This window comes from Providencia sp. PROV109, from assembly GCF_033681625.1.
Taxonomy (GTDB): domain Bacteria; phylum Pseudomonadota; class Gammaproteobacteria; order Enterobacterales; family Enterobacteriaceae; genus Providencia; species Providencia hangzhouensis.
The window spans coordinates 2,133,026-3,055,771 of sequence record NZ_CP096320.1 but is presented as its reverse complement, the minus strand read 5'-3'; the positions used below and the strand labels follow the sequence as shown (position 1 = coordinate 3,055,771).

The following is a 922,746-nucleotide window of genomic DNA, read 5'->3' as shown; positions in this document are numbered from 1 at the left end:
TTTGGGGCGGTTTTATTTTCCCTAATTTTAAGTGGATGTGTAGTAAAAAATGGTCAGTCACCACTCGAAACTCTGGCGCAAGTTGTTGTGCCTGAAGTTAAAGTCACAGACTACCGTTATACATCATGTGAATCTATTTGGAACAATGACCAGCCAACTGCACGGGAAAATGCATTATTTTGGTTACGAATGATGGACTGCGCAGATCGCACGGAAACCAGTCAAGCACGTGAAGATGCAGGTAAAATAGACGTAACAAATTGGTCGAGTGCATTTCAACAAAATATTTTGTTGAATTCTGCTGACCCGTCTATTGCAGAGCGCCGTAAAATGCTTGATAGCATAAATACGTACAGTTTGAATTTTCCTACTGGGGTACGTCCATTATTACAATTATGGCGTGAGCAACAAGTACAAATTATCAATCTGTCAGACGCGGGGGCTCGTTATAAACGCCTACAGCAAGAAATGGATTCAAAACTCGACCGTCTAAAGGAAGATAATGCTAAATTGGCTTTTGAACTGAATACAACCTCCCGTAAGCTTGAAAATTTAACGGACATTGAACGCCAGCTTTCTTCTCGTAAGAAAAGCACCAACGAAACCGAAAAAGATGTAGAGAATGGGGTTGAAGGAGATAAGCCTATTTCCTCAGAAGAGCCAAAGCCTGATAGCAGCGCATCTTCTCCAGTAGAGCAAAATTCATCGGAGAATGAACAAAAATGACGAATCGTAAGTCAGCAAATTTATTGCTAGTTGACGATGACCCGAGCCTTCTTAAACTGTTAGGTATGCGCTTGAGTAGTGAAGGTTTTAAAGTCACTACAGCAGAAAGCGGCCCTGAAGCACTAAAAATCTTACAAAAAGAAAAATTAGATTTAGTGATCAGCGATTTACGCATGGATGAAATGGATGGTATGGCGCTTTTCGATGAGATACAAAAAGCCCATCCAAACATGCCAGTTATCATACTCACTGCTCATGGTTCTATCCCTGATGCCGTCGCGGCAACACAACGAGGCGTATTTAGTTTTTTAACTAAGCCAGTAGATAAAGACGCATTATATAAAGCAATCGATGAAGCTCTCGCGCTCTCTTCGACACCGATTAGCGATGAGGAGTGGAGCGCTGGTATAGTCACGCGTAGCCCCTTAATGATTCGGCTATTAGAACAAGCGCATATGGTGGCACAATCTGATGTTAGCGTGCTAATTAATGGGCAAAGTGGTACAGGTAAAGAAGTTTTAGCTCAGGCTATTCATAAAGCTAGCCCTAGGGCACGTAAGCCGTTTATTGCCATTAACTGCGGTGCATTACCTGAACAATTATTAGAGTCTGAATTATTTGGTCATGCTAAAGGGGCTTTTACCGGCGCAGTAAGTAACCGCGAAGGGTTATTCTTTGCAGCCAGCGGTGGTACGTTATTTTTAGATGAGATTGGCGATATGCCAATGCCATTGCAGGTTAAATTATTGCGAGTATTGCAAGAACGCAAAGTTCGCCCTTTAGGTAGTAACCGCGATTTAGATATTGACGTGCGAATTCTCTCCGCAACTCACCGGAATTTGCCTAAAGCGATGGAAAAAAATGAGTTTCGTGAGGACCTCTACTATCGCTTAAATGTGGTTAATCTGCGTATTCCTGCGTTAAATGAACGTTCTGAAGATATTCCATTATTAGCAAATCATCTATTGCGTGAATCTGCATCACGGCATAAACCTTTCGTGCGTAGTTTTTCCAGTGACGCCATGAAGTGCTTAATAACAGCGAGTTGGCCGGGCAATGTTCGTCAATTAGTTAATGTTATTGAACAATGTGTTGCATTAACAACGTCTCCTGTTATCAGTGAAGCACTCGTCAGCCAAGCACTTCAAGGTGAAAATACGGCCTTGCCGACATTTGTTGAAGCTCGTAATCAATTTGAATTGAATTATTTACGTAAGTTATTACAAATGACAAAAGGGAATGTCACCCAAGCTGCCCGAATGGCAGGGCGAAACCGCACAGAATTTTACAAATTACTTGGTCGACACGATTTAGAAGCCAATGATTTTAAAGAATAAATAAGAATTATTTACCACATAGTTGTTATTGATTACATTATGTGGAATAAGGCAATTCATATTCACGCTCCGGGAGAAAAAACACCTTATGAGCCGTAAGCTTAATATTTCACTAGCACAACTTAATTGGTTAGTCGGTGACATCGAAGGCAACTGCGATCGCATGTTGCAAGTTGTGAGTGAACAAGCACCAAACACAGATATTGTCATGTTTTCAGAGCTGTCTTTGACAGGGTACCCACCAGAGGATTTAATTTTCCGAGCTGATTTTGAGGACCGCTGTTTAGTACAACTCGACCGTTTGCAAAAAGCCAGCCAAGAAACGGCAATTATTGTTGGTCATCCATGGTATGAAGGGGATGATATCTATAATGCATTGTCTTTTTTCTATCAAGGTAAATTGCATGCACGTTATTTTAAACAAGAATTACCAAATTACGGCGTGTTTGATGAGCCTCGTTATTTCACCGCAGATGAAAAAACCTGTGTTGTTGAATTTAAAGGTTACCAGCTCGGCTTATTGATTTGCGAAGATATTTGGTATGACGAACCGGTTGATGCAGTAAAAGGGGCTGGCGCTGAAATATTACTGACAATCAATGCATCTCCTTATGATATTAATAAAGAACATATTCGAACTGATTTATTAGTCGATCATTGTAAACGCACTCATATGCCAATTGTGTATCTCAATCAAGTTGGCGGGCAAGACGAATTGGTGTTTGATGGTGGCTCAAAAATCATTGCAAACAAAGGCAAGCAAACCTTTAAATTGGAAGAATTTAAAGAGCAGGTTATCACAGTGCAATTTGATGAACTTGCATTGGTGAGCGAAGGTAGCGTATTTATTGAGAATGACCCTGTGGCGCAGGTATACCAAGCTTTAGTCATGTCTACTCGCGATTACATCAATAAAAATGGTTTTAATGGGGCTATTTTAGGGCTATCAGGCGGGATTGATTCAGGGTTAACAGTGGCTATTGCCGTTGATGCAATAGGGAAAGAGCACGTGCAAGCGGTCATGATGCCATTCCGCTATACTTCTGAGATGAGTATCCACGACGCTAAAGAACAAGCTGATTTGCTTGGTGTTGAATTCGATATCGTATCTATCGAACCGATGTTTGATGCTTTTATGGCACAGTTAACGCCTATGTTTGAAGGAACCGCGGTTGATACAACTGAGGAAAACTTACAAGCGCGTTGCCGAGCCGTTATTTTAATGGCGATGTCGAATAAACGTCGTCGCTTAGTTTTGACTACCAGTAATAAAAGTGAGTCAGCGGTTGGCTACTCGACATTGTATGGTGATATGGCGGGTGGTTTTGACGTGTTAAAAGATGTGCCTAAAACCCTTGTCTTTGAGTTGGCTAAATACCGTAATACTATCTCTCCAGCAATCCCACAACGCGTGATTGATAGGCCGCCATCAGCAGAACTTGCGCCAGGGCAATTAGATCAAGACAGTTTGCCACCTTATGATGTGTTAGATGCATTATTAGAAGGCTATGTGGAAAAAGACTTGTCAGTTAATGACCTAATCAAACTTGGTTTTGATAAAGACGTGGTGCGCAAAGTTGTGCGCCTTGTTGATATTAATGAATATAAACGTCGTCAGGCCCCTGTTGGGCCACGTATTACGATGCGCAATTTTGGCAAAGACCGTCGTTATCCGATCACCTCAGGTTTTGGCCGTAAAAACTGGTCATAACAGGAATTATTTATGAAAAAAATTGATGCAATTATAAAGCCATTCAAACTTGATGATGTTCGTGAAGCGCTGGCAGAAGTGGGTATTACTGGAATGACAGTGACTGAAGTGAAAGGTTTTGGACGTCAAAAAGGGCATACTGAACTTTACCGTGGCGCAGAGTATATGGTTGATTTTTTACCTAAGGTAAAAATTGAAATTGTAGTACCTGATGACATCGTTGAAAACTGCGTCGAAACCATTATGCAAACTGCACAAACTGGCAAAATTGGTGATGGAAAGATCTTTGTTTATGATGTCGCTCGAGTGATCCGTATTCGAACCGGTGAGCAAGACGAAGAAGCAATTTAATAAATTAAGTTTGTATGAAAATGCGGTAACGGAAAATACACAGGAATGGGATTAGAATTGTGTATTTATTATGCGAGCCCGTTACCGCTAAATTAGAAAACTACGAATATTTAACTAGTTAACCCATTTTCTTCAGTTAATATGTTTCATAGAATGCTCTTCTAAACAGAAGAGCATTTTTTGTGAATTAATTGAGGGGTAATACCTTGTGTGGTCCAAAACATTCATAGTGAATAGCACTGGTATCGACACCCATTGCAATTAGCTGCTTACCTACGTGCTGCATAAACCCAACAGGGCCACAGAAATAGAATTGCATATTCGGTTGCTCAATCCATTCACGTACCAATTCTAAATTCATTAAACCTTCATATTGGTAATCAAACCCGAGACGATCTTCCTCTCTTGGTTGATTAAACCAAATCGCGGATTGGCTGGTTTGCTGTTTTGCTAATAGTTGTTGAATTTCGTGCCTAAAGGCATGAACGGCACCATTTTCAGCGGCATGGAACCAATTAACTTGTGCGTTGTGACCTTGTTCTGTTAGATGATTTAACATGCTCAGCATTGGAGTTAAACCAACGCCAGCAGAGATCAAGGTAACAGGTGTCTGACCATCAACATCAATAAAGAAATCACCACATGGAGGTGCGAGCAGTACACTATCACCTTCATTTAATTGTTGATGTAAGAAATTAGAAACGGAGCCTTGTTCTTCACGTTTTACCGCAATGCGGTAGCTACGGCCATTAGGTGCAGTGGTCAGAGAGTATTGGCGGATTTCTTGGTTTTCAAATCCCTGGTTGTTGACATAAATAGTGATATATTGGCCTGGGCGGTAATCAGCGACAGGTTGCCCATCGACAGGAACAAATTCAAAACTTGTAATCACATCACTTTGTGGTTGTTTTTGCGCTAATTTAAACTCACGTAAGCCTTCCCAACCCCCATTTTTATCCGCATTTTCTTGGTAAATTGCAGCTTCTCTACCAATAAAAATATCGGCTAAAACACCGTAAGCTCTTCCCCATGCATCAAGAACCTCTTGGCCTGGGTTGAGGAGTTCATCAATAGCCGCGAGTAAGTTTTCCCCGACGATTGGATAGTGCTCAGGTTTAATATTTAAGCTTACATGTTTTTGGGCGATTTTTTCGACAGCTGAAATAAGAGCCTCAGGAGTTTCAATATGCACAGCATATGCGCAGATAGCGTTGAAAAGGGCTTCTCGTTGGTCCCCATTCACTTGGTGAGTCATGTTAAAAATATCTTTTAATTCAGGATGCTGTTTAAACATCCGATCATAAAAATGCGCGGTCAGTTTTGGCCCTGTTTCAGCAATGGCAGGAATGGTTGATTTAACAATGGCAATGGTTTGGCTATCTAGCATACAGGTGCTCCTGAATTATTTTCATGTTCTCATTATAGTTATGGCAAAAGGCAAATTTTTGCGATCTAAAAATATTCCTTTGTAGATTAGTTAGATAAATTTATTTCATCTCAGCTAATCCCTATTTTTTGCGAACGATGAAGGTGATTTATAAAGATGTATTTTAAATACAACTTATAATATTTACGTGTTTATGTAAAGACTCAAATCGGAAAAATAGGGTGGATTTAGGCACATAATGAGAAGGGAATAGCAAATCTGGATGTTTGTCCGTTAAAAATTAAAATTTGAGCTATTTTATAATGAAGCCTTCAGAAGCAAATGAAGTGAAAAAAATTAATGCAATCGTTTGCGTATATTTTTTCTTTAGGGCTATCTCAAGAGAGAAAAAGAGTTTACACTGTGTGTCATTGCGATGAATCGATTTTCAACCTATTGAATTGCTGAGGCAGGAGAAGCGAATGTTAAAGCGTGAAATGAATATTGCTGACTACGATCCGAAATTATGGGAAGCAATGGAGCAAGAAGTACAACGTCAAGAAGAACACATTGAATTAATTGCTTCTGAAAACTATACCAGTCCACGAGTCATGCAGGCTCAAGGTTCTCAGCTAACCAATAAATATGCAGAAGGCTACCCAGGCAAACGCTACTATGGCGGTTGTGAGTATGTTGACGTGGTAGAGCAATTAGCGATTGACCGTGCGAAAGAACTATTTGGTGCTGACTATGCGAACGTGCAGCCGCACTCAGGTTCACAAGCTAACGCTGCAGTTTACATGGCGTTACTACAGCCAGGTGATACCGTTCTGGGAATGAACCTAGCACATGGTGGTCACTTAACTCACGGTTCACCGGTTAACTTCTCAGGTAAACTGTACAACATCGTGCCTTACGGTATTGATGAAAGCGGTAAAATTGACTACGACGATATCAAAGCGCAAGCGGAAAAACACAAACCAAAAATGATTATCGGGGGTTTCTCTGCGTACTCAGGTGTCGTTGATTGGGCAAAAATGCGTGAAATCGCAGATGGTATTGGCGCTTACCTGTTTGTTGATATGGCTCACGTTGCAGGTTTGATTGCTGCGGGTGTTTATCCAAACCCAGTTCCTCATGCACACGTTGTGACAACAACAACGCATAAAACTTTAGCGGGTCCACGTGGTGGGTTAATTTTAGCTAAGGGTGGTGATGAAGAGTTGTACAAAAAAATCAACTCAGCGGTATTCCCTGGATCTCAAGGTGGCCCTTTAATGCATGTTATTGCAGGTAAAGCGGTTGCTCTGAAAGAAGCGATGGAACCTGAATTCAAAGTTTATCAACAGCAAGTTGCTAAGAATGCGAAGGCAATGGTCGATGTTTTCCAAAAACGTGGCTACAAAGTGGTATCTGGCGGAACTGAAAACCACTTATTCTTAGTTGATTTGGTTGATAAAGACATTACAGGTAAAGATGCAGATGCTGCACTTGGCCGTGCAAATATCACTGTTAACAAAAACAGTGTACCGAACGACCCTAAGAGCCCATTTGTAACGTCTGGTGTACGTATTGGTTCTCCTGCGATTACGCGTCGTGGCTTCAAAGAAGCAGAAGCGGGTGAGCTAGCTGGCTGGATGTGTGATATTCTAGACAACCTCAATGACGAAGCGACCATTGAGAGCGTGAAGCAAAAAGTATTAGCAATTTGCAAAAAATACCCAGTTTACGCATAACATAACGTATTATTAATTACTGAAACCCGCTTCTACATGTATGTATGAGCGGGTTTTTTGCATTGAAAAAACGGAGGAGTGATGGTCATTCCATCAACGCGTTGGCTAGCTATTGATTATTTTACCTACTTTTTTGCCTACAGTATTTTCTTGCCATTTTGGTCAGTTTGGTTACAAGGTGAGGGAATTGATGCAGAAATGATTGGTGTTTTGTTAGGGGTAGGGCTAGCAGCCCGTTTCCTTGGTGCGATGTTTATTACTCCTTTAGTTAAAGAGCCCTCGAAACTTATTACTGCTCTACGCTTACTCGCAGGGCTTTCACTTATTTTTTCTGTCGGTTTTGCTCTGGGTTCTCACTGGGCATGGCTGTTGTTTGTAATGATTGGGTTTAACTTATTTTTTGCACCAATGGTTCCACTGGGTGATTCACTGGCGGGGACATGGCAAAAACAATTTACCTTTGACTACGGCAAAATTCGCGTTTGGGGTTCGATAGCTTTTATTATTGGTTCCTCACTGATGGGGTATTTAGCCGGTGTTTGGGGAAATAAAGCCATCATGGTGGCCTTGATAGTAAGCTGTTTAGCATTATTACTAGGCGCAATGCTGAAACCAGCAATTATGCCAATGGGGGCAGCGAAAGCGGATGGTGGTAATAAGGTTACGTTTAAACAATTGATTGCGGATAAAAACGTCGTTAGGTTTCTTATCTGTGTTACGTTACTGCAAGGGGCTCATGCGGCTTATTATGGTTTTGCTTCCCTATTTTGGAAAGAAGCCGGCTATTCAGATTTAGTTATCGGTAATTTATGGTCGCTCGGTGTGGTTGCTGAAGTCATTGTATTTATGTTAAGCCACCGTTTATTTAGGCGTTGGAGCGCTCGAAATTTACTGTTGTTATCTGCCTTCTGTGGAATTATTCGTTGGGGCTTGATGGGAGCGTTTACTGCATTACCGGTATTAATCGTGGTACAAATTCTTCACAGTGGTACTTTTACGATTTGCCACCTAGCCGCAATGCGCTTTATTAGTGCAAGAAAAGAAAATGAAATTATCCCATTACAAGGTGTTTACTCCGCACTCGCAACTGGCGGTGGGTTAGCCGTACTGACTATTATTGTCGGATACATTTATGAGCGAGTGCCTGCTCATCATGGTGTGGTGTTTTACTTAATGGCTCTTCTCGCTGTCCCTGCCGTGTTTATCCGCCCTAAAGTGGTGGCTCAATCTTAATATTCACCTGCCAAGTTATAGAAGCGGTTAAGCCTATTTTATAGCTTGGTTTGGTATTGAATTTGTTTTCCAGTATCGTCAATATAAATCATTGTTATATTTTCTCCGTGATTAATATCAGCGGTTGAAAAGTAAGTTTGTGATGAAAATGGCTCTACCATCGAGCTTTTTGCAATAGAACGACTTTTATTATTAGCTAGATAGATATTGGCAATATTTAAAAAATAAGGGGTCGGGTTGTTGACGACAATACCGTCTTTAGCTAAATGAAATTGGATGTTTTTGATGACATTGTTTGGCTTTTCTGTGAGGTTTGTAGGGCGATAAAAAACTTTAATTCGTGTTTGAATGGCAAACTGTAGCATATTGGCACTATTTATTTGCTTTGGCTTTGGCGCAATATCTAATACATTTAAATAAAATACAGACTCTTTATTCGTAGGGAGTTTGTCACCAATAAAACGTATTTGTAATTGAACTCCGTCATTTGCTGCGATTTTAGTGACGGGGGGCGTTACAATAAATGGTGCGTTCGTCGTTTCTGGTGTCGAGTCCGGATTACCTTCATCCACCCAGCTTTGAGTTAATGTGGCTTGTTCACTGTAATTAGTAAGTTGAATTCTGACGGATTTTTTATCACTAGGGAAAATAATTCGTGTTCCTTGCAAAACAAGACTTGCACTTGTTTGGAAGCTAAAAAATAGTAATGTAGCGAACCCTGTAATTTTAATGAATTCCACCATGGTATTTTCCTTGTTAATTATATGACATCACTACTGTTGCCGTACTTGAGACTTGCCCTTGAGTGACACTATTGGTGTTGTATGCATAGTAATAAGCACCTAAATTTACTGAAAAAGAAGGGGAGATTGGATTTCCCTTGAGGACAGTAAAAATATTTGTCGCTCCATTTTTAGCTGCCACGCTATCTGAAAGCACTAACGGTGTATTGAGATTACTTGCACTAACTAATCGGAAGCCAACGCCTTTAGCGCCTTGGCTAATGGTATTATTCAATGTTGCTTTATCATTTGAGAGCAAATTGCTACTAGATAAAAAAATAGATACATCACGAGAAGCATTACCGCCTGCTAAAAAGTCTTGGCAAGTAAAATTAAGTGTGAATGGCGTATAGCCCGCTCTGGTTGCAGTTTTCACTGCATTGATGCTTACTGGGGGGAGCGAAACGACTAAACCTTGGTTAACAAAATTACAGGTAGTGAGGATTGGATTATAAGTTAAGGTAATTGGTTGTAAGTAGATATCATCAGCACTGGTTGGCCATTGTAGCGTTAACAGAAAAGTGACTAATTTAGATACAATATCTAATAGCCACTGTAAAATTCCCAAGCTGGATGCATCAGAGGCGAGTACGATAGGGGTAACTGTGGCGGTGCTTCCTGATACTTCGACATAGTTGGTTCCGGGTTTAGTCGCAAGCAAATTAAATTGAACGGTAAAATTTGTATCGAGTTCACTACCTTGATGTACACCTTCCGTAAGGCCGATAACCCTATCTTTTTCTAATGCAGTGACTGTAATTGAGACAAACTGCTTTCCACCATTAAAACCAATAGTGGCGGTTCTGCCTTGGAAAGGAGATGCGATACCAATAGAGTTAGGAAAAAGTATCCCTCTTGCAGTACAGGTAAAAGTCCCAGGGTAGATGGTTCTACTATTTTTACTAACTTGAGTCGATGTACTGGTGAGCTCTGTCGATAAATCAAAAGCAAGAGCGGGAGCCGTCACGGTAGAAGTTTGTCTACAATGTGCTGAGGAAAACTGGCTGTAAGCCAATATACTGGAAAACATCAGTGCTAAAGTGATTTTTTTCATCATATTTTCCTTTATCGACAGAGGTTTTTGTTCTTATCCATCGTGTTGAGTAGTGGCTCAATAACACATGTCTGTTTCCCTTTAAGCTTTATGTGCAATGCCATCGGTAATTGCTCACTTTTGATATACATCACGCCAGATTGGCCGACATAACCAATACTCTGTTGTTTAGCATCTGTGATTTCTGTTCCAAAAGGTAAGCTATTGCCATTAGCAAGAGCGCCACGGATGATATAAGTTTGTCGAGTATCGGTCTCGAGTTTGATGTAATTTACCGCCCCTTGATATGGACTTACATTTGCCATATTACCGAGCACCTCAGCGCCTGCGGTTTTCTCTGTATCTGTCAAGGTATAGGTATTGGTTCTATAGGGTGTGGAGTTAGCGACTAAAACAACACCTTGTTGATTAGTTAAAGTGGTTTTATCGGCATTGACCATCATGTCACTAGCCATTGGAGCATCAATGATGGTGTAGGTCTGTCCTGTTTCCCCTGAAAAAACAATATGTCCAGGAATAGCAACCAGAGTTCCTTTGGCGCCTAAACCCGTTTGGCGGTAATTATTGGCCTCTGTGTAAGATCCTGAAAGCGTGCTAGAGGGAAGCTGATAGCTGACGTTCCCACCAACTAAGTTATTACCACCGCTTTGGTTCGTTGCAGTTAGCGTATAATTGACTTGGTCATTTTTACCTGCAATACCACTGACACTCAGCGTAGTTTGTTGATAACGAGAGTCGGTGAAATAGCTTCCCATACTAATATTGGCGCGTTTTTCAAATAAAGAAAAAGGAACACTAAAGTTGGCATAAATACGAGTTTCTTCTTCGCTGTCGTAATTGCGAACACGTGAAACAGACACACTATAGGAAATATCGTTATAATTGTTTGCATAACCGGCTTGATATTCACGGCTATTACCGTTTGCATTCCAATAATCACGGTGTGTACCCGATATGAATACCGAACCATAACCATCAGCTAATTGTTGGTTTAAATTCAACGTAAATGTGTTTTTAGCACGTGAACCACGTAAAGCGTCATAATTAGTGAGTGAAAGCTCAGGTGGAATATTATTGCCGAGTTTTTCTGATAACTGGTCTTGATAAGCTTTCCAAGCGCGATAATTATCTTGGGAATAAATGGCATCAATAAAGCTATAGTAACCACTAGTGGAATAACGATATGACGCCAAGGTTAAATTGGTCGATGTTGAATTAATATATTTGTTATAAGTCAGGCGGTAGCTTTGCCCACTGTGATTTCCTGAATCCAATTTAGTATTTGCTTGCGTAATGTCAGCTGAAATGGCCCCAAAACTAAAATTCCAACCACTCCCTATAACGCCAGAATAGTATTTTTCGCTAAATAGCATTCCTGCATAAAGCGTCACTAAATTATTTAATCCATAGTGAAACTCACCTTGAGTAAATTTGGGTTGATAATGGGTATTGTCAATTTTAGTTTGCCCAGCAATTAGGCTGTAATTATAAACGCCCTGTTTGAGCATGTCAGGTACAGCAGAATAGGGCACAGTAAAGGTTTCTTGCCTTCCATCAGCTTCTTGGACAACGACGAATAAGTCACCTCCACCAGCACTAGGCTGAAGGTCATTAAATGCAAACTCACCAGGGGGAACGCTTTCTTGATAAACCAGATTATTATTTTGGTACACGCTGACTAAGGCATTTGTTTGAGCGACACCGCGTATAATAGGTACAAAATTTTGACTTGAATTTGGCAACATACTAGCTTCTGTTGCCAATGCAATCCCTCGAACTCGAATACTATTAAATAGGGCTGCGGGTGTATAAAAATCACCTAATTTCAACCCGGATTTGATTGCACTAAGAGGACGATAAATATAACGGGTATTGTTTTTCCATTTTTGGCTACTATGAGAGCTATGTCGATAGCTGGATTCATCTCTAAATTGCCAAGCGCCTAAATTAACGCCTGAATTTAAGGTAGCAAAAAAATTGTCACTGCTAGTTTTAGAGTTTTTTTTCTCTTTGTAACTATAATAATTTGTATTATAAGAAAAAATAATTGCAGGTTCGCCATAATTCCAGAGACTGGGGTCAACATAGTTAGCTTCGAGTTGTTTCAGAGCGATTTGAGGGACGGTAATATCGAGTCGTAGGTCGTTGATATTGAATTTATATTTTATATTGGCCACTAAATCATCAATAGGAATAAATGACTGTTGTTTGGTTTGTTCAATCACCTCAGAAGATAAATTCAGGTTTAATTTCTGCACATCATCAGCAGCAAGGCTAATCAGTTTACCATCATTATTGATATCAATTTCAAATTGGCCTTTCCAACTATTATTTACATAAAGGTCGGCTAATTGTTTACCTGATGGAATTTTATTGTCGGTATAGAATCGTGAAATATCTCCTTGTGCAGATTTGCCTACCAATAGGGAAGTCTCAAACTCGTCCGCTATTGAGTTCTTTTGATGACTTTGTAGTCCTATTAAGATTAGGAGGTAGAGATAGTTTTCTTTTTTCACGATGATTTCTTCTATTAAAGTTTAATGTTTTTAGATTTGAAAACACCATAGTCATCCACATACATTAAAATAAGATCGTGGCTTTTCATTGTTCCTTTAATAGGTAATTCTTTTTCAGACATAGGGGCAATCATCGCAGAATCAATTAATGAATTATTTTTATCGTCCGATGGTGTGATAGCTGCAATAGTTAAATGGTATTGCGAGTTATTTTTAACTAATATGTTATTATTTTTAATCTGGTAGCTCGCATGATTAATGACTTCATCGGAGGATTCGGTTAGACCAATAGGACGATAAAAAATTTTAATTCGTGAGCGTGTGGCTAGCTGAATTGCATTTTTGCCTTTAGCAGATTCTGGCGTTTTAGGAATATCTAAAACATTTAAGAAAAATACACTTTCAACATTGTCAGAAAGTTTTCCGGGTATTTTTTTTATTTTTAATTGCTGACCTTGTAAACCTTCAATTTTAACAATAGGAGGGGACAAATAAAAAGGCGCTTCAGAATTCTCAGGTGTGGAATTTTCATCACCGTTATCAATCCATGACTGAACAAGAGACGATGTTTTGCTATTATTGGTTAATTGTACAGTAATACTATCAGCGTCAGCAGGATATATAATTCGAGTGCCTGTAATAATAACATTAGAAAATGTTGAGCTCGAAAATAAAATAGTGAGTAATAAAACTAGAGTTTTCATAATAGTATCCATTTAAAGCCAGGCTAATAAAAGTCTGGCTAAGTCATAATTATAAATAGGAAACTGTATATATTACATTTGATTGCAAAAGACCGACTTTGGCAGCAGTTGCATTAGTTTTATAATAACTGGCTATTAAATTGAGTGTAGCTCCTGTCGCGCCACCAGTGTCAGCCCCTGTAAGGTTAGTATCAAAGGCCACATTGAGTGGAATTGCGGTTGTTGGAGTGCTGGTTTTAGATAAACTAAATCCAACATTTTTAGCAACGGAAGCATCATTTTCATTGACGGAAGTATTCACTAAATACAAACCGGAAGGGGAAATATTACTTGATGAATAAAAGTGTAATTTCAGATTACTTACAGGAGTGCTCGCAGGTGCGCAATCAGAGAAAGTTAAAGAAAATTGTTTTTGATTTTTAGAAATAACCGTCGCGGCAGTGGTCCCTGCATCTGTTACGGTTATTGGGTCAAGAACAACAGTCATATCGGCACTATTTCCGCCATTAATTGTACAAGTTGTATCGCTTATTGCTCCAGAAATTGAAATAATTCCTCCAGCACTGTTAGTTATTGCAAGTGCTGAACCTGATATAACAGATAACGAAAGTAAAGACAGAGGTAGTATATATCTAGACATAATTAACCCCATAAGGTCAAAGTAAAATAAAGTGATATAACTTTGATTAACAGCTGAATGTAAATTAGCTGTGTTATTTTATGCTAGATATAAAGTATATTTTTTTCAAATTAAAAATTAAAAAAATATTTAATGAGATTAATGTCTTTTTTATATGTATGAATTTAATATGATATTGTTTTTCTAATTATGTCAGTGTGACTCGTAATAAGTGTAATTTTTTGATGATCAGTAGTTTATCTTTTTGAGTATTTCTTGTTGTGCATGTTATTGTGACAAGGATAAAGGTCAATTAACTTAACAATAAACAAAAGTAATATTAATTTGTGAAATTAAATAAAATTTAATTTATAAAAAATTAATTGATAATAAAATGGCAAGTCATAGTTAATGACTTGCCATTGATATATAATTTTATCTTATAAGCTAGGTAGGAAAGTCGTAAATACAGGCATAAAAGTGACTAAGAGTAATACGATAATTAATGCAAAGAACAGTGGCATGACCTCACGAATAAAGTCTGAAATACGTACACCAGTAATCGATGTGGCAACAAACATTACCGTTCCCATAGGGGGTGTTAAACATCCGATAGCTAAATTAAGGATCATGACAATGCCAAAATGGATAGGGTCAATTCCTAAAAGTTTTACTGTAGGCATTAATAATGGAACAAGGACAATAATTGCTGCATTACCTTCAATAAACATACCTAGAATTAAAAGCACCGCATTGACAATCATTAAGAAGACATATGGATTATCAGAGAAACTGGTCATCATTTTGGCAACATCTTGTGCCACTTGCTCGTTCGTCAATACCCATGCTAACGCAGAACAAGTCATAATAATGAGCATGATGCTTGCTGTTGAACGAGCTGTTTCTAAAAATGAGGCCGCAATGTCTTTTAACTTCATTTCACGATAAAAGAAGGTACCAATTACAATAACGTAAAGTACAGCAATAGCACCAGCTTCTGTCGGTGTAAAAATACCAAAGCGAATTCCGCCAATAATAACGAGGACTAAGAGGAAAGCTGACATTGCTCCTTTACCTGTTTGGTAAACTTCAGCAAATGTAGGCGCTTTGTCTCTAGCAGGTTTGTATCCACGTTTTTTGGCAATAAGATAAATTGTAACCATTAAAGCAACGCAGCACATTAAACCAGGAATGATCGCAGCCATAAACATCTTACCAATAGAGACATCGGCAACAAATCCATAGATGATTAATGCAATACCCGGTGGAATTATAGGTGTTATTAATGATCCTGCAGCAGTGACAGCGGCAGAGAAGCTTTTCCCATAACCTAATTTGGTCATTTCGGGTACTAACATTTTAGATAACATGGCACAGTCAGCAAGGTTAGATGCAGAGAGCCCGCCCATCATTGTACTTAATAATACGTTAGATTGGGCAAGTCCCCCTGGGTAGTGCCCAGACAGTGTGCCAGTAAATTTTAACATTCGGCTAGTGATACCCGTGTAATTCAAAAGGTTACCTAACAGAATGAAAAAAGGAATAGCAAGTAACGTGACATTTTCTCCTGCACCAATAATGCGCTGAACTGCAATAAGAGGAGATATATCACCAGCAGAAAAGAAATAAGTGAGTAATGCAATTAGCACACTTAAAAAAATGGGAACATTAATTAAAAAGCAGAATATTAATACAATACAGGCGATAATTACTGACATGGTTTATCTCCTTTTATTAATTTACTCATGTCTTCCAGTAAATGTTGGATAGAAAATAACACCATGATGGATGCGCCAATGGGAACAGAAAGGTCGATATAGTAATAAGAAATACCAATAATTGGTGTTATTTTATCTTCTGCGATAATCGAGAGTTCATATCCAAGATACCCAAAAATTGATAAAGCAATAATGGCCATAATATGCGTAATGACCGCGATAGCTAATTGTACTTTTTCAGGAAATAAAGAGGTAATAGCATCAATACTGACGTGCATTCTTTTACCCGCAGCGGATGCTGCTCCAATCATAACCAACCATATGTAGCAAATAATTAAAACTTCCTCACTCCACATTAAAGGGTCATTAAGAAGCCAACGCATGAATACAGCAAGAATGGTAATAATGACGATAGCGGCAACGGCAAGCGATGCCACTATATCACTTAATTTCCCCAGAAATTTAAACATAAAAGATCCTTGCGAGAATAATAGTCAACCATTTGTATTGTAAAAATATTGGCGGTGTTAACCGCCAAGTAATAGGGTTAATTATTAATAATATCTTGAGTTTGTTGATATAAATTCGCAGACCATTCAGGGAATTCATTATAGAAAGGCTTAGATTTTTCTTTGAAGAGCGCTCTGTCTACTTCAACAACAGTAACACCTTCACTTTTCATTTTCTCAATGATCTCTTTCTCTTGCTGTAAGACTAAATCTGTTAAGAATTGCCCAGCTTCATTTCCTGATTCAACTAAAGCCTGCTGAATATTTTCAGGTAATTTAGCGTAGGTTTTGCTGCCCATGACTAAGTTGGTTACGTTTTCTACATGGCCAGTTAGAATTAAGAATTTGGCAGCTTCATGGTGTTTTTGCCCATATAGCACTGGAATTGGGTTTTCTGCACCATCAATAATTTTAAGATTAAGTGCAGTATAAACTTCAGCTAAAGGTAATGGTGTTGGTGTGGCTCCCATTGCCTCTAAACCTTTAATTTGAATTTTATTGTTGGGGACGCGAATTTTTAAACCTTTTAGGTCATCTGGGGTTTGGATCATTTTATTGGCTAAGATATGACGTGAACCATATAGCCAATCTTTAGAAACCACATGAAGGCCTTTTTTATCTAACTGTTGTTCTAAGGAACCATACCAAGGTGAGGCATTTAATTTAAAAATATCTTTATAAGATAGCCCTAAGTACGGCCCAAACATAATACCGTAATCAGGTACATAATCAGAAAAGAAGGCACCATCTGCTAAGGTAATTAATGGACTACCTAACTTCATTTGTTCGATGACATCTTTTTTAGAACCTAATTGTGAGCTTGGGTAAGGAATTAACTCACCTTCACCATTAGTTTTTTCATTGAATTTCTTTGCCCATTCGTGGATAGCTAAGTCAAAAGGCTCTCCGGGGTTATTTTCATAAGCGACTTTTAGCTTATATTTAGCATCGGCGAATGCGGCACCTGTCATGCTGCCCATTAATAGCATTGTGCTGAGTGTTAAGCTAAGAAATGTTTTTCCGTTTAATGTGCTCAGTTTCATAAAGGTATCTCCTGTAGGGGGATTTATTGTTTTAAGTATTTAGTTTTTTTCTAACCAATGTATTTTTTGCGTAGCATTATTTCTGTGCCACTATTCAGAATATCTGTGATTTTTTGGCTCACATCATCTTGTAATTGTGGTATTTCGTTGAGGTTTAATCCCCATAAATCAGACATTGCTAGCACATTTTCAGTCAGTTGTTTTACATTTGAGTCATAGAGCTCATTCCAAGCTTTAAAGCGTTCGAGTAAATAATCATCATCATTTAAAGGAATGAGTTGTTCACCCTGTTTTCCTCGATAGAAAACAATAAGTGCAGCAAGTGAAAATGAAATGCAATAAGGAATTTTATTGTATTGCTTAACATAAGAGATTAATTGAGGTAATAAACGAGTTTTAAATTTAGTTAGCGAGTTTAGAGAAATTGAAAGTAACTCATGCTCTATATATGGGTTATTAAAACGGTCAATTACTGCGGAGGCAAAAGCCATGAGCTCCGAAGGGCTTTGAGATAAAACAGGAATAACCTCATTATCAATTAAATCTTTGATGAAAGATAAAAAGATTGGGTTGGTAGTGACATCACGAACAGTTCGAATCCCTGCTAAATAAGCAACGGGAACCATCGCAGTGTGTGCACCATTTAAGATTGCAACTTTACGTTCTTTGTAGGGTTTTATGTCATCTACTACTTTGATATTTAATGGCAATTCATTTAACTTTAGCTTCTGCTCTAGTATTTTTGGCCCTTGAATAACAAATAAATAGAAATATTCAGCAGTGACGAGAAAATCGTCTTTATAGCCTAATTCTTTTTCCAGTTTTTCAATTTCATTTTTCGGGTAGCCAGTAACAATTCTATCGACTAACGTAGAACAAAACGTATTACTGCTATTTAGCCAAGCGATAAAATCCGTGGGAAGTTGCCAGTCTTGTGCATGTTGATTTACAAACTCTTGTAATTTATCGCCATTATAGTCAATTAGCTCACAGGGGATGATGAACAACCCTTTGCTACTATCGCCATTAAAATGTTGAAAGCGGTGAAATAAAAATTGAGTAAGCTTTGCAGGGAAACTACTTGCTGGTGTATCTTCTAAGCGTACGTCGTGCTTATATACGATCCCTGCTTCCGTAGTATTAGAGAAGATCCATTGTAATTCGGGATTTTCTGCACACTTTAAAAATTTATCGTATTCAGAATAAATAAGTATTTCACGGTTAACCGAATTAATAATCCTTATATTAGAAACGCTTTGTTTTTGTTCATTAATTCCCCTGGTGATGGCAGTATAAAGTCCATTTTGTTGATTAATTGAGGGATGAGATGAGTCAATTGGCCTGACAAGCGTAATGCCACTATTGAAATCTGTCTTTTCATTCAGTTGGTCAACCATCCAGTCGATAAAAGCACGTAAAAAATTACCTTCTCCGAATTGTAAAATTCTCTCTGGGTATTGCTTATTAGCCATTGACTGTCTATTTAAGTAATCCATGACCATTCCTCTAGTTATTATGTGTATTAATCATCTGGTGTTGATTCAGACTAGAAGTATTTTTTTCTATGGACTATTAATTGCATCAATTTTGTGGAATGAATGGCTTTTTGATGTTTTTAATGTGTTTTTTATCAGTTAAAAACAGATGAATTATTGATAGATTAAATCTGTTCAATAAATATGTCTTTTAATCAATTGAAATATAGTGATAATTTTATTTTCTATAATTTTTGATAATAATAATTTTATAATTAAGCTGTTTTTTTACTGAAAAATTCAGGTTTTGTTTGATGTGTACCATTATCGACCCAAAGAAATAATTCGTCATTGGCCATCCATTGACCTTGTAAACTAATGTTATTTATTCATAAGTTTGCTGTATGGAGTTGATCATAGTTCGTTTAGCGGTATCTAAATGATGTCTAAGTTCATTCATCGCGACAATATCATTACGGCTAATTAACGCACTTAAAATGGTCATGTGTTCTTCAATTGCCAGTACATTTCTTTCTTTTAAATCTGATTCATCCCATTGATATTGAAAATGAAATATCACAGTGATGATTTCAAGAGATTGATTAAAAAATGGGTTGTTGGCACCCGATAAAATAAGGCTATGTAGTTCATAATCTAGTTGAGAAAAGTCGCGGTAATTGATAGTAACGGTTTCACGCAGTGTTCTATGCTTGAGTAATAGCTCTTTCGCTAAAATCCAACGATGGTCATCTGGTGGTAAATTTAAAAAATGAGTCAATGCATTGGTTTCTAGTAACTCCCTAAACTCAAAAAGTTTTTCTGCGTATTCACGTGAAAACTTCATCATATGCCAATTTCCTCGGTGGGTGTTTTTAATTAACCCATAACGGGAAAACTCCACTAAGAACTCCCGAACAACACTAGAACTTACATGACTTTTTTTTGCTAATTGTAATTCAGTAAAAGTATCTCCGGGCATCAATTCTTTGCGTTTAATCATTTGATAAAACGCTTTTTCGAATAAGACGATTTGTTGATCAGGGAGACTTGATTCAACAGGAAAGAAATCAGTTTTATTGGGATAGCGAATGACATGATATTCATTCCCTTGTTTTTCAATGATTTTCTTTTCTAATAAATATTCGAGGGTATGTCTCACGGTGGTTCGACTGATATTAAACATCTCTGCTAAAGAAGATTGTGAGGGGAAGGGGGATGTTAATAAATTTTTATGTATGGCATCTAAGAATTCATTAATTGACCCATAGCGTATATTTTTACTCCTCACCATTTAAATACTCCTTGAATCTGATTTTTATTCTTTAAAGACCGATTTAAAACCGATTTAAAAACATTTAATCACAAAATTCGGTTGTTAATTATCTAGTCTATGTTTTTTAAATTAAAAAAGACAGATAAATTGATGGAGGGAAATATGAAACAATTGATTTGCCAAGAACCTAAACAATTAGTCTATCAACAAGTTGTTGAACCTACAGTTCAAACTGGGCACGTAAAAATAAAAATTCATGCGGTTGGTATATGTGGAACTGATATTCATGCATGGGGAGGAAACCAGCCATTTTTTCAATATCCACGAGTATTAGGACATGAAATTTCTGGAACTATTTGTGAGGTTGCATCAGATATCACGCAGTGGAAAGTCGGGCAACGTGTTGCGGTGATGCCTTATGTCGCATGTTACGAATGTGGTGCATGCAAGGAAGGAAAAACAAATTGTTGCGAAAAAATATCAGTTATTGGCGTTCACGAAGACGGGGGTTTTTGTGAATATTTAAATGTTCCAGAGAAAAATGTATTAGCGATTGAAGACACTGTCACAGATATTGATGGCGCCTTGATCGAACCATTTTCAATCAGTGCTCATGCCGTCAGGCGTGCGCAGGTTAAAGCGCAAGATACTGTTTTAGTCGTAGGGGCTGGGCCGATAGGGCTTGGCGTTGCTGCAATTGCCAAAGCGGATGGTGCTAACGTATTAGTGGCTGATACCAGTGAGGCACGTCGCCAACATGTTGAAAAGGTCTTAGGCTTAAAAACGTGTGACCCAGCGGCTGAAAATTACTTATCAAGCATTGAAGGCCATTTTTCAGGCATGCTTGCTGAGAAAGTCATTGATGCTACGGGGAATCAACACGCAATGAACACCGCGGTGAATTTAATTCGTCATGGTGGTTTAATTGTATTTGTTGGCCTATTTAAAGGTAATTTATCGTTTCCAGACCCCGATTTCCATAAAAAAGAGACAACAATGATGGGGAGTCGTAATGCAACGCCTGAAGACTTCAATAAAGTTGCAAGATTAATGGCTGAAGGTAAGTTATCTAGTGGGATGATGCTAACACACCAATTTGACTTTGATACCATTGGTGATGTTTATGAAAGTGATGTCATTAATAATCGTGAATTAATTAAAGGTGTTATTTTGTTTTAAATAGCAATTTATTTTAAACAAACATTTATTTTAAATAACAACAAAAACCCACAATAAGAGTGGGTTTTTGTTTGGCGCTAATTTATTTCTAGTCTGAATGAATTAGCGTTTTAATGCTTCCGATAACTCATCTTTCATGACGGACAGTATGTCTCTAACAACACGTGGGCTACCAGCGACTAAGTTACCAGATGCGATATAATTATGGCCGCCAATAAAGTCAGTCATGATACCGCCAGCTTCACGCATGATTAGCTCGCCGCCTAAGAAATCCCATGGTTTTAAGCCGATTTCAAAGAATGCATCAACACGACCAGAAGCAACATAACACAGGTCTAACGCCGCAGAACCCGTACGACGGAAATCAGCGCATTTGTCGAACATTGCGGTCATGATATTCATATATACCGCAGCGTGCTGTTTTTGTTTGAAAGGGAAACCTGTCGCAACGATAGCGCCATCAAGGTCACGCTTTTCATCAATGCGAATACGATAACCGTTAAGCTGAGCGCCTTGTCCACGTACTGCGCTAAATAATTCATTACGCATTGGGTCGTAGACAACAGCAACTTCTGTACGGCCTTTAACGCGTACAGCGATAGAAACAGAAAAATGAGGGAGGCGTTTTGTGAAGTTGGTGGTGCCATCCAGTGGATCGATTACCCATTGAATATCATCATCTTTACCAATTAATTCACCGCTTTCTTCAGTGATAATAGTGTGGTCTGGATATGACTTGCGGATGATTTCAATTATTAGTTGCTCAGATTCTTGGTCAACGTTAGTAACGAAATCGTTAGTGCCTTTCTGAGTGACTTTAATATTGCTAGGCATTTCATAGTTTTTAGCTATGTGATTACCGGCCTTACGTGCTGCACGTATGGCGATGTTAAGCATCGGATGCATGGGCTTTTTCCACTGGAATGTTAAAGAACGAAAAACTTGAGTGCCGAAGTATATAGATGTTCGTCACAATAAGCAATTTTGTGTTAAGCTATTGCGATAATTTTTTTATGAAACGTATAAACCATGTTAGATAATATCCGTATTGTTCTTGTTGAGACCTCACACACTGGTAATATGGGCTCAACGGCCCGCGCAATGAAAACCATGGGGCTTTCTAATCTCTATCTTGTTAACCCTCTTGTTGAACCAGACTCACACTCTATTGCGCTTTCTGCAGGAGCAAGTGATGTTATTGGTAATGCGACAATCGTTAAAACTCTCGATGAAGCTTTAGAAGGCTGTAAACTAGTGATCGGCACTAGTGCGCGTTCTCGTACTTTATCTTGGCCGATGGTTGAGCCACGTGAATGTGGCGTTAAATCTGTTGAGCAATCCAAAGAATCGCCAGTTGCGATTGTTTTTGGTCGTGAGCGAGTAGGATTGACCAACGAAGAATTACAAAAATGTCAGTATCATTTATATATCCCAACGAATCCTGAATACGGTTCTTTGAATTTAGCGATGGCGGTTCAGTTGGTGAGTTATGAGATACGTATGGCGTATCTTTCAATGAATGAAAAAAATACGGTAATTTCCGCAGATGATGAGGTAGAATACCCGCCGTCAGAAGATGTTGAGCGGTTTTATGTCCATCTTGAAAGCGTATTGAATGAATCCGGTTTTATACGTAAAGCCCACCCTGGCTTAATTATGAATAAATTACGCCGTTTATTCACTCGAGCGCATATCGAAACCCAAGAGTTACATATCCTGCGGGGTATTTTAACGTCAATGGAAAAATGGGCGAAAAAGTGAGGCGAAATCCGTGGTAAAATCAGGTGAATAATACTTGAGTAAATTAGTCAGGTAAATAGTTGACTAAATTACTCAGGAATGTCACAATCTGACCATAATTTACCACGGAGTAATATGTTATGAGACTCACTTCCAAAGGGCGTTACGCAGTAACTGCGATGTTAGATGTCGCATTACACTCTCAGTCAGGTCCAGTGCCTTTAGCTGACATTTCTGAACGTCAGGGAATTTCCCTCTCTTATCTTGAGCAACTTTTCTCTCGTTTACGCAAAAACGAGTTGGTTTCGAGTGTGCGCGGTCCAGGCGGCGGTTATTTGCTTGGTAGAGACGCAGACCAAATCTTTGTTGCTGAAGTAATCGCTGCGGTAGATGAATCTGTTGACGCCACCCGTTGCCAGGGTAATAAAGAAGGTTGCCAAAATGGCGATCGCTGCTTAACTCACGCATTATGGCGCGATTTAAGCGATAGAATTACAAGTTTCCTTAGCAGCATTAGCCTTGATGAGCTGGTTAAAAACCAAGAAGTCATGGTTGTTGCTGATAGACAAGATAATGAACAGCGTAAAACTATGCCAAATGGGATTACACCTGAATCAATTATCAATGTACGTGCTTAAAAATATTAAAAAAATTGCAGTCGGTACATCTTGGTGAGTTGTTAGACGAAGAGCTAATTTCCGCTATTTGTATCTTTAAAAATTAAAGGCAAGTTACCTTGTCCTTTGGAGTAAGTGAGCAATGAAATTACCAATTTATCTTGATTATTCAGCAACAACACCGGTTGACCCGCGTGTGGCTGAAAAAATGATGCAATGTTTAACAATGGATGGGAACTTTGGTAACCCAGCGTCCCGTTCTCATCGTTTCGGCTGGCAAGCGGAAGAAGCGGTAGATATTGCTCGCAATCAAATCGCCGAATTAGTGGGCGCTGACCCGCGTGAAATCGTGTTTACTTCAGGCGCAACTGAGTCTGATAACTTAGCGATTAAAGGCGCTGCTAATTTCTATAAAAAGAAAGGCAACCACATTATTACCTGTAAAACGGAACACAAAGCCGTTTTAGATACCTGCCGCCAATTAGAGCGTGAAGGTTTTGAAGTGACTTACCTGTCACCGCAGAGCAATGGTTTAATTGCTATGCAAGACCTACAAGACGCTATCCGTGAAGACACTATTTTAATTTCTATTATGCATGTTAATAATGAAATTGGTGTCGTGCAGGATATCGAAGCTATTGGTGAATTATGCCGTAGCAAAGGGATTATTTTCCACGTCGATGCAACTCAAAGCGTGGGTAAATTACCTATCAATCTGAATGCGTTAAAAGTTGATTTAATGTCGTTTTCTGCGCACAAACTCTATGGCCCAATGGGCATTGGTGCACTGTATGTCCGCCGTAAACCTCGTGTTCGCCTTGAAGCGCAACAGCACGGTGGTGGCCATGAGCGCGGTATGCGTTCTGGGACATTACCTGTACACCAAATCGTTGGTATGGGCGAAGCTTACCGTATTGCCAAAGAAGAAATGGCTGCGGAATCTGAGCGTTTACGCGGTTTACGGTTACGTTTGTGGAACGGTATTAAAGATATCGAAGAAGTTTACCTCAATGGTGATTTAGAACACGGTGCGCCGCACATTCTGAACGTCAGCTTCAACTATGTTGAAGGTGAATCACTGATGATGTCATTAAAAGATTTGGCTGTATCTTCAGGTTCTGCATGTACTTCTGCAAGCCTAGAACCTTCTTATGTACTGCGCGCTTTAGGGATGAATGATGAGCTGGCACATAGCTCAATCCGTTTCTCTTTAGGTCGTTTCACGACAGAAGAAGAAATTGACTATGCAATCAAAATGATTCATGGCGCAATTGGCCACTTACGCGAGCTGTCTCCTTTATGGGAAATGTTTAAAGACGGCGTAGATCTTAACAGCATCGAATGGTCTCACCATTAATCAGACGGTTTCAGGAGTTTAAAAATGGCTTACAGTGAAAAAGTTATCGATCATTATGAAAACCCACGCAACGTTGGTTCGTTTGACAACAGCGACCCAAGCGTCGGTAGCGGTATGGTAGGCGCACCTGCCTGTGGTGACGTCATGAAATTACAGATTAAAGTAAATGATGACGGCATTATTGAAGATGCACGTTTTAAAACTTATGGTTGCGGTTCAGCAATTGCTTCAAGTTCACTCGTGACTGAGTGGATGAAAGGCAAAAGTTTGGACGAAGCAGAGTCAATCAAAAATACAGCCATTGCAGAAGAGTTAGAATTACCACCAGTGAAAATTCACTGTTCAATTCTAGCGGAAGACGCAATCAAAGCTGCTATTGCTGATTACAAAAGCAAACGCCAAAGCAAATAAGTTTTTAATCAGTCTATAGGGCAAGCCATATTAATAAATAACAACAAGTTATCGTCCTATAACTGGAACAATACTCATGCCTTCTAGGCTAAATATCGCTGAGTTTCTTAGCTTAGAAATAGGGTGGGTATAAAATAATTTGAAGGCGGATGCGACTCATGAGTAGCATCTGCCTTGTTTGTTTCTAAAGTGAGGTTTGCAATGTCTATTTCTCTTACAGAAAGTGCTGCGCAGCGTATTCAATCCTTTCTGCAAAATCGTGGAAAAGGCGAGGGCTTGCGTTTAGGTGTAAGAACTTCAGGTTGTTCAGGGATGGCTTATGTTCTTGAATTCGCTGATATAATTAATGAAGAAGACACAGTTTTTGAAGATAAAGGCGTAAAGGTCATCGTCGATGGCAAGAGCATTGTTTATCTTGATGGTACTGAGCTGGATTTCGTTAAAGAAGGCTTAAACGAAGGGTTTAAATTTAATAACCCTAACGTCAATAGTGAATGCGGATGCGGTGAAAGTTTTCACGTATAATGCGTTCAATTAAGCCTAATTTTCGGCCAATCTCACTAATATTAACTTGTTAGTGGTATTGGTAACCGGTTCGAGAAACTGAGCACTTATGGATTACTTTACTCTTTTTGGGTTGACCCCAACTTATGCCATCGATAGCGAACAACTGACGTTACGTTTTCAAGACTTACAGCGTCAATACCATCCTGACCGGTTTGCAACCTGTTCTGAACAGGAAAAAATGCAAGCACTGCAAAAAGCAGCAACCATTAACGCTGCCTATCAAGCCCTTCGTCACCCGCTAAAACGCGCGGAATATATGCTTTCATTACATGGTTTTGATATTAATAACGAACAACATACCATGCATGATACGGCATTTTTAATGGAGCAGCTTGAGCTACGTGAAGAGTTAGACAATATTGAAAACAGTGATGATGCACTTGATTTATTAGCTAAATTTATGCAAAACGTCAAACAAATGCAGCAAGCACGAAGCGCACTGATGGTGACAGAGTTAGATGCCATGCAGTGGGAAAAAGCCGCTGATACCGTACGTAAACTACGTTTTCTCGATAAGCTTCAGCAGCAAGCTGAGCAACTCGAAGAACGGTTACTAGATGAATTTTAAGAGAAAACGATTATGGCGTTACTACAAATCAGCGAACCCGGTATGACAGCAGCTCCGCATCAACGCAAATTGGCTGCTGGCATTGATTTAGGTACCACCCACTCTTTGATTGCGACAGTGCGCAGTGGTGAAGCTGCGGCTTTGCCTGACAATCAAGGGCGTTTTTTATTACCATCGATTGTTAATTATCAGCCTGAAAGCAAACTAGTGGGATGGGATGCGAAGCAACTTGCCGAGCAAGACCCAGTCAATACCATTATTTCAGTGAAACGCATGATGGGGCGTTCATTGGTCGATATTCAAAAACGCTACCCTGACTTACCTTATCAACTAAGTGCCAGTGAAAATGGTTTGCCATTTATTCAAACTGCGGCTGGCCAAGTCGACCCAATCCAAGTGTCTTCTGACATTCTAAGAACATTAGCAAAACGTGCAGAAGAAACCTTAGGTGGTGAAATGGATGGCGTAGTGATTACGGTGCCGGCTTATTTTGATGATGCACAACGCCAAGGTACAAAAGATGCGGCGCGCCTTGCAGGCTTACATGTATTACGTTTACTGAATGAACCGACTGCCGCTGCGATTGCTTACGGGTTGGACTCTGGGCAAGAAGGTGTGATTGCTGTTTATGACCTTGGTGGTGGTACTTTTGATGTTTCTATTTTGCGTTTAAGCCGCGGTGTATTCGAGGTGTTGGCAACGGGCGGCGATACTGCACTTGGGGGCGATGATTTCGACCAAGTACTGGCACAGTGGATTGCTGAGCAAGCAGGCGTTTCATTACAAGGCGATCATCATTTAAATCGTCAACTATTAAATGTGGCAACAGAAACGAAAGTTGCGCTCAGTGACGCAGATGCCGTGGCTATTCAGCTTGCCAATTGGCAAGGGGAAATTCGTCGTGAGCAGTTTGAAACGTTAATTGAAACTTACGTGAAACGTACACTGATGGCTTGTCGTCGTGCATTGAAAGATGCAGGTGTTGAGGCAGAAGAGGTGCTGAACGTTGTTATGGTTGGTGGTTCGACTCGCGTACCCTTAGTACGTCAAAAAGTTGGGGAGTTTTTTGGTAAATCACCACTGACATCCATCGACCCAGATAAAGTGGTGGCAATTGGCGCCGCAATTCAAGCCGATATTTTAGTAGGGAACAAGCCTGACAGCGAAATGTTGTTATTGGACGTGATCCCGTTATCCCTTGGTCTAGAGACCATGGGGGGATTGGTTGAAAAAGTGATCCCGCGCAATACGACGATTCCAGTTGCTCGAGCTCAAGAATTTACCACATTTAAAGACGGCCAAACGGCAATGAGTGTGCATGTGGTGCAAGGTGAACGTGAAATGGTGGCAGATTGCCGCTCGTTAGCGCGCTTTACCTTACGTGATATTCCAGCAATGGCAGCCGGTGGAGCTCATATTCGTGTGACTTTTCAAGTCGATGCCGATGGGCTGTTGAGTGTCAGTGCTATGGAAAAATCCACTGGTGTAGAAGCCTCGATTCAAGTTAAGCCATCGTATGGGTTAACGGATAACGAAATTTCAAACATGATTAAAGATTCAATGACTAACGCGCAAGATGACTTAAATGCGCGCCGCTTAGCGGAGCAAAAAGTTGAAGCTGCAAGAGTGCTTGAAAGTTTAACGAACGCATTAGCCCAAGATGGCAATTTACTGACGCCAAAAGAAGAGTCAGAAATTGATAATGCGGTCAATGAGTTAATTAAAGCGGTTGAGGGTACAGACCCAATCGTAATTGAAAATGCCATTAAACAACTGGATAAGCAATCGCAGGAGTTTGCAGCGCGTCGTATGGATACGTCCATTCGCCAAGCGTTGTCAGGCCATTCTGTGGATGAGATATAATTATGCCTAAAATAGTTTTTTTACCTCATAGTGATTTATGTCCAGACGGTGCTGTCGTTGAAGCACAAGAAGGCGAGTCTATTTTAAATGTTGCATTACGCAGCGGTATTGAGCTTGAGCACGCCTGTGAAAAATCCTGTGCTTGTACAACCTGTCATTGCATCGTTCGCGAAGGTTTTGACTCACTAGAAGAAAGTAGTGAACTCGAAGATGACATGTTAGACAAAGCATGGGGGTTAGAACCAGAAAGTCGTTTAAGTTGCCAGGCGTTGGTGGCGGATGAGGATTTAGTGGTGGAGATACCACGTTATACTATCAATCACGCCCGCGAACACTAATGCTCGTTATATTTCGCGTTGTAGGGGTGTTGGCTTCTTTCGAGTACTTGGGTCACATACTTTTGTATGCTCCCCAAGATACTCTCAATTGCCGCCTACCTACAACACGAACTATTTAGAGCATTGAATAGTTTGTTATATTTCGCGTTGTAGGGGTGTTGGCTTCTCTCGAGTACTTGGGTCACATACTTTTGTATGCTCCCCAAGATACTCTCAATTGCCGCCTAGCTACAACGTGAATTATTTAAAAAATCAAAATACATGTCATGCTTCACACTGTAGCGTTGTTAGCTTCTTTCGCTAACCCTAGTCACATACTTTTGTATGCTCTCCAAAATACTCTCATTTGCCGCCTAGCTACAACGTGAATTATTTAAAAAATCAAAATACATGTTATGCTTCACGCTGTAGCATTGTTGGCTTCTTTCGCTAACCCTAGTCACATACTGGTGTATGCTCCTAGGGATTAGCTCATTTGCCGTCTAGCTACAATGTGAATTATTTAAAAAATAACAGAAAATCGTCCTTAATATCTATTTATGTATGTAATAAGGGCGATTTTTTGTTGTATTTTAATATTTTACTTATTATTGATTTTTGTTTTTTTGAAAGTGAAATTCAACTCTTAATATTTTATTTAATTTTAATAAATTAATTATTTATATATTATGAAATTTTTTTTGTTTTATTTATTTGCTGATTTAAAGTTAGTAATTAAATTATCACTTTGTGCGCTTTGTTTTTTATGTTATAGATAATGTCGATATTGAGTAGTTACCTTTGGATTAAAATACAATGATTCAATGTTTATATAAATGCTAATTAAATAAAGTTGGAGATAAAAAGGAATTTTATCATGAAATGGAAATATCGATTTGGCGCAGTGGCTGGTAATACACTTGAATATTATGATATTGCTGTTTTTGCGGCAATATCGAGTTATCTCAGCGCAGAATTAGAGCGGCTAGGCTATAACCAAGCGACAGAGATGGTATGGGGTATATTTGCTTTGCGTTTTATTATTCGGCCTGTTGGCGCTTATATTATAGGGAGGTATGCCGACAGTGTTGGTAAAAAGTCCGCATTGGTTTTAACAAGTTTTATAACAGGGACAGCTACACTATGCATGGCATTATTACCTATTAATTTATTAGGGAATTACACTCCTATTGCCATTTTAATTTTGCAAATGGCACTATCATTTAGTTTTGCAGGAGAATATCCATCATTAATTACTTACCTTTTTAATAACTCTAAGAATAATGAAAACTCAAGGTTATCAGCCATAATCAATGGCAGTACAGCATTCGGTATTATTATTTCACTTACAGTTGTATTTGCTTTGGAATTTTTTTTAGAACCAGAGATGATGCAAAGTATTGGATGGCGAGTTCCCCTGTTTTTAGGAGTGCTTAATATTGCTATTAGCTTTTGGTTTAGAATGAAATTGCCTAATAATTCAAGTGAAAAAATAAAATCAGTACCTATTAGTTATATGGATATGTTTTTTGTTTTTTTATTAACCATACCTGGAAATGTGCTCTTCTTTGTGCAGCATGTTTCAACAGCTATGTTTCTTGAAAAAATGCAAATGATAGAAGATAGGACTGTATGGGCACTGTTATTGTCAATTTTACTTCTATCTTTTATGTTAATTTGTGGCTGGCTTACCGACAAATATAATATTTTGGAAAAGGTATATAACCTCGGTGTGATAGGAATGGTGTTTTTATCAATTCCTATATTTTTATTAATTAGCAGTCAATCTATAATATTAACTATTATTTCTCAATTAATTATCAATATATATGCAGCAATGATTCTAGCAACGACCCCCTTTATGTTGTTTAAAGCGGCAAAAGGAAAGGTTGTTACACTTGCGTTAGGTTTTAACTTTACAGCAATGCTTTTTGGTGGTGTCTCACCTTTGATTACAACTTATCTTGCTAATATTAATATAGCCTATGTGGGCTTATTTCTAACATTGTGTGGTGCACTTCGATTTTTAATTTATAAAAAACCATCTAAAGATTTTGAAATAGAGACAAAAACGGGAAGTTAAACTTTATTAAGGAATTGATATGAATGCTGAAAGCCAAGTTTTTGAAGATATATGTAGTAATTTTAAAAATGAATTTATAAATATTTTTGATTGGCATGATGTTGATGTTACCTATTTCTGTGTTGATTTAAAAAATAAAACAATGCATATAGCATCTAATAATTATGAATGGCAATTAATAAGTTTAAACAGTGGGTTGGATCTTTTGGTGGAAGAAAGATTAAAATCGAGCATCCAATATTGGAATAATTACCCGGAAGTTTTCATGAAGATTCTAGCTAAATCGAAAAAAAGTAAATTTAAAGTTGATTTTTGTAATAGATATGGGAGTACATTTGAAATTACTACTGTAAATTCAAATAAGCAGCTCACATTATCTGAAATGTTATCTATTTATAAGCATCGTCCCATGATTTCTGAGTATGCCCACCAGCTTTGGAAAAAAAATCCTGACGTTACTTTACCGATGAGAGCGAATATTCCTATAAAGGCGCAATTATTAGGGCAAACAAAGAATGTTGCACCGGAACTATTAAATCCTCAAAAATATATGCGTTTTGGCCATATTCGTTTTACACGAAAAGAGATGATAACCATACGCCTACTGCTTTCGCACTGTAAGGTAAAAGAAATCAGTTATATTCAAGGTTGTTCAGAAGCCAGTGAAAATAGACGAATTCAAAAGATCAAAGAAAAGTTGGGGTTCCCTTATGTTTCATCAAGCGGCTTGTTTACAGCATTAAAAGAGCAAGGTATTACACTAGCTTGTTTGGAAACTCTTATCGATTTACCTCTCACAAACAGTATAATGAAGAATAACTGAAAAAGATCCGTTGGTATGATTCAAAGGGCTATAATTCGAAAAATAGTTGTTCATATAATGAGAGAAAATGATGAGTTTAAAATGGTCAAATAGCCGTGAAATCGGTGAAGCACTGTATGACGCATTTCCAGATGTTGATCCAAAAACGGTGCGCTTTACCGATATGCACCAGTGGATTTGCGATTTAGAAGAATTTGATGATGATCCGCAAAAATCGAACGAGAAAATCCTAGAAGCGATTTTGTTAGTTTGGCTGGATGAATTCGAATAAGTAGGGTTTCCCCTAAAAACCGAGTGACTGCCAGAAATAGTGCTCGGTTTTTTATTTTATATCAGCACTATAATGATATCCCTATTGGTATTTATCAGTTAAGGTAATGCCATCTGCCGACAGAATAAATGGGCTTTTACTGTCTGCAAAAATAGACAAAGTGAGAAAAACGATGACAAAACAAATTATGCCAGTAATGATTTCTTGTGAGCCTGCTGCACCTTGTTGGGGCGAAGGCGCATTGTTAAGCTCTAGCGATAAAGGGATGACAATCCACCTGAAACATGCAGGTAAATTATGTGCAGTACAAAGCGCTGGCCGTAAATTAGATGGCCAAGGGATCCGCAATGTAGCTTTGGCTGGCGAAGGCTGGGATTTAGAAAAAAGCTGGGCATTTTGGCAAGGTTTTCGTGCGCCAAAAGGGGCTAGAACGATTGAATGGCCAGTACTGCCAGAAGCGGATCGCAAAGAGTTAGAAAACCGTATTCGTACCATTGATTGGGTACGTGATGTGATTAACGCACCGGCAGAAGAGTTAGGCCCAGAACAACTCGCACAACGCGCCATCGATTTACTCTGCACTGTCGGCGCACAAGACATTAGCTACCGTATTATTAAAGGTGATGATTTATTAGAACAAGGTTATACCGGTATTCATACGGTTGGTCGTGGTTCAAGTCGTCCACCTGTATTTTTGGCGTTGGATTACAACCCAGGAGCCAACCCAAATGCCCCTGTATTTGCTGCGTTAGTGGGTAAAGGAATTACTTTCGATTCAGGCGGCTATAGCATCAAACCATCATCCTCAATGAATTCAATGAAAGCCGATATGGGCGGTGCAGCAACATTGGCAGGTTCATTGGCATTGGCGATTTCACGTGGCTTACAAAAACGTGTGAAAATGTTCCTGTGCATTGCTGACAATATGGTTAGCGGCAATGCATTCAAATTGGGTGATATTATTCGTTACCGCAATGGTAAATCCGTTGAAATAATGAATACAGATGCTGAGGGTCGTTTAGTCCTAGCCGATGGCCTGATTGATGCGAGCAAAGAAAAACCAACGTTAATTATTGATGCAGCAACCTTGACGGGCGCAGCGAAAACTGCCGTGGGTAATGACTACCATTCTGTATTGAGTTTCGATGACAAGTTAGTTGCTGATTTAATGAACGCTTCAGACGCTGAGTTTGAACTGTTCTGGCGTTTACCACTGGCAGAGTTCCATCGCCAGCAATTACCGTCTAGTTTTGCGGATTTGAACAATATTGCGGCACCATCGCACACAGCAGGCGCAAGCACCGCTGCGGCATTTTTATCGCATTTTGTCGAAAATTATCGTCAAAATTGGGTGCATATTGACTGCTCAGCGACTTACCGTAAATCTGCAGTTAGCTTATGGGCAGAAGGCGCAACGGGTACAGGTGTAAGAACATTAGCTAACTTATTAATCAGTAAATCAAAGTAGCGAATGTTTGATTGATAACAGGCACGGGAAGGTGACTTTTCGTGCCTATTTTTTTACCTTGACGTATTTGCGAGTATAATAAGCGATTATTTTTAATAGCAGGGGATTGGCAATGTCGCAGCAATCGAATAATAACAGTTCCAACCAAGAAACTGAGATCCAATTTACTGAATTAACAGTGCCGAAAGGTTCATCACTTAAATTAAGTGTGTTAGAAGATCAGCCACAAGCCATTGTTGACGCGCTTACTGAATTTTTTAAACAACACAAAGTGGTCAGACGCGGTTTCATGGTCTCCGCAACAGAGAGCGATTCTGCTAAAGAAGCGCCTATCTTAATGATAGCGTTGGAGTTTACCACAGGAGCAGAAAATATTGATTCAATTATCCATGGGGCTGGGACGCTTGCTTGTGAGTTTTTAGCTGATGACGAGTCTATTGATTTTTGTGTGGTGAATGAAAATGAACAAGGTGTTAGCCATTTTATTACTCAACACGTTCAGCCTTTTTACCAGCGTCGTCTTGGTAGCTTCTTGCGGGACACAATCCCAGTAAAAAACACCTAATAATTCCATGTATAGAGTGAGGGAAATATTTTTTCTCACTCATAAAATGCATATTGCTCATTTATTAAATATATATTCTGCTTACTATTTAAAAAATATTATTTCATTTCTCTGTTTTTCTCTCCCATCATTTTTTCCGTTTTGTCTGATAGGTGTTCTAATCACATTCTGTTAAATTGTTTCGATAATTGAAATAATATCAGCAGTATTTATCTGTGTGTGTTTTTAAACATTTCTAAGTATGTAGAGGGTTTTAATCTCCTGTTAAAACCTTAAAAAACAGAATCAATTTTAACTAATTAAAGGGCGGGCGGTAATGAAACAACAATCAAGTTGGGCTTCATTGGCGGGTCTCAAAACCAAAAAGCGTTATTTAGCACTTGCGTTGGCATCGGTAGTGGCATTGGCTGGTTGTGATAATACAGATGAAACAACCAAAAATGAGCCAAATGTTTCAACCACAGCGCCAGAAAATCAAACCAAAACAGCGCCAGTTGCAGAGCAGAAAAAAGCAGCACCGAAACTTTCCACTGAAGAAATGATAAAAAAATACGCAGGGAAAGATTTAACTATTTTGGATGCATCTGAATTACAGCTTGATGGTGCGAGTGCCATGGTGGTGACATTCTCGGTTCCACTACAAGCAAACCAAGACTTTGGCCAGTACATTAACCTCATTGATGTTAAAGCGGGTAAGTTAGATGGCGCTTGGGAACTGTCTGATAACCAAATGGAACTCCGTTTTCGCCATCTTCCGCCATCTAAAGAGTTAAACTTAACCATTAACCCGGGTATTAAAGCGGTTAATGAGCGTACGACGACCGAAAATTTTGAGAAAAAATTGACCACTGCACAAATCATCCCAACCGTTGGTTTTGCAAGTAAAGGCTCTTTATTGCCTAGCAAGGTTGCTCAAGGCTTACCTGTGATTGCCTTGAACGTTGATAAGGTCGACGTCAATTTCTTCCGTGTGGATGAAAAGCAATTACCACAATTTTTAGCACAGTGGCAGTATCGTAGTAATTATGAGTATTGGTATTCCGAAGAGTTTCTTGACAAAGTGGAGTTGGCTTATACCGGCCGCTTTGACTTAAATCCAGATAAAAATACCCGCCAAACCATTTTACTGCCGTTGAAAGATATCAAAGAGTTACAGCAAGATGGCGTGTATTTGGCCATCATGCAAAAAGCAGGCAGCTATAGTTATCAATTCCCTGCAACTGTCTTCACATTGAGTGATATTGGTGTATCACTACACAGTTACCAAGACCGTGTCGATGTTTTCACTCAATCCTTAGCGAAAGGCTCTGCAATTAAAGGCGTTGAGCTGCGTATTTTGGATGAAAAAGGCCAGTTAGTAACAAAAGGTACGACAGATGGCGATGGTCATGCTCAGCTAGATAAATTAGCGGGTGGAAAATTATTGCTGGCAACCCATGAAGGGCAAACCAGTATGATTGACCTCACTCAGCCAGCACTTGATTTATCTGAATTCGATATTTCAGGGCCAGAAGGCTACGCAAAACAATTTTTCACCTTCGGTCCTCGAGATTTATATCGCCCAGGTGAATTATTGCTGGTAAACGGCCTATTGCGTGATGGCGATGGTAACCCAGTCAAAACTCAGCCAGTTAAAGTTGATGTATTAAAAACTGATGGGCAAGTGGTTCGCAGTTTTGTTTGGCAACCAGAAGAAAACCAAAATGGCTTGTATCAATATCAATTTGAAATTCCTAAAAATGCAGAAACAGGCGGTTGGTCGCTTCGCTTTGATTTAGGTGATGGTTCACCACTGCGTTATTACAAATTTAATGTTGAAGATTTCATGCCAGAACGTATGGCACTGGAAATTGAGGGGAGTGATGTCCCTCGTTTAACAAGTCAATCTGTCGATTTTGATATTCAAGGTCGTTATTTATACGGTGCGCCAGCGGCTGATAACCAGCTACAAGGGCAAATTGTCTTAAAAGCAGCTCGGGAAGCGGTCGCAAAATTACCTGGTTTTGAATTTGGTGCTGTCAATGAAGAAGGTTTACCACGTAAGTTGGACGAGTTTGACTTGACGCTGGACAGCAACGGTGAAACCGTGATTTCAATTCCAAATAGCAATTGGAGTTCAACACGTTCACCTATTTCGGCTGTGTTACAGGCAAGTTTGCTTGAGGCTGGCGGACGTCCTGTGACGCGCCGTGCCGAGCAAGCCATTTGGCCTGCGGAAAAACTGGTCGGTATTCGCCCATTATTTGCGAAAAAAGAAATTTATGATTACCGCACTGACCGTTATGTAAAACGTCACAATGTGGATGAAAATTCACTCGCAGAATTTGAATTAGTCATGGCTGATGCCGCAGGTAACAAACTGGCAGCAGAAAACTTAACCGTGCGTTTAGTGTATGAGCGTCGTGATTATTACTGGAGTTGGTCTGAAAGTGGTGGTTGGTCTTCAAATTATGACCAAAAAGACCTCGTTATGGCGAATGAAAATATTGCTATTGCTAAAGACGGAACAGCGAAAGTGTCTTTCCCTGTGGATTGGGGGGCATTCCGCCTAGAAGTTGTTAACCCTGAAAATCAGCTAGTGTCGAGCGTCCAGTTTTGGGCAGGGTATTCATGGCAAGATAACACAGGGGGAAGTGGCTCTGTTCGTCCTGACCAAGTGAAACTCAGCTTGAATAAGCCTGCGTACTTACCGGGTGAAAAAGCTAAAGTTCGCATTGAATCTCCTAAAGCCGGTAAAGGGTATATATTGCTCGAATCGAGCAACGGTCCATTGTGGTGGGAAGAAATTGATGTGCCAGAAAAAGGCTTAGACGTTGAAATCCCAGTCAATAAAGAGTGGGCTCGTCATGACCTGTACGTCTCAGCAGTTGTGGTGCGCCCAGGAGACGATTCTAAAGAAGCAACGGTAAAACGCGCGGTGGGTGTGTTGCATTTACCAATCGCAGATGAAAACCGTAAGATTGCTTTAGCACTCTCCGCGCCAGATAAAATGCGTCCAAACCAAGACTTAACGGTAAAAATTAAAGCGACAGCACAAGATGGCAAACCGTTACCTGAAAAAGTGAATGTGTTGTTATCTGCGGTTGACACTGGCGTATTGAATATCACAGATTTCAAAACCCCAGACCCGTATGATGCCTTTTTTGGCCGTAAGCGCTATGGCGTTGACCAATATGACGTTTATGGTCATTTAATTGAAGGACAAGGTAAGGTTGCTAACTTGCGCTTTGGTGGTGACAGCGAGGATGCTGCATTAGAGCGTGGTGGTATGAAGCCACTCACTGAAGTGCAAATTATTGCGGAGCAAGCCAAGCCTGTCACATTAAATAAAGACGGCGAAGGTGAAATTAGCCTCGCTATCCCTGATTTTAACGGGGAACTACGTGTGATGGCCCAAGCATGGAATGAAAAAGAGTTCGGCCATGCGGATAGCAAAGTGATTGTCGCGGCACCATTAGTGACACAAATGTCGATGCCACGTTTTATGGCTGGTGGTGATAAGTCTTACTTTGCGCTTGATTTGACCAATATGACGGATAATACACAAAATGTGACCGTCAATTTCAAAGCATCAGGAATGGTGAAACTTGATGGTGTCAGCAGCCGTGAGGTGGAGTTACCAAAAGGCAAACGTACCACGATTAATCTACCTGTCAGAGCAGACTACGGCTTCGGTGAAGGCGAAGTGTCAATGACCATTAATGGTGTGAAAATTCAAGGCGAAGCCAATAAAGATTACAGTAATAGTTGGAAAGTCGGGGTTCGTCCGGCACAACCAGCAGAAACTGTTTCTTTTGCAACTGCTATTGAGCCAGGCACCTCATGGGCGTTGCCAACTAACCAAATTGCCGGGTTACAACCCGATACCCTAGAAGGGCAAGTACTATTAACCAGCCGCCCACCGTTAGATGTTTCTCGTTATATTAGAGAGCTATTTGCTTACCCATACGGCTGTTTAGAGCAAACTATCAGTGGGTTATATCCATCATTATTCTCAACTCAAGCTGAGCTGAATAAGATAGGGATTAAAACGCAAACAGATGCGGATCGCCATAAAGCGATTGAAATTGGTATTCCGCATTTGTTAAGTATGCAACGTAATGATGGCGGCTTCTCGTTATGGGATAGAAACGGTCGCGAAGAGTATTGGTTAACCGCATATGCGGCGGATTTCTTGAATAAAGCGAATCAGCGTGGGTTTACGGTTCCGCAAGACGCTATCAGTAACGCAAACACGCGCTTATTGAGCTATTTACAAGATGGTAGCCAAATCAATTATCCTTATACGGAAAATCAGGCAGGTGCGCGTTTCGCAACTCAAGCTTATGCAGGCTTAGTGTTGGCGTCACAGCAAAAAGCACCTTTAGGCGCATTACGTCAACTTTATAACCAAAGAGATCATGCAGCGAGTGGTTTACCGCTCGTTCAGCTTGGTGTTGCGTTGAACTTGATGGGGGATAAATCACGTGGTGAGAGCGCGGTGATTGACGGACTGAAAAAACAACGTAACCGCTACAGCTATGTAGGGGATTACGGTTCGGTGATCCGTGATGACGCGATGATTGTTGCGCTATTAAATGAATATAATTTAATGCCAAAATCCCGTGACCAAAAACTACAAACTTTGTCTAATAACTTGACTTCTCAACGTTATTTCTCGACACAAGAGAGCAATGCGTTGTACTTAGCGGGCCGTTTCTACTTAAATGAAAGTGAAGCTCCATGGAAAGCAACGATTAATGGCCAAGAACCTCCGATGGTTTCAGATAAACCCGTGAGTGAGTTCTTGAGTAAAGCACAATTAGAAACAGGTTATAGCATCGAAAACACGGGAACCAATACGCTATACACACGCCTAAACGTGGTGGGTTATCCACAACATTCGCCGAAGCCAAGTTCGAATGTGCTGGGTATCACTCGTAGTTACTATGATATGAAAGGTAACCGCATTTCGTTAGATAGGCTAAGAAGCGGTGAAATGGTGGTGGTTAAATTGGAAGTTCAAGCATCCCAAAGCGTACCAGATGCGCTAGTGGTTGACTTACTACCAGCGGGCTTAGAACTGGAAAACCAAAATTTAGCGAACAGTAGCGCTAATTTGAGTGAGTCTGCGCCGAACCTGCAAGAACTGATTGATGATATGCAGCAATCACAAATTCGCCATATGGAATACCGTGATGACCGTTTTGTGGCTGCCGTTGAAGTTCAGCAGTATCGCCCAACGACATTAGTCTACTTAGCACGTGCAGTGACACCGGGTGTATATAGCATTCCAGTACCACAAGTTGAATCAATGTATGTCCCTGATTGGCGCGCGACGGGCTATTCTGATGGCCAATTAGAAATCGTTCGTTAATCACCGCTAAACTGAGCCCTTATATATTGATATATAAAGTATAAGGGCTCTTTTAATTTATTTTCGGTACTCCCATCAATGAAAAAATGGTTACGCCGCACAGGCATTGCACTGGTTCTGTTGGTCATTATTTTGCCACTGGCTTTTCTAGCGGCTGATAAAATATGGCCGTTGCCGATTAAGCAAATTGAAATGGCTCGAACTGTGGTTGCTGCGGATGGCACACCATTGTGGCGCTTTGCAGACAAAGAAGGTATTTGGCGCTTTCCGGTTACACTCGATGAGGTTTCTCCTGATTTTATTGAAGCGTTATTAACGTATGAAGACCGCCATTTTTATCGCCATCCGGGGGTAAACCCGTTTTCGCTAGTTAGGGCCGCGGGGCAGTTTGTGAGTTCAGGGCGTATTGTGTCGGGCGGTAGTACCATTTCGATGCAAGTTGCACGGTTAATTGATCCCCATGAAAGAACATTGGGCGGTAAGCTGAAACAGCTTTGGCGTACGGCTCAGCTTGAGTATCATTACTCAAAAGATGAAATTTTAGAAATGTATTTAAACCGCGCTCCGTATGGTGGAACCATTGAAGGTATTGGAGCCGCTAGCTGGGTATATTTGAATAAGTCACCAGCAAAATTGACGGCGAGTGAAGCGGCTCTCTTTGCTGTTCTACCTCAAGCTCCTAGCCGTTTAAGGCCAGACCGTTATCCACAAAGGGCACAAGCCGCTCGTGATAAGGTGTTAGACAGGTTAGAGGAATACCAAGTTTGGAGCCCTGAAAAAGTTGCCGATATTAAACAAGAACAAATTTGGCTAGCACCGCGGAAGAATCCGCATTCTGCTCCTTTGCTTGCAAGGCGTGTGACTAAAAATACGCAAGACCCCATCATTGAAACCACTATCGACGCCAGTTTGCAAAGGCAACTGGAAGACATGGCAATGAATTGGAAAAACCAACTACCAAAACAAACTTCACTGGGGATTTTGGTGGTTGATCATACGGATATGGCAGTAAAAGCTTATATTGGCTCAATTGATTTCCAAGATGATAGCCGTTTTGGTCATGTGGACATGATTAGCGCTTGGCGCTCTCCAGGCTCAACGTTAAAACCTTTTTTATATGCATTAGCGATGGATGACGGGCTCATCCATGCGGAGTCGTTATTACAAGATGTACCGAGGCGCTTTAATGATTACCGTCCGGGGAACTTTGACAGTGGTTTTAATGGGCCAGTGAGTGTTAGTGATGCACTCGTTCGTTCATTAAATTTACCCGTAGTTCAGTTATTAGATGTGTATGGTAGTAAACGATTTACGGCTCAACTGCGTAATGTTGGGACTGAGCTGCGCTTTCCGTTAGGGAGTGAACCAAACTTGTCGCTGATTTTAGGCGGCACAGCCACACGGATGGAAGATTTGGTTTCCGCTTACAGCGCATTTGCGAGAAAAGGTTATGTGTCGCCGCTACGTTTTAAACCAACCGATGAAATTCGCGATAGAGCGCTGATGTCACCGGGAGCCGCGTGGATAGTGCGCCGTATTATGGGCGGGGAAGCACGCCCTGTTCCTGAGGCTAATTTATCAGGGCAACTTAATTTAGCATGGAAAACGGGAACCAGTTATGGTTATCGAGATGCGTGGGCGATTGGTGTTAATCCGCGTTATACCATCGGTGTTTGGGTCGGACGACCGGATGCAACGCCTGTTGCAGGGCAGCTAGGCTTTGCCACTGCTATCCCGATTATGAATCAAATCAATGGAATGTTACTGAGCAAAATTTACCTATCTCATGAACCGTTGCCGAAAGATGTGAAGCCTGCCAGTGTTAGCCAAGCAGTGATTTGCTGGCCGGGAGGAACGGCATTACTGAAAGATGATAATAATTGCCGCCAAAGGCGCCTAAGTTGGATCTTGGATAATACGATCCCACCCACTTTAATGGCACGAGACCAAGAGTCACTCTTAGGGTTAAGACAAAAAATCTGGGTAAATAACAAAGGGCTACAAGTGGCGGCAGATTGCCCGAATGCACAGGAAAAAGAGGTACATTTATGGCCGATCACGGTGGAGTCATGGTTACCGAGTAGTGAAAAACGGGAAAATCGATTACCTAAAGCAGATTTAGCTTGCCCTCCATTGAAGTTAGAAACGCCGCCATTATTGATTTCCGGTATACGTGATGGTGAAGTATTACAGCGCTTGCCAGGAAAAACCAGTTTAGATTTGCGTTTAGTCACACAGGGTGGGCAGGGGCAGAAATGGTGGTTCTTAAATGGAGAACAGGTGAACACAACAGAGCAAAATGGTTCTATTTTGCTGACACTCGATAAAAGTGGAAACTACCAAATTTCAGTATTGGATTTAAGCGGCCAAGTGACGGCAATGAGTTTTAGAGTGAAGTAATAGATGAAAAACGTGACTTACCCGAAAAAATAGTGTTTTTTGCTATAAAAAGTTTAACAAAATGTTGTTGTGACTGTAGGAAATTGTAATCAGAGCCCCTATAATCATCGCCTTATTTTTCTTTTTCCTAGACATGGTTGCTTTTGAAGTTTAAAAGCCTAACAATAGAATTAGAAATAATATAAAAAACTACAACATGCCTATTTTAAGTTCTTGCATCCTAAGTTACAGGGAAGAATAAAGAATAAAGGCCTAATGAATCGCTAAGAGGTTATTTATGACTGTTCAACGTACATTTTCTATTATTAAACCAAACGCTGTGAAGAAAAACGTTATTGGTGCAATTTACAACCGTTTTGAAAGCGCGGGTTTCACAATCATCGCTGCTAAAATGATGCATTTAACTCGTGAGCAAGCTGAAGGCTTCTACGCTGAACACAAAGGCCGTCCTTTCTTTGAAGGTCTGGTTGAATTCATGACTTCAGGCCCTATCATGCTGCAAGTGTTAGAAGGTGAAAATGCAATCCAACGTCATCGTGACCTGATGGGCGCAACTAACCCAGATAACGCGTTAGCAGGTACTTTACGCGCAGACTACGCAGACAGCTTCACTGAAAACGCAACTCACGGTTCAGACTCTGAGGAATCTGCTGCTCGTGAAATCGCGTATTTCTTCACTGCGGATGAAATCTGCCCACGCTAAGACTTCTTTAACTAATGCATTAGCATTATTGTTATAAAGTTTGTACAATGCGACGCCCTGCTATGATTAGCGGGGCGATTATATTTTTAAGACTGCAAAAATTACGTCGTGCTATACTCATTACTAGCACTGCCGAAAGTGTAACAACGAGGCAATACACCATGTCTGATATGACGACAGATGCACAATGTGCAACTTCTTCTGCTATTTCTGTCACGCCAGATAAAACGAATCAAAAAACCAATTTACTTGATTTAAACCGCAAGCAAATGCGTGAGTTCTTTGCCCAAATGGGTGAAAAACCGTTCCGCGCGGATCAGGTCATGAAATGGATCTATCATTATTGCTATGATGATTTTGACCAAATGACCGATATTAATAAAGTTCTTAGAGCAAAACTAAAAGAAGTCGCGGAAATCCGTGCACCGGAAGTCGTTGACGAACAGCGCTCATCAGATGGTACCATTAAGTGGGCTATCAAAGTGGGTGACCAACTGGTTGAAACTGTATATATCCCAGAAGCAGATCGTGCAACATTGTGTGTCTCTTCACAGGTTGGTTGTGCGCTGGAGTGTAAATTCTGTTCCACGGCGCAACAAGGCTTCAACCGTAACTTACGTGTTTCGGAAATCATTGGTCAGGTTTGGCGAGCTGCAAAAATTATTGGTTCACTGAAATCCAGTGGACGCCGTCCAATTACCAACGTTGTAATGATGGGAATGGGCGAACCATTACTGAATTTGAATAATGTCGTCCCTGCGATGGAAATTATGTTAGATGACTTCGGTTTTGGTTTATCTAAGCGCCGTGTCACGATTTCCACTTCCGGTGTTGTACCTGCACTGGACAAATTAGGGGATATGATTGATGTCGCGTTAGCGATTTCATTGCATGCGCCAACAGATGATATCCGCGATGATATCGTTCCAATTAATAAAAAATACAATATTGAAACCTTCCTCAACAGTGTGAATCGTTATTTAACGAAATCGAATGCCAATGCAGGACGAGTAACCGTTGAGTATGTGATGTTAGATCACGTGAACGATAGTGTTGAACAAGCTCATCAATTAGCGGAATGTTTAAAAAATACACCGAGCAAAATCAACTTAATTCCATGGAACCCGTTCCCTGGAGCGCCATACGGTAGAAGTTCGAATAGTCGTATTGACCGCTTTTGTAAAGTATTGATGGGATATGGTTTTACTACGATAGTACGCAAAACACGCGGTGATGATATAGATGCAGCTTGTGGGCAACTTGCTGGCGATGTGATCGACAGAACAAAACGAACGTTGAAAAAACGCTTAGCAGGGGAACCTATCAAGGTAAAAACAGTCTGATTTATAAATATGTTTGAATCAGTGAATTAAGTTATGGTTTAGGGCGTTTTAGAGTTAGGCAAAACGCCTTTGTTCACCTACAATAGTAGAAGCAATAAGAAAAATTTAATTGTTGTTTCAACATGATGATAAATTATTGACGAGTAAAGCTGCTCAATGCTTGCTTTATATATTTTTAACTTGGAAATAGTGTTGCCAGCAAATGACTATCGAAAATAATACCGAACAGACTACGACGACAGTAGGACAATTATTGACGCAAGCACGTGAGCGCATGGGGCTAACCCAAGATGTTGTTGCAGAACGATTATGCCTTAAAATCAGTACGGTAAAAGAGATAGAACAAGATATTGCTCCCGCTGGTGTAGAACCGACGTTTTTACGTGGTTATATTCGCCTTTATGCACGCATGGTAGGTATACCAGAAAGCGAATTAAAAACGTATATGAAAACGGAAGAGCCCGTCACATTAGCCAAAGTTTCTCCTATGCAAAGCTATTCTTTAGGGAAAAAGCGTAAAAAGCGCGAAGGTTGGTTAATGAAACTGACTTGGTTGATTGTGATCGTCCTCATTGCAATGGTTGGTGTATGGTGGTGGCAAGATCATAACGCACAAAAAGATGAATTAGTTTCAATGGCAAATCAAAATGATTTGATTTTGTCTCAGCAAGATAACAGCACAACCCCCGTTGAATTGCCGGCTTCAACAGAGATAGTCTCAACGGATACAGCGCCTGTTACACAGGAAAATACACTTGAATTACAAGGCCAAGAGCCCGTATTAACGGCTGACTCTGTTACAGAGCCAGTTAGAACAATTCCATTACCGAATGCACCACAATCTTCAGTTGCATTAGACAGAACACAAAATACAGAAACGACTGAACCTGTTGCAGTGAGTAGCCAAGCTCTGGTCTTGAATTTTACTGGGCAGTGTTGGTTAGAAATTCGTGATGCGAATAATAAAATTTTATTCAGTGGTACCAAAAATAATGGGGATAAGCTGGAACTTGATGGTCCGCAACCTTATCGTCTGAACATTGGTGCGCCGGCGAATGTGACGGTACAGTTCCAAGGTAACGCTGTTGATTTAAGCCGTTTTATTAAAGCGAAACGTCCAGCAAAATTGAAGTTACCTGAAGCCTAAAAACAAATAGGCAAAAAGAAGCAAACTATATCCGAAAACATCTTTTTTGATAGGCTATGGTTTGCTTTCTTGTGTATAGTTGAGCGTATAAAAATAATCGTTAAAACTATACCACGGTAACAAAGAGTACTATAGGCACAAAAAGTACCACGGTAACAAAGAGCACATGGACGTTCGGAGAATTAAACCAAAATGCATAATGAATCACCGATAAAAAGACGTAAATCCACCCGTATTAATGTAGGTAGCGTACCCGTAGGCGATGGTGCTCCTATCGCTGTCCAGTCAATGACCAATACCCGTACAACTGATGTCGAAGCCACAGTTCGCCAAATAAAATCCCTTGAGCGCGTGGGTGTTGATATCGTGCGTGTTTCTGTTCCTACCATGGATGCTGCTGAAGCATTTAAATTGATTAAACAGCAAGTTAGCGTTCCACTGGTGGCTGATATCCATTTTGACTATCGTATTGCATTAAAAGTCGCAGAGTACGGTGTTGATTGCTTGCGTATTAACCCAGGTAATATTGGTAGTGAAGAAAGAATTCGCCAAGTTGTTGATTGTGCACGCCATTACAATATTCCTATTCGTATTGGGGTCAATGGCGGTTCCCTTGAAAAAGACATTCAAGAGAAGTACGGAGAACCAACACCTGAAGCCTTAGTTGAGTCGGCAATGCGCCATGTGGACATCTTAGATAGGCTGAATTTCGACCAATTCAAAGTCAGTGTAAAAGCTTCTGATGTATTTTTAGCTGTCGGCTCTTACCGTTTATTAGCAAATAAAATTGATCAACCTCTGCATTTAGGTATTACAGAGGCGGGTGGCGCACGTGCAGGCTCCGTAAAATCGGCGATTGGCTTAGGAATGTTACTGTCTGAAGGTATCGGTGATACTCTGCGTATTTCTTTGGCTGCAGACCCTGTTGAAGAAGTTAAAGTCGGTTTTGATATTTTAAAATCACTGCGTATTCGTTCGCGTGGCATTAATTTTATTGCTTGTCCAACCTGCTCACGGCAAGAATTTGATGTGATAGGCACGGTGAATGAGTTAGAACAGCGCTTAGAAGATATCATTACGCCAATGGATGTGTCGATTATTGGTTGTGTGGTCAATGGCCCCGGTGAAGCGGAAGTTTCTACGCTAGGTGTTGCAGGCGCAAAAACCAAGAGTGGTTTCTATGAAGACGGTAAACGTCAAAAAGAGCGCTTTGATAATGACAACATCATCGACCAATTAGAGGCTAAAATTCGAGCAAAAGCAGCGATGATGGATGAAAGCAAGCGGATTGAAGTCAACTTAAAAGATTAATTTTGTGTATTCTAATGCCAAGCGACTCATAGAGTCGTTTGGCGTATTTAGAACAAACGCTATATCAATTATCCGCATTTTTTTCTAAAATCGGTCGCTCACCGTACAAATTAACAGATAAATCCCGATTAGTATCAGTAATTGGTGTTTGTTGATTGAACCAGATGATATTTCGCTCTTATAATCAAACTAATGTAATTCTGAAAATAGAGAAATAAAGTGGGAAAAAATATCCAAGCCATTCGCGGCATGAATGATTACTTGCCAGCTGACACGCGTGTATGGCAGAAAATCGAGGCAACATTAAAAAATATTTTACAGGGTTATGGTTTTAGTGAAATTCGTACCCCGATTGTAGAGCAGACCCCGCTATTTCGCAGAGCGATAGGTGAAGTGACGGATGTCGTTGAAAAAGAAATGTACACTTTCAATGACCGTAACGATGAAAGTCTGACATTACGCCCTGAAAATACCGCAGGTTGTGTACGTGCAGGTATTGAGCATGGTTTGCTGTACAATCAGGAACAGCGTTTGTGGTATTTAGGCCCAATGTTCCGTTATGAGCGCCCACAAAAAGGTCGTTATCGTCAATTTCACCAGTTAGGGGCTGAAGTTTTTGGTCTTGCAGGCCCTGATATCGATGCTGAAGTTATTTTAATGACAGCGCGCTGGTGGAAAGCGTTAGGAATTAGTGAGCATGTAACATTAGAGCTGAACTCGATTGGTTCATTAGAAGCGCGAGCTAATTACCGTGAGGCTTTAGTTGCTTTCTTAGAACAGCATAAAGATAAGCTGGATGAAGACTGCAAACGCCGGATGTACACAAATCCTTTACGTGTTTTGGACTCAAAAAATCAAGAAATTCAGGCTTTATTGAATGATGCACCTGAACTGTTTGATTACCTTGATGTCGAATCACGTGAGCACTTTGATGGCTTATGCAAGTTGTTAGAAGCTGCTGGGGTTCAATACCGCGTAAATCAACGTTTAGTTCGTGGTCTTGACTACTATAACCGCACTGTTTTTGAGTGGGTAACCACGGCGCTGGGTTCACAAGGCACTGTTTGTGCGGGTGGCCGTTATGATGGCCTAGTTGAACAATTAGGCGGTCGTGCAACACCTGCGGTTGGTTTTGCCATGGGTATGGAACGCATGGTGTTATTAGTCCAAGAAGTGAACCCTGAATTTACTGCGGATGCTTCAGTCGCTGACGTTTATCTCGCTTCTTTTGGCGAAAATAGCCAACAAGCAGCGATATTAGTGGCTGAAAAAGTCCGTGATGCACTACCAACACTACGGTTAATGACTAACCACGGTGGTGGTAACTTCAAGAAACAGTTAGCAAGAGCGGACAAACAAGGCGCTAAAATTGCACTGATCTTGGGGGAAGATGAAATTAAAAATAACCAAGTCACAGTGAAAGACTTACGTACTGGCGTACAAGAAACTATTTCGCAGCAACTTATGGCGTCACGCATCGCCGAATTATTAGGTTAAGGAGAGACAAGTGGAAGTCTATACAAACGAAAATGATCAAGTCGATGCGATTAAGCGCTTTTTTGCGAATAATGGCGTGGCATTAGTTATTGGTCTCGTCATTGGCGTTGGCGGTGTATTTGGTTGGAACTACTGGCAGTCCCATAAAACCAATGTACTGCAAGAAAGTGCACAAAAATTTGAAACAGTAAACGCCCAATTACGTTCGGGTTCAGATCAGGCTATTGCTGCGGCGCAAAAATTTGCGGCTGAAACTGACGATGTATACAGTGCGATGATGGGTTTAGAGCTTGCGCAAATTGCAGTGGATAAAGGTGATTTAGCTAACGCACAAACTGCATTGACCAATGCATTAGCCAAAGCAAAAACTGTGGATATGCAAGATTTAATTAACTTGCGTTTAGCACGAGTACAATTGGCTCAAGGTAATGCTGATGGTGCGATAGCGTCAGTGGCAAATATTAAAAGTAAGTCATGGCAAGCAACGGCACAGGATGTCCGTGGCGATGCATTACTCCACAAGGGTGATAAAGCAGGCGCAAAAGCCGCTTACACTCAGGGGTTAGAAAGTGAAGGCTCTCAATCTATTAGAGGTATTTTGACTCTGAAGTTGAACAACGTATCTAATTCATAAGAAGAAAGGAAACGACAAACATGCAGTTGCGCAAAACACTTTTAGTTGGCCTAGTCGCTTCAGCTTTACTTGCCGGTTGTTCCAGCGAAACTGATTCTATTATTATGGCGCCACTTCCACAGGTTGAAAATCAATTCACCCCATCAATTGTTTGGGATAAATCTGTTGGAAATGGTGTTGAACAATTTTATTCTGAATTATCACCGGTTTGGGATGGCTCAGCCGTTTATGCAGCAGACCGCAAAGGTTTAGTTAAAGCCTTTGAACTCGACAGTGGTAAAGAACTATGGTCGGTAGATTTATCTAAACGAACGGGTTTTCTTTCTGCTAATTTATCTGCATTATTATCCGGTGGTTTAACCGTTGATGGCGACAAAATCTTTGTGGGTACTGAGCGTGGAACAGTTATCGCTCTTAACAAAGAAGATGGTCAAGTCGCTTGGGATGTCGAAGTTGCAGGTGAAGCCCTTTCTAAACCTGTAGTGAGTAATGACCTTGTTGTTATTCATACCAGTAATGGTCAACTGCAAGCTTTAGACGTCAATAGCGGGGAAATCAAGTGGACTGTTAACATGGATACCCCATCGTTGTCATTACGTGGTGAATCTGCTCCAGCAGTTGCCTTTGGTGCTGCGATTGTGGGGGGGGATAACGGTCGTGTCAGTGCAGTGTTATTGTCTCAAGGCCAATTAATTTGGCAGCAACGCATTTCGCAAGTGACCAGTTCGACAGAAATCGGCCGCTTAAACGATGTCGATATGACACCAATTATTGATGACGGCAAAGTGTATGCGATTGCTTATAATGGCACATTGGCAGCACTGGATATGCGTTCAGGTCAAATCCTATGGAAACGTGAACTGGGCTCAATCAATGATATGGTAATGTCAGGTGAAAACCTGTACCTCGTTGACCAAAGTGACCGCGTATTGTCTGTTCGTAAAAGCGATGGTGTGACACTGTGGACACAGGAAGACTTACTAAACCGCGGGTTATCTGCACCAGAAATGTATAATGGCTATCTTGTTGTCGGTGACAAAGAGGGTTATCTGCATTGGTTAGACATGAGTACGGGTGGGTTTGTTGCACAAAACAAACTAAACAGCTCTGGTATTCACAGTCGCCCAGTGGTTGCAAGTGATAAACTAATGGTTCAGACAAAAAACGGAACAGTTTACCTGTTAACACGTTAATTTTCTGACAAACCGCCAATTTATCGATAAAATCAACGGTTCCTGAACACAGGAGCCGTTTCGTTTTTTGTTTTCTGAGTTAAAGCCTCAGAATTCCTTTAGTTAATAAAAGTTGTGAGGCATCTAAGAATGATACCCGTCGTAGCGCTGGTAGGGCGTCCAAACGTAGGAAAATCCACGTTATTTAACCGTTTAACCCGTACCCGTGACGCATTAGTAGCGGACTTTCCCGGTCTGACTCGTGATCGCAAATATGGTCGTGCAGAAGTTGAAGGTCACGAATTCATTATTATCGACACGGGTGGTATCGATGGGACTGAGGAAGGCGTAGAAACGCACATGGCCGCACAGTCCTTGCAAGCAATTGAAGAGGCAGATATTGTTCTGTTTATGGTCGATGCAAGAGCAGGGCTAATGCCTGCGGATGAAGGCATTGCTAAACATCTTCGTAGCCGCAAGAAAAAAACTTATTTAGTGGCAAACAAAACAGATGGTATTGATGTCACAACAGCAATCGGGGATTTTTACTCTCTTGGTTTAGGGGAAATTCATCCGATCGCTGCATCACATGGCCGCGGTGTCACTCAGTTAATAGAACAATCGTTAAAACCTTTTGTTGCTGAAGATGAAGAAGAAGTCGAACTGACCGAAGAAGAAGAAAATGCGGCATATTGGGCAGAGTTAGAAGCTCAAGGTGAGCTTGATGAAGACGAAGAAGATGACTTCGATCCAACAACATTACCGATTAAATTAGCCATCGTTGGCCGTCCGAATGTCGGTAAATCGACATTAACCAACCGTATATTGGGTGAAGAAAGGGTTGTTGTGTTTGATATGCCAGGCACAACCCGTGACAGCATTTACATTCCAATGGAACGCGATGAGCGTGAATATATTCTAATTGACACGGCTGGTGTGCGTAAACGTGGTAAAGTTACTGAAACAGTCGAAAAATTCTCTGTAATTAAAACATTACAAGCGATTGAAGATGCGAACGTCGTATTATTAGTTATCGATGCACGCGAAGGTATCTCAGACCAAGATTTATCTTTACTTGGTTTTATCCTCAATGCAGGTCGTTCATTAGTTATTGCGGTTAATAAATGGGATGGTATGAAGCCCGAGGACCGCGAGCACGTGAAGGATATGCTTGAACTGCGTCTTGGTTTTGTTGATTTCGCACGAATTCACTTTATTTCTGCATTGCATGGCAGTGGCGTGGGTAACCTATTTGAATCAGTGCAAGAAGCTTATGAATCTGCAACTCGTCGAGTGGGAACGGCATTATTAACGCGCATCATGAAGATGGCAGAAGATGAGCACCAACCGCCGCTTATTCGTGGTCGCCGTGTTAAAATGAAATATGCCCATGCTGGGGGGCATAACCCACCGATTGTTGTGATCCATGGTAACCAAGTCTCTGATTTACCAGACAGCTACAAACGTTATTTGATGAATTACTTCCGTCGTTCATTACAAGTGATGGGAACGCCAATTCGAATTCTGTTTAAAGAGGGTGAAAACCCATATGCAGATAAGAAAAATAAGCTAACGCCAACTCAGTTACGTAAGCGTAAGCGTTTAATGCAGCATTTGAAAAAACGTTAGTTAATAAGGCACTAATGTAGGTTTAGTTGACCGTATTAAATGCATAAAGCCGTAACAAAACCATTATGTTACGGCTTTTTAATATTATTTAGATTGATACTTTAAGAATAAATATCGCCCTTACGTTATCAAAATATATCATGACGGACAGGGGGAAGAATTAAAGATTGAGGGAAATTATGGACACTCGTTCTTCTACACGTTTAAACAAATATATTAGTGAAAGTGGTATTTGCTCAAGACGTGAAGCTGACCGTTATATTGAGCAAGGTAATGTATTTATTAATGGTAAGCGTGCAGGAATAGGCGACCAAGTTTTTTCTGGTGACGTGGTAAAAGTTAATGGGCAATTAATTGAGCCGCGTAATGAAGAAGATTTAGTGTTAATCGCTCTGAATAAGCCAGTCGGTATTGTCAGTACGACAGAGAGTGGTGAAAAAGATAATATTGTTGATTATGTTAATCACAGTACCCGAATTTTCCCAATTGGCCGTTTAGATAAAGACTCTCAAGGGTTGATTTTCCTCACAAACCATGGGGATTTGGTGAATAAAATTTTACGGGCAGGAAATTCCCATGAAAAAGAATATTTAGTTACTGTCAATAAACCCGTTACAGATGAATTTATCCGTGGAATGGGTGCTGGAGTACCGATTCTTGGCACAATGACTAAAAAATGTAAGGTTAAGAAAGAAGCCCCATTTGTTTTTAGAATTACTCTTGTGCAAGGGTTAAACCGTCAAATTCGTCGCATGTGTGAACACTTTGGTTTTGAAGTCACTAAACTTGAACGCGTTCGCATCATGAATGTTAGGTTGACTGGTATTCCTGTCGGGGAGTGGCGAGACTTAACAGATGATGAATTAATTGAATTATTTGATATGATGGAAAAATCTGAGTCAGATATTAAACCGAAAAAAACACAGAAATCAGTTTCTGCTAATAAAGGTAATACAAAGCAAGCATCGCCAAGTAAACCCAAAGTAAAAACAGAAAACCCGACACGTAAAAAGTTTACACAACCAGGTAGAAAAAAGAAAAAACGTTAACGTGCAGGTTTAATGAATAAGGCTGAATAAAAGAGTTGATTAATGCTCTTTATTATCGGCCTTTGTATTTTACAGAAAAATTAATTTCAAATGGTTTAATGCTATCTAGCAATATATTTTTTTACAGGTTTACTATCAGCCCAACATCTAACCAACTCTGTTGTGTTTTTTGCGCAATATTATTATCAAACAGTTTCTTAGCCGCACGGATCGTAGCATCAGCAAATTCGATAAATGTCGCTTTCTTTGTCACTCTATTGTCAGACACTGCTTCCAGCCAAATTTTACCGGCGATATCCCACGTATAGCCACCAAGGCTCTTAGCTAATAAGTAAAAGGCTCTATTTGGAATGCCTGAATTAATATGTACGCCGCCATTATCAACAAAAATAGGTAAATCTTGATATTGAGACATATGGCCAACTTGTGGATCTCTGACCTCATCAGAAAGATAATAAGCGTCGCCTGGATTTATCATCGAACGTAGGGCAGGTGCATTTATTTGGTCAATAAATAAATTTTCTCCAAGTAGCCAATTAGAGGTATTGGCTGTTTCATTATTTAAATATTGTTTGACCATAATCCCAAGTACATCTGCGACAGACTCATTAAGAGCACCAGACTGGAAAGAATATCTAAAATTAGCTTTTGAACTAATAAAACCATGAGCAAGTTCGTGAGCAATTATATCAATGTCGTTATAGAATGGGCCAAAAACGATTCCATCCCCGTCACCAAAGAAAATAGCTTGAGAATTCCAAAATGCGTTAGCGTAGTTTGTTCCATAATGAATAACCGCATTAATATCAGCAGAACAGCCAAAAATTTGGTCAATATTTAATTTTTCCTTGAAAAAGGTACGAATAACACCAATTGAATTAAATACTTGCCCAGCGGGTTTTGATGGTGCTTGAGTGTCTTCTTCGCACATAATTACCGCATAGTCATCATGTGGCATATGACTATCTGGAGAAAGCCCTGAACGCTCACAAATTGGCAGGTCAGAATGCCAGTGATGTTTATGTGGAATAGGGCGCTGAGCATCACGAATAAAACGGTTATAGCGCTTTCCTGTCGTATCTATAGGGCAAGATGAAAGATTATTGCGATGAAATAATGCATCTTCATGTGAATAGGTTCGGCTCATAATATCATTGATATGAGTGAGCGTTGATTTTAAGTCAGTATGACCTGCTTTAGTCACTAAATTGGCTAATAAGCAAGGTGAGAGTAAAGAACGGCCTAAAATTTGATTCATATTATAACTCCATTCAGTTGGGTGAAATGGAATCATAATCTGTTGTGATAATTTTGTAACTAGTTGATATATAAGCTTTAAAATCAATTGCTGTTATTTTATATTAGAAAGGTAGAACGGTTATCTTTCTACCTTAATTTATAAACTAATGTTATTAATTATGGCGAAACCCACTCTTTATTTAGGATTAAAAATTCAGTATAGAGAGCAGCTTCTTGGCTATTAGGTTCAGGATGATAGTCGTATTCCCAGCGGACAAGTGGTGGCATTGACATTAAAATTGATTCTGTTCGGCCTCCACTTTGTAAGCCAAATAATGTACCTCTGTCCCATACCAAATTGAACTCCACATAACGGCCACGACGATATAATTGGAATTGACGCTCTCGTTCACCCCATGAATGATCTTTGCGTTTTTCAACAATCGGCACATAGGCATCTAAAAAGCCATTACCAACGGCTTGAGTGAAGTTAAAACAGGATTCAAAACCCCCTTGGTTAAGGTCATCATAAAATAGCCCACCGACACCACGAGGTTCATTTCTATGCTTCAGGAAAAAGTATTCATCACACCAATTTTTATATTTAGGATAAACATCAGTACCATAAGGGCGGCATAAATCACGAGCAACAGTGTGCCAGTGGATGACATCTTCATGAAAGCCATAAAAAGGGGTTAAATCAAAACCGCCACCAAACCACCAAACAGGCTCGCAACCTTCTTTTTCAGCAATAAAGAAACGGACATTAGCATGGGTTGTCGGAATGTAAGGATTCAGAGGGTGAATGACGAGAGAGACGCCCATTGCTTGATAGCTACGACCAGCAAGTTCAGGGCGATGGGCTGAAGCAGATGCAGGTAATTTTTCTCCTTTAATATGAGAGAAATTAACCCCAGCTTGTTCAAATAATGCCCCTTTGGTTAATACTCGGCTACGACCCCCACCACCTTCAGAGCGTTCCCATGTTTGTTCTAGAAAAGTTTCCTTACCATCTAGCTCAGTGATTTTTTGACAAATAGCCTCTTGCAAGCTTTGCAAATAGGTTTTTATACGTTCAATATCTGGGTAATTCATTGTTTTATAATAGAACCATAGGTAAAAAATAATGGTTAAAGTATACCCTTTTGCTCGAAGAAAGGCATATTGAATATTGATTGTGTGGCAAAAGCAGAGATAATGGCAGAAAGATTAGTTTAAGCAGGCAAATGAGATGGAAATACGAGTCTTTCGACAAAGTGATTATGAAGACGTCCTGACATTATGGGAGCGTTGTTCTCTTAATGAATTTTCAGGGGATCCTGAACTCGATATTGAACGCAAATTACAGTGTGGAGCAGACTTATTTCTAGTGGCTGAAGTTGCCGGGGAAGTCGTTGGCACTATTATGGGGGGGGATGATGGCATTCGTGGTACTGCTGTTTACCTTGCCGTTCACCCTGAATACCGTGGCCGTGGTATTGCGAATGCATTAGTGAGTAGACTAGAAAAAAAACTGATCGCCAGAGGCTGCGGAAGAATCGAGCTGTTAGTGAGTGAAGAATCTGATGCTGCTATCTGTATGTTTGAAAAAATGTTGTATGAAGAAGAACAGCCTGAACGTTTAATTTATTCGAAAAAATTAACGCACGAAATGGATTTTTAAGTTAATTGACTATTTATTTAACTATTCATGGGAATGTTTTGATAAATAGATTGTCACAATATGCATTATGCGACTCATAAAAGAGGATGATATGTCCCAACATGCAAAGTTGAATAGAAATAATGGATTATCGCCGTTGTTGAAGGCTTCTCTACTCTGTGGAACAGTTCTGTTATCAGGGTGTGCGGGTGTGAAATTCTTTTCGCCATCGACTTGGTTTAGCGGCCCACTGGTGGTTTCTAGCTCAGGACTTGGTCAAGTGACTAGTTTTACACCAATGCAAGCGGATATCATTAAGAAACAACTTGATGACCGCTATACATTACGCAGCGGTATGCAAATGGAAAATGGGGATGTGGTCACAATTTTCCAAGGAATGGATGATAATGAAGTAAAATTAGAAATAGTTGGCCCAGAGCACGGCTATGTATCACGAATTATAGTGAGTGACCCCGATATTGCAACTGAATGGGGGCCAACAGTGGGTACTGAATTTAGTGAAATTTATCAAAAAGCATTCGGTATTTGCGGTCTAGGCGAGCGAGTCAATGACGTTCCAACCATTGAATGTAATTCACCGCAATCAAGTAAAGTGGTTTACCGTTTTACAGGTAAATGGCAAGGGCCAGAAGATTTAATGCCTTCAGATGATGACCTGAAAACATGGAAAATCTCGCAAATTATTTGGCATAAATAATCTCATTTCGTTAATAATATCGCCAGAACTATCTATACTGGCGATATCTTTCCATTAGTGTTTCTTTTTCCTTGTTTTCAAAGAAATTTACCCTTTCTTAAATTTTCTTTCTTATAATAGACCGGAAACCTATATTCCCTTGCGTTAAAACAAGGTGAACATCATAGCGATAAGATAAGATGTTAAAATCGCTTATATAAAAAATAGGTTATATAACATATTCATTTTACGAGGTTTACCGTATGTCTCATTCTCAAAGTGGTATTTTGAAAGAACATAGCCGTTTTGGTATTTTTATTGAAGCGCAAGTGCAAGAGGGATCTCTGGATGAAGTTAAGTCTGGATGTAAAAGCTTTGTCGAGGCTTTAACCAAATTACAAGCGCAATACCCAGATGATCGCCTTGGTGCAGTTATCGCGTTTGGCTCTGATATCTGGAAACAGCTCGGTAAGGCAAATACTGCTCCTGAATTGAAACCATTTCGCACTCTGGGTAAAGGGCTTGCTCCCGCCACTCAACGGGATATGTTTATTCATATTCAATCACTGCGCCACGATATTAATTTTTCTTTAGCACAAGCTGCTTTAAAAGCATTTGGTAAATCTATCTCTGTGGTTGAAGAAATTCATGGATTTCGTTGGGTAGATGACAGAGATTTAAGTGGTTTTATTGATGGAACAGAGAACCCGCAAGGGGAAGAAATTGCAGAGGTCACATTAATCGAAGACGGTGAAGATAAAGGCGGAAGCTATGTTTTAGTCCAACGCTATGAACACGATTTACGAAAATGGGATCGTTTTTCGGAACATGAACAAGAAAAAATGATTGGCCGTACGAAAAAAGATAGCGTTGAATTAGATGAAGATGCGCGCAATGTCACCTCTCATGTCTCACGCGTGGTGATAGAAGAAGAGGGTGAAGAGCTTTCAGTCATGCGTCACAGCTTGCCATATGGTACAGCAAGCGGCAAACATGGCTTATTCTTTATCGCTTATTGTGCAAGGTTACACAATATTGAACAGCAGTTACTCAGCATGTTTGGTGAAAAAGATGGCAAATACGATGATTTGCTGCGTATGACGAAAGCCGTTTCGGGGAGTTATTACTATGCTCCGTCGATTGAGACATTGACGTCTCTTTGATCAATAAGTTGCCGCAAGGATGCGGCGATTGATAATTATTTATGTAATCTATTATTTTCAATGTATTAATCGGTTTTTTTTAATTCTTTACGAGCTGCAACAGCAATAAAACCACTACGGCTACCATATTCAGGATTAACCTTCACTAAAGCATCAATACGATGTAATAAACGATGCGGCAAGGTGATATTAATACGCTCAGTACGGCCATCGTATTTATCCATATCGACATCCACAAATAACCATATCCCATGCGCATATTCAGGTTGTATTGGGTTCAATAGCGCTTGCTGAGATTTCGATAATGGGATCTCAAAGCCTTTTTCACTCAATAATTCAAAATGAGCATCAATTGCTGATTTTGCTTCTGCGTAAGCCTCTTCTATATTGCTGCCCGCGAATGTACATCCTTCAATATCAGGAAACCAGCCACTTGCGCTGCCATCATCATCAATTTCAATAAAGGCGGTATAAAGCATTAGGTTATCTCCATTAAAGATAGCGCTCATGCGTGAACGCTTTTCTTATTTAATGTTTTAGTTTCGCAGCCTTCAAAATGTGATTTAGTGTGCCTATCTTTAAATCTTTTTGTGGATGCGGAACAGTAATTACAATTGAAAAATGTGGGTGGGAAAACTGATGGTGACTTCCTTTTATTCTTTCAAGTTTCCAACCGTTTTTTTGCAGTATGTTTATCAGTTCCGAACTTTGCACGATCCCTCCATTTCGTTAACTGATATACACATAATACACACTCTGAAGAGCGCTTACAATATTTAAAGTTTGTGTTATGTGTATAAAAAAGAGAGAGGGGGAAAATGTTTAAGGTGTCTTTGCTTCGCTAAACTTAAAAATGAAACGCATTCATATCACTAACTAATTAAAAAATCAGTTAATTTTCCTGCTTATGACGTTCATTTCTTTGTTATTCTAATTTGATATATAAAAAGGTGATTGATAGCTACACAGTTATAACCAAAACATATACAGTGGTTCCAATGTCAGCCATTTGGGTTTAGTTACGAATAGGTGTGGAATGAAAAAATCATTTTTGAAAAAAACAGCACTAGCGAGTTTGGCAACGGTATCATTACTCGGAAGCTCACCATTAGTTGCAGCTGAACTGCTTAATAGCTCTTATGATATTGCCCGTGAATTATTTGTGGCGTTGAACCCTTCATTTGAAAAACAATGGAATGAAGCCCACCCTGACGACAAACTCACAATTAAACAATCACACGCCGGCTCATCAAAGCAAGCTCTGGCTATTTTACAAGGGCTGAAAGCGGATGTGGTGACCTATAACCAAGTCACGGACGTGCAAATTTTGCATGACAAAGGGAATTTGATCCCTGCAGACTGGCAAGCTCGCTTACCAAATAATAGCTCGCCTTATTATTCAACAATGGCGTTTTTAGTTCGTAAAGGAAACCCTAAAGGGATTAAAACGTGGGATGATTTAGTCCGTGAAGATGTTAAATTAATCTTCCCGAACCCAAAAACTTCAGGAAATGGCCGTTATACCTACCTTGCGGCATGGGGCGCTTTTAATCAAGAAAATAAAGATGATAAAGCAAAAACCCGTGAGCAAATGAAACAGTTTCTGAAAAATGTAGAAGTATTTGATACCGGTGGGCGTGGCGCGACGACGTCATTTATTGAACGGGGGCTCGGTGACGTCCTTATTAGTTTTGAATCAGAAGTGAATAATATTCGCTCTCAGTATGGTGAATCAGACTACGAAGTTATTGTACCGCCGGTGGATATCTTAGCGGAATTTCCCGTCGCTTGGGTCGATAAAAATGTACAAAAAAATGGTACTGAAGATGTCGCTAAAGCTTACTTAAATTATCTCTATAGCCCACAGGCCCAAGAAATCATCACTCAGTACAATTATCGAGTGAATGACAAAGCGGTGATGAGTGCGAATAAGGATAAATTCCCAGAAACTCAGTTGTTTACGGTTGAATCACAATTTGAGAGCTGGCCAAAAGTAATGGACGTTCATTTTGCCACCGGTGGGGAATTTGACCAATTAATGGCTGAAGGGCGCCGTTAATGAATCGTTCAGGAAAGCGTTTTTTGCCAGGCTTTGGGCTAACGCTAGGTAGCAGCCTTTTTTATACCTGCTTGATTTTGCTATTACCCATGAGCGCTTTGGTGATCCAATTATCGGAAATGACATGGCAGCAATATTGGGCTGTCATTAGTTACCCGCAAGTGGTTGCCGCGTACAAAGTGACGTTACTGTCTGCATTAGTCGCAAGTTTGTTTAATGCGGTGTTTGGCATGTTATTAGCGTGGATTTTAACGCGTTATCGCTTTCCTGGGCGTTTGTTTTTAGATGGTTTAGTAGATTTACCCTTTGCATTACCTACTGCGGTAGCGGGGCTGACATTGGCAACCCTGTTTGCAACCTCGGGCTGGTATGGGCAATATCTGCACCAGTTTGATATTAAAGTCGTCAATACTTGGCTGGGAATTGCGGTTGCGATGGCTTTTACCAGTATTCCGTTTGTTGTGCGTACGGTTCAACCTGTGTTGGAAGAGCTAGGCCCTGAATACGAAGAAGCTGCTCAAACCCTAGGTGCGAGCCGTTGGCAAACTTTTCGTCGAGTGATACTGCCAGAGCTTTCACCGGCCTTATTAGCCGGAACGGTTTTGTCCTTTACACGGAGTTTAGGCGAGTTTGGTGCCATTATATTTATTGCGGGTAATATTGCGTGGCAAACCGAAGTTGTCTCATTAATGATTTTTAGTCAGCTACAGCAATTTGATTACCCGGCAGCCAGTGCTGTGGCCTCAGTTATTTTAGCGGTTTCATTGTTACTTCTATTTAGTGTTAATTTAGTACAAAGCCGCTTTGGTAAACGGTTGGGGGGCAAGTAATGGCGCAAATTACACCAATTCACACTACTAGCCGTACCCAAATTAACTGGGGGAAATGGCTACTAATTGCGATAGGTTTATTGTTTTCGTTTTTACTATTAGTGATTCCAATTGTTTGGATATTTATTACTGCATTTCAAAAAGGGTTAGATGCCGTTTTACTGAATTTGGCAGACCCAGATATGCTACACGCTATTGGTTTAACAGTATTAATTGCTTTAATTACCGTTCCTGTAAATTTAGTTTTTGGCACCATGATGGCGTGGTTAGTGACACGATTTCAATTTCCTGGTCGCCAATTATTACTCACCTTGGTAGATATCCCGTTTGCGGTTTCACCTGTTGTTGCGGGTTTGCTGTACTTACTTTTTTATGGCTCGAACAGCTGGTTTGGTGGGTGGCTTGAAGGTTTTGATATCCAGCTAATGTTTTCATGGCCAGGTATGGCGTTAGTGACCATTTTTGTAACGTGTCCATTTGTCGTACGTGAGTTAGTGCCCTTGATGTTAAGCCAAGGTAGCCAAGAGGATGAAGCCGCGGTGTTACTGGGAGCGTCAGGATGGAAGATGTTTTGGCGTGTGACATTGCCCAATATCCGCTGGGCATTATTGTATGGCGTGGTTTTAACTAACGCCCGTGCAATCGGTGAATTTGGTGCGGTTTCGGTGGTTTCAGGAGCTATTCGTGGTGAAACATACACCTTGCCATTGCAAGTTGAACTATTACATCAGGATTATAATACAGTAGGGGCGTTTACGGCCGCAGGGATCTTAGCACTGCTGGCAATTATCACCTTAATACTTAAAAGTGCATTGCAGTGGCATTTAAGTCGCCAGCAATCTGAATCAGGAGTCCATTAATCATGAGTATTGAAATTGAAAAAATCGGTAAGTTATTTGGTAAAACCCAAGTACTCAGCGATATTTCACTGGATATTGCATCGGGTGAAATGGTTGCCTTATTAGGGCCTTCCGGTTCAGGAAAAACAACCTTATTGCGGATTATTGCTGGGCTTGAACAACAAAGTCAGGGGTTATTGCGCTTTCATGGTCACGATGTTAGTAAAATCCATGCGAAAGATAGGCATGTTGGCTTTGTATTTCAACACTATGCACTATTTCGCCACATGACAGTGTTTGATAATGTGGCATTTGGTTTAACGGTTTTACCCAGAAAGCAGCGCCCATCAGCTCAGTCTATTAAAGATAAAGTAACAAAATTGCTGGAAATGGTTCAACTCGCCCATCTGGCTTCACGTTACCCCGCGCAACTTTCAGGGGGGCAAAAACAGCGAGTGGCACTGGCAAGGGCTTTAGCCGTTGATCCACAAATTTTATTATTAGATGAACCTTTTGGTGCGCTTGACGCACAAGTGCGTATTGAATTACGCCGTTGGTTACGTCAATTACATGATGAATTAAAATTTACCAGTGTTTTTGTGACTCATGACCAAGAAGAAGCCATGGAAGTTGCAGACAGAGTGGTGGTGATGAGCCAAGGTCATATTGAGCAAGTTGGCACACCGAGCGATATTTGGCAGCGCCCAGAAACCCGTTTTGTGCTTGAATTTATGGGGGAAGTGAACCAAATTTCTGCCCACATCAAAGGTTCAACATTAAATATAGATGGCTATGAATTCCCCCTTAACCATACCAGTGTTCAACAAGGTGAAGTCGACGTATTTTTACGTCCCTGGGATATCTCATTACAAGCTGAAGTGGATGAACAGCACCGTTTACCTGTTAGAATTACGGAATCGGGGCCAAGAGGGCATTTTTGGCAATTAACCGTTCAACCATTAGGTTGGGGGAAAGAGCCTTTGTCAGTGATTTGGCAGTCCGAAAAAACGATACCAACGCGAGGTGAACGTTACTTTTTAGGTAGCCAGCAGGCAAAGATCTATCAAGGAGATCAGGCGTTAATTTTCCCACAACTTGCTGAAAGTGCATGAATATAAAACTCAATAACTTATAACACTAATAAATATATTATTGGTGTTATCTTTTCTATTACTTTCTAGGTATATGACCGATGATTAGACTTTATATTAAAAATATTTAGTCTATTTCCCCTTATGATCAAATCCACCATAACCAATTGATATAAAAGATTTATTTATCATATTTTTATATGAAATATAACTGGTAATTCTATAAACTTATTGTAATATAATATATCAATTAGCTATATCAGAAATAGTAATTAAGATAATCTATTTTTCTAATATTAATGTGAAGAGATTTCAATTTTCACATATCAATATTGGGGTAATATCTTATCTCTATTATTTCTTATTTATATATAAAAATTATAAGGATGGTAAAGTGTCGGCTCTGGAACAATTTATCGGTAATACCCCATTAGTAAAGCTTCAGCGTTTAACACAAGGGATTGAAGCTGAAATTTGGGTGAAGCTTGAAGGTAATAACCCCGCAGGTTCAGTGAAAGATCGCGCGGCATTTTCAATGATTAATGAAGCGCAATTACGGGGTGAAATTAAGCCAGGTGATACGCTAATTGAAGCAACTAGTGGAAATACAGGTATCGCGCTCGCGATGATAGCCGCAGTAAAAGGCTACAAACTGAAATTACTCATGCCAGATAACATGAGCAAAGAGCGGCAAGCTTCAATGCAAGCCTATGGTGCAGAACTCATTTTAGTGAGTACGGCTGTTGGTATGGAAGGTGCCCGTGATTTGGCTAAGGAAATGGAACAAAGAGGTGAGGGGAAAGTTTTAGACCAATTTAACAACCCTGATAACCCATTAGCTCATTTTAAAACAACAGGCCCTGAAATATGGCAGCAAACCAATGGTCGTATTACCCATTTTGTATCGAGTATGGGAACCACGGGGACCATTACCGGGGTAAGCCGCTATTTAAAATCCCAGTCAGATGATGTCCATATTGTTGGGTTACAACCTGCGGAAAAAAGCCAAATTCCGGGTATTAGGCGTTGGTCACCAGGTTACTTACCCGGTATTTTTGATGACTCATTAGTTGATAGTGTACTGGATATAAACCAGCAAGAAGCTGAAGAGACTATGAGAGCTTTAGCTAAAGTTGAAGGCATCTTTTGTGGAGTGAGCTCGGGTGGAGCGGTTGCCGGTGCGTTAAAAGTGGCGAAAGCTAACCCAGGAGCGGTTATTGTGGCAGTAATTTGTGACCGAGGAGACCGTTATTTATCAACAGGTGTATTTAATGAGTGAGATAATTTAATGGCAAGTTTGTGCTCAATAAAAAATCCCCACAAATGAAAAACCATCAGGCAAGGCCTGATGGTTTTAACTAAATATTGGCAGTTAAGTTATTTCTTAATACGCATGATGACAGTTTCACCGACTGTCACTGAGCCTGTCAGTTTGTTTAGTTCTTTGATTTCGTCCATATTAGAAATGACAACTGGCGTTAGAACAGATTTTGCTTTCTCTTCTAACAGCGCTAAATCAAACTCGATGATTAAGTCGCCTTTCTTCACAGTTTGGCCTTCTTCAGCGATGCGTTTAAAGCCTTCACCTTTAAGTTCAACGGTATCAATACCGAAGTGAACAAATAGTTCTATACCATCATCTGATTCAATAGAAAACGCATGGTTAGTTTCAAATATTTTACCAATTGTACCGTCTACAGGGGCAACGATTTTGTTACCTGCGGGTTTAATCGCAATACCATCACCAACAATTTTTTCTGCGAACACAACGTCTGGAACATCTTCAATATTGACAATCTCACCCGATAAAGGTGCGATAATTTCAATACTGCCACTGCTACTTTTGTCTTCCGAAACGAGTGATTTCAGTTTGTCAAACAGACCCATGGACCTTCTCCTAATCGTTTTATATGGGACCGAACTAATGTGCTGTTCTTAGCATAACGTTTTTTCTTGGATAAAGGTATCTACAAGTTTCATCAATTCATCCGCTGTGGGTTGAGCAAGTGCTTGTTCAGCCAAAGCTTGGGTATCAGTAAAGCTCGCATTGCGAATTAACTTTTTGATACGCGGAATTGAAATCGCGCTCATACTAAATTCATCCAGCCCCATGCCAAGTAGCAATAAGGTTGCACGCTCATCTCCAGCTAACTCCCCACACATCCCAGTCCATTTACCTTCAGCGTGTGATGCATCGATCACTTGCTTAATTAAGTTTAGGACAGCAGGTGACATCGGGTTGTAAAGATGAGAAATCAGTTCATTACCACGGTCGACCGCTAAAGTGTATTGAGTGAGATCGTTCGTCCCAATACTAAAGAAATCAACTTCTTTTGCCAAGTGGCGAGCAATAACAGCTGCGGCTGGTGTTTCAACCATCACACCGACTTCAATTGACTCGTCAAAAGCTTTACCTTCTTCACGTAACTGAGCTTTAAGCATTTCTAGCTCTGCTTTTAGTTCACGAACTTCTTCAACGGAAATAACCATTGGGAACATAATACGCAGTTTACCAAATTTAGAGGCTCTTAAAATAGCTCTTAATTGTGAGTGTAAGATTTCTTTGCGATCAAGACAAATACGAATTGCACGCCAGCCGAGAAATGGGTTCTCTTCTTTTGGTAAATTCATATATGGCAGGTCTTTATCACCGCCGATATCCATTGTACGGACAATAACGGCTTGGCTGCCCATTGCTTCTGCAACGGCTTTATAAGCTTGAAACTGTTCTTCTTCGGTAGGAAGAGAGTCTCTATCCATGAATAAAAACTCAGTACGATAGAGCCCAACACCTTCTGCGCCATTGCGCTCTGCACCAGCGACATCACGTACAGTACCGATATTCGCACAAACTTCAACTTGATGACCATCAAGGGTGATGGCAGGCAAATCTTTTAATTTTGCGAGCTCTTCTTTTTCTTGTAGATATTCATCACGGAAAGCTTTCAGTTTGTCGATTTCGGCTTCAGATGGGTTCAAGTGGATGGTGTTGTTGACACCATCTAATACAATGAAATCGCCATTTTTAATTTTGCTGGTGGCATCACTAGTTCCAACAATGGCAGGTAACTCAAGAGAACGCGCCATAATTGAGGTATGTGATGTACGGCCACCTAAATCAGTAATAAACCCTAATACTTTATCTAAATTTAGCTGTGCGGTTTCTGAAGGGGTTAAATCCGCAGCCACTAAAATAACTTCTTCGCTGATTGCACTTAAATCAACGATAGGAATATTTAAGATGTTTTTTAATAGACGTTTGCCAATATCACGCACGTCAGCGGCGCGTTCTTTAAGATATTCATCATCAAGGGATTCAAGCGCTTGAGCTTGATCTTCAATAACGGAATACGCAGCGGCATCTGCCGTTTTTTTATCGCCTTTGATTAAAGAGACAATTTCTTGTTCCAGCTCTTCATCTTCTAGCAGCATGATATGACCTTCAAAAATCTCAGCTTTTTCGGCTCCAAGATTTTTTTCGGCTTTCTCTTTAATCAAATTGAGTTGTTCGGCTGATTTGTTACGACCCTCAATAAAGCGAGCAATTTCTTTATCAACCTGATCGTCAGCAATTTTTTTTGTGCTAACAACGATAGGATCTTCTTTGAGGATTAAAGCCTGACCAAAAGCAAAACCCGGGGATACTAAAATTCCTGAAATCATAATATTACCTTACTGCTGCTAGTGCTGGGAGTTCTGATGTTGCAGAGACGACAATGAATATAGCCGATTATACAAATGTCCCCGAATGACATCACTCAGGGACATTGAATGAAATCAGTAAATGCTATTTTCGTGCGAAATTATTCTAATTCGCCCATCAGTTTAACTAAATGTTCAACGGCTTCTTTTTCGTCTTCGCCTTCAGCAGAAATTGTCACAACTGTGCCTTGCGTTAGGCCTAAGGTTTGTAATTTAAACAAACTTTTTGCGCTAGCGGATTTGCCGCCAGAAATTAAAGAAATGTCGGAAGAGAATGCTTTTGCTTCTTTTACGAATTGAGCTGCAGGACGAGTATGTAGACCATTTGGTGCCGTAATAGTAACTTCTTGCTGAAACATAGTATTTCCTCAATAACTTTCGTTTTTTTAATTACCCAGCCAATTGTAGATGAAATAGACTAGGTTTGCGTATAAGTTAGATTATTAACTTGAAAAAAGGTTTCCTACTTTGTGCGGTATCAACCCTTTTTCTGTTTTTCTTGCGAACTCGATACTTTTTTCTCATTGGCAAATTATTTTACTCGCCCTAGAGGTTGGCTAAAAAGTGATTAATTTCGAGGTGCAAAATAATTACTATGTTTAATACTAAACCCCGAATTATAAATCATCTCCATCCGTGCTAAAGTTTGATCTATGCCACAAAAAAAGCACCATTTAGGTGCTTTTTTAACGATATTGTAACGAAGTTATGCTACTCAGCCGAGATGTCAGCAAACAGGGCTGTAGACAAATAACGCTCACCTGAAGAAGGTAAAATAACGACGATATTTTTACCTTTATAGGCAGGGTCTGCGGCAATTTTAGTGGCAGCAGCAATAGCAGCGCCTGATGAGATACCCGCAAGAATACCTTCTTTTTCCATCAGCTCACGAGCCGTTTTGATGGCTTCGTCATCGCTGATTTGAATGACCTTATCGAGTAATTTTAAATCTAAGTTACCCGGAATAAAACCAGCGCCGATCCCTTGTATTTTGTGAGGGCCCGGTTTAATTTCTTCGCCCGCTAAAGCTTGGGTAATAACAGGGGATGTTTCTGGTTCAACAGCCACGATAGTCACATCTTTGCCTTTGGTGTTTTTCAGGTATTTTGCAATCCCTGTAATCGTCCCGCCCGTACCAACACCTGCGACTACAACATCGACATTGCCGTCAGTATCTTCCCAAATTTCAGGTCCAGTGGTTTTTTCATGGATTTCAGGGTTTGCTGGGTTATTAAACTGTTGAAGTAATAAGTATTTTTTAGGGTTGCTATTCACTATTTCTTCAGCTTTAGCTATTGCACCTTTCATGCCTTTTGCCCCCTCAGTTAAAACGAGGTTGGCACCTAATGCTTTGAGTAGTTTACGGCGCTCAATACTCATGGTTTCAGGCATGGTTAACGTCAATTTATAACCTCTCGCCGCAGCGACATAGGCTAAAGCGATACCCGTATTTCCACTAGTTGGTTCAACTAATTCTTTGTCTTTGTTTAGGATACCTTTTTTCTCTGCATCCCAAATCATGTTAGCACCAATACGGCACTTAACACTGAAGCTTGGGTTGCGAGATTCCACTTTTGCTAAAATATTGCCATTACCAAAATGTTTTAGGCGAACAAGAGGGGTGTGGCCAATGGTCAACGAGTTATCATCATAAATTTTGCTCATGGGATATCCTTAAAAATCGGTTAGCCAGTAATGTAATCGGTATTAATTAAAAATAATGAGATGGATTCAACATACGTTAAGAACAAATTAATGCAAATATGATTTGAGTATAAGCTTATAACGAAATGTTATTTTAGATCTAATAGTTCTAAGGAATAATTATAGTGTAACAATAATAAGTAAATAAAAGAGCGCAGGCGATAAACCTGCGCAATGATTTAATAGATTAGTAGCGTGCGTAACGCTCACGATATCTGTCAACCCACATCAATGTTGCACCACAAACTGCAACAGGCATGATCACTAAGTTGACAAAAGGCACCATCATTAACAAGCTAATGACGCCACCAAATTGAACGTTTCTCATCCGCTCTTTGGCAAGCGCCTGCTTCATTTCGTTAAAGCCAACACGGTGGTTATCAAACGGGTAATCGCAATATTGGATCGACATCATCCAAGCACCAAATAAAAACCACAGTACGGGGGCGACTGTTTGGCCAATACCGGGTATGAAAAATAGGATTAATAACCCAATAGCGCGAGGTAAGTAGTAACCGATTCGGACAAACTCGCGCTTTATCATACGAGGAACATCTTTTAATAACTCAGCAACACCGGTATCTGGTGATGGTTTACCCGTTAACTCGGCTTCGAGTTTTTCTGATAACCAACCGTTAAAAGGTGCAGCGATAATATTAGCAACCGTACTAAAAAAATAGGTAAACACGAGCAAAATAGAGATAACAGCGATTGGCCAAATAACATAATCGAGCCATTGTAGCCAGTCAGGAACGTAACTCATCACTTGGGCTATCCAGCCGCTAAGCTTTGTATATAACCACCAAAATGCGCCGCCTAAGAATAAAATATTGGCTAATAGGGGCAAAATAACAAAACGTTTAATACCGGGCCGAGTGATTAATCTCCAGCCTTGTGTAAAATAATAAAAACCAGAATGGTCTTTTTGTGTCGAAAATGTCGATTGGGTCATACTTCTTGTTCTCTCCTTTTCGGTTGACCATGTATCATATAGATATGAAATTAGGCTGACTAGCCATTATTCGCTTAAAAAAGCAGCAAATGAAAGCGGAATATTCTCTTTCTTGTAAGAAAATCGTTCTGGGGGTTGCACTTAGAGCAATTGAGAAATAATCTTAAGGAAGTTTCCGCCGTGTTGGCATTATCATTCATCAACTAGAGATAGCAGCGATGCAGGATTTGCGTCTGATATTAGTGGTCGTAGGTGCGATAGCGATTGTCGCTTTATTACTGCATGGTTTATGGACCAGCCGTAAAGAGCGCTCAAAGTTATTTCGCGACAGACCCGTAAAACGTAGAAAAAACGATATGCAGGAGAATTCATCAGAATATGATGATTCTGCATTATTTACTGAAAATCAACCGACTCAGCAGGCGCCTGTTCATCCCGCTGCGACTGAGCCTGTATATCCGGTAAAAAATGAGTCTCCAGTTGAGCCTAATATACAGCCACAAGCATCGGTTGAACCTGACATTATTATGAACAAGGAGCCTGAGGCTAAATCGCCAGTTCATAATGAGCCTACGATGCATCAACGTACTGAACCCGTTCATGTACCCGAACAACTCACCATTAATATGAGTGAGGAAGTGACTGTTGAGCCAGCCACTGAAACTGTCGCTGAACCACATATTGATTCAACCAAATTGAGAGAAGAGCCTCAGCCGAGCACCTATGAACAAGAGACGCAGCATATTGAGAAGAAAGCTGAGCCGCAGGAAAATTCTGCTACAACAAGTAGCAAGGAGACAGTCCTGGTACTTCACGTAGCCGCTTTGCAAGGGCAGGAACTTCAAGGTGAATTATTACTGCAAAGTATTTTACAAGCCGGTTTCCAATTCGGGGAAATGAAAATATTCCATCGCCATGTGAACCCGTCTGGTACGGGGCCTGTTTTGTTTAGCTTAGCCAACATGGTGAAACCGGGCTCATTCGACCCAGAGACAATGGCTGATTTTACCACCCCAGGGGTTTCCATGTTTATGATGGTCCCGTCTTACGGTGATGCAGGGCAAAACTTCAAATTGATGTTGCAAGCTGCTCAACGTATCGCATCAGATGCGGGAGGGGTTGTTCTTGATGACGAACGCAAAATGCTGACACCTCAAAAAATAGAGGTGTATCATGCTCGAATTAGAAACACATTAAGTTAAATAAACGTTGAACAAAACCCCCATTAATTGGGGGTTTTTTATCTGTATGAGTGAATCATGACTACCAAACAAGAAATAGACGAATTAAAAAAACTGTTACGTCATCATGAATATCAATACCATGTATTAGATGCCCCCGAAATTCCAGACGTAGAATATGACAAGTTAATGCAACGTCTAAAAGAGATAGAGGCACAGCATCCTGAACTTGTCACAAGTGATTCACCGACTCAACGTGTTGGTGCCGCACCATTGGCTGCGTTTGATACCGTACGCCATGAAATACCTATGTTATCCCTAGATAATGTTTTTGATGAAGAAAGTTACCTTGCGTTTGATAAGCGGGTAAGAGATCGTTTGAAAAATCATCAAGAACTGACTTTCTGTTGTGAGCTCAAGCTCGATGGGTTAGCGGTAAGTTTGTTGTATGAAAATGGTGAATTAGTACAAGCGGCGACTCGTGGTGATGGGACCGTAGGTGAGAATATTACCGCGAATGTACGAACCATCCGCGCTATCCCATTGCGTTTAAGGGGAAGCAATATTCCTGATCGCGTTGAGATCCGTGGCGAAGTCTTCATGCCCCAAAAAGGTTTTGAAGCACTAAATGAGCAGGCACGTAAAACGGATGGCAAAGTCTTTGCAAACCCGCGTAATGCGGCTGCGGGTTCGTTACGTCAATTAGACCCACGTATTACCGCCAAAAGGCCACTCACTTTTTATTGTTATGGTGTTGGGCTTGTGGAAGGTGGCTCGTTACCGGACACACATTATGACCGTTTGATGCAATTTAAAGCATGGGGTTTACCGGTTAGTGATTATGTTCAATTACGTGTTGGTCATCAGGCCGTATTAGATTTTTACCATGAAATTGAGCAAGTTCGACCTGATCTTGGCTTTGATATCGATGGGGTAGTCATTAAAGTTAACTCAATTGCTATTCAAGAAGAGTTAGGTTTTGTTTCTCGGGCACCTCGCTGGGCGACAGCGTTTAAATTCCCAGCTCAAGAACAAGTCACATTATTAAAAGATGTTGAATTTCAAGTTGGGCGTACAGGTGCTATCACGCCTGTGGCGCGTTTAGAGCCCGTGCAAGTCGCAGGTGTGGTGGTCAGTAATGCGACGTTACACAATGCAGATGAAATTGAACGCCTTGGCGTGCATATCGGTGATACGGTCATTATTCGTCGAGCAGGGGATGTTATTCCACAAATCGTCAGTGTTGTGGTTGACAAGCGACCAACAGATAGCCGTGAAATTGTCTTCCCGACCCATTGCCCTGTATGCGGTTCTGATATCGAACGAGTTGAAGGTGAAGCGGTGGCACGCTGTACTGGTGGGCTTATTTGTGGGGCACAACGCAAAGAAGCACTGAAACATTTTGTCTCACGCCGAGCAATGGATGTGGATGGCATGGGCGATAAAATTATCGACCAGTTAGTCGAAAAAGAGTATGTCAAAACGCCGGCAGATTTATATCAATTAAGTGCGGGTATCTTAACAGGCTTGGATAGAATGGGGCCGAAGTCGGCACAGAATCTGGTTGATGCACTCAATAAGTCTAAGCAAACAACATTGGCTCGCTTTATTTATGCCCTTGGAATTCGTGAGGTTGGCGAAGCAACGGCGGCAAACTTAGCAGCGCATTACACCACACTTGAGGCTGTGATGGCGGCGGATGAAGAGTCACTAAAAACCGTTCAAGATATTGGTCATGTAGTTGCGAAACATGTGGTCAATTTTTTCCGTGAACCTCATAACCAAGCGGTGATTGAAGATTTACTGACGAAGGCAAGTATTCATTGGCCTGAAGTAAAAGTCGTTAATAGTGCAGAAATCGATAGCCCATTTGCAGGTAAAACAGTGGTGCTAACAGGGTCAATGAGCGTATTGACGCGTGATGAAGCCAAAGACAAGTTAGTGGCTTTAGGTGCAAAAGTCTCAGGAAGCGTCTCGAAGAAAACAGATTTGGTCATTGCAGGTGAGGCCGCTGGTTCTAAATTAGCCAAAGCAAATGAACTTGGCATACGCGTTATTGATGAAAATGAATTGGTTCGTTTGCTGAATATTTAATAGTGAACTATATTCAATTTGACTTAGTTGCCTACGATCTCTGTAGGCAACAATTTTATACGCAGGTTGTTGTAAGTCTTAACTTAAATTCTCAGTAAAATTTCTGTGCAAAAAAAGCGAATGCTAGGAATTGTTATAGTTGAAACGTGATCCCCTTCTTCTTTTTGCAAAATACACCTAGTAAGCTTTCATATTAATGTGACCTCCGTCTCATTTAAATGTTGTCTATTACATAGAATATGCACATAGACTGATTCTTAAATTTGTTGGAGTCGCATATGACCTCGATCCTGCATTTCGTTTTATCTTTAGTAGTAATTGCCGCTCTTGCCATTTTAGCCAGTAGTAACCGTAGAGGGATCCGTCCTCGCTATGTTGTTCAACTACTGGTTATTCAAATTGCATTAGCTTATTTGTTCTTAAAATCGAATATTGGCGAATCTTTTGTTCTTGGTGTGGCAGGGGTATTTACTCACTTGCTAGGCTATGCAGCAGAAGGGACTAAATTTATTTTTGGTGGCATGATTGAAGGGAACTTAGCATTCTTCTTCTTACAAGTGTTATGCCCAATCATCTTTATTTCTGCGTTGATCGGGATCTTACAGCACGTCAAAATTCTCCCTATCGTGATCCGTATCATCGGTACCGTGTTATCGAAAGTGAATGGTATGGGTAAGTTAGAGTCTTTTAACGCAGTCAGTTCATTGTTACTGGGTCAGTCAGAAAACTTTATTGCGTATAAAGACCAATTGAACCGGATGTCAGACCGCAGAATGTACACCATGGCGGCCAACTGCCATGTCAACGGTATCTATGTCTATCGTTGGGGCATACATGACCATGTTAGAGCCGCGTTTTGTGGTCGCTGCATTGGTTCTAAATATGTTTGGTACTTTCGTCGTACTATCACTGATTAACCCGTATCCACCTGAAGGTGAAGAAGATATTCAAATGAGCAACCTGCACGAAGGGCAAAGCTTCTTTGAAATGTTAGGTGAATATATTCTTGCAGGGTTTAAAGTAGCGATTATCGTTTCAGCGATGTTGATTGGTTTTATTGCCCTCATTGCGATGATTAACGGTATTTTCTCAGCTGTATTCGGTATCGACTTCCAAACCATGTTAGGTTACGTATTCTATCCATTTGCATGGATGCTCGGCATTCCTGCCGATGAAGCCTTACAGGTTGGTGGAATTATGGCAGTGAAAATGGTAACGAATGAATTCGTTGCGATGGATGGCTTACAAGCGATTGCTGGTGGGTTATCTGAGCGTTCTGTTGGTATCTTGTCCGTATTCTTAGTTTCTTTCGCTAACTTCTCATCCATCGGTATTATTGCAGGTGCGATTAAAGGTTTAGATGAGAAACAAGGTAATACCGTGGCTCGCTTCGGTTTAAAATTACTGTACGGTTCAACCTTAGTTAGTTTCTTATCCGCAGCGGTTGTTGGGTTAGTTTTGTAATCCACTAAAACATGTTAGATTAAGAAACGGCGTTCAAATGAGCGCCGTTTTTTATGCTTTGATACGAAAGAGAAATAATAATGGAAAAACAAGATCTCATTGATATGGCCAATACGTATATGCCATTTGGTAAATATAAAGGCTGTGTCTTAATTGATTTACCCGAAGAATATTTATTATGGTTCTATAAGAAAGGAGAGTTCCCTGCTGGACGTTTAGGGCAGTTAATGGAGATGACCCTAGGAATAAAAATAGAAGGCTTAGAAGGGCTGGTAAAGCCACTAAAGTGCAAGTAATACAGGGTTAAGTAGATAGCTTTATATAGTTGGTGAAAAAGTAGAATAATAAATAAATGTGAGATAAATATGATTGGTGGAGCTAAGCGGGATCGAACCGCTGACCTCTTGCATGCCATGCAAGCGCTCTCCCAGCTGAGCTATAGCCCCAATCGAAATGTTTTGTATTGTGCCACCTAACAGGGAATTAGATGGTGGAGCTAAGCGGGATCGAACCGCTGACCTCTTGCATGCCATGCAAGCGCTCTCCCAGCTGAGCTATAGCCCCAAACAAAATCTTTTGGACGGGATGCATCATATTCAAGCTAAGTTAGAGTGTCAATAAAATAATAGGGTTTTAGGTTTAATTGCTGAAATATAGAACATTTTGCAATCAGTTGAGTGGAGAAGGGAGGATGAGTCAGAGAATTGGCCCCCAATAAATTGAGGGCCAATAATATTAAATTATTGAGCAGAAGCTTCACGTTCAGCGATAAACGCTAAGGCTTTCTCAATACGAGCGATAGAGCGAGCTTGACCGATAGCGTGAACGGTCACATCAAGGCCTGGAGACTGGCCAGCACCTGTCACAGCAACACGTAAAGGCATACCCACTTTACCCATACCCACTTCTAATTCAGCGGCAGTTGCTTCGATGGCTTGGTGAACATTTTCAGCCGTCCAATCAGTTATCGCAGCTAATTTATCTTTTACGACTTCTAAAGGCTGACGAGCAACTGGTCGCAAGTGTTTTTTCGCCGCATCAGCGTCAAATTCTTCGAAATCTTGGTAGAAATAGTGGCAAGATTCCGCCATTTCTTTTAATGTTTTACAACGTTCACCAAGTAATTTGATTAGATCAACTAATTGAGGCCCTGTGCTGGTATCAATGTTTTGCTGTTCAATATGCCATGCAAGATAGGTTGCAACTTCTTCTGCTGGTAATGAATTAATATAGTGGTGGTTTAACCATTGCAGTTTTTCAGTATTAAACGCGCTTGCTGATTTACTGATAGCGTCAAGGCTGAAATACTCTTTCATTTCTTCAACAGTGAAAATCTCTTGGTCGCCATGAGACCAACCTAAACGCACAAGGTAGTTAAGAAGTGCTTGCGGCAAATAACCGTCATCACGATATTGCATAACACTAACCGCACCATGACGTTTTGATAGTTTTTTACCGTCATCACCTAGGATCATCGAAACGTGAGCATACACAGGTACTGGTGCCCCTAATGCTTTTAGAATGTTGATTTGGCGAGGCGTGTTGTTGATATGGTCTTCACCACGGATAACGTGGGTAATTTCCATATCCCAGTCATCAATAACCACACAGAAGTTGTAAGTTGGTGAACCATCAGTACGACGAATAATTAAATCGTCCAGCTCTTGGTTACTAAATTCAATTGGCCCACGAATTTTGTCGTCAAAAATAACGGAACCTTCTTGTGGGTTACGGAAACGAACAACGTGCGGCTCATCAGGTGTATGGTTGTGTGCATGGTCACGGCAGCAGCCATCATAACGAGGCTTTTCATTATTTGCCATTTGCTCTTCACGTAACGCTTCTAAGCGCTCTTTCGAACAATAACAACGATAAGCGGTACCCGCATCTAACATTTGGTCAATGACATCATTATAACGGTCAAAGCGTTTAGTTTGATAGTAAGGGCCTTCATCCCAATTTAAATTCAACCAGTTCATACCGTCCATAATGGCGTCGATAGCTTCCTGAGTTGAGCGTTCTAAGTCAGTATCTTCAATACGCAGGACAAATTCGCCCTGATTGTGGCGACTAAATAACCAGGAATACAGAGCGGTACGTGCACCACCAACGTGTAAATAGCCAGTTGGGCTTGGTGCAAAACGGGTTTTGATTTTACTCATCGAGATTGCCTTAATTGCAAAACATGTTTTTGAAGCGCTTATCTGTTTACTGTTTAGAAGACTAAAAACAGGCACAATTAACTTAATGGCGAGTTTGATGTTCTAAGCAGTGAAATGTCTAAGCATTGCTAAAATGTATATCTATTCTATCATCCTACAATGATTCCTCAATCAAGTTATCAGGATAGAAGACAAGAAATTAGTTTGTTTCGCCAAATTTGACATAAATAAATACACTTTAAAAATAGTTTCTGTTTTTTTCTTAAAAGAATAAAGAGAAAATGATAGGTAATTGATTAAAAAGGCAGCTTTTCTGGTGAATATTGAAACATCTTGATTATTTTTGCAACGAACGAAAAAAATCTATTGAAAAAGCGTTGACTCAGAACTCAGTATCCCTATAATGCACCTCCATCGACGACGGGGCGATTAGCTCAGTTGGTAGAGCACCTCCCTTACAAGGAGGGGGTCAGTGGTTCGAGCCCGCTATCGCCCACCACCGTTGACGATGAAAAATAAATAATTGGGCGATTAGCTCAGTTGGTAGAGCACCTCCCTTACAAGGAGGGGGTCAGTGGTTCGAGCCCGCTATCGCCCACCAATTATTTATTATAATGTAGTATAAGTCATGAAGTGGGCGATTAGCTCAGCTGGTAGAGCACCTCCCTTACAAGGAGGGGGTCAGTGGTTCGAGCCCGCTATCGCCCACCACTTCATCAGTTACTTGCATTGAAACACAATTTAGATGGGTCGTTAGCTCAGTCGGTAGAGCAGTTGACTTTTAATCAATTGGTCGCAGGTTCGAATCCTGCACGACCCACCATCTAAGCAGTAAAAAATCAGATCTTTCAAGATGGGTCGTTAGCTCAGTCGGTAGAGCAGTTGACTTTTAATCAATTGGTCGCAGGTTCGAATCCTGCACGACCCACCATCTCAAGCAAATAATTCAATTTAACAACCACCTAAGTAAACACTCAGTCGTTAATCCATACCTCGACAAGCTGGTTGCAGGTTCAGCCCGTAGGGTAAATCCGAAGGATTTCAATCCTGCACGACCCACCATCTCAAGCAAATAATTCAATTTAACAACCACCTAAGTAAACACTCAGTCGTTAAGCCGTACCTCGACAAGCTGGTTGCAGGTTCAGCCCGTAGGGTAAATCCGAAGGATTTCAATCCTGCACGACCCACCATCTCAAGCCATTCCCAAGCAAGTAATCCAATTTAACCGTCACCTAAGTAAACATTCAGTCGTTAAGCCAGACCTCGACAAGCTGGTTGCAGGTTCAGCCCGTAGGGTAAATCCGAAGGATTTCAATCCTGCACGACCCACCATCTCAAGCCATTATCAAGCAAGTAATCCAAACTAATACTTAGCTAAGTAAACACTTAATCACTAAATAATACACATATTTTGTAAGTTACATTTTCTAAGTAACATGATAAGAACTTGGAGAATTATCGGCTACACAGCCCGCCTAATATGTGAAATAATTCAAGATGTACATTGAAAAGCCACTTAGTTTTTATGTCTATATTCCAATATGGCATTAGCAGGATATATTTTAAAATATAATGACGTCATTTAAGCATAAATGAATGGCTAATTACTCTTCAATAGAATGGACGAGTAATTATCATTTTTTATAAATAGCTTTCATTATATCGTAAATATAAAAATCTGTAATTTAGCTATAAATGCTTAAATTGTGTTTATTTTTAAAATTTTGTATTACCCTTCATCCTAAAAAAAACAGAAACAAGTGGAATCAAAAACAGACCGTCGATGAAAGTTATTTTTCATAATTTTGTGATATTCATCTAGTAAAATGAATAATAAGCTTTCTTAACGTTATGGTTTTGTTATGTTTGGTACTTGTAGATAATAAATCCATTTCTTGCTACTTTAAAAATTTAGTAATTTACTAATTGTAACAGTTTAACTGGCTTTTTAACGTACTGATATTTTGTCGAATTAGAGAGTTTTAGAGATAAAATTGACTGTTTTTACCATTTTTTACATAAAAGTATCATTTATACTGGGTTTATCACTTTTCATCGAGTTTAATTGTATCAATAACATTAATATTGTTACAGTGTTAAATAATTCTATTTATTTCCTTTATTTTTAGGTTATACATCGGCTATATAAGTCTTTTTTAGATGAATATTCCAAGGGTTTAGGCATATCCTCTGGAATATTACTATGCAGTGATACACACGTTGCGTGTAACTTTGTGATATTAAAGTATTATTTTGATTTTAATACGGAAATGTATAGCGTGAAATACTTTGTTACATAGTTGCAATGTCAATTTAGGACTAGTTGAAACTAATTATAAGGGTAGTATATCATTCTGTTAGATATATGCTGAATCGTCTGTAGCATTATCAATGTTATACACATAAATATAAAAAATAAAATATGTAGATAATTATCTGCTAATTTTTATTTCCTTAAATATAAATTGAAGCGAGAATGTTTATGAACACGAAATATCCTGTCGCTTGTGCAGTTGGACAAAAAATAAAAGCCCTTAGAAGAGCTCAAGGCTTTACTGTTTTTCAGTTAGCTAAAGAGATAGATATAAGTGAACAGCAGCTATTTCGTTACGAGCGTGGTGTGAATCGTATCGATATAGATTGTCTAGTTCGAGTATTAAAAGTTTTAGACGTTAACATGGGTGAGTTTTTTAGTGAAGTCCTGCAAGAGGATACTCAAGTAGATGAGAGCACGGGTAATAAGGGGTTTGAAAGCTCTGCATATACTCTGGTGTAACTAAATATCTATATTGTTTTAGAATGAAACGTAATTCGCTTTAATTCTTAATTGTTTCAATTAGGAACATAAATTAAATATACCTGCTATTTATAGCTTAAAATGACAATAGCTGTTTTTATCTTATGTTTCATTAAAGAACAAATAAAAGCCCGAAAGGGCTTTTATTTTTGTATCCTTAAAATAATTATTACTTAAGATTTTACTCAATATCTAAGAAAAATATTGGGTAAGATATTTATGCTCTGTTAACCTTCCTGCTCTTTGATTGGCTCTAATATTACGGTTACGATACGTGTGCCTATCATCTCTCCAATTCTTAATTGCAGTTGATCTAATTTTATGATGGTATCTTGCAAAGGTTCCGATATAGAAGCGTAAATAAATTGGTTAAGAGTCCTTTCATCACTATTATCAATTTGGATACCATAAGATGAGTAGATCTCATTTAATCGAGTCGTTCCTTTTAGACTTAGCCCTGTATCGGGAAGTTCAATAGGAGTGTGTTCAGAGATGTTTTTTTCTGAAAAAAGGCGTTCAAGAAAAATACGATTTTCAGGTTTAAGAACAACGAATAAATGGTCTTCAGCATGAAAGGTAGTTGAACCCCTTGGAGGTAAAACACTTTTTTCACGCGTAATCATTGCAATGACAGTTTGGTCAGGTAATGCAAGTTGCGATAATCGGCGACCCACTGCAGAGCAATCCTCTCCTAATGTATATTCCACTAAATCTGCGTCTATTTGTTCTACTGCGGTAATATCTAAAGTGGCCGCAGGGATCAATGGAGGTGGCTGCATTAAATTTAATTTACGTGCAACGTAAGGCAAGGTTGAGCCTTGTAAGGTTGCTGAAATTAATACCACAAAGAAAACCACGTCAAAAATTAAATGGGCATTAGGTAGCCCGTAGATAAACGGGAAAATAGCAAGAATAATAGGAACAGAGCCACGTAACCCTACCCAAGAAATTAATGTTATTTCAGGTTTAGGGAAACCAAATAATTTTAGAACAGGAATTACAGCCAATGGCCTCGCGATAAACGTTAAGACCAGAGCAATAATTAAGCCTTCAAGCCAGACTTCAATAAGAGAACTTGGGTTGACAAGTAACCCTAGCATAACGAACATGATAATTTGGCTTAGCCATGCTAATCCATCATGGAACAAAAATGTATTGCGTTGAAAAACAAACCGATGATTACCAATCACAACACCAGTGACAAAAATAGATAAAAACCCACTGCCTTCTAAATTACTGGCGAGACCGAAAGATAGTAGTCCACATGCAGCGACAAGCACAGGATACAAACCAGTAGCTAATAGCTTAATCTTATTGATAATTTTGACTGAAACCCAGCCAACGCTCAAGCCAACAACAGTACCTATTCCCATTTGGCTAAAAAACAGCAGAATTAATTCACTACCTGAAGCTTGTGGGTTCATTAAAAGTTGTAATAAACCAACAGTTAAAAATATGGCCGTAGGGTCATTTGTTGCACTTTCTATTTCTAAAGTGGATTGCAGTCGTTCATTTAAATAGATCCCCGCGTTGCGCAGTAAGGAAAAAACGGCTGCGGCATCGGTAGAACCTACGATAGCGCCTAGTAATAGCCCTTCAAGCAGAGGAACGCCGAGAATATAGGCAGCAGCGAGACCTGTCACACCTGCGGTGACAAGAACGCCTAATGTTGCTAGTGTAAAAGATGGTTTCCAAACTAGACGAATTGATTTTACTGATGTTTGTAGACCCCCATCAAATAAAATTAAAGCAAGGGCGAGAGAACCAACGGCATAGGAAACATTCACGTTATCAAATGTAATCTTACCTATCCCGTCTTCGCCTGCTAACATGCCAATAAACAAAAACATGACTAGCATAGGTAAACCGAGCCTAGCAGACAATTTGCTAGAGAAAATTCCCAAAAGAATGAGTATAGAAATCAATAAAATGAGTTGTTCAATAGTTGGCATAATCAGTTTAATCTGTAAGTGAATAAAACGCTGACGATGCATCGTAAAGCGCGCGTAGAAAGCAAAAAATGAAAAAATAGCAAGACGACTAAATATACATAGAGAATAGATTATTTTAGCGAAAAGCTGATAATATCCATTAAAAAGTATATCTACATGATTATAATATAAATAAATTTAAATAATTTGATTATTTATCGCATTTTTTATTATTAAAGTGAGTTAAATCACGTAAAAAAACGATAAATTTGAATAAGTAAGCACCGCAGTTCACTTTATTTTTAATTTTTTAACTAAAGATAATTTTGAAATGAGGGACATAAGCATTGAGGGGGAAAATAGGCACTTATAAAGTAAGGTAAAAGATAGAAGGCCGAATATTCTTTCGACCTTCACCATCTAATTAATGGTAGCGCGCTTTTTTCGCTAAATAGTCACCAATAAATTGCATGCCTTGTACTATAATTACCAGTGTAACAACGGTGATAGCCATTGCGACATTATCAAAACGTTGGTAGCCGTAGTTTAGAGCTAAGTCACCAACGCCACCACCACCAACGGCTCCTGCCATCGCGGTTGCACCGACTAAAGTAATACTTGCAGCGGTTAAACTTAAAATTAATGATGACTTTGCTTCTGGTAAAATAAAATGCCAAACAATTTGCCAATTAGTCGCTCCCATAGAATCAGCCGCTTCAATAATACCTGAATGTACACTGAGTAATGAGTTTTCAACTAAACGTGCAGTATAGGGGGCAATAAAAATCACTAATGGCACAATTGCTGCAGTTGTTCCTATTGAGGTTCCTACCATAAATCGTGTAAGGGGGATCATCGCAACTAATAAGATGATAAAAGGCAATGAACGAATAATATTAATTATCGGGTTCACAATGCGATAAATACATTTATTTTCCCAAATACCCTCTGGCCTCGTTACAACAAGTACGATACCTAATAGGATCCCAAATATAGAACCTAATACGAGCGCAATGCTGACCATCGTAAAGGTTTCTGACATCGCTAATAAAAACTGTTTCGTCGTTAAAGAGGTTTCGAATAATTGTGTCATAGTGCCCCCTTATTAACTGCAACTCCACGTTGGCGAAGAAAAGAAACGGCATCTTCAATTTTTTCTTTATCACCAATAAATTGGACAAACATACTGCCTAGCACGACACCACTAATTTCTTTCATATTGGCAAACAAAATATTTATTTTGACAATTTCTTTCAGTATTAACTCATTAACGACAGGTTGTTGTGCGGAAGCCCCTAAAAATTCAAGACGATAAACATCTTGTTGATGTTCTAAGCTATGCAGAACGCGTTCTGGAATTTCTTCGTTTAATACGGTTCCTACAAATTTCTTGGTTGTGTCATGGCGTGGGTTGGCAAAAATATCAAGTACAGTTCCTTCTTCGACAATTTTGCCAGACCCCATAACAGCAACACGGTTACAAATTTGTTCAATAACTTCCATTTCGTGAGTAACTAGCAAAATAGTAATATGCTGCTCTTGGTTGATCTTTTTTAGTAATTGCAAAATTGAGCGAGTTGTTTGCGGGTCAAGGGCTGAAGTGGCTTCATCACATAACAAAATTTGTGGGTTATTGATCAAAGCACGAGCAATACCAACACGCTGCTTTTGCCCACCAGATAACTGCCCAGGGTATTGGTGTTTTTTATCACTAAGCTCGACATATTCAAGAATGCTATCAACTCGCTGATTGATTTCTTGTTTATTGACACCTGAGAGTAATAAGGGCATCGCAATATTTTGAGCAACAGTTTTCGTTTCTAGCAAATTGAAATGCTGAAAAATCATACCGATGCTTTTTTTATGTGAGCGCGTTTCTGCTGGGGTATGCTCAGCAATATTTTGGCCATTGATAATAACGGCACCACTGGTTGGCTTTTCTAATTGATTAACCAAACGGATAAGTGAACTTTTACCAGCCCCGCTATAACCAATAAACCCAAAGATATCACCTTTATTGATATGCAAATTAATGTCTTGCAATGCAACTAAAGACTGCCCATCTTTTTCATAGACTTTTTGAATATTTTGAAAGGTAATCATGATTTACTCTACATTATCAGTTAATTGCATGCGTTCTGAAGGCGGTACAGCGGGTTGCCACTCATCCCCCAATAATTCAGCTTCTTGGCTAGTTTTAACTTGCTCAAGGTGTTGCTCTTGGTAGCTTAGGTACAATTGAGCTGCAATATGGTCAGCCAATCGTTCTGCCCCAATATTCGTTCCAGAGATTAACCCTATGACCGGGCCCATACTGAGCGATGCACTTAAGTTAAAACAATATAACTGATTGATTTTTAATGTATCTGACTTGTTTTTAGCTTGAAATTCAAAATGATTACCTAAATAAGGGTGTGAAGCTAACTCTGCATTTTCTTCATGAATGGATGGCGTGTATGCATCCCCCCATGTTTTAACTAGCGGAGATAATTGATGAAAAGCGCTGTGTTTAGCCCAATTAATCCGATAGCCAGTTGCTAAGATTAAATAATCTAATACGAATTTGTCTGTCGTTGTTGTGACATGCAATTTTTTATTTTTCAATTCAATAAATTTAACTTGGGTATTGAAATTGAAATAAGCATTTTTATGGCGAGAAACTCTCAACGTGCTGCCATGGGGAGCTGGCGTTTTAGCTTTGGCAACATAATCGGTGTAATGCCATTTCTGAACATCTGTAAAATAGGCATACGCATTGGTAAATCCTGCACTTCCAGCAACTTTTCCTCGGTTTACACGAGGCATATCGCTAGCACGAATTAAAATTTCAACCGAATTAGCGCCATTTTCTAATGCCGTTGCTGAACTATCCATCGCACCGGCACTATAACCAACAACACCAATGTCTAAGCCTTTAAAACGACGATAGTCAGTACCTGCATATGAATGTTCCCAATAGGTCGTTGGGATATCATTCATAAAACTAGGGATATTGGCTTCACTAAAAGACTCCATACCAGTCGCTAAAATTACATGTTGCGCTTGATAATTGACCGTTCCTTCTGGGGTATCAAAAATTAATTCACGATAGTTATCGTTTAATTGTACATCTACTAACCGATACTGATTAAGCACATCGGGTTCTGTCATGGTTTTATACCATTGCAAGTATTCTCCCCACTGCACACGTGGGATTTTATCGAGTTCATCCCATTTTTGAATGCCAAACTGGGCTTTAAACCAAGCCTGAAAAGTTAAAGAGGGGGATGCAAGCGCAGGGCCAACCACATGTTTTGGGGAACGTAGTGTTTCCATTAGTGCAGGGGCTTGCCATGGGCCTTCTTTGCCAGCAGAGGCTTGATCGAAAACAATCGCGTTGATACCGCGTAATTTCAGGGCGAATGCTGCTGTAATACCTGACATACCCGCACCAATGATAGCGACATCAACAACTTGGTTTTCAGGGTTATTTTTTGATAATGACCAAGACGTTATTGGTAAATTTAGATACTGCAAATCTTGTTTTATTTGCGCTTCTAATGCCTCTAAACCCATAATCAGTTCCATTGAATTACTCCTTACCTTCTACTATTTCAAAGGGTTCACCCAGAGATAATATCAAGCGGTTTGCCCATGAGAAGAAGGCCGTCGATTGAACTAAATCGAGTAATTCAAGTTCAGATAAACCCAAAGCTTGTAGTGTTTTTATTTGTGGTGCTGTGGCTTGGATAGGGGTTGCAGACAAGGATGCGACTAAGTCTGTGATGGCTAACAATCTGTCATCAAAGCCTTCAGCAAGAATTGAACCGGTCGCAGTGGCTAATAGCTTATCGACATCAGTGCGTCGTTCTTTTGCATACTGACTGGCTTTTCTTGCATGAACAGAAGCGCAATAAATGCAGCCATTAACTTTACTCGTTACCGCCGCAGCGAATTCCCGCTCCCAACGAGGTAGCCCTTCAGTGGTGTAAAATACCCCACGGTCAACTAAGGTTCGTAATTCTAAAATTTTGCTTTGATGTGCGAGTAGTAAAAAATATTCAGAGTTTAATTGGCCAAATTTTTTCATAACCTGAGCTTCTTCAACAGACAATGTCTTCGCATCCCTTGCTGAAATCCAAGCTTCCCATCCTAAGTTATCTTGTGTAAAAGCGGTTGGAGAAGAGTTCCCTTTTCGGGTTAATAGTTGATGGTTCCATTTACCAGCCACAACTTTGGACGAATTACTTGTAAGGCTGCTATTATCTGTCAGTAAAAGGATCCCTTCGATTAGCCGAGCTTGATAGGTGACATAAGTTATTAATTGGGCAAGTAAAATAATGTCACTCTCTTGCCAACCTTGTTCAGTTAATGCAGCAATTAATTGGTAATGGGTGTCTTTAGGTGATTGCGTTAAAACTTGCAGATATTCTTTTGCTGTGGAAAGTGGTTGGGTAAGAGGTTCATCAGGAATTGAGTCTATTAATTGCAAATAAAACTCAGCGAGACGGGGACTTCCCGTTATTTTTGCGACTTCATGAGCAAAATAATATTTCACATCATTTGTGAGAAGTGTCGATGGCGTAGAAAAAATAGCTTCAAATACGGCTTGAGTATTTTCAGTCGCGACTGAGCGTTCATGGCGAATTTTAGCTAAGTTGGAATCTGGCGTTAAATTAGTTAAATAATTAATTACATCATTATAGGAAATAGTCATAAAGCAACTCACTTTTTTTAAACGTTTTTATCTCCTTCATTACATATCAATCACATCACTAATCGAACGATCTATTTGTTATATATTTATAACCAAAAAGAATTACGGGTGACTCTTATATTACTTTTGTATTAAGTTATAACGATATAGTCTAAGTTGTGCTCTTTAATTATGATTATACTGCCCAAAATATCTTTACAGGGTTGTTACATATGTTAAAACAAAAAATAATAGGTTTATCTTTAATTACTACTGCTTTAGTTGTGTTGGCAGGGTGTGGCGATAATAGTGAAAAAGATAATCCTAATAAAAAACAAATTACAATAGGCTTTGGTGTTGGCAATTATATTGACCAAGTGGATAAAGGTATTGTACCGATTTTAGAAAAAAAAGGTTATACCGTTAATTTGCGCCAATTTTCACAGAATAGGCAAATAAACCCTGCTTTTGAAGAAGGCTCTATTGATGCTTCTGTAAATCAAAGCCGTGCCTATATGGAGGCTTATAACAAAAAAAATAATATTAATATGGTGGCATTAACAGACTCACCGAGTGCGCCTCAAAGCCTGCGGTCAAATAAACATAAAACGCTGGATGATGTGAAAGATGGTATGATTGTTGCGTTATCTAATGACCCCGTTAATGCAGAGCGTGGCGCTAGGATCCTGGAAAAGTTAGGTTGGATTACAATTAAGCCAGATGTGAGTACATTAAGTTTTAGTGTTAATGATATCTCCCCAAATGAATATAACTTAGATATTCGAGAAACCGATGCGGCTCAAGGGTTGCGATTATTAGATGATGTTGATTTTGTTGTTGTGAATGGTAACTATGTGGCAAGTGCTGGCCAACGTATTGCTGATGGTTTAGTTGTAGAAAACTCACCGCTAGAGCATCGCGTTATTGTGACTGTCATGCAAAAAGACCTAGATGCTCAGTGGGCAAAAGATTTGAAAGAAGCTTTTGAATCTAAAGAGTATGCAGATTATATTCGTTCTCAGCGTATTTATGATGGTTTTATTGAACCTGACAGCTGGAACAAATACCCTAAATAAAATCCTAGTCTATTTTTTTGTTATTAATATTATGTTAACCACTAATTTTTATTAATTAGTGGTTTTTTGCTATAAAAGATAAATATCTTACTGATTTAATATGAAAAAGATTCGTGTTGAATTTGTAGACAACAGGATGTTTTTTCGTTATTTAATGGGTTAGGAAAGGCATTATAAAAATAGTCTGTAGATAATTTTATTTAGAAAATAGAACTGACAGGGGAAAATATGAGCAATGAATTAATTGATGCATTTAATGTAATAAAATCTAAAAAATGGGTTGATTTGACACATAGCTTCGATAAAGACTCACCGCATTTTTTTATGTTTGACTCTGCTGAGTTTAAAACATTATTTGGCTATCCAGAAGGTTTCTTTGCACAGCAATTTACATTTCCAGGACAATATGGCACCCATATTGATGCTCCCTGTCATTTCGTTGAAGGGAAACGTTATTTACATGAGCTTGAATTAAAAGAACTTGTTCTGCCATTGATTGTTATTGACCAGTCTGAAAGGGCAAAAGAAGATCCTAATTTTGCATTTTCTCTTGATGATGTCCTTAATTTTGAAGCGAAATATGGCCGAATTGAATCAGGGAGTTTTGTTGCATTACGTACTGACTGGAGTAAACGTTGGCCATCACAAGAGCTGATGGATAATAAAGATGACGAGGGCAATAACCAAATACCGGGTTGGGGAATGGATGCACTTAAATTTTTATTTGAAGAACGCGGAATAAAAGCGATTGGCCATGAAACATTTGATACTGATGCAGCAAAAGATTTTCGAAAAAATAATGCGTTACTTGGTGAGTATTATGTATTAGAACAGGATACATACCAAGTTGAATTACTGGCTAATTTGGACCAAGTCCCCACTCGTGGTGCTGTAATTTTTAATATTGTTGCTAAACCAAACAATGCTAGTGGTTTTCCTGTTCGTTCTTTTGCAATACTGCCATAGGAAATATAATGATAACCAATCTGCCAGTGTGATAGCAGATTGGTTAAAACGATTATAACGCAAGTAAAATCCAAGCAGCGGCTAATAGCATACACAATAGCGCGACAATTCCACCTGATTTAGAGAACTCACCGAAAGAAATTTTCACGCCATATGCCGCTGATTGCTCAACGACGATAATGCCAGCAAGACTACCGAAAACCAGTAAGTTGCTTGAAAAACCAGAACCCAATACGAGAGCAGCGCCTAACGAATCGGCATTGCCTTCAGGTGTTAAGAAGGGGACGAGTAGCATGACTGAAGGGTTGTTTCCAACGATAGTACTTAGGACACCGGTCACTAAAAATAGGGCTAATGGGTTATTGAGTTCCACACCGTAGTTTCGCAAATCAGTTAATAATTGCTGAGGTAGTCCTGTGGCGGCAAAAGCGGCATTGACAACAAATAGCCCCATGATGAGTAATAAAAGATTACCATCAACGAGTTTAAGCATATCACTCGAGGCAATAGATCGATTTAATAATAAAAATCCAGCAGCCGTTAATGCAATAAGTTCTTTAGGAATATCAGTCACAATAAAGGTAATGATGACTGCGAAAGTAATGACACCCGCTTTTGCTGTCTCCCAGACATCTAATGTTTCTTGGGTTGATTTAGGGGGAGTTGAGAGCGTATTTTCTTTAGTCAAATACCAACGATGACGATATAACCAAACGAGTACTAACCATGTTAATGGTAAGGAAAGCAGGGCTGGTATTGCTGATGCCTGTAATAAGCCAACAAACGAGATATCAAGCCCTTGTGCTGCGATCATATTTTGTGGGCTACCAATTAATGAACCTGCGGCCCCGTTATTAGCCGCGAAACAAAAGCCAAGTAAAAAAGGAATTGGGTTTAAACCGCGAGATAAACTAATTGATACTAATAATGGAGTCATCGCGACAACAACAACATCATTAGTGAGCAATGCGGAAAGAAAGCCACCAACAAGAATTAAAACAGCGAGTAATATAGGGGGAGAAACTTTTAGCATTGCGACTTTATTTGCGGTCCAGCTATAAAAACCGGACACAACAAAAGAAGCAGAAACGACCATAAGCCCGAATAACATCCCAATCGTTCGGTAATCGATAGCATTCCATGCATGGGGAGGGGTAATACTACCAATAGCCATCATAGCTAGGGCACCAATAACTGCAGCGCCAGTTCTATCAACTTTGAAGCCGGGTAGCTTACCAAAGCCCATCGCAATATAAACCAAAAGAAAAACAATAACGGTTGACGTCATGATATTCACATTTTAATTAAGAAAATTAGAGGTAATTTATCGGTGAAGACCAGACGAAGCAAGGTTAAATAATGTATTGATAATAATGCGTTGCTGTTGATTCTATTTAAGACTATCTCAAAAAGACAGTGGCTATAATGAAATAGAAAATACGTTTAGTAATTTTATTACAAAATTGAGAAATGATCTGTGCGGATGAAAAAATGTTGGCAGTTCACTGGGTAGAAAAAGATAAATAGAAAATAAATTGTGATGATTGTCACCAATTGAAGATAAATTGTGATTTTTTCTTTGTGATTAAAATCACGAAAAATGTTTTTTTAGTGCAAAAAAAGAGCAATGTAATTTAGTAACACGATTTTTTTGTGATCTTTGTCAATATAAAGATGGGGTAAGTAGGGGGTGGATAGTGATGATGGTCACAAAAAGGCCCGCGTGGTGCGAATCTGATCAAGCTCATGCTAGAGTGAAAGTGTTGAAAAAATCACAGACGTTATTTGGCGATAACGTTACAACTTTATCATTTTCGTACCACGGGGTTCTGTCATGGTAACATCAAATATCAAATTAAAGGTACAGAATTTTGGGCGTTTCCTCAGTAATATGGTTATGCCTAATATCGGTGCCTTTATCGCTTGGGGATTAATAACGGCGTTATTCATCCCAACTGGCTGGTGGCCTAATGAGACATTAGCTCAACTTGTTGGCCCTATGATCACTTATTTATTACCACTATTAATCGGTTATACTGGTGGCCGTTTAGTTGGTGGAGAGCGGGGCGGAATAGTCGGCGCAATAACAACAATGGGGGTAATTGTTGGTGCTGACATGCCAATGTTTATGGGGGCAATGATTGCTGGCCCATTAGGCGGATATGCAATAAAACGTTTTGATTTGTGGATAGAAGGCAAAGTTAAAACAGGTTTTGAAATGTTGGTGAATAATTTTTCCTCCGGCATTATCGGCATGTTATTAGCCATTTTGGCTTATTTAGCTATTGGGCCTCTTGTTGCGGGGCTATCCAAAATATTGGCAGCAGGCGTGAATGTGATGGTGGAGAATAATTTACTTCCACTCACGTCTATTTTTGTTGAGCCCGCCAAGATATTATTTCTAAATAACGCGATTAACCACGGTATTTTCTCACCCTTAGGTATTCAACAAGCGACTGAAACTGGCGCATCTATTTTCTTTCTTATTGAAGCCAACCCTGGACCGGGTTTAGGTGTTTTACTTGCTTACATGTTTTTTGGTAAAGGAAATGCGAAGCAATCTGCACCAGGAGCCGCAATTATTCACTTTTTTGGTGGGATACATGAGATTTATTTCCCCTATGTCTTAATGAACCCTCGGTTAATTCTTGCAGTTATTCTGGGTGGGATGACAGGAGTGTTTGTTATGAACCTTTTTCATGCTGGGTTAGTCTCTCCTGCATCACCGGGTTCAATATTTGCAGTTCTGCTGATGACGCCTAAGTCATCATTGGTCGGTGTGATTTTATCAGTCACCAGTGCGACGTTAGTTTCCTTTATTGTTTCCGCGATTTTATTAAAGAAAACTCGCATAGGTGATGATGATGAGCTCGAAAATGCTACGAAAAAAATGCGTAATATGAAATCGCAATCAAAATCATCGGCAGCAGTAGAAATCAATCAAAATACCTCTGTTAATTTAGCAGAAGTACGCAACATTATTGTAGCTTGTGATGCAGGAATGGGTTCTAGTGCCATGGGAGCAGGGGTATTAGCTAAAAAGGTGCGTGATGCGGGCTTATTAGGAATTTCTGTTACGAACATGGCAATTAACGACCTGCCGGATAACGTTGATATTGTGATAACGCATAAAGATTTAACACAAAGAGCGAAAACATTTGCACCAAATGCAATGCATATATCGTTGACTAATTTCCTAGATAGCCAAACGTATAATGATCTTGTAACAAACTTAATAGCTAAAAAAAATCCTAAAGCAGCAAATGATGGACGACTGATTAAACAAACGATTATTGCAGCAAATGATGAATCCTATGAAATGGAAGATCATGATGATGCGATATTTACATTGAGTGCAAAGCATATTCATTTAAACCTATCTGCACAGAATAAAATGCAAGCCATTCAATTTGCGGGGCAAAAATTAGTTGAGGGTGGCTATGTTGAGCCTGACTATATTGAGGCGATGTTAGCTCGCGAAAAACTGACTTCAACCTATCTAGGTGAATCTATTGCTGTTCCTCATGGCACCATAGAAGCAAAAGATCGAGTATTAAAAACTGGCATTGTTATTTGCCAATATCCTGAAGGCGTACAATTTGGTGAAGAACCTGATGAAATTGCCCGCTTAGTTATTGGTATTGCAGCACAAAATAATGAGCACATTGAAGTTATCACACGAATTACTTCCGCTTTAGATGAAGATGGGGTTATTGAGCGTTTATGTGAAACCCAAGATGTTCAGGAAGTACTCGAAATTTTAGCGTCTCAAAGTGCAGCATGAGGAGAATAATAATGAAAGTCATTCATTTTGGTGCAGGAAATATAGGCCGCGGTTTTATTGGTAAATTATTAGCAGACGCAAATTCACAAGTAACTTTTACTGATGTCAATCAGCCATTAATTGACCAATTAGCACATCAACAATCTTATAATGTTCATGTTGTTGGTCAGGAAAATCGTATTGAGAAAGTCCAACACATTCACGCTATTAATAGTAATGACCCTAAAACGATAGAGTTTATTGCAACAGCAGATATGCTTACAACAGCAGTCGGGCCACCGGTGCTGGAAAAAATTGCCTCAACGATAGCTAAAGGCATTATTCATAGAAAATCGTTGGGAAATAACCAGCCGCTCAATATTATTGCATGTGAAAATATGGTAAGAGGAACTAGCCAACTAAAGCAACATGTATTGGCTCAATTGCCTGAAGAGTTGCATCAATGGGTTGAGCAGCATATTGGCTTTGTAGACTCCGCAGTTGACCGTATTGTTCCTCCGATGGATGCAGCGAATGATGACCCGCTTGACGTTACTGTCGAATCCTTTAGTGAGTGGATTGTTGACCAGACACAATTTGTTGGTGATATTCCTATTATCAATGGAATGGAATTAACGGATAACCTAATGGCATTTGTTGAACGCAAACTATTTACGTTAAATACAGGCCATGCGATGACAGCGTATTTGGGACAATTATATGGATACCAAACAATTAGTGAGTCAATTGGGGATTTGAGGATCCATACTGTTGTTAAATCGGCTATGCAAGAAAGTGGACAAGTTTTAATTCAACGTTATGGCTTTGATTCACAAATACATAATCAATACATAGATAAAATACTAAGTCGCTTTGCAAACCCATATTTAAAAGATGATGTTAGTCGAGTAGGGCGACAGCCTATGAGAAAGTTAAGTTCTAATGATCGCTTAATTAAGCCGTTGTTAGGCACATTTGAATACCAATTACCAAATGAAAATCTGATCATAGGAATTGCTGCCGCATTGCATTTCAGATGTGAAGCTGATCCTCAAGCAAATGAAATGGCAAAGTTAATTGCTGACAAAGGTATATATCAAGCGGTTGTTGAGCTTTGTGGGTTAGAGCAATATCCCGAGGTTGTTGATAGAATCTGTTCCCAATACCAGTTATTGATATTGAGTAACAAGTGATATTACGGATAATAGATTGATTAATTGAGGTTCAGTCACTTTATGGCTATCTACAGTATGATAGTAAGTAGTATAGCTATAAAGTGATAAAAGAAGCTAATATGGAAAATAAACAAAACATTGAAAATCAGATTCTTGAGCGGTTAAATCAACGGCCGGAAGTAAATTTATTTGTTCAAGAGGTCGTTCTTTTAATTTCACAAGCTATTGATAAATTAATGTTAAAAGTTTTTAGAAAGGATGATTATGCGGTAAAATATGCAGTTGAACCACTTTTAACTGGAAATGGGCCATTAGGAGAGTTATCGGTTCGTTTGAAACTTCTATTTGCATTAGGGGCGATTTCTCGTGAAACCTATGAAGATATAGAATTATTTCTTGCTTTGAATGAATCGTTATCAGCAGAAAATTTAAATATAAATTTTACAGATGATGAAATTTTAGGCAGTATTAAAATGCTTCATTGTATGGAACCTTTACCAGAAATGATGAGATTCAATCAACCAGAGGATCTTGTCGATAACCAATTAATTGAATTGCAAAAACACCGTTTTCAACAAATGATAAAATCATCGTTAGTATTATCTGTAACTGCTTTAATTACCCAAATTATAGAAACCGATGTATTTTAAAATTGTAAACTCAATTCTCTGATATTTTATTGTTTACTTATCAAAGTAAATATGTATGAAATAATGCTTTATTATCCGACTATCAATAGAATATAGAATGAATATTATTGTTGCACATGAAATCACCACTGAAGATAAAGAAGAACTACTTGCAGGGTTACGTAGTTTTAATATCCAATATTTGAATGCAGAACGTTTTAGTGAGTTAGGCGTTTATTTTAAAAATGACTCTGGTGTTATGCTTGGTGGATTACTGGCTTCTGTAAAGGCAAATTGGCTTTGTATCGATTTTTTATGGGTAAGTGAGGACGCCAGAAAAACGGGATTAGGCAGTAAATTGATGTATACCGCTGAACGAGAAGCAATAAAATTAGGGTGTATTCATAGTTTAGTAGATACATTCAGTTTTCAAGCCTTACCCTTTTATGAAAAATTAGGATATGTAAAACAAATGTCCTTGCCTGATTTCCCAGAGACAGGCATGGAAAGGCATTATCTCACTAAAACTGAATTATCATAATCATATTTACTGCATTTAATCTGCTGTAAGTTGACATTGTTGTTATCATTTAAATTTATTTTGTGCGGCTAGCATTTGATACACGAAGAGAAGATATGAAAGTTTGTATTATAGGAACATCTGGAGCAGGGAAGACGACGTTATCTGCCAAGTTATCTGATGAATTTAACACGCCCGTGTATGGTTATGATGAGATTTATTGGGATAAAACTCAGCAGGAATATATCAAAAATCCTCAACCTATTATTAACGCCTTAGTTTCAGCGATAACGTCTAAAACGGAATGGATAGTTGAAGGTGCTTACGATAGGCGTTTAATACCATTTTTTAACGATTGTACGCTGATTATTCGCTTAATTATACCTTATCGTATTTGTGTCTTTAGAATTGTAAAACGATACCTTTCATCGAAATTTACAACAATGGGGCCTAAAGAAACGCTTTTTAATATGATTGAACTGCTACGCTTTGCAAAGCAATTTGATAAGAGACTTGATGATTTCTTTGCTAAAAATCCTTTATTTGCATCTAAAGTCATCATCATAGATAACTCCGAACAATGTATTGATACGATAAAAAAACATTTAGAGCAAATAAAATAAATAGAGTTGGTTTACTACCAAGCACCTGCCTTTATAACTAATCTTTGCGATAATTTTATTTAAGATGATTAAGTTTGGGTTACTACCAACCGAGGCTTATGCGAACACAGCGTTTGTGTCTATGGTACTTCTTATTTTCTTAATGTTTAGATATTGTTTGATTGCTGATCTGAACTTACAAACTTATATAGGTCTAAAACTTAATATAAGTGTAAATATGAGGTATGACATGAGGCTGTTTATAATAGTTTTTGCAGTAATGCTTTCCGCTTGTGCATCTTCTGGGCGTGAGTTAAGTAAAGAAAATCCTAAAGATGACCCTTACGTTGATAGCACATTAAACAGTATTAAAGCTGGTCAGAATATTCAAATAGAGCGGAAAATGCGACGAGGATATTAATCTAGCAATAGAATAATTAATAATAAACTAAGAAGTCTGCCTATGAAGTGCCTTCTACTAATCGTTGGGCAACTAATTACTGGGGGGCATTTCATCGTTATAAATTTTTCTTTTTGGCGATTTAGTATTTTAAAAGCCAAGACATAGGGCCGTTGTTGACATATGAAGATACAAACCTTAGGTATCGGTTAATTCGTATGCTTTTTTTGTGTCTTGCTGTTTCGATTTGGCTTGTATTTCGCTTTATAGGGGGGATTGAGTATGAGTAGTAGACATGACTAGCTTGATGAGGTTTTTGTTTAGGTGGGAATAGCTGGGTTTAGCTTGCTGTGGTGTCCCCTGCAGGAATCGAACCTGCAACTAGCCCTTAGGAGGGGCTCGTTATATCCATTTAACTAAGGGGACTTTTGGAGTCATAATTATGACAGCGAAGGCATTTTACTGTTCAGGTCTAATTGAATCAAGTTGTTACGGGCAAATAATCTAATTTATCTTCCATAAATGTTTTTTTGACTATTTTTTACTCTAAAATAGGGTGATTATCATTTCCATAATTAAGGGAAGCGAGCATTTCTGCTTTGTACTAATTGTTCAATTTTCTTATAATAAGAATATGATTAAATGGCGTATAATTAATCCTTAAGGTAATTAAATAACTCAAAAGGATTAACATAATTCTTTTTTTAGCCTTACTATAAGCAAAACAGTTATTACAGTGGAAAGTACCGTAGTGGAACGGTGCAGGGAATGGAGAAATGTTATGAAGTTTCGCATGACGGGCGTTTTTCTGGCAGGGGTGCTAATTGCAGGTTGTGCAAGTAGCATTGATCCAGAAACACATGAGCGTTCAGACCCCTTAGAAGGGTTCAACCGAGCAATGTTTAATTTCAACTATAACGTCCTCGACCCTTATGTGTTAAGGCCAGTCGCTGTTGCTTGGAATGATTATGTCCCGATGCCTGCCCGTAATGGATTAACCAATTTTTTTGTTAACCTTGAAGAACCTGCAAGTATGTTGAATAGCTTTTTGCGGGGTGAAGTCACTCAAGGTTTCAAACATTTTAACCGCTTTTTCCTTAATACCGTCTTTGGTATGGGGGGACTCATTGATGTTGCATCAATGGCTAATCCTCAGCTAGTTAAAGAAGAACCTAAACGCTTTGGTAATACATTGGGTTATTACGATGTGGGCTATGGCCCCTATGTGGTACTGCCAGGATATGGTAGCGCAACACCGAGGGAACAAGGGGGGGACTTAGTTGATGATTTATATCCAATGCTAAGCTATCTCACATTCTGGATGTCAGCGGGTAAATGGGCACTGGAAGGAATTGAAACTCGAGCAAGGTTATTAGATTCAGATGGATTACTGAAAAACTCTTCAGACCCGTACTTAATGATGCGAGAAGCCTATTTCCAACGTAATGACTTTTTATCAAGTGGTGGTGCGTTAAAAGCAACAGAAAACCCAAATGCAGCAGCGATTGAAGACCAACTTGATTCGATAGATTAGTATATTGAATTGTTTTGGAAGGTTTATCACTCTCTTGTATACGAATGATACTAGAGAGTGATAAATAAAAAGCTAATCATTGTCTCGCTTTCCTCGTTGAGAGACGGTGTCAATTAAGGCTATTACCCCTAATACACCAATAAAACCGACAGTAAACAGTGTTCCCATAAAGCCTCCTAAGTTTTAGTCATTGTAGCCTCTTTTACATGCCTTTCGGCTTTAGCCAATAATAGAATATAGCGTGATTAATACAGTTTGATGAAAAAGCCATACATATTAGTGGATATCATCAGTATAAAATATGCTATTAGGTTGTACTTGCAAATAAGAACATTCAGAGAATGAATGGTAATCTAATGAAATATAAAGCGATTTATCTTAAAAATGCGATAGTGTGTATTTTATAAAGAAATGATGAGGTGAACTCATGTGCTTAACATTTAATTTACATATGATGCGGATTAGGGTCAAGAAAATTTATGTTAAGTTTTGAAAATTAGTGAGATGAGATAGTTGAAGTTTACGCCGTATAACCAAGCAGAACCTTCAGATTTGAAGCGAGTTGTTGTGCTTGGGTCACCTTCTTTTAACATTTCATTGATATTAACCTTCTTGCCATGCATATAAGCAATACCCACATCAACAGAAGTGTTTTCATTGAATGCGTAAGTTGAGCCCGCACTTAACCAGTAGCGATCTTGGTCAGGTATAGAAATTGAACGGTATTCTGCACGAACAGGCGTTTGGTCGTAGGCGATACCGGTACGGAATGTCCAGTTGTCGTCATAGAAATAAGTGGTACCCAAAGCTAAACGCCAAGCATCTTTGAAATGCTCAGGTTTATGGAATAGCTCTTTGCCATTACTTTTTTGATAAGCGGTTAACTCTTTAAATTCACTCCAGCCAGTATAGGCAACACTGTAGTGTAGAGCCCACTTAGGTGCAACTTTATGGTACCCGGAAAATTCCCAGATATCAGGTAAATTAAGGTCAAGTTTACCTTTAACACTGCCACCATTTAACCCACCAACCATGGCAGGAAGGTCGTTTGAAAATTTACCATCTTCAAATTTAACTTTAACTTTTGAGCGATACGTTAAGCTTAAACGGTTGTCTTGATTAAACTCATACAATATACCTGTATTCCAACCATAGCCCCAGTCATCACCTTTGAGTTTAGCGGCTGTTGTACTTGATGTGACGCCAAGCGCAGGAGGAAGTTGAGATGCCCCTATTCCCATATGACGTGTGATTTCGGCATCAGCATAGACTGCATTAACGCCTAAACCAAAGCTAAAATTGTCATTTAAACGATAGGCGCCGCTTAGATTTAAGTTAACCGTTTTTAAATCTGTTTTCCCACCAACAGGTCCACCTGCATAATCTTTAGGAAAATCGGTAGCTAAACCAAAGTTGGTGGTCATTGAGGTACCAACAGCCCACTTGTCATTAATTGGGAAAATGAAATGGGCATTGGGCACAACGGCACTTGGTGCTATATCATTGGCAGTAAAAGCACTGCTATCACGCCCTTTAATATCAACACTTGGGTCAATATAAACAGCACCAATAGAAAGAGAAGGGCGATCAAACAACATCATGGCAGCAGGGTTTCGGCTTCCCTCACTTGCGTTGTCGCCCATCGCACCAGCCCCCGAAAACGCGCGTCCCAGTGCGGATGTAGAATATTCATTAAGCAAAAAACCAGCCGCGCCTGCGTTGGATGATACAATTGCCACTGCTATTGCTAAAGCTGATCTAGAGAACAGGTTTTTCTGGTTCATGACCAAAACCCTCTTATGTTTTATTTTGAATAAAGCGACTTCTATCGCAAGAAGCGCAGAATTGTAGGGTCCCTTGCCGCTATGACAAATCAGACCAGTTACTAGAGTATAGGTCTGACCACCTGATATGTTGCAAGCTTGTTTTGCAGTTATTGTGACATTGTTTTCAAAAATGCGACATATTTAACAAAATGGCAACATAAAATGACGGATTGGGAGCAATAAGTATACGAATACGGGGTAAGATCAAACTTATGTTTAATTATTAGCGATATATTTTGATGCACACTAGTTTTTAGCACTTTTTCAGCGTTATGATAGCAGCTTAACAGTTTGTTTATTTGGAGAGTAAGATGACTGATGCGATTAACCGTTGTAGCGCGGATGAAACCGCAGCCTGCTGCTGTGTAGATGTGGGAACAGTATTGGATAATAAAGACTGTACTGCTTCGTATCAGCATGTTTTTGCTACACAAGGTGAAGCAGAAAACATGTTGAAAACACTCACAGAGAAAGCAAAATCTGTTGAGTCAGACCCTTGTGTAATAACCCATTCTATCAAGTCTGTAGAGGGTGGAGTTGAGCTGACGGCTGAGTTTAGTTTTAGCTGTGAAGCTGAAAGCCTGATTTTTCAATTAGGCCTTCGTTAATCAAACGATTGAATTTACTCTAATTTGCCTTTTATCACTAAAACGATGGTGTGATTAACGTTCAGTGGTAAAAGGCTTCCTTTATCTTTTCACTTTCTTCTATTGCAAATCGCTGTGTTTTTACTCTAAGTTGCGTACCTGCTCGCATTTTTTATTAATACCCATTGATAATTGTGAATTTTATGTTAACAATCATTACAGGTCAGACCTCTTTGTCCGCTTAGTGAGTTAGTTAACTATAATTTTCATTTTTGCTTTTAGCAGGAGCGACCATGAATCAATATCTCCACCATGGTGAAAATACAGATAAAACAAAAGAAAGGATCGCCATTGTCAGTGGTCTACGCTTGCCTTTTGCAAAACAATCTACGGCATATGCAGGAATTCCAGCCGTCGATTTAGGTAAAGCAGTCGTTGCTGAATTATTAGCCCGCAGTGATTTAGACAAAAACCTTATTGAGCAACTGGTATTTGGGCAAGTAGTACAAATGCCTGAAGCGCCGAATATTGCGCGGGAAATTGTTCTTGGAACAGGTATGAGTGTCTCAACAGATGCCTATAGTGTATCAAGAGCCTGTGCGACAAGTTTTCAAGCAATTGTTAACGTTGCTCAAAGTATGATGGTAGGTGATATTTCTATCGGTATTGCTGGCGGGGCCGATTCATCTTCTGTGCTTCCTATTGGCGTATCAAAAAAATTGGCCGAGACATTATTAGCATTAAGTAAAGCGAAGTCTGTTGGGCAAAAATTATCCCTGTTAACGAAATTACGCCTGAAGGATTTAGCGCCAGTCGCACCAGGCGTTGCGGAATATTCTACAGGGCTGCGTATGGGCGATACCGCAGAGCAAATGGCGAAAAGTTATCAAATTAGCCGAGCCCAGCAAGATGAACTCGCCCATCGTTCGCATATATTAGCGACAAAAGCGTGGGAAAATGGTGCTTTAAATAAAGAAGTTATGACTGCGTATATGCCTCCCTTTAAGCAAGCCTTTTCCCAAGATAACAATGTGCGTACAAACTCAGTATTATCATCTTATGCGAAATTAAAACCTGCCTTTGATCGTAAACACGGTAGTGTTACCGCCGCAAACAGTACTCCGCTGACCGATGGCGCCGCAGCAGTGTTGATGATGACAGAATCTCGTGCGAAATCGTTGGGTTATACACCGTTAGGCTACATTCGAAGCTATGCGTTTTCAGCGATAGACGTATGGGAAGATATGCTATTAGGACCTTCTTATGCCACACCACTCGCATTAAAACGTGCAGGGTTATCGTTGCAAGACTTATCCTTGATTGATATGCATGAGGCCTTTGCTGCGCAAACGCTCGCTAATTTACACATGTTTGGTAGCCGTAAATTCGCTCAGGAGAAACTGGGAATGGATAACGCAATTGGCGAAGTGGATATGGCTAAATTTAACGTCTTAGGTGGTTCTATCGCGTATGGGCACCCGTTTGCGGCTACAGGCGCACGAATGGTGACTCAAACCCTAAATGAATTGCGCAGACGGGGTGGTGGTTTTGGTTTAACAACAGCTTGTGCTGCGGGTGGTTTAGGTGCAGCAATGATCTTAGAGGTGGAATAATGGCTCAAAATTCTGCTACAGAAGTTGCGAGAGAAACAACACAACAAGCTTTTAGCTTAGAAATTTATGGTGAAAACGTGGGGGTGATCTTCATTGATGTTCCCAATGAAAAAGTCAATACATTAAAAGCTGAGTTTGCGGAGCAATTCCTTGCGATTTTACAGCAAGCGCAGTCTACCTCTGGCCTGAAAGGGTTAGTTATTACCTCAGGGAAAAAAGATAATTTTATTGCTGGTGCGGACATTAGCATGATCGCTGGCTGTGAAAATAAAGCCCAAGCCAGTGAGTTGTCAAAAGCAGGCCATGTATTATTTGATAAAATCGATAATTACCCCTTGCCTATTATTGCTGCGATACATGGTGCGTGTTTAGGGGGCGGGCTAGAGCTTGCTTTAGCATGTCATGCACGAGTTTGTTCAAATGATAATAAAACGAAATTAGGTTTACCCGAAGTACAATTGGGGTTGTTACCCGGTTCCGGAGGAACGCAGCGTTTACCTAGGTTGATCGGCATTCCACATGCATTGGATTTAATGCTGACAGGTCGTCAGTTAAAAGCCAAACAGGCGCTGAAATTAGGGTTGGTTGATGATGTGGTTCCTGAGTCTATTTTACTCGACGTTGCAGTTAAAATGGTGAAAAAAGGGGGCGTTCAGCGTCCTGCTATTCATTGGCAACAGCGCTTATTAAGTAGCAAATTACTTCGCAATAAAGTGTTCGATAGCGCCAAACAAAAAGCACTCAGCAAAACCAAAGGCCATTACCCCGCCCCTGAAAAAATTATTCATGTTGTGAAAACAGGAATGAATAAAGGGTTGCAAGCCGGTTATGCAGAAGAAGCGAAAGCCTTTGGTGAGCTTGTGATGACACCAGAGTCTGCTGCATTACGTAATTTATTTTTTGCGGTTACTGCGTTAAAAAATGAAACGGCTCACAAGCAACACCCTTGAAGATTAATCAAGTTGGTGTGCTTGGTGGCGGGTTGATGGGGGGCGGAATTGCTTATGTCACGGCTTTTCAAGGTAAATTACCCGTTCGTATTAAAGATATTTCAGACAAAGGTGTTACCCAAGCCTTGCGCTATAGCTGGGATCTGCTGACTCAGCGAGTTATCAAGCGGCGGTTATTAGCTCGAGAGCGTGCAGCCGTTATGGCTAGAGTATCAGGCACATTAAGTTATCAAGGTATTGAAAACGCTAATGTTATTATTGAGGCGGTATTTGAAGATTTAGCACTAAAACAAAAAATGGTTGCTGAAGTTGAAAAGATGTCGAAACAACAAGCCATTTTTGCCTCTAATACATCATCTTTACCTATTCACCAAATTGCACAGAATGCGACCCATCCTGAAAAAGTTATTGGCTTACACTATTTTAGTCCAGTGGATAAAATGCCGTTGGTTGAAGTCATCCCTCATCAACACACCGATGAAACAACGATTGCAACTGTTGTTGCTTTGGCAAAACGCCAAGGCAAAACAGCGATTGTTGTAGGGGATGATGCAGGTTTCTATGTAAATCGTATTTTAGCGCCATTCTTATGTGAAGCCGCCCAATGCCTTGTTGAAGGTGAATCAATAGAGCATATTGACCGTGCTTTAGTTGAATTTGGCTTCCCTGTCGGGCCTTTTAATCTATTAGACGAAGTCGGTATTGATGTAGGGACTAAAATTTTACCGATTTTAGTTGAGCGTTTTGGTGAGCGTTTTAAAGCCCCTGATTTACTCGATAAAGTCGTTAAAGATGACCGAAAAGGGAAGAAAAACGGCAAAGGTTTTTATGAATATGGTCATCACACAAATAAGTTGTGGTTTTGGAAAAAAGCCAATAAACGTCAAGTTGATAAAACCATTTATTCACTGATTGGCGTAGTTCCCAACAATACACTAACTAAAGCGGATATTGCACAGCGGTGCGTTATGATGATGCTTAATGAAGCTGCCCGTTGTCTTGATGAAAATATCATTAAAAGTGCGCGTGATGGGGATGTGGGGGCGGTATTTGGTATCGGTTTCCCGCCTTTCTTTGGTGGCCCATTCAGGTATATGGATAGCTTGGGGATTGCAAAAACCGTGGAAACCCTGAATAACCTCGCTGTGAGATATGGTGATAAATTCGAGCCTTGTGAATTGCTATGTAACATGGCAGAAAATAATCAAACCTTTTTTTCTGCAAATGCAGAAGATGAGGTTAACGCAACAAAACTAAGTAACGAACAATAATGGCATAGCAGGGTAGACTATTAGCCGATGGTTGTTTGATTCAATAAAACTAGTCAAGGCCTGATGCCAAATATATTCTTGGTTATCAGGCTTTTTTAAGTAAAGTTCGCATGATTAGAATAAATAATTATATTATCTTTAACTGATTGATAATAAATAGCAAACTTTAGCCCACAACATAGCCAGCTAAAGAAACATACATAAAAATCTACCCAAATCATTTTCTTTGTTGGTCATTTCATGCAGAATCACATTTCACCCCAACTGATGGTTACTTTTACAACAATTATCTTAACAACAAAAGAATAACCACCTTAATAAGGTCGGTTACTCAGATGGTGGATTATGCAAGTTTACATTATGCGTCACGGTGATGCAGCGATACAAGCGCCTAGCGATGCTGAGCGCCCATTGACTCAAAAGGGAAAAGACGACTCAGTATTAATGGCTCAATGGTTACAGAACCAAGGTATTAAGATTGATTCGGTGTTAGTAAGCCCTTATTTAAGAGCCGAACAAACTAGGCAGGTTGTGAGTCAATACCTTGATTTGCCAGCAAAGTCGGAAATTTTAGGGCAATTAACACCTGGAGGGAATGCCGCATTTGTGGCTGATCATATTCGAGATCTTGCTGTACTAGGTGCAAATGCAATATTAGTTGTATCTCATTTACCGCTGGTTGGTTATTTAGTATCGGAGCTGTGTCCACATAAAGAACCTCCGATGTTCACCACATCAACAGTTGCATGTGTTGATATTGATGTGGCTCATCAGAAAAGTCATTTCGAATGGATGTTGAGCCCATCACAATTGCTGTTTGCTAAATAATACAGAACAGTATGAGCGCTCAACGGCGAGCGCTCTCTGCAGTTTCAATAAGTAGTAATAAGGCAGCATTACCACCCCATTCTTTAGGTGCTTGGTGAAAAGCAATAATATCAGGATGTTGGGCAAGCCATAGTGGTGTTTGCTGCTTTAAAACATGCTTGCCATGGCCGTGCATAATGCAGGCACAATAGACATTTTCACGCTTACAGGCCGCAATAAGCGCGCCAATTTCTTGTTTTGCTTCCATTTGTGTTAAGCCATGTAAATCTAAAAATAGCTCGGGAACGTAGTCACCCCGACGAAGTTTCTTTAATTCATAAGGGTTGGCTTCTGGCCTTAAATAACGTGTAGGCCCTTCATTTTCAAGTTGAGGCTGGAATTCATCTGAAAAATAAAAAGAGGCGTCAACCTGTTCTTGCATGACTTTTTTATTTGATGCTTGTGTCACTTTGGCACGTACAGGTGCATGCAGGACTTGGTCCTGACGGATTTTTTTTGCTCCATTAATGGCTTCTTTGAAAAGACGAATATCTTCATCTTCTAGACCAAATTTTTTTTTCATAATTTTAGTAATGTATTTTTGTGATTAATTTTTCTGGTTGCTAGTGTAACTCATTTTTAATGAATGGTGATAATCGTAGATTGTTCGCGTGAAGTAACATATTTATAACCTTTTTGCAGGTAAGCATTGACAAAAGGGGACTTGCTAGTCTAATTGTATATACATATCTATACTATTTATTAATACAATGATTAAAACTGAATTCAATAACAATAGGAAAAACGATGGTATTCAAAACACACTCACAAGATATCGTTTGGCGTAATGGCCGTATTGCCACTATGGACCCAGAACTATCGGTCCCTTATGGACTTGTTGAACACCATGATTTAGTTGTCCGTGATAATAAAATAGTTGCAATTGTTCCTTCTCGGGAAGTTGAATTAAATGACTGCCAGGTTATTGATGTCAAAGGTAAATTAATAACGCCCGGATTAATTGATTGCCATACACATTTAGTTTTTGGCGGTGACCGTGCTTCTGAATGGGAACAGAGAATGAATGGGGTTTCTTATGAAACCATTAGTTCTCAAGGTGGTGGAATTAATTCTACTGTGCGTGAAACTCGCAAGATGAGCGAGAACGAATTGTTTGAACGAGCTAAACCAAGGCTCGAAGCATTAATTCGAGAAGGCGTGACAAGTATTGAAATGAAATCAGGTTATGGGCTTGACTATGAAAATGAAGAAAAACAATTACAAGTCGCGAAACAGTTATCTGCACAATATCCTATTTCAGTCAGTTCAACCCTGCTTTCCGCTCACACTGTCCCCGTTGAATATAAAGATAGACCTGATGAATACATTGATTTGATTTGCCAAAAAATCATGCCTGAATTATGGGAAAAAGGCCTGTTTGAGGCGGTAGATGTTTTCTGTGAAAGTGTAGGGTTTTCCCTTTCTCAAAGTGAAAAATTATTTTCAGCGGCTCAGAAATTAGGGATCCCAGTGAAAGGGCATGTGGAGCAGTTATCAAACTTAGGTGGGAGCGAGTTGGTTGCTCGTTACAAAGGTTTGTCAGTTGACCATATTGAATATCTAGACCTAGAAGGGATTAAAGCACTTAAAGCGAGTGGAACGGTTGCAGTTTTATTACCGGGAGCATTTTATTTTTTACGGGAAACCAAGTTACCGCCAATTGAGCTGTTGCGGGAACACAATGTTCCTATGGCAGTTTCAACGGATTTTAACCCGGGCACCAGTCCTTTTGCCTCATTACGTATTATTATGAATATGGCGGCCGTCCTATTTAAGCTGACACCGGAGGAGATATGGGCAGGCGTGACACGTAACGCTGCAAAGGCGTTAGGCCGTGAAAATAGCCATGGGCAATTGAAAACGGGCTTTGTTGCTGATTTTGTTGTGTGGAATGCGCAAGAGCCTGTCGAAATGATTTATGAACAAGGGAGTAATCCATTGTTCATTAGAGTGCATGAAGGCAAAATTACCCATCGAAACGGGTGATATATGTGACCCGCAGTTCTAGCTACGAAAATAACAATAATTAATAGTGGTAAATGATGTTGTTTGCCGCAATTTACCCTAAATATTTTCTGTTTTTTGTTTGTTTTTATTAAAATTACATCGTTTAATTATGTGAATGCTTAATAATTAAGCATGATGTTTTTATTCGCGACTGTCAGGATAAAAAATGTCCGATAGCACTAAGGTCGTGTTGTATGCTATCCAATGAATAGCATATTAATACTTAAGATTTTAATCATTAAATTGGAAATGACTGTGACAGCCGATAAAAAGGATAAACAGGGGGCACCGCTCCCACTCTATTTGCAAGTAAAACAATCGATAATTGAAAAGATCCATACGGCAGAGTGGAAGGCAAATGACCGTATTCCATCTGAGTCTGAGCTCGTGACACAGTTTCAATGTAGCCGGATGACCGCTAACCGAGCACTACGTGAATTAACGGCTGAAGGGTTATTGGTTCGCTTGCAAGGTGTGGGAACGTTTGTGGCTGAGCCAAAGGGGCAATCCGCACTATTTGAAATACACAGTATTGAAGCCGAAATACTGGCAAGAAACCATAAATACAGTTGCAGGATCATTAAGCTCGAAGAAATACAAGCGTCTCCAGCGCTCGCAAATGAATTAAATATCAGCCCAGATAGCGCCGTGTTTCATTCTATTATTGTACATTTAGAAAATGATGTCCCTGTACAAATTGAAGACAGATATGTCAATGCTTTAGCAGCACCTGACTATTTAAAGCAAAATTTTTCATCGATTACACCGCATGATTATTTGTCTCAAGTCGCTCCTTTAACACAAGGGGAGCATATTGTTGAGGCCGTAGAGGCAGATGAGCGCTCAGCGAGGTTATTGCAAATTACCACAGGCGCATCTTGTTTGTTAATTACAAGGCGTACTTGGTCCCAGTCTTTCACGGTGACAAGTACCAAACTATTGTTTCCTGGTCACCGCTATAAGCTTAAAGGTAGTTTCACGTCATAAGTTATTTCTCCACGTAAAAGTATGGGCGGAATGATATACAACATATTTTCCGCTTATCGTATCGAGTGATTTCCTTTCATACCCATTTCGTGTGAATTTATTGTGAATTAAATGTGATCCAACAAGCATATTTAGAATAAAAAACACACACAAAAATATCAGGTTCATTTTATATCCAATTGTTTTATTTGAATAAAAATATTTTTATATCATATTTTTTTAATCTTTATGTTAAAAGATTGATTGATCGTACATGTATATACAACTATATCTATAAGAACAATAAAAGGTAGCTAATGGACAGATAAAAGAGGGTATACAAGTGACAGCACTGAATAATAAATATCGAAATATCGAAATTAGGGCGCCGCGGGGAAACACATTAAATGCCAAAAGTTGGCTGACAGAAGCCCCATTACGCATGTTAATGAATAACCTTGATCCTGATGTTGCAGAAAATCCTCATGAATTAGTGGTCTATGGCGGTATCGGGCGTGCAGCACGTAATTGGCAATGCTATGACCAAATTGTTGAGTCCTTAAAACAACTCGAGAGTGATGAAACACTGCTGGTTCAGTCAGGTAAGCCCGTCGGTGTTTTCAAAACCCATGCAAATGCTCCACGTGTTTTAATTGCTAACTCAAATATAGTGCCACATTGGGCAAACTGGGAGCATTTCAATGAGTTGGATGCGAAAGGCCTCGCCATGTACGGGCAAATGACGGCAGGTAGCTGGATTTATATCGGTAGCCAAGGCATTGTTCAAGGAACGTATGAAACCTTTGTGGAAGCCGCTCGTCAGCACTTTAATGGTGATTTAACCGGGCGTTGGGTATTGACTGCAGGTTTGGGTGGAATGGGGGGAGCGCAACCTCTTGCTGCAACATTGGCTGGTGCATGCTCATTGAATATTGAGTGCCAGCAAAGCCGTATTGATTTCCGTTTAAGAACTCACTATGTGGATGAACAAGCGGTCGACCTTGATGATGCATTAGCGCGTCTTAAAAAATACACATCGGAAGGAAAAGCCATTTCTATTGCACTGTGTGCCAATGCCGCTGAAATTCTGCCTGAGCTTGTCAAACGTGGTGTAAAACCGGATATGGTGACCGATCAGACAAGTGCTCATGACCCGCTAAATGGTTATTTGCCAATTGGGATGAGCTGGGAAGAGTACCGTGAGCGCAGTGTCCAAGAGCCCCAAGCCACCGCGTTGGCAGCGAAAAAATCCATGGCTGAACATGTTAAAGCCATGTTAGCGTTCAAACAACAAGGCATTCCTACGTTTGATTATGGGAACAATATTCGCCAAATGGCGTTGGAAATGGGCGTAGAGAATGCGTTTGATTTCCCAGGTTTTGTGCCTGCTTATATTCGCCCGCTATTTTGCCGCGGTGTTGGCCCATTCCGCTGGGTCGCGTTATCAGGGGATCCTGAAGATATCTATAAAACCGATGCGAAAGTGAAAGAGCTGCTACCGGATGATAAGCATTTACATCGCTGGTTGGATATGGCTCGTGAACGTATTAGCTTCCAAGGCTTGCCAGCACGTATTTGTTGGGTAGGGCTTGGGGATCGCGCTAAATTAGGTTTAGCATTCAATGAGATGGTAAGAAGCGGTGAGGTTTCGGCCCCGATTGTTATTGGTCGTGACCACCTAGATTCAGGTTCAGTGGCCAGCCCAAACCGTGAAACAGAATCCATGAAAGATGGCTCTGATGCCGTTTCAGACTGGCCATTACTCAATGCGTTATTAAATACAGCCAGCGGTGCGACGTGGGTGTCTTTACATCACGGTGGTGGCGTAGGCATGGGCTTTTCTCAGCACTCGGGGGTAGTGATCGTGTGTGATGGAACGGATGAAGCAGCAGAACGCATTGCCCGAGTGTTGCACAATGACCCGGCAACTGGTGTCATGCGCCATGCTGATGCTGGTTATGACATTGCTATCGCATGTGCGCAGGAAAAAAATCTTAATTTACCAATGATTAAAACACGTTAAGGAGTGCCATGATGACTAAGTTAACCATTCACCCAGGAAAAATGACACTCGAAGACCTCCGCATTGTTTTCCAACAAGCAGTAACAGTGGTACTGGATAAACGCGCTCACGCGGCTATTGAAAAAAGCGTTGCAACGGTCAATAAAATTATTGAAGAAGATAGAACCGCTTATGGTATCAATACAGGTTTTGGTTTGCTTGCCAATACCCGCATTGCGACTAAAGATTTGCAATCATTACAACGCTCTATCGTGATGTCTCACGCTGCGGGTGTTGGCGAGCCGTTAGATGACGACCTCGTACGTTTAATCATGGTGCTTAAAATTAATAGTTTAGCTCGTGGTTTCTCGGGTATTCGTCTTGAAGTCATTAATGCCTTGATTGCATTAGTGAATGCGCAAGTTTATCCATTTATTCCTGCGAAGGGCTCTGTGGGGGCTTCTGGCGACTTAGCGCCATTAGCACATATGAGTCTAATTCTGTTAGGGGAAGGGAAAGCACGCTATGAAGGCAAATGGATTTCAGCGAAAAAAGCGTTAGAAAAAGCAGGGTTAGCGCCACTAAAATTGGAAGCTAAAGAAGGTTTAGCCCTATTAAACGGCACGCAAACCTCCACGGCTTTTGCGTTGAAAGGGTTATTTGAAGCAGAAAAATTGCTGTTATCTGGCATTGTTTGTGGTGCGCTTAGTGTTGAAGCCACACTGGGCTCTCGTAAACCGTTCGATGCACGCGTGCAAGAGGTTCGAGGGCAAAAAGGGCAAATTGATGTTGCGGCGATGTTCCGTGATGTTTTATCACCGACCAGTGAGTTGGCGAAGTCCCATGAGAACTGCGTGAAAGTGCAAGACCCTTATTCACTACGTTGTCAGCCACAAGTGATGGGGGCTTGTTTAACCCAAATTCGCCAAGCCGCTGAAGTGATTTTAATTGAATCAAATGCAGTGTCGGATAACCCGCTAGTCTTTACCGATAATGGCGATATTATTTCAGGTGGTAACTTCCATGCAGAGCCTGTTGCTATGGCAGCCGATAATATTGCGCTTGCGTTAGCGGAAATCGGTGCGTTATCTGAACGCCGTATTGCATTATTGATGGATACCCACATGTCACAGTTGCCTCCTTTCTTAGTGAATAATGGGGGGGTTAACTCAGGTTTTATGATAGCTCAAGTCACCGCGGCTGCATTAGCCAGTGAAAACAAAGCATTAGCCCATCCTTCGAGTGTTGATAGCCTGCCGACATCAGCCAACCAAGAAGACCATGTCTCGATGGCGCCTGCCGCGGGTCGTCGTTTATGGGAAATGGCAAAGAATGTCACGGGTATTTTAGCCATTGAATGGCTTTCAGCGTGTCAGGGAATGGATTTCCGCGAAGGTTTGAAATCGAGTGAAACCTTGGAGAAAGCACGTAAAACATTACGTGACCAAGTGGCTTACTATGATAAAGACCGTTATTTTGCCCCTGATATTGAAGCGGCAATTAATTTAATTAACCAATATAAACTGTCCGCGCTTTTTAAGGACGGCACTGTTTTCCCTAACTAGTCTATCAAGCAAATAAAAGGTGGCCGGCAATGTACTGGCCGCCTGAAGTATTTATCTGCACGACAATAAAATAATACGAAGGATAAATCATGCAAAGCACATCACAACTTGCGCGAGGGCTTTCTGCGCGCCACATTCGATTTATGGCTTTAGGTTCTGCGATTGGTACAGGTTTGTTTTATGGTTCAGCGAAAGCAATAGAAACCGCTGGTCCCGCGGTATTACTCGCCTATATTATCGGCGGTGCCGCAGTGTTTATGGTTATGAGAGCGTTGGGTGAAATGGCGGTCCATCGGCCACTTGCGGGATCGTTCTCACAGTACGCCAGCCATTATTTAGGGCCGAGAGCCGGTTTTTTTGCGGGTTGGACCTATGTTTTTGAAATGCTTATTGTTTGCTTGGCGGACGTGACAGCATTTGGTGTTTATATGAAACTGTGGTTTCCGGAGGTTGCGCAGTGGATCTGGGTGTTGAGCATTATTTTCTTTATTGGTGCAATAAACCTATGCCACGTGAAAACTTTCGGCGAAATGGAGTTTTGGCTTTCAATCATTAAAGTTATTGCGATTATTGCAATGATTGTTGGTGGTGCAGCCATTATGATGTTTGGCTTTGGCCAAGCGGCAGACCATGCGGTTGGGGTATCAAACTTATTTATTCACGATGGGTTTATGCCAAATGGTATTGGTGGGGTGATTGCTTCCTTTGCCGTGGTGATGTTTGCGTTTGGGGGAATTGAAGTTATTGGTATTACCGCGAGTGAAGCGAAAAACCCGGAAACCACTATCCCAAGAGCGATTAATGCCGTGCCAATTCGCATCTTACTGTTTTATGTCCTGACCTTATTTGTCTTAATGTGCATTTACCCGTGGAACCAAATTGGGCAGCAAGGTAGCCCATTTGTGCAAATTTTCGATAGCTTAGGTATTCAATCTGCAGCGAATATCTTAAATATTGTGGTGATCACGGCGGCAATTTCGGCGATTAACAGTGATATATTTGGTGCTGGGCGTATGATGTATGGCATGGCACATGAAGGACAAGCGCCAAAAGCCTTTACCAAGCTGACAAAAAATGGTGTGCCTTGGATGACGGTATTAGTCATGGTTGCGGTGCTGTTAGTCGGAGTGGTATTGAATTATGTCATTCCTGATGATGTGTTTGTAGTGATTGCGTCAATTGCAACATTTGCCACCATTTGGGTATGGTTGATGATTTTGCTGTCACAGTTTGCAATGCGTAAAAAAATGTCACCAGAAGAAATTAGCCAACTAAAATTCCCTGTGCCTATGTGGCCTGTCGCACCTATTCTAGCCATCGCATTTATGGTATTTGTTTTTGGTGTACTGGGGTATTTTGAATCAACACGAATTGCACTCTATGTCGGAATTGTTTGGTTAGTATTACTGGCTATCGCCTATGCACTTTGGGTCAAAAAACCTACGAAAGAGGCGGAAGTCGTGCTGCAAAACGAAAGCTAATATTGTTACTTTCTTACTGAGCTTGTTATTTTTCTCACGCCCTTTAGCTAAAATAAAGGGCGTTTTTACATCACCGCATTCATTAATAAGCGCGATAACCAGACTTTTTGGGCAAATTTTATTATATTAATCTGCTGATTTGTCTTTCACTTCGTGGCAAACTTTAACTATTCATATATTCCCTTTCAAAATACAGGCTGGAGAACCCCTTCTTGGAAAAGATTTTCGTTGATGAAGCCGTTGCAGAACTTCATACCATTCAAGATATTTTGCGTTGGACGATGAGCCGCTTTAATGCGGCTAATGTGTACTATGGCCACGGTACAGATAACCCATGGGATGAGGCGCTACAACTGGTGTTACCAACACTTTACTTGCCTCTAGACCTGCCCGATGAGCTGTTAACATCCCGCTTAACGCCAACAGAGCGTCACCGTATTATTGAGCGTGTTTTACGCCGTATCAATGAGCGTATTCCAGTTGCATACCTGACAAATCGTTCATGGTTCTGTGGTCATGAATTTTATGTCGATGAACGTGTGCTTATCCCTCGCTCGCCAATTGGTGAATTAATCAATAACCACTTCGTTGGCTTAGTGGCAGATGAACCGCAAACCATTCTTGATTTATGTACCGGAAGTGGTTGTATTGCGATTGCTTGTGCTTATGAGTTCCCTGATGCAGAAGTTGATGCGGTTGATATTTCAAGTGATGTGCTGGCGGTGGCTGAACAAAATATTGCCAATCATGGTTTAGAACACCGTGTGATACCGATTCGTTCTGACTTATTCCGTGATATGCCAGAGGTTAAATATGACCTGATCGTGACGAACCCACCGTATGTTGATGCGGAAGATATGGACGATTTACCCGAAGAGTTTCGTGTCGAGCCTGAATTAGCACTGGCTGCTGGAAGTGATGGTTTGAAACTGGTACGCCGTATTTTAGCGAATGCCCCGCGTTTTCTGACGGAAGAAGGGGTGTTAGTGTGCGAAGTGGGTAACAGTATGGTTCATTTAATTGAACAATACCCTGAAATTCCATTTATTTGGCTGGACTTCGAATACGGCGGTGATGGTGTGTTTATGTTAACACGTGAACAACTTGTTGAGCACCACGCACATTTTGAGCTTTATATCGATTAATCAACAGTTGCGTGATGTTCCAAGATCATGTAATCAATAATAACGACACAACGATATAATAACTAACAACCAAAATTCTTGGTAAAACAAGAATGGCTTAGAATAGGAAACTCCGATGGCAGGAAATTCAATTGGGCAGCTGTTTCGTGTGACCACATTTGGGGAATCACACGGGGTTGCATTAGGTTGCATCGTCGATGGGGTTCCCCCAGGCTTAGCACTAACAGAAGCAGATTTACAAAAAGATTTAGACCGTCGCCGTCCAGGAACATCACGTTATACGACTGCGCGTCGTGAACCTGACCAAGTAAAGATTTTATCGGGTGTATTTAATGGGGTAACAACCGGAACCAGTATCGGTTTATTGATTGAAAATACTGACCAGCGTTCGCAAGATTATGGTGCAATCAAAGACGTGTTTAGGCCGGGCCATGCGGATTACACTTACGAACAAAAATACGGCCAGCGTGATTACCGTGGTGGTGGCCGCTCATCAGCACGTGAAACGGCAATGCGTGTTGCGGCAGGCGCGATTGCGAAAAAATATTTACAAGAAAAGCTCGGTGTGCAAATTCATGGCTGCTTAACGCAAATGGGCTCCGTCGCTTGTGAAATTAAAGACTGGTCAATTGTCGAAGAGAACCCATTTTTCTGTCCAGATCCAAGCAAATTAGAGGCTCTTGACGAACTATTGCGTGGTTTAAAGAAAGAGGGGGATTCGATTGGCGCGAAAATTACTGTCATTGCAGAGCATGTGCCTGCAGGCTTAGGTGAACCCGTATTTGACCGCTTAGATGCCGATCTCGCTCATGCATTAATGAGTATTAATGCAGTGAAAGGGGTGGAAATTGGTGATGGCTTCGGTGTTATTGCACTTAAAGGCAGCGAAAACCGTGATGAAATTACACGAAATGGTTTCACATCAAACCATGCAGGCGGTATTTTAGGCGGTATTAGCAGCAGTCAGCCTATCATTGCACATATTGCGTTAAAGCCGACATCCAGTATTACCGTTTCAGGTAAAACATTAAACCGTGATGGCGAGGAAGTGGAAATGATCACCAAAGGGCGTCATGACCCTTGTGTAGGCATTCGCGCGGTACCGATTGCGGAAGCAATGATGGCGATTGTTCTAATGGACCACTATTTACGTCATCGTGGCCAGTGTGCGGATGTAACGCCAGCAATGGAACCTTTTGAGTAATCGGTTTTACTGTGTTTTATGTAGTGACAACAGAGCGGCCTATAAGGTCGCTTTGTTGATGATGAAGGTTCGGATGAAGCCTCCTAAAAATACCTCATCTAGGTTGTGATATCACCAAACCTGACTGGCGATATATTCACATCAACATCATGATATTTCTTCTCTTTGGATAGTAAAATGGATTGGCTAACTGCCGTTGCACCTGAAGTTTATGCTTTACTCTTCTTTGTTGCGCTGTTTGCAGGGTTTATTGACTCCATCGCGGGTGGTGGTGGGTTATTAACGATCCCAGCCCTGTTATCTGTGGGGATAACACCTGTTGAAGCTTTAGCAACCAATAAGTTGCAAGCGGTTGGCGGTTCGTTTTCTTCAACGCTCTATTTTGTTAGGCGCAAAGCCATAGATTTACGAGCACAACTGTTTCCGTTCATTATGACCATGATTGGTGCCATGCTGGGTGCGATTGTCATTCAAATGATTGATACCGCGTTCTTAAAACAGCTATTACCCATCTTGGTGATTTGTGTCGGCTTATACTTTTTATTGACGCCATCAATTGGTGTACAAGACCGCCAACAGCGTATCAGTATGCCTTTCTTCGGGGTGGCAATTGGGATGACGCTGGGTTTTTATGATGGTGCCTTTGGTCCCGGAACCGGTTCATTTTTGGCATTGGGTTATGTTTTGTTGCTTGGTTATAATCTTGCCAAAGCTACCGCGCATGCGAAGTTACTTAATTTTGCCTCTAATTTTGGCTCTTTAGTGTTCTTTATTATCGGGGGTCATGTTCTTTGGGCCTTAGGTTTTGTTATGCTAATCGGCCAAATGGTTGGCGCTCGTTTAGGTGCGCGTTTGGTCTTAACTAAAGGACAAAAACTGATCAGGCCGATGATCGTGGTGATTTCGTTACTGATGAGTATTAAATTACTCCATGATAGCCATGGTGACGTGATTAAAGCTTGGTTTCTCTCATTATTTTAAGATGATTTAAATTATTCATGAGTACACATAATTATCAGGATCTAATCAATATCTTTGATGAATGTTTTGGTGTGACATATAACACCAAGCTGGTAAAAGGGGATGATGAACCCATTTATTTACCCGCAGATGAGGCAGTACCTTATCACCGGATCGTCTTTGCACACGGCTTTTTCACCAGTGCGCTGCATGAAATCTCACATTGGTGTATTGCTGGGGAGGCAAGACGTCAGCAAGTCGATTACGGTTATTGGTATTGCCCAGATGGGCGAGATGAAAAAACACAGTGTGAGTTTGAAGTGGTGGAAATCAAGCCCCAAGCGTTGGACTGGCTGTTTTGTGTTGCCGTTGGCATTCCATTTAATGTCAGTTGTGACAACTTAGAGGGGGATTTTGAGCCTGATCGTATTGCGTTTATGCGCAAAGTTCATGCACAAGTCATGCTTTATTTAGAAAATGGCATCCCTGAACGGCCATTACGCTTTATTAATGCGTTACAATTGTTTTACAATACGCCACCTCTTTGTGCAGAAGCTTTTCCTTATCCGGAAGATATTTTTGCCTAATGAACACACATTTAAGTAAGGATTAAGCATGCTTGCGGATTTAGAAACACGCATACTAACGAAAATTGATGATATGGTTGAACACGCGAGCGATGATGAACTCTTCGCTGGCGGCTATTTGCGTGGTCACTTAACCCTTGCTGTGGCTGAACTGGAAGAAGAAAACGAAACCAGTTCTGAAGCATTATATCAACGTGTCGAAGTCAGTATTCAAAATGCCATCAAAGCTGGCGAATTGACACCACCAGACCAAGTACTGGTTTTAGATATGTGGAAAAACTTATTAAATAACGCCATTTAATTTGTTGAGTTCTGCATGAAAAGCGGGGAAACCCGCTTTTTTGTTAGCTAAATTTTGTTGCGAGTAAAAATTATGGCGAATATTCGTTTAGCAACCCCCCTTGATGCCAAATATCTTCCTCCGGTGGAAGCCTCCGCAGGCCAGGCATTTACGAGTATCGAAAAATATAAATGGCTTGCTGAAGGTGATGGGCAAACGGAGCAAGACCACCTCGATTTTATTTCTGAGCAATTAGAGTGGGTAGCAGTGAATGATTGTGATGAACCAATTGGTTTTATCAATGCTGAAGATCATCATACTAGCCTGCATATTTGTGAGGTTTCTGTTTGCCAGCAATGGCAAGGACGCGGGCTGGGTAAAAAGCTGATTAAGCAGGTTCTTGATGCTGCTTTGGCACGGAATATCACGGTAGTGACATTGACCACTTGCCGCGATGTGCCTTGGAATGCACCTTATTACCAACGCTTGGGTTTTAAAATTCTTGAAGATAATGAGCTAACCACCGAACTACAGGCTATTTTACAGTCTGAGGTCGATGCAGGGTTTACTGCTGAAGACCGTTGTGCAATGGCTATCTCATTAACTTAATGCATTAATAAGGGAGTTTAATAGGGCGACCTAATAATAATTTCCTTACCCAAAAACGGTTTGGGTTGAGTTCTGCAAGAGTTTCATCGTCTAGGGGGAGTACTTCCCCAAAAATTTGCGCCGCAAGCAATTCTGCGCAAAGTGGTGCGGTTGATAACCCTCTTGACCCTAATGCACCAAAAATAAATAAATTTGGGTGCACTGGAGCGAGTGCAATAGGCTGTTCTTTGGCAATTTGAGTGGGCAAATTGTGATAGAGTGCCACATGTTGTTCGAAATCAGGCACATTGCCTAATAACGGAAAATGGTCGCGAATAACACAACGAATACCTTGGCGTGAACGTTGTTGAGAAATATCGATATCCTTAGGCCAAGTTACATCGGGTAGGTTATCAACCAGCTTTTGGCGGTTCCCTTGCTGTTCCTCTTCACTATAATCGAAATCAAGTCGTTCACGTTGGTAGCTAGCACCTAAGCAATGTTGTGTACCCGTGGCATCGGCAGGGGTTAAATAGCCTTCAAAGCACAGAACATTTTTCAGTTGTTGTAGGGTGTGATTGGTTGGAATATGGCTGACTTGCCCTCGCACAGGCGAAATAGGTAAATTAACGGTTTGAGCAAATTGGCGCAGCTTGTGCCCATTAGCAATAATGACAGTTGAGTGAACACGTGTTAGCTGTTTGTGTTGTGCGGTTTCAATTAATAACTGCCAATCTTGTTCTGTTTGTTTTAATTCAACGACATTATGTTCAAAACAGAAGGTAATACCCTGCTGTTGTAAATATTGTTGTAAACTTTCACAAAGCTGGGCAGGGCACAGCCATCCTCCAGACGCATAATGAATGCCATCATGGTTGACATCAACGCCGCAAATACCACTCAGTTGCTGACGACTTTTACCAATAGCAAAATCAGCTGGCCATTCGGTTCCTAGCATTCCTGCTATCTTGCGAGCCACTTTGTCGTTATAGGCTAATTGGCTCACGCCACACCATTGCCCTTCAAACGAGAGTCCTTGCTTCGCTAATTGATGGTAAAAACGAGAAGCAAAAGGGAAAGCGCTGACAAAAAAACGTTCGAGTGGGTCGTTATTGCCGGTGAGTAAGGGGTAAATAGCCCCTTGGCGATTGCCCGAAGCATTCTGTGCAACTTGTGCATCTTGGCAGTATAAGGTGACTTTAGCACCGCGGTTATGAAGGGCGTAGGCCGCTGTTAAACTGGCAAGCCCACCACCAATGATAGCGACATCAGTTGGGTTATCTGCGCTTTTTCTGGCAAACCAAGGCGTTGGGATATCAATTTCTTTTTCAGCTAAGACCCCAGTTAACATTTCTCGTTTGTTACCAAAGCCTTTGACTTTTTTAAGGGTAAAGCCAGCTTGTTGAAGGCCTCGTTTAACGGAACCTGCCACGGTAAATGTTGCAAAAGTTCCATTGATGCGGGCGAATTTTGCCATATTAGTGAACAGTTGTTCACTCCACATTTCGGGATTTTTTGAGGGAGCGAAACCATCTAAAAACCAAGCATCTATCTTATTGTTTAAATTGTTTTTTAGTAAAGATATTTGCTCATTTACATCACCAAACCATAAATCTAATATCACGCTACCATTTTCTAACATGATCCGCTGGTTACCCGGTAAGGTTTGTGGCCAATTTTCACAAAGGGATTGTGAGAAGCTGCTCAGTTCAGGCCAACATTGGTGGGCTGTCATTAAGTCAGATTGTGTTAATGGGTATTTTTCAAAACTAATAAAATGTAATTGTTGCAATTTTGCGTTTGGATTTTCGGCTTTAAATTGTTTAAAAGATTGCCATAATGCTAAAAAATTCAACCCAGTACCAAACCCGGTTTCGGCAATTACACAGGTTGTGAAAGGGTGCGTCGCGAAGCGCTCAGGAAAATGATTTCCTTGCAAAAACACATGGCGAGCTTCTTCTAAGCCATCTTGGTTAGAAAAATAGATATCTGCAAACTGTTCAGACATGGGGGTGCCTTCGTCATTCCAGCTCAGGCGTGCGGTTTGTACAGCGTTCTTTTTCACGATAAGCCTACATTCTTTATTTAATTCCTAAATTTTACCGCTGATATGGGTGTAAGGCTACCGTCATAAAAAAGTCTTATTGGCGTCATAAAGAAAAAAATACAAATATTTACCCTGATCGGACTTGTTCAGCGTACAAGTGTAAGCTAAAGTGACAACCTGTAATCCCGCAATCATATAATTATAGACATGAGGTAACGAATGAAGCGTGCAGTCATCACTGGTCTAGGTATTGTTTCCAGCCTTGGTAATAACCAGGAAGAAGTACTGGCTTCTCTGAAGGAAGGTCGTTCCGGGATCACTTTCTCAGAAGAATTCAAAGAGGCAGGGCTGCGTAGCCATGTCTGGGGTAATGTTAAAAATTTAGACCCAAAAGATTTAATCGACCGTAAAATTTTCCGTTTTATGAGTGATTGCTCCGCCTATGCTTATTTATCGATGGAACAAGCGATTGCGGATTCAGGTTTAACAGAAGAACAAGTTTCAAATTTACGTACAGGTATCGTTGTTGGCTCTGGTGGTGGTTCTCCACGTAACCAAGTTGCTGGTTCTGACGGTATGCGTGCTAAAGGTTTACGTGGTGTGGGCCCATACATGGTGACTCGTGCAATGGCATCAGGTATTTCTGCTTGTTTAGCAACGCCATTTAAAATCAAAGGTGTGAACTATTCCATCAGTTCTGCTTGTTCAACATCAGCGCACTGTATTGGCCATGCGGTTGAGTTAATTCAATTAGGCAAGCAAGATGTTGTTTTTGCTGGTGGCGGTGAAGAACTGAGCTGGGAAATGACCTGTGAGTTTGACGCGATGGGCGCATTGTCGACTAAATACAATGAGACGCCAGACAAAGCATCAAGAACTTACGATAAAGACCGTGATGGTTTCGTTATCGCAGGTGGTGGTGGTATCGTTGTTGTCGAGGAATTAGAACATGCGTTAGCGCGTGGTGCACATATCTACGCTGAAATTGTCGGCTATGGTGCGACCTCTGACGGTGCAGACATGGTTGCTCCATCAGGTGAAGGTGCGGTTCGCTGTATGCAAATGGCGATGCAAGGTGTTGATAAAATTGATTACATCAATACACATGGTACCTCAACGCCAGTGGGTGACACGAAAGAGTTAGAAGCGATTCAAGAAGTGTTTGGTAGCAACTCTCCAGCAATTTCAGCAACGAAAGCAATGAGTGGTCACTCATTAGGTGCTGCGGGTGTTCACGAAGCAATTTATAGCTTACTGATGTTAGAACACGGCTTTATTGCGCCAAGCATTAACGTCGAAAACCTAGATGAGAAAGCTGCTGGCTTGAATATCGTGACTAAACCAACCGAACAAGCGCTGGAAACAGTCATGTCTAACAGTTTCGGTTTCGGTGGAACTAATGCCACATTAGTGATGAGCAAATACAAAGCATAATTTGTATTAGGCTAACGTATTAAATAAGCGAGAACTTCGGTTCTCGTTTTTTTTAATCACTACTTCCGCCGTCCCCGCCTCCTGAATCGGACGATGAGCAATCTGAACTTGAATTATCATTAGAACAATAATGGTTGCTTGAGCGGTGATTATTATCACTGGATGAGCTGTCATAATAAGGGGGCGTGTAGCTTGAACTCGAATTATTTGAATTCACTCGATATGCAGTTTCTTTCACATTTTTACGCACTTCAAATATTTGGCTTTTATCTTTCGACCAGCCAATAGTCACCAGTGTGGTATTTTTCTTTACGCTGATAAGCAACATTTCCCCACAAAAAATATGCATTTTACCCAATGCTTTTATTTGGATATAACCACTGTCTTTTTCCGTGATAGTGACAGGTTTCTGACTATGGATTGTGTAACAGTCACTATGGACATCAATAGTGCGAGTATATGCTAACGGTTTTGGCTGGATATTAAAAAGGACAAAAAGTAATCTATCGAACATTGTGTTTTATGTTTTAATAAATGAGATGGCTAAGATAATTGATTGAGGTTATTCAATACATCGTCATTATCTGAATCCGTGGTTTATTAATGATTGAATGAGTATTAGTCATTTTATTAAATTTTTCTGCCCAAAATAGTGACATGCTATTGACTCAATGTTTAGCTGATTAGAGGAAATCATATGAGTGTAACAAGGTTTCATGCGGCTATTTGGAAACAGGACTTCAAAATTTTAGGTGCGGCATTATCTCGTTGTATCCGCAGTAAATTTAGTAAAATGATTAGTAAAATACATAATATTGAAAATCCATTTCCACTACATAGAAATGCCCCAAAGCGGCCAAGTACTACCACTAGTTCACCATCAAAGAATGTCTATTATGGCGAAGGAGCTCATGATAACAGTGTGGTTTTACTTGGTTATATCAAATTTTATACTGACTAATAAAAAAATGCCCCAAATACACTGGGGCAAAGTTCTACAGAGATTGTATGAACACGTAATTACGATGAGACAGCGGATTGTTTACGTTTACGAATACGCTTTATAATTGGTGGCAAAATTAGCACTAATACCGCTAGAATTAATAAGCTTTGAGAAATCGTACTGCTCCAAAGAATATCGAAACTACCGTTACTGATAGATAATGAACGGCGTAAGTTTTGCTCTAACATTTCACCCAGTACAAACCCTAAAATTAATGGTGAAAGTGGGAAGTTCATTTTACGTAATATAAACCCAAATACGCCTAACCCCATCATGAGTAATAAATCAAATGTCGTACTATGAACGGCATATACCCCGACAGCAGAAATGCAAGCAATAGCAGGGACTAAAAACCATAACGGAACCGTTAACATGCGAGTGAATAAGCCAATTAATGGAATATTCATGATGAGCAAAACCACGTTAGCAATCAACAGAGCGGCAATTAACCCCCAAACAATATCCGGCTGCTCTGTAAACATACCTGGGCCTGGGGTGATATTATAGAGCGTTAGTGCGCCCATCATTACTGCTGTTGTCCCCGAACCTGGAACGCCAAGGGTTAACATAGGGATAAATGAGCCACACGCAGAGGCATTATTGGCCGCTTCTGGTGCGGCAACACCACGCACATCACCATTACCAAAGTCGCCTTTTTCACCACTGATTTTCTTTTCAGTCATGTAGGTGATAGCACTGGCGATGGTGGCTCCCGCTCCCGGCAAAACGCCAACAAAGAAACCGATGAATGAAGAGCGTAAAGCAGGGCCAGCACATGCTTTGGCTTCTTTGCGATTGAATAGCATTCTGCCCGTTTTACGGATCAGCCCTTGGCCTGTGGCAGTGCCTTCGAGCATCAATAAAATTTCACTAACAGAAAATAAACCAATAACCACGACGATAAACTGCACGCCATCCGATAAATGTACGCTATCAAACGTAAAACGATATTCCCCAGAGTTGGCATCCACTCCCACAGTGGCGAGTGATAAACCAATTAATGCAGCCAATAGTGATTTGATTGGGTTTTGGCTCATCATGCTACCTAAACAGGCGATAGCAAAAACCATTAATGCGAAATATTCGGCAGGCCCAAAGGCGAGTGACCATTGGGCAAGCAAAGGAGCGAATAGTATTATCCCTACAATTGCAATCGTTGAACCAATAAATGAACTGACCGCGGAAATAGAGAGCGCAACGCCACCTTTTCCCTGTTTTGCCATAGGATAACCATCTAGGGTGGTCATGATGGCTGCGGCATCGCCGGGGACATTAAGTAAGATTGATGATATGCGTCCGCCATATTCACAGCCTAAATAAACCGTGGCGAGTAAGATTAATGCGGACTCGGCGGGTAATTTCAGGGCAAAGGCCAATGGTAGCAAAATAGCGACACCATTAATTGGGCCAAGGCCGGGAAGCATACCCACGATTGTACCGATAAAACAGCCAATTAAGGCGATCAAGATATTTTGAGGAACCAGTGCGACCTCAAAACCTTGCGATAGATACATCCAAGTTTCCATGATTTCGCTCCTTAACTTAGCAGGCTGCCAATAGGCAAGGTTACATCTAGCCATTTATCAAAGGCATAGAACAAAAAGATACCTAAGACCGGGCCCGAAATAATCGCGGCGATAGGTGTCGCACCAAATAGCAGGGCGATACTGATGGTGAGTAAGCTGGTTGCAATCGGGAACCCTAACCATTCAAAAGCCCATGCATAAATAACAAGTGCAACAACTAATAAAACTAAACGACGTAATACATAGGGTTTTGGCCACTCAACGGCTTCTTGCTTGCCAAATAATAAGGCAAGGGCACAAAGCGCCATTAAGGAGAGTATGACAACCGGAAAAGGGCGGGGGCCCAGTGGTTCATAACTGAACTCACTTTGGATCCCCCAACCAATATAAATTCCGATAGCACACAGTATTAGCCAAACTATGGCAAATATGCGTTGGCTCATCGTTCACTCCGTTATTTAGCTAAACCGAAGGCACGGGCTTGTTCTCGATATTGCTCGATTTCTTTTTTGACATAGCTATCGAGTTCTTGCCCGGTTAAGTTGTATTCAAATAAACCACGCAGTTCACGTTGTTTTTTGAATTCGTCGGTTTGTTGCAGTTTTTGGAAGGCTTCGACCCATTGGTTATAGTCAGCATCGGAGACTTTCGGCCCCATATAGAAACCACGAATGATTGGCCATACAATGTCATACCCTTGTTCTTTTGCTGTTGGAATATCTGATAAACCATCACCAAGGCGCTTGTCTGAGTAAACAGCAAGGATACGAATTTTACCTTCATTGATATATGGCGTCATTTCACTGATATCCCCTGAAAGGACTTGAATATGGTTGCCCAGTAATGCAGTTAAGGTTTCACCGCCGCCTTCAAAGGCCACATAACGCATTTTTCGTGGGTCGATATCAATGGCTTTGGCTAATAAGGCCGTTTTCATCCAATCTTGGCTGCCAATAGACCCTCCCGCACCAAATACGATGCTGTTAGGATCTTTTTTGAAGGTATCCATTAAATCTTTAAGTGTTTTATAAGGTGAGTCTGCACGTACGGCTATCATACCGTAGTCACTCCCCACACTGGCGAGCCAGCGCACGTCATTTTCGTTATAGCGGCCAAATTTACCTTGCGCGAGATTGAGTAAGGAACCTCCTGAGAAAGCAACAATGGTGCCGGGTTCCGCAGGGCGTTGTGCGACAATAGCGTTATAAGCAACGGCACCAATACCGCCTGGCATATAGGTCACTCGCATTGGTTTTTCAATTTCTTTAGTTTCAAGAAGAGACACTTGTACTAATTTACAGGTTAAATCAAAACCGCCTCCAGGTTTGGCGGGGGCAATACATTCTGTACGTTCTGGTAGGGCGTTTGCTTGATTGATGCCAACTAAAAATATTGCTGTTGCTAAGGCCGTCTGGGTGAATTTTTTCATTATTTTTCCTTACTAAGACAATAATTAGAGGTATATATTATTACTGCTTGTTGTGCTGGTATGGCATCATCGCCCGATGAAGCTTTCATTTACCTTTCATTAACAAATATTATTATTTTTATGTGATATATATCAGATTGTTTTGTATTTTTACTTTTTTGTTATGTTAACTTAATGTTAAATTAATCACGTTAATAGTGTTTGTTAGCAATAGTTGTGATGGACACAGTAAAAATGTGCACATTTGCTTTCCATTCATTCAATGGAATGCCAACGTATACTGATAAATAATTATAATGAGTATGCGGAATGAGAATTTTATTGGTTGAAGATCATGACGAGTTGTCATTATGGTTACAGAAGGCCTTATCGTCATCTGGGTTTGCGGTTGACCTTGCTAGTGATGGTGCGATAGCAGACCAGCTATTACAAACTGAACGCTATGAATTAGTCGTGTTAGATGTATCACTTCCGAGAATGAGTGGGCTTGAGGTATTGGCGCAAATGCGCAAACGGCATCAAGAAACCCCCGTATTGTTACTAACAGCGAATTCCGACGTAGCCGACCGTGTACAAGGGCTAAATGCAGGGGCTGATGACTACCTGACTAAACCTTTCGATATTGCGGAATTAGAAGCGCGTCTTCGTGCTTTATTGCGGCGTAGTCAAGGGCAAGTTAATGAGTCACAACAGTTTGGTTTACTTAGTTACCATGAGGACGGTTATTTTTTATTAGGCGAAGAGCCGCTAGGCTTAACACCAAGGGAATATGCGGTGTTAAACACCCTATTTCATCGACGAGGTCGGCCTGTTTCTAAAATGCAATTATTTGAACAGGTATTTTCGCTGTCAGATGAAGCCAATTTACAAAGTATTGAGTTATATGTTCACCGTGTAAGAAAAAAACTTGCCGGTTCGGATGTTAACATCAATACCTTACGCGGATTGGGATACCGATTAGAGCAGTGTAGTGTATGAAATTAGTCGCTCATCCACGCTCTCTCTTTCATCAGTTACTGCTCTTTTTCGGTATCCCCCTCATTTTGTTGGGGGGATTTTCGGTTTATACCCACTATTACAGTGCAAAAAATGCTGCAAATTTAGCCTATGATCGAACGTTATTAGCGTCAGCTCGAACAGTTGCAGAACGCTTGCAAGTGGTTGATGGGCACCTCTCGGTGAATGTGCCTTATGTGGTGCTCGATAGTTTCGAATTAAATAATAATGACCGAATTTTTTATCAAGTTATCTCCCCTGACGGTGAAACTATCTCCGGTTATGACGACTTACCGCCAATTCCCCCTTATTGGATGCGTTCACAACATTATACTGCGCTAGTTTATTTTTATGATGCGCAGTACAAGGGCTTACCTATTCGTATTGCTGCGTTTTATCAACCGATTAATGAAGGTGGCATCACTGGGATGGTTGAAATTCGTGTTGCGGAAACGGTCTATTCGCGGCAAGATCTCGCTAATCAATTACTAATTTCTGCCTTGATGAGTCAAGGTACTGTGGTACTTTTAACCATGGTGCTTGCCTATATTCTACTTAGTAAGCTGCTGGCACCGTTGAAAAGATTATCTCACTTAATGTTAGGCCGTTCTGCTAATGATTTAACACCCTTGCCAGACTTACTGCCATGGTCGGATTTATCGCCATTAATTGATGCATTAAACCGTTATATTTCCCGCTTAAAGCGGATGGTTAGACGACAAGAGCGGTTTAGTGCCGATGCATCTCATCAGCTTAAAACACCCCTAACCGTTCTTAAAACTCAGGTTTCTGTCGCGATTAATAGTACGGATGAAACTCAACGGCAGCAGAGTTTACAAGCCATCAATAAAACCCTCGATAATACGATCATTTTGACTGATAGGCTTTTGCAGCTATCGCGGTTGAAAGCCCATGAAAAAGAAGCCATTACACAGTATCGTGCTATAAACTTAGTGGATATTGTTCACCAAGCGTGTTTTACTCGGTTATCTCAAGCTGAAAGCCAAAATATTGACTTAGGTTATGAAGGTGCGGAAACGGCATGGATTAAAGGCGAGCCTATCTTATTAGCTGAGATGTGTGCAAATTTAATTGATAATGCGATTAAATACACACCTGCAAATGGGGTGGTCACTGTTCGTGTGGTCAGCAGTGATGACCATCTTCATTGGGTCTTAGAGGTTGAAGACTCTGGGCCTGGGATCCCAGATGCGAAAGTAAACCGTTCGATGGAAGCGTTTACTCGTTTAAATAATGCGTTAGGTAAGGAAGGAGCAGGGCTTGGACTGGCGCTTGTGAAAGATATTGCTAGTTATCATGGCTCTGAACCTCAATTATTAAAAAGTAAATTACTTAATGGACTATTGGTTAGAATCGCTTTTAAAGCCAGCCAAGCACCATGGTAAGAAAAACGCCCTTACTAAGGCGTTTCTCTGGTGACAAAGTCTAAACGCAGTAAAAGCTAGATACGTTTAGTTTCGCATTGATATTAATATCTGTGGTAGCGTGTTATTTGAAAGTTCGTGTTTAAAATCACAGGTTATTGTGTTTTGTTCGAGGCTTGCTATTGAGGATGATAATAATGATTCTGAATCTAATTTATTGTCTTCATTAAGAAATATATTAGCTATAGCTAGCGCTGTGTCATTTTTTACTTCATTAATAAATGTCTCGATTGATTCTATTTTTAAATCTGTGTTGTATATTTCATCAAGCAAAGCCGATATATCTTGGGAAATCAAATTTGAATCTTTATTTTCTGAGTGGTCTTGAATGTATGTCACTAGGTCATTTTTTGTACTAGCAAGCTTTTCTTCTTGTAAATATGTAGTATCAACATATTCTAATTTTAATTTTTGTATTTTGTTTAATTGTAAGCGTTGATTAGTGATATCTAACAATGCATCTTTAATCGTTTGACAATAGGTTTCCTCGCTGACATTAGATGTGACAGATTTTAATGGAATATAATTATGAACGTTAGAAATAAAGTCATCTCTTACTGCGGTTAGATATTCTTTCTCACGTAAAACCTCAGATATATTGATATTGTTTTCACTTTGTTGTAACTCTTGGTTCGTATTTAGGGTTAAATTTGAAATCATAGTAAACACTCCATGTTAATAATTTTTGAATATTTCATTACTGTGGTCGTAGTTAATTAATATAACCTACTTAAAATGAGGTGACTAATTTTTATTTGATATGGAAGTATTGTTGATATCATTTGAAATATTTTTTGGTATTCAAAGATGATTTTTAAAATCTAACTATATATTTAAAATTGGAACGGTTTTATTTGATGGGTTTTTTATTTCAATAATATTCAGATAGAGCCATGGCTGTATAAGGAAAATTATAATTTGGAATGTTAATTTCCCCTAAAATTGACCGTTCTATGGAAGCGTTTATACGTTTAAATAATATGTTAGGGAAGGGCAGGGTTTGGACTGGCGCTTGTGAAAGATATTGCTAGCTATCATGGTTCTGAACCTCAATTATTAAAAAGTAAATTACTTAATGGATTATTGGTTAGAATCGTATTTAAAGCCAGCCAACCGCCATGATAACAGAAACCACCTAATTCAGTAGGTGGTTTCAATAATAGTAAAATACAAATCTAGTGAAAATAAAAATACGTGTTAATCCAGTAATGGGATAAATACAGGCATTGATTTGTTATGCAATGGTTGGTCGTATACATCGCTAATTATTGTGTCTTGTGGAAATTCAGCCATGATAGATGATAATAAGGATTCAAAGTCTTTATTATTTCCATTACCATCAGTGAAATTGACTTTATCAGCTCCTTCGTTAATGCGAGTTTCAATTGACATTATTTTTGATTTTTTATTCATGATTTCAATAATTAATGGTGTTATTTCTGAGGAAATTGATTTTTTGTCTTTATTTTCTGAATGAGTATAAATATATTGAGAAATCTCTTTTTCTGTCTGAATAATTTGTTTTTCTAAAGAATGCATATCATTGATATATTCTAGTATTTCTGAGTGTTCTTTTGAACTGTACATTTTAGTTAAACTCCCTAACTGTTCAGTTAAGTCTAATAATTTATACATTTTGTCTTTAACTGTTTGATAATAAGCACCTTCACCAATAGCAGACGAAGTTGATTTTAAAGGGATCTTTATATGAATGTTAGAAATTAAATTATTTAATTCATTTTTTAATAGTTTTTTCTCTAATACTAGCATATATATGTTATTTTTTTTATCACCAAAGTTATTAGTATAAGAGACTATTTTACTTGGAGGATTAAATTGGTGAAGGTGGTTGTTTAATTCTAAATTAACAAACTTTTGGAGTGTTTTTGCTCTAAGGAGTTCATCATGAAACTGAGTTGTTAATTCTTCAATGCTATCATGAGTTTTTTTCTCTTGAGCTAACGTACTATTTTCAATAATATAATTTGCTAAATTTTCTTTTACACTCAATATGTCTTTTTCTAGCTGGGATCTATTAATTAAATATGTAGACTGGTCGTAATATAAACCTGTTTCTTTTTTTATTTCTATGTTGATACGTGACTCAATTTGGTTGAATAGTTTCTCTAACTTTTCGTTAATATTTTTTGAGTGTTTTGTTTCTCTTTTAGGGTTAAGTGTAAATATTTCATTAATTGGTTCTATATGACTATACAATTTTATTTTAGCATTAAATTTTATTTTTTTTAAGTTACTAATTGACTGGTTTAACTCAGTTAGTAATTTAAACTCTTTATTGTTTTGGTAGTCACTCTCCTGATAATTAATTTGAGTGTCGTTATATTGTTTAAATATATCATGAATGTCATCTAAGTATTCAGAACTTTTGATTTGGTCAAAAACATTATGCAAATCTTTAATTTTTGTATATTTAGTATTTAACTCTGTCGTATTTTTCATTAACTCATCGACTGTATTATTGCTGTTGAAATTCATTAAGCTATTGCTGTTAAGTTCTCTTAGTAGATGTTCTATGTTATTTTGATTTTTCTTAGCAGTTATGTATAAATCGGTTATATTTACATCTAACTCTAATGTTCTTTGCATATGATTAGATCTAATATCCATATTCTCGACCGTTTCATATAGATATTTTTGGGATAAATCATAACTATTCTTAAGGCCTTCATTAATTTGATTAAGATCGACACCTATAGTGTTTAGAATAATAGGATTTTTTTGATATGAAATTACATCAGGTGAAGCAAAATGGCCTTTCTGACTATATCGTAAATCATACAGCAAACTGAATAAATCAGCATTATATCTACTAATTAAATTGGATTTATTGAAAAGAATAGATTCTGAATTTTCATGGATCGTATAATATCCTTGCTTATTTGTATGTGTAGCATGTAATTCCTGTAATATTCTGAAGTTATTTTCTTGATTTCTGTCTTGTTCGTTAAGCATAGATTCTATATCTTTTAAATCAGACAATTCATCAGATTCGTTTATCTTAAATTTATGCTTTAATTTGTCAATTTTAACAAGTAAATAAAAAATGGCTGGGCTATTTTTATCTAGATTATCGCTAACACTTTGATATAACTTTTCTAAGTAAATGGTATTTTTCGTTGGTTTTTTACTAATTGATAAGATTGTTGAATAGTCTATTTCCTTAAATATATTTTTACTATCTATATTTGCCAGCGATATCTGATTTTTATTAAATGTAGAACTCATAGTAAACACTCCGTGTTAATGGTTATTGAAATTTGCATATATACAGATGCCAATAAAATATAATCTAACAATAAGAAGTAGACTAATTTTTATTTTATATAAAAATGCGATTAGTATAATTTAAATTATTAGCAATGAAATTTTTAGTAATCTCATAAGTGGAGGGAATGATATTGTTTTATTTAGATATAAAAATGATAATTGTAGATAGGTTAAGGCGCTAAAGGAAGTTAGCGCCTTTATAAGTCAATTATTGGTTAATTAGACTAAAATCCCACTCTTTTAGTGCTTTAATTGAGTCCTTGTCTTGGTATTTTGCGCCAAGCTCAAGATAATCATGGGCTTTTTGGATATCTTCTTTACTTTTGGTACCGACCCAGCCGTTGTAATACATATAAGCAAGTTTGTATTTTGCCATCGTATGGTGAGTACCTTGTTCGAGGTCTGTCATATCGTAATATTTTGCTGCGCGGACATAATCTTTTGGCACACCTTGGCCAAAATAGAGCATATCCCCGGCTAAATGAGCGGTGTTACTGTCATTTTGTTGTGCGCCTAAATCAAAATAATAAAGTGCTTTCGGGAAGTCTTTTTCTATGCCGCGCTCATTATCTTTACGATAAAGATTACCTAAAATATTATAAGCGCGAGGATAGCCATTTTTCCCTGCTAATTCATAATAATAGATCATCTTTTGGGTATCTTCAGGCACTCGTTCACCACGTGCATAAGCGATACCTAATGAGAAGGCTGACATTTTGTCGCCTGCCTCAGCTTCGACGCGCTGCTTTTCAATTTGCTCGGCGAAACGACCATATTTCTCATAGGCTTTTTCATCAGCAACTTGTTTTTCAATCGCTTGTTTATCTTGGGCTGAAAGTGTATCCATTAGCTCAATAGAACTTGGTTTTTTATCAAGTAGTAATGCATAGTAATAGGCTTGCTTGGCATCGCCTTTTTCTACATAAGCCTGATAAATTGCATCAAGTGCGTGAGTTGGGTGGTAATTTAACGAAATTTGATACCATTCGATGGCTTTGTTAATATTTTTATCAATATCACAATCGCCTTTTAAATAGAGGGTTCCCATCTCTTTGGAAAGACTTTCTGGATAATGAATATAGTGTTTGTCGGTATTTTTCTGGAAATTGCTTTTTTCAATCCATTCCTTCAAATACCGGCTTGCTTTATCCATATCCACATTATCGCTGTTTCCACAATATTGGCCAGGATAGTAGATTTGATAGAGTTTCTCCGTTGCGGCTAAATCACCTTTATCGTAAGCTTGTTGTAAATAAGTTAAGGCTTTAGCGTTATCACTATTTACGTAATAGTAATACAGATTAATTAAAGCTTTGGTACGAGTGTTTTCTTCACTTAGCAGCAGCGCTAAATATTTTTGTTCGTCTTTAGGGCGATTAAGCTCTCTTTTTTTATCTTTAATTCCATCTCGATACAAATCCACCAATGCATCGAAGGCATTATTAGAAACCTTATCATCAGCTGATTTCATACCCTCTTGTAGATATTGAATGGCTAAATCATATTCAGGAGAGCCAGAGAGAATTTTGTTATCATATAAATACGTTCTGGCTAGTTGAACTTTAGAGAACAAATCACCTTTTGCTGCACCTTCAACGTAATTCTGGCGTTTTTCTTGGTTATCCTTAGTAACCGAATCAAGCGGTTGATAAGCGGCTAAATTGCCAGCCTTGATACTTTTCTTATACCAATCTTGCGCCGCGAGATCTCTACCGCGCGAACTATACCAATCCCCGAGTTTAATATAAGCAGAGGTATCGCCTTTTTTGGCAGGAACAACGAGAGTTTCATAGACTTCAATATAATCATCAACCCGTTTTGGATTAGAATGTTTGCGTAAATAAATGATGGCTTCATCCCAATCAGGTGCCATTAACCAAGCGTTTTTTTCTTCATTTAGCACGCCCATATATCGCATCTCACTATAGAGAGCGATTGCTTGGTCATTGCCTTCATCACTCGCTTGTTTCAGGTATTCAACCGCTTTCAGGCGATCTTCTTTGACACCTTGGCCATAGAAATAAGCTCGACCCACTTTGTATTTTGCTGAAGGACTTTCATTGAGCATTTTCATGCCAATGTCATAATCATCCATATATTTGATGAATTCATTGCCCCAGCTTCCTGCTTTAAGGTAATACTCACGTGCTTTTTGTCGATTAGGCTCAACAAGCTGGCTGCCATTTAAATACTGATGTGCCAGTTTACGGGTATAGTCTTTACTGCCAATCGCTGCTAATTGGTCGTAATAACCTAGGATTTTTGCTTTATTTGCATTGAGATATTGATCCTGTTGGTAATAATCAATGAGTTCTTCAAGTGCACTTTCTTGATTGAATTTTGCACTTTTCTCTAAATATTCAAGCCACTTTTTCTGGTCGACTTTTTGCCCATAATTACCATATTTGTAAGCATTGGCGAGCATACGTAACGCATCAGGGTCATTCTGTTTCGCTTTTAGTTGAATATTGGCAAATGAAGCTTTGGCTTTTTCAATTTCTCTTTTACGTGATTTTAAAAAGCTAAAATCAGGGTCAGAAATCTGATTGTAATAGAAAAGGGCGGTATCATAATTGGCATCTTCGCCGTAGTTACCTTCTTGATATATTTCCCCTAATTCATATAAGCAGCGGTTATTTTTGAGTGCCGCACATTTTTTATATTGAGGAACTAAATCTTTTGCGGTAAGCCCAGTAATTTGCTGGAAGCGAGATTTGTAATACGCCTTATCATTGTGATAAGTAACGCCATCAAGGTTTTGCGCAATATATAAATAAGCAGATGCACTACCCAATTCTGCAGCTTTTAAAATATAATCGTACAATGGTTTTATTTCAGCATCACTTAAGGTATCAACATTAGTTAATTGAGTGAGCTTGTTTATCCCATATAAATAGGTGATATCAGCATCTTTATTAATCAGTGGTTCAATTAATTTCTGAGCCTCAGTATGGTTTTCATATAAAGCCATTTTGACTAATAACGCTTTTGTGTCAGCGCGATTTAAACCTGTTTTTAATAAAATATCTTTAGCGATTTGTAACTGACTTGGAAGTAATTCGGCTTGTGCTTGAGGTGAATGGAGCACATTGACTATCAGGTTAGCTATTTTATTGGTTTCTGTTGGCCGGTATTTTAATAATGCAGCAGCATAATAAACCTGGCTATTATAATTTTGTTTGATTGATTTTTCATATAAATCAAAGGCCTGATCACTATTTTTCTCTGCATCTTCTTTTAGTAAATAGTCAGCATACAAATAAGCTAAGGCGTAATTTTCGCGTTTAATGACATCGTTTTTGAGGATATCGACAATCGTTTTCTCATCGATAAGTGCTTTAATATCATAGCGATAATATACTTGAACTAATAAGCGATCGGCCGTTGATGGGTAACCGTTTTCATTAAGGTTGTCTATGAGTAATTTAGCGGCTTTCTGCACATCCTGCTTAGTACCAAAAGCATTAATATAATAACGCGCTAATTGCATCTGAGCATCATAAGTGGGGTCTATGCGATTTGCTTTTTCTAAAGCAGCGAAGGCTTTTTCTGGCGAAAATAATGGGCTACCTTTAGCACTATAAACTTCACTTGCTACCACTAAAGCATCTGCGGAGTTCGGGTATTTTTCCATTAAAATAGGAGTGTATTTGGCGACAATACCACTCAGTTTTTTGTTTGGAAAATCGTAACTGGAGATTGCTCTCTCGTTGATGGTAACAAGTGCGTTTAAGTCGCCAAGATCTGCGGCAGCGGTGAGATATTTTTCAGCTAAAGCGTCATTTCGCTTAACATCGCTAAATGTACGGCCAGAATACACGTTATAGGCTTGATACATCGCGGGAGGGTATTGGCCATCAGCGGCATCAGTTAAATCCTGAATGCGGTCGGTGTCAGCTTTGTAATTTAAATATAATGCCTTAGGGTGTTTAGCTTCCACAAGCGGTCGCAGGTAAACCATCGCACGGTTTTTATTTCTCCGCACGCCATCGCCGGTCATATATTTTTGGTACAAAGCATAGATGGCGTTCTCATCACCACGGCTCGCACGTTCTTCTAAATTAGTGATGACTTTTTGTTTTTCTTCTTCTGTTTGTGAACCATACAATGATAAAGCCCCTGGCTCTAATTCACTCGCGTCAGAAATGTATTCTAATGCAGAGGAAAAAGAGAGGCGTTCATATTTTTTGGCTAACAGCGGATTTGGTGGTACGCCGTTACCACCTTCTTCATATATCGACGCGAGTAACATCGCGGGTAAGGGAAAGTCGTTGCTGACAAGCGGTGTTAATATTTCAACGGCTTTCTTACTGTCATTTTCAAAGTCATGAGCGATATAGCCCAAAGCAAATTTTGCCAGTTTTGAACCTTGTTCAGAAGCCAACGTAAAATATTGGCGAGAAAGTTCGATATTTTGTGGAACTTGTTCGTATTTATCAGCTAAATAAATACCCCCAACCATTTCTTGTGCTTCTTTAACACCGAGGTCAGCCGCTTTAGTTAAAGAAGTTAAACCGTTTTCATCAGTAGAAGTGTCTTCTATTAGGTGTTTATAACGGAAAAAGCCAAGGTTATATAACGCATTTTTATTGTTAGCTTCCGCCGCTTTAATTAGCCAGTTTTGGGCTGCCACATCATCAGTTTTTGTGCCAATACCCTCTTTATACATCATGGCTAAGGCAAAAGCGGATTGTGAGTCTTTATCTGCGTTTTTTTGGAATTGTTCAAATGCAGCTTGAGATTCACCTTGTTGATATAAGTCGTAGCCTAATTGTGAGGGAGAGGATGAGTTGGTGGTATTGACGAAATAAATGCCAATGGCTACAGCAATTATTATCAATATGAACAACCCAACTTTGAACGGCTTAGTCATTGTCATTCCTTATTATGGTGGTTACTTGCCACGATCCATTTAGGTTTATCGCATTATCACGGCTTATTGAGTGGAGTTAATACTCCTAAAGGGGTATTTGATTTTGCTTAAGTCTAATTGGAATTCCAGAAGATTCAATCGGATTATCCTCTATCTGAAAAACGGTAATTCGATAAATCATATCAATGGTGGGCGAATTAAAGGTGATTTGAGAGGGATTTAAAATGTCACAAAGTATTAATGGTAAGGAATATGAAGGGGAAATAAACAAAGGAATGGCGAGGATTTCAAACATAGCCCCACAAAGTGGGGCATATGAGTGACGACATTGCATTTATTGCTTTTGTAATTCTATTCTACTGGCAAGAATCTTCTTGAACCACCTTTTTTTCACGGCGGAATAATTCTGTCAGTGGTGTACGTAATTGTTGCGCTAACATTACCCCGAGTAATACCACACCACCACCGATTAAATGGTAGCTTTTAAGTTCTTCACCCAAGGCGAAAATAGCGATAATGGCAGTGAAAACGGGAGCTAGGTTCATAAAAATAGAGGTTGTATTCGCACCAAGGCGCATAACACCTTGGATCCACAATGCCGGAGCAACAATGGAGGCGGCAATCCCCGCAAATACCACTAAACCGATATTTTGGCTGTTCAGAGAGACATCTTCAGCTAGCAAGAAATTAGGGAGTAGCATGATAACGCCAAAGAAAACCTGAACGTACAGCGAGTCCCAGCTAGATAATTGGATTGACCAACGCTTAGTCAGTACACCGTACAGGGCGTATGCAGCGGACGCAACCAACATCATGGCTTCCCCTTGGCCTAAGCCTTGAGAAAATAACGCACTTGGGCTTCCTTGGCTCACTAACCAGACTAATCCACATAATGAAAGAATTGAGCCTAATACAATCCCCACAGTAGGAATAACGCGCAGCACAAAGATACTAATAATTACTGTTAGTAATGGGATCATTGAATTCATGATTCCCATAAAGGTCGCACTTACACTGTGAGCCGCATAATAAGCTAAACTTTGGTATAGCATCATCCCTAACGCGCCTAAAATGGCGAGTTGCCACCAATGTTTCATAACCGTTTTAAAGTTTCGGAGCACCGAACGTAATACGAAAGGGGTCATGACTAGAAATGCCAACGCCCAACGGTAAAATGAGATTGCCGCAGGGTCAATGGCAGTGGATGCCGCTTTGTTAACAATGGCATTAATTGACCATAATAAAACCGCAATCAGCGGAAAAAGAAGATTCTTCATTAAAACATTCTCCCATATTGAATGGGCGCTAGTATACATCTGTCCGATTTTTTATATATACTGATAACCAGACAACCGATAACGCTTTTCAGACAGGAACCATGGAAAACTTAAAATCAGACATTTGGCAAATCAGTGAATGTAATATCGTAGAGCCTGAATTGGTGGCTTTTCGGCACGAGCAAACCGCGGCCCTCACTGAGTATAAATCCCATTCACACCCTTTTGGGCAAATGCTGTATGTGGTCTGTGGCATTATGGAAATGGAGGTGGCTGGTCAACATTATCTAGCGCCGCCAGAGTTTTGCATTTGGATCCCAGCGAACATTCCCCATGCTAGCTTTAATAAAGAAAGTGTCAAATTTCGGATCATCGATTTTTCTCATGAATATAACCAAGTGCTTGCCCAGCGGCCTTGTGTGATTAAGCTTAGCCCTATATTTCAGTCAATTATGACGGATATGTACCAACGCGGTATTGTTCAGCCTGAAACAGAGCAAGACTTACGTTTGGCTCATGTGCTGATTGACCAATTTCCATTGTCCCCTTGCCAAGATACTTATTTGCCTATTTCAAAAGACAAATTTCTTGCCCCAATCTTATTAGAGTTACAAAGCGACCCAGCCGATAACACGACGTTAGCACAATGGGCAAAACACTATTATACATCGGAACGCACGTTATCAAGACGCTGCCAGCAAGAATTAGGTATGTCGTTTAGTGAATGGCGTCAACGCTTGCGATACTTACATGCCGTTGCCGGGTTAGAAAAGGGGAAAAGTGTCCATGAAGTCGCATTGGATGTTGGGTATAGCTCGGCATCCGCCTTTATTGCGATGTTCCAGCAGATATCAGGTGTCACACCAGACCGTTTTCGAGCGAAAGAATTTGACGTAGAAGGCAACCTCTCATAGGCATCTGGCTTAAACCGTGGCAAAATATTGTTCCACTTATCTATATAACGACACAATACAAAAAAGTTATTGATTGGGACAACAGCGTGAAAATTTTAGTCGATGAGAATATGCCATATGCTCAAACTTTATTTAGCGAGCTTGGTGAAGTGAAAGCAGTACCGGGACGTCCTATACCAGAACAAGAATTAATTGATGCAGATGCATTAATGGTGCGTTCTATCACTAAGGTTAATGAATCACTGCTTGGTAATACGCCAGTTAAATTCGTTGGAACCGCGACAGCCGGTTTTGACCATATTGATACCGAGTGGTTATCGGCGGCAAATATTGGTTTTTCATCAGCGCCGGGTTGTAATGCGATAGCGGTTATTGAATATGTTATTTCTTCACTATTATTACTAGCGGAACGTGATAACTTTGATTTGCGTGATAAAACAGTAGGGATCATAGGTGTCGGTAATGTCGGAGGGCGTTTAGCTGCAAGGTTATCGGCTTGGGGAGTCAAAACATTACTCTGCGATCCGCCACGTGCAGCCAAGGGGGATGACGAGTCATTCGTTTCTTTTGATGATATCCTTGAGCACGCTGATGTCATTACCTTTCATACTCCGCTGAATATGTCAGGGGAATATAAAACTTTCCATTTAATGGATGAAACGCATTTAGAAAAATTGCGCGATGGTACCATTTTAATTAACGCAAGTCGGGGTGAGGTAGTTGATAATAAAGCCCTATTATCCGTGCTTAACCGCGGAAAAAAACTGAGCGTTATCTTAGATGTGTGGGAGCCAGAGCCTGATTTAGATACGGCACTTTTAGCATTAGTGGATATTGGCACGCCGCATATTGCAGGCTATACGCTAGAAGGTAAAGCCCGAGGAACGACACAAGTTTATGAAGCTTACTGCCAGTTTCTCGGCAAATCGTCACAAGTTTCTCTTTCATCATTACTGCCTAAGCCAGATATCAATCAATTGACTTTCAATGGTAAATTAACGCAAAACCAGCTCAAAAGGTTAGTACATCTCGTGTATGATGTGCGCCGAGATGATGCAGTGTTAAGAGCCGTTGCAGGGGTAAAAGGTGAATTTGATAAGCTGCGCAAAAATTATCAAGAGCGTCGTGAATGGTCATCCCTTGAAATTATTTGTGATGATGAACAAACGGCATCAAAACTCAATGAGCTTGGTTTTACAGCAAGTTTAGTTTGCACAAAATAGATTAGTTAAAATGAACACCTGATTAAATAACACCAATTGGTGTTATTTAATTTTTTATTTTTTAGAGGAATAGCCATGACTGAAGGTTGGAATATTGCAGTATTAGGCGCAACCGGTGCTGTAGGTGAAGCTATTATTTCACTGTTACAAGAAAGAGAATTCCCAGTCGGCGAATTATATTTACTTGCCAGTGAGCGTAGTGCAGGGGAGAGCGTACGCTTTAATGGTAAAAGTATTCAAGTTGAAAATGTGACCGACTTTGATTGGTCACAGGCACAAATTGCCTTTTTTGCAGCCAATGAAGGTGTCAGCCTACAATATGCCGAATTAGCGGCACAAGAAGGGTGCATTGTCATCGATACGAGTGGCGTATTTGCTCAAGAACCGGATGTGCCACTGGTTGTCCCGAATGTGAATCCGCAAGTCTTAGCCGATTACCGCAACCGTAATATTATTTCATTGGCGGACAGCTCTGTGAGTCAATTATTAACGGCAATTAAACCGCTGGTGGATGCGGCAGGGGTGGGGCGTATTACTTTAACAAATATGTTGTCGGTTTCTAGTTATGGTAAAGCCGCCGTAGACGAGCTGGCAGGGCAAAGTGCGCGTTTATTGAATGGTATTCCTGCAGAAGAAGGCCGTTTTAGTAAGCAATTAGCGTTCAATATGTTGCCATTACTGGCGGATATGGAAGGCAGTGTCGTTCATGAACGTCGTTTGGTTGAGCAAGTGCGTAAGGTGCTGCAAGATGATGGCTTGCCAGTGGCGGTGAGTTTTATTCAATCTCCTGTTTTTTATGGGAATGCGCAAGTCGTTCATTTAGAAACTTTGCGCCCAATGAGTGCAGAAGAAGCGAACGAAGAACTTGAACGTTTTGAAGATATTCAGGTCTCAGAAGAGGGTGATTATCCTACACAGGTGACTGAAGCGTCAGGTAATGACCAATTAAGCATTGGTTGTGTACGTAATGACTATGGCATACCTGAAATTTTACAATTTTGGTCAGTGGCTGATAACGTGCGTTTCGGTGGGGCACTGATGGCGGTAGAAACAGCAGAAAAACTGGCTCAGGAGCTGTTTTACTAATGTCTGAGCCTACACAGTTGTATCGAATCGCATTAGGTATTGAATACAACGGCAGTCGTTATTTTGGTTGGCAGCGTCAGCAAGAAGTGAAAAGTGTTCAAGGTTGTTTAGAAGAAGCCTTGTCAAAAATTGCAGCGGAGCCAATTAGCGTGTTTTGCGCAGGGCGCACAGATGCAGGCGTTCATGCTACAGGGCAAGTGGTGCATTTCGAAACCTCTGCCATCCGCAAAGAAGCGGCTTGGACTATGGGGGCGAATACGCATTTGCCCTCTGATATTGCTGTCCGCTGGTGTAAACCGGTGGCCGAGGAGTTTCATGCACGCTTTAGTGCAACAGCGCGTCGATATCGCTACGTGATTTTTAATCACCGTTATCGGCCAGCAATTTTATCGAGTGGCGTAACGCACTTTCATTATCCACTCGATGAAAAAAGAATGCATGAAGCGGCACAGGCGCTATTGGGTGAGCGTGATTTTACCTCATTCAGAGCAGTCCAGTGTCAGTCGAAGTCGCCATGGCGTAATGTGATGCATGTGAATGTCAGTCGCCACGGTCATTATGTGGTGGTAGATATCAAAGCCAATGCGTTTGTTCACCATATGGTGAGAAATATTGTCGGAAGTCTGTTGGAGATTGGTTGTGGCAATCAAAACATTGATTGGATGGCGCATCTTCTTGAGTTAAAAGACCGTACCAAGGCAGCTGCAACCGCAAAAGCGGAAGGGTTGTATTTAGTGAGTGTCGATTACCCAGAGAAATTTGAGTTACCTCAGAATGTGATGGGGCCGCTTTTTCTGGCAGATGAACTGATGTAAAGCGAATTTTTATTTATCTCATAATTTTTGTAAATAGCATGGATGCTATTATCAATGAGGATTTTATGGAATTTATCACTTTTATTATCGACTTTATTTTACACATCGATGTCCATCTTGCTGAACTGGTCAGAGATTATGGTACATGGGTCTATGGTATCCTATTTCTGATCCTATTTTGTGAAACAGGGTTAGTGGTCACACCAATTTTTACCTGGAGATTCGTTATTATTCGTTGCGGGTGCGATTTCGTCATTAGACAGTAATGACCTGAATGTCCATTTAATGGTCGCTTTAATGATTACGGCAGCGATTATTGGTGATGCTGTAAACTACGCAATTGGGCGTATTTTTGGTGAGAAATTATTCAGAAATCCAGACTCGAAGATTTTTCGTCGTGTTTATTTAGATAAAACTCATGCTTTTTATGAAAAACATGGCGGTAAAGCGATTATACTGGCACGCTTTGTGCCGATAGTCAGAACTTTTGCACCATTCGTTGCAGGAATGGGGAAAATGTCTTATCGTCACTTTGCTTTTTATAATGTGACGGGCGCGTTTATTTGGGTATTATTATTCACTTATGCGGGTTATTTCTTTGGTGAATTACCGTTCGTACAAAAGAATTTGAAATTACTGATAGTCGCGATTATCTTTGTTTCAATTCTTCCGGGTGTTGTTGAAATTATTCGTCATCGTCGAATAGCTGCGAAAGAAAAGCGTGCGGCAGCGCAAAAAATCGATAACCACTAAGCGGTTTAGTAAGGTGGTTTAACAAGTTTTTATCTACAGTGAGATATCATTGTGGTTTAATGGCAAAAAATTACATACTGGTGATAACCAGAGTGAATCAGACAAAAAGGTCCATTAATGAGCTGGATTGAAAAAATTTTAAAGAAAGGTAACTTGACCCAATCACACAAAGCCAATATCCCTGAAGGGGTTTGGACCAAATGCGATAGCTGCGGGCAAGTATTATATGGTGCTGAATTAGAGCGTAATTTATCCGTGTGTCCAAAATGTGACCACCATATGCGAATTCACGCACGTCAGCGCTTAGAAACCTTCCTTGATGAAAACTCAACAACGGAATTAGGCAGTGAACTTGAGCCAAAAGATATTCTTAAGTTCAAAGATTCAAAAAAATATAAAGACCGTATTGCTGCTGCGCAAAAAGAAACAGGTGAAAAAGACGCGATCATCGTGATGAAAGGCACGTTGAAAGGTATGCCTGTGGTGGCTGCGGCGTTTGAGTTCGCTTTTATGGGCGGTTCAATGGCCTCTGTTGTTGGCGCGCGTTTCGTGCGTGCAGTGGAGCAAGCTCTGGAAGATAACTGCCCGTTGGTTTGTTTCTCTTCAAGTGGCGGTGCGCGTATGCAAGAAGCACTGTTATCATTGATGCAGATGGCAAAAACCAGTGCAGCTTTGGCAAAATTGCAAGAACGTGGTTTACCTTACATCTCTGTATTGACCGACCCAACCATGGGTGGGGTGTCTGCAAGTTTAGCGATGTTAGGGGATATTAATGTGGCAGAGCCGAAAGCATTAATTGGTTTCGCAGGGCCACGTGTTATCGAACAAACTGTTCGCGAAAAGTTACCGCAAGGTTTCCAACGCAGTGAATTCTTACTTGAGAAAGGCGCGATTGATATGATAGTTCGCCGCCCTGAGATGCGTGATCGCTTAGCTGAAGTGTTAGCGATGTTAACCAATAAACCAAGCTTTAATGACACGCCTATCATCGTAGCGGAAACGGTTGAAATCGACATTAACGCCGTTGATGAACTTGATGCCCAAGAGCCAAAAAAGGATTCTGAAAAGCATAAAAAAGATGATGAGTAATCTAATCATTCCTAATGCCAAGTCTCCATTGGAGGCTTGGCTTTCTTATCTCACCGACTTACATAGTCAAAATATTGATATGGGGTTGGAGCGAGTCGGTCAAGTTGCTAGGAAAATGAACCTAACGCAACCTGCATCTAAAGTTATCACTGTCACTGGGACCAACGGAAAAGGGACAACTTGCCATACGCTAGAGTCTATTTTTATGGCATCTGGGTTAAAAGTTGGGGTTTACAGTTCACCGCACCTTATTCGTTATACCGAACGCGTTCGTATTCAAGGCCAAGAGCTCACTGAGTCTGATTTCTGTGAAGCATTTGCCACAATTGAAGCACAACGTGCAGATATTTCTCTCACCTATTTTGAATACGGCACCTTGGCGGCGTTACAATTATTTAAGCAAGCTAAACTCGATATTGTGATTTTAGAAGTCGGTTTAGGCGGTCGGTTAGATGCGACCAATGTCGTTGATGCGGATATTGCGGCGATCACCAGTATTGCCTTAGACCATACAGATTGGTTAGGTGCAGACCGTGAACATATTGGTTATGAAAAAGCCGGTATTTTCCGCAAAAATCACTATGGAGTGGTCGGTGAACCGGACATGCCAGCTTCAATTGCCCAAGTGGCTGAGCAGCTAGGTACACAGCTATTTCGCCGTGGTACGGATTGGCAATACAGTGAGCAAGCAAATAGCTGGTCATGGAAAAGTTCACAGCGTGAATGGCATGATTTACCGTTACCCAATGTACCTTTAGCGAACGCAGCAACAGCGCTGGGTGTGGTGAGTTGCCTATTGGAAATTGATGCTGATATTGCCCAAAAAGTGACTGAGTCCGCTATTCATCAAGGTTTGAAATCTGCTCAATTACCGGGGCGCTTCCAAATTATTGGTGAAAAACCGTTAATGATATTGGATGTAGCGCATAACCCCCATGCCGCAGGGTACTTAGTCAGTAAATTAGCGGCCTTACCGGAAACTAAAAACCGTCGCATTCTCGCGGTGGTAGGGATGCTAGGCGATAAAGATATCAAAGGGACGCTTGAGTGCTTATCACAACAAGTCACCGACTGGTACCTTGCGCCATTAACTGAGTTTAGGGGAGCAGATGTGGCCCAACTTAGTCAATATTTACCCACAGCTAACCAGTTTGAAAGCGTAGAAAAAGCGTGGCAGCAAGCTTGCGTCGATGCTAATGAGCAAGATGTGATTGTGGTGTGCGGGTCATTTCATACCGTCGCTCACGTTATGATGTTATTGGATAATCAAGAAGGATAGTGCCGGTGGCTAGTAAATTTCAGAATCGACTTGCTGGCGCCATTGTGCTTGTTGCAGTGGGGGTCATTGTGCTTCCTGCTCTGCTTGATGGCGATAAGAAATACAATGAAAATGAATTTGCGGCCATTCCTATTATCCCTAAACCAGGTGATGAAGAAGACATTGAGGCAATAGCGCCTATTGTAAGTACGACAACAACAGCTTCTTCAGAAGGGGCTTCTGAAGCCATGTTATCAGAAGCGATTACGCAGCAGCAAAACGAACAGGTTGAAACACGGCCATCGACGACAACTCCCGCACCAAGCGTAGTTGAACCCACAAAGCCAGAACCGAAGCCTGAGCCTAAAGTTGAGCCGAAGCCACAACCGAAACCTGAACCTAAGCCCGAGCCGAAATCTCAGCCACAAGGCAAAGCATTTGTGGTGCAAGTCATCGCATTGAACAATGCGAGTAAAGTTGAGGAGATAGTCGCACAGCTCAGGTTGTCTGGTTACCAAGTTTATACTGTTCCTGCAAAACCAGTGAATAATAAACTCACGCGGATTTACGTAGGGCCTGAGGCCTCAAGGCAAAGGCTAGAAGCGGCTTTACCAGAACTGAATAGGATTACGGGAACAAAAGGGATAATTCAAAGCTATAAACCTTAAAATAGAATTTAAATAATCCCTAAAAGGTAAGGGGATTTAGTAACTTACTGCGGCGATTATGATTTTTTCTTTTCGCCGCTATTTTTTTTAATTTGATAGAAAAATGGTTACGCAAACGTTTTCGTTTTCTGTTAGAATGCACTTCGCTGATGTCGCGAGTGCGAATTTTGGAATGGAATATGGTCTGGATAGATTACACAATTATCGCCATTATTGGCTTCTCGGCATTAGTTAGCTTGATCCGTGGGTTTGTACGAGAGGCGCTCTCACTGGTTACATGGGGCTGTGCTTTTTTTGTTGCAAGTACGTTTTATCCTTATTTAGCTGACTATTTTACTCGCTTTGAGGATGTGCTGGTTAGAAATGGCATTGCTATCGCCGCACTGTTTATTGCCACTTTGATTGTTGGCGCAGTCGTAAACTATGTGATTAGCTCATTAGTACAAAAAACGGGGTTGTCAGGCACAGATCGTGTTCTGGGGATCTGCTTCGGTGCGTTGCGTGGTGTATTGATTGTTTCGGCATTGCTGTTTTTTCTCGATACCTTTACACCATTACCTCAAAGTGAGGACTGGCAGCGTTCGGAACTTATTCCGCAGTTCAGTCATATAATCAGGTGGTTTTTTGACTACCTGCAAAATGCGTCAAGTTTCCTACCGGAGAACATTTCTCCGTCTGGCTGATGAGGAAAGACTAAATGTGCGGTATTGTCGGTATCGCCGGTGTTACACCGGTAAACCAATCAATTTATGATGCTCTCACGGTGCTTCAGCATCGTGGGCAAGATGCAGCAGGTATTGCCACTATTGATGGCAAAAACAACATTCGTTTACGCAAAGCAAATGGCCTTGTTAAAGATGTGTTTGAAACACGTCATATGCTGAGATTACAGGGCTGCATGGGGTTAGGGCACGTCCGTTACCCAACGGCAGGTAGCTCAAGTGCTTCCGAGGCGCAACCTTTCTACGTAAACTCACCTTTTGGTATTACACTTGCGCATAATGGTAATCTGACAAACGCTCATGAACTCACTCGGAGTTTATTTGAAACAGCGCGCCGCCATGTTAACACCACTTCTGATTCTGAAATATTACTGAACGTATTAGCCCATGAGCTGGATAGGTTTGATCATTTCCCTCTCGAGCCAGACAATGTTTTCAGTGCTGTGTCCGCGATGCACAAAAAATTACGCGGTGCGTATGCTTGTGTGGCATTAATTATTGGCCATGGCATGTTAGCCTTCCGTGATCCTCACGGTATTCGTCCGTTAGTATTAGGGCGCCGCATTACTGAAAGTGGTGAACATGAATATATGGTCGCTTCTGAAAGTGTTGCGCTTGATACTTTAGGTTTCGAGTTTTTACGCGATGTGGCGCCTGGCGAAGCGGTATATGTGACAGAAAAAGGCCAATTATTTACACGCCAATGTTCTGATAACCCACAATTAACCCCATGTATTTTTGAGTATGTCTATTTTGCTCGCCAAGACTCTTTTATTGATAAAGTGTCTGTGTATAACGCAAGGTTACGTATGGGGCAAAAACTGGGCGCTAAAATTGCTCGCGAATGGGAAGACTTAAACATCGATGTGGTAATTCCTATTCCAGAAACATCGTGTGATATCGCCTTAGAAATCGCGCATATTCTTGATAAACCGTACCGCCAAGGTTTCGTGAAAAACCGCTATGTAGGCCGTACATTTATCATGCCGGGTCAGCAAGAACGTCGTAAATCGGTGCGCCGTAAGCTTAATGCGAACCGTGCGGAGTTTCGTGATAAAAACGTCTTACTTATTGACGACTCCATTGTACGCGGAACAACATCGGAGCAAATTGTTGAGCTTGCGCGTGAAGCCGGAGCAAAAAATGTTTACTTTGCCTCAGCGGCACCCGAAGTGCGTTTCCCAAACGTATATGGCATTGATATGCCAAATGCAAATGAATTGATTGCACACGGGCGCGAAGTGGATGAAATTCGCAAGCTTATCGGCGCAGATGGGCTAATTTTCCAAGATTTAACGGATTTAGTCGACGCGGTGCGTGAAGAAAACCCTGAAATTACAGAATTTGAGTGTTCCGTGTTTGATGGCATTTATGTGACCAAAGATATCGACCAAAGTTATTTAGACTACCTAGAAAACTTACGAAAAGACGATGAGTTAAAGTTGAAGGATCAGAGTGAGGTTGAAGACCTAGAGATTTATAACGAAGGCTAAATTTTCGTCAATTTTCGTCATAGTTTGGGCTACAGCGTTGTTGGCTTCACAAATTCGCCCTAGTCACGTAGTTTTCTACGCTCCTAGGGTCTCTTTGCTAGCCGCCTAGCTGTAACCCTAACTATATAGAAAATCCACAGTGATTCTGATTTTTCCCATCTTTAATCTGTAGCCTAAAATATCAAGAAAACTATGACGTCAAATGAAGGCCTAAGTTACAGTTATATCTGATTTAAAATACGTAAAAATCGAGTAAGCTAGAGGGACATTAACTGCCTATTTGGAGCGATATATGGCTGATTTCAACTCCCTCCCTGATGTGATTAAACCTTTCGCAGATAAAATCAAAGCCACTAAAAAACCGCTTGTTGAAATGACGTTAACCCCTATTGAAGACTATGTTTTATGGGATAGTCGTGTTGGGGGAATGCCGTATTTGCCACTAAATGAAAAATACCCGACGAATAGCGAAGGGATGCCACTCAAGTTGCTTGCTCAAATTAATTTTGCACAAGTGCCTAAATTAGAAAATTACCCTGAAAAGGGGATTTTACAGTTTTTTATTGGTGGTGATGATTTATATGGGGCTGATTTTGAGCAGCGACAAAAACAAGAAGATTTCCGTATTATTTATTGGGAAGAGGTTATTGAAGATACTCAGCAATTAACCCAAGATTTTTCTGCGGTGATTGCTGCCCATTCTGATGACTACTATACCCCCATAGACCATCAATACAGTATTGAATATACGCCTGCGGAGCAGTACATCAGCATCGATGATTTCCAATTTGGCCAGAAAATATTAGGGGTCGACAACCTCTATGATTATGAAGAGCAATTTGAAGGGGAAGATTTTTACGATGAATGGGTTGAGCCCTACAGTGATACGTTTGAATCAGGGGCACACTGCATCGGCGGCTATCCGTTTTTCACTCAAACCGACCCAAGAGAATACGAAGAAGATATTCAACAATATGAATTGCTTCTACAAATAAATACCGATTATGAAATAGGGATCATGTGGGGAGATATGGGAGTCGGTAATTTCTTTATTCACCCAGATGACCTGAAAAAACGTGATTTTAGTCGTGTGGTGTATAATTGGGATTGCGGCTGACCCAGAAATCCTTTTTGCCTTTTAACCTGTAGCGTTGTTGGCTACAGGCTAAAATAATGAGTGAGTTATTAGTCGCCTATTTAATTAATTTTAATGCTTTCTTTGCATCTGCAACCGTGGCGTATTTCGTATATAATGCTCAATTATCGTTTGCTAGGGTGGTTAGGTAGGGAAATGAAGAAACTTATCATTGGGTTAACAGGGGCGAGTGGGGCTATTTATGGTGTCCGCTTGCTTGAAGTGTTGAAACCGCTCAAAGGTGTAGAAACCCATTTGGTGATGAGTGCGGCCGCCCGTCAAACATTAGCACTTGAAACAACTTACACGGTGAAAGACGTTCAACAGTTAGCCGATCATAACTATGACAGTCGTGATATTGCTGCAGCGATTTCTTCCGGTTCGTTCCGTACCGCTGGAATGGTGATCATGCCCTGCACCATGAAAACGTTATCAGGTATTGTTCACAGTTATACTGATACGTTGGTCACTAGGGCGGCGGACGTAGTGCTTAAAGAAGGTAAAAAATTGGTGTTAGGTGTACGCGAAACGCCATTGCACGTCGGCCATTTACGTTTGATGGTGCAAGCGGCGGAGATGGGAGCCGTGATTATGCCTCCCATGCCTGCGTTTTATCACCAGCCTGAAACTATTCAAGATATTATTGACCAAACAGTTAATCGTATCCTTGATCAGTTTGATATCGAACTGGAACAAGACCTATTTCATCGTTGGCAGGGGGCGAAATAATATTTAAAGATAATCATATTGTTAGGTTACTAACTTTTATGTATTTTAAATCTATTTTTTACTGAGGGTAGCTTTGAACTGAAAAATGTTAAAATTGATTGAATTTTAACACTAAGTGGTAAGGCGGTTGTTAGTTTTTCATGCTGAACGGTCGCGATATCATCTTGAATCAATGATGCTGATATAGTCGGTGAGCCAAACATTTCGGCGATATTCGATTGTTGAGTAAAATCGTTCATAGAATGGTTATCTCGCAATTGATAAATATTGCCTGCTTGACCTATAAATATAGAGCTGTTCAAGTTTACGATTTCATGGTATTTGTTTTTAATATGTTTGTGTAGCTGTTCAGAATCTAATTGATTAGAGTAAATATAGTAGTTATGCATGGTACCTTGCTTATCAGTATAATACGTGTTTTCTAATGTTATTAGACCGTTTTTTTTATTAAAGTGTGAATGAAATATTCGATCAGATCTAAAAATATCATGGTTTATTCTTACGACATTAAATTCATCTAATGCTAAAACTTCGTTTTGAACTAATAATTTTAATTTTCTTTCTTTTTCGCTAATGATAGATGACTCATTTGGGAGTCCATTCACTTTTGTATATTTGATTAAAAAATCGGAATTACTGCTATTCTTTTTAAATTTATAGGGTTCTGCGTGAGTATTTACAAATAATGTTAAATTTTCTTTAAATTGTTTAAATGAGCCAAACTCATATAGCCCTTTGTTTGGGTCAAATAAAGTATAAATTTCTTTGCCATTTTGATTGTTCTTTATACCAACTGCACATGCATGATTAGTACTGTAGAAAATATATGACTGTATTTTTTCATCATTGTTTTTTATGAGAGATAGAAAATGACTAAGTTCTACTTGAATCTTTCTATCATTAGAATAATGAATATTCTCTCCTGCATCAACATGATTTTTCTTGTTCACTTTTTGCCATCCTAATGTTTGGCATGAGAAAGTATAATCAATGACAGAATTTATAAATAGATTGATATCTTTTTCTAAAAATAACTCTTTGGGTAAGTCAATTTTTCTTATTAGGCAATCCATGTGATTATTGAAGTTATCATCAAGAGTTTTATTATTAGCTAAATTTGAAAAGAATTTATCCATATTTGTTTTTATAGTGGCATATTCCACTGTAGGTTTGTAATTTATGTAGTATTCATTGGAAGAAATTGTATCTGAATAGGTTTTCTCTAGTGCTTCGTAGACTAATTGCTTGAACTCCTCTACTGAATATTTATTTTTTCCACTAGATTGTGAAGTTTTTAAATAATTAGAATTTAAATTAAGTATAAAATTAGATTTACAGTGAAAATCTTGTATTTTCATTGCCTGTTTTAGCAATTTTTTAGTCTGTACTTTGGCCATTTCCTCTTTTATTGTTGATAAATATTGATTAATATTCGTACGGTATCCGCTGTGCTCAGGGAAATGTAGTAAAATTGTATTGTTAGAGAAAGAAGATGTATTATGAGAGAAATTAACACAGTTATCCATAAATGTTTTTATGCTATTATTATTGTGGCTATGCAAAAATTTCATTGATAGTCCCAAACAATAACCGGCATAGGCTTGGTTGGTATTTGAGACTCCGAATAATTGCTCTTGAAATGAATGGCGTTTAGCTTCATTAACCAAACATTTTTGAGAAAATGGAATAAATTTGTTGTAGGTTATTTGCTTAGGCACGTTATACTCCGATAACTAATTTAGTTTAATCACAGTATGTTTTTCATGATTTTATTTCTTTCAAATATCAATTATTGATATGTAGTTTTAAAATTGCATATCGAAAAATTGAGTGTGCGGTCTTGTAATTAGCCTAATTTAAAATGTTATGTACTATTTTTCGGTGTTATTGTTATTTTGAAGTAAATCTTCTAACGCTTTTTTTAACTCGATATGTTCAAATTGAAAGCCTGCCTCTTCTAACCGTTTGGGGATCGCCTGTTGGCCACCCAATACCAGCGCTGCGGATTCCCCCATGATGGCTTTAATCACAAAAGCGGGCGTTCGTACAAATGAAGGACGATTAATAACTTCACCTAACGTGGCGGAAAATAGGTCATTATGGACTGGATAAGGTGAGGTCATATTAAAGGGGCCAGAAAGCGTTGGGTTATCTAATAGAAAACAAATTGCACGAACCATATCGTTGATATGTATCCACGGCATGTATTGTTTCCCGTCACCAATTGGCCCACCTGCACCCATTTTAAAAATGGGGAGAATTTTGGCAAGTAAACCGCCATTCGCTGATAACACAAGGCCAGTGCGTAATAAACAAACGCGAGTTTTTTCTGACTGAGCATTAGCGGCTAAAGCTTCCCAATGCTGTGTGAGTTGGTGAGTAAATTCATCATGGGGGTGTTCGTCTTCGGTAACGACCGATTGGCCCTGATTGCCATAATAGCCGACAGCAGAGCCCGATAAAAATACCCGGGGAGGGGTTTCACTGGCTGTGATTAACTCACTAAGCTGCTGAGTTAACTTCCAACGGCTATCACACAGTAACTTTTTTTGTTCCTCTGTCCAGCGCTTATCAGCAATAGGTTCGCCTGCTAGGTTAATGACAGCATCGAAGTCATTTAAGTGGGTTTTACCATTGAGAGACGTCCAGCACTCAACAGCCTTGCAAAACTGGCTATAAACTTTTTGTGGAGAGCGGCTTAATACAGTAACCTGATGCTCAAGAGAAATCAGTTTTTGGATTAGTGGTGTTCCGATTAGCCCGGTGCCGCCTGTTATGAGTATCTTCATCGCCATCCCCGTCATATTTCAAACTGCAGCGTTGTTGCTTACGTTTTGTCACCTTAGTCACATACTTGTGTATGCTCCTAAGGCTGCCATCTCTTGGCGCCTAGCTGCAATTTGAACTATTTAGGGGATATCCCTGAGATCAGTAACAAACTACAGCGTTATGATTTAACTATAGCATTTGTGAACACAATTTGTATGATTTGCTTAGCCTGCCTTTAAAAAATTCGGTTTCATTATCACTGTAATAAGAAGTGCTTTTTATGATGGCAACCAATCACAAATTCAGCTAGGATCATTTTCATAGGTGCGGATCAATGCAGATTGGTATTGTCAGGCATACAATAAGAATCAGTCTAATGATATAAGCAGTTTTAGCTTAAAAATAAAAGGTTTACAGGATGGAACAACAAACCGAAGTTGTTGAATGGGTCGATATTGTTGATGAAGACAATACTGTGATTGCTCAGGCAACACGTAGCCAAATGCGAGCAGAAAACCTACGTCATCGTGCAACTTACATTGTTGTTCATGATGGAATGGGCAAAATATTGGTTCAACGACGCACAGACATTAAAGATTTTCACCCCGGTTTCCTCGATGCAACAGCTGGAGGAGTGGTTACGCAAGGTGAAAACATTCTTGATTCTGCAAAGCGTGAAGCTGAAGAAGAGCTAGGTATTGCTGGCGTTCCTTTTGCTGAACATGGCCATTTTTACTTTGAAGATGCGCATTGTCGTGTATGGGGTGGTTTGTTTAGCTGTGTGAGCCATGGTCCATTTGCTTTACAAGAATCTGAAGTTGTTGAGGTCAGTTGGTTGACCCCTAAAGAGATCAGCGCACGCTGTGACGAATTTACGCCGGATTCACTTAAAGCGCTTTCTTTATGGTTGACTCGGAATAATGAGTTAGAAAAAACCATCACTTGTGCTGAAAACTCATAGTTGATCAGATTAAAATTGTTAAAGGGCTATTTTATTTAGTCCTTTACTTTATTTCTCCCAAAATCAAATCTCTAGCAAAGTTAATTTCAAGCTAATATATAACGATTAGTTATAACAAACTTGCAAGCTAAACGATGTATTCATTTCTACACTAGATATAATGTGACAGATCTTAACATTTATCGTTTGCGATATGATGCACTGCTTGGTGTATACATGACGCTTCGAGAGAATAAAAATGACAATTGATAAACAAGATGCTTTTTTGAAACAACAACACCTTGATAACGTAACCAATAAAGCCCGTGAGATTATGGAGCGTGAAGGAATTGAAGCGTTAATCGCAACCGTGGGTGATAACTTTTATCACTTAACCGGTTTTGCGAGCTTCTTTATGTACACTTTCAGGCAAACAGGTTCGGCGATTGCGGTTATTTTTCGTGATCCTTCTATTCAATCATTGGTTATTATGAATGAATTTGAAGCGGCAAATTTGTCACTTCAAATGCCTAACGCAAGGATTAAAACATTTCCAATTTGGGTGGATGTTGATGACCCTTACAACCCGGAAAATGGCAAAGTGGTGAAGGCAAGGCCAATTAATAGCCCAATAGAAACCATTTTCAATTTACTCAAAGAGGCGTTGTCAGAAGCGGGAGTTTATTGTAAACCGGTTGCAATTGAATTAAACCAAATTACACATACAGGTAAAGTATGGTTGGATAAGGTTATTCCTGAATTAAATTTGGTTGATTCTTCGCCGCTATTTAATGAATTACGCATGATTAAAAGCCCGTGGGAAATTGCTCATCTCAGAAAATCAGCACAAATTACAGAGGCTGGTATTGCTGCTGCGAGTAAATTGATCAAAGTCGGCTGTACTTCAGCGGAATTAACCGCCGCTTTTAAAGCGAAAGTGATGGAATACCCAGAGACAAATTATAGCCGCTTCAATTTAATTTCAGTGGGCAGTGATTTTTCACCGAAAATGATCCCTGATGACCAACCTGCAAAAGAAGGGGATTTAATTAAATTTGACTGTGGCGTTGATGTGGCAGGTTATGGTGCTGATATTGCACGGACATTTGTGGTTGGTAAACCGAATGAAAAAGTCGCTGCTATTTATCAAACTATCTTAAAAGGCCATCAATATATGTTAAGTCGAGTTGCGCCCGGCGTGGCATTAAGTGATGTTTTCAATGAAACAATGGCACTCATTCGTTCTTCGGGTTTGCCCCATTATAACCGTGGGCACTTAGGCCATGGGGACGGGGTGTTCGTTGGGCTGGAAGAAGCCCCTTTTGTGAGCGCTGCGACCACAGAAATATTTCGAGCTGGGATGGTAATGAGCTTAGAAACACCTTATTACGGGATTGGTGTTGGCGGTATTATGATTGAAGATATGCTGCTGATTACTGAAGACGGTGTGGAAATGTTAAGTCATTTGCCTCGTGAATTGATTTCTTTCGGGCAAGTGGAATAAGGGGCGGAATATGAAGTGGTATCATTATTTAGTTATTTTCCCAATCCTAGCGTTAACCGTGGGTATCTATTATGCCAACCAAGTAGAGCCTTTTGTTATGGGCTTGCCATTTTTAATGTTCTGGATTGTCTCATGGGTGATTGTTACAGCCTTAGTTATGTTACTAATCAATATATTAGATAATAAAAATACTAAGGAAACATCATGAGCTCCGCGCTAATTATTATTACTGTTTTCTTCCTGTTTAGTATTTATCTTGCTATTCGTGCGAAGAAAGGAAAAACGATGGACCATGAAGGGTGGTCTGTCGGTGGTCGTAGTTATGGCGCACTGTTAGTTTTCTTGCTGAGTGCGGGGGAAATATATACCACGTTTACCTTCCTTGGCGGGAGTGGCTGGGCTTATGGTAAAGGCCCTGCAATTCTATATACCTTGGCAGTCAATGCTTTTATGGGGATCTTTTTATACTGGGTGCACCCAAGGGTATGGCGATTTGCAAAAGATAATGATGTCAGAACGATTTCTGAGTTATTTACCAAAAAGTATCAAAGCCCGGGGTTAGGGTTATTAATTAGCTTAATATCTATTGCTGCAATGGTGCCTTTATTTGTTTTACAGCTTAAAGGATTAGGCATTATTGTTTCTCAAGCGTCTTATGGCGCAATTCCAGCAGATATTGCCATTTGGATTGGAATTATCGCAGTGACGTTATTTGTGATGATTTCAGGTATTCATGGCTCAGCTTGGACATCAGCACTAAAAGATTTAATGATTTTAATTGTGGTGGTTTTTATCGGTATTTATATTCCACTTCATTATTACGGTAGTTTTGGGGACATGTTTAAAGCGATAGATACGGCGATGCCAAGCTTTCTAACATTCTCCGAAACGGGGCTAAATATCCCTTGGTATATTTCCACAATATTCTTATCTGTGGTTGCCTATTTCTGTTGGCCGCATTATATGGCCGCAGTGTTTACCGCAAAAGATGAAAAATCACTGAAACGTAATAGTATTCTGATCCCAGCGTACAGTTTGATTATGCTATTCGCATTTTTCGTTGGTTATGCATCCATATTGCAAATTCCACATCTTGAAGGGGCGGCAGTGGATTTATCGCTGTTTGAGATATCTAAGAGCACCTTCTCACCGATTGTGGTTGGTTTTATTGGTGCGGCAGGGATGTTAACCGCATTAGTACCTGGTTCGATGTTGTTGCTAACTACTTCTAATATGTTAGCGGGAGTTGTGCAAAAAGCGATGGGAGTAAGTGAAGAAAAACGCCAGTCTGGTGTGTATGCTCGCTTTATGGTACCTGTCGTTGCGTTGGTCAGCTTGTATTTTATTTTCCACAGTAATGATACCTTAGTGGCTATTATGTTACTCGGGGTCAATATTGTCGCGCAGTTTTTCCCTGCTTTACTGATGAGCTTTAAACAGCAAAACCCAATGACACCAGCGGGTGCTATTTGTGGAATTTCTGCGGGGGTTTTATTCCTTGCGGTAACCTATATAGAGAAAATTTCTTTAGCACAATTGTTCCCTTGGTTAGGAGAAAGTTTGAGCTTTATGAATATCGGTATTGCTGCATTTATTCTGAATATTATTGTTGCGGTAGTGGTTTCATTATTTACGCGTAAAAGATAGTTAAAAATAATCAGGCAATAAAAAAGCGCTCAGTTGAGCGCTTTTTAGCAGAAAGAGATGAATTAAGCGTTTTCGTTTTGTACTGCTTGGATAGCAGTTAACGCAACGGTATACACGATGTCATCAACTAATGCACCGCGTGACAAGTCATTGACTGGTTTACGCATACCTTGCAGCATTGGACCAATAGAGACTAAGTCAGCAGAACGTTGTACGGCTTTATACGTGGTATTACCGGTATTTAAGTCAGGGAAGATAAATACGGTCGCTTTACCTGCAACTGGTGAATTAGGTGCTTTGGACTTAGCAACATCCGCCATAACAGCCGCGTCATATTGTAATGGACCATCGATAATTAAATCAGGGCGTTTTTCTTGTGCTAAACGCGTTGCTTCACGCACTTTCTCAACATCACTACCCGCACCTGAATCGCCTGTAGAGTAAGAAATCATCGCAACACGTGGGTCGATACCGAACGCTTTAGCAGAATCCGCAGATTGGATAGCGATTTCAGATAATTGCTCTGCAGTTGGGTCTGGGTTGATAGCGCAGTCACCGTACACAAATACTTGTTCTGGTAATAACATAAAGAACACAGAAGAAACTAATGAGCTACCCGGTGCTGTTTTAATTAATTGCAACGGTGGACGGATAGTATTTGCCGTCGTATGAACAGCACCAGAAACTAGGCCATCCACTTCGCCTTTCTCTAGCATTAATGTGCCTAATACAACGTTATCTTCTAATTGCTCATGAGCAACAACCTCAGTCATTCCTTTGCTCTTACGTAATTCAACGAGGCGAGCAACGTATTCTTCACGTACTTTAACTGGGTCAACAATTTCAATACCAGTACCGAGTTCAATACCTTGTGCAGCAGCAACACGACGAATATCTTCTGGGTTACCTAATAGAACACAAGTTGCAATGCCGCGCTCTGCACAGATAGATGCAGCTTTAACTGTACGCGGTTCGTCGCCTTCAGGAAGAACGATTCGTTTGCCAGCTTTACGTGCTAATTCAGTTAACTGATAACGGAATGCTGGTGGTGATAGGCGGTTAGGGCGTTCTGAGTCAGCAACCAGTGATTCAATCCAATCGCTACTAATATGACGAGCCACATAGTTTTGAATTTTTTCAATACGTTCATGGTCATCAGCTGGGACTTCTAAGCTAAAGCTTTGTAGATTCAGCGATGTTTGCCATGTATTGCTTTTCACCATGAAAACAGGCAGGCCGGTTTCGAAAGCTTGCTCACACAGCTGGCGAATAGGCGCATCGATGTTGTAACCACCCGTTAGTAGAACTGCACCGATTTCAACCCCGTTCATTGCCGCTAGTGAGGCAGAAACTAATACATCAGGGCGATCCGCTGAGGTCACTAATAATGATCCTGGGCGGAAGTGTTCAAGCATGTGCGGAATGCTACGAGCGCAGAAAGTCACTGATTTAACACGACGAGTTTTGATTTCGCCTTCGTTAACAATCTCTGCACCTAAGTGTTTTGCCATGTCAATTGCACGGGTGGCAATTAAATCAAAGTTCCATGGAATGGATGCCAGCACAGGCAGATTCAGCGCAGAAAGTTGCTTAGTATCGAGGTTAGCCACAGTCGCTTTGGTTGAATCATCAAAGATTTCAGATAGGTCAGGGCGAGTACGACCTTGTTCATCAACAGGTGCATTCACCTTATTGATAATAACGCCGATGATATTTTTATTACGTTGGCCGCCAAATTCGTTACGTACTAACTCTAAACGCTCTTGCATTTGTGTGATTGAACTGTTGCCTGGTGCAGTGACGAAAACAATCTCTGCGCCTAATGTTTTGGCAATTTCATAATTTAATGATTGAGCAAATGAATGTTTACGCGTTGGCACTAAACCTTCAATTAAAATCACTTCCGCATTTTTTGTGTGGTCATGATAGCGAGCGACGATTTCTTCCATTAATACATCTTTTTTGGAAGAGGTCAGTAGCGATTCTACGTATTCCATTGTTAGTGGTTCAACAATGGTGGTAATACTTGAATGAGAGCGCAGGACTTCAGTGGTTTGGTCTTTATTGCCAGAGACGCGTGGCTGTGCGATAGGTTTGAAAACGCTTAATTGAACACCTTTTTGTTCCATTGAGCGAACGACACCTAGGCTAACGCTAGTTAAGCCAACGCTGGTGCCAGTAGGTATTAACATAATTGTACGGGACACGGGAACCTCTTTATTTCGGTTACTCTAATGACAAAACGATACCGCCAGCAGGTTGCTGGCGGTAGAAGTTGCTTATGCGGTTAAACGCGCAGTATCTTGGGCGATAACCAACTCTTCATTGGTTGCGATAACCAGTGCTGGGCGGCTGTTATCGGTAGTGATTAAACCTTCTTTACCGAAGCGCGCCGCTAAGTTACGTTCGTGGTCATATTCGAAACCAAGGATAGCCAGTTTCTTCAAGGTAATTTCACGAACTTGCGCTGAGTTTTCACCAATACCACCCGTGAAGATGATAGCATCAAGGCGGCCTTCCATCAGAGCACTATATGCACCAACGTATTTCGCCAAACGATGGCAGAAAACATCCATTGCGCGAGTTGCGTCTTCTTTAGTGCCGTAGTTATCTTCAACATAGCGGCAGTCACTTGTTACGCCAGTTAAACCTAATAAACCAGACTCTTTGGTCAGCATTTTGTTGATTTGTTCAACGCTCATACCTAAAGAATCATGTAAATGGAAAATAATTGCAGGGTCGATATCACCACTACGTGTTCCCATTACCAGACCTTCTAATGGCGTTAAACCCATTGAAGTGTCAACGCATTTACCGTTAACAATAGCAGTAACAGAACCACCATTGCCTAGGTGGCAAGTGATAACATTTAGCTCATCAACAGGTTTGTTGAGTTTTTTCGCAGCTTCACGGGAAACATAGTAATGGCTTGTACCGTGCGCACCATAACGGCGAATACTATGCTCTGAATATAATTCGTATGGCAATGCATACAGATAAGCTTCCTGCGGCATGGTCTGATGGAATGCGGTATCAAAGACAGCGACATTTTTGTTGACCAGATGCGGGAAGGATTTTCTTGCTTCTTCAATACCGATGAGATGAGCAGGGTTATGCAATGGCGCGAATGGAATAGCCGCTTCGATGCCTTCAATCACTTCATCTGTGATTAATACAGAAGAGGTAAATTTCTCACCACCATGAACAATACGGTGACCGATGGAGGTGATTTGCTCTGATAGCTCAGGTTTTTCAGCAAGAATAGTGTTAACAATGAAATCCAATGCTTCGCTATGCGCTGCACCAGCACCTAAAGGCGCTTCTTTCTTAGCACCATCCATTTTCCACTTAATACGGGCTTCCGGGAGGTTAAAGCACTCAGCTAATCCAGATAAAAATTCATCGCCATTAGTTGGGTCGATGATGGCGAATTTCAGTGAGGAGCTACCGCAGTTTAGAACCAGTACCAGCTTACTTGACATGGAAATACCTATCGTTAATTGTTGTTGTGAAGCCTTTTAAAAACATGAAAAGACTCAGATATAAAAATATACCGCTAGAGCCTAGCGTATTTATGACCTGAAACATCATGATTGATATCATGTTAAAGGCGAAAAAAGTTAAAGATCGTGAGATCTTCAGGGGTTGATAACTCAGGCGCTATTCTTTTCTACAGAAGGTTATAAAAGTAAACCTCTGCACCTAGTGTTGAAATAACGATCAACAACCCCAATATATAACTGTTGTCTATCTTCAGTATCGAAGATGGATAAAGCTAAAAAATAACAAATGCAACAGCAATTCTAAATGTGGCAGATTCTACTAAAATTATTTTATATTTTATACGTTTTTTTTAAAAATAGGGACTTTGATTGATTAAAATCATAAGTGACGTATAAAGTAGTGTTATAGCACAGGGTTACGTTGCTATTAGAATAGCTGATATTTAGTAAATTGACTTAACTTAAGGTAAATGTAATGAAATAATTTCGTTACCTTAAATGTGCTATCATTTTACCATGCGTAATTTATAAATTATTGCCTCAGTTTTTAAGAAGTCGATAGGAAACGTTTCATGAGTACATTGCAAAGTACACCGCCCGGTTTTTTTAAGCGCTTTAGATTAGGTAACCGCTATCTGAAGGCTTTTCCTATGGAGAAAAAACTGTCGCCGATATTCCCCGAAATTCGTATTAACAAGGCGGTACGCTTTGGTATTCGCTTTATGCCGCCCATTGCAATTTTTACATTAGCATGGCAAATCGCGTTAGGTGGGCAATTGGGACCTGCCATTGCCACGGCACTTTTTGCCTGTAGTTTGCCAATGCAAGGTTTATGGTGGTTAGGAAAACGTGCGGCGACACCTTTGCCATCCAGCTTGCTAAGCTGGTTTTATGAGATCCGTGATAAATTTACCGAAGCGGGAATTGCGATGGCACCAGTTGAACACCAACCCGATTATATGGCGTTGGCTGACTTGCTAAAACGTGCATTTAACCAGCTAGATCGTTCCTTTATGGAAGATATCTAAGGGATAATTTCTATTAAAAGGTAGATTTAACAATAAGTAATGCAAAAATAGTGTTTAGATCAATAAAAGCGATGTTTTCACTGTCTATGATTGATGTTGAATGCGAAGATAAGCCATACTTTTTAGTGGGAGAACCCTGATGGAAATGACTAACGCACAACGCTTGATCTTATCTAATCAATATAAAATGATGACCATGCTTGACCCCGATAATGCAGAACGTTATCGCCGACAACAAACCATTATTGAACGTGGTTTCGGTTTACAAATGCGTGAGTTAGACAGAGACTTTGGTCATTTAAGTGAAGATACCTGCCGTACTGTTATTGATATCATGGAAATGTACCATGCGCTGCAAGTCTCTTATAGCAACATGGCTAATAAGGAAGACATTGATGGCCGCCGTGTGCAATTTTTGGGCTTTGATGCGGCAACAGAAGCACGTTATCTGAGCTATGTCCGTTTTATGGTCAACACAGAAGGGCGTTATACCCACTTTGACAGCGGGACGCATGGGTTTAACTCACAAACACCAATGTGGGAAAAATATAATCGTATGTTAGCGATTTGGCATGCATGTCCAAGGCAGTATCATTTATCAGCAGTGGAGATCTCCCAAATTTTAAATGCCTAATGCTCGTCATTCTTCGCGCTGTAGCTTTGTTGACTGCGTTCGGTGACTCGGGTCACATACATTTGTATGCTCTCCGAGATATCTTCTCTAGTCGCCTAGCTACAGCGTGAATATTTAGAGCATGTTTGCTTGTCATTAGTAAAGCAGCAACACGTGACACTGATATGCGAGCTATATGAGCAAGTTAAAACACATTAACACTTAGCCTACAGCAACAAGCACACAGCCCCCAGAACATCCACAAGCGACTTTGTGACCTTCTAGCGCAACAGGGATACCATTAATCTTCATTAAGCTATCGCCTTCAATGATAGTGCCGGTTTTTTTACATGAAGGACAATAAACCGAGTTGCCTACGCAAGCGACCCCTTGGGTTTGTTTGGCGAGAGAAGAAGCCGTTAGAACTGTGCCGCCTGTATTGGTAGTATCATTTTTTAAAATGAGTTTTCTGCCGTTCACAAGACTACGCATTGCGTTTTTTCTCCTGATCAAGCTTTGCTAAAAGCTGTTCGACCTTTTACTAAAAAATCAACGAAAAATATTTGTTATCAAATGATAAAATATTTTACGAGATTGATAAACTACAGAAGAACCATATCTGAGTTAGTCATTTATAAAATTAAAATTCTATGGCTCTAGTTTATTTTTATATATCCTAATGATCATTTCCAAATACATCATTTAAAAAAGATTCAAAATTACTATATTCCTTTTGGAATAAACCATCATAAGAATGAAAGTAAACTTCGCCATAACTATCCTTCTTAAGGGATAAAAGCAAGGTATTTCCCCCATTATCATAACCAAAGGGTATAAAACTTCCCTGCTCATAGTGTACTGATTTATTATTCAGTATTACATCCAAATCCCCGATGTCCTCAATAAGCTTTTCAATAGGTAATTTTCCATATTTTATAGGATTAAACCCTCCAAAATAAGAATTTACATTGGAGTTTTCACCAATAAAGCCACCATTAATGGTAAGATAGTGTTGCTTAAATGCTTCTGGCAATTTAGCTATAAACAACAATTCAAATTGATTTAACTCATCATTAGATAAGCTTTTTTCAGGAAACACTAATTCTATTGTCATATAATTGGCTCCTTATTTATTTGGTAATCTAAATGGATATTCACTAACATTATTTGTGTCCTTGAATTGACTCACTCCACCTTTATGCTGAATCCCATTATGTGAATCCGAAACAACTAGCTGCATAGTACCTTCGTTAGTAATTGGATCATAATCATCTAGGTGGTGCCAAAGATAACGTTCCCCATCTAACATAGGTGTTGATTTTTGTCCAAATCCAGCCATATTTGCAGCTTCAAAATCATCAGGATAATTCCCTGTATACTTAATTTTAACTATAGGCTCAACTGGTGTACCATCTGGCTTCAATCTATCAGGGTTATGATATAATGCCTTGCTTTTAGAATAGTCTAACCCGCCATTCTCATTAATAATAACATCATCATATCCACGAGCCTTGAGTTTTTCTTCAACTGATTTACCGCGTAAGCTTACATACGTAGGTTTAACATCCTTCCTGTCTACCGTCAGAATATAATCTCGAAAATCCACCGGTTCAACATCGTGCCCCGTATGGCGCCAAATAATCCCATCATCCGCAATCGGCAGTGTTTCAGGCCGAGTATCAGACTCATGGATGGCAAAACCTTCCGGTTTCTCTACTCTTTGAGGCTGAGGCGAGGGGCCCGCATGAATGATGGGTTCATTTGGAATATCATCAATCCGCGCAGAGATATTAATTATCTCCCCCGATGCCGCCACGCCCATGTAAAGGGTTGTTCCATCTGCATCAAAACGGTAAATTTCGGCTTGGTTATTAGCACTCGGCAATCCATTTGGGGATTGATATATCGGTAAGCTCAACACTTCTCGCGCTTCAGCTTCGGAAGCCAATTCACCCTTAATCACTGGCACTTGGTCAAACCCACTGTCTCGCTCGGTATGGTATGCAATCAGTTGAGATGCACTTGCCATCGCTGCCGCTGTGGTTCCCGTTGAGGCAAATCCCACTCGCATACGCGTCGGTGCAGAGCCTCCCATCTCAGCAATTTCCAGCAAATCAGGCTGCGTTAAGCTGTCCCCTTCATAGTAATTCGCTACCATGGCAAACAGAATATTTGCACTTAAAACCAACGGTGACGGTTTTCGCAGTTCATACTCAAGATGTCGAGCAATACGGTGATTTGCACTTTCTTGTGAGTTATCCCATCCAAACGACGTCTCTTGCTGCCCCACGGCACCACCGACAACACCACCACTTGCCATAGCGCCACTGCCCATGGCTCCCCCAATTGGAAAAGCCTGTGCGGTGCCAACCGGATTTAATGCGCTAAAGAATGAAGATACCCAGCTTGATTGAGGAACTGTTTGTGTCGAGTTTGACACTGTGTTGCAAGTATAGTTACTGTAATCACACACCCCAAAGTTAGCCAAGGCCTCTACGTCAAGTCCCTCATCCGTATTGCCTAGCCTTCTTAGGGTCGATTTAGCAAATACCGGCTCGGCTATCCGCTTAATCGCAATCACACGGCGATGGTCATACGGGAACAATAGGGGATAGCCCTTATCCCGTTGTTGATAGTGGGTAGAACGGCTTATTTGCCCCGCTGTCATGCGGTGAACCGTGGTGGGTACATTCGGGTTAAACGCCCCTGCGCGGTTATTTTCACTCAGGAGATACCCTTGCTCACGGCAATAATCACTCAGTGACTTATCGTTGCCTTGAATCGCTGCCGGAGGCGACAGCGTTGTCAGGGCATCGGCTAAGGATTGCGGTTCAAGGCTCAGTGTATACGGACGAGCCGTTAAGCCTTCCGCTTTAATCAAGCCCTGTGGGTCGCTGCTGCCTTGCAACGTACGGCCTGTGCCTCGCTCGGCGAGCGTATACGGCACGTTGGCTAAGGGTTGTCCTTTATCATCAACCAATTGCAGCTCTAACCAAAATCGATAGTTTTCACAGATAATGCACGATTCGACTTTCTGACTCATGACGGCTCCGTTGTCGTGGTTAGCCAGCCTTGTTGCTGGGCATAGTCCGTAAACTGTGTGGCGGTACGGGTATGGATATCCCCCGCGAGTGAGGGATGCAGGTGTAACCAATCCACTAAACGTCGGTGAAGTTGGCCTTCCGGTGTGTCGAGGGATAGAGCGACCTCTGCGTGGTTTTCCCACAGTTCACACGCCAGGTTTTCCGCTAACAGCTCGATAAATTGAGCAGAGTTTTCCCACGCAGCCTGCAAGTGTTCCCCCATGATGAACGGACGGGCTTGCAGTTCAGGAATGGGTAAAGGGTTATGCCGGGTAGGCGATTCAAAAAAAGCAGGGTCACTGGGTGTCTCCAACATCACCTCATGAACAGGGGTCATCAACACAGACCAATCTACCTCACGCATTTTGGGAATAAGCACATTCGCAATACGTGTGTCCATTAAACGCAGCACCACGAGCTCTTCATTCAGCTCCACCAATTGGCGGTTTTGCCAATGACGTAACTGGTATTGCCAATCCAGCGAGCTGCGATACGCCCAGCCCCATGTGTTATCACTTAAGCCTTTACGGTCAAGCAGTTGCCCCAATGGGGCATACGCACTCGGTTTTAATTGCACAAGCCACGGGCTCTGACCGATTAAATGGGCCAGTGCAGTGCCATTGTAAATAGGAAATGCCTGTTCAACCCAATCGTTGGCAAACAATAAGTCTGTCGGGTTGGGTGTGGCTAACGTATTGAGCAGTAAATAGATAGGGTCGGTATTCGATGCCGTTAACCATGTTGTCCAAGGGGTGAGTCTCATTGATTTCCCCCATTAGGCTTAATCACCCAACTGCCCGTCGCTTGGGCTTGCATCGCACAATAGGGTTTAATGGGGTAAGGCGGTGCCGCAAACGGGTCAACGCCATCCGGCAATTGAATATTCACTGCTTGCCCTGAGCCCCCAGCACTGTCACCAATCGCCACATTGCCGGAGGTAAACACATTGCCCGGTGTCACCCGCACAAAACTGCCGCCCACTTTTAAGGTAATTTCCGTCGCCGCATCAATCACCACTTTCCCTTGGCTGGTGATGTGGGTCTCTTGACCACTTTCGCTCACCAGCGCACCGTTAATTTGCTGATGATAACTGCCGAGCACCTGTTCAGCGATATCACCTTCTATTTGGGCCTTGTGCGTCCCTTTAATGTGAAGGTGGTCATCCCCTTGAATGTCAGTAAAACGGTGTCGGTCAATACGCTGTTTGACATCGTGTTGGACATGGGTGTAGCTATCATGTTGAATATGCACATTCATGTCACGCTGGGCATGAATATATACTTCTTCTTGTCCTGCTTGGTCTTCGAAACGTAATTCGTTAAAACCTTCCCCTTTATGAGTGCACGTTTTAAAGGTGGTGCGTGTTTTTTGGGTCGGTAAATCTAACGGAGGGGCATTGCGACCGTTGTACATGCATCCCGTAATGACGGGGCGGTCAATGTCGCCATTCAGATAACTGATTAAAACCTGCTGCCCAATATGGGGAATACTCATAAACCCATAGCCATTTCCGCTCCAGCCATGCATTACAGGTACCCAGCAAGACGCACTGTGGTCAGGAATACCACGCCTGTCCCAATGAAAATAGACGGTCACTTCCCCTTTGCTGTTCGTGTAAATTTCTTCCCCTTTTGGGCCTACGACTGTCGCAACTTCATCCCCATCGGCAAGCGGCTTATATCGGTAAGGCGGTCGCCACTCTTGAGTGCTAGGCACAAAGGACAGCTGGTTACTCAGTTGGGTGCCTTCACCACCACTGTTATCCGCTAATGGCTGCACACCGTGATGGGAGACACTCACCACCTGCCATGTCGTATTCATTCGAGGGCTAGGATGGTTAGATAAGATAAAAATACGTCCCGGTGCTAACTCAATGCAGTTAGTGGTGGCTGAACCCACTTGCCGCTGGTTTTGTGATTGCTCGTAGCGGATTTGGTTGAAGGGCTGCCCCTCGGCATCTTCTTGAAAGCGACCATAGCTTTCAAACACCTCATGTTGTTGATGGACTTCGCCCGTGACTTGGTGGCTCAGTGGGTAAGAGGGGCGAAGTTGGTTGTAATCTTTATCCACACGAATATCGCTGCACAACTGCTCAGCATAGCGCCATGTGGTGGCCGTACTGTCAGTAATGTCGGTCTCTGATTGCGGATTATAGGTGAGCGAAATACCCGCTTTCATGCCTAAATGACGGTCACTGTAAAACAGTTGCGGGCCTTCTTCGAACCAGTAATTAATCCCTTCTTCAGCAGCAAGGCGACACCAGAACTCATACATCGTTTCGCGCTTTTGGGTGATATAGGAGCGTTCAAGATGCTCTTCCGAATGGTAGAATTGCATATCGTGTTTCACACGCGCTTCATCCAGTAACACCTTAAGAACTTGGGGCACCGTCATATTTTGGAAAATGCGGCTGTCCTGTTTAAGCGTCATCACCCACATTTCAGGGCGTATCACAAAGTGATACCAAGTTTTAACCCCATCGGTGTTGCCTTGCTCTGCCCCGGCTAAAATGCCTTGTACCGTGCGAAGAATTTTTCCATCTCGCTTTACAGTCAACGAAGAGGCCACACCCAGTACCGTTTGAAAATCAATCTCGGGTAGCGGGCTGACCGCCTGAATCGACAGTGAAAAGAGCTGGGAAAGCCCTTCTTGCAAATTAAACTGGGTCACTTGAAAGGTGTTTTCAGGGAGTCCACCAATGGTACAGGTGAATACCAATCCCGTCCCCATTTCGCCATTCATAATACGCTCTAGTAGTTGACCATGGGCTTCTTGCAAGGCTTGGTCCTGTGCATAGGTTCTGCCACCTGTGTATCCGCCACCGTGAATAAGCGGGTTATTTTCGGGGCTGCCAAGTCGTCTATTTTTCTTTGGGTCAGTCCAAGACATGGGAGTTTCCTCTACGGGAGAAAAAGCTAAAAACGCAAACGAGCCTCGAAAGGCTCGCTAAATTCGAACTTACGCTTCGAGCGGCGCGCGCCAGTCATCGGCACCGGATGTGCCTGCAACCGTGTGTTCCCAGTCGATTTTACGGTAAGACAGAGACACTTCGATTAACTGGGTGAAATCCGCTTTTGCGGGGTCTTGGCAGTGCGGCATTTGGCAATCGATATTAACAATCGTCGCATCGGTTAATGTAGTGGTGAAGAAATGCTCTTGCTTGCCTTCAACGGATGTGCGGTACCATTTCAGTTCCACTTTCGGCAACATTTCACCGGAGGCTAAGGCGTTATACAGCAGCGGAACCGCTTTATTTAACGCCACGGTAAAACGGAAGGGCTTGTGCGCACGTTGGCCTGAAGGCTGGCCGGATTGTGGGTCGGTCGGCACAGTCACGACGTGAGAAAACTCTTGCACCAGCATTTGGTCTTCCTTGCACGTAGATGTTACCCACTGAATCGGCAGTAAATGCACCGGCAGTGATGTTTCCTTGGGTTTTTCCTTCAATGGAAATATAGCATGGAGTTGGCATAGCGATATCCTTTATCAAGAATGACAAATTGGGTTAAGTCGACATAATTATCGATTAATTTCCGTCATCTCAGCCAGTGCGCACGGTAAGATTTGAGTTAAGGATAATAAAAGCTTATGAATGGACTGTAAACCTGATGACCTTTTTGTATCTCTCTAGGATAAGTGACTTAGCGTAAACGGGTTGAAATATCGCTATATAACTCCAGAAAAACACCAAAAACGAATCATAGCCGAATAATAATCGAACAAAAAATAGACAAAACTGCGATAAACCCAGTAAGTTCTAATGTACATAGAAATAAACTATGTAACCAAATGTTTCAGCTTAAGAAGTTATCGCAACCACATGATTTAAAATAAATAAAATAGAGAATTTAAGCTACCCTCTACTAGCAGTGAAATTATCGGTCTAATTTTATAGTGTATTTAACTATTTATTATGAAATTACTAGTGATTAATATTGATAAATATGCTAACCAACTGTAAGTTTTACGTTTTTCCTGTGTGGTACAGGAGCAATATAATGATTTCGTAAAAAAGCAAATACAACAGAAATCACCATGTCGTTCAAAAAACACAAAGATCAACAGCCCTAGCGCATTCAAATTTATGTCTTAGGCTCAATTCTTAACTATTTTTAATATTGAGGTTGCGTATGAGCGCCTATTTAGCGTTAACTAGTGGGCTAGAATCGATTCAACTTTTTATGTTATGTGAATTGCAAAATTAAAGGGGTAGATGTGAAATTAAAGGCAAAAGGGTTTCTATTTGATTTAGACGGTACGTTAGCGGATTCACTCGCAGTCGTTGAACGTTGCTGGTGCAAATTTGGTGAGCGTATTGGTAAAAGTGCGGACGAAGTTATTAGCTATATTCATGGTAAACCCGCAATGACCAGTTTGCGCCATTTTTTACCCGAGGCGAGTGATGAAGAAATTATGGAATACTTCCATTGGCTAGAAAAAATGGAAAGCGAAGATGTGGAGGGCGTTGTTGCTCTACCCGGCGCTATTGCTTTGCTGACGCGTTTAAATGAAATTGGTGCACCGTGGGCAATTGTCACCTCTGGTACTGTACCAATTGCTCATGGGCGTCAACAAGCGGCAGGGTTACCAGAGCCTAAACATTGGGTAACATTTGAAAAAGTGTCCAAAGGTAAGCCTGACCCAGAGCCGTTTTTACTTGGTGCCCAAGCACTTTCTTTTCCTGCAAAATCCTGTATTGCCTTTGAAGATGCACAAGCAGGCATCCATTCAGCATTAACAGCTGGTTGCCAAGTGGTGGCAGTCCATGCACCAGAAGGGATGCCTCGTCGTGATGAAATTCAAGTAATTGTGAGTTCATTGGAACAAATTTCCGTTATGGGACCTGACAATAATGGTGATTATGAACTTTTCGTGTCTAATTTGACTTAATGGTGATTTAATCAAAGAAATTCTCCGTAAAACATGCTTAACTAAATAAAATTCTTAGCAATGTTTTTTTTCGTCGAAAGGGGATATTTTGAACGGAGAATTGCTGTGGGTCTTAACCCTTCTATTGATTGCGATAGTTCTATTTACCACAAATAAAATTCGCATGGATGTGGTCGCGTTACTTGTCATTGTCGCGTTTGTGCTGAGCGATACCTTAACGCTAGAACAAGCTACCGCAGGTTTTGCTGACCCCAACGTCCTGCTAATTGCAGCATTGTTTGTTATTGGTGATGGCCTTGTTCGCACAGGGATAGCCTATCAAATGGGAGACTGGCTTGTTCGCGTTGCAGGAAGCAGCGAAAGCAAAATGCTGGTTTTCTTAATGCTCACTGTCGCTGGGTTAGGGGCTTTTATGAGTTCCACAGGAGTGGTGGCTATCTTTATCCCCGTCGTATTAAGCGTTGCATCACGCATGAAAACGTCCCCTAGCCGGTTGATGATGCCATTAGGCTTCGCAGGGCTTATCAGTGGAATGATGACACTGGTGGCCACGCCACCGAATATGGTAGTGAATAGTGAGTTAGTACGAGAGGGGATCAAAGGCTTTCAATTTTTCTCTATTACCCCTATAGGCATTCTAATTTTATTAGCCGGTATTGCCTACATGTGGCTAACAAGGCGTTGGCTAGGCAGTAATGAACCCGACAAACTCCCTGAGCGTTATCGACGTACTTTCCGTGATTTAATTCGTGATTACAAATTGACGGGTAGAGCTCGCCGCCTTGCTATCCGAAAAGGTTCGCCACTCATAGGCCATACGCTTGATGAACTGCATCTTCGCTCCCGTTATGAAGCTAACGTGGTTGGGATAGAGCGTTGGCGTAAATTCCGTCGCGTGATGGTGAGTGCAACGGGGGGAACCGAGCTACGCGAGCGGGATGTTTTATTAGTCGATATATCCGTGAGTGATGACGATTTGCGCCAATTTTGTAGCGAGCAACTTCTTGAACCGATGATTTTACGGGGAGATTATTTTTCAGACCAATCACGTGATGTGGGAATGGCTGAAGTGTCGATGAACCCTGATTCCGAACTATTGGGGAAATCGTTGAGGGACATTAAATTTCGTACTCGTTATGGTTTGAACGTTGTTGGTATTCGTCGAGATGGCAAGGCACTGGATGGAAAGCTAGTTGATGAACCGCTTAGGTTAGGTGATATTTTATTAGTTATTGGTGATTGGAAATTGATCCGAATTTTATCGACTAAGCCGCGTAATTTTATTGTATTGAACCTAGCTGCTGAAGTCGAGGCTGTTGCACCCGCTGCGTCTCAGGCTCCTCATGCCTTGTTTTGTTTGGCGCTAATGGTCGCGATGATGGTGACCAATGAAATTCCTAATTTTATTGCAGCACTTATTGCCTGTTTGTTAATGGGGAAATTTCGCTGTATCGATATGGAAAGCGCTTATAAGTCAATTCACTGGCCTAGTATTATCTTAATTGTTGGGATGATGCCTTTTGCGCTAGCATTGCAAGAAACAGGGGGAATTGCGCTTGCTGTCGATGCGTTGATGAAAGTCGCCGGTGGGTTAGGGCCACACGTGATGTTATTGTGCCTGTTTATTTTGTGCGCCACTATTGGCTTATTTATTTCCAATACTGCAACTGCGGTGTTAATGGCGCCGATTGCCATTGCGGCGGCGCGTCAAATGGAGGTTTCACCACTTCCTTTTGCCATGATTGTTGGGATAGCCGCATCCGCTGCCTTTATGACCCCAGTTTCATCACCAGTGAATACCTTAGTTTTAGGGCCTGGTGGGTATAAATTTGCTGATTTCCTAAAAATTGGTGTGCCGTTTACTATTATCGTAATGCTAATTAGTATTTTGGTTGTACCGGTATTATTTCCCTTTAATTAATCTTTGTTATTTATAATTTCAAAATTACCATCAATAACGAATGAAAAGCAAATCGTTATTGATGGTTTTCTATTAAAAAAACGTAAGCGTTAATATTTATTCGTTTTTTCATTTGATAAATGAAATGCTAGCTTATTTCTGACAAATCAATGTGAGGAATATATAATATGAATAAAGAAACTGCTACACCGGAAAGGTATTATTTGGGCTTGGCAACATTTGAAAACTTTTGGGGGGAAGACTTAAGTTCTGTTGTCATTGAGCACTATGTTAATAACCTTAGTAATAGCAGAACGAAAAAATATCCCAGTTCACAAACTTTGTCTAATATTGCCAATAAAGCAGTTATGAAAGATATTTTTGCATTTAAATATGAGATCGGTATTAATGATTCATATGATTACTGGGTAGTTGAAATAACAACTAAAAGTGGCAAAAAATATCGTACAAAATCGAGCTTTTATTGTTCTATTACCTTTGAAGATAAAGGAAAAGTGGTTTTGGGGGTTAATGGGGACTTTAAGCGGCTGTATGTGCATTTCCCGTCATCGTCTGACTGTTCTACGGCATTTAACGAAGTATAATTAATAACTGCTTATGCAGAGTAGGAATATTTATTATTCCTACTAAAAAAATTAATTACTGATTTCATCAAGGGAAAGTTTAAAACCTGGGACAAATTTTTCCATAAAATAATCCATTTCAGGGCTTTTTCTTTCTTCTAATATTTTCTCTAGGCGTTTTTTTGCAAGTTTAAATTCACTATTACCCGCGGAAAGCTCTTCTAAACATTTTAAATAAGCGCACAATGAGTCAGCTTGTTTAACCAATGAATGTTCTTCATCAGTTTGTAAATCTTCAATAATTAGTTCACGGAAGTCATCTTGCAGTTCTTCTGGTAGCATTTCGAGTAATTTTTGTTGGGCGAACTTCTCTATTTTTTTGTATTCATGAGCAATTTGCTGATTATGATATTTAATCGGAGTTGGTAAATCTCCAGTGATAACTTCGCTCGCATCATGGTACATGGCTAACATGGCTATTCGTTCTGCATTAACCTGACCGCCGAATCGACGATTTTTGATGATAGCAAGAGCATGGGCAACCATAGCCACTTGTAAGCTATGTTCCGAAACGTTTTCAGTTCGTACATTGCGCATTAAAGGCCAGCGGTGAATGAGTTTCATTCTAGCAAGGTGGGCGAAAAAGTAGCTCATAAGTCCTCTTCTGTGGTGTCTGCAAACAACTAAAATTATAACGGAAATAATGTGGTAGTGATATATTTTTATTGTTTTTTAATAAGTTACTAGTTCGTAATTATTTATTAATATTTATTTTCATATTAAGATGATCATAATAATATAATCAGGATCTGACTTTAATTTAACTGTTATTTTAATTGTGTTGAATTATAGAATCAAAAAAATATAATGAATGTTCAATTCGGAAATAAAGAGGCAATATGAAATATTTTCCATTTATATTATTGGGCTTTTTCCTAGTGGCAATTTATTTTATTTCTATTATTTGATTATCAGAATAATACAGTCTATTAATGATGACTCGATTTAGAATAAAAAAGCCTCCGGAGTAGGAGGCTTTCACTTTATGTTTGATAAAATTTTTATTGGCGATAACCTTCAAGGAAACGGCCAAATTTATTAATCGCCATTTCAAGGTCATCTGCATAAGGTAATGTGACAATTCTAAAGTGATCGGGTTCAGGCCAGTTAAATGCGGTACCTTGAACTAATAACACTTTCTCTTGTAACAATAGGTCTAAAATCATTTTCTGGTCGTCATAGATATTAAATCGTTTAATATCGATTTTTGGGAACATATACAGAGCACCTTGTGGTTTGACACATGAAACGCCCGGTATTTGGTTGATCAACTCCCATGCACGATTACGTTGCTCATATAAACGACCACCTGGTTGAATAAATTCACTGATACTTTGGTAGCCCCCGAGTGCAGTTTGAATAGCATGCTGCATTGGAACGTTAGCGCACAGGCGCATCGAGGCCAGCATTTCTAAACCTTCAATATAGCTTTTTGCATGTTTTTTCGGGCCGTTTAATACCATCCAACCTTGGCGAAAACCAGCGACGCGATAAGTTTTAGATAAACCATTAAATGTGATGGTTAATAAATCAGGGGCGAGGGCAGCAATAGAGTGATGTACAGCATCATCATAAAGAATTTTATCGTAGATCTCATCAGCATAAATAATAAGATTGTGCTGGCGAGCCAATTCGACAATTTCCATTAACAGATCTTTACTGTAGACCGCACCGGTTGGGTTATTTGGGTTTATGGCCACAATACCACGCGTTCTTGGGGTGATTTTTTTGCGAATGTCTTCAATATCAGGCATCCAACCTTGTTGCTCATCACACATATAATGAACGGCTTTCCCACCTGAAAGGGAAACCGCAGCGGTCCATAATGGGTAATCAGGCGCAGGCACTAACATTTCATCACCATTATTAAGCAGCGCTTGCATGGCTTGTACGATTAATTCAGAAACGCCATTACCAATGTAGACATCTTCCACGGTCATTTCATGAATACCGCGAGCTTGGTAATGCTGCACAATCGCTTTACGGGCAGAATATAAGCCTTTTGAATCACAATAACCCTGAGAACTAGGCAGATTACGCAAGACATCAACTAGGATTTCATCTGGGGCTTCAAAACCAAATGGGGCCGGGTTACCAATATTGAGCTTGAGGACTTTGTTGCCTTCTTCTTCTAGGCGTTTAGCTTCTTTTAAGACGGGCCCACGAATGTCATAGCAAACATTATCGAGCTTACTGGATTTAGTTAGATTATTCATAGTTTTCTCATTACCCTGAGGGTTACATTGGTGGAGCCGGCGTTATTCCTTTACTCTACTCCTCCCTCAGAAGCTTTTGAAGATGCAAGGTTATTTTTGGTGTAAAAGGTTGGTTTACGCTTAAATGTAATGTTTGGTATCTTATTATATAGTTTAAGTTAGTTGTATATTCCTAAAATATAGTATTGTCTGGATTATAATTTTAACATTTATTGATGTTTTGGAGTATAAAAAGTAAAAAAGCAGAAAAACAGAGGAAAAAGGAAAATTTGTATCAAAATGTAATATTAAGCATTGAATCATTAAAATAGACATGATTTTTTTGCTGTAATAGCCTTTTTTTATAATAATTAGTGTGATTTTGTTAGTAATATTGATTGTTTCGAGTCATTTTTATTAACAAAAAGTGTTGCTTAAAATTGTAACTATTTGATATTCATAACTATAGGTAAATAGTGAAACGAATTTTATAATGTGCTTACATTAAAATAATTGTGATTACATTAAATATGTTACTATTTAAGCGTGTTCTAGAAAGCGCTTTGTTAGTTTGTTTTTTAGGAAAACATCCCCTTTTTATTAAAATTATTTGATTTTTGGAAGTATGCTATTTGCACACGTGCTCTATCAATTATAAATGATGAGCAGGGTGGAAAAGTAAAATAATTAGAAGTTATTGCAGATCTATGGATTAGAAATGCACTCGCTTAGTAGTCGCTATAAACTCGCTGATTCTCATGGAGGAGAGCAGAAACACCAGGTAACATAAAATTATATAAGAGAATGAACGATGATAAATTCCAATCGTCCCATCATGAACCTAGATCTTGATTTGCTACGTACTTTCGTTGCTGTCGCAGATCTTAATACATTTGCAGCTGCAGCTGCAGCCGTTTGTCGAACACAATCTGCTGTGAGCCAGCAAATGCAACGTTTAGAACAATTAGTCGGTCGTGAGCTTTTTGCTCGTCATGGACGAAATAAACTGCTTACCGCACATGGATTGCAATTACTTGGCTACGCAAGGCAAATATTGCGCGCCAATGACGATGCAACGGCATCATTAACTTATAATGACGCTGATGGTGAATTGCGCATCGGTGCATCTGATGACACCGTCGATATCCTATTACCTTTCTTGCTTAATCGTATCGCGTCTGTCTATCCAAGAATTGCAATTGAAGTACGCATTAAACGAGCTCAGTTTATTGAGTCAATGCTTGATAACCATGAGATAGATCTTGCATTAACAACGGCAAGAATTAGCCACCATCCTAAAACGGCTTTAAGAACCGTGCCTGTTTTGTGGCATAGCGCACCCGATTTTCAATTGCGTCCGAATGAGCCGATCCCATTAGTTGTTATGGATGAAACTAACCCATATCGTAAACTTTGTACTAGTGCCCTTGATGATGCAGGTTTGTCATGGCATGTTGCTTATGAAGCAGCTTCTCTGCCTGCTGTTCGTGCAGCAGTTAATGCGGAAGTAGGGGTAACTGCAAGGCCAATGGAAATGCAAAATGCAGATTTACGTATTTTGAATGAAGCTGATGGGTTACCACGTTTACCTGATATTCAGTATTGGTTATATAAGAACGCAGACGAACAAAAAGATTTTGTTCTGACGGTATTCGGTGCGATCGAAAACAAAAAAATCCCTTATGTGGCAGCCTCAGCAAGTGAGTTGATGGATAGCAACGAGGAAAGTAATTAAGTTAATCGATTCATCTAGTTGCTTTAATCGCAATATCTAATCGATTTATTGTACTGGCGGTAATTCCAATTATTTTGGGATTGCCGTTTTTTTATATCATTTTTGTTGGTTTATTACTGAATCACTTGTTTGTGATCAATGTGTTATTGGCTGTGTACAAATAAAATCAATGTGTTAATCGCAATCTAAAGAAGGCTCGTGTGGCGACTGAGATAGCTATTTTTGGTTAAATGGTTAACACACGGGTAGGTTAAGCTGTTAGATAACAGTTTAACGGATTCGTTGGTAATAACTGAAACGATTATTTCATGCAGTGGAACTCAATTTTCAATATTGGGAAATGGTATCGAGAAATTTGTTTTTATGCATGTTTAAATAATGTCCAGTGATATCCTTAATAGGATATCGAGTTCAAATTTATCGATTTTTTATTAATTTCCGCTCATAAAAAAAGCAAATAACCACTTAATAAGTATGGTTAAATAAGAAAGACCATGAAATAATTGTGATGTAGCTGGCATAACCTGAATTTCATTGTTTGGTTAACAATTTGTTATGTTATTAACAATGTTTTTTTATTGAATAGATAAAATAGCGCTGTAATGTCAGTTAGTTACTTGAAGTAATGCGTTAAAAAGAGTTACAAAGACTTAAAGTTAAATTGAATGCTATGTAAACAAATTGAGTACTTTTTCAATAAAAGTGTGCGTTAGATCAAATAAAAAGAGCAATTTTTCATCTGTTAAGACAGGTTTTTCCTGAGATAATGGTGTAGTAAAAACGAATAATCAGTTAAACTAGTTTGCGTGTTTACTTGAGTATCATTACACTGACACGTTTTAGCAGATTATGAGCGTTTTTTGTTGTTCTGTTGTTTTCAAAGTGTGAAGTTTTTGTAATAAATACGGGTTATTTTACTTAGTTTAAGTGAAATAAATTGTAATGAGAGAGGACAAACCAAACGCAGTCAACAGGCTGATTTAAGTTTGGTGATATTTTAGTTTGTGATCAATTTTGGTCTTTCTTCTCGATTAACTGGGCAATTGTGGTGCAATACTGCCGTGATGTAAAAAAGAGCAGCTAACACACCATAAGTAATGAGTAAGCAACGAGTATGTCTACATCAATCCTAGCGTTAGCCCATAACTGGGCGTTTGCGATATTCCTTATCGGCACTATCGGTCTTTGTGCTTTCATGTTGGTCGCAGGTCACTTTTTAGGTAGCCGCGCCAAAGCCAGAACAAAACATGTTCCTTATGAGTCAGGTATCGACTCGGTCGGTAGTGCACGTCTCCGCATGTCTGCTAAGTTTTACTTAGTTGCCATGTTTTTCGTTATCTTCGATGTTGAAGCCATGTTCTTATTTGCATGGTCAGTCGCCATCCGCGAAGCCGGTTGGGTAGGTTTCATCGAAGCCGCGATCTTTATTTTGGTATTGTTGGCGGGACTGTTTTACCTCGTCCGCGTTGGGGCATTGGATTGGACTCCAGTCCGTTCCCGCGGAAAAGTAAAGCATCCTAGTGAAGTTATTAAAATCAGCAATCGTCATCCGCAGTAAAAAGCGAGGCATTATACAATGGATTATACGCTCACCCGCATAGATCCGAACGGTGAGAACGACCGTTACCCACTGCAAACTCAGGAAATCGTTACCGATCCACTGGAGCAGCAAGTTGAAAACAGTGTTTACATGGGAAAACTTTCTCATGCACTTCACGATGTGGTTAATTGGGGGCGCAAAAACTCTCTATGGCCATATAACTTTGGTCTTTCATGTTGCTATGTAGAAATGGTGACTTCGTTCACGGCTGTTCATGACGTTGCCCGCTTTGGTGCAGAAGTACTGCGTGCTTCACCTCGTCAAGCCGATTTCATGGTAGTAGCAGGTACTTGTTTCACAAAAATGGCACCTGTTATTCAACGTCTGTATGACCAAATGCTTGAACCAAAATGGGTAATTTCCATGGGTTCATGTGCCAACTCTGGTGGCATGTATGACATTTACTCTGTTGTACAAGGCGTCGATAAATTTATTCCTGTGGATGTGTATATCCCAGGTTGCCCACCGCGTCCAGAAGCCTATATGCAGGCTCTGCTTCTGTTGCAAGAATCTATCGGTAAAGAGCGTCGACCGCTGTCTTGGGTTGTTGGAGACCAAGGGGTTTACCGTGCCAATATGCAATCAGAAAGAGAAAGAAAGCACGGTGAACGTATTGCAGTGACAAACCTGCGTACACCAGACGAAATTTAAGGCTTAAAGCCATACAGCGTAACAGAGCAATGTTGTTGCGAAATAATAAACCTGATCAAGCGTTATGGTGAAGAATGATGACAGATCAGATAGCGCAAGCGAGTAGTAACCAGCCAGGATGGCAGACACAGGATCACTTAAACGACCCTGTGCTTCTGGAACTGCGCAATCAATTTGGGCCGGATGCCTTTTCTGTTCAAGCAACTCGCACTGGTATGCCAGTGCTTTGGGTGCGTCGTGAACAGTTACTGGAAGTGGTCGATTTCCTAAAGAAATTACCAAAACCGTATGTCATGTTATTTGACTTACATGGGGTAGATGAACGTCAACGAATTCACCGTCAAGGTCTGCCAGAAGCAGACTTTAGTGTTTTCTACCACCTCATCTCTATCGATCGTAACCGCGATATCATGTTAAAAGTCGCTCTTAATGAGAAAGACTTAAATGTGCCTTCTATTGTTTCCCTGTTCCCGAATGCGAATTGGCATGAGCGTGAAGTGTGGGATATGTTCGGCATAACGTTCCAAGGTCACCCAAATTTACGCCGCCTTTTAATGTCACCAAGCTGGGAAGGTCACCCACTGCGTAAGGATTATCCTGCGCGTGCGACTGAGTTTGACCCTTTTGTTCTGACTAAGCAGAAACAAGATCTGGAAATGGAAGCCTTGACTTTCAAACCAGAAGAGTGGGGCATGGCACGTGGAAATGAAAACGAAGATTTCATGTTCCTGAACTTGGGGCCAAACCACCCATCCTCACACGGTGCGTTTCGTATCGTATTACAACTGGATGGTGAAGAAATTATTGACTGCGTACCTGACATTGGCTACCACCACCGTGGTGCTGAAAAAATGGGTGAACGTCAGTCATGGCACAGCTACATTCCTTACACTGACCGAATTGAGTACCTCGGTGGCTGTGTGAATGAAATGCCATATGTGTTAGCCGTTGAAAAACTGGCTGGCATTGAAGTGCCGGATCGCGTGAAAACGATTCGTGTCATGCTGTCTGAGTTATTTCGGATTAACAGCCACTTACTGTACATCAGTACCTATATCCAAGACGTTGGTGCGATGACCCCGGTCTTCTTTGCGTTTACCGACCGTCAAAAAGTCTACAACGTGATTGAAGCAATTACTGGTTTCCGTATGCACCCCGCATGGTTCCGTATCGGTGGTGTTGCGCACGACTTACCGCGTGGCTGGGAAAAACTGCTGCGCGAATTATTAGATTGGTTGCCAAAGCGTTTAGAGTCCTATGTGACTTCTGCACTGAAAAACTCCATCTTAAAAGGTCGCTCTATTGGGACAGCCATGTACTCAAAAGAAGAGGCGCTGGCATGGGGTGTAACAGGGGCTGGATTACGTGCAACAGGCGTTGATTTTGACGTGCGTAAATGGCGTCCATATTCAGGTTATGAAAACTTTGAGTTCGATATTCCTATCGCTCACAACGGTGACTGTTATGACCGTGTGATGATCAAAGTAGAAGAGATGCGCCAGAGTATTCGTATTCTTGAGCAATGCTATAAGAATATGCCAGAAGGTCCTTTCAAAGCTGACCATCCATTGACAACTCCGCCACCAAAAGAGCGCACGTTGCAGCATATCGAAACCCTGATCAACCACTTCTTACAAGTGTCTTGGGGGCCGGTGATGCCAGCAAATGAGTCATTCCAGATGGTTGAAGCGACGAAAGGTATCAACAGCTACTACTTAACCAGTGATGGCAGCACAATGAGCTACCGTACGCGTATTCGTACGCCAAGCTACGCTCACTTGCAGCAAATTCCTGCCGTGATCAGAGGTAGTTTAGTTTCAGACTTAATCGTCTATCTGGGTAGTATCGATTTTGTAATGTCGGATGTGGATCGCTAACCATGCATAATGAACATAACGAAAATGAGAAGCACAACGAGCTCAATGTCGTGAATGTGTTTGAACCGCAAGTCAATCATGGCTTTGTCTTAACAGAGAAAGAGCGTGAAGAGATTGAAGGTGAGAAACACCATTACGAAGACGCACGTGCTGCCTCAATTGAAGCACTGAAAATTGTGCAAAAAAACCGCGGTTGGGTTGAAGATGGTGCGATCCATGCTATCGCTGACGTCTTAGGTATCCCAGCCAGTGATGTTGAAGGGGTGGCGACATTCTATAGCCAAATCTTCCGCCAACCAGTGGGTCGCCACATTATTCGCTATTGCGACAGTGTTGTTTGCCATATTACAGGTTATCAGGGCTTAGAAGCTGAAATCATTAAACAGCTTAATATTCGCCCTGGTCAAACAACAGCTGATGGCCGCTTTACATTGCTGCCGACCTGTTGCCTAGGTAACTGTGACAAGGGTCCAACGATGATGATCGATGATGACACTCACAGCTACGTGCAGCCTGAAAATATTCAAAAATTACTGGAGCAGTATCCATGACAAATTCTGTTAATCCAGTGATCCGTACTGCTGAAACTCATCCTCTAACATGGCGTTTGCGTGATGACAATCAGCCTGTTTGGTTAGATGAGTATCGCAGTAAAAACGGATACAAAGGTCTTGAGCGCGCGCTCAAAGGCATGGCACCCGATGAAGTTGTGAACCTCGTAAAAGACGCTGGCCTGAAAGGGCGAGGCGGTGCGGGCTTCTCAACAGGTCTGAAATGGAGCCTGATGCCAAAAGACGAAAACATGAAACTGCGTTACTTTTTATGTAATGCGGATGAAATGGAACCGGGCACCTATAAAGACCGTTTATTGATGGAGCAACTCCCTCACTTGTTAGTTGAAGGGATGATCACGGGCGCTTATGCACTTAAGGCCTACCGTGGTTATATCTTCTTACGGGGTGAGTATGTTGAAGCCGCGCAAAACCTACGCCGTGCCATCGAAGAAGCGAAAGCGGCGGGTTTATTAGGAAAAAATATCCTCGGTTCTGGTTTCGATTTTGAACTGTTTGTCCACACCGGCGCTGGGCGTTATATCTGCGGTGAAGAAACCGCACTGATTAACTCTTTAGAAGGCCGCCGTGCTAACCCACGTTCTAAACCACCATTTCCTGCAACATCAGGTGCTTGGGGTAAGCCAACTTGCGTTAATAACGTCGAAACCATTTGTAACGTGCCTGCTATTTTAGAGCACGGAGACCAATGGTATATCGATTTAAGCGCCGGTAAGAGTAAAGACGCGGGTACTAAATTAATGGGCTTCTCTGGCCGTGTGAAAAACCCGGGTCTGTGGGAATTGCCATTTGGTACAACGGCACGTGAAGTGTTGGAAGATTACGCAGGTGGTATGCGTGATGGACTGAAATTAAAAGCATGGCAGCCGGGTGGGGCAGGGACAGACTTCCTAACCAACGACCACCTCGACTTACCAATGGATTTCGAAAATATTGCCAAAGCAGGAAGCCGTCTTGGTACTGCATTGGCGATGGCGGTTGATCATGAAATCAACATGGTTTCTTTAGTGCGTAACTTAGAAACCTTCTTTGCTCGTGAATCCTGTGGTTGGTGTACGCCGTGCCGTGATGGTCTGCCATGGAGTGTGAAAATTTTACAAGCGCTGGAAAAAGGAGAAGGGCAGCCGGGGGATATTGAAACCCTAGAGCAGCTGTGCCGTTTCTTAGGACCGGGTAAAACTTTCTGCGCTCACGCACCGGGTGCGGTCGAACCGCTACAAAGTGCCATCAAATATTTCCGTGATGAATTCGAAGCGGGTATTTCGCAAAAAGATCTGCGTAACATCGTGCAGATTGCAGGTATCCAACCCAACTTGCTTAAGCAGCGTTGGTAATTATTTAGCGATTGAGCAACCGCTAAAGAGATTTTTCACGAAGAACGTATTTTTGATTAACGCCTGCTTTATGCGGGCCTTTGGGAAGCATGCTGACTATGGCTACAATATATGTAGACGGCAAAGAATATGACGTAAACGGGTCTGAAAACCTGTTACAAGCCTGTCTTTCTCTCGGGCTAGATATTCCTTATTTTTGCTGGCATCCGGCGCTGGGAAGCGTTGGCGCTTGCCGCCAGTGTGCGGTTAAGCAGTATCAGAACGCAGATGACACACGCGGTCGCCTAGTAATGTCTTGTATGACACCCGCAACGGAAGGTACCTACATCTCAATTGATGATGAAGAAGCCAAACAATTCCGTGAAAGTGTCGTGGAATGGCTGATGACCAACCACCCTCATGACTGCCCAGTCTGTGAGGAAGGGGGGAACTGTCACCTACAAGATATGACGGTAATGACCGGTCATAACATGCGTAAATATCGTTTTACGAAACGGACTCACATTAACCAAGACCTCGGTCCATTTATTAGTCATGAAATGAACCGTTGTATTGCGTGTTATCGCTGTGTTCGTTACTACAAAGATTATGCAGATGGCACGGATTTAGGGGTTTATGGGGCACATAACTATGTGTATTTCGGTCGTACTGAAGACGGTACACTGGAAAGTGAGTTCTCCGGTAACTTAGTTGAAGTTTGTCCTACCGGGGTATTCACCGATAAAACCCACTCTGAGCGCTATAACCGTAAATGGGATATGCAGTTTGCCCCCGGTATCTGCCAGCAGTGCAGTATCGGTTGTAATACTAGCCCCGGTGAGCGTTATGGTGAAATCCGCCGCATCGAAAACCGTTATAACGGCTCGGTAAACCACTATTTCCTGTGTGACCGTGGTCGCTTTGGTTATGGTTACGTCAACCGTAAAGACCGTCCTCGCCAAGCTGTACTCAATAAAAATGGCGTTAAGCAGGTCATCTCGGCTATCGAAGCGATGCAAAGTGGTGCGCAAATTATCAATCAAGCGAAAAAAGTGATTGGTATCGGCTCGCCGCGTGCTAGCGTTGAAAGCAACTATGCATTACGCGCATTAGTTGGAGCAGAAAACTTCTATTCCGGTATTTCTGCGGGAGAGCAGCGTCGTTTAGCATTAATGCAAAATATTCTGCAAAACGGCGGTATCTATACGCCAACACTGCGTGAAGTGGAAGGCTATGATGCGGTACTGGTACTGGGTGAAGATTTAACTCAGACAGGTGCACGCATGGCGTTATCTGTACGCCAAGCGGTGAAAGGTAAAGCTCGTGAGATGGCGGCAGCACAAAAAGTGGCTGACTGGCAAATCGCGGCAATCATGAATATTGGTCAACACGCAAAATATCCGCTGTTTATCACCAATGTTGATGACACGCGTTTAGACGATGTGGCTGCCTTCAATTACCGTGCTCCAGTGGTTGACCAAGCGCGCTTCGGTTTTGCTATCGCCAATATGATTAATGGCGAAGCCCCTGCGGTGAATAATTTACCCGCGGACTTAAAAGCCAAAGTTGAAACCATTGCTCAAGCATTAGCCAGTGCGAAAAAACCATTAATTATCAGTGGTAGCCATAGTGCAAGCGAGGCAATGATCCAAGCGGCCGCTAACGTGGCATTCGCATTGAAAGCGAAAGGCGCGAACGTTGGGTTATCTTACTTAGCGTCTCATGCAAATAGTTTCGGTCTGGCAATGATGAATGCACAGCCATTAGACAGCGCTTTAGCTCGCATAGAAGCGAACGAAGCGGATGTGGCTATTGTTATCGAAAACGACCTGTACCGTCACAGCAGCGTGGATGCAGTCAATAGCGCATTAGCGAAATTGAGCCACTTGATTGTAGCGGATCATCAGCAAACCGACATCATGGATAAAGCAACATTAGTTCTGCCAGCAGCAAGTTTTGCTGAAGCAGACGGTACGTTGATTAACCAAGAAGGTCGTGCACAGCGTTTCTTCCAAGTCTTCGACCCAACGTATTACGATAAAGCTATCGTGATGAACGAAAGCTGGCGCTGGATGCATTCACTGCAAACTGAAGCGCAAGAGCGTGATGCGGATTGGTCTCAACTTGATCACGTTATCGCTGATTGTGTTGCCGCAATGCCACAATTCTCAGGTATGGTTGATGCCGCACCAAAAGCGTCTTTCCGTATTCGTGGTCAAAAACTGGCGCGTGAACCACATCGTTACAGTGGCCGTACAGCGATGCTAGCAAATCAATCTGTCCATGAACCTCGTCAACCGCAAGATATTGACTCTCCATTTGCTTTCTCAATGGAAGGGAACAACAGCCCAACCGCACCGCGCCAGCAAATTCCATTTGCATGGGCACCAGGTTGGAACTCACCGCAAGCATGGAATAAATTCCAAGCCGAAGTGGGTGGTCATCTGTTATTTGGTGACCCGGGTATCCGTTTGTTCAATTCAACAGAGAGCAAATTGGCTTACTTCACTGAAATTCCAGCGGCTTATCAAGCTAGCGAAGCGCAGTGGGTCGTCGCACCTTATTACCACCTGTTTGGCAGTGATGAAATGTCACAGCGTTCAGAGGTGATCCAAGAGCGTATGCCTGAGCCTTATATCATGCTGAACACGCAAGATGCTGCGGCACTGGGGCTGTCAGCGGGTGCTAAAGCTGAGTTTAGCCATGCAGGTCAAGCGTTTAACTTGACTGTTCGCCTCAGTAATCACCTGTCTACCGGTCAAATTGGCTTACCGCTAGGAATGCCAGGTATCGCACCGTCAATGGCTGGCGTGTCAGTCAATAATCTGCGGAGGGGAGCATGATGGATTGGATTTCTCCTGAAGTGATGGAAGTATTAATTTCCATCCTTAAATCTGTCGTCATTTTATTGGTTGTTGTGACTTGTGGGGCATACATGAGTCTGGGAGAGCGCCGTATTCTCGGTCTGTTCCAGAACCGTTATGGCCCTAACCGTGTGGGGCCGTTTGGGATGGGCCAGTTAATCGCGGATATGTTCAAAATGCTGTTTAAAGAAGACTGGATCCCACAGTTTGCAGACAAGAAAATCTTTACCCTTGCGCCAGTGATTGCTTTTTGTTCACTGTTCTTAGCATTTGCTATCGTCCCTGTTAGCCCAACATGGCACGTTGCAGACCTGAATATTGGGATTTTATTCTTCCTAATGATGGCGGGTCTGGCGGTCTACGCGGTGTTATTCGCAGGTTGGTCAAGTAACAACAAATACTCATTATTAGGTGCGATGCGTGCGTCAGCACAAACCGTGAGTTACGAAGTATTCTTAGGCCTTTCTTTAATGGGTGTGGTTGCACAAGCAGGTTCATTCAACCTGATTGATATTGTGAACTCCCAAGAAGGCATGTGGAATATTATTCCTCAATTCTTTGGTTTTGTGACTTTTGCGATAGCGGGCGTTGCGGTATGTCACCGTCATCCGTTTGACCAACCAGAAGCAGAACAAGAGATTGCGGATGGTTACCACGTTGAATACTCAGGGATGAAGTTCGGTCTGTTCTTCGTTGGTGAGTATATCGGTATCGTAACGGTTTCTGCACTGATTGTGACGCTGTTCTTTGGTGGCTGGCATGGTCCATTCCTGCCGTCATTCTTGTGGTTTGCTATCAAAACTGGCTTTTTCATGATGATGTTTATCTTGATCCGTGCCTCTTTACCGCGTCCACGTTATGACCAAGTGATGTCTTTCGGTTGGAAAATTTGCCTGCCGCTGACACTGCTTAATCTGCTGGGTACTGCAGCAGTGATTTTATACAACGCTCAGTAAGGGGTGATTGAACCATGACATTGAAAGAGTTATTGGTCGGTTTCGCCACCCAAGTACGTAGTATTTGGATGGTCGGCCTACATGCGTTCGATAAACGCGAAACGCAAATGTATCCAGAAGAGCCGGTTTATCTGCCACCCCGTTACCGTGGTCGTATCGTGTTGACGCGCGATCCAGACGGTGAAGAGCGTTGTGTTGCATGTAACTTGTGTGCGGTAGCTTGCCCTGTGGGTTGTATCTCACTGCAAAAAGCTGAACACGAAGATGGCCGCTGGTACCCTGAATTTTTCCGCGTTAACTTTTCGCGCTGTATTTTCTGTGGTCTGTGTGAAGAGGCTTGCCCTACCACGGCAATCCAATTAACACCTGATTTTGAAATGGCCGATTGGAGACGTCAGGATCTGGTTTACGAGAAAAATGACCTGTTGATTTCAGGTCCGGGTAAATATCCTGATTATAACTTTTACCGTAAATCAGGTATGGCGATTGCAGGTAAAGACAAAGGTGAAGCGGATAACGAAGCGAAACCTATCAACGTCAAAGACCTGTTGCCATAAGGAGCGATATTCATGGAATTTACATTTTATATCGCCGGTCTAGTTGCCATTTTAGCAACTTTAAGGGTGATAACGAATACAAATCCGGTGCATGCACTGTTGTATCTGGTTGTTTCTCTGCTGGCTCTGTCAATGGTGTTTTTCTCCCTCGGTGCGTATTTTGCTGGAGCGTTGGAAATCATCGTTTATGCAGGTGCCATCATGGTCCTGTTCGTGTTCGTCGTGATGATGCTCAACCTAGGACGTTCTGTTCAAGAACAAGAGCGCGCTTGGTTGACGCCGAAAAACTGGATTGGTCCTGCTGTGTTATCCGCAGTTTTATTGGCTATCTTAGTTTACGGTATCACCTCATTGTCATATCAAGAAGGCATTGAGGGCACCATCATTGGGGCGAAAGAAGTGGGTATTAGCTTGTTCGGGCCTTACGTTCTGGCTGTCGAATTGGCGTCACTGTTACTACTAGCTGGTTTAGTTGTCGCATTCCACGTTGGACGTGACCGTAAAGAAAACGGTGCTGATCTTGTCAGTATCGCGAAGGCGGAGGAGCAAAAATGATACCTCTAGAACATGGTCTGATTTTAGCGGCGATTTTATTTGTGATGGGGCTTAGCTGCCTTGTTATTCGCCGCAATCTGCTTTTCATGCTGATCGGACTGGAAATCATGATTAACTCAACTGCACTGGCATTTGTGGTTGCAGGGAGTTTTTGGGGGCAGCCAGACGGCCAAATTATGTATATATTGGCAATTACATTGGCTGCAGCGGAGGCGAGTATTGGATTGGCGTTGTTACTGCAACTCCATCGTCATCGTCAGAACCTGAATATTGATAAAGTCAGTGAGATGCGCGGATGAACCTACTCTATTTAACTATTCTGTTGCCTTTACTGGGGTCGGTGTTGTTAGCCTTCTCCCGTGGACGCTGGTCAGAAAACGTTTCGGCCATTATTGGTGCGGGGTCGGTCGGCTTAGCGGCCATCGTCGCATTCTATGCTGGCAATGAATTTTTAGCTCAAGACGCTGGTAGCGTGTTCATCCAACCTCTGTGGACTTGGATGTCTGTCGGTACCTTTAATATCCCATTCACCCTAATGTTAGATGGTCTATCTCTGACCATGTTAGGTGTGGTAACGGGTGTGGGCTTCCTTATTCATGTATACGCTTCTTGGTATATGCGTGGTGAGGAAGGTTACTCACGTTTCTTCGCTTACACTAACCTGTTTATCGCGAGTATGGTGGTCTTAGTCCTCGCTGATAACATGATGCTGATGTATCTCGGTTGGGAAGGGGTAGGGCTGTGCAGTTACCTGTTGATTGGTTTCTATTATACCAATCCAGAAAACGGTAAAGCCGCAATGAAAGCGTTCTTTGTCACGCGTATCGGTGACGTATTCCTCGCAATTGGTATGTTTATCCTGTGGAATGAGCTCGGCACATTGAATTTCAGCGAAATGGCGGTGTTAGCACCTCAGAAATTTGCTGAAGGTTCGAGTGCGATCAATTGGGCAACCTTGATGTTATTAGGTGGAGCAGTCGGTAAATCAGCACAGTTACCATTGCAAACGTGGTTGGCAGATGCGATGGCGGGTCCTACGCCAGTTTCAGCATTGATCCACGCCGCAACCATGGTAACGGCCGGTGTGTACTTAGTGGCTCGTACCCACGTTCTGTTCTTATTAGCGCCAGAAGTTTTACATCTAGTTGGCGTTGTGGGCGCAGTGACATTAGTACTGGCAGGGTTTGCTGCACTGGTTCAAACCGATATCAAGCGTGTGCTTGCTTATTCCACGATGAGCCAAATCGGTTATATGTTTTTGGCTCTCGGTGTGCAAGCTTGGGATGCTGCGATTTTCCACCTGATGACGCACGCTTTCTTTAAAGCACTGTTGTTCCTGTCAGCAGGTTCTGTCATTTTGGCATGCCACCACGAGCAAAATATCTTCAAAATGGGCGGATTGCGTAAGCAAATTCCATTTATCTACGCTGTGATGTTGATTGGCGGAAGCGCACTGGCAGCATTGCCATTGTTTACTGCTGGTTTCTACAGTAAAGATGCCATTTTGTGGGGTGCGCAGCTTGATGGACAAACTGTATTGTTGTGGGCAGGTATCCTCGGTGCATTAATGACCGCAATTTATACCTTCCGTATGATTTTCATCGTGTTCCACGGTGAAGCAAAAATCAAAGCGCATAAGGTTAAAGGCATCACTCACACATTACCACTGGGCATTTTGGCTATCCTTGCAACGTTTGTTGGTGCATTAATCCATCAACCACTCGAAGGGGTATTCCCTGCAGAAGCGGCTGGCAGTGAAGACGGTAAAGTCTTACTCGAAGCGATTTCTGGCGGGTTTGCTATCGCTGGTCTATTAATTGCGGTATTCCTCTACCTGTTTAGACGTTCAATAGTCGATGCTATCGCGAAAACTGCGGTGGGTCGTTTCTTCAGCGCATGGTGGTACCAAGCGTGGGGCTTCGACTGGCTGTATGACGTAGTCTTTGTAAAACCGTTTAAAGGTATTGCATGGCTACTGGAAAGCGATCCGATTAACTCTCTGATGAATATCCCTGCACATCTTTCACGTTGGGCAAATAAAGGGCTTGCAGTGAGTGAAAACGGCCAAATCCGTTGGTATGTTGCCTCGTTGGGGCTGGGTGCAGTGCTGATTCTTGCTCTGCTGCTTTTGGTTTAATTAAGGGACACATTGCGCCATGCTATTACCCTGGCTAATACTCATTCCCTTCATCGGAGGCCTGCTAAGCTGGCAGGCTGACCGGTTCAGTCATCGCGCACCGCGCTGGATTGCACTGGCGACGATGGGAATAACATTAATACTCTCCGTGCAATTGTGGTTAGAAGGGAATTACTCTCTTGTTAATCCACAAGGGATTCCACAATGGCAATCTGTTTTCTTTATGCCGTGGATCCCGTCACTGGGAATTGACTTTCATTTAGCTATTGACGGTTTATCACTGCTGATGGTCGTATTAACGGCTATCATGGGGGCTTTCTCGATTCTGAGCTCTTGGAGTGAAAACCAGAAGAACCAAGGTGCGTATCACTTTAACCTGCTGTGGATTATCACAGGTGTGATGGGGATTTTCACCGCGGTTGACTTGTTCTTATTCTTCTTCTTCTGGGAGATGATGCTGATCCCAATGTACTTCCTGATTGCCAATTGGGGGCACAAAGGGTCAGAAAACAGACAACATATCAAAGCTGCGACTAAGTTCTTTATCTATACGCAAGCAAGTGGCTTGATCATGTTGGTTTCCATCATTGGATTGGCACTAGCGAATTACAATACTTCAGGCGTATTAACATTCGATTATAACCAACTGTTAGGCGCAGAGCTGTCTAGTAACGTTGCGTTTATGTTGATGTTAGGTTTCTTTATCGCCTTTGCCGTTAAAATGCCACTGGTTCCTTTCCATGGTTGGATGGCAGATACCCAAGAACAATCGCCAACAGCGGGTTCCGTGGATATCTCCGGTATCATGCTAAAAACCGCAGCATACGGCCTGTTACGCTTTACTTTGCCTCTGTTCCCTGAAGCCTCTATCCAGTTCACGCCAGTGGCGATGACGCTGGGTGTGATTAGTATCTTCTACGGCGCATGGTTGGCGTTCAAACAAACGGATATCAAACGTCTTGCAGCGTACAGTAGCTTATCCCATATGGGCTTTGTGACAGTCGCTATTTACGCGGGTTCAACCTTGGCCTACCAAGGTGCTGTAGTTCAAATGATTACCAACGGTTTGTCTGGTGCGGCACTGATTATCATTAGTGGCCAACTGTATGAACGTACGCAAACTCGTGATATGCGCATGATGGGTGGATTGTGGAAACGCATTAAATGGTTACCAGGAATGTCCCTGTTCTTTGCTGCGGCAACGCTAGGAATGCCAGGTACAGGTAACTTCATTGGTGAATTTATGATCCTGTTTGGCAGCTTCAGCCAATTCACGTTAGTGACTTGTATTATGGTCTTTGGTGTGGTGTTTGCGTCTATCTACTCACTGTGGATGATGCAACAGACCTACTACGGTACACCTAAGTCTGAAAAAGAAATGAAAGGGTTAACGGCGCGTGAGTTTGGTGTGCTGCTGGCTCTGGCTGCTTTACTGGTTATTATCGGTTTCTACCCACAACCAATTTTAGATACATCAATTGGTTCGATGGAAACATTGCATAACCTGTATTCTGCTTCACTTACAACATTAGGGCTGTAATTCGCCATGACAATAACTCCTCAAGAACTGATCGCAATACTACCACTGATGATCGTCGGGTTGACGGCGGTGGTTGTGATGCTGTCCATTGCGTGGCGACGCGATCACCTTACCAGTGCCGCGCTGACAGTATCTGGCTTTGTTATTGCGTTGCTTTCACTGATTTGGGTAGCCGACGGCTACCTAATGGATGTGACTTCGCTTATCCGTGTTGATGGCTTTGCGCTGTTCTATAGTGCATTAGTCCTGATTGCAGGTATCGGTACCAGCATCTTTGCCTACCACTGGCTGGAAGGTTTTGGCGACAATAGAGATGAATTCCACTTGTTAGTTGCTATCGCGGTGGCAGGTGGTGTGCTGTTATCTATGTCAAACCATATGGCGTCGATGTTTATCGGTATTGAGCTGATTTCATTGCCACTGTTTGGCTTAGTTGCCTATACCTTTGAGCGCAGTCGTACATTAGAAGCTGGGATCAAGTACATGCTGTTATCTGCAGCAGCGTCTTCATTCCTGTTATTCGGAATTGCGTTACTGTATGCGGAATCGGGTAGCTTAAGCTTCGCAGCTGTTGGTCAAAGTCTTTCTGATAACCAAATTCACGCCCCATTAGTGATGATTGGTTTCGGTATGCTCATTGTTGGTTTTGGCTTTAAACTGTCACTGTTTCCATTCCAACTGTGGACACCAGACGTTTATCAAGGTGCGCCTGCACCTGTATCAGCTTTCTTAGCAACGGGTAGTAAAATCGCTATCTTTGCCGTATTAGTGCGTATCTTTTTGGAAGCACCAATTGCCAACAGCAATACGTTAGCGATTGTGATTTCAGTGATTGCCATAGCATCTATCTTGTTTGGTAACTTACTGGCTATCACACAAAAAAGCGCAAAACGCTTGCTGGGTTACTCATCTATCTCGCATATGGGTTATTTACTCGTTGCCCTTGTTGCGTTACGTATCGACCCAGTAGCGTCACAAGTGACTATCGCAATCTACTTAGTGGGTTACTTGTTTGCAAGCTTAGGCGCATTTGGTGTTGTGAGTATCGTTTCCAGTCCTTATCGTGGTGATGACCAGGATGATTTCAGTGCATTCCGTGGGCTGTTCTGGCATAAACCCGTTCTAGCAACGGTAATGACTGTGATGATGCTGTCGCTGGCGGGTATTCCAATTACATTAGGATTTATTGGTAAATTCTATGTGATTGCATCTGCGGTGAATGCAGAGTTATGGTGGTTAACAGGAGCTGTAGTGGTTGGTAGTGCAATTGGCTTATATTACTACCTAAGCTTTATGGCTAGCCTATATAGCCGCGATGCAGAACATGCAGAACGTTATACAGGCCCTGAAAAAGCAACGTTAGGGACCGTTGTTGCTGTTATTTGCGCCATTGCGGTTATTGTCTTTGGTGTATGGCCACAACCTCTTATTGATATGACATCAACAGCACTTGCTGTGATTAACTAATAGGCCAAAATTTCCTATAGTTGATAAACCGGCTACTTTTGAGTAGCCGGTTTTTTTTAATCAGGTAACTGACGCTGATATTGGTATTCCATATCATCTAAAAAAGACATTAGTACTTGGCTTGCGGTATTGATCTTTTGAATATTCACTGTTTTTTCAGACGATTTTTCATTAATAAAATGGCACCATTCCCACCAATAATTCTTAATGAGGCCTATCTGAGTAATAATTGATAATTTATGTGAATCTATAGCGGTGATTTGTTCTGATAAGAGCATGAGTTGAGAAAGCTTAAATATTGTTTTATCAATGTGATTAACTTCTTCCTTTAATTCTAAAATTTGGTTTCCTAAATCTAGCCTGACCTCTACAAGTTGCGCAAATTCTAAACCATCATCAATGACTGATAATAAATTTTTAATAAAAGCAATGGCTGACTTTAATATTTGCTTTTTATTTGTTGGCATATCAATTGAGTCAATTAACTCATCATTTAACAAATGTTTTTTTAAGAAATCAGTGATTTTAGATTTTAAGATGATATCTTCTGCTGCGGTAATAACGGAGTGTTGCTGATTGATTTCGTTTATTTTTAGCATTTTACTATTTTTGGATGTGACTAGGAGTTCTTTTTGTTCTGCGTATTGCTGTAGTTTATGTTGGTTGCTTTCTTCCACATGAATGAGTGATAGAGAGTCGGTGGTGTAACTGAATTAGGTAATTATTCTTTCTAGCTCTAATTTAAAATCAATTAAATCTTCAATAAAGCTTGTGACTAAAATTCCGTCAGGTATATTTGTATTTTCACTATTTAATTCACTTTTTAAAATATAATTTAATTTTATTTTTAGCTTCGGTATCGAGTTTCTGATTGTTTCATTTATATTGAAAGTCTTACTTGCAATTTTTTGTATCTTTCCGTGTATGATAAAGTCATAATGTATTATATTTTTATTAAATGCGGAAATTTCATTTGACATATGCCTTAACTGATAAATATCAATGGAGGGCAATATCGGTAAATCAAGCTTATCTTGCATATGAGTACCTTTTATTGAGGGGGGGTGCTATTTGGTTGAATTTGGTCAAATAACGTTATTAAATGTGTAGAGTATTCTTGAATGGTATACCAGGATGTAACAATTCGTTTGAAATGAGTAATGAATTTAATAAGTTTATCAGCGTTATTGATTTTTTTGAAAACCTCGATTGATTGGGTTATTTCAGTTAGGAGGACAAGCCACATATAATCTAAATGGTCAACGGCTAACCGTGCATCTTTAAAGAAACCATCGATTTTATGGAGGTTAATTTGAATATCAAAGATAACTTTTTTGATGAGTTCTTCTTTGTTAATTTGATCGTTAATTGATTTTATTTCTGCTAATGTTTCATTTTTTCTTGCTCGAATTTTTTCAGCTTTCGAGCCAAAAATACTACCAGTAATAATGAGACCGATGACACCACCTGCTAAGCCGGTGAAGCTGAGTTTTACAAAATGTGAATACTCTTGTTCTAATTGCTGTAGTTCCTGTTTTTTCGTTTTAAGTAATTCTTGTAAGTAGGTATCTGTAATTTCATTATCAGTAGTTTCAAGTTGATTATATAGCCCTTTAATATTAAACAATAATGATTCAACGTGTTGATAATTAGATAGATACCCACCTGTAATATGTACTCTAAAATCTGAAATGATATTTTTAATATTACTTGTCTTAATGGATTGCTCCTTAATATCATCTTTAATTAATTGTAAGATATTAGTTAGTTCAGTCGCTATTTGTTGGTCATCGCTTTGATAAAATATTTCATCTAACTCACTTTCATTAATATCATTCAAACTGTCTGATACTCTTTTCAATATAGGCATATGGTTTATATATTCAATAATCTGCCCTCCTGTATGTATAATGTTTCGGCTAGCTAGAGATAGGTTGACAGATTGCTCTTTAACATGTTGCTCGACATTATCCCAGGTATTGGCATGATCTCGAATATTGATAATGGTATTAATTAATTCGTCTGTATCTATTGGTAAAGTGGTTGATGAGGTAATACCAAACCATTTTAGAATATCATTTTTTTTCCAAGGCAAAGAAAGAGAGAAGTAAACATGGCGATGTATGCTAATTAAATCGTCTAATGTAAAAATACCGACTTCGCGGGTTGAAAGAGCATCTTGATTCGTTAATAAAGCTAAGGTTGTATGGCCTATATGCTCTTTTTCAATAATTCTGTCGTAATTTTCTTTTGTATTCATTTTAAAATCCATGTTGATTAAGTTAAGGATTGAACACTAATTTGTATTAGCACTATTGTATGGTTGAGTTACCTATTTATTGTAAATGAAAATATAAATTTCATATTTGTTAACCTACTAGAAATTGGCTGAAAGTTTTATACTAAAAAATGAAAAACAGAGCTAAAAAATAGCACTTTGAACAAGTCAATACATGTTTAAAATATTATTTTGTATTATATATATTTAGAAATCATCTATAGTGATACTAAATTAAATAACGCATAACAATATGATGATAATTAAAATTTACGGTGGTTTTACTTTTTAGGGCTAAATAGAATTGTAATGGAATATAGGTTTGCAGATTAAATATAACTATGTTTCAAAATGGAATTCTTATTGGATAAAAATGAAGCAATTTCGAGAGGAAGGAAAGAAGAAAGGGGATAAAATCACATTTTCAATTAATTAAATGAATGGAATGACGTGTAATATATATAATAAGCTATACTATCAACAACCTGAACCTCTATTCGTGTAACAAGGTTGGTTTTGATGTGATTTCTCTTGGCTATCGTCATTTGGGGCATAAGCGATAATTATAGTGATGTACTAAAAACAATTTGTTTATTGCAGATAATCTGTTTTTAGTGCTGAACCGGTGACATAGCATTTACTGTTAGTCATCAATGTATTAAAAAATGGTTTTGCGCTATATAATAACGCGTAGTGAATTTGTGTGATGTAGCAGTGGGAATCTAAAGTGAACTATAAAAAAATTGATCAACTGATAACTGAAATTTTGGATCATTTGTCTACATTGACACTAAAAAACCAAGAGTTTATTCGTTTTGTTTGGCAATTGGATGCGCAGACCGCTTTCCCTGGTCTTTCATGGCTATCAGTGCAAGAAAGCTACCCTCAATTTTACTGGTATCAACGGACGGGAGCTGAAGAATGTAGTGCTCTTGGCATGGTGAAATCTTTTGATTCGATAGATAAGGCTCAAGCTTTTTTATCGCAATACCCTGATATACCAGAAATGCGCCTATGGGGGCTTAATGGGTGGAATGCCGTCGGGGATGGGATCCTTGACGAGATAAAACGTCAAGCAACATTTTGTTTTTTACCTCGTATTGAAATTCATCGACTACGTTCAACGATTAACGTTAGTATCAATATAGAAGGTGAAGAAGATCGCTTAAATGCCATTCATCTTTTACAGCAATTAAAACCCGCTTCTCAAGTGACATTGGCACTGAATGCGGATATTACTGCGCAAGAACATATTCCTACTCATGATGAATGGTGCCGTTTATTAAATTGCGCTATTGATGATATGAAGTCAGGGAAAATGGAAAAAGTGGTTATGGCAAGGGAAACAAAACTCACCCTGTCTAAGCCTATTGCGGTTGCTCAGTTTTTAGCACAAAGCCAGCAAGTGAATCATCATTGCTACCATTTTATGATGGCCTTCAACGCGCATTCTGGTTTTATTTCTTCAACCCCCGAGCGTTTATATTTACGTCAAGATGGCCAATTAAATTCTGAGGCCTTAGCGGGAACCGTCGCTAATGACCCTGATGATGCAGTCGCAGCAGAGTACGCTAAATGGTTGATGGAAGATAAAAAAAACCAACATGAAAACTTAGTGGTTGTTGATGATATTTGTCAACAATTGCAAGGGGCGGTGACTGGGGTAGATGTGTCTTCAGCAAAAGTTATTCGTTTAAGAAAAATTCAACACCTTTATCGTTCAATTGTTGCGACGCTAATCACCCCTTCTGATAGCGATTGTTTACAACGCCTCCAACCTACCGCAGCCGTGTGTGGTTTGCCACGAAAAGTCGCTCGGCAATTTTTAGCCAAAAATGAACCTTTTTCTCGCGGCTGGTATGCAGGAACGGGTGGTTTTATGAGCTTAAATAAAAGTGAATTCGCGGTATCTCTACGTTGTGCGCAAATAGAGGGTGCACAGGTCTCATTATATTCAGGCGCTGGTATTGTCAGTGGCTCAGACCCAGAGCAAGAGTGGATAGAAATTGAAAATAAAGCGGCTGGGCTAAAGTCTTTATTTGAAAATAACGAAAAACCATAAAATAAAAATGGTTATTTTCTTTTTTATTTCAATTAGTTCATCAAAAATTGTCCTGAGATCAAGAAATTTATTTCAGCCAGTCTAAACTAATTGATAACTAATAATTTGCTGAGCATATTATGTCGAATTCTGCTTTTAACCTCCGTTGGGCTGAAGTGATTATCGAAGCACTGTCTCGCCACGGAATGAAACACATCTGTATTGCGCCTGGTTCGCGCTCAACACCCTTGACCCTTGCGGCGATTAACCATGGTAAATTGCATTGCCATACGCATTTCGATGAGCGTGGTTTAGGGCACCTAGCCCTAGGTTTAGCAAAAGCCAGCCATGAGCCTGTAGGGGTTATCGTTACCTCTGGTACAGCTGTTGCAAACCTTTACCCTTCATTAATTGAAGCCGGTTTAACAGGGGAAAAGGTGATTTTTCTTACCGCTGACAGACCGCCAGAATTGATTGATTGCGGTGCTAATCAAGCTATTCGGCAAACACATATTTTTGCATCTCACCCCTCTCAATCATTAATGTTGCCAAGGCCGACGCAAGATATTTCAGCGAAATGGTTGGTCACCGCGATTGATAATGGCATGAACCAGTTACACCATGGTGCCTTTCATATTAATTGTCCATTTGCAGAGCCTCTATATGGTGAAATGGATGGGGAATATGAGTGGCAGCAAACACTTGGAGAATGGTGGAATTCTTCTCACCCGTGGTTAACGGAGCCATTAACCCATTCCGTCGCATTGGTTGCGGATTGGTATTTTTGGCGTCAGAAAAAAGGCGTTGTGATTGCAGGGCGAATGACAGCGAGTGAAGGGGAGTTAGTTGCAAAATGGGCACAGGAACTTGGATGGCCAGTACTCGGTGATGTGCTGTCTCAAACCGGACAACCTTTTCCATGTGCCGACTTATGGCTACAACATCCAGAAACTCAGTCTATTTTAAAAGATGCGGAATTAGTCGTTCAGTTTGGTTCAAGCTTAACGGGAAAACGGCTCTTACAATGGCAAGCCAATTGTGAGCCGCAAGAGTATTGGATTATCGACTCAATACCTCAGCGGTTAGACCCAGCCAATCATAAGGGAAGAAAATTAACCTGTTCAATCAAGGGTTGGCTAGATAACCATCCTGCACAGCCGAGAAGCTTGTGGTGTGAGTCGCTGCCCAATTTAGTGCAAAAAACTCAACACCATGTGCGCCACCGCTTACAAGCGCAGTTTTCAGAAGCCGCAGTTGCACACCAATTACCTGAACTGCTACCTCCACGAGGCCAACTATTTGTTGGCAACAGCTTAATTGTCCGTTTGGTAGATGCACTAGCACAACTTCCATTGGGCTATCCTGTTTATAGTAACCGGGGCGCGAGTGGTATTGATGGTTTGATTTCTACCATGGCAGGTGTTCAACGGGCAACAGCACGGCCAACATTGGCTATTGTTGGGGATATTTCTGCACTATATGACTTGAATAGTTTGGCTTTGTTGCGTGAGCCTTCAGCACCTACCGTTCTGATCGTGGTGAATAACAATGGTGGGCAAATTTTTTCTATGTTACCTACACCAGACGAAGCAAGACAAAACTATTACTGTATGCCGCAAAATGTCAGTTTCGAGCCCGCGGCGAAAATGTTTGGCTTACAATACTGTGCGCCGACAGACTGGACAACACTAAAAAATACCGTTCAACAATTTTGGCGCCGTCAACAGGGCACATTGCTGGTGGAATTGCAGGTGGCAAGTGATGAAGGCGCCCGTACGTTAAAACAACTATTGAATGAAGTTGTGGAACTGTAATGTTATCTGCCCATAGACATAATTCAGTCTCATCTGCTCCTTGGGTCATCTGGCTGCATGGCTTGTTAGGTAGTGCCGATGACTGGCTACCAGTGATTGAACAAACACGTGCTTTTCCATCGTTAGCGGTGGATTTACCAGGGCATGGCGGTTCTCACTCAGAGCCATGCCAAGGTTTTTCACATTTTGATCAACAACTCAGCGCTCTTTTACAGTATCATCAAATTAATGAATACTACTTGGTTGGCTATTCACTCGGTGCTCGGTTAGCGATGCATTTTGCCTGTCACTATCAGCCTAACGGATTATTAGGTTTAGTGATTGAGGGGGGCAATGTGGGATTAGTCAATGAACAAGAACGAGTTGCTCGGGCGGCTAATGATAAGGCATGGGCACAACGTTTTCGTTCAGAACCCATCGAAGAAGTGTTAGATGATTGGTATCAACAAGCTGTATTTGCTGATTTGTCGACCACTCAGCGCCAACATTTAATTCAGTTACGTCGGCAAAATAACCCGCACAGTATTGCTGCTATGCTAGAAAATACATCATTAGCAAAGCAACCTTTCTTGGCGGACAAATTGCATCAATTGACCTGTCCTTATCGTTATTTTTGTGGCGAAAAGGATAAAAAGTTTCGAAGCGTTTCGCAACAATATGAATTGCCGTTAACGCTAATTGAAAATGCAGGGCATAATGCGCATTGGGAAAACCCAATGGGCTTTGCAGCTGCACTACACCATTTTTTATCACACTGTGGTTAAAGGAATCTGATAATGATTTATCCAAGCGAAGAAAAATTATACGCACCAATTGAATGGCAAGATTGCTCTACAGGGTTTGAAGATATTCGCTATCATAAATCTCCTGAAGGGATTGCAAAAATTACGATTAATCGCCCAGAAGTGCGTAATGCTTTTCGTCCACAAACCGTGAAAGAAATGATCCAAGCTCTATCTGATGCACGCTATGATGACCAAGTTGGAACTATCATTTTAACGGGTGAAGGTGAAAAAGCATTTTGTGCCGGTGGTGACCAAAAAATTCGTGGCGACTACGGCGGGTATCGTGACGAAAGTGGTACTCATCACTTAAATGTATTAGATTTCCAACGTCAAATTCGTACTTGTCCAAAACCTGTGGTGGCAATGGTCGCCGGTTTCTCTATCGGTGGTGGTCATGTGTTACATATGATGTGTGACCTGACTATTGCTGCAGATAACGCAATCTTTGGCCAAACCGGTCCAAAAGTTGGCTCATTTGATGGTGGCTGGGGTGCGTCTTATATGGCACGTATCGTAGGGCAAAAGAAAGCACGCGAAATTTGGTTCCTATGCCGCCAATATAATGCACAAGAAGCGTTGGATATGGGGCTGGTTAATACTGTCGTTCCTTATGCTGACTTAGAAAAAGAGACTGTGCGTTGGTGCCGTGAAATGTTAGAAAACAGCCCAATGGCATTACGTTGTTTGAAAGCCGCCTTGAATGCAGATTGTGATGGTCAGGCTGGCCTGCAAGAGCTCGCAGGTAATGCCACTATGTTGTTCTATATGACAGATGAAGGGCAAGAAGGCCGTAACGCCTTTAATGAAAAACGTGCTCCAGACTTCTCTAAATATAAGCGTAATCCATAATGCGTAAAGCCCGTATTTATTCGTTCAGCCTGCCGATGGAGGCAGGCGTTATCCTTCGTTATCAGCGACTAAAAACGCGTGATGGGCTTTTAGTCTGTTTACAAGATGGGGATAATGAAGGTTGGGGAGAAATTTCGCCTCTACCTGAATTCAGTCGTGAAACATTAGAAGAAGCAACCGCAGAAACTATTAAGCGACTGAATGAATGGGTGAAAGAAGGCAAAATTTCTAATAGTTTATTACCCTCTGTGGCTTTTGGTTGCAGCTGCGCTCTAGCGGAGCTGGCAGGGGAGCTTCCTGAACAAGCGGATTACCGCAAAGCGCCTTTATGTAGTGGTGATCCTGACGATTTAATCTTAAGCCTTGATGCAATGGAAGGTGAGAAAGTCGCTAAGGTTAAAGTCGGTCTATATGAAGCGGTACGTGATGGTATGGTGGTTAACCTGTTACTAGAGGCAGTTCCAGAACTGAAACTGCGTTTGGATGCGAATCGCAGTTGGACCCGAACAAAAGCCGACGGTTTTGCTAAATATGTTAATCCAGACTACCGTAGTCGTATTGCGTTTTTAGAGGAGCCGTGTAAGACCCGTGAAGAGTCACTGCAATTTGCAGCAGATACTGGCATTAGTATTGCTTGGGATGAAAGTGTACGTGAGGAAGGCTTTATGGTAGAAGCGCAGGAAGGGGTTTCTGCGATAGTAATTAAACCGACCCTGACAGGCAGCTTGTCATATTGCCGCTATTTAGTGGAAGAATCACATCGCTTAGGGTTACAAGCTGTGATTAGCTCATCCATTGAAAGTAGTTTTGGTTTAACACAACTTGCTCGTGTAGCGCATTGGCTAACGCCAAATACCATTCCAGGCTTAGACACGGTATCACTTATTCAATCTCAATTGGTACGGCCTTGGCCACAATGTGATATTCCGCTTCAGCAGTTAGATGATTTAACGCTTGTATGGCAGAGTTAGCACAATTTAAAGATTGGCCTTGGCAACACTGGGCCAATCTTCGTCCGAACTCAATCGCTCTAGTCACAGAGTCCCAAAGTATGACTTGGGAAAGTGTAAGCCAACAAATTACTGACCTTAGAACTTACTTTTTAATGCAAGGCGTAGAGCAGGGGCAGTGTATTGTTTTACATGGAAAAAATTCAGTTGAATTATTACTGAGTCAGCTGGCACTTATTGCTTGTGGGGCTCGTGTTTTACCATTAAATCCCCGCCTCCCAGAACGGTTGTTAGCAGAATTATTACCTCATCTTAATGTTAGCTCAGTTATTGATTTTACTGATGAATCAAATCTGTTAGCAAATTATCGTAATTTAGATTATCAACTTTATTACCATTTTATTAGTGATGAAGAGGTTGCTCCGGTTATTTTTCAAGAGGTTATTCAGCAGCCCGCTACGTTGATTTTAACATCGGGATCGACAGGCCTACCTAAAGCCGCTGTTCACAGTGTCGCTGCGCACTTAAATAGTGCAGCAGGTGTTGTTAATCTGATGAATTACCAGCAAGGAGATTGTTGGTTACTATCGCTGCCGTTATTCCATGTATCTGGTCAGGGGATTGTTTGGCGCTGGCTTCTTAAAGGTGGCTCACTTGCGGTCAAAAATCTTCCTTTGGCTCAAGCATTGCATGAGGTCACTCATGCCTCTTTAGTTCCGACCCAGTTATGGCGTTTATTAAATGATAAATTAGTGACTAATATCGCATTGAAAGCCGTTTTATTGGGAGGAGCGAGTATTCCTTCAACCTTGACGGATCTGGCTCAACAGCATGGTATTGCTTGTTGGAGCGGCTATGGGATGACAGAAATGGCATCTACGGTTTGTGCGAAACGGGCAGACGGTAAAAAAGGTGTCGGTTTACCCTTAAAAGGCAAGCAAGTTCGTCTTGTGGATGATGAAATTCAAATTCAATCAGATAGTCAGGCTCTGGGTTATTGGTTTGATGGGCAACTTCACCCATTAAATTGCCTAGATAACTGGTTTAAAACTAACGATAAAGGGACTTTTATCGATGGGGAATATCAGATTATTGGTCGTCTAGACAACTTATTTATCAGTGGTGGGGAGTGCGTTCAACCCGAAGATATCGAATCAGTCATAAATTCACATCCTGATGTCAGCCAAAGTTTTATTATACCTATTGATGATGTGCAATTTGGGCAACGTCCTGTCGCGGTTATTGAAGCAAATGAGTCAGTGGATTTAAATCAGCTGGCGGATTGGTTAAAAGATAAACTGGCTCCATACCAATATCCTATGGCATTTTATTATTTAGACCCTGAATTGAAAGCAGGGGGAATAAAAGTGTCTAGGCAACAAGTGAAGAAGTGGTTGTTAGCGAGAATAAAAGAATAGGGCGAAATAGTGGCGGGGTTATCCCCACCACTTAATGACTTACACTATTTTAGTGCTTTTAACGCTTTTTCGACACCCGCACCGTATTCAGGGTGAACTTGTTTAAATAACTCGATTTGGCGCACTTGTGTGGCTTCAGTCGCGTCAATCAGTTCACTGGCAATACGTTTAAACATACGTTGGTGCTCGGCATCATCTAACAACTCATATAATGCACGTGGCTGGCTGAAATAATCTTGGTCTTCGCGGTGATCCCAATGGTCAGCAGCACCTTCAATAGATAATGGCGGTTCGCTAAAGTCCGGTTGTTCTTGGAATAATCCGGCTTCATTTGGCTCATAGGTCACATGGTTGCCGCTATTACCGTCAACACGCATTGCCCCATCACGGTGGTAATTATGGAACGGGCAACGTGGGGCGTTTACTGGGATTTGGTGATGGTTGACACCAAGACGATAACGATGAGCATCGCCATAAGAGAACAGGCGGCCTTGTAACATTCTATCTGGCGAGAAACCAATACCCGGAACCACGTTAGCAGGGCTAAAAGCGGCTTGTTCTACGTCAGCAAAATAGTTGTCTGGATTACGATTAAGTTCAAAATAACCGACATCAATTAATGGATAATCTTTGTGTGGCCATACTTTGGTTAAGTCAAATGGATTATAAGGAACTTGAGAAGCTTCTTTTTCTGGCATAATTTGCACTTGCAAATTCCAGCGTGGGAAATCCCCTTTCTCGATGGATTCAAACAGATCTCGCTGTGAACTTTCTCTATCTTTACCCACTAACTGCTCAGCTTGTTCATCAGACAGATTTTGAATACCTTGTTGGCAACGGAAATGGAATTTGACCCAGAAACGTTCATTGTTACTGTTGATGAAACTATATGTATGGCTACCAAAACCATGCATATGACGGTAACTTTGTGGGATACCACGGTCACTAGCATCAATGGTTAACTGGTGTAAAGATTCAGGTAATTGGGAGAAAAAGGCCCATTTATGTTCCATTGTACGCAGGTTAGAGCGAGGGTCACGTTTAACTACGTGGTTTAAATCAGGGAATTTTAATGGGTCACGGAAATAGAATACAGGGGTGTTGTTACCCACCATATCCCAGTTACCTTCTTCAGTATAAAACTTTAATGCGAAGCCACGAATATCACGTTCTGCGTCGGCAGCTCCACGTTCGCCTGCAACGGTAGAGAACCGAGCGAACATTTCTGTTTTTTTCCCTACTTCAGAGAAAATTTTTGCACGAGTATAGCGGCTAATATCATGGGTTACGGTAAAGGTACCGAAAGCACCAGAACCTTTTGCGTGCATACGTCTTTCAGGGATTACTTCACGGTCAAAATGGGCAAGTTTTTCTAAAAACCAAACATCCTGTAATAACATTGGGCCACGTTTACCCGCTGTCATGACATTATTATTATTGGCGACTGGGGCGCCTGAGGCGGTAGTAAGGCCTTTCTTTTTCATCACAATGCTCCTTTGTTTGGATTAAATGACTACACAAACCTAACTAATAAGTTAATATTTTGTAAAAAATAAAAAACACGACTACAATAAACTTGTAATTCAGTATAGTTATTATGGAATTGATTATCTAATTAATATAACCAATTACTGTGATTACAAGTAAAAAAATACGTATTTATCGCACTTTTTTGCACTAAAATTTTTGATGCGTGAAATTTTGTAATGAATAACGAGGGCTTTTATCGAGGCTATAGCGTAAATCTAGGTAAGAATGGCTGAAAATAGGGTGAGATTCGCGTAATATCCATAGGTAATAATATCAAGAGGATAAAATAATGCGCAAATTATTATTATTGGCAGCAGCGATGTCACCATTATTCGTAGGTACTGCACATGCAGTTTCAGTTAGTGCACAAGCAGGTGAACATTTTACTGAGCTGTCTGCAGGGTTAGGTAACCAAAATGCAGGATTGGCATTTAACGGCTCTTGGGCTCGTAGTGACCATGATGGGCAAATGGGTAGTATTGGTGCGACATTTGGCTTACCTATTGGGCCTTTTTCTGCATTTGTAGGGGGTAAAGGGCTATATCTATCACCTGATCACAATAGTAATGGTGCTGCATTAGCTGTTGGTGGTGGGTTAAATTGGCAGGCTTTGCCTTCACTCAATATTTACGGTGAAGCTTATGGTGCTCCAGAGCAACTGACTTCAGGCAGCAAATCGTACGTCGAAGCTAAAGCCGGTGCACGTTATACGGTATTTAAGCCTTTATCTATTGATGCGGGATATCGCTTAATTGAAATGAAAGGGACACATGGTCATAGTAGCGATAAAGTTGCTGATGGCTGGTATGTAGGGGCTGGCCTTTCATTCTAACAGGGTTATCTTGTTCATAATGCCCCTAGGCGTACATTATGTGTACGCCTAGGGCGAATTTGATGATGTAAACTTAGTTGAGTATTTTTTAAAATAATTGGTTAAACTTTTAGCTGCTTATCCATAGCTATTTACTTCAGTTTTTATTGCATTACTTTAATGACGTCAGCTCATCACGGCTCAATCCGGTGCTTTTCATAATAATTTCAGGGCTAACACCGTTTATCAATAAGTTGCGAGCTAAGGTGGTTTTAGTTTTTTGAACGCCTTCTTGAAGCCCTTCCTGTTTGCCTTTTTGCAGCCCCTCGAGAAGGCCCTCTTGATGACCCTTATTATGTAAGCGTTGTGCGATATTCATAATCGTCTCCTTGTGCTTTTCTGTTTGCGCTTCTAATGTGTAGATAAATTTTTCAAAATCAGTTGAGTCTAAAGCAGAAAATAGGTAATTGATGATAGTGACCACATCATTGTCGCTATTATAGTGTTGATTGAGTGCTTGCGCCAATAAAGGAAGCACATGGTGAAACTCATCTCGCAAACGTTTATGTTTCATCGCTAATTCCATAACAGCAATTTTGCGATGATTTACTAATTCATTATCGTCTATTACAGTGATATCAACCAACGGGAATGATTGTGTATATAACGTATTTGCCAGCTTGGGCTGAGGAAAACAATCTGTCCATAACTGAGTGTAAGGGTAAGGTGAACGAGTACCGTGGTAGAAAAGAATAGGAATAACTAGAGGTAATACAGTGCTTCCTTGCTGCATATGCTGATTCATTGCTAAAAACGCATAATGCATTAAGCGCCACGCCATCAGTTTATCTGGGGTTGACTGGTGCTCGACTAATAAATAAATATAGCCTGTTCCATGTGAGGTCTGTACTGAATACAGAACATCAGATAGCCGAGAGCGAAGCTGTTTATCAATAAATGATGAGTTAGTCAGCTTTAGCGTAGTGAAATCACATAATGATTTTATGTGTTTTGGTAAGTGAATTTCAAAAAAGTCACGTGCGCTGTCTATGTTTGACATAAACCTCTTAAATGCTGCATCGTGGACAGCAGAAATATTTTTCCTTTTCATTCAACCTAATTCCTTATTTACCTCTCAATAACTGTAAAGCAAGAGGGGTAGGGTTGTCTTTTCGGAATTATTTTCTGCCAAATGACGTAATTAAAGAAATATATATTAAATTATATGCAAATAATATATATGTGGAGATAGAGTAGGAATGCTAGGGGATCATTGATTGATTGCGGATATCAAACGATGGCCACCTTGATTGGGAGTGAGGATAGTTAATTTCAGATAAACAAAAGCCGTAATTTGAAGTTATCCGAATTACGGCTTAATTTATCAATTTGTTAGCCGACGTTTGGTAAAAACCCGGCAACAATCGAAAATTGGATAGCGATTACTGCCACACCACATGCCAACACTAAGGCTAAAATAGGTGTACCACCTTTAACTTGATACCCACCTTGAGATTCTAATTTACGTACACGTAATGTTAGCAATGCAGGAATAATCAGCGCTAAGACCGAGAGTGCAACAGCTGCATAAGTTAATGCTTGTACGAAACTACTAAAGAATAGGGCTGCCAATAATGGCGGAACAAAGGTGAGTAAGCCTGTTTGCACTCGACCGATAAAATGATTACTCCGTTTGAATAAGTCGGCGAGGTAATCAAATAAGCCTAATGCGACACCTAAGAAAGATGTGGCCAACGCTAAATCCATAAACAAGCTGACGGCGATATTAACGCGAGGTGTAGCGACAACATCGCGGATCGCGGTGAGTAACCCATTTAGACCTGATTCCTGCGCTAGTATTCCGAGAAAAGTATGTGATGGAATAGACCCTAACGTCGCAATCTGCCATAGAATATAAGCAACTAAAGGAATTGCGCTTCCGGTAATGAAAATCATACGTAATTTACGTACATCCCCATTCATATAGTTAACTAAACTTGGGACGCTGCCATGGAAACCAAAAGAGGTAAAAATAACGGGTACTGCGGCAAGGATAAGGCCTTTTTCAATTGGCATGGTGCTTAAGTTTACGGCTTCCGCGTGTGGCATCATTACAACTAACATGATGACTAAAAAAATCGTTTTTGCTGTGAATAAAATTCGGTTAATAAAATCGACGGAATGCGTACCAATACAGACAACTGCACCACCAATAATAGTAAATGCAATAATGGCAGTGTCAGTTGAAATTTTAAAGCCCCACCATGAAGACAGACTATCTGAAATTAATACGCCAGCTCCACCGATATAAGCGGTTGTTAATGCGTACATTAATAGCAGCATACTTAGCCCAGTCACTATCTGGCCAATTGGGCCTAGATATTTTTTAGCAACGGAGCCTAAGCCCATATTTGCAGGGTTATGCTGATACACTTCAACTAACAGTAATGAGGTATAACTCATTAACATCCATAATCCAACAAGCAAACAAACGATGCCTGTGAAACCGACTCCTGCAGCGGCAAGTGGCATTGCCAACATCCCTGCACCTATTGTTGTCCCTGCAACGATTAACACACTGCCAAGCGTACGATTCTTCACAAGTTCCTCTAATTGAATTTGAATAATTAATAAGTGATGCAGATTATGCGATTGCAAGTTCTCTGTCAAATGTAAATTACAGTGAGTGTAATGTTAAGTTTACACTAATAATCAAGTAGATAGAGAGACTCAAGACAATGAGCAGAGTTAATAAAGTAAAGAAAAAATGATGATTTAAAGTGACTAAAGGTAAATTTAAATGGAGTGAGTTGTTAAAATTGGTGTGGTAGTTGATTGATTTTTATCAAAATGGTAGGTAACTGAATAGTATGTCAGTTACTTAATTAAAATTATGTGATGAGGTCAAAATAAAAGCATAAAAAATAAAACTAAATTGATTTTGAAGTTATCATAAATCAAATTAATGCTTGAAAATCATCCCGATAATATATGTAAACATATATATAAAGGATGGAACTATGGACTTTATGATTCAACTCGCCATTATCCTTGTTTGCTTATTCTATGGAGCAAAAAAAGGGGGAATGGCACTCGGGCTATTAGGTGGTGTTGGTCTAGTTATCTTAGTTTTTGGCTTTGGTTTACCGCCTGGAAAACCGCCTGTTGATGTAATGCTTGTTATCATTGCTGTTGTTGCCGCATCAGCAACGTTACAAGCATCAGGCGGTTTGGATGTCATGCTACAAATTGCAGAACGACTACTGCGGAAAAACCCTAAGTACATTTCTATTGTGGCACCTTTTGTGACATGTATCTTAACCATTTTGTGTGGTACAGGGCATGTGGTGTATACAATTTTACCTATCATTTACGATGCGGCGATTAAAAATAATATTCGCCCTGAAAGGCCAATGGCTGCGAGTAGTATTGGCGCGCAAATGGGGATTATCGCTAGCCCAGTTTCAGTTGCCGTTGTTTCATTAGTCGCAATGCTAAATGGTGTGACAATCAATGGTAAGTCACTCGAATTTTTGGATTTATTAGCAATTACTATTCCATCAACATTAATTGGTATTTTAGCTATTGGTATTTTCAGTTGGTTTAGAGGTAAAGATCTCGATAAAGACCCTGTATTCCAAGAGTTTATCTCAGTCCCTGAAAACCATGATTATGTCTATGGTGACAGTGTGACACTGCTAAATACCAAATTACCGAAAATTAATTGGGTCGCGATGTGGATTTTTTTAGCTTCCATCGCAGTTGTGGCATTACTTGGCGCATTTTCTGAACTTAGACCGCTAGTTAACGGTAAGCCACTATCCATGGTTTTAGTCATCCAGATGTTTATGTTATTAGCAGGTGCGCTAATTATCATTATTTGTAAGACTAATCCAGGACAAATTTCAAAGAATGAAGTATTCCGTTCAGGGATGATTGCGATTGTTGCAGTATATGGTATCGCATGGATGGCAGAAACCATGTTCGGTGCTCATATGGATGAAATTAAAGGAACTTTAGGTTCTTTAGTGAAAGATTTCCCTTGGGCTTATGCAGTTATCTTATTATTAGTCTCTAAGTTTGTTAACTCACAAGCAGCTGCTCTGGCCGCTGTAGTACCAATTGCACTAGGGATTGGTGTTGACCCGGCTTATATTATCGCTTCTGCACCTGCGTGTTATGGGTATTACATTTTACCAACTTACCCTAGTGACCTTGCGGCAATTCAATTTGACCGTTCTGGAACAACGCGTATTGGTAAATTTGTTATCAACCACAGCTTCATTCTACCGGGGTTAATTGGGGTGGGTGTTTCTTGTGTATTTGGTTGGATATTTGCGGGATTATATGGTTATTTATAATCAATAAAGCAAGTGAATAAAAAGTGATTGCACAGGTAACTGATAGACAGCTGTGCAATCACCTATTTTAGATTAACCAATTTCAATATCTGAAAGTGGATGACAGCAACAAGGCAGAATTTCTCCATCTTGCACAAATGCAATAGGTTTTTGCTTATAGCCCACTTTCCCATGTAATAACGTCACTCGGCATGAACCGCAGTAGCCTTCACGGCATTGATATTCTACAGGAATACGGCTGTCTTCTAAGGCTTCCAACAAACACGAATGGACTTCAGTATGGAAGGGGACTTGAACACCCTGCGTTAACCGCAGGGTGATTTTATGGCTTGCCATGCTTATAGTTCGAAGTCGCTCAAATCGTCGGTATCGACTTGAGAGTCAATTTGGCCGACTAAATAAGAACTGACTTCAACCTCTTGAGGCGCAACTTGTACGTTGTCAGACACCAACCATGCGTTGATCCATGGAATTGGGTTTGAACGCGTTTCAAATGGCAATTTCAGACCGACAGCTTGCATGCGAATATTAGTAATATATTCAACATATTGGCATAAAATATCTTTATTTAAACCAATCATAGAGCCTTCGCTGAATAGGTAGTCAGCCCACTCTTTCTCTTGCTCTGCCGCTTGAACGAATAAGTCATAACATTCTTGCTCGCACTCTGCCGCGATTTCTGCCATTTCTGGGTCATCTTGCCCCGAACGTAACAGGTTCAACATGTGTTGTGTACCAGTTAAGTGCAGTGCTTCATCACGTGCGATCAGTTTGATGATTTTAGCATTTCCTTCCATTAGCTCGCGTTCAGCAAACGCAAATGAACAGGCGAAGCTAACATAGAAACGAATTGCTTCGAGCGCATTAACGCTCATTAGGCACAGGTACAGCTGCTTCTTCAACTGACGCAGAGAAACAGTAACTTGCTTACCGTTGCAAGTATGCGTGCCTTCACCAAACATATGATAGTAATTGGTCATTTCGATCAGGTCATCGTAAAAACCAGAAATATCTTTAGCACGTTTTAAAATTTCTTCATTTTCAACGATATCGTCAAAAATAATGGCAGGGTCATTCACAATATTACGAATAATATGTGTATACGAACGTGAGTGGATAGTTTCAGAAAACGCCCACGTTTCAACCCAAGTTTCCAGTTCAGGAATCGAAATCAGTGGCAATAATGCCACATTAGGGCTGCGGCCCTGAATAGAGTCCAGCAGCGTTTGGTATTTCAGATTACTGATAAAGATATGCTTTTCGTGATCTGGCAGCGCATTATAGTCAATACGGTCGCGAGAGACATCAACCTCTTCAGGGCGCCAGAAAAACGACAGTTGTTTTTCAATCAGCTTTTCAAAAATAGGGTACTTTTGCTGATCATAACGCGCCACGTTAACGGGTTGGCCGAAAAACATCGGCTCCAGCATTTGGTCATTTTTTTTCTGTGAAAACGTTGTATATGTGTGTGACATAACAATTCCTATTAAATTTTACACGCGCCGCCTTCGCAATCGGAATCCGCTGACTCAACAACTTCTTCCAGATCGCCCTGAACATCTTCCGCCCCATCGCGAGTGTTATGGTAGTAAAGTGTTTTCACACCAAACTTATAGGCGAGCAATAAATCTTTTAGCAATTGGTTCATTGGCACTTTACCGCTCTCAAAACGAGTTGGGTCATAGTTTGTGTTAGCAGAAATCGACTGGTCGATAAATTTCTGCATGATACCAACGAGTTGTAAGTAGCCACTATTTGAAGGCATTTGCCACAGTAGCTCATAAGCACCTTTCAGATTTTCGTAATCAGGCACCACTTGGCGCAAGATACCATCTTTAGAGGCTTTAATACTGATATAACCACGCGGTGGTTCAATACCATTGGTTGCGTTAGAAATCTGTGATGATGTCTCTGAAGGCATCAATGCAGACAGTGTCGAGTTACGCAGACCATGTTGTTTAATTTCTTGGCGTAACGCTTCCCAATCGTAATGCAAAGGTTCATTAGTTAACTTATCGAGCTCTTTTTTATAGGTATCGATAGGTAAAACGCCTTGTGCATAAGTTGTTTCATTGAACCATGGGCAAGCACCTTGCTCTTTTGCTAACTCATTCGAGGCTTTTAATAGATAATACTGAATGGCTTCGAATGTTTTATGCGTTAAGTTGTTTGCACTGCCATCAGAATAACGAACGCCGTGCTTCGCGAGATAATAAGCGTAGTTAATCACGCCAATACCTAATGTACGACGGCCCATTGAGCCTTGTTTAGCCGCAATGATTGGGTAATCTTGGTAATCAAGTAGCGCATCGAGTGCACGAACAGCTAATATTGCTAGCTCTTCTAATTCATCTAGGCTATCAATAGCCCCTAAGTTAAATGCCGATAATGTACACAGCGCAATTTCACCATTTTCGTCATTTATATTATTTAATGGCTTAGTTGGCAGCGCAATTTCTAAACATAAGTTCGATTGACGAACAGGCGCAATCTGCGGGTCAAATGGGCTATGTGTATTACAGTGGTCAACGTTTTGAATATAAATACGGCCAGTAGACGCACGCTCTTGCATCATTAATGAAAATAGCTCAACCGCTTTAACGCTCGATTTACGAATATTTTCATCTTGCTCATATTTCACATATAGACGTTCAAATTCGTCTTGATCTGCGAAAAAGGCGTCATAAAGACCCGGAACGTCCGATGGGCTGAATAATGTAATGTCTTGGTTTTTAATCAGACGCTCATACATTAACTTGTTTAATTGCACACCGTAATCCATATGGCGAACACGGTTACCTTCAACCCCACGGTTATTCTTTAGAACCAGTAAGCTTTCTACTTCAAGGTGCCAAATAGGGTAGAACAAGGTTGCAGCGCCACCGCGAACACCACCTTGCGAACATGATTTAACCGCAGTTTGGAAGTGTTTATAGAATGGAATACAACCCGTATGGAAAGCTTCTCCACCACGAATTGGGCTGCCTAATGCACGGATACGGCCTGCATTTACCCCAATCCCTGCACGTTGTGAGACATATTTCACAATTGCGCTTGAGGTTGCATTGATAGAATCTAAGCTGTCACCACACTCAATCAGTACGCAAGAGCTGAATTGACGTGTAGGCGTACGTACCCCCGCCATAATCGGCGTAGGTAATGAAATTTTGAATGTTGAAACGGCATCATAGAAACGACGGATATAATCAAGGCGTGTTTCTTTTGGATAATGTGAAAATAGGCAAGCTGCAACTAAAATATATAAAAACTGTGCGCTTTCATAGATTTCACCCGTTACACGGTTTTGAACTAAATATTTCCCTTCAAGCTGTTTTACCGCAGCATAGGAAAAATTCATATCACGCCAATGATCAATAAAGCTATCCATTTGCTCGAACTCTGCTTCAGAGTAGTCTTCCAGCAAATGCTTGTCATATTTCCCCATTTCAACGAGGTGTTTAACATGCTTATATAATGCAGGCGGTTCAAACTGGCCATAGGCTTTCTTGCGTAAGTTAAAAATAGCAAGACGCGCAGCTAGGTATTGGTAATCAGGGGTATCACCCGTAATTAAATCTGCTGCTGCTTTGATCATCGTTTCGTGAATATCAGAAGTTCTGATCCCATCATAAAACTGAATCTGTGAACGTAACTCCACTTGAGAAACGGATACGTTACTTAGGCCTTCAGCAGCCCAGGTGATTACCTTGTGGATTTTATCAAGATCAATGCGTTCTTTATGTCCATCACGCTTTGTGACTAACAGACTCTGGTTCATGAGCAAGTACACCTTGGTTGAACTACAAATAGTTTAAAATAAACATAAAAAAGCTCATGGTGTAATGCCATGAGACTAGTTGTATTATGTTTTGTTGTACCACTATATGTAGTAGTTTGTTTAGAATACCATAACAAGATAATGTTAATATGTGATTTTATCAAGTGAACAAATTAGAGGGATCTTGTGGATAACTGGTTGGATAAGAAAAGTGATCATGTCGGTAAGCTGCATGGTAAAAGGCATTAATAAAAAAAATGCTTCCGACATGAGGACTAAAATAAATTTTGTAAAATGCGATCGTTTGCTGCTTTCTTAAACGTAGTGCTTGTGATTTATTCTTTTCACGACTAAATGACTATTCGTTTACCGTATGCAGCATATAGTTTACATCAACATTTGGCCCAAGCCAGAACTTGTCTGTTAATGGATTATAATGCAACCCTATGATATGTTTGTCTTTTAATGGTGTGCCGTCAATCCAATTAATTAACTCAGAAGGGCGAATAAACTTGTTTGCGTCATGAGTGCCTTTTGGGACGATTTTCATTATATATTCAGCAGCAACAACAGCCATTAGCCATGCTTTTTTATTACGGTTGATGGTTGAAAAAATTACGTGTCCACCCGGTTTGACTAATTTTGCGCAAGCCCTAACGACAGACTGAGGGTCCGGAACATGTTCAAGCATCTCCATACACGTGACAACATCATAGGCTTGAGGGTGCTTGTCTGCATGTTGTTCAACGGTTTCTTGTACATATTCAACTGGAATGCCGGACTCAAGAGAATGTAAGCGAGCAACCATTAAAGGCTCGGCACCCATATCAAGACCGGTGACTTCTGCACCTTCACGCGCCATACTTTCCGATAAAATGCCACCGCCGCAGCCAACATCAAGAATTTTTTTACCGAAAATACCGTCTACACGCTGCATAATATAACCTAAGCGTAATGGATTGATGCGGTGTAGTGGGGCAAATTCCCCTTCTAAGTCCCACCAACGTGAGGCAATGGACTCGAATTTTTCGATTTCTTGCTTATCGACGTTAAGGTAGGTTGGGGTTTGGGTGTCATTCATACAAAGAAGCTCCTATTTTTAACCTATTACCCGAAAGCCTATTAACGATAGTTATATTTAAACTATGTTTAATAGGGGGAATAGTAGCCCGACAAGCATTGATGGCTAAAATATAAACAACAATGTAATTATTGCAGTTATTAATTGATAAACCTTCAAGTTTCGGACACATAAACTTAATTTTCCGCTATTATACATAGCTTGGAAGACAAATACCCGTCTCTTATTTTTATTAAATTGGCGAATTGTGGTATAGTTCTACTCTTTGAATCCGAAGTTATGAGGGACAGTGGTTCCATGAGCGAGATTGCCAGAGAAATCACACCAGTTAATATCGAAGAAGAGCTTAAAAGTTCGTATTTGGATTATGCAATGTCCGTTATTGTCGGCCGTGCGCTTCCAGATGTTCGAGATGGACTGAAGCCAGTACACCGCAGAGTACTGTATGCGATGAATGTATTGGGAAATGATTGGAATAAACCCTATAAAAAATCTGCCCGTATTGTTGGGGACGTCATCGGTAAATACCATCCACATGGTGATATCGCTGTTTACGAGACAATTGTTCGTCTTGCACAGCCTTTCTCAATGCGTTACATGCTGGTTGATGGTCAGGGAAACTTCGGTTCAGTTGACGGAGACTCCGCTGCGGCAATGCGTTATACGGAAATCCGTATGGCGAAAATTGCCCATGAGCTACTTGCTGACCTTGAAAAAGAAACCGTTGATTTCGTTCCAAACTATGACGGAACAGAGCAAATTCCTGAAGTCATGCCAACGAAAATTCCAAACCTTTTGGTTAATGGGTCGTCTGGTATTGCGGTTGGGATGGCAACCAATATTCCTCCTCACAATTTAGGGGAAGTGATTAATGGTTGTCTTGCTTATATAGAAGATGAAGACATCAGTATTGAAGGTTTAATGGAACATATTCCAGGGCCTGATTTCCCAACAGCGGCTATTATCAACGGCCGTCGTGGGATTATTGATGCATATCGTACAGGACGTGGCAAGGTCTATATCCGTGCAAGCGCTGAAGTGGAAGTCGATGAGAAAAATGGTCGCGAAACCATTATTGTCAGCGAAATCCCTTATCAAGTGAATAAAGCTCGCTTGATTGAAAAAATTGCAGAGTTAGTTAAAGACAAACGTGTTGAAGGAATCAGTGCACTGCGTGACGAGTCGGATAAAGACGGTATGCGCATTGTTATTGAAGTTAAGCGCGATGCAGTGGGTGAAGTTGTCCTGAACAACTTATATTCCTTGACTCAATTGCAAGTTTCTTTTGGTATCAATATGGTGGCTCTACATCAAGGGCAACCGAAAATACTGAATTTAAAAGATATCATTGCTGCTTTTGTGCGTCACCGTCGTGAAGTTGTCACTCGTCGTACGATTTTCGAATTGCGTAAAGCGCGTGACCGTGCTCATATCCTTGAAGCACTGGCAATCGCACTTGCTAATATTGACCCAATTATTGAATTGATCCGTAAAGCACCAACGCCAGCTGAAGCTAAAGCAGGGTTGATTGCACGTTCTTGGGATCTGGGTAATGTAGCGGCAATGCTAGAGCGTGCAGGTGATGACGCAGCTCGTCCTGAGTGGTTAGAACCACAGTTCGGTGTTCATGAGGGGCAATATTTCCTGACTGAGCAACAAGCCCAAGCTATTTTGGATTTACGTCTCCAAAAATTAACCGGTCTTGAGCACGAAAAACTACTGGAAGAGTACCGTGATCTTCTAGTACAAATTGAAGCTTTACTGTTTATTTTACGTAGTCCTGAACGTTTGATGGAAGTGATTCGCGAAGAGTTAGAAATTATTCGTGATACTTATAATGATCCTCGTCGTACAGAAATTACAGAAAATACCGCAGACATCAATATTGAAGATTTGATCAATCAAGAAGATGTGGTAGTGACATTATCTCACCAAGGTTATGTGAAATATCAGCCTCTGTCTGATTACGAAGCACAGCGCCGTGGTGGTAAAGGTAAATCTGCTGCACGAACAAAAGACGAAGACTTCATTGAACGCTTATTGGTCGCCAATACGCACGACACCATCTTGTGTTTCTCAAGTCGTGGGCGTTTGTATTGGATGAAAGTTTATCAGTTGCCAGAAGCGAGTCGTGGTGCTCGTGGTCGTCCAATTGTTAACTTATTGCCACTTGAGCAAGATGAACGCATTACTGCTATCTTACCTGTACGTGAATATGAAGAGGGTTATAACGTCTTCATGGCAACGGCGAGTGGTACTGTGAAGAAAACACCTTTACAAGAGTTTAGCCGCCCAAGAAGTGCCGGTATTATTGCAGTGAACTTGAATGAAGGTGATGAACTGATTGGGGTTGATTTAACCGATGGTTCAAATGAAGTCATGCTGTTCTCTGCACAAGGTAAAGTTGTGCGCTTCGCTGAAGATGCTGTTCGCCCAATGGGACGTACTGCAACGGGTGTTCGTGGAATTAAATTAATGGATAACGATAAAGTCGTATCCTTGATCATTCCACGTGGTGAAGGCCATATCTTAACTGTCACAGAAAATGGTTATGGTAAACGTACTGAAGAAGCAGAATACCCAACTAAATCGCGTGCAACTCAAGGGGTTATCTCTATCAAAGTGAGTGAGCGAAACGGTAATGTTGTTGGAGCTATTCAAGTTGATGAAACTGACCAAATCATGATGATTACGGATGCCGGCACATTAGTTCGTACCCGTGTATCTGAAGTGAGCGTCGTTGGCCGTAATACGCAAGGTGTGACCTTGATTAGAACAGCTGAAGATGAAAAAGTGGTTGGTTTACAACGTGTTGCTGAAACAGATGATGATGAAAATAATGATGATGAGAATGCGATTGAAAACACTGAAGAAAACGGTGTTGATGATGCAAATATCGACGATCAAGAGTAATTATCGCGTTTAATTTAATGAACGGGTAGCATATTAGCTGCCCGTTTTAGTTTCTAGTCTAAATTTCTTAGTTTTATTACTTTTCATGTCTGTCGCTTTTTTATTATGTAATCGAGTATAATTAGCGATCATCGTATCGAATATACAGGAAAACGCTTGAGATACTTACCCTCGTTTAAAACATCACTTAGACTTTCTCGGGATTTATTTCGTATCCTCGGCTTGATGTTGTGGGGCATGGGTGCTTTTATCACTTTATTTTTCCTTTATTCGCAATTTAATGAATACAAATCTGATCTTCGCCAGCAGTTCTATTCTGGGTATGAAAACCTACAAGTCTATATACAGCAAACGGCGGCGACACTGAATTCTATTCAGTCGATGACTGATCTGTACCAAATAAAGCTGCAAGAATCGACAGAGGAAAATACTTTTACGAGTAAATTTATGGAATTGCCAAATGCCTCTAATTACTCGTTCTATAAATTAACTCCGAATACGGATTGTGATCATTTTAGGGATAAAGCTGAAAACTATTTGCAGGCTTTTGAACAACTGAATTATTTTTGGAAAGAGAGTATTGCAGCGCCTCAAGCTTTAAACCATGTCTTTTTAGTGGGTTCGAAAAGTTATTGTCTGGTGGATTATCCTATTCGTTCTACAATATCGGATATAGAAATACTAAAAAAAGTTAGCTACGAAAGTGTGCGAACTTATCAAGGTTTAAGGCTACAAGGTAAAGAGCGTAAGCTATTTACCATTACGCATGGTGCTCAGCCGGATTATGGGCAGGTTTACTTAATTCAAGCAATCAAGCACGATAATCTGCTCCCCGCATTTATTGGGTTAGAACGTTCAATTAATTTAAATCAGTTTAATATACGGCGAAATAAGGCTATCGAAATATTGATAATTAACGACTATAACCAGCCTGTTTTATATTCACCTACAGATATCAATCCTAAGAGCTCTGCATTGCTCAATATTTCTGAGCCTTCATTTTTCGGTTTTAACTCAGATTACTCAAAATTAATCTTCAAAAAAAGGTTAGCACCTTCTCAAATTACGGTCATTTTCTCAATTGCGACGTCGGAAATATTAGCGAGTTTAGAAAACACCATTTTTTACGGTATCCTCCTAAATATTTTTACGGGTGGGCTGATTTTCTTTTTAATTTGGTTACTTGAAAGGAAAATGCTAGAACCCGCAGAGAACACTGCGATACGGCTTGAGGAACATGAACAATTCAACCACAAAATTGTAGCATCAGCACCGGTCGGTATCATCATTTTAAGATTAACAGATGGTGGTAATATTCTCAGTAATGAATTAGCCCATGACTATTTTCGGCTGTTAAATGATGATGATAAACAGCGAATATTGACAATTATTCGCCAAAAATCGAGCAATTATATAGATGTGGTGACAACCAACGGCACACACTTACAAATTAGCTTTGTAAACTCTCGATACCAAAATGAAGATGTCGCTATTTGTGTATTAGTTGACATTAGCATTCGTGTTCAAATGGAAAAATCGCTACAAGATGTAGCCGATGCGGCGGAACAAGCAAACCATGCTAAGTCAATGTTTTTAGCGACAGTTAGTCATGAATTAAGAACGCCGTTATATGGAATTATTGGTAATATAGAATTACTACAACGTTATGAATTACCTGAGAAAGCAACACGCTTAGTCTCAACTATGGATAATTCATCTTCACTTTTATTGCAGATTATTAGTGATATTTTAGACTTTTCGAAAATTGAATCTAAGCAATTGAAAATAGAAAGCAAATTGTTTAATTGTCGAGAGGTTTTTGCGTTTGTATTAGCAAATTACCTGCCATTAGTCACGAAGAAAAAAATATCTTTATATTCTTTTATTGAGCCTAATATACCTGATCTCATTTTGAATGACCCTGTTCGTTTACAACAAGTGATTTCTAACATTGTTAATAATAGTATTAAGTTTACAGAATCAGGTTTTGTATTGCTTTATGTATGGAAAGATGAGAATTATTTAAAGATTGAAATACGTGATTCAGGGATTGGAATGACACATGCGGTGGTCATGAAGTTGTTTGATCCATTCTTTCAAGTTTATGACCAAAATAATATGGGCCATAAAGGAACTGGTTTAGGTCTAGCTATTTGCGAAAAACTGGTTAACCTCATGGATGGTGACATTGAGGTCAGTTCCCAAATTGGACTTGGTAGTTCATTTACTATTCGAATTCCTTTATATGGTCAAGAATATCTTAAGAAAAATATTCCAGAATACCGGGCTCATTATCGGATTGCAGTTTCGTGTCGAAATGAATTTTTAATGAACTTTCTTTTGCGTTTATTAAGCCAAGAACAATTTTCTGTTGTCCGCCATAATGCAACGGATAAGACACAACATTATGATCTCTTAATAACTGATTATGAGCAGGCTGAAAGGGGCATTTGTGAACATCATATCCAATTATCAAGTATTTATGCCGGTGAACTCCATCAAATAAAACAAAACCAGTGGATTTATAATACATATCAATTAGATAAATTACCTATCTTAATTGATAAAGCCATCATGAAAACGGCCGAACAATCGCTGAAAAATAGTACAGTAAATCCATCATTGGTTGCTGACCATTCGTTAAGTGAACATCATGTATTAATTGTCGATGACCATCCAATTAATAGAGCATTATTGAGTGAACAATTAGCGACTATCGGTTTTACTACAGGCACAGCGATAGATGGGCTAGATGCATTAAAATATTTAGATAATCATCATGTTGATATTGTTTTAACGGATGTAAATATGCCAAATATGGATGGCTACCAGTTGGCAAAGGAACTGCGTCGTTTAGAGTTCAATTTACCCGTTATCGCATTAACTGCTAATGCAATGGCAGAAGAAAAGCAACGCTGTATTAACGCAGGAATGAATGATTGTTTATCAAAACCGACAACAATTGCAATTTTACGTGAGACTTTGACGCGCTATTGTTGAATGTGAGTAAAAAAGGACGCAAAAATAAAAACCCATAACTGGGTTTTTATTGGCGTAGTCTTATAGTTAAAATGAAATTTACTCTGAAGGCGAGTTATCAATACTGACAGAAGAAAGGTAATTCAGTAGCGCTATATCATTTTCAACACCTAATTTCAGCATAGCTGATTTTTTCTGGCTACTGATTGTTTTTATACTGCGGTTAAGTTTCTTTGCAATTTCAGTGACCAAAAAACCTTCAGCAAACAAACGTAGCACTTCACTTTCTTTTGGTGATAAACGTTTATCGCCATAGCCGCTTGCATTGACTTTTTCTAACAGTTTGCTCACGCTTTCTGGTGTAAATTTTTTGCCTTTCTGTAAAGCCGCTAAAGCTTTAGGTAAATCAGCTGGCGCACCTTGTTTTAACACAATTCCTTCAATATCCAGCTCTAAAATAGCGCTAAGAATGGCAGGGTTATTGTTCATAGTGAGAACAATAATTGACAGGTCAGGATAATGCCGCTTGATGTATTTGATCAAAGTAATACCATCGCCATATTTGTCACCTGGCATAGATAAATCAGTAACTAGTACGTCTGCGTTTAAACGTGCTAAGTTATTAATCAAAGAGGTTGAGTCCTCAAATTCCCCTACGATATTCACCCATTCAATTTGTTCAAGTGATTTTCTGATGCCGAAAAGAACGATAGGGTGATCATCGGCAACAATGACATTTAGGTTATTCATATTATTGGTTACCTTCTGGCATTAGTTTTTTGACTGAATTATCCAGCACGCTAATGCAATTTTTTATTTCCAATCCGTTTTCATCTGCTATGTAACGCTCCAAATCTTCACAAAGTTCATGAAGATAAGTAAATTCGAGCATAGCAAAAACTCCTTTTAAACGATGTGCAGTGTTTTTCAATTCGGTCAAATCCTCAACACTTTCACTATTATACAGTTTATTAATATCTATCGGTACTGTTGTGATAAACAAATCTCGATATCCGCTATTTGCCAGTGCTAATTGATAACTTGTAATTGCATTTTCAATTGATTCATTCGAGTTCTGTGAAAGCGCTTGAGTACTAACATGGTCTGGAGGCAAAATATCAGCATGCTCATGCTCTGCGTTTTCGATCAATAATGAGATAGCATCAATTAATTCATCAGCAAAATTGTAGTTAGTTTCGATATAATGAGGTTGTAATTGATTAATCCCTAAAAGAGTACCATTTACTTTAACAATATTTTCAAAACATTCCTCATTATTATCAGTTATCAAAAGATCCCAGTCGGTGTGAGGGGAGCTTTCACTTAAGTCCAAATATTCTGCTCCATAATTTGTTAATATGTTCCTAACAATCCGTGAGATATCTGCATTATGTATATTTAAGCGTATACAAACATCTTCCAATAAAGCTGGGAAGTCTTTGACGAGCATTTCTTTAGCTGCAGGAAGCGTAATTTCATAATGAGTGCCTATTGCATCACTAGAACGAATAGAAAAAGTACCATTCATTTTTTTAACCAGTAACTTACATAAATAAAATGTTATGCCTGAACGCGTAAAGTTAGAAGCATTCAAAATTTGCCCAGTAAAAGGACTGTGTAAATTACTAAGCTCAAGATTACTGACCCCAGTTCCACTGTCTTTAATACTCAATAAAATTACATTTTTATTGGCATCATAAGATAACGCGAATGAAATTTTTCCAAAAGAGGTTGTCGCAATAGAATAATCCCAAATTAGTTGTATTAACTGTTTTAAATAATCAGGGTTTGCCATGATCAGTGAATCTGGATTGAGATTATTATGAAAATAAAGTGCTAACCCCTTGTTATTGCATTGGGATAAATTTTGTTTCAAAAACTCGCTAACAAGATTACTGATAGAAACGTTTTCAGTTTTTACTGAGCTAGCTTGAGACTCAAGCTGATTTAATAAGTTAATGTTTTTAAACCAGCGATTGATATAAAAAAGCTGACTTTCAATTTCTAAAATAAATGCGCGGTTATTTACGCTGACTATTTCGGATAATTTAGTTAATTGTTCATCCACCTTAATTAGTGAGGGTAATATCTCAGTACACATATTCTCAAATACAATCTTACGCATGTGAATATTTTTTTTGTACTCACGATTCGCTAATTCTTGACGTTTTTGGGTCAAGGCTTCTTTGTCTTTGTCGATAATAATAAAGAGAACGGTATTGGGTTTTGTCATGCTATTGACAAGAATAACTTCATAGATAATATTCTCGATAGAAACTTGGATAACATCATGGTTTTCTATCGCCATTTCTTTAATGTGAATAAGATCCATAGAAGGTAATAACTGGTTAGCAATATCATTGCTCAGAATCTTTTTGTTAGTATTAAAGTCATAAACCAAAATACCGTATGAAATATGGCTGATAATATCGCTTGTCAATGATTCATTAAAACTCAGCTCTTGCAACATATTTGTATTGGGCGAAATAAGGCGCTTACGAATGAATAGCATGATCAGTAAAGCGAAGAAGATCATAATAAGCATGCCTGTCATTAGCCATAAGTTATAGCCAATAACATTAAAGATAATGCTTTTTAATGAGACATGGTAATAAAGTTGATAGCTGGTGCCATCAATAGGGTGGGAGAAAATGAGGTTAGTTCCGACCCAAGTTGTATGAGGTTCATTGCTTCCTGTGCTTGCAGGGCGTGTATTAATCGTAAAAAAATCCCCATTTAAATTTGGAGGGATCAGTGAATTGATAGAAATATCAAAGGATATGACACTCGTTAGCTGCCCTGGAGAATTAAACATTAGCCGGTAAGTATAGTAAAAAAGGTTATCGGGGGAGTACTTTTGAATATTTGAAATTATTTCCCGTCGGTCTAATAATGTTGATTGAGTCAACATATCAGCACGTTTTTCTTCAGCAGTTAATGTGAGATAACTTTCTTTAAAGCGTAGCTCAGGTTTAAGAATTGAATGAGTGGTCACTAAGACTAGGGTATTGTCTAAGCCATTGAGATAATACATTGAGTTATATTCATTACGGGCTCCCCAGACAATCTCCATATAATTTGCAAGTTTAGATGCTAAAACATTACTACTTTGCTTATTATTGCCAAATACAATAGCATCGATGGATTGGTTGGCACTACTTAGCCAAAAAATATCATGGCGTATTCCTGTCACGGCAAGCTGATCAGCGGATGGGGTAGAGGATTTATTATTGGCAATTTTGTAGATATGGCTTGCTTGATAACGATAATCTTCGATTTGATACGCTAACCGACTAGCCATACTGTTCAAACTAGCCTGACGGCTTTGAACCAATGCTTGATAGTAGTTAAATAGTGATAAACAAAGCATCACTATCAGCAGTAAAATAAATGCTGCGAAAATACGAAAAAGAGTGTTTGGCTTTAATAATGATTGTTTGTACATACTGTAGCAAGTCGTCCCATCGGCAAAAGTATTATTAGGTTAAAAATCATACGCCTAGAGAAAGGATAGACACCGATTTTGCACAGATGTTACCATTTTTCTTGGAAAAGAGAGAGCAATTGAGTGAAGATTAGCCAAACGAAGTAAAAAAATCAATTTTTTTACTTTCAGGGGTAGACAAGTTGCTGGGATTCCTCCATAATCGCGCCCCATGGAGAGATGGCCGAGCGGTCGAAGGCAGCGGTCTTGAAAACCGCCGATGGGAAACCATCCTAGAGTTCGAATCTCTATCTCTCCGCCATATTCGCCGGCTTAGCTCAGTTGGTAGAGCAACTGACTTGTAATCAGTAGGTCACCAGTTCGACTCCGGTAGCCGGCACCAAATAAGAACCCGTTACATTTAATAGATGTAACGGGTTTTTGTGCATAGAAAACCCCCAGCTAGGCTGGGGGTTCCGTAAAGCTTTCAGCTTTGAATAAGATATTAAAACCCCTTTTGATTTGTTAAAACACCTTGCGGTCTGGCAACTGCAAGAGTCAAACAAAAAATCAAAAGGGGGTCCCAATGGGGGACGAAAAGAGCTTAGCGCATACACGATGGAATTGTAAATATCACATTGTTTTCGCCCCAAAGTATAGAAGGCAAGTTTTCTACGGTGAAAAACGTAGGGCGATAGGTAGTATTTTAAGGAAATTGTGTGAGTGGAAAAATGTCAGGATAGTGGAGGCAGAATGTTGTGTTGACCATATACACATGCTTCTAGAAATCCCACCCAAGATGAGTGTTTCGAGCTTTATGGGGTATTTAAAAGGAAAAAGTAGCCTAATGCTTTATGAGCAATTTGGGGATTTAAAGTTTAAATATCGAAATAGAGAGTTTTGGTGCAGAGGGTACTATGTTGATACGGTAGGAAAGAATACGAAACGAATACAAGAATATATAAAACATCAGTTAGAACAGGATAAATTGGGAGAGCAATTGTCGATCCCCTATCCGGGCAGCCCGTTTACGGGCCGTAAGTAATCCATAGATGCAAATGTCAGGGCCGTTATGCGCCTGTTAGGGCGCGGCTGGTAACAAAGCCTTATAGGCGCATATTAAAAACCTCCGGCTATGCCGGAGGATATTTATTTCTTGCTTGTAATCCATATTATTTAACTACCTTTAGTCGCTGATGTGACAAACTTCTGGCTCCATCACCAAAAGAACATCAATTTTTCTTTCCATCGCTGATTGTGGTGGCTTCTTGAAAGCACCAATAAAAAGTAACGATTAAATTGACAAAAATCAGCAAAAAAATTCGCAAAATGACAAAAGTGCATATTAATAGTGAGATTAATTAAGCCATATATGTGATAATTTTATCTGTTCCTTGCAGTTTAAGTGATTATGTTGTTGGCCTAACCGATGCATAGTTTTGATGAATAGAAAACGAACTTCACAGAGCTATTTATTAATTAGCCATATTAAAAATCAAATATTGCTTAATGGCTTGGAAAGATTATTCGGCTGTTATCTACTCGAAAGGGAGATGAACTGCAAGGTATTCAGATAGTTATGGGTGAAAACCCATCTTGTTGTAGTAATCATGTTGAATTTAAAAGACTAAATATTGTCTAAAATAGCGTGCATTCTGCAAAGGCGAAGTATTGGGAGATATAATGTACGCCAAAAACCCATTTTCACTGAAATTGGTCCACCCGAAGTATGTAGTAACTTGGGTGGGAGTTTTTATCTTATTTTTATTAGTTCAATTGCCGTATAAATGGCAAATGTGGCTTGGTGCTTTTTTAGGCAGTAATTCACGGTATTTTATTAAAAGAAGAGTATCAATCATTAAGCGAAATTTAGAATTGTGTTTCCCAAATAAAAACAAAAATGAAATAGATACTTTGGTGAATGATAACTTAAAATCTTTAGGTATCGCATTATTTGAAACTGGGATAGCCTGGTTTTGGAGTGATAAAAAAGTTAAAAAATTATTTCAAGTAAAAGGAATGTCCAATTACTTAGATGCTATTGCTAAAAATAAAGGTGTGATTATTGTTGGGGTCCATTTTATGTCACTTGAACTCGGTGGCCGGATTATGGGGCTTTGTTTTCCTGTTAATGCAATGTATCGTCCTCATAACAATAAAGCGATGGAATATATTCAGACAAAAGGACGGTGTCGTTCTGGTAAAGGAATGATTGATCGTAAAAATTTAAAATTTATGGTTCAAGAGTTAAAAAGTGGTAAATCCATATGGTTTGCACCGGACCAAGATTTTGGAAGAAAAGGCACGATATTTGCGCCGTTTTTTTCTGTCAAAAATAGTTCCACGTCAAAAGGAACCTCAATACTTGCTCAATTATCTAAATCTCCAACACTCACGGTAACATTATTGAGAAATAAGAGCGGTGCTAATTATGATTTGGTACTGGGAAAAGAAATACTAGAATACCCAAGCTCTGATGCATTACAGGATGCAACAATAATTAACTCTATCTTAGAGGTTGAAATAATGAAAGCGCCCGAGCAGTACCTTTGGGCTCATCGACGGTTTAAAACCCGGCCTGAAGGGGAAGTGTCGCTTTATAGCTAGTTTTATATTTATCTTATGGCACTTTAAAGTTCATAATAAAAAACGAGATAAACACATGTTTTATCTCGTCTATTAATAATTTATAGCCTTGTTTAGCACAAGGTTATCGTTATAACCAGCTGTGTAGCATAAAGTATGATAATGAAAATATAAAAATTACCATTAGGTGTTGGAGCACCTTTAAAAACAAAAGAAATCTTCTTACTTGATTCATTGTTTCCTGCTTTGGCGAATATAATAAACGGCTAATTAAAACTCTTTTTTAGTGTAGTTCCACTAATAATAAAATACCAATTTCCATTTAAAAAATTAAAAAAATGTGAAATAAATTACACTTAATAAGTAAAAATAACTAAGTTAATGAGTAATTAATAAATAATAAAATATCTGGTCATTTATTACGTAAAATACGTAAAAATCGAATAGCCTTCAATAACGATGTTAATCGAAGACTATTCTAATATAGAGTTACTTTAGAATAAACTAAAAACTTTCTTCATATTCACGAGCTTTTTTATCGTCATAGTTATGTTCCCATTTGGCAATAACAAGTGCGGCTAGCGCGTTGCCTACAACGTTAAGTGCAGTACGTGCCATATCAAGAATTCTGTCAACACCCGCAATGAATGCTAACCCTTCTAGTGGGATACCGACACTTCCTAATGTGGCAAGCAGAACAACAAATGAAACTCCAGGGACACCCGCAATGCCTTTAGATGTGATCATAAGGGTAAATACTAAGATTAGTTCTTGCCCAATGGAGAGTTCGATACCATAGAGTTGGGCAATAAAAATAGCAGCAATACTTTGGTATAATGTAGAGCCATCTAAGTTAAATGAATAGCCAATTGGAATAACAAAGCTTGTTACGGATTTAGGAGCGCCATATTTTTCCATTTTATCCATAATACGAGGAAGTACGGTTTCAGAACTGGCTGTTGAGTAAGCGAGCAATAACTCATCTTTTAATATTTTCATTAAAGTGAAAATATTTATTCGACAATAACGAGCGACTAATCCTAGTACAACTACAGCAAAAAATATAATTGCACAATGGACGAGGATAACAAGTTTTAATAAAGGAACTAATGATGAAAAGCCGAAGTTAGCGACGGTAACGGATATTAATGCGAAAACCCCGATTGGGGCATACATCATAATCATATTTGTTACACGGAACATTGTTTCAGAGAAAGTCTGTAATACATTGAGTAACGGTTGTTTCTTCTCTGATGGTAAAGAAGAGAGCCCCAAGCCAAATAATACAGCAAAAAAGATGACTGGTAGCATATCACCACTTGCCATCGCTGCGAAAATGTTACTCGGAACTAAAGTTAAGATCGTATTAATGATCCCCGAAGGGTGGCTTTCGACTTCTTGAGTGGTTTTTTCATATTGAGAAATATCGACTTGCGTTAATTGCGACATATCGATACCAACACCAGGTTGGAATATATTGGCAAAAGAGATACCGACGATAATGGCAATTGTAGTGATAATTTCGAAATAAAGGATAGTTTTAAAGCCGAGAGAACCTAATTGCTTAGTATTACCAACCCCGGCTATTCCAACAATTAGAGTCGATATAACAATAGGAACAACAATCATTTTGATTAACTGAATAAATATTTTACCTGCCGGGGAAAGAATATTTAGAATCAACCAATCTTTGTACTCTGTATTATCATGTAAAAGTGCACCAGCAATAACACCTAAAATAAGAGCAACCAGTATTTGCCATCCTAGGCCAAATTTAAACAGTTTCTTTTTAGTCACTTGGTTTAATGTCATAATGAAATCTCATTTTATATTAATAATTTTTATGTATGTGTTGTTATTATCATAAATTTTATATCGAATATTCGAGAAAACTACAACTATTAACTCGATAAATTTGAGTAATTTCAATATGTAATTTATATCAATATGTTTATTATGTTAAATTTAAATAGTAAAATAGCGATGCGTGTTAAATATTATGGATTTTTGTTAATTATTAGTGGATTTTAAGGTGAAGTTGTCATTTTAATTAAATGTAAGCAATTGTTTTAGATTGTTAATGATATTGCTTTTTTGTTACTTATTTTTTCGCGAATAAAACTAGATAGAGTGAAAAACAACCTCTAAAAATAATCTTTTTATTGAAAAGTCAGCAGAATATAATTTTCTGTATAACTCATTCAATTTAATAAGTTAATAAAAAAAGAATTTAATTTGAGCTAATCATTATTAGAAGAATAGGAATTATTAAAATATCAAGGTATGACTATAAATGACCACCTACTAAAGTTTATGTAATGAAATTAGTAAGGGATGAGCGAGTTAAATAAGAAAACTATTAATATTAAAGCAACTCAAAGTGCAGATTGTTTCCGTTTAAATGCAGCGAGTAATGTGCGTTCAGAAAGGTCTAAGTAATCACGTAACATATTAGAGGCATCTAAATTTTGGCCAGACTCTAATAATCTAAGAATAGAATGGTTTTTATCAATATAGGGAGCATATAAAATTTTAGGGTCATTAAGATGACCAAAGGCCAGCCGTAATTCAGCGGACACATTACGGTATAATTTAATTAAGCGTTCGCTGTCAGATAGCTCAACAATGGCAGTATGAAATTTCATATTTGCAGTTCCTACACCCACCCAATTTTCTGTCTTTTCATGTTCACGAGCTTCTTGAACAGCATCTTTCATTTTTTGAACTGATGGATGCAAGGCATATGCATGAGTTAATGCATCACATTCAATGAGTCGGCGAACTTGATAAATATCGATAATGGCAGCCATATCAGGCACTGAGACAAATACGCCCTTATTTGGGGCATAAGTTAATAAACCTTCCTGTGTGAGTACGCGAAAAACTTCTCGCAATGTATTTCGAGAAATATCGAGCTCCTCACTTAATGCTGCTTCAGATAAGCGTTGACCTGGTGTGATCTCCCCAACTGTTATCTTATGGCGTATAACTTCTGCAATAGTGACAGATAAAGTTTGTGCAACAGGTTGTTTTTTCATAATAAAGGCTAATTTTAGTCTCAGGGGTGATAAGGCGTTATATTCACATATTCAAGTTATAGCAGCAAGTTTCCTTTCTCTTTTACTTATTCCATTCCATGTATTTGCACAAGAATAGTGAAATTTAAATTTATTGCATCAATTTGGTGCAATTTACTCGATAAACATTATGGTTTGTCAGCCAAAATTGTTAAAAAAGTGATCTCGTCTTGATTTTTAAACCAGCAATTACGATTTTTATTGATTGTTTATTCATCATTCAATACTAATTGTTCAACAATCCATTAAAAATGAATTAACAATATAGCTAACAAGTAGAACAATGGCACGATAATTGCCTTAGTGATTGTGACATCAACAACTACATCAATAATTAAAACAATAACTATTAGAGGAGTATTCATATGGCAGCTCAAGAAAGTGCACCAAGTACTGCTGAATATGTGAAAAGCCGCCGTTCATCACTGATAAGCGCAATTTTTTTAATGGCAACCTCAGCCATTGGGCCTGGGTTTATCACACAAACTGCGACTTTTACCGTGACATTAGGAGCCGCTTTTGCCTTCGGGATATTAGCGTCTATTGTGATTGACTTCATTGTGCAGCAAAACATATGGCGGGTTGTTACCCTGACTAAAATGCACTCATCCGAAATTGCGAATGCCACAATTCCTGGGAGTGGCTATTTATTAGCGATATTAGTTATTTTTGGCGGGCTAATATTTAATGTTGGCAATATAGCTGGTGCAGGTTTAGGGCTTAATGCGTTAGTCGGATTAGACCCGAAATGGGGCGGTTTGATTAGTGCATTATTGGCAATTTATATTTTTTCTTCTCGTAAGGCCAGTACCTTTATCGACAGGTTAATCATTGGGTTAGGTGTAGTGATGATTGGCTTAACTTTATTTGTCGCTATCGCATCAAACCCACCTGTTGGAGAAGCATTACGTCAAAGCGTATTACCTGACACAGTTGATTTTGCCATGATAACCACTATTGTTGGGGGCACTGTTGGGGGATATATCTGTTATGCAGGCGCTCATCGCTTATTGGATAAAGGCGCAGTAGGTATTGAAAACATTAAAGTTGTTTCTAGCGCAGCCACAAAAGGCATCTTAGTTGTTGGGTTGATGCGTTACATTTTGTTCTTGGCTATCTTAGGTGTGGTAGCCAGTGGTGTGACTATTGATATTTCAGGGCAGGCTGCAAACCCTGCATCTCAAGCATTTCAGGCTGCCGCTGGTAATTTTGGTTTACGTATTTTTGGTTTAATTCTATGGGCTGCTGCACTCACCAGTGTGATTGGTGCAGCGTATACCTCAATGAGCTTCTTAACGGCATTTAAGTCCTCTATTACAGAAAGGCAGCGTAATGTTGCAACTATTATATTCATCGCAGTTTCTCTGATTGTTTATTTATCCATGGGAACAGCCCCCGCTGCATTATTAGTTTTTGCTGGTGGTTTCAATGGGTTAATTTTACCTATTGGTTTAACTTTATTTGTTTATATCGGCTGGAAGCGCTCAGATTTAATGTCGGGTTACCATTATCCACGTTGGTTATTATGGTCAGGTGTCGTGACATGTGCGCTAACTTGGTATATGGGCGCGATGTCTGTCGGTGCAATCTTTAATTATCTGAAATAACTCAAGGAGTAGCCATGAAAAAGCAAATTGATTTAAATAGCGACCTTGGGGAGAGTTTTGGACAATGGGAAATGGGCAATGATACCGCCATTCTTCCCGTTGTTAGTAGTGCGAACATTGCCTGCGGTTTTCATGCAGGCTCACCTGAAGGGATATTAAAAACCCTTAACGCGGCGAAGGAAAATGGTGTTGCTGTTGGTGCTCATGTTGGTTATCCCGACTTAGTGGGATTTGGTCGACGTAATATGGATATTGCATCGAGTGAATTAACTGCAGACGTGATTTATCAAATTGGTGCATTACAAGGGTTAGCAACCGCAGCAGGGGCACAAGTTTTATATGTTAAGCCTCATGGTGCACTGTATAACACGATTGCTCATGATAAACGCCAAGCAATGGCCGTTATTGATGCGATATTAGCCATTGATAAGCAATTGATATTAGTGGCATTAGCAGGGTCACCATTAATTGAGTGGGCAAGAGAATGTGGCTTAAATGTGGTCGCAGAAGCTTTTGCTGATAGAGCTTATAACAGTGATGGCACATTAGTATCTCGAAAATTAGCTGGTTCAGTATTACATGACCCACAGATAGTTGCAGACCGCATGTTGCAGCTGGTCATGGAAGGCGGTGTGATGTCAATTGATGGAAAATTTACACCTGTTGATGCGGGGTCAATTTGTGTTCATGGCGATAGCCCTGGTGCTCTTGAAATGGCAAAACAGGTGCGTGCCGTACTAGAAAAACAAGGTATTGAAATTTATGGTTTTGCTCACAAAGGAGACCACGAATGACACAGCTAATGAAGGCATCACTGCAGGCCATTGAAGCCGCTCGCCATGCACGCCAAGCCATCCGTGAGGGATATGACAAACCAACAGCAGGCCTTGCCCCGGGCATGACCCAAGCCAATATGATTGCATTGCCACGTGACTGGGCATTTGACTTCTTATTATACGCTCAGCGTAACCCAAAGAGCTGCCCTGTTCTTGATGTATGTGAGGCAGGGAGCTGGCAAACGGTTTTAGCTGAAGGTGCTGATTTACGTACTGATATTCCACGTTACCGTGTGTGGGAGAAAGGACAGCTAGTAGATGAAATTACGGATGCGACAGAAATTTATCAGCAACATCCTGATTTAGTAACTTTTTTAATTGGTTGTAGCTTTACATTCGAAACGCCAATGATTGAAGCGGGTATTGATGTACGGCATATCACGGATAAATCCAATGTTCCTATGTATAAAACCAATCGCTTATGTCGTCCAGCAGGGCGTTTACAAGGTGAATTAGTGGTTTCAATGCGACCAATACCCGCACATCGCGTTGCTGATGCAGTAAGTATCACTGGCCGGTTTCCCGCAGTGCATGGCACTCCTGTTCATATTGGTGCGCCAGAACAATTAGGTATTGCTGACATTATGCAGCCTGACTTCGGTGATGCGGTTCGTATTGAAGAGGGCGAAATTCCCGTTTTTTGGGCTTGCGGTGTAACGCCTCAAGCGGCAGTAATGAAATCTGGGGTTCCATTCGCATTAAGCCATGCACCCGGTTACATGTTTATTACGGATGTACCTGATGCCGCATATCACATATAGAGGTGCCAATTGAGATTTTTACCCGTCAATTTAAGTGCTTTTATGGTGGAGTTGGAAAGTCTTGAACAAACAATGGCATTGACTGATTCTTTAACAGAAATGCCCATTTATGGGATTGATGAAATAACACCAGCAGCAAGGACGATTTTAATTCGTTACAACCCGTTCAGGATTGATGTAAATGAGTTGGTTGAAAAGATATCGGTTAGGGATGTGTCGAGAAGAGTTGGTAAGGCCAGTAAATTGGTCACTATCCCTGTTCATTACAATGGAGAGGATCTTTCGGATGTTGCAGCGCATTTAGGGATATCCACTGCAGAAGTGATACGTCGTCACACAGAAAATGAATTTCAGGTTGCATTTAGCGGTTTTGCTCCGGGTTTTGGTTACATGGTGTCGAAAGGCGCTAATCTGAATGTTCCAAGGCGTCAATCACCAAGAGTGCGTATCCCTGCGGGATCTGTTGCCTTAGCCGGGGAGTTTAGCAGTGTTTATCCACAAGCTAGCCCAGGGGGATGGCAGTTAATCGGTGTGACTGAGCTATTAATGTGGGATATCAATCGACCAGAACCCGCACTCGTTCAGGCAGGCATGCGGGTAAACTTTGTTGATGCAACAAAAAGCCAGATTAGCTATAGCTTGCCAACTAAAGTAAGTATTGAAAAAAATGCTGAGAATGTCAGTGCTGATTTAACCGTTTTAGCGACAGGATTACAGGTTTTATTCCAAGATTTAGGGCGTATTGGCCAATCAGCATTAGGTATTTCAGAATCTGGCAGTATGGATAAATCGGCATTGCGTAGTGCAAATCGTATTGTGGGGAATAAATCAGACTCCGCCGTTTTAGAGATAACGCAAGGTGGGTTTAAGGCTCAAGCGCACAAAGACCTTATTGTTGCAGTGACTGGTGCACCTTGTACTATTGAGGTTCTTACGGAAGAAAACCAACAATATCAAGTTAATACTTATCAACCAATTCATTTAGCAAAAGGCGATACCATTAAATTAAGCCGCCCTAACAAAGGGGTACGTAGTTATTTCGCTGTGCGGGGTGGTTTTAACATTGAACCTATTTTATCAAGTTGCTCGTTTGATACGCTGGCACAAGTTGGCCCTGCCCCAATCAAGGTAGGTCAAACATTAACGGTTAATACTAATTCGTCTCCATTAGCCGTTTCATTAAATGAGACACCTGCTTTTGATTACCCAGCAGAAAATGATGTTGTGGTTTTGGATGTGATATTGGGACCTCGAACGGATTGGTTTACAAAACAAGCCGTTGGCCAACTAACAAGGCAATTATGGCAAGTCACTGCGTCATCAAACCGAATAGGCCTGCGCTTATCTAGTGAAAAACCGTTAGAGCGCGAACAACTACAGGAGTTACCAAGTGAAGGGACTTGCATTGGGGCTATTCAAGTGCCAGCAAATGGCCAGCCCGTTTTGTTTCTCAATGACCACCCTTTAACCGGCGGTTATCCCGTCATTGGCGCGGTATGTGAATACCATTTGGATTTAGCAGGGCAAATCCCTGTGAATGCCAAAATACGTTTTAATCCACTTGGTGAATTTAAAGTATTACAAGGGAGCCATTGTGCTTATGAAAATGAATAACAACAAAAAACATAAAGTATTGATTGCTAATCGAGGCGAAATTGCAGTTCGTATTATCCGTGCATGTCGTGATTATGGTTTCCAGTCTGTTGCGGTTTATGCGGACAGTGATATTGAAGCTCTTCACGTCAAAATGGCTGATGAAGCCTACGGGCTTGGGGGAAACTCGCCAGCAGAAAGTTATTTAAATATTGAAAAGTTGATTAGTATCGCTCAGCAGTCTGGTTCAACTATGGTGCATCCGGGGTATGGTTTTTTATCTGAACGCGCTGAATTTGCGCGTGCAGTTGAAGCCGCAGGGTTAATCTGGATTGGGCCTAGCGCAAACAGCATTGATATACTAGGGGATAAGGTTCAAGCTCGCCATATTGCAATGCAAGTCGGTGCACCGCTAGTGGTTGGTACAAAAGACCCTGTGAATAGTGCACAAGAAGTACTAGAATTTGCTCATCAATATGGTTTACCTATTGCCATTAAAGCGGCATTTGGTGGTGGTGGCCGAGGGCTAAAAGTAGCTTGGCAACTCCATGAAGTTGAAGAACTTTATCATTCAGCTGTGCGTGAAGCGACCGCGGCATTTGGCCGAGGTGAATGTTTTATTGAACAATTTTTGCATAACCCACGGCACATTGAAGCTCAAGTCATTGCAGATACGCATGGCAACGTGCTGGTGGTGGGAACACGTGATTGTTCACTACAACGGCGTAATCAAAAACTGGTTGAAGAGTCGCCAGCCCCTTTTTTATCGGAGAAGCAACAACAGCAAATTATCCAAGCCTCAACGGATATTTGCCGCAAAGCGGGCTATGTGGGAGCAGGAACCGTTGAGTTTTTGCTAAGCCAAGATGGAACGCTGTCATTTTTAGAAGTGAATACGCGCTTACAAGTTGAGCACCCAGTCACAGAGGAAACCGCAGGGATTGACTTAGTGATTGAGCAGTTACGTATTGCGGAAGGTTTACCTTTAAGTATTAATGAGATGCCGACTCCTCGAGGGCATGCGTTTGAATTTCGTATTAATGCCGAAGATGCTGGGAATGGTTTTTTACCGACCCCCGGCACTATTACTGTTTTTGATGCACCAATGGGGCCGGGAGTCCGTGTTGATAGTGGCGTAACGGCAGGGACTACAATACCGGGTACCTTTGATTCATTAATGGCTAAATTAATTGTCGTGGGGAGTACTCGTGACCAAGCCATTTTGCGTGCACGTCGAGCACTGGCAGAATTTAATATTGAAGGTGTTGCATCCGTATTACCATTCCATCGTGCAGTAATAGAACAAGCTGATTTTTGTGATAATTTTAGTGTACATACGCGTTGGATAGAGACTGAATTTAATGTGGAAATTCCACCAGCAAAACGGCAAATTCCATTATCGGATCCTGCGATGACTCGTACTTTTATTGAAATTGATGGGAAGCGTTGTGAGTTAGGTTTGCCCACTCAACTTTTTTCTGGTTTCTCAGTCAATAATTCAGCGGCATCCCATTCAGCTCCTCAATTAGTTGATAATCCTGATGCGGTCAACGCACCTATTTCCGGGATATTATTTAACTGGCTGATCCCTCAAGGAAATAATGTTTCTGAAGGGGATGTCATTGGTGTAATGGAAGCCATGAAAATGGAAGTGCAAATTGTTGCACACAGAACAGGAACGTTGAAGTATTGCGCTACTAAAGGGGATTTTGTTGAAGCAGAAAGCCCAATAGCTGAAATTATTTAGTTTGATGCCAATTAAGTTTGAGCTAAAGGAGTTAGCTCAAACTAACGGGAAATTCGCTCTGGCAGCGTTCTTAGAGGAAGATGAGGCGCAGGAATAGCATGTTTTTCTTCAGCGGTCATTTCATTGCTATCGCGGTAAACCTCACCACAGAGAAAGTAGAGATTCGGTCGTTTTGATTCTAGGTATTTTTTTCGGCTCATGCATTGTTCTTGTGTAAAAATAGTTTCAGTCACCGGTAATGCATCGCATGAATCCGTACCACAAGGGCTAACCCATAACGCCCAACCAATGAGTACCATATGTCCTGCCATTTACATTGCCTTCCTTAATAAGAACCAATATGAACCGCTGAAAGTGATGACTGCAAGTAACTATCTAATTCACATACGCATTATAGGTTAAATTCTAACATTGAGTTAACCAAATGTATGTATTTAGGCATGATGAATTGTTTCATTCACACTAAAAAGCAAATCGTTATAAATTAAAAAGTTGAGAATTATCATAAGTGGAAAATAAATGATTTGATAATAAATAAAGTAGTATATTGTTAAAATTACACTATCAATATTGCATGTTTTTTTGGTGTCAGATCGCAAAAAAACAAAATAATTATCTACAAACAGCCGATATTAGAGCTCAAGCCTGTCAATTAAGGCTATTTTTAACTAGGATTATGACAACCTCTAATAAGAAAATAGATAGGAATAAATCATGAATGCCATGGAAGAAGTGCTTTCATTTTGGTTTGAGGAATCGACACCAAGACAATGGTTTGAAAAAAGCGCTAAGTTTGATTTGACGATAGCACAACGGTTTGCTCATATCTGTGAACGCGCAGCTAAGGGAGAATTAGCTTATTGGCGGGCATCTATTCGTGGACGTTTAGCGGAAATTATTGTTCTAGACCAGTTTTCACGTAACTTATGGCGTGATACACCACGGTTTTTTGCTCAAGATGGGATGGCTTTAGCATTAGCGCAAGAGGCGATTAAGCAACATGATTATAACCTTCTGACGTTGTCACAGCGCAAGTTTGTTTTAATGCCATTTATGCACTCTGAATCCAGTTTTATACATTTACAGGCGGTTGAGCTATTTCGCATGCTGGGTGATGACGGTACATTAGATTTTGAAATGAGACATAAAGCGATTATTGATAAATTTGGCCGTTATCCTCACCGTAATGAAATTTTAGGTCGGCCATCAACACAAGAAGAAATTGCATTTTTACAAGAGCCAAACTCTTCTTTTTAGACTAAAACCAAATGAGCCCATATTTTGTTTAACTAGCTCATTTGGTTTAGTTTTTATTTAGCGAAATAATTCAGCCCTGACTGGCGATAATTCTAATTTCAATTGTAGTGATTTGAGGTAAATTTCAGTGATCTGTGCAAGGCTAGGGTAAAAAGTGGACTCTGTTTTGCTTTGCTGCACTAGCTCTAAATAGCGATACGCCCAAGGTAACAAATGTTGCTCAAATAGAGCAATAACAGCGCTGTCGTCCTCTTGCTCTGCTAACGCAGAAACTGCCATCATCATTAAGCCAAATTGGTCTTCAGGTTCACGGATTCCAGTATCAGTGACTAAACCTTTCGTTTGCAAAAAGTCGCGATAAGCCGCAGTTGACTCACCCATAATAGTATTATCATGCTCTAAGTACACAGAGCCCCAAGGCGGAGCAGGCATACTGCCTTGTCCTTCGAATAAGATGGAATAATCATAAGAGATATCATCAGGTTGTGTTTGTGACAACGAAGTACAAATAGCCTGAATTTTCTCTGGGTTATCCCATGTACATAACTGTGGTAGTTCACCCAAGACAGAGTAAACGTTACGTAAAGTGTCCGATTGCGGAGGGTAGTAGAAAAACGCACCAAGGATGCGGATCATTGTCGTGTCAATCATATTATTTTATCCGTCTTATTTCGCGCTAAAGCATGACATCATTATTTAATTTCCTGCTACTGTATCAATGCAGGTGGTGTTGAAGATATCTAAACAAAGAACCCCAAATGAGGTTCTTTTATGAAACACTATAACATAGTAATAACAATGCCTTACATGGTTATTTGCCACAAATTATAGAATGCAATGCGGCCAGCCAGTTCAGCTAATAATACTGCGGCGGCACAAGTTGCTAATGTCGCTTTTGGTGCGCGGTGCTTTAACGCCATACCAACGAAAGCAGCTAAAGCAATAGCTAAAACAACAACTTGGAAGCCCCAGAAGCCTGTTTGTTCACCGCTAAGAGCGGGACCTGTTTCTGCTAAAAAGGCTTGATAACCCGCACGGCTTGCAAAAATAGCAAAAGTACCAATTAAGAACGAAGCAATACCTAAGCCACGAGCACCGATTGCAATGGCGAGCGCACCGCCACCGACTAACATCGTCATCCACATTTGCAGTGTGGTATAACCGGTGTCCCAGTTAGCAATAGTGGCGATGTTGTACACTTGAGGTATTGACCAAACAAATGCAAGTCCAGAAACTACCGCGGCAATATTAGCCAGCTCACGTAATAACGTATGTTTGAAAAACAAAGTAAAAAATAACGTTGCAGCAGCGCACCCAACAAATACGCCACTTAAGAACGCTTCATTACTCATTGGCGAACGGCCTACACCCAGTAGCATATTAAAGAAGCGTAGTGGCTGGCCAACGTGTAACCCACCGATACCTAAACCTATTATCATAATAATAAAGGCCACGATATTGGCAATTTTTAGCTGATTATCGTCAATAGAACCCATTCTACGGCTAATATAAGCGAGTAAGAAAAGCCCTGCAGCGGACTGTCCTAAGACGGTGAAAAAAACGAGTGGTAATTCATGCATCTTACACCTCCGCAGGGTTTTTTAATTCGCCACTTTTATCGCCAAATGGCTTCGCATCTTTATGTGGCTTGATGACAATATTCGGGTTCGTCAGGCTTGGGTCTGGCATTGGAGCAATGCCACACTCTGTGCCGTGTAACTCACGAAGAACATTAATGTCATCAAAATCTAAAGCACGCTGCGGGCAAGATTCAACACAAACAGGTTTCATCCCTTTTGCGACGCGCTCATAGCAGCCGTCGCATTTACTCATTAGTTTCTTCTTCTCATCAAATTGTGGGGCGCCATACGGGCAGCGCAACTCACAATAACGGCAACCAAGACAAATAGATTGGTCAACCACGACTAAACCATCTTCTTCTCGTTTATGCATTGCACCGGTTGGGCAACCCGCGACACATGTCGGGTTTGAACAATGGTTACATGAAATAGAAAGATAGTAACTAAAGACATTTTGCTGCCAAATACCATCTTGTTTTTGCCAACTACCGCCACCGAACTCGTAGACACGACGGAATTTTGGGCCTAAATCTAAATCTTTTTCATCCTTACAACTGACTTGGCATGTTTTACAGCCAGTGCATTTTGTGGAGTCAAAGTAAAAGCCATATTGTTTCATCATTCAACTCCTTAAGCGCGTTTAACTTCAACAAGGTTAGTATGTTGTGGGGTACCTTTAGCCAATGGCGAAGGAACATGCGAAGTCAGTGTATTGATACAACCACCGATATCTAGCCCATCATTATTAAGAGTACGCCATGCACCTTGTGGAACGGCGATAACACCGGGTAATACACGCTCTGTCACTTTCACTTTAATTTGAATACGACCACGATCATTAAATATTTCAGCCATATCACCATTATTCAAGCCGCGTTGCTGGGCATCGACTGGGTTGAGCCAAAACTGATGTGGAATGGCTTCACGTAGCATAGCAACATTGTAATATGATGAATGCACATGGCCTTTATCATGAAAGCCGGTCATTAATAGCGGATGCTTTTGTTGGCTTGCTTGGGCTTCAACACCTTCTTTATTGACGCAATACTCAGGAATGGCAGGAATACGTTGGCCTTCTGGTAATTCCCAGTTTTTAACACGTTCAGCTAGTTGTTCTGAATAGATTTCCACTTTACCTGACGGCGTTTTCAATGGGTTATTGATTGGGTCATCACGGAATTTCTTCAATGCAATATTTTCTGAGCTGTTCAGGAACTTACGGTCGATAATGCCCGCACCGTCGGTTTCGCTGAATTCAGGTAAATGAGGCATTTTTTCACGTGTTTTGTTATAACAGAACTCAATCCATTCAGCGTAGGTACGGCCTTCGGTGAATTGTTCTTTTACACCCATTTTTTCAGCAATTTCTGCTAACACATCGTAATTAGGGCGGTTTTCCCACAGTGGCTCAATGGCATTTTGTAGGCGAACTAAATAATGATACGCACCACTTGCATAGGAGTTATTGATTAAATCGTTGGTTTCTACAGTTGTGACATCCGGTAACAATAAGTCTGCATATTTTGCGGATGGGGTATCATGGTTATCCCATACTAGAATGAATTCACATTTGGATTCATCTGCAAGTATTTCATGGGTTTTATTTAAATCGCCATGTTGGTTACCAATGACATTACTGGAGTAGCACCACATAAACTTGATGTCGTTGTTTAGTTTATCAACACCTTTAATGCCACCATTCTCTGCGGTCAATTCTTTCCCGCGAACAATTGCTTCTGACCACATATAAGTCGGAATCAAGGCTTTTACTGGGTTAGGTAAAGCAAAACCTGCAACAGGATAAGCATAGCTGTTACCCCACAGCCCAGTGTTAGTTCCTGCACGACCAATGTTCCCAGACATCAACGGTAACATCATAATAGAACGACAAGCTTGCTCGCCATTCTCTGTGCGCTGTAAACCCCAGCCTTGTGAGATCCATGCTCTATTTGCATTACCGATTTCACGTGCAAGTTGTTTAATACGTGCGACTGAGATACCCGTTAATTTGCTCGCCCACTCAGGGGTTTTTGCGATGCCATCGGGGCCATTACCTAAAATATAATCTTTATATGATGCATTGCGTGGTGCAGAAGCAGGTAAGGTAGACTCATCCCAACCAACACAATAGTTGTTTAGGAATTCTTCGTCAGTCAGGCCTTCTTCGATCATGACATAACCGAGAGCAGCAACTAATGCAGCGTCAGTACCTGGGTAAATAGGTATCCATTCTGCGCCAAGCGTTGTGACGCTATCAGTGCGACGCGGGTCAATAATGATAACTTTTGCTTTGCTTTTATCTAACGCATTGAGGGTTTCGTAAAATTGACCGCCCCCAGACATACGCGTTTCAGCAAGGTTGTGACCAAACATGACGACTAAATCTGAGTTTTGGATTTCAGATAAATATGATTCTTCAATACTGCCATATACGTAAGGCGTGATTTCCATTAATTGCGCATATGAATATGTGCCATAATCGCCCAAGAAACCACCGGTTAAGCTTAATAAACGTTTACAAGCAGCACGACCGTGTAAGTTTGCGCCTGTTGAACCCGAGCCATATTGATAGTAAATGGCATCACTTCCATATTTATCAATAGTATACTGCAGTTTTTCGGCGATAATGGTTGTTGCCTCATCCCATGAGATCTTTTTAAATTTACCTTCACCGCGTTTACCAACTCGTACCATTGGGTATTTTAAACGGTCTGGGTTATAGGTTTTCCAGCGCACTGAACGGCCACGCAAACATGGGCGTATTTGGTGTTCACCTAACGTTGAGTCGTCATACATTGTTTCATTGGAAATGCGGCTGATAACACCGTCTTTCACATGAACTTTTAATGGACAGCGGCTACCACAGTTTACTAAGCATGCGCTATAGCTGATTTTTTCGCTGACTTCGTCAGGCATGATCGCTGGTGTTTTTGCTTGAGCAGCAAAAGGAAGAGTGATTGAGCCAGCAACAGCAGCGACACCCGCAACGGTTGCAGAGGTTTGTATAAACTCCCTCCTGCTCAGTTCTCCAAATTGAGTATTTATTTTATTTTTATGCATTGACATTGCCTATATGTAAATAACAACATTACTTTCTTGTTTTATATGTTAAAAAAAGTTTCTGTTGAGTTACATGACTTACATCAATGTTATCCCTGATAAGATAAATGTATTTATTTAATTTATAAGGATTTTTTGTTCGCTATAACATAGATTAGTTCTATTTCTATTAACTATCGAAGTATTAATTATTATATAACGATTGGGTCAAAAGTAAGGAAAAAGAGGGATATCTCCCTCTTTGAAATACTACTTTAGGTGTAGATGGATAAGAAAATTTAACTAATCACTTAGTATTAATTATTTTTCTGGGGAATAGCCTATCATCCTAACATCATTTCCGGTAGGTGATTGATGTACCATCAGATTAAATTGCGGAAGGATGGAAAAGATATGGTCAAAAATGTCTGACTGTATTCTTTCATACTCCACCCATACGGTTGTATTCGTAAACGCATATATTTCGATTGGGATACCATTTGAGTCAGATTCTAGCTGTCTGACCATAATCGTCATATTTTTGTGAATATTAGGGTGTGATTTTAAATAAGCTTCAATGTAAGCCCGGAAAGTCCCTATATTTGTCAGACGACGTTGATTTAAAGGGATTGCTTTATCATCAGGTAGGCTAGAATTAAAGACTTGAATCTCAGATATTTTTTGCTCGATATAGGGCTCAAGTAAATTTGCTTTAATACAGTACGCTATTTCTTCAGATGTTAAAAAATGCACACTGCTAGCATCTAAGCGGACACTACGCTTAATTCGGCGCCCACCAGACTCTGTCATTCCTTTCCAGTTTTTGAATGAATCAGAAATAAGTGCATAGGTAGGAATAGTGGTTACTGTGTTGTCCCAATTACGGACTTTTACCGTAGTTAAACCAATATCAACCACAGCGCCATCAGCACCGTATTTAGGCATTTCTAACCAATCGCCAATGTTAACCATGTTGTTGGCTGAAAGTTGTATCCCAGCAACTAACCCCATAATAGGGTCTTTGAACACTAGCATCATAACAGCGGTCATTGCACCAAGACCGCTGAGAATAATCAGAGGCGATTTGCCTATTAATAGCGCAATGATCATGATGCCAATTAGAATTGTGGCAATCAGTTTAAGGCTTTGAAATATTCCTCTAAGAGGTAAATGCGCGGTTTTGGCAGCACGTTGGAGTACACCAAGTATGATATCAAGAACAGAGTAAAGGGTTAGTAAGCCAAATAATAGGCACCAAGCCTGTGAGCCGACCTTTAGAACGGCTTGTGCAGTCGAGCCTGAATGTAACCATAGCGTAGCTTGGATATTGACAACAACACCTTGTATAACAAATGCAAAGCGATTAAAAAGATTATGTTGAGTTATTAAATGAATCCAAGTTCCTGCACTTTTTTGCCCGTGCTTTTCGAGTTGAGGAAGTAATATTTTATGCAGAATTAAGTGTAATACGCAGGCGACGATTAGAATTAAACCGAGCACCATAAGTAAAGAGGCGAGGTTAGCGTAATCTTGGTTGAACTGACGTACCCAGTCTAGCAGTTGCTGCTGCATGGTTTCTCCTTCTTGAGGGTGTTAGGAACAATGGTTTATAAAAATATTCGGTTTATAAAAATATTCGATAGTTTAAAGACCTTATCATATTCACAATGAAAATTCATGGCGAACAATATTAAACTCCGTCTTAATTCTTATTGTTAGTTCTAAGTATTGTGCAGTATATGAATGCAATATTAATGACAATAAAGTCATTATAAAGGAGCGGGTTCGTTAATTTGATTAGTTATGTAACATTTACATAACATTACATGTGATAAGGATTTTCTGATTGTGAGTCTTCATAACTAAGCATAATGTTCTACAAACTTCCTAATGTTATATTAACTTTGCAGGAATTTATTATGAGCGTATTTAAAAAGCCGAATTGTTCTGTTTTTTTGCAGTATATCTTATTACCCGTTATTGCCTGCACTCCATTTCTCGCTAATTCATCTCCTAATGGCAATCAAGGCCAAGGGAATGGTAAAGGAAATCAACAAATTCATGGAAACAAAGGAAATCAGAATAAAGATAAATCGAATAAAGGGGATGGTAATCAACAGCTAAAATATGCCAAAGCAAGCGAATATTACGATAAGAAACGAGGTTCTAATATTAGTTTTAATGTGAGTTTTGGTAATGTAAGGCCTTTGGCCATTGAATATGGTTTGACGGGTTATCAAGGGTTGCCGCCAGGCATTGCAAAGCAAGTTGGTCGGGGTAAACCGCTTCCTCCAGGTATTGCCAAAAAAGCGTTACCTTCAGCTTTTTTAGCTCAATTACCCGTTTATGTTGGGTATGAATGGAAAATCAGTGGCCAAGATCTTGTCTTGGTTGCGATAGGAACAGCGATAGTCGCAGAAATTATTGAAAATGTTTTCGAATAAAAAAAACGACCTTGATTTCAAGGTCGTTGTGCAAAATAAATGCAATTAACGCTAATGATTAGGTAACTAAAAGGTCTGATTGACTAAAAAATGATTAACTCGCTTACATAAAACGTTTAGACAGTAATTCAACAACTTCTTGCACACTGCTGATAAATTCTTTGATGCTGTTCATCGATAACTCCAAATTAAAATGTGATCCAGATCACGTGATAGCATTTTAGCTATTAGCATGTTAATGTCAAGTTAATATTAAAAATAATTTTAAATATTAAATTATTTTTTAAAAGAATGTCTGGCACTTGTTTTTGACTGCAAGTTGTTACCACAAGACATGCAAAGATCCATAAATGGGCACAAAAAGTGTGAAGAATTGAAAGGTAATTTTTATAATATGGTGTATGGTTAATCAGAGGTTAGGTAATGATTTGATTGATAAAGGAATATAACTCATGATTGCTTATGTGAACGGCCAGTTTTTACCTGAAGAAGACGCATCAGTATCTGTTTTTGACCGTGGGTTTCTATTTGCGGATGCAGTATATGAAGTGACAGCAATAATTAACGGTAAGCTCGTTGACTTTGATCGTCATATGGCTCGTTTACAGCGTTCTTGTGCTGAATTACAGCTATCACTACCTTATGATTTAGCAGAATTAAAACAAATTCATCTTCAATTAGTTCAGAAAAATAATATCGAAGAAGGGCTTGTATATCTTCAGTTGACCCGTGGTAATGCACACCAACGTAGTTTTTTATATCCGGATAAACAGACGAAGCCAACATTAGTCTTATTTGCACAAAAGACACAGATTGTTGAAAATGAAAAATCAAAATATGGAATAAAAGTTGTCACTGTAGATGATATTCGTTGGCAGCGTTGTGATATTAAAACAGTTGCTTTATTAGCAGCTTCGATGGCAAAAGAATACGCTAAACAGCAAGGTGCAGACGACGCTATATTTGTTAAAAACGGCTATATTACTGAAGGAAGTTCCAGTAATTGTTTTATTATTAATCAACAAAACCAAATACAAACACGGGGGTTAAATAATGAAATATTGTCAGGTATTACTCGCCAAGCGATATTACAACTTGCTAGAGAACAAAAAATAGACATTGTTGAAAAGCCATTTAGTATTGATGAAATGTTAGAAGCCAAGGAAGTCTTTATTACCTCGGCGACAACATTAGTTTGGCCAGTTATTATGGCGAATAACCAATTCATTGGGGAAGGTAAGCCGGGGAAACTAGCTATCCGGCTACGAGAGATATACTTGCAAAAATTAAAATAATCACATGAGATATCTAAATGTTATTTTAATTGCATAAATTCTTTAACTGAAGAAATGGTTACCATGCCATCCAATGCCTGAATACTTTGCTGGTGGAGTTCTGGCGTTGGAGCGGCACATAAATCCTCAAGTACTGTAACAAAATACCCTAAATCATGAGCCTGTCTAGCAGTGCTTTGAATGGCCTTTACGGTACTAACTCCGCCAATAAACAACTCGGTAATATCATTATCGGTAAGCCATTTATGGAAATGATTTCCTGCAAATGCAGAAACCCCTTTTTTAATCATTACTGGGTCACGAAATGCCACTTCAAGGTCATGAGCCCAATGACACCCAGTGCCACTTAATTTTAAGGCTCCAAGTTTTTTAGCTTGCTGAAACATAGGGGAGCCAGCAGGAACATCGTGATAATTGTCTGAAAACCCAACCTTAACCCAAATCACGGGAATATGATGGTTTCTTGCATATTGTGCCGCTTGATTAGCTTTTTCAACGATTTTTCGCGAGCAAGTTTGCTGGTAACTTGAATTAGATAAGCCATTTTTACCAATTATCTCTTCAATGAGATCAATAATTACTAATGCCTTGGACATTATTGCCTCTTTTAGGTGTAAGTATATTAACGTATAACGGCGTATACTATCTGGAAAAAAGCGTGAATGCTGTTAACTCAATAACATTATTCGATTTAGGGTAAGTCAATAATAAAACCAATACCTTGATTGTCTAATCCATCAGTAACTCTAATTACAGCACCGATTTTATGGGCTAAATTCTGGGCAATTGATAAACCTAAACCGCTTCCGGTTTCCATTGTTCCAGGTACTCGATAAAAGCGAGAAAATATAAGCTGGCGACTGTCTTCTGGAATTCCTCGGCCGTTATCTTGAACAGAAATAGTCCCACCAAATGGGGTAAGGTCTTTCAAAATGACCTTGATTTTCCCTTTTTCAGGGCAATATTTAATCGCATTTTCAAGCAGATTAGTAAAAATATTACTTAATGCGAGTTTATCTGTGAGGATATAAAAAGATTTTGGGCTTTGGAGTTCGACATCAATATCTTTGTTAATGGCGTAAGGTATGTGTGAAGATATTAAATGGCTGATTAATGCAGGCAGGTCAACTTGTTCTTTATTTAGCAAGAAATCTTCAGTTTCTAAACGAGCTAAGTCAATTAATTGATGTGATAGAGAGGCCGCACGATTTAAAGTTTCTTGCATATCATTAATAATTTCGCCTTTTTCTTTTGGATTGTCAATTTGCATTAACAAATGCAATTGAGCAATAACAGCCGCAATCGGCGTCCGTAATTCATGTGCGGCGTCTGCCATGAAGCGCTTTTCACGTTGATTCGCAGCATCAACACGAGACATAAGGTTATTTATTGCAGCAATAATAGGCCGAATTTCTTTATATTGCTCTTTTGTTTCTATAGGAGTTAAATTACCCGGCTGACGGCTGGAAATGAGTTTTGCTGATTGTCTTAAAGGCCGCAAACTAAAATAAGCGGTAATTAAAATTGCTAGCAACATAATACCTAAAATGAAAGCGAGGGGAATGGCTGTTCCTTCGGCTGGATTACCTAATAAGGATTTACGATCACTATAAGATTCAGCAATGACAACCTCAAAGGTTTTTTGATCATTCCATGCAGAAGTAAAGTGCCAGTCTTTATGTAATGCCGCGAGCTCAGAAACGGATTTAAGGGAGGGAACATGTAATTTGTCACTGTTCCGGTAATAGACATTCCCTTGTTTATCTCTGACAACCATAAAAGGCCGATAACTAATATTATCGCCACTTTCCATTGCGCTAGAATAAAGTTCTTGTAGGTTATCGGCTATTTTATTGAAATATTCAGGTTTATCAGCAACCACATCAAGTGTTTTAGCAAACCCTTGAGTGACGATATTCTGTTGTGCATTTAACTCATCATGAATTGATGGCCAATAAAAAAACTGGAGCCAGCCAACTAATAATAACCAAAGAAAAATAACAGAACTGATTTGTAGCCCGAATGTATAAATAAAAAATGATTTAACTTTCACTTAGTGGCACTTCTTTTTTTAATAGATAACCAATGCCACGGATAGTAATTATACGGTCTTTACCTATCTTTCGGCGTAAATTATGAATATGAACCTCTAAAGAGTTACTTTCTACATCATCCAATCCGAATAGACGCTGCTCTAAATCCGTTTTTCTGACAACATTATCTGCATTTTTTATTAATTCATAGAGTAATAGGTATTCTTTCCCGGATAGCAGTAGCAATTGCTCATTAAGGGTTACTTGATGATTAAGTGGATTTAATTGCAGGTTACCCAATTGCCATATTTCAGATGAAAACCCAGCCATACGGCGACTAACGGCTTTCACTCGGGAAATAAGTTCAGGCATAGCAAATGGTTTTGTTAAAAAGTCATCAGCACCTGAATCTAAACTAGAAACTAAGTTATCCATTTGGTTTCTTGCCGTGAGAATGATTATTGGAATAGTTTCGCCCATATTACGCCAAGCTATGAGCTCGTCATGACCATCGCCATCAGGTAAGCCCAAATCTAAGAGCATTAGGTCAAAATTGCGAGATGCGAGTTGTAACTTTGCATCAGCAAGTAGCCTTACCCAACAAGGATTAAAACCTGCAAGCTCCAGCCCACGACATAGTGCTTTTCCCAATTGAAGATCATCTTCGACTAATAGGATATTCATATTATCACCTCTACTAGCCAGTATAAGCAGGCAGTGAGCGTCAGACAATATGAACAGTTCAAGTTTGAAGCGTATTTAAGCATACCTTAAGGTTGGTTTAACCCATCTTTAAGGTACAAAAAAATAGACTGTTTATTATCGTTTTATCATTCAAGCAATAAGAGCATTGATAATGAAACACGCATTTTATGAGGTGCCATTGTTTATAGTCGCAATCGCGCTTGCTTTAATCTTTATTGGAAAAGATTTTAATAATACGTCCACAGTTAGTTTATCACCCCTAAAACTAAATGAAATTTCTACTTGTGCAAATATTACTAACTGTATTTCGCAGGTTAGAACAACTAATGAAGAGAATGAAAAGTTGAATCCAGTGAAACAAATTAAAACCTTTCTTAGGCATAAAATCTATTAATTAAAAATGAGTGAAATTTAGATATAAGAAATTTAAAACAACTAGCTGCTTTAATAATCAGTGTGTTACCTTGCAGTTGTTCTCTGGCTGATGAAAGTACTTTTGTTGTTGGAGGGGGGAGTCAATATTGGCCAGTTTATGAAGGTGTAAAAAGCCTCACGTATTAGTAAAAAAGGAATGTCATAGGGTAAAACATTCCTTTTAAGTATTTGGTTAATCCTCTGTTGTTTCTTCTGGGACCCAACCATCATCCATCCATATTTCTTCCAGTATTTCTTCAATACGAGTTTTATCCTCCGCTATTTTTGTTCCTGAAATATTAACGCGTTGTTGTGAGCTAAACCCAACCCGAGTTACCATATCAGGATATTGGTTCTGAAGTTTGCGTAAAATCTCAGTTTCAAGAGCTTGTAAAACCACTGAACTGGGTTTTTGTGGAGCGTTTTTATCAAATAATACTTCGATACGTAACATGATAGCCTCTAGTAAAGACTGTATTAATATACAGTATTTTTAGAACTATTAGGCAAAAAAGTCAATATAGAGCTGCAAATATTTTATCAGTAAATTAAGTGAAAAAATAATATCAATATAAAACAAAAAGTTAATCTTATGAGCGCTTGATAAAATAATTGTCAGAAAATTAAAAATAGGTATTCTATAAAATATATTTGATGAAGGTGAGTTTCGATTAAATGTTACATGCTTTAAGAATTAAAAGTGAAGATAGCCAAGCGATAGCAATGATTAACCAGTTATATGACACCGCTTTTCCGTTATATGAACAAAGAAGCTATCAGGGAAGAAAGGCAATATTGAATCATAGCGATTATTATTTGCTCAATTTCAAAGAAAATGACATTTTCATAGGCTTTATTGGTTGTTGGAAAATCGAAGGTTATTATTATATTGAACATTTTGCTATTTCCCCCGTATTAAGAGGGCAAGGTTATGGGCAAAAGGTACTAAAACAGTTTTGTCATGATGTAGGCAAAGTGATTCTAGAAATAGATCCTATTATTGATGAAATCAGCCAAAAACGTTGGTCTTTTTATCAGCATTGTGGTTTTCAACAAAATGAATACGTCCATGCTCACCCAAGTTATTACCCAGAAAATAAGCCGCATGAGCTTAGGGTGCTAAGTTATCCAGAAGAGATTACTCAAGAAACGTATCAGCAATTTAATCACATCTTACAAACGGTTGTGATGGATAAAACGCTATTATAGTGCTTCATATCGATGGTGTTAATCAGGTATATAGCAATAGATAAGTTCGGGATCATTATCATCTAAATTTTCAATGTAGCCACTAGGAACAAAGCCAGCTTTTATTAAAAGCTGTTGAGTGGCTGTATTTGATTGATTTGTAGAAGTAAAAATCTTTTGGGGTTTACTCTGCATTTTTAGTTTATTAATTAAAATGAGGCCAAGGCCTTGTCGACGATGGTTTTTATTTACCATTAATAGCTCTATAAAGGCATGGGAATAGAAATGATAATGTAGAACGCCATAAGCCAATATTTCGTTGTTGGATTCCAGTACATAACATATTCCTTGCTCGCTCCATTGGATAATGTCTTTATAGCGTTCTGCGGTCGCAATGGTATCTATGGAAAATATAGCATTTATATCAATTGGTGTTGCTACTCTAAAGTTAGTTTTCATTATTAATCAGTTACTTGTCAATGCTAAATGTATTAATTCAAAAATACTATAGTATAGGATGGTTTAAATAAAAGGTTAATATGAAAACTGAAAATAAGTTCATTACAATTATTGGTTTTTTAACCCATTGAATTAAAATAATTTTAATCTTATGGGCAGTTAACTAAAAATCTACCATAAAGCTCGCTCTTTGCTATCATTGAGTCGTTGTTAATCTATACAGTGGTAATTCTTATCAAATTTAAGAAATATAGAATATGATTAGCCTAATTTTCTTATTATTGGGGAATAAACCATGTCTCAAAATATTTATGATGACCCTGATTTTTTTGCAGGATATGCAACATTGCCTCGCTCAGTCGAAGGGCTAAGTGGTGCACCAGAGTGGGATGCAATACAACGGTTATTACCAGATTTAAATGGGAAATCTATTATAGATTTAGGTTGTGGTTATGGCTGGTTTTGTCGGTGGGCAAGTGCTCAAGGGGCAACACAGGTAACAGGCGTTGACCTCTCAGAAAAAATGTTAACAAAGGCGATTTCAATGACAGATGATTCCGCTATAACATACTTACGTGCTGATTTGGAAAAGTTGAGCTTACCTACTGAACAGTATGATTTGATCTATAGCTCGCTGGCTCTACATTATGTGGTCGATATTTATTCTCTATTAACTAAGTTATATCAAGCTCTAAATCAAGGTGGGAGGGTGATTTTTTCTGCAGAACATCCAATATACACCGCACCACTTATTCAAGAATGGTGTATAGATAAGTATGGTAATAAAGCCTGGCCGGTTAATCAGTACCAGCAAGAAGGCAATAGAATTAGCCATTGGTTTGCTGATGGTGTCGTAAAGCAACACAGAAAATTATCCACTTGGATTAACTTATTAATTTCTGCTGGGTTTGAAATAATTGAACTGGATGAGTGGGGGCCATCGTGCGAGCAAATTATAAAAAATCCAACATTAGATGAGGAAAAAGAGAGACCAATGATATTTATTATTAGTGCTCAAAAGCCATAATTAAAACCTTATGTTTTGGTAAAGTTTAATACACATCACAAGGCGATTTATTATGGTTCAATGAATCGTTAAAGACTGTTGTTGGCATAATGCACACAATGGCTTATGACTAGTTACTATGAGAAATATAGTCATGGGTAGTAATTGACAGGTATGTGTAATGATTGTTTGTTAGTAAGAGTAGTAATAGCGGATATAAAATGAAAATAGAAATGTTGTCACCTGCCTACACGACAAATTTTGATGAATTAGCAGTGGTTAAAGTTAGAAAATAGGTTGGATTTTTACCCGACTTTTGCCCACCTAAAATTTCATGCACAAAAAAACCAACCGTAACAGGTTGGTTTTTCTATAAAAAGTTGGTCGGCATGATAGGATTTGAACCTACGACCCCCGACACCCCATGACGGTGCGCTACCAAGCTGCGCTACATGCCGAACTTTGATTAATACTACTCAATTTGCTTCTAAAAGCAATAGACTTATGATGCGACTGGTTGATATTTAAGCACTAATTTTCATTAAAACGCTTTAATTCAGTAAAGATTTTCAACAACTCAGCCAAATCAGGCTTTTCATTTCGCTCTATGGCACCTTGTTTATCATAGATATTAAACTGGCCATTTTGATCCATGTAGAGAGTGGCATTATCTGTGGTAATGACAACATCGTCGTTGTCACCCGTGATCACCCATGGGTAAGTACGTTTAACACTAAATAAATCTTCACCTTGGCTGTAATCATCAGGTGGATTACTGACATGTAATAAACGCTGCATCAGTGTTGTCATCACATCTTGATGGCTTGTTAGCTTATCTATCTGCTGTGCAGGTGTGTTTGGCCAATAAATAAACAGTGGTACCTGCATATTATCACGGTTGAAGCGTTTACCATCTAACCATTCGTTTTCTGCTTTTCCTTGGTTATTATAATTTGCCGTCACAATAACAATGGTATTTTGCAAGCGATTATCACGCTGTAATGCAGCCATTACGCGATTGATTTGTTCATTCGTTTTTGCACTTCCTGGTGTCCCTTTAATATTCAGGAAAGAGAACCAAGGCGAGCCGTTCTTAAGGTTATCTAGCCAGTTATTCCACTGTGTAACGGTTAAGTTGTCATTATCTGCAGTTTTTGCAGGTAATGAGTAATCAGCTAAAATAGCTTGTCTGAATAATGGAGAATTAAAGCCATCTGTTGAGAATAAACCAAACTGATACCCTTGATGTTGTAAGGCTTCAATTAGCGCTGATGGATGGCGGCCATTGAGAATATTATCGAAATAAGTCGATGAAATACCATAGAATAGGCCAAATAGCGCAGTATCGTTACGTAGCCCAGCCGTGTAGTGATTCGTAAACTGCGTACTGATTTCTTTAAATTCGTTTAACGCCCCCATAGAATCTTGTTGAGATTTATCCCCTAGATCATCAATGACCAACAATAATAAGTTGTAATCAGCGCCTTGGTCATAATAACTTAAAGGTTTCAATGGGTAGTTTAATTTAAGTGCCGTTGGGCTACCTTGTTGGAATACACGATTTTGATGTTCGGTTAAGTCTAATAGGCCATACCTATCAAGGAGCTTGCGAGCTGTCATGGGTTGCGACAATGGATAATTGTAGCGTTGCATGGTGATAGGGCGATAAAAATTAGCGTCGGCCCATGCATACATCAGATGTGACATAATAAAAGTCACAATAAAAATAGCCGCCAGAGGTTTGCCGAATGTTTGGCGGTTTAAACTACGTAGTTTTTGCCAACTCCAAGTCGCAAATAACATTTCAACAAGAAAGATAATGGGAATACTGATAAACATCAGTTGCCACTCACGAGCCATTTCCCCCTTAGTTGGGTTGATGACCAAGTCCCAAACTTGCGGTGTTAAATGCAAACCGAATTGACTAAAAACACGGATATCAAAGATTAATAGTGTTATTCCTGCCGTTGCAAGGGCAACACAAAGTAGCCTCAGCAACCGCTGAGACATAACAATAAAGGTCAGTGGAAAAATAATTAGCAAGTAAGTCGCAAAGACCACAAAACTAAAGTGACCTAACCAACTGACGAAAGCATAAATTCGGCCAGTTAAGGTATCTGGCCAATCAAAAATAAACAGATAGCTGCTACTTAACACGAGGCTAAGCAGTATATTGAATAGTGCAAACCAGTGCCCCCAACCAATCATGTTAGAGACTTTGTCACGGTAGCGCAGGTGGGTGACCATACTGTTTATTTCATTAATCAATTAGTGTGATTGATCTTCTTTAACAGAAGAAAGTAATGCATTTGCGAATGATTCTGCAATCATTTTACGTTGCGCAGGCGCAACCGACGTATTCAGCAGATTCGTTACCATATTACCTAACACCATGAGGGAAAGGTCAACAGGGGTGTGATTTTTTTCTAACACACTCACGAGGTCAGAAAGTAAACCTTCAACTTTTTCATCACTATAGCGAGATGATTGTGGCATAAATTGAGACATCCTAAATTAATGAAAGCTACATATCATAGCGTATCACAGTTGGTTTTTCTTCTTTCTTCGCAACAAATTTTTGTTTAAATGGGAATAATGTTAATTCAGATTCGTAAAGTGCGTATTAGTTCAGCGTAATCAGGCTAAAAATAGAACAAATGATGGTTTCTGTTGCAGATGAATAATATCAATGTTTGAATACGCGCAACATTATTTTCGCTATAACGAAGGAGCCAACAATGAGTCTGGAAATTAACCAGATAGCTTTACACCAGCTAATTAAAAGAGATGAGCAGACCCTAGAGGTGATGTTGCGGGATTCTCTATTGACAGCAGATGGTGTCGTACAAGACATGATGGCAGAATTGCACCGCGTCTATAGTGCTAAAAGTAAAGCATTTGGTGAATTTAACGAAGAAAGTGAACTTGCTGATGCGTTAAAGTTATTGCGTAAGGGCGAAGAAGAATTTTTAGGTTTCAGCCGTGCGATGACGGTTCGCTTGAAAGATGAATTAGCCAAATATCCTTTTGCGGAAGGGGGCGTGGTTCTCTTTTGTCAATACCGTTACCTCGCGGTCGAATACTTATTAATTGCGGTGCTCAATAGTTGTGACAGCATGTTTGTCACAGAATCATTGGACTTAGGCACGACACATTATTTAGATATTCCTCATGCAGATATTGTCGCACGTATTGATTTAACCGAATGGGAGACCAATCCTGAGTCAAAACGCTATTTAACTTTCTTAAAAGGTAGAGTAGGGCGGAAAGTTTCTGATTTCTTTATGGATTTTCTGGCTGCATCTGAAGGGTTAAACGCAAAAGTTCAGAATAAAGGCTTGGTTCAGGCACTTGATGATTTTTGTGACAATGCACAAATGGACAAAAATACGCGCCAAGCTTATCGCCAGCAAGTACATAGTTATTGCACAGAACAATTACAGTCTGGAGAGGAAATTGAGCTGCAGGCGTTGGCAAAAGAGCTGCCAATGGTTGAAGAACAAAGCTTTGACGATTTCGCTCGCCAAAATGATTATCAACTCGAAGAAAGTTTCCCTGCCGATAGAGGAACGTTAAAGCAATTAACGAAGTTTTCGGGGAGTGGTGGAGGGATCACAATTAGCTTTGATGCGATGCTCATGGGGGAGCGTATCTTTTGGGACCCTGTCACTGATACGTTAACCATTCGTGGCACACCACCTAATTTGCGTGATCAATTACAACGCCGTGGTACTAAATAGGTTGTGGTGTTGAAGAGGTAGAAATAAATAACGCCGCAATTGCGGCGTTATTTACTCGGCGTCCCGAAAATTTCTAAAGCTCGGCTGTGGGCTTTAATTAAGCGCGCAGGAAGTCAATGTGCGTCACTTTTGGCTTAAATGGGTGACGTTGAACAGCCTGAACTTTTACTTTTGTTTCTTTACCATCGATAACCAGATTCAGAACTTCGTAAAATTCTGCTTTGCTTTCTTGGTTGATGATTTCATCGTGGTTAAGAGTTACAGAGATAGCTTCTTGGTTGCCACCGTAAACGATAGCTGGAAGCTGGTTATCTCTGCGCAGGCGGCGGCTCGCACCCTTACCCTGCTCTTTACGTTCAATTGCATTGATAGTTAACATTACTATTTCTCTATAAAAAGAAAATATAAATTCCTGCTACAGGCGACCCAGCAGCAGGTTCGAGATTTGGCCTAGGATAATCCATTCAGAGAACAAGATATCGGAAGGCGGGCGGCATTTTAACGAAAAATCGGCCATCCAGCAATCATTATGATCATTTTCGCGTTATGACAGGGGAGCAGCAACGCGAAAACGCCCTTGATAATCGAAGATTTTCTCTCGAATTTCCCAAAAGCGTTCTTTTTTGCGCGCGACAATAAATTGGGGATATCGTAATAAAGATTGTTGCACTAATATATCATTTGCATTATTCCACTTAAACGGAACACCTGGGGCACGCTGATGCTCACGTAAAAAACGATATTCGAACACGCGTTTTTGTGCGGGTGTGGCTAGGCGAAAACGTTCTGAAACACAGGTTCCATCTTCATCATAATAATTGATTTTAATCCATTCACCTTTGTTATCACTCCCTGTAATGAATTGCATACCACCACAACGAATAATTAACGCATCTTTGAGTTTTAAGGCGGCTTTTAGCATATCGTCAGGGTCGGTAAGCACTTCTTGGCATTTTTGACAGCGACGAGCTGCTATATCATTTTCTGCACCACAGTGTGGACATTGTTTAAAGCGAAAACGAAATTCACATTGTTTTTTCTGCTTATTTTCATCTTCTTCCCAGCCTTGGCAGCGCCGGCCGTAATGTTCAATAATTTGCCCATCAGAGGTACATTTTCCCCAAAAAATATTCGCAAATTGGCATAATGGGCAAAAAACTTGCACAGGCACACTGGTTGAATTTGGTTGACTTGACCCCACTTCAGGCCGAAATAAATCGTGTGGATTACCTGCGTAATCTAAGATTAAACAGCGTGTTTTTCCCTCATAAAGGCGTAATCCTCGGCCAACAATTTGTTGGTATAAGCTCACTGACTCTGTTGGGCGCAAAATAGCAATCACATCGACATGAGGTGCATCAAACCCTGTTGTTAATACTGAAACGTTAACGAGATAATGTAATTCTTTATTTTTAAATTGTTTAATAATTGCTTGCCTATCAATTGCTGGGGTTTCAGCCGTCACTAATGCCGCACTATTCTTCGGTAGATAACTCAGAATTTCGTTGGCATGTTCGACCGTCGCAGCAAAGATCATGCAGCCTTGTAACGGTGCTGCATATTCAATAACTTGCTCAATAATTTTAGGCGTAATGCGTTGTTGTTTTTTTAATGACAAATTAAGTTCTTGTTCGTTAAAAATACCCGATGATGTCAGTGAAACTTGGCTAAAATCATATTGTAAAACAGGCATATCTAAGCGTTCAGGTGGAACTAAGAATTTGTTTTTAATCATATAGTGTAGAGGTAGTTCATAAATACACTCTCGAAAAAAACAATTTTCATCACCACGTACCATGCCATGGTAATGGTATTGGTAAATCCAGCCACTGTTGAGGCGGTAAGGGGTGGCTGTTAATCCTAAAATACGTAATGAAGGGTTATTAGCTTGTAAAACTTGAATAATTTGTTGGTATTGGCTCTTATCATTCAAACTTATACGGTGACACTCATCAATAATTACTAGGGAAAAATGTGCGTCAAATGCCTTAAGATTGCGAGCAACAGATTGCACACTACCGAAAACCACTTTGCTTTGAGATTCTTTGCGGTTCAGGCCAGCGGCAAATATATCGGCTTGTAGGCCATATGCGAGGTACTTAGCATGGTTCTGCTCAACTAATTCTTTCACATGGGCTAATACCAACACTCGCCCGCGAGCAAGCCGAGCCAATTCGGCAATCACTAAGCTTTTACCTGCTCCTGTTGGTAAGACAATCACGGCAGGGGCAGTCTGCTTGCGGAAATAATCAACCGTCGCATTGACAGCTTCTTGTTGGTAAGGGCGTAATACAAAAGGCATATTATTCAGTATTATGTAATTAAATCAGGTGAATGACGTTAAATTTAATTTAAAACGATGACTCTGTCTAAAGATGTAAGTTGCTGCGGTGAAACTATCACTTCACAGGGGTTATTGTTATAATGAATTATGTGATAGCAATCACAACAACCTTTCACTCTATATTCTGACAGTTGAGCGTTATTGTACGCTTCGCTGGCATTCCATCAAGTTAAGAGAATCTATGCGACTGGATAAATTTTTGTCCCAGCAATTAGGGATAAGCCGAAGTTTGGTAGCGCGAGAATTGCGCGCAGGGCTCGTAACGGTTGATGATGAAATCGTTAAGTCAGGGGCCTTTCAAGTTACGATTGATCATGAAGTCGCTTATGATGGTAATGTCCTCGTGCAAGTTACTGGGCCGCGTTATTTTATGTTACATAAGCCTCAAGGCTATATTTGCTCAACAGATGACCCAACACATCCAACAATTCTTTTTTTTATTGATGAGCCTCTCGCACAAAAACTGCATTCAGCAGGGCGTTTAGATATCGATACAACGGGGCTTGTCTTATTAACTGATGATGGTCAGTGGTCACATCGCATTACTTCACCGAAGCATCATTGTGAAAAAACATACCGAGTTCAATTGAGTGACGATATCGCCAATGATGTTGCCGAGCAGTTTGCTCAGGGCGTTATGCTTAACGGGGAAAAACACCTAACTAAACCAGCAAAACTGGAAATTATCAGCCCTAGAGATGTCAGGTTGACGATTAGTGAAGGGCGTTATCATCAAGTGAAACGCATGTTTGCTGCGGTGGGGAACCATGTTTGTGGGTTACATCGTGAACGCGTTGGTGAAATTTGGCTCGATGAGACTCTTGAGCCCGGAGAATACCGTCCACTGACGGAAGAAGAGATCAACAGTATTAACGTACCACGTAAATAAATAGCAGGAGTTTAAAGAGTGCAACAGCAGCGTTCATCCTATTTGGGGCTGATACTAATTCTAGGTTTATTATCGATGTTAATGCCGTTGGCCATCGACATGTACCTGCCAAGCTTTCCGACGATGATGCATTATTTTAATGTAGATGAAGGGCGCATTCAAATGACGCTCAATAGCTACATTTTTGGTTTTGCTATAGGGCAATTATTTTATGGGCCGATGGCAGATAGCATTGGTCGTAAACCTGTTATCTTGGGTGGAGTCGTTGTTTTTGCAATTGCTTCAGCGGCTTGTGCTATCACTGAATCGATTGACTCACTGATTTGGTTGCGTTTTTTACATGGTTTTGCCGCGGCAGCTGCAAGTGTTGTGATTAATGCACTTATGCGGGATATGTTTACCCGTGATGAATTCTCAAGAAGTATGTCTTTTGTTGTCTTAGTGATGACAATCGCACCGTTATTAGCCCCTATTTTAGGGGGAGAGCTAATGCGCTGGTTCTCATGGCATGCAATTTTTTGGAGCATCGCTATTGCTGCGGTTATCGCTGTTATTTTAGTGAGCTGTTTTGTGCGGGAAACACTCCCCGTTGCCAAAAGGCAAAAATTTCATGTTGGAACAACATTAAGGCAATTTGCGACTTTATTTAGAGCAAAACAAGTATTGTTCTATATATTAGCGAGCTCATTTTCCTTTGCAGGGATGTTTTCGTTCTTAAATGCAGGCGCTTTTGTGTATATCGATTTAAATGGGGTATCTCCACAGAATTTCGGCTACTATTTTGGTATCAATATCATCTTCCTGTTTATTATGACGACCATTAATAGCCGTTATGTAAGGCATTTCGGCGCGGAGAAAATGCTTTACTTTGGTATTATTATCCAATTTGTGATGGGCGTGTGGTTGCTTGTTACAACGGCATTTGCATTAGATTTTTGGACATTGGTTATCGGTGTTGCAATCTATGTTAGTGGAATAGCGATGATCACTTCTAACGCAATGGCAGTGATCTTGGATAATTATCCACATATTGCAGGAACCGTTTCTTCATTGGCAGGAACAATAAGGTTTTCAATTGGCGCACTCGTTGGAACTTTGTTATCACTAATACCTGCTCAGAGCGCATGGCCAATGGTCGGCTCTATGGTTGCTTGCGTGGCGCTCTCGATGTTATTTGTTTTACTAGCCAAAAAAACAAAATAAATCATATGTTTTCAAGTTTCATGGATGAAACTGAGAACACTCAATTCTCTTCTTCATTATTTATAACGGACTAATCAAAGTTTGTTCTAGTTACTTTCCCATATAATTCATTTATCTATTAGAGATAAAAGTGATTGCTCGATAAAATCGAGTGATAACGCAGTAGTATTAATAATCTTTAGTGAAAAATGATCTAAATCAATTATCATTACAGCTGAATTTGTTAAATTTATGTTTTGTGATTTGATATGCATTGCAACATTATTCATTAATAAAAATTTGGATTTACTTCAAAAATAAACTGTTTTTTACTATTTTCTTTTCACAAATGTAAAAAAAAGTTAAGTGTTTTATGCAAGATGTTAGGATGTAGCGATCAAAATTAGTTTATATTTTAATATATTTGCTATTAAAATGAATATGCAATGATTTATGTCACAAAAATTTAACGACATTTTGTTTTTTTAATGTTATATTTAAGATTCGATATTTAACATTCATGTTACTTTTTGGATAACTTAAAGTTCGGTTTGAACGATGAATGAGTGGCTTAAGCCTATGTTAGGTCAAGTAAGAAATTAAATATCAATACTTGGCAAAATACTAAAATGTATCAATAGGATATCTTTGTGGAAAAATTAGGTCTTTCGGTGGTGCACAGGCTACCGCAAAGCTACCGCTGGTTATCAGGCAAAATAGGTACGGATGTTGAAGTTGTACCTATGAATGATGCCGATAGCGATAAGCTTGTGGGGCTGAAATTACTTAGCCATGACTGTGCGACAGATTGTATTGCAATGCAACAATTGTCTGAATCATTATCAGATATGCAGATTGCCAACGCGATCTTGGAGTGGCAAAAAGAAATTTGCCTATTTATTCATGCTAATGATGAGTTGGCAGCTATGTGCCGTTTAAAAGCCTCTGGCGTTGCTATTGCAGAACTTTCTTCTGGTTTTTATAGTGCTTAGTTTTGAGTATATTTAATATTTTATTAGTTGTTATAGTGGCTTGATTATTTATTATTATTTTAGTTACAGGTTTTATTCGGTTACGTGTTTAAAGCTTGTTTTTGAATGAGTATTATCGCGAGGTGGGCTTGGTGTTTTAGTTGTTTTTTATCTAAAAATCAAATAGCTATCACTAAGTTTAGTCAAAAAATTCCCAATAAAAAAGCTTCCATCAAATGGAAGCTTTTTTATTGGGAAGGGATATAGGATATTATAAAAACTTATGAGCCATTAATAATGCGCCTGCTGGCATAATATCTTTTGCTCCAGTATGAGTTAGTCATTTCAGAAACGATAACACCACTACTGGTTGATGCATGGACAAATTTTTGGTCACCAATATAAATGCCAACATGCTTCATAGTACGGCCTGTTCTAAATAAAACAATATCACCGACTTTTAGATTATTACGTTTTACGCTTTTGCCGGAGGATTCTTGTTCAGAGGTCGTACGAGGGAGTTCAACACCAAATTGTTCAAGAAATGTTCTCTGTACGAAACTTGAGCAATCAACACCTTTCTTTGTTGTGCCACCAAGACGATAAGCTACGCCTTTCCAGCTTGCGTATTGATCCATTATTTTAGATTTGGTATCAACACTTTGTACTAACTCTTCGAATTCATCTTGAGATGCCATCGTCAGCGAGTCACCCGCAGAACCATTTAGCATACGAGTATCTGATTTAGCAGTATATTGTGTGTTTTTAGCTGACTTTGGGTTGGTACATGCTGTGAGCGTTACGGCGATTGCAATTGCCGGAACAATGCGCCAAGCATAGCGCTTAAGTTTTTCAGAGGTTAGCATTCTTATATATATCCCTTACCATTTTTCTTTTTAGTACTTTATTGTGTAAAAAGACACAAAAAAACTAAACTTATCCCTGTGAAAAACGCATTATAGATGGCAAAACTGTGTTTTTCGCAGAAAGTGTTTATCGTAGTACCACTAAACTTCGAGTGTACTAGTCATATTTAGTGACTTATTGAGTATAGGAGATATATCAATATTTACTAAATTTACTAAGACATTCTTTACATTTTTTTGTTTAGAAGATTCAGCATCGTAGTAGTACCAAATCAAACCTTTAAGAGCATACATAAACAAAAGCAAAATGGCGAGTTAATAGGGGTGAAATTTACAAAACATTAGATAAAAGTGCCTATTTGCCATTGGTTTATGTGACAATTGTCTACAATGAAGGATATTACTTATAAAGATGGTATTTTTAACTAGTAAAATATGAACTAAATCACACTTTTCTATGTGTTATTTCAGTGAATTTGCATAATTAAGGAGTTTTCAAACTAGAAGTGTAAAGAAGTTTAAGTTTTTATTTAGAGGGAGTGTGTTTGTACTCAAATAAACAGCTTAATTTTTGTTAAGAAAGTCCATTAGAATAAAAAACGCTCAGAAAATAATTTAAAAAATAAAAGCACTGTATGTATATCAGTATTTTTTGGTTGTATTTATTAGCAATTCTCCACAATATTAATATCGACTAGTGAGTAGCATTCTACCATAACCATTCATAACCAATGTATTGTTAGAGCAACTCTAATAATACGTCAATATAACTAGATATTTAATGGTGACAGCAAAATAGGGGGCGAGGAATGTGTCTATATCTTAAGATTATAGTCACGATAAAGTCGTTGTTCGAAATCAGCAAACCGGCGATTTAGGGTGGAACGAGCAATTCTAGTTGAGAAATAATCAATGGGGATTAGGTTAGATGAGCCAAGGTTATCTATAATAATAAATTGACCATAAGGTTTATAGCCTAGTTGATAAACGATGTTATAAGTTTTGAGCGCCATCGTGGTAATAGCCTCTTTGTATATGTTCTTTTTAAATTGCTCATAAGCAATTTTCATGTTTCTTTTATGTTTCAAAAAAACTTGTTTATTTTTTAGATAATAATCTAAAGTATTTGAAACATTTCCTGTCTTATCTTTGATTAATTGGAATACGTACCCTAGCCCCCGATCAGTTTGCTGGGTGCCATAGTAATGAGAAATCGTTTTTACGGTAAGATTCCTTTTATACAAGCGTTTATAATAGCGAACCTCTCTTAATGTTTCTTTATCATCTCGCCCACTTAAATGAACTTTTACGCATAGGTGATTATACTCAGGATGCTGATAACAAGCACGTTGCCTGCCTGATGCGATCAAGTTTTCAGAAGGTAATAAAATTTTTTTATCTAAGTTCATATTCATGATAATAAACACTTTTTTTAACAAGTTTAAGGTGTTTGATATATAGATATACCTAAAATGGCATAGCGACGATTTTTATAAATTAATTGACCAATGCTAATAGATTATATTTATAAAGTGTTGCATTTTGTGTGGTTAATTAAGTGTGAGGCAAGTCATATATTTTGTTTTGATAAATAATAAAACAAAAAATAAAAAACTACGGCTATAAATGAAATTATTAATATCCCTTTGGAATTAGTATGTCGTCCTCAGGCAATTCAGCCAAATAAATACTTTAACTGTAAATAAATTACAGGAAGTGACGATAACATAATTTTAAACGGGAATTTCGTTATGAATAGCTCAGTAAAAAAAATGGTAATGGCTTTTTTAGCAGTAACAGCATTGAACTCAAGCTTTTCAGTATTTGCATCTGAAAACAGTGAGGTAAAACGCAGCAATACAGGCGTTATTCGATTTACTGGAGCTATTGTAGCAGCGCCTTGTATTGTCGAAGCCAATGCGAATAAAGTAGAAACCAAATGCTGGAATGATAGTGGTAAATTGGAAACCGCATCTGCAGATATTCGTAAACTAAAGAATCAAGAAATGTTGCTTCCGAATCAAAAAGGTACTCAACAATTCAACTGGATTAATAAAGATAAAACCCTAGGTATTTACACAATAAAATACGATTAATTTTGAGACGAACACAAATTGAATATAGCAAACTAAGATGAGAAGGTATGCAATGTTTAATTTTAATGACATATGCCTATGAACAATAAATTCATAGGCATATAAAGGCTTATTTCTTTCAAATCAAAAGCAGAAATTAATCACAACGGCCCATATAACGACGCTCAGCGATATGAATACGAATTTTTTCACCGGTTGTTAAATATTCAGGAACTTGAACTGTTAACCCTGTAGCCATCGTTGCAGGCTTAGTTCGTGCGCTAGCCGAAGCCCCTTTAATTGCTGGGGTTGTCTCAATAATGACCATATCAACCGTTTGCGGTAACTCTAAAGCAAGAACTTGCCCATCCATTGTTAACACTTGCATTCCTGGTAACCCTTCTTCAGGAATGAAAAGTAATTCTTCTTCAATATCGGCTTTTTTGAAAAGGTAGGGAGTATAGTCTTCATTGTCCATAAAGACATATTCATCACCATCAATATAAGAAAAGCTCACTCCACGACGGGTTAGGGAAATTGTTTCTAAAATATCATCGCCTTTGAAACGCTCTTCAACTTTCTGGCCCGTTTTGATATCAGTAAAGCGCATTTTATATAATGTACTCGCTCCACGAGCACTAGGTGCTTGAATATCAATGTCTTTTACAAGTAATAATTTGCCATTGTAGTTAATTGCTAAACCACGTTTGATTTCGTTGGCCTTGGCCATAAATAACCTTCTTTAGGGTTGTCAAAAAGAGTGCGACAAAATTACTCGCAGATAAAGAATTAGGCAAGATGCTGAAGTCAATTTTCAGTGAAAAATTTTTAGGTGACATATCAGTGTGGATATAACCAGAGGGCGATATCCACACTGAAAGGGTTAATAAATAGGTAGTAAGCCAGATAGTGACAATAAATGAGCAACCGCATTAATTAATCCAAAGAGGATCACAAAGCCAATAATAAAGCTCCCACCTGGTGCTTTGTAGCTGTTGTTAGGGTAACGTTTACGACTTGCTTTCGCCATCAGCGCAGGGACAATGACTGCCCAAATAGTAGCTGCCAACCCTGCAAAACCAATCGCATAAATAAACCCATTAGGAAAAATCAGTGCGAGTATTGTTGGTGGTAAAAAAGTGACTAAGACAGATTTAAGGCGCCCAAATTTGCTATCTGCAAATTTGAAAAAATCAGCAATAAAATCAAATAACCCTAAAGACACGCCTAAGAAAGAACTCGCTAGAGCCATATAAGAAAACAGGTTCAAAAATTGAGATATAAAGCTGCTCTGGGTAGAAATATTCATTTGAGCCAGTAATGCATCAATATTGTTGCCATTTTCTCTGATTTCAATAAATGACGTTCTTGGAATATTTCCTTGGATCGCATACTGCCACAAAATATAGATAACAACGGTAATGGTAGCCCCATAAACTAGGCTCTTAACAACACTACGGCTATCTTTATTATAATATTTAACTAATCCAGGAACATTACCGTGATAACCAAATGAGGTTAATAAATAGGGTAATGCGGCTAAGGCATAAGGAAGATATTGGCTTTCACCATGCTCAGTTTGGTTGAATAGGATAGCTGGTGATGCGGTTGAAATCATTCCACCGATTGACATAATAAAGGTGATGACCATCCCGCCAATTAAAATGGTACTTAACCTATCGACAGCACGAGTAGAAAGCCACACAAAAAAAGCCACAATAAATGCAAAAATAAAGCCTGCACCCGCTTGTGGTATTTGTATTTTTTCTGACAAATTCGCGGTGATGATAGAGCTTCCTGCAGAAATATAGGCATAAGTAAGAATATAAAGCACAAAAGTAACGGATAAACTGTTAATAGAATTCCATGTCGTGCCTAATAAGTCTTTGACCATAGTATGGAAACTGGCGCCAGCTGGGTAATTCATATTGGCTTCTAAAATCATTAACCCAGAAAGTAACATGCAAATAAAGGTATAAATTAACAGTATGACAGAGCCTGTGAACCATACGCCGGAGGTCACCATAGGAATTGAAAACATACCCGCACCCACCGCAGTACCGGCAATGATCATCGCACCTCCTAATATAGAAGGATTTTTTTGTTGTGTTGTTCCATCAATAGCCATGGTGGCTCCTAAATATATCGTTTCACTGTACTAGCTAAATGATACGGTAAGAGTGCAGTATTGTAAATATCGTAAATGGAATAAAATAGGGAAAAATGAGTAATTAGAAAGGGATGGATGATAAACGTACAAAAAGAGGATGTTGTACGTTTACACTTGATTAGGCTTTGTGGTGATAGAAACGTTGTGTAAGCCAGAGGTCAACAGCATTGCGGCTAGCTTCAAAATGAGGCTCTGGGAGCTTATCAGGTGAAACCCACATTAAGTTTTCACATTTATCTGCTTCCATAATTCGAGGCTCAACCTCACCGTTATATTCAACATGCATACAAATAGAAACGGTATGTTTACCTTCTTGTTGATAAGTCTGTAAATTATTGCTGATACCAAAAACAGTCGGAGCTTGGATATCAATACCAATTTCTTCTTTTATTTCGCGAATGGCACAATCTTCAAAGGACTCACCAGGGTCCACATGTCCCCCGAAAATGGACCAATAGGGCGCATGTTTACTACTGCGTTTGCCCATCAAAATTTGCCCCTGTTTATTAGTGATTAGAACACCAACACCAGCGACGACGTGAGTATGCTGAGACATATATTCTCCTTATTATTTTATTTTTCAGCGCGCTGATCCTGACATAATCTTGTAGAAAAACAAGCAGGAAAAAGTACAAATATCACTGAAAACAATATGCTTTAATGTTATAACTATAATTAAATTTAAAGACACGATAATCATGATAAGGGAGATTAGTGGTTATGACTCGCCGGGTTGCTACAATTACATTAAATCCTGCTTACGACCTTGTGGGCTTATGCTCTACTATCGAAGTTGGTGAAGTCAATTTAGTCAAAACCGCTAGCCTCAACGCGGGTGGTAAAGGTGTCAATGTCGCAAAAGTGCTCCGTGACTTAGGTATTGATATCACTGTTAGTGGTTTTATGGGAAAGGATAACCAAGAAGAGTTTCAACATTTTTTCAGTGAAAATGGCATGGCGAACCGTTTTAGTATGGTGCCAGGGCGTACACGGATTAACGTGAAACTCACGGAAAATAATGGGGAGTCAACGGATTTTAACTTTTCAGGCTTTGAGGTCAGTAAAGAAGATTGGAACCGTTTCTCTACCGAATCACTTAATTGGTTAGGCCATTTCGATATGGTCGTTGTCAGCGGAAGTTTACCAAGTGGTATTGACCCAGAAGAATTCACTCGTTGGATGACTCGCCTTCGCCAATTATGCCCATGTATTATTTTCGATAGTAGCCGAGAAGCCTTAAAGGCAGGTTTGAAAGCGTCACCATGGCTAGTAAAACCTAATCGTCATGAATTAGAAAGTTGGGTTGGCCGAAAACTGCCAGATTTACAAGATGTTGTAGCCGCAGCGCATGAGTTAAGAGACAAAGGAATTTCTCATGTTGTTATTTCATTAGGAGAAGAAGGGGCTCTGTGGGTTAATGCTTCGGGTTCTTGGCTGGCGAAACCGCCACATTGTGAAGTGATAAGCACGGTTGGGGCTGGTGACTCGATGGTAGCAGGGCTAGCTTATGGGTTACTCAATGGTGAGTCCAGCGAGCATACGTTACGTATGGCGACCGCAATTTCTGCACTATCCGTTTCTCAGCCAGATGTCGGTTTAAAAAATAGAAACAAATTAGCGGATATGATGGCAAAAATTGAAATGAAATCGTTATAGTTAATGAATTTCAAACAACCCCCACATGATAATGCGGGGGTTGTTATATTAGAAAGCCAATAATTAGCTACTTTGCTGTGCTTTCAACCATGCAATTTCTTGCGGCCAAATATCGGGATTAATGGTTTCTAAAATCAAGGGGATACCATCGAAACGGCTATCTTGCATAATATACGTGAATGGAACAAAACCAATATTCCCTTCACCTAAACTATGGTGGCGGTCAACACGACTGGCAAATTCACTTTTAGCATCATTAAGGTGCATTCCCTTTAGAAACTCAAAACCAACAATATCTGCAAATTGGCTAAATGTGTTGTCACAATCTTCGGCTGTGCGTAAGTCATAACCTGCGGCAAATGCGTGGCAAGTATCAATACAAACGCCTACACGGCTTTTATCTTTCACCCGTTCAATAATTTTTGCAAGATGCGTAAAGTCAAAGCCTAAGTTAGTGCCTTGTCCCGCCGTGTTTTCAATTACAGCGGTCACGCCTTCGGTCTCAGCAAGCGCAATATTAATAGATTCAGCAATGCGAGCTAAACAATCGTCAATCTCAATTTTCTTTAAATGACTACCGGGGTGAAAGTTAAGTAAATCAATACCTAATTGTTCACAACGCTGCATTTCATCGATAAAAGCGACACGAGATTTCTCTAGAGCCTCAAATTCGGGGTGACCTAAATTGATCAAATAGCTGTCATGAGGAAGGATTTGGTGTTTACCGTACCCATATTTTTTGCAGTTATCTTTAAATTTCTTAATTACGTCTTCGCTTAGTGGCGCAGCTTTCCATTGGCGCTGATTTTTTGTGAACAACGCAAAAGCGGTTGCATTGATTTCATGTGCGCGAATAACAGCTTGGTCAACCCCACCAGAGGCGCTGACATGTGCTCCAATATATTTCATTTTTGACTCCTTTTTGTTGGAGTATGCCATTAATAAGCAAATAAATGAAATCAACAAAAAAGCCACCCATTGAGGTGGCTAAAAGTGAGGAGAATATATGCTAAAAAATGCTTTGAATCAGTATGTTAATTAAGAGCCCACCGACAATCAACCAAACAAACAGGATAAGTGCCATCAGTAATGGCTTAATACCCGCTTGGCGAATAGCACTAACATGGGTAGTTAACCCTAAAGCAACCATTGCCATAGCCAGTAAAATCGTATCCAAGGCTATGATTTGTTGTACGAATACATGGGGCAGTAAATTGAGTGAATTGAAACCTGCGACAACAATAAAAAATACGGCGAACCAAGGAATCGTAATTTTACTTTTCTGAGTGTTTGTTGTTTGGTTTGCGGCTGTTTTACGGCTTAAGAAAGCCGATAAAATAATCAAAAAAGGCGCAAGCATCATTACACGGATCATTTTGGCGATGACAGAGGCATTTTCTGCGTCAGTACCAATAGTGTGGCCTGCTGCAACAACCTGTGCAACTTCATGTACTGTTGAACCGATATAAATCCCAAAAGTTTCTTCTGTTGCAGGAAACCAGCCAAAGTGCGCATTTAACTGGTAAATCCAAGGATAAACAAAAATACAAATAGTCCCAAAGATAACAACCGTTGATACGGCAACTGCAACTTTACTTGCAGAAGCTTTCACCACGGGTTCAGTAGCCATGACTGCGGCTGCGCCACAAATGCTACTACCTGCACCAATCAATAACGTGGTTTCTTCATCAAGACCGAACACTTTTTTACCTAGCCAATATGCTAATAAAAAAGTTGAGGTTAATGTTAAGGCATCAATGATAACCCCTGTAGCACCTACATCCGTAATTTGTTGGAAAGTAAGGCGAAAACCATACAAAATTATACCCGCACGGAGAAAATAGTGCTTAGCAAATTTAATGCCGACATCACAAGATTGACTGGCTACGGGGTAAAAAGTATTCCCTACAATAATTCCTAATAAGATTGCGAGGGTTAATGCACCTAAGCCGATATCCATAAACCAAGGTTGGTCACCTAGGTAAATTGCAATAGCAGTCAGAATACCAGCTAAAATAATACCGGGTATCAGTTTTAATATAGGATTTAGGTTATTCCGCTCAAGGGTGCTGGTGTCACTTTTATTCATGATAATGCTCTTTATTACCGCTTATAAGATTTAGTAATAAGGATATAACAAAATCAATAATAATTTAAATTGATTGTCTTCATATAATCTACCACTAAAATAGATTAGAAAGTTTCTTCTGGAATATTGCAAATAAATCGTTAATATTAACATTATTATTACAAATACTAAAAATCACGTTGGGGCTTACCTTTATGCGAATTACACTTAGGCAACTTGAGGTTTTTACGGAAGTATTAAAGAGTGGCTCCACGACGCAAGCATCTCAGTTATTAGCGCTTTCACAATCTGCAGTCAGTGCGTCGCTAACGGATTTAGAAGGTCAATTAGGCGTTCAATTATTTGACCGTGTGGGTAAACGACTTGTTACTAATGAGCACGGAAGACTTTTATATCCAAAAGCGTTAGCGTTATTAGAGCAAGGGTTAGAAGTTGAGCAACTCTTTAAAAAAGAGATGGGCGCCGTGCGTCTTGCTGCCAGTACAACGATTGGTAATTATATTTTACCCGAAGTCTTAGCGGGGTATCGTCATGACCACCCTGATATTCCTTTAGAGCTTTTTATTAGTAATACAGAAGAAATTATTAAGGCAGTCATGGAATTTAGGGCGGATGTTGGGTTAATTGAAGGTGTTTGTCATAGCCCTGAATTAATTTCTAAAGCATGGTTAAAAGATGAGCTCGTTATTTTTGTTTCCCCCCAAAACCCATTAGCGAATAAAAAAGTCTCTTTAAAAGATTTGCGTGACGCGCCTTGGATTTTGCGTGAAAGGGGGTCAGGTACACGGGATGTCCTTGACCAACTATTATTTGCACATCTTCCGGGCTTTCATATTTTGATGGAGCTAGGAAATTCAGAAGCTATCAAGCATGCAGTTCGTTACGGGATAGGTATAAGCTGTTTATCACGTCGAGTGATCGAAGAACAATTAGAAAATGGCTCTCTAGTCGAATTAAAAATAGACGACCTTCATTTAGAAAGAACGCTATATTTGATTTATCACCGTCAAAAGCATATTTCGAGTGCGATTACTAATCTTCTGTCTTACTGTAATTAAAAATCCTCGTCATCTTTTAACCTGTCGCGTTGTTGGCTGCAATCGACGACCCAAGTCACATACTAATGTATGCTCCTTGGATAGTCTCAATTGCCGCCTAGCGACACGCTAAAAGCTATAGAGGATTGCAGTGAATGTGTTGCACTTGTGACAGGCTATCGCGTTGTTGGCTGCAATCGACGACCCAAGTCACATACTAATGTATGCTCCTTGGATAGTCTCAATTGCCGCCTAGCGACACGCTAAAAGCTATAGAGGATTGCAGTGAATGTGTTGCACTTGTGACAGGCTATCGTGTTGTTGGCTGCACTTTTTATGTGCCTTGAACAGTCACATTTGCCGCTACTGACACGATAAAGAGAATAAGACGTCGTCCTCTTATTAAGAGGGTATACTGAATTTTTTGAGATAACGCGTTTTACTTATAATTTTGTATGAATTATGAAGGTATCTTATAACAGTGAAGAGTTGCTTAGTTCTCACAGTCTATTTTGCTAGAATCCATGCGATATTAGCTGAATAATAAAATACAGGGAACAAATGTCAGAACAACATACCAATACTATCTCGCAGGGCGGCCCACAAAGACTACGCCGTGAGTTAAAGGCGCGCCATCTTGCGATGATTGCTATCGGTGGATCTATCGGTACCGGTTTATTCGTTGCATCTGGTGCAACGGTTGCACAAGCAGGCCCCGGTGGAGCACTCCTTTCTTATGCTATCATTGGCTTAATGGTCTATTTTTTAATGACCAGTTTAGGTGAATTAGCCGCTTATATGCCTGTCTCAGGCTCATTTGCAACCTATGGTGCAAAATATGTCGATGAAGGTTTTGGTTTCGCACTAGGGTGGAACTACTGGTACAACTGGGCTGTAACAATTGCAGTTGACTTAGTTGCTGCTCAATTGGTGATGACCTATTGGTTCCCAGATACCCCAGGTTGGATTTGGAGCGCTATTTTCCTTGCGATTATTTTCTTACTGAATTTCATCTCTGTGAAAGGGTTTGGTGAGGCGGAATACTGGTTCTCATTAATAAAAGTCACCACAGTCGTTATTTTTATTGTTGTTGGCGTATTAATGATTTTTGGCATCATGAGCGGTGCGGAAAATGCCGGGTGGCATAACTGGGAAATTGGTGATGCACCTTTTGCGGGTGGTTTTTCAGCAATGATTGGCGTGGCAATGATAGTTGGGTTCTCATTCCAAGGAACTGAATTAATCGGTATTGCTGCGGGGGAATCGAAAGATCCTGCCAAAAATATTCCCAAAGCAGTACGCAAAGTATTTTGGCGGATATTGTTATTCTATATCTTTGCAATCTTAATTATTAGTTTGATCATTCCTTATACTGATCCAAGCTTACTGCGTAATGATGTAAAAGATATTAGTGTGAGTCCATTCACTTTAGTATTTGAAAATGCAGGTTTATTATCTGCTGCTGCGGTGATGAATGCGGTTATCTTAACGGCAGTATTATCGGCAGGTAACTCGGGTATGTACGCATCAACGCGTATGTTGTATACCTTAGCGCGTGAAGGTAAAGCACCACGTATTTTCGCTCGTTTATCTAAAGGTGGCGTACCTCGTTATGCGTTGTTAGCAACGACGGTTATTGCGGGCTTATGTTTCTTGAGTTCCATGTTTGGAAACCAGACGGTGTACTTGTGGCTATTAAATACATCGGGGATGACAGGGTTTATTGCTTGGTTAGGTATTGCAATTAGCCATTATCGTTTCCGTAGAGGCTATATTGCACAAGGGAAAGATCTTAATGACTTACCTTATCGTTCAGGTTTCTTCCCAATTGGTCCTATTTTTGCCTTTATTTTGTGTTTAACAATTACATTAGGCCAAAACTACCAAGCCTTTTTAGAAGATAAAATTGATTGGGTAGGGGTTACGGCAACTTATATTGGAATTCCGCTGTTTTTAGCAATTTGGTTTGGTTATAAGATAGTGAAGAAAACAACGTTTATTCGCTATAAAGATATGAGCTTTCCAAGTTACCGAGAAAATTTAGATAAATAATATTCTTAGAATATCTATCATAAAAAACAGCACTCTTTATAGGGTGCTGTTTTTTTATATATAGCGCAACAAACCTGCATTTTGGCGGTAAAATAGGCTGAATGTTTGGCTTTACGATAATGGTCACAGAATTCCATTGATGAAAGTCATGATTAAACTAATAATCGTATTGATAAGTATTCTTATTTGCTTTATTGTTACCGCATAAAAAAAAGGTAAGTCAATGAGGTTAATAGTGGAGCTTAATACTATGTCGTCGGTAGCCAAGAAGTCTGTAGCTAGGTCGGTAGTAAAAGGAATAGGTTTAGCGTTATTAGCAAGTGCCAGTATGAGCGCTTGGGCTGCAACAGTGACTGATATTGCAGGCCGTACTGTTGAGGTTCCTGATAATGTTAATCGCATTTTATTAGGTGAAGGGCGCCTGTTTAGTGCAATAGCTCTGCTGGAAGGTGATAAACCTATTGACCGAATTGTCGGTTGGCAAGGTGACCTTCGAAAACTAGACCCTCAAACCTACGCTGTTTATAAAGCTAAATTCCCTGAAATTGACAATATTCCACTGATTGGTAATACCAGCGCAGATAGCGTCAGTTCAGAAAAAGTATTAACCCTAAACCCTGATATTGCGATTTTTGGTTTGTCAGGCCATGGGCCGGGTAAAAACAGTGAATTAGTTAACCAGCTTGAGAAAGCCGGCGTGCCTGTTGTATTTGTGGATTTCCGTGATAAACCACTGGAAAACACATTACCAAGTATGCGTTTACTTGGTAAAGCGTTAAACCGCGAACAGGCAGCAAATAAATATGTCGATTTTTATGAAAGAAACCAAAAATTAGTCACTGATATTACTTCTAAAATACCAGAAGATAAAAAACCAAGTGTTTTTATTGAGTTACGTGCAGGAGCATTTGAAGATTGCTGTGGTACCGCTGGCGATGGAAATATGGGGAACTTTATTGATTTAGCGGGTGGTAAAAATATTGCTAAAGGCGTTTTGCCGGGCGCGCTTGGTACGATGAACTTAGAGAAAATCATTGCTGCGGACCCAAATATTTACATTGCATCTGGAGCAAAAGCACCGGGAAGTAAAGATGCAGGCGTTCAATTAGGGGCGCAAAGTTCATTAGCTGATGCGAAAGAAAGCCTGAAAAAAATAACTGAACGTAAAGGGATTAGCTCGTTATCAGCCATAAAAGATAAGCAAGATTATGCTATCTGGCACAATTACTATAACTCTCCATACAATGTGATTGCGACGCAAGTTTTCGCCAAATGGTTTTACCCAGAACGATTTACCGATCTTGAACCGCAAAAAACACTGGATGAATTACATAGAGAGTTTCTCGCTATCGAACCAACAGGTGTATATTGGGTCAGCGAAAAGTAATGAAAATGGGTAAGAATTGATGAGTATCACGAGCGAGCCAATAGTTGCGGCTGAAAAAGCAGCGATTCAGGCTGACAACAATGTAAAACAACATTATCAAAATATGTTGCGTCGTCGATTGACATGGATAGCTGTTATCGTCGCTGCGATTTTATTATCACTGGTTATTGATTTCACCTTAGGTCCTTCAGGGTTATCCCTTGAACGCTTATGGCAAACCTTAATGACCCCAGAAGCAGTTGATGCAGGAACTCGAGTCATTGTTTGGGATATCCGTCTGCCATATGCATTGATGGCCGTGGTGATTGGTATGTCATTAGGACTTGCTGGTGCTGAGATGCAAACGATCCTTAATAACCCGTTAGCGAGCCCATTTACACTAGGGGTATCTAATGCGGCGGCTTTTGGTGCCGCATTGGCGATTGTTTCAGGGATTGCAATTCCAGGCGTGCCTGACCAATGGGTAATATCAGCCAATGCCTTTATTTTTGCATTATTAGCAGCCTTGATGTTAGACGCGGTAACTCGCTGGACGCGTGTAGCAACCTCAGGTGTCGTATTGTTCGGTATTGCACTTGTGTTTACCTTTAATGCATTGGTTTCTATGATGCAATTCATCGCAACAGAAGATACCTTGCAGGGTTTAGTCTTTTGGACGATGGGCAGTTTATCAAAAGCAACATGGGTAAAACTTGGTGTGATGGCATTGGTTTTCGCGCTTGTTTTCCCGGTTGCCATGATGAGTTCATGGAAATTAACGGCTTTAAGGTTGGGTGAAGATAGGGCGATCAGTTTCGGTATTGATGTGCGCCGTTTAAGGCTAACAACATTATTACGTATTAGTATTTTATCGGCTTTAGCGGTGGCGTTTGTGGGGCCTATCGCCTTTATTGGTTTAGTCGCACCGCATATTGCAAGGTTGATTTTTGGTGAAGATCACCGTTTTTATCTGCCAGCAAGTGCATTAATTGGGGCGTTAATCTTATCAATGGCCTCAATAGCGTCGAAGAATATTATTCCGGGTGTGATTATTCCTGTTGGGATTGTGACATCGTTAGTGGGTGTGCCGTTCTTCTTAAGCATTATTTTACGTCATAGAGGGAACGTATCATGAGTGGCCTGATTATTAACCAATTTAATGCAGGTTACCCAAAGCGCCCCGTAATTGAGAACCTATCGACGGATATCTTACCTCGCGGCAAGATAACAGTATTACTTGGCCCCAATGGTAGTGGCAAATCCACATTGTTGCGTTCCTTGGCGGGGCTAAATAAAGCCACAGGGCAGCTGCTACTGGATGGCCAGGACTTAACTCAACAGAGTTTTGCCCAGCGAGCACAAAATGTGGTGTATTTACCGCAAACGTTACCTGCTGGTGTGCACTTGTATGTTCTCGAGTCTGTTATTGTTGCTCAACGTGCTTCAGGTGGTTTAAGCAATGAGAATAGTAAAGACGAAGTGATGGGGTTATTACGTCAATTGGGTATTGAACATTTGGCGTTAAGTTATTTAGACCAACTTTCAGGTGGTCAAAAACAATTAGTGGGTTTGGCACAATCTTTAATTCGTCAACCCAACTTATTGTTATTAGATGAACCTTTAAGTGCACTGGATTTAAATTACCAATATCATGTGATGGATTTAGTCGCGAAAGAAACGAAGCGTCGAAATATAATCACGGTTGTGGTGGTTCATGATATTAATATTGCACTCAAACACGCAGAACATGTATTAATGCTGAAGCAAGGTAATTTAATTGCTCAAGGTGAACCTGCTGAGGTAATTACCCCTGAAAGCCTTGCTGAGGTCTATGGTGTACGCGGTCGTATCGAACGTTGTTCGCAAGGTGTTCCGCAAGTCCTAATAGATGGGCTGGTTGATAAATTAGCAAGTTAATATCGTAATAGAATAATGTGCTTGCAGCACTCGGCAAGCACATTAAATAAAATGAGAGGATGCAATATTAAAGAAATAAACAAATTAAATATTATTTAATAGTAATTACCCACAGGAAATTTAATTGAATTATATAATGGTTTTTTACCATGAATTTCCTATGGGTATTTAAATGCCCCAATAATAAAAAATATTTTTTGATTCAATGAAATCAATGTGAGCAAATCAATTCATATATAAAACAAAATATCTCTTGGAGAGTTGGGAATGGTTGTTTTTAATAAAAGAAAAGTGGCAATTAGCATAATTGCGGCTATTGCTGCGGCACCTGCATTTGCTGATGACAGTAAAGATAAAATCTATGTAACAACAGCATCAGGTTATCAACAGAAAATTGAAGATGCCCCTGCGTCTATTTCTGTAGTAACTCGCGAACAACTCGAAACTAAAGCTTATCGTGATGTGACTGACGCATTAAAAGATGTACCGGGTGTTTTAGTCACTGGAGGCGGCAGTAGCTCAGACATCAGCATCCGTGGTATGGATGCTAAATACACCATGATTTTAATCGACGGTAAACGCGTTGATACACGCAGCACTCGTCCAAATAGTGATGGTTCTGGTATTGAACAAGGTTGGTTACCACCATTACCCGCCATTGAGCGTATTGAAGTAGTACGTGGCCCAATGTCATCGCTGTACGGTTCAGATGCGATGGGAGGGGTTATCAATATTATCACTCGTCGTGTTCAACAAGAGTGGACGACCAGTTTACGTGCAGACGCAACAATTACGGAACGTAAAAATTCAGGTAATACAGGGCAAGGCAGCTTTTACACCTCAGGTCCATTAATTGATGGTCTACTGGGTGTGAAACTACAAGGACAATATTCACATCGTGGTGAAGATAAAATCATTAATGGTTTTAACCGTCAAATCATGGCGAGTGGTGGAGCAACGGTATCGTTGACTCCAGATGACAAAAATACCTTCGACGCAGAATTTAAACGTGATAACCAACATCGTGATGACCGTGAGGGTTATACCAGCAAAAGAGGCGACGGTAGCGGTTTTAGCAAATATGAGTTGACTCATATGGCATTAACCCATACGGGTATTTATGATATTGCATCAACAGATACCTATATTCAATACGATGAGACAAAAAACCCAGGCCGTAAAATGACGGCAGAAGACCTTGTTTTCCGTAATCAAAGTGTCTTTTTATTGGGGGATCATAGTTTAAGCCTTGGTGGTCAATATCGTAAAGAGAAGTTGAAAGATGAAGGTAATAAATTTAAACAGTATAATCAGCTTGAACGATATAGCTGGGCGTTATTTGCAGAAGATGAATGGTTAATGACCAATGATTTTGCGTTAACCGGTGGTATTCGTATGGATAAAGACGAAAACTACGGTTCACACTGGACTCCACGTTTATATGGTGTGTGGCATGCTGATGAACAGTGGACAATTAAAGGTGGGGTAACTACAGGTTATAAAGCACCAAGCTTGCGTGAATCGTCCGCAAACTGGGGACAAGCAACAGGCGGTAGTGCAGGAAATGCCGTTATTTATGGTAATCCTGATTTAAAACCAGAGAAAAGTATTACTGAAGAAATTGGTGTTATTTGGAACAATCAGGATAATATTACTGCTGGGATAACTATCTATAACACTGACTTTAAAGATAAAATTACTGAAGTTAGGCGTTGTGAAGAAAATAGTAGCACAGTAAGAGCATGTACAGTAGCTCAAGATGGTGAAGGTGACAAGCCTAACAAACCGTATCGTTTCATCAGCGATAAAGCGAACGTTGATAAAGCAAGAATGCGAGGTGTTGAACTAACGTTCAACTGGCGTATTGTGGATGACTTAAGCTTTGCAGCTAACTACACCTATACTGATACTGAACAAAAAAGTGGTGTAAATAAAGGTAAGCCATTAAATAAACAGCCTAAACATATGGCTAACTCCACTCTGACATGGCAAACTACTGAAGATTTAGAAACATGGACGCGTATGAATTTCCGTGGTAAAACCTCTGAATACCAAGGTCGTGGACAAAAAATGTCAAGTGGTACAGCATCTTATGCTTTATTTGATTTAGGTGCGAGTTATCAGCTTAACAAGAACGCGAACATTGTTGGTGGTGTCTATAACGTCTTAGATCGCCGAATCGATAATGCGACTTACGGTGCCGAATTAGAAGGCCGTCGCTACAATATCGGTATCAACTACAACTTCTAATCGAATAATTAATCTCGATTAATCCAAACCCTTTGGCTTCCACCAAAGGGTTTTTTGCTGATTAAAACGCGATAAAAACGCTCAGAAAAAAAAGATATAAGCAGATAGGGGAAAAAGTCAGAAATAATCAAAATTTCTCATGGAAAATAGGGTGATTTGTTAACAATTTAACTTGCTATTTGTGGTTATGGCGTGCAAAATGCGCGAACTAAAAAATAACTGATGCTTAATCAAATGAAGCATCGGTTTTTTTGTTTTTAGGAACGTTCATTCTAGCGGGGCCGGACATAGAGCCGGAGAGATAATTTTAATATTTACGTGTAGCAAACATTTTACGCTACCGATTTGAGGAATGCTTTTATGGCTTACTTTTTCGCATTCGCAGCAGGGCCAGGCGCTGGCGGCTGCCGTATCGATGACTACGGGGCTCTCGGTGGCTTCGCTCACACGCCTTTCTCCCTCTCTTCGTTTTTCTCTGCCTATAGGCAGATGCAAAGTCTTCCCAGTAACTGTCGATTAAGCCGAAGTAGTATGCAATCGAAAGTTATGGGAGGGCTTAGACGTGCAAAATAACACACCAATTCCATTAGACATCGGTCACAATCAAACGGGTGCGAATAACCGCGTACAACTTGCAAAAACCTTAACATTGGTGCAAGTGGTCATGATCGGTATTGCGTATATCCAGCCAATGACGATATTTGATACCTTCGGAATGGTGTCAGATAAAACTGGTGGACATGTTCCAACTTCATACATTATTGCACTTGCTGCGATACTGTTTACTGCTCTGAGCTATGGTAAATTGGTGAAACGTTTCCCATCAGCCGGTTCAGCGTACACTTATGCCCAAAAATCAATGAGCCCACATATTGGCTTCTTGGTGGGTTGGACATCCTTGTTGTCCTATATTTTTATGCCAATGATCAACATCTTATTGGCTAAAATTTATTTACAAGATATCTTCCCTAATGTTGAGCCAGCGATTTTTGTTGTGGGATTAGTCATATTAATGACAGCAGCAAACTTACGCGGTATCAACGTGATAGCGAATTTAAGTACTGTGATTGCGATTATCCAAATTGGGGTAATGGCGGTCTTTACGGGCTTAGTGATTCACGGCGTTTCAAATGGTGAAGGTTCAGGTGAGATTTGGACATTTAACCCATTTGCTAATGAAAAAACCGAAGTGATCCCGCTTATTGCTGGGGCAACAATCCTTTGTTTCTCATTCTTAGGTTTCGACGGATTAAGCTCACTGTCAGAAGAAACACCTAATGCAGGCAAAGTGATCCCACGTGCTATTTTCTTAACCGCGTTAATCGGTGGAATTATTTTTATTACTGTTTCTTTCTTCTTACAGCAGTATTTCCCTGATGTTTCACGTTTTAAGAATATTAATGAAACACAGCCAGATATTATGCGTTTTGTTGCTGGTGCATTCTTCCAGTCAATCATTCTGGTTTTCTCATGTGTTACGGTATTAGCGTCAGGTATGGCGGCTCACGCAGGTAGCGCACGTTTAATGTACGTTATGGGGCGTGATGGGGTATTCCCAGAAAAAGTGTTTGGTTATGTAAGCCCAACATGGCGTACTCCGGCATACAACGTATTAATGGTTGGTTTCTTGGCATTAGGTGCTATCTGGTTTGAAATGGATTTTGCAACCGCGTTAATTAACTTTGGTGCGTTAATCGCGTTTACCTTTGTTAATATTTCGGTTATCAGCCAATTCTTTATTCGTGAACGCCGCATGACAGGGTTCAAAAATATCCTGAATTACTTGATTTTGCCTGTTATTGGTACACTGACAGTGTGTGTGTTATGGCTGAATATCGAAGAAGACTCAATGGTTTACGGGTTGGTTTGGACGGCAGTTGGTTTGGTCTATATGGCTGTACTGACACGTATGTTTAAGCGGCCTATGCCGCAAATGAGCGACGTTTAACAATATTCTTCATATTTCGCGCTGTAGCTGCGTTGCGTTCTCAAAACGATCATGGGTCACATACTTATGTATGCTCCCCATGATCGTTTTGCTCGGTGCCTTGCTACAACACGAACTATTTTGAATATGTCCAGAATTAGATTCAAAAATAGCGCCTTGAGGCGCTATTTTTTTACCCGTTAAGAATTATTTAAGATAAAGCGTGTAGCTTATTAACATCATAATATTATGTGATATTGTTGTTACAACACATAATGCAGAACTATGATAATCACGAATTCGATTAATAAGGCACACAAATGAATGATGCAAAGAAACCTGAGAATCAACGGTTATTACTGACGCTTAGGAATATTGTTGGCAAAAAAAATATTTTAACAGAGCCACATAAAACAGAACGTTATCGTAAAGGCTTCCGCTCTGGTATGGGGGATGCAATCGCGGTTGTATTTCCAACAACATTGCTCGAACAGTGGTATGTTTTCAAGGCGTGTGTTGAAGCAGACAAAATTGTCCTGATGCAAGCGGCGAATACAGGGTTAACCGAAGGGTCGACACCGAGTGGCTATGACTATGATCGCGATATCGTCATTATTAGTACGTTGAAATTAAACCAAATTCAAGTTTTACCGGAATTCAACCAAGTCGTTGCGATGCCGGGGAGTACTTTGTACGACTTGGAGAAAATCTTAAAACCATTAGGGCGTGAACCGCACTCTTTGATTGGCTCTTCTTGTATTGGAGCTTCAGTTGTGGGTGGTATTTGTAATAGTTCTGGCGGTTCATTAGTGCGTAGAGGCCCCGCCTATACTGAGCTTGCTCTTTATGGCCGAGTCAGTGACGATGGAAAAGTGGAGCTTGTCAATCACCTAGGTATTGATTTAGGTAACACACCAGAAGAAATCCTGACGAATTTACAAAATCGTGGCTATAGTAGTGAAGACGTACAAGTTAGCGATAAACTCGCTTCTGACCATGAGTATGCAGAACGCGTTCGTGATGTCGATGCAGATACACCATCACGCTTTAACGCGGATGAACGTCGTCTATTTGAAGCATCAGGGTGCGCAGGAAAATTAGCCGTGTTTGCGGTTCGTTTAGATACCTTCCCTGCCGATAAAAAAACACAGGTATTTTATATCGGTTCAAATAACCCTGACGTTTTGGAAGATATACGCCGTTATATTTTAAGTGAATTTAAAAACCTGCCAGTTGCAGGTGAATATATGCACCGTGGTTGCTTCGATATAGCAGAAGTTTATGGTAAAGATACCTTTTTAATGATTGATAAATTTGGTACTGACAAAATGCCAATGTTTTTCACTATTAAAGGGCGTATTGATGCAGTATTAAATAAAGTCCCATTCCTGCCATCAAATCTGATCGACCGTACTATGCAGGTTCTCAGTAAATTATGGCCTTCCCATTTACCACCACGTATGAAAGAGTTTCGTGATCGTTATGAACACCATTTAATGTTAAAAATGGCCGGAGATGGCATTGATGAGGCTAAAGTTTGGCTGAAATCTTATTTTGCAAGCGCCGATGGCGGCTATTTTGAATGTACACCAGAAGAGGGGGCAAAAGCATTTTTACACCGCTTTGCCGCTGCTGGCTCCGCTGTTCGTTATCACGCTGTTCATAATAAAGATGTGGAAGATGTATTACCCCTCGACATTGCTTTACGTCGCAATGATAGAAATTGGTTTGAAACATTACCACCAGAAATTGAAAAGCTATTAGTTCATAAATTATACTGCGGTCATTTTATGTGCCATGTTATGCACCAAGACTATGTTTTGAAAAAAGGCGTTGACCCGAAAGAACTAAAAGAAAAAATGTTAGCTTTATTAGATGAAAGGGGGGCTCAATATCCTGCGGAACATAACGTAGGGCATTTATATAAAGCCCCAGAACAATTAAAATCATTTTATAAACAATCTGACCCAACAAATACAATGAACCCCGGTTTAGGTAAAACAACTAAACGCAAAAATTGGGAAGGGGATTGTGGCTGCGCTCATACTCATGATCATTAATGAACGCGTCATATAAATAACAAAAGGCAGGTATTGGGAAACGTTTCAATATCTGCCTTTTTTATTACTAAATTAACTGGCGAGATCTCTCGCATAGCTAATCAATGCTTTTAATTGTTGGCAACGCTTTTCATCATGTTGATGCTCTACAAGTAATAGCTGTATTTGTTGCATATATTCTGTTAAACGCTCTTCACTAAAGTAGTCTCTACGGTGCTGTAACCAGCGTTGCTGCTCATCATAAGACAAGGTGGCAGGGTAGTTACGTGCTTTATAGCGAAAGAAGAGCTCTTTCATGCGCTTATCTTCAAAACTGAGTTCCAATGCAGGCAAGTTCTGTGGCGATGTTTCACGAATAATATCCATGGTTGAGCGGTCAGAAGGACTAAAGAATCCATTATAAATTTGTGTATCGACATCATCCGACTCTGTAAATACTTGTGGTTCGCTAAATAACTCAATTAATTTATTACGAATTTCAGGGTTCTTGCGTAAAGTTTCCAGATTGCGCATACACAAGTCACGGTCAACACCGGTTCGTTCCGCATCTTCAGGGCGCAGTGTTTTTTCTGGTGCTAAAATAGGGCACTTATTAATGTGAACGAGTTTTACAGGAACGGGAGAAGCGCCTGCCAATTCAGCTTTAGGTGTATATAATCGGGTACGCAATTGTTGAACATCTAACTCAACTAATGGTGAGATATCAGCAGATAAATCACACATAATAACGGCATTTTTGTTGTCAGGGTGCCAAGCAAGAGGAGCGACTAAGCTGACATAAGAACGTAATGCACCAAACATACCAGACACATGAACTAGTGGTGTTATTTCTACAATATCAATAAGTTGACTTATTTTGTTTTTATTTCTTAATTGATAAAAATAATCAAACATTCTGGGTTGAGCGGCTTTCAACAGTTTGGCCATGTTAATGGTGGCTAAAACGTCAGACATTGCATCGTGAGCATTTTCATGAGCAACACCATTCGCTTTAGTTAAATGTTCTAAACGCATACTCGGCAGGCCATCTTCATTCTCTGGCCATTGAAGACCTTCAGGGCGAAGCGCAAAACAGGCACGCAAAGTGTCGAGTAAATCCCAACGTGAATTTCCTTGCTGCCAACTATAGGCATACGGGTCATAAAAATTTCGATAAAAAATATTACGGGTAACTTCATCATCGAAACGAATATTGTTGTAACCCATAATGCAGGTATTGGGGACACTAAAAGCCGCATGAATTCGTTTAGCAAACTCGGCTTCATTAACGCCTTGAGATAATGCGACCTGTGGGGTGATCCCAGTGATCATGACGGCTTCAGGTTGCGGCAAATAGTCATCAGCTGGAGCGCAATAAAAAACCTCTGGCTCTTCAATGATATTAAAATCAAGGTCGGTGCGGACGCCTGCAAATTGCGCTGGCCGATCAAGAGCAGGGCGCTTACCAAAAGTTTCATAGTCATGAATAAAAAAAGTAGGTTGTTTTTTATTATCTTGCAACGTTTTCACCATTTCGATGGTTATATAGTAGATTGATAGTGGTTAATTTATTGGTATTCACTATACATTGTTGATTAATGATACCTTATCTACTGTGAAAGCTAAACCAAGGCTATCTGATATTGAACTGGCGCGATTGATAGTAGTTTAATTTGATAACTCGATAGAATATTTTACCCAGCAGGAGGTCGTTATCTTAAGTTATAAGTATTGTGATAAGCGTCACATATATTAATTGTTAACGTTAACATTGGTGATTAACATCACAATTAATAGGTGATTTTGTGGTTTGTAATTAATGTTAACCTTAACATTTCATCAGGATAATTTTTGTTAGGTGATGAAATATGAATCGTGGTTCAAGAAAGTATTATGCCTCTTTGAGTGCATTATTGTTTTTTTTCTTTTTCACCTGGTCATCAACATTTTCTGTCGTTGCAATCTGGCTGCGTAAATATGTTGGTTTAGATGGCGCAGATACTGGGGTTATTTTCTCTTGTATTTCGATTGTGGCGCTTTGCGCGCAACCACTTTATGGATTCATGCAGGATAAATTAGGGTTACGAAAAAATTTACTATTATTTATTGCAGTATTACTGATTGCATCAGGGCCATTTTTTATGGTTTTTGGGACGTTGCTAAAATGGAATGTATTTTTAGGCAGTGCAATTGGTGGCTTATTTATTGGTATGACCTTTCACGCAGGGATTGGGGTGCTTGAGTCTTATACAGAGAGGGTCAGCCGATTACGTAATTTTGAATATGGTAAAGCGAGGATGTGGGGCTCATTGGGTTGGGCGACAGCTACCTTTTTTGCCGGGCGTAACATTAACGTGAACCCTGATTACAATTTTATTATGGCAACTGTTTCAGGCCTATTATTTTTAGTTATTCTATTGAAATTAAAAACGGCAAATACGGATGCTTATAATAGCCTTGAACATGGTAAACCTTCTACGATAACCGTGAAAGACGCTCTACAATTGTTTGTACAACCTCAATTTTGGGCTTTAATATTATTTGTATTAGGAACCTGTATATACAGTGTATATGACCAGCAATTTATGGTGTATTTTGCTCATCAATTTCAGAATGAACAATTAGGTAATGAGATGTACGGTTATCTAAACTCATTGCAGGTTTTCTTGGAAGCAGGGGGGATGTTTTTAGCACCATTTATCGTCAATCGGATAGGTGCTAAAAATGGGTTATTATTTGCGAGCTCAGTGATGGCGTTACGCATTATTGGTTCAGGCTTAGTTGATGGTGCAATTATGATATCGATAATGAAATTACTGCATGCCGTTGAACTCCCGATTCTTTTAGTCGCGATTTTTAAATATAACAGCCTTCATTTTGATAAACGTTTGTCATCGACACTTTATTTGGTTGGCTTTAGCTGCATGAGCTCTGTAGTTGCAAGTATTTTATCGCCATTAGCTGGCTGGGGATACGATCAAATTGGTTTTGCTCATACTTATCTCGTCATGGGGGGATTTGTGATTATTACGACAATATTATCTGCATTTTGTCTCAGAGGTGACGGGACAGGTAATCAAGAAATCGGAAGTAAAGATCAGAGAAATAAGTTTGATAAAGATCACTCTGATAATTTGGTCGTTAAAGTATAAAGTGAAATCAAGTTTCAGCGGAATAATTTGATAAATATGCGAAACGGGCTTGTAACACGATAGGATTAGAATGTATTGTGTTAATAGATAATGCGTTTTGAATATTGACTAGAGGGTTTAAACATGGACAACGCTAACAAGCCGTCTTTCCAAAATGTTCTGGAATTTGTGCGTATGTTTCGTCGCAAAAATAAAATTCGTCGTGAAATCACCGACAATGAGAAAAAAATTCGTGATAACCAGAAGCGTGTTTTGCTACTGGATAACTTGAGTGAATATATAAAACCAGGCATGTCGATTGAGGATATTCAGGCAATTATTGCGAACATGCGTAGCGATTATGATGATCGTGTTGATGATTATATTATCAAGAACGCTGAGCTTTCCAAAGAGCGCCGTGAAATATCTAAAAAACTCAAAGAAATGGGTGAATTGCCTCGCATCGATGTAAAATAATCAACTTATAAAGCCGAGATAATCTCGGCTTTATTGTTTTTGAGTTATTATCATGAAGGTTTGTTGTTATAAATTTAGTTTATTAACTTGTTTGATTAATGCAGTTGCTAATCTTTCCATTTCATTTTCTGCAATAAATCCCATCGTCACTGCGGCAGCAACAAGCTGACCTTCGCCATTAAATACAGGACAAGCAATAGATTGCGCTCCGGGAATACCTTCTGTTGGTTGGTAACGGATAGCATAACCTTGTTGGGTCACTTTATTAATTTCGTCTTGTGAATAGGAATTAGAGCCAAATTGGCCATCAAATGCTGAATAAACCAGCCCTGCCGCACTTTTTACGACAGGCAATGGCGTGTTAGGTAAAAAGTCAATTTCAATATTTTTAAAGCTACGATTATATTTAACCAAAGAAAGTGCTTTCCCTAAGCGGGTGGCAACACCTGTTGAGACATTTTGTTCATCACGAAATTGAATCAAAGCATTATTAATAGTGTCGATATAAGAGTCTTCAGGTTTAACAAAATTGGCTAAGAAGGTTAAATTTCGGCCTAAGCCATAACGGCTAGTTTGAATGTCTTGATACAGCATTTGTGTACGGCATAGTGAAACAAGATATTTATGTAGCCGACTTTTTGATATCTCACAGCCTTTTGAAATATCCGCTGCGCGCGCAATACCTCCATTCTGAGCAATATAATTTAAAATGCTTACGGCTATATCAACAGAATTAACACCTTGCAGAGTAGACATACATAAACCACCTAAATTTAACAAGTTTGGGTATTTTACCATGAGTTGCCTTGTGCTGCTAACGACCCGACGTGACAAACAAATAATCCGAAAGCGGTAGTACGTTATTACCTATAAATAGATAGAATTATTGATGCTACTCAAGTTCACTTTTAGTTAATGGAGTATATATATAGTGAACTTTAAAAAGCAATGTCGAGGTTTACTATAATGAAAACTATAAATTCACTACGTTTGAAACGCCGAACTCTGCTCAAAGGGCTTGGTGTTGTGGGGTTGGCGAGTATTGCTCCCTGTTCTTATACACAAGAAAACAGCAACCAACCCTTACCTAAAGTGCGACTAAAATTGTCGGACTACAAAACATTTCGGTCAACTTGTGCAATGGAGTGTTTACATTGCAACCTAACTGCATATACCTATCAAGGTAAGCTGATGAAAATACAGGCGACTGAAGGGTTTAATGTCAAATGTTGCTTGCGAGGTATGAGCCGGACTAAATGGGTCTATCATGAGCAACGCATCAAAACCCCATTACTGCGAGTCGGCGAAAAAGGTAAAGCGGAATTCAAACCGATAAGCTGGGATGAAGCGCTGGATCTTATCGAAAAAAATATCAGAGAAACCATTGATAAATATGGTAATGAAGGGTTATTTATTTCCACGCATGCAGGGAATATGGACTCTATCAAGAATGATATGGGAAAAGCCTTTTTTGATTATTTAGGCGGAGCAACGAAACAGGCGGGTTCATTGTGTTGTTCAGCGGTAACAGCAGCGATGATCCCAATGCTAGGTTTAAGGTATGCAGATACCCGAGATACGATAGCCGACAGCCGCTATATCTTGTGTTGGGGAAATAACCCTGCTGTTACCATGCAAGCCTATTTTAAAAATTATAACCAAGCGAGAAGAAATGGTGCTCGACTAGTGGTTATTGACCCGCGCTATAGTGAAACCGCGGCAAAAGCAGACGAGTGGGTCCCGATTATTCCAGGGACGGATACGGCTTTGGCATTGGGAATGATCAAAATCATTATTGAAGAAAACCGAATAGACGAAAACTTCCTTAGAACACATACAGGCGCTGTTTATTTAGTTGACACCAATCAGAAACAAGTTAGGCAAAATAATGACGATAAGGACAGTTATTTAGTTTTCGACATATTAAGCAAACAATTAGTTCGTCATGATTCATCGGGTATTAAACCGGCACTATTCCAACATGAACTTCCTGAAGATTTGGGGTATACCACGGTTTTTGAGCAAATTTATCAACAAGCTAAACCATGGGATATTGCTCGAGTCAGTGAAGAAACGGATGTTCCAGCGGAAACTATCGTACGTCTTGCTCGGGATTACTCATCAATAACACCTTCAATGATTGTGCAAAATATGTCAGGAGCGCAGCGAACTGAGCACGGTGCTTATGTTGCAGGAAGTCAATTCTACCTTGCATTACTCACTGGTAATATCGGTAAACGAGGGGCGGGGGTTTGTGATGCCGGTGGAGCTCGGCAAATGGCTAACTTTAGTCCAATCGTTCCTCCTGCTCCGAATGTGAAAAATATTCCACCTATTCCGGTGGCGAAAGTTGGCGATTTTATCGTCAATGAAAAGCCGCATCCGATTAATTTTTGGTGGATTATGACAATGGGGGTTATGACCCAATTACCGAATACTAACAAGGTTCGGGAGGCTCTGAAGAAAGTTCCATTTGTGGTAGTGGCTGATAATCTCATGAGCTCAACAGCGTTATATGCAGATTTAGTCCTACCTGTTACAACGATTTTTGAAGATACAAGTTTGATGGCGGGGGTACGTAGCCAATATGTTCAATTAATGGAACAAGCCGTCGAACCTGTTGGTGAAGCAAAACCCGATTATTGGATTTTCGCCCGGCTAGCAGAGCGTTTTGGCTTTGGAGATGTATTCAATAAGCCAATAGAACACTACATTGATGCCTGTTTAGTCGGTTCAGGCATCACTCGTCAAATGTTAGAAAAAGGCCCAGTACGTCCCGTAGAAGGAGACTGGATTCCTTTCAAAGACGGTATTTTTAGAACATCGACTAAAAAAGCGAACTTGTTTGTTGAAGATTGGCAAAAGAAAAACTTTTCGCCTGTCGTCGCTTACTATCAAGTGACTGAATCTGTTAAAGGTTCACCTGAATTAGCCAAAAAGTATCCATTAATGGCGGTTCAGCGCAAGTTAGCGCGAAGTGTGCATTCAAGTCATGGAATGAATGAATGGATTCTGGAAGTACAACGAAACCAACCGAATGTTTTAATTCATCCCGAAGATGCTAAATCTAGAGGCATTAAAAATGGGGAATGGGCAATCACCTTTAATGACCGAGGAGAACACAGAGCCATTGCTGTTGTGACAACGCATATTAAAAAAGGCGTGATTTCACTGGATAACGGCTGGTGGGAGCAGCAGGGGGGAAGCAGCAGTCATGTCACGAATGACCAAGTTGAACATTTGGGAACAGGGCACTGCTGTAATAGTACGTTAGTTGATGTCAGAAGGGAGGCGTAATCATGGTTAAGCAATATGGTTTTTTGATAAATACAAAAGATTGCTATGGTTGCCGTACTTGTTCAATGGCCTGTAAATCCGAAAATGTCACCCCACCAGGGGTTTTGTGGCGTCGAGTTCGCGAATTTAATGATGACTCACCGAATGCCCAAGCATTTATTACGATGTCTTGTAATCATTGTGATGATCCTCAATGTTTGAAAGTCTGCCCTGCTGACACCTATACCAAACGGGCGGATGGCATAGTCGTTCAAGACCATGAAAAATGTATCGGTTGCCAGATGTGTATCATGGCTTGCCCATATCATGCTCCTGTTTTTGATCCTGCTGAAGGGAAAACGAGCAAGTGTAATATGTGCGCAGAACGGTTAGATGAAGGGCTACTACCAAGGTGTGTGGAGTCTTGCCCGACGGGCGCTATTGAGTTTGGTGATATTACCGAGCTACGTAAAAAGCACACGACAAATTGGGCGGTACTGGAGCAGCGTTATAATATGCCCGATCACACAATTAGTAATCCAAATATTGTGATTATTGGGATGGAGGACTAATCATGGATATTAAACATATGGAACTCCCTCTGGTATTTTTTACAGTGATGAGCCAGTGGGGGATCGGGGCAGTTCTCGCATTAACTATTTACCAAATGAAAGCCAGTCAAGAGTCCCTATTATCAGGGCCTGTATTGCGTCGAGCAGTGCTATTGATATGGTTGATTGAAGTTATTGGCTCATCGATGTCAATGGGGCATTTAGGTGTGCCTCTTGAAGCATACCGTTCCGTTTTGGGGTTAAGCCATTCATGGTTAAGCCGCGAGGCCGTGACATTTGTATTATTAAATGGCGTTGTCACGTTATGGGCTCTATCTTGCTGGTTGCAGCCCACAGTAAACATGCGCAACACGATATTAGGCTGGGTAAGTGGGATTGGTGGATTAGCCGCTATACTTGTCACAGCACAAGTTTATTATCAAATGGCTGCTCACCCATTATGGCATACTCCTGCAACACAAATCGCATTTATAGGCAGTGCAATTGTCCTTGGTTTTAGTCTAGTGGCCTTATTTGTTATTGGGCAAGGAAAGCCATTACCATCGTCAATTAAAGTCGGTGTGCTTATAGGCGTTGCATTGGTATTAATCGCGCAAATCATTCGCCTACAATTACCTGCAAGCCAAGGTGGAAGCTATTTGCTGTGGTGGCAAGTTGTGATGAGTATGCTATTGCCTTGCATTGTGGCGATGAAAGGATATAAGAAACCGCCAACGGCGATTTTAATTGCCTTAGTGATATTAGCCATATTTAGCGGTGAATTAGCGGGTCGTGCCTTGTTTTATGGAGCGGTTATGATCCAAGCTCCTTGGTTCTAAAAATCCTCGTCATATTTCGGCCTGTCGCGTTGTTGGCGTCGCACACTCGCCCTAGTCACATACTTATGTATGCTCCTAGGGCCTCGTTTAGCTTGCCGCCTAGCGACAGACCGAACTATTTAGAGGATTATGTAGGTTTTTTTGTCGATATCAGAATTCGGCCTGTAGTGTTGTGTATGGGTTCTAGTTATATGCTTGGGGGTACGTTTAGCTAATGTGCTTATTCAAAAGCACCATTCATCAGTTTGATAATAGGGTCCGAACGCTTATAGCTGTTGATTAGAGGAACTAGGCGTTTGAAATGTTCGCTGGCACAGTGAATATCGAGCGCTTCTTGATTCGGCCACTCCTCGATAAAAATAAAGTGCCCAGGATCTTTTTGGTCAACGTAAAGGTCATAACTGATACACAATGGTTCTTGTTTAGTTGCAGCGACCAATTCACGGTATAGCGGCATAACAATCTCAATCGCTTCGCTTTGAATAAAATCTTCCGCAATGACTTTTAACATATATTTCCCTTTTCTTTATAAAATAACTGTGTATAAACACAGCAATACAAACACAAATTCGTTGAGAGCTCAATGTAAAAAACTGGCGAGATGATGAGTTTTTTTTAATTAAAAAATTTATTATTCATGAAATGTATTGTAATAAAAAAGCCCTGATAGTTTCCTATCAAGGCTTCTGTGTTTTAAAACTATTTAGTTTTAGTGACTAGATGGTTTTGCCATTGCAGAGGTTGCTACGTTTGAAGCAACATGACCACCTGCGCCGCCTTTACCTTCAAAGGTTGAGGCTTCACGCTGATACTCAGTGATCTCAAATGGTGCAGCAGCACTTGCAGGTGCGGGCGCTTTTGTCATTGGAGAATAAGCATGACGTTTATGTAAGCTGACCGCTGGGCTGCTTACTACCGTTGCTGGTTCAGCTACGGCAACAGGTTCGATAACTTCCTCGACACTGACTACCTCGGCTGATGCGGTGACAGAAACTTGAGGAAGTTGTATTTCTTCAACGACTTCATTGACAATAACAGGCGTTGTTTGTTCGCCCGCAATAGAAACGCTTTCAACCACTTCTGTTTGAGCTATTTCAACCTGTGGCTCAATAACTTCAGCCACTATTTCTACAGTCTCTTTTACAGCTTCGACGGTTTCAATTTCTTGCGAAACATCAGTTTTCTCTTCGACAACAACTGGAGTTGGTTCGACAATGCGTTCAACAACTGTTGCTTCGTTAACTAATGGGGTTTCTTCTACATTAACCATTTCTGTAGTGGTGTCTTGTACCTCGTGTTTAACCTCTTCAGCCACGACTGGAGAGACAATTACGTGGCTTTGTGACGCGGTAACATTTGAGGTTTCAGCTACAGAAGCGTCATTAACACTTTGTTGTTCAAGCATTTCTTCATTGGTGATGATTGCCATGCTTTCTTGTTGAGGCTGAGCAATCGGGTAATGAATAAATACTTTGCCAGACGCAAGCTCTGGTGAGGCAACGGCAGCGATTAATGGCATTGGTGATTTAGTTAAATGGCGCTCATCACGGTAGCGACGACGACGTTGACCACTGACACGCAAGTGACGAGGTGAACGACGAGAACGACGTGGAATGATGGTGTCTTGTTTTTCTTCACCATCAACTTGAGCCACGGCTTCTTGACGCTCTTCAGTTTGTACTTCACCTTCAGTTTGGTTCACAGATACCGTTGGTGCAGGTAATGCTGCAACTGGCTCAGTGGTTACTTCAGGTGCCGTTTTAACAGGAGTAATGATTTGTTCGCTATCAGTAACACGGATTTTTTGTGCTAATTGGCGACGTTGACGACGTGGGGCAACCGGACGTTGTTCTTCTTCCTTTTCCACCGCATCTTCGACATGACTTTGCTGAGCATCTTGTTGAGTTTTGGCCACTTGCTGTTGACGTTTTTCGTCTTGGCGACGACGACGCTCAGCACGTTGTTCGCGACGTTGCTGCTGGTTGTCACGATTGTTAGACTCAGTTGCTTGCTCATCTTGCTGGCTCGTATTTTTATTATTACGGCCTTTATTACGAGTGTTCGCATCATCCGATGACGTATTACGGTTATTGCGATTATCACGGTTGTCACGATTATCGCGTGTTTCATTTTCATCGCGATCACGACGATTATTATTACGGCGATTATTATTGCGACGATCATTGTTACGGCGGCGGTCATTATTATTGCGGTTTTTCGGCGCTGGTTTCTCAATCACTTTTTCTTCTTCACCAAATAGGTTCTTGAAGAAAGCCGCAATTTTACTGAACAAACCTGGGGATGCAGGTTCAGTTGCCACTGATTTTACTGGTGCTTTTGTTGCAGTTTCTTTTGGCTTCACTGTAGACATGTCTACAGGCTCTTGCAGTGCAAAAGCTGAAATTGCAGGTTGCTCAGGGATTTTGCGCTCAGCGGTAGTCTCGTCACTTTGTGTCAAAGTGACGGTTTCGTGATATTGAGCTAAGTTATAGCTTAAAGTATTTACCTCTTCACCTTTACGAATGCGGATCACATGGAAGTGAGGCGTTTGCATTTGGTCATTAGGGACAATCACAACGCGAACATGGCTTTGGCGTTGTTCGATATCACTAACGGCTTTACGCTTTTCATTCAATAGGTAAGATGCAATTTGTACAGGAACAATGGCATGCACTTCGTGAGTATTTTCTTTCAGTGCCTCTTCTTCGATAAGGCGAAGAACAGACAGGGAAAGTGATTCGTTATCACGAATGGTTCCTGTTCCTGAACAGCGAGGGCACACGTGATGGCTGGATTCACCTAACGATGGGCTCAAGCGCTGACGTGACATTTCTAATAAACCAAAACGAGAGATGCGTGCAATTTGAATGCGAGCACGGTCTTGGCGTACAGCTTCACGTAAGCGGTTTTCTACTTCACGTTGATGCCTAACTGGCGTCATATCGATAAAATCGATAACAATCAAACCACCTAGGTCACGTAGACGTAATTGACGTGCAATTTCATCAGCCGCTTCTAAGTTAGTATTGAACGCAGTTTCTTCGATATCGCCACCACGTGTTGAACGTGAGGAGTTGATATCGATAGCGGTCAGAGCTTCAGTGGTATCAATAACTAATGCACCACCTGATGGCAAACGAACTTCGCGTTGGAACGCAGATTCGATTTGTGATTCAATTTGGTAGTGGCTAAAAAGTGGAACATCGCCACTGTAGTGTTTGATTTTGCTTGCAAAATCACCACGGCCGATAGCTTCGATATGGTTGCGTGCCATTTCGACAACTTTCGGGTTATCTATTAGGATCTCACCGATATCTGGGCGTAGATAATCGCGGAATGCACGAACAATAACGTTACTTTCTTGGTGGATCAAGAAAGGTGCAGGGCGGTTTTCAGCGGCTTTTTGAATCGCTTCCCAGTGACGTAAACGGTAGAGCAAATCTTGTTGCAGTGATTCTGCAGATTTACCCACACCCGCGGTGCGAACGATTAAGCCCATGCCGTCTGGAATTTGTAAAGAGGACAGCGCTTCTTTTAGCTCAGTGCGGTCTTCGCCTTCGATACGACGTGAAATGCCCCCCGCACGTGGGTTATTTGGCATTAAAACGAGGTAACTTCCTGCCAAGCTAATGAAGGTGGTTAATGCGGCACCTTTATTGCCACGCTCTTCTTTATCCACTTGAACGATAACTTCTTGGCCTTCTTTTAACACATCTTTAATGTTAGGACGGCCTTGGGAGTGATAGTTGCTTGGGAAGTATTCACGAGCGATTTCTTTGATAGGAAGGAAACCGTGTCTTTCAGCGCCATAGTCAACAAAAGCAGCTTCAAGACTAGGTTCGATACGAGTGATTTTACCTTTGTAAATATTGGCCTTTTTTTGCTCATGACCGGGACTTTCAATATCCAAATCATAGAGGCGTTGCCCGTCAACAAGGGCAACACGCAACTCTTCCTGTTGAGTTGCGTTTATTAGCATTCTTTTCATGTTATTACTTACTCATTATTTTCTTTTAAATAAAGAGCAGCGAAAGAAAGAGCTACTGTAAACCGATGGCCTCGTGATTTTTACAAAACCGTCTGCCTCGCGGCAGTCGTTCGTATAGAGACGCGCAGTATTCGGTGAACCTGATTTTTAGATTAAAAATTCAGCGTTCTTAATCAGGATGCCGTAAGTTATTAAAGAAAACGGAAGTTCCTAACCCAATAAGCCAAAATTCGTTGCTCGCTAATTTATTTGATGTTGCTAAATGTCTTACGCCATTGCTGCACTGTTACGCCATCAAATAAGAAATCCTATAAAACGTTAACTTTCGTTTTTTAAACATCTTAGCAACTTCATATTATTCCATTGCCATAGGCATTATAGCAAGTCGATACGGAAGTTATATGGAAATTTTATTTAGAAATAGGACAAATCATGCAGAAAATAACCAAATTAAAAAAAAAAGATAAAAAATTTTGTGGAGTCGGTATGATAGGGAAAGCGAATAAGAGCATATTTTAATCAATTAGAGTTAACGCATTCCCGAATGAATACACAAAATCAAGTTCAATTTATTGACATCAGCGATGACGAAGCTGGGCAACGTATCGATAACTTTTTGCTCACTAAACTTAAAGGTGTACCAAAAAGTATGATTTATCGCATTATCCGCAAAGGGGAAGTGCGTGTTAACAAGGGGCGGATAAAGCCTGAGTATAAATTAGTCGAAGGGGACCAAGTCCGCGTTCCTCCCGTTAGGGTTGCTGAACGGGAAACTACACCGGTTTCGGCTAAACTGGATAAGGTCGCTGCATTAGCGAATTGCATTTTATTTGAAGATGACGTTCTCTTAGTGCTGAATAAACCATCTGGTACTGCTGTTCATGGTGGAAGTGGTTTAAGCTTTGGCGTTATCGAAGGCTTGAGGGCTTTGCGACCCGAAGCGCGTTTCCTTGAATTAGTCCATCGCTTGGATAGAGACACTTCTGGGATTTTGTTAGTGGCGAAAAAACGTTCTGCACTTCGCGCACTACATGAACAATTGCGTTTAAAACAAATGCAAAAAGATTATTTAGCACTCGTAAGAGGTAATTGGCAGTCCCACATGAAAGTTGTTCAAGCTCCTTTACTGAAAAATATTCTACAAAGTGGTGAACGTGTCGTGAAAGTGAGCAGCGAAGGGAAGCCATCAGAGACACGCTTTAAAGTGGAAGAGCGTTTTGATAATGCAACTTTAATAAAAGCGAGCCCTGTCACAGGGCGTACGCATCAGATTCGTGTGCATACTCTCTATGCAGGGCATCCTATTGCATTTGATGACCGTTATGGTGATAAGCAATTTGATAGCCAACTGGCCGGAACAGGTTTAAACCGCTTATTTTTGCATGCGAGCGCACTGAAATTTACACACCCTAAAACGGGTGAAGAGATGCGTTTGCAAGCTCCATTAGATAACCAATTGAATCACTGCCTAAAAATATTACGTAGTCGTAAAGCAGAAAAGTAGGTCATTTAATTAACTGGCAGGTATTTCCTGCCAGTTAACTGATTAATTATCAAACAATGGGCTAACTTGGTGTTGTCGTAACATTTCAAGTAATAGAATAAGTGGAAGCCCCACTAACGTATTGGGGTCACGCCCTTCCAAACGTTCAAATAAGCTAATCCCTAATCCCTCTGATTTAAAACTTCCAGCACATTGATAAGGCTCATCTTTAAGTAAGTAATTAGTTATTTCGGCGTCAGATAGTGATCTAAAATGAACGTGAAACAATTCACACTCGACATTAAACTTACCTGTTTCAGTATCGAGTAAACATAGGCCAGTATAAAAAGTGACCTTATTGCCTGACGCAGATTTAAGCTGTTGAAAGGCATTATCAAAATTATGCGGTTTGCCCATAATTTTATTTCCAATTACACAGACTTGGTCAGAACCAATAATCAGGTGCTGAGGGTATTTAGCAAAGAGTGCGTTGGCCTTTTCATGAGATAAACGCATGACTAAAGCCTGAGCGGACTCATTCAATATGGGCGATTCATCAATATTGGGAGCCACTGCTAAAAAAGGCAATCCCAGTTTTTTTAGTAGGGCTTGCCGGTATGGTGAAGTTGACGCCAAAATAATCGATTTCATGATTTTTCTCGAAACTCGTAGCCAAAAGGGTTAACTCATTTTAAACTATAAAACGTAAAACCTACGGTTTTTTGGTGAAAAGGCGAGTTTACCCCGCCTTTTTCTTTGACTATAGCTCATTACAAAGTTAATATGCGCGCCTTATGCAAAAGGTAAAATTACCCCTGACTATCGATGCGCAGCGTGCAGCTCAGAAAAACCTCGACTATGTTGGGAGTTATACATCTGAGCAAGTTACACGAATTGCCGAATCAGTAGTCAGTGTAGATAGTGATGTAGAAACCGAATTATCATTTAAAATTGATAATCAGCGTTTGACTGTCATCGAGGGGAAATCCCAAGTGGATGTCACCTTACAATGCCAACGTTGCAGAACTGATTTCAAACATCATGTCTACGTATCGTATTGTTTTAGTCCTGTCGTCAATGACGAAAAGGCCGAAGCATTACCGGAGCTCTATGAACCGATTCAAATTGATGAATTTGGTGAAATAGATTTGCTGGGAATGATAGAAGATGAAATAATTCTATCCTTACCAGTGGTTCCGGTTCATGATTCTGAACACTGTGAAGTGTCCGAAGCGGACATGGTGTATGGTGAACTGCCTCCTGAGGCAGAAAAACCAAACCCATTTGCCGTATTAGCCAGTTTAAAGAAAAGTACTTAAGGAGTAAGGTCAATGGCCGTACAACAGAATAAACCAACTCGTTCAAAACGCGGTATGCGTCGTTCACATGATGCACTGACTGCTACCCTAGTTTCTGTAGATAAAACTTCCGGTGAAACTCACCTGCGTCACCATGTGACTGCAGATGGTTACTACCGTGGCCGTAAGGTTATCAACAAGTAATTTGTTGTTACCTTGGCTAATCTAACCATCGCGTTAGATGCTATGGGCGGGGATGTTGGTCCCCGCGTCACGGTGCCTGCTGCATTGCAGGCACTGGCATCTAATCCAGCACTCAAATTACTGCTTGTCGGTCAACCCGAAGCCATTCAACCTTTGCTTGCACAACAAAGTGCTGAGCTAATTTCGCGCGTCGAAATTATTCCTGCTGACGGCATTATCGCAAACGATGCAAAACCATCAAACGCGATAAGACAAAGCAAAGGAACGTCGATGCGAGTGGCCTTAGAGTTAGTGAAGACAGGGCAGGCACAAGCGTGCGTGAGTGCGGGAAATACGGGTGCGCTGATGGGCTTAGCGAAATTAATGCTAAAGTCTATAGAGGGGATTGAGCGCCCAGCGCTAATGACAATCCTACCTAATCAGCAAAAAAGTCAAACAGTAGTGCTAGATTTAGGCGCTAATGTTAACTGTAGTAGTGATATGCTAGTCCAATTTGCCGTAATGGGTTCCGTGATGGCTGAAGAAGTGGTTAACATTTCTAAACCGAGAGTTGCGTTACTGAATATTGGCGAAGAAGAGAGTAAAGGGTTGGATAATATCCGCGAAGCCGCCTCAATATTAAAAGAAACGACATCAATTAACTACATTGGTTATGTAGAAGGTAACGAGTTACTGACAGGTAAAACCGATGTGTTAGTGTGTGACGGCTTCGCAGGTAATGTCTCATTGAAGACGATGGAAGGTGTAATACGCGTCATCCTTTCATTGATAAAATCGACCGGCGATCAACATAAAAAAAGCAGTTGGTTTATGCAACTGGCGAAAAAATGGTTAAAAAAACGTTTAATGAAACGTTTTGGGGACATGAACCCCGACCAGTATAACGGTGCGACTCTGTTAGGATTAAAAGGTATTGTCATCAAGAGTCACGGTGCAGCGAATGAAGGCGCTTTTAAAGCGGCTATTGACCGCGCAGTACAAGCTGTTGAAAAACAAGTCCCAGAAAGAATAACAGCGCGACTAAATATTGTTTTACCCAGGAGTGATCAATAACCTATGGCTATGTACAGTAAAATCTTAGGAACAGGCAGCTACTTACCAGCACAAGTACGTACCAATGCTGATCTGGAAAAAATGGTTGATACTTCTGATGAGTGGATTGTGACACGCACTGGCATACATGAAAGAAGAATTGCTAACGAAGAAGAAAGTGTTTCAGTGATGGGTTTTCATGCGGCCAAAAATGCGTTGGACATGGCACAAGTCGATGCAACAGACATTGGTTTGATTATCGTCGCAACCACATCAGCAACTCACGCTTTCCCTAGTGCAGCTTGCCAAATCCAACAAATGCTTGGTATTCAAGATTGTGCGGCATTTGATGTCGCAGCTGCATGTGCAGGTTTTACTTATGCGATTAGTATTGCTGATCAATTCGTTAAAACGGGCATGACTAAAAAAGCATTAGTTATTGGTGCAGATGCATTATCTAAAACATTAGATCCCGAAGACCGTGGCACAATTATTTTATTTGGCGATGCGGCAGGGGCTGTGGTTATTGGCGAATCTGAAGAGCCGGGTATCATTTCGACGCATTTACATGCAGATGGCCGTTATGGTGATTTACTCACATTACCTAATCGTAGCCGTTGCTCTGAAGACCCTGCCTATTTGACCATGACAGGTAATGAAGTCTTTAAAGTTGCAGTGCGTGAATTAGCGCATATTGTTGATGAAACATTAGCACAGAGCGGTATTGCCAAAGAAGAACTTGATTGGCTAGTCCCACATCAAGCAAATTTAAGAATTATTTCTGCGACGGCGAAAAAATTAGATATGACAATGGATAAAGTCGTTGTCACATTAGACCGTCACGGTAATACTTCTGCTGCATCAGTTCCTACAGCGTTGGATGAAGCGGTGCGTGATGACCGTATTCAGCGTGGTCAACTTGTGCTTTTAGAAGCCTTTGGTGGTGGTTTCACTTGGGGCTCTGCATTGGTTCGTTTTTAATTAACTGAGAAAATAGACATGACACAATTTGCTATGGTATTTCCCGGACAGGGTTCTCAGTCTTTAGGAATGTTAGCGGCACTAGCTGAAGAAAATCAGCTGGTTGAGCAAACATTCGCTGAAGCATCGGAAGCATTGGGTTACGATCTCTGGGCGTTAGTACAAAATGGGCCAGAAGAAGAATTAAACAAAACATGGCAAACACAGCCTGCGTTATTGGCAGCTTCTGTGGCTATTTTCCGTGTTTGGAAAGACAAAAATGGCGCAATGCCAACGATGATGGCGGGTCACAGCCTTGGTGAGTATTCTGCTTTAGTTTGTGCGGGTGTTATCGACTTCAAACAAGCGATTAAACTGGTTGAATTACGCGGAAAACTCATGCAAGAAGCCGTTCCTGAAGGGACTGGTGCGATGTATGCCATTATTGGTTTAGATAACGAATCAATTGAAAAAGCTTGCCAAGAAGCTGCTCAAGGCCAAGTGGTTTCACCAGTTAATTTTAATTCGCCAGGCCAAGTCGTCATTGCGGGTGAAAAAGCGGCAGTCGAACGTGCGGGTATCGCATGTAAAGAAGCGGGGGCAAAACGCGCATTACCATTATCTGTTAGCGTCCCTTCTCATTGTGCATTAATGAAGCCAGCTGCTGATAAATTAGCCGAAGCGTTAGAAAAAATTGATTTTTGTGAGCCAGACTATCCAGTTATTAACAATGTTGATGTTAAAATTGAGAAATCGGCACAAAATATTCGTGATGCTTTAGTCCGTCAACTGTATAATCCAGTACGCTGGACGGAAACAGTAGAATTAATGGCAGATCAAGGTGTTGAACATCTTATTGAAGTAGGTCCAGGGAAAGTATTGACTGGTCTTACCAAGCGAATTGTCTCTAATTTAACTGCCGTCGCAGTCAATGATCCTGTATCATTAAGCACTGCTTTAGAAAATAGCTGAGGACGACATGAGCTTTGAAGGAAAAATTGCACTGGTAACAGGCGCGAGTCGTGGAATTGGTAAAGCGATTGCTTTAACATTAATTGCTCGTGGTGCTACTGTTATCGGGACAGCAACCAGCGAAAAAGGCGCAGAAGCCATTACCGCTTATCTTGATGGCAAAGGTAAAGGTTTAGCATTAAACGTGACTGATGCAGCATCAATCGAAGAAACTTTGACCAAAATCCGCGAAGAATTTGGTGAAATTGATATTTTGATTAATAATGCAGGTATCACTCGTGATAACCTATTGATGCGTATGAAAGAAGATGAATGGCAAGATATTATTGACACCAATCTTTCATCCGTTTACCGTTTGTCTAAATCCGTTTTGCGTGCCATGATGAAAAAACGTTGTGGACGTATTATTTCAATTGCATCCGTTGTTGGTGTGATGGGAAATGCGGGGCAAACTAACTATGCAGCAGCGAAAGCAGGGTTAATTGGTTTTAGCAAATCATTGGCTCGTGAAGTCGCTTCTCGTGGTATTACTGTCAACGTCGTTGCACCTGGTTTTATCGAAACTGATATGACTAAAGCATTGACAGATGAACAGCGTGCAGGCATTTTATCTCAGGTTCCTGCGGATAGACTGGGTGATGCACAAGAAATTGCCAGTGCTGTAGCGTTTTTAGCTTCTGATGAAGCTGCTTACATCACAGGTGAAACATTGCATGTCAATGGTGGCATGTACATGATCTAAAGAAATGATGGAACTATTTGCATTTTTAATGTTATCTAACGCTAAATAATGCAAAATAATAGTTCCAACAGCCGGGATTGGGTTGTATCTTTTCCTGTATTTCATAAACTACGAAAACCATCGCGAAAGCGAGTTTTGATAGGAATTTTAATAGTATGAGCACTATCGAAGAACGCGTTAAGAAAATCATCGTTGAACAACTGGGTGTTAAAGAGGAAGAAGTTGTAAATACAGCTTCATTTGTTGATGACTTGGGCGCTGATTCTCTTGACACAGTTGAGCTAGTTATGGCTCTGGAAGAAGAGTTCGATTGCGAAATCCCTGACGAAGAAGCTGAAAAGATCACAACAGTACAGGCTGCGATTGACTACGTCGAGAACGCATCTAAATAATTGTACGAAAACTTATCTAGGCGATCACTCGATCGCCTATGTTCCTTTTGTAACTTTTCCCTCCTTGGAGGAAATACGTGTCTAAGCGTCGTGTAGTCGTAACCGGACTGGGCATGTTATCTCCTGTCGGCAACACAGTTGAGTCATCATGGAAAGCTGTTTGTGACGGACAGAGTGGTATCAGCCTAATCGATCATTTTGATACTACTAACCACGCAACTAAATTTGCTGGCTTAGTAAAAGATTTCAATTACGAAGAATTTGGCATCTCTCGTAAAGATGCAAAGAAAATGGATCCATTCATCCAATATGGTATCGCTGCTGGCTTTCAAGCCTTTAAAGATGCTGGATTGGAAGTAACAGAAGCCAATGCTACTCGAATTGGTGCAGCGATTGGTTCTGGTATTGGTGGGTTAGGCTTAATTCAGGACAACTGTGAGTCATTACTGCACGGTGGGCCTCGTAAGGTAAGTCCATTCTTCGTACCATCGACCATCATTAATATGGTGGCTGGTCATTTAAGCATTATGTACGGTTTCCGTGGTCCAAGTATTTCAATTGCAACTGCCTGTACATCAGGTGTGCATAATATTGGTCATGCAGCTCGTATGATTGCTTACGGTGACGCGGATGTAATGGTTGCAGGCGGCGCTGAAAAAGCAACGACACCACTTGGTGTGGCTGGTTTCGGTGCAGCGCGTGCATTATCGACTCGCAACGATGACCCGCAAGCGGCAAGTCGCCCATGGGATAAAGACCGTGATGGTTTTGTTCTGGGAGATGGCGCAGGTATCATTATTCTTGAAGAATATGAACATGCGAAAGCACGCGGTGCAAAAATTTATGCTGAAATTGCAGGTTTTGGGATGAGCAGTGATGCTTACCATATGACATCACCACCTGAAAATGGTGCGGGTGCAGCACTTGCAATGGAAAATGCACTAAATGACGCAGGAATCAAAGCGAGTGACGTGGGGTATATCAATGCTCACGGTACTTCAACTCCTGCAGGCGATTTAGCAGAAGCGCAAGCAGTCGTTAATGTATTTGGTGAGGGCACAGATGTATTAGTCAGCTCAACTAAATCAATGACTGGGCACTTACTTGGTGCTGCAGGTGCTATTGAGTCAATCTTCACTATTTTGGCATTGTGCGATCAAATTGTTCCACCAACCATTAATCTGGATAACCCAGATGAAGCGTGCAAACTGGATTTTGTTCCAGGTGAAGCACGTAAAGTGGATAACATGGAGTATGCTCTGTGTAACTCGTTTGGTTTTGGTGGCACCAACGGTTCATTAATTTTCCGTCGTTATCACGGCGAATAATTAATCTATTACCGTTAGTCATTAGCCCTAGTCACGTATTGTGGCTGGGGCTTTATTTTGCCCAGTTCTTTGCACAGTTCTTCGCTTTAGTTTATGATAATCCCACTTGATTACTGTCTGATTTATCAGCTTTTATTATAAGTATTATCAATGTCATATTGGGTTAATGGGCAGCTTTGCCAGCAAATAAGTGTTACTGATCGCGCAGTCTCTTTTGGGGACGGCTGCTTTACGACCATACATGGCGTTAATCAGCAAGCTAAAATGTTAAATGAGCATATTGTTCGGTTAAAGCACGATAGCCAAAGATTGAAAATTGCTCAGCCAGATTGGGAAAGGTTGGCAGAGCATCTAAAGCAGGTTTGTGCAGAACAGACTCAAGACGAATTTGTGGTCAAAGTGATTATTAGTCGCGGTGCTGGTGGTAGAGGATATAGCTCTAAAGGTTTTACCTCGCCGTCGGTGATAGTCAGCGTTTCTCCCTTCCCGAATAATTATGTCCAATTACAGTGCAAAGGGGCTAACCTCGTTCTCAGCCAAACTCCATTGGCTCGTAACCCATTGCTAGCAGGGATGAAACACCTCAACCGCTTAGAACAAGTCCTTATTAAGCAAGAGGTTGATGAACTTAATGCAGATGAAGCTATTGTGCTAGACACCGACGGTATTATTGTTGAATGCTGTAGTGCTAATGTTTTCTGGCGAATTGGTCAAACAGTGTATACCCCAGTTTTATCTCATAGTGGTGTGAATGGATTAATGAGACAAAAGATAATATCACTGTTACAAGATAGCCAGTACCATCTTCAACAGGTGGAACGCTTTGCTAACGTCTTAACTCATTGTGATGAAGTGGTTATTTGTAATGCGCTGATGCCAGTTTTACCGGTACAAAGTATTCAAATGGATAAACAACTTCCACCATTACAATTTGCGTCTCGTGAGCTGTTTGAGTATCTATTTTTGCGTTGCAAAATTTAGTTTTTATAAATGAATTAATTATTACCAATACACGCATTGAAATGGTCAATAAATGAAATTAGCCAAAAAAATCATTCTAATCGCCGTTACCCTGGCTGCTATTGTCGCAGCCGCGGTCTATTGGCAATATCGTCAAGTATTGGACTATGCCAAAACGCCAATTAACATCACACAAGAAAAAATTTTTACGGTACCAGCAGGAACTGGGCGTGTCGCATTTGAAGGGTTACTTATAGAAGATAACATTCTTGAAAAAGGGAATGAATTTCAATGGTTACTCAAACTACGGCCTGAACTGGCTCAGCTAAAAGCAGGAACTTACCGCCTGCAACCGGGTCTGAATGTGGAACAACTACTACAATTAATTGTAAGTGGTAAAGAAGCACAATTTTCGATCCGTTTTATTGAAGGTAACCGTTTAAGTGATTGGGGTAATATTTTACGTGATGCTCCTTACTTAGAGCATAAAACTACCAACTTAACCCCGACAGAACTGCATGCCTTGATTGGGTTTAACGGAGAAGGGACTTTAGAAGGGTGGCTATATCCTGATACCTATTTATACACAGCGGGGACAACAGACGCTGAAATTTTAAAACGTGCTTATAAACGTATGCAAAACAGCCTTGATGAAGAGTGGAAAGGGCGTGATAGGGATTTACCCTATAAGAATGCCTATGAAATGCTTATTATGGCTTCGATTATTGAAAAAGAAACTGGTATTGATAGTGAAAGAGCCCAGGTTGCATCCGTATTTGTTAACCGCTTAAAGAAAAATATGCGTCTACAAACCGACCCAACCGTCATCTATGGGTTAGGTGAAAAGTATCGTGGTAAAATTTATCGTAGTGATTTAGATAATTACACACCATACAATACTTATAAGATTGATGGTTTGCCACCAACACCGATTGCAATGCCGAGCCTTGCATCGTTAAAGGCTGCCGCACATCCGGCTAAAACGGATTACATATTTTTTGTCGCAGATGGTAAAGGTGGGCATACTTTTAGTCGTAATCTAAACGACCACAATCGTGCCGTTAAAGTTTACCGCCAATTTGAACAGCAAAACTGATAAAAATGAAAAACCAATTTATTGTTATTGAAGGGCTCGAAGGAGCTGGTAAAACAACTGCAATCAATACGGTTGTGGAAACGTTGAACCAAGCAGGGGTCACAGATATTGTTTTTACTCGAGAGCCTGGTGGAACGCCATTGGCAGAGAAACTCCGTGAGCTGATAAAGCAAGGTATTGCAGGTGATAAAGTCACGGATAAGGCTGAATTGCTGATGTTATATGCAGCCCGTGTACAACTGGTTGATACAGTGATCCAACCTGCATTAGCGGCTGGCAAATGGGTGGTCGGTGACCGTCATGATTTATCTTCCCAAGCGTATCAGGGGGGTGGACGTGAAATTGATCGTCATTTGATGCAATCATTACGTGACTTAGTGTTGGGCGATTTCAAACCTTCATTAACCTTATACCTTGATTTACCTCCTGAATTAGGTTTACAACGTGCAAGGTCACGGGGTGAGTTAGATAGAATTGAAAAAGAATCGTTAGCCTTTTTCGAAAGAACACGCAGCCGTTATCTTGAGCTGGCCGCGGGTGATGAAACGATACTCACTATTGATGCAAGCCAAAATATTGAGCAAGTACAGCAAGATATTCGCCAAACGCTGACACAGTGGTTAGCGCGTGCTTGATAAACCACATAAGGTATTAATCCCATGAATTGGTATCCTTGGTTAAATGAACCTTACCGACAAATCATTACTGCGTACCAAAGCGGTCGAGGCCACCACGCGTTACTGCTTCACTCAATACCGGGAAATGGGGCACAAGCACTATGCTATGGAATTAGTCGTTGGCTTATTTGCCAAGAAAGAGACGGGCTAAAAAGCTGTGGGCAATGCCATAGCTGTCGTTTGATGCTCGCTGGTAATCATCCTGACTATCATATTATTGAAGTAGAAAAAGGGAAGTCTACTGTTAGTGTTGATGCGGTTAGAAAATTGATTGAAACCTTGAGTCGCCATGCTCAACAAGGCGGCAACAAAGTGGTGTATATTCCACAGGTTGAAGCATTGACAGATGCAGCAGCCAATGCGTTATTGAAAACATTGGAAGAGCCGGCAAAGGACACTTACTTTTTACTTGGAAGTGATAAACAAGAGAATTTGCTTGCGACCATTCGCAGCCGTTGCCTGAGTCATTTCTTACCTGCTCCCGATCCACAAATAGCACTCTACTGGCTGCAAAAGCAAAAGCCGGATATTGCTGTTGAAAATGCGATAACGGCATTAAAAATATGCCAAGGTGCGCCACTTTCTGCGCTAGCCTTATTGGATGAACAACGCTGGCAAAAACGTAATGCACTATGCCATAGTTTAGGTCATGCATTGCAAACGGGGGATATGTTGAGTTTGCTGCCTAGTTTGAATATTGATGAAGCGCCTGATGCCTTAAATTGGCTACTTAGCTTATTGGCGGATGCTATTAAAATTCAACAAGGGGCTGGGGTTTTTTGCATCAACCAAGATCAGCAATCTCAAGTTCTGCAATTAGCTGGTGCTATGAATCGAACACAGTTAATAAATATGTATGATAAGTGGTTATATTGCCGCCATCAATTACTGACAGTTCCTGCACTGAATCAGGAACTGATTCTGACAAATCAATTATTACAATGGGAAGCTTCGTTGTCTCTCCCTACATTTTAAAAAGAGTTAAATATGTTTGTTGTTGATTCACACTGTCATCTCGACTGTTTAGATTATGAAAAATTACATACGAATGTCGACGATGTTATCGCAAAGGCTTCGGCCCGTGATGTCCGCTTCATGTTAGCTGTTGCTACAACGTTGCACGGTTTTGAAAGCATGAAAAAAATGATTGGTATGCGTGACAATATTGCTTTTTCATGTGGTATTCATCCTCTCAATTTAGACGAAGGATATGATTTCGCACGACTAGCACAATTAGCAGCAGGAAATGAGGTTGTTGCGCTAGGAGAAACTGGGCTGGATTACTATTATCAGCAAGAAAATGCCGCGTTGCAGCAAGAGTCTTTTCGTCAGCACATTCGCATAGGTCGTGAAGTCAATAAACCCGTTATTGTGCATACTCGTGCGGCACGAGAAGACACCTTATCTATTCTACGCGAAGAGAACGTGATGGACTGTGGCGGGGTATTACACTGCTTTACTGAAGATAAAGATACGGCTGTTGAACTACTCGATTTAGGTATGTATATCTCATTTTCAGGGATCGTCACATTTCGTAACGCAGAGCAAATTAGAGAAGCCGCCCGTGTTGTTCCTTTAGACCGAATTTTAGTCGAAACTGACTCGCCATATTTGGCTCCTGTTCCTCATCGTGGCAGGGAAAACCAACCCGCGTACGTCCGGGATGTTATTGAGTATATGGCGGTGCTAAAGGGGGTTAGTGTTGAGCAACTCGCTGAAATTACGACACAAAACTTCAATCGTTTGTTTCATTTAAATGTTGGCACAAATAACGTATAAATTAGTTCACTAGAACGATTAAATGACTAAGGAAATTGAAATGGCAGAAGAAACGATTTTCAGTAAAATTATCCGTCGCGAGATCCCAGCAGACGTGGTTTACCAAGATGAACTTGTCACTGCATTTCGTGACATTTCGCCACAAGCACCTTCTCATATTCTTATTATTCCTAATAAATTAATTCCGACTGTTAATGATGTTACTGTGGATGACGAACTTGCTTTAGGCCGTTTGTTTACTGTTGCAGCGAAAATAGCCAAAGAAGAAGGTATTGCAGAGAATGGCTACCGTTTAATCATGAACTGTAATGAACATTCAGGGCAAGAAGTGTTTCATATCCACATGCATCTAGTGGGTGGTCGCCCATTAGGGCCGCTATTGGCGAAATAATAAGGGATCGGCAATGAACCGTATTGCATTACTTGCTTTGGTAACTGTGTTGCTAAGTGGTTGCATATTTAAGAAAACACAAGGGCTGGTTTTTAATGAGCAACAGCGCATCATTATGGAGCCCGCAGTACTTGCACAAGGGGTCATTGTCGAAAACCCAGTGATAGGTAGTGAAAATCATCAAACTATCGCTACTATTAACATGAGTAATTCACAGTCTAAAGTGGTGAATATTGCTTATCGTTTATACTGGTATGATAAGCAAGGGTTAAATGTAGAAACAACAAATACCTTGTATCAGCAAATCGCAGCAAATTCCGATGTGGAAGTTCGTGCCGTGACTGCTTCTCCACGTGCAACAAATGTACGTGTTCATGTATTTTTATCGCCAAAGGCCGGAGAATAATAATGAAACGCATCTTAATGGTTGCTGCCGCGACATTAATTTTGGCTGGGTGCCCTTCATATCCACCTCAACAACCAGGTACACAACCCCCTATTGTGCCAGTAGAGCCGGAGAAACAACCCGAAGTAACTCCGCCACCCGTCGATGTTGTTCCAACCCCACCAAAACAACAAACAACAGATTGGTCCGCTTCCATTACACCTTTAGTTAACCAAATGGTCAGTGCGGATGGGGTCGAAAACGGCAAAGTACTGTTAGTTGATTCAGTGAAAAATAACACGAATGGTTCAATACCGGTGCAAACTGTAACATCAGTTATGACAACAGCGGTTGAGAACACCAATCGCTTTAAAGTGGTTCCCGCCAGTGTGGTGAGTTCCGCACGTAAAACACTCGGTTTATCGCAAGAAGACAGCTTAGTCACCCGTAGCAAAGCGATAGGGCTAGGCCGCTATGTCCAAGCGGAGTATGTGATTTACAGCGTGATGTCAGGTTCAAATAAAGAAAGAAGCCTTGAAATGCAATTGATGGATGTGCAAACGGGTGAAATTGTTTGGACTGGAAAGCACAATATTGAGTAACCAGCAGTCACTTTTTCGACTGTTAGTGACACATTTTCCTACAATCTCTGTACGCGATTGGAAAATATCCTCACTAACAGGGCTGTCAGGTGGAAGTTATTTGCTGCAATGTTTTCTACCTGCTCGCGAAGTGAAGCTAATAGCGCGTGCTGATGGAAATGCGCAAACTGCTTTGTATGTTAACCGAAAGAAAGAAGCGCGGATATTGCAGCAATTACGCGCTTATTCATTTACACCTCAAGTGATTGGTCGGAATTCACAATGGTTATTATTAGGGTGGTGTGAAGGGCAACACCCTGATAATAATACTTTTTTGTTGCCCAGTTACCAGTGTGAGCTTGCAAATATAGTCACACAATTACATTGTGCTCCACTGCTGGGGTATCATTTACAACTCCGCAATGAAATATCTCATTACGGCTATTTAATTGATAAAAAACGGTTATCACCTCGCTGGAAAAAACTCCATCGCCATTTTACCTCTGCCTCTTTCCCAAAAATGCTGAAACTCGCGCCTGCCCATATGGATATTCATGCAAAGAATATTATATGCACATCAACAGGGCAGCTAATGCTATTGGATTGGGAGTATGCGGCAAATACAGATATCGCATTCTCTTTAGAAACCTATTTCCAATTTAATGGTCTGACAGACATTCAGCGAGATTTTTTCTTGACGCAATATTGTGATGTTCACGGTGCTTATCGAGACAAACAGCAATTGGCGAAAAGCTGTCAATCATGGGCACCTTGGGTAAAATATATGACATTAATGTGGTATGAAGTGCAGTGGAATAAAAGCCAGTCAATTGACTTTTTGGTACACTCACAATTATTACGGCAATATTTTGGTTTAATAGGTTGATAGCCAAAGGCTATCAGAAAACAGTATCGGATTAAGACAATTAGTTTAATAAGTGAGGCATGTTATGGGCCCTATAATGCTAGATGTTCAGGGTTATGAATTGGACAACGAAGAGCGCGAAATATTAGCTCACCCATCCGTGGGGGGGTTAATACTGTTTACCCGTAACTTTCATGACGCAGCCCAATTACGAGAGCTTGTCCGCCAAATTCGTGATGCATCAAGACACCGGTTGTTGATAGCTGTTGACCAAGAAGGTGGTCGAGTACAACGTTTCCGTGATGGTTTCACCGCATTGCCTTCTGCTCAGGCATTTGCAGCACTCAATAGTGAAATCGATGGTGCTAAACTCGCTGAAGAGGCGGGTTGGTTAATGGCATCAGAGATGATAGCCATGGATATTGATATTAGTTTTGCACCTGTTTTGGATCTTGGCCATCAAAGTATTGCGATAGGCGAACGCTCATTCCACGAAGACCCAGAAATTGCGATGGTCATGGCAGAACGTTTTATTAAAGGTATGCGCAGTGCGGGTATGAAAACGACAGGGAAACACTTTCCTGGTCATGGTGCAGTGAAAGCTGATTCACATAAAGAAACACCACGGGATGACCGCTCCTTGGAGAAAATTCGTGGTAAAGATATGTTGATTTTTAAAGACTTTATACAACGAGAGCTACTCGATGCAGTTATGCCTGCTCATGTTATTTATACCCAAGCTGATGATCGCCCTGCGAGCGGTTCACCATTTTGGTTAAAATCAGTATTGCGAGAGCAACTTGGTTTTCATGGTGTCATTTTCTCTGATGATTTATCGATGGAAGGCGCTGCGGTGATGGGAAGTTATCCTGAGAGAGCCCAAGCATCGTTGAATGCGGGATGCGACATGATTTTAGTCTGTAATAATCGTGAAGGTGCAGTCAGCGTCTTAGATAACTTACCGAAACAATATGATAGCCAAGCTTCTAAGCTATATCATAGCGGCCGACAATATAGTTTAACAGAGTTGCAAGCAGTTGAGCGTTGGAAAAATAGCCATCGTCAACTCGTTGATTTGCATGAGCGCTGGCAAGAACATCGCTAATAATTTCTAGTACATCTGAAAGGCCAGTAATTTATTACTGGCCTTTTTGCATAAGTACGCAAAAAAGACAAATTGCTTTGCATGAATAAAATAATAAAATTATGGCTTGTGGTAAAAGTTACCCGTAACGTTCTTGTTTTTTTAGAGTTAATCCCAATGTTCTTTTCGGCTATATTTGCTAGAAATGAACTAATACTTATTTCACTATTAAAAATAATTAGAAGGTTTTTATTAATCTCATTAGTATTATGTTTCATTTTTGAAAAAATAAAATAGAAGGTTTTTATTAATCTCTTTAGTATTATGTTTCATTTTTGAAAAAATAAAATAGAAATTTTGATTGTTTTATTTGTTGGTAATTACATTTTGAGTTTAATTGAAATAAATAACCATATATTTGCATTATGTCTGGTTTTTTATATGGTTAGAGTGCTGGGTATAGCTATGTTAATTTTAATAATGAAAGCAATCATCTTAAAAAGTTAAGATGATTTTAAATAAATGAAAAATAGAATGATTCAATCAGTGCTTAATAACTATTTGTGCCTATCATTTGCTCAAGTGTTACTTAATTTAAATTTGCCTACAGAGAATAATACTTTCTCTTATGAGGGGGATATAGAATGATCATGAGTAAATATACATCAACAAATACTACGCATTCATGTGAAGGTTTCTATTGGGTGAAGTTTTACACATATAGCCTATATGTATAAAGCTATTACAAATACCTATTTAAGTGGATGAGTTAACAAATAAATGAATTGCCGATGAAATTCTATTCAAAATAATGAGTTACATATTAAATTTACCTTAAAATAAAATGTGACATGCATCACTATTAAAAAGTAGCTTATTGCAACTTATGTGGCGTGTTGTGACAGCGATCGTTTTAATTGACATAAAATTACGATAGCATTCGTATTATGAAAGATTTATGACAATTTAGAGTGATAAGTAATCAATTAAAAAGATAGCAATTTAATGGTTGCATTTTAAGTTAAATATTCAAATTTATTTGAGATGATTATTTCTCAGGGATATTTTTTGCTCTAAAAAATTATATAGGAAATAAAGTGAAATTTTTTTCTTAATAAATAATACAGTGTTGATAAATACAGTGCCGTAGTGTGAGGTTTAAGCTAGATAAACACCAAATATGAGTAAGTGGCGCTATCGAATCAATAATGTATTTTTGAATTCTTATAAGGAATATTTCTATTCATAGTAATAAGTAAACACAAATACAGGAAAATACTGTATTGAATTTTATATTTAAAATGACTTATGTGTTTGAAATGGATGTATCTGTTTGTCTTTAGGTTAAATTGTTTTATTAAGCTAAAAATAAAAATGGTGTTTTGTTGTTCATGGAAACATGGCACAGCATAAAATTAATTCAAATAATCATTAACTAGGTTAATTCCAATGAAAGTTAAAAATATTGCGTTATTAATGCTTTCTCCTTGCTATTTAGCGGTAGCAATGGCAAATGCCAGCAACTGGGAAGATTCTATCAAGGAAAACTCATTCATTGCGGATTCGGAGCTAGAGCTGTCAACCCGCAACATGTGGAAATACTTAAAAACAGAAAACCGTTTTGATAAAAACGAAAACCGTTATCGAAAACAAGTTGCGAATGCTTGGGGACAAAACTTTCAAGCAGATTTCAAATCAGGTTATTTTGCTGATGTAATTGGCTTTGATGCCTCTTATTACGGCGGTATCAAACTGGGGGCAAGTAAAGACTTCGCCTCCCGTGCAATTTTATATAATGATGATGGTCATGCGAAAGGGTACAACAAAATTGGTCAACGTTATGCAAAAGTAAAATTGGACCTTGAGCCAGTAAAATTTAATGCGAAAGCAGGTTGGTTTACGCAGAAAAATACGGGTATTTTCACGAATTCACAGCGTTTATCATTGAACAGTTATAGCGGTTACTACACTAATACTGCGATCAGTGATTGGAGTTTGGATTTATTATATCTCGATAAGAAAGTCATGCGTCGCGATAGCCCAAATATTGATGCGATGTATTTCACTGATGCTAATGGTGTTCGACACAATGTTAATCATGTCATTACAGGTGGTATTAACTACAATACTAAACCATTGAAAGTATACTATTTCTATGGTCAAGCAGATGATTTATTCCGTCAGCAAGGTTTAGAAGCAAAATATAAACTGACTTCAGATGTGACACTCGGTACACAAATCTATAACCATGAATACGGTAGTGATGGTAAACGTACTGAAACCGATAAACAAAAAGGGAAGCGTAATTTTGACAAACGTGCATGGCACTACGCAGGAACGGCAGAATGGCGTATTCCTGAGTCACCTTGGACGTTAAGCACAGGTTTAACTCATACCCAAGCGAAAAAAGCGAATGGCGTAGGCCAGTTTGCGCGTAACCCAATTGGTAACACTCGTGGCCGTTTTAACTCACCAGCCTATGCAGATATCGACTACGTACGCGATGGTGAAACCATGGTTGCAATGGCAGCAGAGTATCGTATTAGTAAAGAACTCTCTGTTGGTGCGCGTACTAACTATTCAGAATTTAAATATGAAGGTGAAAGATTAAAACAAGGTCAATTCGGTCTATTCAGCTATTGGAAACCAACTGAAAACCTTTCTGTTTCGTTAAGTGGCGGTCTGGGTTGGCACCACCGTCAGGAGAACGACTACACGACGCCAAAATTATATGATGGTCACTCACGTCGTGCACACTCGTTATCTGGATCAATGACAACGACTTATCGTTTCAAAATGTAGTCGATAGTTGAAAAGGATTAAAAAAGGTAAAATAAATGAAACATAAAATTGGATTACTCACACTGCTCATTTCTGGTGCACTTTTAGCGGGTTGTGCTCCCAAAAATACAGATACCGTAAAAGTACAAGTCATTGGTATTAATGATTTCCATGGGGCTTTACAAGCCCCAGGTGATGGTAAATTAGGTGGTATTGAGTCAATTGCCACGCTGGTTAATCAATTAAGAGCGCAAAATGATAAAACTATCGTTGTTGGCGCGGGTGATTTAGTCGGGGCAAGCCCATTACTGTCATCGATGTTTTATGATGAACCTACCATTGAAGCCTTAAGTGCGATTGGTATGGAAACCAGTGCAGTTGGTAACCATGAGTTTGATAAAGGTAAAGAAGAGCTGCTGAGAAAACAAAACGGCGGCTGTCACCCAACAGCAGGTTGTGTGGGTAAAGATTCCTTTGATGGTGCTAATTTTAACTACTTAGCGGCCAACGTTATTGTGAAAGAAACAGGAGAAACTCTGTTCCCATCTTACTTTATTAAAGAGTTTGATGGCATTCCAATGGCATTTATTGGTTTAACGTTAGAAGGTACGCCAGCTATCGTGACACCAAGTGGAACCGCAGGGTTAGAATTCAAAAATGAAGTCGAAACTATTAATAACCAAGTGAAATTATTAAAAGCACAAGGTATTAACAGTATCGGTGTTCTGATCCATGAAGGTGCAACACAACAAGTTGATACCAAAGTTAAAGATATTAACCGTTGTGATAATATCAAAGGCCCAATCGTTGATATCGTTAAACAATTAGATGCGAATGTAGACTTTGTTGTCAGCGGTCATACACACCAAGCTTACAATTGTGAAATCAATGGGATGACAGTAATTTCAGCCCAGTCTAACGGGACTTTATTATCTCAATTGAATATTGAGATTGATAGAAATACGAAAGATATTGTTAGTATCAATGCAAAGAATATCCCTGTTGAAACGAGCCGTTATGAGAAAAACCCTGAGTTAACCACGTTCGTACAAAAATACGAAAAAATTGCCTTGCCTATTTCGCAACAAGTGATGGGCTCTTTAACAGCAAATGTGGATAAAAAATTATTGCCTGCAGGAGATTCAACTCTAGGTAAGATTATTGCTGATGGGCAATTATATGCAGCTTCCAGCAAAGAAGCGGGCGGTGCGCAAATTGCGTTTATGAACAGTGGCGGTATTCGTGCTGATATGAAAGCAGGGGAATTAACTTACGGTGATATTTTCACTGTCCAGCCATTCTCTAACGTGGTTGTTACGCAATCGCTAACAGGTGCACAAATTAAACAAGCGCTTGAGCAGCAGTGGGATCGTGCTCGTCCACAAGTTATGCCAGTTTCTAAAGGTTTTTACTACGAGTGGGATGACAGCCGCCCAGTGGGTGATAAAGTTATTCAAAAATCAATGAAATTAAACGGTAAGCCGTTAGACATGAATAAAAGCTATCGTGTTGCTGCGAATGAATTCTTAGCAACGGGTGGTAGCCGTTTCTCTGCCTTCAACCAAGGTAAAGACCGTGTTTATAGCCTGCCAGATAACGAAGCGTTAATGCAGTACTTTAAAGATAACTCACCAGTTTCCGTTCCAACGGATGTGCGTATCAAGAAAATTAAATAATAAAATTTAATATTCCATTAAAAACTCTGAGGGTGTTTATCATCCTCAGAGTTTTTTTTGTGCTTAATTTCCGGCATGGGGTAACGATGAGAAGGGGGGATTGATTGTGTTTACTAAATAAAAAATGATAAAGTAATAATTCTCATTATCATTATCATTTTGTGAATTTAAACAATTGATTGATATAACGGCTAAAAAGCTGACTCGATTCGTTTGGGGAAAAAAATGATTTGACGAATGTGATCGTAGTCATAATAATCAACTAAATTGATGTGAATCAATATTTGGTATTACCAATAGACCAGTCATGATATTCTAATAGGGTTAGTGTGAGTTGTGGCTAGTTATTGTTATATAAGGTTTTTTTATGAGAAACCTTAAATAACATTAATATATTTTGTTTCGAGGGATTTATGACCTTATCTCAACCCAAAATCATCGTTGTCGGCGGTGGGGCTGGTGGATTAGAACTGGCAACACGTTTAGGCCGTAAGTTAGGCCGTAAAAAACGCGCACAAATTACCTTGGTTGACCGCAACCCAAGCCATTTATGGAAACCACTATTACATGAAGTGGCGACAGGTTCGTTAGATGATGGCGTCGATGCGATAAGCTATTTGGCCCATGCTCGCCATAATGCATTTAATTTCCAATTAGGTTCACTCACGAATATTGACCGTGAAAATAAAAAAGTGGTTCTCGGTGAACTTTATGACAAACATGGTGAATTATTGGTCCCTTTGCGTGAACTAGAATACGATATTTTAGTGATGGCATTAGGCAGTACGTCGAATGATTTTGGTACACCAGGTGTTAAAGAACACTGCATTTTCTTAGATAACCCACACCAAGCGCACCGTTTTCACGACGAAATGCTAAATCTGTTTTTACGTTACTCAGTTCGTGATAACGCAGAAGAGAGCGTTAATATTGCCATTGTTGGTGGCGGTGCAACGGGCGTTGAGTTATCAGCGGAACTCTATAACGCAGTAGAGCAACTGACCAGTTATGGCTTTAAAGGGCTAGACACAGATGCATTGAATGTCACACTAGTTGAAGCGGGTGAACGTATCCTGCCGGCTTTACCGCCGAGAATTTCAAGTGCCGCACATCAAGAACTTAATAAACTCGGCGTGAATGTATTGACGAAAACTATGGTAACCAGTGCTGATGCAGATGGTTTGAATACGAAAGAAGATGGTAAAATTCATGCGGATCTCATGGTTTGGGCTGCAGGGATTAAAGCACCTGATTTCATGAAAGATATCGCTAGGTTAGAAACAAATCGTATCAACCAATTGGTGGTAAAACCAACGTTACAAACGTCTCGTGACGATATGATTTTTGCCATTGGCGATTGCGCTTCTTGCGCTAAGCCAGAAGGGGGATTTGTGCCACCAAGGGCTCAATCAGCTCACCAAATGGCCAGCCTTTGTTATGACAATATTGTCGCTTTAATGAAAGATAAACCTTTAAAAGAATATGTTTATAAAGACCATGGCTCATTAGTTTCACTGTCTCGCTTTAGTACAGTTGGCAGCTTGATGGGGAATTTAATGCGTGGGGATATGATGGTAGAAGGGCGTATCGCTCGTTTTGTGTATATTTCTTTATACCGTATGCACCAAATCGCATTACACGGTTACATTAAAACGGGGCTAATGATGCTTGTTGGCAGTATTAACAGAATTATTCGTCCAAAGTTAAAATTGCACTAGTCAACGACTAGCTACTTGTTTAATTTGGTTTTATTAGCACTATGCACCTGTATATTCGTATAACAGGTGCATTATTTTTTATTATTTATAATGATAAATAATAATGTTAAAAAATATATTAACTCAATCTGTCAAGGTTTATCTATGTTAAATATTGCGTAGAAAAACCATTTAGATCAAATTTAATAGGTTAATTATCGATTATATTGTCACTATTACTTATATAAATATATATTTTATTTTAATGAAACTTAAACCTAGAAATTAATATAAAATAAATGATCCGAATATTAACTTATCTTAAGTTATTAAATAATTAAGATGTAAATCCATTTATATAACGATAACCGCCAACTATAATGGGTTATTCTATTATCTTATTGATTTAAAACAGTAATATTTTTGATTGTAATCAATAGGTGAAGTTGCACTAATGGTAAAGTTTATTTTTTCTAAAACAGTTATAATAAACATATGTTTTAATGATAATTTAAGATAATTCTAAAAAACAACACTATTAGTAGGTAATTATCGAATTATTTTGAGTAGTGGTTACAATAGGCACGGCATATTTTAATAAGGGTTAACACGATGAAGCTAAAATTTAAGTTGTTATTAGCAACTGTAGTGATGCTCCTTATTGTATTGCTCGTGAATTCATTCAGCCAAGAGCCGGAAACTAAATTGGCTACGGTATTATCGGTTGAGCCGATCAAAGCGAATCGCCTTGTTGAGTACGAAAATTGTACAGTAACAGGGGTTTTAGGCACCTTTAATCAGCAATCCCTTTCTCGTTTTCACCCTGCGCAAAGCGAATGCAAAATGATTTTTATGATTGAAGCATTACAAGGGAAAAGCTTTCCATCTCTATTTGATATGCAAAATCAAACCTGTGTTAACACACAAAAAATGGAATTAGTGATTGTTGGATATGACGTTGTGTACCAAATTGGTAAAACAGTTGGAAAAGTCAGAACATCCTATGAACCGTCAATGTTTATTCCTTTAGATGATAAAGGGCGTTTGGTGCTCACTTCATCCAATTCAGTATGTGAAACCATGCGCAGTGATATAAAAGAATTATTACCCTTTTATTGTTTACAGCAAAATGAATTACCAATCACAAAAAACTCATCAGCAGTCTTAGAACTGCAACCGAATAAAAATACATTTGGCTTTATGGAATAATTTTTTCTATAAATATTATAGAGATAAAAGGCTACAAGAGTAGCCTTTTATCATTTTAGAGCATCAAACTTAGCTAACTTGATGTTCTTCAAACCCAATGAGTAATTGTTTAATAAACTCTAGTCGAGAAACTCTTTCTGTTAAATCATGGAAAAATTTTAGTCGAACAGGGCCATCTAACCGATAAGTTTGTGGCTGGTTTTGTAATAAGCTTATTAAGAAACTTGGGTCGACTTTATTTTTATCACCAAACTCAATAAAGCCACCTTTTTCATGAGCTTCAATACGTTTAATACCAAGAGCTTGAGCTTGTAATCGAATAGCTGCGTTCGCTAATAGGAATTTACCTGCGTCAGGTAAACTACCAAAGCGGTCGATCAGTTCTGTACGCAATTCGTCAAGCTCCTGACTGTTTTTTGCACTGGCTATTCGTTTATAGAAAGACAAGCGAATATTCACGTCGTGAATATAGTCGTCTGGCAACAGAACAGGCATACGCAACTCAACTTCTGTTTGTTGGCTAGTTAAATCTTCTAATGAAGGCTCACGCCCCTCTTTAAGCGCATCAACAGCACTTTCTAATAGCTCTATGTACAGGGTAAAACCAATCGTGGTCATTTGCCCACTTTGGTCTTCACCAAGTAATTCACCCGCACCACGAATTTCTAAATCGTGAGTTGCTAAAGCAAAACCAGCTCCTAAGTCTTCCAATGATGAAATGGCTTCAAGGCGTTTATGTGCATCGGTGGTCATAGCTTTGGGATGCGGGGTGAGTAAGTAAGCGTATGCTTGATGGTGAGAGCGACCAACCCGTCCACGTAGTTGATGGAGTTGAGCTAATCCGAAATGATCCGCGCGTTCAATGATAATGGTATTCGCTGTTGGTATATCAATACCAGTTTCAATAATTGTGGTGCATATCAATACATTAAAACGTTGATGATGGAAATCTGTCATTACGCGTTCTAACTCGCGCTCGCGCATTTGGCCATGCCCAACAACAAAACGTGCTTCAGGGACTAACTCTTCAAGGCGAGCCTTTGCCTTTTCAATATTTTCAACATCATTGTAAAGGTAATAAACTTGGCCGCCACGTAAGGTTTCCCGTAAAATTGCCTCACGGACAACTAAGTCATCATATTGGCGCACAAAGGTTTTTACAGCCAAACGGCGTGCTGGTGGTGTGGCGATAATAGATAAGTCACGCATACCACTCATGGCCATGTTAAGAGTACGAGGAATAGGTGTGGCGGTCAGCGTTAAGATATCAACGTCTGCACGCATAGCCTTTATTCGTTCTTTATGGCGGACACCAAAGCGGTGCTCTTCATCGACGACGAGCAAACCTAAATCTTTCCATACTAAGTCACTTTGTAGCAACTTATGGGTACCAATTAGAATATCAACTTTGCCTTCCGCGGTCTGGGTAATAATTTGTTGTTGCTCTTTCGCTGTTTTAAAGCGTGATAACATTTCTATGCGGACAGGCCAGTTAGCAAACCTATCTTTAAAATTATCATAGTGCTGTTGTGCAAGTAGTGTCGTGGGGACTAAAACGGCAACTTGTTTGTTATTATTAATCGCAAGGAATGCGGCTCGCATTGCCACTTCGGTTTTACCAAAGCCCACATCACCACACACGAGTCGGTCCATTGCTAATGGTTGGCACATATCACTGAGAACAGCATTGATGGCGACTTCTTGGTCAGGCGTCGTTTCGAATGGAAAGCCTTGACAAAATTCTTGGTATTGTTGTTTATCATGCTTGAATGCAAAGCCAGCCTTAGCGGCTCGTTGTGCATAAATATCAAGCAGTTCAGCAGCAACATCGCGTACTTTTTCTGCGGCTTTCTGGCGTGCACGACCCCAGCTATCACTACCTAATTTATGCAATGGGGCGTTTTCATCAGCGCCACCTGCATAACGGCTAATTAAATGGAGTGAAGAAACAGGAACATACAGTTTATCATCACCGGCATAGGTTAAAATTAAATATTCCGCTTTAATACCGCCCGCTTCTAAGGTAATTAAACCTTGGTAACGGCCTACACCATGCTCAATATGTACCACAGGTTGCCCAGGGCGTAATTCAGCTAAGTTGCGAATGAGGGTGTCAGTATTAATGGTGCGGCGGTTATCTGCCCGGCGACGAACAACACGCTCCCCAAGTAGGTCACTTTCGCAAATTAATGCCCTATGGATATCGGATTGAATAAAGCCGTGTTCAGCGGCACCAATGGTGATGGCAAATCTGCTGTCAGTAGGGCTAGTATAGCTTTGAATAATTTCAGGGCGAATTTTTAAACGGGCTAATAGCTCGGTAACGGTCTCACGTCGGCCTTCACTTTCCACAGAAAAGACGATGGTTCCATCAAATTGTTCAGTAAACTGACGTAATTTTTCAAGCGGCGTTTTACTTTGCCCTTGTGTGCTGATATCCGGTAATGGCAGGTAATCTAAATTGGTATTTGCCGCTTTTTTAGGTAGAGACTCGAGGGATAACTGAATACGAGGCCATTTTTTTAACGATTGATTAAGTTGTTCAACAGTTAACCATAGCTCAGAAGGGGGGAGTAATGGGCGCATTGGGTCAACACCACGGCTTTCATACCGCTGCTGAGTATCAACCTGAAAGCGTTCAGCCGCTTCTTGTAAGCTCTGAGAAACAATTAAACTTGATGGCGGTAAATATTCAAATAAAGATGGCAGTGGCTGAGCAAAGAATAAAGGCTGCCAATACTCGATACCCGTCGGTAAGGTATTTTTACTGACTTGTTGGTAAATATGCTCTGGATCACGGCGAACTTCAAAGCGCTCGCGCCATTGGCTACGGAAACGTTCAATAGCGTCTTTATCGGTCGGGAATTCATGAGCTGGGAGTAAATTGATTTGCTCTACTTCTTCGAGTGTTCTTTGTGAGTCAACGTCAAACGTTCGCAAGCTATCAATTTCATCATCGAAGAAATCAATACGAAACGGCAACGAGCTACCCATGGGAAATAAATCGAGTAAAGCGCCCCGTGTGGCATATTCACCATGCTCTAAGACTTGCTCTACATGGCGGTAGCCAGCGTTATCGAGCTCATTACGTAAGTTATCACGGGAAAGTTTGTCACCTTTTGCCATCACTAAGGCATGACTGGTTAAAAAGTCAGCAGGACAGACTTTTTGCATCAATGTATTGACGGGAAGAATTAATGCGCCTTTTTGCAAACTGGGCAAACGGTACAGTGTCGATAAACGATGAGAAATAATTTCCTGATGGGGGGAGAAATTGTCATATGGCAATGTTTCCCAATCAGAAAGAGTCTCTATAGGGTGTTGTGTAAACTGTTGAATTTCATCTCTTAAACGTAATGCATTTTGCATATCACGTGTCACGATGATCACAGGCCCTTGGTGACGTTGTATTATTTCTCCACATTCAAGTGCACCAGCCGCCCCGATAAGGCAACCTAAATGGCGAACATCGCCACTACGACTAGGGAGTTCATAACGAAATTTTGACAACATAGAAATCTTCGGTATCTCACAGCGATTAGTAAGCAGTTAAACAAGAGTTAGCCCAAACATAGCCAATTTTTGTACGAAAAATAGTTAAGTTAATCAACAAATAGTTAAACTACAAAATTTATAACAAAACAATCAGTTTTAACTCGTAATTCGTCTGAAAGTCAGACAAAAAGGCACTTAAAGCAGAAAAAAAACCATCGGGTGGTTCCATTCATCAATCGTACCCTTTATTATCGCTGAACACTTCGCTTTGGCAACAGGGGCATCATAGATTTCATGCACCAATCTGTCTCATTATTTATAGGCCTACGCTATTTACGTGGGCGTGCTGCGGATAAATTTGGGCGTTTCGTATCCAGTTTATCTGCTATTGGTATCACACTAGGGGTTGCGGCATTGATAACCGTCACCTCAGTGATGAATGGGTTCGAGCGATCGTTACAAGATAGCATACTTGCTTATATGCCGCAGGCAATTTTAACCTCTGCCTCTGGAAATATAGACCCAGCAAAATATCCAATATCCGATCTACAACATTTAAAGGGTGTCAGCCAGATCGCACCTATTGTGCAATCTGATGTGGTATTACAAAGCCGAACCAATGTTGGCGTGGGCGTTATGGGGGGAATCGACCCCGAAGAATCTTCGCTGTTATTGGATAAACTGGTTGTCGGGCAACGCAATGACCTCAAAGAAGGCAGTTATAATGTTTTTCTCGGGAATAAACTTGCAGAAACACTCGGGGTAAAACGTGGTGATGAGGTTCGCTTAATTATTCCAGGCGTGAGTCAGTTAACACCGATGGGGCGCATTCCAAGTCAGCGCCTATTTACTGTGGCTGGTATTTTCCAAACAAATGGGGAAGCGGATACGAGTGAGCTGGTCGTGGCACAACAAGATGCCGCACGTATGCTTCGTTATCCCGCAGGCCACATTACTGGGTGGCGCTTATATTTAGATGAGCCTTTACAAGTTGACGTTCTAAGTCAGCAAGCGTTACCAGATGGCTTAGTATGGAAAGACTGGCGGGAGCGTAAAGGGGAGTTTTTCCAAGCCGTTCGCATGGAAAAAAATATGATGGGCTTATTGCTTAGCTTAATTATTGCAGTGGCGGCATTTAATATTATTACCTCGCTATCACTGTTAGTGATGGAAAAGCAAGGTGAAGTGGCTATTTTAAAAACCCTAGGTCTCAAACGTTGGCGTATTTTAATGATATTTATGATCCAAGGCGCTGGAGCGGGGGTGATTGGCTCACTCATTGGCACGATATTAGGCACGATACTTTCTAGTCAACTGAATGTCATTATGCCGCTGATCGGTTTATTACCCAAAGGCGTCTCTTTACCTATTGTGCTTGATTACTCTGGTATTTTAATTATTGCACTAAGTGCAATGCTGATTTCTCTGCTGGCAACGCTTTATCCTTCTTGGCGTGCAGCAGCGGTTCAACCTGCTGAGGCTTTACGTTATGAATAAACAACCACTTCTGGTCTGTGAAAAATTAAGCAAAACATATCAAGAAGGGACATTGTCGACGCAAGTGTTGAAAAATGTCAGTTTTTCCATGGGGCGTGGAGAAATGATGGCCATCGTGGGAAGTTCTGGTTCAGGTAAAAGTACCTTATTGCATTTATTGGGTGGCCTAGATACCCCTTCAGAAGGGAATGTTATCTTTCGTGGACAGCATATAAATCAATTAACCTCAGATGAGCGTGCTGCTATTCGTAATAAAGATCTCGGTTTTATTTATCAATTTCATCACCTTTTACCGGATTTTACTGCCCTTGAAAATGTGGCAATGCCTTTATTAATTGGGGGGATTGCGAAAGAAACTGCGTTTTCTAAAGCAACTGAAATGTTAGAGGCAGTTGGGTTAGCACACCGAGCAGGGCATCGGCCTTCTGAATTATCAGGGGGAGAACGCCAGCGTGTTGCTATTGCAAGGGCGTTAGTGAATGAGCCAGCACTGGTTTTGGCAGATGAGCCGACAGGTAACCTTGATTTACGTAATGCAGATGCCATTTTTGAGTTGTTGGGTGAATTAAACCGAACACAGCGGACCGCATTTTTAGTCGTCACCCATGATATGACTCTGGCTCGGCGGTTATCCCGCCAATTGGAAATGCGAGATGGGCATTTGCAACAGGAAATTACCTTGGGGGCTCGGTAATGTCTAAATTGCCTCTTTCACTAGTCACGGCGCTGCGTTTCAGCCGTGGTCGACGCCGAACAGGGATGGTTTCATTAGTCTCGATAGTTTCAACGTTGGGGATTGTTCTTGGGGTCGCGGTGCTAATTATCGGTTTAAGCGCAATGAATGGCTTTGAACGCGAATTAAATAACCGTGTGTTATCTGTTGTTCCCCATGGGCAAATTTTTGCTGTTAAGCCACCGTATAAAGATTTGGAGTTTGCTGAGCAAGTTATCCGTAAAACGCCCGGTGTAGAAGGTGTTAGCCCTTACATCAATTTTACGGGGTTACTTGAACGTGGTGCAAATTTAAAAGCAATTCAAGTCATGGGGGTTTCACGAGAAACTCAGCCACAAGTCAGTGCGTTACCTCAGTTCATTCTCAATGATGCTTGGCAACATTTTGATGCAGGCAAACAATCAATTATTTTAGGCCAAGGTGTGGCGGATGCATTGAATGTGAAGGTTGGGGACTGGGTAACAATCATGATCCCAAATACCGATGCTAGCTTGAAAATTCAGCAGCCTAAGCGTATTCGTGTACAGGTGACAGGTATTTTTAAACTTAGTGGTTTGCTCGATCACCAGTTAGCGCTCGTTCCACTCGCAGATGCACAGGAATATCTCGACTATGGGGATGGTGTGACAGGGTTTGAAATCAAAGCAACAGACCCATTTATTGCCGATCAAGTCGTTTATGATGCAGGCTTGAAAACAATGCATCACGTCGTCGTAAAAAGTTGGATAGGCGATTATGGCTATATGTATAATGATATTCAAATGGTTAGAAGTATCATGTACTTAGCTATGATATTGGTGATTGGCGTTGCGTGTTTTAATATTGTTTCTACTCTTGTTATGGCGGTTAAAGATAAAAGCAGTGATATTGCTGTATTGCGTACCTTAGGGGCAAAAGATAGACAAATTCGTGCTATTTTCTTATGGTATGGTTTGTTGGGCGGCCTTGTTGGCTCATTGATTGGCGTTGTGCTTGGAGTCGTCATATCATTAAATCTAACACCCATGATTAAGGTGGTAGAGGCTATTGTTGGCCATCCAATTTTATCGGGTGATGTTTATTTTATTGACTTTTTACCTTCTGAATTGCATGTCATGGATGTGGTTTATGTTTTAATTACAACCATTGTATTGAGCTTACTAGCTAGTTGGTATCCTGCTCGTAGGGCAAGCAAATTAGACCCTGCACGTATTCTTAGCGGGCAATAGCTATTAGTAGGGTTATAGGGTTAGAGAGCCAATGGTTTTTAGGAGACGATTCTAAAAACTTATTGGCTCTTCCTATGATTACTGCGCAGCTAAAAACATCTGCTTATAACTACGAGTTTCCACCATTTCTTCTGTAAATCCATATTGCTTGGCGGTCGCCATCAATTTTTGATATAGAGCTTCAAGTAAATCCTGCTCATCTGTCATAATGGCAAATTCAACAAACCAGCCGATCCCACTAAGGTGGTCAATTGTAATGTGGATGTCATTCAGGAAATAAATGCTTCTTATTTTAGTTGTGGTTAAGTAGCAATGATATCCCAGTGTCGTTAACATGTTTTGTACATGGCGGCAGTCATCAATATTAATGGCTTTGCATTCAGAAGCTCCAGGCCCTTTAACTATCCATAATTTTATGCCTGATGGCACCATTTCACGTACACACATACTGACGCTATTGTCAGCTAGTGGTAGATGCGGGTTTTCATAGAAACAATCTGTTTCTGTATTATTTTCCGTAAAGGGTTCAGCTAAGTCGGCCTTTATTTTATGCAGAAAAGTGTCGGGGTCCGGTAAATGAAATTTAATTTCAGCTTCATATTTACCGACAAAATGTTGGCTCATGTAAAGTTCCTTGGTACTAACCTTCAGGATAATGATGGTAACACAAAGCGAAAATAGACGAGGGAGATAAAGATGAGGTTAGCGAATAGGTAAGTGCCTAGGTATTTAAATTAGGCACTTTTAGCATAAATTCTGCTGGTTATTTTTTTGTCATTTTATCTAGATAGCCCATAACGAATGCAGATAATACAAAGGTTAAATGGATAACGACATACCACATCAACTTGTCATTTGAGACACTTTTCAAGTCCATGAATATTTTTAATAGGTGAATGGAGGAAATAGCAACAATGGAAGCCGCGACTTTATTTTTTAACGATGAAGCGTCCATTTTACCTAGCCAGCCTAGTTTTTCACTGCTGTCAGGGATATCCATTTGGGAGACAAAGTTCTCATAACCTGAAAACATCACCATCACCAATAACCCACCGACTAATGCCATATCAATCAATGATAATAGCGTCAAAATTAAGTCAGCTTCAGGAATTGAAAGGATATTTGGCAAAATATGGTATAGCTCTTGAAAGAACTTAATGGTTAAAGCCAATAGTGTCAGTGAAAGCCCAAAATAGATAGGCGCTAAAATCCAACGTGAAGCATACATCGCTCTTTCAAAAAACTTTTCCATGAAACCCCTTTTAGTGGTGAATTAGCAACACAGTAAAATCTGCGAGGCGTATTTTAACTGCACGGAGAGTGAACGAGAAAGGTTTTTTTATTGTTTTACAGTTACGAACGTTTTATGGCGAATTTATGAAATATTAGTGTCATTTTGATGAATAAAAAGTGACAAAATCGATACCTTCGATATTTTTATTTGCATTCAGCAAGATGATGCGTTTTAGTATGTTAACATTTAGATAATGTCATCAGTGCTGGTAAGGAAACAGTTAGTATGCCAATAAAGTATATACTTGGAGCTTGATTATTTTAAAATTTTCAAACAATCAGCGTTTATAAGTTTGTGTCGTAATGACATGATAAAAAACAATTAATATTTAACATGATATAAGTTTATTGGTTATATGGATGAAAGGAAGCTTTGATGTTGCGATTTCGTTATAGGTTGAAAAAAGCTCGTAAGAATAAATGTATACGCCGCCAGCGACTTCGTAACCGGTCTTTTTATATAGATAATAGATTGGGTAATATGAAAAATGTCAATATTGTCGTTTTAACAGGAGCGGGTATTTCAGCCGAATCTGGGATCCAAACATTCCGTTCTGCGGATGGTTTATGGGAAGAGCATCGCGTTGAAGATGTGGCAACTCCTGAAGGTTTCGAACGTAACCCTAAATTAGTACAACGTTTTTATAATGAGCGACGTCGGCAGTTACAGCAAGAAAATATTAAACCTAATGCTGCTCACTATGCACTTGCACAGCTTGAAGAAATTTTTGGTGACCGCTTTTTGTTAATTACACAAAATATAGACAATTTACATGAAAGAGCGGGAAGCCAGCGGGTTATCCATATGCATGGTGAACTATTAAAAGTTCGCTGTAATTGGTCAAATCAAGTATTGGAGTGGAAAGGGGATTTATCGGTCGATGACCGCTGTCATTGTTGCCAATTCCCTCAGCCACTGAGGCCCCATATTGTTTGGTTTGGTGAAATGCCAATTGGAATGGATTATATTTATCAATCCCTTGAATCTGCGACCATTTTTATCTCTATTGGAACCTCTGGCCATGTGTACCCTGCTGCAGGCTTTGTTCATGAAGCTAAATTACATGGGGCACATACGGTCGAACTTAATTTAGAGCCTAGCCAAGTGGAAAGTGAGTTCGATGAAAAACACTATGGTTTAGCCAGCAAAGTCGTTGTTGAATATATCAATAAGCTTATTACTGAGCTACAGGTTAAAAATACCGCGCAATAAGCTTTCAATACATAACATTATAAGGGGAAACGTATTGTTTCCTCTTATAGGTTAGACGTTTGTATCCATCATGGCTGGCATCGTAATTTCTTTGACGCAGGTAGCATTGCTCGTATTGGCGATAAAGCGTATGGCATTGACAACGTCTTGTAATGGGATTAGTTGCCCATGACTTTTTTCAATGACTTCGTCAACAGGGGTAGTGAGTGGATAGTCAGTGGCTAAATAACCTAAATTTATAACCGATATCGCTATTTTATCTTCCCGTAATGTTTCTCTTAACGATTGAGCTATTCCCCTGATAGCATATTTGGTAGCAGAAAAGGTGACTTCCTTGCCATTATGATTATCTAAACCCCATGTGGAACCAATCAATATAATCTTGCTATTTTTCGCTAAACGCAAATTGGGTAACAGTGCTTTTAAGTTTAATAAACAGGCGCTGATATTAGTCTGAACCATATTCAGCAGCTCTATGTCATCAGTCGATTCAAATTGGTACTCTTCACTAAAAGCAAGTTTCTCCCATATACCCACATTATAAATTAAGGTATGAATAGGTTGACTCTGAATAACAGATTTAATGGCATTCGCGCTATGAATGTCATTTAAATCAGCAGGGATCCACGTAAAATTAGTTTGCTCAAAAGGGGGTTTTGAGCGAGAAACACCATAAATATGGTCTGTATTTTCAGGGAATCCTTCGACTAATGCCTTACCTAATCCTTTGCTAACACCATAAATTAAACATGTTTTTGACATGAATTTTCCTATAAACGAGTAAAATTTTGTTTTGTTTATTATTAGCTAGTAAATAAAATAATAAGGCTTCATATATAGCATACTATTTCAATTAAATGATTGATGATTAGTGTAGTGGGTGAATGATATTTAACCAAATGGTGTGTTTTTAGGTAACAAATAAATAATAATCGAATAATTAATACAATTTGATTATTACCCTTATTTATTATAGGTATTGATTGCTGCCGTAATAGCCAACCTGTAAAAAATAGGCTAAAAAATAAATTTCATTAAAGATTTATCATAAAAAATAGTGAGCATTAACAGGAAAGCTGATTTGAGACAATAATTGAATCTGTGATCTTTCCCATAATATAGGCATTGATATTTTAGGGGGAAGGGTATGGACAAACTCTTAGAGCGGTTTTTTGAATATACCGCTTTCGATACACAATCAAAGCTAAACGCAAAAACAGTACCCAGCAGTGCAGGACAGTTAAAGTTCGCTCGTGCATTAGTTAATGAACTGAATGAGTTAGGTTTTGAAAAAATAACGCTAAGCGATCAAGGTTGCGTGATGGCTTATTTACCGTCAAACGTTGATTGGGATGTTCCTACTATTGGTTTTATTTCACATTTAGACACAGCGCCTGATTTTTCAGGTAAAAATGTGAGTCCACAAGTCCTCGAAAATTATCGAGGAGGGGATATTGCGTTAGGTATTGGTGATGAAGTGCTATCCCCTGTGATGTTTCCGGTACTCCATGAAATGATTGGTAAAACGCTGATCATGACAGATGGTAAAACTTTACTGGGTGCCGATGATAAAGCGGGTATTGCAGAAATAATCACAGCTCTCGTACGTTTAAAGGAAAAGAATATTCCTCATGGTAAAATCTGTCTTGCATTTACCCCTGATGAAGAGATAGGACGCGGGGCTCGCCATATCGATTTTAAACAATTTGATGCATTGTGGGCCTATACCGTCGATGGTGGTGGAGTTGGTGAATTAGAGTATGAAAATTTTAATGCGGCCAATGTTTCCATTAAAATTGTTGGCAATAACACTCATCCCGGTACAGCCAAAGGGGTGATGGTTAATGCATTAGGGTTAGCGAATCGAATTCATTCGATGTTACCTCCTGATGAAACACCTGAAAATACAGAAGGGTATGAAGGGTTTTATCATTTAACATCGTTAAAAGGTACAGTAGAAAAGGCCGAGTTGAATTATATTATTCGTGATTTTGACTTAGCAGGCTTTGAAGCTAGGAAGAAAAATATAATTCGAATTGCTGAAAAAGTTGGCGAAGGGCTGCACCCAAGCTGTTATATCGAACTGACACTTGATGATACCTATTATAACATGCATAAAGAGGTCATGAAGTACCCACATGTTATTGAATTAGCGAAACAAGCAATGCTTGATTGTGGCATTGAACCAGTTATTCAACCTGTCCGTGGTGGTACCGACGGTGCACAGCTTTCACATCGCGGTTTACCATGTCCAAATATTTTCACAGGTGGTTATAATTTCCATAGTAAACATGAATTTATAACACAAGAAGGTATGGAGCAGGCTGTTAGTGTGATTATGCGTATTGCGGAGCTAACGGCCATTCACGCACGGCAATCGTGATATTTTATGAGAAGTAAGAGAGGTTGTTGACAAAGTGGGATAAAAGCGTGGTTTTTCCCACTTTGTGTTATCAGCCGAAAATCAATAAATTGATTTTCCTAATTTATTTTCAAAACCTATTCGACTTGTCGCCAAACATAATATGTTTGTCAGCACTCTTACTGTTGTTATTGAAATAATACAGAAATACCACTAAGTGCCAGTAAAACTCCCATGACTAAATTAAACCGCTTTAATGTCTTAGGTTGTTTTAGCCTTTCTCTTAATTTACTACCAAACATAGCCCAGATAGCAACACATGGCCAATTGATGGCTGCAAATATGACAGCGACTTGCAACATTGATAAATAAGGTGAAATTGTATTGGTATACATCGCCATTCCAGAGACTGCCATCATCCAGGCTTTAGGATTTATCCATTGAAATAACGCCGCTTCTAAGAAAGTTAGTGGTTTAATTTCTTGGTTATTTGTCTGTGCAATTGAATGGCTAATAGTGGTTTTCCATGCAAGCCAGAACAAATAAATAATTCCAAAATATTTTAATATCGAATAAACCATAGGGGATGATTGAATCAATGCGCCCACCCCTAGCCCTACTGCCACTAACATAATAAGAAAGCCAATTGATACTCCAAATGAATGAGGTAATGTTTTTCTAAATCCAAAATTAATACCTGAAGCAAGTAACATAATATTATTTGGGCCTGGGGTTATGGATGTCACAAAGGAAAACAATGATAAAGCCAAAAGAGTTTCTATGTTCATGTTGTTATCATCTTTAAAAGGGACAATTAACGCTGTGCGTGACTGGCGACGGTGAAGTCAAAACAGTTTAAAATTGAATCAAATAATGTGCTTTATCTTTGCGTGCTTACGGGCAAGAAGGGGACATATTGCGAGTAGGTGCTAGCGGGATATAATATATATTAAAATAAATAATTTAGTTATTAATAATGATGTGTTAATTGTAGTCAGCGGTTTTCAATTGATGGTCAGGAGGGCGCTGCCATATCATACTAATAATATTATTTTTAATAAAAGACCCATAATGAATGGGCCTTTTTCACAAATATAAATTTAATATTATCAGTACCGATTAATCATCAAAATACCAATAACCATTATTAACGAGCGCAGTAAGCAGTGCGATGAAATTAACATCATCAATGGCATCAGCTAAATTTTCGCTATTAACGGCATCATAGCGGCATAAACTATCAGCGGCCTCATAACACTCAGTTTCCAAGCATTCACCATTAACAAAAAATTGGTCGCCAACGCGTAATGCTCTGAGACCATTTAATTTGTATAAGGTTTCTTGCTGAGTTTTTAGCAAATCATAGATTTCTTCTTGCTCATAAGGCGGTTCAGGTGGCGCAATGTCTAACTCGTGGCGTGATTGGGAGATAAACTCACCTAACCATTTGCGAAAGAGCTCAGGGTCATTAATGAGTGATTCCATCATCTCACGCAGCTTAATTTGTTCACCTTGCAAGATCTCCGCGGGGTTATCACGGAATGATAAATCAGGGTCACTATAGCGGTAGCTGCCTAAATCGTTAGAAATTAAGTGATCGGCAAAGCTACTGATTAATTCACGAGTATTTGGTGCACGAAAGCCAACCGAGTAATTTAATGAAGGTTCAATGGCGTAGCCTTCATGTGGGAACCCAGGTGGAATGTACAAAATATCGCCGGGTTCCATTTCTTCGTCTATGATGGCATCGAAAGGTTGTACTTGCAGTAAGTCAGGGTGCGGGCAATGTTGTTTCATTGGGATTTTTTCGCCCACGCGCCAACGACGGCGGCCTTCACCTTGAATAATAAATACATCGTATTGGTCGAGGTGAGGACCTACACCACCGCCGGGGACCGAGTAGGAGATCATTAAATCGTCCATTCGCCAGTCTGAAAGTACACGGAATGGTTTCATCAACGCAGAGCTTGGGTGATGCCAATGGTCAACAGCCTGAACTAAAATAGACCAATTTTCTTCACCGAGATGGTCATAGCTTTCAAATGGGCCATGGCCAACTTGCCAAATCCCTTCTTTATGGCTAACTAAACGGCTATCAACCTCATCTTCCATCGCCAAACCTGCAAGTTCGTCAGGCGAGATAGGGTCAATAAAATTTGCAAACCCTTTTTTGATAAGCAGTGGGCGCTTCTGCCAGTGACTGTCGAGGAAACTTTGCCAGTCGAGATTTAGTTTGTAATCCATCTTATTGTCCCTTGGAGCTGCTAAATATAGCTAATCAGTTTATTGCAATATACCCGGTCTCAATACTACAAAATGACCTATATGTGTAATGGTATGATGTTAAATAAACTTTATGAGAAACATATAGTAAAGGTTTATCTTGAGAGTAAACCAATCAGTTACCCTAAATTACTTTTCATAAAACACTTCACAAATAGTATACCGGAAATGGTTTGTAAAATAGGGGGTAAACGGACACATATCACAGATTAACTATCTTCAATCATAGATTGCTGCCTAAATGTGACGGATAAACGCGCTCCGCCAAGAGGGCTGTCACTAATTATGATTTCCCCGTCATATTGGTCGATAATATCCACTGCAATAGATAAGCCTAAACCTTGACCTGGGCGAAGGGTGTCTGCGCGTTGCCCTCGAACGAAGATCAAACTACGTTTGCTTTCAGGCACCCCTGGGCCGTCATCATCGACAACTAATGTTAAGCTATCAGCACCTACAACAGCACTAACTTCAACAAATTCAAGGCAATACTTACACGCATTTTCCATGATATTACCCATCACTTCCATAAAATCATTGGGTTGACCCAGCCATGTTGTTTCAGGAGAAACATTAACCGTTATAGAAACCCCTTTGTGCTGATAAACTTTATGTAGGGCACTTGCAAGGCTATCTAGTATTGATGGGACAGATGAAATTTCACGTAGCATCATGTTTTCATCACCTTGCGTTGATGCGCGGTGTAAATAATAACCCACCTGTTGAGAAATACGGCCAATTTGTTCAAGCATGATAGGCTCTGCTTGTTCAATGTTCATTTGTTTGCCTGAACGAAGTAGCCGCAATGTTGACTGTAAAACAGCTAAAGGTGTCTTTAAACTGTGTGTTAAATCAGAAAGTGTGGTGCGATATTTACTGTAGCGTTTTCGTTCATTCGTTAACAAAATATTAAGGTTGCGTACTAGGCCGCGAAGCTCATACGGTGGGTTCTCATCCAGAGTATCCCGTTCACCTTTTTCTAGGCTACTGAGTTGTGATACTAATGATTTAATTGGCCGTAGACTCCAATAAGCAGCTAGCCATAATAACGGGATGACTAAGATTAAATTAGCCAGCAAAACATAACCAAACCACTCCCAAACTAACCCGGTATTTTGTAAGTCTTGTGGTAGAGTATCTACAACGACTATGGTGAGTGGGGGCAGGTTTTCACTTGCTGCATATTGGTTGACGGACACGGAATGAGTCAGCGGTTCGTCATCGTTATCCATGTCATCTAACTTTGTATTGAATTCGGGGTTATCGTCTAGGAGTTGGCGGGTTTCACGAATATCCGTATCAATTTCATATAAGCCCTCTTTTTTTAGCCAATCATTACGGATCAGCCGTTCAACGCTAGGCACATCACGTTGGCGCCATAGCACAAGCCCTTGTTCATCATAAATAATAACCAAAGTTGGGTTATTCAAAGTAAAATTTGGTGGGACTCGGATGTCAATTTTATTATTTTGCCATTGGGCTAGGCTATAAATTAAGTTACTTTGGCTACGTAATAAGGTGTAAGTCGTTTTATCAAAACTAATTAAATACCCCAAAATCGCAACAATACCATAGGATAAAGTAAGCGCTAAGATTACCGCTGATGTTGCACAAAGAAAACGTGCTCGTAGCGAAAGGGGTTTGAACTTAAATTTACTTAGCCACATATTAGCCATTCACATCAAAACGATAGCCTTGACCGCGTACAGTAACAATTACATCATCACTATGGAATTGTTGAATTTTTTTGCGTAATCGGCCCATTAAAACATCGATAGTATGACTTTCTCTAAGTTCGGCATCTGGATAAAGCTGGCGCATTAACGAGTCTTTGCTAACCACTTTTCCATTATTGCGGAGCAGTGTTTCAATAATGGTGTATTCAAAAGCCGTTAATTTGACGGTTTCACCATTAACTGTAAATTCTTTACGTGAGAGGTCAATAACGAAATTACCTAATTCGAGAACTTGTGAAGCAAGACCGCTATTTCTGCGCATTAAAGCTTGCATACGGGCGACCAGCTCTTCTAGCTGGAAAGGTTTCGTCACGTAGTCATCTGCACCACTGTTTAGCGCTTGTACTTTTTCTTGCCAACTCTCCCGAGCCGTCAATACTAAAAGTGGAATATTGACGTGCTCGCCACGCCAGCGTTTTATCATGGAAAGCCCGTCTTCATCAGGTAAGCCCAAATCGACTACCGCGATATCTGGACAACTTTCGTGTAAAAAATAGTCAGCTTCTTTTGCGTCTTCAGCGGAGTCAACCTGATGACCCAGATCTTTAAGCTGTACGGTTAAATGGTGGCGAAGTAACGCATTGTCTTCGACAATAAGAATACGCATCGGAAACCCTCACATTGAAAAGAGATAGCTACAACTGATTCAAATAGTAGCACTAGTAACGCTATGGTAAAAAGAGTTCTGAATATCGACAAGAGATTAAGTAAATATAAATCAAACGAACCGGAAAAATAGTTTATTTTCACTAAGGCGCTGATATGAGGTGTTGATTGTGTAAATATGTGAAGAAATATAGTTGATAAAAAAATGAATATGACCTAGTTATATTTTTGTCTGCAAATAAAATTTAGAATTCTTAATAATCAATACATTAATTCTTTTTAGGAACACGTTGAATATAACGTAAAGAGATGAATTGAACAATTAATGCACAGATAATTGCTATGGTATAGGCAGCGAACAAATTAAATTTAGGTAACACGAGGCTTAAACTATAGAAGAAAACCGCAAAGCTGAATAGCCCCGCGACGAGTCCTCTCATAACTCGCTGAGCTGCTTGCGCGTTTATCATAATATATGAAAATACAGCTAATATTGACGCCATAAAAGGATATGAGGCTAAAACACCACTTGCTCCTGCACCAATAAATGGCGCAATTAAAGTCACCCCCACCACCAGCACGGCAATTAATAACATTCTCGCTGGTAAATCCCATCTGGGAGGAGATAGTTTTTTAAAATTCACGGGTACATTAGGTATAAAAATCATTGCTATCATCATAATTAGGATATCAATGATGAATAACATTGATTGAGAAAGCTGACTGACTTGTAAAATATAAGCGGTCACACTAAATGTGAGTGTCGCTATAATGAGAGCTTTGCAGCAGCCATATGCAACTAAAAAATAAAACACGACCGCAAAACAAGCCTGCGCAGCCGTTGCTGATAATGAGCCTAAAGTTGCTTGCGTGGCAAATTCTGTGCCATATTCGAGAGCAAGGAAAAAAGAGATAGGGCCAGAGGTCAACGGTAAGCCTACAATAAGGCCGCCAATGGATTCACCCCATCGGCGAGCAGCAAGGCTTGCTGTTAGTAATAAAAGCGGCGTGATAACGACTTTGAAAACGAATAGTTCCATTATCTATAGCCGCCTTAGTTTATAATACATATATAGGTAATAAATAGTTCGGATAGTGCATTAATAATATAACGATATGTTAAAGTAAGAACTGATTTAGCGGTGTGATATTAGTATCACTAATACGAGAAAAAATCGAAAAGATTAAGTAAAAAGGGCGACTTAGAAGCCGCCCTTTTTGAAAATATTGAGACTATTTTAGTTCGTCAATGAAAGTGACAGCGTAACCGATGTAGTTAGCCGGCGTCATTTCTTTTAAACGCGCTTTTTCGTGTTCTGGCAAATCTAAACCATCAATAAATTGTTTCATCCCTTCAGCGGTAACGCGTTTGCCACGGGTCAATTCTTTGAGTTTTTCATATGGCTTTTCAATACCATAGCGGCGCATTACAGTTTGAATAGGCTCAGCTAATACTTCCCAGTTTTGGTCTAATTCATCCAGTAAATGCTGTTCATTAACTTCTAATTTGTTTAAGCCTTTCATGGTTGATTGATAAGCAATCAATGCATAACCTAGGCCGACACCGAGATTACGTAATACAGTCGAGTCCGTTAAGTCACGCTGCCAGCGAGAAACAGGGAGCTTGCTCGCTAAATGACCTAAGACGGCATTTGCTAACCCTAAGTTACCTTCAGAGTTTTCAAAATCAATCGGGTTCACTTTGTGTGGCATGGTAGAAGAGCCAATTTCACCAGCGATTGTTTTTTGTTTGAAGTGATTTAATGCGATGTAGCCCCAAATATCACGGTCGAAATCTAACACGATAGTGTTAAAACGAGCGACACAATCAAATAACTCAGCAATATAATCATGAGGTTCAATTTGCGTGGTGAATGGGTTCCATTGGATGCCTAAAGACGTAACGAAGGTTTCGCTAAATTCGTGCCAGTTAACTTCAGGGTAAGCGACCATGTGTGCATTATAGTTACCAACTGCGCCATTGATTTTACCTAAAATTTCAACTTGTTGCAGCTGACGGAATTGGCGTTCCAAACGATAAGCAACGTTGGCAAACTCTTTACCAATGGTGGAAGGCGTTGCAGGTTGGCCGTGAGTACGCGATAGCAACGGCAAATTGCGGTACTCATGAGCCATTGTTTTGATTTTATCAATAATTTGACGCCATTGTGGCAGTAATACTTCTTCGCGAGCAGTTTTCAGCATTAATGCGTGCGAAAGGTTATTAATATCTTCTGAAGTACAAGCGAAGTGGATAAATTCAGAAACTGCATGAAGAGCAGGGATGTTGGCTACTTTTTCTTTTAGGAAATATTCTACAGCTTTCACATCATGGTTGGTTGTGCGTTCAATTTCTTTGATACGCATTGCGTCTTTTTCACAGAAGTTCGCGACAATTTCATCTAAGTAAGCGATTGCGTCAGCGTCAAATGAAGGAACTTCTTTGATTTGAGCGGTTGCAGCCAGTTTTTGTAGCCAGCGAACTTCAACTTGTACGCGAAATTTCAGTAAACCAAACTCACTAAAAATAGTGCGTAACGCGCTGACTTTATCACCGTAACGGCCGTCAATCGGGGATACAGCGGTCAGTGAGGATAATTCCATTGGTAGCAACTCCAGATTTAAAGGTGAGACAAAATATCTTTCGCCTGATTAGCCAGACGATTGCGAGAGAACATGAGTTGGATACGACTTCCACCAACTTGTTGCCAAAGCACTGCGCAGCGAATACCTGCGAGCAAAGTGGCTCTAACTTTTGCTTGAACGAGTGTATTTTTGAGAATGTCTGGGGAACCAGTGACTTGAATTCGAGGCCCAGCAGGGCTGACCACGTCGACGTAAATACCCGCAAGTGCGTTAAACACACCTTCAGAGAGCGGTTCAAAATAGTCAGCTTGGCGCTCAAATTGCTCAATACGTTGACCAAGTTGGTTCATCGCTTCTTGATTTTTATTAAGACGGCGCTCAAGTACCATAATACTTAACATATAACGTGTCATTTCAGCGGATAAACCACTGTTACCGCCTGTTAACATGCCTAACATGGCATTGAGACCAGTCTTTAAATTTTCGGCATCATTACCAAATACATCCAAAGTTGATTTTGGATTCATATTGGTGAGGCAATTGACCATGGTTTCAGTGTCTTTCTCGAGACAAACACCTTCATGTGCGAGTTTTTGAACCATCGCGCTTGCTTGGCAGATACCCGCTAAAGCAAGCGTAATGTCGTAATAGTTTTTTGCCACATTTACTCCTGAATACGGGCTTCAATAATACCGCCACCGAGACAGACTTCATCGATATAAAATACGGCGGATTGACCTGGAGTGACAGCCGCGACTGGGTAGTCAAATGCAACTTCAATGCGATCATCACTTAATGGGGTTATCGTACAAGGGATATCCGCTTGACGATAACGTGTTTTTACTACACAACGTAGTGGTTCAGTCATTGTTTTACGGTCAACCCAATGTAATTGCTGAGCAATTAACCCAACAGACATTAACCTAGGGTGTTCATGGCCTTGAGCAACGATAAGAATATTATTTTCAACGTCTTTATCGACAACATACCAAGGTTCTTCAGAGCCCTCTTTTGTACCACCGATACCTAAACCTTTACGCTGACCTAAGGTGTGGTACATCAAACCTTCATGTTGACCAATTGTTTCGCCATCGACAGTGACGATAGGGCCGGGTTGAGCAGGTAAGTAGCGGCCTAAAAAGTCGCGAAACTTACGCTCACCAATGAAACAAATCCCTGTAGAGTCCTTTTTTTTCGCAGTAACTAAGCCAATTTCTTCGGCAATACGGCGTACTTCAGGTTTTTCGAGCTCACCAACTGGAAAAAGGCTTTTAGCGACTTGCTCGTGACTCAGGGTATATAAAAAATAACTTTGGTCTTTGTTGCCATCTAAGCCACGTAATAATTGGCTTTTACCATCGATATCACGGCGACGCACATAATGACCAGTGGCAATGTAATCTGCGCCTAAATCTTCAGCTGCAAATTCTAAGAAAGCTTTAAATTTGATTTCTTTGTTGCAGAGAATATCTGGGTTCGGTGTGCGACCAGCTTTATATTCAGTTAAAAAATGTTCGAAGACATTGTCCCAATATTCAGCAGCGAAATTAATGGTATGAAGTTCAATACCCAGTTTGTCACACACGGCTTGCGCATCGGCAAGGTCAGCCGCAGCTGAGCAATATTCTGTGTCGTCATCTTCTTCCCAATTCTTCATAAACAGACCAGCAACCTGATACCCTTGTTGCTGTAACAAGTAAGCGGATACAGAGGAGTCAACACCACCGGACATACCGACGATGACTTTTTTTTGGCTGTTATCTGACATGGTACTATTATTTGACATGGAAATATCTCACTGCGGAAAAATCAAGCCCCATACTTTAGCATGTTGTTCCCGCATTACACCAGAGTTAGAGGGGAATATTATTGCTTGGTGAAATCTTCACCAAGCAGAAGTTTAGTGCTTAGCGATAATGATCGCCGTAAGCTGTTAAGATGTCGAGAGGATAATGTTTTCCTGTGAGAAAACAGCGTAAACTTTCAGCCACTAATGGTGAACGCAGGCAGTTGCTATCTAAAATTTCTTGGGCGGTCAGCCAGTGGCATTCGCTAATATCACTGTCTTGTGGCTGTGTTTCACAAATGGATTCAAGTTCTACGGCGAACAAAAAGCGGATAAACTGGGTTTTATCTGGGGCAATCCATTGGTGAATTTTAATTAATTGTGTTGGTGTGGCTTTGATTCCAGTTTCTTCTAGTAATTCACGTTCGGCGGCTTGCAAAATCGTCTCACCAGCTTCTAAGTGCCCAGCGGGTTGATTCCAAGTGGGTTTGTCATTTATCCACTCTTCCACGACTAAAAATTTGCCTTGAGCATGCACAACAGTTGCTACAGTCACATTAGGTTTAAACAACAGTTATCTCCTTCCATTCGCCAACTGAAAGATTTCCCAAATTAAATTCACCAATCTGATAGCGAATTAGCCTAAGTGTTGGAAAACCTATATTTGCCGTCATACGACGGACTTGCCGATTACGTCCTTCATATAAGGTGATTTTTAACCAACTGGTCGGGATATTTTTATGTTCCCGTATAGGCGGGTTTCTTTGCCATAGCCATTCTGGTTCATCAACTAGTTCGATCCCTGCGGGGAGCGTTGGACCATCATTTAATGTTAACCCTCGCCGAAATTTTAGCAATGCATCTTCGCTGGGAATACCCTCTACTTGAGCATAGTATATTTTCCCTGTTTTTTTCTGTGGCTGCGTTAAACGGGCCTGTAGTTTTCCATCATTAGTTAAAATTAATAGACCTTCACTATCCCTATCAAGGCGTCCTGCTGCGTATACGTCGGTGATTGGAATATATTTTTTTAATGTATCGCGGCCTTGTTCATCAGTAAATTGAGGTAAAACATCAAAGGGTTTGTTAAATAAAATGATTTTAGTTGATGTTTGCGAACTAACCGAAATCCGCTTAGTTCTATGCTTTAACGCAGTAGAGGTTGGCGAGTAACGATTTTTTTTTGGAACTGATTTTTTGTTCGGTCTGTTCATGGTCATTCAATGAGAATTTATTGGTTTTAATTTATGGCGGTTTATCCTATCTAGTGTAGGAGATTTAGCGGTTTGATCCTAGAACGTATTTTTCATGGCGATGTAATATTTAATTAACAACTTTAAAAACATTTAAATCAATAAAAACAATTTTTCATTTAAAAATAAGTACATATGAGTTTATTTGGATGACGATAGTGTGAGCGGAACGTATTTTTAATTTGAGTTAACTTGCTAGTATTATTTGTTGTTAGGAAAATATTTTAACAAAAGTTAAGTCATTCGCTCAAATGCGTCGTTGACAACTTTTCATCGTGGTTTGATTTATTTCTAATAATGGAAAGCTTAAATTAATTTATTGATTTAACAGTGTTTATAAATAGTTATTTGATTAACTTACAAGATAAAACAGTACGTTAAATGCGATCGGCATTGAAGCTTAGATGAGTAATCATTGGCGTTCGACGCAGATTGAAGTAGTATTGACACGTCTCTTACAAAAAATTAACAAGCAAAATACGCAAGTGAAAGGAGAGGTTAATGGAAAGCAAAGTAGTAGTTCCGGCAGAAGGCGCTAAAATTACCATTGATGCAAAAGGCAAACTAAACGTTCCGAACAACCCAATTATCCCTTATATCGAAGGTGACGGCATTGGTATCGATGTTACACCAGCAATGTTAAAAGTGGTTGATGCGGCAGTTAAAAAAGCCTACAACGGTGAGCGCAAAATTTCTTGGATGGAAGTTTACACCGGTGAAAAATCTACACAAATTTATGGTAAAGATGTTTGGTTACCAGAAGAAACCCTCGATTTAATCCGTGATTACCGTGTTTCAATTAAAGGTCCTTTAACAACTCCTGTTGGTGGTGGTATTCGTTCCTTGAACGTTGCACTACGTCAACAACTTGACCTGTATATCTGTTTACGTCCTGTTCGCTACTACAAAGGCACGCCAAGCCCAGTTAAACAACCTGAATTGACGGATATGGTTATTTTCCGTGAAAACTCTGAAGATATCTATGCGGGTATTGAGTGGAAAGCGGGTAGTGCAGAAGCAGACAAAGTTATTAAATTCCTGAAAGATGAAATGGGTGTGACTAAAATCCGTTTCCCACAAGACTGTGGTATTGGTATTAAACCTTGTTCAGAAGAAGGCACAAAGCGTTTAGTTCGTGCAGCAATTGAATATGCTATTGATAACGGCCGTGATTCAGTGACTTTAGTTCATAAAGGTAACATTATGAAATTCACTGAAGGTGCATTTAAAGATTGGGGATACCAATTAGCACAAGAGGAATTCGGCGGTGAATTATTAGATGGCGGCCCATGGGTTAAAATTAAAAACCCTAAAACAGGCAAAGATATCATTGTTAAAGATGTTATTGCAGATGCTTTCTTACAACAAATCCTGCTGCGCCCAGCTGAATATGATGTTATCGCGTGTATGAACCTAAATGGTGACTACATTTCTGATGCATTAGCAGCACAAGTTGGTGGTATCGGTATTGCACCAGGTGCGAATATTGGTTCTGAATGCGCATTATTTGAAGCAACGCACGGTACTGCACCTAAATATGCAGGCCAAGACAAAGTTAACCCAGGCTCTATCATCCTTTCTGCTGAGATGATGCTGCGCCACATGGGTTGGACTGAAGCGGCTGACCTAATCGTTAAAGGTATGGAAGGCGCAATCGAAGCTAAGACTGTAACCTATGACTTCGAACGTCAATTAGAAGGCGCTAAATTACTGAAATGTAGCGAATTCGGTGACGCAATCATTAAACACATGTAATTTATTACTTAGTGTGATTAATAACGGGAGCTTAATAGTTCCCGTTTTATTTTGCCTAGAAAAATTCTTCTGCAAAACCCCTGCAAAACTCTTCTGCAAAACAGGCTACAAAACAATCGTTATTTTATAGCTAAAACCTGCCAATTTTTTCCTCGGTCATCATGATATTTATCGGTCATTTTCTGTGACTTATGGCCAAGAAGTTTCTGAATATTAGTCAGTTTTTGTTACTAAAAATATCTAATGAATCTCTAATAGGCTAGGATAGTTTTAGTTCAGTTTATGGGGGAAAGTTATGCCTAGGCCATCTACTAAAGATGCATTGTTAGAATTAGCTGAAAAAAATTATAACGAATTGATGGATGTAATCGATTCGCTTTCATTAGAAGAGCAAAAAGGGATTTTTTCTTTTGAGGGAAGAGACCGTCAAATCCGTGACTGTTTAGTTCATCTATATGAGTGGCATAACCTATTTATTAAATGGGCTCAATCTAATCTGGACGGTAATTTTATTCCATTTCTACCTGAGCCATATAATTGGAAAAACTATCCTGAAATGAATATTAAATTTTGGGAAAAACATCAAAGTACGCCATTAGATACATCAAGAAACTTACTTGCGATTACACATGAGCAATGTTTAGAATTGATTAATCAGTTTTCAAATGAAGAGTTATTCATCAAAAAACATTTTAATTGGACAGGAACTACAAGCTTGGGGAGTTACGCAGTATCAGCAACATCTTCTCACTATGAGTGGGCTCTGAAAATAATCAAAAAGTACAAGAAAATTTTAAAAATTAAAACCTAGTGTACCAAGTTGTTTCGGCTGGTTTTTTGTTGCACTAAATAAGGTGTTGACCTAGTATCCGTTGAACTTAAGCTAAACTTATTGAGGCAATGGAATGAATAAATTACTAGTGTGCTTTTTGAGCATATCGATTTTAAGTTCTACTGGGTGCGTAACTGCGGCGGTTTGGGATTCGAACGCAGCAAAAGAGACCAAAACAAGGGAGTATGTTGATTTAAAAGATAATATTGCATCGGCTTTTGAATATAAAGATATTAGTGTAAAAAATAAATTAACTAATCAAAAATTAAGAGATATAGACCTTCCTAGCTCAGGTTATGGTTTTTTAGGTGATAAATATATTTATATATTAACGAATGGCTCTTCTGAATTAATGGAATTAAATGAGTTGGTTAAAGTAATTCCACTGTCAGCATTTAATAACCCTGAGGGAGTTATCAGAGTAGAGATAAAGCCAGATGAGCACAGAGAAGGATTAGTAAAATTTAATGACAGTTACTTTGTTTATATAGATAAAAAGTACACACTAAGCCCAGAGCAAGAGAAAAGCCTAAAGGATTTAGGTTTTAGCGAGAGTCGATTTGATAATGATAAGTCATGGGTTAAAACAATCTCGATAAGTGGCTATTTATTTGATAGGGACGGGATCACTCTTCCATCAGCCCCCAATGCTAAGCTAAACCAATCATATAAGGTTGAGTTTTATACTTCAGAGGAATACACATCACTTAGTGCTGGGAAATTGGCTGGCAATGTTATGATTACACCATTTACTATTGCTGCTGATATTATTGCGATGCCAATATTACTTATACTGTATGCAAATTACGTCAATAAGTAGTAAACAAATAGCAAAAACATTGATTAGGTCGCTCATGCGGCCTGTTTCTTTGCTTCAATTTGCACTCCCGCTGAGATAACACTCTATGTGCTTTTTATTGCCTGAAGCTTGCATCTATCCTAGAATTTACGTACTTAACTTAAATATGGTGATGTATGAAAAAGGGATTGGTGGTATTGCTTTTAGGTCTAGCTTCGTTTAGCTCATTTGTCAGCATTGCGAGTGTTGGCGCTAATGAACGGCCTGAAATTACAGAAGATGATGTAGTGCCAGATATGGCGGCAAGTATTAATCGACAGAAAGCACTTCTATATGGTGCGTTTGAAAAACATGGCAACATACGTACTTGTAAGCGTTTAGTTGATAACATGGTTGCTTTGGCTTATTCCCAAGGCGAAGCTAGCATGGGCTGTAAGTTAAAAGCAGATGACCCGAAGTATAAGGAAATACCAAATATTGAAGAATACTGCGATAAAGCTAAGAGTCTAATTAGCAACCTAAGCCCTAATGATTAACCTGCTTCGGCAGTTTTTTTGTTATGAGCATCGATTAAGGATATATCCAAGACTCGGGTTTATCATAAATACCACATTCATCATCCATTACTTTAGCATGTAGTTTTTTGGCGATTTCTAGCATTTTTATATAGAGGGCAGTATCAGGCCATTTGGTATAAATCCTACCTTCGTACCAGTCAAGCCAAGGTTCTTCGTAGGTGCTATTACCGAACCATAAAGCGTTAAACTCACCGTTAATAGCATTTATTTTTAGCTCTGGGTCTTGTTCAACAAGAGCTAGCCACTCATCGCTACTGATTGGATTGCTTTCACTATCAAACCAGCATTCAGCGCGAGTAATATGAAATTCTACACCCATACAGTCATCCTTATTAAATTAGTGAAAATAAAATATCACTTAAATACATAATCTGAAAGTGTGCTTTGCTTCAATTTGCATCCTCGCTAGGCTAACATTACTGAAACTAATTGATGGGATGGTGAGATGAAAGGATACGTAGTTGCTAGTTTGCTAATGATGACGTGCTTTGGTTCTGTTGCTGAAAATAATAAAGATACCGCTCCATTCGGGTTTAAATGGCAAGCATCGGTAGATGAAGTCAAAGAAAGTATTTCTGGCAATTACATCATTGTTAGTGAGGAAGTTAGTTGCCCAATAAGCAAGTTAAAGCTAATTAAGGCTAATGAAGAACACACAGGCAGTTGGGTGTATGAATTAGGGTTCTTTACTCCAAGGTCAGGCGATAATTTCATAGGATTGAACGAGGTTAGCTATAGCAAATCATCAAAAGATAAAAAAGCTATTGATGAGGATTTTAAAAATGTACGGGCTGAGCTCACAAGCCGCTATAAAGAAAAAGCCAACGAGAACAACACGCCAGATGAAATGTCATTCACCTATAATAGTCCTTATGTAACTGGTTTACTTGCATACGAGGATGGCTATGCAGGTTGGCAGGTAACCACGATTGTACTAAACACACCGACTTTAGATAGAAAAGAGTGGGCCGAGGTGTACGATAAAGCAAAATCTGAGTGCTTTAAGCAGTAAGATAAATAGTTAGTGTTAATTTCTGTCTAGCCCGTCCTTGGGCTAATTTCATTGCATTACCCAGCGATCATTGACCCAACTGGCAGGGCTGTCTTCAATATTTACAACCCAATCAGTTGAAGGTAGCAACGAAGTTAACTGTGAAAGTGCGTCAAGCCAATACTCAATTGATTCCATCAGTATACCCCAGCAGTGATACCAGGGATATTATCAATGCAGCAATGCGTGGGTTAAATACTATTTGGCGTGACGGTTACCGGTATTATAAAGCAGGCATCATACTATCTGATTTTACTGATTCAGATGTTACTCAGTTTGATATGTTTTCAACACAAAAGCCATTTCGTAATAGCGATGAGCTAATGAAAACATTAGACTCCATTAATAAGAGCGGGCAGGGTAAAGTGTGGTTTGCTAGTAAGGGCGGCGATAGCGGATACAAAATGAAAAGAGAAATGTTATCGCCTGCTTACACAACAAATTTTGATGAATTGCCAGTGGTTAAAAGCTAAGAAATGGGCTGAGCGTTTTAAATGTATTGCTGAATAAATAAAAGAATGCAGGGAGAAGAGCTGTGAAACACAAACAATATGGACTTTGCTTTTTGGCCTGACACAACTGGGACACAGAGCCAAATTGAATATAATTTTCTGCTCTGCCTTAACAACAGACATAGCTTGTATCCTTTGTAATCCAGTTTATAGGGAGCAGAACAATACATTTGTTCAATGCAAAGAAGAAGCCCCGGTATTTCCAAAAAATACCGGGAGTCTGTTGTTACCTGGCGATGAGCGCAAACACACCCCAGCCAATGTATTCCCGCGTGTAAGTCACGTGACGTTTCGGCGAGACCGTTAGCTCGGCCCTGACTTCTGCGGCGAAGTCGTCGTCAGGGTTAGCTTCCAACCAGCGGCGCATGGTCAGCCATTTCGCGGCCTCATACCGGTCCCAGCCTTCTTGGTCTGCCAGTACCATTTCCACCACGTCATAGCCGAGGCCGTCGAAAGCGCGGATAAGTTCAGGTAACGTCAGGAAATCAGCTATTGCGTTAACGCCACAGGCCTGAGCTATCTCTTCCGCTGCTGGTAGCTGACGCCAGTAGGGTTCGCCGATAAGCATGAATCCGCCCGGCTTTAAGCTCTGAGCCAGCAGCCCGACGGTCCCAGCAAACCCACCAGCAATCCATGTCGCCCCGATGCAGGCGACAACGTCGAATTTCTCCTCTGCAACATACCCAGCGGCGTCGTTATGTATGAACTGAACCCGGCTGCTGACGCCGAGTTCTTCCGCGCGGCGTTTAGCCTGTTCGCTGAACAACTGGCTCATGTCGATACCGACACCGGTAATGGCGTGATCCCGGGCCCAGGTACAAAGCATTTCCCCCGAGCCACTGCCGAGGTCAAGAATGCGAGCATCCGGCTTCATACGTAGTACACGGCCCAGCGTGGCGTACTTCTCTTCGGTGAACGGGTTGTGGATGCGATGTTCGCTTTCACTTATGGTAAAAATACGTGGGATATCCAATGCTGAATTCCTTTTATTGTGTTGAGTATTAAGAGGAAGTTCCTCTAAGTTTTTTGCTTTTTCAGCCAGAAGAGCAAATAGCTTCCCTTCAAATGTCTCGCTGACTGGCCAGTCGTGTCTTTTAGGAGGAGGGGGCAGGGTAAATCCGACATTATCGAGCAGGCTGAAGTACTCGTCATTGCGCAAGGCCGTCATCTGGCTGCCGAAACGGGTGGTATGACCGTTTGCTTCAGTTATTCCCTGACGTTTAACTTCTTCGAAAGTATGGACTTCAGTGAGCAGTCGGCCCCTAGGATCCAGCCGTAGTGCGCAGCGGCTGATGATGGTGCACGCATCCGCTGTGCTGAACACATTCCGTTCCCCAAACGTCATCATGATGAAATCGAGCGTCCTATCAAGGGGATTGATATCCATTATGCTCTCCTTAGCGGTTATCAAGCTGTGCACGAACATTATTCAGCCCGGTGGTGTTGATGCGGTACGGCTGACCGTTGACGGACTTGATAAGTTTTTTGGCTTTGAGTTTGTTGAAAGTGGAGAGGGTGCAGTCGGTGAGCAACAGCCCTTCACGGGTGTAGCATTCAACGGCGGTGATGCGACCAGACGCATCGCGGACGTGCGCGATACGACCACCTTTAGCGAGAACGTGTAAGATACGTTGTTCCTGACGGGATAAATTCATACTGGAAAACCTGTTTAATCATCATGTGCAAAACTCGCAAACACACTGCGGTGTTCGCATTCGATTTCAGCGCATTGATAATCAGTTCGGCCTGAAAAGGTCGATAAACTGATTATCGGATGATTACATTCTCCAGCATCAAAGCCTCGGGTTGAGTTGAAAGGTATTTACAAGGTTAATGTTAACACACAATTTAAATATGGGTATGTACAGTACAATAAAGTGTGATTTACTTCATCAAATTCCTTTTTTAACTTTGGCATGCTCCCCCGTTCATTCACATAGAATGCTGTTAGCAATGTCTGTTCCTCGAACAGAGCAGCACCATGAGTTCTGTTTATGGTTAGTTTAGTGCCAGAAGATGAATCCTAAGTTTTACTCAACTTAATGGCTTAGTTTCAAGTCTAAGAATAAAGAAAATTATGGGAGGAAGGTTAAAAGGCTAGCAGGAGCAAGCCTTCTAACGCGGGAGATATTGTTTAATTTCTCAGATAAACATTTAAAAATACGTTTATATGTATATTAAATATTTTAGATATGATTATTAGATGATCTGCATAAATTGAAGCATTTCCACTTTCATATTCGTTATAATGGCTGTCTGTAATATTTAGACTATCCGCCATTTCATGAGCTGATATTTTTTTATTTACTCTAATGTTTCTTATATATTCACCAAGGTTCTTATTTCTTTGTGTGGTTTTTTTCATTATTATCTTTCTATCTATTATATTGGTGTTAGCGCAGTATTTTATTTAAATTTATTTACAGATAAAGGTATTGATTTCTACGTGGCAATGAATTTGAATATAAACGCAATCCTAAATTAATAATTTCGCCATCACTCTCTAATTCTTTTAATAAAGAAACAAAGAAGGATTCGACACTAATATTTAATTTTATTAAAAATAGTAAAATTAGGCTGAATGATATAGTATTAATACCATTTTCATAGCGTGAAACCTGCTGTTGGCTGACATGAAGTAATTTGCTTATGTCTTCTCCGGTCAGGTCATTTTCAATGCGTTTTTGTCGTAAATAATTTCCAATTAAGATGTTTACTTTGCTATTTAAAATAGCACGATCCATATTAACCTCTATAGTGAGTAAGAATTTTCTGAGATAAAAATTAGTCAAATAATAATATTAAGTACAATCGTTTATAACGCTTGATGGAATATTTTTCATCGGTATAAACGATTGATACGAAAAAATCAATCGTTTGATTTTATTTTTGTTTGGACTTAATTCCATGATAAATAACAATTAATTTGATATTTCTTGTTTTTAAAATATTACAAGGCAAATGAAGTGGCAATTGCAAATACACGCAATAAGAGTATTTGCGGTTTCATTTTTTATGGTATCTTGAATATTAACTTCAATGATTAAATTATGCTTATTGTTTAGTATTTTATTTATTTTGTATTTACATTCGATTTTTCTTATTTAATTTATACATATAATAATATTATCATTTACAACGCTGTATCATTTTTGAAATAAAATATTATCAATTGAAATATTTTGTTACAATATAACTGGTTTACTAGTGATAAAACAATCTGGAAAATTTTCTTATGTGCTGATTTTATCGTAAATAATAATGTGCTTATATTAAATCTAGCCGCAATTATTTAGAGTATCGGCAGTGATTTTATATACTTGAGGAGATTAATTATGGAGGTTAAATTTTCACTTTATGTTTCAGTATGAAACTATTTCTTGAGGGATACAATGTTGGAATTCATACAGCTATACTGCTTTTTAGTGATATATAACGTATAACTATATGCAGATACTGTGTAACCCGAAGTCACGCTTTTTGAAAAAAAAGGTAGTGAACTAGAAGAAATGCAATAGTGAGGATGGCTGATATGGCTGAAGCTCATTAATGAACTGGAGTGATAACATGAACCGAAGTGAATTGGTTGATTATATTCAGCATAATTATGGCGTGGATCCTGAGACCCCTTGGGGGAAGTTCCCTGAGTATATTGTTTTTAGGAGAAGAAATAACGCAAAATGGTTTGCAGTTATTATGCGCATTTCATCAAATAAATTAGATACAAATAAAAATGAAGAGATGGTTAATATCGTCAACCTTAAAGCTCCCCCTGAACTCATTGGCTCATTGCGGTTAAAAGACGATATTTATCCGGCATATCATATGAATAAAGAGCATTGGATTACGATAAAGCTACCAGGGAGCCTTACCGATAGTGAACTCAAAGAGTTAATCGAAGATAGTTATAAGTTAACAGCATAACAGTTTATTATCTTGCTAGATTACCCCATCCTTAGGAAAAGTTTCTATACTAGCTAGTTAAGCTTTTTAGCAATGATAAATAATCGAGGAAATGGCATTAAAACATAGCCATTATCTTGTTTTGGGTAAGTTTTTGTTAATAATTCATGATAACGTGCGAGAAATTGCTCTTTTTGCTTTTCATTTAAGTTTTCAAGGTAAGGCCTTAACCCTGTTGCTCTTAACCAATCAATGATTGAACCAATAGATGGCATGACATGGTAATAAGTTGTTTGCCATATATCAACAGAGCAGGTAGTAGCTGAAAGCAAATCATAATATTCAGTTATTGATAAAAGTGCTGTTCTATATACCGCAGAAATGGATTGCTCATTGGCTACTTTGCGCATTAAAGCATGCGTGGGTTCATTCCAATTATTTGGCATCTGAATGGCTAAAATACCGCCACTTTGTAGTTGGTTAACTAGGTGAGGAAATAATACCTTGTGATCAGGTAACCATTGTAAGGATGCATTGGCAAATATAAGGTCCTGCTTGGTTTCAGGAACCCAGGTTGTGATGTTCGCTTCTGTAAACTGGCAATCAGGAAGATTCTTTCTCGCTTCAACTAACATAGCGGGAGAATTATCAACTCCCATTATTCTTGCTAATGGATACATTTCACGAAGTATCTGAGTTGAATTACCGGGCCCACAACCTAAATCAGTTAAATTACATGCGTTAGAGACATGAATATGACTGAGTAAGTCGTATGATGGACGAGTTCTTTCCCGCTTAAATTGTAGGTACAAGTCTGGGTTCCAATCTTGCATGTGTGAGCCTCATTGTATTATTAGATAATTAAATCATAACCTATGGCTGAGCATATTGCATTTCTGGCTAAATATGAATTATTTGCGTACCCATCAGAGCAGCTTGACCACCAACTTCTACCTGAATAATATTTTTTGTTTGCGAGTTAATTGTTACTTGAATTAATGACGGGCATCCCATTGCACGACCTTGTTCAAACAAAAAATGAGTTTCATTTGGTAAAACATAATTGACCAAATAGCAACCAAGGGCTCCGCTAGCACTGCCTGTTGCTGATTCTTCATTTATTCCGTAGAGCGGTGCGAAATTTCGACAATGTGCTGTGGTCGAAGAGTTATGGTTTAGCTCAAATACATGAAAACCGATAGCTTTGAATTCACGACTTAGCCTTGCTATTGCCTCATAATTAGGCTGTAGCAAATCTAAATGACCAGTTTTAACTGGAATAATAATGTCGGGTAACCCTGTTGAAACTATCATGATAGGTAAGCCTGTTTCAGCAATAACTTCGTTAGTTATGCCAAGGGCTGTTGCTACTTCATTGATACTGGGCCCATTGCGTAAGGTTGGTAGTGTTTGCTCCATAACGATGTTATTTGGGCTAACAGACACGCTCAGAATACCTGCTTTGGTTTTTTGAGTGTAAAGCCCATCAGTAAGTTGCTTAAGTGAAGCTAAAGTAGAAAACACAGCTAATGTGGCATGACCACAAAAATCAACTTCACCTTCAGCAGTATAGAAATCTACTATAAAATCAGTTTCTTCGCCGTTATAGACAAATGCAGTTTCTGAAAAACCGACCTGCCGCGCAATAGCAATTTTTTGTGAAGTGCTGAGTTTTGGCGGGTTGAGGACAACACCTGCTGGGTTACCACCAGAATTATTTTGTGTGAAAGAATTGACAAGGTATACCAGGATAGCTTGCTCAACTGAATCGGTATTTTTATTTTGCATGGGGATCTTATTGATTGGTCAAAATTTAACAAGAAGTATAGACAATATATTAGCATTAACTCATTGTATAATAGAATAAATATAAAAAATCTATTGAGATAACATGATAGCGATGCAGAACTCAATATTATAAAGAGTTAAGTTGAAGTTGATTGAATATTTGATATAAGTTGGGTGATTTATTTTGATGCAGGTGAAAATAATTGAAATATATGCTGCATAAAATTATGCGGAAGAAATATACAAAACCCTTCAATACCCAGATGAATAGTAAAAAATTTTATTTATATGGCAATAAAACTTATTATTACCTAAGCTAGGTAATAAGTCTCAACCATTAGAGCAATGTTCAAAGCTATGTTTAAGTTGTTTAATAGCATATTTTTCTATGTCTCTTAAACTCATATTCATGGTATCCAACCCTTTGATATCCATTTTAAGTGTATGAGTGGAGTTGTCGTCACCGATCAAAGTTATATGCAAGCCTGTAACTTTTGTATTTTCTTCTAATATATTTACTTGAGTTAGATTAAATCGCATAAAAGTACCTTTTATGTAAATTATAATTATTAATTAATTTACTCTAATTGCATGTTTATTTCCTTTACAAATAGTTAAAAATTGTAACTGTCATTGTTCTTAAAATTATCATAATAAATATATAAATTTCTCACGATTTATTACTTAAGTTTAAGTTATGGAGACGTCATCACCTATAGTATCCATGATAGATGCCTATTCCGTTGAATAATCGTCCGATTTATCCAATAAGATCTAGTGGGTAGCAAAATGAGGAAAATATCACAGGTTATTGAAGGGCGTTGTTTCTAAGGTATGCCATCATTTAGCAAAAAAAAGCCCCTGCAAGCAGGGGTATCTAATGGAAATGTATATTTATAGTTATTGTTATAAGGTGCCTGTTGTTTAGATAGGCTATCAGATAATACCAGTGATTAAGGATTAATCCAAATCAGAGTAAGCATAAAATTAAAATAAATGTTTTACAGGGGGGGCTTGCGTTTGAAATTACTAAGCAACTAATTGTTTTTTAATATTAATTTCTTTTTTTAGAACCTAATTCCAAGTGAGTGTAACTACATGATATCTAATGCTTATGATTAACTTATTGAGAATAATACATAAATCAAACTAAAGTTGGCGAGATGAATGTAAGGTTTTGACTGAATACAAAAACATAATAAGAGTAAAAACGAGTATTATTTTATAGATTATCTCACGGACAAATGGGAAATTATTGAAGTATAGTATAGGAACATAATTAAAAAGATAATTAAATCGGTTTTGACTTGAAATATAAAATATTACTCCCATAACAGCTATAAATAATCTTTTTAATGTAAGGGATAAAAGATGACTAATGCACAGTGGGTAATACAAGCATTAAATGCGGTATTGGGTGAGAATATTGGTTCATTGCCTGTGGCTAAACAGTATTTTTCGGATAAATATATTCAAGTTGTTGATGGAAAACAAATTGATTTTAATGAATTTATTGCACATCTGCAGGTATTGAAAGAAGCCACTGAGTCGATTGTTATTACTATTAAATCTATCGCAGAGGGGGATGGATGTGTTCATACTCAACATCTGGCAAAAGCCACTAAAAAAGATGGTTCAGTAAGTGAATTTGAGGTATTCGCTTGTTTTCAAATAGAAGATGGAAAAATTACCCGTTGCGAAGAATTAACAAGAATGGTTAAAGGTAATAATACTGATGAAGATTTAGGCTCAAGAACCTAAATCTTTATTGCTTGTACAATACTGAATACTACTATTGTGGGTAAAACCTATATTAAAACAAGGTTTTACCTTACTTCTATTCTATCTTATATTAACTTGGGTAAATTAACTGTAATCCAGTACCAACTTCTTGTACTGGTGCATATTTTGCCAAATGTATTTTTGCGTTGAGATCTGTACAGTGGCATGGGTGTATAAATTTTATATCCTGCTGGTTAAAGTAATTACCTGTTTTTTCCAAAATTTCTTTTGATGCTTGCTGTAAATGAAATCCACCTATGACAGTGACAATATTATTTATGCCAGTTACATGCTTTGCATATTCAGTAATATTACAAATTCCAGAATGAGAGCAACCCGTTATTACAATTAGGCCTTCAGACGTTTTAATTGCAAGTGCTGAGTCATCAAACACATAGTCATCAATGATATTATGATTGAAGTCGAGTGTAGTACCAATTGGCTCTTTTCCCTCAAAACTATTGAGTCTAGGAATTTGGCCTAAAAAAATTATATTTTCAGAAAGATAGTATGGTTTTGTCGCTTCTATACAATGAAAATAAGAAGCTAAAATGTCTTTAGATGTATTTGTCCCGATGACTTTAGATTGAAATTTTTTGGGAATTAGCGCATCCGGATGGTATATCAGGTGTTTAGTTTCAGGTGCTTCAATGTTACGGTGGTCAAAGTGTTGAATTAGGTGACCTAAGCCCCATGTATGATCATTGTGGCCGTGAGAAAGCACCAGGTCAGTAATATCGGCAAGATCAATATGTAAAATATTCGCATTATCAATAAATATATCTGAATAACCTGTATCGAATAATATTTTTTTATCATCAGCTTCGATATAGTAGCAAACACCGGGTTCACCACAAAAATAACTATCAATCAGGGTATTATTATCTACAAGAACAGTAATTTTTATTGTCATCATGAGCTCATGTTTAATAGAAGTAATCGTAATCTGTTGTATCAGATAAACAGTAACAAATTACTAAATGGCGATAAAATATAATTATAAAAAATGAGGAAATGAGAGGAATATGAGAAAATTATAAAAAAGGTCGGAGGCGACTATCGAGAGTCAACCTCCTAAATAAATTGCGATATAAGCTTATACATTGCTAGGCAAATTTTTTTACTTCTTTACTTCTTGTTGAATTTCATCACCTGTTTCATGGGGATTGGTTGGCTCTGTATGAAAAATAGACATAATATCTTCTAATAGATCTGATTGAGCTTCTAAAGCTTTTAAGGATGATTGCAACTCACGAGTCATAGCTGCATTCGCTTGAGTGGTGTTATCTAATTCATTGATTGCTAGATGTATTTGACTCACCCCATGGGTTTGTTCATTTGAGGCAAGCGCAACACTTTGGATCATTTCATTGATATTAGATGTGTCTTGTGCAATTGAAACGATATTGTCATTTGCATCCGCTGCTAATTGGAAACAGTGGTTAATCTTATCATTTGAATTATTAATCAATAGCTTGATTTCTTTGGATGCTTGAGTACAACTAATTGATAATTCGCGCACTTCATTTGCGACGACCGCAAACCCTTTGCCATGTTCACCCACTCTGGCAGCTTCTACAGCGGCATTCAATGCTAATAAATTAGTTTGAAAAGCAATATTATCAATGGTTGAAGTGATTTTACTGATTTCTTTTGAAAAATCGACGATATCATCCATATTTTCTACAACATCAGAAATAAGTTCATTGCTTTTTTCAATGGTTACACTTGTCTCTGACATCAATTGGCACGATTGGTTGGTGTGAGCTGTATTTAATTTAAAAGATGAATCAAGTTCTTCGACACTGGCTGCGGTTTCGACAATTGCCGCGGCTTGTTGATCTGCTCGAATAGAAAGGTCGTGATTCATCTGGGTGATATCTCCAAGCTCAACTTTTATATGATGAGTGTTGTCATAGATATTTTTAACGATATCAATCAGCTTACTTTGCATATTAGATACATGCTGTTTAAGTAATTTAATTTCATATAAACCTTTGTTATCAAAGGTATGATATAGAACGCCATGGCTAACTTTCTCAATACCATCAATAACTTGGTTTAGTGGGCGAATAAAGAAAAGCTGTAGAATAAATCGAATAAATAGAGTCACGAGGATAACGATTGAGATAGTAACGATTAAGCCAATCAAACTTTGCTTATACAATTGCTCACTTGCAAGAGCAATATCATGATAATTACTATTTAACTGTTGATGATAATTAACGTAGTTTTTCTCAAATGTATCTTGAAACCCTTGAGTAGGTTGGTTTAAAAAGTCATATGTTTTTCCTTGAACTAAAAATACAGAAAGTTCATTCAATGCAGCATATAACGCTCTATATGATTTTTCTAGTTCAGCAAATTCATCACCGTTTTTATAGATTGAGGTGGATGTGAATGCATCCCAATAGTTTCCTGTTTCTGTTATTTTTTTATGATAAAACTCGATGAGGCTATCTATGTCAGTGTTTGATGTTTTCATCTTGTTGATAACCAATAAATGACGAGAGCTAGCGCGATTCAATGTGTTTCTTGCTTGTAATAAAGATTGCCACGTATTATTCAGTTGTGTTTGTTCATTATAAATAGTGTCGAGTTTGAATAATGTCTCTTGATATTGCTTTAAAGAACTAAAGAAAAACCAACAGGTTGAAAGAAGAAGGACGATAAGCAGGCCTGAAATAAACCAGACTAGAGTTGTCGTTTTAAAACCAGAAAAAGAGAATTTAGGTGAACTAAAATTAATTTTTTTTAAATTACCAGACATCATTGATTATTTCCTTTCATACCATCGAGTAGTATGTTTGAACGCATACTAAGTACGACTTCTAAACATAACGTGATTAACCATGAGCAAATCGAAGCTGTCCGATAGCTAAAAAGTTATATGTAGTCACGCGGAAGCATCAGGCGTAGGGACTAAATGAATGTATCGGCACTAACTCTGGATACTTTATATCCAACAATTTGACTTAGCTCATAAAATTGAAAGTAATTAAGGGGTTTTACTGATCGAGAGAGAATGGGAGGAAATAATTGTTGTACATTGCTACTTAGAATACAGTTAATTTACGAATTATTTGTGATAATAATAGTCAACCTTTAAAACTTTGGCTTTGAGTGCGGTATGCTTTCTTTATTCTTTAAATGCCTTTTAGGCGCTTTAGCTGTATTGATTATTGCACTATTTTCGCGTAGTAAAATTTACTATATTGCAGGTTTAGTTCCATTATTTCCTACATTTGCATTAATTGCACATGTTATCGTTGTACAAGAACAAGGCACAGAAGCACTAAGAAAAACGGCATTGTTTGGGCTGTGGTCACTCATCCCTTATGCAATGTATTTATTAACGGTATATTTGCTAGCAACGAAAATGACGGCTTGGGGAAGTTTAAGTATTGCAACTGTTATTTGGATAATAACAGCAGCAATATTGGTTTATATATGGCAACTCACTCAATAAATAACATAGGGAGAAATAATTAACTGTAAATAATGATAAAACTAAACTATCACGATAAGCTGATAGCTTAAGCCTTATGGGCTATAGTCGCAAAAATCTAAGTATTAACTATAATGATAAGCAGTGTTTTCCATTGAGTTGTACAGTTAAAATGTTATTAAGAACCTTGGTATTATTATTAGTTGCTGGTTGCGCGTATATTGCAGGAATTATGACTGAAATTAAACTTGATCCTGAGTTAGATACTGAAGGTCGAGTGAAAAGTTCTGTCGAAGATTTTCTTGCTTACCCCTCAGCTGCAAATTATAAAAATGTTCAATACTATGTATTGACCAAAAGTGAAGAGGGGGATGAAACTGGCTATTATTGTGGCGAAGTCTTTGGTTTTGAAAATGAATTACCCCATGGCTATAAAAGGTTTATCGTTAGACTCCATAAAAATAGAGCTGGCAAGGTAATGATATCCATTCCTTTTGTAGAAAAAACAGATGATATTATTCCCGCAGAGCAATTTGAATCTGTGTGGGACAGGTATTGTAAAAGAAGCTAATTTAATATAGCTCGTTGAGTGACAAACAAAACGAGCACCAATAATATTAATTTGTTTTAACTGCCATCGTTGCTAGGAATGTGGGCAGATAATTATCAACGACAAATCGTGGATTAGGTTGCCAGTCTTCTTTAAAGCCAGTGATATAAAAGCCTACCTTTATTTGCCCCCCAATAAGATCTGTTAATGAGTGACCGAACACAAAAGCTTCTCGCCTTGCTTGCTTTTGCGCTATTTGCTCTATTGATAGGGTAGATAGCTCGGAGTACGGCATAGTATGACTTGGTTTTATTAAACCTTGCTCATCATATCGCTTATCACGTTCTCCAATGAAAACAACTGGATTAAAAAAACTGGATAACAGTCGTCCATTTGGTTTTAAAACACGGTAGCATTCTTGCCAGACTGGGTTAACATCTGGAATATACAGGTTAGAAATAGGGTGAAATATAATATCAAATGATTCATTCGCAAACATGTGTAATGAGCGCATATCACCTTGAACAATCTCTAATGTTAAATTATCCCTTTCTGCCACCATTTTGTCTTGCTCAAGCTGTTTTTGAGAAAAGTCAAAAACAGTCACATTCGCCCCTGCGGCCGCGAGTACTGGAGCTTGCTGTCCCCCAGCAGAGGCTAAGCAGAGAATTTTTTTATCTTTTACATCACCTAACCAAGCGTCATCAACAGGAGTTGGAGTTAGATGAACCTGCCACTTTCCTTTTTTAGCTTCATTGATAGTTTTGGAATCAACGGGGGTTGACCAAGCAAGTTGCGATTCTGCTTGTTTATCCCATGCTTTTTGGTTGGCACTCATAAAATCTGTCATAAAAAGACCCTCTGCATACAATAATTTGTCACAATGTAGCAAAAAATGAGCAAATTGAAATAAAAATGTACCAATTAGTACACAATTAATTTCCTACCATTAAATGATATGAGGTGCCATTAAATTCAAAATTAGTGACATTACTCATTCCTATCTTCTTATGTGCAAAAAGGGACCTAAGATTATCTGCATTGATAAATGCAATAGGCTTTCCTTGGTTATACGAACAAACGCTATCAAAAAGGCTCTTTAGAATATTTTTTCCTCTATAATTTCTATCAATACAAACAGGGCCATAGAACCAATTATTCTGTATAATTTCCGTATGCTGTTTAATGATCAAATGTGCTATAGCGGGTAGGGATGAAGAATGAGGATCAAAGCTAAATACGACTGCGATAATTTTATTTCCATCTCTGGCTATAACAGTAGTTAGACTCCCTGAAAACATAGCCTTGACTTTAGCTTGAGGATATTCACCGAGTAACCCACCTTGTTGGGATTCAGAATTAGATTGCAATAATTGAGCCACAGCAGGACAATCTGATTGTGTCATTAATTCATATTTAATATTCATTATTCCCTCGTAATGATTGCTAAATACGTTTAAATTTATGATATGAAGAGTAGCGGGATTTGTGGGAGCACATTGTAATGTGTTACTTCTAACCCCATAATATCGGTTATTTATTCTTTGTCTATTGAATCAGTATGTTAACTAAACTTTATCCAGTATTTTTACTTGTTATTTCAAATGTATTTATGATGTTTGCTTGGTATGGGCATTTAAAATTTACAACAAAGCCACTGTATGTTGTTATTTTCTTTAGCTGGTTAATTGCATTGGTTGAATACTGTTTTGCGGTGCCAGCTAATCGGTTAGGGCATCAGTACTACAGTGCAGCTGAATTAAAAACAATGCAAGAGGTGATAACACTCTGTGTTTTTGTTCTTTTTTCAGTGTTATATTTAGGTGAAAGTTTTACCATTAATCATTTAATAGGTTTTATTCTCATTTTTGCGGGGGCCTTTTTTATATTTAAGGGGCCATTTTAACAAAAAGAGCAGTTTGAGCTGCTCTTTTTGGATTTGACTTAATTTATACCCATCCTTTTTTATGGAATTGTTTCAGTATTACAACAAATTGCTGCATTTCCTCGGGGGTTCCTAGCGTTAATCTATTCCAGCCAACCGCTGGTGGAAATTCACGACCTACCATGACATGAGCATCAGCCATACGTTGTTGATAGGTTTTTACGTCCCCTTTAACTTTATGGAAAATAAAATTAGCCTGTGATGGAGCATATTCCAGCCCGATTTCGTTTAATGCTTTTTCTACGATTTTTCTCGATATATCGTTGGATTTTAGGCTGTATTGAATAAATGATTTATCCTTTAGTGATGCAATCGCAGCAACCGCACCTGCTGTATTAGTATTATCAATAGATAAAAACGTATCTACAGCAGCAATAATTTCGGGAGTTGCGACCCCATAGCCGACTCTTAAGCCTGCTAAGGCAAAAATTTTAGAGAAGGTACGTGTGACAATCAGGTTGTTTTGACCTTTTTTGACTAATTCAATAGCACTTGTAAAGTTCGGGTCTTCAACAAATTCAGCGTAAGCTTCATCAACGATAAAAAATGTGTTGTCAGAGTCTTTACTCAGCCACTTATCAAGCTGGCTATAAGGCGTGATCATTGCCGTCGGATTATTTGGGTTACAAATATAGACCATTGATAAACCATCAAAGTCATTAGCGGCTTGTTCCATTTTTGCTAAGTCAAATGATAAATCGGTTTTTAAAGGAATTTTCGTTATCGTCACCCCTAATGGTAGGGAGTATAGCTCCGCATAATTGAATGTTGGGTCAGGTGTGACAAGCTGAATATTGATACCGCGTTTCTTCGCTTTATTTGCCAACATCGCGACAGTGGCTTGAATGGTTTCAGATGAACCATTGCCTATACTAATGTTCTTATCGGATAAACTGTAGAGCTCACCAATATTCTGCTGTAATTCAGCACGAGCATCATCAGGGTAGCGGAATGCATTAGGTAATGCTTTAATGATAGCTTCTTTAGCCTTTTCGGACATCCCTAATGAGTTTTCATTGAAATTCAATAGTAATGGGTGTTTTTCACTCGGTAAGACAATGTTACTATTTTGTGCAACCGCATGATTAAACAATGAATTAAGCGCAAGCCCACCAGCCACTAATGAGCTGGATTTAAGAAATGAACGACGATCCATAGTTATTCCCTGAAATTATTATTTTTGAATGTATTAGATTACTCATAATTATCTCAAAGTAAATAATTATATATATAAAATGACTTTTTATTCATTTGATTGTTTGGGTTAACTATTTCAAATCATTGCATAGGAAATTTAATATTATCTATTTAATTGATATTAAAAGATAAAATTTTTAACTCGGGAGTGACTAGAATAATAAGTAATTGTGCTATGAATTAAATTCGTTATATAATAATTTATATGATGATTATTTGGCTATAATAGGAACAATAATGAAGCTATACATGTTTTATGTGGGTGGTAACGCAGGTAAATCTAATATTGAAGTACATGATGTTCAGTTTGTGGCAGCAGAGCAACCTACAGATGCTTGGCCGACATTAAGAGAAAATTGGTTTGGTGATAAAGACAAGAACCATATTGATGGCTATGCAGTGATTAATTGGGCCGATGGGTTTGAAATAGAATTACGAAAAGAACCCTCAACAAGTGAATATCGCCTTTATTTTGTTAATGTAGGTGGATATATTCCAAGCAACCTTGCGGAATTACACGAGTTTGATTTATTCGTTGCTAAAACTGCACATGAGGCTAAACAAAAAGCACTTCAGGCGCTATTAACAAATAGTCAGCAACAACATAAAGATAATTTGAAAGATGTGGATGATTGCTTATTACTACAACAAGTTGGTGATTTTTATATACATCTAACTGAAAATAAAAATGGAAATCACTTTATTCCTCAGTGGCAAGGTTACCAGCCAATCGGAATATAAAATAATACCAAGGGTAGTGTTATTCTACCCTTGGTAAAAATTACTGACCTTGTACAGGGGTATTAGGCGTAATTTCTACAACTGCAACTTTAACCATATATTGTTTACCATTTTCTCCTTTAGGAGCATCTGCAGCAATTTTTTTCAGTGTTTCATCTGGCTGAGCTGTTTGAATTGATGTTGAATATTGCATCATACCACGGTGACGATTTGCATAATTAGAGTGACGATAATTATCACAAGGTCTATCATTATATTGGTGTTGATTTTGGTACCCACCACGGTGCCATGAACCATTCCCATCCCCTGGGTAAGCAAATGTTGAAAAACTGATAGCGATTAAACTTGCACTAAGAATTAATGGCTTTAATATATTCATGTGATATCTCCTTTAGAATATTTATTAATTATCATTCTGCCATTCTAATTATGTAATTCAATTACATTTACTTATCTAAATGAATAAACCATAATTCAATCACTTTATATTCATTATTTCTTCACAATGAAAATAGTTTGTTAATGAAATGAGAGTGAGGTTAAATTATAATTCTCTGTTGGTTTTGTTTTATTGTTTTTCATTGAAAAACTTAGCGAGTTTACTGATTGATATAATTGATGCAACGGCAATATCTTTATTATAATCATCACATAATACTAACAGTCTATCGATGGCGGCTTCTTGTTCAATTGAACAAATATAATCACCTAATGCATTTATTGCAGCTATTTTAACATCATTGTTATTGCCATGAGTTAAGTTAACGAGATTTTTAACGATCTTTTCTTTCATAAAAATAGATTAAATTAGCCTAATAGTATAGAGGTTAGTATAAAACTAGCTAACAAAATAAAAAATGTTTTTTTTATTAATGTTAAGTTAATAGATATAAATTGAATCAATAGTGATAGGAAGGTTTTAGAATAGTTTTCAATATTAAAGTTCGAGTTTTATGAGAAAATAGCAATTGGTTAGGGGGAATATCAAATAGTAGAGCCAAAAGCTCAAATTGTTTATTCAAACTGATATAATCCATTTATACTAGTTCGATTTATCATAAAGTAGAAAGGGTGATGCGTTGAAGCGTATAAAAACAAAATTACTGATTGTACTGCTATTGGCTTTAGGAGTATTTGCATACCATTCTTATACGAGTATTGGTGATTCAGATGTTAAAAATGAAGCACAAAGCTTGGTGGAAAAGAAATTCGGCAACTCATCAGCAGTTGAGTTTAGTGATGTTGAAATAGTACAAAAAAATGAGTTTAAGGAAGGGGAGAGTTATCGAGTTTGTGGCTTATACCATTTATCTTCCCAAGACGACGCTCTGCCATTTGTTGCGAATGTGATTGTTAAGGAAGGGAGTTTTTCTGAACATGGGCAGCTGATTATTAGTGAAACACCGGAGTTACAATTTTCTATTGAACAGTTGTGTGTTAAAAAACAAGCTAATTGATAAAAAAGCGCTCAAAGTAAAAGTTGAGCGCTTTTTTGTTTCCTAGAAAAATTAAATGATTAAGATTTATTCAAAAGAAGTTCAGTTTGAATTTTACAAGCTGAAACAGAATCATTTAATGATTTATTGAAGTCAGCTTCATTAGCAAATTTAGATTTATTGCTACGTACGGTATCAATCGCTGAAGTTAGATTTTTGCGGAGGTCTGACTCAACAGTGGCTAATTGCTTGAGATCGACATTTTCACTTTTCAGTTTAGCAATGGTTTCTTGGGTTAATTCACTGCTAGTTTTGTCAGTGCTGTATGCTTCACTTAGTGCTTGACCTGTGATTTCACAATAATCGTTGGCTATCTCACTAATATTTAATGGGGCATTATCAGCCATAACAAGGGCTGGGGCCAGGCAAAAAGCCAGTAATAAACGCTTCATAGTCATACCTCTATTTTGCACACAATGAATAATAACTCTATCTGGTATTAGAGAAATACTATAGCAGATTAGACCTAAAACGGGGGATGTCGAATGGGTTTTAGCATGATTTCATAAAAAAGAGCCAGTATAAATACTGGCCGCTATAATTAGCAAAAGCAATGTAAATGAAAATTACGTTATATACATTATCATATAACGGTGTGAGGTAAAGCGATTTCCACTTATTTTGGTGAAAGTTAAGATTAAGTATGATCTTGATCAGAGTTTGGATAAATATTGGAAGAGCGTTATTGAAATATAGGAGAGTTAAAACAACCAGCTAGCGATCATGCAGACCACTGCTGGTTCTATTCATAACCTCACAGAGAGCTTATTGTTTTAACCAATGACCATGTTTTAATACATCTTCGACAAGTTCATGTAAAACAATATGTGCTTCGTTATCGTCATGAAAGCCTTTAGTTTGAAAGGTTGTTGGGCCATTATCATGAGTAATCAATAGATAACTACCAGGGTAGACTTCTAAAACGCGAGCTTTCAGTTCTGCAATGAAGGATTCATATGATTTTTCAGGGAGCTGAGAAAGTGGGTCATCAGATAACTTAATATTAATTTCCATGCGTTAACCTCTTGTTTATAAATTTAATTAAGCTCAGTTTATTGTTAAGTGAAAGCATAAGCAATAATCTAATTATGATGATTGCAATTTGATTTATTTTGGTGCTGTGAATTAACGTTATTCATTGAGTCAATATTCCAAATAGCAAGTGAGTTAAATATAGTTAATATGATAAATGTTTTAGTTAGAGGATAAGCTAATTAAAATTGACGATGTGAAATAAATAATAGGCTTTTATTTGTTTAAGTGACTATTTGATTAAAATAAATACTATAATTCAATCATTTGATTGGTTTTTTGTTAAATAATAAATGATTTTATCATGCTTATATTTTTCAATATGTTACATGTCTTTTTTTGTAAATGTCTAACTTTTTTTTATTAAAACGTAATGTAGTTAATGATTGTTCAAGCGAAAATCAATTTACATTAAAGATAAAAAAATATAATTTCTGATAATCATATTAAGATGATTTGGCTTTTGTAAGCTGAACTCCTTTTTCTGGAGTTATATTTTAAATGTGAGGTTTTGATTTTCGATTAATTATTTATTAATCGTTCTAATAAAAAAGGAGTGTAATTTGATAGAATTTATAAACTCATTAACTAATTTTATTTGGGGTTCTTTACTTATTTATTTATTACTGGGTGCCGGCCTGTATTTTACTCTTCGGTCAGGGTTTATTCAAATTAGGCATTTTGGCCATATGTTTAGTGTCTTAAAAAATAGTAAACAGTCCGATAGTGCGGGTATCTCATCTTTTCAGGCATTATGTACAAGTTTAGCCGCTAGGGTCGGCACAGGAAATTTAACCGGAGTTGCAATTGCGCTAACAGCAGGTGGGCCAGGTGCTATTTTTTGGATGTGGGTCGTCGCTGTACTCGGAATGGCTACGTCTTTTATTGAGTGTACTCTCGCACAGTTATACAAAACCAAAGATGATAAAGGAAACTATCGAGGTGGGCCTTCATATTATATGCAAAAAGGCTTAAACCAACGCTGGATGGGCGTATTATTTTCCATTTTCCTGATTATTGCCTTTGGTTTAGTATTTAATGCAGTACAAGCTAATTCTATTGCTCAAGCAACCGCAGTCGCCTTTGATTTCAATCCAATTTATGTTGGCATTGGCTTAGTTTTATTAAGCGGAGTTATTATTTTTGGTGGATTGAAATCCATTGCGAAAGTTGCTGAATTAGTTGTTCCAGTTATGGCGTTAGCTTATTTGCTATTAGCTTTTTGGGTTGTTGGGCACCATATTGAACGATTACCTGAAGTTTTTATGCTGATAATCCGAAATGCATTTGGTTTGCAAGAGGCAGCCGGTGGGGCTGTCGGTTATGGTGTTGCTCAGGCAATGACACAAGGAATTCAACGGGGGTTATTCTCTAACGAAGCCGGGATGGGGTCTGCACCAAATGCAGCGGCATCTGCGGCACCTTATCCACCACATCCTGCGTCACAAGGGTATGTACAGATGCTTGGTGTATTTATGGATACCATCGTTATTTGCAGTGCGACCGCCATTATTATTTTATCATCTGGCGTTCTAGAAAGTGGAATGGATAACATTAATGGTATTGAATTGACACAGCTTGCTCTTTCTTCTGCTGTTGGTAGCTGGGGAAGTACGTTCATTGCAATTGCTATCTTCTTTTTTGCATTTACATCAATCATTGCTAATTATGCTTATGCCGAAAGTAATATGATTTTTCTCGAGAATAATCATACAGCTGGGTTATTTATTTTTCGTTTAGCTGCGTTGGGTATGGTGATGTTTGGTGCGCTCGCTGAAATGCCATTTATTTGGAAACTCGCAGACTTATCGATGGGCTTAATGGCTATAACTAATCTAATTGCGATCCTTTTATTATCGGGTATCGCTTTCAAACTTGCTAAAGATTATAACCAGCAGTTAGTTGCCGGCAAAATACCGACTTTTGATATCAATCAACACCCTGAATTAAAGAAACAGTTTGAGGAAGGGATATGGGAAAAAGAAGAAGTTGATAAGTGGGTTGAGAAAGAAACATCTCGCTAATACAAAACATTTTAAGCATAAAATTCTTAGGTGATAGCCTGAGAATTTTTTTTATGAAATATTATCAATGCGTAATAAGAATAAGCGCTTGCATTATAATTATTTGAGCTATAAGGTTTTTTAAGGTGATAAAATAAATGTATTATTACAATAAATACCAATTTCGAAACTAAATAGCTGAGAAAATTATGAAATTGAATCAGTATGCCGCAACGCTGTATGGGGTTATATCAATCTTGTTGTGGAGCACAATGGTAGGGCTGATCCGTAGTGTAAGTGAAAACTTTGGGCCTGTGGGTGGTGCTGCATTAGTGTATACAGTCGGTTCGCTTGTATTGGTACTCGTTATGGGGATACCAAAAATAACGAAATATCCTAAACGCTATTTGCTTTGGGGAACGGTGTTATTTGTTAGCTATGAAATCTGTTTTGTTTTGGCGTTAGGATTAGCTAATAACCGGCAACAAGCTATTGAACTTGGTATGGTGAATTATTTGTGGCCAAGTTTTACTATCGCACTTGCTGTGTTTTTTAACCGCCAGCGTTTCACTTTATTATTAGGATTAGGGTTGGTTTTAGCTTTTATGGGGTTGATCTGGGTAATTTCAGGCAATCAGCCATTGTCGGTGCAAACTATTTTGGCAAATATACAAAGTAACCCACTTTGTTATTTTTTAGCTTTTATTGGAGCCATTGTTTGGTCATTTTATAGTAATGTTACCAAGCGTATTTCTGGTGGTCACAATGGCATGGTATTATTTTTCATCATGACTTCTATTGGGTTATGGATTTTGTATTTTTTTAGTACGCCAACAGCGTTTATTATCAATAGCGAAAGCCTGTTGTTATTACTCGTTGCCTCTATTGCGACTGGTGGGGCGAATGCATTATGGACATTTGCGGTTATCAAGGGCAATGTGGCTTTTCTAGGGACGCTTTCTTATTTCACTCCAGTTATATCGACAGCATTCGCGTCTATGTTGTTAAGTACCGCATTAACGTTAAGTTTTTGGCAGGGTGTGTTAATGGTGACAATGGGGTCGGTGATTTGCTTTTTAGCGACTAGGCAAAAACCAATACACGGTTAAAAATGGCAGCGCATACTGGTGTAAGCGCTGCAACGGAAAATATACTGAAGTGAAATTTTTTGCGGACTTATACATTAATAAACTTATTAATGGCGACGGCAACACCATCTTCATCATTGGTTGTGGTGACAAATTTAACCATTTGGCGAATTGGCTCTAAAGCATTGCCCATTGCGACAGAAACACTGGCGTATTGCAGCATTTGAATATCATTGTTTTGGTCTCCAATACTCATGACTTTGTCCGGTGTAATGCCTAGTTTTTCACAGATACATTCTAACGCTGCGCCTTTACTTGAGGTTTTATTTGATACCTCAAGGAAATATGGGCTTGTTCGAGTTAAAGAGTAATTATCAAAGACATTCTCTGGAATATAGCTGATACCCATATCTAATTTTTCTGGATGGTCAATTATCATAAACTTAGTAAATTCCAGAGAAGAGTCCATTTCATTAACGGGGCAATAGATAAGCGGAGTGTGGGTTAGATAAGCATCTGCCACCGTATAGTGACTAATATGGCGGTTTGCCGTGAACATGCTGTTATCCGCAAGAGCATGCATGTGGACCCCAACATTTCTAGCCAGTTCCTCAAAATATTGGAAGTCAGCGAAATCTAACAAATTTTCTGCCAGATGACTGCCATCATTGGCTTGGTGAATGACACTACCATTATTACTAATACAGTAGTTATCCGCTGTATTTAAATCTAATTCCCGCAGGTAGGGGGATATACCCGAAAATGGCCTACCGGAGGCTAAAATAATATGGACACCTTTTTGCTTAGCTTGTGTGATGGCCTCTTTTACTACGGGAGATATTTGGTGTTGGGAATTAAGTAATGTGCCATCTAAATCAATGGCGACCAGTTTGATTGACATCCAATGCCTCCTAAAATTCGTGCTTTCTGCCAATACCTTACTCCAATTATTCGGAATGTAAATTATACAAATAGTTATAATTTTTACGCGTACTAGAATAATGGGTATTTGATGTGAAATTGAACAGAATATAACGCAGGAACTCTGTTCAATAGTCAAAGGTTGAAATGACAATGTTTTATAGCATTAGTGTGTGAATCAATAGATTAATGCGGCTAAAATATTCTCACTCATAATTATGAATCAAATGAAGCGGTTGCTTAACATCTAATTGGATTTGGTCATTCTGTCTAAAATCAAATGGCGTAATGCCATATTCCTTACGAAACATATAGGTAAAGTGGGACTGTGACCCAAAACCAAAATCCAGTGCGATATCGAAAATAGACTGGTTGCTGTTGCGCAGTAAGTTAACCGCACCAGCAAGACGGCGTTGGCGGATGTATTTACCCAGTGAAATCCCTGTGACTTCTTTAAAGATTTTTTGCATATGCCAAAGTGAATAGCCTGAATAAGCCGCGAGCTCTTCTAAGTGGATCACGCGCCCTAAGTGTTCTTCTATCCATTTACTCAAAGCATAAACAAGTGCTAAGTGGTTATCTTGTGGCATCTCAAATGTTTTCTAGTTTTACGGTAGCAGAAGTATACACAACTTCATTTCATCATGACAAAGGCTGCTTGTGCGGTATTTCCTATTTTTAGGATAAAAAAAGCACAATCAGAATAAGTTAATGGTCAATAGCACCTAAAATGAGCGAAATTTTTGTAAAAAGAGGTCAATTGCATATTTTCCTCAAATTTAAGGCTCGAAATTAGAGTACCATTTATTTTATAAACGCATTACGTGCAATGCCATAAGTGATATCAATCATAAAATGGCAGTACCTTAGTATTGTAATCATTTGAAAAATAAAATCATCATAGAAATATGAAGGAATTATCGGTGTTTGGTCGTAAATTAATTATTGTTATAAGTGCAATCTTGGCCTGTATTTTTCTCTATCTTTTAGCGATGGATAGCCTGTGCGACCAAGGTGGAGAGGACTTTATTTTTGGTATTTGTCGTGTAACTGACTTGTTACCATTTTGAATTTGCTTTTTAATGCACAATCCATGATATTGAGTTGGGGTAACTATCCTGCGGTATCATTTTGTTATGTGATGAAAAAAAATAACTAATAGCACCAGCTTCTGGTTCGTAGAATAGGGTAAAAACAGCGCCAGAAGAATGTAGTGTTAATAAGAAAATTCAAATAAACTTGTGTCATTATCATTAGTTTGGGCGATAAAAAGCAAGTAAGAGGACGAAAGGGTAAAGTTATGGCGCAACAGCAACAGACGCTAAAGCGGGGATTAAAAAATAGGCATATCCAATTGATTGCTTTGGGAGGCGCTGTTGGTACAGGGTTATTCCTCGGAATAGCAACAACCATACAAATGGCAGGGCCATCAGTTTTACTTGGCTATGCATTGTGTGGGTTTATTGCTTTTCTTATCATGCGCCAGTTGGGAGAAATGATTGTTCAGGAACCGGTCGCGGGTTCATTTAGCCATTTTGCATTTAAGTATTGGGGTGGTTTTGCGGGCTTCCTCTCAGGGTGGAATTACTGGGTTATGTTTATCCTTGTTGGGATGACAGAACTGACGGCCGCAGGTAAATATATGCAACACTGGTGGCCTGAGCTCCCGATATGGGTTTCTGCCGCGGTGTTTTTTATTGCGGTAAATGCCGTTAACTTGGTTAATGTTCGCTCTTATGGGGAAACTGAATTCTGGTTTGCATTGATTAAAGTTATTGCTGTCGTAGCTATGATTATTTTTGGTTGCTACTTACTACTTAGCGGTCATGGTGGCTCACAAGCGAAAGTGAGTAACTTATGGGAGTATGGCGGTTTCTTTGCTAATGGTTTTAATGGGCTAATAATGGCTTTGGCTATTATTATGTTTTCATTTGGGGGCTTAGAGCTAGTCGGTATTACGGCCGCAGAGGCAGAAGACCCAGATAAAAGCATTCCAAAAGCGATAAACCAAGTTGTGTACCGTATCTTGATTTTTTATATTGGTTCGTTAGCTGTATTGTTAGCGTTGTACCCTTGGGTTGACCTTGATGGCAAAACAAGCCCATTTGTATTAATTTTCCACGAATTAGGGGACTTACTAGTTGCTAATTCGTTGAACGTTGTCATTTTGATCGCTGCGTTGTCTGTTTATAACAGCGGGGCTTATGCGACAAGCCGTATGTTGTATGGTTTGGCACAACAAAGTAATGCACCTAAATTTCTTGCAAAAGTGAATAAAGGTGGCGTTCCAGTCATGGCATTATTAGTTTCAGGTATTGCGACTTCTGGCGGGATTTTAATTAACTTTGTGATGGAAGGTAAGGCTTTCGAATTATTAATGTCATTGGTTGTGACGACGTTAGTTCTGAACTGGATTATGATTTGTGTTTCAAATTTGAAGTTCAGAGCGGCAATGAACAAACAAGGTGTTGAAACGAAATTTAAAAGCATTTGGTATCCATTTGGGAACTATCTATGCTTAGCATTTTTGCTGTTAATTTTAGGGATTATCCTGACAATGGACGGCTTACGTATCTCGGTATTAATTATGCCATTATGGATAGCGGTTCTATGGGTTGGGTACCAGTTCTCAGGGGCTAAAAAGCAAGATTTAGCTAAAAGCCAACAGCTGAGCTAAATTTGATTTTCTGATAATAAAAAGGTCGGTGGGAATATCCCACCGGCCTTTTTATACAGTAATGAAGTACTTAAATTACCATTGCCAACGTAACCAAGCGAATAATACGTTACCGTTATTATAAGTTCCCGGAATATAAGTGGCTTGTAGCGAAAGTTTGTCATATTCCACTGATACCAGAGGAAGCGGTGCTGGGATCGGAATATAGTACATATCCTTGCGGGCAGTAACACTGAGAGTGAAGCCAGCTCCCATGCGAAAACCATCAATGTCCCCGGGGATCCACATTTTTTGGAATGCATAACCACCAATTGGTTCCCAATCATTATGTGAATCTTTAAATGCCATTGCATAGATAGCATGCCAGTCATTGTCTTCATCATAACGATATTTACCAAAGCCCAGACCCCAAGGGCGCTCGTTATATTCATCTGTTTTTTTCTTGTCGTACATTGCACGGTTGTGCCAAGTCACAGCGGGAACGTATAGCTCATATTTGTCTGAGTCCCATGTGGTACTGACATTACTTTTAAATGTATCCCATAAATTTGCTGATTGCTCTTGTGCAACGGCAGGCGATGATATGCAGATTGAGGCGCTCATGAGTAGCGATGCACCTACGGCCAACTGTATGTTTTTATAAACTCTCATTGTAAATCCAGTTCTGTATCGCAGATATAAAAATGATGATTAGCTCGCTAATGATTATCAGATTAGCATTATTATTATAATTTTGAGCGAAATTATTTTAATTAAGATGTACAGAATATAACAGTATTTATTACATAGTTAAGGATAATAATTGGCTGGTCATGGTAGAACCGTTTAATTTTGCCTGTTTTTAAGTAGGATAACCGATAGATAAATTGGATGTTAACTTATCAGATTGGTTATTGAATAGTCTAATCCTCCTAAAAATAACCAATAATAATAGATAAGGTATTTCATTTTCTTATTAATAAAGCCGTTATTTGATAAGAAAAAATGAAAGAGAATTTTTTAATCAAGAATAAGAGAAAACATTGTGTCACTCATTATTGTTGTATTTAACGTTTTGTAATAAAAAGATATTTTTAACAATTTAGGTGATTACGACTAGTAATGTTGATAGAGCAGACATTTATGAAAAATAGCGTGCAAACAAATCTAAAAAGTATGATGCACGTCAAATAATGACTTGTCTCAATGGGATGAAATGAGTGTTATAGGCGGCAGGTATAAGCTGCTGCATGTCAACACGGGTAGGAGCGAGTACTTAAAGGTTTATAGCATATACATTGCTGTGCGTAACCTTGGCTTCTAACTAACAAAGGAACATCACCATGATGAAACGCCAAGAACCACTGACTGAATATCAAGCAAAATGCTTGGCTATCGCTACAGACAAAATATTATCACCAAAACAAAAAGCCAATTTTTTAGCGATAGAGGCCGATAGCAATATTCCTTACCTTGCGATGAGCCAACCCCTAGCGGATGCGTTAAATGAACGTGTTATTTGTGATATGTATGAAGGAAATGCACCGTATAAGCCACGTTATGTATTGCCTGATTATGTAAAATACCTCAAGCAAGGTTCAAAATACTTAGAGTTAGCCCCTGCTGAGGACTTTGATGATGCCCTTAATCATCTGATGATTTTGTACCACCACGTCCCTTCGGTAACCAATTTCCCTGTGTTTTTAGGGTATTTAGATAAAGTCCTCATGCCATATGTGGGTGAGTTGACAGAAGAACAACTGTATCCAAAACTAAAAAGATTCTGGGTGCAGTTAGACCGAACTCTACCTGATGCTTTTATGCATGCCAATATTGGGCCTGATGACAACGTTATTTGCCGTTTGATTTTACGTATTGATGCAGAACTGAAACAAGTCGCACCTAACCTGACATTTGTCTATCACCCACAACGCACACCAGAGTCGCTTTTCTTACAAGCGATTGAGAATATTTGTGAATGTAGTAAGCCACATATTGCAAATGATATTGTTCATAGTGCGGCATTCGATAAACAAGGTTACGGTATTGTCAGTTGTTATAATGCATTACCTGTTGCGGGTGGCGGAAGCACTTTAGTTCGTATTAATTTGCGCGAAGTTGCGTTACGCAGTCAAAATTCAGCTGATTTTTTAAATGTGCAATTGAAAAAGTATTGTGAGTTACAAATGGAACTCATTGAAACACGTAGCGCATTTTTATATGAGGAATCTAATTTCTTCCAAACCAGTTTTCTTGTTCAAGAGGGGTTAATTGAGCCAGAACGCTTTGCACCGATGTTTGGTATTTATGGTTTAGCAGAGGCCGTGAATATCTTGATGGAAAAAGATGGCGTGAAAGGCCAGTACCAAGCGAATTCACCAGCTTTACCATTGTCTTATCAAATTAGTGAACAATTGGCAGACTTTGTAGAAACAACACCGGTTAAATATGGCTATAAAAACCGAGCTATGCTTCATGCGCAATCTGGGATTAGCTCAGACATAGGAACGACGCCGGGGGCTCGTATTCCATATGGTGAAGAACCCGATCCTGTGTCGCATATTCAAGCCGTTGCACCTCATCACAAACACTATTTATCTGGGATCAGTGACATTTTAACCATCGATGAAACGATTAAACAAAACCCGCAAGCATTAATGCAATTGTGCAAAGGGGCGTTTAGTTGTGGGATGCGCGAATTTACCGCAAACGTGGCAAGTAATGATTTAGTCCGTGTCACTGGCTATATGGTGCGTTTGTCAGATATCGAAAAATACAAAGAACAAGGTTCTAGAAGCAATACTACCTGGTTAGGTGAAGAAGCGACTAAGAATTGTAAAATTACAGCCCGTCAGCAGCGAGTCATCAGCAATGAGCAATCGATGCGCTACGCTGAATAAGGTTATTCCTTTTTCCTACGTAGATGGGCCGGGCAATCGACATGTTATCTTTTTGCAAGGTTGCAATTTACGTTGTTTGAATTGCCATAATCCATATACCATGGCGCTCTGTGACCATTGTGGGGACTGCGTTTTAACCTGTCCTCACAATGGGTTATCATTTGTTGATGGTAAGGTTATATGGGATAGCGATGCCTGCCAGCTCTGTGACACTTGTTTGCAAACGTGCACTAAGAATTCAAGCCCAATGACAGTATCGTTAAGTGTTAATGATGCTATCAATGACTTGAAAAAAAATGTTGTCTTTCTGAATGGTATAACCATTAGTGGCGGGGAAGCAACAACACAATTACCTTTTATTATTGAATTATTTAAAGCGATTAAAGACACACCTGAACTGAAACATTTAACCTGCTTTATTGACAGTAATGGCCATCTTGCTTCTGCGGGGTGGAGTAAGGTAATTGAGTATACTGATGGCGTAATGATTGACTTAAAATCATGGAGCGATGAGTGTGCCTTAAGATTAACTGGGAAAGATAACCAACGTGTATTTCAATCAATTCAATTTCTGGCACAAGCGGGAAAATTGTATGAATTGCGTTTATTATATATTCCTCAGCAAACAGATTATCTAGAACATATTGATAAACTGGCTGATTTCTTAAATCAACTTCCTGCAAACACACGAATAAAAGTTAATGCTTTTCAGCAACATGGCGTAAAAAATGAAGCGGCTAACTGGCCTGCGGCAACCCAAACGGAAGTAGAGACATTTGCCCAGCTATTAAAACAGCGAGGTGTCGGTAATATTCATTTGCCTAATGTGTACTTATAAGTCACGTTAATTTTTCCTGTGTAATATATTTCCCCTTTTTATCTAAGTCATTAAAATTCATTCACTAACCGCTGGTATTTGTTAAATGATATGAGACAATCAAGGCGGTTTTATTGTTTGATTTAAAATGATTTCAGTAAACCTCGCTTATCAATCTATTCAAATGCTTTAGCCGAAAAGGGGAATCACTCATGAGGATCAATGCGTTAACCATAGCCGGAACAGACCCATCGGGTGGGGCGGGTATTCAGGCGGATTTAAAAACTTTCTCTGCGTTAGAGGCTTATGGTACGAGTGTGATGACGGCATTGGTGGCTCAAAATACCCGAGGCGTGCAATCCGTCCAAGACTTACCCCCTGAATTTGTGGCGGCACAATTAGACTCTGTTCTCAGTGATGTGCGAATTGATAGCGCAAAAATCGGCATGTTATTTAATCAAAGTAATATCGCAGTTGTGGCGAAGGCGCTGAAGCAATATCCAATTCCGTATGTGGTATTGGATACTGTAATGGTGGCTAAAAGTGGCGACCCGTTACTATTACCCGATGCGGTTGATGCACTGCGCCAACAATTATTGCCCCTCGTTTCTATAATTACACCGAATCTCCCTGAAGCCGCGGTATTACTAGACGAAAAAGTTGCACAAACAGAAAGCCAAATGTTGACTCAGGGGTATAAATTACTTGAAAAAGGTTGTCAAGCGGTGTTGATGAAAGGCGGGCACCTAAGTGATGCTGAAAGCCCTGATTGGTTAATCACACCTGAAGGTGAATGGCGCTTTACCTCTATTCGCGTAAATACTAAAAATACCCATGGTACTGGGTGTACTTTGTCAGCGGCTTTGGCTGCTCTGCGCCCTCGTTGCTCTGATTGGCAAGAAGCGGTTACGCAGGCTAAAGCCTATTTACAAGCTGCGTTAGAGCAAGCGGACAGTTTAGAAGTTGGCAAGGGGATTGGCCCAGTACACCACTTCCATGCATGGTGGTAGCCTGTAATGATTGAAAGCCCGAACACTAGGGCTTTCTCGTTATATTTTAAGCTAATAAGTTACATTGAGGCGGCAACCGGCACTGAATAGCATTCGGCTGCACTGCGAACGTAAAGGTATCTCCCGATAATGGCTCACCATCAAGGTTTAAGATCATATCGTGAGGAGATGAAATTTTTACCCATGATAATTGCCTTTCGACCAAGTGCTCGTTTTTATCGTCTGAAAATAGGTTTGCTAAAAATGCGGGTATGACATCCCTTGCAGGAATAATCAGTAAATTTAATGCGCCATCATTAATCAGTGCTTGCGGTGTCAGTTGTTGTCCTCCGCCCGCTTGGCGGCCGTTTCCGACAGCGATGACCAACGTTTCACCTTCCCAACTAAAGTTTTCGCCCTCAATGCGGCAAATATCCGTTTTCAGCGTATCAGGGCGCAATAAGCCATTTATCACGTAAGCGGCACCGCCCAATGCTGATTTCAGTGCTTCAGGCGTTTCGGTGGTAATACGCGTCCCAAAGCCGCCAGTTGCCATATTGAGAAAATAATATTGCTTATTGACTTGCGCAATATCAATGGGAACTGCTTTACCTTTTAATGAGAGAGCAAGGGCGGCTTCAATATCCAGTGGAATATTCGCGCTGGTGGCAAAATCATTTGCCGTTCCCATCGGGAGAATTCCTAAAGTAGGGCGAGAGTCACTCGGGAACTTCATCAAGGTACTGGCAACCGCATTTACTGTGCCGTCACCTCCTGCGGCAATGATGGTATCAACGCCGTGTTTTATTGCCTGAGAAATAAAATAATAAGTATCATCCAATTCCCACGGAATACGGACTTGAATTTGATGGCCTTCATTACGTAAGTGAGTAATGGCCTTTCGCAGCTCAGCGTGATTGGCTTGTTTACCATTAAGGATAATCATGGCTGACTGATATTGATTCATATATACCCATCCATTCGGCTTAACATATGGCAAATATTCGTTAAAATGAGTATAAATGGATTTATAAGATATTGATGAGCTTATTTTAGATTTTTTACAGTAATAGCATTAACAAGAGAAATGAAATAGAAATTGCAGATAAAAGAAATGGCTAGCTCAAGGGAGATTGAGCCAGCCAAGGAGGTGGTTCCTAGTCTTATTTTATGACTTTCTAGTTCTTCGTTTTCAAGAGTGACTATACGATATTGAATAGCCAATTGATGTGATCTGTTGCATAAAATTGGATATTCAGTGCACTTTTCAATGTAAATGTCAATAACGCGAATGATTCTCATATAAGAAAACGCATATAAAGTGAAATAATATCATATTATAGATAAAAAAAAGCCAAAATATCAAAACGTTAAACGATGAGATTTTGGCTTTTAGCGAACAAACTATTTAAAAAACACGGAGTGGCGGTTAGCCTGCAATTTGTTTTTCTGCCTGAGTTTGGTGAGGTGCGCGGGTCGTTGTTCCTGCTAAGTTACGGATCAACAAACCAAAATTAACATCGACATCCTCAGGGATTGGCAGGTAAACTACATGGCCGTTACCGGGTGCAACATCAATCGCTTCACCTTTGCGGTTTGCTAATGAGTCCAAAGTAAAGACAATATTACCCGCCGGGGTCATCATCTCTAAGCTATCCCCAACGCTAAATTTATTTTTTACATCAACCTCAGCCATACCATTGACACGTTTACCTGTGAATTCACCCACAAATTGCTGAGTTTCAGAAACAGAATAGCCATATTCATAGGTTTGGTAGGCATCGTGAGTGTGGCGACGCAAGAAACCTTCAGTGTAACCACGGTGTGCTAACCCTTCTAAAGTAGATAACAACGTTGGGTCAAAGGGTTTTCCTGCGACAGCATCGTCAATCGCACGTCTATAGACTTGTGCAGTACGAGCACAGTAATAAAACGATTTTGTGCGGCCTTCAATTTTTAATGAGTGAACACCCATTTTTGTTAGGTTTTCAACGTGTTCGATTGCACGTAAATCTTTAGAGTTCATGATATAAGTGCCATGTTCGTCTTCAAAGGCCGTCATATATTCGCCTGGACGTTTAGCTTCTTCTATCATAAAGACTTTATCTGTTGGCGCGCCCGCACCTAAAGTTGGTGCTACATTTTGTACAGGGATCGGTTCATGCACATGGACAATATTACCCACATCATCTTCTTTACCTTCTTGTACGTTATATTCCCAGCGGCAAGCATTGGTGCAAGTCCCTTGATTTGGGTCGCGTTTATTAATATAACCCGAAAGTAGACAACGGCCGGAATAGGCCATACAAAGGGCACCATGGACAAAGACTTCAAGTTCGATTTCCGGTACTTGTTGACGAATTTCAGCAATTTCTTCGAGGGATAATTCGCGAGATAAGATCACACGTGTTAAGCCCATTTGTTTCCAAAACTTCACCGATGCCCAGTTAACTGCATTGGCCTGCACAGATAAATGAATATCCATCTCAGGAAACGCTTCACGAACCATCATAATAAGGCCAGGGTCAGACATGATCAGAGCATCTGGGCCCATTTCAATGACGGGGGTTAAATCACGAATAAAGGTTTTTAATTTCGCATTATGAGGGGCAATATTCACCACCACATAAAACTTTTTACCCAACTCATGGGCTTCCTGAATGCCTTTAGCTAAGTTTTCGTGATTAAATTCGTTATTTCGTACGCGTAAGCTGTAACGAGGCTGTCCTGCATAAACGGCGTCTGCGCCATACGCGAAGGCGTAGCGCATATTTTTTAATGAACCGGCAGGAGACAAAAGCTCTGGTGTAAACATGGTTATTCTCTATCTGATGTCAAGTCAGCACTCACTCATACGAGAGAGTGTTTTTAAGGGATGAGGATTTTACTCCTATTTGATAAAAAAACCAAATATCCCACAAGAATAGTATGTCTATTGATTGCTTAATATTCATCCCAACGGTAGCCGAGGCCATATATTGAACGAATAAAGGTTTTTTCGTTATCGAGGGACTCTAATTTACGGCGTAAATTTTTGACGTGACTATCAATTGTACGGTCCGTTACTACGCGGTGGTCGTCATATAAGATATCCAGTAACTGGTCGCGAGAAAACACCATACCTGCATTATCAGACATAAACTTGAGTAGCCGAAATTCAGCGGGCGTGAGTTCAAGTAACTGTGAGCCATAGCGTACTTGAAATGCATTTTCATCAATAATAAGCTTGGTTTGATTATTGCTATTAGTTTGGTTATTGCTAGTTGTCATATTTGGCTGGCAACGGCGTAAAATCGTTTTGACTCGAGCCACGACTTCTCGCGGGCTAAAAGGCTTACAAATATAGTCGTCAGCCCCAATTTCTAACCCTAATAAACGGTCAATTTCTTCGGTTTTTGCTGTCACCATAATAATGGGAACATCACTGAATTTTCGTAGTTCACGACATACTGAAATGCCGTCCATACCGGGTAACATTAAATCTAATAAAATGAGTGCAGGTTGATGTTGTTTAACATAGTCGATTACTTGGTCACCCCGTGCAATTAATGCGGGTTGATAATTTGCAGCTTGTAAGTAATCGAACAGCAGTTGGCCTAGCTTGGGTTCATCTTCCACAACCAAAATAGGGGTATTGCTCTGTTCAGTCATGATCATAAACCTTTGTCTTTTAATTGAATCGGTAAATTAATGGTAATTTTGACACCACCTAATGGTGACGGTGCTGCGGAAATTGTTCCATGGTGAGCCTCAACAATATTATAGCAAATGGCCAACCCTAAGCCTGAACCGCCACTGGCGCGATTACGAGAACCTTCAGCACGGTAAAAACGTTCAAATAAATGTTGGCATTGCTCAGCAGACAGCCCCGGGGCGCTATCTTGCCAAATTATACTGAGCTGGTTGTGGTCTTGTGTGACTTGAATGGCAATTTTACCTTGTGGGTCCGTATAGCGTAAGCTGTTTTCCATTAAGTTATAGAATAACTGAGTGATGCGGTCAGGGTCTGCAAACACGTTGCCTTGTGCAATAAATTGCCGTTCAACTGAAAGTTGTTGGTCTTCTAACCGCCAGCGGGCTTGGCCTATTGCCATTTCAATTAAAGGGATAATATCGGTAAGTTGCATACGGTAGACCAAAGAACCTCTATCCGATAACGAGAGCTGGTGGAGGTCATTAACCAGCTTAATTAAAGTTTGGGTTTCATTCAGTAGGGAATTGATTGTTTCGGGAGTGGCTTGCCGGACGCCATCTTGCACCGCTTCTAATTCGCCTCGCAGAACTGACAACGGCGTGCGGAGCTCATGGGAAATATCCGCCATATAATCACGCCGCATTTGTTCGTTTTTTTCAAGGGTAGAGGCCAGATGGTTAAAATCTTTAGCCAGTTGCCCAAGTTCATCGCGGCCAGACTCAGGAACCCGCGTGGCAAAATCACCATTGGCGAGCCGGTTAGTGCCTTCGAGTAACCGCTTGATGGGTTTCAAAAAACTACGGGCAAGGAACAATGTGGCAATCAGAGCCACAAATAAAGACAGCCCAGCGATGATCCAACTGGTATACATTTGTTTGGTATCAAAACGGCGGTCAAGGGCGCTGCTGATTCCCGTTTCATAGCTGGCAACGAGCCAACCGACGGTTTCGCCATTGCTAGTAACAATAGGCTCACGGAGAACTTTGCTCGGTAGGGGCGTGTCTTGCCCGAAAATTAGCCGGTCTTGTGTATCATAAACCCAAAAAATGGTTCGCCAGCGCTGTCGCATCGGGCCACGATGCTGTTGATGTTCTACAGAGCGCAGAATGCGAAAGAAAATGCGATCATTACCAATCAAAAACCGCCAATTGCCCATTTCTTCATATTGTTCCGCAAGGGCGGAAGAAACCTGCTCAACGCGTTGTTGGTCATTTTCTTTAATATAGTCAATAAAGCCATGTTGAAAACTCATGCGCACGCCTTGGTGCATAATTAGCACTAGCAATAAGCATGTCGCAAAAATAGCTAAAAAAAGCCGAGTACTAACGCTATTTAACCTAAGCTTCATGGTTATTCTCCACAATCTTATGCGTTAATGACTTTTTGCGCTGCCAACGTTGCCTTAAGCTATCAAAACTTAAATACACAACAGGAGTGGTAAATAAAGTCAGCAATTGGCTCATTATTAAGCCACCGACAATGGTGATCCCGAGAGGTTGACGTAGTTCTGCTCCATCACCACTACCTAACATTAACGGTAACGCACCAAAAATGGCGGCGAGTGTCGTCATTAAAATAGGGCGAAAACGTAATAAACTGGCACGGAAAATGGCTTCTTGAGCGGTTAAACCCGCTGTTCTTTGTGCTTGAATAGCAAAATCCACCATAATAATGGCGTTCTTCTTGACGATCCCAATTAATAGCATGACGCCGATTAAAGCGATTAAACTAAATGGTGTGTCAAATAACTCAAGGGCTAATAATGCACCGACACCAGCAGAAGGCAAAGTTGATAAAATTGTCAGTGGGTGAATATAACTTTCATATAGAATCCCAAGGACTAAATAGACAGTCACAATAGCGGCTAAAATCAAAAATAATTGTGACTGTAAAGTTTCTTGGAATATTTGTGCCGTTCCTGCAAAAGACCCTCGCACTGTAGATGGCACGCCAAGCGCAGTCATGGTTTTTTCTATTTCGACGATGGCATCATTTAAGGTATAACCGTCCGCGACATTAAATGCGATAGTAGATGAAGCTGATAGTCCTTGGTGGTTCACGCTTAATGGCGCATTCGCCGGCTGCCAACGAGCAAAATAAGACAGTGGGATCGCTTTGCCCTGTTTGTTGATAACAAACATCTTATCAAGGGAACTGACATCTTGCGTATATTCAGGAGCAACTTCCATCACTACTTTATATTGGTTCATCGCTTCATAAATGGTGGAAACTTGGCGTTGGCCAAATGCGTTGTTAAGCAAACTGTTAGCTTCACGGACATCGATACCTAGCTGGGCCATTAAGTCCCTATCGTAGGTGATCGCCATTTCTGCGCCTTTGTCTTCCTTATCTGAGTTCACATCTGTCAGCTGTGGCAATTCACCGAGTGCTTTACGAATGGCGGGTTCCCAATCACGCAATGCAGAAAGCTCATCCGCAAGCAGTGTAAACTGATAGCTGGCATTGGCTTGTCGACCTCCCACACGAATATCTTGTACTGGCATCATAAACAGGTTAGCCCCTGGCTCATTGGCTAATTTCATACGTAACCGATTAATGACTTCAGCTGAACTTTCAGTACGTTCACCCAGTGGTTTTAATGAGATATACATAAAACCGCTGTTTACCCGGCTACCACCAGTAAAACCGGTGACATTATCCGTCGCTGGGTCGGCTTTAACTTGCTGCATAAAACGGGTCATTTTTTCTTTCATTGACTGGAATGAAATACTTTGGTCTGCGCGAACAAAGCCCAGCACACGGCCAGTATCTTGTTCAGGAAAGAAAGTTTTCGGAACGGTAATATACAGATAAACGTTTAAGCCGATTGTGGCAAATAGCACCGCGAGAACACTACGGCGATGTTCGAGTACCCATTTTAAAGCGATGCCATAACTTTCTTGCAAGCGCATCAACACACGTCCAAACCCGCGATGTTTGGCTTTGACGTTGCGAGGACGTTTCTTCAGTAAGTAAGCACACATCATAGGGGTGAGCGTTAATGAGATCACCAAAGAAATACCGATAGCGGTTGCAAGGGTAATGGCAAATTCGCGGAATAAACGGCCGACCAGTCCATCCATAAGCAGTAGCGGAATAAAAACAGCCACTAAGGAAATACTCATGGAAACGACGGTAAAGCCGACTTCATGCACGCCTTTAACCGCCGCAATAAACGGTTTTTTACCATTTTCGATATGACGCGAGATATTTTCTAATACGACAATGGCATCATCAACCACAAAGCCCGTCGCAACCGTTAATGCCATCAATGACAAGTTATTTAAACTAAAGCCACATAAATACATGGCTGTAAAAGTCCCAATCAATGAGACAGGGACAGCAACGGCAGGGATCAAAGTAGCGCGACCTGAGCGTAAGAACAGCAGCACCACGAGGATCACCAAGGCAACGGCAATCAGTAGAGCACGTTCCACTTCGGCTAGAGACGCGCGGATGGTCGGTGTTCTGTCTTGTGCCACTTTTAAATCAATAGCGGCAGGGATCATGTCATTGAATTCAGGCAATTCAGCACGAATACGGTTCACTGTTTCAATAATATTGGCGCCAGCTTCACGACGAATGACAATCAAAATAGCCGGTTTACCGTCTGCCATACCGGCAGCGCGTACGTTTTCAATGGAATCTTTAACATTGGCGACATCGCTGAGCTTTACAGCATTGCCTTGGCTGTAATGAACAATAATTGGTCGATAATCGGCTGCTTTTTTTAACTCATCATTAGTCTGTACTTGATAACGTTTTTCGTCATCATTGATATAGCCTTGCGGTTGGCGAACGTTAGCACTACTAATGGCTGAGCGCACGGCATCAAGGGAAACCCCTTGGTTAAATAGGGCGGTTGGGTTGAGTTCAACCCGTACGGCAGGGAGCGAGCCGCCACCAACTGAAACTTCACTAACCCCTTCAATTTGCGCAATTCGCTGGGCTAAACGGGTAGATGCAATATCATAAATTTCGCCAGTACCCATGGTCTCTGAGGTCATGGTTAAAATCATAATTGGCGCATCAGACGGGTTAGACTTGTAATAACGTGGACGGCTTGGCATACCGCTGGGCAGCAGGTTTTGCGCCGCATTAATCGCAGCTTGCACTTCCCGAGCCGCGTTATTAATGTCTTTGTCGAGATTAAACTCAAGGGTAATAGTGGTTCGCCCAAGCGCACTGCTTGAGGTCATTTCGCTGATCCCAGCAATACTGCCTAAAGAGCGTTCAAGAGGTGTCGCAACGGAGGACGCCATGGTTTCGGGTGACGCCCCGGGAAGTGACGCTGTCACGTTAATCACAGGGTAATCTACTTGAGGCAACGGAGAAACCGGTAAAAATAGAAAGCTCAGGGCACCACACAAAGTAATCGCAACGCTAATCAGCGTCGTTGCTACCGGGCGGCTAATAAATAGAGCAAAGAAGCGCTTCATTATGACACCTGAGCCTTCTTCGCTTGGCGACGGTCTTTAAAATAATGAGAAAGACGGTCGAACAATAAGTAAATAACCGGTGTGGTAAATAAGGTGAGGATTTGGCTCATAATTAAGCCACCAACCATACAAATTCCTAATGGTTGGCGTAATTCTGCACCGACACCTGTACTTAGCATTAATGGCAAGGCTCCTAGTAATGCCGCCATGGTGGTCATTAAAATTGGGCGAAAACGCAGTAGGCAAGCTTGGTAGATGGCATCATAAGGGGACATTCCCTGTTCACGCTCTGCAGCAAGGGCAAAGTCAATCATCATAATGGCGTTCTTTTTCACGATACCAATTAATAAGATGATGCCGATGACTGCAATAACATCAAGGTCTTTTCCTGCCATCATTAAAGCAAGTAATGCGCCAACCCCCGCAGTCGGTAAGGTGGATAAAATCGTAATCGGGTGGATAAAGCTCTCATATAAAATGCCTAATACGATATACATCGCCACAATTGCGGCTGCAATTAACCAGATAGTGCTGCTTAGTGCAGCTTCAAAGGCTAAAGTCGCTCCTTGGAATTGTGTGGTAATGGATTTTGGCATAGCAATTTGTGATTCGGCCAATTTCACGGCATTGACGGCTGACTCAAGCGAAGCGCCATCCGCCACATTAAACGAGAATGTCACCGCGGGAAATTGGTCGAGGTGATTAATTGCTAATGGCCCATTACCTTCTTGAATATTTACCAAAGTGCTTAGTGGCACAATGGCTCCATCAGTGCCTTTTAGACGAATATCATTCAGCGCATCCATACCATCACGTGTCTGTGTGTCATGTTCTAATATCACACGATATTGATTTGACTGTGTGTATATGGTCGAAACCATTCTCTGCCCAAATGCATTATATAAAGCGTTATCAATGGCTGACATTGTGATACCAAAACGGCTTGCGGTATCACGGTTAACATTCACATAGGCAACTAGCCCTTTATTTTGCCAATCACTACTGACATCCGTGAGTTCAGGTTGTTGCTCTAGGGCATCTAACAAGCGTGGAACCCAAGTGGTTAATTCCTCTAGTGAACCGGCCTGTAACGTAAATTGATACTGTGTGCGTGCAACTTGCGTATCGATGGTGAGATCTTGCATAGGCTGCAAATATAAATTCACCCCGGCAATGTTATCCACGGATTGCTGTAGACGGTCAATAATCGCCACCACTCTATCTTCACGCTCATCAAGGGGCTTTAAGGTAATTTGGAGACGCGCGTTGTTTAATGTTGGGTTGCTACCATCAACCCCCACATAAGTGGTGACATTATCAACCGCAGGGTCTGCCAATAATTTTGACGCAACTTCCTGTTGCTTTTGCGCCATGGCCGCAAAAGAAATAGATTGACGGCTTTCAATTGACCCTTGAATAATTCCACTGTCTTGCAAAGGGAAAAAACCTTTTGGGATCCACATATACAGCAAAACAGTCAGCACCATGGTGCCTAGCGCCACAGAAAGCGTTAACCATTGGTGATTAAGAATACGTTTTAACCAAATTGCGTATCCAGCAACCATACGGTCAAAGAAACGCTCACACGCTAGTTCAAAACGGTTATGTTTATGTTGCGACTCTGGTTTTAATAAACGCGCACACATCATTGGCGTTAACGTCAAAGAGACGACAGCGGAGATCAAAATAGCCACGGCTAGGGTAATGGCAAATTCGCGGAATAACCGGCCGACAATATCCCCCATAAATAACAGCGGGATTAATACTGCAACTAAAGAAAAGGTGAGGGAGATAATGGTAAACCCGATTTCCCCCGCCCCTTTGAGTGCAGCGACCAGAGGCTTATCGCCTTTTTCTAAGTAGCGGGAAATATTTTCAATCACCACTATCGCATCATCGACCACAAAACCTGTGGCGATGGTTAATGCCATTAGGGTGAGGTTATTGACAGAAAAACCACAAAAATACATGACTGCAAAGGTACCAACGAGGGACAGCGGTACCGCAATGCCCGGTATTAAGGTGGCAATTCCATTGCGTAAAAACAAATAAATCACCATCACCACGAGGGCGATGGCTAACATTAACTCAAACTGTACATCATTAACGGACGCTCGAATAGTACTGGTTCTATCGGTTAAAATATCGACATTAACCGATTTAGGTAAGCTTTCAATTAATTCGGGTAACAGCGTACGAATGGTATCTGTGGTTTCAATGACGTTAGCACCGGGCTGCCGCTGCACATTGATCACAATCGCCTGTTCATTATTTGCCCATGCCCCTAAATAGGCATTTTCGGCACCTTGTGCAATCGTTGCAATGTCGCCTAAACGTACAGGCGCACCATTTTGGAAGGCCACAATAAGCTGACGATAGTCGTCAAGTGACTTCATTTGGTCGTTAGCAGAAAGCGTCACTGCTCGCGTTGGCCCATCGAAACTCCCTTTTGCGGAGTTGACGTTAGCATTGTTGATGGCTAGGCGGATGGTTTCGCTATCCAGCCCTTTGGCTGCCATGGCTTGTGGGTTTAAATTCACGCGAACAGCAGGGCGTTGACCACCGGCTAAGGTGACTAAACCCACTCCATTAACTTGGGATATTTTCTGGGCAATTCGCGTTTCAATAATATCCTGTACCTGCGTTAATGGCATCGCATCAGAGGTGACCGCTAAGGTGAGTACAGGCGGGTCAGCAGGGTTTACCTTATTATAAATCGGAGGATAGGGTAAATCCGAAGGCAGTAAACTACTGGCGGAATTAATCGCTGCTTGGACTTCTTGTTCGGCAACCTCTAGAGGCAACGTTAATTGGAACATCAGTGTTATAACTGATGCTCCTCCTGAACTTTGCGATGACATCTGTTTAAGACCCGACATTTGCCCAAACTGGGTTTCCAAAGGCGCGGTCACTGCAGAGGTCATCACATCGGGGCTGGCTCCCGGGTAAAGGGTAACAACTTGAATCGTCGGATAATCGACTTCGGGCAGGGCTGAAACAGGTAAGAAGCGATAGCCGATGATCCCTGCAAGTAATATAGCCACCATGAATAATGTGGTAGCCACAGGGCGCAAAATAAATAAACGAGAAGGCCCACCGCCTTTTAACATTTCAGGCTGCATTACGCTTTCTCCGCGCTATTGGCTTTACCTTTGCGGGGCTCTTTTTTGGCGATGCTTTCAGCGGTAACGACTTCGACAGTTGTGCCATCGGTGAGTTTATCAACACCATCGGTGATGACTTTGGTATTTGCTGCGAGCCCACTTTCAATAACGACTTGTTGGCTATCTTGCATCCCCACGGTCACATTGTGTTTGCTGACTTTATTATCATCACTCAATACCCAAACATAGTGACCTTCATTGCCCATTTGCAGTGCAGCGGTTGGGATCACCACGGCATTTTGCAGCGTTTCAACTTGCATTTTTACGTTAACAAATTGATTAGGGAAAAGTTTTTCTTCTTCATTGGTAAAGCGCGCTTTTATTTTAAGAGTGCCGGTCGCAGCATCAATTTGGTTATCAGTACTGAGTAGCTCACCGCTTGCGATTAGCGCGATATTGTTTCTGTCCCAAGCTTCAATCAATACTTTTTCACCGGAAGATTGTGCTTGCTGGATCGCGGGAATATCACCTTCAGGTAAAGCAAACAAGACATCTGCGGGTTGAGTTTGTGTGATAACAACAAGAGGGGTTGAGGTTCCTGAAGAGATAAAGTTTCCGACATCAACTTGTTTTAAACCAACCCGCCCTGAGATGGGGGCAGTAATTTTACTGTAGGTTAATTGCAGTTTGGCATTATCAACAGCCGCTTGGTCGACTTTAATACTGCCTTGTGCCTGTAATACTGCCGCTTTTTGGTTATCTAGCTCTTGTTGCGAAATCACTTTAGTGCCAGCAAGCTTTTGATAACGCGCTAAATCTAATTGCGCATTAGCTAACGTTGCTTTGTCTTTAGCTAATTGCCCCTCAGCTTGTGATAGCTGAACTTCAAATGGGCGAGGGTCAATCTGTGCCAATAAATCTCCCTTATTGACATATTGCCCTTCGGTAAAATACAGCTGCATTAACTGGCCTTCAACACGGCTGGTTACAGTGACAACATTTGCCGCTTGCACTGTGCCTAAGCCTGATAAAAATCGTGGAACGACTTTTTGTTCAGCAACGGCAAACTGCACAGGGGCTAACACACGTGGTGGGCGGCCCATCGCGCTTCGCTGTGAGTTTGGTTTTGCTACGGTGCCAGTAGATTGTGTATCTGATTGTTTTTCTTGATGATAAAAGTACCAAGAAACGCCAGCTACCGCAATAATGGCAATAAAAATGGCAGAGCGAATAAAAGGTTTACGTTGTTTTTGTTTATTCATTTTGGGTAATTCGCTTAACTCAAAAAAAGTGGATGAGATCCGTCAGGCTGTATACTAAAAAACTAACAAAAAAGAGTCAGTTAGACATATTAGTAGTTTAACGTGATAGGTACAAAGAAAAATGGAGGAAATATGAATAAGTGTCAATTTCTGTACTTGTATACTTCAGTGCTTGTAAAGGGGGAGAGCGGGGGAATAATTTTGTATCAATTAAGATTGCCCCCCGAGTAAATAGGGGGCAATCGATTTTATAAACTAGAAGCTTTTAAGACCGCAGATTTTTCGTTTGAAGGCTCTGAATTGACAGTCCAACCTTTCCAAGATAGAGGAATGAAGGCTACAGCAACCGCTAATAATGAGACACCAGCAACATAATAGGCAGGTGCCATGTGAGATTGCTGCAACCAAGCACCAGTTAATATTGGTGTTAAACCACCAAAAATTGCATAAGCCACATTGTAAGCGAATGACAGGCCAGAATAGCGAATTTCAGGTGGAAATGCGCGTGTACTGATAATTGGAGTGGTTGCAATCGCGCCAACAAAGAAGCCCATCAAGCCATAGTTAAAAATCAACGTACTCGCCGCAATATCACTGGATAATGATGAATAAAAGTAAATTGCCGTTACGGCTAATCCACCCCATGATAAAGTCATTGAGGTACGAGTTCCGGTTTTATCGCCTAACCAGCCCCAGAAGATACAGCCTAATGTTAAGGTCAATGTCGCCGCGCAGTTAGCTTGCAATGCCACATTCCTATCAATGTTATAGATCCCTTTTAACACCACATCTGGTGTCATCAAAATGGTGACAACGATAGCGGTTGATAATGACCACGTCAGTGCCGCAGTGATCATACAAGCTTGTTTATGAGACTTAATCACGGTTTTGACGGGTAATTCTTGTGACAAGGCCTTTTTGGCTGCCAGCTCTTTGAATATCGGGGTTTCTTGTAAAAAACGACGTAAATACACAGAGATAAACCCAAAAACACCACCAAGAATAAATGGAATACGCCAAGCAAAATCATGAATTTCAGTTGTGGTATAAGAGCGCTCAATGATAATTGCGACGATAGAGCCTAATAAAATACCACCGGTGATCCCAGAAGTCAGTGTACCGACACCTAAACCATAACGTTGTTTTGGTGTATGTTCTGCAATAAATACCCATGCACCTGGCATTTCACCACCAATCGCGGCACCTTGCATAATACGCATTAACAGCAGTAATAATGGAGCAGCAGCGCCAATGGTTTCATAAGTAGGTAAGAAACCAATAACAAACGTTGGGAATGCCATTAAGAAAATACTGAGGGTAAACATTTTCTTGCGGCCAATTTTATCCCCGAAGTGAGCCATGATAATGCCACCAAGAGGGCGAGCAAGGTAACCTGCTGCAAATAGACCCAGTGTTGCCATTAGCGCGAGAAATTCGTTATCCCCTGGGAAAAATAGTTGGGAAATAATTTTTGCGTAAAAAACAAAGATAACGAAGTCATAAAACTCAAGAGTTCCCCCTAAAGAGGATAAGCCTAATGTTTTATAGTCTTCTTTGCCCAAAGGTCTCGCAGAGGGCTGGCTGGCGGTTTGCGGTGTCATTATAGTTTCCTTCTAACTACCTGTAATACTAAATTGCATAAATTCAAAATAATAAGCATTGACTCATAATAATGAGCTAATCATTTTTATTGGTGCAGATAAGAGGTATAAAACGTTGGATGGGTATAACTTAGTTTAATACACAGTATCTTTCTTGCATGAGTATATTTATAGCAGGAAATTCTATATTCTGTAAACCTCAACCCTAAAAACAAGAATGACATTCCAATTAGTTTTGATTTGTTAGCGTATTGATTTGGTGTGATGATAAATAGCCTTATATGATGTTAATAATATGAATTTTGCAGAATATCGTATATTTAAATTAGTGAGTTATAGCGTTAATTATATTTAATTTAATAAATTCTTACTGAATTATGGTAAGTAAATATTACCTAGATATTATTCGTTATAATTAACTTTATTAATCTAGATAAACTAAATAACTATAAAATCATTTAATTAATAGATAAATAAAAGGGTTGTTTGCGGGATTTTGGTTTTTTAGCTGGGCTTTGCTGTCGGAGGGAGTGTTTTGTAAATTGCACGCGCCTAACCTAAGAGTAGGGCGCGTGCAAAGCGAATTTAAACGAGGAACAGTGTGGCTAAGCCAAGGAAAATAAAGAAACCGCCTGTATCTGTGATGGCGGTGATCATCACGCTAGAACCGATAGCAGGGTCCTTGCCCATTTTCAGCATAATGAGTGGAATAACCACGCCCATAATAGCCGCCATCAGTAGGTTCAAGATCATCGCTAATGTCATGACTGCACCCATAGCGATATCGCCATAAAGGAAGTAAGTGACGACACCCATAATTCCTCCCCATACAACCCCATTAATAAAGGCGACACCAAGCTCCCTTAACATTAAGAAAGAGAAACTATTGTTTTGTATCTGGTGCAGGGCAATGGCACGAACAATCATGGTAATGGTTTGGTTTCCCGTATTACCGCCAATTCCTGCCACAATAGGCATTAATGTGGCAAGGGCGACTAATTGGGAAATCGTATCTTCAAAAACCCCAATAACACGAGAAGCCACAAAAGCGGTACATAGGTTAATGGCTAGCCATGTCCAACGGGTTTTAACGGCTTGGCCGACAGGGGCGAAAACGTCTTCTTCAGGGCTTAACCCCCCCATACGACGAATACTGTTATCGTTTTCTTCACTAATGTTATCAACGATATCTTCAACCGTCAGGCGGCCCATTAGTAGGCCGTTGTTATCAACAACAGCCGCAGAAATTAAGTCATAACGTTCGAACGCACTCGCTGCGTCTTCGCCTTTTTCATCAGGCAAGAAGGTCACTGTGTCAGTCTTCATGACATCGGCCACTATTTTTTCAGGGGATTGCGTTAAAATAGTGGTTAGAGGTAATTCACCTTGTAAATAATTACTGTTATCGACAACGAAAATTTTGTCGGTCGCTTCTGGGATCTTGCCCCGTTGGCGTAAATAACGTTGAACCGTTTTTAGCGTCACATTTGGGCGTACGGTGACGAATTCAAAATCCATCATTTGACCGACGCTATCTTTCGCATATTGTAAAACTTCGCGAATACGGCTACGCAGACTAGGTTCTAAATAGGTGAGGAGCCGACGCATGGTGTCACGAGGTAAATGCTCAGCAATATAGGCTTGTTCGTCAACATGCAAGTTGGCAACGGCGCGCAGTAGTTCTCTGTCAGACATATCCTTAATTAGGCTATCCCAAACAGAAACCGAGGCCTCAACTAACACTTCACCACGTTCGTTATTATCAACAAGACGCCATAACGCGAGACGCTCATCATAAGGGAGCATTTCTAAGATATCGGCGATATCCGCAGTGTGTAAATCAAGTAGCAATTCTTTTACAAGACTAATTTTTTCACTAATTGCTTTGTCATCAATACTGACGTGTTGATCATTTTCAACAAGCGCATGGACGAACTCTTCGTCATCTAAAAATAGCGTCAGGATTTGCTGGCGAATATGTGCCAGTTTTTGAGAGTGCGGGTTGACTGTTGGCGCCGCATCGGTTGAGAAAGCAGATTGTGACATTTTAATCCTTAAAGCAATAGCAGCGCAAAAGCGCTTTTTATGAATTCGTCTGCGAGCGGACGAAATTTATTATCATTGTTGTCGCCTATTTAAATAATATATCAAATAGTTGAGTCAAATAAGCGGTGATTTTCAAGTCATCAATGATGAATAATAAGAACAAATCACTACAATAATGGCCGCAAATTACTCATTTTCTGCGCAAATAGTTAACGACCAACCGGGAACATCTTCCCAATAGCCACTTTCCTTTTCTAAATCTAATAACATCAATGCATTTTGCACGAGATATTCAGATGGTAAATAGATAGTCCAGTGCCCATCATCCGTTTCTATCCGTAACGAAGAAGGGATTGTTGTAGATTGGCGTTGATTATTTAACAAAATGGCTAGCCGCAAAATTTGGATAAGCGGCATAAATTGTTTTCTTTTAAATAAATTAAATTTAGGGATATCGTCATACTTAATAGCCCTACGATGATTACGTACTAATGTTGCCAGTAATAGTTGCTGTTCTTGGTTGAAACCCGGTAAGTTAGTATTTTGCAAAATATAAGCAGAATGGCGGTGCATACCACTATGATTAATACTTAAGCCAACTTCATGGAGCATAACCGCCCATATTAAAATGGATTCTAACTGTGGATTGAGTTGTTTAGGGTTTTGCTGCCCCCATTGGAAATAGAGCTCTTCCATCGTTTTTAATACACGTTTCGCTTGCTCTCTATCAATATTATAATGCTCAGCAAGGCTTAATGCAGTACGTTGACGGATATCTTGGTGACGGAAGCGGCCTTCCATTTCATATAAAACACCTTCACGTAATGCACCGTCAGATAAACGTAACTCTTTAATTTCTAATGAATCAAAGACGGCAAGTAAAATGGCTAAACCTGGGACAAATACGTGCTTACGCTCATTAGAGAGGCCGAGTATATTTAGTGCGCTAAATGACTTATATTTCAACGCCATTTGCTTGATTTCGATAAGGCGTTCACGGGTGATAACACCGTCTTTATAGCCTAATTCTTGTATTACACTATTGGCAGCTTTGATGGTGCCCGAGGCACCCATCGCGACGTCCCAAGTTTGTTTTTTAAATAAAATCGCAGTGCTTTCTAGCTTTAAGCAAGCCCCTAGGTAGGCGCGATTGAAAAATTCAGGATTGATTTCTTCATTTGGGAAGTAATTGCGAGCAAAGCTCACACACCCCATTCGGCGGCTTTCAATCAAAAGCGGTTCAAACTTTTCACCAATGACTAACTCAGTTGAACCGCCACCGATATCAAGTACTAATTTGCGGCCTTTTTCGGGTTGGGTGTGTTCAACGCCCATAAAAATCAATCGAGCCTCTTCTTGGCCTGAAATGATTTCAATAGGATAGGGCATGATTTCTTTAGCGCGTTGCAAAAATAGTTTCACATTCGTTGCGACACGTAATGAGTGTGTGCCAACAATACACACGTTCTCAGGGGAAAATCCTTGTAACCGTTCGGCAAACAACGCGAGGCAGGCAAGGCCCCGTTCCATGGCTTCTTCACTTAATTCATTGGTATCACTTAAGCCATCGGCAAGGTGAACACGTTTTTTCAAACGAGTGAGAACTTGCAATGCACCGTTGACAATACGAGCAATGACCATATGAAAACTATTGGAGCCTAAATCTATAGCCGCAATTTCTTGTGGTCTCGGTGTTGAGGCGTTGGTTATTGGCATATTTTTAAGCTCTTGTATCAGGTGTTTCGATTGATTTTAAATAATCATACACAGCAAGCTGGGCTTGGATTTTTCGTTTATTTCCGCGGGGAACATAATGATTACTTAAATCTTTGTCAACATAACGTGCTTTTACGGTATCGCTAAATTGCAGCTCTAAAATATCCAATACCCGTTGTTTTAAATGCGGGTCGACTAAACTAACGGCAACTTCAATGCGGTAGTCAATATTGCGCGTCATCCAGTCAGCGGAGGAAATAAAGACTTTTTCGTCACCCGCATTGGTGAAAACATAGACACGGTCATGCTCAAGAAAACGGTCAACAATGCTGGTTACTTGAATATTTTCACTATAGCCGACTTGACCCGCCACTAAAGAGCACATTCCTCTGACTAATAAACGAATTTTGACACCTGCATTGGAGGCATCATACAGTTTGTCGGTCAATTCTTTGTCGACTAAATTATTAATTTTTAATGTGATGCCACTGGGGCGTTCAGCGAGTGCATTTTCGATTTCTTGGTCAATTAAGGCCATTAAACGAATCCGTGTATTTTGTGGGGACACCATTAAATTATCGAAAGTCACTGGGCGATAGGGGTTTTCAATAAAACTAAATACCCGACGAACTTCGTTGGTGATCAGCTCATTTGCTGTGAGTAGCGAGTAATCGGTATAAAGCCGAGCGGTTTTTTCATTAAAATTACCCGTACCAATATGAGCGTAGCGAACGATTTGGCCTTCTTCCATGCGCGAGATAATAAACAATTTCGCATGGATTTTAAGCCCTGGCGCGGAGAAAATAACATGCACGCCAGCTTCGGTTAACCGTTTTGCCCAATGAATATTGGCGGCTTCATCGAATCGAGCTTGTAACTCAACGACCACCGTGACTTTTTTTCCATTATGGGCAGCATGAATGACGGAATCGATAATGCGTGAGTCTTTCGCAACACGGTAAATATTAATTTTTATCGACAATACATTCGGGTCAAAAGACGCTTGGCGCAATAATTCTAAAGTATGTTCAAAGGTATAGTAGGGATAATATAACAGCACATCGCGTTCACGAATGGCATCAAAACCGTTACGGAAATTATCAAACCAGCGGTGACGCAGCCTTGGTAGTGGCTTGTTTAATAAATTTTTATTTCCCTCATTAGGGAAGTTAATAAAATCTTTAAAGTTGTGATAGCGACCACCTGCAATCACAGAGTCATCACTGGATAACCCCAGCTTTTCACGTAAAAGAGCAACCATTTCGTCAGGCATATCACGTTGATAGACAAAACGGACGGGCTCTGCGGTTAAACGCTGTTTTAATGTGGACGACATTATCTCGAGTAAGCTCGATTCCATCTCTGTTGCGATGTCATACTCTGCATCACGCGTCATTTTCATCGAATAAGCATTAAGCTTATCGTAATCAAAGAAGCCTTTGAAAATTTCATCCAGTGTATAGCGAAGGATATTATCAATTAGGATCATTGACTTGCGACGCTTTGGCATTTCCGGCGGTAAGTTAACAAACCGAGGCACTTTATCGGATGGAATTTCCAATAGCGCATACTGAATGTGATTGCCATTGATGATTTCAACGGCAAGGTACGTGTAGTCATCTTTTAGAAACTCAACCAGATTGGTGTCAGGATTAATTAATATTGGCGTAATATGCTGGCGCAGGTTCTGCCGGAAATATTGACGTAACCAAATCTGTTGGCGAGGCGAAATTTGACGTTCGTTAATCAAGAATATTTGATTGCGCGCCATTTCTAATAGCAAATCATTATAAAGAATATCGAACTCTTGTTCTTGTTTGGCAACTCTTGACTGAATTCTCTTTAACAAGTGGCGAGCACCGCTTGCCGAACCCCGTTCTTCATTAATTAAAATACGGCGTTTAACGTCGGCGAAGCGGACTTTATAAAACTCGTCTAAATTATTGGAATAAATACCCAAAAAACGCATTCGCTCAATAAGAGGGTTACGCTTGTCGGCTGCTTCTTGTAAAACACGCTCGTTAAAAGACAGCCAGCTTAACTCTTTTTCATGATAGAGACGTTCTTGGGACATTCTAACTCCATATTAGACTCTTGTTACTTTGTGGCTATGATACCAGCCAGTTAGCTAAATGTGTTGTTTAATTGCTTTATCTTGGGTAATAACACTTTCTGGATTAGCAGATTGCTGTTTCATCGTAAAATATTGCTGCTGAAAAATACACATACGGATAGCGGTGTGATAACGGCCATTGACAAAGAACTCGTCGATCAGTTCGCCTTCAGTATGGAAGCCTAGTTTATTATAAATATGGATAGCTTTGACATTTTCTTTATCAACAATAAGATAAAGTTTATATAAGTTTAGTACAGAAAACGCGTAGTCCATTGCTAATTGCGCAGCGCGACTCGCATAGCCATGCCCTTGATGGCTCGGTGCAATGATAATCTGAAATTCAGAGCGTCGGTGAATATAATCAATCTCTACCAATTCGACTAGGCCTACTTTCTCACTGTCATTTTCAACGATAAAGCGGCGTTCAGACTGGTCATGAATATGTTTATCGTAAAGATCGCTTAATTCAACAAAAGCTTCGTAAGGTTCTTCAAACCAATAACGCATAACACTGGCATTATTATCAAGCTGGTGAATGAATGCTAAATCTTCACGTTCAAGTGGGCGCAACCTAAACGGATGAACTTGCCCGGTTGTCATAAAAATACCTCTATTTAGTTAGGAAAAATGTGTTGTTCTTCGATTACAAGGATAACATTTATTTACGATAAAATAATGACACAGCACAGAGAGATGATCACCTTGTTGAAAAATAATTCATTTTACTTAGGAGGACGCTGTTTAACTCAATACCGTTCTATGTTATTTCCATGTGAAATACGACGAAAAAAGGGTGGATATCCACCCTTAAGTTTATATTTTTCGCTGTCACGAAGGTTACTCGTTAGCATAACCTTGTTGCGGTAAAATTTGGTTATCTAACACAGCGTTACCTTTTTGCATTGTTAATCGGCCACTGATGAACCATTCAACAACTAATGGGTAAATCGCATGTTCTTGAGCTTTAACCCGATCGATAATATCTTCTTCGCTATCTTGTTCAAAGATAGGCACTTTGGCTTGTAAAATAACCGGCCCGCCATCCAGTTCTTCGGTAACGAAATGCACCGATGTACCATGTTCTTTATCCCCATTTTCCAGCGCCTTACGGTGTGTATGTAAACCGGGGTATTTAGGCAGCAAAGAAGGGTGGATATTGAGTAATTTTCCAGCAAAGTGGTTGACGAATTGGGCTGATAAGATACGCATAAAACCCGCTAATACGACTAAATCAGGCTGGAATTGGTCAACCTGCGCGAGTAATGCAGCATCATATGCTTGGCGGTCAGTATATTGTTTCGCATCTAAATAACAGGCTGGGATCCCAGCCTGTTGTGCTCGAACAAGCCCATAAGCATTGGCTTGGTTGCTGATAACAGCAACAATTTGAGCGCCAATTGCCCCAGAGCGACAGCTATCAATTAATGATTGCAAATTACTGCCACTGCCAGAAATGAGGACAACTATTTTTTTCATTAGCGGATCACAACCTGCTCTTCACCCGCAGGTAATGCACCAATTGTACCGATTTGCCATGCGTTTTCACCAAGCTTGTTCAGCAGAGCAAGTGCATTTTCGACTTCTTGCTGTGGCAGAGCAATAATAATCCCCACACCACAATTGAAGGTACGGTACATTTCATGGGTACTAACATCACCAGCTTGCTGTAGCCAATTAAAGACTGCGGGCCATTGCCAACTGCTGCCGTCAATAATCGCTTGTGTGTTGTCAGGTAGTACGCGAGGAATATTTTCCCAGAAACCCCCACCGGTTATGTGTGCAATGGCGTGGATATCGCTATTTGCGATCAGCTCTAATACATTTTTAACGTAAATGCGTGTTGGCTCTAATAAATGGTCAGCTAAAGGTTTCCCATCTAATTGCGTTTCTTCTGGGTTGGTTTGACTGACTTCAAGGATTTTGCGAACCAGCGAATAGCCATTTGAATGAGGGCCGCTAGAAGCTAAAGCAATTAAGGCATCCCCAGCACTCACTTTGCTGCCATCGATGATTTCTGAGCGCTCAACAACACCCACACAGAAACCCGCCACATCGTAGTCTTCACCATGGTACATGCCAGGCATTTCAGCAGTTTCACCGCCAACTAATGCGCAACCAGATTGTTTACAGCCTTCTGCGATACCTGTAATCACGCTAGTAGCGGTATCCACATCCAGTTTACCGGTTGCATAATAATCAAGGAAGAACAGAGGTTCTGCGCCTTGAACAATCAAGTCATTGACACACATAGCCACAAGGTCAATTCCAATGGAGTCATGACGTTTTAAATCCATTGCTAAGCGTAATTTGGTACCGACACCGTCAGTGCCTGAAACTAAAACAGGTTCACGGTATTTCTGCGGTAGGGAACATAATGCACCGAATCCCCCAAGCCCACCCATAACTTCTGGGCGGCGGGTTTCTTTTACGACACCTTTAATACGTTCAACCAAGGCGTTACCCGCATCAATATCAACACCGGCATCTTTATAGCTGAGAGAGGTTTTATCAGTCACTACGGCCCCCAAGGCAATTACATTTTTGAGAAAAATAACATCATTGACATTATTCTAACAGGCTAGGCAAACGTTTGCGATAGCTTTGTGTTGGAAATTTTTTTAGTACTCGTGATTCAAAAAAGGGGATTGCTAAGAAGCCGTACAGAAAAATAATAAATGATTTTATTTAAATCAAATTTGCGGTTTAGCCAATTTCAACTTAACTGAGATGAGGTATAATTCTAAAAAAAATTGTGTTAATCGTTGTTGTTTTGACCAAAATCAAGCGTTATCTAGTGGCAACCAAAGCTAAAAGAGGTATAATCCGGCGATTTTTTTGTCCGCCGCCGTCTTAAATAGTAGGAGAAACCCATGAAGATCGTTGAGGTAAAACACCCTCTCGTTAAACATAAACTCGGCCTGATGCGAGATCATGATATAAGCACAAAACGCTTTCGTGAACTGGCCTCAGAGGTTGGTAGCCTACTGACTTATGAAGCAACTGCTGACCTTGAAACTGAAAAAGTGACTATCGATGGTTGGTGTGGTCCTGTAGAAATAGAACAAATTAAAGGTAAGAAAATCACTGTAGTACCAATTCTCCGTGCTGGTATTGGTATGATGAATGGTGTATTAGATAGTATTCCAAGTGCACGTATCAGTGTGGTGGGTGTTTATCGTGATGAAGAAACACTGCAGCCTGTCCCTTATTTCCAAAAACTCGCATCTAACATTGAAGAACGTATGGCATTAGTGGTTGACCCAATGTTAGCGACGGGTGGCTCAATGATTGCCACTATTGATTTATTAAAAAATGCGGGTTGTACCTCGATTAAAATCTTAGTCCTTGTTGCAGCGCCAGAAGGTTTAAAAGCGTTGGAAGCTGCGCATCCAGATGTTGAATTATATACCGCTTCAATTGATGAGTATTTAAATGAAGAGGGGTATATCGTTCCGGGTCTCGGTGACGCGGGCGACAAGATATTTGGTACTAAATAATGATTAAGCCGACTGAGAAGTCGGCTTTTTTTTGATTAATTGTAGAGACTCACTGCTTATTCAGTGATTAGCCATTTCGCTAAAAGAGGATAAAGTCACATGACTCGTCGCACCATCAGTGTTGAAGAAAGACCACCATTATTACAAACTATCCCACTGAGCCTTCAACACCTGTTTGCTATGTTTGGCGCAACCGTTATCGTACCGATTCTGTTTGGTGTAAACCCCGCGACAATTTTGCTGTTTAATGGAATAGGAACGCTGCTGTACTTATTTATTTGTAAAGGGCAAATTCCGGCTTATTTAGGTTCAAGTTTTGCATTCATTTCCCCTGTGTTGATTTTATTACCATTAGGTTATGAATTGGCACTTGGCGGCTTTATCATTTGTGGCGTGTTGTTCTGTATAGTTGCGCTGATTGTTAAAGTTGCAGGAAGAGGGTGGATCAACGTCATGTTCCCCCCAGCGGCAATGGGGGCAATCGTAGCTGTAATTGGTTTAGAGCTTGCTCAAACCGCTGCAGGTATGGCAGGGCTATTACCTAAAGATGGCGCAGTGGTTGATTCGAACACGTTAATTATTTCCCTGACCACATTATCAGTCACTATTCTCTGCGCGGTCGTTTTCCGTGGGTTTTTATCTATAATTCCAATTTTGATTGGCTTTTTAGCGGGTTATGCATTGTCCTATTTTATGGGAATTGTGGACTTTACCCCTGTTATTGAAGCGCCATGGTTTGCTATCCCAACATTTTATACACCACGCTTCGAATGGTTTGCTATTTTAACCATTTTACCTGCGGCCTTAGTGGTTATCGCTGAGCACGTAGGGCACCTAGTGGTCACGGCGAATATTGTTGAGCGTGACTTAATGAAATCGCCAGGTTTGCATCGCTCAATGTTTGCGAATGGGTTCTCGACGGTGATTTCAGGTTTCTTTGGCTCGACACCGAATACGACTTATGGTGAAAATATTGGGGTAATGGCAATTACCAAGGTATACAGCACATGGGTGATTGGCGGAGCTGCAATTATTGCTATTTTATTATCTTGTGTTGGTAAATTAGCTGCTGCTATCCAATTAGTGCCGGTTCCTGTCATGGGCGGGGTTTCACTCTTATTATACGGGGTAATTGGTGCATCAGGTATTCGTGTGTTGATTGATTCAAAAGTTGATTATAACAAGCCACAGAATTTGATTTTAACCTCAGTGATTTTAATTATTGGTGTTAGTGGTGCGGTTATCCATATCGGTCAAGCGGAACTTAAAGGTATGGCACTGGCGACGATTGTCGGGATATTTATGGCATTATTGTTCCGTTTTATAACGTTTGTTAGGCCTGAAAAGCAATTTGTAACATCTGAAGTGCAAGAGCTTGATAGCAATAAAAAATAAGCTATGTGATTTTCCCTATTGCCGTTCGGTTGATCGAGCGGCATTTGCTCACCGTTCTTATTCATCTATCCGTGTTTTTTATGGTAAACTGCTAGATGAAAATTGATTTGTACAGCCAGAGGCGCTTCTGAACACACCATCACAGCTTTCATTACCACTATATCTGCCAGATGATGAAACCTTTGCAAGCTTTTATGCAGGGGAAAATGGGGCGTTGCTGTCTGCTATTCAGTCTGCTATTAATCAACCACACGGTAGTTATATCTATTATTGGTCGCGAGAAGGTGGTGGAAAAAGCCATTTATTACATGCGGCTTGTGCTGAACTGTCTGAACAAGGCATTGCAGTAGGCTATGTCCCTTTAGATAAACGTGCATATTTTGTCCCTGAAGTACTAGACGGTATGGAACATTTATCACTCGTTTGTATTGATAATATTCAGTGCATCGCGGGTGATGAAGAGTGGGAAATGGCGATTTTCAATTTATATAATCGTATTTTGGAAATTGGCCGAACTTGTTTATTAATCACTGGGGATAGGCCACCTCGGCAAATCGAACTGAAATTACCTGATTTAGCCTCTCGCCTTGATTGGGGACAAATTTATAAACTTCATCCACTGAGCGACGAAGATAAAATTTGGGCACTGCAATTACGTGCTCGTATTCGTGGTTTCGAATTACCAGAAGATGTGTGCCGTTTCGTATTAAAACGCTTAGATAGAAAAATGGGAACCTTGTTTGATATCTTAAACAAACTTGACCACGCATCCATCGTTGCTCAGCGCAAATTAACGATCCCTTTCGTAAAAGATATTCTAAAACTTTAGTAGACTAAACGAGTTGGCAGCCGCATAGCTGCCAAAATAGTGACTATAAGATTTCACAGACTTGCTCAGGCGGGCGGCCTAAGCGTGCTTTATCACCATTAACAACGATAGGGCGTTCAATCAACTTAGGGTTCTCATGCATCGCTTTAATGAGTTGGTCCTGAGTTAAGCTGTCATCGTTTAAATTCAATTCCTTATACAGCTCTTCTTTGGGGCGCATTAATTGACGAGCATCTTTAAAGCCTAACATTTTAAGGAGTTTTTTGATCTCAGCTACCGTTGGGGGTGTTTTTAAATACTCGACCACCGTGGGAGTGATACCCTTATCAGTTAAAAGGGCTAGGGTTTCACGACTTTTAGAACAACGAGGGTTGTGGTAAATCTTAATCGAATTCGTCATTATTTTAACTCCTTACGGTTTTGCATTTTTGTCACGTAATTGTAGTTTTCTAAGCGCATCAATGCGAGCGTCATAACGCTGTTGTTCATAGCTGCCTAAACGGCTTTGACGGCTAGCATCGCTGAGATAATTAATCGCAGTGTCATAATTACCCCGTAATGCCATTCCTTCTGCGTAAGCGGCGAGTTCTTCTGTACGTTTACCTTGCTTTGCAGACGCTTCAGCCAGTAAATCCCAGCCAATCGGGTCATCAGGGTAATCAAACGTATATTTATTCAACAAGGTTGTTGCTTCTTTATATTGATGATTATTAATTAATGCGTTGGCAAGGTTAACAATGAAAACAGTATTTTTCGGTGTTTTTTTCAATGCGTTTTGTAAACGCGAAACTGCTCTAGCAACTTGATTTTGTTCGATATCGACATCCGTCATACTATCAATAAACCAAGGGTTATCAGGTTGTTTCGCTAATAGCTCTGTCAGGATTTTACCTGCTTCTGCATATTTTTTGTCCTGAGAAAGAAGTAACGCTTTACCATATTGTGCCGCAATTTGCTCTTGTGCAGAACCTTTCCCGTAATTTTCAATAATTTGGTCTAAGGCATGTTTTTGCTCGGTGCTATACATGGCCAAAATACGAACGCGAGCTAACATAAAATCTAGTGATGATGGCACACTCACTTTAGGATATTGATTAGAGCGGTTTCTTGCATCCGCTAAACGGCTATCCGGTAAGGGGTGCGTTAATAGGATTTCAGGGGGCTTCGACATATAACGAGTTTGGTCTGACATCGTTTGCATAAAATCAGCCATGGCGTGTGGGTCAAAGCCAGAGCGCCTTAATGTCTGCAAGCCAATACGGTCAGCTTCTTGTTCATTGGCTTGGGTAAAGCTGATCATACCTTGTTGAACCCCAGCCATTGTTCCTGTTAAAGCGGCAAAACCGGCTTGAGGATTCGCCATCACTAACAGTAAAGAACCAATGGTCCCTGCAATCGCGAGAGGAGTGGTGCTTTTCTGGTCTTCCATCATTCGCGCAAGGTGTCTTTGCGTGACGTGAGATATTTCGTGAGCCATGACTGATGCGAGCTGGCTTTCATTTTGGCTGTACCGAAATAATGCGGAATGCAGCACGACATTACCCCCAAAATAGGCATATGCGTTAATATTGGGGTTATTGACTAAATAGAACTTAAACGGTGTTTTAACTGAGTCGGCATTTTTTACTAAGCGCATGCCAAGTTTGTTAACATACTGAGTTAACAGTGGGTCATAAATAAGAGGGGTACTGGCTCGTATTTGGCGTGTGATTGCGTCTCCCATAATAATTTCTTGGTTGATGCTAAGAGTGCCTCCCGCCGTCGTTCCTATATCGGGTAAGGTATCTTCAATTGCGCTATAAGCAGGTAAAACTGCACCGTTCATTAGCGCAGCGATCATGAAAGCCAATAATGGATATTTTAAAGTTTTCTTCATGAAACGTGAGTATCCCATACAACATTTAAATTTAGGGTAAGTACCGACTTTATTTCGGGTATGTTTAAGTAAGGCACCTAAAAACGCGAAAAGTTTAAAACACATGATAGCAAAAGCTATCGTAAAATCTGTTCTTCGGTATAATTTTCGTTACTTTAGGAACTGTCCTTTGCACTAATTCCCCCAGGAGCAATAAATGCTGGAATTGTTTTTACAGTGGTATCGTCGGCGTTTTGCTGATCCACAAGCCATAGCCCTCTTTACATTACTCGTATCGGGGTTTGTGATCATCTTCTTTTTCAGCAGTATACTGGCTCCATTGCTGGCGGCAATTGCTTTAGCTTATTTACTTGAATGGCCAACCAATTTATTACAGCGTATAGGGTTATCTCGTTCAGTTGCTGTCGGCATTATTTTGACCTTATTCGCTGGAATAAGTGCCATGGTTATTTTAATTATTGCGCCGACGGCATGGCAGCAAGGGATTAATTTGATGGCCGATCTACCAAATATGGTTAACCGTTTCAATGAATTCGCACAGAAATTACCAGAGCAATACCCCGCATTAGTGGATGTTGGCATTATTGATATGATGGCAGATAACCTTCGTAGCCGCATGTCAGGCATTGCAGACTCAGTGGTTAAAGCGTCAGTTGCATCATTAATTGGTATTTTTACTTTGGCGGTTTACTTAGTTCTAGTGCCTTTGATGACATTTTTTCTTTTAAAAGATAAAGAACGTATCAGCAAAAGCTTTCTTAAGTTATTACCCAAAAATCGTTTGTTAGTGGGCAAAGTTTGGGTCGAAATGAATGAACAAATCACCAACTACTTACGAGGGAAAGTAACAGAAATGGTGATTGTTGGGGTGGCGACCTATTTATGTTTTGCTTATTTTGACTTGCGCTATTCCGTATTGTTATCGGTGCTTGTCGGAGTAGCGGTATTAATCCCTTATATTGGTGCGGTAGCGGCCACGATCCCAGTGGTTATTGTTGCGCTCTTTCAGTTCGGTATCGGCAGTGAATTTTGGTACCTAATGTTAGTTTACTTAGTGATCCAAGGTTTGGATAGCAACGTTGTTGTGCCTTTATTGTTTTCTGAAGCGGTAAATTTGCATCCACTAGTGATTATTTTATCTGTTGTGATATTTGGTGGGTTATGGGGCTTTTGGGGCGTATTTTTTGCAATCCCATTAGCAACACTGATTAAAGCGGTCATTCACGTATGGCCGGAAGAGCCAACGGAATCACAAAACTAGGTTAGGAATAGTGCTGTATGGGGGCATACAGCACTAAGATGTGGCGATTAAGCGTGTGTATTAATGTAATCAAGCACGATTTCGTGGTGGTTACTGGTTTTAAAATTGTCAAAGACGTGTTCTATTTTCCCAGTAGGGTCAACGAGGAAGCTAATACGATGAATCCCATCATAGGTTTTCCCCATGAATTGTTTTTCACCCCAAACCCCAAATTGCTCACATACTTGGTGGTCTTCATCTGATAATAAAGTGAAGTTCAACATCTCTTTTTCAGCGAAACGAGACAGTTTCTCTGGTTTGTCTGTGCTAATACCTAATACTTCGACACCTTTCGCTTTAAGTGTATCCATTTCATCACGTAGACCACACGCTTGAACAGTACAACCAGGGGTCATCGCTTTAGGATAAAAGTAAACTAATACGCGCTGACCCTGATAATCAGAAAGATTGATGAGCTCACCATCTTGGTCAGGAAGGCTAAATTGAGGCGCCTTATCACCGGCTTTCAATGGGTTCATTACATATATCTCCGTTAACTTTGCATGTTGGGGTTGTTAACAATACTTATGTTGCCTTTAGCATTTAGCATTGTACACAGTTGTTGAAATTTATTTTTTATGATTATGCCATTATCGTCCAACGGGTCGTGTGCAGTAATCTGAATCTCCAGTTGAGCGGGCATATCATTATTGGCTGGTTGTGTTTTAGAAACAAGCTCTGCGATATTACACTGCGAGGTTGTGAATAAATTTGTGAATTGCTCGACAATACGGGGTGCATCGTCAACAACAACATTCACTGTTACTGTCGATGGGTAATAGGTTGTTTGAACACTCTGGGTTCTTTTCATTACGATGAGCAGATCGAGCTCGGCACCCTTAGGTGGCAATGTCGCCTCTAAAAGGGTGATAGCATTCCAACTGCCTGAAAGCATCATAATGAAGGTAAATTCCTTGCCAAACATCGCTAAGCGACTATCTTCAATATTACAATCACACTCGCTGACTAGCCGTGTAATAGTATTCACAATGCCCGGACGATCTGTTCCCAGCGCAGTAATGACAAGAAATTGCTGTTCAGTCTTAGGCAAAGTCTATTCCTTAGTATTTTAATTATGTCAGTTAAACATTTGATTAGAATATAGCAGTAAAATTCTAGCACTAAAAACTGACTGACTATGAAGGTAAGGAAACCATAAAAAAGACAATCTGCCAAGAGGGGAAATAGACTCTTGCGAGAAATATCAGTGAATTATTACTTCTATTTAAGTTAATGTGCTCGGCATTAACAAAATTCATTAAATTCTTGCTGTTGGGTGGTTTTCTTCTTTGAAATGAAAAAGTAACATGGTAGTTCAATTATTGAGGGGGTATCGCTATGGCTAATGGAAACGCAAATTATAAAGATTTTTTAACGGGAAGCATTGTTGCAGTTATCACACCAATGGATTCGGCGGGGCGTTTAGATAAAGCCAGCTTAAAAAAATTGGTGGATTATCATGTTGAAAGCGGAACAACTGCGATTGTTTCTGTTGGTACAACTGGCGAATCAGCAACCTTAACGCACAAAGAACATGTGGATGTCGTGAAAGCGACACTTGAATTAGCGGATGGCCGTATTCCTATTATTGCAGGAGCAGGCGCAAATGCGACAGCTGAAGCTATTTCGCTGACAAATGAGTTTGAAAACAGTGGTGTAGTTGCTTGCCTGACGGTAACACCTTATTATAATAGACCTTCTCAGGAAGGGTTATATCAACACTTTAAAGCAATTTCAGAAAACACGAGCTTGCCACAGATTCTTTATAATGTACCATCACGGACTGGCTGTGATATGTTGCCTGAAACCGTTGGGCGTTTAGCAAAACTGGCGAATATTGTTGCAATTAAAGAAGCAACAGGGAACTTAGCTAGGGTTCATCAAATCAAAGAACTGGTTGATGATAATTTTGTACTGTTAACAGGTGATGACGCAACAGCACTTGATTTCATGCAACTGGGTGGTCAAGGCGTTATTTCAGTCACATCCAACGTTGCGGCACCACAGATGGTAAAAATGTGTGACTTAGCGCTTGCAGGCAAATATACTGAGGCGCGTGAATTAAATAAAAAACTGATGGGGCTTCATCTTCAGTTATTTGTTGAACCAAATCCAATTCCAGCGAAATGGGGCTGTCATCGCTTAGGCCTGATTGCAGATGGTACATTACGGTTGCCAATGACACCGTTAACCACCTCGGGCCAGCAAAAAGTTGAGGAAGCCTTGAAGCTCGCTGGGTTACTGTAAAATTTAGGGAATTTTAATGGCAACATTATTGCAAAAATCGAAGGTTATGAAGGTTGCTGGCCTGTCACTTGTCGTGTTACTGGCAGCCTGCTCCAGCGATCAGCGCTATAAACGTCAGGTCAGTGGTGATGAGGAATATCTCAATGCTGCGCCATTGAAAGTGTTGAATGTGCCACAAGGGCTGACATTACCAGAACAAAATGGTGAGTATGATATCCCTAAAGCCACATCAACAGGGGCAATAGGGAAAGCGTTAGACATTCGTCCGCCAGTACTGACAATTTCGCAATTAGCGGGTTCTCGTACAGAGGATAGCGCTCAAGCAAGTCGTTTGTTGCTAGAAAATACACCTGAAAATAGTGCACTTTGGTCACAAGTTACGATGATCTTAGAGCAAAGAGGTATTCCAGTTTCATCTAAAGATGATGGTTCTCGCTCAATTGAAACCGATTGGGTCAAATGGGATCGTGCAGATGAAAACGTACCGATTGAGAGTCGCCATAAAGTAACAGTGCAACCAGAAAATGGTATGATGGCGTTAACGGTAACCAGCTTAGGCTTACGTCAAGGTGGTGAGACCATTACCGATGTTGTCGAAACTCAACGTTATAACAAACTGTTATTGAATGAATTAACCGATAACTTATATACGTTGCGTGATACTTCAAACAAAAATAGCATTCAAAATGCTTATGGTATCATTGATGTTCAAACAGGTAGTGATGATACTGGCTTACCTTTAGTTGTTGTTCGTGCGCCATTTGATGCAGTATGGGAACGCTTACCACACACCTTAGAAAGTGTTGGCATGAAAGTGGGTGACCGTACACGTTCAAGTGGTTCTGTGATGGTGACTTATAAAGGTTTAAGCAGTTCAGAATGGCAGGCGTTGGGCATTGATGACCCAACTGTGCCAGAAGCGGATTATAAAGTGCAGGTCGGTGATTTAAATAACCGTAGTACACTGCAATTTATCACCACCAAAGGTGTTCCTTTAACACAAAAACAAAATGATGAAATGGTTGCTGCACTGAAAGCGGCGTTTAGTAAAGCACCAGCTAAAAAGCAATAATTCAACATTTTTAGATGACTAATTAAACCGTAGCTTAAATACAAGCTGCGGTTTTTTTTATTTAAATTGGATGGGTTTGTATTGGGGTAAAGATATTAAGCTTCATACGCATAGGCTGGTGGTTATCAGCTCTGTATTTTGTTTATTTAATGCTTATCGTAACCTATATGCTTAGTTAATTATTAATTAGCTTTCCATCAGTTTCAATTTTCCTTCTCTGGAAGGCTAATTTTATCTTTCATGTTTTCACTTAAAACAAATGGACAAAAAATCAGTATTTATGGTTAAGTAATCGTTTGCGTCCGCTCCGGAATTTTATTATCATGATTAGCAGTCAATTATAAAATATTGAATATCAGCTAGTTAGCGTTTTACATAGTGAATTTCAGTAACTGACTGAAACAGAGCAGAAAATTAACAATGAATAGGCCATTTGAATGGTTTTTGTTCTTCTGTTACTTATCTGAATCTGCTGTGCAGGTTGATTTTTGTTTAGTTTAATCACATCCCTGGAGTGTGTAAGATGCAAAAGAAAGCTGAGTTGTATCGTGGTAAGGCAAAAACAGTCTATACCACAGAGGATCCTGATCTACTGGTTCTGGAGTTCCGTAATGATACATCAGCACTCGATGGTGAGCGTATCGAGCAGTTTGACCGTAAAGGTATGGTAAATAACAAGTTTAACCATTTCATTATGAGCAAATTAGAAGCAGCCGGTATTCCAACGCAAATGGAAGCATTATTGTCTGACACAGAAGCTCTAGTGAAAAAGTTAGATATGGTGCCGGTTGAGTGTGTGATCCGCAACCGTGCAGCGGGTTCACTGGTAAAACGCTTAGGTGTTGAAGAAGGCATGGTGTTAAACCCGCCTTTATTTGACTTATTCTTAAAGGACGATGCCAAGCACGACCCGATGGTGAATGAATCGTACTGTGAGACTTTTGGTTGGGTGAGTAAAGAAAATTTGGCTAAAATGCGTGAGCTAAGCTACAAAGCCAATGAAGTGCTCAGTAAAATTTTTGCAGATGCAGGGTTAATTTTAGTCGATTTTAAACTGGAGTTCGGCTTGTATAAAGGCCAGATTGTCTTAGGTGATGAGTTTTCCCCAGACGGTAGCCGTTTATGGGACAAAGAAACACTGAATAAAATGGATAAAGACCGTTTTCGTCAGAGCCTTGGTGGTCTAATTGAAGCTTACGAAGAGGTCGCCCGCCGTATTGGCGTGCAGTTAGATTAATTAATTTCCTATAATTTGAATGAGATTTTAGCCTGCATTGCAGGCTATTTTTTTATTTTTTAGTTATTAATCGGGCGCGACTGTTGGTTAATAAAATGTGTGATCCATGATGAAAGAGTGGTATCAGTAGTATTTATTTGTAGTTGCTGACTAAGTGATATCAATGTCGGTGCAGGAAGTGGGCTTTCAACTTGTAACTCTGGATGGCTTAATATTTCCGTTGGTTGACCATCAGCGATGAGTTGGCCATTTGATAAATGCAATACGCGTTGAAAATGGCGAGCAACAAAATCAAGGTCGTGGCTAATAGAAACGACGCTTACCCCTTTTTCGCGTTGTAATGTCAGCCAATCTTCGAATTTTCGCATCCAAAAGGCATCAAAGTCACGGCTTGGTTCATCAAGTAGCAATAGTTTAGGTGAAACAGCCTCTAAGCAGGCAACAGCAACCATCCTGCGTTGGCCTGCATGTAAATCTAAAGGGTGTTTATCCGCCACATCGGATAAGTGGCAAATTTCAAGTGCTTGCTGTACTCGCGCTTGAATATCACGTTTATGATGTTTTTGGCGTTTTAAACCAAAAGCAATTTCATCACGTACACAACTATGAAAAATTTGTTTCTCAGCTTCTTGGAATAAGATCCCAATATGGTTAACTCTTTGTGGGGAGGAAAGAAGATTAAGCGGGAGGCGATCAAGCCGAATATCACCTTGTGTTGGGCGCAATAACCCCGCTAAAAGGCGCAATAGCGTTGATTTACCTGCACCATTATCCCCAACTACAGCGACCCATTCACCAGGGCGAATAGATAGAGATAAAGATTGTATGTTATCAATAGTTGAACTTGGCCAACGATAACTCAGGTTTTCAAGCTGTAACATATCGCTCCTTAAACATCTGTAGCAATTGTGCTTCATCGTGGGGAATATTTCCTTGCCAATACCCTAATTTGAGCAGTTCACCTACCGCACGCCAAGCATCTGGCATATTGATTGTTTCAATGGCATCAAGAAAAACATCATTTAAACCGCCTGTTGCGACCATTTTCCCAGCCTCTAAAAAGGTTTTACCCGTATTCAGCAAAAGGAATGAGTCACAGAAACTGATGGCTGGTAATAAGTTGCGCTCAAAAAAAATAATGCTACAGCTTGTTTGTTCTGTATAGCGTTGTAATTGCGTTAAGATGCGTTGTGTTGCACTCGGTGTGAGCCGACTAAAGGCTTCATCAAGTAACAGGAGTTTGGGTTGCATCGCTAATGCGCTTGCTAACACCACTCGTTGCGCTTCACCGCCTGACAAGGTTGCAGGATGGCGCGTTCGCAGTGCCCCACAAAATGTCAGTTCAATGGCAAGCTCAACTCGCTCACTAATTTCGTCGGGTGTTAAACCGAGGTTTTCAGGCCCGAACGCAATTTCCTGTTCAACGGTAAACGCGCAGCCTGAAAGTTGTAATTGGGGGGATTGCTGAACTAGTTGGCGTGATATAGACACCTGAACCACGGAGTTGTCAGCTAAGGGCGCTCGTAATATCTCTGCGGTTCCTTCGATTTTCCCCTGAATGAGGTCATTGTGCCAACCGGCGAGTATTTGCGCTAATGTGCTTTTTCCGCTGCCGTTACCGCCAAATATGCATAGCCATTGGCCTGCGTTTAGCTGAAGATCAATCGGCCCTAATAGGGACTGCTCCGCACCTTGTGGAATGAAGCGCATTTGTTGTAGATTTACCACCACAGAGAGAGACCACCTTCAATGAAAATTAACAGAACTAACCCATATCTAAGTAGGGCTTGGAGTGAGCTATCTTTAGGCGGGTTTAATGTGGTGCGTTTGGCACAATAACGAAAACCACGCATATCTAATGCGGCTCCACGAATACTTAGTTCACTTAACGTATTACTGGCAAGTGGAAATAATAGGGCAGGTAACGATATAACACGTTGCCAAAAGCGCCCATCAAGAGGAACGCCTCTCGCTAATTGGGCTTCACGGATAGTGTTCAATTGCTGGCGAAATTGTTCTGCAAGTAATAACGGGCCCGCGAGTAGGTATGCAAAACTTGCAGGTAAACGGCTTGCAAACAAAGCACGAATAAAACGTTCAGTCGGTACATATTGCAACCAAAGCTGAGAAGCGCTAATAATCGTTAATAACTTAAACCATAATGCCAACGCAAATTCAGGGCGGCTATTTTTTAATGTGGCTCCGGTTAATAGCTGAGCTAGCCAGCCACCATGAATTAACCAAAGCCCTGTCGCCATGGGGAGCATAATCCACGCAACTATTTTCCATCGGTGGCGTGCGGGCCGCCAAAATAATAAAACACCAAATGTGCTGCAACCTAGCAGAATTAATGGCCAGCTCAATGGTAAGAAAAGCGAGCTTACACTGAGCCAAAACCAAATTGTCAGCGAGGTAAATGGATGCATTTAACGGACCTTAGCCATATTTGGATAATTACGTTGGACACGTTCTGGTAATTGTCGAACCAATAACCAAGCAATAATGGCTGATGCGACTTTATCTGCAATATTGGCGCCTAATACTGTAATTGCCACCGATTCTAATAAGTTATCGCCAACAGCATGAAAATACGCGACAAAAAAGTCAGCGCCGCTACCGGTTGTTCCTGCAAACAAGTAAGTGCGAATGGGAACAGCAACGATCATCAACGCAAAAGTAATGACAACACCGGATAAAATCACTCTTGGTAAGGTGCGAAAACCACCTGCGCGAGCTAATAACCCAGCACTCAGGCCAATCATCATCGCGACAGGGGCGAAAGCCGCTGCAATTGGGCCGCTGAGTAAACCCCATAATAGATTTGTTAATAATCCACTCAATAGCGCAACCCAAGGGCCTGCTAATAATGCACAAATTAATGTTCCTATAGAATCTAGGAATATCGGCAGTTTTAACATTGAGCTTAATTGGCCAATAACCATATTAATAGCAATAGAAAAAACAATTAAAGTCAGTGTACGACTAGAAATAATCGACGTTTTACTCATGACAAAGTCATTCCTTACAGTAATGGAATAATAAAATTAGCGAGAAGTGATGATAAGCTCTTCATAACCAGACAAAAGGCAAGGTTCACGAGTGAAATTAACTTTTTCAAGCTCCCCAATAATCAGCTCTAATGTTGTTCTAACAGTACAACCCGGCATCATATGGCCACCGAGAACTTTCCCTTCTTCATCAGAGACAGACAAATGCAGGTGTTCGCCGTTAGCATCTAAAGTGCCAATTAATGAAACAATTTCGAATTTGCCTGTTGTGTGAAACGTGTTCTCTTGTCCTGCAAAACGCAGTGCGACATGAGTTAAGCTGCCGACGCTACTGGCAATAAATGCAGCTTGTAGGCTGTGTTGCTCAATTTTTCGTTTTAATGCTAAAAGCGCATCTTCTCCAGGCACTAAGCGGATAGCAATAAAACGAGCGTTTGAAAAGGAGGATAAAGATTGGTTCATATTGTTAATCCTAATCATTGTGCTTGCGCAGAGCGTCGCACAACCATGTAAATCATTAAAATTATAAATAATGCTAAGTTATGATTTTTCTGTATTAATTATTGGTGATTATTATACGTAATTGAGATGGATTGTCTGGTTGTAAAGGTATTTAGGACTATCTTCAGCAAAAGGCACCACAAGTTGGTTTTTATGATGATAAATATAAAAAAAATGCAGAAATAAAAAAATAAACAGTGATGAATATTCCGAATATTTAGCTTAAGTTTTGGTGGCGATGGGAGTTATCTGTATTGCCATGCTAATTTTATGTACAATTCGGCTTGTCACCGTGAAATATGCTAAGAAGACCTCTATTGAAAAGTATTAAATAGATAATAAAGAACAGCTAAAATGTCGCACTTGAGTTAATAAATTGTGCGGAAATAGTAAGGTTTTTTATTAATGAAAATATCGTTACCGTAAAAATAAAAAGAGTTGGCGTTAATATTTGCTTCTTTGATGATGAGCCAATAACATGTTTTTAAATCAGTCTATTTGCTGCTAATAAATTATAATTATGCGTTTTACAGGGATAAATCTATGAGTCATGTTGATCCAACATTAATCATTCTACTGGTATTAGCCGGGTTAGGTATCATTAGTCATAATATGACAGTCACTCTTGCGATGTTATTTTTATTGGTGGTCAGAATAACACCATTGAATAATTATTTTCCATGGGTTGAAAAATATGGCTTAACCATTGGGATACTTATCTTAACTATCGGTGTTATGGCGCCAATTGCGAGCGGTAAAATAACGGCAAATGAAGTATTGAGCTCATTTTTGAATTGGAAATCGATTCTTGCAATTGTCATCGGGATCGCCGTTTCTTGGTTAGGTAGCCGAGGTGTCACATTAATGTCCCATCAACCTTCTACTGTTGCAGGCTTACTTGTTGGAACTGTTATTGGTGTTGCTTTATTCCGTGGTGTTCCTGTAGGGCCTTTAATTGCTGCCGGGATCTTGTCACTATTAATTGGTAAATCATAGTATTACGATGGTGAAATTGCTTCCTGTTATTATCGAACAGCTACATATGGTTGGCATGCGTCGTCTTATGGTTCTTTCTGGTGACAGTGCGTGGGTGGAACAGCAACTCAACGAACTTCAGACAGCCATTGATGGCGACTGGTTAACCATTTCAGCGAATTTGCCACAAGGGGTTTCCCCAGAAAATGCACATCTATTATTGGGCCGTGAATTTTTACATGGCATCTTTGATGCGCGTAAAGGTTTTCATAGTGAAGCCCTAGCCATGCTTGCTGGCACGTTAAAAGCAGGGAGCTTGTTAGTTTTATGTACTGCACCTCAAACTGAGTGGGCGACAAATGCTGATCTAGACAGCCTACGTTGGAATGAACAATTGGGTCTAATTCCGACACCGAATTTTGTTCACCATTTGCAACGGACTTTCCAAACATCTTCCGATATTTTATTTTATAAACAAGGAGATGAGCCTGATTTTTCATTACTAAATAACAAACCATTATGGCAAGCACCGACAGGCCAGCCAACAGAACAGCAGCAACAAATAATTAGCCAATTATTAAAAGCAAAACATGGCATTTGGGGCTTGATAGCCCCGAGAGGGCGCGGAAAATCTGCAATAGCTGGGATGTTAATAAAACAATTTATGGGAGAGAGTTGGTGTTGTGCTCCCGCCAAAGTGGCGACGGAAGTTTTAAGTCGGCACGCAGGACAAAAGATTAATTTTTGGTCCCCTGATAACTTATTAGCGTACTGCCGCAGCAATGAAAAAATAACAGCAGATTGGCTAGTCATCGATGAAGCTTCTGCTATTCCTAATTATATATTACGTGAGCTGGTGGGGTATTTTCCCCGAGTTTTATTAACTACGACAGTCGATGGTTATGAAGGAACAGGGCGTGGATTTACGCTAAAGTTCTGTGCAAGTTTAGCCCATTTCACTTTACTACAACTTGATAACCCAATGCGCTATGCGGCTAATGATCCCTTAGAATTGTGGGTCAATGAGGCTTTATTGCTGCAAGAACCCACCACTCAAACGGTTCTTGCTGGAAATACTGAATATAAAGCGTTAACTCAGGCATCATTAGCGGAAAATAATGAGCAATTAAAAGCGTTTTATGGCTTATTGATGAGTGCACATTATCGAACGTCACCATTAGATTTACGACGACTATTGGATGCCCAGCAACAACATTTTATGGTGGCAAAAGCCGAGTCTGATGATTGTACCTATTTAGGTGCATTATGGATGGTAGATGAAGGACAGTTAACCGAATCATTGAGCTGGCAAATATGGGCTGGGCTTCGTCGACCAAGAGGAAATTTAGTTGTCCAATCTTTAGCAGCTCATAGTTATTTCCCCATTGCGGCACAATGGCTATCTCGCCGAGTGATGCGTATTGCCGTTGATGCGAACCACCGTAGGCGCCAAATTGGTTTAACACTGCTAGCAAAACAAAAAGCGTTCGCCACAGAGCAAGGCTTGGACTTTATATCTGTTAGTTTTGGGCTAACACCAGACTTAGTGGCTTTTTGGCAAAAAGCAGGTTTTAGGCTGATACGAATAGGTTCGCATAAAGAAGCCAGTAGTGGCTGTTTTACCGCGATGGCTATTTTACCTATTTCAAACCGTGCATACCAACTTTGTGAACAAGGCGAATCCCGATTAAAACGTGACCTATATTGGCGCAGTGATTTACAAGAGTTTGCGTTCGAAACGGATCCACAGCAGCAACTAGTGACAGATGATTGGATAGAACTGATCGGTTTTAGTGAGTTTAAGCGCCCAATTTCGGCGAGTACAAGTGCAATTATGCGTTTATTGAGGGAAGAAACAAACGGGCTTCCTCTCCTCAGACGGCATTTTGTATTATGTGAACCTATCTCCAAGATTTGCGCGGATGTCGGTATTACAGGGCAAAAGCAATGGTTAAAACGAGTAAGAGAAGAGGTTGGTATACAGGTAAAACAATACCAACCAGCACTTTTAGCTGAAATAAAGCAGAAAATTACTTCTTCTTGTCTTTAGGCCAATCGTCTTCATCATCCCAAAGATGGTTATTATCCTGATGCGGAGGGATTTCAGGCTTGTTATCTAAAAATTTTTTGGGGTCCAATTTCATCATTTCTTTGACTGAGTTCCAGATAAGCCCAACCAATAGGAGCAAGATTATCCACCAGTAGTCTGTCAACCATTGCATATTCACCTTCCATTCGTCATTCTTTGAGCTGTCTGTGCGTTGATATCGCTCAGTTACCCTAGTCACATACTTTTGTATGCTCCTAGGGATGCCTTCTCTCATCGCCTTCATACAACTCAAATAATTTAGAATGGAACCGAGTGAGCCATTCTTTTGAGCTGTCTGTGCGTTGATATCGCTCAGTTACCCTAGTCACATACTTTTGTATGCTCCTAGGGATGCCTTCTCTCATCGCCTTCATACAACTCAAATAATTTAGAATGGAATCGAGTGAGCCATTCTTTTGAGCTGTCTGTGCGTTGATATCGCTCAGTTACCCTAGTACATACTAGTGTATGCCTCTATTGTGTTTTTTTGCATCTTTTCATCGAAACTAAATGATATAAAGAAAAATAAATATCTATCATTGAAACCTCAAAGATTCCTGAGAAAGAAAGCTATGGGAACAATAATCATTCCAATCGGCAAAAGCGACTTTTCATTAAGCGTGTTTACCATTAGAGTATACCATTGATATTATTATGAGTTACCACAGATTTTATGCGGCTTTTACCATTTGATTTATTTTTTAGGGAGGGGGAGTAATTTTGAAAAAATTGTTCCTCATTGTTATTGGATGGTTAGCTGTTGCGCTGGCTTTTGCTGGCGTTATTCTTCCTGTTTTACCGACTACGCCTTTCTTGTTATTAGCGGCATGGTGTTTTTCTCGTTCATCTCCACGCTTTCACCATTGGTTATTATATCGCTCTTGGTTTGGGGGATATATCCGTCACTGGCAAAAGCATAAAGGGCTACCGAAAGGGGCAAAACCAAAAGCAATCATATTGATAATACTCACTTTTTCACTATCAATCTGGGTTGTTAGCTATTTATGGTTAAAAATTGGTTTATTGGCACTGTTGTGTTGGCTGCTTATTTTTATGTATCGGCTTCCAGTTGTTGATGAACAAATTGCCACGAAAAAGAAAAAAGCCCCATAAATTATGTAGCGTAATCTATGAGGCGTGGTAGAAGTTGCTCTGTTAGCTTAGAAATTATTCAGGAGCTTTAATATAGCGTTCGAATACATAATCTAAGTTACTGTTTAGCCAGTTTTTTCCGCAAATATCCTCTTGTAGGAGAACTTGTTTAATGACTTCTGGCGTTAAAAGCTGTTCAGCTTCATGGGATAAAGGCCAGTAGCTAATATGCCAAGGTTCATAGGCAACCCCTGCATTTTTTGCAGTGAAAGGGCGATAAAAATCAAATGTCGCCATGTTATCCGTCAGCCAGTGGTTCAGTTCAGCAAAATAGCCACCAGTTTCATATTCCCAAGGCTCTAACTGTAACGTTTGCCCTGAAGGAATACGTAATGGGTCATAAACATCTATTTCGGTTCCCCAATGGTGGCGGCTTGCACCGGGTAATGCTGACCAATGTAAAATAGCTTCACAAAGCTCGCCTTCAGAAAGCGTTGTAATATCTAAAGGTTGGCTTTGTGCATCAAGAACAGGGCGGAGACCGGTAAATTTTTCATTCCAAATTAACTGTTGACGTGAAAAATCACGAAATGCACTTGCCGATTGTAACTTGAACCCTGACTTTACAGCCGCTTGTTGCATGGCTAAAAATGCTTTGGTGGCATTGAACTGTAGGCGATGAGAACCGCCAAGTGTCACTAAATGGTCAGTTGAGCGGCCTGTTAACATGGCAATAGTGATCATAATAACAATAACTCCATGACCCGTTCATAAATTAAGGCCAGCTGTTGCAAGTCTTTGACGCTAACGCATTCGTCAACTTTATGTATGGTGGCATTCAGTGGGCCGAGCTCAATAACTTGAGTCCCCATTTGGGCGATAAAACGGCCATCGGAGGTTCCACCGCTTGTGGATAACTCTGCATTAAGACCAGTTAATTCATGAATTGCTTGCAAAGTTGCAGTGACAAGTTCTTGTTTTTCAGTTAAAAATGGTTGCCCAGATAATGACCACTCTATTTTATATGTTAAGCCATGGCGTTCTAGCATGCTAGTGACCCTGTCACGTATTTGTGTGTCGGTCAATTCGGTGCTAAAACGAAAATTAAATTGAACAAATAACTCACCAGGGATCACATTACTTGCCCCTGTACCACCATGAATATTGGCAATCTGCATAGTGGTGGCAGGGAAGAATTCGTTGCCGTTATCCCAAATAGTTGATGTGAGTTCTTGCAAAAAAGCAGTTGCTCGATGTACCGGGTTATCCGCTAAATGAGGATAGGCAACATGCCCCTGCGTTCCCATAATGGTAAGATTTGCCGTAATAGAACCTCTACGGCCATTTTTTATGATGTCGCCTAAATGAGATTGGCTTGAAGGCTCACCGACTAAACAGTAATCAACGCGTTCATTACGTGCCATCAATGTTTCGACCACTTTGACCGTGCCATCTAGCGCATCGGCTTCTTCATCTGATGTGATTAAAAAGGCCAAACGCCCTTGATGTTGAGGGTGCTTTTTGACAAAGCGCTCTGCGGCGACAACCATTGCTGCGACTGAGCCTTTCATATCAGCAGCACCGCGACCATACAAATGTTGATTGATAATTGTCGGGCTAAAAGGGGGTGTTTGCCAATTTTCACTATTGCCTGCTGGTACGACATCGGTATGGCCTGCAAATGCGAGGGTTGGGCCTTGAGTACCTCGATGTGCCCAAAAATTTAATGTGTTACCAAAATGCATTGGTTCAACGGTAAAACCGAGTTGGTTTAAACGCTCAGTCAGTATCGCTTGGCAACCTTGGTCATCAGGGCTGATAGAAGGGCGTGAGATCAGTTCTTTGGCAAGTTGAATAACTGGGCAATCCATCATAACCGCCTGATTATCGAATGAAGTTTTGGTAGTCATTTGCGCTAAACCCAACTAAGTAACGGTTGTCTGGAGAAACAAGTACGGGTCTTTTGACCATGGCGGGCTCTGCAATTAGCACTTTTTTCGCGCTATTTGAGTCAACCACTGCATTTTTTTCATCATCAGTCAGTTTACGCCAAGTTGTTCCTCGTTTATTTACTAACACTTCCCAATCAATATGTTCCATAAAGGTAGAAAGTAATTCATCGCTAATACCATCAGCACGATAATCATGAAACTGATAGTTAACTCCATTGTCTTCTAAGTAACGGCGTGCTTTTTTAATGGTGTCACAGTTTTTAATTCCGTACATGATATAAGGAGAGTTAGATGTATTGGGCATATGATTTTCCTCAAAAAACTAGCGATAATCCATACATAATGAGGCAAAAATCGCTTAGGATCTAGCCCAAATGTGAGAAATATATAATAAACTTATAATTAAATTATTCGTAATTTAGCTTTGTTAATTAATATAATTAGAAAAAATTATCTTGAACGCATATAAATTAAGCTAGCTTCAAGACGAGAGCGAACACGTAATTTTTTAAGAATATTTCTAATGTGAACTTTAACCGTTTCTTCAGAAATAAAAAGTAAATTAGATATTTCACGGTTTTTTAAACCTACAGCCATTTCATGTAAAATTTCAGATTCTCGCCGTGTCAGTGATGAGAGTGGGTCATTATAATTATGACGAGAAATAAGATGCTGATATATTTTTTCACTGAAAACTAATTGCCCTCTAGAGGCTTTCTTCATACTATAAAATAACATGTCAAGCTCACTGCTTTTTAATAAATACCCTTGTGCTCCTGCATCAATAGCGCCATATATATCTGTTTTAATTGTTGAAGCAGATAACACTAATAAGTAGCTATTATTGCAGTGCTTACGAAGTAATCGTATCGTTTCAAATGTTTTAATACCTTGAATATTGGTATCTATAATAATTAGATTAGGCTGTAGCTGCCTTGCAATGCTTAAGGCCTCGTAACAACAAGAGGACTCTGCTGTGACAATAAAGTGCGTATCGGTATTTATGAGCTGTCGCAATCCCAAGCGTATAAGAGGGTGCTCATCAACAATCATTACGGTATATTTAGACATAGAGGGTTCCTTTTTCATGTCTTAAAATTCAAGGTCTAGTTTGATACTTTCCATAAAATAGACAGTTTAATTTTGATATATTTATTATATTTAATTGGAGTATTAATAATTGTAAAATCAGTATGGGGAATTCTTAATGTTACTTCTTTGCTTAATATATTATATCCCTCGCTAATAACAATAAGATACTTGTTGATAATACATTAAAATTAGAAAATTCATATCTAATATTTAAATCAATATTAAACGGAGAAGGTATTTAAGATAGGGTTCATAATGTGATTAATTTTTTATATATATTAACCTCATAAAACTAATAATAAATTATTTTTAGTTAATATCTTAAAAATTAGAGAGGTGTTTCGATATAGTAAAATATAATCAATGTGATTACGTTTTACTCTAACGGTGACCTAACTCTATTGTAACTGAAAGATTTTTTTGGAAATTGCCAGTATGATCATGATTTGCTAGGGAGATGTGTTTATACTGTTATCGCTCTTACCTTACTTATTTTGAAAGGACTTGACGATGGATGACAAATTAAAACAAAGTGCTCTTGATTTTCATGAGTTTCCACATCCTGGGAAAATTACGGTTACCCCAACTAAACCACTAACAACCCAGAGAGATCTCGCATTAGCATACTCACCAGGTGTTGCAGTGCCATGTCTTGAAATTGCAGATGACCCACTTAAAGCTTATCGTTACACCGCTAAAGGTAACCTTGTCGGGGTCGTGTCTAATGGTACGGCTGTCCTTGGGTTAGGTAATATCGGTGCTTTGGCTGGTAAGCCTGTCATGGAAGGAAAAGGTGTACTATTTAAAAAGTTTTCTGGTGTTGATGTCTTTGATATTGAAGTTGATGAAACAGACCCAGACAAGTTAGTTGATATCATTGCGTCTCTTGAGCCGACTTTTGGCGGTATTAATTTAGAAGATATCAAAGCACCAGAATGCTTTTATATTGAACAAAAACTTCGTGAGCGGATGAAAATCCCTGTATTCCATGATGACCAACACGGTACCGCAATCATCTGTACTGCCGCTGTTATCAATGGCTTACGTATTGTTAAAAAAGATATTGGTGATGTGCGTCTGGTGGTTTCTGGCGCAGGGGCGGCATCAATCGCTTGTATGAATTTATTAGTCGCGTTGGGGTTGAAACGCGAACATATCACCGTTTGTGATTCAAAAGGGGTGATTTACAAAGGCCGTGACGAACGCATGGATGTCACCAAAGCCGCGTATGCAATTGAAGATAACGGCCAACGTACTTTGGCTGATGCGATTCCTAATGCAGATATTTTCTTAGGCTGTTCAGGTCCACGTCTTTTAACGCCAGAAATGGTGAAAACCATGGCAAAAGATCCTCTAATCTTAGCATTGGCTAACCCTGAACCCGAAATTTTACCACCATTGGCGAAAGAAGTTCGCCCTGATGCCATCATCTGTACTGGTCGTTCTGATTACCCAAATCAGGTTAATAACGTATTATGTTTCCCATTCATTTTCCGTGGTGCGCTAGATGTTGGCGCAACAACGATTAATGAAGAAATGAAACTGGCTTGTGTATATGCCATTGCAGACCTTGCATTGGCTGAGCAAAGCGAAGAAGTGGCTTCTGCGTATGGCAACCAAGATTTATTCTTTGGCCCTGAATATATTATTCCGAAACCATTTGACCCGCGTTTGATTGTGAAAATTGCGCCAGCAGTGGCAAAAGCAGCTATGGATTCAGGGGTAGCAACGCGTCCAATTGAAGACTTTGATGCCTATATCGAAAAATTAAATCAATTTGTTTATAAAACAAATTTATTCATGAAACCTATTTTCTCTCAAGCTAAGACGGCGAAAAAACGCATTGTATTAGCAGAAGGGGAAGAAGAGCGTGTATTGCATGCGACTCAAGAATTAGTGTCTTTAGGTTTAGCCTTCCCAATTTTAGTTGGGCGCCCAAGTGTGATTGAAATGCGTATTCAAAAACTCGGCCTACATATTGAGTTAGGTAAAGATTTTGAAGTGGTTAATAACGAAAACGACCCGCGTTATAAAGAATATTGGCAAGAATACTACCAAATCATGAAACGTCGTGGTATTTCCCAAGAAATGGCGCGCCGTGCGGTGATTAATAACCCAACCTTAATTGGTGGGATCATGGTGTTGCGTGGCGAAGCCGACGGGATGATTTGTGGTACGGTGGGCAGTTATGGCGAACACTATGAAGTTGTTAAAGATTTATTTGGTTTCCGCGAGGGTGTTCATGCAGCAGGTGCAATGAATGCATTGTTATTACCAACGGGTAATACGTTTATCGCAGACACTTATGTCAATGAAGACCCTTCACCGGAAGAGCTAACTGAAATCACGTTAATGGCAGCGGATACAGTAAGACGCTTTGGTATTGAGCCAAAAGTGGCTCTGTTATCGCGTTCTAGCTTTGGTTCTTCAGATTGCGCATCTGCACAAAAAATGCGTGATACGCTAACGATGATCAAAGCACGTGACCCACATTTGGAAATTGATGGTGAAATGCATGCGGATGCCGCATTAATTGAATCTATCCGTAAAGATGTGATGCCTGATAGTCCATTAAAAGGTTCAGCAAATTTATTAATTATGCCAAATATGGAAGCAGCACGTATTAGTTATAATTTACTGCGTGTCACAAGCTCTGATGGTGTGACTGTAGGGCCTGTGTTAATGGGGGTTGCGAAACCTGTGCATATATTAACACCAATTGCTTCGGTACGTCGTATCGTGAATATGGTGGCATTGGCAGTGGTTGAAGCACAAACAAATCCACTCTAAGGGTTAATATTAATTAATTTGTGTTAAAGGCTTCTATGGTTTCATAGGAGCCTTTTTGTTGAAAATGATTCTCATTATCTGTATCTTGTGAGCTTGACTACATAAGATGGAAAGCATAATGATTTCAATTAGATTGACCTCTCGAATAGCCACTTTAATGGTTGGGTTATTTTTTCTTATTGGTTGTACACAAAAAATTGAGCCAACAAACGTACAATTGGATAGCCAGCTAACAGCAAGCGACCAAATTGTTGACTTAGCAACAGGTAAGTCTTTAACACCTCAGCAATTAGTTGAGCAGCTTGCTCAATCTCCACGTGTGATTGTTGGAGAAAAGCATGATAACCACTATCACCACCAAATTGAGCAATGGCTTGTACAGGAAATGCCAAAAATACGGCCTCAAGGTGCGGTTTTACTCGAAATGCTGACACCGTCACAGCAAAAAGGTGTGAGTCGAGTACAGGCACAGATGCAGAGTAATCCTTATATTCGTGACGAAAAGTTACAGTCCGCCATAAAATGGAACAGTGGTTGGCCTTGGGAACAGTATGGGGCTTTAATCCGTCATTTGCTAAGCTCACCTTATCCATTACTTTCTGCAAACCTAGATAAAGAAGAGGTGCTTTCCGCCTACGCTAACCCATCATCAATAATGGGGCAGTATTCGACTCAGCCTATTGTTCAAGAACTCATCAGTAAAACGATTGAAAGCTCTCATGGTGGGGAACTTACAGCGGAACAAGTGGTAAAAATGACCTTTATACAGCAGTTGCGTGACCGCCGTATGGCAGAGTCGTTATTAAATGCACCTACACCCGCGCTCTTATTTGCAGGTGGCTACCATGCAACAAGAGCTATTGGGGTACCTTTACATGTGCAAGACCTCGCACCTGACGAATCAGTCAAAGTGTTAATTATTTCAGAGAGAGGGGAAGAAATAGACCATTTACATGCTGATTTTGTTTGGTATACCCCTAAATGATGACTAAATAATAGCAACCTAATGATTTCAAAAAAGTTAATTTTGTGAAGTATTCTTTATTTTCATTAAGAAATGATTTCCATTTTCATTTGTTATTAATTATCATTTGCGTTTATGTGAAGATACATAAGTACATAAGATAAAAATGAGTATAACAACATTTGAAAATAAGTATTTAAAGCGAACGACGAAGATGAGTGGGTGGTTCGCATTGGCAATTGCTCTTCATGTCGCTGTGGTTGGGGGCTATATATGGGTAACTTATAATCAACAATGGGAAGAGCTATTGCCTCCACCATCAGTGGTGATGGAAATTTCGATAGAGTCGCAAGCCGAACAATTGACAGAAGTTAACATTGGTCAACTACAAGAGTTAGCGGTGGCGAGTCAGGCCTATGAGGCTCCATCAGAAGAGAAAATTATCCCACCATTAGCCATCAATGAGCAGGCAGAAGTGCAAGTGGCTAAGACGGTGAGTACAAAACGAATAGCTGAAGTAAAAAAACAAAAGCGTGAAAAGCAGGTGGTTGAACAAAAACAAGCGACTGATTCAAAAGCCAATGATGCCCCTGTCACCAGTGATGCAGCAGCGCCATTACAGACTCAGAAAATTGCCGCAGAATTTAATAGCCAGTCACAATCGATAGAGAACGCGAAAAGGCTGTGGGAAGCACAAGTATTGGGTAAATTAAATAAATACAAGCGTTTCCCTGAAGATGCCGTAAGGCGAGGGCGAGTTGGTCAATCAGCAGTAACATTTACGGTTGACCCACAAGGTTTTTTACTTGATAGCGAGCTGGTGAGTTCATCTGGAACGCGATCGTTGGATAGAGAAGCCTTGCAGGTTTTATCAAGAGCGGCACCTTTACCTGAACCACCTACCGAGATTTTAATCAATGGGCAGGTGACAGTCAGTATCCCTATTGATTTTACTCTTAATGAAAAATAGATTGGATGAATTATGCGTAATAAACTTACTGAGTTTTGTCTTATTACATTACTTGGTTTATATGCAGCAACCAGTGCTGCGGAGGATAGAATGTCAGCACCAATAGCCAAAAAACAACCACATACAATGACTACTCACGGAGATGTCCGTGTTGATAACTATTATTGGTTAAGAGATGACCAACGTGAGTCTCCAGAAATTATCGAATATCTAACGCAAGAAAATGACTATACAAAGCAACAATTAGAGAAAGGTGAGTCGTTAAAAAAAGAGATTTACGATGAACTATTTTCGCGTATGAAGCAGGACGATGAGTCAGTTCCCTATAATTATAATGGTTATACTTACCGCTCACGAGTGGTTGCGGGAAAAAATTATTCTATCTATGAAAGACGTCCGGTAAATAGTCAGGGTGAATGGGTTGTATTAGTTGACGGTAATGAACGTGCCGAAGGCACAGAATATTATCGTATGGGTGCGTTAGCTATTTCGCCAGATAATACCACGCTTGCCATTGCCGAAGATCGCCAAGGGCGTAATGAATTTGCAGTGTCATTTCGAAAAATTGATGAGAGCGAGTGGCAAGAGAATGTATTAACCAATACATCAGGGAATATTGTTTGGGCTAATGATAACCAAACGCTATTCTATGTGAATAAGGACAAGCAAACATTGCTTCCTTATCAGGTGGTTAGGCACCAATACGGTACACAGCAAACTCAAGACAAACTGGTGTATGAAGAAAAGGATGATACTTTTTACGTTAGTTTAGCGAAATCGACGTCAAAAGATTTTATTTTAATAGGTATCACGAGTACTGAAACTTCTGAATATCGGTTAATTGATGCAAATCAGCCACAAAATGATGCTAAAATCTTAAAACCACGTCAAGTTGGGGTTGAGTACTATCCTGATCATTTCAATGGTAAATTCTATATTCGTTCTAATCACCAGCACCCATTGTTTGGTTTATATATTGCAGACAATATTTTAGCGCCGTGGGTAAGCTTTATTGCACCACGTGATGGGGTTGATCTTGAAGGTTTTGCGTTATTTAATAACTGGTTAGTGGTAGAAGAGCGCCAAAACGGCTTAGTAAATATACGCCAAATCAGTTGGTTAACGCATAAAGAAAACCAAGTGAGCTTTGATGACCCAACTTACATGGCGTGGATTGGGAATAACCCTGAGCCTGATACGGACACATTACGCTACGGCTACTCATCAATGACCACACCGTCTTCAGTATATGAAATTAATATGCTGACTCAAGAAAAACAGCTTTTAAAACAAGAAGAAGTTAAAGATTTTAATAAGCAAAATTACCAAAGTGAGCGTATTTGGGTCACAGCACAAGATGGGGTAAAAGTCCCTGTTTCCTTAGTTTACCGTAAAGATCTTTTCAAACATGGTCAAAATCCATTGTTAGTCTATGGTTATGGCGCTTATGGATATGGCATAGACCCTTCTTTTAGTTCATCTCGTTTGTCTTTATTGGATCGCGGTTTTGTTTACGCGATTGCACATATTCGTGGTGGTGGTGACTTAGGTAAAAATTGGTACATACAAGGCAAAACAATCCACAAAATGAATACATTTACTGACTTTATTGATGCAACCAAAGGGTTATTATCAGAAGGTTATGGTAAAGCAGGGCATGTGTATGCCATGGGGGGCAGTGCGGGGGGCTTATTAATGGGAGCGGTGGTGAATATGGCGCCTGACTTATACGAGGGTGTTGTTTCCGCTGTTCCATTTGTAGATGTGGTAACCACAATGTTAGACCCATCAATTCCTCTGACTACTGGGGAATACGACGAGTGGGGTAACCCTGAAAATGAAGAGGATTACTGGCGAATTAAAGCGTATAGCCCTTATGACAATATCAAAGCACAACATTACCCACATATTTTAGTGACGACAGGGTTACATGATTCCCAAGTTCAATACTGGGAACCTGCAAAATGGGTGGCTAAATTGCGAGATATTAAACAAGGTAATTCATTATTATTATTAGAAACGAATATGAATGCGGGCCATGGCGGTAAATCAGGGCGTTTTAATGCACTCGATGATATTGCCCAAGAATATAGCTTTATTCTTATGCTTGAAAATAAAGACAAATATTTTCCATATTTAAAATAATAATTAACCTATAAAATTTAGGTGATTTCAGGCCAGCAACAAGATTAATCACATTGTTGCTGAGCCTTTTCACAGGCACTATTTGGCCTGTGCTAGCGGTGTGAGCGTATGACACTCAGTACGTTTACAGGAATGGTTTAATGAATAATAAAACAATAATTATGGTAGCTGGTATTATTGCCACTAGCTACCAAGGGATCGCTTTGGCTGAAAATACACAGCAGCAAAATAAGCAGAAAGAAGGTGTGGTTAATTTTAGCCAATTAAAAGTTTCAGGTGCGCAGAAACAAACCCCACTAGTCAAAGCATTAGAAAAACCAGGTGCTTATAGTGCGGTTGGTACAGAAAATAAATTGCAGTCGATGGATAAAATTATTCGCACCATGCCCGGTACCTATACTCAAATGGATGCCAGCCAAGGTACGGTTAACGTCAATATTCGTGGACTGAGTGGTTTTGGTCGCGTGAATATGATGGTTGATGGTATTACGCAAAGTTATTATGGTATCTCACCGAGCAAATATACCCACGGTATGCAGCCGAGTAATGATTTTGGCTCATTAATTGATCCAAACTTTATTGTCTCAGTGGAAGTGGAGAAAGGGCAGTTGAATGGCAGTAATAGCATTAATGCTTTAGCCGGAAGTGCGAATTTCCGCACTATCGGAATTGATGACGTCATTTTTAACGACAATTTATACGGACTGCGTAGTAAAGCTAACTGGGGGGATAATGGTCTCGGTTATAACGGGATGGTTGCTGTTGCGGGTAAAACACAATTACAGGATGATGGTTACTTTGGTGGTTTAATTGCAGTTAGTGGGCATAATATCCCCGGCAGCTATAAAAACGGCGATGGTTTTAATAGTGATGAATTTGCCACAGATCCCTCATTCAAACAAAAGCCACAATCTCAATTGGCAAAGTTGAAATATAAACCTAATGATCGCCATGAATTGGAATTCAGTGGGCGTTTTTTGCAAAATAAACTTACCAGCAGAAAGATTAATAGTGAGGACTATTATCTAAAATATAAATACACTCCATTAAATGAATTAATTGACGTAGAAATACTGGCAAGCCATGGCAATAATGAACAAAAATTTCAAGGTGATCCTATTGGTGGAGCCTTTAAAAATGCCATATCTAAAAATAAATCTGATAGTATAAATTTATCCAATACTAGCCATTTTTCTTATGGAGATGTGGATTATAAATGGCAAGTAGGTTCGAAATTAATGAAAACCAAATACAGTAAGGAAGCACAATCGGTTGAAGACCCAAATACCCAGATAAACAATCCATTTTCACCAAGTGGAACACAAGATATTGCCAGCGTATATACTCAGTTTGAAGCGAAATACGATATCTATACAGCGATATTTGACCTTAATTACCTCAATTATAGCGTGAAAGGTTATAAGCCTGCGTGTGATGAAACCGAAAAATGTTTCCCCCAAGAAGCCAGTAATCTGAACATTAAAGATAGTGGGATTAACCCAGGTATATTGTTATCCGCTCAAATCATTCCTGAATTCCAGCCCTTTGTTAGTTACGCACATTCCATGCGTGCACCGAATTCACAAGAAGCTTTTTTCTCCTCAAATGGTGGCCAGACGATGAATCCATTTCTTAAGGGTGAAAAATCAAAAACTTGGCAGGTTGGGTTTAATAGCTTAAAACCTGATTTAGTGGTAGATGGTGACCAATTCAATCTGAAAGCATTGTGGTTTCATACCCAAGTTAAAGATTATATCACGAGTAAAGCTTTTGTACTTTGTCGTTCCAATCCACAGGATGAATTTGATTGGTGTTTAGTGAATGATGATGTATGGGATAAAGAGAATCCACCAATGTTTCAGCGAGCAGAAATGTATGTGAATGACCATCGAGATGTAAATTTACGAGGGTATGAATTGCAAGCCAACTACGATGCAGGTGTATTTTATTCAATGGTTTCATATACCAAAGAGTCAGGAAAACAGCCGGTTTCTATTAATAGCACCTCCTTATTTAGTGCAGGGGATTTCACTCAATTACCTGACTATTACCTAACATTAGACTCAGGCGTACGCTTCTTTGATGAAAAACTGACACTCGGTTCAACGATTACATGGACTGGCCCCTCCAAACGGATTAGCCCAGTACCCGATGGCGACCAAAATGGTGATGCTATGACGGAGAAATATGAGAAACAACCAACTATTGTTGATGTATATGCAGATTATGAAATTAATAAAAACGTTAAATTGATGATGACTATTAACAATGTGACGAATAAAAACTATACCGATGCATTAAATCGCGCAAATTCGGGGGCAATTATGGAAGAACGAGGGCGAAATAACGAAACGGGTAGAGGGCGTACTTATATGATTGGTGGGCAGGTACGTTTCTAACCAGTATATAAATTTACAACCACTTATCCCGTTATTTTAATCGAGATAAGTGGTTAAAATAATCACTTCGATACTCTTTTGGTTTTAACTTTCTCAATGTGGGTAATTTGGCTTTCAACCCAGCCATCATTAAGGCGTGTTTTCAGTGGTTGCCCTAATTTTACTTGGCTGGTTTTTTTCAACACGGTGCCTTCTGCTGTCTCACTAATACTAAAGCCGCGAGCAAGTGTTGCCAATGGGCTGACAGCTTCCATTTTCGAACACGCGACAGCAAAACGTTGACGATAGCTATTGACCAAACTCGTGATCATATTTTGCAAATGATATTGTGTTTGTTGCAACTGACGTTGTTGTTTTTGCAACTGAGGGCGTAAATCATTTTGTAGCAAACGGCGATTAACTCTTTCGAATTTAGCCGTCGAATTTTGTAGTTGCCGAGTCATCGACTGTGCTAGCTTTTGTTGCAATAAATTAAGTTGATTATATTGCCGTGCCAAACGTAATTGCGGGTGCTGTTGTTGTAAACGGTGATGCAAACGAGCAAATCTTTGTTGTTGGCCTGCCACGTAATAATCCATTGCCATTTCAAGGTGTTGCTGTGCAGATTTTAACTGCCGCAGCATTTCTAGCTGGTTACGGCTAACAAGCTCGGCTGCCGCAGATGGGGTTGGTGCTCTTACGTCCGCTACATAGTCCGCAATCGTCACATCGGTTTCATGACCAACAGCACTAATTATAGGCAGTTGACTAGCAAAAATAGCTCTAGCAACGATTTCTTCATTAAATGCCCACAAATCTTCAAGGGAGCCCCCACCGCGACCGACAATTAACACATCACATTCTTGACGCAAATTTGCTAGCTCAATCATTCGAGCAATTTGTGCTGGTGCCATTTCGCCTTGAACGGCCGTTGGATAGATAATGATAGGCAGAGAAGGATCCCGGCGGCGTAAAATATTTAAAATATCATGTAGGGCTGCACCGGTTGCTGATGTAATGATACCGACAGATTTAGCAGGGCTAGGTAGCGGTTTTTTATGAATAATATCAAATAAGCCTTGTGCGCTTAGCGTTTGTTTTAATAGTTCAAAACGCTGTTGCAGTAAGCCCTCACCGGCTGGCTGCATACTTTCAAGGATTAATTGGTAGTCACCTCGAGGTTCATATAAAGTCACTGTCGCTCTAACCAAAACTTGCTGGCCATTTTGTGGGCGGAAAGTGACACGTGCATTCTGCCCACGGAACATTGCCGCACGTACCTGTGCTCGGTCATCTTTTAAGGTTAAGTACCAATGACCTGAACTTGGTTGTGAAAAATTGGAAATTTCAGCGGTTAACCAAATACGGCCCATTTGGTTATCAAGAAGTTCTCGAACAGTCTGGTTAAGCTTGCTAACCGAGTAAATTGCGTTATTTTGTGAAGTCGACATGTGAGCCAGATCAAATTTTAAAACAATGACTTAATCGATAGATACTAACGCAGTTATAGGAGTTATCAAGTTTTTTTTCAAAAAAACGCTGGAAGCAACCGTTTTCGGTGTGTATAATGCCGCGGCAATATTTTATACCTTTCCATAACGCTGCCTGGTGGGATATTGCCTATGTTACGCATTAAAAAAGAAGCACTTACTTTCGACGACGTTTTACTCGTTCCTGCACACTCAACCGTATTACCGAATACCGCAGATTTATCAACTCAACTGACTGCAAACATCCGCCTGAACATTCCTATGCTTTCTGCAGCCATGGATACTGTCACTGAATCTGACCTTGCTATTGCATTAGCACAAGAAGGTGGCATTGGTTTCATCCATAAAAACATGACTATTGAGCGCCAAGCGGAAGAAGTTCGCCGCGTGAAAAAGCATGAAAGTGGTGTCGTCACTGACCCTGTGACAGTAACGCCTGATACTACCATTCGTGAAGTGCAAGAAATGGCTGAGCGCAATGGTTTTGCAGGTTACCCAGTAGTTGCAAACGACAACTCATTAGTTGGTATTATTACGGGCCGCGATGTTCGTTTCGTGACGGATTTGGACCAGCCTGTTACTGCTGTGATGACGCCAAAAGAACGTTTAGTCACCGTGAAAGAAGGCGAAGCACGTGAAATTGTTTTACAAAAAATGCATGAAAAACGTGTAGAAAAAGCCTTAGTGATCGATGATAACTTTCATTTGTTAGGGATGATCACCGTTAAAGACTTCCAAAAAGCAGAACGTAAGCCAAACGCGTGTAAAGACGAGCAAGGCCGTTTGCGTGTTGGTGCTGCTGTTGGTGCTGGTGCAGGAAATGAAGAGCGTGTTGACGCGCTGGTGGCTGCTGGTGTTGACGTTTTATTAATTGATTCATCACATGGTCATTCAGAAGGCGTATTACAACGTATTCGTGAAACCCGCCAAAAATACCCTGATTTACAAATCATTGGCGGTAACGTTGCAACCGCGGAAGGGGCGAAAGCGCTGGCTGATGCAGGTGTTAGCGCCGTTAAAGTCGGTATTGGCCCTGGTTCAATTTGTACAACTCGTATCGTAACTGGTGTGGGTGTACCACAAATTACAGCTATTGCAGAAGCGGCAGAAGCCCTTGAAGGTACGGGTATTCCTGTTATCGCGGATGGGGGGATTCGCTTCTCAGGTGATATCTCTAAAGCGATCGCAGCCGGCGCAGCCTGTGTGATGGTCGGCTCAATGTTCGCAGGAACTGAAGAGTCTCCGGGAGAAACTATTTTATTCCAAGGCCGTACTTACAAAGCATACCGTGGCATGGGTTCACTGGGTGCGATGTCTAAAGGTTCGTCAGATCGTTACTTCCAATCTGATAATGCAGCAGACAAATTAGTGCCAGAAGGCATTGAAGGCCGCGTAGCATACAAAGGTCGCCTAAAAGAAATCATTCATCAACAAATGGGGGGCTTACGCTCCTGTATGGGCCTGACGGGCTGTGGTACTATTGATGCATTAAGAACAAAAGCAGAATTTGTTCGCATCAGTGGAGCCGGTATCCAAGAAAGCCACGTTCATGATGTTACTATCACGAAAGAATCTCCAAACTACCGTTTGGGGCAATAATCGATAAAGTTTCTCAGGGTGGCGCATTCATTTGATTGCGTCACCGATTCTTATTTTTGACTTGAATTTTTGGAATTCTCCTCAAATGACAACAAATATCCATAAACATCGCATTCTTATTCTTGATTTCGGCTCGCAATATACACAGCTGATCGCCCGTCGTATTCGTGAAATTGGCGTTTACTGTGAACTCTGGGCGTGGGACGTTACAGAAGAACAAATTCGAGGATTCAATCCAAACGGTATTATTCTTTCTGGCGGGCCAGAAAGTACGACTGAGTCAGATAGCCCACGTGCTCCTGATTACGTATTTAATGCAGGTGTTCCTGTATTAGGTATTTGTTATGGCATGCAAACCATGTCAATGCAGTTGGGTGGTACAGTTGAAGTCTCTGGTGAACGTGAGTTCGGTTATGCCAATGTCGAAATCACTGAGCAATGTGAATTATTCCGTGATATTCATGACTCTCTGAACGAAGCTGGCAAGCCAGTACTTGATGTCTGGATGAGCCATGGTGATAAAGTTACAGCTATCCCTGCAGATTTTAAAACTATCGCCAGCACGCCAAGCTGCCCATATGCCATCATGGCAAATGAAGAGAAGAAATTCTACGGTGTGCAATTCCACCCAGAAGTGACTCACACTCACCAAGGCCTGAATATTTTAACGCGTTTTGTGAAAGATATTTGCCAATGTGAAGCCCTGTGGACACCAGCGGCAATTATCGAAGACACAGTAGCGCGTTTAAAAGAGCAAATTGGTGATGACCACGTACTGCTCGCACTATCGGGTGGTGTTGATTCATCGGTTACGGCATTGCTATTAAACCGTGCAATTGGTAAACGTTTAACCTGTGTGTTCGTTGATAACGGTTTATTGCGTTTAAACGAAGCAGACCAAGTAATGGAAATGTTCGCAGGTAAATTTGACCTGAACATCATCCATGCAAAAGCTGAAGATCGCTTCTTAAATGCATTAGCTGGGATCAGCGATCCAGAAGCTAAACGTAAGAAAATTGGCCACGTATTTATCGAAGTATTTGATGAAGAGTCATCTAAGCTGCCTAATATCAAATGGTTGGCTCAAGGAACAATTTACCCAGACGTTATCGAATCAGCAGCATCAGCAACCGGTAAAGCACACGTTATCAAGTCTCACCATAACGTAGGTGGTCTGCCGGATGACATGAAACTTGGTTTAGTTGAGCCATTAAAAGAATTGTTTAAAGATGAAGTCCGTAAAATTGGTCTCGAATTAGGCCTCCCGTACGATATGCTGTATCGCCACCCATTCCCAGGCCCAGGCTTAGGTGTGCGTGTATTAGGCGAAGTGAAGAAAGAGTACTGTGATTTATTACGTCGTGCAGATGCTATCTTTATTGAAGAACTGCACAAAGCAGATTTATATCATAAAGTTAGCCAAGCATTTACCGTATTTTTACCTGTCCGCTCTGTCGGTGTTATGGGTGATGGCCGTAAATACGACTGGGTTGTTTCACTACGTGCAGTTGAAACCATCGACTTTATGACCGCTCATTGGGCACATTTACCTTATGACTTCTTAGGCCGCGTTTCAAACCGCATCATTAATGAAGTCGATGGTATTTCCCGCGTCGTTTATGATATCAGCGGCAAACCACCTGCGACTATTGAGTGGGAATAATATAGTTATTGTTGATAACAGTTTTTAGTTATCGATAAATCCAAAGGCATCAGTTAGTTACTGGTGCCTTTTTGTTTTTAACAGTCTTTAGTAGTTGACAATTGCCGATAATTTTGACGGTATATATGACGGTATCAGAAATAATAATGACTAAATTGATAACTTAATACCGTCGAATAAAATATAAAAATGACGGTATCACGCAAAGGAATACCGACGTGTTAACCGATAAAAAATTAAAGAGCTTAAAGCCAGGAGATAAGCTATATAAGGTAGCTGATCGTGACGGTTTGTATGTTGCTGTTACAAAAACTGGTTCTATATCATTTAGATATGATTACCGCTTTAATGGGCGTAGAGAAACGATAACTTTTGGGCGCTACAGCGATGACGGTATTACACTTGCAGAAGCAAGAGAAATGCTAATCGATGCCAAAAAGACGCTGAATGCAGGCATATCACCAGCTTCACAGAAGCGAGACGGTATTACAAAGCGTAAAGTAGGGTTAACCCTGAAAGACTATACCGTCAAATACCTATCAGAAACCCGCTTCGCAGACAGCACGCTAGATATGAAGACTGCCATTGTCGAAAGGGATCTATATCCAACACTGGGAAAACTACAGCTAGAAGAAATAACAACACAAAAGGTTAGGGCCTTATGTGAAAAGATTAAAGAACGTGGCGGCAAGTCAACGGCTTTGCAGATACGTGAAATTGTTGGCTCTGTGTTCGACTATGTGATCGATCGTGGTTATGAGATAGAAAACCCTGTTAGTAGTATTAAAGCTTCATCCATCGCTACATTTGAGGCACGCGATAGGGCAATGACAGCTAAAGAAGTCGGAATATTTTTTAATGAGTTAGAAAATTATAGCTGTTACCCAACACTTAAATTAGCGGTTAAGTTTGTGATATTAACGTTGGTTAGAAAAAGCGAATTTATAAAGGCGACATGGAGTGAAATAGATTTTGAAGATAGGTGCTGGATCATACCTAAGGCGAGGATGAAAGGAAGAAGGGCGCACGTAATTTATTTATCTGAGCAAGCCTACGATATTCTCATTGGCTTAAAGGCCTGTGCTATGGGAAGTGAATATTTGATACCGGGTAGACATGATATTAGTAAGCATATGTCTAATGCGTCCTTAAACAATGTGATCACTGGTGTAATTAAGCGCATTAATGATAAAGGGATTAATTTTGAACCTTTGACAGTGCATGACTTGAGGAGAACAGCCAGCACATTGTTACATGAAGCTGGCTTCAATTCTGACTGGATAGAGAAGTGTTTAGCCCACGAACAAAAAGGCGTGCGTGCTGTTTATAACAAAGCAGAGTATGCAGAGCAGCGCCGCGATATGCTACAGCAGTGGGCTAATATGGTGGATGGTTGGATAGAAAAAGAGAAGGGTAAAATTTAAGAGTTTTATTTTTCTGAGCCTAAAACTTTTGTGGCCAGTAAAGTTGATAGCATCGATGCACCAACCACCAGCCAAAATACGGAATAAAAAAGCCGCTCTATAATTACAGGGCGGCTATCGTTTTCTGCACCAATTACAGAGAAAACATATCCTGCAATCCATGCGTACGCTATCAAAATGAATTCAATCAATGGTCGCCTCCTTGGTTATAAATTGTGGCCCGGTAAGTTCAATGCTGTTATTCGGGCATTCGTTGCCCCAAGAATCCCAACCTTGTGACATGTCACGCGCAAACAATTCTATGCGATTAACGTCACCGTATAATTGTTCAAGCCTATTTTTAACCTCCCAAGGCTTTTGGCTGTGCTCACCTAAGCAACTAAACACAACTTGTTTAACGCTGGCGCTCATACGTTCTAAGCCACTGCCGCGAGTGGCGATTAATACATCTTCACTATTGGCTCTGGTGTAGTTACCACCATTCATTTTGGTTTCTGCATTGAGTAGATCCAGGATGTCATGCCAATCAAACAGGGTTCCATTTTGTAGGGCCTTATCGAAACGCTCATGAGCTAGTGAGTTGAACTTAATCCACGTGAAAGCCTTTGATGTGCGCACGGTAAAACCCCATGCTTTGGCTAGCTCAAATGCTTCTTGCACAAAATTTCCTGTGTACCACATGGCAAGGACTGAGTTTTCTGCGGCGATGGTATGAACTGGAAGGTGTTTTAAATCAAAAAGGCTGGTGGTTTGGTAGTGGTTATTTGCGGCACCGTTAGAAACTTTATTGCTGTATTGCCAAGGGGGATCGCAATAAATAAGATCATATTTTTTCAATCTACCTCCTGAATTTTAGGTATAAAAAAACCCTGCTAGTGCAGGGGTTTTGTTATTCAATTTCCTTTAACGACTTTGTCTCTCTCCACTCTTTTAATAAAACATCCTTAGTGTAGCTACTAGCCAAAGTAGTTGATTTTAGTATTTCATTTAATCTAATACTTAGATTATCAAAATTCCCACGATCAATGTCAGAAAATATATCGTCGAAAATATTAATGATTATTTTAATTTGAAACCTTAACTTATCAGCCTCAGGCTCATTTCTATCTCCTTTTATTGAGTATGGTAGCAACACATCTAAATATTGAGCTGTTTCGTTTAATTGATAATAGATTGTACTAGCATTGTGTTCTCTTTCTTTTTTATCATCCTCGGTTATCTTAAATGCACCAGAAATGGTTGAGTGCAATATCATGCGTAATACTTTTGACTGATGAATAAAATCCGAAGCTTTTTTTCTAACATCGTTAATCCAAGCCTGCCTCATTGGAGCGATATTATTTGTTATCATTTGCTGGCGAAGAGCTTTTTTGTCCGATTCAATTTTAGCTCTTGATGATTCTATTTCATGCTCCAGTTTTTGTTTATCTAAAAGGTATTTTTTCCTCTTCCACCAATTAGTAAGAAAACCACCAACCATGCCAGCAATAAATAAATAAAAAATATTAATTATTTCAGACCACATGCTTACGATATCTTTATCAGTGGCTAAGCGTGAAACTTCACTCATTTGCATTATCCTTAACGGAAATTAAAGCAGGAATCATACTCACATCCATGTGACTAATCCACTGTCAGAATGTCTCCTTAGTTCGCATTTTTGAACTCAATCACCCATACCCAATCGTTATTAATCCAGCTATCAGTTCCGTATATTGCATTCCACATCAAAGCAAACTCAGATGAGTAAGCGTTTTCATACCCATCGAACCCTTCGGCTTTAGCATCGCTTTCACTGATATCATTTACTTGCTGCAACCAAACATCAGTAATCTCAATTTTCCCTTTGATATTACCGTCTTTATCCGCAACGTTGATGATGTCGCCAACTTCACCATACGGGCAATCAGGGTCAATAAATCCATGTCGCCATGCTGCACATACTTGCTCTGATAGTGTGTAGCCATCTTGCCATGCACCAAACTTGCGTAACTCTTCCTCGGTTACTTTTGGTTGTGGATTAATCGGTCTGCGTGTCTGCGTTTTTCTGCCATCCATGACAGCTGCTAGCATGGCATCGTTAAATTTGATTCTGTCTTTCATTAAACCCTCCGAAATATACGTATATCTACTTAAGATTATGTAATGTATATAGCCATACTTTAAATTATTTACATTATAAAACAGTGTGTTATGCTCATCGCTCAATAATGACGTGGAGGCGGTATGGATATTGAAGTGCATGATGTGAAATATAAAGAAGAAGTATATAAATTAAAGCCAATAGACTTAAAAAATAATGCATTGAGGTTCAGTTTTATTGATAATCCAGATTTCCCAGTGTCAATTAGAGACGGTGATAGAGTGACAGTTTTTTTAGCTTCAGGTAAAGTAGCTTTTACAAAGGCGGTCACTAGGATAGGTGGCTTTTCTCTTTTAGATATTCTTTAAAGTAATGTTAAGCCGGTTAATTTCGGCTTTTACATTTCATCTTCATTGCATCCCTGCGAGTTAAATTAATCCTTTCCCTGATTAATCATCACCCCATTCATCAACCCACGCTTCAAGTGGTGTTTTTCCTGCTTCGTAATCATCACGCCAAGCGTCTGCATCTGCTGCGCTACCGCCGTGGTCTGCTGCTACTTGCATTAATAAATCGTGCCATTCTTCAAAACTACAATTTCCATTATTCATATATCTATCTCCTGTTTGCATCCTTGCAAATATATCCTGAGTTAATCGTCGTTTGGGTTATCCCATTCGATATAAGCGCAATCTTCTGCTTCAACCGTTATCTGACCTGTGTTTGAGCATCCACAGCAAGTAACGCTATCGCCATTAAATACTTTCTTTCCGTCGCCTTTGGTTTCAATCGTGCATGCATCGTCATTGCATACATCACAGTTATTAAAATCTGTCGTATCAATTAACTTTTTCATGGTTATATCCTTTGGTTAAATCACATAGGGAAGGGTTAGTAATTCATCCACAGGCATTCGGTTCGGGTTCCAGTACCACGACCTGCGGATATACGGGATTCTTTTGTTACCTTTCGCCAGCGTGATAATTCATCGTTGTACAGCTCTGATTCATATCCACTGATAGCAACCATGCCAGCAACTGATTTAAGTGCCTGCAGTAACTCATGGTGTTGATCGGTAGTGAGTTCAAAGTTGTAATAACGATTTCGCATTACTCTGGTGGATGGAACATAGGGAGGATCTACATAAAACAAGGTATCAGAGCTGTCATGTTGCTTGATTAATTCAGTTGCTGGCTTGTTCTCTATGATCACACCTTGCAACCGACTACATACAGCGGCTAGGTTTTTAGGGTATTTAGCCCAAAGATGTGAAGTCGTTGCATACTTGCGCTTACTATCAGAGCGAAAACCTGATGTTCCACCTGATGAAGCTGCGGAACCAAAACCCATACAAGCACGAACAACCATTCTCCTAGCACGCTCAATAGGATCATTGATATTAACTCTGGCCAGTTCGAATTCGTCACGTGAATAGGGCGTTAAGTAACAAGCATGTTGTAGCTGTTCATTCATTGCTTTATCACGTAACACCCGAAATAAATTAACGACCTCACTATCTAAATCGTTATATACCTCAGCGTAGCTAGGTTCTTTTTGCATTAGAACACCAGCAGCGCCCCCGAATGGTTCAACATAACAACGGTGAGCAGGAAAGTGACTAATCACCCATTTAGCTAAGCGAAACTTGCTACCGTGGTAGCGTATTACTGGATGCTTGATAGTCATTGCTTGGCCTTTTTAGCTTCAAGTGCTTTTCTGGCTTTATCAGCAGAGGATTCACCTTTTGCTTTTGTTGGGTTATTCATGCAAGAGGTGACGTAAGCATTGACTTGATCAAGGCGGTAAACATATTTGCGGTCGCTAAAGTAAATTTTTGTTAATACACCTTCAGCGTTTAACTTATCCAATACTGTGCGACCAAGGCCCGTTATTTTTTGCACTTGGGAAGATGAAATAACTTTTCCCAATGCGCCTAATTCTTCTAAGTTCATAATTTCCCCTAAGGTGGGGCGAACCCCACCACAAGTTTATTATTGGTATTCGTCTTTCATGTCGTTAAGCGTCAGGCTGAATGAATCGAACAGTTCATCACCAAGCTTGCGTTTGTTGGCAGTAAGGAATTGAACAACCTTTTCGAATGCTGCTTTAGCTTCTGGTGAGCCACCAGCAGGCAGGCTGTTAATTTGTGCTTCAAGGTTGTTATTTGCATCGATGCGGTGATAGGCCTGAACCGCTTTATTTTTCAACTCAGTGAAAAGTGCGGTACCAAGTGATGATTTAAGCTCATCAATTTGTAATCGAATTTCTTTTACTTCATCTAGTGTTGAAGCATCAGTAATTGATTGGCGCAGTAATTCAGGGTTAAAACCATCATCAACAATTTCACCTGTGATTACATCGTTATCGCCGCTGGTGGCTTCATGATGCTGCTCAGGCTCATTTTGCTGAGTAATTTCATTGAGGCTTACGCGCTCTTTTGGTGGTGTAACATCTTTGATGGTGCGCTCTTCAAGTTCATCTGGCGTATAAACCCCCATGATCACTTCAGGGCAATACAGGCGAGACCAGTATTTAACAGCCAAGTAAGCAATTTGTTGCTTTGGCATGGTTTTCCATAGCGGTGAGTTACGCGTTTGAACATCGGCTAAGTAAACTGGTTCACCGTACGTAATTTCCGTTTCACCTCTGAGAACTGCACCAACACGAATGTACAAACCTGATTCGTCACGATTTTCTTTTTTGCCTACAATTTTTTCCCAGTCACCGCCGTATTCGTAATGGAAGCGACCTGTAACAACGTTTGAGCTGGTGATCACCGCATTGACCAGTTGAGCTTCATAACCTAGCGTGCCATTAATTAAATGCGTTTTTTGGCCTACTACAAATGGGTCCATTCCCCAGCGGGACGCTTGCATTGTAATAGCCAAGCAATCGGCTGGTTTTCCCTGTAAATGTTTAGGTACCGTCGCGGTACCAGATGCCATTAAATCAGCAATACGGATAACACAATTCATTGCTTCTGGATTAAAAAGAAGTGACATGTTATTCATGACATTGGTTTGCGGTTGGTTACTTAAAGCGACTTCTGACATGATGATTACCTCTAAATTGATAAGCGCCACGCAGTAAGCAGGGCGCCAGAATGGATTAAGCTTCTTCTAATTGAAGTTCTTCTAACTTGCGTGTTTCAAAGTCAGTAAGATTAATGGTGAGTGTTTCGGTGACTGGTGCAGGCCATACACCAGTGTTCATTGAGTTATTGATATCGCGCAGCGTCTTTTTGTACTCCAAGCGACCAAGTTCAAGCAGTTCAGGTGATGCTTCGACGATTGCAACCCAGTGGTAATTTTCGTCCTTGTTGACGAATATCCAGAAGAACTGGTCTAGCATGGCAATATCGCAGTACATGGCAGCGCTTACATGGTAATCACGGTTAATGATTTCCTTGCGGATCATTGCGGTGATAGCATCCTGCTTGTATCGACCTAATGAAGCTGATTTAAGGTCGAAACCAACTCTTAAATTTTCGTCATACTGGATCTCTAAGTCAGGACGTACGCGAACTTCTAAGCCTGTGTCATCGTCGATACCGTAATAGCTAACTTCAACTGCACGGTTAGGGTGAGTAACTAACTCACCTGCTATAGGGTGGTCAAATACGGCTTGCTGCATTGCCTTGCCTAAACGGTACTGATCACCTGTAATACGAATTCGTGATTCATCAGCTTGCCATGCTTGCATTAACTCATCAGCGAAAACAGTGCTAGGGGAAACGCCTTTTATTCTGGCGATAAGGTCCTCTTTCTTACCTGATGTATTCAGTGGATCTGGTTTATTGCGTTCAGTTTCCACCAATTCAGGGTTTATCATTTCCAATTCCCTAATCAGGTCGATTCTGCCACCGGATGTTTTTAAGGGTGTAGGTAAGGTATTATTGAATGTTTTGATGCAGGCTTTCATTGCGGCGGCGGTATGCTTATCTGATTCAGGTATCGTTCTAAATTCATCAGGTAAGTTTGCATACAGTCCACCAATTTCTTCTACTGAACCAGATAGCGGTAATGGCTGTGGTAGGGTAGCGTTATATGCATCAATTTCAGCTTTTAGTTCGTCATTACTCATTACTGGCTGCAATGTAGCATTGTATTTTTCAATCCATTTCTTCATGGATTCAGTATTGGTCAGTGCTTCTGCAGGGATAACTGGCGGAAGGCTAAACTCATCTTCAACCTTTTCAGGTTCTAAAACCAAGGTATGGAACAAGCTACCGAAGTCTAAGGCTTCTGAACGCTCACGCTGAATAACTTTGCTGATATGGCGGCGTTCGAAGTACATCAAGCTGATACGGCCATCTTTCAACATAGTGCTGCTAATGCCGTTTGATGAATGGTAATCATCATTTGAAATATCTGTATAACGCCCTGGTTCAAAGTAAGGCGGTTCATTTACGGGGCATTCTTCAATAATTTCTGGTTCTGCATTACCAGTTTGTTTATCTTCACTGGCGTGAGTAATCACATCAGGTTTAGCAGGTTCGATTACTTCCTCTTTATCAGGTGAAACCAAAGACTGGAAGTATTTTTTACGGTCAACATTAGAGCGGAATTTATCAAGGTTCTTAATGACATGAATGTAAGCGTTGATAATGTCGTTATCATGCAGAAACATCAGCTTTGGTGTTGATGTAGTGGTAATGCTTAACTCAAAGGCTACCTTTTCGAACTGCTCAAACTCTTCGCTGGTGGCTGTTTTGTTTAAGTGATTAGTTAGCTTATCAATATTTTCAGGCGTGTTAATGTTATTGGCCATTAAGATTGCGCTAACAATATTGCTTAACTTGCGTTGTTCAAATTGCTCTTGTTCTTGATTGCTCATTAGATAATTCCTTGTCGGTTTGAATTGCTATCCAAGTGACGAAAGCCCACTCGATACCATCTTTAAAGTTTATAAACTCTTGTCTTTTTCCACGTACGATAAATACATGAAAACCATTTTCGATAAAAAACATCATTTCAATCACCTTTGATAAACAAATTGTTTATGTTTGTGGCGTGAAAAAAATCCAGCTAAAACAGCTAGATTGATTAATATTGTCACTGTCCAAATCTTGCATTCCGAATCTACGGGTTAGCTAAGACATTCTGCGGCTCACAGAATTTAGGAGTGTGATAGCCATTCTGTATTGTTAAAGAGCATTAACCTTGTGGGTTAATATGAGATAAAGAATAAACCATAAAAGACAGTTGTCAACTGTTAAAAACAAATAAATAACCAATATGTTTATCTTTTCTGTAAATAAAAAAGCCAGCTCGAGGCTGGCTATAAATGTAACGCTTTGTTTTACTTTTCATTTTTACTAATAATAAACTCAATAAAGTCTTGTATCTTTTCTTTCTCACATAATGGCAATGCAGCAAATTTTTTATGATCGTAATGAAGAACATCTGAATCATCTTTAGACATGAGTAATTCGTATGGCTTACGACCTAAGGCTTCCGCAATAGCAGCAACGCTATCAACAGTAGCACTGGACTCATTCTTAATAATGCGGTTTACAGTGGCTTGGCCTAAACCGGATTTAACTGATAACTGGGCCTGTGATTTAAAGCCATCGATTAGCATGAATGTTGTTATGTTATCACCAAGTATGCGCCCAATGTCGGTAGGCTGGCGTGCTAATTCATCCGCAATTTGTTCAGCAGGCACATTCAAGTGATCCTTATCCATGTAATACTTAGGTAGCTTGGTAAGGTGCTCAATCTTTCTGGCAATAGGATCGCTAAGCGAACGATGGCTTTTCATGTCAGAGGACATTAAATAACGAGAAATAACATTAGGAGCACAACCAAGCGCTGCCGCTAGGCTCTTCTGTTTCCCTTCGTAATGCTTTTCTATCACAAAGACAAGGTTGTCTCTTCTGATATCCTGAATGCTTTTCACTGTATTTTTCCCTTGCGTTTATTTTGTTCGATATTGTTTATTCTGTTTATCTATTAAATATCAAATTAACCTTTGAGGTAAATTCCCAATTTGTTTATTATTATTTCAAATCTTGATTGATGTTTATCTTTTTAGGTGGTTAATATGGCATTTACAGACTTCAAAACATTCTGGAATGGTCTATCTAAACGTGAGCGCCAGCAATTTGCAGACAGCGCAAACCTGACCGTTCAGTATATTTCTATTCATCTACGCTATTGCAGCCGTAGCGTGTCATTACAGACAGCTAAGCGGTTACAGAAAGCTCTTAACTCATTCGGTATAGAGCTAACGTTAGACCAAATAGCAGACAAATTTATGAAGTAAATCACACTAGGCCGCGAAAGCGGTCTTTTTATGATTGGCGCGATAAACAATAGATCTTTTATGGTTGATTTATTTTTTGATAATGTATAATCTTACTGCACACATAACTGTAATAGAGGTTTTCAATGAAAGTTATTAGTAGAAAAGAGGCGGCAACTAATGGGCTGTCTCGCTTTTATACGGGTAAAGCCTGTGTGCATGGGCATGTTGCGGAGCGCTTTGTAAGTAATGGTGTTTGTGTTGAATGTGCTGCAAAGCACGCTGCAAATTACCGTGAAAGTGTTAATAGCATTCTCAAGCAGGCAAGAGAAATGGGGGTACAGGCATGAAAGCACGTATTAATGAAAACGCCACAATTATTATTGAGCCTGAAACAGATGAAGAAATAGCGCTATTAAAGCTATGGCATCAACTTAACTATTCAGAAAACACAACTTACTGTGAGCTAATCAATACTAGCTGCCTTGCATCAATTGAAATAGACGGAATTAGTGATAACGCTACGGCGTAGAGGTGGCCTATGTCTACATATAAATGGCTTAGGCTCTGGCATGACATGCCTAACGATCCTAAATGGAGAACAATTTCAAGGGCTTCAAAGCAGCCAATTGCATTAGTTCAAGCTGTTTACATTCATCTTCTTGTTGATGCGTCACAAAATGTCACGAAATGTCACGATGTGTCACAACGCGGTCACGTGACAGTCACGATTGAAGATTTAGCAAGTGCGCTGGATGTTGAAAATGAACAGATTGAAGCTGTTTTAAATGCCATGCAGGGACGTGTTTTAGATGGTTCGAAAATTACTGGTTGGGAGAGCCGCCAGCCAAAAAAGGAAGACTTAGGAAACGCAGAAACAGGAGCAAAATCAGCAGCTCAGCGAAAAAGAGAGCAACGCGAAAGAGAAAGAATTCAAAGAGAGGAAGAACAAAATAAAAATGCATGTCACGAAGATGTCACGAAATGTCACGATGGGTCACAACAAGATAAAGATAAGAATAGAGATATAAAAGATCCTCTCTCTAATGCGCGGGAAGATAATTTTCAATCTAATCCGAATGCTAATAATTCTATCTTGAACGGTCGTGTTCCTGCTGGTGGTTTTGGTGTGAATGATAAATTTGTGATGTATCACGGTTGGGAGCCTGATCAAGACTTCACCCAAAAGGCTGCGTACTGGGGAACGATACTCAAAGAGCCGTTACAGCCTCATGAGCTAGCCGAGTTTATAACCTACTGGGGGGCAGAGGGAAAAGCCAAAACACACGAGCAATGGGAACTAGCCCTTGCTAATGGTCTGAAACGCAGTCGATTGAAAAATGAAAAGGTGGTGAAAAATGGGGCAGGTCAGAGAACTAAGATCGATAGCCAATTCGCAGGAAAGCCAAAAGCGATGCAGGAATTCTTACAACACGTCCTCGATAAATACGGGCAAGACGCTGTTGACGCTTTGGTTGAAGATGATCGAAATCTACGGCGACAAATGGAAAAACAAGAATGGCACGGAACCGTCATTGATGTGGAAGCAAGCGCTAAGCGCATTGAGTGACCAGCAACTGGACGGATTGTTTAAATTCTGTATCGACCGCTGCATGAATGGCAATCCATGGCCACCGGAACTATCAGACGTTATTGTCGCGTTATCTGGTGAAGCGGCTAAGCATAATCCGTTTGGGCTTGATCCTGACGAACAACTTAGAGATTTTTTAACCTACTGCGCTAAGCGTAATAACTACCAGAGCGCCGAAATGTACCCATTCAAACACCCGGTTCAGTACTGGATGTTTACAGACCTCAGAACGAAGATGATTGACCTAAGGCTAACTGAGGTTGAATGTGAGAAGCGACTAGACAAAATGCTATCACAATGGACTGAGCGAGTTAGAAAGGGCGAAAAGGTACCAGAGCCAACACTGACACTTACTGATAAATCAAAACCTCGTCCTGCTTGGATGGATTTAATTGAAAAAGGTAAACAACGGAGACAATAAGATTCAAAGGTTATCAAAATCGCAAGCAGGATTAACATACAGGCGCTTTTGATATGCAGGATGATAAATCCCATAGGTTGAATGTAAAAATCAAATGTAGAGCGTTACAGAGCGTTTTAAAGGGTGGTAAGAAAATCAATTCTTACTGATTTTTTATGGTTGAAAAGATAAACAAATTGTTTATATTAACCGTATGGGTTAATCGAATTCGAGGTAATGGTTATGTTATTTCAGGATAGGGTTATAGAGCTACTCAAAGGCGGTCAAAGCATGTCGTTAAAAGCGATTAGAGACCATTTTGAAAGCAACGGTATTAAGGTTCCATATTGCACTGCAAAGAACGCCTTGAACCAACTGGAACAGTTTAATGTTGTTTTGTTGGTAACCGTTGAAGAGGGTGGAATTAGAGCATTTGGCTACAAGCTGAATGATAACTACGAGACTGGTTTAGCTAGACAAGCTAGCAGCAGTCAACGCCACAAGGTGAGAGCCAGTAAGCCAAAGAAAGCTAAATCACCAGTCGTGATACCTGAATATGGCCCATGGTGCCAAACAGGTGAACCTGCGCGGTTACAAATCATGCTCAATAAATTACTGGCGAAGCCTAGGGCGAAGCGTATTAAGCGAGGCTTAGCGGTATGAAAACCTTTGAATATCCAATTGTTCCAGTACCTAAGCCACGAATGACTCAGCGTGATAAGTGGCAGAGGCGACCAGCCGTAATGCGTTATAGAGCTTTCTGTGACGAAGTAAGAGCAAGGGGCATTAACCTGCCTGAGAGCGATTGCCACGTGATTTTTGTTATGCCTATGCCGAAGTCATGGAGCAAGAAAAAACAAGCCGAAATGAATGGTCAGCCACACCAGCAAAAACCAGACAAGGACAACTTAGAGAAAGCCTTACTAGACGCCATCTTTGACGATGATTCGCGTATATGGGATGGACGAGTTTCTAAGGTGTGGGGAACCACTGGAATGATAACGGTAAGGTTACCGGAATAATCGACAATTCATGAACTTGTTACCAATGGGTAAATAAGTGATTGAATTTACTAAATTAGAAATTAGTAAGGTAATTAATTATGAACAACAGAACGGCGACTAGAAGAGTGTGGTGCGCACCAATCACTAACAAGATTTTTTACGGAAGTGTCTGTAATGAGACTGGCAAGGTAGTAGGCGTTAAGAAAGACATTACAGGTGATGCGTTGCGTGCAGTCGCAGAGCATTTATTTAATCAACCTCGTGTGCTTTCGTTCGTTTTGAATAGCGGTCGGATCTTGTCGATTAAGGCATGCGTTACTGATAGCGAAGCGTCTGATAATTCCGTAGAGAATGCGGCTCATGACTTGCTTCATGCGATGCAGCGTATGGTAAATCAATTCTATGCGGCTGGTATTGAATCAAAAGAAGAGTCGCTAAACCCTATGGAAGAAGCGCTGTATCAGGCTGAGCAGGCAATCGCTAAAGCAACTGGAACAAAGGGGTAAGACTATGAGTGAAGATTCAAAAAATAAAACATATGAACTTCCTGAAAGCTTCAAACGCAATCATCAGTTTATGCCAATCATAGACCATCCCATTAGCTTACGTGACCAGTTCGCCATGTCTGCTATGCGGGGCATTTTATCAAACGAAGCCATGATTGCGGTTGTGATTGAAGAGTCAGCGGCGTGGGTATCTCGTGAGGCTTATCTCATGGCAGATGCAATGCTGTCGGCTAGGGGTAAATAACCATGGCAACCATCGTAATGAAGCATCCAAAAATTGATGATTTCCATAATGGCATTAAGCCAATGCCTAAACTATTCCGAGTGGTAAGCGTTGAACTTGATGTTTTGCGTATCGGCTTTGGCAGTGACTATGGCGTCATATTTGATTGTGATGCCACCGTAGTTAGGTTGGTAAGGCGAGTGAAGCACCGTGACGGATGGTGCTGGCAACTGGTTAGAGAGTATAAAGACCAAGAGGAATGGGATTATTGCTTTGAGTCTGACCGTGAGTGTTTGAACAACCTGAATTGGGAATTAGGGCTGTTTTATTAAACAAACAATCGTGACATGTCACGCGAGGTAATTTAATTATGATTAAACGTTACTTGGTATTTGCTGCATTCTGGTGCGTGTTCGTCGTCGCGGTGGGGATGTTATTCAATGGATAAAAATAAAATTACAGAAATAAAACCGTGCCCGTTCTGTGGTAGTCAGGTTGATATCGGTATTCATACTAACTCAATATTTGGTAGTTATTTTGTGTTTTGTAATAACTGTGATTCAACTGGGCCAATTCAAACCACAGAGAGCTCGGCGGTATCGGCATGGAACAAAAGGGCTTCACATGGCTAAATCACCAGCAGAGCGCAAAGCAGCGCAGCGCAAACGCCAGCGCGAAGCTGGCTTAGTTACTCCGCAGTGGCAGGTTGAAACCGAAGAACACGAAATGATTAAGCGCAATTGTGCATTGCGTAGACCAGGGCGCGAACCGTACGACGAATCGGAATACATTCAAATGCTCATACGCAATGATGATGCGCGGCTTAAGCGTGAGATTGCGGAGTTATCAAAGCGGTGTTGTGGTAAGTGTGGCGAGCAACTACCAGTAGCTAATTGCTGCCTATCCGGTGCCGCTGAGTGCTGGAATACTAAAGGGTGGCATGAGACTAAATTGAGAGACCTTGAGCAGGAGAGTTTCAATAATGACTAAAGTACAAAGAGAAAAACTTAGAATGTTATTTGGTGGTAAATGCGCTTATTGCGGCTGTGAATTACCAGAGAAAGGCTGGCATGCTGACCACTTGGAGCCGATAGTAAGAAAGATGACACAAGACATGGAGGCAGCCAAGAAAGGTCAGTTCAAATACAAAGCAACTGGCGAGTGTTACCATCCTGAACGCGATAATGAAGATAATTTAGTTCCAGCATGTAAATCATGCAACATCTACAAATCAAGCAATGACATTGAAGCTTTTAGGCGAATAATTACTAGTTTTGCTGTGAACTCACTAGCTAGAACTCAATCGCTTAGGGCTGCAACTAGATTTGGGATATTAACAGTCGATGAGTCTCCTGTTACTTTCTGGTTTGAAAAATATCAGGAATCCACTAGCTGATAATCTCATAAGGTTTGAATGTTATCTTTTAGTTGGTCATAATAACCGTAGAGGTGATGATTATGACCACAAAGAAACCACGTAAGCCACCAGCAAGAAAACCTACACCGCTTAACGCTCAAATGGAGCGTTTCTGTCAGGAATATATCAAAGCCCCTGATAATCAAACCAATGCAGCGCTAGCAGCAGGCTATGCCGAAGCTAGCGCCTGTAAGCGTGCATCTCAACTTATGAAAGAGCCGCGAGTCATTGATCGTATCGCACAGCTCATGCAGCAGCGTAATAAGCGCAAGAAGCTAGACGCTGACAGCGTGTTAGAGCGATTGGTTAATATGCTTGATGCTGATATTGCAGATATTCTCACTAATACGGGCGATATCAAGCCAATTAAAGATTGGCCTGCAGTATGGCGAAAAAGTATTAATGCATTCGAAATAGCTGTCATTGATGAAAAGGTTACCGTTAAGAAAGTGAAGCTGTTAGATAAGCTACGTGTGCTTGAAATGGTCGGTAAGCACGTTGACGTTAACGCATTCCGTGAGCGCTATCAGGTTGATGTGACTATTTCCCTTGCTGATAGGCTGGCAGCAGCCCGTAAGCGTGCCGCTGGTGGTGAGCAATGATTGATACCATGTCGCCAGAAGAGCAGCTAATTAACGATATCGGTATGTTTACGCATGACCCGTTAAGCTATGCGCTGTACGCATTTCCTTGGGGGGAAGCTGGTACCGAACTCGAAAATGCTAGTGGCCCTCGTCAATGGCAAGCGGAAGCACTTAACGAAATAGGTGAGCATCTACGCAATCCAGAGACACGACACCAGCCGTTACAGCTTGCTAGGGCATCAGGTCACGGTATTGGTAAATCTGCTTTCATATCAATGATTATCAAGTGGGGTATGGACACCTGTGAAGATTGCAAAGTCGTTGTCACTGCCAACACAGAAAACCAGCTACGAACTAAAACATGGCCAGAGATAGCGAAGTGGCAGCGCCTATCTATCACCAAGGATTGGTTTACATGCACCAAAACAGCTATCTACTCCAATGACCCTAATCATGCTAATGCTTGGCGTGCTGATGCTGTGCCATGGTCGGAGAACAATACGGAAGCATTCGCAGGGCTGCACAACCAAGGCAAGCGCATCATTCTAATTTTCGATGAGGCTTCTAACATTGCGGATCTGGTATGGGAAGTAGCAGAGGGTGCTTTGACGGATGAAAACACAGAAATCATCTGGGTAGCGTTTGGTAACCCGACACGTAATACAGGCCGCTTCCGCGAGTGTTTTCGTAAGTTTAAGCACCGCTGGAAAACTAAGCAGATTGATAGCCGTACGGTTGAAGGTACCAACAAAGAGCAGATTGATAAATGGATAGAGGACAGGGGCGAGGATAGCGACTTTGTTAAGGTTCGTGTGCGCGGTATCTTTCCATCAACATCTGAAACCCAATTTATACCCACTGGCCTAACTGATGCAGCAATGAAGCGCACAGTAACACAAGCCGAAGTATCACACGCACCAATTATCATAGGTGTTGATCCTGCATATTCTGGTGATGATGATGCCGTAATTTATTTGCGGCAAGGGCTGCACAGTAAATGCCTGTGGACGGGTAACAAAACTACTGACGATATCGTTATGGCAAAGCGTATTGCTGACTATGAGGATCAGTATCAGGCTGATGCTGTGCATATCGACTTTGGCTACGGTACTGGTATTTATTCAGTTGGTATGAGTTGGGGGCGAGATTGGCAGCTTGTGCAATTCAATGGCGCATCAACTGACCCACAAATGCTGAACAAGCGCGGAGAAATGTATAACAATGTTAAGTCATGGCTCAAGATAGGCGGGGCTATTGACGATCAAGACGTTGCCGAGGATTTATCAACACCAGAGTACAAGGTGGAGCTAAGCGGTAAAATACTATTAGAATCCAAGGTTGATATTAAAAAACGTATTGGACGCTCACCAGGTAAAGGTGATGCGCTAGCGTTAACATTTGCTTACCCAGTCACCAAAAAAGAACGCCACAACATTTCTACATCTAGTCAGGGAAGTAACGTTGTTAGTGATGCTGATTACGATCCATATGCCTAACTAACAGGCAAAAAAAAACCTCACAGCGAGGGCAAATGTAAGCAAAGGAAAGTCACTTGATAACGGGCAAAGGAATATCCGACTAACGACCGATAACCAAAATGTATATCTTGGTTTTATATTTGTCAAATAAGATATACAATAAATCATAAAGTATATTATTGTTTATTTTGCTGAGGTGTTATATGTGCGGAAATATCCTAGGTGGTACCCCAAAGATTAAAACCCCTCCACCAGTTCAGGCAGCGCCACAAGAGCAGGACGAGGCTGTAGTAGGTTCGCGTGATGAAGAGCTACGCCGCCGCCGTGCTGCCGCTGGTCGTAAGTCAACATTGCTAACAGGTGCGCAGGGTACAACCAATGCAGCATCAACCAGCGGTAAAACGCTACTTGGTCAGTAACCTAACGGGGGCGGTATGAGTTTAAAGCAGGATTTATTAAAACAACTCTCACAGCTTAAGAATGAGCGCCAATCATTTGAGCCGCACTGGAAAGAGCTTGCAGAGTATACTCGCCCTCGTAGTACTCGTTTTAACACATCAGAAGTTAATCGCGGTGATAGACGTAATACGAAAATCATCGACCAAGAAGCGGCTAAATCAGAGCGTACTTTATCAAGTGGCATGATGTCAGGGATAACTAGCCCTGCCCGTAAGTGGTTCCGTTTGGCTACGCCAGACCCTGACATGATGAATTATAGCCCTGTAAAAATGTGGCTTGAAGTCGTTGAGCAACGCATGAACGAAGTGTTCAACCGTTCCAATATCTATCAATCACTACCGCAAACTTATTCCGATATTGGCACCTTTGCCACCAGCGCATTAGCTGTGCTGGAAGATAACGAGCGAGTTATTCGCACTGTACCTTTTCCAGTTGGTAGTTATTACATTGCTAATGGACCTGACTTAACCGTAGACACTTGTTTCCGTGAATTCAGCATGACAGTGCGCCAGTTGGTTATGGAGTTCGGGTTAGACAATGTGAGTGAACAGGTTAAAAGCATGTGGGACTCTGGCAACTATAGCCAGTGGATCACCGTCATTCATTCAGTTTACCCGAATTTAAACCGCATCAGCGGAAAGCTGGACGCTAAGAACAAGCTATTTAAATCCGTTTACTTTGAAATGGGTGGCGATAGCGACCGTGTTCTACGTGAATCTGGCTTTGATGAGTTCCCTATCATGGCACCACGTTGGGAAGTTAACGGCGAAGACGTCTACGGTTCATCGTGCCCCGGTATGATTGCGTTAGGTAGCGTTAAAGCATTGCAGCTATTGCAGCGCCGCAAAGCACAGCAGATTGATAAAGTCACTAACCCACCAATGCAAGCGCCTGCATCGATTAAGAATCAACGAATTTCCCTTGTGCCGGGTGGAATAACTTATCTACCAATAGCTGGCGCTGACCAAATGATTAAGCCGATATTTCAAGTACAGGCCGACATTAACGGCTTGATTGCTGATATTGGTGATACTCGTAATCAAATCAAAGAGGCCTATTTCTCTGACCTTTTCATGATGATGCAGTCTGTAAACACGCGCTCAATGCCTGTTGAGGCAGTAATTGAAATGCGTGAAGAGAAGTTACTCATGTTAGGGCCTGTCTTACAACGCTTGGATTCTGAACTACTCGACAAGTTAATTAATCGTACGTTCGCAATCATGGCGCGTAAAAACCTATTACCCGTGCCACCAGAAGAAATGCAGGGTATGCAGCTTAAGGTTGAATACATTTCCGTAATGGCACAAGCGCAAAAATCCATTGGAGCAAGCAGCATTGAGCGCTTTGTAGGCTTCGTTGGTGGTTTGGCGAATATGAAACCAGAGGCACTCGACAAGCTGAACACCGACGAAATGATTGATAACTACGCTGAATCAATCGGTGTTTCCCCAACTATCGTTTCCTCTAATGACCAAGTGGCTGCTATTCGTCAGCAACGCGCAGAGCAACAACAGCAGATGCAACAACAGCAAATGGCACAAGAGGCGATTGCTGGTGCTCAGGCTCTTGGCAATACCCCTATGGACGATAACAGCGCCTTAGCTGCGCTTGCTGGTGGTGGTCAATGACACAGTTTAATGATTACACCGAAGAGGAAAAGGCAGAGATTCAGGCTAATTTAGAGCTTAAAGAAAAGCTCAAAAGAGAGCGTGAGATAGAGGATATCAAGCAAATAATGAGCACAGAAGCTGGTCGCCGTTTTGTTTGGAGGATCACTAGCTCATGTGGTGTTTTCGATATTTCATTTACTAATGACCCGTATGTTACCGCTTTTAACGAAGGCGCTCGTAATCAGGGGTTGATGCTATTAAGTGATGTTATGGAATTCTGCGCTGAGCAATATCTACTCATGGCAGAAGAAGCCAAAGAACAGGAGAACAATCAATGAATTTATTTCAACGCTTACTGTTTCGTCGCCTTTGTAATGAGGTTCCAGTTGATGGTGGTGAAGGTGGCGGCGGTGCTCCAGCGCAGGAGCCAGCACCAGCAAAACAAGATGCTCCAGCAAATGGTGATAATCCAGCGCCTGCAGGTACAGAGCCTAGTAAGACTGATGATAAGACCAATCCTGAGCCAAAAGGTGATGACAAGAAGCCTGTAAGCGCTGCACCTGAAAAGTATGAGTTTACGGCTGGAGAAGGTCAGGAACTGGACAAAGAAGCGGTAGCAGCGTTTGAACCTATCGCGCGTGAAATTGGTTTAAGCAACGAGCAGGCGCAAAAGATTGTTGACGTCTACGGCTCTACAATCATTCCGCAAATTGCCAAGCAGCAAGAGGCCGCATGGCAAAAGCAAGTAACCGAATGGGCAGAAACGGTAAAAGCAGATAAAGAACTGGGTTCTGTTGAGTCAATCGGTAATGCACAAAAAGCTATGGATCAGTTCGGTACGCCAGAGCTTAAGCAATATTTAAATGATTCAGGACTTGGTAATCATCCTGAGTTATTCCGTATTTTTTCAAGAATTGGCAAGGCCATGTCTGAGGACGGTTTTGTTAGTGGCAGCAGTGAAAACGCTCGCAGTGCTGCGGATGTTCTTTTTGGTGATAGCAAATAAGGTATAGGAGAAAATTATGCCTCAAGCTCTAACATTGGCTGACTGGGCTAAGCGTCAAGACCCAAACAGCAAGCAAGCGAAGATCGTTGAACTGCTCAATCAGTCTAACGAAATTCTTGATGATATGGTGTTTGTTGAAGGTAACTTGCCTACAGGCCACCGTACAACTGTCCGCACAGGTTTACCATCTGCAACTTGGCGTTTGTTGAACTACGGTGTACCACCAAGCAAATCAACTACTGCTCAGGTTACAGACTCTACAGGTATGCTGGAAACTTACTCAGAAGTTGATAAAGAACTTGCTGATATCAATGGTAATACAAGTGAGTTTTTATTGTCAGAAGCACAGGCCTTCATTGAATCCATGAACCAACAAATGGCTGAAACGTTGTTTTATGGTGACACTACTGTACATGCACAGCGCTTCACTGGTCTTTCTGCGCGCTTCAATGATTTAAATGCTAAGAATGGTGTAAACATCATTGATGCTGGTGGCACTGGCAGCAATTTAACCTCTATTTGGTTAGTAGTGTGGGGGCAGAATACCGTTCATGGCATCTACCCTAAAGGTTCTAAGGCTGGTCTTGAACAGAAACACTTAGGCGAAGTTACATTAGAAGATAAAGACGGTGGTAAATATCAAGGTTACCGCACTCATTTCCAATGGAAAAATGGCTTAACTATGCGCGACTGGCGTTATGTGGTTCGTATCGCTAACGTTGACCTATCTAAGTTAACCAAAGATCCAGAAGCAGCAGGTGCTATCGACTTGCCTGATTTACTGATTCAGGCGATTGAGAAAATCCCTAATCTGTCTATGGGTAAACCTGTTTTCTATTGCAATCAGCAGGTTCGTAGCTGGATGCGCCGCCAGATTAAAAACTCAAAGAACGTCAATATTTCTATGCAAGAAGTTGCAGGGAAGAAGGTTGTTTCTTTTGATGAAATCCCTGTGCGCCGTACCGATGCAATTCTCACAACTGAGGATCAGGTGGTCGCTAAGTAAGGCAGGCCTATTGTGCGGTGCCTGAATGGGTGCCGCTAACTTAATTTTGTTGGGAGTTCGCAACATGATTTTAGATAAAGAAACCCTATTTTCTCTCGACCAAGTAGTAACCGCATCAGCGACTGCGACCAGTATCATTGACCTAACGCCAGTCAAAGGTGATTTCCGTGATATCGGTATCGGTGAGCCGTTGCAATTGTTTGCGCAGATTACTGAGCAGGCAACAGCTGCAGGTGACGCAAAAGTACAAATCGTACTGGAAACATCAAAAGACAAAGCGTTTACAACGCCTGTTGCTATCTTCCAGTCATTCGCTATGCCAATTGCGGACCTGAACGCAGGTAAGCGCATTATCGGTACTGTTCCGCATGGTGTTATTAAGTATCTGCGCCTACGTTACGTTGTCACAGATGGTCCATTAACTGCAGGTAAGTTTACAGCGGGTATCGTACTTAACACTGATGCTCATCCTATCTACAACGCCGTAACTAATTAAGGTGTGACATGTCACGATATAAAGTTTTGAAAAAATCATTTATCGCTGGTCGTCTGCTTGAAGTTGGTGAGGAGGTTGAATACAGCGGTATTGCTGGCAGCAACTTAAAGTTGATTGGTGGTGATGATGCTAAACCTGATACTGGCGCTTTGGTTGATGGGGCTAGTGGTGATAGTAGTGAGGTTGTAACCAATACTGTTATCAGTGGATCAGGCGATACGGTTGATTCTAGCCTTGAAGCTTTGCGCGAACAGTACACACAACTGTTTGGTAAAGCACCTCATCACAACATGGGCGCAGAGAAGATGCGCACTGCGATAGATGAAAGACGTAAAGAATTAGCGATTTAATTTTCGCGTTAAAGGGGGCGAAAGCCCCTTTTTCTTTTGGAGATACAGGCAATGAAAATGGTCAACTTAAAAATTAGCACAGAAACTTTTGAGAATTCCAAAGGTGAGAGCGAAACACGTGATGAATATCCTTACGGCCTAACTCTCTATCTGGATAATGAAACGTTAGAGAAGCTAGGCGCCACCATCCCTGATGTTGGCGAATCAATTGAATTGTCTGGTATTGCCAAAATTAAATCTAAACGTACCGATGAGCGAGAAGGCAAAAAAACAACATCAGTTGATTTGCAGATAACGGATCTAGCCTTGGGCTCAGGTGATACCAAATCGGCGGCAGATGTTTTGTTTGATGGGGGTGAGTAATGGCCTCAGAAATCGAAATCTGTAACTTGGCACTTAGTCGCATCGGTAATAGCCGATTCATTAATAGTCTAAGCGAAAAGAGCAAAGAAGCCGAGCAATGCAATTTACACTTCAATCATTGCCGCGATACTACGCTCTCTGATTTTCCGTGGAACTTTGCCAGTAAGCGCGTTGCTTTGGCTGATACAAATAACCCGCCGCCAGACTGGAAGTTTGCCTATAGCTATCCAACCGACTGTTTAAAGGCAATAGCGATTATTCAATCTGGCCAGAAATATCCTCAACCGCACAATGCAATTAATTTTCTTGTGGGTTCGGATGCTGACGGCACAGGAAAACTTATTTACTGCGACCAACCGCAAGCATGGCTTCAATACACTGCGTCAGTCACTGATGTGAATATGTTTGATTCATTATTCATAGATGCGCTGGCATGGCGTTTGGCAGGTGAGCTTGCACGCCCATTAGCTTCTAACTCTGGTATCGGTAGTGAAGCATTTCAGATGTACACAATGTCGATTGCTAACGCTGGTGCTCATTCCCTTGATGAATCATCGGAGCCTAACGACTACATGGATCCATTTACAGAAGCGAGGTTATCGTAATGGCTTATAGCATCATTCAACCGAGTTTTTCTGGTGGCGAAATCGCACCTAGCCTTTATGGGCGTATTGACCTAGCAAAATACTCTACCGCTTTACGTAAGTGTGAAAACTTTCTTGTACGTCAATATGGCGGCATTGAAAACAGACCGGGTACCAAGTTTATTGCAGCGGCAAAATACCCTAACAAGAAATGCCGCCTGATCCCGTTCCAATTCAGCACAGTGCAAACTTACGCCCTTGAAATGGGTGATAAGTATATGCGAGTGATTAAAGATGGTGGACAGGTACTTTATGCAGATGGTGAGCACGAAGGCGAAATATTCGAACTGGCAACGCCATACAGAGAAGCTGACCTATTCAATTTAAAATTCACACAGTCAGCGGACGTAATGACTATCGTACATGCTGATTACCCACCGATGGAACTACAGCGTTATGATCATGACGATTGGAAGCTGGTACCTGTTGAAACGCGCAATGGGCCATTCGAAGATATCAACACGGATAAAGAGCGTAAGTTATACGTTAGCGCCAGTACAGGTGATGTAACGCTGACTGCAACGCATAATATCTTTGGTGCTGAATTGGTCGGCAAGCAAATCTATATTGAACAGCAAGCTATTGATGCTGTACCAGTATGGGAAACAGACAAGACGACTAACATTAATGATCAGCGTCGTGCAGGTGCTAATTACTACCGTGCCAATACTGCAGGTAAAAGCGGAACATTAAGACCATCACACACAGAGGGCATGAGTTGGGATGGTTGGGGCGGTGATGCTGGGATCCAGTGGGAGTACCTTCACAGTGGTTTCGGTATCGTTAAAATTAACTCAGTCAGTGCTGACGGTTTAACGGCGACTGGTAAAGTTGTTTCATACATTCCATCAAATGCTGTAGGTGAAGAAAATGCTACATACAAGTGGGCGCGTTCGGTTTGGAATGATGTAGACGGCTACCCAAGCACTGTTATGTATTATCAGCAGCGCTTATTTTTTGCTGGCTCTCGTGCTTACCCGCAAACTATTTGGGCTAGTCGTAGTGGGGACTATAAAGACTTTGGCAAGAATAACCCGATACAAGATGATGACCGTATCATCTACACCTATGCAGGACGCCAAGTTAATGAAATTCGTCACTTAATTGATGTGGGTTCGCTGGTGGCCTTAACGTCTGGCGGTGAGTATCAAATCACTGGGGATCAGAACAAAGTATTAACGCCTAGTAGTTTCTCTTTTTCCTCGCAAGGTGCCAATGGCTGTAGTGATGTGCCACCAATTGCTGTTGCTAATATCGCTTTGTACATCCAAGAAAAAGGTAGCGCAGTGCGTGACCTCGCGTACTCATTCGACGTTGACGGGTACCAAGGCACCGATTTAACCATCATGGCTAATCATCTCTTTCAGCGCCACCAGATTATTGATTGGGCGTTTTCTATCGTTCCTTACTCAATCGCTTGGTGTATTCGCGATGATGGTAAATTGCTTTCATTGACGTACCTCAGAGAGCAGCAAGTATTTGCTTGGGCACCACAAGAGACTGACGGACAATTTGAATCAACCTGCAGCGTCAGTGAAGGTAATGAAGATGCGGTTTACTTCATTGTGTGCCGTAAAGTTGGTGACGGTACTGTGCGTTATATAGAGCGCTTAAGTAGTCGCTTATTTACCAAGACAGAGGACGCTTTCTTTGTTGATTCAGGTCTTAGCTATGATGGCAGAAATAAAGATGAGTCTAGCACTGTTCACTTAACCACAGTCGATAACTGGACGTACGAAGGTGATATTTCCTTAACCGCCAGCAATGCCATTTTTAAAGATAGTGATATCGGTAACGCTATTCACTTACCTTATTTTGAAGACGATGAAAATAAAACGTTACGTTGTGAAATTACTGAGTTTATTAATACTCATGCGGTGCGGGTAACGCCTAATCGTGATGCGCCTGAATTACTACAGGATAAGCCATTAAGCGAATGGGGCTTTGCACGTTTCCGTTTTGAGGGGTTACAGCATATTGAAGGTAAAACCACCAGCATTCTAGCCGATGCAAACGTATTACCTCAGCAAAAAGTATCTGGCGGCGCAGTGTCATTAGAAGAGCCAGCCGTAGTAGTTCACATAGGGCTACCGTACGTTAGCGATATGGAAACCTTAGATATTCATATCAACGGGCAAGAAACGTTACTCGACAAAAAGAAACTGGTTAAGGTGGCAAGCCTTATTGTCAATTCAAGTCGTGGCATATGGGCCGGTACCGAAAAAGACCGGTTATATGAATATGCTCAACGTGAATTCGAGTTCTACGATAATCCGGTTGATGATGCCACTGGCGTAGTAGAAATTAATCTTGATGCACAGTGGAGCAAAAACGGCCGTGTGTATGTCAGGCAGTCAGATCCATTACCTTTATCAATCCTCGCTGCAATACCGCGCTTAGATGTGGGGGGCTTCTAATATGGCAAAGAGTATTGTTCAAATCGTACCAGCAACATTAGAGCATGCGCAGGCGTTGGTACCGCATGTTAGGCAAGCTGATATTGATGAATTCTATGCATTGAACCTATCAACGCCTGAGGAGGTTTTAGCCTCAGGCATTAACCTATCTACAAAATCATGGGCCGCTATTTTCAATGGTGAGGTAGCGGCTATCTTTGGTGTGTCGCCAGCGTCCATTATCGGTGGTGTTGGTATTCCGTGGTTAGTTGGCTCAGATATTTTAGAGAAGCACCAGAAAGCCTTTCTACGCCGCTGTAAGCCGTTCGTTGGCCTAATGCTACAAATCTATCCTGAACTGCTTAATTATGTTGATGAGCGCAATTACATTGCTAAATCGTGGCTGCATTGGCTAGGCTTCAAATTAGAAGATACGCAGCCCATTGGTGCGCTTAATTATCCGTTTCATAAATTCACGATGAATGCGAGGGCGAAATAATGTGTAGTCCAGCCATTTTAGCAGGGGGCATTCTAGCCTCGGCAGGTATGCAGGCATATAGCCAATATCAATCAGGCAAGTTTAACGCTGATGTAGCCAACCAAAATGCACGACAGAATGAGCAGGCGGCGAATGATTCAATCAATCGTGGCAATGCCGAAGCGGAAAAACAGCGTTCACGCACACGGCAATTAGCAGGATCACAAGCGGCGGCAATGTCAGCGAGTGGACTTGATTTAAGTTCGTCTGGTGCCCTTGATATGTTCGGCGATACTGCGGCAATGGGTGAGTTAGACGCTTTAACACTGGTTAATAATGCGAGTCGTGAAGCTTACGGCCTACGTATGCAAGCAGCTAATGACAGACTGCAGGGAAAAATGGCACGCCGTGAGGGTAATTTTGGCGCTGCTACAACATTATTAACAGCACCAATTAAAGCATACGGTGCGTATCAATTGGCTGGTGGTACGTGGGATCCTTTCTCTGGTACATCTGGCGCGGCAGCTGGTGGTAGTTCAAGTAACAACATGTTTGATATTGCTAAGAAAAGCGGTAGCAACCGTTTTGTATTTTAAGAGGTGATGTATGCCAATTGTACCAACGTATAAAGAACAACAGGTTAGTTCATCGCCTCTGCCAAATAATGGCTTTAGTGTTCAGTCTAGCCCTAATCAGTTTGGTGCTGGCTTAGGTCCGGTTGCAGATCAATACACAGGCTTATTCGCAGAAGCGAAGCAACGTGCTAATGTGGCGCTGGCACAAGATGCATCACTGCAACTTAGACAGAAAGCCAATGAATTGATGAACGATCCGCGCAATGGATTACTTGCAATGCAGGGTAAGAATGCTATTGGTAAAGGTTATGAGTTTGAGCAGGCATTTGATAATGCCGCTGGTGAAATAGCAGGAACGTTGCAGGATGATGCAATCAAAAGTATGTTCGCACAGCAAGCAAAAGAAATGCGGTTGCAGTTTAGCTCGCAGGCTAATAAGCATGAAATGGGGCAAATTAAAGCTTACGAACAAGACCAATTCCAAGCAACGTTATCTGTTAATGCGGAGTCAGCTGCTAGTTTGTACGGTGATAACAATGCTTACCTATCAGCAAACAAACAAGTATTCCAACAAATAGAAGAATTTGGGTTTTCGCACGGCTGGAGTGATGAGCAGATACTAGCCAAGAAACAGGAGTTTAAAACAGCTACAGCCAAGAGAGCTATTGAAAACCAGATAGGCTCTGATTATATGCAGTTTATGCGGCAGAACGGAGAGCCGTCAGATAACGGTGGTATTAGTCGTTATTATGATAAATCTACCTCATCTTCTAGCAGTGGATCTGCGCGTGGAGTTCGTAATAACAACCCAGGCAACATTAGAATGTCAAAGGATGTTTGGGTAGGGCAAACGGGTAATGACGGTTCGTTTGTGACATTCGCTACGCCTGCACATGGCATTAGAGCTACAGGAAAAAACCTATTATCGTATGCTAGGCAGGGGTATGTAACACCTGAGCAAATTATTACTCGCTGGGCTCCACCTGAGGATGATAACGACACTGAAGGTTATATTAAATTCGTATCTGATTATCTCAATGTTCCTCGTGATACTGTTCTTGACCTAACAGACTTAGATACATTAACTCGGCTATCAATGGCGATAATGATTCAAGAGAATGGGCAAGGTGAAGTTAGCAAGCTATCTAATGATGATATTTCAAATGGAATTCAATCAGCGCTTGGATTGGTAAGTTTACCTAGCTCACCTAATGCACCTAAACGCTTAACTGGTTCAGTAGCTTTCGATGCGCTAGACGAATCATACCAAGCCAAATACTTAAAGCAAGCCGAGCAAATGGACAAGCAACGCCAGCAGCAACTACAAATTGAGCTTGGTACCACTATTTCTGATTCCTATGCAGCATGGGAAAACGGTCTTGATGCACCTAATGCGCCATCTGAAAAAACTATTATTTCTGCTTTTGGTTATGACAAAGGCACTACAATGATAGCGGATATGCGAGAAGCGAAGCGCTATGCTGGATTGATATCAGCTGCTAAAGATATGACGCCACAGGCTCAGCGCTCATTATTAAACAGCATCATGCCGGACCCATCTGAAAGCAGTTATGCAAGTAAAATGCAGCGTTGGGAAAAATTCGGTAAGTTTGTTGATAGCAATATCAAGGCACAAGAAAAGGTATTTTCTGCCAATCGCCTGCAGTTATCTATACAGAATAACTTCCCGCTAGATCCTAACGATAAAAGTAATCAAGATGCAGCTGATAGCTATTTTACTAACAATATCGAATCATCATTCAATATTCGAGATGAGAATAGTTTAAATGCTGTAGCTGAAATATCCAGCCGTACGGGAATTATTCCATCGCAAATAAAATCAAAACTAGTGACTGGTTCAACATCTAAAAACCCTGAATTAGTCATTCCAATGGCTAAAATGTACGGGCAAATATTTGATAATAATCCTTCTGCGATTAATGGCCTATCTACTGATGCCATGGCTTACTATGGAAAAATATACGATTTAACGCGCTCAGGTATGGATAGTGAAAAAGCCATAGATATTGCATACAACCTAACATATGAGCAGAACGATAGAACCAAGGCGATTATCGCTGAACAGATGCGTGATAAGAAATATAGCAAAGAAAGAGAGAAAGCAGCACAAGGTAATATTAATAGTTTCTTTGCATTAGGTGGTTTCTCATCGCCAAATATCACCAAGCCAAGTGTTAGTAACCGTGAATATATGCGAGATTACCAAACGCTTTATGATGCAAACTTTGCTAGTACTGGTGGGGATCCTGATTTAGCTAAAAAAATGACGGATGCCCAGGTTAAAAAAACATGGGGTGTCACTTCAATCAATGGTAAAGATGAAGTTATGCGTTATGCGCCTGAGGCTGTTTACGGTACCAATGAGAGCAGCGCAGGTAACTGGATCATAGGCCAATGGCGTGAAGAACAAAAACAGCTTAGATCTAAAGTGTTTGGCGGCATGCCTGATGATGCTGAATTTGTTTTAGTTCCTGATGCGGTGACTGCCCGCGATTACAGTTATGCAATTATGTTGAAACAAACTGGTAGCGATAACATCCCTGTATTTACACCTTTCCTTGGTGATAACGGCATGCCGTCACGCTTCAAGCCAGAGCAATCATCATCACCAATGTACCGTGAAGTTATGGATAAACGCCAGAAAACATACCAAGAAGCAAAGAAAGAGCGTGAGATATTAGAAGGTAACGCCAAACCTGAGCCTATTGATTATGGTTTCAGCAACACACTTAACACCATGTTCGGGAGAGAATAATCATGCCAATTTATGAAATGAACCCAAGTGATGTTATGGGGGCTGATATTGGTTCAATTAAACAACCTGAACCACAATATGGTGAATCAAATGATGTTGGCATTCTTGATGCTGCAAACCCTTTCAGTGATAAAAATGAGGTTTCCAAGCTGCGTGATGCTGCGTTTCGTATTGATAACTCAGTAGGTAGTTTAATAGCCACCATGCCTTTTAATCAGTTCGAAGATCAGGACGGTTATAACCCATTCGACGATGAACGCACATTAACAGGATATGAAGATTTTGCAGACGCATTTATTCACTCTAAATCACCAGAGGAAACATCAGCAATAAAACAGCGTATTAATAGACAAATTCAAGATAGGCAATTGCTGCAAGATGCTGGTGGAGCTGGATTAATTTCAAGCATAGCTATGGGGGTAATTGATCCTATCAACGTTGCTGCAATGATGATACCTGCAGGTACCATTGTTCGTGGCGGCGATGTATTGGCTACAGCAAGCAAATTTGCCGTATCTAATGCACTTGGTGGCGTTGCTTCTGAATTAGCTTTATCTGCTACACAAGAAACGAGAACACTTGAAGAAAGCGCGTTGAACGTAACGTTTGACGCTATGTTAGGCGGTTTGCTTGGCTCGGCGGCTCAGTTGGTAAAAAACAGAGGTCAGATAGTCAGTAAGCTGAAAAACGATGTGTTAGGCGAGCAGCAGACGATACAACAAAATACTCCTGATAATACTAGTATAGGTGCAATGGAAGTTCCTGATACCACATTAGAACAGGAAACATTGAAAGGTCCATCATTTATTAATAGAACAATGAATGTTAGCCCTGTTGGTCGCGTGGCTCAATCACCATCAAAAACAGCACGGCAAATTAACCAGCAACTTGCAGAGAATAATTTTACCTTTGCAAAAAATGAAGAGGGTATTGCATCTTTTACAGCAGTAGAAACCAAGGTAAGAGGATATGAAACGCTTGTTTATAAGCAAGTTGAATCAACCAAAGACTTTTATAAAACCTATCGTAAAATGGCTAAAGAGCGCGACGGTAGTCGATTAAGCCTATATGAATTCAGTGAGCAAGTTGGTGATGCTATGCGTAATGGTGATCGACATGCAATACCAGAAGTCGCAGAAGCGGCAAGAGCCGTGCGTCCTATTGTTGAAAAGACTAAGGATCGCATGGTTGAGCTTGGCATCTTGCGTGAAGGGGTAACTGTATCAACAGCAGAGAGCTATTTTCCTCGCATTTATAAGTTCGACAAAATATTGAATGATCGGGCTGAATTTAGAAATATTATTGCTGATTGGTTACAGGAAATGAACCAGCGCACTGTGTATAAGGCTGAATCCAGTCTAGCTAAAGCTGACGCAGGTATAGAACAGGCCAGAGCATCCGCGCCACAAGCAGAAAAGTTGAACACTGAAATAAAAGAGGCTGAACGCTGGTCTGGTAAAAAACAGCTTTTAATGGATGAGATAGAAAAGAACCGCAAATTAGTTGCAGAAAAAGAAACTGTTACAGCCGAAATTGAAAAGCGTAAAGCAAAAAAGCCAACTAAAAAGCTGGAACAATTAGAGCGTAAACTAGTTCGCATTGAAGAAGCTGAAAACAAACTGGCTTCTTATCAACGTTCTTTAGACATTTTAGACAAGCCGCGCCAGTTTAGAAATGAATATCGCCAATTAATCCGTAAAGCTAACTCACTTACTCGCTATGATAATCGCCGTCATGCAGCATTGCGCAGAATGGAACCATTAGCGCGTGAAGAGGTTGAAGCAGCAGCGGATGATATCATTAATAAAATTATAGGCGCACCATCAGGCATTGTACCTAGTGAGCTGATCCCTGATGGATTAACTAAGCGTGCAGGTTTCACCAAATCACGTACGTTAAATATTCCAGATGAACGTATTAAAGACTTTTTAGAATCAGATGTTAACTACGTAATGGAAAACTATATTCGCCAAGTTGCGCCAGAAATAGAGCTTACCGCACAGTTCGGGCGTGTTGATATGGATGCACAAATCAAGGCTATTACTAATGATTACAACACGTTAATTTCAGAAGCCAAAACAGCAAAAGAGCGCGGCAAGTTAGAGGCAAGAAGGGATGCTGATTTACGCGATATTCGCGCCATGCGTGATAGGTTATTAGGTACCTATGGCGCACCTAAAGATCCATCAAGTTTCTTTGTTAGAGCAGGTCGTATTGCTCGTCATGTTAATTTTTTGCGTTTGCTTGGTGGTATGACAATTTCATCATTACCAGATATGGCCAGACCGATCATGCAGCACGGTTTGCGTAGCGCATTAAAGCCATTGGGTAAAATGTTAACCGACATTAGCGCAATGAAGATTGCCAAAGCTGATTTGCGTGAAATGGGTATAGGCCTTGAATATGCATTATCTAGCCGTTCTAAAGTTATTGCTGACCTTAACGATCCTTATGCTCGACGTACTTTTCTTGAACGTGGCTTGGAATGGTCTTCACAAAAATTTGGTAACTTCACATTGATGAATCAATATACCGACACAATGAAGATGTGGACTGGTGTTGTAACGCAATCAAAGATCCTCAGAGCTGCGCAAGATGTTGCAGCTGGTAATGAATTAAGCAGTAAAGAAATTAAAAAGCTGGCTCACCTTGGCGTTGATAAGAATATGTTAGAGCGTATCGCTCAGCAATACTCAAAACACGGTGAAGATTTAGACGGTATGTTAACTGGGCATAGTCACTTGTGGGATGATCGTGTAGTTCGTGAGACTTTCCAAGCAGCGGTATTGAAAGATGTTAGAACGACTGTAATCACTCCTGGTATTGGTGACACACCATTAATGATGAGTAGCGAATTAGGTAAGATTGTGATGCAGTTTAAAACTTTCTTCTTTGGTACCCACAATAGGGCGTTAGTGTCTGGCATTCAATCTGGTGATGCTTCATTCTATTATGGCGCATTGTTACAAATTTCCTTGGGTTCATTGGTCTATGTATTAAAATCAATGATGGCAGGGCGTGAAATTAATGCTGAACCTGCTAACCTTGTGAAAGAGGGTTTAGACTGGTCTGGAATGATGGGCTGGTTAGGTGAGCCTAATAACCTATTAGAAAACCTCAGCGGTGGTTCGTACGGGATGAGCGCTATGTTTGGTGGTCCACCAGCATCACGCTATCAGAGTCGTAACGGTATCGGGGCGTTATTAGGCCCTACATTTGACCTTGGCGGTGACATTCAAAATATCACTGCGGGCGTTATGAATGGTGAGTTTGATGATAGAGAGGTTAGATCGGTAAGAAAGCTATTACCATTTCAGAACCTTTTCTATTTATCACCGTTGCTTAATCAGGTTGAAGAACAACTGAAATAATACTAATCACAGGTTGAAATAGTGAATTTAGTATAACTGGATCCATCATTAAAAATATAATCATATTCAACCTCGCCACCGAGGTTGATAAAAGCTCTGGTTTCTTTTCCATTACATACTGAATTTATTGCACCTTGCTTAACCATTGATTCAATTTTTGATAACGCCTCTTGGTTTCCATTTGTTTTTAAATCTAATAATTTCTGGTTATATGAAAACCTAACTAACCCAGTTAGCTTTACTCCATCTGTTTTGTATGTAAGCAAAGTCATTTCCTCGCTTATCTTGTTTGGAGTGTTTTTATTTCCACCGTCTGCAACTTTTTTTGCTAACTCGCATACGTTTTCTTTTATAAGGTTGGGCATGCAATAATCAGCTAATGCTAATGGTGACAGTATTAGCAAAGCTGGTATAAGTATATTTTTCATATAGATTATCCTGATTAACGTAATTTAATGAAATCATTTTACCATGCTATTTGTTATCTTTATGTGATTGGAGCTATTAGTTATGAATAAAGAGCAATTCAATGAATTAGAAAGAGATTATTCAAACGCTGAAAGTAACAGAAAGTGGGGAATGTACATATTTATAGGCGCCATATTATCAATGATAGCAAATATATCTTGGGGATGGAGTGATAGCCCTGTGTTTGTTGGTATTATAATAGGTGGCAGCCTAGTGTTTTTGGTTATCAACTATGAAAAATCTAAGGCCTTAAAGCGGAAGTTAGATCAAATATGTACTTCTAGATATGGAAAAATGTATAAAGATTCACTGGTTGAGATTATTCATGATAAATGGATATAGGCATTAAAAAGCACCTCCGCATAGGTGCTTTAATTTATCTTAAATGATTACTTGTTTAACTCGTTGGCAATGTATTCAATATGCGTCTTGATGTTCTCTTTTACCTTCAAACTCAGATTTATGTAATTCATCATTGCTGTAATTTCAATGAGTGCCGCGCTCACGTCACATCCTTTACTATCCAGTGTTCTTAGTAGTTCTTCTACATTCGACTTGCTCATCAACTCCTTTATTCCAGTTTCTGTATTAACTTTTTCTGCGTAATTTTCTGGTGCTGGGAAATTAATTACATCTTTCATATTAATCACCTATGTTGTGTGTAAGTCTTTTACAGTAACCGAAAGAACATCAATATTGTTTATCTTTTTATATTTAAAAGTAAACAATATTCCGTTAATGAATTTTAATGGCTATCATACACCAACGTAACCGAGTGGAGAATAGCCATGACTGTTTCAACAGAAATTAGCAGTAATGAATATACAGGAAACGGTGTAACAACCGATTTTGATTATAAGTTCAGGATTTTTAAAGCAAACCAATTAAGTGTTATTACGTCAGATGCTGACGGGGATAATGTTGTAACGCTACGATTAGGCACTGACTACACAGTGACAGGCGCTAACAAATCGGCTGGTGGAAAGGTGATCTTAACTAAGCCACTTGCCAACGGGCATAAAATTAGCATTGCCCGTGATATTCCAATCACACAAGAAACTTCATTCCGCAATCAAAGTAAGTTCTTTGCTGAAACGCATGAGAATGCATTTGATTATCTCACCATGATTTTACAGAGCATATGGGGAAGCCTTGGATCGCTATACTTAAAGCGCCCAAATATTTTAGCTAACTGGTTCGATGCTAAAGGCTATCGCATTGCTAACCTTGGCAAGCCTAAGCGTGATGGTGATGCGGTTGATTTAGGTACGTTGAAAGATGAAATTGAAGGCATTAACAGCACGATACTGAAAAAAGAAAAGCGCACTTTGCGTGTTGATGATATTGATATTGCTGCGTTACCTAAAGCCAATGATCGCGCCGGTAAGGTGCTTACGTTTGATAAAGATGGTAAGCCCATTGCTGCTGCTCCTGCTAGTGGTAGTGCAATTGATGTAATGAATATTCTTGGTGGTAGTTCAGGTGCAGGTCTTATTGGAACAAATTCTGGTGTCAGTGTTCAAGAGAGACTCGATTTATTACCTAATGAGGCTGATGCAGCAGGAACTGCGCAGCGACTTATCAACGAGCATAATTCAAACCCATCTGCGCACCCTGAGCTGTCAAGATTTATAACCCAAGAAGCTGATCGCTCTGAAAGTGCTGCTATCAAATCAGAAAACGCAATGAATTCAGCAATGATAAGCGGTGGTCTTTATAAGACAGAAGAAGAAGGACGGCAAGCAGTAGCTGATGGTATTAATTTCAGAGTGCAAGGTGCGGATAAAGTCGCAGTTTATGAATATCGACGTATCAGCGCAACACAATCGGAGTTATTAGCTATTTATCCATCAAAGCACTATATCGATGAAATAGCTGAAAGTTTAGCTTATCCGCTTAATCTTTTAACAACTAATGAAGTTCCTATCATCATGGATAGTGAAGAAAATGTAATTTTATCCTCTGATAATAAAGGAAAGCTAAAAGCTACAGGTGGACTGTATTCAAGTGAAATAGATATTGGTGATGGAAACAGCATTGCTGACAACCCATTTTCAAATTTAATGTATGCACTTGTTGATAAAAGTGAAAGGCTGGCATTTGGTATAGATGAAAGCGGGGAGATTATTGTCAGTGCGCTGAAAAGCCAGTCGGTTAATGTCGATGACACATCTATCTATAATGACCCGTTCAGCAACCTAGCTTATGCGATTGTCGATGGCGAAGATAACGTGATTTATGGCGTGACCATCGACGGTGAAGTTGTAGGTGCTACCAGTGCCGCAATCAATAAAGACCCGACAAGCAGAGACCCAGAAACAAGTAATAATCATGCGGTTTCTCTCAACCATTTTATTATGAATGGCCAATCGCTATCAGTTCGCGCTGGTACAGCACTTCCATTGCAAGACAGCAATGATAAAACGTTCTCAGGCGGTTTATTTCTCAAGCAAGACCAGTTAAATAATACTCTCGTGCAAGCCAAGTATGACAATACTTCCGCTGTTATCTGGAATGCCATGCAGCAAATGAAATTCTTGATGTCCGGCGGCATGGATTACAGCAAAGACCCAACCTACCACGATGATTATCAGACATTGGCATCATCACACGGTAATAGCGGAGCAAGGATTGAGTCGTTACGAAAAGGTGGTTCAACGGGGGCTTATGAGGGCGCAATACATGCTGTCAGTGAAGGCCATCGTTTAGCTGAGTTGGCTAATGAGAGTTACTCAGTGCAAGCGTTTAACTGGATTCAGGGTGAAGCAAACAGAGACGATACTGCTGATGCTTATATCACTAAATTTAATTCCATGATGTCGGATTACAAAACAGACATCGATGCAATCACAAAGCAGGGTTATCAGTTCCCAATCTTAGTTTACCAACCATCAGGAAATCAGTATTACGCGCCAGTAGGTAGTGAGTCCCCCAACACTATTGCTGATGCATTTTATCGTTTAGCAGAAATCGACAGCAACATCACAGTGACAACGCCAACATACTGGATTGAGCATGCTGATGCACTACACCCAACAAATAAGGGTTCACTACAATTTGGAATGCAATGGGGGAAGGTTCTGTATAAGAAAGTCTATCGCGGTGAAAATTGGCGACCACTCGAACCTATTAGTATAGAGCAATTAGGAACTAAGACCGTTATTGCTCGATTTCATGTGCCTGAGCCACCTTTAGTTTTCGATGAAACGCTTGTCACAAACCCCGGCAATTACGGATTTGATTTGCGCGACGACTTGGGCGTGTTGCAAATTACATCCATTAAATTACTTAACAACAACTCAGTAGAGCTACGTGTAAACAGAGACTTATCACCAAATGTATTTTTGTCTTACGCGTATTATGGCGTTGGAGGGAATGGCGGCGGTCCATTAACGGGCGCTCGCGGAAACTTGCGGGATTCAGATCAGACAGTTGGCTTAGATAGCACAGTTAAACTTTATAACTGGGCGTTAGCGTTTAACAAAAAATTACCTTACACCAATCCAAAAGGGGTTAAATAACATGGGTACAATTATTCGATTAAAAGATGCAAACTTCACTAATTCAAATCTTCCAAAATTAGGTGACTACGGGAAATTAATTACAGATGATATGCACGCAATGCAACAAATGCTATCACAAAGTAATTATCTCGATGACAGTACAGGAAACGGCAATAATCTTGTGTATATCGGGACAGGTAGCACACCAGTCGACCCCGCGTTTAACAATGGAGTGCTAACGCTCCCAGATGGCTGGGCATCGAAGCAAACATATCATCAATACACGGCAGGTGTTGCATCGGGAAATAGTCGAACATTCGTATTATTGATTAAGCCAAATCTAGTTAGAACTAATTATCTATGGCGCTATAAAAATACTGGCGTTGGTGTGAGTCTGGTTCTAAATACGGCAGGTAAAATTCAAGCAGTATTTAAAGATAAAGTGATGGAAATATCAGATGCACTTTCAGCAACTCGCTGGAACATTGTTATTTTTTCTGCAAGCGAAACAACCGTCAAATGCTCAGTCAATGGAAGTCATCCACAAACAATCATTTATGCAAACAATGGTGGCGCACCTGTGGCACCAAATGGCGAACAGTTGGTTTTGGGTGGAACGGGCACGCAGGGCGCTATTGGTGATTATGCTTACTCTGCTATTTACAATAGAGCACTAACTGAGTCTGAAATGGCGTCAACATTCAAAGCGATAAAAGCATGGGCGCTGACTAAAAAGGGGATCTCAATTTAACTGGTTTGTTTAATCTTAATTGGTTTTTTGTTTATCTTTTTATGCTGTAGTATCATGGTTATTTCTCAACCATGGTGCTACACATGAAAGACAATGCGGCGGCGGTTACAGGTTTAAGTCTTGCATCATTTGCTAGCTTCTTTTCAGGCTTACCCCCATCGGTTGTTATGGGGGCCATTCTTGGCGCTATTTACTTTACTACAGTAGCGACAGAGTTCACTTTCGTTAAGCGTTCCATACTCGCAATAATCAGCTTTGCAGCTGGTTTGCTCTTCTTTAGTCCTTTCGCAACACTATTCGTTTCTATGACTAGCCTTATTGGTGTGAGGGCCGAAGCATATAACATTGAAAGCCTTGATGCTCTTGGGGCTTTTATTGCTTCACTTCTCTCATTAAAGCTTAGTATTAAAGCTTATGAAAAAGCTGATATTCCGAAAGGAGGTAACAGCCATGACATACGATAAACTGCTTTTAATAATCAATGCATCCATTTGTTTAGTTATGTTTTTTCGTGGTCTTTATTTTGTGAGAGGTGGTAAGGAGTACAGCAGATTAGGTGGTTGGCTCGCGTGGGCATTTCTCGGTTACTCCGCATCAGTTCCTATCTATTCTTTCTTAGATCCAATGTACAAAGCAGGGCTTCAAAACCTAATACCTAACTTATTTCTTTGTGCTGCGATATTTGCAAAACGAGGAAACATCATGCAGTTAATTAAAAAGTAGAGGTGGTCAAATGGATAATCAAAAAATCTTTAAAGATAATTATGTTACTAATGGTGCGCGTGGGATACGAAACAACAACCCCGGCAACATTGATTATAACTCAGTAAATAAATGGCAAGGTCAATTACCACTGGACAAATCAATAGAGCCTCGGTTTTGTCGATTCAAAAGCCCAGAATATGGGATCCGAGCATTAATTAAATTACTACAAAACTATCAAACAAACCCAAAGATAAACTTAAAATCTGTGTCAGAGTTAATTAATCGATGGGCGCCAAGCAATGAAAATAATACCAGCGTTTATATCAATGGTGTTGCTAAAGAACTTGGCGTATCACCAACCGAACCTATCAGCATGGGTGATAAAGACACTGCAATAAAAATGGCTAAGGCAATTATTAAACATGAAAATGGTGTTCAGCCGTATGTTGATGAAGTTTTTGAACGCGCATTTAAACTTGTTTAGGTGATCATATGAATAAAGTGATTACAGCTTTAATCGCTCTGGCTATCTCATTTGCCGCTGGTTTTATGACTAGCGGCATTTTTTCTGATAACCAGCAAATGACAAAACAGATTGCCGGGCAACAGGAAGATGAGAAAGACCTAGCGTTTAACATCGACCAGCGCAAGCAGGCTGACGAAGAACAACAAAATAGGGTGGTGATATACAATGAACAGAAAGAACGTGCTACGATGCGCACAGACGATTTGCTTAAGCGTGTTCTTAATCACTTTGACAGCGTGCAGTTCGAAACCAGTGCTGCGGAAACAAAAACTGATGGTACCACTTACTCCGATACCTGCAGAACTGAGAGAGCAAAGGCCAGTGAACTTTCTCGACAATTACGAAGCACACTTGAAATCTATGGGCATGAGTCTAATCGTGCCGATGAAAACACAAGGGCCCTTAATTTATGCATTACCGACTTAGCAACAAAAGAAAAACTACTCGAATCGTATCGATAGATTGCTGTACAAATATTGTTTACTTTTCATTGTGACGGTATTGGTGACGGTATCATAACCCACTAGGTTAATTCTGTTTTATATAAATCAATAGGTTATGCTCGGTGTAAATAATTGAGTGGGAATAATCCTGCAATAAGAATTAGCTGGCACTGGCTGGCAAAATAACGACTTAAGCCCATGTAAAAGTGGGCTTTTTTGTTTTTTAGTCTTTAATAGCATTCGATTTAATTGAGCAAATTAGTGAACACTTAAATTTGAAGTGCAGAAAGGATTATTGCTTCCATTTTTTCAGGGGTAGTGAATGGTGCGAAGCGTTTGAGCGGTTTACCGTCACGCCCGACCAAGAATTTAGTAAAGTTCCACTTGATCCGCTCACCCATTAGACCTGGTAGCTCGTTTTTCAGGTAACGGAATATCGGGTGAGCAGAGCTCCCATTAACGTCGACTTTTTCGAATATTGGAAAGCTCACTTCGTAGTTAATAAAGCAGGTCTGCGCGATTTCCTCAGCGCTACCGGGTTCTTGTTTGCCAAACTGATTACAGGGGAAACCAAGCACCACAAAGCCCTGAGGAGCATATTTCTTGTAGAGTGATTCTAAGCCGTTGTATTGTGGTGTAAAACCACAATGACTGGCGGTATTAACAACGAGAACCACCTTATCAGCGTAGTCTTTCATAGAGATAAGTTGCCCGCCGAGACTTGTCGCTGCTAATTGATGAAAGGGGGCCATAGTAGGATCCTTAGAATAGAGCTAATCGACATAAGCCAATATAGCCGCTGATTGTGTGGTAGGTCTGAAGTCTTTTACCTGGCTATCTTGGCAAATTCTAAAGGTAAAAACAACATACTGGCTGTTCTCCCATTGATTGAAATATTAGATATTAGCCCTTTGCTTTAATCCCGCTATAAACATTCGCTGGCTAAATAATGGTATCAGCCCGTGTCAAAGTGGAGGGAGCTTATGGCATCAGCAACCTCTCATGTTCCTTTGCAACTAACTCATTCAAAAAATCAGCGACAACCCTGATCCTTCGTGAGTGAGCGAGATCAGAGTGAATGACTAGCCAAATAGGTTGGTCACAGCCTATATTATCTTGTAGGCAAATCAGTCCCATCTTTTGGGCAATGAAATGCGGCAAAACAGCCATGCCAATACCCGCTTGGACTGCGCTAAATTGTGCTGACATCGTACTGGTAGTGAGCCGGCAAGCTCTTCCTCTTAGCGTTTTTTCTAACCATTGTGCTGATTGGAGGTGCTGCTGTGCTTCCGACCAACCGATAAAATCATCTTGTTCTAGAGAGCTCAATCTGTTTGGATTTGGTCTACGCTGTAAATAACTCTCTGAGGCGTAAAGGCCAAACCCCAATGTGCCTAATTTACGAATACGCACATTACCGCGTTCAGGCCTAACCATACGCAGTGCAATATCCGCATCACGCCTGTGTAAATTCACTGTCGACACCCCAGTTACAATTTCAATTGTGAGATTAGGGTTCACGTTGGTTAGTGAAGGCAGAGCAGGGATGATTAGATGATCGGCTAAGCCTTGAGCGGTAGCTAAACAAACATGGCCCATCACGCTTTCGCTTTTTCTCCGCGCGGCATTGCCAAATGCATAACCCGCCTGTTCTAAGGCTTCAGCCTGAGAAATTAATGCATTTCCTTCATCGGTAAGCTTGTAACCAAGCTGGTCTCGAGTGAATAGCCGAACATGTAATGCCTCTTCTAGGCGTTCTAAACGCCGAGATGTGGCTGCAATTCCAAGTTTCAATGCTTTAGATGCAGCACTTAGCGTGCCTTCTCGAGCAATCGCTAAAAATACTCTGACATCATCCCAATTTGAATGCTGTCTATCGTTTTGTTTTCCATTATTGGAAAATGGATTGCTTTCATTAGTCATATAAATCTCCATTTATGGAAAATATACTGAAAAACATAAAATAAACCAAGGGAGAGCGATAATGAAAAAACGTATTTTGGGTAATGGACTTGAAGTCTCGGCAATTGGACTCGGTTGTATGGGGATGAGCGAGTTCTATGGGCCGCAAGATGATCAGGCTGCCATGGTTGTGCTACAAAAAGCTATCGAACTAGGCTGTACGATGCTGGATACTGCGGATACTTATGGCAATTTTCATAACGAAGAGTTGATTGGGCATTTTCTTAAACAAGTAGGTTCTGATGTTAAAATCGCGACAAAGTGCGGTATTGTTCGCCGACCAGGTGAATATGAGAGAAGGATTGATAATAGTCCAGAATATATACGCAGCGCCTGTGAAAGCTCTCTTCGTCGATTAGGTGTTGAATGTATTGATTTGTATTATATCCATCGTCTAGATCCCTCTGCATCAATAGAGACGACAATGCACACGCTGGCGGGGTTAGTTGCTGAAGGGAAAATTGCTCACATTGGGTTGTCTGAGGTGAGTGCGGCAACCCTTAGAAGGGCACACGCAGTTTATCCTGTTACTGCAATCCAAACTGAGTATTCGCTTTGGACGCGTGATGTTGAAACGGAAATATTGCCAACTTGCCAAGAATTAGGGATTGGTTTTGTACCTTATTCCCCGTTAGGACGTGGATTCTTAACAGGGCGCTTTAATGCCGAAAGTAGGTTCGAGAGCGATGATGCACGTAATACGCTACCGCGTTTCACATCAGAGAACCTTAGAGCTAATCGCACATTAGCTGACTTTATCGTGCAGATGGCAAGTAACAAGTCATGTTCACCTGCTCAAATTTCACTGGCCTGGTTGCTAGCTCAAGGAGATAACATTGTACCAATACCAGGAACGAATAAAGTTAAACACCTTGAAGATAACTTTGCTGCCGCTGATATTGACCTAACATCGGAGGATTTACTGCAAATAACACAAGCGCTAGAAAGCTTTCAACCTGTGGGTTCCCGTTATACTGCTGAAGGAATGAAAGGTGTTAATGTGTAAGGTAAGCATCATTTTGTAGAGTAATAGAGTTGCCCTGTGCTGTCATATTCTGTGAATGTTATTTGGCAACAATAATTGAGGTATCAGTTTTTTACTGGTGCCTTTTTTTATTAGTACCAAAGACGTTAGAAAAATAGGTATACCATTATAGGAATTTATTTAGGAAAAGGGGCCTCTATGTACGGGGTTAGATACTTTTGTATCTTACAACTGCTTTATCGAGGGTAAAGCAACAGAGCTTCCCGTTCCTAGGGAATAGGTCATGAAGATGATGAGAGATATTTTTATTGTCAAAGCTTACCCGTAAAAAAGCGCCTGTAATTTACAGACGCTTTTGCTTTTCACTCAATTCTAAAATTAGAACTGATACACTAACCCTAAACCAAGTACGTTATCGGTATTCACTTTGTAGTGGTCAGTAAAATCATTATCGTTTAACAAGTTGATTTTATAGTCGATGACAGCACTTAGGTTTTTATTAAAGTCATAAGCTGAGCCGATGGCGATATAATTTACTAATTCTTTATCTCCAAAGCTGCCTAAGTTTTTACCTTTGGAATAGTTATAGCCAATTGATGGGGTTAAACCGAAGTCAAAAGAATATAGGGCAACCACTTCCAAGTTCTGAGTTTTATTTGCTACTGACTCCATATTATCATTACCAAAACGGCTCATATTAAGCGTTTGGCCATACATGACTGCGAAATAGAGATCTTCGTATTCAAATTTTCCCCCTACGTTCCAAGCTTCAGCGCGTTTACCAGTCGCACTGCTAGTTGTGGCATCTTTTTGCTTTGGTGTACGGGAAGATGAGGAGTAACCACCACCGAGGGAAATACCATAACCTAATTCATAAGCTGTAGATAAACCAAAACCATCGCCGTTATCGGTTAATTCATCACCGGATGACAGGTTTTGTTCGCCATTTTTCCCCTGATATTGTAATGCAAAGCTTAAACCATCAATGTAACCAAAGGCATTATTATTGCGATAAGTGAGTAAATTACGGTTACGGCTTAGCATGTAGTTATCTTCTTGATCCATCGTATCCGCTCCCCAGAGAGGTAATACGTCTGTCCAAGCATTGGTATCATAAATAACACCATAATTGCGGCCATAATCAAGGGAGCCGTAATCTGCAAATTTTAAGCCTGCATAAGCTAAACGATTACTATTTTCTTCAGTTGATTCTGATTGGTTAGTTTTAGTTTCCCATTCAAAACGTCCAAAACCAATGAGTTGGTCGGTGATTTGTGTGTCACCTTTTAGCCCCAGTCTGACACGTGAGTCATCACCATCTTCGCCACTACGGCTTTTGGCAATATGATGGCGAACATCGATTTGCCCATACACATCAAGCTTATTACCATCTTTATTGTACATTTCAGCGGAGTTAGCAACATTAGCAGTAAGTAGTGTTGGAATAATGAGTGCGAGTAATTTGTACTTCATAACATAGCCTTATGGATTGAGTGATATTTAGCAATAGTTCCTAATTGATAGTTATTATCATTTAAGCATTTTAATTCGCCAAATAAAAAATGTAACAAAATTAAATATTAGTGAAACAATACGGCTAACTTATTAAATAATAAAAATAATTTAATTTATGGTGATTTCAACCAAATGTTTTATTTTTAGAAAATCAAAATCAATGTGATGAAAGAGTTATGTTTATGTATAAGTGATTTTTTATGCATAAATCGTGAATTATTACTTGTTTGAAATGCTAAGGTTGGTATTATTTAAAACCTATACAAATTTTGTCTATATCAACCCAGAACCCTAAAAATAATATCTTGGTAGAAATCACTAGATATAAGGAATAATAAGTGGCTTTACGTTTGAAGTATCTGGCATTACTCCCTTTATTAGTTGCTGCGACAGCTTGTCAGCAACCAAATAATATCAAAACACCAGTAGAAACTTATGCGACACAAAACCAACCTGCGGTGGTTAATAACGCATGGATTGAAATATCACGTGGTGCATTAGATTTTAATATCAAAAAAGTACAAAACTTGCTGGGGGATAAGTCTTCTCTGTGCGCTGTTTTGAAAGGGGATGCCTATGGACATGACCTTTCTTTAGTTACGCCAATAATGATTGAAAATAATGTGCAATGTATTGGGGTAACAAATAACCAAGAGCTTAAAACCGTGAGAGACTTAGGTTTTAAAGGCCGCTTAATGCGAGTGAGAAGTGCGACAGAACAAGAAATGGCTCAGGCTACACAATATGAGACAGAAGAGTTAATTGGTAATTTAGCAATGGCGCAGCGCTTGAATGCGATTGCGAAAAAACAAAATAAAGTGATCCCTATCCATCTTGCGCTAAACTCGGCAGGGATGTCCCGTAATGGGCTAGACGTCAGTAGTGCATCTGGCTTAGATGAAGCAAAACAGATCGCGGAGTTATCGCAATTAAAAATCGTGGGCATTATGTCTCATTATCCAGAAGAGGATGAAGCTCAGATCCGTAAAGACCTTGCGAAATTCAAGAAAGAGTCTCAACAAGTCTTGAATGTGACAGGGTTAAAACGTGAAGACATTACATTACATGTCGCGAATACTTATGCAACTATTACCGTACCAGAATCATGGTTGGATATGGTACGTGTAGGTGGTATTTTCTACGGTGATACCGTTGCGACAAATGACTATAAACGCGTGATGACGCTGAAATCGAACATTGCCTCTGTCAATCATTATCCGAAAGGTAATACAGTGGGTTATGATAGAACCTATACCTTGAAGCGTGATTCTGTATTAGCCAATATCCCTGTAGGTTATGCAGATGGCTATCGCCGTGTATTTAGCAATGCGGGACATGCATTAATTAATGGCCAGACAGTTCCTGTTTTAGGAAAAACATCAATGAATACGGTCATGGTTGATGTTACTGATTTAAAATACGTTAGCCCGGGAGATGAAGTTGTATTTTTTGGCAAACAAGGTCATGCTGAAATTACGGCCGAAGAGGTTGAAGGCATCAGCGGTGCATTATTTACCGAAATGTCAATTTTGTGGGGTGCAACCAATAAACGTATCTTAGTTGATTAGGTTAATTTTTAATTCCGTATATTTTAACCCGCAATAATCGCGGGTTTTTTTATCCTAAATGTCTCTTCGGATTTTATCCAATATGTCGATAAAATGCGGTTTAGGGGAATGACTATCGAAACTTATAAGCTGATATGTTAGGTTGGTAGAGTCTTTTTTGAGCGGATTGACTCAGAAGGAAAATAAAAGAATTAGAAGGATATCATTTATGTATCAAGTTGATTTACATGCGCATACCATTGCCAGCACCCATGCATATAGCACTGTTAATGAATATTTTGCTGAAGCCGCAAGTCGAGGTGTGAAACTCTTTGCGATTACCGACCACGGCCCTGAAATGCAAGATGCTCCACATGAATGGCACTTTGGTAATATGCCTATCTTACCGAGAATTGTTGATGGCGTTGGTTTATTGTACGGTATTGAAGCGAATATAAAAAACAAGTTGGGTGAGACAGACTGCAATGAAAAGATTGCTCGTCATTTGGATATTATTTTAGCTGGTTTCCATGAACCGGTTCTTGAACCCCAAAGTTTAGCTGATAATACAGAAGCTATGATTGCCACGATCCGTAGCGGTAAAGTGCAAATAATTACCCATCCGGGAAATCCCAAATATCCCATTGATATTAAAGCGGTAGCACAAGCTGCGAAAGATTGTAATGTGGCTTTGGAAATGAATAACTCCTCATTCTTGCATTCAAGAGCGGGTAGTCAAAAGAATTGTTTAGAAATAGCAAAGGCCGTTAAAGAAACTGGCGGGTGGGTAGCATTAGGTTCGGACTCGCATTTTGCTGGGTATCTCGGCCGTTTTGACCGCGTAGTTGAAATGTTGGAATCAATTGATTTTCCGCAATCACAAATTTTAAATGTTACTCCACGCCGTGTATTGGATTTTTTAGAGTCCCATGGGCGTAAGCCTATCCCTGAATTTGCTGATTTTTAATAGTTATTCAGTTATTTAACATTGCGTTCTTAAAGACAGTCAATATTAGGTATAATAAAGCCACAAAAGGTTAGTGGCTTTTAATTCAAGTTATATTGAAAGTTATAATTCAATTTCCATTTGAACACAATTTAACTCGACTTGAGCAAGAGAAGAGTAGTAGCTAGCATGTTTAATCGAAGTAAATCCATGTTTCTGATAAAAGCGTTCCGCATTCGGTGATGAATCTAATACCAATTTTTTAATATTTCGCTTTTTGGCTTCAGCTTTAATGGCATCTAATATTAAGCCCGCAGCTCCGCAACCAGTGTACTGTGGTAAAGTAAATATGGCATCAACACTGTTAGCCTCTAGATTAAGATAGCCAGTTGCAACGGGTTCATCATTTTTATTTACCGCGACAAAGAATGGGTTATTCTTCACAATACGTATATAACTTACTGGCATTTCATCAGGTGTCCAGGTGCTGATCGTTTTTGCATCAAAACTCGTTGTGCAACCATGGCGAATGGCTTGGTTGCGTATAAACCAAAGATGTTCAGCTTCATCGGGAGTTGCTAACCTAATTTTCATCATGATACACCTGCTAATGTTTTTTTATTTCTTTCATAGAACAAAAAGTACAGTTAAAAAGCAAGATATATAACAGAAAGAAAACTAATTTGAATATGGTATACTCACCCTTATTTTTAAATCAGTGACTTTTATGAATTATCAATGCCCCCTCTGCTTTACACCACTTAACTTTATGCATAACAGCTATCGCTGCGCAGAAAATCACCAATTCGATTGTGCGAAAGAGGGTTACGTTAATTTGTTGCCCGTACAACATAAACGGTCTAAAGACCCCGGTGATAATGCTGAAATGATGCAAGCACGTAGACAATTTCTTGATGCAGGACATTACCACCCGATGCGTGAAAAGGTGGCAGAAAAAATTATTCAGTTTATTCCATCATCTAATACTAGTTTGTTAGACATTGGTTGTGGGGAAGGGTATTACACAGACTATTTCTCTCTGGAACTTGCAAAACATTTTGAAAAATATACGGTTCTGGGCTTAGATGTTTCGAAGGTGGCGGTTCGCTATGCGGCGAAACGGTATAAATCCGTTCGTTTTTGCGTCGGTACAAGCCATCGCTTGCCATTCTCAAATAACAGCTTAGGTGGAGTTGTCCGAATTTACGCACCCTGCAAAGCACAAGAATTAAGCCGTGTATTAGTTTCTAAAGGTATGTTAATTACTGTTACGCCTGCGGCAGAGCATCTGCAAGAATTAAAAGCGTTAATTTACGATGAGGTTAAGTTACATCCAACTAAAGATGAAGATTTACCAAATTTTTCGCTAATAGATAGTTGCCAATTAAATTATAAAATGGCACTGACAGGGCAAGAAGCTTATGAATTGTTGATGATGACGCCATTTGCTTGGCGTGCATCAGAACAGGTCAAAGAGAATCTGCAACAAGCTGAAGTGAAAGAATATACGGCTGATTTTTTAATTCGCGTTTATCAATCTGATGCAGAGTAAGGTTATTGCCCCCATATAAGGGGGCACAAAAACTAATGGGCATACATAAATAATTCGAGGTGCTCGAATAAAATATTAAAACCAATACCTATTAGAACCAACCCACCGATAATTTCTGCTTTTTTTCCGAGTAATGGGCCAACATAGCGGCCAATCATCATACCAATAGTTGCCATAATCATTGTCATTAAGCCGATAGTCATTGCAGTATGAACGATATCCACTTGCAAGAAAGCTAAACCTAGACCGATAGCCATTGCATCAAGGCTGGTGGCTATCGCAGAAAAGATAAGGCTTGTTGAGCTATGACTAGAAGGTTTAGAACAGCATTCTTCATCTTTTGTTTTAATACTCTGCCAGATCATTCTAGCACCTAAAACAAACAATAAACCAAATGCAATCCAATGATCCCAACGGATAACATATTGGCTAGCTAGGATCCCGATACCCCAACCAATAATCGGTGTAATGGCTTCAATAAAACCAAAAATAAAACCAGTACGGAGAATTTCTCTAAAGCGGGGTTTATGAAGTACGGCGCCTTTACAAATAGCAACAGCGAAGGCGTCCATTGATAGGGCAAGGGCTAAGATAAGGGTAGCATAGAAACTCATAATAGAACCTCGGTTGGGTGATTCCATATACACATAAATTACCCCCAACCAAAAGGCTTATTTATGTGTCTATGGTCTTGCCAACCGAATTTTGGTGTCCGCACCACGTTTGAAACCAAACGAGTATGTTGATACGGACTTTCTGGTCTTATATATGAAACCAGAACAGGCTACTCCCCAATGACGTGGAAAGAAAGATACCATATTTTATATTAAAGGCAACACTTAATTAATTGTGGATATTAAATGTTATTGAGAATTATTATCAATAAGTATATTGGCAAAAACAAGGTTAATTAAATTTATAATTAACCTTGTTTTTAGTGATAATATAAAACTTATTTACTTATGATTAATAAGGAATTCATAAATTCTTTGTAAATCATCAAGATGTGAAACTTGGATGTTAATTTTCTTTTTTTCCAAACCTATTATTAATACACCGTCTTCGGATAAGTTCATTGTTTTTATTCTGTCATATAATATAAATGCATTGGCAAAATAAAAACCATTCTGTTTAAAGAATAGCTTAGGTGTTCTTATAAACGCCAAATAGATTGACATAAAAATAGTAATCAATAATAAGTAAGTGGTTAATAAATTACCATGGCGTACAATATTTGTATAAATAACGATACAAATTAGAACAATAAAAATAATAGCATCGGCCCGATGTTTTCGTTTTAGATTAATTTTTAATAATGTTTTACCCTTTAGCAAATGCTGAATGAATTCATCATAAATTGCATAAACAAGCATGATCAAAATGATTATAGCAAGAATGGCATCATTGAAGGTCATTTGTGAACCCTTGGATAAGTGAACATAATGCAGAGCTTAAAATTAAAAAAGGGAGGCTGCAACCTCCCAATTCAAATAATGGTGGAAAATTATGGTGCTAAGAAGTTTAACCAAGCACCAAGGATACCCAAACCAAAGAAGCCGATAATAATCCACAATGCGTTAACTTTACGACGTAACAGCCACATACAGGCGAAGGTTAGCAATAGTGGTACTAAACCTGGCATGAGTTGATCAAGGATCATTTGGACGGTGGTAATATCTTCAGCACCTGTTGTTGGGTTTTTGATCCGCGACACTTCAAGTGGAATATTGACATGTGTCCATTTATTGACCAAGGCCCCCATAACAAATAAACCGAGAATTGATGCTCCTTCAGTTAGTTTTTGTAGGAAACCGCCACCAATGTCTTGAACAATATCAATCCCTTTTTTGTAGCCATATGAAACACCATAATAAAGGGTTAACAAACGGACAAGATTAAACAAAACAAAAAACAGAAGAGGGCCAAGTAAGCTACCCGTCATTGCGATACCTGCACCGAGAGCCGCAAATACTGGGCGAACAGTTCCCCAGAAAATTGGGTCACCAACACCGGCTAATGGCCCCATTAGACCGACTTTGATACCATTTATTGCACCGTCATCAATGTCTGCACCATTGGCACGTTGCTCTTCCATTGCCATTGTGACACCCAGAACAGGCGCTGCAACATACGGATGTGTATTAAAGAATTCAAGATGGCGCTTAATGGCTTGTTTTCTATCATCATTATTTTCAGGATAAAGACGACGAATAACGGGAACCATTGAATAGCAGAAGCCTAGGGCTTGCATACGCTCAAAGTTCCAAGAACCTTGCAATAGGTTAGACCGTAAGAATACGCCGCGAATATCGCTTTGTGTAAGCTTTTTAGCCGTTGGCTTAGTGATATCTACCATTATACGTTCCTCCTAGTCTAGCTCATTATCAAGGTTGTTATTGCTACTATTTCCTTGGGTAACAACAGTTTGCGATTTATTGTATTTTGGACTGAGTTGGATATATAAAATAGCCATAACAGTACCGATAACCCCAAGAGCAACCAGGTTGAAGTCAGTAAATGCCGCGGTAACAAAGCCTAAGTAGAAGAACGGCATTAAGTAGCCTGCACGCATCATATTGATAACCATCGCATAACCGACGACAACAATCATACCACCAGCAATATTCAGGCCGTCAGTAACAACTTGCGGGATAGAATCCAACATTTGTTGTACTTCTGATGTACCAACAGAAATGGCGACAATTAACGCAGGTATTGCGATACGCATGGCTTGCAGTAATAAAGCTGAGATATGGATAAAGCCAATTGCAGTTAGATTACCATTGAGGGCGGCTTTATCAGCAGCATGTTGGAATGCAACCGTTACAGTACGAACAATAATGGTTAATACTTGTCCCGCTGCTGCGAGTGGGATGGCGATGGCAATACCTGCACCAATGCTTTGACCACCAGCAATAACGAGAATCGTTGAAATGATAGAAGCTAAAGCGGCATCAGGTGCAACGGCAGCACCGATATTCATCCACCCAAGTGCGATCATTTCTAATGTACCGCCGATGATGATACCCGTTTTCATATCTCCCAAAACAATACCTATAAGCGTACAGGCAATGAGAGGACGGTGAAATTGGAATTCATCAAGGATTGATCCCATCCCCGCGATACACGCGACGATGAAGACCATTACTATTTGAACAACGGTAAGTTCCATTGTTTAATCTCCTGTAACCAAAAGTTTTAAAATCTGTTTTGAGTAATGGATTAAAATTAATATAAAAAATGGCTATAAAAATTATTTTTTGAGCTTATTAATCAAGTCCATCATATAAACTTTGCTATCTGATGAGACTTTCCTAACTTCAAGTTCAATCTTTTTGTCGTTCAAATAATTAAATGCATCAATGTCTTCTTGGTTGATAGAAACGGCATTTGTGACCATTGTTTTGCCATCATGGTATGCCATTCCACCAATATTAACGGACTTGACGTCAACACCTTCTTCGACGATACGCTTAACATCAGTTGGATTAGTGAAAAGCAACATAACGCGCTCACCAGCGTATTTCGGGTTATTGTAAACGCGAATACATTTAGCAACATCGACAACATGTGCAGTGACACCTGGTGGTGCGACTTGTTTTAACAATGTAGAGCGAACTTGGTCTTTTGCTACGTCATCACTGACCACAATAATGCGCTTAACTTGGGTTTCTTTCGTCCAGCGTGTTGCGACTTGCCCGTGAATTAATCTGTCATCAATACGAGCAAGTGCGATTACCATATGTTCACCGGGGCCGGCTTTCACTGGTGCAGGGGCAGGAGTACTCGAGACTACAGGAGCAGGTTCAGCTTCAGCTTCAACTTCTTTGAATTTAAATGAACGAACACCACCACGACCCGTTTCTAGGGCGACAGTGATAAGTTCATTCATTGATGGGTTATCGTCACGGCACATGAATGTTTCAACTAACATTGGAACATTTACACCCGTGATAATGTCATAATTATCATGTTCATTAACAATGCGACTAGCCGCGTTAAATGGACTGCCTCCCCATGTATCAACAAGGAATAAGACACCCTTTGATGTATCTAAATCAGTTAGCTTTTGGGTGTACTTATCAAATAGGGTATCTGCGTTTTCCCCAGGGATAAAATCAATAAACGACACATTATCTTGTTCGCCTATTAACATTTCGGTTGTTCGAAGAAGCTGCTCTGCAGCGACTCCGTGTGTACCAATCATAATAGCTATACTCACTATTTTTCCCTCATAGATAGATAAAACAAAACATTATCTGTCGATAAAATGGACACTTAAGTTAGACTCCTTTTTATCAGTTTCCCCTGTATGATAATTTTAGCTGAATAATTACAAACGTCTTATAATAGCCATAAACTCATTTATGGCACTGTTAGTATCAATTACATTATTAGCATATCATCTGAGTTATGGTCAAATCTGGTGTACGAGCATCAGGCGGTTTTCCTGTCTGACTGCTCCATTACTTGTTCGCCGTCTTGGAATTTAACGTTATTGACCACGAGGGTTAGCAGTTGAAATCCTTTCAGGCGGTTCCAGCGCTTCTGCGCTGATTGCAGCAATTTATAAACCATTGCTAGGGTTGTGTTTCTTGAACCGCAGTTGCGGGTTTTGCTGGTTCTTAAACGTACTGTAGCGAAGGCAGATTCAATTGGGTTGGTGGTGCGTATACTCACCCAATGTTCTGCTGGAAAATCGTAGAAAGCCAACATGCTCTCACGGTCTTTAGCTAAGCATTCCATTGCGCGTGGGTACTTAGCAGTAAACCTTTCCAGCGCTATATCAAAGGCTTTATGAGCCTTCTCACGCGTCTCTGCCATCCAGATATCATGCAGTGCTTCTTTTACTTTGGGTTGCACTGCCTTGGGCAGTTTGTTGAGCACATTGGCCGTCTTATGCACCCAGCAACGTTGCTGTTTGGTCTGCGGGTATACTTTGCTCAGAGCCTTCCAGAAGCCCAGAGCGCCGTCAGCTGTTGCCAGCTTTGGGCAGGTCGTAAGCCCACGCGCAACCAGGCCATTCAGCAGCTCAAGCCAGCTGGCTTCGGACTCGCGATAGCCTTCTTCAACAGCAATCAGTTCCTTGCGGCCATGCTCTGTCACGCCCATCACCACCAGCAAGCACAAACGGTCATCGAGGCGGACGTTGCTGTAAATACCGTCAACCCAAAGGTACGCGTAGCGCTTGTCACTCAAATCGCGCTGTCGCCACTCTCGGTGCTCATCAATCCAGCGTTCCTTGAGCCTGGAAATGGTGTTAGCTGACAGACCTTTGGCATTCTCACCCAGCAAGGCTGCAAGGGCTTCTTGGTAGTCTCCAGTGGAAATACCTTTGAGATACAGCCACGGTAATAACTCTTCAACGCTGCGGGCACGCTTGAGGTATGGCGGTAGCAGTGCGCTGGTAAAACGAATACCAGAGCCGCTACGATCACGCACTTTTGGCACCTTGATATCAACATCGCCAATGCCCGTTTGGATGCTGCGCTCAGGCAAATAGCCGTTACGCACCACAGCTTTGCGGCCATCGGGTAAACGCAGTTCTTCATGAGCTTGCAGCAGTTGCTGCAGCTCTACTTCAACTGCTTGCGCAATGAGCTGACGAGCACCATTACGCAATAAAGCAGTTAGCACATCAGTGCCAGTTTCATCTGGTTGTGAAAGAACATTCAGGGTAATATTTGTCATGGCGTATCGCTCTACTGTTAATTATTTCTTGGAGGAAACAATCAACAGGATACGCCACCCTCTTTTCCCCTCATACACCACAAATGACTATAGCTCATATCATCTTGCATTATCCTAAAAACTTGTTTCGCGTCAGAAAAATAAGAATACACCTAAAAATTGATATCGAATTGCATTTTTCTGCTATTTATTTTAATTAAATAAAATAAATAATCTGATTATTTTGTTTTTGCTGGTTTCTTTTTGTGTTATCGGTAACAAAAAAAGTAAATAAAATAGTGCCATATTGATTTTTAGAGTGAAAATTAATCAATTTTTAGTGGAAATTAGTTATCTCTTGTTCAGCACAAAACAATCTTTAGCACAAAATAGTATGAATTTCGTTTTGATGTGATGTGTTGAGTATAAGAAAACTGAGTTAATTCAATGAAAAAATTATGGGTAATTGATTAGGTGAATTGGAGCGTTTAGGAAGAGAAAGGTGACTAAAAAATAAAGAAAACTTTTTAATGCAGATTAAAAAAGCACCCTCAAAATACTGTTCAAAGACATAACAGTATAGGAAAGGGTGCTTAAGGCCTAAATTAATTGAGAATAAAATTAGTCACATTGTACTTTGATGGCTAGCCCGCCTCGGGATGTCTCACGATATTTCGCATTCATGTCTTTCCCGGTTTCGTACATAGTTTCAATGACTTTATCAAGTGAAACCCGTGGCTCACTTGTTCTGCGTAGGGCCATACGTGTGGCATTCACCGCTTTAACAGATGCGATTGCATTACGCTCAATACAAGGAACTTGCACTTGACCAGCAACCGGGTCACAAGTTAGACCTAAATTGTGTTCCATGCCGATTTCAGCAGCGATACAAACTTGCTCAGGGCTACCGCCAAATAATTCGGCCAGACCAGCTGCAGCCATAGAGCATGCCACACCGACCTCCCCTTGGCAGCCAACTTCAGCTCCTGAAATGGAAGCATTCATTTTGTATAAAATACCAATGGCGCCTGAAGCTAAGAAATAACGCATATACAGCTCTGGCGTTACCGGTTCTATGCAATGATTATAATACGCTAAAACGGCAGGTACGATACCACACGCACCGTTAGTCGGTGCTGTTACAACACGGCCGCCTGCTGCATTTTCCTCATTCACTGCTAAGGCATACATATTGATCAGGTCAACCACATTCATAGGGTCATTAGATAGCTTACTTGATGAAGTGACCATTCGGTTTAGTGCCGGTGCACGGCGAGGAACACGCAATGGGCCCGGCAATACACCTTCGGTGCTTAAACCACGCTCAATACAGGCTTGCATTGTCTGCCATACATCAGCGAAATAGGCTTCGATCTCTTCTTTAGAATGAAGATCTAACTCATTTTTCATCATTAAGCTAGAAATCGAAAGGCCTGATTTTTTACAATTTAGTAGTAGCTCTTCCGCAGAGTTAAACGGATAAGAGACCGGTTTGCTATCAAGAGTAGATTCGCCAAAATGCTCTGCATCGACAATGAAACCACCACCAATGGAATAATAAGTTTTGGTGTAAATTTCTTCATTACCTGCAAAAGCATGAATTGTCATGCCATTTTCATGCAATGGCAGATTGTCTTGACGAAAATTCATGCCACCTTCATTAGGGAAGTCAACGACCTGAAGACCATTCGCTAATGATAACTTTTCTGTTTCTTCTACATTTTTGATAAAAGTTGGGATGGATTCAATGTCGACAGTGGCAGGTAAGTTACCTGCTAGCCCCATAATAATGGCGATATCAGTATGGTGCCCTTTTCCAGTAAGCGATAATGACCCATAAACATCCACAGAAATACGAGTGACGTTAGGTAATAAATTTTTGCTTACTAAATCATCGACAAATTCTTTCCCAGCTTTCATTGGACCAACGGTATGAGAGCTTGAAGGGCCTATGCCCACTTTAAACATGTCGAAAACGCTTATCACGCAGGACTCCTTAAAAAAAAAATGAAAATGTAGTGCATTATTTTAAAAGGCGCTACTTTACTGTTATTTAGTAGTGTTAACCAGTAAGTTTAAAGTATTTTTTGAAATAAGGTAGTTGCTGAAGGGTAATTGATTGTAAATAGCACAAAATGTCTGTGATGTGGCTAAAAAAGCGACAAGTGGTAGACGTATATTTTGTCATATATGACGTGATATTTTGTCATCTTAAATAGATTTTACTGCAATAGTAACATTGTATGGTGAAAAATTGTGTTAAACGTTAATCCAATTGCAAAGCAAGTTGGTGAATAATTGAAGCGGTTAACCCCCAAACTAAATGCCCCTTATACCAATAAAAAAAGATGCGGTTATGCCGCCCTGAACGGTTAATATCGACATATTTATGGCGTTGTAATGAAAGGGCATCAAATAAGGGAACTTCAAAGATAGCAGCGACTTCACTAGGGTTGGCTTGGTATTGAATGTTATTTGGTACCAAACCAACGATTGGCGTAACTTCATAGCCACCATAACTTTGCAAGGGGCTTAACTGACCCAGTACCGTGACTTTTTCAGGAGGGATGGCCACTTCTTCATATGCTTCACGCAGTGCGGTATTCACAAGCGTACCGTCCTCCGGGTCACTTGCCCCTCCTGGAAATGCGACCTGACCTGCATGGGAGCGTAAAAAAGGAGACCTTTGGGTGAGAAGTAATGTTGGGTTTGGTTTATTGATAATGGGTAAAAGAACAGCCGCCGATTTACCCGCCTTAGCTTCAAATTGGCGGGTAGCCGGCAAAGTAAACTGAAAACGATTGATAAAGTTATTCAGTTCAGTCATCGTTATTGAGCGCTCCTAATAAAGGTAAAATCAGGCTTAATTTATCAAAGGTTTCTTGGTACTCTTTGTCTGCTTGGCTATCTGCAACGATACCACCGCCAGCCCAACAATAAACCTGCTTTTTATATGTCAGTAAAGTACGAATAGTAATATTGCTGTCCATATTACCATTGAAACTAATATAGCCGATTGCTCCACAATAGCCATGTCGGCGATGGGGCTCTAATTCTTCAATTATCTCCATTGCACGCACTTTTGGTGCGCCGGTTATTGAACCCCCAGGAAAACACGCTCGTAATAAATCAGTTGCACGGTATTGGCTATCTAGCTTTGCCGTGACGGTACTAACCAGATGATGTACTGCCGGGAAAGCTTCAACAGCAAATAATTCAGGAACACTGACCGTGCCCGGTTTGGCAACACGACCAATATCATTGCGTAGCAAGTCAACAATCATCAAGTTTTCTGCGCGGTCTTTGACTGAATTAGCCAGTTTTTCAGCTTGTGCAAGATCATCTTGTTCATTATCTAGGCGCGGAAGCGTTCCTTTTATTGGGCGGGTTTGAATATCCCCATCTTGCAGAAAGATAAAACGTTCCGGTGAAATACTGATAACCGCATTTTCGGGGAGACGTATAAATGAAGAGAAGGGAGCTCCATTGCGCTCAAGTAGCGCTAAAAACGCATTCCATTCATCTCCTTTATACTTAGCTTTAAATCTTTGTGCTAAATTAATTTGATAACAATCACCATTACGTAAATATTCATGGATGCGCGCAATATTATGATGATATGTCTCTTCAGACATATTAGATTGCCATGCCGAGGTTAATTGGAATTTGTTTTTACGGCCCTTTTTTTGACTATGTAGCCAAGCTAACCGAGCATCAACATCATCATAACTAATTAATGTAGTTGTTTTATTATGGTGATCAACGATAAGCGCCCACAAGTAGAAGCCAACCGCCATGTCTGGAAATTGTAGTTCTGTGGTTGAAATTTCAGGTAATTTTTCAATGCGCCGGCCTAAATCATAACTCCAAAGGCCGAGGGCACCGCCGTTGAAGGGACATTCGGTCTCTTCCTGGTATTTCGGTTGGTATTTATCAAGCAACCCTTGAAGAAGTTCAAAAGGATCTGATTCAGAAACGATAGGGGCCTGATTTTGCTCTGAGATAGTTGTTTCAAGCTGATAAGTCGTCAGTGTGGCAATAGGGTCAGCAACGATAATATCAAAGCGATTATTTGAGTGTTTTGCATTACCTGAATGCAGTAACATCGCCCATGGCTGGTGTGCCAGTGGAGTAAAATAATCAATGGCAGTGTTTGGGCTATAAGGTAATTGGATTTTTTTGATAACCATAATGATGAGTCTAAATTTCCGCAAGTGAATCAATACAGATTAACATATATTCTTATCTTAATAATCGAAGAGATGTTAAAATGTTAACTATTGATTTTAGTCTTTTATTCATGAGGTTTAAACCATGTTTTCTGGTATGCCAGCACTTAATCACCAAGAACAGCAAGAAGCAGTTGAAAAAATTCATCAATTGATGGCGGAAGGTATGAGTAGTGGTGAGGCAATTGCATTAGTTGCTCAAGAAATTAGGGAAAAGCACCAAGGTAAAGAGCAAATCCATGTTCGTTTTGATGATGAAAATTAATAATCTGTAAACATACTATTAACATCCATGCATAAACCTGATAGATTAATATTAGTTAAGTCATTCTATTTATCAATGAAGACTAGATAATAACCAGAAGATAACTGGTATCTGATAGGCTGAAATATGCCGCTAAACTAATCAAAAATCTTTACCTAGTAATAGGTATCGGAGGATGGTATGGAAGCGAATCAAAAAATTGCTGTAGTTTTAGGTACTTGTGCGCTGGTTTTTAGCTCTTTTGCGTTAAGCGCAAATAATGAAGAAGGTAAAGCAGCGCCTTTCGTCAGTTGTGGTACGTTAACTGAGCCACAAATTGCAGCACAAGTGAAAAGCGATTTTATGCATAATCGTTTACCTCGCTGGACAGATGAAAAAGCGGCTTTAGGCAAGAAAGCGGTTGCATGGGTCAATGATAGTGAAGTCACTAAAACCGAAACAGGCTACAGGGTACCGTTAGTTGTTCGTGGTGCAAAATCTGACTTACATTATTCAGTCGCGGTAGACTGCCAAAATAATACAGTGACATATAATACGGCGAAATAAATTTTTTAATCTTGAGAATCAAGGGGTAACCATTAAGGTTATCCCTTTTTTGTATCATTTCTTTTGTGCCTTCGTGAGACTAGCGATTTCGTGGTTCATAAGGCATACGTGCAAAGTTTTGCGACAGTTGTCGGTAGTAGACTAATCGCTCCCTGAAATACTCCCTTAAGTGCTCGGGTTGTTCTCGCTCAACAGCTTCAGCAATGATGGCAATGTTATAGCGTTCTTTAAATGCAACACCGGAAGCTAAAAGGTCGACATTGACCTTATCCATTTCATCTTTAGGCAATAAAGCAAGATTATGGCTCATATTTGATCTCTACTGTTAAATTCATACGCCATTATTGTAACTGGATAATGAGAAAAAATCTCAATACCTTAATTGGAATAATGAAAAACAATAGTTAAATTTCTCTATTTATATATTAGTAATTAAGGGAAAAAGTAGGGAAAGATAATGAGATTGATTATTATTGTTTTTAACAAAAGTTATTAATTATCAGTAAATTGGATTTTTTTGTTTTAAGATTGTTTTAGGGTTTTAATTGTTTTAATACTGTGCATAATATACTCATGAATAATTAATCGATAAGGCATAAATATGTTAACTACAGATATGGTCAAAAAATTAAACGAACAATTAAACCTTGAATTTTATTCTGCAAATCTTTATTTGCAAATGAGCGCTTGGTGTAGTGACAAAGGCTATGAAGGTGCTGCAGCGTTCTTAAAAGCACACTCACAAGAAGAAATGGAACATATGCAGCGTTTATTTGATTACCTTAGTGACACTGGGGCATTACCCCTGTTAGGGCAAATTGCAGCGCCACCAGTTGATTTCAAATCAATTAGCGATGTATTTCATCAAACTTATGAGCATGAGCAATTAATTACTCGTGAAATTAATAAATTGGCTCATTTAGCAATGACAACACAAGATTATTCTACATTTAATTTCTTACAATGGTATGTTGCAGAGCAACACGAAGAAGAGAAATTATTTAAATCAGTACTGGATAAACTGGATATGGTGGGTGAGTCTGGTAAGGCACTATTCTTGTTAGATAAAGATTTGAAAAACATGTCAGCGGCAACACATGTTTAATCTACACGCCAGTGAGTAGATAGAAATATCGTTTTATCTCCATGTAAAACATAAAGACCTCTCTAGGCTTATGGGCATGAATCCTGCAATTCAATGTTCATAAGTCTTTTTCTTTTCATTTTGTGTGAAAACTCACAGGATAGGCCGATAAAACCTATTTTTAAGCAGTAAAATGGTTTGTTTTCCGTATAATGATTGGTAATTATTCTAAATTCACCTGCAAATTAAGAGGTTACTATGCCAATTAACCCTATTAAATCTTCATGGCGCAAACTTAGCGCTGTCGCCGTTCTATTTTTAGGCATGTCTTTCCAACAAGCATTTGCACATGCGCACTTAAAAGACCAACTTCCTGCTGAAGGTACGGCAGTAGAACAAGCCCCTGAGTCTATCTCATTAAGCTTTTCTGAAGGCATTGAAGTTAATTTCACTAAGGTCAGTATTATCGGTCCTGAAAATAAAATAGTGAAAACCGGTAAAGCAACATTAGACCCAAGTAACGATACAAAAGTGATTGTCCCTGTGGAAGACAAGCTCGTTGCTGGGAAATATGACGTTAATTGGAGCGTCGTTTCTGTCGATGGACACAAAACAAAAGGAACGTATAGCTTTACAGTGAAATAATATGTCACTAGAAGCTTTTTATACCCTTATTCGCTTTATTCATTTTATCGCTGCAATATTGATGTGTGGAATGTCAATATTTGCAGTGGTACTTAGTCGTGAGCCATTTAATTATTTGCTCAGCCGCTATTTGAATAAAGGTATTTTCTTCTGCGCCATCGTTACCGTGTTAACAACTTTTGGTTGGATGCTTGCACAAGCAGGCCTGATGGGAGATGGTTGGCAAGATAGTATCGATTTGGATATATGGCAAGGGGTTTTAGGGACGTCATTCGGTCAAGTATGGCGTTGGGAACTTTTGTCATCTGTATTATTGTTATTGGTTTTATTTGTAAAACCAATCCAATTGCGATTGAAACTCATATTGGTTTTTTCAGTGATCCTACTTGGTTTGCATGCTTTTATTGGGCACGCGGCTATGCATGATGGCTTACTCGGAACCCTCCATCGCATCAATCAATTCATTCATCTTATTAGTTCAGCCTATTGGTTTGGCGGTTTGTGGCCATTTTTAATTTGCATTCAATTTTTACGCAATAAAAAAGAAATGGTCGAAGGGATGGATAAACACATTGTGAATACCATGATGCGTTTTTCGCGTTATGGTCACATCGCTGTTGCACTGGTTATTATTACTGGAGTCATTAGTGCAATAACGCTCTTACCTGGCTGGCCATTAAACTATTCAGGGTCAGAATACCAATCACTACTTTGGTTTAAGATCATTTTAGTGGGGGGAATGCTTCTATTGGCTATTATCAATCGCTATTACATCGTACCTATTATTAAACAAAAAGGGCGGGTCAACACCCTAATTATTAACAGTTGGGTTGAGTTACTGTTAGGGACTATGGCTATCCTTTCGGTGGCGATTTTTGCAAGCTACCAGCCAATCTAGCTAAACTTTTATATTTAATTGATAATAACGCAAAGATATCTTCAATGTTTGATAAGGCACTACCATGAAATTTAAACTCATTATTTGCACACTGTTATTGGCTGGTACCGTAAGTACCGCTTTTTCTGCACCGTTAACATCCGTGAGTAAGAAACAATTTGGAGATGATTGGCCATTTACTCGTGAGGAGGTCATGTTAGAGTGCCGCCATAATGGGGCTTTGGTCGTTATTAACCCTGCGACATTAATGCAATATCCATTAAATGATATTGCAACTGAATTGATGAATAAAAAAGAAATTAAAGCACAGCCTATCGATGTGCTGCTTAAGCCTATCGATAGCACCAAGACAGTTGTGGAAAGAATATTACCTATAAAAGAAGCCGCTGAAAAGTTGTGTGTTAGCAACTAAGCTGATAGCAAAGTAAAACCATTAGAGCATAAAGGAAGTGGTGAATTAATAAATTATCATTGTTATTCAATTAGTTGATTGATTGAAAGGTTTGAATGATTAGGTGAATAGGTTTAACCTATTAAACAAATAGTTCAATATTATAAAATCAAGAAATAAATTGTGTTAATAATATGTGAAAATATTGATAATAAACATGGTAAGAACGTGCATTGAAAGCTAGTATTAGAGTGTACTTTGTTACGTCTCAATGGCAATTTTAGCGCACGGCTCTGCCAGAGCCATTTCCCAAGGCCCGGTAATCGGAATCTACCAGGCCTCTTTTTTTGCCTATTATTTTGTTAGCTCTCATTTCATATCAGCTTCTCAGTTCCTACCTACTTATATGCTTAGTCAATAGCCTAAGTGTACTAACAAAATTCTTAAGCAAGTTTCATCACCCAATGGTGATTTTTTTTATCATAACGATCACGATAGAGCAGGACTGGTTTTTCATCTAAAGTTGCAGGAATACTTGTATGCTCGTCCCAGCCATCAAGCTGCATGCAAAAATCGGTATCAGAATCACATGGAATACTCACTGTGTCGCTTTTATGGGAAGCCATAACTGCATCATTAATTTCATAGGAAGATATTTTCAATTTTACAATACACATAACTGCACCTCATTCATTGATTTTAACTATGTATAAACAGCCCAATGAAATTAAGCATAGTATAAATGGAATTAATTTCCAAAATAATTTTTATGACGTATGAAGGGTTAGGGTGCTATATGTGGTTAATATGCACCCTAATAGTGGTTATTTTTTAGGAATAGAAGTTCCCCAGTCCATGTAATCTTTAGGGGGTTCCAACTTCAGGATGAAATGCTGTTCAGGCTTGGCTTTTGGGGCTAAAGGCACTGACGGCGGGGTTGCGAAGGAAATGCCACCGCGTACAAATTGTTTGAAAGTCCCACTCTTGGCGACACCACCAGTTAAACCAAATGAGAAATTAAAACCGGAAGATTGCCAAAATTCTGTATTATTGCGAATGAGATATTGGTATTCCTTGCCAATGCGTGTGGCAACATATACGCGATCGGAAAGCTCTCCCAAATATAGACCTGTAACAACACCGACTTCTAGGCCTCTGAATAAAATAGGCGTGCCAACTTGAACGGAGCCGACATCACTCGCATCAAGGTAAATAGTTAAACCGTCTAGATAACGCGAGTCTGTAATATTTGCAGCTTGTAATTCAAATTGATAACGGCTTTTATTATTACGTCCTGGCTCAGCACTAATATAGGGTTGTAATATGCTATCTAAATTATTTAAACCCGCAGGGGATAATTCAGGTGTTACAACTGCGAAACGGCTTCCTAACCGGGTAAAAGCACTGACATATTCAGGGTATAGAATGGCTTTTGCTTGTACTTCACGTTTATCAGATGACAATTTTAATGATTCAATTTGGCCAATATTGATGCCCAAATAACGGATAGGCATGCCTTCTGAGAGTTTTGATGCATCAAATGTTGTTAATGTAATGATGCTTCCTATTGCTTTCGCGGAGGTTTCATTTGGATAAAGTGTGTGTTGGCGAGCAGTATTGGCAACACCTCCATCCAGATTATCAAAGCTAATTGCACCGCTAATGGCTCGGCTCAGCGGTGCCGCTTGAACGGTTAAACCATTACCATTAAGTTGAACTTTTGCACCACCTTCAGCCCAAAATACACTGTTTTCAGTGAGTAAGTGAAGATATTCATTTGAGATATTTACATTGATCGCAAACCCAGCCTTGGTCGGTTTAATGGCAATTATTTTGCCGACTGCAAATTGGCGATAAAGAACAACAGAGCCTGCCTGAATGTCTGGTAATGTTGTGGTATTGAGAGTGATAGTTGTGGGTGGTAAAGCCCCTAAAATACCCGCTTTTGCATTATCATCACTACGATATAAAGGAAAAGTTTCTGGGAGTTTTTCTTGGCTTTGTCCTGCTATCAGATGAATACCACCATCTAACCACTCTTGGGGAGTAGCTCCTTGGAATTGTAATCCATTAAGACCTAATTGGATATCCACTCGGCTATTAGCAACAAACTTGCTGTCTTCTCGAACAAGATGTTGGAACTCATCATATATCAGGATATTAAAATTTACTTTCTCAGTTGCTAAGTGACGCTGTAACACCTCGCCAATTTGAATGCCTTTATAAACAATAGGTTGACCTTTATCGACGCCATAAGTGTCATGTGCCCAAAGTGTTAGCAACAGGGGGTCTTTACCATCTTGTTCTGCGGTTTGGGCTATTTTTTTACTGTCTTGTAGGACAAATTTTTGCCCTTCTTCTGCTTGTGGGCTGTCTTGTGGTGAATCAAAAGCAATGGCGCCATTTATAACAGCAGAAAGGCTTTCCATTTTTACGCTAGCGCCAGATTTAAGGTCAAAGCTGCCTTGTAGCCCTGACACATTCCAAAACTGGCTCTCTTTACGGACCAAGTGAACATAAGGTTTTTTGACAACGGCAGAAATGGAAACCCCTTGGTTATCAGGCAAAATGGTGTAGTCTGAAATATAACCAACAGGGACTTTCCGGTAATAAATAGGCGAGTTTTCATTCAGTGAGCCTAAATCTGGAGCAGTCAGGTGAATAAGTAATTCACCTTTATCAATGTCTAGCTGCGGTGGTGTGTCTTGTGCAACAAAAGAGAACTGTTCTGTTCCTGTGCTTGGTAACATACCAATGTAATTTCCACCAACTAAAGCATCAAGACCAGAAACACCCGCTAACGATGCTTTGGGGGTCACTAACCAAAATTTAGTCCCTGAATTTAAGGCTGGTCGCATATCTTTATTCACACTAGCAGTGACAATGATGGTTTTCATATTTTTACTGATAGCAACAGATTGTACTAAACCTACTTCAACACCTTGATACCGGATAGGCGTTCTATTGGCGACGACTCCAGGTGCGGATGTAAACTCAATAGTGATATCCGTTCCTCGTTCAGCCCAATGTTGAAACAAAAGCCAGCCTGCAATGAAAATAGCGACTAAAGGCAATAGCCAGAAAGGCGAAATTTGCCTGCGTTTGCGTAATATGGCTTCTGATATTTCTTCAGAGGGTTCATTTTGTAGGTTTTGATTTTCCATAAGAATCCCAAATTAAACGGCTATCTAACCACTCAACAGCCAAAATTGTTAAAATAACGGCTGAACCAAAATACAGTGCGGCTGGCCCCATAGTAAAAGACATGAGTTGATCACGGTTAACGAGTGTCATCATCAAGGCGATGACAAATAAATCTAGCATTGACCAACGACCAATCCACGAAACAAACCTAAGTAATTTCATACGTAAAATAGGGTCAGTATTGCTTTTTAAATGAATAGAAAACAGTAGCAATATCATAATAATAATCTTAATAAATGGAACCAGTATACTGGCGATGAATACAATAACTGCGATTGGCCAGTTACCTGAATCAATTAAAGAGACAACCCCAGAATAAATGGTGTCTTCTAAGCGCTGTCCATTGAGATAAAAAATAGAGATTGGCATTAAATTAGCAGGAAACAATAACACCATGGCAGCAATTAGTGCGGCCCAAGTTTTTTGTAAGCTATAAGGTTCCCGATAATGAAGAGGGCGATGACATCGTTTGCATTTCCCATTCCAATTTGCGGGCCCAGTGTAATGGCAAGCCGTGCAAGTTAGCGAGTTATCTTGTACTTTTTTATTATTGATGGGATAAAATTTTTGCCATAACTCATCTAGGTTTATGTGGATGAGAATTAATAAACTGAGAATAGACATAGTAATAAAAGCCACTAAGCCATGCCCAATGAATACACTTGCGTAATCTTGCATTTTAATGGCGGCAATACCCAATGCTATTAGGTAAACATCTAACATAACCCATTCTTTGATGTGGCTTAACACTAAAAGAATAGGCCGGAGATTCAAATTGATATGCTGACCAATAGATAACAATAAAATTAAAATTGGTAATAATAAGGGGGCTGCAATAGCACAAAAAGCCACTATACTGGCAGTAAATGGATCCCCTTGTTGATTAATTAAGCGTATACCTTCAATGACATTTGCATTAATTTGGCTTCCTAATAAATGAATAGAAATAAGGGGTTGCCAAAAAGCAATGGGAGCAAGCATCAGTAATGTGATAGCCAGTATTGATAAACGGTTGAGTGACCAAGAACGTCCATCATTAAGTTGACTAGAACAGCGAGGACAAACAACGACTTGTCGTACGTTGGCTCGAGGGGTTAGTAGCTTCTGATTGCAATGATTACAACGTTGAAAAAGCAAATCAGTGTGGTTAATGTAGTTCATATTGACTCATTTTAGGTGGTTACCTAGATGTAATCTAGTGTAAAAAAATTTACCTCAAAGTGACAAATTGGTAACCTTAGGGCTACGCTTACAAACATTCGATTAATTGCTTGATTATTACAAGAAATAATTATGGATAAAAAGAAGTATTATCTTGAACTTTCGGACAATCTCTCTGCATTACTTGCAGGTGAGTATGATTTAATTGCAACTTTAGCAAATACCAGTGCATTATTATATGAATATTTAGAAGGGGTTAACTGGGCTGGTTTTTATCTCAGTAATGGGCAAGAATTAGTTCTGGGTCCTTTCCAAGGTAAAGTTGCGTGTGTTCGAATTCCTTTTGGTAAAGGCGTTTGTGGTACAGCTTTTAGTAATAACCAAGTTCAGCGTATAGAAGATGTTCATGCCTTCCCAGGTCATATTGCCTGTGATGCAGCAAGTAACGCTGAAATTGTGTTCCCTTTGGTAGTTAGTGGGCAAATTATCGGGGTTTTAGATATTGATAGCCCAAATATTAGCCAATTCGACCAAGAAGACGAAAAAGGGCTACAACACCTTGTAAACCAGTTGTGCCAACATCTGGCAATGTGTTCTATGCCTAAATATCACTAAATAATGGTCAGTTAAATTAATAGTAACGTGGCAATTGTCAGCAACACGATTATAATGTCGGCTTGTTCATGCCCGTGAGGTTGGCAAAATCGTTGTTATCAGGAAATTTCATGGAAAATCAACCTAAGTTGAATAGTAGTAAAGAAGTTATCGCATTTCTAGCAGAGCGTTTTCCTCGCTGTTTTATCGCTGAAGGCGAAGCACGTCCGTTAAAAGTCGGAATTTTTCAAGATATCGTAGGATGCTTAAAAGAAGAAGATGGTATTAGCAAAACGCAATTGCGTTCTGCGTTACGCATGTATACTTCTAGCTGGCGTTATCTCTACGGTGTTAAAGAGGGCGCTAAACGCGTTGACTTAAATGGTGAAGATTGTGGTGAATTAGATGCAGAACATATTGCTCATGCGCGCCAACAATTAGCCGAGGCTAAAGCTCGCGTTCAAGCACAACGTGCTGAACAAAAAGCACAAAAACGTCCAGCAGCGAAAAAAGCGAGTGAGAAAACCCCTCGTAATCAAGATGCAGCTAAAGAAAAAACGCCTCGTCGCCGTCCGTCAGATAATAAAGAACGCTCGCAAAATACATCTGCTAAAGCCCCTCGTCGTAATACACCTGCGCCAGAGCAAAATCTGAAATCAGTCACTGATATCAATACCCTTCAAATTGGTCAAACTTTGAAAGTGAAAGTCGGTACCAGTGTGATGGACGCCTCTGTGCTGGAAATTGCGAAAGATGGTGTTAGGGTTCAATTGCCAACAGGGCTGGCAATGATTGTACGCGCGGAACATTTAAAGTTCTGATACGGAGGTCAATCAGGTCATGAACAAACTTCTTAAAATTGCATTGGTGGTAAGTCTAGCGACTTTTGGCAGTGCAATAGCTAATACTCAAGCAGTGGCTCCGGTCACTGCGGCTCAGTTACCTGTCTTAAAACAGAGTGCACAGCACGGTACTGTGAGTGAAAGGGTCACCTCTCGGTTTACTCGCTCACATTATCGCCAATTCGATTTAGACAATGCGTTTTCTGGGAAGATATTTGATCGTTATCTCAATATGTTAGATTTCGGTCATAATGTTTTACTTCAATCCGATATTGACCAATACGCCAAAGATAAAGGCAAAGTGGGTCAGTGGCTTGAGGATGGCAAATTAGATACGTTCTATGACCTGTATAACCTGTCTCAGGAAAGACGTTTCGAGCGCTTTAAATATGCATTGGCTCGTTTAGAGCAACCCATCGATTTAAATGCGACTGATTCTATTGAAGTTGACCGTTCAAAATCACCATGGCCTAAAGATAAGCAAGAGCTTGATCGTCTATGGGACCAAAAAGTGCGTTATGATTGGTTGAATTTAAAACTATCAGGTAAAGATGATAAAGAAATCAAAGAGAAACTGACAAAACGCTATAATTTTGCGTTGCGGCGTTTAACGCAAGCGCAAAGTGAAGACGTTTTTCAATTGATAGTTAACTCTTTCGCTCGTGAAATTGATCCACACACAAGTTATCTGTCGCCTCGTAATACTGAACAATTTAATTCAGAAATGAGCTTATCATTAGAAGGAATTGGTGCGGTATTACAGCAAGATGACGAAAATACGGTTATTAACTCATTAGTTGCTGGGGGGCCAGCTGCTAAAAGTAAAGAGCTAAAAGTCGGCGATAAAATTATCGGTGTTGGCCAAACGGGTAAACCTATTGTTGATGTGGTTGGCTGGCGCCTTGATGATGTGGTTGCTTTAATTAAAGGCCCGAAAGGAAGTAAAGTTCGGTTAGAAGTCGTTTCTGATACTAAAGGGGCGAAACCTCATATTGTCACCATAGTTCGGGAGCAGATCCGACTGGAAGACCGAGCAGTCAAACTGACGATTAAACAGCAAGGTAAAGATAAAGTTGCTGTTTTAGATATTCCTGGTTTTTATGTTGGTTTAACCAATGATGTTAAAACTCAATTGCAAAACTTGGCTAAAGATAATGTTTCCGCATTGGTTATTGATTTACGCGGTAATGGTGGTGGAGCATTAACCGAAGCGGTCTCTTTATCAGGTTTGTTTATTCCGAAAGGGCCAATTGTTCAAGTTCGTGATAATAACGGTCAAGTTCGCCAAGATATTGATGATGACGATGTTATTTATTATAAGGGGCCTCTTGTTGTTTTAGTCGACCGCTTTAGTGCATCCGCATCTGAGATTTTTGCTGCAGCAATGCAAGATTATGGCAGAGCGATGATTGTTGGGGAACCGACCTTTGGTAAAGGAACTGTTCAGCAGCACCGTAGTTTGAGCCGTGTTTACGATCAAATGCTAAAACCAGAATGGCCTTCATTAGGTTCTGTCCAATATACCATTCAGAAGTTTTACCGAGTTAATGGTGGTAGCACACAACGTGAAGGTGTAACCCCTGATGTGATAATGCCTACAGGCCAAGACCCAGCTGAAACTGGAGAAAGCTTTGAGGACAATGCATTACCATGGGATAGTATTCCACCGGCAAAATATACACCTGTTGGTAATGTGTCTTCTGATTTATCACCAATAAAAACTCAGCATTTGGCACGTATTAGCAAAGACCCTGAATTCAACTATATTGATGAAGATATTGCTCGCTATAAAGTAAACAAAGAGAGTAAGAATCTTATTTCGCTCAACTATGCAGAGCGCCAAAAAGAAGATTCAGAACTTGAAGCGACAAAATTGAAACGTATAAATGAACGTAATACTCGGGAAGGTAAACCACTATTGAAATCAATTGATGATTTGCCTAAAGATTACGAGGGGCCAGACCCATACCTCGATGAAACGGTGAAAATGGCGATCGACTTAGCTAATCAACATGCTAAGCTATTATCAAATAATAAATAATATTCTCTTAGTGTTTAACGGAATTAAGCCAGCGAAAGCTGGCTTAATTTTTTGAGTTTCTTTAACGCTATCTTAATCCGCTTAGAAAATAGAAAATCAAATGTTAATTTATTGTTAATTTTGGTGTTTTTAGTCAGTAGCTATTAAATTAGTGCAGTTTTATTCTTTATTTATTTTATTTTCCAAAACGACTGACTGAAATTGATGATTAATTATAGGTTTCTTTACCTTTACTTAATTTATCCTAAACTTTTGGTATAGCTTTCCTTAACAACGAGACAATACCATGCGTAAATTATTTGTAGGATTAATGGCAGTTAGTGTAATGATGATTGCATCTATTAATACAGCGAATGCAAGAAATTACCCATGTTCTGGAAGTAAAGGGGGAATAGATCGCTGTGAAGATGGTAAATTTATTTGTAATGATGGTTCAACAAGTCGCTCAGAGCAAGTGTGTACCATAGAATTAAAAAATGATATTAACAGCAAAGCGAAAGCGGCTGGTGCTTCGATTGGTGCAGGTGTTGCTAAACAATCAAGTAAACCATCGGTTTCTGACTCAATAAAGAGCACGAGTGATAAAGCCAGTAAAACAGCCTCTGATAAAGCAAGCAAAGCCAGTAAAACAGCCTCTGATAAAGCAAGCAAAGCCAGTGATAAAGCATCAGATACAGCTAAGATAGTAAAAGAAAAAGCCGCTAAAACGACAGATAAAGAATCAGCAAAAGCGGTGAAAGAAAAAGCTAGCAAAGCGACAGATAAAGAATCAGTAAAAGCGGTGAAAGAAAAAGCTAGCAAAACGGCAGATAAAGAGCCAGCAAAAGCAGTGAAAGAGAAAGCTAGCAAAACGACAGATAAAGAGCCAGCAAAAGCAGTGAAAGAGAAAGCTAGCAAAGCGGCAGATAAAGAATCAGCAAAAGCGGTAAAAGAAAAAGCGTCTAAAGCCAAAGATAAAGAAACAGCTAAGACAGCAAAAGAGAAATCAACAAAATCGACTAAAGAGAAAACTAATTAGCGCGAGAACTAAACAACAGACAGCGATAGAACAGAATAGTGCCACTTAATGTGGCATTATTTTTTAATAGAGTGGAAGTAAAAGTAAATATTCATTCATTTGGCAAACAATGTGAGTGATAATATAGATAAATACACTAAATTGTTTTTGGTGATTGGCTAACTAGCTTTATCGTTTCAATTACAAATAGCTTTGAATTTAAATGGTTACAAAATGAGCCTTTAAAAACAAATGGTTAAATTCTTACTAAAGAAGTTATCATTTATTTAGAGCATAATGATGAGTTTTGAACGCAGCTATGTAAAGTTATGTTATTTTTTAGGGTTTTCGCGTTAATGCACTTGAAAAAGTGTGAAAAAACCTTATTTATAAAGTAAATTCTACGTATATTTGTTTTTACCAAGGAATACATAAAAAATGATGAGAATTGCTTTATTCTTACTCACAAACTTAGCGGTTATGTTTGTGTTTGGGATAATCCTAAGCTTAACTGGGATCAGAGGTAGTAGTGTCCAAGGCCTCATGATCATGGCTGGCCTATTTGGTTTTGGTGGTGCTTTCATATCACTACTGATGTCCAAATGGATGGCTCTAAAATCAGTGGGTGGTGAGGTTATTGAAACTCCACGTAACCAAACAGAACAGTGGTTAGTATCAACTGTTGAGCGTCAAGCAAAACAAGTTGGAATTCAGATGCCACAAGTGGCTATTTATCATGCTCCAGATATTAACGCGTTTGCAACAGGGGCTCGCCGTGATGCTTCGCTTGTTGCAGTAAGTACTGGGCTATTAGAGAATATGAGCCGTGATGAGGCTGAAGCTGTTATCGCTCATGAAATTAGCCACATCGCGAATGGTGACATGGTGACGATGACCTTATTACAAGGTGTGGTGAACACGTTCGTCATCTTTATTTCACGTATTATCGCACAGGTTGCGGCAGGCTTTATGTCCAACAGTGATAACGAAAGTGAAAGTAGTAATGGTAACCCAATGGTTTATTTTGCGGTTTCCATGGTACTTGAAATCGTCTTCGGTATTTTGGCAAGCATCATTACTATGTGGTTCTCTCGTTATCGTGAGTTCCATGCGGACGCGGGTTCTGCAAAATTAGTCGGCCGTGAAAAGATGATAGCTGCATTGCAACGGTTGAAAACGAGCTATGAGCCACAAGAAGAAGGCCGTTTGATGGCGTTTTGCATCAATGGTCGTGGTAAAGCATTCAGTGAATTATTTTTATCACACCCACCATTAGACAAACGTATTGAAGCATTGCGCTCAGGTGAATATTTAAAATAGCCTAAATAATAGTCTAAAGTTAGCTTTAAATAGACAACGATTTTAGTATCTGCCCAGTAATAATTTAATTACTGGGCATTTTTTATCTATACAATATGATAAATATGCTCCCTCAAAATACCCATTCATAGCTAACAAACTCAATTCTAATTCTGACTCGCAATAAATTGTATTAATAACTGTAATCGATAAATCACAAGTGAGCTTACTCACAATCTTTTATTTTAAATGATGAATTACTGAAAATTTGTTCGCTTTTATTTTACTTTTAATCTTTATTAGATTGATAAGGAATTGTTATGAATTCGATTGTTTTGTTAATTAATATGAATTAATTGGAGGTAGGATGGATTTGATAACTACGTGGTTAAGTGAACTAAATGGAGTGGTTTGGGGAGTACCAATGCTGGTTGGGATCTTAGGCGTTGGTATTTATATGCAAATCCGGCTTGCATTTTTACCGATAAGAAAAATTGGGACAGGTTTTAAGTTATTGTTTCAAAAGAATGAATCACGCGGTGAGGGACAAATATCACCTTTTAATGCATTAATGACAGCGTTATCGGCAACGATTGGTACAGGGAATATTGCCGGAGTTGCAACCGCAGTGGTCATGGGAGGGCCGGGAGCGTTATTCTGGATGTGGATGACGGCGTTGGTAGGAATGGCAACAAAATACTCTGAGGCGGTGTTAGCTGTCCGTTTTCGTGAAGTCGATAAATATGGCCAATATATTGGTGGCCCAATGTACTACATTAAAAATGGATTAGGCCCTAAATGGATTTGGCTGGGAACACTGTTTGCCTTCTTCGGTGCATGTGCCAGTTTTGGTATCGGCAATACGGTACAAGCGAACTCAGTGGCAGATGTGCTAGAAAGTAACTTTGGTGTGCATAAATGGTTGACCGCAGGGGCTTTAGTTTTATTAGTTGGTGCGGTATTGATTGGTGGGCTGCGACGTATTTCTGATGTTGCAGGAAAACTTGTCCCATTTATGACTGTTGCCTATTTTGGCGCGGGGGTCATTGTGCTTGGTATTTATTTTACTGAGATCCCTGCGGCACTTTCTCTGGTTGTTACCTCGGCTTTTAACCCTGTTGCTGCTCAAGGTGGGTTTGCGGGGGCTGCTGTATGGGCTGCAATACGCTTTGGGGTTGCACGAGGCGTATTTTCCAATGAAGCAGGTTTGGGGAGTGCACCTATCGCCCATGCCGCTGCAAAAACACAAAACCCTATTCGCCAAGGACTCATTGCGATGTTAGGAACATTTATTGACACTATCATTGTGTGCTCTGTCACAGGGTTAACTATCATTATTACTGGTGGTTGGCTGACCAGTGAAACAGGCGCGACATTAACCGCATCATCATTCCAAACGGCAATTCCCGGTGGAAATTATATTGTTGCTATCGCATTAGCCGTGTTTGCATTTACCACTATTCTGGGTTGGAGCTTTTATGGCGAAAAATGTGTGCAATATTTATTTGGGTTGCGAGCAATAAAGCCGTACAGAGTTTTATGGCTGATTGCTTTACCTATCGGCGCAACACAATCACTTGATTTTGTTTGGTTGTTGGCAGATACACTAAATGCCATGATGGCGATCCCTAATTTGATTGCCTTGTTACTTTTAAGCCCTGTTGTTTATCGGTTAACACGTGACCATATAAAAGATGTGAACGCAGACAGCATTGATATGGCAAAACAGTTGTACGACAATAAATCATAATCTATTGATAATAAGCTTCATTTTAATAGTGAAGCTTATTATTTCATTAATATCTCTCCTCTCATTCATCAAGCCTATCGATAGGTAATATATAAATCATCTATTTTTATAGGTAAAATTACGGGATGGCGTTAAATGCGCTATGCTTAGAAGAGAAGTTGTAAACCATGCGTATTTTATAAATTAAACAAGGGGATAGAATGGATATTCTGGAGAAAACGTTATTGTTTGGTAATGATTTTTTGACAACGACAAATCCCGCTAGGTTAGTTCCGTTTAAATTTGAGATCTACCGTTCTGAGCAAGGTTTTTACCATCGGATTTATAAGCAAGTTGGTATGTCAGGCGCTAACTTTGGGCAAACGTTTGAAGTGTGGGCTTTTGAAGAACAGAAAAGTTGGGATAAGCAAACCGACGATACAACAGTCGATGAATATATTCAGCATTGCCAAGATATTTATAAACGGAATAATACATAAGTTTTAGAAAAAAAAGCCCCCTTCATAGGGTTCTGAAGGGGGAGCTAAATGAATAAAGAATGGTTTAATTCATGAACAAAGATAGATGATTTTCATGATTAAAACTTAGTTATTTGTGCAGTTTAAACCACTTTATAGCATGTATATCCTTAAAATAGCATTTATCGCTAAATAATCTATTGGCGATACGCTGTTTTTATCTGTTCTAACGTATTTTTATAGGTTTCTGCCTGTTTTTCGTCTTCCATTTGTGCAACTTCACGTTGCATCTTGACCAAAATCTTACCTGCATCAGCTTGGCCGATAGCTTTTAGCATATGCGTTAATAAGTTTTTTAGGCAAGTAACTTCATCTGCTAAGGTATTAACGTTAGGTTCAGTAGGAAAATGGTTTTTCATTAAAGCGGTCCTTTAAGCATAAAAATAATAGTGAGATTGTAGCATAGAAAGTAATGCGATGTATTTTCAGATAACTGAATGTAATAAATATTCAGATAAATGACTTAAATTTGAACGAATAATGAAACAGAATAGTCGAGAGAATAAAAATAAGCAGACATGATATTGTTCTTGCCAATTAGGCAAAGAGGAGCCTTTATGAGTAATGAAAAAATGTGATACAATTCACATAAAAAGAGTTATTAGCAACCTAGCTTGCTTAGTGACAACTCAATCCTGTATGAAATACCAATATCCTTTCGCAGCAATTTTTACGCACAATTAAACCGTTGTGTATGTTATTTGTGGGAAAGTAAAGGCTAAGAGAAATATGACGCAAGTTTCTAGAAAAACAGCTTGGATCCGTGTAATAGCACTAGCGGTCGCTGCATTTGTTTTTAACACAACAGAGTTTGTGCCTGTAGCATTACTCAGTGATATTGCAAAAAGCTTTGATATGACGGTCGCACATACTGGATTGATGATAACAATCTACGCGTGGGTTGTGGCTTTGATGTCGTTACCTTTAATGCTATTAACCAGTAAAATAGAGCGTCGCAAATTATTAGCTTTTTTATTCGTTATTTTTGTTATTAGCCACATTATTTCAGGGTTTGCGTGGAGTTTTGATATTCTAATAGCAGGGCGTATTGGCGTTGCATTATCCCATGCGGTATTTTGGTCAATTACTGCATCTTTAGCTATTCGGGTTGCTCCTGCAGGTAAAAAAGCCCAAGCTCTTGGGTTATTAGCAACGGGGACCGCTTTAGCGACAGTATTAGGGCTTCCCCTTGGTCGAGTGGTTGGGCAGTTTTTAGGCTGGCGGGCGACGTTTTTAGGTATTGGTATCATTGCATTGTTTACTATGGTTGTGTTGATCCGTTTTTTACCTCGTTTACCAAGTGAACATTCTGGTTCGTTAAAAAGTGTTCCTATGCTATTCCAACGGCCTGCACTCGTAGGAATGTTCGCATTAACTGTTTTAGCTGTTACCGCACATTTTACAGCTTACAGCTATATTGAACCTTTTGTTCGAGAGGTTGCATTGCAAAGCCAAAATTTTGCTACTTTACTACTACTGATTTTTGGTGGTGCCGGTATTTTCGGAAGCGTAATATTTAGTCGTTACAGCAGCAAGTTTTCATTATCATTTTTACCTGCAGCAATCGCATTTATGACGATTTGTTTATTATTGCTGATGCCATTAGGTAGAGATGTTTGGTCTTTGGTTATGTTATCAGTGTTCTGGGGAATGGCGATGATGTGCATTGGCTTAGGGATGCAAGTTAAGGTGATTGATTTATCTCCAGATGCTACTGACTTGGCAATGTCAATTTTCTCTGGAATTTTTAATATTGGTATTGGCGCTGGTGCGCTGTTAGGTAACCAAGTTATTGTTCATTTGGGGATGACTAAAATTGGTTATATTGGTGGTACGATCGGTCTGATAGCCTTTGCTTTATGTGTTTATCTATTCAAGCGCTATAGTGAATCTCTTACTGATAGAATAGACGTAGCTACAAATCATTAACTCGTCTTAGCACCATGAAGTAGATATAAAAGCTCTGTGTCATTTTCAGGATAGACAGAGCTTTTTTGTTGTATATAGGAAAATAATAAGTTTCATTATTACTAATTCTAATAATAAGGAAAGGCGATGAAGGGTTTGGGTTTTTTGTTGATGTCTATTATTGCAGAAGTCATTGCGACGACAACATTGAAAGCATCTGATGGTTTTAGTCGTTTTTGGCCGTCTTTGATTGTTATTGTTGGCTATGCTGTCTCTTTTTGGGGGCTTTCGCAGGTAGTAAAAACAATGCCATTGGGTATTGCTTATGCAATTTGGTCTGGTTTAGGGATCGTGTTGGTTTCCGTCGCTGCAATTTATATTTACAACCAAAAACTCGATTTACCTGCAATTATTGGTATGCTATTAATTATTATTGGTGTTTTAGTCATCAATTTATTTTCAAAAAGCGGCGGGCACTAAACAGTTGGTGCAAAATGTTCAGGTAGCATGATAGGAGAAGCAGGGAATGAGGCATAGGGTTAATCATTTTTTTCAGCCAATAATAGCAATGTCACTTATTGGCGTTATATCTGTCATGTTATCTGCGTGTGGTAGTTCAAATGTGGATAAATCGGTGGAACATTCTGCGAGTCAGTATGCTCAACAAGTGGTCAATTTAGGCCCCGGTGCACAAGAAGCTTGTATGTCAGCGGGTGGGTTGCCCGCACTCACATTAGAATTAAATGGGTCACAAACTGCAGTATGCCAATTTGCGAATGGTAAACGTTGTGCTGTTGACATTATACAATCTGGCTCTTGTATATAACTCTTCTTTTTATGAAGTTAATTAATTTTCTTTTAATGGAAAGTTAATTAACTTCATGCATTTATTATAACTGAATGTTAAATTAATATTCATCATTTCTTTTTTTAATTATATTCTAATTGCTCATTTATAAATCATCTAATTATGAACATCTATTTAAGTGTTTATTTTAATTATTGATATTTAACGGCGAAGTTACTAATATTAAATAATAAAGAAAAGTTTAAATAATTATAAAAGCATATATAAAGACATTTCCATTTATTAAAGAGTAATGCCTAATGAAAAAGAAAATTGAAGAGTATGATGGCCCCGCTGCGGGTTGGGGGGCTGTAAAAGCAGTTGCAGAAGCTTTACGTGGCCAAATGAAAGTAGGACACGATATCATTGCAATGTTTGAAATGAATAAGGTGGATGGCTTTGATTGCCCTGGCTGTGCGTGGCCTGACCCTGTACATACAGCATCATTTGATATTTGTGAAAATGGCGCAAAAGCAATTGCTTGGGAAGCAACATCTAAAAAAACAACCCCGGAATTTTTTTCTAAATATACTGTAACAGAATTACTCGAATGGGATGACTTTCATTTAGAAGATGAAGGGCGTTTAACTCACCCCATGAAATATAATTCACAAACAGATAAATATGAACCTATCGAATGGGAAGAAGCCTTTCAACAAATAGGTACGCGTTTACAAAGTTATTCAGACCCAAATACCGTTGAATTTTATACCTCCGGCCGGACTTCAAATGAAGCCGCATTTTTATATCAATTACTGGCTCGTGAATATGGAACAAATAATTTTCCAGACTGTTCAAATATGTGCCATGAGCCAACGAGTGTTGGTCTTGCTAACTCTATTGGTGTCGGTAAGGCGACGGTATTATTAGACGACTTTGATAAAGCAGATTTAGTGATTTGTATAGGTCATAACCCTGGGACTAACCACCCGAGGATGTTGAGCTCATTGCGTGAAGTTTCTAAACGCGGCGCAAAGATCATTGCAATAAACCCTTTAAGAGAGCGTGGTCTTGAGCGCTTTACCTATCCACAAGACGTGTTAGAAATGCTAACGCTAGAATCTACACCTTTAGCGGGGCACTATTATAAAGTTCGTGTTGGTGGAGACACTGCGTTACTTAAAGGGGTTATGAAGTTATTGATTGAAAAGCACCAAGCCGCAGTAGATGAAGGAAAAGAGCCTATTCTCGATACTGAATTCATATCAACTCATACACAGGGTTATGAAGCTTTAAAAAATGACTTACTGACAACAAGTTGGAAGGATATTTTAAGGGTTTCTGGCTTGCCACGCGAGTCTATCGAAGAGATTGCAGACCTTTATATTGAAGCAAAAAGCACCATTATTTGTTATGGCATGGGGATCACTCAGCACGAACATGGTACGCAGAATGTTCAGCAATTAGTCAATTTGCTGCTACTTAAGGGCAATATTGGTCGGGAAGGTGCGGGTATCTGCCCATTGCGTGGCCACTCGAATGTGCAAGGTGATAGAACCGTTGGCATTACAGAAAAACCGTCAAAAAGCTTTTTAGACAAAATTGAACAACGATTTGGTTTTAAGCCACCAAGCGAATTCGGTCATGCTGCAGTCGCGAGCATGCAAGCCATTTCTGAAGGAAAAGCGAATGCTTTAATTTGCATGGGAGGAAATTTAGCGGTTGCAATGCCTGATAAAGACGCTTGTTTTGCTGGTATGAAAAAGCTTGATTTAGCGGTTCATACTGCAACTAAACTAAATCGCTCCCATTTATTAACAGCTAAGCAAACATTCTTATTACCCGTATTGGGTCGCAGTGAAATAGACAGACAAAGCAGTGGTGTGCAATGTGTTACTGTAGAAGACTCAATGTCGATGGTTCACGCATCAAAAGGTTTACTTAAACCATGTAGCCCTTACCTTAAATCTGAGTGTGCGATAATCGCAGGAATAGCTAAAGCGGCAATACCTCAGAGTAAAGTCGAATGGGATGATTTTATCGGTAACTATGACTTGATCCGTGACGCAATGGAGGCGGTATTACCTGGCTTTGATGATTACAATGCACGTATTAAAATACCGGGAGGATTTCACCTGACAAACGCTGCTTCTGAGCGTCGTTGGTTAACTCAATCAGGTAAAGCTAATTTTGTACCGACAGAAGGCGTTATTGAAGACCCGAATTCAGCAGTAAACAGTGAATTGATTTTGGCAACATTACGCAGCCATGACCAGTATAATACTACAATTTATGGGCTAAATGACCGATACCGTGGTGTGTTTGGGCAACGAGATGTTGTTTTCATCAGTGGTGCAGAAGCCCAAAAACAGAAGTTACAGGCGGGAGATAAAGTGAATCTCATCGCATTAGACCGTGAACAAAAACCGACAAAACGCCGTTTAGATAACCTCACTGTGGTGATCTATGATATGGCAGACCGAAGTGTTGCCACTTATTTCCCTGAAGCCAATAATTTAATTTCATTAGATAATTTCGACCCGCAATGTGGTATTCCTGCGTATAAAAATATCCCTGTGAAATTAGAGAGAGTCATTCAATAGATAGATGTTATTGTTTAGGAACCCCAAATGTTGAATTTAACATTTGGGGTTTTAAAGATTATTTTTTGGCTGGGAAGAATTGGCTGATGATAACAATGATTGCAACTAAGAGATAAGCCGCGAAGATACCAATTAACCATTGTGGCATATCAAGCCCTAAGAATGCCCATTGCCTAACGGCACAGTCACCTGTTGCTTCAAACACTGCCGGGACCCACTCTTGTAATGGTAACCAGTCAGGGAAATTAACGAAAAAATCGCAAGAAGCAAATGGAGAAGGATAAAGTTGTAGCATGGTATGTTCCCATGCAAGGTCTAAGCCACGCCAAGCAGAGTAAACCCAAATAAGAATTGCTACCCAGCGTATTACCATATTCCGTGGTGCTATTGCCCCAATTAAGCCAGCAACCATAATGCCAAGTAATGCAACACGTTCATAGACACACATAACACAGGGTTGTAGCTTCATCACATGTTGAAAATATAAGGCCGCACACTCGAGCATAAAGGCAATAAAGGCCATGAGTAGCCAGGCGCCTCTTCCTTGCGAGCAGTAGTTAAAAAATCTGAACATACTTAGTATCCTAATTGAGTAATGCGCACATTTTGCCTCTATCAGCTCGATAAAAAAAGCAATTAAAGTGAAATAATGCAATTTCAGATAAGGCTTTACCTAACATTACAATTAGCCATATTGGTATATGGCTAATTGTTTTAAAGTATAGTTACTGGGCGAATGTAATCAAACCGATACTTTCCATCCAATGAGTGATTGGTACTAGCCAGAGCTCTACCCCTAATAACCCGACAATAGTCATTACGATGGTATATGGAAGAGCCATCCAAACCATACGACCGTAGGATAAACGGATTAGTGGAGATAACGCTGAGGTTAATAAGAATAAGAAAGCAGCTTGCCCATTAGGTGTTGCAACAGAAGGCAGGTTAGTACCTGTATTAATTGCTACGGCTAAGAATTGGTATTGTTCCATTGATACCAAACCTTCATTCGCTGCTTTTAAGGCTTCAGTAATGTAAACAGTCCCTACGAATACGTTATCTGATACGGCAGAGAGTAGGCCATTAAATAGATAGAATAATGATAATTGTGACGACTCAGAGGATTGCAGCACAAACTGAATAAATGGGGTGAATAGTTGTTGGTCAATGATTACGGCTACAATACTAAAGAAGACAGTTAATAATGCGGTAAAGGGTAACGCTTCCTCGAAGGCTTTCCCCAACGCATGTTCTTCTGTGATACCACAAAATGCGGTCGTTAGCACGATAACAGAAAGACCAATAAGGCCAACTTCCGCTAAATGGAAAGCAAGAGCAACGATTAACCACACGCCAATTAAGCCCTGAACGACTAACTGTGCAAGATCTCTTTTGGTACGTTTAGCCGTCAGTTTTTTATCGTGCTCAGTCAAAATTTGACGTACAGAGTCAGGAAGCTCAGCACCGTAACCAAATAGCTTGAACTTTTCAACAACAAAACAGACAACCAAGCCACAAATAAAAACAGGTATGGTCACAGGAGCCATACGAATATAAAAAGTAATGAAGTCCCAATTAACATGCTTTGCAATGATAAGGTTTTGTGGTTCACCAACCATGGTCATGACACCACCAAGCGCGGTACCAATACCGGCATGCATCATTAAGCTACGTAAAAATGCCCTAAATTGCTCAAGGGTTTGCTTTTGTTCCGCACTATTAATGAAACCATCATTTTGTAGGTCAGTGTTGCTGGGCTGGTTAGAGGCATATTGGTGATAGATAGAATAAAAGCCAATTGAGACGCTAATGACGACGGCAATAACGGTTAATGCGTCTAAAAATGCGGATAAAAATGCACTTGCCATACAAAAAGCAAGGGAAAGAATGCGTTTAGAGCGCACGTTTATCAACAGTTTGGTGAAAACAAATAACAGTAATTGCTTCATGAAGTAGATACCAGCTACCATAAAAATCAGTAACAGGATAACTTCAAGGTTATTGCTAATTTCATGTGAAATTTGGGCAGGGGTGGTCATACCAATAATAACGGCTTCTATGGCTAAAAGACCACCTGGCTGCAATGGGTAACATTTAAGAGCCATTGCTAATGTGAATATGAATTCAACAACTAATAGCCAGCCTGCGACGAAGGGGCTGATGAAGTAAAAGATAATAGGGTTAATTATTAAAAATACAATAATTGCTAATTTGTACCAATCAGGCGAATTTCCCAGGAAATTTTTCAAAAAAGCAGTTTTTAAACTAAAATCCATTATGATTCGTTATCCTCTTTTATGCGGATGTCGTGTATTGTGCTATACATACTACTCTTATCTTTTGCGGATTTTAAGCTTATTTGCTAATTGAGAGCTTATGAATTATATGGAAATTCTATGATTTGCCTCACTCTTTATTTTTAGTCTAACTATATCAGACGATGACAATCTGGTATGATTTGCCCAATATCCGTCTAAATGTTTGGAATAATAAAAATATGGTTATTAAAGCTCAAAGTCCGGCTGGTTTCGCGGAAGAGTATATTATTGAGAGCATATGGAACAACCGCTTTCCACCAGGTTCAATTTTACCCGCAGAGCGTGAGCTTTCGGAATTAATTGGTGTGACACGAACAACCTTACGTGAGGTGTTACAGCGCTTGGCTCGGGACGGTTGGCTAACCATTCAGCATGGTAAACCAACTAAAGTGAATAACTATTGGGAAACGTCTGGTCTAAATATTTTGGAGACATTGGCTAGGCTAGATCACGATAGGGTGCCCCAGCTAATCGATAATTTATTGGCAGTACGTACCAATATCGCTGCTATTTTTATCCGTACAGCCTTTCGAAATAACCCCGAGAAATCAATAGAAGTATTAGCTGAGCGGGAAAAAGTTGAAGATAATTCAGATGCATTTAGTGATTTGGATTATAACATTTTCCGTGGTCTTGCATTTGCATCCGGTAACCCGATCTATGGCTTGATTATTAACGGCTTAAAAGGGCTTTATACCCGTGTTGGTCGCTATTATTTTTCGAACCCAGAAGCTAGGCGTTTAGCGTTAAATTTCTATCAACAATTAAGCCATCTTTGTCGTGAACAAGCCTATGACCGTATTATGGATTGTGTGCGTAATTATGGAAAAGAAAGTGGAATAATTTGGCATAGTATGCAAAGCAATATGCCTTCAGATTTAGCTCAAAGTCGCTAATTAATTAGCGGTGATACACTTAAGGCCAGCATGTTGCATTGAATCTGCATGCTGGTTTTTTTATCGTTAATGATTGACAGTTTTTAGTCACATAGCCACCGAATACGAAAATGAAGCGAAAAAACCAATTTTTGTTGGTTTTTTTGAAATTTAATGCTGACAAAACCCCTCGAATTGGTTTAATAAAATAAACATATTTTATTGGGCGCATCACTTGAATCGATAGAAAACTCTGAATTAACAAAATAGATAAATTGCCATTATTTTATCCAATTGAATTATAAGAATTTAAATTTATGCTTAAATTTTAGTCTAGTATTTAATATCGACATGTAAAAAAAATGTGATGAAATTTAAATTTTTTAACTTTATTGTTAAAAGTGTTAATCCACCACATTGGCAAATAATTTCTAGAATATTATCCTAAAATAAATGATGCATATTTTTATTTTGCGGGGAAGCTATGAAAATTCTAGTGTTAGGTGCGGGAGTGATCGGTGTAACAACAGCATGGTATTTAGCACAAGAAGGGCACGAAGTGCTGGTGGTGGATAGACAACATGATGTAGCAGAGGAAACAAGCGCAGCAAATGCAGGGCAAGTATCCCCTGGCTATGCAACCCCATGGGGGGCTCCTGGTATCCCCCTTAAAGCCGTGAAATGGATGTTTGAAAAACATGCGCCCTTGGCAATACGTCCAGATGGTACGTTATTTCAACTGCGTTGGATGTGGCAGATGCTAAAAAACTGCGATATCCAACATTATGCGATGAATAAAAGCCGTATGGTGCGCATTGCAGAATACAGCCGTGATTGTATTCGCCAATTAAGAGTGGATACAGGCATTGAATATGAAGCTCGTCAAGGTGGCACCTTACAGCTTTTTCGTACGGCAGAGCAGTTTGATAATGCAGCGAATGATATTGCGGTCTTACGGCAAGAAGGTGTTCCATACGAATTATTGACGTCTAATGAATTAGTTAAAGCGGAACCTGCGTTAGAGTTTGTCAAGCACAAGCTTACAGGGGGGTTGCGATTACCCAATGATGAAACAGGGGATTGCCAGCAGTTCACCAAAAAACTGGCTAAAATGGCGCAAAATGCGGGAGTCCAATTCAAATTTGGTAGCCGGATTGAACAGATTTTAACCGAAGGTAACAAAGTTAGCGGCGTTAAAATAGATGGTGAAATTTTGCAAGCGGACCGATATGTAGTAGCGATGGGCTCTTATTCCACCTCAATGCTACAACGTCTGGTTCAAATTCCGGTTTACCCACTCAAAGGCTATTCATTGACGATGTCAATTATTGATGAACAGCGTGCCCCAATGTCTACTATCTTGGATGAAACATACAAAATTGCAGTAACGCGGTTTGACAAGCGTATTCGTGTCGGTGGAATGGCTGAAGTCGTTGGGTTTAATTTGAATATCCTGAAAAAACGCTGCGAAACATTAAAAATGGTGGTACAAGATTTATATCAAGGCGGTGGTGATATTGCACAAGCGCAATTTTGGACGGGGCTGCGCCCAATGACACCGGATGGTACCCCAATAGTTGGGCCGACTGCATACAGTAATTTATATTTAAATACAGGGCATGGGACGCTGGGCTGGACAATGGCTTGTGGTGCAGGAAAACTGCTAGCAGATTTAATTTCAGGGAACACACCAGAGATAGCGTCTGATGATTTATCGGTATTTAGGTACCTTGATGGCTTTAATACCAAACTGGTTACTCATGGTGATTTAACTCCAGCACGTTAAGCGTTTGATGTTTTGGCATCATTGTAATTTTAGAATTAATTAAATGTACTAAGGAATTAAAATGCCGCGCCCTATAAGTGCTGTTATTCATCTACAAAATTTACAACATAATTTGGCTATTGTACGGCAACATGTTGGAAACTCGAAAATTTGGTCAGTCATGAAAGCAGACGGTTATGGTCACGGTATCAAGCAGATTTGGCCTGCATTAAAAGAAACGGATGGTTTTGGGGTATTGGATTTTGATGAGGCCATTTTATTGCGAAAAGAAGGGTGGAAAGGGCCAATTCTATTGTTAGAAGGTTTTTTTCAGCCACAAGACTTACAATTGATTGACCAGTATAATTTAACAACCAGCGTTCATAGTGAGTGGCAATTGTTTGCTATTGAAAATGCACAATTATCATCACCTATTTCAGTCTATATAAAACTAAATAGCGGCATGAATCGATTAGGTTTTTCACCGAGCGAATACGAAAGTGTGGTTCAACGGTTATCTAAAATGTCGAATGTACGCAGTTTAACGTTAATGAGTCACTTTGCTAATTCAGATACCAAAACGGGCGTTACTGAACCTTTTCAACAAATCCAGCAATTTGAACACTTATCTTTAGAAACCTGTATCGCAAATTCAGGGGCAACACTGTGGCATAAACACACACAATATGATTGGATTCGTACAGGTATTTTGCTGTATGGCGCTTCTCCAAGTGGAAAATCTACTGATATATCTGGGTTGAACTTGAAGGCGGCGATGACCTTACAGTCAGAAGTGATCGCTATCCATGAAATTCCAGCAGGTCAATCAATTGGTTATGGTAGCCGGTTTACATCGACTAAACCTATGCGTATTGCGACAGTAGCGTGTGGTTATGCAGATGGGTACCCTAGACATGCTGCCAATGGAACGCCTGTATGGTGCAAAGAAAAGCGTTGTGCGCTACTGGGGGCTGTTTCAATGGATATGCTGACAATTGATATCAGTGACTGTGGCGATGTTAAGCTTGGTGAGCGAGTGGAGTTATGGGGGCAAAACTTACCGGTTGATGAGGTTGCACAAGCTGCGGGGACAATTGGTTATGAGCTACTTTGTGCGCTAGCAAAAAGAGTTCCTGTTTCTTATGAAAATAAAGTAGAATAAATATTAATCAGTCACGCTAAAAACAGTTAAAATTTAGCTTTAAATGTGATTTCGATTAAGCATATTGGGATTATAGCTATATTGTTATAACATATAGCTGTGATCTATTTCTCATTATTTTTAGGTTGAATATATGTCAAAAGCAATTAAATTAACGACACTTGCGGTGGCTTTGAGTGTGTTATCTGGGGCCGCCTTTGCAGGAACTTGGTCAGTTGGTGGTTCAGTATTAGCACAGTCAACACCTTATAAAGGAATTAAGAGCCGTGACTATGTCACGCCAGTGCCTATTGTTAATTATGATAGTGAGAATTTCTATTTTCATACATTAGCAGCTGGTTATTATTTATGGAATGATACACAAGACCAGTTATCATTGGATGCTTATTATTACCCACAATTTTTTAAACCTAAAGACAATGATGATAAAGCAATGCGTGAATTAGACCGTCGCCGTGATACGGTGATGACCGGTCTGACTTATCGTCATAAAGCTGATTGGGGGACACTAAGAACGAATATTTCTGGTGATATCTTAGGTATCAGTAATGGTATTCGTGGTGAGTTTGCCTACCTGTATGGCTTTGAAGGTGATAAATGGTCAATCACTCCAGGCCTTGGTATTAAATGGGATAGTAAGAACCAAAACCGTTATGAATATGGCGTGTCTTCAAAAGAATCACGTAATAGCGGTTTAAAACGTTATAATCCAGGTTCAAGTTGGACACCATACATTGAAGTGACAGGAAATTACCGCTTTGATGAAAATTGGACTGTATTCGCAATGGGCCGTGTTGACCGCCTACCAAGTGAAGTGAAAGATAGCCCAATGGTAAATAAAGATGTTTCCGCCATTATGTGGACAGGTGTCACTTACACATTCTAAGTTTGTGATAGAAAATTAAATTAATTAGCCCCTGATATTCTTACAATTATCAGGGGCTAATTTTATCTATCTAGTTATCTATCTAGAAAATTTATATTCTTAGAATGGATAATTAATCTTGCGGCTTATTATCGCGACTGACCATCACTAAAGAAAGACGAGCAGGGTGTTGTGCTTCACTTTTCATCGGGACGTTGATCCTTGCCGTTTCTACACAAACCATTTGTTTGTACCCATTATTTGGCATGTCATCCATGCTACATGATAATTCTGCCCAAGGGTTCCAACAGACAACATCACTATTATGGTAATGGTGAATTTCTATTGTACGTGCCCAGCCATCATCACGTAATAAGCTGTATTCTTCCGGTTCTGAATAAATACGATCGGTGTGCTTATTAAATTTGAGTGGCTCATTCACATAAGCTTCTTTATCTGCGACTTTATCGAAGTAGTGGCCGCCTAACCCATAGACGGTGGCTTTTTGGATATCACTGATATTGAAATAACTATGCAATGCGGCAGTCGTTTCGAAATCTCCATAACTTTCTAATTCAAGTTCACATGTTTCCCCAAGTTTCATACGTAAGATCAGGGTGAACTCATGGGGCCATAATTTACGGGTATAGTCGGTATCCGTTAACGTGAAGGTTAAAATAACACCATCTTCATGTTCATTATGTGCGGTGAATTGCCAAGGTAAAATTCGTGCAAAACCATGACTAGGACTGGCAACAGGACCGAACCAAGGCCAACAAATAGGAATACCACCGCGAATAGCAACGCCTTCTTTAAAGGCACTTTCTGAACTTAGCCATAAGCAAGGTTTTTGCCCCGCGGGTTGCCAATCAATAAGTTGAGCGCCTTGTAAACTGACAGCACCACGTACTTTGGGATGTGAAATAACAATAAGTGGGAGCTCATCGAGTTGGCGTTGAGTAATGTAAGCAGAGACTTGTTTAATGACTGGTAGTGTAAAAAGTTTGTCATGCATGGTATTAGGCCTGTGTTCATTCACTTAAATTATTTAGAAGTACCTGTTTGGCATATTTAAAGCCGCAGTGAATCGTATTCGTTCTAAAATAAGTCATGTTTATAGCGTATCCAATAGATGATCAACCATAAGCGATATTGCGGAAAATATGAAGTGTTAATTTGTTATTGGATACGATACAAAAGAGCCGCCAAATTGGCGGCTCAGTTAGACAGATTACATTACAGCTCTTATTTAGAGATGTGAGCGATCAGGTCTAAAACTTTGTTAGAGTAACCCGTTTCGTTGTCATACCAAGAAACTAATTTAACAAAGTTGTCGTTCAGTGCGATACCTGCTTTAGCATCAAATACTGAAGTCAGTTTTTCACCGTTGAAGTCAGTTGATACAACGTCATCTTCAGTGTAACCCAGAACGCCTTTCAGTTCGCCTGCAGCTGCTTCTTTGATAGCATCACAGATTTGAGCATAAGTTGCTGGTTTTTCTAAACGAACAGTTAAATCAACAACTGATACGTTAGGAGTAGGTACACGGAAAGACATACCAGTCAGTTTACCGTTCAGCTCAGGGATAACTTTACCTACGGCTTTAGCAGCACCGGTTGATGAAGGGATGATGTTTTGAGCAGCACCACGACCACCACGCCAGTCTTTGTGTGAAGGACCATCAACAGTTTTTTGTGTTGCAGTTGTTGCGTGAACTGTTGTCATCAGACCTTCAACGATACCGAACTTGTCATTGATAACTTTAGCCAGTGGAGCTAAGCAGTTAGTTGTACAAGATGCGTTAGAAACGATTTCTTGACCTGCGTAAGCTTTGTGGTTAACGCCCATAACGAACATAGGAGTATCATCTTTAGAAGGGCCAGTCAGAACAACTTTCTTAGCGCCAGCTTGGATGTGTTTACGTGCAGTTTCATCAGTTAAGAAGATACCTGTTGCTTCAGCAACGACGTCAACACCGACTTCGTTCCATTTCAGGTTCGCAGGATCTTTTTCTGCTGTTACACGGATTTTTTTGCCGTTTACAACTAGGTGACCATCTTTAACTTCAACAGTACCGTTGAAACGACCATGAGTTGAGTCGTATTTCAGCATGTATGCCATGTATTCTGCATCGAGCAGGTCGTTGATAGCAACGATTTCGATGTCAGAACGCTCTTGTGCAGCACGGAAAACGATACGGCCAATACGACCAAAACCATTAATACCTACTTTGATAGTCATAGTATTTCCACCAGCTATTTATTCGTGAATTAAGTTGTAGTTAAAGTTACCAAAACCTTGCCAGCCGTCAAGCGGAATCGTGTCAATTATTGAAAAAAATCAATTCTGATACCACCAACTGCTTATTTGTCAGCCACTTCAGCGGCAAATACAGCCGCACGTATTATCGGGATTGTACGGCATAATGAAACCATCTATCAGTGATATATGTGATACGGTTCACAAATCAAAACGGAAAGTAAGATGCTTCTTAGTTTAGAATAGTTTTACAGAAAATGTTGTTAATTTTTTGTTGATTGAAATTGATGTATGATAACCATCAACCACTTTAGTTATTTAAATATTTAGGTATGACATGTCAAGCAAAGATAAACAACCTATTGATATTTCAGAATTAAATGAGATGCAGCGTTACGTTACACAGCAAGCAGGTACCGAGCCGCCATTTAGTGGCCAATTATTGCATAACCGTAAAGAAGGTGTGTACGAGTGCTTATGCTGTGGTTCACCTTTATTTATGTCTGAGACCAAATTTGATGCAGGTTGTGGATGGCCAAGTTTTTACCAACCCGTCAATGAAGAGGCAATCAAATACATTGAGGATTTCTCTCATGGGATGCACCGCATTGAAGTTCGCTGTCAACACTGTAATGCGCATTTAGGGCATGTGTTTCCAGATGGTCCTCAGCCTACTGGTCAGCGTTACTGCATTAATTCAGCATCATTAAGCTTTATTGATGACGATAGCGGAGAAAAGACGCGTGGATAAATAGCTGAAGCGTGCTGAAGTCATTTTTTTAGAATGACAAAAACGATTCAGCTATTGGCTGAAATCAAGAATAATAAAATAATGAGTGAATTATGTATTTGAAGGAGCTTTACCGTGAGCGTTGAAGTCAGTCCTGAGCAACTTGAACAATTATTAGCAGTGATGACCCCTGAAATTTATGAACGCCTTGTGACCGCTGTTGAACTCGGTAAATGGCCAGATGGTGTGATGTTAACGCCAGAACAAAAAGAACATAGCTTACAAATGGTATTATTGTGGAAGTCACGGCATAACCATGACCCTGAGCATATGACGGTAGGGACTAATGGTGAAATTACGATGAAGAGCAAGCAAGAGCTAAAAACGTTGTTTCAAGGTGAGATGTTAGCAACATTAAAACCGCAAAATAATGATGAATAACGGTTGCTCTAGAGAATAGCTTGTTGATTCAATATGATGCTGCATAGTGACAGTGTCACTAAAACAAGTTTTCTCAATTACTAGATTTTCAATTATTACATGAGAAAACTTGTCCATAAAACATGTCCTAATGCAGGTCGGTTAATGTAATTAACCTCGCACCTTGATTTTGCATTTCGACTAAAGCTTCTTGGCTGTCATTGGCCCCGAGATTGACGCCTCTACACCCATCGACTAAAACATCTACGGTATAACCTAATTTTAACGCATCTAACACGGTAAATTTGACACAGTAATCCGTCGCAATTCCCATAATAATTAAATGCGAAATATGGTGTTCTTGTAGCCACGTATGTAGGCGCGTTTGGCTAATTTTATCATTATCAAAAAAGGCACTATAGCTATCAACCTGGGGGTTTTCCCCTTTGGTAAAAATTGCACTAATAAGCGATTGGTTTAAATTTTTGTGTAATTCAGCGCCATGTTCACCTTGTACGCAATGAATAGGCCACCAAACTTGTGTAATACCATTTAGCTCACCGACTTCGCCAATTTGAGTATTTGAATTGGCCGCGAAACTAAGGTGTGTCGCAGGGTGCCAATCTTGGCTTGCAATGATGTCTATTTGTTTTTGTTGGCAAATATCCATCGCTTTATTAGCAACATCAATAACATGTTCGCTTTCATTTACTGCTAATGTGCCACCCGTGCAGAAATCGTTTTGTAAATCGACTAACAGTAATGCTGCTTTCATTATGTCCTCAGTATGTTATCTGTTATTCATCAGCATAGCTCAACTCGCCGCGTAAATTATTCTGCATTAACTCACGGATTAAAGCAGGGGTATAATTTTGACTCAGTAAGTAGTGCAATTTACTTAAGGCGGCTTCAAAAGTCATGTCATATCCACTTATCACACCCGCTTCTGCAAGTGCGTGTCCTGTGGCGTAGCCTTCCATATTAACACGGCCAGAAATACATTGTGTCAGGTTCACCACAATAATCCCTCGGTTCGTTGCTTCACGGAGTATGCGCAGTAATTCAGGCTGCTGAGGGGCATTACCGACACCGTAAGAGCGCAATATCAGCGCTTTAACGGGTTGTTGGAGAATGTTGCGTACAATTTCAATTGATAGCCCTGGATAAAGTGTCACAACGCCGATAGGTTGAGGTGTAATTCGGTGACTTTTAAATTCACCTATACCAATAGGCGCAGGGCACGTATTAAATGAGCGAATATGAATGCCAGCTTCAATTAATGGCGAACAGTTAGGTGAACTGAAAGCATCAAAGCCATCTGCATGGGCCTTAACAGTGCGGTTACCGCGATATAATTTATTATTGAAAAATAATCCCACTTCATTAATGGGGTAGTTTGCTGCTAAATATAATGCATTTAGTAGATTAGTTTGCCCATCAGAACGTAATGCTTCTAAAGGGATTTGTGACCCTGTCACTATTACGGGTTTTTTCAAGTTTTCAAACATGAAAGATAACGCTGAGGCAGTGAAAGCCATCGTGTCAGTGCCATGTAATATGACAAACCCATCATAAAGTGGATAGTTCTCACGTATATCATCAGCGATAAGTTGCCAGTCTTCAGGAGTGATATCAGATGAATCAATTAAAGGCTGATGTTCACGGATCGTAAACTCAGGCATTTCAGGGCGGTGAAACTCGGGCATCTGAGCTAACTGAGCTTGCAAATGACCGGAAACAGGAATATATCCCTGTGGTGAATGGCGCATGCCAATTGTTCCACCAGTGTAAACAACATAAATTGATTTCTTCTGCATCTTATTACCTAATTTATCCAACTTATCGAAGGAGAGTGATTATCAGGATTTTGACGTATTTGTTAGCGTATTACTATCGTTAACTTGCGAATAGTTAGATTGATATGAGGTTACTGATGGGTTTGTGAGAGAAATCCCCTTCATTGAATCTGAAGGGGATTTAGCGATTAGTTAATTTCCGCGCAATTTAAACAAAAAGCATAGCGGTTTTGTGGGTCATTCATTTTTAAGAAAAATTGCGCTTGTTGGCGGATATCCGTCGCGACTGCTGGTGGTAAAAATACGTGTAGCACATCCGGCATGGCGGCTTGAACGTTTGTCGTTAATTCAAGTAACAATTGATCCATAAAGGTCAACTCAGGCTTCATCCAATCTAACTTTACGTCAGTGAGCTTAGCGAGCTCAGCAGCTTTATCTACGGCATTATCAAAATCACCTAGTTGGTCTACAAGACCATTTTTAAGCGCGTCTTGCCCAATCCATACACGGCCTTGAGCGATTTGGTCTATCTCTGCTGGTGTTTTATGGCGAGATTTAGCCACTAAGCCAATAAATGTCTCATAGCCATTCTCAATGGTAATTTGCATCATGTCAGCAAATTGTGGGCTGATCCCTTTAGTCAAAGAAATATCGGCTAATGGCGACGTTGATACGCCATCAGTATATACCCCTATAGAATCTAAAGATTTTTCAAAGGTATTAATTACGCCAAATATACCAATCGAACCAGTCAGCGTGTTTGGACTGGCAATGATATAGTCCGCTGGAGTTGAGACCCAATACCCCCCAGATGCAGCCATTCCCCCCATAGATACAACAACAGGTTTACCTGCAGCATGAGCAGAAGCCAGTTCACTGCGGATCAAATCAGAAGCGCTTACGCTACCACCTGGGCTGTTAACGCGCAAAACTATCGCTTTAATATTATCATCAAGGCGAGCGTCACGAATTTGTGCTGCGATGGTATCGCCTCCTGCAATCCCAGCCGTTTGTGGGCCATCCATGATAGCACCTTGAACGACAATCACGGCGATATTGCCACTTTGATTAGCATTGGTATCTGCTATTTTAGTGGAATAATCATAGATACTAATATTATTGAATTGTTTATCTTCTTTATTCCAGCCAAAGTGTTTACTGAGTAAATCTTCAACTTGTTCGTTAGTATAAAGTTTATCAACCAATTTTTGTTTTAACGCGTATTGTGCGCTATCGCCTTTGACTGAGCGTAATTTCTCTAAAATAGCATCAGCCCCAGGAAAAATTTGTGTGCTGGTCGTATTACGGTTTTTGGCGATTTCTGTGAGGTAATTGTTCCAAAGAGCATCCAGCCACTGTTTATTGGCTAAACGTGCTTCAGGGGACATCTCATCACGCATTAATGGCTCAACCGCTGATTTATAGGTACCAACACGGAAAATATGGCTACTAACTTTAAGTTTTTCTAACAGTGACTTGTAGTAGAGTCCATTCGTTGCAAAACCATATACCCCAACCGCACCTTGCGGTGTGAGGTAAATTTCATCAGCGTAACTGGCGAGGTAGTATTGCGACTGATTATAACTGTTACCAATGGCGTAAACCTGTTTCCCTGAACTTTTAAATTCATTGATTGCTTTACCGATATAAGCTAGAGAGGGCTGATCGGCTCCAGCTAAATCATCTAGGCGTAATACCATCCCTGTAATGCGATCATCATTTGCAGCGGTACGGATGGTATCAACGATGTCGAATAGTGAATTTTCTTGCATTCGGCTGTTTGAGGTACCAAGTAATTCACGGCTCATACGACCAAATGGGTCTGGAGTAGAGACTTGGTCTACGATAACCCCCTGTAAATCCACATACAAAGCACCAAAATAATTTTTTTCGGGTTGAGTCTCTGTCTGATAAAGAGCAATCGACCCAATAACAACAAAAAATAATACTAAGAAAATGGCGTTGAAAACGAATTCCCTAATAAAGTTCAGTGCTCGCCAGCTAATTCTAAAAATGGTAGCGATGATGTCCCATAGTTGACGCATGTTTTCTCCTATCCTGCATATTCTGCACCACAAGGGTGTTGGCTTCATTTGTTTGCCGTTGACTTATGGCACAAACTATTTTTGGATATTACATAAATAGTTCTTTCTACAGTTGGGTTACTTCAGCCTGTAGCACGAATTAACAACAATATACTCAAAAGCAAATCTGTTACCCGATCACCACATCGAACACTTGATATCTTAGTTGTATCAATACAATTAGTTGCAATAGCGGGCTATTTTTATGCATAACAAAATTATGATACGCAAGGTACAATGCTTCAATGATATTTTTCACATGTGACAAATGATACAATTCAATGAATTTATAACGTAATTTTACCTAACGAATAACTGTTATTGTTGTATTAGTGTAAGCGATTTTCCTTTAAGCTTAAACAATAGATAGCGTGGGTATAATTATCTAATTGAATGATTATCATATCAGTTTACTCTTAAACGGAGACAAATATGGATGCTTTGACCCTTTTGTTGAACCGCCGTTCAGCTTCAAGACTTACAACACCAGCACCGCAAGGCGAAGAACTCGACAATATACTTGCTGCGGGGATGAGAGCACCTGATCACGGTGCTTTGAAGCCGTGGCATTTTGTTGTTATGCAAAATGAGGGGATTAAACGCTTCAGTGAGCTATTGGAAAAAGCAGCAATTGAAGGGCAATTAGGCGCAGAGGTACAAGAAAAAGCTCGTAATGCCCCTTTTCGTGCCCCATTAATTATTACTGTGATCGCTAAATTAAAAGATCATCCGAAAATACCACAATGGGAACAATTAGTTGCTGCGAGCTGTACGGTTCAAGCAATGCAGATGGCAGCAGTAGCTCAAGGTTTTGGCGGTATATGGCGCTCAGGTTCATGGACAGAAGATGCTGTGGTTCGTGCCGGATTAGGTTGTGGAGATAACGACCGCATTGTTGGGTTCCTTTATTTAGGAACTCCAGAGCTTAAAGCGCCAGTAAAAGTACAAGCTCCTGATATGACAGGCTATGTATCTCACTTCTAAAGAGAATAATAATGACTGAAAAAATTAGATTAACTCAATATAGTCATGGTGCTGGTTGCGGTTGTAAAATTGCACCGAAAGTATTAGAGCAAATTCTGCACACAGAGCAAGCAAAATTTCATGATCCACATTTGTTAGTTGGTAATGAAACTAAAGATGATGCGGCTGTTTATGATTTAGGTAATGGAATAGGCATCATCAGCACAACAGACTTTTTCATGCCGATCGTTGACTCCCCATTTGAATTTGGTCGGATTGCAGCAACCAACGCGATTAGCGATATTTTTGCAATGGGTGGTAAGCCAATTATGGCCATTGCTATTTTAGGCTGGCCAATTGCGAAGTTACCACCGGAAGTGGCTCGTGAGGTGATTGAAGGTGGACGAGCAGCTTGTGCTGATGCTGGTATCTCGTTAGCTGGTGGCCATTCTATTGATGCACCTGAGCCTATTTTTGGTTTGGCGGTTACGGGTGTTGTGAATACGGAGTATGTGAAGAAAAATAGTGCCGCAACAGCGGGGTGCGAATTGTTTTTGACGAAACCGCTTGGAATTGGTGTTTTGACAACAGCTGAGAAAAAAGGGGTGCTTGCGCCGGAACATCAACACTTAGCGGCAGAAACCATGTGCCAAATGAATAAGCTAGGTGCGGTGGTTGCGCCTTTAGATGGTGTGACGGCAATGACTGACGTGACTGGTTTCGGTTTATTAGGTCATTTAAGTGAGATTTGCGAAGGGTCTAAAGTTCGTGCTGAAATCTCCTTTAGTAAAGTTCCTAAATTAGCCAATGTCGAAAAATATATTGAAGCAGGTTGTGTTCCTGGGGGAACCACTCGTAACTTTGACAGTTATGGGCACCTTATTGGCCCTATGAGTGATATGCAGCGTCAACTACTGTGTGATCCTCAAACTTCTGGCGGCTTACTTATTGCAGTAAAACCTTCCGAAGTCTCTAAAATTAAAGAGATTGCACAGCAGCAAGGTGTTTTGTTACAGTCTATCGGTAAATTATTACCCCATCAGGATAATGTTCCTTTAGTTGAAGTGATAGATTAATTTATGCGTTTGTTTATTGCGGAAAAACCGAGCCTTGCAAGGGCCATTGCAGATGTATTACCAAAGCCCCATAAACGAGGTGATGGTTTTATTCAATGTGGTGATGGCCAAACTGTAACATGGTGTATTGGCCATCTTTTAGAGCAGGCGGAACCCGATGCTTATGAACCTCGGTATGCACGATGGAATCTTCAGGATTTGCCAATTATCCCTGATAAGTGGCAATTGAAGCCCCGTCCCGCAGTAACTAAACAATTAAAAACTATTGAAACATTGCTGAAGCAAGCCTCAATAGTTGTCCATGCAGGAGACCCCGATAGAGAAGGTCAATTGCTGGTGGACGAAGTGCTTGACTTTTTGAAGCTCGACCCTGAAAAACGCAAAGAAGTAAAACGTTGTTTAATCAATGACCTTAACCCGCAAGCCGTTGAGCGGGCAATTGAGCGTTTGAGAGAAAATCGTGAGTTTATTCCTCTTTGTGTTTCTGCCTTAGCAAGAGCACGGGCAGATTGGTTGTATGGCATCAATATGACCCGTGCTTATACGTTATTAGGGCAACGAGGAGGCTATCAAGGCGTTCTTTCTGTAGGGCGGGTACAAACTCCGGTATTGGGGTTAGTTGTTAGGCGCGACGAAGAAATAGAAAACTTTGTACCTAAAGACTATTTTGAGGTTAAAGCTCATATTGTTACGCCAAAGGATGAGCGCTTTGTAGCGATATGGCAGCCAAGCGACTCCTGTATTGACTATCAGGATGAAGAAGGGCGTTTATTCCATCGGCCGCTTGCAGAGCATGTGGTATCGCGTATTGAGGGCAAACCTGCCATAGTGACGCAATATCAGGACAAGCGCGAATCAGAAATTGCACCGTTGCCTTTCTCTTTATCTTCTTTGCAGATTGAAGCTGCCAAAAAATATGCGTTGAGCGCTCAAGAAGTATTGGACATTTGCCAACGTTTATATGAAACACATAAGTTGATTACTTATCCACGTTCAGATAGCCGTTATTTACCGGATGAACATTTTGCAGGGAGACACAGTGTCTTGAATGCAATTGCGGTGCATCAACCAGACCTCACTGAATTTGAATTGCCTGAGCTGGATAAAAAGAACCGGTGTTGGGATGATAAAAAAGTCGATGCTCACCATGCCATTATCCCAACAGCAAAAACGGCAGCAGTAAAGTTAACTGAGAATGAAAGTAAAATTTACCAATTGATTGCGCGTCAATATATTATTCAGTTTATGCCCGATGCGGTTTACCGTAAGTGTACAATTGATCTAGAAATTGAAAAGGGTAAATTTATTGCAAAAGCTCGATTTCTTGCTGAAGCAGGTTGGCGAGTCGTATTGGGCAATAAAGAGCGCGATGCTGAAAACGATGGTATGCCACTGCCAGTTGTGAGTAAGAATGATGAGTTGTTATGTGAAAAAGGGGAAGTGGTTGAACGGCAAACGCAGCCTCCACGTCCTTTTACGGATGCAACGTTATTATCAGCAATGACTGGGATCGCTCGTTTTGTACAAGATAAAGCATTAAAAAAAGTATTGCGAGAAACGGATGGGCTTGGTACAGAAGCGACTAGAGCCGGTATCATTGACTTACTATTCAAACGCCAATTTCTCTACAAAAAAGGGCGTTATATTCATTCCTCGCCTGCGGGAAGGGCTCTAATTCATGTTTTACCCGATATGGCAACATTACCAGATATGACAGCCCATTGGGAGTCAGTATTAACCCAAATTAGTGAAAAACAATCACGTTATGATGATTTTATGCATCCACTAAGCCAAACGCTAATGCAATTAATTCACCATGCACGTCAGTTTACAAATTTGAGGGCATTTCGAGAACTCCCCGCTCCATCAGTAAAAACGGGAAAAAAACCAGTAAAAGCGGGTAAGAAAACAAAAAAGAAACAGGATTAGTTGAGTCTGGTAAACCAATAAAAGGCGCTTAAGGCGCCTTTTTGCATTATGACAAGTAAGAAAGTTTACTTTGAGAGGTCAAATTCAGACCATACAGGTGCGTGGTCTGATGGCTTTTCCATCCCGCGGATTTCGTAATCAATACCCGTTGCAATACAACGCTCAGCGAGTTTATTGGAGGCCAGTAATAAATCGATACGTAGGCCACGGTTATCATCGAAGCCTTTCGAACGGTAGTCAAACCATGAGTAGCAGTCAGAAATATCAGGGTTTTTTGCACGATATGTATCGACTAAACCCCAGCCTAATAATTTAGCTAACCACTCACGCTCTTCGGGTAAAAAAGAGCATTTTCCGGTTTTTAACCAACGTTTACGGTTTGCATCACCGATACCAATATCAAGATCGGTTGGGCTGATATTCATGTCACCCATAATGAGCAACTGTGACTCTGCCGTTTGTGTTGATGTGATGTAATTTTGTAAATCTTGATAAAATTTTTCTTTTGCCGGAAATTTTGTTGGGTGGTCACGGCTTTCTCCTTGAGGAAAATAACCATTTACAACCGTCAATGGGCCGCGATCTGTTTGGATATCAGCCATGATAATGCGACGCTGTGCATCGTCATCGTCAGTTGGAAAACCTTTACGGACAGCAAGAGGCTCATTTTTAGTTAATAGAGCCACGCCATAATGCGCTTTTTGACCGTGATAAAAAACATGATAGCCGAGCTGACTAACTTCTTCATAAGGAAACATATCATCATGGACTTTGGTTTCTTGTAAGCCAATAACCTCAGGTTGATGTTTTTCGATGATTGCAGCGAGTTGGTGAGGGCGAGCTCGAAGGCCATTAATATTGAACGATATGAATTTCATGGTTTTTTATCACCTAGTTTTATGATTATTATGCTTATTCTACCAGATGGTAGCAATACTGTAACCCCGCGTAGCATGTTTCAACGGTTAGATTGTTTTAAAGACGATAATGGCTATGATAAAAATGCTCATGGCTTAATTTATTCTTGGTATAGTATCAAAATTCAGTGGTTAATATAAAAATAATAATAAATTTAATTAATCAAAAAATATTATGGCTAATTAAATTTATTATGGGTGCTAGAGTTTAGTTTTCTATTAAAGCTAAATTAATAATATCATTATTAACTAGTTTTAATTTCATTTAAAGTCAATTGGTTATTTATATTTTAATGTGATTTAATAGTGGGGGAATAAAAAATAATCAATCGAAACAATATAATATATTGCTTTGTAATGATGGAAATTATAAAAATACTTTTATGAAATATTGTTAATCATTCAATAAAAAATCAAGTTTGATTTTTTGTTTTGTGAATTAATTTCTGGGTTAATCAATATAATTATTAATGAGAAAGTTAAGTATGTTGATTAATATTTTAATAAACTGAATGGGGTCATAGATATGTTCTTTTCAAGAAAATTAGAGGCGTTTATGGCGGTTGTTGAGAATGGCTCGTTAAGCAAGGCTGCAAGAGTGATGAACCGTACGACACCTCCCATCGCGAAGTCAATCAAAGACTTTGAGACAAGCCTAGGAAAACGGCTTTTTAAACGAGAAAAATTTGGAATGACATTAACTAAGGATGGCCAAGAACTTTATAACGATCTAAGAGATCTTTATTTACAGGAGAAAGAAATAACAAAAAAACATTTTTCTGGTTATATAATAAATGAGGCTAATATTTATTATGATTGGGGTAAGGAAAGCCATTTAATTAATTTATATCAATCAGCACATCAAAATAATGTGCAAGTAAATATATTAAGGTTTAATTATGATGAAGTAGATGAAATTGTCGATTATGATGGTAATACACTTATTCTTAGCTCTGAACAAGTTGTCAGTGAGCGATTTTCATTACAAAAAATAATAGAAAACTCACCATTAGGTATCTATTGTAGGAAAGAACTTTATGAAAAATTCCATTATGACCTTGTTACACTATTACAAAAAAGTACATGGCTATGTGATCCCGCATTTTATAAAAGTTCATTAATGAGTGATTTATTAGCAAAAATTGAAACGGTTGATAATAAAACGAGTGTGAGACAAATGGATAATATTGGTTGTTGCCAAAGTTTCATTCAAGATGGTGATTTTATAGGCATAATAGACCATTATCCAGAAGAAGAATTGATTGATAAATCATTGATTTATATACCATTGAATAAAATTTTGGGGAAAAGTGTGTGTTATATCTATAAATCAAAGTCACACTCAAGTGTGTTAAATCGTTTTATGGGAGTTGTTGATAAACTAGGAGGTGAAATCAATTAAATGGTGGTGGGAGAAGGATTCGAACCTTCGAAGTCTGTGACGGCAGATTTACAGTCTGCTCCCTTTGGCCGCTTGGGTATCCCACCAGATTTTGAGTTGCTGTAATCATTGACAGCGGGCGGCATCATATCAAATGACGCGCCGCTGTAAAGCATTAATTTTCAATAAAATGGTTGTTTGCTGTTTTTTTATTCTTAATGCGTGTTAAATCAACAAAGTGTTGTTAAATAAGCCGCTATATTATTGGCTTATAAAATAATGGTGCGATTACCATATACAAATACACGTTGAGCTAAGACCCAATAGAGAGCATGGCTTAGTACATTTTTTTCAACATCACGCCCTGCACGCATCATATCATCGGCTGTGAATGTATGGTCTACATTAATCACATTCTGTGTAATGATTGGTCCTTCATCAAGGTTATCATTAACAAAGTGCGCAGTAGCCCCAATAATTTTTACGCCACGCTCATAAGCTTGGTGATAAGGGCGGGCACCAATAAATGCAGGTAAAAACGAGTGGTGAATATTGATAATTTGGTTTGGATAATGCTGCACAAATGCAGGCGTTAATACACGCATATATTTAGCTAAGACAACATAATCAGGCTGATATTGGTCAATCTGCGCTGTCATTTTTTCGTCATGTTGTTCGCGTGTTAGGCCTTCATGGCTAATATGGTGGAATGGAATACCAAATTGTTCGACTAAGTTTTTTAGCGTGTCGTGGTTTCCTATAACCGCTGCAATTTCAACATCTAAGCCATCATAAGCACTTTTCATGAGCAGGTCGCCCAAACAATGTGCTTCTTTTGTAACCATAACGACAATACGACGACGACCCGCTGTGTTTAATTCACGTTGAGACCCAACTGGTAATGCATCATCGAGGTCAGCTAATAATGTTTCATCGTTGAAAATACCTTCTAACTCAGTTCTCATAAAGAAACGGCCAGTGTGATGATCAACAAACTCATTATTTTGTACAATGTTGAGTTGGTGCTTATAGCAAATATTGGTGATTTTCGCGATTAATCCTTTCGCGTCAGGGCAAATTGTCCTGAGAATTTTCTTCTGTACAATTTTGTGTTGCATGAAACAGCCTAATCCTTAACTAACAAAGCGATATGAAAAAATGACGGGTTGAGTATTAAATGTGTCTCATTAGACAGGCATTAAATAAAGGATAATTAGTCTGGATGACCACACTTTTTATATTTTTGACCAGAGCCACAGGGGCATAAATCATTACGACCGACTTTGGGGGTAATGCCGTCTATATAATACCAACACGAATCCATCTTAATAAAACGCGAACGTTCATGAATAAGCTGCTTATGATCAGCTTTTTCATCAATAAAGCAAGCCGAAAATTCGACATAAGCTTCATTGGGATTTTTAGCATAAGAAGAACTAATAACACGAAGACCAAACCAGTGTGTTTTCGGAAAACTATTGACTATTTCTTGATGCCATTCTTGAGCATGGCAATCTGGGTGCCATGTTTTAATAAGATAATCGACGTCTTGGTGTACATAAGCACTATACCTTGAACGCATAAGTTGCTCTGGTGTCTGTGGAATAGCTTTCCCTTGTAAAAAAGGAGCGCAGCATTGCTCAAATTGTGCTTCGTTGCCACAGTAACACCTATCTTCTACTTGTGATTTCATAACACTCTCTATAAAAATAAGTATAAGATTGAAAAGTCACTATACTTAAATGATGGCGAATAAATGATTTTATCGTATGAATAATTGTATTGTTAATTAAACCAGGCTTTTGCAGTAGGTATCTTATGAAAAATAGAAAAATACTCATAATAGAAGACGAAATCACCTTCTGTACAATGTTAAAAAACTACCTAGAAACGCTGGGTATTGAGATCTATACCGCAGATAATGGTCAATTAGCAATAGAGATGTTAACAATAGACCGTATCAAACTTGATATCATTCTATGTGACTTAAATATGCCTGTCATGAATGGTGAAGCGTTTATGAAAGCGTTAGTTGCGCGTAATATTGATATTCCTGTCATTGTGATTACAGCAACAACAGATTTCACTCAGTTAGATAGAATGTTTCGCTTAGGTGCAAAGGATGCTTTGTTAAAGCCAATAAAAAATTTAGATGAAGTTAAAGTGACAATCCTTTCTGCGTTGTATCCTGAGCAAAATAGCCTAACAGAGCTGTTAGGAGAGGAAATCCCTCAGATTTCGACACTAATGCAAAACGATACTCAAGAACTGTTAGCGGTATTGAAACAGTTACAACCGCCAGTACATCAAATTATAAATAATTACCGAATTAACTATCGCCAACTTAATGAGGCTAACCGTTTTGGATTATTATTAGACCTAGCGCCCATTTCAGACAGCCAAATAGGTTTTTACTGTATTGATACTGAGCGCTCTCCTCAAGAAGGCATTATGGCTGCTTTTTTGATTAGAGTCGTGTTCAATGATCTCTTGAAAAGTGCGGTAAGCCACCCAGAAAAAAAATTACCCAATATTGATAGAATTATTAACCAAATAAATTATTTACTGGAAGATTCGGGGTTTAGTGGCCAGTTTCCGCTATTATTGGGGTATTTTAATACACGGAATAAAGCGATTATTATGGCGAGTGCAGGTTTAGAAGCGGATATAACGACAGAAAATACGCATGTTAAGTTATCTAGAAGCCTTCCTTTAGGAGCGTTGAAATTTTACCAATCTAATCATTTAGAGGTAAAAGGAAATGCTTGGCAGTGTTTAATTCGCAATAATAGCCAGAAAATAAAACTAATGTTTAACCCCGAAACATAGTTATTACCTAAAATGTATACTCTTTTAATCTGAATAACTCTATTCGGACTCGTCGCTATTTATTCATGAACATTTCCTGATATACTTCTGCGCACTTAAAATGCCTCTTGTTACTTTAGTAAAATTCGAGAGGCTAAGATGATATCTGGAGTGATAAAAATGACACAGCGCAAGGTGCGTAAAGCGGTAATCCCCGTTGCGGGCTTAGGGACTCGTATGCTTCCTGCAACAAAGGCAATCCCAAAAGAAATGTTACCAATAGTTGATAAGCCACTTATTCAATATGTTGTTAATGAGTGTATCGCTGCTGGGATCAATGAAATTGTTTTAGTGACACATTCATCAAAAAATTCCATTGAAAACCACTTTGACACAAGCTTTGAGTTAGAGGCTATCTTGGAAGCGCGTGTTAAGCGCCAGTTATTGGATGAGGTTCAATCTATTTGCCCAAGCCACGTAACGATTATGCAAACACGACAAGGAATAGCAAAAGGATTAGGTCATGCAATTTTGTGTGCTAAACCTTTAGTCGGTGAAGAGCCTTTTGCGGTTATTTTACCCGATGTCATTTTAGACCGTTACAGTACAGATTTAACCAAATTTAACTTGCGTGAAATGCTAGAACAATATGAGTCAACAGGCGCAAGTCAAATTTTAGTTGAACCAGTCCCTGAAGAAGATGTATCTAACTATGGTATTGTGGATTGTAATGGAGAAATGTTAGAACCTGGAGATAGTAAAAGAATTATTCGTATGGTTGAAAAACCAAAACGTGAAGAAGCTCCATCTAATTTATCTATTGTTGGCCGTTATGTTTTATCTGAAAAGATTTGGGATGCATTAGCCAAAACAGCGCCAGGTGCTGGGTATGAAATACAATTAACCGATGCTATTGCATTAATGATGGAAAATAATGAGCCAGTAGAGGCCTACCACTTATGTGGTAAAAGTCATGACTGTGGAAATAAATTAGGTTATATGAAAGCGTTCGTTGAATATGGAATGCAGCATGATGCACTGGGAGATGAGTTTACCCAGTGGCTGAAGAAATTATCAGTATCATTGAATTCAGCAAAATAAAATTCCGCAATAAATTTTATTAAAGGCTAACTTAATTTGTTAGCCTTTTTTTATACGTAGATAAATAAATTATTAACAAAAATACCAAGTATAAAGAGAAACACTCTGACTTGAGCTGTTCAGTCTGTACACGTTATAAGTGGTGAGAGTACAAAAATTAGCATACAACTTCATTACATAAATAGAATCACTGAAAAATATTTAAGTTTATCTAATTAAGCTTACATATCTTTACTGCTATGCTTTTATTTATCATGATTATTTGGTAGATGGCGTAATACGTCGTAACAGCTTAAAACAGAACAGTTAATTGAAGTAGGGAGCGGCAGTTATGCGGTTTTAGTGCTAAAGACTGTAGCTATAATAGATAAGGGCTTTTTCTTAGTGCAGGTTAATATAAATAATATATAAAGGATTAAATAAAAACACCCTTATAAAAGGGTGTTTAAAATACATGTTGAGGCTATTAGATTAAGAAATCATCCAAAGATTTGCCTTGTTCTTCAATGGCAACCTTGATTACTGCTGGAGTACGGCCTTGGCCTGTCCAAGTTTTGGTTTCGCCATTTTCATCAACATATTTATATTTAGCTGGACGTGCAGCGCGTTTAGCACGAGTGCTAGTGCTTTTACCTGAATCCATTGTTTGCAGAAGGTCATTTAAATCTACGCCTTGCTCAAGGATCATTTCACGAACTTTTTCCAATTTACGGTTACGTTCTTCTAATTCCGCGCGAGCTTGGCTTTCTTCATCACGACGTTCTTCAACAACGACGGTTAATTTTTCCAGCATTTCTTCTAAAGATTCTAAAGTTACTTCGCGAGCTTGAGCTCGAAGAGTACGGATGTTATTTAACGCTTTTAATGATTCGCTCATTTTCCTGGTCTCAAATTATTTGTTGGCATGTGTACAGTAATAATAGAATGCTATTTTAAATTCTGCAATAGCTAAATTACATCCTTAGTTTAAAAGTAATCTTTAACGAATGCAATTTTTTTACAAAAGAAAAATAAACTTTTCGTAGATATATATATAGCTATTATCAATAACTGAACTAAACGAAAAATAGGAATAAGCTAAAATCTTAGTGATTAAATAATTCAAAAAAGAAGAGGAGGGTCTCATTTTACTTTTACTCGGAATGAATTGAAGGGATAGACTCGCTTAAATTTTCTTTTTTTGATGATGTTTTTTAGCGGAATGTGCTTTAGTTGAAACTGTTTATAGTTAATATCAAATTGGTTTTTTTGCCCGCAAGCTAAGCAATATTTGCAATAAGGTATAAGCAATAAGGTATAAACTGAACTGGGAAAAGTTCAATTTTCAATAAGTAAACAGCATCTACACCATTATTGTTAATCCTAAAGCTAGTTTTATGGTAAAATTATTACGTATATTAATTTTGAGGGAACAGCCAAATGGCTCAGCTTTACTTTTATTATTCAGCTATGAATGCGGGAAAATCAACGTCATTATTGCAATCATCGTATAACTATAATGAAAGAGGGATGCGTACGGTTATTTTTACAGCAGAGATAGATAACCGTTTTGAACAAGGAAAAGTCTCATCGCGCATAGGCTTATCAGCGGAAGCGTTATTATACTCAACAACAACAAATATGGCTGAACTGATAAAAAAAGAAAATAGTGAACAAAAAGTCCATTGTGTTCTTATTGATGAATGCCGAGTTATGGTCAAATCTGGTGTACGAGCATCAGGCGGTTTTCCTGTCTGACTGCTCCATTACTTGTTCGCCGTCTTGGAATTTAACGTTATTGACCACGAGGGTTAGCAGTTGAAATCCTTTCAGGCGGTTCCAGCGCTTCTGCGCTGATTGCAGCAATTTATAAACCATTGCTAGGGTTGTGTTTCTTGAACCGCAGTTGCGGGTTTTGCTGGTTCTTAAACGTACTGTAGCGAAGGCAGATTCAATTGGGTTGGTGGTGCGTATACTCACCCAATGTTCTGCTGGAAAATCGTAGAAAGCCAACATGCTCTCACGGTCTTTAGCTAAGCATTCCATTGCGCGTGGGTACTTAGCAGTAAACCTTTCCAGCGCTATATCAAAGGCTTTATGAGCCTTCTCACGCGTCTCTGCCATCCAGATATCATGCAGTGCTTCTTTTACTTTGGGTTGCACTGCCTTGGGCAGTTTGTTGAGCACATTGGCCGTCTTATGCACCCAGCAACGTTGCTGTTTGGTCTGCGGGTATACTTTGCTCAGAGCCTTCCAGAAGCCCAGAGCGCCGTCAGCTGTTGCCAGCTTTGGGCAGGTCGTAAGCCCACGCGCAACCAGGCCATTCAGCAGCTCAAGCCAGCTGGCTTCGGACTCGCGATAGCCTTCTTCAACAGCAATCAGTTCCTTGCGGCCATGCTCTGTCACGCCCATCACCACCAGCAAGCACAAACGGTCATCGAGGCGGACGTTGCTGTAAATACCGTCAACCCAAAGGTACGCGTAGCGCTTGTCACTCAAATCGCGCTGTCGCCACTCTCGGTGCTCATCAATCCAGCGTTCCTTGAGCCTGGAAATGGTGTTAGCTGACAGACCTTTGGCATTCTCACCCAGCAAGGCTGCAAGGGCTTCTTGGTAGTCTCCAGTGGAAATACCTTTGAGATACAGCCACGGTAATAACTCTTCAACGCTGCGGGCACGCTTGAGGTATGGCGGTAGCAGTGCGCTGGTAAAACGAATACCAGAGCCGCTACGATCACGCACTTTTGGCACCTTGATATCAACATCGCCAATGCCCGTTTGGATGCTGCGCTCAGGCAAATAGCCGTTACGCACCACAGCTTTGCGGCCATCGGGTAAACGCAGTTCTTCATGAGCTTGCAGCAGTTGCTGCAGCTCTACTTCAACTGCTTGCGCAATGAGCTGACGAGCACCATTACGCAATAAAGCAGTTAGCACATCAGTGCCAGTTTCATCTGGTTGTGAAAGAACATTCAGGGTAATATTTGTCATGGCGTATCGCTCTACTGTTAATTATTTCTTGGAGGAAACAATCAACAGGATACGCCACCCTCTTTTCCCCTCATACACCACAAATGACTATAGCTCATGAATGCCAATTCCTAACAAAAAAACAAGTTGAAGAATTATGTGACATAGTTGATAACGAGGATATTCCAGTTTTATGCTATGGGTTGCGTACCGATTTTGCAGGGCAATTATTTGAGGGCAGCCAATACTTGCTTGCTTGGGCTGATAAATTAGTTGAGCTAAAAACAGTTTGTTATTGCGGACGTAAGGCGAGTAAGGTATTGCGTATAGGAAGTGATGGGGTGCCTGTATATGAAGGCCTACAAGTCGATATAGGCGGTAATGAAAAGTATATCTCTGTTTGTCGTAAACACTATTCAGAAGCAATAAAACAGGCTCAGTTGATGAATGAAGGTGTTATACCTAAGAAACCACTCCATTTTAGGTAAACAGAAATAATCTAGTGTAGAGAATAAAACAGGATTCAGTTATCGGATATTATGGCTATTAATGATATAACTCAGTGAGTTAAATCATTTTATATGATATTGATTTCTACATTTTTATAGCAATTGATTTTAAATAACGAAACAAAAGGCACTGCAATTATTGCAGTGCCTTTATTTTTAAATTATGTGCTAAACATTATTTCTTAGTGTTTTTCTTTTCTGCTTCTTTTTTTACGGTTGATTTTTTCTGAGGGGCTTTTTTTTCCTCTTTTTCAATCACAAGCGCGTCTTGGTGCTCAACAAATTCGCGACCATAATAAGAATCCAGTAATAGCTGTTTAATTTCAGAAATTAAAGGATAACGAGGGTTAGCTCCTGTACATTGGTCATCAAACGCATCTTCAGAAAGTTTATCTACGCGAGCTAAGAAGTCAGCTTCAGTAACACCAGTCTCACGAATAGATTTAGGAATACCTAAATCGGCTTTCATTTCCTCCAACCATGTGAGTAATTTTTCAATTTTCGCAGCAGTACGATCTCCGACGTTAGTGAGTCCCAAATGATCCGCAATTTCTGCATATTGGCGGCGCGCATGAGGGCGGTCGTACTGGCTAAATGCAGTTTGTTTTGTTGGGTTATCATTAGCATTGAAACGGATAACGTTACAAATTAATAGAGCATTAGCGAGACCATGAGGAATATGGAATTCTGAGCCAAGTTTGTGTGCCATTGAATGACATACACCTAGGAATGCGTTTGCAAATGCAATACCGGCAAGTGTCGCACCGTTGTGTACGCGTTCTCTGGCTACAGGATTTTTAGCACCTTCATGGTAACTTGCTGGTAAATAATCTTTTAATAAGCTTAGTGCTTTAAGTGCTTGACCATCAGTAAACTCGTTTGCTAAAACAGAAACATAAGCTTCTAACGCATGGGTGACAGCATCTAAACCACCGAAAGCAGTTAAAGATTTAGGCATATTCATGACTAAGTTGGCATCAACAATGGCCATATTTGGCGTTAATGCATAATCTGCTAATGGATATTTTTGGCCCGTTTTATCATCAGTCACTACAGCAAATGGGGTGACCTCAGAACCTGTACCTGAAGTTGTTGTTATAGCAACTAATTTAGCCTTAACGCCCATTTTAGGGAAGCGGTGGATACGTTTACGTATATCCATGAAACGTAATGCTAATTCCTCAAAATGAGTCTCTGGGTGTTCATACATGACCCACATGATTTTAGCCGCATCCATTGGTGAACCACCACCTAATGCAATGATCACATCAGGTTGGAATGCTTGCATTTGTGCTGCACCTTTACGGACAACAGTTAATGTTGGGTCTGCCTCAACTTCAAAGAAAACGTCTGTTTCAATGTGGTGTTTTTTGAGAACGTTAACCACTTCATCAACATAACCATTATTGAACAGATAGCCATCGGTTACGATAAAGGCGCGTTTTGCACCATCAGTTGCAATCTCTTCAAGGGCGATAGGTAGACAACCACGGCGGAAGTAGATTGAGTTCGGAAGTTTATGCCACAACATATTTTCAGCTCTCTTCGCCACAGTTTTGGTATTGATTAGGTGTTTTGGACCCACGTTTTCAGAGATGGAGTTACCACCCCAAGAACCACAACCTAGAGTAAGAGAAGGGGCTAATTTAAAGTTATAAAGGTCTCCGATACCACCTTGAGATGCTGGCGTATTGATTAAAATACGCGCTGTTTTCATTTTTTGGCCAAAATAGTTAACGCGTTCGTGTTGGTTATCTTGGTCAGTGTATAAACAAGAGGTATGGCCGATCCCGCCCATTTCGACAAGTTGTTCTGCTTTGGCAACCGCGTCTTCAAAGTTTTTACCACGGTACATCGCTAATAATGGTGAAAGTTTTTCATGTGCGAACGGTTCTGACTCATCGATGCTTTTTACTTCACCAATTAATATTTTAGTGGTCTTTGGCACGGTAATACCGGCCATTTCAGCAATTTTATAAGCAGGTTGGCCAACAATAGCGGCATTTAAGTTACCATTTTTTAAAATGATATCTTGAACCGCTTTAAGTTCTTTTCCTTGTAGCAAGTAACCACCATGACTTGAAAAACGCTCGCGAACTTGATTGTAGATTTCATCAACGACTACAACGGATTGTTCAGATGCACAAATAACTCCGTTATCAAATGTTTTTGACATCAAGATAGACGCGACAGCACGCTTAATATCTGCGGTTTCATCAATAACGACAGGGGTGTTACCAGCACCAACACCAATTGCAGGTTTTCCAGAACTATAAGCAGCTTTGACCATGCCTGGTCCGCCAGTCGCTAAAATCAGGTTAATATCAGGGTGGTGCATTAAAGCGTTGGATAACTCAACAGAAGGGGAATCAATCCAACCAATAATATCTTTCGGCGCACCAGCTGCAATCGCAGCATCAAGCACAATTTGTGCCGCGCGGTTGGTAGCAATTTTAGCGCGAGGGTGTGGGGAAAATATAATAGCATTGCGCGTTTTTAAGCTAATAAGTGATTTAAAAATCGCGGTTGAAGTTGGGTTAGTTGTTGGCACAATACCACAGATAATACCAATCGGCTCAGCAATGGTGATTGTCCCAAATGTTGGGTCTTCAGATAGCGTGCCGCAGGTCTTTTCGTCTTTATAAGCATTGTAGATGTACTCTGAAGCGAAGTGGTTTTTAATCACTTTATCTTCAACAATACCCATTCCAGATTCTTCGACAGCAAGTTTTGCTAGAGGGATACGTGCATCAGCAGCAGCGAGAGCCGCGGCTCTAAAGATTTCATCAACTTTTTCTTGGGAAAAAGTTGCGAATTCACGTTGAGCTTTTTTGACACGAGCAACGAGTTCATTGAGTTCGGTAACGTTAGTTACGGACATATAGATTACTCCTGATAAATGTTAAACTTTTTAAGCCAATGAGCAATGCATCGATAGAACAAGGAAATGCTTAAAGATAAAAGTATAGATGTTATCTATAATAACGCTGCTCATGATCGCCTATTGGCTTAAAAACCTTATTCCGTACTGAGTTAATATCCTAATTAGCTCTGTCTATCAGTTAAGAGTAGATTAACAAAACGGTAATTAAATAAAGTGATCTAGGTCACGAAAATGTCAAGCTGACTCCTTTCAGCACGTGTATTCATGCACAAGTTGAATAAATGTTGTTCATCTATTACTTAATTTAATATTATCAAAACAACTTGTGCAGATAATTTATGTATATCTAACTAAATACTAAGCAAATTTAGCAAGTTAAAGAAAATATTGTTTTGCTCAAGGAAATTAATGACATCGGTGGTAAAATTATAAAAGATATCAATAAATCTCTAAAGAGAACTGCTTAAGGAAATGAATGGGTGAGTAGCGCATTACTTGATTTATCGGGATATATTAAATTTTTTATTGGTTTGTTTGCACTCGTAAACCCAGTTGGCATATTGCCTGTGTTTATTAGTATGACAAACTATCAAAGTAATGCGGGGAGAAATAAAACCAATACTATTGCAAATACATCAGTTGCTATCATTTTATGTACATCACTATTAATTGGTGACTCAATATTGCAATTGTTTGGTATCTCAATTGATTCTTTCCGTATTGCTGGTGGGATCTTGATCGTCACAATAGCGATGTCAATGATCAGCGGTAAAATTGGGGAAGACAAACAAAATAAACAAGAAAAAACAGAAACTGCGGTTAGAGATAGCATTGGTGTTGTACCTTTGGCGTTACCCCTAATGGCAGGGCCTGGTGCAATAAGTTCTTGTATTGTTTGGTCATCTCGCTGGCATGGGTGGCAAAACTTTTTAGGCTTAGCGTTGACGAGTATCGCATTTGCCTTTTGTTGTTGGTTATTATTCCGCTCAGCGTCTTTATTGGTTCGTTACTTAGGTCAAACAGGGATCAACGTAGTAACGCGTATCATGGGTCTATTACTGATGTCATTGGGTATAGAGTTTATTGTGACAGGTGTTAAGGCCATATTCCCGGGCCTATTGTAATCTAATCTCTTTTCTTTTGATGGCTGCAAACTATATCTATTTGCAGCCATACCTACCGCTAATTACCTCATATTACACACATCAATTTTGCTATACAGATAGCACATTTCTCTTTCTTAAATGGCTTAATAAAACTTTAGCTATTAATAATCACACATAAAAAAATGATACCTGTAATTATATGTGGCATTTTTTGCTAAAACAGGGATAAAAAGTAAGGAATTGTGAGCTACGTAAATTTATTCACTATTCTAATTGATGTTTGTTAATGATATGTTTGGAAAAGAGCTTGGAGGTTATTTTATGGTGGATAGCCAAATTGATTTTAGTGTATTGAAATATAAGAAAAATTAAAATTTAACGTCTATTTTTTTAAAATTTACTTAAAATTTTTAACTGATCAATGTTAATTAATTGTTTTAATTGTTTGAGTTCATGAAGTGGATTGCCCATAAGGAAATAGCGGTACCAGGGCTTAAATATCAGCGTAAAGATGGCTGCAAATGAGGTTATAGCGCTATTGATGAATCATGAGGGATAGAATGTTCAAATCAACACTTGGTTTTGGTGTACTTTCTTTATTAGTTGTTACATTACAGGCTAGTGCTACGGAAAAAGTAAAACAGGTTATTACAATTAACAATGGCTCAGAAGTGACATCACTTGATCCCCATAAAGTGGAAGGGGTTCCTGAAGGCAATGTGATATTAAACTTATTAGAAGGTTTAGTGTATACCGATATAGACGGTAAAGCAGTTCCTGGGGTTGCTAAAAGTTGGAGTAATGAAAATTTCACTACGTGGATTTTTACTTTGCGGGAAGATGCAAAGTGGAGTGATGGCACACCTGTAACCGCTGAAGATTTTGTGTATAGCTGGCAGCGTTTATCTGACCCAAATACTGGCTCCCCATACTCCAGTTATTTACAAAATGCGTATATTTTAAATGCAGATGCGATTTTAGCGGGAAAAATGCCGGCAACAGCGCTGGGTGTGAAAGCGCTTGACCCGCAACATTTACAAGTTACGTTGAGCCACCCAGTGCCTTATTTCGTTGATATGCTTTCTCATACGTCTATGAAGCCCGTGAATAAGTCAGCAATTCAACGACATGGTGATAAATGGACCCAACCCAAGAATTTTATTGGAAATGGGGCATACGTATTGGATAACTGGGTAGTAAATGAACGTATTGTTATCAAACGAAATCCATTTTATTGGGATAACCCAAATAGCCGTATTGAGCAAGCGACCTTTTTAGCGATTAGCTCCGAAGTGAGTGATATTAACCGTTACCGTAGTGGTGAAATTGATATTTCTAACTCTGCAATCCCACCTGTTTTATATAAAAAAATGCAGCAAGAGAGGCCGAATGAATTGTATGTTCGGCCTTATTTGTGCACGTTCTATTATGAGATAAATAATCAAAAAGCCCCGTTTAATGACCCAAGAGTGCGTGAAGCAATAAAGTTAGGATTAGATAGAGAAACAATAACCAATAAAATTATCGCTCAAGGGCAAAAAGTCGCTTATGGCTTTACGCCAAGTTTTATTAATAATGGTAATTTTACCTTACCGGAATGGGCAAATTTATCAGCAGAACAACGTTATCAACGTGCTAAAGATTTGCTTGCTGAGGCCGGATATACTAAAGAAAACCCATTGAAATTTGCTTTACTGTACAACACATCAGATCAAAATAAGCAGCAAGCTATTGTTGCGGCGTCCATGTGGCAGAAAAATATTGGTGCGCAAGTGACGCTGCAAAACCAAGAATGGAAAACATCATTACAAAGCCGCCATGAAGGAAATTATGATGTTGCCAGAGCAACGTGGTGTGCCGATTACAACGAGCCAACCGCATTTTTGAACATGATGCTGTCTCAAAATAGTAATAATACCACTTTTTATAATAATCCAGCGTTTGATGCCTTGCTTGAGCAAGCGCTAACAGCACCGGACTCTTCATCTCGCCATACAATTTACCAGCAAGCGGAAGCCTTGCTAGACAATGATTCGGCTATTGTTCCTGTTTATTATCGCGTCAGTGCTCGAATGATAAAACCGAGTGTTCGTGGATTTAAAGGTAATGACCCTCTTGATTATACGGATATTAAACGGTTATATATAAGTGAACCTAATTAATAATATCTAAATAATTATAAAAAGTGTTCATCTACTGGGTGAACATGTATCAACACACAATCATAATAATTATGTATGGGAGTAACCGATAAGATGAGTAAGTTAATCAATAAATCGATTATTGCGCTTAGTGTAACGGCTGGGCTGGCAATGGGCTCTATAGCAACAAGTTTTGCAGCAACGGTTCCTGCGGGCGTTGAACTGGCTGAAAAGCAAGTGATGGTTCGCAACAACGGTTCTGAGCCGCAATCGTTAGACCCTCATAAAATAGAAGGGGTACCGGAATCTGCTTTAGCAAGAGACCTTTTCGAAGGGATCACAATAGTGGGGCCTGATGGCGAAATTTTACCTGGCTCGGCAACAAGCTGGGAAAATAAAGATTTTACAGAATGGACATTTAAAATTCGCGATGGCGCGAAATGGTCTAATGGTGACCCTGTCACGGCAGAAGATTTTGTGTATAGTTGGCGACGATTGGCTGACCCTGATACTGCATCGCCTTATGCAAGCTATTTACAATATGCCCATATTAGTAATATTGACGATGTTATCGCTGGGAAGAAAAAACCTGAAGAACTTGGTATTAAAGCTCTTGATGACAAAACTTTAGTTATTACACTGAGTGAAGCCGTTCCTTATATTCCTAAATTATTAGCTCACTCATCCATGTCGCCAGTCAATAAAAAAGTCATTGAGCAACATGGTGCTAAGTGGACGCAACCACAGAACTTTGTAGGTAATGGAGCATATAAATTAAAGGATTGGACGGTAAACGAACGTATTGTATTAGAGCGTAGCCCAAGCTATTGGGATAATGCGAATACCATTATTGACCAAGTGACTTTTTTACCGATTTCTTCAGAAGTCACTGATGTAAACCGCTACCGCAGTGGCGAAATTGATATGACATACAGTAACTTACCTATTGAGCAGTTCAAAAGTTTACAACAAAACATGCCGAATGAGTTACGTGTGAACCCATATCTATGTATTTATTATTATGAAATTAATAATGAAAAACCGCCGTTTAATGACCCTCGTGTTCGTGAAGCATTAAAACTATCTATGGATAGAGATACGATTACGTATAAAGTCAAAGCCCAAGGGGATATTCCTGCGTATGGATTCACTCCACCATTTACCAGTGGAATGAAAACAGAAAAACCGGATTGGTATGCGAATATGACCCAAGAGCAGCGTAACGAAAAAGCGAAACAGCTGCTAGAAGAGGCGGGATATAACAAAGCCAACCCTCTAAAATTCAATTTATTGTATAATACTTCAGACTTACATAAGCGTATTGCCATCGCCGCTTCTTCTATGTGGAAGAAAAATATTGGCGCAGAAGTGAAACTAGAAAATCAAGAATGGAAAACATTCTTAGATAGCCGACATCAAGGTAACTATGATGTGGCACGCGCAGGCTGGTGTGCGGATTATAACGAACCTTCATCTTTCCTCAATATGTTACTTTCCTACAGCAGTAATAATACTGTTCATTATAAAAATACAGATTTTGATGCAGTGATGAAAAAAACATTGCAAGTCAAAACGGATGATGAACGTGCTGAACTCTATCAACAAGCCGAAAAATTACTCGATAAAGACTCAGGTATTGTTCCTCTTTACTACTATGTTAATACGCGTTTAGTGAAACCTTATGTGGGGGGGTATAGTGGCAAAGATCCATTAGATAACCTGCATACTAAAGATCTGTACATTATTAAACACTAATATAGTTGTTCTGGCTCCATTTATTGGAGCCAGATGTTCGCCTATTTAGGCAATAGAAGTAGGAAAGAGCGATGTTGAAATTTATTATTCGTCGGTTGTTAGAAGCCATTCCGACTCTTTTGGTTCTGATTACCATTTCATTTTTTATGATGCGATTAGCCCCAGGGAGCCCGTTTACGGGTGAACGGAAATTGCCACCGGAAGTGATGGCAAATATTGAAGCTAAATATCATTTAAATGATCCCATGTATAAGCAGTATTTTAATTATTTAATTCAGCTTTCCAAAGGTGACTTTGGCCCATCATTTAAATACAAGGACTACAGTGTTAATGATTTAGTGGCTAAAGCATTTCCTGTTTCTGCAAAATTAGGGGCAACGGCATTCATTGTTGCTGTTCTATTTGGGGTCTCTGCAGGGGTGATAGCCGCACTCAACCAAAATACCAAATGGGACTTTACAGTCATGGGGTTTGCCATGACGGGGGTTGTTATCCCAAGCTTTGTTGTGGCACCTTTATTGGTGCTGATTTTTGCCATTCATTTGAAATGGTTCCCTGGTGGTGGGTGGGATGGTGGAAACCTAAAACACATGGTACTACCAATGGTTGCACTTTCACTTGCTTATATTGCAAGTATTTCCCGTATTACACGCGGTTCGATGATCGAAATTATGCATTCTAATTTTATTCGTACTGCACGTGCTAAAGGGTTACCACTAAGAACTATCATTTTACGCCATGCGCTTAAACCAGCGTTGCTTCCTGTGCTTTCCTATATGGGTCCCGCTTTTGTGGGGATTATTACTGGCTCGATGGTAATTGAAACTATTTTTGGGTTACCGGGGATCGGTCAGCTCTTTGTTAACGGCGCACTTAATCGTGATTACTCACTGGTATTGAGTTTAACAATTTTAGTTGGGGTACTGACAATTACGTTTAATGCGATTGTCGATGTTTTGTACGCAGTTATTGACCCTAAAATTCGTTATTAAGTCGGAGAAACACGATGCTATCGAACCAAAAAAATAGTGAAGCTCTGGCAAACTTTTCAGAGCAGCTAGATATTGAAGGGCGCAGTTTATGGCAAGATGCAAGGCGCCGTTTTATGCACAACCGTGCGGCAATATTTAGCTTATGCGTATTGTTGTTAATTACTCTATTTGTGATTTTTGCTCCTATGATGTCGCCTTTTTTGTACGACGACACCGATTGGGAAATGATGTCAATGCCACCGGATATGGCAACCGGGCATTATTTTGGTACGGATGCTTCAGGCCGAGACCTATTAGTGCGTGTCGCGATAGGTGGGCGAATTTCCTTAATGGTGGGAGTTGCCGCAGCCTTAGTCGCAGTCGTGGTAGGCACTTTATACGGTTCATTAGCGGGTTATGTGGGTGGAAAAGTGGATTCCATCATGATGCGTATATTAGAAATTTTAAATTCCTTCCCATTTATGTTTTTTGTGATCCTCCTTGTCACGTTGTTTGGGACCAATATTTTACTGATATTTGTGGCGATAGGAATGGTGTCTTGGTTGGATATGGCGCGTATTGTTCGCGGACAAACACTCGGATTAAAGCGTAAGGAATTTATTGAGGCAGCGCTTGTTTGTGGTGTTAGTACGCGGCAGATTATTCTACGTCATATTGTACCTAACGTTTTAGGTGTAGTAGTCGTTTACGCGTCATTATTAGTTCCAAGTATGATTTTGTTTGAATCATTCTTAAGCTTTTTAGGTTTAGGCACACAAGAGCCGTTAAGTAGTTGGGGGGCGTTATTAAGTGATGGGGCGAACTCAATGGAAGTGACGCCATGGTTGCTACTGATACCAGCCGGTTTCTTAGTCATTACGCTATTTTGTTTTAACTTCATCGGTGACGGGCTACGAGATGCGCTCGACCCGAAAGATCGCTAGAGGGAATAATATGTTAAATAACTCAATGAAAAGCCCTCTGTTATCCGTGAAAGATCTCAGTGTGACATTTGCAACTCAAGATGGTGAGGTTACCGCCGTAAACAAATTGAACTTTGAATTAAGTGCGGGGGAAACGCTTGGCATAGTTGGTGAATCAGGCTCAGGAAAATCACAAACTGCTTTCGCACTCATGGGCTTACTCGCCAAAAATGGCAGAATTAATGGCTCTGCCATGTTTAATGGCCGTGAGATTTTGAATTTAAGAGAAAAAGAATTAAACCGTATGCGAGCGGAAGAGATTTCAATGATTTTTCAAGACCCAATGACATCATTGAACCCTTATTTGAAAATTGGTACACAGCTGTCGGAAGTTCTCATGTTACATAAAGGCATGAGTAAAAGAGAAGCTTTCGAAGAATCAGTTCGTATGTTAGATGCCGTTAAAATGCCTGAAGCACGTAAGCGTATGAATATGTATCCACATGAGTTTTCAGGAGGAATGAGACAACGCGTCATGATTGCAATGGCCCTGTTATGCCAACCAAAGCTGTTAATTGCTGACGAACCCACGACAGCACTTGATGTGACTGTACAAGCGCAAATCATGACGTTGCTCAATGAGTTAAAACAAGAGTTTGATACTGCAATTATTTTGATCACCCACGACCTTGGGGTCGTCGCAGGGGTATGTGATAAAGTCCTAGTGATGTATGCAGGACGCACGATGGAGTACGGTACTGCGAAGGATATCTTTTATCATCCATCTCATCCATATTCACTTGGCTTGTTAGCTGCTGTTCCGCGCCTCGATGGTGATGACGAAAGTTTAGCTACCATTCCCGGCAATCCGCCTAATTTATTACGTTTACCCAAAGGCTGCCCATTTTCACCTCGTTGCCAATATGCAGTTCAGCAATGTGTTGACCAAGAACCTGCATTAACCACATTTGGTCAAACGCGGTTACGTGCCTGCTTTAAGCCACTGGAGGAATTGGTATGAGTACCCATGAAAATAGGCCAGTTTTACTCGAAGTGAATGACCTTAAAGTCCATTTTGAGATTCGAGATAAAAAACAGTGGTTTTGGCAACCAAACAAAAGTCTTAAAGCGGTAGATGGCGTAACACTTCGTTTATATGAAGGTGAAACATTAGGTGTAGTCGGGGAATCAGGGTGCGGTAAATCCACTTTTGCTCGAGCACTTATTGGGTTAGTTAAAGCAACGGATGGTACGGTAAGTTGGCTGGGGCAGAATTTATTAGGTAAAACTGATAAAGAGTGGCGCAGTGTTCGCAGTGATATTCAAATGATTTTCCAAGATCCACTGGCTTCGCTTAATCCGCGAATGACCATCGGTGACATTATCGCTGAGCCATTAAAAACCTATCATCCTAAAATGCCACCATCACAAATCACAGAAAAAGTGAAAAAAATGATGATGCGGGTTGGCTTATTACCAAATTTGATTAACCGCTACCCCCATGAGTTTTCGGGAGGGCAATGCCAGCGTATTGGTATCGCAAGAGCATTGATTTTAGAACCTAAACTCGTGATTTGCGATGAGCCAGTTTCTGCATTAGACGTGTCAATTCAAGCACAAGTTGTTAATTTATTGCAAGAATTACAACGTGAAATGAAATTATCGCTAATCTTTATCGCGCACGATTTGGCGGTTGTTAAGCATATTTCTGACCGTGTCTTAGTGATGTACTTGGGGCATGCCGTAGAGCTTGGTACCTATGATGAGGTATACAATAATCCCTTACATCCTTATACACGCGCATTGATGTCAGCAGTGCCCGTTCCTGATCCCGATAAAGAAAAAAATAAGGTAATAGAACTTTTAGAGGGTGAATTGCCATCACCCATTAACCCACCTTCAGGTTGCGTATTTAGAACCCGTTGCCCATTAGCGGATGAAGAGTGTGCAAAAACAAGGCCATTATTAGAAGGGAGTTTCAAACATGCGGTGTCTTGTTTGAAAATTGACCCATTGTGATTGTTTTCTCGTGATGGGCGAAAGGGAATGGCGTTTAGGGGGCTTCTACTTTAATTAATCCAAAAGGGACGAAATGTCCCTTTTAATCAACTATTTCTTCCAAAAAATATGGTGAAACGGTTTAGAAGGGTGGCGGCTAATTAATACGCGAGCAAAAATATCGTCTAATTCGGCGTCAGGGCTTTGAGCTAATCCAATAACCACTTCACTTAATTGGTTTAAATTAAGCTCTTCAGTAATCATCTCTTGCCAATTAAGGGTAACAGGAACAATTTCTGCGGCACCTAACTCTTCAAACTGCAAAGCAAAAATTAATTGGTCAGCGGGCTCTAAATTATCCATTGCCCCTTCAAGAAAAAGGTCATAAGCCATTTCAATGATGTCATCTTCATCGATTAAAGGTGTATTTTGTATTTCAGTCATGACCTTTCCTAATTAACTTAATTTATAACAATGGGCTAAAGAAGTAGCAAATGCGTTCAACGACACGGTTCCAGAACGGACGTTGTTCCCATTCTTCAATTTCTAAACGAGTTGAACGCGCAATATAATCATACTGAACTAGCGTGAGATCGCTACCAAAACTTTTATCATCAATGACCACTGTTATTTCAAAATTGAGCCATAAACTGCGCATATCAAGATTTACTGAACCAACAAGGCTAAGCTCGCCATCAACCAAAACACTCTTCGTGTGTAATAAACCGTCTTCAAATTGATAAATCTTAACACCAGCAGCTAATAATTCACTGTAAAATGAGCGGCTTGCCCAGCGAACAAGGAATGAGTCATTCTGCCTTGGCATAATAATACTGACGTCGACACCTCGCATTGCTGCTGTACAAATTGCATGCAAAAGGTCATCACTAGGCACAAAATAAGGGGTGGTCATGATCAGTTGTTTGCGCGCAGAGAACATCGCGGTCATCAGTGACTGTTGAATCAACTCATCAGGGAAGCCCGGTCCTGAGGCGATAATTTGTGTTGTATGCCCATTCGCTTGTTCAAAAGGCATAATATTACTGTCAGGCGGTGGTGGAAGTACGCGTTGGCCGGTTTCCATTTCCCAGTCAAAAGCATACACGATACCTAATGTGGTACTCACAGGGCCTTCCATACGTACTAAAATGTCAACCCATTCACCAACCCCTGAATCTTGTTTAAAATAACGAGGGTCAACCATATTCATACTGCCTGTATATGAAATATAGTTATCGATAACCACTATTTTACGATGTTGACGTAAATCCATTCGACGCAAGAAGAAACGCATCAAATTAACTTTTAATGATTCTACAAACTCAATACCTGCAGCACGCATTTTTTCGGGGTAATCGCTACGGAAAAAATGCCAACTTCCCGCGGAGTCCACCATAATCCGGCACTTAACACCGCGTTTAGCGGCATTAAGTAAGGCTTCGGTAACACCGTCGACTAAACCACCCGGTTGCCAAATATAGAAGACCATTTCAATCGAGTGCTGGGCATTGTTGATGTCGTTGACTATCGCTTTTAATGAGTCTTCACAGGTAGTTAAAAGTTGAATTCTATTACCTTTAACACCAGCAATACCCTGGCGCTTTTCAACTAACTGAAATAATGGTTCAGCGACGGGGCTATTATCAGTGGCGAAGATATGTTTTGAAGTTCGTAAGTTTTCTAACCATGTCGCGACGGAAGGCCACATATCATGAGCTTTATCGACTCGACGTTTACCGAGGTGAAGTTCACCGAAGGCGACATAGGCAATAATCCCGACTAATGGCAGAATATAAATGATCAGGAGCCATGTCATGGCTGAGGTGACCGGCCTTCTTTTGACTAAAATGCGGACTGTAATTGCTGCAATAATTAGCCAATATAGGAAGAACAGAAGCCAACTCATAAGTGTATAGACGGTTGCCATAACGGGTCAGATGCCTCACTGATCAGAAAAAGGTTCAAAAAAAGATAGTTTAGCTAAAAAAACTGTTAGTAAAATATCAACTTAATAGAATTTAGCAAAATTCTGCAGTAAAAGCTTCGTGAAATAGAGTAATTTGTTAGGAAAAATAGTTTTGTTAATTGATTTTATCATCATGAAATTAAAAGCAGTGCACCGAAATGACATAAAAAGTTCCTCTTGGTTCTTTTTTTCAAAGGAATATAATATTTTTTTCTAATAATTTTTAGACGATAAAAGGACACAATTAAATGAGACGTAGTAGGCATGAAGTAGGGCGTTGGCGTATGTTAAGACAATCCCTACGTCGCCGTAGACGCTGGCTAGAAGGGCATTCAAGGCGAAACATGCGCATCTATGCAATGCGTAAAATTGACATTTACCATCGTCGGCATTCCCTGCTTTTTACCCAATGGATTGAGTAAGGTTATTACAGCGTACACTCACATTTTTCACTTTGTATGACAAACCTTATTGAATATGATTGCTATTTGCATTTAAACTATCAGTCATATTCTTTTTTGGTAGACAGGTGTAGGGTAGAAATTGCATATGCGTTGGATGCGTTGGACTTTAATTATCGTCGTTTCATTATCTATTCATGCGGGTCTTGCAATGGCATGGATTTTTAATCAACCTAATTTGGTCAGAGACCCTGAACCATTGACGATTTCTATGATTGCTTTTGCCGCCCCTGAACCTGCTTCTGAGCCCGTTGAGCAGGTTGAAACACCGGTAGAGCCAGAACCAGAGCCCGTTATAGAACCTGAACCCGAACCGGTAGTTGAACCTGTTATTGCATTACCTAAGAAGAAACCTGAGGTAAAGAAAAAGCCTAAGCCAAAACAGGAAGAAAAGAAAAAAATTAAAGAAGATGTTAAGCCAGTTGAAAAGCAATTGGCGATGAATAATCTTAAATCAGACGTTACTGCGCCGAAAACGAATAACAGTCCAATTAAAACTGCAAACAATACAGGGGCAAGTAATAGTCAATCGACTAAGAAAGGCGGCCCGAGGGCTCTGCATAAACAAGCTCCTTCCTATCCTGAACGCGCGCGTCGCTTAGGTAAAGAAGGATATGTGAAAGTTCGTTATGATATTGATGATGGTGGACGAGTGACAAATATTGAATTTGTCGAAGCCTCACCTAAAGGTTTATTCGAGCGGGATGTTAAACGTGCAATGAACCGTTGGACTTTTGAAAAGCAACCTGCAAAAGGCTACGTGACTGAAATTTATTTCAAATTAGATGGCACTGTTAGCCAAGTCTAATGGTTAACATTAGGTTGTATAAAAAAGCACCACAGTAATGATGGTGCTTTTTAGTTTTTACATAATGAGTGGAGCAAAAAACTTATGCTTCGTTAGTTTTTTGATCTGAACTCGCTAACTGAAAATGTTGTTTTTCTTTGGGTAATGAACGTGAGGTACTATCATCATTAACTGCGACATAAGTAAATACCGCATCAGTAGCACGGTAACGTTGCCCAACAGGCTCCGTTGCGACTTTTTTTACCCAAACTTCAATATTAATGGTAATTGAGCTTTTTCCTGTTTTTAAGCAACGTGCATAGCAGCAAACAACATCACCAACTGCAACGGGCTTTTGAAACTTAATGCCATTAACTGCCACAGTAACAACTCGTCCGAGCGCTATTTCTTTTGCTAAGATAGCCCCACCAATGTCCATTTGTGACATTAACCAGCCACCAAAAATATCACCATTCGCATTAGTATCTGCGGGCATGGCTAATGTACGTAAAACCAACTCACCGTTCGGCAATTGCATATCTGACTCTTATTAAAAGGGTTATTACTTTTGATTTTGCATTTATAACAAATTACATATGCAATAGTAAACCTGAACCATACAGTTATTGATTGATAATAGCTATTTGATTGAATTGCTGCAAAAATAAGACAAATATGGTACCCATTATTAATAAACGGCGTCTAATTCTTGGTAAAAGATCAACTTTTGCAAAGAAAAAGCAAGAAGTGTTTTTTATATTTAGTCAATTGATTGAATTGGCTATACTCAATAATATAAATTTTATTGATTAATTTAGAGGTATGAAATGAGATTGTTACTGGCAATATTATTACCTTGGTTGCAATTTTTTACGATAGGGCGCCCCTTTGCTGGGATCATTTGCTTAATTCTACAGATCACGTTAATTGGTTGGCTACCCGCTGCCATATGGTCGGTATACGCATTATCACAGTACAATACAGATAAAAAAATTGAAAAAGCATTTGGTGACAAGCGCTATTAATAAGAAAAAAAACCTGCTAATCGATAGACAATTAGCAGGTTTTTAACTCTAATTTTTAATTATTCTTCGTGTTTTTCTGCAGGCTCTTTAACCATATTTTTAAAAATATAGACCACACTCAGTACTGTAAATATTAATGTTCCCGCTGTCAGACCAAAGACTTTGAAATTTACCCAAATATCTTGCGCCATCCAGAAAGCAACATAAATGTTCAGTAATGCGCAGAAAATAAAGAATATTGCCCATGCACTATTGAGTTTGTTCCAATAACTATCTGCTAATTTTATTTCTTGATTACTGCCTAACATGCGCTGAATTAGGGGCTTTTCAGTAAACCATTGGCTAAAGAGTAATGCGCCAGCAAACGCAGCATAGATGATAGTGACTTTCCATTTAATAAATGCATCACTGTGGAAAATAAGGGTTAACGCAGCAAAACTCATCACAATTGCACAGGTGATTTTTGCAACTTTCTCAACTTTTTTATAAATAAGGTAGGTAGCTAATAACGCTAAAGGAGTGGTAACCATTAGTGCGCCACTCGCATAGAAAATATCGTATCTTTTATAGACTATAAAAAAGATTACCAAAGGAATAAAATCAATAAGTTGTTTCATAACAGTGAATACAGCGCCTCAACGTAAAGATAATGGAGTAGTTTAACCGATTTTGGCTTTAATTGTTAAAAGTTTGCACCTTTTTACCAATAAACATGTTTTGTTACCAATCATATTTGCACTATTTTACGATTATTTGACTTACTTCTAGATAAACTTTATTAGTTCGGATATAAGTAATACATAAAATAATTTAACTTGCTAATTTATAGGTACTTTTCTCCCATGATAAAGGCAAAGCTATTTGTCTGGATGCCAGGTTTAAAAACGCTATTTAACTATCAACGTACAGACTTAGGCCCTGATATTAAAGCGGGTTTGTCTGTCGCTGCAGTTGCTTTGCCAGTGGCTATTGCCTATGCCGAATTAATGGGGGTGAATGCCATTGTCGGATTATACTCATGTATTTTACCAATGTTTTTCTATGCGTTATTTGGGACGTCGAAACAATTGATTATCGGGCCTGATGCCGCAACATGTGCTGTAATTGCAGCCGCAGTCGCACCACTCGCAATGGGGGATGAAACCGTTCGTTGGCAACTGATTATTGTCATGAGTTTTATGACTGGGGTTTGGTGTTTGATTGCAGCAAGGTTTCGTTTAGGTACCTTTGCTGATTTTTTATCGAGACCGATATTGCAAGGTTTATTAAATGGGGTAGCTCTTACGATTATAGTCAGCCAAATCAGTAAAATATTTGGTATTATGACTTTACCTTCAGGGTTTATTGAACGCTTAATAGCGTTTCCATTAGCGCTAATGGAAACACATATTCCGACATTATTAGTAGCTATTACAACATTGGTAATCACCTTAGTGATTAAACGAGTAAGGAGTAAGTGGCCGTCCCTATTAATTGCAATGGTTTTGGCTACAGCAGCCAGTATTCTATTTAATCTTGAGCAATATGGAATTAGCACGGTTGGGGATTTAGGTGAAGGACTTCCTTATATACCTATGCCTGATTTTCCGCCAGGGTTACTCAGAGATCTTGTCATTCCATCATTAAACTTAGCAGTGATTAGCTTTGTAAGCTTTATGATGACAGCGCGAAGTTTTGCAAGCAAAAATGGCTATACCGTGGATGCAGACCAAGAATTAAGAGCATTAGGAATGGCAAATATTGCTTCTGCTTTTGGTCAAGGTTTTGCAGTGAGTGCTGCGAGCAGCCGTACAGCAGTTAATGATATGATGGGAGGGAAAACACAGTTGGTTTCCCTCGTTGCCGCGGTGACCATCTTAGCTGTTTTACTTTTTTCTATGAATTTATTGGAATATATCCCTATGCCTGCTTTAGGGATGGTTTTAATTATTTCAACTTATTCCTTGCTCAGTTTCCGCAGTATTTTATCAATGCGTAAACGCAATAGAGAAGCTTTTTTCTTATGTGTTTTTACTTTATGCGCAGTGTTGGTAGTTGGTTTGATTAGTGGGGTAGGTTTAGCCGTTTTATTAGGTTTATTACAGTTTATCCGAATTATATTTAGGCCAACAGATCAACTATTAGGCGTTGATGAGCATGGTATGTTGCACTCGATGACATCAGAAAATGATATTCAAGAAGTTGATGGCGTCCTAATTTATCGTTTCAATTCTCCGCTTACCTATTTTAATGTGAATTACTTTAAAGAACGGTTAAATAAACATTTAGATAATCAACGTAAAAGACCCGCTTGGGTGATTGTTGATGCTGCTGTCAGCTTTACGCATAATGATGTGAGCGTATTTTCCACATTGAATGATATTGTGACATCTTTGAAGGCGAAAGGGGTGACTTTGGTATTAGCTGGGCGTAGAACTTCTCTTAATCGTTGGTTAGAACAAAATAAAATCAACCGTTCAGATGATGATTTATTGGTGGTACCGGATATTTATTTTGCGATCCGTTTAATTCAAAGTAAGCAGCAAATTCAAATGAAATGTGTGGAAGAAAGAAAGACACAAGAGAGTGGGAAGGACCCAGGCTCATTAGAATATGATTGCGAAAATCGAATAGGACCAACGAATATTAACTCAGATAAAGTTTAAAAATAACGTAAATAAAAAGGTATCAAATGATACCTTTTTATCAGCGAGATCAATTTTTTGTGATTAGCATATATAAACGATAAAAGTAAATTAAAGCAAATGCGGCTACAACATTATTGAGTAAAAAGGAGATACCATTAATCGCAATATGATTCATATTAAGGTTACCCAATAGAACACTGATAAGCATTTGAACGGCCATCCAAATTAAAATCATCGGTAAAGCGACACGCCAATTTGCATAAGCCAATTTCCAGCTTTTTCCCATCGCACTAAATGGGTTGGTGTTTTCTGTCATTAAAATTGCTGGCGCTAAGGAAAAACCAATGGCTAGCACGATACCAGGTAGAACCATAATTGTGATGCCTAATTGGATAAGCAGCGAGCAAACGACCAACAGAAGAAACATAGAAGGCGCTTTGTTCAGTGATGATGTTATCGCTTGAAGCCCTGTCATATCTTCGCCACGAGACATCCCTGAGATATAGGATAATGTGCCACAAATAAGGAACAAACTGCCAAGAGTGACTGAGAGAATCAATCCAAAAGAAACGCGCAAAATACTACTTTTATCTTCTTCAGATAGATTTAGAATCCAGTCTTGTAACCCCGAATTACCAGATTCAATCATTTTACTTTGTGCTTGAGCAAGAACACCTATCATCTGTTCACTAGGGATCATCATCGCATAGATGACAAGGCTTACCACGGTGGCTAAGAGCACAATGGTGAGGAGGCCACTCAATTGGTTTTTAAAGAAATTGATACTATCACTGATGAGTGAGTTGGCCGAAATGGACATGACACTGCTCCTATCTACAAACGGGATCAAAATTTTAATCTAATTGTAACTGAGTATCACGCCTAGAGGTAGAGAAAGATAAGAAAATTCGGGAGGTTAAGAAAAATATATTGCTCATGATGATCGAATGTAATTAACCCAAGAAATGAATTTATATAAATTGTATTTTTTATGCATGTTTAAGTTTTGAAATAAATATCTATATTTAGAAATCAAATTTTTATTTTGTTAGTTACTTTATAAAAATTGATTTAAATCAAAAATAAAAAAACAATAAATGAAATAATAAATCCATATTTATTGGTTTACCTATAAATTAGTAAAAGATGTGATCTTGATTTGAACATCAATTTAAATAATACGGTATATTTTCCTAAAATAAAAACATAGGAATGGGATTGATAATGAAAAAACTCACTGCGCTTGTATTAGCTGCTGCAACTTTAGCTCCAGCAGTTTCTATTGCTCATGAAGCTGGCGACTTTCTTTTCCGCGCGGGTACTGCAACTGTCAGACCTAATGTCGGAGGGGATGATGTTAAAACGGATACTTTAGGCAATTTAGGTACCTTTGGTGCTAATAATAATACCCAATTAGGTTTAACGTTTGGGTATATGATCACTGATAATATCGGTGTGGAATTATTAGCAGCAACTCCATTTGAGCATAAAGTTGGTACAGGTCCTACAGGTAATATTGCAACAGTTAAACATTTACCGCCAACATTAATGGCACAATATTATTTTGGTAGTAAAGAAGATAAATTACGTCCTTATTTAGGTGCCGGTGTTAACTATACTTTCTTCTTTGATGAGAAATTTAACTCTACCGGAAAAACTGCAGGCTTATCTGATCTAGATCTATCAAGCTCGTGGGGCTTCGCGGCACAAGCAGGTATGGATTACATGCTGACTGATAACTGGATGTTAAACGCTTCTCTTTGGTGGATGAATATTGAAACGGATGTAAAATTTAAACAAGATGGAAAGCAATATAAAGTTGATACTCGTTTAGACCCATTTGTATTTATGTTTGGTGCGGGTTACCGTTTCTAAGAATTTGATAGGATGCAATACAGGTAATACCTGAATTCTGAAGGATTAGAGAGAAGTAGGAAATCCGAGAATATTCGTATTCTCGGATTTTTCAATTCCTATTAAACCTAAACATATATTTAACAAATGGTTATCATAAAAAAACAATTCATGATAATGATATTTATAATATATCAATTAGTGTTGTAGAGTGATAATAAAGTAAAGGTACTTATTGATTAACATTATTTAGGGTAATTAATAAAATTAAATAAAATATTGAGACTAATTACCTTGAAATAAAAAAGCCGAATACAGGGGCGTATTCAGCTTTAAGATATTATTCAAATTTACAATATTAAATTACCAAAACCATTGCACGTTTAACCCAGCATTGACGCTACTGGTTTCATATTCATCCGGCTTATAAAGTGGGGCACCTAAGAATAAGTCATAACTAAATATATTAACATTACCTCTCATGCCTATAGCCATTCCTAATAATTGGTCATCAGAATAGAGACCTAACGGATAAACACCGCCGAATACACGTCCATAGTCAAGAGCATAGTATGGATAGATGGAGAAGCCAGGAATATAAAAGTTAAACTCATTGCGTAAGTAAAAACCTTTGTCACCTATTAGGGAAAATTCTTCGTCAAAACCACGAACCGTCCAACGGTTACCTAACGAAAATTGATCTTGAATGGTTAAGCGGTCTCGTGAGTATTGTATAAACAGTTGTGGATTATAACTCATAATAAAATTGTCAAAGGCGAAGGGGAACATTCCTGAAATATCGGCAGTATAAACACGGCTCATTTTGCTGACATCACCATATTTCATATCCCAGCTTTCTTCGGCACCAAACCAAGGTACATTACGTTGGTAATATATTGAAGCATCGATAGTTGAATTATTGATGTTTTGACGGTGGCTAACACCGAGCTTAAGGCTGGTAAGGTCACGTTGTTGGGAAAGTAGGGCGACATCCTCTAATTTATATTTTGATTTTCTTTTAATTAATTGAATTGATGCAGTGTCTTTGAACGTTTGCCCACGCAAGAAAACATTACTCGCCGTAGCATTATAATATTTACTATCACCATAATACTTATAGCTAAATACGGAGTCATTAATAGTTTGTTTATAGTCGCTTTTGCTTGCATACAATGAAAAAAGCCAGTAGTTGTAGGGTACGGCATAATAAATTGCAGTATTACTGGTGCTGTAGCGGGCTTGGTTTTTTAAATTTTTTCCTGCTGAAACATATATTGTGTCGTTTAAACTCGTTAAATTGTTAGCATACAAAGTCACTCCGACTTGATCTTTACCCGTTTGGCGGCTTCCTGAGTTATTGTAATATCCACCTACGTTAAAGTGAGATGATTTTTCTCTTTGTATGGAAATATCAGATGTGGAAAACTCTTTACCCGGTGCTAGCTCTATATTCACTTTAGCACCCGGTATCCGTTCAAGGTTCTCTAAGCCTTGTTCGATGTCACGAATATTCAGAATATCCCCTTCTTTAGCAGGCATAATCGCACCTAATGTAATATAAGTGTCGCTACCTTCTGCAAGTTTTACATTCGCAACTTTACCTGGAATAATTTGGAGCGTTAAAATACCCTCACTGATATTTTGTTCTGGAATATTAACTCGTGTTGTGACATAGCCTGATTTAATTATTTTATCTTGTAAGCCCTTTGCTAAAGTTTCAACGCCATTAATACCAATGCATACACCAACAACTTGGTTTGCATAAGCTTCTAGAGGTCGCATAGAAGGGAGTTTAGGCTCAGAGAGTAAGATAACCTGTTTCATTTGAAAACAATCTTTCTCATCATCAAAAACTAAAATATTATTTGAACGCTCTCTAGTTTTACCTAAGGCATCTTTAGCTTCTAATTGAGTCTGTTGTTGGCGAGAACGATCTTGGCTAGCTTGGTTATTAATTTGTTGGTCAATAATTTGTGCGGTATTAGCTGATGCAGCTAAAGGCAAAGAAGTTAAAGTTGATAATAAAAAAATAAATCGAAAATTCATGTGCACCACATTAATTTTAATAAAGATTAAAGTTATTTTTATGATATAAAGACTAATAAATTGCCGATGTGATTATTTATTAATTAAATACATCAGAATTTTCTTGTTTAATCTCCATCAGTCCTTTGTTTTGAAATGAGTACATGTATATCCCTATAATAAACCTATTGCTAATTTTCTTATTTTACATAATTTAATTATGCGTTAAATTTATAATAAATAAAAATTAATTAAATTGATTGAGTTAGTGTAAATGCTTTTGGGGATTACTACTGAAAATATAACTAATATAATTTAATCTTTGGTGGTTTGATTAATTCTTAATGAAATCAATGTCTAGTAAATACACTAAATTAGATTAAATAAGTTTTTTTACTTAGAGTTAAACTATTTTGTCTTGCTTTAAAAATAAGTAAACATTAGAAAGCTTTAAGGTTTGTCAATGATATTAAAATAATGGTGTATACTATTTTAATATCACTCTGTATTGGCGTAATAAAATAAGGAGGCTAGTAGCCTCCTTATTTGACCTAATTAATAATAATAAGGTGTATTTAAAACAATCATTGAACCTAGGATTTGTCCAGTAGGGCTATTGTAAATTATAGGACTTGTAATCGTAGTTTTGTTCATTGAACTTAAGCGTCCAGTGTTATTATCTACGCGAGTAAAGGCATCAATGTTTAAATCTTTGCCAGCATGAATTGAACCTGATTTGGTATTATCTAGCTTATTAAGATCTAAATTGACATCATTAGCACCTTGAATTTTTCCGCTACGGTTATCAAGGTCATTTCTTAGTGTAATATTAATATCGCCTTTATTTCCAGCCTTTTCCTGTGCATCTGAAACAATCACACCAGAGTTGTTATTTATGCCATTTGCTTTGATAGTAATAGAACCATCTTTGGTATAAATACCACCCGTTTGGCCGGAAACACCGTATTTGCTAGCATAAGCATTAAAACCGCTAGCATAGCTGTTATCTACAGTTGTTGCATTAACTACGACATTAGAATCAGCAGAAATTAAACCTCTGAGGTTGTTTAAGTAAGTTGCTTTAATGTCTATATTATTTCCTTTGATAAAACCATATTGGTTGTTAAGGGAATACACATCAAACTTGGACTTACCTGCACCAGAAATTAGTGAACCTTGGTTATTAACAACATGAGCATTAATATTTAAGGCTTTTCCACTATCAATTGAAGAATAACCATTATTTACTAGGTTACTTCCCAAGGTGATATTGATTGGGCCATTGTTAGATTTAATCAATGAGTTACTATTTTGTAACGTAATAGTATCTATATCGATTCTTCTTTTTGCTGAAATTTGAGAGTTATTATTATTAGTGACAGTATTACGAGCATTTATTGTAATATCACGACCTAATAATGTTGAGTTATCGTTTGCTAGGGTGGTTGTTTCTATAGTTAAACTACCATTACCACCTGCTCGAATTCCTCGTTCGTCTGCATTAACAACATTACTACGTAAGGTATAGTTGTTATCAATCTTCCCTGTTGCACGAATTGCAATATCGCCACTATTAGTTTTGATTGAACCATTAGTATTAACAACATTTGCAGTTGAGATATTCATGTCTTTTTGAGCATGGACAATACCATTTCGGTTATCAATACTCGAAGCTGAAGCGAGTTTGAGATTACCGCCATTAGACTTAATCTGTCCATTCACATTACTTAGAACTAATCTTTGAGAATCAATATCAACATCGCCATTAGCTATAATAGTGGAATTATTATATAAACCATTGGCTTTTATATTGATGTTGCCATTGGCATTTACTTTTCCGCGTTGGTTATACACTAAGCCAGTTGAATCAATATTAACTCCACCGATTCCGGCAGCTAGGTTTCCGTTATTGGAAACACCAGTTCCACTTTCAGTTGAAATTAAGGTAATTTTGTCAGCATACATACCACCCATGGCGGCTACATCGACACCAATTCGAGTTGCATTTCCAACGCCTTGAACTTTAGTCACGAAATTACCTTTGGCATCGACAAAGTTATTACCTGCGACGACATTAATTTCTTTAGCGTGGATATCACCTTGGATCACCGCAGAACGAGCGATGATATCCGTCGGGGAGTCTGATTTTAAGCGGCTATTAATAATAATTTGGCCTTTTTCAACGTTATAGCCAAGAACTTCACCGCCAGCAACAATTGGTTTACCCGTTGTTAGAGTTACTCGGTCTGTGTTGATAAAACCACAATTATTACATGTGATACCAGATGCGTTAGCAACGATAACTTGTGCTTTATCACCTGCAACTTCAATCATTCCGCCTAGGGTACTTGCCTTATATGAATTAACTTCATTCAAAATGACTTTTGCAGGGCCATTACCATTATTTAAATTTAGGTTTCCATTGATTTGTCCGCCTAAACTGGTATTCGTATTTGTTGAGCTATTATTTAAAATAACCCCTTTTTGGTCAACATCAAATTGGCTATAAATGTTATGTGAGACACCTTTGTCACTAGCTCCTTTAATATGAACGATAGTCGGGCCATTACTTTGATTTATTACACCAGCACCATTTGTATTAACAACGGCGCCGTGAGCAACAGATATTGACCCTAAAATAACAGATACACTTAAAAAGAGTGGTTTGATTTTCATCATAGGATGAGTGGTAGGCTGTTTCATAAATATCCCTAAAATAGACTATAGATAAAATTAAAAATAGCTAAATAAAATTCCATTAAAGCATGAAGATTATCCGTGATATTTGTTTTTATTAAAATTTAATTGTACTTAAGTTGAATCATGCGGGTGCAAATAGCTTAAAATAATTATATTCTGATATAAATGGTGTTTTATATTCAGTGACTTATTATTGTTAGTAAAATCAATGGATAAGGTTTACTCTGCTGTGGATTTGATAGGGGGATTTACCAGTGTGTAAATACGTAAGTATTATTTTTGATATTAATGGATTCGATTAGTAAATATTATGATTATTAAATTTTAGATATTTAATCAATAGCTAATTAATAGTTAATTGATATCTATTATATTTAAATTGGTTTGAAATTTAATTATAGAAGGCTAGGTGAAGTTTATTTAAGACTATTTTTTTATGATTTTAAGTAACCAAGCCATTAACTTTAAATATGACTTGATTACTATTTATTCCTTATCTATTTTTGTGTTGCTGCTTTCATTTTTGCAACGAATTCAGTTAATGATTTAAGCATAACGTCAGGGCGATGTAGGTTATTTTCAATAATTTTAACCACAGCTGAACCTGAAATTGCGCCTGCAGCACCATTTTTAACCGCTTCTTCGACTTGCTCAGGTTCTGATATTCCAAAACCTTGTAGGGCGGGAGCCGCTTTATATTGGTTTAATTGACTCAATAAGTGAGTCAATGGCATTTCTGCTCTTTTTTCAGTACCTGTCACGCCTGCACGAGATAATAAATAAGTATAACCTTGGCTATATTTCCCGATCTGTTGCAGTAGCTCATCATTAGCATTTGGTGGGCAAATAAAAATGGGTGCAATATTGTGAGCTAGCGCCGCTTCGCGAAATGGTTTTGATTCAGACATAGGGACATCTGCAACTAATACAGAATCAACACCTGCTTTTTCGCAGCGAATATAAAAATTTTCAATACCATTCGTAAAAACTAAATTTGCATAGACTAATAAGCCAATAGGAATAGTAGGGTGTTTTTCTCGAATACGACGGAGTAGTTCGAAACAAATTGTTGGGGTAATTTCACTTTCAAATGCACGCAAATTTGCATTTTGGATAGTTGGGCCATCTGCCAGTGGATCAGAAAATGGAATACCAATCTCTAATGCATCAGCACCACCAGCAATCAAAGCATCGACAATTTTTAATGATAACTCAGCATCTGGGTCACCTAAAGTGACAAATGGAACAAATGCGCCTTGGTTATTCTGAGCTAAACGTTCAAAAAGTTGGGTGTAGCGTTCCATTAGATTTCTCCTTTGTGGGCTAAAATATCATGTACCGTAAAGATGTCTTTATCACCACGGCCAGACAAATTGACGATTAATAACTGTTCTTTATTAGGTTCTTGCTCCGCCATTTTTAATGCATAAGCGAGTGCATGAGATGACTCTAATGCAGGAATAATCCCTTCTTTACGTGATAATAATTTAAAAGCATTTAAGGCTTCGTCATCAGTAATGGAAACATATTCAGCACGACCGATACTGTTTAAATGGGCATGCTGAGGGCCAACAGATGGAAAATCTAATCCTGCAGAGATAGAATAGGATTCTTCAATTTGACCTTCATTGGTTTGCATCATTGGCGATTTCATACCGAAATAAATCCCGACACGGCCATGTTTTAACGGGGCACCATGTTGGCCGGATTCAATACCTAATCCAGCAGGTTCCACACCGATTAGTTTCACATCTTCTTCTGGAATAAAAGAGGCAAATAAGCCGATTGCATTTGAACCACCACCAATACAGGCAACGACAGCATCAGGTAAACGGCCTTCTTTTTCGAGAAATTGTTGTTTTGCTTCATCACCAATCATACGTTGGAACTCACGTACAATTGTTGGGTAAGGGTGTGGCCCCGCCGCGGTTCCTAATAAATAATGAGCTTTATCATAGCTGCCAGACCAGTCCCTTAATGCTTCATTACAGGCATCTTTCAATGTGGCTGAACCGCTGTAAACTGGAATAACTTCAGCGCCCATTAATTTCATTCGAAATACATTGGGAGACTGGCGTTCTACATCTTTGGCGCCCATATAAATACGGCATTTCATGTTCAGTAATGCACAAGCCAGTGCTGTCGCAACGCCGTGCTGCCCAGCCCCTGTTTCTGCAATTATTTCAGTTTTTCCCATTCGCTTAGCAAGTAGTGCTTGGCCTAATACTTGGTTAGTCTTATGGGCACCGCCGTGCAGTAAATCTTCTCGCTTTAAATATAATTTTGTTTTTGTACCTGCGGTTAGATTTTTACATAACGTTAGCGCAGTAGGGCGACCTGCATAGTTTTTTAGTAAGTCGTGAAACTCACGAATAAATTCATCATCATTCTGTGCGTCGATAAACGCGTCTTCTAATTGGTTTAACGCAGGAATAAGAATTTCTGGGACATATTGCCCACCAAACTCGCCAAAATACGGATCTAATTTGCTCATTATTTATTGTCCATTTTATCAGTTACATTAATTGGTGTTGGAGTCTTTCATTTCGTTGTGTATTGATGAGCCGTTGATTTGGCTAACAACGTTGACAACACCAAATTTATTTTTTGTTGACTTTTTATACCAGGTTCAATTTCAACCCCTGAATTAAAGTCTAATCCGTTGCACAGTAACTTAGCTGCATCTAGGCAGTTATCAGGGGTAAGCCCCCCCGCTATCATTAATTTCTGTGTTGTGGACGAGGGGATTGCTGACCAATCGAAGGTTTTGCCAGTACCACCAGAGCCATTATCCAGCAATAACACATCAATACCTTGTGTATCGTAGTCATTTAGAGTTGTTCGTGACATATCAAGCGCCTTCCAAACTTCACAGTAGTTTGGTAAAAATGTTTTTAACGTATTGATATAAAAAGTATCTTCTTCGCCATGTAATTGTACTGCAGATAATGCAAGTTGCTTGGCGATATGGGCAACAAAATCCGCGGACTGATTGCGGAAAACACCGACATATTTTAAAGGCGCGGCATGGATGATATTCTGCGCTTGTGACAATGTCACTTTTCTAGGGGAAGTTTCAGCAAAAATTAATCCACCATAGTGTGCTCCCGCTTCAAATGCGGCTTTTGCATCTTGCTCGCGGGTTAAACCACAGACTTTATGTTCTCCCACTAACAAGTTTCGAATGGCTTTATCTAGGTCAGCTTGCTCCATTAAGGCGCTACCGATTAAAAAACCATTCGCAAATTGTTTCAGCGACTGAATATGTTGGTGTTGATGAATACCTGACTCACTGATCACAATGGTACCCTTCGCTAAGCGGGGTGCGAGTTCACGAGTTCGGTTTAAATCAATAGAAAGGTCACGTAAATCACGGTTATTGATACCAACAACCTTGGCTTGTAACCGAATTGCTCTCTCTAATTCTTCTTCATTACTGACTTCCGTTAATATTCCCATATTAAGTTGATGAGCGACCTCTGCTAACGCTTTATATTCATCATCATTTAAGACAGATAACATGAGTAAAATGGCATCCGCTTGGTAGTAACGTGCAAGGTAGATTTGGTATGGGTCAATGATGAAATCTTTGCATAACACGGGTTGTTTTACGGTATTACTGACAATCGTTAAGTAATCCATATTCCCTTGAAAATATTTTTCATCAGTAAGAACGGAAATCGCGGATGCGTAGGGCGCATAAGTTTTAGCTATCACAGCGGGGTCGAAGTCAGCACGAATCAACCCCTTTGAAGGCGATGCTTTTTTGCACTCTAAAATAAATACAGGGCGTTTTGCGCTTAGTGCGTTATAGAAACTACGCTGGCTAGGTTGAATACCAGCAATAAAGCTTTCTAATGGCTGCTTGGCTTTGCGTTCGATTAAATAATCAACTTTATCATCAACAATTTTTTGTAAGACTGTCGCTTTCATTTTATTGGTTCCTTGCCGCGAGTGCTGTGACGCGGTCAAATGCTTTACCGCTACGAATAATTGCGAGTGCGTGTTCGCTGTTTTGTTTTAAGTCTTCATGGCCATTAATACGCATCAACATGGCGACATTGGCCGCTACAGCAGCTTCGTGAGCAGCTTGCCCATGGCCTTGAAGCAAGTTACTAAGTAACACGCGGTTTTCATCTGGTGTTCCGCCTTCTAAGTCACGTAATTGATACGGTTCTAACCCAAAATCATCTGCAGTTAATTGGTAATGTTGTACTTTGCCATTTTTTAGCTCAGCGACTTGAGTTACTGCATGTAATGAAACCTCATCCATCCCTCCACTGTGTACCACAGCTGCACGGGTGAAACCAAGCATCTGTAATGTTTCAGACACCGGTTTTACTAATGATTCTTGGTAAACACCGATAAGGGCAATTGGCGGACGAGCCGGATTGATTAATGGCCCCAATACATTAAATAACGTTCGGGTTTTCAATTGAGTGCGTACAGGGGCCGCATGGCGGAACCCACTATGGTATTGCGGTGCAAATAAAAAACAAACACCAAGCTCATCTAATGCGTCACGAGCACTTTGCGCACTGAGATCAAGAGCGATACCAAAAGCAGCCAGTAAATCTGAAGAACCTGAACGGCTCGAAACACTACGATTACCATGTTTGGCTACTTTAATACCACATTCAGCAGCAACAAAGGCACTTGCTGTTGAAATATTAATACTATTTGCACCATCTCCCCCTGTACCAACGATATCACTGAATAGGTAGTCAGGGCGGGGAAAGGGTTGTGCATTTTCTAAACAAGCTAGAGCGGCACCCGCAATTTCTTGTGGTTGTTCGCCACGCATTTTCATACTGATTAACACAGCGGCTAACTGAGGTTCTGTTAATTCACCTTGAATAATGGCATTAAACAAGTACTGGCTTTCTTGTTGAGTTAGCGGCTGCGCTTTAAATAATTTATCATAAATATTTTGCATAATTGGCTCTTTAGTATTCCGTTAGTGCGAATGAGTGGATTCGATTGCATTGGGAGTAGAAAGAGCCCATGCCACGGTGTTTTCTAACAACTGTTTACCCTGGGTTGTTAAAATGGATTCAGGGTGAAATTGGAATCCACAAACTCTATCGCTATCATTACGTACAGCCATGACCATGCCATTTGACTGAGCACAAATGGTCAAGCTCTCCGGAATTTGGCTACCAACAAGAGAGTGGTAGCGAGCCACTGATATTGGGTTTTCAAGATGGTTAAACATGGCTAATCCATCATGTGTGGCTATTGAGGATTTACCATGCAAAATTTCACCTGCAGCAGAGACAGTTCCACCATAGGCCTCAACAATAGCTTGGTGACCTAAGCAAATACCGATAACAGGAATTTTGCCTTTTACGCGCATCAATATTTCTGGCATTGAACCTGCTTCACTAGGTTTTCCTGGACCGGGTGATAAGACTAAAATAGGTGAAACCATTTGATTTAATACAGATAAAATATGTTCTGCACTGACGGTATTGCGATAAATAACCACCTGATGTCCACCCGCACGCAGTTGGTCTACCAGGTTATAAGTAAAGGAGTCAACGTTATCGAGCAGTAAAATATTCGCCATTAGAATAACTCCTTAACTTGGTGTGCTTGGGCAATTGCACGGATCACAGCACGTGCTTTATTACGGGTTTCATCTGCTTCTGCTTGAGGTATGGAGTCTAGAACGACACCACCTCCCGCTTGTACAGTGGCAATGCCATTTTCTACGTAGGCGGAGCGAATAACGATGCAAGTATCAAAATCACCATTTCCTTGAAAATATCCTACAGCCCCCCCGTATGATCCTCGGCGCTCTTGTTCATATTGCGCAATCAGCTGCATTGCTTTTACTTTTGGTGCACCCGTTAACGTTCCCATATTCATACAGGCTTGATATGCATGAAAAACATCTAAATCTTGGCGTAATGTTCCCACGACATGAGAAACCAAATGCATCACGAAAGAATAGCGGTCAACTTTAGTTAGGTTGGCAACATAACGGCTACCTGCTTCACAAATACGTGCTAAATCGTTACGTGCTAAGTCAACGAGCATGATGTGCTCAGCAAGCTCTTTCTCATCAGAACGCATGGAAAGCTCAATTCGGCTATCTAAATCAAGGTCTAATTCACCTTGGGCATTTCGTCCACGAGGGCGGGTTCCGGCGATTGGATAAATTTCTACTTTGCGATTTGCTGTCGCATATTTGAGTGCGCTTTCGGGGGAAGCCCCAAAGAGTGTAAATGCGTCATCTTGCATGTAGAACATGTAAGGACTTGGGTTTTGTACTTTGAGTTTTTGGTACGCAATTAAGGGATGTGAGCACGGCATCGTAAATTTACGAGAAGGCACAACCTGAAAAATATCCCCACGGTATATGGCTTCTTTTAGTGAGGTGACAATTTCCCCATATTCTGGGTCATTTTTGTTTACCGAGACGGCAAATTCAGGCGCAGTTGCTAAAGGAAGTGCTGGCAAGAATGGACGGCACGAAGCGATAATTTGTGCGTGACGCTGCGTAACAGTTTCGACATCTTGCTCATTTTGCGTAAATAGGCAACTTTTTAGACGTGCAGCCTGATTTTGATGGTCGATCACTAAATAATGCTCAGCAACAAAAAAACAGTAATCAGGGCAGTGATTAACGGTATTTACCTTGGGTAAATCTTCAAAACTCGCGACTAAATCATAAGCAAACAACCCACCAACAAACAGATTTTCAGGTTTTGTGGAATAGGCTTGTGCAAGAGCGGGTAGTGCACGTAAAACGTCTAAGCTAGATGCAGCCTTCAGGCGGCTGTCTTCGTCTAAATCTTGTCCAGGCTGGCTGAACGTTACCGTCAAACTATTTTCTTGCATGCTATGATGCATGATTAAATCTGTTAATTGAGCTAACAGTTTAGGTAATAAGGCCTGGCCATTTGGCGTCAACGCTTCTATTTCAACTTGTTGGCCAAAAGCACGAATACGTAGCGCGCTGTTGACAATCAATAAGCTTTGCAAGTTGGCTTTATTATTAATTTCAGCGGATTCCAACAGCATTGTTGATGGAACTTGATGACACAAATGATTAAATAATAATGTTGGGTCAGGCTGATAATTAATTGGGCTATCCAGATACTTAAAATGTGCTAATGTGGTGTTTTGTTCGTTCATTATGTTGCCTTACGCTAATTTTTGACATAAAAAAACCCGCCGAGGAAGGGCGGGTTTGGCACTGAAACATACAATAACTATGCGCGTGCGGCTTCCGCCCAATTTGGGAAGTCACGCCACCAACGATTTGATAAATTTAATAAAGTCATTGTATGCCTCACTGGATAAACTGATTATTTTTAGCTTTAGCCGTCTTGTGTACTAGTTAACTGGATCGCGCTATTTATGTCAAGGACTTTATTAATTTATTAGGAAAAATAGTTTTTCATGGAAATAGGAGAAGATATCAATATGCCGACAGCCTCGTCGCCATTAGTGACTCGCTATGACTTACATAGCCATACGAATGCTTCGGATGGTGACCTCACTCCTGCTGAGTTAATCGAACGTGCAGTGGAAAAAGGGGTTAATATTTTAGCGATTACCGACCACGATACCTGTGAAGGTGTATTAGAGGCTCGCCGCTATCTTGCTGAACATGAGCGGCCAATTGAGCTAGTCAATGGCGTTGAAATTTCGACACTTTGGGAGAATATTGAAATACATATAGTGGGCTTAAATTTTTCGCCTTCACATCCCGCGATGGTTCAATTGTTAAAAACACAATCTGAGCATCGTTTAGAGCGTGGTATTGAGATGGGCAGGCGGTTACAAAAAGCAGGCATTGACGATGCATGGGAAAATGCACAACGTATTTCTGGCGGTGGGCAGGTAACGCGGGCACATTTTGCACAATATATAGTGAAAATAGGTAAAGAAAAAACGATTAATAATGTATTTAAACGTTTTTTATCGAAAGGGAAAACAGGGTATGTGCCTGCGAAGTGGTGCACAATTCAAGACTCAATTGACGCAATCCATGCCGCAGGGGGAATTGCGGTATTAGCGCATCCGTCTAAATATCAATTATCCAATAAATGGTTAAAACGGTTGGTTGCGTATTTTAAACAGTGCGGTGGTGATGCTATGGAGGTTTCTCACTGCCAGCAACCGCCAAATGAAAAGCAATATTTAGCAGAATTGGCCAATAATGCTAATTTGTATACATCCGTTGGTTCAGATTTTCATCGGCCTTGCTCTTGGATAGAGCTTGGCAGAAATTTATGGTTGCCCGATGATGACAAGGCTGTTTGGACACTTTGGGATACAGTAAAAACAGCTAATTAATTGATGTATTAATAATGCAGTGTAAAATAATTATTATAAGTGATGATTTATTAATGAGTAAGTCATCTTATGGAATTCAAAGATAGTAGCATTTATAGGTATTTTTGCCGGGTGATGCTGTCGATACCCAAAAATTAGAGGTATGTATGAGCCAGTTTTTTTATATCCATCCGGACAATCCTCAGGCAAGACTTATTAGCCAGAGTGTTGAAATTTTAAATAAAGGCGGAGTGATTGTTTATCCTACAGATTCAGGATATGCCATTGGATGCCGTTTAGAAGAAAAAGATGCTTTACAACGTATCTGTCGGATTCGTCAGCTTGATGCTAACCATAATTTCACATTAATGTGCAGAGATCTCTCTGAGCTATCGAATTATGCGCATGTTGATAACACTGTCTTCCGTTTAATTAAAAATAATACACCAGGTAATTACACCTTTATTTTGCGGGCAACGAAAGAAGTTCCACGGCGTTTAATGAATGAAAAACGTAAAACTATTGGTTTACGTGTACCGTCGAACCCGATTGCTCGAGATTTACTCGAAGCTGTTGGTGAACCGTTGATGTCAACTAGTTTGATTATGCCAGGCGATGATTTCACTCAATCAGACCCTGAGGAAATCCGCGATTTACTCGATAAACAAGTCGATTTGGTGATACATGGTGGTTATATTGGGCAAAAACCAACAACTGTGATTGACTTTACTGATGATACGCCTGTTGTGGCGCGAGTCGGAACAGGGGATCCAACGCCTTTTGAGTAGGTATAAATATATCGAAGCTTAAGATTCAGTACTGAACTAACTAAAATTGTATTGAATGTGCAATATACAGATAAGTAATAGGGGTTCAGGATAAACCTGTGTATAATGCGCGGGTTTTCAAATTCATTATTGTTTGGCGCGGCAAAAATAGCGCGCCAAAAAGATATTTGACGCCTGTGAAGGCGACAGCAGAGGGTTACATGAGCGTAAAACCGCAAAAAACTGAAAAATTACAGAAAATCCTTGCTCGTTCAGGGCATGGTTCTCGTCGAGAAATCGAAACATTCCTGCAAGCGGGTCGTATTAGTGTTGATGGCAAAATTGCGACACTAGGGGACCGTGTTGAAGTCACACCAGCAACAAAAATTCGTTTAGATGGTCGTTTATTAGCAATCAAAGAGCCTGAAAAGGAAATCTGTCGTGTAATGGCTTACTACAAGCCAGAAGGTGAGTTATGCACACGTCATGATCCTGAAGGGCGTCCAACTGTTTTTAACCGTTTACCACGGTTAACAGGGGCGCGGTGGATTGCTGTTGGCCGTTTGGATGTTAACACTAGTGGTTTATTGTTATTCACAACAGACGGTGAGCTCGCTAACCGTTTAATGCACCCTAGCCGTGAAGTTGAACGTGAATATGCAGTGCGTGTGTTTGGTGAAATTAACGATGCAAAAATTCGTCAATTAACACAAGGTGTACAGTTGGAAGATGGCCCAGCCTCTTTTAAAACGGTTTCTTACCGTGGTGGAGAAGGGATGAACCAATGGTTTAATGTCACCTTAACTGAAGGACGTAACCGCGAAGTTCGTCGCCTTTGGGAATCTGTTGGTGTACAAGTCAGCCGTTTAATCCGTGTGCGTTATGGTGATATCGACTTACCTAAAGGCTTACCGCGTGGAGGATGGACGGAACTTGGTTTAGAGCAAACCAACTATCTCCGTGAGCTGGTGGAACTGCCGGTGGAAACGGAAAGTAAGGTTGCGGTTGAGCGCGATCAACGTCGCATTAAAGCAAACCAAATTCGCCGTGCGGTTAAACGCCATACACAAGTCGCATCGCGTCCGGCATCAAAACGTCAATCATCAAGACCAACAGCGAAACGTCGTACTCGCATCTAAATTTGCTATTCTTTATTCAGTATAAAAACGCAGAGCGTAACTTCTCTGCGTTTTTTTATGTGATCACGCCAATAATCATCCACTCCAGTAATCACCAATCTTATAAATTCATCTTTCAGTAATAGTTATATGCCACATAGATAATTAGAAAATTAATGGTCTAGTTCACATTATTATGAAACCTATTAATAATAGATAATGTTTATGAGATGTTTGTCTCATTTTAATGTAATAAAAAGTCTTAGTATGCCCATTCTTATGAGATGTAACTCACAAAATGTTGGGTTGCTAACTGATAATAAAGATAAATTTACAGATAAACCTATTACTTACCCAGTTTATCCAGATAAATAAAGAATGGTTTAAGTGGATAAACCTGAATAAGGACAAAACATGAAAAAAATAACACTGACTTTGAGTGCGATTGCATTGGCATTGAGTTTTACGGCAACCTCTCAAGCAAAAATTCCAATGCCAGAAACCGTAAGCCCCGGCGTTACCGTTGTTGAACTTGCTCAACAACAGCCTATTCATTGGGTTTCCATCGAACAAATTAAACAAAGCCTAGAAGGGAAAGCACCTATGGCTGTTGGGTTTGATATCGATGATACGGTGTTATTTTCAAGTCCAGGTTTTTACCGTGGTAAATTAGAGTTCTCACCTAACGATTTTAGCTACCTCAAAAATCAACAATTTTGGGAAAAAATGAATAATGAGTGGGACAAATTCAGTATGCCAAAACAAGTGGGTATTGATTTAGTCAAAATGCACTTAGAGCGCGGTGACACTGTTTATTTCATTACTGGCCGTACGAAAACAAAAACGGAAACAGTGACGAAATATGTTCAAGAAGGTTTAGCGATACCTGCGGATAAAATGCAACCTGTTATTTTTGCGGGTGATGAACCAGGGCAAAATAATAAAGTGAGCTGGATGCGTGATCACAAACTTACCATATATTATGGTGATGCTGATGCCGATATCGCAGCAGCACATGAGTTAGGTATTCGCGGTGTTCGTATTCTACGTGCGGCAAATTCATCTTACCAACCATTACCAAAAGCAGGTCGCTTTGGTGAAGAGGTTGTGATTAATTCAGAATATTAATTCAACAAGTGCAATGCAAATAATAAATATCCTCCGACTAATGCCGGAGGATATTTATTCAAACACTCTACGAATAGAATCTTCCCCTAACCGTTGGCGAGCCTGAACAACATCACCTGGTGAAACGTAAGGTCATTTACTAGATAAAACAATTTCTAGATGGAGAACGAGTTGAGCCATGGAAAGTGAGCGAAAAAGGGGCATTCCTATTACAGCTCATATCATCATTTCCATCGGAATTCTTTTGGCGGGAAAGCCTGAGCAGACTCGAAAGCTGGCTAAGTAACATAAAAAATCCGTAATCTTGGGATAATTACGGATTTTTGTAGATCGGTAGGGGCGTTAAACTGATTATTTAGCTCTTAACTGATCGGCATTAGGTAAATTACCCCTTTATTGCATAACTTAATAATAATTGTCTGTATTGATGATTACTTCACCGCCTAATATTTTACCATCTGGGCTGTTATAAACCATAGGTGCAGTGACGCGAGTTTGATTTTTTGATGAAATAGTACCGTAAGGATTAAATAAAGCAGTTTTTGCATTTATAGTTGCGTTATAATCAGCACTAATTAAACCGTGGTATCCGTTATCAATAATATCTGCATTTAATTTTAAATTATTAAAAGCTGAAATTGTACCGTTTGAATTATACAGATTTTCATTGATATTCATTTGAATATCACCAGAAGCTAACGTTTTTTCAGTCCAGTTAGTTTTAACCTCTCCTATATAATTGTTAAAGGTATTTGCTTTAATATTGATAGAACCATCGACTGCATTTATTCCTGCTTTATCATCTGTGACACCGTATTTTTGGGCATGATTGGAAAAATCTGAACTCCAACGGTTGTCTAGTTCGTTTGTTTTGATTACTAAATTACCATTTGTACTAATTAAGCCTTCTTTATTAATTATTTTATTTTCTGCATTGATATCTAAATTAGTTGCGTTGATATAACCTGCAGTGTTATCTAATTTATCGGTATTGATGGTAGATTTACCTGCCTTGGAAATAATAGCACCAGAGTTGATAAGTGATGGTGTCTCGATAGTTAAAAGACGACCACTTTCAATCGCTGAGTCTTTACCATTAGTTAATGACTTTTCTGCAATTAGATCCATTCTTCCATTCGTGGTTTTGATTGAAGAAGTGTGGTTATTTATTTCCTCACTTTTTAAGTTCATACGTCTTTTTGCATTGATTAACGCATTATTTTTGTTTTCAATAGAAACAGCCGCCTCAATTGTAATATCACGACCAGTAAGTAAAGCATCATTATTGTAAACAATGCTACCTGAATTAATGTTTAATTCATTACCGGCTGAAATTACACTTTTAATAGAATTAGGAAACATATTGGATGAATTTTCAACATTATTAACTGTTTTGATGTTCATATCACCTTTGGTGGCCTGTATTTTACCGCCATAGTTGCCAATCATGTTAGCGTCAGCATTTAAATTTTGATTTGCAGTGATCTCGCCACCAGAATAGTTAAGGATATAGCCATCAGTATTGATATTAATATCGCTGTTTTTTGATTTAATAGCCCCTGTATTTTCAATTCCGCTTAAATTGTGCGCATAGGCAGGATTACTGGTTGCGGTAATATTTACGTCACTAATAGCATCCATTGTTTTATAATTGAAAATATTACCATTACTGGCAATTCGTAAACCATCATCACCAGCGGAGATAATGCCTTTGTTGCTAATAGCGCTATTATTTCCAGTGGATATCAGCGTGATTTTATCTGCATACATGCCACCTAATGCTGAAATATCGATAGCAATATTTGGAGTGTTAGTATTGGAACTTGCAGATTTTATAAGTTGTCCATTTTTACTAATAACATTGGTACCTGTAATTATATTTATCTCATCAGCATTCATCTTACCCGAGATAGCAGCTGTTTTTGCTAAGATATCAGTAGGTGAGTTTGAATTAAATTTATCAGTAATGACGATTTGACCTTTGTCAACATTGATAGTGAAATCACCATTAAGTTGTGGTGTTATTTTCCCTGTCGTGAGTGTTGCTCTATTTGTGTTAATGAAACCACAATTATTACAAGTAATACCTGAAGCATTGGCAACAATAACTTGAGCTCTATTACCAGCAACTTCAATCATTCCATTTAATTGGGTTGCTTTATTAGAATTAACTTCATTTAGAATAACAGTTGCAACATTACCTTGAAGATTGCTGTTGGCTTTAATATTACCTGCTAATTGCGTATTAATATCTGCTTTACTGTTATTGAGTACGACACCTTTTTTGTCAACATCAAATTTACTATAAATATTATGAGAAACACCATTATTAGATGGAGTCTTTATATTTACAATAGTTGCGCCATTTGGTGCTTTAATGACACCAGCGCCATTGGTGTTAACAATATCTGCTTGCGCAATAGAAATTGTACCTAAAAAAATGGAAATTCCTAAAAAAACAGGTTTTAATTTTAGGGTAGGATGGTTGTAATATTCTTTGTTATTTTGTTTCATATTAATCTCTAATTTATCGATAGATATAAAATACGTAGATGATAAATAAAATAAGCTATAGGATTGTACGTTAATAAAAATTTAAATAAAAATTAATTCTTTTTAAGACTATGCAATTGACGTCAATTAGATGTTATATCTATAAAGGTGAAAAAATGGGTGTTTATCACTTGGCTTGTAAAATTTCCTTGTATATTCAATATGTAAACTTTACTCTAAAATGGAGATCGTATACGTTATTACTTAAGTGAGTTCTCCTATCTATTGTGACTTTACAATAAGCATAGATAAGATATGTTTAACACTTATTATTATTGTTGTTGGGTAGTGGCATTTGGCTGTTATATATTAGGTTTTAATTTCGCCACTTATTAATTATTTGTTTGTGTTTGTTTCGGTAGATATAGTGTGAGAATATTATTTAGGCGCGGTCGGTAATAAGCCCTTATAGGGCTAGAATAAACCACCCGCTATGCGAGTGGTTATGATTGTAATATATTAGTTTGTCACAACTGCATCAATAATCACACGGTTACCCGTGATGCTTCCAGTCGTTCCATTACTTATTATAGGGCTGGTGACTTTAGTCGTGTTAGTAGAGCGTAAAGCACCATATTGGTTGTTAATACGATTTTTTGAATCAATGGTGAGATTTTTCCCTGCGGCCACTGTTCCTGAATAGTTTTCTAATGTGCCAACATCCAGTTTCTGGCTATTAGCGCTTTTGATTTCCCCATAATTATTATTGAGTGTTGCTTTGAGCTTAACGTCAATATCATTACGTGCAGCGGTATTATTTTCTACATTTGCAGCAATAGAACCATAGGTATTATGTAACGTATCACCTTTAACTTTAATAGTTCCATTATTGGTTTGTAGGCCACCATTTTGGTTTGTTAGTCCAAATTTAGTATTAATGAGTTTAAAGTCACTACTGTAACTGTTGTTCAAATAACTGGTTTCAATATCCAGATTATTCTCAGCATTAATTAACCCTGCTTGGTTATCAATACTATAGGCTTTAATCGTAAGATTTTGTCCTTTGATATAGCCAGAACGGTTGTTCATTGAATTAGCATTAATGACGGATTTGCCGTTATTCGAAACAATCGCTCCGGTGTTATTGAGCTGGTTAGCATTGATATTCATCAAGCGACCACTATGAATGGTTGACGTTCCCGCGTTAGTGAGTGATACCGACGCATCTAAATTCATCTGGCCATCAATGGCATTTATTTCAGAGTTAGTTTGCGTTAAGTACATCGTACTGATGTCTGAATGGCGTTGTGCAATAATTTTGCTATTTGATGTGTTATCAATTGCGGATTGCGTGCTGATCTTGCTATCTCGCCCTGCAGTAATATTGGAGTTTTCATTCACAACACGAACGGCATTAATCGTTATATCGCGCCCGGCATTAAATCCTTTTCCTGGATCATTTGGATTGGCGAGATTGTCCCTGTTGTAAATTGTACTCATGGAATGAATGTCGATATTACCTTTAGTAGACTGAACGATACCATTATCATTTACAAATGAATCAGAGAGTGTATTAACATTCTGCAGAGCGATTATCGAACCACGATTGTTGCTTAGTGTACCTAATGTACTTAGATTAATATCATTGTTATAGGATATGATATCACCATTATCATTATTAATTACCCCCGTTCCTGCAACGGTAATATTGATGTTTTTATTACCCGCAATGCGACCGTTATTGGTAAGGCTTGCTGCTTTAATATCAATATCACCCGCTGCGTTCATATTACCATTGGTATTATTCACCGTTCCTGCGGTATCAATAGAAATTGAGCCATTATAGGTACCAATATCCCCTAAATTACTGACACCAACGCCAGTTTCAGTGGCTATTAATGAGATTTTATTGGCATACATACCGCCAATCGACGAAACATCGATTCCAATAGTGGGTTTTGTTCCAATTGCAGCGGCTGTCCCCGTCACATCCCCAGCCGAATTGACGTGATTACTTCCGGCTATCACATTGATGCGCTGTGTATCAATAATGCCATTAATGGCCACCGAACGCGCAATTAAATCTGTCGGAGAATTGGTATCTAGTCTCCCATTGATGGCAATTTTACCTTGCTGCACATTATAGTTAGCAATGGAGCCATCATTTGCTAGCTCTACTTTACCGGTTGTCAGTGTTGTACGATTGGTGTTGATAAAGCCACAGTTGTTACATGTAACTCCGGACGCATTAGCAACGATTACTTGCGCTTTGCCACCTGCAACCTCAATCATGCCATTTAATGTGGTTGCCGCATTTGAATTTATTTCGTTTAAGATAACTTTAGCTCGCCCGCCAGCAACATTGGTATTGCCACCAATTTTGCCGCCAATGAGCGTATTAGAATTTTTTGCACTGTTATTTAAAATAACGCCTTTTTGGTCAACATCGAATTGGCTATAGGTATTATGGGAAACACCAGCCTGGCTTGGTTTATTAATATAAACGACAGTCGGCCCATTACCTTGATTTAATATACCAGCCCCATTAGTTGGTGTAATTGCCGCTTGAGCAACAGTAGTAGTTCCAACGATTATTGAAACACACAAAAAGAGTGGATTAAATTTCATTTTTGTGAAATTTAAATGAGAATTTGAAACATTTTTCATATATATCCCTTAAATAAAATAGAAAAATCTAAGATAACTAACAATCCATTATTGCAGTTTAATTATGCTTAAATAGAAAACTAAATAAAATTAATAATGTTAACATGGGTAAATATATCGTTATTCATTGATAACTAACTAAAACTGAATAAAAGCGGAGTAATATCTATTTTTATAGATTAGTTTGTTTTTTTATCAATAGGTTGTGTTTACGCATTTTTAGCCTGTTAGGAGGATTTTACTCACGTAGCAATACGTAATCATTTTAATTAAAGAGGAGATTTTCAACAAATAGCATTAATTATTTTTATATTTATTCTTTATCGTTATAAAATAATTGTGATACTTGATGAACAAAAGTTAGCAAAAAACTCATACTACCAAAAAATATTTTCCAATATGGAGTTCACACTAAATTAGTGTTACCAATGAAAAGTATTAAATAACTTTTTTATAGGTTAACTGATGGCTTAGTTAGAAAAATAGCTAGTGAAATAGATTAGAAGTGCAATAATAAAAAATAACGCCTTATTATTGCACTTTGTTATCGGATGATTACCAATCAATCCCTTTTTGAGCTTTAATCCCAATATCAAATGCATGTTTCACTGGGCGCATTTCTGTTATTGTATCAGCTAATTCGATTAAATCTCGGTGGCAACCTCTGCCAGTGATCACAACAGATTGATTGGCAGGGCGGCTTTGTAATGCTTGGATCACTTCTGCTAATTCGAGATAATGGTAACTTACCATGTAGGTGAGTTCATCTAAAATGACTAAATCGTACTGTGGGTCACTTAATAATTGTTTGGCGTATTGCCAAGTTTCTATACAGGCGAGGGTGTCTGTCTCTTTGTTTTGAGTTTCCCAAGTGAACCCTGTGGACATAACATAGAAGGGAACGCCTTGGGGTTCTAACAGCTCACGTTCACCATTATCCCAGCCACCTTTAATAAATTGAACAACAGCGGCTTTTTTACCATGGCCTACTGCACGGCAAACAGTACCAAATGCCGCTGTCGTTTTGCCTTTTCCATTTCCAGTAAAGACAATAACGATACCCCGTTCAATTTGAGCGGCTTCAATTCGTGCATCCACTTTTTCTTTTAAACGTTGTTGACGTTCTTCGTGTCGGCTTTGAGACATCATTTTTACTCCGCAGCACCGGGCTTGCGTCCGGGTTGTGCATCATAGCTACTTCCTGTTTTACGCAGGCTATCATCACCCATCAAATAGATATAAATAGGCATGATATCAGCAGGAGTTTTCAATTTAAGTGGATCTTCGTCAGGGAACGCGCTTGCTCGCATAGAGGTTCGAGTTCCACCTGGATTAATACAATTTACACGAAGATTACTGTGCTTATACTCTTCGGATAGAATTTGCATTAAACCTTCTGTCGCAAATTTAGAGACAGAATAAGCTCCCCAACCGGCTCGACCTTGTTTACCTACACTTGAACTGGTAAAAACTAACGAGGCATTAGGCGCTTTAAGTAATAGAGGGAGCAAAGCTTGAGTTAGCATGAATGTGGCATTAACATTTATTTGCATCACATCATGCCATAGGTCACTGGGTTGCTCAGAGATAGGGGCTACTACACCAAGTATTCCCGCGTTGTGTAAAACGCCATCCAAATAAGGCGTTATTGACGCAACTTGCGAAGCGAGTGTATGACAGTCATCAATTGTTGCGGTTAATAAGTCTAATATAAAGCAAGGTGGATTCTTTCCATCTAAAGCCGCTATTTCATCACTAACTGATTGTAATTTATGCAGTGTTCTACCTACAAGAATAAGGGATGCACCATAGCGCGCATAAGTGAGAGCGGCTTCACGGCCAATGCCATCACCGGCACCTGTCACGAGAATAGTTTTACCTTTCAATAGGTCTTGTCTAGGCTGATATTGGAGCATATTCTTTCCTACTATTGTGATTAGCATGTATGGTTATCATCGCACTGATTGTGATAATTGGCTAATCTAACATAGTATTAACAAGGTTTGTCGTGCCAACTCTGTTTTTTTCTGGTTGTTTGCGCGTAATCGTGAGATTATTTTTGTATTGAAGATAAATATCAAAAGGATCAGATTGTGGAGTATTTCTCATTGTATGGGCTATTTTTAGCAAAAGTCGTTACGATTTTGGTAGCGGTGGTTTTGCTGGCTGTTTTTGTGTTTGGCGTAGGTATGCGCAGACAAGGAGCAAAAGGTGCTTTGAAAATCACAGATTTAGGTGAAAGCTATCGTGAGCGTCAGCGCCAAATGCAACAGATAAAAATGAATGAATCAGAACATAAGGCATGGCTAAAAGCATTTAAAAAACAGCAAAAAGCAAAATCAAAAAGTGAGAAAACTGGGGCTAAATTAGGCCAAACAGGGGTTAAAAAGCCTTGCTTATATGTCTTAGACTTCAAAGGTAGTATGGATGCACGTGAAGTTGCCTCTTTACGTGAAGAGATCAGTGCAATTCTCGCTGTTGCAGACCAACAGGATGAGGTTTTGTTAAGACTTGAAAGCCCAGGTGGGATGGTTCATGGTTATGGCTTAGCGGCTTCACAATTACTAAGAATCAAAGAAAAAAATATCCCACTGACTATTGCGGTAGATAAAGTCGCTGCGAGTGGTGGATATATGATGGCGTGCATCGCAGATAAAATTATCGCAGCGCCATTTGCCATTATTGGTTCGATTGGTGTTGTCGCTCAAATTCCAAATATTCATCGGTTATTAAAAAAGCATGATGTTGATGTTGAACTTCACACCGCTGGCGAATATAAACGTACATTGACCATGTTAGGTGAGAACACGGAGCAAGGTCGTAAGAAATTTGTTGAAGATTTAAATTCAACACATGAATTGTTTAAACAATTTGTTCATCAAAATCGCCCATCTTTAGATATTTCTGCAGTTGCAACAGGGGAGTATTGGTATGGTTCACAGGCGCTTGATAAAGGGCTTGTGGATAATATTGGTGTGAGTGATGATTTTATTATTAATGCGATTGATACTAAGGAAATAGTTAGTATCCGTTATGTATTAAGTAAAAAAATGATGGATAAGTTTATGGGAAGCGCGGCAAAGAGCGTGGATAATTTATTATTGCGCTGGTGGCAGCGTGGGCAAAAACCACTCTTGTAATTTCGAATTTTGCCTAGCGAATAAGCGTTTTTAAATCTACTATTAATTTACCGGCTTTTTAGCCGGTAAATTATATACAAAGAGCAAACGTGTTAATTAGTTATTATCACTCAATTGGTATTGTTCTGATAGTACATGAGCAAGGTGTTTGTACATATTAAAAGCAGCGGTACTCTTTAAGGTAGGGATATTGTTCTCATCTAAGAAGAACTCCCCTTTAAATACCAATGTACCTCGATGCTGCTCTACAGTATCAACAAACATACCATGAATATAATCATCATGTTTCTTTATGATATCATTAGCTTTTTCAAGTAACTCTTTTTTTGTGATGAACGGTAAATTGTCTTGCATAACTTGGCTTCCTTGAAAAAATAATTGGTTGCTTCTAGCATTTTATCAGGTAGAGTGTGTGGTTTTCAATTGTGACTAAACATCTTTATATGGTTAAAATCAGTCGACTAGAAGACACTTTGTGCCTTTTAGAATAACGTGATTGAGTTTATAAGTTTTGTTTCAACACAAATAATTGTTTAAAAATATATTGATATATTGTGATTGTGTCGCAATATAAAAAAGAGATTCTCATTTTGCGCATTTTAATGTAGAAATGCGCCATTGTTGATATTTAGGTAAAGGTAAATATGGGTAAAGCTCTTGTTATAGTGGAGTCCCCGGCAAAGGCCAAAACGATTAATAAGTATCTTGGCAGTGGCTACGTTGTAAAAAGCAGCGTTGGCCACATTCGTGATCTGCCGAAAAGCGGCTCTGGTTCACAAACCGGCTCACAAAAGAGTACAGGCTCATCTACCGACAAAACAAAGAAAGTGAAAAAAGATCCGCGTGATGCATTAGTTAAGCGCATGGGGATTGACCCTTACCATGGTTGGAAAGCGAATTATCAAATTCTACCAGGTAAAGAAAAAGTGGTCTCTGAACTTAAATCACTGGCGGAGGATGCTGATCACATCTACCTCGCAACGGACTTGGACCGAGAAGGGGAAGCTATTGCGTGGCATTTGCGTGAAGTGATTGGTGGAGACGATTCTCGTTTTAGTCGTGTTGTATTTAATGAGATCACCAAAAATGCGATCACTCAGGCATTTGATAGCCCTGGGGAATTAAATATAGATAGAGTTAACGCACAACAAGCGCGTCGTTTTATGGACCGAGTTGTGGGTTACATGGTTTCTCCACTGTTGTGGAAAAAAGTGGCTCGTGGCTTATCTGCTGGTCGTGTTCAATCAGTTGCAGTGAAACTGATAGTTGAACGTGAACGGGAAATTAAAGCCTTCGTTCCTGAAGAATATTGGGAACTGCATGCCGACTTAGCCGATAAAGATATCGCTAATTTGCGTATGGAAGTCACTTCACAAGGTGGTAAGGCATTTAAGCCAGTCAATAAAGCGCAAACAGAGGCGGCGGTTAAATTACTGGAAAATGCCCGTTTTGCGGTTACTGACCGTGAAGATAGGCCGACATCCAGTAAACCGAGCGCACCGTATATCACGTCAACGCTACAACAAGCTGCTAGTACCCGTTTAGGTTTCGGCGTGAAAAAAACCATGATGATGGCTCAGCGTCTTTATGAGGCGGGTTACATCACTTATATGCGTACTGACTCAACAAACTTGAGTCAAGATGCACTTGACATGGTTCGTGGCTATATTAATGATAATTTTGGCGCGAAATACCTGCCAAAAGATGCCAATGTGTATAGTAGCAAAGACAATTCGCAAGAGGCACACGAAGCCATTCGTCCTTCTAGTGTCGATGTTTTACCTGAGTCACTAAAAGACATGGAGAACGACGCGAAAAGGTTGTATCAATTGATTTGGAATCAGTTTGTGGCTTGTCAAATGACACCTGCGAAATATGATTCAACAACCTTAACAGTCAAAGCAGGGGATTTTGAACTAAAAGCCAAAGGGCGTACTCTGCGCTTCGATGGTTGGACGAAAGTCATGCCTGCACTGCGTAAAAATGATGAAGACAAAACGCTGCCACCAATACAAGTTGGTGCGGAGTTGTCTTTGGTTGAGCTATTGCCTAGCCAACACTTTACTAAGCCGCCGGCACGTTTTAGTGAAGCGTCCTTAGTTAAAGAGTTAGAAAAGCGTGGTATTGGCCGTCCTTCAACGTATGCAGCGATTATTTCGACGATCCAAGACAGAGGTTATGTCAAAGTTGAAAACCGTCGTTTCTATGCAGAAAAAATGGGTGAAATCGTCACAGACCGCTTAGAGGAAAACTTTAACGATCTGATGAACTATGATTTTACTGCACGTATGGAAGACCAACTGGACCATGTTGCAAACCATGATGCCGAATGGAAAGCCGTATTAGATGAATTCTTCTCTGATTTTAGTAAGCAGCTCGATGTTGCTGAAAAAGAACCAGAGGAAGGGGGAATGCGCACCAACCCAATGGTAATTACCTCAATCACTTGCCCTGATTGTGAGCGCCATATGGGTATTCGTACCGCATCAACTGGGGTATTTTTAGGTTGCTCTGGTTACGCATTACCACCCAAAGAGCGTTGTAAAAAAACGATTAACCTTATCCCTGAAGACGAAGTCCTTAATGTCCTTGAAGGGGATGATGCGGAAACTAATGCGTTAAGAGCCAAACGTCGTTGTCCAAAATGCGGCACCGCGATGGACAGCTATTTGATTGATAATGGCCGTAAATTACATGTTTGTGGTAATAACCCTGCGTGTGAAGGTTATGAAATCGAAGAAGGCGAGTTTCGTATTAAGGGTTATGACGGCCCGGTCATTGAGTGTGACAAGTGTGGTTCAGAAATGCACCTGAAAATGGGGCGTTTTGGTAAGTACATGGGTTGCACCAACGAAGAGTGTAAAAATACGCGTAAAATCTTACGAAGTGGTGAAGTGGCACCACCGAAAGAAGATCCAGTGCCATTGCCGGAACTTCCATGTGAAAAATCTGATGCGTATTTTGTGTTACGTGATGGGGCTGCTGGCGTTTTCCTTGCGGCGAATACATTCCCTAAATCACGAGAAACACGAGCACCACTAGTGGCAGAATTACAGCGTTTTAAAGACCGTTTACCTGAAAAACTCGCATATTTAGCTGAAGCACCGGCTGAAGACGGTGAAGGTAACCCAACTGTCGTCCGTTTTAGTCGTAAAACGAAACAACAATATGTTTCTTCAGAGAAAAACGGCAAAGCAACGGGTTGGAGTGCATTCTACGTTGACGGTAAGTGGGAAGTAAAAGAAAAGTAATAGCTCTCTTTTGTTTCCAAACAAAAAAGCCAATCATTTAATTAGATTGGCTTTTTTATTAACTTGTCAATTTCATATCAATGCCTATCAGTGAATAACCCGCTGTTATACTGTCCATTCCTTTATTTCTTATCGCTCACTGTGATACAGCCACCAATTTTTAACTAAACTCAAATGTAGCACCAAAGTGATAACTAATTTGTGTTAACTTAAGATAGAGTCGTTGTAGTTATCAATTGGCAGTAATAATCCTTACCTTGCTGAAATATTTAGGTAAGTCGATGGAATGATAGATAAAAGTTATCCACCGGAGGCAAAATGAAGTTAAAAATGTGTTTACTGGCTGCATTATTGACAGCGGGGACAGCGTACGCTGCTCAGTCTACTGTTGTATTAAAAGAAGCGACACCCACAGGTGATGGTAAAGCAATAGGTGAGGTTGTTATCTCAGAAACGGAATATGGATTACTGTTCACGCCTAAATTAACAGGACTACAAGCAGGCATTCATGGCTTCCATATTCATGAGAACCCAAGCTGCGAACCTGCAGAAAAAGACGGTAAATCGGTACCTGCATTAAAAGCAGGTGGTCATTTAGACCCAGCCAAAACAGGCGTTCATAAAGGCCCTTATGATAACACAGGGCATTTAGGCGATTTACCCGGCTTAGTTGCCGATAGCCAAGGTAATGCTAATTATGCGGTACTAGCGCCACGTTTAAAATCACTCAAAGATGTTCAAGATCGTGCATTGATGGTGCATGTGGGTGGTGATAACTATTCTGATGACCCAGCGGCGTTAGGCGGTGGTGGGGCTAGGATGGCCTGCGGCGTCATCAAATAATACGCGTCATATTTCAAGCTGTGGCGTTGTTAGCTGCGCTTGCTAACCCTAGTCACATACTGATGTATGCTCCTAGGCCTTAGCGCCGCTTGCTGCCTAGCCACAACTTGAACTATTTAGCGTATTAAAACGTTTATTTATTAATATTTCAAAGCTGTGGCGTTGTTAGCTGTGCTTGCTACCCCTAGTCACATACTGATGTATGCTCCTAGGTCTTAGCGCCGCTTGCTGCCTAGCCACAACTTGAACGATTTAGCGTATTGTATTGATTAAAAAGTTATTTAAATAGCAGTATTGTTAGTTGGGCTTGCTAATTTTAAATATACTAATATATGCCACTAGGGCTTAGCACCATTTGTTACCTAGCTATGAAGGGCTCAGAAAATAATCTGAGCCTTTTTTCTATTACCAAATACGAATACGCTGTTCTGGTGCCAAATACAGGGCGTTATTTTTATTAACACCGAATGTTTCGTACCAGTCATCAATATTACGTACTACGCCATTTGCGCGAAATTGGTTAGGGCTATGAGGGTCTGTCATAATCTTATTACGTTCAGATTCTTTATTTGACAGCTCTTGCCACGTGCGTGCCCAAGCAATGAAGAAACGCTGTAACCCAGTTGTTCCGTCAATAATTGGAGCCTCACCATTTGGGTAGTTTTCTTTGGCAAATTGCTTATAAGCACTTAAGGCGATATTTAACCCACCGAGGTCACCAATATTCACCCTAATGTAAGCTCACCGTTCACCTTTAAGCCATCAACAGTAAAGCCGTTATATTGTTCAACAAGCTTAGCGGTTTTCTCTTTAAAGTGGGTTTTAGCGCTCTCACTCCACCAATTACGTAACTGCCCGGTTCCGTCATATAAACTGCCTTGGTCGTCAAAACCATGGCCCATTTCGTGGCCGATGACTGCACCTATTGCGCCATAGTTATAGGCTGGGTCAACATTAGGGTCAAAGAACGGTGCTTGTAAAATTGCAGCAGGGAACACAATTTCATTTTGAACAGGGTTGAAATAGGCATTAACTGTTTGTGGCGTCATTCCCCATTCCCATTGACGAACAGGCTGACCAATTTTGCCAATCATATCATCATATGACCAAGCTAAAACTTGCTTATAATTATCTAATAATGAATCGGGCTTGAGGTTAATCTCACTGAAATCATTCCATTGGTCTGGATAACCCACTTTAACCGTGAATTGTTCCAATTTTTTAAGGGCTTCTTGACGAGTAGGCTCATCCATCCAGTCATTGACTTTTAAGCGTGAATTAAATGTTCCTCTCACATAACTAACCAAATCTTTAATTTTTTCTTTAGCTTGAGGGTCGAAATATTGTTCGACGTAAATTTGCCCTAATGGCTCGCCTTGGAGTGAGTTAACGGTTTGCAAAGCGCGCTCTTGGCGGGTGCGTTGCTTCTCAATACCATTGAGTTTTTTCGAGTAAAAATCAAACTGTGCATCTGCGATGGTTTGGTTTAAATAACGTGCGTGCTCACTAATATACTGAAAGGTTAAGTAATCTTTTAATGTCGAAACTGGGGTATCTGCAAAAATCTTTGCAGTTTGTTCAACTGCGCTGTCCGTTTCAACGACCACTTTCGCAAGTTGCTTATCAGTTAACTTGCGGCTAGTAATAAAGCTATCCCAATCAAAACCTTGGGTATGGTTTTTCATTTCAGCTAAGGTCATTGCATGGTAATTTTTGATAGTGTCACGGCGGGCCTCAGGGCTCCAATGTACAGTTGCAATCGCTTTTTCTAAATCAAAAATTTTCTGTGCTTTTTGTGTGACATCTTTTTCACCGGCTAGCTCTAACATGGTAGCGATATAAGCGATATAACTTTTTCGAATATCTTCCATTTGCGGTGTGTTATCGAGGTAATAAGTCCGATTAGGTAGCCCTAAGCCGCCTTGGCCGATATAAAGCACATAGGTATCCGGTGCTTTAGCATCTAAGTCTACCCAATAAGAAATCAATGATTTGTAGTCGGGTTGGGTCATTAACTGGCTAATATCACTATGGCTTTTAGCTTTCTTAATGGCATCTAAATCGGATTTTATTGGGGTAATTCCTGCCTGTTCGATAGCCGTTTCATTCAGGTAACTAAGATATAAATTTCGAATATTTCGTTGATTATGCGTAAGTTTGTTTTCGGGGATCTGCTGTAGCTGGTCAATTATCGATTGAATTTGTTTTTCTGTATTTAAGTATAATTCCACAAAAGAGTTAATACGTGGCATACCGGTAGGGATTTGCGCTTTATTTATCCAATCTTCATTCACATAACGGTAAAAATCATTGCCGGGTTCAATCGTGTCAGACAAAACAATTTTTTGTTGTCCATAACTAACTTCTTTTGCCAATAGTGACGGGGCAAAAGAAATAGTCGACATACCAATAATTAAAGCCAAAACATTTAAACGCATGTAACCACCTCTCTTCGTTGAGAATTACGATATCCACTCTAATACGTTAAACCTTGGAGCGAGTGTTCTGCAAAATTTATTTCACTTATTGAACCACATAATGAAATAAAGTTAATCCGTCTTTGCAGTACCTTACTGCTTTTCTTCATTGTAGAGGGTATTTAGATGAAATTTTATCATCATACTGTTTATTCTTCAGAGAATGATGTTATATTGGTTATATCAAATAAATCAATTATAACTATTAGCTATATGTAATATTCTTTAGCTATAGATAGCAAATGCACATTATTCCTGTATGAGGTAGACTGAAATATGAAATTGCAGCAATTACGTTATATTGTTGAAGTGGTTAACCATGACTTGAATGTCTCCTCAACCGCTGAGGGGCTTTTTACGTCACAGCCCGGTATCAGTAAACAAGTGCGGATGCTTGAAGATGAGCTTGGGATCCAAATTTTTGCGCGTAGTGGTAAGCACTTAACGCATGTTACTCCCGCAGGGGAAGAAGTGGTACGGATCTCCCGAGAAGTGCTATCAAAAATAGAAGCGATCCGCTCGGTTGCTGGGGAGCATACTTATCCAGATAGAGGTAGCTTGAGTATTGCCACGACACATACACAAGCTCGTTATGCTTTGCCTCCGACAATCAAAGGTTTTATTGAGCGTTATCCACATGTTTCATTGCACATGCAGCAAGGATCACCAACGCAAATCGCTGAGGAAGTGTGCAAAGGTAACAGTGATTTTGCGATAGCAACCGAAGCATTGCACCTTTATAACGATTTGATTATGTTGCCATGCTACCATTGGAATCGCTGTGTGGTCGTGCAAAAAGACCATCCACTTGCAACGAAAAAAAATGTCACTATTGAAGATATCTCTGAATATCAAATTGTAACCTATACTCATGGGTTTACTGGCCGTTCAGAATTAGATGTGGCATTTCAGAAAATTGGTCTTGAGCCCAAAATTATTTTTACTGCAACCGATGCTGACGTGATTAAAACCTATGTTAGATTAGGGTTAGGGATCGGTATTATCGCGAGTATGGCCGTTGACCCTGTTAGTGATAGCGATTTAGTTGTGATTGATATGCGTGATAAGTTCAGCTATAGCACAACCAAGATTGGTTTTAAACGTACTAGTTTCTTGCGTAGTTATATGTATGATTTTATGTGGCGTTTCGCACCGCATCTAACCCGTGATGTGGTCGATAAAGCGGTTGCTATACGTAACAATGAAGAAATTGAAGAGTTTTTTAAAGATATGAAACTGCCTATCATTTAATTTCTTTATATTTTTGCCTTGTCATAATTTGTAAGTAGGAACCCTAGTGATCGTATTTCTAGGGTTTTTATTATTACCGAGTTGGTGTACTTGGTTTTTTCCTGACTTATTTCCCTTCTTATCTTAAATTTCCTATTATTAATAGAGAAAAATTCAATATTTGGCACAAAATCTATAAATCAAATTTCTAGAGCAACTATGATTACAATTGGTTAACAAAAAATAATGGTGGTAAATACAAATATTGCCATAGCCATAAAAACCAAGGAGGAGTTATGTCGTTGAGTCTAAAAACAACGAGTGCTTCGACACTCAATGTTGGAAACAAGCAGTATAATTACTTCAGTTTAGCGCTTGCTGAAAAAAAGCTCGGTGAGGGGACTAAATTACCTAAGTCATTAAAAGTTTTACTCGAAAATTTATTACGTCATATTGATGGCACCTCAGTTGTCGAACAAGATTTACAAGCAATAATTGACTGGCAAAAAAACGCGCATGCAGATAGAGAAATTGCTTATCGCCCAGCGCGTGTTCTCATGCAAGACTTCACGGGTGTTCCTGCTGTTGTTGACCTTGCCGCTATGCGTGAAGCAGTTAAATCCCTTGGCGGCAATGTTGAGCAAGTAAACCCGTTGTCACCTGTTGATTTAGTGATTGACCACTCAGTGATGGTGGATGAGTTTGCAACCGAATCAGCATTTGGCGATAACGTTGAAATTGAAATGGCGCGTAACCATGAACGTTATTTATTTTTACGTTGGGGCCAAAAAGCATTTAATCGTTTTCAAGTGGTGCCGCCGGGTACCGGTATCTGTCACCAAGTTAATTTAGAATACCTTGGCAAGGCAGTATGGTATGAAGAAATTGACGGTAAATTATATGCTTATCCCGATACTTTAGTGGGTACGGACTCTCATACGACGATGATCAATGGGTTAGGTGTGTTAGGTTGGGGTGTCGGTGGTATTGAAGCTGAAGCCGCGATGTTAGGCCAACCGGTTTCAATGCTGATCCCTGATGTTGTTGGTTTTAAATTAACAGGGAAATTATCCGAAGGGATAACGGCAACCGACCTTGTATTGACGGTAACACAAATGCTACGTCAACATGGTGTTGTGGGTAAATTTGTTGAATTTTATGGTGATGGCCTAGCGGATTTACCATTAGCAGACCGAGCAACGATTGCGAATATGTCACCAGAATATGGCGCAACTTGTGGTTTTTTCCCTGTTGATGAAGTGACGCTATCTTATATGCGTTTAACTGGGCGCAGTGATGATGAAATTGCGCTGGTGGAAGCTTATAGCAAAGAACAGGGTTTGTGGCGTTATGCAGGTGATGAACCTATTTTTACCAGTACACTTGAGTTAGACATGTCGACGGTTGAATCCAGCTTAGCAGGCCCTAAACGTCCGCAAGATAGAGTTGAACTCAGCCAAGTACCAAAAGCATTTCGCGGTGCAGTAGAGTTAGAAGTTAATAAAAAAATTCAATCGAGCTATCCTTCTGTTAAATATCAAAATAAAACTTTTGAGTTAACCGATGGTGCAGTCGTTATTGCGGCAATTACATCTTGTACGAATACGTCGAACCCAAGTGTATTAATGGCTGCAGGACTATTAGCGAAAAAAGCCGTTGAAAAAGGGTTAGTCCGTCAGCCATGGGTTAAATCATCATTGGCACCGGGTTCAAAAGTTGTCACTGATTATCTTGCTGTCGCGGGTTTAACGCCTTATTTAGATAAGCTCGGATTCAATCTTGTCGGATATGGATGCACAACCTGTATTGGTAACTCAGGCCCATTACCAGAACCAATAGAAGAGGCGATTAAACAAGCGGATCTTACCGTTGGCGCTGTGTTATCGGGTAACCGTAACTTTGAAGGGCGAATTCATCCATTGGTGAAAACCAACTGGTTAGCATCACCGCCACTTGTTGTTGCATATGCTCTGGCGGGTAACATGAATATCAACTTGAAAACCGATCCTATCGGTGTCGATAAATCAGGTAACGATGTTTATTTGAAAGATATTTGGCCATCGAGTGCTGAAATTGCCCAAGCTGTACAGCAAGTTAAAACAGACATGTTCCGCAAAGAATATAATGCGGTCTTTGAAGGTGATGACGCTTGGAGAGCATTGAAAGTTGAAAGCTCTTCAACTTATCACTGGCAAGAAGACTCAACCTATATTCGCCATCCACCTTTCTTTGAAGGCATGCAAGTCCAGCCAGCACCGGTCAAAGATATTCATGGTGCAAATATTTTAGCGATCCTCGGCGACTCGGTAACTACTGACCATATTTCTCCAGCAGGGAATATCAAAAAAGAGAGTCCAGCGGGGCGTTATCTGCAAGAACACGGCGTTGCTGTTGCAGATTTCAACTCTTATGGCTCGCGTCGTGGTAACCATGAAGTGATGATGCGAGGAACATTTGCGAATATTCGTATTCGCAATGAAATGGTGCCGGGTGTAGAGGGGGGATATACCTTACATATACCGACAGGCAAACAAATGGCGATTTATGATGCGGCAATGCTGTATCAACAAGAAAATCACCCACTGGCCATAATCGCCGGGAAAGAATATGGTTCAGGTTCTAGCCGAGATTGGGCAGCGAAAGGTACGAATTTGTTAGGTGTGAGAGTTGTCATTACTGAATCATACGAGCGTATCCACCGTTCTAATTTGATTGGCATGGGGATTATACCTTTAGAATTTAAAGATGGGGTATCTCGTAAAACTCTCGGGTTAAAAGGTGATGAACGCATTGATGTCACAGGGCTTCAGTCAATTACCCCAGGGCAGGATATCACGGTGAAAATCACTTATGGTAATGGGGATATAAAAGAAGTTATAACTCGCTGTCGTATTGATACTGCAACGGAGATGGATTATTACCGTCATGGTGGTATTTTGCATTATGTGATAAGGCAGATGTTACATTAATCATTAAATCATGACACTTCAACGCCTGTAAGATTGTATCCTACGGGCGTTTTTATTTTTTAATATTTAATCTTATTTATCAATCTTGTTTTTTCTCAATATTTTTGATGGCAATCTACGTTATGGTGTTAAATAGACGGTAAATTAAAGGAGAAAATAGTCGCAACTAGGCTAAATGAAAATAGGGTGAAGTTCGCCATAAATAAGTTTCTTTGTGCAAAATAATTGAATGTAATAGCTTTAGCATGGGTCACCATGTGACTGAGCTTATCGAAAACACTATTAAGGAAATGAGTATGGCAGATATCAATGAAACCGATTTCTATAAAGGGGCATTGTGGGCAGCAGATATCTTATTAACCACATCCCATTTTGATGGTGCGAACGAAGAGGTTCGTGACATTTTGGAGCACATACCTAACTTATATTCTATTGTGATGAGAACACCTGAAACGGAAGTCCATGATTTGCGTTTATATGCAGACAAAGAATTTCCACTCGGCTTAAATGCAGATTATACCGCCATTACTATTGCGCCATTACAAGACTACTTTGATATTCTGCCGATGCCCGATCAAAACCCTGAAAGTATTACGGTTGAAGTTGATTACTGGGGAGTGGTCGCAACAACATCTGCGGGTAAACAAGATTTATTGATTGCTGGTTTGGCAACGGCAGAGCAAGCACAGCATTATGCGCAAACACTAACTCAACAACTTGAATTGCAAAGAGCAAAATAGCCATTTGGTTGTTAATTGGTCGATTTAAGTATTATTATTCAACAAAAATGACAAAAACCCGCACTGCTGTAATTATATACAGTGGTGCGGGTTTCTTTAACTGAATGAGATTATAGCGCGTTGGCTTCGGCTAATTGTAAAGCAAAATAAGTGAAAATAAGATCAGCACCTGCGCGTTTGATTGACCCCAGTGTTTCAAGAGCCACACGAGTTTCATCAATTGCACCCGCTTGAGCAGCAAATTTAATTTGTGCATATTCGCCACTGACTTGATAAGCACCGATAGGTAATTGGGTATGCTCGCGTAAATCACGAATAATATCCAAATAAGCCCCAGCAGGTTTAATCATTAGCGCGTCAGCACCTTCACGTTCATCAATTAGTGATTCATGTAGTGCTTCACGGCGGTTCATTGGGTTCATCTGATAGGTTTTTCTATCCCCTTTAAGGCATGAACCCGCTGCATCTCGGAATGGGCCATACAGTGCTGAAGCAAATTTTGTGGAGTAAGACATAATAGCGGTGTCTGTAAAACCAGCTTCATCAAGTGCATGACGAATTGCGGCAACTTGGCCATCCATTGCAGCAGATGGGGCAATAAAATCAGCACCTGCGCGTGCAGCGGCAACCGCTTGTAAACCTAGGTTATGGATGGTTGCATCGTTATCAACGATATGGCCGTGCATGACACCACAGTGACCATGGGAAGTGTATTCACAAAAACAGGTGTCAGACATCACTATCATTTCAGGGACGGTTTCTTTACAGATACGTGACATACGTGCCACTAAACCATTTTCTTGCCATGCATCACTACCATTATCATCAAGATGATGGGAAACCCCAAAGGTCATCACTGATTTTATTCCTGCATTTGCGATACGCTCAATTTCATAAGCAAGGCGTTTTTCAGGAATACGCATAACACCCGGCATGCTGTTGATTGGCATATAATCGTCGAGTTCTTCTTCAACAAAAATTGGCAAGCAAAGGTCATTAATAGAAAGGTGAGTTTCTTGGAATAAAGTGCGGAGTTTTTCAGTTTTACGCAATCTTCTCATGCGTTGAATGGAATGCAGGTTGTTCACAGTATCTCCTGGTAGTATGCGGAATAAACCTCAAAAACTCAGTTTATTCGTCAGGGTAATCAGATGGCTAACAGTATAAACCTTATGGAAAGAAAGTGAATATAGCCGTGGATAAATGGCACACTTTGAATGGTGATAATGAAATAGGAAAAATAAAGGGAAGAGCAGAACACTCTTCCTTTGCTGAGGTCATTGGTGCTTAAATAGCATATGGCCCATTTTTTCTGCTTTAACGTCAAGATAATGTTCATTACTTGGGTTGCGGCCAACGATCAACGGAACACGTTCTACCACGTTAATTCCAGCTTCACGCATGATATCGATTTTTTTCGGGTTATTCGTCAATAAGCGGACTTCATTTATCCCCAATAACTTATACATATCAGAGCATAAGGTAAAATCACGTTCATCCGCTTTAAAGCCTAACTTAATGTTAGCTTCAACCGTATCTAAGCCTTGATCTTGCAATGCATAAGCTCGGATTTTATTCAGCAAGCCAATATTTCGGCCTTCTTGACGATGGTAAAGTAATACCCCTCGGCCTTCTTTACTAATCTGAGAGAGTGCGGCTTCTAATTGAAAACCACAATCGCAGCGTAGACTAAATAACGCATCTCCTGTTAAACATTCGGAGTGGATCCGGCTGAGTACCGGTTCACTTCCTGAGATATCGCCAAAAATTAACGCTACATGATCACGACCGGTTGCGATTTCTTCAAAACCCACCATCAAAAATTCACCAAAAGGTGTAGGGAGCTTAGCTTCGGCAACGCGTTTTAGCTGCATATTTTCTTTCATTAGTTAAAGTAACTCTTGCTTAATTAATAACGTTTATCGATATAAAGTAGCTTAACTATAATACATCGATGCTATATGACGTTTAGCATATAGAGGTTGGTATTCTTTGCACACGACCAACGCTGTATTACTATAACAGAGTTAATAATAGGTGAATGGAATATTTGTATATTTAATAGAACTTTATTTGGAACACGTTGAATGAAAAAAACTGTTTTGGTCGTTTGTACTTTTGCATTGTTATTAATTATGCCTCCCATGGTGATGATAGTTACAGGGTGGCATTGGTCACCAGAAACCCAGTTTAACTCAATGAAATGGATACTCTGGCTGACAGACACTGCGGGAGCACCTTATAGTATTTTAACGTCTCTGTTATTTCTTGGAGCTGTTGTATTTATCTTTCGTTCAGAAAAAAAACAGCGACTGAAAATATTGCTTGTTCTTGTTGGCATTGTATTACTGCAGCAAGGTTTGAAGACGGCATTAAAAAGTACGTTTAAAGAGCCTCGCCCTTATGTGGAATGGCTGGCAACCGAATATCAAATTCCTTCATCAGACTTTTATGCGTTAAAACGTAGTGAACGAGCAAAATTAATTAAAGACACCGTCAAACAAGATGAATATATAGCGAAATGGCAGCGTAAACACTGGCAAACAGAAACCGGATATTCTTTTCCTTCTGGTCATATGTTATTTGCAGCTGGCTGGGCATTGTTTTTAATTGCGCTTTTTTGGCAACAACGTTTATACGTTTTATCGATAGGGCTCGCTATTTGGGCTGAGGGGATTGCATTTAGTCGTATGTTGTTGGGCATGCATTGGCCTATTGATATAATTACTTCAGTGATCATCAGTGCGTGTTTTGCCTTATTTGGTTATTATATTTTGCGAGCATGGGGAATACTGAGTAAAACCGATTAATCTTTCATCAAGTTAACCATTATTAGGGGAGATCTGACTTAAATCTCTCATTGTATAAAATAAATTGCTTTGTCTGAATGCGTTGGAAATGCTACCTTAACAGGTAGATATTATTGGATGAATAGAACTGATAACGGGAATAAATGTGAAATATTTTCTGATTTTATTACTAGCGGTCGCTTTTTTTATTATTTCGATTACGCTAGGTTCAAGCAATGATCAGGTTATTACATTTAACTACCTGATTGCAAAAGGGGATTTTTCATTATCGACCCTTCTTGCATCACTTTTTGGTGTCGGTTTTGTGCTAGGTTGGCTAGTTTGTGCTGTGTTTTATTTACGAGTCATTGTTAGCCTGAAAAACGCACGTCGTAAAATTAGACGTTTAGAATCACAATTAGGTGCTGGAGAAAGTCATATTTCCGATTCAACCTCATTAGTGACGACTCAGAACAAGGAATAATCCTGTATGTTCGAGTTGCTGTTTCTGCTGCTACCAGTTGCTGCTGCTTACGGTTGGTACATGGGGCGCAGAAGTGCTCAACAAGATAAGCAACAACATGCGAATCGCTTGTCACGTGATTATGTGACAGGCGTTAACTTCCTATTGTCTAATCAACAAGATAAAGCTGTCGATTTATTCCTCGACATGCTGAAAAATGAAGATAGCTCTGCTTTTGAAGCACACCTCACGTTGGGAAATTTATTCCGTTCTCGTGGTGAAGTTGAACGCGCCATTCGTATTCACCAGTCGCTGGTGGAAAGTGCCGCTTTATCATTTGAACAACGCTTATTAGCAACTCAACAACTCGGTCGAGATTACATGGCTGCTGGGGTTTATGACCGAGCAGAAAACATGTTTCAACAATTGACGGATGAAGTCGATTTCAAACAAAGTGCCTTACAATCCCTGTTAAATATTTATCAATTAACCAGTGATTGGACAAAAGCTATTGAAACAGCAGGTAAACTGGTTAAATTAGGGCATACAGAGCTACGTGAGCAAATTGCACACTTTTATTGTGAATTAGCGACTCAACAACTTGCTAGCGATGATCTCGAAGATGCACTGACCTTTTTAAATAAGGCAGAGCAAGCCGACAACCACTGCGCTCGGGTCTCAATTATGAAAGGGCGGTTGTTCATCGAACAAGGTAATTACGACAAAGCAATTCATGTCCTAAAACAAGTCTATGAGCAAGATAGAGAGCTCGTCGCTGAAACGCTACCTTTGCTGTTTGATTGCTACCAACATACTGGCCAAGCCGATGAGTGGGAAGATTACCTACGTCAGTGTGTTGCGGGTAACTCAGGGGCTATTGCAGAGCTTTATTTAGCGGATATTATTGTTGAAAAGCAAAATCACGAAGCCGCTGCAAATTATATTAATGACCAAATTCAACGTCATCCTACCATGCGTTTATTCTATCGTTTAATGGATTACCATCTTGAAGAAGCTGAAGATGGAAGGGCAAAAGAAAGTTTGATCTTGCTACGAAAAATGGTAGGGGAGCAAATTCGTACCAAACCCGATTATCGTTGCCATAAATGTGGGTTTACATCACGTGCATTATATTGGCATTGCCCATCTTGTCGCTCGTGGGACACGATTAAACCTATTCGTGGGCTAGATGGGCAGTGACAGCGTCACTTTTTAAATAATAACGACTCTTTAAAGGCTAAGAAATGATTTCCTCAACTGAGAACCACACACATTCACCAATTATTGTGGCACTTGACTATGAAAATGCTAATGAGGCTTTGGCTTTTGTGGATCGCATTGACCCACGTGATTGTCGCTTAAAAGTAGGCAAAGAAATGTTTACTTTTAATGGTCCTCAATTTGTTAAGTCACTCCATGATCGTGGTTTTGATGTTTTCTTAGATTTGAAGTTTCATGATATTCCAAATACTGTTGCCCGAGCGGTTGCAGCTGCGGCTGAAATGGGGGTATGGATGGTTAATGTTCATGCAAGTGGTGGTGCTCGTATGATGGAGGCGGCACGCCAATCTCTTGAGCCTTATGGTAAAGAGGCGCCATTACTCACAGCAGTAACCGTATTAACGAGTATGGATGAATCTGACCTCATTGGTGTTGGGATTAACCTGTCACCAGCTGCTCATGCAGAGCGTTTGGCCTTATTAACCAAACAATGCGGGCTAGATGGTGTTGTTTGCTCTGCTCATGAAGCCCAACGTTTAAAACAAATTTGTGGTGCCGATTTCAAATTAGTTACCCCAGGTATTCGCCCAACGGGAAGTGATGTTGGGGACCAACGCCGCATTATGACACCACAAGATGCAGTGAAGGCGGGTGTGGATTATATGGTGATTGGTCGTCCGATTACGCGTAGTGAAAACCCAACTGCCACATTACAACAAATCAATCAGTCTATTGAAGGTTTGCTATGAATGATTCAAATAGTCGTCTTGTTTACAGTACAGAAACAGGGCGTATTGCTGAAGATAAACCCAAAATTGAAAGGCCTAAAGGTGATGGTATTGTGCGGATCCGCCGTGAGACATCAGGCCGTAAAGGAAAAGGGGTTTGTGTTGTAACTGGTCTTGACCTTGAAGACAGCGAATTAGCTAAATTAGCGGCTGATCTTAAAAAGAAGTGTGGCTGTGGCGGAGCTGTCAAAGACGGTAACGTTGAAATTCAAGGCGATAAACGTGATGTTATCAAACAGTACCTTGAGGCGAAAGGTTTTCAAGTTAAGTTAGCTGGTGGCTGATAGGTTCGAAAATTTTACTGTTTGTCATGAGTGGCTACTTAGAAAGCCACTCATTTATAACGAAGAAGTGGTTAAATTGCTGCTAACTCAGCAAATAAAGCTGGGTTACGTTTAATGGCGATGAGTATTTTAGCTGCTAGCCCTGTTGGGTTTCGTCGTTTAAGTTCCCAACTTTTAATTGTATCGAGGCTAGTTCCTAGTGCATGAGCTAATTCGCTTTGGGAAACATTCAGTTGCTCTCGAATAGCTTTGACATCAGTAATTTCGTAACGAGTAACATTAGCGGCTTTTTGATGGCCTTGTTTTATTTCAACAGCTTCTTCTAAAGAGGCTTTTAATTCGTTGAATATACTCATTTTATACCTCATTTTTTAGTAATTTCGTTAGTTTCTTTAATTCTGCTTTTTCTAAGTCATTTAGCGTATCTTTGACATTTTTTGGATAAGCCATTATAAAATAAATAATTTCTGCTGTAGCTAGGAAATAAATAACTCGTACACTTGCACTTTTTCCTTTATTACCAGTTGCCATCCTAATTTTACGAAGCCCACCCGTTCCTTGGATGATATCGCCTTTATCTGGCCATGCGATAAGTTCATTTTGTAATATCCTAAGTTCTTCTTGTGTGGCGATAGATTGGATTTGTTTGGTAAAAAAGCTGGTTTCAATAAATTCAATTGCGTGACTCACAGGGTTCCCTCCCTTTGTATTAATTGCAAGTGTACTTTGTACACTTTTTGCCGTCAATAGTTTAATAGATTATCGGATATAAAAAATAAAATAGCGTTCATACTGAACGCTATTTTAGATTAAGGAGAGCGACTAAAGGATATTATGAGATTTATTTGCCTACTTGGTGGCCAATAATTCCGCCAATAGCTGCACCACCTACGGTTCCTATGGAACTTCCGCCTGTCAATACAGCGCCACCAACAGCTCCTACACCGGCACCAATCGCTGTGTTTTTATCGCGTTTAGACATATTTGAACAGGCACTGACGCTGATAGCGACAGTAGCTATCACCATGAATGATAAAATACGTTTGCTTACTGTGTTCATTTTAATGACCCTTAATACAGATTTAACAGTTAACAAAATATCATGATAGGTAAATTTACGAATAAGAATAATCAGGAAAAAATATGGAAAAGTGTTTGCAGTTTAACGTTTAATGCGAATTTTAGGTTGTAAAAAAGTAGATAGAAAAATAAAAGACCATAGGTTTCAAACTATGGTCTTTAAAGAGTAGCAGAAAAGCTGTTATTTGGCTGGTCTAGCGACGATATTACGTGTTTCCATACGAACTTCATTAATGGTGACATTGATAATATCGTTAAGTTGGTAAGCTATTTCACCTTTAACAAGTACATTACCTGTTTCTTGGCTACATTGGATCTCATCACGAACACTATGAATAAAAGGCGCAGGAACAAAAGCTACAGCACCATTATCTACCAAACGGACTCTTACGCCACCGCGAGTGATATCAATAATTTCAGCTGGGAATTTGGTATCCGTACCTTCAAAAGGTTTTAAGTAACGAGAATAGAGCCAATCACCCACATCACGTTCAGCCATGCGGTTTGCACGACGACGTTCGGCTAACTTGATTGATAATTCTTCGGATGGCTTATTCGTTGAAGGTTTACCAGCAATAATAGATTTGATTAAACGGTGGTTGACGATATCGGTATATTTACGAATTGGTGAAGTCCAAGTCGCATAAGCTTCAAACCCTAAACCAAAATGCGGGCCGGGTTCAGCTTTGACTTCTGCAAAAGTTTGGTAACGGCGAATGCGGCTATCGAGGAATTGGGTCGGCTGTGCATCTAGTTGACGGCGTAGTTGGCGGAAGCCTTCTAGTGATAATAATGATTCAGCCGTTGTTTCAATGCCGTTATCTTTAAGCGTTTGCACGACTTGGTCAATTTGCAGGGGTTCAAAGCCCATATGCACATTAAATACGCCAAATCCTAATTTTTCTTTCAGTACTGCGGCAGCACAGAGGTTAGAGGTGATCATGGCTTCTTCAACAATGCGATTAGAACTGCGGCGACGTTCAGTCACGATATCAACCACAATTCCTTTGTCATCTAATACAAAGCGGTAATCAGGGCGATCTTTGAACACGAGTGCATTGTTTTCGCGCCATAGTAAACGCCTATCTGCCATTTCTTTAAGCAGCAAAATTTGTTGTTTGTCAGTGTCATTTGCTGGCTGCCAACTGCCTGTATTTTCAAGCCAATCAGAGACTTCGTCATAAACTAATTTAGATTTTGATTCGACCCAAGCGCTGAAAAACTCAATATTATCGTCAATGCGACCATCTTCTTTGATGAGCGCAATGCAGACTAAAGCAGGGCGACGTTCATTTGGGCGCAAAGAGCACAGGTCGTCAGATAATTTGCGCGGTAGCATTGGAATATTAAAACCCGGTAAATAGTTGGTGTAGCCACGGGCTAAAGCCAGTTTATCGAGTTCGCTACCTTCTGGTATATAGCTTGTTGGGTCAGCAATAGCGATATACAGTTTTAAGTCACCATTATCGGTTTTTTCAACATAGAGTGCGTCATCTATATCTTCAGTACTTGCATTGTCTATGGTCGTAAAGTGCAAGTGAGTTAAATCAACTCGTTCAATACCTTGGTCATCACGTTCGCTATCAACCATTTGCGGTTCATTACGGTCTAATTGGTGACGGCGTAACGTTACCCACCATGGTGCAAAATGATCATCTCCGTCAGTGATAAACTCAGTAATTTCAGCGTAGAAGGTTTTATCGCCTTTTAATGGATGGCGTCGCATTTGTGCAACAACCCAATCATCTTGCTTAAACTCATGAGTAATGCCATTGATAGGACGGCAAGAAATCATATCCTTCAGTAATGGGTGATCGGGAATGACAAATAAACGGTTATCATTTTCTTTCTTTTGTATTTTCCCAACAAACCTATCTAAAAAAGGTTCTACCAGTTCTTCTGGTTCTGCAAATTCACGGTCTTTATCGGTATGAACCGCAGCAATAACACGATCACCATGCATGACCTTTTTCATTTGAGGAGGCGGAATGAAATAGCTTTTTTGGCCATCAACTTCGAGGAAGCCAAAGCCTTTTTCTGTACTTTTTACCAGCCCTTCGACGCGTGTGGTTTGGGCATGTAGCTTTTGTTTAAGCTGTGCGAGCAGTGGGTTGTCTTGGAACATACTTACCGTTTAATTAATATTGGGTTTGGCTCTATTGTTACGTAAGACAAAGTCTTAGAGCAAGGAAAAAATGCGTTACCGGCTAGATTCATGATTAAAAGTATCGTTTATCTATAACCTATTCAAAATAGTATCTTGGTCAATCTTCTGGATATATTTTATCTTTAAATTCGCATAAATCTTCGATAATACAAGAGCCACAGCGGGGTTTGCGGGCAATACAAGTATAACGTCCATGCAAAATAAACCAATGGTGACAATCTACTTTAAACTCTGCAGGTACAACTTTAAGGAGTTTTTCTTCAACTTCAACGACATTCTTACCAGGAGCAAAGTTAGTACGATTGCAGACACGGAAAATATGCGTGTCAACGGCGATAGTCGGCCAGCCAAATGCGGTATTAAGAACCACATTTGCCGTTTTGCGGCCAACACCCGGTAAAGCTTCTAAAGCCTCTCGGTTTTCAGGGACTTGGCTGTTGTGCTTTTCGATTAAAATTTGACAGGTTTTATAGACGCTTTCAGCTTTGGTATTAAATAAGCCAATGGTTTTAATGTACTCTTTTATTCCATCCACACCGAGTGCCATAATAGCTTCAGGCGTATTAGCTACAGGATATAGCTTTGCTGTCGCTTTATTGACACTCACGTCAGTAGCTTGAGCTGATAATAAAACGGCGATTAATAGCTCAAAAGGGGAGTTAAATTCTAACTCCGTTGTAGGGTGTGGGTTGTTATCCCGTAGACGAGTTAGAATTTCAATGCGTTTTGATTTATTCATTGCTCACAAAATATCGTTGTTAAGAAATATGGCTGCCGCAACCTTGCTGTTTTTCATATTCACGTTCTGGTTGAATACCAGATTGTCGTGCGGCTCTTTTTTTCATTTTTTCATCAATTAAGTATTTCGCAGCTAATAGTAGTGCTAGGCCAATGAAGGCACCAGGCGGTAGCATAGCGAGTAAAAATGGGGAATCAAGGTGTAACACTTCAATACGAAGGGAGGTAGCCCAAGAACCGAGTAACAAGTCAGCGCCATCAAATAAGGTCCCATTCCCTAAAACTTCACGAATTGCTCCTAGAACAAGCAAGGTCGCGGTTGCACCTAAGCCCATAGCAAACCCATCAAGGGCAGATAGCCCAACAGGATTACGAGATGCATAGGCTTCTGCGCGTCCAATCACAATGCAGTTGGTAACGATTAACGGAATAAAAATCCCAAGTGACTCATACAAACCAAAAGCATATGCGTTGATTAACATTTGTACCGCGCTAACAACAGAAGCAATAATCATCACATAAATAGGGATGCGAATTTCTGATGGCACCCAACGACGTAAAGCAGAAACGGCAACATTAGTACAAACTAAGACTAATGTGGTCGCTAAGCCTAGTCCTAATGCGTTGGTTGCTGTTGATGACACAGCGAGCAGCGGACAAAGCCCTAATAATTGAACTAATGCAGAGTTGTTTTTCCACAAACCTTGCACTAATAAGTCTTTAGATGAATCGCTCATTATTCGTCCCCACAGCGTGGATAATTCGATAATTGTTGTGGAATTTGTTGCATAAATACCGCAGTACGTTTAGTGGCATTGACGACTGCTCTGGGTGTAATTGTTGCCCCAGTAAACTGATCAAATTCACCTCCATCTTTTTTAACTGCCCATTTAGGGTCATTATCAGAGGTTATTTTTTTACCACTAAAATAAGTAATCCAATCAGATATTCGTGTCTCAATTTTGTCACCAAGCCCAGGTGTTTCATGATGTTCTGTAACACGAGTTCCCAGTACTGTACCGTGAAAATCTGTACCGACTAATAAATGTATAGCGCCTGAGTAGCCGTCTAATGCTGTTGTTTCCAAGGCAGCAGCAACAGGTTCGCCATTTTTACGGGCTAGATACAAGCGCCTAGGTTGTTTATTACCCAGTATGGCCTCATTAGTGACTAAATAACACTCTTTTGCGAGGTCGTTATCGTATAAATCACTTGGTATCACTTGGTCGAGTAGTTTTTTCTGAACAATAGCAGCTTGCTCAGCAATAGTCTCTTTCGTTAACGTGTACACTGCAGCGCTAAGCGCAGTGGTTCCTGCTGCAAAGATGGCTAACGTGACCCCATGGCGTCTCATCGTGTTCAACATACGGTTATCCTTACTTATGTCCATGACCGTACGCACGAGGTTGCGTATAGTAATCAATTAATGGAACAGTAATATTGGCGAGTAACACGGCAAAAGCAACAGCGTCAGGGTAACCACCGTATACACGGATCACCCAAACAAGAAAACCGATAATCACACCAAAAATAATCCGTCCCTTAGGCGTTGTCGATGCGGTGACAGGGTCAGTCGCAATAAAAAATGCCCCTAGCATAGTGGCACCAGACAATAAATGAACCCATGGCGACGCATGTTGGCTATCATCAATTAAATAACTAACAATAGATAAAACTGCCAATGTACCTAAGAACGAAACCGGAATATGCCAGCTAATAATACGGCGCTGTAATAAGAACAAACCACCCACTAAATAGCCAATATTCACCCATTGCCAACCAATTCCCGCTAAGGAACCTTGTAAAATAGGTTGTTGTAATACTTCAGAAATAGAATGAGTCAGTAGGCCCGTTTTAAAGCTATCAAGCGGGGTCGCTTGGCTCATGCCATCAATGCCTGTACGTAGTTGCTCGAGGGTAATACCTGTTGGAGTATGGCCACTGAGAATAATGGATAGGCTATCAAGTACAGAAATCGACATATTTTGTAATTCATGCGGAGGTAGCCAGTTTGTCATGTGAACAGGGAATGATATTAGCAAAACGACATAACCCACCATCGCAGGGTTAAAAGGGTTTTGCCCCAATCCACCATAACATTGCTTAGCAATCGTAATAGCAAAAAATGTCCCTAATACGATCATCCACCAAGGTGAGAGCGGAGGTAGGCTGATAGCTAATAATAATGCGGTCACAATGGCGGAATTATCTTTTAGTACAGGAACCACAGGTTGTTGGCGTAAACGAATAGAAACTGCTTCTGTGATAACCGCTGTTAGCACCGCTAAAATAATTTGGTATAAGGTGCCAACGCCAAAGAAATAAACTTGAGCAGCAATACCCGGTATTGCTGCTAAAAGTACCCAAAGCATCACTAAACTGGTGCTTTGATTGTTATGAGTAAATGGTGCGCTAGCAATTTTTAAACGGCGATTTTTCGCATCAATTGGCCTAAATTTCATCTCGTTGTCACTTACTCTGTAGTCGTTTGTTCATGTTGTTTTTGTGCTTGCTTTGCTTTTACTCGCGCGATCGCTGCGGCAACGGCAACTTTTCGAGGGTCGGTTTCCTCTTCAATGGGTTGTTCAGCGGCGGGTGTAAGCTCTTCTTGTGCGAGTTGTTCTGCTTGAGCTGCTTTTTTGGCTTTCGCTCGTGCAATGGCGGCCGCGACAGCCGCTTTACGTGGGTTAACCTCAGCGTCAGTGACCGTTTCAGCAACTGGCTCAGTTGCAGATTGCGCTTGTGCGGCTTTTTTGACCTTCGCTCGTGCAATGGCGGCAGCGACAGCTGCTTTGCGTGGGTCAACCTCTGCATCAGTGACGGTGTCAGCGACTGGCTCAGTTGCAGGTTGCTCTTGAGCCGCTTTTTTGGCTTTCGCTCGTGCAATGGCAGCTGCGACAGCCGCTTTGCGCGGGTCAACCTCAGCATCAGTGACTGTGTTAGCGACTGGCTCAGTTGCAGGTTGCTCTTGAGCCGCTTTTTTGGCTTTCGCTCGTGCAATGGCAGCTGCGACAGCCGCTTTGCGCGGGTCAACCTCAGCATCAGTGACTGTGTTAGCGACTGGCTCAGTTGCAGGTTGCGCTTGTGCGGCTTTTTTGGCCTTCGCTCGTGCAACGGCAGCTGCGACAGCCGCTTTGCGCGGGTCAACCTCAGCATCAGTGACTGTGTTAGCGACTGGCTCAGTTGCAGATTGCGCTTGAGCTGCTTTTTTGGCTTTCGCTCGTGCAACGGCAGCTGCGACAGCCGCTTTACGTGGGTCAACCTCTGCATCAGTGACGGTGTCAGCGACTGGCTCAGTTGCAGATTGCGCTTGTGCGGCTTTTTTGGCTTTCGCTCGTGCAATGGCGGCTGCCACAGCGGTTTTGCGAGGATCATCCGTGGCCTCTATATCAGTAGGTTCTACTGGTGTATTGGCCAGTTTTTCCGCCTGTTTAGCACGTACTTGTGCTTTACGGGCTTCGCGAGCAGCAATCACAGCACTATTGTCTGGTAATTCACCGGAAACAATCTTAATAGGTTCGGTTGTCGCAATCTGTTTGGCTTTAACCCGGGCTAAAGCTGCATTAACGGCATCTTTATCAGCGCTATCTACTTGTACAGCAGCTTTTTTATGTCGTTCTTCCCGCGCTTGCTTATCACGTTCCATACGCAACTGTTTTGCTTCAAAACGCAATTTTGCTTCAGCGGCACGGCGCTCTTCTTGAGCTATTTCACGAATTTCTGCTTTTTCTTGACGATAATATTGCACTAGCGGAATATTACTTGGGCACACATAAGCACATGCACCACACTCTATGCAGTCAAATAAATTATGTTTTTGCGCTTTTTCGTGTTCATCTCCTTTACTGAACCAGTAAAGTTGCTGAGGAAGTAACCCGGCTGGGCAGGCATCGACACACAACCCACAACGAATGCACGCTTCTTCTAGTGCTTTAGGTCCCATTTCTTCCATTGTGGGAACCAGTAAACAGTTACAAATTTTTACGACAGGGACATTCAGGTCGGGTAGGGTAAAGCCCATTAAAGGCCCCCCCATAATCACCATTTGTTCTGGTCCAGGGTTAAAACCTGATTGCTGTAATAGATGTTTAACGGGGGTGCCTAAACGCGCCCAAAAATTACCCGGTTTACTGATGGCTTCACCAGTAACGGTTACCACACGCTCAATCAATGGCTGACCATCGATAACCGCACGCTTAATGGCGACGACAGTACCCACGTTTTGCATTAACACACCAATTTGTGACGAACGCGCACCGGATGGCACTTCTTTTCCCGTCAAAATTTTAGTCAGCTGTTTGGCACCACCTGATGGGTATTTTGTTGGTATAACTCGGATGAATATTTGTTTGTCTTGCGAGGTGACAGCATGTTTTAGGGCACGGATAGCCTCGGGTTTATTGTCTTCAATACCAATTAATACTTGGTCTGGGCTTAATAAATGCTGTAAAACACGACAGCCTTCAATAACTTCCTGAGCATGTTCTTGCATTAACCTATCATCAGCTGTGATATAAGGCTCACATTCAGCTGCATTAATGATTAATGTTTTAATCGCATCTTGACCACCGGCCAATTTTGATGCGGTTGGGAAACCTGCACCACCGAGGCCAGCTATCCCAGCTTGTTCAATTTTTTGCAGTAATTCAGCACGGGTTAGTTGAACGTAATTAGGCTCTGGGGACAAAGTACACCATGTATCATGGCCATCGGCTGCAATACGCACACACAATTCTTTTAAGCCTGAAGGGTGTGCCGTTACCATAGGTTCAATTGCAGTGATCACCCCTGAAGTTGATGCATGAACAGGTACAGTACGCCCAAGCCCTTTAGTCAATGGCTGGCCTTTTAATACTGAGTCACCAACCTGAACAATTAGCTCTCCCTCAGGGCCCAAATGTTGTTGTAATGGGATAATCAGCTCATTGGGCACTGATGCAATACGCATCGGTGTTTGGCTAGATTGTCGCTTCATTTCAGGCGGATGAATCCCACCTTTAAAATCCCAAATATTATCTTTTTTCAACCAATTAAAGAGCTTAAGCATGAGTTTCACCTCTTGCTTTAGTGACAAGCTGTTCATTGGGTTCAACACTAATATTTTTTACTGGGATAGTGTTTAAATCCCATTTCCAATTGGCTGTAGTCGTTTTCACAGGAACAAGCTCAATACAATCTGTAGGACAAGGGGCGACGCATAAGTCACAGCCTGTGCACAAGTCTTCAATCACAGTATGCATGGCGCGGGTTGCGCCAACGATGGCATCAACAGGGCAAGCTTGAATGCATTTAGTACAACCAATGCAGTTTTCTTCGTCGATAATAGCCACTTTACGAACGGGGTTTTGCGCGGTTTCATCGCCATCAATCGGCTGAGGGTCGACATTAAGCAACTCAGCGATTTTTAGCATGACTTGCTCGCCACCAGGGGCGCATTTGTTGATCATTTCCCCATTATTTGCAACCGCTTCGGCGTAAGGACGGCAGCCAGGGTAACTGCATTGACCGCACTGGCTTTGAGGCAATATCGCTTCAACTTGTTCGACAATAGGGTCTGCTTCAACTTTAAAGCGTAATGAGGCGTACCCTAACATCAGCCCAAATATCAGGCCAAAAACGGCTAATATACCGATAGCAATCCATACAGACATCATTAGAATTTCACCAAACCACTAAAGCCCATAAACGCGAGAGACATCAAGCCAGCTGTAATTAACCCAATTGATGACCCTTTAAAAGGGGCAGGAACATTGGCAACAGCTAAACGTTCGCGAATAGCGGCAAATAAAACCATAACTAATGAAAAACCCACAGCAGCGCCAAAACCGTACACGGCAGACTGCATAAAAGTATGAGACATATTAATATTTAATAAGGCAACACCAAGAACCGCACAGTTGGTGGTAATTAAAGGCAGAAAAATACCGAGTAAACGGTAAAGCGTTGGGCTCGTTTTCCTGACCACCATTTCAGTAAACTGTACAACAACAGCAATCGCTAAAATAAAGCTTAGCGTCCGCAGATAGACAAGGTCGAGAGGAATAAGGACAAGTGTGTCAATCAACCAAGAACTGATTGACGCTAATGTCATAACAAACGTCGTTGCTAAGCCCATTCCAATGGCCGGTTCGAGTTTTTTTGAGACGCCCATAAAAGGGCATAAGCCAAGGAATTTAACGAGAACGAAGTTGTTAACCAGCACTGTTCCAACAAAGAGTAATAGATAATCAGTCATGCTATTGCCTGAAATGAAAAAAGAACAAAAACTGGCCGAAGCCAGTTAAACTATCATTATGATATCAAGCAATTTATGTGATGCTTATCGATCTTGTGTGAAAGTCATTTTCACACGTTGAGAGCGTTTTAGATAAGGGACAAAGAAACCCGCGCCAATTAAAGGCCATGCTAAGACCTGCAAAGCGGTTTCATCGTCAATAGGTGAAAATGCGAAGGTTTTTATACCTAATAATAACAAAATGAGTAGCCAAATAATAAAACGGCGGGGGAAATGCTTTGAGCGGGAAAACATCAGTTGCAGTACATGAATACTGAAAATAGTCATCCCAACAGCGATGGCAAATGACAGATACCAAGCGGCAGGAATAAAACTTGTCCAATGATCAACAGTCGTGACAATCTCATAAAGTTTAATGCAATACATAACAGTCATACTGCAAACAGCTAAAAAGGTTAATAACAAATAGATCGCTGGAACTAATAGCCAGCCAGTGATGCGGTTAGCGTCATAAACTGAAGTCATAATTAATCAAACCCATTTTGGCAAATTCGCTGGACAATCTACAATCCTATCATAGATTTATTTGCCATTTCATTCCTTCTGATGGTACTTTTTATCTCTACCTGAGTTTATCGTTGTATGAGGTCTAAATGTCTAAACCAATTAAAGTCGCGATCATCGGATATGGCTATGCCAGTAAAACATTTCATGCTCCCTTCCTTGGTATTTTAGAAGGGTATGATTTAACAACGATTTCTAGCAGTGACCCGAGTAAGGTTAAGGCAGATTGGCCAAATATTCATGTTGCCGCCTCTCCGGAAGCTGTTTTTGCTGATAAAGATATCGAACTAGTCGTTATTCCTACGCCTAATGATACTCACTTTCCTCTTGCTCAAGCGGCATTAGCAGCAGGGAAACACGTCGTTGTCGATAAACCATTTACATTAGATGTCTCACAAGCAGAACAATTGAAACAACAAGCGGATCAAGCAGGAAAATTACTGTCGGTTTATCATAACCGCCGATGGGATTCAGGTTTTTTAACAGTTAAAAAAATATTAGAAGAAGGTAAGCTAGGCGATATTAAATATTATGAATCACATTTTGACCGTTATCGTCCGCTAGTTAGGCAACGTTGGCGTGAAGCTGATATTCCTGGAGCAGGTATTTGGTACGACTTAGGGCCGCACTTGTTGGATCAAGTCCTGCAGTATTTTGGTAGGCCTTTAGGGATCAGCGTTGATCTTGCTATGATCCGCCCTAATGCACAGGCAGTGGATTACTTTCATGCCGTTTTGCAATATGCAGATAAGAAGGTTGTATTACATGCAACAACATTAGCTGCTGCACCAACACCGATATATGTTATTCATGGAATGAATGGTAGTTATGTTAAATATGGTTTAGATCCCCAAGAAGACTGTTTAAAAGCTGGCCAACGACCAGAAGGGGCTGATTGGGGAGTTGATACCAATATGGGGAGCGTGACGTTGTCACAAGGTGATGAGCTTATAACACAATCGTGGCCAAACCAACGCGGTAATTATGGTGGTTATTATCAAGGGATATATGATGCGATTCGCCATGGTAAACCAAACCCTGTCACACCGAGTGAAGCAATAGATATTATGAAGCTTATTGAAGCAGGTATACGTTCGGCAAAAGAAAAACGCACAATCGAAGCAATATTTTAACGTCATTAACGCACACTATAAGGCCAGTTAACATAACTGGCTTTTATTATGGATAATCGAATGAATTTGCTAGCTAAACTGAGAATCGACCCATTTTTACTTATCATGATTGGCGTTGTCATTCTAGCCAGCCTTTTTCCTTGTGAAGGCGATATAAAAACGGGGTTTCAATATTTAACTACTGCTGCAATTGCATTATTGTTCTTTATGCATGGGGCTAAGTTATCTCGTGAATCAATAATGGCAGGGATAGGGCATTGGCGTCTCCACCTCTTGGTTTTTGCGAGTACATTTATTGTATTTCCTATCGTAGGCTTAGGGCTTGCGGTGATTGTACCTAAATGGATGTCACCTACCGTATATATGGGCTTTTTATATCTGTGTGCTTTACCTGCGACCGTACAGTCAGCAATTGCTTTCACTTCGGTGGCCGGGGGAAATATTGCCGCGGCTATTTGTAGTGCATCAGCGTCAAGCATTCTTGGGGTTTTTCTTTCACCAATCTTAGTTGGTTTATTGATGGATGCTGATGGCAGCCAAGCCATGGATACGCTCAATGCAATAGGGTCTATTTTAATGCAATTGATGCTGCCATTTGTTGTGGGGCACTTGTCTCGACCATTGATTGCCAATTGGATAAACCGGAATAGAAAATTAGTTAATATGACTGACCGGTCTTCAATATTATTGGTTGTTTATGTGGCATTTAGTGAAGCGGTTGTCGAGGGGATTTGGCAGAAAATAGACGCATTTTCACTCTTTATGATTGTGGTTGTCACTTGCGTTATTTTATTTATTATCATTGTATTCAATACATTGGCTGCACGGTTGCTAGGTTTTAGCAAAGAAGATGAGATTACTATCGTGTTTTGTGGCTCGAAAAAGAGCCTAGCTAACGGAGTCCCAATGGCGAACGTCTTGTTTCCTGCTGCGACAGTAGGGGTCATCTTATTGCCACTGATGATTTTCCATCAAATACAACTTATGGTCAGTGCTGTACTTGCACAGCGTTATGCTAAACGATTATCGACCAAATAAGCACAAATATTGAGGGGATTAGTAACCCCTCATGTTTTTTGCTGTTTATTTATAAGGGTACTTATTTAGTTACAACATACAATAGGGCTTTATAATTGATACATTAACAACAGTGTTTATACGTTAAGTATAAAAAAGCTAACTAGAGAGGGAGTGATTGGTAAATGATGACGGTCTATTGGTGTGTAAAGAGATGTGAAATGTTTGAGAGAGTTATCAGGGTTATAATAAATACCCTGATAACATTTAAATTAACGGGTAGCGGCTTTATGTAAGAGCGCTTTTTTCTCACTTTCAGATAAAAATGCCATACTTAGGCCATTACGTTGCGCTTGTTCTATTTCTGCTGAAGTTAAACCTGCTTGCGGGGCTGCAACTTCATACTCATAGCGTAACTCAATACCTTGAACTGCTGGGTCATCTGTATTAATTGAAGCCAATACACCTTGTTGCAAAAAGGTTTTTAATGGGTGTTTAGCAAGGGATGGCACAGTGCTTGTTTGAATATTTGATGTTAAACAGCTTTCCATACCAATTTGATGTTTTACTAGATATTCAATTAAAGCAGGGTCTTCTATTGCCTTTACACCATGGCCAATTCGTTGTGCACCTAATACATTGATAGCATGCCAAATACTGTTCGCTCCAGCCGCTTCACCTGCATGAACAGTGATATTTAATGATAAAGTGTGACTCAAATAACTCTCCAGGGAAACCTAGTTCATCTCCAGCTAAATCTAAAGCACATAAGTGATGACGATGAGCTAATAGTCCTTGTAATTCAGTTGTACAGGCTTGTTGGCCAAAAGTACGGCTCAAAATTCCAATTAAATTAATTTTAATGTCGAATTGTTGGCATCCAGCACGCACGCCATCAATAATAGCTTCAACGACACCTTCTACAGGTAGCTGGTGTTTCATGGCCATATAGTATGGAGAGAAGCGTAGCTCTGCGTAATCGATACCAGCATTAAAAGCATCTTCGACATTTTCAAGTGCCACACGGCGGCATGCTTCTAAATCTGCTAAAACAGCGACTCCCCAATCGAGTTTTGCTAAGAAACCGACTAAATCAGCTTCTTGTCCTATAATTTGGACGTGAGGGCGCAAAGCTTCAAGTTCTGTCGCTGGTAATTGAATGTGATGCTGTTCTGCTAAGGAAAGAATCGTTTCTGGGCGGATATTGCCATCAAGGTGGCGGTGTAAATCGGTTAAAGGTAAATGTGTTTTAATCACGGAATGATCCTTTATCTATTTTCTATCCTCATTTTGGCTTTTATTTTTCCAAATGCAATTCCAAATCACGAAAAATGTGAAACGTGATAAATAATTACATTTTAATTGTGATATATATTACACTTGAGTGGGGTGTCAAATAAAAAAGCCAGCTATATGGGTTCACTTCATATTAACTGGCTTTTGTGACTAAATTGTATCGATTAGATTAATTAGTTAGCTGGCGCTGCATCTTGTGGTGCTAATTCAGGCTCAACTTCCATTTCTGGTGCTGGTTCTGCATCTGGAGCAGGTACAGCTTCATATTCTAATGCATCTTCTGGGTTAGACATCACTTTCATCTTAGTGAGGAACTCAGCTAAGGTATATTTGTCATTATTGAATGTCAGGTCATTACCTGCAAATTTGATAGTCATAGTTAAATCATTTTCGCTATCAATCATCCAAGGTGATTTTTTCTGTTTAGCTTTTTCAGCACGTTCTTCATCTGTCATAAACATTTCTTCAAATGGAGAAGAGAACATATCTGAAGTCAGCATTTGCTGAACACCTTCAAATTCAGAAGTAACCATACCTTTCATTTCTTTCTTAGTTTCAGCATTAACTGGAACACCTTGATCTAAAATCATTGCTTGAGTCATTGATTCGATCATCATTGGCTTGTTCAGTTTTAAATTGAAATCAAAAGAAGTAATGAGTTGCTTGATAGCTTCATCAACTTTGTTAGACATTGCTAACGCAGTAATTTCATCTTGGTTCCATTTATTAAATGTGATGTTTAGGTCAACTGAACTTTGGCCAGCTTCATTTTTCCAGTAGAAGGGGCTAACAGTGAATACAGGCTTGCTTTTCATTAGCTCTGGCAATGTTGTAGACATCATTTCCATCGCTAAACGCTCTGTTGCTTCAGTTGGGTCACCATTAGCTAAGCCTTGAGCTAATGCTTCATTATATTGTTCAACGAATTTACCTAATGCTTTAGCATCTAATTTTTCAATAGCAACAGTCAGTTCGCCAGAACCTAAGTTTTGCTCTAATGCCTTTAAGTCAGAGATGCTATAAGAAATATTCCCTTTCACATCTTCGCCAGTAATAGAGGTGTCGCTTGAAATTTTGAAATCTTTAAAAGAAAATTTAGTTTCAGGAATGTTGAAATCTGTATCAGCAATAACAAATGACTGGGTTCCAGTGTAGAAGCCATATTGTGATTTTGTTACATTAGAGACTAATTTTAAGCCTTTTAATGTCATAGATTCAGAGTTATCTTTTTTACCAATAACTAAATTATCAGTGACTAAAGTTGCATCAACAGCAGCAAGATCAGAAGTTGTTGATACATCAAACTTAGAACCACTGAAAGATAATGAAACGTCATCTTTCTTATACTCGACAGGGATCAGCTCTAAATTGGTATCAATACTTTTGCTATAGCCAATGACAGCAGAACCATGAATAAATGGTTTACCTTGAGTCGCTTCGAATAATTCTTTTGTCGTCGCGTTGTTAGCTAATTCAATTTGCGTCGCTGCTAATTTTGGTAATAAATTAAACTTAGCGACTTGTGATAATGGGAATGGACCGTGGTCAATATTCGTTTTGAATACAATTGAGTCTTCTGGTGATACTGAATCCGCAGAGGTGATTACGATATCTGCTTTAGATGAAAAAACACCTTTTTCATAATTTTCTACTTTAAAATTCAAACCTGACTCAGGCACATTTACAGCAAAAAAATCGTTGGTTTTGAGAATTACTCTATCAAGTTCATCTTTTACTTTAGAACCTGTATACCATGAAGCTCCAGTCCACACTGCCCCCAGAGCAACAATAACACCAACCGCGACTAATGACTTTTTCATTATAAACATCCATCCTTTCAGCACGTTATTGCCGTACTTATAAATTTATAAAAGTTTTATATAATCGTCTTCATACAATGAAGACGGTTAAATACAGAATATGACACTATTTGTTAAATACCCGGGCTAGTTTGCCACTGCCATTAATGGTTATGCTTTTCTCATAAGCAGGCAAGAAAACAGATTCACCTGAATTAATGCATATTTCATCATTACTTGAATGTAAAACTAACTGGCCTTCAATACAGAACAAAATTGAGGCACTATTGTTAGATAGCGCAACTTCCGAGTGGGTTATAGAATATATATTAAATGCAAAATCTTCTACTGGAATATTATATTTCCAGATATTTCCAGATTTTTCGGGAATACTTAATAAATCCTTTGCAAACGTAGGCTTAAAGTCAATGTTAGCAATCAGCTCTGGGATATCTATGTGCTTATTTGTTAACCCAGCACGCAGTACATTATCTGAGTTTGCCATCACCTCTAACCCAACACCTTCTAGATATGCATGTGGCGTTCTGGCATATAAAAACATCGCTTCACCAGGTTCTAATTCAACGATGTTAAGAAGAAGAGGGGTAAATAGCCCATTATCTTCAGGATATAGGCTAACCATTTGCTTTATTGAGTTCCATGGCTCGCCTTGTCGGCTGTTTAAAGCGGCTTTCAATACGCCAAGTGCTAAATCTTTTTGTTCACCTGTTAAATTAAGAATTTGTGCAAATAAACGAGATAACTTTTCTTTTGTTGGGTCTTGAACAAATAATTGGATATCAGGATGTGCAGCTGAAACAAAATCCAGTAATTGCGCGATTTCATTCAGTGGGCGAAACGCGTTCATTGCCTTAAAAGGTGTTAACGCAAAGATTAATTCAGGCTTATGGTTGTCATCTTTATAATTGCGTATTGGGGAATCTAGTGGGATGCCAGCCGAATTTTCTTTAGCAAAACCAACTTCAGCATAAGTTTTGTTTGGATGTACTTGAACAGACAACGGTTGAGCAGCACATAACACTTTAAATAAATAAGGTAAACGATGATAAGTTTGTGCGACATGCTGACCTAAGTAGGCTTCAGGATCACTTTCAATTAAGGCGTTAAGTGGAATACTTTGATTTTTTTCCGCATCGAGAACTTCGGAGCTTGCTTTTGGATGAGCACCCATCCAAAGTTCAGCCATAGGTAAGCTATCAGGGTTTGAAATCCCATATAACTTAGTCAGGGCCGTTTTACTGCCCCAGTCATAGTTTTGGACTTTGTTTATCATTTTAAGCATAGCAAAATTCTCTTTTTCATAAAAATCAACTGATTTCCTTTTCACTACAATACAATAAGCTCGACCAAGTCTCATAAATGAAATTCAATTTGTGGCATTATACTGCTCGGTTATTTGCTTACCTGCAAGCAGATGATTCTAAAATCAATTATTCTGTGTATGTACCTAAGGAGATAGTAATGGCAGCCACTCGCATTGAAAAAGACTCAATGGGACCAATTGAAGTACCTGCTGACCAATTGTGGGGCGCGCAAACGCAGCGTTCTTTAGAACATTTCCGTATATCTGTAGAAAAAATGCCTGTTGCGTTAATTCACGCACTCGCTATCACTAAAAAAGCCGCTGCTAGTGTTAATATGGATCTTGGATTATTAGCTAAAGAGCGCGGCGATGCAATCATTGCTGCTGCTGACGAAGTTTTAGCTGGTAAACATCCAACGGAATTTCCTCTAGCTATTTGGCAAACCGGTTCTGGTACGCAAAGTAACATGAACATGAACGAGGTTTTAGCTAACCGTGGTAGCGAAATTCTCGGTGGTCAACGTGGTAATGATCGTCTTATTCACCCTAATGATGATGTGAATAAAAGTCAAAGTTCAAATGATGTTTTCCCAACGGCAATGCACGTTGCTGCGGTCGTCGCAATCCGCGAACATCTTCTCCCTGAACTGAAAATTTTGCATCAAACATTAGATGCAAAAGCGAAAGAATTTAAAGATATTGTAAAAATCGGTCGTACTCACTTGCAAGATGCAACCCCGTTGACGCTAGGCCAAGAAATTTCAGGTTGGGCTGCAATGTTAGCGCATAATGAAAAACACATTGAAAATTCTGTTCCTCATGTGTGTGAATTAGCGCTAGGTGGTACAGCAGTAGGGACTGGTTTAAATACGCATCCTGAATATGCGGTACGTGTTGCGAAAAAAATCGCAGAATTAACTGGCCAACCATTTGTTACGGCACCTAATAAATTTGAAGCATTAGCAACTTGCGATAGCCTTGTACATGCACATGGTGCTTTAAAGGGCTTAGCTGCCTCTTTAATGAAAATTGCCAATGATGTTAGGTGGTTAGCATCTGGTCCTCGCTGCGGTATTGGTGAAATATCTATCCCAGAAAATGAGCCAGGCAGTTCAATCATGCCAGGTAAAGTAAACCCTACACAGTGTGAAGCACTGACTATGTTATGTGCACAAGTTATGGGGAATGATGTTGCTGTTAACATTGGTGGGGCATCCGGTAATTTTGAGCTGAATGTATTCCGCCCAATGCTAATTGATAATTTCTTACAGTCTGTTCGCTTATTAGCTGATGGTATGCGTAGCTTTAATGAGCATTGTGCGATTGGAATTGAACCAAATCGTGAGCGTATTGAAAAATTACTTCATGAATCGCTAATGTTAGTGACAGCTTTAAATACTCACATTGGGTACGATAAAGCCGCAGAAATTGCTAAAAAAGCGCATAAAGAAGGACTGACGCTGAAAGAATCCGCATTGAAATTAAACTATTTAACAGAAGAACAGTTCAATGATTGGGTTCGTCCAGAAGATATGGTTGGTAGCATGAAATCTTAAGCTAGCTTATTAAACTGGCTTTATATAACACCCATACTGTTTGACAGATGGGTGTTTTTTTTAGCGTTCAATATACAAATTTAAACGTGGTATTAATAGTTCAACTGTTTTTGCTTTGGGGCGATTACGGATTGCAATGTTATTGGCATGGTAATCGGGAAGTTTACCGACTTTAATTTCTGCCACCGTTTTTTCAAGCGCAAAAACAAATAAAGGCGTTGCACAAGCAAACTGGGTTTGTTTCTGTTGTTTTTTATCCCACACACGAGCGATTGGCTGAACTTTGACTGGCCGTTGAGTTTTTAAAACCGCATTGTAAGGTAGGGAGTCAATTAAGCGAATTTCATTTTCCAATTGTAAGCGCCAGTGCTCTTTTGGTAAATGAAGAGGGCAGCGGCCACTTTCTAAACTTGCTTGCAAGCTGTCTAGCATTGCTTCTTTTGTGACTTTATTGATAACTTTTTTATTCGCCCAGCCAAAATTTATCGTATCGACATCAATCAATGAGGTGAGGGTTCGGTAGGTATTCAATGTAAGCAGACCATGTAAACTATCACGGATAAATTCGAATCGATGAGGTTCGTTAACTTGCGTAACAATCTCTTTTATTCGAATTTTTAATGCATTGACCTTTAAAATTAAGGAATTAAAGTCACGATAAGTTTGCACATTAGTTTGTATACATATAACACCCGGTAAACGGATAGCGGCTTTGTTGCTGACCTCATCAGGTTTGTTTTGTAAAAACAATAAATTAACTAACTTTACTGTTTCACGTATCGCATCATGACCAACTAATGTTTGTACTGAGATTTGTTCTATCTCATTATTCTCTTCACCTTTAATTACTGAAGGTAACTGGAAGACATGAGCTGTAAATGGAACTTGTTTTGATTGTTCCAATAACAACAGGCTAAATTGGTTTATTTGTGATTCCAATTCATTGAACGTATTAATTAAATCTTGTTTTTTCATAATTTAGTTACAACATTCAAGAGGGTGATAAACAATAAATAACATAAACTCTCGTGTTTATCTATAAGAAAATCAGAGTCAAAAAGGGCAAGTGGGGGTATTTTAACACTTGCCCCTTTCTTATATAAGCTTTCCTTTGACGTTAATTTATTTCTGCATCAATAACTTGATAAAACGCATTTTGCGTATCATCTATCGTCCAAATGGCTAAAATGACATGGTAACCTTTTTGATTTTTTGGCAATACACACTTGTGCTCAACAGTCTCTTCTGGAAATTCTACACGCTCAAATTTACAAAATGGCGTTAGTGTAAATTGATTACGAGATAGCAAGGCGTTTGGCTGCCAGTCTGGCTTAGTTATGAAATATTCCCATTTTGTCGTTTTATGTTTTGCCGTGATGCGCCATTTAAACCTAACATCAGGTGAATTTAAGATAACCCGTTGCCATCGATTCGCAGTTTGTATGTCTAAGGGAGAAAAAGCAGCAATACCGGCGCTAGCAATTTTTCCATCAACTGGGCCATATTGAGGAAAACCTTTTTGGCCTTCAATAGATTGCGGTTCATATTGCACAGCTCCGCAGTGGGTATTTACCCCTTGCTTGCAGTAATATGAACGACTTTCAGGGGATTCGACATAGCCATGGGACCAAACAAAAGAACTACAGCATAGAAGTAATGGGGCAATTAAAAATGGTTTTATAGAGAATGGTTTCATTGGGTTTCCTCGTAATTAATAGACTTTTTTATCATCTACTAATCACGAGAAGGTATGGTAGTTTAACCTTTATTAGTTCCTAATCTACTGGTTATAACAAATTGATTTCAAACGGTAAGCAATGACTATGCCGATAAATAATATTCCAGCAATAAATAGCGCAACGCCATTCCAGCCAAAGTGTTGCCAAAATAAGCCACCAACCGTACCTGCAATACTTGACCCAGCGTAATAACTAAATAAATACAGAGAAGACGCTTGTCCACGTGCTCGTTTAGCTCTGCGTCCCACCCAGCTACTCGCTACAGAGTGCGCTGCAAAAAAGCCCGTTGTTAGTATTGTCATTCCTAGCAGCACTAACCAAACATTTGAATATAGTGTGATTAAAATACCAACTAACATCATAGTAATAGACGCTATGAGCACTCGTCCAAGTCCATACTTGTGAATTAAACTTCCCGTTTTAGTCGCACTGTAAGTCCCTGTTAAATAAATAACGGATAACAAGCCAACAGTAGACTGAGAAAAAGAGTAAGGCGCTTCAAGTAAACGATATCCAATGTAGTTGTACATTGTGACAAAACCACCCATCAAAACAAAGCCTTCAATAAATAGAAAAGGTAAGCCTTTGTCTCTAAAGTGTAGATGCAAATTAACCCATAGATTCTTAGGTTTTAAAGAACTCGCACGGAAATGCTGAGAAGGGGGCAATAAGCGCCAAAAACCAATAGCCGCGATCAAAGCTAACGAACCTAAAATCACAACGGCAACACGCCATGAATAAAAATCAGCAATCACTCCCGTCACCAAACGGCCGCTCATTCCACCCAATGAATTACCACTAATATATAACCCCATAGATAACGCAACATAACTTGGATGGATCTCTTCACTCAAATAAGTCATAGCGACAGCAGCAACGCCACTTAGCGATAAACCGACTAATGCCCTCGCAATTAAGATCCCTTGCCAACTCTGCATGACTGAACTGAGCAGAGTAAATAGTGCAGCACAAGCCAATGCAATAACCATCACATTTTTGCGACCTATTGCATCTGAAATTGGCCCGGTAATCAGTAAACCTAATGCCATCAAGCCAGTACTCAGTGATAATGATAAGCTTGCAGTTGCAGGGGAAATATTAAAATCCTCTGACAGCATAGGTAATATTGGCTGAACAAAATATAGCAAAGCGAATGTGGCAAAGCCCACCGTAAAAAAAGATAAGGTTACACGTAAGTACAGCGCATCATCTCTTTGTATATAATGTTTTTTGGGTGTGGTATTTCCCTGCAAGGGTGTTCTTATTCCTTCATTAGGCCGCTCAGATGTGAGGCTATTTTGTGAGTGTTCCATGTTTATTCCTTGTCATACCAACACGTTTGATTTCGATCAAAGAATAGAAACTTTCTAGTTTTTTGTCTAATATATTAATTATTAATAATAATACTTTAAACATATTAATGGGTATTAACCAAAAGATGAGTATAGAACTTAGACATCTTCGATACTTTATTGCTGTCGCTGAAGAGCTTCATTTTGGCAAGGCAGCTGAACGTCTGCATATTTCACAGCCCCCTTTAAGCCAGCAAATACAAATGCTTGAAGAGAAAGTTAATGCAAAATTGTTAGAAAGGAATAATCGAAACGTTGCGTTAACGCCTGCGGGGGCAATGTTCTTAAAAGAGGCATATCAAATTTTAGCTCAAGTCGATGCGGCTGCGACAAAAGCAGCTCGCATGGAAAAAGGCGAACTTGGGGAGTTATCTATTGGATTTACGTCAACTACGCCATTTATGCACAAAGTTACCATGAGTTTACGGCAGTATCGGGAAGCTTACCCTGAAGTTTCTATTCATATGCATCAGATGAATACCAAACAACAGATAGCGCCATTAATTACGGGGCGAATTGATATTGGTATTATGAGAAATACGGTGTTACCAGAACAATTGGATTACCAACTATTATTTAAAGAACCATTTATGGTTGCCGTCTATGAAGGCCATCCATTATTAGAATTTATTGATGTTGGTGTTGATATTCAACAACTTGCTGATTATCCATTCATTTTCTTTGAACGTGATGTTGGTACCGCACTATATGATGAAATAAATCAATTGTTAACATCTGCGGGAGTGGTACCCACCATTTCTCAAGAAGCGGGGGAAGCCATGACCATTTTAGGATTAGTTTCCGCGGGAATGGGAATTTCTGTGATTACAGAATCATTCACACGAATGAAAATTGATGGTGTAAAATACTTAAAACTCACTAATATTAATGCTTCATCTGAAGTTTGGTTAGTCTACAATACTCGTAGAACGTTACCTGCCGTAGCCAAAAAATTAACAAATCTTTTGATGGCCAACATTGTTGGCAACCAAGAGTGAGCTAGTTCACATTTTCAATGTAAACGAAATCATTCATACACAGATTAAGGCATAATAACTCATTGCTTTATAAAGGAATTGAATTATTACCATGGTGAATCAAACTGGTCACATTGACCAAATCAAACAGTTAAATACGGGTATTGTATATCGTATCATTGATCAACATGGTCCAATTTCGCGTATTGCCTTGTCAAAACAGGCTCAGCTTGCGCCTGCCAGTATCACTAAAATTACACGTGAACTTATGGATGCTCACTTAATCAAAGAGTTAGAGTTTCCAGTGCTTGGTTTACGTGGGCGTCCAGCTGTAGGGCTGGTAATTGAAAGTGAAGGGTGGCAATTTCTAGCGATCCGTATTGAAGGCCAGAAACTGATTATTTCCTTGAAAGAAATTAACGCAGTTACCTTGGCTCAAACAGAATATCCATTCACACCGTTAGGCAATAGTGAATTCATGGATTCGCTTACTGAATTAATCAGTCAATTTTTTGCTAGCAATCAAAAAATATTAGAAAGAGTCACTGCAATTAGCATTCTTATTGATGGTATATTAGATCCTCATACAGGTGTTATTTATCAGCATCCATCTTTTAAAATCCACCAACTGGCCATAGCGGAATCTCTTACCAAGCAAACCGGTTTACCAGTTTATTTACACCCTCCTGTGGATGCTTTAGCGTTAATGGATCATTTCTCTCATCAAGAGAAAAGAAAAGAAAAAAATATTATTTACTTACAGCTACAAGATGTTGTTAATGTCATGGTGCTAAGCCATGGAACAACATTAGATACAAATACCCATCGGCCTATTTTGTTCGGCCATACCCAATGTGAACCTTGTAACCATAACTTTTGCTATTGTGGTAGCGATGGTTGCTTGGAAACCCAAACTTCTATTCCTGCAATATTACACCTAGCTGAAAGTTTGCTAATAAACTACCCTGATTCGCATTTACATCAGAAAAATATCTCAATTGATAACATTTGCTCTGGAGCAATATCAAACGATAGCCTTTGTGTTTATCTTATTAATCAGGTTGCTCAACGGTTGGCAAAACCATTAGGATTGATGGTGAATTTATTGGGGAGCGAGCTAATTTTGGTAAACTCCCCATTGAATCAAGATTCTGAGTTATTTTTAGAATGTTTACATAATCATATAAACAAACATACGATCCCTCTATATTCATCTAATTTAATAATAGAAAAATCCATATTTACCGTTAAGGATAGTGAAACGTCATTAATACAGAGAGCGTTATATGATGGTTCTCTACTACTACAACTATTACAAGGCTAAAACAATTCGATAATATTTATACTATCGTACACAAAATTGAGCTAACGCAAACTTCTCACTTACCCATTCCAATAAACTGAATCCATATCATTTTTGCAGCTTATTGCTGTATAAGTCTGTCACTTCAGGATAGAAAAAGACCATGATCAATCTATTTGTTACCGGGACAGATACAGATGTCGGGAAGACAGTATCGACGCTTGCCATCCTGCAAGCACTAAATAGCCAAGGAATTAAAGCCGTGGGCTATAAACCTATTGCGGATCAATGCATTGATACCCCTGAAGGAATCAGAAATAAAGATGCATTGCTAATCCACAGTGTTTCTCAAGACCTTGTTTCCTATGATGAAGTTAATCCTGTGCGTATCACAGATAATTACAGTCATGAAAATAGCATTGATTTTAATAAAATAAAGCATGGGTTAGACCATTTACATCATCAATGCGATATGGTTGTTATCGAAGGTAATGGGGGATGGCGCTATCTACTTGATGATAATACTTTTTATGCGGACTGGTTAAAAGATCAGCCGGTCGGTGTTATCTTAGTCGTCGGTATTCAACATGGCTGTGTTAATCATGCATTATTAACCGCTGATGCAATTCGAGCCGATGGGTTACCATTAATAGGTTGGATGGCAAACCGTATCAACCCAGGGTTGGCACACTACGCCCAAATAATTGACCGGTTGCAACATCATATTAAGGCTCCATTAATTGGAGAAATTCCATATTTATTGCGCCCTGAAGAAAAAGAGTTAGGGCATTACCTCAATACAGATAAACTGCAAGAACTTATCGCTATTCCTAACTAATTACTTAATAAGCAATAAAAGAAAAAGGGCGCCATCATCAAATAGCGCCCTTGATTCTATCTAAATTGTAACCTAGTGACGAGTATAAATGATTTTATAAGAATCATTTTGGCAGTGCCCGACAACTTGGCCTTTAGACGAGTCAACTTCATCATTAGGCACTGCAACCAAACTAAAGTTATCAGCAGGAACGCCATTATTGATAATCTTTTGTTTAATTTCCTCAATCACACTTTCACATGAAGCTTGGGCAAAAACTGGCACTAGCACCAGTGCAAATAAGGGTAACAACAATTTCTTTTTCATCTTCTCTCCTTGATCAACAGCTCCATAAGACAACCTATTATAAGGTTATGGATTATTAATTGGACGGCCATTACTTACATCAAGGCAACGTTTAGTGCTCGGTTCCCAGTAAGCATTTAGATTGAGGCTTTTTTCGCATTTATCTTTTGCATCAAAAGCCTGATCTACTTTATCAAACTCTTTTTCGGTACGAGTATTAACCTTTTTGCGCAACATACGGGTATCATCCCATTGTTCCTTTTCTTGACGCGCTTGCTCTTTATTAAGAGAGTCATCGCCTTTGCCCACAGAAACGCAAGTACTGCCTGCAGTGCATGATGTCGTGGATTGTGCCGCAGAAGACGATGTAGCCCAAAGTAAAGGGAGACATAAACAAATCGCAGTTAAGCCAGTTTTCAACATTTTGTGTGAACTCATGTAAATTCCTTACTAAACAGGACAGATAACCTGAGTATAGCTAAAAAAGTGTCAGTGCGTCTGTATAGAATAGTACTAAAAATTAAATCTGTTTATGTACTGTTAAACCTGCAAAAGTTTGGCAAACAGGCATCAATTCTAATGTATTTACATTCATATGTGCAGGTAATGTGGCAACCCAGTATACCGTTTCCGCGATATCTTCAGGGGTTAGAGCGTCAGCGCCTTGATAAGTACTAGCCGCTTTATCATCATCTCCTTTAAAGCGAATATTTGAAAATTCTGTTCCACCGACTAGGCCTGGTTCAATATCAGTCACTCGGATTTTTTTCCCCTGTAAATCAGCACGTAAACCAAGTGAAAACTGTTTAACAAAAGCCTTGGTTGCACCGTAAACATTGCCACCTTTGTAAGGCCAGCTCGCCGCCGTAGAGCCAATATTAATAATATGACCGTGATTGTTGGCAACCATGCCTTGCAATACTTCGTAGGTCATATTGACTAAACCTTTGGTATTCGTATTAATCATAACGTCCCAATCATCAGGATTGGCGTCAAATGCAGGTTCTAAACCTAATGCTAAACCTGCATTATTTACTAAAACATCGATTTTTTTGAGATGTGCAGGTAAATTTGCAATCGAATCATGGATTGCTTTTCTATCTTGGATATCTAAAGTTAACGGATAAAATTTATCACCTAACTCTTTATGGAGGGCTTCTAAACGCTCTGTTCTACGTCCTGTACCAATAACAGTGTAATTATGTTTGATAAATCGACGGGCAATTGATTCACCAAAACCAGAAGAAGCACCCGTTACTAAAATAATCATTGAAAACCTCATAGTTGTTATTGTCGTGTTAGCGTGATTTCATTTTAACGCTATCTATTGGGAACCACAAATTTAGAGCCTAAACAAGCCAACACGATTACCAGCCAAAACACTGGATTTCTTTATTTCACACTTTGATTCGCATAATGCATATTATGTTAAATAGAATATAGTGACTCAATAATGCCATAACATGGCTTACTCCAAGTACACATCTTCATCCCTATCGGTCCGATAGCCTATTTTAAAAATTGAATAACTTAATCTTCACAAATGTATCCTTGGCATCTAAAACCTTTCCATCTTTACTTACTGGTAATATCAATCCAATTTCTGAATGCGTCTCCTTATCTACTAATATGGAACGTGGCTTATTAGACTCAAAAATAGATAAAAGCGGCTAACAAAATTGTTGCCGCTTGGTCATATAAAAATCTTTATTTAGGATGTTGTTCAGGATCGTGATAAACCTTAAGCCAAGCAAATACCCAAATAACGCCTAGGGCTCCACAAATAATAAATGCCGCTTCCCAGCCCCATTTAGCAATAATCCACACCACTAATGGCATTGCAAAAGCAGTACCAAATTTTGAGCCACTATCAAATAATGCAGTGATCCTACCGCGTTCCCTATCCGGGAACCATTTTGCTGCAATACCACTATTACACGGATAGGCTCCAGCCTCTCCCATTCCTATTAAAATACGCGTTGAAATAAAGCTTAACGGGGTTTTAGCTAATGCTGTTGCTGCGGTAGCTAGCGACCACCATAATACAGACCCTGCCAATGTCCTTCTTTGTCCATATTTGTCTGCAATAAAACCAGCAGGAATTTGGCAAAGAGCATAACTAAGAAAAAAGGCAGACATAATCCACCCCATCATCTCTGGGGATATTTGTAACTCTGCTGAGATCGTTGGTGCTGCTGCTGACATCACCGTTCTATCTAGATAATTAATAACAATTGCGAGTGTCATTAAAATTGCTATCGAAAATCTGACTTTTGTACCTTTATTTTTATATTTCATAGTAACCAGACCTTTATATAAATGGATGCCAGAAAGAGGCTTCTTTCTGGCTAATAACTTTAGTTACTTAAATAAACGTTCAGGATTTATCGTGAATTTAGCGAGCTTCTCGATATCCAACTCAATACCCAGACCTGGTGTATTTGGTATTGTAAGGTAACCTTGTTCGTCAACCTTGAAAGGCGTTTTAACGATGCCATCAATATATTGGCTACCACCAATAAATTCGACATAATCCACTTGTGGGAAAGCGGCTGCCATTTGTAAGTCAGCAGCAAGCCCCATTGCCGTATTCCAGCCATGGCCGACATATTTCACGCCAAACTCATCCGCTAGCCATGCGATTCGGCGTTGCTCAGAAATTCCACCGACTTTAGTCACATCCGGCTGAACAATATCAAATGCTCCTTGCGATAACCATGGCAAGAAAGCTTGACGGCGAGTTAACACTTCACCTCCTGCAATGGCTACAGGGCTCTCTTTACGCAGCACTTTGAAGTCTTCAATATCATCAGGTCGTAAAGCTTCTTCAAACTAACCTACCTGATATTCAGCTAACATGTGTGAGGTTTGGATTGCCCATTTTAAGCCATTCGGCCAATATGCATCGCTCGCTCCTGCATCAACAAATAGTTGGGAATCTTGCCCTGCTGCATCCCTTGCAGCTTCAACAATTGCGCGGTCTAATTGTTGGTCATTACAGCGGCCAAAAGGTCCCCAACCAATTTTGAATGCTTTAAATCCTAATGACTTATATTCTAGGATCACCTTGTGCATAACATCTGGCTTTTCCATCAGCAACGAACAATAAGGTTGAACTTTTGACCGGTAGTTCCCTCCTAATAGAGTGCTTACTGGTAGCCCTGTTGCTTTACCTAGAATATCCCACAGTGCAATGTCGATCCCACTAATTGTGTGTGTTAGTGTACCTCCACGTCCCATCCAAAAAGTATTTTGTCTTAACTTTTCAGATACTCGCTCCGGCTGCAATGCACTTTCACCAAGACACAAAGACGCTAATACTGGGATAGCAGCTTCAACCAAACGACCATCAGTAAATACACTGCCATAGCCTGTAATACCCGCATCAGTATGAACTGCAATGATGGCATGAATAGGATCTTCTGGCTTTATTTCATTTGACCAGCCCCCCTTAGGGCTTTCTCCAAATAGTGGAACGGCAACAATCTCAGTAATTTTTATCTCTTCCAATCGTTTATCCATCATTTTTTCCTTCACTCTTTCTTTCAATAACAGCTTATTAATTGGGTACATTAAACTAGATTGTAAGATTGTATACAATATTCAATTGCTTTAATTGTGATCTAAATCGAGTTTGTTCGATATAGCTTCTGACTGCCATTCTTATGTTTTTGTGGTCTATGATTTGATGATGTGGTAGTTTTATTAGAGCAAATTTTGAATAACTAAAATCATTACTACTTGATTAATAAAAATTTTATAGGCATTCACGATGACTGATAGTAAAAAAAATCTTTTTTTAGATAAAACGGCAAAAGACGATTACTGGCAGCCTATTAAAGCAAGAACACTGACTGACGATGTAGTTGACAGGTTGGTTGAAGCTGCCACTCGTGGTTATATTTTGCCCGGTGATCGTATTGTTGAAAAAGAAATAGCTGAAAAAATGAACGTAAGCCGCGTTCCAGTTAGAGAAGCTCTCCGCGTTCTCGAAAGTCAAGGTATTGTTATCAACGAGCCTTTTAAAGGCATTCGCATGGCACCCGTTTCTGAAGCACGTCTTGATGAGCTTATAGAGGTAAGAGTTCTATTAGAGTTACATGCCGTCAGGCGATTTATTTCTCAGGAAAAACATTTAGATACGCAATGTATTACTGAATTAACAGAATGCATTAATCAAATGACCAAAGCGGCAACACTCGAAGATAGCTATCTTTTTTCTTTAAGCGATGTCCATTTTCATCGTACATTATGTGAACTAAGCGGTAATAAGACATTAACGTCTTTATGGGAAAATGTGGCAAAACAACTCACTATTATTATTGGAATATCAACATTCACTAAGCCAATGGAAGAAATTATCCAAGAACACCATGTGCTATTAGACAAAATTCGTACGGGTGATTTACCTCTATTAGAGAAAGAAATTAAAGAACATATCCGTAATCAGAATAAAAAAGTTAATTTCAATCTAGCCGTCAATAAAAAAAGAGAACAATAGAGCCACCAGCAATAACAGTCGACGACTTTTTTAAGGTCGTTTCATAATTTTGATTGAGCGAGTTTTTTGGCTATATCCTAGCGTATTGTGCGAACCGCCCATCTCTGTATGGTATTTGCCAGTATAATTATCGCCTTCGTAAAAACGGACAATCCAGCCGTCAGGGATAGTATAAGAGGCTATTTTATCTGAGAAATGGTGACGGGAAAGATACGGAATATCGTCAAATACTTCAATATAATCGCCCTTTTGCCACGATTTAGCGTAAACAATTAGGCTTTCTTCAATATATTGATCACCAAACGATAATTTACTGGTGCTGCATTTCGCATCTTGAGCTTTACAGAAAATACTGCCTTGCCCTTGCCCTAATTCACAGCGTCGAGAGGTTTTGTGTCGCGCTGTTTGCTCAGACATTGCAGCTTCTGCATAGAAGTTAGAAAAAGGAGATAAAGCGCAAACATGCACAACAACAGAATCATTACGGGATGGTTTCCCATGATAATTAGATTTTGCGACAGTAAAACTACTGAATAACAATAATAATAACGCAATCTTTTTCATTTTTGAGGTCTTTTAATGATTTGAATGGCGTAAAATTACAATTACTTAATGCAAATCACTAGCGGAACACTCTGATTAAAAATTAGCGATACCCTCTTTTATGATTTTGAGAAGACCAACTGTAACTTGCATCGCTGGGAACTAACTTATCTTTTTTCTTTTCTGCGCGTAATTTTTTCGCTTGCTTTTCGACTTCTTGAGATATTTCGGTAATGATTTGTTTCCTTACTTTGCTCTGCTCGGAATTTGTTAATTCACGGCCAAGTTTTTTCCTTTCTTGAGCAAGCCTTGTACGCACTTGGATTTTTTGAGTTTCGGTCATTTCTTGAATCGTTAACATCTTCATTGTATTACCCCTTACTCATATTAAAATACCTAACAACAATATATCATTATTAGGCAATAAAACACTAACCATTGTTTTAAGCCTAACATTAATGCCAAGCAATAGGATTAAGAGTATAGTAATCTCATTGCAACTTTAAAGAATCTCGCTGTTATTATGGAATTAACCTCGTCTTCGCAAAATATTTGCCAAATCTTAACTACTGACACACCACTCATCGATGTCAGAGCTCCTATCGAATTTCAACAAGGGTCGATGCCTAATGCAATTAACCTTCCGTTGATGAATGATGATGAACGTGCTGCCGTTGGTACATGCTATAAACAACAAGGTTCTACTAAAGCCGTTGAGTTAGGCCACCAACTTGTCAGTGGTGATATTAAAATTGCGCGGATCACAGCGTGGAAAGAAGCCTGCCAACAAAATACCCATGGTTATATTTGCTGTGCGCGTGGTGGAATGCGCTCCCATATCGTGCAATCGTGGCTAAAAGAGGTGGGAATTGAATACCCTCTTATTAACGGTGGTTATAAAGCATTGCGACAAACTGCAATTGATGCCGTCAATGAGCTGGTTCAGCGGCCTATCGTTTTAGTGGGCGGCTGTACCGGTAATGGTAAAACCACTTTAGTCCATCAACTCGCGAACGGAATTGATTTAGAAGGTCTCGCACATCACCGAGGTTCTTCTTTTGGCCGTACATTACAACAACAACACTCCCAAGCCACGTTTGAAAATTACTTAGCGGTCCCTTTATTGAAGAAAGCCCAATACTGTCAACATTGGGTACTGGAAGATGAGGGACGTGCCATTGGTGCAAATAGCCTACCTCTTGAACTACGCACACAAATGGAAAAAGCGCCAATCGCTATTATTGAAGACCCCTTTGAGCTACGTCTTGAGCGTTTAAAATATGAATATTTTGATCGTATGACGCAAGATTTTTTAGCAACTTTTGGTTTTGAGCGAGGCTGGCAGGAATATAGTGACTATCTGCACCATGGCCTATTAGCCATTCGCAAACGTTTAGGCTCACAGCGGACAATCGAATTAACCCATTTACTTGATCTTGCTTTAGCAGACCAAAAAACAACCGGTGATACCCAAACACATTTTTCGTGGTTAATTCCATTGTTGAATGAATACTATGACCCAATGTATTGCTATCAATTAAGTAAAAAGCAGCATCGCATCATTTTCCATGGTAATTATAAAGAAGTTGAACATTGGCTAACTGATCAACAATGATGCATTTTCTTTCACCACAAATAGCCTCATCGTATGGAGTCTGAGGCTATTTTATATCGTAATGGCTTGAACATGATCATAAAACCTAGAATGGTGATTTTTTTACTACCAGCTCGCTAACCCCTTGGTAAATCAACCTTGTAGCCAATCCTCCAAGAATTAGCCCGACGCCTTTGCCGACAACTTTATGAACGCGTGAATAAGTTCTACGCACAGAGGTTAAAGAGAATGTTTGGCATAAAATTATCCGCCAAATTAGTGATGCAACAACAATTCCCATCCAAATAACTAACTTAGTCCATAATGGTGTTGATGGGGAAATAGTCGTTGAAAAAATACTCATAAAAAATAAAACGGTTTGTGGGTTTGATAAATCAGAAATCAAACCCCGCCTAAAGTAGACACCTGATGGAAAACTTTCCATGGTATTTTCGGTGGACAGATTGAGTTGTGTTTTGTTATTGAAAACACTCACTGCGTAATAAAGTAAATATAAACCACCCAGAATCTTAATGAGTGAGAATAATGAGCCGAATTCCGCCATTAATGTGACCAAACCAAATAAACCGAGACCTGAATAAATGGCATTGCCTAATACCACGCCATAGCCACAGGTTAACCCCGCTTTTTTACCTGAGCTTAATGTGGTTTGCACCACAATAAACAAATTTGCCCCAGGATTAAAAAAGGTCAGTATAAATAAGAATAGCGTGATGATAATGCTGTGTAATGGATCCATTATTTTTCTTCAAAAATTTAAGGTTAACCATTATAGTCACGGCATAGAGAGTAATTCTGTTTTACTATGCACATTTTCTGAGCTTAAATCAGAAAATGTGCTGGCTTATGATGACGCTAATGATTTTTTACGTTGCAACAACCATTTATCTAATTCATTAGCAAATTGCTGCCTGTCTTTCTGGTTTAAACTTGCAGGCCCACCCGTTTGGATGCCACTGGCTCTCATGGTATCCATAAAATCACGAATATTAAGGCGCTCACGAATGGTAGCTTCGCTATAGCGTTCTCCTCGAGGGTTTAATGCATTCGCGCCCTTTTCTATAACCTCTGCGGCTAATGGAATATCTGCTGTGATCACTAAATCATCTTTTTGGGCTCGCAACACAATTTCATTATCAGCCACATCAAACCCTGCAGGTACCTGTAAAGTTTTTAAAAAAGGTGAAGGAGGTACCGTTAAACGCTGGTTTGCAACAAATGTTATTTGCACTTTTTCTCTATCTGCCGCGCGGTATAAAACCTCTTTAATTACTTTTGGACATGCATCCGCATCTACCCAAATTATCATTATGATTTCCCAAATAGTGATTATATATAATGAGATATGATACCAGACAACAAAATCACAGGCTTAATAAAATACATTTTACAATTTCATCACCATTTCATGCCACGTCATTCCACCATGATCGGATTCTGACGGTTTAACATATTGGTAGCCAAAGTGCTTATACAGGTCAATATGGCGTTCTTTGCACATAAGATGAATTGTTTCTTTACTCTTCTCCTTCATGGAGTTAATAAATGTTTTCATCAGTAAAGACGAATAACCTTTACCTTGATATTTGGGATGCACGACCACTGACATAATAACGACATTCGGTGCTTTTGGGTCATGTCCAATGAGTTCTTTAAATTCCTCATCAGACATCACAACATCCCATGCACAACCCGCATTAATAAAACCAACTACTTCTCCAGCTAATTCCATACATAAAAAACCGTCTGGATATTGTTGGATACGCGTGGCTATTTTTTCTCTTGTCGCCGCTTCATCCCCTTCATAGGATTCGACTTCAATCGCATAACAGGAGTCAACATCACCGAGTGTGGCCGCTCGAAATACTGGAGAGTGCATTAGGTTACCTCATTAAATTATTTTTTATGATTTTATCACTACATGGTTTATTTTTTCGTTGTTTTTAATGGCCATTTTCGCATTCAACTGCTACTTTTTGTTGGGTTTTATCGCGTAAGTAACTCAACCATGTTGAAATTAAAACTAAAACACCGCCAGAGATAGCAACGGCATAACCTGCGTAAGGACCGTAGGTATCCACCATTTTACCCGTTAACATTGCACCAATTGCAACACCGATATTTAACCCAGCAAGTAACCAGGTCATTCCTTCTGTTAATTTATTTTGCGGAACAATTTTCTCAACTAATGTCATTGCAATGATCATCGTCGGTGCAAAGAACAACCCTGAAATAAACACCACCACAGATAATGAATAAACCCCTACGACCCACCACATTGGTACAATAGAAAGAAACGTCATTAAGCCGCTGAGGAAGAGTAAGCGTGGCAAAGGTGTGTTAAAGGTTAACCCTCCAAATACGATCCCCATTGCACATGAACCGACTGCATAGGCCGATAACACTAAACTAGCCATCGCCGGTTGCTGTTGTAATTGAGCCAAAGTGACACTCAAGATATCCACACTGCCAACAATCACACCTAAAGCAATCATCAACACAATCAATAACTGCAATCCAACCATTGAAATAATTGATTTATTCGGCATTACAAGATGATCAGATACAACTACTTTAGGTTCAGTGCTGCGTTGTGAAATAAACAATGCCATCCCCACAGCGAGTAGAATCGCTGCAACCAGTAAACCCGCTTGAGGAAATAAAGCAACACTGATCCCGACAGATAACGGTGGGCCAACAATAAAAGTCGCATCATCAAATACGGTTTCTAATGAATACGCTGTTTGTAATACGGGCTGATCTTTATACTGTGCTGTCCACCTTGCCCTTACCATGGCAGACATACTTGGCATTGCTCCCGTTAACAGTGCCCCGATAAATAAGCCGATATCGGGTAATGATAACCACGTAGTGATGATGATAATAAAAACACCGAGTACACTGACAGCAGTTACCACCGGCAAGACGCGAAATTGACCAAATTTATCCACTAAGCGGGAGACTTGTGGAGATAGCAACGCATAAGTTAATACAAAAGTTGCAGAAACAAGCCCTGCCAAGGTATAGCTCCCTTTCAATTGTGCTAACAGGGTAATGATCCCGATCCCCATCATTGGTAACGCTAAACGTGCCAATAACCCTGCTATCACAAAGTGCTGGTTTTCTTTTGCCTGAAATAACTGCTGATAGCGACCTATCATATGAACTCCAAAATGAAATTTAATTATACATACGATACGTATGTATAATTATGATATAATCATACACATTGAATGTAAATAATTATACGCCATGTATGTAAGAGGTTTTTAATGGCAAGAAGAACACAAGCGCAAATGGCGGAAACACGTGCAAATTTGCTAACTACAGCACGAGAGCACTTTAGCCGACTCGGCTATGCAGAAACTTCAATGGATGAAATTGCAGCAAGCGTTAATCTCACACGCGGTGCCCTTTACCACCACTTTGGCGACAAACAAGGCTTATTTACTGCCGTTGTTGAGCAAATCGACTCACAAATGAACGCACGGTTACAAGGAATTACTCGCCATACTGAAGACTTATGGAACAGTTTCTGTCAACGCTGTCATGCTTACTTAGAAATGGCATTAGAGCCCGAATACCAACAAATTATTTTGCGTGACGCGAAAGCTGTATTAGGCAATTTTTTAGCTAAATCAAACTTACAGTGTACCGAACAGATTGAACGCTTACTTTATGAGCTTGCCAAAAAAGGCATTATTAAAGATATTGATACCCATGCATTGGCTTTTTTAATTAATGGCGGTCTCGCTGAAGCAGCATATTGGATTTCACAAAGTGATAGTCAACAGCGATTAAAGAAAAGTATCGCTGCCATCGATATCATGTTATCAGGGTTGTTACTCACAAAAGGCTAACTTTGCGTGGCCTTTCGCTGGCGCTGATATTTTATCAGTGCAAACAATATACTTGCTGTAAAAAAAACAGGAACTAGTAGTGTTAGTTCTAAATATACAAAGCGATTGAAACTAAATACATCCCCTTTCATGGCTAATTTATAGGCAAATGGTAAGGAAATACATCCTGAAACAATGGCAATCTTGAGTAATGCCATTAACTTTTTCGCATACTCTTGCTGCTGAATTGCAGATTGCCGACGGTAGTACTGCGTGTATTTTATCAACAAGTACAACGCTCCCAATAAAGAGCCAAGGTGTTGCAGTAATTTATAAATAGCAATTTCTTGGCTATCCGTCATGTTAAATACGACAAGCTGCAAAAACTCAGCGTGCCGAACAAAAGCCCCTGACTGATGAGTAAAAGCATCCCAGATAATATGGCTTGCCGCACCGATATAAAAGGAAAGCACGACAATACAAAATTGTCGAAATGAACCTACACTCCTGTTTTTCAAGGGAAATGGCACAGCATAGTGGAGATAAAAAACACTTTTTTGTACAAAAATAGTGATGAGTAAACATAATGGTAAGCCAGTATATAACCAGCCTATCAAGTCATGAGCCGTAGTGGCTGCCGAGTACCACATCATTGAATAAAATAGATCTGGGCTTAGGCTACCTAAAATTAAGGCAGGTAAGCTTAAAAAATGCCCAAATCGACTTTGTTTTATCGGAAAAACGACTGCAGGATGGGAAAAAGTCCAAGGCATGGTAAATTGCTCATTAACGTCATCAATAAGCCACTATCATGATAAATAAAACCCAATAAATATAGGCGAAATATCGGAAATATTTACTGGGATGATAATTACCTAAAGTAAAGCTTGGAAAGTCTGCTTTAATTTGTCTACATCTTGCTGAGTTGTTGACCACGAGGTACAAAAACGAATACACGTGGTTTCCGGTGTCGGCTTACAAATTAAGCTTAACTGATAGTGTGTTAATAATTTATTCGCCAGTGCATTTGGGAAAATAACGAAAACTTGGTTTGACTCTACGGGCGCAAGAAATTGGAATCCCTTTTCAGCAAAAAATGAAGCGAGTTGTGATGCCATCTCATTAAGATGACTTCCCAATTTAAAATACAAATCATCATTAAACAGTGGTTCGAACTGGGCGGCGAGCAGCCAACCTTTTGCTTGTAGCCCACCTTTTTGCTTAATACTAAAACGGAAATCTGATTGCAATGCAGGGTTTACAAGCACCAAAATCTCCCCAGTTAATGCACCTATTTTCGTTCCACCGATGTAAAAAATATCGGTCAACTTCGCGACATCTTCAATGGTTAAATCACTATATTTCGACATTAAACCAGAAGACAAGCGAGCACCATCCATAAATAACAGTAAGTTATGAGCGTCACAAACCTCGCGTAGCGCAACTAACTCTTGTTTACGGTAAACAGTGCCAATTTCGGTTGAATTACTGATATAAACAAGCTTAGGCTGGACAGTATGTTCATCATTATGTTCAGACAGCACCTTGATGATATGCTCTGGTGCGAGTTTGCCTGATGGTGAGTCAACAGTAATAACTTTATGTCCTGTCGCTTCAATTGCCCCCGTTTCATGAACGGCGATATGCCCACTATCTACGGTGATAACCGCTTGGTAAGGTCGTAAAACGTGGGAAATCGTTGTCAGATTAGTAATTGTACCGCCATTAAAGAAATGAATATCAGCACTAGGTTGGCTAATTCTTAATCTAATTTGAGCCGCGACCCTGCTACAAACCTCATCAGTGCCATAACCTTTGAAACGTTTCCCTGATAAATCATTTAAAGTCTGCATAACTGCAGGGTGAGCTATTTCATTATAATCATTTAAAAAGCTATACATTCACTTACCTACCAATACCTAGTTATATTAATTTATAACCATCATTTATAGGTGCATCTAATTTATTATTCAATGATATTTTTTCTATATAAATACTAAATTTAACGATTAGTATTATTTAATCTACTGAGATGAAATATTAAGTCATTCATGGTCTATTTAATTGATAAATTGGAATATTGTAAAAGGCGAATTTAAGGTTGAGAACGCCTAAACGTCAAGTTATAGCGGTAAGGCCCTAACAACGGGTGTACACCTGATTTAATACGACGTACTCCATGATAATTTAACCGTGACCGACCGCCCCATACCAAGACATCCCCATGTTCTAAATAAACAGCGATTTTAGGCGCATCACGGGTTGCCCCACCAAAATCAAATATTGTGGGTAGCCCTAAAGAAAAAGAAACAATTGGATGAGTGAAATCAGCTTCGTCTTTGTCTTGGTGCAATGACATTGCAGCGCCAACTGCATACCGGTTAATTAAGCAAGCATCAGGGATAAAATGTTCGAAGCCAGCGGTACTCGCTGCTGAAGTTGCCAATTGAACAAACGAAATAGGCATAGGTTGCCACGGCTGGTTCGTGACAGGGTCACGCTGACTGTAACGATAACCCTTTTTATCTGTCACCCAACCCCAGTCGCCGCAGTTAGTCATTGCTGCCGACATTTGATAACCATTGGGTGTTGCCATATGCCTTAATGGATTAGCAGTAATAACGTTGCTTAATGACTGCAATAATGCATCACTTTGCCCCAGTAAAAAACCTTTGAGTAAAAAACCTTTGAGTAAAAAAGCCTCTGGTGCAATTTGTACGATATTATCTTCATCAGGAAATAACATATTAGTCACTAGTCACTTTTTTATAATCCAAGTGAATACTCTAATGGATATTAACACAGGAAAAAAGGTTGCTTAGCACAACAAATAAGCAACCTCCAAAATACCTTTAACGTTGATAAGCTAAAGTGACTTTTCTTGTTTCCGCTCGTTGGCTCGCCCACACACTGAGTAAAATGACAACCATACCAATAAATTGCAAGGTGCTAAGTTGTTGATTGAGATAAAACCACCCTAAAACCACCGCACTCACAGGGCTTAAGAAACCCAGTGACGCAACTGAACTTGGGCCTAATATTGCAAGCCCACGGAACCATAAAGCGTAAGTCAATGCTCCACCAATAAGCGTTAGATACCCCAACCCGATTAAATTTAATGAACTTAACGGTGGCAAAGCCGGCTCAAACACAATGGCAAATGGTAATAAAACTAAGCCTCCCGCAGTTAATTGCCATGAAGTAAAGGTTAAAGCGCTCACTGGTGGCTGCCAGCGGCGACTCAAAACCGTCCCTGCGGCCATTGAAAATGCGCCTGCTAACCCTGCAACAATGCCTAGAGGGTCTAAGGCGGCATTCGGTGTTAAAAGTAATATTGCTACCCCGAATACCCCCGCTATTGATGCGATAATGGATACCGCTGATAACCGATTATTTAACAACCAATAGCTTAGAAATAGTACAATTAATGGCTGTACGGCGCCAACCGTTGCAGCTACACCACCAGGTAAGCGATACGCAGCAATAAACAGTAACCACCAAAATAAAGAAAAATTTAAAACACCTAATATCACCACACGTAACCACCAAATACCCTCGGGAAGTTTTCGCAGCACGAGTATCAATAGTAACCCTGCGGGTAAAGCGCGCAATACCGCCAATGTTAATGGTATCCCTGCGGGTAACATTTCTGTTGTCACTAAGTATGTGCTCCCCCATACAATCGGTGCCAATGCAGTCAATCCTAAAACTGTTATACGACCCATATTTCTACTCTCTTAATTTATCTTGACCTCAAGATATGTGTATTTTACCTTGACGTCAAGATAAATAACCGCCATTATTTACCTATGGATAGAATAGATAAAATCACTCAACAGTGGGAAAGAGAACGCCCTGACCTCGATATTAGCCCAATGGGATTAATTGGTCGGTTGGGTAATGTCGCGTACCACTTAACTCGGGAAATGGAAAAGGTCTTCGCTCAGTTTGGTCTTAACCGTTCAAGTTTTGATGTGCTTGCAACTTTGCGCCGTGCAGGAGCCCCCTATACGCTAAGCCCAGGGGAAATGCTCTCAACGTTGATGGTTACATCGGGGACAATGACTAACCGAATAGACCAATTAGAAAAAGCGGGGTTAGTCATCCGCCATACCAACCCGGATGATGGCCGCGGTTTTTTGGTTTCATTAACAACTGAAGGCTTAACGCTAATCAACCAACTTATTGAAGTACATACACAAAACCAAGCTCGCCTCGTTGCTAAATTGTCACCACAAGAGCAACAAGCATTGAATCAGTTATTGCGAACATTCTTAGCGTCATTTGAGCCTAATGAAAAATAACACGCTGTCTTGAGCATAATACGAGGGGGAAATATCTCCCCCTCGTATTATTCATTGAATTGAAAAGGCAATGGCATTTGTAACCTTTCAAAACGGTCACATAAATAAACTAACTGTAATAGTACTTGGGGTTGTAAGTCACTGGAGGTAATCAATGGCTTAAACTGATTAGCCAACCAAAGAGCCCCCAAATCCTCAAGCGTTCTAATGACATACGCGATTTCATTTTGTTGAGTTTGGGATAAACATTGCCTTCCTGTACACGCTTGCGTTTCTAGTACTGAAAGTATCGGCCGAACAAGCTGGCTAGCTAACGTTAATTCAGGCACAAAAGCTTGGCTTTTTTGCTGTTTTTTCGCCATATATTCGATAATTTTATTAAAAAAACCGGAACGTTGCTTCTTACGTGGTGTACTTTCAAAGTCTAAGTAGAACAACTCAATGCTGTGTTCTTTTTTTAACCATAGCGTTTTAGGTACCAACTGAATCGCCTCTTGCGAATGATTTACCTGCACCGTAACAGCACAAATTGGCCATTGCTGTTTTGTAATAAAACGCAATTCTTCAATTTTATGGTCATCACTCCCTTGCCAGTTTAACCGTAAAAATGCTCGGTTTTTTTGTGAGTCAGTCACCGCCCATAAGACACATTGTTCTGTTTCATCCCAATAGAGTGGCTCATAGTCATCAATATGCAATAAAACGGGGGAAAACCTGTTGTCTTGTGTGAGTGTTGGCAACTCATTCGCCGCTAACTGCCAATCGGTATAACCAAATTCAGCTTTAATGTTAAGGTAATCATTGGTTGTTATCCCATTTTCTTGACTGCTAACGGCATAGCTTTCGCCAGTGGCTGATAATTTACCTTCCTCTGATACCCGTGGTGAATGCAATTTAAAGGGAGTTTTCATCAAACTCTCGGCGGTATGTTTCCATAACGCCAGTGTTTGCCAAACATTTTGTCGATTAAACGTTGGGTCAAGGTTATTACTACGACCTTGCGTGCATTGAATGATTTTTTTATTTTGTCGATCCCAAAAGCTCAATGTAGCACCAATCGCACCACTTTCGGTTTTCCACCAATTTGCATCGATAGGCAATAAATCAAATTCCATGGGGTGATTGCTATACTGCCGTCTTTGCAACCCTTTGAGCTCAATAAGCTGATGTTCATTTGCTACTGATAATTGATGCAAATAAGCTGATATTTCAGCTATCAACCGTAAAACTTGCCCTTCATCCATTGTAAAGTGCTTATCAGCTAGTCGTTTGACTTGCTGGCTAAGGCGTCTCATATAATTGGCTAAGCGAGGCAACCCTTCCGCACGCGCTGACATATTCAGTAATTGCAACTGGCTAGCACTGCTTTGGCTAATATGCGATAGCCCTTGTCGTAACATATCCTGAATGAATTGTTCTATTGAACTCATCACCATTTTATCATCTTGGCTAAGCACCTGTTGATGAGTTTGACTTGCGGTTAGTTCCTCAGGCCAACGCCACTCTTGGCCATGCTGAAGCATTAATTTTGCAATAATAGCAAGATGAACCGCATTTTTTTGTTTTTCGGGTAGTGATGAAATCATGCCCTGCAAACCACTACCACGCATATAAATAATTGGCTCATCATATTCTGGTAGAATGATTTTTAACTGGTTCGATTGCGCTTCATAAACTAATTCTTTTTCTTGCCACTCCTGTATAAATCTAAACGCTAAACGCATATCAGGCTTAGAAGCTTGCTTGAATAGGCTTTCTGGTAACAATGCTAATAATTCGCTTAGCACCGTTTCACTGGCTATCGGCTCCGCTGAATCAATTTCTGTGGTTGCATTCGATTGTACCCACAAAACGGCCGCTAAAATGTGTTTACAGCACCCTGTTGCTGGGCAATCACAAGTGGCTTTTTGGATCCCTTGTGCATCTAAAGAAACACGTTGCCCATCACTCGTGAATGTTCCAGCGTCTAAGTCTGTTGGGTTAACTTTTTGGTTTTCAACGTCTTTACGTGCACGTCGAAGTAACCCCACATTCGCAAATACGGCTAATGCATCGTCGTCATACTGTAAGTAACTGTTTTGCCAGTTCATTGCATGACCTCTGCTAACCATTGTGCAAAATGTTCCGGTGTTAATGCCGCAACATGCATCCCTCTATCAGCAAGTTTTTGGGCAATGTCAGGATCATAAACGGGCAGTGCCTCATCATCCAACGCCGCTAGACCCAATAACTTCACTTGTTGGCTATGTAGGCGTTGTGTGCAATTGAGTAAATGATTGAGGGCGCCCCCCTCTTCAAAATCACTGATTAAGCTAATCACGGTACGTTTTGGGTTGCGGATTAAACTTTCACAATATTGCATCGCTTTAGCGATATCCGTTCCGCCCCCCAATTGCACTGTCATTAACACTTCAACAGGATCATGAGCAAGGTGGCTTAAATCAACCACTTGAGTATCAAAAATTACTAAAGATACACGCACTGTCGGTAATGCCGCGAGTATACTCGCGCATACAGCCGCATACATAATAGAACTCGCCATCGAGCCACTCTGGTCCACACACAGGATCACATCCCACGGTAAGTGTTGTTGTTGACGAGAATTAAAATGAGGCGTTTTTATCACTAACCGTTGATTTTGTTTATCATAATTCTTCAAGTTGGCGGCAATAGTTCCTCGCCAATCAAAATTACGGCTGTTTGGAACCAGTGAGCGTCGAAAACGGTTACGCCGCCCTGTTAATGCATGACGAAATTGGTTACGCATTTGACTCAAAATATCATCCACCACTTTGCGTATAATATTTTTGACGGCATCACGGGTTTCTTCGTTCATCTTCCCGCGTAGGCTTAACAACGCTTTTGCGAGAGATTTTGTTGGCTCCATGGCATTTAGCGCTTGTGGGTCCTTTAATAAGCTACTGATCTCATAACGCTCTAATGCTTGGGATTGCATTCGCTCAAAGGTACTATTGGGGAACAATTTACGCGCTTGGTTTAACCAATTAACCGCCGTTAATTGAGAAGCATCTAAGGAACCATGGCGCCCAGCTTCTTGCTTTAAACCTCGGCGTTGGTATTCCCGACGATATAAAAAGTCCAAAGAGCGTTCTATTTTTAACTCTTCAGCACTAAAGACGGCCTGACCAAGTGCATTATCGGCATATTGCCCAAGTATTAAACGCCAGCGCTTAGCCAATTTAAGCTGTTCAGGGGTTAATATGACATTTTTCTGACTCATTATTTGCCTTCCTGAGTGCTAATAAGCCAATTTTGCAACCCCAGTTCAAGCAGCTGGCCTTGTAACTGTTGTTCGAGTTGAATCACTTGCATCATTTGTTGTTCATTAAATTCTGTTTGGTGCAATGTGAGCTCTTTTGCCTCAATCGCTAAGTCTTGTGCCACATATTGTGCCATTTGTGCATTTTGTTTTGGTGTTAGCTGGCTAAACGCAAACCGTAAATCAGGTAAAACCTGAATAAAACGCCCTTCATCCCATTCACTAAGCAACTGATTTAACATATCAATGAGTAATGGTATACGTAAGATCAACTCGGGTGCAGTTCGCATCACACCAATAAAATAGCCAATTGCCATTTCGGGATCACTACCAGTGCTGAACGCGCGTTTAATTTCCTCTATCAAGATGGTTTCATCAATTTTCGCCCCAAGGTAACGCAAAGCATCCACGGCACCTTTTAAAAGAGGCGCATGGTTTAACTGCCCTTCACAGCGGTCTAATTCATGATAAAAATCGATGCTATAATCATGATTTTTATTAATTTCAGGCATAAAAGTGATTAATTCACGGCAAGCAAGTAATGCTGAAAAATGGTGTTCCTGCTGCTGTTCATCCCCTTGTGTAATTTGTGCAAAACAATAAAACGCTTGTTGCAACAGGGCATCTAAACGTGCTTCGATAGCAAAACCATCTTCAATATCAAAGAATTGGCGCCCTCGCCACAGATGAACAAGCTTATGACCACAAACTATCAAGGATTCAAACTTTGCATCCTGTTGAATATAGCCATCCAACAATGAAAATAATGCAGGCATCCGTTGATGCAGCCCAATTAATGCAGCTTGCATAAGTAGTGCGACCGCACTTTGGCTTGAACGACTAACGCCTTGCTGTTCTAGGTTTTTTTCCATTTCAAACAAACGGTTTAGCGCGATAGTTTTTAATTGTGTTCCTTGTTCCGATAAGGCAATCAATTCCCCTTCAACATTGGGCGTCCACGCGTATTGCCATTCTTCAAACAATAAATCCATTTGGTTACCAGACAAAAAGTTTGGCCCAGATAGATGCTTCGCAAAATGGATATCAAGAAATGCTAATAAATGCAGGAATCGGCTACGCGCACGATGTTGTTGATTACGATAGACATCTAAGCGACTCACCTTACTTAAGGTGTCATCAAGCTTGAAACGAAAACTTTTTGCTATTTCATAAGTTTCAGTGACCAACGGAGGCGTTGCTGTCCCTTTGGGGATTTTCCCGAGTAAAAAGCCAGAGAAACAAGTTTTTATTTCCTGCCAAAGCTCAATTTGGCTTTCATCTAAGCTACCTTTGATAAAAACACTTTGTAACCCATCTAACAGATCATATCGCCCAGGGCCTGCATGCCCACGAAAGGCGGCAAGACGAATGCTTTGCTCTGCGGCCAGTTTAACCGATAAAAAACCAGGAGCAGCTTCAAATTGCTTTTCACGTAAAACATGCGCAACTTTAGAAAGATAGGCAACACCTAGACGATTTCGATAAGCTTGCGTAGGCTGGTTATCTCCCGCCATCTGCGCTTGGCGTTGTTGTAACAATGACAACCATGATTGTTGGTAAAATGCAGGGGACGGCATTCCTGATGCATAGCCATTTAATGCATCGAGTTTGTCATAGCTATAGCGAATGAACCAAGCCTTGTCTTGTTCACCCAGTTTTTGCTGTTGGATAAACGTTTTTTGTTGTGCCGCAGAAAGCTTAAATTGTTGTTTGTGAGCCACTTCCAACCCTTCAAGAAGAGCAAGGGTATGGAAGCCCCCCGTTACCACCACAATTTTAGCCTGTGGATGTTGGGCTTTAATGGTTTGGATATGTGCTTGCATATATTGCTCACGCTGTATAGAACCTTCTGACTCAAGGACTTGGGGTTCATAATCAAGTCGTGCCAATGCACACCATATAAAGCTGTCCATAAAAAATGCAGGCCAATCTGCCAGTTGTTCAATCGTTCTTAATTCAAAAATTTGTTCCCATAATTCATCATGGTCACGGCAACCACTTTTCTCCGCAAGCTGGCTAATAAATAAGCTATGTACTAAGTAACGCTCTTTCTGCAAACTTTGAGATTGCATATCATTAGCTTCGTCTTCATTAACTTGCGCTGTCCATGGTAAGTCAATAAAACGTAGCTGGGCTTGGTATTGCTGACCTATTTGTAAAGCCTGCCATTCAGGGGAATACTCACAGAATGGGAAATAGGCAGAGCGAGTGACAGCGTCACTTTTATCATCTGTCTGTGTCGGTTTTAATTCTGTTTGTGCCATAATGGCGACGGGTGGCTGGGTATCATGATGTAATAAGCTCGTCAGTAGCTCATTAAAACTATCGGGTCCCTCGATTAAAACATAGTCAGGTTTGATTTGTTCAATCAAAGACAACGTGCTGTATGCACATGCGGGACTATGATGCCGAATAGGTGCAAAGTAGATACCGGCTGATTCAAGTTGTTGCCTGTCGTGTAATGCATTTTCAATGCGTTCTGGTAAAGGTATAGATAGCAAGCTCACCGCTGATTTCCCTAAGGGTTATTCGCCTTGAATGGCCTTTGCTGATTTAATCATCGTGACAATAAGTGGGTAGAACCATAACGGCTCTACCCTTGTTATGAAAACTTATTGCCAAAATGCCCTCGATGCATCAAAAAAAGCTTTCCAGTCTTGGCTATGTTTTGCCCTTTCTCTCGCGACATTATCAATGTAATAACGCATCCGTTTAATATCATCAGGGTTATCTTTTAAAACCACACCGATGAGCTGCCGTGCAACTGCTCCTGCATTGAGCGTACCATCGCCTAAGTAATGAGCTTCAAGCGCACATGCATAAGCAATATTAACGGCCTCGGCTGTCGACATAACCGCGTCTGGCGTTTTAATATTGCCTCCATCTTTAGTATTTCCTGAGCGCAATTCTTGAAATGTCGTAACCAACAGCTCGATCACGTTGCTTGGGATTGTCACTTGACCGTTCAGGTCAGCTAACTCTGTGGCTAATTGCTTATTAATCAGTTCAATTTCAAATGCAGGGTCTTGGATTGGCCGCACGGTTTCAAAATTAAATCGGCGTTTTAGTGCTGATGACATCTCATGAACACCGCGATCACGCAAGTTCGCTGTACCAATTAAATTAAAGCCTTGTTTCGCGCTGATCCGTGCATTGTCTTTCATTTCAGGGATCATCATTTGCTTTTCTGACATCAAGCTCACCAGCACATCTTGTATTTCAGGGGGGCAGCGTGTGATCTCTTCAAAACGCACAATTTTACCTTCTTGCATACCTTGGTATAACGGCGAACTAACCAGTGCTTTCTCCGTCGGGCCTTCCGCCAATAGCAATGCATAATTCCATGAGTACTTAATGTGATCTTCTGTTGTGCCCGCGGTTCCTTGAATGGTTAAACCTGAATCACCACTAATTGCAGCAGCTAATAATTCAGATAACATGGATTTTGCCGTCCCGGGTTCCCCTACTAGCATTAGTCCTTGCTTACCTAATAACGTCACAATTGCACGGTCAACCAAAGCATCATCACCGAAAAACTTTGCAGAAATATTGAGTGATTCATCACCTAAAATAAATTGCCTAACGGCACGAGGTGAACGCAGCCACCCTTGTGGTTTCGGGTTTTGTTTATCCGCTTCGGTTAAACGTGCCAATTCATCGGCAAAACGAATTTCTGCGCTTTCACGCAGAACATTCCCTTGTGTTGTTTTATTTTTAGTCATTCCAAAATCCTACGTTAAACCCGCTTACCAAGGTGTTTTCTTTTCCCACTCAGGGTCAAAACCTGCACACGCATCCGCAACTTTTAAATAATCCGCATAGCTTTCAGCTAATAAAATAGGCGGGATATCTTTTAACTCGATATAGCTGCGGTTCCATGAGCTTTGTTGTGATTTTTCAAAGCTTAGTGAAAATAAGACGGCTGGGATATTTTCCTCTGGCACATAGCTACCACTAAACTCGATATAGACATAAAAACCTAAACTAGCGAAATGTTTTGCATAATGGGTAAAGCTTCCACCATCTTCCGCTTGCCCACGTTGGTAACCCATTTTTGTCAAGACGCCACGCAAGGTATAGGTGTCGGTTAACCAACCTTTACGATCTTCAATTTCAGTTAATTTCAGATCCAGATCAGGGATTTTATGTTCCATCTGCGAGAATAAAAATTTCACTTTGGGGTTCTAGGGATTTTCCCCTCTAAAGTAACATAAATCGCCATACTCACCATATTTAAAGGCATACAAAGGTGGGTTACTTCTCCAAAGTATGGCAAATTATGAGGTTAACAACCCCTTAAACTTAATTTAATTCCTATGGCTATAAAAAACGAACTATCAATTCTTACCAAAGCTGAGCAGCTTGATCTATATTCTCCGCCGCTATTATCACTTGAACAACAACGATTGTATTTTACGCCAAACGAGATCGAGTTAACAGAGTTGAAAAGTATTCGCCTAAGGAACCACCGATGCTATTTCATTGCGTTATTAGGGTATTTTAAGTCTAAGCCTGTGATTCTTTCACCTAGCTTTAACCTCATCTTTGACGATATGCAGTTTATTTCAACGCAAGTTCAAGGAGGCAAAGGGATCAGGCCTTTCAGCATTAATAAGATGCAGCGTGACCGTATATATCAAAGAATACTGAGGTTATTAAACTATCAGAAATGGGACGAAAGTCTGCACTTTGCGCCGCTGTACGAACATCTTGTTATGGTCGGCAAAGCTTGGCTTGAGCCTCGTTATCTATTCGATGCAGCCGCTGAATATCTAGCAACGCATAGAATTGCCATCCCTAAATATACTGTCTTACAAAAGCTTATCAGTCGTGTTATCCAACAGGTCAAGAAGGCGTTAAATAATAAGCTTCGTATTCATGTTTCATCTGAACTACACGGATTTCTAAATACTATTATCGATGACAAAGATGGGCTCTCCTTAAGCCAGCTTCGAGCCGGTGCAAAAAGCGTTATGGTGACAGAGCTAAAAAAAGAACTGACGGTGTATCATCAGTTACAGCCTTATACAAGACAGATTGATAATGCTGTTAAGGGCTTAGCCTTATCGTCTAAAAACCAACAACACTTCGGTGAAATGGTGGATTATTATGGCAGTAAACTAAAACGCTTTAAGCGTCCACAGCAACACCTATGGTTGCTGTGTTTTCTGACTCAACGCATACGGCAAAGCCTAGAGCGATTGGCTGATGGGTTTATTCATCATATCCGTAAACAACAAGAAGCTGCGCATGCGTTTGCCCAACAGGCAGTGTTTGACTCATGGAGGTCAGCTGCAGACAATGTCACCAAAGCCGCAGAATTACTGCATCTGTTTGTTGATGACAGTATCGACGATAATCAACCATTTGCAACGGTTAGGCAACAAGCATTAAGTGTAATGAATAACCAAGATATAGAAACGCTATGCCTGTACTTAAAAAAGCAAAAACGCACGGTAGAAGAATATCAATGGCAATATTATGATGATCAAAACGGGTTAATTGAGCAGTTATTAAGGCCCGTGTTTCTATGTCTTGAATGCCAAGCAGGTAAAGGCTCAGAAGCATTAGTGACCCAGCTCAAAACCACAAAAACAGAACTATTAGCAGGTAATACATTGCAAACAATGGATAGTACACTTATCCAACAAAAACATCGTCCATGGTTAATTAACAAGGATGTTGTTCATCCACAGCGATACGAATGGTTGCTTTACCGTCAACTGGCTTCTCGGCTTAATGGTCGAATTTACTTATCAAACGTCACTAAATATCGTGCGCTAGAAGACGACTTAATTGCATCGTCAATACAGCCTGATCTATTGGCATCATCAACATTGGAAAAGCTAAAGCAGCCGATTCAGAAGCTACTGCAAGTAAAACAAATACGCTTAACAACATCCCTAGAAGATGTTGCTCGTCACATTGATAATGGTGATAACCGCAATGTGATCATGAAGAGCCGAAGTGGCACACGATGGCGACTGCCAGTTAAAGGCTCCCAATCACTTGTCAACAACCCTTTCTTTAAACAAATGATCCCCGTCAGTATTGCTGATGTGTTGCGTTATGTTGAACAAGAAACCAACTTTATGCAATGCTTCGCACACGTGCTGCCAATACAAAAACAAGTAGGCGCCAATCAGGATGATTTATTGGCTATTCTAATTGCGAATGCGACACATCGCGGCGTATATGGGATGGCACAAATATCTGATCGCAGTTATGAGCATCTAAGCACTATACAAGCTAATTATATTAGGCCTGAAACCTTGCAAGAGGCTAGTGATATCATCAATAACGCAGTAGCGGCACTCCCTATTTTCCGCCACTATCACATCCAAGAAGACGTCCTGCACGCCAGTACCGATGGGCAAAAATTTGAAACTCACCTTGAGACTTTTAAAACTCGCTACTCCTCGAAATACTTCGGCACCAACAAAGGTATTACGGCCATGACGTTAGTTGCCAATCATAGTGCGTTAAATGCCCGTATCATAGGATCTAATGAGCATGAGTCCCATTATATTTACGACTTACTACAATCTAATACTAGTGATCTTAAGCCAGATGTCCTCTCAACCGACACCCATGGTGTTAATCATGTTAATTATGCCTTATTGGATTTATGCGGTTATAGTTTTGCGCCTAGGTATGCTCAGTTCACCAGTGTGATCAATGACCTATTTAACGTAACTGAAAGCGACGACGGAAACACGCATCTGGCGCTGAAAAAGCCGATAAAAATGAATGTGATTGAAGAAGGCTGGCAGGATATTCAGCGTATTGTGTTATCCCTTCAAGAAAAACGCACAACACAGGCATTGCTAGTACGCAAATTATCTGGTTATCCATCTAGACACCCTATATTACAAGCATTAACGGAATATAATAGGCTCATCAAAGCCCAATATTTACTTGATTATATTGATGATGCAAGTCTGCGCCAATATGTTCAACGAGCACTGAACCGAGGCGAAGCCTGGCATTTCCTCAGGCGAGCTATTGCATCGGTCAATCGTGACCAGTTCCGTGGAAAAAACGAATCAGAAATAGTCGTCTGGAACGAGTGTGCCCGTTTGACGGCAAATGCTATTATCTACTTTAACTCGATGATCCTAAGTCATCTATTACTGCACTTTGAAGAAGTTGGTGACGAGGAAAAAGCAGCAATAACTCGACAAGTATCACCCGTTGCATGGCAGAACATTAATCTGAGCGGCACTTATCAGTTCGCTAGTAACCGCAAACTACCTGATTTACAGGAAATAACTAGGCCTATTGTTGAAAATGAAGTCTAAAATGAAAGGTAACCCAGCTCCACAAGCCATTAACTGCGAGGGTTGTGGCGATTTATGTTACTTTAGAGGGGAAAATCCCTAGAACCCCGTATGGGTATTTTCTTCCCAAGAAGAAAAAGGTAAATGGCAGGTATGACACTGCGCATCATAATAATGGAAGATTTTCGGCACGTTATTTTTAGCTGTATAGCTTTGTACATGAATAGATTTAGGAAAACAAACGACTTGGCAACTCATACAACCAGTACAACGTTTTTCATCTATCAAAAATTGGTTATTTTCAATTTCTATCGCATGCTCATCACACATCTTGGCACAAGCGCCACAAAGAATGCATTTTTCCGTGTCTAATTCGACCTTAAACCAGCTATCTTCAGGGTAAAATTGTTTTCTTGCATTTAATCCTGTTTTCACCTGGCCCTTATCTAACGGCTTTGAATCCAATTTTTGACGAAATAGCATCATCCGACGACCGCTATCGACTTGTTCAGGCTGAACAATACGTAATTGCCAAATAGGTTCTTGTAATGTTTTGAGTTTTAAATTTAATGCCGCAATCGTTGGCAACCATTTATCAACCCAGGGTTCAGCAATTTGCATACCACGAATACCATATTGCCGGTGCCAAACAATCAGTTCGTCCGCATTAGCAATCGGCTCATCATGGTTTACTATCAAAAATTCCCCTTGATAACTACGTTCATGGGGTTTGATATTTTCAATGGCATCGACAGGGCAAGCAAATAAACAATTACCACATTGAAAACATAATTCATTATTAATTTCTGCATCCATATGGCTAAATGACACAGCACCAACAGGACAACTGGTGGCACAATTATCACAGATGCTATTTTTCAGGCGTTTTCTTACGCACTGACCGTTAATTATGGGTTCAGGAGGCAGCTCTAAACTAATAAAACGTCTCATTGCTCTACACTCTCCCGTTACAACAAAAATAACTTATTTAAAATTGTTATATTTAATAGTTAAATTCTAGCATTAATTTTTACACTATTTTAGTACTACACTCTGTAAATAAAGATGATTTGGGCTAAATAATTACTTAAAAACCACAAAACTCTCTGTATTTTGGAGCCTTGTGGTTTACGCCTCCTATCTAACTCGCTTTTTTCATATAATTATCAACAAGGTTGGCAGGCTCCCAATTCTTCTGCAAATGTTCAATATCCTGAATACCAATACATTTTTCTTCGTCTTGTAGGCGTAGTGCCGCTAACGTCTCCACTAAATGATTCAATTTTTGTTGGATGGAATGCTCATTTTGCCCCTCTAAAGACCGCACATGAACTACTGTGGGAGCTATCGTATTCGGATACTGAAATATTTTTACACTACGTCCCTGCTCTGAAGTATAAATATATCGAGTTGCATTACTTCGGTGGTCAGGCTCTTCTCGAATAACGTCCTTATTAAAATTAATGAGGTAAATCGTGTTTTCACCGCCAAGGCTATATAGTGAATTCCAGCCTACAATTTCGCCATTAATAATAAAACTATTTTTTCCGCTAGCGTCTGTTAACAACCCATTTGAACCATTAGAGATGAAGACATCATTCCCTTCACCACCATATAAATTGGTATCACTTGTTGATGCATAAAGAACATTATTTCCGTAAATACCATCTGGAATTGAAATGGCTCCAGTTACCGCTTGCGCTTTAAATACCCGCCCGACCCCACTTCTATCCCAAACTTTTTGTTCTGGTCCCCTTGTCCGAATAAACAAGCGCCTAAATGGTGTATTTTCACTAATATGTATATTTTTTGTCTTTGTATCAAGAATTGATGAAAAGCTTAACTCGTTAGAAAAATTTTTAAACTCATCCATAGGGTGCCAAATCTGTTCTGGCGCTAATTCTCTTTTATATTGGCGCTGTTCAGCAAGGTAGCGAACTAAATGTGCCATACCATCATTATGAATATGGACTGGCATATGGGAGGGTAACCGCTGATGATGATAAACTTGATTATTGCTATTTTTATTATTTTGGGGCATTTTTACTTTGACTGTGCGCAAATTAGATTGCGATGTGTAAAGATGATAAGTCTCTCCCCGTTCGTCTATGACCTCATACTGTGCTTTAAAATTAAATAAATGAATGTTATTAAATCCAACTTGATCTAATATTTCTGTATTACCGCCCCCTTTACTTCCATCAATTAAATAGTGGTCATCCCCTTCTTGTCCATCAAGTTTGTCATTACCCAAGTCAGATAGAATTAAATCACTATTTTCACCACCATATACATAATCATCACCGTTACCTCCATACAAAACATTCACTCCTCCATTTGAAATAATAATATCATTACCTTCCCCTGAATTTATGATATTTCCTATCATGCTGTTGTCTTCAATTAGGTCATCACCATTGTTTGTATCTAGAATAGGATAACGAAAATTATATCCCTTAGGAATTTTTATGTAATCATCATTTACTGTTGGTAATTCCAAACACTCAATTGGTTCAATGTTATGAGAATCCTGTCCCATTTTTATCCTAAACAAATTCGCATGGCCGTCTTTAATATAAATTTCTTTACTTATTGGATATGATAAATTAATGAAGCTAATTTCAATTTTTTCATTACTGAATTTATCATATAAAAACATTGATGTTCCCAATGTCTTGATATCAAGCCCATTCTCATAAGGTAATAAAATGGTCATATCAAACTCATCTTCCATTTCTGGTTTAATATTTGAAAAATCAAAAATTATTTTACCTTGAAAAATCTGATCTGGGTTAACTTGATAAACATCTCTTCCTTTAGTAACCATGATATGACTGTTTCTACTGACCATTAAAAGGTGGTCATCATTACTCTTTCCTTTATATTCTAACTTACTCGCTAAACCATGAAATTTAAAATATCCCCATAAAGGTTGACCATATATTTTATTATCAACTGAAATTGTTTTTTCACTCTCATCGATACTTATTGTAGAGCTAGCGCCTCCCTGATAAGTAATATTAAAAATATTTTCACTTATAATGTGTGAAGCACTTGAATCCAAATGGTTTAGCTTAGTATTTAATACAAATCCGTCCTTTGTATATAATTGATATCTATGAAATATTTCCCTACCATTATTATCTATTTTATACGTGTTTTTTAAAGTAACATTCAGCGTTAAAACTTTAATTTCTGGCTCTGCCGATTTCATTTCAATAGTTAATATGAGATCATTACCAGAAATACTAACACCCTTTATTTCGTTTAACGTATACCCTAAATTTACTCGACTTTGACTTTCTGTATTTTCAATGATCACCGCTGATAATTCTAATAAATCATTATTTAATTCATCTTGATTATTGTGCCAATCAATACGACGTAAAAAATAGCTATCATTACCTTCTCCACCATTGGCTATCCCTGATTCAAATATCAACTGGTCATCTCCCTCCATACCATGAATAAAGGCAAATGTAGCTCCAGCATCTAATGTGTTAGATTCTTTAATACCTAATAATTCCGCTTTCGACGAGCTATCTCCAATTAGCATCACATCATGAACATTACGCAAATGAATGTTCTTAATTTTGTGACTATTGAAGGCCACTACTGACGTTCGATTGTTCAAATTGATATCAATTTTACTCTTGAATGGAATATCTTTAATGATTATGGTATTATTACCTCCATTCCCATCAAAGTAAATTTCGTTATTTTCTTCGACGTCATGTTCAAATAATAATGATAAGTTTGTAATATCATCTTTTTCTCCTCCAACGAGAAGTTTACTCCCTACATTGATATTAAATAAGTTTCTTGAGTCTTTTTTCCCAATGATAATGTCTGTTCCATTCCCTGAGTTAAAACTAATGTTTTTTTTCTTTGCTTCATTTTCATATCGGTAGCCAATGTTTTGCATACCTTCATAAATAACTCTAGGCTTCTCACTTAATAATTCCCTTGCAATATCAACAGGCTGGTTTAAAAATTCATTTCCTAGCCTATTCACCCTGATATCATTATTTATATCAGGGTGAATCGTATTGGTATAATTATTTCTGGATTGAAATAGCCGTAACTCTGATGCTGATAATGAACTTAGTTGTGTAGCAACTGACTGCTTTTTCTTTATATTGTAAGAATTAATTAGTTCCTTTTTATGTAAAAATTGTTTTAGTAATAAACTATCATACTCAGGATTAAGTACAATAATATCGTTGGCAACCTCCTCGCCAATATTTTTATAAGCAATAGGAGCTGTTTTATGCACAAGCCTAAAACGATAATTAAAATTCAGTTCATTAACTCTCTGTGTTTGATCGCTTTTTACCCAACGTTTATCGTGAGGGTCATATTGATAATTTTCCCGAATAAAATTAATTTGCTCTATGGTGTAGTAAGGCCCTACTTCATCGCTATCAATATGACGAAGAGGTTCACTTTTATCCACATCCGCAAACTCTGTGCTATTAATTATTTTTGAGTTATTTCTATAATAAATATAATATTTTATGTGCTCAGCAAGGATCGGTTTACCAACCAATTGTAAGTGTTCATCAAAACCCTGATATAAAAATGACAACTTGAACGCATCTAAATCTTGTTGCCAATTTATATTTTTGAAGTATGTTAAATACTGTTTATAACTAAATCGATTTAATATATTGTCTGATGGGGGAAAACCAAGTGCAGCACGAATACCTTCTCTGGCTTTTTCATCCCAGTCTAGAGAGTCACCGAGCTCCTCTTCAATTTTTTCTACTGCACGAATACCTGTATATACCATCCCTCCAATTAATAAGGAACCCGCAACAATTAAACCAACAACAGGTATTACCGATGATCCAATAATTATACCAATCATGGTTACACCAGCCACAACAATGTTGGCAATTGACAAAGAACCATTAACAATTAAGTCTTGGCGCTCTTTATCATTTGTAACCTTATCTAGCTGTTCAAATGCTTCACAAGCTTGATATATATCTAACCCCATTCCAATCAAATTAAATATAATTGTAATACGAGCTGTAATTTTTGATGATGCATTAAATGACCCGGCTTGTTTGTAAGCCAGCTTAAGTAAAATTGGCTGTAAGACCATATCCCCATAATTAAAGAAGGCATTTGCGCAGACCAAATCAAGGTTTCTCTGTATTTCTCGCCTTTCTTTATCTGATAGATTAGGATTATCTAATTCATCTATTAACTGGTAGACAGAATTGATCGTTAAAAATATTCCTGTAGAACCAACTCCTTGTCCAAAATAATTAGCTATTTTGGCATAGGCTGGTAATTTAATACCAATGCGCCGTAAATCCCCCACCGTTTTATCTACACCAGCTTGACTATCAAGTTGTGATCCCTGAATAATTTGCAATTGTTCATGTAGTACTGCCCGTGGTTGGATCTCTGAGTTAACATCAATGCGTCGTGTTATTTGGTCATTTTGCAAACTCTTATTAAGCATTTTAATGAGATTAGTATCTTTTAGATCCTCAGTTAAAAAGGTTAGTTGGAACGCTAATTTATCAGGGTCAAATTTAACATCCCCCTCCCAGTTAGGTACCTGAATATGTTTAAAATCTAGTGGCTCACCATTTATTGTTGCCCCAATATCTCTAAGTTTATTTAATGATGTTACCTGCTCGCCAAAAGTAACTTCCGTATCATCAATCACTGATATTGCTGATGACTTAAAAAAAATATCTAGCTCACTCATTATGCTTTGCCGCATCCTGAGGTATACTTCACTCTCTGTATTTATGATTTGCACTTCACCAAACAAGGCTTCACCTACTTTGTGCTTAAATCCCGCAATATTTCCTCTGGTTGATACTGAGCCATCCTCTTGCGTTATTTCTTGGTTAATATAATCATTAAAAACATTAGATAAGTGTTTCTTTGCCTGACTAAATTCTGAGTGACCAATAACAAGCTCGACGCCTGTCGTATCAGATAAAGTCAAAAAATACTTATCATTACGTGAATAGCTTGTAATTGTATATATTTCCTTATCACTTTGAAAAGTGATAATCTGATTATTTTCCATATTATCAAATAATAATATATGAGATTGCTCATTTATTTCATTAGAAACAGCCCCTAATAAATCAAAATTAGATTGATATATTTCATCAAATTTATTGAGCACTCCCTGCTCTTTACTGGTAATATTACTTAATTCTTTTTTCCGTATTAGCTTGGTTAGAACTTCAAATTTTTCATTAAGTTGCAAACTTTGTTCGTCAGTTAAATTGCTATGCTGCAAAAAGTGTAAAAGGTAGATATTCTCAAATGAATGCATTTCAACTGGCAATTTATTTACTGCAACATCGAACCCCTCTTTATATGATAACTGAGATAATGCTGCATAATTAGATTTTAGTTTTTCATGTAAATCTAAAATTAATCTAAATTCTTTTTTTAATGACTTTTCGTTTCCAAATGGGGTTTCAATATCTATATAGAGCATTAATAAATCATCAATATATTGATTATATTCTCTTAATTTTATTGGATCTTGGACTAGTTTTAAAACTTCTGCATGATTAAAGCCTTGCCCACTAGGAAATAACGCACTCAAACGGTTTATAGACTGCTGACTTAGGTAGTTTAGTTTTTCAGGTTGGTGGCTTAAAAACTCTAAAACCCCCTTTGCTTCAATAGCTTGCTGCTTAACCCCAGTGGTGTCATCATCAATAAATATTAAATCCAACATCTGAGAAAAATTATTTTCATTCTCAGCATCACAAATTGTATTAATTTTTTTACTAATAATGGGATCATATGCTGCGATATTTAATTTTTTCTTATCGATACCTCCATCTTGTAATGAAAAATACCCTTTCAAGTAAGAATGTCTATCAATGTCAATGTGGTCTACGAATAAATTACCTATACTAATATTTTCAAGTAATGACCTTATTTTTTGTCTTAATTCAAAATTACTCCCTAAAAAAACTTTAGTATATATTCCATTTATTTTAAGCTTACTCGTTAATTCCTCACTAAAAATCACCTTTTCATCTTTAGTTAACAGTGCCTTTTCATCAGTTAAATATAGAATAATATTTTCTGGCATTTTAAAACTATATCTTGTTTTTAATACATTTAATGAGTTAGCATAATGTTGAATAAAACCAGGTTCAGAGTGAAGATTATCTATTAATATCCACTGTTGTTTAGATGCCTTTAGTAAATTTTCTGGGTCGCCATACTCTGAGAAAAACTCCATTGTATTCGGGTTTAATTGAAATAACAATGCACTATCAGGGGAGTCTTTAACTAGATCTTCTGCATATTTTTTACCGGCAACACCTCTTCCTGAACGAATAATAATTTTTACAGTATCATTGTTTTTTTGCAGTTCAGCATTCATATCGCCTTTATTAATCATTAACCATAATGGTGTTTCAAATATTCCAACACTTTCATACTCACGAATTAGTTCAGTTCTAAAATGACTATTAAACTGTATATCCTTCATATTTAATTTTTGTTTAAAAATAGCGTATGCATCATGATTAAAAGCTACTTTTTTAATTAAATCAATGTCGATTTTATACTCATTATTTGGGTCCCTAAAAATATCCATGGCAGTAGAATGCTCATCCTTTATTAATTGCCAGACTTCTAGCTCACCACTTCTTAGCTCATCGATAAAATATAAGCTGGCATGCTTGCCATTAATATAAGCTTGTTGATTAGTTTGGTTAATATTAATTTCTAACCGCCAATTTTCAGTTGATTGCATTTCCCCCGTTAAACCATATGGCCAAGTTATTTTATTACTGTTTTGCGTAATACTGATGATTCGATTATAACCCACAACTGGAAGGTATATTCCATGCTTAGCTAATTCGACACTTGCCCTAAACACAAAGTTTTCATTTACACCGCCGAGTCCTAATTGGCAGCCTGCCAAAACAATCTTATTAGGTGGATATGCCTTCAGCACATGATTTTTAAGATACTTCAACCCTGCAATAACTTGGTGGGCTTGGTACCCTTCAAACTGACTCTGCTGGTTACGTCCATTATACTTACCATGGCCAATCACCGCCCAACGTATTTTCCCGTTAACTTGAGTTTGTAAATCACCATGTAGCACTTTCCACTGTTCATTTGCAATATCAAACTGTATAACAAGCGAATTATTGGGAAATTTCGCTAATAATCGTCCCGTTAATTTGGCCGCAATATCATCACCTCCTATTTGAATTAAAACGTGATAATCATATGTAGAGTCACTTGTTGGCTTACTCATTAAATGATGAGTAATTTTAAGCCTTGTAAATTCATCTATAGGATTATGCCAATTAGATATATTTTTAAGTTCGGAGGACTGCTCCCCTACTAATGGACTGCCATCTATGTGTTCCGTTAAAAATATCAAATCATCATCTTTATTAATTATTTTATCATTAGTTTTCTTATCATTTACATTTATCATCTGAATTTTCTTTCCATGTCAAATTAAAGCCCACCTTCAACTTAACAAGATTGCCACATCAGTAAAATATATAAAAAAACAATTAAGATTAACTACAATTAACAACGCTCAAGATAATTTCACTATTAAAATATAAACCATCAAATCGATATGATACACAATCATTTTAAGATTATATTATGTTTACTTGTAATTATATTATATGCATGTAATTATTTGGATTCATTTCTACTGTCTACGAAGGCCATATATGAACAATTTCGAATTTTATAACCCCACTCGTATCATGTTTGGTGAAGGTAAAATCAGTGAACTTGACCGAGTTGTCCCTAAAAATGCTAAGGTTCTTATTTTATTTGGCGGTGAAAGTGCAAGAAAAACAGGAACCTTAAATGAAGTTGAGCAAGCTTTAGGATCTCGAGCATTCGATCATTTTGGTGGAATTGAGGCCAATCCTCGTTATGAAACATTGATAAAAGCTGTCGATAAAATTGAAAAAGAAGGTTTCGATTTCTTGCTGGCGGTTGGTGGTGGATCCGTCATTGATGGTGTTAAATTTATCGCAGCCGCGGTAAATTACCCAGGCGATAAATGGGAAGTGGTCACAAATAGAGGCACTACTATAAAAACTGCGCTGCCCTTCGGTACAGTGTTAACATTACCTGCTACTGGTTCCGAAATGAACAAGGGTTCTGTAATTACTCGTGAAGAACTGCATTCTAAACTTGCTTTTATGAGCGACCATGTATTTCCTCAATTCTCTATTCTTGACCCAGTAAAAACCTATACTTTACCGACTCGCCAAATAAGTAATGGTGTTGTTGACGCTTTCGTTCATGTTATTGAACAATATTTGACTTACCCAGTGAATGCTTACGTACAAGACGCATTCGCAGAAGGCTTATTGAAAACATTAATAGAGATTGGACCTAAAGCGCTTGAGACTCCAAAAGATTATGATATTCGAGCCAATTTAATGTGGACAGCCACCTTGGCTTTAAATGGTTTAATTGGTGTTGGGGTACCACAAGACTGGTCTACTCACATGTTAGGCCATGAAATCACTGTGCTGTATGGTTTGGATCATGCACAAACACTCGCTATTGTTCTACCATCCATGCTGACGGAAAAATTAGCCCAAAAACAGGCCAAATTAGTGCAATATGCAGAACGAGTTTGGGGAATTACGTCAGGTTCTGACCAAGAGAAAGCATTAAAAGCCATTGAGTTAACTCGAGAGTTTTTTGAAAAAATGCAAGTGGGCACTCGTTTTAGTGACTACCAATTGACCCAAGAGGTTATTGAACCATTAGTTAATAGTTTAGCTGCACATAATATGGTGAAATTAGGTGAGCACCAAGATATTAGCTTAGATATTAGTCGTCGAGTTTATACGGCCGCTTTATAATCTCCACCTCTCTCGAAAAGGTGCATACTTGCACCTTTTTCTTTTTTATCACCCAAAGTCCTTTTCCTTATAACTCATTTAAATTTATCGGTTATTATAACAGCATATAACGTTTAATTGGCTAGATTGTATTTCATATTGCCAGATTTTTAATTGAGAATGGCACATTAGCATCAGCAAAATATTGTTTTCAATTTTGAGCATTAATCACCATATCTCACCACTGTAAATTTAGGTATTTTATAGCTTACAGATAGTCCGAAACAAATATATAACAACAATTAATAAGTTAGGTTGTGAGCCATGTTATCTAAATTTAATATATCAAACAGTGCATTACTTGCATCGTCTCTGCTCTTAACGATTGGGCGTGGTGCAACATTGCCCTTCATGGCTATTTACCTAACCCGTGAATATGAAATGGCTATTGATATTGTCGGTGTTGCAATGTCAATGGCTATGGTGGTTGGTGTTTTATTTAGTATGGGCTTTGGTATGTTAGCAGACCGCGTTGATAAAAAACGCTGTATGCTATTCGCAGTTATCGCCTTTATTTGTGGGTTTATTGCGATACCTATCGTGAATAATGCTATTTTAGTCATTATTTTCTTTTCGTTAATAAATTGCTCTTATTCCGTATTCTCAACGGTACTAAAAGCCTATTTTGCAGATACCCTTACGGTTGCATTAAAAGCAAAAATATTTTCCTTAAATTATACCTTCATTAATATAGGCTGGACTGTTGGTCCTCCCATTGGCACCTGGTTATTAATGTATAGTATTAACTTACCATTCTATTTAGCTGCAATTTCAGCCGCTTTTCCAATCTTTTTTATACAACGGTTTGTACAGAGCATAAAACCGATACCATTAGAAGAAGGCCAGACCCGCAAATGGAACCCTGTCTCTATGCTACGAGACCAAGTGCTGGCATGGTTTATTTTATCAACTTTCTTAGGTTCATTAGTTTTTGGAACTTTTACCACTTGGATATCCCAATATGCCATCACCGTTGCTAACAGTGATTTTGCCCAAGTGGTTATCGGTGTTATTTTGCCCGTAAATGCTATTGTCGTAGTGACGTTACAATATACAGTCGGTAAACGTATCACTCCAGATAACTTAAGAAAATTGATGACATTAGGTAGTCTATTTTTTATTTTAGGGTTGGCAACCTTTATGTATGCCCATGAAAACTTATACCTATGGGCTCTTGGCGCCTTTATTTTCACTTTAGGTGAGTTAATCTACGCCCCTGGCGAATACATGTTAATTGATAGTATTGCTCCAGACGGAATGAAGGCCAGTTATTTTTCGGCTCAATCTTTAGGGCTACTTGGCGGTGCATTTAATCCGATGTTAACAGGAGTTGTATTAACTGAACTTCCCCCCTATTTTATTTTCATTATTCTTATGTTTATTACATTTTTAGCCTGGCTATCCATGCTAAATGGAATGCGTCTAAGAAAAAAACAATTATTAGTTACCCAATAGCATTTTTTCTCCACTGAAAAACATTTTCGGTGGAGAAAAATGACCAATCTACTGCCTTTTTATTCTCTGTCTTATCGGTAAAACTAAACAAATAGCTGAACTCAATAATACAATAGTCATGATTATAGAAACCTTAAGATAATTTTTCGAAATGAGTAAAGAAAATATTGGTAATGCAGATAATAAAATCAAGTTGTTAACACTCTCGGATATAGACAAGACAAAACCTTTATTCTCTGCACTTTGCCTTGCTAACATTGCGGTGCTTATCGGAGAGGCCAATCCTAACATCCCACCAATAACAGTTAAGCATAATCCATGACCAATTAGCGAAAGCCATCCACTAAGAAATAAGATAATCGTTATTATGATTATTAAAATAATAACCACGAGTTTTGTATTATTTGATACTTTAATTTTTTCAATTTTTGCAACTAAGCCATTGCCAAATAATAATCCCATCCCAAATAATCCCATTAAGCTACCAACCTCCGCACTTTCTAAGTGGGATCGTTGCCTTAATATTTCACCTGCAAGCAAGAATATACAAACTGATACCCCATTCCATAAACCTTTCGCTAATATGAGTCTGGTAATACCTACATGTTTAATCGCTTTAAAAGATAATTTTTTTCCGACAGTTTTTTGAGAGTGCGGCAGTGTAAATAGCCCTATAATGAATACGACTAAGCACCCTATCGCGGTATAAATAAAAGGGGCGTACCAAGCAAAATACTGGACTAATATCCCTGCAATAATTGGCCCCGTAATAATACCGACAGTCATTCCCACCATAATACTCCCCATTGCTGTAGCTTGTTTACTTTCACTAATTACATCAGCAATAAGTGCGAAGATAACGGGAACAAGTGCAGCAGAAGCCAATCCTCCGAAGCCCCTTAAAACAAGTGCAGTCAATAGATTAGGTGAAAAAATAATGACTAAACTATCGAGTGATAATAGCAAAAGAGCCATAAGCACAATTTTTCGTCTATCAATTCTATCTGATAAAAAACCAATAATAGGAGCTGCCAAGGTATAGGCCAACGCATAAGCCGATACCAACCACGTAATTTGGTCAGCTTGAACATGAAATACCGTTGCTAACGGCGATAAAATAGCCGACAACATAAATTCTGCGGTACCAACAAGGTATACCGCTACTGCCGACAAAAGCAGTAAGTAATGAGTAGAAGTCATAGTTTTCTCGTTTTGATATATATTGCATTATCCAATCAGTGCTTATGATTGGTATCGATATGGTTTTATTTAAAAAAAATTAGGGGAGTTTTTTGGCAGTGAGTAGCTAGTTGTAAGTAACGTTTAAATACTGGAAGTATTGAGATGATTAATTAAGGTAACAAACTGAAAGATAAGAGCGAATAGAGGTCTATTAAATCTTAAACTTTAATTAAATTCAAGAGATTCCTGCAAAGTTAAATATATATTAACAAATATTCCATCTTCTTAAATTTAGCAAAAATAATTACTATCTGATTTCCTTGTTCCTATGCATTTAATACGTAATATTACCCATTCAAATACACTAATTCCTGCGATTAATCGACTATTAGCCACTTCTATGTCAAAAAAAACTCTCATTATCTATTTTATAATGTACAAACAATAACATGATAGTTGCTTCCATATTTGGTTATTAAATCAATAGAATAGTTTATTTAATAATCACATTAAAGCATGTTTAGGCTAACGGAAGGTATATAAACATGAATATTATCACTCGGCTTAAATTCGTTTCATTTCTACAATTTTTTATCTGGGGATCATGGCTAGTTACTTTTGCATCTTACCTATTCAATACATTACATTTCAAAGGCGGTGAAATCGGCTTAATTTTTAGTACATTAGGTATCTCAGCCTTATGCTCACCGATTATCATCGGATTTATTGCAGATAAAATTGATAACAGAAAACTTGTATACACTACATCACATATCATTTCTGCTGTATTTCTAATCGTAATGGCTCATAGTGATTCAATAACCCTACTATTTATTGTGACATTAGTTCATCTAATGTTTTATATTCCAACTATTTCTATTTGTAATAGTATTGTTTTTGAAATGTTGAGCGCTGAAAAGCTCGATTCTGATGTTTATTTTCCTAAAATACGCGTTTACGGTACCTTAGGCTTTATTGTCGCTATGTGGACAATTAGCTTATTAAAATTGGAAATGAGTTTTTATCAATTATATATTGGTGCTATTGCATCGATTGTACTCAGTATTTTTTCTATTTTCTTTATTTCAACACAGAGCTGTAAAATTGAGAGAAAAGAAGAAAAACCCAGTTTTAGTTGTCAAAATATTATTTTTCTCTTTAAAAAAGGACGAGTTGCAGTATTTCTATTCTTTGCCATGTTATTAGGCTCTGTTTTACAAATTACCAATACCTTTGGCGTTCCCTTTTTACAAGATATGGCATTAATGCCTGAAGCTAGAGGCTCGGTTTTTTCTGAATATCCCACAATCTTTTTATCAATATCGCAATTTTCAGAAATTATATTTATTTTGCTTTTACCGCTATTACTCAAAAAATTCAAAATTGAAGCTATCCTATTTATGAGTATGATCGCGTGGATTTTACGATTAGGTTTATTTGCTTACGGTGATTTCACTGTGATTGGTACTATCGCTTTATTTTTATCCATGGTTGTATACGGCTGTGCATTTGATTTCTTTAATATCGCGGGAGCACTATTCTTAGAAAAAGAAATTGCCCCCGAATTTCGTTCAACAGCACAAGGTGTATTCACCACATTAGTGAACGGTTTTGGTACATTTTTAGGCGCGGTATTATGTGGATGGGTTATCGAACTGAATACGGTCAATGGTGTGGTGAATTGGAAAACTTTCTGGATGATCTTTACCGGCTACACTGCGAGTTTTACACTTCTCTATGTCATTTACTTGTTCTATCCTAAAAATAGTCAACCGAAAACTGCCATTCAATGACTCGTATTCCCCTTATTCATGAGCCATATATACAGAATAAGGGGGTTATATTATTTCAAATGTGTGATTTTGAAATAGTCATATTAGGGTTACTCTTCATTTTTAGTGCAATTTAATTATTATCTGCCTTATACTTCGCCTCTTTTAGCAATAACGCTTGTTTTCGGTCAATACCCCAACGGTAACCAGAAAGATCACCATTACTCCTAACAACACGGTGGCACGGTATTGCTACCGCTAACATATTTGCACCACAGGCATTAGCTACCGCTCTGACTGCACTAGGCTGGCCAATTTTTTCTGCAATATCACTGTAACTCTTTGTTTCCCCAACTGGGATATTACGTAAAGCTTGCCAGACGCGTTGTTGAAATGCAGTACCTTGAATGTCTAATGGTAAATTTAAACCAATTTCAGGCGCCTCAATAAAACCCACCACTTGAGCGACTAGTTGTTCAAAGTCGTCATTTCCTCCAATGAGCTCTGCGTTCGGGAATTTATCCTGTAAATTATTCAATAACTGCTCAGGGTCATCCCCTAACAAAATGGCGCAAACCCCTATCGGACTTTGTGCAACTAATAATGTTCCCAACGAGCAAACCGCAAGAGCAAAATAAATTTTACTGCCTCTTCCTCCTGATTTCCATTCACTCGGCGTCATGCCTAGTCGTTGAGATGAGGCTTCATAAAAGCGACTATTTGATTGATAACCTGCATCATAAATAGCATCCGTAATTCGTTTTTTTTCTTGAAGCTGTTGCTGCAATGTTTTATGGCGAAATGCATCCGCATATGCCTTTGGTGTTAACCCTGTCTGTGCTTTAAATAAACGGTGTAAATGATAGCGACTCATACCAATATAATCAGCTAACTCTGCCAAGCTCACCGTTTGTTCCTGCTGCTCAATATAACGACAAGCCTTTTCAATTTGTTCTTGATAAAATTGGGTTAATTGTGACGTTTCTGTCCGAAAGCGTTTTCCAGCACAGTAGCCTTGTTCAATAGCTTGCTGTTCATTATCGAAAAACTCAACATTATCTCTATTTGGTAAACGCCCCGCCGCAGATGGATGGCAATAAATAGCAGAGGTTCTTACACCGTAAACAAAATGACCATCTGCGGATTTATTCCTTTCAACCACCGCTTGCCACCTCTGTTCTGGCGTTTTCCACAAATTTTTAGTTATCATCATGTCGCCCTTCGCTGGTTAATTACATTAATTATGACAAACTTCAGTCCTAAAAAACTCCGAACATTGCTTTTTAATTCTAGCTTTATCCGTCCAGCACAAGGCCATAATTACATGAATTCCAATGTGTTATTGCGTTTATAAAAAGCACTCAACAAAAATTGAACCGCATTAGTATTATTTGTTTTTCAGCTCTTTTTGTGCAATGCGTTTTTTAAATCCTGTTAACGTCATTCCTGTATGCCGTTTAAAGTAACGGCATAAATAAGATGTATCTTCAAAATTTAATTCATCAGCAATTTGCTTAATGGATAAATTACCAATTTCTAATAATGCTTTTATTTCTAAAATAACTTGCCTATCTATTAATACTTTTGGTGGGTCATTAAAAAAATTTTGACTAATTTTGGACAAGTAGAATGGTGTAATAGACAATTGTTCAGCATAAAATTTCACTTCTTTATGCTGCTTACAGTGAGTTGTAATTAAGTCCCAAAAACGCCAACACAGCTGCTCTTGGCGGCTTTTATTTTCTGGTTTTATAGAAATGTGTTGTGCATGATTACTGATTTCTAAAAATAAATTTTGTAAATGGTTTTTTAATTGTAATACCCCATATTTACCCCAATTAGACACTATAGCTAAAAGAATGTATCTCCAGCTTTCAAACAGTGCAACTTTTTCTAATGGAATTGAAATAACAGGAAAATCATTAAAAAAAGCAAATAATTGATTTGGTAATACATAGGCAATTTCTGTTGCTAGCTTTTTATCAATCAACCAATATTCCAAACGAAATTTACGTGATTTGGCTTGCAGCATTGCAAAAGAATCATCGTATAAAATGATAATATCGTTTTTGCGTATCAGATGCCGTTTGAAATTAATATTGAAGACTCCATATCCTTGCTTGCATACACAAACCGCCACATAAGATGTTTTAATCGGTTTAAATTGCATCTCTTCCATATTACTTTCACCAATCCGAATGGCTTCAGGTAAATCAATTTGATAATTTTTTAAATGCTGCATGATTGTTGTGTTTTGATTTACTTCATATAACGCATATCATAACAAAAAAGTTGTCATAAGTACCAATAATGTACAAGTTATGCCCTTATTTTATTTTCATAAATACCTAAAATAGCCTTCAAATTAAGGGATACCATAACGGGGGAGATTAGAAAATGGTACTTGCAACAAATAGGTTAGTATTGCGTCCTTGGCAAGAAACAGATGCCGCTGATTTATATTTCTATGCAAAAGATGAAAGAATTGGCCCTATCGCAGGTTGGCCTGCTCACAAAAATGAAGAAGAGAGTCTTTCTATCATCAAGAATATTTTTGAGTTATGGTCAAATCTGGTGTACGAGCATCAGGCGGTTTTCCTGTCTGACTGCTCCATTACTTGTTCGCCGTCTTGGAATTTAACGTTATTGACCACGAGGGTTAGCAGTTGAAATCCTTTCAGGCGGTTCCAGCGCTTCTGCGCTGATTGCAGCAATTTATAAACCATTGCTAGGGTTGTGTTTCTTGAACCGCAGTTGCGGGTTTTGCTGGTTCTTAAACGTACTGTAGCGAAGGCAGATTCAATTGGGTTGGTGGTGCGTATACTCACCCAATGTTCTGCTGGAAAATCGTAGAAAGCCAACATGCTCTCACGGTCTTTAGCTAAGCATTCCATTGCGCGTGGGTACTTAGCAGTAAACCTTTCCAGCGCTATATCAAAGGCTTTATGAGCCTTCTCACGCGTCTCTGCCATCCAGATATCATGCAGTGCTTCTTTTACTTTGGGTTGCACTGCCTTGGGCAGTTTGTTGAGCACATTGGCCGTCTTATGCACCCAGCAACGTTGCTGTTTGGTCTGCGGGTATACTTTGCTCAGAGCCTTCCAGAAGCCCAGAGCGCCGTCAGCTGTTGCCAGCTTTGGGCAGGTCGTAAGCCCACGCGCAACCAGGCCATTCAGCAGCTCAAGCCAGCTGGCTTCGGACTCGCGATAGCCTTCTTCAACAGCAATCAGTTCCTTGCGGCCATGCTCTGTCACGCCCATCACCACCAGCAAGCACAAACGGTCATCGAGGCGGACGTTGCTGTAAATACCGTCAACCCAAAGGTACGCGTAGCGCTTGTCACTCAAATCGCGCTGTCGCCACTCTCGGTGCTCATCAATCCAGCGTTCCTTGAGCCTGGAAATGGTGTTAGCTGACAGACCTTTGGCATTCTCACCCAGCAAGGCTGCAAGGGCTTCTTGGTAGTCTCCAGTGGAAATACCTTTGAGATACAGCCACGGTAATAACTCTTCAACGCTGCGGGCACGCTTGAGGTATGGCGGTAGCAGTGCGCTGGTAAAACGAATACCAGAGCCGCTACGATCACGCACTTTTGGCACCTTGATATCAACATCGCCAATGCCCGTTTGGATGCTGCGCTCAGGCAAATAGCCGTTACGCACCACAGCTTTGCGGCCATCGGGTAAACGCAGTTCTTCATGAGCTTGCAGCAGTTGCTGCAGCTCTACTTCAACTGCTTGCGCAATGAGCTGACGAGCACCATTACGCAATAAAGCAGTTAGCACATCAGTGCCAGTTTCATCTGGTTGTGAAAGAACATTCAGGGTAATATTTGTCATGGCGTATCGCTCTACTGTTAATTATTTCTTGGAGGAAACAATCAACAGGATACGCCACCCTCTTTTCCCCTCATACACCACAAATGACTATAGCTCAATATTTTTATGCGAGATGAAATTTACGCGGTAACGTTAAAAAATGAAAACCAAGCTATTGGCCTGATTGGATTATCATTTAGCCATGAAAGTAATTTTCCCATTGGGGAAAATGATGCAGAAGTCAGTTATTGGATTGGTGTACCGTTCTGGGGTAAAGGCCTTATACCAGAGTCAATTAACGCCATCATGTACCATGCATTCACTAATTTGAAATTAGATAATTTATGGTGTGGTTACTTTCAAGGTAACGAGCAATCTAAAATTGCCCAAGAAAAATGCGGCTTCAAATACTATGCAACTCTTGAACCACAATTTATTGAATTAATTGGTGAAACTAAGACAGAAGATATTAGTAAAATAACCGCTAAAGAGTGGCAAGCTCGACAGTAATATTTGATTCTATCTATACATGTGGCCAGCATTTATCTGTTTGGCCTTTTTCTTATTAATTTATTGTCACAACTCATTTCAATGATGAATAAAATTATTCTACCGTGTTCCTATTAATGCTATGATTTTTCAATAATTATAAAATTCATACTTTCACTAGGATCACAGGTAAACACATGCAGGACTATGGTATTTGGACCGTTATCACTCCCATTGTGACTATAATTTTGGCGATATTAACTCGCCAAGTCATGCTTTCATTAATGCTAGGAATATTCGTTGGTTTTACTGTCATTAACGATCACAACCTATTATTAGGTGTGCAAGGTACCGTTGATGGTATTATTGATACATTTTCATCTGCAGGGAATACGCGAACAATTGTCTTTATGGTCATGATCGGAGGGATAATGAGGCTTGTTGTTGTGACAGGCGGAGTTCGAGCATTAGTTCAGCTACTAACCAATAAGACAAAACTGATTAAAAACCGTAAATCTACCCAGTTTCTTGCCATTATCATTACTTCTCTTATTTTTATTGAAAGCTCAATTAACCAATTAGTCGCTGGCGCCTCAACTAAAAATCTAGCACGACAATATGGTGTTGCTCCTGAAAAAATGTCCTATATTATCCAAACAGCATGTGTTTCTGTTTGTTCCTCCGCCATCATCAATGGTTGGGGTGCAGTAATAATGGGGTTAATTGGGGTACAAATTTCCCAAGGTCTGATTCAAGGCGAGCCCTTTGATATTTTAATTACTTCGATTGGTTACAATTTAATGGCATGGTTATCTATTATAACTATCCTATTCTATGTATTTACCAATATTTCATGGGGTCCCATGAAAAAAGCTGAAGATAAATATCAACAAAATTTTATTGAGGGGAATATTTCCCAGTTACAAAGCCAAGATAATGAAGAAGAGATTATTGATCACCCTAACGCTCATTCTTCATTAAACTTCTTTATTCCTATTTTATCTACGGTGTTAATGGTCCCTATCGCACTATATATCACTGGTGACGGTGACTTTAGCAAAGGAAGTGGTTCGACATCCGTATATTGGGGAGTCATGTTTGGTACTGTGGTATCTTTCTGTTGGTTTATCGGTCGACGGTTACTAAATATTGATGAATTCTTTAAAGAATTATTTATCGGCTACGCCAATATGCTAAAAATCAGCTCAATTATGATCTTAGCATTCTTGATGGGAAATGTCTCTGCTGAGTTAAACACGGGAGCCTATATTGCTGAAGTCACTCAAGGAGTTATGGCCCCAGGTTTTTCTATTGGATTTATCTTTATAATTAGCGCCATTATGTCTTTAGCAACAGGCACCTCTTGGGGAACTTTCGCGATAATGATACCTATCGGGGTTCAATTAGGTTTATCTGTAGGAATGCCTGTTGAATATATGATTGGTGCAGCAATTTCTGGCTCAATATTTGGCGATATGACCTCCCCAATTTCTGCGGATGCTATTGTTGCTTCAATGGCGACAGACTGCGAACATATTGAGCATATTCGTACTCAAATGCCTTATGCGTTAGTAACTGCCAGTATTGTTCTTGCTATTTACCTTTACCTTGGTTTTTCTTATTAATTATTGGGAGTTTAGATGTCTATCCAACAACAACTAACACAGTACGCAAAAATAGATTTACTTAACTCGTCGACTCCACTTAATCGATTGAATAATTTATCGCATAAGTTTGGTCGTGAGATTTATATAAAACGTGATGATATGACTCCCCTTGCTATGGGGGGAAATAAACTGCGTAAACTAGAATTTTTAATGGCTGATGCATTAGCCAAAAAAGCAAAAATTATTGTTACCGCGGGGGCAATTCAATCAAACCATGTCCGCCAAACTGCAGCTGTTGCTGCCATGTATGGGCTTGAATGCGTTGCGTTATTAGAAAATCCAATTAAAAGTGATAACCCTAACTTTCTGCATAATGGTAATAAATTATTAACTGACTTATTTTCCACCCGTTGTGTGATGTGTGATGAATTAACCGACCCACAATCCCAAATGGAAGCGCTAATTAAAACACTTTCTCTTAAAGATGCCTATATTGTCCCTGTGGGTGGGTCAAATACATTAGGTGCTTTAGGCTATGTCCAATGCGCTATTGAGATAGCTCAACAGAAGCCAGAACATATTGAATTTGATAAAATTATTGTTGCTTCAGGAAGTGCTGGAACCCATGCAGGGCTTGCCATTGGTTTACAGGAATTACTACCACAGAGCCAAGTAATTGGCGTGACAGTGTCACGAAAGCAACAAGACCAAGCCCCTAAAGTTGAAAAATTGCAATCCGAACTGGCTCAATGGTTGGGTCTAGCTAAAACACCTGAAGTACAATTATGGGATAACTTTTTTGCTCCCATGTATGGAATGCCAAACCAAAAAGGCCTCGCCGCAATCAACTTATTAGCGCGGCAAGAAGGTATTTTATTAGACCCAGTTTATACCGGTAAAGCCATGGCTGGGTTAATTGACTACTTGGAAAGCTCTGAAGAAAAAACTCCCGTTCTGTTTATTCATACGGGTGGAGCCCAAGCATTATTTGCTTACTCAGATATTAGCCAAACAATTAAATAATCATCATCAGATAAAAGGGCCAGATTGCCCTTTTATCTTCCATTGTAAAGCTAAAATACTCGACTTCCTTCTTTATTATTGTTGATTAGTCTGTACTATCCAATAATCGGTAAGTGATCACATATAGATATTGTTCATTTGGGTAAATCTCTTTGATAAGCGCTTTCAACGTCTCTAGGTTCATGGCTTCTTGTTTAGCATGGTATTCAGAAATGTCATCATAAGAAATGGGCTCTACCGACAATATTTTAATATCAGTATAATATTCACCTGTTTCCAGCGCGTATACCTTCACAATACTCCCAGGAACATAATGGCTCTCGCTTTTATCACGAATAGTGATAATTTTTTTACCGGAAACTACCAATGGAAGCAAGCGTTCAAAAAAAGTTATCGTGTCTGGTGCGTTATTCATAATAATTCTCTTATTTTTATACAATCTCTTTTCTAGGAAGACCTATTTTCTTATAAATCCAATAAATTGCAATAAAATGGTTCTTTTTGTGCTTTCAATTATACGAACACTATAGCGATCATTCCGTTTTATATACAATCAGGCCATAAAAATATTATCTACGCCTATAAACTGAGTACACATAATGGATAACAATGAAAATTTGTTCTATCAACAAGAATACTATTTTTGGTCTGCAATATGTGCAAATACGGTGAAAATTAGCAACCAAACTAGTGCTTATTTTTCTGAGCTACCATTGCCTATATTTAATTATATTTACCTCCACCAAGGCGCACTCATTTCAGATTACGAGAAGGCCGAAGCGCTATTCAAACAACAAGCTAAACCTTATGCACTGGTTGTTCATGACCAAATACTTTCACTATTTGAGTCAGAAATAATAACACGGAGATTAGTCTTTGATGGTGAATCAACCGCAATGATTTTGCCACAAGGGGCTCTGTCTCAATACAATTCACCACCACCGCTTAATACTGATTTTCAGATAATACAGAGTAATGATCGACTCGAAGATTGGGCTCAGCCGTTAATTACAGCATTCCCTGTCGATTTTGATACAGATGAAAGTGACTCAACTGTTACTGACGAGTATATTCGTTATCACCAAAGAGCACTTGATAAACAAACTAATATGGTGCATTTAGTCTTATTTGCAGATCAGCAACCAGTCTCAACCTTAACTATGACATTTAATAATGAAACAGCTCGACTTGATGATATTGGTACTGATATTCAATACCAAGGTAAAGGGCTCGCGACTTCACTTATTAAACATGCGCTATACCTTTGCCATCAACAAGGGATTAAACAGTGTGTATTGGAGTCATCCAGTGAAGGGTTATCTATCTACAAAAAACTGGGTTTTGAACCTATTTTTAATTACTACAGCTATATTTCGGAGTGATTTTATTGAATGCATCTTAATAATCAAGATGCATTTTACTTTACCTAAAAAAATAAGGTTTAATGTAATCACTAATCGCAAAACTGCACCTAGTGACACAATCATGGGGATTAATATAATGATAACTCCCAGTATATTTATTTTGTCACCGTTTGGTACCAATGTTGAATATCTGTCACAATTTGTTCAGTGTGCAACTGCCCATCTTTATCTTTGAAATAATGGTCTAAATCTTGATAAGAACGGTAACTAACATGGGTATTACGAACTTGTTTCATCATATTATCTGTACCATGAGCATCCACGTTGGTATCCGCCATCGTTTGTATCACCAAATGTGGGGTTTTAACTGACTGGATAAGTTTTAAATTGTCAATGGTGAGCATCTCATACCACCATTTCGAGCCATGGCCGCTGACAAATTGGTCGTTATTTAATTGCTTTTGTTTTACCGCTTCTGCAAATTGTTTAAAACCTTCCTTTGAGTTAGCAATTTCTTCTTTAGGTGTATTATTTTCAATACTATATAGAACATCATTAATGAAGTATTGGCCGCCAACATTCAATGCAACGGATGCGGTAATAAAGTTTTCTTGTGCAACAATTAAATTAGTTACCAGCGCACCTTCACTTCCGCCTAATAGCACTATGTGTTGGTAATCATTTTTTAATTGCTTTAATACTGCTACATAATTATTGGTGCGTTCTAATGGCGAGTCTTTCGACATGTAGTCAACAGGACATTCTTCTTCTGAAGCTTCTTCGCCATTAACCCCCACTTGGCTGTTTAATCCTGTTTTTTCAACTAATAAAATATCATTATGAGGAAATACAGCCCCGAAATTTTTCAACATATTGGGGTTATTAATGACGCTTTTACAATCTGAGCCTTGTAATAAAACTAATAAATCCTTTGATTTTTTGGCTTGTTTTTGGATTAAATAATAATTTATATCTTTGCCTGCAAAGTGCATAGTTTGCATACTCACAGGTAAATTCTGTGCAAATACACTTAATGGATAAATTGAAAACAACAAAGGCGTAATTTTTAGTTTCATTGCACACTCATCATGTTCTATAAGGACCTTTCGACGATATTATATTGAGTTTTTTATAACAAATAGCGCCTAAAATGCCCTCGTAAAACAAGATTAAATATAGATATACGGTTTAGACCTGTACATTTTTTTATGGCGCTTGAGAAACAAGTATTAATGACTCGCTATGGGGGAGAATGCTATGCAATGGCAATGTTAGCAGCGGATAAAATCGATATTTGTGTCGAATTCGCACTGGAACCTTATGATATTGTTCCATTAATCCCTATTATAGAACGTGTTATTGGCAAAGTGACTACATTAGATGGTTGCTGAGCTGAAATTGGTGGTACGGTTGTAGCAACAGGCTACCCAAACCTTCATGAACAAATTCTGGCTATCTTAATACAGGTAGTTAATTTTATCTTTTAAGAAGTATTATAAAATGCAATCTACTCAACAAGTTAATAGTCATGTTTCCTTTATGCCTGCGAAAAGGGAACAAGTTTCTACTCGAATTATTTTTTTTATTGCCGGTTTTGTTACCGCGGCCTGGGCAGCCATTGTTCCTTATGTCAAACTTAACACAGGGGCAAATGATGCCACCCTTGGCATGCTACTATTATGTTTCGGTGGAGGGGCACTTATTGCTATGCCAGTAACTGGTGCATTAGCTGCCAAATTTGGTTGCCGCCGTTTAATGGTGTTTTCTACCATCGCCTTTAGTTTGTTATTCCCCATTTTATCCTCTTTATCGCAAATTAACTTTATTATCATTGCCTTATTATTATTTGGAATTTTCATTGGCTTAACAGATTGCGCGATGAATGTTCAAGCGGTGATTGTTGAAAAATCATCTGATAAGCCAATTATGTCCGGCTTTCATGGTTTTTATAGTGTCGGGGGGATAGCTGGTGCAGGTACCATGAGTTTGATCTTGTTACTTGGTGTTTCCGCGACAATGGCATCAATCATCGTTTCAGTTATTGCCGTAGTTTTATTAGCTATTTGCTATAACGGTTTAATCCCTTACGCTAACGCCCCAACAGGCCCTCTTATCGCTATACCGAAAGGCATTGTTTTGGTTATTGGGGTTGTTTGTTTTGCCGTTTTTCTTGCTGAAGGCGCAGTTCTTGACTGGGGAGCTGTATTTTTAATTGAACACCATGGATTAGAAGAAACTTTAGGCGGCTTAGGGTTTGCTGCTTTTGCCACAACTATGACGATTGGCCGATTACTGGGCGACAAAATTGTTATGCGAGTCGGTTCCTCTCGCGTCGTATTTTTAGGTGCTTTACTCGCTTGCCTCGGTTTTGTTATTGCTGTTTTATCTCCTCATCTTATATTTGCCATCATGGGTTTTGCATTAGTCGGTGCAGGTTCATCTAATATAGTACCGGTGATGTTTTCTGCTGTAGGGAAGCAAAAAACGATGCCAGAGGCTCTTGCCGTACCTGCAATTTCAACTTTAGGCTATTTAGGTATTTTGGCGGGACCTGCAGCTATTGGTTTTGTTGCTTTTCAACTGTCCCTGGCAACTGCATTATTATTAATTTCTGCATTATTAGTTATTATTGCTTTTGTGACTCGTTTTATCCGTGTGTGATTTTTTGAATCTCATAAGGCTGCCCTTGCAGGTTCAGGTAAAATACTCTGTGCTGAAGATTATATTGATGATAAGCCTGAACACAACGCGTTAGCTATCGCACAAAACGCCCTTACAACAATTAAAAATTCATTTATAGGTAGTAACACGCTAAATCTTGAAAACGCTTTCACAGGAATGCGACCTATGCCTAAAGATGAGATGCCAATTGTCGGAAAAGTTGCTGATTTCGAAGGTTTATATATTATCAGTATGCACGCTGCGATCACGCTAGCACCTTTGATATGCCAATTGGCTCAAGATGAAATCTTGCATGGGATAGGACAAGCCGCATTAGGCCCATATCGATTAACTCGTTTTGTATCAGGTAACTGACAAATGAATATTCCGTTGTACTATTTAAGACATTATCAATCGATTGAAAAAACATTTTGGACATCTATTTGTGAACATAGTATCCAGATTGCACAACACACAATTTGCTATTTAACGCCCCTTAATTCGCCAGCGTTTAACTTTATCTATTTACAGCCTGACTCGACCAGCCACGCCTTTATGCAGGCTCACAACCTGTTTATTTCACAGAATAAAAACCATACCTTAGTGATCCCCGAAGAGATGCTCCTGCAGGTGGTAACTGAGGCTGAGTCATTAGGGTATAAACGTGACAGCGTCACGACCGCAATGGCACTGACCTTAATAAAGCAAAATGAAGTTGAACTGCCTGATAACCAAGTCGATATCGTCTTAGCCAATCACGATTTGTCTTTGTGGGCAAAGCCACTGGTTTCTGCGTTTTACCTGTCAGAAGAGCACGATCAGGTTATTCAGGAATATGTGCGTTATCATGAGGATGCATTACAACAAGGCGCCCCGCAGTTTCACCTTGTGTTACTCGTTAATGGTGAACCAGCGACCTCCATGACGGTGACGATCGAAGGTACGTTAGCGCGTTTTGATGATATTGGTACCGAGCCAAGTCATCAAGGTAATGGTTATGCTTCACAACTTATTGATTATGCGTTAGCATTTTGCCGCCAACAAGGTGTAGAACACTGTTTCCTAGATGCGTCTGAAGCGGGATTTGATTTGTATAAAAAATTTGGATTTGAACCTCTCTTTCGCTATATCAATTATGTTTGGTGCAAATAATTTATAACCATAATGTTATTTGTAGAGCTATCTGAAGTGGGATCATTGTTCACACAATGGTTCCAAGCTCAGTCATTCCAGATTAATCATAATGACAAAATTATCTAATATTTACATATGAAAATTAATATTATTGGCACTAGTGGTAGCGGTAAAAGTACCCTTTGCCAACAACTTTCGCTGTTGTTAAACGTCCCTTCTATCGAATTGGATAGCTTGTATTGGTTAGCGAATTGGCAAGGTTCTTCGGATGATGCGCTTAACCAGAAACTCACCGCTGCATTAGATAAAGCGGTATCTGGATGGGTTCTTGATGGAAACTATACGCGAACCCAACCCATTAAATGGAAAGAGGTTGATATGGTGGTATGGCTGGATTACTCCTTACCAAGAACGCTTTATCAGTCGATTACGCGCACATTGTCGCGCATTCGTTCAGGACAAGAGTTGTGGGCAAATACAGGTAATAAAGAACGTTGGAAAAATGCTTTTTTCAGCCGTGATTCGATAATTCTGTGGCTACTAAAGACTTACTATCCAAATAAGAAAAGAAATCTAAGTCATATGGCAAATATCAACTTACGCCATATTCAGTTTGTTCGACTCACCTCACCAAAAGAAACAAACTTATTTTTACAACAAATGAAAGCTCAAGTTCAGGGTAAATAAACATCTCGGTAGCCATAAAAACCACCGAGATAGTATTTTTTCAGCAATTAAAGCTCATCACATGCCGTTTTCAACATCGCAGTTTGTTGGAATTTTTCAATTCCTAACTCAATCAAGCGGCTGATTAATTGCGGGTATGTCATACCCGCTTGTTGCCACAATTTTGGGTACATACTGATGTTCGTAAAGCCAGGCAATGTGTTGATTTCATTGATGACCACGTCGTTGTTTTCCGTTAAAAAAACATCCACACGGGACATTCCACTGCAATTTAATGCGCGATACGCGGATAAGGCAATCTCGCGTATTTTATCACTCACCGCAGCATCTAACTGTGCAGGAGCCACGACAGAGGCGCCATTTTCATCAATATACTTAGTGTGGTACGCATAGAAACTATCGTGTAATACGATTTCACCACAAGGGCTGGCAAGAGGTTCTTCATTACCCAGTACGGCGCATTCAATCTCACGCCCTTTAACTGCACTTTCAATAAGGACTTTCATATCAAATAAGAAAGCAAAGTCCAGTGCTGCGTAAAATTCTGATTCAGTGCTGACTTTACTGATCCCGACAGATGAACCTTGATTTGCTGGTTTAATAAAAAGTGGTAAACCTAATTGCGCCACGGTCGCTTCATATTCAGTTGTTGCGCGCTCATTTTTGAGCACTGTTATAAACGGAGCAATATTTAAGCCTGCATCTCTAAGTAATCTTTTGGTAACGTCTTTATCCATACAGGCAGAGGAACCTAAAACCCCCGGACCGACAAATGGTAAATTCGCCATGCGCAATAAACCTTGTAACGAGCCGTCTTCACCTAAGTTACCGTGAACAATAGGGAAAATAACATCGATTTGTGGCAATGGCTTAGCATCTTCTAACGAAATAAACTGTTCGCTTGTTTTACCTGGAACAAGTGCGATAGCTCGCTTAGGCGTATTCAACGCAATACGAGAGGGATCATCACCATGCAATAAAAAATCAGATTCGTTATATTCATGCCATTGCCCTTCTTTATTAATCCCTAAAAGGCATACATCAAATTTATTGCGATCTAACCCATTGATAATATTTTTAGCAGACTGTAGTGAAACTTCATGTTCTGTTGATCGGCCACCAAAAATAACACCGACTCGTATTTTGCTCATTATTTGCTCCGACATAAAACACCAAACCTAGCCGAGAAATATAGCACGCAAAGAAAAGGTTATGGCATAAATTATTTATTTTTCATTAAGATTAGCTGGCTTTATGACCAAACCTTCTTTTTTTGATAGCTAATTATCTTTTATCTATCAGAGTTTCAATACTGATATTCACCTGTTCAATTAGCCACTGCGTAAAAATAGCCGCTGCACTGCCTTGCTCTACAGGTTTAGATGACAATAAATAATATGCTGAATTATCTTCAATAAAGCCATATGGCGCGGTTAATTGTTTCGATTTTACTTCATCCGCAACCATCAAAAATGACGCAAGCGCCGCCCCTTGCCCAGCCAAAGCCGCTTGTATACACAAATAAAAGTGTTCATATGTAATAGTTTTACTATTTTGAAACACTATTTCTTTTATATTTTGCCAAGTTTCCCATGCAGTTGGCCTAGATAGAGTTGACAGTAGCGTTATATGACTAAAGTTTTCTTTAAAATCAAGTTCAGGCCGAACCACGATGCCCATACGTTCTGAGCACACTTTCACCGCGCAAAGGTTGTCATTCCATTTGAAATCATTACGCCTCAATGCTAAATCAACATTCGTTTTTGTGAAATCGATAACACCACCTGCCGCCACTAAATGCACTGTAATATGGGGATATTGTTGATAAAAATGTGTAAGCCGAGGAATTAACCACTTCATTGCGATTGTAGGTTCACAAGACAAACTAACAACATCAGGAAAGGTACTGTTTTTTATCTTTTCAACACCCTCCTTGAGCTGTTCAAATATTGCACTGGTTGTTTGTAACAATATTCGTCCATTCGCCGTTAAAAATACAGCACGGTTCCTTCGTTCGAATAGCTCAACACCAAGGTGTTCTTCTAATAAACGAATTTGTCGGCTAATCGCATATGAGTCACATTCAGCTCTTGAGCCGCTTGCACAAAGCTACCTGCTTTCGCAGCAGTGTCAAAAAAACGTAATGACGTTAACGGTGGTAGTTTCATATATAGGTAATAAAAACTGACAGATTTATGTCAGGATAAATCGCTTTTTAGTTTTATTCAATCTATTGATAATAAAAACAATAAATGAACAAACAATTTCAGAATAAATCTGTTTTTGGTCTGTTTTCATTACCTTTTAGGAAATTAATATGAATGAAATTATTGCAGTTGCAACTATTACCATTTTAGCAGTCATTAGTCCGGGGCCAGACTTTGCTATGGTAACTCGTAATAGTTATACCTATGGCATTAAAACAGGCTTACTGTGTGCGCTAGGTATTGCTATTGGTGTGCAGGTTCATGTGTTTTATACCATTTTTGGCATCACTTTGGTCATTATGAGTTCACCCGCATTATTCTTAATCGTTAAACTTATTGGGGTGTTTTACTTGGTATACATCGGATTTAAATCATTGACCAATAAAGTAAAAATATCCTCAGATAAAGCAGTATCAAAGCCATTATCGGCCCTAAACGCGTTTAAAAATGGTTTTCTGACAAATGCATTAAACCCAAAAACCATGTTTTTTGTGGTTTCTGTGTATAGCCAAGTTATCAGTACACAGAACTCAATTTGGCTAAATTTGAGTTATGGCCTATTTATTTCTTTCACTCATTGGCTTTGGTTTAGTCTAATTGCTATTTTCTTTGCAACGCCAGCAGTCAGAAACAAAATTCTTAACTACCAATTTATTATGGACCGAACGATTGGAATTCTACTGATTTTATTGGGATTATCTCTACTATTCTTTAATATAAACTAACTCCACATTCACATTCACATTCATGGTAGTTATTTACCCTGCAATCGATAATATTCATTGACCACTTTCGCCAACTCAACCACATCGGTTGGAATATTGAGTTTGGCGAGTTGGTCAAATGGCACCCATTCAAATGGGGCAAAAGGCGATTGTGATGAGGGTAATAGCTCACATAAGTAAATCATATCAATATGCCAATGGTTCCCTTTCTTTTTATCCGCAATAAATTCTTTCAAGATAGCGATGGGCAACGGTAATACTTGTGTATGGGATGAATCCTGCACTTGCGATACAAAGGGGAAACCGCAACTGACCACTTGGCACTCTAATCCAGTTTCTTCAAGAACCTCTCGGAAAACAGCATGTTGTGGTTCTTCATTTGCTTCAATGTGACCGCCTGGAGGTAACCAAAAACCAAGTTTTTGATGTTCGTGTAATAAAAACTCACCATGCTCATTACGGATCATTGCTGTTGCCGTAAAATGTTTAACTTCCTCTCTCATCTCACCACATCCCTTTTTTATTTTGTTATTCTTACATTGTATTTCTGGTGGTGAGCCTAACACCTTGTTGCCTTCCAGTCACGGTAACCATTTCAACTTACATGAGGCATTTAAAGCGCAGTCAGCGGAAAGAAATTATCGTATGCTTAGCTGATAGCGATTGATTATTAACTCAGGTGGTTAAATTGAAAAAAAAATTTGATTTTTATAAGCAACAAGCTATGAACTTTGAGAATGGGGAACAAAATAAAAACCCATGAGATTTGTTATTGTTCATCATAAAGATGCGCAATAAATTGAACAAATTAGAGGAATAGCCAGCACATAGACTGGCTATTTCTGATAAAACCATTACGCGGTTAATGCAAGTTTTGCTCCAAACATCAAGAATACAGCACCAATACAGCTATTAGAGAACTTCGAAAGCTTTTTATTATGTTTAACCATATTCGTTACGGCAACAGCACCAAAAATCAGCAGTGATAAATAAATCATGCTACAAGTTTCTAAAATTAGGCCAAGTATGAAAAATGGCACACCTGCACTTGGGTAAGCTGGGTCAATAAATTGGATAAAAAATGAAACATAGAAAATGATCATCTTAGGATTTAGTAAACTTAAAAAAACGGCTTTCTTATAGGTGCCCTTGGTTTCTAAGATAATTGAATCAACATCACCTGTATTTTCTTTCTTATGCAATACGCTATACAGGGTTTTAATCCCTAAATAAAATAAATAAGCCGCCCCTGCGTATTTTATAACACTAAAAAAGATAGGTGATGTTTTTACTAAAGATGCAACGCCTAAAAATGATAGAAAAATGAGCACAGCATCCCCGGTAAAGACACCTAATGCGGCTTTATAACCATTTTTCACACCATATTTTGCACTGCTAGTTAAAACAAATAAAGAATTAGGGCCTGGTACCAATGTAATAAAAATAACACCGATAAGATAAGTCCATAAGTTTGTAATACCGAGATTTTCAAGCATAGGAAACCCGCTAACTCAATAAAAGTTATAACAAAAAATTCACATCATTTATTTATGACTATATGATACAGGCTTTACATTACTTATAAAAGATATCACCACATAATAATGTCAATATGAAATATAAACCCAAATAACATTAAAATACTAGATAAACAACAATGAGTGAAGATCAAAAAACAGAATAACAACCCAAAACGAGAACCTTAATTAGAAGCTAACTATAAATAGCTAATCAAGTAGTTGCAAATGCTAATATAGATAATTAAATTAGCATTTAATTTTATAGAATAAATAAAAGTAGTAGTGATTTGATTATGGTTTCGCGTTATAACATAAAAGTTCGTGCTATTTAAAAGTAAAATTGGATAAAGCCAGTATAAAGCTAAAATAGCTCATTACTAATATTTCATCTCTTTAAAATCAATCAAGTTATATAAGTGTTCAAAATTACAATAAGGTTAGCGTAAATGGTGTCACAACAAAGTAATCAATGGCAAAAAGCAATGATGGCAGGCGCTGTTCATACCGCTCCTCTTAATCTTGCTGTTATTCCTTGGGGAGTTTTAGCAGGTTCAATGGCGGTCGAAACTGGTCTCGATTTCTGGCAAAGCGTGGCGATGTCCGCGATGGTATTTGCAGGTGCGGCACAATTAGTCACTCTTGGGTTGCTTAACTCGGGTGCTGGCTATATCACGATTGTTATTTCTGTTTTTTTTATCACTTCCCAGCATTTACTTTATGGACTGACATTACGCCCCCAAGTTAAAGACTTTACAACTCCTCAGCGCCTTAGTATCGGTTTCTTATTAACAGATGAATTATTTGCGATTAGCGCTGCTAAACGTCAGAGTTTAAGCTTTCCTTATTTGTTTGGTGCGGGGTTTAGTTTTTATCTCGTTTGGTTAATTACTAGTCTTTGTGGGATTGCAATGGCCAATATTGTGGGCGATTTGAGCCGCTTACATCTCGACTTTTCTGTCGTGGCAACTTTGCTTGCAATCGTCGTTCCATTAACAAAAAAAATAAGTACGTTGTGTGGCGTGATCTTTTCACTCGTTGTCGCTATCGTACTTTCAATGTACTCCTTCAGTAGTGCTATTGTTATCGCAGGTGTGGGTGGGATGTTTGTTTCGGTAGCCGTTTCACGTTTATTGAAGGAGGAAAAATGATTTGGCTTTTAATTATTACCTTAACAGCGGTTGTTTTTACTCTACGTTATATTTTTCTAATACCACAGTTGCCAATACGCCTTCCTCTTGTGGTTCGTCAAGCACTAGGGTATTCAGCACCTTGTTTATTAACCGCAATTTGTGCCCCTGTTATCCTATTAGAAAACCATGAATTGCGAACCTTCCCTGATAATCCTTATTTATGGGGAGCGCTATTCTGTGTCATCGTGGCTTCTGTATTAAAAAACATGCTGCTAACTGTCGGCCTTACCTTAGTATTTTTCTATTCTCTTATTTATTTTATCGGTTAACTTATTATTTAAGATAAAGCATCGTTCAGCGCTTTGCTTTATCTTGGTTAATCCCTCATAATATGGCCCTCTCAAAATACATTCCTTTTCAATTTCACCCTGTCATTGATTGTCATAGTGAATACTTTATTGGCCTTACTCAATAAATAGCCAATTAACCTTTATAGATAATGGATAATACAATACCATGCTTAATAATTATGTTTTACGCAGCGTTCGCTATATGTTGGACTTAAGCGACGCCCAAATGGTTAAAATCGTAAAACTCGCAGATTTGGCTGTAACAAAAGAAGAAATGGTGGCTTGGTTAAAAAAAGATAATGAACCTGAATATGTTGAATGTAACGATAATGTAATGGGTCATTTTCTAAATGGCTTAATCTATCACCGCCGTGGTAAAGATGAAAACCACCCCGCTCCCGAAGTCGATAGCCGACTTAATAACAATATTATGCTCAAAAAATTACGCGTGGCTTTTGAATTAAAAGATACGGATATGATTGAAATTTATCAGCTTGTTGATTTTCGTGTATCCAAGCCTGAGCTTAACGCAGTTTTCCGTAAACCTGGGCATAAAAACTATCGCGAATGTGGAGACCAATTACTGCGTTACTTCCTAAAAGGCCTGACAATTCGCCTACGTGGTGATAAATAACCATTATTTTTGTTTGTTTTTTATTCATTAATTTTGCATTCTCCTGACATTTGTCTATAATAGAAGTGACAAATGTCAGGAGGTTCAAATGAGAAACTATATCCCCACACCCCCACTTCAACCGACTGCTTCATCCTTTAAACCACTGTGGCGCCATGTAGGGTTACCCGCAGAACGTGGTATTGAGTTAACTCATTTCTTGCGTCAAGGCCTATCTGTCTCTGTCTTAGACAATATCCAAGAATGGTCAGGAATGAGCAAAACTGAATTATTGCGAATATCCGGCATTAATGAGCGCAATATTGCTCGACGTAAAAATGCTGGCCAGCCCCTTAATGCTGATGAAAGTGAGAGAATTGCTCGTCTAGTGCGGGTATTCGATGCTGCGGTGCGTTTATTTAATGGAGATAAGCACGCGGCAAGTGATTGGCTTAACCACCCAGTTAAAGGGTTAGGACATTTACGCCCTATTGAGCTTATTGCGACAGAAAGCGGAGCCATTGAAGTGATTGATTTGATTGGCCGTATTGAACATGGCGTATTCTCATGATTTTATATCGATTGGTTAAATCCAATTTTGCGCATGATGCATGGTCGGGCCAAGGAGCTATGCTCTACGGCGGGCGTTGGAATCATAAAGGGACTCCTGCTGTTTATACTTCAACGAGTATTTCACTAGCAACCCTTGAAATACTCGTTCACATCAATCAAGACATATTATTGAGCCAGTTCAGCTTACTATCCATAGATATCAATGATAAGTACGTGATGAAATTGTCGTTAGATCACCTTCCGACAGATTGGCAACAAGACCCCGCACCAACCTCCACCATGGATATTGGCACTATATGGCTTAATAACCAAGATAGTCTAGCATTATTAATTCCCTCTTGTATTGTTCCCTATGAATACAACGCAATTATTAACCCGTTACATCCGCAATTTCAAAAAGCTTTACATACCGTTAAACCACTAGATTTTAGTGTTGACCCGCGCTTAGCATAATTAGATATTTGCTAATAAATACTGTAAAAAAGCATCTATTTTCGGTGATAATGCACTACGGCTCGCATAAACCGCGCGAAGTTCTATAGGCGCTGGCGATACTTCATCGAATGCTATCCGCACTAATTTCTTCTGTTTAATCTGTTCTTCGCATGCATCTAACGCCAAAATAGCATAACCTACCCCATTCACTGCAGCAGCATGAGCCAAAATACCACTATTCACTCGGTAACTACTGTCAATTATCACTTTTTTCTGTAAGCCAGATGAATCAATAAATATCCACGGTTGCCCCTGTAATGCACTCAAGCTCGAAATGCACGGCATATTGGCTAAGTCAGAGTATGAACACGGTTTTCCTACTTTTTCAATTAATTGGGGTGATGCAACAACAACGCTTTGCCATGATTTGATCAGACGTGAGTGATAGCTACTGTCTTCAAGATGACCACGATGAAAAGTGAGTAACAAATCAATATCATCACTAATAACATCTTGAGGTATTAATTGTGTATCACAGTGAATATTCAATTGTGGGTGAGATAATGCAAACTTCGCTAATAAATCTGCTAATAATAAACTACCGGATTCACTGGGAATAGTTAGCCTTAACGTGCCTGTAATTTGTTGTGGATGACATATTTGCACTACAACTTGCTCTAATTCACTGACTAGTTTTTGGCTTTGTTCAAATAAAATATTTCCTGTTTCCGTTAGCCGCATTTGCCGGGTTGTACGTTCAATTAACTGGCTGTTAAGTTGTTGTTCCAACTGTTTAATATAACGACTCACATTCGATGTTGGCATTGAAAGTAACTTTGCCGCATTGACAAAATTTCCTTGTGTCGCGACGGCAATAAACACTTTCAATAAATTCAGGTCAACAGCCATTTCTAATTCCTATAGTTCACGCGCTATTAACTTGCACTAATAGCATTAGCAGTAACCAAAATCCATTATTTTTTGATACCGCTGTGCCAGTAATACGTCTATGTCTAATTGAGTTAGCTCATTTAAATCAGTGAGTAACTGTTGTTTTAATTGTTGTGCAGCTAACTGATAGTCGCAGTGAGCCCCACCCAAAGGCTCAGAAATAATGGTATCGATAATACCTAACTCTTTTAACCGTGGAGCGGTCATTCCCATTACTTCCGCTGCAATTTGTGCCTTCTGGGAATCTTTCCATAAAATAGAGGCACAACCTTCTGGAGATATCGCCGCATAAGTACTGTATTCCAACATATTAATACGATCCCCCACACCAATCCCTAATGCACCACCAGAACAACCTTCACCTGTAATGACACAAATAATAGGGGTTTTTAAATGAGACATTTCTATAATATTGCGTGCAATAGCTTCTGCTTGCCCGCGCTCTTCAGCACCAACACCGGGGTAAGCCCCAGCAGAATCAATAAATACCATCACTGGTAAGTGGAAACGTTCCGCCATTTTCATTAAACGAAGTGCTTTACGGTAGCCTTCTGGCGATGGCATCCCAAAATTACGCATAACTTTCTCTTTTGTTGTCCGCCCTTTTTGTTGCCCAAGCACCATAACCGGCCTACCATCTAAACGAGCAAGGCCACCCACCAGCGCTTTGTCATCAGCAAAAGCTCGGTCACCCGCTAATTCCTGAAACTCAGTAAATATTAATGGAATATAATCAAGGGGATAAGGCCTTAATGGGTGTCTCGCTAATTGGACAATCTCCCATGCCCCAAGCGATGCAAATATGGTTTTCGTAAGCGAATGACTCTTTTTTCTCAAGAGCTGGATTTCTTCTTCTAATTTAATCTCTGATGGATGTCCTTTTTGCTTGAAGGCAATAAGCGCTTCAATTTTGTCATTGAGTTCAACGATAGGTTTCTCAAATGCAAGAAAATGATTAGTCATAACGTTCCTAAAATGGTAACAGCAATCTTAGGAGTGTAATCAGAGAATCAATCCCATTCTATGCTTAAAAATAGGATTGATTGTTATCAAGAATGGGATAATGTTTTAACGCTGACTTTTCTTTAGCGAATTTGATTTTAAGCTGTTTTCCATAATCTTTTGAAAATTAGGGCATAAAAAGTGATTTTCTTCAGGACAATTCGCAATATGCAAAATACCCTTTTTTAAGGCTAGTAACCCCTGTATGGTTTGCTCAATTTCTTCTGCTTTTTCAAGTAGGCTCGCACGTTCAATATTAGGGCCATCCTTATGGTTGAGCATGCTAGCAATTTCATCGAGTGAAAATTTAGCTTCTTGCCCCAATGCAATTAAAGACAAACGGGTTATTACGTCTTTCCCGTGATAAACCCGTTTTAACCCTTTACGCCCTATCGGCTTAATCAGCTCTCTCTTCATAATAACGTAGGGTTGATGCTGCTAAACCTGATAATTGGCTAACTTGAGAAATATCTAACTCATCATACATGAAATACTAACCCGCTATAATACTCGCTAATCAAGCTAATTGTTGGCGCAGTAACACCGTAATCGTGCCATTCATAAAAATTTCACGGTCAACAACGTAACCTAACTTTTCAGCCACACGTAAAGAAGCTAAGTTCCTCGGTTCAATAAAACAAATAGATTGCCGATACTTATTTTCTTTCGTCAGCCAAGACAGTGCAGCCTGCATAGCCTCTGTTGCATAGCCTTTTCCTTGATGTTCAGGTGCAATGACCCAACCCGCTTCTGGAATGCCTTTAACATGGGGTTCGACCATACGATGAAAATCCGCGAACCCTAAATCACCAATATATTGACCACTCGCTTTTTCACGGACAGCCCAATAGCCAAAGCCTAATAATGGCCATAAACCACCATAAGCTAACATTCTCATCCATGATTCGCGCTCACTAGAAGGCATACCACCAATGTAACGAACCATTGACTCAGTCGCCCATAACTTCGCAAGTGCAGGAAAATCACTTACTTGGTGTTTATTTAATATCAGTCTATCTGTTTCAAGTTCAGGTATTACAGCCATTGATTGCTTCTCCTTGCTATCTAAATGGGGGTTCATCGAACGTTCTTAATTTCCTTGAATGCAATTTATCCCCTTCTTTCCTCAATAAATCAATAGCACGAATACCTATTTGCAAATGTTCTGAGATTGCACCTTCATAAAAACTGTTTGCTTGACCGGGCAATTTAATTTCACCATGCAGAGGCTTATCAGAAACACATAACAGCGTGCCATAAGGAACCCTGAAGCGATACCCCTGAGCTGCAATTGTGGCACTTTCCATATCCACGGCAACCGCGCGGCTTAAACTAAAACGGCGAGCTGTTGCAAAAAAACGTAATTCCCAATTTCTGTCATCTGTTGTAACAACGGTTCCAGTTCGTAGACGTTGTTTTACCAATTCCCCAGGCATATTGCTAACTTGTTTTGTAGCGTCATATAGCGCACGCTGGACTTCCGCAATACTTGGAATAGGAATATCTGGCGGTAATACATCATCAAGAATATGGTCATCACGCAAATAAGCATGGGCCAAAACATAATCGCCAATTTTTTGGCTTTCTCTTAACCCACCACAATGGCCAATCATCAACCAAGCATGTGGTCGTAAAACGGCTAAATGATCGCAAATATTCTTTGCATTTGAAGGCCCAACACCGATATTTACTAAAGTAATTCCTGCCCCATCTCTAGCGATTAGATGATATGCAGGCATTTGAAATTTTTTCCATGTTAAATCAGAAGTCGCAATTTGTGGATCTGCATTCTCAGCGGTTAAATAATTATGTCCAACACAAGATAATGCAATATAACGACTTTCAGGATCACGTACCTGTTCACATGCCCAATTCACAAATTCATCGACATAACGGTTATAATTAGTGAAAAGAATGTACGGTTGAACATGTTCAGGTGGGGTTCCTGTATAATGCTTTAATCGCGCTAATGAAAAATCCACACGTAATGCATCAAAATGAGACAGCGGCATTTCATCCGTAGCAGTGTTCAAACCATCTGTAATATCATCACTGATATGAGATAAATCGGTTATCGGAAAATGTGCAGCTAAATTACTGCTCATACTCCTATCTAATGCTAAATCTGAACCATCAATGACAAAAGGATAAGGAATTTCAATTTTTGAAGGGCGAACGGAAAAAGTGACATCATAATCCTGTTGTAGGATAGATAATTGCTCAACTAAATAAGCACGGAATAGTTCTGGCTGAGTCACCGTAATGGTGTAATCACCCCGTTTAACAAAACGTGCATAAGCACGGGTTTTTTCGCAACGATCAACTTTGCCTTCCCATGTAACACACAGTTCGGGATAAGCAAATAACCCATTTTCCCTTTCTGTAATATCGGGTATGCGGCCTTCTTTTACATAAATAGCGATAGCATCTCTTAATGAATCAATCGCATTGCTATATAACAACGAAAGTTTATCTAAAACATCTTCAATAGATAAGTTTTCATATTTCTGGCATTTTTCCAAAGACACACACAACTCCTTATCATCAGATAAAATTATCTCCGATAACATAGAGTATCAATGTGACAGTTGCAAAATATATCGCGATTAACGTACTTATATCACAGTTAATGTACTACAAAGGATAAAACAATTGGTAATGTGAATACCGCAGCCACGGTTTGTAATGTAATTATACCTGCCATTAGTTGGCTGTCCCCATTTAACTGACGCGTTAAAATATAAGCAGTTGGCGCAGTAGGAATAGCAAAAAATAGTACTAATAGAATTGTTTCAAGGTTTGGCAAAGAAAATAAGCCCGCCACTGTTAATGCTAAAATAGGCATAAGAAGTAAACGTAACAATGTTGACGCCATAATAGGCTTAAATTCATTTCTTAGTGTTGAGGTTTGTAATGCGGCTCCAATACAGATTAAGCCTAATGGTAAGCTGGCAGCTGCGAGCAGTTTTAAAAATTGGTCCGAGCCAAAGGGTAATCCCACTGGGGATATATTCAATAACACGCCAACGACACAGGAAATGATCAATGGGTTTTTTATGATTGGTAATAAAATTTGCTTAGCTGAAACCTTTTGTCCTGAAGATAACGAAAGCACAGCAATGACATTACAGCTTGGTACTAAAACAGCCATAATTACCGCAGCAATAGCGATCCCTTCTTTGCCAAATAAATCAGCAACAATTGCCAACCCTAAATAAGTATTAAAACGCGTGATTCCTTGGATATGCGCGCCAAATCTCGGAATAGGTATTTTGAATAAATATTTACAACCTAGAACTAACACTGAACTAATCGCTAAAACACAAAGGATGGCGCTCGCTAAATAGGGTAATTTAGGGTTGTTCAAAGGTGCCGTTGCGAGACTGTTAATTAATAATGCAGGAAACAAAATAAAATAGTTTAATTTTTCAGCACTCGGCCAAAAATCAGCGGTGAATATTTTCGAGCGACGCAATACAAATCCCATTGCAATCAGAGCAAATAATGGCCACAAAACTAATAGAATCTTATCCATGAGAACGTAATCTGTTTTTATTTGAGCATTAAGTGAGTTTGTTAATCAGTCTATCGTTAAATTTTTGTAGCTGATAGGTAAAAAAAGCGCTATTCCTATGTTTTGCTTTTCTTAGCTTATTTTCGATTAAATCGAGATTGCATCGACTTTCTCTTATTTATATTTAAATAATATATTTTTCCGCCCTTAAAACACAAGCTCCTAAACTTATCTCACTTCGACATATAAAAATCATTTGCTTAGGAGTTCAATATTATGTATTTTTATTCATTATAAATGCATAATTAAAGAGGTCAGTATGTTTAAAAAATTAGTTTTTGCTGGCTGTATGTCATTGGCAGCCTTCGCCGGGAATGTTTACGCAAAAGAAAGCTATACCGTTGGTGCTGGTGGGACTTACCGTCCGTTTGAATATGAAAATAGCCAAAAACAGCTCGAAGGCTTTGATATTGACATCATTAAAGCAATTGCAGAAGCAGAAGGTTTTGACGTTAAACTTGTCAATACCCCTTGGGAAGGGATTTTTGCGACCTTATCGTCTGGTGATAGAGATATTTTAATTTCGGGGATCACAATTACAGATAAACGCAAAAATATGGTTGATTTCTCTAACCCCTATTTCCCGGCTGAGCAAGCGATCGTCATCAGTGAAACATCTGATGTTAAAGACTTAAATAGCTTAAAAGACCTGAATGTAGGTGTTGTGAACTCCAGCACTGGTGATATTGTTGTTTCTGATGTAATAGGTAAAAACAGTACAGCAATCAAACGTTTTGACAATACTCCTCTTTTATTACAAGAACTATTCGAAGATGGCATTGACGCTGCAGTTGGTGATGTCGGCGTAATTAAATATTATATAAAAACGCACCCTGAGAAAAAATTTAAACTGATTTACGATAACCATTTCGAAAAACAATATTTTGGTATTGCTGTCGCTAAAGGGAATAGTGAATTACAGCAAAAAATAAATAATGGCTTAGATAAGATTATTGCAGACGGTACATACAATAAAATTTACCAAAAATGGTTTGATGAAAATGTTCCTCAATTACCAAAACAATAATTAAATTTAACTTAAAGCCATCTATGGATGGCTTTTTCACGTTTTAAATCAGGGTGAAAATTAAGATGTCTGCGTTTCGTTGGGAAATAATTGAAGAGTATGCTCCATTATTTGCTGAAGGCGCAATGATGACGATAAAAGCAACCATCATTTGCGTTATTTTAGGCTCACTATGGGGATTAACCCTCGGTTTAGGCAGAACGGCCAAAGCTGAACAAGGGATTTGGAAACCTATTTTACACTATTTTGTACAGTGGCCAGTTCGCTTCTATGTCAGTGCCTTTCGTGGTACTCCACTATTTGTTCAAATAATGGTTGTTCACTTTGCCTTAGTGCCACTGTTTATTAACCCTCGTGATGGCTTATTTGTTACATCAGGGTTAATGTCTGTTGATACCGCTAAAATGCTCCGCTCCGATTACGGTGCTTTTCTATCTTGCGTCATTGCAATTACTTTAAACTCAGGAGCTTATGTCTCTGAAATATTCCGTGCGGGTATTCAATCCATTGATAAAGGGCAAATGGAAGCCTCTCGTGCGCTTGGTATGAGTTGGGCAAAAACAATGCGCAAGGTGATTCTTCCGCAAGCTTTTCGGCGCATTCTTCCCCCATTGGGAAATAATGCCATCGCAATTGTCAAGGACTCCTCCCTCGCTTCCGCAATCGGTTTGGCCGATCTCGCCTATGCTGCAAGAACAGTCTCCGGCGCTTACGCAACTTACTGGGAACCCTATTTAACAATATCTGTGATTTATTGGATGCTGACATTTATACTTGCTCAGTTGGTGCAATATATGGAAAGAAGGTTGGGCAGAAGTGATTTACGTTAATAATTTACAGAAAAAATTTGGTGATGCTCATGTACTTAGAGGCATTTCTTGTGAAGTTAAACCTCAAGAAGTGATTTGTGTCATTGGCCCTTCTGGTTCAGGAAAAAGTACCTTTTTACGTTGTTTGAATGCGCTAGAACGCCCTGACGGGGGCGAAATTCAAGTCAATGGTTTTAACGTTCATGATCCTAAAACTGATTTAAATAAAATGAGAGAAAATGTGGGGATGGTGTTTCAGCGTTTTAACCTATTCCCCCATATGACCGTGTTAGAAAACTTGATGATGGCGCCAACCTTAGTGAAAGGAATAAAAAAGGAATTGGCACTTAAACAAGCAGAACAACTTCTGATCAAGGTAGGGTTGTTAGATAAAATTGATGCATGGCCAGCCAGTTTATCCGGTGGGCAGCAACAACGAGTCGCTATTGCTAGAGCGTTAGCCATGCAACCATCCATTTTGTTATTTGATGAGCCGACATCTGCACTTGACCCCGAATTAGTTGGTGAGGTTCTTTCAGTGATGAAAACCCTTGCAAATGAAGGTATGACAATGGTTATCGTCACCCATGAAATGGGGTTTGCACGTGAAGTTGCCGACCGAGTCTTGTTTATTGACCAAGGTATTATTCAAGAAGAAGGCACGCCAGAACAACTCTTTACTGCACCTAAAAACCCACGGACTGCGGAGTTTCTAAGTAAAGTACTTTAATTTTATAGCCTGCTTAGTATGCTAAGCAGGTTTTTCTGATAGCCAGGTCTTTTTATTATCGATACGCTAAGAATATTCGCTCTTAATAAAGATTAATTTATGGATATCAAAAGCCTCTGCAAACAATACCGCTCAGGGAAAAAATTTAAATATGTTTTCTTCTGGGGCCACCAAACCAAACAAAATCAAATTACAAAAAGCTGCTTCAGCCAATGGTACCCTTCCCCATTTATTGTTAATAACCACCGCTTTGCCAGTGCAGAACATTTCATGATGGCCGAAAAAGCACGCTTATTTGGTGATTTAGAAACATTGGATAAAATCATTCATGCACCAAATCCCGGAGCGGCTAAAGCATTTGGTCGTGAAGTTCGTGGGTTTAAGCAAGATGTTTGGGATGAAAACCGTTTTGCTATTGTTGTCAGCGCTAATATGGCAAAATTCTCTCAACATGAAGAATTAAAACAGTTTTTACTCTCCACAAACGAACGTGTTCTAGTTGAAGCTAGCCCCGTCGATAAAATTTGGGGAATAGGCCTTGCCGAAGATAGTGAAAATATTGAAAACCCATTAACATGGAAAGGGTTAAACCTTCTCGGTTTCGCATTAATGGATGTTAGAAGGAGCTATAGTCATTTGTGGTGTATGAGGGGAAAAGAGGGTGGCGTATCCTGTTGATTGTTTCCTCCAAGAAATAATTAACAGTAGAGCGATACGCCATGACAAATATTACCCTGAATGTTCTTTCACAACCAGATGAAACTGGCACTGATGTGCTAACTGCTTTATTGCGTAATGGTGCTCGTCAGCTCATTGCGCAAGCAGTTGAAGTAGAGCTGCAGCAACTGCTGCAAGCTCATGAAGAACTGCGTTTACCCGATGGCCGCAAAGCTGTGGTGCGTAACGGCTATTTGCCTGAGCGCAGCATCCAAACGGGCATTGGCGATGTTGATATCAAGGTGCCAAAAGTGCGTGATCGTAGCGGCTCTGGTATTCGTTTTACCAGCGCACTGCTACCGCCATACCTCAAGCGTGCCCGCAGCGTTGAAGAGTTATTACCGTGGCTGTATCTCAAAGGTATTTCCACTGGAGACTACCAAGAAGCCCTTGCAGCCTTGCTGGGTGAGAATGCCAAAGGTCTGTCAGCTAACACCATTTCCAGGCTCAAGGAACGCTGGATTGATGAGCACCGAGAGTGGCGACAGCGCGATTTGAGTGACAAGCGCTACGCGTACCTTTGGGTTGACGGTATTTACAGCAACGTCCGCCTCGATGACCGTTTGTGCTTGCTGGTGGTGATGGGCGTGACAGAGCATGGCCGCAAGGAACTGATTGCTGTTGAAGAAGGCTATCGCGAGTCCGAAGCCAGCTGGCTTGAGCTGCTGAATGGCCTGGTTGCGCGTGGGCTTACGACCTGCCCAAAGCTGGCAACAGCTGACGGCGCTCTGGGCTTCTGGAAGGCTCTGAGCAAAGTATACCCGCAGACCAAACAGCAACGTTGCTGGGTGCATAAGACGGCCAATGTGCTCAACAAACTGCCCAAGGCAGTGCAACCCAAAGTAAAAGAAGCACTGCATGATATCTGGATGGCAGAGACGCGTGAGAAGGCTCATAAAGCCTTTGATATAGCGCTGGAAAGGTTTACTGCTAAGTACCCACGCGCAATGGAATGCTTAGCTAAAGACCGTGAGAGCATGTTGGCTTTCTACGATTTTCCAGCAGAACATTGGGTGAGTATACGCACCACCAACCCAATTGAATCTGCCTTCGCTACAGTACGTTTAAGAACCAGCAAAACCCGCAACTGCGGTTCAAGAAACACAACCCTAGCAATGGTTTATAAATTGCTGCAATCAGCGCAGAAGCGCTGGAACCGCCTGAAAGGATTTCAACTGCTAACCCTCGTGGTCAATAACGTTAAATTCCAAGACGGCGAACAAGTAATGGAGCAGTCAGACAGGAAAACCGCCTGATGCTCGTACACCAGATTTGACCATAACTCTGTTAGAAGTCATCTAGCCAATTAACTCTCTAATTTTTGCTTATTTTCTGATAAAATGAAAAACCCGTTGTTATTAAACAGCGGGCCCGTCATTATTTTATCAAAATATAGAATATACTACTGAGCTTTATTATAAAGGCATTCTGTATTCAATTACCCCAGGCTTTTCTGCCACCCAGTTATACAATTTTTGGCCTCGCAAATTGGTTTCTTGTGTATGCCAATATAGACGGCCACATTGTTTCTCTTGCGCTTGTTCGTGTACAAATTCAATTAATTGTTTTCCTACATGACGTCCTCTCATTTCTGGCGTCACATATAAATCTTCAAGGTAACAAAAATCATTTTCAGCCCATGTTGAGCGGTGAAATAAATAATTCACAAAACCAACAACTTTTCCATTTTCCAACGCAACAGCACAGTACATCGGCTCACTCTCATCAAAAAAGCGCTCCCATGCTTTTAAGGTAATTTCTTCACTTAAATCTACCTGATAAAATTTCTGATACTCTAACCAATACACTAACCACTCTGGGTAATGTTCTGGCGCAACAAATTCCACTGTAACTGGTAATGCTGTTTTATTCATAATAACCCTTCCATTTGTAGACATATTACATAATGGCGCTATAGTACCTAGCAATCTGGCTCTGTATAAGAGACACTTTTGTTATTTATTTAGGATCCACTTTATGCGACGCCAACAGCATGCCCAGTTCCCATTACTATTACTTGAAAAAGGTTACATTAAAGAAAATGTTTATCACACAATACGTAATGCCATCTTAGATGGACGTATTGCTGCTGGAATTAAACTTCCTTCCTCTAGAGCATTAGCAGAAATGATGGCGATCTCACGAAATTCGGTAATTGCTGGGTTTGAACGACTAATTGATGAAGGATACCTTTATTCCCAAAAAGGCTCAGGGACTTATGTTTCCCCCCATATTCCTGATGAGTTAATTGGTGCCATAAGTAGCACTAAACAGGGTGACCAATCTGGATATCCTGCATTAAATCTGAATCCTAGAGTTTCCACTTTATCGAATTTATGGGAAAAATCACGTCCAAATACCAACAAACACCAAATGTTTAATATCGGTATTGGTTGTGTGGACCAATTCCCGCATGAATTATGGGGAAGATTATTAGGTCGAGTTTGGCGTAAGTCCAAACAAATTATTACGCATTTTAATCACCCTGATGGGTATACACCACTAAAAGACTTATTGGTAGATTACGTCCGTTCGACTCGGGGAGTTCATTGTAAACAGCAGCAAATTATTATTGTTAATGGAACACAGCAAGCCATTAATTTAGCTGCAAAAGTCTTATTACAGCAAGGGGATAAAGTATGGTTAGATGACCCTGGCTATGATAGTGCGAGAGCTATTTTAACCGCTGCTGGTGCTGATATTGACGCTATTCCATCAGACAAAGAAGGAATGGATATTATATATGGTGCGAAACACCATAAAACAGCAAAATTAATTTATACCACGCCTTCTCACCAGTTCCCTCTGGGCACAACTCTCAGCTTACCTCGGCGTTTAGCATTATTGGATTGGGCGCAACAAAATAACGCATGGATTTTTGAGGATGACTACAATAGTGAATTTCGCTTTTTATCAAAGCCAATTCAAGCATTGCAAGGCTTAGATAATCATCAACGTGTTATTTATGCAGGGACATTTTCTAAAATGATGTACCCCGGCTTTCGTTTAGGTTTTTTAATAGTGCCAGAAATTCTGAGTGAGGCGTTCACCATGATGAAATATTATAGTGATAGCCACTGTGGTTATTTAGAACAGGCCGCTTTAGCTCAGTTTATCCAAGAAGGCCACTATGCACGCCATGTCAGAAAAATACGGAAGATATGTTACGAGAGGCAAAATACTTTTATCAATGCCATCAATCACTATCTCCCTCACCTATTTAATGTACAGATGACGGATTCAGGCATTCATACTGTTTGTTGGGTGAAAGACGGTTATGATATTAACGTGATCCTTAACCAATGCCGTCTGTTGGGCTTTGGCGCACAACCGTTATCGCGCTACTGTATTCAAAGTACTCACCAAAATGCAATTCTATTTGGCTATGCTGCTCATTGTGAAAATGAGATAATTAACAATATAAAATTACTCAGTGAACAATTGAGTAATATATACCCTAGTTAAACAAAAATGATTTTCAGCGTTTATCCGATAGCGCGAATTCTTCTAATCTTTATAACTATACCTTAATAGCATTGTTTATATTGAGGTACTTTTATGACAAAAATAAATTATCCCCATGAGTACGAAGTTGGCGATGTTGTCTTTACCAGTATTGGGACTGAGCTATTTCGCCAAATAGCCTCGGCATCTTTATGTTGGAGTAATCATGTTGGCATGATTGTAGGTCACAATGGTGAAGATTATTTAATTGCAGAAAGTCGCGTTCCCCTTTCAACAACCACGACCTTATCGCGGTTTATTGCCCGTTCGTCTGACAATCGTTACAGTGTACGCCGATTTTCCCATACATTAACAAGTGAACAAAAATCCGCATTAGTCGCCGAAGTCCCTGCTCGTTTAAATAAGTTTTATCACACGGGATTTAATTATGAGTCTTCTAGGCAGTTTTGTTCAAAGTTTGTTTTCGATATTTATCAATCTGCGTTATCAGTTCAAATAGGGGAATTAGAAACCTTCAAGGAATTATTAACTAAAAACCCGAATGCAAAATTAAATTTTTGGAAGTTATGGTTTATTGGGCAAATTCCATGGGAACGTAAAACTGTTACTCCTGCAAGTTTATGGCATCACCCTGAATTATCATTAATTTATCGCAGCCATGATGACATTCATTAATTAGCGATATTGATATTTGACTAAGCCACTCAACGTATATAAGAGTGGCTTAACATGATGCCTTAATCTTTATCAATCAATAAGCATTGCATCGCCATTAAACAAATTTGCTGTAATAGCCAGTTATTATAGTAAAGCCTCTTCTATTAGAGACTTTACTTTGCCTACCTGTACTGGAATTGCGTGGGTTATCGCGATTATTTTTTCTTATTTAGCATCGATTTCAAGTCAGCAAACGGGTTATAAGTTGCTGCTTCAATATCATTTTGTGCATCTTCCCCTGCCACGACATTAGTGCCATACATTTCAGCTTCTGTGTACTTCGAATGCTCATGATCATGGCAAAATAAACACAATAGTTCCCAATTGCTGCCATCTTCAGGGTTATTGGTATGATCATGGTCGATATGATGCACAGTTAATTCACGTAAATTTGAATACACAAACTCACGAGTACAGCGTCCACAAACCCATGGGTAAATTTTAAGTGCTTTTTCACGATAGCCACTTTCTAATCGCGCATAGTTTTTAGGGATCAAAGCCATTGCCGATATTCCTATTAAAAATAGTAATTTTGAGATAATACGCCTAATATACCTCAATTCAGAGCAAAAAAAGAAACTCAAAACAACAAAAAACCCCAGATATGATGACATCGCCAACTTTATAGGGCATGTCATCAACTCCGGGCTAATTTATTAGTTAGTTTTTACTTAGATTACTTATTCAACAATTCTGTACGGATAATCTCAGCCCCTGCACTTAATGCATTAAGTTTACCCGTTGCGACCCGTCGAGATAATGGTGCCATACCACAGTTTGTTGATGGATAAAGTTTATCAGCATCCACAAATTGCAACGCTTTACGTAACGTATTGGCGACTTCTTCTGGTGTTTCGATGATATTGCTAGCCACATCAATCGCCCCCACCATCACTTTTTTACCGCGAATAAGCTCAATTAAATCCATAGGAACATGGGAGTTATGGCATTCTAAGGAGATAATATCAATATTTGAGGTTTGCAATTTTGGGAAAGCCTCTTCATATTGCCGCCACTCAGAACCTAGTGTCTTTTTCCAGTCAGTATTAGCTTTGATGCCGTATCCATAACAGATGTGAACTGCTGTTTCGCATTTCAGCCCTTCAATGGCTCTTTCTAACGCAGCCACCCCCCAATCGTTTACTTCATCAAAAAACACATTAAAAGCTGGCTCATCAAACTGAATAATATCAACGCCCGCGGCTTCAAGCTCTTTTGCTTCTTGATTCAATATTTTAGCGAACTCCCATGCCAGTTTTTCACGACTTTTATAATGGTTATCATACAGTGTATCAATCATCGTCATCGGCCCAGGAAGCGCCCATTTAATCGGCTGTTTTGTTAGCTTACGTAAAAATTTAGCATCTTCCACAAAAACAGGTTTTTGGCGTTCAACCGCTCCAACTACCGTCGGCACGCTCGCATCATAACGATCACGAATTTTAACCACTTCACGCTTTGCAAAATCAACACCACTGAGGTGTTCAATAAATGTCGTCACAAAATGCTGGCGTGTTTGCTCGCCATCGCTAACAATATCAATCCCAGCACGTAGTTGATCTTCAAGGGATAAGCGCAATGCGTCTTGTTTTCCCTCGATGAGTTCTTCATTTTGCAGCTTCCAAGGAGACCAAAGCGTCTCAGGTTCAGCAAGCCAAGAAGGTTTTGGTAAGCTGCCCGCGGTAGATGTTGGTAATAATGTTTTCATAATAATTGACCTTAAATTTTTATAATTAATCAAAGCGCGTAGTTAGCAGACCATTGCTCTAGAATATGCTTATAGGGTTCAATAAAGTGTTCTTCCGTATATTTCCCTTGCTCAATAGCCAATCGGCTACGTTCTTCGCGGTCATAAACAATTTTTGTTAATGAATAATCTTGGTTCGTCAAACTCGGTTGATAGCGTGGTCCCGCAACGGAGTTCGCATTGTAAATCTCTGGGCGATAAATCTTCTGGAATGTTTCCATCGTGCTAATCGTACTAATTAATTCAATATTGCTGTAATCACTCAGCAGATCTCCCGTAAAATAAAATGCCAGCGGTGCAACACTATTTTGAGGCATGAAATAACGAACCTGTAATCCCATCTTTTTAAAATATTGATCCGTTAATGAAGCCCCATTTTGCTGATATTCAATACCCAATATAGGATGTTGATTCCCAGTTCGGTGATAAATGTCTTTATTGGAGACGCTTAAACATATTACTGGCGCCTTACTAAAATGCGCTTTATATTCGCTAGAATTCACAAAATATTTAAAGATATTCCCATGCAAGTCACCAAAGTTTTCTGGAATACTAAAACTTGCTTGGTCCTTATTGTGGTCTAACAATAAAACACTAAAATCATAATCACGCACATAAGATGAAAAGTTATTTCCGACAATACCCTCAGTTCGTTCACCTGTTTTATGATCAATAATATTAGTTTTTAATATTTCAATCACAGGGAACCTATTACTATTTTCCTCAACACTCATCTCGACAGAAATAATTTCCAACTCGATTGAATAACGGTCGCTTTTAGGGTTATCCCAATAGGCTAATGTATTGAAACGGTTGTTCATCATGACAAGCGTGTTACGCAAATTTTCTTGGCGATTTTCCCCTCTGGCTAAATTAGCAAAGTTAGTTGTAATACGTGTATTTTTAGAAGGATTATAATTTTCATCAAAAAGACTACTTTTAATCGTAAATGTAAAATTTTTGTTCATCGTCTCGTCACACCCTAAATTCCAAGATGGAAACTCAATTGACTTCTTGATTTTTTAGAAGTTTTAGTTGCCCATTCATCAATCTTTATGTTGTAGATAAGTTAATTTTCCTCGTTAGCTAATTTATGCCAGAGCTGTTGATTGAGTGAAAGCGACTTAATTTCATTTCGAACATGAACGATTTTCATGATCATCTATTTCACTTATTTTAATTATGTGACAAAGAACCAAGAAATATTATTTTTCATTATAATTCATAATGTTAAGTGTATTATATGGACAATTTCCTAGAGGGGATGAATATTCGACTCGAAGACTTAAACATTGGTTAGTGAAATAAATTTATTTAGTGCATTTAGAAAACACTTAGGTCATACAGTCTAAGTTACTAACTAAAATTAACTACAATAATAAAAGGTGGCACAGTATTATGCACAAAAAAAAGGCACTCGCCCCCGAGTGCCTTTTGACTACAACTCACTGAATATAAAGTAAATTACACCTATTCAGCGGTTCTGGTACTTGTGCGGATCAGGTAGTCAAATGCGCTAAGTGCGGCTTTTGCCCCTTCTCCAGCTGAAATAATAATTTGTTTGTATGGTACCGTTGTACAGTCACCGGCAGCAAAAATACCTTTAATACTGGTTTCGTTACGTGCATCAATCTCGATTTCCCCCATACGGTTTCTAGCGACTGTGTCGCCTAACCAATTGGTATTAGGCAATAAACCGATTTGCACGAATGCTCCCGCCACTTCTAATAAATGTACGCTATCATCAGTGCGGTCTTTATATTCAAGACCCGTCATTTTACTGCCATCGCCTTTTACTTCTAAGGTTTGCGCATTGACGATAATATCAACATTCTTTAGGCTACGTGCTTTTTGCTGTAATACAGAATCTGCTTTCAGTTCCGGAGCAAACTCCAGAACGGTCACATGCTCAACGACACCGGCTAAGTCAATAGCCGCTTCAATACCCGAGTTACCACCACCAATAACGGCAACACGTTTACCTTTAAATAACGGACCATCACAGTGTGGGCAGAATGTTACACCCTTAGTACGATATTCTTGTTCCCCCGGAACACCCATATTTCTCCAGCGAGCACCTGTTGAAATAATAATACTGCGTGATTTTAAGATCCCACCCGATGCAGTTTCGATTTGGTGTAATCCACCTTCTTCTGCCGCAGGGATCAGTTTTGCAACTGATTGGCCATCAATGACATCAACATCATAGCTGTCCACGTGGTTCTTCAATGCACCTGCAAAAATAGCGCCTTCCGTTTTGATAACTGAAATATAGTTTTCAATATCAACCGTATCCATAACTTGGCCACCAAAACGCTCGCCAATTACGCCAGTACGGATCCCTTTACGTGCGGTATAGATTGCCGCTGAAGCCCCTGCTGGGCCACTACCAATAACAAGGACTTCAAAAGGCTCACGCTCTGTGAGTGATTTCGCTGCACGCGCATCTGCGTTGGTATCAACTTTGCTAACAATTTCACTTAACGTCATACGCCCTTGGCCAAACTCTTTTCCATTCAGGAAAACCGCAGGAACGCCCATCACATTACGTTCATCAATCTCATTTTGGAAAAGTGCACCATCAATAGCCGTATGGCTAATATTTGGATTTAAAACTGCCATTAAGTTCAACGCCTGAACAACATCTGGGCAGTTATGGCAAGATAAAGAGTAATAAGTCTCAAAGTGGAATTCGCCTTCAAGGCCTTTAACCTGCTCTAATAACTCTTGCGCTTCTTTAGATGGATGACCACCGATTTGCAATAATGCCAGCACAAGAGAGGTAAATTCATGCCCCAAAGGTGAGCCTGCAAAACGCAAACCACTATCTGTACCTGGGTTAGTAATTAAAAAAGACGGTGTTCTTAGTGCGCTATTGCGCTCTTCACGTACAGTGACTTTATCTGACAGAGATGCAATTTGTTCTAACAGCTGCTTGATTTCATTTGATTTTTCGCTGTCATCTATATTAGCAACTAATTCAACGGGTTTAGTTAAACGTTCTAAGTAGGCTTTCAACTGTGCCTGTAAATTATTGTCGAGCATGTAATCCCCTTTAATTTTTATCATAAAATCGGGTACATATACCCGTCGTGATCCAAGTTGCAGGCCTAAACACCTGCAACCTGAATTATTCAGTATTAATCAATTGAGTTAGATTAATTAGATTTTGCCGACTAAGTCCAAAGATGGAGACAGTGTTGCATCACCTTCTTTCCATTTAGCTGGGCAAACTTCACCTGGGTGGCTTGCAACATATTGTGCTGCTTTAACTTTACGTAACAGGTCAGCTGCATCACGACCGATACCTTCAGCAGTAATTTCGATTGCCTGAATGATACCTTGTGGGTCAACAACGAAAGTGCCGCGGTCTGCTAAGCCTTCATTTTCACGCATATTTTCAAAGTTACGTGTTAATGCGCCAGTTGGGTCACCGATCATGGCATATTTGATTTTACCGATAGTTTCTGAACTTGCATGCCATGCTTTATGGGTAAAATGTGTGTCAGTAGAAACAGAGAAAATTTCAACACCTAATTTTTGGAATTCTTCATAATGGTCAGCAATGTCACCCAGTTCAGTTGGGCAAACAAAGGTAAAGTCAGCTGGATAGAAGAAGAAAACGCTCCATTTACCTGCAACATCTTTTTCAGAAACTTCGATAAATTGGCCATCTTTAAATGCTTGGTTAGTAAATGGTTTGATTTGAGTATTAATTAATGACATATGATGTTCTCCTGTTTGGTTACCTATTAAGTTACTGTTTTACAGCAGCTTAATCCAATCATTACCCACTATTGATTTGATAGGTACAACCTAATCATGCACCAATAATTAATAGGTGAAGCATTAGAACGCTTACTGAAAAATTCAGCAAGCGTTTTATGCATTAATGGATATTTTATGTACAGTAGGTTATGCCATGGTGGCAATCGTTTTGCGAAAACGAATGAGTGCGAGAGAAAAGAATACAGCACCAATAACAACAAGAACCGCAAATTGAGGCCAAACAATTTGGAAGCCAGCTCCGCGATATAAAATCGCTTGAGCAAGGCTAACAAAGTGCGTTGTCGGCATGGTTAGCATAATGTCTTGAACAAGCTGAGGCATACTTTCTCGCGCTGTCATTCCGCCAGAAAGCATATTTAATGGCAATAACACTAAGATCATCAACAAACCAAACTGAGGCATGGAGCGTGCAATCGTCCCCATAAAAATACCAATCGACGTTGTCGCAAATAAACTCAAGGCCACCCCACACATAAACAATAAGATAGAGCCTTCGATTGGTACTTGTAGCAATGTTTTTACAACCAAAATTAAGGAAACACCAGATGCAATCAATACCACCAGCCCCATTGACCATATTTTCGACATCATAATTTCAAATGGCGTTAGTGGCATGACCATCAAATGTTCGACTGTACCGTGTTCCCGTTCGCGGATTAGTGCAGCGCCCGTTAAAACAATCGATAACATCGTAATATTATTAATGATTGCCATAACAGAACCAAACCATGACTGTGTCAAGTTAGGGTTAAAGCGCATCCTCACTTCCAAATCAACAGGTAAACTTGCATTACTACGGTATTTTGCTAAAAATTCATTCACTTCCCCTAAGGTAATATTTTGAATATAACTATTTCCTAAGAAGGCTTGGCTCATCCTTGTTGCATCAATATTTACCTGAATTTCAGGATGCCGTCCTGCAAGCACATCACGTTGAAAATTAGGCGGAATATCTAGCGCAAAAGTATATGAACCACGATTTAACAAACCATCAATTTGATCTGGTGTGATATCCGCGGGTGGTAAAAAATAAGGCGCATAAAAGCTATTGATTATCCGATTTGATAACTGTGACTTATCTTGGTCAGCAATCGCAATGGGCGCATTATGTAAAGAGCCGGGAGTCACCGTTGCCGACGAATAAATCGATACCGTAAAAGCAAAGACAATCAAGGCTAGCATCGCTTTATCGCGGCCTAAACTGCGTAACTCTTTGACTCCTAGGTTAAAAATATTCTGAATTTTACGTATCATCGCTATGCCTCCTGCTTTTTCAGGAATAAAACACTGAGCCCAATAACCAATGGAACAGTGATCAGTAATGGGATAAACGATGACTGTAAATCGAATAAATTTAGTCCCTTAGAGAAGGTTCCTCGCGTGATAGTTAAAAAGTGTGATGTTGGATAAACCATCCCAACCCAGCGGCCAATACCTTCCAATGATGAAACTGGGTCAATCATTCCTGAAAATTGTGTTGCTGGTATCAGAGTGATGATAGAAGTACCAAAAATTGCTGCAATTTGGCTTTTCATAAAGCATGAAATTAATAACCCCATTCCTGTTGCAATACTGATATACAAAAATGCGGCCAAGGTTAACGTCAGAAAACTACCTTTAAATTCAACACCAAATATATAGACGGACAGTATGCAAAGTAATACAAAGTTAAACATGCCTAATAAAATATAAGGGACCTGCTTTCCAAGTAAAAACTCTAATTTGGTGATCGGAGTGACATAAAGATTGATAATCGAACCAAGCTCTTTTTCCCGAACAACACTCAACGCGCTAAGCATTGCGGGGATCATCATTAATAATAATGGAATAACTGCGGGAACAATCGCCGGTAAACTACGAACATCTGGGTTATAACGATATCGGGTTTCAATGTCGATAGCTGGCATACCAGCAACGCCAACGGGTTGGCGAGCAGCCATCGTACTTAGCCATGCTAAGTGCATCGCTTGCACATAGCCACGCACAGTTTCAGCGCGGTTTGGCATCGCACCATCAATCCACACGCCAATTTTAACGTTATTGCCGCGTGCAACGTCCCTTGCGAAGTTAGGCGGAATTTCAATCGCAACGGTAATCTTACCGCTACGCATACCAGCCTCTAAATCATCATAATCCTTGATTGGTGGTTGTTCGATAAAGTAACGTGAACCTGCTAAGTTCAGCGTATATCCTTGACTTAACCCCGTTTGGTCGCGATCTAGTACGGAAAAACGTAAATTTTCGACATCCATACTAATACCGTAACCCATAATAAACATAAGAATTACAGTCCCTAATAACGCGAGTGTTGAACGCACTGGGTCACGACGTAATTCCATCCCTTCTCGAATGGAATAACTGAATAACCGGCGTAAACTAAAACGTTTTTTTAACGCTTCGGTCGCTTGTTCTTTCAGTTCAGGGTCAACATGGAACTCAGGGGCAGTTTCTTGCCCTTGTCCTGCATCCCCCACAGCATCCTGTAAATAAGCAATAAAGGTTTCTTCAAGCGTGCCAAGGCCTCTTTTTTTGGTCAGGTTAGCAGGGGTATCACAATCTAAGACTTTACCTGCATGCATGAGTGAAATACGGTCACAGCGCTCTGCTTCATTCATAAAGTGCGTAGAAATAAAAATTGTGACACCGTCACGTCTTGATAGATCGACCATCAAATTCCAGAACATATCTCTGGCAACGGGGTCTACTCCCGAAGTTGGCTCATCGAGGATTAACATTTCAGGTTCATGAATAACTGCGACAGCTAAAGATAACCTTTGCCGGATCCCCAAAGGTAAATCGTCAGGCATTACGTCTCGCACATCATCAAGTTCAAAACGCTGGCACATTTCGTCCACTCGCTGGGGAATTTTGTCCTCAGCTATATGAAAAAGCTTGGCGTGAAGTACGAGATTTTGCTCAACACTCAATTCACTATATAGTGAAAATGCTTGCGACATGTAGCCGACACGCTTGCGTGTTTCGATATCTTTCGGATCTATTTCTTGACCAAATAGCCATGCTTGCCCTTCACTGGCTTGTAATAAACCCGTCAACATTTTCATAGTGGTTGATTTACCACAGCCATTAGACCCTAAGAAACCAAAAATCTCCCCTTTTGGGATCTTAAAATTCACATGGTCAACAGCGACGAAGTTACCAAAACGCATAGTTAGGTCTTGGGCTTCAATAGCAATAATATTGTCTTCTGTGGTATCACGTGGAGGGATCACGACTTTTTTGTGGCCGCTGCGTTTTTCTTCAGGTAGTAATTCAATAAACGCAGCTTCAAGATCATCACATTGAGTTTGGGCTTTTAATTCAGATGCATGACCTGTAGCGAGCACCTTGCCATCATCCATTGCCACTAACCAATCAAAGCGTTCGGCCTCTTCCATATAAGCCGTTGCGACCAAAACGCTCATATTGGTTTGTCGCAAACGAATGCGGTCAATTAAATCCCAAAATTGCGCACGAGATAACGGGTCAACCCCTGTAGTAGGTTCATCCAAAATTAATAAATCGGGATCATGAATTAGCGCACAGCATAACCCAAGCTTTTGTTTCATCCCTCCTGATAACTTGCCTGCTGGACGGTCTTTAAATGGCGCAAGCCCTGTACTTTCAAGCAAATCCTGAATCCGATATTCACGCTCAGCTTTTGATTGGCCAAATAAGCGGCCAAAAAAGTCGACGTTTTCATAAACAGATAACGTATGGTAGAGGTTCTTCCCTAAACCTTGCGGCATGTAGGCGATGCGAGGGCAAACAGCTCTACGATGCTCAATATCACTCATATCACCATCAAGTACCGTTATTTGGCCTTGTTGAATCACTCTTGCCCCTGCAATCAGGGAGATCAGGCTTGATTTTCCTACACCATCAGGGCCAATCAACCCAACCATTTTTCTTGCTGGGATGGAAAGTACAATGTCATCCAACGCACAATTGTCACCATAATGTTGGCTGACATGTTGTATATCGATAATCACATCACCCATCAGTTTATTGGTCATTGTGGTAATCTCACCTCTAATTCAGCAGGCCAAGATTCATTAGGGTCTAAACGTACATAAGCTTTTCCGGGCAGCCCTGTTTTCACATATTCTAGATGTTGCTCTAATAATTCAGGCGAAATTCGTGCACGCACTCTGAACATTAATTTTAGGCGTTCATTTTGTGTTTCTACGGTTTTCGGTGTGAATTGAGCAACACTCGCCACAAAAGTGGTTTTGGCTGGGATCACGATATTTGGTGCAGCGTCGAGTATAATATGAACATCACTGCCTAAGGCAACTTTACCTGCATCTTCAGTCGGTAAGAAAAATGTCATATACACATCACTTAAATCGACCATGTTCAAGACTCGCCCGCCAGCGCCAAGTACCTCTCCAGGCTCAGCGACACGATATTGAATACGCCCGTTTCTTGGCGCTTTTAGAATACTGTCATCTAAGTCCGCAATAATACGGCGTTCCGTTGCTGTCGCTGCATCAACACGGTTTTTCGCTTGGACTATACCAGCGCTTGCAGAATCAATGGCTGATGTCGCGGCGGCAACTTGAGCTTTTGATGCTTCCAGTGCTGCACGAGAGCCTTGCATCTGTGCTGTATCATCATCGACTTGTTGCTGAGATACGGCGTTGGTTCTCACCAAAGCTCTAGAACGATTTAACCGTTTTTGCGCTGCGTCTAACTCCGCTTCACGTTGACGAACAACAGCTTGGGCTGCAACTTTTTCGCTTTTACGTTGCGCTAAAGCAGACTCGGCAGTGGTCACTGCACTGATGGCTTGGCGTAATTGTGCCTGTACTTCATGGAGTTGCTCTTGGAGTGCTCGCGTATCCATACGAGCAAGTTCTTGCCCTTCTTTAACAAAATCCCCTTCTTTTACATTAATCGTTTCAATACGTCCTGCTGTCTTAGTGGCAATATCAATTTCTGTTGCTTCTATACGGCCGTTACTTTGAGAGAATCCAGCGGGTAGACCACCTGAATTAACATTCCAGTAATAGAAACCACCCGCAACAATAATTAATATTAAAATGATGTAAAAAGATACTTTTTGTTTATTTATTTTCATACCATCCCTTTCCATTAAATGAGAAAACAAGGAACAACAATTATTTTGATTATTAACCTGGTGATTATTAATAAAATGACATAACTGTCTCTATACGAAATAAATACCCTTAAAACTAAAAATATTATTTTTATTTAAAACTTGGCCAAGTAAGTGTTAGCACTACCATTAAATTGGCTATCTATTTAATTTAATGGCATTTTATCAACATTTGGTTTAAGTTTAGTTGCCTTATGTCACAAAAAAACAGAATAAACTCACAAAAATCAGGATAAGGCATTAATTGTACATATTTAATTCAAAATAAAAAAATAAAGCCAGTAACTTAATTTACTGGCTTTATTCAACGATGTTTGAATATGAATAAATATTAGCTTGCGAATGCAGCAATCACTTTTTCATCCATTCGGTAACGAACCCATTCATCTTGTGGTTCTGCACCAATACTTTTATAAAAATCAATTGCTGGCTGGTTCCAATCTAAAACACTCCATTCCAGCCGTTGGCACTTTCGTTCTACGGCTAACACTGCAATATGCTTGAGTAACTTCTTTCCTGCACCCGCGCCACGAAAATCTGGGGAGACATACAAATCTTCTAAATAAATACCATTATTCCCTAACCATGTTGAATAACTCGTAAAAAATACGGCATACCCTGCTGGCTGGCCATCCACATAACAGATTAAGGCTTCTGTGCTTGAATTCGCTCCAAATAAGGAATTTTCAATATCAGCTACCGTGGCTTTAACTTCGTGACGTGCTTTTTCATAATCTGCCAATTCAATGATCATATCTAATATCAAAGCAGCGTCATCACATGTTGCGGGTTTTATTTCTACGTTCATTTGGGGCTCTCTTGTTTTTTGAATCATGATTTTAAACGCTACATAGCAAGAACCCAATTCACAGCAATATTATTCATTTCTTCGCGCATGATATAAGTAACATTTATACCTGTATATGCTTTTTCCTATAATAATCAGAGAGCGCATTTTCGGACCTTGTTGGTTAAATAACATATTAGCTATAATTCTCTCATCGATTAACTAAATGAATATTAAGGAGGCTAATTTATGTTGTTGTGTGATCTTATTGAATATTCACACTTCTTTGGTAATCGCCAGAGCTCAGGCTTTCACAGTTTTATACTGCGATAACCCTGCCTGAGCGAAGCCACTAAAGAAAATCTTCCCTCAGCTTACTGGGTTGTCGTTACGACTATACCCTGGCGTTTTTTCGCCTAAAATTTGAGTAAGCTATGAGCACTTTATTAACTGTAAAATCATTAAATTACGATACTTCAACCTCTACCTTATTAAGCGATATTTCTTTTACCATCCAACAAGGTGACCGCATTGGTTTAATTGGCCATAACGGGAGTGGAAAAAGTACATTATTGAAGCTAATAACCCAACAACTGTTTCCTAATAGTGGCAGTATTACCTATGCAAATCATTGTGTTACTGCTTATATTGAACAACATTTACCCGATGAAATCGCTTGTTTGACTCTGATTGATGCGCTTGTTCAAAAACTCCCTGAACAAGATAAAGTCACTGAGCGCTGGCGGGCTGAAGTTTTGTTATCAGAATTAGGTTTTACACCTGAACAATGGGAACAAAAAGCGAATGCCATCAGTGGAGGACAACATACACGTTTGCTGCTGGGGCGTGCTTTAATTGAACAACCCGATTTACTGTTACTCGATGAACCTAGTAATCATTTAGATTTGCCCACACTGATTTGGTTAGGTAATTTCTTACAGTCATGGAAAGGGAGTTTTGTGCTAGTTTCCCATGACCAATCGTTATTAGATAAAGTCAGTAACTGTACTTGGATTTTACGAGATAAATCATTACATTTTTATCGGTTACCTTGCAGTGCAGCACGGCAAGCATTAAGTGAAAAAGACATCACTGATGCACGCCGTAATCAAGCAGAGCAAAAAGAAATTGACCGTATTGCATCAAGTGCCAAGCGTTTAGCGATTTGGGGGCATGTGTATGACAATGAAGCCTTATCACGCAAAGCCAAACAGATGGAAAAACATATTGACCGTCTTAAAGATGCCCAAACCGAATTAACTGAAGGCTATCAATGGAAGCTTGCTTTAAATGGCAAAGCTATTCCTGCAGATAGAGTTTTAGAGTTGGAAAACACCGTTGTTTCAACACCGAATGGAAATCAGTTATTTAAAACGGCATTTCATCAAGTGAAAAGTGGTGATCGTATCGCTATCATGGGAGCCAATGGCTGTGGTAAATCAACACTATTACGTCTACTTTGGCAACATTATCAACAAAATTTACGCTATAGCTCACAATTGAAGTTTCATCCAGCAATTCGTGCTGGTTATTATGACCAACAATTAGAGCAGTTAAATGATAATGATAGCCTATTAGATGCACTACGTCATTTTTCACCTTTAACCGATGAACAACGAAAAATGGCATTGATTGGAGCGGGGTTTGCCTATAATCGTCACCAACAGAAAGTGGCAACACTGAGCGGTGGTGAACGCGCTAGATTATTGTTTATTGGTTTAAGTTTAGCTCAGTATGAGTTGATTTTATTGGACGAACCTACCAATCACCTTGATCTAGAAGGCAAGGAAGCACTTTGTGAGCAAATTAGCTTATTTTCTGGGGCATTATTGGTTGTAAGCCATGATAAATGGCTCATTGAAAATAGCTGCCAACGCTTCTGGTTTATCGATGATAATCGGCTAGAGGAATACCTTAATGCTGATGATATTTATCATAAAATCGAGAAGCAATCCCAGCAAGTGTTAACGTCTACGCTTGGGGAAAATGCCCCTTCTAAATCAACGATTGAAATTCTCAGTAAGGAAGTTACTCATGAAGATGAGTTATTAGAAACATTGCTGATATTGGAGCAAAAGCTACTTGCGGATCAAAAACGCAAATTAAACCACCAAAAACCGCAATTACAGCAGCAGTGGATCAACGAAATAGCCCAAATACACGCTAAATTGGGCTTGTAACCGATACCCCTGGTTACGTTAAGTGATCAGGGGATTTTTTATGAAGTTATATATTGATATAGGATCATAGCTAAAGTTTACAAAATAATTATATGCATCCTAAAATTTACCTTATTGATGGAATAATAGAAGACTGAGTCGCGTTGTTCATCAATAAGAAAATAAATAAGGTTTATTCTTTATGTCTTTTAAGTGAATAAAGATTTTGTAAACTATCTAATTGGTTATTTTATTTTTTGTTTCTTTGCTCGCTTAAAATATGAAGTTGGCACATTAGGGCATACAACCTCTTTAAATTTAACGTCTTTATTCGTCTTCACAGACGGTTCATTTTCAGATGAAACCGGGGCGTTGCTCTGTGGTATTTTGCTTGTCTCTTTCATATATAAACGCTCTTTTGCTTGTATAATATCATTCGTTTTAGCCATTTGATTTTCCCTCTGCCACTAACACTGCATTGACTTGCTCAATACGTTCCACTGCTCGGTTAATGATCTCAACGACTCTTGTTGTCTCTTCTTTCGTCAACTGTTGTATCACGATTTGGTGTCTCAACAATGACTTAAATTTATCTACAGCGCATTCAATTTCATTAGCGAATTGATTACCTGCTTTTAATTCCTGAGCATATTTTAATTTTAGTTGAACTTCTGCCAATATTTCAGCTTTGAGTAATAAAAAACAGCGACCTTCTGGCGTTATGACATAACACTTACGCCCTTTTCCATTATCTTTACCCGCCGAAATAAACCCTAACTCCTCTAATAACGTCAAAGTTGGATATATCACACCTGGGCTTGGGCAATAAAAACCTGCCGTTTCTTCTGCAATTTTTTTTATTAGCTCATAACCGTAATTAATTCCCCCTGTCAGTAAATGTAGGATATAAATCCTTAACTGTTTAGGGTTAAACATACGACTGACACTTTTACCGTTGCACAAACACGGCTCGAGTTGTTGTTCATTTGCCATTAAAATTCTCAGTGGTTATTTATATAAAAACCGATATATCTAATATGATAGTTACTTTTACAGAAAATGCCAGCTTTAGATATATCTATTTTTATGCATAACGTGCTAATGATAATCATTCTTATATGGATTATACCGACTAAATGTCGACACAACAGTAAAAAATGTGCGGTAAATTGTCTAACTGAGTAAAGTTGGCAATAGATATGAAATTAACCTATTTTTGAAGTGATAAAGCCAGCCGTCGGTATGTTGGCTGGCTATAGAAGCGAAGTACAATTACCCAATATTAGGTAATATGTTGAAAACAATCCCTAACTGAACACCAATGACTATAATTCCACAAATAAATACTAATGAAAGACCTAATCCACCGCCTAACACTTGATATTTCCGTTGGTTTAATGTTCTTGATTTAAATGCCATAGCACTAGGTAATAATAAAGCCAGTATTGAAAGTGCGATTGCGGCATACCCTAACGCCATCACAAACCCTTTAGGATAAAATAAAGCAAAAACTAGTGGTGGTCCAAAGGTGAGCAAACCTGTTTGTAGACGCCCTGACGCATTATCTTGACGTTTAAATAAATCCGCTAGAAAGTCAAATAACCCCAAAGCAACACCAAGGAAAGATGTCGCAAGCGCCAAACTCATAAACATTTGTGCAATTAACTCTGTTTTTCCTGATTGAGCCACATCTTTAATTGCATCTAATAATCCATTAAGCCCTGCGTTTTCCGCCAAAATACCAACAAATGTGGTTGTACCAATACTCCCTAATGTTGCGATTTGCCATAAAATATAAGCAATCAACGGGATAGCACTTCCGATAATAAAAATAACCCGCAATTTTTTGACATCTCCCCCCATGTATTTAACGATACTTGGGACGCTACCATGAAAACCAAAGGAGGTAAAAAACACCGGTATAGCAGATAAAATAAGTACTTTTTCAGTTGGGGCAGCTAATAAATTTTGTTGCTCAACATGCGGCATCATTAATGCCAATATAATGACTAAGAAAACAATTTTTGCAGCAAATAAAATACGGTTGATAAAATCTACGGATGAAGTCCCGAAACATACAACTCCCCCACCAATGACGGTAAATACAACAATTCCCATCCAATCTGCCATTTCAATAGCAAAACTACTTTTCAAATTTGATGTAATGATTTCCCCTGCTCCACTGACATAAGCTGCTGTCAATGCATACATCAGGAACATCATACTAAAACCCGTAATAAATTTGCCACTAGAGCCTAAGTACCGTTGTGCAACACTACCGATCCCAGTTTCGTGAGATTCATGTTGATAAACTTCGACCAAAAGTAACGCCGTGTAGCACATCAATGCCCACAACACTAATAACATAGCGAGGCTCACTAAGAAACCATTACCCGCGGCAGCGATAGGCATGGCTAACATACCTGCGCCAATCGTAGTACCTGCAACAATAAATACACTACCAAGTGTGCGATTTTTCATATTGAGATCCTAACAATCAATTAAATATTAATTTTATAATTAGAGTGATTTAACTTATTTTCTTCATTAATGAGTTGTTGTAATTTGTCTTCAAAAATATTTTTTAACTCTGCCCAATAGGTTTCAAAATGTGCCCTATCACGCAGGCAATGTGTCATGACTGCCGCCCGTAGCACATAAATCGACCGTACTTTATGCCATTCACTATCAGAGAATTGTGCATCTCGACATAGATTCAATGGGTTATCGCCATATTCTTCATAAGTTAGCGAGGTTGATGAGGTGAGAAAATCATTAGAATAACTCCGGCCTGCCGCATAAGAGCATAATTCATATAACCGTTTATTTAATTGATTTTGTTTTTCTAAAGAGGTGTTGCCAATTTCACGAAACATAAAGTTAATCATGTGAAAATCGGGCGTTGGCATCGCTATAATTGAAAATTGACGTTCCTCAATAATAAAAGGCTCACATTGATTAATTTTATCAATCATCCAATTGGCAGTGATGACCCCAGCCGCAATCACTTTTCCATACCCTAAAACATTTAACGGAACTAAGCGATGTGCAGCCCATACCGCTGCTGCGGTTGCGCCCGCTTTTGACCCTTCCATAATAGATGAGCCCAATAATACATTTTGTGTTTTTTCTGTTTTACGCTGCTTTTCTTGAACCTCTTCAAATACATAAGCGGCATGGTAAGAAACTAAATCCACAATCCGCTTATCTTTCATACAGATTGCACCTGCCGCATAAGGAATAAACCCCACCTTATGAGGGTCAACGGTAATCGAGTCCGCTTGGCTTAATGCTTTAAAGCTTTCATAAACATCACGTTTTGGCCACAACATATTTTCAGGAAAAATCCCTTCACTATGATAGCGTTGGAGTAAATTCTCATACTCCATAAATTGGTTTTCTTCATCGCGAAACATCGCACAAGCGTATCCCGCGTAAGCAGCATCGATATGCACATAAAAAGAAACCCCAAAACGTTGCTCGCATTCACGTCGTAGCTCAATAACTTCTCTGACATTGTCTATTGCGCCAGTTTCTGTGGTACCAACAACGGCAACTACCGCTAAAATTGGCTCCCCTTGCTCAATTAATGTAAATACCGTTTCACGCATTTTACGTACATCTGTTCGATAACTTGCATCAACGGGTAATTGCACAATATTCTGTTGGCCTAAACCAAGAATATCCATCGCTTTCATCCATGAATAGTGTTTAGACTGCGGTACCAATAACTTACCGAGTTTTCCTTGTTCTATTCCAACACCACGGCAGGTTAAATCACGAATTTCCTCAAAAATTTGTTGTTTCTTTAACTCGTCAATTAAATCTAGAACCGCGGAAACTGAGAGATTGAGTAACTCTTTTTCAGTTTTATCCTTTAGCAAGTATTGGGATTTTGGATGCTGCATAATCGCTAACGGCAACGTTTTAATATTTCTAGCTACCCATAAACCTTCGTAGTTAGCAACCGTTCCACCAGATGTAATATGTCCCCAAGCATGTTGTACGTCATAACCAAACATGGCACATAAATCTAACCCGGCTTCTATTTCTAAAACTGTTGTCGTTGGTGAAGATTCTTGTGCACAATTATTGGGGTTGTACATCATCGCCATGACATAAGCCAAATTAGAAATCATCAGTGTATCTGCATTCATATGCCCCATATAACGGGGGGAGAACCATGGAACCGATGTTGTTTTTAATTTTGAAGAGAGTTGATTAAGAATGCCTTCAGTACGATAAAGCGTATCTCGGTACTCGGGAGCATAACGGTCAACAGTAGAGATAAGATCAGGATCTTCAGGATGATAGCTGGAACGCCAATGCATATGTTCACTAACTGAATACTCCATCATTTCTTTGAAAAAGACAGCATTTTCAGATTTAGGACCTAAAAATAATGCATCTACATTTATTTTTGAATTTTTAAAATTATTTATCATTACTACACCTTCAAACTACAATTAACGGGTGCTAATTGCACTTAAGTTACTTAACTTAATATCATTGGAAAGTGCATAACGGGCTGTGTTTATATAAAAGATATCAATATATTAATGATATACATTTAAAAATATCATTTAAGCATTAATTATTGATAAACAAACCGTTAATGGCCAACTTATTTATAGATATAATCTATTTCTATTAAATTATTAATAAACTAATAGGAATTTCATTCTGATTTGTGGACAAGCACAAAAAAACAAAATTTATTCAACTGTAAAGAGATTTTTACGCTGAAAAAGCTTGAATATGTAAAAAATTTGTTATAGATGGTGCGATTTTCACTGCTCTTAAAGAACTAAAGTTAAATAGTGAAAACCGCAGAAAGTAAATCCAATTAACTGTTTAGCAAAACAATTTTCCCAACAAGATCACCTGATTCCATATATTCATGGGCACTTCGCACCTGAGACAAGTGATATATTTTGTTAATAATAGGTTTTATTTCACCATTTTGTAACAACCCCCAGACTTGTTTCTTTAGTTCTTGGGCAATCACTGCTTTTTCCTCAATAGTTCGAGAACGCATTGTTGATCCCGTATGAGTTAATCTTTTTACCATTAAAGGCATCATATTTAACTCTTTAGGGTTACCTTTCATCATACCAATTTGAATTATTCGTCCAAATTTAGCAGCAACTTGATAATTTTTCGCAACATAATCACCACCGATAATATCTACGACCATATCAACACCTCGAGAAGAGGTATAATTGAGTGTTGCTTCAACAAAATCATCGTTTCTGTAGTTAATAACACAATTTGCGCCTAACGATTTTGCAACTTGAACTTTGTCTTCTGAACCAACAGTAGTAATCACTGTTGCGCCAAAGGCTTTTGCTAACATAATTGCCACGCTACCAATTCCCGATGTTCCACCGTGAATAAGTACCGTTTCGTCTTTTTTAAGTTTGCCTATTTGAAAAACATTTGCCCAAACAGTGAAAAAGTTTTCAGGTATCGCTGCACCCTCGATAAAAGATAAATTCCCTAACGGTAAGGCTATGTTTTTATGCACTAAACAATATTCTGCATAACCTCCCCCGGCAACCAGTCCACAAACTTTGTCTCCGAGCTGCCATTCCTCTACATCATCCGCCTTGGCAACTATAGTTCCTGCAATTTCAAGCCCCATAATCAGTGAAGCATCTGCCGGTGGCGGATAAGACCCCTTACGCTGAAAAATATCAGGGCGATTAACCCCCGCAGCTTCCACCTTAACGAGCAAATACCCTGCAGAAATTCTAGGTAACGGTATATCAATTAATCGCAGCTTTTCTGGTCCACCAGGTTCTATAATGTCTACAACTGTCATCGAGGTGGGTAAAGACTGTTGGATAAGTGCCATTATATTCTCCTTTTTGAGGTTAATTTGAAAAATTGATATTCCTAAATTTATTTTTGTGTTAAATTAATGCTAATTAGTTTAATATTTCGTGCTTAATTACGACAGTTTAGAGTAGTAACTACTATGATGATGTAAGTCATCTTTTTATCGTTTAGAGGCTAAAATTTAATCTATATCAAATTATATACTTAGTAATCTTCTTTAATTTAGCATGAATATCTAAATTCACTAATTTCTCACATGCCTTCTGATTGGCTTTTTTGTTTATTAAGTCGATTCTGTCATACATTACTACTTACTAGTTGCATTATCTTATGTTAAAATTGACTCATATCAATAATTTTAACTTGATTGAGCCTTAAATATGATCCCAGAAAAAAGAGTTGTTCGTCGCATCCAGTCTGGTGGTTGTGCTATTCATTGTCAGGATTGCAGTATTAGCCAACTTTGCATTCCTTTTACGCTGAATGAACATGAACTGGATCAACTTGATAATATCATCGAACGCAAAAAACCAATTCAAAAAGGCCAAGCTTTATTTAAAGCAGGCGATGAATTGCGTTCATTATATGCCATCCGCTCAGGTACAATAAAAAGCTATACAATAACCGAAGAAGGCGATGAGCAAATTACTGGTTTTCACTTAGCAGGAGACCTTGTTGGCTTTGATGCTATCATTCATACACAGCACCCAAGTTTTGCACAAGCACTTGAAACCTCAATGGTTTGTGAAATACCTTTTGAAACCTTAGACGACTTATCAGGCAAAATGCCTAATTTACGTCAGCAAATTATGCGTTTAATGAGCGGTGAAATTAAAGGTGATCAAGAAATGATCCTTTTATTATCTAAGAAAAATGCGGAAGAGCGTTTAGCTGCATTTATTCTTAACCTCTCTCACCGCTTTGCGGAACGTGGTTTTTCACCAAGAGAATTTAGATTAACCATGACTCGTGGAGATATCGGTAATTATCTTGGCTTAACAGTTGAAACCATTAGTCGCCTTTTAGGACGTTTCCAGAAAAGTGGCATGCTAAGTGTTAAAGGTAAGTACATCACTATCGAGGATATGGCTAAACTGACTGATATCGCTGGTAAAGTTTCAGCAATTACATGCTAATATCCCTAAACGGATCACGTTATCAGTGATCCGTTTTCATTTTTTTCTCCAGATTTCTTGCCTATTTAATCTCAATATCATAGTTTATCTATATGGAAATATCCGTGTATCGAGAGGATTTCAATATGGCAAACTATAAAAACCTGCTAGTTGCAATTGACCCAAATCAGGATGATCAACCTGCATTAAGACGTGCTGTCTACATCGTGCAGCGTAATGGTGGACGGATAAAAGCGTTTTTGCCTATCTACGACCTTTCCTATGACATGACAACCTTACTTTCTCCTGAAGAACGTAATGCCATGCGCAAAGGTGTAATAAGCCAAAAAGCAGCGTGGATCAAACAACAAGCTCATTTCTATCTTGAAGCGGGCATTGATATTGAAATTAAAGTTATTTGGCATAACAAGCCATATGAGGCCATTATTCAGGAAGTAATAAATGGTGAACATGACCTGTTACTGAAAATGGCGCATCAAACCGATAATTTTGAGTCGATTATTTTTACCCCACTAGACTGGCATTTACTCCGAAAATGCCCTGCTCCCGTTTGGATGGTAAAAGACAAAGTATGGCCTGATCACGGTTCAGTGGTTGTCGCCGTTAACTTATCAAATGAGGAATCTTATCACGATGACCTCAATATCAAATTGGTCGAAAAAACAAAAGATTTAGCAACTCGCATTATTAAGGAACAGGAAATCCATTTAGTGAGTGCATATCCTGTTGCTCCTATGAATATTGCCATAGAGTTACCTGATTTCGACCCGAGCCTATATAACAACGCACTACGCGGCCAACATTTAATTGCGATGAAAGAGTTGCGGCAAAAATTTGGGATTGATGAAAAATATACCCATGTCCGTGAAGGCTTACCTGAAAAAATTATTCCAGATATGTGTGAAGAATTGCACGCTGGGGTTGTGGTACTGGGTATTTTAGGCCGCACAGGCATTTCAGCGGCTTTTTTGGGGAATACCGCGGAGCATGTCATCGATAAGCTAAAATGTGATTTATTAGCGATTAAACCTGACGGTTTTGTTTGTCCTATCAACCCTGCTGATGATGATTAGCTAATCATCTAAAACTTATTAAGCCCCAATAATATTTATGTTATTGGGGCTTAATTTAATCATGGCTAAGTTATTGCTGAACTGAACTTTGACTAAGTATCGGCCAAGCTTGCATAGCATTAAAAATGACTTGATTAAGTCTTTCAAGATCAATTCCATCACAAGCTTGTATGGTAAAACCATCAATTACCGTTATATAAAAATCAACGATAGCTTCAATCGGCGCATCTGGAGCAACATCACCATCATCAATGCCTTTACGCATACGCGCCAGTAGAATTTCCTGATAACTTTTCCGTTTTTCTTGGACGTTTAATTGCACATCTTCGATTTGCTTTGACCCATTCATTGTCGCTGTAATCAGCATACAACCTGCAGGCTTATTTGGCTGAATTAGCCTTTTAGCGCTTTCATACATCAGCAATTCAATTGCAATTTTCGCTGTTTTGGCTTGCTTTACAATAGACAAAATAGGACAAGCTTCATTCATCAAATAATAATCAATACATTGATTAAACAACGATGCTTTATCACCAAAAGCACAGTAAAGGCTAGGCGCTGTGATACCTAGCTCTTGAGTTAAATCGCTAATTGAGGTTGCAACATAGCCATTTCGCCAAAACAATAGCATGGCTTTAGCTAGTGCATCTTGTTGGTCAAAGCCTTTAGGCCGCCCGCGTTTTATTTGATTCATATTCTCACTTTACTCGCAGTCAATTCACTATACCACAACTATTTTATAGTGATCATTATAAAAATAATTGACAACGTCTAAATTCACATAAACAATAGCGCCATGATTTTATAGCGGTCACTATAAAATCATTCTTTTTTGTAAACTACTTAACTTTCATGGAAAGCGCATGACAACAACTCATATTTCTTCGCACAATGGTAACTGGCTTTCACTATTATCTGCAACTTTTGCTTGCTTCATTATTGTTACTGGTGAGTTTTTAGCCATTAGCGTGCTAAATAACATCGCTTATGATTTTCAAATATCAACAGGTACCGCAGGGCTTACAGTCACTGTCACATCTATCGCAGGTATGGCATCCTCCCTATTTGTCCCCATTTATGCCAAAAATATCGATAGACGCCAAGTCTTACTTTTCTTAGTTGCTCTCATGATATTAGCTAATGCAATTACGGCTTTCGCGTCTAATTTTAGTTTAGTTTTATTAGGTCGATTCGCATTAGGAATTGCACTAGGGGGTTTTTGGGGAGTAGCAGCAGGCTTAGTAATACGTCTAGCACCTAAAAATATGTCAATTACCACATCCGTAACAATATTCTTTTCGGCCGTCACATTAGTCACCGTGCTCGGAGTACCTCTAGGCGCTTGGTTATCTGATAATTATGGTTGGAGAATGCCTTATATTGCGCTGGTTATTGCAGGTGCTGTCGCGTTTTTAATGCAGTATTTCTCTTTACCATCATTAAAACCTTCTTCGTCTATGCAATGGAAGGAATTGTTATTGATGCCTTCGCACCCTATTGCGCGTAAAGGATTAATTATATTCACACTGATTTTTTTAGCACATTTCTCTGCGTATAATTATTTTACGGTGTTCTTTAAACAAACTGCAGGTTTTATCGAAGGACAAATTTCAGCATTATTGCTCTTTTTTGGAGTGGCCAGCGTAGTTGGCAATATACTGGCGGGTTATGTTGGAAAATATAATGTTCGTTATAATTTCGCGATTAGTGCTCTTTTATTAGCCTTAGCTTTTCTCGCATTATCTGTTTTAGATTTTAATTGGGCGACCAGTATCATATTTGTTTCTTCATGGGGGATCGCTGCGGGTATGGTTCCTGCAACAATCAATATGTGGATGCACGTTCATGTTCCAGAGTTAACCGAGAAAGGTTCCGCCCTTATTACCTTTATGTTTTTAATTCTAATTACTATTGGCAGTCTAGTAGGAGGATACGTCATGGACCATTTCAATGGCGGAGTTCTCATGATGAGCATGCTGACTATATCTACACTAGCATTTTTATTAGTGTTTACCTTTGCTCGAGGGCTAACCAATTGCGCTCGATTTTGCTTCAAATGATGCGTTTATAAGACTGCATCACATAAACTGATTTAGCTCTCAAATATCAAGAAGGGGTGACTGGAATTAACCAATCACCCCTTCTTATTTACTTTGCTAATTATTTTGAAATGAATTAGTAATTCATTAAATTACAATGCGCGTAAGATTGCATCAACGCTATCTTTTGCATCACCAAACAACATCTGTGTATTTTCTTTGAAGAATAATGGGTTTTGTACCCCAGCATAGCCAGTATTCATTGAACGTTTAAATACAATAACATTGCTTGCTTTCCAAACTTCAAGAACTGGCATACCTGCAATTGGGCTGTTTGGATCTTCTTGAGCCGCTGGGTTAACCGTATCGTTAGCACCAATAACAAGAACGGTATCGGTATCAGAGAAATCATCATTAATTTCATCCATTTCCAATACGATATCATAAGGTACTTTAGCTTCGGCTAATAATACGTTCATATGGCCAGGTAAACGCCCAGCTACAGGGTGAATACCAAAACGCACATTAATACCACGTTCACGTAATTTAGTGGTGATATCCGCAACAGGATATTGTGCTTGTGCTACCGCCATACCATACCCCGGAGTGATAATTACTGATGTTGAGTTTTTCAACATTTCAGCGACTTCCTCTGCGGTGCTTTCGCGATACTCACCCATTTCTTCTTCTGTGCCTGTTGAAGAGCCATCTGTACCGAAGCCTCCTGCAATAACACTGATAAACGAACGGTTCATCGCCTTACACATAATATAGGACAGAATCGCACCTGAAGAACCGACCAATGCCCCTGTGACAATCAGCAAGTCATTACTTAACATAAAACCTGCCGCTGCAGCAGCCCAACCTGAATACGAATTCAGCATTGAAACCACCACTGGCATATCCGCTCCACCAATTGAAGCGACTAAATGCCAGCCAAAAGCTAAAGCTATCGCGGTCATAATTAGCATCAAGAAGACTTGCAAGCCGACACTTTCTGTTTTAACAAAAATCACTAACAGAATAAATGAAACCACTAACGCCGCTAAATTCAGTTTATGGCGATTAGGTAACATCATCGGTTTTGATGACATTTTCCCTGATAATTTACCATAAGCGACTACTGAACCAGTGAAGGTAACTGCACCAATGAAGATCCCTAAGAAAACTTCAGTTAAGTGAATGTTTTCCATCACAACATCAGCATGCCCTTCACTGGCGATAAAGCTGTTAAAACCAACCAGCACTGCAGCTAAACCGACGAAACTATGTAAAATAGCCACCAGCTCAGGCATTTCTGTCATTTCAACTTTTTTCGCTAAGCGAATACCAATGACAGCACCAATGACCATCGCAACGATCATCCAGCCCACATTAGCACTGTGAGGACCTAAAATAGTGGCTATCAAGGCGATAGCCATCCCGATAATGCCATAAGTATTCCCACGTTGGGAACTTTCATGACGGGATAGCCCCGCAAGGCTGAAAATAAATAGGATAGCAGCAACTATGTAAGCTGCTGTCACAATTCCACTCGACAACATAAGTTACCCCTTACCCTTTACGAAACATTTTTAACATGCGTTGAGTTACAGTGAACCCACCGAAAATATTGATACTCGCGATCAATATGGCGATAAAGGATAAGAAACTTACCCAGCCACCGCTGCCAATCTGGAGCAAGGCGCCCACGACGATGATCCCTGAAATAGCGTTAGTGACTGACATTAACGGTGTATGCAATGCATGAGTCACATTCCACACCACGTAATAACCAACCACACAAGCTAAAGCAAATACAGTAAAGTGCGATAAAAACTCTTTTGGTGCTGAATTAGCAAACCAACCAAACAAGATGATAGCTAATGCCATCAAGCCATATTTTACCGTCGGTGACATCTTTTTCTCAGGCGCTTTAACTTTTTCCACCGCTTGCGGTTTCGCCTGCGGCTGAGCAGATACCTGAATTGGGGGCGCTGGCCAAGTGATTTCACCTTGTTTAATCACTGTGACCCCACGAATTACCAGATCTTCAAAATCAATGTCTATTTCACCATTTTTCTCTTTGCACAATAACTTCATCAAGTTAACGAGGTTTGTTCCATATAACTGCGATGATTGTGTTGGTAAACGGCTTGGTAAGTCGGTATAACCAATGATTTTTACGCCATTGTCAGTCACAACCAGCTTGTCAGCTTGGGTTAACTCACAGTTCCCCCCAGTTTGCGCCGCTAAGTCTACAATCACACTTCCCGGCTTCATTGATTCAACCATTTCCTTGGTAATCAATTTAGGTGCAGGCTTACCTGGAATCAGTGCCGTAGTTACAATGATATCGACTTCTTTCGCTTGTGCAGCGAACAGTTCCATCTCAGCTTTAATAAATGCTTCTGACATTACTTTGGCGTAGCCATCGCCACTACCGGCCTCTTCTTTGAAATCTAATTCAAGGAATTCAGCCCCCATACTCTGAACTTGCTCTTTCACCTCAGGACGAGTGTCAAAGGCACGCACAATGGCACCTAAACTACCAGCAGCGCCAATCGCAGCAAGGCCTGCAACCCCAGCCCCGATGATCATGACTTTCGCTGGAGGAACTTTACCTGCGGCCGTAATTTGCCCCGTAAAGAAACGACCAAATTCGTGAGCAGCTTCAACAATTGCACGGTAGCCGGCAATATTCGCCATTGAGCTAAGCGCATCAAGTGATTGAGCACGTGAAATGCGTGGTACCGCATCCATCGCCATCACGTTAATTTTCCTAGCTTTTAAAGCTTCCATTAGCTCAGCATTCTGTGCTGGCCAAATGAAACTCACCAGAGTCGCTCCTTCTTTTAATAGAGGAATTTCATCATCCAGTGGCGCGTTGACTTTAAAAACGATATCCGCAGCAAATGCAGTATCACGATCAACGATTTCCGCCCCCGCTTGTTCGTATGCTACATCGTCAAAACTGGCTAAATGACCCGCATTTTGTTCTACACAGACAGAAAAACCTAACTTAAGAAGTTGAGTTACTGTAGATGGTGTAGCTGCAACACGCGCTTCATTGGCAAGTCGTTCTCTTGGTATACCAATACGCATAATGTTCCCTTTTTAATGCCTAACGTAATGTTGTTAATAGAGTGTTTGCTAAAATAATGACTGTCATCACAGAGAAAAGTCTTATTTTGTGCCTAAACAGATTTTTAATGTTCTAATAACCTACTGAAAATAAGCTTCTTGATCCATAATTGATCACGATTCTTAGACAGTAAATGGAATTCGCAGTGAAAATCTTAGTTTTAGGTCAATAAAATACTGGATACTTTAAAAAATCTGGTAAATTTAACTAGTCAATAATTATTTATTTCTCATAAAAATAAAATCATGAGACAACAGGTTCCGTTACGTGTAATAATCACGTACATGTGATACAACTAAGATTCAGCATGTTTATAATAAATTGCGCAAGGCGGAAGGATTTTGTATGAAGCTGAAAACTACGGTCATCGCAGCCGCGGTGTTATCATTAACTAGTATAACTGCTACTCAGGCGGCTGTTGAATTGACGCCAAAACAGGCTACTGAATTAAAACCTTATGAGCGTATAACAGTCACCGGGCGCTTTAATGCTATTTATGAAGCATCCGATGCAGTCTCCCGTAGGGCTGATAAAATGGGGGCATATGCCTTTTACATTCAAAGCCTTGATGATGTAGGTGATAGCGGCAACATGCGTGTTGTTGCTGATGTCTACGCAAAAGATGCACCACAAGTTGATACACCAAAACGTCGTGTATTCGGTGGTGTTGAGGAAATGTCAAAAACTGACGCAACAGAATATGAGCCTTTTGATACTGTTACTGTAAGCGGTTTTTACCCTTCTCAACCAGACCTATATGAGGCTATCGCCAAAAAAGCACTTGAGAAAAATGCTGCCTCGTTCTATGTGGTTCGTAATATCGCAATGAATGATGGTGGAAATACATTAGCAACTGCTTATATCTATAAGAAAGATGCACCGAAACGACAAGTTCTTAATGAAGACGCAGTGGTTCCTGCCGATTCTGACGCTGGTCGTGCTCTGTTAGCAGAGGGCGGTGAAGCGGCTAAAAAAGTTCGCATTCCTGGTGTTGCATCTTCTGAAGAACCAACAACCGCAGTCGGACGCTTCTTTGAAACCTCTAGCAGTCAACCGGGTCGTACTAGTGTGACTCTGCCAAGTGGTTATGTTATCGAAGAGGTCAACAAAACAGCAGCTGCACAAATGGTCCCATTTGACTCTATTACATTCTCTGGATATTACACCAATACGCCTGAAGTACGTTACCAAATAGCAAAACGTGCGGAAGCGAAAGGGGCTAAATATTTTCATATTACAAGAGAATGGCAATCTAATGGTGGCAGTGTCACTATCAGTGCTGACTTGTTTAAATAGTCCTAATTTATGTGATGTTAAAACCAGCCTACTCGGCTGGTTTTTTTTTATTTTTAGACTCTCACTTTAGGTTATATCTCGTCTTTGACTCTATTCATCCTCACTCTTTTGAAAAAGTGCATAAAACATCTTAAAAAATGCATACATTACCATTGCATATCTGTCATTTCGTTCGTAGAATCCACACTCTGAAAACATGCAGTCATTCCATCTGCTTTTTTAATGGCTACTAGTTAAACTCATTATTGTAATGGCACTTTAACGTCATTTTAACTTTTGATTTCTGAACGTTCAGGATTTACTTTGAAAAATACTTTGAGTCTTACCGCACTAACTGCGCTAGTTCTTAGCTCAATGGTTGGCGCTGGTGTTTTTAGTCTCCCTCAAAATATGGCTGAAGTGGCTAGCCCTCTCGCATTAATAATCGGTTGGTCAATTACTGGTGTGGGCATCCTTTTTTTAGCATTTGCCTTATTGTTGCTTTCTCGCATACGACCTGACCTTGACGGTGGGATATTTACTTACGCCAAAGTCGGCTTCGGGGAATTAATTGGTTTTTGCTCGGCGTGGGGTTATTGGCTATGTGCGGTAGTTGCCAATGTGTCTTATCTTGTTATCGTATTCGCAGCAATCAGTTTTTTTACAGATACTCCTGACAACATTATTTTTGGTGATGGGAATACATGGCAAGCCCTAGTCGGAGAATCAATACTCCTCTGGTTTGTTCACTATTTAGTTCTTCGTGGAGTACAAACAGCCGCTGGGATTAATAAACTTGCTACAATGGCAAAACTGGTTCCTCTTGGCTTATTTATTGTATTGGCTTTTTTTGCGTTTAAACTTGATATTTTCAATGCAGATTTCAGTGGTATCGAATTTGGCGTTCCTGTTTGGGAGCAAGTCAAAGATACCATGCTGATTACACTATGGGTATTTATTGGTATCGAAGGTGCCGTTGTCGTCTCTGCACGAGCGAAAAACCGCCGCGATGTTGGCTTAGCAACAATTTTCGCTGTAAGTTCTGCTTTAATTATCTATATTCTAGTGACCTTACTTTCTTTAGGTATTATGCCTAGAGCTGAACTTGCAGAAATAAAAAATCCATCCATGGCCCCACTCATGATAAGTTTAATTGGTTCGAGTGGTGATATTATTATTGCAGCGGGCCTAATTATTTCTGTTTGTGGAGCTTACCTAAGTTGGACTATTATGGCCGCTGAAGTACCTTATATTGCAGCCCAATACCAATCATTTCCTAAAATATTCAATAAATTAAATAAGAATGATGCCCCATCATCTTCTTTATGGCTCACTAATGGTGCAGTACAGCTATCTTTAGTTCTTATTTGGCTTAGTGGGAGTAATTACAATACATTGCTTACCATTGCCTCTGAAATGATTTTAGTCCCCTATTTCCTTGTTGGTGCATTTTTAGTAAAAGTAGCTTTTGAACGTCATAATAAGGCATTACTTGCCGTTGGAGCTATTGCCAGTCTTTATGGTCTATGGTTGCTTTATGCATCAGGGTTAATCAATTTACTATTATCCGTCGTTTTATATGCCCCTGGTATTTTGGTATTTTTCTATGCTCGCCAGCAGCAAACCAACCAAATGCCATTAAAAGCGATTGAAAAAATCATGGCATATGCCATTGCTATCGGCGCTATCCCAGCGCTCTATTATTTGGTTGCCTAGTTTTAGAAACGAGGGCTTAATTTTAACCCATAAATTTAAGCCTTCATTTACTGCAACATCCTGTTTTTTTGATTACTAAATCACTCCATAATTTTCTAGTCGTAATTTCCTTCACAATTTTCACCCTCCTTTACAATTTCCCCTCTCCTTTGCTGGTTAAAATTTCTGTTGTATGAGCTTCGCTGCTTATATTTTTATCATTCATTAGTATGTTGTAACTAAATAATTAAGGCCAACTAAAAATGAAAAGCGCTTCACATACAGAATACGTGAAGCGCTAATTAGTCAAAATAAGGCTTACAGTTGTTGAGATAACTGTTCCATCGCCTGCATAATTCGCTTATCCGAAATTGGATATGGCGTTCCAAGCTGCTGGGCAAACAGACTGACTCTCAGTTCTTCAATCATCCAGCGAATTTCTTGGACTTCTGGCATATTTCTCTGAACTGGAGATAATTTTACTAACCATTGCTGCCACATATTCTGAACATGCTCTACTTTACTCAGTTGTGCACGATCTCGGTTAGGATCAATAGCTAGTTTTTCTAATCGCCGCTCTATTCCATTTAAATAACGAAGAATATCAGGTAAGCGTTTCCAACCATGAGTAGTCACAAAACCTTTAAACACTAAGTTCGACATTTGTGTTTTTATATCCGATAACGCTATTGCCATCGAAAAATCAACCCGCCCTTTTAGACGTTTATTGATTGCAAACACCGCCGTTAATATTTGTTCAACTTGCTTAGCAATATTAACAACCACATCATTTAATTCTGCCCGTGCAAGCTCTTTCAGTTTTTCAAACTGTTCTTCATTCCATACCGCGCCACCAAAATCAGAGATTATTTGGTCGACACCACAAGCAATACAATCATCTATTAACTCCAATACCTTGCCATAGGGGTTAAAGTACAAACCCAATTTTGATTTATTGGGTAGTTTTTCATGTAAATACTTAATTGGCGATGGAATATTTAACAGTAATAATCGACGCACCCCAGCCCACATTGCTTGCTGCTGTTCTAATTCTGTTTCAAACACCTTGATACCAACACTATTTCTTTCATCGACTAATGCAGGATAAGCTTTAACGGAATATCCGCCTCTCTTTTGCTCATAGCGTTGAGGTAATTCACCAAAACTCCAAATATGTAACCCATGTTGCTCAATACCGTCATCTACAACTTCAGACAACGTTTCTTGCACTTTTTCTTTTAGGCTATTTTTTAGCTCATCAAGATTTTGCCCTTCCGCAACGGTTTTATTTTTGTCGCCTACAACACGATATGTCATTTTTAAATGAGCGGGAAGTTGCTCTAATTGCCATGATTCACGTTCAACAGTGACACCTGTCATACGGCGTAATTCACGTTCAAGTTTATCCAATACACTCCCCTCAGGCTCAGGGACTCGTTCTAAAAATGCAGAAGCATAGTTAGGTGCAGGAACAAAATTTCGCCTAATTGGTTTAGGTAATGATTTAATTAAAGCAACGATTAACTCATGACGCAGTCCCGGAACTTGCCAATCAAAGCCAATATTCTGAACCTGATTCAATATCGCAAGTGGTACATGGACAGTCACTCCATCTGCATCAGTTCCTGGCTCAAATTGATAACTCAACCGAAATTTCAAATCCCCTTGATACCAATAGTTTGGGTAATCAAGAGCCGAAACATTACTCGCATCCTCCTTGATCAGCATACTTTTTTCAAAGCTTAACAAGTCAGATTGTTGCTTAGATGCCTTTTTCCACCAATTATCAAAATGACGAGAGGAAATCACATCATTCGGGATCCGTTGGTCATAAAATGCAAATAACGTTTCATCATCAACTAAAATGTCACGCCGACGTGATTTATGCTCCAAATCTTCGACTTCAGATAATAATTTCAGATTTTCTTTAAAGAATGCGTGGCGTGTGACCCAATCCCCTTCAACCAATGCATGACGAATAAATAATTCACGGCATAATAACGGGTCAATATTCCCATAATTAACCTGCCTTGATGCAACAATGGGTAGCCCATATAAAGTCACTTTTTCTGACGCCATTACCGCGCCTTCAGATTTAGACCAATGAGGCTCACTATAACTATGTTTAGTTAAATGTTCTGCTAAGGGTTCAACCCACTCAACATCGATTGATGCGGCAATTCTTCCCCATAATTTCGACGTTTCAACAAGTTCCGCAACCATTGCCCATTTCGGTGGTTTTTTAAATAAACCCGACCCAGGAAAAATAGTAAAACGTGCATTTCTAGCCCCAGTAAACTCGTGTTTATCTGCATCTTTTTGTCCAATATGTGAAAGCAGCCCAGCCAATAACGAAACGTGAATGCTCCGAAAATCAGCCTCCGCACTATTAATGGCAAAACCTTGCTCTTTTACCACTTGCCTCAATTGGGTATACAAATCTTGCCATTCCCGAATACGCAAGTAATTAAGAAAATCTTGGCGACACATTTTTCTAAATTGAGCGTTAGAAAGCTGTGTTTGTTGTTCTTTTAAGTAATCCCAAAGATTTAAAAAAGCTAAGAAATCTGATTGCTTATCATGGAAACGACGATGTTTTTCATCGGCAGCTTGCTGTTTGTCTAACGGTCTCTCCCTAGGGTCTTGAATTGATAATGCAGAAACAATCACCATTGTTTCACGTACTGCCCCGTGTTTACGTGCTTCAATCACCATACGAGCAAGTCTTGGGTCAACAGGAAGCTGGGCTAACTGCCTGCCTATATCCGTTAGTTGATACCCTTTATCCGCCTGTTTATGGGACTTAATGGCACCTAGCTCCTCCAGTAATTTCACACCATCTTGGATATTACGTTTATCTGGAGCCTCCACAAATGGAAATGCAGAAATATCACCAAGACCAATAGAAGTCATTTGTAATATAACTGACGCTAAATTCGTCCGTAAAATTTCAGGGTCCGTGAACTCTGGGCGTGATAAGAAGTCACCTTCTGAGTATAAACGAATACAAATCCCGTCAGAAACACGGCCACAGCGCCCCTTACGTTGGTTAGCTGAAGCTTGAGAAATGGCTTCAACAGGAAGACGTTGTACTTTGGTACGGTAACTATAACGACTGATTCGTGCATAACCGGTATCAATGACATATTTTATACCCGGTACAGTTAATGATGTTTCTGCTACGTTTGTTGCAAGAATGATCCGCCGTCCCCCATGAGGATGGAAGATACGATTTTGCTCACTATTCGAGAGCCTTGCGAAAAGAGGTAAGATTTCAGTGTGGCGTAAAGAAAGTTTTGATAACGCATCGGCGGTATCACGAATTTCCCGCTCACCACTCATAAAAATCAATATATCGCCATTACCTTCAACCGATAGTTCATTTACCGCATCAATTATCCCATCAATTTGGTCACGGTCACTATCGTTCTGGTCTCCCATGATAGGACGATAACGAACTTCAACAGGATAGGTACGCCCAGACACTTCAACAATTGGGGCATGACTAAAGTGCTTCGAAAAACGCTCAGGGTCAATGGTTGCTGATGTAATAATAACTTTTAAATCAGGACGTTTTGGTAATAATTGACGTAAATAACCTAAAATAAAGTCGATATTCAGGCTTCTTTCGTGAGCCTCATCGATAATAATTGTGTCATATTGCAGCAGCAGTTTGTCATTTTGTAGTTCTGCAAGCAAGATACCATCAGTCATCAATTTGACTTGCGTTGTTTCACTCACTTGGTCACTAAAGCGTACTTTATAACCAACATTTGTACCTAGTTCACATTCAAGTTCTTGAGCTAAGCGTGACGCAACTGAGCGCGCGGCTAAACGTCTTGGTTGAGTGTGACCAATAAATCCTAGAACCCCTCTGCCAAGTTCAAGGCAAATTTTGGGGATTTGCGTTGTTTTACCTGACCCAGTTTCACCAGCAATAATAACAACTTGATGTTTTTTAATGGCATCTAAAATGACATCTTTCTTCTGGCTAACCGGTAAATTATCCGGATACACAATTTTAGGCGCATTTAATCTTTTAATTTCAACCTTTTGCTTTGCCTTTTCAATATCTATTTTGATAGCATCAAGTACCGCAGAGCGCGATTTTTCGTTCTGGATCTTTGCAATACCTTGCACTCTTTTTTTCAGTAACCATTGGTCACGTAATGAAGTTTGTCCAATATCAGCGGTTAATGCTGTCAGTATGGATTTCACCTGTTGAATCCTTATCTTTAATAAATTTCAATACACGATAGCCAATCAGCTTCGCAATTTGTGAGGGCTAAATTTCGCTTTTATTTTTAATTGTTGTTATCACATAAAAATACCATCAATTTTTTTGAAGAAAGCTATCTAATATTTTTCCTATCAATCAGTTACACATCACGTATTATTACCAATAAAGTTTTACCTAAAAAATAGAGGAACACATGAGTAAAGTATTACTATTGAAATCAAGTATTCTGGCTGACTATTCACAAAGCAATAAAATGGCAGATTACTTTATTCAACAATGGCAGGAAAAACACTCAGCAGATACAGTAACTGTACGAGATTTAGTCAAAGAGCCAATTCCAGCGATTGACGGTGAAATTTTAGCAGCTTTTGGTCCAAGTGACACGAAAACAGAACAACAACAAGCACATTTGGACCTGTCAAATGCATTGATTGAAGAAATTAAAGCTCACGATGTGATTGTTATTGCAGCCCCGATGTATAACTTTACGATTTCTTCTCATTTAAAACACTATTTCGACTTTATCGCTCGCTCAGGGCACACGTTTAAATATACAGAACAAGGTTCTGTTGGCTTATTAAAAGACAAGCGCGCATATGTATTAACGAGCCGAGGCGGTATTTATAAAGACACACCAACAGATACCATGGTGCCTTATTTAACACTATTTCTAAATTTCATTGGTATTACCGACGTTGAGTTCGTTTTTGCTGAAGGCACGTCGTTAGGCCAAGAGTCAGTCGAAAGGGCACATCAACAAGCACAGAGCCATATAAATACCATTATTGCTTAAAATATATCCTTTTAAGCAAGGTATTGTTAAAACCCAAAGCTACCATTGCTATATCTTGCGCACTTTCTGAGTGCGCTTTTTATTTCTTTTGTAACCATTGACCATTAATTCCACGCACAAACTCCCCAGGATTAGCCCGTTCTACAAGTTTTTGTCCTGCTATCCTTGCGACATCATTTGTTTTTAGGTTATTTTTTGCAGCAATTTCGCTGTATCTTTTTTCCCGTTCTTGGTTAATTTGTGCCGCTAGTTTAGCAGCCTCTGGATTACTCGTATTAATTGGAGCTAAATACCCCGATAACGTTTCCCCTAATAGACCTGTTTCTTTGGCCTCATCAACCGTTATTGCTATAGCCTGAAAGGCAGTCAATAACGAACACAGGGCAAATACTTTGATTATTCGATTCATTTTGGGTTTACCTCACCGAACAAATCACTATTTTCTTTCAATAATTCTTCTACTTGCCTATCCGCTTTTATTTGGATTTCATGTTCAATTTTTACATTCATATTAATATTGATGGGTTTATCCGGTGTTGCGACCTCAACTCGCAAACAAGCTGATAACAACAACACAATCGATATAGCTGTAGTAAATTTTAATATTTTCACGTTCATTCTTATGCTCATTATAAATTTTTTTCCAACCACTCTTCTAAAGAGCTACCAAATCGTAAACTACGCCATAATTGAAAGATATTTTCTTCATGTTGATAATGCAAATGAACTTCGCGTTTTTTCTTTTCTTGCGTGTTATACCCTTCAAGGATTGTTGTCATCTTTAACAGCCCTAAGTTTGTGACATTAACATCTGTACGGCTGCGTTTTATTTCCAAATATTGTAACCAACCCATGGCCGAACCCGCAGATATATTATCCTCTCGGATAGAATCAACAAATTGGGTATCTAACCGTAACGTTAATGGCCCACTATTTTCTAACCATCCATCTTTAACTATCCATTCTGGATTGTTTAAATAAAAAGGTAATTCACCATTAACTTTACCGGAGACAGCAAATTGCGACACTTTTAGTATGGTAAATAACTGGCTAAGTTCAATCTGCTTTAATTTTATCGTAGAGGCTTGAATTTGTGGCCAGCGCAGTAAACCCATCGATATTTCACCTCCTAATGTTTTAAAACCTACATTAGTCAGTTTTAATGGCGAATTTTCCGTTGGCGGATAAGAGCCAGAGAGGTCGGCTTTAATATCCGTTAATTCAAATAAATTATTAAGCTGTTTAATACGCAACTCAACGGGTGCTTTCCCCCCCAAAGTCCAGGTACTTTGTTTTAAACGCCACGGTAAAACAAAATCTAATCCTGATAATTCGCCATCTTTTAACCAAAGGCTAGTATTCTCGACACGCCAATGTCCTCCAGCAATAAAACCCTCTTCCGGTGTTATTGAAAAAGCGGCTTGAGAAAATAATTTGCCTTGTTTTAATTCAATTCCAAGGTCAGCAGGAATTAACGTTTGAAAAGCTGTGACCGACTGTTCAGGCCAACGAGCTTCCCCTCTTAATCTTTCACCGTCCCAGCGCCCAAAGATGACTATTGGCCCGACATCTTTAGTACTTAAATCGCCTTTAAGTTGAAACTCAGCAGGAGATTTTCCCCTAAGATCTGCGTTTAATGTGATCCTTGGCAGATAACTTTCAGTGCCGAATTGCATCCGTTCACTGGTAAGCTGTAATTTTCCATTAAAACTGGCTTTATTCTGATCACGTTGCCAAATCAATGGTTTACTTAGCTGTAAACGTGGAGCCCTCATCGATAAAAGCCCATATTGTATTTGGTCAAACCCTGTATTTAAGCTATTTAATGTGATTAAAGTGTCCTGCCAACTCCCATTACCCTTAATATCCCAATTAGCTGATAATGAGGGCAAATTGGCATTTCCCCAATAATTCCAAAACCATTTTCCCTTATCTAAGGTAAATTTATTAGCTTTGCCATCCAAATGAATATCAAAACTCCCCCAATATTGCTCTTTAATTTTTAGAATAGCTTGTAAACGTCCTGAAATACCCTCTTTTCCTAACGATGTTCCTGCAAGTGGTAATCTAGCTTCATTAAGAACCAGTGTTTCCGAAAGACGGCCATAAGCTCTTAATAATGAACTGGATAAAAAAGAAATTTTGGGGGCAGCTAACTGGCCTGAAACCTTTGCAGGCAAATTAATATCCAGCACCATATCATCATATTTAACTTGGCCATGTAACCTAAAATTAATATCAGCATTGAGTAAATTTATCTGAGTAGATGGCACAGCTAAGACAATATTGGCTTTCCCTTTCTTTGCTTGTGTGAGCATATTAATACGCCCAGAAAATACCATTTCACTTAATGTATTATCCCAGTTATCAACTTGAAAGCTGATACCGCCTTGTAAAGGGATATCTGCTTCTTTCCATTGCCACTTACCTTGCGCTATTTGTATTTGAGAAGGCGATAGTGACCATGGTAAATAAAGCAATTCTTCCTTTGTGTCTGTATCCATGACGCTAAAGACACCTTGGTCATTCAACCAACTGAATTTAGCTTGTAAGAATTTTTCTGGATTGATTAACTTAAAATAAGCATTCAACTCCCCTTTTTCTGGAAGCTGATTTGCCATTAAGGGGAGCTGCACATCACCAAATAATTCTATTGTTTGCTTTTGTTCTGGTAGAAATGCTAAAAAATTTTGAATGACTAATTGGTGTTCCGTATTAATTAAAGATGACAACCTTAAATTGCCGCCCCTAAAATCAAACTCTAGAGGGTTAACCTGATTTTTACGCAACCAAATACTGCCTTGGTAATCACTCCATGGCTGTATGTTGGTATTATTGATAACTAATGAAAAAACCGGAATATTATCGATAAGTTCTGCAATATTAATCGGCTCATTATCCATTTCATTCGTTGGCTCAAGAGCACTCAAACATTCAGTTTTAACATCAAGGTCATCCACAATAGCGTGTAAGGGAAAGATAGAAAGTCTTGTGCTATTCAACTGAACTAATGTGCAATTATTTGCTGTTATACTGATATTTGCTATATCCAACTGGCCATGACTAATTCTTGGTTCTGAAAACGACAGTTTAAATGGCTTAGGAAGATAGTGTGATGCAACAACTGGAGCCCAATGGGATATCGTTATCCATAAAAGTATTAAGAGAGCAATGCTTCCACCCAAAAAGCAGAGTAATATTCTGGATGCTCTTTTCATTAACTGCATTACTACATCCCTTGTTTGAATTGTTCTATAGCGCAAGTGATAAATTTCAACAAAATTTCCTCATTAAACACGATACTAACAAAGATAAACCACATTCAATCGTAAACAGATACCTATTTTCTTAATTTATAGGTGATTTACAAACTTAATTGTCTTATTCTGAGTTTATATTTTGTAGGTACACCTTTTTACCTACTCTTTTCTAATTGGTTCCTAAAAATTGGAGTCTTCATGATGAAAATTGTCTCTTATAGTACCAAACAGTATGACCGCAAGCACATGGAACAAGTTAATCAAAATTCTGGATTTAATTTTAGTATTGAATATTTTGATTTTCCATTGACCGTTCAGACAGCTAAAAATGCTGTTGGTGCAGATGCTATCTGTATTTTCGTTAACGACGAAGCTAATCGTGCTGTTTTAGAAGAACTTGCCGCACTCAATATTCGAATTTTAGCTTTACGTTGCGCTGGTTTTAACAATGTTGATTTACAAGCTGCTAAAGAATTAGGTATTCAAGTTGTCCGTGTTCCCGCTTATTCTCCTGAAGCCGTTGCCGAACATACTGTTGGTATGATGCTGTGCCTTAACCGTAGGATCCATCGAGCATACCAACGTACTCGAGATGCAAATTTTTCTCTCGAAGGATTAACAGGTTTTAATATGCATAACCGCACTGCTGGAATTATTGGTACCGGAAAAATTGGCCAAGCGACGCTACGTATTTTAAAGGGATTTGGAATGCGCCTACTCGCACACGACCCATACCCGAACCAAGCTGTTTTAGATATGGGTGCTGAATACGTTGACTTGGATACTTTATATGAACAATCAGATATTATTTCTCTTCATTGCCCATTAACACCTGAGAATCATCACCTACTCGATGAAAATGCATTCAAGAAGATGAAAAATGGGGTCATGATCATCAATACAAGCCGAGGCGCATTAGTCGATTCTGTTGCAGCAATCAATGCACTAAAATTACAGAAAATTGGCGCTTTAGGTATGGATGTATATGAAAATGAACGTGATTTATTTTTCGAGGATAAATCTAATGATGTAATTCAAGATGATGTTTTTCGTCGACTTTCTTCTTGTCACAATGTGTTGTTTACCGGGCATCAAGCGTTTTTAACGGAAGAAGCATTAACAAGTATCAATCAAACTACGCTTAATAATATCCGTCAGATTAGTCGTGGGGAAAATTGCCCTAATATTGTTAACGCATAGTTGGATCGGGAACCATGAAACGCCTAATTCCACTTACTATTTTGGGTTTATTGCTAGCAGCATGCCAAACTCATCAAGTCAATGCGCGTAATGATGACCAAGCACTTGAAAATAAATTGATGCATCATCGTTTTATTTTAACTGAAGTGAATGGAAAGACGATTAGTAGCAAGCAAACTGCACCTTTCCTTGCTTTTGGCGAGAAAATGTTTGTTTCTGCATCAATGTGTAATGATTTTAACGGATTTGGCAATATCAAAAACGCAAAAATCACCGTAAAAAACTTAAGTAAAACTGAACTCGAATGTGTTGATGAAGATTTATCTAAATGGGATTCAATGATAAATCGAGTACTGTCTGATGGCGCAGTTATTTCATTAAACAACAACCAGCTAGTATTAATTCAAGGTCATTACAAATTAGTTTATACACTACGTGACTACGTCCATTAATGAATTATCCTGTACAACCGCCTCTTTTAGAGGCGGTATACGTTTGCCATAACCCACTGAACTGGCAGCCAAATAGGCTATTTCGCCTGATCAAATAGCAAATTAATATTCGAGGTTTTTGCAATTCGCTCCATATAATCCCGAATATTTGTGCTAAACGATAAGTGCTCAACTATACTCAAACTACGTAAGGTTGGAAAAATAATAAAATCATTAATATCAATGTCTTCACCACGTGTTTCTAACCACTCATCTAATAAAGACAATTGGGGCTCTAATTCAACTAGCAACGTATGAGTTTCTTTTTTAAACTCGTTTAAGTCACCATAAGATTTTGATGTTCTAGCGATATATGCCGCCCTCGCTTCTGCTGTACTAATTTCAGGGAAATCAGTTTGTGTAAAACGTGGTGTCACAAGCTTATATACCACAGCAGAAACCGCTTTAGACCAAGCCTCTACTTCAGGGGTTATGTTTCCTCCTGCATATTTAGGTTCATTAATGCTATCTACATAATGAACAATATCTAAGCTTTCAGGTAAATAACTTCCATCGTCTTTTTGTAAGATAGGTAACATTTTTCGACCTATCATTTTTGTTGGCGTTTCTATGTCATCATCGAATAAAACGATTTGCTCTACTGCTAACTTTTTTAAACCAAAAATCATTCTAGCTCTAACACAAAATGGGCAGTGGTCATAAATATACAATTTCATTGTGGACCTCACTAATTTGGTAATGAAAGTGCCAATAGGTTTTATACAGTATACTTGAGTACCCACATTTATGCCTTATCACGCTTGTAAAAATTTGTTTAGCGCGAGGAAAAATATATATAATAAAGTGCACAATATCTCAATAATAAAATCTAGGTCGTGGCATAATATGTCTGATGAAGATGTTCCATTAACAGAGTAATCATTTAAGATGATTTAAGCATTGAGTTAATATCAATTAAATTAATATGTCATAAATATCATTGATTTATTTTTTACCTTTAATTTTAATAACTAAATACTTTAAGTGAAAATTAAGTAAAAAAACAAAAAGTTAACATGCCGTAACGATATATTAACTTTGCTTCCTGATAATTTTATCACAACAACAAGGATGCAATAATTTGATTTTAAAGAAAAATAAAACAAAATAACTATAAAGGAAATTTAAAATTTATATTTTTCGCTATGAAAAATAGTAACGATAGATATTTTTACTTATTCAACAACAATAACCACATTAAAAGTAATGCTATCTTATTGCAAATAACCAAACTAAAAATAGCGATTTTCATCATAATTATGTTCATTAAAACTTTTAAATCTATTTATTTTTTAATATACTATGAAACGTAATTTGAATTAAGTGCATTAAATAACAACTTTTCATATAAATTGAGGATGTCATATGGAAATTCATACTATAATTGGTATAAAAATAAAAACCGGAGAAAAGAGCTCGGTCTATCAGGTGCGAATTTAGCTGATAAATTAAATTTAAGTCAACAGCAAATATCTCGTTATGAAAATGGTATTAACAAAATTCCAATTAATCATTTAGTGGATATTGCTGAAGCATTAAATTGCCCTATTGAATGGTTTTTCCAAGGTTATGTAAGCAATTCAAAATCAAATAAAAATGAACCATCTAATGAACTCAACCAAGAGCTAATATATACAGCTGAAAGTGTCATTGCCCCCTCTAAAGATAACTTTTAATGTAAATAAAAAATTAATTTATATAAATAAAATGCAAGTAACATAGACATTTCCATCCCGTGTTATTTGTACTTCACTTTCTTTAGAACTATAAAAGTAAAAAGGCTAATCCTCTATATGAAGATTAGCCATACATTTAAATTTCATAAAATTAACTAATGGTTTTAGCAATAAATTTTATATATAATATTTTAATCATAGGTAATATTGAAAACCATTTTAGAATTCACTTCTCCAGCAGAGATTGTTCGTTCATACTGGTAATAACGAGCTTTATAATTTAAGTCAAGATATTTTGTTTGCCGGTCAACTAAATTTCCAACTTTATATTTTTCATTAAACATAAGTGATTTATTAGTCTTACGCTCTAAAACTTGTATACCAACTCCCGCAGCTCCACTGGTGGATTTATTTTGATTAACCAAAACACCTTGTCGATTATTCATGTTTTTTGGAATATCACCACTAAAAGTCATATTAACATTTGCAAAACCAGAAATACTGACACCACCGCTGCATATTAAGCGAATATCAAAATCTTTTTCACCTGCCGTTGTTCCAATACCATTTAATTGTGAACGTTTAATTGGATCAAGATAAACATTTTTTTCGCTTCCCCCTTCAATTTGACAAGACGGAGAAACTATTGTTATCGCTTCAGCATCTAATTTAGTGATCAAAAATGGGTTATTATTTGGAATGTACCCATAAGATGTATAAAGGCCACTAGCTATAGTTCCTGAGCCTGTAACAGGAGCGGTTTTCACTAAAGTTAAAATAAACTTTGATCCCGCAAGATAATAATTACTTGATCTAGGGGCATAAAATGTATCCGGATACGTCATTCTCACTGCACCTTCACGGTGGAATTTCATACCAATTCCAGGAACGTTTGTCTGGTAAACCTTATTTCCTACTGGAACTAAACTTGGCATAGTAACCGAAGCCGTTATCGGTGTATTTCTTGTACAATATGCATATATTGCACTTGAATTTTCCCGCATATCCCAAGTTTGCTCCGCAATAGTATCCCCAACCTTTAAGTTAGGGTCTACCACGACCCTCCCCATCTGCATATTTAATACATATGTCCGAGTTGAGGTTCTATCACAATACGCAGAAACGTAACTAGCGGTAAGAAACACACCAACTCCGATATACAAGCGAATTTGTTTCGTTATTGACATAAAATTTCCTTACTATTGCTAGCTTCTAAAGAAAATGAACACTGCCCATTATCCCATTTTATAATTGCAACGTTTGCAGTTTCACTACTAATAAATACGGTTCCACCTTGACCAACGATACCTATGGATTCACCATTTATATCAGTAACGTTAGCCCCAAATGGCAATGGTTTATTTCCAGGCCTTACAACATTAAATGCAATATTTTTTTCGACTTTAGTACTAAATTTAACCTTAACGATACTTCCTTCATAAGGAACAACTTGTGTGGCCGTATTTTCAAAAACAATATCTTCAGGACTTCCTTTCGGATCAATTTCTACATTATTAATACGATAAGCCCTAACATAAGGAGCAACAGCATAACCATTTCCATCGATACGAGTTCCAGGTGCACCCATGATTGATGCGCCTTCCGCTCCTTTCGCTTCGATCAGAGCTATCGTTGTTGAAGTATTCGGTGTTAATGTTACGCCCTCAGAATGCACAATAACCGAACCATTTGCGCCAAGACCGAACTGACGATATCCCTGACCTTGGCTATAATTCGCATTCGTATTAACAAATGGTGTACGGTAACCTGTGTTCAAACCAATATTCTTCTGTCCACCGTTTGCAACAGAGGTATTTACGCCATAAGTCCAATTATTATCCCTATCGAATGCACCACTCGCACCGATTTGGCTAGAGCCAAATTTTTCATTATTGAATGTCGTATTTGAGGTCAGTGTTGCACTCTGACTTTCGCCAAAATACAGTGGGTAACTAAAGTTTATGTTAATGCGATCATCTTTTTTATTATTCGTATTATCTGCATAAACTCTCATAAATGCGACACCATAAGAAAGACGGTTAAAGTTATTGTTATAACTTAATTGATATTGCTTTTCTGTCCCCGACTTATCCCAATAATTAGAAATACGTCCCGTAAAATAAATCCCACCGTAACCATCAGGAAGATTTTGATTTACTGTATAGCTGAAACCATTTTTCTCACGTCCTAAAGTATTCTCTACGCCACGCTTATCATTATCTATCGCATATAATGCATTGCTGACGTTATAGTAATCCTTCGTTGAATACCTATAAGCAGCTAGCACTAAGTTAGTATCAGTTTGAGTAAATAAACGACTAAAAGTTAAACGGTAGCTTTGCCCATTTTCTGTTTTATATTTGAATGCCGTTCTCGACTGAGTTAAATCTACAGCAATTGCACCAAACCCTGTGTTAACACCAGTACCTACTAAGTAGGCTTGATAATCATCAAATGCAGTGACGCCGCCATATAGCGTAAATGTATTATTTAAACCATGCTGAATAGTACCCTGCATAATAAATGGACGATTTCTCAGTCCATCCGCATCCGCTTTACCACCAGAAACTTGATAACGTGTAAAACCAGGACGTAATAACTGTGCTAATGAAGAATATGGCACGCTAAAGCTGCTTTCACTTCCATCAGCTTCTTTTACCGTTACAACTAAATCATTTCCGTAACCTGATGGATAGACATCCGTTAAGCTGAAAGGTCCTGGCGCAACTGTTGTTTGATAAATAATAGAATTATTTTGCGTTACCGTTACTAAAGCATTACTTTGTGCTATTCCCCTAATCTCAGGCGCGTATGTTGACATTCCATCAGGATACATATTGTCATCTGTTGCTATTTTTGCGCCTCGTAAACTAATACTGTCAAAGAGATCACCATCTGTATAAAACTGTCCTGCTGTCGCTTTTGACTTTAGTTCGGTTATTGGTTTCTGCAGATATGTTTGATTACTATTCCAATTCGTTCCATCGTGACGTTGCCAGTTAAGATTTCCAATATGTTTAAGCAACCATCCATCAAAGCTTAAACCAGCATTCAGTCCCAAATAAGCACTGGCGTTATTAGTTCCTTTTGAACCACTAGTATGGTTATCATAATAGTTAGCCATATAACCGATATTTAGTGCAGGAATTCCCGTTTCCCAAAATTGGGGAGAAACATAACCACGGGAAATTCTCTGTTCATATATTTGCGGAACAGAAATATCTAAACGCAATGTAGAAGAATGAAATGTATCAACGACGTCTTTTTGGTCATTCCAGTCTTTTAATGGTAAACAAGCATTACTATCTTTACTAACTGTAGGGTTTAGTTTTTCAATATTAATACCAAAATCAGATAGCATTTGTGGTGTATAACAGACTACTAATTGACCACTTTTCTCTTCTTCAAAATTAAGGTCGTAGCGTCCCTTCCAATTGTTATTTGTATATACGTCAACTGAATATTTTCCGGGACTAATCCCTGAAGAATTGAAACGTGTTAAATCAACATCTTCTTTACTACCTATAATAAAACCACTATTAAATTCATAGGTTGTATCTTCTTCACCCCAAGCATAAAACGTAGGCACTATGCATGCAGTGACAAAGCAAGTCACAGAGAGCGTATTGCTATATTTATTTATTAACTCTCGCTGTTTCATTATATATTCCTATTTAACGGTGGTTTTCACCGAAATATCTGAACCATAATCATTAATATTATTAATTACGATATGACTTCCTGACCTTACGACTTGTTTTAATTCAACTATCATTTGAGATTTCGGTTCTAATAAAATTGTTTTTTCATTCAACCCAGATTTACCATCCGTTGAAATTTTTGTAATAGTAATATAATAAGGTGTCGGATTATCTATAATAATACTCTTCCCATTTGCTTTTATAACAAGTTGCTCTGGCGCTAATTCACGGCTACTCAGGCCTGTTGGCCGATAAAAGAATTTAAATCTAGAGCGGATCGCTAATTGCAATACATTCTGACTATCGCCTTCTTTAGCTTTAGCCATAGGGGGAATATCTAATATATTCAACCACCATAAGCTTTCGCGATCCTGAGGAATGCTTCCTTTATCCATTAATTTAATTCGTAAAGTTTGTCCACCTTTAGCTTCTACACGAGAGATTGGCGGTGTAATCTGAAATGGTGTTTTTATCGTATCCGGTGTTTCTGACGCATCACCTGTATCAAGCCACGCCTGTGCAATTGCAGGACGGTCGGCAGTGTTATTTAATTGCACGGTAATTTCTTTTTCATTTCCAGGATAAATAAACCGTGTACCATTAACGATAATATTATTAGCAAATGAATGCGTACTGAAAATGAAGCAGAAGATAAATACTATTGCTTTCATTTGATCCTCAAAATAAAAGCGGAAGTATACCTACCGCTTATCATAGTAAAGCTGATTAAGTTAATATTTAAAGATTACTTACGTAACTAAAACTAATAAGAAATTAGCTTATTAAGTTATTATTGGTAAGTGATTTCATAAGTTGCATAACTTTTAACTTCACCTGTTGTTACATCTTTAGGTGTAGAAGTTGCGTAACCAACGTAATATTGGAAACGAGCCCCATTTTCAACTTTAGTCAAATCACCTTTAACTTTTTTCTGAGATGGATTGCCAGGAATAATTTTACCTGACAAGTCAGAGTTATCATCAGTTGAAAGTGCTAATTGAATATTTTTAGCACCTGTAGTTTCAGTATTTGCTAAGTAGCCTTCTGAATTACCTGATGCACCTTGCAGTAAGTTACCACCAGTCCAGTTAACGTTTAATAATGTTTTATCAATAGCCGAGTCATTAGCAACATCTTTAACATCTGCTGCAACACAGTTTGTTACATCAATAACAAAAGATTTTGGCTTTAACAATGCATCTGCACCACCGTCACGTACTTCTGTTAATGATACTGGTGCTAAGTAAACACTAGCATCACTACCTTGTCCATCAACAGAAACAGTACAAGAAACATCCGTTACTTTACCGTGAAAGTTAACTTGGCCGCCACCAACGTTGGTGCTTGCAGCGTTAGCTGTTGATAACCCAATAATAGTTGTTGCAACTGCAGTCAGTAGTACTTTCTTCATTTTCATTTCCTAATATGAGGGTAATTATTTTTTACATTAAAAAGAACTGATTAAGTTTTTGTTTTATTGTTAGGTAAAAAATACAAACAAAAGCCGAATCATACATGGAGTATGACTTATGGCTTATGTTTCACTTTGAACCATTCGTTTAATGCAAATAAATATATTTCTTAATTAGTCCTATTTAGAATTTATAACCATATGCTCTATATGATTTCGAAGAGAGGATACATAATAACTTAAGTTTTATCAAATCGTTTTTTTCATCGCTAATTTATTTTTTGATAGTTAAAAACTATTAAATGACAGGCATTGATTGGGTATTTTGATTTTCAATATTCACTAATTTACTCGTGAAAAGCCTAACATTTAGTTTTTAATGTCTAATTTTTTTAAATATAAGATTAAAAACCAACAAAAATCATTATATTTAGATTTAATATATATTTTCATTTACATTTTGACACTTTATCTCACATTGTCACTATAAAATTAATCCATTATAGAGTATCTGAATAGGGCAAAATCATTAATTAAATTAATGATTGTTGATCTGTAAAGATATGTCACTCCAAACAATTAAAAATATTGAATTCCGAATTATTATGCTTGAATATCAATTTCACTCATTATGAGTGTATAGATATTCTTTTATATCAACAATCAACTTTAGTCATTATTATAATTTTAAAATATGCTTTTAAGCGAGGTAAATATCGATTTTAATCTAAATTAAAAAATAAATGGAGTGATGGAAATAAATATGAAAGAAGAAATAGTGATAAAATCGCAATATAATCCTTTATTCATTCAACTTCTTATTGAAGTAAAAAATAGAATATCAAATCATTTAGCCGAACCTATGTTAAAAAAAATTATCATTATTTTTGATATAGAATAAGAAAACATGATTAACTGAACAAACTATAGCCTGTGTTATGTCAATTTTCTCATTTTCTAACCATATGAAAATAAGAGTATTTTCTTAAAACGAACACTCTATGAAAATGTGATCTATACGGCAAACTTTAACATTAAGAATATTCCTAAATCACTCACTATGAGTGTTAAAGTGTGATCTAAACCAAAAAGCCATCGATAAAAGACGCTTTATCTGCCTATTATTTTTCTATTCACGGACAGTTTAGCGCCGTTTTAGTAAATCAATCGCTCTAATAAGCCTAATTTATTTAGCAATTACATAACATAAGGTAGCTGTTTCTATTTTAGTACCATAAATTATCGATTATGAGACATTAATGGATAAAAATATTTTATATCAATAATTTGCCATAAAAATATGATGACACCTTTACAAAATCCATATAAGGCCATCAAAATATGGGAACTCCCCGCATAATGTGTCTACGAAGAATTTCATGTGTACATAAACATAGGTATCTAGTTGATCAGCTGATAAAAGCACATATATTGCAGGTAGTAATATCGGCTAATTTCAAGAAATGATTAATCTAAAATAGAAATATTGTTAGATTGGAGCCACAGCAAAAATCTTGCAAAAGATTTTTGCTGTGGTAATCAAGAAGTGAATGATTGATTAGTGTTTTTTCTGACGGTATAGAGCCCATTCCTCAACTTTTTCACCTGATGGTAAAATACAGTAACCTACCTGCCCTTGTGCTGTATCTACAATTTCCAGAGTCCCTCCAATTTGTTCGCAATATACTGATGCTGGATTTGCCATGCCTACAGCCTTAGGCTCTATTTCGGTTTTATTGGAAACACATCCAGAAATGAGCACTAAACTAGCTAATACAAGTACTTTCTTCATAAGAAATATTTTTTAAGTCAGTTTGGAATGTTTGTTTATTATAACGGAATGAAACTAATATAAACTGGTTTTTATTCATAAATAAAGCAACATCGCATTTAATGTTCAAAACTTCATCAGCAACAGTCAATAAATTACTTTAGTCTATCAGCATTATTACTTAAAATTTCAACTGTCAGCCTGCCATGTTTACCTCTAAGAGTAATTATTGGCATCTTACTTATATCTATCAATATCTGGATTATATCAAATAATACTAGCTAACATTTTATGACTATATATCTATTTGTAAGCCATAAAGCCTATTTTACTTCCGTCTTTTATTGTCAAATAGGACAATTAAAACACCACAAAATGCGACTAACAAACTACCAATAATATAATTCTGTCTATCAAATGCCAGGCCCATATCTTTCACACTTTCCCCATAAACAATAGGAATGCTTACATCCATATTGTAAGAAATAATCGCAGTAACGAGGCCAATAATTGTGAGTACCACACCGAATGTTTTCATTTCCATCCCCCTACATTTGTATTTACTAAAAATAGATTAGCGAAGTATCTTGAGAAAGGCAAAATGAGAGGTCACAAATTACAATATTTTCTTAAATAAAAAATATTGTAATTTAAGCCATAGCGGGAAAATACTGGTTAATGATCAATTATAAAGATAATTTTTTATGCACTTAAAGTTTTAAGTCAGAAAAACTCGTAATTAGATGTAATATGAAGTATTAACTATAAGTATTCTTATTATTAATAGGATAAATAATCACACCCAGTTTTAACATGATGATTATTACTGTCTACTTTTATTCAAAGCACTATAATACATTGATTAAAACGTATAAAACATCATCAATGCAGCTTGGCTAAATTTTTCAAAAAAAGAAATCATCGCAGGCAAAATAGCAATATTTAGAATGGCAGCTAAGCCTACTGTTAGTAACGAAATTTCCATAATAATTTATTGTATATTGAGGATTTATTACTATCCCTTACCCATAGGCCTATTCATTATGTGTTCTTCCCAGTCCACCACATCAATTTCTCTGACAGCAATATGGCGAACGGACACACCTTCATTATGCATAGCCGCTTTGGACCCTGTTTTTAATGGATGCCAAGCTGGGAGAGTTTTACCTTCTAATAACAAGCGGTAAGCACAAGTACTTGGCAACCATCCAAATGTTTCTAAGTTATAGCGATTAAGCTTTATGCAATCCGCTTCATAACTGAAGCGGTCTTCATAATGCTTACACTGGCAAGTTTTTAGATTTAGCTGATTACAAGCGACATTAGTGAAATAGATTTCATCAGTATCTTCATCCATTAACTTGTGCAAACAGCACTGCCCACAACCATCACAAAGAGATTCCCACTCTTCATCTGTCATTTCATCTAAAGTTTTAACTTGCCAGAACTGCGACATAATACTTATTAATCCTATACTTAAATAACCCGAGTAGTCAGCGAGTGATCATTAATTGATAATTTTAGCATATCACCAGAAGCTAATGGACCAACACCTTCAGGTGTTCCCGTTAAAATAACGTCCCCTGCACGCAATGTGAAAAAACGGGACATATAGCTAATCAGTGGTAAAATTGGGGTGATCATATCACGCGTCGAGCCCTCTTGGCGAACTTCACCATTAATTTCTAAAGAAAGCTGAACATTTTGTAAATCATTTGGGCTACTGACAGGAATAAAACCCGAAATTGGGCATGACCCGTCAAATGATTTGCTTTTTTCCCATGGCTGACCAGCTTTTTTAAATTTAGCTTGTAAATCACGTAAGGTTAAGTCCAATGCAACTGCATAACCTGCGATAGAGCGCGATACACGGTCTTCATCCGCATTTTTTAATGGCATACCAATTAAAATTGCCATCTCAATTTCATGATGAACAGAACCAAAGTCTTTTGGAATAACAATTGATTGAGTAATGTCACACAAAGCAGTTTCTGGTTTAATAAAAATAACGGGCTCTTCCGGTGTAGCAGACCCCATTTCTTTTATATGCTTTGCATAATTACTACCAACACAAACAACTTTATTTGCAGGAAAATCAAGTAACGCACCTTGCCAGTCACGATGTTGATACATAATAGTACTCCTATTATCGTTATTTTATTTTATTAGCGATACCATCTGCCATCATGCATACGCTCAATGCAAAATAATATGAGCGGTTCCAATGCATAATGGTACGGAAATTTTCAGTCACTAAAAATGCCCTGCCTTCAGGGTCATCAGGGATAACCACCCACGTTTTTACGTCTGAAGGTAACTGAGCAAATGCAGGTAATGCCACACCTAGTTCCTGCCATTCACTGACAGATTTCCCTTGTTCCGCTTTTACGCCTTCCAACGTTTTATTAAAATCTGCAGGTAAATTAACTTGGTAACCCCATGGCAATTGTGCTTGCCAACCTTCTGTTGACAAATAATTAGCGATGGATGCAAATACATCAGATTTATTATTCCAGATGTCCATTTTTCCATCACCATCACCGTCCGCTGCGTAGGACAAATAGGAGGTTGGCATAAATTGACTTTGGCCCATAGCACCAGCCCATGAACCTTTAAGTTGTTGATCTTCTGGAATATAGCCTTTATCCATTATCTCAAGCGCAGCTAAAAGTTGTTTGCTAAAAAGCGCTTCTCTTCGCCCCTCAAAAGACAATGTCGCAAGTGCTGAAACCACATCCTCTTTACCCTGTGAACGTCCAAAACCACTTTCTAATCCCCATAACGAAACAATGAACTGAGGTGGAACGCCATATTTATCACTGATAGCATCTAGAATGGATTTGTTTTCTAAATATTTGTCATAGCCCGCATTGATACGTGATTGTGGGAGTACATTTTTTAAATAGCTTGCTAATGTAACCGTCGCCCTTTTCTCTGGTTGGCCTTTATCTGCTTTCACAACACGCTCAATAAAATCAACATTAGCAAAAGCACGTTCAATGGTGTCTGGCTTAATCCCCTGAGTAATAGCATGTTCTTTCAGTAATTCCACATAAGCAGGAAATTGTGACGGTTCACGTTGTTCAATAGGGAATGCTTTGTCTAAAGCAACGACTTCTTGGGCTATAGCCGCATTTTGTTCTACTGTAATCGGTTGAGTAACAACTGATTCGTTCTGCGTTGCAGAACAACTTGTTAAAAACAAACCAGCGACTAATGTATATAATAACGTTGGTTTCATTCGTCTCCTCCAGAGTGTTATTGCTTTTCAGGATTTTCTTAATTTGCTCTAGTTATTCAGTTCTTTGTGTTCTGAAAGCAAATTTTCCACCGGAGGTGGGAATTGTAGGTAATAACCAACCTCTATGAGATCAGATTTAACCTTTGCCAAGTCAGCATTGGCAAGCTTTTCACGCTTATCTAATGAGACGAGCATAGCAAATTGAGGTGTTCCAAATTGGGCTAATAATTCATCAGGAACACGTGAAAAATCATCTTTCTTCTCAATATAAAGATAAGTTTGGTCACGCTTAGGGCTTCTATAAATTGCACAAATCATTATATTTAACTCTTTTTCTTAGTTCATTAGCTTGCTTGAAGTATGCAGTAACTATAACATGCTATTGTTTTACAGAATATCTTCACCCGAGGATTGTTTCGGAAATTTTAATTTGCTGAGTCTGGATAGATGCCACAATCGCCAATAGAACTTAAAGGCAGCAGTTTTACTCTTTCAGTTATTCACTTATACAGTGAAGAGCCTAAACTCATCAAAAAATCGCTGCAAGATAAAGTAAATCAGGCTCCTGATTTCTTTAAAAATGCTCCTGTCGTGATTAACATCGCTGAATTATCCCCAAATGCAGATTTACAGAGTATTCATAAATCTGTTATTTCTGCGGGATTACGTATTGTTGGTATCAGTGGGTGCACTGACCCACAAATGCGACAAAAAGCAAACGATGCGGGTTTACCAATATTAAGCGAAGGTAAAAGCCAAAAACCTGTTGAAATTCAGCCTGAACCCCCGGCTGCTGTAGTTCAAGCTGAACCTTTATATCGTAAAACTCGTATTATCAATACCCCTGTTCGTTCTGGACAACGTATTTATGCACCAAATAGTGATCTGATCGTCACAAGCAATGTTAGTGCAGGTGCAGAACTATTAGCAGATGGTAATATCCATATTTATGGCGTGATGCGAGGCCGTGCATTAGCTGGAGCCTCCGGCGATATTGAAAGTCAGATTTATTGTACTCATTTGCAAGCTGAGCTGGTTTCAATTGCAGGTGAATATTGGCTGAGCGATCAAATCCCTGCTGAATTTCTCGCCAAAGCAGCTAAACTTTGTTTAGTTGATAACAAACTTAACATCGAATATTTAAATTAGACCTTATTTACAAGGAATTATTCATGGCACGCATAATTGTAGTGACTTCAGGTAAAGGTGGCGTTGGTAAAACCACTTCAAGCGCGGCCATAGCTACTGGCCTGGCACAAAAAGGGAACAAAACTGTAGTGATCGATTTTGATATCGGCCTACGTAACCTTGACCTTATCATGGGGTGTGAACGTCGAGTAGTCTATGACTTCGTAAACGTTATCCAAGGTGATGCAACCCTTAATCAGGCTTTAATCAAAGATAAGCGCACCGAGAATTTATTTATTTTACCTGCTTCGCAAACACGCGATAAAGACGCATTAACTCGTGAAGGCGTTGGCAAAATTCTTGACGAATTAAGTGACGATCTTGGTTTTGATTTTATTGTTTGTGATTCCCCCGCAGGTATTGAAAGTGGCGCCTTAATGGCACTATATTTTGCTGACGAAGCTATTATTACTACCAACCCAGAAGTTTCTTCTGTTCGCGACTCAGACCGTATTTTGGGTATTTTAGCGTCAAAATCACGCCGCGCAGAAAAAGGCGAAGCACCAATTAAAGAACACCTATTGCTAACACGCTATAACCCAGGCCGTGTAACGCGTGGTGATATGCTAAGCATGGAAGATGTTCTGGAAATTCTGCGTATTCCTTTGATCGGTGTTATTCCTGAAGACCAATCTGTACTGCGCTCTTCCAACCAAGGCGAACCCGTTATTCTGGATACAGAGTCTGATGCAGGCCAAGCCTATGATGATTGTGTTGCACGTATTTTAGGTGAAGATCGCCCTATCCGTTTCATTGAAGAAGAGAAAAAAGGTTTCTTAAAACGCCTATTTGGGGGGTAAATAATGGCTTTATTGGATTTCTTTCTGTCGAGAAAAAAAACGACAGCGAATATCGCAAAAGAGCGATTACAGATCATCGTTGCAGAACGCCGCCGTGGTGATAGCGAGCCCCCATATCTTGCAGATATGAAAAGAGATATTTTGCAGGTTATCTGTAAGTATGTCCAAGTTGACCCTGAGATGTTATCAGTGCAATTTGAGCAAAAAGGGGATGATATTTCTGTTCTTGAACTAAACGTTACGTTGCCAGAAGGTGACGACATAAAAACGACAACAGAAAAATAATTCGTGAAAGAAAGCCGCTGTCTAACTTTTGTTTCATGCAATAGCTTGCGGCTTACTTTTTATGATTTGGCCCAATTAATCAAATGGTTACGCTATAATTCTACTAAAGTAAAAACCTATTCCTTTTATAATTCAAATTTAATTTCCATTGTTATCAGTTTTTTTAAACCTTCTGGCGGTGCTCCTACTGAGCGGCTTTTCTGTACAGCTGATAACGCAGCTTGGTCGAGCGTATTATGTGTTGAGGAATTAGCTATGCGTACCATCGTAATTTCCCCTAATGAGGAAAGTTGAAAACTTACTTTTACAACTCCTTGGATATTGGTATTTCTCGCTTTTCTTGGGTAACGTTTATGTCGTTCAATTTCACTACGTAATTTATCAATATAGCTTTGATAAGTTGAATCTATTGCATTTCCTACCGAGGTCGTCCTTTGTGCTCCCTTCTGGCCTGCCGCATTAGATTGATTATCGTTTTTCCCCACATGCTGCTCTTGTTTTACATCATCATTTTTTTCACTTTTTTGTTGCGCCTCTTTCTGTTGAGTAACCTTTTTATTAGTTTGTTTTTCCTCTTTCTGTTTGATGATTTTTTTCTGAACATCAGAAATTTTATTTTCATCGCTATGTGAACTTTTTTTATTAGCAACTTTAATTACTGCATTTTCATTTTGTTGTGATTCAGCAAGTAAGCCCCCTGATAGCTTATTATTTAATATTGTATCGTTTACTTGCTTTTCAATTACATTTTGCATCAATGAAACAGAAACAATAGCTGCTTGTATTGGTGTATAAATTTGTGCAGAACGTGTTTTTTCTATACTTAAACAATAAAAAACGATGCCAAAATGGAATAATAAAGAAACCATAACAGCAAAATTAAAACGTAAAGTAAGCATTTTAATATCCCTAACAACCCTTCGCCAATACCAAAATACAGCGGCATCAGCGAAGGGGATCCCTTTTAGAAGCGACTTGTTACATTGAAACGTATAGTCCTACCCGGTGCAGGCATCATGCTTCGGGTTAATGGGTCTATGTAATATTCATCAAATAAGTTTGTGGCTAATAATTCAAATGATAGGTCTTTATTAAACTGATAATTAACATAAGCATCAGCGGTAAAAACAGCATTCCAACTCATTGGATCATTGTTTAATGGCGCATACTGGTACGGGTATTTATCCATCATTTCCGCTTCATCTTCATTTTTTGCTTTGCTGTGATAACGCATGCGGCTACCCACTTCTAAACGTTCATCTAAGAAACGCAAACCTAGGTTGGCATGAATGCTGTACTTAGGTTGCAATTGAGTACGCAAATAGCCGCCAGGGAACCCTGCTGTTGTACACTCTGAGCCACCAAATTGGTTATAGGGATCCATTACCATCAATGACACTTCATCACAAACCTCATTTTTTAAACGGTAATCCACACCTAAGTCACCAAATACCCAGCCATTATCATAACGTGCCAATAGTTCCAAACCAGCTGTGTTATGTTTATCAACCTGCGTAAAGACTAACCTGTCGTTCCTATCAAAGGCATTTGTGACTACGGTATTGTAGTAATTTATACGTAAATCAGCATGATTTTCTGCCGCAACCAGTTCTTGGAAATTACGCACATATCCCAGTTCTATCGTATGGCTGCGTTCTGGCAAATAAACCGGTGGCGTGTAATTCGGCTCTCTTCCCCCCGAAAAACCAATAGTGTCTTCAAAGATACTTGGCATCCTAACGGTTTCTAAATAACGCCCAAATATTCGATCGTTCTCTGTTAAGTAAATTGTTGCCCCTAATGCCGGAGCCCAAGCTGATTCTTCATTTCTTTTCGGTGCTTTAAATTTTTGTTTATTGGAATACTTCACTTCATCTTGACTGTTATTAATATCGCGGTCAACGAGATATTTTTTGGCTTTTAAACCGGTGACGGGGTCTATTTTTTCTTCTTTTAAATCAACCTCCCCATTATAAAATGGGTTATTTTTAGCTACAAATCGGTTATTTTCATCCACTTTCCATTTCACTACATGGTTAACTTCTGTGATTCTAAATTCTAATTTTTTCCCTATTAATCCAACATCACATAACGAATCCTTTTTCATGTTTAATGCTTGCTCGATAAAAATTCTTCTCTCATAACTTTTTCCTTTTATATCATTATATGTATTCCCTTTATCATCAATATACTGTTTTATTGTTTGGTATTCTTCCGCACTTAATAAACGGGATAATAGGAAATTTCTCGCCGTTATATGGCTATAAGGTGCATAATTTATATCTTTAGCCGCAATGCGTCTCTCTTTTAATAAATCCCTTGACCAGTAGCTAATATATTGAGCCCCCGCATTCAGACTTAACCATTCGGTAGGCTGCCAATCAAAGCGAATAGTCCCATTATATTCCCGACGTTTACCTTCCCTAGGGATAGCTCGGAACATGTTACCCTTTGGGGTCGAATCCGAATTAAAGATATCTTCACGACTACCAATGGTTTCATCAATTAAGCTTCCCATTAAAGTCACTTTAAATTCAGGTGTAATTTGAAATTTATTGGATAATGAAACACCATAGCGATCGTTAAGTTGGTTTAATTTAATCCCATCAACTAAGGTGCCATTGATAGCAGGATTTTTAGCTACATTTTTATCTCGACCAAATTCATAATTCCAATCCCTTTCCATTGGTTCCCTAGGTTGGCCACCTGCGGTATTTGAGTTTAAATCCGTTTTTGTTAACCAATAGCCTAATCGAAAATCAATCCAACCAATGGACTCAGGTTTGAACGAATAATTGGCGTAAAAAGTATTTAACGCCAAGTTAGCTAAAGGCCATTGTGGAATTTTTCCCTCTAAATCATGATACCGAATTTGCGATGGCATGATTTCGCCATAATGACTTGATGTATGCATATAACCAAGGGATAAGTCCTGTGAATTAGGTAGCATCATGTTTAATTTAGCTAACCATGTCGACATTTCATTTGATGTATTCGCCACCTCTTTATTTGGCCCATAAATCCTAGCTACGAAGGGCATATATGGGTCTATCACTTTATTTGGGTTATTAGGGTCATAAGTAATGATGTCGTCATAAAATTTACCCGCCCCTCGGCGTCCAGCAAAATAATTACCTTGGTTGCGATAGCTGTATGCCAGCATCAAATCAAACTTTTCTTGCCGTGTCCCAACGGCAATACGCGCTGCGTTATCTTGCAGATTAAAGAAATTAGCGTTACCTTTACTGCGAGGATCAACAAGCATTTCGTGATCTTTAAAATAAATCCCACGAAACTTCTGCATGTCTAACGTATTCAATAGCCGCTTATCATCACGGTAATCTATACCGTGGCTTAATTGATTAACCCTCGGTTTTGTCGAGTTACTCGATGTTTCTAATTTAATATCAAAACCAAACTTGTCGTATTTATCCACAACGTCATCAATGCCTAGCGTTGTTATGGCAACTCCTCCCCCCGTCGATGTACGCACATTGCGGTCTAGTGTTGCACTTTTCATTACCTTAATGCTACTAATCATATTCGGGTCGATATAATTACGATTATTCGCCCCATTATAACCACGCCAAACAGTGATAGCTTGCTCTGTACCATCTACAGTCACCGGGACACGCCCTTGCCCCTGTATACCCCGAACATTGGGGTCTATTGCCCCGCTATTACGGGCATCTCCACTATATACCCCTACCGCATGGTTAATAGTGTCTGCGGGGTTAGTGCCTTTATAACGATCAATTTCTTCTTTACTAATGTAAATATTTGATTCGTCTTTATCATATTGGTCATCCGCCCCTTTTCTATCACGCTCTTTGATTGTGGCCGCTTTATCATTTACCACAATAGAACCGATGTTTTCACTTTGTTGTGCATAGACTAAGTTTGTAATATTGCCAATAGATAACCCTGTTGCGATATTAATGGCTATCACTGTTTTGATTTTCATTATCTGTTCCGGTGAAAATTAAAATTTCTTGGTGAAATTGACACCGACTTCACTTTGCTTAAAAGAATAAATAATATCTGCAGTACTTTTATTCACTTGGCTATTAAAATAAATAGAAGGCGTAAAAGTTAATATTTTATTTTTATCAAATGTTAATTGGGTGTTTAAATACCCATTATGATCTTTTCTTTTTACATTCAAAAATGCATCAAACCGTTCAAAATTTGTTTGCTTATAACCTATCGCAACAAGTAGATCACACAGTTCGGTTACTTTTAGAAAACCCGCCCTAACCCCATACTGTACATAGCTATCACTATCGTATTGCTTTTTCCTGTTAGCTCCATAAAAACTGCCAAAAACCATTAATCGAGGATTCATTAAATAGGTACCAGTAACTGAATAAACCCATTTATCGCCGTTATTAAAACTATACTTATAAGGGTAAATTTTATTTTTATATTCAATATCACTTAGAAAGGTCACTCGACGGCTCAATGTGTATTCTGCCGCTATTTTCCCCCCAAAGCTTAAATTATAGTATTGGTTATCATGCCATTTAGCTTCAAGGGTAGGCTGTATATAGAACTTTGTATTCGCGTTATCAAATTGATACCCCCCAGTAACATATATATTCGTTTTTCTAGCCGTGACTGTTTTCATTGGCTCCACCCCAACCACACCTAATGAGAGTACCGTTGAGTGGTTTCCTGCTAGAGGAAAACGCTTTGATAATTTAGTATAATAATGCCACTTTCCACCAGCGATAGACTGGTTACTACTATTCATACATTTACTACGAAAACAGTACATCTCACGGCTATTTGATGCTTCATTTAAATTAAAATCATAACTTGAGCCTAGCTTAATTGTACCTTGCCAACGATTTTTATTTTCTAAATCTATTATTTGACTTTTAATAAATTTAGTTAGTCCATTTGATATTCTTTCTTTATATTTAACTTTGATGTTTTGATATATTGATAATGCTAATTCATAGTGCTTAACATAAGTCAGTGCTTGTGCAAGTTTTAACTCAACCAATAACATATTAGGCTTGTGAATTAAAATCTCATTATATAGGATAATTGCTAAATCATACTGTTTATTTAAAACTGCCCTTTCTGAATGAATATATTTAACCAATTCTTTATCGTGGCCTTTATGGTTAACGTAACTACCAATAATTTCATTTATTTTGTCAAAATCTTGTTTCTGAATGAGATCATAAAGAATAAAACCAAGTTCGTCGATATTTTTTTCACTATATTTAACATTATTTATTTCTGATTGATGTTTTTTGTTACTATAATCTTTTAAATTATCGATAACTCCTCCTTTTAGCTCTTGAGCTGACAATACCGAAGGGAGAGAAAAAAGTAATAATAAACTCAAATTTATTAAATTTGTTTTTTTATTAAAAAATAACATGATTAGGCTACCATTTTAATGACAAAAATAAAAAAGTAGACAAAATCTCTTTTGCCTACTTTTTTTAGCTAATTATATTTTCAGTAATTATTCGTCTTTCTGGCCACCAAATGCCGTGTCTAACTCACGGTTATTCTCATAAGAGAGAATACCCGCCACTTGTTCAGCATTATCACCAAAGAGTTGCCCCATACTATCACCTTGGTGTATTCCATTAGCAATGGCAGTACCGCTAAATTTACCGTCTTCTTTAATATCCCCTGCCATGGAGTGGCTATTTACTCCTTCTAATGCACCTGTATATGATTTATCCGCGAAGTCAGCATTAAACCAACCCGTCTGTTTTTCTTCACCTGCAAACTGGTTAATACCCGCTATAGTATAAGTCGCTTGGCCACTGGTTGGCACTTCTGTCGTTGCATTCTCACCAGAGAAATAAACCGTGTGCATTGCGTCATCGGCTTCCCCAGTTTGTGACCAATCACCGAAAGATACCTCGGCATCTGCAACCTGGCTAAATTGGAACTTACCCATTCCACCGTGCGGGCTACCGCCACTTTCCAAAACATACACGTTGTCAGGCTTTTGCGTGACTAAGTTTTTTAAACCAGAGAACGAAATTGTTTTTCCATTTCTCATAAAGCGAGAACCGATGCCCGGTGCACCAATACTACCACCGTGTGGCCCCATGGTTGATTGGGTTTTACCAACAATAATGTTTGTTAGGCCAAGATCATATTTTAAGCTTTGTGCTGATTCCGTTTCTGCCATAACACCAACAGAAAATATAGACAAAGATACTGCGACTGTAATTAGTGATAATTTTTTCATTTATTCATCCTCTTCAATAGAAGTTTGAATTAGGTTGGTTTATTAACGAAACACATTAAATAAAAGATTATTCTTTCCTTTAATGTTCGAAATTCAGTATATGAAAATGATTTTTATTTACAAATGTAAGGGATATAATTCAATTTTTTATTATTAAACCATAAAAATAAAATAACCTTTTATTTTTTAACTGGTTAATTAAAGACCCTATAATGGATAGTTTTATTTATTGCGTTTTACATTAAAGATTAATTGAATTTTTAAGAGTAATTACAAATTTCGAGTGAAAATAAGATAAACACACCCACAAGTAAATGTGACGTATATTTTTATAAGTTTATTGAATGAATAATAAATAAAAATGAAGATAAGATTGAAGATTATAAATAAGCTAAGCTATTTAAATAAGGTACAAGAAGCTCTCTTCTTGTACCTTAATATATTACTCGTTTGCTAATAACTTTGTAATGGGCTCGGCGAGTAATCGCCCTCTCCACCCCGATAACAGTTCAGGAGGTGTAACCGAAGATTTTAAACCCCAATGAATCGACAATAATTGGTTAATTTGCCGCCTAGAAGCCAATAGTTCTGCATTAAATTTTTCATTTTCAGCAATATCTTTGACCACCGCTTTAATTTCTTTAAATAAGCTTTTGTATTGGCTCTGTTCCGTAATATTCGCTACAGGTGTTGGGTATTCACTTTCTTCAAGTTGCTTTGCTTGCTCGACAATGGCTAACAAGCGCTTGCCATGGCAACGAATCTCCTGCCCAGTTAAGCCAAGTGCATCAAGTTCACCCAGAGAGCTCGGTAAATAACGAGCCACTTTCCACAGGTGCTCTTCTTTTACTACAAAGTTAACAGCCATATCGCGGGCTTTAGCTTGGTTTAAACGCCATTCGGCTAATAATTGCAAACAAGCGAGCTGTTCATCACGTAGCTGCCATGCATTATGGATATTCATGTAGGCTTTTTCTGGCTTTAAGGCTTTTTGCCGACGAGCCACAACACGTTGACACTCATCTTTGGCATCTTCCAAGTAGCCCGCTTCAGTCACTTTTTCCATTAGAATTTCAGCTAATGGCAGCAAATACAGCACATCTGCGGCTGCATAATCGCATTGTTTTTCGCTCAGAGGACGCGCAAGCCAGTCTGTTCGTGATTCACTTTTGTCTAGTTCAATACCTAAATGTTCAGCAACCAATGATGCAAAACCACAAGAAATTGGATAACCTAAAAATGCCGCCACAACTTGTGTGTCGATCATCGGCTCAGGGACACAATCAAAATCATGCATAAACACTTCTAAGTCTTCACTACCTGCATGTAAAAATTTAAGTTGCTCAGGATTCGTTAAAAGTGCTTTGAACGGGCTAAAATCCGTCATTAACAATGGGTCAATTAACGAAACTTGCTTTCCATCATATAGCTGTAGCAAACCTAGTTGTGGGTAATATGTTCGGGTACGAACAAACTCGGTATCCAAAGCGAGCCATGGTGCATTACTCGCCTCTTGGCATACTTGGGCTAATTCGCTATCTGTAGTTACTAAACGATAATTCAAAACAAGTTTCTCTTTGTTATTTTCATCACAATGACGCCGGCTAAAACCGGCGTCATCTATTTATAATTTACGACTAAACCACAATCATACTTGTGATTTTTCTCTTTGCAATTTTTCTTCATCACGTAGGTCTTTACGTAAAATTTTACCCACGTTAGATTTTGGTAATTCATCACGAAATTCAAATATCTTAGGGACTTTATACGCGGTTAATGAACGGCGGCAAAAGGTTTTTAGCTCATCACCCGTTAAATTCGCATTTTTCGTTACAACGAAAACTTTAACCGCTTCGCCTGTACTTTCACTAGGTACACCAATTGCAGCGCATTCTATCACGTCCGGATGTGCAGAAATGACATCTTCAATTTCATTTGGATAGACGTTAAAACCTGAAACGATGATCATATCTTTTTTACGATCAACAATACGAATATACCCTTCGCTATCAATTTCAGCGATATCCCCTGTCGCTAACCAACCATCCACTATCGTATCCGCAGTGGAATCAGGGCGGTTCCAATACCCTTTCATGACTTGCGGGCCTTTTACCCACATTTCACCAGGTTCACCAATAGCGACTTCGTTGCCGTTATCATCAAGAAATTTAACATCTGTTGATGGAACAGGTAAACCAATACTTCCGCTATAACTGGTTAAATTATAAGGATTACCTGTAACTAGTGGCGCACATTCCGTTAACCCATACCCTTCGAGTAAATGTTTCCCAGTGAGCTTTTGCCATTTTTCTGCAACTGCTTTTTGAACAGGCATCCCCCCACCAACCGAAAGACGTAAACGCGAAAAATCCAACTTTTTGAACTCTTCATTATGCAGCCACGCATTAAATAAGGTATTAACCCCGGTAATTGACGTAACCGGATAACGTCCTAATTGTTTTACGGTGTCCGGTACATCTCTAGGGTTAGTAATCAATAAGTTAACGCCCCCTACAGTGATAAACAGTAAGCAGTTTACTGTCAATGCAAAAACATGGTACAGCGGTAAAGCGGTGACAACAAATTCAGCACCTAATTTCAGTACAGGCCCGTAAGCTGCCCTTGCCTGCTCAATATTTGCTAACATATTGCGATGAGTTAACATCGCCCCTTTAGCAACACCGGTGGTTCCACCTGTATATTGCAAAAAGGCCAAGTCATCACCAGCAATGTTAGGTTTAATATATTGCATACGATAGCCATAATGCATGGCACGGCGAAAGGAGATGGCGTCTGGTAAGTTATATTTAGGGACTAAACGTTTTACATATTTGACAACAAAATCAACAATCGTGGCTTTAGGACGTGAAAGCTGGTCACCCATACGAGTTAAAATGACGTGTCTCACTTTGGTATTGAAAACAATTTTTTCCAGTGTATGTGCAAAATTCGACACAATTACAATTGCGGTTGCACCGCTATCATTCAATTGGTGCTCTAGTTCTCTCGGGGTATAAAGTGGGTTGACGTTGACTACCACCATACCTGCTCGCAATATCCCAAACAGGGCAATCGGATACTGTAATAGGTTTGGCATCATTAATGCGACACGATCCCCTTTTTTAAGACCAAGTCCATTTTGTAAGTAGGCGGCAAAAGCGCGACTTCTCTCTTCAAGTTTCCGATAAGTCATCACTGCTCCCATATTAATGAATGCAGGTTGGTCGGCAAATTGAGAGACCGCATCTTCAAGTAACTCTGCTAGAGAAGCGAAGCTATCAGGATTGATTTCTTCCGGCACATCAGCAGGGTAATTTTTTAGCCAGATTTTTTCCAAAATGTTACTCCTGAATTTAGTGAAGTTATTATACTCAACATCTCTTTTAACAAATTATTAACTCAGCGTACCAGTTTGAAAAACAGACAATGTCAAGGTTGAGAGGTCTATCACTAAATAAATTTTGTTCCTTCAAGAAAAAACTAGGCGGACTAAGCCGCCTAGTTTGTCTTAAATTCGTTAAACAGATGTAAATCTGTACAAGATTGCCTGATTATACATGATTTTACGCTATTTTTGGAAAGGTTATCTCGCACTTAAGAAGGGATTTAATCTATTACATTAACCGAAGTCACTTTTGCTGGGATTAAATTTTAGCTAATACTTTTATTAAACACTCTTATTTATTAGCTCTTATTTAGATAATCTTTTTATGGAAAACAAAAAGACCCCGCAATAATCGGGGCCTTTAAATAAAGAAAAATAATCGTTATTCTGTTAGATAAGTTTGTACGGGTACTGGGCCTCCTGGATAACCGTACCCATAACCATAACCCCATGGGTGGTTATAAAAATACGGGTCGCCATAATAACCATAACCCCAAGGGCCAGACGGCGGGATCATAACACTTTGTGCGACATTCCAGCGTTGGAAACCTGTTACATCTAACGTGACATACTTATAAGGAACTTGCCCTACTTTCCCTTGCTGTTCCCCCGTGATTTTCCCCACCACAGTGATATAACGGTTAGTAAAATCACTTGGCTCACGAAAACCATTTAAGTACGCATAAATGCGGCCAATTGAAGGGGAATTAAGCTCTGGTGCTGCATCATATTTATTCAATGCCATCACCGCAATTTCTAAACGTGTTCTTGCTGCTTCGTTTTCAACTGCAAGGACTTTCCCACCAAAACGCGCCTCTTGGCCAATATACATTTCAGGAGCATTTTGTACCGATGTTAAGTTATCTGTTGGGTTTTGAACCGAGCCTTGAATTGAAGCAGGTATTGAAACACACCCTGTCAGCGCTAATACGCTTGCAATAAAAAGACCTTTAAGTGCATTACGGCAGTTTAATTCAATATTCATAGACCACCTCCGATTAGCGATATTATAAATTCAGGTAATACAATTTTAAATAGCATTTAGTAAACAAAACACGATATGTTAAAAGTAGCCATAAGAATTATCTTACCACCTAATAATATCCTAAATTATTGAATGATTCGATTTGTATTTTTATTATTCAATATTTGATTTGTTTTGTGTGTAATATAAAAAATTGGCCATATCACCTGATATAGCCAATTCAACATCAATTAATTTTCTGTGTATTATTCACGACCAGGCAATTTTTTCCATGTAACTTCATTACGCAGGTAAGTAGGTTCAACATTTTCAACGGCAACCACTTTTCCCTGTTGCCATAATTGAGCAGCAATGGGTAACATATCTTGCGCATCAGGCAGCGTAATATGACTGTTAGCTAATGTAATTGATGCATTCAACAATGAGGGATATGCCTCCCACCCAGTACCTGCATAACCCCACAGCCCTGAAAGCCCTGTCACTTTGCTCTTAAAATCGTCGGGAAGTAGAACTGCTTCAGTTTCTTCACCTAACCATTGGCCTGCGGATGTTCGCTGATATTGGGCACAATAAATTTCTGACATCCGTGCATCAATAGCCACTAATACCTGATGATGCCCCATTATACGAAAGGCGCCTTCAGCAAGTGTCATTAAAGAGGAAACGCCAATCATGGGCAAATTAGCCCCTAGTGCTAACCCTTGTGCAATACCAACACCAATACGAACCCCCGTAAAACTACCAGGACCACGCCCGAAAGCCAATGCATCTAACTGGTTCAACCCCATCCCAGCTTCTGCAAGAACTTCCTCAACCATCGGTAAAATTTTTTGTGTGTGCTCTCGAGGAGAAATCGCGAAACGCGAAATAATGTCACCTTCACACCAAAGTGCGACTGAACAGGCTTCTGTTGCTGTATCAACAGCAAGAATACGACTCGACATGCCTAAACTCCGGCAAATTAATAGTTTCTGATTAAAAGATGCCGATTATATTAACATAAACGGCCGTAGGAATAGCAGAAAAACAAGGTGGGATTTACCTCACTCTATTAACTTCTTGCCTTTTCTCTTCAAGAAATGCAATTGCTTTTTGTATACTTCTTGTTCGTGGTGATGGCGGAAGGCTACGTAAAAAAACCTCACCATAAGGGCGAGTCACTAAACGGTTATCACAAATAACGATGACACCATAATCACTAGTGTCTCGAATTAGCCGCCCTACACCTTGCTTTAAAGTAATAACTGCATCTGGTAATTGGACATCCGAGAATGGTTCTCCACCCCGTAATTCACAATCTTCGATGCGCGCTCTTAATAGCGGGTCATCAGGGGCAGTAAATGGGAGTTTATCGATAATGACACAAGTCAGTTCATCGCCTCGCACATCAACCCCCTCCCAAAAGCTACTAGTGGCAACTAAAACAGCATTCCCCGCAGCAATAAACTGAGATAACAGTTTGTTTTTACTGCTTTCCCCTTGCATTAGAACTGGTAATGTCAATGAAGATTTAAATTCCTCGGCCAATTCACGCATCATCAGGTGTGATGTACATAAAAAGAAGCAACGTCCCTGATTTTTTTCAATCATAGGTCGTAGCATGGTTGCCAATTTTTGTGCGAGGCCTCGTTGATTGAGTTCGGGTAAAAAACGCGGAACACATAATAAAGTTTGGCTTTGATAATCAAATGGGCTGGCTAATAATAGCGTTTTTGCCGTGGCTAGACCTAAACGGTCAGTGAAGTGACTTAGTTTTTCATTTACCGACAAAGTTGCTGATGTAAATACCCAACTGGCTGGCGTACTTGCGATCATTTCGCTGAATTTATCTGCAACCGTTAATGGCGTTAGTGCCAGTAAAAAATGGCGACCATAACTTTCAAACCAATAGCTGTAGCCTGCAATTGTCACATCTTTTAAACGGTTCAAACGATTTCGGTAAATAGTAACACGCTCAAAAATAGAGTCTAAGCTCTGTGAACGGCCCAAAGTGGTTTTGATCACTTCGTAACAAAGTTCAAGAGAATCATCAAGTAATGTCAATGCCCTTTGTACTTCAGGGCGCTTTAGTAAATCACGTAAATTGCCACGAAAACTGTTTTCCCCCAAATTGAGCCGGAAATCTAGCGTACTTTGAGTGAGCCTATTTGCACTTTTTTGCAGTTGCACTTGGTCTTTTAACTCAGTTCGATAGGCCATAATCATATCGCGTGCCAGATCAAGCAATTGGCGACTACTTAGTTGCTGACCAAAATATTGGCTGGCTATATCAGGAATTTGGTGCGCTTCATCAAAAATCATGACCTCTGCTTGGGGAATTAACTCTCCAAAACCTGTGTCTTTCACGACTCTATCAGCCATAAATAAATGGTGATTCACAACGACAATATCCGCTTCTAAAGCTTTACGTCGTGCTTTTAAGACAAAACATTCTTGATAACGTGGGCAATCACTTCCAAGACAATTATCATTGGTGCTAGTCACTAACGGCCAAACAGGGCTGTCCTCCGCAATATCATGACAAGTGCTCGTATCACCTAGCTCAGATTCAATGGACCAACTGCGTAACCTCACAACAGCGGACAATATTTCCGGCTCAAGACTACCACCACCAAGGGATTGTTGGTCTAATCGCTCTAAACATAAATAATTCGAACGCCCTTTTAATAACGCGGTCCGTCCAGTGTAATTCATCGCATCAATAATTGTCGGTAAGTCTCGGTGATACAGTTGATCTTGTAAGGCTTTTGATCCCGTTGAAACAATGACTTTTTTTCCACTACGCAATGCAGGAACTAAATAAGCATATGTTTTTCCTGTTCCAGTACCCGCTTCCGCCACCAGCACATGCTGCTGCTCAATCGACTCGGTTACTGCATTCGACATCGTAACTTGTGCTTCTCGAGGCTGAAAACCAGGAATTGTTCTGGCTAAAAAGCCATCCGCAGAAAAATCGTCGTGCACTACATGACCTATTTATTAGGAATAATGAGGGCACACTTTACCATGAGTTTCTTAACCCTGCTTAGGTAATTATTACTTCGTTGAACAACTGATTTTCATCCAGCCTGCAAACTGTTATTCTTGAGCCACATGTATAATAAGGAATAATTATGACTATCAAACGTATTGACCCTGATAATCGTTGGTCTGAAGCTGTCATTCACAATAATGTAATTTACTACACCAGTGTTCCTGAAAACCTTGACGCTGATATTGTTGCTCAAACAGCAAACACGCTCGCGGCAATTGATGTCATGCTTGAACGTGTTGGTTCAGACAAAAGTAAAATTCTTGATGCCACCATTTTTCTTGCTGATAAAGCCGATTTTGCTGGTATGAACCAAGCATGGGATGCTTGGGTTGTTGCTGGAAGTGCGCCTGTCCGCTGTACTGTCCAAGCATTGTTGATGAAGCCAGAATATAAAGTTGAAATTAAGATTGTTGCAGCAATTGATTGATTAAACAGGTTTTGCTTTGCATAAAAATGGGCGCCAATTATTAGCGCCCATCCATGTTCTAAATAGTTTGTGATGTCGCTAGGCGGCAAGTGAGTTAATCCCTTGGGGCATACAAAAGTATGTGACTAGGGTTAACGAATGCAGCCAACAACGCGACACTGCAAAATATGACGAGCATTACGACATCTTGATGAGAACCATTCCTAGTAGCAATAACACAATCCCTCCCCAGCCTTTATAATTTAGCCGTTGATTGAAAAGTATCCAACCTGCTGCTACTGTCGCGATAATCCCGAATGCTCCCCATAATGCATAGGCAATTGAAAGTTCGATTCCTTTTACTGCTTGCGCTAATGCACTGAAAGCTCCGAGTACCGCAATTAGAGAAAGAATACCTATCCAGTATCGTTTAAATCCATTCGACATTTTTAACAAAATGTTGGCTGCGATTTCTAATATGACTGCTAGGATCAAAAACGCAGCATGCCACCATTCAAAATGACTGGCCATATTACGCCTCCGACTTAGCTTCGCGTCCAACTAAAGCATTTGTTTTGGCTGCATTGACCGCGTTTTGTGTAACTTGTTTTACTTTTTGTGCAGATTGACGAACGGTGGTTTTCTTGGTGCCTGATTTAATCAGTCCAATACCGGTGATAAGTAATACTAACCCCCCAATTTTCATCGGTGATAGCGTTTCTCCAAACCACATGACACTAAATGTTGTGATAAAAAGGATACCGATACCTTCCCATAGTGCATAGGCGACACCTAATGCCACTTTTTTAACTGCAACAGCAAGTAAAATGTATGATGTTGCTATCATCACATACATCACGACCATACCAGTAAAATCACCACTGACGCTGGCATGTTTCATTGATAGTGTACCGATAACTTCAGTTACGATAGCTAATACTAAAAATATCCAGTAAATCATTATAATATCTCTCTATATACAGCCACGTAATAGCCTATTTTTTGTACAGATAAAAAATACAGATTACTATTGCGTAGTTGTTGAAAATTCAAATAAATAACAACGTGTTGCTGAGTTTATTCAGCGAAATGAATAATCGAGAGAGACGCTATAATGCACCACACCAGTAGTGTTCACTGGAAAGGATAGCTGAAAGGAAAAGCCTGTGTGTCGTTCTTTTTTGGGACTTGCTGATCTTGCCGCTAGTTGAGCTAAGCATGATATCTTATTCTTTTCATCAGGTAGACATCTACCCAATTTACTCCGAACCCTCATGTTGATAGTTAATTTCAGTTTATTTTTAACATGCCAAATTTATTAAGTCAATGAATATAAACATTTTTTGCATTGAATAAAAATATGCATAACTATTCATTAATATGCTAATCAACCCTTGAGCTATCAACTATTGCGCGAATAAACAAGCGATGATGATAAATTTTTCACTGGAATTATTTTATAAAAAAATCTCTTTTTTCCACTTTTCATGCTCTCGTCACGCCTTAACTAAGCTATTCGATTTTTAGCATTGACAACCTGATTGAACAAGCTTCTTATAGTAGCTATATGATTGTAATATGCCGAAGAGAGAGCCATGAACGCCTTTAGCCTTACCTCCAATAGTTTCCAAAATTCCGCTGATGCAACGCCATTACCTTATGATGTTATTTCAATTCAGTCACAAGTTATTTATGGCAGTGTTGGAAATAGCATTGCCGTTCCAGCCTTGACAAAACAAGGTTTACGTGTTGCGGCAGTACCTACTGTAGTACTTAGTAATACGCCTCACTATACAACTTGTTATGGTGGTGAGTTGCCTGGTGAGTGGTTTCGTGGTTATTTAAACGGTTTTGTTGAGCGGGGTAGCTTAAATTCTGTGAGAGCTATTTTGACTGGTTATCTAGGTTCCCCAGAAAAAGCCCAAGACTTAGCAAACTGGTTAACTCTAGTTCGTAAAGAAAGAACGGCACTACCGGTTATTGTTGACCCAGTCATGGGAGATGAAGACAGCGGTTTTTATATTCCACCCGAAATTGCCGAGGTATACCGCGATAAAGTCATTCCTTTAGCTACAGGTATTATTCCAAACAAATTCGAGCTCATGACGTTAAGTGGCAAACAAGTCCATAACTTGGATGATGCTACGGCTGCAGCCCGTAGCTTATTAAAGGGAAATACACAGTGGGTAATCATCACAAGTGCTTTCCAGCCTGATGACGACAACATTGAAGTCGTTTGTGTTACCCAAGATAACGTGACCGTAATCCGCCACAAACGTTACCCTGTCACACCAAAAGGAACGGGGGATTTATTTGGAGCTGAACTCACCGCTCAGTTATTAGCGGGACTATCCGTTCCTGATGCCGCTAAAATGGCATGTTTACGCATCGAGCAAGCGATTATCCATATGGCAGCGACAGGACGTAGCGAATTAATCCTTTAACATCCTATGTAGCCATACCTAACAATATGATAAACAAAGATAAATGGCGGGATTACCCCGCCATTTTAGTCAATATACTACCTAATATTTCAAATATTGATAATACTATTCAAACTCATTCCATGAACGGCCATCGCGTGCGATCATCGCAACAGATGCAATCGGTCCCCAAGTCCCTGCTTGATATGGCTTAGGCGCTTCATTGTCCATTGCCCATGCATCTATAATAGAATCAACAAATTTCCATGCTTCTTCTACTTCATCGCGGCGAACAAACAGTGCTTGAATGCCACGCATGGCTTCAAGTAATAAACGCTCATAAGCATCTGCAAGGTGAGTCTGGTTGAAAGTTTCAGAGAAACTTAAATCCAATTTAGTGGTTTGTAAACGATGTTTATGATCAAGGCCTGGCGCCTTATTCATAATTTCAATATCAATCCCTTCATCAGGCTGCAAACGAATAGTTAATTTATTCTGAGGCAGGTCTTGATAACTTTCAGAGAAAATATTCAATGCTGGTTTTTTAAAATAAACAACAACTTCAGAACATTTTGCAGGTAGGCGCTTACCCGTACGTAAATAGAAAGGTACACCTGCCCAACGCCAATCATCGATATCAACACGCAAAGCAACGAATGACTCGGTCATGCTTTGCTTATTCGCCCCCTCTTCTTCTAGATATCCAGGGACTTTTTTGCCTTGAACAAAACCTGAGGTATATTGCCCTCGTACTGCCTTTTCACGCACATTTGTATGGTCGATACGACGTAAAGAACGTAAGACTTTCACTTTTTCATCGCGAATACGGTCAGTGGTTAAATCTGCCGGTGGTGACATGGCTATCATCGTTAAGATTTGCAATAAGTGGTTTTGTACCATATCACGCATTTGGCCTGCTTGGTCGAAATACCCCCAACGACCTTCGATTCCTACTTCTTCTGCAACCGTGATTTGGACATGATCAATAGTGCGATTGTCCCAGTTATTGATAAATAACGAGTTTGCAAAACGCAATGCGAGTAAGTTTAAAACAGTTTCTTTACCAAGATAGTGGTCAATACGATAGACTTGGCTTTCATCAAAATACTTCGCCACTTCATTATTAATTTCTTGTGACGACGCTAAATCCGTTCCCAGTGGTTTTTCCATGACAACGCGATTTGGCTTTTTATTTAATTTAGCATGGCCCAACCCTTGACACATAGCACCAAAAGTACTCGGTGGCATAGCAAAGTAATGGATAGCAGGTTGTGCATCTTGTTTTAACATTTCAGCTAAACGCACAAAACTTTCAGTCTGGTTAACGTCTAAGTTACAAAAATCCAAGCGAGCGCTTAATTTTTCCCACAATGCTGAATCGAGATCTTCTTTTAAGAACTTATCTAACGCTTCTTTGACAAAGTGGACGTAATCATCTTGACTCCATTCAGCACGACCGACACCAATAATGCGTGTGTCTGGATGAATGTAACCTGCTTTCTCTAACTGATAAAGCGATGGCAACAGCTTACGACGAGCGAGGTCTCCCTTGGTGCCAAAAATAATTAAGTCACAAGCTTGAGCAGCATTATGTACCGCCATATTGGTTCTCCTCAATTTGCGGAATGTAAGACCTAACTAGGATAGGCCTTATTGTAATTTTGTTAAAATTAGCCCTAATTCCGCTAATGTACCCTGTTGCTAGTGCCCAGTAAATGTTCATGATACCGATCACAGTTTTTATGATGAAAAAAACAACATATTGTCTGTTTAATCTTATGTTACACACTGAATAATTTTTAGTGTATTAAAAAGATGCGATTTAACTGAATGGAGACAGCTTCCGTAAAAAAATAACAAAATAGGTAGGATGTTTACTATTCTGAAAATTAGATACGGGTCAAAGTTTCATAAAAAGCTACTACTTATCACCTGTATTCAGATAGCTTACATATCATACATAGTATATTTTCACTCTCTATTACGACATCACAGCAAGAAATTTAAAATCAATAATAGGATAACGTGATGACTCAAAAATTTCTCCTTTCGATGAAATAGGCGCTTTTGCTATATGAATATTTTAGAACAAATGAAGACAAGTCTCGATTTTTTAAGTAAATCAGAAAAAAAGGTGGCTGAGGTTATTCTAGGTATGCCACAAAATGCCATTCATCTCAGTATCGCCACACTCGCGCAATTAGCTGATGTTAGCGAGCCAACAGTAAACCGATTTTGTCGAAAAATGGATACGAAAGGATTCCCTGATTTTAAATTACGATTAGCACAAAACTTAGCCAACGGCACCCCCTATATTAACCGCCATATAGAAGAAACCGATACAGTAAATACCTATACTCATAAGATTTTTGAATCTGCTATGGCTGGATTAGATAATGTAAAACACACATTAGATATCAGTGCAATTAATCGTGCTGTTGATTTATTAACTCAAGCTCGGAAAATCAGTTTTTTTGGCTTTGGTGCCTCTGCTGCTGTCGCACACGACGCAATGAATAAGTTTTTCCGCTTTAATATTCCTGTCATATACTTCGATGATATTGTCATGCAACGTATGAGCTGTATCAATAGTAATGAAGGAGATGTTATTGTGCTCATTTCCCATACAGGAAGAACCAAAGCATTAGTTGATATGGCACGTTTAGCACGGGAAAATGACGCTACTATAATTGCAATTACCTCAGAAAACTCACCTCTCTCTCAAGCCGCTTCCTTATCTATCATTATTGATGTTCCTGAAGATACTGATATCTATATGCCAATGGTATCAAGAATGGCGCAGCTCGCTGTCATTGATGTACTAACAACGGGTTTTACGTTAAGAAGAGGTGAAAAATTTAGAGATAACTTGAAGCGCGTCAAAGAAGCATTACGTGATTCGCGGTTTGATAGCATCTAAAGGCAATAAATTGACAGTATAAATGCTTTTCTTTGCTTTCAGGCTTTAATAGTTTTACAGACCTGATAGCATTAAGAAATTGGCTGTATATAATAGCTGTGCTCGTGTCAGCATCCCTATTTGCAGTAAACAGGTTTCGAAATGGAGTGAAATGGTTTCACTCTTTTATCAACACCATTACAGGTCAACGGAGTAATACATGTCTAGACGGCTTAGAAGAACTAAAATTGTTACAACTCTTGGTCCAGCTACAGATCGCGATAATAACCTTGAAAAAATTATCAACGCTGGCGCCAACGTTGTTCGCCTTAACTTCTCCCACGGAACTCCAGAAGACCATCTATTACGTGCGAACAAAGTACGTGAGATTGCCGCTCGTTTAGGACGTCACGTTGCGATCCTCGGTGATTTGCAAGGTCCTAAAATTCGTGTTTCCACTTTTAAAGATGGTAAAGTGTTCCTAAATATTGGCGATAAATTCATTCTTGATGCCAATTTAGGTAAAGGTGAAGGCTGCCAAGAGAAAGTAGGTATCGACTATAAAGGCTTACCTGCCGATGTCGTTCCAGGTGATATTTTGCTTCTTGATGATGGCCGAGTACAATTGAAAGTCCTTGAAGTCAAAGGGTTACAGGTATTTACAGAAGTTACTGTTGGTGGCCAACTATCTAACAATAAAGGTATTAATAAACTCGGTGGCGGTCTTTCAGCTGAAGCATTAACAGAAAAAGACAAAGAAGATATAAAAACTGCAGCAAAAATTAATGTTGATTACTTAGCTGTTTCATTCCCTCGCTCAGGTGAAGATTTAGATTATGCACGCCGATTAGCTCGTGATGCGGGTTGTGAATGCCAAATTGTTGCTAAAGTAGAACGTGCCGAAGCCGTTGCCAATGATGAGGTGATGGATGAAGTTATTCTCGCTTCTGATGTCGTTATGGTTGCTCGTGGTGACCTCGGTGTGGAAATTGGCGACCCTGAATTAGTCGCTGTCCAGAAAAAATTGATCCGCCGCTCTCGCCAATTAAACCGTGTTGTTATAACCGCAACACAAATGATGGAATCGATGATCACTAACCCAATGCCAACGCGAGCCGAAGTCATGGACGTTGCGAATGCGGTGTTGGATGGTACTGATGCCGTTATGCTTTCTGCTGAAACCGCTGCAGGCCAGTACCCAGCAGAAACGGTAGCCGCGATGGCGCAGGTTTGTTTTGGCGCAGAAAAAATGCCGGGCCTAAATGTGTCTAAACACCGTTTAGATGCGGAGTTTAACAGCCCTGAAGAAGCAATTGCAATGTCAACAATGTATGCTGCTAACCATCTTAAAGGGGTTAAAGCTATCATAGCAATGACTGAGTCTGGCCGTACTGCTCGTATGATGTCTCGGATCAGCTCTGGTTTACCTATTTTTGCCATGTCTCGTCATGAAAAAACCCTTAATCAATGTTCTCTCTATCGTGGTGTTACACCTGTTTTCTGTAGCACCCATACAGATGGTATTGCGGCTGCCAATGAAGCTGTCACGCGTTTACGTGATAACGGCTATTTAATGAGTGGTGACGTGGTTCTTGTCACCCAAGGTGACTTAATGGGCACTGTAGGTAGCACGAATACTTGTCGTATTCTAGAAGTTGAATAATCTTTTAGCCCTCGCCTATGGGTGGGGGCTTTCCTTTATATTGAAACGCTATCTAACTTAAAAAAGAATTAACACAAGAAAGTATAGCTCTGCATCACTTGCGTAAAATACAGAGAAAATAGCATTTAATGATATTGTAGGTTAAATTGTAGCGTACCATTCGCTTTCCCAGCTGCCGTTGCAGATTGAGTTTGGATATACGCGGCTTCCAACGGAATGTTGTATTGCCCTATGTCATTTTTATTGGCGAGCGGTATTAATTGATTAAGCTTAATGGGTATACCGTTGTGCTTTACTTGGATGGCATAACCTTTCGCTGTATTTTCATCGGCTAAATTATTAAGTGCGATTGCCCCTGGTGTTTGACTTGAATCTTGAGTTCCAATAAACGTAATTTTTATCGGAGATATAGGGTCACAATCTAATTCAATTTGAAAATTTTGCTTGCTCTCAGAACTCGTTGAACCAACACCTGTAAATGACAATTTACTAACGTTACCGAATGGTACGTCTATTGATTTATTTTTGACTTCACAACCACTCGAAATAACATTGATTGGCCCCATATTTACTTTGGGTTCGAACCTCCCATATAAATCTGTAGTAATGAAACCATTGTGGAATAAAATCAACATCGCAGCATTAGATATTGGTAAAGTTTGGCTTTTAACATTATTACCAACTTTATAAAAATCCGCCCTTAATTTTACAGTATACGTTGCTGAAGATGCATTAGAGCCACATATAAATCTATTATTATTATTTCCATCTTTCGTATTTACCCCATCAACATATGCAAAACCAGAGCAAGGGCTCATTACTGTACCATGCAAAGTATAACCAACGCCTGAACTATTAATTTCTCTAACATAACCTATACCCGGAATATACCTTGAATTTCCTGGTTCGATTGGTACGTAAATTCCAACTTCTGTATTACCCGTCACATTCCACCATGTCCATGGAGAGTGGGTTCCTAAATCAATAGAACCAATAAAAGTACCTGCTGGTAAAGTTCGTGATACATAAAGTGTTTTATTCGGATTAACTAATTGGCTGGTAAAGTCAGCCCTAAATTCAGCAGCCCCGAATTGTGAATATAAAAGGAACGAAATGCCTATTTTTAGACCTAAATTTTTCATGATAACTCCTATTCACAAACTCGTTCTATAAACTGAATTTTTTCATTCTCTAATGATAATAAAAGTGGAACTGTACATTGTTGATTATTACCGTTGCCCCATTTCACTATTATCTTGCTTTGCTCTGGAACGCCACTTAAATAAACTTCCCCATCATTTGCAACAATACCGCCTGTAACTTGTTCCTCACTTTCCATAACAGAAACTTGTGTACCAAATGCAATTGCTTTTCCCGCATACTTGAGTTTTAATAAAACTCTAGCACCCCGTTTTGCTTGGAAATTAGCTAATACAATCGCACCTTGAGTAGGAACGACTGTCGTTGTATTAATCGCAACATCATTATTGCCACTTAATGTTGCAGTATCGACACTAATTTTATTTCGTTCATAACGAGTCACTGTGGGAATTACTGCATAACCTGACGAATTAGTGTAAAGTGATTGCGCGTTATTTACTTTTAAATTGTCTATATCTTCTGCTTTAACGAGCACTGCAGAATCATAGATAGTACGAGAGGTCGTTAACCCGCCAGAATGCAATAATAGTGCTCCCGTTGCACTGAAATCGATAGCATGATATTTAGGGTCATAGTTATAACCCAAACTGTATTCTCCTGATGAAACTATATAGTTTGCACTAACGGAACTGCTAAATTCATTACGGCTATGGTTATATCTTTGCGTAAGGTTATACTGCAAATTATTATCTACTAATTGCATACCATTAAAACTTAATGAGCTAATCGAATCTCCATTTTTGCTGGTACTATAGCTATAGTTAGCCCAATTATTTTTTCGACCCAAATCAAAAGGAATACTCAAATTGAATGACAGCATTTGGTCATTTGTTTTTGAATAGTCTTGTTTAATATAAGAATAAGCAACGCTGTAATTCATTGAATTATAATTAGAGCTAAAACTCATTGTTAAACTTTTATCAGAACCACTTTTGTCCCAATAATATTGCTGATAACCATTCACCGATAAATAACCGATTTCATCAAGTGACTGAGAGACTGACGCTTGAAACTGTTGTTTTTTTCGCCCCATCTTATAAGGATGATTATTAGAATCAGAAAAATCATAATAGTTTTTTGTTGAGTAACGATATGATGCCAAAGAAAAAGAAGTGCCTGTATTTGGAATGTATTTCGAATATTGAATTCGATACGCTTGCCCTTTCGCACTCTTTTTATCAATCAATTGTACCGATGCTTCTGTAATATCTGTTGATATCGCGCCAATTTTGCCTAAATTTACTCCAGCACCTATTGTGTAGGCTTGATAGTCTTGAGAAACTAAGAAACCTCCATAAACGGATAAGTTATATGGCAAGCCGCAAATTGCTGATGCTTGCGCAAAATTAGGTTTACGTCGTGCACCATCAACATTATATTTACCAATATCTACGCTATATTTTAATGTGCCGGCTCTTTGCATCATTGGCACTGCAGAGAAAGGCTGAATAAAAGACCTTACCGTGCCATTAGCTTCTTCAATTGTGACCTCAAGATCACCACTATATGACGTTGGATACAAATCATTAATCGCAAACCTACCCGGCGGCACGGTGGTTTGATAAATCACGTTGCCATTTTGGCTGATAGTAACAATCGCGTTTGATTGTACAAGACCAGTCACTGTAGGTGCAAAACCCCTTTCACTTTGAGGTAACATACTTTCATCAGATACTAGCTTCACTCCAAGATAAGGGGGGCTCTCTATTACGCCATTATCAGAGGATATTTCACCAATCGTTAAGCGGCTTTTTAAGCTACGAATATCACGCTCTACATAAGTTTGTAGATTATTCCAATTCGTTTCATATGTCGTTTTACTGTAGGTACTATGATTACGGAAACGCCAAGCGCCCATATTAATACCACTTCTTAAACCTAAGAACGAATTATCGCTATTATTCTTATTTTGGTACCAATGTTTATTAAACCGAACTGTGTAGTTAACAAATGTAGTGGTGATTCCATCGTCCCATTCCTTTGGTTCAATATAGCCTCTACTCGTATTTTCTAATCCAATTTGTGGGATACTAATTTGTAATTGTTGGGTTTCAAATCTGTATTGATAATTAGCACTGGGAATAATTTTACTAATGTCATTCAAATATTCGTCCTCTCCACTTGCTGAAAACTTTTCACTTGCTGAGTTTTTCACGCCCCAGTTTAGCAGCATTTTTTTTGTTATTTCAGGAGATAATTTTTTAGCTTTATCATCAAATAAAAATCTTATATTCTTGTTATCAATCAATTTATCATTTATATAGATATCAACAAAATAATCTCCTGGCAATTGCCCTCCCGCAGATGATAGGTAGCCTAAACTATTTATATCTGCGACTTGGTTTTCCATTCCGGAATTAATTGCATTAATATCAAAAATATCTTTAGCAATTGTATTATTGATATAAAATATTAAGCTAATCGCAGTAAAAACATTAGAATACATAAGCGTATTTTTTTTACAAAAAACTGGCATCTTAGAGACTCTTATTTGGTTTTTTTCTCTATAATAGCGCCATAGTCATTGATAAATTGAACAACTATTGAGTCACCATTATTTATTTTTTTCTTAATGATATAGTCATTTTTGAATGGATATATTAAACTAGCACCGTCAATGACCCTGCCATTGTCAAGGATATTTTTGATTGATAAGTGATATGGAGTTTGGTTATCAATCATAATCCCATCTGGTTTCTCAACTAAAAAAATTTTTTTAAAGTCGAATGGCTCTATATCTTTCGACCTTAAAAATAATTTAAACTGTGAATTTATGATTATCTGTAGTTCATTCTCAATACTATTATTTTTTGGTGGTATTGATTTGATATTAAGCAAATAAATTTGTTCAGTATTTGAACCGATAGGCTCACCTATATAAGAAATTCTAGCTGAACCATTTGTATCTGGCTCAATACGAAATAATGGTGGTATGGCAATAAATGGTGCTTTCCCCTCTCCGCCAAATGGTGATACCCAGCTTTGAATTAAAAAAGGTTTTTCTTTATCACTATTGAAAATAGGAATATCAATTTCACGTTTATTTTCTTCATAGACAAAACGTGTTCCACCTACACTAATCCCTGAGGCTTGAGAGGTGTTAGCTATAGAAAAAAAACATATACAGATTGAAAAAAATATTTTTTTCATAAAACAACCATTATATTGAAATAAGAAGGAGAGTAACCATTGTCACTCTCCAATTAGTTAATGATATTGAATACTGTATACTGCACTGCTATTAGCAGGCCCTGCAGTTACTACACCAGTCGCTTTATAACGAGCAACATAGTCTAAGTCTACTGTTGTACCATCGAATTCAATTTGTTTTGAATCTTCAAACAACTTAATTTGCGTTATTGCATCTTTTTCAAATAAAGCAACACCGACATTATTTGCAACACCTACAGCTTGGTTAATTGCAAGAATATCGTTGTCTGCGGTATCACGTGTGCCACCGAAACGTACAGTTACTTTGGAGTTTGTTGGACAATCAACAAGTTTAATAGTAAAGTTTTTTAAACCCGCCACTTCTCCTTGTGCGGCTAAACTTTTAGCTGATACCTTTCCAAGGTCAACATTTAAATTTTTTGAATTGCTATCAACTGTACAAGCTATATCAGTTATTTCCCCAGTAAAGTTAATTGTACCTGAAGCAAAAACAGTTGGCGTAGATGTTACAGCTAAAGTAACCCCTATTATAGTTAGGGATTTTTTTAGAATACTCATAATAGTTCCTATAATATAGATTTTTAATTATTAATTACTACATAAACAAATAAATCACTCATATTTTTAGTTCAGAAGAAATATATCATCTACCTTTAGTTAAGTTAACCAATGGATACATTGAATTTTTTAAAATTGCATCTAAAATATTAATACTTTGTTTTTATCATTTATGAACTGGCTCTTTTATTTGGATTTTTTATTAGCAATTAGATAGTTTTTTAAAATTTCATTTGCCATTGAGATTTTATTAATATACATATAAAAATTATAGAACGACTTTTTATTTACTATTTTCAGCTCTTTTAATGAATTATTATTTAATTCTTTCTGGATTAAATTTTTCGGCAACCATAAATAACCAACCGAATTTTCGGCTAATTTAATTGCTAATTCCACATTAGAAATATGGATAGTTTGGATGCTTTTGATCCCATTCATACCTGTAAGCTTCAAAGAAATTGAGGCTGTTTTTTCCATTATTTTCAGTATATTGTCAACTGAACAATGTTGCAGCTTATGATTTGGGTTGGTTACAAGCACCGCTTCAACCTGTTCAAGAAATATGGGATTTAACGACTCAATGTAATTATGAGTAATTAGTAAATCATAATTTTTAATTGTAAAAACATCTGATTTTCTTAGTGAAATCTTCTTAAGATCAATATCATAATCCTTTCTAGAGCAGCTTAGCTCTCCAATTTTTTTAAGTATTTCATCACTTTGATATAGCGAATCTATAACTATATTAATTTTATTATTTCCCTCATAATTTAATGACTTGGCAACCTCTTCTAATGAAATCGCTTTATTTGTTACTTCTCTTGATAACGCTAATAACTGTTCTCCTTGTTTAGTTAATACTGCACGACGTTTTTCTAAAGAAAATATTTCAATTTCTAACGTTTGCTCTAATTTACTGATGGTATAACTAATTGATGATTGTGTTCTATGCAAGATTTCAGCTGCTTGAGCAAAACCACCGTAGTCAACCACCGCTTGTAGGGTTATCCATTGGTCTAGCGTAGTTCGGGTTTTAACCATAGAGTCTCCAAATTATTAACCTGGGAGATATATTTTATTTATCGTTAATAAATACTTTTACATACCATTCCTTATTTACTCATATATTTAAAAGTTTTTAAGTTATTTATTTTGATATATCGATAATCATTTTTAATAGGGGATATTTTTTTATGTAAAGCTATCAGTTCTCTTATACTCTCGAAAAGATCAATACAAGTAACTAAAAACAGCCTAATAATAAAACCAAGAAATATAAAAATAAATTAAATAACTATGCACCATTAATAATAGTACCCAGCTTTTCAAAATTATGGGGATTAAGTGTATATTTCTATGATGAGCACACTTTTAGACAAAAAAAAGCCATTACTCAAAAGGTAATGGCTCAAAAATTATTCTGTAGATCTGGACACTAACGGTAAAGATCTTTTCGCTGATAAGGTTCTATTTCTCCCTCTTTTCGCGTTTTTAATAGCTTTAGTATCCATGTGTATTGTTCTAAGTTCGGGGAAACCAGATATTCCAGCTCCTCATTCATTCTTCGTGCAATATACTTATCGTCCTTACCATCGATATCATCCATTGGTTCACGGATAAAAATATGCAATTGATGCGTTTTATGGTCATAAACGGGAAATAGTGGCACAACTTTCGCTTTACAAACTTTCATTAACCTACCGATTGCAGGTAATGTTGCCTTATATGTACCAAAAAAATCAACAAATTCGCTATGCTCCTCACCATGATCTTGGTCTGGAAGATAAAACCCCCAATATCCTTGTCTAACAGAAGCAATAAAAGGCTTAATACCCGCTTCTCTTGAATGCAAGCGCCCCCCGAAATGGTATCTCGCTTTATTCCATAAATAATCTGCAACTGGGTTCTTTTGGTGATGAAACATTGCAGCCATTTTCTGGCCTTTTGCTGCTAATAACATCGCTGGTGCATCAACGGCCCAGCCATGAGGAACCATAAAAATAACATTGCTTTGTTGCTGTTTTAAGCGCTCTATAATTTCTTGATTATGCCAATGCGTTCTAGCTAGCGTTTTACTTGCACCACGAAGACATAGCTCTGCCAACATAACAAAAGACTGTGGTGCGGTTTCAAACATACGATCAACTAATTCTTCTCGTTGTTGTTCTGTCAATTTAGGAAAACAATAAAGTAAGTTAATTTTGGCACGACGACGGCCACTTTTAGCCAATCGCCCAACCCATTTTCCTATTTTAGCGAGTAAAGGGTCACGGATTTTAACCGGAATGAAAGCCAATCCTGCCAAAATACCCGCTCCTAACCATACCCCCCAATATTTAGGTAATAGATAAGAACGGTGAAAAGTTGGCATATAGCCTTTTTTACTATCAGTGTCTTGATCTTTATTCATGCTGTACTCAAGTGAATATTAGCTATCTCTCTATAGCTTATAATAATAGTTTACGGGAGCATTACAAAGAAAACTGGCAGATACAAGTACCTGCCAGCGATAAAATAGAAACTTAAGTTACTGTAGTTTAAGTTGTGGTTTCGTTTCTTTTACTAGCGCTAAATATTCTTTACGCTCTTTTCCTGTTAAACCACCAGAACTTGGTAATTTCGCAGTAAGTGGATTTACTGCTTGTTGATTCACCCACATTTCAAAATGTAGATGAGGCCCGGTCGAACGCCCAGTATTACCTGATAGCGCAATTCTATCACCACGCTTAACTTTTTGCCCAGGCTTAACTAACAATTGGCGTAAATGCATGTAACGAGTGGTATATTGACGCCCATGACGGATAGCAATAAAGTTGCCTGCAGCGCCGCTGTATTTTGAAACAATCACTTCACCATCACCAACAGCAAGTACTGGCGTGCCAACAGGCATTGCGAAGTCCACGCCTTTATGTGGTGCTACACGCCCAGTAACTGGGTTAACTCGGCGAGGATTGAATTGTGAAGACACTCTAAACTGTTTAGCGGTTGGAAAACGTAAGAAACCGCGTTCTAAGCCATTCCCTTCGCTATCATAATAGCGCCCATCTTCAGCACGAAAAGCATAATAGCTTTTTCCATTAGTTTGCAGACGAACACCAATGAGTTGGCTCTGCTCACTGCGCCCGTTAAGCATTTCCCTGCTCATTAACACACTGAATTTATCGCCTTTTTTCAATTTTTTGAAATCAACCTGCCATTGTAAGGCTTTAATCACCTCACGGCCTTCATTACGTGTTAAGCCCGCTTTGTTTGTACTTTGTGCAAATGAACCGTCAACCGTACCTTTTAAAACACTGTTAGTCCATTCACCTTCGCGAATTTGCTTAGTTTCTTCAAATTTATTTGTCGTTCCTACGCGGGTAAAAATACGGGTCTCACGGCGAGAAACATCCCAAGTCAATGATTCTAACTCACCCTGTTCTGTTAAAGACCAATTTAAGGATTGGCCTATTTTAAGGTTTCTCAATGACTTATGTTGGTTAGATAGCGTTGCAACATCCCCAGCTTCAATACCGAATTGAGTTAAAATAGTCGTTAAGTTATCACCACTTGCAACAACATATTCATGGGGGAGAGGCGCAGCTTCTCCCCCTGTCTCTATTGCTTCAGCTTCGGTATCAGCAAGGCCTTCATCAGGTAGCTGTTCACTACTGTCTTGAATTATATCATCGGTAGCATCACTTGCAGGTAATAATGAGAGCGGTATGATGGTATCCGGTGTGCCATCATTTTCAGTTGTCGTTGGTACATGAACTGGCCGCCAAATTGCGACGGCCATAGTCGCTACAGTGAGCGTACTTAATACAATTTTATGTGTCCTAGACAGGCTACCGTATACCTGAGCCAGACTTTTGGCCATTTGCTGCACTTAAACAATTCCTTCTATTTTTAATCCAGGCAGCTGGCGTATTGCTCTGATAATTGAGTCAAAAACTGCATGTAGCTATCTGGCCCTATCGCCAGCCCAATTCCTAGTGGGTCGAGAGTTCCCATTTTCACCCCCGTATTTCGTGCTACACTTTCAATCACAGCAGGCCTGAATTGTGGCTCAGCAAAAACACATTGCGCTTTGTGCTCAACCAATTGTGTTCGTATTTGATGTAATTTCTGCGCGCCAGGTTGTATTTCTGGGTTTATCGTAAAGTGCCCTAATGGAGCTAATTGATAGTGTTTTTCAAAGTAACCGTAAGCGTCGTGAAAAACAAAATAACCCTTATTTTTAGCTGGCTGCAAAATATTAGCAATTTTCTGATCATTTTGCGTCATATTTTCTTTGAATTTACGAAGGTTTACGTCTAGCTTATTTTTTTGTTCAGGATAAAGCTCTACTAAACGCTCATAAATGTCTTGCGCAGCGTAATTTGCAATTTCTGGGGATAACCAGATATGCATATTATACTCACCATGATGATGATGTTCGTGATCGTTGTCATGGTTAGCTTCATCTCCATGTTCGTGATCATGTTCATCTTCATGTGACTCCGCCATAAGTAGTGGCTTAATGTTTTTCTGCTCAGCCAATGCTAGGCGTTTATTCTGTGGTAATGTATTGATTGGCTTCTGTAAAAACATTTCCATATCAGGTCCAACCCATACGAATAGATCAGCCTGTTTAATTTTTTTCAAATCAGAGGGTTTAAGTGCATAATCATGAGGTGAAGCACCATCTGGTAATAAAACTTGTGTCTCAGTGACACCGTCTGCAATCCCTGCGGCAATAAAGGCCAGAGGGCGAATTGACGTTACAACATCAGCATTAGCAGTTGATACCATAGTTGCACTTAATACGGAGGTCGCCACCGCCCCGAAAAGAAATTTGCAGGCAATGTTTTTCGATTTATGTATCATAGCAGTCTTTTTCCGTGATTTTGATTTTGAAATGTTATAATATAACACAAAATGAATTCTGCAAGATGTTTTTCATATGCAACCATTACTGACTTTAAATAAAATTTCTGTTTCATTTGGTGAAAAACAGGTCCTTAACGATGTTACCTTTGAACTGAATAAAGGTGATATCGTAACCCTTTTAGGCCCAAATGGCGCTGGAAAATCAACTATTGTACGTGTTGTACTCGGGTTACTTGCCCCTACATCAGGTACCATTACGCGTCCCTCTTCTCTTGCTATTGGCTATGTTCCACAAAAACTTCATCTGGATACCACGCTACCTCTTACTGTTAAACGTTTTATGTTATTAAAGCTCGGTGCTCGTAAAGAGCATTTGTTACCTGCACTCGAAAGAGTCAAAGCAACGCATTTACTCGAGCAACCGATGCAAAAATTATCAGGCGGTGAAACTCAACGTGTTTTACTGGCTCGCGCCCTACTCAATAAACCTGACCTGTTAGTGCTCGATGAACCCGCTCAAGGTGTTGATATTACAGGCCAAGTTGCACTATATGATTTAATTAATCAATTAAGAACTGAGCTTAATTGTGCTGTATTAATGGTTTCCCATGACTTACATCTCGTGATGGCAAAAACAGATAAAGTACTTTGCATTAACGGCCATATTTGCTGTTCTGGCGCGCCAGACGTTGTTTCAAACCACCCTGAGTTTGTGGCAATGTTTGGTTATCGGGGTGCTCAACAACTCGGTGTATACCGTCATCAACATAATCATCAACATGATTTAGAAGGCAATATTATTGTTGGTCACCAACACAGCAAGGACTGCAAACATGATTGAGTTACTATTACCCGGCTGGGTAGCAGGCATGCTACTTGCCATTGCGGCAGGTCCTTTAGGCTCTTTTGTTGTGTGGCGCCGAATGTCCTATTTTGGCGATACACTAGCTCATGCTTCATTGCTAGGCGTCGCATTTGGGCTTCTATTAAATATCAACCCATTCTATGCTGTTATTGCTGTCACTTTGTTATTGGCCTTAATTTTAGTTTGGCTAGAAAAGCGGCCACAACTTGCTGTTGATACTCTACTGGGTATTATGGCGCACAGTTCACTGTCTTTAGGTTTAGTCGTTGTTAGCTTGATGGCTAATGTCCGTGTTGACCTAATGGCTTACTTATTTGGTGACTTACTCTCAGTCAGCTATGAAGATATTATAACGATTTTTATTGGCGTTATTGTCGTTTGCGGGTTGCTTTTTTATCGTTGGCGGGCACTTTTGTCCATAACGGTTAGCCCTGAACTTGCTTTTGTTGATGGCATTAATATTCAAAGACTGCGTTTATTACTAATGTTAGTTACCGCACTAACAATTGGCATTGCAATGAAGTTTGTCGGGGCGTTAATTATTACGTCTTTATTGATTATACCCGCAGCAACGGCTCGACGTTTTGCTCGAACACCTGAGCAAATGGCCTTTATCGCTATCTTAATTGGCATGATTGCTGTGACTGGTGGGCTAACACTTTCTGCTTTCTACGATACCCCTGCTGGGCCGTCTGTCGTATTGGTATCGGCTGTTCTATTCGTACTTAGCTTAACAATAAAAGCGAAAAATTAATTTAAGCTATGCATTTTAGTCATCACACGCTGTTTTTAGCACAGATGGCCCCAATATTGATAACAATATTGGGGCCATACTTATTTATTTTATATAATCAAATTTCTTTAGGGGTTAAACCAAAGTGGTTATATGCATGAACTGTCGCCATTCGGCCTCGAGGGGTGCGCTGAATAAAACCTTGCTGGATAAGATAAGGTTCTAATACATCTTCTATGGTTTCACGCTCTTCCCCGATAGCTGCTGCAAGGTTATCAACCCCAACTGGGCCACCCATAAATTTATCAATAATAGCAACTAAAAGCTTTCTATCTAAATAATCGAAACCAGCAGCATCCACATTTAACATGTCTAAAGCTTGGTTAGCTATTAGCCCATCAATTGAACCATCACCTTTCACTTGAGCAAAATCCCGCACACGACGTAACAAACGGTTGGTGATACGTGGAGTTCCCCTCGAACGCATAGCAACCTGTAAGGCCCCTTCTTCGGTGATATCTAACCCCATGTATTGGGCACTACGTTTGACAATATGTTGTAAATCGTCAACTTGATAAAATTCTAAACGTTGCACAATACCAAACCGGTCACGTAATGGTGATGTGAGCGACCCTGCCCGAGTCGTTGCACCAATTAACGTGAAAGGAGGGAGATCAATTTTAATAGAGCGCGCTGCGGGCCCTTCGCCTATCATGATATCTAGCTGATAATCTTCCATTGCGGGATAAAGTATTTCCTCAACAACTGGGGATAATCGATGAATTTCATCAATAAATAGGACATCATGGGGCTCTAAATTAGTTAACATGGCAGCTAAATCGCCGGCCTTTTCTAATACAGGCCCTGAGGTTGTACGTAGATTAACGCCTAATTCATTCGCAACAATCCCTGCCAACGTTGTTTTACCTAACCCCGGGGGACCAAAAATGAGTAGGTGATCAAGTGCATCCCCTCGCATTTTCGCTGCCTGAATAAATATTTCCATTTGGTCTTTAACCTGAGGTTGACCAATGTACTCATTTAATAGCTTTGGCCTGATCGCACGGTCAATAGCTTCTTCATCTGACTGTAATACTTCAGCAGTTATTAGGCGATCGGCTTCAATCATATTAAAAATCTCTCAATCAAAGTGCTGCACGAAGGGCATCACGGATCAGTGTTTCAGAGTCACTATCCGGTTTTGCGACTTTACTCACCATACGGCTTGCTTCTTGTGGTTTATACCCTAAAGCAATCAGTGCGGCGGCGGCTTCCGCTTCAATATCAGCCATATTTGGTACTTTGCTATTTACACTTGGCAGATTAATATCGCTATTTTGATTAAATAAATCCCCATTAAGGCCTTTGAAGCGGTCTTTCATTTCGACCACTAAACGTTCTGCAGTTTTCTTACCAATTCCAGGTAATTTAACCAGTGATGCAATAGCTTCTTGTTCAATAGCAGACACAAATTGTTGAGCAGACATACCGGATAAAATTGCGAGGGCTAATTTGGGGCCAACACCATTTACTTTGATCAGCTCTTTAAATAGCGCCCTTTCTTGCTTATCATTAAACCCATATAGTAATTGAGCATCTTCACGAACAACAAAGTGAGTAAACACAATTGCTTCTTGACCAATTTCGGGCAACTCATAGAAACAAGTCATTGGCATATGGACTTCATAACCAACACCTTGTAGTTCTAATAATACGATTGGAGGTTGCTTTTCTAAAACAATACCACGTAAACGACCTATCACATTGAAGCCCTCTATTGCTATCTAAACCCTGAACATACTATCTAAACCCTGAACAGGTTGATTTATTATCATTAATACCGTTGTTTATACCATAAAAAATGCTGGATGCATATCCAGCTGCGCGCTATTTATTAATAAGCAATTCTGTTTAAGATAAACTCGCTATCTTAAACGACCGCGAGTTAAAACTAACCGTGGGTCGCCAACTTTTAAAAGGTTTTGATTGAAATGGCAATGTGTTATCGCAATTGCCAAAGCATCTGCTGCATCAGATTGTGGGCTCGCTGACAACTTCAGAATCGATTTAACCATATGTTGTACTTGGCTTTTTTCTGCGGCTCCTGTGCCTACCACCGTTTGTTTAACCTGACGAGCCGCATATTCAAATACGGGTATATTCATGTTTGCAGCGGCGACAATCGCAACTCCCCGAGCTTGCCCAAGTTTTAATGCTGAATCCGCATTCTTCGCCATAAAGACTTGTTCAATGGATAATATATCCGGTTGATATTGAGTGATAATTTCCGAGACGCCCGCGTAAATTCGTTGCAGACGACTTGGTAAATCATCAACTTGTGTACGGATACACCCACTACCTAAATACAGTAGTTGCCGGCCTTGTTGGCGAATAACACCGTACCCCGTAACACGAGAGCCAGGGTCAATACCTAAAATAATCGCCATATAAATTTACTTATGCCTCTTTATATTAATCATGTTGTTCTAATAAGCTTCATAATACTATCAATTTCAATCAAATAGCTATTTGAATATCAAATCCAACATTCAGAATAGTGATAATAAAGGCGAGTTATGGCACTGATACTTAGCCAAGTATAGCGAATAAAAGGAAGGAAAGCATCGAAGGCGTTAGAGAAAACAGGCTGCATCAGCCCGCTTTCTCTACGCGGATTATGCTAAATGACTAGGCCGCCATTTAGTGCCTCACAACTTACAGTGTGGCAGCGACTTCGTCAGAAATATCACCATTGTGGTAAACTTCCTGAACGTCGTCTGAATCTTCTAACATATCGATAAGACGTAACAATTTAGGCGCTGTTTCTGCATCTAACTCGGCTTTAGTTGATGGGATCATTGAGACTTCTGCAGCTTCACTGGTGAAACCCGCAGCATCTAATGCATCTTTCACTTCACCAAAAGTTTCTGGCGTTGTGTAAACATCGATTGCGCCATCATCATAAGTTTCAACATCATCAGCACCCGCTTCTAATGCCGCTTCCATGATCGCATCTTCATCAACACCAGGCGCATAAGTGATTACGCCGCGTTTAGTAAATAAGTAAGAAACAGAGCCGTCTGTCCCCAAGTTACCACCCGTTTTAGTAAATGCATGACGCACTTCAGAAACAGTGCGGTTACGGTTATCACTTAAACATTCAACCATAACAGCCGTTCCGCCTGGGCCATAACCTTCATAAATGATGGTTTCCATATTATCGTTATCATCATTACCCACACCACGAGCGATAGCACGGTTTAAGGTGTCACGAGTCATGTTGTTAGATAATGCTTTATCTACCGCTGCACGTAAACGTGGGTTTGTTGCGGGATCACCACCACCTAAACGTGCTGCAGTCACTAATTCACGGATAATTTTAGTGAAAATTTTACCGCGCTTAGCATCTTGTGCCGCTTTACGGTGTTTGGTGTTGGCCCATTTACTATGACCTGCCATGAAATATCTCCAAAAAACGTCAATAAATAATTAAACAGCAAATTCTAAAATAGCCTGACTGTTGCTCCAGGATTTCGTTAAGCTCGCCGCTTCATCTGGTGCTAGCCAACGATATTCGCTGTGTTCCGTCAGTAATGGCATTTTTTCTTCACTTTGCACCATTTTAAACCAATGTTCTTTGCAATGCGTAACATCGGGTGCATAACGATGCCTGAAATGTGGGAAAATTTCAAAGATGATACTGTGCGACAAATCTTGCAGCTGGTTTTGATCAACCTCAAAACCTGTTTCTTCTTTAATTTCACGACACGCCGTTTCATACGGTTTTTCATCAGGCTCCAAACTTCCAGTCACTGATTGCCAAAAGTCTGGGTCGTCTTTACGTCGTAACATAAGCACCCGTCCACTATTTTGAGCCACAATAATGACTAATACTGATTCTGGGTGCTTATATTTTTTCATTGAACTTACTCTTCGTCTTTCGCAACCACAGCGATAGCAAGTTCCGTTAATGCATCCGGGTTAGCATGGCTCGGTGCATTCGTCATTAGACACGCGGCCGCTGTTGTTTTCGGGAAAGCAATAACATCACGAATATTATCTGTTCCTGTTAACAGCATCACTAAACGGTCAAGACCAAATGCTAAGCCTGCATGTGGTGGTGTACCATATTTCAATGCATCTAATAAGAAGCCAAATTTTTCGCGTTGGTCTTCTTCATTAATACCTAAAATACTAAATACCGTTTGTTGCATTTCGTTGCGGTGAATACGGACTGAACCACCGCCAACTTCGTAACCATTGATGACCATATCATACGCATTAGCAACGGCTTCTTCAGGTTTACTCGCCAGTTCTTCAGGTGAGAAATCTTTAGGAGACGTAAATGGATGGTGCATCGCAGTTAACCCGCCTTCACCATTATCTTCAAACATTGGGAAATCAATCACCCACAGTGGCTGCCAGCTATTTAAATCGGTTAATTCAAAGTCACGACCGACTTTCAAGCGTAGCGCACCCATTGAATCGGTCACCACATTTTTCGCGCCCGCGCCGAATAACAAGATATCGCCATCAACGGCACCAGTACGGTCTAATAACTGGTTAATCACGTCTTCACTCAAGAATTTTGCAACTGGACTTTGAATACCGTCAAGGCCTTTAGCTCGCTCGTTGACTTTCATCCAAGCCAAGCCTTTCGCACCATAAATACCAACAAATTGACCATATTCGTCGATTTGTTTACGGGTCATAACTGCGCCACCGGGGACTTTCAGAGCCGCAACACGACCTTTCGGGTCGTTTGCTGGGCCTGAGAACACCGCAAATTCAACATCTTTTACGATATCCGCAACATCCACCAGCTCCATTGGGTTACGTAAGTCTGGTTTATCTGAACCATAACGACGCATAGCTTCCGCAAAGGTCATGATTGGGAAGTTGCCTAAATCAACCCCTTTTACCTCTAACCATAAATTACGGATCATACGTTCCATAATTTCACGCACTTGCTCTGCGGTCATGAACGAGGTTTCAACATCGATTTGGGTGAATTCAGGTTGACGGTCCGCACGTAGGTCTTCATCACGGAAGCATTTTACGATTTGATAATAACGGTCAAAACCTGACATCATCAGCAATTGTTTAAATAATTGTGGTGATTGCGGTAATGCGTAAAATTTACCTTTATGAACACGGCTTGGTACTAAATAGTCACGAGCACCTTCTGGCGTTGCTTTGGTTAGCATTGGCGTTTCAACGTCCAAGAACCCTTCTTTATCCATAAAGTTACGAACAAAGCTGGTGATTTTAGCACGCGTACGCAGACGGTCAGACATCTCTGGGCGACGTAAATCTAAATAACGATATTTTAAACGACGCTCTTCTGTATTTGTTTGGTTGCTATCTAACGGCAGTGGCTCTGACTTATTAAAAATATTCAGTTCTTCAGCAAAAACTTCAATTTCGCCCGTTGCCATGTCTTTATTTTTTTGGCTATCTGGACGTGCGCGTACTGTCCCTGTGATTTGGATACAGAACTCATTACGCAGCTCTGACGCTTTTTCAAATATGTCTTTACGATCGGGATCGAAGAAAACTTGCACGATACCTTCACGGTCACGCATATCGATAAAAATCAAACCACCTAAATCGCGGCGGCGGTTTACCCATCCACTAAGAGTGACCTTTTGGCCTTCGTGAGCGATGTTTAACTGCCCACAATAATTAGTACGCATACAATATCCTTTTACTCAGCTGTTGTGCTTTTGCTTGCTGCGGGATTTTGGCATTTTGCTGAACCCTATTTATTTGCGAAACACGGGCTGAAAATTCAGAATGTCAAAAAGGCAGACATTATACAGGAAATTCTGTTAGACAAATAGTTACGTATTCTACATAACGCGTAAACCATTTTGTTTTTAATCATATTTTCATCAATTATTGTTTTACTAATCAACAATAATAAAATTGAATAGCGAGATAGACGTCTATCACGATGATCCTATCGATTTTAAGGGACTATCCGCACCATGTACATATTGCAGCAAAGGTTTATTTCATCAGTTTGAAGCCTTTTTGAGTAAAAAATCACCACTTAATGCATTCCAATTCAATTATTGATTAATAAATACCTCTTTAATCATTAATCTTTCTATTTCAGAATCGTTACCTTTTTCAGTTTGCTATAATCAAAAATATATAGATATAACGCTGAATTAATCATCATCTGCAGTTTAAGGATTGCCCATGAAAAAATTTTTACTTGCCACTTCCATGTTCGTACTACTCGCTGGATGCCAAAACATGAAACCCGCAGAGACTGATAATACAAAAACTTTTTATATTGATTCTTCACTTGCTGATTGTATGGGCGTTGCCCCAATGAAGTGTATGAAAGTGAAAGAAAACCCAAGTGATGACTGGCAACTTTTTTATAGCTCAATTCAAGGCTTCGAATATCAACCAGGCTTCTCTTATACTGTACAAGTGAAGCAATTCGATGTACCTAACCCACCGGCTGATGCCCCAAGTATTCGTTATGAATTGATAAAAATCGTTGAAAAGAAATAGCATTTAAAAATTTAATTTAAGTCATTAAGTAATTTTATCAGTTTACTTAATGACTCACTTATAACCATAATTATTTTATCATCAGTAAATAATAGAGTGACCCTATTATGAGTGTTAAAATCATCGATAAGCTTGGGTTAATCACCCTATCAGATCACAAAATTGCGATGGTGCGTTCCCATAATAAAAGTTTGTTTTATATACCCGGTGGAAAACGCGAACAAGGTGAGACGGATGTACAAGCACTCTGCCGTGAGATTGCCGAAGAATTAAAACTCGGCTTAGTTATCAGTTCTATCCGGTTTTATGGCGAGTTTATTGGCCCTGCTGATGGAAAATCAGATGGAACGCAAGTCCGTATTCGTTGCTACTTTGCGGACTATAGAGGCGAACCCCATCCTGCTGCTGAGATTGCCGAATTGGATTGGTTTAGCATTAACGATTTACCTCGCTGCTCAAGCACGGCAGTGACCATTCTGTCACAATTAAAAAAAGACGGATTAATTCAATAAAGCATATATGATTACTTAAAAAAGTTGTGATTTCATTTGTCGAACGGCTTTTTAGGATTTACAATTCACCAAATATTGTTAATACCCATTACTATAACTTATATTTTTAGGTGTTTTCATAGTTTGATTCGTTTTATGGTGGAGTAAAAAATGGTCAGCTCTTTGTACGCTGTACTGGGTGCCTTACTGCTGCTTAGATTATCCTTAAATGTTGTGAAGCTGCGTAATCAATACCGTATAGCTTATGGTGATGGCGGTTTTTATGAGTTACAAACCGCAATCCGCGTTCATGGTAATGCCATCGAATACATTCCCATCTCTTTAATTTTATTGCTTTTAATGGAAATGAATGGCGCACAAGTGTGGATGATTCATATTTGTGGCTTGATCTTAATTGCAGGGCGAATACTGCACTCTTATGGTTTAAAAAATCACGATTACTCATATCGCCGTTCAGGCATGGTAGCAACTTACCTTGCCATGGCGCTGATGGTTATCGCCAATACTTATTACCTACCTTGGCTACAAATCGTTTCATTTAATCTTTAGTTTTTATTCTCTGTAACGGCACGAATTATTAATGTGCCGCTCATTATTTCATTGCTTATGGATTGATTTTCAGTAGACTGCCTTTCTGATACAATCCTTCCCTACTTTTGTTTTTGATTAATACAGAACTTATGTCAAACTCGGATCCAACCTCAAAAGACCGCCTTTTCTCTGCGCCTATCGCTAACCTTGGTGACTGGCAATTCGATGAAAAAGTTGCTGAAGTATTCCCTGATATGATCCAACGCTCCGTGCCAGGCTACTCTAATATTATTACGATGATTGGCATGCTAGCGGGTCGCTTTGTCAAACCCAACAGCCATGTTTACGATTTAGGCTGCTCTTTAGGTGCAGCAACCTTATCGATAAGGCGTAATATTACAGTAGAAAAAAGCAAAATTATTGCTGTTGATAACTCCCCTGCAATGGTTGAACGTTGCCGCCGCCATATTGATGCCTATCGCGCTGACACACCGGTTGAAGTTATAGAAGGTGATATTCGTGATGTAAATATTGAAAACGCCTCTATGGTTGTGCTCAATTTTACTTTGCAGTTTCTCAACCCAGAAGATCGCCAATTATTACTCAGTAAAATTTATCAAGGGCTACAACCCGGCGGTATTTTAGTCCTTTCTGAGAAATTTAACTTCGAAGATAAAGAAATCGGTGAGTTATTATTCAATATGCATCACGACTTCAAACGGGCGAATGGCTATAGCGAATTAGAAATCAGCCAAAAACGTAGCATGTTAGAAAACGTGATGCTCACAGATTCTGTTGAAGCACATAAAGCGCGTTTAAAAAATGCGGGTTTTACTCACTGTGAAGTTTGGTTCCAGTGTTTTAATTTTGGTTCACTGTTAGCGGTTAAAGAGGCCTAAGCATGATTGATTTTGGTCGTTTTTACCAACAAATTGCGGTTAGCCCCCTAAGTCATTGGCTTGAAACGCTTCCGGCACAACTTTCAGCATGGAAAAAACAAGGGTTACACGGTGGTTTTTCTTCATGGGAAAAAATGCTAGATAACCTACCTGTAATGGTCCCAACTGATTTAGATTTACGCAACAGCGTGACTGCTACACGTGAACCCGAGCTCACTGCGGGTGAAACTCGGCGCCTGAATAATATTCTTGAACAATTAATGCCATGGCGTAAAGGCCCTTTTTCTCTCTATGGTGTGAATATTGATACCGAATGGCGTTCTGACTGGAAATGGGATCGCGTATTACCCCATATTTCATCACTAAAGGACCGTTATGTCTTAGATGTCGGTTGCGGCAGTGGCTATCACATGTGGCGTATGTTAGGGCAAGATGCCAAATTTGTTGTCGGTATCGACCCAACTGAATTATTTTTATGCCAATTTGAGGCGGTGAGAAAATTATTGGGCGATGACCAACGTGCGCACTTATTGCCTTTAGGTATCGAACAACTGCCAGAGTTAAAGGCATTTGATACTGTGTTTTCAATGGGTGTACTTTATCACCGCCGTTCACCGCTCGACCATTTGTGGCAACTTAAGAACCAATTAGTGAGCGAAGGTGAATTGGTTTTAGAGAGTCTAGTTATTGAGGGGGATGAATTTCAGTGTTTGATCCCCGGTGACCGTTATGCTCAAATGCGTAATGTCTATTTTATTCCTTCCGCTAAAATGCTCAAAGTTTGGTTAGAAAAATGTGGTTTTGTTGATGTCCGGATTGTTGACCAAGAAGTGACCTCTTTGGAAGAGCAACGCCGCACACAATGGATGAAAACAGATTCATTGGCTGAATTTTTAGACCCTAATGATAAAACCAAAACTATCGAGGGCTACCCTGCACCATTACGCGCTATTTTAGTTGCTCGTAAACCATAAAAAAATGCCTATGGCAATTACGCCGTAGGCATTTTATTTCATTTTTATCAAGATATTACATTGTTATTTGCCATAAATTATAGAAGGCAATTCGGCCAGCTAACTCCGCTAAAATAACGGCTAGCGCACATAAGCCTAATATTACAGATGAGTTTCTTCCGCGATATAACAGAGCCGGATAAACGAACAGCATCACCGCTAATACGACTAACTGGAAGCTCCAAAAACCAGCTTGTTCAGCGCTAATCTCTGGTCCTGTTTCGCCTAAAAATGACACATAAGCGGCACGAGTGGCAAAAATAATAATTGAACCAATCAAAAATGCCATCGCCCCTAACCGCTGAGCACCGAATAGAATAGCCAATGCGCCACCAGCAACTAACAGAGTCATCCACATTTGTACGGTTGTGAAAACAGTAAACCAATTGGCTACCGTCGCAATATTATACACTTGAGGAATTGACCAGACGAATGCCAAACCAAAAATAACCGTGGCAACATTGCACAGTTCACTTAGCGCTTTATTTTTAATAAACAAGGTGAATAATAAAGTTGCAGCCCCAAAAGCAACAAAAATACCACTAAGCAAAGCTTCATTACTCATTGGTGAACGGCCTACACCTAAAAGCATATTAAAGAAGCGCAGAGGCTGCCCAACGTGTAGCCCACCGATGGCTAGCGCAATGATCATAATGACAAATGCCGCTATATTGGCATGACGCAATTGGGTTTCGCTCAACATGCCCAGTTTTCGGCTCGCATATACCAATAAATATAAACCTGCTGCCGACTGCCCCAATACGGTGAAAAAAACGAGTGGAAGTTCGTGCATGTTATACCTCTGCTGGGTTTTGTAATTTACCGCTCTTGTCACCGCAAGGTTTAGCATCCTTGTGCGGCTTAATGACAATATTAGGATTAGTAAGAGCTGGGTTTGGCATGGGGGCAATCCCACTAATATTGCCATGGCGCTCGCGAAGAATGTTGATATCGTCAAAGTCCAATGCGCGTTGTGGACAAGATTCAACACAAACAGGTTTCATCCCTTTTTCGACCCGCTCATAGCACCCATCGCATTTACTCATCAATTTTTTCTTTTCGTCATACTGTGGTGCGCCGTATGGACAACGTAGTTCGCAGTAACGGCACCCGACACAAATGGTTTGGTCTACTACTACTAACCCATCTTGTTCACGTTTATGCATTGCACCGGTTGGGCAACCTGCAACACAGGTAGGGTTAGAACAATGATTACAAGAAATTGATAGATAGTAACTATAAACATTCTGTTGCCATATCCCCTCTTGCTGTTGCCAACTTCCACCACCAAACTCGTATACCCGACGGAATTTAGGCCCTAAATCAAGGTCCTTTTCATCCTTACAACTCACCTGACACGTTTTACAACCTGTGCATTTTGTTGAGTCAAAATAAAAACCATACTGTTTCATTCGTCACTCCTTATGCACGTTTCACGTCAACTAAGTTAGTATGTTGCGGATTTCCTTTAACGAGAGCGGAAGGCTGCTGTGTGGTGAGTGTATTAATACAGCCACCAATATCGACCCCCTCTTCATTGACTTCTCGCCAAGCACCTTGCGGAACTGCAATCACACCGGGTAATACGCGTTCTGTCACTTTTGCTTTAATATGCATACATCCACGGTCATTGAAAATTTCAGTCACATCACCATCTTGAATACCACGAGCAGACGCATCAATTGGGTTAATCCAATACTGGTGCGGAACGGCTTCGCGTAGCATCGCAATATTAAAATATGAAGAATGCGCATGGCCTTTATCGTGATAGCCAGTCATTTGCAGCGGGTATTTTTGTTTAGCTTGCTTATTTTCAACGCCTTCAGTATTTACACAATATTCAGGCACAGCAGGTATTCGCTGGTCAGCAGGGTAATCCCACTCTTTCGCTATCTTAGCGAGCCTTTCTGAATAAATTTCAATTTTACCCGATGGTGTTGGTAATGGTGAGGTTTCAGGTGAATCTCTGAATGGTTTTAAAGCAATATAATCTGCACTATTCGCCAATTTTCTATCAACAATTCCCATGTCATTCGTTTCTTCGAACGTTGGCAAATGTGGATTTTTTTCTCGCATCAAGTTATAGCAATGTTCTATCCACTGCTCATGTGTACGGCCTTCGGTAAATTGGTCTTTAATACCCAGTTTTTCAGCGATATCAGTTAAAACATCATAAGATTGGCGACATTCCCATAATGGCGTAATCGCATTTTGTAGGCGGATAGCATAATGGTAAGCACCACTGGCATACGAGTTATTAATTAAATCATTCGATTCAACACTGGTCACATCAGGTAAAATTAAATCCGCATATTTAGTCGATGGCGTCATATGCGTATCCCAAACCAAAATAAATTCACATAGGGACTCATCCGTTAGAATTTTGTGGGTTTTATTTAAGTCAGAATGTTGGTTACCCGTGACATTACTCGCATAGTGCCATAAAAATTTCACATTGGTTTCAAGTCGTTCTTTACCGAGCAGTGTCGAGTTTGTCGCGGTCATTTCGGTACCGCGCGCTATCGCATCTGTCCACATAAAACACGGAATTTTGGTTTTAACTGGGTTAGGAATAGCAAAACCTGGCACAGAATACGCTACGTTTCCTCCCCATCCCCCAGCATTCGTTCCTGGGCGTCCAATATGTCCCGTAACAATGGGTAACATCATCACAGCCCGTGCAGCTTGTTCACCTGATGCCGTTCTTTGTAACCCCCAACCTTGAGAAATCCACGCGGCTTTTGCATTACCCAGCTCACGAGCCAGTTGAATAATACGAGCTGGTGAGACGCCTGTAATTTGGCTAGCCCACTGCGGCGTTTTTTCAATACCATCATCACCGAGCCCTAAAATATAATCCTTATAGGAACCATTTTTTGGTGCGGACTCAGGGAGTGTCTGACTATCCCAACCCACACAGTATTGAGCTAAAAAGGCTTCATCCGTTAATTGTTCTTTAATTAATGTATGGATAATCGCAGCGACAAGCGCACCGTCAGTGCCCGGATAAATCGGGATCCATTCAGCACCTAGTGTTGTCACGCTATCAGTACGACGTGGGTCAATAATAATGACTTTAGCTTGGCTTTTTTCCAACGCTTTTAAGGTTTCGTAGAATTGCCCACCACCGGACATCCGTGTTTCCGCGATATTATGGCCAAACATGACGACTAAATCGCTATTGGCTATTTCAGATAACAGCGAATCATCCAACTTGCCATAAACATACGGAATAACACCGTTTATTTGTGCGGTTGAGTAGGTTCCATGTTGGTCAAGAAACCCACCTAATTGGCTTAATAACCGCTTGCAAGCATTACGTCCTTGTAAATTAGCACCGGTAGATCCTGAACCATACTGATAGTAAATCGCTTCATTGCCATATGTATCAATAGTTGAGCGCAATTTTTGTGCCACTATCGTCGTCGCTTCATCCCAACTGATCCGTTTAAACTTGCCTTCTCCCCGTTTACCTGTACGTAATAATGGGTATTTCAAGCGGTCTGGGTTATAGGTTTTCCAGCGAACAGAGCGCCCTCTCAAACAAGGACGTATTTGATGTAAACCAAACTGAGTGTCGTCATACATGGTTTCATTCGATATACGAGTAATGACGTCATCTTTCACATGTACTTTAAGTGGGCAACGACTGCCACAATTAACTAAGCATGCGCTGTATTTGATTTTTTCACTGACTTCATCTGGTTGAATTGTGATGGTTGGTGTTGCTTGAGCGGAAAAAGGTAGAGAGATAGAGCTGGCGATAGCCGTTGTTGTAGCGATAGAGGCAGAAGTTTGAATAAACTGTCGCCTACTCAGCGCTGTTTCCCTGATTTTATTGATCATTACATTGCTACCTTATTAATTATTATAAATTGAATTACTTAGTATTCTTATAGTAATTAGATAGTAGCCTTATAAAAAAAGTGGTTAATTGACATGCATCAACACAAGCAATAATTAAGCTATTAATGATAAATAAATCATATTATTAGTATTTCTATCGACTATTTTAGCAATAATTAACTGCATGGTAGCTAATAAACACTAAGAAAAACCAACTAATTGATTTTCCTTAGTGAATAACAATCTATTTAAAATTTCCATATCAAAGCCGTGCAGGTAAATAGTAAAGCTGCGTATTATGGCTAGCGGCAATTAAACGGAAACTTTTTCTGTAATAGAAATAAAGTCCTTCATCGCTTCTACTGTAGGGCCGTCCACACAATAGTGAGTAAATTCATCGGTTTCGCTATTAGAAGCCATTGTAACGCCTACTTTGCGGTAACTCATGGTTGATGGTACCGTTTTCCCAGCAGAGCTGTGTACCTCAGATAAACCGATTTCCATGAATTTACTGAGGTTAGCTAAACGTACGCCCGCACCCGCCATAATTTGTGGGCCATTGATTTGCTGGCTTTTTTCATGTAACTCTTTCAAGAGAGGTAAGCCCAACTCCGCGCTTTGTTGCTGCCCAGAAGTTAAAATGCGAGCCACGCCGAGTTCCTTTAATTGTTCTAAAGCTAACGATGGGTTAATACACATATCAAATGCACGATGGAAAGTAATATTCATTCCTTGTGCTATTTCCATCAACGTTTGCATCCTATTGATATCAATACGCCCTTCGCTATCTAATATACCGATAACGGCACCTGAAAAGCCCATTTCCTTAATCATGATTAAATCTTCACGGATCACATCAAACTCACTGATGTTATAGCAAAAATCGCCACCACGAGGACGAATAATAGGATGAACTGGAATATGTAGTTTCTCTTTCGCTAATTTCAGGTAACCATAACTGGGTGTCAGACCACCATCAGCGGCGCCAGAGCACAGTTCGATACGATCTGCACCATATTCTTGAGCCACTTGGGCACATTCAATTCCGAAACAACAGATTTCCAGTTTTGCCATGATAACCTCCGAAATAGAGCAATAAAACACTGGCTTTATGTGCCCAAAAAATAATGAAAGATTTAATGTTAAACGTTAACAATTCGCCTAATAATGCCATTTATCAAAAAATGTTATCGGATAGATATCACACCGCCAAAAGTTAACGGGTACTATTGATCAATAACGTTAATTACATCACTTATTTTTCACTTTCAATTATCTTTTTTAGCGGGAATGGATGGTATTTAACTGTTATCTCACCATTTGACACTGCTAATGTTGGATTTGGCAACCTTTCTTGCTGCCCTTTGGGTTGGCTCATTTTAATGCTATACCCTTGGGGTAAAGGTTCAGGTAACAACTGCAATGCCGCGGTTTCTAGCTGATTCGGCTCAACATCTATTACCATTTCGATATGTTCCCAACTTTCTTTCGAGTAAATTTTGTCCTTTGGAAAAGGCAACTCAATGATAAATACATCTTGACCCGCGATATTTAATGGCTCACTTAGCTCATATAAACGAATCGGTCGGCCATTAATTATATTATCAGATAAAAGTTGGGCACATTGCATTAACCCTTGGTGCCAACGTTCTGCAGTTGCAATATGATGACAACGCACTGAAATATGGTCAATCGGAAAGGATGACAATAATACGTTTATCTCTTGCGCCATCTGTTGTAATTTACCTATGAATATAGGTAGGTCATCCCATAAATCTTGTAATTGCGAAATTTTGCTAAACTGTGGCACTTAACGCCCCCTTTACAAAAACTTATCTGCTAAACAGTGGCGCAGACTGTAGCATGAGAGCCCCAAAATGTGGTATAAAAGCTGCCGATTTTTCTCTTCCACCTTTTAGTTATGCGCATGTGATGGCACAATGCGGTAACTATGTTCGTAATTTAAGGTAATTCGGTGAATATTCAGGCGATTCTTTCAGATAAAATTAGTGCTGCGATGTTAGCAGCGGGTGCTCCAGAAGACAGTGATGCACTTGTGCGTCAATCCGCTAAAGCTCAGTTTGGTGATTACCAAGCCAATGGAGTGATGGGCGCTGCTAAAAAGATGGGGATAGCTCCGCGACAACTGGCTGAACAGCTTGTTAATCACTTAGATTTGGAAGGGATTGCCAGCAAAGTTGAAATTGCAGGCCCCGGCTTTATTAATATTTTCCTTGAGCCAACTTGGGTTGAAAAGCATGTTGAAGAGGCATTGGCTTCCCAGCGCTTAGGCATCGCGCCCGTCAAGCCTGAAACGATTGTCATTGACTATTCTGCGCCTAATGTCGCGAAACAAATGCACGTAGGCCACTTACGCTCCACCATTATTGGTGATGCTGCGGCACGTACTCAAGAATTTATTGGTCATAAAGTCATCCGTGCCAACCACGTCGGTGATTGGGGTACGCAATTTGGTATGTTAATTGCCTATCTTGAGAAAGTTCAAAATGAAGATGCCACAGATATGGCACTTGCCGACCTCGAAGAATTTTATCGCGAAGCCAAAAAACACTACGACGAAGATGAAGAATTCGCAGTCCGCGCTCGTGGCTACGTTGTGAAACTGCAATCCGGTGATGAATATTGTCGTCAAATGTGGCGCAAATTAGTGGATATCACTATGCAGCAAAACCAAGAAACCTATCGCCGTTTAAATGTCACTTTAACCGAAGATGACGTGATGGGCGAAAGCTTATATAACAGTATGCTACCCGGTATTGTTGCAGACTTAAAAGCCAAAGGTTTAGCTGTTGAGAGTGAAGGCGCAACGGTTGTTTTCCTCGACGAATTTAAAAATAAAGAAGGCGAACCAATGGGCGTGATCGTCCAGAAAAAAGATGGTGGCTTCTTGTACACAACAACTGATATTGCCTGTGCGAAATACCGTTATGAAACCCTTCATGCTGACCGCTCACTTTACTATATTGACTCTCGCCAACATCAACATTTAATGCAAGCATGGACCATCGTCCGTAAAGCAGGTTATATCCCTGAATCAATGGCACTTGAGCACCACATGTTCGGTATGATGCTAGGTAAAGATGGCAAACCATTTAAGACTCGTACAGGTGGTACCGTTCGTTTATCAGACTTACTGGATGAAGCGGTTGAACGTGCTCAAGCGCTGATCCGTGAGAAAAACCCAGATATGCCTGAAGATGAATTGCTCAATGTCGCAAATGTTGTCGGTATTGGCGCCGTTAAATACGCTGACTTGTCCAAAAACAGAACGACAGATTATATTTTCGATTGGGACAACATGTTAGCTTTTGAAGGAAATACCGCGCCGTATATGCAGTATGCGTATACTCGAGTGGCTTCTATTTTCAAGAAAGCCAATTTAACCCATGCAGACTTAACTCTGCCTATTTCATTACAAGACCCACGTGAAATTGCGCTTGCGACACGTTTGTTACAGTTTGAAGAAACCATTCTAACTGTCGCTCGTGATGGTACACCTCATGTGATGTGTGCTTATTTATATGAACTAGCTGGTTTATTCTCAGGCTTTTATGAGCACTGCCCTATCTTGTCAGCCGATGACGAAGCCCAGCGCCAAAGCCGCTTGAAATTGGCTGCATTAACTCAAAAAACTCTAAAAACGGGCTTAGATACTCTGGGTATTGAAACCGTTGAAAGAATGTAATTCAAATCAATAAATAGTCTATTAACGGTTCACTTTGGTGAGCCGTTTTTGTTTGCGCTGTTTCGCTAACTTTGTTGTTCGTTTTTGTAATTCATCGATATATTCATTTGCGCAATTACGGAGTACTAAGTTCCATTTACAAAGTATTTTTGCTTGTTCATAAAGTTCAGGGTTATTCGACAATCGGTTATTCTGTTGTAGCCAATCAGCAACACTCGCCCAGTCCCATAACGGGGATGTCCCTCTCAAACGTTGTACGGGTGTAGGGAAATGGCCTTTACCTCGAGCCCCATCTTTCAGCAAAGCCACTGCTTGACGGGTTAGCCCTGTCAATTCTGCAATATCACTTAACCCAACCAAAGCGGAATCAATAGATTCCACTTTTATATTCAGCGATGTACTTTCAACATCTGTAATCGCAGTTTCAATTGCAAGATCAAAAGATTCCGCTTCCCTATCAAATTCTAAATAAACCGATTTACCATAAAAGCACACCAATGCATCGCAACAGCCTGCGGCGAATAAGGTATCAACTAAGCCTTCCGTATCAGCAGTCACACCCGATAGTGTTAATGTGAAAGTAAATAGCGCCATAATTTCCCCATCTTACATAAATAAGCGGCCTAAGCCGCTTGGATTAACCTAAAAGAGCAATGCAGTGATTCACTTTACGTATTATCTGTTTAGCATGCACTTCCATAACTTTTGGCGTTGACCAGACACTCATCACATGTGTTTTGTGTTCACCCACTGCGTTACCACAGCGTAACTTGCAAAAAGTATGTGATGAGTTTCCTGCTGTAACCCAGACCCAGCCATTTTCTATCGCATATTCAATAGCTGCCTGAACATGCTTATTTGGGTGTTTTTTCATCGACCTCCTTGATACATAACATAGCCATTCCGTTGACATCAGTCAACAAATAATATTCAATAAATTGAATACTCCCCTGAAATTAATTGCTGTCACAACAACCCAGTAAATATACCCCAGAAATAGAGCTGGATATTATTTTTATCAATAAAAACAATTAATTGAAAATTCATGAAATAATTTTGAAATTAATAATTCAGTTATAAAGAGAATAAATTTGAGTAGATAATTAGAAATTGAAGGGAAAGAATTTATGCCTGTTGGCACCTTAACTACGTAGATTACAGAGATAAAAAAGCCCAATTTTATGAGCTCTCCTCATTAAAATTGGGCTTTTAAGGTCATTGACATACTTATTAATTAGGCAATACTGCGTTTCATAAAATCACGAGGGCGGAACCCAAGCACGTATAAAGCAACGAAATAACTCCCCGCGCCAACAATCACGACGCCTATCAAACGTAGCATACGCATCAGCATATTACCTTCTTGCCAAGACGGCATAAAATGTAAGACACCAAATAGCACGGCACCCATTACAATTAACGCTATCAATAGTTTAACGATAAACCCTTTCCAGCCCGCTAAAGGCTGAAAAATATCTTGCTTGCGCAATTGCCAATAGAGAACTCCCGCATTAAAACAGGCAGCTAACCCAATGGATAAAGCTAAACCTGCATGTTGTAATGGCCCAATAAAGGCTAAATTCATCAGTTGCGTTAAGATTAACGTGACAATCGCAATTTTCACTGGGGTACGAATATCTTGGCGTGAATAAAAACCTGGTGCCAAAATTTTCACCAAAATCATCCCAGTTAACCCGACACAATAGGCAATTAAGGCATATTGTGTCATAAGTGAGTCATGCGCCGTAAAATTACCGTATTGGAATAAAGATACGGTTAATGCTTCAGAGAGTATCGCCAACCCTAACGCACAAGGTAGTGCCAGTAGCAGACAAAGGCGTAACCCCCAATCCATCAAGTGACGATATTCGTTTTGGTTGCCACTCGTAAAGCTTTTCGCAAGTGATGGCAATAAAATCGTTCCAAGAGCTACTCCAAGTACCCCTGATGGTAACTCCATTAGCCTATCGGCGTAGTACATCCATGATACTGAACCAGATTGTAAAAAAGAGGCAAATATCGTATTGATAATCAAAGAAATTTGCGCGACAGAAACCCCGATAATAGCGGGACCCATCATTTTCATTACACGCCAAACCCCACTATCACGAAATGATAAGCGCGGTAGCACTAACATGCCCACCTTTTTAAGGTGTGGTAGCTGATAGACCAGTTGCAAAACACCGCCAACCAGCACTGCCCATGCTAATGACATTATGGGTGGGTTAAAGTATGGGGCTGCAAAAGCAGCAAAAATGATCATACTGACATTGAGCAATGTTGGCGCGAATGCAGGGACTGAGAAACGGTTCCAAGTATTCAGGATAGCCCCAGCGAGAGAGGCCAGAGAGATCAGAAAAATATAAGGGAATGTGACTCGTAAAAGATCTGTCGTCAGCGCAAATTTGTCAGCATCGTCAGTAAATCCAGGCGCGGTGACATAAATGATCCAAGGGGCAGCAATCATACCAAGGATAGTTACAATCGCCAAAGCAAGGGTTAGCATCCCAGCAATATAAGCGACGAATGTACGAGTGGCCTCTTCTCCCTGCTGATTTTTGTATTCCGCCAGTATTGGGACAAAAGCTTGTGAAAATGCACCTTCGGCAAAAATTCGACGTAAAAGATTCGGTAGCTTAAATGCGACAAAAAAGGCGTCCGCCGCGGCTCCTGCACCAAAAACTCGAGCGATAATGGCGTCGCGAATAAACCCAAGCACACGAGACATCATGGTCATGGAGCTTACTGCCGCCAACGATTTTAATAAATTCATGATTGATAGACTAAAAGAATACAATCGCATCAGTTTAACAGCGAGCGCTGCAACTGACTACGATTGAAAAGTAAATTAGGAATTTAGGCTTTATTCAGCGCCCAAGTGTTATCTGTCAATGCCGTCAATACATGGTCACGCCACTCACCATTAATTTGTAAGTATTGCTTTGCATAGCCTTCACGTTCAAAGCCAAGCTTAGTCAATAAATGACCACTACGCATATTATGAGGCATATAATTTGCCATAATTCGGTGCATTTTTTGGTGTTGTTGCATATAACGAATCGCTTGGGTTAGCGCTTCATACATTAGACCTTGTCCTTGCCATTTTTCACCTAGTGAATAGCCTAAGTAACAGGCATAAAATGAGCCGCGCAATACATTACTAAAGTTCGCTACCCCCATAACTTCGTTTTCTTCTTTATCTAATAGTAAGAAATGGAAAGCACTTCCTTCTCGATGCATTTCATTCATGACTTGTAACCGATTATGCCAGCCAGCGGGCTGGTAATGAGAGTTGTCCCTGATGGGTTCCCACGGAATTAAAAAGTCTTTATTCAGACTGTAATAATCAGCTAGTCGATAATTATCACGTTCGTAAGTCAAACGAATAACCATTCTATCAGTGACAAGACGCACTTTCGGTACATTTGAACGATAACCAAACATCGTTAACCCTTAATTAATAAAAAGCCAGATATTTTCTTTAGTTCCAAGCCAATAACTTAGAACGTTAAAGTGTAGCTTACAATTCATTCACGAAAAATATGTTACGTAAATTAAAATATGAATACATCACTAGATGCCTTCATTGTGAAGCATACTCAAGTATGTGACCCAAGGAGCCGAACGCAGTCAACACCGTCAAAAAGTGAAGTATGGCCCCCTATCAATATTCTAAATAATTCGCTCTGTGACTAGGCGACCAGAGAGGATAGCTTGGGGAGCATACTCAAGTATGTGACCCAAATAGCCGAACGCAATCAACACCGTCACAGAGTGAAGTATGGCCCCCTATCAATATTCTAAATAATTCGCTCTGTGACTAGGCGACCAGAGAGGATAGATTGGGGAGCATACACTAGTATGTGACCCAAGGAGCCGAACGCAGTCAACACCGTCACAGAGTGAAGTATGGCCCCCTATCAATATTCTAAATAATTCGCTCTGTGACTAGGCGACCAGGAGGATAGCTTGGGGAGCATACTCAAGTATGTGACCCAAGGAGCCGAACGCAGTCAACATCGTCACAAAGTGAAGTATGGCCCCCTATCAATATTCTAAATAATTCGCTCTGTGACTAGGCGACCAGGAGGATAGCTTGGGGAGCATACACTAGTATGTGACCCAAGGAGCCGAACGCAGTCAACATCGTCACAAAGTGAAGTATGGCCCCCTATCAATATTCTAAATAATTCGCTCTGTGACTAGGCGACCAGAGAGGATAGCTTGGGGAGCATACTCAAGTATGTGACCCAAGGAGCCGAACGCAGTCAACACCGTCACAGAGTGAAGTATGACGAATATTTATCGATAAAAAAATATCATCTATCAAACCTCAATATACTGATATTATTAATAACTAATTTTAAGCATCATTCCCTCTTTGCTATTTTTCTGATGGTGTCTCATGGCGCAGGTGTCACGGGCAAGAAGCCTTGGTAAGTATTTCCTTTTGCTTGACAACATGTTGGTTGTCCTCGGCTTTTTTGTTGTTTTTCCGCTTATTTCTATTCGTTTTGTTGATCAACTGGGTTGGGCCGCCGTGGTGGTGGGTTTTGCCTTAGGGCTTCGTCAGTTTGTTCAACAGGGTTTAGGTATCTTTGGCGGTGCTATCGCTGACCGGTTTGGTGCGAAACCCATGATTGTTATTGGAATGCTATTACGTGCCAGTGGTTTTGCAGTGATGGCAGTGGCCCATGACCCTTGGGTTTTATGGTTATCTTGCGTCCTTTCTGCACTGGGTGGAACCTTGTTTGATCCCCCACGAACCGCATTAGTTATTAAATTAACTCGCCCTTATGAACGCGGCCGTTTTTATTCTTTACTCTTAATGCAAGACAGTGCTGGAGCCGTTATTGGGGCGCTGATTGGTAGTTGGTTATTACAATATGACTTCCATTATGTCTGCTGGGTTGGCGCTGCTGTTTTTATTATTGCTGCTATCTGTAATGCTTGGTTGTTACCTGCTTATCGAATATCAACCATCAGAACCCCTATTAAAGAAGGTATGGGCCGCGTACTAAAAGACAAACGCTTTGTGACTTATGTAGTCACTTTAGCTGGCTATTTTATGTTGTCAGTACAAGTGATGCTTATGTTTCCTATTGTTGTCAATGAGTTAGCAGGGACGCCAACTGCCGTCAAATGGATGTATGCGATTGAAGCAGCGATATCCTTAACATTGCTTTACCCTATTGCTCGTTGGAGCGAAAAACATTTTCGCCTTGAGCAACGGCTCATGGCCGGGCTATTTTTAATGAGTCTCAGCATGTTTCCAATTGGTATGACAACCTCACTCAACACGCTATTTGCCCTTATTTGCCTATTTTATTTAGGTACTGTGACTGCCGACCCCGCTAGAGAAACACTAAGCGCATCACTTGCTGACCCAAGAGCCAGAGGGAGCTATATGGGCTTTAGCCGCTTAGGCCTTGCTTTAGGCGGAGCTGTCGGTTACACCGGTGGCGGCTGGATGTACGATATTGGCCACCAATGGAATATGCCACAATTACCTTGGTTCTTATTAGGGATCATCGGTTTTATCACTTTATGGGCACTGCATAAGCAATTTAACCGTAAAAAAATTGAAACAGTCATGTTGAGTGGGCAGTAATGCGCTAAACTAGCGGTATTACTGTAAAAGGAGTCTTTATGAAGAAGTTTATAATCGCCGCTATGGTGGGCTTTCTCACTCTCTTATCGGGTTGTAGTCAATTATCTGAGTTTAGTATTAGTGAATCACAAATTAATGATTATCTTGCTAATAAAGTAAAATATGACCACAAGGTCGGCATTACTGGCTTTGCTGATGCGGATATTCAACTCGCTAATTTAAAATCAGAAATCGGCCGCAGTGAACCTGGAAAAGTCGCGTTGACAGGGGATGCAACCGTTAAATTAGACTCGCTGATTGGTAAAGCAGAAGCACAAATTAACCTGACCCTCACTGCTCGTCCTTATTTTGACGCCAAAACCGGCTCAATTTACTTAAAAGAGTTAAATATTAGCAGTTACAAGGTAACACCCGAAAATATGGATACGGCTATGTCAGCTGTTATTCCTTACTTAAATAGTTCCCTTGAAACTTTCTTTGAAACTCAGCCTGTTTATGTGTTAAATCCAGATAATGGTGCTGCTGAAGCAACCGCAAAGAAATTGGCTAAAGGGCTTGAAATCAAACCGGGCAAATTTGTCATTCCATTAGTTGATTAATTTTAACCATAAATTATTTCGATTGATAAAAGCATGAAAGGCAACAAAAAATCTGTTGCCTTTCTAGCTTATTCAATCTTCAAACAAAATTATTAATCAATACCGCTGACTAAAACATAAGTAACATCATCATAAAAAAGTGACGGCGTCACAGCTATTCGGTTTCTGAGTCAAGCTCATCACGCAGAGCAATAACTGCATCACGCGTAATTTGGGCTAAAGTACGATAAAACGTGGTTGTAGCATGCGCTTCAACTTTACCTAGAAAGCTGCCATACCAGCTAAGAATATAGCTATCAAATAATTCTTCTTGGGCGGCTGTTTCATCTTCTGCCGCTTGGTCTTCCAACCAAGAAGCCGCGAGTAGTAACGCACCAAAAGCATCCGCAGGTGCATTCGTCAGGGACATTCCTCTCACAGTTAAAAATTCGCGAACTTCTGCTTCTGTAATTTCAGAATCGTAATCATTCGCTAGCATTGAAACTGCTGGGGATTCACCTACAAACAGGGCTTGGTAATCCGCATTAACCGCATTGATATCGAGATCTTTTGCCATGCGCGACCATAATTCATCTTGCTCCAATGGCCATGATGCTTTTAATTTATCTTGAGCAATCATATCAATAAGCGGCTTTACGAGGCTATCAGAGGGACTACGTTGAAATAGTGTCCCCAAAATACGGCAGACGATTGAAAATTCGTTCATATATTATCCTATTTTTCAGATTCAGTAGTCACACCTCGTGACCGAAGCAGTTACTTTCAGTATATCGAAAAAATAGGAAAGATATTAGGGGTGATGATTGCGAGTGTTCACAAAGACCACTCGCAACAAAGAAGTGACTAATAACCGCGTTGCATATCAACCACACCAATAGGAGCTTGGCCAGCTTCGATGCGCTGGATATTACTGACAATCATATCCATAGCTTCTTTCGGTTTTGTAAAGGCGGCAACATGGGGCGTGATAGCGATGCGTGGATGCGTCCAGAACGGGTGCATTTGCGATAACGGTTCACTCGCAAAAACATCAAGCGCAGCACCTGCAACTTGCCCTGATTCAAGCGCTAAAAGCAAATCTTGCTCAATCAGATGAGCACCACGTGCAAGGTTGATAACATATGCCCCTTGCTCTAATTGGCTAAATAGTTGCTGGTTTAAAATTCCCACCGTTTCTGGCGTGCTTGGCAGAAGATTAATAATCACACGGGTTCCAGAAAGAAAGCTAGCTAATTGGTCATTACCAAAATAGCTTTTTACGTTATCAAGTTGTTTTTCAGAGCGACTCCATGTTCTTACATGAAAACCAAAGCTGACTAAGCGTTTTGCAACCGCTTGCCCTAATGCCCCTGCTCCCATAACACCAATGACAAAATCTTCGTGTTGGTAGGCTGGTAATTGCTTCCATTGTCGCTGTGATTGTAATTGGCGGTACTCATCCATACGACGAAAGTAGCTTAACACTTTTGCACAAGCGTATTCTTCCATTTGAATCGCCATTCCAGTGTCTTCCAAACGCATTACAGGAACGCCTGCCGGTAAGGTCCCAGGTTTGTCTTGTTCTTGCTTTAAAATAGCATCCACACCCGCACCTAACGCGAAAATACCTTTTAAATCACTGCGACCAGCGAGACATTCATAAGGCGGTAACCAAACCATAGCGTAATCTGCACTTTGGTTATCCCCTTTTTCCCATTGGCGAATATTCACTTGGGGTAATCGCGCTTTCATGCCCTCAATCCACTGTTTTGAATCAAAAAATGGATGGTAAAATAAAATATTCATGGCAACTCCTCTTTAGTTTCTAACAGAGTGTGCCGAATGGCATTTCTTTTCAAGTTAATCAAGCCGATACACTGTATTCAATCAGAATTTTGTTAACTAGCTAACGCTTTTTATCTTCACGACTTGCCGTTTCAAATTAACATTAAACGTATTATTTACCTTAGCTGATAACATTTAAGATTAGATAATAATCAAATTGTTTTTTATTTAGCTAAACAGCAACAAAAGTCGGAAAAAGGATAAATAGGGAGTTGACGTTAGACGCTATTTTCCCTATAGTAGCGCCCCGTTGCAGAGCAGGTTTTTATTCCCTACTCCACAACAGATTTAGAAAAACGGTGAGGTGTCCGAGAGGCTGAAGGAGCACGCCTGGAAAGTGTGTATACGGCAACGTATCGAGGGTTCGAATCCCTCCCTCACCGCCATTTTTCTTCTAGTTTTTCCTCTCTTCTTCTTGATATGCCATCCCTTGATTTTTTTTCTCTTTCGGTTCTATACCAATTCCTTGTTCGTGATATTCGCGGCTTATATCTTCCCAGAGTTCTGCATTTTCTATCCCAGCGACTTTGGGGTCAAACACCGGATCAACGCCTAGTTTTTCCTGCCGCTCAAAGTCACGCAGTGCTCGTAATGCAGGTTTTGACAGGAAGACTATGGCAATAAGATTAAGGTAACTCATACTACCGAACCCAATATCGCCAAGGCTCCACATTAAGCTAACTGACTGGACGCTTCCCATAAAAACAATAATCAGAAATACAAACTTAAGTATCAATTTCAAAATAGGGTAACGCAATTTTCTATCGAGATAAACAATCGTGGTTTCTGCAATATAGTAATAGGCCATCAAGGTTGTGAAAGCGAATAAAAATACGGCGATTGAGACAAATCCCGACCCTGCAGAAGTAAAGACTGTTGATACCGCCATTTGTGTCCATGCGGTCCCCGCGGCAACCCCGGGAACATATTCGACTAAGGCAGTCGCCGAACCATCTGGAAAAACGTTATACATATTGGTGACAAGGATCATCAAACCTGATGCTGTACACACAACGACAGTATCGATATAAATAGAAAACGCTTGAATTAACCCTTGTTTTACAGGGTGGCTTACCTCGGCCGCCGCAGAACTAAATGTGGCTTCACCCGCACCTGCCACGTTGGAAAAAACGGCACGGCGCACACCCCATGAGACAGCCGTACCAACAATACCACCGAATACAGCGTCCATTCCCATCGCACTACGGAAAATTAAACTGAACATACCCGGCACTTGTTCGTAATGGCTACCCAAGATGATCACCATCATGACGATATATGCCAATGCCATAATTGGCACGATCTTGTCTGCTGCACTCGCAATACGTTTTACACCACCAAAGATTAACCATGCCATCAGCACTGTCACAATGCCGCCTGTCGCAATTGGGGGTAAGTTAAATGCAGTTTGAAAGGAATCAGCAATGGTATTGGCTTGAATACCCGGAACCAGTACTCCATAAGATAGGCAAATAACCGCAGCCACTATAATGGCAAATGGTTTCAGTTTTAACCCTTTCTCGATATAATAAGGGGAGCCTCCGCGGTATTGGCCATCAGAGCGCTGTTTGTATACTTGAGCAAGTGTGGATTCGATAAATGCGCTTGCTCCTCCCAATAGCCCCATGACAACCATCCAGAAGATTGCACCGGGGCCGCCTGCGGCAATGGCTGTCGCCACCCCCGCGATATTACCTACCCCTACACGCCCTGATAATGCTAAACAGAATGCTTGGAAGGAGGAAATTCCTTCTTTTGACGCTTTATTTTCCTTTAACAAACATACCATTTTAATGAGATAGCGAAACTGTACACCGCGAGTCGCTAATGTAAAATAGAGCCCAACACCTAGCGATAACACCACTAATGCATTACCCCAGATGTAACCAACGATTGTATTAACGATGGCTTCCATTTTGTACTCCTTCGTTATTGTAATTGTTTATTTGTATTTGCAGGGTAAAAAAAACCTGAGTCCAATAAGGTACTCAGGCCAACGTTTTTATTGATGAATAAACCAGATAACCTTGGTTTGAGTGTATTGCTCAAATGCCTCTAACCCGTTGTCTTTACCGCCAAAGCCTGATTGACGAAAGCCACCAAACGGCGTTGTAATATCGCCTTCACTAAAGCCATTGACTGAAACGGTACCTGCGTTAATGCGCTGTGCAATTTGCATGGCTCGGTGAATATTTTGGCTATAAAATGAAGCCGCTAAACCATATTGAGTGTTATTGGCCAAAGCAACCGCTTCATCATCAGTTTTAAAAGACGTAACGGCTAAAATAGGGCCAAAAACTTCATGCTTAAATAGTGACATTTCAGGAGTGACTTCATCAAAAATTGTCGGTTCGATATACCATCCAGCCCCCAATTCATGATGGACCTTCCCACCAGCAATGAGTTTTCCGCCCTCTTTTAATGTGGTATCTAAAAATGATTTCACTTTTTCAAAGTGAGCTTGTTCGACCATTGGTCCAATTGAAATATCCGCATGCCTTGGGTCGCCGACTTTCCATTCTTTAACGGCGACAGCAAGTTTCTCTAATAGTGTTTTTTTGATGCTTTCGTGCACAATTAAGCGAGAACCACAGCTACAGTTTTCACTCATATTCCAAAAGGCAGCCGCCATAATATGCGGAATTGCCGCCTCAATATTGGCATCTTCAAACACCACTTGAGGGCTTTTTCCCCCACATTCGAGTACAATTTCTTTTAAGTTACTTTCTGCTGAATATTTTAAGAATAAACGCCCTACCTCTGTTGAACCGGTGAATGACACAACATCCACATCATGATGGCGGCCAAGAGCTTCCCCGACTTTTTCACCTAACCCACAAACTAAACTTAATGCGCCTTTAGGGACCCCTGCCTCATAGGCCAGTTCCACCATACGATAAGCACTTAATGAGGTTAATTCAGCAGGTTTCACAATCACCGAGTTGCCTACCGCGAGAGCAGGTGCCACTTTCCATGCAAACATCTGAGCAGGGAAATTCCACGGCAACACTGCACCAACCACGCCAATAGGCTCATGCACTATCAACCCCAATTCTTGATGGCTTGTTGGTGCAATTTTACCAAACAGTTTGTCAATCGCTTCGGCATACCAATAAAAGGTGTCAATCGTTGCGGGTAAATCCGTATTTAAGCATTCAGTGATAGGTTTACCTGCATCAATACAATCTAGCGCTGCAAGTTCTTCACTGTGTTTTTCAATGAGATTAGTCCATTTAAGCATGATAACTTTACGTTCTTGAGGCGATAATCCGCGCCATTCACCTTGATTAAATGTGTTACGCGCTACCTGTACCGCGGCATTAATATCGTTCGCATCACCGTCAGCAATAAAACCAATAACACTATTATCGATTGGAGTACGGTTTTCTAATTTATTTTGCTGTTCTGGGTGCCCTGCAATTAAATTGCCCGCCCACAGTTTCCCTTGTTTTGCACGTTCAAACACCTGCTGTTGGGTCATGGTCATATTTCCCCCTAGCGTTTAATTAATTTAATGAATTCATCGCGTTCTTGAGACGCTAGATTTGACAGAGGCAAACGAACCGGGCCAACATTGAACGTTCCATTCAAGCAACCCGCCTTAGCTTTTTGGTTATAGTTCCCTGACTCCATTGAGTAAATTGCAGGATAGATTTCAGTCATAATTTGCTTCGCTTGTTGCCAGTCACCTGCCTGTGCTGCATTAAAAATAGCAACTTGCTCTGCTGGGAATACGTTCCCCGCCCCCGCTATCCAACTTTTCGAACCCCAAAAGAAGAAATCCACAGGTTGGTCATCACAGCCACAAATAACCTCGAAATTTTTGAATGGTGTTTGTAATAGATGCAATGCTCGGCTAAAGCTACCGCTGCTTTCTTTGATGGCGACAATATTGTCAATTTCAGCTAACTTAATGACCGTTTCAATGTCGATTTCAATACCAATCCGAGCGGGAAAATTGTACATAATAATGGGTAATGGTGTTGATTTTGCGACTTTTTCATAGTGGGCATACACCCCTTGCTGGTCCGGCAGACTATACGGCGGAGGCGATAACATTAACCCTTCATAACCGAGCTCTTGAGCTTGTTTCGCGCGTGCGATTGCCCCCTCGGTTGATAAGTCGTTAATGCCCGCAATTAATGTCACTCGCCCTTTTGCAATCTTGCAAACGGTAGATAACACGGTTTTACGTTCATCTTCATTTAATGCGTAATATTCCCCTGTTGTTCCACAAACTACTAAACCGGTAACACCTTGCTCAATAAGTTTTTCAGTTAATTCAGCAAGTGCACTGACATTTAGTGTTAAATCATCATGAAACGGGGTCACTAAAGGAACAAGAATGCCATGGAAATTCATTTGAATTCTCCTCAAAATTAAAGAAATCGTTCAATGGAAAAAGGGGTACAGTCGATACTTGTCGGCTGCTGATGTATAAAACTATTTACAATATCTGCGGTGATCGCCGCTTGGGTTAACCCCAAGTGTTGGTGACCAAATGCAAAAATATAGGGGCCTTTGTGGTCTAAAACTGGCAATGAGTCTGATGTGGATGGGCGAAACCCCATCCATGATGTCGATTGTTGGCTATTTAATGCTTCTTTGAGCATTGGTTGTGCTAACGGAAGAAAATGTTGAGCACGCTGCATATTTGCGGGGCGCTTTAGCCCTGCGTATTCCACGGTTCCTGCAAGGCGTAACCCTTGAGACATTGGCGTCATAATAAAACGCCTATCCATACTTGATACTGGTATTGATAAACGGCCTAATTCATTCGGCAACATCAAGTGATAACCACGCTCTGTTTCAAGTGGCACTTTGATGCGGCTGACCATTTTGACTAATGATTTAGAGAATGCGCCACCTGCAATAACAATTTTTTGTCCTGTGAACTGCCCTTGGGTCGTTGTCAATACTGCTTGTTGATTCGATGTTGATATAATTTCTGTTACTTCACAGTGGGTTAATACTTGCCCACCCGCTTGTAAAAACGCCTCGGTCAACTTTTGGTGTAATGCACATAAATCCACAACATGGCCTGTATCTGGATAAAAAATGCCCCCAATTTGGCTTTCAGATAAAGCAGGTTCGCGTGTGAGTAGCGCATCTTGACCAATCAATTGATTTGTCACACCAATACTTTGTAGGTACTCACTGTGCTGACTTAATTTATCGAGAGTTTCTTTTTTCTCAGCCACCAACAGTGACCCCTTCATTTTGACAAGGTCACTTAATTGCCATTTTTGAATAAATGCTTGCCATGAATCAAAAGCGGCACTATTTAATGTCGTTAAGGTGTGATGAATATGAGTAAAAGGCTTATGGCGCATATTACCCAATAATTTTATTAACCAAGGGGTTAAGGGTAATAGATAACGCCAATCCAAGCGCAAAGGCCCTAATGGGTCAAGTAGCATTTTTGGAAGTGATTTTAAGACACTCGGGTCAGCAATCGGAAAAACTTGTTCTGTCGCAATATGCCCTGCGTTGCCAAATGAGGCGCCTTGGCCAATTTCATGTTTATCAAGCAACAATACGTTTGACCCATTAGCTTGAACTGTCAGCGCAATACTCAGGCCAATAATACCGCCACCCACTACAATCACTGGATATTTGCGTTCCATTTCATTCCCCTATGCCACCGAAATTCCAAACCGAAATGGGTCTTGTTCATCTATCAATAAGGTATTTTTCCCACTGATATAGGCATGTCCGCGAATAGTAGGAATAATGCCGTTTTCATCTGCCTGCTGAAAACTGGCTTGAAATTGGCTACCAATAACACTGGCTTGATGCCAAATTTCACCAGCTGCCAGCTTTTTATCTGCCGCTAAGCAGGCAAGTTTGGCGCTAGTCCCTGTTCCACAAGGCGAGCGGTCATAAGCGCCACCAGGGCACAAAACAAAACTTTGGCTATTAGCATTGGGGTGTGAACCGAATAATTCGATATGGTCAATTTCTTGGTCATCTTTACCGTAGATACCTTGATCAGCTAAGGCTTGTTTAATCTTTAAGCTGACTTCTGTCAGTAATTTAATATTTTGGTAATCAATGGCGACTGGTGACTGTTCAACAAGAAAAAACCAATTTCCGCCCCAAGCAATATCCCCAGTAATGGGGCCGAGGTCTGGAACATTAACTTGTACCGCTTTGCGATAACGATATGAATAAACATTCTGAATGCTCACGCTACCATCTTGGTGTAGTTGCGCCGTCACATCTCCTACCGGAGTTTCAATAAGATGTTTGCCATAAGTGATATGACCGAGAAAATGCAACGAGGCCACTAAACCGATAGTGCCGTGGCCACACATTCCCAGATAACCTTGATTGTTAAAAAAAATCACACCTGCTGTTGCCGCTGGGTTTTGTGGTTTGCAGAGTAATGCGCCAACAAGAATGTCATTGCCACGTGGCTCTAAAATGGTGGTTTTACGCCATACATCATGTTGCTTGCGTAATTGCTCCAATCTCGATGCCATGCTTTGTTGCCCTAAATCAGGGAATCCATCAATGACTAGCCGAGTTGGCTCGCCTGCGGTATGGGAATCGATAACTTCAATTTTAATTTTGGTATATTGAGATTGCATCAGCTAGCATCCTATTTATTATCATTGTTAATAGAATGCTTGATTTTTGTTAACAACTCTTGATATCTTTCTAACAAACTTATGCGGTTTTCTGCACAATCTCAAAATATTTAACAGAATTAGTAAGATTAATTTAATATTTCGGAGCGCAGCATGATCAATCTAAATAAATTGCTATTGATTAGTCAGGAAAACATGCTGTTTCCCGTTGATAATATTGACGTTTTATTAAATCATTTAGGTTTAATCATGCCTCTAATTAATACCTTGCCTAATGTGACTTTTTTTATAAAAGACCATAATGCAAAGTATTTATTAGCTAATGATAATCTAGCTACTCGTTGTAAAATCGACAGTGTTAATCATCTCGTTGGTAAAGGCGCTGAGGATATTTTTCATTCGGAACTCGGCCAAAGCTATAGTTCTCAGGACTATTTAGTGATGGAAAAGAAAATTAGCGTCATTAATAAACTAGAGCTTCACCTGTATAAAGCGGGTTTGTTGGGATGGTGCTTAACGACTAAGGTTCCTATTTTTAATACACGTAACCAGGTTATTGGGGTTGCAGGAATTTCAGTGGATTTACAAGATGTAAAATCTGTCAGTCCTAAGCTGAACAACCAGCTTAGCCGTGTTGAACGCCATATTAGTGAACATTTTGATACTGCTATAAAAATGACAACTCTTGCTGAAATATCTGGCCTCTCCCTTTCCCAATTAAACCGCCAGTTTAAAGCTATTTTTTTGATAACCCCCCAGCAATATATTCAAAAAATGCGGCTTGAACATGCTATTGAACTGCTCGAAGATGATTTTTCAATCACTGAGATTTCCAGTAAATGTGCCTACGCTGATCACAGCGCTTTTTGCCGTAAATTCAAAGAAATGACCACAATGACACCCAGCCAATTTAAACGAATGCGTTCAAAAATCGATAAACAAAAGATATTGACGTGATCGGGTATCATATTGTTAATCTGTTTTCCTCAACGTGAATAAATCCATTCCATTTAATTTTATTAAATGTTTTTAGTTAATTATTCAAATAGTTAGAATAATTTTTTACTAAAATAACACAGCTATATTCCTTGGTTATTTTCTAACTTAAGATAGCTCTTATTGCAGACATCAATCAATCGGGTATTGATATATCCCAAAGCTGCATCATTGTGCAGTGACGAGAAAGGAACACTCAATGACCATTTACGATCTGAAACCTAAATTTCAAGATCTGCTTCGTCCAATTGTTCATAAGTTATTTAGTATGGGAGTTACCGCCAACCAAGTCACCTTGGCGGCTTTACTTTTATCCGTGATCAGCGGAATGCTATTACTGTTCATTCCAAATCCGCACCTGTTTATTTTATTACCTTTCGTTCTGTTTATTCGTATGGCACTCAATGCGATTGATGGCATGTTAGCAAGAGAACACAACCAGAAAAGCCATCTGGGTGCAATATTAAATGAGCTTGGTGATGTCATTTCAGATGTCGCACTCTACTCACCATTTGCCGTTATTTTCCCTCAAGCATTTTGGCTTATTTTATTAATTCTATTTCTTGCGCTACTCACTGAGTTTATTGGCGTTATCGCTCAATCAATTGGTGCATCTCGGCGCTATGACGGCCCTATTGGTAAAAGTGATCGAGCCTTTATTTTTGGTACGCTAGGACTGCTCGTTAGCATTTTTCCACAGATTATCTTTTCTAGTTGGGTAAATTATCTGTTTATCCTTTTAACTTTGTTGCTGTTTTATACTTGCTATAACCGTATTCGCCGTGCTCTTTGTGAATTATCTACACCTGCGAATAATAATTAAGGAAGAATTATGAACGTTCAGACAGATTATCTGACGCAACGTCCCGTTATTGAGTCCCAATTTACCACCAGTGACCATACTTCTCTTTTTTATCGACATTGGCCAACAGAAACGCCGACCAACAAAGCGATTATTTTATTTCATCGAGGCCATGAACATTCCGGCCGAGTCGCCCATTTAGTCGATGAACTCAATTTACCTGACTATGCTATGTTTGCATGGGATGCCCGTGGCCATGGTAGAAATGATGGCCCTCGAGGTTATAGCCCTTCACTAAGCACATCCATCAATGATGTCGATGAGTTTGTGCGTTACATTTCCGCTGAATATAATATTCCGTTAGAAAATATCATTGTCATTGGGCAAAGTGTTGGTGCCGTTCTTGTCTCCGCTTGGGTTCATGACTACGCCCCCAAAATTCGAGGGATGGTACTCGCCTCCCCTGCATTTAAAGTTAAATTGTATGTTCCATTTGCCCGAACAGGGCTTGCTTTAATGCAAAAGGCTCGAGGCTTGTTCTATGTAAATTCGTATGTTAAAGCTAAATTTCTCACTCACGATGCACAACGAATTGATTCGTTTAATCGCGACCCATTGATCACTCGCCCTATTGCCGTCAATATTTTACTTGAGCTGTATAAAACGGCTGATCGCATCGTTGCTGATGCGGGTGCAATTACTTTGCCCACTCAACTATTTATTTCGGGTAGCGACCACGTTGTTCACCACCGGCCTCAACATCAGTTTTTTGAAAAATTAAACACCCCAATAAAAGAAAAGCTTATATTACCCGGTTTTTATCATGACACTTTAGGTGAAAAAGAACGCCATATCCCACTTGAGAAAATCCGTGAGTTTATTGGCAAATTATTCGCCTTACCGCGCTACCAACATAATTATCAATATGAAGATACGTGGAGTGTCAGCGCTGAAAAATATCGTTCACTCATGACACCATTACCTAAATGGTGTCCCAAAAATCTTGCTTATAAAATTATGAGCAAATCAATGAGCACACTTGGCAAAGCTTCTGAAGGTATTCGTATTGGTTATGATAAAGGGTTTGATTCAGGTTCGACCCTTGATTACGTATATCGCGATAAAGCGCAGGGGAAAGGCTTGTTTGGCCGTGTGATTGATAGGCAATATCTCAACAGTATTGGCTGGCAAGGAATACGCCAACGCAAAGTCAATATTGAAAACATCATTCGGCAGGCTATTCGTGACCTAACAGAGAAAGGGACTCCCGTGCGAATTATGGATATTGCCGCAGGCCAAGGTCGTTATATTTTTGATGCGATTAATGACTATGGAAAAGTCGAGTCCGTCCTGCTAAGAGACTATAGCCCTATCAATGTTGAGCAAGGGCGATTACATATAAAAGAACGTTACCTTGAAGACAAAATCCAATTTACTGAAGGTAATGCTTTTGATGCCGATGATCTAGCTGCGGTTTCACCATCGCCAACAATTGGCATCGTCAGTGGTTTGTATGAGCTGTTCCCCAATAATGAAATGATAAAGGCTTCATTAAATGGGCTTTCTCGGGCAATTCCATCTGGCGGGCTATTAATTTATACCTGTCAACCATGGCACCCTCAAGTTGAAATGATTGCCCGGGTACTCCCAAGCCACCAAGGTGGGCAAGCATGGGTTATGCGTTGCCGTAGCCAAGGCGAAATGGATGCTTTAGTTGAAGAAGCGGGCTTTGAAAAACTAAACCAATCAATTGATAACTGGGGCATATTCAGCGTATCTATAGCTAGACGGCGTTAATCTAGTTATCCTCCAGAGTGATTGGTGACACATTATTGCCATCAATCACTTACTTCAACTTTAGATGATAGCCGTTGTTTATTGTTAGCAAAGCACCTATGCTGCTTAGCGTTATTTGTTTTCCCAATCATTTACTAATATCACCACCAGTTCGTTGACATTTAAGGAATAGGATAAAGGATGATAACTGCAACCCGCGAACCTCAACAGGTTGTACCTCGACGCAAAATAATACTGTCTGGTTTGCTATGGTTAGTTTTTCTAGCACCTTTTTTCTTCTTAACTTATGGCCAAGTCAATACCTATACCGCAACGTTAGACCAGGTTCCCTCTATCGTTTTTTCTTGGGAAACACATATCCCATTTCTTCCTTGGACTATCATTCCCTATTGGAGCATTGACTTATTCTATGGGTTATCATTATTTATTTGCACGACCCGTAAAGAACAAACCATCCACGGCTTACGGCTGATCACGGCTTCTCTTGTTGCTTGTATTGGTTTTTTGCTATTTCCACTAAAGTTTAGTTTCCCTCGACCAAGCACTGATGGCCTATTTGGCTGGATGTTTAACAGCCTAGAGCTATTTGATCTCCCCTTTAACCAAGCCCCTTCATTACATATTATTTTATTGTGGATCCTATGGTTACGTTTTCGAGCACATACACCAACAAAATGGCGCTGGTTGCTTCATAGTTGGTCTGTTTTAATTTTAATTTCAGTTCTAACCACATGGCAACACCACTTTATTGATGTCATCACTGGCTTTGTCGTTGGCCTATTAATTAGCTATTTACTTCCTATACAAACCCATTGGCAATGGCATTACACAAGTTCTCCTCGCAGTTTTAAAATGAGTAAAAACTATGGAACCAGTTCTCTTGCTTGTTTTATTCTTGCTTTTACCTTCCAAGGGTTCGCTTGGTTACTATTATGGCCTGCTATTGCCCTCTTTTTTATTACCCTTGGCTATTTAGGAGCCGGAGCCAGCGTTTTCCAAAAAACACCGGAAGGTAATATTTCCCCTTCAGCTGCTATTTTATTACTACCATACCGGCTGATTGCTTGGGGAACCTATCATTACTTCGCTAAGCACTGCGCACAACCCAGTATTGTCAGTAAACATATTGTTTTGGGAGGGCGCCCGCTTTACGCTTTGCAAACTCAAGCTGTTTTAGATATGACTTGCGAATGGCCTCGCAATTCTTACAGTAAAGGGCTGAAATATTGTAGCCAACCGCAAATTGATTTGTTACCTCTAAGCGCGGAAGATATCGAAAAGTCAGTCCATACTATGGATGAGTTGGTAAAACACGGTGCGGTATATATTCATTGCAAATTAGGTTACTCACGAAGTGCGACTGTGGCTGTTGCATGGCTGGTACATCATGGTGATGCTAAAAATATAGAAGGGGCCGTAGTATTAGTTGAGCAAACTCGCCCACAAGTGATTTTAAATACAGCAACGATAGAGCAGCTGAATTATTGGTATACCCATTACCACCTAAACCGAGTGAAAAAATGAATACATTGATGAATAAACAACAAGGTGAAGTCATCACTATTTTGACTCATAGTTGGCGTTATTTCGCTGTAGGGTCTGTATTAGCATTATTTTGCCAATTAAGTTTATTTTTGGATTCTAATTACCCTAAATATATTTTATTCGTCAATGTAATTATATTTATAATTTGCCAATATTATATATATCGCCTATGGCTAGATAACCATTTCTTTAAAATTATCTACACACATAATGAAACAGAACATTTTGATAACGCTTTAAATTTTTTATTTCCAAGCAAAATTAAACATTGTACGATGCAGCAAAGGTGGTCTGGGACTAAACGTCTTTTCATACGTGCTCTTGGGCTAGTACTACTGCAATGGATAGGATTATTGGTAGCAATCATAACAATCTAGCCATTATACGTGTTGACTAATTATTTATTTATAATGATTTATAATTACTACTTAAAAAATAAAATTACGATTACATCATTCACATATACAGTCTAAAAAAGAAAAATAGCCATATAAAATGTACTCTAACTATTTTTCTTTATAATATAACGGTTTTTTACTTTTGTTACTGAAAACGTTATGATAATTGCAGATTCATTGATACATAACAGATTTTTTTTAGATTGCTAAGCGTATCCTTATAGGTACATCTTTCGTTTATTTTTCACCCTGTTATTTGGTAGGGTATAATGAGTACAAAAAAAATTAATAGGTTGCGCCCTTTTAGTGCGCTAATAGATTCTTGTTGGAAAGAAAAATATACGGCTACCCGCTTTATTAAGGATTTAATCGCGGGTATTACCGTGGGTATTATCGCTATCCCCCTCGCAATGGCTTTGGCTATCGCTAGCGGTGTTCCGCCTCAATATGGGCTTTATACTGCCGCGATTGCTGGGATCGTCATCGCGGTAACTGGTGGGTCACGCTATAGCGTTTCAGGCCCCACAGCGGCTTTTGTGGTGATCCTCTATCCTGTCTCTCAACAATTTGGATTAAGTGGGTTATTAGTCGCCACATTGATGTCGGGTGTCATACTTCTTGCGATGGGGTTTGCTCGCTTTGGTAAGTTTATTGAATACATACCCGTTTCTGTCACCTTAGGCTTTACTTCGGGAATTGCTATCACCATTGCTACCATGCAAATTAAAGATTTCTTTGGCTTGCAAATGGCGCATGTCCCAGAAAACTATGTTGATAAGCTCATTGCTATTGGCAATACCTTCCCCACTTTTCAGTACAGTGACACACTAATTGGTCTTTCAACCCTTTTGGTGCTTATCTTCTGGCCTAAACTAAAATTAAAACTTCCCGGCCATTTGCCAGCCCTTATTGTCGGGACTTTCGTCATGTGGGTACTTTCATTATTTGGTATGGAAGTCGCGACTATCGGTTCTGAATTTAGCTATTTATTGCCTGATGGTACTGAAGGTAATGGTATTCCCCCTATCCTACCGCAGTTTATTTTGCCATGGGAACTCCCCGGAAGTGCGCCAATCAACTGGGCGATGATCACCGCATTAATGCCTGCAGCATTTTCTATGGCGGTACTTGGCGCAATTGAGTCACTGTTATGTGCTGTAGTATTGGACAACATGACAGGAACCAAGCACCATTCCAATAGTGAACTTATTGGCCAAGGTGTGGGGAACATTGCGGCGCCTTTTTTTGGTGGGATCACAGCAACCGCTGCAATAGCACGCTCTGCAGCTAACGTCCGTGCAGGTGCTACATCCCCCATTTCTGCGATTATTCACTCAATACTGGTGATACTTACATTATTAGTTCTTGCACCAATGCTCTCTTATCTGCCATTAGCCGCAATGTCTGCATTACTATTGATAGTGGCTTGGAACATGAGTGCTGCGGGCAAAGTCGTTTACCTGATTAAACGCGCGCCAAAAGATGACATTATTGTATTAGTACTATGTATGTCTCTAACTGTTCTATTTGATATGGTTATTGCTATCACTGTCGGGATTGTTCTCGCGTCATTATTGTTCATGCGGCGTATTGCCAATATGACCCGTTCAACACAACTCGCAGAAACAGACGAAGAGCGAAGCCGTTTAGTCGTAAGAATAAATGGCCCGTTATTTTTCGCTGCTGCTGAGCGTATTTTCGATGAATTGCGTGTCAAAAGCGCAGGTTATGAAACCATTATTATGCAATGGGACGCAGTGCCGGTTTTAGATGCAGGTGGTTTAGAAGCTTTCGAAAAATTCATAGATGCCGTACGCAAAGATACCCATGTCTTAGTTTGTGACATTCCGTTCCAGCCATTAAAAACTTTGGCAAGAGCGAAAGTGACACCTATTGAAGGCGTATTGAGCTTTTATAATTCAATGGATCATGCACTTGAAGCCGTTAAAGCTATCGAACAGGCAGGTTCTATCGACACAGAAAAATCAACAACAACGCCTTAACTTAGGTATCAAAGCAAACCGCCATGCTATTTCACATGGCGGTTTAGCTATCACTCACTAAAACAAAACATCTCATTCCCTGCATTTTTTCCTTTTTCGCAGGCTATTTCCCTTAATTTTTTTGCTTTAACTTGGTCGATGGTCACCGTTCCTGTGTTATCTTCAGAAAATCTAAACGCAGCCATCCACTCTGCATAGCCTGGATAAGTCATCTCATTTGCTTTATCAAACCATTGCTGTGCTTGCTTTTCGTCTTTTGCAACGCCTTTGCCATCTAAATAGATAACACCAAGTAAAATTGGAGCAATAAAATAATCCGGGTTATTTAACGCATTAACTTCATTAAGAAGTTCTATAGATTGTTGATAATCCGTTTTGCCTGCAATTGGATTTATCAATGACTCTGCTAAACTGATTTTTCCGCGCGTACTGCCCATTTCAACCGCTTTTGTCGCGTATTTACGGGCATCAGCCAATTCCTGCGAAAAGTAACTATCACTTAATAGATTGATATCCGCCAATAATGCATAACCATCCGCATTACCGTTTTTTGCCGCTTCATTTGCCCATAAACGCGCATTATTAAAATTTTGTAGGACACCTAAACCGGAAAAATACATTTGAGCAAGTTGGTACTGAGCAAGGGCATCTTTCTTGACTGCTTTTTGGTAAGTTTGTACGAATTTTTGTTTATCTTCAGGAGTAATATCAAGTTGAGCGGCAGCTTGAAAAGAAAACGTAATTAGAGATGAAACGATAATAGCTTTATAAAAATTTGATTTCATAGTTGTTCTCATTAAAGAAGTCAAAGCGCGGAGCCTTGCCCTCCCCATTTTAAGAAATATTGATATAAATTATTCATTCCCACCCAATGATTTTCACACCAGTTCGGGGCGAGCAAAGTTGGCTTTCTTGCACTTGCACTGATACGGTGGTAGACAATGTCAGTCGGAGTATGACGTACCATTTCACCAGCAGTTTGGGTATATTCATCAAGAGAAAGCGTTGCCAAGCGCCCTGCTCGCCAACTTTTGGCCATCACACTGCCTTCAACAATATGTAACGGATGTAATTTGATACCATCCGTTCCGCATTCAAGCACTTTATCAAGTGTTTCCATGTTCATTTGGCCATTTTCCCCGGGTAATCCACAAATCAAATGCGTACACACTTTTAATCCAAGGCTACGGGCTTTTTGCGTTGTTTGTCGGTATGCATCAAAACCATGGCCACGATTAATACGATGTAGTGTTTTATCATGAGCACTTTGTAAACCTAGCTCAAGCCATATTTCATAGCCTTTCTGTTGATACTGGCCTAACAAAGACAAAACGGATTCAGGGACACAGTCAGGGCGAGTTCCTACGCATAAACCAACAATATCGGCTTGCAGTAAGGCTTCTTCATAAAGTTGTTTTAATAGGCTTACTTCGGCATAAGTGCTGGTATAGGCTTGAAAATAAGCTAAATAACGTTTTGCGCGGGAAATTCGGGTGATCTGTTGGTGAATTTGTTCACTAATAGTTTGAGATGACTGACTTTCATCAGCAAAAGAGGCCACATTACAAAAAGTGCAGCCTCCTCGCCCAAGGGTGCCATCACGGTTCGGGCAATTAAAGCCACCATGTAAGGTGATTTTATAGATTTTTTCACCATATCGGCGCTGTAAATCAGCGCCGAACATAGAAACGACTTCAGTGAGTTGCATAAACCGCCTAACTTAGCGACTTGTATCTAACTCTGGGAAGCTTTTTACAACTTCGTCAATTGCTTTCATTTGTTTCAGGAATGGTTCCAGCTTATCTAATGGCAGTGCTGATGGGCCATCGCAACGTGCGTTGTCTGGGTCTGGATGCGCTTCAAGGAATAAACCTGCTATTCCAACCGCCATTCCAGCTCTTGCCAACTCAGCAACTTGACCACGACGGCCACCAGATGCTGCACCGAACGGGTCGCGACATTGCAGTGCATGGGTTACGTCGAAAATGACAGGACAGCCTTTTGATGCTTGGACCATGACATTAAAGCCAAGCATATCAACCACTAGATTGTCATAACCAAAGTTCGCACCGCGGTCGCAAAGAATAATTTTATCATTACCGCCTTCGATAAATTTCTCGACGATATTCCCCATTTGCCCTGGGCTGATAAACTGTGGTTTTTTAATATTAATTACTGCATCTGTTTTAGCCATTGCCGCAACTAAATCTGTTTGGCGAGCTAAGAACGCAGGTAATTGGATAACATCAACGACTTCAGCAACAGGGGCGGCCTGTGCTGGCTCATGAACATCCGTAATGATTTTTACGCCAAATGTTTGTTTCAACTCTTGGAATATTTTCATTCCTTCTTCAAGACCAGGGCCACGATAAGAGTGGATTGATGAGCGATTTGCTTTATCAAATGACGCTTTAAAAACATAAGGAATTCCCAGCTTTTGTGTCACCGTGACATAATGCTCACACACTTTCATCGCCATATCGCGGGATTCTAATACATTCATTCCACCAAATAACACAAACGGCAAGTCGTTCGCGACATTGATATCACCAATATTGACTACTTTCTGTTGCATACTCTTACCTTAAATATTAAAACAGGGGATAGGCCTGTATGTTAATTAATGTAATACGACCGGATGGTTATCCAGCGAATAAATTTGTATTTTAATCATTTCAGAAACAGGGTCTTCTGGGCAATGCTCAATAAAATAATTGAGATCGCTCAATGCCACATGATTACAGTCTAAATGTGCCAGAATTAACCCTCGGTCACGAATTTCGTAAGGGTCTTCAGGGTCAAGAGTCAGAAGCGTTTCACAAACCCGCAACGCTAATTCCATCTTTTTCTCTTCCATTAATGACGCTTTTAATGTGTCAAAAATTTTACGAATGACAACGCTGTTTTCTGCTACATCCAGTTGGTCATGGTAAAATTCAGAAAAAGGATCAACTGTTCCTTTGAGCCATAAATTTAATGTGTGTAATGATAAAGACTCGCCATTAACAGGGTTAATTACCCATTGGCTGCCATCATTTCTTTCACTGATAAATAATAATTGCGTAGGAAAAATAGCGGGATAAATCGCAATACCAAGGCGTTCGGCAACATACAAGAAGATAGCACCGAGTGTCACTGGCGTACCTTGCTTAGATGACAATACTTTATCTAACCACAGCATATCCGATAACAAATAAATTCCTTCAGCTGGACCAAACGACCATTCTTGGTAGAAAAGTGAAGTCAATTGCTGAATTTTTGTTTCATTATCAGCAGTTAAATCGATACAAGACTTGGCTGATGATACTAAGCTATCTAACTGAGCTTGCACTTTCATCAGCGGGAAATCATGACGGATACATTGTGACACAGTCATGATCCCTTCACTTAAAGGGAGTTGATTAAACTCTATATTCGCTATGGTTTTCATTACATTCCCACTGCTACGCCACTTAACCATTCCATTGACCGAGTGAAATTCGCTCTCTTCCACCATAATCAAGACAAGTCTCAATTTTGGTGTACCCATGTACTTTAAATAAATCACGCACCGCAAGACCTTGTGTCCAGCCATGCTCAAGAAGCAACCACCCTTGATTTTTAAGATACTTTTTAGATTCTTTAATGATATGCATTAAATCAGCTAAGCCTTCATCCTTCGCCACTAGAGCGGTTAACGGCTCAAATCGCACATCACCTTCACTGAGGTGCATATCATTTTCATCAATATAGGGTGGATTACTGATAATCATATCAAATTGTTGAATTGATAGTGAAGAAAACCAATTACTTTGTATAAATTTGACATTTGAAATATTCAAACGCTGCTGATTTCGTTGTGCTAAAGCAACTGCATCAGGGTTAAAATCAACACCAATAACCTGACTTTGTTGCATCTCTGACGCCAAAGCCAATGCAATCGCCCCTGTCCCAGTGCCTAAATCTAAAATTTGATTTTTTTGCTCTGTTAGCCTAGATAATGCTTGTTCAATAATGCATTCAGTATCTGGCCTAGGTATTAGTGTTGCAGGAGAGACATAAAGAGGAAGAGACCAGAACTCACGTTCACCGATAATATAGGCGATAGGCTCACCTTTCTCACGGCGTTGTAAAAGTAATTCAGCTTGTTGGAATTCTTCGGCTTTGAGTTCTGTTTCACCAAAAGCAAAAAGATAGGTACGACTGCGGCCTGTGACATGTTCCAGTAAAATTTCAGCGTCTCGCTTTGCACTGTCACTTGCAGACAGCCGATTCGCTGCCTGCTTGACCCATTCGATATATTGCATTATTCCTGCTCAGACAACGCAGAAAGTTGGTCTGCCTGGTATTCATTGATGATAGGTTGGATAAGTGAATCCAGTTTTCCTTCCATCACTTCATCCAAACGGTATAACGTTAAGTTGATACGGTGGTCAGTCACTCGGCCTTGAGGGAAATTATAGGTACGAATACGGTCAGAACGGTCACCAGAACCCAACAGGTTACGACGTTCAGAGGCTTCCGCGGCTTGGCGTTTATCCATTTCTGCTTGGCGAATACGCGCACCTAACACAGACATCGCTTTCGCTTTGTTTTTATGTTGTGAACGTTCATCTTGGCACTCAACAACGATACCTGTTGGAATATGGGTAATACGAATTGCAGAATCTGTGGTGTTAACGTGCTGACCACCCGCTCCCGATGAACGGAAGGTATCAATACGTAAGTCCGCAGGGCTGATCTCAGGTAACTCAGCTTCTGGCAGTTCAGGTAAAATAGCCACAGTACAAGCAGAAGTGTGGATACGGCCTTGAGATTCAGTTTCAGGGACACGTTGAACACGATGACCGCCTGACTCAAACTTTAAGCGACCATAAACGCTATCACCGGAAATTTTCGCGATAACTTCTTTAAAACCGCCATGTTCACCATCACTCGTGCTCATTAATTCAACGCGCCAGCGGTTGTTTTCTGCATAGCGGCTATACATACGGAATAAATCACCCGCAAAAATTGCCGCTTCGTCTCCCCCTGCTCCCGCACGGATTTCAACGAAGCAGTTATATTCATCATCAGGATCTTTCGGAAGCAATAACAATTGTAATTGCTGTTCGAGCTCTTCATTGCGCGCTTTGGCTTCTTTAAGCTCTTCTTGAGCCATTTCTTTCATTTCAGGATCGTCTAACAACATTTCAGCTGTTTCGATGTCATCCTGTACTGTGCGCCATGCGCTAAAGCATTTAGCGACATCAGACAATTGAGCATATTCTTTTGATAAAGCACGAAAACGGTCTTGATCGGCAATTACACCTGCATCAGCAAGGTGCGCTTCAATTTCTTCGTAGCGTTCTTGTAATGCTTCTAGTTTTGCGACAATAGAAGGCTTCATTCGTTATATAAGACCTATGATTAAAATGTGGTTATTGATGGTCCAGCCCTAAGCTGTCCCTAAGTAGATTTAGACGCTCTACATCCCCATTTCCTGCAGCTTGCTGCAAAGATTTGGTTGGAGCGTGAATAAGGCGGTTGGTTAATTGTTGCGATAATTGCATGATCACTTGCTCAGGGTCTGCACCTTGACGGATAGCCGTCAACGCTTTTTCAGTCATATTTGCCCGAATGGCCTCAGCTTGTTCTCTGTAATCGCGAATTGTAGACACTGCCGCTTGTGAGCGCAACCAATCCATAAAGTGGCTACTTTCTTGCTCAACAATGTATTCAGCTTCAACGGCTGCGGCTTTTCGCTGAGCAAGGTTCTGTGCAATGATAGATTCCAAATCATCCACAGTATAGAGATAAACATCTCTTAATTTTTCAACATCTTGTTCGATATCACGAGGAACGGCAATATCAATTAATAACATCGGCTTACTACGACGTATTTTCATAGCACGCTCGACCATCCCTTTCCCTATAATGGGTAAAGGACTCGCCGTTGAACTAATGACAATATCCGCTTCAGCTAAACGGTTATCAATATCCGATAACGAAATAACTTGTGCATTCACCTCATTGGCCAATAGCTCCGCACGTTCACGTGTTCGGTTAGCTATCATCATTTTTTGTACGCCGTGTTCGCGCAAATGACGAGCCACAAGTTCAATAGTTTCCCCTGCGCCAACTAACAAAATATTTAAATGCTTAAGTGATTCAAATATTTGACGAGCAAGTGTACAAGCAGCAAATGCCACAGAAACTGCATTCGCTCCAATATCGGTTTCTGTACGCACACGTTTTGCAACAGAAAATGATTTTTGGAAAAGACGCTCAAGTTCGCTTGATAACGAATGGTTACCTTGCGAAAGTGCAAACGCCTTTTTTACTTGCCCTAATATTTGTGGCTCCCCCAAAACTAATGAATCCAAGCCACTCGCCACACGCATTAGGTGGCTCACCGCTCGGTCGTCTTGGTGCCAATATAAACTTGGCTGTAAATCTTTTTGGGTTATACCATGAAAATCACACAACCATTTTACTAGCTGTTCTTGAGCTCGTTCTTGTGATTCAAGGCTCAAGTAAAGCTCAGTTCTATTACAGGTAGACAGCACAACGCCACCATTCACTTGAGGCTGTTTGAGAAGTTCCTCAAGTGCATGGTCAATTTTTTCAGGACCAAATGTCACCCGCTCACGCAGGGCTACTGGTGCTGTTTTATGGTTGATGCCTAAGGCTAATAAGGTCATTGTGCTTTACGACTTACTCACATTGCTTACAGTGCTAATTATTTTCAGTAATGCTCGATGGGTATTCCCCACCAATTTAGCAATACTGTTATTTATATTGTTCTATTGTAGATGATCCGCGTCTCTCTTTCTACGGTTTACATAAGCCTATCCTTCAGAAAGATGACCCGCGCCAAAAAATAAACCGAAAAAAACAGACGTAATGGTTATTTTACCAATCACAACTGATCGTAATTTTATCGTTTATTTATGCTATATGAAACTGATTATCAGCCATATCATTATTTACAATGATAAATTAACTACAATAAGATGCATAGAGAATGCAATTATTTCGCACAGAAAGCAAATGGTGACTGGTGAGGTTTATCCTGATAACTTAACGCCACATGAACCCAAACTGGATTGGCCTAATAACATTTTTAAGGAACCATTTTCCCTGTCAATACACTATGTTATTTGTATACAAACGGTAAATCACTTACAGGTTTTTATCCGCAAGGTATATCATCTAGTGTAATAGATGACTCTGATGGCCTTAACGCGCTAAACTGAACTTCTTTAAATGCAAGTAACTCAATTAGAGACTGCTATCAGCGCCCAATACAACTTTGAGATTTGATATGCAATTAACTCAAACTTTGCCCTTTATGCACATAAATAAGCATTTTTTTCGCCTATTGCCACTTTCATGCGTCTTGCTAACCGCATGCGTGACAACGTCACAAACGACCACAAAAGGAACCAGCTCCGCATCCGATGCGAAATGGAAAGCACATCAACAGGAATTAAGTCAGTTACGTGACTACCAAACCCGTGGATCATTTGCCTATAACGGCGGAGAAACAAAAACGTATGCTAAGTTTTTCTGGCAACAATATACACCTGAAAAGTACCGTTTGTTGCTGACCAACCCATTAGGTAGCCGCGAACTTGAGCTTACCGTTGAACCTGATTTAGCTCGGTTAACCACTAAAGATGGCCAAACCCATATGAGTGACGTTCCAAGCGAGCTTATCTATCAACTTACTGGTATGGAAATTCCAATTGATGACCTAACTGCATGGTTAACAGGCTCACCGGGACGTGCAACAGACTTTACCTTAGATGAAAACCACCTGCTGAAAAGTGTCACGTTTAAAAGCAATGGTGAAACTTGGCAGCTCAACTACATTTCCTATGACAGCAAAACGGTACCTATGCTGCCAAACTACCTAGAGCTACGCCAAGGGGACAGGCTTATCAAATTAAAAATGGATAGTTGGACACTGAAGAAATGACGTTAACATGGCCTTCTCCGGCAAAATTAAATCTTTTTTTGTACATCACAGGCCAACGCTCTGATGGCTACCATGAATTACAAACTCTATTTCAATTTGTTGATTATGGCGATGAAATCACCATTACAGCACGTGATGACGACCAACTGAATTTATTGACTGACATGCAAGGGGTTCCCCCCGAAAAAAACCTAATTTTACGGGCAGCTAAATTATTACAATCCTATTGCCGCGATACCTTACAATACGATGGCCCATTAGGGGCTGATATTTGTATTCATAAAGTATTGCCCATGGGCGGTGGTATTGGTGGGGGCTCATCAAACGCAGCAACAACCTTAATTGCGCTTAACGAACATTGGAAAACACAGGTTTCTGATGAAGTCCTTGCAGAATTAGGTGCATCATTAGGTGCTGATGTTCCTGTGTTTGTTCGTGGACATGCCGCTTTCGCTGAAGGGATTGGTGATATTTTAACCAAAGCTTCCCCTGAAGAGAAATGGTATCTCGTCGCTCATCCCGGAATTGAAATATCAACCCCGATGATCTTCACAGATCCACAATTAAATCGAAATTCTCCAAAACGCTCCCTAGCCGCATTATTACTGGCTCCGTACGCAAATGACTGCGAACCAATCGCAAGAAAACGTTTTCGTGAGGTTGAACAGCTTGTTTCTTGGCTGTTAGAATATGCTCCGTCTCGCCTTACAGGAACAGGCGCATGTGTTTTTTCTGAATTTGAAACACAAGCGGATGCCCTGCAGGTGTTAAATAAAGCCCCATCGTGGGTGCAAGGGTTCGTCGCTCAAGGCGTTAACGTTTCCCCACTGCACAAGTTCCGCGCTGGGATAACCCGTGTATTGCACCAATAAGCCTTGTCGCTATTGGTCAACAATATCTCTCTGGACGCAAGCCTGAGGTTTTTCTCGTGCCCGATATGAAGCTTTTTGCTGGTAACGCTACACCGGAACTAGCACAACGTGTTGCTAACCGCCTTTACACTAATCTTGGAGACGCGGCTGTTGGTCGTTTTAGCGACGGCGAAGTCAGTGTTCAAATTAATGAAAATGTTCGCGGTGGTGATATTTTTATCATCCAGTCAACTTGTGCACCAACCAATGATAACCTGATGGAACTGGTTGTTATGGTCGATGCGCTACGCCGTGCATCTGCTGGTCGTATTACCGCTGTTATCCCTTACTTCGGTTATGCAAGACAGGATCGTCGCGTACGTTCTGCCCGTGTACCAATCACCGCTAAAGTTGTTGCCGATTTTCTGTCAAGTGTAGGTGTAGACCGTGTGCTCACTGTCGATTTACACGCAGAGCAGATCCAGGGCTTCTTTGATGTTCCTGTGGATAATGTATTTGGTAGCCCTATTCTTCTGGAAGATATGTTACAGAAGAATTTGGAAAACCCAATCGTTGTATCTCCAGACATCGGCGGCGTGGTACGTGCTAGAGCTATCGCAAAACTCCTGAATGACACTGATATGGCCATTATTGACAAACGCCGCCCACGTGCGAACGTTTCTCAAGTTATGCATATCATTGGTGATGTTTCAGGTCGTGATTGCATCTTAGTGGACGATATGATTGATACCGGTGGTACTCTGTGTAAAGCAGCTGAAGCACTGAAAGAACGTGGTGCTAAACGTGTATTTGCATACGCAACACACCCGATTTTCTCAGGTAATGCTGTAGACAACATCAAAAATTCAGTCATTGATGAAGTCATTGTTTGTGACACTATACCTCTTTCTCCTGAAATCAAGGCGCTGAGCAATGTTCGCACCTTAACGCTTTCAGGTATGTTAGCTGAAGCTATCCGTCGTATCAGCAACGAAGAGTCAATTTCAGCAATGTTTGAGCACTAATTCTCCAATATTGGGTTTTAGCGTTCAACCATAATGAAAAAGTCACAATAAAAAATATAAGCCCCTGCAATGTAATTTGCAGGGGCTTTATGATTTTGGCAGGAAAGAAACCATCGATGCCTATGTTTATATTCTATCGCCAATCATAGTGGTGATTTCACGTAATAAAACGATAAAAATAGCCATCTAAAATAACTCACAATCTTCACGACAAAAGAGCAAAATTCTTTGGAATTTCACTCTTCTTAATGCCTAATTATCAAACTTATTCACCATTATCAGCAATTAATTGCTCTAGGCTATTTATGGATAGCGGTGATTATCTCTGCGTGAATGATATTGTTGTTTTAACTGCCAGTAACGGTCTGCAACTTTTTCACGGCCGCCGATCCTTGCACCGACTAACCATACCATCGCACCGATAAAAATGCCGAATAAGGAACCATTGGTAATAAGTTCTGAAAGGCCTAAGTTAACAATATGAGAGAATAAGTTGACACCAATACTCCCGATCATCAACACCATTCCGATTCCCATGAAGACATTACCAAGAAGATGAGCGCTTTTCCGTTTCATATATACCTCCAGTACCAGTAAACTGATAAGCAAGCATGTGTAAATAAATTCGGTCATACTTTATATTTATGTAATGATTATAGTGCATTAAGTAAAATTTTTTGCGATAGACATCACAAGGAAGGAAGTTAGCAAGAATATCTGTACAAAAAGTGCTTTTTATCAAAAACCCAGAAAATCCGAATAGTTTATTCGGCAATTATAATCATAGTGACTTTTATCTATCACAATTTTGTACATCCTGTATTTCACAAGGTAAACTAAGGCATTATTTTCATAACTGATAGTGAAATCATCGCCGTGAGCAAAATTAAGTTAATTGTTGGACTTGCCAATCCAGGTGCTGAATATGCACAAACGCGCCATAATGCAGGTGCATGGTATGTTGATTTACTGGCTGAGCGCCATAATCAGCCATTGAAAGAAGAAGCTAAATTTTTTGGTTATACCGCTCGCATTAATATGAATGGTAACGATATCCGTCTGCTGGTTCCAACCACCTTTATGAATCTAAGTGGTAAATCTGTTGCCGCTATAGCTAATTTTTATCGCATCAATCTCGATGAGATCTTAGTCGCCCATGATGAGCTCGATTTACCACCAGGTGTGGCTAAAATGAAGTTAGGTGGCAGTAATGGCGGGCACAATGGGTTGAAAGATATTCAAAGCAAATTCGCCAATAACCCGAATTTTTATCGTTTACGCATTGGTATTGGTCATCCGGGTGATAAAAATAAAGTTGTTGGTTTTGTTTTGGGCAAACCGCCTTTATCTGAACAAAAGCTCATTGATGATGCGATTGATGAAGCAGCTAGGTGCACAGATATTCTCCTGGCTGATGGGATGGACAAAGCCATCAATCGTTTACATGGTTTTAAAGCAACCTCATAAGAGTTCATTTCATCCGAATCAACTTTTTGTGTATAATCAGCGCCAATTTCTAAACATTGGGTGCAGCGTGAGGCTGCCCCTTGCTATTAAGGTGAGAAACATATGGGTTTTAAATGCGGTATCGTTGGTCTGCCTAACGTGGGTAAATCCACCCTATTTAATGCATTGACCAAAGCCGGCATCGAAGCAGCCAACTTCCCTTTCTGTACAATTGAACCAAACACGGGTGTTGTGCCAATGCCAGACCCACGTCTTGATCAATTAGCTGAAATTGTGAAGCCACAGCGTATATTACCAACGACTATGGAATTCGTTGATATCGCGGGCTTAGTGAAAGGTGCATCCAAAGGTGAAGGCCTAGGTAACCAATTTTTAACGAATATCCGTGAAACCGAAGCCATTGGCCATGTTGTTCGTTGTTTTGAAAACGACAATATCATTCACGTTGCAGGCCAAGTTGACCCTGCCGCAGATATTGAAGTCATTAATACTGAATTAGCACTTGCTGACCTTGATACTTGTGAGCGCGCTATTCACCGTGTCCAAAAACGTGCAAAAGGCGGCGATAAAGACGCAAAAGCGGAATTAGAAGCATTAGAGAAATGTTTGCCGCACTTAGAGCAAGCAGGCATGTTACGCACATTAGATTTATCTAATGAAGATAAAGCGGCTATCCGCTACTTGAGCTTCTTAACATTAAAGCCAACCATGTACATTGCTAACGTTAATGAAGATGGTTTTGAAAATAACCCGTTCTTAGATGTGGTGTATAAAATCGCAGAAGCTGAAGGCTCTGTGGTTGTTCCTGTCTGCGCAGCGATTGAGTCTGATATCGCAGAACTTGAAGACGAAGAGCGCGATGAATTTATGGCGGATTTAGGTATTGAAGAGCCGGGTCTTAACCGTGTTATTCGTGCTGGATATCAGTTATTAAACCTGCAAACCTATTTTACTGCCGGTGTTAAAGAAGTGCGTGCGTGGACTATCCCTGTTGGTGCAACTGCGCCACAAGCTGCGGGTAAAATCCATACTGACTTCGAAAAAGGCTTTATTCGCGCGCAAACTATTGCATTTGATGACTTTATCCAATACCGTGGCGAACAAGGTGCTAAAGAAGCAGGTAAAATGCGCGCAGAAGGAAAAGATTACATCGTGAAAGACGGCGATGTGCTCAACTTCCTGTTTAATGTGTAAGCCTATATTTTAGATTTGCACCCAACTAAAAAGTATCATTAATCAAAAAAACAGCATAATATTTAATTTATAAATATAATACTATGCTGTTTTCCCTCCTGTTATATCATAAAAACTCACTATTGGTTCTCCTTCTCTTTCTAAATAAATAGAATCTAGCTTACTTTCATAACAATTTGAATTTACAGGCTAACAAAGCCAAGTTAAAAAATATCAGACTAATGACCGCCCTAAGTCATATCTTAAAATAAAACATTATGGTAAAAAACGACACATATCCGTACTTGTTTACTACTCTGCAGTAACTCTCTTACTAGATATAAAGTAAGCTAGAAGAGCCCGTAACAAAAAATTTAAGCAGATAGAACCCTATAGTGTCTCGGCTATGGAGGTATAAATATTTAGATAAGTAAGGCTATTGATGTAATGATAAGAAGCCACACATCATCTCTGCTAGCTACTATAATGATTTAATTGTATTTTTTTGTAGATTTTTACTCCAAATGAGAGTATTAATTAATCACTTGATTTTACTGTCTTTTTTCTAAAGTCTTTCGTTTTTCAAATTACATAATCACTCCTTATGTGTGTGTTTTTGATTGAAATCAAGTTATTTTGTTACAATCTAAGAGGATTTATTAAAATTTGTTAATTTCAGATAAAAATACTTTTTTTTATGTCAAACCAAGCCTAATAAACTAACAAGCTAACTTCTAAATTTGATTTTAAAAAAATTGTTAAAAACTTTAAATGTTTATAACTTATTGTTAGATAAGAAAAACAACTGAATTGTAAAAAGTGTAAATATAGCCAATTAAATAGACTCTATTCTTTTTCGTGGTTTGATTTAAAAAATACTACTCATTATAATTGTAAGCACTTAAAGGGAATATATAAGAGCACAACAAATTATAAATTATTAAACTGAGACCTTGTTATTAATTATGAGTAAAGTTAATAGAGTCATATCCAAATATGAAACACAAGATAATCTATTTTCTATTTACTGTGGATTAGTTATAAGAAAAATACGTAAAGAGAATGGTATTTCTGCTTGTGAACTAGCAAAACAAGTAAATGTTTCACAGCAACAAATGTCACGTTATGAACGTGGAATAAATAAAATTAGTATTGATATGTTATTTAATTTAAGCGTAGCACTCGATTGTCCATTTGAAAGAGTCATTAAGCTTATTATTGCTGAAGTTCAAAAATCCCCTTCGGATGATGTAATTTCTTTAAAAAATAAGATATCAGCATCTGATACAATTTATTTTTATTAGTCCATTTAAATATATTTTATTTAAATATTTTTTTATTAAAAAAATGCATATAAATATTTATATGTATATCTATACTTATCGTTTGAGGAAAAAATGAAAAAAATTATTTTAGCAACTATGATTTCTGGTTTAATGAGTACATCTGCTTTAGCTGTTGATGCAGGGAGTGGAACGGTAACATTTTCTGGTTCTATTATTGAAGCGCCATGCTCTATTGCTCCTGGTGAAGAGAATCAAGAAGTTCCATTAGGCCAAGTATCTAATGTGACTTTAGATAACGGTGGTGAATCATCAGCACAACCATTTCAGATTAAATTAGAAGGCTGTAACCTAAAAGGTGATAATCAAGTTGCGGTAACTTTCAAGGGAACTGAAGCGGGGAAAGATACAGGTTATTTACAGATTACAGGTGATGCTACTGGTGCCGCAGTGAAGATCATGAATTCATCGGGTACTCAAATTAAAGTTAACTCTGGCGCAAAACAAAATTATGTTGAAGGGAATAACACATTAAAATTCCAAGCATCATTAATTGGACTTCAGTTAGTTGATGCGCAAAGCAAAGTTATTCCAGTAACACCAGGGAAATTCCAAGCAGTTACTAATTTTACATTAGCATATAATTAAATAAATTTTTATAAGATGCTATCTCACCACGGGGTTGATAGACCTCGTGGTGTATATTTTAATGGTTATAATATGATAACAAAGAAAAAAGAAGTTATTTTATCATTGTGTTTTTTTTTACTATTACCCTTTTTTAAAAATGCTTCTGCAAATAACTCAATGGATCTGATAATACAAGGTAGCATTATGGATACGGCATGTAGTATTGATACTGGTTCTTATGAACAATCCATTGACATGGGAATTTTACCACTATCATTAATACAGCAAAAAGGACAAGGACAAGCACATGATTTTTTATTACATTAATTGGTTGCAAACTAACATCTTATACAGGTGAACCATGGAAAACATTTGAAGTTTCATTTGATGGGCCTGTTAATGGGGATTTTTTTTCAGTATCGGGGTCAGCACAAGGTATAGCACTATTATTAACTGATTCGAAAGGCGTACATATTTACCCAGGAAAAAAAACACTACCGAACGATATAAAAGCTGGGAAATATATTTTGAATTATCAGTTAAAAGTTATTTCAGATAAAACACCTTTACGTGCTGGGCAGTATCAAACATCACTGCGTTTTAAACTAGATTATTACTAAATAATAAATAAATTATTGTTAGATTTTAGGAATGTTTTATGTCTTCGTTACCTATTTATACACCAAAATTAAAATGGTTAAGTATTCTTATTGGATTAACAATCAGTTGTGTGACTTTAACTATCAATGCAGATAATCATATTGAATTCAATACTGATGTTTTAGATTTAGAAGACAAAAATAACATTGATTTAAACCAATTCTCTCGTGCGGGTTATATTATGCCCGGAGTTTATAACTTTACGCTAAAAATCAATAACGAACAAATATCTGACATTAGCATCCCCTATTATTCTGGTGAGTATGATCCTGATAATAGTCAGCCTTGTTTATCTCCAGAAATAGTTAAGCTACTCGGGCTTACTTCTGAGTCGCAAAAAAAATTAACATGGTGGCATGAAGGGCAATGCCTTAATGAAAACAGCTTGCCAGGATTATTGCTGCGCGGTGATTTAGCTACGTCATCTCTATATGTCAGTATTCCACAAGCGTACCTAGAGTACACATCAGAAAACTGGGATCCCCCTTCTCGCTGGGACAATGGAATATCAGCATTACTTATTGATTATAATGTGAATGCTAATGCCACTAATTCCTATAATGGAGGAGCAAATTCATCCTCAGTAAATAGTAATGGTGTTGCAGGTATCAATTTAGGTGCTTGGCGGTTTAGAGCTGATTGGCAAAGCCGCTATAACCACACAACAGGAAGCCAAGGACGTGACCAATCTGATTTCACATGGAACCGTTTTTATGCATACCGAGCTCTATCTGAATTAAAGGCTAAACTCGTACTGGGTGAAGACTATTTGGCTTCAAATATTTTTGATGGCTTTAGATTTATTGGTGCAAGCTTGCAATCTGAATTAAGCATGATGCCACCAAACTTGCGTGGATATGCCCCTGAAATAACAGGGATAGCACAAAGTAATGCTACAGTGACGGTCATGCAACAAGGACGGATACTGTATGAAACACAAGTTGCGCCGGGTCCCTTTCGTATCCAAAATTTAAGTGATGCCATAACAGGAACTTTAAATGTTGCCATTAAAGAGCAAGATGGTTCAATTCAAGAGTTTCAAGTTGATACCGCAAATTTGCCATATTTAACAAGACCTGGGCAAGTTCAATATAAATTTGCGCTAGGCCAGCCAACAAATACCGAGCGCCAAAGTGAAGGGGAAAATTTCATTACAGGTGAATTTTCTTGGGGTATTAGTAATGGTTGGTCTTTAATTGGCGGTAGTTTGAATAGCCAAAATTATAATGCGCTATCAATGGGATTTGGGCGAGATTTACTCGCATTCGGTGCACTTTCATTTGATGTTACTCAGTCTATCGCCCGTTTATCCGGTGAAGGGACATTAAGTGGGAGCTCATACAGAGTTAACTATTCTAAACGATTTGAAGAGTTCGATAGCCAGATACAATTTGCAGGTTATCGTTTTTCAGAACGAAGTTATATGAGTATGAGTGATTTCTTAAATACCCAACGAACAGGGCTACGTAATTATGGAAGCAAAGAGCTATACACTATATCTGTAAATAAGAATTTTCAGGATATAGGGTTATCATTATATTTAAATTATAACCATCAGACGTATTGGGATAAAAAAGATAATGATTATTACAGTTTAATGCTATCGAAATATATGGATATCGGTCCAATAAAAAATATGAGTATTAGCTTATCTGCAAATCGTAGTTTTTATAACGGTGTGACCGATGATAGCGCTTATGTATCATTATCTTTCCCACTAAGTAATGGGGCAAATGTTGGTTATTCGATGAATACAAGCCGCTATGATACGACTAATCGTGTTTCTTATTATGACCGATTGGATGATAGAACAAATTATCAGGTAAGTGCAGGTGCAAATCGAAAAGGAGGAACCGCAAGTGCTTTTATTTCACATCAAGGGGACAATGCTCGTTGGTCAGCCAATGCGAATCATATAAATAACCAATATAGTGCTTTTGGCCTTTCCACTTCAGGTGGCTTGACCTTAACAGGAAAAGGTACGGTTGCACATAGAATAAATAATCTCGGGGGAGCACGTATATTAGTTGATACTGATGATGTTCCAAATATTACGATTCGTGGTATTGGTGTTCCTGTTGAATCAAACCGATTTGGGAAAGCAGTTATTTCAGATGTCAGTAGCTACTATCGAAATAAAGCGCAAATTGATTTAAATAAGCTACCTGATGATATTGATGCCCAACAATCTGTTATTCAAGCAACATTAACTGAAGGTGCTGTTGGATATCGTTCATTTTCGGTTATTTCAGGTCAGAAAATTATGGCTGTTATCGTACTTACTGATGGTACTCATCCACCATTAGGAGCTCAAGTAACAAATCATAAAAAGCAAAACGTTGGGATTGTAGGTGATTTAGGTAATACTTATATAAGCGGTGTCCATCCTTCAGAAATAATGAATGTTACATGGGGTAAAAATATGTCATGTGAAATAATTTTTCCCTCTGAATTAATGAATCGAGAAATTCAAGATAATTTATTACTTCCATGCAACGAGGTAGTAAAAGCAATAGTCAAATGATTATTTAGTTTAAATAGATAAAAGTAATATGAAAGGTAATAACCAAATGAATATCAAAAAGACATTAATGAGTATTTTTTTAGGGCCTTTAACCCTAAGTGCTTTTTCAGAGGCTGCGGTATCATTAGATAGAACAAGAGTCATCTTTGATGGAGAGAACAAGTCAATCTCTTTAAATATTAATAATAATAATAAGCAACTTCCTTATCTTGCTCAAGGTTGGATTGAAAATGAAGAAAGTAAAAAAATAACATCACCATTAATTGTATTACCACCAGTTCAACGATTAGAACCAGGAAAATCTAGTCAAATGAAAATTGAAGCTCTACCCGATGTAAAAAACTTACCTCAGGATAGAGAGTCTTTATTCTATTTTAATATGCGAGAGATTCCACCTAAGAGTGATAAACCAAATACTTTACAGATTGCATTACAAACAAAAATAAAATTATTTTATCGTCCAGAAGCAATTGCACCACAGCAAAACAGTGCGCCATGGCAAGAAAAAATGCAGCTTGAAAAGAAAGGAAATCTTGTTTTTGCCAAAAACCCAACGCCTTATTACATCACAATAATTAATGCAGGGGCCCATGCAAATACGGATGCGAAAGAATTTAATCCAATTATGATTGCGCCCTTTAGTGAGATCAATATTGGAATGACAAATGAGCAATTAGGTAATACCCCCGTGATTACTTATATTAATGATTATGGTGGTCGCCCCAAATTAACCTTTGATTGTAAAAATACAATCTGCTCTGTTATTACAAAAAATTTATTAAATAAATAGTAAAGGAATATAAAGCTAAATGGGGACATATTTATGAGCTCAAAAATATATCGTTGGTTACGTTCAAAATATATGGTCATTTCACTTTGCTTAGCCACAGTATTGCCGGCAATTGCTGACAATAATAATCTGTTCAGGCCTACAGATGGTTGGGAGGTTGATGGCCAGCATGGGGTTATCCATGTTTCAGGCTCTTTAACTGAAAACCCATGCGAATTAGCTATGAAATCTAGTAACCAATCCGTTTCGCTAGGAAATTTATCATTTAGTGATCTAAATTCTTCTGAGCAAGTGATGCAACCTATTCCATTCCAAATTGAGTTGTTAAATTGCTTGCAAGTTCAAACTGAACTTCAAAATTTCCAAACTGGAAAAACAGTATGGAGTAGCACACAGCCTGCGGTCAAAATCAAATTTTTAGCAGCAAGTGAACCTGAACATTCAAATATTATTCGAGTCAACGGGGCATACGGCTTTGGGTTGCAAGTAGCAAATTCAGCAGGAGAAATATTACCAATAGGTAAAGAAAGTAACCCAACGTTAATTGCATCGGGCCAAAATAGCCTAATTTATTATGTCTCAGCTATAAGAACGTCCGGTCCACTCATACCTGGTGCTTTTTCTGCTTTAATTGCTTTTGAAATGCTATATGATTGACGTCATAGCATCACGATAATAATTTATAAAATTGATAGGTAATAGCGTAATGCTAAAAAGTAAAAATATTTATTTTTTTAAAATAATGATGCTAGCTTTACTATTTATAATTAATAATAAAACTAGTGCAAGTCCATTAAATCCTAACAGTATATACACCACAAGTAAGTTACATAATCTTATTAATGATGCATACTATACTATACCAAAAACGTTAGGCCCTTATTTTTTATATATTCCAGATGAGATAAAAAACAGCACGAATACTGAGTGTAATATTACAGTTATTGCGACTGGACGCTCATCGACAGGCTCTATAACCTCTATGGCAACACCAAGTATTTCTCTACTAGTTGGATTTAGTAGTATATATAATGTAGGTGTTGTTAAATACTATTCAGTCACACGAAACACACCTAAGCACTGTAGTGAAGTATTACCCGACTTCGGCGTTAAGTTTGGTCAGTTTGATGTTAGATATATAAATTTCTTCGATTACCATGCATCAGCAACAGGTTATGCTGATACATGCTTACAAATAATTGTGAATGGAAAAGATGTAGGAACAACCTGTTCAGTTAATGTCCCTGAGATCCCAGTATTGCCTTCTTGCAATGTATCTATGCCATTGACGATATCTCATGGCAATGTCAACTCAAATAATATAAATGGAAATATAGCAAAAATTAATGGGGATATATCGTGTACTGGCGATATGAGTGCCACATTTCAATTTTTACCTGAAAATGAAGTTGATTTATTACATGGTGTAAAAAGTCAATTAGATGTATGTGTCTCAGGAAAATGTATGTTGAATAATTTAGTTCAAGCGGATATTAAAAAAAATACAAACTTAACCTTTTCCGTTAGTTCAACTCTATCTTCATTAGGAAATCCCGAGCCAGGTTCGAGGGTAGGAAATGCTATTTTATCTATTGTAATTAATTAAAAAATTAAATCTAAGTTACTTGAAATTAATTTATTTGATTTATCGATTGGAGTATAAATCATTATGATATTTTTAACTCAAATAATAAAAAAAAGAACACTTTTACTATTTGTAATTCTCACTAACATACTGATTATTTTTTTTAGTAGCTTTTGCCTTGCCGAAACCTATACATTAACAATTAAAGTGGATGTTATTGAAAGCACTTGTGATGTGTATGGTGAAAATGGCCCTGGACAACCTATTGAAGTCTCATTTGGTGAAATAAATCTACACGGATTTACCAGTGAACGTTATACAAAAAACATTGACTATCATTTGGATTGCGGAAGTAAATCATCCAGTAATCCAAATCTTAAATTAAAGCTTGAAAGCTCTAGTGCAAGCTTTAATACGAATTTGCTTGAAACATCTAACCCTAATTTAGGACTAAAAATTCAAGCAGATAATACGCCTTTATTACCTAATGAATATCGTAATTTTACTTACTATGCACAGCCAGTATTAACGGTGTCCCCAGTTTTTCATGAAGGGAAAGAAATTGAACTAGGTTTATTTACCGCTTCTGGAATATTGAAAGTGGAATATCAGTAATAGTTTGTTTAGCTTTCAAATGATTATGCACGGTCGAAATTTTTATCGTGAAGGTAAGGTTTATCTACATCATCCCAAGCCAATCAAGTCAGCTTCACCTATAACGCTCTTTGGCATATTATCCAAAAAAGGGAAATACGACTTTATGTCACTTTATAGTAGTCATTGAGAAGTAAATTTATTGTATGAAATTATTTAACTTTAATAAAAGTACGCTATTTTATTTGATGGATTTAATTAAATGAATATACCGCGAGTACAAAATAAACCATTAAATATAAAAATACTATAAATCAATAAAGCAAAATAACGGTTTAATATATAACACCACAACTTAATGTTAAATCGTTCTAAGTACCGTAAGATTATTGAAACAGCATAAAGTTTGGGTGGTTGCCTTGATTTTATGCTGTTTTTCTATTATTACCTTATCGCAAGGCTAATTTGCGTTCCTATCTTCTATAATCATCGCTGCTGCGCGTTCTGCAATCATGATCGTTGGGGCATTTGTGTTTCCACTTGGAATTTCAGGCATCACAGAACAGTCCACGACACGTAAGTTTTCAATACCATGTACACGTAACCGCAAGTCAGTCACTGATGTTGTAGTATCCGTTCCCATACGGCAAGTTCCCACAGGATGGTAAACCGTTTTACAAAAATTTCGGACAAACTCTTCAAGTTGAGCTTCATCATGGCGCACCGACGCTGGCGGCATTAGAACTTCTTTGCTTAATACTTGTAATGAAGGGCAATCCAATACTTCCAGTCCAAATTTAACTGCCCGTTTGCAACCTTCCATATCTTCAGGTGACGCAAGATAATTAGCATGTATCTTTAGTGGTGCTTGTGGGTCTGCGCTGCGCAATAAAACTTCACCACGGGACTTAGGTTGCAGGTACCCGACCTTTAAAGAAAAGCCGTGGGCGGCGGGTAGAGGTTCGCCAGGAACATCATCCCAACTATCTAAAATAGGTAAAAAATGAATTTGTACATCAGGACGACCTTGGCTGCAACTGTCTTTAAATGCAGCGCCTTCTAAAACGTTAGAGGTGAGCAGTCCACTGCGAAATGCTATCCACTCTACCCCGTGTTTAATCGCATTTAGACCTTGGTCTGCGCCGAATAAGCTAATTGGTTGCTTAGTCGTGACGTTAATTGACATATGTAGGTGGTCATGAAAATTTTGGCCAACAGGCAGATTCACATGAGTATCAATCCCCAACGAAGATAGGTGCTCCTCTGGCCCGATTCCTGACAGCATCAATAATTTTGCAGAGCCCATCGCACCAGAACAAACCAATACTTCGCAACTAGCGAATGCCTCAACTTCATGGCCATTTTTCCCTTGATAAGCAACACCAATAGCGCGGCCATCGCGAATTATAATACGGTTCACTTGAGTGCCAAGCTTTAATGTCAACTTATCATTCTTTTCCACTGATTTTAAATAGGTTCTTGATGTACTGGCTCTTTCTCCATTATGCGTTGTCGTCTGGTAAAAGCTTGTTCCTTGCTGGCTTTCTCCATTAAGATCATTGAGATAAGGAAGACCATGCTCTTGTGCTGCACGAATAAATGCCATTGATAATGGGTGCCGATATCTATTTTCACTGACAGGAAGTGGGCCTTCTGTTCCATGATGTTCCCCTGTCAGGCTTTCATTGTTCTCTGCTTTTTTAAACCATGGCAATACATCCGCATATCCCCAACCTTCACAACCATAGTTTAGAGCCCAATTATCATAATCTTGTTTCTGTCCTCGGATATAAATCATTCCATTGACAGAACTACTTCCCCCCAATACTTTCCCTTGGGCAATTTGCATTTTACGGTTATTAGCATGAGGCTCTGGCTCAGTTTCATAAGGCCAGCTTTTTTGGGCGATAATTTTAGCTACACCTGCAGGCATACGAATAAACAAATGGTTATCGCTATCGCCCGCTTCGATAAGTAATACTCTAGATTGCGTTTCTTGGATCAACCGAGCAGCAAGAACACAACCGGCAGAACCCGCACCTACAATAATATAATCATATTTTACTGCGCTCATTTGTCACCCCGCCAAATAAAATAAACAATTTATTTTCATTTGCTTAACAATAGCGCCTTTAATTCATTAATGTATGAACAATATTCCGCATATGTGATTTAAATCAAAAATAATTTCTTATGTAATTATTTTATAATCTCAATAGATTCTGTTTATTAAAGAAAATTTTTAATTAAGATAAATATTTAAACCTTAGCAATATTCATTAATAAATGAATATTTTTGGGCGGTTTAATGCAAGACTTAGCAATACAGGACTAACTGCCTCATCTTGCCCTATTGGCCTTTAATATAGTTAACGCCAAATCATGCCATGCTTTGGCACGACGGCTTTGGTGGTGGTTTTTTACTGTCGCTAAAGCAATATCGTAAGCCAATATTGGCTCAATAACTGGAATAACGGATAATCCCACTGAACTGGTATTCTGCCACATACTATCTGGCAGTAGCGTTACCCCTACCCCTGCTCTTACCATGGCAGTTACCAAATCTAAATGGCTACTGCGTCCGGAAATAGTGGGCTTTTTGCCATAAACACCGCAAGCACTGACAACCAGTTCATTAATTAGAAAATCATCAGAAAAGAAAATAAAAGGCTCATCGACTATTTCACTAAATTTAACAAATTCACGGATCGCGAGTGGATGTTGTTTGCTGACTAATAGCATTAATCGGTCCGTTGAAAAGGGGTGTACTTCAAAGCGGTCATCAGCAAAAGGTAACATCACCGCGGCAGTTTCAACTTCACCATTTAACATTGCCTCACGCATTTTACGGGTACCTAACTCAAGAATTTTCAGTTCCACCTGTGGGTAACGTTGGCTAAAAGCCATAATAATGTCAGCAAAATAGGTCGATGCTATCACGGGAGGTAGCCCAACAGGTAGCACACCAGATATAGGACCCGACCTTTCCTGTAACGCTTTCTTCATACAGCTAAACTGTGAAAGAATTTGCTTCGCATGAGCCAATAAAATGTCCCCTTCCTCCGTTAATTTAACGCCATCGACTTCCCTAATCAGCAAGGTATAACCAAGCTCATCTTCTAATTTTTTAATACTGCGGCTAATCGCCGGTTGCGTTACAAATAAACTTTCTGCCGCACGACTAAAACCATTGAGCTGTACGACTTCAACAAAATAACGTAATGAACGAATGTCCATTCCACCCCCTATGATTTTTAGTTATAGATAGAATGAGTTTAAGTGATTTCCTTTAAAGCACAATAAACGATAAAAATAATTCAATTTAGAATTATTAGCTAAGCAATTAATGGAGATCAGCATGATGAATAAGACGGTTATCGAATACGTATTGGACAGACTTTACCAAATCGGTATTCACGATATTTTTGGTGTTGCTGGTGACTACGCATTCCCTATTGAAGATGCAGTATGTGAAAGTGAAAATATGCGCTGGATTGGCAACTGCAATGAACTTAATGCTTCATATGCTGCAGATGGCTACGCCCGCGTGAAAGGTGCAGCGGCATTATCGACGACTTTTGGTGTCGGCGAACTTAGTGCTTTAAATGGTATTGCAGGCGCTTATGCCGAACATCTTCCCATTTTTCACCTTGTTGGTATGCCAGCAAGTGGGGTTCAAAAAAACCACCGTTTAGTTCACCACACTCTAGGAAATGGTGATTTCGATGTATTTTATCAAATGAGCCAACACTTAAGCTGTGCTCACGCTATTTTAACGCCTGAAAACTGTATTGCCGAGACAGAGCGCTTAATTACAAGCGCTTTACAAAAATCTCGACCCGTTTATTTAGGTTTCCCTTCTGACTACGCTGTTATGCCAGTTAAAGCAGATAAAACATCTGAAACTATCACTATAAATAAAAGTCATAGCAGGACATTATCAGCTGCCGTTACAGCTATTGTCGAAAAGCTCACATCGAGTACAAAAGCCTGCATTATTCCTGGAATTTTAACAGCACGTTTCGGCTTAACGACTGATGTTGAGGCTATTATTCAGAAAACTGGCCTACCCTATGCCACTATGTTTATGGATAAAGGGGTCTTAAGCGAATCTAACTCTCGATATATGGGGATTTATAACGGAAAACTAATGAATCCTGAAGTGAGAGAATTTGTCGAGAGTTGTGACTGTGTTATGGGGATCGGTGCAGTATTAACGGACTTCAACTCCGGCAGCTTCACGGCAGCTATTGCCCCTGAAAGCTGTATTAACATTCTTTCTGACCACGTGAAAGTGGGCTCTGCTATCTATCCAAATGTATTGATGAAAGATGTGTTACATAAATTAAAAGAACTTGTGCCCTCACTGAACCATGTTGGGATCAAAGCCCAAGATTTAGGATCTCCACAACAAGGTGAAAATGGCCAAATTACTGCCTCATATTTGTACCCTCGCCTAGAAAAAATGTTCCGTAAGAACGATATTATTATTGCAGAAACGGGAACTGCATCCATGGGGTTAGGTTTTGCTTTATTACCTGAAAATGCACAGTTTCATAACCAAACCTTGTGGGGCTCTATCGGTTGGGCCACTCCTGCTGCATTTGGTGCAGCAATAGCTGAGCCACACAAACGGGTGATTTTAGTAACTGGAGAAGGTTCTCACCAACTCACTGCCCAAGAGATTAGCCAGTTTGCCCGTTTTGGCTTAAAACCCATTATTTTTGTCCTAAATAATGACGGCTATTTAATTGAGCGGCTTTTGTGTAAAAACCCTGAAGCCTATTACAACGACTTACCCCAGTGGAATTATGCACAGCTTCCCGCGGCATTAGGCTGTAAAGATTGGTATTGTCAGCGTGTTACCAACTGTATTGAATTAGACAATGCGATTAAACAAGCCGAGCTATCGAACCATGCGGCCTATATCGAAGTGATCATGGATAGATATGCGGCATCTGAGCTTGCTGAAAAGCTTGGTAAATCAGTAGCATCTTTATATTCATTTTAAATTGACAAATTATGGCAGCCATAGCGCTGCCAATGTATTTATGATTCAAATACCAGCCCTACATCGTCCCGTGATTGATGCAATATTTTTGAAACAATTAATGCTAATTCAAGCAATTCATTACATTTAGCATGGCTTTTAGTGCCAATTTGCTCACGAAAGAATGCAAACTCATAGACCATATGATTGATTGTTGTATCCCGAGATACGCTGGATATTTCCCCGTCAATGCAAACCTCGACTGACTGGCAAAGACTTGGAGCCCCCTTGATACAAATATACCCTTTGGTACCTTGAATAATAAAGTAACCAGGGCTCGCCGAATCTTTCGCTCCCACGCACGATGCAACTGAACGCCCAAAATGGGCGGTTAATATCCCTGATGTATCAATTCCATTAAACCCTTTATTACAAATATAATGGCTACTATCGGGTGCTCCCATCAAGGCCGATAACAAATAAATGTTATATAGATTAATATCATAGAGTGCACCGCCTGCTTGCTGTGGGTCAAAAGCGGCATGAATACGGCCTTGTAAATAGTCATTGTATCGACTTGAATATTGGGAGTAATTACCGTGAATCACTTTGATTTCACCAATTTTATCAATATGTTGTTTGATAAAATGAAATTCAGGAGTATGAATAGACGTAATGGCTTCAAACAAAAAAAGCCCTCTAGTCTGTGAAATGGAAATTAACACCTGCAATTGTTGCCAATTTGGTGTAAACGGTTTCTCGCATACCACATGTTTGTCGGCCATCAATGCATCAAAGGTATACTGAAAGTGCAAATGATTTGGCAAACCTATGTATATCACATCAACATCAGGGTCTTGCAGGAGTTCTTGATAATCAGTATACAACTTTGCTATACCAAATTGTTGGCAAATAACCTGCCCCTTTTCAATACTTTCCGCCCGAACACACAGTGCAACTAGCTCTATCCCCTGCACCTGTATTAAAGCATCAAGAGCCGACATGATTATTTTTCCAGAACCAACTAGCGCGAGTTTCATCTCTGTTATCCATTAAAGAAAGTGAATTTCATTCTGCCATAAGGCTCATTATTTAAGAAATGCCTTCGATGCTTTTTTGATAACCTCTGCCATTTCCGAATTTTCCCCTTAAAAAATCAATAAAAGTGACGCATTTTTTCGCTGAAGGTTCTTTTATTTATTGCTGGTGTACGAATCAATTTCACTAGGTGAACCAAATAACCGCCATAAATGACGATTAGCTTCCCATTTACAATCATTTCTATTCGCGTTGTCATCAAAATTTTCTTATTTTAGATTTCCTATAACCAATTGTTTTATATTAAAAATACTTCACTTTCATTTTTATCACTGAAAAATACCTTTTTAAAACCCTAACTCACCTCACAATTTATTAACAACTCTCTTGAATCATTTTTTATTATTCTCCATGCTAATTTTATTAAATAAACCAATGGTTTACTGTATGAACCAGTCGAGGTTGATATGAAAGAAAATATTGTCACTGCCGTTGATGATGCTTTATTGTTATTGATGCTATTAGGTGAAAAAAACAATCTTGGGTTAAGTGAACTTGCACGCTTATCTGGCATGAATAAATCCAAGGTATACCGCTTATTATGCACACTGGAAAATCGCCATTTCGTACAAAAAAACGAAAATCCGGTTACTTATCATTTAGGCCATCAATTATTAAGCTTGGGGAATTGCGCTCGCCAACAAATTAACTATATCCAAGTCGCAGAAGTTGAAGCAGAGCAACTACGTCAACGTTTTGATGAAAATATTCAAATGCGTATACGTGACAACGATGAAATTTTACAAGTTCTTCATAAGCCATCAGGACAATCACTTCAAGTGCGCAGTGAAGCTGGTAATCTCCGACCGTTAGGATCTGGGGCTTCAGGCAGAGTGCTATTGGCTTACTCACCTAAAGATGTTCAAGCACATTTTATTGAAAAGAACCCCTCTATTGAAAAATCTATTGTAACCATACGCTCACAAGGTTTTGCAATTACCCGGGGTGAATTAACCGCAGGTATTGGTGCGATCGCCGCACCTATCTTTTCACAACATGGGGAATGCATTGCTTCACTGAGTATTAGCTTACCTCTAAGCCGTTTTTCTGATGAAAAAGAACAAGATATGACTGAACAACTGCTTCTGTCTGCTTTACGTATATCGAGGCAGCTCGGTTACGACTCATAATTAATACAATAAAAGAGACAACATCATGCAACCAACAAACAGCACAATACAAAGCCCATCTTCACCACCAGGCTGGCAAATGAACCCGGTTTTAGTAATGTTAACTATAGTTATCATTGCCTTTTTAATGACTTATTTTGTTAATTCAGGCCAATATGAGCGTGATGGCAAGAAAGTTATTCCTGATTCTTACCAAACTATCACTAAAGACATTACGTTAGAGCAATTATTAGGCACTGAGAAATCGGAGGAAGGTACTGCCGCTCCTGTCAGTTTGCCTCAACTATTTAAAGCGATCCCCGAAGGAATTGTTAAGCAATCGCCACTTATATATATGGTGCTATTCATCGGAGGAATGTTTGGTATTCTCAATAAAACAGGGGCTATAGAATCAGGGCTAGAGCGATTGCTCCATGTTACCCGAGGCAATATCTACTTGTTAATCCCTTTCTTAATGATTGTATTTTCCATGGGAAGTACCTTTATGGGGTTGGCCAAAGAGTATCTTTTGGTTATTCCCATGGTTATAGCCTTAGTGAAACGCGTTGGGTTGAATGAACTTATTGGGCTTGCCATTGTAGCTATTGCGGTTAAGGTAGGATACCTCGCCTCCATCACCAACCCATATGCACTTTCTATCGCACAACCGCTTGTTGGTTTACCCGTGTTTAGTGGTTTAAGTATGCGAATTGCGGCGTACCTTATTTTTATTACACTCGGTATTTTATTCGTTTTCTATAGCATTCGTAAAACGACACTCACAAACTATGTGGTTGAAGAACATAATCAAACCACACAATTAACCCATCGCCATAAACTTATGTTAATTGTCTTAGCTATCGGTGTTGCATTTTTAGTCTATGCCTCTAATCGCTGGCATTGGAAAAATAATGATTTATCTGCTTACTATTTATTCTTAAGTGTCATTTTAACTTGTTGTAGTGGTTTGACCGCAAGTGCCGCCGCTAATGCATTTGTCAGTGGAATGAAAAAAGTCCTCATCGCAGGGGTGTTAATTGGGTTAGCGACTGCTGTCGAAATTATTCTTTCTCAAGGTAAAATTCTTGATACCATTATTCATCAATTAGTTGGGCTTGTCGGTAATCACGGTCCTTATGTTTCATCATATAGCATGTTTATTTCCCAACTATTATTAGACATTGCTATTCCATCTACTTCTGGGCAAGCCGCTGTCACAATGCCAATTTTAGGCCCCGTTGGTGAAATTTCTGGTGTTTCCCCTCAAACAACGGTTTTTGCATTTTTAATGGGTAATGGGCTAACCAATATGATCACACCAACATCTAGTGGGTTATTGATCTTTTTAGCTACAGCCGGTGTCAGTTGGACCACCTGGGCAAAATATATTTTACCGCTTTTTATCATTTTTATGGCAATCAGCATTGGTTTACTGAGCGTCGCCGTTACCATAGGGTATTAGTAAGATGGATATGAAGAATTACCGAATAGAAATGCGTGATGGAATAATGCTATCAACCGATATTTACTTTCCACAAACTCAATCAACTGCATCTTTTCCCGTTATTATAGAGCGAACCCCCTATGATAAAACCGCACCTTCTCGTTCGGAAAAAACGGTATCAGGCCAGCAAATAACACGCCAAGAAATGGCGAAATACTTCAATAAACATGGTTTTATTGTCGTGTATCAGGATTGCCGTGGACGTTATGAGTCCGAAGGAAAGTTCACAAAATATATTAATGAAGCTGAAGATGGTTTTGATACATTACAATGGATTATGGAACAACCCTGGTGTAATGGCAAAATAGGCTCAATGGGTCTCTCTTATGCCGCTCATACACAATTAGCAATGGCGTGTTTAAATCCACCAGGTTTACAGACGATGGTGCTGGATTCTGGCGGTTTTGCCAACGCCTACCAATGCGGGATCCGTCAAGGGGGGGCTTTTGAACTCAAACAAGCCACTTGGGCGTTTAAGCAAGCTAAACTAAGCCCACTCGCCCAACAATCTCCCGAAATTTTAGCCGCACTCGAACAAGAAAATATCCATGAATGGTTTACGACAATGCCATGGCATCAAGGACAAACATTGCTTAAACATGTTCCTGAATATGAATCATATTTATTTGAGCAATGGGAAGAAGAGTGTTTTTCCGATTATTGGCAGAAAATAGGCATTTATGCCGAAGGCTATTATGACCAAATACCGGATATCCCAGTGTTATTTATGTCTAGCTGGTACGATGCCTATGTCAGTTCAACATTAGATAACTACTATGCATTTGTTACCAAAAAACAATCACCGCAAAAATTGATCATGGGGCCTTGGCTACATGGTGACCGTAATATCACGCATAGTGGCGACGCAGAGTTTGGTGATATCGCAGCATTTGACCACAATGTTAGTGAAAGTTGGTTATCTTGCCGTTTAAACTGGTTTGAAACTCACTTAAAGGATGAGAGCGCCAAAAACCATCGTGACGAAGTAACAATATTCATGATGGGTGGTGGAAGTGGTAAACGCAACCAACAAGGACGTATAGAGCATGGGGGAAAATGGCTTAGCCACCATCAGTGGCCTTTGCCAAATACTGAGAAAACTGCGTATTATCTGTGGCCAGATAACAAATTACATCATCAGCCCTACACTAAAACAACTACAATATCCTATTGTTATGACCCTAAGCACCCAGTGCCTACCATTGGCGGTGCCTTAACCTCAGGTCAGCCTATATTTTGGGGTGGGGCTTTCAATCAATGTGAATTACCAAAGTTTTTTGGTAGTAAGCATAATAACTTACCCCTTTCTGCCCGCTGTGATGTATTAGTATTCGAAACCGAAGAATTACAAGCAGATGTCTGTTTAGCAGGTGAAATTGAAGTGTCGCTTTGGATAAGCAGTGATGCATTAGATACAGATTTCACTGCAAAACTTATTGATGTTTACCCTCCCAGTGCCGATTACCCTCAAGGCTATGCCATGAATATTACTGATGGCATCATCCGTTGTCGTTTTCGGCATGGTTATGAACGGAAGGAATTATTAACCCCAAATGAAATTGTCGAAGTAAAAATTAAGCCGTTTGCCTGTGCAAACCGTTTCGCAAAAGGACATCGTATCCGATTAGATATTTCTAGTAGCAATTTCCCTAAATATGACTTCAATACAAATACAGGTAAAACTATCGCGGGTGATAGAACCTGGAAAATAGCTTGTAATAGCCTACATATTTCTAGCGAATACCCGTCAAAAATCATTTTGCCCGTGCTCAACGAAACTTAAAAATAATATAATTAACCAATAAATTTGCCCGCTTTAACTGCCAACACCACTAAAGCGGGCTATATGAGAAGATAATTATTCCGCTTGAACCCAAAACACACCATCCCCCTCTAGGGCAGTAAAGGTCTGGTGTAAATAATCGCTATCTGCCTGTGGGTCAAGGTCTGCAAACAACTCTGGGTGGATAAATTTTGCAATCGCTTCCACCGCAATAATGTTAAATGGCGTATCGTAGTATTGCTGGTATAACGCTAATACTTGCTTGTTTTTGTAAGCAGATAATGAACGAAACTTAGGGCGATCCATTAGCTTACTCAAGCGAGCTAAAGACTTTTGTTTATCCCCCGTATAACCTAACGGCACAGAAGCACTACCTTTACGGGTACTATCCCAATCAGCTGCGGTCATTAAATAATAATCAGGGTTGCTGTGAATCAATTGTTCTTCACTGATTTCCCCACCCATTCCAATACTAAACCATTGTGAACCAAGGTTATTCCCGCCTGCCGTTTCAACAAATTCGCCAAAATTACCATTACCGAACGTTTTACAGCAATAATCTTCCCCTTGGATACCAGCAGCTCGTTCAATGAATACGCTTGGACGCTGCTCTTTGCTAAGTTTAGCCACTCTTGAACGGATTAAGTCTAACTTTTGTTGATAAAACTGATTAAATGCTTGTGCTTGTTGTTCCTCACCGAATACTTGGCCAAGTAATGCCATACTCGGCATGGTATTTTTTAATGGATATTGCCTAAAGTCGATAAAAATAACGGGTAAACCACTTTTTTCCAATAACGATAAGGTGCCACTTTCAGCAAGCTTACTTTTTAAGCCAATATCAAAAATTAACAAATCAGGTTGAGCTACTAAGGCCTTTTCAACACTAAAATCTGTCGTATAAGGGTTGGGAAAAACAGGTATTTGACTAAGTTGTGGAAATTTTTTGCTGTACGCAACACTCAAATCAGGCGCTTTTTTAATTAACGCATCATCCCAAGCAATAATCCCTTTTAATGGGTCTTGCGGATGTAATATATTTAACGCAACTAAAACACGGCTGTCCGCCAGCATCACTCGAGATACAGGGGCATTAACCGTCACATCCCTACCCGCAATATCCGTCACAGTGATAGGTGCCGCCAAACTATTAGTTGAAAATAGTAGGCTAACAGCACTAAGAATCAGCACGAATGCATTGATAAGTTTTCTCATCATCATTGTTCTGCCTTATTTTTATTAAAATTTTACGGATGCTTGAACATAGTAAGTTCTTGGCTGCCCCACATAGATACCATAATTGTTATCCGTAGAACGTGTAAAATAAGTTTGATCAAAAAGATTTTTAATACCAGCAGATAGCGTTAAATCAGACAAACTTTTTCCAAAATGGTACTCGCCTCGTGCGTCCCACACCATATAACCGGGGATTGTTCCGTATCGGCCATCAGCACTTGGTTTTGTTACATAATGGCTTGATGTTCCTGGCGATTCTTGGGTAGATTGTGCATAAGTATTTAAGTTCCATACCCAATTACCAGTTTCATAACGGCTACCTGCGGTAAAGACTTGCCGTGAATAAAACGGTAAATCCTTATGAGCGAAATCCCCTTTTTTACTTACCGCTTTAGTGTAGGTATAAGTACTATACACACTTATACCATCCAATTTATCACTCAGCTCAGACAGGTTATATCTTGCTGCCAATTCCACACCTTGATGAGTTGTGGCTCCCAAATTTGTCCAACCCGTTGTATTTTCAACGTAAAGTAATTGGTCATCGAAATCGATATAAAATAATGTCGCTTCAAGAGATAGCGCAGTATTATCGTATTTAGTCCCCACTTCATAGTTATGTGCTTTTTCTGCACTTAACCCATTTGCGGGTGAATTCCCTACCCCTTTCGTATTCAACTGAAAATACTGCAAACTGCCAAATGACGTACTGGCATTGGCAAATAGTTTCCATTCATCATCAATGTGATAGATCACCGCTAGCGCAGGAAGCGGTTCGCTATATCGCTTACTTCTGTTTTGGTTTTTAAAACTGTCATTTAAATGAATATTAATGTTCTCATAGCGGATCCCTGGGATCACCGTCCAATTACCAACATCAATGGTGTCATCAAGGTAAATAGCATGGGCTTCTGTTCCACCTGATGTGTGTTGGTAATAATCATTAGTACTCGGCCGCGAACTTTGAGTGCCGGCTTGGTACCAATTTGAACGGTAAGCTTTTTCGTCTGCGGTTTCATTTAAATAACGGTATCCCACCGTCACTTCATGTGAAATATCATTAAAACGGAATAATTGTGAATAACTCGGTTCAATTGCATACGCGGTATAGTGACGAGGGTAAGAAACTAACCGTCTTTCATTCGCTTTATCTTTATGGTCACTTTCTATGTAACTCCCCCGATAACTTTTACTAAACCATGTCATTAACTCAAATTGTTTATCATCTTCTTCATGTTTATATTTCAATGACATGTCTTGTCGATTTCCTTCAAAACGGTCATAAGGCCGTGTTGATTGGAATGGGTCAGCGTTATATTGCGCTTGAGTTAGCCCACCTGGCATACCTGACATTGCATGATAATAATGAAAATTAGCCAGTAACTCGTCGTTATCAGTTACGGCATAACGTGTTTTTAAAATCAGGTCATCAATATCTGTATTATCATTGCTCTTACGGTAGCCTTGCCCATGTAACCCTGAATACAGCAGTATCGCTCCTGCTGAGTCATCGGCTTTTGAGCCCCCCACGGACGCATCGACTAGGGTTTTGAGCCCTCCTGTTTTAGCCCCTTGGGTTTGTAACGAAACACCACCAGAAAAGTCTTTCGGGATAGGTTTTGTCACAAAGTTAATGACGCCACCCACATTTTGTGGCCCATAACGTACGGAAGCTCCTCCGCGGATCACATCAATAGATTCAATACTCCCTAGTGATAATGGCGACATCGACAGCTGAGGTTGGCCATAAGGAGCTGCCGCTAGTGGCATACCGTCGAGTAAAATCGTTGAGCGAGGTGAAAGGCGTGAGGTTAACCCACGAACCCCAACATTCAAGGAAACATCGCTCCCACCTGTCCCGTTACTTTCTCGTACCTGTACACCGGGTATCCCTTTCAATGCATCAGCAATGGTTTCACTGCCTGATTCTTTAATTTGTTGCTGCGTTTTTACCGTTCGAGCACCTGGGTGATTAAATACCACCTCACCATCTTCAGTATTTTCAAGCCAATTGCCTGTAACTGTAATCTGACCATTTTTTGGATTATCAACAGCAAATACATGATAAGGCGCTAATGCCGCTGAAATAGCTAATGATATGAGTAGCTTGCTAGTTTTTAAATTCATAAGGAATAAGCAATAAAGGAGATTAAGAGAGATAATGATAATTATAATCATTACAAACAATCAACTTAATTTACTATTTATTTTGAAATTATTCTGTTTTAATTCCTTATTATATAAAGGGTTATTGACTCATTGAGAGTGAAGAGAACTAAAAAAACCGAGGGAGCTTCCCCTCGGTTAACATTATTGGTAAACATGATATAATTAGAGGTAAATATCATTTTGCCTCTAAAGGCATTAACCACCCAGTGAGAAAAATACCACTCGGCCAACCCCCTCACCAACAAAAATACAGAGTGTTGCCAGTGACATAACAAATGTTGCATTTACATTGCGCCCATTTTTTTGGCACAGTAAACGGCCAACAAACAAGACTCCTAATGCAATAAGTATGACTCTAACAATGCTTAAGTTCACTAAACCCTCAGGTAGTTCACGCGGCGTCATTCCCATATAAATAGGCTCCCCGATATTTCCGAGTAGAGATAATGCGCCCAGCAGCATAAGTAAGATCCCAATAACACCAATACCAAGTGTAATTTTAACCACTCGCTTTAATTGCTCTTCTTTATCATTGCGACGTAAAGAACCTACCAGTAATAATGCCGCTATCACGCCACCAACCAGTAATACCGCCCCAAAGAAACTGGCGTAGGTAAATAAGCCATTCCAGAGATTAAACAAGGTGTTAGCATACAATGCTGACATTGCGTACATATAGATAATACCTGCTAACGCACTAAGCAACAGTAGCAGCGCGTTCGCTTTTTGTTTCAGCAATAGCAGCGCGACACTGAAAAATAATAGCGCCATATAAATTGCAGTCGCCCACACTTCGCGACTCATCCATGAGGTCGATACATGCAACATGGTATAAAACATGTGTAGCGGGTTACCCATATGAAATAATGAACCCAATAACCCAACACAGCCCAGAACAAAACTAGCTAGAACAGGCAGTTTAATAAACTGGACGCTTTGTAGGTTATTTCCGCCTTCAAGCACACGAAAATAGCATACTAATGAAACTAACAAGCACCCCACAGAAGCTTGCATAAATAAGGTGAAAATCACCAACGGAAATTCATGCATGATAATTCTCCTTATCCTTTTGTACCGACAACTAGGTTCGGTTTGGTAATACTTGAGCTAGGTAGCCCGGCAATATCTGCATTCGAGCCATATTTTTTACGTAATTCGCTAATTAGACCGAACTCAATCGCACGCATAGGGCAAGAATCAACACACATTGGATTTCCTCCTTTTTCACGGAGATCAAGACAAGTGTCGCACTTAGTCATCATTCCAATACTGGCATCAAACTGAGGTGCTTCATATGGACAAGCCCACGTACAATAGCGGCAACCCACACATTTATCATGGTCGACTAAGACAACGCCATCTCCCTCTCGTTTGTGCATTGCGGTGGTAGGACAATGACTTACACATTGCGGATCATCACAATGGTTACAGGCAATAGACAAGTGCCAAGTCCGAGGACGTGGATACTCCCCCACTTCAATATCATACACACGGCGAAAGTTACGCCCGACTTCAAGGTCGTTTTTGTCTTTACATGCAACAACACAGGTCTTACAACCAATGCAAGTGGCAACATTAATATAAAATCCGACTTGTTTATCCATTTCTTATTGCCCCCTAAAATATAATACGCTGTGGAATTGCTGCATCTGGAACTAACTGGTCACCATGCCATTTTTCGATATTACATAGCATCGTGTTCCACCCTGATGTACCAAGCCCTGTAGGGACTTGAATGGTTAGCGTATTGTCGGCCCCCGCCATATCTATCCCTGTTTTTTCGTCAACATCGGTCCAACTGCCATGGGGTAGTGCGACCACACCCGGCTTCATCGTTTGTGTCACCAATGCAGGGCGCACAATCTTCCCTTGTGGGCTCGTGACCAACACAGTTTCACCGTGTTTAATACCTAAACGTTTCGCATCAGACGCATTGATATAAATTGGGCTTGGCCACTGCTCACGTAACCAAGGCACATTATCAAGCGTGCTGTGAGAGCGGCGTAAATAGTGTGGATTATAGATTTGGAATGGGTAATCCCCTTTCTCCTTCTTCGAGAAATCGCTAAAGCTAGCCTCGTAACCACTTGCAGACGGAATATACTCAGGAATTGGTGGTAATTTAGTCCAGCCACACTCATCGGCTTTTTCGACTAATGTTTGGCAGTAAATTTCAAATTTGCCACTTGGTGTTGGTCGTGGATTGGCCTGTGGGTCGCGAATGAAATCTTCATAGGCAATATAGCCATAGTTATCACCAGCCGTCCGTTTTACTTGGTATTTCCCAACAGTAAGAAATTCATTGAGGGTAATTCGCCCCTGTTGTGGCTTGCCTGTTACTTGCCATTCATCAATGTCCGCTTGAGTGATTGTGATTAATGGTTCTGTTGTCTTACCATCTTCACCAATGATTGTTGCGCCATTGAGTTTATTGAAAAATTGTTGTTTTTCCGAAACAGGAAAAACTTCATCGACATTAATACCTAGACGCTTACCTATTTCTTTGGCGATCCATTGGTCACTTCTCGCTTCATAAAGTGGTGGCGTTACATTCACCGCAGCTATCATAACTTCACGGTTACTTGGATTTAATATGGTTCCTTCACGCTCCCATTCAGTCGTCACCGGTAAGACAATATCCGAATATTTGGCGCAAGTATGCGGAACATACGCTGCGGTCACAACCAATTCCACATCTTTACGGTAGGCCTCAACGCTTTGCGAAATATTGGCTCGTGTTTGTAACGTGGCATTGAATGGATGAATGATCATTTGGATATTTGCATCGACATCTCCCACACCACGTTGGCGGAATTTTTTCTCTAATAATGCACGGTTAAGCTCATTGTGATTGATTTTTAAACTGACTGGGTTTGGTACTGAAGGTAGCCCACTTGCTCCCGCCATAACGAGCCGCGTGCCATTATTTCCAGCAGCGAAATGGCAACTAACCCCTGTCATCCGGCCAGGCCTTCCCATATGGCCAGTCATAAAGCCTAAGGTTGAGAATGCTTGCACCCACCCTTCACCATTATGAATTCGAGCAGGTGCCCAACCTGTAAGCAATGCGACTCGGTTAGTGCCACCGATTTCACGTGCCAAAGTGCGAATATCACTCACTGACAGCCCACAAATATTAGAGGCCCACTCAGGTGTTTTTGGCTCTCCCGTATAGGTGCCTAATAGATAATCTTTGAAGTTCCCTTTCGGGTCTGCACCTGCGGGCATATTACTTTCATCAAAACCAACTGTGCAACGGCGTAAAAAATCCCAGTCAATCAACGAACTGTCAGGGCTATCCATTTCTAATAGTGCGTACATAATACCCAGTGCTAATGCATGGTCAGTACCCGGATTGATGGGGTACCAATCTGCATCCATTAACTCTGCCGTCGTCGTATAACTTGGGTCAATGCTAATGAAGCGAGCCCCAGCTTTTTTTGCCTGATAATAATTATAGGTTGGGCTACCCGGGCTACTCCACGCTGGGTTTGCCCCCCACATCACGATCAACTGGGAGTTACGCATATCAAAACGGTCATTGGTACCAAAGGTATAAAATCCTTCAAGTAATCCTAAATGGGCTGGTGTTTCAAACCATGCTCCCCACGAGGTTGTTCCCCAATCCCCAACAAAACCCCCCGCTTTGGCGTAAACGTTTTGGATATCAACACCGTTACCACCCGTGATCCAAATAGACTCGTTACCATATTTTTCTTTAATACGTTTCGACTCTGATGCCACAATATCTAATGCTTCATCCCAACTGATGCGCACCCATTGGTCCCGTCCTCGTAAGCTTTTGTCCCCACCACCCGGGGCCCAGCCTTTACGCTTCATGGGGTATTTCAGACGATCCGCCCCAAAGACTTGTTTACGTTGTGAACGACCACGTAAACAACCTCGCTGTTGTGGGAAATCAGGAGAATCTGCAACTACATCATCTGTTTTTTGTCTAACAACGACACCATCGACCACCAATGCTTTATTAACACAGCGGCCACCACAGTTATGCCAACAGGCTACGGGTTTCCATTTCCCTTGAGTTACTGCATCAGTGGCTTGTGCAACTGCTTTTTCCTCCTCTGGTGTTGCCGCATATAATTGCTTACTCAGCGGTAACGTAGCCATTACTGATGCCGCTGATGTCCAAGCTATAAATGAACGGCGACTTAAGGCTATTTTCTGTCTTTCTGACATTGCTCTTACCTCTTCATTTTGTTTTATTATTATAAATTGACTAATTCATTGATTTTTTTAATATCATTGCGTAAAAAAAGTTCAAGTAATGAACTTAATTGACGATAAAATGCGGTTTCTGCATGGTTATACATTGAGCGGCAAAATGGCGTAATAAAAGCCAATAAATGGGTATTCAGGAATGTCGCAGACCCGAGTAATAATGCGTTTACTTTAGTCCAATCAACGTTTTCAGTTTCGCTATCAATAACTTCAGTAATACGCAGACTTAAATGCCACATAAAATCTAACTCATAACCAATATGGTCAGCGGCTTCCATATCACCTTCTGGCAAGTGAACGCCATACTGTTCATAAAAAGACTTCACTGCTAAGGTACTTTCTTGAAATAACAATTTGTCACGAGAAACATACGTTGATTCCCATGGCGCTGCCGGCGGGGCTTCTGGGCCAATAAATAAGCGAGTAAAATCCCAATGCAAATTTTCGAAATCTTCGTTATTGGCTTGTATCCGCCTATTGTTTAAGTCTTTATGCATCTCATTTATCGCATTTTTCATTGCAGGTAATGCTTCATCACAGGGGAATAACAACAACCCTGAATCACTTAAATAACTTAATAATTCTGGCGTCGGTTCCTCCATAAACAAGCGCCGTAATACGTCATAAGCAAATTGACGCGCATAAAGAAAATCTAAAATTTGGTCATCATTGGTCATAAATGTTTCCCTACAGGTCAGTCAATAAAAATTCAGTGGGTGTGGTGAGTTCAACTCGCACTTCTTTAATTAAAGGATTGCCCTGTTCATCGGGCTCAATAATGTGGGAAGTCAATGCAATAGGTAGTTTGGCTAGCGGGGTTAATAAGCAAATTGCTTCAGGATTAAACTGCAAAAATCCATGCAACAATTCTTGATGATAAGAAACGCCTGCGTTTTTCAATAAAACCGCCACTTTTTCACAATCGTCACCAAAAACTTTGGCGCTTTTAAAAAAATAATCCCGAGAGGAAAAAATATAATGCTTTCCTATTATTTGTTCGTTGTGTTCAAAAAAAGCATTACTTTGGTACACTTGCCCAGTATGCTTATTTTCTAAAGAGCAGTAGTGCACTCCAATAGATAACTGATTTTCTAGTGCAAATTTAAGAACACGGAGGCAGGCTAGTTCACTCTGTGCGACAGCTAATCCACCTGCATACCAATAGTTGTAATACACCTCATAAGGTGGGTTTTTAAGCATGAACCCGCGAGTTTGATAAGCCTCGCTATTTGTTAGTGGAAAGCAAAACTCTAATAAATTGATACCATCAATACCAATATCATCAAGCTGAGTAAGTAATTGATACATCTGCGGTTCTGTACCGGGGATCACGGGCATTTCCACCATTACAGTTGGAAAAATTTCGCGAGCTAAAGTAATGCGATGTAAAACTTTAGTAATTCGTTCTTTAGGATCATCAATTTTGATACTAAAGCGGATTTCTTGTAGACCAGCTTTAGCTAGAGCTAATGCCGTATTACGGTCTAATGGATCACCTGCTGTATATAAACGGCTATGAGCTAAAGGTAATTTCTGTTGGACTGCTTGGAAAAACGCAATGCTTTCTTGGCGAAAAAGTAAAGGTTCCCCTCCTGTTAATGCGATATGGGTAAGTGGATAGCCTTGTTCTGCTATCGCATCAACTTCACCAATAGCATCACGCATTTCCTCTTGAAATTCCTGATAATTTTCTTGATTTGGGTTAAAGCAAAAGTAACAATCGCGGTGGCATTTTAAGGACAAAAATGTCGTGTGGCTCCCTTCCCCTGTACGGCATTGTACACAAGCACTTGATAACCAATTACAATGTATACTCTTTCCATTATTCGCAAAAATTGCGCCTTTACTTTTTATATCTAGTTTGAGTTGTTCAATCTCATGTTGCTGTGCAAAAGGGTCTTCAAAATTAAGTCCATATTCGATAATTGCCTGCTGTGTTTGCTGTTCAATATCCAAATAGCGAATAGCATAACGCTTAAACTTTTGGTTATTTACTGTAGAGATTGTTCTATCTGTAATAGGATAGATCATAAATTTACCTTCAATTTATGAGCAAATAGTTCCTATTATTCGTTGAATTTTCAATTGGACTCAGATCGCAAATAATCAATTAATAGACGGGTATGACAATACCTGTGACAATTAGAAAAATGCTTATAAAGACTCACATCATTACCGATTAAATTGAAAATATTTTTTAAATAAGAAATATTCGCATTATTTTATTTTGATTTAGTATTAATGGCAGTATAAGTTAGTGGCATTATATGATGTTGCGCAAGATCAAAAAAACTTTCCTTTCATTATTTATATATCAACCAATTAGCTGATACTGCCAGCATAGCCAAATTATTACTCAGCAACGTTCTCATTATATGAGAATAATCTCATCAAATAAGTCGCTATATAAAAACTAAATAGCCAATTAGACAATACTAAAAAATAAAATAAAACTAACCTGTTAACATTAAAATAATCATAATAATATTTCAATTTGTAAAATTAAAATTCAAAAAATGTTCATCCATTCATTTTTGTATTATTATTTATTTTTATCTTATAAAAATAAATCTCCCCAACAAATAAAGCATAGTGACTATTTATCCTTTTTATCATATTTAATTTATATAATTAAAATTAATCGTTAAGCATTTTCAATTTGTCACTATCGTTCTATTCGCTATTATCATCAAAGTGGTAAAGCATAAGTAACCTTAACCGTTTCCATTGGTACCTCCGTCTTAATACTTTGAATACTGCTAATTTGTGTTAAATGATCCGCATGGAAACGACGATATGAAGCTAAGTCTTCCGTCACAATACGGATCAGTGCATCACATTCCCCAGCCATTAGATGACATTCGACGACTTCAGGCATCTGTTTAATGTCTTCAACGAATTGGTTGATGGTTTTAGCATCCTGTGTTTTAAACCAAATACGAGCAAATAAAGAAAGGCCCGCTCCAATTTTACTGCCATCCAACACCGCTACATAACGTTTGATAACCCCAGCCTCTTCAAGTAATTTCACGCGACGTAGGCAAGGTGACGGGGAAAGCCCCACTTCTTTAGCTAATTCAATATTCTGAATTTTTCCATCTCTTTGTAATACTTGTAAGATATGCCTATCAATGGCATCCAGTTTTAGCCTACTTTCCTTCATTGGCATTCCCCCTCAATTTTATATTAATTAATGATATTAAATACCAATTTTTGTTTGTTTTAAAGCAATAAAAAAATCCAATATCATTGGATTATCGCTATAATTTTATCGCTACTGGCCAGTTGCGTGAAAATAACAATGAACAATAATGAGGAATTGAAATGGAGTTACAGAACTTACTCTTATTTAGCGCAACCGTGATCCCTTTAGTCTGCACACCAGGCCCAGACATTCTATTTATTTCCGCACAAGGATTATCGGGAGGAACCTCAGCGGCCTTGAAAGCGAATTTGGGTATTATATTGGGTTATGTGGCACATGCGATTCTGGCTGCACTTGGTTTAGCGGCGATTGTTGCAGCTTCACCCATGATTTTCCACACCATTAAATGGGTTGGGGTCGCTTATGTCACTTACCTTGCTATTCGCATGGTGTTATCTGCAATGAAAGCCGGAGACTTAAGAATTCAAACTGTGTCAACAAAGGCGGTCGTGGGTAAAGCATTTTTAACTAGCTTTCTTAACCCCAAAGGGTTACTGGTGTATTTTGCTATTTTACCGAATTTCATTAAGCTAACAGAAAGTGTCGCTGTCCAATCCTTGATACTTTCAGCCACTTTTATACTTTCGTGTGTCGTGATCTACGGCGTAATAGGTGCATTATTTGCATCCATGCATAATAAACAAGCTTATAATGATAAAAAACGTCGTATAACCGAAGGTGTTGCAGGTGGAATGCTAACGCTAGCCGCTATCGGTTTAGCAACCAGTTAGCGGGGTAATAACTCAATCCAGATTAACTTGCTATCGGTGCTAAGTGGTTTTATATCTCCTTCACCGATATCAGGTAACCACCACGCTCCTTGTCCTTGCGCCATATGATGGCAATTTGCCCCTGAAATTTCCCATTCGCCATTGAGCACGTAGACTAACCCCGCTTGGTTGGCGGGTAATCTACAATCTTCAGTGATGAAATAGTTTATAGCCACCCACCTATCATCTCGAAAAATAAAATTCATTAACTTAACTGATGGCTCTGAGACTTTTACCGCGCAAAATTGCTGAGCTGAAAATTGGGCGTGATCACCTGCGCGCTCTAGGCGATGCTCAAACGCTTTGGTATCGGTTAAAAGAAGCGGCTGGTCATTCAACAATACCACCAGCCTTTCCCCTTCTGCATAGCGCTTTAAATAGCTATCTTGGTTAATGGTTGCAATGCTTGCGCGTAATGAATAGTCCGATGCAACCGGCCAGCAAAACACTTCTTGGCTGGCCCCCGCACCATCATTCCAATCAAGGATAGGTAATTCCATTATGTCAAAACATTTTATTTTCACATTACCTCCCGTCTGTTGCTGCTAACACATTTAGATTTATACCTAGATTGGCAAAGTTAATCTTTCAGGGCAATGAATTAACGACGATAATGTGACTAATCACGCCTCTCATTGATTAAAAAGTGACATAAACGACCTAAAGTTTTCATTGCTTCCTCCACCCTCTCATTCCATGTAAACGATGCATTAAGACGAAATGCATGGTTAAACTGGTCACTTGTGGAAAACATGCTCCCCGGCGCGATACTGATCCCTTCTTTTAGTGCGAGTTGATACAACCGAATTGCATTAAACGGCGGTTCAAACTCTAGCCATAAAAAATACCCACCTTTTGGTGTATTAACTTTTACTGACTGAGGCATGTATTTTGCTATTGCACTCAACATTTGGTGCTGACGCTGTTCCATCGTTAAACGCAGTTTACGAAGGTGGCTGTCATATCCCCCTAATGATAAGTACTCCGCAATAGCTAATTGCGTGGGAACGCTGGCAGAAACGGTACTCATCATTTGTAAATGTTGAATTTTTGTCGCGTGTTGGCCTGCAGCCACCCAACCCACACGATACCCCGGTGCTAAACATTTCGAAAATGAAGAACAATGAAAGAAATTACCTTTAGTATCAAGTGCCTTTGCGGGTATTGGCTGTTTGCTACCAAAATAAAGTTCCCCATAAACATCGTCCTCAATTAAAGTAATTTGATGCTTATTAAGGATATCGACCAGACGTCTTTTGTTTGTTTGCGGCATCGTTCCGCCTAATGGATTTTGATAATGCGTCATTAGCCAACAGGCTTTAATTGGATATTTGCTCGCAATATCCTCTAATGCGTCAAGATCAATACCAAATAACGGGTCTGTTTTAATGGCAATGGCCTTAAGTTTTAACCGCTCAATTGCCTGAAGTGAACCATAGAATGCAGGAGATTCGATAACGACCCAATCCCCGGGCTGAGTCACCGATTGTAAACTCAAGACTAAAGATTCCATTGCCCCTGCTGTAATCACGATTTCATCCGGAGCGACATGGATCCCTTGGGTTGCATAACGCTGAGCAATGTTACGACGCAGTTGTTCATTACCAGGAGGCAAATTAGCCGGGGTATTAAATTTCGATAAGCGCCTAGCAACAGACGCAAGAGACTTCGCGAGTTTTGGATCATCCAATAAGGCGGGTTCTGGAAATGCAGAGCCAAATGGGATAATATTCGGGTCCTTACAAGCTTGTAGGACACCAAAAATAGAGGCATTAATCTCTACATTTTCATTCAAATGTAGCCCTTTTCCTCCTTTTGCGGCAGCAAATGCGTTATTGCGGTTTGCCACGTAATACCCTGATTGCGGCCGAGCAACGACCCATCCTTGGCTTTCAAGTAACTGATATGCTTGCACAACAGTCATTAAACTTAAACCAGACTGTTTAACACTTTCCCTCAATGAAGGTAATCTGTCGCCCACTTGCCAGATATTGTCTTCAATTTGCTGACGAATTTGCGCTGCTAATTGTTCGTATCTCGTCATAGCCGCCTCAACTGTTATAGTTAATATCCCAATAATTGTTACTATTATAGTTTATCGTCTCATGTTCTACTTATCCACACATTCACCTGACTTTTTTTTAACTATAAGCACAAAAAATTTTTCGTTGAATTGCGGTTATTTTGCATTCAGGTGTGAGCAATTCCTTTTGCTAGAGATTAGCGCCTCAATTGCTCTCATCAAAACGTTAAATATTGCGTGCCATTAACATATCCACTCAGGGGTCAATATGTTTGGACTAACTGCGCTGGAACTTGCCCGTATACAATTTGCTTTTACGGTCTCGTTTCATATTATTTTTCCAGCCATTACTATTGGGCTAGCAAGTTACCTTGCGGTGCTACAAGGTCTATGGCTTAAAACTCGTGACGAGGACTATATAAAACTGTTCCATTTTTGGTCGAAAGTTTTTGCGGTTAATTTCGGAATGGGCGTTGTTTCTGGATTGGTGATGGCATACCAATTTGGTACCAACTGGAGTTTCTTTTCAGATTTTGCGGGTGGAATTACCGGCCCATTGCTCACGTATGAGGTATTAACCGCGTTCTTTCTTGAAGCCGGTTTCCTTGGTGTCATGCTGTTTGGCATGAACCGAGTGGGTGAAAAACTGCACTTTTTTGCCACCTGCATGGTTGCATTAGGTACCATCATTTCCACTTTCTGGATTTTGGCATCTAACAGTTTTATGCAAACACCGCAAGGTTTCGAAATCATCGATGGGCGTATCGTTCCTGTTGATTGGCTTGCGGTTATTTTCAACCCATCGTTTCCATACCGTTTATTGCACATGACCACGGCTGCTTTCCTTGCTGCGGCATTCTTTATTGGTGCTTCTGCGGCATGGCATTTACTCAAAGGCAATAAATCCAGTGCCATGAAAAAAATGTTTTCCATGTCCCTGTGGTTGATTTTAGTGTTAGCCCCTGTTCAAGCTTTAATCGGTGATGCTCACGGCCTAAACACACTTAAACATCAACCTGTTAAAGTGGCTGCAATGGAAGGTCACTGGGAAAATAAACCTGGAGAAGCCACTCCGCTTATCTTATTTGGTATACCAAACCAAGAAAAAGAAAAAACAGAATTTGCTATCGAAATCCCTTATTTAGCAAGCCTGATTTTAACCCACAGTATCGACAAACAAGTGCCTGCGTTAAAAGAATACGCGCCAGAAGATAGGCCTAACGTGTTTATGGTGTTTTGGTCATTCCGCGTAATGGTCGGGCTCGGCTTATTAATGATCGCGGCTGGAGTCTGGGGTTTATGGCTACGTTATCGTAAAAACCTGTATGAATCCAAAACCTTCCTACGCTTTATGTTCGTCATGGCTCCTTCTGGTTTGATTGCCATTTTAGCGGGTTGGTTTACAACAGAAATAGGCCGTCAGCCATGGGTTGTTTATGGGCTACAACGAACCTCTGATGCGGTCAGTGCACATGGTGAAATACACATGAGCATCAGTTTAATCGCCTTCTTTGTGGTTTACGGTGGGGTTTTCGGTATCGGCTACATGTACATGATGAAATTAATTCGTAAAGGCATCGCGGAGGACGCAGCTCATGGGCATTGATTTACCTCTCATTTGGTTTGTCATCATCGTATTTAGTATGTTGATGTATATTGTTATGGATGGGTTCGATTTAGGCATTGGGATCCTTTACCCTGCGCTAAAAGATAGCCAAGACCGTGATCTGATGATGAATAGCGTTGCCCCTGTGTGGGATGGCAATGAAACTTGGTTAGTTTTAGGTGGAGCCGCTTTATTTGGCGCCTTTCCTCTCGCTTATGCGATTGTCCTTGATGCCTTGTCAATTCCGTTAACTTTCATGTTATTGGCCTTGATTTTCCGTGGTGTCGCCTTTGAGTTTCGCTTTAGAGCAGACGAATCACACCGCCGCCATTGGGATCACGCCTTTATTTGGGGTTCAATTTTTGCCACCTTTGTTCAAGGTGTGGTAGTTGGTGCCTTTATCCAAGGCTTCCATGTGGAAAACCGTGTTTACATGGGGGGTTACTTCGATTGGTTCGCGCCTTTCCCACTATTTTGCGGATTTGGCCTCGTGGTCGCTTATGCACTACTAGCTTGTGGCTGGTTAATCATGAAAACTGAAGGCCACTTACGTAGCACAATGTATCGCGTTCTAAAACTATTAACATTACTGATGTTAGCGGTCATTGCAGTAATCAGCTTCTGGACCCCAATGTTAAATGAGGCAATCTTTGAGCGTTGGTTCTCACTGCCGAACCTGTTCTTCTTTTTACCTGTTCCGTTACTGGTATTAGCCTGTACTTGGTTGATCCTAAAAAACGCTAAGCGCCAACAACATGACAGCGTGCCATTCTTAGCGGCTTTAATGTTAATTTTCCTTGGGTTTACTGGTCTAGGTATCAGCATCTGGCCAACGCTCATTCCACCTGCAATAAGTTTCCGTGATGCCGCAGGCCCATCCGAAAGTTTAGGCTTTATGTTAGTGGGTGCGTTATTCATTATTCCTGTTATTTTGGTTTATACCTATTGGAGTTACTATGTCTTCAGAGGAAAAATTACCCCAGAGCAAGGCTACCACTGATAGCGTGAGTGCCTCTCCTTGGTGGAAAAAACTCGGTTGGATGGCCATTATCTGGTTCGGAAGTGTACTTGCTTTATTTGCATTTTCGTCAGTGTTTAAATTGATGATGACCGCCGCTGGAATGAAAGTGAAGTAATTTACCGTTCGATATGCCGTATGCTAAAAATCATACGGCATTTTTATTAAAATTAACGATTCATCACCGTGAATTGCCCTCTCTACTGCTGAAAATCTCTCTATATAAATATCCGCCCCCAATCATCCGCTAGCGGTTGCAACTTGCAAGTTTATTCATGATAATGATAATAATTACCATATAATAAAATTATCATTAATAAAGGAGATCGTCCGTGGCCACTGAACAACCTGTTGAAAAAAACATTTACCGCCCGGCTCCACCACAGCTCATTCAAGTCAAATCCATAACCGATATCAGCCCATCTATTCGTAGTATTACTTTCACCGGTGAAAGACTCAATACATACCCAACAGATTGTGAAGGTGGGCACCTGAAAATATTTTTAGCCCCTGATTTAATCAGCCAGCCCGCACTCCCTATCCTAAGTAAAGAAGGCCGTAGCTGGCCAGAAGACAAACCTCGCCCATTTGTTCGTACCTATACCGTCAGAGCCATCCGTCCAGAAGTTAGCGAGATAGATATTGAATTTGCTATGCATGATGGCGCAACTGGCCCTGCATATCTATTTGCTCGGGATGCAAAACCAGGAAATTGGATGGGAATTACCAACCCAGGTGGCCCAGACCCATTATTACCTGCCAGACAACATTACTTCATGGCTGGTGATTCAAGTTCCCTACCCGCTATCGCCGCATTATTAGAAAAAATGCCAGCGAATGCCCAAGGCAAAGTTGTACTACGATTAGATAACCCAAAAGACGTAAGAGAACTAAAAAAACCTGAACAAGTTGAGGTGATTTGGGTTTGTGGTGATATCACCAAAACCGCTGAATTAATTAGCACATTTAAGTCTTGGGACATCCCAAGCAGCGACTGCGCTTTCTGGATTGCAGGTGAAGACCAAATTATTCGTGATTTGCGTCGTTATATTCGTCGTGAAAAAGGTTTTGGTCGTGATGATATCTATGCGATCCCTTACTGGCGATATGGCTATGATGAGGAAGGTTACCATCATGAGCGCCATGCTGTAATGGATAATCCTGACGATTAACCTCACTTCAAATATTTAGTTCGCTTATTGGTTTATAAATTCTAATAAGTGAACTTATTTCCTGATCTTGCCTGTCTCCACCAAGTTGTTAGCCATTATATTCCTCAACAATAAACTCCCTAAAATACTTTTCATACCTATTAATGTTATGTTATAACATAATGGTTTTTTATGGTCGCTATATTCACTACAAAAATAGGAAAACCACTGTGTACAAAATGGCAATTTTAAAAACTAGTCTTTATATTGCATTAGCTCTCACTAGCTATACTGCTGCTGCTCATGGCTCACATAGTCACTCCCATCCACAATCAGAGAAAGCGCTACAAGCTTCAAAAGGGATTTTTGAAGATACTGACGTCAAAGATAGATCTCTTAGTGACTGGCAAGGCATCTGGGAATCTGTTAATCCATTGCTATTAAATGGAAAACTTGATGAGGTTCTAGAAAGTAAAGCGAAGAAAAATAAAGACAAAACTGTTGAAGAGTATCGTGAATATTATAAAAAAGGTTATGCCACTGATGTTGACAGTATTGGTATTGAAAACGATGTTATTGAGTTTACTCAAAATGGTACTGTAAGTAGCTGTAAATATGACTACGCCGGTTACAAAATTCTTCATTATACTTCAGGAAAAAAAGGCGTTCGTTACTTATTTGAATGCAAAGATGCAAACTCAAAAGCGCCTAAATTTATCCAGTTTAGTGACCATATTATTGAACCACAAGCCTCGGGGCATTTTCACCTATATATGGGAAATGAATCTCAGGAAAAATTATTAAGTCAGCTAGAAAATTGGCCAACTTATTACCCATATACCCTCACAGATGAGCAAATCGTACATGAGATGCTCTATCACTAATCGGCTTCCTATATAGGAGTCTAACCTATGCCCCGTGGGTAAATCGCGGGGCATATAGTTAATAGCAATGCTAATTAGTGGTTATAAGCCAATAATGCCTTATGGCATAATTGTGATCTCACACAATCCTCTATAGTAAAATTCACCATTGAAACCATTTCATCACTACTAAAACGTTGTAATGCATCAGCTAACCCTGAAGACACACCTTCTGGTAAATCACACTGGGTCACATCACCATTGACTATCACCGTCACATTTTCACCAAGCCGAGTTAAAAACATTTTCATTTGAGTGACTGTGACATTCTGAGCCTCATCTAATATCACGACGGCATTTTCAAATGTTCGGCCTCGCATATAAGCAAATGGGGCTATTTCCACTTTAGCAATTTCGGGACGCAAACAATATTGCAAAAAAGATGCGCCGAGCCTTTTCACCAAGACGTCATAGACTGGGCGAAAGTAAGGCGCAAACTTTTCTGACATATCCCCCGGTAAAAAACCGAGATCTTCCTCCGCTTGAAGAACGGGCCTTGTCACAATGATCTTATTGATATCTTTATGAATTAACGCATCAGCCGCAAGTGCAGTACTGATGTAAGTTTTACCACATCCCGCTTCGCCATTCGCAAAAATTAATTGCTTATGTTTAATGGAATTAATATAGAGTTTTTGAGCTTCATTTCTGGGCAATATAGGGGATTCATCACGCCGTTCTTTTGCCATACCGATAGCTTCAATGCCAGTAAATTCAGCAAATGATGCGACGTTATTGATATCAAAACGACCTGAGCGATCTTTGCGTGATGAACGTTTCATTTCACGGCGTGCCTTTGTTGCAGCTTTCTGTCTACTCATAGTATTAACCCTTCCAGGTATCAGTGATGTCAATTCAAATGACGGACTATTCAAAACAGAGGCGAGCTCCCTTCAAGCTCAAAGTTAATATCAAATATCTATTATGTGGCTGTAACTCCATGCCATAACTCGGCTAATAAAAAAACCGGTTACCAATCTCACCATGGAAATCTCATGATGGAGTGGTAACCGGCTTTGTGTTCTCGTGTACAAACACTTATTTCCCATTAGTTTCTCCTGTAACAGCGATACTTTTAAACTAATGAATCTATGTGACAGTAATATGACGAACTGCAATATTTTTTGTGCCCCAATGAGTCCATGTTTTTATTGCAGTTTTCACTGCTTTAAATATAGCGTCATTTTTTTTGATAAAGCAACATTTTTCTAACAAAATTTTGGGCGTTTATTAAATTTTTTCGTTATCACACATAAAAACAAAAAAAGTAAAACCACAATAATCAGCTAGTTAACTATTGTGGTTTGAAAGGATAATTAGCGTATTTTACAATTTCCCGCTAACTCAAAACCTGCGGCTTTAGCCGATTGCTCGTCAGTGAAGATGACGGCATTTTTATCAGCGATGGTATTGAAGCTAGCGCAATGTGAAAAATGATATTTTTTAGAATTACGATTACCTTTAATTTCAACCGCATCTGATACAATAGATTTATCTTCTATTACTTGAGGCTGATTTAAGGGTGAGACTGGTGAAATATTAACTCCCTCTGCGCTATTTTTATGATTTAAATTCCATTTTTTCTCCCCTGTCACAAATGGGTTATGATGCCCCATTACCTTAGCGATTCGATTATCTCGCTTGATTTCCCAAGAGGTTGGAGGATATTTATTATCCCAAGCCATCAATAACTGTTGTTGTTGACGTGACATAGACAAGTTATAGCGGTCATGCATATAAAAATATACTCGGGCTACCTGCCCTTTGGCTTCATCTCTTGGCTCAAAGACTTTTTGTTTAAAATCAACTCGGCTACGGCACATTCCGTATGGATACGGTGTATTAGTGGATAATTGCCCAAAACTAAAATTGCTTCTATCACCATTCACTTCACCAATAGAAGGCGCTAAATTATGCATATCTGCTTCCATTCGGCCAAAAATAGGGTCACTAGACACACAGTTTTTCCGCCCCCCTTTTTGCCAGCATTGCCTTTGATGACCAAACACCCATGCTGGAACAATATGCTCCCATTCAATACGCTCAGCTCGGTTCTGTTGTTTACGCACTTGGTAGCCACAAGAGGCTAAGTCAACCTTTCCCCCGCTTTTTCCTACCCATTCCCACTGGCAACCACAATATATTGTTCCCTCTCCTTGATGATTTTGATCTGCATAAACCTGCGTTTTACTTAGCACTTTAGCTTCTGTAAACGAATTTGGTGCGGAAAATGAAAAAGCAGAGAAAAGAAATAATAGAATCGAAAAAATGAATTGATAATATTTGGACAAGCTAAATTGTTTCAAAATAACACCACTAATAAGAATATATGCGAAGAATTAATATAAATGCATTAGTTTTTCCTCTAACACATTAATGCATAAGAAGAAATATCACATATTCTAATCAAATAGTAGCATAAATGATATCAGAGATGACCCAATTTTATGGCTCACCATCCATATCGGAATTTATGCAGCTTTAATAGGATATCTAAGTCTTATTAGTAAAAAGTAAAGTATGACTTACTCACATAACGAGAATGCCAGTAAGCCACGCCATTAAAAATTACACGCTTGGTCTTTTGCGATATAACCATAAACCAGGTAAAGAAATACCAATAGACAAGGCTCCAACAATGAAAGAGGCTTTTAAGAAATTAGTCACTAGAACTTCAACTAATTCAGGGTCATAGCCAAATTGCGATATTTTAACGACTGAAATCATTGCAATATAGGCACTAATACCTGGAAACATTGGGATCACGGCAGCAACAGTAAACACTTTAGGATGAGCTAACCACCAACGCGACCACTGAATACCGATAATACCGATTAAAATTGCAGCAAGAAAACTTGCCCACTCAATTTGCAATCCTAATGTCATCAGTATCATTCTAAAGCCATAGCCAATAGCACCCAATAAGGCACAATATTTCAATGCCCTTACAGGCACATTAAATACCATAGCAAACCCTGCTGCCGGTATAGCGGCTAATAGCATTTTCTCACATAAAGAGAATAGAAATTCTATGCCCATTCTTTTAAACCCCAGATTGTCATTGCTAACACAACCCCAATACAGGTAGCCAAAGTGAGAAGGCTCGCCATTGTCCAACGCGCTAATCCTGTATTAACATGCCCTTTAAACATATCAGCGACTGCATTAATTAATGGAAAGCCGGGAACTAAAAGCAATACACTGGCAGCCATCGAAATTGTTTCAGTCACAGCCAAATACGGTATTTTCAATAATAAACCTGAGACCGTGGTAGCAACAAAGGCAGTAATACAAAAATTAATTAACGGATTCATTTGATGGGAAGTTAACACTTGCCGCACATACATTGCACAACCGCTGGCTAAAAATGTAATTAACGCACTCTCCCATCCACCTCCATTCAACCTACTAAAACAAGCACAAGATAGTGCCACCATCAGCACCATTAACCATCGAGGATAACGCAACGGTTTAATTGATAATAATTTCTTTTTTAATTGTTTTCGGTCTAACAAATGATGTTCGACTAGGATGACTGCATGCTGAACTTCAGTAACAACATGCATATTTATACCGCGGTCAATAATGCGTCGTGTTGACGTTAAGCAGCGACCATCAATTATAGTGGTTAAAACTAATGAATTAGATGAAATAGCACTATCGACTTGGCTTGCTCCAAGTGCAATACCCAAACGGGTCGTCAATTGTTCAACGAGCATACTTTCAGCGCCATGTTGCAATAACAATAAACCACACTCAATACATAGCCGAGTTACCTCACGTTGCTGATTAACAGGATCATCTTGGTCTGTTTTTTGCTCATTTAATACATGCTCTGTCATCTTGCCCCCAACATTGTGACAACCATTCAGATATCTACCTAAACATGTTAATCTTTATAAATATCATAAAGACAAATATCAGCTTAAATGATGATCTCTTTCAGGTAAATCTGTGATTGAGGTAACGTGATTTAAACTATTTCGTAAAATTTGTTATGTTATTTTCTTATTGAAGACAAATTGTAGGATTAACCATTCATGAATAGCCCTCTAACAGCTAAAACCCCAAAAGGCCAACGTCGGCATCAGGCGTTGATCACTGCAGCAACTGAAATTTTTCTGCAATATGGGTTTGAAGGCGCAACTCTGGATATGATTATTGAACGTGCTGGGGGCTCTCGCTCAACCTTATATAAAAATTTTGGTGATAAAGAAGGGTTATTTGCTGCAGTTATTGCATCAATGATTGATGATATTTTTCAAGAGCCCGACGAAAAAACACCACCACTGGATACGATTGAGTCCATACTTTCTTTTTATGGTTCTCGATTTTTATTGAATGTACTTAAGCCTGAATCCATTGGGTTATACCGGTTAATTTTAGGTGAATACAACCGTTTCCCAGAAATAACTCACGCATTTTTTGAGCAAGGTCCAGTAAAAAGCTATCGTCTGTTGACACAAAAATTGGCTTTGCTTCCTGACGTTAAAGTGGATGAAAAAACATTGTTAAGCATTTCTTCACGCTACCTAGAAATGCTAAAAGCAGATGTGTTTATCACCACTTTCTGTATTGCTGATTTCAAGCCCAGCGATGAATTTATTCAACAGCAAATTGCTATGTCTGTCGATATCATCGCCAGTTATATCCGTAAAATCAGTAAAACCACAGCCGACTAAGCTAGAACTGATTGGGCTTGTTCTTTGGCTGCCATGGAATTATTTGCGATTAAAACTTGAGGGCCGTACAACGCAGACAGCATGGGTGCCATTCGTTCCATTTCTTCTTGATCTCGCCCGTCAGGTTGTAGGGTAACAACCAGAGCACGACAATGTTGCTCCATCGCTTCTTTTGCATCTTTCAACCAACGACGTATATATTTCATGCTTTCCATATCTTCTAAGGATGGTTTTTCTTTTTTAACCACCGGAGGATATATCAATACAAACTCATTTCTTCTTGCCAATAGCATATCCATTTCCTCTAACCATAAACGGGTTTCATCCATCGTTGAAGGAAATACATTCATCTCACAGATTGGCCAGCTTTCTGTTTCTATCATCTTTTTGTTCATCATAATCATCTCTTTTGTCATCATTATTCAAAGTGTACTCAAATGTACACTTTTACATTGCACTCAGTCAAGAATGATTATCATTTGTGTTTTGCAAATTATGCTATTACCGCGAGTTACTAACAGGAATACTCTCAATATGCAGTAAAAATTTATCAATTAAAAACATTCACGTGTTCGAGTGATGCGTTTTTGAATATGGGATGTTATTCTGACGATATTATGAATTTTAAAAGCGAAAATATGATGAAAAAAACTCTTCCAATTGCATTTAGCCTTTTAATGGCTTTCGCTGCATTTAATGCAAATGCAGGTGCTACCTGTGATACGAGCTATAGTCATTTGTGGTGTATGAGGGGAAAAGAGGGTGGCGTATCCTGTTGATTGTTTCCTCCAAGAAATAATTAACAGTAGAGCGATACGCCATGACAAATATTACCCTGAATGTTCTTTCACAACCAGATGAAACTGGCACTGATGTGCTAACTGCTTTATTGCGTAATGGTGCTCGTCAGCTCATTGCGCAAGCAGTTGAAGTAGAGCTGCAGCAACTGCTGCAAGCTCATGAAGAACTGCGTTTACCCGATGGCCGCAAAGCTGTGGTGCGTAACGGCTATTTGCCTGAGCGCAGCATCCAAACGGGCATTGGCGATGTTGATATCAAGGTGCCAAAAGTGCGTGATCGTAGCGGCTCTGGTATTCGTTTTACCAGCGCACTGCTACCGCCATACCTCAAGCGTGCCCGCAGCGTTGAAGAGTTATTACCGTGGCTGTATCTCAAAGGTATTTCCACTGGAGACTACCAAGAAGCCCTTGCAGCCTTGCTGGGTGAGAATGCCAAAGGTCTGTCAGCTAACACCATTTCCAGGCTCAAGGAACGCTGGATTGATGAGCACCGAGAGTGGCGACAGCGCGATTTGAGTGACAAGCGCTACGCGTACCTTTGGGTTGACGGTATTTACAGCAACGTCCGCCTCGATGACCGTTTGTGCTTGCTGGTGGTGATGGGCGTGACAGAGCATGGCCGCAAGGAACTGATTGCTGTTGAAGAAGGCTATCGCGAGTCCGAAGCCAGCTGGCTTGAGCTGCTGAATGGCCTGGTTGCGCGTGGGCTTACGACCTGCCCAAAGCTGGCAACAGCTGACGGCGCTCTGGGCTTCTGGAAGGCTCTGAGCAAAGTATACCCGCAGACCAAACAGCAACGTTGCTGGGTGCATAAGACGGCCAATGTGCTCAACAAACTGCCCAAGGCAGTGCAACCCAAAGTAAAAGAAGCACTGCATGATATCTGGATGGCAGAGACGCGTGAGAAGGCTCATAAAGCCTTTGATATAGCGCTGGAAAGGTTTACTGCTAAGTACCCACGCGCAATGGAATGCTTAGCTAAAGACCGTGAGAGCATGTTGGCTTTCTACGATTTTCCAGCAGAACATTGGGTGAGTATACGCACCACCAACCCAATTGAATCTGCCTTCGCTACAGTACGTTTAAGAACCAGCAAAACCCGCAACTGCGGTTCAAGAAACACAACCCTAGCAATGGTTTATAAATTGCTGCAATCAGCGCAGAAGCGCTGGAACCGCCTGAAAGGATTTCAACTGCTAACCCTCGTGGTCAATAACGTTAAATTCCAAGACGGCGAACAAGTAATGGAGCAGTCAGACAGGAAAACCGCCTGATGCTCGTACACCAGATTTGACCATAACTCCTGTGATACTTATTTCAAAGAAATGAACGACCTGGTTAAGCAAGCTGAAGAACAATATAAAGATGAAGCCAATGCAGGTGAACAAATTGCATTAATGAAGTCACAATTAGAGGAAGCGAAAAAAGCCCTTGCTAGCTACCCTGATGATGCACAAGAGCAAGCTTGTAGCCAAGCACTTAAAGCAATTGAGCAAGCCAAAGAAGCGGTTAAAACCCCCTAGATTTGTTCGCTTTTAATAGACAAAAAATAGCCTGCTGAGCAGGCTATTTTATTTTATCGAACCACAAGAACCGAAATCTTAGCATAGGAAACAATCCCAGAAGCATTTGAACCTAATAAATGCGTTGAAATACTTGGATTGCGTGAGCCGATAACAATAAGATCAGCATCAATAGCTTCAGCTTCTGATAAAACTTTGTCTCTTGGTGAACCAAACTCAACCTTATAAGAGATTTTGTCTGACGGATAATCAATTTTTTCAATAATTTCTTTTAACTGTTCTTCTGAACGTTCAAGTGCTTTTTTAGCAAATGAGGACAATAAATCATAATGATAACTGTAGCTCATTGAAAATCTTGAAACATCCGGAACTGAGTGAAATAAGTGAATTTTCGCATCTGAAATTTTTGCTAAATAAATAGCATGTTTTAATGCATTATCTGTTAGTACATCTTCAGATATATCCACAGGAACCAAAATTGTTTTATACATATGATGCCCCTTATTAGTTATGTTTACATTTTTATTCAAGCTGTATTATTGTGTATTTTTACAACTTGGTTATTAGGCGTAGCGGGTGAATATTGTCCTTTTACTCTTCTAAGTATAGTCTTACTACACTAAAAAAAGCTGTGAAGCCCCTTACTATTACAACAAAAATTATTCTTCTAAATGCCATTTATGCAAAACGCGATGAATAAAAGGAGTTACGATTAATCCAATACTGATAATAAAAACGCTTTGTAAAAATAGACCATAAATAGCAATAAAGAAACGACCTCCTCGTGTAATAGGAGCCGGCTCAATAGCTTGTCCACTCAACATAGACAACGCATTAAGCATTGACTCAACAACTGAGTGACCTTCAATAAAATAAAAACCAACTATACCGGGTAATAAGCCAAGAAAAAAAATCAAAAGTGCGAGTAAATAAAAACGCAAAACTCTCAGAACAAAGTGTTCAACACGCAGTAATTCTTGCGAAAACTTTTCCATATTGACTCAAACTCACCTTGTTATAAGTAAGATCAATTAACTTGAGTACTAAAATTAATTAAATTGGCAATATAAATAATCAAATAACAAAGAACCCACCCGATGAGCAGGTTCTTCTCTAATTATTAACGTACAACCAGTACTGATGTTTCCGCGTAGCGCACTATTCCCGCGGCTGTTGACCCTAAAAGATGAGTTGTAATATTTGGACGACGAGAACCAATAACAATAATATCTGCATTAATGTCTTTTGCTGTATTAATCACTTCATCTCGCGGGGAACCAAACGTTATAGTATAACTAACATCATCATGAGGTAAGTCAATTGAATCCATTAACATTTTCATGTCTTCTTCCGCTTTCACCGTCGCACGGTCTTTGATTTCCATGTAACCTAAGGCGTACGCATTAATAATTGCTGAAGAAATGGGTAAAACATGAATAAGATGAATTTTAGCACCGGATTGCTTTGCAAGATTAACCGCGTGACGGACTGCTTTACTGGTTAATTCATCTTCTGTTAAGTCGATAGGGACCAGAATCGTTTTATACATAACCCCTCCTAAAATAGTTAAAATGAAGTTCTACAACAAAATTATAAACAATTACTAATAAATGTCTCTTATCCACAAAGATAAATGAGATCTCTAACTACAAATAAAAACAAGCTATTCCCTTAGCCATGGCGTTACAGTTAAACCAACTAACATACCTTCAGGACTTAATAACCTTGTGACTGTTTGCCCCCAAGGTTCCATTCGGTTATTAACTAATAAGACATAACCTTCTTTAAGGCAAATTTTTGTAATTTTTTCAATGTCTGAAACCTCAAACTCCATCCAGCTTTGCGGAGTAGGTATGCTTTTAGGCCATTCACCTTGACCAAAACACGATTGAGCGGCTTGCTCTATAGGCCAAAGTGCAAAATGTTTGACACCTTCTAGCCCTTCTTGCTCACAAGTTAAATATTGGCTCCCTTCTTCAATTGGTTTTAAAGGTAGCTTTAACAACTCAAGATAAAAAGAGTGACTTTTTTATAATCTGTAACTATTGGTCCAAATCCTGCAACAAACAATACATCAGAGCTATCTTGTAAATGTATCATCTCGCGTTCCTATAAAGTAATGAGATACTAAAAATTTACTGTTTAATAAAATAGATAATGACTTTTAACATAGAAGATAATTAATCACTGATTGTATTCGCTGTAGATATCATCTTTTCAACCATTCTTTGAGCCTTCAAGCCCTCTTCGCCACTGACCAACGGTTGAGTTTGATTTGAAACAGAATCAATAAAATGGCGAATTGCACCATCAAAGCCGCGTTGAACTAAAATCGAATCCCAATTAGCCGGTTTTCTCTCGCTAATCCCAATGGCATTTTCGCTCCACCAATGGTTCATATTGGTTATTTGGTGAATACTGTCTTCAGCCACCACAATAAGTTGCTCTTGTTGGCTTCCTGCTTTGCGATGCATCGATGTTGTTAGCCAACTTTGGCCAGCTTGCATATGGTGCTCTGCATAAAATAGCTCACCAGCATTTGTGTTATGAATACTACCACTGATTAATTCTACATTTTTTTGCGCTATCCACATTACAGTATCAACAACATGCAAATAATCATCTAATAACGTAAATCTAGCGTCATTCGGCCCTACGCTGTTCATACGGTGCTTATCCATACGAATAGACGTGATATTTTTAATATCCTGTTTAACTGCCAAATAAAATGGCGAGAAGCGGCGGTTAAACCCAACCATTAACATTTTCTGGCGTCGCGCTGCAAACTCAATTAATTGCTCGGATTGTTCAATTAATTCAGTCAATGGCTTATCAACATAGATATGGACGTTTGCCTCTAATAGCCGCTTGATTACTTCAAAATGGCTTTTCGTCGCACTATGAACAAAAATAGCATCACATTGCTGTGCTAGTGCGTCAATATTGCTAAACAGGGGGATTCGATAACTATCACAAACTAATTTTGCCTTTGATTGATTAGGAGAAAAAGCGCCAACTAACTCCCAATTTTCTTCTTTCGTTAAAACCGGTAAATACGCTTTTTGTGCAATAGAACCTAAGCCAACTACACCTAACTTTAATTTTCGCATCGTAAACACGCCTATTAATGATTAATCTGAGCAAGAATAATCTCATTAATATCAATTAAAAAATTTTTTTTGGAGTAATAACGTAATTTTAATTAGAAATAAATATACAACATTTTGTTTTTTATAAATAAAAAATAAAATCAAGTGAAGAATGAGAATGAGTAACTACATAAAAAAAAGGTTGATTTCTTAAATGAGAATGGTTATCTTTTACTTCGTGAATACTTGAGTAAATCACTCAGGTTTATCACAAACGACATTGCTCACATTGCTTCCAGTTTAGCAGGCCAACTTTATATGTTGGCCTTTTTTTTGTTTAAAATTACACACTATTTTCTGCGTATTGCACTACTAAAGCTCCATGATTTCAAATGCCCAACATACGCTAGACGCTGGGTTGGCATGAAAGTTGGCACATCACCTGTACGCATATGTAATATATCCGCAGGTGTTATCCACGATGAGTTACCTTCAAATAAGGGAATACCTGCATATTTATAAGCATCGAGGACAAACTGTGAACAAAAGAAACCATTAGCTTGGTCTATATCATCGCCTAATTGAACTTTAGCTAAAGTTTTTAAGCAAAAATTACGTATCGTTTCACCAATTAATGGAAGCTCACATACCCTTTTTGTGATCATCCAAGGCGCTATCATCACAATACCTTTATAATTATATTTATTTCCATTATTTTGAACTGAAAACTCGCGTAATTTTTCTGCATGCAATGATGTTAAGCCTGTTTGCCTCAGCACTACCATGTTGTTAGAGTCTCTCACTGCTTGGTCTAATGTAATGATCCTAACGCCACTTCCAACAGACTCAGCTACTTCCCCCAACCCCAAGTAAATAGATGCGTGACTTACCCCACTAATACTAAATAACCGAATTCCCCATGAATTTAACCCTGTAGCAGAAGATAAAAGAATATCGCCTGGCAACATGTCAGAAACCGCCAACGGCTCAACAGAATCCTTGATAGGAATCGTGTTTGCGTGTTGAATATTAAAATTTAAGCGATTAGTTTCTTCATCTGATTTGAATTGAGTTGAACACCCTGAAAGAGAAAAACAAAATAAAAATAGCAGGAAACAATAAAATTTCATTCAATAACACCCGATAGTCATCTTTCTTTTTAGTTTTTAATTAATGAAGATAATATCGCTTAATCTATTTTATGACTACTGTTTATTTCTATAATAGAAGAGTTAGAATATTACTCATATGAGTGGTGCATATTGAAATGAGCTAACGTAATCTAATGAAAAATTAGTTTTAACAACTTAAATTTAACCCTCTAGTAAACACTAGAGGGTTACATACATTCAATTAACTAATAACATATTCTGGGTAAAAAACGGTTACTGAATGATATGTCTTCTTTTCTGTCGCTTTATTCTTTTGTACTGCAACTGTAGTATTATCTTTAGAACCAAGCGAAACACGTATGTTTTTTTTAGAGCGACTTAATTTATAAGGCATACCTAATAAACGACGTGCATTATTATTACTAACCATTATCGACTCCTTAAACTACTAAATTAAAATTCATTAAAAAATGAACATCAAAAAATATAGTCATCGTTGACCACAAAGGCTTTCTTGTTTCATAAAATGACAAAACAAAATGTAACTCTTTTAGTATAGCACTAAATCACCAATATATAATCCAGTTTTATTTATTAATTTCTATCAGTTATCATTTTGCTGGTTACAGCTCTTCATAAAATAATCAAATTATAGTGCGTTAAAAATATTAGCATACGTCGTTCCCTACTCAAGTGGTGAGGCAGGACTTGAGCATTTATCATTCCAAATTTGGTTAACCTGTTCAGGCAATAATATTTCATGTCCTCCATCAATAAATGGAATTGAAATATCCATGCGACCTTCATCATTAGTATAAGCTTTAACAATAAAACGCTTAAATCCGTCAGGCTTATCATTTTTATATCGATAAACCTCCCCACAAACATAACCTACCTTACCATTATCTGCAGTGTAACGAGAAAAATGATATTCAATATTTCTAAACTTTGCTGCTTGTGGGTACGCTAGAACGTCATAAACATTCTTTTTCACTTGCTCAACTAAACTTAATTGAGTTGGTTTCATATATAGTGCTCCTAACAAAAATGCAGCACCAAAAATGAGTATCGCAATGATTACTTTGAAAAAATTCATTTTTATTCTCGCCATATATGACCAACTTTTTAGAAAAAATATTTTTTACGATGATAACCAGATATCAATTAAAATCCATCTTTAAAACGTAAATGTTCTTATATTTATCCTTTTTTAATTTAAAATATGTTAAATATAAAAACCCTTCAAAAAGTAATGTTAAGTTGTGTTTAATATTACAACTGTTTTTTACTTTTAATCATCTAGAAAATTTTTCTCATACTATTGTGTTCTTTTAGAAACTATCAGTATAGTAAGGAAAACATTACAATAATAGGAACTAAAAAATGAAAACAATAGGCCTTATTGGCGGCATGAGTTGGGAATCAACGTTACTTTACTATCAACAGCTTAACGAAGGTATCAAACAACAACTAGGTGGCCTGCATTCGGCTAAAATTGTTTTATATAGCGTTGATTTTTCTGAAATAGAACAATATCAATCTAGCGGGCGATGGGATTTAGCCGGCCAGTGTTTAGCTGATGCAGGAGAGAGTTTAAAGCTTGCAGGTGCTGATTTCCTTGTTCTTTGCACAAATACCATGCATAAAGTTGCACCACAAATTGAATCTCAAACAGGTCTTCCTTTATTACATATTGCTGATGCGACGGGTGAACGCATTATACAATCAGGTATAAAAAAAATTGGACTCCTAGGTACCGCTTTTACTATGGAGCAACCCTTCTATAAGCAAAGATTAATTGAAAAATTTAACGTGGATGTACTAATACCTAACCAGCAAGATAGGAAAATAGTTCATAATATTATCTATAATGAACTATGTTTAGGGATAATAAATGACAAATCTAAAAAAGAATATCAGCGTATAATGGCATCCCTTGTAGAAAACGGGGCTGAAGGTATTATTTTAGGCTGTACCGAGATAACATTACTAGTTAATCAGAATGATACGACCGTAGGAATATTTGATACTACTGCCATTCATGCTCAAAAAACAGTAGAAGTCGCACTATCTGTTTAACCAACATTAAATCCTTTCTTTAGTAACTATTGTTAAATATAGTCATTGTTAAAGAATAGTATCAAAATTAACATATTATCTAGTGCAAAATTTCATTTAATACTATTAAAAAGAATTTTGCACCCATTAAACTTCATCTTTAGATCATAATGTATAATAATATCTTTCCCTGTTGTTAATTATACCTGAGCTAATCTTATAAATATCATTTATACTTATTCACCTTAGTTCATCTATCTTAAATTTACAGATTATTACCCATTGAATATTAATTTTCTTCTAAGATAATAAAAAAATTTATTATCGAATTGACAATGGATCACTATGAATAAAAATAATGTTGGTAATGCCGTGTTGGGCAAATTTATTAAACAAAAACGTATAGAGCATCAAATTACGACAAAAAAAATGGCAGAATTAATATCTATCTCTGAAAAGTCATACATAAAATATGAAGATGGGAGCCTTTCCATATTCATTGAACATCTTATGGTAATATCTAACACATTGAATGTAGATGTTAAAACATTATTTGATACCTACGTCAACGCACAACCATGTACATAAGTATATTTCACTATCGTGCAAATTGTGCTTTACATTGAAAGAGTAAGGTATAGGCCTCAACAAGCAAAAATAAGCTAGATAACATACAAATATAACTTCGACACGAGATAAGAAATCACTATGAGCCAATCAAAAGCGGAGAAACCTCCCTTCTAATATCAGTAACATTAACTTATTAGAAGGGAAAATTATGAATTATACTAAATTTAATATAGAGACATGGTTACGTAGAGAACATTACAATATTTACGAAAAAACCATAAATTGTGGGTTTAGTTTAACAACTAAGATAGATATCACAAGCCTAAAAAGATATATAGATTCAAATGGTTATGGATTTTATCCATCAGTGATTTATTTATTATCACGGGTAGTTAATACCTATAAAGAATTTAGGTTTGCAAAAAAAAATGATGAACTAATTTTATGGGATGAAGTGCACCCTAGTTTTACTATCTTCCACAAAGATACCGAAACTTTTTCTTCATTATGGTGCAAGTATTCTTCAGAAATAACAACATTTATGGAGAACTACCACCAGCAATTAACGTTGCATAAAGATAATCTCGATTTGCACCCTCAACCACAGCAAGTTGAAAATGTCTTCTATGTGTCATCTTTGCCTTGGGTTTCATTCGACAGTTTTAATCTAAATATTGCAGATATTACTAATGTTTTTACCCCGATTTTCACTTTGGGAAAATACTATAGTGAGAATAATAAAATGTGGCTTCCTCTAGCTGTACAAGTGCATCATGCAGTTTGTGATGGCTTCCATGTAGGTCAGTTTTTAACTACTTTACAAAAGCTATGTGACGAATTAACCCATTAGCCTAGATTACTCTCAGTCATGAAGGAAGCTAGCCTTCCTTCATTTATAGGAAATTAACCTCGTTAAATGGATACTCTCATCATCTTTAATTCAAAAATAATAAGCTTATGTAAATGGCATCTCCAATAGCGTCACTTTGAATAAGATATTCCGTTGGAGTAATCACCATTTTAATGGTGTTGGCGAGTAAAGAAAAAATCAATTCAATAGGATCAGTTGCAGGCATGTTTCCTCCATATTTTTCTATACATTAAGTTCTCATTGGCGCTTATACAATAAGATAAAGGCTATAGCGAAGACACTATCCCCTAACAGATTTTCATCTTTTGATAAATCTCACTGATTAAAATTTAAGCATGGAATAATCATAACTTAAAAAACTGGGCCATTACCTATGGTAAGCTCCATTATATTGAATAATTATCAACCAAGGCTCTAGTTGGTACTCTTTAGCTCAAAGAGTTATAATACGTTCTGTAATTAAAGATATTAATTTCGATGTATCAACGTCAGTAATAATTTTGCATTTAGCTTCATTATACTTAGCTTTTGGGTCATGATTAATGGAGGTAGATGTGTAAGCAAAACTATGACCGAATAATTTATTAGACTCATATTCGATAGTAATTGAACCGTCAACACCTGAAAAAATTTCAGGTTTAATGAGGTATGCAATAACGCAGGGATCATGGAGAAATGGGTCAAACTCTGCATATCTTCGACACATTTCTGCAACAGTCTGAGCGATAAGGCCACCTTTTTCCAAAGGACTACACAAACCAGCCCTTATATCAGCCTTACTTGTTACATCCAAACCAAGCATAGTAATATGGCGTGCACTATCAAAAACGATATGAGCAGCATGAGGATCCACATAAAAATTAAACTCAGCAGCTGGCGTTATATTCCCCTGTGTAAATGCAGCTCCGCCCATGACTACAATGTCTTTTACATTATCAACTAATTTTGGTTCTTTGATGATAGCGACGGCTATATTAGTAAGAGATGCTATTGTGCATAATGTTATTTCACCTGGGTTTGACATTACCGTATCAATAATAAAATCTACGGCGTGACCAGAATAATTTGGATAATCTGATGCGGGAAGCAATACTCCAGCTAGACCATCAGTACCATGAACATGAGTTTTACTCCCACTTTTGGACATTAGTGGACGCTCACAACCTTTTGCTAGAGGAATATCCTGCCTATTTGCTAACGCAAGTAATTGTCGTGCATTATTGTGAACCTTTTCTAATTCTACATTACCTGCAACTGTGGTTATGCCTATTAATTCTATTTCTGGAGAAGCTAAGGCTAAAAAAATGGCCACAGCATCATCTACACCAGGATCACAATCAATTATTATTTTGTTCATTCTATTACTCCTTGATTTATATGTTATACAAAAATACCAACAATAGTCGCTGATAAACAACTGACTAAAGTTGAGCCAACAATCAATCTAAAACTATTTGATGCGATCATTTTTCCATGTTCTCGGCTTATACTTGTAACGCAACCGATAATCATTCCGATAGAGCCAAAATTTGCAAATGATATTAAAAATACGGACATAATTGCATCCGTTCGTGGTGTAATGCTTGTTAATTTCATATAGTCAATCATAGCAACAAACTCATTCGATAAAATTTTAGTCGCAATAATTGTTCCAAAAGTAACACTTTCATCCCATGAACTACCCAAAATGAAAGCTAAAGGTGAAAAAATATAACCAAGAATTCCTTGAAAACTAATTCCTAAAATATTTAAAAAAACATCATTCAGCATACTAATTAAGGCGACAAAACCGATAATTATGGGAACAATTGCAAGAATAAGCTTAAAGGCATCCTGCATGTGATCTGTCAATACCTCAAAAAATGAGCCCCTTTCACCTTTATTTGCCCCCAAAGGACAAGTTGTGATATTTGTGGGTTCACTTGGATTAATAATAGAAACAATAATAAAAGTACTAAAAAAATTGAGACTAACACCAATAAAAACATAGCGTGGCTCAACCATTTGTGTATATGCGCCTAGCAATGCAATATCTACTGTTGAGATAGTACATGCAGCAATAGTATACATCTGTGCTTTAGATAGCCTTGGAATGTAATCTTTAATTGATACATAAGCAGGCATCATTCCGACTATCACAGCGCTAATAGCGGCAAAAGACTCTAATTTTCCAACTTTAGATATTTTGTTAATTAGAAAGCCTATAGTATTAATAATTAAATCTAGCGCACCGATATATTTAAATATTCCAATTATAGAGCAAATAAAAATCAAAGGTAAAAGAGCTACAACAACAAAAACCATAGAAGTTTTACTGCTTATATCTCCAAAAACAAAATCAATCCCCTTATTAGCATAATTAATTATATAATGAATACCTGATGCTATACCGTCAAGAGTAGCAAGCCCAATGGTAGTATTTAGCATGGTAGACGCGACAATAATCTCCAATGTTAACAATGTTAGTATCGATGGAAGTTTATGTTTTATGTTTTTTTTACTAAAACTAAGCAAATATGCTATAAGAAAAACAAAAATTAGACTAAAAAAGAATATAAGGTATTTCATAAATATCACCATGTTAATAGATTTTAATTATGATTAGTTGATTTAATGTCTCCTTAACCCACTAATTAAAAGCAAAAAAATAATTTTTAATTTCAATATATATGACCTTGCTTAAAGGTACGATTTTAAGCATTTACATTCAATTTATAATTATATTTATAGTTCAAGCGCCAAACACCCAGGAACATAATAATTCAAATAAACTCTCGTAGTTTTTATTTTTAAACATATAATTCTTAAAATGTGAATCATGTCGCACTTGTAAGCCATGCTTAAAATAAAGCTTTTTCTTTTCACAAATAACTCAGAGCGTTAGTTATCTTATAATTTTTTCAATATCTTATTGTTATTAAGCGTTAATTTCTAATGGTCCTACAATTATACATTCACTCTATCTCGCTCTCTTTACCACTGCACTGGAAAACTGGCTAAGTTTAAATAGAAGAATATGTTCTATCTAAATATTATAAACATAGGCTTTATAATGCCCATATAATTCTTACCGTGATTAACAATTTATTAAGTTACTAAAATTCCTAGTGACTACTAAAAATATAAAATAGCCAGTGGGATAAATATTTATTACTTATCTACCCTGCTTATACTAAATAAGAATAAGAAAGACTCAATACAGCTATATTATTTTAGCTCAAAAATATATACTTTAGCCCCTAAAAAATGGAAAGTAATAATTGAAAAATTTATTGGTTCTGTATCTAGGCATAAAAACAATAGTATTGTTAACTCACATCTGAATAAGGCAGCTATAATTAGATTTTCTGACCTAAAACTTGCAGATGTCATGATGAAAAAGCTCAAATACTCAAGGGACATTGGGTTTCATGCACGAAAATTTATATTGCAGTAAATACGTTAAAACACTCAATATTATTAATGAAGAAACACACGAATGCTTAGTGATTTTGGTTGATACATCATTGCAGGCTAAAATATCATCAGAGCACTTGAAAGTTTAAATCAGCTTCCACCGGAGGCATATCGTCAACAGTTAGAAAACTCTATGTTTGTGTGTCTCTATTAAAGTGGGGGGACACCAATTTTCACCTATTTTACCGAACTGGTATCACTCTTCCCTCATGTTCTGCTATCATGAGCCTCTTTTTATAACTCTCGCTGATTAGGCTTTAAGCATAAAACAATAATAATTTAAAAACCAAATGTACAATTATCCATCAGCAACATAAACCCCAGTAGCAGAACCTATAGAATGACGACCAATAAAGAACAGTACAACTTAAATAAGTTGCAAAAAAGAATTCGCCGCGATGTTGGCCAAGCAATCGCTGACTTTAATATGATTGAAGACGGTGACCGGATAATGGTTTGCTTATCTGGAGGTAAAGATAGTTACACACTACTTTCCATCCTGCAAAGCTTGCAAAAAAGTGCCCCAATCCAGTTCTCATTAATTGCGGTTAATTTAGATCAAAAGCAACCCGGGTTCCCTGAGCATATCTTACCTGCATACCTTGATAAACTTGGTGTAGAGTACAAAATTGTTGAAGAAAATACCTATGGGATCGTAAAAGAAAAAATTCCTGAAGGGAAAACAACCTGTTCACTGTGCTCGCGTTTACGTCGTGGAATTTTGTATCGTACGGCTACTGAATTAGGAGCAACTAAAATTGCTCTTGGTCACCACCGTGATGATATTTTACAGACTATGTTCTTGAATATGTTTTACGGTGGTAAGTTAAAAGGTATGCCCCCTAAATTGATGAGTGATGACGGAAAACACATTGTCATTCGCCCGCTCGCTTACTGTCGAGAAAAAGATATAGAACGCTTTGCGCAGGCTAAAGATTTTCCAATTATTCCATGTAACCTATGTGGTTCTCAACCAAACCTGCAACGTCAAGTTATTAAAGAGATGCTACGTGATTGGGATAAGCGCTATCCCGGCCGTATCGAAACAATGTTCCGTGCTACTCAAAATATTGTACCGTCTCATTTATGTGATACCGAATTATTTGACTTCAAAAATATTTCTCATGGAGATGAAGTTATCAATGGCGGAGATCTTGCGTTTGACAAAGAGGAGCTACCGCTTCAACCTTTTATAGATGAAGATGATAAGCCCGACTTTACAGCAGAACGCCTTGATATTATTGAAGTTAAATAAACATTTATTAATAACCTCCTCGTATGGAGGTTATTTTTGCTCGGATTAGATGCAAAAAAAAGCCGATGTAAAATACATCGGCATTACAGTGGTCAATTATTCTGTATAAGAACTCAATATGAGAAAAACTACAATTATGGAGCACAACGTTCATCGCTCAACGTTGCATTCACCTGCAGGACTAATACTGCACTAAAACCTCAGTAGTTTTATTGATTTATCTCAAACTAGGTCCGGTTATCGCAAATAAGTCATCAATATTAGAGCCATCGGCTTTTTCTTAACCACCACAAAACGGTTCCAATTAAAACGGCTAATAAAACACAAAATACACTAAAGGCAAAACGGAACTCATTACCAGGGATCCCGCCTAAATTCACACCAAACAGCCCCGTTAAAAAAGTTGTTGGTAGGAATATCATGGCCATTAATGACATTGTATAAATGCGCCGATTCATCATCTCAGTCATCATATTCGTTATCTCGTCAGAAATAATCGCTGTACGTGCAATAAAACCATCGAGATCTTCAATACAACGTCCTAATCGGTCAGAAATCTCTTGAATTCGACGACGATTAGTTTCATCTAACCAAAGCAATTTTTCTGTTGTTAAACGGGAAAACATATCTCGCTGTGGAGCCATATAACGGCGTATCACAATAATTTGTTTACGAAGTAATGCTAATTCCCCTCTCTCAGGAATTTGGCTATTTAATATGAAATCTTCCATATCAATTAAACGCTCATGCAAAGAATCCGTAAAATCACTTATTTCATCTGTAATAGAATCAGCAACCTCAACTAACCAGTCACCTGTACTTTGGGCCCCGACTCCCTGCTTTAAATCATCAATAATAGAATCTAAGGAATTTACTTTTCGATGACGACTAGAAATAATTATCCGATTATTAATAAATACCCTAAACGCAACTAATTGCTCAGGCCGCTGGCCAGCATTGGTATTTAATGTTTGCAATGTTAATAAAATACCATCGCCAACACGAATCAATCGCCAACGTCCTGAATGCCCAGATAAAGCAGACTTAACTTGGTCATTAAAGAGATCTGATTGCTGAATCCAATTAAAACTTTGTGGGTCCTTATAATCATAATGAAGCCAAAACGGTGATTGCTGGTTTGCGCTAGCATTCACGTCGATAGGAAGTAACCCACCGTCTCCATTTAACTGAAATGCATGTACAGGATTTGAATTTTGGAATAAAGAACCATAAATCAGTCCCATGCAATATCTCCCTTTTATAATCAATACGGTATTTTTAGTCGAATAGTGACATATTTGTCATTATTTCAAGAATCGTTCTCACGATACATAAAATAACAAAAAAAAGATTGAGATTAATATCTCATAAAAACAGACAATTTCCCATAAATCACAAAATATCGCCATTTTTGCTAAATAACACTACATAATTGACACAAACGAGCAATAAAGTTCATGATGATTTTTTTATTATGAAAAGGTAGTGTTTATTCCTTTTTTGGTCCTCCTTCCCATTCTCCAGAGGAAGGAGCTTTTTTTCTTTCCTTTAGAAAAAGCAGCCCGTACCTTGCACAGGCTGTATCCTATTTTAATGTTTAATGATATAAAAACTGTGGCTATAAGCGACATCTTCGGGGTTGTTTATCGGGTACCCCTTCAGCCAAGGCTTAATTAAGCGTGCATTGGTATATTGGTAAATAGGCGCGATTGGAGCTTCTTTTGCAATGATTGCTTCCGCATTATTATAATAACGGTTGCGTAATTGTGCATTCGTTTCAATACTCGCCGACTCAATAACGCTATCATATGCAGGGTTATTAAATTTTGGTATATTGCCAGTATGTTGAGATGTAAGCAGAGACAAGAATGTTGAAGGCTCATTAAAATCACCTATCCATGATGCACGTATAACATCAAAATTTCCTGTATTGCGGCTATCTATATAAGTTTTCCATTCTTGATTTACTAATTTGACTTCAGCGCCTAATTTTTTCTTCCACATAGAAGCAATTGCAATCGCAATTTTCTGATGATTTTCTGAACTGTTGTACAACAATGTTAATTCTAACGGGTGATTTGGACCAAAACCTGCTTGCTGTAATAACACTTTTGCTTGCTGGTCTAATTCTTTTTGTGAGTAGCTATTGTAAAGCCCTTTTTCAGGTTTAAAGCCATCGGTGACATCGGGAGTAAAATAATTTGCAGGTTTTTCCCCTGTACCTAATACTTTATTAGCAATTAACTGGCGGTCAATCGCCATGGATAAGGCTTTTCTAACACGAACGTCATCCGTCGGTGCGCGTTGGGTATTAAATGCATAGTAATAGGTCCCTAATTGGTCTGGTGTAAAGACTTCATTAGGAATATCTTTCAATAATTTTTGATAGCGTTGTTTTGGAAATGATTCGGTAATATCCAAGTCTCCCGCTAAATAACGATTAGTTGCATGAGACTCTTGGTTAATCGGGACAAAAGTGACTTTAGTTATCACTGTATTTTGATGATCCCAATAATTTTTGTTTGGAACTAAAACAATTTTTTCATTAACCACTCTGTCAGATAAAACAAAAGCGCCATTTCCGACTAAATTACCTACTTTTATCCAGTCATTACCAAACTTTTCAACGGTTCCTTGGTGAACAGGAAATAAACTAAAATTAGCTGCTAATGAAGGGAAATAAGGTACTGGTTTATTTAAAGTAATCTTTAATGTATGCGCATCAACCGCTTCAACACCTAGCTGTTCAACAGGCAGTTTTCCATCAATAATAGCTTGCGCATTGTTAATACCTGCTAATGCTGCAAACCAAGCAAATGGTGATGATGTTACCGGTGAAACCAGTCGTTGCCAGCTATAAACAAAATCTTGAGCCATGACAGGGTCACCATTCGACCAACGACCATCAGTCCTCAGTGTAAATGTCCAAATCCGGTTATCTGTTGTATTCCAATTTTGGGCTACACCTGGGATGGGTTTTCCATGGTCATCCTGGTTAACAAGCCCTTCAAATAAGTCACGCATGACTTGCGCTTCCGTTAACCCCACTGACTTTACCGGGTCCAAAGAAGCCGGCTCGTCTTTTAAATGACGCGTAACTTCTTGGTTTTCAGCTAAAACTGTGCCAGTGGGTATCACCGCACTAATAGCTTGTGTAGTAAAAATAACTGAAGAAATCAAAACAGCTAAAGATGTGAATGAATGTTTATGCATTTTATTTTCTATCTTGTTAGTATAAATAAAGTTAACTAAAAGCCTAGTTAAATGATTTCAAGTGAAGGTGCTATTGTTAGCAATATTACTGCATTTACGTCTTAAGTTTCATTTAGGTAAATTAATTATTGAAACATATTTCCGTATATCCATAAAAAATAATAGATTATAGAGCAAAAACTCACTCAGTTTAGATAATATCAAACAGCGATACACTTGAGTTATTCTGTAGTTTATCTTAATTTATCATATGCTTTCATATTTCAGAAATCTACATTTCTCTTGTAATCAATTGATTTACCTATCTAAATATACACAAACTAATACTCGCATTATACAATAATAGCTATGCCCATATCCTTATCATTTTTCTGATCAGTAAATAATGACTAAAGAAATCAATACAGACAGATTTCCTTTTGTTACACTCCATAAGGCAATTTAAAAAGGTGCATAACAGAAAACGCAAGCATTGAAAAAGCTTAGTTGTTATATAATGATAATGCACCATACCCTAATAAAAAGTATGTAATATTACCTTACTTTGCCCCATGTAGAACTCAAAGTAAGTGATAAGGTTTCTGTATGAAATTTGGTCATTAGTAGAATGTAAAACTCAGCACTGTATAACTACTCATTAAAAAACCTTTAATCGCAAAGATTTTTTATTAGAAGTTAGATTAAGTTAACAGTGAATCACTTTATGAACGGGAGAAAAATTCATGTCGCAAACAGTTAAATTAAAAGGTAATGACATCACAGTTAATGGTGTTTTTTTACAAGCAGGTTCAAAAGCTAAGCCCCTTACCCTTGTCACCAAAGATCTCAGCGAAGCAACGCTGGAAACTTATGAAGGTAAAAGAAAAGTTTTAAATATTTTTCCAAGTGTAGACACTGGCGTATGCGCGGCATCAGTTCGCAAATTTAATAAGCTCGCAAACGAGTTGGACAACACGGTTGTGTTATGCATTTCTGCTGACCTGCCTTTCGCACAAGCACGTTTTTGTGGTGCAGAAGGTTTAGATAATGTCGTTATGCTATCTTCTTTCCGTAGTGATTCATTTGCTAATGACTATGGTGTTGCTATCGCTAGTGGTCCATTAAAAGGCTTAAATGCACGTTCCGTTGTTGTCTTAGATGAAAATAATAACGTTATTTATAGCCAATTAGTCTCTGAAACTACTGAAGAACCTGATTACGACAGTGCATTAAACAGCCTTAAATAAGCTTTTTATATCATTTAACTCACTGTAATTAGTAATGAAGCGGGAATTTTCCGCTTCATTACTCAATATAAAAACCACACTAATCTACGTGAGCCCAGTACAATGGCTGGTGATTCTTCGCATTAACAACATTCGCAAATAACTTATTGTCACTCATTATAGAGATCAAAGTATGAGAAAGCGTACTCAATACTTTTAAGGCTTGATCCTGAGTGACAGGGCAACAAGATGTCAAAATATCAATAATAAGGTCTCGAGGCTTATGGCCATTTTTCACCAATGCCTCCCACGTGAAACGATTTTTCTTCGTTAAATATTTTACTGCGGCTTTATTCATCAGATAAAGTTCAGCAGCTGAGGCAGCAGACTCAAACATATCATTTTTATAATGACTCTGGCTCATGTATTCGCGTAACTTACGATTTACAATGAAATTAATAGTGAATTGGTCCATGGCAACTCCTTGTAGGCTGAAACCCATCAGATGAGATTACGATACCCTAAAACAGTAGCTGTCTTTGTTATATAGCAGGAAAATTCACCAATTAGCAATAGTATTAGTAAGGTTTTGCCATACTAAACACGAGCTAAAAAAGGTACGTCTTTAAAATAACATTGAATTAGTGCCCTATTCTCATAGATTTTACCGACTGTTCGTACTACAGCATCTCGGCAATACTTATTCAAACCGTGGGTCGGTATTGCCGTTGCAATGCCAGAACCACTAAAAAACAAACCTATTGCTGTTAACACATAGGTTATTCTTTTGTTCATTTTAATTAGTTTTGCTCTTTTTTCGTATTGAGACCATATTCTCTTAATTTATTGGCAATTGCCGTATGAGAAATATCCAAGCGTTTAGCTAATTTACGAGTGCTCGGGTAATCACGATACAAGCGCGCTAATACTGACGCTTCATAGCGTTTAGTAATTTCATCTAGCGAACCATTGAGCGAATCTAAAGCCAGTGCGGGAGGATTTACTACATCAGGTAATTGGATATTCTCTGCTTCCAATATATTGCCATTAAGTTGAGTTAACCCTTGATAAAGGGCATTTCTCAGTTGCCTTACATTACCCGGCCAATAATAACTGCTTAAAAATTCGATTAGCGAAGGCGCCAATTTAGGCTCTGCAATATGAAGCTCTTTGGAAAAGCTGGCTACAAATGTCTTGGTTAGCGGTAGAATATCTTCTTTACGTTCACGTAATGGAGGGATGGTTAATGTGAGTACATTTAAACGATAATAAAGGTCCTCTCTGAATTTTTTTTCTGCCACCAATTCAGGTAGATTTTTCTGTGTTGCACAAATTACACGGACATTAACCTTAACTTCTCGTTCCTCGCCAACACGCCTAAATGTTCCATCATTTAAAAAACGTAATAACTTAATTTGCATTTGAGGTGACATTTCAGCAATTTCATCAAGCAATACTGTTCCGCCATTTGCTTGTTCAAAAAAACCTTTTTTACCTTCAACTGCATTTGGATACGCCCCTGCTGCATAACCAAATAATTCACTTTCTACGACATCATCCGGCATCGAAGCACAATTTAAACCTAAAAACGGTTCTTTTCCTCGCGCACTATGCAAATGACAAGCTTTCGCTAAGATATCCTTCCCAGTCCCTGTTTCACCAACGAGTAATAATGGCTCATCCAGCATCGCAACACGTTTAGCCCGTTCAACCACATTTGCCATGACAGGGCTAACAGCAATAATTTGTTCAAAACCACTGCCATCTACCTCAATAACTTGTTTACGTTGCTTATCTAAAATTTCAGCCGATTTCAACAGCAACACAGCTCCTGTACAATGGAGTTTACCATTTTCATCTGCCAAAATAATAGGAGTCACTTGCATCAAATAGTCTTGGCCTTTAATGACGACTTTCTCTGTATAAGCTTCTGGTGACTCTCGTTCAAACCAACGTACCAGCCCTTGGCTACCGACTAACTGAGAAAAGGTTTTTTCTCGAATTTTTGCCTCATCATAACCAAATAATTGCAATGTCATTGGGTTAACCAACTCAATATTTAGCTTATTATCAATGGACAAAACAGGTTCTGGAAATGAGTTTAATAGCGCCCAAACAGCTTTATGCTCTCTTTCTGAAGGCATAAAATAAATTCGGCGAACATCAATAACACCATTGATACGCCGTATTTCTGCCATCAATGTGCTGAATACCTGAAAATCCACAGGTGTAAAATTTAGGTAAATCCTACGTTGAGGAGATATTTCAATACCTTTTAAATCAATATTTTGTAGGACTAAAAGATCAAGTAATTCACGCGTTAAACCGATACGGTCTTGGCAGGTCACTTCGAGGCGCATGGATAGGAACCTTCATCAAAAAAGCCGAGAGAATAAAGGTATTTTAGCCTTAAACATTAAGGGAATACAGTGTTTGTGTCACAAATTGTTGACAGCTTGTAAGCTTCATAGGTATTAACAAATAAAATCACTGCTTTCCTTAATTTTTTAAGGCTTGAAATAACAATAAGCATATTAATCAACAAATGATGCTGCTGAGTGAGTGAAAACTGTCAACTCACTCTGCCAGCGATATTTCTTTACGCTTTATCTTTTTTACTGGGAATAACATTCTTTAATTGGCCAATTAGCTGATGACGAAAATCGGCTAAACGAGGCTTGTTTTCAATCCAAGGTAGTGGTCGGCATAATTCCATCGCCTTAATACCTAAACGTGCAGTTAACAAACCCGCACCAATACCTTGTGCTGCACGTGTTGATAACCGTGCGGTAATGTCTTGAGATAACCAATCCATCCCCACTTCACGAATTAATTCAGATGCACCTGCAAAGGCAATATTAATGAGCACCATACGAAATAGCCGAATTCGGCTGTAATAACCGAGTTCAATACCATAGATTGCCGCGATCCGATTAATTAGACGAATATTTCGCCAAGCAATAAATGCCATATCCACCAGTGCTAACGGGCTCACTGCAATCATAATGGCCGATTCAGCGGAACAACGACTAATTTCTTTACGCGCTTGTTCATCAAGAATGGGCTGAACCATTCGACTATATAATTCAACAACTTCTCTATCATTATGAGAATCATGGAGAGTGGCTTGCCAATTAACAATCGCAGGATGTTGCATTGATAACGCAGATTGTTTTGCCAATTTTTCACAAAAAACCTTTCCTTGCCCCATTCCATGACTGTGCAATAATTCGCGAGCAAAGTCTCGTTCCTCTGCTCGTTCTCTTAAGCGATACAACCGCCGCCATTCACCAACGACTGACCCTACACCCGCCACAACGATTAAACTACCCGCAGCAGCAACACCTAACGCAGTCCAATCTTGTGTTACCCATGATTGGTGGATCCAAACGCCCAGTTGAGCAACGACACTGACCCCAAAAATTCCCGCAGCCGTGCCAACTAACTTTCTCCAAAAACTCCGTTTTGGTTTTAACGCTTCGTTAATCAGGCTTTCAACCTCACCCTCTTGGCTATCTTGTTCTGCTTCCAAAGAAACTGGAGTGAATTTTTCGAGTTCTCGTTCATCAAAAACTTGGGCTTTTTTTAGCGATTCTTTCGTATCATTTTCACTACTTTCAGCGAAATCTAAACGCTGTTTTAAAGGTTCATTCATTTCAGTTTATCTCCCAACAAAAATTCAAGCGCACTGTCCATACGAATATGTGGCAATGGTTGATCCATTGGCGTTGGCCTTGGTCTGAAATCTTCAAATTGAAAACCTTGAGTTTGCCAGAATTGCTCATTTGGCAACCGTTTTGGGACTTCACCAGGATAAAACATTAGCGGTTGTCCATCACTTAACCGATTCCCTTTTAACGCAGGTAATTTTTCACCTTTATAATCCACAAGGCCACTTTCGGTTGCTTGTATTGATGCTAAACCAACACAATCCATGCTGATCCCTTCAAATGCAGCATGCTGCCATGCCTCTTGCACTAATTGTTGCAATAAAGCCACTAAATTTGCATGCTGATCTGGTGTTACATGGTCTGACTTGCTCGCCGCAAAGAGTAATTTATCAATACAAGGTGAAAATAAACGCCTCAATAATGTGCGTTTACCATAATGAAAACTACGCATTAATTGAGTTAACGCCATTCTCATATCATTAAATGCATCAACACCACTATTTAACGGTTGCAAACAATCAACTAAAACAATTTGTCGGTCAAAACGTTGGAAATAATCACGATAAAAACCCTTTACAACATGCTCACAATAATATTGATAGCGTTGCTGTAATACGCCAATATTGGTGTTTTTTCCTGCCTGTGCGAGCTTTTTATCACCATATTTGGCTACATTCGGCCATGGGAAAAATTGGAGTGCGGGTGCTCCTGCTAATTCAGCCGGTAAAACGAAACGACCTGGTTGAATAAAATGTTGCCCTTGGGCCTTGCATTCAACTAAATACTGGGTGTAGGCAGCAGCAATTTCAGCCAGCAAATTTTCGTCAACAGGCGCTAAAGGGTCACATTTTTCACACAATGTCAGCCATGGTTGGGCTAAATGTGCACGCTCTCCCTTTATTAAGGTGTTCATTTGTTCAGACCATGCTAGATAATTTAAATCTAGCATGGGTAAATCCAACAACCATTCGCCGGGATAATCCACAATCTCTAAATATAATGATGAGTTATCGACAAAATGGCGCAAAAAAGAGTCTTCTGAACGGTAATGCAATTTAAGGCGTATTTCACTGACCCCCCGTGTTGGTGTTGGCCATTGCGGTGGTTCCCCATAAAGGGATGCAATACCTTCATCATACGCAAAGCGTGGTACTGACAAATCACGGTGAGGTATCCGTTTCACCCCTAACAACCGCTTATCACGCGCGGCAGAAAATAAAGGGAGCCGTGCGCCCGCATTCACATTCAATAATTGGTTCACCAGTGAAGTAATAAATGCGGTTTTTCCACTACGGCTAAGCCCTGTTACTGCGAGCCTAACATGACGATCAACACTTCTATTCATCAAATCAGTTAATTCACTGTGCAGTCGTTTCATGCTCCTCCCAAGACTTATCCTTTCAATTTAAACTCATTTTACGTCATATTGCGTTCTATAATTTAGCATAAAACAAATTGTATTAGGTTAACCGTTTAATTAGTACATTAAGCAACCATTTACTTGTCAATAACTTAATAAGTTTACCTATGAACCCTGCTGGGCCATACGTCATAAGCAACACTGCGGCGAATCGAATACCTTTTCGTAGCAAAAGTTTCTTTGCAAATTTTTTAATTCGATAACGAACGTTGTTTGCCATATTTCACTCACTTTTTTATCAAAAACAAAAGGGATTTGGTTTTGAAACCTAATCCCTTATCATGTGATGGTGATGCGATTTATTATAGATTTCGAAATTTACTGTTCACTGTATAAGTATCTGACGTAACGTATCTTTCAATCTGGCGTAGCTTCATTTCACCTGATTTTAATTGTGTATCGATTTGGTTAATAAGACTACTGACTTCTGGGCCAATATCTTGCTGTGAACGGTAGCCACTTGGTGCCGTTTCTACGACAAAGCACATCACGATATACAAAATCAAAGTAATACCAAAACTGACAAATAGAGCCAATACGGCTAATGCTCTAACCAAAGCAACTGGAAGTTCTAAATACTCAGCAATACCCGAACACACACCACCGAACACACGTCTATCCGTTAAACGATAAAGTTTGCGGTTGCGAAATTGAGTCATTATTTTTGCCTCCAATTTGGGTGTTCTGCATCCAAAATATCTTCAAGTGTTTTAATGCGTTGCTGCATCTGTGATGCTTGTTCTGCTAATTGCATCAAACGTTGTACTTCATTTTCAGTTAGCTGACTCCCCTGCCCACTGTTTTTTTTGCTGTAATGTAACCACAGCCAAATAGGCAGAATAAAAATGAGAAAAATGATTAATACGAGAGACAGAAAAACGTAGCCCATCACATATCCTTATACATATGGTTAACCTATCTATGGCACTGATACGATATTACTAACGTACCAGTGCATCAAAATAACTGTTACTGATCTTTATTGATTTTAGCTTTAAGTGCCGCTAATTGCGCACTTATTTCGTCGTCTGCTTTTAACTCTGCAAACTGTTGATCCAGTGATTTTTGTTTCCCAATACCATAACTTTGGGCTTCACCTTCCATATGGTCTATACGGCGCTCAAACTGTTCAAAACGCGCCATTGCTTCATCCAGTTTGCCGCTATCCAGCTGGCGACGTACATTACGACTAGATTGTGCGGCTTCCATACGAACAACCATTGATTGCTGTTTCGCACGAGTTTCTTGCAGTTTGTTTTCTAATTCAGTGATTTCACCTTTCAAACGAGTCAAGGTTTCATCAACAATAATCAGCTCGTGTTTTAAGGTATCGACCATTGCACTCACTTTTTGCTTTTCAATCAGTGCCGCACGCGCTAAATCTTCTTTATCTTTCACCAGCGCTAATTCTGCTTTTTCTTGCCAATCAGCAACTTGTTTTTCGCCCATCTCAATGCGACGTTCTAAACCTTTCTTTTCTGCTAAAGTACGTGCTGATGTTGACCGGATTTCAACTAACATATCTTCCATTTCTTGAATCATCAGACGGATCATTTTTTGCGGATCTTCTGCTTTGTCTAACAAAGAAGCGATGTTTGCATTAATGATATCGGCAAAACGTGAAAAAATACCCATTGTTTATATCCCCTTGATGGATTTAATCATTCTGTAGCGCCTCGACCTGATTTGGCTTCCAACCCATACCTGACGCTCCGTAAGTCTAACAACAATTCGCATGTTGCTGTATTTAGCTATTGCTATTACATATTTCAAATAGCAATTCGCGTGCCAACTTTTAAATTAATTCATATTGATATGATTTTAAAGAGAATAATTATAAGCTTCCCCTGAAAATCATTTTAGTCTATAGTTCAAATATCGGCATTTTAAACCAACTATTGGTGAAAAAAACCATGAAAGAAACCAATGAACCTATTCTTGGCGTTTCAAGTAACTTTCTCGATGTACTCGAACAAGCCTCTGAACTCGCACAACTCAATAAACCTGTTTTAGTTATCGGTGAACGCGGCACGGGTAAAGAGCTTATCGCAGATAGACTCCATTATCTTTCCCCTCGCTGGCAAGAAGCTTTTATCTCTCTCAATTGCAGCGGACTCAATGAGAATTTGCTGGATTCTGAATTATTTGGACATGAAGCGGGGTCTTTTACGGGAGCCCAAAAACGCCATCAAGGGCGCTTTGAACGAGCTGACAAAGGTTCTCTTTTTCTTGACGAACTCGCGACTGCACCTATGTCAGTTCAAGAGAAACTCCTGCGTGTCATTGAATATGGCGAGCTTGAACGTGTCGGTGGAAGCCAAGCTTTACACGTAGATGTGCGTTTAATCTGTGCCACAAATGCCAATTTACCCGAACTCGCCAAACAAGGTCGTTTTCGAGCCGACCTCTTAGATAGACTGGCTTTTGATGTTATTCGCCTTCCCCCATTACGTGAACGGCAACCTGATATATTATTATTAGCAGAGCATTTTGCTATTTTAATGTGTGGTGAATTAAAACGTTCGCACTTTACAGGTTTTACACGACATGCCCAACAAGCCCTGCAAAACTACCCATGGCCAGGTAATGTACGCGAATTAAAAAATGTCATTGAGCGTTCAATATACCGCCATGGAAACCATGCTGAACCCGTTGATAATATTATTTTCAATCCATTTGGTGAAAAACTTGCTGAGCTGCATGAATCACCAAGCCCCCAACCCATACAGCCTTCCCAACAAGCAAATACCATTTTACCTTCACTACCTTGTGACTTACGTCAGTGGCAACAGCAATCTGAAAAAGCACTATTAGAACAAGCGCTAGCAGATTGTCATTTTAATCAGCGTAAAGCAGCACAACGGTTATCTCTAAGTTATGACCAACTGCGTGGTTTAATTAAAAAACATCAAATAAATATTGAAATTTAATAGTCATTAGTTCAAACAATCCAAATTTATTGTTTGAACTAATGCAATATACTTAGAGATAAAAAGTTTAAATTTGAAAATCGTGGGCTTTATTATTACTAAATGTTTCCAATTTCACATTGCACTTTTAAATATTACTTATCACTTAATTACTAACAGCATCAGTAAAAAACCAAATAAAATAAAAACAATAAATAACAATTAGTTAAAAGATAACTTCATCATAAAAAATTAAGCCAAATTACACTAAAAACCATTTTGACACCCCCAAAAAAAGTGATAATTAGTAATTTCCACTAGCTATTATATAAAAAATATAATTTTCTTTAGCACGTTTAGTTAATTATATATAGATAGATAATTCTATTTTAATATGATTAATGCTGTTTTATTATTTGTATTTACACCTTGTCATATTTAACTACTGTGCGAAATATATTTATATGATATCTCTATTAATATAATTCTTATTATATGAGGAGCCTATTATGAAAAATATAAATGTACTAGCGATCACCTTTTTTCTTCTAGGGTTATCTCCTACGGTTAATGCGCAATCATTGATGAAAACATTTTCTTACTGTGATGCCGCTTTCTTCAAGAAAATAAAAGATGACCCTGTTTTAAACGATATTTCTAATGCATTGAAAAATAACCAATTAGGGACCAATGAACACGTTTCTGTTAATCTCAATTTTTCACCAACCGGTATTGTGACTTTTAACCGTTTTTTTGTTAGTCATAGTAATTTTGATAAATATGATGGCTTCGCCTATTTAGGCTTGCGTGGTCAATACTATTTTTGGGGATTTGAAACAACACAAAGCCTTGAAGAGGTTGTCCGCTATACGTCATCAAGAATTGCGATTATAAAGGTAGGAAATACTTATATCTACTCACCGATGATCCGCCATAATTTGCAAAGTAAATGGGTATTTAACGAACACGCAACGCAAGATTACAACTTGGAACCAAATGCTGCTGAAAAAATGCTGATTATTGAAAAAGATGAGCAAAGAGGTGTTGTTCGTTTCTTATGTACCCTTCAAGGCAACGTAACCGATGAAGACTTACACTATGTGGGTTTAAAATAATAGCTAGAAATTAAGCTAAACAAGCTCATCTATTTCTCCATAAAAAAAAGCCAGCACCCAAGCTGGCTATCAAATAAAACACTGGAAGCAATGTGAGCAATGTCATGCCTTGTCTACATAAGCACTCGGCTTAAGTGACAAAACGAATGATAATCGTTATCAGTGTCATTTGTAAAGCTTTTTAATGAGATTTTTTCTCATTAAGACATACTTCAATGATTAATATAATAATTTAAGTTGATTATTATATTAACATCATCCATTTTAGCTTAATTTTCATACGTTATGAGGCTAAATTTTGCTTATACCCTGTATCCCCATTTTTACGCTACAATAGGTCAATTCTCGTTAACGATGTCAGTGGTATGCGCCTATTAACTGTTTGGTTTTTATTTATCATTTCTGTGTCTGCACAAGCGCTTAATAACCAAGAGCGCTTTACCGATATTGTGGCTAACGAGGTCCCTGCAGATATACGCCAAAAAGGCTTTATTTACTGTGTAAATGGGGTCGTTACCACGTTTAACCCACAATTAGTTAGTAGTGGGCTAATTGTCGACCCTCTCGGTGCTCAAATTTATGATCGGCTATTAGATGTTGATCCGTTCACTTATCGCTTGGTTCCTGAACTGGCTGCTAGATGGGAAGTTTTAGATAACGGTGCAACTTACCGTTTATACTTGCGTAAAGATGTAAAATTCCAAAATACAACTTGGTTTACACCTACACGCAATATGAATGCTGATGATGTTGTGTTCAGCTTTTCCCGCATGTTTGAGGTGAATCACCCCTATCACTACATCAATGGGGGGCATTACCCTTATTTTGATAGCTTACAGTTCGCCAACAGCGTGCAAAGCATACGTAAAATTAATAACCATACAGTGGAGTTTCGTTTGAACTCTCCTGATGCGTCTTTTTTATGGCATTTGGCGACACATTATGCTCCTATTCTTTCATCCGAATATGCCGATTTCCTTTCAAGCATAAATCGCCAAGAGCTGATCGATTGGCGACCAATTGGTACGGGGCCATTTCATTTAGATGACTACCAAGCAGGGCAATTCGTTAGACTTCTTAGAAATGACAATTATTGGAAGGGCTTGCCTCGTATGGAAGAAGTGGTTGTTGACATGGGAGCAGGTGGAACTGGCCGTATTTCAAAATTACTCACTGGGGAATGTGACGTTTTAGCTTACCCTGCCGCAAGCCAGTTAAAGGTATTACGCGATGACCCGCGTTTACGAATTTCTATGCGTTCTGGGATGAATATTGCCTACCTCGCATTTAACACCAGCAAGCCACCATTAGATAAGCTAAAAGTACGTCAAGCAATTGCGTATGCAATTAATAATGAACGTCTAATGCAATCAATTTATTACGGCACGGCAGAAACAGCCGCATCTATTTTACCAAGAGCATCATGGGCTTATGACAATCAAGCAAAGATCACCGATTATAATCCCGAACTTTCTAAGCAAATGCTCAAAGAGATGGGATTAGAAAATCTAAAACTAGATTTATGGGTACCAATCGCCTCCCAATCATATAACCCAAGCCCACTTAAGATGGCAGAGCTTATCCAAGCTGATTTAGCGCAGGTCGGTATTGTGATGAATATCCGTTCTGTCGAAGGCCGTTTCCAAGAAAACCAATTAATGGATAGAAGCCATGATATGACATTAGCGGGTTGGACAACTGACAGTAATGACCCAGACAGTTTTTTCCGTCCGCTACTGAGTTGTGCAGCAATTGGTTCCCAAACCAATTTAAGCCATTGGTGTAACCCTGCCTTTGATGAAATCTTACATAAGGCACTATTGACACAGCAATTAGCCGCACGTATAGATTATTACCACCAAGCACAGCAAATTTTAGGGGAAGATTTACCCGTCTTACCCCTCGCCTATTCTTTACGTTTACAGGCCTACCGCTATGATATAAAAGGCCTAATGATCAGTGCGTTTGGTAATACCTCATTTGCTGGCGTGTATCGTGAAATGGAGCAGCCTGAAAAAGTTTCTCCGAAAAAACAGAGGCAGAAACCATGATTATTTATTCACTGCGTCGTTTTTTACTTTTATTAGTCACGGTGTTCTTCTTATCGCTAGTCAGCTTTAGTTTAAGCTATTTTACGCCTAATGCACCTCTGAGCGGCGCATCACTTATCGATGCCTATATTTTTTATTTTGAAGGCTTACTCCATTTTGATTTTGGTGTTTCAAGTATCAACGGGGAACCCATAACCGAACAATTAAGGGACACATTCCCTGCAACCATGGAGTTATGCATTTTAGCGTTTATTTTTGCTTTAACGACAGGTATACCACTCGGCATCATTGCTGCATTTTGGCGTAACAAGCCTGCAGATATTGCTATCAGTGTCTTTGCTTTATTAGGATTTTCTGTCCCTGTATTTGTACTTGCACTGGTTTTAACTCTCTTTTTCTCATTACATCTAGGATGGCTTCCTGTATCTGGCCGAATTGACCTATTATATAATTTAAAAACGGTGACTGGCTTTGCCTTGGTTGATGCATGGCTTTCTGACTCCCCCTATCGTAAAGATATGATTATCAATGTACTTGAGCACATGGTGTTACCTGTCCTCACTTTAGCACTCGCACCAACAACCGAGGTTATTCGGTTAGTACGTAATAGCACCGAAGAAATCGCCAGTGAAAATTATATCAAAGCAGCCGCTATTCGAGGGCTTTCACGGATTAAAATCATTCGCCGCCATATTTTTCATAATGCTATTCCACCGATTATTCCTAAGCTTGGCTTACAGTTTTCTACGATGTTAACACTGACCATGGTCACTGAACTCGTTTTTAACTGGCCGGGGCTTGGTCGTTGGTTGGTTACAGCAATCCGCCAAGAAGACTACTCTGCGATTTCTGCTGGGGTGATGCTAATTGGTGCGCTCGTGATTACTGTAAATGTGCTGTCTGATATTTTAGGTGCCATGATGGACCCATTAAAACATAAGGATTGGTATGTCCTCAGATAATTTTTATCGTGAACAAAAAATGCCATCCCCAACTCGAGTGGTATGGAATATCTTCTCATCAGATGTGACCTCTATGGTGGGGTTTGTTGGTGTGTTGGTTTTATTAATTTTATGTTTTGTTGGCTCTTATCTAGCACCTTATGCACTAGATCAACAGTTTCTAGGTTACCAATTAACGCCGCCGTCTTGGTCTCATTATGGCGAAGTGGCATTCTTCTTTGGTACAGACGATCTGGGCCGTGATATTCTAAGTCGGCTATTGATTGGTACTAAATCGACATTTGGTGCCGCTATTTTAGTCACACTGATTGCGACACTTATTGGATTAGTTCTCGGCTGCTTAGCTGGGATGACTCGCGGGTTAAAATCTGCAATTTTTAACCATATACTCGATACGTTACTGTCAATTCCTTCCTTATTACTGGCAATTATTGTTGTCGCCTTTATGGGCGCTAGCCTACAAAATGCAATGCTAGCTATTTGCCTTGCATTAATTCCACGAATGGTAAGAACTATCTATGTCGCTGTACATGATGAGTTAGATAAAGAATACATCGTTGCCGCACGCCTTGATGGCGCTTCAAACATTTTTATTTTATGGTATACCGTACTTCCTAACATTACCCCTATTCTCGTCACTGAACTGACTCGAGCACTTTCTATCGCTATTTTAGATATTGCTGCTTTAGGTTTTCTTGATTTAGGTGCACAACTTCCCTCTTCTGAATGGGGTGCTATGCTAGGTGATACTTTAGAGCTTATCTATGTGGCTCCTTGGACGGTTATCTTGCCAGGTGCTGCCATCATGATAAGCGTGCTTTTTGTTAACCTTTTAGGTGACGGGTTACATCGTGCCATCAACGCGGGGGTTGAATAATGCCACTTCTAGACATCCGCAATTTAACTATCGAATTTATGACTGCAAATGGCCCCGTCAAAGCGGTTGACCGCGTTTCAATGACGCTATCTGAGGGGGAAATAAGAGGTTTAGTTGGCGAGTCAGGTTCTGGAAAAAGCCTTATTGCAAAAGCTATCTGTGGCGTGACTAAAGATAATATTCGGGTAAAAGCTGACCGTTTTCGCTTTCAAGACATTGACTTACTAAAACTCAGCCCACGTAAACGCCGCAAACTAATTGGTCATAATATCTCGATGATATTTCAAGAGCCACAATCTTGTCTCGACCCAGCTGCTGATATTGGTAAACAGCTTATCCAAGCTATCCCAGGGTGGACTTATAAAGGCCGCTGGTGGCAACGTTTTAATTGGCGTAAACGTCGTGCTATAGAGCTATTGCACCGTGTAGGGATAAAAGATCATAAAGATATCATGCGCAGTTATCCTTATGAATTAACCGATGGTGAATGTCAAAAAGTCATGATAGCGATTGCCATCGCTAACCAACCCCGGTTATTAATCGCTGATGAACCCACCAATGCGATGGAGTCAACTACTCAGGCTCAAATTTTCCGTTTATTGGATAAATTAAACCAAAACAATAATATGGGAATTTTACTCATTAGCCATGATATGGAAATGATGTCGAAACTTGTTGATCGCATCAATGTACTCTATTGCGGGCAAACAGTGGAAAGCGCAACTCCTGAGGATATTCTACAACGGCCACGCCACCCCTATACTCAAGCACTAATCCGCTCAATCCCTGATTTTGAAAGCCCTCTTCCCCATAAAGGGCGGTTAAATACGCTACCTGGTGCAATTCCTTCACTTGAACATTTGCCCATTGGTTGTCGCCTTGGACCTCGTTGCCCCTATGCACAACGAACTTGCATCAACGCGCCACAATTACGCAATATTAAAGGCCATCTCGTTGCTTGCCATTACCCGCTAAACACCGAGGAACAACCCTAAATGGAAACCTTACTTGAAGTCCGTAATCTCACAAAAACTTTCCGTTTTCGTGAAGGGTTATTTCATCGACACGAATTACAAGCCGTCAAACCCGTTAGCTTTAACTTACAGGCAGGCCAAACATTAGCTATTATTGGCGCCAATGGCTCAGGAAAATCAACCCTTGCGCGAATGTTATCAGGCGTTGTAGAACCCACCAGTGGCGATATTTTCATTCGTGGACAACGCCTGAATTTTGGCGATTATAGCTACCGTTGCCAGCGTATTCGCATGATTTTCCAAGATCCAAGTACATCCCTAAACCCAAGGCAGCGTATTGGTCAAACGCTTGAGCTCCCTTTAAAATTAAACACTGACTTAACTGGAATAGAACGTGAAAGGCGTATTATTCAAACGCTTCGCCAAGTCGGGTTACTCGCCGACCACGCTGAATATTATCCACACATGTTAGCATCTGGACAAAAACAACGTATTGCATTGGCAAGAGCACTTATTCTACAACCCGAAATTATTATTGCTGATGAAGCGTTAGCTTCGTTAGACATGTCCATGCGCTCGCAAATCATCAACTTAATGTTAGATTTACAAGCAAAACAAGATATTGCATTTATCTATGTTACCCAGCACTTGGGGATGATGAAACACGTCAGCGATAAAATGCTTGTCATGGATAAAGGCGAAGTTGTTGAGCGTGGTAATACCGCAGAGGTTTTAGCTGCCCCTCTTCACGACGTTACTCGCCGGTTAATTGAAAGTCACTTTGGTGAACCCCTGTCGATTGATGCTTGGCGACAAGACTTGTAACTGTTATTCAGTTGTCTGTGGGTAAACACCTTCACAGGCAACAAATTAAACATCTTATTTAACGTGCTATCGTCACATTGGCTTTAATATGTTTAAGGTGAACGACTATCGTAAATGTGACAATCACCAACAGTGACCATGCTCCCCACTTACCTGCATGTACCATTGACCAAGCACCAATTTGGTTTGGATACTGCCAAACACCAAAAAATGTCCCAAAATTCTCAGCTAGCCAAATAAAAAAACCAATTAGCATAAATGCAAGTAATAATGGCATTTTTCGCTCTTTATCTAGTGGAGTGTAAAAAACCATACTGCGCGCATACAACCCCATAATAAACGTCGCTAAATACCAACGATAATCATCAATATAATGGTGGCTAAAAAAATTAATATAAATAGCCAGTGCGACTAGTGTCGCCATCCAATAAGGTGGATAGTGTTCAATTCTTACTTTAAAAAATCGCCAAGATTGAATGATATAGCTCCCTACGGCGGCATACATAAAACCAGTAAATAGAGGAACTCCCCAAAGCTTCGTATAGGCCTCATCGGGATATTGCCAAGAACCTATCGTTGCTGAAGTTTTAAATAGCTCCATCATAAAACCGACTAAATGGAAAACACAAATAGCCTTTAATTCATCCCAAGTTTCTAACTTTGACCACACTAACAAAGCTTGAAAAGCAACGGCAAAAATTAGTAACAGGTCATAGCGAGGGATACCTATTAATCCTTTAGCTGGGACTAAGAATAGTGCCAAAAAGAAAAAACCAGCGAATAAACAAGAACGAGCATTAATTAAACCGAAAAACCAAAACTCTAATAGAAAGCGTTTAATTCCATGGCTATTATTCGGCTGGTGAGCCATTAAAATTTGGTCTAACTTTCCTAAAAAATTCAATTTCTGACACAAACTGGTCATCTATTCACTCACCTATTCTTTTATTATTCGGTTTGTTTTCTTTCCGAAGATTAGGCGAGGAGTTTAGCAAAATCGAATTACTCTACATAAGGTAACTATCTTAAATTTATGCATTTTTATTATTTATAGCTTTAATCACTAGATTTACACTACCTATTAATATTGACGATACTTTCCATCCAATTATGGGTTTTATTGTTTAACTCGCACCTGATGGCAATTCGTTAATAGAAAGTAATGATATACTTAAGCAATATGTGTTTATTTGCTATATGAATGCCAACTCAACAATTTAGGAGTTTTATGATGAAATTATATTACGCTCCCGGTGCTTGCTCACTTTCTCCTCACATCATTCTGCGTGAAACAGGTTTAGATTTCAGTATTGAACGAGTAAATATAAAAGAGAAAAAAACTGAGAAAGGTGAAGACTTTTTAGCAATAAACCCAAAAGGACAAGTACCCACTTTAGTGTTAGATAATGGCGAACAACTCACAGAAGGTGCTGTAATTGTCCAATATATTGCGGACCAAAAACCGGATCGTAACCTAATCGCACTTCCTGGTTCTATGAAACGTTATCACCAATTAGAAGCTTTAAACTTTATTTCGACAGAACTACATAAAAATTTCTCACCTTTATTCACTCCAGGAACACCAGAAGAGTATAAAGATACTGTCCGTAATGTATTGTTTAATAAGTTTGCGTATGTTGATAACGTGCTCGCTAAACAGGCTTTCTTTGCTGGAGATACTTTTAGTGTCGCAGATGCCTATTTATTCACTGTGAGTAATTGGGCAAAACACGTTGGGCTCGATTTAACTAGCCTGACCCACCTGCAAGATTACAGTGCTAAAATAGCTAAACGCCCTAATGTTCAAGATGCATTAAAAGCGGAAGGACTAATCTAATCTGTAAAATAGCACGCTTTCAGTAGTGCGCTGTAAGGTTGTTGATAAAGCGGGAAAAAACATAGTTTTTCCCGCTTTATGTTATCAACTAAAATTTTATCAGCTGAAAAGCAGCTTAATCTAATTGTGTTGCACAGAAGTTATGTTCTGGGTTAACCATTTTGTCTTGAGCAGCGACGAGTTGTAATTCGTACTCCCCCATCTCTTTGGTTTTTATCATCACTTCATATACTGCAGCAGCAACGTGCTCTAATCCCTTATCTAAGCGCTCACCTTTCAATAAGTTAACCAACATTAAACCACTGGTCAAGTCACCGACACCTACAGGTTGTTTTTCACCAAAGTCAACAAGAGGACGGCTAACATGCCAACTGTGCTCTGCTGTTACAAGGATCATTTCAAAACGATCTGCGCGATACCCTGCTCGGCTTAAATGTTTAACAAGAACGATTTTAGGGCCTTTGTGACACAATTCACGTGCAGCTTGGGTAGCTTCTTCAACATTTTTAATTGTTCTACCCGTTAATGTTTCTAATTCTAATAAATTTGGTGCGATAACATCACTCGCGGCCAATGCACGCTCACAAAGGAATTCAGCAACTCCCGGAGCAACAATACAGCCTTTCTCCGGATGCCCCATTACTGGATCACAAAAATAGAGGGCTTGCGGATTAGCTACTTTGACCCTTTCCACGATAGCAAGAATATCATTTCCTTGCTCAGCTGAACCGATATAACCGCTTAATACAGCATCACAAATTTCTAATTTATGGATTTTAGCTAAACCATCAATGATGTCGGTTAAGTGTTGTGCGGAAAAAACACTTCCGGTCCATTGTGAATACTGTGTATGATTCGAAAACTGTACGGTATTGAGTGGCCACACATCTACGCCCATTCGGCACATAGGAAATGCGGCAGCACTGTTTCCTGCATGGCCGAAAACAACATGGGATTGAATTGATAATACGCTTTTCATTGAAAACCCAAAGAATTGTTATGTCGAATGAAGAGAAATCAGTGATTATCCGTTGCTAATATGGATATACTCCAAATAATTCTAATTACATGTAAGCGGCTTGAGAAAATAGCTCGAATTATATACATCGATATATAATTCGAAGAGCATAGCACAATTAACACTCATGCAACTTGAAGTATGACGAGTATAGCCCGGAAAATTCCGGGCTGATATTACAAAGGTTAGTCAGAGCTATTTCCAATTAATTAAACAGTCGTTTTTCTTACCACGACGGATCAAGGTATAACGACCAAACAGGCGATCTGCGTCAGAGAACACATACATTGGCTCTGTTTGTTTTTGGCCATTAATTGATACCGCGTTAGAACTAATTGCCGTTCTTGCTTGCCCACGAGAAGGCACTAACTCTGAATCAACTAAAGCTTGCTGTAAATCCGCACCTGCTTCCAAAGTGATACAAGGCATGCCATCTTGAGCCAATTGCTCAAAATCAGCTTCAGTTAAATCAGATACTGCACCAGAGAATAAGCTTTCTGTAATACGTTTCGCTGCTGCTAACCCTTCTTCGCCATGTACCAGTTTAGTGACTAACTCCGCTAATACATATTGAGCTCGAGGTGCCTTTCCACTGTTTTTATCTTCTTCTTCTAGCGCATTGATTTCATCTAGTTCCATGAATGTGAAGAATTTTAAGAAGCGATAAACATCCGCATCTGCAGTGTTGATCCAGAACTGATAGAATTTATACTGGCTGGTTTTCTTGGAGTCTAACCAAACTGCACCACCTTCAGTTTTACCGAATTTAGTGCCATCTGCTTTAGTAATCAGAGGAACCGTCATACCAAATACTTGGTTTTGGTGTAAGCGACGTGTTAAATCGATACCGGAAGTAATGTTACCCCATTGGTCTGAGCCACCAATTTGCAGCTCTACACCCATCTCTTTGTTCATATTTGCGAAGTCATAACCTTGTAAAAGGTTATAAGCAAACTCAGTAAAAGAGATACCAACGTCATCACGATTTAAACGTTGCTTAACAGACTCACGGTTAATCATTTGGTTAACCGAAAAATGTTTACCAATATCGCGCAAGAAAGTCAGCACATCCATTTTGCCAAACCAATCATAGTTATTAGCAAGGCGTGCACTGTTATCACCACAATCAAAGCTTAAAAACGGTGAAACTTGGTTACGGATTTTTTCTACCCACTCTTGAACGGTTTCTGTGGTGTTTAATTTACGCTCAGTAGCTTTAAAGCTCGGGTCGCCAATAAGGCCCGTTGCACCACCGACCAACGCCACAGGCTTGTGCCCGGCTAGTTGGAATCGTTTTAAACACAGCAAAGGAACCAGATGTCCCAAATGCAAGCTATCAGCGGTAGGATCGAAGCCACAATAGAGAGAGATAGGGCCCTGCGCCAGTCTCTCTGCTAACGCATCCTCATCCGTTACCTGGGCAACGAGGCCCCGCTCTTGCAATTGTTTAATCAGGTTATTGCTAGACATCAATGACTCCATCAGTTGTATTTTGTCTATCTATTTTGGTTTGAATGACCAGTAAGTTTGAGAGGCTTATCAAAAACTCACCAGTGTAATTTGTCAATTTACTTAAATGAGGCTATAGCATAAAGCGCATATCAATTAAGTGCCAGCTAAAAAACATGATCCTAAGGGGCTAATCTATCAATTTTCCAGCCATCACCTTCTCGCTGGTATAAAAAACGGTCGTGCAAACGGTGTGCACCGCCTTGCCAAAATTCAACACTATTAAATACCACTCGATATCCCCCCCAAAAACTAGGCAATGGGACGTCACCGTTCTTAAATTTTTGTTTTAGTTCTAAAAATTTCCCTTCTAAAATACCACGCGCTGAAATTTTAGAAGACTGTGCTGATGCCCATGCTGCAATTTGGCTATCTTTCGGCCTACTATGAAAATATTTTACAACTTCAATAGGGTTCAAACGCTCAGCAACCCCAGTGAAATTGACTTGGCGCTCTAATGGGTACCATGGGAAATGTAGACTAATTTTATTATTTTTTTCTAAATGCTGTGCTTTTCGGCTACCTAAATTGGTATAAAATACAAGGCCTTTATCATCAAAATGTTTTAAAAGTACAATACGCTGGTAGGGTTGCCCGGTTTCATCCACAGTAGCAACACACATTGCTGTTGGGTCACTCAAGCGAGCTTCACACGCCTGCTTCATCCAGAGTTCGAAAAGCGTCAGTGGGTTTGGCGTTAAGTCATTACGTCTTAACCCACCTTTTGTGTATTCACGACGTACCGATGCAAGATCTATTTCACCTAGCTCGTTCATTTTTATGTCCTTTACCACAGTTATTTTTTATCGGTATTTTTAGGGTATATTGCCCCAAGCACAGTCTCTTTACTTGCCCCAGTAACAGAGGCTAAATTTCCAGGAAGACCAGATACCGTTCTAGCAGCTAGCCATGCAAAAGCCAAGGCTTCCATGTCATCACCACTTAAACCAAATTTATCACTTGGTGCCACTTCAATTCCCGGAAGCAAGGCTGCCATCCGTTGCATTAGAAAAGTATTCTTTGCCCCTCCACCACATACTATTAAGCGCTCACAACCGCCACACAGTAATACTTGTTCTGCGATAGAAGCTGCGGTTAATTCGCACAGAGTGGCTTGAACATCGTCAGCTGAAATTGATGGAAAATGAACTAAATGCTGCTCTAACCATTGTGTGTTGAAATACTCACGCCCCGTACTTTTCGGTGATGAACGTCTAAAGTATGGGTCACTTAGCATCGCTTTTAGTAATGCATGATCAACTTGACCTCGACTTGCCCATTCACCGTCTTTATCATATGCCTGTTGCTTTATACGCCAGCTCCACGTATCCATTAACATATTTCCCGGCCCTGTGTCATAACCCTTAACATAGGCACCAGGTAATAAAGCTGTGACATTAGCTATTCCACCAATATTTAGTACAATTCGTTTTTCTGTAGGGTGACCTAAAACAGTTAAGTGAAATGCAGGAACTAAAGGTGCTCCCTGTCCCCCATAAGCCATATCTCTTCGGCGAAAATCACCTACCGTCGCGATCCCTGTTAAAGCGGCAATACGGTTGTTGTCGCCTAACTGCATAGTAAAAGGCTGTTCGCCATCGGGCTCATGCCAAACAGTTTGACCATGGCAACCGATAGCAATGATATCTTCAGATGTTAAACCAGTTTGAATAAGAAGTTGGTTTACCGCATCTGCATATAAAGAGCCTAACTCTCGATCAATTTTACCAACCTCTGATAGCGTTGTTGTTTGCCCTTGGCATACATCTAAAATTCTTTTTTTTAATTCAATGGGAAATGCAACACTCAAACTGGATTGCTCTGCGACAAATTTGTCACTAATTGCGGCAAGAACGACATCAACACCATCTAGGCTAGTTCCTGACATAACCCCTATGTAACGACCTGATTTCATCATTATTCTTGTTCCTTCAGAGTGCACATTAACTTTACAACGCTCAGCTACAAAAGATTGTGCTTTGATGACAAATTTTGTCAACAATTCGATGCAATTTCTCGGAGCGCTTCGCAGGAATAATAAATAAATGCTCTAAAACTAAAAATTGCTAGACAACCCAACTAAAAAGACGTTTTGTAATATCTGAAACTTTCATTTTCAATATAATGATACATAATACATTTATCAGCTTAGCAATACTGTTTAGTATTTCAGCTAAAGTTTTAACGACTATTCTTTTAGCAACTGGTGCGAAATGATGCTCATAAGCTGACTACCCTATATGAATATTTAACAAAGAGTGCCTTATTGAATGAAATCATCTCGAATTTGAGATATTTTACCTAGTGTTTACACTCTATTTAAATCAAAATCGGTAATCTAACCATCGCTTTTTAATATCATTATTTTGATACTTGTTGTGTTTATGGTGAAAACAAATATACGATGCTATGTTAGTGCCACAGACAGCAAATCTCATAGGAGTTCTTATGCTTAAGAAAGTTTTTGTAGGTGTTGTAGCAGTTGCAGCTTTATCAGGCTGTGTCAATACCAGTACGCTTTCTGGTGATACTATTTCAGCCAAGGATGCGAAACAGGTACAGACTGTGACTTATGGTACTGTTCTGAATGCTCGCCCTGTGACTATTCAAGCTGGTGAAGACGGTAACGTGATTGGTGCAATTGGTGGTGCTGTTCTTGGTGGGTTATTAGGTAACACCATCGGTGGTGGTACAGGTAACACATTAGCAACTGCCGCAGGTGCTATTGCAGGTGGTTTAGCTGGTCAGGAAGCTCAAGGCGCATTAAATAGAAGCCAAGGTGTTCAATTAGAAATCCGCCTCGATAGCGGTAAAAACATTGTTGTTGTTCAAAAACAAGACCCAAGCACCTTCCGTAATGGCCAACGTGTTATGATTGCGAATAGCGGAAATACTGTTACTGTGTCTCCTCGGTAATCATACAGTACTAAATTAGGCATGCTCACCGGCCATGGCCGGTGAGCATTACTTACAAATAGTATTGCTGAATGATATCGTTACTTTATGGTAGATAATCATATTTTTTATTTATTGTGCATGGCTTTTGAATAACACAATTTCTTGTTTACATATAAATGCCTTGCATTCAAATCAATAAATTTATTTTAGCCTATCTCCTTTAATAAAGTATTTATTAGTATCTACCGATAAATTAGCTAGCTAACAATTAAAAATGAAGGTATCACAGCGAAAAAATAATTAATAGCCTTAACTATATTTCATAATAATAATGATTTAATGAAAATTATAACCAAGTGTAATTACTATTTCATTAAAAAATCATATACTAAATTATTTTAAACACAAATTTAATAATTAATATGTCATTCATTAGCTAGGCATATTTTTTACATCAAGAGTCATTTTGTAGCCTCAAGATATTTTTTTCAAGTTTCATAAGTAACTGTGATAGTTGGTAAAGCTCATCTTTACTAATGTTGTTCAGTATTTCTATACGCGTATTATTTATGACTTGGTCTACCGTTTTAATAAAGGGTTCAGACTCTTCCGTTAATTTTATTCTTTTAGCTCTCCTATCATTTGTACAAGTATGTCTAGAAATCAATTTTTTTTCCTCTAATTGATCTAGAGTCCTTACTAATGAAGGCTGTTCAATACCAATCGCTTTCGCTAACTGTATTTGAGATTGCTCAGGTGGTAGTTGACTTATATTATGCAATGTAACCCAATGTGTCTGTGTAAGCTTAAGAGGCTTCAAACGATAGTCGATTAATGCTCTCCACATGCGAACAACACGTGATAACTCTGTCCCAATTTGTGATTCCAATTTACCCTCCTTTATATAATTATAATGTCTAAAAAATATACCGTCCTCATATTATTTTTTGAATTATATATTAATTTCCTTTTATATTTACAGCTTTTTATTTATACATTAGCTATTAAATACCTATTCCTAGTTATAGTAGCTGTTTTATTATGCGATATATCTCTAATTAATACATCACTGATTCATCCATTATCTCAATCTAGGATTAATCAGATAACCTATCAATTATCTTATTAATAAGAATAGCCGCACTCTCCTTTTTGATCTATCTATTTTAGCTCTTATAGTAGCCATGAATAACAATAAAAAAAGTAACGCCAAATAATTCTTTAAAAAACAAATAAATATAGTTAATCTTAAAATCATGTTAATTACAGTCATTTTGATTCAACCTATACCTATTTTGAATAAATAAAATTTTATTGAAATATAAACCAAGAAATAAATATTTTGCTAATAATTCAACCTGAATTAGTTTACATTAGAAATAAAACATTTGATTTATTTTTATGATTATATTTAAAACTGTGAACTAAAATAGTTGTTGTTGTGTATCTATGATTTTTTCTTGTTCTGTTTTTTTATTTAATATTCTTAAATAACGTTGACGACATAAACGAAGTACATTTCGTTTTTCAGTATCAGAGAATTTTAGCCAATTAAAACGCTCATCACGAGTGCGATAGCAACCTCGACAATAGCCTTGTTCATTACTTTGGCAAATACCACGGCAAGGGCTGGGGATCTCAAAAAATTCAAGTTGTTCCGCCATAAGTTTCCCCTTCAAAAGAAAAAATCACTGATAAATGTATGATATACTCCTGAAAATGAGTATTACCATTATTTGTTCAAAAAACAAACTGTAATCATTGTATTTATTAATTTAAGCACGTTATATTAATAAGTAAATCGATTCAGGCTGATTCTAAGAGGTTTAAAAATGCGCTTACTCCATACTATGTTACGTGTTACTGATATGCAGCGTTCTATTGATTTTTACACGAAAGTGTTAGGCATGCGTTTATTAAGAACTAGTGAAAATACAGAGTATAAATATTCTCTCGCATTTGTTGGCTACAGCGATGAAAGTGAAGGCGCTGTAATCGAGTTGACCTATAACTGGGGGGTTGACCAATACGATATGGGTAACGCATATGGTCATATCGCCTTGGGCGTCGATGATGTTGCAAAAACATGCGATGATATACGTAGTGCAGGAGGTAACGTAACACGTGAAGCCGGCCCTGTTAAAGGTGGAACAACAGTGATTGCTTTTGTTGAAGACCCTGATGGCTATAAGATTGAGTTGATCGAAAACAAAAGCGCAAGTAAAGGGTTAGGCCATTAATTAACTATATAATTTAAAAGTACTATATAGTTTAAAGTTTAGGTGCCAAATCTAGCGCCTAAACTTTTATCACTGTTTACCTGCAAATTTTTACTGGTTTTGGCATAATGTTACCTAACCAGAAAACTAAAATTGAAAGTCCTAATGTCTGAAAAAAACAATCCAAATGCCCTAGTGAACCGTTTCAGGGGATACTATCCTGTCGTTATTGATGTTGAAACAGGCGGGTTCAATGCTAAAACTGACGGCCTGTTAGAAATTGCTGCCATCACCTTAAAAATGGATAAAGACGGCTGGCTCTCCATGGATGAAACATTACATTTTCATGTAGAACCTTTTGAAGGTGCTAATCTTGAGCCATCTGCTCTTGCCTTCACAGGGATTGATCCAACAAACCCTCTACGCGGTGCTGTTAGTGAATATGAGGCTCTTCATGCGATATTCAAAGTCATTCGCAAAGGAATGAAAAATACAGATTGCAATCGTGCAATTATTGTCGCTCATAATGCAAATTTTGATCACAGTTTTGTGATGAATGCAGCCGAACGAGCAGGTTTAAAACGTAATCCTTTCCATCCATTTGCAACCTTCGATACTGCGGCACTGAGCGGCTTAGTATTCGGTCAAACAATTCTAGCAAAAGCTTGTGTTTCCGCAGGTATTCCATTTGATGGTAAACAAGCTCATGGCGCACTGTATGACACCAATCGAACGGCTCTGCTATTTTGTGAGATCGTTAATAAATGGAAAAAGCTGGGTGGTTGGCCAATTATTGAAGAACCCCAATAATTTTTTAATTAATCGCTATTACATAAAAAAACCGTGTTTGATAAAAAGTAATAAGTGCTTTCATCAAATACGGTTTTTACGTTTTTATTTATGGCTTAATTTAGTCTGTGCTAGCTTCATCTGCTGGACGATACTTATCAGCAGTTTCTTTAATTAGAGATTGGAGCTCACCACGCTGGAACATTTCCATGATGATATCACAGCCACCGACCAGCTCACCGTCAACCCATAGTTGAGGAAACGTTGGCCAATTTGCGTATTTTGGCAATTCAGCGCGGATATCTGGGTTTTGTAAGATATCGACATATGCAAAACGCTCACCACAAGAAGACAGAGCTTGTACTGCTTGAGCAGAAAAACCACAGCTCGGAAGTTTAGGAGAGCCTTTCATATATAATAAAATTGGGTTTTCTTTAATTTGGCGCTCAATTCTTTCAATAGTTGTCATTTTTTAACTTCCTTAAAACAAAGATGCAGGTTTTGCAGTCAGCCGGTAACTGAGAGTCTACCGCAACTTAACAGAATACATTGACTGATATAATAGGAAACTGAATTGTTTCATACAATATGCCAGTTTTATAGGGGCATTACTATAGCATTCCAAAAAACAAAAAGGCACCTTTTCTATCTTCTCTCTACTTAAGTCAAACAAGTAGCTATTTCTAGATAAAAACCGAAACTTAATATCTTTAGATTTTTCGATTACAATATCTATATGATTTTTATGTGTAATATCTCTATTTATTTGTTAACATCTTAGTAACACTATTACCTTTATCTTTGTATGGTTTATCGTGTTATCATTAATGTATTAAGTATCATATCGCCAATAGGCGAAACTGTAATGATAAGCTGTCACATATTATTTCGCTCATTTTAAGAGCAAACACCCTAAGTATATTGATATAAAAGCAATCAAGGAGTACGCAATGTCATTTGAACTACCCGCTTTACCGTATGCAAAAGATGCTTTAGAACCTTATATCTCTGCTGAAACCTTAGAATATCACTATGGTAAGCACCACAACACTTACGTTGTTAACTTGAACAACCTCATCAAAGGCACTAACTTTGAAGGAAAATCTTTAGAAGAAATCATTAAAACTTCTGAAGCAGGCGTTTTTAACAACGCGGCACAAGTTTGGAATCACACTTTCTATTGGAATTGCTTAGCACCAAACGCTGGTGGCGAGCCAACAGGTAAAGTCGCTGAAGCTATCAATAAGGCATTCGGTTCTTTTGCTGAATTTAAAGCTCAATTTACTGATGCAGCAACCAAAAACTTCGGTGCGGGCTGGACTTGGTTAGTGAAAAAAGCAGATGGTAACCTTGCTATTGTAAATACATCCAATGCTGCAACACCTATTTCTGGTGATGATAAGCCTGTGTTAACTGTCGATATTTGGGAACATGCTTATTATATCGATTACCGTAACGCTCGCCCTAAATATTTAGAAAATTTCTGGGCGCTAGTTAACTGGAAATTTGTGGAAGAAAATTTAGCATAACAATTTCTGCTTATTGCTAGGTATAGATACAATAAGGGCGAGATATTCTCGCCCTTATTAAATTCACTCTATTCGAGGCTGAAATAAAATCAGAAAATATGTGCAGCAAGAAATATAATCAATGCTAATGAGCCCAACGCAGCAAGCAAACCATATTTAACATCTGTATCCATGAGTTCCTCTCATCCAAACGTAGTTAAACAACTAAATAACCATACAAAAATCGATGTTATTCAGTATACATATCTAAAAAAGTAAAACTAGTGTCTATATCACATGTTATAACATCAATTATTTCTTTCGTTTTTGCGCTAGATCAGACAAAATCGACAACAAATCGCTAAATTATTGCCAGCAAAGGATCAATGCATCAATATGCAGGTAATTTTTTAACAAGAATTCTTATAGAGACCGGTTATTGGTCAGGAGTTTTTTTCCCCCATGGCAACGATTAAAGATGTGGCGAAACGCGCTGGCGTATCTACCACAACCGTATCCCATGTTATTAATAAAACGCGCTTTGTAGCTGATGACACTAAAGCTGCGGTTTGGGCTGCAATTAAAGAGCTCAATTATTCGCCAAGTGCGGTTGCCCGTAGTCTAAAAGTTAACAACACAAAGTCGATTGGGTTGTTGGCAACCTCATGTGAAGCCCCTTACTTCGCAGAGGTAATTGAATCAGTTGAAAATAGCTGTTATGAAAAAGGTTATACGCTAATCCTTTGTAATTCTCATAATAATTTGGGAAAACAAAAAGCGTATTTGCAGATGCTGGCACAAAAGCGTGTTGATGGTTTACTCGTAATGTGCTCCGAATATCCTGCCCCCTTAATCAGTATGCTGGAAGATTACCGCAATATCCCAATGGTAGTGATGGACTGGGGAACTTCCCGTGGCGATTTTACCGATAGTATTATTGATAACTCATTCCACGGTGGCTATCTTGCAGGACGTTATTTGATTGATAGAGGGCATCGTGACATCGGAGCCATCCCTGGCTCTCTTGAAAGAAATACGGGTATTGGTCGATTAACTGGCTTTAAAAAAGCGATGGAAGAGGCCAAAATCACCATAAAAGATGAATGGATTGTTCAAGGGGACTTCGAGCCAGAATCTGGCTATAAGGCAATGATGCAAATTTTAAGCCATAAGCAACGCCCTACTGCCGTTTTCTGTGGCGGTGATATTATGGCAATGGGGGCAATTTGCGCCGCTGATGAGATGGGATTGCGTGTCCCACAAGACATTTCAATCATTGGCTATGATAACGTGCGAAATGCGCGCTATTTTACCCCGGCATTGACCACAATTCACCAACCAAAAGAGCGTTTAGGCCAAATGGCTTTCACAATGCTGCTCGATCGTATTGTAAATAAGCGCGAAGATGCTCAAACAATTGAAGTCCACCCTCGCCTTGTAGAACGCCGTTCCGTTGCTGACGGCCCATTTATCGATTATCGTCGATAATACGCATAATTAGTTTGAAAGCCACTCGGCATTGAGCGTTTCGTGATCGCCAAGGTAATCCAATAACCAATTCAACGCTGGTGATGTATTATTTTCCACCCAAGTTAGACAACAAGGACTGGGTGGAAATGGCTGTGCTAATGCTAGTTCAACTAATAAGCCTTTTTCGCAAAACGAAGCCGCACGATGCTCTGGCACCATTCCGACACACAACCCGTTAACCAAACAAGCTAGACCATTTTCCCAAGAAGGTACGACAAGACGACGTTGAT

Annotated in this window: 822 protein-coding genes, 13 tRNA genes, 18 pseudogenes, 1 riboswitch and 1 other annotated feature (2 of these 855 only partly in view); of the genes and pseudogenes, 436 read left to right on the top strand and 417 right to left on the bottom strand. The window is 39.6% G+C overall.

The features are described 5' to 3' along the window. The 4 genes from qseG to glnB form a co-directional block, all read left to right on the top strand. Positions 1 to 726, top strand: the 3' portion of a protein-coding gene (qseG, locus tag M1F25_RS14100; RefSeq protein ID WP_181488178.1) for a two-component system QseEF-associated lipoprotein QseG. It extends 105 nt beyond the left edge of the window; only the last 726 of its 831 coding nucleotides appear in the window; the start codon falls outside the window, past its left edge; it ends in the stop codon at positions 724 to 726. Continuing rightward, positions 723 to 2,063, top strand: coding sequence for a two-component system response regulator GlrR (gene glrR, locus M1F25_RS14095; protein ID WP_004264938.1), 1,341 nt, complete (start codon positions 723 to 725; stop codon positions 2,061 to 2,063). Before qseG ends, glrR begins: the two co-directional genes overlap by 4 nt. Before the next feature lie 88 nt (positions 2,064 to 2,151). Further along, the gene (locus tag M1F25_RS14090; protein ID WP_004264936.1) at positions 2,152 to 3,774 is read left to right on the top strand and encodes an NAD+ synthase; all 1,623 of its coding nucleotides are present in this window, start codon (positions 2,152 to 2,154) and stop codon (positions 3,772 to 3,774) included. A 12-nt stretch (positions 3,775 to 3,786) separates the two neighbouring features. Then, positions 3,787 to 4,125, top strand: coding sequence for a nitrogen regulatory protein P-II (gene glnB, locus M1F25_RS14085; protein ID WP_004912721.1), 339 nt, complete (start codon positions 3,787 to 3,789; stop codon positions 4,123 to 4,125). 187 nt (positions 4,126 to 4,312) lie between these two features. On the opposite strand, the gene hmpA is transcribed toward glnB, so the two are convergent. After that, positions 4,313 to 5,512 (bottom strand): NO-inducible flavohemoprotein, encoded by a 1,200-nt coding sequence (gene hmpA / locus M1F25_RS14080; protein WP_004264934.1) that lies wholly within the window; start codon positions 5,510 to 5,512, stop codon positions 4,313 to 4,315. Between the two features lie 461 nt (positions 5,513 to 5,973). Between hmpA and glyA the strand changes: the two genes are divergently transcribed. Both glyA and M1F25_RS14070 read left to right on the top strand, forming a co-directional pair. Then, positions 5,974 to 7,227 carry a serine hydroxymethyltransferase gene (glyA, locus tag M1F25_RS14075; protein WP_004264933.1) on the top strand — a complete coding sequence of 418 codons (1,254 nt, stop codon included), beginning with the start codon at positions 5,974 to 5,976 and terminating at the stop codon, positions 7,225 to 7,227. 81 nt (positions 7,228 to 7,308) lie between these two features. Then, entirely contained in the window at positions 7,309 to 8,460 is a 1,152-nt protein-coding gene (locus M1F25_RS14070) for a 3-phenylpropionate MFS transporter (protein WP_094961706.1), read from the top strand. 38 nt (positions 8,461 to 8,498) lie between these two features. On the opposite strand, the gene M1F25_RS14065 is transcribed toward M1F25_RS14070, so the two are convergent. From M1F25_RS14065 to M1F25_RS14020, 10 genes are all read right to left on the bottom strand, one after another. Beyond that, positions 8,499 to 9,203 carry a molecular chaperone gene (locus M1F25_RS14065; RefSeq protein WP_004264931.1) on the bottom strand — a complete coding sequence of 235 codons (705 nt, stop codon included), beginning with the start codon at positions 9,201 to 9,203 and terminating at the stop codon, positions 8,499 to 8,501. Positions 9,204 to 9,216: 13 nt separating this feature from the next. Then, a complete protein-coding gene (locus M1F25_RS14060; RefSeq protein ID WP_004264930.1) occupies positions 9,217 to 10,299 on the bottom strand; it encodes a fimbrial protein in 1,083 nt (360 codons plus the stop codon). An 8-nt stretch (positions 10,300 to 10,307) separates the two neighbouring features. Then, positions 10,308 to 12,812, bottom strand: coding sequence for a fimbria/pilus outer membrane usher protein (locus M1F25_RS14055; RefSeq protein ID WP_181488174.1), 2,505 nt, complete (start codon positions 12,810 to 12,812; stop codon positions 10,308 to 10,310). Positions 12,813 to 12,826: 14 nt separating this feature from the next. Further along, positions 12,827 to 13,516, bottom strand: a complete 690-nt coding sequence (locus tag M1F25_RS14050) for a molecular chaperone (RefSeq protein WP_168697636.1) — start codon at positions 13,514 to 13,516, stop codon at positions 12,827 to 12,829. 49 nt (positions 13,517 to 13,565) lie between these two features. Next, positions 13,566 to 14,156: a fimbrial protein gene (locus M1F25_RS14045; RefSeq protein WP_036958998.1), complete on the bottom strand. Its 591-nt coding sequence runs from the start codon at positions 14,154 to 14,156 to the stop codon at positions 13,566 to 13,568. Positions 14,157 to 14,575: 419 nt separating this feature from the next. Continuing rightward, on the bottom strand, positions 14,576 to 15,853 hold the full coding sequence (locus M1F25_RS14040) for a TRAP transporter large permease (RefSeq protein WP_004264925.1): 1,278 nt from the start codon (positions 15,851 to 15,853) through the stop codon (positions 14,576 to 14,578). Next, the gene (locus tag M1F25_RS14035) at positions 15,844 to 16,323 is read right to left on the bottom strand and encodes a TRAP transporter small permease (protein WP_181488172.1); all 480 of its coding nucleotides are present in this window, start codon (positions 16,321 to 16,323) and stop codon (positions 15,844 to 15,846) included. The genes M1F25_RS14040 and M1F25_RS14035 overlap by 10 nt, the downstream gene beginning before the upstream one ends. Positions 16,324 to 16,400: 77 nt before the next feature. Continuing rightward, entirely contained in the window at positions 16,401 to 17,405 is a 1,005-nt protein-coding gene (locus tag M1F25_RS14030; RefSeq protein ID WP_004264923.1) for a C4-dicarboxylate TRAP transporter substrate-binding protein, read from the bottom strand. 50 nt (positions 17,406 to 17,455) lie between these two features. After that, positions 17,456 to 18,901 carry a tagaturonate reductase gene (locus tag M1F25_RS14025; RefSeq protein WP_036958996.1) on the bottom strand — a complete coding sequence of 482 codons (1,446 nt, stop codon included), beginning with the start codon at positions 18,899 to 18,901 and terminating at the stop codon, positions 17,456 to 17,458. 364 nt (positions 18,902 to 19,265) lie between these two features. Further along, a complete protein-coding gene (locus M1F25_RS14020) occupies positions 19,266 to 20,171 on the bottom strand; it encodes a GntR family transcriptional regulator (RefSeq protein WP_004264921.1) in 906 nt (301 codons plus the stop codon). A gap of 132 nt (positions 20,172 to 20,303) precedes the next feature. Here M1F25_RS14020 and M1F25_RS14015 point away from each other — a divergent pair, with 132 nt between their 5' ends. Next, a complete protein-coding gene (locus M1F25_RS14015) occupies positions 20,304 to 21,332 on the top strand; it encodes a zinc-binding alcohol dehydrogenase family protein (RefSeq protein ID WP_004264920.1) in 1,029 nt (342 codons plus the stop codon). A 102-nt stretch (positions 21,333 to 21,434) separates the two neighbouring features. Here M1F25_RS14015 and suhB read toward each other — a convergent pair whose 3' ends face one another. Continuing rightward, positions 21,435 to 22,238: an inositol-1-monophosphatase gene (gene suhB / locus M1F25_RS14010; protein ID WP_004264919.1), complete on the bottom strand. Its 804-nt coding sequence runs from the start codon at positions 22,236 to 22,238 to the stop codon at positions 21,435 to 21,437. 123 nt (positions 22,239 to 22,361) lie between these two features. Here suhB and trmJ point away from each other — a divergent pair, with 123 nt between their 5' ends. The 24 genes from trmJ to rluF all read left to right on the top strand — a co-directional run bounded on the left by trmJ (position 22,362) and on the right by rluF (position 52,223). Continuing rightward, entirely contained in the window at positions 22,362 to 23,093 is a 732-nt protein-coding gene (gene trmJ / locus M1F25_RS14005; protein ID WP_004264918.1) for a tRNA (cytosine(32)/uridine(32)-2'-O)-methyltransferase TrmJ, read from the top strand. Between the two features lie 119 nt (positions 23,094 to 23,212). Beyond that, positions 23,213 to 23,710, top strand: coding sequence for a Fe-S cluster assembly transcriptional regulator IscR (gene iscR / locus M1F25_RS14000; RefSeq protein ID WP_004264917.1), 498 nt, complete (start codon positions 23,213 to 23,215; stop codon positions 23,708 to 23,710). A 121-nt stretch (positions 23,711 to 23,831) separates the two neighbouring features. After that, positions 23,832 to 25,046 (top strand): IscS subfamily cysteine desulfurase, encoded by a 1,215-nt coding sequence (locus tag M1F25_RS13995; RefSeq protein ID WP_181488170.1) that lies wholly within the window; start codon positions 23,832 to 23,834, stop codon positions 25,044 to 25,046. A 24-nt stretch (positions 25,047 to 25,070) separates the two neighbouring features. After that, positions 25,071 to 25,457, top strand: a complete 387-nt coding sequence (iscU, locus tag M1F25_RS13990; protein ID WP_004264914.1) for a Fe-S cluster assembly scaffold IscU — start codon at positions 25,071 to 25,073, stop codon at positions 25,455 to 25,457. Between the two features lie 201 nt (positions 25,458 to 25,658). Beyond that, complete coding sequence (gene iscA / locus M1F25_RS13985; RefSeq protein ID WP_004264913.1) at positions 25,659 to 25,982, top strand: iron-sulfur cluster assembly protein IscA; 324 nt, start codon at positions 25,659 to 25,661, stop codon at positions 25,980 to 25,982. An 88-nt stretch (positions 25,983 to 26,070) separates the two neighbouring features. Further along, positions 26,071 to 26,592, top strand: coding sequence for a co-chaperone HscB (gene hscB, locus M1F25_RS13980; protein WP_094961711.1), 522 nt, complete (start codon positions 26,071 to 26,073; stop codon positions 26,590 to 26,592). A gap of 12 nt (positions 26,593 to 26,604) precedes the next feature. After that, positions 26,605 to 28,455, top strand: a complete 1,851-nt coding sequence (gene hscA / locus M1F25_RS13975; protein ID WP_153673949.1) for a Fe-S protein assembly chaperone HscA — start codon at positions 26,605 to 26,607, stop codon at positions 28,453 to 28,455. A gap of 2 nt (positions 28,456 to 28,457) precedes the next feature. Beyond that, complete coding sequence (fdx, locus tag M1F25_RS13970) at positions 28,458 to 28,793, top strand: ISC system 2Fe-2S type ferredoxin (RefSeq protein ID WP_004264910.1); 336 nt, start codon at positions 28,458 to 28,460, stop codon at positions 28,791 to 28,793. An 856-nt stretch (positions 28,794 to 29,649) separates the two neighbouring features. Continuing rightward, a complete protein-coding gene (locus tag M1F25_RS13965) occupies positions 29,650 to 30,855 on the top strand; it encodes an MFS transporter (protein WP_004264908.1) in 1,206 nt (401 codons plus the stop codon). Positions 30,856 to 30,874: 19 nt separating this feature from the next. Beyond that, a complete protein-coding gene (locus M1F25_RS13960; protein ID WP_181488168.1) occupies positions 30,875 to 31,678 on the top strand; it encodes a hypothetical protein in 804 nt (267 codons plus the stop codon). Positions 31,679 to 31,748: 70 nt separating this feature from the next. Further along, entirely contained in the window at positions 31,749 to 31,949 is a 201-nt protein-coding gene (iscX, locus tag M1F25_RS13955; protein ID WP_004912658.1) for a Fe-S cluster assembly protein IscX, read from the top strand. 172 nt (positions 31,950 to 32,121) lie between these two features. Further along, positions 32,122 to 33,417, top strand: coding sequence for an aminopeptidase PepB (gene pepB, locus M1F25_RS13950; RefSeq protein ID WP_112308277.1), 1,296 nt, complete (start codon positions 32,122 to 32,124; stop codon positions 33,415 to 33,417). A gap of 112 nt (positions 33,418 to 33,529) precedes the next feature. Beyond that, positions 33,530 to 33,982, top strand: a complete 453-nt coding sequence (locus M1F25_RS13945; RefSeq protein WP_004264902.1) for an enhanced serine sensitivity protein SseB C-terminal domain-containing protein — start codon at positions 33,530 to 33,532, stop codon at positions 33,980 to 33,982. Positions 33,983 to 34,298: 316 nt separating this feature from the next. Further along, entirely contained in the window at positions 34,299 to 39,338 is a 5,040-nt protein-coding gene (locus M1F25_RS13940) for an alpha-2-macroglobulin family protein (RefSeq protein ID WP_232368683.1), read from the top strand. 78 nt (positions 39,339 to 39,416) lie between these two features. Continuing rightward, a complete protein-coding gene (gene pbpC, locus M1F25_RS13935; RefSeq protein WP_136134214.1) occupies positions 39,417 to 41,738 on the top strand; it encodes a peptidoglycan glycosyltransferase PbpC in 2,322 nt (773 codons plus the stop codon). Positions 41,739 to 42,015: 277 nt separating this feature from the next. Further along, a complete protein-coding gene (gene ndk / locus M1F25_RS13930) occupies positions 42,016 to 42,441 on the top strand; it encodes a nucleoside-diphosphate kinase (RefSeq protein ID WP_004264899.1) in 426 nt (141 codons plus the stop codon). 161 nt (positions 42,442 to 42,602) lie between these two features. Beyond that, the gene (locus M1F25_RS13925) at positions 42,603 to 43,784 is read left to right on the top strand and encodes a bifunctional tRNA (adenosine(37)-C2)-methyltransferase TrmG/ribosomal RNA large subunit methyltransferase RlmN (protein ID WP_181488166.1); all 1,182 of its coding nucleotides are present in this window, start codon (positions 42,603 to 42,605) and stop codon (positions 43,782 to 43,784) included. A gap of 202 nt (positions 43,785 to 43,986) precedes the next feature. After that, the gene (rodZ, locus tag M1F25_RS13920) at positions 43,987 to 44,931 is read left to right on the top strand and encodes a cytoskeleton protein RodZ (protein WP_110591955.1); all 945 of its coding nucleotides are present in this window, start codon (positions 43,987 to 43,989) and stop codon (positions 44,929 to 44,931) included. Positions 44,932 to 45,123: 192 nt separating this feature from the next. Then, complete coding sequence (ispG, locus tag M1F25_RS13915; protein WP_004264895.1) at positions 45,124 to 46,242, top strand: flavodoxin-dependent (E)-4-hydroxy-3-methylbut-2-enyl-diphosphate synthase; 1,119 nt, start codon at positions 45,124 to 45,126, stop codon at positions 46,240 to 46,242. A gap of 219 nt (positions 46,243 to 46,461) precedes the next feature. After that, the gene (hisS, locus tag M1F25_RS13910) at positions 46,462 to 47,739 is read left to right on the top strand and encodes a histidine--tRNA ligase (protein WP_004264894.1); all 1,278 of its coding nucleotides are present in this window, start codon (positions 46,462 to 46,464) and stop codon (positions 47,737 to 47,739) included. 10 nt (positions 47,740 to 47,749) lie between these two features. Next, complete coding sequence (locus M1F25_RS13905) at positions 47,750 to 48,373, top strand: YfgM family protein (protein WP_004264893.1); 624 nt, start codon at positions 47,750 to 47,752, stop codon at positions 48,371 to 48,373. 20 nt (positions 48,374 to 48,393) lie between these two features. Beyond that, positions 48,394 to 49,566 carry an outer membrane protein assembly factor BamB gene (gene bamB / locus M1F25_RS13900; protein WP_094961718.1) on the top strand — a complete coding sequence of 391 codons (1,173 nt, stop codon included), beginning with the start codon at positions 48,394 to 48,396 and terminating at the stop codon, positions 49,564 to 49,566. A 129-nt stretch (positions 49,567 to 49,695) separates the two neighbouring features. Next, positions 49,696 to 51,174, top strand: a complete 1,479-nt coding sequence (gene der, locus M1F25_RS13895; RefSeq protein WP_094961719.1) for a ribosome biogenesis GTPase Der — start codon at positions 49,696 to 49,698, stop codon at positions 51,172 to 51,174. Between the two features lie 179 nt (positions 51,175 to 51,353). Continuing rightward, on the top strand, positions 51,354 to 52,223 hold the full coding sequence (gene rluF, locus M1F25_RS13890) for a 23S rRNA pseudouridine(2604) synthase RluF (protein ID WP_094961720.1): 870 nt from the start codon (positions 51,354 to 51,356) through the stop codon (positions 52,221 to 52,223). Positions 52,224 to 52,344: 121 nt separating this feature from the next. On the opposite strand, the gene M1F25_RS13885 is transcribed toward rluF, so the two are convergent. Then, positions 52,345 to 53,481 carry a M4 family metallopeptidase gene (locus M1F25_RS13885; RefSeq protein ID WP_168697634.1) on the bottom strand — a complete coding sequence of 379 codons (1,137 nt, stop codon included), beginning with the start codon at positions 53,479 to 53,481 and terminating at the stop codon, positions 52,345 to 52,347. Between the two features lie 158 nt (positions 53,482 to 53,639). Then, positions 53,640 to 54,557, bottom strand: coding sequence for an oxygen-dependent coproporphyrinogen oxidase (gene hemF / locus M1F25_RS13880; protein ID WP_181488164.1), 918 nt, complete (start codon positions 54,555 to 54,557; stop codon positions 53,640 to 53,642). 136 nt (positions 54,558 to 54,693) lie between these two features. On the opposite strand from hemF, the gene M1F25_RS13875 reads away from it, so the two are divergent. From M1F25_RS13875 to M1F25_RS13865, 3 genes are all read left to right on the top strand, one after another. After that, positions 54,694 to 55,125 carry a GNAT family acetyltransferase gene (locus M1F25_RS13875; protein ID WP_181488162.1) on the top strand — a complete coding sequence of 144 codons (432 nt, stop codon included), beginning with the start codon at positions 54,694 to 54,696 and terminating at the stop codon, positions 55,123 to 55,125. A 91-nt stretch (positions 55,126 to 55,216) separates the two neighbouring features. Beyond that, positions 55,217 to 55,822, top strand: a complete 606-nt coding sequence (locus tag M1F25_RS13870) for an RpoE-regulated lipoprotein (RefSeq protein WP_050763802.1) — start codon at positions 55,217 to 55,219, stop codon at positions 55,820 to 55,822. Between the two features lie 242 nt (positions 55,823 to 56,064). Further along, positions 56,065 to 56,964 carry a Dyp-type peroxidase gene (locus tag M1F25_RS13865; RefSeq protein WP_094961722.1) on the top strand — a complete coding sequence of 300 codons (900 nt, stop codon included), beginning with the start codon at positions 56,065 to 56,067 and terminating at the stop codon, positions 56,962 to 56,964. 65 nt (positions 56,965 to 57,029) lie between these two features. Here the strand turns inward: M1F25_RS13865 and M1F25_RS13860 are convergent, their stop codons facing one another. Both M1F25_RS13860 and M1F25_RS13855 read right to left on the bottom strand, forming a co-directional pair. Continuing rightward, positions 57,030 to 57,443: a type II toxin-antitoxin system HicB family antitoxin gene (locus M1F25_RS13860; RefSeq protein WP_181489706.1), complete on the bottom strand. Its 414-nt coding sequence runs from the start codon at positions 57,441 to 57,443 to the stop codon at positions 57,030 to 57,032. 49 nt (positions 57,444 to 57,492) lie between these two features. Beyond that, positions 57,493 to 57,678 (bottom strand): type II toxin-antitoxin system HicA family toxin, encoded by a 186-nt coding sequence (locus M1F25_RS13855; protein WP_094961724.1) that lies wholly within the window; start codon positions 57,676 to 57,678, stop codon positions 57,493 to 57,495. A 322-nt stretch (positions 57,679 to 58,000) separates the two neighbouring features. Here M1F25_RS13855 and M1F25_RS13850 point away from each other — a divergent pair, with 322 nt between their 5' ends. The 5 genes from M1F25_RS13850 to cysM all read left to right on the top strand — a co-directional run bounded on the left by M1F25_RS13850 (position 58,001) and on the right by cysM (position 63,062). Next, entirely contained in the window at positions 58,001 to 59,023 is a 1,023-nt protein-coding gene (locus tag M1F25_RS13850) for a sulfate ABC transporter substrate-binding protein (protein ID WP_094961725.1), read from the top strand. Beyond that, positions 59,023 to 59,853, top strand: a complete 831-nt coding sequence (gene cysT, locus M1F25_RS13845) for a sulfate/thiosulfate ABC transporter permease CysT (RefSeq protein ID WP_004264883.1) — start codon at positions 59,023 to 59,025, stop codon at positions 59,851 to 59,853. The genes M1F25_RS13850 and cysT overlap by 1 nt, the downstream gene beginning before the upstream one ends. Continuing rightward, a complete protein-coding gene (gene cysW / locus M1F25_RS13840) occupies positions 59,853 to 60,713 on the top strand; it encodes a sulfate/thiosulfate ABC transporter permease CysW (RefSeq protein WP_004264881.1) in 861 nt (286 codons plus the stop codon). Before cysT ends, cysW begins: the two co-directional genes overlap by 1 nt. Positions 60,714 to 60,715: 2 nt before the next feature. Then, on the top strand, positions 60,716 to 61,804 hold the full coding sequence (cysA, locus tag M1F25_RS13835) for a sulfate/thiosulfate ABC transporter ATP-binding protein CysA (RefSeq protein WP_004264880.1): 1,089 nt from the start codon (positions 60,716 to 60,718) through the stop codon (positions 61,802 to 61,804). Between the two features lie 373 nt (positions 61,805 to 62,177). Continuing rightward, complete coding sequence (gene cysM, locus M1F25_RS13830) at positions 62,178 to 63,062, top strand: cysteine synthase CysM (protein ID WP_140172328.1); 885 nt, start codon at positions 62,178 to 62,180, stop codon at positions 63,060 to 63,062. A gap of 98 nt (positions 63,063 to 63,160) precedes the next feature. On the opposite strand, the gene crr is transcribed toward cysM, so the two are convergent. From crr to cysZ, 5 genes are all read right to left on the bottom strand, one after another. After that, positions 63,161 to 63,670 carry a PTS glucose transporter subunit IIA gene (gene crr / locus M1F25_RS13825; protein WP_004264878.1) on the bottom strand — a complete coding sequence of 170 codons (510 nt, stop codon included), beginning with the start codon at positions 63,668 to 63,670 and terminating at the stop codon, positions 63,161 to 63,163. A gap of 48 nt (positions 63,671 to 63,718) precedes the next feature. After that, entirely contained in the window at positions 63,719 to 65,446 is a 1,728-nt protein-coding gene (gene ptsI, locus M1F25_RS13820; RefSeq protein WP_004264877.1) for a phosphoenolpyruvate-protein phosphotransferase PtsI, read from the bottom strand. A gap of 140 nt (positions 65,447 to 65,586) precedes the next feature. Continuing rightward, positions 65,587 to 65,844: a phosphocarrier protein Hpr gene (gene ptsH, locus M1F25_RS13815; protein WP_004264876.1), complete on the bottom strand. Its 258-nt coding sequence runs from the start codon at positions 65,842 to 65,844 to the stop codon at positions 65,587 to 65,589. Positions 65,845 to 66,196: 352 nt separating this feature from the next. Then, a complete protein-coding gene (gene cysK, locus M1F25_RS13810) occupies positions 66,197 to 67,150 on the bottom strand; it encodes a cysteine synthase A (RefSeq protein WP_004264875.1) in 954 nt (317 codons plus the stop codon). Positions 67,151 to 67,376: 226 nt separating this feature from the next. Beyond that, the gene (gene cysZ, locus M1F25_RS13805) at positions 67,377 to 68,141 is read right to left on the bottom strand and encodes a sulfate transporter CysZ (protein ID WP_181488160.1); all 765 of its coding nucleotides are present in this window, start codon (positions 68,139 to 68,141) and stop codon (positions 67,377 to 67,379) included. A gap of 218 nt (positions 68,142 to 68,359) precedes the next feature. On the opposite strand from cysZ, the gene zipA reads away from it, so the two are divergent. The 4 genes and pseudogenes from zipA to M1F25_RS13785 all read left to right on the top strand — a co-directional run bounded on the left by zipA (position 68,360) and on the right by M1F25_RS13785 (position 73,176). After that, positions 68,360 to 69,343, top strand: a complete 984-nt coding sequence (gene zipA / locus M1F25_RS13800) for a cell division protein ZipA (RefSeq protein ID WP_181488158.1) — start codon at positions 68,360 to 68,362, stop codon at positions 69,341 to 69,343. 57 nt (positions 69,344 to 69,400) lie between these two features. After that, positions 69,401 to 71,416 (top strand): NAD-dependent DNA ligase LigA, encoded by a 2,016-nt coding sequence (gene ligA, locus M1F25_RS13795; RefSeq protein WP_181488156.1) that lies wholly within the window; start codon positions 69,401 to 69,403, stop codon positions 71,414 to 71,416. A gap of 278 nt (positions 71,417 to 71,694) precedes the next feature. Then, a pseudogene (locus tag M1F25_RS13790) lies at positions 71,695 to 72,880 on the top strand (NupC/NupG family nucleoside CNT transporter). 80 nt (positions 72,881 to 72,960) lie between these two features. After that, positions 72,961 to 73,176, top strand: coding sequence for a DUF3820 family protein (locus tag M1F25_RS13785; RefSeq protein ID WP_112308285.1), 216 nt, complete (start codon positions 72,961 to 72,963; stop codon positions 73,174 to 73,176). 74 nt (positions 73,177 to 73,250) lie between these two features. Here the strand turns inward: M1F25_RS13785 and M1F25_RS13780 are convergent. From M1F25_RS13780 to gltX, 3 genes are all read right to left on the bottom strand, one after another. Then, positions 73,251 to 73,326 (bottom strand) — tRNA-Ala (locus tag M1F25_RS13780). A 42-nt stretch (positions 73,327 to 73,368) separates the two neighbouring features. Continuing rightward, positions 73,369 to 73,444 (bottom strand) — tRNA-Ala (locus M1F25_RS13775). Positions 73,445 to 73,620: 176 nt separating this feature from the next. Beyond that, positions 73,621 to 75,042, bottom strand: a complete 1,422-nt coding sequence (gene gltX / locus M1F25_RS13770) for a glutamate--tRNA ligase (protein ID WP_036958984.1) — start codon at positions 75,040 to 75,042, stop codon at positions 73,621 to 73,623. Positions 75,043 to 75,465: 423 nt separating this feature from the next. Here gltX and M1F25_RS13765 point away from each other — a divergent pair. The 6 genes from M1F25_RS13765 (at position 75,466) to M1F25_RS13740 (ending at position 77,821) form a co-directional block, all read left to right on the top strand. Next, positions 75,466 to 75,541, top strand: a tRNA-Val gene (locus M1F25_RS13765). A 26-nt stretch (positions 75,542 to 75,567) separates the two neighbouring features. Then, positions 75,568 to 75,643: transfer RNA gene (locus M1F25_RS13760), tRNA-Val, on the top strand. Between the two features lie 34 nt (positions 75,644 to 75,677). Beyond that, positions 75,678 to 75,753, top strand: a tRNA-Val gene (locus tag M1F25_RS13755). Between the two features lie 36 nt (positions 75,754 to 75,789). Next, positions 75,790 to 75,865, top strand: a tRNA-Lys gene (locus M1F25_RS13750). A 32-nt stretch (positions 75,866 to 75,897) separates the two neighbouring features. After that, positions 75,898 to 75,973: transfer RNA gene (locus M1F25_RS13745), tRNA-Lys, on the top strand. A gap of 1,554 nt (positions 75,974 to 77,527) precedes the next feature. After that, positions 77,528 to 77,821: a helix-turn-helix domain-containing protein gene (locus M1F25_RS13740; RefSeq protein ID WP_036959042.1), complete on the top strand. Its 294-nt coding sequence runs from the start codon at positions 77,528 to 77,530 to the stop codon at positions 77,819 to 77,821. Positions 77,822 to 78,069: 248 nt separating this feature from the next. Here M1F25_RS13740 and M1F25_RS13735 read toward each other — a convergent pair whose 3' ends face one another. The 5 genes from M1F25_RS13735 to M1F25_RS13715 form a co-directional block, all read right to left on the bottom strand. After that, the gene (locus M1F25_RS13735; protein ID WP_227528923.1) at positions 78,070 to 79,836 is read right to left on the bottom strand and encodes a potassium/proton antiporter; all 1,767 of its coding nucleotides are present in this window, start codon (positions 79,834 to 79,836) and stop codon (positions 78,070 to 78,072) included. A 361-nt stretch (positions 79,837 to 80,197) separates the two neighbouring features. Beyond that, a complete protein-coding gene (locus M1F25_RS13730; protein WP_181488154.1) occupies positions 80,198 to 80,866 on the bottom strand; it encodes a methionine ABC transporter permease in 669 nt (222 codons plus the stop codon). Then, positions 80,863 to 81,876 (bottom strand): methionine ABC transporter ATP-binding protein, encoded by a 1,014-nt coding sequence (locus M1F25_RS13725; protein ID WP_181488152.1) that lies wholly within the window; start codon positions 81,874 to 81,876, stop codon positions 80,863 to 80,865. The genes M1F25_RS13730 and M1F25_RS13725 overlap by 4 nt, the downstream gene beginning before the upstream one ends. A gap of 3 nt (positions 81,877 to 81,879) precedes the next feature. Next, positions 81,880 to 83,340, bottom strand: a complete 1,461-nt coding sequence (locus M1F25_RS13720; RefSeq protein WP_181488150.1) for an NAD(P)-binding domain-containing protein — start codon at positions 83,338 to 83,340, stop codon at positions 81,880 to 81,882. 4 nt (positions 83,341 to 83,344) lie between these two features. After that, positions 83,345 to 84,469 carry a CMD domain-containing protein gene (locus tag M1F25_RS13715; protein WP_181488148.1) on the bottom strand — a complete coding sequence of 375 codons (1,125 nt, stop codon included), beginning with the start codon at positions 84,467 to 84,469 and terminating at the stop codon, positions 83,345 to 83,347. Between the two features lie 212 nt (positions 84,470 to 84,681). Between M1F25_RS13715 and M1F25_RS13710 the strand changes: the two genes are divergently transcribed. Both M1F25_RS13710 and M1F25_RS13705 read left to right on the top strand, forming a co-directional pair. After that, complete coding sequence (locus M1F25_RS13710) at positions 84,682 to 85,524, top strand: MetQ/NlpA family ABC transporter substrate-binding protein (RefSeq protein ID WP_094963177.1); 843 nt, start codon at positions 84,682 to 84,684, stop codon at positions 85,522 to 85,524. A 228-nt stretch (positions 85,525 to 85,752) separates the two neighbouring features. Beyond that, positions 85,753 to 86,490: a cyclase family protein gene (locus M1F25_RS13705; protein WP_110591943.1), complete on the top strand. Its 738-nt coding sequence runs from the start codon at positions 85,753 to 85,755 to the stop codon at positions 86,488 to 86,490. 52 nt (positions 86,491 to 86,542) lie between these two features. On the opposite strand, the gene M1F25_RS13700 is transcribed toward M1F25_RS13705, so the two are convergent. Next, positions 86,543 to 87,778: an SLC13 family permease gene (locus M1F25_RS13700; protein ID WP_166264536.1), complete on the bottom strand. Its 1,236-nt coding sequence runs from the start codon at positions 87,776 to 87,778 to the stop codon at positions 86,543 to 86,545. Positions 87,779 to 88,324: 546 nt separating this feature from the next. On the opposite strand from M1F25_RS13700, the gene M1F25_RS13695 reads away from it, so the two are divergent. The 5 genes from M1F25_RS13695 (at position 88,325) to M1F25_RS13675 (ending at position 93,200) form a co-directional block, all read left to right on the top strand. Continuing rightward, a complete protein-coding gene (locus tag M1F25_RS13695) occupies positions 88,325 to 90,274 on the top strand; it encodes a PTS mannitol transporter subunit IICBA (RefSeq protein WP_110591941.1) in 1,950 nt (649 codons plus the stop codon). An 11-nt stretch (positions 90,275 to 90,285) separates the two neighbouring features. Further along, complete coding sequence (locus tag M1F25_RS13690) at positions 90,286 to 91,446, top strand: mannitol-1-phosphate 5-dehydrogenase (RefSeq protein ID WP_181488146.1); 1,161 nt, start codon at positions 90,286 to 90,288, stop codon at positions 91,444 to 91,446. A 101-nt stretch (positions 91,447 to 91,547) separates the two neighbouring features. Further along, positions 91,548 to 92,078 (top strand): MltR family transcriptional regulator, encoded by a 531-nt coding sequence (locus tag M1F25_RS13685; RefSeq protein WP_036958979.1) that lies wholly within the window; start codon positions 91,548 to 91,550, stop codon positions 92,076 to 92,078. A 97-nt stretch (positions 92,079 to 92,175) separates the two neighbouring features. After that, positions 92,176 to 92,598, top strand: coding sequence for a GNAT family N-acetyltransferase (locus tag M1F25_RS13680; protein WP_094963173.1), 423 nt, complete (start codon positions 92,176 to 92,178; stop codon positions 92,596 to 92,598). A gap of 95 nt (positions 92,599 to 92,693) precedes the next feature. Further along, on the top strand, positions 92,694 to 93,200 hold the full coding sequence (locus M1F25_RS13675) for an AAA family ATPase (RefSeq protein ID WP_094963172.1): 507 nt from the start codon (positions 92,694 to 92,696) through the stop codon (positions 93,198 to 93,200). Between the two features lie 730 nt (positions 93,201 to 93,930). Here the strand turns inward: M1F25_RS13675 and M1F25_RS13670 are convergent. Continuing rightward, positions 93,931 to 94,005: transfer RNA gene (locus tag M1F25_RS13670), tRNA-Arg, on the bottom strand. A 355-nt stretch (positions 94,006 to 94,360) separates the two neighbouring features. Between M1F25_RS13670 and mlaA the strand changes: the two genes are divergently transcribed. Further along, complete coding sequence (gene mlaA / locus M1F25_RS13665; RefSeq protein WP_004912414.1) at positions 94,361 to 95,113, top strand: phospholipid-binding lipoprotein MlaA; 753 nt, start codon at positions 94,361 to 94,363, stop codon at positions 95,111 to 95,113. Positions 95,114 to 95,595: 482 nt separating this feature from the next. On the opposite strand, the gene fadL is transcribed toward mlaA, so the two are convergent. Further along, positions 95,596 to 96,897 carry a long-chain fatty acid transporter FadL gene (gene fadL / locus M1F25_RS13660; RefSeq protein WP_181488144.1) on the bottom strand — a complete coding sequence of 434 codons (1,302 nt, stop codon included), beginning with the start codon at positions 96,895 to 96,897 and terminating at the stop codon, positions 95,596 to 95,598. Between the two features lie 353 nt (positions 96,898 to 97,250). Between fadL and M1F25_RS13655 the strand changes: the two genes are divergently transcribed. The 4 genes and pseudogenes from M1F25_RS13655 to sixA all read left to right on the top strand — a co-directional run bounded on the left by M1F25_RS13655 (position 97,251) and on the right by sixA (position 102,188). Continuing rightward, a complete protein-coding gene (locus M1F25_RS13655; protein WP_112307553.1) occupies positions 97,251 to 97,547 on the top strand; it encodes a YfcZ/YiiS family protein in 297 nt (98 codons plus the stop codon). A gap of 272 nt (positions 97,548 to 97,819) precedes the next feature. Then, positions 97,820 to 99,139, top strand: a complete 1,320-nt coding sequence (fadI, locus tag M1F25_RS13650; RefSeq protein ID WP_181488142.1) for an acetyl-CoA C-acyltransferase FadI — start codon at positions 97,820 to 97,822, stop codon at positions 99,137 to 99,139. Then, a pseudogene (fadJ, locus tag M1F25_RS13645) lies at positions 99,139 to 101,360 on the top strand (fatty acid oxidation complex subunit alpha FadJ). Before fadI ends, fadJ begins: the two are co-directional and overlap by 1 nt. Positions 101,361 to 101,705: 345 nt before the next feature. Next, positions 101,706 to 102,188 (top strand): phosphohistidine phosphatase SixA, encoded by a 483-nt coding sequence (sixA, locus tag M1F25_RS13640; RefSeq protein WP_181488140.1) that lies wholly within the window; start codon positions 101,706 to 101,708, stop codon positions 102,186 to 102,188. Between the two features lie 19 nt (positions 102,189 to 102,207). Here sixA and smrB read toward each other — a convergent pair whose 3' ends face one another. Beyond that, the gene (smrB, locus tag M1F25_RS13635; RefSeq protein WP_004257192.1) at positions 102,208 to 102,750 is read right to left on the bottom strand and encodes an endonuclease SmrB; all 543 of its coding nucleotides are present in this window, start codon (positions 102,748 to 102,750) and stop codon (positions 102,208 to 102,210) included. A 224-nt stretch (positions 102,751 to 102,974) separates the two neighbouring features. On the opposite strand from smrB, the gene hutI reads away from it, so the two are divergent. The 11 genes from hutI to M1F25_RS13580 all read left to right on the top strand — a co-directional run bounded on the left by hutI (position 102,975) and on the right by M1F25_RS13580 (position 115,033). After that, a complete protein-coding gene (gene hutI, locus M1F25_RS13630) occupies positions 102,975 to 104,213 on the top strand; it encodes an imidazolonepropionase (protein WP_112307554.1) in 1,239 nt (412 codons plus the stop codon). A gap of 270 nt (positions 104,214 to 104,483) precedes the next feature. Next, entirely contained in the window at positions 104,484 to 105,221 is a 738-nt protein-coding gene (gene hutC / locus M1F25_RS13625) for a histidine utilization repressor (protein WP_036957971.1), read from the top strand. 322 nt (positions 105,222 to 105,543) lie between these two features. Then, complete coding sequence (hutU, locus tag M1F25_RS13620; RefSeq protein ID WP_004257198.1) at positions 105,544 to 107,223, top strand: urocanate hydratase; 1,680 nt, start codon at positions 105,544 to 105,546, stop codon at positions 107,221 to 107,223. Positions 107,224 to 107,234: 11 nt separating this feature from the next. Next, on the top strand, positions 107,235 to 108,767 hold the full coding sequence (gene hutH / locus M1F25_RS13615; RefSeq protein ID WP_112307555.1) for a histidine ammonia-lyase: 1,533 nt from the start codon (positions 107,235 to 107,237) through the stop codon (positions 108,765 to 108,767). A gap of 89 nt (positions 108,768 to 108,856) precedes the next feature. After that, positions 108,857 to 110,248, top strand: a complete 1,392-nt coding sequence (locus M1F25_RS13610; RefSeq protein ID WP_036957973.1) for an amino acid permease — start codon at positions 108,857 to 108,859, stop codon at positions 110,246 to 110,248. A gap of 212 nt (positions 110,249 to 110,460) precedes the next feature. Beyond that, a complete protein-coding gene (gene prmB / locus M1F25_RS13605; protein ID WP_004257202.1) occupies positions 110,461 to 111,393 on the top strand; it encodes a 50S ribosomal protein L3 N(5)-glutamine methyltransferase in 933 nt (310 codons plus the stop codon). Between the two features lie 115 nt (positions 111,394 to 111,508). After that, entirely contained in the window at positions 111,509 to 112,597 is a 1,089-nt protein-coding gene (gene aroC, locus M1F25_RS13600; RefSeq protein ID WP_004257206.1) for a chorismate synthase, read from the top strand. A gap of 177 nt (positions 112,598 to 112,774) precedes the next feature. Then, positions 112,775 to 113,578, top strand: coding sequence for a TSUP family transporter (locus M1F25_RS13595; RefSeq protein WP_004257209.1), 804 nt, complete (start codon positions 112,775 to 112,777; stop codon positions 113,576 to 113,578). A gap of 17 nt (positions 113,579 to 113,595) precedes the next feature. After that, the gene (locus tag M1F25_RS13590) at positions 113,596 to 114,144 is read left to right on the top strand and encodes an elongation factor P hydroxylase (protein ID WP_004257212.1); all 549 of its coding nucleotides are present in this window, start codon (positions 113,596 to 113,598) and stop codon (positions 114,142 to 114,144) included. A gap of 28 nt (positions 114,145 to 114,172) precedes the next feature. Next, on the top strand, positions 114,173 to 114,445 hold the full coding sequence (locus M1F25_RS13585; protein WP_004257217.1) for a YfcL family protein: 273 nt from the start codon (positions 114,173 to 114,175) through the stop codon (positions 114,443 to 114,445). Positions 114,446 to 114,517: 72 nt separating this feature from the next. After that, a complete protein-coding gene (locus M1F25_RS13580) occupies positions 114,518 to 115,033 on the top strand; it encodes a GNAT family N-acetyltransferase (RefSeq protein WP_181488138.1) in 516 nt (171 codons plus the stop codon). A gap of 4 nt (positions 115,034 to 115,037) precedes the next feature. On the opposite strand, the gene mnmC is transcribed toward M1F25_RS13580, so the two are convergent. After that, on the bottom strand, positions 115,038 to 117,077 hold the full coding sequence (gene mnmC / locus M1F25_RS13575; protein ID WP_181488136.1) for a bifunctional tRNA (5-methylaminomethyl-2-thiouridine)(34)-methyltransferase MnmD/FAD-dependent 5-carboxymethylaminomethyl-2-thiouridine(34) oxidoreductase MnmC: 2,040 nt from the start codon (positions 117,075 to 117,077) through the stop codon (positions 115,038 to 115,040). 201 nt (positions 117,078 to 117,278) lie between these two features. Between mnmC and fabB the strand changes: the two genes are divergently transcribed. Next, on the top strand, positions 117,279 to 118,493 hold the full coding sequence (gene fabB, locus M1F25_RS13570) for a beta-ketoacyl-ACP synthase I (protein ID WP_112307558.1): 1,215 nt from the start codon (positions 117,279 to 117,281) through the stop codon (positions 118,491 to 118,493). Between the two features lie 52 nt (positions 118,494 to 118,545). On the opposite strand, the gene M1F25_RS13565 is transcribed toward fabB, so the two are convergent. Beyond that, positions 118,546 to 119,007 carry a hypothetical protein gene (locus M1F25_RS13565; RefSeq protein WP_112307559.1) on the bottom strand — a complete coding sequence of 154 codons (462 nt, stop codon included), beginning with the start codon at positions 119,005 to 119,007 and terminating at the stop codon, positions 118,546 to 118,548. A 183-nt stretch (positions 119,008 to 119,190) separates the two neighbouring features. On the opposite strand from M1F25_RS13565, the gene M1F25_RS13560 reads away from it, so the two are divergent. Continuing rightward, on the top strand, positions 119,191 to 119,454 hold the full coding sequence (locus tag M1F25_RS13560) for a hypothetical protein (RefSeq protein ID WP_181488134.1): 264 nt from the start codon (positions 119,191 to 119,193) through the stop codon (positions 119,452 to 119,454). A 59-nt stretch (positions 119,455 to 119,513) separates the two neighbouring features. Here M1F25_RS13560 and M1F25_RS13555 read toward each other — a convergent pair whose 3' ends face one another. From M1F25_RS13555 to M1F25_RS13545, 3 genes are read right to left on the bottom strand one after another with little or no spacing between them, the layout of a single operon-like run. Then, positions 119,514 to 121,022: a tripartite tricarboxylate transporter permease gene (locus M1F25_RS13555; protein ID WP_181488132.1), complete on the bottom strand. Its 1,509-nt coding sequence runs from the start codon at positions 121,020 to 121,022 to the stop codon at positions 119,514 to 119,516. Positions 121,023 to 121,033: 11 nt separating this feature from the next. Beyond that, positions 121,034 to 121,465 (bottom strand): tripartite tricarboxylate transporter TctB family protein, encoded by a 432-nt coding sequence (locus tag M1F25_RS13550; RefSeq protein ID WP_094962691.1) that lies wholly within the window; start codon positions 121,463 to 121,465, stop codon positions 121,034 to 121,036. An 11-nt stretch (positions 121,466 to 121,476) separates the two neighbouring features. Continuing rightward, positions 121,477 to 122,451 (bottom strand): Bug family tripartite tricarboxylate transporter substrate binding protein, encoded by a 975-nt coding sequence (locus tag M1F25_RS13545; protein WP_004257243.1) that lies wholly within the window; start codon positions 122,449 to 122,451, stop codon positions 121,477 to 121,479. A 309-nt stretch (positions 122,452 to 122,760) separates the two neighbouring features. On the opposite strand from M1F25_RS13545, the gene tctD reads away from it, so the two are divergent. After that, positions 122,761 to 123,429 carry a transcriptional regulator TctD gene (tctD, locus tag M1F25_RS13540; RefSeq protein WP_004257247.1) on the top strand — a complete coding sequence of 223 codons (669 nt, stop codon included), beginning with the start codon at positions 122,761 to 122,763 and terminating at the stop codon, positions 123,427 to 123,429. After that, the gene (locus M1F25_RS13535) at positions 123,426 to 124,853 is read left to right on the top strand and encodes a sensor histidine kinase (protein WP_004257250.1); all 1,428 of its coding nucleotides are present in this window, start codon (positions 123,426 to 123,428) and stop codon (positions 124,851 to 124,853) included. The genes tctD and M1F25_RS13535 overlap by 4 nt, the downstream gene beginning before the upstream one ends. Positions 124,854 to 124,919: 66 nt before the next feature. On the opposite strand, the gene M1F25_RS13530 is transcribed toward M1F25_RS13535, so the two are convergent. From M1F25_RS13530 to M1F25_RS13515, 4 genes are all read right to left on the bottom strand, one after another. Next, positions 124,920 to 125,552 (bottom strand): hypothetical protein, encoded by a 633-nt coding sequence (locus tag M1F25_RS13530; RefSeq protein ID WP_004257253.1) that lies wholly within the window; start codon positions 125,550 to 125,552, stop codon positions 124,920 to 124,922. Positions 125,553 to 126,089: 537 nt separating this feature from the next. Then, the gene (locus M1F25_RS13525) at positions 126,090 to 128,138 is read right to left on the bottom strand and encodes a hypothetical protein (protein ID WP_181488130.1); all 2,049 of its coding nucleotides are present in this window, start codon (positions 128,136 to 128,138) and stop codon (positions 126,090 to 126,092) included. A 250-nt stretch (positions 128,139 to 128,388) separates the two neighbouring features. After that, positions 128,389 to 133,053, bottom strand: coding sequence for a tetratricopeptide repeat protein (locus M1F25_RS13520; RefSeq protein WP_232368682.1), 4,665 nt, complete (start codon positions 133,051 to 133,053; stop codon positions 128,389 to 128,391). A 356-nt stretch (positions 133,054 to 133,409) separates the two neighbouring features. Continuing rightward, on the bottom strand, positions 133,410 to 134,330 hold the full coding sequence (locus tag M1F25_RS13515; RefSeq protein WP_110591925.1) for a DMT family transporter: 921 nt from the start codon (positions 134,328 to 134,330) through the stop codon (positions 133,410 to 133,412). A gap of 101 nt (positions 134,331 to 134,431) precedes the next feature. Between M1F25_RS13515 and M1F25_RS13510 the strand changes: the two genes are divergently transcribed. The 12 genes and pseudogenes from M1F25_RS13510 to M1F25_RS13455 all read left to right on the top strand — a co-directional run bounded on the left by M1F25_RS13510 (position 134,432) and on the right by M1F25_RS13455 (position 146,215). Beyond that, the gene (locus M1F25_RS13510) at positions 134,432 to 135,244 is read left to right on the top strand and encodes a helix-turn-helix transcriptional regulator (protein ID WP_181488126.1); all 813 of its coding nucleotides are present in this window, start codon (positions 134,432 to 134,434) and stop codon (positions 135,242 to 135,244) included. Between the two features lie 86 nt (positions 135,245 to 135,330). Next, on the top strand, positions 135,331 to 136,467 hold the full coding sequence (pdxB, locus tag M1F25_RS13505) for a 4-phosphoerythronate dehydrogenase PdxB (RefSeq protein ID WP_181488124.1): 1,137 nt from the start codon (positions 135,331 to 135,333) through the stop codon (positions 136,465 to 136,467). A gap of 75 nt (positions 136,468 to 136,542) precedes the next feature. After that, positions 136,543 to 137,553, top strand: coding sequence for an aspartate-semialdehyde dehydrogenase (locus tag M1F25_RS13500; protein WP_096864927.1), 1,011 nt, complete (start codon positions 136,543 to 136,545; stop codon positions 137,551 to 137,553). Then, on the top strand, positions 137,553 to 138,368 hold the full coding sequence (truA, locus tag M1F25_RS13495) for a tRNA pseudouridine(38-40) synthase TruA (RefSeq protein WP_181488122.1): 816 nt from the start codon (positions 137,553 to 137,555) through the stop codon (positions 138,366 to 138,368). The genes M1F25_RS13500 and truA overlap by 1 nt, the downstream gene beginning before the upstream one ends. Before the next feature lie 65 nt (positions 138,369 to 138,433). After that, positions 138,434 to 139,121: pseudogene (locus tag M1F25_RS13490) on the top strand (DedA family protein). Between the two features lie 117 nt (positions 139,122 to 139,238). Next, positions 139,239 to 140,210, top strand: coding sequence for an acetyl-CoA carboxylase, carboxyltransferase subunit beta (gene accD / locus M1F25_RS13485; RefSeq protein ID WP_004257287.1), 972 nt, complete (start codon positions 139,239 to 139,241; stop codon positions 140,208 to 140,210). Next, complete coding sequence (gene folC, locus M1F25_RS13480) at positions 140,200 to 141,489, top strand: bifunctional tetrahydrofolate synthase/dihydrofolate synthase (RefSeq protein ID WP_181488120.1); 1,290 nt, start codon at positions 140,200 to 140,202, stop codon at positions 141,487 to 141,489. Before accD ends, folC begins: the two co-directional genes overlap by 11 nt. Positions 141,490 to 141,494: 5 nt before the next feature. After that, positions 141,495 to 142,136 (top strand): cell division protein DedD, encoded by a 642-nt coding sequence (dedD, locus tag M1F25_RS13475; RefSeq protein ID WP_036957975.1) that lies wholly within the window; start codon positions 141,495 to 141,497, stop codon positions 142,134 to 142,136. 179 nt (positions 142,137 to 142,315) lie between these two features. Then, positions 142,316 to 142,819: a colicin V production protein gene (cvpA, locus tag M1F25_RS13470; RefSeq protein WP_004257304.1), complete on the top strand. Its 504-nt coding sequence runs from the start codon at positions 142,316 to 142,318 to the stop codon at positions 142,817 to 142,819. Between the two features lie 14 nt (positions 142,820 to 142,833). Continuing rightward, positions 142,834 to 144,351, top strand: coding sequence for an amidophosphoribosyltransferase (gene purF / locus M1F25_RS13465; RefSeq protein ID WP_004257307.1), 1,518 nt, complete (start codon positions 142,834 to 142,836; stop codon positions 144,349 to 144,351). 292 nt (positions 144,352 to 144,643) lie between these two features. After that, positions 144,644 to 145,468, top strand: coding sequence for a YwqG family protein (locus M1F25_RS13460; RefSeq protein WP_181488118.1), 825 nt, complete (start codon positions 144,644 to 144,646; stop codon positions 145,466 to 145,468). A gap of 174 nt (positions 145,469 to 145,642) precedes the next feature. Beyond that, the gene (locus M1F25_RS13455; protein WP_036957976.1) at positions 145,643 to 146,215 is read left to right on the top strand and encodes a UbiX family flavin prenyltransferase; all 573 of its coding nucleotides are present in this window, start codon (positions 145,643 to 145,645) and stop codon (positions 146,213 to 146,215) included. A 29-nt stretch (positions 146,216 to 146,244) separates the two neighbouring features. Here the strand turns inward: M1F25_RS13455 and M1F25_RS13450 are convergent, their stop codons facing one another. Together M1F25_RS13450 and M1F25_RS13445 are read right to left on the bottom strand one after the other, a co-directional pair. Continuing rightward, complete coding sequence (locus tag M1F25_RS13450; RefSeq protein WP_112307566.1) at positions 146,245 to 147,933, bottom strand: hypothetical protein; 1,689 nt, start codon at positions 147,931 to 147,933, stop codon at positions 146,245 to 146,247. A 153-nt stretch (positions 147,934 to 148,086) separates the two neighbouring features. Further along, the gene (locus M1F25_RS13445; protein WP_110591918.1) at positions 148,087 to 149,004 is read right to left on the bottom strand and encodes a TIGR01777 family oxidoreductase; all 918 of its coding nucleotides are present in this window, start codon (positions 149,002 to 149,004) and stop codon (positions 148,087 to 148,089) included. Between the two features lie 398 nt (positions 149,005 to 149,402). Here M1F25_RS13445 and yfcD point away from each other — a divergent pair, with 398 nt between their 5' ends. From yfcD to M1F25_RS13425, 4 genes are all read left to right on the top strand, one after another. Next, positions 149,403 to 149,945, top strand: a complete 543-nt coding sequence (yfcD, locus tag M1F25_RS13440) for an NUDIX hydrolase YfcD (RefSeq protein ID WP_004257328.1) — start codon at positions 149,403 to 149,405, stop codon at positions 149,943 to 149,945. A gap of 238 nt (positions 149,946 to 150,183) precedes the next feature. Then, entirely contained in the window at positions 150,184 to 151,428 is a 1,245-nt protein-coding gene (locus M1F25_RS13435) for a M24 family metallopeptidase (RefSeq protein WP_181488116.1), read from the top strand. Between the two features lie 10 nt (positions 151,429 to 151,438). Further along, positions 151,439 to 151,636, top strand: coding sequence for a DUF3311 domain-containing protein (locus M1F25_RS13430; protein WP_004257337.1), 198 nt, complete (start codon positions 151,439 to 151,441; stop codon positions 151,634 to 151,636). Continuing rightward, complete coding sequence (locus M1F25_RS13425) at positions 151,633 to 153,075, top strand: sodium:solute symporter family protein (protein WP_144141278.1); 1,443 nt, start codon at positions 151,633 to 151,635, stop codon at positions 153,073 to 153,075. The genes M1F25_RS13430 and M1F25_RS13425 overlap by 4 nt, the downstream gene beginning before the upstream one ends. Positions 153,076 to 153,137: 62 nt before the next feature. Here the strand turns inward: M1F25_RS13425 and pta are convergent, their stop codons facing one another. Both pta and ackA read right to left on the bottom strand, forming a co-directional pair. Further along, positions 153,138 to 155,267 carry a phosphate acetyltransferase gene (pta, locus tag M1F25_RS13420; protein WP_181489705.1) on the bottom strand — a complete coding sequence of 710 codons (2,130 nt, stop codon included), beginning with the start codon at positions 155,265 to 155,267 and terminating at the stop codon, positions 153,138 to 153,140. Positions 155,268 to 155,354: 87 nt separating this feature from the next. After that, positions 155,355 to 156,557, bottom strand: a complete 1,203-nt coding sequence (gene ackA, locus M1F25_RS13415) for an acetate kinase (protein ID WP_004257349.1) — start codon at positions 156,555 to 156,557, stop codon at positions 155,355 to 155,357. Positions 156,558 to 157,150: 593 nt separating this feature from the next. Between ackA and yfbV the strand changes: the two genes are divergently transcribed. Continuing rightward, complete coding sequence (yfbV, locus tag M1F25_RS13410; protein WP_004257353.1) at positions 157,151 to 157,606, top strand: terminus macrodomain insulation protein YfbV; 456 nt, start codon at positions 157,151 to 157,153, stop codon at positions 157,604 to 157,606. Between the two features lie 139 nt (positions 157,607 to 157,745). Further along, on the top strand, positions 157,746 to 158,240 hold the full coding sequence (locus tag M1F25_RS13405; protein WP_004257356.1) for a YfbU family protein: 495 nt from the start codon (positions 157,746 to 157,748) through the stop codon (positions 158,238 to 158,240). A gap of 201 nt (positions 158,241 to 158,441) precedes the next feature. Here the strand turns inward: M1F25_RS13405 and M1F25_RS13400 are convergent, their stop codons facing one another. The 6 genes and pseudogenes from M1F25_RS13400 to M1F25_RS13375 all read right to left on the bottom strand — a co-directional run bounded on the left by M1F25_RS13400 (position 158,442) and on the right by M1F25_RS13375 (position 164,774). Then, positions 158,442 to 158,711 carry a PAAR domain-containing protein gene (locus M1F25_RS13400; protein ID WP_136135030.1) on the bottom strand — a complete coding sequence of 90 codons (270 nt, stop codon included), beginning with the start codon at positions 158,709 to 158,711 and terminating at the stop codon, positions 158,442 to 158,444. A 184-nt stretch (positions 158,712 to 158,895) separates the two neighbouring features. Continuing rightward, the gene (locus M1F25_RS13395) at positions 158,896 to 159,333 is read right to left on the bottom strand and encodes an SMI1/KNR4 family protein (RefSeq protein WP_094961044.1); all 438 of its coding nucleotides are present in this window, start codon (positions 159,331 to 159,333) and stop codon (positions 158,896 to 158,898) included. 12 nt (positions 159,334 to 159,345) lie between these two features. Beyond that, positions 159,346 to 161,262, bottom strand: a complete 1,917-nt coding sequence (locus tag M1F25_RS13390; protein WP_181488114.1) for an HNH endonuclease — start codon at positions 161,260 to 161,262, stop codon at positions 159,346 to 159,348. Next, positions 161,259 to 162,065, bottom strand: a complete 807-nt coding sequence (locus M1F25_RS13385) for a DUF4123 domain-containing protein (RefSeq protein ID WP_181488112.1) — start codon at positions 162,063 to 162,065, stop codon at positions 161,259 to 161,261. Before M1F25_RS13385 ends, M1F25_RS13390 begins: the two co-directional genes overlap by 4 nt. Then, positions 162,062 to 164,191 (bottom strand): type VI secretion system Vgr family protein, encoded by a 2,130-nt coding sequence (locus tag M1F25_RS13380; protein WP_181488110.1) that lies wholly within the window; start codon positions 164,189 to 164,191, stop codon positions 162,062 to 162,064. Before M1F25_RS13380 ends, M1F25_RS13385 begins: the two co-directional genes overlap by 4 nt. Before the next feature lie 69 nt (positions 164,192 to 164,260). After that, positions 164,261 to 164,774, bottom strand: a pseudogene (locus M1F25_RS13375) (Hcp family type VI secretion system effector). A gap of 743 nt (positions 164,775 to 165,517) precedes the next feature. On the opposite strand from M1F25_RS13375, the gene M1F25_RS13370 reads away from it, so the two are divergent. From M1F25_RS13370 to M1F25_RS13360, 3 genes are all read left to right on the top strand, one after another. Then, positions 165,518 to 166,192 carry a sugar phosphatase gene (locus M1F25_RS13370; RefSeq protein WP_036958082.1) on the top strand — a complete coding sequence of 225 codons (675 nt, stop codon included), beginning with the start codon at positions 165,518 to 165,520 and terminating at the stop codon, positions 166,190 to 166,192. A gap of 88 nt (positions 166,193 to 166,280) precedes the next feature. Then, complete coding sequence (locus tag M1F25_RS13365; RefSeq protein ID WP_004259790.1) at positions 166,281 to 168,113, top strand: SLC13 family permease; 1,833 nt, start codon at positions 166,281 to 166,283, stop codon at positions 168,111 to 168,113. A gap of 167 nt (positions 168,114 to 168,280) precedes the next feature. Further along, positions 168,281 to 168,697: a hypothetical protein gene (locus M1F25_RS13360; protein WP_226616966.1), complete on the top strand. Its 417-nt coding sequence runs from the start codon at positions 168,281 to 168,283 to the stop codon at positions 168,695 to 168,697. 51 nt (positions 168,698 to 168,748) lie between these two features. On the opposite strand, the gene yfbR is transcribed toward M1F25_RS13360, so the two are convergent. Together yfbR and M1F25_RS13350 are read right to left on the bottom strand one after the other, a co-directional pair. After that, entirely contained in the window at positions 168,749 to 169,330 is a 582-nt protein-coding gene (gene yfbR / locus M1F25_RS13355) for a 5'-deoxynucleotidase (protein WP_004259798.1), read from the bottom strand. Between the two features lie 407 nt (positions 169,331 to 169,737). Then, the gene (locus M1F25_RS13350; protein ID WP_181488108.1) at positions 169,738 to 170,952 is read right to left on the bottom strand and encodes a pyridoxal phosphate-dependent aminotransferase; all 1,215 of its coding nucleotides are present in this window, start codon (positions 170,950 to 170,952) and stop codon (positions 169,738 to 169,740) included. Positions 170,953 to 171,742: 790 nt separating this feature from the next. Between M1F25_RS13350 and M1F25_RS13345 the strand changes: the two genes are divergently transcribed. The 14 genes from M1F25_RS13345 (at position 171,743) to nuoN (ending at position 188,755) form a co-directional block, all read left to right on the top strand. Continuing rightward, positions 171,743 to 172,666, top strand: a complete 924-nt coding sequence (locus M1F25_RS13345; protein WP_036958083.1) for a LysR family transcriptional regulator — start codon at positions 171,743 to 171,745, stop codon at positions 172,664 to 172,666. A 1,114-nt stretch (positions 172,667 to 173,780) separates the two neighbouring features. Then, complete coding sequence (locus M1F25_RS13340; RefSeq protein WP_004259806.1) at positions 173,781 to 174,224, top strand: NADH-quinone oxidoreductase subunit A; 444 nt, start codon at positions 173,781 to 173,783, stop codon at positions 174,222 to 174,224. An 18-nt stretch (positions 174,225 to 174,242) separates the two neighbouring features. Next, positions 174,243 to 174,917 (top strand): NuoB/complex I 20 kDa subunit family protein, encoded by a 675-nt coding sequence (locus tag M1F25_RS13335; protein WP_004912254.1) that lies wholly within the window; start codon positions 174,243 to 174,245, stop codon positions 174,915 to 174,917. A 74-nt stretch (positions 174,918 to 174,991) separates the two neighbouring features. After that, entirely contained in the window at positions 174,992 to 176,794 is a 1,803-nt protein-coding gene (gene nuoC, locus M1F25_RS13330) for an NADH-quinone oxidoreductase subunit C/D (RefSeq protein WP_004259810.1), read from the top strand. A gap of 2 nt (positions 176,795 to 176,796) precedes the next feature. Beyond that, positions 176,797 to 177,345 carry an NADH-quinone oxidoreductase subunit NuoE gene (nuoE, locus tag M1F25_RS13325; RefSeq protein ID WP_036958085.1) on the top strand — a complete coding sequence of 183 codons (549 nt, stop codon included), beginning with the start codon at positions 176,797 to 176,799 and terminating at the stop codon, positions 177,343 to 177,345. Then, positions 177,342 to 178,700, top strand: a complete 1,359-nt coding sequence (gene nuoF / locus M1F25_RS13320) for an NADH-quinone oxidoreductase subunit NuoF (protein ID WP_004259820.1) — start codon at positions 177,342 to 177,344, stop codon at positions 178,698 to 178,700. Before nuoE ends, nuoF begins: the two co-directional genes overlap by 4 nt. 89 nt (positions 178,701 to 178,789) lie before the next feature. After that, positions 178,790 to 181,522, top strand: a complete 2,733-nt coding sequence (gene nuoG / locus M1F25_RS13315; protein ID WP_110591910.1) for an NADH-quinone oxidoreductase subunit NuoG — start codon at positions 178,790 to 178,792, stop codon at positions 181,520 to 181,522. Next, positions 181,522 to 182,499, top strand: a complete 978-nt coding sequence (nuoH, locus tag M1F25_RS13310) for an NADH-quinone oxidoreductase subunit NuoH (RefSeq protein WP_004912244.1) — start codon at positions 181,522 to 181,524, stop codon at positions 182,497 to 182,499. Before nuoG ends, nuoH begins: the two co-directional genes overlap by 1 nt. A gap of 14 nt (positions 182,500 to 182,513) precedes the next feature. Then, positions 182,514 to 183,056 carry an NADH-quinone oxidoreductase subunit NuoI gene (gene nuoI, locus M1F25_RS13305; protein ID WP_004259834.1) on the top strand — a complete coding sequence of 181 codons (543 nt, stop codon included), beginning with the start codon at positions 182,514 to 182,516 and terminating at the stop codon, positions 183,054 to 183,056. A gap of 12 nt (positions 183,057 to 183,068) precedes the next feature. Beyond that, positions 183,069 to 183,611 (top strand): NADH-quinone oxidoreductase subunit J, encoded by a 543-nt coding sequence (gene nuoJ, locus M1F25_RS13300; RefSeq protein ID WP_004259837.1) that lies wholly within the window; start codon positions 183,069 to 183,071, stop codon positions 183,609 to 183,611. Next, positions 183,608 to 183,910, top strand: coding sequence for an NADH-quinone oxidoreductase subunit NuoK (nuoK, locus tag M1F25_RS13295; RefSeq protein ID WP_004259841.1), 303 nt, complete (start codon positions 183,608 to 183,610; stop codon positions 183,908 to 183,910). The genes nuoJ and nuoK overlap by 4 nt, the downstream gene beginning before the upstream one ends. Then, positions 183,907 to 185,748, top strand: coding sequence for an NADH-quinone oxidoreductase subunit L (gene nuoL / locus M1F25_RS13290; protein ID WP_004259845.1), 1,842 nt, complete (start codon positions 183,907 to 183,909; stop codon positions 185,746 to 185,748). The genes nuoK and nuoL overlap by 4 nt, the downstream gene beginning before the upstream one ends. A 19-nt stretch (positions 185,749 to 185,767) precedes the next feature. Continuing rightward, on the top strand, positions 185,768 to 187,288 hold the full coding sequence (nuoM, locus tag M1F25_RS13285) for an NADH-quinone oxidoreductase subunit M (RefSeq protein ID WP_094962295.1): 1,521 nt from the start codon (positions 185,768 to 185,770) through the stop codon (positions 187,286 to 187,288). Between the two features lie 6 nt (positions 187,289 to 187,294). Next, positions 187,295 to 188,755: an NADH-quinone oxidoreductase subunit NuoN gene (nuoN, locus tag M1F25_RS13280; RefSeq protein WP_004259851.1), complete on the top strand. Its 1,461-nt coding sequence runs from the start codon at positions 187,295 to 187,297 to the stop codon at positions 188,753 to 188,755. A 56-nt stretch (positions 188,756 to 188,811) separates the two neighbouring features. Here nuoN and M1F25_RS13275 read toward each other — a convergent pair. The 3 genes and pseudogenes from M1F25_RS13275 to M1F25_RS13265 all read right to left on the bottom strand — a co-directional run. After that, positions 188,812 to 189,453, bottom strand: a pseudogene (locus tag M1F25_RS13275) (alpha-xenorhabdolysin family binary toxin subunit B); the annotation flags it as partial. A gap of 15 nt (positions 189,454 to 189,468) precedes the next feature. Further along, positions 189,469 to 189,795, bottom strand: a complete 327-nt coding sequence (locus M1F25_RS13270) for a hypothetical protein (protein WP_232368680.1) — start codon at positions 189,793 to 189,795, stop codon at positions 189,469 to 189,471. Between the two features lie 11 nt (positions 189,796 to 189,806). Next, on the bottom strand, positions 189,807 to 191,015 hold the full coding sequence (locus tag M1F25_RS13265; RefSeq protein WP_164561087.1) for an alpha-xenorhabdolysin family binary toxin subunit A: 1,209 nt from the start codon (positions 191,013 to 191,015) through the stop codon (positions 189,807 to 189,809). A 745-nt stretch (positions 191,016 to 191,760) separates the two neighbouring features. Between M1F25_RS13265 and M1F25_RS13260 the strand changes: the two genes are divergently transcribed. The 6 genes from M1F25_RS13260 (at position 191,761) to menE (ending at position 198,890) form a co-directional block, all read left to right on the top strand. Further along, positions 191,761 to 193,095 (top strand): isochorismate synthase, encoded by a 1,335-nt coding sequence (locus M1F25_RS13260; protein ID WP_181488106.1) that lies wholly within the window; start codon positions 191,761 to 191,763, stop codon positions 193,093 to 193,095. 119 nt (positions 193,096 to 193,214) lie between these two features. Beyond that, entirely contained in the window at positions 193,215 to 194,888 is a 1,674-nt protein-coding gene (menD, locus tag M1F25_RS13255) for a 2-succinyl-5-enolpyruvyl-6-hydroxy-3-cyclohexene-1-carboxylic-acid synthase (protein ID WP_181488104.1), read from the top strand. Continuing rightward, positions 194,888 to 195,652 (top strand): 2-succinyl-6-hydroxy-2,4-cyclohexadiene-1-carboxylate synthase, encoded by a 765-nt coding sequence (menH, locus tag M1F25_RS13250; protein ID WP_094962301.1) that lies wholly within the window; start codon positions 194,888 to 194,890, stop codon positions 195,650 to 195,652. The genes menD and menH overlap by 1 nt, the downstream gene beginning before the upstream one ends. Positions 195,653 to 195,664: 12 nt before the next feature. Next, a complete protein-coding gene (gene menB / locus M1F25_RS13245) occupies positions 195,665 to 196,522 on the top strand; it encodes a 1,4-dihydroxy-2-naphthoyl-CoA synthase (RefSeq protein ID WP_004259866.1) in 858 nt (285 codons plus the stop codon). After that, positions 196,522 to 197,493: an o-succinylbenzoate synthase gene (gene menC / locus M1F25_RS13240; RefSeq protein ID WP_004259867.1), complete on the top strand. Its 972-nt coding sequence runs from the start codon at positions 196,522 to 196,524 to the stop codon at positions 197,491 to 197,493. Before menB ends, menC begins: the two co-directional genes overlap by 1 nt. Continuing rightward, positions 197,481 to 198,890 (top strand): o-succinylbenzoate--CoA ligase, encoded by a 1,410-nt coding sequence (menE, locus tag M1F25_RS13235; protein WP_094962303.1) that lies wholly within the window; start codon positions 197,481 to 197,483, stop codon positions 198,888 to 198,890. Before menC ends, menE begins: the two co-directional genes overlap by 13 nt. Before the next feature lie 44 nt (positions 198,891 to 198,934). On the opposite strand, the gene M1F25_RS13230 is transcribed toward menE, so the two are convergent. Beyond that, on the bottom strand, positions 198,935 to 200,374 hold the full coding sequence (locus M1F25_RS13230) for a catalase (protein ID WP_172412270.1): 1,440 nt from the start codon (positions 200,372 to 200,374) through the stop codon (positions 198,935 to 198,937). Between the two features lie 335 nt (positions 200,375 to 200,709). On the opposite strand from M1F25_RS13230, the gene M1F25_RS13225 reads away from it, so the two are divergent. Next, a complete protein-coding gene (locus tag M1F25_RS13225) occupies positions 200,710 to 201,252 on the top strand; it encodes a YfaZ family outer membrane protein (RefSeq protein ID WP_096864878.1) in 543 nt (180 codons plus the stop codon). 151 nt (positions 201,253 to 201,403) lie between these two features. On the opposite strand, the gene M1F25_RS13220 is transcribed toward M1F25_RS13225, so the two are convergent. Together M1F25_RS13220 and tyrP (M1F25_RS13215) are read right to left on the bottom strand one after the other, a co-directional pair. After that, positions 201,404 to 202,342: an Rpn family recombination-promoting nuclease/putative transposase gene (locus tag M1F25_RS13220; protein ID WP_181488102.1), complete on the bottom strand. Its 939-nt coding sequence runs from the start codon at positions 202,340 to 202,342 to the stop codon at positions 201,404 to 201,406. Between the two features lie 281 nt (positions 202,343 to 202,623). After that, positions 202,624 to 203,832, bottom strand: a complete 1,209-nt coding sequence (tyrP, locus tag M1F25_RS13215) for a tyrosine transporter TyrP (protein WP_036958089.1) — start codon at positions 203,830 to 203,832, stop codon at positions 202,624 to 202,626. A gap of 419 nt (positions 203,833 to 204,251) precedes the next feature. Here tyrP (M1F25_RS13215) and M1F25_RS13210 point away from each other — a divergent pair, with 419 nt between their 5' ends. Next, positions 204,252 to 205,592, top strand: coding sequence for an anaerobic C4-dicarboxylate transporter (locus tag M1F25_RS13210; RefSeq protein ID WP_096864880.1), 1,341 nt, complete (start codon positions 204,252 to 204,254; stop codon positions 205,590 to 205,592). Positions 205,593 to 205,664: 72 nt separating this feature from the next. Here M1F25_RS13210 and yfaE read toward each other — a convergent pair whose 3' ends face one another. From yfaE to ubiG, 4 genes are all read right to left on the bottom strand, one after another. Further along, on the bottom strand, positions 205,665 to 205,928 hold the full coding sequence (yfaE, locus tag M1F25_RS13205; protein WP_004259896.1) for a class I ribonucleotide reductase maintenance protein YfaE: 264 nt from the start codon (positions 205,926 to 205,928) through the stop codon (positions 205,665 to 205,667). A gap of 2 nt (positions 205,929 to 205,930) precedes the next feature. After that, positions 205,931 to 207,067, bottom strand: coding sequence for a class Ia ribonucleoside-diphosphate reductase subunit beta (nrdB, locus tag M1F25_RS13200; RefSeq protein ID WP_004259897.1), 1,137 nt, complete (start codon positions 207,065 to 207,067; stop codon positions 205,931 to 205,933). A gap of 11 nt (positions 207,068 to 207,078) precedes the next feature. After that, a complete protein-coding gene (gene nrdA, locus M1F25_RS13195; protein WP_004259904.1) occupies positions 207,079 to 209,370 on the bottom strand; it encodes a class 1a ribonucleoside-diphosphate reductase subunit alpha in 2,292 nt (763 codons plus the stop codon). 358 nt (positions 209,371 to 209,728) lie between these two features. Then, positions 209,729 to 210,451, bottom strand: a complete 723-nt coding sequence (gene ubiG / locus M1F25_RS13190) for a bifunctional 2-polyprenyl-6-hydroxyphenol methylase/3-demethylubiquinol 3-O-methyltransferase UbiG (RefSeq protein WP_136134372.1) — start codon at positions 210,449 to 210,451, stop codon at positions 209,729 to 209,731. 297 nt (positions 210,452 to 210,748) lie between these two features. On the opposite strand from ubiG, the gene gyrA reads away from it, so the two are divergent. After that, the gene (gyrA, locus tag M1F25_RS13185) at positions 210,749 to 213,364 is read left to right on the top strand and encodes a DNA topoisomerase (ATP-hydrolyzing) subunit A (RefSeq protein WP_201276746.1); all 2,616 of its coding nucleotides are present in this window, start codon (positions 210,749 to 210,751) and stop codon (positions 213,362 to 213,364) included. A gap of 213 nt (positions 213,365 to 213,577) precedes the next feature. Beyond that, complete coding sequence (gene rcsC / locus M1F25_RS13180) at positions 213,578 to 216,364, top strand: two-component system sensor histidine kinase RcsC (protein ID WP_232062974.1); 2,787 nt, start codon at positions 213,578 to 213,580, stop codon at positions 216,362 to 216,364. A gap of 78 nt (positions 216,365 to 216,442) precedes the next feature. Here the strand turns inward: rcsC and rcsB are convergent, their stop codons facing one another. Then, complete coding sequence (gene rcsB, locus M1F25_RS13175) at positions 216,443 to 217,093, bottom strand: response regulator transcription factor RcsB (RefSeq protein WP_004259923.1); 651 nt, start codon at positions 217,091 to 217,093, stop codon at positions 216,443 to 216,445. Position 217,094: 1 nt separating this feature from the next. Next, on the bottom strand, positions 217,095 to 219,788 hold the full coding sequence (gene rcsD / locus M1F25_RS13170) for a phosphotransferase RcsD (RefSeq protein ID WP_112307750.1): 2,694 nt from the start codon (positions 219,786 to 219,788) through the stop codon (positions 217,095 to 217,097). Between the two features lie 213 nt (positions 219,789 to 220,001). On the opposite strand from rcsD, the gene M1F25_RS13165 reads away from it, so the two are divergent. The 4 genes from M1F25_RS13165 to lpxL all read left to right on the top strand — a co-directional run bounded on the left by M1F25_RS13165 (position 220,002) and on the right by lpxL (position 222,374). Further along, a tRNA-Ser gene (locus M1F25_RS13165) sits at positions 220,002 to 220,089 on the top strand. Between the two features lie 5 nt (positions 220,090 to 220,094). Beyond that, positions 220,095 to 220,170: transfer RNA gene (locus M1F25_RS13160), tRNA-Thr, on the top strand. A gap of 183 nt (positions 220,171 to 220,353) precedes the next feature. After that, a complete protein-coding gene (tnpA, locus tag M1F25_RS13155) occupies positions 220,354 to 220,812 on the top strand; it encodes an IS200/IS605 family transposase (RefSeq protein WP_153673373.1) in 459 nt (152 codons plus the stop codon). Positions 220,813 to 221,450: 638 nt separating this feature from the next. Then, positions 221,451 to 222,374, top strand: coding sequence for an LpxL/LpxP family Kdo(2)-lipid IV(A) lauroyl/palmitoleoyl acyltransferase (gene lpxL / locus M1F25_RS13150; RefSeq protein WP_004259939.1), 924 nt, complete (start codon positions 221,451 to 221,453; stop codon positions 222,372 to 222,374). A gap of 483 nt (positions 222,375 to 222,857) precedes the next feature. On the opposite strand, the gene gltP is transcribed toward lpxL, so the two are convergent. Then, positions 222,858 to 224,165, bottom strand: coding sequence for a glutamate/aspartate:proton symporter GltP (gltP, locus tag M1F25_RS13145; protein ID WP_004259943.1), 1,308 nt, complete (start codon positions 224,163 to 224,165; stop codon positions 222,858 to 222,860). A 563-nt stretch (positions 224,166 to 224,728) separates the two neighbouring features. Further along, positions 224,729 to 225,391 (bottom strand): GntR family transcriptional regulator, encoded by a 663-nt coding sequence (locus M1F25_RS13140; protein ID WP_112307749.1) that lies wholly within the window; start codon positions 225,389 to 225,391, stop codon positions 224,729 to 224,731. A gap of 404 nt (positions 225,392 to 225,795) precedes the next feature. Here M1F25_RS13140 and M1F25_RS13135 point away from each other — a divergent pair, with 404 nt between their 5' ends. Genes M1F25_RS13135 through M1F25_RS13115 form a run of 5 tightly spaced genes read left to right on the top strand, consistent with a single transcriptional unit; the run spans position 225,796 to position 231,974 of the window. Then, positions 225,796 to 227,037 (top strand): NRAMP family divalent metal transporter, encoded by a 1,242-nt coding sequence (locus M1F25_RS13135; protein ID WP_112307748.1) that lies wholly within the window; start codon positions 225,796 to 225,798, stop codon positions 227,035 to 227,037. A 14-nt stretch (positions 227,038 to 227,051) separates the two neighbouring features. Then, complete coding sequence (locus tag M1F25_RS13130; protein ID WP_110591900.1) at positions 227,052 to 227,831, top strand: LamB/YcsF family protein; 780 nt, start codon at positions 227,052 to 227,054, stop codon at positions 227,829 to 227,831. Beyond that, positions 227,828 to 228,634, top strand: coding sequence for a putative hydro-lyase (locus M1F25_RS13125; RefSeq protein WP_094962314.1), 807 nt, complete (start codon positions 227,828 to 227,830; stop codon positions 228,632 to 228,634). Before M1F25_RS13130 ends, M1F25_RS13125 begins: the two co-directional genes overlap by 4 nt. 9 nt (positions 228,635 to 228,643) lie before the next feature. After that, positions 228,644 to 230,248, top strand: coding sequence for a 5-oxoprolinase/urea amidolyase family protein (locus tag M1F25_RS13120; RefSeq protein ID WP_112307747.1), 1,605 nt, complete (start codon positions 228,644 to 228,646; stop codon positions 230,246 to 230,248). Then, a complete protein-coding gene (locus M1F25_RS13115; RefSeq protein WP_181488100.1) occupies positions 230,235 to 231,974 on the top strand; it encodes an acetyl/propionyl/methylcrotonyl-CoA carboxylase subunit alpha in 1,740 nt (579 codons plus the stop codon). The genes M1F25_RS13120 and M1F25_RS13115 overlap by 14 nt, the downstream gene beginning before the upstream one ends. A 41-nt stretch (positions 231,975 to 232,015) precedes the next feature. Here the strand turns inward: M1F25_RS13115 and M1F25_RS13110 are convergent, their stop codons facing one another. Continuing rightward, positions 232,016 to 232,285: a hypothetical protein gene (locus M1F25_RS13110; protein WP_004259979.1), complete on the bottom strand. Its 270-nt coding sequence runs from the start codon at positions 232,283 to 232,285 to the stop codon at positions 232,016 to 232,018. Positions 232,286 to 232,688: 403 nt separating this feature from the next. Between M1F25_RS13110 and M1F25_RS13105 the strand changes: the two genes are divergently transcribed. Beyond that, on the top strand, positions 232,689 to 233,231 hold the full coding sequence (locus M1F25_RS13105; protein ID WP_181488098.1) for a DUF924 family protein: 543 nt from the start codon (positions 232,689 to 232,691) through the stop codon (positions 233,229 to 233,231). A 57-nt stretch (positions 233,232 to 233,288) separates the two neighbouring features. Here the strand turns inward: M1F25_RS13105 and M1F25_RS13100 are convergent, their stop codons facing one another. From M1F25_RS13100 to M1F25_RS13080, 5 genes are all read right to left on the bottom strand, one after another. Continuing rightward, positions 233,289 to 233,882, bottom strand: a complete 594-nt coding sequence (locus tag M1F25_RS13100; RefSeq protein WP_094962316.1) for a molecular chaperone — start codon at positions 233,880 to 233,882, stop codon at positions 233,289 to 233,291. A 152-nt stretch (positions 233,883 to 234,034) separates the two neighbouring features. Next, on the bottom strand, positions 234,035 to 234,811 hold the full coding sequence (locus tag M1F25_RS13095) for a dimethyl sulfoxide reductase anchor subunit family protein (RefSeq protein WP_094962317.1): 777 nt from the start codon (positions 234,809 to 234,811) through the stop codon (positions 234,035 to 234,037). A 1-nt stretch (position 234,812) separates the two neighbouring features. Next, a complete protein-coding gene (locus tag M1F25_RS13090; protein ID WP_181489704.1) occupies positions 234,813 to 235,430 on the bottom strand; it encodes a DMSO/selenate family reductase complex B subunit in 618 nt (205 codons plus the stop codon). Between the two features lie 11 nt (positions 235,431 to 235,441). Further along, positions 235,442 to 237,871 (bottom strand): DMSO/selenate family reductase complex A subunit, encoded by a 2,430-nt coding sequence (locus tag M1F25_RS13085; RefSeq protein WP_110591896.1) that lies wholly within the window; start codon positions 237,869 to 237,871, stop codon positions 235,442 to 235,444. Positions 237,872 to 238,171: 300 nt separating this feature from the next. After that, positions 238,172 to 239,422 (bottom strand): mechanosensitive ion channel family protein, encoded by a 1,251-nt coding sequence (locus M1F25_RS13080; protein ID WP_004260006.1) that lies wholly within the window; start codon positions 239,420 to 239,422, stop codon positions 238,172 to 238,174. A 347-nt stretch (positions 239,423 to 239,769) separates the two neighbouring features. Here M1F25_RS13080 and M1F25_RS13075 point away from each other — a divergent pair, with 347 nt between their 5' ends. Continuing rightward, positions 239,770 to 240,294 (top strand): anti-virulence regulator CigR family protein, encoded by a 525-nt coding sequence (locus M1F25_RS13075; RefSeq protein ID WP_164455529.1) that lies wholly within the window; start codon positions 239,770 to 239,772, stop codon positions 240,292 to 240,294. Positions 240,295 to 240,746: 452 nt separating this feature from the next. Beyond that, positions 240,747 to 241,589 carry a D-amino-acid transaminase gene (locus M1F25_RS13070; protein WP_181488094.1) on the top strand — a complete coding sequence of 281 codons (843 nt, stop codon included), beginning with the start codon at positions 240,747 to 240,749 and terminating at the stop codon, positions 241,587 to 241,589. A gap of 20 nt (positions 241,590 to 241,609) precedes the next feature. Here M1F25_RS13070 and M1F25_RS13065 read toward each other — a convergent pair whose 3' ends face one another. The 4 genes from M1F25_RS13065 to M1F25_RS13050 form a co-directional block, all read right to left on the bottom strand. Next, the gene (locus M1F25_RS13065; RefSeq protein ID WP_004260017.1) at positions 241,610 to 242,185 is read right to left on the bottom strand and encodes a cysteine hydrolase family protein; all 576 of its coding nucleotides are present in this window, start codon (positions 242,183 to 242,185) and stop codon (positions 241,610 to 241,612) included. Positions 242,186 to 242,280: 95 nt separating this feature from the next. After that, complete coding sequence (locus M1F25_RS13060; RefSeq protein ID WP_004260020.1) at positions 242,281 to 243,642, bottom strand: sensor histidine kinase; 1,362 nt, start codon at positions 243,640 to 243,642, stop codon at positions 242,281 to 242,283. Further along, positions 243,632 to 244,306, bottom strand: coding sequence for a response regulator (locus M1F25_RS13055; protein ID WP_004260024.1), 675 nt, complete (start codon positions 244,304 to 244,306; stop codon positions 243,632 to 243,634). The genes M1F25_RS13060 and M1F25_RS13055 overlap by 11 nt, the downstream gene beginning before the upstream one ends. A gap of 628 nt (positions 244,307 to 244,934) precedes the next feature. Then, positions 244,935 to 245,195 (bottom strand): DinI-like family protein, encoded by a 261-nt coding sequence (locus M1F25_RS13050; protein ID WP_004260032.1) that lies wholly within the window; start codon positions 245,193 to 245,195, stop codon positions 244,935 to 244,937. A 221-nt stretch (positions 245,196 to 245,416) separates the two neighbouring features. Here M1F25_RS13050 and M1F25_RS13045 point away from each other — a divergent pair, with 221 nt between their 5' ends. Continuing rightward, positions 245,417 to 245,950 (top strand): GNAT family N-acetyltransferase, encoded by a 534-nt coding sequence (locus M1F25_RS13045; RefSeq protein ID WP_181488092.1) that lies wholly within the window; start codon positions 245,417 to 245,419, stop codon positions 245,948 to 245,950. 18 nt (positions 245,951 to 245,968) lie between these two features. Here M1F25_RS13045 and M1F25_RS13040 read toward each other — a convergent pair whose 3' ends face one another. Beyond that, complete coding sequence (locus M1F25_RS13040; protein ID WP_112307741.1) at positions 245,969 to 246,388, bottom strand: GNAT family N-acetyltransferase; 420 nt, start codon at positions 246,386 to 246,388, stop codon at positions 245,969 to 245,971. 295 nt (positions 246,389 to 246,683) lie between these two features. On the opposite strand from M1F25_RS13040, the gene M1F25_RS13035 reads away from it, so the two are divergent. Continuing rightward, a complete protein-coding gene (locus M1F25_RS13035) occupies positions 246,684 to 247,415 on the top strand; it encodes a class I SAM-dependent methyltransferase (RefSeq protein WP_004260042.1) in 732 nt (243 codons plus the stop codon). Positions 247,416 to 247,579: 164 nt separating this feature from the next. Beyond that, the gene (locus M1F25_RS13030; RefSeq protein WP_220129039.1) at positions 247,580 to 247,690 is read left to right on the top strand and encodes a DUF4113 domain-containing protein; all 111 of its coding nucleotides are present in this window, start codon (positions 247,580 to 247,582) and stop codon (positions 247,688 to 247,690) included. 85 nt (positions 247,691 to 247,775) lie between these two features. Here the strand turns inward: M1F25_RS13030 and M1F25_RS13025 are convergent. The 3 genes from M1F25_RS13025 to M1F25_RS13015 all read right to left on the bottom strand — a co-directional run bounded on the left by M1F25_RS13025 (position 247,776) and on the right by M1F25_RS13015 (position 249,890). Then, positions 247,776 to 247,852: transfer RNA gene (locus M1F25_RS13025), tRNA-Pro, on the bottom strand. Positions 247,853 to 247,925: 73 nt separating this feature from the next. After that, positions 247,926 to 249,641: an LPS biosynthesis-modulating metalloenzyme YejM gene (gene yejM / locus M1F25_RS13020; RefSeq protein ID WP_112307740.1), complete on the bottom strand. Its 1,716-nt coding sequence runs from the start codon at positions 249,639 to 249,641 to the stop codon at positions 247,926 to 247,928. 21 nt (positions 249,642 to 249,662) lie between these two features. After that, on the bottom strand, positions 249,663 to 249,890 hold the full coding sequence (locus M1F25_RS13015; RefSeq protein ID WP_004911940.1) for a YejL family protein: 228 nt from the start codon (positions 249,888 to 249,890) through the stop codon (positions 249,663 to 249,665). Positions 249,891 to 250,132: 242 nt separating this feature from the next. Between M1F25_RS13015 and yejK the strand changes: the two genes are divergently transcribed. After that, positions 250,133 to 251,134, top strand: a complete 1,002-nt coding sequence (gene yejK / locus M1F25_RS13010; RefSeq protein WP_004260056.1) for a nucleoid-associated protein YejK — start codon at positions 250,133 to 250,135, stop codon at positions 251,132 to 251,134. 97 nt (positions 251,135 to 251,231) lie between these two features. On the opposite strand, the gene rplY is transcribed toward yejK, so the two are convergent. Together rplY and M1F25_RS13000 are read right to left on the bottom strand one after the other, a co-directional pair. Beyond that, positions 251,232 to 251,513 (bottom strand): 50S ribosomal protein L25, encoded by a 282-nt coding sequence (gene rplY / locus M1F25_RS13005; protein WP_004260060.1) that lies wholly within the window; start codon positions 251,511 to 251,513, stop codon positions 251,232 to 251,234. Between the two features lie 165 nt (positions 251,514 to 251,678). After that, positions 251,679 to 253,436, bottom strand: a complete 1,758-nt coding sequence (locus tag M1F25_RS13000) for a DEAD/DEAH box helicase (protein WP_110591853.1) — start codon at positions 253,434 to 253,436, stop codon at positions 251,679 to 251,681. Between the two features lie 223 nt (positions 253,437 to 253,659). Here M1F25_RS13000 and rsuA point away from each other — a divergent pair, with 223 nt between their 5' ends. The 3 genes from rsuA (at position 253,660) to M1F25_RS12985 (ending at position 256,541) form a co-directional block, all read left to right on the top strand. Continuing rightward, the gene (gene rsuA, locus M1F25_RS12995; protein ID WP_094960408.1) at positions 253,660 to 254,367 is read left to right on the top strand and encodes a 16S rRNA pseudouridine(516) synthase RsuA; all 708 of its coding nucleotides are present in this window, start codon (positions 253,660 to 253,662) and stop codon (positions 254,365 to 254,367) included. Positions 254,368 to 254,385: 18 nt separating this feature from the next. Next, positions 254,386 to 255,570: a Bcr/CflA family multidrug efflux MFS transporter gene (locus tag M1F25_RS12990; RefSeq protein WP_112307907.1), complete on the top strand. Its 1,185-nt coding sequence runs from the start codon at positions 254,386 to 254,388 to the stop codon at positions 255,568 to 255,570. A gap of 629 nt (positions 255,571 to 256,199) precedes the next feature. Then, positions 256,200 to 256,541 carry a hypothetical protein gene (locus tag M1F25_RS12985; protein ID WP_004260080.1) on the top strand — a complete coding sequence of 114 codons (342 nt, stop codon included), beginning with the start codon at positions 256,200 to 256,202 and terminating at the stop codon, positions 256,539 to 256,541. A gap of 260 nt (positions 256,542 to 256,801) precedes the next feature. Here M1F25_RS12985 and mepS read toward each other — a convergent pair whose 3' ends face one another. Both mepS and M1F25_RS12975 read right to left on the bottom strand, forming a co-directional pair. After that, a complete protein-coding gene (mepS, locus tag M1F25_RS12980) occupies positions 256,802 to 257,386 on the bottom strand; it encodes a bifunctional murein DD-endopeptidase/murein LD-carboxypeptidase (RefSeq protein WP_181488090.1) in 585 nt (194 codons plus the stop codon). Between the two features lie 815 nt (positions 257,387 to 258,201). Then, the gene (locus tag M1F25_RS12975) at positions 258,202 to 258,801 is read right to left on the bottom strand and encodes a YrbL family protein (RefSeq protein ID WP_094960616.1); all 600 of its coding nucleotides are present in this window, start codon (positions 258,799 to 258,801) and stop codon (positions 258,202 to 258,204) included. A 336-nt stretch (positions 258,802 to 259,137) separates the two neighbouring features. Here M1F25_RS12975 and M1F25_RS12970 point away from each other — a divergent pair, with 336 nt between their 5' ends. Next, positions 259,138 to 259,482 carry a hypothetical protein gene (locus tag M1F25_RS12970; RefSeq protein WP_004253122.1) on the top strand — a complete coding sequence of 115 codons (345 nt, stop codon included), beginning with the start codon at positions 259,138 to 259,140 and terminating at the stop codon, positions 259,480 to 259,482. A gap of 136 nt (positions 259,483 to 259,618) precedes the next feature. Here M1F25_RS12970 and yeiP read toward each other — a convergent pair whose 3' ends face one another. The 3 genes from yeiP to M1F25_RS12955 form a co-directional block, all read right to left on the bottom strand. After that, the gene (yeiP, locus tag M1F25_RS12965) at positions 259,619 to 260,191 is read right to left on the bottom strand and encodes an elongation factor P-like protein YeiP (RefSeq protein ID WP_004253124.1); all 573 of its coding nucleotides are present in this window, start codon (positions 260,189 to 260,191) and stop codon (positions 259,619 to 259,621) included. A gap of 153 nt (positions 260,192 to 260,344) precedes the next feature. Beyond that, positions 260,345 to 261,589 carry a tryptophan permease gene (gene mtr / locus M1F25_RS12960; protein WP_144140207.1) on the bottom strand — a complete coding sequence of 415 codons (1,245 nt, stop codon included), beginning with the start codon at positions 261,587 to 261,589 and terminating at the stop codon, positions 260,345 to 260,347. A 160-nt stretch (positions 261,590 to 261,749) separates the two neighbouring features. Then, on the bottom strand, positions 261,750 to 262,187 hold the full coding sequence (locus tag M1F25_RS12955; RefSeq protein ID WP_096863847.1) for a nucleotide triphosphate diphosphatase NUDT15: 438 nt from the start codon (positions 262,185 to 262,187) through the stop codon (positions 261,750 to 261,752). Positions 262,188 to 262,351: 164 nt separating this feature from the next. Here M1F25_RS12955 and fruK point away from each other — a divergent pair, with 164 nt between their 5' ends. Next, the gene (gene fruK / locus M1F25_RS12950; RefSeq protein WP_004253135.1) at positions 262,352 to 263,287 is read left to right on the top strand and encodes a 1-phosphofructokinase; all 936 of its coding nucleotides are present in this window, start codon (positions 262,352 to 262,354) and stop codon (positions 263,285 to 263,287) included. A 63-nt stretch (positions 263,288 to 263,350) separates the two neighbouring features. Here the strand turns inward: fruK and nfo are convergent, their stop codons facing one another. Beyond that, positions 263,351 to 264,196, bottom strand: a complete 846-nt coding sequence (nfo, locus tag M1F25_RS12945; RefSeq protein ID WP_036957604.1) for a deoxyribonuclease IV — start codon at positions 264,194 to 264,196, stop codon at positions 263,351 to 263,353. A 100-nt stretch (positions 264,197 to 264,296) separates the two neighbouring features. Continuing rightward, positions 264,297 to 265,376 (bottom strand): YeiH family protein, encoded by a 1,080-nt coding sequence (locus M1F25_RS12940; protein WP_181488088.1) that lies wholly within the window; start codon positions 265,374 to 265,376, stop codon positions 264,297 to 264,299. 194 nt (positions 265,377 to 265,570) lie between these two features. Here M1F25_RS12940 and yieE point away from each other — a divergent pair, with 194 nt between their 5' ends. The 9 genes from yieE (at position 265,571) to dld (ending at position 277,985) form a co-directional block, all read left to right on the top strand. Then, the gene (gene yieE / locus M1F25_RS12935) at positions 265,571 to 266,434 is read left to right on the top strand and encodes a DNA-binding transcriptional regulator YeiE (RefSeq protein ID WP_004253145.1); all 864 of its coding nucleotides are present in this window, start codon (positions 265,571 to 265,573) and stop codon (positions 266,432 to 266,434) included. Between the two features lie 540 nt (positions 266,435 to 266,974). Continuing rightward, on the top strand, positions 266,975 to 268,465 hold the full coding sequence (locus M1F25_RS12930) for an amino acid permease (RefSeq protein ID WP_004253146.1): 1,491 nt from the start codon (positions 266,975 to 266,977) through the stop codon (positions 268,463 to 268,465). A 250-nt stretch (positions 268,466 to 268,715) separates the two neighbouring features. Beyond that, positions 268,716 to 269,852: an ABC transporter substrate-binding protein gene (locus M1F25_RS12925; RefSeq protein ID WP_172974367.1), complete on the top strand. Its 1,137-nt coding sequence runs from the start codon at positions 268,716 to 268,718 to the stop codon at positions 269,850 to 269,852. Between the two features lie 19 nt (positions 269,853 to 269,871). Further along, entirely contained in the window at positions 269,872 to 270,966 is a 1,095-nt protein-coding gene (locus M1F25_RS12920; protein ID WP_004253151.1) for a FecCD family ABC transporter permease, read from the top strand. Beyond that, entirely contained in the window at positions 270,960 to 271,748 is a 789-nt protein-coding gene (locus M1F25_RS12915; RefSeq protein ID WP_094960415.1) for an ABC transporter ATP-binding protein, read from the top strand. The genes M1F25_RS12920 and M1F25_RS12915 overlap by 7 nt, the downstream gene beginning before the upstream one ends. Before the next feature lie 267 nt (positions 271,749 to 272,015). Continuing rightward, positions 272,016 to 273,998 carry a ligand-gated channel protein gene (locus M1F25_RS12910; RefSeq protein WP_004253156.1) on the top strand — a complete coding sequence of 661 codons (1,983 nt, stop codon included), beginning with the start codon at positions 272,016 to 272,018 and terminating at the stop codon, positions 273,996 to 273,998. Between the two features lie 360 nt (positions 273,999 to 274,358). After that, positions 274,359 to 274,571 carry a hypothetical protein gene (locus M1F25_RS12905; RefSeq protein WP_004253162.1) on the top strand — a complete coding sequence of 71 codons (213 nt, stop codon included), beginning with the start codon at positions 274,359 to 274,361 and terminating at the stop codon, positions 274,569 to 274,571. Further along, positions 274,561 to 275,946: an APC family permease gene (locus M1F25_RS12900; RefSeq protein WP_004253165.1), complete on the top strand. Its 1,386-nt coding sequence runs from the start codon at positions 274,561 to 274,563 to the stop codon at positions 275,944 to 275,946. The genes M1F25_RS12905 and M1F25_RS12900 overlap by 11 nt, the downstream gene beginning before the upstream one ends. Positions 275,947 to 276,245: 299 nt before the next feature. Continuing rightward, the gene (dld, locus tag M1F25_RS12895) at positions 276,246 to 277,985 is read left to right on the top strand and encodes a D-lactate dehydrogenase (protein WP_004253168.1); all 1,740 of its coding nucleotides are present in this window, start codon (positions 276,246 to 276,248) and stop codon (positions 277,983 to 277,985) included. A 72-nt stretch (positions 277,986 to 278,057) separates the two neighbouring features. Here dld and sbcB read toward each other — a convergent pair whose 3' ends face one another. Continuing rightward, positions 278,058 to 279,485, bottom strand: a complete 1,428-nt coding sequence (sbcB, locus tag M1F25_RS12890) for an exodeoxyribonuclease I (RefSeq protein WP_036957613.1) — start codon at positions 279,483 to 279,485, stop codon at positions 278,058 to 278,060. A 347-nt stretch (positions 279,486 to 279,832) separates the two neighbouring features. Here sbcB and M1F25_RS12885 point away from each other — a divergent pair, with 347 nt between their 5' ends. Together M1F25_RS12885 and tmaR are read left to right on the top strand one after the other, a co-directional pair. After that, positions 279,833 to 281,116, top strand: a complete 1,284-nt coding sequence (locus M1F25_RS12885; RefSeq protein ID WP_004253175.1) for an MFS transporter — start codon at positions 279,833 to 279,835, stop codon at positions 281,114 to 281,116. Positions 281,117 to 281,239: 123 nt separating this feature from the next. Beyond that, a complete protein-coding gene (tmaR, locus tag M1F25_RS12880) occupies positions 281,240 to 281,572 on the top strand; it encodes a PTS system regulator TmaR (RefSeq protein WP_004253179.1) in 333 nt (110 codons plus the stop codon). 66 nt (positions 281,573 to 281,638) lie between these two features. On the opposite strand, the gene M1F25_RS12875 is transcribed toward tmaR, so the two are convergent. Continuing rightward, positions 281,639 to 282,328, bottom strand: coding sequence for a helix-turn-helix domain-containing protein (locus M1F25_RS12875; protein WP_036958098.1), 690 nt, complete (start codon positions 282,326 to 282,328; stop codon positions 281,639 to 281,641). Positions 282,329 to 282,538: 210 nt separating this feature from the next. On the opposite strand from M1F25_RS12875, the gene M1F25_RS12870 reads away from it, so the two are divergent. From M1F25_RS12870 to M1F25_RS12860, 3 genes are read left to right on the top strand one after another with little or no spacing between them, the layout of a single operon-like run. Further along, positions 282,539 to 284,869: a molybdopterin-dependent oxidoreductase gene (locus M1F25_RS12870; protein WP_181488086.1), complete on the top strand. Its 2,331-nt coding sequence runs from the start codon at positions 282,539 to 282,541 to the stop codon at positions 284,867 to 284,869. Between the two features lie 2 nt (positions 284,870 to 284,871). Beyond that, positions 284,872 to 285,420 carry a 4Fe-4S dicluster domain-containing protein gene (locus M1F25_RS12865; protein WP_172412196.1) on the top strand — a complete coding sequence of 183 codons (549 nt, stop codon included), beginning with the start codon at positions 284,872 to 284,874 and terminating at the stop codon, positions 285,418 to 285,420. Between the two features lie 2 nt (positions 285,421 to 285,422). Next, on the top strand, positions 285,423 to 286,238 hold the full coding sequence (locus tag M1F25_RS12860) for a dimethyl sulfoxide reductase anchor subunit family protein (RefSeq protein WP_181488084.1): 816 nt from the start codon (positions 285,423 to 285,425) through the stop codon (positions 286,236 to 286,238). Positions 286,239 to 286,458: 220 nt separating this feature from the next. Here the strand turns inward: M1F25_RS12860 and M1F25_RS12855 are convergent, their stop codons facing one another. Then, positions 286,459 to 286,749, bottom strand: a complete 291-nt coding sequence (locus tag M1F25_RS12855; protein WP_004253191.1) for a putative quinol monooxygenase — start codon at positions 286,747 to 286,749, stop codon at positions 286,459 to 286,461. Between the two features lie 198 nt (positions 286,750 to 286,947). Continuing rightward, positions 286,948 to 290,226 (bottom strand): ribonuclease E, encoded by a 3,279-nt coding sequence (gene rne, locus M1F25_RS12850; RefSeq protein WP_181488082.1) that lies wholly within the window; start codon positions 290,224 to 290,226, stop codon positions 286,948 to 286,950. 544 nt (positions 290,227 to 290,770) lie between these two features. Between rne and rluC the strand changes: the two genes are divergently transcribed. Further along, complete coding sequence (gene rluC / locus M1F25_RS12845) at positions 290,771 to 291,730, top strand: 23S rRNA pseudouridine(955/2504/2580) synthase RluC (RefSeq protein WP_094960422.1); 960 nt, start codon at positions 290,771 to 290,773, stop codon at positions 291,728 to 291,730. A gap of 42 nt (positions 291,731 to 291,772) precedes the next feature. Here rluC and M1F25_RS12840 read toward each other — a convergent pair whose 3' ends face one another. Next, the gene (locus tag M1F25_RS12840; RefSeq protein WP_094960423.1) at positions 291,773 to 292,360 is read right to left on the bottom strand and encodes a Maf family protein; all 588 of its coding nucleotides are present in this window, start codon (positions 292,358 to 292,360) and stop codon (positions 291,773 to 291,775) included. A gap of 143 nt (positions 292,361 to 292,503) precedes the next feature. Here M1F25_RS12840 and yceD point away from each other — a divergent pair, with 143 nt between their 5' ends. The 22 genes from yceD to umoD all read left to right on the top strand — a co-directional run bounded on the left by yceD (position 292,504) and on the right by umoD (position 313,818). Beyond that, entirely contained in the window at positions 292,504 to 293,028 is a 525-nt protein-coding gene (gene yceD, locus M1F25_RS12835; RefSeq protein ID WP_004253206.1) for a 23S rRNA accumulation protein YceD, read from the top strand. Positions 293,029 to 293,040: 12 nt separating this feature from the next. Further along, on the top strand, positions 293,041 to 293,211 hold the full coding sequence (rpmF, locus tag M1F25_RS12830) for a 50S ribosomal protein L32 (RefSeq protein ID WP_004253223.1): 171 nt from the start codon (positions 293,041 to 293,043) through the stop codon (positions 293,209 to 293,211). Positions 293,212 to 293,223: 12 nt separating this feature from the next. Continuing rightward, entirely contained in the window at positions 293,224 to 294,264 is a 1,041-nt protein-coding gene (plsX, locus tag M1F25_RS12825; RefSeq protein ID WP_094960424.1) for a phosphate acyltransferase PlsX, read from the top strand. Positions 294,265 to 294,273: 9 nt separating this feature from the next. Beyond that, the gene (locus M1F25_RS12820; protein ID WP_181489702.1) at positions 294,274 to 295,224 is read left to right on the top strand and encodes a beta-ketoacyl-ACP synthase III; all 951 of its coding nucleotides are present in this window, start codon (positions 294,274 to 294,276) and stop codon (positions 295,222 to 295,224) included. An 18-nt stretch (positions 295,225 to 295,242) separates the two neighbouring features. Further along, on the top strand, positions 295,243 to 296,175 hold the full coding sequence (gene fabD / locus M1F25_RS12815; RefSeq protein WP_096863860.1) for an ACP S-malonyltransferase: 933 nt from the start codon (positions 295,243 to 295,245) through the stop codon (positions 296,173 to 296,175). A gap of 7 nt (positions 296,176 to 296,182) precedes the next feature. Continuing rightward, positions 296,183 to 296,917 carry a 3-oxoacyl-ACP reductase FabG gene (gene fabG / locus M1F25_RS12810; RefSeq protein WP_004253233.1) on the top strand — a complete coding sequence of 245 codons (735 nt, stop codon included), beginning with the start codon at positions 296,183 to 296,185 and terminating at the stop codon, positions 296,915 to 296,917. Positions 296,918 to 297,072: 155 nt separating this feature from the next. After that, complete coding sequence (acpP, locus tag M1F25_RS12805; protein ID WP_004253236.1) at positions 297,073 to 297,309, top strand: acyl carrier protein; 237 nt, start codon at positions 297,073 to 297,075, stop codon at positions 297,307 to 297,309. Positions 297,310 to 297,386: 77 nt separating this feature from the next. Further along, on the top strand, positions 297,387 to 298,637 hold the full coding sequence (gene fabF / locus M1F25_RS12800) for a beta-ketoacyl-ACP synthase II (RefSeq protein WP_071585850.1): 1,251 nt from the start codon (positions 297,387 to 297,389) through the stop codon (positions 298,635 to 298,637). 150 nt (positions 298,638 to 298,787) lie between these two features. Next, positions 298,788 to 299,618 carry an aminodeoxychorismate lyase gene (gene pabC, locus M1F25_RS12795; protein ID WP_181488080.1) on the top strand — a complete coding sequence of 277 codons (831 nt, stop codon included), beginning with the start codon at positions 298,788 to 298,790 and terminating at the stop codon, positions 299,616 to 299,618. A 52-nt stretch (positions 299,619 to 299,670) separates the two neighbouring features. Next, positions 299,671 to 300,693 (top strand): endolytic transglycosylase MltG, encoded by a 1,023-nt coding sequence (gene mltG, locus M1F25_RS12790; RefSeq protein WP_181488078.1) that lies wholly within the window; start codon positions 299,671 to 299,673, stop codon positions 300,691 to 300,693. A 5-nt stretch (positions 300,694 to 300,698) separates the two neighbouring features. Next, positions 300,699 to 301,328, top strand: a complete 630-nt coding sequence (gene tmk / locus M1F25_RS12785; RefSeq protein ID WP_164565242.1) for a dTMP kinase — start codon at positions 300,699 to 300,701, stop codon at positions 301,326 to 301,328. Between the two features lie 24 nt (positions 301,329 to 301,352). Beyond that, positions 301,353 to 302,345 (top strand): DNA polymerase III subunit delta', encoded by a 993-nt coding sequence (gene holB, locus M1F25_RS12780; RefSeq protein ID WP_172767062.1) that lies wholly within the window; start codon positions 301,353 to 301,355, stop codon positions 302,343 to 302,345. A gap of 12 nt (positions 302,346 to 302,357) precedes the next feature. After that, positions 302,358 to 303,149 (top strand): metal-dependent hydrolase, encoded by a 792-nt coding sequence (locus tag M1F25_RS12775; RefSeq protein ID WP_004253269.1) that lies wholly within the window; start codon positions 302,358 to 302,360, stop codon positions 303,147 to 303,149. Positions 303,150 to 303,189: 40 nt separating this feature from the next. Continuing rightward, positions 303,190 to 303,540, top strand: a complete 351-nt coding sequence (gene hinT / locus M1F25_RS12770; protein WP_036957623.1) for a purine nucleoside phosphoramidase — start codon at positions 303,190 to 303,192, stop codon at positions 303,538 to 303,540. A gap of 13 nt (positions 303,541 to 303,553) precedes the next feature. Continuing rightward, positions 303,554 to 303,946: a YcfL family protein gene (locus tag M1F25_RS12765; protein WP_181488076.1), complete on the top strand. Its 393-nt coding sequence runs from the start codon at positions 303,554 to 303,556 to the stop codon at positions 303,944 to 303,946. 2 nt (positions 303,947 to 303,948) lie between these two features. Next, the gene (gene lpoB / locus M1F25_RS12760; RefSeq protein WP_181488074.1) at positions 303,949 to 304,527 is read left to right on the top strand and encodes a penicillin-binding protein activator LpoB; all 579 of its coding nucleotides are present in this window, start codon (positions 303,949 to 303,951) and stop codon (positions 304,525 to 304,527) included. Then, entirely contained in the window at positions 304,520 to 305,392 is an 873-nt protein-coding gene (locus tag M1F25_RS12755) for a phosphotransferase (RefSeq protein WP_181488072.1), read from the top strand. Before lpoB ends, M1F25_RS12755 begins: the two co-directional genes overlap by 8 nt. A 64-nt stretch (positions 305,393 to 305,456) precedes the next feature. After that, positions 305,457 to 306,476: a beta-N-acetylhexosaminidase gene (gene nagZ, locus M1F25_RS12750; protein WP_094960434.1), complete on the top strand. Its 1,020-nt coding sequence runs from the start codon at positions 305,457 to 305,459 to the stop codon at positions 306,474 to 306,476. 1,428 nt (positions 306,477 to 307,904) lie between these two features. Next, a complete protein-coding gene (locus tag M1F25_RS12745) occupies positions 307,905 to 309,257 on the top strand; it encodes an OprD family outer membrane porin (protein WP_181488070.1) in 1,353 nt (450 codons plus the stop codon). A gap of 35 nt (positions 309,258 to 309,292) precedes the next feature. After that, complete coding sequence (locus tag M1F25_RS12740) at positions 309,293 to 310,912, top strand: bifunctional metallophosphatase/5'-nucleotidase (protein WP_094960435.1); 1,620 nt, start codon at positions 309,293 to 309,295, stop codon at positions 310,910 to 310,912. Positions 310,913 to 311,325: 413 nt separating this feature from the next. Beyond that, complete coding sequence (locus M1F25_RS12735) at positions 311,326 to 312,630, top strand: NAD(P)/FAD-dependent oxidoreductase (RefSeq protein WP_181488068.1); 1,305 nt, start codon at positions 311,326 to 311,328, stop codon at positions 312,628 to 312,630. A gap of 591 nt (positions 312,631 to 313,221) precedes the next feature. Further along, positions 313,222 to 313,818 (top strand): UmoD family flagellar biogenesis regulator, encoded by a 597-nt coding sequence (gene umoD / locus M1F25_RS12730; protein WP_004253302.1) that lies wholly within the window; start codon positions 313,222 to 313,224, stop codon positions 313,816 to 313,818. Between the two features lie 69 nt (positions 313,819 to 313,887). On the opposite strand, the gene mfd is transcribed toward umoD, so the two are convergent. Continuing rightward, positions 313,888 to 317,331: a transcription-repair coupling factor gene (gene mfd / locus M1F25_RS12725; RefSeq protein ID WP_181488066.1), complete on the bottom strand. Its 3,444-nt coding sequence runs from the start codon at positions 317,329 to 317,331 to the stop codon at positions 313,888 to 313,890. 276 nt (positions 317,332 to 317,607) lie between these two features. Between mfd and lolC the strand changes: the two genes are divergently transcribed. From lolC to lolE, 3 genes are read left to right on the top strand one after another with little or no spacing between them, the layout of a single operon-like run. Next, positions 317,608 to 318,810, top strand: coding sequence for a lipoprotein-releasing ABC transporter permease subunit LolC (gene lolC, locus M1F25_RS12720; RefSeq protein WP_004253308.1), 1,203 nt, complete (start codon positions 317,608 to 317,610; stop codon positions 318,808 to 318,810). Continuing rightward, positions 318,803 to 319,504, top strand: a complete 702-nt coding sequence (gene lolD, locus M1F25_RS12715) for a lipoprotein-releasing ABC transporter ATP-binding protein LolD (protein ID WP_096863868.1) — start codon at positions 318,803 to 318,805, stop codon at positions 319,502 to 319,504. Before lolC ends, lolD begins: the two co-directional genes overlap by 8 nt. Further along, a complete protein-coding gene (lolE, locus tag M1F25_RS12710) occupies positions 319,504 to 320,751 on the top strand; it encodes a lipoprotein-releasing ABC transporter permease subunit LolE (RefSeq protein WP_096863869.1) in 1,248 nt (415 codons plus the stop codon). Before lolD ends, lolE begins: the two co-directional genes overlap by 1 nt. Positions 320,752 to 320,829: 78 nt before the next feature. Here lolE and cyaB read toward each other — a convergent pair whose 3' ends face one another. Together cyaB and M1F25_RS12700 are read right to left on the bottom strand one after the other, a co-directional pair. Beyond that, positions 320,830 to 321,375 (bottom strand): class IV adenylate cyclase, encoded by a 546-nt coding sequence (gene cyaB, locus M1F25_RS12705; RefSeq protein WP_181488064.1) that lies wholly within the window; start codon positions 321,373 to 321,375, stop codon positions 320,830 to 320,832. Between the two features lie 139 nt (positions 321,376 to 321,514). Further along, on the bottom strand, positions 321,515 to 322,003 hold the full coding sequence (locus M1F25_RS12700) for a TIGR00645 family protein (RefSeq protein ID WP_094960443.1): 489 nt from the start codon (positions 322,001 to 322,003) through the stop codon (positions 321,515 to 321,517). Between the two features lie 420 nt (positions 322,004 to 322,423). Between M1F25_RS12700 and cobB the strand changes: the two genes are divergently transcribed. After that, a complete protein-coding gene (gene cobB / locus M1F25_RS12695) occupies positions 322,424 to 323,257 on the top strand; it encodes a Sir2 family NAD+-dependent deacetylase (RefSeq protein WP_036958103.1) in 834 nt (277 codons plus the stop codon). Between the two features lie 51 nt (positions 323,258 to 323,308). On the opposite strand, the gene M1F25_RS12690 is transcribed toward cobB, so the two are convergent. Then, positions 323,309 to 324,019 carry an SDR family oxidoreductase gene (locus M1F25_RS12690; RefSeq protein ID WP_181488062.1) on the bottom strand — a complete coding sequence of 237 codons (711 nt, stop codon included), beginning with the start codon at positions 324,017 to 324,019 and terminating at the stop codon, positions 323,309 to 323,311. Positions 324,020 to 324,404: 385 nt separating this feature from the next. Here M1F25_RS12690 and pepT point away from each other — a divergent pair, with 385 nt between their 5' ends. Beyond that, entirely contained in the window at positions 324,405 to 325,640 is a 1,236-nt protein-coding gene (gene pepT, locus M1F25_RS12685; protein WP_004253330.1) for a peptidase T, read from the top strand. Positions 325,641 to 325,807: 167 nt separating this feature from the next. On the opposite strand, the gene M1F25_RS12680 is transcribed toward pepT, so the two are convergent. The 10 genes from M1F25_RS12680 to rluE form a co-directional block, all read right to left on the bottom strand. Further along, on the bottom strand, positions 325,808 to 326,407 hold the full coding sequence (locus tag M1F25_RS12680; RefSeq protein WP_004253335.1) for a LysE family translocator: 600 nt from the start codon (positions 326,405 to 326,407) through the stop codon (positions 325,808 to 325,810). A gap of 331 nt (positions 326,408 to 326,738) precedes the next feature. Next, positions 326,739 to 327,863, bottom strand: coding sequence for a cupin domain-containing protein (locus M1F25_RS12675; protein WP_004253337.1), 1,125 nt, complete (start codon positions 327,861 to 327,863; stop codon positions 326,739 to 326,741). A 248-nt stretch (positions 327,864 to 328,111) separates the two neighbouring features. Further along, positions 328,112 to 329,569, bottom strand: coding sequence for a two-component system sensor histidine kinase PhoQ (phoQ, locus tag M1F25_RS12670; protein ID WP_172412197.1), 1,458 nt, complete (start codon positions 329,567 to 329,569; stop codon positions 328,112 to 328,114). A gap of 1 nt (position 329,570) precedes the next feature. Further along, positions 329,571 to 330,245, bottom strand: coding sequence for a two-component system response regulator PhoP (gene phoP, locus M1F25_RS12665; RefSeq protein WP_004253350.1), 675 nt, complete (start codon positions 330,243 to 330,245; stop codon positions 329,571 to 329,573). A 268-nt stretch (positions 330,246 to 330,513) separates the two neighbouring features. Further along, positions 330,514 to 331,284 (bottom strand): hypothetical protein, encoded by a 771-nt coding sequence (locus M1F25_RS12660; protein WP_004253353.1) that lies wholly within the window; start codon positions 331,282 to 331,284, stop codon positions 330,514 to 330,516. 193 nt (positions 331,285 to 331,477) lie between these two features. Continuing rightward, positions 331,478 to 332,848 carry an adenylosuccinate lyase gene (gene purB, locus M1F25_RS12655; RefSeq protein WP_094960444.1) on the bottom strand — a complete coding sequence of 457 codons (1,371 nt, stop codon included), beginning with the start codon at positions 332,846 to 332,848 and terminating at the stop codon, positions 331,478 to 331,480. A gap of 17 nt (positions 332,849 to 332,865) precedes the next feature. After that, positions 332,866 to 333,492: a high frequency lysogenization protein HflD gene (gene hflD / locus M1F25_RS12650; protein ID WP_004253359.1), complete on the bottom strand. Its 627-nt coding sequence runs from the start codon at positions 333,490 to 333,492 to the stop codon at positions 332,866 to 332,868. 2 nt (positions 333,493 to 333,494) lie between these two features. After that, positions 333,495 to 334,598, bottom strand: coding sequence for a tRNA 2-thiouridine(34) synthase MnmA (gene mnmA, locus M1F25_RS12645; RefSeq protein WP_140172584.1), 1,104 nt, complete (start codon positions 334,596 to 334,598; stop codon positions 333,495 to 333,497). A gap of 139 nt (positions 334,599 to 334,737) precedes the next feature. Then, complete coding sequence (locus M1F25_RS12640) at positions 334,738 to 335,187, bottom strand: NUDIX hydrolase (RefSeq protein WP_094960446.1); 450 nt, start codon at positions 335,185 to 335,187, stop codon at positions 334,738 to 334,740. Continuing rightward, positions 335,180 to 335,830, bottom strand: coding sequence for a 23S rRNA pseudouridine(2457) synthase RluE (gene rluE / locus M1F25_RS12635; protein WP_181488060.1), 651 nt, complete (start codon positions 335,828 to 335,830; stop codon positions 335,180 to 335,182). Before rluE ends, M1F25_RS12640 begins: the two co-directional genes overlap by 8 nt. Before the next feature lie 540 nt (positions 335,831 to 336,370). Between rluE and icd the strand changes: the two genes are divergently transcribed. After that, positions 336,371 to 337,624, top strand: coding sequence for an NADP-dependent isocitrate dehydrogenase (icd, locus tag M1F25_RS12630; RefSeq protein ID WP_004253371.1), 1,254 nt, complete (start codon positions 336,371 to 336,373; stop codon positions 337,622 to 337,624). Positions 337,625 to 337,743: 119 nt separating this feature from the next. Here icd and M1F25_RS12625 read toward each other — a convergent pair. Next, positions 337,744 to 337,833 (bottom strand): annotated as a pseudogene (locus tag M1F25_RS12625) (hypothetical protein); the annotation flags it as partial. Between the two features lie 86 nt (positions 337,834 to 337,919). Between M1F25_RS12625 and M1F25_RS12620 the strand changes: the two are divergent. The 3 genes from M1F25_RS12620 (at position 337,920) to M1F25_RS12610 (ending at position 339,791) form a co-directional block, all read left to right on the top strand. Beyond that, positions 337,920 to 338,435: a ClbS/DfsB family four-helix bundle protein gene (locus M1F25_RS12620; RefSeq protein WP_112308347.1), complete on the top strand. Its 516-nt coding sequence runs from the start codon at positions 337,920 to 337,922 to the stop codon at positions 338,433 to 338,435. Positions 338,436 to 338,529: 94 nt separating this feature from the next. Continuing rightward, a complete protein-coding gene (locus M1F25_RS12615) occupies positions 338,530 to 339,276 on the top strand; it encodes a hypothetical protein (protein WP_181488058.1) in 747 nt (248 codons plus the stop codon). A 155-nt stretch (positions 339,277 to 339,431) separates the two neighbouring features. Further along, positions 339,432 to 339,791, top strand: a complete 360-nt coding sequence (locus M1F25_RS12610) for a hypothetical protein (protein ID WP_181488056.1) — start codon at positions 339,432 to 339,434, stop codon at positions 339,789 to 339,791. Between the two features lie 34 nt (positions 339,792 to 339,825). On the opposite strand, the gene M1F25_RS12605 is transcribed toward M1F25_RS12610, so the two are convergent. After that, positions 339,826 to 340,152, bottom strand: a complete 327-nt coding sequence (locus M1F25_RS12605) for a hypothetical protein (RefSeq protein ID WP_094960455.1) — start codon at positions 340,150 to 340,152, stop codon at positions 339,826 to 339,828. Between the two features lie 126 nt (positions 340,153 to 340,278). On the opposite strand from M1F25_RS12605, the gene M1F25_RS12600 reads away from it, so the two are divergent. Continuing rightward, the gene (locus M1F25_RS12600; RefSeq protein WP_004253389.1) at positions 340,279 to 340,845 is read left to right on the top strand and encodes a hypothetical protein; all 567 of its coding nucleotides are present in this window, start codon (positions 340,279 to 340,281) and stop codon (positions 340,843 to 340,845) included. A gap of 140 nt (positions 340,846 to 340,985) precedes the next feature. Then, on the top strand, positions 340,986 to 341,357 hold the full coding sequence (locus M1F25_RS12595; protein ID WP_255254482.1) for a DUF4113 domain-containing protein: 372 nt from the start codon (positions 340,986 to 340,988) through the stop codon (positions 341,355 to 341,357). Between the two features lie 265 nt (positions 341,358 to 341,622). Here the strand turns inward: M1F25_RS12595 and M1F25_RS12590 are convergent. From M1F25_RS12590 to M1F25_RS12575, 4 genes and pseudogenes are all read right to left on the bottom strand, one after another. After that, positions 341,623 to 342,753, bottom strand: a pseudogene (locus M1F25_RS12590) (SAM-dependent methyltransferase); the annotation flags it as partial. A 40-nt stretch (positions 342,754 to 342,793) separates the two neighbouring features. Further along, on the bottom strand, positions 342,794 to 343,051 hold the full coding sequence (locus M1F25_RS12585; protein ID WP_094960457.1) for a YjhX family toxin: 258 nt from the start codon (positions 343,049 to 343,051) through the stop codon (positions 342,794 to 342,796). A 479-nt stretch (positions 343,052 to 343,530) separates the two neighbouring features. Continuing rightward, positions 343,531 to 343,761 (bottom strand): helix-turn-helix domain-containing protein, encoded by a 231-nt coding sequence (locus M1F25_RS12580; protein ID WP_181488054.1) that lies wholly within the window; start codon positions 343,759 to 343,761, stop codon positions 343,531 to 343,533. A 55-nt stretch (positions 343,762 to 343,816) separates the two neighbouring features. Next, entirely contained in the window at positions 343,817 to 344,140 is a 324-nt protein-coding gene (locus tag M1F25_RS12575; RefSeq protein WP_004253408.1) for a helix-turn-helix domain-containing protein, read from the bottom strand. A gap of 823 nt (positions 344,141 to 344,963) precedes the next feature. Here M1F25_RS12575 and M1F25_RS12570 point away from each other — a divergent pair. Next, complete coding sequence (locus M1F25_RS12570) at positions 344,964 to 345,320, top strand: MmcQ/YjbR family DNA-binding protein (RefSeq protein ID WP_165119709.1); 357 nt, start codon at positions 344,964 to 344,966, stop codon at positions 345,318 to 345,320. Between the two features lie 53 nt (positions 345,321 to 345,373). Here the strand turns inward: M1F25_RS12570 and tam are convergent, their stop codons facing one another. From tam to M1F25_RS12555, 3 genes are all read right to left on the bottom strand, one after another. Further along, on the bottom strand, positions 345,374 to 346,132 hold the full coding sequence (gene tam, locus M1F25_RS12565) for a trans-aconitate 2-methyltransferase (RefSeq protein ID WP_181488052.1): 759 nt from the start codon (positions 346,130 to 346,132) through the stop codon (positions 345,374 to 345,376). Between the two features lie 67 nt (positions 346,133 to 346,199). Further along, on the bottom strand, positions 346,200 to 347,087 hold the full coding sequence (locus tag M1F25_RS12560) for a PhzF family phenazine biosynthesis protein (RefSeq protein WP_181488050.1): 888 nt from the start codon (positions 347,085 to 347,087) through the stop codon (positions 346,200 to 346,202). 330 nt (positions 347,088 to 347,417) lie between these two features. Then, positions 347,418 to 347,627, bottom strand: a complete 210-nt coding sequence (locus tag M1F25_RS12555; protein WP_094960461.1) for a hypothetical protein — start codon at positions 347,625 to 347,627, stop codon at positions 347,418 to 347,420. 831 nt (positions 347,628 to 348,458) lie between these two features. On the opposite strand from M1F25_RS12555, the gene M1F25_RS12550 reads away from it, so the two are divergent. Continuing rightward, entirely contained in the window at positions 348,459 to 348,848 is a 390-nt protein-coding gene (locus M1F25_RS12550) for a nuclear transport factor 2 family protein (protein WP_096863880.1), read from the top strand. A gap of 91 nt (positions 348,849 to 348,939) precedes the next feature. On the opposite strand, the gene M1F25_RS12545 is transcribed toward M1F25_RS12550, so the two are convergent. Beyond that, positions 348,940 to 349,782 (bottom strand): MBL fold metallo-hydrolase, encoded by an 843-nt coding sequence (locus M1F25_RS12545; RefSeq protein ID WP_181488048.1) that lies wholly within the window; start codon positions 349,780 to 349,782, stop codon positions 348,940 to 348,942. Positions 349,783 to 349,989: 207 nt separating this feature from the next. Beyond that, positions 349,990 to 351,642 (bottom strand): methyl-accepting chemotaxis protein, encoded by a 1,653-nt coding sequence (locus M1F25_RS12540; protein WP_112308353.1) that lies wholly within the window; start codon positions 351,640 to 351,642, stop codon positions 349,990 to 349,992. Positions 351,643 to 351,999: 357 nt separating this feature from the next. Here M1F25_RS12540 and M1F25_RS12535 point away from each other — a divergent pair, with 357 nt between their 5' ends. Together M1F25_RS12535 and M1F25_RS12530 are read left to right on the top strand one after the other, a co-directional pair. Further along, complete coding sequence (locus M1F25_RS12535) at positions 352,000 to 352,338, top strand: GlpM family protein (protein ID WP_004253427.1); 339 nt, start codon at positions 352,000 to 352,002, stop codon at positions 352,336 to 352,338. 211 nt (positions 352,339 to 352,549) lie between these two features. Beyond that, positions 352,550 to 352,888 (top strand): hypothetical protein, encoded by a 339-nt coding sequence (locus tag M1F25_RS12530; RefSeq protein ID WP_226616956.1) that lies wholly within the window; start codon positions 352,550 to 352,552, stop codon positions 352,886 to 352,888. Between the two features lie 46 nt (positions 352,889 to 352,934). Here the strand turns inward: M1F25_RS12530 and M1F25_RS12525 are convergent, their stop codons facing one another. Beyond that, positions 352,935 to 353,717, bottom strand: a complete 783-nt coding sequence (locus M1F25_RS12525; RefSeq protein WP_153673356.1) for a class I SAM-dependent methyltransferase — start codon at positions 353,715 to 353,717, stop codon at positions 352,935 to 352,937. A gap of 85 nt (positions 353,718 to 353,802) precedes the next feature. Beyond that, on the bottom strand, positions 353,803 to 354,294 hold the full coding sequence (locus tag M1F25_RS12520) for an N-acetyltransferase (protein ID WP_096863884.1): 492 nt from the start codon (positions 354,292 to 354,294) through the stop codon (positions 353,803 to 353,805). Positions 354,295 to 354,428: 134 nt separating this feature from the next. Here M1F25_RS12520 and M1F25_RS12515 point away from each other — a divergent pair, with 134 nt between their 5' ends. Beyond that, a complete protein-coding gene (locus M1F25_RS12515; protein WP_004253438.1) occupies positions 354,429 to 354,773 on the top strand; it encodes a DMT family protein in 345 nt (114 codons plus the stop codon). A 43-nt stretch (positions 354,774 to 354,816) separates the two neighbouring features. On the opposite strand, the gene M1F25_RS12510 is transcribed toward M1F25_RS12515, so the two are convergent. Continuing rightward, the gene (locus M1F25_RS12510) at positions 354,817 to 355,968 is read right to left on the bottom strand and encodes a pyridoxal phosphate-dependent aminotransferase (RefSeq protein WP_181488046.1); all 1,152 of its coding nucleotides are present in this window, start codon (positions 355,966 to 355,968) and stop codon (positions 354,817 to 354,819) included. 278 nt (positions 355,969 to 356,246) lie between these two features. On the opposite strand from M1F25_RS12510, the gene M1F25_RS12505 reads away from it, so the two are divergent. Further along, positions 356,247 to 356,750 carry a DUF1543 domain-containing protein gene (locus tag M1F25_RS12505; protein ID WP_181488044.1) on the top strand — a complete coding sequence of 168 codons (504 nt, stop codon included), beginning with the start codon at positions 356,247 to 356,249 and terminating at the stop codon, positions 356,748 to 356,750. A 40-nt stretch (positions 356,751 to 356,790) separates the two neighbouring features. Here the strand turns inward: M1F25_RS12505 and M1F25_RS12500 are convergent, their stop codons facing one another. Beyond that, complete coding sequence (locus tag M1F25_RS12500) at positions 356,791 to 357,129, bottom strand: hypothetical protein (RefSeq protein WP_004253447.1); 339 nt, start codon at positions 357,127 to 357,129, stop codon at positions 356,791 to 356,793. A 189-nt stretch (positions 357,130 to 357,318) separates the two neighbouring features. After that, on the bottom strand, positions 357,319 to 357,543 hold the full coding sequence (locus M1F25_RS12495) for a hypothetical protein (protein ID WP_094960468.1): 225 nt from the start codon (positions 357,541 to 357,543) through the stop codon (positions 357,319 to 357,321). Positions 357,544 to 357,829: 286 nt separating this feature from the next. Here M1F25_RS12495 and M1F25_RS12490 point away from each other — a divergent pair, with 286 nt between their 5' ends. Then, positions 357,830 to 358,207, top strand: a complete 378-nt coding sequence (locus tag M1F25_RS12490; RefSeq protein ID WP_094960469.1) for a hypothetical protein — start codon at positions 357,830 to 357,832, stop codon at positions 358,205 to 358,207. Between the two features lie 59 nt (positions 358,208 to 358,266). Here the strand turns inward: M1F25_RS12490 and M1F25_RS12485 are convergent, their stop codons facing one another. After that, entirely contained in the window at positions 358,267 to 358,638 is a 372-nt protein-coding gene (locus M1F25_RS12485; protein WP_036957640.1) for a hypothetical protein, read from the bottom strand. 373 nt (positions 358,639 to 359,011) lie between these two features. Continuing rightward, positions 359,012 to 359,260, bottom strand: coding sequence for a DinI-like family protein (locus M1F25_RS12480; protein WP_004253462.1), 249 nt, complete (start codon positions 359,258 to 359,260; stop codon positions 359,012 to 359,014). 581 nt (positions 359,261 to 359,841) lie between these two features. Between M1F25_RS12480 and M1F25_RS12475 the strand changes: the two genes are divergently transcribed. Together M1F25_RS12475 and yddG are read left to right on the top strand one after the other, a co-directional pair. After that, the gene (locus tag M1F25_RS12475) at positions 359,842 to 361,302 is read left to right on the top strand and encodes an alanine/glycine:cation symporter family protein (protein WP_094960470.1); all 1,461 of its coding nucleotides are present in this window, start codon (positions 359,842 to 359,844) and stop codon (positions 361,300 to 361,302) included. A gap of 188 nt (positions 361,303 to 361,490) precedes the next feature. Continuing rightward, a complete protein-coding gene (gene yddG, locus M1F25_RS12470) occupies positions 361,491 to 362,390 on the top strand; it encodes an aromatic amino acid DMT transporter YddG (RefSeq protein ID WP_094960471.1) in 900 nt (299 codons plus the stop codon). A gap of 67 nt (positions 362,391 to 362,457) precedes the next feature. Here the strand turns inward: yddG and yidA are convergent, their stop codons facing one another. Then, on the bottom strand, positions 362,458 to 363,270 hold the full coding sequence (gene yidA, locus M1F25_RS12465) for a sugar-phosphatase (protein ID WP_004253474.1): 813 nt from the start codon (positions 363,268 to 363,270) through the stop codon (positions 362,458 to 362,460). Between the two features lie 226 nt (positions 363,271 to 363,496). After that, complete coding sequence (locus tag M1F25_RS12460) at positions 363,497 to 363,880, bottom strand: helix-turn-helix domain-containing protein (RefSeq protein ID WP_004253477.1); 384 nt, start codon at positions 363,878 to 363,880, stop codon at positions 363,497 to 363,499. A gap of 333 nt (positions 363,881 to 364,213) precedes the next feature. Here M1F25_RS12460 and mgrB point away from each other — a divergent pair, with 333 nt between their 5' ends. Together mgrB and M1F25_RS12450 are read left to right on the top strand one after the other, a co-directional pair. Further along, positions 364,214 to 364,360, top strand: a complete 147-nt coding sequence (gene mgrB / locus M1F25_RS12455; protein ID WP_004253482.1) for a PhoP/PhoQ regulator MgrB — start codon at positions 364,214 to 364,216, stop codon at positions 364,358 to 364,360. Between the two features lie 230 nt (positions 364,361 to 364,590). Beyond that, the gene (locus M1F25_RS12450; RefSeq protein WP_036957645.1) at positions 364,591 to 365,967 is read left to right on the top strand and encodes an amino acid permease; all 1,377 of its coding nucleotides are present in this window, start codon (positions 364,591 to 364,593) and stop codon (positions 365,965 to 365,967) included. A gap of 75 nt (positions 365,968 to 366,042) precedes the next feature. Here the strand turns inward: M1F25_RS12450 and pagP are convergent, their stop codons facing one another. Next, entirely contained in the window at positions 366,043 to 366,618 is a 576-nt protein-coding gene (pagP, locus tag M1F25_RS12445; RefSeq protein ID WP_004253487.1) for a lipid IV(A) palmitoyltransferase PagP, read from the bottom strand. Between the two features lie 671 nt (positions 366,619 to 367,289). Here pagP and M1F25_RS12440 point away from each other — a divergent pair. The 3 genes from M1F25_RS12440 to thiD all read left to right on the top strand — a co-directional run bounded on the left by M1F25_RS12440 (position 367,290) and on the right by thiD (position 370,673). Further along, positions 367,290 to 368,846, top strand: coding sequence for a YjjI family glycine radical enzyme (locus M1F25_RS12440; RefSeq protein WP_112308354.1), 1,557 nt, complete (start codon positions 367,290 to 367,292; stop codon positions 368,844 to 368,846). Continuing rightward, complete coding sequence (locus M1F25_RS12435; RefSeq protein ID WP_181488041.1) at positions 368,818 to 369,684, top strand: YjjW family glycine radical enzyme activase; 867 nt, start codon at positions 368,818 to 368,820, stop codon at positions 369,682 to 369,684. The genes M1F25_RS12440 and M1F25_RS12435 overlap by 29 nt, the downstream gene beginning before the upstream one ends. Positions 369,685 to 369,875: 191 nt before the next feature. After that, positions 369,876 to 370,673: a bifunctional hydroxymethylpyrimidine kinase/phosphomethylpyrimidine kinase gene (thiD, locus tag M1F25_RS12430; protein ID WP_004253495.1), complete on the top strand. Its 798-nt coding sequence runs from the start codon at positions 369,876 to 369,878 to the stop codon at positions 370,671 to 370,673. 46 nt (positions 370,674 to 370,719) lie between these two features. On the opposite strand, the gene yegS is transcribed toward thiD, so the two are convergent. The 14 genes and pseudogenes from yegS to purM form a co-directional block, all read right to left on the bottom strand. Further along, entirely contained in the window at positions 370,720 to 371,619 is a 900-nt protein-coding gene (gene yegS, locus M1F25_RS12425; RefSeq protein WP_004253508.1) for a lipid kinase YegS, read from the bottom strand. Positions 371,620 to 372,081: 462 nt separating this feature from the next. After that, a complete protein-coding gene (gene yegQ, locus M1F25_RS12420) occupies positions 372,082 to 373,467 on the bottom strand; it encodes a tRNA 5-hydroxyuridine modification protein YegQ (protein WP_004253511.1) in 1,386 nt (461 codons plus the stop codon). A gap of 128 nt (positions 373,468 to 373,595) precedes the next feature. After that, the gene (gene baeR / locus M1F25_RS12415; RefSeq protein ID WP_405127815.1) at positions 373,596 to 374,303 is read right to left on the bottom strand and encodes a two-component system response regulator BaeR; all 708 of its coding nucleotides are present in this window, start codon (positions 374,301 to 374,303) and stop codon (positions 373,596 to 373,598) included. Between the two features lie 2 nt (positions 374,304 to 374,305). Then, on the bottom strand, positions 374,306 to 375,694 hold the full coding sequence (baeS, locus tag M1F25_RS12410) for a two-component system sensor histidine kinase BaeS (RefSeq protein WP_004253515.1): 1,389 nt from the start codon (positions 375,692 to 375,694) through the stop codon (positions 374,306 to 374,308). Next, complete coding sequence (mdtC, locus tag M1F25_RS12405) at positions 375,684 to 378,785, bottom strand: multidrug efflux RND transporter permease subunit MdtC (protein WP_181488037.1); 3,102 nt, start codon at positions 378,783 to 378,785, stop codon at positions 375,684 to 375,686. Before mdtC ends, baeS begins: the two co-directional genes overlap by 11 nt. Then, positions 378,785 to 381,907 carry an MdtB/MuxB family multidrug efflux RND transporter permease subunit gene (locus M1F25_RS12400; RefSeq protein ID WP_110591802.1) on the bottom strand — a complete coding sequence of 1,041 codons (3,123 nt, stop codon included), beginning with the start codon at positions 381,905 to 381,907 and terminating at the stop codon, positions 378,785 to 378,787. Before M1F25_RS12400 ends, mdtC begins: the two co-directional genes overlap by 1 nt. Next, on the bottom strand, positions 381,907 to 383,151 hold the full coding sequence (locus M1F25_RS12395; protein WP_094960479.1) for an MdtA/MuxA family multidrug efflux RND transporter periplasmic adaptor subunit: 1,245 nt from the start codon (positions 383,149 to 383,151) through the stop codon (positions 381,907 to 381,909). Before M1F25_RS12395 ends, M1F25_RS12400 begins: the two co-directional genes overlap by 1 nt. A gap of 248 nt (positions 383,152 to 383,399) precedes the next feature. Continuing rightward, the gene (locus tag M1F25_RS12390) at positions 383,400 to 384,752 is read right to left on the bottom strand and encodes an MFS transporter (protein ID WP_181488035.1); all 1,353 of its coding nucleotides are present in this window, start codon (positions 384,750 to 384,752) and stop codon (positions 383,400 to 383,402) included. Between the two features lie 585 nt (positions 384,753 to 385,337). Beyond that, positions 385,338 to 386,624 (bottom strand): annotated as a pseudogene (gene mgtE / locus M1F25_RS12385) (magnesium transporter); the annotation flags it as partial. Between the two features lie 360 nt (positions 386,625 to 386,984). Beyond that, on the bottom strand, positions 386,985 to 388,514 hold the full coding sequence (locus M1F25_RS12380) for an exopolyphosphatase (RefSeq protein WP_181488033.1): 1,530 nt from the start codon (positions 388,512 to 388,514) through the stop codon (positions 386,985 to 386,987). 4 nt (positions 388,515 to 388,518) lie between these two features. Beyond that, a complete protein-coding gene (gene ppk1 / locus M1F25_RS12375) occupies positions 388,519 to 390,588 on the bottom strand; it encodes a polyphosphate kinase 1 (protein WP_004253537.1) in 2,070 nt (689 codons plus the stop codon). 54 nt (positions 390,589 to 390,642) lie between these two features. After that, positions 390,643 to 391,230: a spermidine N1-acetyltransferase gene (gene speG / locus M1F25_RS12370; protein ID WP_004253538.1), complete on the bottom strand. Its 588-nt coding sequence runs from the start codon at positions 391,228 to 391,230 to the stop codon at positions 390,643 to 390,645. A 237-nt stretch (positions 391,231 to 391,467) separates the two neighbouring features. Then, a complete protein-coding gene (gene purN, locus M1F25_RS12365; RefSeq protein ID WP_004253539.1) occupies positions 391,468 to 392,106 on the bottom strand; it encodes a phosphoribosylglycinamide formyltransferase in 639 nt (212 codons plus the stop codon). Then, positions 392,106 to 393,146, bottom strand: a complete 1,041-nt coding sequence (purM, locus tag M1F25_RS12360; protein ID WP_036957652.1) for a phosphoribosylformylglycinamidine cyclo-ligase — start codon at positions 393,144 to 393,146, stop codon at positions 392,106 to 392,108. Before purM ends, purN begins: the two co-directional genes overlap by 1 nt. 354 nt (positions 393,147 to 393,500) lie before the next feature. Between purM and upp the strand changes: the two genes are divergently transcribed. The 3 genes from upp to hda all read left to right on the top strand — a co-directional run bounded on the left by upp (position 393,501) and on the right by hda (position 396,351). After that, positions 393,501 to 394,127 carry a uracil phosphoribosyltransferase gene (upp, locus tag M1F25_RS12355; protein WP_004253541.1) on the top strand — a complete coding sequence of 209 codons (627 nt, stop codon included), beginning with the start codon at positions 393,501 to 393,503 and terminating at the stop codon, positions 394,125 to 394,127. A gap of 99 nt (positions 394,128 to 394,226) precedes the next feature. Beyond that, a complete protein-coding gene (uraA, locus tag M1F25_RS12350; protein WP_004253542.1) occupies positions 394,227 to 395,522 on the top strand; it encodes a uracil permease in 1,296 nt (431 codons plus the stop codon). Between the two features lie 127 nt (positions 395,523 to 395,649). After that, a complete protein-coding gene (gene hda, locus M1F25_RS12345; protein ID WP_036957653.1) occupies positions 395,650 to 396,351 on the top strand; it encodes a DnaA inactivator Hda in 702 nt (233 codons plus the stop codon). Between the two features lie 43 nt (positions 396,352 to 396,394). Here hda and arsC read toward each other — a convergent pair whose 3' ends face one another. Together arsC and M1F25_RS12335 are read right to left on the bottom strand one after the other, a co-directional pair. Then, positions 396,395 to 396,751, bottom strand: coding sequence for an arsenate reductase (glutaredoxin) (gene arsC / locus M1F25_RS12340; RefSeq protein WP_164565253.1), 357 nt, complete (start codon positions 396,749 to 396,751; stop codon positions 396,395 to 396,397). Positions 396,752 to 396,763: 12 nt separating this feature from the next. Next, positions 396,764 to 398,227, bottom strand: a complete 1,464-nt coding sequence (locus M1F25_RS12335; protein WP_036958108.1) for a tetratricopeptide repeat protein — start codon at positions 398,225 to 398,227, stop codon at positions 396,764 to 396,766. Between the two features lie 196 nt (positions 398,228 to 398,423). Between M1F25_RS12335 and M1F25_RS12330 the strand changes: the two genes are divergently transcribed. Beyond that, on the top strand, positions 398,424 to 399,488 hold the full coding sequence (locus M1F25_RS12330) for an AI-2E family transporter (RefSeq protein WP_004253547.1): 1,065 nt from the start codon (positions 398,424 to 398,426) through the stop codon (positions 399,486 to 399,488). 47 nt (positions 399,489 to 399,535) lie between these two features. On the opposite strand, the gene bcp is transcribed toward M1F25_RS12330, so the two are convergent. Both bcp and M1F25_RS12320 read right to left on the bottom strand, forming a co-directional pair. Further along, complete coding sequence (gene bcp, locus M1F25_RS12325) at positions 399,536 to 400,006, bottom strand: thioredoxin-dependent thiol peroxidase (RefSeq protein ID WP_004253548.1); 471 nt, start codon at positions 400,004 to 400,006, stop codon at positions 399,536 to 399,538. A 14-nt stretch (positions 400,007 to 400,020) separates the two neighbouring features. Then, a complete protein-coding gene (locus M1F25_RS12320; protein ID WP_004253549.1) occupies positions 400,021 to 400,578 on the bottom strand; it encodes a glycine cleavage system transcriptional repressor in 558 nt (185 codons plus the stop codon). Between the two features lie 287 nt (positions 400,579 to 400,865). Between M1F25_RS12320 and dapA (M1F25_RS12315) the strand changes: the two genes are divergently transcribed. The 3 genes from dapA (M1F25_RS12315) to purC all read left to right on the top strand — a co-directional run bounded on the left by dapA (M1F25_RS12315) (position 400,866) and on the right by purC (position 404,083). Further along, complete coding sequence (gene dapA, locus M1F25_RS12315; RefSeq protein ID WP_004253550.1) at positions 400,866 to 401,774, top strand: 4-hydroxy-tetrahydrodipicolinate synthase; 909 nt, start codon at positions 400,866 to 400,868, stop codon at positions 401,772 to 401,774. 16 nt (positions 401,775 to 401,790) lie between these two features. Then, on the top strand, positions 401,791 to 402,846 hold the full coding sequence (gene bamC, locus M1F25_RS12310) for an outer membrane protein assembly factor BamC (RefSeq protein WP_004253551.1): 1,056 nt from the start codon (positions 401,791 to 401,793) through the stop codon (positions 402,844 to 402,846). A 523-nt stretch (positions 402,847 to 403,369) separates the two neighbouring features. Continuing rightward, a complete protein-coding gene (gene purC / locus M1F25_RS12305) occupies positions 403,370 to 404,083 on the top strand; it encodes a phosphoribosylaminoimidazolesuccinocarboxamide synthase (protein WP_004253553.1) in 714 nt (237 codons plus the stop codon). Between the two features lie 59 nt (positions 404,084 to 404,142). Here the strand turns inward: purC and M1F25_RS12300 are convergent, their stop codons facing one another. From M1F25_RS12300 to M1F25_RS12280, 5 genes are read right to left on the bottom strand one after another with little or no spacing between them, the layout of a single operon-like run. Continuing rightward, positions 404,143 to 404,964 carry an energy-coupling factor ABC transporter ATP-binding protein gene (locus M1F25_RS12300; RefSeq protein WP_004253554.1) on the bottom strand — a complete coding sequence of 274 codons (822 nt, stop codon included), beginning with the start codon at positions 404,962 to 404,964 and terminating at the stop codon, positions 404,143 to 404,145. After that, positions 404,951 to 405,814, bottom strand: a complete 864-nt coding sequence (locus M1F25_RS12295; protein ID WP_036957655.1) for an energy-coupling factor ABC transporter ATP-binding protein — start codon at positions 405,812 to 405,814, stop codon at positions 404,951 to 404,953. Before M1F25_RS12295 ends, M1F25_RS12300 begins: the two co-directional genes overlap by 14 nt. Next, a complete protein-coding gene (locus M1F25_RS12290) occupies positions 405,805 to 406,509 on the bottom strand; it encodes an energy-coupling factor transporter transmembrane component T (RefSeq protein ID WP_172767109.1) in 705 nt (234 codons plus the stop codon). The genes M1F25_RS12295 and M1F25_RS12290 overlap by 10 nt, the downstream gene beginning before the upstream one ends. After that, positions 406,510 to 407,091, bottom strand: a complete 582-nt coding sequence (locus M1F25_RS12285; RefSeq protein ID WP_036957659.1) for a membrane protein — start codon at positions 407,089 to 407,091, stop codon at positions 406,510 to 406,512. A gap of 36 nt (positions 407,092 to 407,127) precedes the next feature. After that, the gene (locus M1F25_RS12280; protein ID WP_181488031.1) at positions 407,128 to 407,553 is read right to left on the bottom strand and encodes a PPC domain-containing DNA-binding protein; all 426 of its coding nucleotides are present in this window, start codon (positions 407,551 to 407,553) and stop codon (positions 407,128 to 407,130) included. Positions 407,554 to 408,135: 582 nt separating this feature from the next. On the opposite strand from M1F25_RS12280, the gene M1F25_RS12275 reads away from it, so the two are divergent. Together M1F25_RS12275 and M1F25_RS12270 are read left to right on the top strand one after the other, a co-directional pair. Next, on the top strand, positions 408,136 to 408,588 hold the full coding sequence (locus tag M1F25_RS12275; protein WP_004253572.1) for a DUF441 domain-containing protein: 453 nt from the start codon (positions 408,136 to 408,138) through the stop codon (positions 408,586 to 408,588). A 7-nt stretch (positions 408,589 to 408,595) separates the two neighbouring features. Next, positions 408,596 to 410,617: a tRNA(Met) cytidine acetyltransferase TmcA gene (locus M1F25_RS12270; RefSeq protein WP_172767110.1), complete on the top strand. Its 2,022-nt coding sequence runs from the start codon at positions 408,596 to 408,598 to the stop codon at positions 410,615 to 410,617. Here the strand turns inward: M1F25_RS12270 and M1F25_RS12265 are convergent. Then, positions 410,598 to 410,789, bottom strand: a complete 192-nt coding sequence (locus tag M1F25_RS12265) for a YpfN family protein (protein WP_112307944.1) — start codon at positions 410,787 to 410,789, stop codon at positions 410,598 to 410,600. The two genes, M1F25_RS12270 and M1F25_RS12265, sit on opposite strands and share 20 nt — an antisense overlap. Before the next feature lie 587 nt (positions 410,790 to 411,376). Between M1F25_RS12265 and M1F25_RS12260 the strand changes: the two genes are divergently transcribed. Then, positions 411,377 to 411,769 (top strand): DUF454 family protein, encoded by a 393-nt coding sequence (locus tag M1F25_RS12260; RefSeq protein ID WP_004253588.1) that lies wholly within the window; start codon positions 411,377 to 411,379, stop codon positions 411,767 to 411,769. A gap of 54 nt (positions 411,770 to 411,823) precedes the next feature. Here the strand turns inward: M1F25_RS12260 and M1F25_RS12255 are convergent, their stop codons facing one another. From M1F25_RS12255 to M1F25_RS12240, 4 genes are all read right to left on the bottom strand, one after another. Beyond that, positions 411,824 to 412,492 (bottom strand): M15 family metallopeptidase, encoded by a 669-nt coding sequence (locus tag M1F25_RS12255; RefSeq protein ID WP_136135129.1) that lies wholly within the window; start codon positions 412,490 to 412,492, stop codon positions 411,824 to 411,826. Further along, positions 412,489 to 413,619 (bottom strand): succinyl-diaminopimelate desuccinylase, encoded by a 1,131-nt coding sequence (gene dapE, locus M1F25_RS12250; protein WP_164565705.1) that lies wholly within the window; start codon positions 413,617 to 413,619, stop codon positions 412,489 to 412,491. The genes M1F25_RS12255 and dapE overlap by 4 nt, the downstream gene beginning before the upstream one ends. Positions 413,620 to 413,632: 13 nt before the next feature. Next, on the bottom strand, positions 413,633 to 414,004 hold the full coding sequence (locus M1F25_RS12245) for an ArsC family reductase (RefSeq protein WP_164565255.1): 372 nt from the start codon (positions 414,002 to 414,004) through the stop codon (positions 413,633 to 413,635). Positions 414,005 to 414,150: 146 nt separating this feature from the next. Next, positions 414,151 to 414,771: a LuxR C-terminal-related transcriptional regulator gene (locus M1F25_RS12240; RefSeq protein ID WP_036957668.1), complete on the bottom strand. Its 621-nt coding sequence runs from the start codon at positions 414,769 to 414,771 to the stop codon at positions 414,151 to 414,153. Positions 414,772 to 415,302: 531 nt separating this feature from the next. On the opposite strand from M1F25_RS12240, the gene maeB reads away from it, so the two are divergent. The 5 genes from maeB (at position 415,303) to M1F25_RS12215 (ending at position 424,060) form a co-directional block, all read left to right on the top strand. Continuing rightward, positions 415,303 to 417,582, top strand: a complete 2,280-nt coding sequence (gene maeB / locus M1F25_RS12235) for an NADP-dependent oxaloacetate-decarboxylating malate dehydrogenase (RefSeq protein WP_004253593.1) — start codon at positions 415,303 to 415,305, stop codon at positions 417,580 to 417,582. Between the two features lie 118 nt (positions 417,583 to 417,700). Further along, positions 417,701 to 418,567 (top strand): ChaN family lipoprotein, encoded by an 867-nt coding sequence (locus M1F25_RS12230; RefSeq protein ID WP_232062731.1) that lies wholly within the window; start codon positions 417,701 to 417,703, stop codon positions 418,565 to 418,567. Between the two features lie 145 nt (positions 418,568 to 418,712). Then, complete coding sequence (locus M1F25_RS12225) at positions 418,713 to 419,516, top strand: energy transducer TonB (protein WP_004253601.1); 804 nt, start codon at positions 418,713 to 418,715, stop codon at positions 419,514 to 419,516. 12 nt (positions 419,517 to 419,528) lie between these two features. After that, positions 419,529 to 421,661, top strand: coding sequence for a S9 family peptidase (locus M1F25_RS12220; RefSeq protein ID WP_181488029.1), 2,133 nt, complete (start codon positions 419,529 to 419,531; stop codon positions 421,659 to 421,661). A 140-nt stretch (positions 421,662 to 421,801) separates the two neighbouring features. Then, a complete protein-coding gene (locus M1F25_RS12215) occupies positions 421,802 to 424,060 on the top strand; it encodes a TonB-dependent receptor domain-containing protein (RefSeq protein WP_181488027.1) in 2,259 nt (752 codons plus the stop codon). Positions 424,061 to 424,122: 62 nt separating this feature from the next. Here M1F25_RS12215 and xseA read toward each other — a convergent pair whose 3' ends face one another. Further along, positions 424,123 to 425,490: an exodeoxyribonuclease VII large subunit gene (gene xseA, locus M1F25_RS12210; protein WP_144140684.1), complete on the bottom strand. Its 1,368-nt coding sequence runs from the start codon at positions 425,488 to 425,490 to the stop codon at positions 424,123 to 424,125. 171 nt (positions 425,491 to 425,661) lie between these two features. Between xseA and guaB the strand changes: the two genes are divergently transcribed. From guaB to M1F25_RS12195, 3 genes are all read left to right on the top strand, one after another. Further along, positions 425,662 to 427,128: an IMP dehydrogenase gene (gene guaB / locus M1F25_RS12205; RefSeq protein ID WP_004253607.1), complete on the top strand. Its 1,467-nt coding sequence runs from the start codon at positions 425,662 to 425,664 to the stop codon at positions 427,126 to 427,128. An 85-nt stretch (positions 427,129 to 427,213) separates the two neighbouring features. Beyond that, positions 427,214 to 428,791 (top strand): glutamine-hydrolyzing GMP synthase, encoded by a 1,578-nt coding sequence (guaA, locus tag M1F25_RS12200; RefSeq protein WP_094960497.1) that lies wholly within the window; start codon positions 427,214 to 427,216, stop codon positions 428,789 to 428,791. A 218-nt stretch (positions 428,792 to 429,009) separates the two neighbouring features. After that, positions 429,010 to 430,215 carry a tyrosine-type recombinase/integrase gene (locus M1F25_RS12195; protein WP_181488025.1) on the top strand — a complete coding sequence of 402 codons (1,206 nt, stop codon included), beginning with the start codon at positions 429,010 to 429,012 and terminating at the stop codon, positions 430,213 to 430,215. A gap of 5 nt (positions 430,216 to 430,220) precedes the next feature. On the opposite strand, the gene M1F25_RS12190 is transcribed toward M1F25_RS12195, so the two are convergent. The 4 genes from M1F25_RS12190 to M1F25_RS12175 form a co-directional block, all read right to left on the bottom strand. After that, positions 430,221 to 430,406: a hypothetical protein gene (locus M1F25_RS12190; protein ID WP_117162283.1), complete on the bottom strand. Its 186-nt coding sequence runs from the start codon at positions 430,404 to 430,406 to the stop codon at positions 430,221 to 430,223. After that, positions 430,399 to 431,052 (bottom strand): MT-A70 family methyltransferase, encoded by a 654-nt coding sequence (locus M1F25_RS12185; protein ID WP_181488023.1) that lies wholly within the window; start codon positions 431,050 to 431,052, stop codon positions 430,399 to 430,401. Before M1F25_RS12185 ends, M1F25_RS12190 begins: the two co-directional genes overlap by 8 nt. Before the next feature lie 52 nt (positions 431,053 to 431,104). Then, complete coding sequence (locus M1F25_RS12180) at positions 431,105 to 431,785, bottom strand: hypothetical protein (protein WP_181488021.1); 681 nt, start codon at positions 431,783 to 431,785, stop codon at positions 431,105 to 431,107. A 77-nt stretch (positions 431,786 to 431,862) separates the two neighbouring features. Then, the gene (locus tag M1F25_RS12175; RefSeq protein WP_181488020.1) at positions 431,863 to 432,318 is read right to left on the bottom strand and encodes an ASCH domain-containing protein; all 456 of its coding nucleotides are present in this window, start codon (positions 432,316 to 432,318) and stop codon (positions 431,863 to 431,865) included. Between the two features lie 123 nt (positions 432,319 to 432,441). On the opposite strand from M1F25_RS12175, the gene M1F25_RS12170 reads away from it, so the two are divergent. After that, positions 432,442 to 432,666, top strand: coding sequence for a hypothetical protein (locus M1F25_RS12170; RefSeq protein WP_103004607.1), 225 nt, complete (start codon positions 432,442 to 432,444; stop codon positions 432,664 to 432,666). An 81-nt stretch (positions 432,667 to 432,747) separates the two neighbouring features. Here M1F25_RS12170 and M1F25_RS12165 read toward each other — a convergent pair whose 3' ends face one another. From M1F25_RS12165 to M1F25_RS12130, 8 genes are all read right to left on the bottom strand, one after another. Beyond that, on the bottom strand, positions 432,748 to 432,909 hold the full coding sequence (locus tag M1F25_RS12165; RefSeq protein ID WP_181488018.1) for a hypothetical protein: 162 nt from the start codon (positions 432,907 to 432,909) through the stop codon (positions 432,748 to 432,750). Positions 432,910 to 432,950: 41 nt separating this feature from the next. Further along, positions 432,951 to 433,154, bottom strand: coding sequence for a hypothetical protein (locus tag M1F25_RS12160; protein ID WP_181488016.1), 204 nt, complete (start codon positions 433,152 to 433,154; stop codon positions 432,951 to 432,953). A gap of 35 nt (positions 433,155 to 433,189) precedes the next feature. Beyond that, entirely contained in the window at positions 433,190 to 433,984 is a 795-nt protein-coding gene (locus M1F25_RS12155) for a DNA adenine methylase (RefSeq protein ID WP_181488014.1), read from the bottom strand. After that, positions 433,981 to 434,250, bottom strand: coding sequence for a hypothetical protein (locus M1F25_RS12150; RefSeq protein ID WP_061063961.1), 270 nt, complete (start codon positions 434,248 to 434,250; stop codon positions 433,981 to 433,983). The genes M1F25_RS12155 and M1F25_RS12150 overlap by 4 nt, the downstream gene beginning before the upstream one ends. Positions 434,251 to 434,289: 39 nt before the next feature. Next, on the bottom strand, positions 434,290 to 435,351 hold the full coding sequence (locus M1F25_RS12145; protein ID WP_181488012.1) for a RecT family recombinase: 1,062 nt from the start codon (positions 435,349 to 435,351) through the stop codon (positions 434,290 to 434,292). A gap of 55 nt (positions 435,352 to 435,406) precedes the next feature. Then, positions 435,407 to 437,134, bottom strand: coding sequence for a PD-(D/E)XK nuclease-like domain-containing protein (locus tag M1F25_RS12140; protein ID WP_181488010.1), 1,728 nt, complete (start codon positions 437,132 to 437,134; stop codon positions 435,407 to 435,409). After that, the gene (locus M1F25_RS12135; RefSeq protein ID WP_172767124.1) at positions 437,106 to 437,270 is read right to left on the bottom strand and encodes a hypothetical protein; all 165 of its coding nucleotides are present in this window, start codon (positions 437,268 to 437,270) and stop codon (positions 437,106 to 437,108) included. Before M1F25_RS12135 ends, M1F25_RS12140 begins: the two co-directional genes overlap by 29 nt. A 329-nt stretch (positions 437,271 to 437,599) precedes the next feature. Further along, positions 437,600 to 438,199 carry a helix-turn-helix domain-containing protein gene (locus M1F25_RS12130; protein ID WP_181488008.1) on the bottom strand — a complete coding sequence of 200 codons (600 nt, stop codon included), beginning with the start codon at positions 438,197 to 438,199 and terminating at the stop codon, positions 437,600 to 437,602. A gap of 144 nt (positions 438,200 to 438,343) precedes the next feature. On the opposite strand from M1F25_RS12130, the gene M1F25_RS12125 reads away from it, so the two are divergent. The 29 genes from M1F25_RS12125 to M1F25_RS11985 all read left to right on the top strand — a co-directional run bounded on the left by M1F25_RS12125 (position 438,344) and on the right by M1F25_RS11985 (position 461,277). After that, the gene (locus M1F25_RS12125) at positions 438,344 to 438,565 is read left to right on the top strand and encodes a hypothetical protein (protein ID WP_061063965.1); all 222 of its coding nucleotides are present in this window, start codon (positions 438,344 to 438,346) and stop codon (positions 438,563 to 438,565) included. 125 nt (positions 438,566 to 438,690) lie between these two features. Then, positions 438,691 to 438,894 carry a hypothetical protein gene (locus M1F25_RS12120; protein ID WP_181488006.1) on the top strand — a complete coding sequence of 68 codons (204 nt, stop codon included), beginning with the start codon at positions 438,691 to 438,693 and terminating at the stop codon, positions 438,892 to 438,894. Next, the gene (locus M1F25_RS12115) at positions 438,891 to 439,076 is read left to right on the top strand and encodes a hypothetical protein (protein ID WP_181487996.1); all 186 of its coding nucleotides are present in this window, start codon (positions 438,891 to 438,893) and stop codon (positions 439,074 to 439,076) included. The genes M1F25_RS12120 and M1F25_RS12115 overlap by 4 nt, the downstream gene beginning before the upstream one ends. A gap of 45 nt (positions 439,077 to 439,121) precedes the next feature. After that, on the top strand, positions 439,122 to 440,114 hold the full coding sequence (locus M1F25_RS12110) for a DnaT-like ssDNA-binding domain-containing protein (RefSeq protein ID WP_318839840.1): 993 nt from the start codon (positions 439,122 to 439,124) through the stop codon (positions 440,112 to 440,114). Then, positions 440,083 to 440,556, top strand: coding sequence for a replication protein P (locus tag M1F25_RS12105; protein WP_171830526.1), 474 nt, complete (start codon positions 440,083 to 440,085; stop codon positions 440,554 to 440,556). The genes M1F25_RS12110 and M1F25_RS12105 overlap by 32 nt, the downstream gene beginning before the upstream one ends. A 222-nt stretch (positions 440,557 to 440,778) precedes the next feature. Next, on the top strand, positions 440,779 to 441,198 hold the full coding sequence (locus tag M1F25_RS12100) for a hypothetical protein (protein WP_229597444.1): 420 nt from the start codon (positions 440,779 to 440,781) through the stop codon (positions 441,196 to 441,198). Further along, positions 441,195 to 441,557 (top strand): RusA family crossover junction endodeoxyribonuclease, encoded by a 363-nt coding sequence (locus tag M1F25_RS12095; protein ID WP_181487992.1) that lies wholly within the window; start codon positions 441,195 to 441,197, stop codon positions 441,555 to 441,557. The genes M1F25_RS12100 and M1F25_RS12095 overlap by 4 nt, the downstream gene beginning before the upstream one ends. A gap of 80 nt (positions 441,558 to 441,637) precedes the next feature. Then, on the top strand, positions 441,638 to 442,045 hold the full coding sequence (locus tag M1F25_RS12090; RefSeq protein ID WP_181487990.1) for a hypothetical protein: 408 nt from the start codon (positions 441,638 to 441,640) through the stop codon (positions 442,043 to 442,045). Between the two features lie 4 nt (positions 442,046 to 442,049). Further along, positions 442,050 to 442,289 (top strand): hypothetical protein, encoded by a 240-nt coding sequence (locus M1F25_RS12085; protein WP_181489725.1) that lies wholly within the window; start codon positions 442,050 to 442,052, stop codon positions 442,287 to 442,289. Between the two features lie 2 nt (positions 442,290 to 442,291). After that, entirely contained in the window at positions 442,292 to 442,600 is a 309-nt protein-coding gene (locus tag M1F25_RS12080) for a hypothetical protein (protein WP_232368678.1), read from the top strand. A 108-nt stretch (positions 442,601 to 442,708) separates the two neighbouring features. After that, positions 442,709 to 442,900 (top strand): Lar family restriction alleviation protein, encoded by a 192-nt coding sequence (locus M1F25_RS12075; RefSeq protein ID WP_181487988.1) that lies wholly within the window; start codon positions 442,709 to 442,711, stop codon positions 442,898 to 442,900. After that, positions 442,893 to 443,258 carry a hypothetical protein gene (locus M1F25_RS12070; protein WP_181487986.1) on the top strand — a complete coding sequence of 122 codons (366 nt, stop codon included), beginning with the start codon at positions 442,893 to 442,895 and terminating at the stop codon, positions 443,256 to 443,258. Before M1F25_RS12075 ends, M1F25_RS12070 begins: the two co-directional genes overlap by 8 nt. Beyond that, on the top strand, positions 443,251 to 443,664 hold the full coding sequence (locus tag M1F25_RS12065) for an HNH endonuclease (RefSeq protein WP_181487984.1): 414 nt from the start codon (positions 443,251 to 443,253) through the stop codon (positions 443,662 to 443,664). The genes M1F25_RS12070 and M1F25_RS12065 overlap by 8 nt, the downstream gene beginning before the upstream one ends. Positions 443,665 to 443,726: 62 nt before the next feature. Beyond that, positions 443,727 to 444,287 (top strand): terminase small subunit, encoded by a 561-nt coding sequence (locus M1F25_RS12060; RefSeq protein ID WP_232368677.1) that lies wholly within the window; start codon positions 443,727 to 443,729, stop codon positions 444,285 to 444,287. Beyond that, complete coding sequence (locus M1F25_RS12055) at positions 444,284 to 445,765, top strand: terminase (RefSeq protein WP_181487980.1); 1,482 nt, start codon at positions 444,284 to 444,286, stop codon at positions 445,763 to 445,765. Before M1F25_RS12060 ends, M1F25_RS12055 begins: the two co-directional genes overlap by 4 nt. Positions 445,766 to 445,950: 185 nt before the next feature. After that, the gene (locus M1F25_RS12050) at positions 445,951 to 446,166 is read left to right on the top strand and encodes a hypothetical protein (protein ID WP_004253720.1); all 216 of its coding nucleotides are present in this window, start codon (positions 445,951 to 445,953) and stop codon (positions 446,164 to 446,166) included. 15 nt (positions 446,167 to 446,181) lie between these two features. Next, positions 446,182 to 447,834 (top strand): portal protein, encoded by a 1,653-nt coding sequence (locus tag M1F25_RS12045; RefSeq protein WP_181487978.1) that lies wholly within the window; start codon positions 446,182 to 446,184, stop codon positions 447,832 to 447,834. After that, complete coding sequence (locus M1F25_RS12040) at positions 447,831 to 448,154, top strand: hypothetical protein (protein ID WP_144141207.1); 324 nt, start codon at positions 447,831 to 447,833, stop codon at positions 448,152 to 448,154. The genes M1F25_RS12045 and M1F25_RS12040 overlap by 4 nt, the downstream gene beginning before the upstream one ends. Next, positions 448,151 to 448,822: a peptidase gene (locus tag M1F25_RS12035; protein ID WP_181487976.1), complete on the top strand. Its 672-nt coding sequence runs from the start codon at positions 448,151 to 448,153 to the stop codon at positions 448,820 to 448,822. Before M1F25_RS12040 ends, M1F25_RS12035 begins: the two co-directional genes overlap by 4 nt. Positions 448,823 to 448,838: 16 nt before the next feature. Next, positions 448,839 to 449,828: a major capsid protein gene (locus M1F25_RS12030; protein ID WP_181487974.1), complete on the top strand. Its 990-nt coding sequence runs from the start codon at positions 448,839 to 448,841 to the stop codon at positions 449,826 to 449,828. Positions 449,829 to 449,892: 64 nt separating this feature from the next. Beyond that, a complete protein-coding gene (locus tag M1F25_RS12025) occupies positions 449,893 to 450,324 on the top strand; it encodes a Bbp16 family capsid cement protein (protein ID WP_181487972.1) in 432 nt (143 codons plus the stop codon). Between the two features lie 8 nt (positions 450,325 to 450,332). Further along, a complete protein-coding gene (locus M1F25_RS12020) occupies positions 450,333 to 450,674 on the top strand; it encodes a hypothetical protein (RefSeq protein WP_181487970.1) in 342 nt (113 codons plus the stop codon). 51 nt (positions 450,675 to 450,725) lie between these two features. Continuing rightward, the gene (gene gp10, locus M1F25_RS12015; RefSeq protein ID WP_164528787.1) at positions 450,726 to 451,037 is read left to right on the top strand and encodes a capsid staple protein; all 312 of its coding nucleotides are present in this window, start codon (positions 450,726 to 450,728) and stop codon (positions 451,035 to 451,037) included. Next, complete coding sequence (locus M1F25_RS12010; RefSeq protein ID WP_181487968.1) at positions 451,037 to 451,642, top strand: hypothetical protein; 606 nt, start codon at positions 451,037 to 451,039, stop codon at positions 451,640 to 451,642. The genes gp10 and M1F25_RS12010 overlap by 1 nt, the downstream gene beginning before the upstream one ends. Beyond that, positions 451,642 to 454,098: a hypothetical protein gene (locus M1F25_RS12005; protein WP_181487966.1), complete on the top strand. Its 2,457-nt coding sequence runs from the start codon at positions 451,642 to 451,644 to the stop codon at positions 454,096 to 454,098. Before M1F25_RS12010 ends, M1F25_RS12005 begins: the two co-directional genes overlap by 1 nt. After that, positions 454,082 to 454,576 carry a hypothetical protein gene (locus M1F25_RS12000; protein ID WP_181487964.1) on the top strand — a complete coding sequence of 165 codons (495 nt, stop codon included), beginning with the start codon at positions 454,082 to 454,084 and terminating at the stop codon, positions 454,574 to 454,576. The genes M1F25_RS12005 and M1F25_RS12000 overlap by 17 nt, the downstream gene beginning before the upstream one ends. Next, positions 454,576 to 455,151, top strand: a complete 576-nt coding sequence (locus M1F25_RS11995; protein ID WP_181487962.1) for a hypothetical protein — start codon at positions 454,576 to 454,578, stop codon at positions 455,149 to 455,151. The genes M1F25_RS12000 and M1F25_RS11995 overlap by 1 nt, the downstream gene beginning before the upstream one ends. Positions 455,152 to 455,161: 10 nt before the next feature. Next, positions 455,162 to 457,906, top strand: a complete 2,745-nt coding sequence (locus M1F25_RS11990; RefSeq protein ID WP_181487960.1) for a hypothetical protein — start codon at positions 455,162 to 455,164, stop codon at positions 457,904 to 457,906. Positions 457,907 to 457,908: 2 nt separating this feature from the next. After that, entirely contained in the window at positions 457,909 to 461,277 is a 3,369-nt protein-coding gene (locus tag M1F25_RS11985) for a hypothetical protein (RefSeq protein WP_181487958.1), read from the top strand. A gap of 2 nt (positions 461,278 to 461,279) precedes the next feature. Here M1F25_RS11985 and M1F25_RS11980 read toward each other — a convergent pair whose 3' ends face one another. After that, on the bottom strand, positions 461,280 to 461,705 hold the full coding sequence (locus tag M1F25_RS11980; RefSeq protein ID WP_181487956.1) for a hypothetical protein: 426 nt from the start codon (positions 461,703 to 461,705) through the stop codon (positions 461,280 to 461,282). An 82-nt stretch (positions 461,706 to 461,787) separates the two neighbouring features. Here M1F25_RS11980 and M1F25_RS11975 point away from each other — a divergent pair, with 82 nt between their 5' ends. Then, complete coding sequence (locus M1F25_RS11975; protein ID WP_181487954.1) at positions 461,788 to 462,087, top strand: hypothetical protein; 300 nt, start codon at positions 461,788 to 461,790, stop codon at positions 462,085 to 462,087. A gap of 47 nt (positions 462,088 to 462,134) precedes the next feature. On the opposite strand, the gene M1F25_RS11970 is transcribed toward M1F25_RS11975, so the two are convergent. Beyond that, a complete protein-coding gene (locus tag M1F25_RS11970; RefSeq protein WP_181487952.1) occupies positions 462,135 to 462,386 on the bottom strand; it encodes a hypothetical protein in 252 nt (83 codons plus the stop codon). 147 nt (positions 462,387 to 462,533) lie between these two features. Here M1F25_RS11970 and M1F25_RS11965 point away from each other — a divergent pair, with 147 nt between their 5' ends. The 6 genes from M1F25_RS11965 (at position 462,534) to M1F25_RS11940 (ending at position 467,691) form a co-directional block, all read left to right on the top strand. Then, the gene (locus M1F25_RS11965) at positions 462,534 to 465,266 is read left to right on the top strand and encodes a hypothetical protein (protein ID WP_181487950.1); all 2,733 of its coding nucleotides are present in this window, start codon (positions 462,534 to 462,536) and stop codon (positions 465,264 to 465,266) included. Between the two features lies 1 nt (position 465,267). Then, the gene (locus M1F25_RS11960; protein WP_181487948.1) at positions 465,268 to 465,999 is read left to right on the top strand and encodes a LamG-like jellyroll fold domain-containing protein; all 732 of its coding nucleotides are present in this window, start codon (positions 465,268 to 465,270) and stop codon (positions 465,997 to 465,999) included. 83 nt (positions 466,000 to 466,082) lie between these two features. Continuing rightward, positions 466,083 to 466,463 (top strand): putative holin, encoded by a 381-nt coding sequence (locus M1F25_RS11955; protein ID WP_232368676.1) that lies wholly within the window; start codon positions 466,083 to 466,085, stop codon positions 466,461 to 466,463. Continuing rightward, the gene (locus M1F25_RS11950) at positions 466,414 to 466,722 is read left to right on the top strand and encodes a phage holin family protein (RefSeq protein ID WP_318826252.1); all 309 of its coding nucleotides are present in this window, start codon (positions 466,414 to 466,416) and stop codon (positions 466,720 to 466,722) included. Before M1F25_RS11955 ends, M1F25_RS11950 begins: the two co-directional genes overlap by 50 nt. Before the next feature lie 10 nt (positions 466,723 to 466,732). Next, positions 466,733 to 467,188, top strand: coding sequence for a structural protein (locus tag M1F25_RS11945; protein WP_181487942.1), 456 nt, complete (start codon positions 466,733 to 466,735; stop codon positions 467,186 to 467,188). Positions 467,189 to 467,196: 8 nt separating this feature from the next. Continuing rightward, a complete protein-coding gene (locus M1F25_RS11940) occupies positions 467,197 to 467,691 on the top strand; it encodes a hypothetical protein (protein ID WP_181487940.1) in 495 nt (164 codons plus the stop codon). Positions 467,692 to 467,942: 251 nt separating this feature from the next. Here M1F25_RS11940 and M1F25_RS11935 read toward each other — a convergent pair whose 3' ends face one another. Both M1F25_RS11935 and M1F25_RS11930 read right to left on the bottom strand, forming a co-directional pair. After that, positions 467,943 to 468,425, bottom strand: a complete 483-nt coding sequence (locus M1F25_RS11935) for a glutathione peroxidase (protein ID WP_094960498.1) — start codon at positions 468,423 to 468,425, stop codon at positions 467,943 to 467,945. Between the two features lie 229 nt (positions 468,426 to 468,654). Next, complete coding sequence (locus M1F25_RS11930; RefSeq protein ID WP_181487938.1) at positions 468,655 to 469,596, bottom strand: LysR family transcriptional regulator; 942 nt, start codon at positions 469,594 to 469,596, stop codon at positions 468,655 to 468,657. Between the two features lie 61 nt (positions 469,597 to 469,657). Here M1F25_RS11930 and M1F25_RS11925 point away from each other — a divergent pair, with 61 nt between their 5' ends. Beyond that, positions 469,658 to 470,641: an aldo/keto reductase gene (locus M1F25_RS11925; protein ID WP_004253824.1), complete on the top strand. Its 984-nt coding sequence runs from the start codon at positions 469,658 to 469,660 to the stop codon at positions 470,639 to 470,641. A gap of 357 nt (positions 470,642 to 470,998) precedes the next feature. On the opposite strand, the gene M1F25_RS11920 is transcribed toward M1F25_RS11925, so the two are convergent. Next, positions 470,999 to 472,093 carry a porin gene (locus M1F25_RS11920; protein ID WP_004253827.1) on the bottom strand — a complete coding sequence of 365 codons (1,095 nt, stop codon included), beginning with the start codon at positions 472,091 to 472,093 and terminating at the stop codon, positions 470,999 to 471,001. Between the two features lie 380 nt (positions 472,094 to 472,473). Between M1F25_RS11920 and alr (M1F25_RS11915) the strand changes: the two genes are divergently transcribed. Beyond that, a complete protein-coding gene (gene alr, locus M1F25_RS11915; protein ID WP_094960500.1) occupies positions 472,474 to 473,703 on the top strand; it encodes an alanine racemase in 1,230 nt (409 codons plus the stop codon). Between the two features lie 208 nt (positions 473,704 to 473,911). Then, on the top strand, positions 473,912 to 474,649 hold the full coding sequence (locus tag M1F25_RS11910) for a phosphatase (protein ID WP_004253839.1): 738 nt from the start codon (positions 473,912 to 473,914) through the stop codon (positions 474,647 to 474,649). Between the two features lie 102 nt (positions 474,650 to 474,751). On the opposite strand, the gene M1F25_RS11905 is transcribed toward M1F25_RS11910, so the two are convergent. Then, positions 474,752 to 475,222: a GNAT family N-acetyltransferase gene (locus M1F25_RS11905; RefSeq protein ID WP_036957683.1), complete on the bottom strand. Its 471-nt coding sequence runs from the start codon at positions 475,220 to 475,222 to the stop codon at positions 474,752 to 474,754. Between the two features lie 133 nt (positions 475,223 to 475,355). Here M1F25_RS11905 and rlmA point away from each other — a divergent pair, with 133 nt between their 5' ends. Beyond that, a complete protein-coding gene (gene rlmA / locus M1F25_RS11900; protein WP_181487936.1) occupies positions 475,356 to 476,180 on the top strand; it encodes a 23S rRNA (guanine(745)-N(1))-methyltransferase in 825 nt (274 codons plus the stop codon). 32 nt (positions 476,181 to 476,212) lie between these two features. Here the strand turns inward: rlmA and mntP are convergent, their stop codons facing one another. From mntP to pabB, 9 genes are all read right to left on the bottom strand, one after another. Then, positions 476,213 to 476,794 carry a manganese efflux pump MntP gene (mntP, locus tag M1F25_RS11895; protein ID WP_004911288.1) on the bottom strand — a complete coding sequence of 194 codons (582 nt, stop codon included), beginning with the start codon at positions 476,792 to 476,794 and terminating at the stop codon, positions 476,213 to 476,215. 47 nt (positions 476,795 to 476,841) lie between these two features. Further along, a riboswitch (yybP-ykoY riboswitch) is annotated at positions 476,842 to 476,985 on the bottom strand. 151 nt (positions 476,986 to 477,136) lie between these two features. Continuing rightward, positions 477,137 to 477,595 (bottom strand): DUF986 family protein, encoded by a 459-nt coding sequence (locus M1F25_RS11890; RefSeq protein ID WP_004253844.1) that lies wholly within the window; start codon positions 477,593 to 477,595, stop codon positions 477,137 to 477,139. An 89-nt stretch (positions 477,596 to 477,684) separates the two neighbouring features. Beyond that, entirely contained in the window at positions 477,685 to 478,536 is an 852-nt protein-coding gene (locus tag M1F25_RS11885) for a PTS mannose transporter subunit IID (RefSeq protein ID WP_004253848.1), read from the bottom strand. A gap of 12 nt (positions 478,537 to 478,548) precedes the next feature. Further along, positions 478,549 to 479,352, bottom strand: a complete 804-nt coding sequence (locus tag M1F25_RS11880; protein WP_004253851.1) for a PTS mannose/fructose/sorbose transporter subunit IIC — start codon at positions 479,350 to 479,352, stop codon at positions 478,549 to 478,551. Between the two features lie 81 nt (positions 479,353 to 479,433). Further along, entirely contained in the window at positions 479,434 to 480,402 is a 969-nt protein-coding gene (gene manX / locus M1F25_RS11875; protein ID WP_206277966.1) for a PTS mannose transporter subunit IIAB, read from the bottom strand. Between the two features lie 215 nt (positions 480,403 to 480,617). Next, positions 480,618 to 481,871, bottom strand: a complete 1,254-nt coding sequence (locus M1F25_RS11870; protein ID WP_135536280.1) for an IS256 family transposase — start codon at positions 481,869 to 481,871, stop codon at positions 480,618 to 480,620. A 600-nt stretch (positions 481,872 to 482,471) separates the two neighbouring features. After that, on the bottom strand, positions 482,472 to 483,836 hold the full coding sequence (locus M1F25_RS11865; protein ID WP_036957685.1) for an L-serine ammonia-lyase: 1,365 nt from the start codon (positions 483,834 to 483,836) through the stop codon (positions 482,472 to 482,474). A gap of 280 nt (positions 483,837 to 484,116) precedes the next feature. Beyond that, positions 484,117 to 484,677 (bottom strand): CoA pyrophosphatase, encoded by a 561-nt coding sequence (locus tag M1F25_RS11860; RefSeq protein ID WP_164565262.1) that lies wholly within the window; start codon positions 484,675 to 484,677, stop codon positions 484,117 to 484,119. Beyond that, positions 484,670 to 486,040, bottom strand: a complete 1,371-nt coding sequence (pabB, locus tag M1F25_RS11855) for an aminodeoxychorismate synthase component 1 (RefSeq protein ID WP_181487934.1) — start codon at positions 486,038 to 486,040, stop codon at positions 484,670 to 484,672. The genes M1F25_RS11860 and pabB overlap by 8 nt, the downstream gene beginning before the upstream one ends. A 124-nt stretch (positions 486,041 to 486,164) precedes the next feature. Here pabB and M1F25_RS11850 point away from each other — a divergent pair, with 124 nt between their 5' ends. Both M1F25_RS11850 and yebF read left to right on the top strand, forming a co-directional pair. After that, on the top strand, positions 486,165 to 486,344 hold the full coding sequence (locus tag M1F25_RS11850; RefSeq protein WP_004253877.1) for a YoaH family protein: 180 nt from the start codon (positions 486,165 to 486,167) through the stop codon (positions 486,342 to 486,344). Between the two features lie 180 nt (positions 486,345 to 486,524). Further along, positions 486,525 to 486,890, top strand: a complete 366-nt coding sequence (yebF, locus tag M1F25_RS11845; protein WP_004253880.1) for a protein YebF — start codon at positions 486,525 to 486,527, stop codon at positions 486,888 to 486,890. Positions 486,891 to 486,969: 79 nt separating this feature from the next. Here the strand turns inward: yebF and M1F25_RS11840 are convergent, their stop codons facing one another. After that, entirely contained in the window at positions 486,970 to 487,200 is a 231-nt protein-coding gene (locus M1F25_RS11840; RefSeq protein ID WP_004253885.1) for a DNA polymerase III subunit theta, read from the bottom strand. Positions 487,201 to 487,491: 291 nt separating this feature from the next. Here M1F25_RS11840 and ftnA point away from each other — a divergent pair, with 291 nt between their 5' ends. The 4 genes from ftnA to M1F25_RS11820 all read left to right on the top strand — a co-directional run bounded on the left by ftnA (position 487,492) and on the right by M1F25_RS11820 (position 489,929). Then, complete coding sequence (gene ftnA, locus M1F25_RS11835) at positions 487,492 to 487,995, top strand: non-heme ferritin (protein ID WP_004253892.1); 504 nt, start codon at positions 487,492 to 487,494, stop codon at positions 487,993 to 487,995. A gap of 237 nt (positions 487,996 to 488,232) precedes the next feature. After that, a complete protein-coding gene (gene copC / locus M1F25_RS11830; protein WP_144141403.1) occupies positions 488,233 to 488,619 on the top strand; it encodes a copper homeostasis periplasmic binding protein CopC in 387 nt (128 codons plus the stop codon). A 1-nt stretch (position 488,620) separates the two neighbouring features. Further along, positions 488,621 to 489,517, top strand: a complete 897-nt coding sequence (gene copD, locus M1F25_RS11825; RefSeq protein ID WP_094960505.1) for a copper homeostasis membrane protein CopD — start codon at positions 488,621 to 488,623, stop codon at positions 489,515 to 489,517. Between the two features lie 64 nt (positions 489,518 to 489,581). Then, on the top strand, positions 489,582 to 489,929 hold the full coding sequence (locus M1F25_RS11820) for a YebY family protein (protein WP_004253900.1): 348 nt from the start codon (positions 489,582 to 489,584) through the stop codon (positions 489,927 to 489,929). A gap of 422 nt (positions 489,930 to 490,351) precedes the next feature. Here the strand turns inward: M1F25_RS11820 and M1F25_RS11815 are convergent, their stop codons facing one another. The 3 genes from M1F25_RS11815 to yebS form a co-directional block, all read right to left on the bottom strand. Next, positions 490,352 to 490,585, bottom strand: coding sequence for a DUF1480 family protein (locus M1F25_RS11815; protein WP_181487932.1), 234 nt, complete (start codon positions 490,583 to 490,585; stop codon positions 490,352 to 490,354). A 147-nt stretch (positions 490,586 to 490,732) separates the two neighbouring features. After that, positions 490,733 to 493,072, bottom strand: a complete 2,340-nt coding sequence (locus M1F25_RS11810) for a PqiB family protein (protein WP_004253906.1) — start codon at positions 493,070 to 493,072, stop codon at positions 490,733 to 490,735. After that, entirely contained in the window at positions 493,047 to 494,273 is a 1,227-nt protein-coding gene (gene yebS, locus M1F25_RS11805) for a membrane integrity lipid transport subunit YebS (protein WP_094960507.1), read from the bottom strand. The genes M1F25_RS11810 and yebS overlap by 26 nt, the downstream gene beginning before the upstream one ends. Positions 494,274 to 494,405: 132 nt before the next feature. On the opposite strand from yebS, the gene M1F25_RS11800 reads away from it, so the two are divergent. The 7 genes from M1F25_RS11800 (at position 494,406) to M1F25_RS11770 (ending at position 502,275) form a co-directional block, all read left to right on the top strand. After that, the gene (locus M1F25_RS11800) at positions 494,406 to 494,888 is read left to right on the top strand and encodes a GAF domain-containing protein (protein ID WP_004253911.1); all 483 of its coding nucleotides are present in this window, start codon (positions 494,406 to 494,408) and stop codon (positions 494,886 to 494,888) included. Between the two features lie 110 nt (positions 494,889 to 494,998). After that, entirely contained in the window at positions 494,999 to 495,688 is a 690-nt protein-coding gene (proQ, locus tag M1F25_RS11795) for an RNA chaperone ProQ (protein WP_036957687.1), read from the top strand. Positions 495,689 to 495,707: 19 nt separating this feature from the next. Continuing rightward, entirely contained in the window at positions 495,708 to 497,750 is a 2,043-nt protein-coding gene (prc, locus tag M1F25_RS11790) for a carboxy terminal-processing peptidase (protein ID WP_181487930.1), read from the top strand. Positions 497,751 to 498,036: 286 nt separating this feature from the next. Next, on the top strand, positions 498,037 to 498,768 hold the full coding sequence (locus tag M1F25_RS11785) for a cell envelope biogenesis protein TolA (protein ID WP_180311934.1): 732 nt from the start codon (positions 498,037 to 498,039) through the stop codon (positions 498,766 to 498,768). A gap of 417 nt (positions 498,769 to 499,185) precedes the next feature. Then, positions 499,186 to 500,067 (top strand): protease HtpX, encoded by an 882-nt coding sequence (gene htpX, locus M1F25_RS11780; RefSeq protein ID WP_004253918.1) that lies wholly within the window; start codon positions 499,186 to 499,188, stop codon positions 500,065 to 500,067. Positions 500,068 to 500,413: 346 nt separating this feature from the next. Next, on the top strand, positions 500,414 to 501,796 hold the full coding sequence (locus M1F25_RS11775) for an alanine/glycine:cation symporter family protein (RefSeq protein WP_094960510.1): 1,383 nt from the start codon (positions 500,414 to 500,416) through the stop codon (positions 501,794 to 501,796). Between the two features lie 200 nt (positions 501,797 to 501,996). After that, a complete protein-coding gene (locus M1F25_RS11770; protein WP_004253921.1) occupies positions 501,997 to 502,275 on the top strand; it encodes a hypothetical protein in 279 nt (92 codons plus the stop codon). 176 nt (positions 502,276 to 502,451) lie between these two features. Here M1F25_RS11770 and M1F25_RS11765 read toward each other — a convergent pair whose 3' ends face one another. Then, positions 502,452 to 502,673, bottom strand: a complete 222-nt coding sequence (locus M1F25_RS11765) for a DUF2594 family protein (RefSeq protein ID WP_004253922.1) — start codon at positions 502,671 to 502,673, stop codon at positions 502,452 to 502,454. Positions 502,674 to 503,043: 370 nt separating this feature from the next. Between M1F25_RS11765 and M1F25_RS11760 the strand changes: the two genes are divergently transcribed. From M1F25_RS11760 to M1F25_RS11745, 4 genes are all read left to right on the top strand, one after another. Continuing rightward, complete coding sequence (locus M1F25_RS11760) at positions 503,044 to 504,243, top strand: sugar transporter (protein ID WP_181487928.1); 1,200 nt, start codon at positions 503,044 to 503,046, stop codon at positions 504,241 to 504,243. Between the two features lie 126 nt (positions 504,244 to 504,369). Beyond that, positions 504,370 to 504,702, top strand: coding sequence for a DMT family transporter (locus M1F25_RS11755; protein WP_004254027.1), 333 nt, complete (start codon positions 504,370 to 504,372; stop codon positions 504,700 to 504,702). Between the two features lie 46 nt (positions 504,703 to 504,748). Continuing rightward, entirely contained in the window at positions 504,749 to 505,048 is a 300-nt protein-coding gene (locus tag M1F25_RS11750; RefSeq protein ID WP_004254028.1) for a DUF333 domain-containing protein, read from the top strand. Between the two features lie 281 nt (positions 505,049 to 505,329). Then, positions 505,330 to 507,612, top strand: a complete 2,283-nt coding sequence (locus M1F25_RS11745; RefSeq protein WP_004254029.1) for an FdhF/YdeP family oxidoreductase — start codon at positions 505,330 to 505,332, stop codon at positions 507,610 to 507,612. 58 nt (positions 507,613 to 507,670) lie between these two features. On the opposite strand, the gene dsbB is transcribed toward M1F25_RS11745, so the two are convergent. Both dsbB and nhaB read right to left on the bottom strand, forming a co-directional pair. Beyond that, a complete protein-coding gene (gene dsbB / locus M1F25_RS11740) occupies positions 507,671 to 508,186 on the bottom strand; it encodes a disulfide bond formation protein DsbB (protein WP_004254030.1) in 516 nt (171 codons plus the stop codon). A gap of 151 nt (positions 508,187 to 508,337) precedes the next feature. Continuing rightward, the gene (gene nhaB / locus M1F25_RS11735; protein WP_004254031.1) at positions 508,338 to 509,888 is read right to left on the bottom strand and encodes a sodium/proton antiporter NhaB; all 1,551 of its coding nucleotides are present in this window, start codon (positions 509,886 to 509,888) and stop codon (positions 508,338 to 508,340) included. A gap of 221 nt (positions 509,889 to 510,109) precedes the next feature. On the opposite strand from nhaB, the gene fadR reads away from it, so the two are divergent. The 4 genes from fadR to M1F25_RS11715 all read left to right on the top strand — a co-directional run bounded on the left by fadR (position 510,110) and on the right by M1F25_RS11715 (position 514,618). Continuing rightward, positions 510,110 to 510,826: a fatty acid metabolism transcriptional regulator FadR gene (gene fadR, locus M1F25_RS11730; RefSeq protein ID WP_094960513.1), complete on the top strand. Its 717-nt coding sequence runs from the start codon at positions 510,110 to 510,112 to the stop codon at positions 510,824 to 510,826. Positions 510,827 to 511,289: 463 nt separating this feature from the next. Continuing rightward, positions 511,290 to 512,591: a D-amino acid dehydrogenase gene (locus M1F25_RS11725; protein ID WP_181487926.1), complete on the top strand. Its 1,302-nt coding sequence runs from the start codon at positions 511,290 to 511,292 to the stop codon at positions 512,589 to 512,591. 61 nt (positions 512,592 to 512,652) lie between these two features. After that, the gene (gene alr, locus M1F25_RS11720; RefSeq protein ID WP_181487924.1) at positions 512,653 to 513,732 is read left to right on the top strand and encodes an alanine racemase; all 1,080 of its coding nucleotides are present in this window, start codon (positions 512,653 to 512,655) and stop codon (positions 513,730 to 513,732) included. Positions 513,733 to 513,865: 133 nt separating this feature from the next. Continuing rightward, positions 513,866 to 514,618 carry a MipA/OmpV family protein gene (locus M1F25_RS11715; protein WP_004254041.1) on the top strand — a complete coding sequence of 251 codons (753 nt, stop codon included), beginning with the start codon at positions 513,866 to 513,868 and terminating at the stop codon, positions 514,616 to 514,618. A 112-nt stretch (positions 514,619 to 514,730) separates the two neighbouring features. Here the strand turns inward: M1F25_RS11715 and M1F25_RS11710 are convergent, their stop codons facing one another. Both M1F25_RS11710 and gapA read right to left on the bottom strand, forming a co-directional pair. Further along, a complete protein-coding gene (locus tag M1F25_RS11710) occupies positions 514,731 to 515,612 on the bottom strand; it encodes a D-hexose-6-phosphate mutarotase (protein WP_181487923.1) in 882 nt (293 codons plus the stop codon). Positions 515,613 to 515,842: 230 nt separating this feature from the next. Further along, positions 515,843 to 516,838, bottom strand: coding sequence for a glyceraldehyde-3-phosphate dehydrogenase (gapA, locus tag M1F25_RS11705; protein ID WP_004254049.1), 996 nt, complete (start codon positions 516,836 to 516,838; stop codon positions 515,843 to 515,845). A gap of 355 nt (positions 516,839 to 517,193) precedes the next feature. Here gapA and msrB point away from each other — a divergent pair, with 355 nt between their 5' ends. Both msrB and M1F25_RS11695 read left to right on the top strand, forming a co-directional pair. Continuing rightward, a complete protein-coding gene (msrB, locus tag M1F25_RS11700) occupies positions 517,194 to 517,607 on the top strand; it encodes a peptide-methionine (R)-S-oxide reductase MsrB (protein WP_004254053.1) in 414 nt (137 codons plus the stop codon). Between the two features lie 114 nt (positions 517,608 to 517,721). Continuing rightward, positions 517,722 to 518,027 (top strand): YeaC family protein, encoded by a 306-nt coding sequence (locus M1F25_RS11695; RefSeq protein WP_181487922.1) that lies wholly within the window; start codon positions 517,722 to 517,724, stop codon positions 518,025 to 518,027. Positions 518,028 to 518,154: 127 nt separating this feature from the next. Here the strand turns inward: M1F25_RS11695 and pncA are convergent, their stop codons facing one another. From pncA to sppA, 3 genes are all read right to left on the bottom strand, one after another. After that, the gene (gene pncA, locus M1F25_RS11690; protein WP_004254059.1) at positions 518,155 to 518,781 is read right to left on the bottom strand and encodes a bifunctional nicotinamidase/pyrazinamidase; all 627 of its coding nucleotides are present in this window, start codon (positions 518,779 to 518,781) and stop codon (positions 518,155 to 518,157) included. A gap of 22 nt (positions 518,782 to 518,803) precedes the next feature. Continuing rightward, positions 518,804 to 519,823: an asparaginase gene (ansA, locus tag M1F25_RS11685; RefSeq protein ID WP_181487920.1), complete on the bottom strand. Its 1,020-nt coding sequence runs from the start codon at positions 519,821 to 519,823 to the stop codon at positions 518,804 to 518,806. A 167-nt stretch (positions 519,824 to 519,990) separates the two neighbouring features. Then, the gene (gene sppA, locus M1F25_RS11680) at positions 519,991 to 521,847 is read right to left on the bottom strand and encodes a signal peptide peptidase SppA (protein WP_004254068.1); all 1,857 of its coding nucleotides are present in this window, start codon (positions 521,845 to 521,847) and stop codon (positions 519,991 to 519,993) included. 471 nt (positions 521,848 to 522,318) lie between these two features. On the opposite strand from sppA, the gene M1F25_RS11675 reads away from it, so the two are divergent. The 3 genes from M1F25_RS11675 to M1F25_RS11665 are packed head-to-tail and all read left to right on the top strand — an operon-like array spanning position 522,319 to position 525,854. Continuing rightward, the gene (locus M1F25_RS11675; protein WP_004254072.1) at positions 522,319 to 522,870 is read left to right on the top strand and encodes an NAD(P)H nitroreductase; all 552 of its coding nucleotides are present in this window, start codon (positions 522,319 to 522,321) and stop codon (positions 522,868 to 522,870) included. 11 nt (positions 522,871 to 522,881) lie between these two features. Continuing rightward, on the top strand, positions 522,882 to 523,925 hold the full coding sequence (gene selD, locus M1F25_RS11670) for a selenide, water dikinase SelD (protein WP_004254077.1): 1,044 nt from the start codon (positions 522,882 to 522,884) through the stop codon (positions 523,923 to 523,925). A gap of 3 nt (positions 523,926 to 523,928) precedes the next feature. Next, positions 523,929 to 525,854, top strand: a complete 1,926-nt coding sequence (locus tag M1F25_RS11665) for a DNA topoisomerase III (RefSeq protein ID WP_110591770.1) — start codon at positions 523,929 to 523,931, stop codon at positions 525,852 to 525,854. A 65-nt stretch (positions 525,855 to 525,919) separates the two neighbouring features. On the opposite strand, the gene xthA is transcribed toward M1F25_RS11665, so the two are convergent. Then, on the bottom strand, positions 525,920 to 526,732 hold the full coding sequence (xthA, locus tag M1F25_RS11660) for an exodeoxyribonuclease III (RefSeq protein ID WP_004254084.1): 813 nt from the start codon (positions 526,730 to 526,732) through the stop codon (positions 525,920 to 525,922). A gap of 565 nt (positions 526,733 to 527,297) precedes the next feature. Here xthA and M1F25_RS11655 point away from each other — a divergent pair. Next, positions 527,298 to 528,173 carry a LysR family transcriptional regulator gene (locus M1F25_RS11655; RefSeq protein WP_094960519.1) on the top strand — a complete coding sequence of 292 codons (876 nt, stop codon included), beginning with the start codon at positions 527,298 to 527,300 and terminating at the stop codon, positions 528,171 to 528,173. Between the two features lies 1 nt (position 528,174). Here the strand turns inward: M1F25_RS11655 and M1F25_RS11650 are convergent. From M1F25_RS11650 to M1F25_RS11640, 3 genes are all read right to left on the bottom strand, one after another. Then, positions 528,175 to 528,259 (bottom strand) — tRNA-Tyr (locus M1F25_RS11650). Between the two features lie 162 nt (positions 528,260 to 528,421). Then, a complete protein-coding gene (gene purU / locus M1F25_RS11645; RefSeq protein ID WP_004254090.1) occupies positions 528,422 to 529,270 on the bottom strand; it encodes a formyltetrahydrofolate deformylase in 849 nt (282 codons plus the stop codon). 95 nt (positions 529,271 to 529,365) lie between these two features. Continuing rightward, entirely contained in the window at positions 529,366 to 529,845 is a 480-nt protein-coding gene (locus M1F25_RS11640; protein WP_004254092.1) for a YchJ family protein, read from the bottom strand. 125 nt (positions 529,846 to 529,970) lie between these two features. Here M1F25_RS11640 and rssB point away from each other — a divergent pair, with 125 nt between their 5' ends. After that, positions 529,971 to 530,981: a two-component system response regulator RssB gene (gene rssB, locus M1F25_RS11635; protein WP_181487918.1), complete on the top strand. Its 1,011-nt coding sequence runs from the start codon at positions 529,971 to 529,973 to the stop codon at positions 530,979 to 530,981. A 159-nt stretch (positions 530,982 to 531,140) separates the two neighbouring features. Beyond that, positions 531,141 to 532,061 (top strand): UTP--glucose-1-phosphate uridylyltransferase GalU, encoded by a 921-nt coding sequence (gene galU, locus M1F25_RS11630; RefSeq protein WP_181487916.1) that lies wholly within the window; start codon positions 531,141 to 531,143, stop codon positions 532,059 to 532,061. Between the two features lie 466 nt (positions 532,062 to 532,527). On the opposite strand, the gene hns is transcribed toward galU, so the two are convergent. Next, a complete protein-coding gene (gene hns, locus M1F25_RS11625) occupies positions 532,528 to 532,938 on the bottom strand; it encodes a histone-like nucleoid-structuring protein H-NS (RefSeq protein WP_004254106.1) in 411 nt (136 codons plus the stop codon). Between the two features lie 542 nt (positions 532,939 to 533,480). On the opposite strand from hns, the pseudogene M1F25_RS11620 reads away from it, so the two are divergent. Further along, positions 533,481 to 533,771, top strand: a pseudogene (locus M1F25_RS11620) (thymidine kinase); the annotation flags it as partial. Between the two features lie 6 nt (positions 533,772 to 533,777). Here the strand turns inward: M1F25_RS11620 and M1F25_RS11615 are convergent. Beyond that, positions 533,778 to 535,031 (bottom strand): IS256 family transposase, encoded by a 1,254-nt coding sequence (locus M1F25_RS11615; protein ID WP_135536280.1) that lies wholly within the window; start codon positions 535,029 to 535,031, stop codon positions 533,778 to 533,780. Here M1F25_RS11615 and M1F25_RS11610 point away from each other — a divergent pair. Then, positions 535,025 to 535,498 carry a thymidine kinase gene (locus M1F25_RS11610; protein ID WP_232368675.1) on the top strand — a complete coding sequence of 158 codons (474 nt, stop codon included), beginning with the start codon at positions 535,025 to 535,027 and terminating at the stop codon, positions 535,496 to 535,498. The genes M1F25_RS11615 and M1F25_RS11610 overlap by 7 nt on opposite strands. A gap of 196 nt (positions 535,499 to 535,694) precedes the next feature. Here the strand turns inward: M1F25_RS11610 and adhE are convergent, their stop codons facing one another. Further along, positions 535,695 to 538,400: a bifunctional acetaldehyde-CoA/alcohol dehydrogenase gene (adhE, locus tag M1F25_RS11605; protein ID WP_004254110.1), complete on the bottom strand. Its 2,706-nt coding sequence runs from the start codon at positions 538,398 to 538,400 to the stop codon at positions 535,695 to 535,697. Positions 538,401 to 538,882: 482 nt separating this feature from the next. Between adhE and M1F25_RS11600 the strand changes: the two genes are divergently transcribed. The 7 genes from M1F25_RS11600 (at position 538,883) to oppF (ending at position 547,318) form a co-directional block, all read left to right on the top strand. After that, entirely contained in the window at positions 538,883 to 539,527 is a 645-nt protein-coding gene (locus M1F25_RS11600; RefSeq protein ID WP_004254112.1) for a YchE family NAAT transporter, read from the top strand. Between the two features lie 530 nt (positions 539,528 to 540,057). Beyond that, positions 540,058 to 541,671 (top strand): ABC transporter substrate-binding protein, encoded by a 1,614-nt coding sequence (locus M1F25_RS11595; RefSeq protein WP_004254114.1) that lies wholly within the window; start codon positions 540,058 to 540,060, stop codon positions 541,669 to 541,671. Positions 541,672 to 541,764: 93 nt separating this feature from the next. After that, positions 541,765 to 543,405 carry an oligopeptide ABC transporter substrate-binding protein OppA gene (gene oppA, locus M1F25_RS11590; protein WP_036957693.1) on the top strand — a complete coding sequence of 547 codons (1,641 nt, stop codon included), beginning with the start codon at positions 541,765 to 541,767 and terminating at the stop codon, positions 543,403 to 543,405. 71 nt (positions 543,406 to 543,476) lie between these two features. After that, a complete protein-coding gene (gene oppB, locus M1F25_RS11585; protein ID WP_094960523.1) occupies positions 543,477 to 544,397 on the top strand; it encodes an oligopeptide ABC transporter permease OppB in 921 nt (306 codons plus the stop codon). 14 nt (positions 544,398 to 544,411) lie between these two features. Beyond that, positions 544,412 to 545,320, top strand: coding sequence for an oligopeptide ABC transporter permease OppC (gene oppC / locus M1F25_RS11580; protein ID WP_004254117.1), 909 nt, complete (start codon positions 544,412 to 544,414; stop codon positions 545,318 to 545,320). A gap of 10 nt (positions 545,321 to 545,330) precedes the next feature. Then, positions 545,331 to 546,320: an ABC transporter ATP-binding protein gene (locus tag M1F25_RS11575; RefSeq protein ID WP_036957694.1), complete on the top strand. Its 990-nt coding sequence runs from the start codon at positions 545,331 to 545,333 to the stop codon at positions 546,318 to 546,320. Then, complete coding sequence (gene oppF / locus M1F25_RS11570; protein WP_004254119.1) at positions 546,317 to 547,318, top strand: murein tripeptide/oligopeptide ABC transporter ATP binding protein OppF; 1,002 nt, start codon at positions 546,317 to 546,319, stop codon at positions 547,316 to 547,318. Before M1F25_RS11575 ends, oppF begins: the two co-directional genes overlap by 4 nt. Before the next feature lie 90 nt (positions 547,319 to 547,408). On the opposite strand, the gene M1F25_RS11565 is transcribed toward oppF, so the two are convergent. Together M1F25_RS11565 and cls are read right to left on the bottom strand one after the other, a co-directional pair. Further along, positions 547,409 to 547,741, bottom strand: coding sequence for an HI1450 family dsDNA-mimic protein (locus M1F25_RS11565; RefSeq protein WP_004254123.1), 333 nt, complete (start codon positions 547,739 to 547,741; stop codon positions 547,409 to 547,411). Between the two features lie 22 nt (positions 547,742 to 547,763). Continuing rightward, on the bottom strand, positions 547,764 to 549,224 hold the full coding sequence (gene cls / locus M1F25_RS11560; protein ID WP_094960524.1) for a cardiolipin synthase: 1,461 nt from the start codon (positions 549,222 to 549,224) through the stop codon (positions 547,764 to 547,766). Positions 549,225 to 549,511: 287 nt separating this feature from the next. Between cls and M1F25_RS11555 the strand changes: the two genes are divergently transcribed. Further along, a complete protein-coding gene (locus M1F25_RS11555; protein WP_004254127.1) occupies positions 549,512 to 549,685 on the top strand; it encodes a YciY family protein in 174 nt (57 codons plus the stop codon). A 127-nt stretch (positions 549,686 to 549,812) separates the two neighbouring features. Then, the gene (locus M1F25_RS11550; RefSeq protein WP_036957695.1) at positions 549,813 to 550,532 is read left to right on the top strand and encodes a TonB family protein; all 720 of its coding nucleotides are present in this window, start codon (positions 549,813 to 549,815) and stop codon (positions 550,530 to 550,532) included. Positions 550,533 to 550,614: 82 nt separating this feature from the next. On the opposite strand, the gene yciA is transcribed toward M1F25_RS11550, so the two are convergent. Then, positions 550,615 to 551,049, bottom strand: coding sequence for an acyl-CoA thioester hydrolase YciA (yciA, locus tag M1F25_RS11545; protein WP_004254136.1), 435 nt, complete (start codon positions 551,047 to 551,049; stop codon positions 550,615 to 550,617). 289 nt (positions 551,050 to 551,338) lie between these two features. On the opposite strand from yciA, the gene M1F25_RS11540 reads away from it, so the two are divergent. Further along, on the top strand, positions 551,339 to 551,536 hold the full coding sequence (locus tag M1F25_RS11540) for a YqaE/Pmp3 family membrane protein (protein ID WP_004911118.1): 198 nt from the start codon (positions 551,339 to 551,341) through the stop codon (positions 551,534 to 551,536). A gap of 59 nt (positions 551,537 to 551,595) precedes the next feature. Here M1F25_RS11540 and M1F25_RS11535 read toward each other — a convergent pair whose 3' ends face one another. Further along, positions 551,596 to 552,153: a septation protein A gene (locus M1F25_RS11535; protein WP_004254142.1), complete on the bottom strand. Its 558-nt coding sequence runs from the start codon at positions 552,151 to 552,153 to the stop codon at positions 551,596 to 551,598. A gap of 225 nt (positions 552,154 to 552,378) precedes the next feature. On the opposite strand from M1F25_RS11535, the gene M1F25_RS11530 reads away from it, so the two are divergent. Next, positions 552,379 to 554,181, top strand: a complete 1,803-nt coding sequence (locus M1F25_RS11530; RefSeq protein WP_181487914.1) for a SulP family inorganic anion transporter — start codon at positions 552,379 to 552,381, stop codon at positions 554,179 to 554,181. Positions 554,182 to 554,230: 49 nt separating this feature from the next. Here M1F25_RS11530 and M1F25_RS11525 read toward each other — a convergent pair whose 3' ends face one another. After that, positions 554,231 to 554,983: a YciC family protein gene (locus M1F25_RS11525; RefSeq protein WP_096863786.1), complete on the bottom strand. Its 753-nt coding sequence runs from the start codon at positions 554,981 to 554,983 to the stop codon at positions 554,231 to 554,233. 404 nt (positions 554,984 to 555,387) lie between these two features. Here M1F25_RS11525 and ompW point away from each other — a divergent pair, with 404 nt between their 5' ends. Then, complete coding sequence (gene ompW / locus M1F25_RS11520; RefSeq protein WP_181487912.1) at positions 555,388 to 556,038, top strand: outer membrane protein OmpW; 651 nt, start codon at positions 555,388 to 555,390, stop codon at positions 556,036 to 556,038. Positions 556,039 to 556,380: 342 nt separating this feature from the next. Here the strand turns inward: ompW and M1F25_RS11515 are convergent, their stop codons facing one another. The 8 genes from M1F25_RS11515 to M1F25_RS11480 form a co-directional block, all read right to left on the bottom strand. Continuing rightward, positions 556,381 to 558,063 carry a ShlB/FhaC/HecB family hemolysin secretion/activation protein gene (locus M1F25_RS11515; RefSeq protein WP_004254154.1) on the bottom strand — a complete coding sequence of 561 codons (1,683 nt, stop codon included), beginning with the start codon at positions 558,061 to 558,063 and terminating at the stop codon, positions 556,381 to 556,383. A 534-nt stretch (positions 558,064 to 558,597) separates the two neighbouring features. Further along, complete coding sequence (locus M1F25_RS11510) at positions 558,598 to 560,745, bottom strand: filamentous hemagglutinin N-terminal domain-containing protein (RefSeq protein ID WP_181487910.1); 2,148 nt, start codon at positions 560,743 to 560,745, stop codon at positions 558,598 to 558,600. A 494-nt stretch (positions 560,746 to 561,239) separates the two neighbouring features. Continuing rightward, on the bottom strand, positions 561,240 to 562,046 hold the full coding sequence (trpA, locus tag M1F25_RS11505) for a tryptophan synthase subunit alpha (protein WP_181487908.1): 807 nt from the start codon (positions 562,044 to 562,046) through the stop codon (positions 561,240 to 561,242). Continuing rightward, a complete protein-coding gene (trpB, locus tag M1F25_RS11500) occupies positions 562,046 to 563,236 on the bottom strand; it encodes a tryptophan synthase subunit beta (protein ID WP_181487906.1) in 1,191 nt (396 codons plus the stop codon). The genes trpA and trpB overlap by 1 nt, the downstream gene beginning before the upstream one ends. A gap of 47 nt (positions 563,237 to 563,283) precedes the next feature. Next, positions 563,284 to 564,675 (bottom strand): bifunctional indole-3-glycerol-phosphate synthase TrpC/phosphoribosylanthranilate isomerase TrpF, encoded by a 1,392-nt coding sequence (gene trpCF / locus M1F25_RS11495; protein WP_181487904.1) that lies wholly within the window; start codon positions 564,673 to 564,675, stop codon positions 563,284 to 563,286. Between the two features lies 1 nt (position 564,676). Further along, positions 564,677 to 565,678 carry an anthranilate phosphoribosyltransferase gene (gene trpD, locus M1F25_RS11490; RefSeq protein WP_094960532.1) on the bottom strand — a complete coding sequence of 334 codons (1,002 nt, stop codon included), beginning with the start codon at positions 565,676 to 565,678 and terminating at the stop codon, positions 564,677 to 564,679. 21 nt (positions 565,679 to 565,699) lie between these two features. Further along, positions 565,700 to 566,311, bottom strand: a complete 612-nt coding sequence (locus tag M1F25_RS11485) for a glutamine amidotransferase-related protein (protein WP_004254165.1) — start codon at positions 566,309 to 566,311, stop codon at positions 565,700 to 565,702. Continuing rightward, on the bottom strand, positions 566,311 to 567,885 hold the full coding sequence (locus M1F25_RS11480) for an anthranilate synthase component 1 (RefSeq protein ID WP_181487902.1): 1,575 nt from the start codon (positions 567,883 to 567,885) through the stop codon (positions 566,311 to 566,313). The genes M1F25_RS11485 and M1F25_RS11480 overlap by 1 nt, the downstream gene beginning before the upstream one ends. Before the next feature lie 26 nt (positions 567,886 to 567,911). Next, positions 567,912 to 568,013 (bottom strand) — a sequence feature (Trp leader region). Between the two features lie 139 nt (positions 568,014 to 568,152). Between M1F25_RS11480 and rnm the strand changes: the two genes are divergently transcribed. The 4 genes from rnm to aphA all read left to right on the top strand — a co-directional run bounded on the left by rnm (position 568,153) and on the right by aphA (position 572,044). Further along, positions 568,153 to 569,052, top strand: a complete 900-nt coding sequence (gene rnm, locus M1F25_RS11475) for an RNase RNM (protein WP_405127817.1) — start codon at positions 568,153 to 568,155, stop codon at positions 569,050 to 569,052. Positions 569,053 to 569,198: 146 nt separating this feature from the next. Then, positions 569,199 to 569,819 (top strand): L-threonylcarbamoyladenylate synthase, encoded by a 621-nt coding sequence (locus M1F25_RS11470; RefSeq protein ID WP_036957701.1) that lies wholly within the window; start codon positions 569,199 to 569,201, stop codon positions 569,817 to 569,819. A gap of 200 nt (positions 569,820 to 570,019) precedes the next feature. Further along, positions 570,020 to 570,937 (top strand): 23S rRNA pseudouridine(2605) synthase RluB, encoded by a 918-nt coding sequence (rluB, locus tag M1F25_RS11465; protein ID WP_036958116.1) that lies wholly within the window; start codon positions 570,020 to 570,022, stop codon positions 570,935 to 570,937. 393 nt (positions 570,938 to 571,330) lie between these two features. Beyond that, a complete protein-coding gene (gene aphA, locus M1F25_RS11460) occupies positions 571,331 to 572,044 on the top strand; it encodes an acid phosphatase AphA (RefSeq protein ID WP_004254174.1) in 714 nt (237 codons plus the stop codon). 405 nt (positions 572,045 to 572,449) lie between these two features. Here aphA and M1F25_RS11455 read toward each other — a convergent pair whose 3' ends face one another. From M1F25_RS11455 to M1F25_RS11440, 4 genes are all read right to left on the bottom strand, one after another. Continuing rightward, positions 572,450 to 574,558 (bottom strand): filamentous hemagglutinin N-terminal domain-containing protein, encoded by a 2,109-nt coding sequence (locus M1F25_RS11455; protein ID WP_181487900.1) that lies wholly within the window; start codon positions 574,556 to 574,558, stop codon positions 572,450 to 572,452. 498 nt (positions 574,559 to 575,056) lie between these two features. Continuing rightward, on the bottom strand, positions 575,057 to 577,204 hold the full coding sequence (locus M1F25_RS11450) for a filamentous hemagglutinin N-terminal domain-containing protein (RefSeq protein ID WP_181487898.1): 2,148 nt from the start codon (positions 577,202 to 577,204) through the stop codon (positions 575,057 to 575,059). Positions 577,205 to 577,759: 555 nt separating this feature from the next. Next, positions 577,760 to 578,350 (bottom strand): cob(I)yrinic acid a,c-diamide adenosyltransferase, encoded by a 591-nt coding sequence (gene cobO / locus M1F25_RS11445; protein WP_181489698.1) that lies wholly within the window; start codon positions 578,348 to 578,350, stop codon positions 577,760 to 577,762. Positions 578,351 to 578,355: 5 nt separating this feature from the next. Then, the gene (locus M1F25_RS11440) at positions 578,356 to 579,120 is read right to left on the bottom strand and encodes a YciK family oxidoreductase (protein WP_036957702.1); all 765 of its coding nucleotides are present in this window, start codon (positions 579,118 to 579,120) and stop codon (positions 578,356 to 578,358) included. A gap of 177 nt (positions 579,121 to 579,297) precedes the next feature. On the opposite strand from M1F25_RS11440, the gene sohB reads away from it, so the two are divergent. Further along, on the top strand, positions 579,298 to 580,344 hold the full coding sequence (gene sohB / locus M1F25_RS11435; RefSeq protein ID WP_004254182.1) for a protease SohB: 1,047 nt from the start codon (positions 579,298 to 579,300) through the stop codon (positions 580,342 to 580,344). Between the two features lie 96 nt (positions 580,345 to 580,440). Here sohB and M1F25_RS11430 read toward each other — a convergent pair whose 3' ends face one another. Further along, positions 580,441 to 580,698 carry a DUF2498 family protein gene (locus M1F25_RS11430; RefSeq protein ID WP_094960535.1) on the bottom strand — a complete coding sequence of 86 codons (258 nt, stop codon included), beginning with the start codon at positions 580,696 to 580,698 and terminating at the stop codon, positions 580,441 to 580,443. A 290-nt stretch (positions 580,699 to 580,988) separates the two neighbouring features. On the opposite strand from M1F25_RS11430, the gene topA reads away from it, so the two are divergent. Next, positions 580,989 to 583,595 (top strand): type I DNA topoisomerase, encoded by a 2,607-nt coding sequence (topA, locus tag M1F25_RS11425; protein WP_004254195.1) that lies wholly within the window; start codon positions 580,989 to 580,991, stop codon positions 583,593 to 583,595. A gap of 318 nt (positions 583,596 to 583,913) precedes the next feature. Then, positions 583,914 to 584,438 carry a superoxide dismutase family protein gene (gene sodC / locus M1F25_RS11420; RefSeq protein WP_112307126.1) on the top strand — a complete coding sequence of 175 codons (525 nt, stop codon included), beginning with the start codon at positions 583,914 to 583,916 and terminating at the stop codon, positions 584,436 to 584,438. 405 nt (positions 584,439 to 584,843) lie between these two features. Here the strand turns inward: sodC and M1F25_RS11415 are convergent, their stop codons facing one another. Both M1F25_RS11415 and M1F25_RS11410 read right to left on the bottom strand, forming a co-directional pair. After that, positions 584,844 to 585,167 (bottom strand): M13-type metalloendopeptidase, encoded by a 324-nt coding sequence (locus M1F25_RS11415; protein ID WP_250690663.1) that lies wholly within the window; start codon positions 585,165 to 585,167, stop codon positions 584,844 to 584,846. After that, complete coding sequence (locus tag M1F25_RS11410) at positions 585,164 to 586,876, bottom strand: M13 family metallopeptidase (protein ID WP_250690664.1); 1,713 nt, start codon at positions 586,874 to 586,876, stop codon at positions 585,164 to 585,166. The genes M1F25_RS11415 and M1F25_RS11410 overlap by 4 nt, the downstream gene beginning before the upstream one ends. Positions 586,877 to 587,191: 315 nt before the next feature. On the opposite strand from M1F25_RS11410, the gene cysB reads away from it, so the two are divergent. The 3 genes from cysB (at position 587,192) to M1F25_RS11395 (ending at position 591,854) form a co-directional block, all read left to right on the top strand. Then, positions 587,192 to 588,166: an HTH-type transcriptional regulator CysB gene (cysB, locus tag M1F25_RS11405; protein ID WP_004254202.1), complete on the top strand. Its 975-nt coding sequence runs from the start codon at positions 587,192 to 587,194 to the stop codon at positions 588,164 to 588,166. 275 nt (positions 588,167 to 588,441) lie between these two features. Further along, the gene (gene acnA / locus M1F25_RS11400; protein ID WP_144140080.1) at positions 588,442 to 591,114 is read left to right on the top strand and encodes an aconitate hydratase AcnA; all 2,673 of its coding nucleotides are present in this window, start codon (positions 588,442 to 588,444) and stop codon (positions 591,112 to 591,114) included. Positions 591,115 to 591,410: 296 nt separating this feature from the next. After that, positions 591,411 to 591,854, top strand: a complete 444-nt coding sequence (locus M1F25_RS11395; protein WP_036957705.1) for a hypothetical protein — start codon at positions 591,411 to 591,413, stop codon at positions 591,852 to 591,854. 110 nt (positions 591,855 to 591,964) lie between these two features. Here the strand turns inward: M1F25_RS11395 and hemB are convergent, their stop codons facing one another. Beyond that, a complete protein-coding gene (gene hemB, locus M1F25_RS11390; protein ID WP_036957706.1) occupies positions 591,965 to 592,942 on the bottom strand; it encodes a porphobilinogen synthase in 978 nt (325 codons plus the stop codon). Between the two features lie 189 nt (positions 592,943 to 593,131). Further along, a complete protein-coding gene (ribA, locus tag M1F25_RS11385; RefSeq protein ID WP_094960627.1) occupies positions 593,132 to 593,728 on the bottom strand; it encodes a GTP cyclohydrolase II in 597 nt (198 codons plus the stop codon). Between the two features lie 213 nt (positions 593,729 to 593,941). Here ribA and M1F25_RS11380 point away from each other — a divergent pair, with 213 nt between their 5' ends. From M1F25_RS11380 to yciH, 5 genes are all read left to right on the top strand, one after another. Continuing rightward, positions 593,942 to 594,664, top strand: a complete 723-nt coding sequence (locus M1F25_RS11380) for a phosphatase PAP2 family protein (RefSeq protein ID WP_181487896.1) — start codon at positions 593,942 to 593,944, stop codon at positions 594,662 to 594,664. Between the two features lie 145 nt (positions 594,665 to 594,809). Further along, complete coding sequence (locus M1F25_RS11375; protein ID WP_004254219.1) at positions 594,810 to 595,127, top strand: LapA family protein; 318 nt, start codon at positions 594,810 to 594,812, stop codon at positions 595,125 to 595,127. Positions 595,128 to 595,133: 6 nt separating this feature from the next. Continuing rightward, positions 595,134 to 596,306 (top strand): lipopolysaccharide assembly protein LapB, encoded by a 1,173-nt coding sequence (lapB, locus tag M1F25_RS11370; RefSeq protein ID WP_094960540.1) that lies wholly within the window; start codon positions 595,134 to 595,136, stop codon positions 596,304 to 596,306. Between the two features lie 44 nt (positions 596,307 to 596,350). Then, a complete protein-coding gene (pyrF, locus tag M1F25_RS11365; protein WP_112307124.1) occupies positions 596,351 to 597,076 on the top strand; it encodes an orotidine-5'-phosphate decarboxylase in 726 nt (241 codons plus the stop codon). Beyond that, a complete protein-coding gene (gene yciH / locus M1F25_RS11360; RefSeq protein WP_110591748.1) occupies positions 597,073 to 597,399 on the top strand; it encodes a stress response translation initiation inhibitor YciH in 327 nt (108 codons plus the stop codon). The genes pyrF and yciH overlap by 4 nt, the downstream gene beginning before the upstream one ends. Positions 597,400 to 597,470: 71 nt before the next feature. Here yciH and nadS read toward each other — a convergent pair whose 3' ends face one another. The 12 genes from nadS to M1F25_RS11300 all read right to left on the bottom strand — a co-directional run bounded on the left by nadS (position 597,471) and on the right by M1F25_RS11300 (position 608,144). Next, positions 597,471 to 597,755: a NadS family protein gene (gene nadS / locus M1F25_RS11355; protein ID WP_096863771.1), complete on the bottom strand. Its 285-nt coding sequence runs from the start codon at positions 597,753 to 597,755 to the stop codon at positions 597,471 to 597,473. Position 597,756: 1 nt separating this feature from the next. After that, the gene (locus M1F25_RS11350) at positions 597,757 to 598,089 is read right to left on the bottom strand and encodes a type II toxin-antitoxin system RelE/ParE family toxin (RefSeq protein ID WP_036957715.1); all 333 of its coding nucleotides are present in this window, start codon (positions 598,087 to 598,089) and stop codon (positions 597,757 to 597,759) included. A gap of 151 nt (positions 598,090 to 598,240) precedes the next feature. Next, a complete protein-coding gene (gene osmB / locus M1F25_RS11345) occupies positions 598,241 to 598,459 on the bottom strand; it encodes an osmotically-inducible lipoprotein OsmB (protein WP_036957717.1) in 219 nt (72 codons plus the stop codon). Between the two features lie 201 nt (positions 598,460 to 598,660). Then, a complete protein-coding gene (locus M1F25_RS11340) occupies positions 598,661 to 600,604 on the bottom strand; it encodes an exoribonuclease II (protein ID WP_181487894.1) in 1,944 nt (647 codons plus the stop codon). 139 nt (positions 600,605 to 600,743) lie between these two features. Next, positions 600,744 to 601,385: an endonuclease III gene (gene nth / locus M1F25_RS11335; RefSeq protein ID WP_181487892.1), complete on the bottom strand. Its 642-nt coding sequence runs from the start codon at positions 601,383 to 601,385 to the stop codon at positions 600,744 to 600,746. 19 nt (positions 601,386 to 601,404) lie between these two features. Further along, positions 601,405 to 602,121, bottom strand: a complete 717-nt coding sequence (locus M1F25_RS11330) for an electron transport complex subunit E (RefSeq protein WP_094960545.1) — start codon at positions 602,119 to 602,121, stop codon at positions 601,405 to 601,407. Further along, positions 602,121 to 602,750 carry an electron transport complex subunit RsxG gene (gene rsxG, locus M1F25_RS11325; RefSeq protein ID WP_036957719.1) on the bottom strand — a complete coding sequence of 210 codons (630 nt, stop codon included), beginning with the start codon at positions 602,748 to 602,750 and terminating at the stop codon, positions 602,121 to 602,123. Before rsxG ends, M1F25_RS11330 begins: the two co-directional genes overlap by 1 nt. A 10-nt stretch (positions 602,751 to 602,760) precedes the next feature. Then, entirely contained in the window at positions 602,761 to 603,846 is a 1,086-nt protein-coding gene (gene rsxD, locus M1F25_RS11320; RefSeq protein WP_112307122.1) for an electron transport complex subunit RsxD, read from the bottom strand. An 11-nt stretch (positions 603,847 to 603,857) separates the two neighbouring features. Further along, the gene (rsxC, locus tag M1F25_RS11315; RefSeq protein ID WP_181487890.1) at positions 603,858 to 606,431 is read right to left on the bottom strand and encodes an electron transport complex subunit RsxC; all 2,574 of its coding nucleotides are present in this window, start codon (positions 606,429 to 606,431) and stop codon (positions 603,858 to 603,860) included. Next, positions 606,424 to 607,038: an electron transport complex subunit RsxB gene (rsxB, locus tag M1F25_RS11310; RefSeq protein ID WP_094960547.1), complete on the bottom strand. Its 615-nt coding sequence runs from the start codon at positions 607,036 to 607,038 to the stop codon at positions 606,424 to 606,426. The genes rsxC and rsxB overlap by 8 nt, the downstream gene beginning before the upstream one ends. Then, positions 607,038 to 607,619, bottom strand: a complete 582-nt coding sequence (gene rsxA / locus M1F25_RS11305; protein WP_004254254.1) for an electron transport complex subunit RsxA — start codon at positions 607,617 to 607,619, stop codon at positions 607,038 to 607,040. Before rsxA ends, rsxB begins: the two co-directional genes overlap by 1 nt. Positions 607,620 to 607,703: 84 nt before the next feature. After that, a complete protein-coding gene (locus M1F25_RS11300) occupies positions 607,704 to 608,144 on the bottom strand; it encodes a DUF2569 domain-containing protein (RefSeq protein WP_136135102.1) in 441 nt (146 codons plus the stop codon). A 128-nt stretch (positions 608,145 to 608,272) separates the two neighbouring features. On the opposite strand from M1F25_RS11300, the gene M1F25_RS11295 reads away from it, so the two are divergent. Then, complete coding sequence (locus M1F25_RS11295; protein WP_112307121.1) at positions 608,273 to 609,316, top strand: oxidoreductase; 1,044 nt, start codon at positions 608,273 to 608,275, stop codon at positions 609,314 to 609,316. 60 nt (positions 609,317 to 609,376) lie between these two features. Then, a complete protein-coding gene (locus M1F25_RS11290; RefSeq protein ID WP_094960550.1) occupies positions 609,377 to 610,354 on the top strand; it encodes a bile acid:sodium symporter family protein in 978 nt (325 codons plus the stop codon). A gap of 251 nt (positions 610,355 to 610,605) precedes the next feature. Here M1F25_RS11290 and add read toward each other — a convergent pair. The 3 genes and pseudogenes from add to manA form a co-directional block, all read right to left on the bottom strand. After that, positions 610,606 to 611,590 (bottom strand): annotated as a pseudogene (gene add / locus M1F25_RS11285) (adenosine deaminase). A gap of 212 nt (positions 611,591 to 611,802) precedes the next feature. Continuing rightward, entirely contained in the window at positions 611,803 to 613,449 is a 1,647-nt protein-coding gene (locus tag M1F25_RS11280) for a YdgA family protein (protein ID WP_226617032.1), read from the bottom strand. Between the two features lie 106 nt (positions 613,450 to 613,555). After that, on the bottom strand, positions 613,556 to 614,731 hold the full coding sequence (manA, locus tag M1F25_RS11275) for a mannose-6-phosphate isomerase (protein WP_036957724.1): 1,176 nt from the start codon (positions 614,729 to 614,731) through the stop codon (positions 613,556 to 613,558). A 179-nt stretch (positions 614,732 to 614,910) separates the two neighbouring features. Between manA and fumC the strand changes: the two genes are divergently transcribed. Next, entirely contained in the window at positions 614,911 to 616,308 is a 1,398-nt protein-coding gene (fumC, locus tag M1F25_RS11270) for a class II fumarate hydratase (protein ID WP_036957725.1), read from the top strand. A gap of 60 nt (positions 616,309 to 616,368) precedes the next feature. On the opposite strand, the gene tus is transcribed toward fumC, so the two are convergent. From tus to M1F25_RS11255, 3 genes are all read right to left on the bottom strand, one after another. Next, positions 616,369 to 617,283: a DNA replication terminus site-binding protein gene (tus, locus tag M1F25_RS11265; protein WP_181487888.1), complete on the bottom strand. Its 915-nt coding sequence runs from the start codon at positions 617,281 to 617,283 to the stop codon at positions 616,369 to 616,371. 142 nt (positions 617,284 to 617,425) lie between these two features. Beyond that, entirely contained in the window at positions 617,426 to 618,004 is a 579-nt protein-coding gene (locus M1F25_RS11260; RefSeq protein WP_228677007.1) for a lytic polysaccharide monooxygenase, read from the bottom strand. Positions 618,005 to 618,088: 84 nt separating this feature from the next. Then, entirely contained in the window at positions 618,089 to 619,360 is a 1,272-nt protein-coding gene (locus tag M1F25_RS11255; RefSeq protein ID WP_004254299.1) for an MFS transporter, read from the bottom strand. 125 nt (positions 619,361 to 619,485) lie between these two features. Between M1F25_RS11255 and M1F25_RS11250 the strand changes: the two genes are divergently transcribed. The 3 genes from M1F25_RS11250 to bioD all read left to right on the top strand — a co-directional run bounded on the left by M1F25_RS11250 (position 619,486) and on the right by bioD (position 622,517). After that, positions 619,486 to 620,397, top strand: coding sequence for a LysR family transcriptional regulator (locus M1F25_RS11250; protein ID WP_036957727.1), 912 nt, complete (start codon positions 619,486 to 619,488; stop codon positions 620,395 to 620,397). A 91-nt stretch (positions 620,398 to 620,488) separates the two neighbouring features. Further along, complete coding sequence (locus M1F25_RS11245; protein WP_181487886.1) at positions 620,489 to 621,700, top strand: ROK family protein; 1,212 nt, start codon at positions 620,489 to 620,491, stop codon at positions 621,698 to 621,700. A gap of 142 nt (positions 621,701 to 621,842) precedes the next feature. Then, positions 621,843 to 622,517 (top strand): dethiobiotin synthase, encoded by a 675-nt coding sequence (gene bioD, locus M1F25_RS11240; RefSeq protein WP_004254308.1) that lies wholly within the window; start codon positions 621,843 to 621,845, stop codon positions 622,515 to 622,517. 72 nt (positions 622,518 to 622,589) lie between these two features. On the opposite strand, the gene M1F25_RS11235 is transcribed toward bioD, so the two are convergent. The 6 genes and pseudogenes from M1F25_RS11235 to M1F25_RS11210 all read right to left on the bottom strand — a co-directional run bounded on the left by M1F25_RS11235 (position 622,590) and on the right by M1F25_RS11210 (position 626,327). Further along, a complete protein-coding gene (locus M1F25_RS11235) occupies positions 622,590 to 622,823 on the bottom strand; it encodes a DUF1161 domain-containing protein (protein WP_036957728.1) in 234 nt (77 codons plus the stop codon). A gap of 45 nt (positions 622,824 to 622,868) precedes the next feature. After that, a complete protein-coding gene (locus M1F25_RS11230; protein ID WP_036957730.1) occupies positions 622,869 to 623,240 on the bottom strand; it encodes a DUF1283 family protein in 372 nt (123 codons plus the stop codon). Positions 623,241 to 623,322: 82 nt separating this feature from the next. Then, entirely contained in the window at positions 623,323 to 624,072 is a 750-nt protein-coding gene (ydfG, locus tag M1F25_RS11225; protein ID WP_094960554.1) for a bifunctional NADP-dependent 3-hydroxy acid dehydrogenase/3-hydroxypropionate dehydrogenase YdfG, read from the bottom strand. 437 nt (positions 624,073 to 624,509) lie between these two features. Beyond that, positions 624,510 to 625,100: an MFS transporter gene (locus M1F25_RS11220; RefSeq protein ID WP_232368674.1), complete on the bottom strand. Its 591-nt coding sequence runs from the start codon at positions 625,098 to 625,100 to the stop codon at positions 624,510 to 624,512. Positions 625,101 to 625,163: 63 nt separating this feature from the next. Further along, positions 625,164 to 625,622, bottom strand: a pseudogene (locus tag M1F25_RS11215) (mandelate racemase/muconate lactonizing enzyme family protein); the annotation flags it as partial. A gap of 12 nt (positions 625,623 to 625,634) precedes the next feature. Continuing rightward, a complete protein-coding gene (locus M1F25_RS11210) occupies positions 625,635 to 626,327 on the bottom strand; it encodes a hypothetical protein (protein ID WP_250690666.1) in 693 nt (230 codons plus the stop codon). 247 nt (positions 626,328 to 626,574) lie between these two features. Here M1F25_RS11210 and M1F25_RS11205 point away from each other — a divergent pair, with 247 nt between their 5' ends. Next, positions 626,575 to 627,303 (top strand): GntR family transcriptional regulator, encoded by a 729-nt coding sequence (locus M1F25_RS11205; RefSeq protein ID WP_164561009.1) that lies wholly within the window; start codon positions 626,575 to 626,577, stop codon positions 627,301 to 627,303. A gap of 30 nt (positions 627,304 to 627,333) precedes the next feature. On the opposite strand, the gene M1F25_RS11200 is transcribed toward M1F25_RS11205, so the two are convergent. Together M1F25_RS11200 and M1F25_RS11195 are read right to left on the bottom strand one after the other, a co-directional pair. Beyond that, positions 627,334 to 627,867, bottom strand: a complete 534-nt coding sequence (locus M1F25_RS11200; protein WP_094960555.1) for a beta/gamma crystallin-related protein — start codon at positions 627,865 to 627,867, stop codon at positions 627,334 to 627,336. Positions 627,868 to 627,949: 82 nt separating this feature from the next. Further along, positions 627,950 to 628,213 carry a DUF3811 domain-containing protein gene (locus tag M1F25_RS11195; protein ID WP_102138563.1) on the bottom strand — a complete coding sequence of 88 codons (264 nt, stop codon included), beginning with the start codon at positions 628,211 to 628,213 and terminating at the stop codon, positions 627,950 to 627,952. 156 nt (positions 628,214 to 628,369) lie between these two features. Between M1F25_RS11195 and mnmH the strand changes: the two genes are divergently transcribed. Continuing rightward, complete coding sequence (mnmH, locus tag M1F25_RS11190) at positions 628,370 to 629,461, top strand: tRNA 2-selenouridine(34) synthase MnmH (RefSeq protein ID WP_181487884.1); 1,092 nt, start codon at positions 628,370 to 628,372, stop codon at positions 629,459 to 629,461. 85 nt (positions 629,462 to 629,546) lie between these two features. Here the strand turns inward: mnmH and M1F25_RS11185 are convergent, their stop codons facing one another. The 4 genes from M1F25_RS11185 to M1F25_RS11170 form a co-directional block, all read right to left on the bottom strand. Next, entirely contained in the window at positions 629,547 to 630,200 is a 654-nt protein-coding gene (locus M1F25_RS11185; RefSeq protein WP_094960558.1) for a LysE family transporter, read from the bottom strand. A gap of 105 nt (positions 630,201 to 630,305) precedes the next feature. Then, positions 630,306 to 630,770 (bottom strand): YaiI/YqxD family protein, encoded by a 465-nt coding sequence (locus M1F25_RS11180; protein WP_004254330.1) that lies wholly within the window; start codon positions 630,768 to 630,770, stop codon positions 630,306 to 630,308. Between the two features lie 78 nt (positions 630,771 to 630,848). Then, complete coding sequence (locus tag M1F25_RS11175) at positions 630,849 to 631,340, bottom strand: GNAT family N-acetyltransferase (RefSeq protein WP_164561011.1); 492 nt, start codon at positions 631,338 to 631,340, stop codon at positions 630,849 to 630,851. A gap of 64 nt (positions 631,341 to 631,404) precedes the next feature. Continuing rightward, a complete protein-coding gene (locus tag M1F25_RS11170) occupies positions 631,405 to 632,622 on the bottom strand; it encodes an MFS transporter (protein ID WP_112307113.1) in 1,218 nt (405 codons plus the stop codon). 111 nt (positions 632,623 to 632,733) lie between these two features. Here M1F25_RS11170 and M1F25_RS11165 point away from each other — a divergent pair, with 111 nt between their 5' ends. Further along, positions 632,734 to 633,321, top strand: coding sequence for a TetR/AcrR family transcriptional regulator (locus M1F25_RS11165; protein ID WP_094960562.1), 588 nt, complete (start codon positions 632,734 to 632,736; stop codon positions 633,319 to 633,321). Here M1F25_RS11165 and M1F25_RS11160 read toward each other — a convergent pair. From M1F25_RS11160 to M1F25_RS11145, 4 genes are all read right to left on the bottom strand, one after another. Then, entirely contained in the window at positions 633,318 to 634,073 is a 756-nt protein-coding gene (locus tag M1F25_RS11160; RefSeq protein WP_004254341.1) for a DUF4184 family protein, read from the bottom strand. The two genes, M1F25_RS11165 and M1F25_RS11160, sit on opposite strands and share 4 nt — an antisense overlap. Before the next feature lie 102 nt (positions 634,074 to 634,175). Continuing rightward, entirely contained in the window at positions 634,176 to 635,201 is a 1,026-nt protein-coding gene (locus M1F25_RS11155) for a threonine aldolase family protein (protein ID WP_112307110.1), read from the bottom strand. Between the two features lie 194 nt (positions 635,202 to 635,395). Continuing rightward, positions 635,396 to 636,046 carry a DNA oxidative demethylase AlkB gene (gene alkB, locus M1F25_RS11150; RefSeq protein WP_181489697.1) on the bottom strand — a complete coding sequence of 217 codons (651 nt, stop codon included), beginning with the start codon at positions 636,044 to 636,046 and terminating at the stop codon, positions 635,396 to 635,398. Between the two features lie 106 nt (positions 636,047 to 636,152). Beyond that, positions 636,153 to 637,025: an EamA family transporter gene (locus M1F25_RS11145; RefSeq protein WP_004254350.1), complete on the bottom strand. Its 873-nt coding sequence runs from the start codon at positions 637,023 to 637,025 to the stop codon at positions 636,153 to 636,155. Between the two features lie 84 nt (positions 637,026 to 637,109). Between M1F25_RS11145 and M1F25_RS11140 the strand changes: the two genes are divergently transcribed. Beyond that, positions 637,110 to 637,604, top strand: a complete 495-nt coding sequence (locus M1F25_RS11140) for a MarR family winged helix-turn-helix transcriptional regulator (RefSeq protein ID WP_004254353.1) — start codon at positions 637,110 to 637,112, stop codon at positions 637,602 to 637,604. A gap of 47 nt (positions 637,605 to 637,651) precedes the next feature. Here M1F25_RS11140 and M1F25_RS11135 read toward each other — a convergent pair whose 3' ends face one another. The 5 genes and pseudogenes from M1F25_RS11135 to M1F25_RS11115 form a co-directional block, all read right to left on the bottom strand. Then, positions 637,652 to 639,694 carry an SWIM zinc finger family protein gene (locus M1F25_RS11135; protein WP_112307109.1) on the bottom strand — a complete coding sequence of 681 codons (2,043 nt, stop codon included), beginning with the start codon at positions 639,692 to 639,694 and terminating at the stop codon, positions 637,652 to 637,654. Then, positions 639,691 to 640,845, bottom strand: coding sequence for a VWA domain-containing protein (locus M1F25_RS11130; RefSeq protein WP_112307108.1), 1,155 nt, complete (start codon positions 640,843 to 640,845; stop codon positions 639,691 to 639,693). Before M1F25_RS11130 ends, M1F25_RS11135 begins: the two co-directional genes overlap by 4 nt. Next, positions 640,845 to 643,391, bottom strand: a complete 2,547-nt coding sequence (locus M1F25_RS11125; protein ID WP_181487882.1) for a DUF5682 family protein — start codon at positions 643,389 to 643,391, stop codon at positions 640,845 to 640,847. The genes M1F25_RS11130 and M1F25_RS11125 overlap by 1 nt, the downstream gene beginning before the upstream one ends. Positions 643,392 to 643,496: 105 nt before the next feature. Further along, positions 643,497 to 644,606: an ATP-binding protein gene (locus M1F25_RS11120; RefSeq protein ID WP_112307106.1), complete on the bottom strand. Its 1,110-nt coding sequence runs from the start codon at positions 644,604 to 644,606 to the stop codon at positions 643,497 to 643,499. A 24-nt stretch (positions 644,607 to 644,630) separates the two neighbouring features. Next, positions 644,631 to 645,062: pseudogene (locus tag M1F25_RS11115) on the bottom strand (hypothetical protein); the annotation flags it as partial. 138 nt (positions 645,063 to 645,200) lie between these two features. Here M1F25_RS11115 and M1F25_RS11110 point away from each other — a divergent pair. Beyond that, on the top strand, positions 645,201 to 648,185 hold the full coding sequence (locus tag M1F25_RS11110) for a Tn3-like element ISKox2 family transposase (RefSeq protein ID WP_008126957.1): 2,985 nt from the start codon (positions 645,201 to 645,203) through the stop codon (positions 648,183 to 648,185). A gap of 78 nt (positions 648,186 to 648,263) precedes the next feature. Here M1F25_RS11110 and M1F25_RS11105 read toward each other — a convergent pair whose 3' ends face one another. Together M1F25_RS11105 and M1F25_RS11100 are read right to left on the bottom strand one after the other, a co-directional pair. Beyond that, complete coding sequence (locus M1F25_RS11105; protein ID WP_318836599.1) at positions 648,264 to 649,115, bottom strand: DUF362 domain-containing protein; 852 nt, start codon at positions 649,113 to 649,115, stop codon at positions 648,264 to 648,266. A gap of 190 nt (positions 649,116 to 649,305) precedes the next feature. Beyond that, entirely contained in the window at positions 649,306 to 656,625 is a 7,320-nt protein-coding gene (locus tag M1F25_RS11100; RefSeq protein ID WP_181487874.1) for a C80 family cysteine peptidase, read from the bottom strand. Between the two features lie 250 nt (positions 656,626 to 656,875). Here M1F25_RS11100 and M1F25_RS11095 point away from each other — a divergent pair, with 250 nt between their 5' ends. Together M1F25_RS11095 and ydeE are read left to right on the top strand one after the other, a co-directional pair. Continuing rightward, positions 656,876 to 658,033: an iron-containing alcohol dehydrogenase gene (locus M1F25_RS11095; protein WP_181487872.1), complete on the top strand. Its 1,158-nt coding sequence runs from the start codon at positions 656,876 to 656,878 to the stop codon at positions 658,031 to 658,033. A 303-nt stretch (positions 658,034 to 658,336) separates the two neighbouring features. Continuing rightward, a complete protein-coding gene (ydeE, locus tag M1F25_RS11090; RefSeq protein ID WP_164455653.1) occupies positions 658,337 to 659,527 on the top strand; it encodes an efflux MFS transporter YdeE in 1,191 nt (396 codons plus the stop codon). A 48-nt stretch (positions 659,528 to 659,575) separates the two neighbouring features. Here ydeE and M1F25_RS11085 read toward each other — a convergent pair whose 3' ends face one another. After that, positions 659,576 to 660,727, bottom strand: a complete 1,152-nt coding sequence (locus M1F25_RS11085) for an MFS transporter (protein WP_181487870.1) — start codon at positions 660,725 to 660,727, stop codon at positions 659,576 to 659,578. A 527-nt stretch (positions 660,728 to 661,254) separates the two neighbouring features. Between M1F25_RS11085 and M1F25_RS11080 the strand changes: the two genes are divergently transcribed. Beyond that, the gene (locus tag M1F25_RS11080) at positions 661,255 to 662,502 is read left to right on the top strand and encodes an MFS transporter (RefSeq protein ID WP_094960579.1); all 1,248 of its coding nucleotides are present in this window, start codon (positions 661,255 to 661,257) and stop codon (positions 662,500 to 662,502) included. A 112-nt stretch (positions 662,503 to 662,614) separates the two neighbouring features. Here the strand turns inward: M1F25_RS11080 and ada are convergent, their stop codons facing one another. Further along, on the bottom strand, positions 662,615 to 663,691 hold the full coding sequence (gene ada / locus M1F25_RS11075) for a bifunctional DNA-binding transcriptional regulator/O6-methylguanine-DNA methyltransferase Ada (RefSeq protein WP_036957739.1): 1,077 nt from the start codon (positions 663,689 to 663,691) through the stop codon (positions 662,615 to 662,617). A gap of 177 nt (positions 663,692 to 663,868) precedes the next feature. Continuing rightward, positions 663,869 to 664,723 (bottom strand): helix-turn-helix domain-containing protein, encoded by an 855-nt coding sequence (locus M1F25_RS11070; RefSeq protein WP_144140013.1) that lies wholly within the window; start codon positions 664,721 to 664,723, stop codon positions 663,869 to 663,871. 155 nt (positions 664,724 to 664,878) lie between these two features. Here M1F25_RS11070 and M1F25_RS22470 point away from each other — a divergent pair. Continuing rightward, a pseudogene (locus M1F25_RS22470) lies at positions 664,879 to 665,037 on the top strand (RimJ/RimL family protein N-acetyltransferase); the annotation flags it as partial. A gap of 29 nt (positions 665,038 to 665,066) precedes the next feature. On the opposite strand, the gene M1F25_RS11065 reads toward M1F25_RS22470, so the two are convergent. Then, complete coding sequence (locus M1F25_RS11065) at positions 665,067 to 666,320, bottom strand: IS256 family transposase (protein WP_135536280.1); 1,254 nt, start codon at positions 666,318 to 666,320, stop codon at positions 665,067 to 665,069. A gap of 99 nt (positions 666,321 to 666,419) precedes the next feature. Here M1F25_RS11065 and M1F25_RS11060 point away from each other — a divergent pair. From M1F25_RS11060 to M1F25_RS11050, 3 genes and pseudogenes are all read left to right on the top strand, one after another. Then, positions 666,420 to 666,809 (top strand): annotated as a pseudogene (locus M1F25_RS11060) (GNAT family N-acetyltransferase); the annotation flags it as partial. Positions 666,810 to 666,985: 176 nt separating this feature from the next. Then, on the top strand, positions 666,986 to 668,413 hold the full coding sequence (locus M1F25_RS11055; RefSeq protein WP_004254427.1) for a Na+/H+ antiporter NhaC family protein: 1,428 nt from the start codon (positions 666,986 to 666,988) through the stop codon (positions 668,411 to 668,413). 15 nt (positions 668,414 to 668,428) lie between these two features. Further along, on the top strand, positions 668,429 to 669,418 hold the full coding sequence (locus M1F25_RS11050) for a D-cysteine desulfhydrase (RefSeq protein WP_094960582.1): 990 nt from the start codon (positions 668,429 to 668,431) through the stop codon (positions 669,416 to 669,418). Positions 669,419 to 669,503: 85 nt separating this feature from the next. On the opposite strand, the gene yqfB is transcribed toward M1F25_RS11050, so the two are convergent. After that, on the bottom strand, positions 669,504 to 669,833 hold the full coding sequence (yqfB, locus tag M1F25_RS11045) for a N(4)-acetylcytidine aminohydrolase (RefSeq protein ID WP_112307094.1): 330 nt from the start codon (positions 669,831 to 669,833) through the stop codon (positions 669,504 to 669,506). Between the two features lie 184 nt (positions 669,834 to 670,017). Between yqfB and M1F25_RS11040 the strand changes: the two genes are divergently transcribed. Further along, on the top strand, positions 670,018 to 670,800 hold the full coding sequence (locus M1F25_RS11040) for a GNAT family N-acetyltransferase (RefSeq protein WP_112307093.1): 783 nt from the start codon (positions 670,018 to 670,020) through the stop codon (positions 670,798 to 670,800). Between the two features lie 137 nt (positions 670,801 to 670,937). On the opposite strand, the gene M1F25_RS11035 is transcribed toward M1F25_RS11040, so the two are convergent. Further along, entirely contained in the window at positions 670,938 to 671,858 is a 921-nt protein-coding gene (locus tag M1F25_RS11035; protein ID WP_181487868.1) for an alpha/beta hydrolase family protein, read from the bottom strand. Positions 671,859 to 672,005: 147 nt separating this feature from the next. Here M1F25_RS11035 and M1F25_RS11030 point away from each other — a divergent pair. From M1F25_RS11030 to M1F25_RS11010, 5 genes and pseudogenes are all read left to right on the top strand, one after another. Then, positions 672,006 to 672,269, top strand: a pseudogene (locus M1F25_RS11030) (inositol monophosphatase family protein); the annotation flags it as partial. 13 nt (positions 672,270 to 672,282) lie between these two features. Next, positions 672,283 to 673,443 carry an MFS transporter gene (locus M1F25_RS11025; RefSeq protein ID WP_110591704.1) on the top strand — a complete coding sequence of 387 codons (1,161 nt, stop codon included), beginning with the start codon at positions 672,283 to 672,285 and terminating at the stop codon, positions 673,441 to 673,443. 186 nt (positions 673,444 to 673,629) lie between these two features. Next, positions 673,630 to 673,818 (top strand): FAD-binding oxidoreductase, encoded by a 189-nt coding sequence (locus M1F25_RS11020; RefSeq protein WP_226617037.1) that lies wholly within the window; start codon positions 673,630 to 673,632, stop codon positions 673,816 to 673,818. 3 nt (positions 673,819 to 673,821) lie between these two features. Beyond that, positions 673,822 to 674,595: a GNAT family N-acetyltransferase gene (locus tag M1F25_RS11015; RefSeq protein ID WP_094960591.1), complete on the top strand. Its 774-nt coding sequence runs from the start codon at positions 673,822 to 673,824 to the stop codon at positions 674,593 to 674,595. A gap of 117 nt (positions 674,596 to 674,712) precedes the next feature. Beyond that, positions 674,713 to 675,264, top strand: a complete 552-nt coding sequence (locus M1F25_RS11010; RefSeq protein ID WP_004254476.1) for a hypothetical protein — start codon at positions 674,713 to 674,715, stop codon at positions 675,262 to 675,264. A 47-nt stretch (positions 675,265 to 675,311) separates the two neighbouring features. Here the strand turns inward: M1F25_RS11010 and ddlA are convergent, their stop codons facing one another. Both ddlA and M1F25_RS11000 read right to left on the bottom strand, forming a co-directional pair. Continuing rightward, complete coding sequence (gene ddlA / locus M1F25_RS11005; protein WP_036957745.1) at positions 675,312 to 676,415, bottom strand: D-alanine--D-alanine ligase; 1,104 nt, start codon at positions 676,413 to 676,415, stop codon at positions 675,312 to 675,314. Between the two features lie 133 nt (positions 676,416 to 676,548). After that, a pseudogene (locus M1F25_RS11000) lies at positions 676,549 to 677,432 on the bottom strand (LysR substrate-binding domain-containing protein). A gap of 149 nt (positions 677,433 to 677,581) precedes the next feature. On the opposite strand from M1F25_RS11000, the gene M1F25_RS10995 reads away from it, so the two are divergent. Continuing rightward, positions 677,582 to 678,196, top strand: a complete 615-nt coding sequence (locus M1F25_RS10995; protein ID WP_004254484.1) for a LysE family translocator — start codon at positions 677,582 to 677,584, stop codon at positions 678,194 to 678,196. A 29-nt stretch (positions 678,197 to 678,225) separates the two neighbouring features. Here the strand turns inward: M1F25_RS10995 and M1F25_RS10990 are convergent, their stop codons facing one another. Together M1F25_RS10990 and leuE are read right to left on the bottom strand one after the other, a co-directional pair. Beyond that, positions 678,226 to 678,699: an NUDIX hydrolase gene (locus M1F25_RS10990; protein WP_036957747.1), complete on the bottom strand. Its 474-nt coding sequence runs from the start codon at positions 678,697 to 678,699 to the stop codon at positions 678,226 to 678,228. 351 nt (positions 678,700 to 679,050) lie between these two features. After that, the gene (gene leuE / locus M1F25_RS10985; RefSeq protein WP_004254492.1) at positions 679,051 to 679,692 is read right to left on the bottom strand and encodes a leucine efflux protein LeuE; all 642 of its coding nucleotides are present in this window, start codon (positions 679,690 to 679,692) and stop codon (positions 679,051 to 679,053) included. 470 nt (positions 679,693 to 680,162) lie between these two features. Here leuE and M1F25_RS10980 point away from each other — a divergent pair, with 470 nt between their 5' ends. The 5 genes from M1F25_RS10980 to M1F25_RS10960 all read left to right on the top strand — a co-directional run bounded on the left by M1F25_RS10980 (position 680,163) and on the right by M1F25_RS10960 (position 682,835). Beyond that, complete coding sequence (locus tag M1F25_RS10980; RefSeq protein WP_004254495.1) at positions 680,163 to 680,864, top strand: AzlC family ABC transporter permease; 702 nt, start codon at positions 680,163 to 680,165, stop codon at positions 680,862 to 680,864. Continuing rightward, the gene (locus M1F25_RS10975) at positions 680,861 to 681,175 is read left to right on the top strand and encodes an AzlD domain-containing protein (protein ID WP_094960595.1); all 315 of its coding nucleotides are present in this window, start codon (positions 680,861 to 680,863) and stop codon (positions 681,173 to 681,175) included. The genes M1F25_RS10980 and M1F25_RS10975 overlap by 4 nt, the downstream gene beginning before the upstream one ends. A gap of 187 nt (positions 681,176 to 681,362) precedes the next feature. Beyond that, the gene (locus M1F25_RS10970) at positions 681,363 to 681,830 is read left to right on the top strand and encodes a DUF1456 family protein (protein WP_036957750.1); all 468 of its coding nucleotides are present in this window, start codon (positions 681,363 to 681,365) and stop codon (positions 681,828 to 681,830) included. Positions 681,831 to 681,918: 88 nt separating this feature from the next. Further along, positions 681,919 to 682,380: an antitoxin Xre-like helix-turn-helix domain-containing protein gene (locus M1F25_RS10965; protein ID WP_181487862.1), complete on the top strand. Its 462-nt coding sequence runs from the start codon at positions 681,919 to 681,921 to the stop codon at positions 682,378 to 682,380. Next, on the top strand, positions 682,377 to 682,835 hold the full coding sequence (locus M1F25_RS10960; protein ID WP_004254505.1) for an RES family NAD+ phosphorylase: 459 nt from the start codon (positions 682,377 to 682,379) through the stop codon (positions 682,833 to 682,835). The genes M1F25_RS10965 and M1F25_RS10960 overlap by 4 nt, the downstream gene beginning before the upstream one ends. Here the strand turns inward: M1F25_RS10960 and M1F25_RS10955 are convergent, their stop codons facing one another. The 7 genes from M1F25_RS10955 to M1F25_RS10925 all read right to left on the bottom strand — a co-directional run bounded on the left by M1F25_RS10955 (position 682,836) and on the right by M1F25_RS10925 (position 688,305). Next, the gene (locus M1F25_RS10955) at positions 682,836 to 683,726 is read right to left on the bottom strand and encodes a LysR family transcriptional regulator (RefSeq protein ID WP_094960598.1); all 891 of its coding nucleotides are present in this window, start codon (positions 683,724 to 683,726) and stop codon (positions 682,836 to 682,838) included. It lies immediately after the preceding gene. A gap of 45 nt (positions 683,727 to 683,771) precedes the next feature. Beyond that, the gene (accA, locus tag M1F25_RS10950) at positions 683,772 to 684,731 is read right to left on the bottom strand and encodes an acetyl-CoA carboxylase carboxyl transferase subunit alpha (RefSeq protein WP_094960599.1); all 960 of its coding nucleotides are present in this window, start codon (positions 684,729 to 684,731) and stop codon (positions 683,772 to 683,774) included. 105 nt (positions 684,732 to 684,836) lie between these two features. Beyond that, complete coding sequence (locus M1F25_RS10945) at positions 684,837 to 685,187, bottom strand: MerR family DNA-binding protein (protein ID WP_232368671.1); 351 nt, start codon at positions 685,185 to 685,187, stop codon at positions 684,837 to 684,839. After that, on the bottom strand, positions 685,168 to 685,257 hold the full coding sequence (locus M1F25_RS10940; RefSeq protein ID WP_232368670.1) for a MerR family DNA-binding transcriptional regulator: 90 nt from the start codon (positions 685,255 to 685,257) through the stop codon (positions 685,168 to 685,170). Before M1F25_RS10940 ends, M1F25_RS10945 begins: the two co-directional genes overlap by 20 nt. A 30-nt stretch (positions 685,258 to 685,287) precedes the next feature. After that, positions 685,288 to 685,851: a GNAT family N-acetyltransferase gene (locus M1F25_RS10935; RefSeq protein ID WP_004254518.1), complete on the bottom strand. Its 564-nt coding sequence runs from the start codon at positions 685,849 to 685,851 to the stop codon at positions 685,288 to 685,290. Further along, complete coding sequence (locus M1F25_RS10930) at positions 685,832 to 687,292, bottom strand: AMP nucleosidase (protein ID WP_405127822.1); 1,461 nt, start codon at positions 687,290 to 687,292, stop codon at positions 685,832 to 685,834. The genes M1F25_RS10935 and M1F25_RS10930 overlap by 20 nt, the downstream gene beginning before the upstream one ends. A gap of 104 nt (positions 687,293 to 687,396) precedes the next feature. Beyond that, the gene (locus tag M1F25_RS10925; protein ID WP_181487860.1) at positions 687,397 to 688,305 is read right to left on the bottom strand and encodes an AEC family transporter; all 909 of its coding nucleotides are present in this window, start codon (positions 688,303 to 688,305) and stop codon (positions 687,397 to 687,399) included. 298 nt (positions 688,306 to 688,603) lie between these two features. On the opposite strand from M1F25_RS10925, the gene M1F25_RS10920 reads away from it, so the two are divergent. From M1F25_RS10920 to M1F25_RS10900, 5 genes are all read left to right on the top strand, one after another. After that, positions 688,604 to 689,371 (top strand): basic amino acid ABC transporter substrate-binding protein, encoded by a 768-nt coding sequence (locus M1F25_RS10920; protein WP_004254527.1) that lies wholly within the window; start codon positions 688,604 to 688,606, stop codon positions 689,369 to 689,371. A 65-nt stretch (positions 689,372 to 689,436) separates the two neighbouring features. Beyond that, positions 689,437 to 690,201, top strand: a complete 765-nt coding sequence (locus M1F25_RS10915) for an amino acid ABC transporter permease (protein ID WP_004254530.1) — start codon at positions 689,437 to 689,439, stop codon at positions 690,199 to 690,201. After that, positions 690,188 to 690,910, top strand: a complete 723-nt coding sequence (locus M1F25_RS10910) for an amino acid ABC transporter ATP-binding protein (protein ID WP_004254533.1) — start codon at positions 690,188 to 690,190, stop codon at positions 690,908 to 690,910. The genes M1F25_RS10915 and M1F25_RS10910 overlap by 14 nt, the downstream gene beginning before the upstream one ends. A gap of 99 nt (positions 690,911 to 691,009) precedes the next feature. Then, positions 691,010 to 691,588 (top strand): NADAR family protein, encoded by a 579-nt coding sequence (locus M1F25_RS10905; RefSeq protein ID WP_318836600.1) that lies wholly within the window; start codon positions 691,010 to 691,012, stop codon positions 691,586 to 691,588. 41 nt (positions 691,589 to 691,629) lie between these two features. Next, entirely contained in the window at positions 691,630 to 692,883 is a 1,254-nt protein-coding gene (locus tag M1F25_RS10900; RefSeq protein WP_135536280.1) for an IS256 family transposase, read from the top strand. 159 nt (positions 692,884 to 693,042) lie between these two features. Here the strand turns inward: M1F25_RS10900 and M1F25_RS10895 are convergent, their stop codons facing one another. Further along, a complete protein-coding gene (locus M1F25_RS10895; protein WP_181487858.1) occupies positions 693,043 to 693,501 on the bottom strand; it encodes a GNAT family N-acetyltransferase in 459 nt (152 codons plus the stop codon). 103 nt (positions 693,502 to 693,604) lie between these two features. Here M1F25_RS10895 and M1F25_RS10890 point away from each other — a divergent pair, with 103 nt between their 5' ends. After that, positions 693,605 to 695,092, top strand: coding sequence for a PLP-dependent aminotransferase family protein (locus tag M1F25_RS10890; RefSeq protein WP_094960605.1), 1,488 nt, complete (start codon positions 693,605 to 693,607; stop codon positions 695,090 to 695,092). Positions 695,093 to 695,185: 93 nt separating this feature from the next. Beyond that, a complete protein-coding gene (locus M1F25_RS10885; protein ID WP_004254550.1) occupies positions 695,186 to 695,767 on the top strand; it encodes a YebB family permuted papain-like enzyme in 582 nt (193 codons plus the stop codon). A 197-nt stretch (positions 695,768 to 695,964) separates the two neighbouring features. On the opposite strand, the gene yajD is transcribed toward M1F25_RS10885, so the two are convergent. The 9 genes from yajD to M1F25_RS10840 all read right to left on the bottom strand — a co-directional run bounded on the left by yajD (position 695,965) and on the right by M1F25_RS10840 (position 707,272). Then, positions 695,965 to 696,312 (bottom strand): HNH nuclease YajD, encoded by a 348-nt coding sequence (yajD, locus tag M1F25_RS10880; RefSeq protein WP_004254555.1) that lies wholly within the window; start codon positions 696,310 to 696,312, stop codon positions 695,965 to 695,967. A gap of 173 nt (positions 696,313 to 696,485) precedes the next feature. Further along, positions 696,486 to 697,517: a methionine synthase gene (locus M1F25_RS10875; protein WP_096863716.1), complete on the bottom strand. Its 1,032-nt coding sequence runs from the start codon at positions 697,515 to 697,517 to the stop codon at positions 696,486 to 696,488. Between the two features lie 29 nt (positions 697,518 to 697,546). Then, a complete protein-coding gene (locus tag M1F25_RS10870; protein ID WP_181487856.1) occupies positions 697,547 to 698,524 on the bottom strand; it encodes a DUF1852 domain-containing protein in 978 nt (325 codons plus the stop codon). A gap of 502 nt (positions 698,525 to 699,026) precedes the next feature. After that, entirely contained in the window at positions 699,027 to 700,601 is a 1,575-nt protein-coding gene (gene ahpF, locus M1F25_RS10865) for an alkyl hydroperoxide reductase subunit F (protein WP_096863713.1), read from the bottom strand. Between the two features lie 117 nt (positions 700,602 to 700,718). Further along, positions 700,719 to 701,282: an alkyl hydroperoxide reductase subunit C gene (gene ahpC, locus M1F25_RS10860; RefSeq protein ID WP_004254784.1), complete on the bottom strand. Its 564-nt coding sequence runs from the start codon at positions 701,280 to 701,282 to the stop codon at positions 700,719 to 700,721. A 189-nt stretch (positions 701,283 to 701,471) separates the two neighbouring features. Then, positions 701,472 to 702,596, bottom strand: a complete 1,125-nt coding sequence (locus tag M1F25_RS10855; RefSeq protein WP_164456325.1) for an ABC transporter permease — start codon at positions 702,594 to 702,596, stop codon at positions 701,472 to 701,474. 5 nt (positions 702,597 to 702,601) lie between these two features. Continuing rightward, on the bottom strand, positions 702,602 to 705,358 hold the full coding sequence (gene rbbA / locus M1F25_RS10850) for a ribosome-associated ATPase/putative transporter RbbA (RefSeq protein ID WP_181487854.1): 2,757 nt from the start codon (positions 705,356 to 705,358) through the stop codon (positions 702,602 to 702,604). Continuing rightward, positions 705,355 to 706,425 (bottom strand): HlyD family secretion protein, encoded by a 1,071-nt coding sequence (locus M1F25_RS10845; protein WP_094960609.1) that lies wholly within the window; start codon positions 706,423 to 706,425, stop codon positions 705,355 to 705,357. Before M1F25_RS10845 ends, rbbA begins: the two co-directional genes overlap by 4 nt. Before the next feature lie 370 nt (positions 706,426 to 706,795). Further along, positions 706,796 to 707,272 (bottom strand): GNAT family N-acetyltransferase, encoded by a 477-nt coding sequence (locus tag M1F25_RS10840; RefSeq protein WP_036957770.1) that lies wholly within the window; start codon positions 707,270 to 707,272, stop codon positions 706,796 to 706,798. Between the two features lie 413 nt (positions 707,273 to 707,685). On the opposite strand from M1F25_RS10840, the gene M1F25_RS10835 reads away from it, so the two are divergent. Further along, positions 707,686 to 709,431 (top strand): ABC-F family ATP-binding cassette domain-containing protein, encoded by a 1,746-nt coding sequence (locus M1F25_RS10835; protein WP_181487852.1) that lies wholly within the window; start codon positions 707,686 to 707,688, stop codon positions 709,429 to 709,431. Between the two features lie 224 nt (positions 709,432 to 709,655). Here the strand turns inward: M1F25_RS10835 and M1F25_RS10830 are convergent, their stop codons facing one another. From M1F25_RS10830 to M1F25_RS10810, 5 genes are all read right to left on the bottom strand, one after another. Beyond that, complete coding sequence (locus M1F25_RS10830) at positions 709,656 to 709,859, bottom strand: hypothetical protein (protein WP_004254804.1); 204 nt, start codon at positions 709,857 to 709,859, stop codon at positions 709,656 to 709,658. After that, complete coding sequence (locus M1F25_RS10825; RefSeq protein ID WP_004254808.1) at positions 709,852 to 710,403, bottom strand: PadR family transcriptional regulator; 552 nt, start codon at positions 710,401 to 710,403, stop codon at positions 709,852 to 709,854. The genes M1F25_RS10830 and M1F25_RS10825 overlap by 8 nt, the downstream gene beginning before the upstream one ends. A 279-nt stretch (positions 710,404 to 710,682) precedes the next feature. After that, entirely contained in the window at positions 710,683 to 711,831 is a 1,149-nt protein-coding gene (tyrP, locus tag M1F25_RS10820) for a tyrosine transporter TyrP (protein WP_310889348.1), read from the bottom strand. A gap of 80 nt (positions 711,832 to 711,911) precedes the next feature. Continuing rightward, positions 711,912 to 713,852, bottom strand: a complete 1,941-nt coding sequence (locus tag M1F25_RS10815; RefSeq protein ID WP_112307149.1) for a pyridoxal phosphate-dependent decarboxylase family protein — start codon at positions 713,850 to 713,852, stop codon at positions 711,912 to 711,914. Positions 713,853 to 714,256: 404 nt separating this feature from the next. Continuing rightward, positions 714,257 to 715,267 carry an NAD(P)H-quinone oxidoreductase gene (locus M1F25_RS10810; RefSeq protein WP_181487850.1) on the bottom strand — a complete coding sequence of 337 codons (1,011 nt, stop codon included), beginning with the start codon at positions 715,265 to 715,267 and terminating at the stop codon, positions 714,257 to 714,259. A 364-nt stretch (positions 715,268 to 715,631) separates the two neighbouring features. Here M1F25_RS10810 and M1F25_RS10805 point away from each other — a divergent pair, with 364 nt between their 5' ends. Together M1F25_RS10805 and uspE are read left to right on the top strand one after the other, a co-directional pair. After that, positions 715,632 to 716,387, top strand: a complete 756-nt coding sequence (locus M1F25_RS10805; protein WP_004254821.1) for an FNR family transcription factor — start codon at positions 715,632 to 715,634, stop codon at positions 716,385 to 716,387. 125 nt (positions 716,388 to 716,512) lie between these two features. Beyond that, complete coding sequence (uspE, locus tag M1F25_RS10800; RefSeq protein ID WP_036957775.1) at positions 716,513 to 717,460, top strand: universal stress protein UspE; 948 nt, start codon at positions 716,513 to 716,515, stop codon at positions 717,458 to 717,460. Positions 717,461 to 717,530: 70 nt separating this feature from the next. On the opposite strand, the gene M1F25_RS10795 is transcribed toward uspE, so the two are convergent. Continuing rightward, entirely contained in the window at positions 717,531 to 718,154 is a 624-nt protein-coding gene (locus tag M1F25_RS10795; protein WP_004254827.1) for a TetR/AcrR family transcriptional regulator, read from the bottom strand. 169 nt (positions 718,155 to 718,323) lie between these two features. On the opposite strand from M1F25_RS10795, the gene M1F25_RS10790 reads away from it, so the two are divergent. After that, the gene (locus M1F25_RS10790) at positions 718,324 to 719,520 is read left to right on the top strand and encodes an MFS transporter (RefSeq protein WP_094960612.1); all 1,197 of its coding nucleotides are present in this window, start codon (positions 718,324 to 718,326) and stop codon (positions 719,518 to 719,520) included. Between the two features lie 131 nt (positions 719,521 to 719,651). Here the strand turns inward: M1F25_RS10790 and pntB are convergent, their stop codons facing one another. Together pntB and pntA are read right to left on the bottom strand one after the other, a co-directional pair. Then, positions 719,652 to 721,040, bottom strand: a complete 1,389-nt coding sequence (gene pntB / locus M1F25_RS10785) for a Re/Si-specific NAD(P)(+) transhydrogenase subunit beta (RefSeq protein ID WP_094960629.1) — start codon at positions 721,038 to 721,040, stop codon at positions 719,652 to 719,654. A 13-nt stretch (positions 721,041 to 721,053) separates the two neighbouring features. Then, the gene (pntA, locus tag M1F25_RS10780; protein ID WP_004254837.1) at positions 721,054 to 722,583 is read right to left on the bottom strand and encodes a Re/Si-specific NAD(P)(+) transhydrogenase subunit alpha; all 1,530 of its coding nucleotides are present in this window, start codon (positions 722,581 to 722,583) and stop codon (positions 721,054 to 721,056) included. Between the two features lie 385 nt (positions 722,584 to 722,968). On the opposite strand from pntA, the gene ydgH reads away from it, so the two are divergent. Then, a complete protein-coding gene (gene ydgH, locus M1F25_RS10775) occupies positions 722,969 to 723,919 on the top strand; it encodes a DUF1471 family protein YdgH (protein ID WP_004254841.1) in 951 nt (316 codons plus the stop codon). A 354-nt stretch (positions 723,920 to 724,273) separates the two neighbouring features. After that, positions 724,274 to 725,614, top strand: coding sequence for a basic amino acid/polyamine antiporter (locus M1F25_RS10770; RefSeq protein WP_004254844.1), 1,341 nt, complete (start codon positions 724,274 to 724,276; stop codon positions 725,612 to 725,614). A gap of 297 nt (positions 725,615 to 725,911) precedes the next feature. Here M1F25_RS10770 and hrpA read toward each other — a convergent pair whose 3' ends face one another. Next, positions 725,912 to 729,811 (bottom strand): ATP-dependent RNA helicase HrpA, encoded by a 3,900-nt coding sequence (gene hrpA / locus M1F25_RS10765; protein WP_181489665.1) that lies wholly within the window; start codon positions 729,809 to 729,811, stop codon positions 725,912 to 725,914. Between the two features lie 215 nt (positions 729,812 to 730,026). Here hrpA and M1F25_RS10760 point away from each other — a divergent pair, with 215 nt between their 5' ends. Next, positions 730,027 to 730,626, top strand: coding sequence for an FMN-dependent NADH-azoreductase (locus M1F25_RS10760; protein WP_140172448.1), 600 nt, complete (start codon positions 730,027 to 730,029; stop codon positions 730,624 to 730,626). A 79-nt stretch (positions 730,627 to 730,705) separates the two neighbouring features. Here M1F25_RS10760 and M1F25_RS10755 read toward each other — a convergent pair whose 3' ends face one another. From M1F25_RS10755 to M1F25_RS10745, 3 genes are read right to left on the bottom strand one after another with little or no spacing between them, the layout of a single operon-like run. After that, entirely contained in the window at positions 730,706 to 731,035 is a 330-nt protein-coding gene (locus M1F25_RS10755) for a YdbL family protein (RefSeq protein WP_112307036.1), read from the bottom strand. Further along, a complete protein-coding gene (locus M1F25_RS10750) occupies positions 731,032 to 731,244 on the bottom strand; it encodes a YnbE family lipoprotein (RefSeq protein ID WP_050763751.1) in 213 nt (70 codons plus the stop codon). Before M1F25_RS10750 ends, M1F25_RS10755 begins: the two co-directional genes overlap by 4 nt. An 11-nt stretch (positions 731,245 to 731,255) precedes the next feature. Next, complete coding sequence (locus M1F25_RS10745; RefSeq protein ID WP_232368746.1) at positions 731,256 to 733,853, bottom strand: YdbH family protein; 2,598 nt, start codon at positions 733,851 to 733,853, stop codon at positions 731,256 to 731,258. Positions 733,854 to 734,087: 234 nt separating this feature from the next. Between M1F25_RS10745 and M1F25_RS10740 the strand changes: the two genes are divergently transcribed. Together M1F25_RS10740 and M1F25_RS10735 are read left to right on the top strand one after the other, a co-directional pair. Beyond that, positions 734,088 to 735,086, top strand: a complete 999-nt coding sequence (locus M1F25_RS10740; protein WP_036958125.1) for a 2-hydroxyacid dehydrogenase — start codon at positions 734,088 to 734,090, stop codon at positions 735,084 to 735,086. A 14-nt stretch (positions 735,087 to 735,100) separates the two neighbouring features. Next, on the top strand, positions 735,101 to 735,538 hold the full coding sequence (locus M1F25_RS10735) for an META domain-containing protein (RefSeq protein ID WP_004254875.1): 438 nt from the start codon (positions 735,101 to 735,103) through the stop codon (positions 735,536 to 735,538). 77 nt (positions 735,539 to 735,615) lie between these two features. Here the strand turns inward: M1F25_RS10735 and grxB are convergent, their stop codons facing one another. Continuing rightward, on the bottom strand, positions 735,616 to 736,254 hold the full coding sequence (gene grxB / locus M1F25_RS10730; RefSeq protein WP_181489664.1) for a glutaredoxin 2: 639 nt from the start codon (positions 736,252 to 736,254) through the stop codon (positions 735,616 to 735,618). Positions 736,255 to 736,935: 681 nt separating this feature from the next. Between grxB and M1F25_RS10725 the strand changes: the two genes are divergently transcribed. Next, positions 736,936 to 737,253: a helix-turn-helix transcriptional regulator gene (locus M1F25_RS10725; protein WP_318839872.1), complete on the top strand. Its 318-nt coding sequence runs from the start codon at positions 736,936 to 736,938 to the stop codon at positions 737,251 to 737,253. Between the two features lie 191 nt (positions 737,254 to 737,444). Here M1F25_RS10725 and M1F25_RS10720 read toward each other — a convergent pair whose 3' ends face one another. The 4 genes from M1F25_RS10720 to M1F25_RS10705 form a co-directional block, all read right to left on the bottom strand. Beyond that, entirely contained in the window at positions 737,445 to 738,440 is a 996-nt protein-coding gene (locus M1F25_RS10720) for a fimbrial protein (protein ID WP_096863701.1), read from the bottom strand. Next, a complete protein-coding gene (locus M1F25_RS10715) occupies positions 738,431 to 740,914 on the bottom strand; it encodes a fimbria/pilus outer membrane usher protein (protein ID WP_096863700.1) in 2,484 nt (827 codons plus the stop codon). Before M1F25_RS10715 ends, M1F25_RS10720 begins: the two co-directional genes overlap by 10 nt. A 9-nt stretch (positions 740,915 to 740,923) precedes the next feature. Then, positions 740,924 to 741,625 (bottom strand): molecular chaperone, encoded by a 702-nt coding sequence (locus M1F25_RS10710; RefSeq protein WP_004254911.1) that lies wholly within the window; start codon positions 741,623 to 741,625, stop codon positions 740,924 to 740,926. A gap of 119 nt (positions 741,626 to 741,744) precedes the next feature. Then, positions 741,745 to 742,365, bottom strand: a complete 621-nt coding sequence (locus tag M1F25_RS10705) for a fimbrial protein (RefSeq protein ID WP_181489662.1) — start codon at positions 742,363 to 742,365, stop codon at positions 741,745 to 741,747. 763 nt (positions 742,366 to 743,128) lie between these two features. On the opposite strand from M1F25_RS10705, the gene M1F25_RS10700 reads away from it, so the two are divergent. Continuing rightward, complete coding sequence (locus M1F25_RS10700; RefSeq protein WP_161595406.1) at positions 743,129 to 743,266, top strand: hypothetical protein; 138 nt, start codon at positions 743,129 to 743,131, stop codon at positions 743,264 to 743,266. A gap of 657 nt (positions 743,267 to 743,923) precedes the next feature. On the opposite strand, the gene M1F25_RS10695 is transcribed toward M1F25_RS10700, so the two are convergent. The 7 genes from M1F25_RS10695 to M1F25_RS10665 form a co-directional block, all read right to left on the bottom strand. Further along, positions 743,924 to 744,157 (bottom strand): DUF333 domain-containing protein, encoded by a 234-nt coding sequence (locus tag M1F25_RS10695; protein WP_094963079.1) that lies wholly within the window; start codon positions 744,155 to 744,157, stop codon positions 743,924 to 743,926. A gap of 307 nt (positions 744,158 to 744,464) precedes the next feature. Next, complete coding sequence (locus M1F25_RS10690) at positions 744,465 to 744,674, bottom strand: hypothetical protein (RefSeq protein WP_094963080.1); 210 nt, start codon at positions 744,672 to 744,674, stop codon at positions 744,465 to 744,467. A gap of 324 nt (positions 744,675 to 744,998) precedes the next feature. Further along, positions 744,999 to 745,121, bottom strand: a complete 123-nt coding sequence (locus tag M1F25_RS10685) for a hypothetical protein (protein ID WP_004254926.1) — start codon at positions 745,119 to 745,121, stop codon at positions 744,999 to 745,001. A 30-nt stretch (positions 745,122 to 745,151) separates the two neighbouring features. Beyond that, positions 745,152 to 745,592: a YcgN family cysteine cluster protein gene (locus tag M1F25_RS10680; RefSeq protein ID WP_004254930.1), complete on the bottom strand. Its 441-nt coding sequence runs from the start codon at positions 745,590 to 745,592 to the stop codon at positions 745,152 to 745,154. A gap of 20 nt (positions 745,593 to 745,612) precedes the next feature. Continuing rightward, positions 745,613 to 746,269: a fumarylacetoacetate hydrolase family protein gene (locus tag M1F25_RS10675; RefSeq protein ID WP_094963081.1), complete on the bottom strand. Its 657-nt coding sequence runs from the start codon at positions 746,267 to 746,269 to the stop codon at positions 745,613 to 745,615. Positions 746,270 to 746,288: 19 nt separating this feature from the next. After that, entirely contained in the window at positions 746,289 to 747,377 is a 1,089-nt protein-coding gene (locus M1F25_RS10670; RefSeq protein WP_181489661.1) for a lytic transglycosylase domain-containing protein, read from the bottom strand. Between the two features lie 48 nt (positions 747,378 to 747,425). Beyond that, a complete protein-coding gene (locus M1F25_RS10665) occupies positions 747,426 to 747,695 on the bottom strand; it encodes a YcgL domain-containing protein (protein WP_004254941.1) in 270 nt (89 codons plus the stop codon). A 129-nt stretch (positions 747,696 to 747,824) separates the two neighbouring features. Between M1F25_RS10665 and minC the strand changes: the two genes are divergently transcribed. From minC to minE, 3 genes are read left to right on the top strand one after another with little or no spacing between them, the layout of a single operon-like run. Continuing rightward, positions 747,825 to 748,526 (top strand): septum site-determining protein MinC, encoded by a 702-nt coding sequence (minC, locus tag M1F25_RS10660; protein ID WP_094963083.1) that lies wholly within the window; start codon positions 747,825 to 747,827, stop codon positions 748,524 to 748,526. A 23-nt stretch (positions 748,527 to 748,549) separates the two neighbouring features. Further along, positions 748,550 to 749,365 (top strand): septum site-determining protein MinD, encoded by an 816-nt coding sequence (minD, locus tag M1F25_RS10655; protein ID WP_004254944.1) that lies wholly within the window; start codon positions 748,550 to 748,552, stop codon positions 749,363 to 749,365. Positions 749,366 to 749,368: 3 nt separating this feature from the next. After that, a complete protein-coding gene (gene minE / locus M1F25_RS10650; protein ID WP_004254951.1) occupies positions 749,369 to 749,650 on the top strand; it encodes a cell division topological specificity factor MinE in 282 nt (93 codons plus the stop codon). A 125-nt stretch (positions 749,651 to 749,775) separates the two neighbouring features. Here minE and M1F25_RS10645 read toward each other — a convergent pair whose 3' ends face one another. The 9 genes from M1F25_RS10645 to M1F25_RS10605 all read right to left on the bottom strand — a co-directional run bounded on the left by M1F25_RS10645 (position 749,776) and on the right by M1F25_RS10605 (position 763,210). Continuing rightward, positions 749,776 to 750,549 (bottom strand): energy transducer TonB, encoded by a 774-nt coding sequence (locus tag M1F25_RS10645; protein ID WP_181489660.1) that lies wholly within the window; start codon positions 750,547 to 750,549, stop codon positions 749,776 to 749,778. Between the two features lie 65 nt (positions 750,550 to 750,614). Next, on the bottom strand, positions 750,615 to 753,614 hold the full coding sequence (locus M1F25_RS10640) for a TonB-dependent receptor domain-containing protein (protein ID WP_181489659.1): 3,000 nt from the start codon (positions 753,612 to 753,614) through the stop codon (positions 750,615 to 750,617). Between the two features lie 18 nt (positions 753,615 to 753,632). Further along, positions 753,633 to 755,045 carry a surface lipoprotein assembly modifier gene (locus tag M1F25_RS10635; RefSeq protein ID WP_181489658.1) on the bottom strand — a complete coding sequence of 471 codons (1,413 nt, stop codon included), beginning with the start codon at positions 755,043 to 755,045 and terminating at the stop codon, positions 753,633 to 753,635. A gap of 87 nt (positions 755,046 to 755,132) precedes the next feature. Next, positions 755,133 to 755,876, bottom strand: coding sequence for a Slam-dependent surface lipoprotein (locus M1F25_RS10630; protein WP_181489657.1), 744 nt, complete (start codon positions 755,874 to 755,876; stop codon positions 755,133 to 755,135). A gap of 442 nt (positions 755,877 to 756,318) precedes the next feature. After that, positions 756,319 to 757,440, bottom strand: a complete 1,122-nt coding sequence (gene rnd / locus M1F25_RS10625) for a ribonuclease D (protein WP_110591680.1) — start codon at positions 757,438 to 757,440, stop codon at positions 756,319 to 756,321. 84 nt (positions 757,441 to 757,524) lie between these two features. Then, positions 757,525 to 759,213 (bottom strand): long-chain-fatty-acid--CoA ligase FadD, encoded by a 1,689-nt coding sequence (fadD, locus tag M1F25_RS10620; RefSeq protein ID WP_181489656.1) that lies wholly within the window; start codon positions 759,211 to 759,213, stop codon positions 757,525 to 757,527. A 430-nt stretch (positions 759,214 to 759,643) separates the two neighbouring features. Further along, entirely contained in the window at positions 759,644 to 760,246 is a 603-nt protein-coding gene (locus M1F25_RS10615) for a Slp family lipoprotein (protein WP_004254971.1), read from the bottom strand. A gap of 245 nt (positions 760,247 to 760,491) precedes the next feature. Further along, entirely contained in the window at positions 760,492 to 761,190 is a 699-nt protein-coding gene (tsaB, locus tag M1F25_RS10610; protein ID WP_096864866.1) for a tRNA (adenosine(37)-N6)-threonylcarbamoyltransferase complex dimerization subunit type 1 TsaB, read from the bottom strand. Positions 761,191 to 761,284: 94 nt separating this feature from the next. Then, positions 761,285 to 763,210, bottom strand: a complete 1,926-nt coding sequence (locus M1F25_RS10605; protein ID WP_181489655.1) for an ATP-dependent DNA helicase — start codon at positions 763,208 to 763,210, stop codon at positions 761,285 to 761,287. Positions 763,211 to 763,359: 149 nt separating this feature from the next. On the opposite strand from M1F25_RS10605, the gene M1F25_RS10600 reads away from it, so the two are divergent. After that, entirely contained in the window at positions 763,360 to 763,707 is a 348-nt protein-coding gene (locus M1F25_RS10600; RefSeq protein WP_004254978.1) for a RidA family protein, read from the top strand. 177 nt (positions 763,708 to 763,884) lie between these two features. Here the strand turns inward: M1F25_RS10600 and mdtI are convergent, their stop codons facing one another. After that, a complete protein-coding gene (mdtI, locus tag M1F25_RS10595) occupies positions 763,885 to 764,217 on the bottom strand; it encodes a multidrug/spermidine efflux SMR transporter subunit MdtI (RefSeq protein ID WP_004254980.1) in 333 nt (110 codons plus the stop codon). A gap of 1 nt (position 764,218) precedes the next feature. Beyond that, entirely contained in the window at positions 764,219 to 764,647 is a 429-nt protein-coding gene (mdtJ, locus tag M1F25_RS10590; RefSeq protein ID WP_004254982.1) for a multidrug/spermidine efflux SMR transporter subunit MdtJ, read from the bottom strand. A 634-nt stretch (positions 764,648 to 765,281) separates the two neighbouring features. Between mdtJ and pdxK the strand changes: the two genes are divergently transcribed. Then, on the top strand, positions 765,282 to 766,130 hold the full coding sequence (gene pdxK / locus M1F25_RS10585) for a pyridoxine/pyridoxal/pyridoxamine kinase (protein WP_094962975.1): 849 nt from the start codon (positions 765,282 to 765,284) through the stop codon (positions 766,128 to 766,130). A gap of 105 nt (positions 766,131 to 766,235) precedes the next feature. Here pdxK and zwf read toward each other — a convergent pair whose 3' ends face one another. Then, on the bottom strand, positions 766,236 to 767,711 hold the full coding sequence (gene zwf / locus M1F25_RS10580) for a glucose-6-phosphate dehydrogenase (RefSeq protein ID WP_004254987.1): 1,476 nt from the start codon (positions 767,709 to 767,711) through the stop codon (positions 766,236 to 766,238). Between the two features lie 472 nt (positions 767,712 to 768,183). On the opposite strand from zwf, the gene M1F25_RS10575 reads away from it, so the two are divergent. After that, on the top strand, positions 768,184 to 769,029 hold the full coding sequence (locus M1F25_RS10575; protein ID WP_004254990.1) for a MurR/RpiR family transcriptional regulator: 846 nt from the start codon (positions 768,184 to 768,186) through the stop codon (positions 769,027 to 769,029). Between the two features lie 199 nt (positions 769,030 to 769,228). Beyond that, a complete protein-coding gene (gene pyk / locus M1F25_RS10570) occupies positions 769,229 to 770,671 on the top strand; it encodes a pyruvate kinase (protein ID WP_094962974.1) in 1,443 nt (480 codons plus the stop codon). A gap of 125 nt (positions 770,672 to 770,796) precedes the next feature. Here pyk and M1F25_RS10565 read toward each other — a convergent pair whose 3' ends face one another. The 8 genes from M1F25_RS10565 to znuA form a co-directional block, all read right to left on the bottom strand. Then, positions 770,797 to 771,813, bottom strand: a complete 1,017-nt coding sequence (locus M1F25_RS10565) for a fimbrial protein (protein WP_181489654.1) — start codon at positions 771,811 to 771,813, stop codon at positions 770,797 to 770,799. Positions 771,814 to 771,821: 8 nt separating this feature from the next. After that, on the bottom strand, positions 771,822 to 774,308 hold the full coding sequence (locus tag M1F25_RS10560) for a fimbria/pilus outer membrane usher protein (protein ID WP_181489653.1): 2,487 nt from the start codon (positions 774,306 to 774,308) through the stop codon (positions 771,822 to 771,824). A gap of 11 nt (positions 774,309 to 774,319) precedes the next feature. Then, positions 774,320 to 774,982: a molecular chaperone gene (locus tag M1F25_RS10555; RefSeq protein WP_112307022.1), complete on the bottom strand. Its 663-nt coding sequence runs from the start codon at positions 774,980 to 774,982 to the stop codon at positions 774,320 to 774,322. A gap of 57 nt (positions 774,983 to 775,039) precedes the next feature. Beyond that, positions 775,040 to 775,561: a fimbrial protein gene (locus M1F25_RS10550; RefSeq protein WP_004255004.1), complete on the bottom strand. Its 522-nt coding sequence runs from the start codon at positions 775,559 to 775,561 to the stop codon at positions 775,040 to 775,042. A gap of 186 nt (positions 775,562 to 775,747) precedes the next feature. Beyond that, complete coding sequence (locus M1F25_RS10545; protein WP_181489652.1) at positions 775,748 to 776,605, bottom strand: LysR family transcriptional regulator; 858 nt, start codon at positions 776,603 to 776,605, stop codon at positions 775,748 to 775,750. Positions 776,606 to 776,999: 394 nt separating this feature from the next. Continuing rightward, on the bottom strand, positions 777,000 to 777,974 hold the full coding sequence (gene lpxM, locus M1F25_RS10540) for a lauroyl-Kdo(2)-lipid IV(A) myristoyltransferase (protein ID WP_004255007.1): 975 nt from the start codon (positions 777,972 to 777,974) through the stop codon (positions 777,000 to 777,002). Positions 777,975 to 778,091: 117 nt separating this feature from the next. Continuing rightward, on the bottom strand, positions 778,092 to 779,432 hold the full coding sequence (gene mepM / locus M1F25_RS10535) for a murein DD-endopeptidase MepM (protein ID WP_094962968.1): 1,341 nt from the start codon (positions 779,430 to 779,432) through the stop codon (positions 778,092 to 778,094). A 20-nt stretch (positions 779,433 to 779,452) separates the two neighbouring features. Next, positions 779,453 to 780,412, bottom strand: coding sequence for a zinc ABC transporter substrate-binding protein ZnuA (gene znuA, locus M1F25_RS10530; RefSeq protein WP_110591670.1), 960 nt, complete (start codon positions 780,410 to 780,412; stop codon positions 779,453 to 779,455). Between the two features lie 76 nt (positions 780,413 to 780,488). On the opposite strand from znuA, the gene znuC reads away from it, so the two are divergent. Together znuC and znuB are read left to right on the top strand one after the other, a co-directional pair. Continuing rightward, positions 780,489 to 781,256, top strand: coding sequence for a zinc ABC transporter ATP-binding protein ZnuC (gene znuC / locus M1F25_RS10525; RefSeq protein WP_004255015.1), 768 nt, complete (start codon positions 780,489 to 780,491; stop codon positions 781,254 to 781,256). Further along, on the top strand, positions 781,249 to 782,034 hold the full coding sequence (gene znuB, locus M1F25_RS10520; RefSeq protein WP_094962966.1) for a zinc ABC transporter permease subunit ZnuB: 786 nt from the start codon (positions 781,249 to 781,251) through the stop codon (positions 782,032 to 782,034). Before znuC ends, znuB begins: the two co-directional genes overlap by 8 nt. Positions 782,035 to 782,131: 97 nt before the next feature. Here znuB and ruvB read toward each other — a convergent pair whose 3' ends face one another. The 6 genes from ruvB to aspS form a co-directional block, all read right to left on the bottom strand. Continuing rightward, on the bottom strand, positions 782,132 to 783,142 hold the full coding sequence (gene ruvB, locus M1F25_RS10515; RefSeq protein WP_004255021.1) for a Holliday junction branch migration DNA helicase RuvB: 1,011 nt from the start codon (positions 783,140 to 783,142) through the stop codon (positions 782,132 to 782,134). 16 nt (positions 783,143 to 783,158) lie between these two features. Further along, positions 783,159 to 783,776 (bottom strand): Holliday junction branch migration protein RuvA, encoded by a 618-nt coding sequence (gene ruvA / locus M1F25_RS10510; RefSeq protein WP_004255023.1) that lies wholly within the window; start codon positions 783,774 to 783,776, stop codon positions 783,159 to 783,161. A gap of 162 nt (positions 783,777 to 783,938) precedes the next feature. Next, positions 783,939 to 784,460 carry a crossover junction endodeoxyribonuclease RuvC gene (ruvC, locus tag M1F25_RS10505; protein WP_004255028.1) on the bottom strand — a complete coding sequence of 174 codons (522 nt, stop codon included), beginning with the start codon at positions 784,458 to 784,460 and terminating at the stop codon, positions 783,939 to 783,941. A 268-nt stretch (positions 784,461 to 784,728) separates the two neighbouring features. Next, on the bottom strand, positions 784,729 to 785,472 hold the full coding sequence (locus M1F25_RS10500) for a YebC/PmpR family DNA-binding transcriptional regulator (protein ID WP_004255032.1): 744 nt from the start codon (positions 785,470 to 785,472) through the stop codon (positions 784,729 to 784,731). 30 nt (positions 785,473 to 785,502) lie between these two features. Continuing rightward, positions 785,503 to 785,934 carry a dihydroneopterin triphosphate diphosphatase gene (gene nudB / locus M1F25_RS10495; RefSeq protein ID WP_181489651.1) on the bottom strand — a complete coding sequence of 144 codons (432 nt, stop codon included), beginning with the start codon at positions 785,932 to 785,934 and terminating at the stop codon, positions 785,503 to 785,505. Between the two features lie 5 nt (positions 785,935 to 785,939). After that, on the bottom strand, positions 785,940 to 787,709 hold the full coding sequence (aspS, locus tag M1F25_RS10490; protein WP_164455692.1) for an aspartate--tRNA ligase: 1,770 nt from the start codon (positions 787,707 to 787,709) through the stop codon (positions 785,940 to 785,942). 511 nt (positions 787,710 to 788,220) lie between these two features. Between aspS and M1F25_RS10485 the strand changes: the two genes are divergently transcribed. From M1F25_RS10485 to cmoB, 5 genes are all read left to right on the top strand, one after another. Then, positions 788,221 to 788,544, top strand: a complete 324-nt coding sequence (locus M1F25_RS10485) for a DUF4377 domain-containing protein (protein ID WP_004255044.1) — start codon at positions 788,221 to 788,223, stop codon at positions 788,542 to 788,544. Positions 788,545 to 788,651: 107 nt separating this feature from the next. Continuing rightward, entirely contained in the window at positions 788,652 to 789,056 is a 405-nt protein-coding gene (locus tag M1F25_RS10480) for an NUDIX hydrolase (RefSeq protein WP_144139911.1), read from the top strand. Positions 789,057 to 789,206: 150 nt separating this feature from the next. Beyond that, on the top strand, positions 789,207 to 789,605 hold the full coding sequence (locus M1F25_RS10475; protein WP_004255048.1) for an MAPEG family protein: 399 nt from the start codon (positions 789,207 to 789,209) through the stop codon (positions 789,603 to 789,605). A gap of 131 nt (positions 789,606 to 789,736) precedes the next feature. Further along, entirely contained in the window at positions 789,737 to 790,486 is a 750-nt protein-coding gene (gene cmoA, locus M1F25_RS10470; protein ID WP_004255051.1) for a carboxy-S-adenosyl-L-methionine synthase CmoA, read from the top strand. Positions 790,487 to 790,488: 2 nt separating this feature from the next. Next, entirely contained in the window at positions 790,489 to 791,460 is a 972-nt protein-coding gene (gene cmoB / locus M1F25_RS10465; protein ID WP_094962962.1) for a tRNA 5-methoxyuridine(34)/uridine 5-oxyacetic acid(34) synthase CmoB, read from the top strand. A 55-nt stretch (positions 791,461 to 791,515) separates the two neighbouring features. Here the strand turns inward: cmoB and M1F25_RS10460 are convergent, their stop codons facing one another. From M1F25_RS10460 to M1F25_RS10440, 5 genes are all read right to left on the bottom strand, one after another. Next, a complete protein-coding gene (locus M1F25_RS10460; RefSeq protein ID WP_096864851.1) occupies positions 791,516 to 792,292 on the bottom strand; it encodes a dimethyl sulfoxide reductase anchor subunit family protein in 777 nt (258 codons plus the stop codon). 1 nt (position 792,293) lies between these two features. Next, positions 792,294 to 792,911, bottom strand: a complete 618-nt coding sequence (locus M1F25_RS10455; protein ID WP_096864850.1) for a DMSO/selenate family reductase complex B subunit — start codon at positions 792,909 to 792,911, stop codon at positions 792,294 to 792,296. Between the two features lie 10 nt (positions 792,912 to 792,921). Further along, the gene (locus tag M1F25_RS10450; RefSeq protein WP_094962959.1) at positions 792,922 to 795,345 is read right to left on the bottom strand and encodes a DMSO/selenate family reductase complex A subunit; all 2,424 of its coding nucleotides are present in this window, start codon (positions 795,343 to 795,345) and stop codon (positions 792,922 to 792,924) included. Positions 795,346 to 795,657: 312 nt separating this feature from the next. Next, a complete protein-coding gene (cutC, locus tag M1F25_RS10445) occupies positions 795,658 to 796,419 on the bottom strand; it encodes a copper homeostasis protein CutC (protein WP_004255070.1) in 762 nt (253 codons plus the stop codon). 181 nt (positions 796,420 to 796,600) lie between these two features. Next, the gene (locus M1F25_RS10440; protein WP_094962958.1) at positions 796,601 to 797,155 is read right to left on the bottom strand and encodes a VOC family protein; all 555 of its coding nucleotides are present in this window, start codon (positions 797,153 to 797,155) and stop codon (positions 796,601 to 796,603) included. Positions 797,156 to 797,320: 165 nt separating this feature from the next. Between M1F25_RS10440 and argS the strand changes: the two genes are divergently transcribed. After that, a complete protein-coding gene (argS, locus tag M1F25_RS10435; RefSeq protein ID WP_094962957.1) occupies positions 797,321 to 799,051 on the top strand; it encodes an arginine--tRNA ligase in 1,731 nt (576 codons plus the stop codon). Between the two features lie 21 nt (positions 799,052 to 799,072). Here argS and M1F25_RS10430 read toward each other — a convergent pair whose 3' ends face one another. The 4 genes from M1F25_RS10430 to rimJ all read right to left on the bottom strand — a co-directional run bounded on the left by M1F25_RS10430 (position 799,073) and on the right by rimJ (position 802,495). After that, entirely contained in the window at positions 799,073 to 799,645 is a 573-nt protein-coding gene (locus tag M1F25_RS10430; protein WP_094962956.1) for a helix-turn-helix transcriptional regulator, read from the bottom strand. 43 nt (positions 799,646 to 799,688) lie between these two features. After that, on the bottom strand, positions 799,689 to 799,925 hold the full coding sequence (locus M1F25_RS10425; protein ID WP_094962955.1) for a hypothetical protein: 237 nt from the start codon (positions 799,923 to 799,925) through the stop codon (positions 799,689 to 799,691). A gap of 360 nt (positions 799,926 to 800,285) precedes the next feature. Continuing rightward, positions 800,286 to 801,824, bottom strand: coding sequence for a murein biosynthesis integral membrane protein MurJ (murJ, locus tag M1F25_RS10420; RefSeq protein WP_094962954.1), 1,539 nt, complete (start codon positions 801,822 to 801,824; stop codon positions 800,286 to 800,288). 83 nt (positions 801,825 to 801,907) lie between these two features. After that, complete coding sequence (rimJ, locus tag M1F25_RS10415) at positions 801,908 to 802,495, bottom strand: ribosomal protein S5-alanine N-acetyltransferase (RefSeq protein ID WP_094962953.1); 588 nt, start codon at positions 802,493 to 802,495, stop codon at positions 801,908 to 801,910. Positions 802,496 to 803,456: 961 nt separating this feature from the next. On the opposite strand from rimJ, the gene mdtH reads away from it, so the two are divergent. Together mdtH and M1F25_RS10405 are read left to right on the top strand one after the other, a co-directional pair. Continuing rightward, positions 803,457 to 804,662 (top strand): multidrug efflux MFS transporter MdtH, encoded by a 1,206-nt coding sequence (gene mdtH / locus M1F25_RS10410; protein ID WP_004255096.1) that lies wholly within the window; start codon positions 803,457 to 803,459, stop codon positions 804,660 to 804,662. A gap of 38 nt (positions 804,663 to 804,700) precedes the next feature. After that, complete coding sequence (locus M1F25_RS10405; protein ID WP_181489650.1) at positions 804,701 to 805,261, top strand: lipoprotein; 561 nt, start codon at positions 804,701 to 804,703, stop codon at positions 805,259 to 805,261. A gap of 154 nt (positions 805,262 to 805,415) precedes the next feature. Here the strand turns inward: M1F25_RS10405 and M1F25_RS10400 are convergent, their stop codons facing one another. Both M1F25_RS10400 and ghrA read right to left on the bottom strand, forming a co-directional pair. Then, on the bottom strand, positions 805,416 to 805,967 hold the full coding sequence (locus tag M1F25_RS10400) for a molecular chaperone (protein WP_164455698.1): 552 nt from the start codon (positions 805,965 to 805,967) through the stop codon (positions 805,416 to 805,418). A gap of 137 nt (positions 805,968 to 806,104) precedes the next feature. Continuing rightward, complete coding sequence (gene ghrA, locus M1F25_RS10395; RefSeq protein WP_004255104.1) at positions 806,105 to 807,046, bottom strand: glyoxylate/hydroxypyruvate reductase GhrA; 942 nt, start codon at positions 807,044 to 807,046, stop codon at positions 806,105 to 806,107. 337 nt (positions 807,047 to 807,383) lie between these two features. Between ghrA and M1F25_RS10390 the strand changes: the two genes are divergently transcribed. After that, positions 807,384 to 807,471: transfer RNA gene (locus M1F25_RS10390), tRNA-Ser, on the top strand. A gap of 8 nt (positions 807,472 to 807,479) precedes the next feature. On the opposite strand, the gene M1F25_RS10385 is transcribed toward M1F25_RS10390, so the two are convergent. The 5 genes from M1F25_RS10385 to M1F25_RS10365 all read right to left on the bottom strand — a co-directional run bounded on the left by M1F25_RS10385 (position 807,480) and on the right by M1F25_RS10365 (position 813,678). Next, positions 807,480 to 809,000, bottom strand: a complete 1,521-nt coding sequence (locus M1F25_RS10385; RefSeq protein ID WP_004255107.1) for an alanine/glycine:cation symporter family protein — start codon at positions 808,998 to 809,000, stop codon at positions 807,480 to 807,482. 87 nt (positions 809,001 to 809,087) lie between these two features. Beyond that, entirely contained in the window at positions 809,088 to 810,572 is a 1,485-nt protein-coding gene (locus M1F25_RS10380) for an aldehyde dehydrogenase (RefSeq protein WP_181489649.1), read from the bottom strand. Positions 810,573 to 810,580: 8 nt separating this feature from the next. Continuing rightward, positions 810,581 to 811,447: a 4-hydroxy-tetrahydrodipicolinate synthase gene (gene dapA / locus M1F25_RS10375; RefSeq protein ID WP_112307014.1), complete on the bottom strand. Its 867-nt coding sequence runs from the start codon at positions 811,445 to 811,447 to the stop codon at positions 810,581 to 810,583. 17 nt (positions 811,448 to 811,464) lie between these two features. After that, on the bottom strand, positions 811,465 to 812,712 hold the full coding sequence (locus tag M1F25_RS10370; protein WP_112307013.1) for an NAD(P)/FAD-dependent oxidoreductase: 1,248 nt from the start codon (positions 812,710 to 812,712) through the stop codon (positions 811,465 to 811,467). Positions 812,713 to 812,721: 9 nt separating this feature from the next. Further along, on the bottom strand, positions 812,722 to 813,678 hold the full coding sequence (locus M1F25_RS10365) for a 4-hydroxyproline epimerase (protein ID WP_181489648.1): 957 nt from the start codon (positions 813,676 to 813,678) through the stop codon (positions 812,722 to 812,724). Positions 813,679 to 813,831: 153 nt separating this feature from the next. Between M1F25_RS10365 and M1F25_RS10360 the strand changes: the two genes are divergently transcribed. The 5 genes from M1F25_RS10360 (at position 813,832) to dauA (ending at position 821,219) form a co-directional block, all read left to right on the top strand. Beyond that, a complete protein-coding gene (locus tag M1F25_RS10360; RefSeq protein WP_096864840.1) occupies positions 813,832 to 814,635 on the top strand; it encodes a helix-turn-helix domain-containing protein in 804 nt (267 codons plus the stop codon). Between the two features lie 238 nt (positions 814,636 to 814,873). After that, positions 814,874 to 815,497 (top strand): CDP-alcohol phosphatidyltransferase family protein, encoded by a 624-nt coding sequence (locus M1F25_RS10355; RefSeq protein ID WP_110591655.1) that lies wholly within the window; start codon positions 814,874 to 814,876, stop codon positions 815,495 to 815,497. Between the two features lie 9 nt (positions 815,498 to 815,506). Further along, positions 815,507 to 817,273, top strand: a complete 1,767-nt coding sequence (locus M1F25_RS10350) for a bifunctional alpha/beta hydrolase/class I SAM-dependent methyltransferase (protein WP_181489647.1) — start codon at positions 815,507 to 815,509, stop codon at positions 817,271 to 817,273. Positions 817,274 to 817,453: 180 nt separating this feature from the next. Next, on the top strand, positions 817,454 to 818,797 hold the full coding sequence (locus tag M1F25_RS10345; protein WP_165880137.1) for a phosphatase PAP2/dual specificity phosphatase family protein: 1,344 nt from the start codon (positions 817,454 to 817,456) through the stop codon (positions 818,795 to 818,797). Positions 818,798 to 819,485: 688 nt separating this feature from the next. After that, positions 819,486 to 821,219 (top strand): C4-dicarboxylic acid transporter DauA, encoded by a 1,734-nt coding sequence (gene dauA, locus M1F25_RS10340; RefSeq protein WP_110591652.1) that lies wholly within the window; start codon positions 819,486 to 819,488, stop codon positions 821,217 to 821,219. Positions 821,220 to 821,269: 50 nt separating this feature from the next. Here the strand turns inward: dauA and M1F25_RS10335 are convergent, their stop codons facing one another. From M1F25_RS10335 to hemA, 7 genes are read right to left on the bottom strand one after another with little or no spacing between them, the layout of a single operon-like run. Beyond that, entirely contained in the window at positions 821,270 to 822,004 is a 735-nt protein-coding gene (locus tag M1F25_RS10335; protein WP_094962516.1) for a tetratricopeptide repeat protein, read from the bottom strand. Between the two features lie 20 nt (positions 822,005 to 822,024). Then, complete coding sequence (locus tag M1F25_RS10330) at positions 822,025 to 822,927, bottom strand: TIGR01212 family radical SAM protein (RefSeq protein WP_094962515.1); 903 nt, start codon at positions 822,925 to 822,927, stop codon at positions 822,025 to 822,027. A 12-nt stretch (positions 822,928 to 822,939) separates the two neighbouring features. After that, positions 822,940 to 823,794, bottom strand: a complete 855-nt coding sequence (gene kdsA / locus M1F25_RS10325; protein ID WP_004255137.1) for a 3-deoxy-8-phosphooctulonate synthase — start codon at positions 823,792 to 823,794, stop codon at positions 822,940 to 822,942. Between the two features lie 45 nt (positions 823,795 to 823,839). Continuing rightward, the gene (gene sirB1, locus M1F25_RS10320) at positions 823,840 to 824,649 is read right to left on the bottom strand and encodes an invasion regulator SirB1 (RefSeq protein ID WP_036958727.1); all 810 of its coding nucleotides are present in this window, start codon (positions 824,647 to 824,649) and stop codon (positions 823,840 to 823,842) included. A 22-nt stretch (positions 824,650 to 824,671) separates the two neighbouring features. Further along, on the bottom strand, positions 824,672 to 825,505 hold the full coding sequence (gene prmC / locus M1F25_RS10315) for a peptide chain release factor N(5)-glutamine methyltransferase (RefSeq protein ID WP_094962514.1): 834 nt from the start codon (positions 825,503 to 825,505) through the stop codon (positions 824,672 to 824,674). Then, positions 825,505 to 826,587 (bottom strand): peptide chain release factor 1, encoded by a 1,083-nt coding sequence (gene prfA, locus M1F25_RS10310; RefSeq protein WP_004264135.1) that lies wholly within the window; start codon positions 826,585 to 826,587, stop codon positions 825,505 to 825,507. Before prfA ends, prmC begins: the two co-directional genes overlap by 1 nt. A 31-nt stretch (positions 826,588 to 826,618) precedes the next feature. After that, a complete protein-coding gene (gene hemA, locus M1F25_RS10305) occupies positions 826,619 to 827,881 on the bottom strand; it encodes a glutamyl-tRNA reductase (protein ID WP_004264133.1) in 1,263 nt (420 codons plus the stop codon). A gap of 623 nt (positions 827,882 to 828,504) precedes the next feature. Here hemA and lolB point away from each other — a divergent pair. From lolB to prs, 3 genes are read left to right on the top strand one after another with little or no spacing between them, the layout of a single operon-like run. Then, positions 828,505 to 829,161: a lipoprotein insertase outer membrane protein LolB gene (gene lolB / locus M1F25_RS10300; protein WP_004264131.1), complete on the top strand. Its 657-nt coding sequence runs from the start codon at positions 828,505 to 828,507 to the stop codon at positions 829,159 to 829,161. Continuing rightward, positions 829,158 to 830,033, top strand: a complete 876-nt coding sequence (ispE, locus tag M1F25_RS10295) for a 4-(cytidine 5'-diphospho)-2-C-methyl-D-erythritol kinase (RefSeq protein ID WP_094962513.1) — start codon at positions 829,158 to 829,160, stop codon at positions 830,031 to 830,033. Before lolB ends, ispE begins: the two co-directional genes overlap by 4 nt. A gap of 56 nt (positions 830,034 to 830,089) precedes the next feature. Beyond that, on the top strand, positions 830,090 to 831,037 hold the full coding sequence (gene prs, locus M1F25_RS10290; protein ID WP_004910604.1) for a ribose-phosphate diphosphokinase: 948 nt from the start codon (positions 830,090 to 830,092) through the stop codon (positions 831,035 to 831,037). Positions 831,038 to 831,340: 303 nt separating this feature from the next. Here the strand turns inward: prs and ychH are convergent, their stop codons facing one another. After that, entirely contained in the window at positions 831,341 to 831,613 is a 273-nt protein-coding gene (gene ychH, locus M1F25_RS10285) for a stress-induced protein YchH (protein WP_004910602.1), read from the bottom strand. 300 nt (positions 831,614 to 831,913) lie between these two features. On the opposite strand from ychH, the gene pth reads away from it, so the two are divergent. The 10 genes from pth to M1F25_RS10235 all read left to right on the top strand — a co-directional run bounded on the left by pth (position 831,914) and on the right by M1F25_RS10235 (position 841,764). Next, positions 831,914 to 832,504: an aminoacyl-tRNA hydrolase gene (gene pth, locus M1F25_RS10280; protein ID WP_094962512.1), complete on the top strand. Its 591-nt coding sequence runs from the start codon at positions 831,914 to 831,916 to the stop codon at positions 832,502 to 832,504. 102 nt (positions 832,505 to 832,606) lie between these two features. After that, complete coding sequence (gene ychF / locus M1F25_RS10275; protein ID WP_094962511.1) at positions 832,607 to 833,698, top strand: redox-regulated ATPase YchF; 1,092 nt, start codon at positions 832,607 to 832,609, stop codon at positions 833,696 to 833,698. Positions 833,699 to 834,642: 944 nt separating this feature from the next. Further along, positions 834,643 to 834,981: a helix-turn-helix domain-containing protein gene (locus M1F25_RS10270; RefSeq protein WP_004264112.1), complete on the top strand. Its 339-nt coding sequence runs from the start codon at positions 834,643 to 834,645 to the stop codon at positions 834,979 to 834,981. A 93-nt stretch (positions 834,982 to 835,074) separates the two neighbouring features. Continuing rightward, a complete protein-coding gene (locus tag M1F25_RS10265) occupies positions 835,075 to 835,608 on the top strand; it encodes a fimbrial protein (RefSeq protein WP_094962509.1) in 534 nt (177 codons plus the stop codon). A gap of 72 nt (positions 835,609 to 835,680) precedes the next feature. After that, positions 835,681 to 835,917, top strand: coding sequence for a hypothetical protein (locus tag M1F25_RS10260; protein WP_232368745.1), 237 nt, complete (start codon positions 835,681 to 835,683; stop codon positions 835,915 to 835,917). A gap of 331 nt (positions 835,918 to 836,248) precedes the next feature. Beyond that, the gene (locus M1F25_RS10255) at positions 836,249 to 838,774 is read left to right on the top strand and encodes an outer membrane usher protein (protein ID WP_164455706.1); all 2,526 of its coding nucleotides are present in this window, start codon (positions 836,249 to 836,251) and stop codon (positions 838,772 to 838,774) included. A gap of 28 nt (positions 838,775 to 838,802) precedes the next feature. Next, positions 838,803 to 839,564 (top strand): fimbria/pilus periplasmic chaperone, encoded by a 762-nt coding sequence (locus tag M1F25_RS10250; RefSeq protein WP_136135199.1) that lies wholly within the window; start codon positions 838,803 to 838,805, stop codon positions 839,562 to 839,564. Between the two features lie 33 nt (positions 839,565 to 839,597). Continuing rightward, entirely contained in the window at positions 839,598 to 840,221 is a 624-nt protein-coding gene (locus M1F25_RS10245) for a fimbrial protein (protein ID WP_094962505.1), read from the top strand. Positions 840,222 to 840,270: 49 nt separating this feature from the next. Further along, positions 840,271 to 841,170 carry a hypothetical protein gene (locus M1F25_RS10240; RefSeq protein WP_004264095.1) on the top strand — a complete coding sequence of 300 codons (900 nt, stop codon included), beginning with the start codon at positions 840,271 to 840,273 and terminating at the stop codon, positions 841,168 to 841,170. Positions 841,171 to 841,233: 63 nt separating this feature from the next. After that, positions 841,234 to 841,764 carry a fimbrial protein gene (locus M1F25_RS10235; protein ID WP_112307004.1) on the top strand — a complete coding sequence of 177 codons (531 nt, stop codon included), beginning with the start codon at positions 841,234 to 841,236 and terminating at the stop codon, positions 841,762 to 841,764. Positions 841,765 to 842,203: 439 nt separating this feature from the next. On the opposite strand, the gene M1F25_RS10230 is transcribed toward M1F25_RS10235, so the two are convergent. Both M1F25_RS10230 and M1F25_RS10225 read right to left on the bottom strand, forming a co-directional pair. Further along, a complete protein-coding gene (locus tag M1F25_RS10230; protein ID WP_094962502.1) occupies positions 842,204 to 843,817 on the bottom strand; it encodes a GMC family oxidoreductase in 1,614 nt (537 codons plus the stop codon). 266 nt (positions 843,818 to 844,083) lie between these two features. Further along, on the bottom strand, positions 844,084 to 844,980 hold the full coding sequence (locus M1F25_RS10225; protein ID WP_094962501.1) for a LysR family transcriptional regulator: 897 nt from the start codon (positions 844,978 to 844,980) through the stop codon (positions 844,084 to 844,086). A gap of 124 nt (positions 844,981 to 845,104) precedes the next feature. On the opposite strand from M1F25_RS10225, the gene M1F25_RS10220 reads away from it, so the two are divergent. Beyond that, positions 845,105 to 846,754 carry an alpha-keto acid decarboxylase family protein gene (locus M1F25_RS10220; RefSeq protein ID WP_094962530.1) on the top strand — a complete coding sequence of 550 codons (1,650 nt, stop codon included), beginning with the start codon at positions 845,105 to 845,107 and terminating at the stop codon, positions 846,752 to 846,754. A 38-nt stretch (positions 846,755 to 846,792) separates the two neighbouring features. Here M1F25_RS10220 and M1F25_RS10215 read toward each other — a convergent pair whose 3' ends face one another. Next, positions 846,793 to 847,773, bottom strand: coding sequence for a Gfo/Idh/MocA family protein (locus M1F25_RS10215; RefSeq protein WP_181489646.1), 981 nt, complete (start codon positions 847,771 to 847,773; stop codon positions 846,793 to 846,795). A 465-nt stretch (positions 847,774 to 848,238) separates the two neighbouring features. Here M1F25_RS10215 and M1F25_RS10210 point away from each other — a divergent pair, with 465 nt between their 5' ends. Genes M1F25_RS10210 through M1F25_RS10200 form a run of 3 tightly spaced genes read left to right on the top strand, consistent with a single transcriptional unit; the run spans position 848,239 to position 852,227 of the window. Then, positions 848,239 to 848,961: an IclR family transcriptional regulator gene (locus M1F25_RS10210; RefSeq protein WP_181489645.1), complete on the top strand. Its 723-nt coding sequence runs from the start codon at positions 848,239 to 848,241 to the stop codon at positions 848,959 to 848,961. Between the two features lie 25 nt (positions 848,962 to 848,986). Beyond that, positions 848,987 to 850,402, top strand: a complete 1,416-nt coding sequence (locus M1F25_RS10205; RefSeq protein ID WP_050763789.1) for a YfcC family protein — start codon at positions 848,987 to 848,989, stop codon at positions 850,400 to 850,402. 4 nt (positions 850,403 to 850,406) lie between these two features. Next, complete coding sequence (locus M1F25_RS10200; RefSeq protein WP_004264061.1) at positions 850,407 to 852,227, top strand: CocE/NonD family hydrolase; 1,821 nt, start codon at positions 850,407 to 850,409, stop codon at positions 852,225 to 852,227. 75 nt (positions 852,228 to 852,302) lie between these two features. Here the strand turns inward: M1F25_RS10200 and M1F25_RS10195 are convergent, their stop codons facing one another. The 8 genes from M1F25_RS10195 to M1F25_RS10160 all read right to left on the bottom strand — a co-directional run bounded on the left by M1F25_RS10195 (position 852,303) and on the right by M1F25_RS10160 (position 863,043). Beyond that, positions 852,303 to 853,445: an ABC transporter substrate-binding protein gene (locus M1F25_RS10195; RefSeq protein ID WP_172767564.1), complete on the bottom strand. Its 1,143-nt coding sequence runs from the start codon at positions 853,443 to 853,445 to the stop codon at positions 852,303 to 852,305. Between the two features lie 21 nt (positions 853,446 to 853,466). Then, the gene (locus M1F25_RS10190) at positions 853,467 to 855,590 is read right to left on the bottom strand and encodes a TonB-dependent receptor family protein (protein WP_181489644.1); all 2,124 of its coding nucleotides are present in this window, start codon (positions 855,588 to 855,590) and stop codon (positions 853,467 to 853,469) included. A gap of 237 nt (positions 855,591 to 855,827) precedes the next feature. Continuing rightward, a complete protein-coding gene (locus M1F25_RS10185; protein WP_110591637.1) occupies positions 855,828 to 856,682 on the bottom strand; it encodes a dimethyl sulfoxide reductase anchor subunit family protein in 855 nt (284 codons plus the stop codon). Between the two features lie 11 nt (positions 856,683 to 856,693). After that, positions 856,694 to 857,236 (bottom strand): DMSO/selenate family reductase complex B subunit, encoded by a 543-nt coding sequence (locus tag M1F25_RS10180; RefSeq protein ID WP_181489643.1) that lies wholly within the window; start codon positions 857,234 to 857,236, stop codon positions 856,694 to 856,696. A 13-nt stretch (positions 857,237 to 857,249) separates the two neighbouring features. Continuing rightward, a complete protein-coding gene (locus M1F25_RS10175; RefSeq protein WP_181489642.1) occupies positions 857,250 to 859,832 on the bottom strand; it encodes a molybdopterin-dependent oxidoreductase in 2,583 nt (860 codons plus the stop codon). 29 nt (positions 859,833 to 859,861) lie between these two features. Beyond that, positions 859,862 to 860,551 (bottom strand): molecular chaperone, encoded by a 690-nt coding sequence (locus M1F25_RS10170; protein ID WP_181489641.1) that lies wholly within the window; start codon positions 860,549 to 860,551, stop codon positions 859,862 to 859,864. Positions 860,552 to 860,561: 10 nt separating this feature from the next. Then, entirely contained in the window at positions 860,562 to 861,905 is a 1,344-nt protein-coding gene (locus tag M1F25_RS10165) for a radical SAM protein (protein WP_110591634.1), read from the bottom strand. Between the two features lie 658 nt (positions 861,906 to 862,563). Then, the gene (locus tag M1F25_RS10160) at positions 862,564 to 863,043 is read right to left on the bottom strand and encodes an Lrp/AsnC family transcriptional regulator (RefSeq protein WP_004264035.1); all 480 of its coding nucleotides are present in this window, start codon (positions 863,041 to 863,043) and stop codon (positions 862,564 to 862,566) included. A gap of 155 nt (positions 863,044 to 863,198) precedes the next feature. Between M1F25_RS10160 and M1F25_RS10155 the strand changes: the two genes are divergently transcribed. Continuing rightward, positions 863,199 to 863,810 carry a LysE family translocator gene (locus tag M1F25_RS10155; protein ID WP_004264031.1) on the top strand — a complete coding sequence of 204 codons (612 nt, stop codon included), beginning with the start codon at positions 863,199 to 863,201 and terminating at the stop codon, positions 863,808 to 863,810. Here M1F25_RS10155 and M1F25_RS10150 read toward each other — a convergent pair. Beyond that, positions 863,807 to 864,373: a HutD family protein gene (locus tag M1F25_RS10150; protein ID WP_226616984.1), complete on the bottom strand. Its 567-nt coding sequence runs from the start codon at positions 864,371 to 864,373 to the stop codon at positions 863,807 to 863,809. The genes M1F25_RS10155 and M1F25_RS10150 overlap by 4 nt on opposite strands. A 95-nt stretch (positions 864,374 to 864,468) precedes the next feature. After that, positions 864,469 to 865,893, bottom strand: a complete 1,425-nt coding sequence (locus M1F25_RS10145) for a PLP-dependent aminotransferase family protein (RefSeq protein WP_004264022.1) — start codon at positions 865,891 to 865,893, stop codon at positions 864,469 to 864,471. 247 nt (positions 865,894 to 866,140) lie between these two features. On the opposite strand from M1F25_RS10145, the gene M1F25_RS10140 reads away from it, so the two are divergent. The 5 genes from M1F25_RS10140 (at position 866,141) to zinT (ending at position 870,531) form a co-directional block, all read left to right on the top strand. After that, positions 866,141 to 867,478, top strand: coding sequence for a cytochrome ubiquinol oxidase subunit I (locus M1F25_RS10140; RefSeq protein ID WP_112307407.1), 1,338 nt, complete (start codon positions 866,141 to 866,143; stop codon positions 867,476 to 867,478). Further along, positions 867,468 to 868,478 carry a cytochrome d ubiquinol oxidase subunit II gene (gene cydB / locus M1F25_RS10135; RefSeq protein WP_181489640.1) on the top strand — a complete coding sequence of 337 codons (1,011 nt, stop codon included), beginning with the start codon at positions 867,468 to 867,470 and terminating at the stop codon, positions 868,476 to 868,478. Before M1F25_RS10140 ends, cydB begins: the two co-directional genes overlap by 11 nt. 4 nt (positions 868,479 to 868,482) lie before the next feature. Further along, positions 868,483 to 868,614: a DUF2474 domain-containing protein gene (locus M1F25_RS10130; protein ID WP_306821397.1), complete on the top strand. Its 132-nt coding sequence runs from the start codon at positions 868,483 to 868,485 to the stop codon at positions 868,612 to 868,614. 214 nt (positions 868,615 to 868,828) lie between these two features. Continuing rightward, positions 868,829 to 869,668: a siderophore-interacting protein gene (locus M1F25_RS10125; protein ID WP_094962487.1), complete on the top strand. Its 840-nt coding sequence runs from the start codon at positions 868,829 to 868,831 to the stop codon at positions 869,666 to 869,668. Between the two features lie 218 nt (positions 869,669 to 869,886). Next, complete coding sequence (zinT, locus tag M1F25_RS10120; RefSeq protein ID WP_004264004.1) at positions 869,887 to 870,531, top strand: metal-binding protein ZinT; 645 nt, start codon at positions 869,887 to 869,889, stop codon at positions 870,529 to 870,531. Between the two features lie 74 nt (positions 870,532 to 870,605). Here zinT and phoH read toward each other — a convergent pair whose 3' ends face one another. From phoH to M1F25_RS10100, 4 genes are all read right to left on the bottom strand, one after another. Next, the gene (gene phoH / locus M1F25_RS10115; RefSeq protein ID WP_094962486.1) at positions 870,606 to 871,391 is read right to left on the bottom strand and encodes a phosphate starvation-inducible protein PhoH; all 786 of its coding nucleotides are present in this window, start codon (positions 871,389 to 871,391) and stop codon (positions 870,606 to 870,608) included. A gap of 495 nt (positions 871,392 to 871,886) precedes the next feature. Further along, complete coding sequence (locus M1F25_RS10110) at positions 871,887 to 872,840, bottom strand: endonuclease (RefSeq protein ID WP_226616991.1); 954 nt, start codon at positions 872,838 to 872,840, stop codon at positions 871,887 to 871,889. Between the two features lie 298 nt (positions 872,841 to 873,138). After that, the gene (locus M1F25_RS10105) at positions 873,139 to 873,609 is read right to left on the bottom strand and encodes a threonine/serine exporter (RefSeq protein ID WP_112307410.1); all 471 of its coding nucleotides are present in this window, start codon (positions 873,607 to 873,609) and stop codon (positions 873,139 to 873,141) included. After that, a complete protein-coding gene (locus tag M1F25_RS10100; protein WP_004263992.1) occupies positions 873,600 to 874,412 on the bottom strand; it encodes a threonine/serine ThrE exporter family protein in 813 nt (270 codons plus the stop codon). The genes M1F25_RS10105 and M1F25_RS10100 overlap by 10 nt, the downstream gene beginning before the upstream one ends. Before the next feature lie 198 nt (positions 874,413 to 874,610). Between M1F25_RS10100 and M1F25_RS10095 the strand changes: the two genes are divergently transcribed. Then, positions 874,611 to 875,252 carry a TetR/AcrR family transcriptional regulator gene (locus M1F25_RS10095; protein WP_094962483.1) on the top strand — a complete coding sequence of 214 codons (642 nt, stop codon included), beginning with the start codon at positions 874,611 to 874,613 and terminating at the stop codon, positions 875,250 to 875,252. Here the strand turns inward: M1F25_RS10095 and M1F25_RS10090 are convergent. After that, positions 875,249 to 875,650 (bottom strand): hypothetical protein, encoded by a 402-nt coding sequence (locus tag M1F25_RS10090; protein ID WP_226616985.1) that lies wholly within the window; start codon positions 875,648 to 875,650, stop codon positions 875,249 to 875,251. The two genes, M1F25_RS10095 and M1F25_RS10090, sit on opposite strands and share 4 nt — an antisense overlap. A 422-nt stretch (positions 875,651 to 876,072) precedes the next feature. Here M1F25_RS10090 and M1F25_RS10085 point away from each other — a divergent pair, with 422 nt between their 5' ends. Both M1F25_RS10085 and M1F25_RS10080 read left to right on the top strand, forming a co-directional pair. After that, positions 876,073 to 877,326: an IS256 family transposase gene (locus M1F25_RS10085; RefSeq protein WP_135536280.1), complete on the top strand. Its 1,254-nt coding sequence runs from the start codon at positions 876,073 to 876,075 to the stop codon at positions 877,324 to 877,326. Between the two features lie 36 nt (positions 877,327 to 877,362). Next, positions 877,363 to 877,575: pseudogene (locus tag M1F25_RS10080) on the top strand (DUF5339 family protein); the annotation flags it as partial. Between the two features lie 53 nt (positions 877,576 to 877,628). On the opposite strand, the gene M1F25_RS10075 reads toward M1F25_RS10080, so the two are convergent. The 8 genes and pseudogenes from M1F25_RS10075 to M1F25_RS10040 form a co-directional block, all read right to left on the bottom strand. Further along, positions 877,629 to 878,066 (bottom strand): universal stress protein, encoded by a 438-nt coding sequence (locus tag M1F25_RS10075; protein WP_004263984.1) that lies wholly within the window; start codon positions 878,064 to 878,066, stop codon positions 877,629 to 877,631. A 168-nt stretch (positions 878,067 to 878,234) separates the two neighbouring features. Next, on the bottom strand, positions 878,235 to 878,570 hold the full coding sequence (locus tag M1F25_RS10070; protein WP_004263981.1) for a hypothetical protein: 336 nt from the start codon (positions 878,568 to 878,570) through the stop codon (positions 878,235 to 878,237). A 125-nt stretch (positions 878,571 to 878,695) separates the two neighbouring features. Beyond that, positions 878,696 to 879,124 (bottom strand): universal stress protein, encoded by a 429-nt coding sequence (locus tag M1F25_RS10065; protein WP_004263978.1) that lies wholly within the window; start codon positions 879,122 to 879,124, stop codon positions 878,696 to 878,698. Positions 879,125 to 879,238: 114 nt separating this feature from the next. Continuing rightward, positions 879,239 to 879,675: pseudogene (locus tag M1F25_RS10060) on the bottom strand (glyoxalase). 80 nt (positions 879,676 to 879,755) lie between these two features. Then, positions 879,756 to 880,685, bottom strand: a complete 930-nt coding sequence (locus M1F25_RS10055) for a Gfo/Idh/MocA family protein (RefSeq protein ID WP_181489639.1) — start codon at positions 880,683 to 880,685, stop codon at positions 879,756 to 879,758. A 329-nt stretch (positions 880,686 to 881,014) separates the two neighbouring features. Beyond that, entirely contained in the window at positions 881,015 to 881,794 is a 780-nt protein-coding gene (locus M1F25_RS10050) for a YaeF family permuted papain-like enzyme (RefSeq protein ID WP_004263971.1), read from the bottom strand. A 223-nt stretch (positions 881,795 to 882,017) separates the two neighbouring features. Further along, on the bottom strand, positions 882,018 to 882,206 hold the full coding sequence (gene sra / locus M1F25_RS10045; RefSeq protein WP_004263968.1) for a stationary-phase-induced ribosome-associated protein: 189 nt from the start codon (positions 882,204 to 882,206) through the stop codon (positions 882,018 to 882,020). 255 nt (positions 882,207 to 882,461) lie between these two features. After that, a complete protein-coding gene (locus M1F25_RS10040) occupies positions 882,462 to 882,803 on the bottom strand; it encodes a hypothetical protein (protein ID WP_180311987.1) in 342 nt (113 codons plus the stop codon). 356 nt (positions 882,804 to 883,159) lie between these two features. On the opposite strand from M1F25_RS10040, the gene M1F25_RS10035 reads away from it, so the two are divergent. From M1F25_RS10035 to catA, 3 genes are all read left to right on the top strand, one after another. Next, positions 883,160 to 883,855, top strand: coding sequence for an aspartate/glutamate racemase family protein (locus tag M1F25_RS10035; protein ID WP_096863984.1), 696 nt, complete (start codon positions 883,160 to 883,162; stop codon positions 883,853 to 883,855). A 324-nt stretch (positions 883,856 to 884,179) separates the two neighbouring features. After that, positions 884,180 to 884,422, top strand: coding sequence for a helix-turn-helix domain-containing protein (locus M1F25_RS10030; protein WP_004263957.1), 243 nt, complete (start codon positions 884,180 to 884,182; stop codon positions 884,420 to 884,422). Positions 884,423 to 884,612: 190 nt separating this feature from the next. Next, the gene (gene catA, locus M1F25_RS10025; protein WP_181489638.1) at positions 884,613 to 885,254 is read left to right on the top strand and encodes a type A chloramphenicol O-acetyltransferase; all 642 of its coding nucleotides are present in this window, start codon (positions 884,613 to 884,615) and stop codon (positions 885,252 to 885,254) included. Positions 885,255 to 885,339: 85 nt separating this feature from the next. Here catA and M1F25_RS10020 read toward each other — a convergent pair whose 3' ends face one another. The 3 genes from M1F25_RS10020 to M1F25_RS10010 all read right to left on the bottom strand — a co-directional run bounded on the left by M1F25_RS10020 (position 885,340) and on the right by M1F25_RS10010 (position 887,843). Further along, positions 885,340 to 885,480, bottom strand: a complete 141-nt coding sequence (locus M1F25_RS10020; RefSeq protein WP_004263953.1) for a hypothetical protein — start codon at positions 885,478 to 885,480, stop codon at positions 885,340 to 885,342. Positions 885,481 to 885,708: 228 nt separating this feature from the next. Next, a complete protein-coding gene (locus tag M1F25_RS10015; protein ID WP_181489637.1) occupies positions 885,709 to 886,632 on the bottom strand; it encodes a nucleoside hydrolase in 924 nt (307 codons plus the stop codon). A gap of 23 nt (positions 886,633 to 886,655) precedes the next feature. Then, a complete protein-coding gene (locus M1F25_RS10010; RefSeq protein WP_232368743.1) occupies positions 886,656 to 887,843 on the bottom strand; it encodes a NupC/NupG family nucleoside CNT transporter in 1,188 nt (395 codons plus the stop codon). Positions 887,844 to 889,071: 1,228 nt separating this feature from the next. On the opposite strand from M1F25_RS10010, the gene ttcA reads away from it, so the two are divergent. Further along, the gene (gene ttcA / locus M1F25_RS10005; protein ID WP_004263945.1) at positions 889,072 to 889,986 is read left to right on the top strand and encodes a tRNA 2-thiocytidine(32) synthetase TtcA; all 915 of its coding nucleotides are present in this window, start codon (positions 889,072 to 889,074) and stop codon (positions 889,984 to 889,986) included. Between the two features lie 260 nt (positions 889,987 to 890,246). On the opposite strand, the gene zntB is transcribed toward ttcA, so the two are convergent. Together zntB and M1F25_RS09995 are read right to left on the bottom strand one after the other, a co-directional pair. Beyond that, the gene (zntB, locus tag M1F25_RS10000) at positions 890,247 to 891,230 is read right to left on the bottom strand and encodes a zinc transporter ZntB (protein WP_004263941.1); all 984 of its coding nucleotides are present in this window, start codon (positions 891,228 to 891,230) and stop codon (positions 890,247 to 890,249) included. Positions 891,231 to 891,576: 346 nt separating this feature from the next. After that, positions 891,577 to 893,199 carry a peptide ABC transporter substrate-binding protein gene (locus M1F25_RS09995; protein ID WP_181489635.1) on the bottom strand — a complete coding sequence of 541 codons (1,623 nt, stop codon included), beginning with the start codon at positions 893,197 to 893,199 and terminating at the stop codon, positions 891,577 to 891,579. A gap of 722 nt (positions 893,200 to 893,921) precedes the next feature. Between M1F25_RS09995 and tpx the strand changes: the two genes are divergently transcribed. Beyond that, positions 893,922 to 894,425: a thiol peroxidase gene (tpx, locus tag M1F25_RS09990; protein ID WP_004263934.1), complete on the top strand. Its 504-nt coding sequence runs from the start codon at positions 893,922 to 893,924 to the stop codon at positions 894,423 to 894,425. A 79-nt stretch (positions 894,426 to 894,504) separates the two neighbouring features. Here tpx and M1F25_RS09985 read toward each other — a convergent pair whose 3' ends face one another. From M1F25_RS09985 to pspA, 7 genes are all read right to left on the bottom strand, one after another. Further along, on the bottom strand, positions 894,505 to 894,879 hold the full coding sequence (locus M1F25_RS09985) for an ATP-binding protein (protein WP_094961776.1): 375 nt from the start codon (positions 894,877 to 894,879) through the stop codon (positions 894,505 to 894,507). Between the two features lie 325 nt (positions 894,880 to 895,204). Continuing rightward, positions 895,205 to 896,764: a transcriptional regulator TyrR gene (gene tyrR, locus M1F25_RS09980; protein WP_144141657.1), complete on the bottom strand. Its 1,560-nt coding sequence runs from the start codon at positions 896,762 to 896,764 to the stop codon at positions 895,205 to 895,207. Positions 896,765 to 897,003: 239 nt separating this feature from the next. Beyond that, positions 897,004 to 898,059 (bottom strand): YcjF family protein, encoded by a 1,056-nt coding sequence (locus M1F25_RS09975; protein WP_181489634.1) that lies wholly within the window; start codon positions 898,057 to 898,059, stop codon positions 897,004 to 897,006. After that, the gene (locus tag M1F25_RS09970) at positions 898,056 to 899,453 is read right to left on the bottom strand and encodes a YcjX family protein (protein WP_181489633.1); all 1,398 of its coding nucleotides are present in this window, start codon (positions 899,451 to 899,453) and stop codon (positions 898,056 to 898,058) included. The genes M1F25_RS09975 and M1F25_RS09970 overlap by 4 nt, the downstream gene beginning before the upstream one ends. A 344-nt stretch (positions 899,454 to 899,797) precedes the next feature. After that, entirely contained in the window at positions 899,798 to 900,154 is a 357-nt protein-coding gene (pspC, locus tag M1F25_RS09965) for an envelope stress response membrane protein PspC (protein ID WP_004263899.1), read from the bottom strand. After that, the gene (gene pspB / locus M1F25_RS09960; protein ID WP_004263897.1) at positions 900,154 to 900,384 is read right to left on the bottom strand and encodes an envelope stress response membrane protein PspB; all 231 of its coding nucleotides are present in this window, start codon (positions 900,382 to 900,384) and stop codon (positions 900,154 to 900,156) included. The genes pspC and pspB overlap by 1 nt, the downstream gene beginning before the upstream one ends. Before the next feature lie 80 nt (positions 900,385 to 900,464). Continuing rightward, positions 900,465 to 901,130, bottom strand: coding sequence for a phage shock protein PspA (gene pspA, locus M1F25_RS09955; RefSeq protein ID WP_004263893.1), 666 nt, complete (start codon positions 901,128 to 901,130; stop codon positions 900,465 to 900,467). A 278-nt stretch (positions 901,131 to 901,408) separates the two neighbouring features. Between pspA and pspF the strand changes: the two genes are divergently transcribed. The 7 genes from pspF (at position 901,409) to sapF (ending at position 909,208) form a co-directional block, all read left to right on the top strand. Next, a complete protein-coding gene (gene pspF / locus M1F25_RS09950; protein ID WP_004263890.1) occupies positions 901,409 to 902,425 on the top strand; it encodes a phage shock protein operon transcriptional activator in 1,017 nt (338 codons plus the stop codon). Positions 902,426 to 902,913: 488 nt separating this feature from the next. Then, positions 902,914 to 903,519, top strand: a complete 606-nt coding sequence (locus tag M1F25_RS09945) for a hypothetical protein (protein ID WP_004263883.1) — start codon at positions 902,914 to 902,916, stop codon at positions 903,517 to 903,519. Positions 903,520 to 903,884: 365 nt separating this feature from the next. Further along, positions 903,885 to 905,570, top strand: coding sequence for an ABC transporter substrate-binding protein SapA (gene sapA / locus M1F25_RS09940; RefSeq protein ID WP_094961772.1), 1,686 nt, complete (start codon positions 903,885 to 903,887; stop codon positions 905,568 to 905,570). Beyond that, a complete protein-coding gene (gene sapB, locus M1F25_RS09935; RefSeq protein WP_094961771.1) occupies positions 905,567 to 906,532 on the top strand; it encodes a putrescine export ABC transporter permease SapB in 966 nt (321 codons plus the stop codon). The genes sapA and sapB overlap by 4 nt, the downstream gene beginning before the upstream one ends. Further along, entirely contained in the window at positions 906,519 to 907,409 is an 891-nt protein-coding gene (gene sapC, locus M1F25_RS09930; protein ID WP_094961770.1) for a putrescine export ABC transporter permease SapC, read from the top strand. The genes sapB and sapC overlap by 14 nt, the downstream gene beginning before the upstream one ends. Continuing rightward, positions 907,409 to 908,404, top strand: coding sequence for a putrescine export ABC transporter ATP-binding protein SapD (gene sapD, locus M1F25_RS09925; RefSeq protein WP_094961769.1), 996 nt, complete (start codon positions 907,409 to 907,411; stop codon positions 908,402 to 908,404). The genes sapC and sapD overlap by 1 nt, the downstream gene beginning before the upstream one ends. Next, positions 908,405 to 909,208, top strand: a complete 804-nt coding sequence (sapF, locus tag M1F25_RS09920; RefSeq protein ID WP_004263864.1) for a putrescine export ABC transporter ATP-binding protein SapF — start codon at positions 908,405 to 908,407, stop codon at positions 909,206 to 909,208. It begins immediately after the preceding gene. Between the two features lie 58 nt (positions 909,209 to 909,266). Here the strand turns inward: sapF and M1F25_RS09915 are convergent, their stop codons facing one another. After that, positions 909,267 to 910,133: a DUF817 domain-containing protein gene (locus tag M1F25_RS09915; RefSeq protein WP_094961768.1), complete on the bottom strand. Its 867-nt coding sequence runs from the start codon at positions 910,131 to 910,133 to the stop codon at positions 909,267 to 909,269. A gap of 306 nt (positions 910,134 to 910,439) precedes the next feature. Between M1F25_RS09915 and gstA the strand changes: the two genes are divergently transcribed. Then, positions 910,440 to 911,045: a glutathione transferase GstA gene (gstA, locus tag M1F25_RS09910; protein WP_036958678.1), complete on the top strand. Its 606-nt coding sequence runs from the start codon at positions 910,440 to 910,442 to the stop codon at positions 911,043 to 911,045. Positions 911,046 to 911,160: 115 nt separating this feature from the next. On the opposite strand, the gene pdxY is transcribed toward gstA, so the two are convergent. The 4 genes from pdxY to anmK all read right to left on the bottom strand — a co-directional run bounded on the left by pdxY (position 911,161) and on the right by anmK (position 915,490). Next, entirely contained in the window at positions 911,161 to 912,024 is an 864-nt protein-coding gene (gene pdxY, locus M1F25_RS09905; protein ID WP_094961767.1) for a pyridoxal kinase PdxY, read from the bottom strand. Positions 912,025 to 912,258: 234 nt separating this feature from the next. Next, on the bottom strand, positions 912,259 to 913,533 hold the full coding sequence (gene tyrS, locus M1F25_RS09900) for a tyrosine--tRNA ligase (protein ID WP_094961766.1): 1,275 nt from the start codon (positions 913,531 to 913,533) through the stop codon (positions 912,259 to 912,261). 161 nt (positions 913,534 to 913,694) lie between these two features. Then, positions 913,695 to 914,348: a pyridoxamine 5'-phosphate oxidase gene (gene pdxH, locus M1F25_RS09895; protein ID WP_036958675.1), complete on the bottom strand. Its 654-nt coding sequence runs from the start codon at positions 914,346 to 914,348 to the stop codon at positions 913,695 to 913,697. Between the two features lie 20 nt (positions 914,349 to 914,368). Then, positions 914,369 to 915,490, bottom strand: coding sequence for an anhydro-N-acetylmuramic acid kinase (gene anmK, locus M1F25_RS09890; protein WP_181489632.1), 1,122 nt, complete (start codon positions 915,488 to 915,490; stop codon positions 914,369 to 914,371). 530 nt (positions 915,491 to 916,020) lie between these two features. On the opposite strand from anmK, the gene M1F25_RS09885 reads away from it, so the two are divergent. Further along, positions 916,021 to 916,488, top strand: coding sequence for a glycine zipper 2TM domain-containing protein (locus M1F25_RS09885; RefSeq protein ID WP_036958672.1), 468 nt, complete (start codon positions 916,021 to 916,023; stop codon positions 916,486 to 916,488). Between the two features lie 436 nt (positions 916,489 to 916,924). On the opposite strand, the gene slyA is transcribed toward M1F25_RS09885, so the two are convergent. Both slyA and M1F25_RS09875 read right to left on the bottom strand, forming a co-directional pair. Beyond that, entirely contained in the window at positions 916,925 to 917,359 is a 435-nt protein-coding gene (slyA, locus tag M1F25_RS09880; RefSeq protein WP_094961765.1) for a transcriptional regulator SlyA, read from the bottom strand. A 535-nt stretch (positions 917,360 to 917,894) separates the two neighbouring features. Then, entirely contained in the window at positions 917,895 to 918,134 is a 240-nt protein-coding gene (locus tag M1F25_RS09875) for a DUF1289 domain-containing protein (protein WP_004263835.1), read from the bottom strand. A gap of 168 nt (positions 918,135 to 918,302) precedes the next feature. On the opposite strand from M1F25_RS09875, the gene gloA reads away from it, so the two are divergent. Together gloA and rnt are read left to right on the top strand one after the other, a co-directional pair. After that, positions 918,303 to 918,710, top strand: coding sequence for a lactoylglutathione lyase (gene gloA / locus M1F25_RS09870; protein ID WP_036958666.1), 408 nt, complete (start codon positions 918,303 to 918,305; stop codon positions 918,708 to 918,710). A gap of 144 nt (positions 918,711 to 918,854) precedes the next feature. Beyond that, positions 918,855 to 919,499 carry a ribonuclease T gene (rnt, locus tag M1F25_RS09865; protein WP_096863975.1) on the top strand — a complete coding sequence of 215 codons (645 nt, stop codon included), beginning with the start codon at positions 918,855 to 918,857 and terminating at the stop codon, positions 919,497 to 919,499. Positions 919,500 to 919,599: 100 nt separating this feature from the next. Here rnt and M1F25_RS09860 read toward each other — a convergent pair whose 3' ends face one another. Continuing rightward, a complete protein-coding gene (locus tag M1F25_RS09860; RefSeq protein WP_004263827.1) occupies positions 919,600 to 919,947 on the bottom strand; it encodes a Grx4 family monothiol glutaredoxin in 348 nt (115 codons plus the stop codon). Positions 919,948 to 920,428: 481 nt separating this feature from the next. Between M1F25_RS09860 and sodB the strand changes: the two genes are divergently transcribed. Both sodB and purR read left to right on the top strand, forming a co-directional pair. Beyond that, the gene (gene sodB, locus M1F25_RS09855) at positions 920,429 to 921,007 is read left to right on the top strand and encodes a superoxide dismutase [Fe] (RefSeq protein WP_004263823.1); all 579 of its coding nucleotides are present in this window, start codon (positions 920,429 to 920,431) and stop codon (positions 921,005 to 921,007) included. Between the two features lie 441 nt (positions 921,008 to 921,448). Then, positions 921,449 to 922,474: an HTH-type transcriptional repressor PurR gene (gene purR / locus M1F25_RS09850; protein WP_110591620.1), complete on the top strand. Its 1,026-nt coding sequence runs from the start codon at positions 921,449 to 921,451 to the stop codon at positions 922,472 to 922,474. A 9-nt stretch (positions 922,475 to 922,483) separates the two neighbouring features. Here purR and punR read toward each other — a convergent pair whose 3' ends face one another. Beyond that, a protein-coding gene (punR, locus tag M1F25_RS09845) for a DNA-binding transcriptional activator PunR (protein WP_112307415.1) crosses the window boundary here: on the bottom strand, positions 922,484 to 922,746 show its 3' end. The gene runs 643 nt beyond the window's last position; only the last 263 of its 906 coding nucleotides appear in the window; its start codon lies off the right edge, out of view; the stop codon is at positions 922,484 to 922,486.

Excerpts from the sequence above, each read along its gene's own strand:
- M1F25_RS11640 (WP_004254092.1), bottom strand. The coding sequence starts at position 529,845 with ATGAAATCACAAGTAGAAGATAGGTGTTACTGTGGCAACGAAGCACAA.
- M1F25_RS11550 (WP_036957695.1), top strand. The coding sequence starts at position 549,813 with ATGCGTTGGATGCGTTGGACTTTAATTATCGTCGTTTCATTATCTATT.
- M1F25_RS11070 (WP_144140013.1), bottom strand. The coding sequence starts at position 664,723 with ATGCAGCATTTAAAAAATTATCAAATTGATTTACCTGAAGCCATTCGG.
- M1F25_RS13510 (WP_181488126.1), top strand. The coding sequence starts at position 134,432 with ATGGAAAACTTAAAATCAGACATTTGGCAAATCAGTGAATGTAATATC.
- hns (WP_004254106.1), bottom strand. The coding sequence starts at position 532,938 with ATGAGCGAATCATTAAAAGCGTTAAATAACATCCGTACTCTTCGAGCT.
- M1F25_RS12925 (WP_172974367.1), top strand. The coding sequence starts at position 268,716 with ATGTCGTCGGTAGCCAAGAAGTCTGTAGCTAGGTCGGTAGTAAAAGGA.
- M1F25_RS10990 (WP_036957747.1), bottom strand. The coding sequence starts at position 678,699 with ATGAGAGAGGAAGTTAAACATTTTACGGCAACAGCAATGATCCGTAAT.
- M1F25_RS10405 (WP_181489650.1), top strand. The coding sequence starts at position 804,701 with ATGAAGAAGTTTATAATCGCCGCTATGGTGGGCTTTCTCACTCTCTTA.
- M1F25_RS13730 (WP_181488154.1), bottom strand. The coding sequence starts at position 80,866 with ATGACACAATTATTCGAAACCTCTTTAACGACGAAACAGTTTTTATTA.
- purB (WP_094960444.1), bottom strand. The coding sequence starts at position 332,848 with ATGGAATTATCCTCACTGACCGCTGTATCCCCGATTGACGGCCGTTAC.
- M1F25_RS13225 (WP_096864878.1), top strand. The coding sequence starts at position 200,710 with ATGCGCAAATTATTATTATTGGCAGCAGCGATGTCACCATTATTCGTA.
- mntP (WP_004911288.1), bottom strand. The coding sequence starts at position 476,794 with ATGAGTTTCTATGCTACCCTTATCTTAGCCCTTGCCCTATCAATGGAC.
- M1F25_RS12605 (WP_094960455.1), bottom strand. The coding sequence starts at position 340,152 with ATGGGTGTAGAATTTCATATTACTCGCGCTGAATGCTGGTTTGATAGT.
- M1F25_RS13425 (WP_144141278.1), top strand. The coding sequence starts at position 151,633 with ATGAGCTCCGCGCTAATTATTATTACTGTTTTCTTCCTGTTTAGTATT.
- M1F25_RS14045 (WP_036958998.1), bottom strand. The coding sequence starts at position 14,156 with ATGTCTAGATATATACTACCTCTGTCTTTACTTTCGTTATCTGTTATA.
- M1F25_RS12870 (WP_181488086.1), top strand. The coding sequence starts at position 282,539 with ATGAAAACTATAAATTCACTACGTTTGAAACGCCGAACTCTGCTCAAA.
- rimJ (WP_094962953.1), bottom strand. The coding sequence starts at position 802,495 with ATGTTTGGTTATCGTTCAAATGTACCGAAAGTGCGTCTTGTCACTGAT.
- M1F25_RS10670 (WP_181489661.1), bottom strand. The coding sequence starts at position 747,377 with ATGAAACCAACGTTATTATATACATTAGTCGCTGGTTTGTTTTTAACA.
- M1F25_RS10185 (WP_110591637.1), bottom strand. The coding sequence starts at position 856,682 with ATGCATGAATTTCCGTTGGTGATTTTCACCTTATTTATGCAAGCTTCT.
- yegS (WP_004253508.1), bottom strand. The coding sequence starts at position 371,619 with ATGAATCAATATCAGTCAGCCATGATTATCCTTAATGGTAAACAAGCC.
- dsbB (WP_004254030.1), bottom strand. The coding sequence starts at position 508,186 with ATGTTCAGATTTTTTAACTACTGCTCGCAAGGAAGAGGCGCCTGGCTA.
- M1F25_RS11905 (WP_036957683.1), bottom strand. The coding sequence starts at position 475,222 with ATGAAAATTAGGTTAGCAACTCCCGATGAAGCTGAACATCTTTGGTTT.
- lolD (WP_096863868.1), top strand. The coding sequence starts at position 318,803 with ATGAATAAACAACCACTTCTGGTCTGTGAAAAATTAAGCAAAACATAT.
- M1F25_RS12090 (WP_181487990.1), top strand. The coding sequence starts at position 441,638 with ATGAACAACAGAACGGCGACTAGAAGAGTGTGGTGCGCACCAATCACT.
- tam (WP_181488052.1), bottom strand. The coding sequence starts at position 346,132 with ATGCAAGATTGGAACCCAGACTTGTACCTACAATTTAAGCGGGAAAGA.
- cydB (WP_181489640.1), top strand. The coding sequence starts at position 867,468 with ATGGGCATTGATTTACCTCTCATTTGGTTTGTCATCATCGTATTTAGT.
- trpA (WP_181487908.1), bottom strand. The coding sequence starts at position 562,046 with ATGGAACGCTACACCCAACTTTTTGAACGTTTAGCTCAGAATAACCAA.
- M1F25_RS11140 (WP_004254353.1), top strand. The coding sequence starts at position 637,110 with ATGGATAGAATAGATAAAATCACTCAACAGTGGGAAAGAGAACGCCCT.
- M1F25_RS10935 (WP_004254518.1), bottom strand. The coding sequence starts at position 685,851 with ATGAACCCCCATTTAGATAGCAAGGAGAAGCAATCAATGGCTGTAATA.
- menB (WP_004259866.1), top strand. The coding sequence starts at position 195,665 with ATGATTTATCCAAGCGAAGAAAAATTATACGCACCAATTGAATGGCAA.
- purC (WP_004253553.1), top strand. The coding sequence starts at position 403,370 with ATGCAAAAGAAAGCTGAGTTGTATCGTGGTAAGGCAAAAACAGTCTAT.
- M1F25_RS11180 (WP_004254330.1), bottom strand. The coding sequence starts at position 630,770 with ATGATAATTTGGGTAGATGCGGATGCATGTCCAAAAGTAATTAAAGAG.
- hscA (WP_153673949.1), top strand. The coding sequence starts at position 26,605 with ATGGCGTTACTACAAATCAGCGAACCCGGTATGACAGCAGCTCCGCAT.
- M1F25_RS10380 (WP_181489649.1), bottom strand. The coding sequence starts at position 810,572 with ATGACCATGACCCAACAGCAGGTGTTTGAACGTGCAAAACAAGGGAAA.
- M1F25_RS13430 (WP_004257337.1), top strand. The coding sequence starts at position 151,439 with ATGAAGTGGTATCATTATTTAGTTATTTTCCCAATCCTAGCGTTAACC.
- M1F25_RS11760 (WP_181487928.1), top strand. The coding sequence starts at position 503,044 with ATGACGCAAGTTTCTAGAAAAACAGCTTGGATCCGTGTAATAGCACTA.
- M1F25_RS13050 (WP_004260032.1), bottom strand. The coding sequence starts at position 245,195 with ATGTTACGTATCGAAGTATTATTTGATAAAAACGCTCCACAAAAACCC.
- M1F25_RS13090 (WP_181489704.1), bottom strand. The coding sequence starts at position 235,430 with ATGAAACAATATGGCTTTTACTTTGACTCCACAAAATGCACTGGCTGT.
- M1F25_RS13595 (WP_004257209.1), top strand. The coding sequence starts at position 112,775 with ATGGATTGGCTAACTGCCGTTGCACCTGAAGTTTATGCTTTACTCTTC.
- M1F25_RS13925 (WP_181488166.1), top strand. The coding sequence starts at position 42,603 with ATGTCTGATATGACGACAGATGCACAATGTGCAACTTCTTCTGCTATT.
- hinT (WP_036957623.1), top strand. The coding sequence starts at position 303,190 with ATGGCAGAAGAAACGATTTTCAGTAAAATTATCCGTCGCGAGATCCCA.
- mnmH (WP_181487884.1), top strand. The coding sequence starts at position 628,370 with ATGGAATTAACCTCGTCTTCGCAAAATATTTGCCAAATCTTAACTACT.
- fadI (WP_181488142.1), top strand. The coding sequence starts at position 97,820 with ATGAATCAATATCTCCACCATGGTGAAAATACAGATAAAACAAAAGAA.
- kdsA (WP_004255137.1), bottom strand. The coding sequence starts at position 823,794 with ATGCAACAGAAAGTAGTCAATATTGGTGATATCAATGTCGCGAACGAC.
- M1F25_RS11710 (WP_181487923.1), bottom strand. The coding sequence starts at position 515,612 with ATGCATGACAAACTTTTTACACTACCAGTCATTAAACAAGTCTCTGCT.
- speG (WP_004253538.1), bottom strand. The coding sequence starts at position 391,230 with ATGACAACCGGGCAAGTTCATCCGTTTAGGTTGCGCCCACTTGAACGT.
- yeiP (WP_004253124.1), bottom strand. The coding sequence starts at position 260,191 with ATGGCCAAGGCCAACGAAATCAAACGTGGTTTAGCAATTAACTACAAT.
- nrdB (WP_004259897.1), bottom strand. The coding sequence starts at position 207,067 with ATGTCACACACATATACAACGTTTTCACAGAAAAAAAATGACCAAATG.
- M1F25_RS11170 (WP_112307113.1), bottom strand. The coding sequence starts at position 632,622 with ATGATAGGTCGCTATCAGCAGTTATTTCAGGCAAAAGAAAACCAGCAC.
- M1F25_RS10105 (WP_112307410.1), bottom strand. The coding sequence starts at position 873,609 with ATGGGCATAGAATTTCTATTCTCTTTATGTGAGAAAATGCTATTAGCC.
- M1F25_RS10010 (WP_232368743.1), bottom strand. The coding sequence starts at position 887,843 with ATGAAATACCTTATATTCTTTTTTAGTCTAATTTTTGTTTTTCTTATA.
- M1F25_RS13125 (WP_094962314.1), top strand. The coding sequence starts at position 227,828 with ATGACACAGCTAATGAAGGCATCACTGCAGGCCATTGAAGCCGCTCGC.
- prc (WP_181487930.1), top strand. The coding sequence starts at position 495,708 with ATGAACAAACTTCTTAAAATTGCATTGGTGGTAAGTCTAGCGACTTTT.
- ackA (WP_004257349.1), bottom strand. The coding sequence starts at position 156,557 with ATGTCAAGTAAGCTGGTACTGGTTCTAAACTGCGGTAGCTCCTCACTG.
- trpD (WP_094960532.1), bottom strand. The coding sequence starts at position 565,678 with ATGCAAAATATTTATGATAAATTATTTAAAGCGCAGCCGCTAACTCAA.
- glrR (WP_004264938.1), top strand. The coding sequence starts at position 723 with ATGACGAATCGTAAGTCAGCAAATTTATTGCTAGTTGACGATGACCCG.
- M1F25_RS11250 (WP_036957727.1), top strand. The coding sequence starts at position 619,486 with ATGAGTATAGAACTTAGACATCTTCGATACTTTATTGCTGTCGCTGAA.
- M1F25_RS12255 (WP_136135129.1), bottom strand. The coding sequence starts at position 412,492 with ATGATCACTATTGCCATGTTAACAGGCCGCTCAACTGACCATTTAGTG.
- prmC (WP_094962514.1), bottom strand. The coding sequence starts at position 825,505 with ATGCAATATATCGAATGGGTCAAGCAGGCAGCGAATCGGCTGTCTGCA.
- tyrR (WP_144141657.1), bottom strand. The coding sequence starts at position 896,764 with ATGCGCCTCGAAGTGACCTGCCAAGACCGTATCGGTTTAACGCGTGAA.
- M1F25_RS11775 (WP_094960510.1), top strand. The coding sequence starts at position 500,414 with ATGGATTTGATAACTACGTGGTTAAGTGAACTAAATGGAGTGGTTTGG.
- pyrF (WP_112307124.1), top strand. The coding sequence starts at position 596,351 with ATGATTTCCTCAACTGAGAACCACACACATTCACCAATTATTGTGGCA.
- M1F25_RS11220 (WP_232368674.1), bottom strand. The coding sequence starts at position 625,100 with ATGAAATATAAAAATAAAGGTACAAAAGTCAGATTTTCGATAGCAATT.
- M1F25_RS13210 (WP_096864880.1), top strand. The coding sequence starts at position 204,252 with ATGGACTTTATGATTCAACTCGCCATTATCCTTGTTTGCTTATTCTAT.
- M1F25_RS09860 (WP_004263827.1), bottom strand. The coding sequence starts at position 919,947 with ATGACAACTATTGAAAGAATTGAGCGCCAAATTAAAGAAAACCCAATT.
- M1F25_RS11615 (WP_135536280.1), bottom strand. The coding sequence starts at position 535,031 with ATGACAAATATTACCCTGAATGTTCTTTCACAACCAGATGAAACTGGC.
- M1F25_RS14040 (WP_004264925.1), bottom strand. The coding sequence starts at position 15,853 with ATGTCAGTAATTATCGCCTGTATTGTATTAATATTCTGCTTTTTAATT.
- M1F25_RS12530 (WP_226616956.1), top strand. The coding sequence starts at position 352,550 with ATGACTGAAATTAAACTTGATCCTGAGTTAGATACTGAAGGTCGAGTG.
- M1F25_RS10575 (WP_004254990.1), top strand. The coding sequence starts at position 768,184 with ATGAATATTTTAGAACAAATGAAGACAAGTCTCGATTTTTTAAGTAAA.
- M1F25_RS10825 (WP_004254808.1), bottom strand. The coding sequence starts at position 710,403 with ATGGCAAATGAACAACAACTCGAGCCGTGTTTGTGCAACGGTAAAAGT.
- M1F25_RS12840 (WP_094960423.1), bottom strand. The coding sequence starts at position 292,360 with ATGAAATCGATTATTTTGGCGTCAACTTCACCATACCGGCAAGCCCTA.
- M1F25_RS09885 (WP_036958672.1), top strand. The coding sequence starts at position 916,021 with ATGCTTAAGAAAGTTTTTGTAGGTGTTGTAGCAGTTGCAGCTTTATCA.
- znuC (WP_004255015.1), top strand. The coding sequence starts at position 780,489 with ATGCAACCATTACTGACTTTAAATAAAATTTCTGTTTCATTTGGTGAA.
- pepB (WP_112308277.1), top strand. The coding sequence starts at position 32,122 with ATGACAAAACAAATTATGCCAGTAATGATTTCTTGTGAGCCTGCTGCA.
- ribA (WP_094960627.1), bottom strand. The coding sequence starts at position 593,728 with ATGCAGCTAAAACGCGTTGCCGAAGCTAAGCTCCCTACACCTTTTGGT.
- copD (WP_094960505.1), top strand. The coding sequence starts at position 488,621 with ATGTCACTAGAAGCTTTTTATACCCTTATTCGCTTTATTCATTTTATC.
- M1F25_RS10015 (WP_181489637.1), bottom strand. The coding sequence starts at position 886,632 with ATGAACAAAATAATAATTGATTGTGATCCTGGTGTAGATGATGCTGTG.
- M1F25_RS10485 (WP_004255044.1), top strand. The coding sequence starts at position 788,221 with ATGAAAAAATTTTTACTTGCCACTTCCATGTTCGTACTACTCGCTGGA.
- M1F25_RS13680 (WP_094963173.1), top strand. The coding sequence starts at position 92,176 with ATGAATATTATTGTTGCACATGAAATCACCACTGAAGATAAAGAAGAA.
- M1F25_RS10070 (WP_004263981.1), bottom strand. The coding sequence starts at position 878,570 with ATGGAAAAGTTTTCGCAAGAATTACTGCGTGTTGAACACTTTGTTCTG.
- M1F25_RS12115 (WP_181487996.1), top strand. The coding sequence starts at position 438,891 with ATGAAAGCACGTATTAATGAAAACGCCACAATTATTATTGAGCCTGAA.
- cutC (WP_004255070.1), bottom strand. The coding sequence starts at position 796,419 with ATGGCAAAACTGGAAATCTGTTGTTTCGGAATTGAATGTGCCCAAGTG.
- M1F25_RS10200 (WP_004264061.1), top strand. The coding sequence starts at position 850,407 with ATGGATATGAAGAATTACCGAATAGAAATGCGTGATGGAATAATGCTA.
- M1F25_RS13565 (WP_112307559.1), bottom strand. The coding sequence starts at position 119,007 with ATGTTCGATAGATTACTTTTTGTCCTTTTTAATATCCAGCCAAAACCG.
- M1F25_RS11985 (WP_181487958.1), top strand. The coding sequence starts at position 457,909 with ATGCCAATTTATGAAATGAACCCAAGTGATGTTATGGGGGCTGATATT.
- M1F25_RS13040 (WP_112307741.1), bottom strand. The coding sequence starts at position 246,388 with ATGAAAACTAACTTTAGAGTAGCAACACCAATTGATATAAATGCTATA.
- M1F25_RS11820 (WP_004253900.1), top strand. The coding sequence starts at position 489,582 with ATGAAATTTAAACTCATTATTTGCACACTGTTATTGGCTGGTACCGTA.
- M1F25_RS10050 (WP_004263971.1), bottom strand. The coding sequence starts at position 881,794 with ATGAAATTTTATTGTTTCCTGCTATTTTTATTTTGTTTTTCTCTTTCA.
- pta (WP_181489705.1), bottom strand. The coding sequence starts at position 155,267 with ATGTTAATACCTACTGGCACCAGCGTTGGCTTAACTAGCGTTAGCCTA.
- M1F25_RS12180 (WP_181488021.1), bottom strand. The coding sequence starts at position 431,785 with ATGAGTGAAGTTTCACGCTTAGCCACTGATAAAGATATCGTAAGCATG.
- tyrP (WP_310889348.1), bottom strand. The coding sequence starts at position 711,831 with ATGTTAGCCATGCCTATCGCTGCCGCGGGTAATGGTTTCTTAGTGAGC.
- guaB (WP_004253607.1), top strand. The coding sequence starts at position 425,662 with ATGTTACGCATTAAAAAAGAAGCACTTACTTTCGACGACGTTTTACTC.
- M1F25_RS10035 (WP_096863984.1), top strand. The coding sequence starts at position 883,160 with ATGAAAACAATAGGCCTTATTGGCGGCATGAGTTGGGAATCAACGTTA.
- nuoC (WP_004259810.1), top strand. The coding sequence starts at position 174,992 with ATGATGACAGATCAGATAGCGCAAGCGAGTAGTAACCAGCCAGGATGG.
- M1F25_RS10335 (WP_094962516.1), bottom strand. The coding sequence starts at position 822,004 with ATGAAATCAAATTTTTATAAAGCTATTATCGTTTCATCTCTAATTACG.
- M1F25_RS11815 (WP_181487932.1), bottom strand. The coding sequence starts at position 490,585 with ATGTGTATTGTAAAATTGAAAATATCTTCCTATGAAATTAATGATGCA.
- guaA (WP_094960497.1), top strand. The coding sequence starts at position 427,214 with ATGACAACAAATATCCATAAACATCGCATTCTTATTCTTGATTTCGGC.
- ptsI (WP_004264877.1), bottom strand. The coding sequence starts at position 65,446 with ATGATTTCAGGAATTTTAGTATCCCCGGGTTTTGCTTTTGGTCAGGCT.
- umoD (WP_004253302.1), top strand. The coding sequence starts at position 313,222 with ATGAAGCTAAAATTTAAGTTGTTATTAGCAACTGTAGTGATGCTCCTT.
- M1F25_RS10925 (WP_181487860.1), bottom strand. The coding sequence starts at position 688,305 with ATGGATAAGATTCTATTAGTTTTGTGGCCATTATTTGCTCTGATTGCA.
- M1F25_RS11195 (WP_102138563.1), bottom strand. The coding sequence starts at position 628,213 with ATGAAGATGTTAACGATTCAAGAAATGACCGAAACTCAAAAAATCCAA.
- lpxL (WP_004259939.1), top strand. The coding sequence starts at position 221,451 with ATGTACGCCAAAAACCCATTTTCACTGAAATTGGTCCACCCGAAGTAT.
- selD (WP_004254077.1), top strand. The coding sequence starts at position 522,882 with ATGACTGAAAAAATTAGATTAACTCAATATAGTCATGGTGCTGGTTGC.
- M1F25_RS11175 (WP_164561011.1), bottom strand. The coding sequence starts at position 631,340 with ATGCACTCTCCAGTATTTCGAGCGGCCACACTCGGTGATGTTGACTCC.
- pepT (WP_004253330.1), top strand. The coding sequence starts at position 324,405 with ATGGACAAACTCTTAGAGCGGTTTTTTGAATATACCGCTTTCGATACA.
- M1F25_RS10225 (WP_094962501.1), bottom strand. The coding sequence starts at position 844,980 with ATGGACATTCGTTCATTACGTTATTTTGTTGAAGTCGTACAGCTCAAT.
- gstA (WP_036958678.1), top strand. The coding sequence starts at position 910,440 with ATGAAATTATATTACGCTCCCGGTGCTTGCTCACTTTCTCCTCACATC.
- M1F25_RS10190 (WP_181489644.1), bottom strand. The coding sequence starts at position 855,590 with ATGAATTTAAAAACTAGCAAGCTACTCATATCATTAGCTATTTCAGCG.
- lpxM (WP_004255007.1), bottom strand. The coding sequence starts at position 777,974 with ATGAATAAAGATCAAGACACTGATAGTAAAAAAGGCTATATGCCAACT.
- nuoF (WP_004259820.1), top strand. The coding sequence starts at position 177,342 with ATGACAAATTCTGTTAATCCAGTGATCCGTACTGCTGAAACTCATCCT.
- rsxD (WP_112307122.1), bottom strand. The coding sequence starts at position 603,846 with ATGAAATTTAGGCCAATTGATGCGAAAAATCGCCGTTTAAAAATTGCT.
- sodC (WP_112307126.1), top strand. The coding sequence starts at position 583,914 with ATGAAGTTAAAAATGTGTTTACTGGCTGCATTATTGACAGCGGGGACA.
- M1F25_RS12005 (WP_181487966.1), top strand. The coding sequence starts at position 451,642 with ATGGCTTATAGCATCATTCAACCGAGTTTTTCTGGTGGCGAAATCGCA.
- M1F25_RS12055 (WP_181487980.1), top strand. The coding sequence starts at position 444,284 with ATGATTGATACCATGTCGCCAGAAGAGCAGCTAATTAACGATATCGGT.
- M1F25_RS13785 (WP_112308285.1), top strand. The coding sequence starts at position 72,961 with ATGGAAAAACAAGATCTCATTGATATGGCCAATACGTATATGCCATTT.
- M1F25_RS10450 (WP_094962959.1), bottom strand. The coding sequence starts at position 795,345 with ATGATCAATAAAATCAGGGAAACAGCGCTGAGTAGGCGACAGTTTATT.
- M1F25_RS12765 (WP_181488076.1), top strand. The coding sequence starts at position 303,554 with ATGAACCGTATTGCATTACTTGCTTTGGTAACTGTGTTGCTAAGTGGT.
- tnpA (WP_153673373.1), top strand. The coding sequence starts at position 220,354 with ATGGGGGACGAAAAGAGCTTAGCGCATACACGATGGAATTGTAAATAT.
- M1F25_RS11880 (WP_004253851.1), bottom strand. The coding sequence starts at position 479,352 with ATGGAACTTACCGTTGTTCAAATAGTAATGGTCTTCATCGTCGCGTGT.
- M1F25_RS10905 (WP_318836600.1), top strand. The coding sequence starts at position 691,010 with ATGGATATCAAAAGCCTCTGCAAACAATACCGCTCAGGGAAAAAATTT.
- pntA (WP_004254837.1), bottom strand. The coding sequence starts at position 722,583 with ATGCGTATTGGTATACCAAGAGAACGACTTGCCAATGAAGCGCGTGTT.
- M1F25_RS14025 (WP_036958996.1), bottom strand. The coding sequence starts at position 18,901 with ATGGATTACTTAAATAGACAGTCAATGGCTAATAAGCAATACCCAGAG.
- M1F25_RS11050 (WP_094960582.1), top strand. The coding sequence starts at position 668,429 with ATGTCTATCCAACAACAACTAACACAGTACGCAAAAATAGATTTACTT.
- M1F25_RS12010 (WP_181487968.1), top strand. The coding sequence starts at position 451,037 with ATGGCCTCAGAAATCGAAATCTGTAACTTGGCACTTAGTCGCATCGGT.
- M1F25_RS12435 (WP_181488041.1), top strand. The coding sequence starts at position 368,818 with ATGAGCAATCGATGCGCTACGCTGAATAAGGTTATTCCTTTTTCCTAC.
- gloA (WP_036958666.1), top strand. The coding sequence starts at position 918,303 with ATGCGCTTACTCCATACTATGTTACGTGTTACTGATATGCAGCGTTCT.
- M1F25_RS11245 (WP_181487886.1), top strand. The coding sequence starts at position 620,489 with ATGGTGAATCAAACTGGTCACATTGACCAAATCAAACAGTTAAATACG.
- M1F25_RS11235 (WP_036957728.1), bottom strand. The coding sequence starts at position 622,823 with ATGAAAAAGAAATTGTTGTTACCCTTATTTGCACTGGTGCTAGTGCCA.
- uraA (WP_004253542.1), top strand. The coding sequence starts at position 394,227 with ATGACTCGTCGCACCATCAGTGTTGAAGAAAGACCACCATTATTACAA.
- M1F25_RS10830 (WP_004254804.1), bottom strand. The coding sequence starts at position 709,859 with ATGGCTAAAACGAATGATATTATACAAGCAAAAGAGCGTTTATATATG.
- accD (WP_004257287.1), top strand. The coding sequence starts at position 139,239 with ATGAGCTGGATTGAAAAAATTTTAAAGAAAGGTAACTTGACCCAATCA.
- M1F25_RS10370 (WP_112307013.1), bottom strand. The coding sequence starts at position 812,712 with ATGGAACGCAAATATCCAGTGATTGTAGTGGGTGGCGGTATTATTGGC.
- M1F25_RS10140 (WP_112307407.1), top strand. The coding sequence starts at position 866,141 with ATGTTTGGACTAACTGCGCTGGAACTTGCCCGTATACAATTTGCTTTT.
- mepS (WP_181488090.1), bottom strand. The coding sequence starts at position 257,386 with ATGCTAACCTCTGAAAAACTTAAGCGCTATGCTTGGCGCATTGTTCCG.
- M1F25_RS10565 (WP_181489654.1), bottom strand. The coding sequence starts at position 771,813 with ATGAAAAATTTAGGTCTAAAAATAGGCATTTCGTTCCTTTTATATTCA.
- M1F25_RS10250 (WP_136135199.1), top strand. The coding sequence starts at position 838,803 with ATGAAAGGTAATAACCAAATGAATATCAAAAAGACATTAATGAGTATT.
- thiD (WP_004253495.1), top strand. The coding sequence starts at position 369,876 with ATGAGGATCAATGCGTTAACCATAGCCGGAACAGACCCATCGGGTGGG.
- ychH (WP_004910602.1), bottom strand. The coding sequence starts at position 831,613 with ATGAAACGGAAAAGCGCTCATCTTCTTGGTAATGTCTTCATGGGAATC.
- phoQ (WP_172412197.1), bottom strand. The coding sequence starts at position 329,569 with ATGTGGCTAAGTAAATTTAAGTTCAAACCCCTTTCGCTACGAGCACGT.
- M1F25_RS13065 (WP_004260017.1), bottom strand. The coding sequence starts at position 242,185 with ATGTCCAAGGCATTAGTAATTATTGATCTCATTGAAGAGATAATTGGT.
- M1F25_RS09985 (WP_094961776.1), bottom strand. The coding sequence starts at position 894,879 with ATGGACCAATTCACTATTAATTTCATTGTAAATCGTAAGTTACGCGAA.
- M1F25_RS12175 (WP_181488020.1), bottom strand. The coding sequence starts at position 432,318 with ATGAAAGACAGAATCAAATTTAACGATGCCATGCTAGCAGCTGTCATG.
- M1F25_RS11055 (WP_004254427.1), top strand. The coding sequence starts at position 666,986 with ATGCAGGACTATGGTATTTGGACCGTTATCACTCCCATTGTGACTATA.
- M1F25_RS13535 (WP_004257250.1), top strand. The coding sequence starts at position 123,426 with ATGAAATTAGTCGCTCATCCACGCTCTCTCTTTCATCAGTTACTGCTC.
- bamC (WP_004253551.1), top strand. The coding sequence starts at position 401,791 with ATGGCAACATTATTGCAAAAATCGAAGGTTATGAAGGTTGCTGGCCTG.
- M1F25_RS10915 (WP_004254530.1), top strand. The coding sequence starts at position 689,437 with ATGTCTGCGTTTCGTTGGGAAATAATTGAAGAGTATGCTCCATTATTT.
- M1F25_RS12775 (WP_004253269.1), top strand. The coding sequence starts at position 302,358 with ATGTTTGTTGTTGATTCACACTGTCATCTCGACTGTTTAGATTATGAA.
- M1F25_RS10750 (WP_050763751.1), bottom strand. The coding sequence starts at position 731,244 with ATGAACGTGAAAATATTAAAATTTACTACAGCTATATCGATTGTGTTG.
- M1F25_RS12275 (WP_004253572.1), top strand. The coding sequence starts at position 408,136 with ATGAGTCATGTTGATCCAACATTAATCATTCTACTGGTATTAGCCGGG.
- cysB (WP_004254202.1), top strand. The coding sequence starts at position 587,192 with ATGAAATTGCAGCAATTACGTTATATTGTTGAAGTGGTTAACCATGAC.
- M1F25_RS10235 (WP_112307004.1), top strand. The coding sequence starts at position 841,234 with ATGATATTTTTAACTCAAATAATAAAAAAAAGAACACTTTTACTATTT.
- M1F25_RS11925 (WP_004253824.1), top strand. The coding sequence starts at position 469,658 with ATGAAAAAACGTATTTTGGGTAATGGACTTGAAGTCTCGGCAATTGGA.
- M1F25_RS12675 (WP_004253337.1), bottom strand. The coding sequence starts at position 327,863 with ATGGATTACAAACTAAATCTCGACTGGCAAAGTTTCCTCGACAGTCAC.
- M1F25_RS11940 (WP_181487940.1), top strand. The coding sequence starts at position 467,197 with ATGAATAAAGTGATTACAGCTTTAATCGCTCTGGCTATCTCATTTGCC.
- M1F25_RS10600 (WP_004254978.1), top strand. The coding sequence starts at position 763,360 with ATGACTATCAAACGTATTGACCCTGATAATCGTTGGTCTGAAGCTGTC.
- dapA (WP_004253550.1), top strand. The coding sequence starts at position 400,866 with ATGGCTAATGGAAACGCAAATTATAAAGATTTTTTAACGGGAAGCATT.
- M1F25_RS12940 (WP_181488088.1), bottom strand. The coding sequence starts at position 265,376 with ATGAATAAAAGTGACACCAGCACCCTTGAGCGGAATAACCTAAATCCT.
- topA (WP_004254195.1), top strand. The coding sequence starts at position 580,989 with ATGGGTAAAGCTCTTGTTATAGTGGAGTCCCCGGCAAAGGCCAAAACG.
- M1F25_RS12025 (WP_181487972.1), top strand. The coding sequence starts at position 449,893 with ATGATTTTAGATAAAGAAACCCTATTTTCTCTCGACCAAGTAGTAACC.
- M1F25_RS12970 (WP_004253122.1), top strand. The coding sequence starts at position 259,138 with ATGAATAGCTCAGTAAAAAAAATGGTAATGGCTTTTTTAGCAGTAACA.
- M1F25_RS10175 (WP_181489642.1), bottom strand. The coding sequence starts at position 859,832 with ATGTCAGAAAGACAGAAAATAGCCTTAAGTCGCCGTTCATTTATAGCT.
- lpoB (WP_181488074.1), top strand. The coding sequence starts at position 303,949 with ATGAAACGCATCTTAATGGTTGCTGCCGCGACATTAATTTTGGCTGGG.
- M1F25_RS10940 (WP_232368670.1), bottom strand. The coding sequence starts at position 685,257 with ATGTATGATGAGTTAGATATTTCTCAAGTTAGCCAATTATCAGGTTTA.
- rsxG (WP_036957719.1), bottom strand. The coding sequence starts at position 602,750 with ATGTTGAACACGATGAGACGCCATGGGGTCACGTTAGCCATCTTTGCA.
- M1F25_RS13055 (WP_004260024.1), bottom strand. The coding sequence starts at position 244,306 with ATGAATATCCTATTAGTCGAAGATGATCTTCAATTGGGAAAAGCACTA.
- oppA (WP_036957693.1), top strand. The coding sequence starts at position 541,765 with ATGAGTAAGTTAATCAATAAATCGATTATTGCGCTTAGTGTAACGGCT.
- M1F25_RS11080 (WP_094960579.1), top strand. The coding sequence starts at position 661,255 with ATGAATATTATCACTCGGCTTAAATTCGTTTCATTTCTACAATTTTTT.
- M1F25_RS11280 (WP_226617032.1), bottom strand. The coding sequence starts at position 613,449 with ATGAAAAAGTCATTAGTCGCGGTTGGTGTTATTGTTGCTCTGGGGGCA.
- yciH (WP_110591748.1), top strand. The coding sequence starts at position 597,073 with ATGAATGATTCAAATAGTCGTCTTGTTTACAGTACAGAAACAGGGCGT.
- cmoB (WP_094962962.1), top strand. The coding sequence starts at position 790,489 with ATGATTGATTTTGGTCGTTTTTACCAACAAATTGCGGTTAGCCCCCTA.
- M1F25_RS12500 (WP_004253447.1), bottom strand. The coding sequence starts at position 357,129 with ATGAATATATTAAAGCCATTAATTCTTAGTGCAAGTTTAATCGCTATC.
- M1F25_RS10640 (WP_181489659.1), bottom strand. The coding sequence starts at position 753,614 with ATGAAAATCAAAACAGTGATAGCCATTAATATCGCAACAGGGTTATCT.
- M1F25_RS13405 (WP_004257356.1), top strand. The coding sequence starts at position 157,746 with ATGGAAATGACTAACGCACAACGCTTGATCTTATCTAATCAATATAAA.
- nuoE (WP_036958085.1), top strand. The coding sequence starts at position 176,797 with ATGCATAATGAACATAACGAAAATGAGAAGCACAACGAGCTCAATGTC.
- fruK (WP_004253135.1), top strand. The coding sequence starts at position 262,352 with ATGACTCGCCGGGTTGCTACAATTACATTAAATCCTGCTTACGACCTT.
- M1F25_RS12145 (WP_181488012.1), bottom strand. The coding sequence starts at position 435,351 with ATGTCAGAAGTCGCTTTAAGTAACCAACCGCAAACCAATGTCATGAAT.
- M1F25_RS11160 (WP_004254341.1), bottom strand. The coding sequence starts at position 634,073 with ATGCCTTGGACTTTTTCCCATCCTGCAGTCGTTTTTCCGATAAAACAA.
- rsxA (WP_004254254.1), bottom strand. The coding sequence starts at position 607,619 with ATGACTGATTATCTATTACTCTTTGTTGGAACAGTGCTGGTTAACAAC.
- yfcD (WP_004257328.1), top strand. The coding sequence starts at position 149,403 with ATGGAACAACAAACCGAAGTTGTTGAATGGGTCGATATTGTTGATGAA.
- nagZ (WP_094960434.1), top strand. The coding sequence starts at position 305,457 with ATGGGCCCTATAATGCTAGATGTTCAGGGTTATGAATTGGACAACGAA.
- M1F25_RS12245 (WP_164565255.1), bottom strand. The coding sequence starts at position 414,004 with ATGCCCAATACATCTAACTCTCCTTATATCATGTACGGAATTAAAAAC.
- ada (WP_036957739.1), bottom strand. The coding sequence starts at position 663,691 with ATGATAACTAAAAATTTGTGGAAAACGCCAGAACAGAGGTGGCAAGCG.
- sixA (WP_181488140.1), top strand. The coding sequence starts at position 101,706 with ATGCAAGTTTACATTATGCGTCACGGTGATGCAGCGATACAAGCGCCT.
- M1F25_RS13360 (WP_226616966.1), top strand. The coding sequence starts at position 168,281 with ATGAATAAAGAAACTGCTACACCGGAAAGGTATTATTTGGGCTTGGCA.
- M1F25_RS10725 (WP_318839872.1), top strand. The coding sequence starts at position 736,936 with ATGTCATATGGAAATTCATACTATAATTGGTATAAAAATAAAAACCGG.
- M1F25_RS10330 (WP_094962515.1), bottom strand. The coding sequence starts at position 822,927 with ATGCAACTCACTGAAGTCGTTTCTATGTTCGGCGCTGATTTACAGCGC.
- rluE (WP_181488060.1), bottom strand. The coding sequence starts at position 335,830 with ATGAACAGACCGAACAAAAAATCAGTTCCAAAAAAAAATCGTTACTCG.
- cysK (WP_004264875.1), bottom strand. The coding sequence starts at position 67,150 with ATGAGCAAAATTTATGATGATAACTCGTTGACCATTGGCCACACCCCT.
- fabB (WP_112307558.1), top strand. The coding sequence starts at position 117,279 with ATGAAGCGTGCAGTCATCACTGGTCTAGGTATTGTTTCCAGCCTTGGT.
- M1F25_RS10665 (WP_004254941.1), bottom strand. The coding sequence starts at position 747,695 with ATGATTTGTGCAATTTATAGAAGCCCTAAGCGTGACCAAACTTATCTT.
- M1F25_RS14020 (WP_004264921.1), bottom strand. The coding sequence starts at position 20,171 with ATGGTGAGGAGTAAAAATATACGCTATGGGTCAATTAATGAATTCTTA.
- osmB (WP_036957717.1), bottom strand. The coding sequence starts at position 598,459 with ATGAACACAGTAAGCAAACGTATTTTATCATTCATGGTGATAGCTACT.
- M1F25_RS10180 (WP_181489643.1), bottom strand. The coding sequence starts at position 857,236 with ATGGATAAACAAGTCGGATTTTATATTAATGTTGCCACTTGCATTGGT.
- M1F25_RS10215 (WP_181489646.1), bottom strand. The coding sequence starts at position 847,773 with ATGAAACTCGCGCTAGTTGGTTCTGGAAAAATAATCATGTCGGCTCTT.
- M1F25_RS10840 (WP_036957770.1), bottom strand. The coding sequence starts at position 707,272 with ATGAACGTAGAAATAAAACCCGCAACATGTGATGACGCTGCTTTGATA.
- M1F25_RS12545 (WP_181488048.1), bottom strand. The coding sequence starts at position 349,782 with ATGACAATAAAAATTACTGTTCTTGTAGATAATAATACCCTGATTGAT.
- M1F25_RS13390 (WP_181488114.1), bottom strand. The coding sequence starts at position 161,262 with ATGAGTCAGAAAGTCGAATCGTGCATTATCTGTGAAAACTATCGATTT.
- znuA (WP_110591670.1), bottom strand. The coding sequence starts at position 780,412 with ATGATACATAAATCGAAAAACATTGCCTGCAAATTTCTTTTCGGGGCG.
- M1F25_RS11100 (WP_181487874.1), bottom strand. The coding sequence starts at position 656,625 with ATGATAAATGTAAATGATAAGAAAACTAATGATAAAATAATTAATAAA.
- ydfG (WP_094960554.1), bottom strand. The coding sequence starts at position 624,072 with ATGATTATTTTAGTAACGGGTGCTTCTTCTGGTTTTGGTGAATCAATT.
- M1F25_RS11455 (WP_181487900.1), bottom strand. The coding sequence starts at position 574,558 with ATGAAACAAAATAACAAAGAATATTACAACCATCCTACCCTAAAATTA.
- hscB (WP_094961711.1), top strand. The coding sequence starts at position 26,071 with ATGGATTACTTTACTCTTTTTGGGTTGACCCCAACTTATGCCATCGAT.
- M1F25_RS12165 (WP_181488018.1), bottom strand. The coding sequence starts at position 432,909 with ATGAATAATGGAAATTGTAGTTTTGAAGAATGGCACGATTTATTAATG.
- M1F25_RS11230 (WP_036957730.1), bottom strand. The coding sequence starts at position 623,240 with ATGAGTTCACACAAAATGTTGAAAACTGGCTTAACTGCGATTTGTTTA.
- M1F25_RS10455 (WP_096864850.1), bottom strand. The coding sequence starts at position 792,911 with ATGAAACAGTATGGTTTTTATTTTGACTCAACAAAATGCACAGGTTGT.
- M1F25_RS13135 (WP_112307748.1), top strand. The coding sequence starts at position 225,796 with ATGGCAGCTCAAGAAAGTGCACCAAGTACTGCTGAATATGTGAAAAGC.
- dld (WP_004253168.1), top strand. The coding sequence starts at position 276,246 with ATGAATGATGCAAAGAAACCTGAGAATCAACGGTTATTACTGACGCTT.
- M1F25_RS11085 (WP_181487870.1), bottom strand. The coding sequence starts at position 660,727 with ATGACTTCTACTCATTACTTACTGCTTTTGTCGGCAGTAGCGGTATAC.
- M1F25_RS11110 (WP_008126957.1), top strand. The coding sequence starts at position 645,201 with ATGGCTATAAAAAACGAACTATCAATTCTTACCAAAGCTGAGCAGCTT.
- sapA (WP_094961772.1), top strand. The coding sequence starts at position 903,885 with ATGCGCCTATTAACTGTTTGGTTTTTATTTATCATTTCTGTGTCTGCA.
- M1F25_RS10745 (WP_232368746.1), bottom strand. The coding sequence starts at position 733,853 with ATGCAGTTAATGAAAAGAGCATCCAGAATATTACTCTGCTTTTTGGGT.
- M1F25_RS13085 (WP_110591896.1), bottom strand. The coding sequence starts at position 237,871 with ATGCATAAAAATAAAATAAATACTCAATTTGGAGAACTGAGCAGGAGG.
- M1F25_RS13740 (WP_036959042.1), top strand. The coding sequence starts at position 77,528 with ATGAACACGAAATATCCTGTCGCTTGTGCAGTTGGACAAAAAATAAAA.
- tmk (WP_164565242.1), top strand. The coding sequence starts at position 300,699 with ATGAAAAACCAATTTATTGTTATTGAAGGGCTCGAAGGAGCTGGTAAA.
- M1F25_RS13735 (WP_227528923.1), bottom strand. The coding sequence starts at position 79,836 with ATGCATCGTCAGCGTTTTATTCACTTACAGATTAAACTGATTATGCCA.
- M1F25_RS12460 (WP_004253477.1), bottom strand. The coding sequence starts at position 363,880 with ATGCCACAAGATAACCACTTAGCACTTGTTTATGCTTTGAGTAAATGG.
- gyrA (WP_201276746.1), top strand. The coding sequence starts at position 210,749 with ATGAGCGAGATTGCCAGAGAAATCACACCAGTTAATATCGAAGAAGAG.
- msrB (WP_004254053.1), top strand. The coding sequence starts at position 517,194 with ATGTCAAGCAAAGATAAACAACCTATTGATATTTCAGAATTAAATGAG.
- M1F25_RS11555 (WP_004254127.1), top strand. The coding sequence starts at position 549,512 with ATGAGACGTAGTAGGCATGAAGTAGGGCGTTGGCGTATGTTAAGACAA.
- M1F25_RS10055 (WP_181489639.1), bottom strand. The coding sequence starts at position 880,685 with ATGCGAAAATTAAAGTTAGGTGTAGTTGGCTTAGGTTCTATTGCACAA.
- M1F25_RS12135 (WP_172767124.1), bottom strand. The coding sequence starts at position 437,270 with ATGATGTTTTTTATCGAAAATGGTTTTCATGTATTTATCGTACGTGGA.
- M1F25_RS12380 (WP_181488033.1), bottom strand. The coding sequence starts at position 388,514 with ATGCCAATAACCAACGCCTCAACACCGAGACCACAAGAAATTGCGGCT.
- M1F25_RS12400 (WP_110591802.1), bottom strand. The coding sequence starts at position 381,907 with ATGCAGCCTGAAATGTTAAAAGGCGGTGGGCCTTCTCGTTTATTTATT.
- M1F25_RS10545 (WP_181489652.1), bottom strand. The coding sequence starts at position 776,605 with ATGGTTAAAACCCGAACTACGCTAGACCAATGGATAACCCTACAAGCG.
- rnm (WP_405127817.1), top strand. The coding sequence starts at position 568,153 with ATGGAAATAGGAGAAGATATCAATATGCCGACAGCCTCGTCGCCATTA.
- M1F25_RS12865 (WP_172412196.1), top strand. The coding sequence starts at position 284,872 with ATGGTTAAGCAATATGGTTTTTTGATAAATACAAAAGATTGCTATGGT.
- sppA (WP_004254068.1), bottom strand. The coding sequence starts at position 521,847 with ATGCGTCAACTATGGGACATCATCGCTACCATTTTTAGAATTAGCTGG.
- purF (WP_004257307.1), top strand. The coding sequence starts at position 142,834 with ATGTGCGGTATTGTCGGTATCGCCGGTGTTACACCGGTAAACCAATCA.
- yceD (WP_004253206.1), top strand. The coding sequence starts at position 292,504 with ATGCAAAAGGTAAAATTACCCCTGACTATCGATGCGCAGCGTGCAGCT.
- M1F25_RS11485 (WP_004254165.1), bottom strand. The coding sequence starts at position 566,311 with ATGGCGAATATTTTACTGCTCGATAACGTTGACTCCTTTACTTATAAC.
- M1F25_RS10255 (WP_164455706.1), top strand. The coding sequence starts at position 836,249 with ATGTCTTCGTTACCTATTTATACACCAAAATTAAAATGGTTAAGTATT.
- menC (WP_004259867.1), top strand. The coding sequence starts at position 196,522 with ATGCGTAAAGCCCGTATTTATTCGTTCAGCCTGCCGATGGAGGCAGGC.
- M1F25_RS10805 (WP_004254821.1), top strand. The coding sequence starts at position 715,632 with ATGATCCCAGAAAAAAGAGTTGTTCGTCGCATCCAGTCTGGTGGTTGT.
- M1F25_RS13530 (WP_004257253.1), bottom strand. The coding sequence starts at position 125,552 with ATGATTTCAAATTTAACCCTAAATACGAACCAAGAGTTACAACAAAGT.
- cysA (WP_004264880.1), top strand. The coding sequence starts at position 60,716 with ATGAGTATTGAAATTGAAAAAATCGGTAAGTTATTTGGTAAAACCCAA.
- hutC (WP_036957971.1), top strand. The coding sequence starts at position 104,484 with ATGACTGTGACAGCCGATAAAAAGGATAAACAGGGGGCACCGCTCCCA.
- nadS (WP_096863771.1), bottom strand. The coding sequence starts at position 597,755 with ATGAGTATATTCAACGAATTAAAAGCCTCTTTAGAAGAAGCTGTTGAA.
- nuoL (WP_004259845.1), top strand. The coding sequence starts at position 183,907 with ATGAACCTACTCTATTTAACTATTCTGTTGCCTTTACTGGGGTCGGTG.
- M1F25_RS13515 (WP_110591925.1), bottom strand. The coding sequence starts at position 134,330 with ATGAAGAATCTTCTTTTTCCGCTGATTGCGGTTTTATTATGGTCAATT.
- nrdA (WP_004259904.1), bottom strand. The coding sequence starts at position 209,370 with ATGAACCAGAGTCTGTTAGTCACAAAGCGTGATGGACATAAAGAACGC.
- ligA (WP_181488156.1), top strand. The coding sequence starts at position 69,401 with ATGACTACCAAACAAGAAATAGACGAATTAAAAAAACTGTTACGTCAT.
- M1F25_RS10885 (WP_004254550.1), top strand. The coding sequence starts at position 695,186 with ATGACAAAAATAAATTATCCCCATGAGTACGAAGTTGGCGATGTTGTC.
- M1F25_RS11755 (WP_004254027.1), top strand. The coding sequence starts at position 504,370 with ATGAAGGGTTTGGGTTTTTTGTTGATGTCTATTATTGCAGAAGTCATT.
- M1F25_RS12075 (WP_181487988.1), top strand. The coding sequence starts at position 442,709 with ATGGATAAAAATAAAATTACAGAAATAAAACCGTGCCCGTTCTGTGGT.
- M1F25_RS13340 (WP_004259806.1), top strand. The coding sequence starts at position 173,781 with ATGTCTACATCAATCCTAGCGTTAGCCCATAACTGGGCGTTTGCGATA.
- ruvC (WP_004255028.1), bottom strand. The coding sequence starts at position 784,460 with ATGGCGATTATTTTAGGTATTGACCCTGGCTCTCGTGTTACGGGGTAC.
- adhE (WP_004254110.1), bottom strand. The coding sequence starts at position 538,400 with ATGTCCGTAACTAACGTTACCGAACTCAATGAACTCGTTGCTCGTGTC.
- M1F25_RS10040 (WP_180311987.1), bottom strand. The coding sequence starts at position 882,803 with ATGAAACCAACTCAATTAAGTTTAGTTGAGCAAGTGAAAAAGAATGTT.
- M1F25_RS11255 (WP_004254299.1), bottom strand. The coding sequence starts at position 619,360 with ATGGAACACTCACAAAATAGCCTCACATCTGAGCGGCCTAATGAAGGA.
- rluC (WP_094960422.1), top strand. The coding sequence starts at position 290,771 with ATGAATACACAAAATCAAGTTCAATTTATTGACATCAGCGATGACGAA.
- M1F25_RS12220 (WP_181488029.1), top strand. The coding sequence starts at position 419,529 with ATGCGTAATAAACTTACTGAGTTTTGTCTTATTACATTACTTGGTTTA.
- M1F25_RS11965 (WP_181487950.1), top strand. The coding sequence starts at position 462,534 with ATGACTGTTTCAACAGAAATTAGCAGTAATGAATATACAGGAAACGGT.
- der (WP_094961719.1), top strand. The coding sequence starts at position 49,696 with ATGATACCCGTCGTAGCGCTGGTAGGGCGTCCAAACGTAGGAAAATCC.
- tyrS (WP_094961766.1), bottom strand. The coding sequence starts at position 913,533 with ATGTCTAGCAATAACCTGATTAAACAATTGCAAGAGCGGGGCCTCGTT.
- M1F25_RS12440 (WP_112308354.1), top strand. The coding sequence starts at position 367,290 with ATGATGAAACGCCAAGAACCACTGACTGAATATCAAGCAAAATGCTTG.
- M1F25_RS14090 (WP_004264936.1), top strand. The coding sequence starts at position 2,152 with ATGAGCCGTAAGCTTAATATTTCACTAGCACAACTTAATTGGTTAGTC.
- nuoG (WP_110591910.1), top strand. The coding sequence starts at position 178,790 with ATGCTGACTATGGCTACAATATATGTAGACGGCAAAGAATATGACGTA.
- M1F25_RS13455 (WP_036957976.1), top strand. The coding sequence starts at position 145,643 with ATGAAGAAACTTATCATTGGGTTAACAGGGGCGAGTGGGGCTATTTAT.
- M1F25_RS11765 (WP_004253922.1), bottom strand. The coding sequence starts at position 502,673 with ATGAAAAACCATTTTCCTACTGAACCTAACGTTAATACCTTAGCAGAT.
- tus (WP_181487888.1), bottom strand. The coding sequence starts at position 617,283 with ATGAAAAAACAAGATTTAATTAATACGTTCAATGAATTGGAATCACAA.
- M1F25_RS13710 (WP_094963177.1), top strand. The coding sequence starts at position 84,682 with ATGTTAAAACAAAAAATAATAGGTTTATCTTTAATTACTACTGCTTTA.
- M1F25_RS13995 (WP_181488170.1), top strand. The coding sequence starts at position 23,832 with ATGAAATTACCAATTTATCTTGATTATTCAGCAACAACACCGGTTGAC.
- nhaB (WP_004254031.1), bottom strand. The coding sequence starts at position 509,888 with ATGGATTTTAGTTTAAAAACTGCTTTTTTGAAAAATTTCCTGGGAAAT.
- M1F25_RS09970 (WP_181489633.1), bottom strand. The coding sequence starts at position 899,453 with ATGAAACGACTGCACAGTGAATTAACTGATTTGATGAATAGAAGTGTT.
- ppk1 (WP_004253537.1), bottom strand. The coding sequence starts at position 390,588 with ATGTCCCAAGAACGTCTCTATCATGAAAAAGAGTTAAGCTGGCTGTCT.
- lolE (WP_096863869.1), top strand. The coding sequence starts at position 319,504 with ATGTCTAAATTGCCTCTTTCACTAGTCACGGCGCTGCGTTTCAGCCGT.
- M1F25_RS11955 (WP_232368676.1), top strand. The coding sequence starts at position 466,083 with ATGAAAGACAATGCGGCGGCGGTTACAGGTTTAAGTCTTGCATCATTT.
- M1F25_RS12615 (WP_181488058.1), top strand. The coding sequence starts at position 338,530 with ATGAATAAATTACTAGTGTGCTTTTTGAGCATATCGATTTTAAGTTCT.
- M1F25_RS13700 (WP_166264536.1), bottom strand. The coding sequence starts at position 87,778 with ATGACGTCAACCGTTATTGTTTTTCTTTTGGTTTATATTGCGATGGGC.
- M1F25_RS13720 (WP_181488150.1), bottom strand. The coding sequence starts at position 83,340 with ATGGAACTGATTATGGGTTTAGAGGCATTAGAAGCGCAAATAAAACAA.
- yqfB (WP_112307094.1), bottom strand. The coding sequence starts at position 669,833 with ATGAATAACGCACCAGACACGATAACTTTTTTTGAACGCTTGCTTCCA.
- M1F25_RS12110 (WP_318839840.1), top strand. The coding sequence starts at position 439,122 with ATGCCTAACGATCCTAAATGGAGAACAATTTCAAGGGCTTCAAAGCAG.
- sapD (WP_094961769.1), top strand. The coding sequence starts at position 907,409 with ATGCCACTTCTAGACATCCGCAATTTAACTATCGAATTTATGACTGCA.
- M1F25_RS13705 (WP_110591943.1), top strand. The coding sequence starts at position 85,753 with ATGAGCAATGAATTAATTGATGCATTTAATGTAATAAAATCTAAAAAA.
- M1F25_RS14065 (WP_004264931.1), bottom strand. The coding sequence starts at position 9,203 with ATGGTGGAATTCATTAAAATTACAGGGTTCGCTACATTACTATTTTTT.
- M1F25_RS12100 (WP_229597444.1), top strand. The coding sequence starts at position 440,779 with ATGTTATTTCAGGATAGGGTTATAGAGCTACTCAAAGGCGGTCAAAGC.
- M1F25_RS13555 (WP_181488132.1), bottom strand. The coding sequence starts at position 121,022 with ATGGAAACTTGGATGTATCTATCGCAAGGTTTTGAGGTCGCACTGGTT.
- M1F25_RS10430 (WP_094962956.1), bottom strand. The coding sequence starts at position 799,645 with ATGGCGCTATTTACTTTCACATTAACACTATCGGGTGTGACTGCTGAT.
- M1F25_RS11970 (WP_181487952.1), bottom strand. The coding sequence starts at position 462,386 with ATGAAAGATGTAATTAATTTCCCAGCACCAGAAAATTACGCAGAAAAA.
- M1F25_RS13885 (WP_168697634.1), bottom strand. The coding sequence starts at position 53,481 with ATGAATCAAATTTTAGGCCGTTCTTTACTCTCACCTTGCTTATTAGCC.
- rnt (WP_096863975.1), top strand. The coding sequence starts at position 918,855 with ATGTCTGAAAAAAACAATCCAAATGCCCTAGTGAACCGTTTCAGGGGA.
- M1F25_RS11450 (WP_181487898.1), bottom strand. The coding sequence starts at position 577,204 with ATGAAAAATGTTTCAAATTCTCATTTAAATTTCACAAAAATGAAATTT.
- dapA (WP_112307014.1), bottom strand. The coding sequence starts at position 811,447 with ATGAATTTCCATGGCATTCTTGTTCCTTTAGTGACCCCGTTTCATGAT.
- ttcA (WP_004263945.1), top strand. The coding sequence starts at position 889,072 with ATGACGACCAATAAAGAACAGTACAACTTAAATAAGTTGCAAAAAAGA.
- zwf (WP_004254987.1), bottom strand. The coding sequence starts at position 767,711 with ATGGCGGTACATAATGCTGCTCAAGCTTGTGACTTAATTATTTTTGGC.
- M1F25_RS13265 (WP_164561087.1), bottom strand. The coding sequence starts at position 191,015 with ATGAATACAAAAGAAAATTACGACAGAATTATTGAAAAAGAGCATATA.
- M1F25_RS10970 (WP_036957750.1), top strand. The coding sequence starts at position 681,363 with ATGCTTAATAATTATGTTTTACGCAGCGTTCGCTATATGTTGGACTTA.
- M1F25_RS10945 (WP_232368671.1), bottom strand. The coding sequence starts at position 685,187 with ATGAAGAGAGAGCTGATTAAGCCGATAGGGCGTAAAGGGTTAAAACGG.
- M1F25_RS12120 (WP_181488006.1), top strand. The coding sequence starts at position 438,691 with ATGAAAGTTATTAGTAGAAAAGAGGCGGCAACTAATGGGCTGTCTCGC.
- M1F25_RS13715 (WP_181488148.1), bottom strand. The coding sequence starts at position 84,469 with ATGACTATTTCCTATAATGATGTAATTAATTATTTAACTAATTTAACG.
- M1F25_RS12525 (WP_153673356.1), bottom strand. The coding sequence starts at position 353,717 with ATGACAGATTTTATGAGTGCCAACCAAAAAGCATGGGATAAACAAGCA.
- M1F25_RS11935 (WP_094960498.1), bottom strand. The coding sequence starts at position 468,425 with ATGGCCCCCTTTCATCAATTAGCAGCGACAAGTCTCGGCGGGCAACTT.
- cyaB (WP_181488064.1), bottom strand. The coding sequence starts at position 321,375 with ATGAGCCAACATTTTGTCGGTAAATATGAAGCTGAAATTAAATTTCAT.
- pspB (WP_004263897.1), bottom strand. The coding sequence starts at position 900,384 with ATGGGCTACGTTTTTCTGTCTCTCGTATTAATCATTTTTCTCATTTTT.
- sapF (WP_004263864.1), top strand. The coding sequence starts at position 908,405 with ATGGAAACCTTACTTGAAGTCCGTAATCTCACAAAAACTTTCCGTTTT.
- M1F25_RS10095 (WP_094962483.1), top strand. The coding sequence starts at position 874,611 with ATGAATAGCCCTCTAACAGCTAAAACCCCAAAAGGCCAACGTCGGCAT.
- M1F25_RS12745 (WP_181488070.1), top strand. The coding sequence starts at position 307,905 with ATGAAAGTTAAAAATATTGCGTTATTAATGCTTTCTCCTTGCTATTTA.
- minD (WP_004254944.1), top strand. The coding sequence starts at position 748,550 with ATGGCACGCATAATTGTAGTGACTTCAGGTAAAGGTGGCGTTGGTAAA.
- M1F25_RS11395 (WP_036957705.1), top strand. The coding sequence starts at position 591,411 with ATGGCAGATATCAATGAAACCGATTTCTATAAAGGGGCATTGTGGGCA.
- manA (WP_036957724.1), bottom strand. The coding sequence starts at position 614,731 with ATGCTTAAAATGATAAACAAAGTCCAAAACTATGACTGGGGCAGTAAA.
- M1F25_RS10270 (WP_004264112.1), top strand. The coding sequence starts at position 834,643 with ATGAGTAAAGTTAATAGAGTCATATCCAAATATGAAACACAAGATAAT.
- M1F25_RS11800 (WP_004253911.1), top strand. The coding sequence starts at position 494,406 with ATGGATAAAAAGAAGTATTATCTTGAACTTTCGGACAATCTCTCTGCA.
- M1F25_RS12050 (WP_004253720.1), top strand. The coding sequence starts at position 445,951 with ATGTGCGGAAATATCCTAGGTGGTACCCCAAAGATTAAAACCCCTCCA.
- M1F25_RS12555 (WP_094960461.1), bottom strand. The coding sequence starts at position 347,627 with ATGCGATTTAATCTAACTCAAGTAAATATATTAGAAGAAAATACAAAA.
- rcsB (WP_004259923.1), bottom strand. The coding sequence starts at position 217,093 with ATGAATAACCTAAATGTCATTGTTGCCGATGATCACCCTATCGTTCTT.
- M1F25_RS10900 (WP_135536280.1), top strand. The coding sequence starts at position 691,630 with ATGACAAATATTACCCTGAATGTTCTTTCACAACCAGATGAAACTGGC.
- M1F25_RS13550 (WP_094962691.1), bottom strand. The coding sequence starts at position 121,465 with ATGAGCCAACGCATATTTGCCATAGTTTGGCTAATACTGTGTGCTATC.
- M1F25_RS10065 (WP_004263978.1), bottom strand. The coding sequence starts at position 879,124 with ATGTATAAAACGATTCTGGTCCCTATCGACTTAACAGAAGATGAATTA.
- M1F25_RS11290 (WP_094960550.1), top strand. The coding sequence starts at position 609,377 with ATGAATTTGCTAGCTAAACTGAGAATCGACCCATTTTTACTTATCATG.
- ompW (WP_181487912.1), top strand. The coding sequence starts at position 555,388 with ATGAAAAAACTCACTGCGCTTGTATTAGCTGCTGCAACTTTAGCTCCA.
- sra (WP_004263968.1), bottom strand. The coding sequence starts at position 882,206 with ATGGTTAGTAATAATAATGCACGTCGTTTATTAGGTATGCCTTATAAA.
- minE (WP_004254951.1), top strand. The coding sequence starts at position 749,369 with ATGGCTTTATTGGATTTCTTTCTGTCGAGAAAAAAAACGACAGCGAAT.
- yfaE (WP_004259896.1), bottom strand. The coding sequence starts at position 205,928 with ATGGCAAGCCATAAAATCACCCTGCGGTTAACGCAGGGTGTTCAAGTC.
- M1F25_RS10965 (WP_181487862.1), top strand. The coding sequence starts at position 681,919 with ATGAGAAACTATATCCCCACACCCCCACTTCAACCGACTGCTTCATCC.
- bamB (WP_094961718.1), top strand. The coding sequence starts at position 48,394 with ATGCAGTTGCGCAAAACACTTTTAGTTGGCCTAGTCGCTTCAGCTTTA.
- M1F25_RS12905 (WP_004253162.1), top strand. The coding sequence starts at position 274,359 with ATGGCTTACTTTTTCGCATTCGCAGCAGGGCCAGGCGCTGGCGGCTGC.
- M1F25_RS10100 (WP_004263992.1), bottom strand. The coding sequence starts at position 874,412 with ATGACAGAGCATGTATTAAATGAGCAAAAAACAGACCAAGATGATCCT.
- proQ (WP_036957687.1), top strand. The coding sequence starts at position 494,999 with ATGGAAAATCAACCTAAGTTGAATAGTAGTAAAGAAGTTATCGCATTT.
- alkB (WP_181489697.1), bottom strand. The coding sequence starts at position 636,046 with ATGTTATTTCCTGATGAAGATAATATCGTACAAATTGCACCAGAGGCT.
- M1F25_RS13965 (WP_004264908.1), top strand. The coding sequence starts at position 29,650 with ATGAAATGGAAATATCGATTTGGCGCAGTGGCTGGTAATACACTTGAA.
- cysW (WP_004264881.1), top strand. The coding sequence starts at position 59,853 with ATGGCGCAAATTACACCAATTCACACTACTAGCCGTACCCAAATTAAC.
- M1F25_RS12105 (WP_171830526.1), top strand. The coding sequence starts at position 440,083 with ATGTGGAAGCAAGCGCTAAGCGCATTGAGTGACCAGCAACTGGACGGA.
- copC (WP_144141403.1), top strand. The coding sequence starts at position 488,233 with ATGCCAATTAACCCTATTAAATCTTCATGGCGCAAACTTAGCGCTGTC.
- M1F25_RS10705 (WP_181489662.1), bottom strand. The coding sequence starts at position 742,365 with ATGAAGAAAGTACTACTGACTGCAGTTGCAACAACTATTATTGGGTTA.
- M1F25_RS11595 (WP_004254114.1), top strand. The coding sequence starts at position 540,058 with ATGAGGGATAGAATGTTCAAATCAACACTTGGTTTTGGTGTACTTTCT.
- M1F25_RS11380 (WP_181487896.1), top strand. The coding sequence starts at position 593,942 with ATGAAAAAAACTGTTTTGGTCGTTTGTACTTTTGCATTGTTATTAATT.
- rcsD (WP_112307750.1), bottom strand. The coding sequence starts at position 219,788 with ATGTACAAACAATCATTATTAAAGCCAAACACTCTTTTTCGTATTTTC.
- M1F25_RS12290 (WP_172767109.1), bottom strand. The coding sequence starts at position 406,509 with ATGCATCCATTTACCTCGCTGACAATTTGGTTTTGGCTCAGTGTAAGC.
- nuoN (WP_004259851.1), top strand. The coding sequence starts at position 187,295 with ATGACAATAACTCCTCAAGAACTGATCGCAATACTACCACTGATGATC.
- M1F25_RS13960 (WP_181488168.1), top strand. The coding sequence starts at position 30,875 with ATGAATGCTGAAAGCCAAGTTTTTGAAGATATATGTAGTAATTTTAAA.
- M1F25_RS11105 (WP_318836599.1), bottom strand. The coding sequence starts at position 649,115 with ATGAGACGTTTTATTAGTTTAGAGCTGCCTCCTGAACCCATAATTAAC.
- M1F25_RS11725 (WP_181487926.1), top strand. The coding sequence starts at position 511,290 with ATGAAAATTCTAGTGTTAGGTGCGGGAGTGATCGGTGTAACAACAGCA.
- nuoI (WP_004259834.1), top strand. The coding sequence starts at position 182,514 with ATGACATTGAAAGAGTTATTGGTCGGTTTCGCCACCCAAGTACGTAGT.
- maeB (WP_004253593.1), top strand. The coding sequence starts at position 415,303 with ATGGATGACAAATTAAAACAAAGTGCTCTTGATTTTCATGAGTTTCCA.
- pdxK (WP_094962975.1), top strand. The coding sequence starts at position 765,282 with ATGAACGCCTTTAGCCTTACCTCCAATAGTTTCCAAAATTCCGCTGAT.
- xseA (WP_144140684.1), bottom strand. The coding sequence starts at position 425,490 with ATGTCGACTTCACAAAATAACGCAATTTACTCGGTTAGCAAGCTTAAC.
- mdtJ (WP_004254982.1), bottom strand. The coding sequence starts at position 764,647 with ATGATTTACTGGATATTTTTAGTATTAGCTATCGTAACTGAAGTTATC.
- M1F25_RS12700 (WP_094960443.1), bottom strand. The coding sequence starts at position 322,003 with ATGGAAAAGTTTTTTGAAAGAGCGATGTATGCTTCACGTTGGATTTTA.
- M1F25_RS11515 (WP_004254154.1), bottom strand. The coding sequence starts at position 558,063 with ATGAATTTTCGATTTATTTTTTTATTATCAACTTTAACTTCTTTGCCT.
- ahpF (WP_096863713.1), bottom strand. The coding sequence starts at position 700,601 with ATGCTCGACAATAATTTACAGGCACAGTTGAAAGCCTACTTAGAACGT.
- M1F25_RS13580 (WP_181488138.1), top strand. The coding sequence starts at position 114,518 with ATGGCGAATATTCGTTTAGCAACCCCCCTTGATGCCAAATATCTTCCT.
- M1F25_RS10400 (WP_164455698.1), bottom strand. The coding sequence starts at position 805,967 with ATGAACGAATTTTCAATCGTCTGCCGTATTTTGGGGACACTATTTCAA.
- baeS (WP_004253515.1), bottom strand. The coding sequence starts at position 375,694 with ATGAAGCTTAGGTTAAATAGCGTTAGTACTCGGCTTTTTTTAGCTATT.
- zinT (WP_004264004.1), top strand. The coding sequence starts at position 869,887 with ATGGCAATTTTAAAAACTAGTCTTTATATTGCATTAGCTCTCACTAGC.
- pspF (WP_004263890.1), top strand. The coding sequence starts at position 901,409 with ATGAAAGAAACCAATGAACCTATTCTTGGCGTTTCAAGTAACTTTCTC.
- M1F25_RS12040 (WP_144141207.1), top strand. The coding sequence starts at position 447,831 with ATGACACAGTTTAATGATTACACCGAAGAGGAAAAGGCAGAGATTCAG.
- mtr (WP_144140207.1), bottom strand. The coding sequence starts at position 261,589 with ATGGCTATTGATGGAACAACACAACAAAAAAATCCTTCTATATTAGGA.
- ispG (WP_004264895.1), top strand. The coding sequence starts at position 45,124 with ATGCATAATGAATCACCGATAAAAAGACGTAAATCCACCCGTATTAAT.
- M1F25_RS12585 (WP_094960457.1), bottom strand. The coding sequence starts at position 343,051 with ATGAATTTATCCCGTCAGGAACAACGTATCTTACACGTTCTCGCTAAA.
- anmK (WP_181489632.1), bottom strand. The coding sequence starts at position 915,490 with ATGATGAAATCAGGTCGTTACATAGGGGTTATGTCAGGAACTAGCCTA.
- M1F25_RS13520 (WP_232368682.1), bottom strand. The coding sequence starts at position 133,053 with ATGACTAAGCCGTTCAAAGTTGGGTTGTTCATATTGATAATAATTGCT.
- M1F25_RS12020 (WP_181487970.1), top strand. The coding sequence starts at position 450,333 with ATGTCACGATATAAAGTTTTGAAAAAATCATTTATCGCTGGTCGTCTG.
- pyk (WP_094962974.1), top strand. The coding sequence starts at position 769,229 with ATGTCTAGACGGCTTAGAAGAACTAAAATTGTTACAACTCTTGGTCCA.
- M1F25_RS10690 (WP_094963080.1), bottom strand. The coding sequence starts at position 744,674 with ATGAAAACATTCGGTGTGGTACTCACAATTATTGGCCTCGTTACTGCG.
- M1F25_RS11910 (WP_004253839.1), top strand. The coding sequence starts at position 473,912 with ATGTATCAAGTTGATTTACATGCGCATACCATTGCCAGCACCCATGCA.
- M1F25_RS11020 (WP_226617037.1), top strand. The coding sequence starts at position 673,630 with ATGCCTAAAGATGAGATGCCAATTGTCGGAAAAGTTGCTGATTTCGAA.
- grxB (WP_181489664.1), bottom strand. The coding sequence starts at position 736,254 with ATGAAATTGTATATTTATGACCACTGCCCATTTTGTGTTAGAGCTAGA.
- pspC (WP_004263899.1), bottom strand. The coding sequence starts at position 900,154 with ATGACTCAATTTCGCAACCGCAAACTTTATCGTTTAACGGATAGACGT.
- aphA (WP_004254174.1), top strand. The coding sequence starts at position 571,331 with ATGAAAAAAATAACACTGACTTTGAGTGCGATTGCATTGGCATTGAGT.
- M1F25_RS13610 (WP_036957973.1), top strand. The coding sequence starts at position 108,857 with ATGCAAAGCACATCACAACTTGCGCGAGGGCTTTCTGCGCGCCACATT.
- M1F25_RS10740 (WP_036958125.1), top strand. The coding sequence starts at position 734,088 with ATGAAAATTGTCTCTTATAGTACCAAACAGTATGACCGCAAGCACATG.
- fabD (WP_096863860.1), top strand. The coding sequence starts at position 295,243 with ATGACACAATTTGCTATGGTATTTCCCGGACAGGGTTCTCAGTCTTTA.
- M1F25_RS13435 (WP_181488116.1), top strand. The coding sequence starts at position 150,184 with ATGACAATTGATAAACAAGATGCTTTTTTGAAACAACAACACCTTGAT.
- zntB (WP_004263941.1), bottom strand. The coding sequence starts at position 891,230 with ATGGGACTGATTTATGGTTCTTTATTCCAAAATTCAAATCCTGTACAT.
- acnA (WP_144140080.1), top strand. The coding sequence starts at position 588,442 with ATGTCGTTGAGTCTAAAAACAACGAGTGCTTCGACACTCAATGTTGGA.
- M1F25_RS11155 (WP_112307110.1), bottom strand. The coding sequence starts at position 635,201 with ATGTATAGCTTTTTAAATGATTATAATGAAATAGCTCACCCTGCAGTT.
- M1F25_RS12875 (WP_036958098.1), bottom strand. The coding sequence starts at position 282,328 with ATGTCTACTCTGCAAGGTGTTAATTCTGTTGATATAGCCGTAAGCATT.
- M1F25_RS12230 (WP_232062731.1), top strand. The coding sequence starts at position 417,701 with ATGATTTCAATTAGATTGACCTCTCGAATAGCCACTTTAATGGTTGGG.
- M1F25_RS13690 (WP_181488146.1), top strand. The coding sequence starts at position 90,286 with ATGAAAGTCATTCATTTTGGTGCAGGAAATATAGGCCGCGGTTTTATT.
- M1F25_RS12515 (WP_004253438.1), top strand. The coding sequence starts at position 354,429 with ATGTTAACTAAACTTTATCCAGTATTTTTACTTGTTATTTCAAATGTA.
- M1F25_RS11120 (WP_112307106.1), bottom strand. The coding sequence starts at position 644,606 with ATGACTAAAAATAAAACAACACAAGGGAATGTTCTGCGTGAAAGCGCA.
- M1F25_RS11135 (WP_112307109.1), bottom strand. The coding sequence starts at position 639,694 with ATGAACTGGCAAAACAGTTACTTACAGTATGACGACGATGCATTAGCC.
- M1F25_RS10155 (WP_004264031.1), top strand. The coding sequence starts at position 863,199 with ATGGAGTTACAGAACTTACTCTTATTTAGCGCAACCGTGATCCCTTTA.
- alr (WP_181487924.1), top strand. The coding sequence starts at position 512,653 with ATGCCGCGCCCTATAAGTGCTGTTATTCATCTACAAAATTTACAACAT.
- M1F25_RS11205 (WP_164561009.1), top strand. The coding sequence starts at position 626,575 with ATGACTGATAGTAAAAAAAATCTTTTTTTAGATAAAACGGCAAAAGAC.
- gltP (WP_004259943.1), bottom strand. The coding sequence starts at position 224,165 with ATGACATTAAACCAAGTGACTAAAAAGAAACTGTTTAAATTTGGCCTA.
- M1F25_RS10265 (WP_094962509.1), top strand. The coding sequence starts at position 835,075 with ATGAAAAAAATTATTTTAGCAACTATGATTTCTGGTTTAATGAGTACA.
- M1F25_RS12955 (WP_096863847.1), bottom strand. The coding sequence starts at position 262,187 with ATGTCTCAGCATACTCACGTCGTCGCTGGTGTTGGTGTTCTAATCACT.
- M1F25_RS13385 (WP_181488112.1), bottom strand. The coding sequence starts at position 162,065 with ATGAGACTCACCCCTTGGACAACATGGTTAACGGCATCGAATACCGAC.
- nuoH (WP_004912244.1), top strand. The coding sequence starts at position 181,522 with ATGGATTGGATTTCTCCTGAAGTGATGGAAGTATTAATTTCCATCCTT.
- zipA (WP_181488158.1), top strand. The coding sequence starts at position 68,360 with ATGCAGGATTTGCGTCTGATATTAGTGGTCGTAGGTGCGATAGCGATT.
- M1F25_RS13460 (WP_181488118.1), top strand. The coding sequence starts at position 144,644 with ATGGCTGATTTCAACTCCCTCCCTGATGTGATTAAACCTTTCGCAGAT.
- M1F25_RS12070 (WP_181487986.1), top strand. The coding sequence starts at position 442,893 with ATGGCTAAATCACCAGCAGAGCGCAAAGCAGCGCAGCGCAAACGCCAG.
- M1F25_RS09945 (WP_004263883.1), top strand. The coding sequence starts at position 902,914 with ATGAAAAATATAAATGTACTAGCGATCACCTTTTTTCTTCTAGGGTTA.
- leuE (WP_004254492.1), bottom strand. The coding sequence starts at position 679,692 with ATGCTTGAAAATCTCGGTATTACAAACTTATGGACTTATCTTATCGGT.
- rodZ (WP_110591955.1), top strand. The coding sequence starts at position 43,987 with ATGACTATCGAAAATAATACCGAACAGACTACGACGACAGTAGGACAA.
- rbbA (WP_181487854.1), bottom strand. The coding sequence starts at position 705,358 with ATGACCAATAAACTGATGGGTGATGTGATTATCGATATACAACATGTC.
- M1F25_RS10700 (WP_161595406.1), top strand. The coding sequence starts at position 743,129 with ATGAAAGAAGAAATAGTGATAAAATCGCAATATAATCCTTTATTCATT.
- M1F25_RS14015 (WP_004264920.1), top strand. The coding sequence starts at position 20,304 with ATGGAGGGAAATATGAAACAATTGATTTGCCAAGAACCTAAACAATTA.
- M1F25_RS11885 (WP_004253848.1), bottom strand. The coding sequence starts at position 478,536 with ATGGTAGATATCACTAAGCCAACGGCTAAAAAGCTTACACAAAGCGAT.
- M1F25_RS11130 (WP_112307108.1), bottom strand. The coding sequence starts at position 640,845 with ATGAGTCAGAAAAATGTCATATTAACCCCTGAACAGCTTAAATTGGCT.
- icd (WP_004253371.1), top strand. The coding sequence starts at position 336,371 with ATGGAAAGCAAAGTAGTAGTTCCGGCAGAAGGCGCTAAAATTACCATT.
- iscA (WP_004264913.1), top strand. The coding sequence starts at position 25,659 with ATGTCTATTTCTCTTACAGAAAGTGCTGCGCAGCGTATTCAATCCTTT.
- rsxC (WP_181487890.1), bottom strand. The coding sequence starts at position 606,431 with ATGCTTAAGCTCTTTAATTGGTTGAAAAAAGATAATATTTGGGATTTT.
- catA (WP_181489638.1), top strand. The coding sequence starts at position 884,613 with ATGAATTATACTAAATTTAATATAGAGACATGGTTACGTAGAGAACAT.
- znuB (WP_094962966.1), top strand. The coding sequence starts at position 781,249 with ATGATTGAGTTACTATTACCCGGCTGGGTAGCAGGCATGCTACTTGCC.
- lapB (WP_094960540.1), top strand. The coding sequence starts at position 595,134 with ATGTTCGAGTTGCTGTTTCTGCTGCTACCAGTTGCTGCTGCTTACGGT.
- M1F25_RS11975 (WP_181487954.1), top strand. The coding sequence starts at position 461,788 with ATGAATAAAGAGCAATTCAATGAATTAGAAAGAGATTATTCAAACGCT.
- mdtH (WP_004255096.1), top strand. The coding sequence starts at position 803,457 with ATGGCGCAGGTGTCACGGGCAAGAAGCCTTGGTAAGTATTTCCTTTTG.
- trmJ (WP_004264918.1), top strand. The coding sequence starts at position 22,362 with ATGTTAGATAATATCCGTATTGTTCTTGTTGAGACCTCACACACTGGT.
- M1F25_RS09975 (WP_181489634.1), bottom strand. The coding sequence starts at position 898,059 with ATGAATGAACCTTTAAAACAGCGTTTAGATTTCGCTGAAAGTAGTGAA.
- M1F25_RS12160 (WP_181488016.1), bottom strand. The coding sequence starts at position 433,154 with ATGAAAAAGTTAATTGATACGACAGATTTTAATAACTGTGATGTATGC.
- M1F25_RS11040 (WP_112307093.1), top strand. The coding sequence starts at position 670,018 with ATGGATAACAATGAAAATTTGTTCTATCAACAAGAATACTATTTTTGG.
- M1F25_RS10195 (WP_172767564.1), bottom strand. The coding sequence starts at position 853,445 with ATGATGAGAAAACTTATCAATGCATTCGTGCTGATTCTTAGTGCTGTT.
- M1F25_RS11210 (WP_250690666.1), bottom strand. The coding sequence starts at position 626,327 with ATGATGGATAAACGATTGGAAGAGATAAAAATTACTGAGATTGTTGCC.
- M1F25_RS13270 (WP_232368680.1), bottom strand. The coding sequence starts at position 189,795 with ATGCAAGATAAGCTTGATTTACCGATATTGCCCTCCATTGATATTTAT.
- M1F25_RS11260 (WP_228677007.1), bottom strand. The coding sequence starts at position 618,004 with ATGAAACCATTCTCTATAAAACCATTTTTAATTGCCCCATTACTTCTA.
- M1F25_RS13000 (WP_110591853.1), bottom strand. The coding sequence starts at position 253,436 with ATGCCTTTTGTATTACGCCCTTACCAACAAGAAGCTGTCAATGCGACG.
- M1F25_RS11575 (WP_036957694.1), top strand. The coding sequence starts at position 545,331 with ATGTTAAATAACTCAATGAAAAGCCCTCTGTTATCCGTGAAAGATCTC.
- M1F25_RS12170 (WP_103004607.1), top strand. The coding sequence starts at position 432,442 with ATGGATATTGAAGTGCATGATGTGAAATATAAAGAAGAAGTATATAAA.
- M1F25_RS13860 (WP_181489706.1), bottom strand. The coding sequence starts at position 57,443 with ATGCTTTATACCGCCTTTATTGAAATTGATGATGATGGCAGCGCAAGT.
- yidA (WP_004253474.1), bottom strand. The coding sequence starts at position 363,270 with ATGTCAATCAAACTGGTCGCCATTGATTTAGATGGCACATTACTTAAT.
- M1F25_RS13685 (WP_036958979.1), top strand. The coding sequence starts at position 91,548 with ATGGAAAATAAACAAAACATTGAAAATCAGATTCTTGAGCGGTTAAAT.
- purU (WP_004254090.1), bottom strand. The coding sequence starts at position 529,270 with ATGCAACACAAAATTGTACAGAAGAAAATTCTCAGGACAATTTGCCCT.
- M1F25_RS12330 (WP_004253547.1), top strand. The coding sequence starts at position 398,424 with ATGCTGGAATTGTTTTTACAGTGGTATCGTCGGCGTTTTGCTGATCCA.
- nuoM (WP_094962295.1), top strand. The coding sequence starts at position 185,768 with ATGCTATTACCCTGGCTAATACTCATTCCCTTCATCGGAGGCCTGCTA.
- M1F25_RS10560 (WP_181489653.1), bottom strand. The coding sequence starts at position 774,308 with ATGCCAGTTTTTTGTAAAAAAAATACGCTTATGTATTCTAATGTTTTT.
- iscU (WP_004264914.1), top strand. The coding sequence starts at position 25,071 with ATGGCTTACAGTGAAAAAGTTATCGATCATTATGAAAACCCACGCAAC.
- M1F25_RS11470 (WP_036957701.1), top strand. The coding sequence starts at position 569,199 with ATGAGCCAGTTTTTTTATATCCATCCGGACAATCCTCAGGCAAGACTT.
- M1F25_RS10920 (WP_004254527.1), top strand. The coding sequence starts at position 688,604 with ATGTTTAAAAAATTAGTTTTTGCTGGCTGTATGTCATTGGCAGCCTTC.
- M1F25_RS10210 (WP_181489645.1), top strand. The coding sequence starts at position 848,239 with ATGAAAGAAAATATTGTCACTGCCGTTGATGATGCTTTATTGTTATTG.
- M1F25_RS13865 (WP_094961722.1), top strand. The coding sequence starts at position 56,065 with ATGTCTCATTCTCAAAGTGGTATTTTGAAAGAACATAGCCGTTTTGGT.
- nth (WP_181487892.1), bottom strand. The coding sequence starts at position 601,385 with ATGAATAAATCAAAACGCATTGAAATTCTAACTCGTCTACGGGATAAC.
- M1F25_RS11330 (WP_094960545.1), bottom strand. The coding sequence starts at position 602,121 with ATGAGCGATTCATCTAAAGACTTATTAGTGCAAGGTTTGTGGAAAAAC.
- M1F25_RS10165 (WP_110591634.1), bottom strand. The coding sequence starts at position 861,905 with ATGATCTATCCTATTACAGATAGAACAATCTCTACAGTAAATAACCAA.
- nuoJ (WP_004259837.1), top strand. The coding sequence starts at position 183,069 with ATGGAATTTACATTTTATATCGCCGGTCTAGTTGCCATTTTAGCAACT.
- M1F25_RS10145 (WP_004264022.1), bottom strand. The coding sequence starts at position 865,893 with ATGACGAGATACGAACAATTAGCAGCGCAAATTCGTCAGCAAATTGAA.
- M1F25_RS13725 (WP_181488152.1), bottom strand. The coding sequence starts at position 81,876 with ATGATTACCTTTCAAAATATTCAAAAAGTCTATGAAAAAGATGGGCAG.
- yejM (WP_112307740.1), bottom strand. The coding sequence starts at position 249,641 with ATGGTCACCCACCTGCGCTACCGTGACAAAGTCTCTAACATGATTGGT.
- M1F25_RS12225 (WP_004253601.1), top strand. The coding sequence starts at position 418,713 with ATGAGTATAACAACATTTGAAAATAAGTATTTAAAGCGAACGACGAAG.
- M1F25_RS12035 (WP_181487976.1), top strand. The coding sequence starts at position 448,151 with ATGAATTTATTTCAACGCTTACTGTTTCGTCGCCTTTGTAATGAGGTT.
- M1F25_RS10835 (WP_181487852.1), top strand. The coding sequence starts at position 707,686 with ATGAGCACTTTATTAACTGTAAAATCATTAAATTACGATACTTCAACC.
- M1F25_RS11145 (WP_004254350.1), bottom strand. The coding sequence starts at position 637,025 with ATGGGTCGTATAACAGTTTTAGGATTGACTGCATTGGCACCGATTGTA.
- M1F25_RS10550 (WP_004255004.1), bottom strand. The coding sequence starts at position 775,561 with ATGAGTATTCTAAAAAAATCCCTAACTATAATAGGGGTTACTTTAGCT.
- M1F25_RS10075 (WP_004263984.1), bottom strand. The coding sequence starts at position 878,066 with ATGTATAAAACAATTTTGGTTCCTGTGGATATATCTGAAGATGTACTA.
- yddG (WP_094960471.1), top strand. The coding sequence starts at position 361,491 with ATGAAATTGAATCAGTATGCCGCAACGCTGTATGGGGTTATATCAATC.
- yebS (WP_094960507.1), bottom strand. The coding sequence starts at position 494,273 with ATGAACTACATTAACCACACTGATTTGCTTTTTCAACGTTGTAATCAT.
- fabG (WP_004253233.1), top strand. The coding sequence starts at position 296,183 with ATGAGCTTTGAAGGAAAAATTGCACTGGTAACAGGCGCGAGTCGTGGA.
- accA (WP_094960599.1), bottom strand. The coding sequence starts at position 684,731 with ATGACTAATCATTTTCTTGCATTTGAGAAACCTATCGTTGAACTCAAT.
- M1F25_RS12065 (WP_181487984.1), top strand. The coding sequence starts at position 443,251 with ATGACTAAAGTACAAAGAGAAAAACTTAGAATGTTATTTGGTGGTAAA.
- purR (WP_110591620.1), top strand. The coding sequence starts at position 921,449 with ATGGCAACGATTAAAGATGTGGCGAAACGCGCTGGCGTATCTACCACA.
- M1F25_RS12680 (WP_004253335.1), bottom strand. The coding sequence starts at position 326,407 with ATGAACATAGAAACTCTTTTGGCTTTATCATTGTTTTCCTTTGTGACA.
- M1F25_RS13110 (WP_004259979.1), bottom strand. The coding sequence starts at position 232,285 with ATGGCAGGACATATGGTACTCATTGGTTGGGCGTTATGGGTTAGCCCT.
- M1F25_RS10085 (WP_135536280.1), top strand. The coding sequence starts at position 876,073 with ATGACAAATATTACCCTGAATGTTCTTTCACAACCAGATGAAACTGGC.
- phoH (WP_094962486.1), bottom strand. The coding sequence starts at position 871,391 with ATGAGTAGACAGAAAGCTGCAACAAAGGCACGCCGTGAAATGAAACGT.
- hemA (WP_004264133.1), bottom strand. The coding sequence starts at position 827,881 with ATGACCTTATTAGCCTTAGGCATCAACCATAAAACAGCACCAGTAGCC.
- fadR (WP_094960513.1), top strand. The coding sequence starts at position 510,110 with ATGGTTATTAAAGCTCAAAGTCCGGCTGGTTTCGCGGAAGAGTATATT.
- M1F25_RS13875 (WP_181488162.1), top strand. The coding sequence starts at position 54,694 with ATGGAAATACGAGTCTTTCGACAAAGTGATTATGAAGACGTCCTGACA.
- tmaR (WP_004253179.1), top strand. The coding sequence starts at position 281,240 with ATGGACAACGCTAACAAGCCGTCTTTCCAAAATGTTCTGGAATTTGTG.
- ddlA (WP_036957745.1), bottom strand. The coding sequence starts at position 676,415 with ATGAGCAAAATACGAGTCGGTGTTATTTTTGGTGGCCGATCAACAGAA.
- M1F25_RS11990 (WP_181487960.1), top strand. The coding sequence starts at position 455,162 with ATGCCAATTGTACCAACGTATAAAGAACAACAGGTTAGTTCATCGCCT.
- M1F25_RS13525 (WP_181488130.1), bottom strand. The coding sequence starts at position 128,138 with ATGAGTTCTACATTTAATAAAAATCAGATATCGCTGGCAAATATAGAT.
- M1F25_RS11065 (WP_135536280.1), bottom strand. The coding sequence starts at position 666,320 with ATGACAAATATTACCCTGAATGTTCTTTCACAACCAGATGAAACTGGC.
- M1F25_RS12125 (WP_061063965.1), top strand. The coding sequence starts at position 438,344 with ATGGCATTTACAGACTTCAAAACATTCTGGAATGGTCTATCTAAACGT.
- M1F25_RS10895 (WP_181487858.1), bottom strand. The coding sequence starts at position 693,501 with ATGAATAAAACAGCATTACCAGTTACAGTGGAATTTGTTGCGCCAGAA.
- nudB (WP_181489651.1), bottom strand. The coding sequence starts at position 785,934 with ATGAAAAAATATAAGCACCCAGAATCAGTATTAGTCATTATTGTGGCT.
- M1F25_RS10205 (WP_050763789.1), top strand. The coding sequence starts at position 848,987 with ATGCAACCAACAAACAGCACAATACAAAGCCCATCTTCACCACCAGGC.
- M1F25_RS10630 (WP_181489657.1), bottom strand. The coding sequence starts at position 755,876 with ATGAAAAAATTATCACTAATTACAGTCGCAGTATCTTTGTCTATATTT.
- M1F25_RS11015 (WP_094960591.1), top strand. The coding sequence starts at position 673,822 with ATGAATATTCCGTTGTACTATTTAAGACATTATCAATCGATTGAAAAA.
- tctD (WP_004257247.1), top strand. The coding sequence starts at position 122,761 with ATGAGAATTTTATTGGTTGAAGATCATGACGAGTTGTCATTATGGTTA.
- M1F25_RS10170 (WP_181489641.1), bottom strand. The coding sequence starts at position 860,551 with ATGACCAATGATGACCAAATTTTAGATTTTCTTTATGCGCGTCAATTT.
- M1F25_RS12150 (WP_061063961.1), bottom strand. The coding sequence starts at position 434,250 with ATGAACTTAGAAGAATTAGGCGCATTGGGAAAAGTTATTTCATCTTCC.
- M1F25_RS13230 (WP_172412270.1), bottom strand. The coding sequence starts at position 200,374 with ATGAAAAAGAAAGGCCTTACTACCGCCTCAGGCGCCCCAGTCGCCAAT.
- pabC (WP_181488080.1), top strand. The coding sequence starts at position 298,788 with ATGTCATATTGGGTTAATGGGCAGCTTTGCCAGCAAATAAGTGTTACT.
- M1F25_RS10555 (WP_112307022.1), bottom strand. The coding sequence starts at position 774,982 with ATGAAAAAAATATTTTTTTCAATCTGTATATGTTTTTTTTCTATAGCT.
- crr (WP_004264878.1), bottom strand. The coding sequence starts at position 63,670 with ATGGGTCTGTTTGACAAACTGAAATCACTCGTTTCGGAAGACAAAAGT.
- lolC (WP_004253308.1), top strand. The coding sequence starts at position 317,608 with ATGCACCAATCTGTCTCATTATTTATAGGCCTACGCTATTTACGTGGG.
- M1F25_RS13100 (WP_094962316.1), bottom strand. The coding sequence starts at position 233,882 with ATGATTGACACGACAATGATCCGCATCCTTGGTGCGTTTTTCTACTAC.
- M1F25_RS12285 (WP_036957659.1), bottom strand. The coding sequence starts at position 407,091 with ATGAGTAAAACGTCGATTATTTCTAGTCGTACACTGACTTTAATTGTT.
- M1F25_RS13395 (WP_094961044.1), bottom strand. The coding sequence starts at position 159,333 with ATGACAATAGAATTAGTGTTTCCTGAAAAAAGCTTATCTAATGATGAG.
- M1F25_RS12480 (WP_004253462.1), bottom strand. The coding sequence starts at position 359,260 with ATGGAAATTAATATTAAGTTATCTGATGACCCACTTTCTCAGCTCCCT.
- ispE (WP_094962513.1), top strand. The coding sequence starts at position 829,158 with ATGACGTTAACATGGCCTTCTCCGGCAAAATTAAATCTTTTTTTGTAC.
- M1F25_RS12270 (WP_172767110.1), top strand. The coding sequence starts at position 408,596 with ATGGTGAAATTGCTTCCTGTTATTATCGAACAGCTACATATGGTTGGC.
- M1F25_RS11960 (WP_181487948.1), top strand. The coding sequence starts at position 465,268 with ATGGGTACAATTATTCGATTAAAAGATGCAAACTTCACTAATTCAAAT.
- M1F25_RS10360 (WP_096864840.1), top strand. The coding sequence starts at position 813,832 with ATGATCAATCTAAATAAATTGCTATTGATTAGTCAGGAAAACATGCTG.
- M1F25_RS11980 (WP_181487956.1), bottom strand. The coding sequence starts at position 461,705 with ATGAAAAATATACTTATACCAGCTTTGCTAATACTGTCACCATTAGCA.
- M1F25_RS10980 (WP_004254495.1), top strand. The coding sequence starts at position 680,163 with ATGGTGTCACAACAAAGTAATCAATGGCAAAAAGCAATGATGGCAGGC.
- M1F25_RS11840 (WP_004253885.1), bottom strand. The coding sequence starts at position 487,200 with ATGAGCCATAATCTTGCTTTATTGCCTAAAGATGAAATGGATAAGGTC.
- fadL (WP_181488144.1), bottom strand. The coding sequence starts at position 96,897 with ATGAACCAGAAAAACCTGTTCTCTAGATCAGCTTTAGCAATAGCAGTG.
- sodB (WP_004263823.1), top strand. The coding sequence starts at position 920,429 with ATGTCATTTGAACTACCCGCTTTACCGTATGCAAAAGATGCTTTAGAA.
- M1F25_RS10695 (WP_094963079.1), bottom strand. The coding sequence starts at position 744,157 with ATGAAGAAAGTACTTGTATTAGCTAGTTTAGTGCTCATTTCTGGATGT.
- M1F25_RS11430 (WP_094960535.1), bottom strand. The coding sequence starts at position 580,698 with ATGCAAGACAATTTACCGTTCATCACAAAAAAAGAGTTACTTGAAAAA.
- aroC (WP_004257206.1), top strand. The coding sequence starts at position 111,509 with ATGGCAGGAAATTCAATTGGGCAGCTGTTTCGTGTGACCACATTTGGG.
- cvpA (WP_004257304.1), top strand. The coding sequence starts at position 142,316 with ATGGTCTGGATAGATTACACAATTATCGCCATTATTGGCTTCTCGGCA.
- trpCF (WP_181487904.1), bottom strand. The coding sequence starts at position 564,675 with ATGAAAGCGACAGTCTTACAAAAAATTGTTGATGATAAAGTTGATTAT.
- M1F25_RS10755 (WP_112307036.1), bottom strand. The coding sequence starts at position 731,035 with ATGAATCGAATAATCAAAGTATTTGCCCTGTGTTCGTTATTGACTGCC.
- mdtI (WP_004254980.1), bottom strand. The coding sequence starts at position 764,217 with ATGGCCAGTCATTTTGAATGGTGGCATGCTGCGTTTTTGATCCTAGCA.
- M1F25_RS13335 (WP_004912254.1), top strand. The coding sequence starts at position 174,243 with ATGGATTATACGCTCACCCGCATAGATCCGAACGGTGAGAACGACCGT.
- M1F25_RS12740 (WP_094960435.1), top strand. The coding sequence starts at position 309,293 with ATGAAACATAAAATTGGATTACTCACACTGCTCATTTCTGGTGCACTT.
- M1F25_RS10245 (WP_094962505.1), top strand. The coding sequence starts at position 839,598 with ATGAGCTCAAAAATATATCGTTGGTTACGTTCAAAATATATGGTCATT.
- M1F25_RS11920 (WP_004253827.1), bottom strand. The coding sequence starts at position 472,093 with ATGAAGTACAAATTACTCGCACTCATTATTCCAACACTACTTACTGCT.
- M1F25_RS11785 (WP_180311934.1), top strand. The coding sequence starts at position 498,037 with ATGCGTAAATTATTTGTAGGATTAATGGCAGTTAGTGTAATGATGATT.
- yejK (WP_004260056.1), top strand. The coding sequence starts at position 250,133 with ATGAGTCTGGAAATTAACCAGATAGCTTTACACCAGCTAATTAAAAGA.
- holB (WP_172767062.1), top strand. The coding sequence starts at position 301,353 with ATGAATTGGTATCCTTGGTTAAATGAACCTTACCGACAAATCATTACT.
- M1F25_RS13350 (WP_181488108.1), bottom strand. The coding sequence starts at position 170,952 with ATGAATAATCTAACTAAATCCAGTAAGCTCGATAATGTTTGCTATGAC.
- M1F25_RS11010 (WP_004254476.1), top strand. The coding sequence starts at position 674,713 with ATGAAAATTAATATTATTGGCACTAGTGGTAGCGGTAAAAGTACCCTT.
- M1F25_RS12535 (WP_004253427.1), top strand. The coding sequence starts at position 352,000 with ATGCTTTCTTTATTCTTTAAATGCCTTTTAGGCGCTTTAGCTGTATTG.
- M1F25_RS12910 (WP_004253156.1), top strand. The coding sequence starts at position 272,016 with ATGGTTGTTTTTAATAAAAGAAAAGTGGCAATTAGCATAATTGCGGCT.
- M1F25_RS10735 (WP_004254875.1), top strand. The coding sequence starts at position 735,101 with ATGAAACGCCTAATTCCACTTACTATTTTGGGTTTATTGCTAGCAGCA.
- mltG (WP_181488078.1), top strand. The coding sequence starts at position 299,671 with ATGAAATTAGCCAAAAAAATCATTCTAATCGCCGTTACCCTGGCTGCT.
- M1F25_RS12580 (WP_181488054.1), bottom strand. The coding sequence starts at position 343,761 with ATGAAAAAAACCACACAAAGAAATAAGAACCTTGGTGAATATATAAGA.
- M1F25_RS10795 (WP_004254827.1), bottom strand. The coding sequence starts at position 718,154 with ATGAATCAAATAAAACGCGGGCGGCCTAAAGGCTTTGACCAACAAGAT.
- M1F25_RS11200 (WP_094960555.1), bottom strand. The coding sequence starts at position 627,867 with ATGAAAAAGATTGCGTTATTATTATTGTTATTCAGTAGTTTTACTGTC.
- M1F25_RS11930 (WP_181487938.1), bottom strand. The coding sequence starts at position 469,596 with ATGACTAATGAAAGCAATCCATTTTCCAATAATGGAAAACAAAACGAT.
- M1F25_RS13940 (WP_232368683.1), top strand. The coding sequence starts at position 34,299 with ATGAAACAACAATCAAGTTGGGCTTCATTGGCGGGTCTCAAAACCAAA.
- M1F25_RS12735 (WP_181488068.1), top strand. The coding sequence starts at position 311,326 with ATGACCTTATCTCAACCCAAAATCATCGTTGTCGGCGGTGGGGCTGGT.
- M1F25_RS10460 (WP_096864851.1), bottom strand. The coding sequence starts at position 792,292 with ATGCACGAACTTCCACTCGTTTTTTTCACCGTATTGGGGCAGTCGGCA.
- M1F25_RS11410 (WP_250690664.1), bottom strand. The coding sequence starts at position 586,876 with ATGCGTTTAAATGTTTTGGCTTTAATTATTGGTATGTCGACTATTTCT.
- sapC (WP_094961770.1), top strand. The coding sequence starts at position 906,519 with ATGTCCTCAGATAATTTTTATCGTGAACAAAAAATGCCATCCCCAACT.
- M1F25_RS10685 (WP_004254926.1), bottom strand. The coding sequence starts at position 745,121 with ATGGAAATTTCGTTACTAACAGTAGGCTTAGCTGCCATTCTAAATATT.
- M1F25_RS10425 (WP_094962955.1), bottom strand. The coding sequence starts at position 799,925 with ATGAAAAAACACCCAAATAAGCATGTTCAGGCAGCTATTGAATATGCG.
- M1F25_RS10890 (WP_094960605.1), top strand. The coding sequence starts at position 693,605 with ATGCGACGCCAACAGCATGCCCAGTTCCCATTACTATTACTTGAAAAA.
- pncA (WP_004254059.1), bottom strand. The coding sequence starts at position 518,781 with ATGAAAGCAGCATTACTGTTAGTCGATTTACAAAACGATTTCTGCACG.
- menH (WP_094962301.1), top strand. The coding sequence starts at position 194,888 with ATGTTATCTGCCCATAGACATAATTCAGTCTCATCTGCTCCTTGGGTC.
- M1F25_RS13380 (WP_181488110.1), bottom strand. The coding sequence starts at position 164,191 with ATGTCTTGGACTGACCCAAAGAAAAATAGACGACTTGGCAGCCCCGAA.
- M1F25_RS10790 (WP_094960612.1), top strand. The coding sequence starts at position 718,324 with ATGACAACAACTCATATTTCTTCGCACAATGGTAACTGGCTTTCACTA.
- M1F25_RS13045 (WP_181488092.1), top strand. The coding sequence starts at position 245,417 with ATGTTACATGCTTTAAGAATTAAAAGTGAAGATAGCCAAGCGATAGCA.
- M1F25_RS12920 (WP_004253151.1), top strand. The coding sequence starts at position 269,872 with ATGAGTATCACGAGCGAGCCAATAGTTGCGGCTGAAAAAGCAGCGATT.
- M1F25_RS10975 (WP_094960595.1), top strand. The coding sequence starts at position 680,861 with ATGATTTGGCTTTTAATTATTACCTTAACAGCGGTTGTTTTTACTCTA.
- rplY (WP_004260060.1), bottom strand. The coding sequence starts at position 251,513 with ATGTTAACTATCAATGCAATTGAACGTAAAGAGCAGGGTAAGGGTGCG.
- M1F25_RS12045 (WP_181487978.1), top strand. The coding sequence starts at position 446,182 with ATGAGTTTAAAGCAGGATTTATTAAAACAACTCTCACAGCTTAAGAAT.
- M1F25_RS14050 (WP_168697636.1), bottom strand. The coding sequence starts at position 13,516 with ATGAAAACTCTAGTTTTATTACTCACTATTTTATTTTCGAGCTCAACA.
- M1F25_RS11995 (WP_181487962.1), top strand. The coding sequence starts at position 454,576 with ATGTGTAGTCCAGCCATTTTAGCAGGGGGCATTCTAGCCTCGGCAGGT.
- aspS (WP_164455692.1), bottom strand. The coding sequence starts at position 787,709 with ATGCGTACTAATTATTGTGGGCAGTTAAACATCGCTCACGAAGGCCAA.
- M1F25_RS11540 (WP_004911118.1), top strand. The coding sequence starts at position 551,339 with ATGAGATTGTTACTGGCAATATTATTACCTTGGTTGCAATTTTTTACG.
- rluB (WP_036958116.1), top strand. The coding sequence starts at position 570,020 with ATGAGCGTAAAACCGCAAAAAACTGAAAAATTACAGAAAATCCTTGCT.
- M1F25_RS13400 (WP_136135030.1), bottom strand. The coding sequence starts at position 158,711 with ATGCGTAGTCTTGTGAACGGCAGAAAACTCATTTTAAAAAATGATACT.
- prfA (WP_004264135.1), bottom strand. The coding sequence starts at position 826,587 with ATGAAGCCTTCTATTGTCGCAAAACTAGAAGCATTACAAGAACGCTAC.
- xthA (WP_004254084.1), bottom strand. The coding sequence starts at position 526,732 with ATGAAATTCATATCGTTCAATATTAATGGCCTTCGAGCTCGCCCTCAC.
- M1F25_RS12000 (WP_181487964.1), top strand. The coding sequence starts at position 454,082 with ATGTGGGGGGCTTCTAATATGGCAAAGAGTATTGTTCAAATCGTACCA.
- M1F25_RS11715 (WP_004254041.1), top strand. The coding sequence starts at position 513,866 with ATGTCAAAAGCAATTAAATTAACGACACTTGCGGTGGCTTTGAGTGTG.
- M1F25_RS12265 (WP_112307944.1), bottom strand. The coding sequence starts at position 410,789 with ATGCAATGGTTGACAGACTACTGGTGGATAATCTTGCTCCTATTGGTT.
- M1F25_RS12095 (WP_181487992.1), top strand. The coding sequence starts at position 441,195 with ATGAAAACCTTTGAATATCCAATTGTTCCAGTACCTAAGCCACGAATG.
- tsaB (WP_096864866.1), bottom strand. The coding sequence starts at position 761,190 with ATGTCGAGTCGTATTCTTGCTGTTGATACAGCAACAGAAGCCTGTTCA.
- M1F25_RS13545 (WP_004257243.1), bottom strand. The coding sequence starts at position 122,451 with ATGAAAAAATTCACCCAGACGGCCTTAGCAACAGCAATATTTTTAGTT.
- M1F25_RS11565 (WP_004254123.1), bottom strand. The coding sequence starts at position 547,741 with ATGACTGAAATACAAAATACACCTTTAATCGATGAAGATGACATCATT.
- M1F25_RS10635 (WP_181489658.1), bottom strand. The coding sequence starts at position 755,045 with ATGTTATTTTTTAATAAAAAAACAAATTTAATAAATTTGAGTTTATTA.
- fumC (WP_036957725.1), top strand. The coding sequence starts at position 614,911 with ATGGCAGCCACTCGCATTGAAAAAGACTCAATGGGACCAATTGAAGTA.
- M1F25_RS10870 (WP_181487856.1), bottom strand. The coding sequence starts at position 698,524 with ATGAACAAAAATTTTACATTTACGATTAAAAGTAGTCTTTTTGATGAA.
- M1F25_RS12550 (WP_096863880.1), top strand. The coding sequence starts at position 348,459 with ATGACTAATGCACAGTGGGTAATACAAGCATTAAATGCGGTATTGGGT.
- pdxH (WP_036958675.1), bottom strand. The coding sequence starts at position 914,348 with ATGAACGAGCTAGGTGAAATAGATCTTGCATCGGTACGTCGTGAATAC.
- M1F25_RS10770 (WP_004254844.1), top strand. The coding sequence starts at position 724,274 with ATGGTTGGCGCTGGTGTTTTTAGTCTCCCTCAAAATATGGCTGAAGTG.
- M1F25_RS11530 (WP_181487914.1), top strand. The coding sequence starts at position 552,379 with ATGATAAAGGCAAAGCTATTTGTCTGGATGCCAGGTTTAAAAACGCTA.
- M1F25_RS12885 (WP_004253175.1), top strand. The coding sequence starts at position 279,833 with ATGAATCGTGGTTCAAGAAAGTATTATGCCTCTTTGAGTGCATTATTG.
- M1F25_RS13220 (WP_181488102.1), bottom strand. The coding sequence starts at position 202,342 with ATGAAAAGGAAAAATATTTCTGCTGTCCACGATGCAGCATTTAAGAGG.
- M1F25_RS13095 (WP_094962317.1), bottom strand. The coding sequence starts at position 234,811 with ATGCATGAATTACCACTCGTTTTTTTCACCGTCTTAGGACAGTCCGCT.
- M1F25_RS11095 (WP_181487872.1), top strand. The coding sequence starts at position 656,876 with ATGAACAATTTCGAATTTTATAACCCCACTCGTATCATGTTTGGTGAA.
- M1F25_RS10720 (WP_096863701.1), bottom strand. The coding sequence starts at position 738,440 with ATGTCAATAACGAAACAAATTCGCTTGTATATCGGAGTTGGTGTGTTT.
- ftnA (WP_004253892.1), top strand. The coding sequence starts at position 487,492 with ATGTTAACTACAGATATGGTCAAAAAATTAAACGAACAATTAAACCTT.
- M1F25_RS11665 (WP_110591770.1), top strand. The coding sequence starts at position 523,929 with ATGCGTTTGTTTATTGCGGAAAAACCGAGCCTTGCAAGGGCCATTGCA.
- M1F25_RS11745 (WP_004254029.1), top strand. The coding sequence starts at position 505,330 with ATGAAAAAGAAAATTGAAGAGTATGATGGCCCCGCTGCGGGTTGGGGG.
- M1F25_RS14030 (WP_004264923.1), bottom strand. The coding sequence starts at position 17,405 with ATGAAACTGAGCACATTAAACGGAAAAACATTTCTTAGCTTAACACTC.
- M1F25_RS12060 (WP_232368677.1), top strand. The coding sequence starts at position 443,727 with ATGACCACAAAGAAACCACGTAAGCCACCAGCAAGAAAACCTACACCG.
- M1F25_RS13560 (WP_181488134.1), top strand. The coding sequence starts at position 119,191 with ATGAGTGTAACAAGGTTTCATGCGGCTATTTGGAAACAGGACTTCAAA.
- hutH (WP_112307555.1), top strand. The coding sequence starts at position 107,235 with ATGACTAAGTTAACCATTCACCCAGGAAAAATGACACTCGAAGACCTC.
- M1F25_RS12335 (WP_036958108.1), bottom strand. The coding sequence starts at position 398,227 with ATGAAGAAAACTTTAAAATATCCATTATTGGCTTTCATGATCGCTGCG.
- ansA (WP_181487920.1), bottom strand. The coding sequence starts at position 519,823 with ATGCAGAAGAAATCAATTTATGTTGTTTACACTGGTGGAACAATTGGC.
- M1F25_RS13075 (WP_164455529.1), top strand. The coding sequence starts at position 239,770 with ATGAGCGTATTTAAAAAGCCGAATTGTTCTGTTTTTTTGCAGTATATC.
- M1F25_RS11440 (WP_036957702.1), bottom strand. The coding sequence starts at position 579,120 with ATGCTCCAATATCAGCCTAGACAAGACCTATTGAAAGGTAAAACTATT.
- htpX (WP_004253918.1), top strand. The coding sequence starts at position 499,186 with ATGATGAGAATTGCTTTATTCTTACTCACAAACTTAGCGGTTATGTTT.
- M1F25_RS11870 (WP_135536280.1), bottom strand. The coding sequence starts at position 481,871 with ATGACAAATATTACCCTGAATGTTCTTTCACAACCAGATGAAACTGGC.
- glnB (WP_004912721.1), top strand. The coding sequence starts at position 3,787 with ATGAAAAAAATTGATGCAATTATAAAGCCATTCAAACTTGATGATGTT.
- ydeE (WP_164455653.1), top strand. The coding sequence starts at position 658,337 with ATGTTATCTAAATTTAATATATCAAACAGTGCATTACTTGCATCGTCT.
- M1F25_RS10875 (WP_096863716.1), bottom strand. The coding sequence starts at position 697,517 with ATGAAAACATTATTACCAACATCTACCGCGGGCAGCTTACCAAAACCT.
- M1F25_RS10365 (WP_181489648.1), bottom strand. The coding sequence starts at position 813,678 with ATGCAATCTCAATATACCAAAATTAAAATTGAAGTTATCGATTCCCAT.
- dauA (WP_110591652.1), top strand. The coding sequence starts at position 819,486 with ATGAGTACAAAAAAAATTAATAGGTTGCGCCCTTTTAGTGCGCTAATA.
- M1F25_RS13585 (WP_004257217.1), top strand. The coding sequence starts at position 114,173 with ATGCTTGCGGATTTAGAAACACGCATACTAACGAAAATTGATGATATG.
- bcp (WP_004253548.1), bottom strand. The coding sequence starts at position 400,006 with ATGAACCCATTGAAAGCCGGTGATAAGGCGCCTCAATTTAGCCTTCCT.
- upp (WP_004253541.1), top strand. The coding sequence starts at position 393,501 with ATGAAGATCGTTGAGGTAAAACACCCTCTCGTTAAACATAAACTCGGC.
- M1F25_RS13035 (WP_004260042.1), top strand. The coding sequence starts at position 246,684 with ATGTCTCAAAATATTTATGATGACCCTGATTTTTTTGCAGGATATGCA.
- M1F25_RS12570 (WP_165119709.1), top strand. The coding sequence starts at position 344,964 with ATGAACCGAAGTGAATTGGTTGATTATATTCAGCATAATTATGGCGTG.
- M1F25_RS09875 (WP_004263835.1), bottom strand. The coding sequence starts at position 918,134 with ATGGCGGAACAACTTGAATTTTTTGAGATCCCCAGCCCTTGCCGTGGT.
- M1F25_RS12540 (WP_112308353.1), bottom strand. The coding sequence starts at position 351,642 with ATGATGTCTGGTAATTTAAAAAAAATTAATTTTAGTTCACCTAAATTC.
- M1F25_RS11525 (WP_096863786.1), bottom strand. The coding sequence starts at position 554,983 with ATGTCCATTTCGGCCAACTCACTCATCAGTGATAGTATCAATTTCTTT.
- M1F25_RS11675 (WP_004254072.1), top strand. The coding sequence starts at position 522,319 with ATGGATGCTTTGACCCTTTTGTTGAACCGCCGTTCAGCTTCAAGACTT.
- M1F25_RS12975 (WP_094960616.1), bottom strand. The coding sequence starts at position 258,801 with ATGAATATGAACTTAGATAAAAAAATTTTATTACCTTCTGAAAACTTG.
- M1F25_RS11340 (WP_181487894.1), bottom strand. The coding sequence starts at position 600,604 with ATGTTCCAAGACAACCCACTGCTCGCACAGCTTAAACAAAAGCTACAT.
- oppF (WP_004254119.1), top strand. The coding sequence starts at position 546,317 with ATGAGTACCCATGAAAATAGGCCAGTTTTACTCGAAGTGAATGACCTT.
- M1F25_RS09915 (WP_094961768.1), bottom strand. The coding sequence starts at position 910,133 with ATGACCAGTTTGTGTCAGAAATTGAATTTTTTAGGAAAGTTAGACCAA.
- M1F25_RS11480 (WP_181487902.1), bottom strand. The coding sequence starts at position 567,885 with ATGAACGAACAAAACACCACATTAGCACATTTTAAGTATCTGGATAGC.
- M1F25_RS10760 (WP_140172448.1), top strand. The coding sequence starts at position 730,027 with ATGAGTAAAGTATTACTATTGAAATCAAGTATTCTGGCTGACTATTCA.
- M1F25_RS10160 (WP_004264035.1), bottom strand. The coding sequence starts at position 863,043 with ATGCCAATGAAGGAAAGTAGGCTAAAACTGGATGCCATTGATAGGCAT.
- yegQ (WP_004253511.1), bottom strand. The coding sequence starts at position 373,467 with ATGTTTACACCAGAGCTTTTGTCTCCTGCCGGTTCATTAAAAAATATG.
- M1F25_RS10845 (WP_094960609.1), bottom strand. The coding sequence starts at position 706,425 with ATGAAAATAAATAAACAAAAAGTATCTTTTTACATCATTTTAATATTA.
- M1F25_RS12030 (WP_181487974.1), top strand. The coding sequence starts at position 448,839 with ATGCCTCAAGCTCTAACATTGGCTGACTGGGCTAAGCGTCAAGACCCA.
- M1F25_RS13445 (WP_110591918.1), bottom strand. The coding sequence starts at position 149,004 with ATGAAGATACTCATAACAGGCGGCACCGGGCTAATCGGAACACCACTA.
- hmpA (WP_004264934.1), bottom strand. The coding sequence starts at position 5,512 with ATGCTAGATAGCCAAACCATTGCCATTGTTAAATCAACCATTCCTGCC.
- M1F25_RS10355 (WP_110591655.1), top strand. The coding sequence starts at position 814,874 with ATGACCATTTACGATCTGAAACCTAAATTTCAAGATCTGCTTCGTCCA.
- M1F25_RS12505 (WP_181488044.1), top strand. The coding sequence starts at position 356,247 with ATGAAGCTATACATGTTTTATGTGGGTGGTAACGCAGGTAAATCTAAT.
- M1F25_RS11300 (WP_136135102.1), bottom strand. The coding sequence starts at position 608,144 with ATGACTTCAGTTTATGACGCTAACCGCATCACTGGCTGGCTATTAGTT.
- M1F25_RS12520 (WP_096863884.1), bottom strand. The coding sequence starts at position 354,294 with ATGAATATTAAATATGAATTAATGACACAATCAGATTGTCCTGCTGTG.
- M1F25_RS13500 (WP_096864927.1), top strand. The coding sequence starts at position 136,543 with ATGACTGAAGGTTGGAATATTGCAGTATTAGGCGCAACCGGTGCTGTA.
- M1F25_RS10960 (WP_004254505.1), top strand. The coding sequence starts at position 682,377 with ATGATTTTATATCGATTGGTTAAATCCAATTTTGCGCATGATGCATGG.
- M1F25_RS11810 (WP_004253906.1), bottom strand. The coding sequence starts at position 493,072 with ATGGAAAATCAAAACCTACAAAATGAACCCTCTGAAGAAATATCAGAA.
- M1F25_RS10220 (WP_094962530.1), top strand. The coding sequence starts at position 845,105 with ATGAATAAGACGGTTATCGAATACGTATTGGACAGACTTTACCAAATC.
- cobO (WP_181489698.1), bottom strand. The coding sequence starts at position 578,350 with ATGTCTCAAAGCCGACACGAAGAACGTCAACAACGTTTAAAAGAAAAA.
- M1F25_RS10675 (WP_094963081.1), bottom strand. The coding sequence starts at position 746,269 with ATGTATCAACATCGTGACTGGCAAGGTGCGTTACTTGATTTTCCTGCA.
- M1F25_RS12485 (WP_036957640.1), bottom strand. The coding sequence starts at position 358,638 with ATGAAGCGTTTATTACTGGCTTTTTGCCTGGCCCCAGCCCTTGTTATG.
- M1F25_RS10680 (WP_004254930.1), bottom strand. The coding sequence starts at position 745,592 with ATGTCGCAGTTCTGGCAAGTTAAAACTTTAGATGAAATGACAGATGAA.
- dapE (WP_164565705.1), bottom strand. The coding sequence starts at position 413,619 with ATGGATTGCCCAGTTATTCAACTTGCCAAAGAACTGATCTCACGCCCT.
- M1F25_RS11655 (WP_094960519.1), top strand. The coding sequence starts at position 527,298 with ATGTTCTTTTCAAGAAAATTAGAGGCGTTTATGGCGGTTGTTGAGAAT.
- pspA (WP_004263893.1), bottom strand. The coding sequence starts at position 901,130 with ATGGGTATTTTTTCACGTTTTGCCGATATCATTAATGCAAACATCGCT.
- M1F25_RS13115 (WP_181488100.1), top strand. The coding sequence starts at position 230,235 with ATGAAAATGAATAACAACAAAAAACATAAAGTATTGATTGCTAATCGA.
- menE (WP_094962303.1), top strand. The coding sequence starts at position 197,481 with ATGGCAGAGTTAGCACAATTTAAAGATTGGCCTTGGCAACACTGGGCC.
- cysT (WP_004264883.1), top strand. The coding sequence starts at position 59,023 with ATGAATCGTTCAGGAAAGCGTTTTTTGCCAGGCTTTGGGCTAACGCTA.
- gp10 (WP_164528787.1), top strand. The coding sequence starts at position 450,726 with ATGAAAATGGTCAACTTAAAAATTAGCACAGAAACTTTTGAGAATTCC.
- M1F25_RS10030 (WP_004263957.1), top strand. The coding sequence starts at position 884,180 with ATGAATAAAAATAATGTTGGTAATGCCGTGTTGGGCAAATTTATTAAA.
- M1F25_RS13080 (WP_004260006.1), bottom strand. The coding sequence starts at position 239,422 with ATGCAGCAGCAACTGCTAGACTGGGTACGTCAGTTCAACCAAGATTAC.
- minC (WP_094963083.1), top strand. The coding sequence starts at position 747,825 with ATGCCACAATCGCCAATAGAACTTAAAGGCAGCAGTTTTACTCTTTCA.
- M1F25_RS10350 (WP_181489647.1), top strand. The coding sequence starts at position 815,507 with ATGAACGTTCAGACAGATTATCTGACGCAACGTCCCGTTATTGAGTCC.
- cmoA (WP_004255051.1), top strand. The coding sequence starts at position 789,737 with ATGTCAAACTCGGATCCAACCTCAAAAGACCGCCTTTTCTCTGCGCCT.
- ruvB (WP_004255021.1), bottom strand. The coding sequence starts at position 783,142 with ATGATTGAAGCCGATCGCCTAATAACTGCTGAAGTATTACAGTCAGAT.
- M1F25_RS12280 (WP_181488031.1), bottom strand. The coding sequence starts at position 407,553 with ATGAACCAATCTTTATCCTCCTTTTCAAACGCTCGTTTTATTGCTATC.
- M1F25_RS10020 (WP_004263953.1), bottom strand. The coding sequence starts at position 885,480 with ATGCCTGCAACTGATCCTATTGAATTGATTTTTTCTTTACTCGCCAAC.
- murJ (WP_094962954.1), bottom strand. The coding sequence starts at position 801,824 with ATGAATTTATTAAAATCGTTGGCGGCAGTAAGCTCCATGACCATGATG.
- M1F25_RS14035 (WP_181488172.1), bottom strand. The coding sequence starts at position 16,323 with ATGTTTAAATTTCTGGGGAAATTAAGTGATATAGTGGCATCGCTTGCC.
- cysZ (WP_181488160.1), bottom strand. The coding sequence starts at position 68,141 with ATGACCCAATCGACATTTTCGACACAAAAAGACCATTCTGGTTTTTAT.
- mlaA (WP_004912414.1), top strand. The coding sequence starts at position 94,361 with ATGAAGTTTCGCATGACGGGCGTTTTTCTGGCAGGGGTGCTAATTGCA.
- iscR (WP_004264917.1), top strand. The coding sequence starts at position 23,213 with ATGAGACTCACTTCCAAAGGGCGTTACGCAGTAACTGCGATGTTAGAT.
- M1F25_RS11185 (WP_094960558.1), bottom strand. The coding sequence starts at position 630,200 with ATGGATCCATTACACAGCATTATCATCACGCTATTCTTATTTATACTG.
- M1F25_RS11510 (WP_181487910.1), bottom strand. The coding sequence starts at position 560,745 with ATGAAACAGCCTACCACTCATCCTATGATGAAAATCAAACCACTCTTT.
- gltX (WP_036958984.1), bottom strand. The coding sequence starts at position 75,042 with ATGAGTAAAATCAAAACCCGTTTTGCACCAAGCCCAACTGGCTATTTA.
- rne (WP_181488082.1), bottom strand. The coding sequence starts at position 290,226 with ATGAAAAGAATGCTAATAAACGCAACTCAACAGGAAGAGTTGCGTGTT.
- M1F25_RS11165 (WP_094960562.1), top strand. The coding sequence starts at position 632,734 with ATGGCAAGAAGAACACAAGCGCAAATGGCGGAAACACGTGCAAATTTG.
- ahpC (WP_004254784.1), bottom strand. The coding sequence starts at position 701,282 with ATGTCATTAATTAATACTCAAATCAAACCATTTACTAACCAAGCATTT.
- rsuA (WP_094960408.1), top strand. The coding sequence starts at position 253,660 with ATGCGACTGGATAAATTTTTGTCCCAGCAATTAGGGATAAGCCGAAGT.
- M1F25_RS13105 (WP_181488098.1), top strand. The coding sequence starts at position 232,689 with ATGAATGCCATGGAAGAAGTGCTTTCATTTTGGTTTGAGGAATCGACA.
- M1F25_RS10710 (WP_004254911.1), bottom strand. The coding sequence starts at position 741,625 with ATGAAAGCAATAGTATTTATCTTCTGCTTCATTTTCAGTACGCATTCA.
- cls (WP_094960524.1), bottom strand. The coding sequence starts at position 549,224 with ATGGCAACCGTCTATACACTTATGAGTTGGCTTCTGTTCTTCCTATAT.
- acpP (WP_004253236.1), top strand. The coding sequence starts at position 297,073 with ATGAGCACTATCGAAGAACGCGTTAAGAAAATCATCGTTGAACAACTG.
- M1F25_RS12240 (WP_036957668.1), bottom strand. The coding sequence starts at position 414,771 with ATGTCTAAATATACCGTAATGATTGTTGATGAGCACCCTCTTATACGC.
- M1F25_RS12690 (WP_181488062.1), bottom strand. The coding sequence starts at position 324,019 with ATGTCAAAAACATGTTTAATTTATGGTGTTAGCAAAGGATTAGGTAAG.
- M1F25_RS10955 (WP_094960598.1), bottom strand. The coding sequence starts at position 683,726 with ATGGCTGTTGACCTGAATTTATTGAAAGTGTTTATTGCCGTCGCGACA.
- M1F25_RS11295 (WP_112307121.1), top strand. The coding sequence starts at position 608,273 with ATGTCTAAACCAATTAAAGTCGCGATCATCGGATATGGCTATGCCAGT.
- M1F25_RS12660 (WP_004253353.1), bottom strand. The coding sequence starts at position 331,284 with ATGGAACTATTCGTTTTCAAAGTCGTTATCACGCCGCTTTTATTACTA.
- M1F25_RS10480 (WP_144139911.1), top strand. The coding sequence starts at position 788,652 with ATGAGTGTTAAAATCATCGATAAGCTTGGGTTAATCACCCTATCAGAT.
- M1F25_RS11950 (WP_318826252.1), top strand. The coding sequence starts at position 466,414 with ATGAAAAAGCTGATATTCCGAAAGGAGGTAACAGCCATGACATACGAT.
- oppC (WP_004254117.1), top strand. The coding sequence starts at position 544,412 with ATGCTATCGAACCAAAAAAATAGTGAAGCTCTGGCAAACTTTTCAGAG.
- M1F25_RS10385 (WP_004255107.1), bottom strand. The coding sequence starts at position 809,000 with ATGGAAGCCATCGTTAATACAATCGTTGGTTACATCTGGGGTAATGCA.
- ubiG (WP_136134372.1), bottom strand. The coding sequence starts at position 210,451 with ATGAATGACACCCAAACCCCAACCTACCTTAACGTCGATAAGCAAGAA.
- nfo (WP_036957604.1), bottom strand. The coding sequence starts at position 264,196 with ATGAAATATATTGGAGCACATGTCAGCGCCTCTGGTGGGGTTGACCAA.
- bioD (WP_004254308.1), top strand. The coding sequence starts at position 621,843 with ATGATCAATCTATTTGTTACCGGGACAGATACAGATGTCGGGAAGACA.
- yajD (WP_004254555.1), bottom strand. The coding sequence starts at position 696,312 with ATGGCTTTGATCCCTAAAAACTATGCGCGATTAGAAAGTGGCTATCGT.
- M1F25_RS12855 (WP_004253191.1), bottom strand. The coding sequence starts at position 286,749 with ATGTTAAAAGTCATTGCGGAAGATTTTATTCAAAGCGAAGCGATTGAG.
- M1F25_RS12495 (WP_094960468.1), bottom strand. The coding sequence starts at position 357,543 with ATGAAAGAAAAGATCGTTAAAAATCTCGTTAACTTAACTCATGGCAAT.
- M1F25_RS12085 (WP_181489725.1), top strand. The coding sequence starts at position 442,050 with ATGAGTGAAGATTCAAAAAATAAAACATATGAACTTCCTGAAAGCTTC.
- M1F25_RS12215 (WP_181488027.1), top strand. The coding sequence starts at position 421,802 with ATGAATAATAAAACAATAATTATGGTAGCTGGTATTATTGCCACTAGC.
- M1F25_RS13850 (WP_094961725.1), top strand. The coding sequence starts at position 58,001 with ATGAAAAAATCATTTTTGAAAAAAACAGCACTAGCGAGTTTGGCAACG.
- M1F25_RS12620 (WP_112308347.1), top strand. The coding sequence starts at position 337,920 with ATGCCTAGGCCATCTACTAAAGATGCATTGTTAGAATTAGCTGAAAAA.
- M1F25_RS12450 (WP_036957645.1), top strand. The coding sequence starts at position 364,591 with ATGGCGCAACAGCAACAGACGCTAAAGCGGGGATTAAAAAATAGGCAT.
- gapA (WP_004254049.1), bottom strand. The coding sequence starts at position 516,838 with ATGACTATCAAAGTAGGTATTAATGGTTTTGGTCGTATTGGCCGTATC.
- purN (WP_004253539.1), bottom strand. The coding sequence starts at position 392,106 with ATGAAAAAAATAGTTGTCCTCATTTCTGGCAGTGGCAGTAATTTGCAA.
- pabB (WP_181487934.1), bottom strand. The coding sequence starts at position 486,040 with ATGGTTATCAAAAAAATCCAATTACCTTATAGCCCAAACACTGCCATT.
- M1F25_RS14070 (WP_094961706.1), top strand. The coding sequence starts at position 7,309 with ATGGTCATTCCATCAACGCGTTGGCTAGCTATTGATTATTTTACCTAC.
- M1F25_RS10615 (WP_004254971.1), bottom strand. The coding sequence starts at position 760,246 with ATGAATATTGAATTAAACTGCCGTAATGCACTTAAAGGTCTTTTTATT.
- mnmA (WP_140172584.1), bottom strand. The coding sequence starts at position 334,598 with ATGTCAGATAACAGCCAAAAAAAAGTCATCGTCGGTATGTCCGGTGGT.
- yfbR (WP_004259798.1), bottom strand. The coding sequence starts at position 169,330 with ATGAGCTACTTTTTCGCCCACCTTGCTAGAATGAAACTCATTCACCGC.
- M1F25_RS14060 (WP_004264930.1), bottom strand. The coding sequence starts at position 10,299 with ATGATGAAAAAAATCACTTTAGCACTGATGTTTTCCAGTATATTGGCT.
- M1F25_RS11860 (WP_164565262.1), bottom strand. The coding sequence starts at position 484,677 with ATGACTGAACTGAATAACTTTATCAATCGTTTTCAGTTTACTTTGCCG.
- M1F25_RS11850 (WP_004253877.1), top strand. The coding sequence starts at position 486,165 with ATGTTTTCTGGTATGCCAGCACTTAATCACCAAGAACAGCAAGAAGCA.
- ychF (WP_094962511.1), top strand. The coding sequence starts at position 832,607 with ATGGGTTTTAAATGCGGTATCGTTGGTCTGCCTAACGTGGGTAAATCC.
- M1F25_RS10500 (WP_004255032.1), bottom strand. The coding sequence starts at position 785,472 with ATGGCAGGTCATAGTAAATGGGCCAACACCAAACACCGTAAAGCGGCA.
- arsC (WP_164565253.1), bottom strand. The coding sequence starts at position 396,751 with ATGACGAATTCGATTAAGATTTACCACAACCCTCGTTGTTCTAAAAGT.
- ptsH (WP_004264876.1), bottom strand. The coding sequence starts at position 65,844 with ATGTTTCAGCAAGAAGTTACTATTACGGCACCAAATGGTCTACATACT.
- rluF (WP_094961720.1), top strand. The coding sequence starts at position 51,354 with ATGGACACTCGTTCTTCTACACGTTTAAACAAATATATTAGTGAAAGT.
- M1F25_RS10090 (WP_226616985.1), bottom strand. The coding sequence starts at position 875,650 with ATGATGAACAAAAAGATGATAGAAACAGAAAGCTGGCCAATCTGTGAG.
- M1F25_RS12300 (WP_004253554.1), bottom strand. The coding sequence starts at position 404,964 with ATGTTACAGCTTGAAAACCTGAGTTATCGTTGGCCAAGTTCAACTATT.
- M1F25_RS13345 (WP_036958083.1), top strand. The coding sequence starts at position 171,743 with ATGATAAATTCCAATCGTCCCATCATGAACCTAGATCTTGATTTGCTA.
- M1F25_RS11890 (WP_004253844.1), bottom strand. The coding sequence starts at position 477,595 with ATGACCTTCAATGATGCCATTCTTGCTATAATCATTTTGATCATGCTT.
- M1F25_RS13130 (WP_110591900.1), top strand. The coding sequence starts at position 227,052 with ATGAAAAAGCAAATTGATTTAAATAGCGACCTTGGGGAGAGTTTTGGA.
- yieE (WP_004253145.1), top strand. The coding sequence starts at position 265,571 with ATGCGAATTACACTTAGGCAACTTGAGGTTTTTACGGAAGTATTAAAG.
- M1F25_RS12155 (WP_181488014.1), bottom strand. The coding sequence starts at position 433,984 with ATGACTATCAAGCATCCAGTAATACGCTACCACGGTAGCAAGTTTCGC.
- M1F25_RS12610 (WP_181488056.1), top strand. The coding sequence starts at position 339,432 with ATGAAAAAGGGATTGGTGGTATTGCTTTTAGGTCTAGCTTCGTTTAGC.
- hutI (WP_112307554.1), top strand. The coding sequence starts at position 102,975 with ATGGTATTCAAAACACACTCACAAGATATCGTTTGGCGTAATGGCCGT.
- M1F25_RS10230 (WP_094962502.1), bottom strand. The coding sequence starts at position 843,817 with ATGAGCGCAGTAAAATATGATTATATTATTGTAGGTGCGGGTTCTGCC.
- nuoK (WP_004259841.1), top strand. The coding sequence starts at position 183,608 with ATGATACCTCTAGAACATGGTCTGATTTTAGCGGCGATTTTATTTGTG.
- M1F25_RS13070 (WP_181488094.1), top strand. The coding sequence starts at position 240,747 with ATGATTGCTTATGTGAACGGCCAGTTTTTACCTGAAGAAGACGCATCA.
- M1F25_RS12510 (WP_181488046.1), bottom strand. The coding sequence starts at position 355,968 with ATGGATCGTCGTTCATTTCTTAAATCCAGCTCATTAGTGGCTGGTGGG.
- rssB (WP_181487918.1), top strand. The coding sequence starts at position 529,971 with ATGAAAAATAGAAAAATACTCATAATAGAAGACGAAATCACCTTCTGT.
- trpB (WP_181487906.1), bottom strand. The coding sequence starts at position 563,236 with ATGAGCAAATTAGATCCGTATTTTGGCGAGTTTGGTGGGCAATATGTC.
- menD (WP_181488104.1), top strand. The coding sequence starts at position 193,215 with ATGTCGAATTCTGCTTTTAACCTCCGTTGGGCTGAAGTGATTATCGAA.
- M1F25_RS13870 (WP_050763802.1), top strand. The coding sequence starts at position 55,217 with ATGTCCCAACATGCAAAGTTGAATAGAAATAATGGATTATCGCCGTTG.
- yfbV (WP_004257353.1), top strand. The coding sequence starts at position 157,151 with ATGAGTACATTGCAAAGTACACCGCCCGGTTTTTTTAAGCGCTTTAGA.
- M1F25_RS13590 (WP_004257212.1), top strand. The coding sequence starts at position 113,596 with ATGAGTACACATAATTATCAGGATCTAATCAATATCTTTGATGAATGT.
- M1F25_RS11945 (WP_181487942.1), top strand. The coding sequence starts at position 466,733 with ATGGATAATCAAAAAATCTTTAAAGATAATTATGTTACTAATGGTGCG.
- sapB (WP_094961771.1), top strand. The coding sequence starts at position 905,567 with ATGATTATTTATTCACTGCGTCGTTTTTTACTTTTATTAGTCACGGTG.
- M1F25_RS12930 (WP_004253146.1), top strand. The coding sequence starts at position 266,975 with ATGTCAGAACAACATACCAATACTATCTCGCAGGGCGGCCCACAAAGA.
- M1F25_RS09995 (WP_181489635.1), bottom strand. The coding sequence starts at position 893,199 with ATGCATAAACATTCATTCACATCTTTAGCTGTTTTGATTTCTTCAGTT.
- iscX (WP_004912658.1), top strand. The coding sequence starts at position 31,749 with ATGAGTTTAAAATGGTCAAATAGCCGTGAAATCGGTGAAGCACTGTAT.
- M1F25_RS13140 (WP_112307749.1), bottom strand. The coding sequence starts at position 225,391 with ATGAAAAAACAACCTGTTGCACAAACTTTATCTGTCACTATTGCAGAA.
- M1F25_RS13015 (WP_004911940.1), bottom strand. The coding sequence starts at position 249,890 with ATGCCACAATCATCTCGCTATAGTGATGAAAAAGTTGAAGGTTTACTT.
- M1F25_RS12560 (WP_181488050.1), bottom strand. The coding sequence starts at position 347,087 with ATGCAAAATAAAAATACCGATTCAGTTGAGCAAGCTATCCTGGTATAC.
- ndk (WP_004264899.1), top strand. The coding sequence starts at position 42,016 with ATGACTGTTCAACGTACATTTTCTATTATTAAACCAAACGCTGTGAAG.
- M1F25_RS12860 (WP_181488084.1), top strand. The coding sequence starts at position 285,423 with ATGGATATTAAACATATGGAACTCCCTCTGGTATTTTTTACAGTGATG.
- hemF (WP_181488164.1), bottom strand. The coding sequence starts at position 54,557 with ATGAATTACCCAGATATTGAACGTATAAAAACCTATTTGCAAAGCTTG.
- M1F25_RS12820 (WP_181489702.1), top strand. The coding sequence starts at position 294,274 with ATGTACAGTAAAATCTTAGGAACAGGCAGCTACTTACCAGCACAAGTA.
- M1F25_RS10240 (WP_004264095.1), top strand. The coding sequence starts at position 840,271 with ATGCTAAAAAGTAAAAATATTTATTTTTTTAAAATAATGATGCTAGCT.
- truA (WP_181488122.1), top strand. The coding sequence starts at position 137,553 with ATGTCTGAGCCTACACAGTTGTATCGAATCGCATTAGGTATTGAATAC.
- lolB (WP_004264131.1), top strand. The coding sequence starts at position 828,505 with ATGCAATTAACTCAAACTTTGCCCTTTATGCACATAAATAAGCATTTT.
- smrB (WP_004257192.1), bottom strand. The coding sequence starts at position 102,750 with ATGAAAAAAAAATTTGGTCTAGAAGATGAAGATATTCGTCTTTTCAAA.
- glyA (WP_004264933.1), top strand. The coding sequence starts at position 5,974 with ATGTTAAAGCGTGAAATGAATATTGCTGACTACGATCCGAAATTATGG.
- M1F25_RS10345 (WP_165880137.1), top strand. The coding sequence starts at position 817,454 with ATGATAACTGCAACCCGCGAACCTCAACAGGTTGTACCTCGACGCAAA.
- pbpC (WP_136134214.1), top strand. The coding sequence starts at position 39,417 with ATGAAAAAATGGTTACGCCGCACAGGCATTGCACTGGTTCTGTTGGTC.
- M1F25_RS10260 (WP_232368745.1), top strand. The coding sequence starts at position 835,681 with ATGATAACAAAGAAAAAAGAAGTTATTTTATCATTGTGTTTTTTTTTA.
- M1F25_RS10715 (WP_096863700.1), bottom strand. The coding sequence starts at position 740,914 with ATGAAACAGCGAGAGTTAATAAATAAATATAGCAATACGCTCTCTGTG.
- phoP (WP_004253350.1), bottom strand. The coding sequence starts at position 330,245 with ATGCGTATTCTTATTGTCGAAGACAATGCGTTACTTCGCCACCATTTA.
- M1F25_RS12395 (WP_094960479.1), bottom strand. The coding sequence starts at position 383,151 with ATGAATAAACAAAAACAACGTAAACCTTTTATTCGCTCTGCCATTTTT.
- yciA (WP_004254136.1), bottom strand. The coding sequence starts at position 551,049 with ATGCAATTGCCGAACGGTGAGTTGGTTTTACGTACATTAGCCATGCCC.
- M1F25_RS11750 (WP_004254028.1), top strand. The coding sequence starts at position 504,749 with ATGAGGCATAGGGTTAATCATTTTTTTCAGCCAATAATAGCAATGTCA.
- mdtC (WP_181488037.1), bottom strand. The coding sequence starts at position 378,785 with ATGAAGCGCTTCTTTGCTCTATTTATTAGCCGCCCGGTAGCAACGACG.
- M1F25_RS12140 (WP_181488010.1), bottom strand. The coding sequence starts at position 437,134 with ATGAGCAATCAAGAACAAGAGCAATTTGAACAACGCAAGTTAAGCAAT.
- tpx (WP_004263934.1), top strand. The coding sequence starts at position 893,922 with ATGTCGCAAACAGTTAAATTAAAAGGTAATGACATCACAGTTAATGGT.
- rsxB (WP_094960547.1), bottom strand. The coding sequence starts at position 607,038 with ATGATGTCTGTATGGATTGCTATCGGTATATTAGCCGTTTTTGGCCTG.
- M1F25_RS10810 (WP_181487850.1), bottom strand. The coding sequence starts at position 715,267 with ATGGCACTTATCCAACAGTCTTTACCCACCTCGATGACAGTTGTAGAC.
- M1F25_RS11025 (WP_110591704.1), top strand. The coding sequence starts at position 672,283 with ATGCAATCTACTCAACAAGTTAATAGTCATGTTTCCTTTATGCCTGCG.
- M1F25_RS12080 (WP_232368678.1), top strand. The coding sequence starts at position 442,292 with ATGGCAACCATCGTAATGAAGCATCCAAAAATTGATGATTTCCATAAT.
- M1F25_RS12600 (WP_004253389.1), top strand. The coding sequence starts at position 340,279 with ATGAAAGGATACGTAGTTGCTAGTTTGCTAATGATGACGTGCTTTGGT.
- M1F25_RS13695 (WP_110591941.1), top strand. The coding sequence starts at position 88,325 with ATGGTAACATCAAATATCAAATTAAAGGTACAGAATTTTGGGCGTTTC.
- M1F25_RS13675 (WP_094963172.1), top strand. The coding sequence starts at position 92,694 with ATGAAAGTTTGTATTATAGGAACATCTGGAGCAGGGAAGACGACGTTA.
- M1F25_RS11770 (WP_004253921.1), top strand. The coding sequence starts at position 501,997 with ATGGATATTCTGGAGAAAACGTTATTGTTTGGTAATGATTTTTTGACA.
- M1F25_RS12390 (WP_181488035.1), bottom strand. The coding sequence starts at position 384,752 with ATGACACCGCAAACCGCCAGCCAGCCCTCTGCGAGACCTTTGGGCAAA.
- ydgH (WP_004254841.1), top strand. The coding sequence starts at position 722,969 with ATGAAGCTGAAAACTACGGTCATCGCAGCCGCGGTGTTATCATTAACT.
- rlmA (WP_181487936.1), top strand. The coding sequence starts at position 475,356 with ATGAATTATCAATGCCCCCTCTGCTTTACACCACTTAACTTTATGCAT.
- M1F25_RS13655 (WP_112307553.1), top strand. The coding sequence starts at position 97,251 with ATGACTGATGCGATTAACCGTTGTAGCGCGGATGAAACCGCAGCCTGC.
- pagP (WP_004253487.1), bottom strand. The coding sequence starts at position 366,618 with ATGAGAGTTTATAAAAACATACAGTTGGCCGTAGGTGCATCGCTACTC.
- folC (WP_181488120.1), top strand. The coding sequence starts at position 140,200 with ATGATGAGTAATCTAATCATTCCTAATGCCAAGTCTCCATTGGAGGCT.
- oppB (WP_094960523.1), top strand. The coding sequence starts at position 543,477 with ATGTTGAAATTTATTATTCGTCGGTTGTTAGAAGCCATTCCGACTCTT.
- yebF (WP_004253880.1), top strand. The coding sequence starts at position 486,525 with ATGGAAGCGAATCAAAAAATTGCTGTAGTTTTAGGTACTTGTGCGCTG.
- mfd (WP_181488066.1), bottom strand. The coding sequence starts at position 317,331 with ATGTTGTCAAAATTTCGTTATGAACTCCCTAGTCGTAGTGGCGATGTT.
- ghrA (WP_004255104.1), bottom strand. The coding sequence starts at position 807,046 with ATGAATATTTTATTTTACCATCCATTTTTTGATTCAAAACAGTGGATT.
- uspE (WP_036957775.1), top strand. The coding sequence starts at position 716,513 with ATGGCAAACTATAAAAACCTGCTAGTTGCAATTGACCCAAATCAGGAT.
- M1F25_RS11035 (WP_181487868.1), bottom strand. The coding sequence starts at position 671,858 with ATGAAACTAAAAATTACGCCTTTGTTGTTTTCAATTTATCCATTAAGT.
- M1F25_RS10995 (WP_004254484.1), top strand. The coding sequence starts at position 677,582 with ATGAATGAAATTATTGCAGTTGCAACTATTACCATTTTAGCAGTCATT.
- M1F25_RS12575 (WP_004253408.1), bottom strand. The coding sequence starts at position 344,140 with ATGGATCGTGCTATTTTAAATAGCAAAGTAAACATCTTAATTGGAAAT.
- sirB1 (WP_036958727.1), bottom strand. The coding sequence starts at position 824,649 with ATGAAAACCATAGCGAATATAGAGTTTAATCAACTCCCTTTAAGTGAA.
- M1F25_RS11535 (WP_004254142.1), bottom strand. The coding sequence starts at position 552,153 with ATGAAACAACTTATTGATTTTATTCCTTTGGTAATCTTTTTTATAGTC.
- M1F25_RS10475 (WP_004255048.1), top strand. The coding sequence starts at position 789,207 with ATGGTCAGCTCTTTGTACGCTGTACTGGGTGCCTTACTGCTGCTTAGA.
- M1F25_RS10645 (WP_181489660.1), bottom strand. The coding sequence starts at position 750,549 with ATGCTTACTTTACGTTTTAATTTTGCTGTTATGGTTTCTTTATTATTC.
- baeR (WP_405127815.1), bottom strand. The coding sequence starts at position 374,303 with ATGACTGAACAGAGCAATACCCCTATTTTGGTTGTGGAAGATGAACCC.
- fdx (WP_004264910.1), top strand. The coding sequence starts at position 28,458 with ATGCCTAAAATAGTTTTTTTACCTCATAGTGATTTATGTCCAGACGGT.
- galU (WP_181487916.1), top strand. The coding sequence starts at position 531,141 with ATGACACAGCGCAAGGTGCGTAAAGCGGTAATCCCCGTTGCGGGCTTA.
- rpmF (WP_004253223.1), top strand. The coding sequence starts at position 293,041 with ATGGCCGTACAACAGAATAAACCAACTCGTTCAAAACGCGGTATGCGT.
- M1F25_RS13945 (WP_004264902.1), top strand. The coding sequence starts at position 33,530 with ATGTCGCAGCAATCGAATAATAACAGTTCCAACCAAGAAACTGAGATC.
- pdxY (WP_094961767.1), bottom strand. The coding sequence starts at position 912,024 with ATGAAAAGCGTATTATCAATTCAATCCCATGTTGTTTTCGGCCATGCA.
- suhB (WP_004264919.1), bottom strand. The coding sequence starts at position 22,238 with ATGCATCCGATGCTTAACATCGCCATACGTGCAGCACGTAAGGCCGGT.